This window comes from Candidatus Nitrosocaldus islandicus (assembly GCF_002906215.1).
Taxonomy (GTDB): domain Archaea; phylum Thermoproteota; class Nitrososphaeria; order Nitrososphaerales; family Nitrosocaldaceae; genus Nitrosocaldus; species Nitrosocaldus cavascurensis.
The window spans coordinates 170587-1093332 of the sequence record NZ_CP024014.1; the positions used below are offsets into that span (position 1 = coordinate 170587).

At 41.8% G+C, this 922746-nt stretch carries 962 protein-coding genes, 30 tRNA genes, 2 rRNA genes, 2 other RNA genes, 8 pseudogenes, 1 CRISPR repeat array and 1 riboswitch (2 of these 1006 cut by a window edge); of the genes and pseudogenes, 526 read left to right on the forward strand and 478 right to left on the reverse strand.

Translation table 11 applies throughout. From position 1 onward, the window contains the following. The 5 genes from CRG89_RS00885 to CRG89_RS00905 all read left to right on the forward strand — a co-directional run. A protein-coding gene (locus CRG89_RS00885) for a nicotinamide-nucleotide adenylyltransferase (RefSeq protein WP_103287845.1) crosses the window boundary here: on the forward strand, window positions 1-3 show its 3' end. It extends 546 nt beyond the left edge of the window; 3 of the gene's 549 nt are visible here — the last part of the coding sequence; its start codon lies off the left edge, out of view; it ends in the stop codon at window positions 1-3. An 86-nt stretch (window positions 4-89) separates the two neighbouring features. Beyond that, entirely contained in the window at window positions 90-1226 is a 1137-nt protein-coding gene (locus CRG89_RS00890) for a pyridoxal-phosphate-dependent aminotransferase family protein (protein ID WP_197706630.1), read from the forward strand. 218 nt (window positions 1227-1444) lie between these two features. Then, the gene (locus CRG89_RS00895) at window positions 1445-2344 is read left to right on the forward strand and encodes a peptidylprolyl isomerase (RefSeq protein ID WP_103286515.1); all 900 of its coding nucleotides are present in this window, start codon (window positions 1445-1447) and stop codon (window positions 2342-2344) included. A 186-nt stretch (window positions 2345-2530) separates the two neighbouring features. Further along, complete coding sequence (locus tag CRG89_RS00900) at window positions 2531-3529, forward strand: TIGR00269 family protein (protein ID WP_197706629.1); 999 nt, start codon at window positions 2531-2533, stop codon at window positions 3527-3529. A 103-nt stretch (window positions 3530-3632) separates the two neighbouring features. Next, window positions 3633-4808: an ArsA family ATPase gene (locus CRG89_RS00905; RefSeq protein WP_103286516.1), complete on the forward strand. Its 1176-nt coding sequence runs from the start codon at window positions 3633-3635 to the stop codon at window positions 4806-4808. A gap of 69 nt (window positions 4809-4877) precedes the next feature. Here the strand turns inward: CRG89_RS00905 and CRG89_RS00910 are convergent, their stop codons facing one another. Together CRG89_RS00910 and CRG89_RS00915 are read right to left on the reverse strand one after the other, a co-directional pair. Beyond that, window positions 4878-5078: a hypothetical protein gene (locus tag CRG89_RS00910; RefSeq protein WP_103286517.1), complete on the reverse strand. Its 201-nt coding sequence runs from the start codon at window positions 5076-5078 to the stop codon at window positions 4878-4880. Window positions 5079-5100: 22 nt separating this feature from the next. Beyond that, window positions 5101-6255, reverse strand: a complete 1155-nt coding sequence (locus CRG89_RS00915; RefSeq protein WP_103286518.1) for a phosphoribosylaminoimidazolesuccinocarboxamide synthase — start codon at window positions 6253-6255, stop codon at window positions 5101-5103. Between the two features lie 71 nt (window positions 6256-6326). On the opposite strand from CRG89_RS00915, the gene CRG89_RS00920 reads away from it, so the two are divergent. Next, window positions 6327-6728, forward strand: coding sequence for a hypothetical protein (locus CRG89_RS00920; RefSeq protein ID WP_103286519.1), 402 nt, complete (start codon window positions 6327-6329; stop codon window positions 6726-6728). On the opposite strand, the gene CRG89_RS00925 is transcribed toward CRG89_RS00920, so the two are convergent. The 3 genes from CRG89_RS00925 to CRG89_RS00935 form a co-directional block, all read right to left on the reverse strand. After that, on the reverse strand, window positions 6695-7033 hold the full coding sequence (locus tag CRG89_RS00925; RefSeq protein WP_103286520.1) for a hypothetical protein: 339 nt from the start codon (window positions 7031-7033) through the stop codon (window positions 6695-6697). The genes CRG89_RS00920 and CRG89_RS00925 overlap by 34 nt on opposite strands. Window positions 7034-7449: 416 nt before the next feature. Further along, window positions 7450-7839 carry an RNA-binding domain-containing protein gene (locus tag CRG89_RS00930; protein WP_158648645.1) on the reverse strand — a complete coding sequence of 130 codons (390 nt, stop codon included), beginning with the start codon at window positions 7837-7839 and terminating at the stop codon, window positions 7450-7452. Window positions 7840-7964: 125 nt separating this feature from the next. Further along, on the reverse strand, window positions 7965-8612 hold the full coding sequence (locus tag CRG89_RS00935) for an AAA family ATPase (protein ID WP_197706628.1): 648 nt from the start codon (window positions 8610-8612) through the stop codon (window positions 7965-7967). Window positions 8613-8714: 102 nt separating this feature from the next. Here CRG89_RS00935 and thpR point away from each other — a divergent pair, with 102 nt between their 5' ends. From thpR to CRG89_RS08530, 4 genes are all read left to right on the forward strand, one after another. Next, window positions 8715-9329, forward strand: a complete 615-nt coding sequence (thpR, locus tag CRG89_RS00940) for an RNA 2',3'-cyclic phosphodiesterase (protein WP_103286523.1) — start codon at window positions 8715-8717, stop codon at window positions 9327-9329. Between the two features lie 35 nt (window positions 9330-9364). Then, entirely contained in the window at window positions 9365-10885 is a 1521-nt protein-coding gene (gene cca / locus CRG89_RS00945) for a CCA tRNA nucleotidyltransferase (RefSeq protein WP_103286524.1), read from the forward strand. Beyond that, window positions 10872-11825, forward strand: a complete 954-nt coding sequence (locus CRG89_RS00950) for a hypothetical protein (protein WP_148695284.1) — start codon at window positions 10872-10874, stop codon at window positions 11823-11825. Before cca ends, CRG89_RS00950 begins: the two co-directional genes overlap by 14 nt. A gap of 308 nt (window positions 11826-12133) precedes the next feature. Further along, window positions 12134-12295 (forward strand): hypothetical protein, encoded by a 162-nt coding sequence (locus tag CRG89_RS08530; protein WP_158648646.1) that lies wholly within the window; start codon window positions 12134-12136, stop codon window positions 12293-12295. Between the two features lie 94 nt (window positions 12296-12389). On the opposite strand, the gene CRG89_RS00960 is transcribed toward CRG89_RS08530, so the two are convergent. Together CRG89_RS00960 and CRG89_RS00965 are read right to left on the reverse strand one after the other, a co-directional pair. Beyond that, complete coding sequence (locus CRG89_RS00960) at window positions 12390-13031, reverse strand: hypothetical protein (RefSeq protein WP_103286526.1); 642 nt, start codon at window positions 13029-13031, stop codon at window positions 12390-12392. A 112-nt stretch (window positions 13032-13143) separates the two neighbouring features. Beyond that, window positions 13144-14583 carry an ammonium transporter gene (locus CRG89_RS00965; RefSeq protein ID WP_197706627.1) on the reverse strand — a complete coding sequence of 480 codons (1440 nt, stop codon included), beginning with the start codon at window positions 14581-14583 and terminating at the stop codon, window positions 13144-13146. Between the two features lie 249 nt (window positions 14584-14832). Between CRG89_RS00965 and CRG89_RS00970 the strand changes: the two genes are divergently transcribed. Further along, window positions 14833-15363 carry a hypothetical protein gene (locus tag CRG89_RS00970; RefSeq protein ID WP_148695283.1) on the forward strand — a complete coding sequence of 177 codons (531 nt, stop codon included), beginning with the start codon at window positions 14833-14835 and terminating at the stop codon, window positions 15361-15363. Window positions 15364-16137: 774 nt separating this feature from the next. Here CRG89_RS00970 and CRG89_RS09140 read toward each other — a convergent pair. Both CRG89_RS09140 and CRG89_RS00980 read right to left on the reverse strand, forming a co-directional pair. Beyond that, window positions 16138-16515: pseudogene (locus CRG89_RS09140) on the reverse strand (hypothetical protein); the annotation flags it as partial. Between the two features lie 180 nt (window positions 16516-16695). After that, window positions 16696-17124 carry a hypothetical protein gene (locus tag CRG89_RS00980; RefSeq protein ID WP_103286528.1) on the reverse strand — a complete coding sequence of 143 codons (429 nt, stop codon included), beginning with the start codon at window positions 17122-17124 and terminating at the stop codon, window positions 16696-16698. A gap of 178 nt (window positions 17125-17302) precedes the next feature. Here CRG89_RS00980 and CRG89_RS00985 point away from each other — a divergent pair, with 178 nt between their 5' ends. Beyond that, window positions 17303-17635 carry a hypothetical protein gene (locus CRG89_RS00985; protein WP_103286529.1) on the forward strand — a complete coding sequence of 111 codons (333 nt, stop codon included), beginning with the start codon at window positions 17303-17305 and terminating at the stop codon, window positions 17633-17635. Here the strand turns inward: CRG89_RS00985 and CRG89_RS00990 are convergent. Beyond that, window positions 17612-18082, reverse strand: coding sequence for a metal-dependent transcriptional regulator (locus CRG89_RS00990; RefSeq protein ID WP_103286530.1), 471 nt, complete (start codon window positions 18080-18082; stop codon window positions 17612-17614). The two genes, CRG89_RS00985 and CRG89_RS00990, sit on opposite strands and share 24 nt — an antisense overlap. A gap of 121 nt (window positions 18083-18203) precedes the next feature. Then, entirely contained in the window at window positions 18204-18716 is a 513-nt protein-coding gene (locus tag CRG89_RS00995; protein ID WP_103286531.1) for a DsrE family protein, read from the reverse strand. A 196-nt stretch (window positions 18717-18912) separates the two neighbouring features. On the opposite strand from CRG89_RS00995, the gene CRG89_RS01000 reads away from it, so the two are divergent. After that, a complete protein-coding gene (locus CRG89_RS01000) occupies window positions 18913-19371 on the forward strand; it encodes a winged helix-turn-helix transcriptional regulator (RefSeq protein ID WP_103286532.1) in 459 nt (152 codons plus the stop codon). Window positions 19372-19390: 19 nt separating this feature from the next. Here the strand turns inward: CRG89_RS01000 and CRG89_RS01005 are convergent, their stop codons facing one another. Beyond that, complete coding sequence (locus tag CRG89_RS01005) at window positions 19391-20158, reverse strand: TrmB family transcriptional regulator (RefSeq protein WP_103286533.1); 768 nt, start codon at window positions 20156-20158, stop codon at window positions 19391-19393. 113 nt (window positions 20159-20271) lie between these two features. Between CRG89_RS01005 and tes the strand changes: the two genes are divergently transcribed. Continuing rightward, on the forward strand, window positions 20272-21960 hold the full coding sequence (gene tes, locus CRG89_RS01010) for a tetraether lipid synthase Tes (RefSeq protein ID WP_103286534.1): 1689 nt from the start codon (window positions 20272-20274) through the stop codon (window positions 21958-21960). A gap of 273 nt (window positions 21961-22233) precedes the next feature. Here tes and CRG89_RS01015 read toward each other — a convergent pair whose 3' ends face one another. Further along, complete coding sequence (locus tag CRG89_RS01015; protein ID WP_103286535.1) at window positions 22234-23034, reverse strand: alpha/beta fold hydrolase; 801 nt, start codon at window positions 23032-23034, stop codon at window positions 22234-22236. Between CRG89_RS01015 and CRG89_RS01020 the strand changes: the two genes are divergently transcribed. Together CRG89_RS01020 and mtnA are read left to right on the forward strand one after the other, a co-directional pair. Continuing rightward, entirely contained in the window at window positions 23035-23787 is a 753-nt protein-coding gene (locus CRG89_RS01020; RefSeq protein WP_103286536.1) for an RNA methyltransferase, read from the forward strand. A 519-nt stretch (window positions 23788-24306) separates the two neighbouring features. Then, window positions 24307-25356 (forward strand): S-methyl-5-thioribose-1-phosphate isomerase, encoded by a 1050-nt coding sequence (mtnA, locus tag CRG89_RS01025; protein ID WP_103287849.1) that lies wholly within the window; start codon window positions 24307-24309, stop codon window positions 25354-25356. 105 nt (window positions 25357-25461) lie between these two features. On the opposite strand, the gene CRG89_RS01030 is transcribed toward mtnA, so the two are convergent. From CRG89_RS01030 to CRG89_RS01050, 5 genes are all read right to left on the reverse strand, one after another. Beyond that, the gene (locus CRG89_RS01030; RefSeq protein WP_103286537.1) at window positions 25462-25782 is read right to left on the reverse strand and encodes a hypothetical protein; all 321 of its coding nucleotides are present in this window, start codon (window positions 25780-25782) and stop codon (window positions 25462-25464) included. Window positions 25783-25806: 24 nt separating this feature from the next. Then, the gene (locus CRG89_RS01035; RefSeq protein ID WP_103286538.1) at window positions 25807-26469 is read right to left on the reverse strand and encodes a DUF4443 domain-containing protein; all 663 of its coding nucleotides are present in this window, start codon (window positions 26467-26469) and stop codon (window positions 25807-25809) included. Window positions 26470-26565: 96 nt separating this feature from the next. Next, a complete protein-coding gene (locus CRG89_RS01040) occupies window positions 26566-26898 on the reverse strand; it encodes a hypothetical protein (protein WP_103286539.1) in 333 nt (110 codons plus the stop codon). A 69-nt stretch (window positions 26899-26967) separates the two neighbouring features. Then, on the reverse strand, window positions 26968-27348 hold the full coding sequence (locus CRG89_RS01045; protein ID WP_103286540.1) for a hypothetical protein: 381 nt from the start codon (window positions 27346-27348) through the stop codon (window positions 26968-26970). Window positions 27349-27598: 250 nt separating this feature from the next. Then, window positions 27599-28021: a VOC family protein gene (locus tag CRG89_RS01050; RefSeq protein WP_103286541.1), complete on the reverse strand. Its 423-nt coding sequence runs from the start codon at window positions 28019-28021 to the stop codon at window positions 27599-27601. Window positions 28022-28182: 161 nt separating this feature from the next. On the opposite strand from CRG89_RS01050, the gene CRG89_RS01055 reads away from it, so the two are divergent. Continuing rightward, window positions 28183-28527: a P-II family nitrogen regulator gene (locus CRG89_RS01055; RefSeq protein ID WP_197706625.1), complete on the forward strand. Its 345-nt coding sequence runs from the start codon at window positions 28183-28185 to the stop codon at window positions 28525-28527. 72 nt (window positions 28528-28599) lie between these two features. Here CRG89_RS01055 and CRG89_RS01060 read toward each other — a convergent pair whose 3' ends face one another. After that, window positions 28600-30084, reverse strand: coding sequence for an ATP-binding protein (locus CRG89_RS01060; protein WP_103286543.1), 1485 nt, complete (start codon window positions 30082-30084; stop codon window positions 28600-28602). Window positions 30085-30106: 22 nt separating this feature from the next. Then, the gene (locus CRG89_RS01065; RefSeq protein WP_103286544.1) at window positions 30107-31270 is read right to left on the reverse strand and encodes a DNA double-strand break repair nuclease NurA; all 1164 of its coding nucleotides are present in this window, start codon (window positions 31268-31270) and stop codon (window positions 30107-30109) included. 86 nt (window positions 31271-31356) lie between these two features. Between CRG89_RS01065 and CRG89_RS01070 the strand changes: the two genes are divergently transcribed. Then, entirely contained in the window at window positions 31357-31824 is a 468-nt protein-coding gene (locus CRG89_RS01070; protein ID WP_148695280.1) for a hypothetical protein, read from the forward strand. 123 nt (window positions 31825-31947) lie between these two features. Here the strand turns inward: CRG89_RS01070 and CRG89_RS01075 are convergent, their stop codons facing one another. The 6 genes from CRG89_RS01075 to CRG89_RS01100 all read right to left on the reverse strand — a co-directional run bounded on the left by CRG89_RS01075 (window position 31948) and on the right by CRG89_RS01100 (window position 39358). Continuing rightward, window positions 31948-32463, reverse strand: coding sequence for a winged helix-turn-helix domain-containing protein (locus CRG89_RS01075; protein WP_103286546.1), 516 nt, complete (start codon window positions 32461-32463; stop codon window positions 31948-31950). 141 nt (window positions 32464-32604) lie between these two features. Then, on the reverse strand, window positions 32605-33096 hold the full coding sequence (locus CRG89_RS01080; protein WP_103286547.1) for a hypothetical protein: 492 nt from the start codon (window positions 33094-33096) through the stop codon (window positions 32605-32607). A 121-nt stretch (window positions 33097-33217) separates the two neighbouring features. Continuing rightward, window positions 33218-33538 carry a hypothetical protein gene (locus CRG89_RS01085; RefSeq protein WP_103286548.1) on the reverse strand — a complete coding sequence of 107 codons (321 nt, stop codon included), beginning with the start codon at window positions 33536-33538 and terminating at the stop codon, window positions 33218-33220. Between the two features lie 102 nt (window positions 33539-33640). Continuing rightward, a complete protein-coding gene (gene gatE, locus CRG89_RS01090; RefSeq protein ID WP_103286549.1) occupies window positions 33641-35665 on the reverse strand; it encodes a Glu-tRNA(Gln) amidotransferase subunit GatE in 2025 nt (674 codons plus the stop codon). A 32-nt stretch (window positions 35666-35697) separates the two neighbouring features. Beyond that, window positions 35698-37068, reverse strand: a complete 1371-nt coding sequence (gene gatD / locus CRG89_RS01095; protein ID WP_197706624.1) for a Glu-tRNA(Gln) amidotransferase subunit GatD — start codon at window positions 37066-37068, stop codon at window positions 35698-35700. 118 nt (window positions 37069-37186) lie between these two features. Further along, window positions 37187-39358 (reverse strand): CDC48 family AAA ATPase, encoded by a 2172-nt coding sequence (locus CRG89_RS01100; protein WP_103286550.1) that lies wholly within the window; start codon window positions 39356-39358, stop codon window positions 37187-37189. Between the two features lie 114 nt (window positions 39359-39472). On the opposite strand from CRG89_RS01100, the gene CRG89_RS01105 reads away from it, so the two are divergent. The 3 genes from CRG89_RS01105 (at window position 39473) to CRG89_RS01115 (ending at window position 42139) form a co-directional block, all read left to right on the forward strand. Beyond that, entirely contained in the window at window positions 39473-40198 is a 726-nt protein-coding gene (locus CRG89_RS01105; RefSeq protein ID WP_103286551.1) for a 50S ribosomal protein L2, read from the forward strand. 79 nt (window positions 40199-40277) lie between these two features. After that, window positions 40278-41750, forward strand: a complete 1473-nt coding sequence (locus tag CRG89_RS01110; protein ID WP_103286552.1) for a diaminopimelate decarboxylase family protein — start codon at window positions 40278-40280, stop codon at window positions 41748-41750. A 104-nt stretch (window positions 41751-41854) separates the two neighbouring features. Beyond that, window positions 41855-42139: an acylphosphatase gene (locus CRG89_RS01115; protein ID WP_197706623.1), complete on the forward strand. Its 285-nt coding sequence runs from the start codon at window positions 41855-41857 to the stop codon at window positions 42137-42139. A 350-nt stretch (window positions 42140-42489) separates the two neighbouring features. Here CRG89_RS01115 and CRG89_RS01120 read toward each other — a convergent pair whose 3' ends face one another. The 5 genes from CRG89_RS01120 to CRG89_RS01140 form a co-directional block, all read right to left on the reverse strand. Then, window positions 42490-42813, reverse strand: a complete 324-nt coding sequence (locus CRG89_RS01120; protein ID WP_103286553.1) for a hypothetical protein — start codon at window positions 42811-42813, stop codon at window positions 42490-42492. Between the two features lie 76 nt (window positions 42814-42889). Continuing rightward, window positions 42890-43202: signal recognition particle sRNA (gene ffs, locus CRG89_RS01125), an RNA gene on the reverse strand. A 58-nt stretch (window positions 43203-43260) separates the two neighbouring features. Continuing rightward, a complete protein-coding gene (pstA, locus tag CRG89_RS01130) occupies window positions 43261-44214 on the reverse strand; it encodes a phosphate ABC transporter permease PstA (protein WP_103287852.1) in 954 nt (317 codons plus the stop codon). After that, complete coding sequence (gene pstC, locus CRG89_RS01135) at window positions 44211-45155, reverse strand: phosphate ABC transporter permease subunit PstC (protein ID WP_197706622.1); 945 nt, start codon at window positions 45153-45155, stop codon at window positions 44211-44213. Before pstC ends, pstA begins: the two co-directional genes overlap by 4 nt. Window positions 45156-45169: 14 nt before the next feature. Beyond that, complete coding sequence (locus CRG89_RS01140; RefSeq protein WP_103286554.1) at window positions 45170-46252, reverse strand: PstS family phosphate ABC transporter substrate-binding protein; 1083 nt, start codon at window positions 46250-46252, stop codon at window positions 45170-45172. A gap of 190 nt (window positions 46253-46442) precedes the next feature. Here CRG89_RS01140 and pstB point away from each other — a divergent pair, with 190 nt between their 5' ends. Both pstB and phoU read left to right on the forward strand, forming a co-directional pair. Continuing rightward, a complete protein-coding gene (pstB, locus tag CRG89_RS01145) occupies window positions 46443-47264 on the forward strand; it encodes a phosphate ABC transporter ATP-binding protein PstB (protein ID WP_103286555.1) in 822 nt (273 codons plus the stop codon). A gap of 38 nt (window positions 47265-47302) precedes the next feature. Further along, window positions 47303-47929 (forward strand): phosphate signaling complex protein PhoU, encoded by a 627-nt coding sequence (gene phoU, locus CRG89_RS01150; RefSeq protein ID WP_103286556.1) that lies wholly within the window; start codon window positions 47303-47305, stop codon window positions 47927-47929. A gap of 71 nt (window positions 47930-48000) precedes the next feature. On the opposite strand, the gene CRG89_RS01155 is transcribed toward phoU, so the two are convergent. Beyond that, window positions 48001-49230, reverse strand: a complete 1230-nt coding sequence (locus CRG89_RS01155; protein ID WP_158648647.1) for an ammonium transporter — start codon at window positions 49228-49230, stop codon at window positions 48001-48003. Window positions 49231-49385: 155 nt separating this feature from the next. On the opposite strand from CRG89_RS01155, the gene CRG89_RS08535 reads away from it, so the two are divergent. From CRG89_RS08535 to CRG89_RS01170, 3 genes are all read left to right on the forward strand, one after another. After that, window positions 49386-49595: a hypothetical protein gene (locus tag CRG89_RS08535; protein WP_148695278.1), complete on the forward strand. Its 210-nt coding sequence runs from the start codon at window positions 49386-49388 to the stop codon at window positions 49593-49595. Between the two features lie 75 nt (window positions 49596-49670). After that, the gene (locus CRG89_RS01165) at window positions 49671-50348 is read left to right on the forward strand and encodes a P-II family nitrogen regulator (RefSeq protein WP_158648648.1); all 678 of its coding nucleotides are present in this window, start codon (window positions 49671-49673) and stop codon (window positions 50346-50348) included. 67 nt (window positions 50349-50415) lie between these two features. Next, the gene (locus tag CRG89_RS01170; RefSeq protein ID WP_158648649.1) at window positions 50416-50751 is read left to right on the forward strand and encodes a P-II family nitrogen regulator; all 336 of its coding nucleotides are present in this window, start codon (window positions 50416-50418) and stop codon (window positions 50749-50751) included. A gap of 52 nt (window positions 50752-50803) precedes the next feature. Here the strand turns inward: CRG89_RS01170 and CRG89_RS01175 are convergent, their stop codons facing one another. Then, window positions 50804-51463 (reverse strand): B3/B4 domain-containing protein, encoded by a 660-nt coding sequence (locus tag CRG89_RS01175; RefSeq protein ID WP_103286561.1) that lies wholly within the window; start codon window positions 51461-51463, stop codon window positions 50804-50806. Window positions 51464-51639: 176 nt separating this feature from the next. On the opposite strand from CRG89_RS01175, the gene CRG89_RS01180 reads away from it, so the two are divergent. From CRG89_RS01180 to CRG89_RS01205, 5 genes are all read left to right on the forward strand, one after another. After that, window positions 51640-52227 (forward strand): hypothetical protein, encoded by a 588-nt coding sequence (locus CRG89_RS01180; RefSeq protein ID WP_103286562.1) that lies wholly within the window; start codon window positions 51640-51642, stop codon window positions 52225-52227. A gap of 49 nt (window positions 52228-52276) precedes the next feature. Next, entirely contained in the window at window positions 52277-52936 is a 660-nt protein-coding gene (locus CRG89_RS01185) for a CBS domain-containing protein (protein WP_103286563.1), read from the forward strand. Window positions 52937-53748: 812 nt separating this feature from the next. Beyond that, complete coding sequence (locus CRG89_RS01195; protein ID WP_103286565.1) at window positions 53749-54438, forward strand: hypothetical protein; 690 nt, start codon at window positions 53749-53751, stop codon at window positions 54436-54438. A 520-nt stretch (window positions 54439-54958) separates the two neighbouring features. Then, window positions 54959-55759, forward strand: a complete 801-nt coding sequence (gene cobJ / locus CRG89_RS01200) for a precorrin-3B C(17)-methyltransferase (protein ID WP_103286566.1) — start codon at window positions 54959-54961, stop codon at window positions 55757-55759. Window positions 55760-55830: 71 nt separating this feature from the next. Next, a complete protein-coding gene (locus CRG89_RS01205; protein ID WP_158648650.1) occupies window positions 55831-56820 on the forward strand; it encodes a TIGR03560 family F420-dependent LLM class oxidoreductase in 990 nt (329 codons plus the stop codon). Between the two features lie 435 nt (window positions 56821-57255). Here CRG89_RS01205 and CRG89_RS01215 read toward each other — a convergent pair whose 3' ends face one another. From CRG89_RS01215 to CRG89_RS01235, 5 genes are all read right to left on the reverse strand, one after another. Further along, the gene (locus tag CRG89_RS01215; RefSeq protein ID WP_103286569.1) at window positions 57256-58317 is read right to left on the reverse strand and encodes a tyrosine--tRNA ligase; all 1062 of its coding nucleotides are present in this window, start codon (window positions 58315-58317) and stop codon (window positions 57256-57258) included. 97 nt (window positions 58318-58414) lie between these two features. Then, window positions 58415-59845: an aspartate kinase gene (locus tag CRG89_RS01220; RefSeq protein ID WP_197706621.1), complete on the reverse strand. Its 1431-nt coding sequence runs from the start codon at window positions 59843-59845 to the stop codon at window positions 58415-58417. Between the two features lie 137 nt (window positions 59846-59982). Beyond that, the gene (locus CRG89_RS01225; protein WP_103286571.1) at window positions 59983-60852 is read right to left on the reverse strand and encodes a beta clamp domain-containing protein; all 870 of its coding nucleotides are present in this window, start codon (window positions 60850-60852) and stop codon (window positions 59983-59985) included. Window positions 60853-61039: 187 nt separating this feature from the next. Further along, entirely contained in the window at window positions 61040-61372 is a 333-nt protein-coding gene (locus CRG89_RS01230) for a transcription factor S (protein WP_103287854.1), read from the reverse strand. A gap of 22 nt (window positions 61373-61394) precedes the next feature. After that, window positions 61395-61733, reverse strand: coding sequence for an RpoL/Rpb11 RNA polymerase subunit family protein (locus tag CRG89_RS01235; protein WP_158648651.1), 339 nt, complete (start codon window positions 61731-61733; stop codon window positions 61395-61397). A 113-nt stretch (window positions 61734-61846) separates the two neighbouring features. Here CRG89_RS01235 and CRG89_RS01240 point away from each other — a divergent pair, with 113 nt between their 5' ends. Beyond that, window positions 61847-62377, forward strand: a complete 531-nt coding sequence (locus tag CRG89_RS01240; RefSeq protein WP_103286573.1) for a hypothetical protein — start codon at window positions 61847-61849, stop codon at window positions 62375-62377. Window positions 62378-62441: 64 nt separating this feature from the next. After that, window positions 62442-62588 carry a hypothetical protein gene (locus tag CRG89_RS08900; RefSeq protein ID WP_168174126.1) on the forward strand — a complete coding sequence of 49 codons (147 nt, stop codon included), beginning with the start codon at window positions 62442-62444 and terminating at the stop codon, window positions 62586-62588. Between the two features lie 52 nt (window positions 62589-62640). Here the strand turns inward: CRG89_RS08900 and CRG89_RS01245 are convergent, their stop codons facing one another. Further along, on the reverse strand, window positions 62641-63141 hold the full coding sequence (locus CRG89_RS01245) for a dual specificity protein phosphatase 23 (protein ID WP_103286574.1): 501 nt from the start codon (window positions 63139-63141) through the stop codon (window positions 62641-62643). Window positions 63142-63347: 206 nt separating this feature from the next. Here CRG89_RS01245 and amrS point away from each other — a divergent pair, with 206 nt between their 5' ends. Beyond that, a complete protein-coding gene (amrS, locus tag CRG89_RS01250) occupies window positions 63348-64418 on the forward strand; it encodes an AmmeMemoRadiSam system radical SAM enzyme (protein ID WP_103286575.1) in 1071 nt (356 codons plus the stop codon). 67 nt (window positions 64419-64485) lie between these two features. Here amrS and CRG89_RS01255 read toward each other — a convergent pair whose 3' ends face one another. From CRG89_RS01255 to CRG89_RS01270, 4 genes are all read right to left on the reverse strand, one after another. Then, a complete protein-coding gene (locus tag CRG89_RS01255) occupies window positions 64486-65178 on the reverse strand; it encodes a cyclase family protein (RefSeq protein ID WP_103286576.1) in 693 nt (230 codons plus the stop codon). Window positions 65179-65292: 114 nt separating this feature from the next. Next, complete coding sequence (locus CRG89_RS01260) at window positions 65293-65607, reverse strand: DNA-binding protein (RefSeq protein WP_103286577.1); 315 nt, start codon at window positions 65605-65607, stop codon at window positions 65293-65295. 13 nt (window positions 65608-65620) lie between these two features. After that, entirely contained in the window at window positions 65621-66076 is a 456-nt protein-coding gene (locus tag CRG89_RS01265; protein ID WP_103286578.1) for a 30S ribosomal protein S19e, read from the reverse strand. Window positions 66077-66207: 131 nt separating this feature from the next. Further along, on the reverse strand, window positions 66208-66483 hold the full coding sequence (locus CRG89_RS01270; RefSeq protein WP_103286579.1) for a ribonuclease P protein component 4: 276 nt from the start codon (window positions 66481-66483) through the stop codon (window positions 66208-66210). Between the two features lie 75 nt (window positions 66484-66558). On the opposite strand from CRG89_RS01270, the gene CRG89_RS01275 reads away from it, so the two are divergent. From CRG89_RS01275 to CRG89_RS01295, 5 genes are all read left to right on the forward strand, one after another. After that, window positions 66559-67248, forward strand: coding sequence for a hypothetical protein (locus CRG89_RS01275; RefSeq protein WP_197706618.1), 690 nt, complete (start codon window positions 66559-66561; stop codon window positions 67246-67248). A 72-nt stretch (window positions 67249-67320) separates the two neighbouring features. Next, window positions 67321-67395 (forward strand) — tRNA-Gly (locus CRG89_RS01280). Between the two features lie 170 nt (window positions 67396-67565). Then, window positions 67566-68420 (forward strand): hypothetical protein, encoded by an 855-nt coding sequence (locus CRG89_RS01285; protein ID WP_148695277.1) that lies wholly within the window; start codon window positions 67566-67568, stop codon window positions 68418-68420. 107 nt (window positions 68421-68527) lie between these two features. Next, on the forward strand, window positions 68528-69955 hold the full coding sequence (locus CRG89_RS01290; protein ID WP_103286581.1) for an ATPase domain-containing protein: 1428 nt from the start codon (window positions 68528-68530) through the stop codon (window positions 69953-69955). Window positions 69956-69974: 19 nt separating this feature from the next. Further along, window positions 69975-70271, forward strand: coding sequence for a NitrOD5 domain-containing protein (locus CRG89_RS01295; protein WP_103286582.1), 297 nt, complete (start codon window positions 69975-69977; stop codon window positions 70269-70271). Window positions 70272-70305: 34 nt separating this feature from the next. Here CRG89_RS01295 and CRG89_RS01300 read toward each other — a convergent pair. From CRG89_RS01300 to CRG89_RS01310, 3 genes are all read right to left on the reverse strand, one after another. Continuing rightward, window positions 70306-70383: transfer RNA gene (locus CRG89_RS01300), tRNA-Arg, on the reverse strand. 224 nt (window positions 70384-70607) lie between these two features. Continuing rightward, window positions 70608-71264: a 5,6-dimethylbenzimidazole synthase gene (gene bluB / locus CRG89_RS01305; RefSeq protein ID WP_103287856.1), complete on the reverse strand. Its 657-nt coding sequence runs from the start codon at window positions 71262-71264 to the stop codon at window positions 70608-70610. 29 nt (window positions 71265-71293) lie between these two features. After that, window positions 71294-72223 carry a nitrilase-related carbon-nitrogen hydrolase gene (locus tag CRG89_RS01310; RefSeq protein ID WP_103286583.1) on the reverse strand — a complete coding sequence of 310 codons (930 nt, stop codon included), beginning with the start codon at window positions 72221-72223 and terminating at the stop codon, window positions 71294-71296. Between the two features lie 84 nt (window positions 72224-72307). Here CRG89_RS01310 and CRG89_RS01315 point away from each other — a divergent pair. Both CRG89_RS01315 and CRG89_RS08540 read left to right on the forward strand, forming a co-directional pair. Next, window positions 72308-72384 (forward strand) — tRNA-Val (locus tag CRG89_RS01315). Between the two features lie 239 nt (window positions 72385-72623). Then, window positions 72624-72785 carry a hypothetical protein gene (locus CRG89_RS08540; protein ID WP_158648652.1) on the forward strand — a complete coding sequence of 54 codons (162 nt, stop codon included), beginning with the start codon at window positions 72624-72626 and terminating at the stop codon, window positions 72783-72785. Between the two features lie 94 nt (window positions 72786-72879). Here CRG89_RS08540 and rnz read toward each other — a convergent pair whose 3' ends face one another. From rnz to queC, 5 genes are all read right to left on the reverse strand, one after another. Beyond that, a complete protein-coding gene (gene rnz / locus CRG89_RS01320) occupies window positions 72880-73803 on the reverse strand; it encodes a ribonuclease Z (RefSeq protein ID WP_103286584.1) in 924 nt (307 codons plus the stop codon). 14 nt (window positions 73804-73817) lie between these two features. Next, window positions 73818-74822 carry a ribose-phosphate diphosphokinase gene (locus CRG89_RS01325; RefSeq protein WP_103286585.1) on the reverse strand — a complete coding sequence of 335 codons (1005 nt, stop codon included), beginning with the start codon at window positions 74820-74822 and terminating at the stop codon, window positions 73818-73820. A 23-nt stretch (window positions 74823-74845) separates the two neighbouring features. After that, window positions 74846-75394 (reverse strand): GTP cyclohydrolase I FolE, encoded by a 549-nt coding sequence (gene folE / locus CRG89_RS01330; RefSeq protein ID WP_342747486.1) that lies wholly within the window; start codon window positions 75392-75394, stop codon window positions 74846-74848. 209 nt (window positions 75395-75603) lie between these two features. Beyond that, window positions 75604-76320 (reverse strand): 7-carboxy-7-deazaguanine synthase QueE, encoded by a 717-nt coding sequence (locus tag CRG89_RS01335; protein ID WP_103286586.1) that lies wholly within the window; start codon window positions 76318-76320, stop codon window positions 75604-75606. 14 nt (window positions 76321-76334) lie between these two features. After that, window positions 76335-77069, reverse strand: a complete 735-nt coding sequence (gene queC, locus CRG89_RS01340; RefSeq protein WP_103287858.1) for a 7-cyano-7-deazaguanine synthase QueC — start codon at window positions 77067-77069, stop codon at window positions 76335-76337. Window positions 77070-77181: 112 nt separating this feature from the next. Here queC and CRG89_RS01345 point away from each other — a divergent pair, with 112 nt between their 5' ends. Both CRG89_RS01345 and CRG89_RS01350 read left to right on the forward strand, forming a co-directional pair. Further along, on the forward strand, window positions 77182-78228 hold the full coding sequence (locus CRG89_RS01345; protein ID WP_158648653.1) for a radical SAM protein: 1047 nt from the start codon (window positions 77182-77184) through the stop codon (window positions 78226-78228). Between the two features lie 106 nt (window positions 78229-78334). Then, window positions 78335-79393, forward strand: coding sequence for a DUF1646 family protein (locus CRG89_RS01350; protein ID WP_217349411.1), 1059 nt, complete (start codon window positions 78335-78337; stop codon window positions 79391-79393). A gap of 463 nt (window positions 79394-79856) precedes the next feature. Here CRG89_RS01350 and CRG89_RS01355 read toward each other — a convergent pair whose 3' ends face one another. Together CRG89_RS01355 and CRG89_RS01360 are read right to left on the reverse strand one after the other, a co-directional pair. Next, entirely contained in the window at window positions 79857-80870 is a 1014-nt protein-coding gene (locus CRG89_RS01355) for a homoserine kinase (RefSeq protein WP_197706616.1), read from the reverse strand. Further along, window positions 80863-81645: an ATP/GTP-binding protein gene (locus tag CRG89_RS01360; protein ID WP_103286588.1), complete on the reverse strand. Its 783-nt coding sequence runs from the start codon at window positions 81643-81645 to the stop codon at window positions 80863-80865. The genes CRG89_RS01355 and CRG89_RS01360 overlap by 8 nt, the downstream gene beginning before the upstream one ends. Between CRG89_RS01360 and CRG89_RS01365 the strand changes: the two genes are divergently transcribed. Then, window positions 81629-82678: a lysylphosphatidylglycerol synthase transmembrane domain-containing protein gene (locus tag CRG89_RS01365; RefSeq protein ID WP_103286589.1), complete on the forward strand. Its 1050-nt coding sequence runs from the start codon at window positions 81629-81631 to the stop codon at window positions 82676-82678. The two genes, CRG89_RS01360 and CRG89_RS01365, sit on opposite strands and share 17 nt — an antisense overlap. 163 nt (window positions 82679-82841) lie before the next feature. Further along, window positions 82842-85049 carry an amino acid permease gene (locus CRG89_RS01370; RefSeq protein WP_103286590.1) on the forward strand — a complete coding sequence of 736 codons (2208 nt, stop codon included), beginning with the start codon at window positions 82842-82844 and terminating at the stop codon, window positions 85047-85049. A gap of 94 nt (window positions 85050-85143) precedes the next feature. Here the strand turns inward: CRG89_RS01370 and CRG89_RS01375 are convergent, their stop codons facing one another. Next, entirely contained in the window at window positions 85144-85545 is a 402-nt protein-coding gene (locus CRG89_RS01375) for a hypothetical protein (protein ID WP_103286591.1), read from the reverse strand. Between the two features lie 267 nt (window positions 85546-85812). Continuing rightward, a complete protein-coding gene (locus CRG89_RS01380) occupies window positions 85813-86010 on the reverse strand; it encodes a hypothetical protein (protein WP_148695276.1) in 198 nt (65 codons plus the stop codon). An 89-nt stretch (window positions 86011-86099) separates the two neighbouring features. On the opposite strand from CRG89_RS01380, the gene CRG89_RS08545 reads away from it, so the two are divergent. After that, entirely contained in the window at window positions 86100-87890 is a 1791-nt protein-coding gene (locus CRG89_RS08545) for a hypothetical protein (protein WP_148695275.1), read from the forward strand. 125 nt (window positions 87891-88015) lie between these two features. Here CRG89_RS08545 and CRG89_RS01390 read toward each other — a convergent pair whose 3' ends face one another. The 3 genes from CRG89_RS01390 to CRG89_RS01400 form a co-directional block, all read right to left on the reverse strand. Beyond that, entirely contained in the window at window positions 88016-91063 is a 3048-nt protein-coding gene (locus CRG89_RS01390) for a DEAD/DEAH box helicase (protein WP_197706615.1), read from the reverse strand. 99 nt (window positions 91064-91162) lie between these two features. Beyond that, window positions 91163-92104 (reverse strand): cupredoxin domain-containing protein, encoded by a 942-nt coding sequence (locus CRG89_RS01395; RefSeq protein ID WP_103286593.1) that lies wholly within the window; start codon window positions 92102-92104, stop codon window positions 91163-91165. Window positions 92105-92182: 78 nt separating this feature from the next. Further along, window positions 92183-93055: an ATPase domain-containing protein gene (locus tag CRG89_RS01400; RefSeq protein WP_103286594.1), complete on the reverse strand. Its 873-nt coding sequence runs from the start codon at window positions 93053-93055 to the stop codon at window positions 92183-92185. A gap of 54 nt (window positions 93056-93109) precedes the next feature. Here CRG89_RS01400 and CRG89_RS01405 point away from each other — a divergent pair, with 54 nt between their 5' ends. Beyond that, entirely contained in the window at window positions 93110-93370 is a 261-nt protein-coding gene (locus CRG89_RS01405; RefSeq protein WP_197706614.1) for an LSM domain-containing protein, read from the forward strand. A gap of 151 nt (window positions 93371-93521) precedes the next feature. Beyond that, a complete protein-coding gene (metK, locus tag CRG89_RS01410) occupies window positions 93522-94661 on the forward strand; it encodes a methionine adenosyltransferase (protein ID WP_103286596.1) in 1140 nt (379 codons plus the stop codon). Window positions 94662-94734: 73 nt separating this feature from the next. Here the strand turns inward: metK and CRG89_RS01415 are convergent, their stop codons facing one another. Beyond that, a complete protein-coding gene (locus tag CRG89_RS01415; protein ID WP_103286597.1) occupies window positions 94735-95622 on the reverse strand; it encodes a serine/threonine-protein kinase RIO2 in 888 nt (295 codons plus the stop codon). A 52-nt stretch (window positions 95623-95674) separates the two neighbouring features. On the opposite strand from CRG89_RS01415, the gene CRG89_RS01420 reads away from it, so the two are divergent. The 4 genes from CRG89_RS01420 to CRG89_RS01435 all read left to right on the forward strand — a co-directional run bounded on the left by CRG89_RS01420 (window position 95675) and on the right by CRG89_RS01435 (window position 99861). Next, window positions 95675-96976: a cobalt-precorrin-5B (C(1))-methyltransferase gene (locus tag CRG89_RS01420; protein ID WP_197706613.1), complete on the forward strand. Its 1302-nt coding sequence runs from the start codon at window positions 95675-95677 to the stop codon at window positions 96974-96976. Continuing rightward, window positions 96976-98196, forward strand: a complete 1221-nt coding sequence (locus tag CRG89_RS01425; RefSeq protein WP_103286598.1) for a cobalt-precorrin 5A hydrolase — start codon at window positions 96976-96978, stop codon at window positions 98194-98196. The genes CRG89_RS01420 and CRG89_RS01425 overlap by 1 nt, the downstream gene beginning before the upstream one ends. Before the next feature lie 83 nt (window positions 98197-98279). Further along, window positions 98280-99053: a sirohydrochlorin chelatase gene (locus tag CRG89_RS01430; RefSeq protein WP_103286599.1), complete on the forward strand. Its 774-nt coding sequence runs from the start codon at window positions 98280-98282 to the stop codon at window positions 99051-99053. Window positions 99054-99150: 97 nt separating this feature from the next. Then, complete coding sequence (locus CRG89_RS01435) at window positions 99151-99861, forward strand: precorrin-8X methylmutase (protein ID WP_217349413.1); 711 nt, start codon at window positions 99151-99153, stop codon at window positions 99859-99861. 36 nt (window positions 99862-99897) lie between these two features. Here the strand turns inward: CRG89_RS01435 and CRG89_RS01440 are convergent, their stop codons facing one another. Then, window positions 99898-101295, reverse strand: coding sequence for a cobyrinic acid a,c-diamide synthase CobB (locus tag CRG89_RS01440; protein ID WP_103286600.1), 1398 nt, complete (start codon window positions 101293-101295; stop codon window positions 99898-99900). A gap of 237 nt (window positions 101296-101532) precedes the next feature. Between CRG89_RS01440 and cobO the strand changes: the two genes are divergently transcribed. The 3 genes from cobO (at window position 101533) to CRG89_RS01455 (ending at window position 103144) form a co-directional block, all read left to right on the forward strand. After that, entirely contained in the window at window positions 101533-102048 is a 516-nt protein-coding gene (cobO, locus tag CRG89_RS01445) for a cob(I)yrinic acid a,c-diamide adenosyltransferase (RefSeq protein ID WP_342747487.1), read from the forward strand. A 110-nt stretch (window positions 102049-102158) separates the two neighbouring features. Continuing rightward, window positions 102159-102965 carry a translation initiation factor IF-2 subunit alpha gene (locus CRG89_RS01450; RefSeq protein WP_103286601.1) on the forward strand — a complete coding sequence of 269 codons (807 nt, stop codon included), beginning with the start codon at window positions 102159-102161 and terminating at the stop codon, window positions 102963-102965. Further along, window positions 102962-103144: an RNA-protein complex protein Nop10 gene (locus CRG89_RS01455; RefSeq protein WP_103286602.1), complete on the forward strand. Its 183-nt coding sequence runs from the start codon at window positions 102962-102964 to the stop codon at window positions 103142-103144. The genes CRG89_RS01450 and CRG89_RS01455 overlap by 4 nt, the downstream gene beginning before the upstream one ends. A gap of 139 nt (window positions 103145-103283) precedes the next feature. On the opposite strand, the gene CRG89_RS01460 is transcribed toward CRG89_RS01455, so the two are convergent. The 4 genes from CRG89_RS01460 to CRG89_RS01475 all read right to left on the reverse strand — a co-directional run bounded on the left by CRG89_RS01460 (window position 103284) and on the right by CRG89_RS01475 (window position 106444). Beyond that, the gene (locus CRG89_RS01460) at window positions 103284-103964 is read right to left on the reverse strand and encodes an MBL fold metallo-hydrolase (RefSeq protein ID WP_103286603.1); all 681 of its coding nucleotides are present in this window, start codon (window positions 103962-103964) and stop codon (window positions 103284-103286) included. Window positions 103965-103999: 35 nt separating this feature from the next. After that, window positions 104000-104434 (reverse strand): type II toxin-antitoxin system VapC family toxin, encoded by a 435-nt coding sequence (locus CRG89_RS01465; RefSeq protein ID WP_148695272.1) that lies wholly within the window; start codon window positions 104432-104434, stop codon window positions 104000-104002. 139 nt (window positions 104435-104573) lie between these two features. Further along, window positions 104574-105854, reverse strand: a complete 1281-nt coding sequence (locus CRG89_RS01470) for a translation initiation factor IF-2 subunit gamma (RefSeq protein ID WP_103287866.1) — start codon at window positions 105852-105854, stop codon at window positions 104574-104576. Window positions 105855-106006: 152 nt separating this feature from the next. Continuing rightward, window positions 106007-106444: a S6e family ribosomal protein gene (locus CRG89_RS01475; protein WP_103286605.1), complete on the reverse strand. Its 438-nt coding sequence runs from the start codon at window positions 106442-106444 to the stop codon at window positions 106007-106009. A gap of 82 nt (window positions 106445-106526) precedes the next feature. On the opposite strand from CRG89_RS01475, the gene CRG89_RS01480 reads away from it, so the two are divergent. Continuing rightward, the gene (locus CRG89_RS01480; protein ID WP_103286606.1) at window positions 106527-106799 is read left to right on the forward strand and encodes a hypothetical protein; all 273 of its coding nucleotides are present in this window, start codon (window positions 106527-106529) and stop codon (window positions 106797-106799) included. Window positions 106800-106887: 88 nt separating this feature from the next. Here CRG89_RS01480 and CRG89_RS01485 read toward each other — a convergent pair whose 3' ends face one another. From CRG89_RS01485 to CRG89_RS01500, 4 genes are all read right to left on the reverse strand, one after another. Continuing rightward, a complete protein-coding gene (locus CRG89_RS01485; RefSeq protein WP_103286607.1) occupies window positions 106888-107067 on the reverse strand; it encodes a zinc-domain-containing protein in 180 nt (59 codons plus the stop codon). Between the two features lie 31 nt (window positions 107068-107098). After that, window positions 107099-108493, reverse strand: coding sequence for a glycosyltransferase (locus tag CRG89_RS01490; RefSeq protein WP_103286608.1), 1395 nt, complete (start codon window positions 108491-108493; stop codon window positions 107099-107101). Beyond that, window positions 108477-109397: a TackOD1 domain-containing metal-binding protein gene (locus CRG89_RS01495; protein ID WP_103286609.1), complete on the reverse strand. Its 921-nt coding sequence runs from the start codon at window positions 109395-109397 to the stop codon at window positions 108477-108479. Before CRG89_RS01495 ends, CRG89_RS01490 begins: the two co-directional genes overlap by 17 nt. Window positions 109398-109465: 68 nt before the next feature. After that, the gene (locus CRG89_RS01500; protein ID WP_158648654.1) at window positions 109466-110341 is read right to left on the reverse strand and encodes an AsnC family transcriptional regulator; all 876 of its coding nucleotides are present in this window, start codon (window positions 110339-110341) and stop codon (window positions 109466-109468) included. 87 nt (window positions 110342-110428) lie between these two features. Between CRG89_RS01500 and CRG89_RS01505 the strand changes: the two genes are divergently transcribed. From CRG89_RS01505 to CRG89_RS01515, 3 genes are read left to right on the forward strand one after another with little or no spacing between them, the layout of a single operon-like run. Next, entirely contained in the window at window positions 110429-111124 is a 696-nt protein-coding gene (locus tag CRG89_RS01505; RefSeq protein ID WP_103287867.1) for an ABC transporter ATP-binding protein, read from the forward strand. Further along, entirely contained in the window at window positions 111121-112914 is a 1794-nt protein-coding gene (locus tag CRG89_RS01510; RefSeq protein WP_103286611.1) for a COG1361 S-layer family protein, read from the forward strand. The genes CRG89_RS01505 and CRG89_RS01510 overlap by 4 nt, the downstream gene beginning before the upstream one ends. Before the next feature lie 25 nt (window positions 112915-112939). Beyond that, window positions 112940-114184 (forward strand): ABC transporter permease, encoded by a 1245-nt coding sequence (locus CRG89_RS01515; RefSeq protein ID WP_103286612.1) that lies wholly within the window; start codon window positions 112940-112942, stop codon window positions 114182-114184. A 5-nt stretch (window positions 114185-114189) separates the two neighbouring features. Here CRG89_RS01515 and CRG89_RS09165 read toward each other — a convergent pair whose 3' ends face one another. The 3 genes and pseudogenes from CRG89_RS09165 to CRG89_RS09170 form a co-directional block, all read right to left on the reverse strand. Beyond that, window positions 114190-114438: a hypothetical protein gene (locus CRG89_RS09165; protein ID WP_420808369.1), complete on the reverse strand. Its 249-nt coding sequence runs from the start codon at window positions 114436-114438 to the stop codon at window positions 114190-114192. Beyond that, window positions 114427-115005 (reverse strand): annotated as a pseudogene (locus tag CRG89_RS01520) (RNA-guided endonuclease InsQ/TnpB family protein); the annotation flags it as partial. The pseudogene CRG89_RS01520 and the gene CRG89_RS09165, both read right to left, overlap by 12 nt. 244 nt (window positions 115006-115249) lie before the next feature. Then, complete coding sequence (locus tag CRG89_RS09170; RefSeq protein WP_103286614.1) at window positions 115250-115402, reverse strand: helix-turn-helix domain-containing protein; 153 nt, start codon at window positions 115400-115402, stop codon at window positions 115250-115252. A gap of 99 nt (window positions 115403-115501) precedes the next feature. Between CRG89_RS09170 and CRG89_RS01530 the strand changes: the two genes are divergently transcribed. The 4 genes from CRG89_RS01530 to CRG89_RS01550 all read left to right on the forward strand — a co-directional run bounded on the left by CRG89_RS01530 (window position 115502) and on the right by CRG89_RS01550 (window position 117808). After that, entirely contained in the window at window positions 115502-115909 is a 408-nt protein-coding gene (locus CRG89_RS01530) for a 4a-hydroxytetrahydrobiopterin dehydratase (RefSeq protein WP_158648656.1), read from the forward strand. Window positions 115910-115956: 47 nt separating this feature from the next. Next, window positions 115957-116031: transfer RNA gene (locus CRG89_RS01535), tRNA-Gly, on the forward strand. Window positions 116032-116442: 411 nt separating this feature from the next. Next, the gene (locus tag CRG89_RS08550) at window positions 116443-116934 is read left to right on the forward strand and encodes a hypothetical protein (RefSeq protein WP_158648657.1); all 492 of its coding nucleotides are present in this window, start codon (window positions 116443-116445) and stop codon (window positions 116932-116934) included. 229 nt (window positions 116935-117163) lie between these two features. Continuing rightward, window positions 117164-117808 carry a PqqD family peptide modification chaperone gene (locus CRG89_RS01550; protein ID WP_103286618.1) on the forward strand — a complete coding sequence of 215 codons (645 nt, stop codon included), beginning with the start codon at window positions 117164-117166 and terminating at the stop codon, window positions 117806-117808. On the opposite strand, the gene CRG89_RS01555 is transcribed toward CRG89_RS01550, so the two are convergent. The 6 genes from CRG89_RS01555 to CRG89_RS01580 all read right to left on the reverse strand — a co-directional run bounded on the left by CRG89_RS01555 (window position 117798) and on the right by CRG89_RS01580 (window position 124819). Further along, window positions 117798-118100: a hypothetical protein gene (locus CRG89_RS01555; protein WP_148695271.1), complete on the reverse strand. Its 303-nt coding sequence runs from the start codon at window positions 118098-118100 to the stop codon at window positions 117798-117800. The genes CRG89_RS01550 and CRG89_RS01555 overlap by 11 nt on opposite strands. A gap of 40 nt (window positions 118101-118140) precedes the next feature. Beyond that, window positions 118141-119040, reverse strand: a complete 900-nt coding sequence (gene larB, locus CRG89_RS01560) for a nickel pincer cofactor biosynthesis protein LarB (RefSeq protein WP_103286620.1) — start codon at window positions 119038-119040, stop codon at window positions 118141-118143. A 608-nt stretch (window positions 119041-119648) separates the two neighbouring features. After that, on the reverse strand, window positions 119649-121583 hold the full coding sequence (locus CRG89_RS01565; protein ID WP_103286621.1) for an FAD-dependent oxidoreductase: 1935 nt from the start codon (window positions 121581-121583) through the stop codon (window positions 119649-119651). Between the two features lie 13 nt (window positions 121584-121596). Continuing rightward, complete coding sequence (locus tag CRG89_RS01570; RefSeq protein WP_103286622.1) at window positions 121597-122796, reverse strand: electron transfer flavoprotein subunit alpha/FixB family protein; 1200 nt, start codon at window positions 122794-122796, stop codon at window positions 121597-121599. Between the two features lie 76 nt (window positions 122797-122872). After that, entirely contained in the window at window positions 122873-123760 is an 888-nt protein-coding gene (locus tag CRG89_RS01575) for an electron transfer flavoprotein subunit beta/FixA family protein (RefSeq protein ID WP_103286623.1), read from the reverse strand. Window positions 123761-123904: 144 nt separating this feature from the next. Then, entirely contained in the window at window positions 123905-124819 is a 915-nt protein-coding gene (locus CRG89_RS01580) for a malate dehydrogenase (RefSeq protein WP_103286624.1), read from the reverse strand. A gap of 56 nt (window positions 124820-124875) precedes the next feature. Between CRG89_RS01580 and larC the strand changes: the two genes are divergently transcribed. The 4 genes from larC to CRG89_RS01600 all read left to right on the forward strand — a co-directional run bounded on the left by larC (window position 124876) and on the right by CRG89_RS01600 (window position 129184). After that, window positions 124876-126150 (forward strand): nickel pincer cofactor biosynthesis protein LarC, encoded by a 1275-nt coding sequence (gene larC / locus CRG89_RS01585; RefSeq protein ID WP_103286625.1) that lies wholly within the window; start codon window positions 124876-124878, stop codon window positions 126148-126150. 32 nt (window positions 126151-126182) lie between these two features. Then, a complete protein-coding gene (gene larE / locus CRG89_RS01590) occupies window positions 126183-127055 on the forward strand; it encodes an ATP-dependent sacrificial sulfur transferase LarE (protein ID WP_103286626.1) in 873 nt (290 codons plus the stop codon). A 109-nt stretch (window positions 127056-127164) separates the two neighbouring features. Next, window positions 127165-128355: a cysteine desulfurase family protein gene (locus tag CRG89_RS01595; protein ID WP_103286627.1), complete on the forward strand. Its 1191-nt coding sequence runs from the start codon at window positions 127165-127167 to the stop codon at window positions 128353-128355. A gap of 331 nt (window positions 128356-128686) precedes the next feature. After that, complete coding sequence (locus tag CRG89_RS01600; protein WP_103286628.1) at window positions 128687-129184, forward strand: peroxiredoxin; 498 nt, start codon at window positions 128687-128689, stop codon at window positions 129182-129184. An 83-nt stretch (window positions 129185-129267) separates the two neighbouring features. Here the strand turns inward: CRG89_RS01600 and CRG89_RS01605 are convergent, their stop codons facing one another. The 8 genes from CRG89_RS01605 to CRG89_RS01640 all read right to left on the reverse strand — a co-directional run bounded on the left by CRG89_RS01605 (window position 129268) and on the right by CRG89_RS01640 (window position 136890). After that, window positions 129268-129771: an acyl-CoA carboxylase biotin carboxyl carrier protein subunit gene (locus tag CRG89_RS01605; protein WP_103286629.1), complete on the reverse strand. Its 504-nt coding sequence runs from the start codon at window positions 129769-129771 to the stop codon at window positions 129268-129270. After that, entirely contained in the window at window positions 129761-131335 is a 1575-nt protein-coding gene (locus tag CRG89_RS01610) for an acetyl-CoA carboxylase biotin carboxylase subunit (RefSeq protein WP_103286630.1), read from the reverse strand. The genes CRG89_RS01605 and CRG89_RS01610 overlap by 11 nt, the downstream gene beginning before the upstream one ends. A gap of 8 nt (window positions 131336-131343) precedes the next feature. Then, window positions 131344-132891, reverse strand: coding sequence for an acyl-CoA carboxylase subunit beta (locus CRG89_RS01615; RefSeq protein WP_103286631.1), 1548 nt, complete (start codon window positions 132889-132891; stop codon window positions 131344-131346). A gap of 79 nt (window positions 132892-132970) precedes the next feature. Beyond that, window positions 132971-133174, reverse strand: a complete 204-nt coding sequence (locus tag CRG89_RS01620; RefSeq protein WP_103286632.1) for a hypothetical protein — start codon at window positions 133172-133174, stop codon at window positions 132971-132973. 96 nt (window positions 133175-133270) lie between these two features. Further along, window positions 133271-133690 (reverse strand): hypothetical protein, encoded by a 420-nt coding sequence (locus CRG89_RS01625; RefSeq protein WP_103286633.1) that lies wholly within the window; start codon window positions 133688-133690, stop codon window positions 133271-133273. Between the two features lie 53 nt (window positions 133691-133743). After that, window positions 133744-134967, reverse strand: a complete 1224-nt coding sequence (locus CRG89_RS01630) for an AAA family ATPase (RefSeq protein WP_103286634.1) — start codon at window positions 134965-134967, stop codon at window positions 133744-133746. Window positions 134968-135030: 63 nt separating this feature from the next. After that, a complete protein-coding gene (locus CRG89_RS01635; protein WP_103286635.1) occupies window positions 135031-136167 on the reverse strand; it encodes a hypothetical protein in 1137 nt (378 codons plus the stop codon). A 57-nt stretch (window positions 136168-136224) separates the two neighbouring features. Beyond that, complete coding sequence (locus CRG89_RS01640) at window positions 136225-136890, reverse strand: HAD-IA family hydrolase (RefSeq protein WP_103286636.1); 666 nt, start codon at window positions 136888-136890, stop codon at window positions 136225-136227. Between the two features lie 307 nt (window positions 136891-137197). On the opposite strand from CRG89_RS01640, the gene CRG89_RS01645 reads away from it, so the two are divergent. The 3 genes from CRG89_RS01645 (at window position 137198) to CRG89_RS01655 (ending at window position 141514) form a co-directional block, all read left to right on the forward strand. Continuing rightward, window positions 137198-138259 carry a hypothetical protein gene (locus tag CRG89_RS01645; protein ID WP_148695270.1) on the forward strand — a complete coding sequence of 354 codons (1062 nt, stop codon included), beginning with the start codon at window positions 137198-137200 and terminating at the stop codon, window positions 138257-138259. Window positions 138260-138363: 104 nt separating this feature from the next. After that, window positions 138364-139869, forward strand: a complete 1506-nt coding sequence (locus tag CRG89_RS01650; RefSeq protein WP_103286638.1) for a cation-efflux pump — start codon at window positions 138364-138366, stop codon at window positions 139867-139869. Between the two features lie 73 nt (window positions 139870-139942). Next, entirely contained in the window at window positions 139943-141514 is a 1572-nt protein-coding gene (locus tag CRG89_RS01655; RefSeq protein WP_103286639.1) for an L-glutamate gamma-semialdehyde dehydrogenase, read from the forward strand. Window positions 141515-141565: 51 nt separating this feature from the next. Here the strand turns inward: CRG89_RS01655 and CRG89_RS08555 are convergent, their stop codons facing one another. Beyond that, window positions 141566-141793, reverse strand: coding sequence for a hypothetical protein (locus CRG89_RS08555; RefSeq protein WP_148695269.1), 228 nt, complete (start codon window positions 141791-141793; stop codon window positions 141566-141568). A 76-nt stretch (window positions 141794-141869) separates the two neighbouring features. Further along, window positions 141870-142721 carry a proline dehydrogenase family protein gene (locus tag CRG89_RS01660; RefSeq protein ID WP_158648658.1) on the reverse strand — a complete coding sequence of 284 codons (852 nt, stop codon included), beginning with the start codon at window positions 142719-142721 and terminating at the stop codon, window positions 141870-141872. A gap of 93 nt (window positions 142722-142814) precedes the next feature. Between CRG89_RS01660 and CRG89_RS01665 the strand changes: the two genes are divergently transcribed. Together CRG89_RS01665 and CRG89_RS01670 are read left to right on the forward strand one after the other, a co-directional pair. Further along, entirely contained in the window at window positions 142815-143096 is a 282-nt protein-coding gene (locus CRG89_RS01665; protein ID WP_103286641.1) for a SemiSWEET family sugar transporter, read from the forward strand. Window positions 143097-143245: 149 nt separating this feature from the next. Then, a complete protein-coding gene (locus CRG89_RS01670) occupies window positions 143246-145162 on the forward strand; it encodes a LamG-like jellyroll fold domain-containing protein (protein ID WP_158648659.1) in 1917 nt (638 codons plus the stop codon). 38 nt (window positions 145163-145200) lie between these two features. On the opposite strand, the gene CRG89_RS08560 is transcribed toward CRG89_RS01670, so the two are convergent. Both CRG89_RS08560 and CRG89_RS01675 read right to left on the reverse strand, forming a co-directional pair. After that, window positions 145201-145364, reverse strand: a tRNA-Arg gene (locus CRG89_RS08560). A 9-nt stretch (window positions 145365-145373) separates the two neighbouring features. After that, window positions 145374-146633, reverse strand: a complete 1260-nt coding sequence (locus tag CRG89_RS01675) for an NAD(P)/FAD-dependent oxidoreductase (RefSeq protein WP_103286643.1) — start codon at window positions 146631-146633, stop codon at window positions 145374-145376. Between the two features lie 182 nt (window positions 146634-146815). Between CRG89_RS01675 and CRG89_RS01680 the strand changes: the two genes are divergently transcribed. Next, window positions 146816-148018: an aminotransferase class I/II-fold pyridoxal phosphate-dependent enzyme gene (locus tag CRG89_RS01680; RefSeq protein WP_103286644.1), complete on the forward strand. Its 1203-nt coding sequence runs from the start codon at window positions 146816-146818 to the stop codon at window positions 148016-148018. Window positions 148019-148109: 91 nt separating this feature from the next. On the opposite strand, the gene CRG89_RS01685 is transcribed toward CRG89_RS01680, so the two are convergent. Then, window positions 148110-148331, reverse strand: coding sequence for a hypothetical protein (locus CRG89_RS01685; RefSeq protein WP_197706609.1), 222 nt, complete (start codon window positions 148329-148331; stop codon window positions 148110-148112). A 130-nt stretch (window positions 148332-148461) separates the two neighbouring features. Beyond that, window positions 148462-149130 (reverse strand): NADPH-dependent F420 reductase, encoded by a 669-nt coding sequence (npdG, locus tag CRG89_RS01690; protein ID WP_103286645.1) that lies wholly within the window; start codon window positions 149128-149130, stop codon window positions 148462-148464. Between the two features lie 50 nt (window positions 149131-149180). Between npdG and CRG89_RS01695 the strand changes: the two genes are divergently transcribed. From CRG89_RS01695 to CRG89_RS01720, 6 genes are all read left to right on the forward strand, one after another. Beyond that, a complete protein-coding gene (locus CRG89_RS01695; RefSeq protein ID WP_103286646.1) occupies window positions 149181-149792 on the forward strand; it encodes a histidine phosphatase family protein in 612 nt (203 codons plus the stop codon). Window positions 149793-149856: 64 nt separating this feature from the next. Next, window positions 149857-150096, forward strand: a complete 240-nt coding sequence (locus tag CRG89_RS01700; protein ID WP_103286647.1) for a cytochrome c oxidase subunit II — start codon at window positions 149857-149859, stop codon at window positions 150094-150096. A 15-nt stretch (window positions 150097-150111) separates the two neighbouring features. Beyond that, window positions 150112-150537, forward strand: coding sequence for a cytochrome c oxidase subunit II (locus tag CRG89_RS01705; protein ID WP_103286648.1), 426 nt, complete (start codon window positions 150112-150114; stop codon window positions 150535-150537). 11 nt (window positions 150538-150548) lie between these two features. Continuing rightward, a complete protein-coding gene (locus tag CRG89_RS01710; protein ID WP_103286649.1) occupies window positions 150549-152072 on the forward strand; it encodes a cytochrome c oxidase subunit I in 1524 nt (507 codons plus the stop codon). Next, a complete protein-coding gene (locus tag CRG89_RS01715) occupies window positions 152041-153027 on the forward strand; it encodes a plastocyanin/azurin family copper-binding protein (RefSeq protein WP_103286650.1) in 987 nt (328 codons plus the stop codon). Before CRG89_RS01710 ends, CRG89_RS01715 begins: the two co-directional genes overlap by 32 nt. A 36-nt stretch (window positions 153028-153063) precedes the next feature. Then, window positions 153064-153522, forward strand: a complete 459-nt coding sequence (locus CRG89_RS01720) for a COX15/CtaA family protein (protein WP_217349414.1) — start codon at window positions 153064-153066, stop codon at window positions 153520-153522. Between the two features lie 24 nt (window positions 153523-153546). On the opposite strand, the gene CRG89_RS01725 is transcribed toward CRG89_RS01720, so the two are convergent. Together CRG89_RS01725 and CRG89_RS01730 are read right to left on the reverse strand one after the other, a co-directional pair. Continuing rightward, the gene (locus tag CRG89_RS01725) at window positions 153547-154077 is read right to left on the reverse strand and encodes a COG1361 family protein (protein WP_103286651.1); all 531 of its coding nucleotides are present in this window, start codon (window positions 154075-154077) and stop codon (window positions 153547-153549) included. 52 nt (window positions 154078-154129) lie between these two features. Further along, on the reverse strand, window positions 154130-155512 hold the full coding sequence (locus CRG89_RS01730; RefSeq protein WP_103286652.1) for a hypothetical protein: 1383 nt from the start codon (window positions 155510-155512) through the stop codon (window positions 154130-154132). Window positions 155513-155615: 103 nt separating this feature from the next. Here CRG89_RS01730 and CRG89_RS01735 point away from each other — a divergent pair, with 103 nt between their 5' ends. Beyond that, window positions 155616-156152: a hypothetical protein gene (locus CRG89_RS01735; RefSeq protein ID WP_148695266.1), complete on the forward strand. Its 537-nt coding sequence runs from the start codon at window positions 155616-155618 to the stop codon at window positions 156150-156152. A gap of 37 nt (window positions 156153-156189) precedes the next feature. Here CRG89_RS01735 and CRG89_RS01740 read toward each other — a convergent pair whose 3' ends face one another. The 4 genes from CRG89_RS01740 to CRG89_RS01755 form a co-directional block, all read right to left on the reverse strand. Then, entirely contained in the window at window positions 156190-156864 is a 675-nt protein-coding gene (locus CRG89_RS01740) for a hypothetical protein (RefSeq protein ID WP_158648660.1), read from the reverse strand. Between the two features lie 55 nt (window positions 156865-156919). Then, window positions 156920-157450, reverse strand: a complete 531-nt coding sequence (locus CRG89_RS01745; RefSeq protein WP_103286655.1) for a hypothetical protein — start codon at window positions 157448-157450, stop codon at window positions 156920-156922. Window positions 157451-157550: 100 nt separating this feature from the next. Beyond that, window positions 157551-158987 carry a hypothetical protein gene (locus tag CRG89_RS01750; RefSeq protein WP_103286656.1) on the reverse strand — a complete coding sequence of 479 codons (1437 nt, stop codon included), beginning with the start codon at window positions 158985-158987 and terminating at the stop codon, window positions 157551-157553. Window positions 158988-159085: 98 nt separating this feature from the next. Further along, on the reverse strand, window positions 159086-161851 hold the full coding sequence (locus CRG89_RS01755) for a virginiamycin B lyase family protein (protein WP_158648661.1): 2766 nt from the start codon (window positions 161849-161851) through the stop codon (window positions 159086-159088). A gap of 178 nt (window positions 161852-162029) precedes the next feature. Here CRG89_RS01755 and CRG89_RS01760 point away from each other — a divergent pair, with 178 nt between their 5' ends. Beyond that, a complete protein-coding gene (locus tag CRG89_RS01760) occupies window positions 162030-162611 on the forward strand; it encodes an SRPBCC family protein (RefSeq protein WP_103286658.1) in 582 nt (193 codons plus the stop codon). An 86-nt stretch (window positions 162612-162697) separates the two neighbouring features. Continuing rightward, window positions 162698-162797, forward strand: a tRNA-Lys gene (locus CRG89_RS01765). 81 nt (window positions 162798-162878) lie between these two features. Here CRG89_RS01765 and CRG89_RS01770 read toward each other — a convergent pair. The 4 genes from CRG89_RS01770 to CRG89_RS01785 are packed head-to-tail and all read right to left on the reverse strand — an operon-like array spanning window position 162879 to window position 165544. Further along, window positions 162879-163232 carry a winged helix-turn-helix domain-containing protein gene (locus tag CRG89_RS01770; protein ID WP_103286659.1) on the reverse strand — a complete coding sequence of 118 codons (354 nt, stop codon included), beginning with the start codon at window positions 163230-163232 and terminating at the stop codon, window positions 162879-162881. A gap of 6 nt (window positions 163233-163238) precedes the next feature. After that, window positions 163239-164657 carry a sialidase family protein gene (locus CRG89_RS01775; RefSeq protein WP_103286660.1) on the reverse strand — a complete coding sequence of 473 codons (1419 nt, stop codon included), beginning with the start codon at window positions 164655-164657 and terminating at the stop codon, window positions 163239-163241. A 1-nt stretch (window position 164658) separates the two neighbouring features. Continuing rightward, the gene (locus CRG89_RS01780) at window positions 164659-165300 is read right to left on the reverse strand and encodes a hypothetical protein (protein WP_103286661.1); all 642 of its coding nucleotides are present in this window, start codon (window positions 165298-165300) and stop codon (window positions 164659-164661) included. Window positions 165301-165355: 55 nt separating this feature from the next. Further along, complete coding sequence (locus tag CRG89_RS01785) at window positions 165356-165544, reverse strand: hypothetical protein (RefSeq protein WP_103286662.1); 189 nt, start codon at window positions 165542-165544, stop codon at window positions 165356-165358. A gap of 193 nt (window positions 165545-165737) precedes the next feature. Here CRG89_RS01785 and CRG89_RS01790 point away from each other — a divergent pair, with 193 nt between their 5' ends. From CRG89_RS01790 to pdo, 6 genes are all read left to right on the forward strand, one after another. Continuing rightward, complete coding sequence (locus CRG89_RS01790; RefSeq protein WP_103286663.1) at window positions 165738-166706, forward strand: bile acid:sodium symporter family protein; 969 nt, start codon at window positions 165738-165740, stop codon at window positions 166704-166706. Between the two features lie 67 nt (window positions 166707-166773). After that, complete coding sequence (locus CRG89_RS01795; protein WP_103286664.1) at window positions 166774-168117, forward strand: YcaO-like family protein; 1344 nt, start codon at window positions 166774-166776, stop codon at window positions 168115-168117. A gap of 30 nt (window positions 168118-168147) precedes the next feature. Then, window positions 168148-168837, forward strand: coding sequence for a TfuA-like protein (locus tag CRG89_RS01800; protein ID WP_103286665.1), 690 nt, complete (start codon window positions 168148-168150; stop codon window positions 168835-168837). Between the two features lie 49 nt (window positions 168838-168886). Beyond that, window positions 168887-169936, forward strand: coding sequence for an ABC transporter permease (locus CRG89_RS01805; protein WP_197706607.1), 1050 nt, complete (start codon window positions 168887-168889; stop codon window positions 169934-169936). 24 nt (window positions 169937-169960) lie between these two features. Then, entirely contained in the window at window positions 169961-171340 is a 1380-nt protein-coding gene (locus CRG89_RS01810; RefSeq protein WP_103286666.1) for an ABC transporter permease, read from the forward strand. Window positions 171341-171468: 128 nt separating this feature from the next. After that, window positions 171469-172128, forward strand: a complete 660-nt coding sequence (pdo, locus tag CRG89_RS01815; protein ID WP_197706606.1) for a protein disulfide oxidoreductase — start codon at window positions 171469-171471, stop codon at window positions 172126-172128. Between the two features lie 199 nt (window positions 172129-172327). On the opposite strand, the gene argF is transcribed toward pdo, so the two are convergent. From argF to CRG89_RS01835, 5 genes are all read right to left on the reverse strand, one after another. Continuing rightward, entirely contained in the window at window positions 172328-173368 is a 1041-nt protein-coding gene (argF, locus tag CRG89_RS01820) for an ornithine carbamoyltransferase (protein WP_197706605.1), read from the reverse strand. 17 nt (window positions 173369-173385) lie between these two features. Further along, window positions 173386-174309, reverse strand: coding sequence for a signal recognition particle-docking protein FtsY (gene ftsY, locus CRG89_RS01825; protein ID WP_103286668.1), 924 nt, complete (start codon window positions 174307-174309; stop codon window positions 173386-173388). A 38-nt stretch (window positions 174310-174347) separates the two neighbouring features. Continuing rightward, window positions 174348-174794 (reverse strand): prefoldin subunit alpha, encoded by a 447-nt coding sequence (gene pfdA, locus CRG89_RS01830; RefSeq protein ID WP_103286669.1) that lies wholly within the window; start codon window positions 174792-174794, stop codon window positions 174348-174350. A 108-nt stretch (window positions 174795-174902) separates the two neighbouring features. Next, window positions 174903-175064 carry a DUF629 domain-containing protein gene (locus CRG89_RS08565; protein ID WP_148695264.1) on the reverse strand — a complete coding sequence of 54 codons (162 nt, stop codon included), beginning with the start codon at window positions 175062-175064 and terminating at the stop codon, window positions 174903-174905. Window positions 175065-175096: 32 nt separating this feature from the next. Continuing rightward, entirely contained in the window at window positions 175097-175699 is a 603-nt protein-coding gene (locus CRG89_RS01835; RefSeq protein WP_197706604.1) for a superoxide dismutase, read from the reverse strand. Window positions 175700-175757: 58 nt separating this feature from the next. Here CRG89_RS01835 and CRG89_RS01840 point away from each other — a divergent pair, with 58 nt between their 5' ends. Both CRG89_RS01840 and CRG89_RS01845 read left to right on the forward strand, forming a co-directional pair. Next, the gene (locus tag CRG89_RS01840) at window positions 175758-176744 is read left to right on the forward strand and encodes a PfkB family carbohydrate kinase (protein WP_245859264.1); all 987 of its coding nucleotides are present in this window, start codon (window positions 175758-175760) and stop codon (window positions 176742-176744) included. A gap of 289 nt (window positions 176745-177033) precedes the next feature. Then, on the forward strand, window positions 177034-179790 hold the full coding sequence (locus tag CRG89_RS01845) for a S8 family serine peptidase (RefSeq protein ID WP_103286672.1): 2757 nt from the start codon (window positions 177034-177036) through the stop codon (window positions 179788-179790). 74 nt (window positions 179791-179864) lie between these two features. Here CRG89_RS01845 and pckA read toward each other — a convergent pair whose 3' ends face one another. Beyond that, window positions 179865-181454: a phosphoenolpyruvate carboxykinase (ATP) gene (gene pckA, locus CRG89_RS01850; RefSeq protein ID WP_103286673.1), complete on the reverse strand. Its 1590-nt coding sequence runs from the start codon at window positions 181452-181454 to the stop codon at window positions 179865-179867. A 104-nt stretch (window positions 181455-181558) separates the two neighbouring features. On the opposite strand from pckA, the gene CRG89_RS01855 reads away from it, so the two are divergent. The 4 genes from CRG89_RS01855 (at window position 181559) to CRG89_RS01870 (ending at window position 183560) form a co-directional block, all read left to right on the forward strand. After that, window positions 181559-181930 carry a 50S ribosomal protein L32e gene (locus CRG89_RS01855; protein WP_103286674.1) on the forward strand — a complete coding sequence of 124 codons (372 nt, stop codon included), beginning with the start codon at window positions 181559-181561 and terminating at the stop codon, window positions 181928-181930. A 32-nt stretch (window positions 181931-181962) separates the two neighbouring features. Further along, complete coding sequence (locus CRG89_RS01860; RefSeq protein ID WP_197706603.1) at window positions 181963-182409, forward strand: 50S ribosomal protein L19e; 447 nt, start codon at window positions 181963-181965, stop codon at window positions 182407-182409. A gap of 253 nt (window positions 182410-182662) precedes the next feature. Then, window positions 182663-182977 carry a hypothetical protein gene (locus CRG89_RS08570; RefSeq protein WP_148695261.1) on the forward strand — a complete coding sequence of 105 codons (315 nt, stop codon included), beginning with the start codon at window positions 182663-182665 and terminating at the stop codon, window positions 182975-182977. Between the two features lie 10 nt (window positions 182978-182987). Then, complete coding sequence (locus CRG89_RS01870; protein WP_103286677.1) at window positions 182988-183560, forward strand: hypothetical protein; 573 nt, start codon at window positions 182988-182990, stop codon at window positions 183558-183560. 6 nt (window positions 183561-183566) lie between these two features. Here CRG89_RS01870 and CRG89_RS01875 read toward each other — a convergent pair whose 3' ends face one another. After that, window positions 183567-183899: an MGMT family protein gene (locus CRG89_RS01875; protein WP_197706602.1), complete on the reverse strand. Its 333-nt coding sequence runs from the start codon at window positions 183897-183899 to the stop codon at window positions 183567-183569. Then, a complete protein-coding gene (locus tag CRG89_RS01880) occupies window positions 183899-184786 on the reverse strand; it encodes a D-aminoacyl-tRNA deacylase (protein WP_103286678.1) in 888 nt (295 codons plus the stop codon). The genes CRG89_RS01875 and CRG89_RS01880 overlap by 1 nt, the downstream gene beginning before the upstream one ends. Before the next feature lie 40 nt (window positions 184787-184826). Between CRG89_RS01880 and CRG89_RS01885 the strand changes: the two genes are divergently transcribed. The 5 genes from CRG89_RS01885 to CRG89_RS01905 all read left to right on the forward strand — a co-directional run bounded on the left by CRG89_RS01885 (window position 184827) and on the right by CRG89_RS01905 (window position 187185). Continuing rightward, window positions 184827-185012, forward strand: a complete 186-nt coding sequence (locus tag CRG89_RS01885; protein WP_103286679.1) for a protein translocase SEC61 complex subunit gamma — start codon at window positions 184827-184829, stop codon at window positions 185010-185012. 5 nt (window positions 185013-185017) lie between these two features. After that, the gene (locus CRG89_RS01890) at window positions 185018-185488 is read left to right on the forward strand and encodes a transcription elongation factor Spt5 (RefSeq protein ID WP_103286680.1); all 471 of its coding nucleotides are present in this window, start codon (window positions 185018-185020) and stop codon (window positions 185486-185488) included. An 84-nt stretch (window positions 185489-185572) separates the two neighbouring features. After that, a complete protein-coding gene (locus CRG89_RS01895) occupies window positions 185573-186103 on the forward strand; it encodes a hypothetical protein (protein WP_103286681.1) in 531 nt (176 codons plus the stop codon). 43 nt (window positions 186104-186146) lie between these two features. Further along, the gene (locus CRG89_RS01900) at window positions 186147-186626 is read left to right on the forward strand and encodes a 50S ribosomal protein L11 (protein WP_103287873.1); all 480 of its coding nucleotides are present in this window, start codon (window positions 186147-186149) and stop codon (window positions 186624-186626) included. 61 nt (window positions 186627-186687) lie between these two features. Beyond that, complete coding sequence (locus CRG89_RS01905) at window positions 186688-187185, forward strand: Dps family protein (RefSeq protein WP_103286682.1); 498 nt, start codon at window positions 186688-186690, stop codon at window positions 187183-187185. Between the two features lie 110 nt (window positions 187186-187295). Here the strand turns inward: CRG89_RS01905 and CRG89_RS01910 are convergent, their stop codons facing one another. Then, window positions 187296-187787, reverse strand: coding sequence for an Lrp/AsnC family transcriptional regulator (locus CRG89_RS01910; RefSeq protein WP_103286683.1), 492 nt, complete (start codon window positions 187785-187787; stop codon window positions 187296-187298). 134 nt (window positions 187788-187921) lie between these two features. Here CRG89_RS01910 and CRG89_RS01915 point away from each other — a divergent pair, with 134 nt between their 5' ends. The 3 genes from CRG89_RS01915 (at window position 187922) to CRG89_RS01925 (ending at window position 190014) form a co-directional block, all read left to right on the forward strand. Beyond that, complete coding sequence (locus CRG89_RS01915) at window positions 187922-188578, forward strand: 50S ribosomal protein L1 (protein WP_197706601.1); 657 nt, start codon at window positions 187922-187924, stop codon at window positions 188576-188578. Continuing rightward, window positions 188575-189441: a 50S ribosomal protein L10 gene (locus CRG89_RS01920; protein ID WP_103286685.1), complete on the forward strand. Its 867-nt coding sequence runs from the start codon at window positions 188575-188577 to the stop codon at window positions 189439-189441. The genes CRG89_RS01915 and CRG89_RS01920 overlap by 4 nt, the downstream gene beginning before the upstream one ends. A 162-nt stretch (window positions 189442-189603) precedes the next feature. Beyond that, the gene (locus tag CRG89_RS01925; RefSeq protein WP_103286686.1) at window positions 189604-190014 is read left to right on the forward strand and encodes a hypothetical protein; all 411 of its coding nucleotides are present in this window, start codon (window positions 189604-189606) and stop codon (window positions 190012-190014) included. A 134-nt stretch (window positions 190015-190148) separates the two neighbouring features. Here CRG89_RS01925 and rpl12p read toward each other — a convergent pair whose 3' ends face one another. From rpl12p to radA, 3 genes are all read right to left on the reverse strand, one after another. Further along, window positions 190149-190460 carry a 50S ribosomal protein P1 gene (gene rpl12p, locus CRG89_RS01930; protein WP_103287874.1) on the reverse strand — a complete coding sequence of 104 codons (312 nt, stop codon included), beginning with the start codon at window positions 190458-190460 and terminating at the stop codon, window positions 190149-190151. A gap of 66 nt (window positions 190461-190526) precedes the next feature. After that, the gene (locus CRG89_RS01935) at window positions 190527-191030 is read right to left on the reverse strand and encodes a hypothetical protein (RefSeq protein WP_103286687.1); all 504 of its coding nucleotides are present in this window, start codon (window positions 191028-191030) and stop codon (window positions 190527-190529) included. Between the two features lie 45 nt (window positions 191031-191075). Continuing rightward, window positions 191076-192092 (reverse strand): DNA repair and recombination protein RadA, encoded by a 1017-nt coding sequence (radA, locus tag CRG89_RS01940; protein WP_103286688.1) that lies wholly within the window; start codon window positions 192090-192092, stop codon window positions 191076-191078. A gap of 107 nt (window positions 192093-192199) precedes the next feature. Between radA and CRG89_RS01945 the strand changes: the two genes are divergently transcribed. Together CRG89_RS01945 and CRG89_RS08960 are read left to right on the forward strand one after the other, a co-directional pair. After that, a complete protein-coding gene (locus CRG89_RS01945; protein ID WP_103286689.1) occupies window positions 192200-192622 on the forward strand; it encodes a hypothetical protein in 423 nt (140 codons plus the stop codon). 73 nt (window positions 192623-192695) lie between these two features. Beyond that, window positions 192696-193052: an AbrB/MazE/SpoVT family DNA-binding domain-containing protein gene (locus tag CRG89_RS08960; protein ID WP_103286690.1), complete on the forward strand. Its 357-nt coding sequence runs from the start codon at window positions 192696-192698 to the stop codon at window positions 193050-193052. 114 nt (window positions 193053-193166) lie between these two features. Here CRG89_RS08960 and CRG89_RS01955 read toward each other — a convergent pair whose 3' ends face one another. Beyond that, entirely contained in the window at window positions 193167-193952 is a 786-nt protein-coding gene (locus CRG89_RS01955; protein WP_103286691.1) for a helix-turn-helix transcriptional regulator, read from the reverse strand. Between the two features lie 112 nt (window positions 193953-194064). On the opposite strand from CRG89_RS01955, the gene CRG89_RS01960 reads away from it, so the two are divergent. The 4 genes from CRG89_RS01960 to CRG89_RS01975 all read left to right on the forward strand — a co-directional run bounded on the left by CRG89_RS01960 (window position 194065) and on the right by CRG89_RS01975 (window position 196562). Continuing rightward, window positions 194065-194430 (forward strand): hypothetical protein, encoded by a 366-nt coding sequence (locus tag CRG89_RS01960; RefSeq protein ID WP_148695260.1) that lies wholly within the window; start codon window positions 194065-194067, stop codon window positions 194428-194430. Between the two features lie 146 nt (window positions 194431-194576). Next, complete coding sequence (locus CRG89_RS01965) at window positions 194577-195200, forward strand: Lrp/AsnC ligand binding domain-containing protein (protein ID WP_103286693.1); 624 nt, start codon at window positions 194577-194579, stop codon at window positions 195198-195200. 92 nt (window positions 195201-195292) lie between these two features. Beyond that, the gene (locus CRG89_RS01970) at window positions 195293-195613 is read left to right on the forward strand and encodes a hypothetical protein (protein WP_103286694.1); all 321 of its coding nucleotides are present in this window, start codon (window positions 195293-195295) and stop codon (window positions 195611-195613) included. Between the two features lie 127 nt (window positions 195614-195740). Then, the gene (locus tag CRG89_RS01975) at window positions 195741-196562 is read left to right on the forward strand and encodes an alpha/beta fold hydrolase (RefSeq protein WP_103286695.1); all 822 of its coding nucleotides are present in this window, start codon (window positions 195741-195743) and stop codon (window positions 196560-196562) included. Here the strand turns inward: CRG89_RS01975 and phaC are convergent. Together phaC and CRG89_RS01985 are read right to left on the reverse strand one after the other, a co-directional pair. Further along, window positions 196522-197613: a class III poly(R)-hydroxyalkanoic acid synthase subunit PhaC gene (gene phaC, locus CRG89_RS01980; RefSeq protein WP_103286696.1), complete on the reverse strand. Its 1092-nt coding sequence runs from the start codon at window positions 197611-197613 to the stop codon at window positions 196522-196524. The two genes, CRG89_RS01975 and phaC, sit on opposite strands and share 41 nt — an antisense overlap. 104 nt (window positions 197614-197717) lie before the next feature. Continuing rightward, window positions 197718-198290: a poly(R)-hydroxyalkanoic acid synthase subunit PhaE gene (locus CRG89_RS01985; protein ID WP_231911585.1), complete on the reverse strand. Its 573-nt coding sequence runs from the start codon at window positions 198288-198290 to the stop codon at window positions 197718-197720. 165 nt (window positions 198291-198455) lie between these two features. Here CRG89_RS01985 and CRG89_RS01990 point away from each other — a divergent pair, with 165 nt between their 5' ends. After that, window positions 198456-199853 carry an NAD-dependent succinate-semialdehyde dehydrogenase gene (locus CRG89_RS01990; protein ID WP_103286698.1) on the forward strand — a complete coding sequence of 466 codons (1398 nt, stop codon included), beginning with the start codon at window positions 198456-198458 and terminating at the stop codon, window positions 199851-199853. An 80-nt stretch (window positions 199854-199933) separates the two neighbouring features. After that, window positions 199934-200794, forward strand: coding sequence for an NAD+ synthase (locus CRG89_RS01995; RefSeq protein WP_103286699.1), 861 nt, complete (start codon window positions 199934-199936; stop codon window positions 200792-200794). A 49-nt stretch (window positions 200795-200843) separates the two neighbouring features. Here CRG89_RS01995 and CRG89_RS08910 read toward each other — a convergent pair whose 3' ends face one another. Then, window positions 200844-200993, reverse strand: a complete 150-nt coding sequence (locus CRG89_RS08910) for a DUF5679 domain-containing protein (RefSeq protein WP_168174128.1) — start codon at window positions 200991-200993, stop codon at window positions 200844-200846. A 132-nt stretch (window positions 200994-201125) separates the two neighbouring features. Next, window positions 201126-201223: transfer RNA gene (locus CRG89_RS02000), tRNA-Ile, on the reverse strand. Between the two features lie 84 nt (window positions 201224-201307). Between CRG89_RS02000 and CRG89_RS02005 the strand changes: the two genes are divergently transcribed. Next, window positions 201308-201410 (forward strand) — tRNA-Ala (locus CRG89_RS02005). Window positions 201411-201536: 126 nt separating this feature from the next. Then, window positions 201537-201680: a hypothetical protein gene (locus tag CRG89_RS08575; protein WP_158648662.1), complete on the forward strand. Its 144-nt coding sequence runs from the start codon at window positions 201537-201539 to the stop codon at window positions 201678-201680. Window positions 201681-201736: 56 nt separating this feature from the next. Here CRG89_RS08575 and CRG89_RS02010 read toward each other — a convergent pair whose 3' ends face one another. The 11 genes from CRG89_RS02010 to CRG89_RS02060 form a co-directional block, all read right to left on the reverse strand. After that, window positions 201737-202045, reverse strand: a complete 309-nt coding sequence (locus CRG89_RS02010) for a Rieske (2Fe-2S) protein (protein WP_103286700.1) — start codon at window positions 202043-202045, stop codon at window positions 201737-201739. Between the two features lie 83 nt (window positions 202046-202128). Continuing rightward, the gene (locus CRG89_RS02015; protein ID WP_148695259.1) at window positions 202129-202512 is read right to left on the reverse strand and encodes a winged helix-turn-helix domain-containing protein; all 384 of its coding nucleotides are present in this window, start codon (window positions 202510-202512) and stop codon (window positions 202129-202131) included. Between the two features lie 32 nt (window positions 202513-202544). Then, window positions 202545-204305 (reverse strand): glutamate--tRNA ligase, encoded by a 1761-nt coding sequence (gltX, locus tag CRG89_RS02020; protein ID WP_103286702.1) that lies wholly within the window; start codon window positions 204303-204305, stop codon window positions 202545-202547. 21 nt (window positions 204306-204326) lie between these two features. Further along, the gene (locus CRG89_RS02025; protein WP_103286703.1) at window positions 204327-205331 is read right to left on the reverse strand and encodes a polyprenyl synthetase family protein; all 1005 of its coding nucleotides are present in this window, start codon (window positions 205329-205331) and stop codon (window positions 204327-204329) included. Between the two features lie 111 nt (window positions 205332-205442). Next, window positions 205443-206609, reverse strand: a complete 1167-nt coding sequence (gene fni / locus CRG89_RS02030; protein ID WP_103286704.1) for a type 2 isopentenyl-diphosphate Delta-isomerase — start codon at window positions 206607-206609, stop codon at window positions 205443-205445. After that, entirely contained in the window at window positions 206606-207421 is an 816-nt protein-coding gene (locus CRG89_RS02035) for an isopentenyl phosphate kinase (RefSeq protein ID WP_103286705.1), read from the reverse strand. The genes fni and CRG89_RS02035 overlap by 4 nt, the downstream gene beginning before the upstream one ends. 38 nt (window positions 207422-207459) lie before the next feature. Then, window positions 207460-208458, reverse strand: coding sequence for a mevalonate kinase (gene mvk / locus CRG89_RS02040; protein ID WP_103286706.1), 999 nt, complete (start codon window positions 208456-208458; stop codon window positions 207460-207462). A 9-nt stretch (window positions 208459-208467) separates the two neighbouring features. Beyond that, complete coding sequence (gene amrB / locus CRG89_RS02045) at window positions 208468-209388, reverse strand: AmmeMemoRadiSam system protein B (RefSeq protein ID WP_217349415.1); 921 nt, start codon at window positions 209386-209388, stop codon at window positions 208468-208470. Window positions 209389-209420: 32 nt separating this feature from the next. Continuing rightward, entirely contained in the window at window positions 209421-210047 is a 627-nt protein-coding gene (locus CRG89_RS02050) for a 30S ribosomal protein S2 (protein ID WP_103286707.1), read from the reverse strand. 137 nt (window positions 210048-210184) lie between these two features. Next, the gene (gene eno / locus CRG89_RS02055; protein WP_103286708.1) at window positions 210185-211435 is read right to left on the reverse strand and encodes a phosphopyruvate hydratase; all 1251 of its coding nucleotides are present in this window, start codon (window positions 211433-211435) and stop codon (window positions 210185-210187) included. 36 nt (window positions 211436-211471) lie between these two features. Then, on the reverse strand, window positions 211472-211705 hold the full coding sequence (locus CRG89_RS02060; protein WP_103286709.1) for a DNA-directed RNA polymerase subunit N: 234 nt from the start codon (window positions 211703-211705) through the stop codon (window positions 211472-211474). Between the two features lie 47 nt (window positions 211706-211752). Here CRG89_RS02060 and CRG89_RS02065 point away from each other — a divergent pair. Beyond that, window positions 211753-211837 (forward strand) — tRNA-Leu (locus CRG89_RS02065). 83 nt (window positions 211838-211920) lie between these two features. Here the strand turns inward: CRG89_RS02065 and CRG89_RS02070 are convergent. Continuing rightward, entirely contained in the window at window positions 211921-213150 is a 1230-nt protein-coding gene (locus CRG89_RS02070) for an aminotransferase class III-fold pyridoxal phosphate-dependent enzyme (RefSeq protein WP_103286710.1), read from the reverse strand. 127 nt (window positions 213151-213277) lie between these two features. Here CRG89_RS02070 and CRG89_RS02075 point away from each other — a divergent pair, with 127 nt between their 5' ends. Continuing rightward, complete coding sequence (locus tag CRG89_RS02075) at window positions 213278-214069, forward strand: alpha/beta fold hydrolase (protein ID WP_148695258.1); 792 nt, start codon at window positions 213278-213280, stop codon at window positions 214067-214069. Window positions 214070-214096: 27 nt separating this feature from the next. Here the strand turns inward: CRG89_RS02075 and CRG89_RS08580 are convergent. Then, window positions 214097-214221: transfer RNA gene (locus tag CRG89_RS08580), tRNA-Leu, on the reverse strand. 92 nt (window positions 214222-214313) lie between these two features. Here CRG89_RS08580 and CRG89_RS02080 point away from each other — a divergent pair. Beyond that, a tRNA-Thr gene (locus CRG89_RS02080) sits at window positions 214314-214388 on the forward strand. A 7-nt stretch (window positions 214389-214395) separates the two neighbouring features. Here the strand turns inward: CRG89_RS02080 and CRG89_RS02085 are convergent. From CRG89_RS02085 to CRG89_RS02105, 5 genes are all read right to left on the reverse strand, one after another. Then, the gene (locus CRG89_RS02085) at window positions 214396-214662 is read right to left on the reverse strand and encodes a winged helix-turn-helix domain-containing protein (protein WP_158648663.1); all 267 of its coding nucleotides are present in this window, start codon (window positions 214660-214662) and stop codon (window positions 214396-214398) included. Window positions 214663-214749: 87 nt separating this feature from the next. Beyond that, window positions 214750-217350 (reverse strand): aconitate hydratase AcnA, encoded by a 2601-nt coding sequence (acnA, locus tag CRG89_RS02090; RefSeq protein ID WP_103286713.1) that lies wholly within the window; start codon window positions 217348-217350, stop codon window positions 214750-214752. A gap of 101 nt (window positions 217351-217451) precedes the next feature. Next, window positions 217452-217985, reverse strand: a complete 534-nt coding sequence (locus CRG89_RS02095; RefSeq protein ID WP_103286714.1) for an OsmC family protein — start codon at window positions 217983-217985, stop codon at window positions 217452-217454. A 116-nt stretch (window positions 217986-218101) separates the two neighbouring features. Beyond that, window positions 218102-218245, reverse strand: coding sequence for a YHS domain-containing protein (locus CRG89_RS02100; RefSeq protein ID WP_103286715.1), 144 nt, complete (start codon window positions 218243-218245; stop codon window positions 218102-218104). 50 nt (window positions 218246-218295) lie between these two features. After that, window positions 218296-218988 carry a dienelactone hydrolase family protein gene (locus CRG89_RS02105; RefSeq protein ID WP_103286716.1) on the reverse strand — a complete coding sequence of 231 codons (693 nt, stop codon included), beginning with the start codon at window positions 218986-218988 and terminating at the stop codon, window positions 218296-218298. Between the two features lie 82 nt (window positions 218989-219070). Between CRG89_RS02105 and CRG89_RS02110 the strand changes: the two genes are divergently transcribed. Further along, a complete protein-coding gene (locus tag CRG89_RS02110) occupies window positions 219071-219598 on the forward strand; it encodes a PadR family transcriptional regulator (protein WP_103286717.1) in 528 nt (175 codons plus the stop codon). Between the two features lie 66 nt (window positions 219599-219664). Here the strand turns inward: CRG89_RS02110 and CRG89_RS02115 are convergent, their stop codons facing one another. Further along, a complete protein-coding gene (locus tag CRG89_RS02115; RefSeq protein WP_103286718.1) occupies window positions 219665-220711 on the reverse strand; it encodes a type II glyceraldehyde-3-phosphate dehydrogenase in 1047 nt (348 codons plus the stop codon). A 111-nt stretch (window positions 220712-220822) separates the two neighbouring features. On the opposite strand from CRG89_RS02115, the gene CRG89_RS02120 reads away from it, so the two are divergent. Beyond that, window positions 220823-221185, forward strand: coding sequence for a hypothetical protein (locus CRG89_RS02120; protein WP_103286719.1), 363 nt, complete (start codon window positions 220823-220825; stop codon window positions 221183-221185). Between the two features lie 74 nt (window positions 221186-221259). Here the strand turns inward: CRG89_RS02120 and CRG89_RS02125 are convergent, their stop codons facing one another. From CRG89_RS02125 to CRG89_RS02135, 3 genes are all read right to left on the reverse strand, one after another. Continuing rightward, entirely contained in the window at window positions 221260-222093 is an 834-nt protein-coding gene (locus CRG89_RS02125; RefSeq protein ID WP_103286720.1) for an SIMPL domain-containing protein, read from the reverse strand. Between the two features lie 129 nt (window positions 222094-222222). Then, window positions 222223-223107 (reverse strand): zinc ribbon domain-containing protein, encoded by an 885-nt coding sequence (locus CRG89_RS02130; RefSeq protein ID WP_103286721.1) that lies wholly within the window; start codon window positions 223105-223107, stop codon window positions 222223-222225. 74 nt (window positions 223108-223181) lie between these two features. Next, window positions 223182-223589, reverse strand: coding sequence for a hypothetical protein (locus CRG89_RS02135; protein WP_103286722.1), 408 nt, complete (start codon window positions 223587-223589; stop codon window positions 223182-223184). Between the two features lie 126 nt (window positions 223590-223715). On the opposite strand from CRG89_RS02135, the gene CRG89_RS02140 reads away from it, so the two are divergent. Then, window positions 223716-225266: a B12-binding domain-containing radical SAM protein gene (locus CRG89_RS02140; RefSeq protein WP_103286723.1), complete on the forward strand. Its 1551-nt coding sequence runs from the start codon at window positions 223716-223718 to the stop codon at window positions 225264-225266. 120 nt (window positions 225267-225386) lie between these two features. Here the strand turns inward: CRG89_RS02140 and CRG89_RS02145 are convergent, their stop codons facing one another. Continuing rightward, window positions 225387-226235 (reverse strand): PEFG-CTERM sorting domain-containing protein, encoded by an 849-nt coding sequence (locus tag CRG89_RS02145; RefSeq protein ID WP_103286724.1) that lies wholly within the window; start codon window positions 226233-226235, stop codon window positions 225387-225389. Window positions 226236-226469: 234 nt separating this feature from the next. Here CRG89_RS02145 and CRG89_RS02150 point away from each other — a divergent pair, with 234 nt between their 5' ends. The 6 genes from CRG89_RS02150 to CRG89_RS02175 all read left to right on the forward strand — a co-directional run bounded on the left by CRG89_RS02150 (window position 226470) and on the right by CRG89_RS02175 (window position 235090). Further along, complete coding sequence (locus CRG89_RS02150; protein WP_103287876.1) at window positions 226470-226706, forward strand: DNA-directed RNA polymerase subunit H; 237 nt, start codon at window positions 226470-226472, stop codon at window positions 226704-226706. 4 nt (window positions 226707-226710) lie between these two features. Beyond that, the gene (locus CRG89_RS02155; protein ID WP_103286725.1) at window positions 226711-230076 is read left to right on the forward strand and encodes a DNA-directed RNA polymerase subunit B; all 3366 of its coding nucleotides are present in this window, start codon (window positions 226711-226713) and stop codon (window positions 230074-230076) included. Window positions 230077-230080: 4 nt separating this feature from the next. Continuing rightward, window positions 230081-233929 carry a DNA-directed RNA polymerase subunit A' gene (locus CRG89_RS02160; RefSeq protein ID WP_103286726.1) on the forward strand — a complete coding sequence of 1283 codons (3849 nt, stop codon included), beginning with the start codon at window positions 230081-230083 and terminating at the stop codon, window positions 233927-233929. Between the two features lie 2 nt (window positions 233930-233931). Next, window positions 233932-234246: a ribosomal L7Ae/L30e/S12e/Gadd45 family protein gene (locus tag CRG89_RS02165; protein WP_103286727.1), complete on the forward strand. Its 315-nt coding sequence runs from the start codon at window positions 233932-233934 to the stop codon at window positions 234244-234246. Window positions 234247-234332: 86 nt separating this feature from the next. Beyond that, on the forward strand, window positions 234333-234569 hold the full coding sequence (locus CRG89_RS02170) for a TIGR00304 family membrane protein (protein WP_103286728.1): 237 nt from the start codon (window positions 234333-234335) through the stop codon (window positions 234567-234569). After that, window positions 234566-235090, forward strand: coding sequence for a hypothetical protein (locus CRG89_RS02175; RefSeq protein ID WP_103286729.1), 525 nt, complete (start codon window positions 234566-234568; stop codon window positions 235088-235090). The genes CRG89_RS02170 and CRG89_RS02175 overlap by 4 nt, the downstream gene beginning before the upstream one ends. A gap of 40 nt (window positions 235091-235130) precedes the next feature. Here CRG89_RS02175 and CRG89_RS02180 read toward each other — a convergent pair whose 3' ends face one another. After that, complete coding sequence (locus tag CRG89_RS02180; protein WP_103286730.1) at window positions 235131-235541, reverse strand: transcriptional regulator; 411 nt, start codon at window positions 235539-235541, stop codon at window positions 235131-235133. 48 nt (window positions 235542-235589) lie between these two features. On the opposite strand from CRG89_RS02180, the gene CRG89_RS02185 reads away from it, so the two are divergent. The 5 genes from CRG89_RS02185 to CRG89_RS02205 all read left to right on the forward strand — a co-directional run bounded on the left by CRG89_RS02185 (window position 235590) and on the right by CRG89_RS02205 (window position 240143). Continuing rightward, a complete protein-coding gene (locus CRG89_RS02185; RefSeq protein WP_103286731.1) occupies window positions 235590-236618 on the forward strand; it encodes an asparagine synthase-related protein in 1029 nt (342 codons plus the stop codon). A 45-nt stretch (window positions 236619-236663) separates the two neighbouring features. Then, a complete protein-coding gene (locus CRG89_RS02190; RefSeq protein ID WP_103286732.1) occupies window positions 236664-237458 on the forward strand; it encodes an enoyl-CoA hydratase/isomerase family protein in 795 nt (264 codons plus the stop codon). A gap of 99 nt (window positions 237459-237557) precedes the next feature. Then, window positions 237558-237905, forward strand: a complete 348-nt coding sequence (gene erpA, locus CRG89_RS02195; RefSeq protein ID WP_103286733.1) for an iron-sulfur cluster insertion protein ErpA — start codon at window positions 237558-237560, stop codon at window positions 237903-237905. A gap of 446 nt (window positions 237906-238351) precedes the next feature. Next, complete coding sequence (locus CRG89_RS02200) at window positions 238352-239218, forward strand: hypothetical protein (protein WP_103286734.1); 867 nt, start codon at window positions 238352-238354, stop codon at window positions 239216-239218. A 385-nt stretch (window positions 239219-239603) separates the two neighbouring features. Continuing rightward, entirely contained in the window at window positions 239604-240143 is a 540-nt protein-coding gene (locus tag CRG89_RS02205; RefSeq protein ID WP_103286735.1) for a hypothetical protein, read from the forward strand. Window positions 240144-240272: 129 nt separating this feature from the next. Here the strand turns inward: CRG89_RS02205 and CRG89_RS02210 are convergent, their stop codons facing one another. The 5 genes from CRG89_RS02210 to CRG89_RS02230 form a co-directional block, all read right to left on the reverse strand. Continuing rightward, complete coding sequence (locus CRG89_RS02210; protein ID WP_103286736.1) at window positions 240273-241526, reverse strand: Glu/Leu/Phe/Val family dehydrogenase; 1254 nt, start codon at window positions 241524-241526, stop codon at window positions 240273-240275. Between the two features lie 103 nt (window positions 241527-241629). Then, window positions 241630-241965, reverse strand: a complete 336-nt coding sequence (locus tag CRG89_RS02215; RefSeq protein WP_158648664.1) for a twin-arginine translocase TatA/TatE family subunit — start codon at window positions 241963-241965, stop codon at window positions 241630-241632. A 14-nt stretch (window positions 241966-241979) separates the two neighbouring features. Beyond that, a complete protein-coding gene (gene purD / locus CRG89_RS02220; RefSeq protein ID WP_103287877.1) occupies window positions 241980-243281 on the reverse strand; it encodes a phosphoribosylamine--glycine ligase in 1302 nt (433 codons plus the stop codon). Window positions 243282-243335: 54 nt separating this feature from the next. Continuing rightward, a complete protein-coding gene (locus CRG89_RS02225) occupies window positions 243336-243794 on the reverse strand; it encodes a peroxiredoxin (protein WP_103286738.1) in 459 nt (152 codons plus the stop codon). Between the two features lie 51 nt (window positions 243795-243845). Further along, a complete protein-coding gene (locus CRG89_RS02230; protein WP_103286739.1) occupies window positions 243846-244187 on the reverse strand; it encodes a hypothetical protein in 342 nt (113 codons plus the stop codon). A 159-nt stretch (window positions 244188-244346) separates the two neighbouring features. Here CRG89_RS02230 and CRG89_RS02235 point away from each other — a divergent pair, with 159 nt between their 5' ends. The 5 genes from CRG89_RS02235 (at window position 244347) to CRG89_RS08965 (ending at window position 248440) form a co-directional block, all read left to right on the forward strand. Further along, the gene (locus CRG89_RS02235; protein ID WP_103286740.1) at window positions 244347-244979 is read left to right on the forward strand and encodes a Snf7 family protein; all 633 of its coding nucleotides are present in this window, start codon (window positions 244347-244349) and stop codon (window positions 244977-244979) included. A gap of 150 nt (window positions 244980-245129) precedes the next feature. After that, window positions 245130-245645 carry a hypothetical protein gene (locus CRG89_RS02240; protein WP_103286741.1) on the forward strand — a complete coding sequence of 172 codons (516 nt, stop codon included), beginning with the start codon at window positions 245130-245132 and terminating at the stop codon, window positions 245643-245645. 285 nt (window positions 245646-245930) lie between these two features. After that, entirely contained in the window at window positions 245931-247199 is a 1269-nt protein-coding gene (locus CRG89_RS02245) for an AAA family ATPase (RefSeq protein ID WP_103286742.1), read from the forward strand. Window positions 247200-247348: 149 nt separating this feature from the next. Beyond that, the gene (locus CRG89_RS02250; protein ID WP_103286743.1) at window positions 247349-247816 is read left to right on the forward strand and encodes a hypothetical protein; all 468 of its coding nucleotides are present in this window, start codon (window positions 247349-247351) and stop codon (window positions 247814-247816) included. A 132-nt stretch (window positions 247817-247948) separates the two neighbouring features. Continuing rightward, entirely contained in the window at window positions 247949-248440 is a 492-nt protein-coding gene (locus CRG89_RS08965; protein ID WP_197706599.1) for a hypothetical protein, read from the forward strand. A gap of 153 nt (window positions 248441-248593) precedes the next feature. Here CRG89_RS08965 and thiC read toward each other — a convergent pair whose 3' ends face one another. The 6 genes from thiC to CRG89_RS02285 all read right to left on the reverse strand — a co-directional run bounded on the left by thiC (window position 248594) and on the right by CRG89_RS02285 (window position 253748). Further along, complete coding sequence (thiC, locus tag CRG89_RS02260; protein ID WP_103286744.1) at window positions 248594-249970, reverse strand: phosphomethylpyrimidine synthase ThiC; 1377 nt, start codon at window positions 249968-249970, stop codon at window positions 248594-248596. Window positions 249971-250072: 102 nt separating this feature from the next. Beyond that, window positions 250073-250879, reverse strand: coding sequence for a UbiA prenyltransferase family protein (locus tag CRG89_RS02265; protein ID WP_158648665.1), 807 nt, complete (start codon window positions 250877-250879; stop codon window positions 250073-250075). Between the two features lie 233 nt (window positions 250880-251112). After that, window positions 251113-251412 carry an Sso10a family chromatin protein gene (sso10a, locus tag CRG89_RS02270; RefSeq protein WP_103286746.1) on the reverse strand — a complete coding sequence of 100 codons (300 nt, stop codon included), beginning with the start codon at window positions 251410-251412 and terminating at the stop codon, window positions 251113-251115. A gap of 113 nt (window positions 251413-251525) precedes the next feature. Next, window positions 251526-252293, reverse strand: a complete 768-nt coding sequence (locus CRG89_RS02275) for a nucleotidyltransferase family protein (RefSeq protein WP_103286747.1) — start codon at window positions 252291-252293, stop codon at window positions 251526-251528. 2 nt (window positions 252294-252295) lie between these two features. Next, entirely contained in the window at window positions 252296-253297 is a 1002-nt protein-coding gene (locus CRG89_RS02280) for an SIS domain-containing protein (RefSeq protein WP_158648666.1), read from the reverse strand. A 115-nt stretch (window positions 253298-253412) separates the two neighbouring features. Then, a complete protein-coding gene (locus tag CRG89_RS02285) occupies window positions 253413-253748 on the reverse strand; it encodes a DUF2024 family protein (protein WP_103286749.1) in 336 nt (111 codons plus the stop codon). Between the two features lie 62 nt (window positions 253749-253810). Between CRG89_RS02285 and CRG89_RS02290 the strand changes: the two genes are divergently transcribed. After that, window positions 253811-254281: a phosphopantetheine adenylyltransferase gene (locus CRG89_RS02290; protein WP_103286750.1), complete on the forward strand. Its 471-nt coding sequence runs from the start codon at window positions 253811-253813 to the stop codon at window positions 254279-254281. Between the two features lie 39 nt (window positions 254282-254320). Here CRG89_RS02290 and CRG89_RS02295 read toward each other — a convergent pair whose 3' ends face one another. Both CRG89_RS02295 and CRG89_RS02300 read right to left on the reverse strand, forming a co-directional pair. Further along, window positions 254321-255436, reverse strand: a complete 1116-nt coding sequence (locus CRG89_RS02295) for a tryptophan--tRNA ligase (RefSeq protein WP_103286751.1) — start codon at window positions 255434-255436, stop codon at window positions 254321-254323. Window positions 255437-255470: 34 nt separating this feature from the next. Beyond that, window positions 255471-255737: a nucleoside triphosphate pyrophosphohydrolase family protein gene (locus CRG89_RS02300; RefSeq protein ID WP_103286752.1), complete on the reverse strand. Its 267-nt coding sequence runs from the start codon at window positions 255735-255737 to the stop codon at window positions 255471-255473. A 58-nt stretch (window positions 255738-255795) separates the two neighbouring features. On the opposite strand from CRG89_RS02300, the gene pheS reads away from it, so the two are divergent. From pheS to CRG89_RS02340, 8 genes are all read left to right on the forward strand, one after another. Further along, window positions 255796-257259, forward strand: a complete 1464-nt coding sequence (pheS, locus tag CRG89_RS02305; protein ID WP_103286753.1) for a phenylalanine--tRNA ligase subunit alpha — start codon at window positions 255796-255798, stop codon at window positions 257257-257259. Beyond that, window positions 257247-258899 (forward strand): phenylalanine--tRNA ligase subunit beta, encoded by a 1653-nt coding sequence (gene pheT, locus CRG89_RS02310; RefSeq protein WP_103286754.1) that lies wholly within the window; start codon window positions 257247-257249, stop codon window positions 258897-258899. The genes pheS and pheT overlap by 13 nt, the downstream gene beginning before the upstream one ends. A gap of 338 nt (window positions 258900-259237) precedes the next feature. Next, window positions 259238-259540, forward strand: a complete 303-nt coding sequence (locus CRG89_RS02315) for a 4a-hydroxytetrahydrobiopterin dehydratase (RefSeq protein ID WP_103286755.1) — start codon at window positions 259238-259240, stop codon at window positions 259538-259540. After that, complete coding sequence (locus CRG89_RS02320) at window positions 259524-260291, forward strand: SDR family NAD(P)-dependent oxidoreductase (protein ID WP_103286756.1); 768 nt, start codon at window positions 259524-259526, stop codon at window positions 260289-260291. The genes CRG89_RS02315 and CRG89_RS02320 overlap by 17 nt, the downstream gene beginning before the upstream one ends. A 74-nt stretch (window positions 260292-260365) precedes the next feature. After that, window positions 260366-260587, forward strand: a complete 222-nt coding sequence (locus CRG89_RS02325; protein WP_103286757.1) for a CbtB domain-containing protein — start codon at window positions 260366-260368, stop codon at window positions 260585-260587. Window positions 260588-260610: 23 nt separating this feature from the next. Beyond that, window positions 260611-261345, forward strand: a complete 735-nt coding sequence (locus CRG89_RS02330) for a CbtA family protein (RefSeq protein ID WP_148695256.1) — start codon at window positions 260611-260613, stop codon at window positions 261343-261345. 58 nt (window positions 261346-261403) lie between these two features. After that, the gene (locus CRG89_RS02335) at window positions 261404-262732 is read left to right on the forward strand and encodes an asparagine synthase family protein (protein ID WP_103286759.1); all 1329 of its coding nucleotides are present in this window, start codon (window positions 261404-261406) and stop codon (window positions 262730-262732) included. Between the two features lie 140 nt (window positions 262733-262872). Then, complete coding sequence (locus tag CRG89_RS02340) at window positions 262873-263340, forward strand: hypothetical protein (protein WP_158648667.1); 468 nt, start codon at window positions 262873-262875, stop codon at window positions 263338-263340. Here CRG89_RS02340 and CRG89_RS02345 read toward each other — a convergent pair. Further along, window positions 263318-263611 carry a hypothetical protein gene (locus CRG89_RS02345; RefSeq protein WP_148695255.1) on the reverse strand — a complete coding sequence of 98 codons (294 nt, stop codon included), beginning with the start codon at window positions 263609-263611 and terminating at the stop codon, window positions 263318-263320. The genes CRG89_RS02340 and CRG89_RS02345 overlap by 23 nt on opposite strands. Window positions 263612-263690: 79 nt before the next feature. Here CRG89_RS02345 and CRG89_RS02350 point away from each other — a divergent pair, with 79 nt between their 5' ends. The 5 genes from CRG89_RS02350 (at window position 263691) to CRG89_RS09085 (ending at window position 268980) form a co-directional block, all read left to right on the forward strand. Continuing rightward, complete coding sequence (locus tag CRG89_RS02350) at window positions 263691-264482, forward strand: 6-pyruvoyl trahydropterin synthase family protein (protein WP_103286762.1); 792 nt, start codon at window positions 263691-263693, stop codon at window positions 264480-264482. A 15-nt stretch (window positions 264483-264497) separates the two neighbouring features. After that, on the forward strand, window positions 264498-265181 hold the full coding sequence (locus CRG89_RS02355) for a 7-cyano-7-deazaguanine synthase (RefSeq protein WP_103286763.1): 684 nt from the start codon (window positions 264498-264500) through the stop codon (window positions 265179-265181). Between the two features lie 46 nt (window positions 265182-265227). Next, entirely contained in the window at window positions 265228-267594 is a 2367-nt protein-coding gene (locus CRG89_RS02360) for a valine--tRNA ligase (protein ID WP_103287878.1), read from the forward strand. Window positions 267595-267604: 10 nt separating this feature from the next. Continuing rightward, window positions 267605-268738, forward strand: a complete 1134-nt coding sequence (locus CRG89_RS02365) for a zinc-binding dehydrogenase (RefSeq protein WP_158648668.1) — start codon at window positions 267605-267607, stop codon at window positions 268736-268738. 110 nt (window positions 268739-268848) lie between these two features. After that, window positions 268849-268980: a hypothetical protein gene (locus tag CRG89_RS09085; protein WP_269459682.1), complete on the forward strand. Its 132-nt coding sequence runs from the start codon at window positions 268849-268851 to the stop codon at window positions 268978-268980. 76 nt (window positions 268981-269056) lie between these two features. On the opposite strand, the gene pdxT is transcribed toward CRG89_RS09085, so the two are convergent. The 3 genes from pdxT to CRG89_RS02380 form a co-directional block, all read right to left on the reverse strand. Continuing rightward, window positions 269057-269683: a pyridoxal 5'-phosphate synthase glutaminase subunit PdxT gene (gene pdxT / locus CRG89_RS02370; RefSeq protein ID WP_103287879.1), complete on the reverse strand. Its 627-nt coding sequence runs from the start codon at window positions 269681-269683 to the stop codon at window positions 269057-269059. A gap of 57 nt (window positions 269684-269740) precedes the next feature. Continuing rightward, window positions 269741-270664: a pyridoxal 5'-phosphate synthase lyase subunit PdxS gene (pdxS, locus tag CRG89_RS02375; protein WP_217349422.1), complete on the reverse strand. Its 924-nt coding sequence runs from the start codon at window positions 270662-270664 to the stop codon at window positions 269741-269743. 175 nt (window positions 270665-270839) lie between these two features. Next, complete coding sequence (locus CRG89_RS02380; RefSeq protein ID WP_103286765.1) at window positions 270840-271433, reverse strand: hypothetical protein; 594 nt, start codon at window positions 271431-271433, stop codon at window positions 270840-270842. A gap of 270 nt (window positions 271434-271703) precedes the next feature. Here CRG89_RS02380 and CRG89_RS08585 point away from each other — a divergent pair. From CRG89_RS08585 to CRG89_RS08590, 3 genes are all read left to right on the forward strand, one after another. After that, a tRNA-Trp gene (locus tag CRG89_RS08585) sits at window positions 271704-271851 on the forward strand. 313 nt (window positions 271852-272164) lie between these two features. After that, entirely contained in the window at window positions 272165-272290 is a 126-nt protein-coding gene (locus CRG89_RS09090) for a hypothetical protein (protein WP_269459681.1), read from the forward strand. A gap of 256 nt (window positions 272291-272546) precedes the next feature. Further along, window positions 272547-272723, forward strand: a complete 177-nt coding sequence (locus CRG89_RS08590; protein ID WP_158648669.1) for a hypothetical protein — start codon at window positions 272547-272549, stop codon at window positions 272721-272723. A 323-nt stretch (window positions 272724-273046) separates the two neighbouring features. On the opposite strand, the gene CRG89_RS02385 is transcribed toward CRG89_RS08590, so the two are convergent. Together CRG89_RS02385 and lysS are read right to left on the reverse strand one after the other, a co-directional pair. Continuing rightward, entirely contained in the window at window positions 273047-273808 is a 762-nt protein-coding gene (locus CRG89_RS02385; protein ID WP_148695254.1) for a hypothetical protein, read from the reverse strand. 1218 nt (window positions 273809-275026) lie between these two features. Next, window positions 275027-276673: a lysine--tRNA ligase gene (gene lysS / locus CRG89_RS02390; protein ID WP_103286767.1), complete on the reverse strand. Its 1647-nt coding sequence runs from the start codon at window positions 276671-276673 to the stop codon at window positions 275027-275029. Between the two features lie 178 nt (window positions 276674-276851). Here lysS and CRG89_RS02395 point away from each other — a divergent pair, with 178 nt between their 5' ends. Continuing rightward, window positions 276852-277238 carry a carboxymuconolactone decarboxylase family protein gene (locus CRG89_RS02395; RefSeq protein WP_103286768.1) on the forward strand — a complete coding sequence of 129 codons (387 nt, stop codon included), beginning with the start codon at window positions 276852-276854 and terminating at the stop codon, window positions 277236-277238. Between the two features lie 129 nt (window positions 277239-277367). Here the strand turns inward: CRG89_RS02395 and CRG89_RS02400 are convergent, their stop codons facing one another. From CRG89_RS02400 to CRG89_RS02410, 3 genes are all read right to left on the reverse strand, one after another. Next, on the reverse strand, window positions 277368-279065 hold the full coding sequence (locus tag CRG89_RS02400; RefSeq protein WP_103286769.1) for a tRNA uridine(34) 5-carboxymethylaminomethyl modification radical SAM/GNAT enzyme Elp3: 1698 nt from the start codon (window positions 279063-279065) through the stop codon (window positions 277368-277370). Between the two features lie 77 nt (window positions 279066-279142). Beyond that, complete coding sequence (locus CRG89_RS02405; RefSeq protein WP_148695253.1) at window positions 279143-280246, reverse strand: thermonuclease family protein; 1104 nt, start codon at window positions 280244-280246, stop codon at window positions 279143-279145. A gap of 86 nt (window positions 280247-280332) precedes the next feature. Next, the gene (locus tag CRG89_RS02410; RefSeq protein ID WP_103286771.1) at window positions 280333-280533 is read right to left on the reverse strand and encodes a hypothetical protein; all 201 of its coding nucleotides are present in this window, start codon (window positions 280531-280533) and stop codon (window positions 280333-280335) included. Window positions 280534-281265: 732 nt separating this feature from the next. Here CRG89_RS02410 and CRG89_RS02415 point away from each other — a divergent pair. The 9 genes from CRG89_RS02415 to CRG89_RS02455 all read left to right on the forward strand — a co-directional run bounded on the left by CRG89_RS02415 (window position 281266) and on the right by CRG89_RS02455 (window position 291573). Further along, window positions 281266-281589, forward strand: coding sequence for a hypothetical protein (locus CRG89_RS02415; RefSeq protein ID WP_103286772.1), 324 nt, complete (start codon window positions 281266-281268; stop codon window positions 281587-281589). A gap of 33 nt (window positions 281590-281622) precedes the next feature. Continuing rightward, a complete protein-coding gene (locus CRG89_RS02420) occupies window positions 281623-282864 on the forward strand; it encodes an ornithine cyclodeaminase, nickel-pincer nucleotide-dependent (RefSeq protein WP_103286773.1) in 1242 nt (413 codons plus the stop codon). A gap of 310 nt (window positions 282865-283174) precedes the next feature. Next, window positions 283175-283765, forward strand: coding sequence for a hypothetical protein (locus tag CRG89_RS02425; protein ID WP_103286774.1), 591 nt, complete (start codon window positions 283175-283177; stop codon window positions 283763-283765). Window positions 283766-283800: 35 nt separating this feature from the next. Next, a complete protein-coding gene (locus tag CRG89_RS02430) occupies window positions 283801-284484 on the forward strand; it encodes a transcription initiation factor IIB family protein (RefSeq protein ID WP_103286775.1) in 684 nt (227 codons plus the stop codon). A gap of 49 nt (window positions 284485-284533) precedes the next feature. Then, window positions 284534-284893, forward strand: coding sequence for a hypothetical protein (locus CRG89_RS02435; protein WP_103286776.1), 360 nt, complete (start codon window positions 284534-284536; stop codon window positions 284891-284893). 165 nt (window positions 284894-285058) lie between these two features. Next, window positions 285059-287806 (forward strand): alanine--tRNA ligase, encoded by a 2748-nt coding sequence (gene alaS, locus CRG89_RS02440; protein WP_103286777.1) that lies wholly within the window; start codon window positions 285059-285061, stop codon window positions 287804-287806. A gap of 25 nt (window positions 287807-287831) precedes the next feature. Beyond that, entirely contained in the window at window positions 287832-290909 is a 3078-nt protein-coding gene (gene leuS, locus CRG89_RS02445; protein ID WP_103286778.1) for a leucine--tRNA ligase, read from the forward strand. 45 nt (window positions 290910-290954) lie between these two features. After that, complete coding sequence (locus CRG89_RS02450; protein WP_197706597.1) at window positions 290955-291371, forward strand: hypothetical protein; 417 nt, start codon at window positions 290955-290957, stop codon at window positions 291369-291371. Window positions 291372-291440: 69 nt separating this feature from the next. Next, a tRNA-Gln gene (locus CRG89_RS02455) sits at window positions 291441-291573 on the forward strand. Window positions 291574-291909: 336 nt separating this feature from the next. On the opposite strand, the gene CRG89_RS02460 is transcribed toward CRG89_RS02455, so the two are convergent. From CRG89_RS02460 to CRG89_RS02470, 4 genes are all read right to left on the reverse strand, one after another. Beyond that, complete coding sequence (locus CRG89_RS02460; RefSeq protein WP_103286779.1) at window positions 291910-292437, reverse strand: HD domain-containing protein; 528 nt, start codon at window positions 292435-292437, stop codon at window positions 291910-291912. 84 nt (window positions 292438-292521) lie between these two features. Next, window positions 292522-292785 carry a hypothetical protein gene (locus CRG89_RS02465; RefSeq protein ID WP_103286780.1) on the reverse strand — a complete coding sequence of 88 codons (264 nt, stop codon included), beginning with the start codon at window positions 292783-292785 and terminating at the stop codon, window positions 292522-292524. Between the two features lie 137 nt (window positions 292786-292922). Continuing rightward, window positions 292923-293054 carry a C2H2-type zinc finger protein gene (locus CRG89_RS08940; RefSeq protein WP_172437528.1) on the reverse strand — a complete coding sequence of 44 codons (132 nt, stop codon included), beginning with the start codon at window positions 293052-293054 and terminating at the stop codon, window positions 292923-292925. A 102-nt stretch (window positions 293055-293156) separates the two neighbouring features. Next, complete coding sequence (locus CRG89_RS02470) at window positions 293157-293411, reverse strand: hypothetical protein (RefSeq protein ID WP_103286781.1); 255 nt, start codon at window positions 293409-293411, stop codon at window positions 293157-293159. A 51-nt stretch (window positions 293412-293462) separates the two neighbouring features. On the opposite strand from CRG89_RS02470, the gene CRG89_RS02475 reads away from it, so the two are divergent. Together CRG89_RS02475 and CRG89_RS02480 are read left to right on the forward strand one after the other, a co-directional pair. Then, on the forward strand, window positions 293463-294014 hold the full coding sequence (locus CRG89_RS02475; protein WP_103286782.1) for a cob(I)yrinic acid a,c-diamide adenosyltransferase: 552 nt from the start codon (window positions 293463-293465) through the stop codon (window positions 294012-294014). Window positions 294015-294100: 86 nt separating this feature from the next. Continuing rightward, a tRNA-Phe gene (locus CRG89_RS02480) sits at window positions 294101-294177 on the forward strand. A 35-nt stretch (window positions 294178-294212) separates the two neighbouring features. Here the strand turns inward: CRG89_RS02480 and bioA are convergent. Then, window positions 294213-295619, reverse strand: coding sequence for an adenosylmethionine--8-amino-7-oxononanoate transaminase (bioA, locus tag CRG89_RS02485; protein ID WP_103286783.1), 1407 nt, complete (start codon window positions 295617-295619; stop codon window positions 294213-294215). Window positions 295620-296070: 451 nt separating this feature from the next. Further along, window positions 296071-297519 (reverse strand): SLC13 family permease, encoded by a 1449-nt coding sequence (locus CRG89_RS02490; protein WP_158648670.1) that lies wholly within the window; start codon window positions 297517-297519, stop codon window positions 296071-296073. An 82-nt stretch (window positions 297520-297601) separates the two neighbouring features. Between CRG89_RS02490 and bioD the strand changes: the two genes are divergently transcribed. The 18 genes from bioD to CRG89_RS02570 all read left to right on the forward strand — a co-directional run bounded on the left by bioD (window position 297602) and on the right by CRG89_RS02570 (window position 311340). Then, complete coding sequence (gene bioD / locus CRG89_RS02495; protein ID WP_103286785.1) at window positions 297602-298345, forward strand: dethiobiotin synthase; 744 nt, start codon at window positions 297602-297604, stop codon at window positions 298343-298345. A gap of 56 nt (window positions 298346-298401) precedes the next feature. Then, window positions 298402-298767: a hypothetical protein gene (locus tag CRG89_RS02500; protein WP_148695252.1), complete on the forward strand. Its 366-nt coding sequence runs from the start codon at window positions 298402-298404 to the stop codon at window positions 298765-298767. A 46-nt stretch (window positions 298768-298813) separates the two neighbouring features. Beyond that, entirely contained in the window at window positions 298814-298975 is a 162-nt protein-coding gene (locus CRG89_RS08595) for a hypothetical protein (protein WP_158648671.1), read from the forward strand. A gap of 257 nt (window positions 298976-299232) precedes the next feature. Beyond that, window positions 299233-299913, forward strand: a complete 681-nt coding sequence (locus CRG89_RS02505; RefSeq protein ID WP_103286787.1) for a nucleotidyltransferase family protein — start codon at window positions 299233-299235, stop codon at window positions 299911-299913. Next, entirely contained in the window at window positions 299910-300056 is a 147-nt protein-coding gene (locus CRG89_RS08600) for a hypothetical protein (RefSeq protein WP_158648672.1), read from the forward strand. The genes CRG89_RS02505 and CRG89_RS08600 overlap by 4 nt, the downstream gene beginning before the upstream one ends. Continuing rightward, window positions 299986-301002, forward strand: coding sequence for an LLM class flavin-dependent oxidoreductase (locus tag CRG89_RS02510; RefSeq protein ID WP_103286788.1), 1017 nt, complete (start codon window positions 299986-299988; stop codon window positions 301000-301002). Before CRG89_RS08600 ends, CRG89_RS02510 begins: the two co-directional genes overlap by 71 nt. Further along, the gene (locus CRG89_RS02515) at window positions 300989-302143 is read left to right on the forward strand and encodes a thiolase family protein (protein WP_103286789.1); all 1155 of its coding nucleotides are present in this window, start codon (window positions 300989-300991) and stop codon (window positions 302141-302143) included. The genes CRG89_RS02510 and CRG89_RS02515 overlap by 14 nt, the downstream gene beginning before the upstream one ends. A gap of 1176 nt (window positions 302144-303319) precedes the next feature. Further along, complete coding sequence (locus CRG89_RS02520) at window positions 303320-303514, forward strand: hypothetical protein (protein WP_103286790.1); 195 nt, start codon at window positions 303320-303322, stop codon at window positions 303512-303514. A 35-nt stretch (window positions 303515-303549) separates the two neighbouring features. Further along, window positions 303550-303723 carry an alpha-aminoadipate/glutamate carrier protein LysW gene (gene lysW/argW, locus CRG89_RS02525; RefSeq protein WP_103286791.1) on the forward strand — a complete coding sequence of 58 codons (174 nt, stop codon included), beginning with the start codon at window positions 303550-303552 and terminating at the stop codon, window positions 303721-303723. Next, window positions 303711-304610, forward strand: coding sequence for a lysine biosynthesis protein LysX (gene lysX / locus CRG89_RS02530; protein ID WP_103286792.1), 900 nt, complete (start codon window positions 303711-303713; stop codon window positions 304608-304610). The genes lysW/argW (CRG89_RS02525) and lysX (CRG89_RS02530) overlap by 13 nt, the downstream gene beginning before the upstream one ends. A 78-nt stretch (window positions 304611-304688) precedes the next feature. Continuing rightward, the gene (locus tag CRG89_RS02535) at window positions 304689-305795 is read left to right on the forward strand and encodes a M20/M25/M40 family metallo-hydrolase (RefSeq protein WP_103286793.1); all 1107 of its coding nucleotides are present in this window, start codon (window positions 304689-304691) and stop codon (window positions 305793-305795) included. Between the two features lie 401 nt (window positions 305796-306196). Beyond that, window positions 306197-306457, forward strand: coding sequence for a hypothetical protein (locus CRG89_RS02540; RefSeq protein WP_148695251.1), 261 nt, complete (start codon window positions 306197-306199; stop codon window positions 306455-306457). A gap of 107 nt (window positions 306458-306564) precedes the next feature. Next, on the forward strand, window positions 306565-307371 hold the full coding sequence (locus CRG89_RS02545) for an AAA family ATPase (protein WP_103286795.1): 807 nt from the start codon (window positions 306565-306567) through the stop codon (window positions 307369-307371). Window positions 307372-307432: 61 nt separating this feature from the next. Continuing rightward, a complete protein-coding gene (locus CRG89_RS02550; RefSeq protein WP_103286796.1) occupies window positions 307433-308980 on the forward strand; it encodes a vWA domain-containing protein in 1548 nt (515 codons plus the stop codon). A 6-nt stretch (window positions 308981-308986) separates the two neighbouring features. Beyond that, window positions 308987-309595 carry an NUDIX hydrolase gene (locus tag CRG89_RS02555; RefSeq protein ID WP_103286797.1) on the forward strand — a complete coding sequence of 203 codons (609 nt, stop codon included), beginning with the start codon at window positions 308987-308989 and terminating at the stop codon, window positions 309593-309595. A gap of 78 nt (window positions 309596-309673) precedes the next feature. Next, complete coding sequence (locus CRG89_RS02560; RefSeq protein WP_103286798.1) at window positions 309674-310738, forward strand: DUF6925 family protein; 1065 nt, start codon at window positions 309674-309676, stop codon at window positions 310736-310738. Between the two features lie 65 nt (window positions 310739-310803). Next, window positions 310804-310962, forward strand: a complete 159-nt coding sequence (locus tag CRG89_RS02565) for a 50S ribosomal protein L39e (protein WP_103286799.1) — start codon at window positions 310804-310806, stop codon at window positions 310960-310962. Window positions 310963-310977: 15 nt separating this feature from the next. Then, window positions 310978-311340, forward strand: a complete 363-nt coding sequence (locus tag CRG89_RS02570) for a 50S ribosomal protein L31e (RefSeq protein ID WP_103286800.1) — start codon at window positions 310978-310980, stop codon at window positions 311338-311340. Between the two features lie 123 nt (window positions 311341-311463). On the opposite strand, the gene CRG89_RS02575 is transcribed toward CRG89_RS02570, so the two are convergent. Then, on the reverse strand, window positions 311464-311637 hold the full coding sequence (locus CRG89_RS02575) for a CDGSH iron-sulfur domain-containing protein (protein WP_103286801.1): 174 nt from the start codon (window positions 311635-311637) through the stop codon (window positions 311464-311466). 74 nt (window positions 311638-311711) lie between these two features. Between CRG89_RS02575 and CRG89_RS02580 the strand changes: the two genes are divergently transcribed. Beyond that, window positions 311712-312338, forward strand: coding sequence for a metallophosphoesterase family protein (locus CRG89_RS02580; RefSeq protein WP_103286802.1), 627 nt, complete (start codon window positions 311712-311714; stop codon window positions 312336-312338). Between the two features lie 112 nt (window positions 312339-312450). On the opposite strand, the gene mce is transcribed toward CRG89_RS02580, so the two are convergent. The 6 genes from mce to dph5 form a co-directional block, all read right to left on the reverse strand. Beyond that, window positions 312451-312852, reverse strand: a complete 402-nt coding sequence (gene mce, locus CRG89_RS02585) for a methylmalonyl-CoA epimerase (RefSeq protein WP_103287882.1) — start codon at window positions 312850-312852, stop codon at window positions 312451-312453. 36 nt (window positions 312853-312888) lie between these two features. Next, window positions 312889-314556 (reverse strand): acyl-CoA mutase large subunit family protein, encoded by a 1668-nt coding sequence (locus tag CRG89_RS02590; RefSeq protein ID WP_103286803.1) that lies wholly within the window; start codon window positions 314554-314556, stop codon window positions 312889-312891. Beyond that, complete coding sequence (meaB, locus tag CRG89_RS02595; protein WP_103286804.1) at window positions 314549-315472, reverse strand: methylmalonyl Co-A mutase-associated GTPase MeaB; 924 nt, start codon at window positions 315470-315472, stop codon at window positions 314549-314551. Before meaB ends, CRG89_RS02590 begins: the two co-directional genes overlap by 8 nt. 93 nt (window positions 315473-315565) lie before the next feature. Next, the gene (locus CRG89_RS02600; RefSeq protein ID WP_103287883.1) at window positions 315566-316183 is read right to left on the reverse strand and encodes an FAD synthase family protein; all 618 of its coding nucleotides are present in this window, start codon (window positions 316181-316183) and stop codon (window positions 315566-315568) included. A 54-nt stretch (window positions 316184-316237) separates the two neighbouring features. Then, window positions 316238-316630, reverse strand: a complete 393-nt coding sequence (locus tag CRG89_RS02605; RefSeq protein WP_103286805.1) for a hypothetical protein — start codon at window positions 316628-316630, stop codon at window positions 316238-316240. 76 nt (window positions 316631-316706) lie between these two features. Next, window positions 316707-317825: a diphthine synthase gene (gene dph5, locus CRG89_RS02610; protein WP_103286806.1), complete on the reverse strand. Its 1119-nt coding sequence runs from the start codon at window positions 317823-317825 to the stop codon at window positions 316707-316709. Window positions 317826-317904: 79 nt separating this feature from the next. Between dph5 and CRG89_RS02615 the strand changes: the two genes are divergently transcribed. After that, window positions 317905-318975, forward strand: a complete 1071-nt coding sequence (locus CRG89_RS02615) for an inositol-3-phosphate synthase (protein ID WP_103286807.1) — start codon at window positions 317905-317907, stop codon at window positions 318973-318975. Window positions 318976-319041: 66 nt separating this feature from the next. Here CRG89_RS02615 and CRG89_RS02620 read toward each other — a convergent pair whose 3' ends face one another. After that, on the reverse strand, window positions 319042-319902 hold the full coding sequence (locus CRG89_RS02620; protein ID WP_103286808.1) for a carbon-nitrogen hydrolase family protein: 861 nt from the start codon (window positions 319900-319902) through the stop codon (window positions 319042-319044). 114 nt (window positions 319903-320016) lie between these two features. On the opposite strand from CRG89_RS02620, the gene CRG89_RS02625 reads away from it, so the two are divergent. Then, entirely contained in the window at window positions 320017-323898 is a 3882-nt protein-coding gene (locus tag CRG89_RS02625; RefSeq protein WP_103286809.1) for a chromosome segregation SMC family protein, read from the forward strand. 80 nt (window positions 323899-323978) lie between these two features. On the opposite strand, the gene CRG89_RS02630 is transcribed toward CRG89_RS02625, so the two are convergent. From CRG89_RS02630 to CRG89_RS02635, 3 genes are read right to left on the reverse strand one after another with little or no spacing between them, the layout of a single operon-like run. Next, entirely contained in the window at window positions 323979-324719 is a 741-nt protein-coding gene (locus CRG89_RS02630) for a nucleotidyltransferase family protein (protein ID WP_197706596.1), read from the reverse strand. Beyond that, on the reverse strand, window positions 324706-324828 hold the full coding sequence (locus tag CRG89_RS09095; RefSeq protein ID WP_269459680.1) for a hypothetical protein: 123 nt from the start codon (window positions 324826-324828) through the stop codon (window positions 324706-324708). Before CRG89_RS09095 ends, CRG89_RS02630 begins: the two co-directional genes overlap by 14 nt. Beyond that, window positions 324825-326306 carry a bifunctional hydroxymethylpyrimidine kinase/phosphomethylpyrimidine kinase gene (locus tag CRG89_RS02635; protein WP_103286810.1) on the reverse strand — a complete coding sequence of 494 codons (1482 nt, stop codon included), beginning with the start codon at window positions 326304-326306 and terminating at the stop codon, window positions 324825-324827. Before CRG89_RS02635 ends, CRG89_RS09095 begins: the two co-directional genes overlap by 4 nt. A gap of 234 nt (window positions 326307-326540) precedes the next feature. Here CRG89_RS02635 and CRG89_RS02640 point away from each other — a divergent pair, with 234 nt between their 5' ends. After that, window positions 326541-327377 carry a phospholipase D-like domain-containing protein gene (locus tag CRG89_RS02640; protein ID WP_103286811.1) on the forward strand — a complete coding sequence of 279 codons (837 nt, stop codon included), beginning with the start codon at window positions 326541-326543 and terminating at the stop codon, window positions 327375-327377. 707 nt (window positions 327378-328084) lie between these two features. Here CRG89_RS02640 and CRG89_RS02645 read toward each other — a convergent pair. Beyond that, a complete protein-coding gene (locus CRG89_RS02645; protein WP_103286812.1) occupies window positions 328085-328273 on the reverse strand; it encodes a hypothetical protein in 189 nt (62 codons plus the stop codon). A gap of 87 nt (window positions 328274-328360) precedes the next feature. Between CRG89_RS02645 and CRG89_RS02650 the strand changes: the two genes are divergently transcribed. After that, on the forward strand, window positions 328361-328567 hold the full coding sequence (locus CRG89_RS02650; RefSeq protein ID WP_148695249.1) for a hypothetical protein: 207 nt from the start codon (window positions 328361-328363) through the stop codon (window positions 328565-328567). An 85-nt stretch (window positions 328568-328652) separates the two neighbouring features. Then, window positions 328653-329360 carry an endonuclease NucS domain-containing protein gene (locus tag CRG89_RS02655; RefSeq protein WP_103286814.1) on the forward strand — a complete coding sequence of 236 codons (708 nt, stop codon included), beginning with the start codon at window positions 328653-328655 and terminating at the stop codon, window positions 329358-329360. Between the two features lie 297 nt (window positions 329361-329657). Here CRG89_RS02655 and CRG89_RS02660 read toward each other — a convergent pair whose 3' ends face one another. From CRG89_RS02660 to trxA, 6 genes are all read right to left on the reverse strand, one after another. After that, window positions 329658-329993 carry a hypothetical protein gene (locus CRG89_RS02660; RefSeq protein WP_103286815.1) on the reverse strand — a complete coding sequence of 112 codons (336 nt, stop codon included), beginning with the start codon at window positions 329991-329993 and terminating at the stop codon, window positions 329658-329660. Between the two features lie 272 nt (window positions 329994-330265). Beyond that, window positions 330266-330478: a hypothetical protein gene (locus tag CRG89_RS02665; protein ID WP_148695247.1), complete on the reverse strand. Its 213-nt coding sequence runs from the start codon at window positions 330476-330478 to the stop codon at window positions 330266-330268. Window positions 330479-330678: 200 nt separating this feature from the next. After that, a tRNA-Ala gene (locus CRG89_RS02670) sits at window positions 330679-330802 on the reverse strand. Window positions 330803-330894: 92 nt separating this feature from the next. Beyond that, entirely contained in the window at window positions 330895-331344 is a 450-nt protein-coding gene (locus CRG89_RS02675) for a zinc ribbon domain-containing protein (RefSeq protein ID WP_103286817.1), read from the reverse strand. A gap of 206 nt (window positions 331345-331550) precedes the next feature. After that, window positions 331551-332138 (reverse strand): zinc ribbon domain-containing protein, encoded by a 588-nt coding sequence (locus tag CRG89_RS02680; protein WP_103286818.1) that lies wholly within the window; start codon window positions 332136-332138, stop codon window positions 331551-331553. Between the two features lie 115 nt (window positions 332139-332253). Further along, window positions 332254-332583 (reverse strand): thioredoxin, encoded by a 330-nt coding sequence (gene trxA / locus CRG89_RS02685; RefSeq protein WP_103286819.1) that lies wholly within the window; start codon window positions 332581-332583, stop codon window positions 332254-332256. A 94-nt stretch (window positions 332584-332677) separates the two neighbouring features. Here trxA and CRG89_RS02690 point away from each other — a divergent pair, with 94 nt between their 5' ends. Further along, entirely contained in the window at window positions 332678-333361 is a 684-nt protein-coding gene (locus CRG89_RS02690; protein WP_103286820.1) for a hypothetical protein, read from the forward strand. 26 nt (window positions 333362-333387) lie between these two features. On the opposite strand, the gene CRG89_RS02695 is transcribed toward CRG89_RS02690, so the two are convergent. The 4 genes from CRG89_RS02695 to CRG89_RS02710 all read right to left on the reverse strand — a co-directional run bounded on the left by CRG89_RS02695 (window position 333388) and on the right by CRG89_RS02710 (window position 337115). Then, complete coding sequence (locus CRG89_RS02695) at window positions 333388-335025, reverse strand: acetate--CoA ligase (protein ID WP_103286821.1); 1638 nt, start codon at window positions 335023-335025, stop codon at window positions 333388-333390. Between the two features lie 109 nt (window positions 335026-335134). Beyond that, complete coding sequence (locus CRG89_RS02700; RefSeq protein ID WP_103286822.1) at window positions 335135-335416, reverse strand: hypothetical protein; 282 nt, start codon at window positions 335414-335416, stop codon at window positions 335135-335137. A 22-nt stretch (window positions 335417-335438) separates the two neighbouring features. Beyond that, window positions 335439-336023 carry a hypothetical protein gene (locus CRG89_RS02705; RefSeq protein ID WP_148695246.1) on the reverse strand — a complete coding sequence of 195 codons (585 nt, stop codon included), beginning with the start codon at window positions 336021-336023 and terminating at the stop codon, window positions 335439-335441. Window positions 336024-336098: 75 nt separating this feature from the next. After that, entirely contained in the window at window positions 336099-337115 is a 1017-nt protein-coding gene (locus CRG89_RS02710; RefSeq protein ID WP_103286824.1) for a radical SAM protein, read from the reverse strand. A 133-nt stretch (window positions 337116-337248) separates the two neighbouring features. Between CRG89_RS02710 and CRG89_RS02715 the strand changes: the two genes are divergently transcribed. From CRG89_RS02715 to CRG89_RS02745, 7 genes are read left to right on the forward strand one after another with little or no spacing between them, the layout of a single operon-like run. Further along, window positions 337249-337989: an archaellin/type IV pilin N-terminal domain-containing protein gene (locus tag CRG89_RS02715; RefSeq protein WP_103286825.1), complete on the forward strand. Its 741-nt coding sequence runs from the start codon at window positions 337249-337251 to the stop codon at window positions 337987-337989. Window positions 337990-338005: 16 nt separating this feature from the next. After that, on the forward strand, window positions 338006-339271 hold the full coding sequence (locus CRG89_RS02720; protein ID WP_148695245.1) for a hypothetical protein: 1266 nt from the start codon (window positions 338006-338008) through the stop codon (window positions 339269-339271). A gap of 6 nt (window positions 339272-339277) precedes the next feature. Continuing rightward, window positions 339278-339739 carry a flagellin gene (locus tag CRG89_RS02725; RefSeq protein WP_103286827.1) on the forward strand — a complete coding sequence of 154 codons (462 nt, stop codon included), beginning with the start codon at window positions 339278-339280 and terminating at the stop codon, window positions 339737-339739. Window positions 339740-339745: 6 nt separating this feature from the next. After that, the gene (locus CRG89_RS02730) at window positions 339746-340270 is read left to right on the forward strand and encodes a hypothetical protein (RefSeq protein ID WP_103286828.1); all 525 of its coding nucleotides are present in this window, start codon (window positions 339746-339748) and stop codon (window positions 340268-340270) included. Between the two features lie 22 nt (window positions 340271-340292). Then, the gene (locus CRG89_RS02735) at window positions 340293-340994 is read left to right on the forward strand and encodes an ATPase domain-containing protein (protein WP_217349416.1); all 702 of its coding nucleotides are present in this window, start codon (window positions 340293-340295) and stop codon (window positions 340992-340994) included. A 37-nt stretch (window positions 340995-341031) separates the two neighbouring features. Beyond that, window positions 341032-342705, forward strand: a complete 1674-nt coding sequence (locus tag CRG89_RS02740; protein ID WP_103286829.1) for a type II/IV secretion system ATPase subunit — start codon at window positions 341032-341034, stop codon at window positions 342703-342705. Continuing rightward, complete coding sequence (locus tag CRG89_RS02745) at window positions 342689-344158, forward strand: hypothetical protein (RefSeq protein WP_103286830.1); 1470 nt, start codon at window positions 342689-342691, stop codon at window positions 344156-344158. The genes CRG89_RS02740 and CRG89_RS02745 overlap by 17 nt, the downstream gene beginning before the upstream one ends. Before the next feature lie 32 nt (window positions 344159-344190). Here CRG89_RS02745 and CRG89_RS02750 read toward each other — a convergent pair whose 3' ends face one another. From CRG89_RS02750 to CRG89_RS02760, 3 genes are read right to left on the reverse strand one after another with little or no spacing between them, the layout of a single operon-like run. Then, complete coding sequence (locus tag CRG89_RS02750) at window positions 344191-344952, reverse strand: CheR family methyltransferase (protein WP_103286831.1); 762 nt, start codon at window positions 344950-344952, stop codon at window positions 344191-344193. A gap of 18 nt (window positions 344953-344970) precedes the next feature. Then, a complete protein-coding gene (locus tag CRG89_RS02755; protein WP_103286832.1) occupies window positions 344971-345501 on the reverse strand; it encodes a chemotaxis protein CheD in 531 nt (176 codons plus the stop codon). 5 nt (window positions 345502-345506) lie between these two features. Then, window positions 345507-346142, reverse strand: a complete 636-nt coding sequence (locus CRG89_RS02760) for a chemotaxis protein CheC (RefSeq protein WP_103286833.1) — start codon at window positions 346140-346142, stop codon at window positions 345507-345509. Window positions 346143-346261: 119 nt separating this feature from the next. Here CRG89_RS02760 and CRG89_RS02765 point away from each other — a divergent pair, with 119 nt between their 5' ends. Continuing rightward, window positions 346262-348856: a hypothetical protein gene (locus CRG89_RS02765; protein ID WP_103286834.1), complete on the forward strand. Its 2595-nt coding sequence runs from the start codon at window positions 346262-346264 to the stop codon at window positions 348854-348856. 37 nt (window positions 348857-348893) lie between these two features. Here the strand turns inward: CRG89_RS02765 and CRG89_RS09100 are convergent, their stop codons facing one another. Continuing rightward, entirely contained in the window at window positions 348894-349967 is a 1074-nt protein-coding gene (locus CRG89_RS09100) for a methyl-accepting chemotaxis protein (RefSeq protein ID WP_103286835.1), read from the reverse strand. A gap of 286 nt (window positions 349968-350253) precedes the next feature. Here CRG89_RS09100 and CRG89_RS02775 point away from each other — a divergent pair. The 5 genes and pseudogenes from CRG89_RS02775 to CRG89_RS02795 all read left to right on the forward strand — a co-directional run. After that, window positions 350254-351837 (forward strand): annotated as a pseudogene (locus CRG89_RS02775) (methyl-accepting chemotaxis protein); the annotation flags it as partial. A gap of 440 nt (window positions 351838-352277) precedes the next feature. Further along, window positions 352278-352724, forward strand: coding sequence for a chemotaxis protein CheW (locus CRG89_RS02780; RefSeq protein WP_148695242.1), 447 nt, complete (start codon window positions 352278-352280; stop codon window positions 352722-352724). A 1-nt stretch (window position 352725) separates the two neighbouring features. Beyond that, complete coding sequence (locus tag CRG89_RS02785; RefSeq protein ID WP_103286838.1) at window positions 352726-353106, forward strand: response regulator; 381 nt, start codon at window positions 352726-352728, stop codon at window positions 353104-353106. Between the two features lie 30 nt (window positions 353107-353136). Beyond that, the gene (locus tag CRG89_RS02790; protein WP_103286839.1) at window positions 353137-354180 is read left to right on the forward strand and encodes a chemotaxis protein CheB; all 1044 of its coding nucleotides are present in this window, start codon (window positions 353137-353139) and stop codon (window positions 354178-354180) included. A gap of 5 nt (window positions 354181-354185) precedes the next feature. Continuing rightward, entirely contained in the window at window positions 354186-355859 is a 1674-nt protein-coding gene (locus tag CRG89_RS02795) for a chemotaxis protein CheA (RefSeq protein ID WP_148695241.1), read from the forward strand. Between the two features lie 137 nt (window positions 355860-355996). On the opposite strand, the gene CRG89_RS02800 is transcribed toward CRG89_RS02795, so the two are convergent. Next, window positions 355997-356089: transfer RNA gene (locus tag CRG89_RS02800), tRNA-Asp, on the reverse strand. A gap of 119 nt (window positions 356090-356208) precedes the next feature. Between CRG89_RS02800 and CRG89_RS08605 the strand changes: the two genes are divergently transcribed. Continuing rightward, window positions 356209-356351 (forward strand) — tRNA-Leu (locus CRG89_RS08605). A gap of 25 nt (window positions 356352-356376) precedes the next feature. On the opposite strand, the gene CRG89_RS02805 is transcribed toward CRG89_RS08605, so the two are convergent. Then, window positions 356377-356823: a pyridoxamine 5'-phosphate oxidase family protein gene (locus CRG89_RS02805; RefSeq protein ID WP_158648674.1), complete on the reverse strand. Its 447-nt coding sequence runs from the start codon at window positions 356821-356823 to the stop codon at window positions 356377-356379. 77 nt (window positions 356824-356900) lie between these two features. Here CRG89_RS02805 and CRG89_RS02810 point away from each other — a divergent pair, with 77 nt between their 5' ends. Beyond that, window positions 356901-358310, forward strand: coding sequence for a hydroxymethylglutaryl-CoA synthase family protein (locus CRG89_RS02810; RefSeq protein ID WP_197706594.1), 1410 nt, complete (start codon window positions 356901-356903; stop codon window positions 358308-358310). Window positions 358311-358362: 52 nt separating this feature from the next. Here the strand turns inward: CRG89_RS02810 and CRG89_RS02815 are convergent, their stop codons facing one another. Then, window positions 358363-358587 (reverse strand): hypothetical protein, encoded by a 225-nt coding sequence (locus CRG89_RS02815; protein ID WP_148695239.1) that lies wholly within the window; start codon window positions 358585-358587, stop codon window positions 358363-358365. 174 nt (window positions 358588-358761) lie between these two features. On the opposite strand from CRG89_RS02815, the gene CRG89_RS02820 reads away from it, so the two are divergent. Continuing rightward, window positions 358762-359328, forward strand: a complete 567-nt coding sequence (locus CRG89_RS02820) for a hypothetical protein (protein WP_103286844.1) — start codon at window positions 358762-358764, stop codon at window positions 359326-359328. Between the two features lie 165 nt (window positions 359329-359493). Here CRG89_RS02820 and CRG89_RS02825 read toward each other — a convergent pair. Next, window positions 359494-359567: transfer RNA gene (locus CRG89_RS02825), tRNA-Val, on the reverse strand. 173 nt (window positions 359568-359740) lie between these two features. Here CRG89_RS02825 and CRG89_RS02830 point away from each other — a divergent pair. The 4 genes from CRG89_RS02830 to CRG89_RS02840 all read left to right on the forward strand — a co-directional run bounded on the left by CRG89_RS02830 (window position 359741) and on the right by CRG89_RS02840 (window position 362246). After that, the gene (locus CRG89_RS02830) at window positions 359741-361168 is read left to right on the forward strand and encodes an RAD55 family ATPase (RefSeq protein ID WP_103286845.1); all 1428 of its coding nucleotides are present in this window, start codon (window positions 359741-359743) and stop codon (window positions 361166-361168) included. A gap of 1 nt (window position 361169) precedes the next feature. Further along, on the forward strand, window positions 361170-361502 hold the full coding sequence (locus tag CRG89_RS02835; RefSeq protein ID WP_103286846.1) for a hypothetical protein: 333 nt from the start codon (window positions 361170-361172) through the stop codon (window positions 361500-361502). A 99-nt stretch (window positions 361503-361601) separates the two neighbouring features. Then, window positions 361602-361754, forward strand: coding sequence for a hypothetical protein (locus CRG89_RS08610; RefSeq protein WP_158648675.1), 153 nt, complete (start codon window positions 361602-361604; stop codon window positions 361752-361754). Window positions 361755-361805: 51 nt separating this feature from the next. Beyond that, window positions 361806-362246: a hypothetical protein gene (locus CRG89_RS02840; RefSeq protein WP_103286847.1), complete on the forward strand. Its 441-nt coding sequence runs from the start codon at window positions 361806-361808 to the stop codon at window positions 362244-362246. 577 nt (window positions 362247-362823) lie between these two features. Here CRG89_RS02840 and CRG89_RS02845 read toward each other — a convergent pair. The 3 genes from CRG89_RS02845 to CRG89_RS02855 all read right to left on the reverse strand — a co-directional run bounded on the left by CRG89_RS02845 (window position 362824) and on the right by CRG89_RS02855 (window position 366889). Next, complete coding sequence (locus CRG89_RS02845; protein ID WP_103286848.1) at window positions 362824-363243, reverse strand: hypothetical protein; 420 nt, start codon at window positions 363241-363243, stop codon at window positions 362824-362826. A gap of 75 nt (window positions 363244-363318) precedes the next feature. Continuing rightward, window positions 363319-363729 carry a hypothetical protein gene (locus tag CRG89_RS02850; RefSeq protein WP_158648676.1) on the reverse strand — a complete coding sequence of 137 codons (411 nt, stop codon included), beginning with the start codon at window positions 363727-363729 and terminating at the stop codon, window positions 363319-363321. A 61-nt stretch (window positions 363730-363790) separates the two neighbouring features. Further along, entirely contained in the window at window positions 363791-366889 is a 3099-nt protein-coding gene (locus CRG89_RS02855) for an exo-alpha-sialidase (RefSeq protein WP_103286850.1), read from the reverse strand. Between the two features lie 161 nt (window positions 366890-367050). Between CRG89_RS02855 and CRG89_RS02860 the strand changes: the two genes are divergently transcribed. The 13 genes from CRG89_RS02860 (at window position 367051) to CRG89_RS02915 (ending at window position 383078) form a co-directional block, all read left to right on the forward strand. After that, complete coding sequence (locus tag CRG89_RS02860) at window positions 367051-367569, forward strand: archaellin/type IV pilin N-terminal domain-containing protein (protein ID WP_197706593.1); 519 nt, start codon at window positions 367051-367053, stop codon at window positions 367567-367569. A 134-nt stretch (window positions 367570-367703) separates the two neighbouring features. Then, entirely contained in the window at window positions 367704-367850 is a 147-nt protein-coding gene (locus tag CRG89_RS08615) for a hypothetical protein (RefSeq protein WP_158648677.1), read from the forward strand. Between the two features lie 137 nt (window positions 367851-367987). Beyond that, complete coding sequence (locus CRG89_RS02865; protein ID WP_103286851.1) at window positions 367988-368650, forward strand: hypothetical protein; 663 nt, start codon at window positions 367988-367990, stop codon at window positions 368648-368650. 14 nt (window positions 368651-368664) lie between these two features. Next, entirely contained in the window at window positions 368665-370761 is a 2097-nt protein-coding gene (locus tag CRG89_RS02870; RefSeq protein WP_158648678.1) for a hypothetical protein, read from the forward strand. Between the two features lie 6 nt (window positions 370762-370767). Next, entirely contained in the window at window positions 370768-372537 is a 1770-nt protein-coding gene (locus CRG89_RS02875) for a type II/IV secretion system ATPase subunit (protein WP_103286853.1), read from the forward strand. Continuing rightward, complete coding sequence (locus CRG89_RS02880) at window positions 372500-374245, forward strand: type II secretion system F family protein (RefSeq protein WP_158648679.1); 1746 nt, start codon at window positions 372500-372502, stop codon at window positions 374243-374245. The genes CRG89_RS02875 and CRG89_RS02880 overlap by 38 nt, the downstream gene beginning before the upstream one ends. Window positions 374246-374254: 9 nt before the next feature. Continuing rightward, window positions 374255-377311: a hypothetical protein gene (locus CRG89_RS02885; protein WP_103286855.1), complete on the forward strand. Its 3057-nt coding sequence runs from the start codon at window positions 374255-374257 to the stop codon at window positions 377309-377311. A gap of 1 nt (window position 377312) precedes the next feature. Continuing rightward, window positions 377313-378047: an A24 family peptidase gene (locus CRG89_RS02890; RefSeq protein ID WP_103286856.1), complete on the forward strand. Its 735-nt coding sequence runs from the start codon at window positions 377313-377315 to the stop codon at window positions 378045-378047. A gap of 291 nt (window positions 378048-378338) precedes the next feature. Beyond that, window positions 378339-379097, forward strand: coding sequence for an ABC transporter permease (locus CRG89_RS02895; protein ID WP_103286857.1), 759 nt, complete (start codon window positions 378339-378341; stop codon window positions 379095-379097). Window positions 379098-379425: 328 nt separating this feature from the next. After that, window positions 379426-379884 carry a restriction endonuclease gene (locus CRG89_RS02900; RefSeq protein ID WP_158648680.1) on the forward strand — a complete coding sequence of 153 codons (459 nt, stop codon included), beginning with the start codon at window positions 379426-379428 and terminating at the stop codon, window positions 379882-379884. 55 nt (window positions 379885-379939) lie between these two features. Further along, on the forward strand, window positions 379940-380629 hold the full coding sequence (locus CRG89_RS02905) for a diphthine--ammonia ligase (protein ID WP_158648681.1): 690 nt from the start codon (window positions 379940-379942) through the stop codon (window positions 380627-380629). A gap of 31 nt (window positions 380630-380660) precedes the next feature. Beyond that, on the forward strand, window positions 380661-382004 hold the full coding sequence (locus CRG89_RS02910; protein ID WP_172437525.1) for a signal recognition particle protein Srp54: 1344 nt from the start codon (window positions 380661-380663) through the stop codon (window positions 382002-382004). Window positions 382005-382097: 93 nt separating this feature from the next. Then, the gene (locus CRG89_RS02915) at window positions 382098-383078 is read left to right on the forward strand and encodes a tRNA pseudouridine(55) synthase (RefSeq protein WP_158648682.1); all 981 of its coding nucleotides are present in this window, start codon (window positions 382098-382100) and stop codon (window positions 383076-383078) included. 55 nt (window positions 383079-383133) lie between these two features. Here CRG89_RS02915 and CRG89_RS02920 read toward each other — a convergent pair whose 3' ends face one another. The 3 genes from CRG89_RS02920 to CRG89_RS02930 all read right to left on the reverse strand — a co-directional run bounded on the left by CRG89_RS02920 (window position 383134) and on the right by CRG89_RS02930 (window position 384169). Next, complete coding sequence (locus CRG89_RS02920; RefSeq protein WP_103286861.1) at window positions 383134-383469, reverse strand: hypothetical protein; 336 nt, start codon at window positions 383467-383469, stop codon at window positions 383134-383136. A gap of 39 nt (window positions 383470-383508) precedes the next feature. Beyond that, complete coding sequence (locus tag CRG89_RS02925; RefSeq protein ID WP_103286862.1) at window positions 383509-383817, reverse strand: hypothetical protein; 309 nt, start codon at window positions 383815-383817, stop codon at window positions 383509-383511. Between the two features lie 76 nt (window positions 383818-383893). Further along, on the reverse strand, window positions 383894-384169 hold the full coding sequence (locus tag CRG89_RS02930) for a sulfurtransferase TusA family protein (RefSeq protein WP_103286863.1): 276 nt from the start codon (window positions 384167-384169) through the stop codon (window positions 383894-383896). A 121-nt stretch (window positions 384170-384290) separates the two neighbouring features. Between CRG89_RS02930 and CRG89_RS02935 the strand changes: the two genes are divergently transcribed. Both CRG89_RS02935 and CRG89_RS02940 read left to right on the forward strand, forming a co-directional pair. After that, on the forward strand, window positions 384291-384914 hold the full coding sequence (locus tag CRG89_RS02935; protein ID WP_103286864.1) for a hypothetical protein: 624 nt from the start codon (window positions 384291-384293) through the stop codon (window positions 384912-384914). 119 nt (window positions 384915-385033) lie between these two features. Continuing rightward, entirely contained in the window at window positions 385034-385450 is a 417-nt protein-coding gene (locus CRG89_RS02940) for an ASCH domain-containing protein (protein ID WP_103286865.1), read from the forward strand. 42 nt (window positions 385451-385492) lie between these two features. Here CRG89_RS02940 and CRG89_RS08620 read toward each other — a convergent pair whose 3' ends face one another. Next, complete coding sequence (locus tag CRG89_RS08620) at window positions 385493-385681, reverse strand: hypothetical protein (protein ID WP_148695234.1); 189 nt, start codon at window positions 385679-385681, stop codon at window positions 385493-385495. A 141-nt stretch (window positions 385682-385822) separates the two neighbouring features. Between CRG89_RS08620 and CRG89_RS02945 the strand changes: the two genes are divergently transcribed. After that, the gene (locus CRG89_RS02945; RefSeq protein WP_103286866.1) at window positions 385823-386755 is read left to right on the forward strand and encodes a formyltetrahydrofolate deformylase; all 933 of its coding nucleotides are present in this window, start codon (window positions 385823-385825) and stop codon (window positions 386753-386755) included. Window positions 386756-386770: 15 nt separating this feature from the next. On the opposite strand, the gene CRG89_RS02950 is transcribed toward CRG89_RS02945, so the two are convergent. After that, on the reverse strand, window positions 386771-387652 hold the full coding sequence (locus tag CRG89_RS02950; RefSeq protein WP_103286867.1) for a mechanosensitive ion channel family protein: 882 nt from the start codon (window positions 387650-387652) through the stop codon (window positions 386771-386773). Beyond that, entirely contained in the window at window positions 387653-388408 is a 756-nt protein-coding gene (locus CRG89_RS02955; RefSeq protein ID WP_103286868.1) for a DUF432 domain-containing protein, read from the reverse strand. 43 nt (window positions 388409-388451) lie between these two features. Here CRG89_RS02955 and CRG89_RS02960 point away from each other — a divergent pair, with 43 nt between their 5' ends. The 5 genes from CRG89_RS02960 (at window position 388452) to rpiA (ending at window position 391509) form a co-directional block, all read left to right on the forward strand. Beyond that, window positions 388452-389267: a creatininase family protein gene (locus CRG89_RS02960; protein ID WP_103286869.1), complete on the forward strand. Its 816-nt coding sequence runs from the start codon at window positions 388452-388454 to the stop codon at window positions 389265-389267. Window positions 389268-389269: 2 nt separating this feature from the next. Then, window positions 389270-389497 (forward strand): LSM domain-containing protein, encoded by a 228-nt coding sequence (locus CRG89_RS02965; RefSeq protein ID WP_103286870.1) that lies wholly within the window; start codon window positions 389270-389272, stop codon window positions 389495-389497. A 6-nt stretch (window positions 389498-389503) separates the two neighbouring features. Beyond that, window positions 389504-389641 carry a 50S ribosomal protein L37e gene (locus CRG89_RS02970; RefSeq protein WP_103286871.1) on the forward strand — a complete coding sequence of 46 codons (138 nt, stop codon included), beginning with the start codon at window positions 389504-389506 and terminating at the stop codon, window positions 389639-389641. Window positions 389642-389716: 75 nt separating this feature from the next. Next, window positions 389717-390775 carry a hypothetical protein gene (locus CRG89_RS02975; protein WP_103286872.1) on the forward strand — a complete coding sequence of 353 codons (1059 nt, stop codon included), beginning with the start codon at window positions 389717-389719 and terminating at the stop codon, window positions 390773-390775. Window positions 390776-390819: 44 nt separating this feature from the next. Further along, a complete protein-coding gene (gene rpiA, locus CRG89_RS02980; protein ID WP_197706592.1) occupies window positions 390820-391509 on the forward strand; it encodes a ribose 5-phosphate isomerase A in 690 nt (229 codons plus the stop codon). Window position 391510: 1 nt separating this feature from the next. Here the strand turns inward: rpiA and CRG89_RS02985 are convergent, their stop codons facing one another. Continuing rightward, on the reverse strand, window positions 391511-392932 hold the full coding sequence (locus CRG89_RS02985) for a dihydroorotase (RefSeq protein ID WP_103286874.1): 1422 nt from the start codon (window positions 392930-392932) through the stop codon (window positions 391511-391513). A 61-nt stretch (window positions 392933-392993) separates the two neighbouring features. On the opposite strand from CRG89_RS02985, the gene CRG89_RS02990 reads away from it, so the two are divergent. From CRG89_RS02990 to CRG89_RS03000, 3 genes are all read left to right on the forward strand, one after another. After that, window positions 392994-393866: an isocitrate lyase/PEP mutase family protein gene (locus CRG89_RS02990; RefSeq protein WP_172437524.1), complete on the forward strand. Its 873-nt coding sequence runs from the start codon at window positions 392994-392996 to the stop codon at window positions 393864-393866. Window positions 393867-393977: 111 nt separating this feature from the next. Next, on the forward strand, window positions 393978-395351 hold the full coding sequence (locus tag CRG89_RS02995; protein WP_158648683.1) for a methyl-accepting chemotaxis protein: 1374 nt from the start codon (window positions 393978-393980) through the stop codon (window positions 395349-395351). A gap of 36 nt (window positions 395352-395387) precedes the next feature. Beyond that, window positions 395388-396050 (forward strand): FAD-dependent oxidoreductase, encoded by a 663-nt coding sequence (locus tag CRG89_RS03000; RefSeq protein ID WP_148695233.1) that lies wholly within the window; start codon window positions 395388-395390, stop codon window positions 396048-396050. A 19-nt stretch (window positions 396051-396069) separates the two neighbouring features. Here CRG89_RS03000 and CRG89_RS03005 read toward each other — a convergent pair whose 3' ends face one another. Further along, complete coding sequence (locus CRG89_RS03005) at window positions 396070-396672, reverse strand: hypothetical protein (RefSeq protein WP_103286877.1); 603 nt, start codon at window positions 396670-396672, stop codon at window positions 396070-396072. Window positions 396673-396804: 132 nt separating this feature from the next. Here CRG89_RS03005 and CRG89_RS03010 point away from each other — a divergent pair, with 132 nt between their 5' ends. Then, window positions 396805-398814, forward strand: a complete 2010-nt coding sequence (locus tag CRG89_RS03010) for a threonine--tRNA ligase (protein WP_148695232.1) — start codon at window positions 396805-396807, stop codon at window positions 398812-398814. A gap of 28 nt (window positions 398815-398842) precedes the next feature. Here CRG89_RS03010 and speB read toward each other — a convergent pair whose 3' ends face one another. The 5 genes from speB to CRG89_RS03035 form a co-directional block, all read right to left on the reverse strand. After that, on the reverse strand, window positions 398843-399814 hold the full coding sequence (gene speB, locus CRG89_RS03015) for an agmatinase (protein WP_103286878.1): 972 nt from the start codon (window positions 399812-399814) through the stop codon (window positions 398843-398845). Between the two features lie 44 nt (window positions 399815-399858). Then, window positions 399859-400998 (reverse strand): homospermidine biosynthesis protein, encoded by a 1140-nt coding sequence (locus CRG89_RS03020; protein ID WP_103287889.1) that lies wholly within the window; start codon window positions 400996-400998, stop codon window positions 399859-399861. Window positions 400999-401210: 212 nt separating this feature from the next. Continuing rightward, the gene (locus CRG89_RS03025) at window positions 401211-402020 is read right to left on the reverse strand and encodes a hypothetical protein (RefSeq protein WP_103286879.1); all 810 of its coding nucleotides are present in this window, start codon (window positions 402018-402020) and stop codon (window positions 401211-401213) included. Then, entirely contained in the window at window positions 402017-402244 is a 228-nt protein-coding gene (locus CRG89_RS03030) for a hypothetical protein (RefSeq protein ID WP_103286880.1), read from the reverse strand. The genes CRG89_RS03025 and CRG89_RS03030 overlap by 4 nt, the downstream gene beginning before the upstream one ends. 33 nt (window positions 402245-402277) lie before the next feature. Continuing rightward, a complete protein-coding gene (locus CRG89_RS03035; RefSeq protein ID WP_148695231.1) occupies window positions 402278-402871 on the reverse strand; it encodes a hypothetical protein in 594 nt (197 codons plus the stop codon). 208 nt (window positions 402872-403079) lie between these two features. Here CRG89_RS03035 and CRG89_RS08625 point away from each other — a divergent pair, with 208 nt between their 5' ends. Further along, complete coding sequence (locus CRG89_RS08625) at window positions 403080-403253, forward strand: hypothetical protein (protein WP_158648684.1); 174 nt, start codon at window positions 403080-403082, stop codon at window positions 403251-403253. 28 nt (window positions 403254-403281) lie between these two features. Continuing rightward, window positions 403282-403434: a hypothetical protein gene (locus CRG89_RS08915; protein WP_168174130.1), complete on the forward strand. Its 153-nt coding sequence runs from the start codon at window positions 403282-403284 to the stop codon at window positions 403432-403434. 36 nt (window positions 403435-403470) lie between these two features. On the opposite strand, the gene CRG89_RS03040 is transcribed toward CRG89_RS08915, so the two are convergent. Continuing rightward, entirely contained in the window at window positions 403471-406041 is a 2571-nt protein-coding gene (locus CRG89_RS03040; protein ID WP_197706591.1) for a DNA-directed DNA polymerase I, read from the reverse strand. A gap of 216 nt (window positions 406042-406257) precedes the next feature. Between CRG89_RS03040 and CRG89_RS03045 the strand changes: the two genes are divergently transcribed. Both CRG89_RS03045 and CRG89_RS03050 read left to right on the forward strand, forming a co-directional pair. After that, a complete protein-coding gene (locus tag CRG89_RS03045; protein ID WP_103286882.1) occupies window positions 406258-408012 on the forward strand; it encodes a helicase-related protein in 1755 nt (584 codons plus the stop codon). A gap of 54 nt (window positions 408013-408066) precedes the next feature. Further along, window positions 408067-408618 (forward strand): rhomboid family intramembrane serine protease, encoded by a 552-nt coding sequence (locus CRG89_RS03050; RefSeq protein WP_103286883.1) that lies wholly within the window; start codon window positions 408067-408069, stop codon window positions 408616-408618. A gap of 453 nt (window positions 408619-409071) precedes the next feature. Here CRG89_RS03050 and CRG89_RS03055 read toward each other — a convergent pair whose 3' ends face one another. Then, window positions 409072-409758 (reverse strand): hypothetical protein, encoded by a 687-nt coding sequence (locus CRG89_RS03055; protein ID WP_217349417.1) that lies wholly within the window; start codon window positions 409756-409758, stop codon window positions 409072-409074. 22 nt (window positions 409759-409780) lie between these two features. Continuing rightward, window positions 409781-410170, reverse strand: coding sequence for a Mov34/MPN/PAD-1 family protein (locus CRG89_RS03060; protein ID WP_103286885.1), 390 nt, complete (start codon window positions 410168-410170; stop codon window positions 409781-409783). Window positions 410171-410258: 88 nt separating this feature from the next. On the opposite strand from CRG89_RS03060, the gene mpgS reads away from it, so the two are divergent. Both mpgS and argH read left to right on the forward strand, forming a co-directional pair. Further along, complete coding sequence (gene mpgS, locus CRG89_RS03065; protein WP_103286886.1) at window positions 410259-411473, forward strand: mannosyl-3-phosphoglycerate synthase; 1215 nt, start codon at window positions 410259-410261, stop codon at window positions 411471-411473. A gap of 88 nt (window positions 411474-411561) precedes the next feature. After that, window positions 411562-413055 carry an argininosuccinate lyase gene (argH, locus tag CRG89_RS03070; RefSeq protein WP_158648685.1) on the forward strand — a complete coding sequence of 498 codons (1494 nt, stop codon included), beginning with the start codon at window positions 411562-411564 and terminating at the stop codon, window positions 413053-413055. Between the two features lie 93 nt (window positions 413056-413148). Here argH and CRG89_RS03075 read toward each other — a convergent pair whose 3' ends face one another. After that, entirely contained in the window at window positions 413149-413355 is a 207-nt protein-coding gene (locus CRG89_RS03075; protein WP_103286888.1) for a hypothetical protein, read from the reverse strand. A gap of 58 nt (window positions 413356-413413) precedes the next feature. Between CRG89_RS03075 and CRG89_RS03080 the strand changes: the two genes are divergently transcribed. Together CRG89_RS03080 and CRG89_RS03085 are read left to right on the forward strand one after the other, a co-directional pair. Next, the gene (locus tag CRG89_RS03080; protein WP_103286889.1) at window positions 413414-413761 is read left to right on the forward strand and encodes a nitroreductase/quinone reductase family protein; all 348 of its coding nucleotides are present in this window, start codon (window positions 413414-413416) and stop codon (window positions 413759-413761) included. Window positions 413762-413787: 26 nt separating this feature from the next. Continuing rightward, window positions 413788-414252 carry a 50S ribosomal protein L15e gene (locus CRG89_RS03085; protein WP_197706590.1) on the forward strand — a complete coding sequence of 155 codons (465 nt, stop codon included), beginning with the start codon at window positions 413788-413790 and terminating at the stop codon, window positions 414250-414252. A 75-nt stretch (window positions 414253-414327) separates the two neighbouring features. Here the strand turns inward: CRG89_RS03085 and truD are convergent, their stop codons facing one another. Both truD and CRG89_RS03095 read right to left on the reverse strand, forming a co-directional pair. Further along, window positions 414328-415749 (reverse strand): tRNA pseudouridine(13) synthase TruD, encoded by a 1422-nt coding sequence (gene truD, locus CRG89_RS03090; protein WP_148695230.1) that lies wholly within the window; start codon window positions 415747-415749, stop codon window positions 414328-414330. Window positions 415750-415765: 16 nt separating this feature from the next. Then, window positions 415766-417403, reverse strand: a complete 1638-nt coding sequence (locus CRG89_RS03095; protein WP_103286891.1) for an NHL repeat-containing protein — start codon at window positions 417401-417403, stop codon at window positions 415766-415768. A gap of 195 nt (window positions 417404-417598) precedes the next feature. Here CRG89_RS03095 and CRG89_RS03100 point away from each other — a divergent pair, with 195 nt between their 5' ends. The 7 genes from CRG89_RS03100 to CRG89_RS03130 all read left to right on the forward strand — a co-directional run bounded on the left by CRG89_RS03100 (window position 417599) and on the right by CRG89_RS03130 (window position 422785). Then, window positions 417599-417970, forward strand: a complete 372-nt coding sequence (locus tag CRG89_RS03100) for a hypothetical protein (RefSeq protein WP_103286892.1) — start codon at window positions 417599-417601, stop codon at window positions 417968-417970. Between the two features lie 114 nt (window positions 417971-418084). Continuing rightward, window positions 418085-418528 (forward strand): hypothetical protein, encoded by a 444-nt coding sequence (locus CRG89_RS03105; RefSeq protein ID WP_103286893.1) that lies wholly within the window; start codon window positions 418085-418087, stop codon window positions 418526-418528. Window positions 418529-418617: 89 nt separating this feature from the next. Beyond that, window positions 418618-419406 (forward strand): twin-arginine translocase subunit TatC, encoded by a 789-nt coding sequence (gene tatC, locus CRG89_RS03110; protein ID WP_197706589.1) that lies wholly within the window; start codon window positions 418618-418620, stop codon window positions 419404-419406. A 107-nt stretch (window positions 419407-419513) separates the two neighbouring features. Further along, window positions 419514-419819: a Sec-independent protein translocase subunit TatA/TatB gene (locus CRG89_RS03115; protein ID WP_197706588.1), complete on the forward strand. Its 306-nt coding sequence runs from the start codon at window positions 419514-419516 to the stop codon at window positions 419817-419819. 72 nt (window positions 419820-419891) lie between these two features. Continuing rightward, the gene (locus tag CRG89_RS03120) at window positions 419892-420962 is read left to right on the forward strand and encodes an ABC transporter ATP-binding protein (RefSeq protein ID WP_103286895.1); all 1071 of its coding nucleotides are present in this window, start codon (window positions 419892-419894) and stop codon (window positions 420960-420962) included. Between the two features lie 85 nt (window positions 420963-421047). Beyond that, window positions 421048-421896, forward strand: a complete 849-nt coding sequence (locus CRG89_RS03125; protein WP_103286896.1) for an ABC transporter permease — start codon at window positions 421048-421050, stop codon at window positions 421894-421896. 34 nt (window positions 421897-421930) lie between these two features. After that, entirely contained in the window at window positions 421931-422785 is an 855-nt protein-coding gene (locus CRG89_RS03130; RefSeq protein ID WP_103286897.1) for an ABC transporter permease, read from the forward strand. Window positions 422786-422882: 97 nt separating this feature from the next. Here CRG89_RS03130 and CRG89_RS03135 read toward each other — a convergent pair whose 3' ends face one another. Beyond that, window positions 422883-423320 (reverse strand): cupredoxin domain-containing protein, encoded by a 438-nt coding sequence (locus CRG89_RS03135; RefSeq protein WP_103286898.1) that lies wholly within the window; start codon window positions 423318-423320, stop codon window positions 422883-422885. Window positions 423321-423430: 110 nt separating this feature from the next. Here CRG89_RS03135 and CRG89_RS03140 point away from each other — a divergent pair, with 110 nt between their 5' ends. Beyond that, window positions 423431-424555, forward strand: coding sequence for a formate--phosphoribosylaminoimidazolecarboxamide ligase family protein (locus tag CRG89_RS03140; RefSeq protein ID WP_103286899.1), 1125 nt, complete (start codon window positions 423431-423433; stop codon window positions 424553-424555). Between the two features lie 41 nt (window positions 424556-424596). On the opposite strand, the gene CRG89_RS03145 is transcribed toward CRG89_RS03140, so the two are convergent. Together CRG89_RS03145 and CRG89_RS03150 are read right to left on the reverse strand one after the other, a co-directional pair. Continuing rightward, window positions 424597-425055 carry a bifunctional nuclease family protein gene (locus CRG89_RS03145; RefSeq protein WP_103286900.1) on the reverse strand — a complete coding sequence of 153 codons (459 nt, stop codon included), beginning with the start codon at window positions 425053-425055 and terminating at the stop codon, window positions 424597-424599. Between the two features lie 256 nt (window positions 425056-425311). Then, a pseudogene (locus tag CRG89_RS03150) lies at window positions 425312-427541 on the reverse strand (elongation factor EF-2). A 162-nt stretch (window positions 427542-427703) separates the two neighbouring features. Here CRG89_RS03150 and CRG89_RS03155 point away from each other — a divergent pair. Beyond that, the gene (locus CRG89_RS03155) at window positions 427704-428366 is read left to right on the forward strand and encodes a hypothetical protein (RefSeq protein ID WP_103286901.1); all 663 of its coding nucleotides are present in this window, start codon (window positions 427704-427706) and stop codon (window positions 428364-428366) included. 13 nt (window positions 428367-428379) lie between these two features. Here CRG89_RS03155 and CRG89_RS03160 read toward each other — a convergent pair. Further along, window positions 428380-428518, reverse strand: a tRNA-Tyr gene (locus CRG89_RS03160). Window positions 428519-428561: 43 nt separating this feature from the next. Between CRG89_RS03160 and CRG89_RS03165 the strand changes: the two genes are divergently transcribed. Next, window positions 428562-429488, forward strand: coding sequence for a glycosyltransferase family 2 protein (locus CRG89_RS03165; RefSeq protein WP_103286902.1), 927 nt, complete (start codon window positions 428562-428564; stop codon window positions 429486-429488). 71 nt (window positions 429489-429559) lie between these two features. On the opposite strand, the gene CRG89_RS03170 is transcribed toward CRG89_RS03165, so the two are convergent. The 5 genes from CRG89_RS03170 to ilvA form a co-directional block, all read right to left on the reverse strand. Beyond that, window positions 429560-431269, reverse strand: coding sequence for a B12-binding domain-containing radical SAM protein (locus tag CRG89_RS03170; RefSeq protein WP_158648686.1), 1710 nt, complete (start codon window positions 431267-431269; stop codon window positions 429560-429562). A 24-nt stretch (window positions 431270-431293) separates the two neighbouring features. After that, window positions 431294-432859 carry a B12-binding domain-containing radical SAM protein gene (locus CRG89_RS03175; RefSeq protein ID WP_103286904.1) on the reverse strand — a complete coding sequence of 522 codons (1566 nt, stop codon included), beginning with the start codon at window positions 432857-432859 and terminating at the stop codon, window positions 431294-431296. Window positions 432860-432979: 120 nt separating this feature from the next. Next, entirely contained in the window at window positions 432980-433189 is a 210-nt protein-coding gene (locus CRG89_RS03180) for a DeoR family transcriptional regulator (protein ID WP_103286905.1), read from the reverse strand. A gap of 184 nt (window positions 433190-433373) precedes the next feature. Next, complete coding sequence (locus tag CRG89_RS03185) at window positions 433374-434084, reverse strand: 5-formyltetrahydrofolate cyclo-ligase (RefSeq protein WP_103286906.1); 711 nt, start codon at window positions 434082-434084, stop codon at window positions 433374-433376. Between the two features lie 492 nt (window positions 434085-434576). Continuing rightward, on the reverse strand, window positions 434577-435788 hold the full coding sequence (gene ilvA / locus CRG89_RS03190; protein ID WP_103286907.1) for a threonine ammonia-lyase: 1212 nt from the start codon (window positions 435786-435788) through the stop codon (window positions 434577-434579). Window positions 435789-435861: 73 nt separating this feature from the next. Between ilvA and CRG89_RS03195 the strand changes: the two genes are divergently transcribed. The 5 genes from CRG89_RS03195 (at window position 435862) to pspAB (ending at window position 440157) form a co-directional block, all read left to right on the forward strand. After that, on the forward strand, window positions 435862-436605 hold the full coding sequence (locus CRG89_RS03195) for a hypothetical protein (RefSeq protein ID WP_148695229.1): 744 nt from the start codon (window positions 435862-435864) through the stop codon (window positions 436603-436605). Window positions 436606-436710: 105 nt separating this feature from the next. Beyond that, entirely contained in the window at window positions 436711-437532 is an 822-nt protein-coding gene (locus CRG89_RS03200) for a hypothetical protein (protein ID WP_148695228.1), read from the forward strand. 38 nt (window positions 437533-437570) lie between these two features. Continuing rightward, window positions 437571-438692 (forward strand): glycosyltransferase, encoded by a 1122-nt coding sequence (locus tag CRG89_RS03205; RefSeq protein WP_103286910.1) that lies wholly within the window; start codon window positions 437571-437573, stop codon window positions 438690-438692. Between the two features lie 35 nt (window positions 438693-438727). After that, entirely contained in the window at window positions 438728-439615 is an 888-nt protein-coding gene (gene htpX / locus CRG89_RS03210) for a zinc metalloprotease HtpX (RefSeq protein WP_103286911.1), read from the forward strand. Further along, window positions 439612-440157: a PspA-associated protein PspAB gene (gene pspAB / locus CRG89_RS03215; protein ID WP_103286912.1), complete on the forward strand. Its 546-nt coding sequence runs from the start codon at window positions 439612-439614 to the stop codon at window positions 440155-440157. The genes htpX and pspAB overlap by 4 nt, the downstream gene beginning before the upstream one ends. Window positions 440158-440196: 39 nt before the next feature. Here pspAB and pspAA read toward each other — a convergent pair whose 3' ends face one another. The 4 genes from pspAA to CRG89_RS03235 all read right to left on the reverse strand — a co-directional run bounded on the left by pspAA (window position 440197) and on the right by CRG89_RS03235 (window position 442747). Continuing rightward, the gene (pspAA, locus tag CRG89_RS03220; RefSeq protein WP_103286913.1) at window positions 440197-440580 is read right to left on the reverse strand and encodes a PspA-associated protein PspAA; all 384 of its coding nucleotides are present in this window, start codon (window positions 440578-440580) and stop codon (window positions 440197-440199) included. 28 nt (window positions 440581-440608) lie between these two features. Next, the gene (locus CRG89_RS03225; RefSeq protein WP_103286914.1) at window positions 440609-441421 is read right to left on the reverse strand and encodes a PspA/IM30 family protein; all 813 of its coding nucleotides are present in this window, start codon (window positions 441419-441421) and stop codon (window positions 440609-440611) included. Window positions 441422-441513: 92 nt separating this feature from the next. Beyond that, the gene (locus CRG89_RS03230; RefSeq protein ID WP_103286915.1) at window positions 441514-442329 is read right to left on the reverse strand and encodes a hypothetical protein; all 816 of its coding nucleotides are present in this window, start codon (window positions 442327-442329) and stop codon (window positions 441514-441516) included. A 106-nt stretch (window positions 442330-442435) separates the two neighbouring features. Beyond that, window positions 442436-442747, reverse strand: a complete 312-nt coding sequence (locus CRG89_RS03235; protein WP_103286916.1) for an MTH1187 family thiamine-binding protein — start codon at window positions 442745-442747, stop codon at window positions 442436-442438. 174 nt (window positions 442748-442921) lie between these two features. Here CRG89_RS03235 and CRG89_RS03240 point away from each other — a divergent pair, with 174 nt between their 5' ends. Beyond that, entirely contained in the window at window positions 442922-443785 is an 864-nt protein-coding gene (locus CRG89_RS03240; protein WP_158648687.1) for a TrmB family transcriptional regulator, read from the forward strand. Window positions 443786-443823: 38 nt separating this feature from the next. Here the strand turns inward: CRG89_RS03240 and CRG89_RS03245 are convergent, their stop codons facing one another. Together CRG89_RS03245 and CRG89_RS03250 are read right to left on the reverse strand one after the other, a co-directional pair. Beyond that, window positions 443824-444672, reverse strand: coding sequence for a UbiA family prenyltransferase (locus tag CRG89_RS03245; RefSeq protein ID WP_103286918.1), 849 nt, complete (start codon window positions 444670-444672; stop codon window positions 443824-443826). A gap of 185 nt (window positions 444673-444857) precedes the next feature. After that, window positions 444858-445148 (reverse strand): winged helix-turn-helix domain-containing protein, encoded by a 291-nt coding sequence (locus CRG89_RS03250; RefSeq protein ID WP_103286919.1) that lies wholly within the window; start codon window positions 445146-445148, stop codon window positions 444858-444860. A 199-nt stretch (window positions 445149-445347) separates the two neighbouring features. Here CRG89_RS03250 and CRG89_RS03255 point away from each other — a divergent pair, with 199 nt between their 5' ends. Then, a complete protein-coding gene (locus tag CRG89_RS03255; protein ID WP_103286920.1) occupies window positions 445348-445785 on the forward strand; it encodes a DsrE family protein in 438 nt (145 codons plus the stop codon). Between the two features lie 18 nt (window positions 445786-445803). Here CRG89_RS03255 and CRG89_RS03260 read toward each other — a convergent pair whose 3' ends face one another. From CRG89_RS03260 to CRG89_RS03275, 4 genes are all read right to left on the reverse strand, one after another. Beyond that, on the reverse strand, window positions 445804-448302 hold the full coding sequence (locus CRG89_RS03260) for an AAA family ATPase (protein WP_158648688.1): 2499 nt from the start codon (window positions 448300-448302) through the stop codon (window positions 445804-445806). Window positions 448303-448324: 22 nt separating this feature from the next. Further along, window positions 448325-449461 (reverse strand): metallophosphoesterase family protein, encoded by a 1137-nt coding sequence (locus CRG89_RS03265; RefSeq protein ID WP_103286922.1) that lies wholly within the window; start codon window positions 449459-449461, stop codon window positions 448325-448327. A 79-nt stretch (window positions 449462-449540) separates the two neighbouring features. Then, window positions 449541-450074, reverse strand: a complete 534-nt coding sequence (locus CRG89_RS03270; RefSeq protein WP_103286923.1) for a tetratricopeptide repeat protein — start codon at window positions 450072-450074, stop codon at window positions 449541-449543. Window positions 450075-450127: 53 nt separating this feature from the next. Beyond that, a complete protein-coding gene (locus tag CRG89_RS03275; protein ID WP_103286924.1) occupies window positions 450128-450820 on the reverse strand; it encodes an ACT domain-containing protein in 693 nt (230 codons plus the stop codon). Window positions 450821-450893: 73 nt separating this feature from the next. Here CRG89_RS03275 and CRG89_RS03280 point away from each other — a divergent pair, with 73 nt between their 5' ends. The 8 genes from CRG89_RS03280 to CRG89_RS03315 all read left to right on the forward strand — a co-directional run bounded on the left by CRG89_RS03280 (window position 450894) and on the right by CRG89_RS03315 (window position 458547). Further along, entirely contained in the window at window positions 450894-452192 is a 1299-nt protein-coding gene (locus CRG89_RS03280; RefSeq protein ID WP_103286925.1) for an argininosuccinate synthase, read from the forward strand. Next, window positions 452185-452358 (forward strand): alpha-aminoadipate/glutamate carrier protein LysW, encoded by a 174-nt coding sequence (gene lysW/argW, locus CRG89_RS03285; RefSeq protein WP_103286926.1) that lies wholly within the window; start codon window positions 452185-452187, stop codon window positions 452356-452358. The genes CRG89_RS03280 and lysW/argW (CRG89_RS03285) overlap by 8 nt, the downstream gene beginning before the upstream one ends. Window positions 452359-452364: 6 nt before the next feature. Beyond that, window positions 452365-453327, forward strand: coding sequence for a lysine biosynthesis protein LysX (lysX, locus tag CRG89_RS03290; protein ID WP_197706586.1), 963 nt, complete (start codon window positions 452365-452367; stop codon window positions 453325-453327). 29 nt (window positions 453328-453356) lie between these two features. Continuing rightward, complete coding sequence (gene argC / locus CRG89_RS03295; RefSeq protein WP_103287893.1) at window positions 453357-454409, forward strand: N-acetyl-gamma-glutamyl-phosphate reductase; 1053 nt, start codon at window positions 453357-453359, stop codon at window positions 454407-454409. A 106-nt stretch (window positions 454410-454515) separates the two neighbouring features. Continuing rightward, window positions 454516-455322: a [LysW]-aminoadipate/[LysW]-glutamate kinase gene (locus tag CRG89_RS03300; protein WP_103286928.1), complete on the forward strand. Its 807-nt coding sequence runs from the start codon at window positions 454516-454518 to the stop codon at window positions 455320-455322. 28 nt (window positions 455323-455350) lie between these two features. Beyond that, window positions 455351-456571, forward strand: a complete 1221-nt coding sequence (locus tag CRG89_RS03305; RefSeq protein ID WP_197706584.1) for an aspartate aminotransferase family protein — start codon at window positions 455351-455353, stop codon at window positions 456569-456571. 22 nt (window positions 456572-456593) lie between these two features. Next, entirely contained in the window at window positions 456594-457091 is a 498-nt protein-coding gene (gene lysM / locus CRG89_RS03310; RefSeq protein WP_197706583.1) for an HTH-type transcriptional regulator LysM, read from the forward strand. 217 nt (window positions 457092-457308) lie between these two features. After that, window positions 457309-458547, forward strand: coding sequence for a LeuA family protein (locus CRG89_RS03315; protein ID WP_103286929.1), 1239 nt, complete (start codon window positions 457309-457311; stop codon window positions 458545-458547). A 95-nt stretch (window positions 458548-458642) separates the two neighbouring features. Here CRG89_RS03315 and CRG89_RS08630 read toward each other — a convergent pair whose 3' ends face one another. Then, window positions 458643-458810 (reverse strand): hypothetical protein, encoded by a 168-nt coding sequence (locus CRG89_RS08630; RefSeq protein WP_158648689.1) that lies wholly within the window; start codon window positions 458808-458810, stop codon window positions 458643-458645. A gap of 103 nt (window positions 458811-458913) precedes the next feature. Here CRG89_RS08630 and CRG89_RS03320 point away from each other — a divergent pair, with 103 nt between their 5' ends. Together CRG89_RS03320 and CRG89_RS08635 are read left to right on the forward strand one after the other, a co-directional pair. Then, entirely contained in the window at window positions 458914-459570 is a 657-nt protein-coding gene (locus CRG89_RS03320; protein WP_103286930.1) for a hypothetical protein, read from the forward strand. A gap of 37 nt (window positions 459571-459607) precedes the next feature. Beyond that, entirely contained in the window at window positions 459608-459784 is a 177-nt protein-coding gene (locus CRG89_RS08635; protein ID WP_158648690.1) for a hypothetical protein, read from the forward strand. A gap of 173 nt (window positions 459785-459957) precedes the next feature. Here the strand turns inward: CRG89_RS08635 and CRG89_RS08640 are convergent, their stop codons facing one another. Together CRG89_RS08640 and CRG89_RS03325 are read right to left on the reverse strand one after the other, a co-directional pair. Then, complete coding sequence (locus CRG89_RS08640) at window positions 459958-460116, reverse strand: hypothetical protein (protein WP_158648691.1); 159 nt, start codon at window positions 460114-460116, stop codon at window positions 459958-459960. 258 nt (window positions 460117-460374) lie between these two features. Next, entirely contained in the window at window positions 460375-460584 is a 210-nt protein-coding gene (locus CRG89_RS03325; protein WP_148695225.1) for a hypothetical protein, read from the reverse strand. Window positions 460585-460831: 247 nt separating this feature from the next. On the opposite strand from CRG89_RS03325, the gene CRG89_RS03330 reads away from it, so the two are divergent. Then, the gene (locus CRG89_RS03330) at window positions 460832-461977 is read left to right on the forward strand and encodes a phosphoribosylformylglycinamidine cyclo-ligase (protein WP_103286932.1); all 1146 of its coding nucleotides are present in this window, start codon (window positions 460832-460834) and stop codon (window positions 461975-461977) included. Window positions 461978-462027: 50 nt separating this feature from the next. On the opposite strand, the gene gvpD is transcribed toward CRG89_RS03330, so the two are convergent. From gvpD to CRG89_RS03345, 3 genes are all read right to left on the reverse strand, one after another. Then, a complete protein-coding gene (gene gvpD, locus CRG89_RS03335; protein ID WP_103286933.1) occupies window positions 462028-463485 on the reverse strand; it encodes a gas vesicle protein GvpD P-loop domain-containing protein in 1458 nt (485 codons plus the stop codon). Window positions 463486-463628: 143 nt separating this feature from the next. Continuing rightward, the gene (locus CRG89_RS03340; RefSeq protein WP_103287896.1) at window positions 463629-464582 is read right to left on the reverse strand and encodes a magnesium transporter CorA family protein; all 954 of its coding nucleotides are present in this window, start codon (window positions 464580-464582) and stop codon (window positions 463629-463631) included. Window positions 464583-464651: 69 nt separating this feature from the next. Beyond that, window positions 464652-465089, reverse strand: a complete 438-nt coding sequence (locus CRG89_RS03345; RefSeq protein ID WP_158648692.1) for a YybH family protein — start codon at window positions 465087-465089, stop codon at window positions 464652-464654. Between the two features lie 174 nt (window positions 465090-465263). Here CRG89_RS03345 and ilvB point away from each other — a divergent pair, with 174 nt between their 5' ends. From ilvB to CRG89_RS03365, 4 genes are all read left to right on the forward strand, one after another. Then, window positions 465264-466964: a biosynthetic-type acetolactate synthase large subunit gene (ilvB, locus tag CRG89_RS03350; protein WP_103286935.1), complete on the forward strand. Its 1701-nt coding sequence runs from the start codon at window positions 465264-465266 to the stop codon at window positions 466962-466964. A gap of 66 nt (window positions 466965-467030) precedes the next feature. Continuing rightward, window positions 467031-467522, forward strand: a complete 492-nt coding sequence (gene ilvN / locus CRG89_RS03355) for an acetolactate synthase small subunit (protein WP_103286936.1) — start codon at window positions 467031-467033, stop codon at window positions 467520-467522. After that, a complete protein-coding gene (locus tag CRG89_RS03360) occupies window positions 467515-469095 on the forward strand; it encodes a 2-isopropylmalate synthase (RefSeq protein ID WP_103286937.1) in 1581 nt (526 codons plus the stop codon). Before ilvN ends, CRG89_RS03360 begins: the two co-directional genes overlap by 8 nt. A gap of 16 nt (window positions 469096-469111) precedes the next feature. After that, a complete protein-coding gene (locus tag CRG89_RS03365) occupies window positions 469112-470137 on the forward strand; it encodes an isocitrate/isopropylmalate dehydrogenase family protein (RefSeq protein WP_103286938.1) in 1026 nt (341 codons plus the stop codon). A 192-nt stretch (window positions 470138-470329) separates the two neighbouring features. Here CRG89_RS03365 and CRG89_RS03370 read toward each other — a convergent pair whose 3' ends face one another. Beyond that, a complete protein-coding gene (locus tag CRG89_RS03370; RefSeq protein WP_103286939.1) occupies window positions 470330-470665 on the reverse strand; it encodes a hypothetical protein in 336 nt (111 codons plus the stop codon). A gap of 151 nt (window positions 470666-470816) precedes the next feature. Further along, window positions 470817-472103 (reverse strand): aspartate--tRNA(Asn) ligase, encoded by a 1287-nt coding sequence (aspS, locus tag CRG89_RS03375; RefSeq protein WP_103286940.1) that lies wholly within the window; start codon window positions 472101-472103, stop codon window positions 470817-470819. 188 nt (window positions 472104-472291) lie between these two features. On the opposite strand from aspS (CRG89_RS03375), the gene CRG89_RS03380 reads away from it, so the two are divergent. From CRG89_RS03380 to CRG89_RS03395, 4 genes are all read left to right on the forward strand, one after another. After that, window positions 472292-473236: an ABC transporter ATP-binding protein gene (locus CRG89_RS03380; RefSeq protein ID WP_103286941.1), complete on the forward strand. Its 945-nt coding sequence runs from the start codon at window positions 472292-472294 to the stop codon at window positions 473234-473236. 46 nt (window positions 473237-473282) lie between these two features. Further along, window positions 473283-474575: an ABC transporter permease gene (locus CRG89_RS03385; protein ID WP_103286942.1), complete on the forward strand. Its 1293-nt coding sequence runs from the start codon at window positions 473283-473285 to the stop codon at window positions 474573-474575. 90 nt (window positions 474576-474665) lie between these two features. Further along, window positions 474666-475643, forward strand: a complete 978-nt coding sequence (locus tag CRG89_RS03390) for an ABC transporter ATP-binding protein (RefSeq protein ID WP_103286943.1) — start codon at window positions 474666-474668, stop codon at window positions 475641-475643. Beyond that, window positions 475606-476646 (forward strand): ABC transporter ATP-binding protein, encoded by a 1041-nt coding sequence (locus CRG89_RS03395; protein ID WP_217349419.1) that lies wholly within the window; start codon window positions 475606-475608, stop codon window positions 476644-476646. Before CRG89_RS03390 ends, CRG89_RS03395 begins: the two co-directional genes overlap by 38 nt. Here CRG89_RS03395 and CRG89_RS03400 read toward each other — a convergent pair. The 4 genes from CRG89_RS03400 to CRG89_RS03415 form a co-directional block, all read right to left on the reverse strand. After that, on the reverse strand, window positions 476635-477165 hold the full coding sequence (locus CRG89_RS03400) for a GNAT family N-acetyltransferase (RefSeq protein WP_103286944.1): 531 nt from the start codon (window positions 477163-477165) through the stop codon (window positions 476635-476637). The genes CRG89_RS03395 and CRG89_RS03400 overlap by 12 nt on opposite strands. Window positions 477166-477196: 31 nt before the next feature. Further along, window positions 477197-477799, reverse strand: coding sequence for a hypothetical protein (locus CRG89_RS03405; RefSeq protein WP_103286945.1), 603 nt, complete (start codon window positions 477797-477799; stop codon window positions 477197-477199). A gap of 98 nt (window positions 477800-477897) precedes the next feature. Beyond that, on the reverse strand, window positions 477898-478380 hold the full coding sequence (locus tag CRG89_RS03410; protein WP_103286946.1) for a hypothetical protein: 483 nt from the start codon (window positions 478378-478380) through the stop codon (window positions 477898-477900). A 152-nt stretch (window positions 478381-478532) separates the two neighbouring features. Continuing rightward, window positions 478533-479555, reverse strand: coding sequence for a galactose-1-phosphate uridylyltransferase (locus CRG89_RS03415; RefSeq protein WP_103286947.1), 1023 nt, complete (start codon window positions 479553-479555; stop codon window positions 478533-478535). Between the two features lie 240 nt (window positions 479556-479795). On the opposite strand from CRG89_RS03415, the gene CRG89_RS03420 reads away from it, so the two are divergent. Beyond that, complete coding sequence (locus CRG89_RS03420; RefSeq protein ID WP_217349420.1) at window positions 479796-481178, forward strand: BPG-independent phosphoglycerate mutase family protein; 1383 nt, start codon at window positions 479796-479798, stop codon at window positions 481176-481178. Between the two features lie 52 nt (window positions 481179-481230). Here the strand turns inward: CRG89_RS03420 and CRG89_RS03425 are convergent, their stop codons facing one another. Next, window positions 481231-481818, reverse strand: a complete 588-nt coding sequence (locus CRG89_RS03425; protein ID WP_103286948.1) for a DUF309 domain-containing protein — start codon at window positions 481816-481818, stop codon at window positions 481231-481233. A 54-nt stretch (window positions 481819-481872) separates the two neighbouring features. Between CRG89_RS03425 and CRG89_RS03430 the strand changes: the two genes are divergently transcribed. Together CRG89_RS03430 and CRG89_RS03435 are read left to right on the forward strand one after the other, a co-directional pair. After that, window positions 481873-482211 carry a 30S ribosomal protein S24e gene (locus CRG89_RS03430; RefSeq protein WP_148695224.1) on the forward strand — a complete coding sequence of 113 codons (339 nt, stop codon included), beginning with the start codon at window positions 481873-481875 and terminating at the stop codon, window positions 482209-482211. 32 nt (window positions 482212-482243) lie between these two features. Continuing rightward, a complete protein-coding gene (locus CRG89_RS03435) occupies window positions 482244-482474 on the forward strand; it encodes a 30S ribosomal protein S27ae (protein WP_103286950.1) in 231 nt (76 codons plus the stop codon). Between the two features lie 162 nt (window positions 482475-482636). Here CRG89_RS03435 and CRG89_RS03440 read toward each other — a convergent pair whose 3' ends face one another. Next, the gene (locus CRG89_RS03440) at window positions 482637-484577 is read right to left on the reverse strand and encodes a nucleotidyltransferase domain-containing protein (RefSeq protein ID WP_103286951.1); all 1941 of its coding nucleotides are present in this window, start codon (window positions 484575-484577) and stop codon (window positions 482637-482639) included. Continuing rightward, entirely contained in the window at window positions 484540-485370 is an 831-nt protein-coding gene (locus tag CRG89_RS03445) for a hypothetical protein (RefSeq protein WP_174672471.1), read from the reverse strand. The genes CRG89_RS03440 and CRG89_RS03445 overlap by 38 nt, the downstream gene beginning before the upstream one ends. Before the next feature lie 56 nt (window positions 485371-485426). Between CRG89_RS03445 and CRG89_RS03450 the strand changes: the two genes are divergently transcribed. The 3 genes from CRG89_RS03450 (at window position 485427) to CRG89_RS03460 (ending at window position 488257) form a co-directional block, all read left to right on the forward strand. After that, window positions 485427-486464 carry a THUMP domain-containing protein gene (locus CRG89_RS03450; RefSeq protein ID WP_103286952.1) on the forward strand — a complete coding sequence of 346 codons (1038 nt, stop codon included), beginning with the start codon at window positions 485427-485429 and terminating at the stop codon, window positions 486462-486464. A gap of 414 nt (window positions 486465-486878) precedes the next feature. After that, window positions 486879-487313, forward strand: coding sequence for a DUF2203 domain-containing protein (locus CRG89_RS03455; protein ID WP_231911519.1), 435 nt, complete (start codon window positions 486879-486881; stop codon window positions 487311-487313). A 50-nt stretch (window positions 487314-487363) separates the two neighbouring features. Further along, window positions 487364-488257: a prenyltransferase gene (locus CRG89_RS03460; protein WP_103286953.1), complete on the forward strand. Its 894-nt coding sequence runs from the start codon at window positions 487364-487366 to the stop codon at window positions 488255-488257. 17 nt (window positions 488258-488274) lie between these two features. Here the strand turns inward: CRG89_RS03460 and CRG89_RS03465 are convergent, their stop codons facing one another. Then, window positions 488275-489570 (reverse strand): hypothetical protein, encoded by a 1296-nt coding sequence (locus CRG89_RS03465; RefSeq protein ID WP_158648693.1) that lies wholly within the window; start codon window positions 489568-489570, stop codon window positions 488275-488277. Between the two features lie 57 nt (window positions 489571-489627). On the opposite strand from CRG89_RS03465, the gene CRG89_RS03470 reads away from it, so the two are divergent. Beyond that, the gene (locus tag CRG89_RS03470; RefSeq protein WP_103286955.1) at window positions 489628-490755 is read left to right on the forward strand and encodes an aldo/keto reductase; all 1128 of its coding nucleotides are present in this window, start codon (window positions 489628-489630) and stop codon (window positions 490753-490755) included. Here CRG89_RS03470 and CRG89_RS03475 read toward each other — a convergent pair. Continuing rightward, window positions 490742-491185, reverse strand: coding sequence for an Lrp/AsnC family transcriptional regulator (locus CRG89_RS03475; RefSeq protein ID WP_103286956.1), 444 nt, complete (start codon window positions 491183-491185; stop codon window positions 490742-490744). The genes CRG89_RS03470 and CRG89_RS03475 overlap by 14 nt on opposite strands. A gap of 389 nt (window positions 491186-491574) precedes the next feature. Here CRG89_RS03475 and CRG89_RS03480 point away from each other — a divergent pair, with 389 nt between their 5' ends. The 6 genes from CRG89_RS03480 (at window position 491575) to artG (ending at window position 498284) form a co-directional block, all read left to right on the forward strand. Further along, window positions 491575-492543: an NAD-dependent epimerase/dehydratase family protein gene (locus CRG89_RS03480; protein WP_103286957.1), complete on the forward strand. Its 969-nt coding sequence runs from the start codon at window positions 491575-491577 to the stop codon at window positions 492541-492543. Between the two features lie 65 nt (window positions 492544-492608). After that, window positions 492609-493832 carry a hypothetical protein gene (locus CRG89_RS03485; RefSeq protein ID WP_148695221.1) on the forward strand — a complete coding sequence of 408 codons (1224 nt, stop codon included), beginning with the start codon at window positions 492609-492611 and terminating at the stop codon, window positions 493830-493832. Window positions 493833-493980: 148 nt separating this feature from the next. Continuing rightward, on the forward strand, window positions 493981-495033 hold the full coding sequence (locus CRG89_RS03490; RefSeq protein ID WP_103286959.1) for an ABC transporter substrate-binding protein: 1053 nt from the start codon (window positions 493981-493983) through the stop codon (window positions 495031-495033). Between the two features lie 56 nt (window positions 495034-495089). Next, the gene (locus CRG89_RS03495) at window positions 495090-495890 is read left to right on the forward strand and encodes an ABC transporter ATP-binding protein (protein WP_103286960.1); all 801 of its coding nucleotides are present in this window, start codon (window positions 495090-495092) and stop codon (window positions 495888-495890) included. A 36-nt stretch (window positions 495891-495926) separates the two neighbouring features. Then, complete coding sequence (locus CRG89_RS03500) at window positions 495927-497228, forward strand: Nre family DNA repair protein (RefSeq protein WP_103286961.1); 1302 nt, start codon at window positions 495927-495929, stop codon at window positions 497226-497228. A 75-nt stretch (window positions 497229-497303) separates the two neighbouring features. Next, a complete protein-coding gene (gene artG, locus CRG89_RS03505; protein WP_103286962.1) occupies window positions 497304-498284 on the forward strand; it encodes a thaumarchaeosortase in 981 nt (326 codons plus the stop codon). A 118-nt stretch (window positions 498285-498402) separates the two neighbouring features. Here artG and dinB read toward each other — a convergent pair whose 3' ends face one another. Then, the gene (gene dinB, locus CRG89_RS03510; protein WP_103286963.1) at window positions 498403-499530 is read right to left on the reverse strand and encodes a DNA polymerase IV; all 1128 of its coding nucleotides are present in this window, start codon (window positions 499528-499530) and stop codon (window positions 498403-498405) included. Window positions 499531-499591: 61 nt separating this feature from the next. On the opposite strand from dinB, the gene CRG89_RS03515 reads away from it, so the two are divergent. The 6 genes from CRG89_RS03515 to CRG89_RS03540 all read left to right on the forward strand — a co-directional run bounded on the left by CRG89_RS03515 (window position 499592) and on the right by CRG89_RS03540 (window position 502911). Then, a complete protein-coding gene (locus tag CRG89_RS03515) occupies window positions 499592-499855 on the forward strand; it encodes a hypothetical protein (RefSeq protein WP_103286964.1) in 264 nt (87 codons plus the stop codon). A gap of 49 nt (window positions 499856-499904) precedes the next feature. Beyond that, window positions 499905-500210: an AlbA family DNA/RNA-binding protein gene (locus tag CRG89_RS03520; protein WP_103286965.1), complete on the forward strand. Its 306-nt coding sequence runs from the start codon at window positions 499905-499907 to the stop codon at window positions 500208-500210. Between the two features lie 105 nt (window positions 500211-500315). After that, window positions 500316-500945 (forward strand): hypothetical protein, encoded by a 630-nt coding sequence (locus CRG89_RS03525; RefSeq protein ID WP_103286966.1) that lies wholly within the window; start codon window positions 500316-500318, stop codon window positions 500943-500945. A 408-nt stretch (window positions 500946-501353) separates the two neighbouring features. Beyond that, window positions 501354-501737: a hypothetical protein gene (locus CRG89_RS03530; RefSeq protein ID WP_103286967.1), complete on the forward strand. Its 384-nt coding sequence runs from the start codon at window positions 501354-501356 to the stop codon at window positions 501735-501737. 16 nt (window positions 501738-501753) lie between these two features. Next, a complete protein-coding gene (locus CRG89_RS03535; protein ID WP_103286968.1) occupies window positions 501754-502251 on the forward strand; it encodes a winged helix-turn-helix transcriptional regulator in 498 nt (165 codons plus the stop codon). Window positions 502252-502275: 24 nt separating this feature from the next. After that, window positions 502276-502911 carry an O-methyltransferase gene (locus CRG89_RS03540; protein ID WP_148695219.1) on the forward strand — a complete coding sequence of 212 codons (636 nt, stop codon included), beginning with the start codon at window positions 502276-502278 and terminating at the stop codon, window positions 502909-502911. 88 nt (window positions 502912-502999) lie between these two features. Here CRG89_RS03540 and CRG89_RS03545 read toward each other — a convergent pair whose 3' ends face one another. Beyond that, complete coding sequence (locus CRG89_RS03545; RefSeq protein ID WP_103286970.1) at window positions 503000-503251, reverse strand: hypothetical protein; 252 nt, start codon at window positions 503249-503251, stop codon at window positions 503000-503002. A 23-nt stretch (window positions 503252-503274) separates the two neighbouring features. Further along, complete coding sequence (locus CRG89_RS03550; RefSeq protein ID WP_103286971.1) at window positions 503275-503988, reverse strand: LysE family transporter; 714 nt, start codon at window positions 503986-503988, stop codon at window positions 503275-503277. Between the two features lie 211 nt (window positions 503989-504199). On the opposite strand from CRG89_RS03550, the gene CRG89_RS03555 reads away from it, so the two are divergent. Next, a complete protein-coding gene (locus CRG89_RS03555; RefSeq protein ID WP_103286972.1) occupies window positions 504200-505132 on the forward strand; it encodes a nucleoside hydrolase in 933 nt (310 codons plus the stop codon). A gap of 52 nt (window positions 505133-505184) precedes the next feature. Here CRG89_RS03555 and CRG89_RS03560 read toward each other — a convergent pair whose 3' ends face one another. Further along, entirely contained in the window at window positions 505185-506153 is a 969-nt protein-coding gene (locus CRG89_RS03560) for a carbohydrate kinase family protein (protein WP_148695218.1), read from the reverse strand. A gap of 131 nt (window positions 506154-506284) precedes the next feature. Here CRG89_RS03560 and CRG89_RS03565 point away from each other — a divergent pair, with 131 nt between their 5' ends. Together CRG89_RS03565 and CRG89_RS03570 are read left to right on the forward strand one after the other, a co-directional pair. Next, entirely contained in the window at window positions 506285-507961 is a 1677-nt protein-coding gene (locus CRG89_RS03565) for an RAD55 family ATPase (RefSeq protein WP_103286974.1), read from the forward strand. 4 nt (window positions 507962-507965) lie between these two features. After that, window positions 507966-508415 (forward strand): hypothetical protein, encoded by a 450-nt coding sequence (locus tag CRG89_RS03570; protein ID WP_103286975.1) that lies wholly within the window; start codon window positions 507966-507968, stop codon window positions 508413-508415. A gap of 114 nt (window positions 508416-508529) precedes the next feature. Here CRG89_RS03570 and CRG89_RS03575 read toward each other — a convergent pair whose 3' ends face one another. After that, a complete protein-coding gene (locus CRG89_RS03575; protein ID WP_103286976.1) occupies window positions 508530-509504 on the reverse strand; it encodes a deoxyhypusine synthase in 975 nt (324 codons plus the stop codon). A gap of 541 nt (window positions 509505-510045) precedes the next feature. After that, window positions 510046-511593 carry a PxKF domain-containing protein gene (locus CRG89_RS03580; protein WP_103286977.1) on the reverse strand — a complete coding sequence of 516 codons (1548 nt, stop codon included), beginning with the start codon at window positions 511591-511593 and terminating at the stop codon, window positions 510046-510048. Window positions 511594-511747: 154 nt separating this feature from the next. Between CRG89_RS03580 and CRG89_RS03585 the strand changes: the two genes are divergently transcribed. Further along, window positions 511748-512686, forward strand: a complete 939-nt coding sequence (locus CRG89_RS03585; RefSeq protein ID WP_103286978.1) for a hypothetical protein — start codon at window positions 511748-511750, stop codon at window positions 512684-512686. Between the two features lie 38 nt (window positions 512687-512724). Here the strand turns inward: CRG89_RS03585 and CRG89_RS03590 are convergent. Then, window positions 512725-512826: transfer RNA gene (locus tag CRG89_RS03590), tRNA-Glu, on the reverse strand. A gap of 87 nt (window positions 512827-512913) precedes the next feature. Here CRG89_RS03590 and CRG89_RS03600 point away from each other — a divergent pair. Continuing rightward, entirely contained in the window at window positions 512914-513927 is a 1014-nt protein-coding gene (locus CRG89_RS03600) for a hypothetical protein (protein WP_158648695.1), read from the forward strand. Window positions 513928-513953: 26 nt separating this feature from the next. Next, window positions 513954-514436: an adenosine-specific kinase gene (locus CRG89_RS03605; protein WP_103286981.1), complete on the forward strand. Its 483-nt coding sequence runs from the start codon at window positions 513954-513956 to the stop codon at window positions 514434-514436. 47 nt (window positions 514437-514483) lie between these two features. Here the strand turns inward: CRG89_RS03605 and CRG89_RS03610 are convergent, their stop codons facing one another. Further along, window positions 514484-515074: a hypothetical protein gene (locus CRG89_RS03610; RefSeq protein WP_103286982.1), complete on the reverse strand. Its 591-nt coding sequence runs from the start codon at window positions 515072-515074 to the stop codon at window positions 514484-514486. Window positions 515075-515119: 45 nt separating this feature from the next. Beyond that, the gene (locus CRG89_RS08920; protein ID WP_168174132.1) at window positions 515120-515284 is read right to left on the reverse strand and encodes a hypothetical protein; all 165 of its coding nucleotides are present in this window, start codon (window positions 515282-515284) and stop codon (window positions 515120-515122) included. A 189-nt stretch (window positions 515285-515473) separates the two neighbouring features. Here CRG89_RS08920 and CRG89_RS03615 point away from each other — a divergent pair, with 189 nt between their 5' ends. Both CRG89_RS03615 and CRG89_RS03620 read left to right on the forward strand, forming a co-directional pair. Beyond that, complete coding sequence (locus tag CRG89_RS03615; protein ID WP_103286983.1) at window positions 515474-516625, forward strand: hypothetical protein; 1152 nt, start codon at window positions 515474-515476, stop codon at window positions 516623-516625. A gap of 82 nt (window positions 516626-516707) precedes the next feature. Next, window positions 516708-517334 carry a hypothetical protein gene (locus CRG89_RS03620; protein WP_103286984.1) on the forward strand — a complete coding sequence of 209 codons (627 nt, stop codon included), beginning with the start codon at window positions 516708-516710 and terminating at the stop codon, window positions 517332-517334. A 166-nt stretch (window positions 517335-517500) separates the two neighbouring features. On the opposite strand, the gene CRG89_RS03625 is transcribed toward CRG89_RS03620, so the two are convergent. Together CRG89_RS03625 and CRG89_RS03630 are read right to left on the reverse strand one after the other, a co-directional pair. Next, the gene (locus CRG89_RS03625; protein ID WP_103286985.1) at window positions 517501-518340 is read right to left on the reverse strand and encodes an adenylate/guanylate cyclase domain-containing protein; all 840 of its coding nucleotides are present in this window, start codon (window positions 518338-518340) and stop codon (window positions 517501-517503) included. Window positions 518341-518456: 116 nt separating this feature from the next. Then, a complete protein-coding gene (locus tag CRG89_RS03630) occupies window positions 518457-519395 on the reverse strand; it encodes a D-2-hydroxyacid dehydrogenase (RefSeq protein ID WP_103286986.1) in 939 nt (312 codons plus the stop codon). 80 nt (window positions 519396-519475) lie between these two features. Between CRG89_RS03630 and CRG89_RS03635 the strand changes: the two genes are divergently transcribed. Next, a complete protein-coding gene (locus CRG89_RS03635; protein WP_103286987.1) occupies window positions 519476-519883 on the forward strand; it encodes a hypothetical protein in 408 nt (135 codons plus the stop codon). Between the two features lie 30 nt (window positions 519884-519913). Here CRG89_RS03635 and CRG89_RS03640 read toward each other — a convergent pair whose 3' ends face one another. Further along, window positions 519914-520783 (reverse strand): hypothetical protein, encoded by an 870-nt coding sequence (locus tag CRG89_RS03640; RefSeq protein WP_148695214.1) that lies wholly within the window; start codon window positions 520781-520783, stop codon window positions 519914-519916. Window positions 520784-521389: 606 nt separating this feature from the next. On the opposite strand from CRG89_RS03640, the gene CRG89_RS03645 reads away from it, so the two are divergent. The 4 genes from CRG89_RS03645 to CRG89_RS03660 all read left to right on the forward strand — a co-directional run bounded on the left by CRG89_RS03645 (window position 521390) and on the right by CRG89_RS03660 (window position 525879). Continuing rightward, window positions 521390-521671: a hypothetical protein gene (locus CRG89_RS03645; protein WP_103286989.1), complete on the forward strand. Its 282-nt coding sequence runs from the start codon at window positions 521390-521392 to the stop codon at window positions 521669-521671. 77 nt (window positions 521672-521748) lie between these two features. After that, complete coding sequence (locus CRG89_RS03650) at window positions 521749-523119, forward strand: aspartate ammonia-lyase (protein ID WP_103286990.1); 1371 nt, start codon at window positions 521749-521751, stop codon at window positions 523117-523119. 39 nt (window positions 523120-523158) lie between these two features. After that, window positions 523159-524505, forward strand: coding sequence for a tRNA (N(6)-L-threonylcarbamoyladenosine(37)-C(2))-methylthiotransferase (locus CRG89_RS03655; protein WP_148695213.1), 1347 nt, complete (start codon window positions 523159-523161; stop codon window positions 524503-524505). Between the two features lie 84 nt (window positions 524506-524589). Then, window positions 524590-525879, forward strand: a complete 1290-nt coding sequence (locus CRG89_RS03660; RefSeq protein WP_103286992.1) for a hypothetical protein — start codon at window positions 524590-524592, stop codon at window positions 525877-525879. 35 nt (window positions 525880-525914) lie between these two features. On the opposite strand, the gene CRG89_RS08970 is transcribed toward CRG89_RS03660, so the two are convergent. Continuing rightward, the gene (locus tag CRG89_RS08970; RefSeq protein ID WP_197706581.1) at window positions 525915-526574 is read right to left on the reverse strand and encodes a CBS domain-containing protein; all 660 of its coding nucleotides are present in this window, start codon (window positions 526572-526574) and stop codon (window positions 525915-525917) included. Window positions 526575-526718: 144 nt separating this feature from the next. Here CRG89_RS08970 and alaE point away from each other — a divergent pair, with 144 nt between their 5' ends. Then, entirely contained in the window at window positions 526719-526940 is a 222-nt protein-coding gene (gene alaE, locus CRG89_RS03670) for an L-alanine exporter AlaE (RefSeq protein WP_103286993.1), read from the forward strand. A gap of 184 nt (window positions 526941-527124) precedes the next feature. Further along, window positions 527125-528372, forward strand: a complete 1248-nt coding sequence (prf1, locus tag CRG89_RS03675; protein WP_103286994.1) for a peptide chain release factor aRF-1 — start codon at window positions 527125-527127, stop codon at window positions 528370-528372. Window positions 528373-528437: 65 nt separating this feature from the next. Here the strand turns inward: prf1 and CRG89_RS03680 are convergent, their stop codons facing one another. From CRG89_RS03680 to cofD, 4 genes are all read right to left on the reverse strand, one after another. Next, window positions 528438-528923, reverse strand: coding sequence for an HIT family protein (locus tag CRG89_RS03680; protein WP_103286995.1), 486 nt, complete (start codon window positions 528921-528923; stop codon window positions 528438-528440). A gap of 85 nt (window positions 528924-529008) precedes the next feature. Then, on the reverse strand, window positions 529009-530685 hold the full coding sequence (gene ilvD, locus CRG89_RS03685) for a dihydroxy-acid dehydratase (protein WP_103286996.1): 1677 nt from the start codon (window positions 530683-530685) through the stop codon (window positions 529009-529011). 152 nt (window positions 530686-530837) lie between these two features. Further along, the gene (cofC, locus tag CRG89_RS03690) at window positions 530838-531473 is read right to left on the reverse strand and encodes a 2-phospho-L-lactate guanylyltransferase (protein ID WP_158648696.1); all 636 of its coding nucleotides are present in this window, start codon (window positions 531471-531473) and stop codon (window positions 530838-530840) included. Between the two features lie 112 nt (window positions 531474-531585). Beyond that, window positions 531586-532578 carry a 2-phospho-L-lactate transferase gene (cofD, locus tag CRG89_RS03695; protein WP_103286998.1) on the reverse strand — a complete coding sequence of 331 codons (993 nt, stop codon included), beginning with the start codon at window positions 532576-532578 and terminating at the stop codon, window positions 531586-531588. 401 nt (window positions 532579-532979) lie between these two features. Between cofD and CRG89_RS08650 the strand changes: the two genes are divergently transcribed. Both CRG89_RS08650 and CRG89_RS03700 read left to right on the forward strand, forming a co-directional pair. Next, window positions 532980-533153, forward strand: coding sequence for a hypothetical protein (locus CRG89_RS08650; RefSeq protein ID WP_158648697.1), 174 nt, complete (start codon window positions 532980-532982; stop codon window positions 533151-533153). 144 nt (window positions 533154-533297) lie between these two features. Then, window positions 533298-534362: a thioredoxin domain-containing protein gene (locus CRG89_RS03700; RefSeq protein ID WP_148695212.1), complete on the forward strand. Its 1065-nt coding sequence runs from the start codon at window positions 533298-533300 to the stop codon at window positions 534360-534362. A 65-nt stretch (window positions 534363-534427) separates the two neighbouring features. Here CRG89_RS03700 and rnpB read toward each other — a convergent pair. Continuing rightward, window positions 534428-534707: RNase P RNA component (rnpB, locus tag CRG89_RS03705), an RNA gene on the reverse strand. A gap of 52 nt (window positions 534708-534759) precedes the next feature. On the opposite strand from rnpB, the gene CRG89_RS03710 reads away from it, so the two are divergent. Beyond that, entirely contained in the window at window positions 534760-535641 is an 882-nt protein-coding gene (locus CRG89_RS03710; RefSeq protein WP_197706580.1) for a GTPase, read from the forward strand. Window positions 535642-535643: 2 nt separating this feature from the next. On the opposite strand, the gene CRG89_RS03715 is transcribed toward CRG89_RS03710, so the two are convergent. The 4 genes from CRG89_RS03715 to CRG89_RS08655 form a co-directional block, all read right to left on the reverse strand. Continuing rightward, window positions 535644-536294 carry a DUF367 family protein gene (locus CRG89_RS03715; protein WP_197706579.1) on the reverse strand — a complete coding sequence of 217 codons (651 nt, stop codon included), beginning with the start codon at window positions 536292-536294 and terminating at the stop codon, window positions 535644-535646. A 104-nt stretch (window positions 536295-536398) separates the two neighbouring features. Then, a 23S ribosomal RNA gene (locus CRG89_RS03720) occupies window positions 536399-539359 on the reverse strand. A gap of 163 nt (window positions 539360-539522) precedes the next feature. After that, window positions 539523-540990 (reverse strand): 16S ribosomal RNA (locus CRG89_RS03725). Together the 16S and 23S rRNA genes form the textbook arrangement of a ribosomal RNA operon. A 280-nt stretch (window positions 540991-541270) precedes the next feature. Then, complete coding sequence (locus tag CRG89_RS08655) at window positions 541271-541432, reverse strand: hypothetical protein (protein WP_158648698.1); 162 nt, start codon at window positions 541430-541432, stop codon at window positions 541271-541273. A 92-nt stretch (window positions 541433-541524) separates the two neighbouring features. Here CRG89_RS08655 and CRG89_RS03730 point away from each other — a divergent pair, with 92 nt between their 5' ends. Together CRG89_RS03730 and CRG89_RS03735 are read left to right on the forward strand one after the other, a co-directional pair. Next, complete coding sequence (locus CRG89_RS03730) at window positions 541525-542880, forward strand: aspartate aminotransferase family protein (protein WP_197706578.1); 1356 nt, start codon at window positions 541525-541527, stop codon at window positions 542878-542880. 164 nt (window positions 542881-543044) lie between these two features. Beyond that, window positions 543045-544361 carry a sodium-dependent transporter gene (locus tag CRG89_RS03735; protein ID WP_103287001.1) on the forward strand — a complete coding sequence of 439 codons (1317 nt, stop codon included), beginning with the start codon at window positions 543045-543047 and terminating at the stop codon, window positions 544359-544361. A gap of 58 nt (window positions 544362-544419) precedes the next feature. On the opposite strand, the gene CRG89_RS03740 is transcribed toward CRG89_RS03735, so the two are convergent. The 3 genes from CRG89_RS03740 to CRG89_RS03750 all read right to left on the reverse strand — a co-directional run bounded on the left by CRG89_RS03740 (window position 544420) and on the right by CRG89_RS03750 (window position 546209). Further along, window positions 544420-545100 carry a hypothetical protein gene (locus CRG89_RS03740; RefSeq protein ID WP_103287002.1) on the reverse strand — a complete coding sequence of 227 codons (681 nt, stop codon included), beginning with the start codon at window positions 545098-545100 and terminating at the stop codon, window positions 544420-544422. Between the two features lie 66 nt (window positions 545101-545166). Beyond that, a complete protein-coding gene (locus tag CRG89_RS03745; protein ID WP_103287003.1) occupies window positions 545167-545595 on the reverse strand; it encodes a universal stress protein in 429 nt (142 codons plus the stop codon). A gap of 116 nt (window positions 545596-545711) precedes the next feature. After that, entirely contained in the window at window positions 545712-546209 is a 498-nt protein-coding gene (locus tag CRG89_RS03750; RefSeq protein ID WP_103287004.1) for a CBS domain-containing protein, read from the reverse strand. 519 nt (window positions 546210-546728) lie between these two features. Between CRG89_RS03750 and CRG89_RS03755 the strand changes: the two genes are divergently transcribed. Then, on the forward strand, window positions 546729-547247 hold the full coding sequence (locus CRG89_RS03755) for a hypothetical protein (RefSeq protein ID WP_148695211.1): 519 nt from the start codon (window positions 546729-546731) through the stop codon (window positions 547245-547247). A gap of 63 nt (window positions 547248-547310) precedes the next feature. Here the strand turns inward: CRG89_RS03755 and CRG89_RS03760 are convergent, their stop codons facing one another. Beyond that, window positions 547311-547772 (reverse strand): CBS domain-containing protein, encoded by a 462-nt coding sequence (locus tag CRG89_RS03760; RefSeq protein ID WP_158648699.1) that lies wholly within the window; start codon window positions 547770-547772, stop codon window positions 547311-547313. Window positions 547773-547920: 148 nt separating this feature from the next. Between CRG89_RS03760 and CRG89_RS03765 the strand changes: the two genes are divergently transcribed. Then, window positions 547921-548631, forward strand: a complete 711-nt coding sequence (locus CRG89_RS03765; protein WP_103287007.1) for an adenylate/guanylate cyclase domain-containing protein — start codon at window positions 547921-547923, stop codon at window positions 548629-548631. A 61-nt stretch (window positions 548632-548692) separates the two neighbouring features. Here CRG89_RS03765 and CRG89_RS03770 read toward each other — a convergent pair whose 3' ends face one another. Further along, window positions 548693-548968, reverse strand: a complete 276-nt coding sequence (locus CRG89_RS03770; RefSeq protein WP_103287008.1) for a hypothetical protein — start codon at window positions 548966-548968, stop codon at window positions 548693-548695. A 163-nt stretch (window positions 548969-549131) separates the two neighbouring features. Here CRG89_RS03770 and CRG89_RS03775 point away from each other — a divergent pair, with 163 nt between their 5' ends. Then, entirely contained in the window at window positions 549132-549521 is a 390-nt protein-coding gene (locus CRG89_RS03775; RefSeq protein WP_103287009.1) for a hypothetical protein, read from the forward strand. Window positions 549522-549586: 65 nt separating this feature from the next. Continuing rightward, window positions 549587-550222, forward strand: a complete 636-nt coding sequence (locus CRG89_RS03780; RefSeq protein WP_103287010.1) for an Lrp/AsnC family transcriptional regulator — start codon at window positions 549587-549589, stop codon at window positions 550220-550222. Window positions 550223-550388: 166 nt separating this feature from the next. Here CRG89_RS03780 and CRG89_RS03785 read toward each other — a convergent pair whose 3' ends face one another. Beyond that, window positions 550389-550763: an ArsR/SmtB family transcription factor gene (locus CRG89_RS03785; RefSeq protein WP_197706577.1), complete on the reverse strand. Its 375-nt coding sequence runs from the start codon at window positions 550761-550763 to the stop codon at window positions 550389-550391. 192 nt (window positions 550764-550955) lie between these two features. On the opposite strand from CRG89_RS03785, the gene CRG89_RS08660 reads away from it, so the two are divergent. After that, window positions 550956-551465 carry a DUF350 domain-containing protein gene (locus tag CRG89_RS08660; RefSeq protein ID WP_148695210.1) on the forward strand — a complete coding sequence of 170 codons (510 nt, stop codon included), beginning with the start codon at window positions 550956-550958 and terminating at the stop codon, window positions 551463-551465. 275 nt (window positions 551466-551740) lie between these two features. Continuing rightward, entirely contained in the window at window positions 551741-552340 is a 600-nt protein-coding gene (locus CRG89_RS03795) for a MarC family protein (protein WP_158648700.1), read from the forward strand. Between the two features lie 557 nt (window positions 552341-552897). Here CRG89_RS03795 and CRG89_RS08665 read toward each other — a convergent pair. The 7 genes and pseudogenes from CRG89_RS08665 to CRG89_RS03820 form a co-directional block, all read right to left on the reverse strand. Then, complete coding sequence (locus CRG89_RS08665) at window positions 552898-553071, reverse strand: hypothetical protein (protein WP_158648701.1); 174 nt, start codon at window positions 553069-553071, stop codon at window positions 552898-552900. A 14-nt stretch (window positions 553072-553085) separates the two neighbouring features. Then, window positions 553086-553211 (reverse strand): hypothetical protein, encoded by a 126-nt coding sequence (locus CRG89_RS09105; protein ID WP_269459679.1) that lies wholly within the window; start codon window positions 553209-553211, stop codon window positions 553086-553088. Between the two features lie 179 nt (window positions 553212-553390). After that, window positions 553391-553588 (reverse strand): hypothetical protein, encoded by a 198-nt coding sequence (locus tag CRG89_RS03800; RefSeq protein WP_103287012.1) that lies wholly within the window; start codon window positions 553586-553588, stop codon window positions 553391-553393. A 30-nt stretch (window positions 553589-553618) separates the two neighbouring features. Next, window positions 553619-553963, reverse strand: a pseudogene (locus tag CRG89_RS09205) (acylphosphatase). A gap of 925 nt (window positions 553964-554888) precedes the next feature. Then, window positions 554889-555254 (reverse strand): hypothetical protein, encoded by a 366-nt coding sequence (locus CRG89_RS03810; RefSeq protein ID WP_103287014.1) that lies wholly within the window; start codon window positions 555252-555254, stop codon window positions 554889-554891. Next, window positions 555251-555634, reverse strand: coding sequence for a hypothetical protein (locus tag CRG89_RS03815; RefSeq protein WP_103287015.1), 384 nt, complete (start codon window positions 555632-555634; stop codon window positions 555251-555253). The genes CRG89_RS03810 and CRG89_RS03815 overlap by 4 nt, the downstream gene beginning before the upstream one ends. A gap of 5 nt (window positions 555635-555639) precedes the next feature. Then, window positions 555640-555990, reverse strand: a complete 351-nt coding sequence (locus CRG89_RS03820; RefSeq protein WP_103287016.1) for a helix-turn-helix domain-containing protein — start codon at window positions 555988-555990, stop codon at window positions 555640-555642. Window positions 555991-556111: 121 nt separating this feature from the next. Here CRG89_RS03820 and CRG89_RS03825 point away from each other — a divergent pair, with 121 nt between their 5' ends. Next, window positions 556112-556669: a UbiX family flavin prenyltransferase gene (locus CRG89_RS03825; RefSeq protein ID WP_103287903.1), complete on the forward strand. Its 558-nt coding sequence runs from the start codon at window positions 556112-556114 to the stop codon at window positions 556667-556669. Between the two features lie 100 nt (window positions 556670-556769). On the opposite strand, the gene CRG89_RS03830 is transcribed toward CRG89_RS03825, so the two are convergent. Further along, window positions 556770-556970 carry a hypothetical protein gene (locus CRG89_RS03830; RefSeq protein WP_103287017.1) on the reverse strand — a complete coding sequence of 67 codons (201 nt, stop codon included), beginning with the start codon at window positions 556968-556970 and terminating at the stop codon, window positions 556770-556772. A gap of 1052 nt (window positions 556971-558022) precedes the next feature. Here CRG89_RS03830 and CRG89_RS03835 point away from each other — a divergent pair. Beyond that, complete coding sequence (locus CRG89_RS03835) at window positions 558023-558496, forward strand: Hsp20/alpha crystallin family protein (protein WP_103287018.1); 474 nt, start codon at window positions 558023-558025, stop codon at window positions 558494-558496. A 100-nt stretch (window positions 558497-558596) separates the two neighbouring features. Here the strand turns inward: CRG89_RS03835 and CRG89_RS09145 are convergent, their stop codons facing one another. The 10 genes from CRG89_RS09145 to CRG89_RS03885 all read right to left on the reverse strand — a co-directional run bounded on the left by CRG89_RS09145 (window position 558597) and on the right by CRG89_RS03885 (window position 569110). Then, the gene (locus tag CRG89_RS09145; RefSeq protein ID WP_103287904.1) at window positions 558597-559691 is read right to left on the reverse strand and encodes a DNA topoisomerase IV subunit A; all 1095 of its coding nucleotides are present in this window, start codon (window positions 559689-559691) and stop codon (window positions 558597-558599) included. Window positions 559692-560205: 514 nt separating this feature from the next. Further along, window positions 560206-562197, reverse strand: coding sequence for a DNA topoisomerase VI subunit B (locus tag CRG89_RS03845; protein WP_197706575.1), 1992 nt, complete (start codon window positions 562195-562197; stop codon window positions 560206-560208). Beyond that, window positions 562194-562889, reverse strand: a complete 696-nt coding sequence (locus CRG89_RS03850) for a KH domain-containing protein (protein WP_197706574.1) — start codon at window positions 562887-562889, stop codon at window positions 562194-562196. Before CRG89_RS03850 ends, CRG89_RS03845 begins: the two co-directional genes overlap by 4 nt. Further along, window positions 562849-563688 carry a serine protein kinase RIO gene (locus tag CRG89_RS03855; RefSeq protein ID WP_158648702.1) on the reverse strand — a complete coding sequence of 280 codons (840 nt, stop codon included), beginning with the start codon at window positions 563686-563688 and terminating at the stop codon, window positions 562849-562851. The genes CRG89_RS03850 and CRG89_RS03855 overlap by 41 nt, the downstream gene beginning before the upstream one ends. A gap of 50 nt (window positions 563689-563738) precedes the next feature. Next, window positions 563739-564050 carry a translation initiation factor eIF-1A gene (gene eif1A / locus CRG89_RS03860; protein ID WP_103287020.1) on the reverse strand — a complete coding sequence of 104 codons (312 nt, stop codon included), beginning with the start codon at window positions 564048-564050 and terminating at the stop codon, window positions 563739-563741. Window positions 564051-564134: 84 nt separating this feature from the next. Then, window positions 564135-564437 carry a DUF424 domain-containing protein gene (locus CRG89_RS03865; RefSeq protein WP_158648703.1) on the reverse strand — a complete coding sequence of 101 codons (303 nt, stop codon included), beginning with the start codon at window positions 564435-564437 and terminating at the stop codon, window positions 564135-564137. Window positions 564438-564442: 5 nt separating this feature from the next. After that, complete coding sequence (locus tag CRG89_RS03870) at window positions 564443-564865, reverse strand: translation initiation factor IF-2 subunit beta (RefSeq protein WP_103287022.1); 423 nt, start codon at window positions 564863-564865, stop codon at window positions 564443-564445. Between the two features lie 212 nt (window positions 564866-565077). Beyond that, on the reverse strand, window positions 565078-567186 hold the full coding sequence (locus CRG89_RS03875; RefSeq protein ID WP_197706573.1) for a 3-hydroxypropionate--CoA ligase: 2109 nt from the start codon (window positions 567184-567186) through the stop codon (window positions 565078-565080). 8 nt (window positions 567187-567194) lie between these two features. Further along, window positions 567195-567902, reverse strand: a complete 708-nt coding sequence (locus CRG89_RS03880; protein ID WP_103287023.1) for a type 1 glutamine amidotransferase — start codon at window positions 567900-567902, stop codon at window positions 567195-567197. Between the two features lie 80 nt (window positions 567903-567982). After that, a complete protein-coding gene (locus CRG89_RS03885) occupies window positions 567983-569110 on the reverse strand; it encodes an outer membrane protein assembly factor BamB family protein (RefSeq protein ID WP_158648704.1) in 1128 nt (375 codons plus the stop codon). 47 nt (window positions 569111-569157) lie between these two features. On the opposite strand from CRG89_RS03885, the gene CRG89_RS03890 reads away from it, so the two are divergent. Further along, the gene (locus CRG89_RS03890; protein ID WP_338031972.1) at window positions 569158-569565 is read left to right on the forward strand and encodes a toprim domain-containing protein; all 408 of its coding nucleotides are present in this window, start codon (window positions 569158-569160) and stop codon (window positions 569563-569565) included. Window positions 569566-570289: 724 nt separating this feature from the next. On the opposite strand, the gene lsrF is transcribed toward CRG89_RS03890, so the two are convergent. Further along, entirely contained in the window at window positions 570290-571099 is an 810-nt protein-coding gene (lsrF, locus tag CRG89_RS03895; RefSeq protein ID WP_197706572.1) for a 3-hydroxy-5-phosphonooxypentane-2,4-dione thiolase, read from the reverse strand. A gap of 100 nt (window positions 571100-571199) precedes the next feature. On the opposite strand from lsrF, the gene CRG89_RS03900 reads away from it, so the two are divergent. Continuing rightward, a complete protein-coding gene (locus tag CRG89_RS03900) occupies window positions 571200-572417 on the forward strand; it encodes an MFS transporter (RefSeq protein ID WP_103287026.1) in 1218 nt (405 codons plus the stop codon). Window positions 572418-572500: 83 nt separating this feature from the next. Here CRG89_RS03900 and CRG89_RS03905 read toward each other — a convergent pair whose 3' ends face one another. From CRG89_RS03905 to CRG89_RS03915, 3 genes are all read right to left on the reverse strand, one after another. Next, a complete protein-coding gene (locus CRG89_RS03905) occupies window positions 572501-573526 on the reverse strand; it encodes a zinc-dependent dehydrogenase (RefSeq protein WP_103287027.1) in 1026 nt (341 codons plus the stop codon). Window positions 573527-573569: 43 nt separating this feature from the next. Continuing rightward, on the reverse strand, window positions 573570-573869 hold the full coding sequence (locus tag CRG89_RS03910) for a V-type ATP synthase subunit F (protein WP_103287028.1): 300 nt from the start codon (window positions 573867-573869) through the stop codon (window positions 573570-573572). A 169-nt stretch (window positions 573870-574038) separates the two neighbouring features. Next, window positions 574039-574443 (reverse strand): CBS domain-containing protein, encoded by a 405-nt coding sequence (locus tag CRG89_RS03915; protein WP_103287029.1) that lies wholly within the window; start codon window positions 574441-574443, stop codon window positions 574039-574041. A gap of 125 nt (window positions 574444-574568) precedes the next feature. Here CRG89_RS03915 and CRG89_RS03920 point away from each other — a divergent pair, with 125 nt between their 5' ends. Beyond that, entirely contained in the window at window positions 574569-575003 is a 435-nt protein-coding gene (locus CRG89_RS03920) for a hypothetical protein (RefSeq protein WP_103287030.1), read from the forward strand. Between the two features lie 102 nt (window positions 575004-575105). Here the strand turns inward: CRG89_RS03920 and CRG89_RS03925 are convergent, their stop codons facing one another. Both CRG89_RS03925 and CRG89_RS03930 read right to left on the reverse strand, forming a co-directional pair. Then, window positions 575106-576713, reverse strand: coding sequence for an ATP-binding protein (locus CRG89_RS03925; RefSeq protein WP_103287031.1), 1608 nt, complete (start codon window positions 576711-576713; stop codon window positions 575106-575108). Next, on the reverse strand, window positions 576706-577614 hold the full coding sequence (locus CRG89_RS03930) for a DNA double-strand break repair nuclease NurA (protein WP_158648705.1): 909 nt from the start codon (window positions 577612-577614) through the stop codon (window positions 576706-576708). Before CRG89_RS03930 ends, CRG89_RS03925 begins: the two co-directional genes overlap by 8 nt. Window positions 577615-577709: 95 nt before the next feature. On the opposite strand from CRG89_RS03930, the gene CRG89_RS03935 reads away from it, so the two are divergent. Then, a complete protein-coding gene (locus CRG89_RS03935) occupies window positions 577710-578537 on the forward strand; it encodes a hypothetical protein (protein ID WP_148695208.1) in 828 nt (275 codons plus the stop codon). A 59-nt stretch (window positions 578538-578596) separates the two neighbouring features. Here the strand turns inward: CRG89_RS03935 and CRG89_RS03940 are convergent, their stop codons facing one another. Beyond that, complete coding sequence (locus CRG89_RS03940; protein WP_103287034.1) at window positions 578597-579184, reverse strand: uracil-DNA glycosylase; 588 nt, start codon at window positions 579182-579184, stop codon at window positions 578597-578599. Between the two features lie 9 nt (window positions 579185-579193). Continuing rightward, window positions 579194-580645 carry a TldD/PmbA family protein gene (locus CRG89_RS03945; RefSeq protein ID WP_103287908.1) on the reverse strand — a complete coding sequence of 484 codons (1452 nt, stop codon included), beginning with the start codon at window positions 580643-580645 and terminating at the stop codon, window positions 579194-579196. Window positions 580646-580733: 88 nt separating this feature from the next. Between CRG89_RS03945 and CRG89_RS03950 the strand changes: the two genes are divergently transcribed. Continuing rightward, window positions 580734-581483, forward strand: coding sequence for a metallophosphoesterase family protein (locus CRG89_RS03950; protein WP_103287035.1), 750 nt, complete (start codon window positions 580734-580736; stop codon window positions 581481-581483). A gap of 141 nt (window positions 581484-581624) precedes the next feature. Here the strand turns inward: CRG89_RS03950 and ileS are convergent, their stop codons facing one another. Further along, window positions 581625-584921 carry an isoleucine--tRNA ligase gene (ileS, locus tag CRG89_RS03955; RefSeq protein ID WP_103287036.1) on the reverse strand — a complete coding sequence of 1099 codons (3297 nt, stop codon included), beginning with the start codon at window positions 584919-584921 and terminating at the stop codon, window positions 581625-581627. A gap of 63 nt (window positions 584922-584984) precedes the next feature. Between ileS and CRG89_RS03960 the strand changes: the two genes are divergently transcribed. From CRG89_RS03960 to CRG89_RS03970, 3 genes are all read left to right on the forward strand, one after another. Continuing rightward, window positions 584985-585830 carry a menaquinone biosynthesis family protein gene (locus tag CRG89_RS03960; protein WP_103287037.1) on the forward strand — a complete coding sequence of 282 codons (846 nt, stop codon included), beginning with the start codon at window positions 584985-584987 and terminating at the stop codon, window positions 585828-585830. Window positions 585831-586345: 515 nt separating this feature from the next. Then, window positions 586346-586579, forward strand: a complete 234-nt coding sequence (locus CRG89_RS03965; protein WP_103287038.1) for a hypothetical protein — start codon at window positions 586346-586348, stop codon at window positions 586577-586579. 75 nt (window positions 586580-586654) lie between these two features. Further along, the gene (locus CRG89_RS03970; RefSeq protein WP_148695207.1) at window positions 586655-586864 is read left to right on the forward strand and encodes a hypothetical protein; all 210 of its coding nucleotides are present in this window, start codon (window positions 586655-586657) and stop codon (window positions 586862-586864) included. A 49-nt stretch (window positions 586865-586913) separates the two neighbouring features. Here the strand turns inward: CRG89_RS03970 and CRG89_RS03975 are convergent, their stop codons facing one another. After that, a complete protein-coding gene (locus CRG89_RS03975) occupies window positions 586914-587411 on the reverse strand; it encodes a phosphoribosyltransferase (protein ID WP_103287040.1) in 498 nt (165 codons plus the stop codon). Between the two features lie 54 nt (window positions 587412-587465). Continuing rightward, entirely contained in the window at window positions 587466-588563 is a 1098-nt protein-coding gene (locus CRG89_RS03980) for a radical SAM protein (protein ID WP_103287909.1), read from the reverse strand. Window positions 588564-588676: 113 nt separating this feature from the next. On the opposite strand from CRG89_RS03980, the gene mqnC reads away from it, so the two are divergent. Continuing rightward, window positions 588677-589801, forward strand: a complete 1125-nt coding sequence (gene mqnC, locus CRG89_RS03985; protein WP_103287910.1) for a cyclic dehypoxanthinyl futalosine synthase — start codon at window positions 588677-588679, stop codon at window positions 589799-589801. 61 nt (window positions 589802-589862) lie between these two features. On the opposite strand, the gene CRG89_RS03990 is transcribed toward mqnC, so the two are convergent. Then, window positions 589863-591308, reverse strand: coding sequence for a menaquinone biosynthesis decarboxylase (locus CRG89_RS03990; RefSeq protein WP_103287041.1), 1446 nt, complete (start codon window positions 591306-591308; stop codon window positions 589863-589865). A 28-nt stretch (window positions 591309-591336) separates the two neighbouring features. After that, the gene (locus CRG89_RS03995) at window positions 591337-592014 is read right to left on the reverse strand and encodes a hypothetical protein (protein ID WP_103287042.1); all 678 of its coding nucleotides are present in this window, start codon (window positions 592012-592014) and stop codon (window positions 591337-591339) included. A gap of 193 nt (window positions 592015-592207) precedes the next feature. Between CRG89_RS03995 and CRG89_RS04000 the strand changes: the two genes are divergently transcribed. Beyond that, on the forward strand, window positions 592208-592531 hold the full coding sequence (locus CRG89_RS04000; protein WP_103287043.1) for a hypothetical protein: 324 nt from the start codon (window positions 592208-592210) through the stop codon (window positions 592529-592531). Window positions 592532-592620: 89 nt separating this feature from the next. On the opposite strand, the gene CRG89_RS04005 is transcribed toward CRG89_RS04000, so the two are convergent. From CRG89_RS04005 to CRG89_RS04015, 3 genes and pseudogenes are all read right to left on the reverse strand, one after another. Beyond that, complete coding sequence (locus tag CRG89_RS04005; RefSeq protein WP_148695206.1) at window positions 592621-592977, reverse strand: hypothetical protein; 357 nt, start codon at window positions 592975-592977, stop codon at window positions 592621-592623. Window positions 592978-593049: 72 nt separating this feature from the next. Then, window positions 593050-593477: pseudogene (locus CRG89_RS09150) on the reverse strand (translation initiation factor IF-5A). Between the two features lie 63 nt (window positions 593478-593540). Continuing rightward, on the reverse strand, window positions 593541-594107 hold the full coding sequence (locus CRG89_RS04015; protein WP_103287045.1) for a hypothetical protein: 567 nt from the start codon (window positions 594105-594107) through the stop codon (window positions 593541-593543). Between the two features lie 158 nt (window positions 594108-594265). Here CRG89_RS04015 and CRG89_RS04020 point away from each other — a divergent pair, with 158 nt between their 5' ends. After that, window positions 594266-595162: an SDR family NAD(P)-dependent oxidoreductase gene (locus tag CRG89_RS04020; RefSeq protein ID WP_103287046.1), complete on the forward strand. Its 897-nt coding sequence runs from the start codon at window positions 594266-594268 to the stop codon at window positions 595160-595162. Window positions 595163-595263: 101 nt separating this feature from the next. On the opposite strand, the gene CRG89_RS04025 is transcribed toward CRG89_RS04020, so the two are convergent. Genes CRG89_RS04025 through CRG89_RS04040 form a run of 4 tightly spaced genes read right to left on the reverse strand, consistent with a single transcriptional unit; the run spans window position 595264 to window position 598510 of the window. Further along, window positions 595264-596454 carry a S1C family serine protease gene (locus CRG89_RS04025; RefSeq protein WP_197706570.1) on the reverse strand — a complete coding sequence of 397 codons (1191 nt, stop codon included), beginning with the start codon at window positions 596452-596454 and terminating at the stop codon, window positions 595264-595266. 48 nt (window positions 596455-596502) lie between these two features. Beyond that, the gene (locus CRG89_RS04030; RefSeq protein WP_217349421.1) at window positions 596503-597768 is read right to left on the reverse strand and encodes a glycosyltransferase family 2 protein; all 1266 of its coding nucleotides are present in this window, start codon (window positions 597766-597768) and stop codon (window positions 596503-596505) included. A 59-nt stretch (window positions 597769-597827) separates the two neighbouring features. Next, on the reverse strand, window positions 597828-598259 hold the full coding sequence (locus CRG89_RS04035) for a type II toxin-antitoxin system RatA family toxin (RefSeq protein ID WP_103287047.1): 432 nt from the start codon (window positions 598257-598259) through the stop codon (window positions 597828-597830). A 26-nt stretch (window positions 598260-598285) separates the two neighbouring features. After that, window positions 598286-598510, reverse strand: a complete 225-nt coding sequence (locus tag CRG89_RS04040; RefSeq protein ID WP_103287048.1) for a hypothetical protein — start codon at window positions 598508-598510, stop codon at window positions 598286-598288. A gap of 99 nt (window positions 598511-598609) precedes the next feature. Here CRG89_RS04040 and CRG89_RS04045 point away from each other — a divergent pair, with 99 nt between their 5' ends. Further along, a complete protein-coding gene (locus tag CRG89_RS04045) occupies window positions 598610-598933 on the forward strand; it encodes a hypothetical protein (RefSeq protein ID WP_197706568.1) in 324 nt (107 codons plus the stop codon). Between the two features lie 107 nt (window positions 598934-599040). Here the strand turns inward: CRG89_RS04045 and CRG89_RS04050 are convergent, their stop codons facing one another. Then, complete coding sequence (locus CRG89_RS04050) at window positions 599041-600003, reverse strand: NAD(P)-dependent oxidoreductase (protein WP_103287049.1); 963 nt, start codon at window positions 600001-600003, stop codon at window positions 599041-599043. A gap of 39 nt (window positions 600004-600042) precedes the next feature. Beyond that, complete coding sequence (locus CRG89_RS04055) at window positions 600043-602952, reverse strand: FAD-binding and (Fe-S)-binding domain-containing protein (protein ID WP_103287050.1); 2910 nt, start codon at window positions 602950-602952, stop codon at window positions 600043-600045. 79 nt (window positions 602953-603031) lie between these two features. Here CRG89_RS04055 and CRG89_RS04060 point away from each other — a divergent pair, with 79 nt between their 5' ends. Both CRG89_RS04060 and CRG89_RS04065 read left to right on the forward strand, forming a co-directional pair. Continuing rightward, entirely contained in the window at window positions 603032-604228 is a 1197-nt protein-coding gene (locus tag CRG89_RS04060; protein ID WP_197706567.1) for a DUF1512 domain-containing protein, read from the forward strand. Then, window positions 604225-604428 (forward strand): hypothetical protein, encoded by a 204-nt coding sequence (locus CRG89_RS04065; protein WP_103287051.1) that lies wholly within the window; start codon window positions 604225-604227, stop codon window positions 604426-604428. Before CRG89_RS04060 ends, CRG89_RS04065 begins: the two co-directional genes overlap by 4 nt. A gap of 74 nt (window positions 604429-604502) precedes the next feature. On the opposite strand, the gene map is transcribed toward CRG89_RS04065, so the two are convergent. Continuing rightward, window positions 604503-605396, reverse strand: coding sequence for a type II methionyl aminopeptidase (map, locus tag CRG89_RS04070; RefSeq protein WP_197706566.1), 894 nt, complete (start codon window positions 605394-605396; stop codon window positions 604503-604505). Window positions 605397-605493: 97 nt separating this feature from the next. Between map and CRG89_RS04075 the strand changes: the two genes are divergently transcribed. Continuing rightward, window positions 605494-605608 (forward strand) — tRNA-Pro (locus CRG89_RS04075). Window positions 605609-605643: 35 nt separating this feature from the next. Next, window positions 605644-606921 carry a tyrosine-type recombinase/integrase gene (locus CRG89_RS04080; protein ID WP_103287053.1) on the forward strand — a complete coding sequence of 426 codons (1278 nt, stop codon included), beginning with the start codon at window positions 605644-605646 and terminating at the stop codon, window positions 606919-606921. Here CRG89_RS04080 and CRG89_RS08675 read toward each other — a convergent pair. Then, window positions 606875-607105 carry a hypothetical protein gene (locus tag CRG89_RS08675; protein WP_148695205.1) on the reverse strand — a complete coding sequence of 77 codons (231 nt, stop codon included), beginning with the start codon at window positions 607103-607105 and terminating at the stop codon, window positions 606875-606877. The two genes, CRG89_RS04080 and CRG89_RS08675, sit on opposite strands and share 47 nt — an antisense overlap. A gap of 324 nt (window positions 607106-607429) precedes the next feature. Beyond that, entirely contained in the window at window positions 607430-607819 is a 390-nt protein-coding gene (locus CRG89_RS08680) for a hypothetical protein (RefSeq protein WP_148695204.1), read from the reverse strand. A gap of 75 nt (window positions 607820-607894) precedes the next feature. On the opposite strand from CRG89_RS08680, the gene CRG89_RS08685 reads away from it, so the two are divergent. The 3 genes from CRG89_RS08685 to CRG89_RS04110 all read left to right on the forward strand — a co-directional run bounded on the left by CRG89_RS08685 (window position 607895) and on the right by CRG89_RS04110 (window position 616649). Continuing rightward, window positions 607895-608794 (forward strand): Trm112 family protein, encoded by a 900-nt coding sequence (locus tag CRG89_RS08685; RefSeq protein WP_148695203.1) that lies wholly within the window; start codon window positions 607895-607897, stop codon window positions 608792-608794. After that, the gene (locus tag CRG89_RS04100) at window positions 608791-609588 is read left to right on the forward strand and encodes a hypothetical protein (RefSeq protein ID WP_103287057.1); all 798 of its coding nucleotides are present in this window, start codon (window positions 608791-608793) and stop codon (window positions 609586-609588) included. The genes CRG89_RS08685 and CRG89_RS04100 overlap by 4 nt, the downstream gene beginning before the upstream one ends. A gap of 1414 nt (window positions 609589-611002) precedes the next feature. Continuing rightward, window positions 611003-615675: a CRISPR direct-repeat array (repeat unit 30 nt; unit sequence GTTTGAATCGAACTATAGTAGGATTGAAAG). A 20-nt stretch (window positions 615676-615695) separates the two neighbouring features. After that, entirely contained in the window at window positions 615696-616649 is a 954-nt protein-coding gene (locus CRG89_RS04110) for a hypothetical protein (RefSeq protein ID WP_148695202.1), read from the forward strand. Between the two features lie 11 nt (window positions 616650-616660). Here CRG89_RS04110 and CRG89_RS04115 read toward each other — a convergent pair whose 3' ends face one another. From CRG89_RS04115 to CRG89_RS09045, 3 genes are all read right to left on the reverse strand, one after another. Beyond that, window positions 616661-618817, reverse strand: a complete 2157-nt coding sequence (locus tag CRG89_RS04115; RefSeq protein ID WP_103287060.1) for a hypothetical protein — start codon at window positions 618815-618817, stop codon at window positions 616661-616663. 109 nt (window positions 618818-618926) lie between these two features. Continuing rightward, complete coding sequence (locus CRG89_RS08690; RefSeq protein ID WP_158648706.1) at window positions 618927-619094, reverse strand: hypothetical protein; 168 nt, start codon at window positions 619092-619094, stop codon at window positions 618927-618929. Beyond that, window positions 619084-619260 carry a hypothetical protein gene (locus CRG89_RS09045; RefSeq protein ID WP_231911596.1) on the reverse strand — a complete coding sequence of 59 codons (177 nt, stop codon included), beginning with the start codon at window positions 619258-619260 and terminating at the stop codon, window positions 619084-619086. Before CRG89_RS09045 ends, CRG89_RS08690 begins: the two co-directional genes overlap by 11 nt. Window positions 619261-619380: 120 nt before the next feature. Here CRG89_RS09045 and CRG89_RS04125 point away from each other — a divergent pair, with 120 nt between their 5' ends. Together CRG89_RS04125 and CRG89_RS04130 are read left to right on the forward strand one after the other, a co-directional pair. Beyond that, window positions 619381-620736, forward strand: coding sequence for an MT-A70 family methyltransferase (locus CRG89_RS04125; protein ID WP_476695761.1), 1356 nt, complete (start codon window positions 619381-619383; stop codon window positions 620734-620736). A gap of 54 nt (window positions 620737-620790) precedes the next feature. Then, window positions 620791-621477: a hypothetical protein gene (locus CRG89_RS04130; RefSeq protein WP_103287063.1), complete on the forward strand. Its 687-nt coding sequence runs from the start codon at window positions 620791-620793 to the stop codon at window positions 621475-621477. Between the two features lie 63 nt (window positions 621478-621540). On the opposite strand, the gene CRG89_RS08695 is transcribed toward CRG89_RS04130, so the two are convergent. After that, complete coding sequence (locus CRG89_RS08695; RefSeq protein ID WP_158648707.1) at window positions 621541-621693, reverse strand: hypothetical protein; 153 nt, start codon at window positions 621691-621693, stop codon at window positions 621541-621543. Between the two features lie 21 nt (window positions 621694-621714). On the opposite strand from CRG89_RS08695, the gene CRG89_RS04135 reads away from it, so the two are divergent. From CRG89_RS04135 to CRG89_RS04160, 6 genes and pseudogenes are all read left to right on the forward strand, one after another. After that, a complete protein-coding gene (locus tag CRG89_RS04135) occupies window positions 621715-621906 on the forward strand; it encodes a hypothetical protein (protein ID WP_103287064.1) in 192 nt (63 codons plus the stop codon). A 125-nt stretch (window positions 621907-622031) separates the two neighbouring features. Next, window positions 622032-622262, forward strand: coding sequence for a hypothetical protein (locus tag CRG89_RS04140; RefSeq protein ID WP_103287065.1), 231 nt, complete (start codon window positions 622032-622034; stop codon window positions 622260-622262). A gap of 133 nt (window positions 622263-622395) precedes the next feature. After that, the gene (locus CRG89_RS04145) at window positions 622396-623277 is read left to right on the forward strand and encodes a DUF932 domain-containing protein (protein ID WP_103287066.1); all 882 of its coding nucleotides are present in this window, start codon (window positions 622396-622398) and stop codon (window positions 623275-623277) included. 71 nt (window positions 623278-623348) lie between these two features. Continuing rightward, a pseudogene (locus tag CRG89_RS04150) lies at window positions 623349-624242 on the forward strand (transcription initiation factor IIB); the annotation flags it as partial. A 484-nt stretch (window positions 624243-624726) separates the two neighbouring features. Continuing rightward, window positions 624727-626325 carry a calcium-binding protein gene (locus CRG89_RS09050; protein ID WP_103287068.1) on the forward strand — a complete coding sequence of 533 codons (1599 nt, stop codon included), beginning with the start codon at window positions 624727-624729 and terminating at the stop codon, window positions 626323-626325. A gap of 74 nt (window positions 626326-626399) precedes the next feature. After that, a complete protein-coding gene (locus CRG89_RS04160; RefSeq protein WP_158648708.1) occupies window positions 626400-626915 on the forward strand; it encodes a hypothetical protein in 516 nt (171 codons plus the stop codon). A gap of 174 nt (window positions 626916-627089) precedes the next feature. Here CRG89_RS04160 and CRG89_RS04165 read toward each other — a convergent pair whose 3' ends face one another. The 3 genes from CRG89_RS04165 to CRG89_RS04175 form a co-directional block, all read right to left on the reverse strand. Next, the gene (locus CRG89_RS04165) at window positions 627090-627626 is read right to left on the reverse strand and encodes a hypothetical protein (RefSeq protein WP_103287070.1); all 537 of its coding nucleotides are present in this window, start codon (window positions 627624-627626) and stop codon (window positions 627090-627092) included. An 83-nt stretch (window positions 627627-627709) separates the two neighbouring features. Next, window positions 627710-628072 carry a hypothetical protein gene (locus CRG89_RS04170; RefSeq protein WP_103287071.1) on the reverse strand — a complete coding sequence of 121 codons (363 nt, stop codon included), beginning with the start codon at window positions 628070-628072 and terminating at the stop codon, window positions 627710-627712. Between the two features lie 18 nt (window positions 628073-628090). Then, window positions 628091-629002 (reverse strand): hypothetical protein, encoded by a 912-nt coding sequence (locus CRG89_RS04175; RefSeq protein WP_103287072.1) that lies wholly within the window; start codon window positions 629000-629002, stop codon window positions 628091-628093. A gap of 18 nt (window positions 629003-629020) precedes the next feature. Here CRG89_RS04175 and CRG89_RS04180 point away from each other — a divergent pair, with 18 nt between their 5' ends. From CRG89_RS04180 to CRG89_RS09110, 4 genes are all read left to right on the forward strand, one after another. After that, complete coding sequence (locus tag CRG89_RS04180; protein WP_148695197.1) at window positions 629021-629404, forward strand: hypothetical protein; 384 nt, start codon at window positions 629021-629023, stop codon at window positions 629402-629404. Window positions 629405-629473: 69 nt separating this feature from the next. Next, the gene (locus CRG89_RS08700) at window positions 629474-630166 is read left to right on the forward strand and encodes a hypothetical protein (protein ID WP_148695196.1); all 693 of its coding nucleotides are present in this window, start codon (window positions 629474-629476) and stop codon (window positions 630164-630166) included. A gap of 186 nt (window positions 630167-630352) precedes the next feature. After that, on the forward strand, window positions 630353-630925 hold the full coding sequence (locus CRG89_RS04185) for a hypothetical protein (RefSeq protein ID WP_103287074.1): 573 nt from the start codon (window positions 630353-630355) through the stop codon (window positions 630923-630925). A gap of 382 nt (window positions 630926-631307) precedes the next feature. After that, entirely contained in the window at window positions 631308-632990 is a 1683-nt protein-coding gene (locus CRG89_RS09110) for a calcium-binding protein (RefSeq protein WP_103287075.1), read from the forward strand. 165 nt (window positions 632991-633155) lie between these two features. On the opposite strand, the gene CRG89_RS04195 is transcribed toward CRG89_RS09110, so the two are convergent. Then, entirely contained in the window at window positions 633156-633506 is a 351-nt protein-coding gene (locus CRG89_RS04195; protein WP_148695193.1) for a hypothetical protein, read from the reverse strand. Window positions 633507-633632: 126 nt separating this feature from the next. Here CRG89_RS04195 and CRG89_RS04200 point away from each other — a divergent pair, with 126 nt between their 5' ends. From CRG89_RS04200 to CRG89_RS04210, 3 genes are all read left to right on the forward strand, one after another. Beyond that, window positions 633633-635651, forward strand: coding sequence for a VirB4 family type IV secretion system protein (locus CRG89_RS04200; RefSeq protein ID WP_148695192.1), 2019 nt, complete (start codon window positions 633633-633635; stop codon window positions 635649-635651). 191 nt (window positions 635652-635842) lie between these two features. Continuing rightward, window positions 635843-636139, forward strand: coding sequence for a hypothetical protein (locus tag CRG89_RS04205; protein ID WP_103287078.1), 297 nt, complete (start codon window positions 635843-635845; stop codon window positions 636137-636139). A gap of 126 nt (window positions 636140-636265) precedes the next feature. Continuing rightward, the gene (locus tag CRG89_RS04210; RefSeq protein WP_158648709.1) at window positions 636266-636496 is read left to right on the forward strand and encodes an SWIM zinc finger family protein; all 231 of its coding nucleotides are present in this window, start codon (window positions 636266-636268) and stop codon (window positions 636494-636496) included. Between the two features lie 393 nt (window positions 636497-636889). Here CRG89_RS04210 and CRG89_RS04215 read toward each other — a convergent pair whose 3' ends face one another. Next, entirely contained in the window at window positions 636890-638344 is a 1455-nt protein-coding gene (locus CRG89_RS04215) for a sialidase family protein (protein WP_103287080.1), read from the reverse strand. A gap of 103 nt (window positions 638345-638447) precedes the next feature. Here CRG89_RS04215 and CRG89_RS04220 point away from each other — a divergent pair, with 103 nt between their 5' ends. The 4 genes from CRG89_RS04220 to CRG89_RS04235 all read left to right on the forward strand — a co-directional run bounded on the left by CRG89_RS04220 (window position 638448) and on the right by CRG89_RS04235 (window position 643893). Then, window positions 638448-639221 (forward strand): hypothetical protein, encoded by a 774-nt coding sequence (locus CRG89_RS04220; RefSeq protein WP_148695190.1) that lies wholly within the window; start codon window positions 638448-638450, stop codon window positions 639219-639221. A gap of 210 nt (window positions 639222-639431) precedes the next feature. Next, on the forward strand, window positions 639432-640091 hold the full coding sequence (locus CRG89_RS04225) for a hypothetical protein (protein ID WP_103287082.1): 660 nt from the start codon (window positions 639432-639434) through the stop codon (window positions 640089-640091). Between the two features lie 137 nt (window positions 640092-640228). Further along, a complete protein-coding gene (locus tag CRG89_RS04230; RefSeq protein ID WP_103287083.1) occupies window positions 640229-641038 on the forward strand; it encodes a hypothetical protein in 810 nt (269 codons plus the stop codon). A 107-nt stretch (window positions 641039-641145) separates the two neighbouring features. Beyond that, a complete protein-coding gene (locus tag CRG89_RS04235) occupies window positions 641146-643893 on the forward strand; it encodes a hypothetical protein (protein WP_103287084.1) in 2748 nt (915 codons plus the stop codon). Window positions 643894-643980: 87 nt separating this feature from the next. Here CRG89_RS04235 and CRG89_RS08705 read toward each other — a convergent pair whose 3' ends face one another. Next, window positions 643981-644382: a hypothetical protein gene (locus CRG89_RS08705; RefSeq protein WP_148695189.1), complete on the reverse strand. Its 402-nt coding sequence runs from the start codon at window positions 644380-644382 to the stop codon at window positions 643981-643983. A 101-nt stretch (window positions 644383-644483) separates the two neighbouring features. Between CRG89_RS08705 and CRG89_RS04240 the strand changes: the two genes are divergently transcribed. From CRG89_RS04240 to CRG89_RS04260, 6 genes are all read left to right on the forward strand, one after another. Beyond that, window positions 644484-645011, forward strand: a complete 528-nt coding sequence (locus CRG89_RS04240) for a hypothetical protein (RefSeq protein WP_148695188.1) — start codon at window positions 644484-644486, stop codon at window positions 645009-645011. 57 nt (window positions 645012-645068) lie between these two features. Beyond that, complete coding sequence (locus CRG89_RS08710) at window positions 645069-645230, forward strand: hypothetical protein (RefSeq protein ID WP_158648710.1); 162 nt, start codon at window positions 645069-645071, stop codon at window positions 645228-645230. 2 nt (window positions 645231-645232) lie between these two features. Continuing rightward, entirely contained in the window at window positions 645233-646510 is a 1278-nt protein-coding gene (locus CRG89_RS04245; protein WP_103287086.1) for a type IV secretory system conjugative DNA transfer family protein, read from the forward strand. Window positions 646511-646607: 97 nt separating this feature from the next. Continuing rightward, window positions 646608-647141: a hypothetical protein gene (locus CRG89_RS04250; RefSeq protein ID WP_158648711.1), complete on the forward strand. Its 534-nt coding sequence runs from the start codon at window positions 646608-646610 to the stop codon at window positions 647139-647141. 164 nt (window positions 647142-647305) lie between these two features. Continuing rightward, window positions 647306-648196: a hypothetical protein gene (locus CRG89_RS04255; protein WP_103287088.1), complete on the forward strand. Its 891-nt coding sequence runs from the start codon at window positions 647306-647308 to the stop codon at window positions 648194-648196. 109 nt (window positions 648197-648305) lie between these two features. Further along, window positions 648306-648722 (forward strand): EVE domain-containing protein, encoded by a 417-nt coding sequence (locus tag CRG89_RS04260; RefSeq protein WP_103287089.1) that lies wholly within the window; start codon window positions 648306-648308, stop codon window positions 648720-648722. A gap of 632 nt (window positions 648723-649354) precedes the next feature. Here the strand turns inward: CRG89_RS04260 and CRG89_RS04265 are convergent. The 3 genes from CRG89_RS04265 to CRG89_RS04275 form a co-directional block, all read right to left on the reverse strand. Continuing rightward, a complete protein-coding gene (locus CRG89_RS04265) occupies window positions 649355-650848 on the reverse strand; it encodes a hypothetical protein (RefSeq protein WP_103287090.1) in 1494 nt (497 codons plus the stop codon). A 490-nt stretch (window positions 650849-651338) separates the two neighbouring features. Next, window positions 651339-651836, reverse strand: coding sequence for a hypothetical protein (locus CRG89_RS04270; RefSeq protein ID WP_103287091.1), 498 nt, complete (start codon window positions 651834-651836; stop codon window positions 651339-651341). Next, complete coding sequence (locus CRG89_RS04275; RefSeq protein ID WP_103287092.1) at window positions 651836-654826, reverse strand: DUF499 domain-containing protein; 2991 nt, start codon at window positions 654824-654826, stop codon at window positions 651836-651838. The genes CRG89_RS04270 and CRG89_RS04275 overlap by 1 nt, the downstream gene beginning before the upstream one ends. Window positions 654827-654956: 130 nt before the next feature. Here CRG89_RS04275 and CRG89_RS09175 point away from each other — a divergent pair. Together CRG89_RS09175 and CRG89_RS04280 are read left to right on the forward strand one after the other, a co-directional pair. Then, window positions 654957-655088: pseudogene (locus tag CRG89_RS09175) on the forward strand (hypothetical protein); the annotation flags it as partial. Window positions 655089-655136: 48 nt separating this feature from the next. After that, window positions 655137-657752: a DUF1156 domain-containing protein gene (locus tag CRG89_RS04280; protein WP_245859245.1), complete on the forward strand. Its 2616-nt coding sequence runs from the start codon at window positions 655137-655139 to the stop codon at window positions 657750-657752. On the opposite strand, the gene CRG89_RS04285 is transcribed toward CRG89_RS04280, so the two are convergent. After that, entirely contained in the window at window positions 657743-658243 is a 501-nt protein-coding gene (locus tag CRG89_RS04285; protein WP_148695186.1) for a hypothetical protein, read from the reverse strand. The genes CRG89_RS04280 and CRG89_RS04285 overlap by 10 nt on opposite strands. A gap of 37 nt (window positions 658244-658280) precedes the next feature. Continuing rightward, complete coding sequence (locus CRG89_RS04290; protein ID WP_103287095.1) at window positions 658281-661553, reverse strand: DEAD/DEAH box helicase; 3273 nt, start codon at window positions 661551-661553, stop codon at window positions 658281-658283. Window positions 661554-661699: 146 nt separating this feature from the next. Between CRG89_RS04290 and CRG89_RS04295 the strand changes: the two genes are divergently transcribed. Beyond that, window positions 661700-662998 carry an AAA family ATPase gene (locus CRG89_RS04295; RefSeq protein ID WP_148695185.1) on the forward strand — a complete coding sequence of 433 codons (1299 nt, stop codon included), beginning with the start codon at window positions 661700-661702 and terminating at the stop codon, window positions 662996-662998. An 18-nt stretch (window positions 662999-663016) separates the two neighbouring features. After that, a complete protein-coding gene (locus tag CRG89_RS04300) occupies window positions 663017-663481 on the forward strand; it encodes a hypothetical protein (protein ID WP_103287097.1) in 465 nt (154 codons plus the stop codon). A gap of 687 nt (window positions 663482-664168) precedes the next feature. On the opposite strand, the gene CRG89_RS04305 is transcribed toward CRG89_RS04300, so the two are convergent. The 5 genes from CRG89_RS04305 to CRG89_RS04320 all read right to left on the reverse strand — a co-directional run bounded on the left by CRG89_RS04305 (window position 664169) and on the right by CRG89_RS04320 (window position 670831). Beyond that, the gene (locus tag CRG89_RS04305; RefSeq protein WP_103287098.1) at window positions 664169-664357 is read right to left on the reverse strand and encodes a hypothetical protein; all 189 of its coding nucleotides are present in this window, start codon (window positions 664355-664357) and stop codon (window positions 664169-664171) included. 72 nt (window positions 664358-664429) lie between these two features. Continuing rightward, entirely contained in the window at window positions 664430-665269 is an 840-nt protein-coding gene (locus tag CRG89_RS04310) for a DUF8196 domain-containing protein (RefSeq protein ID WP_103287099.1), read from the reverse strand. Between the two features lie 637 nt (window positions 665270-665906). Beyond that, window positions 665907-668801 carry a phage/plasmid primase, P4 family gene (locus CRG89_RS04315; RefSeq protein ID WP_103287100.1) on the reverse strand — a complete coding sequence of 965 codons (2895 nt, stop codon included), beginning with the start codon at window positions 668799-668801 and terminating at the stop codon, window positions 665907-665909. Between the two features lie 165 nt (window positions 668802-668966). After that, a complete protein-coding gene (locus CRG89_RS08715) occupies window positions 668967-669110 on the reverse strand; it encodes a hypothetical protein (RefSeq protein WP_158648713.1) in 144 nt (47 codons plus the stop codon). Between the two features lie 857 nt (window positions 669111-669967). Next, on the reverse strand, window positions 669968-670831 hold the full coding sequence (locus CRG89_RS04320; protein WP_103287101.1) for a ParB/RepB/Spo0J family partition protein: 864 nt from the start codon (window positions 670829-670831) through the stop codon (window positions 669968-669970). 237 nt (window positions 670832-671068) lie between these two features. Between CRG89_RS04320 and CRG89_RS04325 the strand changes: the two genes are divergently transcribed. Further along, the gene (locus CRG89_RS04325) at window positions 671069-671599 is read left to right on the forward strand and encodes a response regulator (protein WP_103287915.1); all 531 of its coding nucleotides are present in this window, start codon (window positions 671069-671071) and stop codon (window positions 671597-671599) included. 32 nt (window positions 671600-671631) lie between these two features. On the opposite strand, the gene CRG89_RS04330 is transcribed toward CRG89_RS04325, so the two are convergent. Then, the gene (locus CRG89_RS04330) at window positions 671632-674391 is read right to left on the reverse strand and encodes a sodium:solute symporter family transporter (RefSeq protein ID WP_103287102.1); all 2760 of its coding nucleotides are present in this window, start codon (window positions 674389-674391) and stop codon (window positions 671632-671634) included. Window positions 674392-674615: 224 nt separating this feature from the next. Between CRG89_RS04330 and CRG89_RS04335 the strand changes: the two genes are divergently transcribed. The 10 genes from CRG89_RS04335 to CRG89_RS04380 all read left to right on the forward strand — a co-directional run bounded on the left by CRG89_RS04335 (window position 674616) and on the right by CRG89_RS04380 (window position 683422). Beyond that, complete coding sequence (locus CRG89_RS04335) at window positions 674616-675779, forward strand: urea transporter (protein ID WP_103287103.1); 1164 nt, start codon at window positions 674616-674618, stop codon at window positions 675777-675779. A 134-nt stretch (window positions 675780-675913) separates the two neighbouring features. Continuing rightward, window positions 675914-676216: an urease subunit gamma gene (locus CRG89_RS04340; protein WP_103287104.1), complete on the forward strand. Its 303-nt coding sequence runs from the start codon at window positions 675914-675916 to the stop codon at window positions 676214-676216. Between the two features lie 18 nt (window positions 676217-676234). After that, window positions 676235-676603 (forward strand): urease subunit beta, encoded by a 369-nt coding sequence (locus CRG89_RS04345; RefSeq protein ID WP_103287916.1) that lies wholly within the window; start codon window positions 676235-676237, stop codon window positions 676601-676603. Window positions 676604-676612: 9 nt separating this feature from the next. After that, window positions 676613-678340 carry an urease subunit alpha gene (ureC, locus tag CRG89_RS04350; RefSeq protein WP_103287105.1) on the forward strand — a complete coding sequence of 576 codons (1728 nt, stop codon included), beginning with the start codon at window positions 676613-676615 and terminating at the stop codon, window positions 678338-678340. A gap of 85 nt (window positions 678341-678425) precedes the next feature. Then, window positions 678426-679976, forward strand: coding sequence for a TCP-1/cpn60 chaperonin family protein (locus tag CRG89_RS04355; protein WP_103287106.1), 1551 nt, complete (start codon window positions 678426-678428; stop codon window positions 679974-679976). A 7-nt stretch (window positions 679977-679983) separates the two neighbouring features. Continuing rightward, entirely contained in the window at window positions 679984-680343 is a 360-nt protein-coding gene (locus CRG89_RS04360) for a hypothetical protein (RefSeq protein ID WP_148695184.1), read from the forward strand. Then, a complete protein-coding gene (locus CRG89_RS04365) occupies window positions 680340-680864 on the forward strand; it encodes an urease accessory protein UreE (protein WP_103287108.1) in 525 nt (174 codons plus the stop codon). The genes CRG89_RS04360 and CRG89_RS04365 overlap by 4 nt, the downstream gene beginning before the upstream one ends. Next, complete coding sequence (locus CRG89_RS04370) at window positions 680827-681660, forward strand: urease accessory protein UreF (protein WP_217349401.1); 834 nt, start codon at window positions 680827-680829, stop codon at window positions 681658-681660. The genes CRG89_RS04365 and CRG89_RS04370 overlap by 38 nt, the downstream gene beginning before the upstream one ends. Before the next feature lie 17 nt (window positions 681661-681677). Beyond that, window positions 681678-682331: an urease accessory protein UreG gene (gene ureG, locus CRG89_RS04375; protein ID WP_103287110.1), complete on the forward strand. Its 654-nt coding sequence runs from the start codon at window positions 681678-681680 to the stop codon at window positions 682329-682331. A 44-nt stretch (window positions 682332-682375) separates the two neighbouring features. Beyond that, window positions 682376-683422 (forward strand): urease accessory protein UreD, encoded by a 1047-nt coding sequence (locus CRG89_RS04380; RefSeq protein WP_197706565.1) that lies wholly within the window; start codon window positions 682376-682378, stop codon window positions 683420-683422. Window positions 683423-683459: 37 nt separating this feature from the next. On the opposite strand, the gene CRG89_RS08720 is transcribed toward CRG89_RS04380, so the two are convergent. Both CRG89_RS08720 and CRG89_RS04385 read right to left on the reverse strand, forming a co-directional pair. Then, a complete protein-coding gene (locus tag CRG89_RS08720; protein WP_158648714.1) occupies window positions 683460-683606 on the reverse strand; it encodes a hypothetical protein in 147 nt (48 codons plus the stop codon). Between the two features lie 69 nt (window positions 683607-683675). Then, entirely contained in the window at window positions 683676-684182 is a 507-nt protein-coding gene (locus tag CRG89_RS04385) for a hypothetical protein (RefSeq protein WP_103287111.1), read from the reverse strand. Between the two features lie 137 nt (window positions 684183-684319). Between CRG89_RS04385 and CRG89_RS04390 the strand changes: the two genes are divergently transcribed. From CRG89_RS04390 to CRG89_RS04400, 3 genes are all read left to right on the forward strand, one after another. After that, window positions 684320-685045 (forward strand): hypothetical protein, encoded by a 726-nt coding sequence (locus CRG89_RS04390; protein ID WP_197706564.1) that lies wholly within the window; start codon window positions 684320-684322, stop codon window positions 685043-685045. Window positions 685046-685256: 211 nt separating this feature from the next. After that, entirely contained in the window at window positions 685257-687092 is a 1836-nt protein-coding gene (locus CRG89_RS04395) for a nitrite/sulfite reductase (RefSeq protein WP_103287112.1), read from the forward strand. Next, a complete protein-coding gene (locus CRG89_RS04400; RefSeq protein ID WP_103287113.1) occupies window positions 687089-687982 on the forward strand; it encodes a sulfurtransferase in 894 nt (297 codons plus the stop codon). The genes CRG89_RS04395 and CRG89_RS04400 overlap by 4 nt, the downstream gene beginning before the upstream one ends. A gap of 42 nt (window positions 687983-688024) precedes the next feature. Here CRG89_RS04400 and CRG89_RS04405 read toward each other — a convergent pair whose 3' ends face one another. Together CRG89_RS04405 and dnaG are read right to left on the reverse strand one after the other, a co-directional pair. Next, on the reverse strand, window positions 688025-688738 hold the full coding sequence (locus CRG89_RS04405; RefSeq protein WP_103287114.1) for a DUF120 domain-containing protein: 714 nt from the start codon (window positions 688736-688738) through the stop codon (window positions 688025-688027). Beyond that, window positions 688735-689997: a DNA primase DnaG gene (dnaG, locus tag CRG89_RS04410; RefSeq protein WP_103287115.1), complete on the reverse strand. Its 1263-nt coding sequence runs from the start codon at window positions 689995-689997 to the stop codon at window positions 688735-688737. Before dnaG ends, CRG89_RS04405 begins: the two co-directional genes overlap by 4 nt. A 78-nt stretch (window positions 689998-690075) precedes the next feature. Here dnaG and CRG89_RS04415 point away from each other — a divergent pair, with 78 nt between their 5' ends. Further along, on the forward strand, window positions 690076-691245 hold the full coding sequence (locus CRG89_RS04415; RefSeq protein WP_158648715.1) for an NAD(P)/FAD-dependent oxidoreductase: 1170 nt from the start codon (window positions 690076-690078) through the stop codon (window positions 691243-691245). Between the two features lie 442 nt (window positions 691246-691687). Then, the gene (locus tag CRG89_RS04420; protein WP_103287117.1) at window positions 691688-691948 is read left to right on the forward strand and encodes a PqqD family peptide modification chaperone; all 261 of its coding nucleotides are present in this window, start codon (window positions 691688-691690) and stop codon (window positions 691946-691948) included. Window positions 691949-692039: 91 nt separating this feature from the next. Here CRG89_RS04420 and CRG89_RS04425 read toward each other — a convergent pair whose 3' ends face one another. From CRG89_RS04425 to CRG89_RS04450, 6 genes are all read right to left on the reverse strand, one after another. Further along, window positions 692040-692357, reverse strand: a complete 318-nt coding sequence (locus CRG89_RS04425) for an FUN14 domain-containing protein (protein ID WP_103287118.1) — start codon at window positions 692355-692357, stop codon at window positions 692040-692042. Window positions 692358-692431: 74 nt separating this feature from the next. Then, complete coding sequence (locus CRG89_RS04430; protein ID WP_148695183.1) at window positions 692432-692899, reverse strand: hypothetical protein; 468 nt, start codon at window positions 692897-692899, stop codon at window positions 692432-692434. A gap of 51 nt (window positions 692900-692950) precedes the next feature. After that, on the reverse strand, window positions 692951-694357 hold the full coding sequence (cysS, locus tag CRG89_RS04435) for a cysteine--tRNA ligase (RefSeq protein WP_103287120.1): 1407 nt from the start codon (window positions 694355-694357) through the stop codon (window positions 692951-692953). 23 nt (window positions 694358-694380) lie between these two features. Then, window positions 694381-694713 (reverse strand): ArsC/Spx/MgsR family protein, encoded by a 333-nt coding sequence (locus CRG89_RS04440; RefSeq protein ID WP_103287121.1) that lies wholly within the window; start codon window positions 694711-694713, stop codon window positions 694381-694383. A 31-nt stretch (window positions 694714-694744) separates the two neighbouring features. Continuing rightward, window positions 694745-695926 carry a DUF4344 domain-containing metallopeptidase gene (locus CRG89_RS04445; protein ID WP_103287122.1) on the reverse strand — a complete coding sequence of 394 codons (1182 nt, stop codon included), beginning with the start codon at window positions 695924-695926 and terminating at the stop codon, window positions 694745-694747. A gap of 74 nt (window positions 695927-696000) precedes the next feature. After that, window positions 696001-697062: a DUF4344 domain-containing metallopeptidase gene (locus CRG89_RS04450; protein ID WP_158648716.1), complete on the reverse strand. Its 1062-nt coding sequence runs from the start codon at window positions 697060-697062 to the stop codon at window positions 696001-696003. An 86-nt stretch (window positions 697063-697148) separates the two neighbouring features. Between CRG89_RS04450 and CRG89_RS04455 the strand changes: the two genes are divergently transcribed. From CRG89_RS04455 to CRG89_RS04470, 4 genes are all read left to right on the forward strand, one after another. After that, a complete protein-coding gene (locus CRG89_RS04455) occupies window positions 697149-697718 on the forward strand; it encodes a hypothetical protein (RefSeq protein WP_103287124.1) in 570 nt (189 codons plus the stop codon). 86 nt (window positions 697719-697804) lie between these two features. Then, window positions 697805-698494 (forward strand): hypothetical protein, encoded by a 690-nt coding sequence (locus CRG89_RS04460; RefSeq protein WP_103287125.1) that lies wholly within the window; start codon window positions 697805-697807, stop codon window positions 698492-698494. A 94-nt stretch (window positions 698495-698588) separates the two neighbouring features. Beyond that, window positions 698589-699146, forward strand: a complete 558-nt coding sequence (locus CRG89_RS04465; RefSeq protein ID WP_148695182.1) for a hypothetical protein — start codon at window positions 698589-698591, stop codon at window positions 699144-699146. Window positions 699147-699185: 39 nt separating this feature from the next. Continuing rightward, window positions 699186-699782 carry a hypothetical protein gene (locus tag CRG89_RS04470; RefSeq protein ID WP_103287127.1) on the forward strand — a complete coding sequence of 199 codons (597 nt, stop codon included), beginning with the start codon at window positions 699186-699188 and terminating at the stop codon, window positions 699780-699782. 42 nt (window positions 699783-699824) lie between these two features. On the opposite strand, the gene CRG89_RS04475 is transcribed toward CRG89_RS04470, so the two are convergent. The 4 genes from CRG89_RS04475 to CRG89_RS08725 form a co-directional block, all read right to left on the reverse strand. After that, window positions 699825-700265 (reverse strand): hypothetical protein, encoded by a 441-nt coding sequence (locus CRG89_RS04475; RefSeq protein WP_103287128.1) that lies wholly within the window; start codon window positions 700263-700265, stop codon window positions 699825-699827. Between the two features lie 85 nt (window positions 700266-700350). Next, complete coding sequence (locus CRG89_RS04480) at window positions 700351-700992, reverse strand: 5-formyltetrahydrofolate cyclo-ligase (RefSeq protein ID WP_103287129.1); 642 nt, start codon at window positions 700990-700992, stop codon at window positions 700351-700353. Between the two features lie 83 nt (window positions 700993-701075). Further along, window positions 701076-701951 carry a bifunctional 5,10-methylenetetrahydrofolate dehydrogenase/5,10-methenyltetrahydrofolate cyclohydrolase gene (locus tag CRG89_RS04485; RefSeq protein ID WP_103287130.1) on the reverse strand — a complete coding sequence of 292 codons (876 nt, stop codon included), beginning with the start codon at window positions 701949-701951 and terminating at the stop codon, window positions 701076-701078. A 51-nt stretch (window positions 701952-702002) separates the two neighbouring features. Beyond that, window positions 702003-702158, reverse strand: a complete 156-nt coding sequence (locus tag CRG89_RS08725) for a hypothetical protein (protein WP_158648717.1) — start codon at window positions 702156-702158, stop codon at window positions 702003-702005. A gap of 119 nt (window positions 702159-702277) precedes the next feature. Between CRG89_RS08725 and CRG89_RS04490 the strand changes: the two genes are divergently transcribed. Continuing rightward, a complete protein-coding gene (locus CRG89_RS04490) occupies window positions 702278-702661 on the forward strand; it encodes a hypothetical protein (RefSeq protein ID WP_103287131.1) in 384 nt (127 codons plus the stop codon). Window positions 702662-702677: 16 nt separating this feature from the next. Here the strand turns inward: CRG89_RS04490 and purN are convergent, their stop codons facing one another. Beyond that, the gene (gene purN / locus CRG89_RS04495; protein ID WP_103287132.1) at window positions 702678-703307 is read right to left on the reverse strand and encodes a phosphoribosylglycinamide formyltransferase; all 630 of its coding nucleotides are present in this window, start codon (window positions 703305-703307) and stop codon (window positions 702678-702680) included. Window positions 703308-703880: 573 nt separating this feature from the next. On the opposite strand from purN, the gene CRG89_RS04505 reads away from it, so the two are divergent. From CRG89_RS04505 to CRG89_RS04515, 3 genes are all read left to right on the forward strand, one after another. Continuing rightward, on the forward strand, window positions 703881-704876 hold the full coding sequence (locus CRG89_RS04505) for an MBL fold metallo-hydrolase (RefSeq protein ID WP_103287134.1): 996 nt from the start codon (window positions 703881-703883) through the stop codon (window positions 704874-704876). A 42-nt stretch (window positions 704877-704918) separates the two neighbouring features. Then, window positions 704919-707681, forward strand: coding sequence for an ATP-dependent helicase (locus CRG89_RS04510; protein WP_158648718.1), 2763 nt, complete (start codon window positions 704919-704921; stop codon window positions 707679-707681). Window positions 707682-707805: 124 nt separating this feature from the next. Then, window positions 707806-708639, forward strand: a complete 834-nt coding sequence (locus CRG89_RS04515) for a metallophosphoesterase (protein WP_103287136.1) — start codon at window positions 707806-707808, stop codon at window positions 708637-708639. Between the two features lie 86 nt (window positions 708640-708725). Here the strand turns inward: CRG89_RS04515 and CRG89_RS04520 are convergent, their stop codons facing one another. From CRG89_RS04520 to CRG89_RS04530, 3 genes are all read right to left on the reverse strand, one after another. Continuing rightward, on the reverse strand, window positions 708726-709817 hold the full coding sequence (locus CRG89_RS04520) for an LLM class flavin-dependent oxidoreductase (RefSeq protein WP_103287137.1): 1092 nt from the start codon (window positions 709815-709817) through the stop codon (window positions 708726-708728). Window positions 709818-709968: 151 nt separating this feature from the next. Then, a complete protein-coding gene (locus tag CRG89_RS04525) occupies window positions 709969-711069 on the reverse strand; it encodes a zinc-binding dehydrogenase (RefSeq protein ID WP_103287138.1) in 1101 nt (366 codons plus the stop codon). Between the two features lie 97 nt (window positions 711070-711166). Beyond that, complete coding sequence (locus CRG89_RS04530) at window positions 711167-712357, reverse strand: citrate/2-methylcitrate synthase (RefSeq protein ID WP_197706563.1); 1191 nt, start codon at window positions 712355-712357, stop codon at window positions 711167-711169. 107 nt (window positions 712358-712464) lie between these two features. Between CRG89_RS04530 and CRG89_RS04535 the strand changes: the two genes are divergently transcribed. Then, window positions 712465-712659, forward strand: a complete 195-nt coding sequence (locus CRG89_RS04535; protein WP_148695181.1) for a hypothetical protein — start codon at window positions 712465-712467, stop codon at window positions 712657-712659. Here the strand turns inward: CRG89_RS04535 and speE are convergent. Then, on the reverse strand, window positions 712654-713583 hold the full coding sequence (gene speE, locus CRG89_RS04540) for a polyamine aminopropyltransferase (protein WP_103287140.1): 930 nt from the start codon (window positions 713581-713583) through the stop codon (window positions 712654-712656). The two genes, CRG89_RS04535 and speE, sit on opposite strands and share 6 nt — an antisense overlap. Beyond that, entirely contained in the window at window positions 713567-713935 is a 369-nt protein-coding gene (gene speD / locus CRG89_RS04545) for an adenosylmethionine decarboxylase (protein ID WP_103287141.1), read from the reverse strand. The genes speE and speD overlap by 17 nt, the downstream gene beginning before the upstream one ends. A gap of 172 nt (window positions 713936-714107) precedes the next feature. On the opposite strand from speD, the gene CRG89_RS04550 reads away from it, so the two are divergent. Then, complete coding sequence (locus CRG89_RS04550) at window positions 714108-715550, forward strand: hypothetical protein (RefSeq protein ID WP_103287142.1); 1443 nt, start codon at window positions 714108-714110, stop codon at window positions 715548-715550. Between the two features lie 37 nt (window positions 715551-715587). Here the strand turns inward: CRG89_RS04550 and acs are convergent, their stop codons facing one another. After that, complete coding sequence (gene acs / locus CRG89_RS04555; protein WP_103287143.1) at window positions 715588-717537, reverse strand: acetate--CoA ligase; 1950 nt, start codon at window positions 717535-717537, stop codon at window positions 715588-715590. A gap of 102 nt (window positions 717538-717639) precedes the next feature. On the opposite strand from acs, the gene CRG89_RS04560 reads away from it, so the two are divergent. Further along, window positions 717640-717975: a cupin domain-containing protein gene (locus CRG89_RS04560; RefSeq protein ID WP_197706562.1), complete on the forward strand. Its 336-nt coding sequence runs from the start codon at window positions 717640-717642 to the stop codon at window positions 717973-717975. A gap of 53 nt (window positions 717976-718028) precedes the next feature. On the opposite strand, the gene CRG89_RS04565 is transcribed toward CRG89_RS04560, so the two are convergent. Together CRG89_RS04565 and CRG89_RS04570 are read right to left on the reverse strand one after the other, a co-directional pair. Further along, on the reverse strand, window positions 718029-718484 hold the full coding sequence (locus CRG89_RS04565) for a universal stress protein (protein ID WP_103287144.1): 456 nt from the start codon (window positions 718482-718484) through the stop codon (window positions 718029-718031). A gap of 98 nt (window positions 718485-718582) precedes the next feature. Further along, window positions 718583-719689 (reverse strand): cation:proton antiporter, encoded by a 1107-nt coding sequence (locus CRG89_RS04570; RefSeq protein ID WP_103287145.1) that lies wholly within the window; start codon window positions 719687-719689, stop codon window positions 718583-718585. 41 nt (window positions 719690-719730) lie between these two features. Then, a riboswitch (Fluoride riboswitch) is annotated at window positions 719731-719814 on the reverse strand. A 163-nt stretch (window positions 719815-719977) separates the two neighbouring features. Here CRG89_RS04570 and CRG89_RS04575 point away from each other — a divergent pair. Continuing rightward, window positions 719978-721153, forward strand: a complete 1176-nt coding sequence (locus CRG89_RS04575; protein ID WP_103287146.1) for an MFS transporter — start codon at window positions 719978-719980, stop codon at window positions 721151-721153. A gap of 773 nt (window positions 721154-721926) precedes the next feature. Here CRG89_RS04575 and CRG89_RS04580 read toward each other — a convergent pair. Continuing rightward, window positions 721927-722000, reverse strand: a tRNA-Thr gene (locus CRG89_RS04580). Between the two features lie 89 nt (window positions 722001-722089). Between CRG89_RS04580 and CRG89_RS04585 the strand changes: the two genes are divergently transcribed. Continuing rightward, the gene (locus CRG89_RS04585) at window positions 722090-723382 is read left to right on the forward strand and encodes a phosphomannomutase (RefSeq protein ID WP_158648719.1); all 1293 of its coding nucleotides are present in this window, start codon (window positions 722090-722092) and stop codon (window positions 723380-723382) included. After that, window positions 723379-724341: a thiamine-phosphate kinase gene (thiL, locus tag CRG89_RS04590; protein ID WP_103287148.1), complete on the forward strand. Its 963-nt coding sequence runs from the start codon at window positions 723379-723381 to the stop codon at window positions 724339-724341. The genes CRG89_RS04585 and thiL overlap by 4 nt, the downstream gene beginning before the upstream one ends. A gap of 103 nt (window positions 724342-724444) precedes the next feature. Here thiL and CRG89_RS04595 read toward each other — a convergent pair whose 3' ends face one another. The 3 genes from CRG89_RS04595 to CRG89_RS04605 are packed head-to-tail and all read right to left on the reverse strand — an operon-like array spanning window position 724445 to window position 726413. Next, window positions 724445-725650: a redox-regulated ATPase YchF gene (locus CRG89_RS04595; protein ID WP_103287149.1), complete on the reverse strand. Its 1206-nt coding sequence runs from the start codon at window positions 725648-725650 to the stop codon at window positions 724445-724447. Window positions 725651-725670: 20 nt separating this feature from the next. Further along, window positions 725671-725997, reverse strand: a complete 327-nt coding sequence (locus tag CRG89_RS04600) for a hypothetical protein (RefSeq protein WP_103287150.1) — start codon at window positions 725995-725997, stop codon at window positions 725671-725673. Then, window positions 725985-726413 (reverse strand): CoA-binding protein, encoded by a 429-nt coding sequence (locus CRG89_RS04605; RefSeq protein WP_103287151.1) that lies wholly within the window; start codon window positions 726411-726413, stop codon window positions 725985-725987. Before CRG89_RS04605 ends, CRG89_RS04600 begins: the two co-directional genes overlap by 13 nt. 50 nt (window positions 726414-726463) lie before the next feature. On the opposite strand from CRG89_RS04605, the gene CRG89_RS04610 reads away from it, so the two are divergent. Then, window positions 726464-727519, forward strand: a complete 1056-nt coding sequence (locus tag CRG89_RS04610; protein ID WP_158648720.1) for a biotin--[acetyl-CoA-carboxylase] ligase — start codon at window positions 726464-726466, stop codon at window positions 727517-727519. A gap of 45 nt (window positions 727520-727564) precedes the next feature. On the opposite strand, the gene CRG89_RS04615 is transcribed toward CRG89_RS04610, so the two are convergent. The 4 genes from CRG89_RS04615 to CRG89_RS04625 all read right to left on the reverse strand — a co-directional run bounded on the left by CRG89_RS04615 (window position 727565) and on the right by CRG89_RS04625 (window position 728844). Next, window positions 727565-727753, reverse strand: a complete 189-nt coding sequence (locus CRG89_RS04615) for a 30S ribosomal protein S30e (protein WP_103287153.1) — start codon at window positions 727751-727753, stop codon at window positions 727565-727567. Between the two features lie 200 nt (window positions 727754-727953). Beyond that, on the reverse strand, window positions 727954-728091 hold the full coding sequence (locus CRG89_RS08730) for a hypothetical protein (RefSeq protein WP_158648721.1): 138 nt from the start codon (window positions 728089-728091) through the stop codon (window positions 727954-727956). A gap of 363 nt (window positions 728092-728454) precedes the next feature. Continuing rightward, window positions 728455-728526 (reverse strand) — tRNA-Cys (locus CRG89_RS04620). An 87-nt stretch (window positions 728527-728613) separates the two neighbouring features. Then, entirely contained in the window at window positions 728614-728844 is a 231-nt protein-coding gene (locus tag CRG89_RS04625) for a histone family protein (protein ID WP_103287154.1), read from the reverse strand. Between the two features lie 66 nt (window positions 728845-728910). On the opposite strand from CRG89_RS04625, the gene CRG89_RS04630 reads away from it, so the two are divergent. Together CRG89_RS04630 and CRG89_RS04635 are read left to right on the forward strand one after the other, a co-directional pair. Next, window positions 728911-729726, forward strand: coding sequence for a TatD family hydrolase (locus CRG89_RS04630; RefSeq protein ID WP_103287155.1), 816 nt, complete (start codon window positions 728911-728913; stop codon window positions 729724-729726). 304 nt (window positions 729727-730030) lie between these two features. Beyond that, a complete protein-coding gene (locus CRG89_RS04635) occupies window positions 730031-731182 on the forward strand; it encodes a LamG-like jellyroll fold domain-containing protein (protein WP_158648722.1) in 1152 nt (383 codons plus the stop codon). A 406-nt stretch (window positions 731183-731588) separates the two neighbouring features. Here the strand turns inward: CRG89_RS04635 and CRG89_RS04640 are convergent, their stop codons facing one another. Then, the gene (locus tag CRG89_RS04640) at window positions 731589-732659 is read right to left on the reverse strand and encodes a radical SAM protein (RefSeq protein ID WP_103287157.1); all 1071 of its coding nucleotides are present in this window, start codon (window positions 732657-732659) and stop codon (window positions 731589-731591) included. A gap of 364 nt (window positions 732660-733023) precedes the next feature. On the opposite strand from CRG89_RS04640, the gene CRG89_RS04645 reads away from it, so the two are divergent. Then, window positions 733024-734025, forward strand: coding sequence for an adenylosuccinate synthetase (locus tag CRG89_RS04645; RefSeq protein ID WP_103287158.1), 1002 nt, complete (start codon window positions 733024-733026; stop codon window positions 734023-734025). Window positions 734026-734167: 142 nt separating this feature from the next. Here CRG89_RS04645 and CRG89_RS08735 read toward each other — a convergent pair whose 3' ends face one another. Beyond that, on the reverse strand, window positions 734168-734308 hold the full coding sequence (locus CRG89_RS08735) for a hypothetical protein (protein ID WP_158648723.1): 141 nt from the start codon (window positions 734306-734308) through the stop codon (window positions 734168-734170). Window positions 734309-734430: 122 nt separating this feature from the next. On the opposite strand from CRG89_RS08735, the gene CRG89_RS04650 reads away from it, so the two are divergent. Continuing rightward, window positions 734431-734892 carry a hypothetical protein gene (locus CRG89_RS04650; RefSeq protein ID WP_103287159.1) on the forward strand — a complete coding sequence of 154 codons (462 nt, stop codon included), beginning with the start codon at window positions 734431-734433 and terminating at the stop codon, window positions 734890-734892. A 14-nt stretch (window positions 734893-734906) separates the two neighbouring features. Here the strand turns inward: CRG89_RS04650 and CRG89_RS04655 are convergent, their stop codons facing one another. Next, window positions 734907-735662: a DUF72 domain-containing protein gene (locus CRG89_RS04655; protein WP_103287160.1), complete on the reverse strand. Its 756-nt coding sequence runs from the start codon at window positions 735660-735662 to the stop codon at window positions 734907-734909. Between the two features lie 31 nt (window positions 735663-735693). On the opposite strand from CRG89_RS04655, the gene CRG89_RS04660 reads away from it, so the two are divergent. Genes CRG89_RS04660 through CRG89_RS04670 form a run of 3 tightly spaced genes read left to right on the forward strand, consistent with a single transcriptional unit; the run spans window position 735694 to window position 739567 of the window. Then, the gene (locus CRG89_RS04660) at window positions 735694-737862 is read left to right on the forward strand and encodes an NHL repeat-containing protein (protein ID WP_103287161.1); all 2169 of its coding nucleotides are present in this window, start codon (window positions 735694-735696) and stop codon (window positions 737860-737862) included. A 48-nt stretch (window positions 737863-737910) separates the two neighbouring features. Further along, window positions 737911-738606 carry a hypothetical protein gene (locus CRG89_RS04665; protein ID WP_103287162.1) on the forward strand — a complete coding sequence of 232 codons (696 nt, stop codon included), beginning with the start codon at window positions 737911-737913 and terminating at the stop codon, window positions 738604-738606. Between the two features lie 16 nt (window positions 738607-738622). Then, entirely contained in the window at window positions 738623-739567 is a 945-nt protein-coding gene (locus CRG89_RS04670) for an orotidine 5'-phosphate decarboxylase (protein ID WP_103287163.1), read from the forward strand. On the opposite strand, the gene CRG89_RS04675 is transcribed toward CRG89_RS04670, so the two are convergent. Both CRG89_RS04675 and CRG89_RS04680 read right to left on the reverse strand, forming a co-directional pair. Further along, on the reverse strand, window positions 739556-739981 hold the full coding sequence (locus CRG89_RS04675; protein ID WP_103287164.1) for a bis(5'-nucleosyl)-tetraphosphatase: 426 nt from the start codon (window positions 739979-739981) through the stop codon (window positions 739556-739558). The genes CRG89_RS04670 and CRG89_RS04675 overlap by 12 nt on opposite strands. A 139-nt stretch (window positions 739982-740120) precedes the next feature. Continuing rightward, window positions 740121-741341 (reverse strand): DUF373 family protein, encoded by a 1221-nt coding sequence (locus CRG89_RS04680; RefSeq protein WP_103287165.1) that lies wholly within the window; start codon window positions 741339-741341, stop codon window positions 740121-740123. 58 nt (window positions 741342-741399) lie between these two features. On the opposite strand from CRG89_RS04680, the gene CRG89_RS04685 reads away from it, so the two are divergent. Continuing rightward, entirely contained in the window at window positions 741400-741894 is a 495-nt protein-coding gene (locus CRG89_RS04685) for a hypothetical protein (RefSeq protein WP_103287166.1), read from the forward strand. An 82-nt stretch (window positions 741895-741976) separates the two neighbouring features. Here the strand turns inward: CRG89_RS04685 and CRG89_RS04690 are convergent, their stop codons facing one another. Both CRG89_RS04690 and CRG89_RS08740 read right to left on the reverse strand, forming a co-directional pair. Next, on the reverse strand, window positions 741977-742246 hold the full coding sequence (locus CRG89_RS04690; protein WP_103287167.1) for a Fe(2+)-trafficking protein: 270 nt from the start codon (window positions 742244-742246) through the stop codon (window positions 741977-741979). A 75-nt stretch (window positions 742247-742321) separates the two neighbouring features. Next, a complete protein-coding gene (locus CRG89_RS08740; RefSeq protein ID WP_158648724.1) occupies window positions 742322-742462 on the reverse strand; it encodes a hypothetical protein in 141 nt (46 codons plus the stop codon). Window positions 742463-742513: 51 nt separating this feature from the next. Here CRG89_RS08740 and CRG89_RS08925 point away from each other — a divergent pair, with 51 nt between their 5' ends. The 4 genes from CRG89_RS08925 (at window position 742514) to CRG89_RS04710 (ending at window position 744934) form a co-directional block, all read left to right on the forward strand. After that, entirely contained in the window at window positions 742514-742681 is a 168-nt protein-coding gene (locus CRG89_RS08925) for a hypothetical protein (RefSeq protein ID WP_168174134.1), read from the forward strand. Between the two features lie 97 nt (window positions 742682-742778). Beyond that, window positions 742779-743423 carry a hypothetical protein gene (locus CRG89_RS04695; protein ID WP_103287168.1) on the forward strand — a complete coding sequence of 215 codons (645 nt, stop codon included), beginning with the start codon at window positions 742779-742781 and terminating at the stop codon, window positions 743421-743423. Window positions 743424-743612: 189 nt separating this feature from the next. Then, complete coding sequence (locus CRG89_RS04705; RefSeq protein ID WP_103287169.1) at window positions 743613-744230, forward strand: L-threonylcarbamoyladenylate synthase; 618 nt, start codon at window positions 743613-743615, stop codon at window positions 744228-744230. A gap of 131 nt (window positions 744231-744361) precedes the next feature. Further along, window positions 744362-744934, forward strand: a complete 573-nt coding sequence (locus CRG89_RS04710; RefSeq protein ID WP_158648725.1) for a THUMP domain-containing protein — start codon at window positions 744362-744364, stop codon at window positions 744932-744934. On the opposite strand, the gene cgi121 is transcribed toward CRG89_RS04710, so the two are convergent. Genes cgi121 through CRG89_RS04725 form a run of 3 tightly spaced genes read right to left on the reverse strand, consistent with a single transcriptional unit; the run spans window position 744923 to window position 746267 of the window. Next, window positions 744923-745681: a KEOPS complex subunit Cgi121 gene (gene cgi121, locus CRG89_RS04715; protein WP_103287171.1), complete on the reverse strand. Its 759-nt coding sequence runs from the start codon at window positions 745679-745681 to the stop codon at window positions 744923-744925. The genes CRG89_RS04710 and cgi121 overlap by 12 nt on opposite strands. Beyond that, the gene (locus tag CRG89_RS04720; protein ID WP_103287172.1) at window positions 745665-745946 is read right to left on the reverse strand and encodes a MoaD/ThiS family protein; all 282 of its coding nucleotides are present in this window, start codon (window positions 745944-745946) and stop codon (window positions 745665-745667) included. The genes cgi121 and CRG89_RS04720 overlap by 17 nt, the downstream gene beginning before the upstream one ends. Before the next feature lie 24 nt (window positions 745947-745970). Continuing rightward, window positions 745971-746267, reverse strand: coding sequence for a hypothetical protein (locus CRG89_RS04725; protein ID WP_103287173.1), 297 nt, complete (start codon window positions 746265-746267; stop codon window positions 745971-745973). Window positions 746268-746389: 122 nt separating this feature from the next. Between CRG89_RS04725 and CRG89_RS04730 the strand changes: the two genes are divergently transcribed. The 4 genes from CRG89_RS04730 (at window position 746390) to CRG89_RS08745 (ending at window position 747559) form a co-directional block, all read left to right on the forward strand. Then, window positions 746390-746464, forward strand: a tRNA-Gly gene (locus CRG89_RS04730). Between the two features lie 21 nt (window positions 746465-746485). After that, window positions 746486-746872: a hypothetical protein gene (locus CRG89_RS04735; RefSeq protein ID WP_103287174.1), complete on the forward strand. Its 387-nt coding sequence runs from the start codon at window positions 746486-746488 to the stop codon at window positions 746870-746872. 53 nt (window positions 746873-746925) lie between these two features. Beyond that, window positions 746926-747318: a site-specific integrase gene (locus CRG89_RS04740; RefSeq protein ID WP_103287175.1), complete on the forward strand. Its 393-nt coding sequence runs from the start codon at window positions 746926-746928 to the stop codon at window positions 747316-747318. A gap of 97 nt (window positions 747319-747415) precedes the next feature. Beyond that, window positions 747416-747559 (forward strand): hypothetical protein, encoded by a 144-nt coding sequence (locus tag CRG89_RS08745; RefSeq protein WP_158648726.1) that lies wholly within the window; start codon window positions 747416-747418, stop codon window positions 747557-747559. Between the two features lie 219 nt (window positions 747560-747778). Here the strand turns inward: CRG89_RS08745 and CRG89_RS04745 are convergent, their stop codons facing one another. The 3 genes from CRG89_RS04745 to CRG89_RS04755 all read right to left on the reverse strand — a co-directional run bounded on the left by CRG89_RS04745 (window position 747779) and on the right by CRG89_RS04755 (window position 752054). Further along, window positions 747779-749470, reverse strand: a complete 1692-nt coding sequence (locus CRG89_RS04745; RefSeq protein ID WP_103287176.1) for an FG-GAP repeat protein — start codon at window positions 749468-749470, stop codon at window positions 747779-747781. 880 nt (window positions 749471-750350) lie between these two features. After that, complete coding sequence (locus CRG89_RS04750; protein WP_103287177.1) at window positions 750351-750605, reverse strand: hypothetical protein; 255 nt, start codon at window positions 750603-750605, stop codon at window positions 750351-750353. Window positions 750606-750725: 120 nt separating this feature from the next. Further along, window positions 750726-752054: a GTPase gene (locus CRG89_RS04755; protein WP_103287921.1), complete on the reverse strand. Its 1329-nt coding sequence runs from the start codon at window positions 752052-752054 to the stop codon at window positions 750726-750728. Between the two features lie 248 nt (window positions 752055-752302). On the opposite strand from CRG89_RS04755, the gene CRG89_RS04760 reads away from it, so the two are divergent. Further along, window positions 752303-752485 carry a hypothetical protein gene (locus CRG89_RS04760; RefSeq protein WP_103287178.1) on the forward strand — a complete coding sequence of 61 codons (183 nt, stop codon included), beginning with the start codon at window positions 752303-752305 and terminating at the stop codon, window positions 752483-752485. 376 nt (window positions 752486-752861) lie between these two features. Here CRG89_RS04760 and CRG89_RS04765 read toward each other — a convergent pair whose 3' ends face one another. The 3 genes from CRG89_RS04765 to CRG89_RS04775 all read right to left on the reverse strand — a co-directional run bounded on the left by CRG89_RS04765 (window position 752862) and on the right by CRG89_RS04775 (window position 757139). Further along, window positions 752862-753665 carry an Ntn hydrolase family protein gene (locus CRG89_RS04765; protein WP_103287179.1) on the reverse strand — a complete coding sequence of 268 codons (804 nt, stop codon included), beginning with the start codon at window positions 753663-753665 and terminating at the stop codon, window positions 752862-752864. 406 nt (window positions 753666-754071) lie between these two features. After that, window positions 754072-756048 carry a hypothetical protein gene (locus tag CRG89_RS04770; protein WP_103287180.1) on the reverse strand — a complete coding sequence of 659 codons (1977 nt, stop codon included), beginning with the start codon at window positions 756046-756048 and terminating at the stop codon, window positions 754072-754074. Window positions 756049-756059: 11 nt separating this feature from the next. Further along, the gene (locus CRG89_RS04775) at window positions 756060-757139 is read right to left on the reverse strand and encodes a hypothetical protein (protein WP_103287181.1); all 1080 of its coding nucleotides are present in this window, start codon (window positions 757137-757139) and stop codon (window positions 756060-756062) included. Between the two features lie 213 nt (window positions 757140-757352). Here CRG89_RS04775 and CRG89_RS08750 point away from each other — a divergent pair, with 213 nt between their 5' ends. Then, window positions 757353-757556: a hypothetical protein gene (locus CRG89_RS08750; RefSeq protein ID WP_148695177.1), complete on the forward strand. Its 204-nt coding sequence runs from the start codon at window positions 757353-757355 to the stop codon at window positions 757554-757556. Window positions 757557-757826: 270 nt separating this feature from the next. Then, window positions 757827-758000 (forward strand): hypothetical protein, encoded by a 174-nt coding sequence (locus CRG89_RS08755; RefSeq protein ID WP_158648727.1) that lies wholly within the window; start codon window positions 757827-757829, stop codon window positions 757998-758000. Between the two features lie 37 nt (window positions 758001-758037). Here the strand turns inward: CRG89_RS08755 and CRG89_RS04785 are convergent, their stop codons facing one another. Beyond that, the gene (locus tag CRG89_RS04785; RefSeq protein ID WP_103287183.1) at window positions 758038-758535 is read right to left on the reverse strand and encodes a 50S ribosomal protein L16; all 498 of its coding nucleotides are present in this window, start codon (window positions 758533-758535) and stop codon (window positions 758038-758040) included. Between the two features lie 73 nt (window positions 758536-758608). Between CRG89_RS04785 and endA the strand changes: the two genes are divergently transcribed. The 3 genes from endA (at window position 758609) to CRG89_RS04800 (ending at window position 761306) form a co-directional block, all read left to right on the forward strand. Beyond that, window positions 758609-759229 carry a tRNA-intron lyase gene (gene endA, locus CRG89_RS04790; RefSeq protein WP_197706732.1) on the forward strand — a complete coding sequence of 207 codons (621 nt, stop codon included), beginning with the start codon at window positions 758609-758611 and terminating at the stop codon, window positions 759227-759229. 96 nt (window positions 759230-759325) lie between these two features. Next, window positions 759326-759757 (forward strand): hypothetical protein, encoded by a 432-nt coding sequence (locus CRG89_RS04795; protein WP_103287184.1) that lies wholly within the window; start codon window positions 759326-759328, stop codon window positions 759755-759757. A gap of 67 nt (window positions 759758-759824) precedes the next feature. Further along, window positions 759825-761306 carry a hypothetical protein gene (locus tag CRG89_RS04800; protein WP_103287185.1) on the forward strand — a complete coding sequence of 494 codons (1482 nt, stop codon included), beginning with the start codon at window positions 759825-759827 and terminating at the stop codon, window positions 761304-761306. A 45-nt stretch (window positions 761307-761351) separates the two neighbouring features. On the opposite strand, the gene CRG89_RS04805 is transcribed toward CRG89_RS04800, so the two are convergent. From CRG89_RS04805 to CRG89_RS04815, 3 genes are all read right to left on the reverse strand, one after another. After that, complete coding sequence (locus tag CRG89_RS04805; RefSeq protein ID WP_103287186.1) at window positions 761352-762770, reverse strand: TldD/PmbA family protein; 1419 nt, start codon at window positions 762768-762770, stop codon at window positions 761352-761354. Window positions 762771-762805: 35 nt separating this feature from the next. Next, window positions 762806-762907: transfer RNA gene (locus CRG89_RS04810), tRNA-His, on the reverse strand. A gap of 53 nt (window positions 762908-762960) precedes the next feature. Continuing rightward, complete coding sequence (locus CRG89_RS04815; RefSeq protein WP_103287187.1) at window positions 762961-764154, reverse strand: methionine adenosyltransferase; 1194 nt, start codon at window positions 764152-764154, stop codon at window positions 762961-762963. 385 nt (window positions 764155-764539) lie between these two features. Between CRG89_RS04815 and CRG89_RS08760 the strand changes: the two genes are divergently transcribed. After that, window positions 764540-764698: an ATP-binding protein gene (locus CRG89_RS08760; RefSeq protein ID WP_148695176.1), complete on the forward strand. Its 159-nt coding sequence runs from the start codon at window positions 764540-764542 to the stop codon at window positions 764696-764698. Between the two features lie 241 nt (window positions 764699-764939). Here the strand turns inward: CRG89_RS08760 and CRG89_RS04820 are convergent, their stop codons facing one another. After that, window positions 764940-765653 (reverse strand): HAD family hydrolase, encoded by a 714-nt coding sequence (locus CRG89_RS04820; protein ID WP_103287188.1) that lies wholly within the window; start codon window positions 765651-765653, stop codon window positions 764940-764942. 103 nt (window positions 765654-765756) lie between these two features. Between CRG89_RS04820 and CRG89_RS04825 the strand changes: the two genes are divergently transcribed. From CRG89_RS04825 to CRG89_RS04840, 4 genes are all read left to right on the forward strand, one after another. Continuing rightward, window positions 765757-766053 (forward strand): stationary phase-response protein, encoded by a 297-nt coding sequence (locus tag CRG89_RS04825; protein WP_148695175.1) that lies wholly within the window; start codon window positions 765757-765759, stop codon window positions 766051-766053. A 130-nt stretch (window positions 766054-766183) separates the two neighbouring features. Further along, on the forward strand, window positions 766184-766555 hold the full coding sequence (locus CRG89_RS04830) for a hypothetical protein (protein ID WP_103287190.1): 372 nt from the start codon (window positions 766184-766186) through the stop codon (window positions 766553-766555). Window positions 766556-766623: 68 nt separating this feature from the next. Continuing rightward, the gene (locus CRG89_RS04835; RefSeq protein WP_103287191.1) at window positions 766624-767991 is read left to right on the forward strand and encodes a DEAD/DEAH box helicase family protein; all 1368 of its coding nucleotides are present in this window, start codon (window positions 766624-766626) and stop codon (window positions 767989-767991) included. Window positions 767992-768007: 16 nt separating this feature from the next. Further along, the gene (locus CRG89_RS04840) at window positions 768008-769759 is read left to right on the forward strand and encodes a DUF790 family protein (protein ID WP_158648728.1); all 1752 of its coding nucleotides are present in this window, start codon (window positions 768008-768010) and stop codon (window positions 769757-769759) included. A 198-nt stretch (window positions 769760-769957) separates the two neighbouring features. Here CRG89_RS04840 and CRG89_RS04845 read toward each other — a convergent pair whose 3' ends face one another. Then, a complete protein-coding gene (locus tag CRG89_RS04845) occupies window positions 769958-770416 on the reverse strand; it encodes a hypothetical protein (protein ID WP_103287193.1) in 459 nt (152 codons plus the stop codon). Window positions 770417-770588: 172 nt separating this feature from the next. Beyond that, complete coding sequence (thsB, locus tag CRG89_RS04850; RefSeq protein ID WP_103287194.1) at window positions 770589-772238, reverse strand: thermosome subunit beta; 1650 nt, start codon at window positions 772236-772238, stop codon at window positions 770589-770591. Between the two features lie 94 nt (window positions 772239-772332). On the opposite strand from thsB, the gene CRG89_RS04855 reads away from it, so the two are divergent. Next, the gene (locus CRG89_RS04855; protein ID WP_103287195.1) at window positions 772333-773286 is read left to right on the forward strand and encodes a ligand-gated ion channel; all 954 of its coding nucleotides are present in this window, start codon (window positions 772333-772335) and stop codon (window positions 773284-773286) included. A gap of 38 nt (window positions 773287-773324) precedes the next feature. Here CRG89_RS04855 and CRG89_RS04860 read toward each other — a convergent pair whose 3' ends face one another. Together CRG89_RS04860 and CRG89_RS09115 are read right to left on the reverse strand one after the other, a co-directional pair. Continuing rightward, window positions 773325-773627, reverse strand: coding sequence for a winged helix-turn-helix domain-containing protein (locus CRG89_RS04860; RefSeq protein ID WP_103287196.1), 303 nt, complete (start codon window positions 773625-773627; stop codon window positions 773325-773327). Between the two features lie 126 nt (window positions 773628-773753). Further along, the gene (locus CRG89_RS09115; protein ID WP_269459692.1) at window positions 773754-773882 is read right to left on the reverse strand and encodes a hypothetical protein; all 129 of its coding nucleotides are present in this window, start codon (window positions 773880-773882) and stop codon (window positions 773754-773756) included. Window positions 773883-774014: 132 nt separating this feature from the next. On the opposite strand from CRG89_RS09115, the gene CRG89_RS04865 reads away from it, so the two are divergent. Together CRG89_RS04865 and CRG89_RS04870 are read left to right on the forward strand one after the other, a co-directional pair. Next, window positions 774015-775526 (forward strand): B12-binding domain-containing radical SAM protein, encoded by a 1512-nt coding sequence (locus CRG89_RS04865; protein WP_158648729.1) that lies wholly within the window; start codon window positions 774015-774017, stop codon window positions 775524-775526. A 416-nt stretch (window positions 775527-775942) separates the two neighbouring features. Further along, complete coding sequence (locus CRG89_RS04870; protein WP_103287198.1) at window positions 775943-776536, forward strand: hypothetical protein; 594 nt, start codon at window positions 775943-775945, stop codon at window positions 776534-776536. Window positions 776537-776707: 171 nt separating this feature from the next. Here the strand turns inward: CRG89_RS04870 and cofH are convergent, their stop codons facing one another. Together cofH and cofG are read right to left on the reverse strand one after the other, a co-directional pair. Continuing rightward, window positions 776708-777961, reverse strand: coding sequence for a 5-amino-6-(D-ribitylamino)uracil--L-tyrosine 4-hydroxyphenyl transferase CofH (gene cofH, locus CRG89_RS04875; protein ID WP_103287199.1), 1254 nt, complete (start codon window positions 777959-777961; stop codon window positions 776708-776710). A 1-nt stretch (window position 777962) separates the two neighbouring features. After that, the gene (gene cofG / locus CRG89_RS04880; RefSeq protein WP_103287200.1) at window positions 777963-779126 is read right to left on the reverse strand and encodes a 7,8-didemethyl-8-hydroxy-5-deazariboflavin synthase CofG; all 1164 of its coding nucleotides are present in this window, start codon (window positions 779124-779126) and stop codon (window positions 777963-777965) included. 88 nt (window positions 779127-779214) lie between these two features. On the opposite strand from cofG, the gene CRG89_RS04885 reads away from it, so the two are divergent. After that, entirely contained in the window at window positions 779215-781155 is a 1941-nt protein-coding gene (locus CRG89_RS04885) for an acetate--CoA ligase (RefSeq protein WP_103287201.1), read from the forward strand. A gap of 565 nt (window positions 781156-781720) precedes the next feature. On the opposite strand, the gene CRG89_RS04890 is transcribed toward CRG89_RS04885, so the two are convergent. Next, entirely contained in the window at window positions 781721-782287 is a 567-nt protein-coding gene (locus CRG89_RS04890) for a nitroreductase family protein (RefSeq protein ID WP_103287202.1), read from the reverse strand. Between the two features lie 112 nt (window positions 782288-782399). On the opposite strand from CRG89_RS04890, the gene CRG89_RS04895 reads away from it, so the two are divergent. Further along, window positions 782400-782675, forward strand: a complete 276-nt coding sequence (locus CRG89_RS04895) for a hypothetical protein (protein ID WP_103287203.1) — start codon at window positions 782400-782402, stop codon at window positions 782673-782675. A gap of 82 nt (window positions 782676-782757) precedes the next feature. Beyond that, the gene (twy1, locus tag CRG89_RS04900) at window positions 782758-783759 is read left to right on the forward strand and encodes a 4-demethylwyosine synthase TYW1 (protein WP_103287204.1); all 1002 of its coding nucleotides are present in this window, start codon (window positions 782758-782760) and stop codon (window positions 783757-783759) included. A 38-nt stretch (window positions 783760-783797) separates the two neighbouring features. On the opposite strand, the gene CRG89_RS04905 is transcribed toward twy1, so the two are convergent. Both CRG89_RS04905 and CRG89_RS04910 read right to left on the reverse strand, forming a co-directional pair. Next, window positions 783798-784364: an XTP/dITP diphosphatase gene (locus CRG89_RS04905; protein ID WP_103287205.1), complete on the reverse strand. Its 567-nt coding sequence runs from the start codon at window positions 784362-784364 to the stop codon at window positions 783798-783800. 14 nt (window positions 784365-784378) lie between these two features. Further along, entirely contained in the window at window positions 784379-785425 is a 1047-nt protein-coding gene (locus CRG89_RS04910; RefSeq protein ID WP_197706730.1) for a replication factor C small subunit, read from the reverse strand. 25 nt (window positions 785426-785450) lie between these two features. Here CRG89_RS04910 and CRG89_RS04915 point away from each other — a divergent pair, with 25 nt between their 5' ends. From CRG89_RS04915 to CRG89_RS04925, 3 genes are read left to right on the forward strand one after another with little or no spacing between them, the layout of a single operon-like run. Continuing rightward, window positions 785451-785999 carry a DNA replication complex GINS family protein gene (locus tag CRG89_RS04915; protein WP_103287206.1) on the forward strand — a complete coding sequence of 183 codons (549 nt, stop codon included), beginning with the start codon at window positions 785451-785453 and terminating at the stop codon, window positions 785997-785999. 30 nt (window positions 786000-786029) lie between these two features. Further along, window positions 786030-788186 (forward strand): minichromosome maintenance protein MCM, encoded by a 2157-nt coding sequence (locus CRG89_RS04920; RefSeq protein WP_103287207.1) that lies wholly within the window; start codon window positions 786030-786032, stop codon window positions 788184-788186. A gap of 50 nt (window positions 788187-788236) precedes the next feature. After that, the gene (locus CRG89_RS04925; protein WP_197706729.1) at window positions 788237-790474 is read left to right on the forward strand and encodes a DEAD/DEAH box helicase; all 2238 of its coding nucleotides are present in this window, start codon (window positions 788237-788239) and stop codon (window positions 790472-790474) included. A 304-nt stretch (window positions 790475-790778) separates the two neighbouring features. Here the strand turns inward: CRG89_RS04925 and CRG89_RS04930 are convergent, their stop codons facing one another. The 4 genes from CRG89_RS04930 to CRG89_RS04945 all read right to left on the reverse strand — a co-directional run bounded on the left by CRG89_RS04930 (window position 790779) and on the right by CRG89_RS04945 (window position 793086). Further along, window positions 790779-791009 (reverse strand): methytransferase partner Trm112, encoded by a 231-nt coding sequence (locus CRG89_RS04930; RefSeq protein WP_103287208.1) that lies wholly within the window; start codon window positions 791007-791009, stop codon window positions 790779-790781. A 6-nt stretch (window positions 791010-791015) separates the two neighbouring features. After that, window positions 791016-791975, reverse strand: a complete 960-nt coding sequence (locus CRG89_RS04935; protein ID WP_158648730.1) for a Gfo/Idh/MocA family protein — start codon at window positions 791973-791975, stop codon at window positions 791016-791018. Between the two features lie 5 nt (window positions 791976-791980). After that, complete coding sequence (locus CRG89_RS04940) at window positions 791981-792898, reverse strand: branched-chain amino acid transaminase (protein ID WP_103287925.1); 918 nt, start codon at window positions 792896-792898, stop codon at window positions 791981-791983. A 114-nt stretch (window positions 792899-793012) separates the two neighbouring features. Then, a tRNA-Pro gene (locus tag CRG89_RS04945) sits at window positions 793013-793086 on the reverse strand. 69 nt (window positions 793087-793155) lie between these two features. Here CRG89_RS04945 and CRG89_RS04950 point away from each other — a divergent pair. Then, window positions 793156-793899 (forward strand): SRPBCC family protein, encoded by a 744-nt coding sequence (locus tag CRG89_RS04950; protein WP_103287210.1) that lies wholly within the window; start codon window positions 793156-793158, stop codon window positions 793897-793899. Window positions 793900-794017: 118 nt separating this feature from the next. On the opposite strand, the gene CRG89_RS04955 is transcribed toward CRG89_RS04950, so the two are convergent. After that, on the reverse strand, window positions 794018-794257 hold the full coding sequence (locus CRG89_RS04955; RefSeq protein ID WP_103287211.1) for a hypothetical protein: 240 nt from the start codon (window positions 794255-794257) through the stop codon (window positions 794018-794020). 76 nt (window positions 794258-794333) lie between these two features. Next, on the reverse strand, window positions 794334-795185 hold the full coding sequence (locus CRG89_RS04960; protein WP_103287212.1) for an FAD-binding oxidoreductase: 852 nt from the start codon (window positions 795183-795185) through the stop codon (window positions 794334-794336). A 131-nt stretch (window positions 795186-795316) separates the two neighbouring features. Between CRG89_RS04960 and CRG89_RS04965 the strand changes: the two genes are divergently transcribed. Both CRG89_RS04965 and CRG89_RS04970 read left to right on the forward strand, forming a co-directional pair. Beyond that, window positions 795317-795422: transfer RNA gene (locus CRG89_RS04965), tRNA-Ala, on the forward strand. A 141-nt stretch (window positions 795423-795563) separates the two neighbouring features. Then, a complete protein-coding gene (locus CRG89_RS04970; RefSeq protein ID WP_103287213.1) occupies window positions 795564-797075 on the forward strand; it encodes a B12-binding domain-containing radical SAM protein in 1512 nt (503 codons plus the stop codon). Window positions 797076-797102: 27 nt separating this feature from the next. Here CRG89_RS04970 and CRG89_RS04975 read toward each other — a convergent pair whose 3' ends face one another. Both CRG89_RS04975 and CRG89_RS09120 read right to left on the reverse strand, forming a co-directional pair. Beyond that, window positions 797103-797678: an endonuclease dU gene (locus tag CRG89_RS04975; protein WP_103287214.1), complete on the reverse strand. Its 576-nt coding sequence runs from the start codon at window positions 797676-797678 to the stop codon at window positions 797103-797105. Further along, window positions 797675-797803, reverse strand: coding sequence for a hypothetical protein (locus tag CRG89_RS09120; RefSeq protein ID WP_269459691.1), 129 nt, complete (start codon window positions 797801-797803; stop codon window positions 797675-797677). The genes CRG89_RS04975 and CRG89_RS09120 overlap by 4 nt, the downstream gene beginning before the upstream one ends. A 63-nt stretch (window positions 797804-797866) precedes the next feature. Between CRG89_RS09120 and CRG89_RS04980 the strand changes: the two genes are divergently transcribed. Both CRG89_RS04980 and nadA read left to right on the forward strand, forming a co-directional pair. Further along, window positions 797867-798706, forward strand: a complete 840-nt coding sequence (locus tag CRG89_RS04980; RefSeq protein ID WP_103287215.1) for an aspartate dehydrogenase — start codon at window positions 797867-797869, stop codon at window positions 798704-798706. 101 nt (window positions 798707-798807) lie between these two features. Continuing rightward, window positions 798808-799800: a quinolinate synthase NadA gene (gene nadA / locus CRG89_RS04985; protein WP_103287216.1), complete on the forward strand. Its 993-nt coding sequence runs from the start codon at window positions 798808-798810 to the stop codon at window positions 799798-799800. A gap of 264 nt (window positions 799801-800064) precedes the next feature. On the opposite strand, the gene CRG89_RS04990 is transcribed toward nadA, so the two are convergent. From CRG89_RS04990 to CRG89_RS05005, 4 genes are all read right to left on the reverse strand, one after another. Then, the gene (locus tag CRG89_RS04990) at window positions 800065-800268 is read right to left on the reverse strand and encodes a hypothetical protein (protein WP_103287217.1); all 204 of its coding nucleotides are present in this window, start codon (window positions 800266-800268) and stop codon (window positions 800065-800067) included. A 93-nt stretch (window positions 800269-800361) separates the two neighbouring features. Next, window positions 800362-801201: a carboxylating nicotinate-nucleotide diphosphorylase gene (nadC, locus tag CRG89_RS04995; protein ID WP_103287926.1), complete on the reverse strand. Its 840-nt coding sequence runs from the start codon at window positions 801199-801201 to the stop codon at window positions 800362-800364. Window positions 801202-801295: 94 nt separating this feature from the next. Beyond that, window positions 801296-801481 (reverse strand): transcription elongation factor subunit Spt4, encoded by a 186-nt coding sequence (spt4, locus tag CRG89_RS05000; protein WP_197706727.1) that lies wholly within the window; start codon window positions 801479-801481, stop codon window positions 801296-801298. Then, on the reverse strand, window positions 801481-802062 hold the full coding sequence (locus CRG89_RS05005) for a DNA-directed RNA polymerase (protein WP_103287927.1): 582 nt from the start codon (window positions 802060-802062) through the stop codon (window positions 801481-801483). Before CRG89_RS05005 ends, spt4 begins: the two co-directional genes overlap by 1 nt. Window positions 802063-802172: 110 nt before the next feature. On the opposite strand from CRG89_RS05005, the gene CRG89_RS05010 reads away from it, so the two are divergent. The 3 genes from CRG89_RS05010 (at window position 802173) to CRG89_RS05020 (ending at window position 806441) form a co-directional block, all read left to right on the forward strand. Then, a complete protein-coding gene (locus CRG89_RS05010; RefSeq protein WP_103287219.1) occupies window positions 802173-803246 on the forward strand; it encodes an Mrp/NBP35 family ATP-binding protein in 1074 nt (357 codons plus the stop codon). Then, window positions 803224-803727, forward strand: coding sequence for a GTP-dependent dephospho-CoA kinase family protein (locus CRG89_RS05015; protein ID WP_103287220.1), 504 nt, complete (start codon window positions 803224-803226; stop codon window positions 803725-803727). The genes CRG89_RS05010 and CRG89_RS05015 overlap by 23 nt, the downstream gene beginning before the upstream one ends. A gap of 665 nt (window positions 803728-804392) precedes the next feature. Beyond that, on the forward strand, window positions 804393-806441 hold the full coding sequence (locus tag CRG89_RS05020; protein ID WP_103287221.1) for a sodium-translocating pyrophosphatase: 2049 nt from the start codon (window positions 804393-804395) through the stop codon (window positions 806439-806441). Here CRG89_RS05020 and CRG89_RS05025 read toward each other — a convergent pair. Beyond that, window positions 806438-806860, reverse strand: coding sequence for a M67 family metallopeptidase (locus tag CRG89_RS05025; RefSeq protein WP_158648731.1), 423 nt, complete (start codon window positions 806858-806860; stop codon window positions 806438-806440). The genes CRG89_RS05020 and CRG89_RS05025 overlap by 4 nt on opposite strands. 126 nt (window positions 806861-806986) lie before the next feature. On the opposite strand from CRG89_RS05025, the gene CRG89_RS05030 reads away from it, so the two are divergent. After that, window positions 806987-808213, forward strand: coding sequence for a hypothetical protein (locus CRG89_RS05030; RefSeq protein WP_148695173.1), 1227 nt, complete (start codon window positions 806987-806989; stop codon window positions 808211-808213). Between the two features lie 27 nt (window positions 808214-808240). On the opposite strand, the gene CRG89_RS05035 is transcribed toward CRG89_RS05030, so the two are convergent. Beyond that, window positions 808241-809122 carry a cupredoxin domain-containing protein gene (locus CRG89_RS05035; protein WP_148695172.1) on the reverse strand — a complete coding sequence of 294 codons (882 nt, stop codon included), beginning with the start codon at window positions 809120-809122 and terminating at the stop codon, window positions 808241-808243. A gap of 50 nt (window positions 809123-809172) precedes the next feature. Here CRG89_RS05035 and CRG89_RS05040 point away from each other — a divergent pair, with 50 nt between their 5' ends. Next, complete coding sequence (locus CRG89_RS05040; RefSeq protein WP_103287225.1) at window positions 809173-809565, forward strand: PPOX class F420-dependent oxidoreductase; 393 nt, start codon at window positions 809173-809175, stop codon at window positions 809563-809565. A gap of 40 nt (window positions 809566-809605) precedes the next feature. Here CRG89_RS05040 and CRG89_RS05045 read toward each other — a convergent pair. Then, a tRNA-Thr gene (locus tag CRG89_RS05045) sits at window positions 809606-809683 on the reverse strand. 91 nt (window positions 809684-809774) lie between these two features. On the opposite strand from CRG89_RS05045, the gene purS reads away from it, so the two are divergent. The 7 genes from purS to CRG89_RS05080 all read left to right on the forward strand — a co-directional run bounded on the left by purS (window position 809775) and on the right by CRG89_RS05080 (window position 816764). Next, complete coding sequence (gene purS, locus CRG89_RS05050) at window positions 809775-810023, forward strand: phosphoribosylformylglycinamidine synthase subunit PurS (protein WP_103287226.1); 249 nt, start codon at window positions 809775-809777, stop codon at window positions 810021-810023. A gap of 134 nt (window positions 810024-810157) precedes the next feature. Next, window positions 810158-810886 (forward strand): phosphoribosylformylglycinamidine synthase subunit PurQ, encoded by a 729-nt coding sequence (gene purQ, locus CRG89_RS05055; protein WP_103287928.1) that lies wholly within the window; start codon window positions 810158-810160, stop codon window positions 810884-810886. Further along, entirely contained in the window at window positions 810883-813108 is a 2226-nt protein-coding gene (gene purL, locus CRG89_RS05060; protein WP_103287227.1) for a phosphoribosylformylglycinamidine synthase subunit PurL, read from the forward strand. Before purQ ends, purL begins: the two co-directional genes overlap by 4 nt. Beyond that, window positions 813098-814543, forward strand: coding sequence for an amidophosphoribosyltransferase (purF, locus tag CRG89_RS05065; RefSeq protein ID WP_103287228.1), 1446 nt, complete (start codon window positions 813098-813100; stop codon window positions 814541-814543). Before purL ends, purF begins: the two co-directional genes overlap by 11 nt. A 109-nt stretch (window positions 814544-814652) precedes the next feature. Next, entirely contained in the window at window positions 814653-815894 is a 1242-nt protein-coding gene (locus CRG89_RS05070; protein WP_103287229.1) for a 5-(carboxyamino)imidazole ribonucleotide synthase, read from the forward strand. Window positions 815895-815928: 34 nt separating this feature from the next. After that, window positions 815929-816486: a 5-(carboxyamino)imidazole ribonucleotide mutase gene (gene purE / locus CRG89_RS05075; RefSeq protein ID WP_103287929.1), complete on the forward strand. Its 558-nt coding sequence runs from the start codon at window positions 815929-815931 to the stop codon at window positions 816484-816486. Window positions 816487-816548: 62 nt separating this feature from the next. Continuing rightward, window positions 816549-816764 carry an SRPBCC family protein gene (locus CRG89_RS05080; RefSeq protein ID WP_103287230.1) on the forward strand — a complete coding sequence of 72 codons (216 nt, stop codon included), beginning with the start codon at window positions 816549-816551 and terminating at the stop codon, window positions 816762-816764. 695 nt (window positions 816765-817459) lie between these two features. On the opposite strand, the gene CRG89_RS05085 is transcribed toward CRG89_RS05080, so the two are convergent. Continuing rightward, on the reverse strand, window positions 817460-817876 hold the full coding sequence (locus tag CRG89_RS05085; RefSeq protein ID WP_158648732.1) for a DUF371 domain-containing protein: 417 nt from the start codon (window positions 817874-817876) through the stop codon (window positions 817460-817462). A 58-nt stretch (window positions 817877-817934) separates the two neighbouring features. Between CRG89_RS05085 and psmA the strand changes: the two genes are divergently transcribed. Further along, window positions 817935-818669, forward strand: coding sequence for an archaeal proteasome endopeptidase complex subunit alpha (gene psmA, locus CRG89_RS05090; protein ID WP_103287232.1), 735 nt, complete (start codon window positions 817935-817937; stop codon window positions 818667-818669). A gap of 101 nt (window positions 818670-818770) precedes the next feature. Here the strand turns inward: psmA and CRG89_RS05095 are convergent, their stop codons facing one another. Next, window positions 818771-820069 (reverse strand): serine hydroxymethyltransferase, encoded by a 1299-nt coding sequence (locus CRG89_RS05095; protein WP_158648733.1) that lies wholly within the window; start codon window positions 820067-820069, stop codon window positions 818771-818773. A gap of 40 nt (window positions 820070-820109) precedes the next feature. Between CRG89_RS05095 and CRG89_RS05100 the strand changes: the two genes are divergently transcribed. From CRG89_RS05100 to CRG89_RS05195, 20 genes are all read left to right on the forward strand, one after another. Continuing rightward, on the forward strand, window positions 820110-820937 hold the full coding sequence (locus CRG89_RS05100; protein WP_103287234.1) for a putative RNA uridine N3 methyltransferase: 828 nt from the start codon (window positions 820110-820112) through the stop codon (window positions 820935-820937). 486 nt (window positions 820938-821423) lie between these two features. Then, a complete protein-coding gene (locus CRG89_RS05105; protein ID WP_103287235.1) occupies window positions 821424-822389 on the forward strand; it encodes a cupredoxin domain-containing protein in 966 nt (321 codons plus the stop codon). Window positions 822390-823132: 743 nt separating this feature from the next. After that, window positions 823133-824119, forward strand: coding sequence for a 50S ribosomal protein L3 (locus CRG89_RS05110; RefSeq protein ID WP_103287236.1), 987 nt, complete (start codon window positions 823133-823135; stop codon window positions 824117-824119). After that, window positions 824116-824934, forward strand: coding sequence for a 50S ribosomal protein L4 (gene rpl4p, locus CRG89_RS05115; RefSeq protein ID WP_197706723.1), 819 nt, complete (start codon window positions 824116-824118; stop codon window positions 824932-824934). Before CRG89_RS05110 ends, rpl4p begins: the two co-directional genes overlap by 4 nt. Beyond that, on the forward strand, window positions 824931-825194 hold the full coding sequence (gene rplW, locus CRG89_RS05120) for a 50S ribosomal protein L23 (RefSeq protein WP_103287237.1): 264 nt from the start codon (window positions 824931-824933) through the stop codon (window positions 825192-825194). The genes rpl4p and rplW overlap by 4 nt, the downstream gene beginning before the upstream one ends. 159 nt (window positions 825195-825353) lie before the next feature. Next, a complete protein-coding gene (locus CRG89_RS05125) occupies window positions 825354-825749 on the forward strand; it encodes a 30S ribosomal protein S19 (RefSeq protein ID WP_103287931.1) in 396 nt (131 codons plus the stop codon). 15 nt (window positions 825750-825764) lie between these two features. Further along, window positions 825765-826238 carry a 50S ribosomal protein L22 gene (locus CRG89_RS05130; RefSeq protein WP_103287238.1) on the forward strand — a complete coding sequence of 158 codons (474 nt, stop codon included), beginning with the start codon at window positions 825765-825767 and terminating at the stop codon, window positions 826236-826238. Between the two features lie 5 nt (window positions 826239-826243). Then, window positions 826244-826945: a 30S ribosomal protein S3 gene (locus CRG89_RS05135; protein WP_197706722.1), complete on the forward strand. Its 702-nt coding sequence runs from the start codon at window positions 826244-826246 to the stop codon at window positions 826943-826945. A gap of 21 nt (window positions 826946-826966) precedes the next feature. Beyond that, a complete protein-coding gene (gene rpmC, locus CRG89_RS05140; RefSeq protein WP_103287933.1) occupies window positions 826967-827227 on the forward strand; it encodes a 50S ribosomal protein L29 in 261 nt (86 codons plus the stop codon). A gap of 17 nt (window positions 827228-827244) precedes the next feature. Further along, window positions 827245-827553, forward strand: coding sequence for a ribonuclease P protein component 1 (locus CRG89_RS05145; RefSeq protein WP_103287239.1), 309 nt, complete (start codon window positions 827245-827247; stop codon window positions 827551-827553). Then, complete coding sequence (locus tag CRG89_RS05150) at window positions 827540-827929, forward strand: 30S ribosomal protein S17 (RefSeq protein ID WP_103287240.1); 390 nt, start codon at window positions 827540-827542, stop codon at window positions 827927-827929. Before CRG89_RS05145 ends, CRG89_RS05150 begins: the two co-directional genes overlap by 14 nt. After that, window positions 827919-828353 carry a 50S ribosomal protein L14 gene (locus tag CRG89_RS05155; RefSeq protein ID WP_103287241.1) on the forward strand — a complete coding sequence of 145 codons (435 nt, stop codon included), beginning with the start codon at window positions 827919-827921 and terminating at the stop codon, window positions 828351-828353. The genes CRG89_RS05150 and CRG89_RS05155 overlap by 11 nt, the downstream gene beginning before the upstream one ends. 15 nt (window positions 828354-828368) lie before the next feature. Continuing rightward, complete coding sequence (gene rplX / locus CRG89_RS05160) at window positions 828369-828731, forward strand: 50S ribosomal protein L24 (RefSeq protein WP_103287934.1); 363 nt, start codon at window positions 828369-828371, stop codon at window positions 828729-828731. A gap of 13 nt (window positions 828732-828744) precedes the next feature. Continuing rightward, window positions 828745-829482 (forward strand): 30S ribosomal protein S4e, encoded by a 738-nt coding sequence (locus CRG89_RS05165; protein ID WP_158648734.1) that lies wholly within the window; start codon window positions 828745-828747, stop codon window positions 829480-829482. A gap of 40 nt (window positions 829483-829522) precedes the next feature. Continuing rightward, window positions 829523-830044 (forward strand): 50S ribosomal protein L5, encoded by a 522-nt coding sequence (locus CRG89_RS05170; RefSeq protein WP_103287243.1) that lies wholly within the window; start codon window positions 829523-829525, stop codon window positions 830042-830044. Further along, complete coding sequence (locus tag CRG89_RS05175; RefSeq protein ID WP_103287244.1) at window positions 830044-830223, forward strand: 30S ribosomal protein S14; 180 nt, start codon at window positions 830044-830046, stop codon at window positions 830221-830223. Before CRG89_RS05170 ends, CRG89_RS05175 begins: the two co-directional genes overlap by 1 nt. Before the next feature lie 13 nt (window positions 830224-830236). Continuing rightward, entirely contained in the window at window positions 830237-830629 is a 393-nt protein-coding gene (locus CRG89_RS05180) for a 30S ribosomal protein S8 (RefSeq protein WP_103287245.1), read from the forward strand. Further along, window positions 830619-831197, forward strand: a complete 579-nt coding sequence (locus CRG89_RS05185; RefSeq protein ID WP_103287246.1) for a 50S ribosomal protein L6 — start codon at window positions 830619-830621, stop codon at window positions 831195-831197. Before CRG89_RS05180 ends, CRG89_RS05185 begins: the two co-directional genes overlap by 11 nt. 127 nt (window positions 831198-831324) lie before the next feature. Next, window positions 831325-831398 (forward strand) — tRNA-Asn (locus tag CRG89_RS05190). Window positions 831399-831675: 277 nt separating this feature from the next. After that, on the forward strand, window positions 831676-831951 hold the full coding sequence (locus CRG89_RS05195) for a hypothetical protein (RefSeq protein ID WP_103287247.1): 276 nt from the start codon (window positions 831676-831678) through the stop codon (window positions 831949-831951). Between the two features lie 10 nt (window positions 831952-831961). Here CRG89_RS05195 and CRG89_RS05200 read toward each other — a convergent pair whose 3' ends face one another. The 3 genes from CRG89_RS05200 to CRG89_RS05210 form a co-directional block, all read right to left on the reverse strand. Beyond that, window positions 831962-832450: a hypothetical protein gene (locus tag CRG89_RS05200; protein ID WP_103287248.1), complete on the reverse strand. Its 489-nt coding sequence runs from the start codon at window positions 832448-832450 to the stop codon at window positions 831962-831964. Between the two features lie 31 nt (window positions 832451-832481). Next, the gene (locus CRG89_RS05205) at window positions 832482-833366 is read right to left on the reverse strand and encodes a radical SAM protein (protein WP_103287249.1); all 885 of its coding nucleotides are present in this window, start codon (window positions 833364-833366) and stop codon (window positions 832482-832484) included. Window positions 833367-834142: 776 nt separating this feature from the next. Next, window positions 834143-834655 (reverse strand): HIT family protein, encoded by a 513-nt coding sequence (locus CRG89_RS05210; RefSeq protein ID WP_103287250.1) that lies wholly within the window; start codon window positions 834653-834655, stop codon window positions 834143-834145. A gap of 52 nt (window positions 834656-834707) precedes the next feature. Between CRG89_RS05210 and CRG89_RS05215 the strand changes: the two genes are divergently transcribed. After that, window positions 834708-835910, forward strand: coding sequence for a M20 family metallopeptidase (locus tag CRG89_RS05215; RefSeq protein WP_158648735.1), 1203 nt, complete (start codon window positions 834708-834710; stop codon window positions 835908-835910). A 370-nt stretch (window positions 835911-836280) separates the two neighbouring features. Further along, a complete protein-coding gene (locus CRG89_RS05220) occupies window positions 836281-837087 on the forward strand; it encodes a Nif3-like dinuclear metal center hexameric protein (protein WP_231911564.1) in 807 nt (268 codons plus the stop codon). A gap of 63 nt (window positions 837088-837150) precedes the next feature. On the opposite strand, the gene CRG89_RS05225 is transcribed toward CRG89_RS05220, so the two are convergent. Further along, complete coding sequence (locus CRG89_RS05225) at window positions 837151-837381, reverse strand: hypothetical protein (RefSeq protein WP_103287253.1); 231 nt, start codon at window positions 837379-837381, stop codon at window positions 837151-837153. A gap of 130 nt (window positions 837382-837511) precedes the next feature. On the opposite strand from CRG89_RS05225, the gene CRG89_RS05230 reads away from it, so the two are divergent. Continuing rightward, window positions 837512-837844, forward strand: a complete 333-nt coding sequence (locus tag CRG89_RS05230) for a hypothetical protein (protein WP_103287254.1) — start codon at window positions 837512-837514, stop codon at window positions 837842-837844. A gap of 10 nt (window positions 837845-837854) precedes the next feature. Here CRG89_RS05230 and CRG89_RS05235 read toward each other — a convergent pair whose 3' ends face one another. The 10 genes from CRG89_RS05235 to tuf all read right to left on the reverse strand — a co-directional run bounded on the left by CRG89_RS05235 (window position 837855) and on the right by tuf (window position 846451). After that, window positions 837855-838637 carry a Snf7 family protein gene (locus CRG89_RS05235; RefSeq protein WP_103287255.1) on the reverse strand — a complete coding sequence of 261 codons (783 nt, stop codon included), beginning with the start codon at window positions 838635-838637 and terminating at the stop codon, window positions 837855-837857. Between the two features lie 51 nt (window positions 838638-838688). Further along, entirely contained in the window at window positions 838689-839945 is a 1257-nt protein-coding gene (locus CRG89_RS05240) for an aminotransferase class I/II-fold pyridoxal phosphate-dependent enzyme (RefSeq protein WP_103287256.1), read from the reverse strand. Beyond that, window positions 839942-840919, reverse strand: a complete 978-nt coding sequence (bioB, locus tag CRG89_RS05245) for a biotin synthase BioB (protein WP_103287257.1) — start codon at window positions 840917-840919, stop codon at window positions 839942-839944. Before bioB ends, CRG89_RS05240 begins: the two co-directional genes overlap by 4 nt. 286 nt (window positions 840920-841205) lie before the next feature. Next, window positions 841206-841343 (reverse strand): hypothetical protein, encoded by a 138-nt coding sequence (locus CRG89_RS08765; protein WP_158648736.1) that lies wholly within the window; start codon window positions 841341-841343, stop codon window positions 841206-841208. A 227-nt stretch (window positions 841344-841570) separates the two neighbouring features. Continuing rightward, window positions 841571-842260, reverse strand: coding sequence for a triose-phosphate isomerase (gene tpiA, locus CRG89_RS05255; protein WP_103287259.1), 690 nt, complete (start codon window positions 842258-842260; stop codon window positions 841571-841573). Beyond that, window positions 842235-843374 (reverse strand): fructose-1,6-bisphosphate aldolase/phosphatase, encoded by a 1140-nt coding sequence (gene fbp / locus CRG89_RS05260; protein ID WP_103287260.1) that lies wholly within the window; start codon window positions 843372-843374, stop codon window positions 842235-842237. Before fbp ends, tpiA begins: the two co-directional genes overlap by 26 nt. A 96-nt stretch (window positions 843375-843470) precedes the next feature. Beyond that, a complete protein-coding gene (locus CRG89_RS05265) occupies window positions 843471-844478 on the reverse strand; it encodes an adenylate/guanylate cyclase domain-containing protein (protein WP_103287261.1) in 1008 nt (335 codons plus the stop codon). 59 nt (window positions 844479-844537) lie between these two features. Continuing rightward, on the reverse strand, window positions 844538-844714 hold the full coding sequence (locus CRG89_RS05270) for a TFIIB-type zinc ribbon-containing protein (protein ID WP_103287262.1): 177 nt from the start codon (window positions 844712-844714) through the stop codon (window positions 844538-844540). Between the two features lie 79 nt (window positions 844715-844793). Beyond that, window positions 844794-845102, reverse strand: a complete 309-nt coding sequence (rpsJ, locus tag CRG89_RS05275) for a 30S ribosomal protein S10 (protein ID WP_103287263.1) — start codon at window positions 845100-845102, stop codon at window positions 844794-844796. Between the two features lie 17 nt (window positions 845103-845119). Continuing rightward, a complete protein-coding gene (tuf, locus tag CRG89_RS05280) occupies window positions 845120-846451 on the reverse strand; it encodes a translation elongation factor EF-1 subunit alpha (protein WP_103287264.1) in 1332 nt (443 codons plus the stop codon). A gap of 114 nt (window positions 846452-846565) precedes the next feature. On the opposite strand from tuf, the gene ppdK reads away from it, so the two are divergent. Then, a complete protein-coding gene (gene ppdK / locus CRG89_RS05285; RefSeq protein ID WP_103287935.1) occupies window positions 846566-849193 on the forward strand; it encodes a pyruvate, phosphate dikinase in 2628 nt (875 codons plus the stop codon). A 211-nt stretch (window positions 849194-849404) separates the two neighbouring features. Here the strand turns inward: ppdK and CRG89_RS05290 are convergent, their stop codons facing one another. The 6 genes from CRG89_RS05290 to CRG89_RS05315 form a co-directional block, all read right to left on the reverse strand. Then, window positions 849405-851045, reverse strand: a complete 1641-nt coding sequence (locus CRG89_RS05290; RefSeq protein ID WP_103287265.1) for a calcium-binding protein — start codon at window positions 851043-851045, stop codon at window positions 849405-849407. Window positions 851046-851418: 373 nt separating this feature from the next. After that, window positions 851419-852336, reverse strand: coding sequence for a cobalamin-binding protein (locus tag CRG89_RS05295; RefSeq protein WP_103287266.1), 918 nt, complete (start codon window positions 852334-852336; stop codon window positions 851419-851421). A 453-nt stretch (window positions 852337-852789) separates the two neighbouring features. Then, window positions 852790-854154 (reverse strand): threonine synthase, encoded by a 1365-nt coding sequence (locus tag CRG89_RS05300; protein WP_103287267.1) that lies wholly within the window; start codon window positions 854152-854154, stop codon window positions 852790-852792. Window positions 854155-854400: 246 nt separating this feature from the next. Further along, window positions 854401-854757, reverse strand: coding sequence for a hypothetical protein (locus tag CRG89_RS05305; protein WP_103287268.1), 357 nt, complete (start codon window positions 854755-854757; stop codon window positions 854401-854403). Between the two features lie 99 nt (window positions 854758-854856). Continuing rightward, on the reverse strand, window positions 854857-855483 hold the full coding sequence (locus tag CRG89_RS05310) for a PDDEXK family nuclease (protein WP_158648737.1): 627 nt from the start codon (window positions 855481-855483) through the stop codon (window positions 854857-854859). 33 nt (window positions 855484-855516) lie between these two features. Beyond that, window positions 855517-855897 (reverse strand): Zn-ribbon domain-containing OB-fold protein, encoded by a 381-nt coding sequence (locus CRG89_RS05315; RefSeq protein ID WP_103287270.1) that lies wholly within the window; start codon window positions 855895-855897, stop codon window positions 855517-855519. Between the two features lie 58 nt (window positions 855898-855955). On the opposite strand from CRG89_RS05315, the gene CRG89_RS05320 reads away from it, so the two are divergent. Next, a complete protein-coding gene (locus tag CRG89_RS05320) occupies window positions 855956-856564 on the forward strand; it encodes a DNA-3-methyladenine glycosylase (RefSeq protein WP_103287271.1) in 609 nt (202 codons plus the stop codon). Here the strand turns inward: CRG89_RS05320 and CRG89_RS05325 are convergent. The 4 genes from CRG89_RS05325 to CRG89_RS05340 form a co-directional block, all read right to left on the reverse strand. Beyond that, window positions 856561-856890, reverse strand: a complete 330-nt coding sequence (locus CRG89_RS05325) for a hypothetical protein (RefSeq protein ID WP_103287272.1) — start codon at window positions 856888-856890, stop codon at window positions 856561-856563. The genes CRG89_RS05320 and CRG89_RS05325 overlap by 4 nt on opposite strands. 138 nt (window positions 856891-857028) lie before the next feature. Further along, window positions 857029-857742, reverse strand: a complete 714-nt coding sequence (locus CRG89_RS05330) for a VTT domain-containing protein (protein ID WP_103287273.1) — start codon at window positions 857740-857742, stop codon at window positions 857029-857031. A gap of 22 nt (window positions 857743-857764) precedes the next feature. Further along, window positions 857765-859219, reverse strand: a complete 1455-nt coding sequence (proS, locus tag CRG89_RS05335; protein ID WP_168174136.1) for a proline--tRNA ligase — start codon at window positions 859217-859219, stop codon at window positions 857765-857767. 51 nt (window positions 859220-859270) lie between these two features. After that, on the reverse strand, window positions 859271-859576 hold the full coding sequence (locus CRG89_RS05340; protein WP_103287274.1) for a hypothetical protein: 306 nt from the start codon (window positions 859574-859576) through the stop codon (window positions 859271-859273). Window positions 859577-859684: 108 nt separating this feature from the next. Between CRG89_RS05340 and serB the strand changes: the two genes are divergently transcribed. The 4 genes from serB (at window position 859685) to CRG89_RS05360 (ending at window position 862197) form a co-directional block, all read left to right on the forward strand. Continuing rightward, on the forward strand, window positions 859685-860323 hold the full coding sequence (gene serB, locus CRG89_RS05345) for a phosphoserine phosphatase SerB (protein ID WP_103287936.1): 639 nt from the start codon (window positions 859685-859687) through the stop codon (window positions 860321-860323). Between the two features lie 53 nt (window positions 860324-860376). Continuing rightward, complete coding sequence (cofE, locus tag CRG89_RS05350) at window positions 860377-861150, forward strand: coenzyme F420-0:L-glutamate ligase (protein ID WP_172437513.1); 774 nt, start codon at window positions 860377-860379, stop codon at window positions 861148-861150. Window positions 861151-861326: 176 nt separating this feature from the next. Further along, window positions 861327-861839 carry a hypothetical protein gene (locus CRG89_RS05355; protein ID WP_103287275.1) on the forward strand — a complete coding sequence of 171 codons (513 nt, stop codon included), beginning with the start codon at window positions 861327-861329 and terminating at the stop codon, window positions 861837-861839. Between the two features lie 37 nt (window positions 861840-861876). Further along, a complete protein-coding gene (locus tag CRG89_RS05360; protein WP_103287276.1) occupies window positions 861877-862197 on the forward strand; it encodes a hypothetical protein in 321 nt (106 codons plus the stop codon). On the opposite strand, the gene CRG89_RS05365 is transcribed toward CRG89_RS05360, so the two are convergent. After that, window positions 862198-865062: an ABC transporter substrate-binding protein gene (locus CRG89_RS05365; protein WP_103287277.1), complete on the reverse strand. Its 2865-nt coding sequence runs from the start codon at window positions 865060-865062 to the stop codon at window positions 862198-862200. It abuts the gene before it with no gap. A 44-nt stretch (window positions 865063-865106) separates the two neighbouring features. Between CRG89_RS05365 and CRG89_RS05370 the strand changes: the two genes are divergently transcribed. Further along, complete coding sequence (locus CRG89_RS05370; protein ID WP_158648739.1) at window positions 865107-865796, forward strand: winged helix-turn-helix domain-containing protein; 690 nt, start codon at window positions 865107-865109, stop codon at window positions 865794-865796. On the opposite strand, the gene CRG89_RS05375 is transcribed toward CRG89_RS05370, so the two are convergent. From CRG89_RS05375 to CRG89_RS05385, 3 genes are all read right to left on the reverse strand, one after another. Continuing rightward, on the reverse strand, window positions 865785-867605 hold the full coding sequence (locus CRG89_RS05375; protein WP_103287279.1) for a DUF2070 family protein: 1821 nt from the start codon (window positions 867603-867605) through the stop codon (window positions 865785-865787). The genes CRG89_RS05370 and CRG89_RS05375 overlap by 12 nt on opposite strands. 25 nt (window positions 867606-867630) lie before the next feature. Then, window positions 867631-867804: a preprotein translocase subunit Sec61beta gene (locus tag CRG89_RS05380; protein ID WP_103287280.1), complete on the reverse strand. Its 174-nt coding sequence runs from the start codon at window positions 867802-867804 to the stop codon at window positions 867631-867633. A gap of 144 nt (window positions 867805-867948) precedes the next feature. Beyond that, window positions 867949-868374: an Sjogren's syndrome/scleroderma autoantigen 1 family protein gene (locus tag CRG89_RS05385; RefSeq protein ID WP_103287281.1), complete on the reverse strand. Its 426-nt coding sequence runs from the start codon at window positions 868372-868374 to the stop codon at window positions 867949-867951. Between the two features lie 95 nt (window positions 868375-868469). Here CRG89_RS05385 and yciH point away from each other — a divergent pair, with 95 nt between their 5' ends. From yciH to CRG89_RS05405, 4 genes are all read left to right on the forward strand, one after another. Then, complete coding sequence (gene yciH, locus CRG89_RS05390) at window positions 868470-868775, forward strand: stress response translation initiation inhibitor YciH (RefSeq protein ID WP_103287282.1); 306 nt, start codon at window positions 868470-868472, stop codon at window positions 868773-868775. A 1-nt stretch (window position 868776) separates the two neighbouring features. Then, window positions 868777-869781, forward strand: a complete 1005-nt coding sequence (locus tag CRG89_RS05395) for a CPBP family intramembrane glutamic endopeptidase (RefSeq protein WP_103287283.1) — start codon at window positions 868777-868779, stop codon at window positions 869779-869781. A 101-nt stretch (window positions 869782-869882) separates the two neighbouring features. Next, window positions 869883-870413, forward strand: a complete 531-nt coding sequence (locus CRG89_RS05400; RefSeq protein ID WP_103287284.1) for a dCTP deaminase domain-containing protein — start codon at window positions 869883-869885, stop codon at window positions 870411-870413. A 193-nt stretch (window positions 870414-870606) separates the two neighbouring features. Next, window positions 870607-871014, forward strand: coding sequence for a hypothetical protein (locus CRG89_RS05405; RefSeq protein ID WP_148695167.1), 408 nt, complete (start codon window positions 870607-870609; stop codon window positions 871012-871014). Here the strand turns inward: CRG89_RS05405 and CRG89_RS05410 are convergent. Beyond that, a complete protein-coding gene (locus CRG89_RS05410) occupies window positions 870991-871905 on the reverse strand; it encodes a transcription initiation factor IIB (protein WP_174672473.1) in 915 nt (304 codons plus the stop codon). The two genes, CRG89_RS05405 and CRG89_RS05410, sit on opposite strands and share 24 nt — an antisense overlap. 199 nt (window positions 871906-872104) lie before the next feature. On the opposite strand from CRG89_RS05410, the gene CRG89_RS05415 reads away from it, so the two are divergent. From CRG89_RS05415 to CRG89_RS05455, 9 genes are all read left to right on the forward strand, one after another. Continuing rightward, window positions 872105-872656, forward strand: coding sequence for a hemerythrin domain-containing protein (locus CRG89_RS05415; protein ID WP_158648740.1), 552 nt, complete (start codon window positions 872105-872107; stop codon window positions 872654-872656). Between the two features lie 164 nt (window positions 872657-872820). Further along, a complete protein-coding gene (locus tag CRG89_RS05420) occupies window positions 872821-874245 on the forward strand; it encodes an anthranilate synthase component I family protein (RefSeq protein WP_197706720.1) in 1425 nt (474 codons plus the stop codon). After that, window positions 874242-874847, forward strand: a complete 606-nt coding sequence (locus CRG89_RS05425; protein WP_103287288.1) for an anthranilate synthase component II — start codon at window positions 874242-874244, stop codon at window positions 874845-874847. The genes CRG89_RS05420 and CRG89_RS05425 overlap by 4 nt, the downstream gene beginning before the upstream one ends. A 144-nt stretch (window positions 874848-874991) precedes the next feature. After that, window positions 874992-876053, forward strand: a complete 1062-nt coding sequence (trpD, locus tag CRG89_RS05430) for an anthranilate phosphoribosyltransferase (RefSeq protein WP_103287289.1) — start codon at window positions 874992-874994, stop codon at window positions 876051-876053. A 63-nt stretch (window positions 876054-876116) separates the two neighbouring features. After that, window positions 876117-876974 carry an indole-3-glycerol-phosphate synthase gene (locus CRG89_RS05435; RefSeq protein WP_158648741.1) on the forward strand — a complete coding sequence of 286 codons (858 nt, stop codon included), beginning with the start codon at window positions 876117-876119 and terminating at the stop codon, window positions 876972-876974. Further along, complete coding sequence (gene trpB, locus CRG89_RS05440; protein ID WP_103287291.1) at window positions 876971-878179, forward strand: tryptophan synthase subunit beta; 1209 nt, start codon at window positions 876971-876973, stop codon at window positions 878177-878179. The genes CRG89_RS05435 and trpB overlap by 4 nt, the downstream gene beginning before the upstream one ends. After that, window positions 878169-879035, forward strand: a complete 867-nt coding sequence (gene trpA, locus CRG89_RS05445; RefSeq protein ID WP_103287292.1) for a tryptophan synthase subunit alpha — start codon at window positions 878169-878171, stop codon at window positions 879033-879035. Before trpB ends, trpA begins: the two co-directional genes overlap by 11 nt. A gap of 394 nt (window positions 879036-879429) precedes the next feature. Next, entirely contained in the window at window positions 879430-880362 is a 933-nt protein-coding gene (locus CRG89_RS05450; protein WP_103287293.1) for a cupredoxin domain-containing protein, read from the forward strand. Window positions 880363-881044: 682 nt separating this feature from the next. Next, complete coding sequence (locus CRG89_RS05455) at window positions 881045-882772, forward strand: CTP synthase (protein ID WP_103287294.1); 1728 nt, start codon at window positions 881045-881047, stop codon at window positions 882770-882772. Between the two features lie 114 nt (window positions 882773-882886). On the opposite strand, the gene CRG89_RS05460 is transcribed toward CRG89_RS05455, so the two are convergent. Then, complete coding sequence (locus CRG89_RS05460; RefSeq protein ID WP_197706719.1) at window positions 882887-883900, reverse strand: MarR family transcriptional regulator; 1014 nt, start codon at window positions 883898-883900, stop codon at window positions 882887-882889. 128 nt (window positions 883901-884028) lie between these two features. Between CRG89_RS05460 and CRG89_RS05465 the strand changes: the two genes are divergently transcribed. Further along, on the forward strand, window positions 884029-884316 hold the full coding sequence (locus CRG89_RS05465) for a 30S ribosomal protein S26e (protein WP_103287295.1): 288 nt from the start codon (window positions 884029-884031) through the stop codon (window positions 884314-884316). Here the strand turns inward: CRG89_RS05465 and CRG89_RS05470 are convergent. Further along, window positions 884273-884896: a CDP-alcohol phosphatidyltransferase family protein gene (locus CRG89_RS05470; RefSeq protein ID WP_197706718.1), complete on the reverse strand. Its 624-nt coding sequence runs from the start codon at window positions 884894-884896 to the stop codon at window positions 884273-884275. The genes CRG89_RS05465 and CRG89_RS05470 overlap by 44 nt on opposite strands. A gap of 50 nt (window positions 884897-884946) precedes the next feature. Here CRG89_RS05470 and CRG89_RS05475 point away from each other — a divergent pair, with 50 nt between their 5' ends. After that, window positions 884947-885153 (forward strand): hypothetical protein, encoded by a 207-nt coding sequence (locus CRG89_RS05475; RefSeq protein ID WP_103287296.1) that lies wholly within the window; start codon window positions 884947-884949, stop codon window positions 885151-885153. Between the two features lie 246 nt (window positions 885154-885399). Then, the gene (locus CRG89_RS05480; protein ID WP_231911562.1) at window positions 885400-885657 is read left to right on the forward strand and encodes a winged helix-turn-helix domain-containing protein; all 258 of its coding nucleotides are present in this window, start codon (window positions 885400-885402) and stop codon (window positions 885655-885657) included. A gap of 48 nt (window positions 885658-885705) precedes the next feature. Here CRG89_RS05480 and CRG89_RS05485 read toward each other — a convergent pair whose 3' ends face one another. From CRG89_RS05485 to gatC, 4 genes are all read right to left on the reverse strand, one after another. Next, entirely contained in the window at window positions 885706-886659 is a 954-nt protein-coding gene (locus tag CRG89_RS05485) for an SIS domain-containing protein (RefSeq protein ID WP_103287298.1), read from the reverse strand. A 76-nt stretch (window positions 886660-886735) separates the two neighbouring features. Beyond that, window positions 886736-888295 (reverse strand): Asp-tRNA(Asn)/Glu-tRNA(Gln) amidotransferase subunit GatB, encoded by a 1560-nt coding sequence (gene gatB / locus CRG89_RS05490; protein WP_231911537.1) that lies wholly within the window; start codon window positions 888293-888295, stop codon window positions 886736-886738. Then, window positions 888292-889776, reverse strand: coding sequence for an Asp-tRNA(Asn)/Glu-tRNA(Gln) amidotransferase subunit GatA (gene gatA, locus CRG89_RS05495; protein ID WP_103287299.1), 1485 nt, complete (start codon window positions 889774-889776; stop codon window positions 888292-888294). Before gatA ends, gatB begins: the two co-directional genes overlap by 4 nt. A 35-nt stretch (window positions 889777-889811) precedes the next feature. Then, window positions 889812-890087 carry an Asp-tRNA(Asn)/Glu-tRNA(Gln) amidotransferase subunit GatC gene (gene gatC / locus CRG89_RS05500; RefSeq protein ID WP_103287300.1) on the reverse strand — a complete coding sequence of 92 codons (276 nt, stop codon included), beginning with the start codon at window positions 890085-890087 and terminating at the stop codon, window positions 889812-889814. 284 nt (window positions 890088-890371) lie between these two features. Here gatC and CRG89_RS05505 point away from each other — a divergent pair, with 284 nt between their 5' ends. Continuing rightward, window positions 890372-891208, forward strand: a complete 837-nt coding sequence (locus tag CRG89_RS05505) for a PD-(D/E)XK nuclease family protein (protein WP_103287301.1) — start codon at window positions 890372-890374, stop codon at window positions 891206-891208. A 66-nt stretch (window positions 891209-891274) separates the two neighbouring features. Here CRG89_RS05505 and aspS (CRG89_RS05510) read toward each other — a convergent pair whose 3' ends face one another. Then, window positions 891275-892612, reverse strand: a complete 1338-nt coding sequence (gene aspS / locus CRG89_RS05510) for an aspartate--tRNA(Asn) ligase (RefSeq protein WP_103287942.1) — start codon at window positions 892610-892612, stop codon at window positions 891275-891277. A gap of 124 nt (window positions 892613-892736) precedes the next feature. Then, window positions 892737-893696, reverse strand: coding sequence for an alanine--tRNA ligase (locus CRG89_RS05515; RefSeq protein ID WP_158648742.1), 960 nt, complete (start codon window positions 893694-893696; stop codon window positions 892737-892739). Window positions 893697-894527: 831 nt separating this feature from the next. Between CRG89_RS05515 and CRG89_RS08930 the strand changes: the two genes are divergently transcribed. Both CRG89_RS08930 and CRG89_RS05520 read left to right on the forward strand, forming a co-directional pair. Then, window positions 894528-894671 (forward strand): hypothetical protein, encoded by a 144-nt coding sequence (locus CRG89_RS08930; protein ID WP_168174138.1) that lies wholly within the window; start codon window positions 894528-894530, stop codon window positions 894669-894671. 91 nt (window positions 894672-894762) lie between these two features. Beyond that, on the forward strand, window positions 894763-895821 hold the full coding sequence (locus CRG89_RS05520; RefSeq protein ID WP_103287943.1) for a DUF1297 domain-containing protein: 1059 nt from the start codon (window positions 894763-894765) through the stop codon (window positions 895819-895821). 41 nt (window positions 895822-895862) lie between these two features. Here the strand turns inward: CRG89_RS05520 and CRG89_RS08770 are convergent, their stop codons facing one another. Next, window positions 895863-896021, reverse strand: coding sequence for a hypothetical protein (locus tag CRG89_RS08770; RefSeq protein WP_158648743.1), 159 nt, complete (start codon window positions 896019-896021; stop codon window positions 895863-895865). Window positions 896022-896256: 235 nt separating this feature from the next. Between CRG89_RS08770 and CRG89_RS05525 the strand changes: the two genes are divergently transcribed. The 7 genes from CRG89_RS05525 (at window position 896257) to CRG89_RS05555 (ending at window position 900735) form a co-directional block, all read left to right on the forward strand. Further along, window positions 896257-897399, forward strand: coding sequence for a succinate--CoA ligase subunit beta (locus tag CRG89_RS05525; protein ID WP_197706716.1), 1143 nt, complete (start codon window positions 896257-896259; stop codon window positions 897397-897399). A 50-nt stretch (window positions 897400-897449) separates the two neighbouring features. Beyond that, a complete protein-coding gene (gene sucD, locus CRG89_RS05530; RefSeq protein WP_103287945.1) occupies window positions 897450-898358 on the forward strand; it encodes a succinate--CoA ligase subunit alpha in 909 nt (302 codons plus the stop codon). 52 nt (window positions 898359-898410) lie between these two features. Beyond that, complete coding sequence (locus CRG89_RS05535) at window positions 898411-898578, forward strand: 50S ribosomal protein L40e (protein ID WP_103287303.1); 168 nt, start codon at window positions 898411-898413, stop codon at window positions 898576-898578. Window positions 898579-898660: 82 nt separating this feature from the next. Continuing rightward, window positions 898661-898738 (forward strand) — tRNA-Val (locus tag CRG89_RS05540). A gap of 293 nt (window positions 898739-899031) precedes the next feature. Then, window positions 899032-899520, forward strand: a complete 489-nt coding sequence (locus CRG89_RS05545; RefSeq protein WP_103287304.1) for a hypothetical protein — start codon at window positions 899032-899034, stop codon at window positions 899518-899520. Between the two features lie 55 nt (window positions 899521-899575). After that, window positions 899576-900040, forward strand: coding sequence for a helix-turn-helix transcriptional regulator (locus CRG89_RS05550; RefSeq protein WP_197706715.1), 465 nt, complete (start codon window positions 899576-899578; stop codon window positions 900038-900040). Between the two features lie 35 nt (window positions 900041-900075). Then, window positions 900076-900735: an RlmE family RNA methyltransferase gene (locus CRG89_RS05555; RefSeq protein ID WP_103287305.1), complete on the forward strand. Its 660-nt coding sequence runs from the start codon at window positions 900076-900078 to the stop codon at window positions 900733-900735. Between the two features lie 40 nt (window positions 900736-900775). On the opposite strand, the gene CRG89_RS05560 is transcribed toward CRG89_RS05555, so the two are convergent. Then, entirely contained in the window at window positions 900776-901987 is a 1212-nt protein-coding gene (locus CRG89_RS05560) for a tRNA (guanine(10)-N(2))-dimethyltransferase (protein WP_158648744.1), read from the reverse strand. 24 nt (window positions 901988-902011) lie between these two features. Between CRG89_RS05560 and CRG89_RS05565 the strand changes: the two genes are divergently transcribed. From CRG89_RS05565 to rnhB, 3 genes are all read left to right on the forward strand, one after another. Further along, entirely contained in the window at window positions 902012-902593 is a 582-nt protein-coding gene (locus CRG89_RS05565) for a nucleoside-triphosphatase (RefSeq protein ID WP_103287307.1), read from the forward strand. Between the two features lie 58 nt (window positions 902594-902651). After that, window positions 902652-903575, forward strand: coding sequence for a TerC/Alx family metal homeostasis membrane protein (locus tag CRG89_RS05570; protein ID WP_103287308.1), 924 nt, complete (start codon window positions 902652-902654; stop codon window positions 903573-903575). Window positions 903576-903703: 128 nt separating this feature from the next. After that, window positions 903704-904468, forward strand: a complete 765-nt coding sequence (rnhB, locus tag CRG89_RS05575) for a ribonuclease HII (protein WP_231911560.1) — start codon at window positions 903704-903706, stop codon at window positions 904466-904468. A gap of 29 nt (window positions 904469-904497) precedes the next feature. Here the strand turns inward: rnhB and CRG89_RS05580 are convergent, their stop codons facing one another. Both CRG89_RS05580 and CRG89_RS05590 read right to left on the reverse strand, forming a co-directional pair. Next, on the reverse strand, window positions 904498-905184 hold the full coding sequence (locus CRG89_RS05580) for a fibrillarin-like rRNA/tRNA 2'-O-methyltransferase (RefSeq protein ID WP_103287310.1): 687 nt from the start codon (window positions 905182-905184) through the stop codon (window positions 904498-904500). A gap of 19 nt (window positions 905185-905203) precedes the next feature. Further along, window positions 905204-906475 (reverse strand): NOP5/NOP56 family protein, encoded by a 1272-nt coding sequence (locus CRG89_RS05590; protein WP_148695164.1) that lies wholly within the window; start codon window positions 906473-906475, stop codon window positions 905204-905206. 72 nt (window positions 906476-906547) lie between these two features. Between CRG89_RS05590 and CRG89_RS05595 the strand changes: the two genes are divergently transcribed. The 4 genes from CRG89_RS05595 (at window position 906548) to CRG89_RS05605 (ending at window position 910516) form a co-directional block, all read left to right on the forward strand. Next, window positions 906548-907501 carry a dihydroorotate dehydrogenase gene (locus CRG89_RS05595; protein WP_103287312.1) on the forward strand — a complete coding sequence of 318 codons (954 nt, stop codon included), beginning with the start codon at window positions 906548-906550 and terminating at the stop codon, window positions 907499-907501. Further along, window positions 907485-908339 (forward strand): dihydroorotate dehydrogenase electron transfer subunit, encoded by an 855-nt coding sequence (locus CRG89_RS05600; RefSeq protein ID WP_197706714.1) that lies wholly within the window; start codon window positions 907485-907487, stop codon window positions 908337-908339. Before CRG89_RS05595 ends, CRG89_RS05600 begins: the two co-directional genes overlap by 17 nt. 175 nt (window positions 908340-908514) lie before the next feature. Then, window positions 908515-908691, forward strand: a complete 177-nt coding sequence (locus tag CRG89_RS08775; protein ID WP_158648746.1) for a hypothetical protein — start codon at window positions 908515-908517, stop codon at window positions 908689-908691. A gap of 97 nt (window positions 908692-908788) precedes the next feature. Further along, the gene (locus CRG89_RS05605) at window positions 908789-910516 is read left to right on the forward strand and encodes a B12-binding domain-containing radical SAM protein (RefSeq protein WP_103287314.1); all 1728 of its coding nucleotides are present in this window, start codon (window positions 908789-908791) and stop codon (window positions 910514-910516) included. A gap of 27 nt (window positions 910517-910543) precedes the next feature. On the opposite strand, the gene CRG89_RS05610 is transcribed toward CRG89_RS05605, so the two are convergent. Genes CRG89_RS05610 through CRG89_RS05620 form a run of 3 tightly spaced genes read right to left on the reverse strand, consistent with a single transcriptional unit; the run spans window position 910544 to window position 913245 of the window. Further along, window positions 910544-911380: a metal ABC transporter permease gene (locus CRG89_RS05610; RefSeq protein ID WP_103287315.1), complete on the reverse strand. Its 837-nt coding sequence runs from the start codon at window positions 911378-911380 to the stop codon at window positions 910544-910546. A 21-nt stretch (window positions 911381-911401) separates the two neighbouring features. After that, a complete protein-coding gene (locus tag CRG89_RS05615; RefSeq protein ID WP_158648747.1) occupies window positions 911402-912259 on the reverse strand; it encodes a metal ABC transporter ATP-binding protein in 858 nt (285 codons plus the stop codon). A gap of 5 nt (window positions 912260-912264) precedes the next feature. After that, window positions 912265-913245 carry a metal ABC transporter solute-binding protein, Zn/Mn family gene (locus CRG89_RS05620; RefSeq protein ID WP_103287317.1) on the reverse strand — a complete coding sequence of 327 codons (981 nt, stop codon included), beginning with the start codon at window positions 913243-913245 and terminating at the stop codon, window positions 912265-912267. A 90-nt stretch (window positions 913246-913335) separates the two neighbouring features. Here CRG89_RS05620 and CRG89_RS05625 point away from each other — a divergent pair, with 90 nt between their 5' ends. Continuing rightward, on the forward strand, window positions 913336-913749 hold the full coding sequence (locus CRG89_RS05625; protein ID WP_197706713.1) for a CopG family ribbon-helix-helix protein: 414 nt from the start codon (window positions 913336-913338) through the stop codon (window positions 913747-913749). Window positions 913750-913803: 54 nt separating this feature from the next. On the opposite strand, the gene CRG89_RS05630 is transcribed toward CRG89_RS05625, so the two are convergent. After that, on the reverse strand, window positions 913804-915015 hold the full coding sequence (locus tag CRG89_RS05630) for a CBS domain-containing protein (protein ID WP_103287318.1): 1212 nt from the start codon (window positions 915013-915015) through the stop codon (window positions 913804-913806). A 92-nt stretch (window positions 915016-915107) separates the two neighbouring features. Here CRG89_RS05630 and CRG89_RS05635 point away from each other — a divergent pair, with 92 nt between their 5' ends. After that, the gene (locus CRG89_RS05635) at window positions 915108-916019 is read left to right on the forward strand and encodes a VIT1/CCC1 transporter family protein (RefSeq protein WP_103287319.1); all 912 of its coding nucleotides are present in this window, start codon (window positions 915108-915110) and stop codon (window positions 916017-916019) included. 52 nt (window positions 916020-916071) lie between these two features. On the opposite strand, the gene CRG89_RS05640 is transcribed toward CRG89_RS05635, so the two are convergent. The 3 genes from CRG89_RS05640 to CRG89_RS05650 all read right to left on the reverse strand — a co-directional run bounded on the left by CRG89_RS05640 (window position 916072) and on the right by CRG89_RS05650 (window position 918066). Continuing rightward, window positions 916072-916524, reverse strand: a complete 453-nt coding sequence (locus CRG89_RS05640; RefSeq protein WP_148695162.1) for a hypothetical protein — start codon at window positions 916522-916524, stop codon at window positions 916072-916074. Window positions 916525-916592: 68 nt separating this feature from the next. Next, window positions 916593-917129, reverse strand: coding sequence for a hypothetical protein (locus CRG89_RS05645; protein WP_103287321.1), 537 nt, complete (start codon window positions 917127-917129; stop codon window positions 916593-916595). 268 nt (window positions 917130-917397) lie between these two features. Next, a complete protein-coding gene (locus tag CRG89_RS05650) occupies window positions 917398-918066 on the reverse strand; it encodes a Kae1-associated kinase Bud32 (protein ID WP_103287322.1) in 669 nt (222 codons plus the stop codon). Between the two features lie 37 nt (window positions 918067-918103). Between CRG89_RS05650 and CRG89_RS05655 the strand changes: the two genes are divergently transcribed. Continuing rightward, the gene (locus CRG89_RS05655; protein ID WP_103287323.1) at window positions 918104-918436 is read left to right on the forward strand and encodes a hypothetical protein; all 333 of its coding nucleotides are present in this window, start codon (window positions 918104-918106) and stop codon (window positions 918434-918436) included. A gap of 99 nt (window positions 918437-918535) precedes the next feature. Here CRG89_RS05655 and kae1 read toward each other — a convergent pair whose 3' ends face one another. After that, on the reverse strand, window positions 918536-919540 hold the full coding sequence (gene kae1 / locus CRG89_RS05660; RefSeq protein ID WP_103287324.1) for a KEOPS complex N(6)-L-threonylcarbamoyladenine synthase Kae1: 1005 nt from the start codon (window positions 919538-919540) through the stop codon (window positions 918536-918538). Window positions 919541-919546: 6 nt separating this feature from the next. Next, window positions 919547-920734 carry a redox-regulated ATPase YchF gene (locus tag CRG89_RS05665; RefSeq protein WP_103287325.1) on the reverse strand — a complete coding sequence of 396 codons (1188 nt, stop codon included), beginning with the start codon at window positions 920732-920734 and terminating at the stop codon, window positions 919547-919549. 58 nt (window positions 920735-920792) lie between these two features. On the opposite strand from CRG89_RS05665, the gene CRG89_RS05670 reads away from it, so the two are divergent. From CRG89_RS05670 to tgtA, 3 genes are all read left to right on the forward strand, one after another. Further along, entirely contained in the window at window positions 920793-921341 is a 549-nt protein-coding gene (locus CRG89_RS05670) for an adenylate kinase family protein (protein WP_103287326.1), read from the forward strand. Between the two features lie 118 nt (window positions 921342-921459). Beyond that, entirely contained in the window at window positions 921460-921918 is a 459-nt protein-coding gene (locus CRG89_RS05675; protein ID WP_103287327.1) for a CAP domain-containing protein, read from the forward strand. Between the two features lie 114 nt (window positions 921919-922032). Further along, window positions 922033-922746, forward strand: partial view of a tRNA guanosine(15) transglycosylase TgtA gene (gene tgtA / locus CRG89_RS05680; protein WP_103287328.1) — the start only. It continues 903 nt past the right edge of the window; the window shows 714 of its 1617 coding nt (coding positions 1-714); the start codon lies at window positions 922033-922035; the stop codon falls past the right edge of the window.

The following is a 922746-nucleotide window of genomic DNA, read 5'->3' on the forward strand; positions in this document are numbered from 1 at the left end:
TAGTAGTAATGGTGGTATCAACTTATTATACATAGATTGATTTAGCACTAACAATAGGTTTATGTAAGAGTCTACATACACTCTTGCTTATGATGTATCCACCAGAGTATCTAGTGATGATCCCTGGACCTACAAATGTACCATACAGGGTTATGCAGGCTATGCTTGCACCAATAATAAACCATAGGAGTGATGACTTTAGAGTACTGCACAGATCACTGCAGGAGAAGTTAAAGCATGTATTCCAGACTGAGAATGATGTTGTTGTGCTAACGAGTAGTGGTACTGGTGCAGTTGAGGCATCTGTTGTGAACCTTGTACGTAAGGGTGATAAGGTGCTCATCCCTGTTAATGGTGAGTTCAGTGAGAGGCTAGCAAGGATGATAGAACTTGCTGGAGGAGAGGCAATAAAGGTAAAGGCACCATACGGTAGCATACCATCATATGAGCAGGTTAAGGAGGCGTATGAGAATAACAAGAATATAAAGGCTCTCTACGTTGTTTATAATGAGACATCTACAGGCACAAGGATAACATGGCTTGATAGGGTTAAGGATATGCTTGCAAGGGATGACTCATACTTTGTGGTTGATGCTGTATCAAATCTAGGAGGAGATGATCTACCTGTGGATAGATGGGGCGTTGATATATGTGTAACAGCAAGCCAGAAGTGCCTTGCTGCACCTCCAGGAGTTGCACCACTCTCTCTAAGCAAGAGGGCTGTGAAGTTCATGAAGGATAACCCACCAAACACACTCTACCTCAACCTCCCAAGGTACCTAAAGTACTATGAGGAGAATGCAGAGACACCATTCACACCTGCACTATCATTGTACTTTGCTCTACATGAGGCATTGACCATCATAGAGGAGGAGGGTTTAGATGCAAGGATAAAAAGGCATAAGGAGTGTGCAAAGGTATTCTATGACTCATTGGCAAAGATGGGGTTTGAGCACTTTGCTGAGCCATCGTGTAGATCACACACTGTAATAGCATTAAAGTACCCAGATGGGCTTGAGGATAAGAGGTTCAGGAGCACTCTAGCAAATGAGTTCAAGGTCCTTGTTGCTGGAGGGTTTGGTGAGTTGAAGGGCAAGGTGTGGAGGATAGGCTGCATGGGCGAGGTCAATGGCTACCATGTTAAGAGAACTCTATCATCAATAACATCAACGCTAGAGATGCTTAATGCAAAGGTCAAGGCTACCACTACCCCTTCTCTAAACTGATCTGATACCAACAACTCAAACTAGAATATCTCGGGTTTGTCAAGATAATAGCGTATAATTCTAGATGTTAACTTACAATCTGTCTCCCTAATATACCCAACTCATATACCCTACTTACTCACTAAATCTGCTCTAGTGATCTTTGCTCTACCATATAATTACATTATGATCATCTGCTGGTTTAAGATTAATAAGGGGAGCATCATAAAGCCATATGCATGCCATTCAGCAAGGGTTCGTTGCTACTTGTGGATTACACTGCTAGGGTTAAGGATACAAACGAGGTTATAGATACAACTAGCGAGGAGGAGGCAAAGAAGCATAACATCCATGATCCTAACAAGGTATATGAGCCTAGGCTTGTATCTGTTGGGGATGGCTGGGTACTAAAGGGGTTCGATGAGATACTCCTTGGTGCAAACCTTAACGAAGAGATGACTGTAGAGATACCGCCAGAGAAGGCATTTGGTGTTAGGGATCCAAACAAGGTTAGGCTCATCCCATTGAGGAAGCTAGGGGATAAGGCTGATCAGGTGAACGTTGGTGATGTTATTGAGATAGATAATAGGGTTGGGATAATAAGATCGATAAGCTCTGGAAGGGTGCAGATAGACTTCAACCATAGGCTTGCTGGAAGAACCATAGAGTATAGGTTCAAGGTACTCAAGTGCCTTGAGGATGATATGGAGAAGGCAACAGCATTGATAAGGAGGAGGATGCCTGTAGATGCCAGTAAGTTAGGCTTATCACTCAACTCTGGTACGATGGAGATTATGGTACCGAAGGAATATTATATGCAGGAGGGTCTACAGATCATAAAGCGTGCTATAGCCAATGATATCTTCAGGTATGTGCAGAGTGTGAAGAGTATAAGGTTCATTGAGGTATATGAGAGGGCTGAGGAGGTTAAGGGAAAGGAAGGAGGAGGGGAAGGAGAAAGAGAAGGAGAAGGAAAGGGCGCAGGTACAGAAGTAGAGGCTGAAGTAGAGGCAGAGAAGAGAGTGCAGGAGGTTGAACGAGTAGAAGAGAAAGGGAAGGAAGAGAAGATACAGGAAGGGCAAGATGTACAGCCACAGCCACAAGCACAGGTACAAGCAGAGAGTAAAGTACAAGGATAAACGTAGGTAGAGAGAAGGAGATTAGATTAGATAGTATAGAAAAGAGTGTTGTGAAAGAACTATTGATCTGATAGAGGAGTATATGTAAGATAGTATAGGAGAAGATAGGGCAGTATTATAGATAAATAAGTTAATGAATAAAAGAAGGAGAAGGAAGGAAGAATATGGGAAGGGAAGGTAATGGGTATGAGCGTTAAACCTTGCATATACTGCAGTGCTGAGAGTGTATACTATAGGCATTACTCTGGAGAGTATCTTTGCTCTAGATGCTTCACAAGATCTGTGCAGAGGAAGGTTGCTAGAACCATATCAAAGTACTCCATGATAAAGCATGGAGACAGGGTTGCTGTTGCAGTCTCTGGGGGCAAGGATAGCCTATCCCTCCTTCATATACTGAGCAAGAGTGCTAGAAGGCATGGTAATGAACTTGTAGCAGTAACTATAGATGAGGGTATAACAGGTTACAGGGATGAATCATTGAAGATTGCAAGGGAGTTTGCTTCAATGCTTGATGTTGAGCATGCAATCCTATCCTACAGGGAGTTGTTTGGAAGCACGCTTGAGGAAGCACTTAAGGCAAGGGATGAGAAGGCAATCAGCATGAGCGCATGCTCAATATGTGGAACATTTAGGAGGAAGGCTATAGACTCTATTGCCAAGGCTGTTGGTGCAGATGTTATAGCAACAGCACATAACCTTGATGATATGCTCCAAACATTCATCATAAACATCTCTGCTGGTGATGTAGAGAGGATAGCATGGATGTACCCAGAGCCTGTAGAGTATGCCAATGGTTTGAGGAAGGTGAAGCCTTTACTTGAGGTTTATGAGCATGAGGTAGCATTCTACGCCCTTATCAACGATATACCATTCCAGAGTGAGCAGTGCCCATACATGAACGAAGGGATAAGGAGTAGCATAAGGGAGTTCCTTAATGCTTTAGAGCAGAAGCATCCTGGCATAAAGTACAATATGCTTAGAACCATACTGAAGGTATCTAAAGTGCTGAGGGATAACCTTGAGTTTAAGAGGTATAGATGTAGTGTATGCTCAAGGGAGTGTAGTACTGCTAGTGGTATATGCTCCTCCTGTATGCTTACAATGATGCTAGCAAATGGTAGCAGTAGCATTAGTATTAGCAGTAATGGTAGTAATAATAATAATAACAACAGCAAGATCAACTAGGTGATGCTATTTCTCTGCTATTGTTGATGGTATTGATGGCTAGTTGTATAGATATGATATGATTCTAAAGATTAAAAGGTGAGTTAGCAGTTATGATTGGGATATGAAGAGGGTTATCTTCTACACTGGCAAGGGAGGCACAGGCAAGACTGTAACATCCTGTGCTACAGCACTTGCATGCTCAAAACTAGGCTATAGAGTGCTTTTGATGTCAACTGATCCAGCACATACACTTAGCGATGCCTTCAACATGCATATAGGGAATGAGTCTACACTAGTTAAGGAGAACCTGTACGCAATGCAGATAGACCCTGTTGTTGAGATGGGTAAGCAGTACCAGCAACTCCTAGCATACTTTGCATCGCTCTTCTCCTCCCGTGGTATAGATGAGACCATAGCATATGAGATAGCCATGCTCCCTGGGATGACCCAAATCTTCTCAATGCTAAGGCTTGAGGAGTTATCCTATAGCAACGATTATGATGTTGTTATACTTGATATGATGGCATCTGGTGAAGCGTTAAGATACCTATACCTACCAAAGTTGGTTGGAAGTCTGAGTAGGAGGCTCTTCAGCTTTGCAGGACTATTCAGCGGGATGGCAAGGATCATAGAACCCATCGCAAAGATGCCTGCACCATCCTCCGATGTTATCAAGACTGAGATTGAACTTATAGGCAAGCTTGAGAGGTTAGCAGATATACTCAAGGATAGGGGGCTTACAAGTATAAGGCTTGTTGCAAACCCAGATCTATTCAGCATAGAGAATGCAAAGAGGTCATTGATGGCTGCAAACCTCTTTGGACTTAACGTTGACCTTGCTGTTATAAACAAGATAATACCTAAGGTTGATGAGCCTTACTTTGCTGGCTGGATAAGGCAGCAGGAAGAGTATGTAAGGGATGCTGAGATGAACTTCTACCCTATCCCTATAAGGAAGGCAAGGTTATTTGAGAGCGAGTTGAGGGGCATTGATATGCTTGAGAGGTATGCAAGGGAGTTGTTTGGGGATTATGATCCAGCAGATGTATTCTTCAAAGAGGATATATTCACGTTTGAGTACAAGGATGATAGCTTCAGCATGAGGTTTAGAGTGCCATTCACAGAGAAGGATGACTTTGAGTTGGAGCGCTTGGGGGATCAACTAACCATAAGGGTTAGGAGTACTACAGGTAACATAGTGAATATAGTGCCACTGCCATCTGCAACTGTAGGGATGAGGCTATCAAAGGCAAGACTTCAAGGCTCAGAGTTGATAGTCACGTTTGAACGTGAGTAATGGCTGCATAATCACTATTACCCATTGCAAGATTATGGGATAATCTGCTCTGTTGCTTGTTGCTTATTATTACTCTACCTTTACCCTCTCCCTTACAGGCTTCCCTGCTTCGCCCTCAAGGAACTCAACATACTTGCTTAACCATGAACCTGCTAGCCTATTCAGTAGCAACATGATCCTTGCTTGGAGTATAAGTATGGATATGCTTGTATCAAATACCAACGCTATTAGTGATGATATAGTATCTACACCTTGCTTCCTCTCATCCATAGCATTACTTCAATCTACCATTTCATAAACCTTCCATAGGTAACAGGTTACTCCTGTTAAGATGCTCAAGGGCATAGAGTTCTGATGCAACCTCTACTATTGGCCTAACAAGTACTCCAGTTGTATTAACTATCTCTGCTGTCTTGTCGCTCCATAGTGATGCAAATGAGAGCATGCAGTCTGTGTATGCAGATATAGCATCCCTAGGCATAGTTGGGGGCACATCTGACTTACCACTAACATATAGTTGCCTCCACCCATTATCTATGTACCAGTTCCTTAGGAACTGCTTGCTTACATCAACCATATGCCTCTTCCCCATCATCCTCCTCAACCCATCCCTTACAGCATCTATCCTTGATGCATCTAGCCTCCACCTCCTCATGTAGAAGTCAAGGAACCTCTCAACCATGCTCACATCCCTTATCTCAAGCATATACCTATCCTCCTCTGGGTTCCCAAAGGTATCTGCTAACCCAACATCACCATTAGAATCAACATAAACCTCATACTTGCCATCGAACCTAAGCAACCCTCTCTTCTCAGCATATCTGCAGATTAGCATGGTGCACTCCTTTATCAGTTCATGTGCCTTGCTCCATTGCTCATCTGTAAGCCTTGATCTTATCCTTGCCTCATCTCTGCTTAAACTTATGTCACCCCTCTTATCGTACTTGGTTGTGTATGATAGGATTAGTTCACCACTTGCAGATGCTGGTATCAACTCCCCTCCCTCTGGCATGCTTGTAAACCCGTATGCCTTGTAATCCTTCCTGCCTTGCCTCATATCTGCTAGCAAGGATGACCTTGGATGAAGATAGTAGTTGAATATGAACTCAAGATCAACCATCCTATTCCTTGTACCTATCTCTATCTCCATCTGGTTAAGGGGGAGTTCCCTTCCAGGAACCCTAACCACATGAACCTTGCATCCATGCTCTACAGCCTCTATGAAGCATGTCCTTATACCAGCACTGTTAGCAAGTTCAAAGCTCTTGTTTATTATATAGCGCATGGCTAAGCCCTTATGGGGTATTGAGAATGGCCACTTGCCTCTAACCTTGTAATCGAATATGGAGAATGTATCCTTTGGTATGAAATAGCCTATGCCCATCTCATCATCCTTAGGCTCTACCTCTATGAGCAGGTCCTTTGATGAGCCCTCAATCCTTATCATAACAACTATGAGCAAGCATAGTATTAAAAACCTACTGAAGGTTTTAATAATACACTATTGGTAAGAGGTTCATGCCTATACCTGCTGCTGAACTTGATGAGTCTAATGATCCAGTACTCATAATCAAGGAGTTCCTCAAGAGGAATAGTGATGAGGCATGGACGCAGGAGGAGATAAGCGAGCATACAGGCTTGGATATGACAACTGTATACCAGATATGCCAGATGCTAAGGGCAAGGTATGTAGAATCAATAGCAAGGGAGGAGTACTTCCCAATAAGGGCTGTTGAGAGGTATGGTCAGACATACTATGCATGGAACCCCAAAGGCAAGGGTAAGAGTACTAGCAGTGCTAGGAAGGGTAGAGGTAAGAAGAAGAGCATATCTGCAGAGAGTGCAAACATTAATGCTACAGATGCAAACATGAATGCTAGAGATACTCATCCACCTTCCTCCTCCTCTTCTTCATTATAGTATATCTCAACAATGATGTTGAATCCTTCTCCCCTAAGCCTTGATTGGAGGTAGCTTGCAAACTTGTCAAGATAAGTATGCCCTTTAGCCCTTAGCAGTCCTGACATAACATTGCCCATATCATCTATGAAGTTTATATCTAGGCTGATGGTGAAGAACCTCCAACCCATGCTCTCCATAAGGTTGCTGAATGATATGTAACTATCCCTGTGTAACTTTGCCTCTAGATCATGTATGATATCCTCTATTGCTCTCTTAACCCTACTATAATCATCAGTTGTCTTTATCCTGAACTTTTGTAGCATTAACCTCTCTATCTACCATCTCTCTAGCATCCTTAAATACAGATATGTTAGCTTTTGATTAGCTTACTGCTCTATTGAATAACTGATTTATTGATTAATTATAGATGAGATCTAACTTATCTGCATAATCATAACCTTATCTACTGTATGTTAAGTAGGTTGTATAATAATGATACCTTTGTTAACTCTTAATCTTATACATTCTAGCCATAACATGCTCACCATCAAACATCCTTTTAAAGGAAGAGAATGCTGACTCTACTTCTGCTATCCATCTATATATAGCCATAATCCTCATCTACTATACGTGGTGTTTAACTTGCGCATCACACAAACGGTATCAAAAGAGCAGAACTATATATTTCCCTCATTAGATATGCTAGATAATCTTATCTGCAATTCATACTTCTTTCTCATCATCTTGTCAGCCAATCTATTACCCTTCTAACCTTCATCCCTCTACTCCTTATCGTTACTTTTATTGGTCCTAATGGGGACTCATCTGCATCCTCACATACAACTATGGAGCCAGCATATGCAGCCTGTTTGTTCAAATAAAGCCATGTAAGGTAACCATCTTCGCTCTCATTCTCAAGCATAATCCTCCTGAATGTATCCATCACTTGCCTTGATTGTATCTGCCTCTTCATCTTTGATAATGCATCTATGCTTAGAGATGCCCTTGCCCTAACCATATCATCCTCATGAACAAGCTCAAGTCCATCTATCACATTCTTTACAGCCTTTATAACCTTGCTTGGGTCCTCAGATGGGTACACCTTACACTCAACCCCTACATCTACCAATGTTGATTCCAAACTGTTATCAGACATATATATCCACAGATCATGATGGAGATAGGTAATAATACGTTTTAGAATAAGCAAGCCCTCCTCTTCATTCTCCATTCTACCTACTTCTCTCTACCTCTCTAATCGAATGATTGGTTATCATCTCTACTGTACTCTTCAACCCAACGTTGAACAACACCAATAGCATGCTTTACAAGTTCATCCTTAGTTGTATCATTGCTAACTATTGCATCTGATAACGCTATAGCCTCCGCTATACCAACATCAATCTCACGCTTATCCCTTGCATAGAACTCCTTGATATCTGATGGTGCATCGCTCCTCCCCCTCTTGAGAAGGAAGTTGAACCTCCTCTCCCTTGATGCATGAACTGCAAGTACCTTAACAACACCATACTCCTTAAGCCTCTCAGCCTCTCTGATACTCCTGAGTCCATCTATAGCAAAGTAGCAGTTGCCCTTCCCGTTACCCTTGCCTCTCTCCTCACTACCCTTGCTCTCTTCATCTGCACTCAACCTCCTTATATCCTCACCAACAAGCATGGCTATGGCATCTGGTCCATGGACGCTCCTCAACTCAAGCATGATCCTGCCAAGGTTTGCATCTGTCAATTCAAGACCTCGCTTCTCAGTCTCCCTTCTTACAACATCGCCCATGCTTATTACAGTGAACCCTATACCCTTGAGTGCATCTGCTACCGTTGTCTTGCCTGAACCAGGTAATCCAGTTATGCATACTATTAAGGGTCTATCCTTCTTCTTTTTCAATACCATACCTCTCTACAACCATTATTATAGCCTTTACATAGTATAGATAGATGATAGTAGGTAGGTAAGTTAGGACTATATTTAAGTTAGAGAGAAAGAAGTATGAACATGCGTGTGTTTATTGCAATGGATGTAAAGGATGAGGGCTCAATAGCCAATATGCTTAAAGTTCAGAGAGAGTTCATGAGCCTAGGGTTAAATGCAAAACCAGTAAGTAAGGAGCAGTTGCACTTCACCCTGCTCTTCCTTGGCGAGATAGACTCTATCATGCTTGAGAGGGTAAAGGAGAGGCTCTCAAACATGATCTTTGAGCCAGTGAACGTTGTGTATAGAGGTGTGGGAGCATTCCCTAGTATGAAGCATCCTAGGATCATCTGGGTTGGTGTTGATCCTAATACTACATCTAAACTCACAGATATAGCAAGGGGGGTTGAGGATAGGCTCAAGCCTTTAGGCTTCAAGAGTGATAAGCAGTTCACACCACATATCACACTACTTAGAGTTAAGGAAGGTAATAGCAATAGGACAAGGTCTAGGAGAAGTGAAGATGTTGGTGGTGATGCTCTTGCAACTGCCATAGGTAAGCATAGCAGTACATACTTTGGTAGCGATACGCTGGATGAGATAAAGGTGAAGAAGAGTGATCTGATGCGTGAAGGACCTGTATATACGGATATGTTCAGTATAAAGGCATCAAGTGGGTTGGGTAGCAAATAATGAATAGGCAAGCAAGGTAAGAGGAGTTGTTGTAAATGTCAGCATCTGAGCTTGATGGGGTTATCAGGGAAGCGTACAGGTTGGTTGAACCAAGCATAGATGATAGGAGAAGGATAGGCTATATAGCAGATACATATAGCAAGAGGGTCAAGGATATTGCAGTAGGGTATAGAGAGGTTAGCGGTGTTGTTCTAGTTGGCTCTTATGCAAAGGATACATGGCTTGCTGAGAGCGTTGATATCGATATATTCCTGAAGATAAGGCCAGATGTGGATGAGGAGAGGTTTGAAGCAGTAGCAATGGATGTTGGTTTAAGGGCATTGCATGATATCAACCCTTACCTTAGATATGCACAGCATCCATACGTTGAAGCAATTATGGATGGGGTTAGGATAAACGTTGTACCATGCTATGATGTTGAGATAGGGAGGTGGAAGAGTGCAGCAGATAGGAGCCCTTACCATACAGAGTATATGCTCAAAGCATTGGATGATGAAAAGAGGAGGGAGGTTAGGTTACTCAAGAGGTTCATGAAGGTGATAGGCGTTTATGGTGCAGAGATAGCAGTGCAGGGGTTCTCTGGCTATGTATGTGAGGTTCTTATACTCAAGTATGGCTCATTCCTTAACGCACTAAAGGGCGCATCTAGATGGAGGGAGAAGGAAGTTATAGCAATAGATTCAGCAATGCATAGGGGAGAGTATGGTATAGGTGGTAGCAGTAACAGAGGTAGCAGTAATAGTGATGGTAGTAGCAGCAAGAGTAGAAGCGTACATGCTAGAGCAGTAACAAGTGTGCAGATGGGCAATAGCCCTATAATAATACTTGATCCAGTTGATACAAGCAGGAACCTAGGCTTAGCAATATCGTATGAGAGCGTTGGTAGGTTCATACTCTCAGCAAGGAACTTCCTGAGGAGGCCTAGCATCAACTACTTCACATACACTACTGCTGATGATCATGCAAGGATGATAGATCATAGCAAGGTTGGGAACATCATTATAGTGCACTTCAAACACTCTCCAAGGAGTGAAGATATAATATGGGGACAGTTGAAGAGTAGTGCAAGTGCTATAGCAAAGCAACTCTCTATCAACAACTTCAAGGTTTTAAGGTATGCATGCTATACAGATGGCTCAAATGCATTCATATCATTCATGCTAGAATCACCAACTATACCACGTATAGTGCTCAAGTATGGCCCAAAGGTATTCGATGCTAATAATGCTGAGAAGTTCATCTCAAAGAATAGGGGTATGTTGCTATGGATAAGCAATGAGGATGGTAGGTTGCTAGCATTGGCAGAGAGAAGGTTCCACGATGCTAGGCAGTTAATAGATAACATAATGAGTAATCTAGAGGGTAGTGGGATAAGTAAAGGGCTGATGGATGATATAAGGAGCAATGGGTTCAAGATATATGCAGGGGATGAGGTAGAGATGCTCATTAAGAGTAGTAATAGCAGCAAGGATGATGTTGTTGTAGTAGCATCTGTAGTAAAGAAGATAGTAGAGTATATGCTTGTAAATGATAGGTTTGCATTTGCAGAAGAGTAGCATAGTACCAATCGAGCATCTGCTCAGAGAACCATTCATAGACATAGTAGCGTATCCTAGCAGGAGTGTAGAGATTGCAAGGGATAGGGTGAAGGAGATTGAGTCCATTGGTGTAAAGGGGATAGTGCTAGAAGGTAAGAGCATTATAAATGGGTTGCCTATACTAGGCAAAGGCTGTACCAGCATAGTTGTAAAGGCAGTACTTGATAAGAACAGCAGTGTAAATAGTGTAAGGAATGGTAGTAGTGATGATGATAATAATAATAATAACAGTAGTAGCAGCAGGAGCTTGGAGGATGTTTGCAATGAGATGGTTGTAGCACTCAAGATGATGAGGACCGATTCAGGCAGAATAAGCATGGAGCATGAGGCAAGGATGCTTGCCATAGCTAATGGTGTTGGTATTGGTCCAAGGCTGATAGCATACAGCAGGAACCTACTTGCTATAGAGTTGATAGATGGGATGCATATGATTGAGTTTGTTAGGGAATTTGGAGGTAGTAGTGGTGGTAATGCAAAGGATATAGTAGCAGGGAACCACAGCTATTATACCAATACAGGTAATTGCAATAACTATACATACGTAAAGTCTATGTTGAAGGATATCCTAGAGCAGTGCTTCCTCCTCGATAGTATAGGGCTTGACCATGGGGAGTTGGGTAGGATGGATAGGCATGTGATAATAGGCAGCAAGGCATGTATAATAGACTTTGAGAGTTCAAGCATGAGCAGGAGGGTAACAAATGTAACATCTGCAGCAAACTACCTGTTGTTTGGGAAGGGTAGAGCACTTGCAGATATGCTAGGCCTATGCAGGGATAAGAGTAGGATAGTTGATGCCTTGAGGATGTATAGGTTGGATATGTGCAAGGATAAGTTTAATGAACTCCTTACATCACTTGGTTTAAAATTTTATAAAGAGAGTAGTGCTTGTAGATGAGTGCTGGAAGGGGCCGTCGTCTACAGCATGCTAAGATGCATGCTGGCGGAGAGCTTGGTCTAGGATACCAGAACTAACATATACTGGTAGATGGAAGGATGGTGGTGAACCTGGGGACCATGCTCAATGCTCAGATGCTGGAACGCTGGCGGTCCGGGGTTCAAATCCCCGCGGCCCCACCATTCTGATAATAACAATTCTGTTCTAGAATATGGATATTTATTACAATCATTAAAACGTGAAAAGTATCATTAAGAAGCATATTTTACTAACTAAATCTAATATATCTAACGCTCATAATATTTGTAATGGCAGAGGCATTCATAGCACATATGTATGCTATGGCTGGTACCTTTGCTGCATCAACTGCAATATGGTTCAGTATAAGGGCAGCTAGAGGTGGGGGTAGGAGGGAAGAAGAGGAAGGTATCAGCAGAGATGTTAAGGAAGAGGAGAAGATTGGAGATTAGCATATATAGTACTTACAAACCAACCCTTTCTTTTATCTTCAATGGATCATAGTACTTACTTACCTATCTATCTACGTGTATTCTGCATATCTACCTACAATACCTTGCGTACTCCTATGAACATACCATTCCTTCTAACCACCATACTACCAACAGGAACATAATCATCTGGAGATACAAGATATGTTACACCATCTATGGTCACAAGTACATACCTATACACTGGTAAGAGCATATTCTCTCTATCATCCAAGAGTTTGCGTAATGGTATTAGTAATGTACCATTAACCATCCCCCTGTTGTTGCTGCTACTCCTACTATCCCATACCTTGATACCATCTTCCCCTTCACCATCATCATCTGTAGGCCTGTTCTTGGCATAGAGCAACTCTGGCCTGTACACCATGATCATGCTTATTACAACCATGGCCATGCCTAAGAGGAATGATCTGAGCGATATTATGTAGAATCTATCCTCTTCTATACTCCCTATGGAGAGCATATGAGGTAAGAGGATCATAGAGCCCAATATACATAGTAGCCCTATAACCATTATAACAGTAGCAAAAGATCTCTTCCATGCAACTGCTAGCACTATAGGTACTGTAAGCATAGGGGCAATCATGTACACTAGTCTAAATATCGGTGGTGAGTTACTCGTAAGCAGAACTATCTCAAGTAAGGTAAGTACTGTCATGGAGAATATACTCAACTCTAGCAGTCTTCTTCTTACCATGTATATATCTCACATTAGGAATATTTAAGTTTGGTTAGATGAGATGTATGATAGAAAATAAAGGAAAAGAAGGTGTACCATCAACCTTCCTTCTATTTCTGTTTGATGAAGACTATGCAGTTGCGTATGCCTTCTCTCCATGCTGTGCTATATCCAGCCCGATCTCCTCCTCTCTTGGTGTAACCCTTATCCCTTCAGGCCATACTATATCCATTACCTTCAGTATAAGCAGGGATAGACCAAATGCGTATGCTATGCTAACACCAGCGCCTAGAGCATTTATGGCTATCTGCATGTAGTTGCCCTCCCATCCTCCAGCAACACCTCCTATGTGCTCATTTGCCAGCACACCAGTCAGTATTGCACCAGCAGTACCTCCCATACCATGTACTCCCCAGACATCAAGTGCATCATCCCATCTCCTCCTGTTCTTGAAGACTACACATGCATAGCATATTATACCTGCGGCAAGCCCTATTATTATTGCACCCATAACCCCTACAAAGCCTGAGGCTGGGGTTATAGCAACTAGACCTGCAACAGCACCACTTGCAGCACCAACTATGCTTGGCTTCCCAGTATGTGCCCAGCTCATGAAGACCCATGCTAGAGAGGCCATTGCTGTTGCTGTATTTGTAACCACAAATGCACTAGTATCTCTACCATCTGCTGCTAGACCACTACCAGCGTTGAACCCAAACCATCCAAACCAGAGTATTGCTGCCCCTAGCACAACCATCGGCACATTATGGCTCTCCATTGCTACTTTACCATAACCTATCCTCCTCCCTAGTATGAGTGCACCAGCAAGTGCAGTCCAGCCAGAGGTTATATGCACTACAGTACCTCCAGCAAAGTCTAGTGCACCCATATCCATGAGGAAGCCTCCACCCCATACCCAGTGTGCAACTGGATCGTACACGAACGTTGCCCATAGCACTACGAATATAACGAATGCACTGAACTTTATCCTATCAACCAAACCTCCAACTATGAGTGCTGGGGTTATTATTGCGAACATTGCTTGGAATATCATGAATGTCTGATGTGGTATGCTCATCCATGTACCAGACTCATAGTTGCCCAATGGTGCCTCATGTGATACACCATTGAGTAATGCATATGAAAAGTCACCAACGAAGTTATGAACTCCCTCTGTAACTGGTCCAAATGCTAGACTGTAACCGTAGAGCACCCATTGCACACTTATTATCCCTATCACTATGAAGCACATCCCTATAGTAGAGACAACATTCTTGCTTCTTGCCAACCCTCCATAGAAGAATGCTACTCCAGGGGTCATGAAGAGTACTAGAGCACTTGCAGTTAGCATCCATGCTGTATCCCCTCTATCTATTGGACATGGTTCTCCTTCAGGTGTCCAGCATTCATGGGGGTTCTGATCTGGCTCAACAAATGGTATGCTCCCATTCTCGTTTGGCTTAACCTCCCTTCCATGTGCAGCATATGCAATCTGCTCTGTAACAGTGAATGCCAGCATCAATGCAGCAATCGCTACTCCTACTACTATTGCTAGAGTACGGTTGCGCATGTTATCATTTAGTAATCATATGATAAAAATATTTTGTGGATAATTTAAAGGTCTATGCTAAATTTGATTACTTTCTTAATCCTTGATACTATCATATATTTGCAAAACGATGCTAGATATATTTATTAATCATTTATAAAGCAAGTGGTGTAATGAATAGGTACATATATATTCTAATCAACCATTATTAGAATATTTTCTATACTTATATCTAATATAGATTAAATTAGCACATTATTGACCTAGTATATGAGCAGTCCATTTAATAACCTGCTTAATCATAATAGAATCATGAAGGGGGAGGAGAGGATACTCTCTACACTCTACTCTGTCTGGGGAGGAGAGCAGGGGTTCATGAAGCGTGGTAGAGAGGGCATACTTGTACTTACAAGCAAGAGGGTAGCATTCATCTCAAAGACAAGCATGAACGTTGATGTATGGAGGAGGGAGGTAGATGTACAGGTTAAAGAACTGCATAGATCCAAGGATCCAGTTAGGGTATCAAAGGCCTATACACTTGATATGCTGTATAGAGATATTGAGAGCGATAAGGTAAAGAACCTTAGCATACCATTGCGCAACATAGTAGAGATGGATTATGAGGAGAAGCGTTATGGAAGCATCTTAAAGCTTGTATTCAAGGATGATGAGGGTAGCGGTAGCAGGAGGTACACGTTCACAGTAGTCAAATCATGGATAAGGTACCCAGTTGCTGATCCAGTTGAGTATGAGCATGTAGATTGGAGTAGGTGGATAGCATTAGCTAAAACATATATATAAGAAGAAAAATATACGTAAATATTACAATTATTATTCAAAATGATTAGACTAATGTATTATCAAATTAAAAATATTTCTAATATGATACTATTATAATGGATAAGAAGTTATAGCCTACGCATCAGCAGTAACAATAGGATAACAGGAATCATACATCTGCTCATGTTCCCATGTTATGGGAGAGGTTCCTGTTTGCAGCAGCACTATTCCTAGCAGCAGGTGTTGCACAGTTATTATGGATCATCCCATCGTTGAAGAGATGAAAGTTACTGGTTCTACATAGGCGTTGGTGGCAATGCTGCACTGATTACACTATGGATAGCTACTAGTGCCAAACCCTCTAACAGAGAGGGTATTACCAATCAACTAATATGGTATAATAGTGCAGATTATGCAAGGTGCATACATAGTAGTTGCATCATATCTCCTTATTGCAATAAGGAGAGGTTGAAGAGCAAGTTAGAAGATAAGGAAGAAAAGAGTAGAGGTAGAGGAAGTTCACCTATATACGATAACCTATCCTTACAGTTGCTATTGTCATTTGCTCCACCAGTGACTGCAACAATAGCCTAATTTTTTATTTATTTACCCACATCATATATCCACACTCAATCGTGTTTCCTGCCTCACATCTGATGTAGTGTTGATACCTATGCTATTACTTCCAACACCAACGTTATCATCACTATCACTATCACTACCACTACTACCAACATCCTTACCCTCATCCTCAACATTACCCTTCCCCTTCTCTCCCTCCCATGTTATCCCACTCTTGCTCAAATACTCCTCAACCCATTCCCTAGTTAATACACCGCTCTCAACTAGGTTGACTAGAGCGTTAACAGATGCTGTACCAGTAACCTTACCCATCCTCCTCCTTATCTGCCTCCACATCAACCTTGTATTACCACTCTTGCTTGAGTATATTATGCCAAGTATATCCTTTGCATTAACGAATGTTATATCTCCAATCTTCTTCAGTGTAACCTTGTCTGCAGCCTCAACGTATATAGTGCCAGGGCTGTTCTCCCTCTCAGGGAATACCTCAGGGTCCCTCATGTAACTCTCTGGCATAAAAGACTTACAAGTACTTACTATAAGGAAGCGCCTAAAGCTCTCTAGACTTGCTGTTGTCTCTATAGATACCAATTCAGTAGTTATTGAATTACTCCATTTATAATCTTATATAGTGGAATAGTAAGATTGAGAGGGCAACTCAGCACTCAAGATCCTCATCATCTTAATCCTCAGTAGGGCTTGCTCATCATTGTATGCCCTTTAATACTGCAGAGAGGTTAGATAAAATCTTTCATCAGCATTTATTGTTGGCTAACCCTCTTTGACCTTAGCATTCATTAGGATCCTGTACACCTCCTCACTGCTATTTGTCCTGAACAAGCCTCTGAACTCAGGGAAGATGTAGATCATCCTTTGCCTAGATGTATCATCAACATACTTTAGCCTTATGGGGCTCAACTGGTACCTCTTCCCCTTGCTATCCTTGCCTATGTACAGATCATCGAAGCCTAGATGGATATCCCTTATGCTATCCATAGGTATGCTCAGTCTGAACCTCTCGTTACTGATAAGATCCTTACCATCAAAGAGTATCCTGCCTTCATCTATGGTTAGAGTACCATCGTATCTGTGGGGAGGGAGCATCTGTGTTACTATCATTGCCCTTAGCCTCTTCAGCACATCTGCATTCATTACATCCTCCTCAAATATCATCAGTGCTCTCTCCTTGAGCATAACCATGATTAATCTGATTGAAGAAGGCAATCATAAGCATTACTATTAATTACTACTGCTAGCAGATAGCATCCCTAGTTTTATTGTAATATTTGTGCTGGTTCTTTCTTATCAAACTACCTACCTTGCTATAACCTGCATCTCTATGAAAAACTTTATAACTTTCCTTTTGGGTGTGCAATACATGGCTGTAGATGTAACTAAACTGGGTAGTAATGGATGGGTTATAAGGAGTAGTGATGAGGGAGGTGCAAGGGGAGGTACTCTACCTACTGGTGGTGGAGGAGGAGTAGCAATACCATCAGTAAAGGATGTTGCAGAGTTCATAGTTGCAATAGATAAAGCCTCATCTGGAAGAAGGTATGAGTTCACTAGGAGTGATGGGGCATACATAAAGGTGTACCCAAGCGAGGTAAAGGCTGGCTACATAGTCATAGAGAGGGCTGGAGGGAACTATGTTAGGCTTAGCAGCCAAGAACTAGCAGAGCTGAGGTTAAAGTTGACCAGACTCAGTTAACCTATTATTTTTACAACACTCACCTTCAGGTATTGTATAGCCATGTGGACATATCCTTGGATGGTTGAGAAGTGTGCATATTGCATCTGCAAATCTCTTGCTCATATGATGCTCCATCCCACAGACCATCTCCTCATCCAGATCTATCTTTAGTGCATTCTTCATCAAGACCTCTAGCAGTCTACTGTTCCTAATCATCTGCATGCCTATCTCATTACCTTTATCAGTTAGCTCTGCCTTGCCATTGCTGTAAATAACATAGCCTCGCCTATGCAACTTCCTAAGCATCTGAACAACACTAGGCTGCTTTATGTTCAATACCCTTGCTATAACGCTTACCTTTGCCTCCTCTCCTCGCTCATTAAGCATCCATATAGCCTTTAGGTACATCTCTATATGCTCCCTCTCTGCAGTCTCTATGAAGAGCGCCTCTTCCTTCTCCATCATTTATAGATTATTACCAATGGTTGGTATATTAGTCTTAAGGAATAATGCTGAGATTAGATACATAACAGATTAAAAATAAAGAGAAGGGGTAAAGAAGATGGTTGAGATCAATCTATGTGTTTTAATAGTCTATCACTATCACGTTACCGCTCCATACCTTGGACATCTTCCCAGGACCAGCCCACTCGAATCCTGGTGTCAGATCCTCAGCCTTGTTACCTAGTACCTGATAGCAGTGTGGGCATACTATAACTCTACCTCCCTGCATTGCGAACTGTTGCAAGTCTGAGTTCAGTGCCTTCAACCTGTCATCAGTAGGGTTCCTTGGTGCAAGCATAGTGCCATATGAGTCAAGGAAGACTATGACATCCTTGCCCTGCTGTTGCATCGCTAGTGCCATTCTTACACCCATCTCAGCACTTAGCATATGTCTTGCATCCTTTGGATCTCCACTTGTGATATGCACTACTATAGTTGAACCTCCATGGCTTATAGGATGCATGGGTATTGTACCTACTCCATCTCCGCTTGTATGTCCGCTTGTATGCTGCTGTTGTTGTGATACCTGTACTGTTGCTGCTACTGCAAGCACTGCTGCTACTACTATCCCAATCACGTATGCTGTATACCTCATGATGAATACATCTAAATTATTTATATTAAGTCTTGTGGAATTATACTAGTACTGTACTAGAAGAACGTTTGTATTCAATTATTTATATATTATCATGACTGATAATCAGAGTTGGGAATAGTCACATATACTAATATACATCCATGTAAATACTTTCTATATGAAGAGGCAAGATATTAATAAAAATAAATTAGTTATGCAACAGAGCAACAATAATAGGTATATAGTGCTGAACACTATAAAGAATATTCAAGGGATAAGGTATATGGAGCTAAAGAGACTTACAGGATTATCGTATGGTACGCTAACATACCATCTTACAAGGCTAGAAAGAGAAGGGAGTATAAGGGCTGTACGCTCAGCAAGGAAGAGTAGATACTATACTAGTGATGTAGATGATTTACAGGCAGATATCATAGAGTGTATAAGGAATAGAATATGTAAGGATATAATTAGCATGATAGTGGAGTATGGTGCCGTAACACTTGATGGATTGGCTAAAGCCCTGAAGAAGGCAAAGACCACAATAAATTACCATATAGAGAGGTTGAGGGCTAGAGGAATAATAGAGGGTAAGAGGATAGGCAGATACATCTTCTATAGTTTGAGGGATAGTAGTATATTGGATAGACTAGGTGCTCTTCTTAGTAGTTAGAAGCCTATTATTATCACCATTAACTATGATAATCTATATCTCTTGCCTCCTTCCAGAGGTAGTTGAAGTACTCCCTTGCAAACCCTGCAAGGCCAGTATGCTCAGCAAGTATCGCCAATGGCTCATTACCCATCCTCTCACTTGCTAGAAGGAGTATCACTTGCCTACTATCACTTATAACCCCTCCTCCAAACATGCTATCCTTGAACCTCACCTCTGCTACCCTGCTTAGAGCCTTTATAACCTCACTGCTAGTGCTCTCACTTGCAAGTATGGTTATCCTAACACCCTTCTCCCTCAACTGTCTAAGCAATGGCTGCATCTGCTTGCTCATACCTTCAGCAACAGCAGGAAGAGCAACTAACAACTCCTTCTCGCATCCAAGTATAACTTCCTTAACCTTTGCTAGTATGTTATGCAGCCCTCTAAGCACCCATATCTCTGGCTTCTCCTTAGCCCCACTCTTATCGTAGAGTGGCATCAACTCCCCAACTATTGTAGATTCAGCATCCCTCATCTCGCTCTCCATACGTGCCTTCATAGCCTCTAGCGCAGTTGCAGGTGACCTTGGGTAGAACTTGGTTGGTCTAGAGCCATCTGACTCTATCCAACCCTTCTCCTCCAACTTGCCTAGAACCTCATATATCTTGCTGTATGGCACACCAGATCTTATGCTTAGTTCTTGTGCTGTGAGTGCACCCTCAACAAGGAGCGTAGTATAAGCCTTTATTTCATAACTTGTTAATCCTATACCCTCCATGGCCTTCCTTGCCTTCTCGCTTATCATCTCTTCTCTGCTAAGGTGATGTGGTATTTAATTTATGCAGATAATTAAGCATACAATTCACCTTATGTTTACTTTAGATATACTTATATCGTATAGGGGAAGTGATTGTATCAATGGATCTGATACAGATAACATCACTAGCAAAGAAGGGACAAGCCAAAGGGAAGACAATAAGGTATACGCAGAGTATATGCCCAGAGTGCAACATGATACTTGATGCTGAGGTATTTGAGAGGGATGGCAAGGTGTACATGAGCAAGACCTGTCCAAAGCATGGTGAGGTTGAAGAGCTCTACTTCGGTTCATATGAGATGTACAAGAAGTTCAGCACATACTGGAGGGATGGGAAGGGGATAGATGCAAGTACAGCAAATGTTGGGATAGAAAAGTGTGCATGTCCTACGAACTGTGGTCTCTGCACCAACCATCTTAGCCATTCAGGTTTAGCGAATATGATAGTTACAAATAGATGTGATCTCACATGCTGGTACTGCTTCTTCTACGTTAAGAAGGGTCTTGAGGGCTCATATCTGTACGAGCCTAGTCTAGAGCAGGTTAGGGCAATGGCAAAGATGCTCAAGGCTGAGAGGCCTATCCCAGGCAACTCATTGCAGATAACTGGAGGCGAGCCAATGCTTAGAGAGGATATAGTAGATGTTATAAAGACGATAAGGGAAGAAGGGATAGATCACATACAGATGAATACAAACGGTATAAGGCTTGCAATGGATGTAGAGTTGATGCGCCAGATTAGGGAGGCTGGTGTGAACAACCTGTATCTTAGCTTTGATGGTGTAACGCCTAGAACAAACCCAAAGAACCACTGGGAGGTTCCATACGTGCTAGAGAATGCAAGGAAGGTTGGCATGACCATAGTCTTCGTTCCTACAGTGATCAAGTCAGTTAACGATCATGAGTTAGGGGATATAATCAGGTATGCTCAAAGGAACATGGATGTTGTGCATGGCGTTAACTTCCAACCTGTATCCTTAACAGGGAGGATGACAAAGAAGGAGAGGGAGAAGTATAGGATAACAATACCAGACTGCATTGAGAGGATCGAGGAGCAGACCAACGGTGAGATACCAAAGGATGCTTGGTTCCCTGTACCAAGTTGCATGCCATTAACCGATGTTATAGAGCAGTTCAGTAGAAGACCAAAGTACGAGTTGAGCATACACTTTGCATGTGGTGCTGGCACGTATGTCTTTGAGGATGCTGAGAGCAAGAAGTTGGTGCCATTAACCGCATTCGTTGATATAAGAGGGTTACTGGAGTACTTTGAGGAGAAGGCTGAGGAGATCAAGTCTGGGAGGAATAGATATGCAAGCATGGTTGAGGTAGTAAGCAAGTTGAATACATTCATAGATAGGAAGAAGCAGCCAAAGGGTGTTGATCTAGCAAAGATGTTCGCAAGTATACTCCTCAAGAGGAACTTCGATAGTGTTGGTTCATGGCATGTGAGGAGCCTCTTCCTTGGCATGATGCACTTCCAGGATAAGTACAATGAGGACCTTGAGAGGTTGCAGAGATGCGATATACACTATCTAACACCAGATCTAAGGATAATACCGTTCTGTGCATTCAACGTCATACCAGAGTGGTATAGAGATAGGATACAGAAGAAGTACGGTATGCCAGTAGAGGAGTGGGAGAAGAAGGCAGGGAAGAGGTTGGAGGAGGGGCTGTATAGAGGGTTGCTGAGGAGGGGTAAGCCTCAGCAGCAGGATATGGGTGCTGGGTGTGCATTATCAGAGATGCACAGGCAGGTAGAGCTGGCTAAGGGTGTTAAGGGCTTCTAATACAATACAATCTTTATTTAGGAATGCATAAATTTGTTTATTACTATAAGGTTTGTTTATTACTATAAGAGCAGATGGTATAGTAGATGATGTACCTCCCATTACTACGTTATTATATTAATTTAGGAGTTGATACAATAACTGATTAATGATGTTAATCTCTATCTCTGCATATCATCAACTTCTTTAACCTTTGAGAACTCCCGTTTGGGTTAATCTAAATCTAGCATAAGAATTGCTTTGTAACTGCTAAGACTATGAGGCTAAGGAAGGTTAATCTATCTGCTTCAGGAAGAACCTCACATACTCGTTGAATACATTGCTAACCTCAACATGAGGTCTATGTCCACAGTTCTCAAGCAGGATTAGCCTGCAGTTAGGCATATCTATGAACTGCTCAGCATACCTTACAGGGATTATCCTATCATCCTTGCCCCAGATCACCAGAGCCTTGATACTTCCAGACTCCAATGCTCTCTTGAACCTCCTACTTAACCTCTCTGCCTTTGCACTATTCCTCAATGCTGAGATGAATGCATGTCTAGCATTCTCCATCCTTATATACTCATACATCCACTCAAGGTACTCATCGCTAATACTGGTGCCATGGACCCTCTCCAGTATATGCCTTAACCCATCTTTACTCTTTGCATTGAATATCCTTGTGTAGTTGCGTAGTGTATTAGTGCCCTTGAATGTCTTTGGTGTGAACCCTGCTGGTGCTACAAGGATGAGCCTATCAACCCTCTCTTGATGCTTTAGGGCATACTCAGCAGCTATCTGCCCTCCAAGCGATGAGCCTACTATACTGGCTTTATCTACTCCAAGCGTATCCATGAACCCTCTGAGCATATCAACGAAGAGATCTATGGTATAGTTAATCCTTGGCTTATCACTCCTCCCAAAGCCTAGCATATCCAGTGCATATACATGATTATCCTTAGCCAAGTTAGATATGTTGTTGACCCAACTGTTTGCAGAGCCTCCAAGTCCATGCACAAGTATGAGGGTAGGGCCAGAACCCTCCTCAATGTACCTTATCCTGTATTCATTGACTAGAGCATACCTCTCCATATGCAGATAAGACCCTGTCTAGATATATATGCTGTGAGGATAAGCATAGCAGTATGCGAGCCTGTGTATGAGGTTAACGTTGGTCATATAGCAAGGCTGATGATGAACTTTGGACTTGAGGAGTTACTGTTGATAGAGCCAAAGGTTGATCTAGCAAGGGCAAGGATCTTTGCTGCACATGCTGCTAGCATAGTAGATAGAGCAAGGATAGTGCACTTTGAGGATATACTAAGGATGGGCTTTGATATTATAGTAGGGAGTACATCAACACCAAGCAGTGATAGGAGCAACATAATCAGGGATGCTGTAGATGCTAGCATGTTAGCAGGTATTGTAAGAGGTAAGGATAAGGTATGCCTCCTCCTCGGTAGAGAGTCTACAGGGCTCACAAATGAGGAACTTGCTAGATGCGATGTTGTGGTAAGCATAAACACACCAACTGATTACAAAGCACTAAACATATCCCATGCACTAGCAATAATACTCTACGAGATATTCAGAGATTCAAGTATGCATAGAGTAGAGTATGCAAGTAGAGAGGAGATAGATCTACTCATCAAGTATGCTGTAGATCTTGCAAAGGTAGCAAATACAAGGGAATACAGGATACCCATGATAGAGACTGCTATAAGGAGGATTATGGGTAGGAGCACGGCTACATCCAAGGAGGTTATGCTCATTGTATCACTCTTGAGGAGTGCTATACTAGCAATAAAGCGTGCAGAGTCTAGATCTTTATCTCAGAATGCTTGAAGAATGCTGTTGTTGATACTGTAGGCGGTGTTTGTGGTGATTTATTTGTAGTAGTTCTTGATGTTGCCCTTGCTATAAATATTTACTCATTATATAATGTGAGCAATAACAGATAGTGTCAGGATAATGATGAGTTGTTTTAAAATCTGCTCCTATTTACCCTTAGTATAGTCTCTCAATTCTAGTTGGAGCTATAGCCTATTCTACCGATCCGTTTTCCACCATATCCTGGTAGGGGTTCACACGTATGCTCCTGAAAGCGCAACACTATTGGGTCATTTAGGCCTAATTAGTTCCCTATGGTGGAAGGCCTATCCTCAAACCTATAATCTGTCAGATGCCTTGGTTTGTAGTTTAGATATTGATATTTTAGCAGGAATTATTGCTATAACCATGAGATCTATCTTTATACTTACTACTATCTATCCAGAATAAGGATAAATAATATAATTTATAACAATACCTAACATTCTGTAAGATGTGGTATAGTATAAAAGTAGCATAGATCTAGCCATGCATATGGAGTACAGATATGGACTGATGACTGTACAGTGGGATGATAAGGATAAGAGTCTAGTGCTTATAGATCAGAGGAGGCTCCCAAACAGGCTAGAGTATATAAGATGCAAGAGCCATGAGCAGGTTGCAGATTGTATAAAGAGCATGGCTGTTAGAGGTGCCCCAGCAATAGGGGTTGCTGCTGCATTTGGGCTAGCACTTGCAGCAATCAACAGTAAGGCAAAGGATAAGGAGAGTTTCATGCATGAGATTGATGCTGCATTCAAACTACTAAGAGCTACAAGACCAACTGCAATAAACCTATTCTGGGCATTGGAGAGGATAATGAGCAAGGCTAGGGGTGCTGATTCTATCGATAAGGCTAGAGAGGCTATGTTATCTGAGGCTGTAGCTATGCTCAAGGAGGATCTCGATGTTAATAGAAGGCTTGGAGATCATGGCTCCTTGCTACTGAACGATGGTGATAGGGTTCTTACACACTGTAATGCTGGCGCCCTTGCAACTGTAGGCTATGGCACAGCATTAGGAGTGATAAGGGCTGCCAAAGAGAAGGGTAAGAGGATAAGCGTTATAGCAACAGAGACTAGGCCAGTTATGCAGGGAGCAAGACTTACTGCATTCGAACTCAAGCATGATGGGATAGATGTAAGCATTGCTCCAGATACCTCTGTAGCATTGCTCATGGCTAGAGGGATGATAGACAAGGTTATAGTTGGGGCTGATAGAGTACTAAGGGATGGGCATGTATTCAACAAGATAGGCACGTATCAGGTTGCTATACTTGCTAAAGAGCATAACATCCCATTCTACGTTGCTGCTCCTCTCTCCAGTTTCGATCTTAAGAGCAAGGTTGAGGATGTTATCATAGAGGAGAGGGCATACGATGAGGTTGTGAAGATAGCAAGGAGGAGGATAGCACCAAAGGGCATAAGGGTATTCAATCCAGCATTTGATGTTACCCCTCCAACCCTCATAACAGCAATAATAACAGAGAAGGGTGTACTTGAGCCACCGTATGAGCAGTCTATAGCAAGTGTATTCAACCTATAAGTTGAGCAGATGATGAATGCCAGATTGTCAAGTTAACATCTATGATTATACGCTATTATCTTGACAATCCCGATGAGTGCAACACATGTATAATTAAGAATGTATCTAAAGGAACTCTATGAGCATCTCAACTGGCAACTCCTTTGCTATCGCATCTGTTAGATCCTCATCATATACTTCTATCATATCATGATTGCTAACCTTAACATTATACGTAGCAGTTATCTTCTTGCCAGAGTCTGTGTAGAGATGGATGATAACCTCATTAGCATTATGGTAGAGCAACTCCTCTGGCAGCATAAATTCCTTCCTGCCATACTGTATGTTTATAGCATAAACTTTATCCTTATACATAGCCTTGCCGTGTATGTAACTCTGCCCCCATGTAAGATCAAGGAAGAGGAGGAGCATCTTTGCCTTGCTCATATAGCATTCAATTGCTATTGGTGATTATAATAAACTATTATGAGTGTAGTGTAGCATGTTGAGCAGTGTTGTTAATACAGCATACTTTGCTGCCAATTCTGCCACCTTCACGTTAGATGCACTTCCTATTATTATTACATCATCCTCTTCTGGCATGAGGTCCTTAAGCCTATCCATTACATCCTGCTCCTTTATGTACACACTATTACCACTCCCAGGCATTATGAACCTAGATCCTCTATATACTAGGGTTGTTGCACCAAGCGCACCAACCTTGATAGCAGCATCCCTCTGCTCTACACCAGATCTTATTGCATTTGCTATACCCCTGACCTTCACTGCATAGTTGAACTCACCTACAGCTATAGAGCAGTTTGGTATTCTTGCCTCTGCAACCATCACCCTCGATAATCTAGCATATAGATCCTTACCCTTGCTGGTTAGCATTACACCTGCCCTGCTAGTCTCTACCAGACCATACATCCTCATATGCTTTATCATGGTCTTTACAGACCCTTCCCCAAGCATAAGTTCCCTCATAAGCACAGCCCTGCTTACTCTCCCAAGCCTACCCATGAGTTGTAATGCAACTATAACATGTGCCATATTGAATGAGAGCATCCTGCTTGGAGCGTATCTACTGCATACCCTTATGAGTAAGGAGAGCTCATCACCACCCTCATACATAGCTTATCTACTACAACTATGCTTAAATATAACATATATTATGCATCTTCATCTACTACCTAACCAAACATCATCTGCTTATAGCATCCCCATAACTCATACCTTCTGTATGGTAACTATCAGGGTATCACCAACCCTTGGACTCCCTATCCTCTCATACACCTGCCTTGTTACAGTTATGCTCATCTGTATGGGGGAGTAGGTTACATGCTGAACATGCTGGAATGGTACTATTGCAGGGATTATCTTCTTCATAATTGCCTTGGTATCCTCATCCAACTCCTTTATGCTGTCTATCCTCTGCTTAAGCATCTCAGCCTGATCTACTGGCTCTGTCCTTATCTCCTGCTGGAGGAGAAGGGTTAAGAGGCTACCATTATCAGTTATGGATCTTACAATGAACTCTAAACCCTCTTGCATGTAGTGCATGTATAATAATCCTACTTAACTATCTTACCTTTTACTTACTCATAGCATACAATCAATCAACATAGTAAATCATGCTAACTCAAAATCCTCTAGCCTAGCAAATACTTCAACATCACCAACCCTTATAAGGTAGGCATAGGGTCTGTCTGGCTCTATATCAACTATTATGCCCTTTGCACCAGCACTAACATCAGGCATATCATGCTTGAAGATAACAGTATCTCCAACCTTTGGGGTCTTCTTAGTCTCATACCCAGCCCTCTTCAGAATAGTTGTGAGTTGCTCTGCAACAAATCTAACAACCTCATCCATGGAGAGATCACCAAACTTGTAATCCTTGAGCCATACAGATATCTTGCCAGCCTCACGCTTTGATGGTTGTATTACTATAACTACCCCATCTGCCTCATCTGTAACTTCCATGCTTACTATCACTGGCTTGCATGACATAGATATTAAGTAGATGCCCTAAAATAAAAATCTTAGAGTTGGTATAGATAGCAATATTTGTTTGGTTTAATTTGGTTTAGTTTAGTCTGGTTATTAGCAACTATACCATCAACATGGTTGAGGAGACATGGAGCATCCAAAGGCTATGAGTACGCTTATGCTATGTATGGAGAGGTGCTGATTTATTATAATTGTGATTATTACTATACTAAATTAATACACTTGTATTCTGTTTGCTTTTGATTATTACTCACTCAGTGCCTATAGCACCCAGAAGATCGAACTCCTCCTGAACAGCACCCTTGATCTGTGCTAGGGATATCATATGCTCATCTGGATCAAGTATTATTGCATGCTTGCCAAATGCCTCCTCCCTTGGCTCCTTCAGGAACCTCACACCCTTCTTCTTGAGCAGTTCACACAACTCATCGATGTTCTGGATAGTGAAGCCTAGGAGTATTCCAGACCTAGCAGCCTTGCCCTTGACCTGCTCAGCCCCAGCCCCAGTCTTACCATCTACACTCTTTATGATGATCTTTGTGCCAGAGGAGAAGAACTCTACAGTATCATTTGTAGCATTCTGTAATGGCAGTCCAAGATCATCCCTATAAAACTCTACTGCACGCTTGAGGTCGCTGGTGAATAGTATCACTGCATCAAGCCTTCTGAACATGGGCTAGATTTGCATAAGCAGATTAAAAAGATTTCTTCCCTTCTAATGCATCTAGTGCTTATGTATAATACACATATGACTGGCAAGGAGTAACATTATGGTATGCTTGAATGTGTAATACGTGGAAAATCTTATATCGTAATATGTCTAATATCTTTAGGATGAAGAGGATAGAGGCTATTATACCAACAGAGAGGCTTATAGCTGTGAATGAGGCGTTGAAGAAGGTAGGGGTTGGAGGTGTAACAGTTATAGATAGTAAGGGTAGGGGGGCAGGGAAGAGGGAGGCCATAGCAGGCGCTAGAGGAACCATGTACTACGTACCAGAGTTCCATGCAAGAACAACCCTCATAACTGTTGTTGATGACTCTAAGGTTGATGATGTGATCAATGCAATAGTTGGTGCTGCAAGTACTGGCTCCCCTGGAGATGGCAAGATATTCATAACAAATGTGGAGGATATTGTTGATATAGGGAGTAAGAAGAGAGGACAAGGAGCTCTATAAAGAGCCAACACCTTCCTTATTTCTATTCATCCATATCATATATACTACTAGTAGTTAGCATAATGGGTTCAATTACACACTAACTTTGTTGTTAAAGAACCTCTTCGTCTCTCCAAGCATGAGAACCTCTTGCTGTGCAGTCCTTATCACTAGAGGAAGGTTATTCACAACACTCCCTATTACCATGCAGTGCTTTGCTGGAAGTGTTCTAACTATTGACTTTACAGACTCTGCATCAACCATCGATGCTCTTGCTATCTTCTCAAGATCGTTCTCGTTGGTGAAGTTGAAGAGGAATATGTTATCCAACTGCCTGTATATACTATCACTTATAGCATCTGGCTGATTGGTTATGAATGTGGTGAATATGCCAAAGTGCCTCATCCTTGTCACTATATCCTCCCAGTAGGTATCCCTTAGGTAGAGATGCGCTTCCTCAGCAAACAAGAATATGGGAGGTATCTTGCCCTGCTCAAGTAGTTCAACAAGCTTGCTAAGCAGAAGCTCTACAGTCATCCTCCTAACCACTGGAGGAACCCTGCCCATGCCTATAACAATCACTGCACCATCATGCCTCTCCCTTATCATATCCTCTACCCTTATACCATTCCCATCTGCAAAGAGCCCAGAGGTGAGCATTGTATGAAGCCTAGATGTTAATGCATCCTTCACAAGTTCGTTCACCCTCCAGTTTGCTACAGACTCCATCAGGTTTGATATGCCTAGCCTATTCCTTGATGCTAGCGCATCCCAAACCCTGAAGAACTCCCTTAGCGATGCTGCTGGCATATCTAGAGCATACTTGAGCATGTTTGCTACTGCACCCTTGCCTATATACTCCAATGTAAACCTCAAGCCTCTCCCAGGCTCAAGGAAGAGCACCTTATCACCTATACTACTCTTCCCTCCATCATGCCTCCATGCTATGCCTAGATACTCATTGTTTAGGTCGAGTATGAATATGTATGCACCATATTCTACTAAGCTCTTTACTATACTCTTTGCTAGATGAGATTTGCCAGAGCCCTTCTTACCAGTTATAAGGTTCAACCTACCATCAAGGTCCTCAGCATATATGGTAACTGGTTCACCATCCATGCTATAGCCTATCTTGATGGGATGCACCTTCTGGCTCTCAGTAGCAGCATTAGCAACACTTTTTCCATGTATGAATGAGTTCAACTCACGCATATCTACCCTCCTCAATCTTGAACTAACCCTTGATGGTAGCCATGATACTGCATGCCCTAGCCTATCATCCTCTACACTTGCCCTTATCTTACATCTCAATAATCTAGCATCCCTTACTATCCTTGCTATATTGCCTATCTGTAGTGGATCGTACTGGTTGCACTTGCTTGCTGCATTAACCACCTCATCCCTGATGATATCCTCAAGGAGTGATTGTGTGTTATGATACTCCTCATCATACACCTGAACCAGTAACCTCCTTCTACACTCTACATCCTCTATGATGAGATAGTCACCCTTGCTTACCTCTTCGCCATGCAATGCAAGGAGTATTATCTCATCGCCTTCCTTGCTTATTATCCTCATCCATCACCACCCATCCATCATCTTATATCTTGCCCAAGAGCGCTCTTCTAACATCATCCCCATCCACCTCCCTTATGTTGAACCTGCTCTTCATGAAACCTCTTATGCAGAGCATATCTGTATGGGTGAATACAGATGTATGGTGTGCAATCCTAAGAGACTCTGGATAACCATTATGGAGTGCATCGTTTGCCATAAGCATACCAAGGGAGGTCTCTGGCTTATCAAGTACATCTGCTCTTAATACCAGCCCATTAACTGCAAGCTTTGCTAGCAACGATGATGCTGTTGTTGTCCTACTCCTAACCCTAGCCTTAGCCTTACTTCCAGGGTCTGTGCAACTGTTATAACCATAAGTATTACTATAGCATCCATCCTTTCCTTCTCTTACTCCTTCTCCTTCTCCTTCTTCTGCCACCATAATCCCTTCTTCCTTACCATCACAATCTATGCAATGCTCATTGCTCCTATCTAGCATCTTCCCATCACAGCATACCCCATCTACCATATCTGTAACATCCATGTAGCATGGGTACATCTCTCTACTGAGGAGTGATATCATACCCTCAAGATATCTCAGCCTTGTACTCTTGCTCAAACCTATCAGCATATTATCATTTGTCCTACATGCATCCTCTACCTTATGGATTGTGTAGAGATGTTCATGTATGGAGTGCCTCAGCGATCCATCTACTAGAAGTATGATACCTCTCATCGCTCTAGCAAGCTCGTACTGGACCAAGCGTTCAAGCCTTACCCTTATCATCCTCTTCACACCATCAATCTCCATGCTTTTGCCATAATCACTACAATACTGGATGTAGAATAACAATGGCCCTATCAGGGCATGTGTAATAGGCTCGCCATTACATGATAATGCTATACTGCACTTAGCAGAGTATATAGAGCCATCTATGGTCTCACCTACCAATATACAACTAGAGTCCACAGCAATTACACATGCTGGGATATCTATGCTCTCTAATCTATGTATCTTGGCATCATTATGTGTAAGGGTTACATCCCAGCCCCCTATTGGCTTCATTATTACATTATTGTTGGCGAAGAGAACCTGCTTACCATTCAGCATATCAAGCCCTGAGGGTAAGATGCTATCAAGGCTCTTGCCTATCATCTCCATCATATTGCTGAGATCTACCATAGGAAGGTTTAATTGTGCCTTCATCTTGTTCAACAATATAGGGTATGGGGCCTATAAATGTTGCGCAAGATGTTCAACATGAACAATATGAGAGCACTGATGAGCCAAGCATGGTGAAGGTAAGGTTGAAGAGGGGTGCATGGGAGGTTGAGATAACCTGCAGGGAGGATAGGGTAAGGCAGGTGGTGGAGAGCGTACTTGCTGGTATGGGTTCTAGCATGAGTGTAGATGCTAAAGAGGGAGCAGATATGGGAAGCAAACCCATGGGTACAGCGATGGTAGGAGGTATTGTAGGTAGCAGAGAAGTAGTTGCGGTTGGAGAGGGCAAGGTGATGATGGGTAGTATAGGTAAGGGTTCAACATGCAAAGGCTTGATAGAGAAGCTTTGGCATGAAGGCTGGTTCTCCAATGAGCGTAACCTTGGAGAGGTGCATGAGGAGCTTGCAAGGCTAGGATACAACTACGATAGGACTGCTGTATCACATGCGTTAACTGATCTAGTTAGAGAGGGTGTCCTTAGCAGGATAGGGAGTGCTAGAACGTACAGGTATGTACAGAAGAGACCTCCAATGGGTTGATCGATCGATGATGTGATAGATAAGATGAGATGGAATGGGTAAGATAAGATAAGATAAATGGTTATAAGATGGATTGAAGGAGGGAATGGCTCTACTCATGCTAGTTCTATAGTATGATATGGGTCATCTCTTGCTGGCTAGGGTATTGCTTAACCACTGTATGCCTTGAGTGGTTATCCTATACCTTGCCCCCTGCTCACCTACCTCCTTCTCAACATATCCTGCCTTGACCAGCTCACTCAGCCTAGAACTAACTGACTTTGGTTTTAATCCTGTTACGCTTTGTATCTCTTGTGCTGTCATGCTTGGGGTGTTGAACCTCCTCAACTCAAACATCATCTTGTATGCTACAAGTTGTAGTGCTATAACCTCCTTATCACTCAACCTCTTACCAGTATCGTTTATAACCCTAGGGCCTTCAGGTGTCAGCCTTATGTATGAAGCAAACATATCCATGAGTTGGGGTAGTGAGTAGTTCAGGGAGATCCTATATGCTAGATCAAGGTTTGGCACCTCTCTTGCAAGGAACCTATGCACAGAATCAAGTACAGCCTCTGGCGTGCCTCTGAACTCAACACTTGTATCCTTTATGGTGACTATCACTGTAACCTCTAACCTCTCCTCCTCAGTGCTCTCCATCTAAACCATCACCACCACTAGAGCAACAACAACCATCATCAATAATTAACATAGTAACCAACATTACTCTCACCTCCTACCTACTATCTACATCTCCTCCTATATTCCTCCATACCAATTCTACCATTGCCCATCCCTTCCTTAACTACTAGCATCTCCCCCTCCACCAACACTTGCAAGCAATTCAGTTGATGCTGTGTATAAAAACTCACTATCTGAGCCCTTGAACCTCCTAAGCCTACCGCTCTGTGCTAACCTTAAGAGCGTAACTGCAACTGACTGCTTTGGATAGGATAGACCATAGTGCTCCAACACATTCTTAACATCTGCAAGCCTCCTAGCCTGCCTACCCCAATCAGTCCTGAATATCTTCACTATTATATCGCTAAGAGAGTCACCCTTCTCTATCTTTATCTCTGGTATATCTTGCACATCAACCTTGTCTTGATTATTGGTAGGGTTAACAGGATACGCATTGTCATATTGATTGCCTTGCATATTATTAGCATCATGCTTCTGAATCTTGCTAAGTATAGATGGTATGGCATCTATAACATGGGGTAATGAGTCTATGGGTGACTCTATCTCCACCTCATTCATACCTGCCTTTACCCTTATCTTAACTAGGGACACATATCAAACACTCAAAAGCGATATAAAACCTTTATTAATACATGATGAGGGGTAGTATTTGTTTAGTACTGGTTTGTTGAGCATCTATTGAAGCCCTCTACTAGACTATTACTCACTAGGTTTATGCTGCAGCACTAGCATCATCTAGGACTAGTTCAGGATGCTCTTCCTTCTCCAATCTCTTATACATCTCACGCATTATCACGTTTGCACCATCACCAAACAAGGAGTATAGTACAACCTCTAACTCCTTGATGCTTATATTGTTTATGCTTACTCCCCTCTTGCTTAGATGATGTATTATTGCCTTCATTGAACTCTCCCCAAGCATGGATAGTGCTCCTTGTAATGCATCCCATAGCATCCTTCTCCTTAGATCATCATCTGCATATGTATCGTTACCATGTGTTACCTTATTATTACTCATCTTCCTGTTTATCACACATGGTTATTGCACATATCATGTAAAAAGGATTAGTAAGTATGTGGTAGATACACACTATCCTTATATAAGACTAAAACTCTTCTCTTGCTCATTATAAGGTTACTTCTTTCCAGTTATCTCCTCTATCTTCCTCTTAAGTAATGCATTGACCTTATTGCCATCTACTCTCCCTCTTAACCTCTTCATTGCTATACCCATGAGCATGCCTAAGGCTTTATCACCCTTCTCCTTCAATACGTTGTAATTCTCCCCTATTATACCATCTAGCATACTTGAGAGTTCCTCATCACTGACTGCTCTTAACCCTAGCATATCTATGGCCTTATCTACACTATCTGCTTTGCCCTGCATTATAACCTCAAATATACTTGCTATAGATTCTTTGGCTACCTCTCCCCTTGCTACCCTTGCAAATGCATCCTCTACATGCTCATCCTTAAGCCTTGATGAATCCAAGCCTTGCCTCTCAAGACTAACTATGGTCTCTGTAAGGGTTGATGCTATGAAGCTTGCCTGTATTCCTGTTGATTCTGCTATACGCTCAAATAGATCTAGATGGTCAGAGTCGAATATCTTCTCTGCAAGGACCCTGTTTATTCTATACCTCTTGCTCAGTTCATCCACATACTCATCCCATGTCTTTGGTATGCTACTCTCCCTTAACCTAGAGAGCATCTCCTTGCTTATTGCTATGGGTGGTATATCTGTCTCAGGGTACATCCTTGCTGCTCCAGGTCTTGGTCTACTGTAGACCGTTCTTCCATCCTGTGTTGCTGCCCTAGTCTCTGCTGGTACACCTATCAATGCTTGCTTTAACCGTTCAACTATAGCATGCATTGCACCATCAACGCTCTCCTCCCTTCCAGCAAGCAGTATGAATGCATCATTGCTGTTAAGCATAAGCATCCTTCTAACTGCATCAACCTCATCCTTGCTTATCCCATATGCTGGTAACTCATCAGAGTGGAAGATACCTCCAAGACCATAGAACCTTACAAGCTCGCCTAACTCCCTTCCAAGCCTTATACCCTCATATGGTTCATATGCAAGCATCCCAGCAAAACCCTTGAGTGCTAATGCCTTAACCACACCACCACTACTACTATTAGTGCTTCCTCCATTACTGCTACTACTGCTACTGTTACTGTTGCCATCATTACTAGCATCATGAGCAAGTACACTCCTTATCACCCTTGATTCTGTGTTGCTGAACAACCTGCTCACATCAACTATAGTTGGAGGCTCGTTTATGCTGATACCCATGCCTCTAAGCCTCTCTGCTATGATCTTCAACCCATGCTGCCTCTTCATCTCATACTCTATCACCTTCTTTAGTTGATCAAGCCTCTGTACACCCTTCACCTCTACCACACCCCCTCCCTCTATTGAGATATTGACATCCTGCCTTATGCTCCCTAACCCCCTAGCAACCCTCCTAGTTGCCCTAAGTAGCCTACCAAGTGTTAATGCAACATTGGTTATCTCGCCTGGTGTACCAGTTACTGGCTCCAACGCTATCTCTACAAGTGGTATTCCTAACCTATCAAGAGCATATGTTCTTACACGTGAATCATCGCCTATAAGCCTAGCAGCATCCTCCTCAAGGCATATGCTCTGTACCTTAACCTCTCTCTCACCATCCTTGAACCTAACCTTAAGGGAACCTCCAATTGCAATAAGCATAGTTCTCTGGAACCCTGTGGTATTAGAGCCATCTATTACTATCTTACGCATAACATGCACTTCATCAACAACATCTGCGTTAAGTGCAAGTGATATTATAAGAGCAGTCTCTAATGCTTCCCTGTTAAGATCATGTGGAGGCTCCTCATCCATCTCAACCAAGCATGATGTACCCTTCCTTGCTAGATACCTCATCACCTTACCCTTCTTGAACTCAAAAAGCGCTGCTGGATCGTACTGACCCAACTCGCTATGTGTAGGTCTTAGCCTCCTAAAGAACTCAACATCGTAACCCTCATCACCTTCCTCAATACTTGCTCTACATGAGCAGAAGAGCTTGCTCTTAGTTGCTAACTGCTGGTGTATCTCAAATCCAACCTTGAGACCTATAGAATATGGGTCAAGTATATCTAGGGATCGTGCTGTAGATGGATTGGGCACAGTGCAACTCTCTCCATCTATAAATTTAATCCTTACTTGAACTCCATTGCTATATTGCTTAACAGCATAGATCTTGCTTCATCCATGCTGCTAGAGTTTGCTAGTACCCACATAACCTTTGTTAGTGCTGTCTCAGGTAGCATATCCAATGGAACTACTCCCATACTCAACAGATCTCTACCAGTATCATACACCGTCATCCTCAACCTACCCCATATACACTGTGATGTCATACATACAAGCATTGAGGCTGTAGCATCCCTTATAGCATTGAAGCACCTCTTGCTTACATGTCCTAACCCTGTACCCTCAATAACCAAACCCCTGTAGCCCTTGCTTATCAGATGCTCTATTATGCTTGGATCGAAGCCTGGATAGAACTTTATCAATGCTACACGCTCATCGAACCTAGCCTTAACTACTGGCCTTCTACCTTTATCCCTACCTCTGATGTTGGATGCAAGCATCTCTATCCTCCTGCTATCAACATCAACCAGTGCTATAGGCTCTGCATCTATAGACTTGAACGCATCCCTGCTGCTTGTATGGTTCTTCCTAACCCTTGTGCCCATATGTATTGCTATCTTATCATCACTCCTTCCATTATGCATTGCAACAAACACACCAGATGTATCTGCATTTGCAGCAAAGAGGGAAGCGCCTATGAGGTTTGTTGCTGCATCTGATGATGGTCTATCAGATGATCTCTGTGCCCCTACAAGAACCACTGGTACTGGCAGATTCTGGAGTGCAAAACTAAGTGCTGATGATGTGTAGTGCATGGTATCCGTACCATGTGCTATTACAACCCCATCGTACCCTTGCTCCATCTTCTCCCCTACCCTCTCTGCCATGATACTCCAGTGCATTGGTGTAAGGTTCTCGCTATACTCCTGCATGAGCACTTCTGCATCTATCAGTGCTATGCTTGACAACTCTGGGACTATACTGTATAGTTCCTCTGCTGTAAGTGCTGCCTTTACCCCTCCAGTCCTGTAGTCTATCCTGCTTGCTATTGTACCTCCAGTGCTTATCATAGCCAACCTTATCCTTGTACTATGCTCATACACATACCCATGCTCTAATGACACTGCTCTATGATCTCTCCTCTTCCTCTCCTCTTCTTCCTCTCCTCCTCCATCTACCTCTCCTCTTCCTACAATCACTGCTCCTTCTTCCTCTTCCTCCCTTGTACTTTCAAGCGTTATGCTAACTATCTCATCTATGCTTACCCCTATATTGTAGCCACTCCTCAACTTTATGACCAGATGCATGTCATCAGCAAGTTCATATCTAGGCATGAGTATGCCCCTATACTCATTATCTCTAGTCTTAACTACTATCCTATCCCCTACCTTCACATCATACGATTCTAGAAGTTTGTATGCATTGCCCTTATACATGATCCATAACCCGTAGCAGGAGTATTAAAATCATTCATCACATACAATATCCTAATCAGCATATATACTGATAGGTATTGTACATCAATAAAATATGTAAGTTTGCATCCTCTCCTCTCTATCTATAATAGGGGACTGTGACCTTCTCTCCTGGCTTGCCCTCCTTCTGCTGCCTGACCTTCTTAACAGCCTCCTCGAAGTGCCTCTGGTGTATGTAAGCCTCTTCAACATGCTTTGCTGCCTCCTCAGGGTTTGGATACTTTGCAAGGTACTCGTGGAGTACAAGTGATACTGCTGTATTGGCAACTGCTGCAACATCAGCACCGCTAAAGTCTTCTGTCATCTCTGCTATCTTCTCAAGGTTAACATCTGGTGCAAGTGGCTTGTTCTTCACATGTATCTCTAGTATCTTCTGTCTTGCATATTTGTCTGGCATAGGTACATACACCAACTTATCAAACCTCCCTGGTCTTAGGAGTGCTGGATCAATCATATCTATCCTGTTGGTTGCTGCAAGTACCACAACACCCTGCAATGATTGTATCCCATCCATCTCAGTAAGTAACTGACTCACAACTCTCTCAGTAACCATGCTATCCCCTCCCATACCCCTTATTGGTGCCAATGAGTCTATCTCATCGAAGAAGATCACACATGGAGCAGCCTGCCTTGCCCTCCTGAAGACTTCTCTAACACCTCTCTCACTCTCACCAACCCACTTGCTGAGCAGTTCTGGACCTCTAACACTTATGAAGTTAGCCTCGCTCTCAGTAGCAACTGCCTTTGCAAGCATGGTCTTGCCAGTACCAGATGGACCATGTAGCAGTATACCCTTGGGCATGTTGTGCCCTAACTTCTTGTATAGATCTGGGTACTTGAGAGGCCACTCTATAGCCTCCTGAAGTTGCCTCTTCACATCCTCAAGGCCTCCAATATCGCTCCACTTCACATCTGGCGTCTCTATGTACACTTCCCTCATGGCTGATGGAGTAACCTCCTTCAACGCTTCCATGAAGTCATCCATGGTAACTATAAGCTTGTTGAGAACCTCTGGGGGTATCTTCTCCTCTTCAAGGTTGAGTTCTGGTAGCACCCTCCTCAAGCACTTCATCGCTGCTTCCTTGCATAGATACTCTAGATCTGCACCTACAAAGCCATGGGTCATGTTTGATATCTTCTCAAGGTTAACATCTGGTGCAAGTGGCATGTTCCTTGTGTGTATCTGTAGTATCTCAAGCCTTGCCCTCTTGTCTGGAACCCTTATCTCTATCTCTCTATCAAACCTCCCTGGTCTTCTAAGCGCTGGGTCTATTGCATTAGGCCTGTTGGTTGCTGCTATGACTATAACCTTACCTCTAGACTCTAACCCATCCATGAGTGAGAGTAACTGACTAACTACTCTTCTCTCAACCTCTCCAGTAACCTCTTCTCTCTTTGGAGCAATGGAGTCTATCTCATCTATGAATATTATGCTGGGAGCCTTCTCCCTTGCCTCCTTGAATATCTCTCTCAACCTTGCCTCAGACTCACCATAGAACTTGCTCATTATCTCAGGACCTGAGATGCTTATGAAGTGTGCATTACTCTCATTTGCAACAGCCTTTGCAAGCAATGTCTTACCAGTGCCTGGTGGACCGTAGAGCAGTATACCCTTTGGTGCCTCTATACCCAACTTCTCAAATATCTCTGGATGTCTTAAGGGCAGTTCTATCATCTCCCTAACCTTCTGTATCTCCTCCTTTAACCCTCCAATATCCTCATAGGTTACCTTTGGAACTCCTCTTATCGTCTCTCCCTTCTCTGCTATATGGAATACGGTCTTCTGTGTAACTATAACTGCCTCAACATTTGCAGGGTTCACAGCAACCACCTGGAAGGTTAACCTTCCACCAAAGTATGGCACCATCACGTTATCTCCCTTGACCAATGGCATGCTCTCAAGAGCATCAGCAAGGTAGCGCTCATCTATTGGTGGTATAGCCTCCAATGGAGCAACTATGACCTTCTCTGCTGGTGATGCCTTTATCTTCCTAACTATTACAGTATCACCTATGGCAACACCTGCATTGTTCCTTACAAGTCCATCTATCCTTATTATACCCTTACCCTCATCTGAAGGGTACAAGGGAAGGCACTTTGCAACTGTCCTCCTCTTCCCCTTTATCTCAACTATATCACCAGTTGATGCACCAAGTGAATCCATAGACTCATAATCTATCCTTGCAACCCCTCTCCCCACATCCCTAGTGTAAGCCTCCAGCACCTTCAGAGTGAATACCTTCTGACTCATGCTATTACTTATCTACCCATCTCCTTATATCTTTATACTTTATGATGGCAGCATGAAAACATACATATAGCATGAGTAAGATGGTAGGATAGAGCGAGATGGAGGAAGGAGGGTATGGGCAAGAGAATACTTGTACAGAGGAGAGGTAAGGGAGGGAAGCAGTTCCAAGCAAATAGCATAGGCAAGATAGCCCCAGTAGGCTATCCATTATATACAGATGGGGAGGAGCATGTTGGTGAGGTTGTTGATATAGTGCATGAGACTGGGAGAGCAGCACCACTAGCAAGGATAAGGCTTGATGATGGGAGATATTGCTACATCCCTGCCCTTCAAGGTATGCATGTTGGTGCAAAGATACGCTTCAACTCTCAGCCTCAACCCCTTACAGTTAATAGCCTTGGTGAGATACCAGATGGTACAACTGTATGCCTTGTAGAGAGGAATGTTGGTGATGGAGGTAAACTTGTAAGGAGCGCTGGTTCTTCAGCAATAGTATTCTCGCACTCTGGCAGTACTGTAACGCTAAGGATGCCATCTGGCAAGTTCATAACCTTAGATGCAAAGTGTAGAGGAGTGATAGGAAGCATAGCAGGAGGAGGGAGGTTAGAGAAGCCATTCCTTAAGGCTGGAGCGAAATGGTATGCTATGAGGGCAAGGAGCAAGAAGTGGCCTATAGTTAGAGGTGTGGCAATGGCAGCACCATTCCATCCACATGGTGGAGGAAGGCATCAGCATCCTGGGAAGCAGACCTCAGTAGCAAGGAATGCACCCCCAGGCAGGAAGGTAGGGCATATAGCACCAAGGAAGACTGGGAGAGGAAGGGTGAAGCGTGGAGCATGAGCGCTATGCTGTGCTATGCTAATGTTAAAAATATTAGTCATGAGATGAAGATTAAAGAAATGTTTTTAAATAAATAGAGTTGGAGTATACTAACAAAGAGTTGGGGGAGCATAAGAGCAAGTTGCAATTGGTGCAGGAGATAAACCTGAACCTAAACAGATTCATGAGCGATGATGAGTTGTATGAAGCGATAGAGAAGTTCGGCACTCCTCTCTACATAATAGATGAAGAGACACTGCACAGGAAGGTTAGGGAGCTTCTTGATGCTTACAAGGGCTTCAAGGGTAAGAGGCAGATAGCATACTCTGTTAAGGCCAACTTCAACCCATCTGTGATAAGAGCCTTCATAAAGGATGCTATAATGTTTGACCTAACCTCTCTAGGCGAGCTTTACTTCTATACAAGGTGTGGAGGGGATGCAAGTGCTGTAATATACACTAGTGTTGCTGAGGAGGAGGATGAGTATCTGCAGGTACTGAAGGCTGGGGTTGGAAGAGTTGTTGTGAGTTCCTACAATGGCCTGCTTAACCTGATTAGTGCTGCCAGTAGACTTGGCATTAGACCAAGGACAATGATAAGGATAAACCCAGAGATTGCTGTGAAGGCTGAGGTCAAGGCATCCTATAGGCATGGTAAGTTTGGCGTACCATTCAACACAAATGCTAGAGATAGTGCAACCAACATGATAAAGAGGATCATGCAGGATAACATGCTTGAATTTGAGGGCTTCCACTTCCATCTAGGCTCACAGATAACTGACTATACATGCTTTACACATGCACTGGATAGGCTAGATGCATTCATAACAAACATGAAGAAGATATACCCTAACTTCACATTCAACACAATAGACATAGGTGGAGGCACACCTGTAAGCTATGGAGAGTATGTACCAACACCAGCAGAGATGGCATCAAGCATAGTTGATAAATTGAATAGGATAGCAGAGAACCATAACAACAACTTCACACTTGTTATAGAGAGCGGGAGGTATTTAACAGCAGAGTCGACAATCCTTGTATCTAGGATAGTGAATACAAAGGAGTACACAAACGATAGGTTCCTCATCGTTGATTCTGGCTACCATATACTGCTTGATGCTGCACTCCTCAAACAGGAATATCCGCAAGAAGTGTTCCCAAGCAAGGATGACAACAGTAGCAGTAACAGTAGCAGTAACAGTGATTACAGCAACAATAGTAACGGTAACAGTAGCAATTATCACAGCAAGTATGATGCAAGGAGTTGCAATGGTAACAACAGCAATCACAATGAGAGTTACACACCTGTAAGAACACATCTGGTAGGCAGGTTATGCGATACCTACGATATCTTCCCAATCTCAAAAGCATCAAGGCTTAATGGTGCCAAGAAGAACAGGTACATTGTATTCTACAACGTTGGTGCATACTCCATAGTCTTCAACATGCCCTTCCACTGCCAGACCAAACCTCCTATACTGATGAAGATGAGTGATGGTAGGCTAGTGCTTGTAAGGAAGCCAACTACCATAGAGCACCTCTTCCTAGAAGAAGGCGGCGATATGCTATAAAATTAATTGTTTTATTATTTTATTTTATTAAGTAGGAGGACAGCAACGAGTATGAAGGTATACTTAGCAATTTATATATAATTTTACCATTACTATAAACTGGTTTGAGTCTAAAGAAGATAAGGGCGCATGTGTACGTAAAAGGGAAGGTGCAGGGGGTGTACTTTAGGCAGAATATGCGTAATGTTGCTAGGAAGTACAATGTACATGGCTGGGTCAGGAACCTGAAGGATGGTAGAGTTGAGGCTGTGTTAGAGGGAGATGAGGATGCTGTGCACCAAGTGATAGAGTGGTGCCATATAGGACCTAGTGGTGCAAGGGTAGATGATGTTGATGTTATGTATGAGGAGTATAGGGGTGAGTTCAATTCATTTGAGATACTATACTAAAGTGTATGGTAAGAAAATGTACCATATATGGAATAGTTAAGCAGTAAGTCATGTAGCAATGAACCAACCCATCAACGAGTAGAAATAGTATAAAGAGATAACCTGCAATAATTAGTTATTTCTACTATCATTAGGCATAAAACATGATAGATGAGAATCTACATGTAGTCCATACAGAGGCTGATGTTAAGTAAAAACAATCAAGCTAGTAGCAAGTAAGTAAGTAAACCTCAAGCAGGAGGTGTATAGTATGTATGTAAGTGTTGTATGGTTTGTTAAGCAATCTTGTGTATAGATCCCAATATATTATGGTTTATCTATATTTAATTTCATAAATAAAAATGAGTGATTCATGCATGTTCGTAAGCCTTCCTTATCATACCGTAAAGATCCTGCAATTGGTTTATGGAACGTAGGAGTATCCTTGATGGTGGTGCCCTAGACTCCGTCTTTATATTCACTGCTAACATGTTCATAGCAGGCTCTATATCCATGAATATCCTCATGTTGAACCCCTTAGAATAGACTATCCTGTGAGGCCTAATCTCCTCTATAACACTTGGCAAGGAGAGTACGTAATCCCTTATATCCATGAGCATGTTCCTTGCTGGTTCCGATAGCCTTGCTAGATGATCGCTTAGACTTAATTTCTCACTCTTCTCGTCAATACTCATAACATTATCACATATTGAAGATATAAAAATGTAATGTGTATAAGCCATACTAATAATAAGTGCATAAGAGAGATGGTAGTAGCCCCGTTGGTTCCACCATAGAGCATGGACCCCATCTCAGACCCAGCCAGATCCCCCACGTAGACACGACAGCGTGGCCATCTCACCTTAGGGTTGCTCCCTCCCGGACCTCACCCGGTTCGGTGATAAGATGGTGCCCCTATCCCTTCGGACAGGGAGCCCATCTATGACCACCCATCGTGGCGTGGGTTCATACCAGCAGGGTAAGCGGGTATCCATACCCCATGGATTTACCCAACGGTTACTGGTCCCCGCATATAGCCGGTTTCGGGTATGGGGCACGGCTAGCACCCCGACCCTCCCTACTACCATTGTATTATATGCCTGAAGAGTATTTACGTTTTACCTAGAACCTCATCATCCGATCTATTCCACAACCCTACTCTGGAGTCTATTCCTTAAATATATTGCAATGAAATTGAGTGTTAAGAGTATGAGGAGTAGTATGATTATACCAGCTGCAGATAACTCTATGAATGCTTGCTGTGGTCTGCTCACCCAGTTGTATATCTGGAGTGGCATAACTGTGAACTCATCGAATATAGACAGGGGATCTCTACGTACAAAGATCAACCCGCTTATAACAAGTATAGGGGCAGCCTCACCCATTGCCCTCGATAAGGCTAGTATGGAGCTTGTTAATGCTGTAGGAATTATCTGGGGCAAGACAACCTTGAATACAACCTGATACTTCCTTGCACCCAAGGCATATGCAGCAAGCCTATGTGTTGATGGGACCATCCTAGCGCTCTCTATGGTAGTTACGGTTATCAGAGGTAGCACCAAGAATGCCAATGCTATAGAGCCAACTATTATGGACCTACCTAAACCTAGAGTGTAGGATAGGAAGCTTAGAGCAACTAGCCCAAAGATAACAGATGGTACACCAGCAAGGTTGGTTAGCGTTGCATATACTATCTTGCTAACTAGATTGCCTCCTCCATACTCATTTAGGTACAGACCAGTTGCTATTCCTAGTGGTAGTGCTATAGCTATGGCAAGTGCTACCGTGTATAGCGAGCCAAGTATGGCTGCCCTCATACCTGCCTCATCAACATTGCTTGATGCATAGTTGAAGAGCAGGTTAGGGCTTAGCCTCTCTACACCATTCAACACTACATTAACAAGCAGAACTGTAAGTACCATCACGCTTACGCATACTGATATAAGCAGATAGGTTTGAAGCCCATACTCTGATATGATTGCATATCTGCTCTTCCTTCTTATCCTACCCTTCTCAACACTCCCTTCCAATTCAATCATCTGCACATCTCTACTACTACTACTACCATTATCCTTATACTTCTTCCCTACATTCATACCCTTATCTCCCACCTCCTCTTTATGTAACTTGAGATAAGGTTGAGTATTGCAACTATTGCGAAGAGATAGAGTGCAATGGCAAAGAGTGATGTATACTCTACAGTTCCTCTAGGCGCATCTCCAGTTGCTGCCTGTGCTATTGCAGATGTCATCGTCATAACGCTCTCGAATGGGTTCAGAGTTAGTGTTGGCTTGAGTCCTGCTGCTATCGTTACTATCATCGTCTCACCTATGGCTCTACCCATCCCAAGTATTATTATTGCTACTATTGCTGATAGTGTGTAAGGTATGACTATCCTCATAACCACTGTGCTCTTCCTTGCGCCTAGAGCGTAACCAGCAGCCTTTAGGCTCTGAGGCACAGCATAGAACGCATCCTCGCTTAGAGATGCTATAGTTGGTATTATCATGATACCCATTGCAATACCTGCTGCCAATGCATTGTACGTGTAGAGATCTGGTATGAAGTACTGTAGGTTTGGTGTTATGAAGTATAATGCAAAATACCCATATACAACAGTTGGAATCCCAGCAAGCATCTCAAGTATGGGCTTCACTACACGCCTTAGTGATGGTGCTGCATACTCGCTTAGGAATATGGCTGAGCCTATCCCAACTGGTATGGCAAGTGAGAGTGCTATTGCTGTTGTGAGCATTGTACCTGCCAGCAATGGTAGCACACCAAATGACTTGTCATCGAAGAATGCTGCCCAACGTGTACCAAAGAAGAACTCATGTGCAGGGATGTGAAGGAAGAAGCTTAACGATTCAGATGCTAGAGAGTACACTATTATTATTATTGCAATAATTGTAAACAAAGCCGCTGATAGTAACAAATATTTTACCATAACATCTATTAGATTACTGCTGTTCTTTCCTAAAAAAAGAGGTCTAGAGTCCCTATCCCCTTTCTTCATCTGCTCATTAGCCTTACCCATCCCTATCCATGCTACTATAGGCCTTCTTTATATATGCTCACAAATGTCTTATCATCATCTGGAGTATACCTGCCTTCATTGATAAGCCTGATAGCATCCTTATAGTATGTATCACTCAACGGTATATAGCCTACCTTCTCTGCAGCACTCTTTGCATTGCTTAGATAGAAGAGCACGAACTCCTTCAACTCCTGCCTACTCTGTATCTTATCATAGTTAACGTGTATGAACAATGGTCTTGATAATGGATACGTGCCCTGTATTATGCTCTTACCATCAGGGAATATGCACTCGCCATTCTTCTCCTTTGATACCTTCAGTATCTTCAGCCTATCCTGCGCATGCTCAGCATATGCCAATGGTATGTATCCTAGGGAATATCTATCTGTACTTACACCCTGTACTAGAACATTATCATCCTCGCTTGGTATGTAGTCTGTTCTAGATGCTCTAGCCTTGCCTACAACATGCTCAGTAAAGTAATCGAATGTACCAGAGTCTGGACCAGCACCATAAAGCCTTATCTCCTGTGCTGGATATGCTGGGTTTAGATCACTCCACTTCTTTATTGTGCTATCAGGCTTCCATATCTCCCTCAACTCCTCTATGCTTATACAATCGTTAGGGAAGAGGTTGTTATCTCTATGCACAACTATGCTTAGACCTTCAAGTGCAATTGGTATCTCAACCCATCTTATATTGTTCTCCTTCGCTGCAGCCCTCTCCTTATCTGTTATAGGTCTTGATGAGTCATTTATATCGGTCTCTCCTAGGGTGAACCTCTTGAATCCTCCTCCAGTGCCAGATATGCCAACGGTAACCTTCACATCTGGGTTCTTCTTACTGAACTCCTCTGCTATAGCCTCGGTTATGGGGTATACAGTACTTGAACCATCTATAACTATGGAACCACTAAGCCTGGTTACTGGTGTCTGTGTTGGTACCTGTACTGGTGCTTCTGCTGGTGTAGATGTACCTGCGGGTGTAGTAGGAGCAGTACCTGTTTTAGTGCCTATCCCAACAGTACCTATAACTCCAACAACAACACCTACTGCTACTGCTGCTATAACTGCTGCTATTGCTATATTCCTGTTCATGGGTGCTAATGTCTTGCATTAGATTATAAACCGATCCCACTTAGATTACTATCTGTTCTGTAATGTATATAGGGGTAAATAATTCAATATAATTCGTATAGGTAAATTATTTTAGTGCAGTAAGGGTAGTACGGATATGCGTTTATGGAGCCTACTAAGTAAAGACTATTCTTATGTAGAGAAAGTAGATATGCAAGGAAGTAAAGAGGTAACAGTAGTAAGAGCAGATGATGATGGTGATGGTATGAATGGTAAGATTGTGTTAGAAGGTAGAGAAGTAGGCGTATTATATGATAGCAAGTATGCTATAAAGGATGTTAATATAAAGATTGTAAGGAATACCATAACTGCAATAATAGGACCATCTGGCTGTGGCAAGAGCACACTGCTAAGATGCTTCAACAGGATGAACGATCTTCTAGATGCAAGGATAGAGGGAGAGATACTCTTCAATGATCACAACATATACTCAAATGGTATAAACGTTGCTGAGATAAGGAGGCTCATAGGCATGGTCTTCCAGAAACCAAATCCATTCCCCACAAGTATATACAATAATGTTGCCTTTGGGCTCAAGATAAATGGGTTCAAGGGAGATATGGATAAGCAGGTTGAGTATGCATTGAGAGAAGCAGCGTTATGGGATGAGGTTAAGGATAGGCTAAACGATAATGCCTATAGCCTATCTGGAGGACAGCAGCAGAGGCTTTGTATTGCTAGAGCACTTGCAGTTGAGCCAGAGGTTCTACTCATGGATGAGCCAACAGCATCACTAGATCCAATCGCATCAGCAAAGATAGAGCAACTTGTAACACGCCTGAAGGAGAAGATAACCGTAGTCATTGTTACACACAACATACAGCAGGCAGCAAGAATCTCAGATTATGTTAATGTGATGATGGTTGATGAAAATATGATAGGTAGATTGGTAGAGGCTGGTCCAACAAGAGAGGTATTCGAGAACCCAAAGAGCAAGGTTACAGAGGATTATATAAGCGGGAGGTTTGGCTAGCACTATAATTATATTTATGCTATAATTATTGAGGGAAGATGAGAAGGCTCCTCGATGTTGGGATAAATAGGTTATCGAACCTTCTACATGATATGTCTAGGTTATCTCAGGAGTGTGTAGCGATGGCAATAGATGCTTATCTAAAGGATAGAAGTGTTGTGCAGGAGGTTTATGCAAAGGCTAACCAACTTGCAATACTCAAGGAAGAAGTGAATGATCTTGCAGTTGAATTGATGATAAGGTATCAGCCAGTTGCAACGGATCTTAGGTTCATAAGCTCATGTATGGAGGTAGCATACGATCTTGTAAGGTTTGGGAGATATGCTTATGATATAGCCCAGATAAGGGAGCAGTTCGGCGACCTTGGCAGGTGTGATAAGAGCATCATAGCAGAGATGTCAGAGATGGTGAGCGAGATGCTTAAGGATAGCATAAGTGCATTCAACAATAAGGATGAGGATCTTGCAGAGAGGCTCATAAGAATGGATGATATGGTAGATTCATCATACAAGAGCAATCTTAAGAAGATAGTTGAGACTGGTATGGATATAAGGTGTGCATTATCCTCTGTGCTGGTCATGCGTTACCTTGAGAGGATAGCAGACCATGCAGTATACATAGGTGAACTTGTAAGATACATGGTGAGTGGTGAGAGGGCTAGATGATTATACCTATATTAAATTAGAAATAGAAAACAAATTTTAAATTAAAATTAAAAATGTATGTGGATTGAAGCCTATACAGTTAGATAGGCCTTCTCTCCATGCAGTACTACATCCTCTCCAGCCTCTTCCTCCTGTGGCTTTAGTCTTATAGGCGTTACTTTATTCATTATCTGCATTATTATGTATGTTAATGTGAATGCAAATGCTGCAGTTACAACTATCGCAAGTGCTTGTACCCCAACAAGTTCTGCTGAACCATATGCAACTCCTACAAGTGCACCTCCAGTTACCATTGGTGATGCAAAGAGTGCTACACCCATGCTGCCCCATACACCAGTCATACCATGTATTGCTATGACATCACATGCATCATCAACTCTTAACTTCTCCTTGAAGAGGAGCACAAAACCATAGAAGACAACTCCAGCAACTGCACCTATAACAACTCCAGCCCATGCTTCTATGAACCCTGCTGCTGGTGTAACTGCTGCTAAACCTGCTATGCAACCGTTTGCTGCAAGGCTAGTGCTTGGCTTCTTGCTCTTAGCCCATCCAGCAAGGAGGGTTGTTATCGCACCTGCTGCTGCTGCAAGGTTAGTACTTACTATTGCTGCAACTGCTGCCTCATTTGATGCTAGAGCACTACCACCATTGAAACCATTCCAACCAAACCAGAGCAGGAATGCTGCAAGGAACTGATATGGTACATTGTGCTGAGCCATGGTCTCTGCCTTGCCAAACCCTAACCTTCTACCTAGAGCAAGTGCTCCTGCTAGTGATGAGAACCCTGCTGCCACATGTATCACTATACCTCCAGCCCAGTCCCTAGCACCCATCTGTGCAAGCCAGCCTCCTCCCCATATCCAGTGTGCAACTGGTCCATACACGAATATCATCCATATGAAGATGAAGACAAGCCAAGGACCGAAGCGCATCCTCTCTGCTATACCTCCACTTATCAGTGCTACAGTTATTGCAGCGAACATGCCTTGGAAGAGGAAGAAGAGGTAGCCTGGTATGGTTGGTGCATAATCCATGGGTTCTAGCGTGACACCTCGCATGAATGCGTAATCAAATGTGCCTATCCATCCATGCTCAGACGGTGCAAATGCAAGACTAAAGCCGATTATGAACCATGCTATTAGGCCTATGGTAGCCGTTTGATACACCTTCATGAGGATGCCAAGTGCATTCTTTGCCCTTATCAGCCCAGCCTCAAGGAAGCCTACTCCTCCTATCATGAGGAAGACCATCGCTGTCGAGAGTATCATCCACGCTGTATCTCCAGTGTCTATTGCCATATGGCTACTACTTTGCATAGTATTTTTAAAGTTTTTTAAAAAAAATAATATAATGATATCCAATAGCTTATCATAAACCTTGGCTATACCGAATGTCTTATAAAGATGATAATCATTTGAATATCTTTTTATATAAGTTCTTCTATATCATATGCATGAAGAGATACATTGTTGGAGCACTGGCACTATCCTTGCTATCTCTGATGCTATCAGATGCATATGCCCTAGGAGCACCACAGCCCCTATCAAAGCCTCCAGGGCTAATAGTAACATACCTTGCCACACTCCTAAGCGTGTTGTTCTTCATGCTTATACAGCACCTCATAAGGAAGAGTTTCTACTCCAAGTACAGACTTGTACCTTGACCAACCATTTATTTTATTATCAAAAGCTTATCATTCTAGCTAACATTTATAATTATGTTATCATTACATATTGCCATGAAGAGGATAGAGGCTATAGTTAGGACAGAGATAATGCCAGACCTTAAGATACAGTTAGAGAGGTTTGAGATATATGGCTTGAGTATGCATAACATAACCAGTCCTAATATAACCTCAAGGAATGGTGCTGTAGGAAGAGGAGGCGGTCTAGGTGAGTTCCTTACAAAGGTTGAGCTAATAGTAAGTGATAGGGATGCAAAGAGGGTTATAGATACTATAAGTGCTGTATCTGGCAAGCATAAAGAGTACACGAAGATATTCGTCTCCTCTCTTGAGGAGATAGTGGATGTATCGCATATGCATGTTATAAAGGACCTTGAAGATGTTAACGATAGTGAGGATAGAACCCGTAAGCAGGATAGCAGCATTGCTAGTAGTGGTGTTGATGGGGAGCATGGCAATTATAGCAATGAGGATTCTACAGATCGTATAGATGCCAGCTCTGGTGAGTATGAGGAACAGGAAAAGAGAAGTAGACTCGTGCCATTGCAGAAGTACACCCTGATGAGAGTACTCAAGTTCTACAATGCTAACAAGGATACGTTGAGATCAGAGTATAGGATAAAGTCGTTCAGTGACTTCGTTAACTTCTGCATACTTGGTTACTTGCCAATCATAGAGAGCGAGATAAAGCAGCAGAGCATAGAGGGGAGGAGCAAACTACTAAGGATATAATATAAGATTATCATAATGTTAGCATACTGGCGATGGTTTTTATACCATGAAGACCATTAATAGTAGCATGAAGAAGATAGAAGCAATAATTGCATCTGAGAAGGTGGATATTGTGTATAGAGCGTTGAAGAGATACGGGGTTGATAACATATTCATAGTTAATGGGTATGGCAAGGGTCTCTTCCAGATAGTGCTTACAGGAGCAAGGGGTACTGGCTCATACAAGCCAGAACTTATGCCAGCATCAAAGATAGAACTCATAGTTGCTGATAGGGAGGTTGAGGATGTGCTAGATATAATAGCAAAGAATGCAGGAATAGGCGTAAACGAGGGGCTTGTTGGAAGGGCTGTTATAACGCCCATAGAGCAGATAAGGAGGCTTGAGAAGACAGTTAAGGTATGATCTATGCATTATATATCATCTTTATCTACTATTCGTATGCTACTGTCTTAACTCATGATAAAGATGCCTTTATCAACTCTATCGTTCTATCTACTGCAACCCTAGCCAACGATGCATCCATACCATCCATTATGTAGCATCCAACTACAAGTATCCTGCTTGTATAATCCTTGACCGATGTTCTAAGCGCATCCCTATGGGGAAATACATGTATAACCCCTTGCTCATCAGCAAGCACTATCTCTTTCCCAGTAAGTCTACTAGCCTTGCCTGTAATGTCAATAAACTCTTCATTGCTTATAGCTCTTCTAAGTACAAGCCTACCCTTAACCATTGCAAGATCGTATATGCCTATTGGTACTAAGGTCTCTATAGATGCTATATTGCCTGCATCTACAACGTTGTTTATCCTTGGCATCTTCCCCATCAAGAACCTCCTTGCTAATGCCTCGCTTGATGGTCTAACCTTTGTAGGATCTATGCCTAGCCTCCAGTAAAAGTCCCTTAATGCTCTAACAACTGGATGGTTCTTCAGATCATCCTTGCTCAACGTTAACCTAGCCTTCAACTCATCCATAACATTACTATAGTCATGGTTATGCCTTACCTTAACATCCATAGCCTTTGCATACAGGCTTACCCTGTAATCTCTAACCTCCTCTGCTATATGTATGCTTACCATACTTGTATGATCACTACCATCGATGCTCATACCAATAGCTAACCCAAAGGGTAAATAAATAATCTATCCATTGATTACAAAACACCCAAATATAGTGCAATACTTACTTAATATATACGAGCATTATCCAAACATAGGTAACTAATTTAATATATCATACCTATCATCACGAAAAATTTTTATTCTTAGGCTAGGGTAGTAGGATCATGCAGCCAAGGAGTGATGAGACTGATGACAACTATGCAAAGGAGTATAGGAAGAGCGTACTAGTCTACAGGATCATCTTCTATGTATGTGCTGCAATAATGCTGAGCATAACTGTATATGCGCTTGCTGAGAGCCTTAGAGAATACCTTGCAAGTGGGAGTGTAGTGATAGGCGAGGTTCTAGTGAATACTGAGGTACCATTCAAGGGCTTCGCAAAGCTTGTAACCTATCTCATGATCTCCTCAGTCGTTGGATGGTACTGTGTAACTAAGATAGGGAGGGAGAAGACCAAGAACATCTCTGCTAGGAATAGAGCAATACTCAAGTTGATAGCATTAGCAATAGCAGTAGTCTCGTTGTATGAGTTGGTATACAACTTTGTAGTCTGGAATGCTCTTATGACTGCAGATGCTATAAGTGGGATAATAAGGATAGATGTTCTCAACATCCCCTATCCAAACCCAAAGACACCTTGGAGCCTTGTATTTGCTACAAAGATGTTCCTTGCTGCATTTGTGATAAGTGCTCATGCATTCTACCTCATGGCTAGGGATGAGAGAAGGGCATTTGATAGGTTAAGTGAATAGAAGAGGATATATAGCCACATTTAAATAACCACTACCCTACTATACATGCATGTCATATCCATCTGAAGAAGAAAGAGAAGGGGGAGGGTATGAGTATGAGGATATCGAATCTCTACTAAACAAACCTGTTGAGTATGTATTGACAACAAACGTAGTTACGCTTGAAGGGAGTATGAGTGCTGCAGATGCTGCTTCAATCATGAAGGAGAGGAACTCTAGGAGTGTGCTTGTAACACACAATGGCGAGGCTATAGGTATAGTTACGAAGACAGATATACTCTTCAAGGTTATGGCCCAAGGCAAGAACCCCAACAAGGTTAGGCTAAGAGAGATAATGAGTTCACCAATCATAACTATATCACCAAAGACAAGCATAAGCGATGCTCTAGCAGTTATGGAGAAGCATGTGTTAAGGCAGGTTATTGTAAGTTCTGGCTCAACCGTTATAGGCATGGTTACTAGAGAAGGTTTGTTTGAGAGGATACATAAAGCAAGCATGGTTACATCACAGACTGCATTGAAAGGCACACCTGTATGCATAATAAACCCAAAGGCTATAGCGTATGTTAAGGAGGCTGTAGAGGCAAAGTTATCATGCCCATACTGTGGTTCACCATTTGATGACAAGAATGCCTTATCAAAGCATATTGATAGATTGCATATAGGTTCTGGCGTGCTTGAAGGGGATGTTAGGAGGATAATAGAATAGTATAATTGGTTAGTTAGTTGTTAGTTAGTGATCTGCTTGAGCATATCTGCTCTAGTGTTCACTAACTGGTTAAATATTTGTGATATATATCATTCTTGCTTAACCTTCTTGATAATGAATCCAATAGCATCAAGGATAGCAATTGCAGTTATTACTGCATCAGTACTTATGGTATCAAGCATTGCGAAGCATGATGATGGTATATGGAGCAACTAACTGCACTACTACCTATGGGGATGATTGCTATGCTGCAGGTAAGTATGATTTCAGGTACAGTCTTTAGGTGCTGGAGTAAAGCAGAAGGTACCATACCCATCCAATATGGTTGGATACATGGTTAGTCCATTATGGGTCATCCTAGGGAACGGTAGATTATTGGAGATAGGTTGGATAGCAAGTGTATCGTACACACCAAAATGGTATTGGGCTCTGGATGGAATTATGCAGAAAACGTGGTGCACTAACAATACATGCCCAAGTAATAACAGTACTTGGTTATTTACTATACATGATGGTAATGCTGATAAGTATGGATATTAAGGGTGGGTACTGATACAATAACAACAGAAAGATTAGGATCTACTTTCTACAGAAACAGAAGCTGGTTATGAGATAGGTTACTATGATACAAATCCTGGCATAAATGAGTATAAGGACTTGTACTATAAACCAAACACTGGATGGGTGTACATATCTAGTAGTGCAGCGAGTAAGTGGTACTATATAATAAATCCAGTGAATGGTTACATAATGGATTACTGTAACAACGCATATAATCACTTCATGGTAGCAAAGGGAGGTGGAAGGAATCTATGTTAAGCAATAAATGGCTAACTATAATAGGATTCACTGCCATTATAATTACAGTAACTATAATTGTTAGCTATAATAACAAGGATAAATACTTGGTAACTAATGATGATGTTGAGGTAACAGATAATCTATCTTTACCCCCTTCCTACATGATAAAGAAGGCAACGTTGCCTCCTGTGAAGGATATAGATGAGGCATCAACAGTTGTGAATTACGAATTACCTTACCCTAAGTACCTTCCTGAAGGCTATTCTATCCAATACATTGGGGCTATAAACGTAGAAGGCAAAGATATTTGGGAAGTGGTGATCTTTGCTTGGGATAAGGAGATAACTGATAACACAACCAATAGAGAGTTCTTTTACTATGGAAAGGGCATGGTTATATCAATAAGCAATAACACAAAGAATAGCGAGGCGGTAATAGTTGATGGTGTTAAGGAGGAGGGGCAGGAGATAGGTACAGCATTGGATGAACTACTAGCGTTCTACTCAAAGTATGGTGCACACAAACTCACCATAGATGGTTACCAATGCGTAGCATATGATAGCCAGATAGTTGAGGATGCTGTAGGAAGGAAGGTACCATTGCTAGCAGAGGTAGACTGCTTAAAGGGTGACCTTTGGATACAGATAAGGGCTTATCTGCCAGAGTCTGAACTTGTGAAGGTTGCAGAGTCTATCTTGTAGCCTTTATTTTTAATGGGTACTATACCTAATAGTATAAAGTTTCTTGTAGTATCCTAATGATTGCTTTGTTGCACTTTGCATAACTAAATTATAGGTGATTGATCATCACCATCTATAGAGTTCCTCCTTCTTCATTATTGCCATTATAGCAGGTTCTTGCATCATCAGCAAGTAAGGAACTTAAGTTATTTGCTATCATATTTTGCTTTGCTATAATATGCTTATCTTCTACCCTCTTACATTATTCATCTTCATTCTCATAGCACCAATTGCAATGCATTAAAAGAGAAGAGGATCTCTTGGCATAACCAATGATTCATCATATTTACTAATCCATAATAGCCTAATCTTTAAGCATATTAAATAAAAATATCTTGCTAAGTTATGCAACAAAGCAGAGGATCTTAAAGATATTCTCTTACATCCAAAAATACGAGAGTGCTATGTGTAGGTAATATCCATGCACATCCAACTCTAATAATAAAGAATAAAAGTTATTGTATCGTGCATTGGTGATGATATGGTGGGGAGTAATGGCAATAGTAGTATAGGCAGGTTATACATAGTTGGTATAGGCCCAGGGTATGAGGAGCATATGACCTTTAGAGCAAAGCAGTGCATTATGGATAGCAATATAGTGATAGGGTATGAGACCTACATCGATCTTATAAGGCATATGCTGGATGGTAAAGAGGTATATGCATATGCAATGACCCAAGAGGTTGATAGAGCCAATCATGCGATAGATCTAGCAAGCAAGGGTAATATAGTCTCTCTCGTCTCTAGTGGGGATCCAGGGATATACGGCATGGCCGGTCTAGTATATGAAGTGCTAGCAGAGCGTGACTGGGATGGGATGAACCCATATGTTGAGGTAGTGCCAGGTGTATCAGCACTTAATGCATGTGCAGCACTAGTAGGCTCACCATTGATGGCAGACTTTGCAGTAGTTAGCATGAGCGACCTGTTAGTACCATGGGATATAATAGTGAAGAGGGTAGAGGCTGCAGCACAGGGTGATTTTGTTATAGTCATATACAATCCTCAGAGCAAGAAAAGGGTTCACCAACTTAGAGATACTAGAGATATACTCCTCAAGTATAGGAGTGCAAGAACCCCAGTTGCAATAGTCAAGTCTGCATATAGGGATTCACAGAGTATAGTGCTTACAGATCTTGAGCATATGCTTGAGTACCAAGATCATCTTGGGATGCTGAGCACTATAATAATAGGAAACTCATCTACATTCATCTACAAAGGGCTCATGATAAACCCTAGAGGGTACAAGAGCAAGTACGAACTTGTAAGAGAACAAGTGTAGGATACAGATATGCTAAGAGTTGAGGATAGGGATAGGAATAGGAATAAAGAGATATAACCAACATGGATAGCATGGGCATGAGTAATCACCATGACTCTAGGTTAGAGTTTGGCGTACTTCTCCCACAGGGCTGGATAGACGATCTCAAGGGGCTTGGGTTCGAGTATATAAAGAGGTTTGCTCTAACAGCAGAAGCACTAGGCTTTTCGCTATGGGCGTATGATCACTTCATCCCATACAAGGAGTACAGACCATTCATAGGTAAGCCAATGCTTGAGTGCTGGACACTACTATCTTCCATAGCAGGGGTGACATCAAAGGCAAGGATAGGGCAGGTTGTAACATGCAACTCATACAGGAACCCTGCTCTTCTAGCAAAGATGGCATCTACTCTAGATTACATAAGCAATGGTAGGCTTGAGTTTGGTATAGGGGCTGGATGGTATGAGGAGGAGTATGTATCATATGGCTACCAGTTCCCAAGTGCTAGAGCAAGGATAGAGCAGTTGGATGAAGCACTCAATATAATAAGGGCAATGTGGGTAGATGAGGAGGCAAGCACGTTCCATGGCAAGTACCATAAGGTTATCAATGCTGTGAACTATCCTAAACCTGTACAGAAGCCCCATCCTCCTATAATGGTTGGGGGCTCTGGTAGGCTCTTACTTAAGGTTGCTGCAAAACATGCTGATATATACAACTGTCCATTTGTAGATGTAGATGAGTTGACTGATAAACTGAGGGTACTCAAAGAGCATTGCATTAACATCAGGAGGGATTACAGCACTATAGTCAAGTCATTGCTTATGAGGGTGATAATAGCAGATAGACATGAAACGTTGATTGATAAGATTAGGGTAGTGAAGAGGAGTGATGAGAGTATAGATTGGTTCATATCAAGGAATAAAGGCTCAACCATTATAGGTACACCAGATGATGTTGCAAGGGAACTTCAAGGCTATGCTGCTATAGGTGTTAGACACTTCATCCTCCACCCACTCCCAATAGAGGAGGATCTTGAATCACTGAGGCTTCTCATTGATGCATGTAAGAAGGTATAATCTAATAGATCAAAGGATCTAACTTTATAAGGCTATATATAGAAGAAAGAGGAAGGTTGTTTTATGGTTACTCTCTTGATAGTCAGCACTATCATATTGCTGACAGCTACCTTGTAATAAATAGTAGCGATTCCTATACTACACTAGTCATAGAGCCAGATTATATTGATGATATGGAGATTTATAAGCATCTCTCGGTAACTGCAGACAATTACTATATTGATATACCTGCTAGCAAAGGTGATAACATCTTACATACAGTACAATTGAGAGTAAGTGCATCTAATGATGCTAGAGGGTCACTATACATACAGAGTAGGGGTTGTAAGCTTGGATGGTAAAGGTTCTGGTGCCTATCTTAATATCAACGTACTACCATAATTAATTCTGCTATCTCTTCTTTATCCTTCTCTTCTCTCTTCTTTTTTTATACTACTACTGCTGCTTTGCCAATACCTCCATTATCTCCTTCCTGTTCTTGAGGTACTCTCTAACAGGCTCAACTATCTTGTTAAGGTAGAGGGCAACAGCATTCTTCAGATCAAGAGCATGGAGCCTCCTGCTAGCATATGCCTCCTCCAACTCTTTATAACTTGCAAATGTTATGCTCCCACCATACTTTGCTGGTCTCTCTACTGTGAACTCCTTGAACTCATGGAAGATTATATACCTTGCAATCTCTAGTACTGGGTTGCTATCTATACTCTCTGGGCACCATGCCCTCCTCATCTTCTCCCTTATTATATGCTCATCATCATGAACGAATATGCTTGTATGGGGCTTCGATTTACTCATCTTACTAGATACCTTAACATCCATGCTTGAATCATCCTCTAGCCCAAGGCTTACAGGTTCCCCTAGCCCTGGAAGTAGATGATGGTGTATGGCAACTGGAACCTTCCATCCCATCTTGGGGAAGATATCCCTAGCAAGCATATGTACCTTCCTCTGATCTATACCTGCATGAGCAATATCAACATCTAGAGCATGTATATCAACTGCTTGCATAACAGGATAAACAAGTTGTGCAAAATCAAGCTTATCCTTCTCGCTCCTCCCCAGTATGGTTAGGGAGCGCATTATCCTAGGCAGTGTTATATGCTTGCTGAACCTTATAAGATCGCTCCAGTAATCCTTGTAACTACTGTATAGTTCAGAGCCCATAACAACGTTTATGCCAGGGCAGAAGAACTTGAATGCATCTTCATAGTACTTTGCTACACTCTTTATAATATCCCAATCCCCCTGCAGTTTATCATTTATGAATGTATGCCAATCAGCAAGGAATACAGTGCACTCTACCCCAGCCTTTATCATATCATTTATCTTGAACCCTGTGAGCACTAGACTCCCAAGGTGTAATAGGCCAGAGATCTCAAGACCTATGTAATGTTTAGGTCTTGAGTTTACCTCTAAGAGCTTCCTAAGTTCTTCAATAGTGACTACCTCCTCAGTAGGCTCTCTTATTATCAACTCCAGCCTAGACTCTAGATCCATAGGAAGTGATAGATGAACCCTCTATAAATATCGAGCGTAGTAGTGATACTGTCTATCTATAGGTGATTACTGATGGGAGATGGATGATTGAAATGCATCACTGGTTTATTCTATCTAGTTCAAACTCATCATGTAGTGCTTTAACAGCACCCTCAGCATACCTATCCTCAACAACAAATGCTAGATTAAGTTCAGATGAACCTTGAGCAATCATTATAACGTTTATCCCTCTATCTGCTACTGCTTTGAAGACCCTTGCTGCTACACCCTTGGTTCCTCTCATCCCAGCACCAACAACTGCTATTATTGCAACATCATCAGTAACATTTATGCCCTTGATCAACCTGCCTAGAAGGTTGAGTTCTAGAGCATTAACAGCCTTATCAAGATCGCTCTTCCTTACAACCATGGATATGCTTGATTCTGAGGGCCCTTGGGATATCATTATTATGTTTATCCTATGCTCTCCAAGCACGTTGAATATCCTTCCTGCTGTACCTGGAGAGCCTACCATGCTGCTACCTCTAACATCTATGAGCGATACATTCCTTATAGCTGTTACAGCCTTGACTATCTTGCTTGGGTACGCTGTAGGACTCTTCATTATAGTTGTACCTTGGCACTCAAGATTGAATACATTCCTTATCCTTATCGGTATACCCTTATCCAATATAGGCTCCAATGCCCTAGGGTGAAGGTACTTTGCACCAAATAGTGCCATCTCCATAGCCTCTGCATAAGATACCTCTCTAAGTACTTGTGCATCCTTTACGATCTTTGGATCTGCAGTCATCAAACCATCAACATCGGTCCATAGCATGACCTCATCAGCATCTATGCATGATGCTATTATGGTTGCTGTGTAATCCGAGCCTCCCCTACCAAGTGTTGTTATATTGCCATGCTGATCAGAGCCTATGAACCCTGTAACCACTGGCACCACTCCATGCTCAAGCATGGGCATTATCTTATGCCTAACCCTCAACCTTGTTGTATCCATCAACGGTCTAGCATCACCATAGTTTGAATCAGTGACTATCCCAGCATCCTTGCCGGTAAGATGCTCAGCCTCAACACCCACATCCTTGAGTGCATAGCAGAGCATTGGTGCAATAAGCCTCTCACCAAAGGAGAGTAGGTAATCCCTTGACCTTGGAGTAACCTCGTTGAGTAGCATCATGCCCTTGAGTAGGTCATTCATCTCCTTGATGAGTGCATCAATTATGCTTGATAACTCGCTTGTATAGGATCCATCATTGCAGAGGTTTGATGCAATGCTCCTATGCCTCTCCTCTATGCTATGTATTATGCTATCAACCCTTGAGCACTCACCTCCCATTATGCTATCACAGACCTTTATGAGGTCATCGGTAACCCCTTTTATGGCAGATACAACAACCACTATCTGATTGGAGGCAGGGTCATTCCCCTTCTTCTCCTCTCTCTTCTTCTGCATCTGCTTGACTATATCCCTTGCTACATGCCTTATACGTTCTACATCTGCTACAGCGTTACCCCCAAACTTCATCACCAACCTCAAGGGGATCGTTAAGACTAGAGAGAGTCTGCTTAAATTCTTTACCTTCTCTTCTCTTTTTGTCTGCTTCCCTATAGCCTCTTATTGCTACTGCTTGTGTAGTTGGCAATGGTTGATTATTAGTTAGGCTAAGCCTCAACCCTTGGTGCAAGGTAGAAGTATATCCTGCACATGTAGGGCATCTTAAACTCAAGCCTCAAAGGCATCCTTGTAGAGTACTCTATAACGATGCTATCTGCATTATCTACTGCCTTAACTATGCTCCCAAGGTACTCTAGGCTGTACGTAGCATTACTCTCCCCATTGCTACTCATCTCCTCAACCCCCTCATCCCCCTTGTTGAATGTGATTACAGCATCCCCACTATCTCCCTTGCCTATCAACTGTAGCATGTTACCATCACACCTAATCGTTATGTAATCTGAGACTATCTCTACATCCTTCAATGCCTCAATGAATTGAGCCATCTTCATAACAACCTTCGTGTTGAAGGTTATCTTTGGTAATGGTGTTGAACTAGAAGTACTCTCTATCAACCTCATCTTGTACTGCCTTGTGTACTTGCTCACCATCTTTATAGAGAGCATGTTCTCATCAGAAGCAAGAGCAACCATCTCCTTCTCTTTACTCTCTTCTAATGCTGTAACCTCCCTTTCCTCTTCCTCTTCAACCTCCTCCTCTCCTCTCTCCCTCCTGCTCTCCCCAACAGCACCTGCACCCCCTATGCTAACCTCTATGCTATCCTCCTTACCTGCCCTCTTCAGTAACTTTAGGAACTCATCTACCCTAACAGCGAACCTTATGCTACCATCACACTTGTAGTACTCAAATGCAGAGTTGAGCAACTGCACATCTATGAGCGCAACATGGCTAGGGTCCATACCTCTGAACGATATGCCCTCGCTGGTAGCCTCGAATGTAGCCTCCTCAACTATGGTGCTTATTGCAGATACTATGGTCTTCCATTCCTCTGCACTCTTGCTCCTTGCTATTAGCATGTGTAAGCCATGCAAGGGATCAAATTAAATCTTTACAGTTGGGGATTACAACCATTCTTGATAATGATTATTGATCAGATTACTACTACTACTAGTATAGGAGTAGGAGCAGTAGTAGGTTGTTGCTACTACTATTGCTATTATTAACAATGATGATGAATATTTATGAAGCAAGAATGATGGTATGCTAAGCGTAGTGTCTCCATGTATGGTTGCACTTGACGCATCTGTAGAACTGGGTAGTTGGTTCATCAGCACTCCTTGTCTGGAGCATCCACCATACAGCAGTATCATGACCACACTTGGGGCATGTGATCTTTATGGTTGGCATCACAGATATATCAGCCTCTTCCTCACCCACAACTTGGATGAGGGGCTTCTCATCCTTGATCTTTGATGTGCTTGTAGATGGGTTTCTAGCCATCTCATCATAACCGCACTTCCTACAGATTAGATGCATGGTACCATCGTTACCCTTGCTCTGTACAAGGCGCATACCACAATTGGGGCAGAAGCGCATCTTACTCACCTATAAATTACAGTCACTTGCTACCGTTACTGTTACTCCTACTACTATCACTACTGTTGCTACTACTACTGCTAACAATGCTGCTTGCCTCTTCCTTCATGGACCTTACAACGTTTAGCGCACTCCCAACTGCTTCTGCTACAACCTTGAATGGATCATCGCCCGCATGCTTCATACTAACCCTAAACTCATACTCAGGTATCAGATAGTGCCTTTGTGCTACCCCTACTATATCAACGCTCTTATACTTTGCAATCTCATACTGGAGTATGTTGAGTACTGAGATATCCTCTTCCTTAACCTTGATGGTTACTCCCTTCTCATCCCTCTCTATCAGGCTTACCTCCATCATAAACATCACACTCTTAGCCCTATCAAAGATAAATACCTTGTGTAAACATGTTTAGTTAGAGTAAGGAAGGGTATAGAAATGAATAAAATGATGCTTGATACTACCATCTTATTATGAATAGGATAGGTGATGTGATCCTTCATGCATCCCCAACAACTGTTAGAGATGAGCCAATCATGCTAGATTTAAGGTTCAAGATAGATGGAAGGATAAGGGATCTATTCACAAGGGAGAGATGGCTGGATGCTTATGAGCATCATGATAACCTCTTCAGGATAAAGTATGCTATAAGCATAAAGAAGGATGGTTCCCTAACCAGTAAGGATATAGTTGAGCCTATAACATTTGTGAGAAAGGCATCCATATACTGGAGTAGGGATCCTACTATGCAGCCATACCCTCCAGAGAAGAAGGTATGGGTAATGATAGTTGCTGATCAAGACTCCATACTACCAAAGGATGAGGATGAGGCTAGATCGCTCCTCTTCGATGTGCATAGGAGGATTGAGATGATGCCATCCATGCTTGGCAAAGGCAGGCATGATATATTTGCTGAGGTTAGTGCTGAATGGGGTAAACATGTTTATGCTGAGGCAGAGATTGTAACGGCTAGATCCAATAAGGTTAGGCTTGAGATCATCTAGCAAGATTTGAGATGATTAGAAGATAATCTATATAAAGGGAGAGTAGTAGGTTAGGCTGATTGGTATGGCAAAGTACGATGGTATAAGGGGGCAGGAGTTGATGGATGTTGAGGAGAAGGAAGATGAACTCATACTGATATTCAAGGATAACAGATACCTCTTCGTCAGGGTAGAGAATGGTAGGCTTGTTACAGAATCTGTGCCAGAGTAGGAGTAGTTATATCATCTTATAGAAGATGGATGAACTCTATATTTACACTTGCTTATCTGACTCTAATGTATCTCTCATAGAATAGAAGAGCCATCTCCTGCCTACTACTCTGTATAGAGCCTGGCCTCATACTCCTTATCATGTTTATAGACTCAACAGCACTCAACCCTTTATACTTGATGAGGTATGCTGCTAGCACTGTTCCTGTCCTACCCTTTCCTGCAGCACAGTGCACCATTACAGGCTTACCATCCCTTATTGATGAGTTTATGAACTCAACTGCCCTATCCATATCCTCTACATCAGGAGCAGTGTAGTCTAGAGTTGGTATGTGGAGATAGTTTATTCCATCCAACCACTCATCTGGTAATGGCTCCTCTATAACACTTACTATGCTCTTTATGCCTACCTGCTTAACCCATTCCATCTCCTGCATAGACATTGGTCTTGCACTACCTGCAAGTAGACCATCTATAACCCATGAGAAGTTGTGAGGTCTACCAAATATCTTGCCATGTACCCTTCTTGCCATATCCCCTAGTCTATTACCCATCTAGATTACAAACCCATCTGTTGTTATTAATCTTATTCAGTAAGCAAGAGGAGGATGATAGTGAGGGAGAAGGGATGAGAGGGGAAGGATGGGATGGGTTGGGTTGGGTTAGGTGAGGTTAGGGTAGGGTAGGGTAGAGGAGAGGGGAAGTAGGGAAGGTATAAGGTAACCAATAACCTAATATCCCATGATGCTGAATAATATACATGCAACAGGTTATAGGCAAGGAAGCAGTACTCTACACCAAGGATAAGGGAGATAGGGTAAGGTGTACAGCATGTGCAAGGTACTGCTCAATACCAGAGGGCAAGATAGGATTATGTGGGATAAGGGGCAACATAGGAGGTAAACTCTACCTCTTTGTGTATGGTAGGATAATAGCAGGGCAGATCGATCCTATAGAGAAGAAGCCAGTGATCCATTACCATCCTGGCAGCATGATATACTCAATAGCAACAACTGGCTGTAACTGGCTCTGTCAGTACTGTCAAAACTACGATATAAGCCAGAGGAGGAAGATAGAGGGTATAGAGATGAGCCCAGAGCAGGTTGTTGAGCAGGCACTCTACTATGGATGCGAGGGCATAGCCTATACCTATAACCAGCCTACTATATTCATAGAGTATGCAAGGGATGTTGGAGTTATAGCAAGGAGCAAGGGTGTATTCAACATATTTGTATCCAATGGCTATGATACACCTGAAACAGTTAGCATGATGAAAGAGTTCCTTGATTGCATAACTGTTGACTTCAAGGGGAGCGGGGAGACCAAGTTCGTTAGGCGCTACATAGGCATACCAGATGCACAACCAGTATTCGATACCCTTAGAGAGATTAGGGATAAGACTAACATACATGTTGAGATAACAGATCTCATAGTTCCAAAGGTTGGGGATGATCTTGATGCTGCTAGAAGGTTAGCAAGGTTCGTACATGATGAACTAGGACCAGATGTACCACTGCACTTCCTAAGATTCCATCCAGACTACAAGATGATGGACCTTCCTTACACACCTGTGGAGACGCTTGAGAAGCACTATGATATAGCAAGGGAGGAAGGGTTGAGGTATGTGTACATAGGGAATATACCAGGGCATAGGTATGAGAGCACTTATTGTCCTGAATGTAATAACATAGTTGTAGGAAGGTTTGGTTACAACATAACAGCCTGGAATCTTGATGAGCATAATAGATGCATCTTCTGTTACTATCCAATACCAATAATAGGTAAGTTGAGCAAGAATGCATATAGGAAGAGGTTCCAATTCATAATGTAATTTAGATGTGATGATAAGCCAACGTAGTTAATACATTCTTAACTAATTGATTGGTCAATCAACCTTATCAATCTATCATGGCTATTGCCCTTACAGGGGATCCTGTGCAACCCTTGATCTTCAATGGTGCTGCTATAAGCCTGAACTCACCTCTACCTCTTCTTATCCTCCCCTCACTACCACCATCATTACCATTACCATTACCATTTATAGCCTCCAAGTTGCATAGATTCTCAACTATTGGCACATTATTTGGGAGCAACACCCTATGCACAGTAAAGTCCTTATCATCTGGATGGTCTATGTTTGCAGTATCTATCCCAACAAGGATAACACCCTTCTCAACAAGATACTCCGCTGCATCCCTGCTCAATCCAGGGTTATGGCTAAGGTAGTTTGGGCTCTTCCATTTATGCTCCCAACCAGTTGAGATTATGATGCTCTTACCCTCAAGATCGTAATGCTCCAATGTTCTTGCCAGATCCTCCCTATGGATGTACTCCTTCTCACCCTTCTTAACCTCAGCAAGTATTGCACTGCTTACAAGTACATGCAATGGGATCTCATCTATGCTAATGCCTCTACTGAAGTGTGATGGTGCATCCATATGCGTTCCAGTATGGGTGCTCATGAACATCAGTTCTAGATCATAGCCATGGATATCAAGCCTGGCCCATGGTATAAGCGTTGGTCTTATCCTCTGCTCAAATACAGGCATACCATACTCTATAGTTCTTGTAAGATCTATCATCCTTACCATACCATACCATCATACATTATCCTATCACTGTATTAAATATTTAATAACGAGAGAGTTAGAGTTAGATACTCCTTGCTTAATAAAGTAAGATATTTGTGCCAATTATATAATTAATTACTTGTAGGTTATCCTAAATTCACGCTTTGGCTGCTGTATCTGGAGGAGTAGCCTCTTCAACTCCTCATCTGTTAACGCTCTACTTATCCTCCCTTGAGAGCCCATGGTTATTATGTAATCCTCTACAGTCTTTGCAAGCTCAGGCTTCACCATCTTGAGGTTTGTGAGCCTCTGCCTTGCTTCAGTGGTTAGCAGTGCCCTTAGCAGACGCTCACGCATGAGTCTTATCTCCATCTCCCTTGCCTTCTCCTCCTCGCTCCTGTTATCGTATTGAGCCATGCTTATTCTCACCTCCTCCATCCATTCATCCATACATCTTCAATCATTAGGCATACTTACTCAACTCTGGCATTATCTTGACAAGTTCATCGAATACCTCGTTTGCAGTGCTATCAACCAGGCTCATACCCTTGCTTGTAAGTACTCTACCCTTACCATGTATCTTCATAACATACCCTGCCTGTTCGAGTTGGTGTAGTGCCTTCCTTATTATTGCTCCTCCAGCATCCCTGTGATGGGATGGGCTTGAGCCCCTCCTCTGCCTCCCTCCATACTCTGATCTTAGATCAGATAAGCCTATGGGTCCATGTATGTATATCTTCCTTAGCAATGAAGCACATCTAACATACCACCAATCCCTATCATATGGTAGCCTCATAGCATGGCATCCAGTCTTAACAAACCTAGCCCATGGTGGTGGCACTATATTCTGATCCTGCTTGAGAGTAGCAGCCAGCCTTGCTATAAGCCTATCTGCAGGTACATCGTAAGCCTTAACCATACACATTACCTACTCAACTCCTGTTATATATGCTTAGTCAAATGGTATTTATGTTGATTTATGCACTTACTTGCATACCCTCTTCTCTTACTATTATTATTTATTAATCTGCCTATACCCTCTCAGCATCTTCATCCTTGCTTGCTATCTATGATCTTCCTGTATATATGGTTGCAGTGCAGACATGTTATCCTGATAGCCCTTATGCTTGATCTGCCTATCCTTACCCTAGATGTAACCCCTGGTATGATTAGCCTCTTGCACCTTTTGCAGAACAGTTGTCTTACCTCATACGGTAACCTTATCCTATACCTCATGCTTATCCTCCTTATGAGCATAGCCTGCTTCTCTGCTAGAGTAGGGTCATACTTTGCAGTATCCAGAACATTCCTTAAGAGTATCTCCACCCTCTGCCTAGCGAGATCCTTCTTTAACCACCTACTCCTCTTCCTTCTTGCTGCTGATGTTGTGATGGTGATGCTATGATGATCACCCTTATAATAGCTGAGGCTTCACTTGAGTTGGTGCCAGAGGAGATAGCATGGCATAGTGCAGTAAGGAAGCATGCAAGGAGGGTAGGCAAGGAGCCTAAAGGGATCCTACTCGATAGAAGTTACCACCATGCTGCAATGCTCAACCTTAAGGATGCGTACAGGAGAGGCAGGCCAGATATAGTACACTTCTCACTACTAGAGGCTACAAGCATACCCCTCTACCATAAGGGTATGTTAAGTGTGTATGTGCATACACTAGCAGATAAGGTGATAAGCGTTGGCAAGAAGGATGTTAGGCTCCCAAAGAACTACAACAGGTTTGTTGGTCTCATGGAGGATCTATTCAGCAAGGGTAGAATAGAGAGTTCTGATGATAGACATCTACTGCTTGAGGTTGAGGATATGGGGTTTAATATGCTTCTAGATAGGATAGAACCTTCAGTAGTGATTGGACTCTCAAGGTTAGGTGAGATGAGGAGTGCAGAGTATGTTGCAAGTGTTGTTAAGGATCTTGAAGGGGCATGCATAGTTGTAGGGGGATTCCCCAAAGGTACATTCTCAACATCTATAAGGAATAGGTTCGAGCATACAATATCTATAAGCAAGTACGGCCTAGAGGCGCATGTAGTTGTAGCAAGGGTACTGTATGAGGTGGAGAAGGCTCTAGGAATATGCTAGAAGGTACAACAGAATAATATAATAATGTTAATACGTTGATGCATCATGACTATGGATACAGGATAGCTGTATGCGGTCGTCGTCTAGCCTGGTCTAGGATATCGGCTTTCCAAGCCGGCGACGCGGGTTCGAATCCCGCCGACCGCATTCTTCCCTCATTTCGTATCCTTGTACAGGGTAATAAAGTGAGGGATAAGGATAGTAGTAGTAGCAGTAGTAGTAGCATCATCTATATCAGCCATAGCAGTTATCATATCAGTTTGTAGTATATTACTGAATGCATTAACTTTATAAAGGTTCATATCTCATATTTTAGCATGCACGATGACATAATTCAGGAAACTTCCAGGTTGCTGGGAATACTTGCTAAGCATGATTCTCTAACCCTCTTCTTAGAGAGTGTAGAGGGTATAGATGCAAGTACAGATACCCCAGCAAGGCTAGGGATGAGCAAGAAGCAGTACTATACAAGGTTGAAGCAACTCATTGGTGCTGGGCTCATAACAAAGAGCAAGGGTAAGTATGTTCAGACAACGATGGGAAGGATGCTTTATGAGAGATGTTTGAAGTTGGTATTTGAGCAGGTTAGGAATGCAAAGAAGCTGATCATGGCAGATATACTCAAGGATAGCGGGAGGTTCGATATGGATGAGATATACAGGTTGCTACAGATAAAGGTTGAGAATGGAAATGCTAGACTCATAACAGATTATGATATGTTGATAGATGTACTGCAGGAGAGGATGAAGGATGTTAAGAACCAAGCATGGTATGCAACTAGATACTTCAACGAGTATATAGTAAGCAAGGCTATAGAACTGCATAGAAGGGGCGTGGATGTAAGAATTCTGGTTGATAGAGCGCTAGTTGAGAAGTACATATCAGAATACATGGGTATGAGCAAGCATGGTACAAGCAAGTATGAACTGGAGAGGTTCAAGATGTTCACAGATCCATTCTATCCAGATAAACTCGAGAGGAAGATAGTAGATGTACCATTCAGCTTCATAATACTCGATGGTAGATATGTTGGTATAGAACTTGTTAATGTTAATAATCCAAACAAGTTCTACGCTGGCATCTATATTGAGAATGAGTATATAGCATCACAGATGAAGAGCCTATTTGAGACGCTATACACAAGTGCAAATATAGTAAGTAAGAACAGATAATTTATAATAAGAGCGATTAATATCAAGATATTATAGATATCTGCCGTTAAAGTAATATCTAAAGATTTAATAGTGTATAGATAGAAGCAATTAATAAGATGTAGGATATGATGAGGGAGGAGTTGTTAGACTCTAGAAGGAGGCTTAGTGAGATATTCCAACCATTCTTCATGTTAAGATCAAACTCTCTGCTCATAAAAGGGCTTCCAGGTACTGGTAAGACAACACTTGCACTCTCCCTACTCTCTTCCATGGGCGTTAAAGGCCTATATATATCAACTAGGGTATCCTATAGCGATCTGATTAACCAGTTCCCATGGGCTAAAGATGTGCTTACTGAGGAGTCTGTTGTTAACATGAACCCCTTCGATGTAAGCAGTAAGGTAAGCATAGTCTCTGATTTAAGGTTAGCAAGTGCTCTAACACTCCTTGAGAAGATTATTAATTCATCTATACACTTGAAGGACGGATTGATAATACTTGACAGTTTTGATGCCCTAACCCAGGCGATAAGCAGTGAGGAGAGGAACAAGATACTCAAGAGCATTATTGCAATAGCAGATGCAAACAACAACATGATTGTATTCATAAGTGAGAAGCCAGAGGACCTTGAGCTAGGCTATATATGCGATGGTATAATCTCACTAACCTATACTATAAAGAATGGCTTCAAGTTGAGGAAGATGAATATAGAGAAATTAAGGGGCGTAAAGGTAGACTGTCCAGTATTACCATTCTCGCTAGATGATGGGTTCTTCCATGTCATAAACCCATTGCAGAATAGATGCCTGCTTCCAACGAATGACTCCAAGTTATTTGAACCAAAAGAGAGCATTGAAGGTTACATTAGCACTGGTAACAAGCAGTTAGATAGAATCCTAGGCAACGGTATAAAGCAAGGTAGTGTTGTCCTGCTTGAGGTTGGGGATGTGAATAGGCAAGTATTAGCGTACTTCCTTGCATGCATAGTTCTTAACGCGTTAAGGAGCAAGAGACCAGCAATAACCATCTCATCGAGCGAGAGGCCATACAAGAGCATCCTAAGGTACCTACAGTCATTCTGCACTAGAGAGGAGATCAATGATTACTACACGCTCTTCATATTTGAGAAGAAGAGCAATAGTGGTGATGAACCTTATCTAGCAAATGAGCTTACAGATGATATCATTGATAATGAGAGGATCTTCATGAGCAAGTATGATGAGATCATGAGTAGGCATGGGAAGAGTCCTGTTATAACATATGATCTAAGGTGGAGAGAGATGAGTGCTAAAGAAAGGGTTGACGAACTTATAAGCAAGATAATAGTTGGTATAAGGAAGGTTAGGAGTAATGGATGTGTTGAGATAATTATAAATACACCACATATGACAAGTTATGAATTTTCAAAACAGGCTGCTGATATACATATAAAACTTGTTGAAGAGGATGGGATACCATTGTTTATTATAACGAGGCCTTACAAGGGTATCTATATGTTCCTCTTCGATAACAGCAAAGGCTACCCATACTACAGGCTAATACAGATGATATAATAGCAAGGAGGTTAGAGGTATGAGCGAAGAGTATAGGGATAAAGTTATTGATGCTGTTATAGATACGCTAAGAAGTATACTTGGAGAGGTTACAGTTCAAGCATTGGAGGTATTCATGAAGATGAATGGAACCTCTTTGTACTCAATATACGATGAGCCAGATAGGGTTACAAACTTGCTATATGTACTCTTCAAGAGCTCAGCAAGGTTCCTTGAGGATGAGATTGTAAAGGAGGTATGCTTAAGACTAGGGCATGAGTACAATTGCAAGGTAAGCCTGAACGATATTATCAATAGCATCAAGTATAAACAATGAAAGTAGATATGATTAGTATGATGAGGAATGATGATGGCGGGCTCGGTGGGCTTCGATCCCACGACCTACAGCTTAGGAGGCTGCCGCGCTATCCATGCTGCGCCACGAGCCCACCCACCCAACTACTCACTAACTAACTCACTCCATATACAGCTAACTGTCTATACATGGTCTTATAACTCTTAGTTATTTATAGGATGCTTAGCACTATTAATTGTTGTATCAACCATCATCTCCCACGTGTAACTAATCCATGCCCTCTACTTTACTCTCCTCTACCTACTATCCATTCATCTATCTATCCTTCCATCTTTTTCTTCCTTTTTCCTTTCTTCCTTATTTATTACCCCACTGCTCAAAGTATAGCACGTCCTCCAAGGGTAATCTGCTCAACCATCCTGCCCTCTCAAGATCAGGTATGCTCTCAAAGTGCGTTACATACCCTAAGCATAGATATGCTATAGGCACTATGCCTTCAGGTATCCTTAGAACCTCCTTGAGTTTATCATTACTCAGTATGCTTACCCACCCTACCCCTATGCCCTCAGCCCTTGCAGCAAGCCATAGGTTCTGTATTGCACAACATACACTGTAGAGCCCAGTCTCTGGTATACTGCTCTTCCCTATGATGAATGGTCCAAACCTGTTAGGATCATAGGTTACGCATATGTTAACTGGAGCCTCCATTATACCTTCTAGTTTGAGTGAGAGGTACTTCTTCTTCCTCTGCTCATCCTCTATCATGCTGGAGGAGCGCTCAAACTCCTGCATGAAGAGTTCCTTAACCCTAGCCTTTATGCCCTTATCCCTTATTATTATGAAGTTCCAAGGCTGGGAGAAGCCTACAGATGGAGCATGATGAGCAGCATCGAGTATTCTAAAGAGCACATCATCTGGTATCTCCTTTGGTAGGAAGTGTGCTCTAACATCCCTCCTTGAATAGATAGCCTTGTACACTCCTCTCTTCTCTTCAGGTAGAAAATCATCATCCATGCTTATGCTAGCAGGTCTGTTTATAATAATCATTTGCCCAGATAGGAAGCAAACCATCTACTATAGAGTTGTATCTTCTCCATCCTATCCCTATGTGTCCTTGCAGCACCATGCTCTCTAGTCATCTTTATACCATCTAGGTCAACCTCAGCCATGACTATATGCTCGACATTCATTATGCCATCTGCTATAATCCCATTGCTTGGCCATGGCTTATCACATGGTGCAAGTATAGCAGATCTACCTATACCCCTTACTGGGAATGGAGCAAGGTTACCAACTGTACTGCTTAGCACAACAAGCAACTGATTCTCTATACACCTTGCCTCACATGAGTGTCTTATCCTGTTGTATCCAGCATCTGTTAGAGTTAGTGATGGGCATACTATCAGTTCAGCACCATTTAATGCTAGTACCCTTGAGCACTCCGGTATCTGTGACTCGTAGCATATACATACACCGAACTTAACACTAAACCCATCCTGCTCTATGCTGCTACTATCACTATTATTGCAACCTCTACTACTATACTCAAAGACCTCCATGGTATCATGCTCGCTCATATGCCATGCATCCTTCTCAAGGGGGAAGAGGTGTGTCTTCCTATGCCTATACATTGAACCATCTGGCATGAATATAAAGCATGTATCGTAGTACCTTCCAGAGTGCTCCTCTACAGTTGTGCCTGCTACTATGCACTGTCCTCTACCTATTGCTAGATCACTGAATCTACTGCATAGATCATCAGTAAACCTTGCAAGTCTTGGTATATCATCGTAGGTAGCCTTATCAATATCCATATCAATGGAAAGGAGACCTAAGGTGAACCACTCACCAAATACAACAATATCACAACCCTTGCTCATATCAAGCATCTTTGATACATCATCCATGAATGAGGATAAACTGCTGTAAGGCTTGAGTATGAACTGTGTACTTGCTATCCTTAACCTCCTCATACCAACTATAGGAATAAATTAATTTATGTGTATTTAGAGTATGCATCATACTCGCTCTGCCTGCCCTACCCTACCCCGCAATCTGGGCCGGTCGTCTAGCTGGTTAGGATGCCGCTCTGACACGGCGGAGGTCGAGAGTTCGAATCTCTCCCGGCCCACCAACTTTTGGGTTCAGAACCTACCCTTTATCTATTGGTAAAACAGGCTATGCAGAAGTTTCATGTGAAGAAGGTTATAGCATAGCAGATGGGGCATATGATTAAGAAGGGACTTTAGATTTCTATCCAACAATAAATAACATTGAACTATCATAAAGGTGAGGAAGAATGCTTCATTATTGAAGGGACGCATGCCAAGGAAGCTATCGGTAGTAGAGTAGAAAGGGGATTTTGATGTATGTATGGATGGAAGGAAGGAAGCAAAAGCATGGATAGCATACAGATGGATGGCAGAATCAGCGTTCTCAGCATTCAAGTGTATCTTTGGAGAACATGTTAGAGCTGTAAGATGGAAGAATATGGTTAGAGAACCGATGCTGAAGACATCAATATACAAATGTTAATAGCAATGAATCAAGGGATATGGATAGTTGGTAATAGTATGTAATAATTCGACACAGCCTAGGATGCTTGATAGATATATGACTTTAATGATGATTATTGGTCAGATGGTGGGTAAGGCACATCTATAACCATCATATCCTCTGCTGCAACTACATTGTTATGCAGTATCGATGCCTCCTTAACCAACTTACTCACATCATCATATCTAGCACTAAAGTGTGTAAGTACAAGCATCTTCACACCTGCTCTAGAGGCTAGTTCAGCAGCCTCCCTAGCAGTTGAGTGCATGGTCTCTAATGCTCTATCCTTCTCATCCTCGCTGAATGTTGAGTCAAATACTAGAAGATCGCAGCCCTTGAAGAACTCCTCAAGCCTCTCGTTTGCTCTAGTATCGCCAGATATGCCTATCCTCCTACCTTTTCTCTTAGGTCCTGTAACATCACTAGATCTAACAAGCCTTCCATCGACTAGCACATCCTCCCCATGCTGTAGCCTATGCCATAACCTACCCTTAGACACACCTAGTGCTATAGCCTTCTCAGGATAGAATACCCCAGGCCTATCATGCTCCTCTATGCAGTATGCATATGAGTTTATAGAATGCTCTGCTTTACATGCCTTTACAGTGTACTCCTTCTCCTTCACAACTACACCCTCCCCTACTGCAGTAAAGTACACATCATACGTTAGGTTAACGTTAAGAAGTCTTGTATTCACATCTATGTACTCCTTGAGTATATCTGGCCCATATATGTAGAGAGGCATATCTCTACCATTCAATGCTAAGGTCTGCATGAAGCCTAATAGGCCTAGAACATGATCACTATGCATATGTGTTATGAAGACCTTCATGCTTCTATTAGTGCCTAGCCCACTCTTCAGAAAGTTCCTCTGCATCCCTTCTCCAGCATCGAATATGAGTAGTTCTCCTCCTCTCTGCACTGCTATGGATGTTAAGCCTCTCTTTGCTGTAGGCACTGCTGATGATGTGCCTAGGAAGATTATCCTGAGTTGCATAATATGTCACAGTCTTATGTAGTAGATATACTATTACTCCTACTCCTACTACCTTCCATGCCTACCTTGCTACGAGCACTACTACTGCTTAGTATGCTTAGCACTGCTGATGCTGCCAATGGAGCAACATCCACTATCTTGCTCACCTTATTTGGTACAGTGTTTGTAGCAACAACATCAATGGCTCCACCCTCCTTTATCCTCTCAAGCGCACCATCCAGCATTAGTGCATGGGTGCATGCAACATGTACCCTCTTGCATCCATGCTCAAGTAATGCTCTAACAGCCTCTGCAACACTACTTCCAGTACTTATCATATCATCCACAACTATCGCTACCTTACCCTTCAGATCATCCCTCATCTTGCTAAGCATCTCATGATCAATCTTTATTGCTCCAGTGATCCTATCCCTGCTCTTCCTTAACGCTATAGAGTTGCAATGTAGCATATCTGCCAATGCCTCTGCCCTATCTGCCCCACCAGCATCTGGAGAGATGCTTAGAACATCCTTAGCCTCTACACCCTCGCCTTCAAGCCTCTTCTTGAAGTACTCAGCAAGTAATGGTACTGCAGATATGTTATGCACAGGTACTGTAAAGTATGATAATGCTAGGCTGCTATGTGCATCAAAAGTTATTAGTGCATCTATAGCATATGAGGAGATTATCCTTGCTATAGCATCTATGCTAACTATCTCACCAGCAAGGAACTCTCTATCCTGCCTTGCATAGCCTAGATAGGGTACAACTGTAACAGTTCTAGATGCTACCTTACTAACCTTCGAGAGGATGAAGAAGAGTTGCATCATATGCGTATCTACTGGAGGGTATGTTGATTGTACTACAACAACATCATCACCATCTAGAGCATCTGCTATCCTTATCTTGCTCTCACCATCTGGGAATACTCTTAGATCAACATCAACAAGCCTTACATGCTCATCTTTATCTGCTAGAGTATCTGCTATGCCTTTTGCAATATCCTTGGATGCTGGACCTGCTAGGATGCTCGTGCCCATGCACAAATCTATGCTATTATACTTTATATATCATACATCCTTGCACCACTACTGCTATCCATAAGCAATGATAGCACCTGCTCCCTAACCTCTCTATTCTCGAACTCTCCCCTATACGCTATGGTTAGTATCCTACTGTTGTTCTTAACACCCCTCATACGCATGCACATATGGTCCCCTTCAACCACAACCAACACCCCTTTAACCTTATCCTTCAGCTCATCAGCTATCTGCTTTGTCATCCTCTCCTGTATCTGAAGCCTCTTTGCATACTTCTCAACAAGCCTTACCAATTTGGATATGCCGAATACTTTGCCATCTGGTATGTATGCTATGTGAACCTTCCCAAAGAATGGGAGTATGTGATGCTCACACATGCTGTAGAACTGTATCTCCCTTGCTACAACAACATCACTCTCCTCGCTGAATGTAACGTCCAACTCAGAGTCCATGCTGTAGCCTGAGAAGATCTCTGCATACATCTCTGCAACCCTCTCTGGTGTATCTACCAGCCCTTCCCTATCTGGATCCTCTCCAAGCTCTATGAGTAGTTGTCTTATGAGCCTCTTTATCCTTGCAGTTGAGTGTCTTTTGCTGGTAGAACCTCTCCTCTCTTTACCATCACCATTGCTACTCTTAGCCTTCCCACCAATGCTGTTACTCTCCTTCCTAATACCCTTCCCCATATCTGCATCATCAACACTCTTATTATTACTACCGCTACTCTTAACATGGGCATACCCATCGTAGTTGTGATAATCACCATCACTGCTAACCTTTCTCATGGTATGCCCATCACCTTATGCATCTGTGGTATTATCCTAACATTGGGGTAGTACTGATGTACAGCATCGTACATGGCTAGCATATGCTCCAATGTAGGCTCATTAACACCATTTACAGGCTGGAGTACAAATCCATCTATAGCCTTGCTTGCATCCCCTTCAAATATCATCCTTGCCAGTTCCTCTACCTCCTCTCTCTTGCTTAGACTGCTAAGCACTACCTTTATGTATGTTACCTTCCTGCTAGCAATGGCATGCCTTAGGCATAGCATCTCATTCTCAAGCAACCTAGTGTAATGCTTATCATCAATGGCATTAGAGTCCTTAAGTTTGAACTCTATCTTACATATATCTATATATGGTAGTACATGCAAGAACCTTGATGCATCGTAGCATGATGACTCAAGATACGTCTTGAGCAGGAGTTCATCCCTAACATACCTTGCCAGTTCCCTAACTGCCTCATGTTGTAGCAATGGCTCGCCTCCAGTGAAGTTAGCCTTGAATGTACCCCTCTCAACCTTCCTTGCTATGATTGTTTTAGCCTCATCTATGCTATAGTATGTACCATTACCAATGCTCAAGGCATATGGGGTATCACAATAGAAGCATCTAAGTGGGCATCCTGCAAACCTTATGAAGAGGGTTTTTGTACCAAGGTATATACCTTCTCCCTCTATGCTTGTAAATACCTCACTTATGCTTACCCTCAACCTAATATCGGAGCTTATGCTTTGAGCATCTTATTTAAATCTAATACCGCATAAAGCGTCTTATCCTCTATCCCTGCCTCCTTGAATGCTCTAATCCTGTTCATGCATGACTCACATGAACCACATTGCACCTTGATAGTCTTGCCATCAACCTCAACCTCTATGCCATCTGTATAGCAACTCCATGTCTCAAAGAGTAGATTGCCAAGCATTCTATAACCTGCTCTTACAAGATCTGCCTTGCTTAACCCTTCAACTGCTGGACTCCATATCCTAAGCCTCTTCCTTAACCCTTGCTCTATCCCATCCATCTCTGCAAGGTTAAGAACATGTTCCATGCTCTTGGCAAATACTGTCCTACAGTCTGGATAGTTCTTCTCATCATCTGTATGTGCACCATATGCTACTAGAGCAGCATTTATGCTGAATGCCCATGCCCCTGCTATTGTAAGGAATATAGCATTCCTTGCTGGTACAACTATACTGTAATCGAATCTATCTGGTATGCTACCATCTCCAGTTAGGATGTTGCTATCCTTGTATAGTGACTTCATAAAGCCTATATCTACTATACGATGCTCCCTAACCCTTATATACTCTGCAATGCTTCTAGCCCTCTCTACCTCCATCCTGCTCTTCTGCCCATAGTAGAATGTTATTGCATACAGTTCATAACCCTTCTCCTTCAAGTATGCTGCTATGCATGTAGAGTCAAGTCCTCCACTGAGTATGCATATAGCCTTGTCCATATTGAAGTTAAGATGTATGATAAAGATTAAGCTAACTGTTATCTACCCTCCTTTCTCATCACTTATGCATAAGCAACAATCTTATATCATATCATCTTCATATGAAAAGGCTATGAATGCTATAAGGACCATTAAGGTACTTGGTAGATGGTCTCTTAACAGACTACAAGGCAAGAGGATGCCTCTCATAGCAGTATTCAGCATGACCCACTACTGCAACTATTATTGTGCCATGTGCCCATTTGGTGATCCAGATAAGGATGCACAGATGAGGCTAGCAATGCACAGGGATCTTAGCACTGAGCAGTGGATGCATATAATGAGCAAGGTTGCCCCCTATGTAATATGGAGCATAGTTGAGGGAGGGGAGCCTACAAGCAGGAAGGATATACTTGAACTACTAGAGCATCTTAAGGGTTTAGGCTTACCCGTTACAATGATAACCAATGGCTCATTACTGCACACCTTAGACCTTGATAGGCTTAAGCATTGTGTTGATTACATATGCTTAAGTATAGACTCTCTAAGGCAGGAGTCATACTGTAAGATTAGAGGTGTAAAGCCAGAGATATTCAAGAGGGTTATGAGCAACCTTATGCTACTCAAGGATCATAACATAAAGCATTACATAAACTCAGTCATAACAAAGTGGAATGCTGAGGAGTTCATAACACAGGAGTACTTCGATATAGCAAAGAACCTTGGTATAAAGACTGTAAGCATGACGTTCGTTGAGGATAGGGCCGATGTAAACTACTCATTGCTACCAGATAGATCAACTATGGTTAAGGTATGTAATAGCATCCTAGATTACATGGAGAGGTATGATGAACCATTCATCCTAATACCCCCACTATACTGGGAACAGATTATAGAGTATGGTAGAGTGTTATTTGATGAGTGTGGTGTATGGAAGAGCATATTCGTTAATGCCGATGGTACTGTTATGGTTCCATGTTGGAAGTACAAGGATAACGCCTACAACCTGCTAGAACATGATGTAGAGTATGTATGGAGTAGGGAAGAGTGGGCTGAGGTTAAACATTGCAGGGAGTGTGATGTGCTAGCATGCATATGGTACTCATCACAAAGCCCTACTGTACTTGCAAATGGATACATGCGTGGTATAAGGATGTTGATAAGGAAGCATCTAGGCTAGGCTTGTACATTATATAATCTTGCTCAGATAGAGCAATTAAACAAAAATAATTATGTAACTGTTAGAAGATTTGATGATACGAAACTATTTATAGAAAGAGAGTAGAATGAGAGAAGGCATGGTATTTGATGGTTTAGCAGTTCAGATAGCAACACTTACAGCACTTATAGCAATACCAGTTGTATCGAAGAAGGTTGAGCATAACATAGAGTACTTCTTCCTTGCTGTAGGGATAGTAGCAGTAAGCATAGTGGGACTATGGTCCCTGCACTTGCTTGAGGAAGCACTGCTACATCCTGTCATGATAGGTAGTATCCCAATAGGGATAACACAGGTTGTGCTCATTGCAGGATTAATCTTCTACTACAACAAGGAGAAGGTTGCAAGGTTTGCATTTAGGCTGAATAACCCTCTTATGCTAGCAGTGATTGTCTTTGTATTAGGTATAGCAGCAAGTGCAATATCAGCCATAGTTGCATCAGCCATACTAGCTGAACTCCTAGCACTATCACAGTTCCCTAGGAGCGTTAAGGTCAAGGTTGCTATAGCATCAGCATTTGCAATAGGAATAGGTGCTGCACTCTTGCCTCTTGGGGAACCATTATCTACTATAGCAATAGCAAAGTTAAAGGGTGAGCCATACAACGCAACCTTCACATTCTTACTTGAGAATCTATGGGATCTTGTTATACCATTGGTAGCTGTATTCTCGTTATTAGCATACTTTTATGCAAAGCGTGGTAGCAAAGAGGTATACATAACAGAGTATGAGACCAGTGTTAGGGATGTTGTGATGAGAGCATTAAAGATATATGCATTCATATTTGGTTTAACACTGTTGGGTGAGTTCTTCAAACCACTTGCAGAGCCAGTTGCTGCCCTAGGTATTGTAGTGCTCTACTTCTTTGGTCTCATCTCTGCAGCTGCTGATAATGCAACTCTGACTGCTGCACTTGTAAGTCCAGAGATGGAGTTGGGCGAGATAAGAGCCTTCATGATCTCATTGGTTATAGCAGGGGGTTTGCTTATACCTGGTAATGTACCAAATATAATATTTGCAAGTATCCTCAAGATAGGGTTCAAGGAGTGGGCTAGACTTGCTATACCTGTTGGTCTGGTAGTCTTTCTTGCTAGTGGTGCTGCAATAATTGGTTTAGGTCTCTGATTAATTGCTTCTCCAGATAGTTGATAAATAGAATAGATGAATCAACCGTAGCATCTCAATCTCCATACCCTTCCTATACTCAATAAATCAACCAACCCCTCCAAAATAAACCAGAAGATTATTAATAGGATGGATAGATGACATGACAAAGTCTAATAAATGGATATGTTACCCAAGGTTTAGATGCGAGCCATGAACTAATACTAAAATTGGATAAGATCTATAAAGGTAGAACTTGTTGAGAGAGAATTAGATGTAATATAGAGAGCTAGTTAGCGTTACCCCTCATGAGGAGAATAGAAAGCATTATCTTAACAAGAACCATTCTTTAGATGCGAGTACAACTGTTAGTTATTACTGCTACCATCACACATTAGTTGATTATTAGTATATACCTAAATCACTTTTTATCTTAATAATCTCTTATCCATCTATTTATCCATCAATCAATCAATCAACTCATTTACCTGCATTCAAGCACAGACACTCCTCCTGCTATCTTACATACTTTAACATAACACTCTATACCCTCTCTTGAGTATGCAGTATCAACAGCATCAACTACATCCTTCACATTATCATTTGCATCCACTACTATAAGTATGGATGGACCTGCTCCACTTATAGTTACTGCTAGAGCACCAGCATCTAACGCAGCCTTCTTCACACTTGCATAAGCAGGTATGATATGCATCCTTGCTGGCTCAACTACAACATCTCTCATCATTGCATCTGCTATAAGCCTTGTATCCTTCATAAGAAACCCTGCAACCAACATGCTTGCATTTGCTACATTGCTAACCATCTGTCTCAACATAATCTTCTCTGGGAGCACACTTCTAGCAACACCTGTCTTGCCCTTTGGTACATCAACCTTTGGTGTTGCTACACATAGCAATAGATCCTCTGGAGGCTCAACCTTAACTGTATACAATGGCTCTTGCCTCACTATAACAAATCCACCTAGGAGCGATGCTGCTACATTATCATAATGTACAGTGCCAGCAGATGCTATCTCACCTTGGGCAGCATGTCTTAACAATGTAACATCATCTAGTCCTAGATCATACATTACATCTAATGCCTTGACTGCAGCAACAGCAGATGCTGCACTGCTCCCAAGACCATAACCTGCTGGTATGCCTTTATTAACCCTAACCCTTATCCTATCTCTTATGTTGTATGCCTTCATCATACTCAATAGTGCTAGACCAGCAGAGTTATACTCTGCAGCCTCTGGTATATGCTCAGCATTCATACTAGAGCCATGAACCTCTATTGTAAGTGAATCGATGCTGGGTATGCTACTACTACTGCTATCACTATAACTATCACTCTTATCATCTTCAAGTACTAACTCAACCTCATCACTATAAGCATCTATAGCAAGACCAAATACATCGAACCCAGGACCAAGATTTGCAGTTGATGCAGGTGCTGATACCTTAACCTGTCTATACAATGCCCTTCTAAGCATAGTTCATCTCATCCCCATTCTCAACATCCTCCCCTTCCCTGAGCATCCTTGCGAGTGCTCCTGCAAGATTTACCATCCCCTCATACGTGAGGCTTGATACTGCTAATAAACCCATTGATATCCCCTGCCTCCTCAAACCCTTTAGTATTGATACCCCAAGCAGGTAGAGTTCGCTATCCTTCTCCCTCTGCAAGGCATACTCTAACCTTGCTGGATCAGCAGAGCACTCTATCAACTCAGCAAGTTTATCCTTCTTGATGAGATCTATCTTTGAGAGTACGTTAACCTGTGCTAGACCAAGCCTTAGCCTTATAGATGTTGCTAGTAATGCTATTGAGAGCATGTTCAATGGAGAGTTTACAAGCATTGGATCGAAGAGGAAGATGGATGCTTTAGCATCACATCTGAACTCCCTTGCAAAGAACATACCACTTGCTCTATAAGCAAATAACTCCATCTGTCCAGGTGTATCAACTATAACATAATCTGGATTAAGTTCATCAACCTTCCTCTGTATCTCATCCAGCCTATCTGCTATGAGATCACTTGCAAGTATCAATGCACCATTTGGACCAAGTCTGTACTTGCTCATTATCTCATCTATGCTAACATATTCTCTAACATCAACATCTGGCTCGTAGGGAAGATCTATAACCCCTGGATCAAGGTTCAAGGTGACTGCGTACGCATTCTTGCTTACATACCACTCAACCAGTCTTGATGCTAGGGTTGACTTGCCAGATCCTGCAGTCCCAAGTATGAATACAGCATACATAAGGAGAGGGCAGAGAGCAAATTATTTAATCCTTCTTACAGTATATGGGAATGTGAGGAAAGGGTTAGGGAGGGTTATAGCGATAATAGCAAGTATAGTACCACTCATACTAATAAGCCTCTTCCTCCATGTCGGTGTTGAGGATATACTATCTATAGGCTTATTCCCATTCATAGTATCATGCCTTATAGCATTAGCAAAGTTGTTCATCCAAGGTCTAAGGTTCCACTACTACGTTAGATCATTCATTGGGGATGGTGTTGCAAAGATGTCAAGTAATGTACAGATAAGGATGGGTAGTGAGTTCGTTACCCTTACAACACCAGCATACACTGGAGGGGAGTGGGTCAGGGTTGCATGGCTATACAAGAATGGTGTGCATTCAGGTAAAGGGCTCTGGATAATAACCATAGAGATAATAAGCGATGTTCTTGTAGGGAGTACCTTAGCATACATTGCAATGATAATAGCCTTTGGTGCACACAACTATGTAGTATCAACTGCAATATTGGTTATAACAACACCTGTATTTGTCTCATACCTTATATTGCTAACACTCTCAGCCAAGAAGACACTTCAGATGCCTAGATTTACAAGACCGTTGCTTACAAGGCTCTTTGGTATAGAGAAGGGGGAGAGGTGGACCAACGTTATGAACGATAGCCTTAGAGTATTATGCGAGACATCAAGGATGTACCTAAAGAGATCATCATTAAGGATATTTGCTGTAGGGCTAGCATTGACATTCGTAGGGGCAGCACTGCATGCTTTAACATTCATGATAGTTGCTAGTGCAAAGGCATCCATAGGCTTCTTTGAGTCACTTGTAATGGTTGCTGCTGCAATATCCATAGGTACAATACCCATAAGCCCTGGAGGCTCTGGGCTAACAGAGTTAGGGATAGCATACTACCTCAACACATTCAACATAGATCCAGCAGCATTTGGGGATGTTATCATAGTGTGGAGGATAGCATCATACCATGTACCTCTCTTTGTAAGTTGGGCATTATTGGTACGCTCTCTGAGGTAGCAGCAGTAGTAACAGTAGTAAGAATGGTAGTAACAATAGTGATGGTAAGCAAGCAGTAAATAAGCAAGCAAGCGAGCAATATGATAAACTTCCTTCTGCTCCCTTACCATATAGAAAGATTAACTCATATACCTTATAGGGTAGATGCATTCTGTATGTAGTTATGGCTACACATGAGCCCAAACTTGTGCGAACTCTAGGTTTACTCGATGTGATAATGATAGGGATAGCAGCCATGATAGGAGGGGCAATGTTTGTGCTTGTAGGTCCTGCAATAGGGCTTGCTGGTCCTGCTGTTGTCATAGCATTCCTCATGAACGTTGTCATAACCATCTTCACAGCAATGTCATATGCAGAGTTGGGCTCATCGATACCAGAGGTTGGAGGAGGATACAGATGGATAAGGGAAGGGTTGCCTAGACCAATGCCATTCATAAATGGCTGGTTAGGATGGTTTGCCCATATAGTTGCTACAAGCCTTTACGCTGTAAGCTTTGGTACGTTCATGCAAGGCTTGTTTGCTCTTGCAGGTATTGTTGCTCTACATAATATGGATAAGGTATTTGCTACCATAGCAATAATTGCATTAGCATATGTTAACTTCAAGGGCACATCACCTACAGGCAAGACAGGAAATATCATAACCTTATCACAGTTAGCAATAGCATTAACATTCATCATCTCTGGCCTCTACATCATGAGTACAAAGCCTGAATGGACCGTTCAGTTCTCTGACTTTGCACCAATGGGCGTTGCTGGTGTACTTGCTGCAATGGCACTAACATTCGTTGCATTTGAGGGTTATGAGGTTATAGTGCAGGCTGGGGAGGAGGTTAGGAACCCAAGGAGGAACATACCAATTGCAATATTCATCTCAATAGCATGTGTAGCAACCATCTACAGCCTTATAGCAGTCACTGCTATAGGAGCAACTAACACAGGCTCAGATATGCCAGCATGGAGGTTCATAGGCATCCATGGTGAACTAGGCATTATGAAGGCTGCAGATACATTCATACCATTCGGTGCACTAATGGTCCTTGCTGGAGGTATGGTATCTATGCTTGCTGCCCTTAACGCTAGTATATTCTCCTCAGCAAGGGTAGCACTTGCAATGGGTAGATACTACAACCTTCCCCATGTGCTTAGTATGATACATGCTAAGAATAGAACACCATATGTAGCAATAATGGTCTCTGCAGGGATAACACTACTCATTGCATACTTCTTCCCACTGCAAGAGATAGCAAAGGCTGCAGGGTTAATCTTCCTAGTACTCTTTGCTCAAGTCAATGCTGCAGTGATAAACATAAGAAGGTTGTACGCAGAGAGGCTTGAGTATGGGTTCAAGATACCACTCTTCCCAGCCATACCAATGATAGGTATACTCTTGAATATAGCATTGGCACTTTACATAGTAGTAACACAGCCTGTAAGCCTGCTGGTTATGGTTGTATGGATAGCAATAGGGCTAGTGATGTATAGAGTGTATTCATTCAAGCAGGAGGTTGAGCATACTGCTCCATTGCTTGCATCTACTGGCTACTTGGAGAGGAAGGACTTTAGGGTACTTGTACAATACATACCAGAGGATCCCATAAAGCTGGTAAAGTATGCTCTAAAGGTTGCAGAGAGTGCTGATGGAGAGGTTAACATACTTAGGGTTATAACTATACCATACCAGATGCCCTTATCTAGCGGGGTAGCATTTGTGGATGATACTATAAGATCATTTGCTCCAGTGAGGAGTGTAGTTGAGGAGAGGAAGGTACCATACCATTACCTGCCAAGGATAGCACATGATGCAACCGATGCTATACTTGCAAGTGTTGAGGAGCAGAAGATAGATCTGCTAGTGTATGAACTAGATAGGTTCAAACGTAACAGGAGGCTACAGATGCTACTTACATGTGATGCGATGCTTGTTAGGGATGTTAAGGGTATAGATGGGAGCAAGAAGGTGCTAGCATTCTACGATGATGAGGGAGAGCACTCAAGACTTGTACTCAAATGCATTGAATGGATGAAGGATACAGAGAGGGCAGTAGTATACCTGTCTAGGCTGGAGGGTATAGAGTATGTTAATGAGAAGGATAGGCTGAAGGCTCATGGGTATAAGGTTGTAGAGGCTAGCGTACCAGATAGGATAAGTGATAGATGGCTTACAAACCTCATGGTAGAGAAGGTTAAGGCGTATGAGCCAGATACTATAGTGCTCCCTGCAACCCTGCTTGGTATAGATGTGATCAACAACATGAGCATAGTTAGGGCATTGAACATGGTTAACTGTAATGTTGTAGTTGTAAGACACTTTACAATACATGTTATGCATCAAGCAAAGGTTATGCTCAAGAGGATACTTCAGAGGTGAGATTTTGAGTTGCTTGAGTGCTTACCTACCTACCTATCTATCTACCTACCTACTTGCTTGCTTACTTGTTTGTTTGCTTGTTTGGCTAATAATCTCACTCTTCCCCTACATCCTCTCCTACACTCCCCTCATAGCCCACATCCTCAAGAGGTTCAAGCGAGTAGAGTTCAAATCTGTATACTCCATCCATGTTAAGGTTGAAGTTCTTCCTAAGGTACTCTGCAAGCCTATCGCTTATGGAAGCCTTTAGTATCCTCAGCCTATATGTGTAGACTATACCCTTCCTAAACTCATCCATGTTTAGGGCATCGCTCACCCTAGCAGTTATTATATGCTTCCCATTTGGGAGCCTCTCGTAGAAATTTATATCTACCAGTCTGCTCTTCCCCTCTATATCAAGGAAGTAACCAGTACCTTCCCACTCACCTTCAAGCTTGAAGCTTGAATCTGTTATGGAGTTTATCTCATCCTCAGCCCACTTTGGTAACTCGCTCATACCACAATATTCATCTGAACTATATTAAACCGTATCCTTATTAGATAAGGTAGGTGAGGATGAGGAGGATGGTGATGTTTCGTATATGTTAGAATGCTATAGCCTTTATCTTTCGCTTATAAATCAACATGATATCTGTCCATGTTCTCATCTACCTTACTATTACTAGTACTCATCCATAATTCACGTTACCTTACCTACCTACCCTACCTACCTCCTACTACTATCCTATTACTATTATCTACTCCTACTACTTTTGCTGCTACCTTACTTCTTACTCATCCACCACTCTAGATACTCTGCCTCCTTGCTACTCTTCCTTCTCGGCCTTAACCTATCCCTTATATCATCTAACTGCTCCCTTGTAACGTATAGCCCACAGTTCCTGCATATGAAGTGCTTGGTACTAACCTCATACAGTAGATCCCCATTGCACTCAGGGCATGTATTTGCCAACATTAGCATTACACCTTCATCTATAAAAATACTTACCTGTAGAAGGTAGAGAGTTGTTAAGGCAAGTTTAATTAACTAATCTGTACTAATCTAATAGGTTGGATACAGAGAGTATAGTTGCAACGATATTGAAGCATAGACCAGATCTAAGCAAGGAAGATGTACTAGCCATGGCTAGGGAGAAGATGAGGAGCATAGGTGCTGGATACCTTACAGAGCAAGGAGCATTATTCCTTGTAGCAGCAGATCTAGGTATAAGGATAGATGAGGAGTTGATGGGTAGGATGAGAATGGCTACTGCTAGTAGTAGTGTATATGTTGCATTGAAGGACCTCTACTCTGGTGCAAGGGATGTTAGCATAACCGCTAGGGTCATGAAGATATACCCAGTGAAGAGGTATAGCAGGAGCGATGGTACATCCTCAAGGTTAAGAAGGTTGGTTGTTTATGATAACGATAAGAGCATAAACGTGAACCTCTGGGATGATGCTGCAGATGCTGTTGAGAGGCTTGGTATAAAGGCTGGAGATGTGATAAGGATATCAAGGGCATATGTTAGGAGCAACTTGAATGGAAGCCTTGTTATAAACACTGGTATGAAGAGTAGTGTAGAGTCTACTAGTTCTGCTGGTTATGATAGTACAAGTAAGGGTATGAATAGCACAGGCACAGGTATGGGGACGGGGGTAGAGATAATGGGTCTTGAGGATATCGCTATGGATGTTAGTGATGTTGCATCGTTGGATGGGGATAATCTGGTTATTACAGGCATACTCTGCTCCAATCCTATGATCTCTACATACAGGAACAGGGATGGTGAGGAGAGCAAGGTGATGAGCATGCTACTCCAAGGCAGAGCATCCAAAGTTAGGGTAGTCATATGGGATATCAACTATGCAAACCTTGCAAGGATGATTCCTCTTAACTCAAGGGTACTGGTAGCAGGAGTTAAGGTTAAACGTGATGGAGAGAGGGTAGAACTCCATGGTGATGCTGGGAGTATAGTGAAGACCCTCAGGCATAAAGGATACACTAGCAGTGATGATGCCTATGCTGGTGTTGATGTTGTTGATGAGGACTATCTTGGCTTGATGAAGTTAAGGATACTTGCCATAAATAGTGTTGAGGATGATGAGCATGGCAAGAAGAAGGATAGTAGTAGTGCTACTACTACTGCTACTATGGGCAGCAACAGTAGTAGCAGTAGCAGTAGTATGAGCAAGTATGCTATAGTGATGGTTGATGGTGAAGAGAGGGGCAATGAGGCTAAAGCAATGTACCTTCTAGATATCTCATCACTAAAGCATGGGGGTGAAGTAAGGATGAGGGAGGAGATGAGTATAGAATGCATACCTAGCAGGATTCTAGGCTACACAATATATTTGGATGAGGACTCGTATATAGCAGTTAGAGAGGATGAAGGTAGTGAGAAGGGTGGGAGAGGTAGAGGAGCAGTGTACGAGCATATAAGCAAGATAGCAGATGTTGAGGAGGAGCGTCTATACGCTATTGAGGCTATAGTGCTAACTATGCCTAAGGTTGATGAGGTAAGGCTCAGGAATGGAAGAATAGGCAGGCGTGCAGAGGTTCTTGTGGGGGATGATACAAGGGAGGCAAGGTTGATTGCTTGGGATAGGCAGGTAGAGAGTATAGAGGCTCTAAGGATTGGGGAGAGAATAAGGGTCTATGGTGTAGTTGCCAAGAGAAGGGCAGAGATGGTAGTGATGAGGAAGGATAGAATCAATGATAATAACTATGGAAGTGAAGGTGATGAGGATGAAGATGGTGTTGCTAACATAAGTAATGATTCTGATAATAATAATAATAGTAGTAGTGATGTTTATGAGCTCCATGTAAGGCAGTTCACTGTTATAAAGCATATAGGTTAGGTTGAGCAAGAGTTTGATGGGCAGATAGCATGTATAAAGTCTATCCAATCAAGCACAAATCTATTGATGAACAAACATTAACCAATCAGCCTACAACCAACTTGATCCTATTCAACAATTCAACATTAATCATCCCAGAATCCCCTAGTGGTTATGTACTGCCTCTCAGCCTCGTATATGCGCTTCAGAAGCACATCCTCCTGTTCATAAGCATAGTCCCTTAGTATCCTTGCTGCAGTATCAACCCCTACTCCATATCCAGATAGTACAAGTAGCGCCCTCTTCCCGAATGTATGCACTAGGGATGCAGCCTTCCATGCTCTCCTGAATCTACGCTCCTGCTCACCATCAAGTCTAGCATTCCTCACTTTTAGTAGTATAGCATTATACGTATCATCATCATATGGATGTATTGCAGCAACTATCCTTGAGTTACACTTCAAGCATGCTATATGCTCTGGAGCATTGCTAACCTCTACAACACTGCTTGATGCACACTTGAGGCATACAAGTCTATGCTTGCTCTTCATAAGCCTATCCCTTACCATTTCTATAACTGCTTGCTCATTACTTAAGGGATTTGAACAAGCCCCAACCCCAACCTTGTTCCTCTCCATTATAGGCTCTGCAAGGGAGGAGAATGAAGCATAGCCATCTTTATTACTCTCAGCACCTTCTCTTACATCCTTCCATACCATCTTGATGATCCCATTCCTTAAACACTCTATTATCCCCTTTGTACCATCAATATCATACTTCTCATGCAATACCTCCCTTAGCGCTTCCCTAACTATTGGTGTATTAGCATACCTCTCATAGATCATCCTTGCTATCTTCTTACTGTACATTGCATTGGTATCAACAAGACCAAAGCGCTTCGCTACATTCCATATACTCCAGTTAAGGTTATGTGTATCCTTGAGTGATACCCTTATTATCTCCTCAAGATCATAATCATCCATAAAGCAGTCCATTATATGCTTCTTGCCTATCCTTGCAGTTGAACTAAGCATTATCCTATAGGGATCAGACCTTACATTGACTATATATCCTAGCTTTGATGATATTATTGTTGATAGCAGCGATGCTAATGTATTGTTTATCCTTGTGCCTAAGCATGCGTGTATTATCACAAGGTTAGGAGAGTATTCTATAACTAATCTCTTATCATCTGGTATGGTGTTACCTAACTCCCTGTACGCATTAACAAGTACCTTGCTCACTACATCATTGATTCTGCCTTGCACTACAAGCCTCCTCATCCTACCTACAAGTTGTGCAGTCTTGTGATCAACTGGTATCATCTCACCACTCCAATATGGTACGTTCATGCTAATAGCATAGTAAGGTTCAACATTAACCCTCATTCTAGCATGGTCTACTGCAAGTATCCTCCACTGCATACCCTTGAGTATGAAGATGTTGCCCTGCTCTCCATAATCCCCCACAAACTCCTGATCTAGAGAGCCTATGACCTTATTGCTTACAGTATCTACAACATCGAACTTGAGCACATCTGGTATCATTGATGCATTATCATAGTAGTATGCTCTAGCCTTTGCAGCCTTGAATACCAACCTATCTCTATCGAACCTTACTATACCATTCTTGCTGAGGAGTTCTAGACAATCTATTACATCATCAATGCTTGTATTCCTGAACTGGTACACTTGCCTTACCAATGCTAATGCTTCCTCAACACTAACCTCTACACCCTCCTCCTTCCTCCTCCTACTATTGCTAGTATGGTTATCATCACCTGCATCTATACCATTGTAGCGTTCTAATGCTAGCCCTACTAGATGGTGTGCAAGTACATCTAGAGGAGACTCATGAACCCTCTGCTCCTCAACATCCCCCTTTGAGAGCCTCTTTAGTATTGCAAGAGCCTCTATCTCATCATCAGCGTTGTTGGTGAATATCACACCCTTGGCTGACTCTGTAGATCTATGCCTACTCCTTCCTATCCTCTGAGCCATCTTGGATACCTGTCTGGGAGAGCCATAGTGTATAACCGTGCTTATGGAGCCAACATCTATACCAAGCTCTAGGGATGATGTGCATACAACAACGTTGGTCTGTTCTACTATATCGTTATTATTGTTATCTTCATCTTCATACATATTGCTCTTATAATTATAACCATCCCTACCCCTAAGCCTACTCTCAGTCTCCTCCCTAACCTCTCTAGAGAGTGAGCCATGGTGTACATCCACGCTTATTGTAGGATCGTTTATACCTTCATGCATTATGCTTGCGATGTACTCAGCCTCATCCCTTGTATTTGTGAATACTAGTATGGATTCTCTACTGCTTCTTCTATTCCTCTTTATATATTCTATTATATGCTTTGCTACCTCTGCTATTGGTGCATCTACATACACAACATCAACATCGTACTTGCGGAGAGAATCATCAACTATAACTGCACATTTATTAACCCTCCCCCTTCCTCTACCAACATCATCGTGTATATCTGCATAGTTGCTAACATAGGATATGAACTTGGCTGCAGTATCTAGATTGCCTAGCGTTGCACTCAACCCTATCCTTACTACCCTTCTACTTGATAGTCTTTCAACCCTCTCAAGGCTCAAGGCTAGGTGTGCCCCACGCTTATTTGGTAGTAGTTCATGTAGTTCATCTACAACTATCCATTCTAGAGCATGGAATGCTCTAGCCATCTTCCCTACCAGCATTATTGCTAGAGTCTCTGGAGTAGTTATGAGTACATCTGGAGGAGTATCCTGCATCTTCCTCCTCCTATAACTACTTGTATCACCATGCCTAACATCAACACTTAAGCCTAACATCTCAGCATAGCGTACAAGCCTCCTAAGCATATCCCTATTCAATGCCCTTAGCGGGGTTATGTAGAGTACCTTTATCCCTTTGACCTTATCCTTACCATCATGATAAGCCTCCGCTACCATGGTAAGTATGGGTATCATTGCAGCCTCTGTCTTACCTGAGCCAGTAGGTGCAACTATAAGCGAGTCCCTTCTCCTTGCAAGGATTGGTATACTCTTCCTTTGTATAGAGGTTAATCTAGCATAACCTAGCCTATTGAACATTCTCAATATCTTGCTCTCTATCTCTCTGGCGTTGGTGGTGTAGTTAGTAGAGTAATAGTAGTAGTATTGATCTATGGTATGTGAACCCTTACCATCCATAATAACCAACCTTTTGCAAGCAATATAACGTATGAGATGTATGAATAGTTATCTATATGGGGATGATAGCAAACAAAATATTTACAAAAAATGTAGTAGTTAGTAGTTGCTCATAGGTATATGCAACCTACCCTTGAACCTGCTCATAGCTACTGCTATACCTGCTATTGATGCGAATACAGCAACTATGCCTATTGGGAACTCTGGCACAACGGATATGCTCAACGTTGATTTACCACTATGCTTTGTATCGAATGGCTTGTTTATGCCAGTGCCTAGCACATTTATATCTATTGTGTATGCCCCTGTACTTGCAAAGTTAACCTTCTGCTCTGCTTTACCATCATGGGTATGCTGCTCACTCTTGCTACTAACTACATTACCATTAGCATCAACTACAGCAAAGTTGTAGTTCACATGATCTATCAACTTACCACTAGCAGGGTCTATGAACCTTATGTTGAAGGTTACCTCCTGTGGTGGATCAATCGTTAGCATGCCATCTGAGGCAGTGCCACTACTGAACTCAACCTCAATCTTCACTGTATTGTTATCTGTTGTAAGGGTTATCAGTCTAGTCTCTTCAGGAGGAGTAGCAGCCTCAACCACTACTTTACCTATCATCCATGGATGTACATAGCATACATAAGGATGCTCACCAGCCTCTTCAAGAACAACGCTCCACTTGCCATTTGGTAGCACTAGTCCAGAGTCGAACTTTTTGTCGCCTAACTTCCATGTCGATGCATCTAGAGGATTGCTTGCAAATGCCATTGCATGGCTTGCAGTGTCCTTGTTCACGAATGTTACTGTACTTCCTGCTGGAACAGTTAATGTTGATGGTTTGAAGCACTTATCGCTTAACATCTTTGTCCAATCACCTGATGGTGAGTATGTTGGATTGCAGGTACTGTTCTGCGCACCTGCTGGTATCTCTATTGTAAACTCTGCTGCACTTGCCTGCTTGACATTGCCATATAATGTTAGTGATGCTACTGCTATACTCAGTATGCCTAGGGTGAGGATGTAGTTGTACTTCATTGTTGTACTATTCAAGCAACCATTACTTAAAGCTTACAGGTTACATTACATGTAGAAAGCAAAATTAAACATACATTGCTAGATATCAACTATTCCTCTCTCTACTATCTTGAAGAGTGCTTTATTGTTTTTAACCAATGGCTGCAGTAGTGTTGCCCTGAATACACTTCCATCAACAATTGCTTTCATACCCTCTTCATCCTTCATCTTACTACTCAGCCTCTCAAGCCTAACCTTAAAGTGTGCAAACATGGATACAGATCTATCCATTATCTGCCTCTCCTTCATCTCCAAGTCAGTAACAGTAGTATCAACACCCTCATGCTCATCCCTTGCACTAGATGCAACCCCATTGGTTACTATAACTGCAGTATTCCTAAGCACTGCTCTAAGGGCAAGGTCATGCATGAGCCTCATTAGCCTGAAGTGTCCTTCAGCACTCTTGCTACCATACTCCAACCTGAATAACGATGGGGAATCCTCCACTATAAGAAATGATACACCATGATCATATCTCTCATACATACTATCCACATCTCTTAGTGAAGAGAATATATCATCAACATGATATGCTCTCTGTACATAGATCCTATCCATTATGCCCATTATGGTATTGATATCAGCATTGTACCCAGATTCACCCTCTCTACCAGAGTTCATGTACGTATCATTACCATGCTTGCTCCTACCTCCCTTCCCTCTTTTACCTTCTCCCCCATCCATCCTAGCCTTATAGATATCGATGATCCTCTCAGGTCTAAAGTCACCCTTTGCATCCACAATGAACACCCTTGCACTCTTGTTAGCCATTGCAGAGTTCAATGCTAGTTGCATGCAGAGCTGTGTCTTGCCTGAGCCTGAAGCACCAAATACACAGTAGAGTAGACCTCTCCTTACTCCTCCTAACAGCAATGCATCTAATGCTTTAGACCCTGTGCTTATAACCTGCATGTAAGAGATTAGATACTAGTAAGATTTTTATCTTAGGGCATGCTCATCTTCCTAGTGAAGTCTTTGTCAAATCAACAGCAACAACATCCAAAGAAACCATTGGTGGTGCTGCAGAGGGCAATAAACAAGAAGGTATCTGTTAGGCTGAAGAACGAGGCTGAGTATAGAGGGAAGATGAGTAATGTTGACTCTTACATGAACCTCATCCTTGAGGATGCTGAGGAGTTCAATGGCTCGACCCATCTTGCAAACTACGGCAAGGTTGTTATAAGGGGCAACAACGTGCTCTTCATAAGGCTTGAGGATGAGCTTTAGGTAAGTAAGTAACTGTACTGGTGATGATGATAACATACAGTAGCAGTAGTAGTAGCAGTAGCAGCAACAACAGTAGTTAGTTAGCAAGAGATAATGCAAGAGTAGATAGAGTAAGGAAGATTTTATAATACCCTTGCATGGTGTAGCCTTGATGAAGCAACTATTCACATCAGAGTCTGTTACAGAGGGGCATCCAGACAAGGTATGTGATCACATCGCTGATGCTATACTGGATGAGTATATGGCACAGGATAAGTACTCGAGGGTAGCAGTGGAGATACTTGCAACTGCTGGGCTAATGGTTGTTGCAGGAGAGGTTACAAGCAGTGCACATGTTGATATCCCTAAGGTTGTAAGGCAGGTTGTGCAGGATATAGGCTATGGTAGCAGTGACTCTGGTCTAGATATTGAGAGGTGTAAGTTGATAACATCACTCCATGAGCAGAGCCCAGATATAGCAGTGGGTGTTGTTAGAGGGGATAGCATAGGTGCTGGGGATCAAGGCTTGATGTTTGGCTATGCATGCGATGAGACTGAGGAGTTGATGCCAATGCCCATAATGATTGCAAACAAACTCTGTATGAGGTTAGCAGAGTTGAGGAAGAAGAATGTAATACCATGGCTCAGACCAGATGGAAAGTCACAAGTGACAGTTGAGTATGAGGATGGCGTAGTAAATGGCATAAAGGCAATAGTGCTATCTGCCCAGCATGCTCCAGATGTTGATATAGAGACTGTAAGGAAGGAGTTGATTGACAAGGTTATAATGCCAGTATGTAATGAACTTATAGACAGTAGTACAAGGTTCTACATAAACCCAACTGGGAGGTTTGTTATAGGAGGTCCAGCAGGTGATACTGGCTTGACAGGTAGGAAGGTTATAGTTGATACCTATGGAGGAGCATGCAAGCATGGAGGAGGGGCATTCTCTGGCAAAGACCCTACAAAGGTTGATAGAAGTGCATCGTACATGATGAGGTACATAGCGAAGAATATAGTTGCATCTGGGCTAGCGAAGAGGTGTGAACTACAGGTAGCATATGCAATAGGTGTTGCAGAGCCAATAGCGTTGTATGTAAATACATTCAACACTGGCAAGGTATCTGATGAGGAGTTGAGTGCATACATAATGAGGAACTTCAACCTAACACCAGCAGGGATAATAGACTTCCTTCAGTTGAGGAGGCCAATATACAGGAAGACAGCAGTGTATGGGCATTTTGGCAGGAATGAGCCAGAGTTCACATGGGAGAGGCTGGATAGTGTTGATCTGTTCAGAAGATTAGTATGATATGATAGGTAGGATAGGATGGATCAGCAATAGGCTCACAAGCTGTTTCTATTTATTATTATTATTATAATTACTACCTCTCTACATCATCTTCATGCATTGTAACATGGGCTATAGCCATATTCACATCATACACCAGCCCAAACCTCTTACTGAAGAAGCGTATTATATTGTTAAGATCCCTCTCAAGCAATGCCTTGGCATTTGGATGCTTCCTTGCATCTATACTCTGTGGCCAATCTATGATCCATACCTTGCCATTAACATCGTAGAGTATGTTGTACTCACTAAGATCTGCACTTACCATCCCTATGGAGTATGCTATCCTTATATTCTCAAGCACATCCTCAAGCACATGTCTAGGATCATCAAGGCTTGTGCACTCTACAAGCCTAACACCATCTATGTACTCCATTACAATTGCATGCCTTGCTAATGCTATAGCCTCTGGCACACTTGCACCTGCAACCCTTAACCTCCTCAGAGATTTGAACTCCTTCCTTGCAGTCTCGATGCTTGCAAGGAGCCAGCTATGCACATCCTTCAGCATACGCTTCCTTGCTATACTCCTAAAGCTTACCCTACCTATCCTGAAGAACTTAACAGCAAGCATCCTACCATGATCATCAACAGCCTCAAGCACATCAGCCTCCTTCCCTATTCCTATCATCCTACCTACACTTGCTATAATACCTCTATCTGCAAGTTCCTTAAGCGCTAGAACATCCAACCCAGCATATACAAGATGGTAACCCTTGCTAGGACTCTTGTATATAAGGTTCTTCTCGTTGAGCCTCTTCAAGGCATAGCGTACCCTGTCTACGTGCATCTTAGCGCCGATTGCTATCTTCTCCTCATCAACACTCTCATGCTCCCTTAGCATTCTAGCAAATGCCTTAAGTGCTTTAACCTCCTCATCCTCAAGTTCCTTTACATACCTAGCCATATCCAGCATTGACATATGCTAATGATCTTGTCCCCCAATAATATAAAATAAATAGAATAGAGGTGTAATGGATGGTGATGATAGTTGTATGAGCAATGATGCTAATGCCGATGCTATCCCTACCCCTACTACCAACACTGATATCAATACTCCCATCAGTGTTGATGATCCCATGCTGAAGGAGATTGAAGAAGAGCAAGAGCAGGAGTTGCCAAAGGATATTCTAGAGAAGAAGAGGAAGGGTCTGCTAAGAACAGGGTATACAACAGGTACATGTGCAACAGCAGCAGCAAAGGCAGCACTCATATCACTTATAAGTAGAGGTAGAGAGTTGCCAGCAAGTGTAACAGTTACCCTACCAAAGGGCGACAAGGCTACACTACAGGTTAAGGAGTGTATCTTTGTTGCTAATGCTGATGATGATAATGATAGAGAATATGCTGTATGCACAGTTGTAAAGGATGCTGGAGATGATCCAGATGTTACACATGGTGCAGAGATAGTTGCTAGGGTTGAATGGCTTGATGGTGAACCTGAGAGGATAGAGGTTACAGGGGGCAAGGGTGTAGGGATAGTAACAAAGCCAGGACTTGGGCTTGAGATAGGAAAGCATGCAATAAACCCTACACCAATGCGTATGATAATTAATGCTGTTAGAGAGGTTGCATCTGAGCATCTTAAGCAGAGGGGCGTGAAGGTTACAATATCAGTGCCTAGAGGTGAGGAGTTGGCAAAGCAGACAGATAACCCAAGGTTAGGGATAGTTGGGGGTATAAGCATCCTAGGTACTACAGGGATAGTTGTACCATACTCAACCGCATCATTTGCAGCAAGTATAAAGCAATGCATAGATGTTGCAGTAGCCATGGGTGATGATACAATAGTTCTTACAACTGGAGGAAGGAGTGAGGAGTTTGCAAGACAGGTTATACCAAACCTGCCTGATCACTGCTTCATTCAGATGGGTGACTTTGTTGCATACTCTGTGAGGCAAGCAGCGATGAAGGGTATAAAGCATATAATCATTGCAGGGTTCATAGGCAAGCTCTCAAAGGCTGCAAAGGGTATCAAGCAGACACACGTTAAAGGCTCCCATGTTGATATGGAGTTCCTTGCTGATGTTGCTAAAGAATGCAATGCAAGCATGGAGTTGTATGAGCAGATAAGGAATGCAAATACTGCAAGGCATGTTATGGAGATTGTCATGGCTAACAATCTACAAGGTTACTTTGATAGATTGTGCAGTAAGGTATGTGAGAGGCTAAGTTCTTACATGGAGGATAAAGCAAGTATAGAGTGCATAATGTTTGACTTTGAGGGTAAGATAATAGGTAGGGCAAGTAAGAGTATGAAGGAGGTTTATATATAATGGATGTGCCAGCAACTACAAATACAAACCATAACCATAACCATAACAATAACCATAACCATCATGATCATCCTACTAATGCTAAGAAGGGAAGGGTAGCAGTGGTTGCAATAACGAAGCATGGGCTAGAGATAGCAGGAAGGCTGAAGAGCATCATGCGTGAATGGGATGTATATGCTCCTGAGAAGTTCAGAGCAGCCCCAGTAGTAACAAGCATGATGGAGGTGAACTGGTACAATGAGCCTAGTGCAGTGCTTATATCAAGGCTCTTCAACTCTTACAATGCCCTAATCTGCATATTCTCCCTAGGTGCAGTGATAAGGATGATTGCCCCATACATAAGGGATAAGAGGAGTGATCCTGCTGTACTTGTTATAGATGATGCAGCAAGGTTCGTTATAAGTGCATTATCTGGCCATCTAGGAGGAGCAAATGCTCTAGCAAGGCTTGTAGCAAGGATACTAAACTCTACCCCTGTTATAACTACTGCTGCAGATGTGAATGAGACTATTGCTGTTGATCTACTAGGCAGTGAGTTTGGATGGCGCATAGATGAGGCTAGTGAGCATAACATAACCATGTTGAGTGCTGCAATGGTTAATGAGGAGCCAATAGGCATATACCAAGATGCTGGAGAGCGTGGATGGTGGAGTAAAGAGTTGCCGAAGAATGTAAGGATATTCAATAGTATAGATGAGCTTAATGCTTCTGGACTCAAAGCACTCATCATAACAGATAGGCTGATAGATGGATATGCTGAACTCCTTGGTAGGGCAGTTGTTTATAGACCAAAGAGCCTGGTTGTAGGATTAGGGCTACATTGGGATACTAGTAGTGATGAGATTGCAAGGGGTATAGAGAATACATTCAAGGATGCTATGCTTAGCATGTACTCAATAAGGTGTATAGCAACTCTAGAGAGAGGGTATGAGGTTAAGGGTCTAAAGGAGTTCAGTGAGCGTACAGGGATACCAGTTGAGTACTATACGAAGGAGCAACTTGCATCTATAAAGGTGCCTAACCCATCAACTCTTGTGAAGATGTATGAAGGTACGCCTAGCGTTGCAGAGGCAGCAGCACTTGCAAGTGCTTCAGGTAAAGGAGGTAAAGATATGGAGAAGGATAGGGAGAAGTGCGAGTTGGTAGTAGAGAAGCGCAAGTTCCCTCCAAATCTAACGGTTGCTGTTGCAAGGATAATATATGATAGTCAGCAGCAGTAGTAATAGTAGTGGTGGTAGGTAGGTTAGGAGTATAGTTTAGTTGTGAATAGTTTAAGTATAATGTATGTAGGAATAGATGGTCGATGAGGAAGGGCATACTCATAATAGATAGAGGTAGCAACGATCCAGATGTACTTATCGAACTCTCAGAGTTGTGTACAATGATTAGGGATGAGTATATGTATTATGATCATGCTACATTTGCACTACTTGAGGTTACCTCACCAACAATAGAGGATGCAATGTTAGAATCTCTAGGCTATGGTGTAGAGCATCTAACGATAGTTCCATACTTCCTCTACCCAGGATTAAAGATGAAGGTTGCTGTGAGTAAGAGCATAAAGGTGGCAAGGGACCTAGGTTTAGAGTATACAGTTACTGATTGCTTGAACTACCATGATGGGTTGATAGAACTTGTTAGGGCAAGGGTTGATGAGGCTATTAGGAGCATAGGTTCGTTCAATGATGGGGAATGTGATGTACTCCTCATAGGCCATGGGAGTAGCGATAGTGATGCAAGGAGGGTATTCAGGCTTATAGGTGATAGGTTAAGGCAGTACTACAGGAACCTTGGTATATGCTTCCTAGAGTTGGATGAACCAAACATACGTGATGGTATAAAGGCTATGCTTGAAGGAGACCCTAAACTGCTAATACTCATGCCATACTTTCTGCATAATGGTGAGCATATGAAGCATGATATAAGGGAGGAGGTAGATTCAGCATTGAAGGAGTTCAAGCCATCATGCAATGTTATAATGGCTAAGCATCTAGGTGTTGATAGAAGGATAGTCAAGGTTATAATGGATAGGATAAGTGAGGCTGGTCAACGATCTACTTCTAGCATCTATAAATAAAAAGAAGAGATGAAATAGGTAGGTAAGAGATAGAGAGTAAGAAGGGAGGGGAGAAGAAGAAAGGAATGAATGAATTGAGAGAGGAAGGAAGAGGTAGGTGGTGGTAGAGGAGGAAGAGGAGGAAGAGAAGGAGAAGAAGAAGGAGGAGAAGGAAGCAATGTCAAAAGGGGATGAGATAGAGGAGAGGAGCATGCAGATAATAGAGGAGGAGGTAGGCAGTGCTAAATACAACTACGCTAGTGATGAGTGGATTGTGGTAAGGAGGATAATACATGCAACTGCTGACTTTGATTACGCTAGAAGCAATATAGACTCTATAGTGTTCAGCAGGAATGCTATAGCAAGTGCACTCTCTGCAATTGGGAGGAGATGCAGCATAGTATGCGATACAGACATAATCCCTGCAGCACTTAACAAGAGCGCACTAAAGACTTTAGGGCTTGAGTGCATATCTAGGATATCAGACCAATCTGTTATAGAGGAGGCTAGGAGAAGTAATAGAACTAGGGCAGAGGTTGCTATGAGGGTGATGAGGGATCATATAAGTAATGGTATAGTTGCAATAGGTAATGCACCAACTGCACTGTATGAGTTGGTAAGGATGGTGAGGGATGATGGCTTAAAGCCAATGCTTGTTATAGCACTTCCAGTTGGGTTTGTATCTGCTGTTGAGAGCAAGATTATGATGATGAATGTTGCAGATGAGCATGGTGTAGAGTATATATCCAACAGGGGTAGGAAGGGAGGGAGTACAGTAGTAGCAGCAATACTCAATGCATTATTCAAACTGTATATGCAAAGAAGGTAAACCATTATCAATAAATTTGGTGGCTAATGTTCTCGATTATCTTGTTGAGTATCTCTTGCATGAGGCTATGAACCTCTCAACAAGGTTCTTGCGTGAGAAGTGTAGATGCATGTATGATGCAAGTGTGTTATGCACTATGAACCCATCCCTACTACCATCAACACCCTTACCTCTCAACATCTCATATGCAAACCTGCTATCCCTTGCTATATCTACTAGAGTTGAGTAGTGGAACTCATGCCCCCTAACCATGCTCCCATGCTCTGCAAGTATGCATGGATTACTTATCCTAGCCTCTGTATAATTTAGTGTTAACCTTCTATCCATGATTGTATCAGCATCTACAAGCCCAACCATATCATGCTTTGAGCCATCCTGATCAGTTATGCTTCTGCTTAGATACATAAGCCCACCACACTCAGCATACACTGGCATGCCATCCTCAGCATACTCCTTTATTCTACGCATCATCCTACTATTCCTTGCAAGCATCTCTGCAAGGACCTCTGGGAAGCCTCCCCCTATGTAGAGACCATCACACTCTGGTGGCTCCTCATCCTTGATAGGGCTAAAGTATACAACCCTCGCATATCTTGAGAGCATCTCTAGGTTATCAGCATAGTAGAAGTTGAATGACTCATCCAATGCAACTCCTACTGTGATTGTATGATCCTTTATGCTAGATAGTGATACTTCCATGCTTGTATGCTTGAGTGCTGGTGCACCCTCTGCAACAGCAATTATCCCATCAGCGTTGATATGCTCGCTAACATACCTTGCAGTTGCCAATGCATCATCCTTTGCATCTCTACTCTCATGAGTTGGTACAAGTCCAAGGTGCCTCTCCTTCAACATTATATCCTTGTTGCGTCTAACTACACCAAAGACTGGTATACCCTTCTGCTCAAGTGCATCACTGCAGTATTTTGCATGCCTATCCCCTGCAACGTTGTTGAGTATAACACCCTTGACCTTAACTGCTCTATTGAATTCAATGAACCCAAGGGCCATTGCAGCAACAGATCTTGCTGCTTTGCTAGCATCGATAACAAGTATAACTGGACTATCAAGCAGGGTAGCAACATGTGCAGTGCTTGCATAATCATCCATGCCAGATAGACCATCGTATAGCCCCATAACCCCTTCTATCACTGCTACATCTGCATTGGATGAACGCATTGCATTAATGAAGCTCTCAAGCAGATTATCCTCGCCCATCAACCATGGATCTAGATTCCTACTTGGTATGCCAGTTATGCTTGTATGATACGAAGGGTCTATGTAGTCTGGCCCAACCTTGAAGCCTTGAACCCTGTAACCTTTAGCCGTTAGAGCGTGCATCAAGCCTATGGTTATGCTGGTCTTGCCAACTCCACTGTTTGTTCCTGCTATAACAACCCTTGCATGTTTATGCCTCTCAGCATAGATGCCCATATGCTTGATTGATTAGTATGGTTTTTATTTAAACTTCAGGTTAGCAGGATACTTGAGGATGAGAAGGTGATGGAGCAAGAACAGGAGCAGGAGCAGAAGCAGAATAGAGCAAGAGTAGGAGTAGATGGTAGCAGTAAGAGGATGGAGGATAGTAGTTATGGTAAGGGTTATGGAGAAGGAGGAGAAGAGGAGGAGAGGGAGAAGGAAGAAAAGAAGGCAAGAGGTAGGAGAGGCCTTATCATAGTCTACACTGGCAATGGCAAGGGTAAGACCACAGCAGCACTTGGTATGGCAGTTAGAGCAGTAGGCCATGGCATGAGGGTTCTCATGGTACAGTTCATCAAGGGTTCTTGGCACTATGGTGAGATGGATGGTGCACTGAGGCTTAGGCCAGAGTTCGAACTAATAACAGCAGGGAGGGGCTTTGTAGGCATAATGGATGATAATCTTCCAAGGGAAGCACATGTTGAGGCTGCAAGGGAAGCGTTAAGGGTAAGCATAGAGAAGATGCTCTCTGGCATGTACGATATAGTGATACTGGATGAGGTTAACTATGCTGTAAGGTTAGGGCTTATAAGCATAGAGGATGTACTTGAACTTATAAGGGTTAAACCATACAGTACAACACTTGTTCTTACAGGCAACTATGCTGATGAAAGGGTTGTAGATATTGCTGATCTGGTTACTGAGATGAGGGAGGTTAAGCATCCGTTCAGGAAGGGAATGAGAGCACTCAAGGGTGTTGACTTTTAGTTAGTTAGTTGGTTGGTTGCTGTTGTTAGTTAGTTAGTTAGAAGTCAACAGAAAGCAAGTAGTTAGATCGTTAGCAACATTAAATTATAGAGGATCAATGCAAGGATGGTATGAGGTATCAGCAAGATCAAGCATTGCCAGAGGAGGGGGATCTTGTAATGGCTACTGTGCAAGAGGTCTTCCCTCAAGGTGCATATGTTACACTTGATGAGTACGATGGGCTATTGGGCTTCCTACATGTATCAGAGATAGCAACTGGATGGATAAGGAACATAGAGCATTACGTTAGGCCAAAGCAGAAGGTAGTGCTCAAGGTGATAAGGGTTAACAGGGCAAGGAGGGAAGTAGATCTCTCGCTTAGGCAGGTTACTAATGAGGAGAGGAGGTTAAAGGTTATGGAGGTTAAGAGGGCAGAGAAGGCTAATGCATTCCTTCGCATCATAAGGGAGAGATGCTCAAGCATGAGTGATGATGAGTTTGATAGATGTGTTAGCCTGATCAAGGATGAGTATCCAATGCTCTACGATATGTTTGAGGATGTTGCAAGGAAGGGTACAAAGGTCCTTGAGAAGTTGAACCTCCCAAAGGAGATAGTTGATGCCATCGTTGATATAAGCAGCAAGATACCATTGCCTAAGGTAGAGGTTGGAGGTATCATGGAGATAACATGCTCTAGGTCAGATGGAATAGATGTTATAAAGGATGTGCTTACAAGTGTAGAGGGGAATAAGCATAATGCTGATGTGAGTATAACCTATCTAGGCGCACCAAAGTACAGGCTTGTTATAAGTGCAGAGAACTTCAAGGTTGCAGAGAAGGCATTGAACTCTATACTCCAGAGCGTTCAGAAGGGTATTGAGAAGAAGGGAGGCACGTTCAAGTTCACCAGAGAGGAGTCAAGGAAGGGTGTAACATGAGGCACTTGTTGAGGAGATGCTACACCTGTAAGATATATACTCTAAAGCAGGAGTGCCCAAGGTGCCATGGTTTAACTCATGATCCACACCCACCAAAGTTCTCCCCAGATGATAGGTATGCTAGGTACAGGATAGCAGATAGATATAAGGCTGATAGTGGTGGATATAAGCAAGAGTGAGGATGGTTCAGGTAATTAGTATTATTATTATTATGATAATAATTTCACCAAAGGATATCAACTTTGAGTTAACAAGGTTTACATAGCCTATCAAATAGATGCGTTGATAACAAAAAGATAGATGGTGATGGTGTTTCTGCTAGTAATCATCAACAGGCTTCAGTATGTGAACATCGCACTCCTTTACCATGCTCTTGAACCTCTCAGCATCCTTCTGAGAGCCTACTATTGTACCATAGTGCATTGGTATAGCGATCTTTGGCTTCACCATACCTACAGCCTGAACAGCCTCATCTGCAGTCATCACATAGGTTCCACTCACAGGAAGCAATGCTACATCTATGTTTGAGAGGTTCCTCAACTCTTCTACAGCATCGCTATCCCCAGCATGGTATATCCTTACACCATCAACTGTGATCACAAACCCAACCATGCCAGCATCCTTTGGATGGAAGGGCTTCTTGGTATCTGGGTTTATCTTGTTTATGTTGTATGCTGGTACAGCCTCAATTGATACCCCTTGTACATCAACCCTATCCCATGGCTTAACTACCTTTACCTCCTTAACCTTTACTCCTCCCATACTATCAGCACAACTCTTGGTTGTAACTACTGTGGTCTTATCTGCTGCTATAACCTTCCTTGCATCCTCTATGCTAAGATGGTCGAAGTGTTCATGTGAGATTAGCAGTAGATCTGCCTTATCCCTTGCTTCCTTTCTCAACTTGTAGGGGTCTATGTATATTATTACTCCGCCAGAACTAATCTTGAATGTATCATGTCCAAGCCATGCTATCCTTACACCCTTGTACTCAAGCATATGCTTACTTGCATTAGAATACTTAAAAACTTATACTATGCTATGGTTAGTGTATCATCCTGTAGTGTTATTATACCTGCACACCTTCCTCTCAACCTCCTGATCATCTCTCTATCAAGGGTTGCAACATAGCATCCAGCAGATTCAGCATATCCAACTATAAGATCATCTACCTTACTACCAACCTTACCCTCCTTAGCACTCTTCCCTTCTGTATCACTAACCTTACTGATATCTATCATCCTAGCCTTAGACCTGAACCTAGCATCGTAGATGAGTTGTAGTGCAGCCCTTGCCTCTCTAGCCCTCTTCACACCTGCATCAATAGCAATCCTCTCAAGTTCCTTAACAACAACATCAGGGATAAGGAACTCAACCCTGCCTAGTTCAACCTCTAACCTATCCATACCCTTGATGGGTATGTTTGCCATTGCAATTATGAAGCTTGTATCAACCAGTACTTCAACCATACGTATCATCATCATTGTTGTTATTGTGTAGTCATCAATTCATCTTTACTCATGATAAATTACAGGAAGGAGTAGAGAGTACATAATCAATCCCTCAAGCCATCAAGCCATCACCCACTCATCCATCTATTCATCAGTTCTACACTATCACACCAGCACCTATTAGCCTCCACCTATCTGCAATCCTCCTACTTATCGCTACTCTGCTCTTTGCTATTGCACATACAGGCCTCTTCAGCTTTACATTAAGCCTACCATCATGTACAGATTTGACAGTTGCTAGAACAGCAGCAGTGCCTATGTTGAGCCTCAGCGACTCATTCACCTTCACTGGCTCAACCTTGATGAGATCTTGTGTACCAACTGCAGTATCAAAGAGATCACTATCTATGGTAAGTTCATCAAGCTCCTTTGGTAGCCTACCAGGCTTACCTACTACAGAGCCTACTAGGGAATCACTCTTTGTGTATGCTGGATCTAACCTTGTACCTATAGCAATGAGGCCACTAGGTCTAACAAACTCAACAGGCCCTGCACCAGTTACTAGGCTTACAACCTTGGTAACTATAGGCTCGTATGAACCCTTTCTCTCATTGTATATCCCAGGTCTTATCTCTATCTCATCCCCAACCCTCAACTCCCCCTGCAGTAGTGAGCCTCCAACTACCCCTCCCTTGAGATCGGTTATCTTTGTTCCAGGTTTATTTACATCGAAGGATCTGAGAACATGCATTATAGGATCAAGTGAGGGGTTCCTTGATGGTGTTGGTATGCTCTCCTCTATAGCCTGTATCAATGCATCTATGTTTACCTTCTGCTGTGCAGATACTGGTATTATCTGCACATCCCTACCTCCATCACCATCCTCACCCATGTACTCTGCTATGAACTGCTTTATGCTCTCGTAGTTTGCTTTAGCATCTTCATAACTTACAAGGTCTACCTTGTTCTGTACAACAACTATATTCCTTATGCCTAGTATCTTTAGTGCCATCATATGCTCCCTTGTTTGTGGCTTAGGTACTGGTTCATTTGCTGCTATAACAAGCATAGCACCATCCATGAGTGCTGCACCAGATAGCATATTTGCCATAAGACTCTCATGCCCTGGAGAGTCTACAAAACTTACTACCCTACTCAACTCACATGTATTGCTACACCTGCTGCATGATGGGGATGTTGAGTAACACTCTGGCGCACTGCATTCTTTGCATCTATAGAATGCTGCATCTGCATAACCAACCTTTATTGTTATGCCCCTCTTCAACTCCTCACTATGAGCACTTGTCCATACACCAGTTATTGCCTCCACTAGCGTTGTCTTGCCATGATCGACATGACCTGCAGTACCTATGTTCACACATGGCTGATAGCCATACTGCTTCACATACCATTCTGGAAGGGTATCTCTCCAGTTCAACACACTTGCTAATGATGAGGGATGGTATTAACCTTTGTATATGTATATGGGTTGAGAGCAACTAGCAAGCAAACAAGTAAGTAATTGGTCCAAGATCTAACATAACTACCAGATATATGCTTGAGACTAGTACAGGATTGATTGTTATGTTATCAGTTGGTCTGTTGAGCATTCTGCTCTTGCTCTTGCTCTTTTGTTGCTTGTCCTTGTACTTGCCCTTCTCCTCCTCCTTCTCTTTTATCACTCTTCACTTCCTCAACAAGTACAGCATTTATCTGGTATATATCCTCGCTTATCACATTACCTCTAACCAACTTTCTTACTCTCTCACCCTTCCTAGCCTTCCTTAACCCTATACCCTTGGTTAAGAGCACATACTTTTTAACTGCACCATGGACATCTGGCCTCATTGGTACTCCAGCCTTATCACTCCCTCCAGTTATCCTTATCTTTCCAGGCAAGCCTATAACAGTAGCATCAAATACATCACCTATCCTCAACCCTAGCAATGGCTTGGCTTGATCATCCTTGATCTCATAGGTAGTGCTCTTCCCATCCTTGTTACCAACTACAAGTTTGAAGTTGACCAATGCACTTGCATCTGCATCTAGAGTTAATCAACCTTTCGACTACAAATATAATAGAGATGGATGGATATCTATAGCAATTAATATGGGTAGCAGCAGGAAGGCTGTACTCTTCATCAGCAAGAGTGATAGCGAAGAGGATATAGCAAAGATTAGGGATATGCTCCTAAACGCAGGGATAGAGTTCATTGAATATAATATAGATGAGGAGCCAGCAGGATGCTGTGGTGGCTTTAGGACAGAGACACCATCGTTATTTGCACCAGAAGGTATATTCAGGGGAGTTGATGGGATAGTAGGGTACATAAAGGCAAGAATGGATGGTTCTCTCTACAGTAGTGAGAGTGCTTACTGGTAATATACTTCTATTAGTAAGTACTTCCCATTATTGTATATACACCTTATCTTCTGGTGAAGGGTAATCTGATCTCCGAATGGTCAATGTGTTAGATCTTATCCTGTTCATTCAGCATAAACTCTTCTATCATAGTGGATATTCTATCCTTCATCTTCTCCAGATATGCATTATACTCATCCTCATAACCGCAATGTTCACATACCACTCTACTCATATCATCCAAGACTTTAGCCCTCTTCTTGCATACAGGACACTTTGCCTCCAGCATGTTTACATTATGTATGAGAAGATTATAAAGGCTATCCTACTAGATTATACGCACTATTCTCTTTACTCTCCTTGTATACCCACCTTACTCCTCTACCCTCATGTTTGGTCTTCTCCCAGAATACATCTTTAAATATGCACTGATAGACTGCCCTAGATGCTGCGATAGGCATCATAATGTTCATGTACACGAATGCAAGTAGTGGATCAAATCCCTTGCATCTTATCCCTTCCTTTAGTGCCCCTTCAAACAGTGTAGAGTAGTATATTATATTGAAGAGGAGGGGTATTAGAGCAAGAGAAGGGAATAGATCTGTTGTTATATCACTAGTAAGTATATTTAGTCCTTCTAGGATCCAGAGTATGGTGAATGAGTATGCTACATAGTTTAACATAACTATTAATGGTGCTATAAGCATAAAGATAGTTGCTATAACATTTGCAAGGCCTATCCTCCTTACTGTTGATATCTTTAACATAACTGGTATATACTTCCATAGACTCTGTAACCATCCCCTGTACCATCTTGTCCTCTGCTTGAGCCATGCTTTGAACGTTGTTGGTGCCTCTTCCCATTGCCTAGCATCTATTAGGCATATCCTCTTGTTAGAGAGCATGAGCCTTATTGCAAGCTCAGCATCCTCTGCAAGGTTTGTAGGATCCCAGCCACCAACCTCCATCAACGCCTCTCTAGTTATGTAGTTACCAGTGCCACCTAGGGGTGTATACACCCTCAACTTTGATCTTCCATTCAACCATATCCTGAACCAGCCTGCATACTCTATAGCAAATAGTCTTGGTATCCAGCCATCCTCTACATTGCCTATCCTAAGCATAACCTGAACTGTATCGTAACCATGATCAACTATTGCAGAGGCAACCTTCTTGAGTAGGTCCACCTCAACTACATCCTCTGCATCCACAACCCCTATGATCTCACCAGTGCAGAGTGCTAGAGCATCGTTCAATGCACTTGGCTTTGTTGGGAAGTAGTTCTTGCGCATAAGTATTTTCACATTCTCTGGGTACCTCTGCTGGTAGTATAATGCAATCCTTACCATATCATCATCCTCGGTAACCACTATCACCTCCTTCTTATGCATAGGGTAGTCTGTGTTGAGCAGACATGTCTCTATAGTCCTACTCAGTATTGGTTCTTGCCTTACAGGTATTATCATCGAGATCTTTGGATATGAAGAGGGGTAGTTAGGGCAAGAGGGATACCTTTGTGCTGTCTTTGCAAGGGGGTTGAATGGTCTGTTTAATCCATGAATCAATAGGATTAGATGGTATATACCCCATATAGTGTAGAGGATGATCATCGTATATACTATAGTCTCCAATGATTGTCTAGGAGCCAATATTATCACAAATAGTAGCGATGTTATGAAGAGCAGGAATAGGGATACCTTATACCTGATTCTCAATAATCCTCAAGACCTCCTTGACTATAAGTTCGGAGATCCTCAAACCATCCTTATTATAGAGAATCCTTATCCTTGATGTGTTAAAGGTAGTAAGTATATTCGCATCTATCGGCTTATCTGTTACAACTATGCTCAATACATTGGGTAGATCTATACTCCTAGCAATTATCTTGAACCATTGTATTGTATCGTTAGGGTTTGGTATGTAATCTATTACTATATTCATATCAACATCTTTGAGCATGAGTGGGATGATATGTACTACCCCACTAGTACCAGTTACCTTACAGAGGACATCTACATTAAGACCGTAATTCTTCAGTATCTTTGCAGCAGTAACCAGCTCTTCATACACACTTGCTAGACTATTTGCTGCACTGCTAACCTTGTAACCCTCAACTATAACCATGTTAAGATCATAGATATTGGATACATGACCATTATCACACTCAACCTTTATAACAGGGTACTGGGTTATGAACTTGCACTTCTCACACATGAACCCGAATCCTGGTCTACCGTAGTCTATGCCTACCTTGCTCAACTGCTTCCCACATCTTGGACATGTGTATAATGTGCTCACATGCTTGAACTTGAACTCCTCAGCAGGGGCTATATGATTACACTCATAATGTACTATCATATCATGTTTGGTTAGAACATTGCCCTTGCACGTTGGGCATTCGAAGACTATATGCAATGCTGTACTATTACATACACCACATGCTGGGTAGGAGTATCTAGATGTTGGGATCAATAGATCGTTCTCCCTATACTCATTGATCTTCTCTGGTGTCAACTCTACACCATTAATCTCATAGAGTAATCCAAGGTTCTTTATCCTAGGCTTTATCTCCCCCTCGCCTATCGATCTTAGTGCCAAGAGTATTATGTTAACATCCATTCGTAGTAGGATTAAGAGCTAAAACTATTATAGGTTTGAATGTGATAAGTATAACAAACATAACTAGATTACTCTTTTTGAAGCATATCGTCTATAACCTTGCCTATCCATTCATCCATCCACTGTACCCTCTGTGCTATGAAGAAGTCAACATTAATTACACCTTCAATGCTCCTAGCCCTCCTTATCAGTTCATTCATACCATCTACACTCTCGCTATAGAGCACTCCAACAAGCCTATTCTGGGATACAGGGATGAGGGGTAAGAGCATGTTGCTATCCAGCATACTACTAACCCTGTTCATAACCTTGCTATCATAATCGTTTAGAGTTATTATCATGCTAAAGTTTATGAACCCTCTCATTGCAGATGGGTTTATAAGCACTGTGAAGTGAATTATATTGTGCCTGAGCATGTAATCTAGCCTTCTCTTCACAGTACGCTCAGATATGTTTAGCTTAGATGCTATAGACTTTATGCTTGCCCTAGGCTCCATGAGTAGTTGCCTTATTATCCTGAGATCGTTGTGTAGAAGCCTCCTAGGCATTGCATCCATGCTTGATGTGTAGAGTATTGAATGGGGTTGTAGTACCATTGGTAGGAGATCAAGCCTCTCCTTGAGTATACCCTTGCTCGCTAACCCAAATACTGTTATGTCTCCAACGCATGTAACACTCATCAAGATGTTGCCAAGTAACCTTAACCTATCCATTACGTAATCCTCATCACCTCTATGCTTTACAGCAACATGTATGAGGTTGTAGCCTAGAGCAGTTAGATCTAGACTTGCTATGAACCTTGTTATAAGACCAGTGCTTATCATATTGAGTACCCTGCTCCTAACAGTGCTTGTACTCAACCCTACAATTCTACCTATACTCTTGTATGATGCTCTACCATCCATCAGTAGTGCTCTAAGTATTGCTAGATCCCTACCATCCATATTATACAGATAGGACATCTTCTTAATATATATGTCTATAATTTACGGAAGAAGTTATATATTAGAAAAGTTATGTACAATCATAGGATGGATTCAGGTGTGGTGTTAAGGACAGAGAACCTAAGCAAGATCTACAATGGAGGCTATGTTAAGGTTGCAGCACTGAAGAATGTTAACCTAACCATTAGGAGGGGGGAGTTTGTAACCATAATAGGCCCATCTGGCTCTGGCAAGTCAACACTGCTCAACTTGCTTGGTGCACTTGATAGACCAACATCTGGCAAGGTATACATAGATGGTATAGACATATACTCCTATAGCGATAGGGAACTTGCCATAATAAGGAATAGGAAGATAGGGTTCATATTCCAAGCATTCAACCTGATAAATAGAAGCACAGTACTAAAGAACATTGAGATGCCTGCAATAATAGCAGGTGTACCAAAGGATGTTAGGATAGCAAAGGCAATGCAGTTGCTCAAGATGCTAGGGATTGAGGATAAGGCAGACTTTAAACCCATCTCACTCTCTGGAGGGCAGCAGCAGAGGGTAGCGATTGCTAGAGCGCTCATTAACGATCCAGCGATAATACTTGCAGATGAGCCTACAGGTAATCTAGATAGCAAGACAGGTTTGGAGGTTATAGAACTCCTCAACACCTTGTGCAGTAAGTACAACAAGACTGTGATAATGGTTACACATAACCTAGAACATGCAAGTATGAGCACTAGATCAATATACATAAGGGATGGGATGATTGAGAAGGAGGTTGTATACCAATGAATAATAGTAGTAATAATAATAGTTGTAACGTACTTAATACCCTACCCATACTCTCTCAATCCATACTAATAGTACTACTCCTACTATCTGCTAGCATACTACCAGCATATCCAGCAGTACCAGAGCCTAGGAACCCTGAAGAGTGTCCAAGCATAAAGATAGTTGGTAAGCCTAGCCCATGTGAGATAGAGCAGCAGCAGGAGATAAGCAAGGAGGTGAAGTTCGTTAACCTATACTTTGGGGATCCAAATAGCATAATCAATGGGTTCCCTGCAAAGGTAGAGGTTGCTCCAGGTGATGGTGTTGCTACCCTGATTGCTGTTATGGCAAACTCTGGAGCATTCGAACTAACTGGGTTAAGAGCATGGCTGTATCTCCCAGTTGGATTTGAGGCTTATGGTAGAGGGGAGAATGAGCCAGCATTCGATACCTACGACTTCACAGTAGCAAGGGGAGGTACATTCTACTTTGAGTTTCCTGTAAGGGTTAGGGAGAATGTAGCGTTAGGCATCCATCAAGCATGGATGAGGGTTGAGTACTACAGATCTAATGATGTTGGGCTCCACTTTAGGAACTTCAACGTTGAGTTCATGCTTACTGGGAGAAGTATTATGGATGCTAGTGTTGAGAGTAATGTGATAATCCCTGGCAAGGATAACCTTGTTAGGATAAGTATATTCAACGCTGGGAGTGCACCTGCATCAGGTGTTACAGCAACACTAGTATCTACAGGCTCATTACTCAACACTGGCAATAGTGTATGGAGTTTAGGTAGCATAGAGGCAGGAGCAAGCAAGAGGATAGATCTAATGCTTTATGCTAACCCTAACCTTGCAAATACACTGCAAGGGATCCAGATAAACCTTGATTACAAAGACTCCTATGGGCAGCATAGAAGCGCTGTTATGAACTTGAACCTACTAGTTAGGGGAAGCACTAGCAGTGCGGATCTTAGGATTGTATCTGATACCTACATAATAGAGAGTATAAGGAAGAATAGGTTGAGCATAACTATAAGCAATCTAGGCGATGAGAGTGCTAGGGCTGTTGAGGTTACTGTAAACACAATGGCTCTAAGCAGCACACCATTAAGCATAGTTGATGGTGATGGTTACTACAAACTTGGCGATATAATGGCAGGAGCAAGCAAGAGGATAGAGCTCAACATCTTTGCTAGTAGTGATGCAAACAACAAGACGTTCGATATACCTGTAAGGATAACCTACCTTGATGCAACTGGGGGCTTGCATAGTGTAGAGAGGAGCATCAGCGTATATGCTCTTGGAAGTGCAAGTATAAGGATGTATGATCTAAGCATAACCTATATAGGTAATGAGCCTAACCTGACTGGGTATCTACTCAACGAGGGTTCTGATACTGCATTCTTCACTGGTGTTGAGATGCTTGAGGATAAACTCAAGCCAGTAGGAGGGGCACAGTACCTTGGAGATCTACTGGTTAACTCACCATTACCATTCAACATACCCATAGATGGGAGTGCTGTAGATGCCCCAGGGCTCTATAGTGTAAGGGTTAAGGTGAACTACAAGGATGCTCTAAGGAATGCACATGAGTTGGTGCTTGAAGGCAAGGTCTACTACTCTCCAGCAAGGGTATCAGCTATGGGGAGTGGTAGTAGCAGTAGTAACCCATCGCTACTCCCATCATTAGGCATACAGCCTACAGTAAGTGCATTGCTGATAGGGGTTGCAGGTGCAGCACTAGCAGGATATATAGCATGGAGGAGGCATAGTAGGAGGAGGAGCAGGTTGGAGGAGACAAGGATGTGATGGATGGATGGTATGATGATCTAGAATGGATATAATCAAGATAACCCAACTTGCATTCGATGCACTCAGGGAGCGTAAGGTTAGATCTATCCTTACAATACTCATGGTTACAACTGGTACAAGCCTGCTCATAGCAGTTAATGGTCTTACCACTGGGTTCCTTGTATTTGCAGATAAGCAGTTCAGCATGCTTGCACCTAACGTTATATTTGTTAGCCCAGCACCAACTCAAAGTAGTGGTCTAGGGGGAGGCCCTCCTCAAGCACCAAAGATAGTACTAACATCTGTTGTTGTTGATAGGATAAAGAACCTTCCTGCTGTTAGTGATGTTATACCCAACTACACTGGTGTAGTGAGCATAGAGTCTAGAGGTAAGGTGCAGAATGCTAGGATATTTGCACAGGATATTACGAAGATATACTCAATTGCTCCAGGAATAGAGTTTGAGGAAGGTTCTATATTAAGTAATAACCAATCCTCCATAGTAATATCTGAGAGGATAGCAAGACCTCCTGGAGATCCTGTACAATTTGCAACCATAGGTCAGACCGTAGTTGTAAAGTACTCCTATGTGGATGAGGATGGGGAGAGGAAGACAAACTCTAGAACATTTGTGGTTAGAGGAATATTCAAGTTGACTGGTAACCCAACCATAGATGGTGCTGCTATAATCCATCCAGATGTTGCAAACATGCTCATGAATAAGAAGAGTAGGTATGATGGAATAGTTGTACTTGCAAGGAATAGTGATCTGGTTGAGGATGTTGAGGATGGGATAAGGAGGCTATATGGTAATGATGTTGGGATAACATCATCAAAGGTTATACTAACAACGATAAGGCAGTTCATAGGAGGAATAACAACATTCCTCTTCAGTATAGCAGTTATCTCACTCATAGTTGGGGCAATAGGGATAATAACTACATTATACACCTCAGTGCTTGAGAGGACAAGGGAGATAGGCATACTCAAGGCTATAGGAGCACAGAACAGGCATATACTGCTACTCTTCCTCATGGAGGCTCTAATAATAGGTAGCATAGGTGCTGTTATAGGCATACCACTTGGTATGGCTGGAGGGGATCTGCTCTCAAACCTTGCACCAGGAAATAGAGAGGCTCCACCAGATGCTAGATCAAGACCACTGTATACTGTTGAGGATATAACAAGAGTATGTGCACTCTCCATAGGGCTGAGTGTAGTATCTGGCCTCTATCCATCGTTTAGGGCAAGCAGGCTTGATCCTATAGTTGCACTAGGTAGACTATAAGTGAACTACCCACCCCTGAAGGGTTGTGGGCTTCCTGCTTCAACGATAGAACTTGCTGGTATTGCCAGTAGAGGTTCCATCTCAGCAGGCTCAAAGGACCGTCCCAGCCCCGATACAGATAAGCCCCTCTCAAGTATGTTAAGAGAGGCGTTGTAATCCCTATCTATTTTGCCATGCTTATATTCTTGGCTTGTACCTCTTGGGTTCACCTTCACTACAAGAGTACCAGCTCTTTCAGCCTTGAACTCTAGCATGTGAAGGAATTTGCTCCAAGAGGCATCAAGTATCTTCTTAGCAAGGTTATGGTTTCCAGCCTTAACCATGTCTCTTATGTTCAGATTCTCAACACATATCACATCATAGTTATTAGCATAGAACCTTGCTAACTTGTGTAGAAAGTCATCCCTTTGGTTCACTATCTTCTCATATGCTCTTGCAAGCCTTATCCTTTGCTTCTCCCTATTCCTTGAACCCTTCTTCTTCCTTGATAGCTTCTTATGTTCGATTCTTATCCTTTGCAATGATTGCTCATAGAACTTAGGATTCTCTATCTGCCTACCATTGCTATCAGTTAGGAGATGCTTTACTCCAACATCTATGCCTATTACTCTCTTCTCCCGTTGGATAACGTTATTAACATTATTAACGCTAATCTCCTCCTCTACCTCTACACTTATGCATGCGAACCATTTACCTGAACTATGCCTTTTGATTGTTATCTGTTTTACCTTCTCTTCAACTTGTCTATGAACCCTTATTGGAATATCGCCTATCTTTGATAAGTGGAGCAAGTCAAGCCTCTTCCCAGTCTTTATAAGTCTGAAACCAGATTGATTATAGCAGAAGGTCTTGAACCTTCCCTTACTTTTGAACCTTAGCCTCCCTCATACTTTCTTACCATTCCTCTTTAGTTTAGATAAAGCCTTAAGATTAGAGTATAGTTGGTAAATAACCATCTGTAAAACCTTTGAGTGAACTTTGCATAGTTCAGGATTCTCTTTCTTCAGTTTAGGTAGTTGAGATTGAAGCTCTAATCTACTTGGGATCTTCGCTCTATCTTTATCTTTATCTCTTCCATCCCCATCCCCTATTCTTATTCCATTGGGCTAAGAAGTGGTTATAAATCTGCCTACATAACTCTAAAGTCTCAAGCATCTTATCCTCTTGCTCCTCTTTTGGGTAGAGCCTAAACTTATATGTTAGTTGAACTTTCTTCATTCACATCCTTTTTGTTCTTCTAAGATATAACCTTTGATCGCTTTATTAACAGCTACATGTGGGACTTCGCTCAGTTAATAAATGCAATACCATCATAATATGGTGATGGAGGATATAGCGAAGGCAATAGAGGTGTTGAAGAGCAAGGGATGGGAGTATGTTGATGGTAGGCTATCAAAGCAGTATATCCTAGGATCGTTCATAGAGGCCATAGAGTTCGTTAACGATGTAGCAGCAGTAGCAGAGAGTAAGAAGGGGAGAAGGTTTATGAGTAGACAAGATAGCACCAATCTTACTATAGTGATTGAGGATAAGAGCGTTGAACTAATTCTAGCATGTGATGATGTTAGCATGATGATGGCTAGAGCGGTGGATGAGTTGTATGAGATGAACTATGCTAGTGAGAGGGATGAGGATGAGTTACTCAAGCGTGAGGAGGATAGGGAGAGGGCAAGGTTTAGGAGTAGAGGACCATATAGGAAGTCATCAAGTGCTGGCTTGAGATAGGATAATAAAATAAATAAACTATCTGATTGATAGCATGTAAATGATTAGCGGGATTGGTCTAGTGGTTAGGATGTTGGCTTCCCAAGCCAACGGCGCGGGTTCGAATCCCGCATCCCGCACCACAGTATATTGGATCTGTATGTTAGTAGGCTGGTAAGAATAAAGATTTGATAATGCTAATAATAATAATTTATCTATCTATCAAATCATAAATAGATATGATAGTAGCAATTGTCGGAGGAGCATCTATAAGGTAGGTCTCCTGAGCAAATAAAACAGTTCTACAAGACTCCCATGGAATGCTAGCAAGATAAGAGATTGATGTACATCCTCTCTGTATAAAGGTAAGATAGGATATCTTGATATCTAGCCAGTAGATAATAAGTATCTTCAATTCTTTTTCTTATCTTACTAACCTATAGTCAATGTATTCTTTTATCCCTCTTTCTATAATAGTAAAGAATTTTAATAGCAATAACGTATCTGTCCATGATAATAAATGGTAACATCTTCAGATAAGGAGGTGGAAGAGAATGAAAGGTGAAGTCAAAGGTGAGAATGAGGATAGAGAGGAGATAAGAATGGAAGAGGGAGAAGAACATGTACTACAGCAATCCCAGCCTCTACAGCAAGAGCAGCCAGTAGTAAAGAGGAGGAGAGGGCGACCAAGGAAGGTAACAGTAACAACAGAAGAAGTACCAACAACAGATCGAGCAGCAGTAGTAACAGAAGGAGCAGAGGTAGAACCAACAGTAGCAACTGTAAAGCCAGTACAACTACCAAAGAGAGTTATTAGGAGATTAACAAAGCTTGGTGATAGACTTGAGATTATAGAGGGCATGCTTAGACCATTGAAGAGTATAGAGAAGGATAGAAGTAGCATAAAGGATATGCAGAAGCAACTCAAGGTTATAGCTAGGCAGGTAACAAGACTTGAAAAGAGTGTTAACAAACTGCTTGGTAAAGGTGCTGGTAGAAGGAGAAGGGGTAGAAGAGGTAGAAGAGGAAGAAAGAAGGAAGAGTAATAGTAAGAAGAGAGGTAAAAGAAAGATCGGATTAGACTGCTCATACTCTTTCTATAATGGTGTTCTGCTATTCATCCCCTCCCTCCCTTCAATTCTTCTAATCATATCTACTGCATATTATAATGCGATGGTATATGAACAGGTTAAATCGATACCTAAACCTTCTGTTCTTTCCGTACATATTATAGTTTGAATATAAGATAAATATCCCCTACATGATAGATAAGGTGTGAAGGCAAAGGTTACTGAACAACAAGTGCTGGATGCACTGAAGCAGTGTATGGACCCAGAGATCCCTCTAAGCGTTGTTGATCTAGGCCTTATATATGGTATTGATATAGATGAGGAGAATAACATCAAGATAAGGATGACAATGACAACTCCAGGATGTCCATTGCATAATACTCTGGTTAGGGATGTGAAGAGGGCACTCAACAAGGTTGAAGGCATCAAGGATGTAAGCGTTGAGATAGTCTGGGACCCTCCATGGACACCTGAGAGGATGAGCCCTGAAGCAAGGGCGAAGGTCTTTGGTGCAAGATCTGCTCAAGTGCAGACTGCTCCCCCTAGTCCTACTGGATATGGGGCAAGGAGTTTAAGGTTTACCATAGACCTTGAGAGGTCAAAGCCATTAAAGCATGGGCAGTTCATAAGGCAGGAGGATGGTTCTCTAGTGCTTGTTAATGATCTTGGGCAAGGATTCATGGTAAATGATGCACTGCTAGAGTTCTGGAATATGTGTGATGGTAGCAAGAGTATAAATGAGATAATAGATGAGTTCAGCCTGAAGTTAAGGCTTCCTAGGATTGAACTCGAGGGGCAGGTAGTAAACCTTGTACAGCAGATGCTGGAGGCAGGGTTACTCAAGGTGTGATAGTTATATCCCTAATGAGTAGGATGTGGATCAGGAGGTGCAGGGGTAGAGCACTGACCAGATACACTGCTATGCTCTTATAGTTTCTAACTCTTTTATACAGATAGAGCAGAATATAGCCAGATGGGAGCATCAGTGCATGTATTGTTAACTGAACCATCAGTGGCTCCCTGTTAAAGTATAGGTATAGTGCACTTGCAATACCAGATGCTACACCAGCAGATATGAGCAATAGTAACAATGATGATGATAGTGATGGTGATGTTGATGATGGTGGTGATGATGATGGCATGGCGATGATCCTACCTTATCGTTATTGAGATCAAGATCTGTCATACGCTAGCCTTAGCCTTCTCACCATCCATCTCGATGCTAATACTCTCATCAGCCTTCTTGATAAATCCTGCTCTATACCTCCCAACCCTCCTTGCTATCATTGCTGCAAGTACACCAGCACCAACACCATTATCTATATTCACAACTGCAAGCCCTAGGGTGCAACTCTGGAGCATAGATGTTAGTGCTGCAACACCACCAGCACCAAATCCATACCCTACAGATGTTGGTACACCTATTACAGGTACATCAACAAGTGATGCTACTACTGATGGCAATGCCCCTTCCATGCCAGCAACAACAACGATAGCATCAACATCATTAGCAAGCATATCCTTCAGCAAAGGGAATAGCCTGTGTAGTCCAGCAACTCCAGTATCGTAACCTGCAATGACCTTACATCCCATAGCCTCTGCTACAAGCCTAGCCTCCTCAGCAACACCTATATCTGATGTTCCTGCAGTTATAATCCCTACAGTGCCTGAACGATAATAGTAATAATAATCATTGTTGCCTCTATTATTGCTTATAGATCCTTCCTTCATCGTTGCTGTTGTTGTTGCTATTGCTACAACTATCCTACCTCTCTTACTTGCCTTCACCTCTGCATGTTTGCTCAACTCCTCCACAAGTATATCAAAGTACTCTTGCCTTATCCTACTTATGATCACTTTATCCTTGCTCTTCAATGCTGCTAGTGCTATCCTGATAATATCATCATACTCTTTACCCTCAGCATAGACTATCTCTGGTACCCCTCTCCTCAACTCTCTACTAACATCTAGCCTTGCAATATCCTCAACATATTCTATCTTGTGTAGCTGGAGCATCCTTTCAGCATCATCTACGCTAATCTTACCATCCCTCACAGCATTCAGTATATCTCTTATACTCATATACCCTGTTTACTCTAGAAGCAATTTAAAGTTTAATCTATTCATTTAAAAGTTGATTATACACAATTTACTGTAGACGATCTTACAAAAAGATCTAAATTCATAGTGGTTTATACAGTCATAGATTCTACATCATCTATCTCTAGATGAAGTACATACAGTGACAAAAGTGTTTAGTTATATTACAGTCATGTAGAGATCTAACAAAACAACATAAAAAATGATCGGATCTCTATCAGGATTCTAGATGAACAAATAGGAGATATTATAGTAAGAGCAGAAGATGTCTCATCTGCATTCTATATAGGGGAGCAAGTTTTTGTTATTTATCGCGATAAAGAACCTAATACAATATGGAGAGGTAACTATTATCTTGCTGGTATGAGAGTAGGTGAATATAGTTTAGTTGATGGCAAGGTCATGATCAGAATGCCTAGAAGGTACGATGAGAATACACATAGCAAATATACAAAGCACAAGAGCAAGCAAGTAAGTAAATAATCATCATCAGTTCTTATTTTTATTGTCTGTGTGTAATGGTCTAATGAGGTCTAGCATAGAGTACAGGCATATTGATGTTACTACAAGGATAAAATGCTCATCCTACATTAGCCATACTCATACACTATACCCTTCTCCCCTCTTGTATGCCTCCATTCAGTCTCAAATGAACATGTACCACATTCTATGCATCCTTCATGCTGTAGTATAACGCTAGATACTAGGACCTTTGTCCTCCCTGCCTCCCTCTCATCTCTCCCTCTCCCCTCACCAACCTCCATGATGTAGCACTTAGTAGGGCAGAGGTGTACCATGGCCTTTATGAACTTACTTGTAGGATCCTTCATCTTTATGTGTGCTATCTCATCCTCCCTTATCTTCATCCTTGCTATCCTCTCATCTATGCTCAGTGGCTTTACCCTTGCTATGGGTTTAACCTCATAGCCTATCCTCTTAGCAACCTCCATAGGTATCCTAACATAAGCATCATTACTCTCTATTATCCTGAGCAGTGTGCCTTGATCAAGCATCCTTGCTATTGCTGCTGCCAACTCCTGCACTGCAGTCTTCTGGATGAGCATGAAAGCAAGTTTAAGGAACAATGGAAAGGGCTCAAGTGGTATGTTCCTGCATGCTCTAACGAATATCTTCATATACTCAAAGTCTATCCTCCTTATATCATGCGTATAGGGGCTCTCCTCAACTAGTTGTGCATAGTACCTGCCCATGTAATCTTCAGAGAAGTTGTTCATCTCTTTGGCCCTTGCTACTGCCCTTGCAGCCCTTGCAGCATCATCTATGCCTATATTTATGCCCTCTATCCTTGTGCCTAGGAATATACCTTTGCCAGCAGCATCACCTACGAAGAGTATGTTATGCTTGTATGGCTTATTCATCATGGCCCTCTTACCATCTGGCACCAACTTGCATGAGTACTCCAACTCAACATAATCATTCACGAATGCAACTCCATACTCCTGCTCAAGTCTCTTCCTTACATCATCCAACCTTGACTTGATCTCTTCTTCACTACTATACAGTCCTTGCCTTATAGCATTAAGCCTTGCATGCTTGGAGTAGTACGTATATCTTAACTCCTCGTACTGTTTGAGTAACCTACTCAGACCAAACCTTATCCTCAACTGCTCCTCTCTTGGGAGTGTTCTATCAATCTCTTTGGGCACTGGTACCTCATCAACTATATAGTTGGTTATAACAGGGATGGTTAGGAACTCGTTGATCAGGTTGTAAGGCTCTATAGGGCTCTTCAGCAAGGAGTCAAGATGGTATACAAGTCCTACTGAGAGTGTATCCCTGTTTGTGTAAAGGAAGCCTCCACCATTATGCCCCCTTGATATATCCCCAGCGAATAGATGTGCTACTCCCTCATCATTGCTCAAATTGAACCTCTCATCTATTATATCCTCTGGCAATCTAACTATGCACTTCACTCCCTGATACAATGCCTCAGGCTTGAACTTTTCTCTAGCGTTAGAGATCAAGGCTACCTCTGAGTTAACACCATCTGCTGCTATTATTGCCCTTGCACCAAACTCCTCAAGTTCATCGGTTACAACAATGCTTCTCCCATCACCACCTTCCCTATCCCATACTATATCCCTAACATGAACACCATCTATTATACCCCCACCTACCTTTGCTGCCTCTTCCTCTGCCCTCTCTGCAAACCATCTATTCAGCCTAGCCATCAGCACAGAGTATGCAAAGTTTGTTCTGTAGTTGTGTGCCTCTGTAAGGTCTATTGTATACACCTTGCTCTCAGCCAATGCGTTTAGATAGTATCGTGTGATCCTCCTCTCAACAGGCGCCTCATCCTGGAACCCAGGGTATATATCCTCAACATTGTAAACCTTGCCATCTGGGTAATTCTTGCTGTAGAGTATGCCTCCAGTAACGTTCTTAGAGCCTACAGGTTTGCCAGACTCCAGCAGTACAGCCTGTATGCCAAGTTTAGACAACTCCATCAGCGCTGCTAATCCTGCAGAACCCCCTCCAACTATAACAGCATCAAACCTATCCATATGCCTCCTACCTCTATCCTCTTACTTCTCTCTCTGAACCCCTTATGCTCTCTATAAGGATGGGAAGTACATCCTCCAACCTTCCCTGTATGAATATATCGCTCTCATCCTTTATTGGGGCATCTGGATCAGGGTTTATAGCAATGACTGTATCACTCTCCTTCATACCAGCTAGATGGTGCATTGCACCACTTATCCCTATTGCTATGTAGAGTTTAGGAGCAACCTTCTTGCCACTGCTCCCAACAACTCTAGCAGGTATGAAGTACTTCTCCTTCAAAGTACTGCTAACATTGAATGGTTGCTTCGATAATGGAAGAGATATTGCAACCTTTGCACCTAGAAGGTTAGCAAACTCTTCTATCATTCTTATATTGCCTTCTGGATCATCCTTTATGCCTCTACCAAATGCAACAACAACCCTGCTATCCTCTAACCCTATCTCATCCCTTACTATCTGCCTACTCACTATCCTATACTTTAGATCATCGTTGCTGAACTCTGGCTTATACTCTACAATCCTAGCATATCCTTCCTCAACCCTCTTCCTTGCATCACCATCATGCTGCTGTAGTGGTTCAAAAACCCCAGGTATTACACTGCATGCTTGAGGGGAGTACTCCCTTGCTATTGTTGGGTTCTTATTGTCAAGGCAGAGTATCTGGGTCCAGAGGAAGCCAGAGAAGTCTGGTCTGTACATGAAGAGCACTTGTCTATAGAGTTCAGGCTTGCCATTGGTCTTGTACTGATGTGTTATCATAACATCATCTATCACAAGTTTGTTTACATCAGATGCAAGCCCAGACTCCAACTCTGCTAGCACTGTTGCTGATATATGCCTGCCTATGCTATCAGCACCAAAGAGCATGTACCTTGGCTTAACATACTCATCACTTGTGCTTGGTTCTGCCTGCTTTACAAGCATCCTATCCCTTACTATTGAGCATATAACCTTTGTGTACAGGTTAACCCTTGGATACCTTAACTCCTCATGATCTGCAAGTATAACTGCATCTGCACCAGCATCTATTGCTCTATATGCAAGTTCCCTTACGTTATGCCCTAGGAGTATTGCTATAACCTTCTCATTCAGAGCATACCTCCTATTGAAGCCATCCATGAGCCTCCTTGCTTCACCAAGCATCTCATAACTAACGTTGAGTACATTGCCATCATCATGCTCGAATAGCACAAACATATGCTGATACCTCATGACTAACCCCTCCCTCTCTCCTCCATCCTTACTCCATCCTTACTCCATTCATTCATTCATCCATCTCCTTCCTCTACTACCTCTCACCCCATGTTATGTTTAGGATGAGGTTACCAACCTCCCTCAACTCATCGACATTGCTTGGATCAACAACCCTTGCCCTCCTACTTGCCTTTACCTTTGGTATCTTCTCTACCTTGTATACTATAGTAGGAGAGCCAGCAAGCCCTACATACTTTACATCAACACCAAGGTCCTTTGCACTCCATATCCTAAGGTAACTCTTGTAATCCATAACCCTCCTTCTAGCCTCCTTCTCAAATCTAGCATACCTTAGCCTCTCAGATACCTTTCTATACTCATCCTTGTAACTTGGATCTAAAGCAATGAGTGCTGGTAATGGGCATTCTACATCCTCCAGCACTGTATATAGGCTAGGTAGATAGATCTTCCTCCTCGCCCTTACCATCCTCCTCTCCACATCTATGCTGTAGCCTATGACATTGCCTATGAAGTTGAACCCAAGCTTCCATGCAGTCTGAGGACCAGTCTGCCCAGTCTCACCATCAACTGCCCTATGCCCACTTAATACAAGATCTATCCTCCTCCCCATCCTCATTATACCATGCTTTATGGTCTCTGCTGTTGCAAGTGTATCAGCACCAGCGAATATCCTATCGCTGTAGAGGTGGAGTTCATCAGCACAGCATATGGCCATTGCATCCTTGAGCGCTATCTCTGCAGTAGGAGGACCCATTGAGCATACAGCAACCCATGCATCATAGCATACCTTAGCATACATTGCTGCCCTGCATGCTATTGCACTATGAGGCCCAAGGATGTTCTTTGTCTGTGATCTGTTTAATGTACCATCTGGATTGTAACTCACATTCCCTTCTGATAGATCTGGCTCAAGTTTAACCATCACTACTACATTTATAGAGTTATCATTACCATGATCCATACCTATAGAGTGGGTTGACTAGTTTTTAACCTTTGCTTGTAACAATATACAATAAGTATAAATAATAATGTGAAAGTATGGCAGATCTATCTGATTCTTGCTAGATGAAAGATGTATATAGTTGATATGTTGATGGTAGAACACTTATATCTCTACAGATCTTACAGCCTCTCTTACAGCCTTTACACCGTTATCGAATATTGCTCTCTCCTCATCATTAAGCTCAATCTCTACTATCTCCTCTATACCCTCTCCTCCTATCATTGCTGGTACACCAATGCAGATATCTTTAATGCCATACTTGCCATCAGGATATGCACATACAGGCATGATAGCCCTCCTATCCCTTGCTATTGCATCAAGCATCTCAGCAACTGCATTTGCTGGAGCATATATGGTTGCTCCCTTCAATGCTATAACCTCTGCAGCAACCTTTCTTGTCTTCTCAACAATCTCCTTTGCCTTCTCAGCGCTTATGAGATGCATAAGGGGTATGCCCGCTATTGAAGAGTACCTAACCAATGGGAGCATATTCTCTCCATGCTCCCCTATCACTAGAGCCTGTATAGAGTGCCTTGAGACCTTCAACTCATCAGCAATGAAAGACTTGAACCTTGAGAGATCTAGCAGGTTACCCATACCCATGACCCTGCTTGGCTTGAAGTTTGTTACCTTCCATGTTATGTAGGTCATAGGGTCTAGAGGGTTGGTTACTGTTATTACTATGGAGTCCCTTGCATACTCTGCAACCTTCCTTGCAACATCCCTTACTATCCCAGCATTTGTATTAAGCAGATCCATCCTTGTCATCCCTGGCTTCCTTCCAACCCCAGCGACTATAACAACTATATCAGAGCCTTGCATATCAGCATACTCGTTGGATCCTCTTAGGATAGTATCCTTGCCCTGCTCTGCAAGTGTATGGTTTATATCCATAGCCTCGCCTTGAGGAAGACCCTTGATTATATCCAGCAGGAGTATGCTATCATCAACCTCCCTCATACCTGCTTGAAGCGCTATCGAACTACCAACCTTGCCAGAGCCTACTATGGTTATCATCGTGCATCATCCTCCAAGATCATTTATATATATTTGCATAGAAAGTAGAGGAGAAGATGTATAATAGAGTGGTTATAGACTGTCAGACTGCAGGGATATCTGGTGATATGCTACTATCATCCCTAGCGGATCTTGCTACGCAAGAGTCAAGGAGGAAGGTTATAGATTGCCTATACTCATGCCAGGATGCTGTTGGTTGGTTAAGGATAAAGGATCTCGAATTTAAACAGGTTAGTAGATCTGGCTTTAGAGCATTGCAGTTAAGCATCTCTTATGAGCAGGTGGAAGAGGAGCGTAGAGGGGTTGAGGTTTACGATGCAGTTGCTAGATGCTGCAAGCATCTCTCTCTAAGCGAGAAGGCTAAGGATTTTGCTCTTAAGAGCATGGAGGAGATAGTGAAGGCTGAAGCAACTATACACATGGAGGATATATCTACTGTGCATCTACACGAGGTATCTAGTGCAGATACTATAGTTGATATAGTTGGTACAGCACTTGTATTGCAGGAACTCAACCTCTTCAATGATAGTGTTGAGATATATGCTACAAAGGTTGCAGTGGGAGGTGGTTACGTAAGTTTCTCACATGGTATGGTAAGCAACCCAGCAAGTGCCATACTAGAGATATTCAAGGGGAAAAGGTTCATACTCTTAGGAGGACCGGTTGAACATGAACTAACCACCCCTACAGGAGCAGCGATGCTTGTAAACCTTGCTAGATGCTCCCTAGACTTCTATCCAGCATTTGAGTGTGTAAACGTTGGTTACGGTGCTGGTATGCAGGAGTTTACATCCATACCTAACGTGCTTAAGGTTGTGCTTGGCAAGGCCTCTGAGAGTTATGCAAGAGACACTATAATCATGCTTGAAACAAACTTGGATGATGTTGAGGGAGAACTGATAGCAGGTGTGGTTGATAGGCTTATGAGCAATGGTGCAAGGGATGCATCTGTTATACAGGTAATAGGGAAGAAGGGTAGACCATCATACATACTTAGAGTGCTATGCGATAGGGATGTTATGAGCAACCTTCTAAGCATAATGTTCAGGGAGTCTGGTACTCTAGGCATTAGGGTTCAAGAGTACGATAGGTACATACTTGCTGGTAGAGATGTGCTTGATGTGCCAGTAAGGATAAAGGATAGGGAGTTCAAGATCAGGGCAAAGGTAGTAAGGGATAGCAATGGAAGGATAATCCATGTTAAGGCAGAGTATGATGATGTGGCATCCATGGCAGATATGCTTGGTATACCATACAGGGTAGCGTATATGATGGCATACAAGAGCATATCATCTATGCTTGTTGATGTTGAAGATAGTAGTAGTAATTAACAATATAGATGAGTAATGGGTGAGTTAGATGCATGAGTAGATTGAATGAACTCATCTCTTGGTTCAATACCAATACTAATACCAATGCCAATAAGGCAGCAGACAACGTTTACAATTACAATGACTCGATTGGAGATAGGGTTAGAGTTATAGTAGCATTCTCTGGCGGGGTTGATAGCGCAGTTGTTGCATATGCTGCATATCATGCTCTAAATGATGGTGCATTAGCAGTAACAGCAGATTACAGAACTCTTGCAAGGGATGAATTTGAAGAAGCAAAGAATGTTGCAAGGGAGATAGGTATAAGGCATGAGGTTATAGAGTATGATGAGTTGAGCAATCCAGCATTCGTTGCAAATGATGGGATGAGATGCTATCACTGCAGGGATGAACTTGCAAGGCATCTAATAGCAGTTGCAAAGAGGTATGGGGCAGTGCTGGTAGTTGATGGTACAAATGCAGATGATCTGAAGGATTACAGGCCTGGAATAAGAGCAATGAGGGAGCATGGCATAAGGAGCCCACTGGCAGAGTTGGGTATAGGTAAGGATGAGGTTAGAGCAATAGCAAGGGAAGCAGGGTTATCAGTTCATGACAAGCCTTCCAATTCATGTTTAGCATCAAGGATTGCTACTGGCATATATGTTACAAGTGAGAGGCTTAGGATGGTTGAGGAGGCTGAGAGGGTAGTTAGGGAGTTATTCAGTGTAAGGCAGGTAAGGGTAAGATTGCATGAAGGTAATATAGCAAGGATAGAGGTTGGAAGGGATGAGCGTGCCAAACTCTTTGATCCCAACAGACTGGATATACTTGATGAGAGGCTTAAGGCACTTGGCTTCAGATACGTTGCTATAGATGCTAAAGGTTACAGGAGCGGTAGCCTGAATATGGTAGAGAGTAGGTGATTGTTATGCATATATTCAGATATGAGAAGGTGGGGTGAAAAGAGAAAATAGGAGAAGAGAGGAGATGGAGGATAGAGAAGAGAGGATAGGAGAGATGGGGTGAGAGATCATGAGTAAGAGAACAGTCTACCTTGATAATGCTGCAACAACACCAGTGTTGGACGAGGTGTTGGAGGAGATGCTCCCATACATGAGTGCAAGGTATGGTAACCCTTCATCTCTGCATAGCATAGGGAGGGATGCAAAGGCAGCGCTAGATAAGGCTAGAGAGAGGATATGTAATGCTCTAAACATCCATGGTAGCATAATCTTCACATCTGGGGCAACTGAGGCTAACAATCTTGCAATCAAGGGCTTTGCATATAGGATGCTTAGGGATGGATTTGGTAGGGATGATCTGTTGGTAGTTGTAAGCAGCATAGAGCATGAGTCAGTGCTAGAGCCATGTAGAGCATTGGAGAAGGAAGGGTTAAATGTAAGCTACCTGCCAGCGGATAGGGATGGTATAGTCAGACCTGAGAGCCTTGAGCATACCTTATCCTCATACAAGTACAAGAGTGCACTTGTTAGCGTTATGCTTGCAAACAATGAGGTTGGTACAATACAGAGGCTTAAGGAGATTGCAGATGTAGCACATAGGCATGGTGCGTTTGTGCATAGTGATGCTGCACAGGCTATAGGCAAGGTTAAGGTTGATGCTAGAGAATTAGCAGTAGATATGCTAACTATATCAGCACACAAGGTATATGGACCAAAGGGTGTTGGAGCGTTATGCATTAGCGATGGTGTGAGGCTTGAACCCATACTCCATGGTGGTGGGCATGAATACGGCTTGAGGTCTGGTACCCAGAATGTACCAGCGATAGTTGGATTGGGCAAGGTAGCAGAACTAATACCAAGGTTCATTTCACTTTATGAAGGGCATGTAAGGCAACTTAGGGATAGGCTCATCAAGGGCATACTTGAGATACCATATACAAGGCTAAACGGGCATGCTGAGATGAGGCTTGCAAACAATGCGCACATATCATTCCTTGGTATAAGTGGTGAAGATCTTATCATCAAGTTGGATGAGCATGGCATAGCAGCATCGACAGGCTCAGCATGCTCAACACTCAAGCAGAAGGAGTCCAATGTGCTTAGAGCAATGGGTCTAAGCAGGGAGGAGATAAACGGCTCCTTGAGGTTGACTCTAGGGATACAGAACGATGAGCAGGATGTTGATTATACCCTAAATGTAATGGCAGATGTGGTTAGGGAGTTGAGGAGGGTCTCGCCATATAGCAAGTATAGATCATGATACATGCAATAGCATGATGGAAGAGATGAGTCTTTTGGTTTTATTGATTCTATAGGTATTTTATCTGGTTGTTATTTTGTTGGGATGTTATACCTATATCGCTCATCCTAATTCATGTATCGATGTATGTTCTGATATCACAGATAATACTGTCTACAAGCATATATAACTAGTAAGTCATGCTAAAGTAACATATGCAAGTTTGCATCATCTAGATTGTCCTTACCTTACAGCCATTATATTACAGTAGGTTATAAAGCGTATGAATATTAATATTGACTTGCATATCTAGATGGATAATGTTTAATAGTTTTTGTAATCTAGAAGGTGTATGGCAAGTAGCAAGCAGGCATACAGGGTACCAGAGGTTGGAGAAAAGGCCCCAGACTTCACACTGCCAGATACAGAACTGAAGATGAGGAGTCTTGCTGAGTTTAGGGGCAAGAAGGTAGTGCTAGCATTCTTCCCTGCTGCACTCTCACCAGTATGCACCAGAGAGATGTGCACATTTAGAGACCACTTTGATGAGTTGAGCAAGGCAGGGGCTGAGGTTATAGGAATAAGTATTGATGGTCCATTTGCAAACAAGCAGTTCAAAGAGGTGCATAACCTTAACTTCCCATTGCTTAGTGATTACAGTAGGGAGGTTATAAGCAGGTATGGGATAGTTATGGAGGATCTCCTCCACGTTAAAGGTTATAGAGCAGCCAAGCGTTCAGTCTTTGTGCTTGATAGAGATGGCATAGTAAGGTACAGATGGGTCTCAGATAATCCCCTTGTGGAGCCAGATTATGAGGAGGTAGAGAGGGTAATCAAGAGCATCCCATAGATGAGCATAAGAGTAAGTAGCTAGCAAGTAAGTGAAAGTAAAGTATAGGCTGTAGTCATCGTGTAGTAATATAGCAATTATTTTTATTCTATTATAGCAATGATATCATTCCTTGCTATGTTTGCACCCTCTTTAACCTTGAGTTCCTTCACAACACCATCCTTGTGTGCCTTTATCTTTACCTGCATCTTCATAGACTCAACTACCATTATTACATCGCCCTTCTTAACAGGCATATCCTTCTTTGCTAATATGGATATTATCTTGCCTGGTACAGAGCTTGTGAGGTACTTGCTCCTATCCCCTGCTCCACCAGCATCCTTTGTTAACCTTGCATCTGGTACAAGATTTACACTAACCTCATTCATATCATCAAGAACCATCTTTAACTCCTTGCTGCTACTGCTATCAGTATACCTTACAGTATGATATCTACCGTTGAGGAGAAACTCAACTCTATCCTTGTTTATACTTATCAGATCTATCCTACACTCTCTCCCATTTATCGTTGCAAGGATACCTTGTCTGCTGGCATCCTTAACCTCTGCATTGACATCATGTGCAATATCCTCTATCCTAAACCTCATACATGCTCCCTCTTGCAAGCATTAGCATCCCCGCCCTCTTCCATGCAGATACTTTGGCTCTCTCCTTAGTACTCTGCTTATTATTGCTAACATTGCCTCTCATACCATTGCCATTACTAGCAAGGTACCTGCTCATCTGTGTAAATATCAGCGTTGCTGCTGCTATAGCATCTATCCTGCTCTGCATACGAGCCTTGATACTCTCCTGCATCCTCTCTATTATGTTGAATCTATCTAGGTAATCTGTTGATATCTCTCCCCTAGAGAATGCTGGCTCATCCATTATAAACCTGTGCAATGGTATAGTAGTATTTATACCCTCGATGTAGAACTCATCTAGAGCATTACGCATCCTCCTCCTTGCCTCATCGAATGTACTACCCCATGCTATCACCTTTGCTACTAGAGAGTCGTAGTAACCAGAGACGTTGCATCCAGGGTAAAGATAGGTATCAACCCTTATCCCTGGGCCATATGGTATGCTAACACTCCCAACCTTACCATATGATGGTGCAAATTCATTCAATGGATCCTCAGCATTTATCCTGCACTCTATTGCAGAACCATTTATCCTAAGATCCTGCTGCTTGAATGGTAACTCCTTGCCAGATGCTACAAGTATCTGCAACTTGACCAGATCCTTGCCAGTTATCATCTCAGTAACAGGATGCTCAACCTGAAGCCTGGAGTTTATCTCTATCAGGTATAGATTGCCAGTACTCTCATCCCTTATGAACTCTACAGTACCAGCATTTATGTAGTCTAGAGCATCAGCAAGCTTCACAACCATGCCTCCTATCCTATGCCTAGTCTCCTCATCTATAACTGGAGAGGGAGCAAGTTCAACTAACTTCTGGTACCTCCTCTGTATAGAGCATTCCCTCTCAAATAGATAGATACCATTGCCATGCATATCTCTAATCAACTGAAACTCTATATGCCTTATCCTTGGGAAGTACTTCTCAACGAACATGGCTGCTCTCCCATATGCTGTCTTGGCCTCCATGGTCGATAGTTCGAACTCCTGCCTCAACTGCTCCTCATTTGTAACAAGCCTTATACCCCTACCTCCTCCACCAAATGCAGATTTGAGAAGTACAGGGTAGCCAAACTCTCTAGCAAACTCTGCTGCCTTGTCAGCATCCTCAAGTATACCATCGCTTGCTGGAACTACTGGTATCCCAAGTCTCTTTGCCAACTGCTTTATGGCCATCTTATCCCCTGAGAAGCGCATAGTACTGCTCCTAGGCCCAATGAACACTATCCCAGCCTTCTCACATGCATCTACAAAGTTTGCATTCTCAGATAGAAACCCATAGCCAGGATGTATAGCATCTGCACCAGCCTTCCTTGCTGTCTCAACTATCCTCTCTATGTTTAGGTAACTCTCCCTTGGTGGCGATGCTCCTATATGATATGCTTCATCTGCAAGTTTAACATGTAATGCATTTACATCATCATCAGAGTATACTGCTACCGTGCTTATCTCTAACTCTCTACATGCTCTTATGACCCTTACCGCGATCTCTCCCCTGTTTGCTATCAGAACCTTCCTTATGCTCATACCCCTACCTATAGGTTTATGTTACCATGCTTCTTAAATGGCCTCCCTTCCCTCTTGTTGCTTAAACTCTCTAGTGCTTTTATGAGCATAGGTCTAGTCTCTATAGGATCTATAACAGCATCTATGTAACCATGTTCAGCAGCAATGTATGGGTTTGCGAACTTTGCCTTATACTCCTCTATGAATTTCTTCCTCAACTCCTCCTTGTTCTCAGCCTTTGCAAGTTCCTTCCTGAAGATTATGTTTACAGCAGCCTCTGGGCCCATAACTGCTATCTCTGCAGTAGGCCATGCAAAGTTGTAATCTATCCTTAGGTGCTTGCTACCCATTGCTATGTATGCCCCTCCATAAGCCTTGCCAACTATAACAGTTATCTTTGGTACCGTTGCCTCACTATAGGCAAATAGCACCTTGCTCCCATGCCTTATTATCCCATGGTGCTCCTGCTCTATCCCAGGCAAGTAGCCAGGGGTATCAACGAATGTTACAATGGGGATGTTGAAGCAGTCACATGTCCTTATGAACCTTGCAATCTTGTTTGATGAATCTATATCTAGAGAGCCTGAGAGGTGCATTGGCTGGTTTGCAATTATCCCAACGCTCTTACCATTCAACCTTGCAAAACCAACTATTGCATTTGGTGCCCATAACTCGTGAACTTCAAAGAACTCATTGTTATCAACAACGCTCTTTACTATCTCTTTCATATCGTAAGGCTCGAATGGGTTCTCTGGTACTATATCTGCAAGTTTTGCATCTATCCTGTTTGGATCATCTGTAGGCTCTATAGCAGGAGGCTCCTCCATGTTGTTCTGTGGCAGGTAGGAGAGCAACCTCTTCACTATATCCATACACTCATACTCATCCCTTGCAACAAAGTGTGCTACCCCACTGTACTTAGCATGTGTGTATGCCCCTCCCAACTCCTCAAATGTTGTCTCTTCTCCCAGTGCTGCTTTAACAACCTCTGGCCCTGTAACGAACATGTAACTTATCTTATCAACCATTATAACAAAATCTGTTATGGCTGGGGAGTATACTGCTCCTCCAGCACATGGACCAACACTTATTGTTATCTGAGGAACTACACCTGAGGCAAGTGTATTCCTATAGAATATCTCACCATAACCAGCAAGGCTTAACACTCCTTCCTGTATCCTTGCACCACCAGAGTCTATCATGCCTATTATTGGGCATCCAACATGCATTGCATGGTCCATTATCTTTGCTATCTTCCTTCCAGACATCTCTCCAAGAGAGCCACCTAGAACTGTAAAATCTTGAGCATATATGAAGACCTGCCTACCGTTTATAGTACCATAACCTGTTATAACAGCATCACCATAGAATCTCTTCTGGTCCAATCCAAAATCTCTTGATCTTGTGACCACAAACTTGTCCAACTCTACAAACGATCCTGGATCTAGGAGCAAGGAGATCCTCTCCCTTGCTGAGAGCTTGCCTTTAGCATGCTGCTCCTTTAACTTCTCCTCGCCTCCTCCACTCTCTGCAATCTTGTTGAGTTGGGCAAGCCTCTCCTGCTTATCCTGATGCACGTACAATTCTCTTACCCTCCATTATATAAACTAATTTTAGCTATGGTTGTTATAACTTATTTATTTAGTTATTGTTTGGTTAGTGTAGCTTCCTTGCACCCTTTGTCCTCCTGAATGCACTCATGCTGGAGGAGTAGTTCTCATAAAGCATCTCCAGCACATGTATCTCATGCTCCAACCTTGCAATCTCATATGGAGAGTTACCCTCCCTCACTATCTCCTCAAGCCTCCTCCTCTTCTCATCCAAGAGCCTCCTTATACTCTCCTCATACAGTGTTGACATCCTCTTTCTTCCCCTCTCTCTAGGCTAGGTAATAGACGATGGATTTTAATTAATGTTTGTCCTTATCATAACACAGCCTCAATCCTTCCTTTCCCTCTATTCTCCTTCCCCTCCTCTTCTTCCCCTTCTCCTCCCCCTTCCCTGTTCACCATCTCCTCTGCTATTTGCAGTATTAAATAGGGATGAGAGATGTTCTGTATAACCATGATACCCTCCCTCTATGCACTGCTTGCATATACACTTACTTGATACAGAGGTTCTATCACAGTTTGATGAGAACTCGCACTCAGAGCATCCAGCATCATTACCACATACAATGCAGGGTAACTCTATGCTTATCTCTTCTCTAACAACCTCATTTAGTATGGCAAGTATAGATGCTACATCTGCACCCTCCTTGATACGGAACCTCCTACTAGCCTTATCATACTCTACACCAGCACGCATAAGCTTTACAAATGAATCCTTACCAAGCATTGGTAGTGTGAAGTCCTTGTGGATGAAGATCTTTATCATACCCTAACCATCCCTCTCTCTTCCTCTCTCCCTCTCTCCCCCTCATCTCTTACCTACATAGCAAGGTTCTTGGCTATACTCTCAAGCTCATCTATTGTTATGCTATAATCTTCACCAATCCTAACAGCAGTACTGCTGCCCTTTCTGCCAAGTATGAGAGGTATGTATGGCATATAGTATGCTACAACATTATGTCTTGACTCATGTAACCTTGATGCTATAGCATCTACAATCATCCTCAACACCCTCCCCTCATTGAATACCTTACTGCTAAGATTGTAAGGTATATCGTACTGGGAGTATGATAAACCCCTACTATCATTGAATATTGAGTATGTTATTATACCATCAAGGTACCTAAACATGCTCCACATCCTCAACCTGTTCATCCTTGCAATGAGCATATCAGCGTATGATAATGCTTCAAGTAGCCTAGCCATCCTATCAATATCAATGCTTGCATTGATTATACTTGAGTATAGTGCACCTAACTTATCAACCCTCCTCTTCTCACTATCGTAGCCAAATGAGGGATCAACATAAAAGCCCTCGCTCCTACCCAGCGCATCTACAGCCTCCTCTATGTTCCTTGCTGCAAAGAAGGAGTTAATGGCATCATCAATAGGCGTTGAGTAACTTATAGGCTCCATTCCAGATACACCCATGCCTACAAGTGATTGTGCCATGTTCAACATACTCCTAACATCACCATTGCACTCTACCACCACTCTTAGCCTATCACCTATGCTCATGCTCTTACCCTCACTCTCAAGCACATGTTCAAGGTAGAGGAGGAGTAGTCTAGGTGGTATGCCTCTCATCCTTACAACCTTTGAGACCCTTCTCAACTCCTTTATAACCTCTCCAGAATCACTGTTTGCAGCCATCATTACTGGTATGCTTGATGCATCCTTCAGTATTGAGAGCAGTGCTGATAACCCTCCCCTATCGTATGTACCATGTAATCCATCAACCTCATCTAGGAAGAGTAGAACCCTCTTGCTGTATATGTTTGCATTCTCCAGCAGAGGTTTAAGTAGATGCTCTAGCCTCTCTTTGGTACGCTCATCACTAGCATTTAACTCAAATAACTCATACCCAAACTCATTGGCTAGAGCCTTTGCCATGGTAGTCTTGCCAGTGCCAGGAGGGCCTATGAGAAGTAACGGTCTATCTCCTTGCCTCCATCCAGCAAGCCATCTATACGTTTCAAGCCTAGCATCCTCATTACCAACCATCTCAATTATGCTCTTTGGTCTATACCTCTCAACCCACACAATACATCACACCTTATTACTACTTATACAATACATACATTACTACCATGCATTAGATCAACATCACCGTTCCTTCAATCCAGCAGTGAATATGTTAAGATCGTACTCCTTAACCCTTCTGTACCAGTACTCATTGTAATGTCTAACGCTTAGAACCATGAACTCAAGGAAGTGCTTTGTACTGAACCTCTCTGGGAGCATGTCTATAGCAATAAGGGCATCATCAAGGTATATCTTGCTCTTCCTGAACGTTAGATCAAATGCTAGTCTTATATCCCCAGTGTTGAGAGCATAGTAGAGAGGCCATGATGGTACCTTTATAACCCTGCCCTTTATTGAATCTTCAATCTCATTTGCACAGCCTACAGACTCTCCAGCCCTAGCCATACCATGATAGAATATCCTCCTCAACGGACTATCCTTTAGCACCATATTCCTTCCAGCAGTACCCATCACTGCTCTATACTTCTTGTAGCACTCATTCATGCTCTCCTCATCCATAGCAGTTGGGTTGTTCTTCAGGATGAGATCTTTGTACTGACCATGCTTTGCATCCCTGAATCCCTGCTCAAATGCCTCCAGTATATCTTTGCCTATTGAGGAGATCTTCCTCCTTGCTATCTTGAGCATGTATGGGCATATTAACTTGTAATCATCAAGATACTCAACATCCTCATCCATATCCATTATCCTATCCATTGGCTCGCTTAGATCTATTGCAATAACATGGCCATCTATGAGCACATCCCTCTCAGCATCGCTTGCATTTATGTTAAGATATGAGCATGCGCCATCGTATAGTGCATAGAAGACTGGATAGGTCATCTTCACATAGTTAGAGTCTAGAAGTCTAAGCACACGATCCCTACACTTATCAACATCTGCTAACCTACTCCTAACCTCCTCTACCTTGATTGCATCCATACTGAAGATCCTCTCAAGTACGAAGCCATCGGGCTCTGCTTCCCTTATGAAGTTCCCAAGGGTGCTTAATGGATCATCATCGTTGATTATAGAACTGTGAAGTTCCCTAACGAACCTATCGAGGAACCTTGGGAACTCTCTATCAGCAAGCTCTTTGTAGTACTGGAACTGCTTGTACCTCTCACTCCTCAGCATAGCCTGCTTGAGTATATCCTTCCCTGCATCTGTATGCATCAGAGCCTCCTTGCTGAATATGCTCTCATCCTTACTGCTCATAAAATAACCTCATCCCTTCTTTACCTTCATAAATTCCATAATTTAACATTGCTTCCATTACTTGTAGCCTATGGTAAGTGCCTTCTTTGCTATATACTCCAACTCCTCTGGTCTATCTATTATGTAGTCTGGCATCTCAGCAAGTAGTGCACCTCTAGAGTTGAAGCCCCAACTAACTGCTACAGTCTTAGCCCCAGCCCTCTTTCCAGCCTCTATATCCCTAACCTCATCCCCAACATAGAAGATCGTTGATGGGTTTGGATTGGAATTGCAATGATAGCAATAACTCTTCTTGATCTTTTTTAATATCACATGCTTAGCAAGGAGATGATGCGTAGATCTTATGAAATCAAACAACTCGAGATCGTTACTCTTGAGGAATGCCCTCACATTGCTAGTTGCGTTGGTGGTAAGTATGCCTAACTTGCAGCCTTCATTCTTCAATGCTTCTAACGTAGGCTTTATGTTAACAGATGGTTTGAGCATGGGTATCTCCTTGTTCATCTCCATGCGTATCCTCCTTATTATGAATGGTAATTTGAGCATGGGTATGTTCAGATAGACAAGTATATCCCTAGTCCTCATACCCTTAACATGATGAAGATCATACATCCTTATCTTCTTGTATGCGAACTCATCAGCAAGTTTGTTTATTATCCTTATCAATGTATGCACCGTATTTGCTATGGTACCATCAAAGTCAAATACTATCAGCATATCCATCTTATCTGCATGTAGATGCGGGTTACTTTTAATGTTTTTGTATGCAAGTTGTAGCTTATCGATCTATATAGGCTAGTATACGCTATGAAGTTATCTTCTATGGCTAACTCCATACATGCTTTAACTATTACATGGATAATGTTTAGTTTATTGGATTTGTAGTATATCTACTCTATCCATCCTCAAGCTAGAGAACTCATATAAGAATTGTTAGAAAGAGTCGATTATAATCTTAATTATACTTTATAACAGCGAAGAAAATAAACATTCCATAAAACTTAAATAGTTAAGTTGATATCATTCAACTATGAAATACGTGAGTCTAGCAATTGTAGGTATTGTGATAATGATGTTAACCATGCCTACACTCTACGCTCAGGGACAGATACCACAAATACCAAGTATCAAAGAGGTTAGTGGGAGGTATGTAAATGATAATGCTGGTATTGAGATAACATTCCCAGCAGGATGGAGTGGTATGGAGATGCCATTGATTATGGGGATGGGTAATACGATTGCAATGGCAGTAGTTATGCCAGGAGGAATAAAGGATCCATCATCAGTAAGCCCTACAGGTCCAATGATTATGTTGAATGTGACTGTGATTGAAAAGGCTACTTTACCTAGCATCAAGGATACTCAGTTTGGTAAGAGTGATGAGCGTGTAAAGGAGCCAAAGTGCAAATTGCTATCTTTCAATAACAAGAGTGTTAGTGGTGTAAATGGTGTAGTGGTAGAGGTAGAATGCGAAGTAGAGTTTGATGGTAAACCAGTTACAATGAGGGCAAAGTTATTCAATGCATCACAAGAGAAGGATAATACGATAAGAAGCGTGATGCTACTCTTCGCCTCAACTGTAGATAAGTACAGTAGCTATGTTGGTGATTTTGATAAGGCATTAGATACACTGAGGATATCTAACGCAAGATCTATGGATATTAGCCAGAGTGTTAGTAAGGATTTTACACAGGAGGTCAGTGTTGATGGTCAGAATATTCCTTTAAATATATACAGTAACTCAGATGTTAAGAATCTTAGATTCGATGCTGGAAGCAAGACCATCTCGTTCAACGTAGAGGGTGAAAGAGGTTCTCTTGGAATTACAGATATATATCCAAACAACATCCTTAAGGGACCATATATAGTCACTATAGATGGTGAACCTGCTATAACTATGCAGATAACAAAGCCAGATACTGGAGAAGAAGGGATAAGAATACTCTACATGCATAGTATACATGAGATAAAGATAGTTGGTACAGAGGTTATTCCAGAGTTTCCAGTAGCAGTCTTGCCCATACTAGCATTGATTACAGGCATTGCTGTATTTATGGCTAGAGGTAAAGGCATGTATAGACTACAGCATTAAACTGCTTTCCTAACCCTCTTTTCATTTATTTATTACTTCTAATTTGTTTATCTTCTCTACAATAGTGCATATAAGTACTTATTAGCCATGAGCGCATATTATATGTGCTCAAACCTGTAAAGAGGATGGAGCAGAAGAGTGCATTATCACTCTCGCTTATAGCAATAGCAAGCGTTGCTCTCTTCGAGATAATAGCAGGGATTGCAAGTAATAGCATGGCTGTGCTGAGCGATGGGATACATGCCTCATTTGACGCCTTGCTTACTGCTATACTGCTCATCATGCTAAGCATGAGCATGAAGCCCAGGGATATGGAGCATACGTATGGGCATGGTAGGCTAGAGACGCTAGCAGGGTTGATAGGTGGTATTGCACTCTTCATAGTTGCCATCTTCATAGTTAGAGAGTCACTCTTCAGGATAGTTGGGGCTGAGGGTATAGTGCCTAGTATGCTAGCCTTTTATGCTGTTACAGTAGCTATATGCGTAGCGGTGTTCAGGGCTGTAGTACTTGCATATAGCATGCATGGGATGAGTACGAGGGTTGGGTTCTACGATGCAATAGCAGATCTAGGCTCATCAGTGCTAGCACTCATAGGCTTCATACTTGCTAGCAATGGTCTCTATGCTGCTGATGGGTTAGCATCTATAGCACTTGCTGGGATGATAATCTTCCTTACATCTAGGCTTGTATACTCATCTGCCATGGAGCTTACAGATGCAATAGACCCATCGTTAGTTGAGAAGGCTAGAAGAGCCATACTCAGCATAGATGGTGTCAAGTACTGCAAGGATATTAGGATGAGGAAGGTAGGCAGGGATGTACTTGCAGATGTTACAGTAGTATTGGAAGGTAGCATTACATTCAGTAGGGCACATGCGATAAGCAGTGAGGTTGAGCATGCAGTCATGAGGGTTGCAAAGGCTAGCAGGGTTATGGTACATTTTGAGCCAGAGTATGAGCATATGCCTATAGAGCATATCATAGCAGATATAGCATCAGGGGTTAATGGGGTTAAGGATGTGCACAACGTCGTGGTATCTAGGGAGAGGGTTAGGAAGAAGAATGTAAATAGTAGCGAGGATAAGGCTAAGGATAGGAGTAAGGATAAAGATGGTAGTTATAATAATGATGATAATGATAATGGCGATGCAATTGAAGCATTGATAGTATCCATGCATGTACAGGTTGATAGAAACCTTAGACTGGATGAGGCTCATAAAGTTGCTGACATGGTAGAGTATGAGGTTAAGAGAAGGGTTAAAGGAATCAGGGATGTCATGGTGCATATAGAGCCTATCATGCCAAAGATGGATATGGTTGAGGAGTTAAGGGATGGAGTGTTGGAGGCTAGAATAAGGAGTATAGCATCTGAGCAAGGGGTAAGGCAGATCAGCAGGATAGGTGTGTATAGATGTAATGATATGCTGACGAGGATAGATATGCACTGCAGTATAGATGCAGATACAAGTATAGAGGAGGCTCACGAGATCATCTCTAGGTTGGAGAGGAGGATAAGGGATGAGTTGAATGCCATAGCGATGATACATGTAGAACCCTATGGTTATGATAATACGAGTAGGTCAATGCAGATCAATAGGAAGGGTTGAGTTTACTATATCATTAGTCTACTATATCATTAGTAGAGGAAGAGTTAAGTAAAAGCATTAACAATCCACTCATATGGAGTTTGAACATGAGATGACATACTTTAGGTTACTTGCTAGAGAAGAAGCATCATCATTCCATGCAAGGTATGAGGAGAGTATAGCAGATGTTGAGAAGAACCTTGGTAAGGAGTGCCCAATGGTTATAGATGGGAAGAGGGTATCAACAGGTAAGTTCTTTGAGGATAGATCACCGATAGATACAAGGATAGTAGTGGCAAGGTTTCCCCTTGGTAGCGAAGAGCATGTATCCCAAGCAGTAGATGCTGCAAAGAGGGCATTCATGCATTGGAGTAGGATGGATTACAGGGATAGAGTTGGTATACTCAGGAAGGCAGCAGATATAATGAGCAGTAGCAAGTACGATCTTGCAGCACTTATGACTTATGAGAATGGGAAGAACAGGTATGAGGCTATGGCTGATGTTGATGAAGCAATAGACTTCATGCGTTACTATGCATATGAGATGGAGAGGAATGATGGTTATGTTAGGGTTATGAAGAATGCATATCCAGATGAGAGATGCTATAGTATAATGAAGCCTTATGGTGTATTCGCTGTTATAGCACCGTTCAACTTTCCCCTTGCAATAACTGCAGGCATGTGCTCTGGAGCACTGATAACTGGCAACACTGTAGTACTCAAGCCAGCAAGTGATACACCATTAACAGCCTTGAGGTTCTTTGAGATACTTGAGGAGGCAGGGTTACCAGATGGTGTACTCAACCTGCTTACTGGCTCTGGAAGTACTGTTGGTAATGCCCTTGTATCTAGCAGGGATGTTGATGGTATAGTATTCACAGGCTCAAAGGATGTTGGTCTAAGCATATATGCTAAGGCTAATGCATCAAGGCCAAGGCCAGTTATAACTGAGATGGGTGGCAAGAACCCAACCATAGTTACTGCCAATGCAAGTATAAGCAAGGCGGTTGAGGGTGTAGCAAGAGCAGCATTTGGGTATTCAGGGCAGAAGTGCAGTGCATGTTCAAGGGTTTATGTACACTCATCCATATACGAGGAGTTTGTATCAAGGCTTGTTGAGTTTACATCAACCCTCAAAGTTGGCAATCCTGTAGAGAGGGATACGTTCGTTGGTCCATTGATAAACAAGGCAGCATACGACAAGTATGCAATGTATTCAAGCATTGCAGGCAAGGATGGTAGGATACTCATAGGTGGGAGGCAGGTTACAGATGGTATGTTCAAGTATGGCTACTACGTTGAGCCTACAATAGTTGATAACCTCAATAGCAATAGCGTCATACTAAGAGAGGAACTCTTTCTACCATTCCTTGCAGTAGCAAGTTATGATAGGCTTGATGATGCAATAGCAATGTGTAATGATAGTGAGTATGGGTTAACAGCAGGCATATACAGCAGTGATGAGGATGAGGTTAGATACTTCCTTGACAGGATAGAGGCTGGGGTTGTGTATGTTAATAGAGGGAGGAGCGCTACAACTGGTGCCATGGTAGGCTCACAGCCATTCGTAGGATGGAAGATGTCTGGTATAAGTGGCAAGGGCACTGGGAGCATCTACTATCTACCATTGTTCATGAGGGAGCAGAGCCAGACTATATGCTCATGATTATATAGGATGATGCTAGTTATTTAGCGATACTACTTTCTACCATCCATCCTACATATCCTTTCTATACAACCTGTAACCATTTACCTTGTACCACGCAATCCTCCTGTTACTGTTTGCTATATGCTTGCACCTATAGCACTCGCAGCCTCTACTGCAGCATTGCTCACAATGTCCACAGCAGTAGCACCAACTCAGTATCCTCCAGATATGCCAACAGTAGCACTTACCCTTGCTCCGATCATCATTACTACCTTCTTTATCATTATCATCATACATACCCTATCACTTTCTACAGGATATAGTAATCTTGTTGTGAACTTATCTATAATCCTTTGTATAATATGCTAGATAGTTACAGTAGTGATCTTGCAAGGAGCAGTAGGTTTGATGGCCTCTCCCTTATGCGCCTATACACATAGCCAGATATGTTTATGCCATACGGTATGTACTCTGCAACCTTGAACCCTTGCCTTACAAGCATATGCTTAAGATCATCCCTTATCCCTTTAAGCATCTGGAACTCAAACTCCTTGCCTTGATGCTCCTTGCTCAATGCTATAGCCTCCTCTATAAGCGCATTATCATGGGTTGCTATAGCAAACATGCCTTTTGAGTGCTTGAAGAGTATGCGCATTAGCCTCCTAAAGCTAGCATTAACATGCCTCTTGCTCCTATACGCTATACTTGCATCCTCCCTGTATGCACCCTTCACCAACCTTACTATGCCTCCACTCTCAAGTATATGCATTATATCTAATGAGTGCTCCTTTATGTATGCTTGATATGCTAAGCCTATATTCCTGTAATGCTTGAGCATATCAAGATACATGCTTACAGTATGCTCATAGTATGGTGATGACTCCATATCTATCCATATGAACATACCATACATGCTTGCATGCCTTATTATCCCTATGAGATTACCATTGCATGTATCGTAATCCACATCCAAGCCTATCTGTGTCAACTTGACAGATATAGAGCCATCAATACCGCTAGAGTGTATAGCATCTACAAGTCTTATGTACTCATCTGTACTGCTCTTAGCCTCATCCTTGCTTATGCTATGCTCTCCCAAGCAGTTGATTATTGCCTTCATACCTATTGAGTTTGCTTGTCTTGCATACTCTAACGCTTCCTGCATGCTTGAGCCAGCAATCCATCGCCTTGCCATCTTGAGCACTAGATGCTCATATATGCTCATACAAGTAATTCGCATTGCTAAAAGATATAGTTTAGGTTAGGAAAGCATTTTTATTAGATATTCTTATAACAATACGGAAGAAGGAAGAAGTGTATGTTGATAGATACCATGATAGGCATGATAGCAGCAGTTCTAACCACAAGCAGTTTCATACCCCAGATATTCAAGGCTTATAAGAGGAAGAGGCTAGATGACCTCTCCCCTTACCTCATGCTATTGTTCATATCTGGGGCATCTATGTGGCTCATATATGGCATATTCAGAGAAGATGCAATAATAGTGGTAGCAAATGTACTTGCTCTAGCCTTCAACTCAACCCTTCTACTTATGAAGGTTATGTATGCTAATGGTAAGGTGGTAAAGGAGAATAAATAGTAGGCACGAATTATTAGATTATGGTCAACCATCATCATTATTATTATCATCATTATTATCGCTACCACCACCAACATAATCATAACCGTATATTGATACTGTTGTTGTTTGCTGCACTGCTTACATCCCCAACTCTAGTAGTCATTGATGTGCATGCTAGCATCTATGCTTGGTATCATGCTAGTGCTACTATTCCAGAACTGCAGGAGAGAGGTACTGCAAATATAATGAATGTGGTTGTGCCTAATGATGCATATGGCAAGGTGTTGAAGTACGTAGCATTAAAGAGTAGCGATGATGTAGCAGAAGGTGTAGATGGGGTACCAAAGAAGATCAAGTTAGCTGCAGTTGGAGATATATCATGTAATAACAGATTATATAATAGACTTGCAGATGCCATAAAGCAGTACAATCCAGATAAGGTGCTCTTGCTTGGAGACTACTCATATAGGTTGGATGATGCTAGATGCTTCACAGATGCATTCTCATTCCCACCAGATAAGGTTATCGCTGTACATGGTAACCATGACAACCATTATTGGGATTCTAGGTATAGACCAACATATGGGATGATGATGGATATAAGGGGAGCATACAACATCCCTGCGTCTGGTTCCTATTACATGAAGTATCATAACATAGCATTCATAGGCATAGATAACTCATTGGCAAAGAGCCCAAGAGGTTTAGCAAGCATAGATGAGCATAGCGCAACGTACGCATTGGCAAGGTACAATCTAAGCATGGCAAAGATGGATGAGAGCATAGACTGGAGGATAGTACTCATGCACATCTCTCTAAACGTTGGAGCAAGTGATGCTGTAGCAAAGGTAAGGGAGCCATATGTAGCAATGATGGATGATGCTGGTGTTGATATAGTGCTATCTGGGGATACGCATCATTACACAAGGACTTATCCCCTCAAGGGTATAAACTCAGTAGCAAGCAAGGATAAGAGCAGTTATGATCTAAGCAAGGAGCATGGAAGGATACAGTACATAGTTGGTACTGGAGGTGCAGATCAGAGCAATGCAGATGAGGTTAAAGGGATAGTTGCAGAGAGCATAGGAAGGGAGAGGCTTAAGAACAGTCCAGCATACTTGCAGATAGAGATAACTAATGATGATAAGAGCACTAGAATGAAGACTAGACTAGTAGACATCAATGGTAACATCTATGATGAGGTAAGCATAAGCAAGGAGAAGAGGGGTGCAAGTAAGAATGTAAGAGTAGAGGAGGTTTACCTATACGTTGATGATGGAAGGGTTAAGATGCATGATGGTAAACTCTTTGATGGCTCTAATGGTAAGATGGCAATGATAAAGCATGATGATAGGATGAATAGCAAGAGGATGAGTATAGCATTATGGTTCTTGAGCGAGACAAAGGGTTCAAGTAGACCAGTAGTTCTGATAGAGAAGGGGGATCCATTAACCAAATCAAATATCTCATTCATGTTAGGCATAGATTCAGATGGCTCCATAGTATATGGGTGGGATGATAGAGATGGAGTGCATCATTCTCTAGTTAGTAGTGATGGGAAGGATTATGCAGATGGAAGATGGCATCATCTTGCAGTAGTTAGGGATGATGGTGGTGCAGGTGTAGTTATGTATATTGATGGTATACCTGTTGCAAGAAAAGAGGTTAGAGCTATGCCAGTGAGTAATGGATACGATGTTTACATCAATGCAATGCCAGATTACAGCTACACAGCAAGGGCCATGGTATATGCAGTTGGTATATGGGATAGAGCGTTATCTGCTGAAGAGGTACTTGCACTATACCATGGTAATGGTGAAGCAATGGTGGATGCTATAGTGCATGAGTTCTATGGAGAACCTAATTATAATAATGATGATAAGAAGAAGCATGTATTCACTGTAGATGCTGGAGAGAGTCTATCGATAAGATGGTATTGTTGTGTAGATGGAAGGGATACCGTAGTAGTTCTCTCCAATGGTATCTATATGCAACCATGGCAGAGCGTATCTATCTTACCCACCAAGCATGGTGCATATGGTGCAATGTATCACGAGGTATTCTTTGGCTCCAAGGGTCTATGAGCAAGGCTATCAACTATGGATGATGTTATTCTAGATTCTGGTGGGCCCGGTGGGCTTCGATCCCACGACTTGCTGGTTGCTCCATCCATCTATCCATCCATTATCCAACTCATCAACCAACCAACCAATCAACCAACCAACACATCTTATATACTGCATGACTCCGAAGCCAGCCGCCCTATCCTTGCTAGGCCACGGGCCCATCTCTTACTCATAAGCCATACCTATTAGGTTTTAGAGCATCTGGGATATGATCCCTTCCCTCAACCAACTCTGCAACAAGCCTAGCAGTTGTTGGGGCTAGAGTTATCCCAAGCCTGCAGTGCCCACTTGCTACTATGAGATTACTACTGTAATTGTTATAATCACCAACCCTTCCTATTATTGGAAGACCATCTGGTGTGCATGGTCTATACCCACTCCATTTATCAACTATAGCAATATCATCACCAAACGTAATATACCTACTACTCCATTCAAGGAGTTTAGCAAAGTTCTCCTCAACTATTGCACTCCCAACACTACACAATTCAAAGATAGCAGTGATCCTCAAATCTTCATGTACTGATATAGCAACCCTATGCTCACCACATAGTATAGTATGCTCAGGAATAGGCAATGCCTTATCTTTAGATCTCAATTCAAGCATGTATCCCCTTGCAGGTACAACTGGTAGATCAATACCCTCAACCCTGTAGGCACCAGTGCATACTATGTATGTAGATGCATGAACACTTGCATTAGCGGTCTTGAATGATCTGACCCTCACCTTATTATTATAATCATTTACTACTACTGCTGCTGTTGTTGCTCCATCGTACTCTATACTCTCCAGATTGCCAAGGAATACAGCAAAGGCAGTTAGTGCATCTCTCAATGCCTTCATCACACTCCTAGGATTTACAAATGCATCATCTGGGTAGAAGAGTGCACCCTCACATACCTCATTGACAGCTGGCTCAAGTGTATGCACCTCATCCCTTGCAAGTACCTCGTATGGTATGTTAAGTATTGATGCTAGATGCTTAACTTGCTCGAGTCTGTGCTCTAAGCCCTTCCTTGTTAGATAGACCTCAAGCAGGCCTGAGTGTTTGTACACAAAGCCAAGTTTACTGCTCATCCTAGCATACCAATCTTTGCTCTCCAGAGCCATAGTCCTTATAAGCATTCTTATCATTGGATTGTTGATTCTATCTACAGATGATTTTATCATCATGAACCCCTTGCCATAGTCATGGCTAGCAGCAGAGGCTTTATTAGCAAAGTATCTTGCAGTATCCTCAACCTCTCTAATGTTCATGGATAGAGGACCTAGGGATGGGGATACGTATCCAGCATTGCCATAACTACTTGCCATCCTTGCATCATTACCATCTAGTATGGCAACCTTGAAGCCTTTCATGCATAACTCATATGCTATTGTTAATCCTATAATACCTCCTCCTGCTATTGCAACATCATATCTATGCATTTAATTACTAATAGGTAGAAGATTATATTATTATATATTATGCTTGCAAGATCATAGATAGTTATTATGTAACGATCCTAAATTACAAATCACTTCTTGTTGCTTATTTGCAAGTTCTGTTAGTTATCATAGACAGATAGCATGGTAAAAAGAATTTATCATAGTATATGTTACTGCACTGCATGCCATCAGCACCAAGTATATCTAGATATGTTGCTGGGGTTGAGTATGCGATAAGGGATATCATACAGTATGCTAGAGAGCAGGAGAGGAAGGGTAACAAGGTTATCTACCTTAACATTGGAGACCCTGTACTCTACGGCTTCAATACACCAAAGCATATCAAGGATGCTCTTATAAAGGCAGTGCTTGAGGATAAGAACTACTATGCAGAGTCTGAAGGGGTTAGGGAATTAAGGGAGGCTATAGCAGAGAAGGAGTCTGCAAAAGGCATGCATGTAATGCCAGAGGATGTTGTAGTAACAAATGGTGTATCTGAAGCACTAGATATGATAATATCAAGCATAGCAGAGCCAGGGGATGAGGTTCTAGTCCCAGGTCCATGCTACCCTCCATACCTCTCATACGCTAGGGTTAGAGGGGTTAAGCCTGTTGAGTATGCTACACTAGAGCATGAGGGATGGAGGATAGATATGGATGATCTGAAGAGCAAGATAAATAGCAAGAGTAGAGCAATATTCGTTATAAACCCAAACAACCCAACTGGTTCAATACTAGATGAGCATACGCTCAAGGCACTTGTGGATACTGCAGCAGAGCATAACCTCTACCTTGTATGTGATGAGATATACGATAGGATAGTCTTCGATAACTTCACAAGCATAGGCAGGTATGCTAGGGATGCACCTGTGGTTATACTGAACGGGTTCTCAAAGGTGTACCTCATGACTGGATGGAGGCTAGGCTACATATGCTTCAACTCAAATGCAAGATTGCTTGATGGGTTGAGGACAAGTGTTGGTAAATTAGCAAGGCTAAGGTTATCTGCAAATACACCAGTGCAGATGGCAGCAGTAGAGGCCCTTAGGGGTCCTCAAGACCATATCAGGGATATGGTTAGCATGTTGGGTGCTAGGAGGGATTATGTTATGAAGCGTTTGGATGCTATTCATGGTATTAACATATATGCTAAGCCTAAAGGTGCATTCTACATATTCCCTCGCATAGATGGCTCATTGGGCTATAGGAGTGATGCTGAGTTTGTTCTTGACCTCTTGAAGAGCAAGAACCTGTTAGTTGTTCATGGCTCAGGTTTTGGTAGCATGGGCTCTATGCACTTCAGGCTAGTATACCTTCCCTCATTGGATGTGCTGGAGGAAGCAATGAACAGGTTTGAGGAGTTTGTTCACTCTCGTTATAGGTAAGATAGAGTAGGAGAAGAGGTTAAACAAGTCTTATCCTATTCCACTAATAATATAGGCACACCAACTATAAATATAAATCTAGAATCTTCGCTCACTCTATCCTTGTACGCTCGTATCTGTTGCTGTATAGGAAGAGTATAGCAGAGATACCAAACATGATTAGTACAAACTTTGCACTATTCATATTATTATCCATCATAAAGTCTAGAACGAACTCAGGCCCCCATAACGCTATATCCCTGAGCAGTATTATAACTGCAGTAACTAAAAAGAGTACGCCCATAGCACTTACCCAGTTCCTTGCTATTACCACATGATAGATTGGTTAACCATCTTTAAATCCTTTGATAGAATGGATGGTTAACAACCAATCCACTAGCATGTATAAATTAGTAGATGGATAGATATAGGCTAGGATATAGATAGGCTATGGTAAATACCAATCATGCTATCCTTATGCTAGGGTTCTTGAGCGAGTTCTGCCTTGCAACATTTAGGAGCATAGGTGTTATGCCCTCTACCTGATATGCTAGGCTCAAGGGGCCAACGTAGATTGGGCGTAGATTCCTTATCTCCTTCAAGAGTTCGCTAACAACTGCTAGAGCATCCTTATCATCTGCACATACAAGCACATCAGTATCTATTGGCTCATTGAACCTTCTCAACTTCACATCAGATATGGTATGCAGGGCAGCAACGACTCTAGCATTCTTGAGCCTCTTACTTACCATCACTGCAGCAGAATCCTTATGCTCATGCATAGGTAGGTATATGAACCCTTCCTTGCTCTTGCTCATAGGCACTATTGGGCATACAACTATGCTATTATCCCTTAGGTTCTGGGCTATGCTGTCAAGTGTAGGCTCTGCATTCTCATAAGGTATGCATAGCACTACAACATCACAGTAGCCTACAAGCCTGCTATTCTCATCCCCGCTTATGCTACCATCCATCCTACCATAATGTTCAAGCGCTTCCTTAACATACCCCTGAGCAGCAGAAGCAGCCTTGTTAGCATCCCTAGAGCCTATAACAACATCATGCTTAGGGCACCATCTCAATGCTAGCCCTTCACCCATCCTTCCTGTACCTCCAACCAGTCCAATCCTCATACATGCTAGAGCATTGAAGAATTTATATTAACTTTTGGTGTACATCATGTATGAGCCTTATAATACTGATGAGGCATGGGGAGGCTTTGAATAATGTTAAGCATATACTTACGGGCAGGACACTAGTATACCATCTCACTGAGAGAGGCAAGTTACATGTGCAAGAGATGTGTGAGATGCTCAAGCCTATGCGTATAGAGGCTATATACACAAGCCCTATAGCAAGAGCAGTTGAGACTGCAAGCATAGTTGGGGAGAACCTTGGTTTACCATACACCATAGATGAGAGGCTTACAGAGACAGATATGGGTAGATTAACAGGCATGAACTACTTTGATGTTGTCAATAAGCATAGAGATCTTCTGCTAGAGTTCTACTCAGGCAAGGATGTAAGCAGCATGTATGGCTTGGAGAACTTCAACTCAATAAAGGCAAGGGTACTCAGCATGATGGATGATGCTGCTAGTAGGCACGATGGTAATGTACTGCTCATAACACACCTTGACCCTATAAAGGCTGTTATACAGAATATACTCAAGGTTAGTGCTGAGATACTCCTAAACATGCAGATAAAGACATCATCTCTAACAATAGTATCACATTCAAGCAGTAACTATGAACTCCTAGCATACAATGTTACAAGCATGATGCGCTATCTATAGATGCTATCTATAGATGTATTTCCTACAGTTAGATTTATATCTTAATTTCAGTCCCTCTTTCACAATGAGGAATCTGAGTATTCTGGCTGTTGTTGCAGTCCTTACACTGTTCTCTACTGTCAGCATAGTATATGCACAGGAAAATGTTGTTGATAGGAGTGCTCTTGCATGGGGTTTATTCTACAAGATGATGACAGCAGCGTTCATAGTTGGGGCAATAGTACAGGGCACATTGGTATATATAATATTCAAGTTCAAGGAGAAGAAGGTGAAGCAGAGGGCTGTAGAGGAGAAGAGTAGGTAGGTATAGGTGGTAAGCATGGGTAGCCATGTTATATATGAATGGATATACGTGGGAGCTGTGGTCTCCCTACTAATATGGGTTGGGGCTGAGGCATGGTATGGAGAGAAGTTGCTGCATGAGGTTCCAAAGGATCACATAACCATAAAGGTTACAGGACAACAGTGGTTCTGGACGTTTGAGCATCCAGATGGTACAAGGGAGGTTGGTACTCTCCATCTCAAGGCAGGGAAGGTATACAAGTTCGAGATAACTGGCAAGGATGTTATACATGCATTTAACATACCTCACTTTGCAGTTATGATAGATGCTGTTCCAGGAAGGGTAAATACAATATGGGTTAAGATACCAGAGGATGCTGTTGGCGAGTACCTAATACAGTGCAGGGAGTACTGTGGGTTGCTGCACTACAACATGAGGGCTAACCTAATAGTTGAAGCATGAGGTGATATGATATGGTTATAGAGGTTGCAAGACCAAGACCGCTCTGGCAGATACTCTTCTCTACGCATCATACAGATGTTGCACTCCTCTACCTAATAACATCAATAGTCTTCTTCATGCTTGGAGGGGCTCTAGCATTAACGATAAGGACTGAACTGCTAACACCTGGCACCACAATTATAGGAGACTCTGATCTATTCAATAGGATATTCACCGTCCATGGTACTACCATGCTCTTCCTCTGGATACTCCCATTCATCTCTGGTGTGGGGAACTATCTAATCCCCATCCTAGTAAAGTACAAGGATATGGCATATCCTAGGCTTAATGCAGTAGCATACTGGATGGCTGTACCAGGGGCAGCACTGATATGGTTAGGATGGAGTGATACAACATGGATGGCATATCCACCATACTCAACGATGAGGGCAGCAGGTCCAGCTGCAGATATGTGGATCTTTGGCTTGAAGATTCTAGGCCTATCCTCTATACTTGGTGCAATAAACTTCATAGTTACGATACTCAAGTGCAAGCATCCAGATCTACCTATGATGAAGACCTCTCTACTGGTATGGGCTATACTTGTAAGCTCATTGATGACATTAGCAGCACTACCAACATTCACAGCAGCACTCATCATGCTCTACACCGATAGGCTAGGGGTATCAGGGTTCTTCGACCCTGCTAGGGGAGGGGATCCAATAGCATACCAGCACCTATTCTGGTTCACATTCCATCCAGAGGTGTACATATTCCTTATACCTGCAGTAGGTATGGCGTATGAGCTGATACCAAAGTTCTCAAGGAAGCCAATATTCAGCTATGGCTCTGGTGTTATAGCATTCCTACTGCTATCTATAATTGGATTTGCATCATGGGCACATCACATGCTTGCTACAGGGTTGACATTTACAGAGAAGACAGTCTTCATGGTAGGAACTCTTGCAGCAGTCCCAATGTCTGCAATGCATGTATTCAACTGGATGGCAACGATGTGGGGAGGTAGGATAAAGTTTGCTGCACCAATGAAGTTCGTCATAGGAGGTATAATGCTATTCTTCACATCTGGTGCTGGAGGTGTTGTTAACACAACGCTACCATTGGACTTCATCACGCATGATACATACTGGGTTGTAGGGCACTTCCACATGATGCTGATGGGTACTGTATCATTCATATTCATGGGCTTCCTCTACTACATGTTCCCATTGATAACTGGAAGGATGTATAGTGAGAGGCTAGCGAATGTGCACTTCTGGTTCACATTCATAGGCACTGCTACAGTATTCACTGCAATGCACATAGTAGGTCTATACGGTATGCCTAGAAGGGTATGGGATTATGTGCCAGACCCAACTATAATAGTATTGAACCAGATAGCAAGTATAGGAGCGTATCTGATAGGTATAGGGATGATAGCCTTCATAATACTGCTCATAAGGGATGCTGTAAAGGGCAAGCCAGCAGATATGCGTGATCCATTTGGTATAGGTGAGATATACTATGACTACAGAAGAAGAGAGCCACATCATTAGAACAACAGGAAGCAGATTAGGCAAGGGAATAGCCTTGATACTGATAATAATGGCAATAGCTGGAGGCTTACACTTTGGCTTGGGTGATTTCTGGCATAAGTATCCTCCAATGAATCAGGTAGCAAAGGCAGGTACAACTGGTTCAGCCACTCCTGCACCAACACCAGCAAGTGTACCAGCAGGAGAGAGTAGAACCTTCACATTCATATTCAAGGAGGAGAGCCCAACAAAGTTGCACTTCGAGGTTGATGGCCAGATCAATCCAGATATAGAGGTGTATGTTGGTGATAGCATAACCATTAATGTTAGGAACGATGGTAAGATGCCACACTCATTTGGTATAGTTAGCGATCCTGCAAATGTCAACAGTGTAGTGTTCAATGCAGCAGTTGGCTCATCAACACAGTTCATATTACCAAACCAAGAAGGCTCTGTAACATTCAAGCCTGATAAGCCTGGAGAGTACTACTACATATGTCTAGTGCCAGGTCATGCAGATCTAGGCATGAAGGGCAAGTTCATAGTCAAGGAGAGGTCTAGTGGGAGTGTAGGAAGTACTACCACAACAGAGACAACTGGGAGTAGTACTAACATCTTAACATTCACAGATAAAGCAGATATTTCATTCACATTCGAGGAGGAGAGTCCTGTAAAGCTGCACTTCACTGCTAATGGCGAGATCAATCCTGAGATAAGGGTTAAGACAGGTAGTGCAGTAACAATACACATAAAGAATAACGGAAAGATGCCTCATGCATTTGGTATAGTTAGCGATCCTGCAAATGTCAATAGTGTAGTGTTCAATGCAGCAGTTGGCTCATCAACACAGTTCCTATTAGCAAACCAAGAAGGCTCTGTAACATTCAAGCCTGATAAGCCTGGAGAGTACTACTACATATGTCTAGTGCCAGGTCATGCAGATCTAGGCATGAAGGGCAAGTTCATAGTTGAGTGATAGTAAAGCATAAATGATGTGAATAGATGGAGATGGATGGATGAAGACAGGATGAGACCACTGGTCTACACTTCATTTTTTGCTTTAGTATCTGTTTATGGTGTTATGGTTCTAGGTAGCTATGTTAGTGCTGCTGGTCTAGGGCTATCATGCATAGACTGGCCAACATGTAGGGGTAGTTTTCTCCCAAGTGAGGAGATAATGGCTGAGTGGGTTCACAGGTTATTTGCATTGATGGCTGGAATATCTGTAGTAACAATGGCTGCTCTCTCATGGCGTGTGAGGAATTCAAGGCTAAGGCTAACTGCTACCCTTGCTGCAGTCTTTGTTATAACACAGATAGTGCTTGGTGTAATAGTCATAGATAGTAGGCTACACCCACTGATAGTATCAATACACCTTGGAATAGGTACATTGCTCTTTGCATCAACTCTCTTAACAGCAATCGCTGCAAATAGAATGTATAGGGAGAACCTTAAGAGTGTTAGTGAGTGAGTTAGTTAGGAACGAATAAAAATCTCATATATTATTATCCAGTTGAAACTCCTTCTTCCTCCTCCTTTTGTATATAACTATGCCAGCAACTATAACAGCAGGCATGATTGCTCCAAGCACAACCATAGATATGAATATGTAACCAAACTCCCTAACTATACCAATGTTGAACTTCGCACTTACTGTACTACCATCGGTGTTGTAAACATCAACCTCTATGACATATACACCAGGCTCAGTGAATACGTAGTTTAGCGTAAGGTGCCCATCCCTTGCAATCGTTGGAGGAAAGGCATACACTAGAGTATCGTTCTTCAGTATCCTCAACCCTATAGTTACATCATTAAGATCGTTACCATTGTTATCTGCAACCCTAGTAAGTATAGTTGCTATTGTGTTTGGCGCAGGTATCTCTGGCTGTGTTGCAATTTGGATAAGGTAACCTGCTATCCTATACTCCCCAGAGTTGAATAATTGATGTGCATAAGCGCTGCTAGCCAGCATGGTTAGAATGAGAGGTATGGTCAATAGTGATACTTGATGCATACTTGTCATTACTCTATAATCTTAACCCATGTATAAATCTATTAAAAATAAAAGTGTTCTTTTACCTTGCTAGTAAAGTAAATCTACCCCTAGCAAGGGCTACTGCAGAGCCTAGAGCACCTATGAGAGCAAAGATAGCCCATGGGAACTCTGGTGCAACTGTTACAGAGAACTCTGCACTCTCCTGCTCGTTATTACCTATCTTCTCAAGCCTTATTGTTACAGGTCCAACATGCTGGTCTGTGAAGGTAAAGTACTCAACACTTGAGCCTCCAAGGGTAGCACCATTCCTTCTAGCAAGTTCCTGTCCATCCTTTATTATAACAAACTGGTAGAGTACATCCTTGTATGCTCCTGTGTTAGCATCCATTATGCTTATTGCAAATGCTGTTGGCTTCATTGGCTCTATTGTATCTGGCACAGATATGCTGATATGGTATGCACCAGTTGCACTGTACTTTGATAACTGCCCTGCTTCAACCTCCAATGGAGTACCAACATCAACCTCTCCAGGGATAAGGGTGAACTCTGCTATCTTTGGTTGTGTACCCATCTCTGCAAAGTGATCTGCAATCTTCTGGAGTGTGTTGTTGAATATCATAAAGTGTACAACAGGTTGCTCTGCACTCCTATCTATCACTATATTGTTCTCTGGCAACCTAAAGCCATTCAAGAGACCAGTGTACTTATCAGCAACCTTTGTTGCATCATCGAATACAACCTCTTGGTGTATGAATGGGACTTGAGCAAGATACTTCTTATCCCAGTTCATTGGCATTGTGAATGTTATAGCATTGTTATCCTCCTTGTAATCTAGGGTAAGTATCTTATCGTAGAAGGATCTAACTTCAACCTTGCCTATTGGTGCTTCATACTCCTGTATTGTTGCTACAGTAACATACGCATTGAACTTCAACGTAGGTTCAAGTAATACCTTTGGTGTATCTATGCTCCATATCTCTATCTTGAACTCGTATAGTCCTCCATCTGTAATTATTGGACCTTTAATCTCTACAGGATGATCAAATGTCCCTATCCACTTTGGCAAACCAGTAGGCTCTTGAGGAGCACTTATCATTGGCTGCTTCATCTTTGGATCTGGCTTTATTCTTAGCCAAAGGTCACCATCTGGGGAGAAGAAGTTATCCAAAAGCAGTAGTTTGCCACCCTGCGTAACCCTTATGTTGTAGGATACGTTTGAGATGTTGTTATTATTATTTGCATCGAATACCCTTATCCTTATGAATGCTTCATCTGGCAGGTTCTTTGTATCTAGGGATGGAGGATACATCTCTACCCTTCCTGTTAGGGCTCTTCCTCCAAGGTTTGCTATAGCAACCTCATCAGAGTGTAGTCCATGGCCTAGAACAGGCTTAATCTGCATGTATGGCACTGCTAGAAGCGTTGTTAGCAATATCATAATGCTTAGTGGTTTAGCTCTCATTGTAGGAGATATTTGTTGATCTATAATATAAGGCTTATCTGCCCTTCTATACACTATTAGATAGATTTTTATGCAAGCGAGATAGGATATGATGTTAGGATTGATGAGAAGGGCTCTGAAGATGGTAGTAGCAGTACATTTGCTTCTTTTAGCACTCACATCACCATCAATCGCAAGAGTATATGCTCAAGGAGAAAGCATAGGTCTAACAGAGCCTATAGTTACGAAGACAGATAAAGGTTCTCTATACGTTGAGGTGAGGTTCTGGTCTGAACCAGAGCCAAACAAGGATGTGAAGATGCAGATAAGGTTCTTGCAACCAGATCAGTCTAGGATACAACTTCACGTTGATTACTCTGTTATTATAGAGGATGCTAATGGTAATAGCGTATTCGAGCAGCCAGTTACACATTCAACACCTGGGATAGAGGAGTTACCTGTTACATTCCCTGCTGAAGGTCCATACACAATTACAGTCAAGGTATCTGGCATACTCTTCATACCAATACCAGAGGAGCAAGCAGTATTCTCAATAAGGGTTGTACCAGAGTTCCCAGTTCCAGTAGCCCTAATTATACTCGCAAGTACAATAGGCATGATAGCAACGTTAAACAGATATAGGTTTATGAAAATAATGTAGGTCAATCATCTGTTGTTTACATTTCATAATACTATCTTTACTGCTTATTCCAGCTCCTCCTTACTATCATAGCACTAACTCCAACTATAACCCCTGCTGCACCAAGCCCTAGCCCAACCATGCTGTAGTTGTATGCATTATCAACCTGTTTACTCTTACTCTCTTCCAGTCCATTAACCTTCATGCTAAGATCATCGACCTTTGTTGATAGAGAATCTATACTCTTCTGCAGTTCTGCTAGCGCTGCTTGTAACCTTGGTGCTATATTTGCACTATCATTACCTTCGGTATCTGGGAATGCTATCCTTCCCTTGCCTTCAACATCCTCTATAAGTATACTACCATCTACAGGGTTCCCTGCTACACTACCTTTTATGTATACAGAATAGGTGCCAGTCCTAGTAGGTATTATTGGATGTATATAAACCCCAAGTTTATCCTCTAGAGGCTCTATATCTATACTCTTCTTTGCATTACCATACCTAACCTCTATGTTCAGATTAGATGGATCAACAGCATAAGGCTTGCCATCCCTTATGAACTCAAAGTATATTGCATTCCTCTCTCCTACAACTGGGGGCTCATTCAACCATCCTACTACTATCTCAACGTTGCCAGCAGTAATATTAGTATGTGCATACACATTTCTACTCATCATCAGTAAGAGCACGGCCAGAGTTAGTACACCAATCGAATTGAGTATACTCCTCATGAATAAGATGATATTCTCTTATATATAAACTAAACATAAATAAAATATGAATAGGCTACATATGCCCGTTGCTATGCTCTTCGCCCTTCATTATCTCATTTACACCAACAACTACTGATGAGCCTCTTGGGAGTGTTACTACTTTATTGTGAGGATTCTTCAACACAACATCAACTACCTTGCCCATTGCTTTACCCTCTTCGTGGGTGCTCATAAGATCAGCATGGTATACACACATCTTGCCCTTCTCTGAAACTTTGTCTAGTAGATTGAGTTCAGGCTCTTCCAACAATCCCTCTTCTGCATTACCAACTTGCACTGTTATAACTGGTTCACCATCAGCATCACATGGCACTCGTAATGCTACATGCCCATTCATTATATGGTATGGGGTAGCATCATATATCAGGATGAAGTCATTGGGCTCTATCCTCTTCCAATCTAGCAGCAATGTTACAGTATCCCTAACAACATCAGTCTTCATCCCTTCTTGTGCAGTACTTGATGGTATAACATATGCTATTGTAAAGGCCATAAAGATGGCTATACCTGCAGCAGCAACCACCACTGTAGATTTGCTCATCATACAATACCTATTCTAACATTATAGAAAAGATTTGTGGTACAACAATCGAACAGATAGAAAATAATAAAGATTGTTTATATCATTGATTTACACCATTATTCTAGTGGGATAATTTTATTGGGTATCCTAGTCTACTCATCAACGCTACAATTAACAGGGATATACTTGCTATGACTATAGCAATGCCTAGAGGGAATTCAGGTACTACTGTTATGCTGAATCTAGCGCTCTCCCCAGTATCGTTAACATCGGTTAGCAGTAGTGTGTAGTTACCTTGCTCTGTGAAGAATGAACCATCATAAACCTGCACAGTACGCATCGTCTTGCTCCTATGGCTCCTATCTATATGCTTATCATGCGCATCGTAGAGCATCACATCGTATCTAACATTCTTCAACTCCTCTCCCGTCTTGGGATCCTTGAATGTGAATCTAAAGTAGACTGTATCATTAACGTTTATCGTGCTTGGAGCAAACTGCATCTCTACAAGGATACTACCTTTGCTTGATGTTGCTCTGAGTACAGGGCTCCAGTCTAATGTTGAGAGATCTACCTGCCCTCCTTCTTGCTGTGTAGTACTTGCTCCATCATTAACATCCCCAACTGGAACCAACTCTACTATCATACTATCCCTCATAGCATCTGGCATTGCTAGAACCTTATCTGCTATGCTCAATAGCCTATTCTTAGGTGTCATGTAGTGTACCACAACGAACCCCTCTGCTGCTCTATCAACCGTTATAGGCTCCTCAACACCATTAAGCATGCCTTTGAACTCTTTGTTTGCTAGTGCATGGAACTCCTTGCTTATGTAGAACTCAAAGTGGAAGAGCGGTATATCCTGAACGAACTCCCTATCCCAGTTGAATGGCATAACTGCCCTAATGCTCATACTTGCTGGGTCGAAGTTGAAGTCAGATATTGCATCAAAGTAGGATATGGTTTCTATACTATACTCTTTACCCTCATATGCTACATTGAACTCCCTTACCTCAGATAGTGTTATGAGCAACTCGTACGATGCTCTACCAGCCTCCTCAAGCATATTACCATCTATTGCAAGCACTTTAGCCTCTATCCTATACAAGCCAGCATCCCTGAATGCCTTGCCTCTAACTGTAAGAGGTTCACTACCATCTGCTATGTAGAAGCCAGACTCATTCCTCTTACCCTCTACACTTGATGTATCATCCATAGTAGGCTGGAAGTTTATGGTAGCCTTGTCTGTTGATGAGTAGAACCTATCATGAAGGAGTAGTTCGTTGGTTGCAAACCTGCTAACCCTCAGTTCGTATCCAACGCCCTTTATACCTTCGTTGCTCTCAGCATCCTTAAGTTCTAGCATAAGTGTCTGCTCTCCCATGCTCCCATACCTCTTCATCTCTGGCACCAACTCAACATACAGCTTCGCAATCTTATTGCCAACGCTCTTTACTATGCTCTCACCTCTCCCAAGACCATGGCTATATGCATCTTCAACTGTAAATGTGGAGAGTAGTAGGGCTGCTACAGTTAGCATAACTAAGAATCTCTTCATCGTATAAGGTAGAGAATTCCTTTTATTAATTCATTTATAGTACAATAATCGAAATAAATAGATAGTTATTGATGATAATAATAGTATAGTATAATCACTTACTTGCCTGCTATGATCTGATTAACCCTTCTGTAATCGTTTATTCCCTTTGCAAAGAGTAGAGATGCTATAACTATTATTGATGTTAGTATGGGGATAGCAGCATCTACAAGCCTAAATTGTATGCTCTTTACCTCCTGCTTGCCATCCACTTGTACACCATCCCCTACAGGAACTGCTAGAGATGGTTTAGCCTTTATTGCTATACTCCCTATCTTGTTTCCTTCAGGCTCTGCAAACCACAAGGTATTACTACTACCATCCATAGCAATCCATTGGTTCAATGGATTGCTTGTTGGTATATCAACATCCCTAACCTTACCTGTAGTAGGGTCAAGCACACCTATCTTTGGTATCACATGCTGTGCAAACCATACATTACCATATCTATCCTCTGCTAGCCCGAATGGTAATGCTTCGCTATCGTTTGCATTGTATGGTGTGAACCTCTCAAGTATAGGGTTAAACATAACCACTCTATTGCCTACATGCTCTGCTATCCATATGTTGCCATTGCCATCTAGAAGGAGTGCTGTAGGCTCCTTGAGAGGTTCTTTGGGCATATACTCCTTAACATCCATGCTCTCTGGCTCTATCCTTGCTATCTTTCCTGCTATTGATTCTGCAACCCATATACTGCCTTGATCATCCTCTAGCAGTGCTATGGGGAATGATTCCTTGGTTGGTAATGCGTAAACTTTGAATGTTCCATCTCTAGCATTGAATGATGCTACAGCATCCTTATCAAGCAATGCTAGCCATACCATGCCCTTGCTATCAGCCATTATGTAACTTAACCTTGCATTCTCTGGTGCATCGTACAACTTGTATGAACCATCCCTTGTTATGTAACCAAACTTGCTGCTTGACGGGTCTACGAACCATACCCTTCCATTAACATCTTTGCTTAAGATGGTTACAAGGTTAACGCCATCTATACTGTACTCCTTGAACTCCTTACTATCCATATTGAATAGCCATATCCTTGGCTTCCCAACATCACTTATCCAGAGCATCCTACCGTCAACTACAAGGTGATATGGTTCTGCATCACTTGCTGGCATTGCATACTCAACCACCTCAAGTATAAGATCATCCAGCCTAGGCTTGAGGTTGAACTCCAATGGCACTGCTATATTCAATGCCCCCTCTCTACTAGCAAGAACCTCTACAGTCCATGAACCATAGGTAGAGAATGTTATGCTCCCAGTGTACCTTCCATTGCCTATAGATGTTGCATGATACTCAACTGGGGCAATCCCTTCTCTAGGCATTGATGTCTTGATCTTAACTGTTGATACATCAGCAAGTATGCTACCATCTGGCGCTGTTAGTGTTAGAGTGAACCTATTCTCTCCAAGCATAGCAGGTTCTATGTTAAGAACAATCCTAACCTGATCATCTAGCCAATAACCAGTGAGCCTATTAACTTTACCTCCTGCTACACCATCTATACCATTGTCTATGGGTTGGGTAGCAAGCAGTTTTATACTCTCTCCCTCTGGAGGCACTGTATTGATTATCATACTTATTACTAGCATGAGTAGTAAGCCTATAATCGACTCTACCTTCACACTCCTTGCAAATACCCTACTAAGAGAACCTGTGATGCCTGTTGTACCTTTACTCTTCCCTGCTGGAGTAATGAGCATACTCCTCATACCTTTCTTATGGATGAGTTGGTTGTACGCACCAAACCCTGTCATAACACCAACTATACCAAGTTTTATGAGCAGTAGCATGCCATATGTGCTGTTTAGTAGTAGAGTAGTGTTACTCTCTATGGCAAAGAGCATTAGTGTACCAGTTATAGATGCTATAGCAAGGCATAACACAATCATGCTTGAGAACTTTGGTATAGTGATTAGGACTAGAGAATCTTCCCTTGATGATGGTAATAGTGTGTAAGCCATGTAAATCAAACCTCCAACCCATATCGATGCTACTATGTTGTGAACAAAGTCTGCTAAGGTTGGTAACAATGGCTCTGCTAGACCTGCAGAGTGGCTAAGCAGGCTATTGCTTGCTATAAGAATTGCTCCTACTGCTATAGATGCATAAGCAGTATACCTGTTCCTAGCAGCCAACGCTGCAAGGAGTATTAGAGCAAGACCAAGCCTAACAAGTACTATCGTCCCATATCTGTTGGTTAGTGCATCAACTATGCTTGATTCAAGCCTTACAGTGTTTACACTTATCATTGCTATGCCTGATGCTATAACTGCAACTGCTGCAACTATGAGGAGCATCCTAAGCCTTGAGTCATGTATGCTTTCTACTATGTAGCCTAACTTCCTTCTAGCAATGATCAGCATTGCTATACCAGAGCCCAACATGATACTCTGCCCAACCATCCCTGGGAACCTTGCAAGTGACTCTGGCAAGAGTACTATCTCTTTACTGCTTAGTGTAGGGATGCTCTCAGCATTAAACTCAACATTGCCTACAGCGAATATCGTTGTGTAATCCACCACATGTCCATCAACCTTTGAAAGTACTCTGGTCTTTACTGTGTATATATCATCTTGTAATGGCTTTAATGTTACCTTGAGTCTTGACTCATCACCCCCATCATATGTTAGATCGTTGTTATCAACTCTATTGCCAGATGAGTCTAGAACCTCTACCCTACTGAAGCCTATCTCAACTGCCTCACTGAACCTCATCCTTATCTCTGTTGGTGCACTATTAAGCTTAGCAAGGTTTGCTGGTTGGGATTCAAGAAGTACAGGATGAGCATATGCATAGCGATTACTCGCAATCAAAATTATGGATATTGTTAGTGTTGTTATAATCACTACTGCTAGGATTGGTAACCTCATTCTAATACTCTGTATTACTTCTCTTGGATTAAATTTATGCATTGTGGTACACTGCTCTAAGAACAGGTAAGAAGCAAGAAGGAAACCTTTAAATCCTTATTCTTTCTAGATAAGAAACACAATGGCTACTATAAGCAAGGAGGTTATAATAAACGCTCCAGTGAAGGAGGTATTCACATACTTTGCTAGACCAGAGCACATGTCTGAGCAGTTCCCAAAGGAGATAGGTATGAATGTAATCCCAATAGAGGTTAAGGAAGGGTTTGGTGTTGGTACAGTATTCAGGATTACAGGTAACTTTGGAGGCAAGGTTCTTGAGTGGGATTGTGAGACGCTAGAGTATATACCAGAGAGGAAGATAGTTGCTAAGCAGATAGATGGGCCATTCAAGAAATGGATGATAACAGTTGAGTTTGAGGATGTTGGCGAGAATAGGACTAGAACAAGGATGACTGTAGATTACGATCTACCATTGAGCTTCATAGGTAGCATAATGGATAAGGTGAAGATAGAGAAGGAGGCAGAGAGAGGGATAGAGAATGGACTGTACAGGGTCAAGGCCTTGCTAGAGGGCACTGGTTCTATACCAGTGTACATAACCCTTGATGCTTACAGGAAACTGCTAAGGGTTAAGGAGAATATGAACTGCAGCGTCTCTGAGGCAATAGTAAGGCTGATAGAGAGTAAGCCAATAGCAAAGTAGAAGGCAATAAGTACTCATTTTGCCTATTTTGTTTCTATCCTTCAAGATTTAAATATAGAGTTTAGACTCGATATGAGATGGGGTATGGGCCTGTAGCTCAGCCAGGCAGAATTGGGTGTGTTGAATGCCTAAAGCGGCTGGCTCTTAACCAGTAGGCCGTGGGTTCGAATCCCACCAGGCCCGCCAATTATCTGTGTTGCATATTCCAATATACTGTTTTTATAGCATAGATCCATCCATCAACCCATCCATCAATCTATATATACATCATCTCTTCCTACTGCTTATCCTATTTTTATCTAGCAATCGTATAAGTTCTTTATATATCTCTGTGAAATAAACGCCTTTTTCTGTGATCTCTATATGCTTATCTGAGATGGTTATCAACCCTTGCTTTGCTAGAATATCAAGGTATCTGTTGAGCGTTCTATTGTCAACATTCAACCTCTTCTGTATAGATGACTTCTTTTGCGCTCCATCCTTTAGTAGCATGAGTATGAGACCACTTATCTCGGTTGACGTTCTTCTATACACTCTACTGATTAGATGGTACTTGTATTTTGGCTTTATGTGTATTACATATGCATAATCTACAATTATAGCAGGTATATCATCTAACAATAACTATTAGATTATGCTTCTTACTGTAAATCGATAATTGGGATCATCGCTCTTACCAAAGTAATACCCAAGTTTAACATGGGAGCAGTTGGGCTCAACGCATACCTTCTCACTCCATGCAATGTATACACCTCTACCCTTACTTAACATGCTAACATCATCTACCATAAGACCATCAACCACCTTGGTTAAAGAGAATGTAAGACCAGAGTCCCTACTCCCTATGTACACTATGCTATTGCTATTATAATTCTTGCTGTTACTCTTTGCCCCATCAACATCTCCAACCACTAGTATGCTTACAGCATTACCCTCAACATCTAGCATTACATTCCTTATATCATGGGCATCAATACCAATGGTCATAGCATCTCTCATATCCTTGCCATACATACTTGCAAACTGTACTCCATCCTCTACTATCCATACTATGCATGCTAATGGACCATCTGCCTTCACTATAGGAGATCTACCTTTACCAATACTTACTGCCTCACTGAAACTCCTTCCCCCATCGTTGCTGTATCTAGCGTATATGGTGAAGCCATAAACATCCTCTTTCTTCCTACTCCTATTATCATCGTCACCATCACCAATACTACTACTGCTAGCATACTCCTTGCTCATCCATACAGTGTACAGATTGCTACCTTCAACATCCATAGACACAAAGCCAGAATCATGATCAAGGTTGCTAAGGATTACAGGATCAGAGAATGTATTACCATCATCATAACTTGCTCTAAACATAACAGCAAATACTCCTTGGGTGTTATCATGCCATGCTAAATACATATTTGAGCCCTCAGCAACAAGCACAGGAGCCTCTGACTCTCCATCACTATTACTTACATTAATAACATCTGAGAATGTTGAGCCACCATCCCTGCTAACCCTCAACAGTATCTCACTATTGCCATATGTTAGATCTACCCATGCAACATATACAGTTGGTCCATTAGCATCTATCGTTGGATACTCAGAGTCACCATCATTGCTGCTAAGGTTGATGGTGGAGAATGTTAGAGCACCATCCTTGCTGTTACTCAAGAAGATATCATACTGCCCATTTACCTCCCCACTCCATAGTAGATTTACGTAGGAGCCTTTTGCTACAATCCCCCTCACCCTTACACCATCAACCCCTTCAGTACTAACCAGTATGGGCTCTCCAAATGTTAAGCCTCCATCGCTACTTACCTTCAGCATCACACCATCCTTCACAGGGTCATACCATGCTATGTACACATCAGAACCCTCAACATCCATCACAACATCTGCATCTAGCATACTATTTGCTAGCATAAGATCCTCACCCTCTATTATGGATCTTAATGGTATAACCCCAATGCCAATGTACTGCATCACAGCATATGCAAGTAGTGAGGATATGAGCAGTAGTATAAGGCCTTTATCCCTTATCATATCATCCCCATGTTAAGAGTGGAGAGAGCATTGCTTTACCACCATCTGGTGCAGAGTCCATGAGGTAATCTGGCTGACCATGCACTGCTGTATCAACATTTACCATCACATCAACACTCCACCAGAAGAGTATTGGTTCACCTATAACCCTAGTATCCAGATCTATATCAACTCTATTACCCCTCATATCCTCTACCTTAAGCATTGGTATTAGCCACTCATTACTGCTTGCATTAAATACAGCAAGGTACCAACCTTTAACACTCAAACCCTGCTCCTCAGGGAAGTAAGGTATGACCAACTTGTACTCCCTCTTCTGTAGTGATGCTGTTATGTACTCTATGCTCCATATGTACACTACCTCATATCCATCCCTGTAATGCTCTATGCCATCTGCAAGCTCTATGCTGAATAGCAGCCCATCATCAACCCTCTTCACACTAGCATTGAGTATATCATGGTAGCCTCTTACCATTGGTACAGGTTTGTTTGGGAAGAGGGGGAGTGCATCTGCATCGCCTTTAACATCCTTGATGCTTGATGCTGCTGGTATACTTGGTATGGTTAGTATGAGCAAGCCTGATGCTATCAGTATTATGCTTATAGCAAAGAGTATATTACGCTTACGTAGCAGACTACTCATTCTATCATATACTCAGGTAAGGATTTGTTATAAAACTTCTCTATACACATGAATGCTATAGTTGCTCCTTCCCTTGTATTGTATTAACAACTATCTCTTTAAGCCTATCTGGTATATCATACTTTGCTAGTGCCTTTGTAGGATTGCTTAACAACTCCTTCCTGAACTCTGGATTCTTTGCAGCCTCTAGGAATATGCTGTTTAGTATCTCTAACTCCTTGGCATCTATCTCCTCTATACCCATTGGGATGGTTGCAGATAACCAACATATAATGTTTATTAGTATCTAACAGATGCTGTATGTTACAATCACCACCATTACCATTACCATTCTTGTAGAGATTGGTTAAAGGGGTCATATCTTATAGCCAGATAACATCTATATAGTTTGTTAGGTTAAAGCGTAGAGAATAGAGATAGAGAGAGGAGGTTGTTACTTGCCAATAGTTGAGTACATATCAAAGTTAATAGTAAGAAGGGCAGTCTGGTTGGTTCTATGCTCACTTGTTTTAGGCATCTTCTTCTCTAATATCTCCCTTGCTTACCTCTTACCTCTCATTCCTGTATTCCTTGCAGGCATGATGGGGTCTGCTGGGTTGATGATAACGATGAGAGATCTCTTCAGATCAGGGATAAATGTATCCAAGATCTCCATAATACTTGCATCACAGTTCATCCTCTCTACATCTGTAGGCTTTATACTAGCATTGATCTTCTTCAATGTCATATCAGACCTTCCTAATCTTGCACTTGGACAGGTACTCCATGGTGCCATGCCTAGTGAGCAGACAACCCCTGTATGGATAAGGCTTACAGGTGGTAATACAGCACTTGGCATAGCAACGCTCATACTCTCCACCATAGCAAGTCCGTTTGTATCACCTGTCATGGTGCTATTGTTTGCTGGGAGATGGGTTAATCTTGAGTATATGTTGATGTTTGAATCACTACTCTTAAGTGTTATGCTCCCTGTGGTTGTAGGCTCGTTTATACGCTCCAAGTACAATGCTATGGCTAGGTATGATAATGTCTTTTCTGCAGCATCAATTCTATTTGCACTACCAACTGTAGCAATAGTAGGTGCACTAGCAGCATCATTCCTCTCCCTACAACCATTATCCATAGTACTCTTAGCAGTAGTTGCTTCTCTTGCACACTTTGTATCTACCTTGCTTGCAGGGCTAGCAATATCAAAGGTACTAAGGTGGGATGCCCTAGACACCCCTGTCTCAATCTACAACTTGAGCATGAAGGAGTTTACTGTAACGCTTGGTGTTATAACCATGACAGGATTAGAGCCAGAGGTAGGTGTTCCTGCATCTATATATGGGATGATGCATATGGCTTCAGCTCCTATAATAGCAAGATGGTTATATTCTACACAGATTAGGAAGAATACATCATAACCTACTTAAGAGAATGGTAAACTAAGCCTTAATTATAAATAAATAACATGGCATCTTAGCACTATACATGTTTGAGCTTAGAAGCCAGAAGTATGTAGATAACATGCCCAAGGTAATGCATGTGAAGGAGACACTCAAGAAGGCATTACCTATAGCAAGGAGCATAGGTGTTACAAGACTTGCAGATATAACCCATCTAGATCTGCTAAGGATACCAAACTACTCTGCAGTTCTCCCTGGTACAGATGATTACATATGGGTGTACAGTGGCAAGGGTCCAACTAGAGAGCATGCAAAGGCAAGTGCTGTGATGGAGAGCATAGAGCGCTACTCTGCATTAGCAAGCGTATTCTTCAATGAGGGAAGGAGTAACAGCATACTAAGGAGTAGCATGGCTGAGATGGTGAGGAAGTATGGAAGGGAGCACGTACTTCATCCAGATGATGTAGTTGAAGCGGTGAGTCCAAACTACAATGAGTATATGAGGATGGACTTCCTTGAGGGTTATGATCTAATTAGCAGGGAGCATGTATGGGTACCTGCTGGTCTTGTATTGACTAGATATGATGTTGTTGCTAGCAGGAATGGAGCCTTCAATCCATTCCTCTACTCCCATAGCAATGGTCTTGCATCTGGCAATAGTGTAGAGGAGGCTATACTACAGGCATTATGCGAGGTTATAGAGAGGGATGCTGTGAGCATTGCTGAGTTGAGATCTAGTGTATTGCAATTCCATGTATTGAAGAATAGCATAGAGCAGTTAAGGGCATATGGGCTTAGGTTAAGGGATATAGAGCATCACTACGTTGATGACCCAAGCATATACCCTGAGGTTGATCTAAGCGGTGTTGAGCATCCTCATGCTAGATATCTAATCTCTAGGTTTGAGCAAGAAGGTATACCACTTCTAGTTAAGGATATAACATCAGATATTGGTGTACCAACGTTCATAGCAACTAGCATACAATGGATTACACATGATTATGGCTACCTTGCTGAGGGTCATGGCACCCATCCAAACAAGGATGTGGCATTGATAAGAGCCATAACTGAGGTATCACAGACTAGGGCAGCAAACATACAGGGTGCAAGGGATGATCTGAGGAGGATGAACTATGAGATGGGCAATACTGCTGAGAATAAGGCATGGCAGTTCATGCACTCAAGCAAGAGAATAGGGTATGAGAGCATAAGGGATGAGAAGAATGGAGATGTACTTGATGATATTGAGTTCATACTGGAGAGGTTGAAGGGCAGTGGCCTAAACAGGGTTATATTTGTTAACCTTACAGATGAGAGGCTTGGGGTCTCAGTTGTTAGGGTAATAGTGCCAGGGCTTGAGACGTTCAAGGTGAGCAAGAGTGTGATAGGCTCAAGGGCTATGAGGTACATGCACATCTATTCATCATGAGCGTTGGAAGGTAGTAGGTGATGTTGGTTCATGCATGTTGGTAGTGATGAGGATAAGAGTAAGAGCAAGAGTAAGATAATCATATTTCTAGGTCCAAGCTTGAGCAGGGATAAGGCTAAAAGCATACTGATAGATGCAGAGTATAAACCTCCAGCAAGGAAGGGCGATCTCTTGAAGGTTGATAGATATGCTATAATAGGGCTAATAGATGGTGTCTTCCTCCAAGACTACCCACCAACACCAATAGAGGTGTACACTGCAATTGCAAGGGGTGCAAAGGTCTTTGGTGCAGCCAGCATAGGTGCACTTAGAGCAGTTGAGTTGGAGAGGTTAGGCATGAAAGGTATTGGTACTATATTCAGGTTATACAAGCAGGGGAGGATAGAGGGGGATGATGAGGTTGCTGTTACATTCAATAGCAACGATTACTCATTGCACTCAGAAGCATTGATCGATATAAGGTATACACTCTACCATGCATACAAGGCTGGAGTTATAAGCAATGATACAAGGAGGAGGCTTGTGAGTATAGCAAAGGGGATCTACTTCCCTTACAGAACATATGATGCAATAATAGGCAAGGCAAGGGAGAAGGGTATAGGCAGTAGCGAGTTATCAGCACTCGAGTCTTACATACAATCAAATAAGAGGAGTCTTAAGGAGGAGGATAGCATAAAATTGCTTAGATTCCTAACAAAATATACCAATAATAAGATATAAATTTAGAGTTATGTGAAAGAATGAATGGATAGGTGAGTGGAAGCAAGGTATGGGTTTTGGTAGGTTCATGCTCAAGCGTACCATAAACATGTTCATAGTGCTCTTCTTCATAATCTTCATAACAATAGCGCTCCTAGGCCCAAGCATGGATAACATACTTAGGCTCTCAATAGAGCATGAGGTGAGGCAGGAGGTGGTAAACAATAGAGCATTGATAGCTGGGATGAGCACTCAAGAGCTTGAGAGGTACACTAGGGAGCAGATAGATGCAAGGATGAGGGCAATAGGGCTGGATGAGCCATGGCACTCTCCAAAGAGGCTCTGGTTCACCATGCTAAAGATACTAACATTCGATCTTGGTAGAGCATACTTCCTCATAAGTGAAGGTGGCTCAAGTAAGGTTTCAGATATAATAATGGAGAGGCTTCCAAGGACTGTGCTACTATTCACAACAGCAACAGCAATAGTTGCTGCTATTGGTGTATTAATAGGAGCATTTGCTGCAAGGAGGTATGGTAGCATTGTTGATAGGGTAAACTCTGCATTCGCTGTTATAAGCAGTAGTTTCCCTCTCTGGTGGACTGGTATGCTCATGATCCTAATCTTTGCATTCACACTCAACGTATTCCCTGCAAGGGCAACCCCTGTTGTACCAGCATCAGATCCCTCATACCCAATAGCATTGCTCTATCACATGCTGCTCCCCTTGCTCACCATGGTACTCATAGGCTTCGGCTCATGGAGTTATATAGTGAGGAACCTCATCATAGGTATACTTAGCGAGGATTTCATAATGGCAAAGAGGGCTATGGGCATACCTGAGAGGAGGATAGTCTATGCACATGCTGTAAAGAATGCAGCACCTCCAATAGTTACCATAGTCTCTCTCTCACTCTCCTCATCCATAGGTGGGGCAATAATATCTGAGGCTGTATTCGATTGGCCTGGGATAGGTAAACTGTACTTCGATGCTATAAGTGTCTTTGACCTTCCAGTGATAGTAGGGTTAACATACATAACAACACTTGTATTCCTAATCAGCATATTCATAGCAGATATACTGTATGGCTACTTCGATCCTAGAGTAAAGGTAGGCTAGTTAGCATGTAGATGGTGAGCATCAATGGGTGATCAATCCATCTCTCTAGCATACATATGGGCTGAGTTTAGGAGGAGTAGGGTAGGTCTTGCTGGACTAACTATACTGTTCATCCTTCTAGCAGTATCCATAATTGCATTCACATCAACACCACTTGAGAGGCTTAAAGAGTGGAATAATCCATCTGCATGGACATTCTATCCTAGGAGTGCAATGCCAGCATGGGTTAACGTACTCTCTTCAAGCAAGCAGCCAGAGCACCTTATACTTGAGAGGCCAGAGGTGAGCATAGAGGATTCAGACTCGTTGAGGATAGTTACGCATAGATACACCTTCAACTACGCCTATGATGAGTTCCCTAGCGACTTTATGCTGAACTACAGGATCAGGTATGAGGGTTCAGCACCATTGCTCCTACTCACCATAACTAGGCCAGATAAAGATAGCATAGAACTTGCTAGAGTATCCCTTCCATATGCTAGCAATGAACAGGTTTACGAGTCAACGCTCTTCTCAACTGATAGGGCTGTGCAGGATGGTATAGCAAATAACCTTAGCAAGTACAGGTTCTCAATAAGTAGGGATGCTACAGTAACTGCAGTATTCTCATCGTATGAGGAGAGGAGGGTTATGAAAGGGGTATATAATGTTGAGGCAAGGTTCTTCCTATTTGATGAGAGGGATGAGGTACTTGCAAGCAGATTCATAGTTGGTGGCAAGGTCTATGGCCTCCTAGGCACTGATGATCTCAGGAGGGATCTGAGCATAGGGTTGATATGGGGTGCACCTATAGCACTCTTCATAGGCATATCTGTAGCATCAATATCGGTGCTTATAGGAATGGTTTATGGTATAATCTCTGGCTACAAGGGAGGATCTACAGATGAGGTTATGATGAGGGCAAACGATGTTGTTTATGCACTACCAGCACTACCATTGCTCATCCTTCTAGCAGTATCTGTAGGGAGGAGTATACTCCTCATAGTTGCTTATCTAATAATATTTGGATGGGTAGGAATAGCAAAGGTATCTAGAAGTATAGCACTCCAGATAAAGAGCCTAGCATATGTTGAGGCAGCAGAGCTCATGGGCCAATCAAGCATTAAGATAATATTCAGGCATATATTCCCACAACTCCTGCCTTACACATTTGCAAGTATAGCCATATCAGTGCCTGGTGCAATAATAACAGAGGCTGGACTTAGTTTCTTAGGCTTAGGAGATCCTACTATGCCAACTTGGGGGCAGATACTGCATGATGCAAACCTGTATGGCGCTGCTGCAAGAGGGTTATGGTGGTGGATAGTCCCTCCAGGCTTGATGATAGCATTAACGGGACTAGCATTCGTACTCATAGGTAATGCATTGGATGCTATAGTGAATCCAAGGCTGAAGAGGCTTTAGCATATCTGCTTAGTTAGTCATTATAATCATCCCATCCCATCCCATCACATTACATTACATTACATCCCATCATTATCAGAAGCGCAAATAATCCTAATGGTTAAATACTATCTATAGCTAGCATAATCATGCTCATCCCAGCAAAGGAGCAGCAGCATATAAGGGAGATATTTGCAAAGAAGTTAAAGCATGATGTAAGGCTAGTTGTATTCACACAGGATTTTGAGTGCTCATACTGTAGGGAGAATAGAGAACTGATGGAAGAACTTGCATCACTTGCAGATGGCAAGATACATGTTGAGGTGTATGACTTCGTTGAGCATGAGGCAAAGGCTAAAGAGTATGCAATAGATAAGATACCCGCACTAGCACTGATAGGGGAGAAGGATTATGGGATAAGGTTCTTTGGGATACCTACAGGGTATGAGTTTGGTGCACTCTTGGATGATATAATAGATGTATCTAACAGGAGGACAAGGCTGGCAGATACAACTAGGGAAGTACTGAAGAGGGTAGATAAGAGCATAAACATAAAGGTATTCGTGACACCAACATGCCCATACTGTCCAAAGATGGTTAGGCTAGCACATCAGTTTGCTATGGAGAGTGATTACATAACTGCACACATGATAGAGTCAATAGAGTTCCCTCAGCTCGCAAATAGGTACAATGTTATGGCAGTGCCCAAGGTTGTGATAAATGATAGGATAGAGTTTGAGGGTGCTGTACCAGAGCCTTACTTTGCACAGTACGTGCTTGCTGCACTAGAGGATCATCAGCATACCTGATGGATGATGATGGTATAGCCTAAAGTAAACCAATCCATTAATCAATCAATCAACTAACCAACTAACATCAAGCAAGCAAGCAATAAATAAATAGCAAATAAATCCAACACACCATCATCTTTATTTCATCCATAATATTAATCCTGGATAGATTGGGCATTGATTAAGCAAGCAATCATTCATCCATCCTGTTAGTAAATTATATACCCCTACTATAACCAGATCTAGACCTCGTTAGCCTCCCAACGTCCCTACCTCTCTTCATCCTCTTATCCTCTGCATCTGTTAACAGCATATACAGTAGTGCCTTCTGTGCATGCAGCCTATTCTCTGCCTGCTGCCATACAACGGAGTGTACACCATCAATTACGCTATCTGTAACCTCCTCTCCACGCTTTGCTGGCAAGCAATGCATGAATATAACATCACTCTTCGCTAATGCTATGAGATCATCGTTGACCTGATACCTTGGTAGGAACACCTTGAGCCTCTCCTCCCTCTCAGCCTCCTTACCCATTGATACGAATGAGTCTGTATAGATTATATCAGCATCCCTTACAGCATCCCTTGGATCCTCCATGATCTCAACATAGCCATTATGCTCTCTAGCAAAGTTCACCGCATCTGCCAATGGCTCATAACCTTTAGGAGATGCAACCTTCATGATCATGCCTGTTAGTGCTGCTCCTATTATTAGGCTGTTGCATACATTGTTGCCATCACCAACCCATGCAAGCGTTAGCCCAGCAAGCTTACCCTTAACCTCCTTTATTGTTAGAAGGTCGCCAAGTATCTGACATGGATGGTATAGGTCTGATAGCATGTTTATCACTGGCACATCTGCTGCCCTAGCAAGCCTCTCAACATCGCTATGTGCATAGACTCTAGCCCCTATTGCATCAGCATACTTTGATAGTGTCCTTGCGGTATCCTCTATACTCTCTCCCCTTGAGAGTTGTATATCATTAGCATTCAGCACTATAGCATAACCTCCAAGTTCTCTCATGGCAACCTCAAAGCTCACCCTTGTTCTAGTAGATGGCTTCTGGAATATCATAACGAATACCTTATCCTTTAGCCTCTCGAATGTTCTACTTCTCCCTCCTCTTCCTCCCTTCCTCCCTCTCCTATCTCTTTTACCCTTCATCATCTCTGCAACCTTGAGGATCCTCGCTATATCCTTGCTATCCAACTCCATTAGAGTTAAGATGTGCTTCATATAACCTCCCTCCTTCCTCATCCCTCCTTCCACCTTCCTTATCTCTTACCATTACCCTCAACTATCTGCTCAACAAACTCTTCAGCATTGAATGGTACAAGATCATCGTAGCCTTGCCCTACACCAAGATACACTATTGGTTTGTTAGTAACATGCACTATTGATAGTGCAGAGCCTCCCTTGTAATCGCTATCACTCTTAGTGAGTATTATAGCATTGAAGTCTGTGTACCTCAAGAACTCCCTAGCCTGCATTATGGTATCGTTACCAGCAAGAGAGTCACCAACGAATATCTTAAGATCTGGCTTTACAACCCTTACTATCTTTGCCATCTCATCCATGAGGTTCCTGCTTGTCTGCATCCTACCTGCTGTATCTATGAGCACTGTATCTACCCTATGTGCTTTAGCATAGAGCACACCATCCCTACCTACTGCTGCTGGATCAGCACCATAGCGTTGTGCTATAACCTTTATCCCTAGCCTAGTTGCATGCTCAGTTATCTGCTCTATTGCTCCTGCTCTATGCGTATCGCCAGCAACTATAACTGAGGAGATGTTATGCTTCCTAAGCATGTTGGCAAACTTTGCTATAGTCGTTGTCTTGCCAGTACCATTTATGCCAAGGAAGAGTATGGTATAGGGCTCCTTCTCCCTATCCTTCTTGCTGTTTATTCTTTCTATTATATCTAGGGTGCCAGCGTTGTTGAATATTGAGATCATTATATCCTTGAGTGTATCCTTCACTATACTCTCATTATCCCTACTCTTATCGAACCTCTTACCTACAAGTTCCCTCTTCAGTGTATCATGAAGGTACGTTATTGTTTCATGTGCAACATCACTCTCAAGCAGTGCTATCTCTATCTCAGAGAATACCTTATCTATATCAGCCTCACTTAACTCCTTCTCGCTTAACCCCTTTACAATGTTTGAGAAGGCCTTCTTGAGTCTATCGAACATTTATGCTCTCCACCTCACAGATCTTTCTTTCTTACCTTTCAGCCCTTCTGCCTCTGCCTCTCCTCACCTTGCATCTGCTGCATGATGGAGTTCATCTCACCCCTTACACCCTCTATCCTTGACTGCAGTTCCTGCTTCTGGTTGCTGATTGAGATGAGAGCACTCTCAAGCTCCTTAACCCTAGACTCTATGTATGCTATGGCATCCTCCCTGCTCTTCTCTATTGCTACTCCAGAGCCTACACTAACCAAGAGCTTATCCTTTGTACTAACCTTGGCATGTACATAAACCCCCATGCCTATTGGCATAAGCGTGTATAGATCCCCTCCATCCTTTGCATCTAACCCCCTTATAGCATCTATTGCAAGCCTAGCATCCTGTACGAACCTGACTATGGTTGCCTCTCTAGCGATAAGATCGTTAAGGTAAGCCTCGAGCATCTTGAGTTGTGCTGCTAGGGAGTATAGTCTCTCCTCTGCGCTCATAAGTATCGTTCATTATCCCAGTTTATAAATGCATTACCTGCTTCCTACTAATAGATAGATAGATGCATTACCCTCTTCTTCATTTATTAACCCATGGGTATGCTACTACTACTCCCTTCCTCCTTCCTCTCCTCCCTCCTCCCTAACTATAATTGGTTTGAACCTGTATGCAAGGTTATCCCTATGCTCATCTACAACATGCCTCTCATAATCCTCATAACTCATGAATGATTCATCGCATAGCCTACACTTGAGCATGTACTTGCCCATGAAGAAGATATACACAAAAATAATAAATGTGGTTATGCCTTGGCCTTCCTCAGCCTTGCCTCTGCATCATCCCAGTTCACAACATTCCACCATGCATTTATGTAACTTGCCCTATCGTTCTTGTACTGTAGATAATATGCATGCTCCCAGACATCAAGCACAAGCAATGGTACTGTAGTATGGGCAGCCTGCATGTTATGCTTCTCTATGTTGAGGGTTAGGAGTTGGTCGCTACTAGGCTCATACACAAGCATAGCCCATCCTATACCCTCTACGCTCTTTGCTGTCTCTGTGAACTGTGCCTTGAATGCATCAAAACTTCCAAAGTTTGCATTTATCATATCTGCAAGCAATCCTCCAGGCTTGCCTCCTCCAGATGGCTTCATGTTTGGCCAGAATATGGAGTGTAGTATATGACCAGATAGGTGGAATGATAGGTCTCGCTCTATTGCTCTAACATCAACTCCTTGAAAGTTGTTCTTCCTTGCCTGCTCCAACTTCTCAAGGGCAGCATTTGCCCCATTAACATAAGCCTGGTGGTGCTTGCTGTGGTGCAACTCCATTATCTCCCTTGCTATGTGAGGCTCAAGTGCACTGTACGTATATGGCAGGTTTGGTAGTGTGTACTTCGCCATACCGATCAATCCTTGAACATAATCATATTAATTAAACCTTATTCTATCCAATTTGGGTGTGAGGGTAGCTGTAGCATCGCATGCAACTATAGATCACATAGTTAGGATGGATTTAGGGCTAGATGCAGATGAAGAAGGGGATAGTGTTGGTAGTGATGGAGCAGATGTACATGCAAGGGGAGGCGAGATTATAACTATAGGTGGGCCAGTATGCTATGCCAGCCTAATGGCTAGTAGACTCCATGATATAATGCTGGTGACTAGGGTTGGGATTGACTTTAGAGGGTATGCTGATACGCTGAGCAGGAAGTATGGCATAAGCATACCATCTACTGCATTCTGCGATCTACCAACCACTAGGTTTAGGCTGGTGATGATGGTTGATGGTAATAGGCAGAGTAGATCACTCTTCCTTCTTGCAAGGTGTGCAGATATAACGCAAGATACGATAGAGGAGTATATACGAGCAGGAGTTGATGCATGCATAATAAGTCCAGTGATCAATGAGATAAGCATGGATGCTATGAGGGCACTCTCTGGATCCTCTGGATTCACCTTCCTAGATCCCCAAGGTATGTTAAGGAGGGTAGATAGTAGGGATGGGAGTATAAGCCTAATGGGCAGCAGTAACCTGAAGGAATTGAGGATCGATGCTATAAAGGTTGATCTGGATGAGGCTTATGCGCTTACAGGCATGCATGGATATTCTTCACTCAATATCCTAGGCAAGTACTCAGATACCGTGATACTTAGCATGGATAATAGAGTGCTTATGCGTAGTAGAGGCAAGGTTTATGAACTTACTACAGATATTATTGCAAGCAGGGACAGCACTGGGGCAGGGGATATATTCGCTGGTGCATATACCTCAGCCTATGTGAGTAATAGAGATGTTGTATGGGCACTATGCTATGGAGTAGCAGCAGCGTATATTGCACTGGCTTCAGGTGGGTTGGGGCTGGATAAGGTACCATGTAATAGCAAGGATGTTGAGGATCATGCATATATGCTCCTAGAGAGGGTTCATTCATTAGCAGTATCTTAATGAATAGATTTACATAATGTTTATATTTACTTCATGAGTATAAACATTAATTATATCAAAGGTGGTTAATTCATACAAATGTTAAAATGAGTAAGGGGGTAGTGATGTGAAGCATGATAGTATGATGATGTATTAAGCACTATCAAGGCTTTGCATAGGTGGTTAAGGAAGTAATGAATGGATGGAGGTTATGGTTATTATAGGTTATTGTGATGGTTATAGTTATGTATGTGTTAAATTAATCCTATATGGTAAAGCATTAATTCTTGCTAGTGTATAAGTTATTATAATGTTAAAAGGGAGGGCATTACTACCAGTAGTAGTAATACCACTCATTATACTACTACTCTCGCACTCATATTTACTACTGCCATCACAATCGCTCATAACATCCATTGCCCAAGCACATACATACTCCAAGGTTATGGTAGAGTTCACTGATGCTTATACTGATGATGTAGAGCACTTACTGCTTTATCTTAGCAGCAAAGGCTATGATATCAAACCAATAGATATGCTAAGTAATGTTGCATATGGGGCTATAGCATACATACGTTCAGACCAGGTTGAGATGTTGAAGCAGGAGGAGATTGTGAAGAGGGTTAGCATTGATGAGGCTATAAGGATAGTTGATGCACAGTCCCAACCTCAACAATCTTCATCCTCATTCATATCACCAACAAGCTTTGAGATAATAGGGCTTAGCAGAATACAAGGCATGAGAGATGGGCATGGTAGAGCATTGACAGGAGAGGGTATAAAGGTAGCATTGATAGATACTGGAGTAGATTACACACATAAGGACCTTTATGGGTTTGGTAAGGATGGCAAGGTCATAGCAGGTTATGACTTCCTTGATAAGGATGATGATCCATTAGATGTTGATGGTCATGGGACTGCCGTTGCAGGGATAATAGCTGCTGATGGTGAGATGAAGGGTATAGCACCAAAGGCCAAACTACTAGCATACAAGATAGCCTCTGGTAGCAACTACACATCCTCACTAGATATAGTTAGAGCGTTGGAGAGAGCAGCAAGGGATGGTGCAGATATAGTGAATATAAGCATAGGTATGGATAGGGTTAATGAGGATATAGATAATGCTGTGAACAACCTTGTAAGGAAAGGTGTAGTGGTTGTTGTAGCAGCAGGGAACAGTGGGCAGAATGGTATGGGGAGTCCAGCAACAGCAAAGGATGCTATAACTGTTGGTGCAACATTAAGCACTCCATCAAGTATGATCGCTACACTCAAGATAAACGATGCAAAGTTTGAGGCAATACCCATGCTTGGCTCTGCAATAGATGGTGATGAGAGCATAATAAGAGGAGAATTGGTGTATACTAACTTTGCTACAGCAAGGGATGTTAATGGTTTGGACCTTAAGGGTAAGATAGTGCTTGCAGAGAGGGGAGGTCCTGTGCAGATAGTGAATGGGGTTGAGAGGAGGGAGGTTGTATACTTCTCTGACAAGGAGAGGAATGTTTCAAGTAAAGGTGCTATAGCACTTATAGTGTATAACAACGAGCCTGGATTATTCTATGGCACGCTTATACATGATAACAACTCATCAGACTATAGACCAAGTATACCAGTTGTATCCATATCTAGAGAGGATGGTCTAAGGATCAAGGAGATGTTGGATAAGGGAGTAGTATCTAGCATAGAGTTGAGGATATTCTCAAAGCCAGATCTGGTTGCTTCGTTCAGCTCAAAGGGTCCAGCATCACCATTCTACATCAAGCCAGATCTGGTTGCTCCTGGCGCTGGGATAAACTCCACTAGCCTTAATGGTTCATATGCAATGAACACTGGCACAAGTTTTGCTGCACCCCATGTGAGTGCAGCAGCAGCACTCCTCCTCCAGAAGCATCCAGATCTGAGACCTGAGGAAGTAGCATCTCTGCTTATAACAACTGCAGAGCCTATAACAGATATATATGATGAGCCATATCCATTAGATTCTGCTGGTTCTGGTAGGCTTGCGGTGGATAAGGCACTGAGTGCAGAGTTCGTTGCTTTGCCACATACTCTGATGTTCTATCTAAACCCTGGGGAGGATGCTAAGGTGAGCAAGAGCATAACGTTGAGGGCACTTGAGCCGTATAGATTTGATGATAGTAGTAATGGTAGCAATAGCATACTGGTACAATGGCAAGGCAAGGTTGATGATGATGATGGAGTTGATGTGGATACTGAGGTTCAGATCATAAGTGAGAGGAATGCAATAATACATGTTACTGTTAGTACACTTAAAGCAAGTGGTGATGGGAGCAGGTATGAGGGCAGGTTAATTGTAAGAAGTAGCAATGGTCCAACTATACTCTCAATACCCATGAGCATCTACATAAACCCTGTATCAATCCATGCTAAAAACTCAGATGGTATGCTTCTCCTCTCACTGGATGGTAGAGAAGGCTGGAAGTCTGCAAGGGTCAAGGTTACAGATCCAGTAAGTATGAAGAGCAGGTTGGTAACACTCACACCTGATAGTAGATCAGCAGGTATTCCAGTGATCAACAAGGGTGAGTACTGGATAGATGCATCAGTTATCACAGATAGCGGTATGCTAAAGGCATTATCAACTGTAGAGGTTAACAGTGTAGGCAATGGCGTGGTACTTGTTGAGTCACAATCACTGCCCATAAGAGAGATCTTCATACTCATGGGGTTTGTAGGCATGGTTGTGGTTATAGCATTGGTACTAAGCAGGAGGCATGGTCATGATGATGCTATAGATGGTAGTTATGCAATTAGTAATGATACGAGGCATGGTTCTTCTGATGCTGACAATCCTATTGTGCATGCAAAAGAGGGGCAGGATGTGCACAAGGATATTGAATATGAGTTGGAGAGCCCATCAACAGACACAAAAATGGATGGTGTAGGAGGAGATGTAGATGTAGGTTCAATGGAGCGTATAGCAAATCATGAAGGCGTTGATGATGTTGAGATGGATAAGATGAGGGGTGGGAAGAAGGACGATAGGGAAGGTAAAGATTATGATGGTGGTGATGGTAAGGTTGATAGTAGTACTAGCAATTAATAATTACATCAAAAGGCAGTTAACGCTATTATTAATTAATTAATGGTTGGTTGATCAGGAAGTCGTTAATAGGATTACACATCGTATACTCTAGGCCCAGCCTCAACTACCTCCTTAGGCACATCCTTGAACTTCTTGAAGTTCTCAACGAAGAGCCTTGCAAGTCTCTTTGCTGCAATATCATATGCATCCTTCTCCTGCCAACTCTCCCTAGGGATGAGTATGTTATCTGGTACTCCTGGGCATGATGTTGGTATATCAAGGTTGAATATCCCATCATTAACAAACCTTGCCTTCTCTATCTCCCCGCTTATAGCAGCCTTCACCATTGCCCTACTATACTCTATCTTTATCCTCTCACCAACTCCATATGGCCCTCCTATCCATCCAGTGTTTATTAGGTATGTTCTTGTGCCATACTTCTCTATCCTCTCTCCAAGCATCTTAGCATATACCATAGCAGGTCTAGGCATGAATGGAGCAGCAAAGCATACTGAGAACGTCTCCTTCGGCTTTGTTACACCTCTCTCAGTGCCTGCCAACTTACTCGTGTAGCCTGATAGGAAGTGGTACATAGCACCTTCCTTACTGAGCCTTGCTATAGGAGGTAGCACTCCAAACGCATCTGCTGTAAGGAAGATTATAACCTTTGGATGAGGTCCCTTGCTTGGTATTATGGAGTTTGGTATGTACTCTAGAGGGTATGCTACTCTAGTATTCTCTGTTATGCTTGCATCCTTGTAGTCTGGATTACCACTCTCATCAAGGACAACATTCTCCATTATTGCTCCATATCTTATAGCCTCCCATATCTGTGGCTCCTTCTCTCTGCTCAGGTTTATGCATTTAGCATAGCACCCTCCCTCAAAGTTGAATACACCATCATCAGACCATCCATGCTCATCATCCCCTATGAGCATCCTGCTAGTATCTGCAGATAGGCTTGTCTTCCCTGTACCAGAGAGTCCAAAGAACAATGCTACATCTCCATCTCTACCCATGTTTGCTGCACAGTGCATTGGCATTATACCCTTCTCTGGGAGGTAGTAGTTCATTGCAGAGAATACAGCCTTCTTTATCTCCCCAGCATACGAGGTTCCTCCTATAAGGGTTATCCTCTTTGTAAGGTTTAGGATTATGAAGACCTCGCTCCTAACCTTATCCCTTGCAGGATCAGCAAAGAACCCTGTTATGGATGTTACTGTAAATGTTGGCTCAAACTTATCTAACTCACTATCCTTAGGCCTTATGAATAGGTTCCTTGCAAATAGGCTCTGCCATGCTGTATCTGTTACAACCCTTAGGTTGAGCCTTGCCTTCTCATCTGCCCCAGCATAACCATCAAACACAAAGAGCTCCTTGCCATTAAGGTACTCTACAACTCTCTTGCAGAGTGCATCGAACGCATCTGGCTCGAATGGATGGTTAACGTTACCCCAATCTACAGCATCATCTGTATACTCATCCCTGACTATGAACTTGTCATCAGGGGACCTTCCAGTGTACTTGCCAGTGTAGACTGTTAGTGCACCATTTGATGCTAGGGTACCCTCTCTCCTCTCAAGAGCCATCCTTACAAGATCATCAACAGAAGGGTTCCTGTACACCTTGCTTGGGCTTATAGAATAACCGTTTATGCTCAGTTCAAGCCCATTAAAGTCCATAGGGATGGGCATAATGATGGGTTATTTAACTATTTGTAGAGCTTCTCCTTTCCTTACAGAATAGAAATATATTTAACTGGAGGGGCAAAGTAAGAGATCTTGTCATGATAAACAAGGAGTTGCTGGAACTCAGGAGGGCAGTGAAGGCAAGGAAGCCTGAATTCGTTAGGCAGGAGAGTTGGAGGTACAAGCGTGTCAAGGAGAACTGGAGGAAGCCCAAGGGTATAGATAGCAAGATGCGCTTACAGGTTAAAGGCTGGCCAAAGATAGTGAAGGTAGGCTATAGAGGGCCTAGAGTAGCAAGGTACCTTCATCCATCTGGCTATAGAGATGTGTTGGTTCATAATGTTGAGGAGTTGAGTAGATTAGATGCTTCAAGGGATGCAGCAAGGATAGCATCTACTGTAGGTGCAAGGAAGAGAGCAATGATTATAAGCAAGGCTAAAGAGTTGGGTATAAAGGTTTTAAATCCATGAGTCATGATGGGTGAGGATGGGGTGTTATTGCTATGAACCTTAAGAACAAGCGTAAACTTGCTGCTAGAGCATTGGGAGTAGGAGCAAACAGGATAAAGTTTGACCCAAATTATCTTGAGGATGTTGAGGATGCTATAACTAGGGCAGATATGAGGAGTCTATTGACTGCAAGGACCATACTCATCAAGAGTATAAAGGGTACATCTAGGGGAAGGGCAAGGATAAAGCATGCTAAAGAGAAGAAGAGGGGTAAAGGCAAAGGCTCTAAGGAAGGGAAGAAGAGTGCAAGACAGGGCAAGAAGGAGTTGTGGGTAACGAAGGTTAGGGCATACAGGAGGTATCTGAAGGTCTTGAAGGATAGGAAGGAGATAAGCAACAAAGTGTTCTGGTCATTGTATAGGAGGATAAAGGGAGGACAGGTAAGATCTTTAGCACATCTAAGGTCTCTTGTTGAAGAGGAGAAGAGAAAACAAGTGTGATTATAATAATAGTGTATTGAATCTAATTCTTTTGATCGCTATATATATCAGAAAGTGATATTCATCTTTAATGAAGTCAAGAGTAGTTAGATTACTCCAACTATCCTTGGTAGTATCAGTATTAGGCAGTATAGTTAGCACTAGTATACCCATTAATGAGGCTACAGCTGTAAGAGTATGGAATAAAACACTGCCATGCACTTGGTCAACTACAAGCACGAGTTTTACTACAGTAAATTGTAGTAGTACGTATATGAGTATATCTTACACATGTAATAGCAGTAGTGGTTGCGGTGCACTAGCAGTAAGCAACTTTGAGCAGTTCGTAGGCTATGGAGGGTTCTTCTTTACAGAGTTAAGGGTAGACGGTTCAACGAGAACTAAAGGCTTCACACAGTGTGTTGGTATGGGTAGCAGTTGTGCGCTAGATGATAGAATGGCAGCGTTATCAATAGCAGAGCCTATAGATTACAATGATACAGATAAATTCATCCTTGTAGGTAGAGTAGGGAGTACATCAACCACAGGATATATATATGCTTATGCTGTACTTAACCTTATAGTGTGAGGGATGGGATATGATGAGGCGCTATTATTATATTATACCAGCAATAATAGTTGTTATAGCAATAGCAGGAATAGTAGGGATAAGGGCCTTCAACGATTATCCTAGTGTAGATGAGAGGCTTATGGAGAAGATCCAAAGAGAGAGTTCGTATGGCGCAAATCTAACCTATACTGGACCTGAACCTGTACAGAGTGGGAGGCTTACTGTCTTCATACTACCATATACAAAGATGGATGCTGGATCAGCACTGAATGCAATAGAGAGTATTGTAGGGATGAGGCTTAGAGACGATGCTAGAAGTGGAGCATCTCTCAAGGGGCAGTACGATAACGATGGTAATATACTAGCCCCTGCAGATACTATAAGGTTTGTAATAGACCCAACTATAAAGAAGGCAGATGGCTCACCACTGACAGTTGATGATCTTGATAAGGAGTTCCTATTCGGCAATAATGTTACTGTTGGTGGTGTAGGTCTTAAGGATGGCTCTGGTGTAGGAGCAACCATACTTGTAGTTGATAGTTACTATGAGGATGCTGTAAAGGCTAAACTGGATGATATAAGGGCTGTGCTCATGGGCTGAGCCTTATCACCTATTTATTTTATCTAACCTGAACCTTACAGAATCAAAGTCAACTATCATCCCTTTACCATCTATCCTTATACCTTCACCCTCAAGCAGCCTCCTCTTAGCCTCATAACCATGCATGTACCCTCCTACTCTACCATCTGATCTTACAACCCTATGGCATGGTACAACTACTGGGTTAGGATTCCTATTCAATATCTTCCCAACTAACCTGTATGCTTTTGGCTTCCCTAACGCCCTTGCTAAATCTGAGTATGTACAGACTCTACCCTCAGGTACCATGCTAACCAATCTGTATACCATAATACTCATCTCATCCATACTCATGTTCATTATACCCTGATCACCTCCATCCCCTCAACACTATTTGCAAGGTTAACTATTCTATCCTTCTCACTCCCTAGACCCTTCCAGTCAAGTATTATGTACCTTACAGGCTCTATGCTCTTTGCTATCATCTGCCTAAGCATTAACTCATCAACGTGCTTAAGGTTATGCTTAGATGCAACACTTGCCAATGCTATATCAGAGTCTATAAGCAGATTTGTGAACTTCTCAGGGTAGTGTGTTCCTCCAAGTGCTATCCCAACCTTTCTACCATACTCCTTGAAGTTTACTATGCTGGATAGCAGAGACTCACATGTAACGCTAATAGCATCCATATCACTCCATTCCCTCTCACTAGAGCCTATCTCTATGAAGAGTACAGGCTTTGCTAGGGATGTTGGACCATGATGTGTAGCCTCTATAACTATATCGTAGTTTGGAACCTTGCCCCTATTTGAGTAGAGGTTTAGCATGTAGCACTTCTGAAGACTTGGATACGTGTATGCCAACTCTCTAGCGTTACCTCCCATGACAGCATGTGAGAAGTTCCCAGTACTATGGCATGTTAGGGTAGGCTTATTGCTCTTAGATCTATGCCTTGATAGGAAGATGTAGCAATCAACATCAATAACCATAGTTGCATTGGTATCATTGCTATCATGCTTCTTACTATTACTATTACTACTATTACTACTAAGCCATTGGTCTATCCACTCTGCCTCTAGTACACTACCATCTATTAGCATGAGAGCAAAGTATGGGCATGAGTAGATCTTCCTACTGCTGCTATTACTCCCATCATTATACACCTCCATACTGCACTGAGTGATTAGGTATGATGCCATATTCATTGCACAGATATCATCCCTTGAGGCTATCAGTAATGGGTACATGGAAAGAAATATTATATTATGTCTTATTTATAGAATAGGCATGCTAGCAAGGATAGAGAACAGGTTGAGGGAGATGTACAATACGCTCAAGCTAACCAAGAAGCCAGATAGGGAGGAGTACAATATACACTTGAGGATGCTCCTCCTAGGGCTAGGGGTTGTAGGGGTACTAGCATTCATAATACAGTTGATAGCAACGTACATAACACTAACATTCGGAGGCTAGTTGGGTTGCCAGAGTCTAAATTCTTCATAATAAGGACTACTGGGGGGCAGGAGCATACAGTTGCAAGGCTTATAGAGAATAGAATAGCAATAAAGAACATAGGCATACTATCCGTACTCGTGCTAGATAACATGAAGGGCTACATAATCATAGAGGCTATGGATGGGAATGCTTTGATAGAGGCATTATCTGGGCTCAAGCATGTTAGGGGGCAGTTGAAGGGTGAGATGGACTTTAAGGATATAGAGGGGATGCTCATAAAGAAGCCAGCAGTAAGTGAGCTTGCAGTAGATGATGTTGTTGAGATAATAGGAGGACCATTCAAGGGTATGAAGGCAAGGATAACAAGGGTTGATTACGATAAGCAAGAAGCAAGGGTTGTGCTACTGGATGCTCAATACCAACTACCAGTAACTATAGATACAAACTACCTCAAGTTGCTACAGAAGGCATCACAGCAGCAGAAGGCTGAATGAGATTAATGGATAATAATGATGGTAATAATAACAATGGTATTATAGCCAGATAATATTATATACAGTAAATTGCTAACCATCTCCATGGTAAGGATCAATCTAACCATCATGAATACTGTTGGTATGATGGTACTGTTACTCTCATCATTCTTGGGCATGGGTTATGCTGAGGGTATGGAGGATGGGGCTCACGATAAGGATAGGATGCATGATACTAGCAAGTTACATGCTGCTAGCACTGTAGCAGGTTTGCATGTAGAGTTGATAGTAGAACCAGCAGTTATAGAGCCAAACATGCCTGTAAGGTTCTCCCATGAGTTCATGGATAGTGTTACAGGAGAGTTGAGGGATATAGTGCCACACACATTTGTTATAATGAAGGATGGAAGTATCATATTCGAGGAGTATGCAGAGCATGCAGGGTATGTACATGAGTTCATATTCAAGGAGGAGCATAAGGGCCCATTAACCATTCTGATAAGGGATGTTAACAACACAGGTGAGGATGCTGGGTTCACCATAAACGTTGTACCAGAGTTCCCTGCAGCAATGATAGTGATGATAACTGCTACTGCATCTGCACTTCTCTTTGGGAGAAGGTTAATGCGTGTATAATGAATGGTTAAGAATAATAATATCATTGAAAGAGCATAATGGTATGGGAGAGAAGAAGACAATATCACTCCTTGTTACTGGAGGAGAGGCTAATGCTGGACCACCCCTAGGCCCATCCCTAGGACCTTTAGGCGTTAATGTACTTGCTGTTGTTAATGCAATAAATGAGAAGACTAGAGAGTATGCTGGTATGAAGGTACCAGTTAAGGTTGAGGTTGATGTTGAGAGCAAAGAATTCACTATAGATGTTGGTATACCCCCTACTGCGATGCTGATCATGAAGGAGGCAGGGATAAGCAAGGGGTCTGGCAAGCCTGGACAGGAGTATGTTGGGGATATAACGATGGATAAGGTGCTCAAGATAGCAAGGCTAAAGATCAACTCAAGCTATGCTAGGAGCCTAATGGCAGCAGTTAAGGAGGTTATAGGAGCATGTGGTAGCCTAGGTGTTACTGTTGATGGGAAGAAGCCAAAGGAAGTCTTGAAGGCAATAGATGATGGTAAGGTAAAGATAGAGGTATAGTATAGGCAATGCGATTATAGTAGTAGGTAAATCTTAAATATCATGGATAGTTACATTGTATATGGAGGTTACAGTAACAACCACACCTAAAATAGATATAGGACTAAGCAAGGAGAGTCGTGAGGGTACAATAAAGATACTTACAGTGTTACTTGCTGATGAGTATACACTCTACACCAAGACCAAGAACTACCATTGGAATGTTACTGGTACAAACTTCAATGAGTTGCATGAGTTCTTCGGCAAGCAGTATGAAGAGCTTGATGAGATCATAGATGAGGTTGCAGAGAGGATAAGGCAGTTGGGAGGGTATGCAACTGGAACGCTTGCAGAGTTCCTATCCATGGCAAGGATAAAGGAGGAGCCAGGCAAGTATCCAGATGCAAGGAGCATGCTAAGCAACCTGCTGAGCGATCATGAGTATATCATACGTACCATCAGGAAGGATGCTGATACTGTTGCAGATAACTACCATGACATGGGCACAAATGACTTCCTTATAGGAATAATGCAGAGGCATGAGAAGATGGCTTGGATGTTAAGAGCGTATCTGGAATAGAGTATAGTACCATCAAAAACTCTTCTTATTTATTGTAACTATTTTGTAGACATAATATTAGTATTAAGAGTAGCAACCAACTAAAAATTATAATTTGTGTTATTATCTACCTATTCAAGTACTACCTTCTGCTTCTGCTGTTCAAGCAGTGACTTTACATACACAGCCTTATTCTCGCTCTTGTGTAGTTCAACAAACGTCTCTGTGTTAAGTATACCATCTATCTTACCTATCCTATTTATAACAACATTGTGCAACTCCTCTAGGTTCTTTACACCTATGCTCACAAGCATATCAAACCTCCCAGACACCTCTGAGATGTTAGTTACCTGAGGTATATTCTTTATCTCCTCATACACATGCTGCTTTGCCTTTGGATCCCTGTTTATCCCAACTATAGCATTTATGTTAACCCCTAACTTGCTCTCATCCATTATGATCGTATACTTCTTTATCACCCCAAGCTTGAGCAGTCTCTTTATCCTGCTGTATATCACCGATGTGTTTGCACCTATCTTCCTACTCATCTCTGGCACTGATATGGAGGCATCGTTAACCAGTTCGTAGAGTATCTTCAGATCCAACTCATCAAGCCTGTTCAATCTATCATAGATCTATATAACACTCCTTAATAAATATAATTATTGTTCTATAGCATAGGGAATTTTTCAGCATATAAGTCAAGCATAGTGCAAGGGGAAACTATTTTAATAGCATCAGATCTAGCAAGATAGAATTGGATTTAGATCTACTCAATCTGGTAAAGGAGGCAAGGGAGAAGGCAGGTAAGAGGAACTTCAAGCAGAGCGTAGATCTCATACTGGTACTGAAGGATATAGATGTTAAGAAAGGCTTCTCTATCAATGAGGTTGTAGCATTACCCCATACACCAAACAAGAAGGCAAAGGTATGTGTAATAGCATCTGGCGATCTAGCGTTAAGAGCAAGGAGGGCCAATGCAGACAAGGTTATAGAGGGTACTGAGTTGAGCGCACTTGCAAATAACAAGCGTGAAGCAAAGAAACTATCAAGCATGTACGACTTCTTCCTTGCAGATACGCAGTTGATGCCAACGGTAGGTAAAGTGCTTGGTCCAGTTCTAGGTCCCAAGGGCAAGATGGCTATGCCATTGCCATTCAATGCACAAGTAGATGCTATGCTTGATAGGTTGAGATCATCTACTAGGGCAAGGACAAGGAACCAACTCATGGTAGCATGTAGGATAGGGGATGAGGATATGGATGATAAGATGCTGGCAGAGAATGCTATGGCAGTTATAAATGCTGTAGAGAAGAAACTCCCAGCAGGAGAGAGGAATATAGCAGAGATAATGCTCAAGTTCACCATGGGTAGAGTAGCAAGGCTCATACCAACAAAGGTGGTGGCAAGATGATTCAACAACAGCAGCAGGCAAAGGTCTATCCAGAGAAGAAGGTAAGGATGTACAGGATGCTGCAGGAGGAAGCAAGCAGGTATAGAGCAATAGCACTTGTTAAGATGGATAAGGTAAGATCAACGCAACTTATGCCATTGAGGAAGATACTTGCAGATGAGGCAAAGATGATCATGGTTAAGAACAGGCTTGCAGTTAAGGCGCTCTCTGGCTCAGGTGTTAAGGGTATAGAGAAGATACTCAAGGAGATGGAGGGTCAGAACCTCCTCATCTTCACAAACATGAACCCATTCAAGTTACAGATGCTACTGGAGAAGAACAAGGTGTATCTTCCAGCCAAGGGTGGAGATGTTGCAACAGAGGATATAGTTGTTCCAGCAGGCAACACTGGTCTTGCACCAGGTCCAATACTCTCAGAGTTTAGAGAGGCAAAGATACAGACCAAGATAGAGGAAGGGACTGTATGGATAGCAAAGGATACCGTGGTTGCAAAGGCTGGGGAAGTTATATCCATGAAGCTTGCATCACTGCTCAGCAAACTAGGCATAAAGCCCATAAAGGCTGGGGTTAACCTCCACATGGTCCTTGAGGATGGTCTTGTGTACAGGAGCGAGGATCTAAAGTTGGATGTTGAAGCATACAGGAAGAGCATAGAAGAGGCATACAGCAATGCACTTACACTAGCAGTTAATGCTGCATACCCAACCAAGGAGAGCATAGCAATGATAGTAAGTAGAGCATACAGCAATGCACTTACACTAGCAGTTAATGCTGCATATCCAGCAAGAGAGGTTATAAGGGAACTGCTGATGCTTGCAGAGGCACATGCACAAACAATAGCAAGACAGGCTAATATCCAATGAATTATGAATTGCTAAACTAGAGAAGCAGCATTAATAATAGTAATAGTAGTAGTGCTAATAGCAATAGTAGTAGTAAAAAGAACAACAATAATAGTAACAATAGAAGTAATTAACCGATTATACACACAAATGCATAGATTCTAATCACAATATAAGGGATGTATGTGGCGCCTTAATGTTAGGAGGATGTACCTCAACAATGTATTCGATGTTGGGAAGTTCTTTGTAAACAGAAGGTTCAATATACAGCATGGTGAACTACTGCTACTGCAGTTGGTTAAGAAGGATGATCCTAGGCATCTAGGTAGGATAAGGGGGATCATGGAGTCTGATGGGGTTGTGGAGGATGAGCATGATGAGTCTGTAGAACTGTATGGTAGGAAGTGGAAGTATGCCATTCTAGCAAGTAGGAGCATAAGGTTACAGCCTAGGGACTGGTTCGATCTAGATGATATCATAGGTATCAATGCAAGGAAGTACTATACACAGGTTGAGGCTATGAGGCTTGAGCATGATGATGCTCTAGCAGTAGAGAGAAGGCTAGCAAGGTATCTTAAGCATATCAAGCAATAAATAATATAGATAATTAGATCGTACAACTCATATGCTCTACTATGCTATACTATAATGTAACTACCATACTTGTTACCTTCCTTCACTCTGCTCTAATCATCTCTACTACTGCAATATAATCAGATATCTATAGTTTAGCCGAATAGTGCTGATAACCCTGCCATGGCCTCCTCCTCGCCCTTCTTCTCCTCCTCTTCCTCCTTCTTCTCCTCCTTAGGCTTGGCTTCTGCTGGTTTGGCTTCTGCTGGTGCTGCGCTAGGAGCAGCTACAAGAGGAGTACTCTTCAAAGCCTCATCTATATTGATCTCTGCAAGTGCACTAACCAGAGCCTTAACCTTAACGTCATCTGGCTCAACGCCTGCAGCCTTTACCACGTTCTTTATGCTATCCTCATCTATCTTCTGCCCAGTCTTGTGTAGTAGTAATGCAGCGTAAACATACTCCATTGCCATGGCATTCCTCTTTACAATGGGTAATATAAAACTACATAGTGTAGAGGATGGTTGCATCAGTTAGAGTATCCGAAGTTGTCTAGCAACTGCAGATACAGTCTGCTTGAACTCACTATCGTAGATGGAGTTGTACTTCTCCATGAATATCTGCCTAGCCTCCTCCCTCCTAGGATCTATGGGGGATAGTAGTATAGAGAATAACTCTGGATAACCATCCCTTACCCATGTCTCTATCTCTGAGTAGCGCTTTGCACTTATCCTTACAATTGCACTGTTTGGTTTGAGGTAATCATCAAAGATACCGTACTCAACCCTATCTATGATGATGTGTATTATGTTATCTGGCGTAGGTGATCTGAGCACCTCCTGCTGCCTTTGTGTTATCCTCCCACTCCTAGCCCTATCAAGCAAGCCTATAGGCTTTATGTATATACCTGTAACCTTAATCCTATCCATCTCTGCAAAGTTAACATATCCTAATACTACCTTACTGTAACTACCTTCATCAATAGTTGCAAATACGTAATCCCCTTCCTTAACCTGTTTCTTACCAAAACCTAGCATACTATAACTCTACATGCAGTATATTTAAATATATTCGCTTATACGTTAAGCGTTGCTGCTATTACTGTTACTACTCCCCTTCCCCTTCTTCTCCTTCTCCTCAACATCCTCTACGCCCTTCTCGCTCAGCACGAATGTAACCTCCCTCTCTGGATGGTATGGACTATCTACCATCCTTGCTATCCTATGCCTTCCAGAGCGCTTCAGATACACCCTGTACGTACTTGTATGTGCTACAACATGCCCACCTGTAGGCTTGAATGGGTCGCCAAAGAACATATCTGGTGAAGCCTGTATCTGGTTTGTTGCTACTGCTGCCACATTGTAAGTCTCTGCTATCCTAAGGAGCATGTGCATGAACTTGTTTAGCCTCTGCTGCCTCTCTGCCAATGTACCCCTCCCTAGGAACTCTGCCCTATAGTGGGCTACTGCAGAGTCAACTATGAGTAACTTTACATTATGCTGCTCTATTATCTTGCTTGCCCCCTCAAGTATCAACTCCTGATGTGAACTGTTGTATGCTTTAGCAACTATTATCCTGTCTAGGGCTACTGCTGGGTCCAAACCCCTAGCCTCTGCTATGGAGTATATACGCTCTGGCCTAAACGTATTCTCAGAATCTATGTATAGTGCGCCAGCATTTAACCCTCCCTTCTCCTTTGGTAACTGAACCATAACGCATAGAGTATTGCATATCTGAGTCTTGCCTGTGCCATACTCACCATAGAACTCAGTTATAGCCTGGGTCTCAACACCCCCTCCAAGCAACTCATCTAGACTCCTGCAGCCTGTTGATATCCTCTCTATGTTCTGCCTCTTCTTGTATATCTCACTAGCAGTAACAAAGTCCTTCTCCAGCAGTCCTAACTCCACCAACCTAACCCTTGCCCTATTGCATATAGTTACAGCCTTGTCAAGGTCAAGGCCAGTAACATCAGCAATACCTACTGGACCTCTAACTACAAGGTCCATTATGTTCCTTACACCAGCATCGATCAACTTCTGCTTGGTAACTGGTCCTATACCCTCTATACCCTCTAACTCCAACTCCTCTTCTAGCATTCCATAACAATAAGGATGAATCGTTATAATAAACCTTTACACCCATCCATATACCATACTAAACCAGAAACACTTATATATATTGGTTTTTTATACCAATATAAGCCATGAGCGAGACTGAACGTGCTGGAAGGAGTATATTCGACATATACAGGGATAGCGTGGTCAATATGATAAATGAGTTTGACAAGGTAAGACCAGCATATATGCAATCCATAACCAATCTACAGAATCAAGCAATAGATAGCATAAGGAAGTTGACGGAACTAACGCTTAGTGCACAGAGGGAGTTCATAGAGCCTATGAGGTTACCAGCAGTACCAGAGGCATGGATAAGGGGTACTGATGAGTTGAACGATGCACTGACAAAGACAACATCTATAGCAAACAAGGTTATGATTGCAAGCATAGATACTGCTACACAGAACATGAAGATAGCAACAGATGCATGTGAGACATTTGCTAGGATAAACCAGAACATAATAAAGAGCATAAGGAGTACATTCATGCCAACAAGGGAGAGTAGTTAGCTAGTAAGTAACTTACTAACAACGCCTCCAATTTATTTCTTGGTTTATATAGAGTATAGGGGCAAGAGATAGTATGAGTAGTATGGGTGAGCAGAAGGAGCAGCAACAAGAGCAACAGCAGTATAAGAAGAAGGGTGCTAGCAGTAGTAGCAGTAGTAGCAGCAGCGATCTAGGATCATTTGCAAGCCATATCCAGCTTATGCAGATGGATATGATAAAGCAGATGCTATCAATGCAGATTGATGCCATGCAGAACTTTGCAAATACGCTACAACTCCTAACTAGGTTCAATGCAGTATTCAAGACAACAGTTCAGAGCAATGGTAGGATATCCATACCAGAAGCTGAGAGGAAGGCACTAGGCATAGAGGAAGGTGACCTTGTCCAAGTTATAATAATACCATTAGAGAAGCAGAAGAGAGAAGCATGAGTTAAGAGAAAGAAAGGTAGTAGTAATAATAAAAGAGGGCATCTATGTTATATGTTAAACTTGATAGAGACCATTTGATGCAGTTATTGTATCTATGCACTAATTACAAGATGGTCAATTTGTATAAGATTGGAGGTTCTTCATACTACATCTAGCCCAATAGAACTCAAACGTATCCTTGCACCACCTATGGAATGTTCTATCACTGCTCTTGAAACTATATGTAAAGTCAATCCTTCCATTGATGTGAGGGAAGCATAACCCTGCCCTCCTCTCATTAATGGCCATTGCAAATCTGATGTTATTCATGAACCTTATGCTTACCTTCTTGTCGTGAAAGATGCTCTTTATCTTTCTATACTCCCCACTACTCATACTCCCTGCTCCAAGTATAGCCCTGATCTCCACATCCTTGTTATAATCTATTATACTCTTTGCTATGAACTCTGGCTTTATTATAATCTGATCTGATATAAGCAGTATATACTCCTCAGCCTCTTCTATTATCTTCTCTGCACCATTCAACACATCAGCAAGGTTACTGCTATGCTCATGTTCTGCTATCTCCCCTATACCATTTATAGACTCCTCTGGCAGGAATGATATATCATGTGTTAGGAAGTAATCCCCATCCTCAAGCACCAGCTTGAACTGCTGCAGCATCCTCATAGTTATGCTCCCTAGCATGGTTATCCTATAGTATCCATTGCCATCTCTCTCAACCAACCTCATACTACTCAACCTAGAGAGGTGCCTTGATGCCTCCTGCACACTTGCATTTAGCCTCTTTGCCACATCTGTTAGCCTAAGCCTCTCCCTGCTAAGTTCATGCATTATTGTAAGCCTATCCTTACTTGCAAGTACGAAGAGCAGCCTATCAAGCCCATCAATATATACCAACCATCTTCAAGACTATATCAACACTACTGTTCAATATTAAACCTTCCTATTAAAATATAGTTAAAAATCCCTATTAGAGATATGTGGTTGGTTGATTGAGTGGGTGGGGAGGATGGAATTTACTGCACTGGCAGAGAGGATGATGGCATCTACAAATTCTATACACTTCATATGCATACTAAGCAGGGATGGCTCCCTACTCCATTGGTTAGATAGGAATGGTTATAGTATGAAGAGGCTACCTAGAGGATTCTTCAAGCAGGTTGCTATAGAGGCTGAGATGTACAAGATACTTAGCGATGAGTATGGTGATGTTAGATTCACATATACAGAGAGGGCAAGAGCAAAGCAACTTATAATCTTTGGAAAGAGCAGTATGATGGTAGTTAGTCTAGAACCTAGAATAGAGACATCGAAGGCACTACAGATTGTGGATGAGGTTGTGAAGGTTATCAAGACAGTAGCAGTACGTACATAATCAAACCATGATAGGCAGTATATAGATGGGCTATGATGACTAATTATAGAGTAGAGTATTCAACATGGCTTTGTATGGTATTACAGCATGCTATGATATGCTATGTTAAGCAATAGTCTTTTATACCCTTTGGTTATACCTAAGGTATGCTAACAGCATACATACTTGTGAATACAGAGAGTGGTGCTGAGCGATCCATACTTGACAGGTTGAAGAGGCTACCGCAGGTGAGGGAGAGCAACGCAGTCCTAGGCTCTTACGATGTATTTGCTAAGGTTGAGTGCTACGACATGCTTGAACTCAACAGGGTAGTTACCTTGATAAGATCAATAGAAGGTGTAAAGGCAACAAACACGCTTACAGTCTTCCAGCCATCTATGCTCTTGAGGAAGGTCAATGCAGTCATCCTCCTAGTCTCTGATATGAGTAGGTCGAAGGAGTTCTACGGCTCAGTGCTGGGCTTGAAGTTGAAGTTTGAATCTCCAGACTGGGTTGAGTTCCTTAAGGATGGGGCTGTTCTAGCACTCCATCCAAGCAAGGCAAGGGTTAGCAATGAAGGTGCCATGCTCAGCTTCATAACTAGTGATATAAAGTATGTTAGGGAGAGGCTTAGGAGCATGAACGTTAAGTTCTATGCAGATGTACAGGAGGATGAGAAAGGTAAGTACATGGTTGTAGAGGATCCAGATGGGTATAGGATAGCAATAGTTGAGCCCAAGGTGAAGGAGGAAGCTCCTGCAACAGGCTACTATGGGTTTGCTCCAGTGTAACCAATCTAATGTATTAAGGTAACCAATCCCATCACTATAATGCAAGGGAGTCTATATAGAAAATACTTATATAGAATGAGATCTCTATAATTATGATGAAGAGCTCAGAGACCGAGATAATGTTGATTGTTGATGAGAAGGAGTTAAAGAGACACATCTCCAAGATAAGCAAGGAGATGCCTTCTCTTAACGGTATCCTTAGAGATATAGAGAAGGTTGTAACCCTTTCATGCTCCATAGCATATGATCTGGAGAGGAGGAGAGAGATGGATGAGAAGGAGGATAGTGCTCTCTGCACAAGGCTTAAACTTGCAAGGGCATTGGCATACAACTCTGCCACATCTGCAGCTGCTATAATATCATTACTTGCAGAGTACATCAAGGATAAGAGTGCAAAGGTAGATGGTTACTGAACTAATAATGATACTCATGTAACTTGCACCTAGGTTAGATCCTGGGGTTAGTATCATCCATAATATTAAGTAATTACTCAAAATTAACAAACATTTACATTATATTAGTATGTAATTACCGTTAGGTATGAGGCAGGAGTTTATAACTGTTAGTAACTACAGGATCAGGCTATTGGAGGATGGAACATCTAACTCTAAGCATATAATACTACTTCATGGTATAGGTGCTGCAGCAGAGCGCTGGGCAAAGGTTATACCTTTACTTGCAAAGGATTACCATGTAATTGCTCCAGATATCATAGGCTTTGGTTATAGTGATAAGCCAGATGTAAGTTATACGATGGGGTTCTTCACCTCATTCGTTAGGGATCTAGCATTAACTCTAAAGATAAGGAGGTTCTCACTCATAGGTTCATCACTTGGAGGGCAGATAGCAGCAGAGTTTGCCATAGCATATGGTAGTGATATGCTCAACTCATTGGTCCTTGTTACTCCATCTGGCATGTCAGCTGAGCCTACTCAAGCATTCACACAGTATGTTATGGCTGCACTCTACCCTAACCTAGAGACTGCTAGAAGGGCATTCATGCTCATGAGCTGTGGCAAGCCTGTAGATGAGATCTACCTAAGGGACTTTGTGAACAGGATGATGCTACCAAATGCCAAGTATGCCTTCATATCAACACTCATGGGGATACGTGAAGCAGCATCAACCCTCAAGGAGAGGCTTCACAAGATAAGTGTACCAACGCTCATAATCTGGAGTGAGAGGGACCTTCTCATACCAGTTGAGCATGCATATGAGTTCCAGAGAAGGATAAGCAACTCAAAGCTTATAATAATGAATGGATGTGGACATATACCCTTCTATGAGCAGCCAGAAAAATTTGTGGAGATGGTTACTAACTTCATCGAATCTGTTCTAGCCTCTTACTACTCTTACTCCTGAGCCACTTGCCTACCTCTGGTAGAACCTTGCTCTGGGATAACTTGCTTGCTATAAGCCCTATATGCCCACAGTTATACACCCTAAGCATCTTATCCTCGCTAGAGACATGGTAGTTCAATGGTATGCTACACTCTGGAGAGACTAGATGGTCATCACTTGCAACTATGTTCAGCAATGGTACCTCTATACTCTTGAGATCTATCCTCTTGCCACAGAGTACGAACTTGCCCTTAACAAGGAGGTTACCCTTGTATATATCGTTTATCCACTGCTTGAATAGTCCTCCTGCAATTGCGGGGGTATCGAATAACCACTTCTCTACCCTAAGGAAGTTTGATACAAAGTACTCATCATCTAGATTGTCAAGCAGGTTTATGTACTTGTACATCCCTTGGCTGAATGGCTTGAGCATCATGTAGAACCTATGCAGGAACTCTGCTGGTAGATTCCCATACGTATCTATTATCCTATCAGCATCTATGCTCTTGCATAGATTTGCTACAACGCTTGTATCCTTCTCAGTATCTATAACTGGTGCTATCGTAACTAGGTTTGCAACCTTCTCCTGCTTTAGTGCAGTGTACATAATGCTCATGGTACCTCCTTGGCAGTATCCTAGTAGTGTAACCTTCTCCGCCCCACTCCTATCCCTTACCATATCAACAAGCCTATCTAGATACCTTCCAATGTAATCATCAAAGGTAAGATGCTTATCTATTGGCTCTGGAGTGCCCCAATCAACCATGTACACATCGAATCCCTGCTTTATTAGGTTACCTACAAAGCTCCTATCCTCTTGAAGGTCAAGGATGTAGTACTTGTTTATAAGCGCATAAGTAACTATTACAGGTATTGGATGCAGGTTCTTAGCATCTATAACAGGCTTGTAGTGTAGTAGCCTTATCTTCCTACCAACATAGATAACATCATGTGGAGTTGAGCCAACGCTCACATCATTCTTCCTCATCAACTCCTGTGTCTTCATCAAGCCCTCTTGGTATCTAACGATGCTATCACTTATCATCTGCGCAAGCATAGCATAACTGTACATCTCATAATGAGATGAGGCTACAAATATTTAACCTTTATGGTATAACTCTAGAGAATAATTATAATTTATAATAGAGAAATTATATCCAAAATATAAGGTGGTTATTACTTCGCTAGGGCTGCGTTATGAATATTCTCATCCTTTCTCCTCTCTATATCTTCCTTTAACCTCTTCATCTCATCAGCAAGGTTAGCAATATCACGCTTCATCTTAACCATCTCCCTATACACACTATCCATCTCACTCCTAGTTGGTAATCCTAACTCCTTAAAGTAAACCTCAACTATACCTGCTATACTCTTGAGGAGATCAGCGTAAGACGTGATTATGTTATTCACAACATTACCAAACCTTTGAGACCTAAAGAGTTCATTAAACTCTTGCTCGAATACATCTATCCATGCTTTCCTAGCCTTCTCACCATCCTTGATCTCTGCCATCTTCAGTGCAGCCTTCCTGCTAGCCTCTAGTGATGTTGCACTTAATAGCATATAATACTCTGCTATGCTTGATGCTAGACTTGCACTAATCCTACTATAGCTCAAGAGCGCTTCCTCAGTCACTTCTATAACTCTTATAGGCATGAATGCTCTGAACTGTGGTATTTTACGTATCAACGCTAGCGAATCAAGTAACTTTTCTACCGAATCCATATATTCTTCCCTACCATTCTCCATCTCTAGCACCTACTATATGATATAAGGTTAAGTTATTAAGTTTATTGTGTAATAATCCAATAACAGTTTATACTACAGTTAGCATAAGCTAACACATGATTATCCTCCTCTTATCATAAAGTTAATACAACATTATTTTTATACCTCGCTACCTGTTTATAGGATATGGGTAGTAATAGGATACTAACAATAAATCCTGCTAGCGAGGAGGTTATTGGGGAGCATGATACCATGAGCATGGATGAGGTTATAGCAAGGGTTAAGAAGGCAAAGGAAGCATTCCAGTTATGGAGGAGGGATGCCCATAGAAGGGCATCAGTGCTATATGAGATTGCTAGCATTCTACGCAAGGAGAAGGAGCATCTTGCAAGGGTAGCAACGATGGAGATGGGCAAGACTATAAGGGAGGCAAGGGCAGAGGTTGAGAAGTGTGCTTGGACCATAGAGTACTTTGCAGATAATGGTGAGCACTTCATAGATGATGAGGTTACTGTAACAGATGCAAGGAAGACGTTCATAGCATTCGAGCCACTAGGCGTTATAGGGAGCATAATGCCTTGGAACTTCCCATACTGGCAGAGTATAAGGTTTGCTGCACCAGCACTCATGGCTGGGAACACTATAGTGATGAAGCCATCAAGCATAACTCCTCAATGTGGCAAGGAGTTGGAGAGGATCTTCTCAAGCGTAGATAACCTAGGCATATTCTCTGTAGTCATAGGTGATGGAAGGGTTGGAGAGATGTTGATAGACTCGCCTGTAGATGCTGTAACCTTCACTGGTAGTGTTGAGGTTGGCGCAAAGGTAGCATCAAGGGCAGCAATGCATGTTAAGAAATGTGTGCTTGAACTTGGAGGGAGCGATCCATTCATAGTGCTTGACGATGCTGATGTTGAGAAGGCTTCAAGTGCAGCAGTTAAGGGTAGGTTCATAAACAATGGACAGAGTTGCATAGCAAGTAAGAGGTTTATAGTGATGAGGAGCGTAGCAAAGGAGTTCATAGAGGCATTTGCTAGAAAGGCTGAGAGGATGAAGGTAGGTGACCCAATGCATGAGGATACAGAACTTGGACCATTGGTGAACAAGCATGCATTGGAGTACATAGATGGTATAGTCAAGGAGACTGTGAAGGAAGGAGGGGGAGAGGTCTTGATAGGGGGAGAGAGGATAGGTAGTAAAGGCTACTACTATGCCCCAACCATATTAACCAATGTGAAGGAGAGGATGAGGATAGTTAGGGAGGAGGTCTTTGGCCCTGTAGCACCTATAATGGTTGTAGATGATGAGAAGGAAGCAATAAGGCTTGCTAATGACTCTGAGTTTGGGTTGGGAGCAAGTGTATGGACAACAGACCTTGATAGGGCTGAGAGGGTTGCAAGGGCAATAGAGGCTGGCTTGGTTACTGTTAACAACGTTGTTGTATCAGATCCTAGGGTACCATTTGGGGGTGTAAAGAAGAGTGGGTTTGGTAGAGAACTCTCAAGGTATGGAATGCTTGAGTTCATGAACATAAAGACTGTAAGGTTCTACGATCAACTGATACACTACCATCACGTTGAGTAGTTATATACTTGCTATCAATGAATCTGCTCCTGCCTAGCATAATCTTCTTATAAATAAACTGCTAAGCAAGTAAATAGAGTATGGCAGTAGATGATATGGTAAAGAAGATCACATCATCGCTTGATTATGGGTATGTGAGCAGTAAGATAGAACACTTCCTCTTGGAGAATCTTGAAGGATCAGGAAAGGCTGGATACGTGCTTGGGCTAAGCGGGGGTCTTGACTCTTCAGTAGTTGCTGTACTAGCAGCAAGGGCACTGTATGGTAGAGGCAAGGGCAAGGGCAGTCTCACTGCACTAATCATCCCTCATAGTAGTATAACACCTTCAAGCGATGTGAATGATGCGATAAGGCTTGCTGAGAGCATTAACATAGCATACAGGGTTATAGATATAGGCGATATACACTCATCTCTTGCTGAGAGGCTTCATACTATAGATGGAGGGGGAGAGAATTATAGTAGTGTTGATAATATCAAGTCTAGGATTGCCTCTGGTAACCTACTTGCAAGGTTGAGGATGTGCACCCTCTATTACTACGCAAATGCAAATGACTGCCTTGTGCTAGGCACTAGTGATAGAAGTGAGTTGATGATAGGTTACTACACAAAGTATGGTGATGGGGCAGCAGATATACTCCCAATAGCTGATCTATACAAGGTTCAGGTTAGAGCACTTGCAAGCTATCTGCAGATAGACGATGCAATAATCAGGAAGAAAAGTGGACCAATGCTATGGAAGGGGCACTATGCTGAGCAGGAACTTGGTATGAGCTATGAGGAGATAGACTCCATACTCTACTGCTTGATTGATCTGAAGAGTAGCGTTAAGGATACTGCAAGCATGCTAGGTATAGAGGAGGAGAGGGTAAAGAGTGTTATTAGACTTGTAAGATCTAGCAGGCATAAACGTGCTCCTCCAAGGATATGCCATATACAATAAAATAAATAAATAAATAAGTTATAGGATGATAACTTATTCTGGCCTCTTCTTATTTGCTTGACTTACCTATCCTGTACAAGGTTGTATTACATACTGGGCATGTACCCTTCACTGCAGGTCTACCATTCTTCATAGTCACCTGTGTTGGGTTCTTCATCTCTACCTTCTTCCTGCACTTAACACAGTACGCCTCGACCATATGCTAGTATACACATGCTTATTTATGAACTTTTTAGTGTTATGTAAGGTAGAATAGTTACAATAATTACCTCAATTATAGGAAGGATGGATCATCTATTTTGATCTTATAAGTAATGATTATGATGAAAGATGGTGGGCCGGATGGGATTCGAACCCACGACCTTTACCTTGCCTCTTAAGCAATTCGGTTATCAGCCGAACGCTCTAGCCAGGCTGAGCTACCGGCCCTGCCTAGACTATCTTGCCTTGACCCATTTAAAAATCGCACTACAAAGACTTAAATCATGATTGTAGAGGGATAGAATTGTGGGTGGGCCGGTAGTTCAGCGGTAGAATGTCCGCCTTGCACGCGGATGATCCTATCATATTTGATGGGGTCAGCGAGAGGTCGCGGGTTCAAATCCCGCCCGGTCCATAAACCTTATGATTAAATCTCCAAGAAATATTATGAAATTTCTATATTGATATCATATTGTTTGTTCAAATAGCGGATGGTGTAATAAACGAAGGGTTTAAGTACCATAATCCTGTAAATTATTCAATGTGTCATATAGTGAGATGTGAGGTATGCGGTGCATTGATGGAGTATGAGGATTACTATATACATAGTAGGGTATGCAGACCTGAGACAGAGAAGGTTGAGCCAGTCGAGGTAAAGTCTCTTGCTAAGAAGAGAAAGCAGTAAATAATAAGGTAGTAGTAACAATATTTTTATTTACTTTGCTCTTGCTGTTAGGATACTCATACCTCTACATATACAGCATCCCCATCAACAATAACCTTGTATACCTTCAATGGTCTTAGCCTTACAGGGAACTGTACCAACTCACCGTTAGTCACATCCCATACTGCCTTATGCCATGGACATGTAATATGCTTGCCATTAATCTTGCCCTCATGTAGGTTTGCACCAGCATGATTGCAGATATCAGATACAGCATAGTATGCACCATCTACGTTTGCTAACAGTATATCATTACCATCTATCTGCAGGTACTTCATCTTGCCATTTGGTAACTCATCCCTTCTACAGGCTAGAACCCTACCCATTGTACTATATCTTAATAACACTCTTATAAAATATTATTTGCTGTTGTTGATGAGTAGCAAGTGATCAATAACAAACCAACCAATTAATCAGCATATCTGCGTAGGGCACACCTATCTCTAAGATCACACTCATCATCCATAAGCCTTATAGCCTCCTTGAAGTGGAAGAGTACCTCTCTACCTTTATCTGTTATCCTTATAAGGGTTGGATCATGAACCCTCCTGCTCACATACGAATCATCATCATTATTATTGTCGTTGTACCTTACAAGACCTCTTTCACTCAAGAACTCAAGGTATTTGCTCAATATACGTATATCAAGATTGGTCTTGTAACTTAGGTTTGTCTTGTTCGTATCAGAGCCGTCAAGAACATCCAATATACTTATTATTATCATGAGAGGACCCCTCTTGCCCCTTCTCTTTCTCTTCATCCTTATTGATGTGTTAGTATAATCATTGATCAATGAGATTATTTTATCAACTATTAATAAATAGTTTACTTATGGCTCATTATAAATATACCATCTGCATCTGCCCTGCAGAATCCGAAGCGTACAAACTGCACAATGCTACCAACATCCATTCTACTTGCATATGACTCAGCATAAGCATCTACAATCTCCAGACTCTTTGGATTGTATGCATCATCAATGTATAGATGCCTTGGTACAAGCACTCTTATCTTCACCGCATCATCAACGCTCACCCATTGCACCTTCTTCACATCCTTAACCTCATAGCCTGTGAAGGTTGCATATGCAGTTGCATAACCTCCCTCTGAAGGTTCTACACGTTCAATAACAACATTGTAGAGGTCTATAAGCCTTATCTCCCTGCCTACAGCATCGATTATATCGCTAAGGGGAAGATAGAACTCATCCCTAACCTTGATAGCCCTTGAACCTAGTGCTTTGTTTGTTGGATGGTTCCTAATAACTACAGTAGAGCCATCGATAGGCATACCATCTGCTAACCCATAAACCTTAGCCCTTGCACAATCATCAAGCCTTACCATGAATAACCTTGGCACAGATGCATCGATCATCCTCCTGTTTATTGCCTCCAACACCTCAAATGGAGGCTTTGTATCTGCCTTTGTGAACCCTAGAGAGAGTACAAACTCCCTTATAGCCTCTGGCTGTATGCCTCTCCTCCTCAGCGCTGCAAGTGTTGGGAGCCTAGGATCGTCCCACCCCTTAACTAGCCCCTTCTCTATGAGTGGTGCTATCTTCCTCTTCGATACTGGCATCCCTTCAAACTCTAGCCTTGAGAACTCAAGCACTATTGGCTTCCTCAACCCCAACCTATCTAATATTGCGTAGTATAGTTCATTCCTTAACTCATACTCCTTGCTCCTAAGTGCATGTGTTACACCATCTATGCTATCCTCTATGCTAGCAGCAAAGTCGTACGTTGGCCATACTCTATATCTATAGCCCTTCAATGGATGCTCATGCTCTATTATCCTGAAGAGTGTAGGATCCCTCATCACAGTATTGCTACTCCTCATATCCCCCTTGAACCTTAGTATGGCTTGATTTGCTCTATACTCATTGAACATCTTATGCCACCTCTCCATATGCTCCTCTCTGCTAAGCGATCTACATGCACATTCTATGCCAGAGGCTCTATTCCTCTTTATTGTATCAGGCTTGCATGTACATACATATGCTCCATCAACCTCTATAAGCCTCTCAGCATAACTGTAGAGTAACTCTATATCATCTGAGGTATTCTTGATGAGATCTGGCTTAACGTTAAGCCACCTTAACCCATCCATTATTGCATCGTAATACTCCCTCTTCTCCTTTGCAGGGTTTGTATCATCGAAGCGTAGTATGAACCTACCCTTGTACATCCTTGCATACTCCTCATCTATTATCACTGCCTTTGCATGGCCTATGTGAGGGTAGCCATTGGGTTCTGGCGGGAACCTTGTAACAACTCTACCCATAACAGCATCTGGCAGTTGAGGAAGGTTATGGTATCTATGCTCAACCCCAACCTCAGCCCCAGCCTCAGTGATAGGCTCTATAGCCTCAAGACTGCTCCTCTGCTCATCAATGCTTAACCTGTTCACCTCATCCACAACTGCTCTTATGGTTGGGATGAGCATCCTTATACTACTCCTTAGATCTGGTCTTACTGCTATCACCTTTGCCGTTACCTTATCTACCATAGCCTTGCCATCATGCTCTACAGCATTCCTAAGTGCAAGCCTTCTTATGAGTAAGAGTGTATCTTCCTCAACCGCCATGCTTTATCACCTAATAAATAATCATGCACTCCTCTCAACTATCAACCTTGCTATATGCTCTAGTGCATGCTTGGCACTGCTCTCCTTGAAACCCTTCAATCTAGCAGTAGCATCATCAGCATACTTACCAGCCATCTCCCTTACCTCTCTATCTATACCCATACCCTTCATGAGGTTTATTGCATAGAGCAGTTCATTCTCATCTATATTCTGTTTAGAGCCTAGTAGGGATAGAATCCTCCTCCTACTATCCTCATCGCACTTGTTTAATGCTAGTAGTATTGGAAGTGTCTTCTTCCCCTCCCTTATATCATTACCAACTGGCTTCTTTGTCACCTTAGGATCCCCAACAACCCCTATGAGATCATCTACAAGTTGGAATGCTATCCCTATACTCCTGCCATACCCTGCAACCTTCTCTACAGCATCCTCATCTGCCCCTGCAGTTATTGCACCCATCATGCATGATGCCTCAAATAGAGATGCTGTCTTCTTGGTAACCATTGCTATGTACTGCTCTTCATCTGGTATTGTTGTGCTTGATGCTATCTCCATATCCATAGCCTGCCCCTCGCTCAGCACTATACAGTACTTTGCAAGCACATCGACCAACCTTACTATGGTTGAGTCATCCAGCCCTGCCATCCTTCCATAGTATGCTACTGTCTTGAATGCATATATGAGTAGTAGATCACCAGCAAGTATCCCGTATGGAAGACCATATGCCCTATGCACTGTAGGCACACCATGCCTAACCTCATCACCATCCATTATATCATCATGTACAAGTGTGAAGTTATGCACCATCTCCATGGCAGAGGCTATGTAGAGTGCCTTATCAGCACTACCATTGCATAGTTCAGAGCACTTAACAAGCATATATGGTCTAAGCCTCTTCCCCCCGCTAGTTATGTAGTGTAGTGCTGCATCGTAGAGTATGTATGGTTCACCCTTCAATGTAGAGGTTATAATCTCATCAACCCTTCTTGCCACATCCCTTATATCCTGTTCTATTGCTACGTTCATACCAAAGGATTGCTAACATGCTCTAATATACCCATCTAATAATCAATCAGCCATCAATCCATACATATACACTACATTAGTAGATAAAGCATACATCTCGGCTTGTATTGCTCATCTACCATAAACACTGAACCATTCCAATAGTGGACCTTGGAGGTTGTACCTTACACGCCTTAGAGCCTTGATATCCCTTGACCCTGTAAGGAACATAGCTGCCCTCAACTCCTCTATTAGCATCCTTGCATAGTCTAGCACAGACTCCTTTGACTCTGCTGCACACTTGAGGAATGGCCATGCAAGAGCACATATATCTGCCCCAAGAGCAATACACTTTGCAATATCTAACCCACTTCTCAACCCTCCAGATGCTATGATACCTATCCTTACACTTCTCCTAACCTCCAAGAGGCTCATGGCAGTTGGTATCCCCCAGTCCCAGAAGAGTTCTCCAAGGTGTGACTTCATTACTGCCTTAGTGTTATCTGCCCTCAACTTCTCAACTCCAGCCCAGCTTGTACCTCCAGAGCCTGCTATGTTTATAGCCTTGACCCCAGCAAGTTCAAGCCTTACAGCAACATCCCTAGATATGCCTGAGCCAACCTCCTTGACTATCACTGGCACATCTATACTCTTCACCAACTCAACTATCTTGCTGTATATGCCCTTGAACTTAGGCTCACCCTCTGGCTGGATGAGTTCTTGTAATGGGTTTAGATGTACTGCTATGGCATCAGCATCTATCATCTCTATCATCCTCCTCACATCATCAAGCGTTATGCTCTTCAACTGTACACCCCCTATGTTTGCTATGAGGAATGCATTTGGTGCACTCTTCCTTGCTATGGAGTAACTCTCCCTCAAGGCATCACTTAGCAGCCCAGCCCTCTGGCTACCAACACCCATACCAAGGTTGAGTTCCTCAGCAACCATTGCTAACCTCTCATTTATCACTGTAGCCTTATCGGTGCCTCCAGTCATTGAGTCTATTATTATTGGTGCAGAGAACCTGTGGTTAAGGAATGTTGTTGATGTATCTATCTCATCTATATCAAGTTCTGGTAGTGCATTATGGATGAGCATAACATACTCAAGGTATGTTGAGGTATTCTTTGCCTGTACATCCTTCTCCAATGGTATCTTTAGCCCTTCCAACTTTCTATTCTTTATTATCTCAATATCTGTAACCTTGCTACCATTACTGCTACTGCTATCAGTAGTAGTGGAAGCAAGATTATTAGTTGAATAGTGGTTATCCTTCCTGCTTGTATCTTCACTCATGCTACCATCTCACTTCCTTCCCTACCTACCCTGTTGCCCCTTATCACAGTACCAATTGTATCCTTACCTCTCAGCACATCTTCTACCCTCTCTGGATGCATACCATTAACAAACCATACATCTATGCCAAGGGATGCTATCTTGAACCCTTCCCTAACCTTCCTCCTCATACCCCCTGTAACATCCATGCTCACATCATCCATGCTAGCATCACTAGCATACCTTAACTCCCTTATAAGTTCCCTGCTCTGCATATCCTTGTAAACACCATCTACAGCAAGTGTAAACAAGACTACACTAACCCTCTCCCCAAGATGCTCAGCAAGTATGCTCATTATCTCATCACCTGAGAGTATGTAGTATAGATTATCCTGATAGTGCATCACATCCCCATGGGTAACAGGTATTAACCCATCCTTGGAGATGTCATACAACTCCTCAACCCTACTGCTTATGGGAACCTTTCCTTCACCTATGAAGGATGATGGGTGTATGGTGTATGGTCTTAAGCCTTGCTCAAGCATCACATTTACTATACGATTATTCAGATCAACCATAGAGCATCTAACCCTGCTTACACCCTCCTTGCTGTACTCTGCTGGTTTACTATGCATATCGTAGATGACAGAGTAGTAATGACCAAAGGAGCCTCCACCGTGAACAACTATGATCTGTACCTCATCACTAATACGCTTAAGTATCCTGCTTACACCCTCTAGAGCAGGAGCATTGAATGCCAAAGGCTTATCCTTGAATGTAACTATTGAGCCTCCAAGCTTGATTAGTGCAAGCATACTCACTCTACTCTCCAATAGAGTCTTGGCCTTGCCTTAAAAGTTTTGGTCCACTCTTACGTATCTGTACTGTGTATAATCACACCATCTTCCTCTATGCTTGATGTGAACCTCTCATAACCATAACTGCTTAGGGCATTTAAGAGCATTGTACTCTTTGCATCATCTATAAGCGAGATTATGCACCCTCCACCCCCAGCACCAGTTAACTTTGCACCATACGCACCATTCTTAACCAATGTGTATACTATGGTATCAAGAGTATCGTTAGATACACCAAGTCTCCTTAGGAGCATATGGTTAAGTGTAAGCAGTTCACCAACCCTTGCTAAATCTCTACCCCTTATAGCATAGAGTGCATGCATGGTTATCACCTCACTCATCTCTGCTAGGGAAGCAAACTCCTCCTTGCTACTCTCTTCTCTAGCCTTAACCTTCATAACCATGGTGCCAGTATCCTTCATGATGCCAGAGTTGACTACAATGAAGTGTAGAGCATGTAAAGCATTACTATAATCACTGCACTTCTCATCAAGCCTCTCTATCCTCCCATCCTTGTTGAAGAGTACAAGCCCACCATATGTGCATACTGCAGAGTCTATGCCTGAGGGGTTCTTATGCACAAGCCTCTCAGCCTCTAGAGATAACTTGAAGACCTCATCCTTGCTTATACTACCAAAGAGGGAGGCTACAGATGCTATAGTTGCAACACTTGTTGCTGCAGATGCACCAAGCCCCATCCCATATGGAAAGTCAGACTCTAGCAGTACATCAACCCCTTGCTGCCTATCAAGTAACCTCATAGCACTTGCTGCTGAGAATATTATATGCCTATGAGGATCATGCTCATACAGATGGGGGTCTGATGATAAAGGTATGCTTGAGTAGCCTAGCATTGATCTAACCCTTATCTTCCCAGCATCGTTCACAGTTGAGGTTGCTCTAACCCTTCTCTTAAGGGCAGTTGCTATTGCAGGTTTACCATATACAACGAAGTGCTCTCCAAATAGTATTGCCTTTGCTGGTGCACTTGCAACTGCTACATTCCTACCCATACCACATCATCAATCTGTTAATACTATGGATGCATATCCTACAACAGCACTCTTATCCCCTGTAACATCCCCGCTTGTAGCATATTTAAGTAACCTTGCACTAGTTGCACCTAGCCTCTTTGCTGCAACCATCACTGTACCTATGGCACCATAACCACATGCACTAACATCAAGCCTCTCAAGTACTGTATAGTACTTTGCAACATCTAGAGCAAGTATTGCCTTTATCAACTCCCCATCCTTTCTACATGCTTCATCGTGAGACTCATAGTGTGTAAGGTCTGATGATGCTATAAGGAGTACATCCAGACTGCTTGACTCTATCAACTCTGCTATAGCATTGCCTAGATCATTTGCAGTATCCTTATCCTGCATCCATAGTACTATTGGTATTATGCTGAACTGATGCTTGTATATGTATTGGAGCATGGGTAACTGTACCTCAAGGCAGTGATCCCTGCTATGGGCATAATCATCTATATCAAGTATGCCTGATAACCTGACAAGCCTCCTTGCCTCATCACTATTCACCTGCACCTTGCCTAGAGGAGTCTCCCAGTAGCAGTCAACCATGGTTGCTATAGCACTACCCAAGCCGTAGTGGTTTGGTCCCAGCAGTATTATAAGATCTGGCTTTGGTTTGAGCAAGGATGCAGCATGATATGCATGGGCTGCAACTGCACCAGAGTACATGTATGCTGCATGAGGTGATACCATGGCTATCATATTCTTGCCATTACCCCTGCCTTGATCTTCATGCTCAGACTCACCTTTGGTTGGTTGAACCTCAACCCCTCCCAAGGGTCCTAGAGGATGATGGAAGCACTCATCTATAGCATTAAGAAGTTTATCGCTCTCTGCTGGGTAGAAGATGCCAGCAACGGCAGGTCTCCTAACCCTCAACCCTTTCATCCCCCAAGTACTCATCATCAATAGATACTCTTAATGCTATCTTTGTTGTACTACTCTGCACCCTCCTCAAGCTTTGTCTCAAAGTCATCAACCTTGTATGCATTGCCCTTGTAGATGAATGTATCGAACTGCTTATGCTCCACAAGCCCCTTCTTGTTAAGGACCTCTAGTGTAAGCAACCAATACACTGCTGCTATAGCCCTCCTACCTCTATTGTTTGCTGGTATGATTAGATCAACCTTGCTTGCAAAGTTATCAGTATTTGCTATGGCTATCACTGGTACACCAGCATTGGTAGCCTCTACAACAGCCTGCAGATCTGCCTGTGGATCGCTAACTAGAACAACATCAGGCTCTATGTATGTTGAGAGGAATGGGTTGGTTAGTGTGCCAGGCATGAACCTGCCTATAATTGGTGTTGCACCAGTAAGTTCACAGAATTTGAGCACTGCTATCTTAGCATTATCCTTGGTTGAGCATGCAACAACCTTTGGTAAAGATCTGCTTATCATAGATGCTGCTGCATCTATACGTTCAAGGGTCTTGTTCATATCAAGCATGTATACTCCCTCATTTGCCCTTGCTATGAACTGCTCCATGTACTTTGTCTTCACATTAGTACCTATCCTTATACCTGCTGAGAGTATCAGTTTATCTATATTCTCTATCATGCTCATGCACTATGCTTTAGCAGTGTATAATTTTAAGCTTGGGTTATTCAACCTCTTCATGATAAAGGCTAAACAACAACAGCAATCCATCTATCAATCTATCATCCAAACTAAATCCACAACAGTCTGCTTTGCCTGTCTAACTATTGTAGAGTGGTCATACCATCTACCATATCAAGTTCTTCAAGCCTTATCAGTTCGTTCATCTTTGCTACCCTCTCCCCTCCAACAACCCCAGCCTTGATCATCTTGGAGCCTGTTGCTACTGCAACATGTGCTATATGAGCATCTATACTCTCACCAGATCTATGCGATGTTACAAGCCTTATGCCATGCTCATCTGCCTCCCTAGCAAAGAGCAGTGCCTCATACAGGCTTCCAGCCTGGTTAACCTTGAGTATTGCTGAGTTGCATGCCTTGTACTCTAGTGCAACCCTAAGCCTTGATACATTGGTTACCAGCAGATCATCTCCAGTTATGTATATGCTGCTGAACCTCTTCGTTAACTCTGCCATGCCAGAGAAGTCCTCCTCATGCAATGGGTCCTCAACATAGATTAGCCTATAATCCCTTATGAGGTTGCTTACAAACTCTATCTGCTCCTCCTTGCTCATTCTATTGCCATACCTTGCATATACATAACCATTGCCATCCCATAGCGATGAGGATGCAAAGTCTATGCCCAATGCTACATCCTTGCCTATAGAGTACCCAGCCTCTATACATGCCTGCTCAACAGCCTCAAGTGCTTCCATGTTTGATGCTCTAGGTGCCCACGCACCCTCATCCCCCCTTCCATATGTGAAGTATCTATCCTTCCTCTCAAGCACATCCCTAAGCACTCTATGCACCCTAACATTCATCCTTACAGCCTCAACCATATTCTTTGCACCTATAGGTACTACAAGGTACTCCTGTATGTCTGGAGTACTTGGACCAGCATGTGCTCCTCCTCCAAGAACATTGCCTAGAGGGTATGGGAGCCTATACCCCTTCTCCTTCCTCCTATCTATGCTGATCAGCCTAAAGATGGGTTCACTAAGTGCCTTTGATGCAGAGTCTACAGCAGCCATGCTTACAGCATATGCAACTGAACCTCCAACTATGGAGTAGTTTGGTGTGCTATCTATGCCCCTCAACACATCGTATATTGCCTTTGGATCTGAGGCATCAACCCCTATGAACCTACTCTTATTCTCATTGAATACCTTTAATGCATCCTCAACGCTATTATTTGGGAATCCTACTGCTTCATATCTGCCCTTACTTGCACCAGATGGTGCAGATGCCCTACCCATATACTTGCCATCTGTAACCACATCAACCTCTATACTCTCCTGCCCTCTACTGTTGTAGCAGAGCCTAGCCTTTATGGCTGTTATAGATGCTTCCATGTTTGACACCTTCTGCTAGGTCTATAAACTAATCAACTAACCACTACTCTCTATCTCCTCCTTCTTTCTCATCAGTACCTCATAGTAGGGGAGGAGTTGGTTTATAGTCTCTACAGTACTCAGGAACATTCTCCTACAGCAGTACCTCTTTACACCCATATCATCTAGAACGTTGGCTGGCTTCTCACCCATTCTAACCCTCTTCACATATATATTGTACTTGTCTGCTATTAGACTACCACATGTGAAGCACCTTACTGGTACTAGCATGCATATGCTTTAATTGAAGGATATAAAAGTATTTCATGCTATGAAGAGCGGGGGTCGCCAAGCATGGTCAAAGGCGCCAGACTGAGGCTCTGGTCCCTTAGGGGTTCGTGGGTTCAAATCCCACCCCCCGCACTAACAGTAGCATAAACATAGCCATCGATCAATCAATTAATCCATCAATCTCCTCCATTCATCCACCTTACACCATACACCGATCAGATCACCTTCAACACCTCATACATAAGCTCCACACCTTCCTGAACTTCATCCTCCCTTATTATGAGAGGAGGAATAACCCTTATCACTTTGATGCCAGCAGGAAGGAGTAGTAAGCCATGCTTGAATGCATTGATTATGAAACTATCCCTAACCTCCTTGCTTATGAACTCAACACCTATCATGAGTCCTATACCTCTAACATCTACTACCTTGCCATTGCTATCATCTGCCATATCCCTCAATGCTTTAAGGATGATACCTCCAATCCTTTCAGCATTGCTAAGCAGGTTATCCCTCCTTATCACATCTATGATCTTTGCACCTACAGCAAGATCTATCCTGCTACCCCCTCCCCACGTACTTGATAGCACTCCTTGCTGCCCTGGATCCAACTCCCTCCTGTATAGTGTTGCCCCAACCTGGAGTGCTTTTGCTACAGCCATTATATCTGGCTCTACCCCATAGTGCTCGAATGCCCACCATCTACCAGTTCTACCCATTCCTGACTGTACCTCATCTATTATGAGAGGCACACCGTATTTGCTGGTATACTCTCTTAGCATCTTGATGAACCTCTTGCTTGCTACATTGTACCCTCCCTCACCCTGCACAATCTCAGTTATTATGAATGCTACCTTGTTCTCCTTCAGCAGGTTCTCAACAGCATCTATCTCAGGATCATCATCGCTAGAGCAGAACTTTATCCTCTTAACTGGTAGTTCAGGGAAGTTGCTCTTCTGCACAGGTTTGCTGAATGTGAATGTTAATGCTCCCAAGGTCCTTCCATGGAATGCATTTATACATGATACCCCTGGGAGTGCACCCATCCTCCTGTATGCAATCTTTATGGCATTCTCAACAGCCTCTGCACCACTGTTTATAAGGAATGCCTTGAACCCTTTTGGTACTATAGAGAGTAGCCTTTCAGCAAGTTCGGCATGCTCTCTGCAGTAGAAGTCTTGTCCAGCGATCTTATGTACTCCAGTGTTAGAGTACTCCTTTAGAACATCCATAACATCTGGATGCTTGTAGCCTAGGGGGGATGAGCCTATGTTTGATGTGAAGTCAAGGTATACATTGCCATCAACATCCTTTATATAGCATCCTTCACCATCTTCAATGACCAATGGATATACAAATGTTGAGTTGTAACAGTTCCTACTCATCGTATCTATTATAGTCCTAGCATTCTGCCCTGGTGGCTCAACAACTATCTTATGCTTCACGCATATATTATGACATCTATGTAAAATAAGTATATCTTGTATGTAGGTGTATAAACATGTAATTAAGAGTTCATTAAAAGTCTCATCCCTGCTATATATTAATATTAAAGCATTCAGATTATTACTTATGAAGGTAACTTCAGATGGGCTAGAAATAGTCTACGATGATTTTGGTAATGGAGAACCTGCACTACTATTTATGCCTGGTTGGTGCTCTGATAGATCAGTCTTTCAGGATCTAATGCTACGCTTTACTATGCATCGCCGCACACTTGCCTTAGACTGGCGTGGTCATGGAGAGTCAGGATCATCTAAAGATGATTTTGGTAATGAGGCTCTAGTATCAGATGCCTTGGCTGTAATAGAAGCCAGTAAGGCTAAACAAGTCATTCCAGTTGCATTAGCGCATAGTGGATGGATTGCTATTGAGTTACGGCGTAGGTTAGGAGTAGTGGTTCAAAAACTTATCTTGGTTGATTGGATACTAACTGAACCACCTCAACCATTCATTCAAGCCCTGAGAGGAATGCAGGATCCATATAGGTGGAAGGATATTGTAAAAGATATATTCTCACACTGGCTACAGGATGTTGATAATCCTAGATTGATAAATTTTGTGCATCAGGTGATGGGCTCGTATGGTTTTGATATGTGGGCTAGAGCAGCACGGGAGATTAGTAAAGCATATGCAGAGCAAACAAGTCCTCTCCATGCTCTTTCCTTGTTGAGACCACCTGTATCTGTACTGCATATTTATGCACAATCACCAGTTCCTGATTATCTAACCATTCAACAAGAGTTTGCATCTTCACATAGTTGGTTCAGTGTATACAGGTTAGATGCACGTAGCCACTTCCCTATGTTCGAGGTGCCTGATGAGATGGTAACTGTTATAGAACAATTTATCAGGCAGTATTGAGATCAGCCTAATGAGGATTGGTACCAGTGCGGGGGGTGGGATTTGAACCCACGAACCCCTAAGGGACGGGATATCCTATCACATCACATCACATGAACTTAAGTCCCGCGCATCCACTGCAAGCATCTTTGGCCAGGCTTGGCTACCCCCGCCCGTATGCATTACCTTTGCTATCATATTAAATCTTAACAATCTCTAGCAAGGTTAATAAACACTCTAGAGGAGATGAGATAAGTTATAAAGCGCCTCGGTAGCTCAGCCTGGTCAGAGCGCTTCCTTGGTAAGGAAGAGGTCGCGGGTTCAAATCCCGCCCGAGGCTTCCTATCTCAACATCTAATAAGCCTAATCAGTTCCTCATATATGTTGAGGAATGCTCTACCTTTCTCCGTTATCTTGAGTATATGCCTTCCTCCTTTACTAGCATCTACAGTTATTAGGTTAGTCCTTTGGAGTAAGTTAACATACTTGTCTATACTCCTACTATCAAGCTTTGCCTTGCGTGCAAGTATGGTCTTGTATACATTCTCATTGTTTAATATGGTAAGAATATTATATATTATATCAAATCTCTCTCTTCTATCCTTCTTGTGCACAAGAAGGGTTACTAATGATAGGATTTAACCTTAACGTGGTTCAAACATGTGATTTATAGCATATAACAATGTATTTGTACCACAAATTTACTGTAAACTATTCATAAGTGTAGATAGTACATAGTGCAGTATACCCCCTGCCATGTAGTACCTCAACTCCATCTCAGTATCTATCCTTGCTAAGAGCCTTGCTCTTGCTACACTCCCATCACTTCTATGCACAACAAGTTCCACAACCTTCCTAGGCTTTAGATCATCTAGCATTATATCAAAGGTCTCATCGCCCCTTATGCCAAGTGTATCAGCACTTGCACCATCCATGAACTGTAGAGGAAGTATGCCCATCTCCACAAGGTTACTCCTGTGTATCCTCTCAAAGCTCTCTGCTATAACTGCCCTAACGCCTAGAAGCTTAGGTCCCTTTGCAGCCCAATCTCTAGAACTTCCAGCACCATAGTTCTTCCCTGCTATAACTATGAGTGGTACACCCTCTCTCTTGTAGCGCATTGCAGCATCATACACACTCATAACCTCATTGCTTGGATAGTGTATGGTATACCCTCCCTTCTTAACCTCGCCTCTATGCTTGAGCATCTTATTCTCTATCCTGCCAGTGAAGGTTCCTCTAACCATGACCTCCCAGTTGCCCCTCCTTGCACCAAACGTGTTGAGCCTTGCAATGTTCACACCTAGTGAGATTAGGTATCTACCAGCATCGGAGTCTGGGCTTATTGGACCTGCTGGAGATATATGATCAGTTGTAACATTATCGCCAAGGATGAGTAGTGCTCTAGCATCTCTTATACTCTTAACCCTATCAGCAGCCATATCGAAGTCATCCAGGAATGGGGGTCTCTTTATGAATGTGTTCGCATCATCCCACTCATAAAGGTTGGATGCCTTAACCTTTATTCTATCCCACTCTGGGATGAGATCGCCAAGAGTAGAGTACCTTGCAAAGTCATCCTTGCTTATAATGCTCATAAGATCCTCAACCTCCTTGCTTGATGGCCATACATCCCTAAGGTAAACTGCACTGCCATCTTTAGCATAGCCTAATGGCTCCTTGCTTAGATCCTTGATCCTCCCTGCTAAAGCATAAGCAACTACCAATGGAGGAGACATTAGGTAGTTTGCCCTAACATCTGGATGTATTCTACCTTCAAAGTTCCTGTTCCCTGATAACACTGCAACCACTGTTAACCCATTCCTCCTTATAGCATCACTTATCTCAGCAGGTAATGGACCGCTATTCCCTATGCACGTTGTGCAACCATAACCAACTATGTTGAAGCCTAGCAACTCAAGATAATGGAGTAGACCAGCTCTAGCAAGATAAGACTCAACCACTCTAGAGCCTGGAGCAAGGCTTGACTTTACATACCTTGGCACTCTAAGCCCTAGTTCGTAAGCCTTCTTTGCTAATAGTGCAGCAGCAACCATCAGGTAAGGATTGCTTGTATTTGTGCAACTTGTTATTGCTGCTATGACTATGCTACCATCTGCAAGAGTATGATCCTCACCATCAACCCTCACAAGCGTACTAGCACTCCTGCCCTTGGTTAACTGCAGTATACCATCGTATACATCCTTGAAGGTTCTCCTCTCCCATGGGAGGGATGGACCAGCGATGCTAGGCTCAACACTGCTTAGATCGAACTCTATAATCTTGCTGTAGTGAACATCACCATTGCTAGAGCCATACATGCCTTGCGCCTTATAGTATGCCTTTACTACATCAACATGGCGCTCATCCCTGCCAGTAAGCATCAGGTACTTTATAGTCTCATCATCTACAGGGAAGAGTGCTGCTGTTGCACCATACTCTGGTGCCATGTTTGCTATGGTAGCCCTATCTGGTACTGAGAGCGAGTATAGACCATCTCCAAAGAACTCAAGGAACTTATCAACAACGTTATGCCTCCTAAGCACATCTGTAAGGGTAAGCACTATATCTGTAGCAGTAATACCCTCTCTAGGTTGATTGTAAAGTTTAACCCCTACAACCTCTGGCACTATGCTGACTGGCTGCCCTAGCACTGCTGCCTCTGCCTCTATCCCTCCAACACCCCAGCCCAATACCCCTAAACCATTGATCATTGTTGTATGAGAGTCCATACCAAGGCATGTATCGAAGTATATAGTAGAAGAGTCTAGTATGGCAACCTTTGCAATGTACTCAAGGTTCACCTGATGGATTATGCCAGTGCCTGGAGGGAATAACCTGAAGTTCTTGAATGCTTGCTCAGCCCATTTAAGGAACTCATACCTCTCTCTATTCCTCTCCAACTCAAGCCTCATATTCAGTGCTAGAGCATCATTGCTTGCCCAGTGATCAACCTGCACACTATGATCTATAACAAGATCAACAGGTACTAATGGATTGATGATCTTAGGATCTAGACCATGCTCTGCAACTATCTCCCTCATAAGTGCTAGATCAACTAGTGCAGGTACACCAGTGTAATCCTGCATTATAACTCTAGCAGGTTTGAATGGTACCTCTACAGCATTATTGGGCTCCCATCCAATTATAGTGTTAAGATCATCCTCTGTTATACTCTTACCATCTATGTTCCTTGCTATACTCTCCATCACTATACGTATTGTATAGGGCATCCAAGAGTACTTGCTAACATCGTAGTATCTTAAAGAGGTACCATATACATCTAACTTGTTTATCTGCATGCTTGCATCATCTTTAACGAGTAGGAATAAAAAGTTATCTTACCTTTATCCACCCATCCACATCTATCCATCCTTTATCTCTGCCTCCTCCTGCATTCTATCTATCTGAGTGTTGTGTTAACCTTTATTACATGTTCCATGCTATACACTGCTGGGCACCTTTCTCTTGCTAGTTTGAGGATCTCTTCAAGCTTAGCCTTATCTGCATTCTCTGCCTCTGCATCAACATCGAAGTTTATGCTCTCTGTTATTGGCTCATCTGCAACATCAAGGGTCTTTGCAAAGTTTACAACACAGTTTGATGATACCCTAAGCCTCCTGAGCCTTATACCCTTGCTTGCTGCTACACTTGCAAATGTTGCTATGAAGCATGATGTTAGCCCTGCTATACAGTATGCCATAGGTCCAAGTCTATTGCCTTGACCTCCAAGCCATGTTGGGCTATCTATCTCTAGCACTTGCTTACCCTTCTCATAAGCCATCTCACTCCTGAACTGGAAGCCCTTACTCTCGTCAAGTATCCATTCACCCTCAAGCTTGATGATCTTCCTCAACGCACTCCTATCCTTCTTGCCTTGCTCTATGAGTGCTGAGATCTTGCTAAGATCTACATTGTTCACTATGTTAGTAGTCATGCCCTTACCTTAGGGGCCATCATATAAAAATCTATTATCCATGCTATTCATCCATCTACCCATCCACCAATCCATCCATCTATCCACCCATCCATCAATCAATCAATCCATCAAACCTACTTCCTATACTTCTTTGGGTTCTTGAGGAATATCTTCCTGCACCCATCGCAGCAGAAGTAGTACACCTTGCCCTCATACTCTGCTTTAACAGCAAGATCATCATCCATCTCTATACCACATACTGGATCAAGTACCCTCATGATGATAGCATCGATAGCCTATTATTTAAAGCATCATCCAACATCTAACATCATCGCAGATGCGTGAGGAACCAATCCTTAGCCTTCTCTGCTACCTGTTCAAGTGCACCCTGCTCTTCGAAGAGGTGTGTAGCATTGGATATAACCTCTAGTCTAACCATGCACTCTCTAGGGAATCTATCCATAGCCTCTCTATTCAATCTAAGCACTGGAGTATCATGACCCCCAACTATTAGCAGTGTTGGTACCTTTATGCCTGGAAGGTAGTGAGCAGCAAGATCAACCCTACCTCCCCTTGAGACTATCGCTCTTACATTGTTTGGATATCTAGCATATGCTATGAGTGCAGCAGCAGCACCAGTACTTGAGCCAAAGTAACCTATCCTTAGATTGCTACTACTACTGCTGCTACTACTCCTATCCATGTACTCTCTTTCAAGCCATATCACAGAATCAACAAGCCTTGAGGCTAACAACTCAACATCGAACCTATACCTTCCAGTTAGAGAGTCTATAGCATCCTCCTCCTTGGTTAGTAGATCTAAAAGTAGTGTGCTAAGCCCAGCACTCTGAAGTACACCTGCTACAAACCTGTTCCTTGGACTGAACCTTGAACTACCTGAACCATGTGCAAATACAACCATGCACTCTTTAAGTGATGAGATGGTAAGATCACCCTCAATGAACCTACCCTTACCTTCCTCTACACTACTAACATCTATCTTGATACTCCTTGCCTTCATGAAGTATTATGCTGAAGGATATAGATAACCATTTGTACAGAACAAAACACTTATATGTATCGATTGCGATATCACTAGCGATATGATATCAGAATGGCTGCAGAGGATAAGTGGAGCAGTGCCCAAGGGGTTCTCAAGGTACTATGTGCTAAGCCTACTGAATGAGCGTGCCATGACAGGGAAGGAGATAATGGAGGAAGCAGCAAGGAGGAGCAACAACCTATGGAAGCCGTCACCAGGGCTAGTATATCCATTGCTAGGCAAGTTACTTCAGGAAGGGTTGATAGAGGAGGATGATTACGGGAGGTATAGGATAACTGGAAAGGGCAAGGCTGTTTTAGCAGATGTAAACGTGATTCAAGGTATAGTAAGGAAGCAGTTGGATGTGATGATGCACTTCAGCACACTAAGCATGTTCATTGCAAAGGATATACTGGAGAGGATAACCTCTCTAGGCTCTATGCTTGCAGCAAACATAGATAAGATGACCCAGCAGGAGAGGGAGAGGTATAGAGAGTTCCTTCTAGCACAACTGAGGAAGTTGGATGAGAGTGATGCTAAGAGGAGGGAGCAAGAGAATAGGGGTAAGGAGAGTATAGATGTAGAGTAGTGCTAATAGCAGAAATAAATAAAACCTTGTTTATTTTTGAATCAATTATTAGCATTATCTTATTGCTCAACCAAACTCACTTGCTAGAGCCTTCTTCCTCTCATTAAGCCTGAATATACGCTCAGTCCTCTCAAGCGCTTCCCTCTTGCTCCTCCTGAATAGCATAGCCTGTATTAGCATATGATTCTCTGGCGCAACTATCCCAGTCTGATCATCAGAGTAGGTTATCTTCAGTATATCTCCCTGTACCTTGAGCACATCAGTGTGTATATGAACCATGCATGTATCTCCAAATGGGAATCCAAGTTCTAATGCCTTCTTCCTTACATCTGCAGTACCTTTAGCATTGCTTAGCAGTGCTACACCCCACTCCTTCTCAAACACATCAAGTATGGAATCCTTGCTTGGGCACTCATGTTTGAACCTAACATACAACTGGTGTAGATGCATCATCCTGCTTGGTACCTTGTACACATCAACGTAAAGGGCATGACTCCTTATGAAGTCAGCTACATCCTTCTGATGGTGAGGGTCCCTATCCCACTCTATAGAGTCCTTTACCTCCTTCTTATCCTCAAGATCAGCCCATCTCCTTATCAGTGTAGCATCAAACCTTACTATCTCATCGCCATAACGCTCTATCAATGGCTGCATTATCCTACCCAAGCCAGTTACATTGCAACTGCCCTGTATAACATACCTCTTCCCATAAACCTGCTCATAGTTCACCCTTGAGTTGTGTATGATATCAGCAACGCTATGCTCACCATACCTATCCTCCCCTCCCTGGAATATAGCTGGCTTGTTCAATGGCAGATAGTAGTTGATCTTATTCTCATACCCAAGTCCATCCTTGGATGCATCAACTATTAGATCACTAGCAATTATAGCATCCTTTATGCTCCCCTCTACTGCATAACCCTTGCTCTTGAACTCATCAATCTTTGCCTCTGGCACGAACATCTTGAAGCCTTGGTCCTTAGCCTCCTTTGCTCTATCATCTACGCTGTACTTCCCTACTCCTATGAACTCTACATCTCTATCATTTGCTAGAGCATATGCAACCCTCCTTCCTATAGTACCATAGCCATTTAGGAATACCCTGAATGCCATGCCTAACCTTGCATAACCTTATATATCAATATTTTTGAGTTTCAAGGATGATATAAGAGCATTATGCAGATTTGATTTAAACTTAAATAGGTGGGGTAGGATAGTTATTCTATGGCACTGATATATGTAGTGCCTACTGCTGTTGTTGGTGCAGTGATGCTTGCTATATTTCTTACAAGCATACCTATGGCAAGTAAGGATTATGCATTAGAGGTTGATGCATTCAAGGATAACGATGATATGATGCTCATGTATAGGGTAGTGATAGTAAACACTGGTAGGAACGATGTTACAAATGTTGTTGTTGATTATGGCACTTATAAGGACTTTATACCAAGGATAAAGCCTGGAGAGAAGATCATACTCTCGCCTAGAGATGATGCAAGTAAGGAAAAGGTTACAGTTACTGCTGAGCCAAGCATATACATAGTAAAGGAGTACAGGAATCTAGCAAAGATGGTCAAGGTACATTAATTAATTAATTAATTAACCCTTGTAATACATAATAAATAGAGTGGGAGTTATTTGTGAAGCAACTCTACTAACTACTACTCAAGCCAGAATACAACCTGTACAGATGCAGATACACTCTGCTCACTGGGTGGTATTATAGGTGTTGTTGCTGGTGCCTCCCTTGCATACATTGGTGTAGGATAGTAGTACCCATCCATTATGTTCACGCTCTTAACCCCAACTACCTTCATGTTCAGTGCATTGGCAACACTATCAGCCTTGACCCTTGCATCCTTTGCTGCCTTATCCAGCAGTGAAGCCTTTACAGCATCAAACCTCTCTTGGGAGATGAAGAAGCTCACACCATAAACCTGATTTGCTCCAGCATTAACAGCAGCATCTATAACACTACCAATATTCTGTACGTTAACATCCATGGTTATAGTTATGTTATTAACTGCCTTGTAACCAACAAGGACCTGCTCTTGGCACTCTGGTGGTGGAGGGTATATTGTTATACATACCTCAGCCTTGCTCCTAGGCTCATAAACAGGGTATATGCTGTAGTAGTTTGTGCTTATCTGCTCCTCCTTTATGCCTAAAGCCTTTACAGCCTCTATTACACTATTCATCAACTCAGCATTCCTTCTTGCTGCATCTCCTGCTGTCTTCTCCTGCACCTCAACACCCACACTTATGCTAGCCTTATCAGGCTTGATATTCTGTATAGCATTACCTATAACTGATAGTTCTATCCTCTCTACTACATCCTTCCCATTACTCTGCTCCTCTGCCCTTACATTAACCATCGTAGTATGCTCTACTGCTAGAAATGCAAGTAGCAGAGTGAATGCTACTATACCTGCACCTGCCATGCCCATAACCTTCTTGCTTATTATTCTGCTTGCCATCGCCACATCCCTCACCATTCTATATACATGCAGTAGGATTAAGCCTATGCTTTAGAATCCATCAATTATGATTAGAATATGTTGTTCTAAATGTTAGAACAATAAAAAATTAAATTAAATCTTTTGGTTAGGCTATCATAGTTATCATCATGAGGGTTCCTGAGGAGAACCACATTGGGAACAGAACCTTGCACTCTTTGGTATCTCTGCACCACATTTTATGCAATACTTCACATCCGTTATCACACTTGCATGCTCTATGCTCCTCATCGCCTTCTCCTCACTTACAAGTTCGTTTATCCCAGCAAGGACACCAGCTATTATCTCATCCTTAAGGTTGAATACAGGTTTTATGCTCTTCCCATTCTGCTTCACAACCATCTGTATCATTAGATCATGCTCATGCAATCCCTTCCTCCTTGCTATTATCTGTGCCTGCTCTATACTGCTTGCAGGTATAACTATATCCCCCTTGCTTGATGTGAACACTACTCTATTGTTACCATCTCTACTCCTCTCAAGCACAAGTCTGCCACCTTCAACACTATCCTTCCAGCCTGGATAACCCTCAACGTAGTCACAGTCATAAACCCTCTTATCCAACCTCTCCTTGCTCTCAACCTGTACTGCACTGTTACTCAGGAACTTGATCTGATCCTTTATGTACTTCCATAGGTTTGATTCGAAGCTCTTTGCTGTGTAGAGCTTTGCTACAGTTGCTGTTATCCCAACTATAGGTACTATGAACAATGGAGCAGATGAGAGCATGTTCTTGCCCCATTCCCCAGTGCTTATAGTAACCTCAAAGTCATCTGGCTTACCCTTTATGGTTATGTCAGTACTCCTCCTTGCACCTGCTATGCTTCTAAGCGTACTTATCTTCCTTGCCTGTATGAAGAACCACGATGGTGGTGCAGTAGGGTCTTTGGAGTATGCCACCTCAAATCCATTCTCCTGTAGATACATCTGCACCCTTGTTGCTAACCTCTCTAGATCAACATTGAGCCCTGTAAACCTCTCGGTCTTGCCCATGACCTTAATTTAGGGAACTATGATATATCATTTACTAATTTATGCAATAAAATAATAAAGAAGAAGAAGGTTAGTCAGTGTAATGCTGCTACACCCTCAAGCATATCCTTGGCTGGGTTGAGCACACTTCTAGTTATATCTGATAGGTTAGCAAGCATGTTATACCATGAATCTGCCTCCTCATCGCTTATCTCAACCCTTACATGCTTGATACCATGCATGCCCTGAAGCCTCTCCATCTCTGCTGCAGCAGTAAGGCTATCCAATGCAGTTATACTGCTTACAACATACCCTGGATAACCTGGATACATTGAACTCTCATGCTGCACAACCTTGAACCCAAAGAGGCTATATCTACTCCTCTCAACTATGACTATCCATGACTCCTTTACACTCTCATCCTCATGCATGATCTGCTCATGGAATACCCATAGGCTTGCCTTAACATCATCTCTACCCACCTTTTCTCTGCTATTATCCATATGCATATAATAATAACCCTTCTAACTATTAATCCCTTACGTTACACTTTAGATGCTGATTAAACACTAAGCATAATGTGAATGCTATAAAAAGAGTTTTATATTATGATGGGAAGATCTGCATAGATGAGCGGTAGGCGTATAGTGCTGACTGCAGATAGAAGCTTAACAACAAATTACAGGGGTAACTTCCTGTACGGCTTCATAGCCTGTGGGCCATACGAACTTGTGCCAGAGTGGGTATTCGATAAGGTCTTCTGCCCAAGTGTTGAGACTGATCCAGTAACTGGAGAAGCAAAGGTTGCTCAGTGTGGGCTTAGAAGGATAGAATCAGCACTCCTCAAGGAGTATAGAAGGGATGAGGTCTTCATAGCCCATCCAGATATGCTTGATAGAGCGATAGGCGAGGATACAAAGGTTGTAGGCATAAATGTTATGGACCCTCTAGGCATGGCCCCAGTAACAACTACCATGAGCCCAGAGAAATTATCGTATATAGCAATGAAGTTCAAGCGTATGTGTGCAAAGATCATCCAGTTGAAGAAGAGGTACAACTTCAAGGTTCTGGTTGGGGGTAATGGCTCATGGGAGTTGGCAAAACCTGATAGGATGAGGATACATGGCATAGACTCTGTAGTGATAGGGGAGGCAGATGAGATAGCAGTAGATCTATTCAGGGATGCAGAGCAGGGCAATGTGAAGCCATTAGTGTATGCAATGGTCAGGAATATAGATAACATACCAGAGATACAAGGTCCAACGGTCAACTCTCTAATAGAAGCGATGAGGGGATGTGGGAGAGGCTGTGACTTTTGTGATGTTAATAAGCGCTCCAAGAAGGACTTCCCTCTGGAGAGGTTGCAGAGAGAAGCAAGGATAAACCTTGACTATGGCTTTGATAGCATCTGGCTTCAATCTGATGAGATACTCCTCTACGGCTGTGATAACAAGGACTTCATACCAAACAAGGATGCAATAACATACCTATGGCAAGGCTTGAAGTCCCTAGGCGCAAGGTTCGTAGGCACAACACACATGACGCTCTCTGGCGTTGTTGCAAAGCCAGATCTCATAGAGGAGTTGAGTAGGATAAATGAGATGAGCAATGAGAGATGGCTTGCTACAAATCTAGGTTTAGAGACTGGTTCTCCAAGACTTGCAAGAAGGCATCTGGGTATGAAGACAAAGCCATTCTCACCAGAGGAGTGGCCATGGGTTGTGAAGGAAGGGTGTAGGATACTGAACAAGAACAACTGGTTCCCTGCATTAACACTCATAGTAGGCTGGCCAGATGAGAGTCCAGATGATACAAGGGATACCCTTGATCTTATAGAGAGTCTTATAGCGATGAGGATGAGGGGCTTGATAGCACCATTACTATACCAAGACTTCAATGAGCGCAACTCTATGCACTTCAGGAACCTGAATGAGATTCAGTTCACTGTCTTCTGGCGTTGTTGGGAGCATAACCTTCAGGTTATAAACGATATAATACCAATAATAGTCAGGAACAAGACCTATGGACCATTGATGAAGGTCTTCATGACCATGCTTATAAAGGCTGGTACATGGGCAATAATGAGGTATCTTAGGGGATTGTGTAAAGAACTCTTTGGTAGAACACCAGATGATATAGTTGATAGGTACAGGAGGCCAATAACTGTAACAGCAAGTTGATTGATGGTAGCATAGCCTGTATGTATTCCTTATAATAATTTATTACTAATTTATTATGATCAATCCTTAATTTTTTAATATAGAAAATAAATAAATAAATAGATTTTTTAATTAATTATGCTATATCTGTGGGAATACCCTTACCATCTGCCTTCTACTGACTACTATGAAGGTACCTATACCAGCAGCAAGTATGAGAGCTGCTATCACACCAAACTCTGGTACAACAGCTATATTCTCTGGAGCAATAACTATCTCCAAAGTCGAAACACCAGCAGGAACATCTATCTCTAGTGTAGCCTCATTAGCAGTATGCTTGGTTACATTGGCTTGAATATCTGTATCTGTCTCCTCACTGAATGCTATGAAATCAACATCCATGAACTGAGCCCTGAACTCATCCCTTATCACAGTAGATGGTACAGTTATTGTCAACTTGCTATCAGTATTGATGTCAGAGAGCTGTAGCACTATGCTGTTGAAGTCTTGATCTAGAGTTGCTGATTGTACATTCCCAACTGTTATTGTACCTCTTAGCGTTATATCCTCCTGTATCCCACTTATCTTTACACTGAACTCTCTTACTGTTGGTTGTGCCTGTGCAGTGAATGCAAACTCTGCACTACTTTGAATATCGCCGTATGTTACAACAACCTTGTATGTACCAGAGTTGCTCATGAATGGTCCTCCAAGCTTGAACTCTGCACTGAAACTACCATCGCTTGCTGGTGTAACCTGTGTTAATGCTGCCTGATTATTCCTCTCATTCATTATCTGGATGATGACATCTAGCCCAGTTATGACCCTAGGTACCTTTCCAGTAACCTTCAGCGTATCTCCAGTACTGTATGACTGCTTATCTAGCGTTATGGTTATCTGTTGCTGTTGTGCATACACTGCAAATGGTGCTGCAAGTAGCATCATAGATGCTACAAGCGTTCCTATTAGTGCAGATCTATATCTGGCCATTGAGACCCTATATACATAATAGTATATATCTTTTATGTACAAAACGTTCAACTAAATTCATTTATTTATTTTACTAATCATTGTGTATCCTTTATTTTATATTGCTTTATCCTCAACCCTTGCTTATTTATTACTAATTTTCAGAGGGTTGATATAACATACAGGGGAAAGGTGTAAATTTGGGTTCTAGAGTAGTCTTAGCGAGGGTAGATTCTTAGGTAGGTGATAGAATGCATGAGCAATAGGATGATAAGGCATGAGTACGTGCCTGAACATATACTTCTCAGCAAGGAGGAGGCTGAAGAGGTACTCAAGAGGTACCATGTAAAACCTAACCAACTCCCATTCATACTTGCAAGTGACCCAGCGATAAGGAACCTTAATGCTAAGCCTGGAGATATAGTTAAGATAATAAGGAAGAGCCCAACAGCAGGGGTAAGTATATACTACAGATATGTAGTAGAGGGGTAAGCATATGAGCACGTCAGCAACTACAATCAAGCATCAAGGCTTCTGGCCAATAATATACGATATCCTGACTAGGGAAGGTGTTGCTAAACAGCATCTCAACTCCTATAACGAGTTCATAGAGCGGGGGATACAGAGCATAATAGATGAGGTTGGGGAGATAGAGATAGAGAACCCAGAGTATCCATACAAGGTGAAACTTGGTAGGGTTAAGTTGCAGTATCCAAGGGTTACTGAGATAGATGGCTCTATAACATACGTAACCCCTATGGAGGCAAGGCTTAGGAACCTAACCTACTCAGCACCAATAATAGTTGAGTGCAGTATAGTGGAGGATGGCAGGATAGTTGAGACTAGAGGCATACATATAGGAGATCTACCAGTCATGGTCAAGTCGAACCTATGCGTGCTTCACAACATGTCTGAGAGCAAGCTCATAGAGGTTAATGAAGATCCTAGAGATCCAGGAGGCTACTTTATAATAAATGGATCAGAGCGTGTGATAGTTGGGCTGGAGGATCTATCCTACAACAAGATCATAGTTGATATAGAGGAGGTTAGCGGTGTTAAGGTACATACAGCAAAGATATACTCCTCAATAGTTGGCTATAGAACCAAGTTGGAACTAATAATGAAGCAGGATGGCTCTATAGTTGCAAGGATCTCAGGTTCTCCAGTTGATATCCCATTGGTTGTGTTGATGCGTGCATTAGGGTTAGAGACAGATAAGGAGATAGCAGATGCTGTATCGTTGAAGCCAGAGATTCAGGATGGGTTGGAGCCTTCATTTGAGAAGGCTGGGGAGGTTACAAGTACGAAGGAGGCAATAGATTACATAAGCAAGAGGATAGCACCAAACATGCTTGAGGAGTTCCAGTTGAAGAGGACTGAGAACCTCTTGGATTGGGGCCTGCTTCCACACCTTGGAAGGACTCCAGATAGCAGGCTTGACAAGGCGCTATTCATAGGTGAAGCTGCATGCAAACTCATAGAACTCAAGCTAGGATGGATAGATCCAGATGATAAGGATCACTATGGTAACAAGATGATAAAGTTTGCAGGTCAGATGCTTGCAGATCTATTCAGGACAGCATTCAGGAACCTTGTCAGGGATATGAAGTATCAACTTGAGCGCTCTGGTCAGAAGAGAGGCATAAATGCTGTCATGGCTGCTGTTAGACCTGGGATAATAACAGATAAACTCAACAATGCAATAGCAACTGGGAACTGGGGTAGAGGGAGGGTAGGAGTAACCCAACTACTCGATAGAACCAATTATCTCTCAACCATAAGCCATCTTAGGAGGATACAGTCACCATTGAGTAGGAGCCAGCCAAACTTCGAGGCTAGGGACCTTCATCCAACGCACTTTGGGAGGATATGCCCCAATGAGACCCCTGAGGGCTCTAACTGTGGGCTTGTGAAGAACCTTGCACTATCTGCAGTACTCTCTATAACTGTGCCAGCAGCAGAGGTGATAGAGATGCTTTATGAACATGGCGTGATCTACCATCAGGATGCTAGTGATGAGTTGAAGAGAGAAGGAAGCAAGGTCTTCGTTGATGGTAGGTTGATAGGCTTCGTTAAGAATGGAGAGGTATTGGCAAGTAAGTTAAGAGCATTGAGGAGGAGTGGGCAACTACATCCACATGTTGGTATATACTACTACAAGCCTAGGGTTGAGAAGGCTACAAGCAGGGTATACATAAGTTGTAATGCAGGAAGAGTGTTAAGACCACTTATAGTACTCAACAATGGCACGCATGGTATTACGGATGAGGTGTTGGAGAAGTTGAGGCGTAGGCTGCTATCATATGAGGATCTGCTCTACAAGGGCATGATAGAGTTGATAGATGCAAATGAGGAGGAGAACTGCTACATAGCATTGGATCCATCACAGATAACTGAGAAGCATACGCATCTTGAGATATTCCCTGCAGCTATGTTTGGGGTTGCAGCATCTATGATACCATACCCAGAGCATAACCAGTCTCCTAGGAATACATATGAATCAGCAATGGCAAAGCAGTCTCTAGGCTTCTCAACACCAATGATGAACTTCAACACATACGTTAGGCAGCACTTCCTTGCATATCCCCAAGTACCACTTGTTAGGACTAGAGCAATACCATTGCTAGGCATAGAGGAGAGACCAACTGGCACCAACTGTATAGTAGCAGTTCTACCATTTGAGGGCTATAACATAGAGGATGCTATAGTTGTTAACAAGGCATCTGTAGAGCGTGGTTTGGCAAGATCGTTCTTCTACAGGGTTTATGAGGCTGAGGCGAAGCAGTACCCTGGAGGTATGAAGGATAACTTTGAGATACCATCATCAGATGCAAACGTTAGAGGCTACAAGGGTGAGAAGTTCTATAGGCTGCTTGAGGCTGATGGTGTGGTTATGCAGGAGGCAGTTGTAAGTGGAGGTGATGTGCTTATAGGAAGGACAAGCCCACCAAGGTTCATGGAGGAGTACAAGGAGTTTGAGGTCAAGGGCCCATATAGAAGGGATACAAGTGTAAGCATGAGGCCATCAGAGACTGGTATTGTAGATACAGTGATAATGACCCAGTCAACCGAGGGTGGCAAACTCTACAAGGTTAGGGTTAGGGATATGCGTATACCTGAGATAGGTGACAAGTTTGCATCTAGGCATGGGCAGAAGGGTGTGATAGGTGTTCTTGCAAACCCTGAGGATCTTCCGTACACTGAGCAGGGTATAGTGCCAGATATTATAATAAACCCCCATGCATTCCCTTCAAGGATGACTGTAGGCCAGTTCATAGAGTCCATAACCGGCAAGGCAGCAGCCTTGGCAGGAAGGTTCATAGATGGAACAGCATTCTATGGTGAGAAGGTTGAGGATGTAAAGGCTATACTTGAGAGTTATGGGTTCAAGTACACTGGCAAAGAAGTTATGTACGATGGGAGGACTGGTAAGAGGTACCCTGCTGAGATATTCATAGGAGTTGTGTACTATCAGAAACTTCACCATATGGTTTCAGATAAGATGCATTCAAGGGCAAGGGGTCAGGTACAGATGCTTACAAAGCAGCCAACTGAGGGAAGGGCAAGGGGAGGAGGCTTGAGGTTTGGTGAGATGGAGAGGGACTGTCTGATAGGTTATGGTGCTGCTATGCTCCTAAAGGATAGGCTTCTGGAGGAGTCTGATAAGACAGAGGTATATGTGTGTGAGCGTTGTGGTCTAATAAGTTATTATGATGCAAAGCAGAGACGATACGTGTGCAGGATATGTGGTGAGAAGGCTAGGGTATCATCAGTAACTATAGCGTATGCATTCAAACTACTCCTGCAGGAGATAATGAGCCTCAACATACTCCCAAGATTGATCCTCAAGGAGAAGGTGTAGGCATATGAGTGTTGCAGCAGAGGAGGTTACAAAGGTTATAGCAGGTATAAAGTTTGCTGTATGGTCACCAAGCGAGATAAGAAAGTACTCTGTAGCAGAGATAACAGCACCAGAGACATATGATGAGGATGGATTGCCAGTGCAGGGAGGACTCATGGATAGCAGGTTAGGCATACTTGAGCCTGGTCAGAAGTGTGCTACATGTGGTAATACATCTGCTAGATGTCCAGGGCACTTTGGGCATATAGAGTTGGCTGAACCAGTACTCCACATATCGTTTGTTGATGATATCCATCTCTTGCTTCAGGTTACATGCAGAGGATGCTCTAGGCTCAAACTATCATCTGATGAGATTGCTGAGTACAAGGCAAGGTTGAACAGTGGGGAGATACATACACAGTTGGTCGTTGAGAGGATAAAGGATGAACTCATAGAGAAGGCCAAGAAGGCAAAGACATGCCCTCACTGTGGCAAGGAGCAGTATGAGATAGTCTTTGTAAAGCCAACAACATTCTACGAGAAGACTGAGAATGGGGAGGAGAATAGGCTACTCCCTATAGCGATAAGGGATAGGCTTATCAATATACCTGATGATGATCTAAGGCTTCTAGGCTACAACCCAGAGACTGCAAGACCAGAGTGGTTCGTCCTCCAAGTTCTACCAGTGGCACCTGTTACAGTCAGACCATCAATAATACTTGAGACTGGTATGAGGTCTGAGGATGATCTTACGCACAAGCTGGTTGATATAATAAGGGTTAACCAGAGGCTTAAGGAGAGTAAGGAGGCAGGTACACCACCACTAATAGTGCAGGATCTTGTTGATCTACTCCAGTACCATGTAACAACATACTTCGATAACGAGGTATCTGGCATACCACAAGCCCATCATAGATCTGGGAGGCCATTGAAGACCCTCTCGCAGAGGCTTAAGGGTAAGGAGGGGAGGTTCAGAGGCAGTCTATCAGGCAAGAGGGTTGACTTTGCTGGAAGGACTGTCATCTCACCAGATCCAAACCTTGATATATCAGAGGTTGGTGTGCCAGAGGAGATAGCAAAGAAGTTAACTATACCTGAGGTTGTATCCCCATGGAATATTGATAGGCTTAGAGCATTGATAATGAATGGGCCAAACAAGCATCCTGGAGCAAACTACATAATTAGGCCTGATGGTGTGAAGATAAGGCTTGATTATGTAGCAGATAGAAGCACACTTGCAGAGTCTTTAGCCCCAGGGTTCATAGTTGAGAGGCATCTCATGGATGGTGATATAGTGATATTCAACAGGCAGCCATCACTGCACAGGATATCCATAATGGCCCATCTGGTCAAGGTATTGCCATACAGAACATTCAGGCTACACCCATCTGTATGCCCGCCATACAATGCTGACTTTGATGGTGATGAGATGAACCTCCATGTCCCTCAGAGCGTTGAGGCTAGGGCAGAGGCAAAGATACTCATGCAGGTTCATGATCAGTTGATATCCCCTAGGTATGGAGGCCCCATAATAGGAGGAATAAGGGACTTCATAACAGCAGCGTACCTACTCACAAAGGATGATACAGTGCTAAGCAGGGAGGAGTTTGTTAATCTAGCATTCATAGGAGGTATAAAGCATGACCTCTCAGCACTAATAGGCAATAGTGATGGTAGTAGGTATACTGGTAAGCAGCTGTTCTCCCTCCTCCTACCAAAGGACTTCAACTACACCTTGATATCAAAGTGGATGAAGAGTGCAAAGACAAGCAAGCAGCCAGATGTGATAATAAAGAATGGCATGTTGCTTAGTGGTGTTATAGACAAGGCATCAATAGGAGCAGAGGAGCCAGACAGCATACTGCATAGATTAGCCAAAGACTATGGTACATCATTTGCAAGGTCCTTCCTTAACTCACTCTTCAGGATACTAACCCACTTCATAACACACTATGGCTTCAGTTACGGCTACGATGATCTCCTGCTACCTGAGGATGCAAGGAAGGAGATAGATAACATAATAAAGAGTGCGTATGAGAAGGTTTATGATCTTATAAGGCAGTATAGAGAAGGTACACTCCAGCCCATAAGAGGATTATCGCCAGAGGAGACACTAGAACTGCAGATAGTAAATGAACTCTCTAGGGCAAGGGATAGAGCAGGTAGAACAGCAGATAGATCGCTCCCAGATAGCAATGCTGGGGTTATAATGGCAAGTACTGGGGCTAGAGGCTCAACACTCAACATAGGGCAGATGACTGCAATACTTGGTCAGCAGTCAATAAGAGGGAAGAGGATAGAGAGAGGGTATCAGAGGAGAGCATTACCCCACTTCCTTCCAGATGATATAAATCCTGATGCAAAGGGCTTTGTAAAGTCAAACTTCAGGGATGGGTTGAATCCATTGGAGTTCTTCTTCCATGCAATGGGAGGTAGGGAAGGGCTTGTTGATACTGCTGTAAGGACGCAGCAGAGCGGGTATCTGCAGAGGAGGCTAATAAATGCAATGGAGCATCTAAGGATAGAGTACGATCATACAGTTAGGGACTCATTTGGCAATGTAGTGCAGTTTGTGTATGGAGAGGATAGTATAGACCCAGCAAAGAGTGACCATGGTAGTGCTGTTAACATAGAGAGGCTTGTTAATGCACAGGCACTTATAGAGGAAGGAGAGAAGGAGAAGGCAAGTGATGAGGAGATAGGTAGAATAGTTGATGGATATGCTAGCATGCTCAACCCAAGCATAGTGGATATGCTTAAGCATGAGTTGATGAAGGTTAGACTAAGCAGGGATGGAGTAGAGAAGGTATGCAAACATGTTGTAGAACTCTTTGAGAAGGCTAGGGCAGAACCAGGAGAGGCTATAGGTATAGTTGCTGCACAATCAATAGGAGAGCCTGGTACACAGATGACCCTTAGGACATTCCACTTTGCTGGTATAAAGGAGAGGAATGTAACCCTAGGATTGCCAAGGCTCATAGAGTTGTTAGATGCAAGGAAGAAGCCAGAGACACCAACCATGGACATATACCTATTGCCAGAATATGCAAGGTCAAGGGAGAGTGCACTTCAAGTAGCAAGGAACATACTCTTCACAAAGCTCAACGATCTTGTTGAGAGCGCTGAGGTTGATGTTGATGGTGCACTCCATCTAGTTCTTGATTCAAGGAAGATGGAGGAGAGAGGGTGCGATATTGATACCATAGTTAATGCACTCAAGTCATCCAAGAAGAAGCTTAACGTTAGTGTTGATGGTAGCAGTATGATAACTATAAGACCCCCTGCAGGAGCAGATGCTAGAACTATGAACACACTCAAGGGAAAGATACTGAACACAAAGATAAAGGGCATACCTGAGATAGAGCGTGTAACTGTAGTTAAGCAGGGCGATGAGTGGGTTATACAGACTGCAGGCTCAAACCTGCAGAAGGTCCTTGATGTTGATGGAGTTGATCCTACTAGAACAACAACAAACAACATATATGAGATAGCAAACGTGCTTGGCATAGAGGCTGCTAGGACAGCACTTGTAAAGGAGATAATGAATACACTGGAGGAGCAGGGTCTGGAGGTTGATATAAGGCATATAATGCTTGTTGCTGATGTAATGACAAGCAAGGGGATGCTCCAGCAGATAGGTAGGCATGGTGTTGCTGGAACCAAGACTAGTGTACTTGCAAGGGCAGCATTCGAGATAACGGTTCCAACTATAGCAGAGGCAGCACTCAAAGGGGAGATAGAACCCCTTAAGGGTGTTACAGAGAATGTTATAGTTGGTTCAACTGTGCCTGTAGGTACTGGCATGGTTGATCTGTACATGAAGGTTGGTAATGGTTCAGCCTCAGTAGCATCCTCAGATGCAGAAGGTGGTTAGTTATGAGCAAGCTAATAGCAAAGATAGTTAGAAATGCAATGGCAAGCAATTCGTGCAGGATAGGTAGCAGGGAGGTGCTGAAGGATATAAACAATGCCAAACTCATCATATGCTCCAGATCAGTAAGCAGAGATGTGGTTGAGAGGTTAAGGAGTAATGGAAACAGTTCAGCATACATCTACAATATAGATAAGAACTCTATGGAGTTGGGGAGGCTCTGTGGCAAACCGTTCAGGATATCCATTATATCGGTTATGGATGTAAGCAAGGAGGATCTAGATGCTCTAATTGCTGAGGCTAATACACAGGGCAGGTAAGGAGGAGCATTAACCAATCGAATCCTCATTTTTATTTATTTTGGTTAGATTAGTAATAAATAGCAGATCAACTAATCTATAGTATTATGGTTATGGATGCAAGGCTGTTGGTGTTTATTGGCTTTGCATTGGTACTAATAGGCATGATCATCGTAGCATTTGCCATGCTTCGTAGGGCAGGTTCATTACAGGGAAGATCTATGGGGTTCATACTTCTAGGACCAATACCAATAGTCTGGCAGGGTTCTAGGTCTCTACTACTCATAGTACCAATAGCACTACTCATAGCAATCATCTTCTTCATCATGGTGAGTATGAGATGAGCTCTAGGGTTAGATGTTACATATGTGATGGTATAGCCATAGATCACTGCAGTATATGCAAGAGACCAGTATGCTCTATTTGTATGGGTGATGATGGTGTATGCAAGAGGTGTGCATTGATTTATGATGTTGATGATGATGATGAGCATGATATAGCCATGATGAGGGATGGGAGAAGTAGTAGTAGTGATAGCAAGGATGTATTCAGGATAGGCTATACAGCACTGAGGGATGTAGTAGATATACCAATGCTCATAGTTGGAATATCAATAATAATAGTAGGAATGCTTCTCATCTCATACGCATCCATGAGTGTAAGCCAGATGCAGGGGCAGGGAGAAGGGCTTAATGGCGCAACAGATGCAGGTAGAGGGGGTGGAGGCATAGTTGTGATCTTCCCCTTCCCATTCGTTGTACTTGTACCAGATGCTGGTATACTTGCACTAGTGCTGCTGCTAGTCATACTTGTACCGTTTGTACTCTTCTTCCTCCTCATGAGGAGAGGGCTTAGGATATCCTAAGCCATATAATTTAATTTATACACTATAGTTTAACTATAGATCAGGCTCTCAGCCCTTCTCTTAACGTATCCTCACATGCCTTGCATATATCCTTATCTATGCTCTTCTCTATAGCATGATGTATATCGCATATTAGCAGGCTATGCCTTATGTAGTTGAGTAGGCCTATGTACTTTGCCATTGTAGATGGCATGAATGCTCTGTTAGTGGCAAGTTCATTACTTATCTCATCTATCCTCCTAACTACTGTAGGCTCACTCATGAGCCTCTTTGCAAGTTCAGCATCCCCTCTCGTACCCCTTATATAGTTGCTCACTGCAGCCTGAGTTATCCCTAGGAGCTTTGCAACATCCTCTTCCTTCATATTGTACTCATTAACAAGCCTCCTAGATATTATTGCCCTTATTGCGGGGATCAGCGATCTCGACTCTATCTCTGAAGGGAGTAGCACACCATCTATATCGTCACAATTTATATAAATATTCCTCTACGCTATCTCATGTATCCAGCAGGTTCCAATGATACATATCATACCATATGCAGCAGGTTGATGGAGATACTCAAGAGCAGCATATACAGACATGTTAGCAGTACTAGCATCCCATCTGCCAGTAAAGCAGTGCTGTTATCTGGAGGCTTGGATAGTAGCATAATTGCTGCACTAGCATCAAGTATTGATAAGGCTAAGGATGTAATCGCTATATGTGTAGGCCATGAAGGTTCTCAAGATATCAAGTATGCTAGAATGGTTGCAGAGAGGTTAAGGATGAGGTTACTCATCAAGTCTATAAGCATGGATGAGATGCTTAGTATAGCAAGAGAGGTTATAAGAGTTATGCACTCATTCGACCCAATGGAGGTTAGGAACTCCATAGTGCTATACGCTGCAATGAAGGAGTTAAGAGAATATGGCTTAAGGCATGTAATAACAGGCGATGGGTGCGATGAGATATTCGCTGGTTACTCATACATGCTTAGCATGAGTTATGAGCAGTTGGAGCATGAACTTGCAAGGCTTGAGAGGATAATGCACTTCTCTTCCATAGCAATAGCAGAAGATCTTGGCATGAGTGTATCCTTACCATATCTAGATGTATTAGATTATGCTAAGAGCATACCAGTGAGGCTAAAGGTTAATGAGTATGAGGGTAAGAGGTATGGCAAGTTCATACTACGGTTATGTTTTGAGCATCTTCTAGGCAAGGATATAGCATGGAGGGTAAAGATGCCAATGGAGCAGGGAGCAAATACAAGCATATTAAGCAGTTATCTTGCCTCCATGGTTGGCGATGAGTACCTTGCAAGGAGGAGCAAGGATTACCTTGATGGTGATAGGGTTAGGATAAGGAGCAAGGAGCATCTCTACTACTATGAGATATATAGAGCGATGTTTGGTGCACCATACCTGATGGATTGTGGAAGCAGTAGAGATAGGGCAAGGTGTAGTGAGTGCAGTGCATGCATAAGCAATGATGCAAGGTTCTGTAGAGTATGTGGTGCATTCCCCATAACACCTATACCAGTGTAAATAGATGAGTGCAAAGTTTATTTGCTCATGGCTTATGGAAATACCATGGCATCATCACAGCCAACAAATCAGCAGCAACAGCAACAGTACATACTTGTAGAGAAGAGGGATGATGGTATAGCAATAGTAAGGATAAATAGGCAGGAGAAGTTGAATGCAATGAACCTAGATGTTATAGCACAGTTGAGCAGTGCAATGGATAACCTTGCAAGTGATGAGCAGGTAAAGGCTGTTATAGTAACTGGTACAGGGGAGAAGGCATTCTCTGCTGGCGCAGATATAGAGTATATGAGCAAGATATCTCCTCTAGAGGCTGAGGAGTATGCTAGGAGAGGACATGCAGCGATGAGCAAGATAGAGAACCTTAACAAGCCAGTGATAGCAGCAGTTAATGGTTATGCTCTAGGAGGAGGATGCGAGCTTGCTTTAGCATGTGATATAAGGATAGCAAGCAAGAATGCTGTGCTAGCGCAGCCAGAGGTTGGGCTAGGGATATGTCCAGGATGGGGAGGTACACAAAGGCTAGCAAGGATAGTTGGGGTAGCAAGAGCAAAGGAACTTATATTCACTGGCAGAAGGGTTAATGCTGAAGAGGCGTTAAGTATAGGGTTGGTTAACAAGGTTGTAGAGTTGCCTCAACTCCTTGATGAGTCTATTGCAATGGCAAAGGAGATAGCAAAGAACAGTACTCTAGCAGTGAGGGTATCAAAGATGCTTATAAACAGAGGGGTAGAGAGCGATATAAACACTGGTCTTGCACTTGAACTATGGGGTTGGAGCCTCTGCTTCACACACCCAGATAGAGTAGAGAGGATGAACAGGTTCCTGCAGAAGAGGTAGAAACAGCCTAGATTAATATGCTCGCCCATTATTATTATTTTTGTTTGATCTATGTTACTAAAGTAAAGCTTATTATATTGTATAAGTATAGATGAGGGTATGGAGAAGAGTATTCAAAGGCTGATAGTATTAACACCAAAGGCTGCAGAGAAGGTTAAAGAGTTCATGAAGCAGGAGGGTAGGGATGATCTATACCTTAGGGTATATGTTGCTGGTGGTGGTTGTGCTGGTCTCTCATATGGTATGGGCTTTGAGGAGAAACCTTCAGAGGATGATATAATCTTGGAGGAGCATGGTGTTAAGATACTTGTAGACTCTTACAGCTCCAACTACCTTAAGGGTAGCGAGATAGACTATATAGAGAGCCTCATGGGTGCTGGCTTCAAGATAAACAATCCTAACGTAGTAAGGAGTTGTGCTTGTGGTCACTCATTCAGCACAGAGTAAGTAGCAGAGAGAAGGAAGGATAATAGGCTATATAGCATAACTTCTAGATCAAGGAACATCCTATTATTTATTCTAAATGCTTAATGATCCATACTGCTTTGTTGCACAACTTGAAATCAAGTATGCACCGATATAGGCTATAGATGAGCATATTCCATAAATCTAGCATAGTCAATAATGCTAATTATGTTAAGGAATGGCGATATCTAGTTATGCAACAAAGCAATTTTTGTCCTGTTTTTATATAAGAATTATAATGATTTAGGGGTTCTGAACCTGTTTGAGTTTAAAACACTTGTTTCAGGAGCATAGTAATACCCTTCTATCTGTGCCTCGAAGAACAATGAATTAGGAATAAAATCTAGTACCAAGATAACCATTCCTAGATATGAGAATTTGGTAGATTATTTAAATTATGAATATCTTATTAATACATATGAGCATGTATGACAAACGGTAGTATTGTTAGAGGTAGTTGGTCAAGGAGGTTCATGATGGCAGCAATAATACAAGCAGTAATACTATTGCTTATAGTCTCTACAGCTATCGCTCCTTACAATTCATATGCTCAGGATATTAGCATGCATGATGAGGATCTAACTCTTATAGTGAACATAGAGGCGAGTAGAGGGCATCTCATGCAGGCTTTAAATAACAAGAGTATAGGCAATGATAATGGGGCTATTGCCCATGCAGGACATCCTGCAGCAGAGCATCTAGACAAGATAGCCCCCATTATAGAGAAGAGGAATCCTGAACTGATAAATGAGTTGAGGGATAAACTTACAAGACTTCCATCCAAGGTACCAGCAATATCATATGAAGAGTTGAGGGCAGAGATAGATGCTATAGATGCGCTTTTCGAGAATGCATCAAACCTTATAAGTGATGAGAATAAGGGCAGTGTACAGTTCTGGTTTGAAGTTATGAAGATGCTACTTGAGCATACAGAGGAGGAGTATGAGGAGGGTGTCGAGGAGGAAGGTACTGTAAGCAATATCATAGAGTATGAGGATGCACAAGCATTCATAGTTAGAGCAGAGCATGTATTCACAACTAAGGTAAAGGATAGCATAAGTTCAGATACAAGTGTAGTTATAGAGCGCTTCTTCAACGATGTAAAGATGGCTATGGATGAGAAGCGTTCTGCAGATAGAATAAAGGAACTGGTAGATGGTATAATGCCAGTCATACCAGAGTTCCCTATCAATCTCATGCTAATACTAGTTGGTGTAGTTGCATTAACAATAATGATTGGTAGAGTACTTATGCCTATTAAGGCAACAGTATACAATGGGTATAGCAACAGATAGCAACACCATTGGCTAGAGATCTCTCTTATCTTTCTCCTTCTCTTTATTTTATGTAATTATATGAGTTTGAAAGACTTCGTTACAGTTGCCAGAGCATTTCAATTAATGAGAGCACTATTTGCTGAGGAGTGTACACTCTCTGTAGAGTTCCTTGCTTTGTTGCATGACTCAAACTGATTACTATATATCTTGCTTTGCACAACTTGAAATCAAGTATGCACCAATATAGGCTATAGATGAGCATATTCCATAAATCTAGCATAGTCAATAATGCTATTATGTTAAGGAATGGCTATATCCTCTAGTTATGCAACAAATCAATCCATACTACTATTTACGCTATAATAGGATAAAACCTATTAATGAGATTGTAGAAATCATATACATGAGTAGTGTAGAGGATGAGCCAAAGGATGTTATGGTGCTAAGTGCTATAGCCAAAGGTTACAATACAGAGGAGAAGATAGCAAAGGCTACAGGGTTATCAGCATTCGATGTAGCCATGATAGTTGAGAGGTTGATCCTCCATGGCCTTATAGTTAAGAAGGAGAAGAAGGGTTTTCTAGGCAAGAGGAAGGTTGAGTTAACGATGACGGAGAAGGGCACTAGGGAGTTGCAGGAGCGAAGATTCGAGTTGGAGCAGAGATGGCAGAGGATGGTTATGCTTGCTGAACAAGGGAAGAAGCAGGAGTTCGAGAGGGAAGCGCTATCTATGAGGAGTTGGATACCTATAATGCTCTTCATGGGCATAATGGATATGATGATGTGGATGACCATGCTCAACATGATGAACCTTGCTGCACAGGATTACATGCCAGAGCAGGTACCTGATGCTGGTGCTGGAAGTGGAGGTGGAGATATGGGAGGAGATGCTGGAGAGGGAGGAGGTTGGGATTGGGGAGACTTTGGCGATGTTAATATATGAGTATGCAGAGAGATGTAGCAGTAAACACAAATAAAAGATAGATATGTTAGATCCTTATCTATAGGATGAGAATGCATCACCTTACACTATATCATCGGGCTTGTATTGCTACTCTGCAGTGTATTGCTATTACGGCCATATCCCTCTAGCCTTTATTGCATCAACAACTCTGTTAACTGCAAGTACCATGCTACCCTTGCGCATATCAACCTTGTACTCCTCTGCCGTTCTATACACATCGTTGAATGCTGTGACCATCTTACCTTCTAGCATATCATGCACCTTCTCATAGCTCCAGTAATCCCTTGTTAGGTTCTGAACCCACTCAAAGTAACTTACTGTTACACCTCCAGCATTTGCAAGTATATCTGGAACTACTAACTTGCCTTTCTTGAATAGGATCTCATCAGCCTCTGGAGTAGTAGGCCCATTTGCAGCCTCTGCAACCATCTTTGCCTTTATATTCTCAGCGTTATCCTTTGTTATCTGATTCTCATACGCTGCTGGTACAAGTATATCACACTCCAACTCAAGTAACTCCTTGTTTGTTATCTCCCTTGCATTCCTGAACCCTCTAACCATGCCTGTCCTTGTCTTATGCTCTATTAGTGCTTCAACATCCAACCCATCCTTCCCATCGTAGAATATACCTCCTTTTGAGTCGCTAACAGCAATTATACTTGCACCCATCTGCTTAAGGAACTTTGCAGCATAGGTTCCTGCATTCCCAAATCCTTGTATCACAACCCTTGCGCTCTTCAGATCTACGTTGAGCTTCTTTGCTCCTTCCCTTACGCAGAATGCAACTCCAAGGCCAGTAGCCTCCGTCCTCCCCTTTGAGCCTCCTATGTTCAATGGCTTGCCAGTTATCACACCTGGACTTATGCTTCCCTTCAACGCACTATACGTATCCATAATCCATGCCATCTCTCTAGGTCCTGTGTAGACATCTGGCGCAGGTATATCCACGTATGGCCCTATGATATCAGAGATCATGTATGCATACCTCCTACTCAACCTCTCAAGCTCATGCTCGCTCATGCTCTTAGGGTCACAGGCTATGCCTCCCTTTCCTCCTCCAAATGGTACATCAACTATTGCACACTTCCATGTCATCCACATTGCTAATGCCTTAACCTCATCAAGCGTTACTTGTGGATGGTACCTTATGCCACCTTTGTATGGGCCTCTTGCATCGTTATGCTGCACTCTATGCCCTATGAAGACCTTAACCCTGCCATCATCCATCCTAACAGGGATGGATACTGTGAGCACTCTCTTTGGTGTTCTAAGCACTTCATGCATCCCCTCATCTAGATGCATTATCCTTGCTGCCTCATCCAACTGTTTCAGTGCATTCTCGAATGGATTTATATCTGACATACATGCAGGTGTAAGTTGCTAATAAATAAAGCTTCCTAAGGGATGTGAAGAAGTATTATGTGATATTATGGGGATGTTTGCAATTAAGGTTATTATAAAAATATTACTTGCTGTTTAGCCTCTCATGCAATAGCCTCCTCAACTCATCATCGCTCACTCCATTGGGATCTATACCCAATGCCCTTGCTACAGCCTCCAACTTCTCCCTCTCGCTACTTACTGGACCCTTTATGGGTATAGTTAAGCCTATACTTGTGTTGGTATTGGTATTAGCATTCATCCTATCAAGTTCCCTCCTTATACTTGCCCTTGCCCTCTCATACTCTCCAACTGCCTTACCTATGCTCCTTCCTAAACTTGGTAGATGCTTGCTCCCAACTATGAGTATGAGGAAGAGAAGTACTATGATTATCCACTCACTTCCTCCTATGTTAATCATCAAAAGATAACAACTCATCTATTCAATAAATACCTTAACGCTCTCTTCCCTATATCCCTTCTGTAATGCATCCCTTCCCAGTGTACTCTATTAACTGCAGAATAGACCTTCTCTATAGCCTCCTTCATATCACTACCTAATGCTACTATGCTTAGAACCCTGCCTCCATCTGTTACTATTCTACCATCATCTGTAACCTTTGTACCTGCATGGAATACAAGATGATCACCATTGCTGTACATACTATTAAGATCATCAAGCCCTGTTATGACCTTGCCCGTCTCATACGCATTAGGATAACCTTTAGATGCTAGCACTACACATACTGCTACCCTCTCATCCCATACCATATCCTCAGCCTGGTCTAGAGTACCATCTATGCAGTGCTCAACATAATAGATAAGATCAGATCTAAGCCTTGGAAGTATAACCTGTGTCTCTGGATCACCAAGCCTTACATTGAACTCTAGAACATATGCTTTATCACCAACAAGCATAAGCCCAGCGTATAGGAAGCCCTTGAACTCAACACCATCATGCCTTAACCCATCTATAGCCTTCTGCATTATATTACGCATTATCCACTCATGCATCTTACCATCTATGATAGGGTTGGGGGAGTATGCACCCATGCCACCAGTGTTTGGACCCTCATCGTTATCATATACCCTCTTGTGATCTTGGCTTGTTGCCAATGGTATGATACGCTTTCCATCACTCATGCATATGAAGGATACCTCCTCCCCGTAGAGCCTCTCCTCCAGCACTATTCTATTACCAGCATCACCAAATACCCTATCCTTCATGATCATATCTACTGCGTTGTATGCTTCAGCCTTGCTACTACACACTACTACACCCTTCCCAGCAGCAAGCCCATCTGCCTTAACTACAACATCATCCCTCTTGCTCCTTGCAATGTAATCCTTTGCAGCCTCTGGCTCATCAAAAACCTTGAACTCTGCTGTTGGTATACCATGCCTCTTCATGAACTCCTTTGCCCATACCTTGCTACTCTCCAACCTTGCTGCATCCCTACTTGGGCCAAGTATCCTTAGACCATTACCTTTGAATAGATCTACTATGCCCATTGCCAATGGCTCCTCAGGTCCAACTATGGTTAAGCATTCATGCTCCATCGCAAACCTCAAGAGTCTATCGTGCTCCTTGATCCCTATGCCTAGATTCTCATAGCCAGCAAGCCTTGTGCCACCATTACCAGGAGCAAAGAATACCTTCTCAACCTTACTACTGTTGGCAACCTTCCAGCCTATGGCATGCTCCCTTGCACCAGAGCCAAGCACAAGTACATTCATCTTCACACCACCACAATGGTACAACATACATATAATAAATCAACTTCATCATAACTACTGTAGCTTCTTGAGCATATCTATAACATCATCTGCATGGCTCTTAACATCGACTCTATTCATTATATGCCTTATCACCCCATCCCTATCTATTATGAAGGTTACCCTTCTTGCCCTCCCTTTCTCCTCATTGAATACTCCATACGCCTTGCTTATGCTATTATCTGCATCGCTAACCAGTGGGAAGTTCAGCCCATACTTTGCTGCAAACCTCTTGTGAGACTCTAGATCATCACTGCTTATGCCTATAACCTCTGCACCTAGAGCCCTTATCCTCTCCATACTATCCTTAATGCCTATTGACTGTACTGTACATCCTGGGGTCATATCCTTTACATAGAAGTAGAGTACTACACTCTTGCCTTTGTAGTTGCTGAGCCTTATCCTACCCTGTGTAGATTCTGCAGTGAAGTCTGGAGCAGGAGAACCCACACCTATACTTGCTCCATCACCCATAACATATCACCTTCCTTGTTGTTGCTTGCTTACTGCAAGATAAAAGTCTAACTAACAATCATTATCCTTGGTTACCTGCTTATACATCATATCTATCAATGCTCTTATGAAGCCATCGTACTCATCATCATTAAAATGCACCTCATCAACCATCTCTCTAACCTCTGCTATCTCAACAGCCTTCAGATGGTAGCATGAAGCCTTCCCTTCTCCCCTTTCTTCTATTGCTACTGCCCTTGCCCTAAAGTAGTAATCTTTGCATGTACAGTAATCTGGGGGACGAATCCAGTACTCATGCCTATTGCCCACAACAGTCCAGATCCTTCTATTACTGGGCATGAATACATGTAACTTGACAGCCTTTCTACACGCTATCCTCTCTGCCCTTTCCATACACTTCTTGCCTTATCTAATGTTTAGCATATATGTATGATTAATCCTTTACCATCAGTTGATGGATGTGTTATAGTAAATATTATTTGTGGAGTTGATCAAATAATCAATACACTTCCATATTAGTCATCTTTGATGCATCGATCTTAGTGAATAGATATGGCATTTGCATCAAAGTGGAGCAAGCCAAACGAGCCTGGTATGGGTGAGAAGTTACAGAGTGTAGTGAAGCCCACAGGACCACTCAAGCCAAGGATAGAGCATGCACAGAGGAAGTTACAGATGCAGATAATGAAACTTGATAGTATAGCGCAGAAGTTAAGGGAGAAGGATCAGTTACTCTTCAAGAGGATAGTGCAATCCATACAGCAGCATGATACACAGTACTCAGCAGTACTCTCAAATGAGTTGGCTCAGATAAGAAAGTTGAGTAAGATGGTGAACCAAGCAAAGCTTGCATTGGAGCAGATACAGTTGAGGCTCAGCACGATAACAGAACTTGGAGATGTTGTAGTCACGCTTAGCCCAGCAATGGCTGTTGTAAAGAACGTTAGATCAGGATTAGCAAGCATGATGCCTGAGGTTGATAATGAGATGGGCGAGATATCTGAACTGCTTGGAGGTATACTGATGGATGCAGGACAGGTTGGAGGCTATAACATAAACTTCGAGTATGCTAATGAAGAAGCAACAAAGATACTTGAGGAGGCAGCAAGCGTAGTTGAGAGCAAGATGAAGGAGAAGTTCCCAGATCTACCTAGCATGAGTGAGGATAGCAAGATAATGGGCTAGTGAGTAGATAGGGAGGGTAGATAAACAACAAGAAGAAGGATGAGAACTAGAAGAGGAAGGAGGTAGCAATTATGATGATTAGGCATCATATACTTTTTATTTATTTATCTACTAATTATATACAATCAGCGATCAAGAGGTGTACTTGTTATGGTATTCAATCGTAATGTACATGATGCAAGAGATAAGGTTGTATCTGCAGTATCCCATCTTGAGTTAGAGCTCAAATCCATAACCTCCCTCTATAATAAGTTGCAGAGAGATCTAGAACTGCGTACCCTTGGTTACACATGTAGTTGCAATTCTAATAACAATATCTGTAGTAGTAGCAACAGTAGCAGTAGTAGTAGCGGTGCTTCATTAGACACTCCTTGCAATGATGATATAACTGCACTATTGACGTTGATGAAGACTACGCAATTAGCATTGCAGAGTATAACTATTCGTATAGATACACTCATCTACATTCAAGAACTGCTCATGTTACTTGAAAGGACAATGAACGTACTCAACTCTATAAGATCTGATATAAAGAGGATGGAACAAGAGATGCAGAGTATAATGCAGAAGATAGGCACATCATTCATAGAATCAAAGATAGAGTTTGGATATAGTGAGAGGATTGAATTACCAAGTATAGATGGTTACGATGCATATAAAAGATGATATGATATATAGCATTAGAATGCTTAATTAATTAGTCAAGTTTACTGTCGTTTACTTTACTCCCATCTAGCATGAACACAATTTCACCTACTAATTGAGATGATGATGTTAACTTTCTCGTCTAAATATAAAGTGATATTATCCTATGGGATAACAGAGTAGATATACCTATAAAGGTATATGTTCAGTATGCAGATGGTTGTCAATATTAGTTGAGTTACTTTGCTATTATATTTTACACTATGGTATAGGTAAATCCTTATCTGTAATGCAGGTGAGTGTTAATTGACTCTGGCACCCCAAGAATTAGAGAATATTGCAAGTAAGCATGCTGCAGAGGCCATAAAGTTAGATTCGCAGGGAGCAAAGCCACATGCTATACTCCACTATCAGAAGGCAGTTGATGCCTTGCTGAAGCTGGTTCACCTCTACCCAGATTACAAGTTGAACAAGATATACGTTGAGAGGGCAAAGGCCTATCAGAACAGGATAAAAGCATTACAGGAGTCTAGAGGGTTGGATGGTATGCATGATATGGTCAATGGGGATAAGGGTAGCAGCAAGGGTAGCGAGCAAGCAAATACAGCAATCAGCAAGGTTAGACATGATAGTGTTGGGGGTGAGAGGAGTAATGGTAATGGGTTAAGTAGCAATGATACTAACGTTGAGATACTCAAGGCTGATTTTGATGATCTAGTACTGAAGGATAAGCCAAATGTGAAGTGGGACGAGGTTATAGGCCTTGATGATGCAAAGAGAGCGTTGAGAGAAAGCATAATATATCCTACTCAAAGGCCAGATCTATTCCCTCTTGGATGGCCAAAGGGTATACTACTCTATGGTCCTCCAGGGAATGGAAAGACACTTCTAGCAGCAGCAACTGCAAGCGAGATAGAAGGTTACTTCATAAACGTAGATGCAGCATCGATGATGAGCAAATGGCTTGGTGAGGCTGAGAAGAATGTAGCAAAGTTATTCTCCATGGCAAGGAGAGTTGTTAGCAAGGAGAACGTGCCAGTCATACTCTTCATAGATGAGGTTGATTCTCTGTTAGGCACAAGAAGCAATGAGATAGGAGGAGAGGTTAGGGTTAAGAACCAGTTCCTTACAGAGATGGATGGTATTACTAGCAAGTCTGGGAAATCACCAATATACGTTATAGGTGCTACAAACAAGCCATGGAGCCTAGATTGGCCATTCCTCAGGAGGTTCCAGAAGAGGATATACGTAGGCTTACCAGATTACAATGCAAGGTTACAGATGTTCAGATCCTACACTGCCCAACTCAACATAGATCCATCTCTTAAACTTGAGGATCTTGCAAAGATAACAGAAGGGTACTCAGCAAGTGATATAAGGGATATATGCCAGGGTGTGCAACTGAAGGTTGTAAATGAACTCTTTGAGAGTGGCAAGGCATTCGATGGTAATGCTCAGACAAGAAGCATAGGCATGAACGACTTTAAGGAGATACTTAAGAACAGGAAGCCTAGCGTTAGTCAGGAGATGATAAAGGCTTATCTTAGATGGACTGAGCAGTTCAAAGCACTCTAGTATTATTTCTAAATCCATCCATCCATCAACCTATCAATTAATCAATCAATCAACCATCCATCTATCCACTATTAATACATACATATATATCAATCAACAATAATCTAGTTCTCTCACTCTTTATAAATACCTCTTCACAACTCATCACCATGAGATGGGGTATAGAGCAGGAGGAGTACTACTTCAAGATATACGATGAGGATAAGAACGTTGCAGCATACTTCCAGCCAGACTATGGTCAGATAGAGCCAAAGGAAAGAGAGTATGAGATAATTGAGAGGATGCTGAAGCATGGTGATCCTATAACCTCTGGCCTACTCTATATGCCCATGGCTAAGTTCAATATAAGGGATGATGCTGATTATAGCATAGATGATGTAATCTCTAGCATAGAGGATGCACTTTCAAGGATTAAGCAGTGGAGAGGGGTTGTAGGCATGAGGGGCTCAGGCTATGTTATAGAGCATGCATGGGTGAGAAGAGCACATACAGATTACGATATGCTTGCCATACTACTTGTGGTTAGGTTCAACATTCAGGTTAGACTATTCAAGAAGGAGATCCTTAATGCTCTAGCAGAGTTGTTGGACCTATTGGTTGATAATGGTCTGATTTAAGATACTGTATCAATAATTAAAATGTAATAACAGCATCACTAACTTATGTATGGCTGCTGATCAACCTTGCTTCTAATCCATACATTCATGCATACCACAAACATTATAGATTGGTTAGTGTTATCCAGTAACATGAGGAAGGAGTATATAGTTGTGAGGATAGATGCAGCACCAGATGGCAGCCCTTATGTATTTGTATCTTTAGCAGAGCCTAGGGATATCAAGGAGAAGGGTCAGAGTCCATTCGGTGTGCAGGTGGTGAGTAACTTCACATCGTTCGAGGACCTTATGAAGAACCTAAACAAGATGATAGCAAGCCAGTTGATGGGAGGCTTCACAACAACACTGAAGTTGAGCATAAGGGAGTATGAGGAATCGGGTATAAAGGTTGGGGATAAGATATACATCGATATAATAAAGCCAGATATCATGGCGGGTAATGAGCTCTTCTTGAGCCAAGAGCAGATGCAGAAGTATGAGAAGGTCTTGAGTATATTGAGTGAGAAGGGCATAGGGCCAAGTGTATGGGCTGCTAAGCGTAACCAGATCCTTGCAATGATAAATAAAGGTTCATCTGCCGAGGATATAGCGGATACCATAATAAGAGAGGTAGGCAGTGCTTAAATCATCAAAACTCTTCTTGTAAGAGAAGGGTATATTGTACGATCTGTAAATATAGTGTGGGTGCTTAACTAAAGCAGATCTAGGCATTTATTTATTATTGATATGCTTGATTCTAACATAACAATATCGCTGAGCATCCTCCTCTACTTCTACCTATTCATTCTTCCCTTTTACGATTACATCTTCCTCATCCTTCTCCTTCTCTCCTCCCCTTCCCTCTCCCTCTACTACTTCATACCTGCGTTGCTGTGGCAGCATTATATACACACAGGCTGAACCACACATCGTACATGGTACACTGTTGCCTTGCAACTGTCCATCTCTGTTGTGTATCCTTGCTGCCTCCTCAGGATCTATTGCAAGGGATATCTGTTTAGCCCAATCAAGCATCCTCCTTGCTCTTGTCATCTCAGCATCCCACCTTATCGCTCTATCCCTTATCTTCACTATATCCCCAGCATGTGCTGCTATCCTGTATGCTATCAACCCTTCCTTAACCTCCTCTGGTGTTGGAAGCGCTAGATGCTCAGATGGTGTAAGATAGCAGAGGAGATCAGCACCCTCGCTTGCTGCTATAGCTGCTCCTATGGCACTTGCTATATGATCGTAGCCTGCTGCTACATCAGTAACCAGTGGACCAAGTACATAGTATGGCACATCGCCTATTAGAGATTTAGCAAGCCTAACATTTGCTGCAACCTCGTTCAATGGTACATGCCCTGGACCCTCTATCATGACCTGCACATCCATAGCATATGCCCTCTTCGCTAGTCTTGCAACATTTATCATCTCTGCTACCTGTAGTTCATCATGAGAATCTAGTATTGAACCAGGGCGAAGGGCATCGCCAAGGCTGAATGTTACATCATACTCCCTTGCTATCTCACATAGATAATCAAAGTGCTCATAGTATGGATTCTCCTTACCATACTTGAGCATCCATGCTGCAGTTATCGTGCCTCCCTTGCTCACTATCCCAGCATGCCTCTTAACCTTGAGCAGTCTATCTGCAAGTTCTCTAGTTAACCCAGCATGTATTGTAGTGTAATCTACACCATCCCTTGCACACTGCTCAAACGCATTAAGAAAATCATCCTCATCCATCTCAAGCGGGTTCTTATGCTTCTGTACAGCCTCAGCATAAGCCTGGTACACTGGCACATAGCCAAACTGTATCCTTGCCTCCTCCATCAAGGTTCTTCTTATTGATGGTAGATCACCAGCATCGCTAAGATCCATGATGGTATCTGCACCATACCTTACAGCTATCCTTGCCTTCTCAACCTCCTCTTGTAAGTTTACCCTTAAGGTTGATGTACCTATGTTAACATTCACCTTAGTCCTTAAACCCTTCCCTATGCCTACTAACTTGGTTAGTTCCTGCTTCCTTGCTACATTCCTTGGTATTATTATTGAGCCATTTGCAACACCCCTAACTATAAGATCAAGGCTAACCTGTTCACTCTCTGCTACATGCTTCATCTCCTCAGTAGCAACCCCCCTCCTAGCATAGCTTAGTTGAGTTACCATTGTATAGACTTCCTACACATCAAATATAAACGATGTTATCTAGAGTATCCATCATTTATACTGGAAATAAAATGATGATGGTTGTATGGTTATCTTACCTACTTACACACTCTCCTCTGCACCAGTTCTAACACTCAACAGGATTGAGATCTGATTCATAACGTACATGAGCCTTAGTACATGTCTTGACATCTTCACAATAGCCTTATCATACCATCTCTTGTATACTAAGAGTAGGATTATAGTGCTTACCGTGTTTGCTATGCTAGTTACTGCTATGCTTAGCATGCTTATATTCATCTTTGTTAAGAGCAGGAGCGTTACTACGAACGGTATTGGGAGCATCATTGCTATAGTTGCATTTACCCCTAGTACTACAGGGAATGTACGCTTCCCAGCAGCCTTGTCACCCTCATAATCCTGTATATCACCCAAGGGTGCAAGTATGAAGAGGAATAGAAAGGATATGACAGCAAGCATGATTACATTAACATTAAGATCATCTACAGCAAAGCCACCTATTAGTGCAGCAAATCCTGCACCAGATGCATTGACTAGGGTCTTGTATGGGAACCTATCCTTAAGGTTAATCCTTGGATGGGAGTATGCTACTGCTAAGATTGTGCAGAGCAGTGCTATTATAGCAGTGTACAGGTTTATATGCATAAGGAGGGCCATCCCTATGGAGAATAGTGCTATAGAGATCCTCTTTACTACCTTATCATCTGCCTTGCCTCTTACAATGGCCCTATTAACCTTATTTATTCTATCTGCTAAGGTATCGGTAATATCGTTATAGGCATATGTTGCAAGGCTTATCAGATACGTACCAACTGCAAGTTTGATTGCTAGCATGGGTTCTACTATTCCTTTGGATGCAATTATGAGGGATAGGAGTGCAGATGCCACGAATATGTACACTTGCGATCTCTGCCTTATGTAATGTAGTATACATTCTAGATAATAGGTGAACCATCTAATATTTAGACCTTGTTTGTATATTAATGGTATCATTTTCCCTTTTCTAGGGAAAAAAGGAGAATGGTAACTAATAAAGTCTACTCTGTTTATATTATAAAACATGATAGAATAAAATAATTAAGAAGATATTAAAGAAGATGATTTTAATATAGCCACTGCAGCTAATTTATTAGTCCTATTACATTACCAATAATCATAACTAGAATTAAAGTTTTGATACTATTCTTCATCATTGCAAGGAACTGTTTGCCTCTCTCTGTTGCTACATAGCCCTTGAACGGTACATCCATCTCCTTTATGAATCCAAGCCTTACAAGCTCATCTATGTACCTGTTGAGCTGATAGAAGTTAAGGCTAGCCTTATACAGTATATGGGTCTTCTTTGCAGGTGTTGCTGTAACCTCTATTATCCTTAGCAGTATATCAAGTTTGTCTCTCTTCTCATGTGTAGCAATGCTCATGAAGGCTTTATTGTGAGATTAAGTTATATATTTTATGTGACTGATTACATGTAACTCACATTATATGGTTATTTTATCACCATCAATGGGGAAAATTTTATATTGTCACCTTATTACCTAGTACGGTTAACTAGTACTTTAATTGCCTTCTCATACTCCTTTAGTGTGTTTATAGGCAGCCAAGAACTTGAGTCTATGATGAATCCATGTAGCAATCCCTTCTCTGCAAGTATAGGGAAGATCACAGACTCCAACTCTACAGCTTTCGGGCTATCCATATCTATATACTCATTTATTATATCATAAACCTTAGGCTCAAATACGTACAGTCCTATGGATGTGGGTATGGTAAGTATGGGCTTCTCTATGAACTCAACTATGTTATTGCTCTCATCAAGCTTAGCTGTGCCATATGGGTATTCAACCTTATCGATGAGTGCTATGGATGCATAGACACCATATCTGCTTACTGCTTCAAGGTGATCCTGTATAAACCTAGCATATATTCCATCATCAAGCATTATATCATCTGGGAATGTAACTAGGGTTCTCTTACTCCTATCTATTATGTTGTTGAGCAAAGCGTACTTGAATGCCTTCCCCTTACCCCATCCTATATTATTCTCTGGGTCTATAGAGTACTTTACCCTTATACCATATCTCTTGCCATCATTTACATGCCTTCTAACCATCTCATGTTTATAGCCTATCAGCAGTATGAACTCTTTATCCTTGAATCCGTTCTTGATGAGCCCCTCTATGCAGATATCTAGAAGGGTTGAGTTGCCTATGCTGAGTAGGCACTTTGGCGCATCTATTCCAAGCCTCTTACCCATACCACCAGCCAATATTGCTATCTGTGTATCATTACCATTGATCATGATTAGACACCTCCTTTCTTGATGTAGTCTATGTTAGATACCTTCGTTGGATCTATACCTTTAGCATACGCCAAGTGCACACTGAGCAGATCACCAATGTAACTTAGTGAGAGCAACCTTGCTAGAGGAGATTTACCAACGCTCCATACTTCTGTTACCTCTATACCCTTGCTACTGATTAACCTCCTGCTCTTATTTATTGCTGCGTAGAGATCATAGCCATTATGTACCTGCTCCCTCTCATATTCCTCATCCCTAAGAATGATTAGGGCTTTATCATCATTGTTAGTGTTATGCTCATACCATACCTCTATCTCATTATGCAGCAACTCTGGATATACATCGTAATAGCACTGCATCTTTGCATTCTCATTGAGCATATGCTTCCAGCGGAGCGCTGCTGCTTTAGTAAACTCATCACTATACACTACTGCTAAGGTCTTTCCAACCATGGATCGCTTGATCCTCTCCAACCTGTTCCTATCACCTGCTAGAGTAGAGAGCAGACCACTAGCCTCCTTTATATCCTTGCATGCACTGTTCATTATACTAGACTTCTCAAGTACTAGGAGTGCTGGTGCAAGCATGTAGCCTAATGATGCTCTACTGTATAAGTTGTTGACTACCCTAACACATCCTATGCCTTGATTACTACATAACCGCTCCATATCCTTGCTTGAAGTTATCATAACTATCTTGCTGGTATACTCCCTAGCCTTGCTTACTGCAGCAATGGTCTCCTTTGTACCTCCCGAGTATGTAACTGCTATAACCAGTGTTCTATCACTTAATCTAGGTAGATCACTACTCTTCACAACATGAACCCTATGGTCCCTTACAACCGTCTTTATGAAATCCCCAACTATTCCAGAACCTCCCATGCCTATAACTGCTATCTCATCTATGCAATCGAATGCTGGTATGCTATCCTTAAGGGCTAGGGATTGGAGCAGTTGAGTTGGAAGATCTGTAACCTTGCTCAGCATGGTCTCTTCATTTATCATACCATACATACAGGCTGTGAATAAATAAATATTTTGTAATGTAAGTAACATAACAAACGTTATGTAATAGTAGTTATATAATTATATACATTAAAATTAAAAATAAAGATTGTTATTATTGCTGCTGAGGCTTTGGACAGCCCTCCATTGGCCATATATAGATATCCTTGCCTGGTAACTGCCACAACTCCCCAGTGTAAAAGTCAGTATTATCTATATGGCATCTATAGCATATGTTGACCTGTACATCACTATCTGGCTTGCCTATGAGCCTAAGGAACTCCTTTGCATACTCCACAGCCTTCTTATCATACTCTGCTGGTACCTCATCAACATCCTCAGCATCAGTTGGTATGAACACATCGAAGTGTATCCTTCTCCCATCTGCATATGTGTTGTATACTACAACATTCTTTGCCTTACCAACATATGGCTTTAATTGTGCCTCCATAGGCTAATCCCCCTTGGGATCTCATTTAAATCTTTTTATTAGAAGGTATATAACCTCTTAAGATGAGGTATAGAGTAGTTGCTGTAGGAGGTACATTTGATATACTGCATAAAGGGCATATTGCATTGTTGGATAAGGCGTTTGAGGTTGGGGATCATGTGATAATAGGTGTAACTAGCGATTCGTTAGTTGCAAGGATGGGAAAGAGGATATCTAACGATTACAGTAGAAGGGTAAGGAACCTCTCATCCATGCTAGTTAATAGATACCCATCTAGAAGGTTCGATATAATCATGCTGGATGATGAGTTTGGTCCAACAATTACAGATCCAAGTATAGAGGCTATAGTTGTAAGCAGGGAGACCGAACATAAATGTAAGAGGCTCAATGAGATAAGAGAGGCTAATGGTATGAAGCCATTACATATAATTGCTATAGATCTACTGCTTGCAGATGATGGGGAGAGGATATCATCTAGCAGGATAAGGGCTGGAGAGATAGATGCTGATGGTAGGGTGTTGAGATCAAAGTGAATTGTTTAGGCTATTATGATTACTCAATCAATCAATTAATCAATCAAACATGAATCTATCCACCATATCCCTTGCATGCTCCCTCTTGATCTGAAACTCCTTAAGATATCTCTTCACAGCATCTGCCAGTGCATACTTGCACTCATAGCATAAGAGCGAGCCGCTCCTACACTTCACATACCTCTCATCTGAACTCTTCTCATCCTCGAACATGTACCTTAGGTACCAGAATACAGGACATCTGTATGCATCAGCACCAAGCCTTCTCTGCAGTGCTATAGTTGGTTGGCCTCCAGTGAATGCATTCATAACCTTCTTCTCAGCAACCTCTGGCTCATCTGTAGTGAATATTGCAGTCTCTGGTTGTGATGATGACATCTTGCCCTGCATACCTAACCCTGGAAGGAACTTGGAGTGTATCTGTGCAGGCTTGTAGTATCCTAACTTCTCAGCAACATCCCTTGTAATCCTCCAGTATGGATCTTGGTCTATTGCAGCAGGGATGAGGCATGGTGTAGGCTTACCTTCTATCTTTGATGGAAGGAAGCATGGTGCAGCCTGTATTGCAGGGAAGAGTATCATCCCTATGTTTGTTGATGATGTGAACCCAAATGTAGCTCTTACAGTTGAGAACGTTAGCTTCTTTGCAATCTCTATAGCAATTGGGTATAGATGGTTAATATGCTTTGTATCAACTATTATCTTGCTCTTCTCTGGCTTGAATCCAACTGCTATTATATCCAGTATGTTCTCATATGCATACCTGCTTATCTCATCCATGTTCCTCCCATCGGTATAGAGGAACTTCTCATCATCAGTTATCTGGAATATCAGGTTCACATTGAAACTATCCTGTAAATACTTTGTAAACACCCATGGTAGTATATGCCCTAGATGAACATTGCCAGATGGTCCTCTTCCAGTGTAGAGGTAGAACCTCTCACCCTTCTCATACATATCAAGGATCCAGTCTAGGTCTCTGTGGCTGAAGAAGTACCCAAGCTTGAGCAATGGATGCAACCTTCCAGCAAACCTCTTTATCCTTGCTAGTAACTCCTCATCTATTAGTTGGGTACCAAACTCATTTACAAGCCTTGTATAGTCTACCTCCCCTTCAACCTTCCATGGCGTTACAGTGAAGCCCTCCTCCTTCATTAACTCAATGCAAACATCAAACCTTTAAAAAGTGTTAAGGTTGTTGCTTTGTTAATGATTCAAGCTTCTTGCTGTATATCCTCTCTATAGTAGCATCAGCATCCATGCTATAGAGCCTAGCCATGTAGTGTAGTAGTGCTATGCTCTCTGCTATCTCAACCTTTGCATGCTCTACATTACCCTTCTCCATGGCAAATGCTATCTCCCCAACCTCCCTAACAAGATGGATGAAGGCTTTGCTTACATCATCACCAAATCTCTTGATATAGTACTCTACTGCAACATCTACAGCATTACCCATGTACACCCTACATCTAGCATATTAATAAAGATTAAAAATGCGAGTATAGATCAGGCATATGTTGATTGCACTACACGATATAGAGAGGAGGATCATACTTGCCCTTGCTGGGAAGAAGGGATGGATGGGGTTGGATGAACTGAGCAAGCATACAGGGCTGAACATAGATCAGGTTAGGAGGGGGGTTGAGTGGTTGAAGTACAAGGGTATAATAAGTATGGAGGAGAGTACAATAAGGCTTATTGGGATAGGTAGAGAGGGGCTTAACGTACTAAAGAGTAACCTTCCAGAGATAAGGCTTGTGAGTGCTGCAATTCGCATGGGAGGAGAAGGGGTAAGCCTGAAGGATGTAAGGGAGGTTGCTGATCTAGCAGATGATGAGTTCAACGCTGCAGTAAGGTATGCTAGGGAGAAGGGGCTGATAACATTAAGCAACGGCAAGGTGTATGTAAGGAAGAGTGTAGATGCACAGAATATGCCAGAGTACAGATTGCTAGCAAGGCTTGGAGAGAAGGGATGGTTAAGAGAGGATGAGTTGAGCAATGATGATAAGGATGCATATAGGATGCTCAAGAGCAGGCCTGAGTACATAGTTGAGAGGGATGTAAGGGAGGTTAGGGTTATGCTTAGTGAGCATGGTTACTCTATACTGAAGCAGATCATGGATGAGCAGGAGAGGATGGAGGATGCTCTTACAGTGAAGAGGATAGATGTTACTGCCCCTGCTCCAATAATATATGCTGGTAGGAAGCATATACTGCAAGATGTTATAGATGAGGTTAGGGAGATACTCATAGGTATGGGCTTTGAGGAGATAGATGGTAGCATTCTGCAGAGTGCATTCTGGAACTTTGATGCGCTCTTCACACCTCAAGACCATCCAGCAAGGGAGATGCAGGATACATTCTACATCGCTAGTATGCGTAGAAGCATAGATGCTGAGAAAGAGGTTGTGAAGAGAGTATCATCAATGCATGAGCAGGGATGGAGGTACTCATGGAGTAGCAAAGAAGCAGAGAGGTTAGTGCTTAGAACACATACTACAGCAGTAACCATAAGGTACCTTGCAGAGCATAAGCCAGATGAGGCAAGTATATTCTCAGTAGGCAGGGTATTCAGGAATGAGAAGTTAAGTTACAAGCATCTAGCAGAGTTCCATCAGGTTGAGGGTATAGTTGTGAGCAAGGATGCAACTTTGAGGGATCTTATGGGTATACAGCAGGAGTTCTATAGAAGGCTTGGTCTGAACAAGGTTAAGTTCTGGCCAACATACTTCCCCTACACAGAGCCATCACTACAGTCCATGGTCTACCATGAGAGGTTGGGTAGATGGGTTGAGCTCTTTGGAATGGGTATATTCAGGCCAGAGGTTACAGAGCCATTGGGTATAGATAAGCCAGTTCTAGCATGGGGTGGAGGTCTAGAGAGGATTGCAATGCTCAAGTATGGTATAGATGATGTTAGGGAACTCTACAGCAATAGGTTATCTATGCTTAGGGGTGTTGCAAGATGCCAGTTGTAACATTACAGCATAGAAGGCTTGAGAGGCTTGTTGGTAAGAGCATAGATGAGATACTTGCCATGCTACCTTACATAGCATTAGATATAGAGGAGGAGGGTAATGATTACGTAAAGGTTGAGTACAACCCAAATAGACCAGACTTCTCAACAGACTACGGTATAGCAAGAGCGCTGAGAGGCATTATGGGTATAGAGGTAGGATTGCCTAGACTCAATCTTGTTGGGAGCAGTGTTGCTACATTCAACGTAGATGCAAGTGTTGATAGCATAAGGCCATACGTGCTAGCACTTGTAGCATTTGATGGAAGGATGGATGATGAAGATCTAAGACAGTTGATAAGCATGCAGGAGGATCTACATATGGGTATAGGGAGGAAGAGGAGGAAGGTATCCATAGGACTTCATGATTATGATAAGGTTAATGGTCCATTCTACTACACAACTGAGAGCAAGGACTTCAAGTTCATACCATTGAACTCTGCTAGAGAGATGAGTATGCAGGAGATACTTGCAAGCACAGATGTTGGAAAGGCATATGGGCATATAATAAAGGAGCATGCTAGATATCCAATAATAAAGGATGCTAAAGATAATGTACTCTCATTCCCTCCAATAGTAAATGCTGAACTTACAAGGGTTACAGAGCATACAAAGAATATGTTGGTAGAGGTTACAGCAACTGATCTTAACACTGCAAAAGATGTCCTAGCAGTTATAGCAGTAACGCTATCAGATATGGGCTTCAAGGTAGCAAGTGTATCCATCAACTATGATGGCTATACAATAACTACACCAGAGATGAGTTATAGGAGGATGAGCCTTCCAATGGATAGGTTGAGCCTACTTGGTTTGGATATAGATAGGAAGGAGGTTATAGAGTGTTTGAGGAGGAGCAGGTTAGATGTAGAAGCAGGAGAGGTTGATGGTAACATAGAGTGTTTAGTGCCGAGGTATAGAGTAGATATAATCCATTGGATAGACCTTGTGGAAGAGGTTGCTATAGGCTACAACATATCAAGGTTTGAGCCAAGGTATCCAAGGTTAAAGGCGATGGGCTCAAGACATAGGATGCTTAAGGTACTTGATGATGCAAGGAGTGTTATGGTTGGGCTTGGGATGCTTGAGGTTATGAACTTCAACCTTGTAAGTATGTTAATACAGTATGAGATGGTTGGGAGGAGAAGGGATAGCAATGCTGCATTGGTTGTTGAGGAGAGTAAGAGTAAGGAGCATGAGGTGCTGAGGGACTCTCTTGTACCATCACTCCTTGCAGTGCTCTCAAGAAATGTACATGAGCCCTATCCACAGAGGCTCTTTGAGGTAGGCAAGGTGTTTAGTAGGGATGGAGACTCCATAAGGGAGGAGTGGAGTGTAGCAGCAGTGATAGCACATAGCAGTGCAAACTATACTGAGGCAAGATCTTATCTTCAAGCATTGTTGTATACACTATTTGGTATAGATGTGGATACAGAGCCGGTGGATGAGCCTCCATATGAGAGTGGCAAGGCAGCAGAGATACTCTTCAAGGATAAGAGGATAGGTAGTATTGGGGAGGTTAGCAGTAGCGTTCTTAGCAACTTCAGGATAAGGGTACCAGTATCTGCGTTTGAAGTAATCATATCAAGGCTATATAGCAAGTAAAGTAGAATGCTAGTTTATTCGTTAATTTAATAAGTTTCCTTGCATATTATATTACTAATGCCCGCAGAAGTGCACGTGGACGGGCTGGGATGAGCATGATGATTCCCAGTTTCACCCAGACGTGCTACAGCGGGCATGTCTATAACTACCATATAGCTATAGCAGTAGTACTAACTAACAACAACAATATTATTATAAATGGATTGTGTATTTTGCATTGGACCCCCGCAGAGGGTGCAGGGTGAGGTTAGCAGTTGGCTTCCTATGAACCCTTGTGGGTCAGATGCGGGGGACACCTATAGCATAAATAATAAAAGTGTAGATGTTAAGCATCCTATATGGAAGAGGATTACATAAGGCTAACAGAGGAGCAGATAAGTACAAATCTAGCAAGGCTTAAGGGATGGAGGTTAGAGAATGGCAAGCTTACAAGGACATTCATCTTCAAGGACTTCAGTGAGGCATTTGGGTTCATGACAAGGGTTGCGTTAGAGTCTGAGAAACTTAACCATCACCCAGAGTGGTTCAATGTGTACAACAGGGTTAGGATAGACCTCATCACGCATGATGTGAATGGGATAAGCAACTACGACTTTAAACTTGCTGAGAGGATAAACAGAATACATGGGGATGAAGGGTAAGAGGGTATTAATAACTGGAGCAAGTGGAGGTATAGGAAGGGCTACAGCACTGCTTCTTGCTGGTATGGGTGCTAGATTAGCATTGCACTATTTTAGCAATGAGGATAGTATAGACTCAATACTTGATGAGATAGAAGGCAAGTATGGCAATGATTGTGTAATGAAGGTCAAGGCAGATGTATCAAGGTATGATGAGGTTAATGCAATGGTTGATGCAGTGCTTAAAAGGTTCAATGGTATAGATTCACTTATAGCAGTAGCAGGTTATCCTATGCGGAGAGAGGTATGGTTTGCAGATCCTCTAGGGCTTACAGATGAGGTGCTTGATAAGCCATGGAGTGTTGATCTTAAGGGATCGTACAACTGTATAAAGGCTATCGTACCATACATGAAGAGGCAGGGTAATGGAAGTATAGTGCTTGTATCATCAACCCCATCAATAGCAGGGGATGCACATGGCTTAGCATATACACTAGCAAAGGCATCTATAATAGCATTGACAAGGTCACTTGCATTGGTACTTGCTCCAGAGGTAAGGATAAACTGTGTAGCATTAGGGAGTATAAGCAGCGAAGCAAACATGCGAGGTTATGATGAGGATCAGATTGGTGCTATGCTCAAGGGTATACCAATGCGTAGGTTTGGAACTCCAGAGGAGGCTGCCAAGGCTATAGTATTCCTTGCATCTGATGATTCAAGTTACATCACTGGTCAAGTTGTTGTGGTTGATGGTGGAGAGGTAAGGGTATGAAGAGAATGTTATTAGCAGATATCGTTGGATAAACCGTCCAAAAGTTTAAATACTAACCCACTAGAGGTTAATCAATGAGTAATGGCAATAATAGACAGGTTATAAGAGCAGAGATAAAGTATCCTATACTTGCCATAGTAGTTCTTGCTGCAATATTCGCATTCACATCATTTGCACTTGGCTATGATCAAGGGCAGTTATTCAGCATAGTGGTTGGAGATAGAGCATATGAAGAGAACTTCCTTCACGAACTATTCCATGATACAAGACATGCTCTAGGCTTTCCTTGCCATTGAAATTGATCTTGAGCTGGTGCAGCATGAATACGCTAAACATCATAGCTGTTGCGCTCCTTGCTGGAGTCTTGAGTGGAGCATTGTATGGGTTGGTAAACACAGTGCTTGTAACCCCATATATAGATAGGGCAGTAGAGTTAGAGGCATCATGGCTGGGTGAGTCTGTTGATATAGCGTATAGGGTATGGCAGAAGGAAGGTGCAGTCATTGCAGGTCTTCTAGCAGGAGTTGCATACTCCTCAATCTTCTCTATTGTGTATGCTTACATGGCTAGCAGGAACCCTCAAGGTATCACAATCAGGCGAGGGATTACTATTGCACTAATAATATGGTTTGTATTATACCTCATGCCAATGCTCAAGTACCCTGCAAATCCTCCTGCTGTTGGTGATCCAGAAACAATATACTACAGGCAGAGTATCTACATAACCTATCTGCTTATATCTAGTATATCAGCAGTTGTTCTAGCATTACTACGTGCAAGGTTTGTAGCAGCACCAGTAGCAGTAGTAGGGAATGGAGCGATTAGATATATCAGAGAGGTTGCTATCATTGGTGCATATGCATTGATAATGGTTACAGCATATATACTCATGCCCCCAAACCCAGATACCATAAATATTGCTGAGGATATACTTGTAGGGTTCAGGGTTACAAGTGCAATAACCTCTCTTATGTTATGGCTGATGATTGGGTTTACAACATCACTGATATGGAGTAGAACAGGACTTATAAGGCGTAGAATGAGCATGTTATGATGATGTTGATTATGATGTTAATAATAATTTAATAGTTATTTGCTACATAATTTGATGAATGATTGATGGGTATGCCCTGATAAGATACAATGGGTTCATATTAACAAACAAGGATATAGATCTAGAGTTATGTAGAAGGATGATGGGTAATAGATATGATAAGGGTAGTGGTAGGAGGAGGGAGTTTGTATTCAAGAAGGATGGGTTTACAGCTTTGTGCTACTGTAAGTATGTTCAGATTCCAGAAGGTCAGGATAGAATAATAATCCTGCTAAATGGAGATATCTATTACAATAGCAGCAATGTACACTCATTGCATGATCTCCATGGTATGCTTGCTAGAAGTGATGGGAATTATGCACTAACATGGATTGATACCAACGATGGTGTTATTGCATTTGCTAGGGATCCACTTGGAAGTAAACCACTCTACTATAAGCATGATGGTAGTAACATAACCATTGCAAGTGATAGGAGGGTTCTTAACACTTGCGTAGAGGTAGAGCCAGGAACCCTTTATATATTCAGGCTAGGGTTAGGGATGGAGAAGATAAGGTTCTCCCCAATAATAGAGTATAAGCCATATGTCGATGTTAGCATGGATGATGCTATAGAGCATACAAGGCATCTAATCTCAACATCTCTCATTAGGAGGCTATCTGGTAGGAGTAGGATAGTTGTTGGAGTATCTGGTATAGATAGCATAATCCTAGCAATGCTCTCAAATCATATTCTAGATGTTATACCAGTAACTGTATGCACGAAGGGATCTTATGACGAGATGAACGCTAGATACATTCAGGAGGTGATGGGATTAAGAACTCATATACTTATGCTAGAGGAGCAGGATATACTGAAGATACTCAACGATATCTCTACACTAGAGATAGATATAGACTTTGCAAGTACCATGGATGTTAGCATAGCATGTATAGTTTATGCATTGGCAAGGTTTGCAAGGGATAATGGTGCAGATGCCCTTATGCTTGGTCAGTTAGCAGATGAACTGTTTGGAGGATATGCAAGGTATCTAAGGTATGATTGTAGAAGCAGCAATAGTAGTATTCATAATGATCTCAACATGATACTCTTCAACGATCTGAAGAAGGCTAGTCATGATCTATGCAGGGATGAGAGCATAGCATCATCCATGCTAGTTGATCTTCTGCTTCCATATGCATCAGTAGAACTAGCAAGGTATGTAGTAAACTTGCCAGCAGAGTTCAAGGTTGACGTTGTACATGGAGTAAGGAAGTTACTACTCAGAAAGGTTGCAGAGAGCATAGGTATTGCACATGAGATAGCATACAGGGAGAAGAAGGCTATGCAGTTCAGCACTGGCGTATTCAAGATGGTGAAGAGGCTATCGAAGGTATTGCATAGATAGAGGTGAAGTAAATAAAATAAAATAAAAGAAAATAAAAGAAGAGAAGATAGAAAGAAGGATGATGAGTTAAGAAGCAAGTAAGGTAGTAAGGAAGATGATAATGATAATAATGGTAATAAGAAGAAGGAGAAGGAAGAGGGATGATAATGGAATCAAGACATAGACCTAGATTACCCAAAGGCTTCAGATACCTTGCCAGTAGCGATGATCTATCCTCATCATCATTCTCATCCAACAATATTGCCATTGATCTTTACATAAGTAGCAATATAGAAAGATGGGTTAGTAATAATGATAGGTATATTGCAATAGCTTATGGGGAGAAGGATGTACTTGGGCTTATGGTGCTAGAGTTGCATGATGATTATATTGAGTTAGCAGTTCTTGCAAAGAACTACAACAAGGCAAGGTATACAAAGGTAGGCTCAAGGTTAGCAGTGCTTGCAGAGAGTATAGCAAGGGATCTGGGCAAGAGGGAGATAAGGCTTGAGGCTATGCAGAACTCGCATAGATGGTGGAATGAAACAATGCACTATGAGCAGTACATGCCAAGTTACCACGATCCTGCATTTGGTATCCTAACGCCTAAGAGGAAGTTCCTCCTCTAGACCCTATTGCAATTGCACACTCATCTGGTTCATTCCTTACCATCTCAATTGCCTGTCTAACCATAGGATGCTCTAGCAGAAGAGCCTCAACGTTCTCAGCATTAACAGGTACACTTGCATGATCCACAACCTCTTCAACTATCTTGCTTATGCTCTTACCCATCTGGATAGAGAGTAAGGAGAGTGCATCGTAGAGTTCAGCATCTATGTAGAAGGGTCTAGTTATTGTTATCCTTCTCCTTATAGTTGTTCTAACTCTAACCATCGCCATAATCTCTATCAACTAACTTACTTTTATTATTTTGCTCATCTATAATGATGAATAAATATGGGTTCAACATCCTAATGATATGCTCGATGGTAGATACATAAGGTATGTTGATGGTAAGGGCAACCTCTTGAAGAGTAGGAATGAACTGACCATAGCTGAACTGCTAAGATTCCTAAACATAGAGTATGAGTATGATGCACCATTAACCCTAGATGATGGCTCAACTGTAAGAGTAGACTTTAAGACAGAGCAAGGATACATAGAGGTTATAGATGATGTAAGTGATGTGGAGAAGTTGAAGAGCATTAGATCTAGCAATGTTAGAGTATTGGGTGTAGGTAAAGCATTATCAACAGCAAGCACTGATGAACTCAACTCCATATCAACTTACAATGAATATGCATCCCTTGTATTTGAGGATCCATCGCTCTCATTCGATTACTCTCATATACTGCCTTTAGTAAATAAATGCTCAGTGCTTCATGGGCATACTGCAAGCGTTATTGTTGAACTTATAGGTATAAAGGATGAGAAGAGTGATATGGTGATTGACTTTGGAGAGGCTAAGAGGTTGATAAAGCAGGCTCTAAACGCTTTGGACCACAAGTTCTTCATAAGCAGGAAGTACCTTGTTGAGGAGGATGAATTACACTACAGGGTTGCATTCGATGGTCCAAATGGTAGATTCGATCTTAAGGTACCAAAGCACACAACCTTCCTCTTTGAGGGTGAGGCTACTGCAGAGAACCTTGCAAAGGAGATAATAGAGTTGATAGCAGCAAGGATGCCAGATAACATAAAGGCCATTGGTGTTTACATATACGAGGGTGTAAGCAAAGGAGCACACATCGTTGCAAGGATCAATAGATGATAAAGGTAGGCTGTCATGAGTACAAGCATAGATGTGGATAATGGTAGAGAGAGGGCATTAGTGCTACTCTCTGGAGGGATAGACTCTGCAACGTGCCTATACTGGGCAAAGAGCAAGGGCTATGAGGTATACGCATTAACACTGAACTATCATAATAGATGGATCAAGGAGATAGAGGCTGCTAGACTAATTGCTAGAGATGCTAATACCATGCTTATAGAGTTGGAGTTGCCATTTGTGAAGGAGGCATTCAACATGTATGGCTACTCCCCCTCAAACTACAAGGATGATGATCTAAGATGGCCATTCTACATACCATCAAAGAACTTGCTCTTCTACTCAATAGCAGCACATATAGCAGAGTACATGCATGTTAGATGGATAGTTGGAGGGCATAACAGGGATGATATGCTCTTCTTCAAGGATGCCAGCAAGGAGTACATAGATGGGATAAACAGGCTATTCAAGCAGGGGTTCATGCTTAATGAGCCAGCAGAGATAGTTACTCCATTGGCAGATCTGAGTAAGGTTGAGGTTGTAAGGCTTGCATTGCACCTTGGTGTGCCATTAGAGCATACATGGAGTTGCCATCTAAGGGTTGAGAGGCATTGTGGTAGATGCCATGGATGCATATCTAGGCTAGAGATATTCAAGAGTCTAGGCATAGAGGATGGTGTGGAGTATGAGGTTGTGAAGTAGAGCATATTAAGATACATATACCTGCTTGTAAATCCTGCAGTATATGATAGAGCCAAGGATAAAGGAGAAGGTCTGGGATGCAAGTATAGAGGAGAGGTTACTTGAGATCTGGAAGGAGGAAGGGCTCTATAGATTCACTATAGATGAGAGTAGGAAGCCATTCGTGATAGATACTCCCCCTCCATACCCATCTGGGAGGCCATGGCATATAGGTGCTGCTGCCCACTATGCACAGATAGACATGATTGCAAGGACAGCAAGGATGATGGGCTACAACGTATACTTCCCAATAGGCATAGATAGGAATGGTCTTCCAGTTGAGATATACACTGAGAGGGTGAAGAAGGTTAGCATGAGAAGTGTAGGAAGGGAGAGGTTCTTAGAACTATGTAAGAATGCGCTCGATGAGCTTGAGCATGAGATGGTTGCAATAATGAGGAGACTTGGGCTAAGTGCTGATCTAACAAATTACTACAGGACTGACTCTGAAGAGTATAGAGCATTAACGCAAGCAACGTTCATAGATCTTTGGCATAGAGGGCTTGTGTATGAGGCTACTAGGCCAAACAACTACTGCCCTGATTGTGGCACCACTATAGCAGATGCTGAGGTAGTGTATAAGGATATGCCATCCAAACTTGCTTACATAAGGTTTAGGGTTGAGGATGGTAGTAGTAATAGTAACAGTAATAGTAACAAAGATGGTGGTGATGGCGAGATAGTTATAGCAACAACTAGGCCAGAGCTTCTATGCTCATGTAGAGCAGTCATAGTGAATCCAGATGATGGTAGATATAAACATCTTTATGGCAAGACAGCAGTTGTGCCAATATACAACACAATGGTTAAGATAACACCTCATCCATCTGCAAACATGGACTTTGGTTCTGGTGCAGTGATGATATGTAGTTATGGAGACCATACAGATGTGCAACTCTTCAGAGAACTTGGACTGCAAGAGGTTATTGCCTTGGATTCTAACGGTCTCATGACAAGCAATGCAGGAAAATATGCAGGGATGAAGGTTAAGGATGCTAGAGATGCAATAATAGATGATCTTGACAAGATGGGCCTAATAGTAAAGGTTGAGAACATAATGCATAGAACCCCTGTATGTGAGAGGAGCAACACACCAATAGAGATAATACCCATGAAGGAGTTCTACATAAAGCAGTTACAGTTTGTAAATGAATTAAAGGATATAGCAAGTAAGATGATATTCCATCCAGAGATGCATAGGCAGATACTATTGAACTGGCTCAACTCTATAGCAATAGATTGGCCAATATCTAGGAGGAGGTTCTATGCAACTGAAGTGCCTATATGGTACTGCAAGAAGTGTGGTAAACCAAACCTTCCAGAGAAGGGCAGATACTATAGGCCATGGAAGGAGAAGCCTCCATTCAGTAAGTGCTCATACTGCGATGGGAGAGAGTTTGTAGGGGAGGAGAGGACATTCGATACATGGATGGATTCAAGTATATCTCCACTCTTCATCTCTAAATATGCTAGTGATGAGAGGTTCTTCAACTACACATACCCAGCAACGTTAAGGCCTCAGGCAAAGGATATTGTTAGGACATGGTTACACTACACCATATTGAGATGCTACCAACTCACAGGCAAGGCACCATTTGAGAGGGCATGGATAATGGGTTATGGGCTTGACGAGAAGGGTGAGAGGATGAGTAAGAGCAAGGGCAATGTTATAGACCCATACCCTGTGATAAGCAAGTATGGTGCAGATACGTTCAGGTTCTGGAGTGCAAGTGAGGTTAACCTTGGATACGATTTTAGATGCTCAGAGCAGAGGATAGCAGGGATGCAGAAGTTCCTAACCAAGCTATGGAATATGGCAAGGTTCATATCATCATTCCCTAGAGTTGAGATAAGCAAATCACTTCAGGCAAGTGATAGATGGATTCTAGCAGAGTTATCATTGCTAATTGAGAGATGCATGCAAGGTTATAGAGAGTTCAACTTCTTTGTGCCAGCAAATGCTGTAAGGGAGTTTGTGTGGAACATCTTTGCTCCCCACTACATTGAGATGGTAAAAGCTAGAGCATATGGGCAAGGGTTCAGCAAGGATGAGCAGGATGCAGCATGCTATACACTGCATGAATGTTTATCAACCATACTGTTACTCCTTGCACCAATAACCCCATTCATAACAGACCATCTATGGAGAGCACTGTACTCTAGTAGGAGCATCCATCTGGAGAGGTTCCCAGAGGCAAGATGGGAGAAGGAGATGAGTAGATACACAGATGCTATAGTAGAGTTCAACTCAATGGTATGGAATGCAAAGAAGAGCTCTGGTAAATCCCTAAGAGATCAAATAGCAATAAGCATACCGGATGAACTCAAGGAGTTCAGCAAGGACCTCAAGGCAATGCATAACATAGTTACGTGATGTGATGTGTATGAAGGCTGTAGTACTGCATAGACATGGAGGGGTGGATGCGTTAAGGTATCAAGACTTCCCAGAGCCCTTATGCAGTAAGGATGAGGTGCTAGTAAATGTACATGCATGCTCTGTTAACAGGCTTGATGTATGGGTTAGGAAGGGTTTAGCAGGGAGGGAGGTTAGATTCCCACACATACTAGGCTGTGATATCTCTGGCTATCTAACAAGTGATGTAGACCATCCTAATCTTAAGATGAAGAAGGGTAGCAAGGTTGTTGTTTATCCAATGATACATTGTGGTTCATGCAGATTCTGTAGGATTGGTAAGGAGAGTAGATGTATAAGTAGCAACGCATCTATAATTGGGGGGTTCAGTAGCTGGCATGGTGGATATGCTGAGTATCTCAAGGTACCAGTAAGGAACATCATACCATTGGAATCGTATCTTAGTATGGAGGAGGCAGCATCCATTAACATTGCATACCTTACAGCCTACAGTATGATCAAGTATGCCATGAGGCTTATGAGGGATATCAATGGATACGATGATGTTACCATTGCTACTACTACTGCTGCTGTTGATTATCTTGCTAATACTAACACCGTTAATGATAACCTATCTCTACTAGTGTATGGTGCTGGGAGTGGTATAGGGGTAGCAAGTGTACAGTTTGCAAAGGTCATGGGTTACAAGGTTATAGCAACAGTAGGCAGTCAAGACAAGTTAGAGAAGGCCTACGCTTTAGGATGCGATCTAGTTATAGATAGGAGTAAGCAGGATATAGTAAGAGAGGTCATGAAGTTCACTATGGGCGAGGGTGTGGATCTAGTAATAGACCATGTTGGTATATGGGATACAAGCATAAAGTGCTTGAAGAAGGGGAGTGGCATAATGGCTGTGTGTGGAGCAACTGCATCTGAGCATACAAATGTTGAGGTTAGACCATTCTACAACAAACTTGCACTGATCTTTGGTGCATATCTGGGCTCTAAGAAGGAACTTGTAGAGATGCTGAGGTTCATGCAAGAACATAATATAAGGCCAGTTATAGACTCTGTATTTGCGTTAAAGGATGCTGCTCTTGCTCACACAAAGATGGAGATGAATAACCATTTTGGCAAGATAGTGATCAAGGTAGCATCGATCTAACTACTCCTTGGAGATTTTCATAGTACACTATACCAAATTATGAAATTCCTAATTTCAAAATGTTGCACTATAAAATATTTTAATATAATAGGGTATGGTTTTGCAGTGTAGTGTTTAGCATACCAGTAACATTCAATGTTGTTCCAGAGAGTATAATAGGTGCAGTAGGTGTAGTTGGAGGTTCATTTACAGCAGTTGTGTATAGGATGAGGAAGGAGAGGAGCAGGGATAGGATAGGATAGCATAGGAACTAATGCAATAGAAAGTTCACCTTCTTTATCAATGGTAAAGAAGGGAGAGATATGTTATATCATATTATCACTTCTTCTTGTACTCTTTAACTAACTTTATAAAGTACTCATGAAGTCTTGTATCTCCCGAGAGCTCAGGGTGAAAAGATGTACCTATAATATTACCTTGTTGAACAGCAACTATCTTGTTGCTATCATCTAGCCTTGCAAGTACATCAACGTTGCTCCCAACGCTCTTAACCACAGGAGCCCTTATGAAGACACCCTTGAATGGTTTATCTCCAATCACCTTTATGCTTAGATCTACCTCGAATGAGTCTATCTGCCTACCAAATGCATTCCTCTCAACTGTTACATCTAAAAGGTTCAGCAACTGCTGTCTAGTCTCACCAACAACTCTATCGTATGCCCTCTTCGCTAACACTATCATACCAGCACATGTGCCTAGAACTGGCATCCCAGCACTTATCCTCTCCCTTATAACTTTGAGTGAACCATTGAGCATAGCAAGTGTACCTATAACAGTGCTCTCTCCCCCAGGTATTATCAATCCATCTATACCTCCAACATGCTCTGGATACTTAACCTGTACAACATCACCATCTAAATTTAGTGATCTTAATGCCTCTCTAGTAGCATTAACATTCTCCTCCACATCCCCTTGAAGTGCTAGAACACCTATAGTTATGCCCATCATTAAACACCCACTAATTAATTGATCGATAGATGATGTATAATCACCATATCACCATCATGCCTCGCTACCCCTCTCCTGCATCCTCAACTCTAGGGTCTTAACATCCATACCAAGCATAGACTTGCCTTCATCTATCATCCTCTGAGCCTCCATTACAACCTTTGGATCATCCCAATATGATGTTGCTATTACTATTGCTCTAGCCCTCTCCATGGGATCTTGGCTCTTGAATATGCCAGAGCCTACAAAGACACCATCACACCCTAGACTCATGAGCATAGCAGCATCTGCTGGGGTTGTTATTCCTCCAGCAGCAAAGTTAACCACAGGCAATCTTCCAAGCCTTGCGGTCTCTAGCACGTATGCATATGATACCCTTAGTTCTCTTGCTGTCCTTATAAGTTCCTGCACATCTCCATCCTCATATATTGCCCTTATCCTCCTTATCTCGCTATTCACTATCCTTATATGCTTAATCGCTTCTGCAACGTTCCCTGTACCAGGCTCTCCCTTGGTTCTTATCATAGATGCCCCCTCCTCTATCCTCCTCAATGCTTCTCCAAGGTTCCTTGCACCATTAACGAACGGTGTAGTGAAATCCCACTTCCATATGTGCCTCTCCTCATCTGCTGGTGTTAAGACTTCAGACTCATCTATCATATCAACACCAACAGTCTCAAGCACTCTTGCCTCCTCAGTATGCCCTATCCTGCATTTGGCCATTATTGGTATGGTTACATGGTCCCTTATCTCCTCTATCACCTTTATGCTTGCAGTTCTAGCAACTCCTCCAGCCTTCCTAACATCATAGGGAAGTTTATCAAGCACCATTACTGCAACAGCACCAGCATCCTCAGCGATCTGTGCCTGCTCAACATTTGTAACATCCATTATAACCCCATGCTTCTGCATATGTGCAAACCCACGCTTTACTAACGTTGTGCCCTTTGTTACCGGCAGAGCATCTATTCTATCCATCTTTATGCCTCTAGCATTCAACTCTGTTGAGACCAGTGATATATTGCTTCTACTTGTGTTCATCATCCTATACTATCAGTATCTTGCATACCATCCAGATATATTTAGTTAACCTCATGCTCATATGCTATATATTGAAGGCTATCATAAATTAGACCCATATTCAGCCTTGTGATCAGGATAAGCCCTGAAGACATCTAGCCATATCGAACCCTACCCCTGCAGGCTCACTCATGATCTGCATGAGCATGCACCTAAGTCTTATGAGCAATGGGGGCACATCTGCTGGTGCAAACTCATCACTTCTTATACTCTCAGCCCATCTTAGACTCTTGCTTGAGCCATCTAGGGTTGTAGTGAATGTGTACCTGATGAACGTATCACTCCCTTTAACCTCATCACTAAGGTTAAGTGCTGCATCAAAGAGCCCAACATCGTTTATGAATGATCTTATGCTCTTCAACCTCTCACTGGGTACCCTGAACTCCTTCTGCATACTGTTTATGCCCTGCTGCATGGTATACAGTGCCCTACCATCAGCCTGTATGCTCATGCTCTCAACCTTCTCTGCAGCAAACCTCTCTACGACACCAAAGCTTACACGCCTCATCTCCTCCCTTGTGAATACAATACTCATGCTACCTTTCTCCAGTTGGGTTGTGTCACTCGTACTATTAATGTATGATGAGATAACCTGTATGGCAAATATGGTTACAACTGCTATAGCAGCTATGATGGATGTGAATATAACCTTCTTGGAGAGTATCATCTATATTGATAGATGGGATAGGAGATAAAAGTATAACACCTGATGGTAGAGAAGTGACAAACATTTATTACACCCTAGCAGGAAGTATGGTTACTTGAACCTATTCAAGCGTAAAGTAAACAATGGCAATATATGCGAGTATTGTAATGTAGAGTTTCAGGATAGAGAGCATCTAGAGAGGCATAAGAGGGTAGCTCATAGGAAGGGTCGTTGATCGATCATCTGATCTGTTAAGGTTAATATCAAGGCATGTATGACTATTATATGGACGGGGTCGTAGCCTAGTAAGGCAGGGCGACAGTTATAGATTAGGAACCGCAAAGGGCTCCAGAGGTATACGGGTCATCTGACGCAAGGATGATGTGGCTCTGGAGCTGCAGTGACCCGTAGGTCAGGGGTTCAAGTCCCCTCGACCCCACTCCCATTTGGGTTCAAGATCTAGCAATTTATCTATTGGTTAGAGGGAGAAGAGGAGAGGTATGGGCAGGAGGGAGGGGTAGATAGGGGTAATAGTGTTAATGCTAGCGTTAATGTTAATGTTAGTGGTAGGGCTGGTGTTGGTGCTTGTGTAGGGTTTTGGTACGTATAACGACAGCAATCAATATTCAACCCACTAGCATCTAAATATAAATGCTGTTAGCAAGGCTAAGCATAGGCACTTAGTAGTAGACCCTGCCATAAGGCGCTGGTATGAGAATGTTGCTAGTTCTCTAATTACAGCAGATATATGTTTGAGTAGACTAACTTCTGTAACATTACCAACACTACCCCTCACACTAATAGAAATGGATGAACCTGTATTGCTAGACCTCCTACTAGACTATTATGCTGAGCATACATACTCAGCAGTTACATAGAATCTGTTCTACAGGCTATAAAGTCATGGCTGAGCCATAATGGCAAGGCTATTAATATGAAGCAGGTAAAGAGCGCTAGGGATGCTCCCACCCTTGTTAATGAGAGTTCCCTCACAAGAGTTGAAGTATATCCTTCTTGTTGGGGATAAGAAGGCTAGGGTAGCATGTGTTATGGCACACTCAGGGTTAAGACCTGGAGTTCTAGGCGACTAGACAATGACGGACTAGCTAAAGGATATCCCTGATTTAGTTATTGATGCTAGTAGTAATGGCAATGGTTGAGGTAGTGGTAGTAATAGTAGTAATGACACAGCCTCTACTACCATATCCTTCAGAAGAGTGCCAGCATGATAGTAGAAGGGAGTTGAGCAAGGCTAGACACACCTACATAACCTTCCTTAGCAAGGAGGGTTGCTCCTATCTAAAAGACTAGTTAGAGGAGAGGATAAGGCAAGGTGAAGTACTAACCCCTGATTCACCTGTCATAAGACCAAATACAGCAGGAAGATTTCATAATAACCATAAACATAAGTGATAAAGGCAATAAGGAGTGCTTTGCCTAACAACAAGGTAGTGATTAGGTTACCTTCAGCAGTATAGTTGGTTAGTTGTTATTATTATTGCTTTGCTGTATAACTCTGAATACCGTCATTTTGTATCAAGTACTAGAACACTCAACCTATCATACGATTATCGATATAGTGTATAACCTGCATACTTCATAGTTATACTAGGCATATTGATGATAATCTAACCTCAGTTTTGTGACTTATTTGATCTATACTCCTTTATCTTTGCTATTAGCATATCCACATCTATACCCTCAGGGAATTCATCCCCGTAAGCCTTGTTATCATCCATTATCTTATAGTAGCCGTTTGTAGGCGATTCCAGATATATAGCATAGTAAGGAGAGATCTTATCGTTATTTATCAAAGGCTCATAATACTCATTGGTACCATACTTCAAGAATACAATACATCTATCACCAATCTTGCATCTACTCCAATCCCTATCACCAAAGAATATCATCACATCCCCATTGTAATTACCTGTCAATTCCTCCTCCACCTCTATAGTAAAGTTTGCTGTTAGTATATTCTTCTCATCTACATCTTCATCTGGATCAATGTATAGGGGTGTGGGCTCAATCTTGGTTATCCTTCCTAGTATTATGTAATCTGCCCTCATCGTTATATCCTTTATCCTCTCACTCCTTGCTTGTTCAATCAATCTTATTAATTCTTCCAGCTCTATACCATCAGGATGGTAGTAGCCATATGCTTTATCATCTACTATCTTGTATGCCCCTATCATACCCATGATCATGAAATAACCTCCAGGAAATGGAACCAATCTTCCCTCCTCTTCTCTTTCAATTCTTATAAATAGAAGGACCTTATCTCCAGGCATTAGGCATCTGAGTTCTCCAGGTGCTGTTCTAACAATCATCTCCCTCTTACTATAATGGCCTGTAAGATCACGTTCAACACTAACAGTCATGCTACTAAGTGACATAAGTATGTCAGGTGTTAACTTAGGCTTAGAGATCCCTCCAAAGTCATTTATTGTACCTATTATTATATGGTCTGATATCCTTGAAGTATAATCTAATGGGAAATAATCTGATATCCTTGAGTTTAATAGGGGTAGTGCATGTTCCCTTAACGAGTCTTTATTTAACTCGTTAATGCATTCTGGATATTCGTAAATTGCATCAGTATCGTTGTTCAGGCTATCAGAAGAAGGGATTGTTGTTGTGGTAGTATTATTGTTGTTAATTATTATATATGCTAGTACAATAGCAAATGTTATAGGAATGCTAGCTAAGATTACTATTTTGCTACTTGTATTCATCTTATACATACATATATTGCATAAGAGATATTTATATTACGCTATACAGGAAGCGGGGTTATCAAGATATTCTTCATCGTTCACTATTTCTTGTTCAATCATTTTGGTTAACATTTATGCTTGCTATTCTAATAATCTCATGAATGGATTAGATTACATTATTAGCCTAGTAAGAGAGTCCAATATATTCAAGAGGAATAAGGTACCTTTAGAGGATATAGTTCTTGCTGCACTTTTGCACTACTCTGGCTTATCCTTGAGGAGTATATTAGATGGAAGGTTATCATATGAAGCTATTAGGCAGTAGTATAATGCTTTGAAGAATGTTCTGAACGAGCCTAAGGGCAATTGCAGTAGATGGGACTCAAACAAAGCTTAATGGTGAGCATGTCTATGTATTATGCTAGAGATATTAGTCATGAATGGTTTTACAATGTTAAATAAAGAGGAGACTTAGCATTTTATAACAACTTTCCTTGAAGATCATCCATTATCTAAACAGATCTAACAGTAGTATTCATAGATATACAACTTGATAAGAGGATTATCATGATTGATTGATAGTACTGTTTGGATGCTTTAGGAGAGTAATATATTGCTAGTATATACTATTGTTATTGATCATCTGCCTATTGGTTTTGAATGTCTACCTATCTTTACTACTATTATCTGTTAGCATAATCATCATAACTCCTTTATTAGCATAATACCCATATCTGATATAACATACTAACGTTCAATTCATATAGAGACCAGTCTTATCTTGACAATCTCTGTAGGTAAACAGTAAAGCCTATATCCCCTTTCCTCTCTTCATTCTGGTAATACGGCAAGAGAAGAGTATAGGAACGAGGATACGAAAGGGCTGAGATCCATCTTTCATACACTAGCAAGATGCCTCTTGAGTATGTTTATTACATTATCCCTCCCAACATCGATTATGTATGGCCCAAGCCTTGGTCCATAGTCAGTGCCTATAAGCAGCATATACAGTAACCTGAAGAACTCCTTAGGCTCTATTCCATGCCTCCTTGCAGTATCAAATATGCTTGACTGTATAACCTTTGCATCATCACTACTGCCTATTACCTGTATAAGATCCTCTATAGCCTTCCTCTGCCTCTCATCTAGAGATACTGCCTTGGACTCAGGTCTCTGCTGTAACACCTCAATCGCATAAAGCCTTGCCTTGAGTATCCTCTCCCTCAACCTCTCAGAGATCCCATCGCTTCCCTTCAGCATCCCATATGCCCTAAGTCTGTTGAGTACGTATTCAACCTCCTTCCCCTCAACTGCTACTGCTGCCAACTGTGCAAGCAGCATGTATGGTACATGCTCCCCTGCTCTGCTTGGTGGCTTGTTGTGGTTTATGTACTCATATATGCCTCTCTGCTTGATCAACTTCATTGTATCAGCAGTAGTAGTAGAAGCAGAAGATAGGGAAGAAGAAATATCTATCCTACTACTATTGAAGTATGTATCCTCAAGTCTATCATACTCATCCTCAAGCCTTGGTATATCCTCAACACCAACATGCCTTGTACCTGCTATCCTCTTGAAGAGCAGTAGCATGAGAGATTCTGCAGTACCATATCTAAGCCATAACTGAGGTGTAAATACATTTCCAGCACTCTTACTTATCTTCCTCCCACTCTTGTCAAGGAACATCTCATACCTAACATGAAGGGGATGGGCATAGTTCAGTATGTTATCTGCAACCCAGTCATTAACCTTGACACTATCCATTATATCCTTGCCATACGCCTCAAACCTTATGTTAAGAGCACTCCACCTTGCAGCAAACTCAACCTTCCAACTTAACTTACCCTCAGCCTTGAATACATCAGCCTCTCCCTTGTAACCACAGCCCTGTACATACTCTCTACCTATTATGCCTCCTTTACACTCATAAAGTACCTTATGCTCATCCTCAACATACTCATATGCTTGGGCAAGGTATATCCTCTTGCAGTTTGAGCATATAGGAAAGTATGGTAGTATCTGCTTGAACTTCTCCTGTCCAACAAGTTCAGCAATCCTCTCTCCTATAACCTTGGCATTCCTTAGCAGTATATCTATCTCCTTGTTTAGTAACCCTTGCTTATACGCCTCATACCCACTCTGGAACCTATATTGTATGCTTAACCTATCCAGTGCATCCATGAGCATACTTGACATGTGCATTGCATAGGATGAATGACATGTGAATGGGTCTGGTATATTGCATACTGGCATCGCTATATACTCCTTGAGCCACTCTGGAAGCCCATGTGGAATCTTCCTAAGCCCATCCATATCATCGCTATATGCTATCAACTCCCCCTTGTAGCCTAGATTCTCTAGTGCAAGTTTAACACCATATGCTCTAACAGCATCGCCAAGGCTACCTATATGTGGTATTCCAGATGCTCCCAATCCAGATTCAACCCTTATTAACGATAGATCCCTACCAAGCCTCCTCTCCCTCTCTACTAGGAGGTGGGCAACCTTATCTAGCCATGTACCCTTGCCTATTACTCTTTGCATCCTCTCTCTTCACCATCATCTACCATCCCTCTTTATATATATCTAAAAGTATATAGCCTAATACCACATGATTATTATCATATTTAAAGCAAGAATCCTGTAGTATTCATAACTTTTGGTGGTATAATTTACCATACATTTAATAAATGTTTAAATAGCTTATTCTAGTATATAGAATATGGCAGTAACAGAGTACGATAGAACACTAGATGATATATCCAAGGCTATGGGATCTGTACCTGGATTCTTCAAAGGAGTGCCAATAGATGTTCTCCATTACATGTGGCCAATATTCAAGAAGTACGAACTAGGTACAAGTCTTATACCGCAGAAGTATAAGGAGATGATAGGGTTAGCTGTAGCAGCAACCATAAAGTGTCCGTACTGTGAGATATACCATAGGAGTGCAGCAAAGATGCATGGAGCAACTGATGAGGAACTCAACGAAGTAGCAGTTATTACAGGCAGTACTTTGTTCTGGAGTACTGTACTACATGCACAAAAGTACGATTATGAGAAGTTCGTCAAGGAGCTAGAAAGTGTGGCAGAATATCTTAAGAAGTGAAAAGAGAACCAACACCATATAATGTTGATGAACATAACCTCTCTCAACAGTAAGGGAGAGACATGAGATCTATAGATGAGGTATTGGATAAATGAATGCTCTACTCTTATTTTTCTTCTTTTACCTTAATCATAGTTCTCTTCCCATGTACGGTCCTTCTTGTACATAGCCTAGCTTCTTATAGTACTCCCTTGTTCCTACAGCGCTTATAACAAGCAACTTGCTTGCATGGAACTCATCTCTTGCTATACGCTCAGCCTCCTCCATGAGCATCCTCCCAAAGCCTCTATGCTGGTAACTCCATGGATAATGTTTGTGCAATGGTAGCACTTGACCATACACATGCAACTCTCTAACGATACATGTGTTGTTGCTATTGCCCTTAACCTCATCCCTATGTGCATAACTGCTAACCTTCCTTAGCCTTAGGAAGCCGAAGAGCAGATCCTGCTCAGGATCCTCATAAGATAGAAAGACCTCCCTTCCATTACCAGCATCGTAATCCTCACGCAAGAGTACTGCTCTACTTGGGTCTATGCTGGTAGTAGTAGTGTTTGTAGTGCCAATATTGCTAGCATAGTTGAGTCCAGCCTCTCTGCACCTTATGCATCTACACTTAAGCCCCTGCTCTCTTAACCTCTTCAATGCTAGTTGCCTAGCATTCCCATGCCTTACCCCTGCAACTATCTCACTGCTATCAACCTCCCTCTGGATACGCATTATCCTAACCCATCTTGGCACCATACTCTTAATCCTTGCTATGAGTTCTATGAACTGCTCCTCACTGTATGGCTTGTACTCCCCTCTCTCATAGAGTTTGTAGAGTGGAGTATCCTTCAGCACAAGGGTTGGGTATACCTTGATCATATCTGGCTTGAACCTAGGATCATTGAATAGCATCCTGAACTCCTCAATATCCTGCTCAATGCTTGAGCCAGGGAGTCCAGGCATCATATGTGCAACTATCTTGTACCCTGCATCCCTTGCTATTCTAAATGCATCTACAACATCTTGAAGTGTATGTCCTCTATTGACAAGCCTGTAAACCCTATCGTTCAATGCTTGCACACCAATCTCAACCCTTGTTATGCCATATGAGAGCATGAGATCAACATGCTCCTCCTTGCAGTAGTCTGGCTTTGTCTCTACTGTAAAGCCTACATTCCTAACCTCAGCATGCTCATTGTATGCTATAGCCTCCTCAAGTGTGCTGCTCCTGAACCCATTAAGTGCATCATAGCATGACTTTATGAACCACCTCTGATACTCAATTGGCATGAACAGGAACGTGCCTCCAACTATAACCAGTTCTACCTTGCTTGTATAATGCCCATTTCTTGCTAGAGCATCTAACTTTGATCGTATCTGCATGTATGGATCATAACCATGCCTCATTGCAACTATTGTTGCTGGGGAGGATGGGGTATAACTGTTTGGTATGTTGACCTCAACTCCTCCAGGGCAGTATATGCATCTTCCATGTGGGCATGGATATGGTTTTGGCATGACTGAGATTACTGCTACACCAGATGCAGTCCTAGATGGTTTAACCATTAGTAGCATCTTGAGCCTTGCAAACTTATCATCTAGAAGAGGTTCAGATGCAAGATCACTTCCACTAGTCTTGCCATTCTTATGGTAGTAACTCTCAACGTATGCAAGTATATCTGAATTCTTTGGTAGTGTAGGCAAAGAGTACTTGTTTGCTATAGCCTTGATGATCTTCTTCACCTTTAGCCTATCTATGCAGGGATCATCTATCAGTGTCTTTGCTATCTCCATACATGCAATCTCATAACTACCCTCATTGCTATCCTGTATCTGCATTGTATGATCAAGATGCTGAATTAAATATATTGGTTAGCATATGAACCCAACTCATACCTTCATTCTTCATCCCTTTCTTACCTGCTGAACCTTATACATGGTCTATCAACACTTACTCCATTGAGCATCATCCTATAGGTAGAGAGCCCATCTATGCATACCTCTCTGCTATCCTTCTTCACAACGTATAGCTTGATGAGGAGTGTATTGGCATCTATGCGCACCTTATCACTACCATCCCTTACAACAGATGTTAATATCCTTCCATCATCTGTTATTACCTTGGCCTTTGCTATGAAGCCATCATCAGTAACAACCCTTATAGACCCTATATACAGGGAAGGAATCTCAGCACGTATGAAGGCAATCCTCCTCCCTTCTACACTACGCACATGTATTACATCAGATCCTCCTGTATAATTGGTAAGATCATCAACATCAATGTATACAATAGCATCAGCATCATCCAATGTATTAACAAGTATGCATGGGTCTAAGGTTGGGGCTAAACATACCCTGTATACACCAGCAGCAAGATTAACACTCGTTATGTTCTCATAAACCTTAACACCATCTGAACCTACAACTGTAACCTTGCCTACCATCTTGCTTGAATATCCTTCAAACCTTATCTCCTTGCTCTCCCTCCATACCCAGTATGGGTAGAGGTCTGGCTTTATGTAGAGTTCATTCTTGATGAGATTTGATTCAAGGAATGCTCTTTGCACAGATACCCATGCTGTATAACCATCGATCTTGACGTTGCACCAAAGATAGCCTAGCATTCTTCCATACCTATCTCTAGGCTCAAGAGGATCGATGAGAATGTATGCATTGCCATCACTGCATAGGCTCTGTAGATAAGCCTTTGCATCACTGCCTAGAGGCTCCCTCAACTCATACGCATTGTAGCCTACAAGCCTGAGGTTCTCCTTCTTATCAAGCAGTCTAACAGTATCCCCATCAACAACACTTATCCTAGCATACTCTGCATTTGGATGGTGATGTTCAAGTATGATGAGATCGTATGTGTTCATGCTCATGGATGAGCCTTCCTGTAGTAGAGAGGGTGATTGCAGCAGTAGCAGTAATAGTAATGGTAGTAGCATGAATAACATTAGTAGTGGGTGTATTGATACAATACTAACCATGCTTGGTGCTTTAACCCTTTTGTTATGCATGATATCTATCAAGGATATTAATATTAAAATTTTCCTATTTCTGGATAACAAGGCAGGTGTACAAAACAAAAAATAGGATGTAAATGTTAAGCTATAGACAGTTCAGGGAACGTTGCTTGAGGTACCTTAAGTTCGCTCTGTAACTTCCTTATCTTCTGAGCATACTCTATCATCTTCTCCCTATCCCCCTGTACCTTGGCTATCTTGTACCCCTTCCAAGCCTTCTTCAATGCACCCCATGTCTGCCCTACAGTGAACGTTGCCTTTGCCTCTCTTGCTCTTGGCATGAGATGAGATAAATGCATAGGATTATTATCATGTTAGTAGAAGATTGTTAATACTATGGTCAATTTGTGTTTATATAAACTGCTCTGTCGCTTGCTTTGTTGCATAACTACCTAGCAAGATCTTTTAATATGCATAAAGATTAGGCTATTATGGATTGGTAAATATAATGAATCTTTAGTTAAGCGTAGGGAGACACTCTTCTCTTTTAATGCATTGCAATTGGTGTTATGAGAAGATAAATAGGGGGTAAGGAGGGTATTAGCAGATGGGACATATTATAGCATATAACTTAGTCCCTTGCTTACTGATAATGCAAGAACCTGCTATAAGGGTAATGAAGAAGGAGTAACTCTATAGATGGTGATGATCATCTAGCATATGCTGTATAGCACAGCATACTAAGATGGAAGAGTAGAGTACAGCAGTATGGCTATATATAGATGGATAGCAGAAGTAGAGTCAGCATTCTCTTCCTTAGGATATTCAGTAAGCATGTTATGGCTAGAGTATATTAAAGGTTAAAGAGTTCAAAGGTATCATTATTATACAATCTACTTAACATACAGTAGATAAGCAAAGAAGGTAGCTAAGGCAGATATCATATGTATTAACCAATAAAGTAGTTTTGTAACATAGGCTGCATAATCTATCCATCAACCAATAAGAAGCCTCTACACTTCTTTTACTAGATAAGAAAAAGAGATATGAGGAAGAAATGCTAAGGCTATCAGATGCAGTACTTCCAAGCACTCCAGATAGGGCAGGCAAGGATAAGAGATGCAGTAAGCATACTCAAGAGGTACACTGGTAATGCATTACCAGCAATAGCATTGAAGGGTTCAAGCCAAGGCAAGGGTTGGGAGCCAGTTGGTGAGGAGAACCTCTACTCAGTAGTTGAGGGAGAGCATGGCCTTATCATCTGCCTATGTGACTCTGATGGTAATGCTAAGGCTATAGCATCATGGTATAGCAAGGAGGAGGCTGAACAGATAGTAGTAAGGATGCGCAGTGATGGTATGCAAGAGTACAAAGGAAAGGTTAGGCTTCCTGTATGATTTTTATCCAAGCATGTAAGATTACCTACTGATATGGAGTATGAGCAGGAGGTTGAGGTTACTGGCCATCTAATAGACTCTATGATCCTAACAAGGATATTCGATAAGGTTATGGATCTGAATGGTGACTTTGAGGTTCTAGAGTTCAGGATAGGTAAGGAGAAGACATCTCCAAGTTATGCTAGACTGCTAGTTAAAGGAAAGAGCCAAGAGCACCTTGCAAGGATACTGGAGGAGGTTTACAGGGAAGGCGCAGTCTCAGTAAAGATTGAAGAAGTGATGCTTGAACCCGCTCCAAGGGACATGGTACTTCCAGATGAGTTCTATAGCACAACCAACAACAGGACTATGATATATGTTGATGGTAGATGGGTGGAGGTTGAGGATATAATGATGGATAAGTGCATAGTCTACGATCCATCAAGCAGGAGAGCCTATTGTAAAGCAATAAGAGAGGTTAAGAGAGGAGATCTCATAGTAGTTGGTGAGAAGGGTATAAGGGTTATCCCTCCAGAGAGGCCTAGGGAGGGTGTGGATCTCTTCAAGTTCATGAGTAGTGATGCATCTAGCGAGAGACCAACGCTGCAGATGATAAGGAAGGTTGCAAGAGATATGTATATGCTTAAGCATAATGATGGGAAGATAGTTGTGGTTGCAGGTCCTGCAGTTGTGCATACTGGTGCAGCAGATGCCCTAGCAGCATTGATAAGGCTTGGCTACGTTAAGGGTTTGCTTGCTGGTAATGCATTAGCAGTACATGATATAGAACATGCTCTCTTCGGTACATCTCTAGGCATGTATGTTCATGATGGCACTTTAGCAATTAGAGGGCATAGGCACCATATGCGTGCAATCAATGAGGTCTTCAAGGCAGGCTCGATAAAGGCTATGGTTGAGAATGGTAGGTTAAAGAAGGGTATAATGTATGAGTGTGTAAGGAATGATGTGCCTTATGTGCTCATAGGCTCGCCAAGGGATGATGGTCCAATACCAGATGTTATTACAGATGTTGTTCAAGGTTGGAGGATGTACAGGGAAGTGCTTAGAGGTGCAGATATGGTTCTCATGCTTAGCACTATGCTCCATAGCATTGCAGTAGGGAACATGCTCCCTTCACATGTTAAGGTTGTTATAGTTGATATAAACCATGCAGTTGTTACAAAGTTGATGGATAGAGGTACATGGCAGGCTGTAGGTATAGTCTCTGATGTTGGTGTATTCCTTCCAACACTCCTTGAGAATATAACCGCACTTGAAGGTAGCCATAAGATGTGATTAATCTATCTCTAATCTATTCACTTATCTAGATACTACATCAGCCCATCCATACATCCTCTATAATAACCATCAAATAAGCAGATCACTTGCTTACATCTGTACATGTTAACATCTGTTCATTACTACACCATCTCATAACTGTCTTGCTATACATTCATCCATTATAACTTAAACTTTAAATATATATATCCATTTTTATACAAAAAGTATTATATTTTTCTATGATATGAGTTAAACTCATGAACATATGTCACTGTGATATGTATGGGGATAGGTTGTGTGAGTGTGGATGCTGTGTAGGTGATGGATGATGGTTGAACCACTCTATGTATTCTCTCCACGCAAGACTGTCTATGCTGGAGCTGTTGCTGGGTTCATAACAAGCTGGTATGTTACAGTGCTGCTTATTGCAAGTGAGTATGAGATAGGTTTCCCATTGGGTACATTCTACACTGTTATAGGCGAGATTGTAGGGTTAAGAGGTGTATATGCACTATACTCAGGTTTGGCACTACATGTTGCAACCAGCACGATAGTTGGTGCATTATCCTCACTCCTGCTAGTAACTATACTCAAGCACTGGAGGTTAAGGGGCAAGGTATGCATAGTCTGCTCGTACAGGGCTGCTGGCGTTGGTCTTATACTGGGCTTCATCATATGGCTTGTACTCTTCCTACCAGTAACCTTCCTAATAGTTAAGCCATCTCTAGCATTTAGAGCAGTAAGTGATGTTAGCATGCTCTACTCCACACCCGTATCAGTCAATGCACTCCTTGGCATGGTATGGAGCATAACGATAAGTGCACTACCATACCACCTTGGCTATGGTGCAACCCTAGGCTACCTCATGAGCAAACTTGTAAAGCGTATAGCAATAGTTAGTAGCAAGAATATTTAAATATCTAATTAGGTCAGACTAATTAGGTGCAACTAATGTACAGTAAGAGCAGGGAGATCGATGGTTGGGTTAAGGATCTGCTGAGAGCGCAGTATATGCTTGTAGGAGGTGATTGCATGCATGGCATATACAACTCCAACTCAATTTTTTCAAGGGCTGCAGAACTTTACATGGACTTCAGCAGGGTGTATAGGGTAAAGAGTAAGAGGGTTATAGCGTATACAGCACTCTATACAGCAATTAGGCTTGAAGGATATGCAATAACCGTTAATGCATTTGCAAAGAGGGTTGGTATGGATGCAAGGAGGCTTGCAGTATGCTATAGAGCAATGCAGAGAACGTTGGGATTAACCGTGCCTAATGCAGCACTACATGCATATGTGGATGAGATTGTAAGGTGTATAGGCAATGGTGTGCAGGACGGGCAGAAGGGTATTGATGTTACAGTGCTCAAGGATGTATCGTATAGGTTAGCAGATGATGCTGCTAAGATTATGAATAGCAATGGCGTAAACCCTGCTGGTGTTGCTGCTGCAATAGTGTATTTAGCCTTAGGGGATGAGGGGAGAAGGATGGTTAGTATGAAGTATCTAGCAGTAACTGCAGGTATAAGCCTAGTTACTCTAAAGAAGAGGGTTGAGGAGTTAAAGGTTCTGCTGAGCAAGCATGGTAATGCTATACCATTGCAAAACAAGACTGATCTGATAAGTAAGGAATAAGTTAGGCCACTTCTCATTTACCTTAAATAAGGAAGGTAGGTCCAAGAGCATGGCTAAAATAATAGTGATAGAGATAGGAAAATCTGTAGTTGGTGCTGTAATAAAGCACCTAGGAAGACCTTATGCTGTAGTAAGTTACCCTAGAGAGGTTCATATAAACGAGTTCAAGAAGATAGTGAAGGAAGCGTACCAAAAGATAAACGATGCACTCTCTTCCAATGAGTATAGTAGTGAGGGTAATAGTAGTGATAGTGATAATGAGGTATGGCTCATACTATCTGGTCCATTGGCACTAATCTTTCAGTTGGGGCAGGTTGTAGGAGAGATGGATAATGTAAAGATACTCCAGTACTACAATGGTGAATACCATATAGTGCCTTCAATAAGTAAGGATGAGTTAAGTAAGTAATAGAGGATGAAGAAGATGATATGATGATGGTGATGATAAGGAGGAGGAGAGTAGGATATGGTATGGGTAGAAAGTAGACAGATATGCAGGCTTGCATAAATGACGGTGCATCGCATCAACAGATGATAGAAAGGATTAATAGATTATTCCTATCATGCTATTGTATTGAGTAAGGAGGAGTTACTTGCAAGGTTCTCATCAGAACCAGATAGGTACTATAGGGTATCCCTATTCGATGATCTTGGGTTCAAGAGGCAGCAGTGTAGTGTATGCAATGCCTACTTCTGGGCTCTAAATGATAGGGAGAGGTGCCCAAACTGTGAGCCCTATGGGTTCATAGGCAACCCTCCAACCAGCAAGAGGCTTGATTACATAGAGGCATGGAAGGCTGTAGAGGATTTCTTCATCAAGAATGGGCATACATCTGTTAAGCGCTATCCTGTAGTCTGCAGATGGAGGGATGATCTCTTCTTCACTGTAGCATCGATAGTTGACTTTCAGCGTGTTATAGGTGGTAAGGTGGTATTCGAGTTACCTGCAAACCCACTTATAGTACCTCAGATGTGCTTAAGGTTCAACGATATAGAGAATGTTGGGAGGACTGGGAAGCACTACACCTCATTCTGTATGATAGGGCAGCATAGCATTGCTGATGCTGAGAATGGGTATTGGAAGGATAGATGTATAGAACTAGATTATAAGATGCTTACAGATGTTCTAGGCATAAGGAAGGATGAGATTGTATTCGTTGAGGATGTATGGCTTGGTTATGGTGCATTTGGGTACTCTCTAGAGTACTATGTTAGAGGCTTGGAGTTGGGTAATGCTGTATTCACTGAGTTTGAGGGGAACCCAAGGGATTACAGGATAATGAAGGAGAGGGTGGTTGACATGGGCGCTGGGCTTGAGAGGTTCTCATGGGTTACTATGGGTACGCCAACTAGTTACGATTGCACATTTGGCCCCGTTGTTAAGCATATGATCAATAGGTTTGGTGTAGAGTATGACCAGGATCTGCTTGGAAGGTACTTCAAGATAGTTTCAAGTAGTAGTATTAGTAGAAGTAGCATGGGTATTGATGGTATTGCAAGGATGCTTGGTGTAGATACAGATAGACTTGAGAGGATTATAGTGCCTCTAGAGGCTATATATGCTGCAGCAGACCATGTTAGAACATTAACATTTGCTGTAGCGGATGGTGCACTGCCAAGCAACACTGGAGGAGGCTACAATCTAAGGGTAGTGCTTAGGAGGGTACTTGCAATGCTGAGAAGGCTAGGATGGAGCATAAGGCTTGAGGAGATTGCAGATATGCACATAGACTATCTATCATCTATGTATCCAGAGTTGGGTGAGCAGAGGGAGAGTGTTAGAACAATACTTGCTGTTGAGAGTAGTAGGTATGCAGATGCTATAGAGAGGATGAAGGGTGTAGTAAAGAGGTTATCTGGGAAGAGGTTGAGCAACGATGACCTCATCAAGCTTTATGAGTCTGATGGGATAACACCTGACTTCCTTAAGGAGCATGGCATAATAGATAGGGTGCCAGAGAACTTCTACACAATACTTGCTGAGAGGCATAATGAGAAGCCTTTGGTAGAGGAACCAAAGCCTATAATGGATGTAAGCAGCATAGAGCCTACAAGGCTTCTCTTCTATGAGGATCAGTACATGCTAGAGTTCTCTGCAAAGGTTGTGAAGATCAAGATGCCATATGTTGTTCTTGATAGAACAGCATTCTATGCAAGGGCTGGGGGGCAAGAGCCAGACCATGGATACATAAACGAGGCTAGGGTTGTGGATGTTATAAAGCAGGGGGATGTTATACTTCACAAGATAGAGGATGCTGAGATAAGCTTCAAGGAGGGCGATACTGTAATGTGCAGGGTTGATGGTGAGAGGAGAGGGTTGATAATGAGGCATCATACTGCTACACATATAATCAATGCAGCATCAAGGAAGGCTCTAGGCCCATGGGTATGGCAGCACTCAGCATTCAAGGATGAGGACTATGCTAGGCTTGATATAACGCATCACTCTCCACTGAGCAGGGATGATGTGAAGAGGATAGAGGAGTATGCAAACGATATAGTACTTGCTGATCTACCTATAGAGGTTACCCTTATGGATAGGAATGTTGCTGAGCAACTATACGGTTTCAGGATATACCAGGGAGGATATGTGCCAAACAAGAGTATAAGGATAGTCAAGATAAAGGATTGGGATATAGAGGCGTGTGGAGGTACCCACTGTGAGAGGAGTGGGGAGGTTGGTATGGTGAAGATAATAAAGGCAGAGAGGGTACAGGATGGTATAGTTAGGCTTGAGTTCGTTGCAGGCAAGGCAGCATTGAGGTATGTACAGATGCAGGAGGAGCAGGTATCATCTATAGCGGGTATCCTAGGTTCAAGCAAGGAGAAGGTTGTAGATACACTAGCAAGGAAGGTTGAGGAGGCAGATGATGCAAGGAGGAGGTTGAGGTTGATGATAAGAAGGATTGCAGATGGGATGGCAAGCAGTGTTGTGAGCAATGCAAAGATGATCAAGGTTGGTATGGATGAGAGCAGTAAGCATTATGATGATAATAACAATACCATCAAGCTATATGCTGTATATGATGATCTGCTAGATGAAGAGTATCATATAGCAGTAGGGGAGAAGGCGATAGAGATGGAGCCAAGGCTTGTGTACTGTGTATTGATAGGCAAGGGTAACAAGAGTATGAGGGTTATAGTATTCTCTGGTCAATCAGCAAGGAAGAGGTTCAAGGCTAGCAGTGTAGCAAAGAGCATAGCATCCATATTTGGTGGTTCTGCTGGGGGAGATGATAGGTTTGCTCAGGGGGGAGGCCAGTACAGGGAGGTCAAGGATGCATCTGCAATGGTTGAGGGCATCATACTAGGTTCAGCATAACTACTGTTATTAGGAGTGTGCATCCATGCCCATAGACTGGTTTGCTATTCAGAGGAGATGGATGGATGCTTGGGATGAGGCTAGGATATTCGAGAGCGATCCCTCCAGTAAGGAGAAGTACTTCATAACAGTAGCATATCCATATCCAAACTCTCCACAGCATATAGGACATGGAAGAACCTATACGCTTGCTGATGTTCATGCAAGATATATGCGTATGAAGGGCTATAACGTACTCTTCCCCATGGGCTTCCACTACACTGGTACACCAATACTTGCCATGTCAAGGCGTATAGCAGAGCATGATAAGGAGTTGGTAGAGACGTTCGTGAACCTTTATGGTGTGAAGCCAGAGTATATAGAGTACTTCAAGGACCCAGTGAATATAGCAAGGTACTTCCATGCAGAGATCAAGGAAGGGATGAGGGAGATGGGCTACTCTATAGATTGGAGGAGGGAGTTCACAACTATAGATCCATTGTACAACAGGTTCATAACATGGCAATTCAAGAGGTTGAGGGATAAGGGGTTGATCTCCCAAGGCTCACATCCAGTTGGATGGTGCCCTAGGGATCAGAGTCCAGTAAGCCAGCATGATACACTTGGGGATGTTGAGCCAGAGTTCATAGAGTATGTGTTGATAAAGTTCGTGCTAGATGCTAGAGGTAATGATGATGATGGTAGGATTATGGAAGGACTGATCTTACCTGCAGCAACGCTAAGGGCAGAGACGGTATTTGGGGTAACCAACCTCTGGCTTAACCCTGATGCGGACTATGTTGTTGCTATGGTAGATGGGAAGGAGAAGTGGCTTGTAAGCATGGATGCTGCTGAGAGGCTAACATACCTTAACAGGGATGTGCATGTTGAGCATACTATCAAGGGCAGAGAACTGATAGGGCAAAGGGTGAGGGTACCATTGACCAATAGAGATGTGCCAATACTACCAGCAGGGTTCGTTGATCCAAGGAATGGTACTGGAGTTGTTATGTCTGTACCAGCACATGCACCATATGACTATCAAGCGTTGACTGATCTGAAGGCTGGTATACATGCTGGTGTTGGTATCCATGAATATGCTAAAGGTATAGATGCAGATATACTGAAGATAGAGCCAATAGTTATGATAGAGAGTGAGTACTCAAAGGATGGTGTACCTGCATCTGTAGTTATAAAGCGGTATGGTATATCAAGGCAGGATGATCCTAGGCTAGAGGATGCCACAAACGAACTATACTCACATGAGTTCTACAAGGGTAGGATCTCATCAGACCATAGTATAACTATGGACTACTCAAGCATGAGTGTGAAGGATGCTAGGGAGAAGGTTAGGGATGATATGCTCAAGAGGAACCTTGCAGATACCATGCTTGATCTTGCAAAGCCAGTAAGATGTAGATGTGGTGCATCATGCGTAGTTAAGATACTTGAGGATCAGTGGTTCATAAACTACTCTGATAGAGAGTGGAAGAGGTTAGCACACAAATGCCTTGATAGCATGCAGATACTGCCAGAGGATATAAGGGATGAGTTCGTATACGTCATAGATTGGTTAAGGGAGAGGGCATGTGCTAGAAGATCAGGATTAGGTACAAAGCTCCCATGGGATGAGAATTGGATAATAGAGTCACTCTCAGACTCTGTAATATACATGGCATACTACATAATAGCAAAGTATGCTAGGATGCTCAATGTAGATGGAATAGATGATAGGTTCTTTGATTACGTATTGCTAGGAGTTGGGGATCCTTCAAGCATTGCAGAGTCATGCAAGGTAAGCAAGGATCTGATTGAGCAGATTAGGCAGGAGTTCCTCTACTACTACCCTGTTGATAGCAGGCACTCTGGTAGAGATCTTGTACCAAACCATCTAACATTCTTCATCTTCAACCATGTTGCCATATTCCCTGAAGAGTTATGGCCTAGGCAGATAGTAGTCAATGGTAGTGTGCTTATGGATGGTAAGAAGATGAGCAAGTCTTTAGGCAATATAGTGCCACTGCGCAAGGCTATAAGGGAGTATGGAAGCGATGCAATAAGAGCATCTCTCCTTATATCTGCTGAGTTACTTCAGGACGCTGACTTTACGCTTGATATGTTGAAGAGCATAAAGGAGAAGGTTGAGAGGTTATACAACATATGTATGCAGTTTGCCAATGCTACTACTAGTAGTAGAGGTGAGAGTAACAACAGGGTTGATGAGGAGAGTGGAGGAGGGTATGAGCAAGAGCATGAGTATGAGCATGAACAGAAGCAAGAGCAAAAGCAAGAGCATAAGCATAAGCAGGAGGAGGATGTATGGCTCATGAGCAGGCTTCAGCATATGATAAAGAGCACAACAGATGCGATGGATAGGTTAAGGGTAAGGGAGGCGTTGAACAACCTCCTCTACATAATGGATCAGGATATGCAATGGTATCTAAAGAGGGCAAAGAGCAAGGGTAGAGGTGATGATGAGATAGCATCTACAATCATACAATTCCTTAATGCTAGAGTGAGGATGCTCTCCCCATTCATGCCATTCATATGTGAGGAGATGTGGAGTATACTGAGAGGTAAGGGCTTTGTATCTATGGCAGAGTGGCCCAAGGTTACTCCATCTATGATCAATAGCATAGCTGATGAAGGTGAATCTCTAATAATGCATGTTATGGAGGATGTTGAGAAGATAATCAAGGTTACTGGAATGAAGCCAAGTATGATAACCATACAGGTTGCAGAGGCATGGAAGTGGGAACTCTACTTGAGGATATTGAGCATTATAAATGAGGGTATAACCAACTATGGTGATGTGATGCGTATGCTTGTGAAGGGTTCATCTAGTGCAGGAGGATCAGATACTATAGCAACTTATGCAAAGAGTAAGCCAGAGATGGTGAAGAGGATGATAGAGAGCATACTCTCAACACCCCCAGAGTCTAGGTTGAGGAGGGCAAGTATAGGTGTGTTGGATGAGGTTAGAGTACTTTGTGATGCAATACCATTACTAGAGGAGGAGTACAACTGTAGAGTAGAGGTTATGGTAGAGGATAGTAGTAGCAGTAGCAACAGTGTAGCAAAGAAGTCTGCACTACCATATAGGCCAGCGATATACATAAGATGATGGTGATAAGTAAATAATTATATTGTATAAACCTGTAACAAGCATGTGCTGAGAGAGGACAAGGATGGAAGGTATAAGCATATCAATAATAATAGTAGCAGTAAGGATGAGAGTAGCATTAAGAGCAAGGGCAAGAGTAGAGAGAAGGGTAAATATGCATCAAGTACAGAGAATAGAAGGTTAGTATGGAACAACATAGTCTGGCCACTCATACTTGAGTTGAACAAACCATGGTTCACGATAGAGGAGTATCATGCAAAGAGGGACGCATTCTGCTCTTCCTATGGTGATGAGATGAAGAGCAAGGTTGCTGGAGGCTTTGTCTCGTTAATAGTCAAGGGACTCCTGCTTAAGGATAAGGATAGAGAGGTGTACAGTATACACTGGAAGTTAGTGCCATACATGAGGAAGAGGCTATGGCTTGATTATGGGGAAGCAATAAGGCTGATAAGTACAAAGTAGGCTAGAGCATGAGAGTGCAGAATAAATAGAAAGACAGATAATGGAGTAGAATCATTCTATATCTACGGTAGCCCCGTCGTCTAGTGGCCAAGGAGGGCTAGGCCCTTGAGTGCCAGGCTCTGGATCCCGAGAGGTTATGGATAGAATAGGGTAAAAGAGGAGAGACCTGGTGACGGCAGTTCGAATCTGCCCGGGGCTACCACTCATTCGGTTCGTAGCCCATTATTATATGTGGATAGGGATATTAGGGATATCTACAACAGAGAGGCAAGGCCAAGGTATTGGTTTGAGAGGGCAAAGGAGTATGCTGAGATTTGTTTTGTTGTATAACTAAAATCCGCAATATATGTACTTATATAGGCAATAGATAAGCGTATTTAGTAAATTTAACATAGTTTATAGTGCTGATAACGTTAAGGAATTGCTATGTTATCAAGTTATGCAACAAAGCAGAATCTACAAGATAAGACCATCATCTTGTATTAACTTATTGATACCATTGTATGTAGTTGGATGAGATTGCAGATAGCATTGCTACTCAACTATTGATTGATGATAGTAACTTCCTTGCAATATCATCGCTCACATACGGCTCAGCGTAGGAGTAGAACCTCCTCAACACATCAGTATAGCCCATATCCTCATAGCATCTAGCCTGAATAACCATCTCAACCTTGTCAAGTTCATGTACAAGTCTAGCCTCCTCACTCCTGCAGTTGAGATATTCATCCCATAACCTTGAGTATTCATCCCTTAAACCTTCAGGGAGCATGGTGAGCAGTTTAAGCATAGCATCATGCTCCAGCATCCTCTTCTCCTTCTGCTCTATCTCCTCTGGCATATAATCACCTGTTATCGATTCTGCAATATCATGCAGGAGTGCCATCCTCATAGTCTTACATGTATCCAAGCCTTTAGCATCAGCAATGATCATAGCAATTAATGCTAGCATATATGAGTGATCTGCTACGGACTCAGCATCATCCCTACTAACATTTGCCTTTACAAGCCATCCCTTCCTCTTAACCCTCTTCAATCTACATGCAGTAAGGAAGAACTCTAGCATGAGATTACTACTAGCAGCCTAAAAATATATAATGTTATGGTTGATGGTTAATTCTTGGCTTCTCTAACGACTCTAGTATCTTCTTCAACTCAGCCATTGGTACATAACCACTAACACCATAGTAAAAAGTTCCTTCTGATCTATCACTGCTACTACTGCTGGATAGGATGATGGTTCACTGCTTATAACCTTACCATCCAATATTACTAGGCTATTCTTATCGCCAGCCTCCCAGCCCATTGCAGGGTTACCATTTATCTCAAATATCTGTATGAGATCACCTCTCTGCGATTCCGCCTTGAATACCTCTACACCTCTATCTATAACCTCCTCCTTAACCCTCTTCATATGCTCTACACCTCCATTAATTACACTAAATGGATATAGAAGTGTGCTACAACACTAATTATCATTATTGTAGCTATTTTCCTCATTATTTATAGAAAGATAGAAGTGATATATAGGTATAGAAAAATTTATTTCAACTAGAGCTTCCTTGTATCTCCTTCAAGCACCCCAGGCCCTATGTGCATCCTATCTATATGCTTTGATAACTCCTCCTTGCTGTTAAATGTTGATTCACAGTAGGGGCATCTAACCTTTGATTCTTTGCTCATACTTGAAATATGGTGAATGAAGTATATATGCTATGCATAGATTATCATTACTGAAAGTATTCATGCTTTCAGGACGAATCATTTGGAGCATATAATGCGTGATCAGTTACTTACTATATACTCACCATTGCTCTTTCCTACATCGCTACCTGCTATCTTTGAGAGTTCATTGATTATGCTCTTAAGCACGTTACCCTTTATGAGATCATCTGTAGCCTCCCTTATATCCACCTTAACACTACTACTCTTGCCCAGTATATAATAATCTATTATAATAGCAGATATAGCAAGAACTATGGCCATGCTAAAACTCATCATCGTTAGAGCAAATACATACCTAGCATGACCCATGCCCATGATTGATGGGGAGAAAGTTACGTTTAAACCTTATCATGTAATACCATACGCATGGCAAAGATATACACTAGAGGAGGGGATAAAGGCTACACATCATTACTTGGTGGGAAGAGGGTATCAAAGGCAGCATTAAGGGTGGAGGCATATGGCAATATAGATGAGTTGAACTCTGCCATAGGTTTATGCATATCATTCATAGATGAGGAGGATGTAAAGGTTGTGCTGGAAGGTGTGCAGAACGATCTCTTCATTGCTGGAGCGGAGTTGGCAGATCCAGATATGAGTGAATCAACACCTAAGGTAAGCATTGAGATGGTTAAGAAGCTTGAAGAGGTCATAGATAGGTATGAGGAGGAGGCAGGCTCTATAGCATACTTTATACTTCCAGGGGGAAGCAGAGAGGCTTCATTACTCCATCTTGCTAGAGCAATAGCAAGGAGGGCTGAACGTGTTATAGTTGCACTTAAGGATGAGAGTGGGAATGTGAGTGATAATCTTATTGCATATATGAACAGGCTCTCATCACTACTCTTTATCCTTGCTAGAGTTATGAACAGACGTAAAGGTGTAGAGGATGTACCATGGAAGAATAAGAAAGAGTAGGCAAGGCAAGACTAACAATAAATAACATTTCTGGCAGGTGACAAAAGCAAATAAATCGGTGTTGGATGAATTAATTACTCTAGCGTGCCGCCGTAGCTCAGCCTGGGAGAGCACTCGGCTGAAGACCGAGGTGTCGCGTGTTCAAATCACGCCGGCGGCACCAACAAGTTGTAGTTGTAGTTGTTGTTGTTATTATTGCTATACCAACTTGCTTATTGTACCAACAACCTCCAACGCCTTATCAATGAGCATATTCAACTCCTCTCTACCTATGGCAAGTGGAGGTACTATGAGCATTATATGACCCAATGGTCTAATGAAGAGACCACGCTTGAGAGCCTCCTCCATTATAGCATAGTTTATCCTTCTCCCATCAGAGAGGGTTAATAGGGGGTCCTTGCTCTTGCTATTACTCTTGCTATTGCTATTGCTATTACCCTTAACCAGTTCAATGGCAGCAAGCATACCCTTATGCCTAACATCCCCAACTATAGGGTAGCCTCTGAACTCCTCAAGCCTCTCAGCCAACAATGCTGAACTACTCTTAACCTTTGAGATCAACCTTTCCTGCTCATACAGTCTTAGGTTTGCTACTGCACATGCACATGCTATAGGATTGCCAGTGAATGTATGTCCATGGAAGAGATGCTTCCCCTCATCATACTTGCCAAGGAATGCATTGAAGATCTCATCACTTGCTAGAGTTGCTGCCAAAGGCAGATACCCCGCTGTGAGCATCTTCCCAAACGCAACTATATCTGGCATGCTATCCTGAGCAATGTACTCAACCATGGAGCCTAACCTTCCTAGCCCTGTTGCAACCTCATCCAGCACAAGTAGCGTATCATACCTCTTGCATAACCTACTAACCTCTCTCTGATACCCATCTGGGTATACTATTACTCCTCCAGCTATCTGTGCACCACTCTCCATTACTACTGCTGCTACCCTACCCTCACCTCTCTTCAGTTCATGCTCAAGCATATCTATGCAGTACTGCACATAGTCAGCATCGCTCATCTCCCTGCTCTTCCTGTATAGATAGGGAGAGGGTACATGCCTAACCTTGAAGAGCAATGGCTTGTAAGGTTTGAAGAAGTGCTCTATATAGCCTATGGACATTGCTCCTATTGTATCTCCATGGTATCCATTCTCTAATGCAATGATCTCTCTCCTCTTATTACTTCCTAACTTGTTATACCAATACTGTATAGCCATCTTTATCGCTACCTCCATTGCTGTTGAGCCATCATCACTGTAGAATACCTTGCCCATACCCTTTGTCATCTTTACAAGCAATTCAGCAAGCACTATTGAAGGTTCATTACATAGACCAAAGAGGGTTGAATGCTGCAACACCTTAGCCTGCTCTACTATAGCATCTACAATCTCCTTCCTTGAATGCCCCCATACATTGCACCACATGCTTGCTACCCCATCAAGATACCTATTGCCCCTATCATCTATAAGGTAGAAGTCCTCTCCCCTAACTATAACTGGTGCATCAATCCTAAACCAATCGCTCATCTGTGTGTATGGATGCCATACGTATGCTTTGTCTTTGGTTTTAAGATTACCGTTTTTATACGTATAATGCTCATGCATACTATACAGTCTTTATTACATATACATAATCTTATCCTCTTGTTAGAGCTTGTTTGAAACATGGGTTAACATACAATTAGAATAAATCAGAATAAAAATAGATAGGATTGGTTGATCAATTATACCAGTTTCTATGCTACTGTATCGTTGCATCATGCAATGGTATCTAATTCTTGATGTATGTGTTGAGAGATACTGGAGCCATTATATTAGGGATTTGATTACTGTATTATGTTCAAGACTGTATACATAGCTTCGTGAATCACCAACCTTGCCATATGGGGTATTGTTAGAGATTACAATCCATTGATGAGTGCCTCCAGAGGTTGGAATGTGAGTGAGTGAGTACGTGAGTAATGCAACCAGGGCAGGAGGGATGTTGGTAATCGGTATGTATGTTATGGAGATGGATAAGGATATGAAGAAAGAAGAGAGGAGAGGCATAATGATATTAGAATCTAACATATGGTGTTATAATGTATATAATTGCTGTTATCACTGCTATACTTAAGAGGTTCATTATGAACCCCATCCTTATCATGTACGCTACAGTAAGGTAGCCAGATGCAAATGCCATAGCATTTGGAGGAGTTGCTACTGGGAGCATGAAGCTTAGGGTCGCTGCTAGCGTTGCTGCAAGCATGAGTTGCAATGGCTCCATACCAATATGCTCTGCTACACTGCTAACTACAGGAAGCATGAGTGTTGCTACTGCTGTATTACTCATCAACTCAGTTATGAATACAGTTACTGCTGTTATGAATAGTACCATGAGTGAAGGACTTGCCTCTATGGCTAGGGATGATGCAACGATCTTGTCTAACCCTGTTGCTGTGAATGCATTTGCAAGTGCAAGGCTTCCTCCTATGAGCACTAGCACACCCCAGGGTATCCTTGATGCCTCATCCCATGTTAAGAGCCTAACCTCTCCTACTCCTGCTCTACCCTTATCCTTTACGCTAGCACCATCCTCCTTACTCTCATCTGAATCCTTAACCCTTATTGCAAAGAGCAAGAGTGCTGCAGATACTGCTATAACAGCATCATCAATACTTGGGAGGTATGAACCCCATACACTTCTGCTCATCCATGCTGCTATGGTTGCTATGAAGACTGCTAGAACAGCCTTCTCCCTCCTGCTTATCCTTCCAAGTCTATTGGCTTCGTTGATAACAACATCCCTACTCTCTATAATCTTAACATCCCTCAACCTATGCACGTAAAGCAGGTAGAGCCAGAGTAGTAGCAGGAGTATTGAGCCTACTGGAAGCCCTATAGGGAGCCATGAGAGGAATGTTACATCATAACCCATATTGCTTGCTATAGATGCAAATATCAGATTTGGAGGTGTGCCCACAAGTGTAATAACCCCTCCTATGCTTGCAGAGTATGCTATGACTATCATAAGCGCTGGTGCAATCCTCCTCCTATGCCCCTCCTCCATAACCGATATTATCGATAATGCTAAAGGGATCATCATTGCAGCAACTACAGTATTACTCATGAACGCACTAAGGAGAGCAGTAACTAGGATGAACCCTCCTAGCATGCTCTTGCTATCATTGCCTAGGATGAGTAGCATCCTTATAGCAAACCTCCTATGCAACCCTGCCATCTCTATTGCTCTAGCAAGCATGAGGCTACCAAGTAGGAGGAATATAGTCCTATCAGCATAGTTCACAGCAATACTGCCTATCTGCATAACGTTGGATGCTGGGAGCACAACCAATGGGAGTAGTGCAGTTGCATACAGTGGGATAGCATTAGTTATCCACCATACAACCATCCATGCTACCAATGCCAACACTGTCCTTGCACCTACATCTATAACTATCATCCCTCCCATGAGGAATACTGCAAGGAATACCAGTGGACCTAGCACTAGACCAAGTAAGTTCATCTTAATGCTAACACCATTCATTCAAACCAAACAGATGATAAACTAGCCCACAAATAAATATAATAATTAAGATGGATGCATAATGGATATTGGTACTAGCATTAGCATCGATGATGATGATGGATGGAGCAATGGTAGTGGAGGCGGAGTATTCGTAACTGGTACAGATACTGGCGTAGGCAAGACGCTGGTTACAGCAGCGATAGTCCATGCTTTACGTAGCGATGGTATAGATGCTGTAGGGATGAAGCCAATAGCAACGGGTATAGATAGAGATGTAGTATTCAAGTCTACAGATGCTGAGATCATTGCAAAGTACTCATGCCTAAGCAGTGAGGAGCATGAACTTGTTAACCCTGTATTCCTTGCTTTAGAGGCAGCACCATACATGGCAAGTATTGTGCTTAAACAGGATGTTGATATTGAGAGAGTATTCAAAGCATACAAGAGGTTGAAGGAGAGGCATGAGTTCATCGTTGTAGAGGGTATAGGTGGCGTTATGGTACCGATAAAGAAGGATTACTATGTACTTGACCTCATAAGAGATCTTGAATTGCCAGCACTGATAGTTGCTAGAGCAAGGCTAGGAACTATAAACCATACACTGCTAACAGTTGAGGCATGTAAGAGAAGAGGGGTTGAGGTTATTGGTATAATAATGAATATGATAGATCACAGCAGTATTGTTGAGGTTAATGCTGGAAGCATTATACAGGAGTTGAGTAGGGTACCAGTTATAGGGAGTATACCATACATAAAGGAGATGGGTGTTGATGATATACCATACATTGCAAAGTATATAAGGTATGACCTTCTGCTAACATAACTCATCTAGCATATGCAGTATTATAGTTTATTAACGGGATGACATCAATATATATCATGTTGAAGATTGCAAAGGGTCTTGTTATAGCTGCTCTAGTACTCCTCATAATATACGGTGTAGATGAGGCAGCAAGCAGGAGCATGGATGGAGAGGGTGCAAAGGAGACTGGGTTTCTGCCTGTCAATGCAATGGTTAGAGGGTTAGCATTTGGAGGTTCTGCTATAGCACTATCCATAGCAACGTTCTTCATTGCTAGAGAGGTCTCAACCTTTGTGTGGATAATGCTCATCATAAATGGTGTGTTGATAGCAATAGGAGGAGCTGTTGCTGGCTCAGCACCTGTAACAGGGCTTGGTGCACTTGTGATAGCATTAGGAATAATAAAGAGGTTCAGAGATGCAAAGATAGCAAGGATGGTATGAGCAGAATAAGAATTTATAAATAGTATATGCTTAAACCATACAATTAATGGTAGAGTGTGTGAGATGTCATAGAGATACTAATGAATTTGTGCTAGTGCCTGTAGAGCAGAAGGTTTACATAATATGTCATGATTGTGTTAGGGAGATAATAAGGAAGTATGTTGAGAGTATAAAGGATAAGGGCTTCTCAGATATAGATATGACTTGATATATTTATCACAATGTATTATAAAGTAATATAATGCCTATATGCCCAATATGCAAAAGGGAAGTGAAGAGGATGCTTTCATGTGAGCATACCAATGATGAGGAGGTGTGCGTAGAGTGTTATCAGGAGATACACTTCAGGTTAACTGAATAAGTAAGTAACAGTTACCAATGTAGAAGCATGAAAAAGCATCATAGAGTTGATAGTAGGATAGCAAAAGGATGAGTTTATTATAAACCTGTTTTGCATCTTCTTCAATGAAGGCTATAATACTTGCTGGAGGGTTTGGGAAGAGGTTGAAGCCTCTAACTGATGATAGACCAAAGCCAATGGTTGAGGTACTTGAGAAGCCAATAGTAGCATGGCAGATAGAATGGCTCAAACTCAATGGTATAGATGAACTTATACTCTGCGTTGGCTACATGAGAGAGCGTATAATGGATTATCTTGGCAATGGTAGCAGGTACTCAGTGAGCATAGATTATGTTGTTGAGGATGAACCATTGGGTACTGGAGGGGCTATTAAGAATGCTAAACCCCTTCTGAATGGTGAGGAGAGGTTCATAGTTGTTAATGGTGATATCATAACCGATCTTAACATAGCAAGGATGGTTATGATGCAGAACAATAGCATAGCTGTGGTTCCATTACCAAGCCCATATGGAATAGTTGAGATGGGTAGTGACTCAAGGATAACTGGTTTTAGGGAGAAGCCTAAGCTTGATCAGTTCTGGATAAATGCTGGAGTCTACTGCCTTAACCATGATGTACTAGCATACCTTCCAGATAAGGGGAGTATAGAGTATGATACATTCCCGCAACTAGCAAGCAAGGGGATGCTTTATGCTGTAAAGTATAAGGATGTGTACTGGAGATCTATAGATACACACAAGGATGTTGAAGAGGCAAGTAAGGAGTTGAAGGAGTACAAAAGATGATTATAGAGATGGGTAATAATAATAGTATAAGCAATAGCGATAGTAGAAGAAGAGGAAGAGGAAGAAGAGGAGATGAAGGAAGGAGAAGGGGAAGAAGGAAGGAGAAGGAGGATAGGGATAAGCCTAGGGATGCTCTTGGATGATAGACAGGTTATAGAGTATGCAAGGAGAGCAGAGAGCATGAATCTGCACTCCATATGGGTGCCAGAGTCATGGGGTAGAGATGCGTTTGTAACACTCTCATACATAGCATCACTAACGAGAAGTGTTATGCTAGGTACTGCTATAGTCAACATATATGCTAGGAGTGCAGCAAGTACTGCAATGGCAATTAACACTCTAGATCTATACTCTAATGGTAGAGCAGTGCTAGGTTTAGGAGCAGGGAGCAAGAGGCTTGCTGAGGACTGGCATGGTTTAGAGTTCAAGAATAATATAGCGAGGATGAAGGAGTATGTTGATGTTATAAGGCTTATATCAAGAGGGGAGAGGGTTGATTACAATGGAAGAGTTGTAAAGGTTAAGGGTATGAGGCTAGGCTTTAAGCCTCTAAGGAGCAATATACCAATATACATAGCAGCAACCAACCAAGGTATGCTAAAGCTTGCTGGTGAGGTTGGTGATGGCGCAATCCTATTCCTCATGCCTATGAATGAGTTGGATAAGCAAGTTAGGATGCTAAAGGGTATAAATCCAAGGTTAGATGTTGCATTAGTTCTTATAACAGCAGTCTCTAACGATGCTCAAAGGGCTATTGAGAGGGCTAAGAAGAGCATAGCGTTCTACACTGCAGTAGGCTCTATATACGCTAGATTCTTGGCAGAGCATGGATTCAAGGATGAGGTTGAGCATATAAGGGAAGAGTATAGGAGGAATGGACTCAAGGATATACACATGCTTGTAAGTGATAGAATGCTCAGCTCACTTGCATTGGCAGGTAGCATAGATGATTGTATAAAGCAACTTAGATCGTTCATAAAGGGTATAGATCTACCCATACTTCTTATAAATCCAGTATATAATGCTGAGGAGGATTACATCGTATTTGAGCATATGATGGAGGAGGTGGTTAGAGATGAGGGATGCTGATGTTAATGTCAATACTAATGCTAATGTTGCTATAGTAGGCTATGGTTTAGCAAGGTTCAACAGGGATGAGGCTTCAAAGTACTCACTCTATGAACTTGCTCTCCAATCTGTTGTTGATATGTTTAGCAATATGGAGTATGATGCAAGATCATTGAAGGATGGGATAGATGCTCTAATAACCTCAACAACAGATAGCAGTACATATACAGCAAGCATACTTGCTGATATGCTAGGCATAAGGGCAAGGATAGTGAATAGGGTAGAGAGTATGTGTAGTTCTGGAGCAGATGCGCTAATAGCAGCATACTCATACATAGCATCTGGACTATCCAATCTAGCACTTGTTGTTGGGTTTGATTCTAGCAACTCAGGTATGCTCTTGGACTGGGATGTAGCAAGAGGAGATATGAGGCATCCTGCACACTGGGCTGCATTGTATGCTAAGAAGCATATGCAGGAGTTTGGAACAAGCAGGGAGCATCTTGCCATGGTTGCTGTTAAGAACAGAAGGAGTGCTTTAACGAATGAGAAGGCATACTTTTATGACAAGGGTGCTGTAGATGTTGATGATGTGTTGAGATCAAAGCCTGTAGTTGAACCATTAAGGCTCTACGATTGCTCTATAGCATGTAATGGAGCAGCATCTATACTCTTGGCAAGTGCAGATATTGCAAAGAGTGTATGTAGAGAACCAGTATGGATAAAGGGTATAGGCTCAAGTAGCATTGGTGCTAGTATAAACAGCATAGATCTTACAACGATGCATGTAACTGTAGATGCTGCAAGACAAGCGTACAAGATGGGTAATGTAAGACCAGAGATGGTTGATGTTGCTCAAGTCCATGACTCATTCACAATACTTGAGATACTAGCATATGAGGATCTGGGCTTCGTTGAGAAGGGTAAGGGAGGTTATGCTGTAGAGGGTAGGATAAGTATACCAGCAGTTAATACAGATGGAGGTGTATTGGGTAGAGGGCATTCATCTGGCGCAACTGGCATTGCCCAAGTTGTTGAGGTTACAAGACAGTTGATGCACAAGGCAGGAAGTAGGCAGATAAAGGATTGTAGAATAGGGTTGGTGCATAACATGGCTGCTGCTGGAACACATGCAAGTGTTATATTACTTGTACGTGGTTGATAGTCTGTTATACAGTATAGCATGATGCTAGACCATATCATCTAAGTTATAAACAATCTAATCTCACCATCTTGTGATTGTCAAGATAATACTGATACCATTGAATTGCCAATAATTAGAATTGAGATATAGGGAAGAGATCATCTATACTAATAGATGTACTACTAACATAACATCTTGTAGTAGGTAGTAGTAGATAGGTTAAGCAGTTAAAAGATCAAAGTGATCAATAGTATATACTAGCAAACAGTTCCTATACTAAGTGCATCTACTTACTTATCACGCAATCAAGATAATCCTCTTCTCCAGATTGTATATCTATGAATAATGTTAGATCTGTTTAGATGATGGATGATCTTAAAGGAAAGTTATTGTATGTAGAATGCTCCAAGCCTTCTCTTCAGCATTGCAAACTAGGATTCTATGCTATTCCTCTTACCTCTAGCAATGCTCACTCATACTCTAAGCCTAGCATTAATGCATCTACTAATACATACCATGCCTTATCTACCAGTATTAATGGTTTATCCTCAGAGTACTTGAGTATCTGCTTGAATATCTCTGCGTCTAATGAGCTTAGTGTATGATACCATTAAAGCAAGTATATCTTTTGCATCGACATCTCTAGCATAATACATAGACATGCTCACCATTAAGCTTTGTCTTGCTTATCTACTGTAATAATCCTCCTATACTTCTTCTCAGGCTTCTTTAATATGCTCTTAAGAGCATGGTACCACTCATTGCCTAACAGCTTCATATGATAACCTTCCATCTAATATGCTCTTAATGATAAGCCAGAGTAGTGCAAAAGTGCAGCAAGAACTATATCCTCTAAAGGTACCTTATTCCTCTTGAATATATTGGACTCTCTTACTAGGCTAATAATGTAGTCTAATCCATTTATGAGAGTAATTAGAATAGCAAGCATAAATGTTATCTTGACAATCCCATTGTAATGAGCTGTAGGATATACATAGAGCCAAATACAAATGTTAGACCAGTTGTTCTAGCAGTATATTATGATCCTTTGTAGAAAGATGAGCAGTATAGAGTTGAATAATAATAATACTCCTAATTGCTATTCATATGGAGGAGGTGTAACATGCGGCTCGTGCTGTTTATGCTATATACCCACCTCCTCCACCAGGCTACTACTATACTGAGAGAGTTTATTTGGCAGAGAGATGGATTATAGATGGCAACAACTTCCATATAGAAGCGTCAATAAACCCATCGATGAGGGATGATGTCTATACCATCTTACTGGTTACTGATATAAATGGAGAACAGGTCCCACTAGCCTCCTATAGCATAGTCTACAAGGATGGTAAATGGGTTGATCTACCATCATATGCTAGAGGTGTTTAGCAAAGTATAATTAACCTCTCATTGACTAGCCTGTTATGATCAAAGTTAGATGCCTTGAGTGCGAGGCGGATCTTAAGGTACCTAGCGATGCAATAGAGGGTGAGATACTCACATGCCCAGACTGTGGAGCAAGTTACGAACTTGAGAGGCAAGGGGAAGGATTTAATATCAAACCTGCGCAAGTCGTTGGAGAGGATTGGGGTCAGTAAGCAAACTCTACATACTCTACGATCTAGTAAGGTGGGAGGAGAAGGCACTCTACGAGGCTGCAGTAAGGAAGGGCTTGTACGTTAAGATGCTCGATAGCAAGGATATTTTGATTGATCTTAATGGCAATAGTAGCAACAATAGTAGTAGTATAATCCATGGCTCTAGCATAGAGGTTGATGGCCATAATAGCATACTCTTGCAGAGATGTGTTAGTTACTTTAGGAACCTCCATCTCACTGCTGCACTAGAGGGCAAAGGTTACAGGGTGATAAACCCATTCCAGTGCAGTGTTATAGCAGGGAACAAGCTCTTTGCTCATCTAGCCCTTGTTAAGCATGGTATAAAGGCACCTAGGAGCATGCTTGCATTCACACAGGATACAGTCTTCAAGGCAATAGATGCTCTAGGCTACCCTGTTGTGCTTAAACCCACAGTTGGTAGTTGGGGTAGGCTTATAGCACTGATAAGGGATAGGGATGCTGCTGAAGCAGTTGTTGAGGATAGAGAGCATATGTTCCCCCTATATCAGATATACTACCTTCAAGAGTATGTTAGAAGACCACCAAGGGATATAAGGGCAATAGTTGCTGGTGATAGAGTGCTTGGAGCGATATACAGGTATGCTGGAGATGGGCAGTGGAAGACAAACATGGCTCTAGGAGGTAAAGCAGAGCCATGTCCAATAAGCAAGGAGTTGGAGGATACATGCATAAGGGCATGCAAGGCAGTAAATGGTGAGGTTGTTGGTGTTGATCTCATGGAGGATGAGGCTAAAGGATTGCTTGTTCATGAGGTCAATCCTACAACTGAGTTCAAGAACGTTGCTAGGGTATCTAATTCAAAGATAGCAGATGAGATGATAGACTATATAGTGCAAAGAGAATAGGAGGAGGGAGAGGTAGAGGTAGAGGGAGAGAGGGAGGAGAGAGGTAGTAAGGGAGGAAGGGAGGAAGAGAGGAAGAGTATGGTTACAGTATCAAACTCGTATGCAATAGAACTCCTCAAGCAAGCATTGGAGTTGTACACTCCATCAAAGCAGGAGTATCCCTTGGCAAGGCTTATTGCTGAGAAAGCATCAAGCGAACTTGGCTTCGAGCATGTTCACATGGATGATGTTGGTAATGTTATAGCAAGGAAGGGCTATGGTAGTCCTAGGGTACTCCTCTGCGGGCATATGGACACTGTTCCAGGGTATATACCTGTAAGCATAAGGGATGGGCTGATATATGGGAGAGGGGCATCTGATGCAAAGGCTCCCCTTCTAGCATTGTTGCTTGCAGCATCACTTGCTAGGGACTGTGGTACTATAACCTTTGCTGGACTTGTTGATGAGGAGGGTAATGCAACAGGGATAAAGAATCTGATGAGGAATAGCATAGATGCTGACTATGCCATATTTGGTGAGCCTAGCGGGTTGGAGAAGATAACTATAGCATACAAGGGGAGGGTAGCGTTCAACATAACATGCGATGTTGGTGATAGTGCACATGCAAGTGCACCAATGCTTGCTGGTAATGCCATAGAGGAGGCTTATGAACTCTGGCAGAGCATAAAGGATGCACTTGCTAGCATGAACAACAAAGGCTTAACATACTGTATAACAGAGATAAAGGGAGGCAGTAGTCATAACGTAACCCCTGCAAGATGCTCCCTAACCATAGATATCAGGGTTCCAAACGGGTTAAGTACATTGAACGTGCTTAACCTACTCGACCTTACACTTAACAGGGTAGCAGAGAAGAAGGGTATCAAGGTAGAGTATAGCATAGAGGATAGGACAGAGGCATTTGAGGCAAGGCATGACTCGCCCCTTGTTAGGGCACTTGTACTTGCAGTGATGGATGTTAGAGGCAAGAGACCAATGCTCATAAGGAAGAGCGGTACAGGGGATATGAATATTCTAGGCAATGCTCTCAACATACCAATAGTCACATATGGGCCTGGTGATGCACACTCATCACATTCTGCAGATGAGCATGTGAGCATAGATGAGTATATAGCAAGCATAGATGTGCTGAAGAGAACGCTCTACCATCTCTCAAGACTGCATAAGAGGGAGATAGGTAGGTAGGTAAGTAGGTAGAGCAGTAGTAGTATGTTAATAGCATGCAGATAGAGAGGAGTTGTTATGGTTGGTTTAATTATCTGCTACTCATAATTTGTTGAATAACTACCTAACAGTGCTTTGTTGCACAACTATGAGATTCGCAATATATGTTCTGATATAGGCAATAATAAGCATATCTAGTAAATTTAACATGGTTTATAGTGCTGATAACGTTGTGGAATGACGATATTCACTAGTTATGCAACAAAGCAAGTATGAGCATTAAATAATTGATAAGGATGATAGTAGTATAGCCTGAATAACAGTGATAGACTAGTTATGCAACAAACCAAGCGTAAAATTAAAAGGATTTTATACCACATACCATACCCAATAATCGACACAGATTGGATGGGGAAGAAGAATTGAAGGAGGAGGGGGAGAGGAATAAGGATGCAAGGGGTGGTAGTGAAGAGGCAAAGGATAAACATATTATTGAACATAAGGGGCATGATGTTATATGCATGCGATGCAACCTGCTTGCATTAGAGTTCATAGACTATGAGAAGGCGTTAAAGAGCAAGAGACCAAGCATATATGCAAGGAACAAGTGTCTATGCATATACAAGGATGAGTTCTACTGCAACGACTGTAAGGTTAAGATAACGCTTGATGCTCTAACGTAGTCCTATCAAAGCTATACCTTAATGCTATAAAGGTTAACTAGCATCATGCTAGATGCTTGCTAGCACTAGGCAAACTTTATATTAATTAATATGCTATAAGAGGCTGTATGCTTAGCCAAGTTGAGCCAGTCTATATAGACTGGAATAACTCTCTGGAGATACTGAATAAGGCATATGATGCAGGCATATTCGTGCTTATAATAGGGGCAAAGGGTACTGGCAAGACAACACTGGTGAGAAAGTTTGCGCATATGCGTAATAAAGAACTGTACACAATAAACTTCTCTCTACGTACAAGGGAGAGCCATCTCATAGGTATGCAGACCATACACAATGGCAATGTTGAGTTCGTTGAAGGTCTGTTGATCAAGTCTATGAAGAATGGCTCCATACTCTACCTTGATGAGTTGAATGCTGCAGAGGCAGATGTACTGCTAAGGCTTGATGAAGCGTTAGATGATAGGAGGCAGATAGTGCTGAAGGAGGCAGGAGGGCAGATAATCAAGGCTAGAGATGATTGGTTCGTTATAGCAACTATAAACCCACTCTCCCACATGGGCACTAAGGAGTTGCCCCCACAACTCCTTAGCAGGTTCCCTGTTAGGATAAGGATGGAGTACCCTCCAGCAGAGACTGAGATGAAGATAATAGGTGCACATGTACAGTTGAGCAGCAAGGATGAGGAGATTGTAAGGAGAGCAGTAAAGCTTGCAAATACGCTAAGAGAGGCTGCATCTGTAGAAGAACTCTACTATAGCCCTAGCATAAGGGAGAGTATAGCATTTGCAAAGCTTATAAAGCAAGGGGTTGCCCCTAAACTTGCAGCAGAGGCTGTATTTGCAAATGTGTATGAGCAATGGGGGGAGACTGAGTATAGGAAGGTGATGGACTTGATAACATCGCTCTTCAGTTAGATATGCTTCAACCTCTCAATGTAATGGTTATTATTATCTTCTACATATATAAGAAGAGGATATGGTAAAGGATGATACCCTGCTTGATATAGGAACGTTCCTTATACATGCATGGTCTGGTAAGGATAGTGCTATCTTACGCATAGCAAGATCACAAAGGATAAACTATGAGAAGAATACAATAACCATCCCAAGCATGGATGTGTTTGCTGGGGATGAGTTCTCAAGGTATAGACAGTGGAGGGTAGCATGCTGGATTCTTGCAATGAGGTTCAAGTACTCAAGCAAGTACCTCTCTGATGATATAGCATTTGGGCATGTTCTCAATGCACTTGAGCAGAAGAGGGTAACCATACTTGGCTTGAAGGAGTGGCCTGGGATGCTTGATGAACTGCTCTACGATGAGGCAGTATCATGGCAGGATAAGCCGTTGGTTAACTCACTCTATGGCATACATAGAAGGGTTATAGCATTCTCTCAATACTTCCTCACAGGCTACATAAAGGGAGATCTTGATGGCTTCGACCTTGTCAAGGTTGAGAATGCAACTAGCATAGCAAATAAGATAGTTGATGAGGCTATAAAGAATGGGTATGGTACAGAATGGGTTGAGAAGCAAGTGCCTAAGGTCCTTGATGCCCTTGGTGCAAACCCACTCATAACCATACCAGTACCATTTGCAAGGGTAAGGATTGGGATAAGGTTGAAGGATGAGGAGGTGTACCTTGCACTTAGGAGACTACTCAGACTCAAGGATGAGAGCAACGATGAGTTAGAGAGAAGGGTTAGGAGCATAATGGATGGGAGGGAGGTTAGGAGGGAGTATGAGATGGTGAAGAGGATGAGTGCTATAGCAGGTAAGAGGGAAGAGGTTAGCATTGCTAAAGCGCTGGATGTGCCAGAGTTAGCTGATGATTATGCACAGTACGATCCAGATCTTGTGAATAGGCTGAAGAGGATGCTTAGAGATTGGAAGAGAGGTATGGTTGAACTGTATGCAAGTGCTGGGGATGAGCTTGATACTGAGATGTTAACAGTGCATGCAAATAAGCCATTCATAAGCGAGCAGGATATGAAGATTAAGGGTAGACTCTTGCTCCTGCTAGATCATTCAAGTAGTATCTCAAGTGATGAGCAAGAGTACAAGAGGGTCTTCACTGCACTCTGCAAGGTTCTTGATTATCTAGGTGTTAACTTTATAGCACTTGCATTCAACACTACAAGAGGAAAGGCTAGGTGTTGGGTTATAAAGGGTGAGGGGGAGCACTGGAGCAAGTCATGCGAGAGGAGGATGCAGGCAGTTAAGGCAAGTGGAGGCACACCTCTTGCTGAGGTTTATGAGAAGATCGAACCATTGGCTAGAGCATTCAAGCCAGATATATTCATGACGTTCTCAGATGGCGAGCCAAACGATCCTGCAGCAACAAGGGAAGCAATAAAGAGGTTCAAGGGGATGGGGATAGATATGGTCTCATTCGGGATAAGCAACAACACAGCAAGGGCATTGAGCATAGCACAGAACCTAAAGGATCTAGGCTATGATAGATGTGTAGCAGTAAGCAGGCTGAACGAGATACCAAAGAAGGTGCTAGCATTACTTGCAAGTTGATATACCATGCAGATGGATATTGATAGGATTACTCTAACAAGAGTACTTGAATCTAGACTTCATACAGGATATGCAAGCATAGGCATTAACAGTCTTGATGATTGCAAGGGGAAGAGGAGGATACCAGCAGCTGTACTCCTCATAATACACTTTACAGATGGTTATGCAAAGATAATCCTATGCAAGAGGAGTGAGAGGCTTAGGAACCATGCTGGACAGATATCCCTACCTGGTGGTAGATTCAAGCCTGAGGATGGTAGCCTATTGGATACAGCATTAAGGGAAGCAAGAGAGGAGATAGGTGTTGATATAAGCAAGGACTCTATACTAGGCTCCTTGGATGATGTTGATACATTCTCATCCAACTTCACAGTAAAGCCATTCGTAGCAGTTCTAGATAGCATAGGCAGTATCAAGATAGATGGGAAGGAGGTTGATTACATAATAGATGCTCCATTGGTTGAGTTGTTGAGTAGTATAAGCAGGGATGAGGAGCATGGATATAGAGAGGCTTACAAGTTCATATACAACGGGCATGTTGTATGGGGTGCAACTGCAAGGATACTCAAGCAGTTGAGGGATATACTTGAAGATGTTATTCCATTGCATCATTGATCCTACTTACAATATAAGATGCTTATAAGTAAGGGTATGATAGGGATAGGGTGGATGGATGGAGAGTGATGGTATTGTATGATGAATGCTCTGCCTGTAAGACTAGATGAGCAGATCAAGGATGTGCTGAGGAGTGCTGCAGTGAGGAGCGATGTAACATGGGCAATAGTTAGGGATGGTGCTGTTGCAGAGTTCTCAGTAGGCTCCCTGAATGATGTAAGGATCAGCATGGATAGGATAAGTGCAGAGAACGAGCATGGTGCGATGAGTCTTGATATGGGTAGCAATGGTAACATGTATGCTATAGTTGCTGAGAGTGCTGAGTATAGATGCACCCCATGGACACAGTGCATCTATCTATGCATGTACAGGGATGAGGCACGGATGAACTCTAGGGGAGTACTAACCTATGTAGGCAAGTATGATGATTATTGCTGCTCCTCCATCTGGGATATGGGTATTGGGGATGATACCCTTGATGTTTACATAATAGTGAAGGATGATGATCTAAACAGCATACTAAGGGAGATGGAGGGTAAGAATATCCTGAAGGAGCAATCTATACTGGATAAGATAGTGAAGGCATCTCCATACAGGCTATTCATGACAAAGAAGGCATCTATACTGGTCAAACAGAGGATAGGGAGTGTTGATGGTGCACATACACACCTCATGCCAGATGTAATACTCAACGGTATAAGGTATCCAACACCAGTGCCAGAGCAGATGAGTTGCATTGTACAGGTTGATCCATTTGCATCATTGATAGATTGCAATGGCAACTATCGTGCATGGAGTGTTGAGGATGATCCATTCCAGATGCTCCTGCAGAAGTACAACAAGGGTTATGCTGAGGAGAAGCAGAGGCTTAGGGATAATGTTCTTGATATGCTAATGAGGGGTAGTGATTATGCTGACCATGTAGAGTTGATGTATAAACGTGCTGATGCAAATAGCAAGGATATGCTCAGGGTAGTACTAGCACAGATTGCATGTGATTCAAGAGTAGAGCAAACTATTAGGATGAGTTCGGTCAAGATACTTACAAGGGTAGGTGCAGTTAACCTGCCTGCTGTTATTTCATGTATAAGGACTAACGGATCATCACCCTTATCAATAAAGAAGCAAGCAAGCACGATATGATAGGATGGAATAGAATAGAATAATTTAAAAAGCCCATCAGCGAGATGTTAGAGAGGTAGGCAGGTATGGGTTCAAGGAAGACAAAGCCTAGGAAGAACAGGCTGATGAAGAAGACCAAGCAGAACTCCCCTGTTCCACTCTGGGTTATACTCAAGACAAACAGAAGGGTGAGGAGGAATCCTCAGCAGAGGCACTGGAGGAGGAGTAGTGTTGATGTTGGTTAGTGAGAGTGAGATGGGATGAGTAGGGAGGAAGGGGTTGAGGAGAGGGTCTACACCATAAACCTTAGCAAGGTTGTACTTGCTCCAGATAACAGGAGGAGCAAGAGGGCTATAAACATGATAAGAGAGTTTGCTATTAGGCATATGAAGAGTGAAGAGGTTATAATAGATGAAGAGTTGAACGAGTTGGTATGGGCTAGGGGTATAAGGAGTCCACCAAGGAGGATAAGGGTTATTATAAGCAAGGATGCATCAGGAATAGTAACAGTCAAACCATACAAGCAGGAAGAGGAAGGTAAGAGTGTAGAAGAGAGGTCTAAGGAGAAGGAAGGTAGTAGTAGTAATGCTACAGATGCAAAGTCAAGCAAGACAGAAGGTTAATTACAAATAGAGGAGATTAGATAAGAGAAGGTTGAGAATAATAATATAATAAGAGGGTTAATCATATAACAAACTTAAAAATATTCTGATATACCTCAGCCTCACCAGACTACTATATACCTCTTATACCTCGACTATGTTAGAGGCACTTGCATTGAACCCAACCCTTCTATGTGAGCCATCACAGTACGGCTTATTGTTTGATGCACCACATCTGCATAATGCAGAGTGTGTCTTGCCATCCACCTCAACTACGTATGGTCCATTCTCTACAGCGTATATCCTTATCTTAGCCATGCTATACCTTATACCATAGTATATTTATACTTTGAAAAGGTTTATCAACAACCTGTAAGTTAAGGCAGGTAAGCATGGGTATTAGGATACTAGCCTTCTCAGATATCCATGGAGATAGAGCATTGGTAGCAAGGCTCAAGGATACTGTAAGCATCTCAAGAGCAAGCATAGATGTTGCTGTATGCTGTGGTGATATAACCCCAGTACATGGGAGCACTATAGAGGCAGCAAGGATGATAGGAGATCTAGGGGTAAGGACTCTAGTTGTACCAGGGAACTTTGAGATGCCCAATGATCTACGCATTGCATGCAAGGAGCTCAACTGGACAGATTTACATGGCAAGTACATAGAGGTTAAAGGTTATGTGTTTGCTGGGTGTGGAGGAGGCAACATAAGCCCATTCTCAACACCCTATGAACTTGGAGAGGATCAGTTCAATGAACTCTTGAGTAAGTTGAAGGGAATAAATAGGAATGGGAGGTTAGTGCTCTTAACACACTGCCCACCATATGGTGTAGTTGATGAGCCAAAGCAGGGTATGCATGTAGGCTCAAATGCTATAGCAAGTTATGTTATACAGGAGAAGCCATTAGCACAGTTCTGTGGGCATATACATGAACAGGGAGGCAAGGAAGGTATGCTCGAAGGTAGTCGTATTATAAACGTTGCAAGAAATATAAGGATAGTAGAACTCCCATGACCATGAACATGACCTACCAACCTGCTGCCTGCTTACCTTCCTGCTTGCCTACTACTTGTTTGCTTTGCTTGCTCACGCTTTTAACTTACCCATCTTTTATCCATCCATCTACCTATGCTACTGGATGAGGCTCGCACAACTCCATGAGCACTCCATGCATAGACTTTGGGTGTATGAACGTTATCTTCCTTCCATAACTTCCAGGTCTTATACCTCCTATTATCCTAACACCATTCCTGCTTGCATTCTCCACATCCTGCTCAAGGGTATCTGTGCATATGGAGATGTGATGTATACCCTCACCTCTCTCCTGCAGGAACTTCTTTATTGGGCTATCATCTGTTAGGGGCTCAAGTAGTTCTATCCTTGTATCCTCAAGTTGGAGCATAGCCAACTTCACCTTCTCATGCTCAACTACCATGATCTGCTTCCTATCAACCTTGAGTACCTTCTCAAATGTCTTCAGTGCTTCCTCAACATTATTGACTGCTATTGCAACATGGTCTATCCTCATGCTGAGGAGTTGCATAGAGAATTATATAAGAGTTCTTCAGATCACAAGCTTAGGCTGGTATACACCAAATACCCTCCTTAGTGCATTGCTTATCTCGCCAAGTGTAACATATGCCTTAACACTCTCAACTATGTATGGCATTAGGTTGTGACCCTTCTCAGCAGCCTCCTCCAGCCTAGAGATCATATGCTCAACCTTTGTCTTATCCCTCTTAGCCTTGAACTCTTTAAGGCGCTCAACCTGCTTCCTCTCCAGCGCTGGGTCTATCCTAAGCACTTCAGGCACCTCAGCCTCCTTATCCACGAACCTGTTTACACCAACTATTATCCTTGAACCCTCATCAACCTCCTTCTTTATCCTGTATGCATTCTCCCTTATCTCCTGCTGGAAGTAACCCTTCTCTATAGCCTTGAGAGAACCCCCCATGCGTTCTATCCTCCTTAGATACTTCCATACCCTCTCCTCTATCTCATCTGTTAGATACTCTATGTAGTATGAGCCTCCAAGTGGATCCACAACCCTTGTAACTCCGCTCTCATACGCTATTATCTGCTGCGTCCTCAACGCTATCCTAACAGACTCCTCAGTTGGCAATGATAATGCCTCATCCCTTGAGTTTGTATGCAGTGATTGGCATCCTCCAAGCACTGCTGCAAGTGCCTGTAGTGTAACCCTGATTATGTTGTTATCTGGCTGCTGTGCAGTTAGAGACTCTCCACTAGTCTGCACGTGGAAGCGAAGGTGCATGCTCTTCTCATTCTTTGCATTGTATCTCTCCTTCATTATAGTAGCCCATATCCTCCTTGCTGCTCTAAACTTGGCTATCTCCTCAAGTATGTCCATGGTGCAGCAGAAGAAGAATGAGAGTCTAGGAGCAAAGTCATCAACATTCAAGCCTCTCTCCAAGCATGCATCAACATATGCCATAGCATTTGAGAATGTGAATGCAAGTTCTTGAACAGCGTTTGCTCCTGCCTCCCTTATATGGTAACCTGAGATGCTTACAGGGTACCATGATGGCATATTCTTACTACAGAACTCCATAGAGTCAACGAAGAGCCTCATTGATGGCTCTGGTGGGTATATGTATGTGTTCCTTGCAATATACTCCTTGAGTATATCATTCTGGAGTGTACCTCTAAGCACGTTTATTGGTACGCCTTGTGACTCTGCAACACCTATGTAGAATGCTAGAAGGGTTGTTGCTGTTGAGTTTATGGTCATGGATGTGCTTACCTTATCTAGAGGGATACCATCGAAGCATCTCATCATATCATCTATACAACTTATCGCTACCCCAACCCTTCCAACCTCCCCTTCAGCCCTAGGATCATCCGAGTCATAGCCTGTCTGTGTTGGGAGATCAAACGCAAGGCTTAGCCCAGTCTGACCATTCTCAAGTAGGAACTTGAACCTCCTGTTAGTCTCCTCTGCACTCCCAAAGCCTGTATACTGACGCATGGTCCATATCCTCTCTCTATACATCTCTGGGTATATTCCTCTAGTGAATGGGTACTTGCCAGCATCCTCAACCTTCCTATCCCCATCCTTCCTCTTAACATCCCTGCTTGTGTATATCCTCTTCACCTTTATGCCAGAGTCGGTGAAGAGTACCTTCTCAGCAGTGTTATTGTTCTCTGCTGCTCTGCTACTGCTACTTCTTCTACTCCCATCCTTACTACTATTACTATTACTACTACTCATCCCTTATCACCTTTGCAACTATACTCTCAGCAGCATTGTAAGGATCCATCTCCTTCTTCAATACCTTCTCTATGATCCCACCCTCCTCCTTCTTAATCCTCTCCTGCACCACCTTGGATAGCATGCTAAGTATTATATCCATCAACTCACTCTCAACCCTCTTCCTCATCATCTCCTTATAACCATTGCTAAGCTTCTTGCTTAATGAGTGTTCCACAGCATCTATCAACTCATCTACACCCTTACCTGTCACTGCTACAGTCTTGAGTGCTATAGCATCCCTACCATCAACTACAAGTGATTTGATATCGTTGTAGAGTGCATTTGCACCTGAGATATCTGCCTTGTTAACAACGTAGATATCACCAATCTCTGTTAGTCCAGCCTTTATTGCCTGTATGCTATCCCCTGTCTGTGGGTTAAGCACCACTATGGTAAGATCAACTATGCTTGATATCTTCACATCCAACTGTCCAGCACCAACACTCTCAACTATTATCCTGTTGAACCCTGCAACATCAAGAACCCTTATTGCATCCCTTAATGCTGCTGATATCCCTCCACTAGCACCCCTAGATGCCATACTCCTTATGTATGTACCATCATCAAGTGCATGCTCCTGCATCCTTACCCTATCCCCTAGGATTGCCCCTCCTGAGATACTACTGCTAGGATCTACTGCTAGAACACCAACCCTGAACCCTCTAGCCCTATAGACACCTATCATCTTGCCAACTAGAGTGCTCTTCCCTGCACCTGCAGGTCCTGTAACGCCTATAACCCTTGCATTACCAGAGTGCTTGAATATCATCTCAACTATCTCCCTAGCCTGTATACCATCGTCCTCAAGTATTGATATAGCCTTTGCTATAGCCCAACGCTCGCCCTTGAGTAATGCATCAACTATGTTTGCCAATTGTATACTTTACTGCTGTAAGGTGTTAAAAACCATTCCTTATTGCTTACTTACTTGCTTACTGCTTGCTTACATACGTACGTATATAGCATATTATATTGTGTATATGGATGATCCCAACTCTGCCTTTATCATGGAACTCTTGAGATCTGGTATAGGGGATGTTAGCCTTACTATATGCGCCTTCAAACCCCTCCTCTGACACTCCTTGCTTATGAACTGCTCTTCATGCACCTGATCATAGCCTAGAGCAATTATATCAGGCTTGATAAGCTCCACGGTCTTGAATATATCACTCTCATGCCCTATCATTGCTAGATCCACAAAGCGAATGGATGCTACCAGTTCCCTCCTCTTACCCTCATCATGCAATGGCTTCTTGCCCTTGAGCCTCGCAACTGTAGAGTCCCTTGCTATAACAACTACCAACACATCGCCTAAGCTCTTTGCTGCCCTTAACGTATGTATATGTCCTGGATGTATTATATCGAACACCCCTCCAGTGAGCACTACCCTTATCGCACTCCTCCCAAGCTCTGTAAGCATACCATCCTTGATCATGCCAAGGGATTCTAACCTCCTCCTATGCTCTGCAACCACATACAGATTATGATGATCTAGTATCTCATTTATGGGAGTACCAATTCCAGCCCTCTTAACCACATCCTCTATGTAAAGGGATGCAAGTATGCCTTTATCTATCGCATCCATCCCAAGCCAACCCTTCTTCACTGTAAAGATAATAAAAGTTATTTGCCTTCCCTTTTACTGGTATCTATCTACAACATCCTGTAGAAAGAGCTGTAGATTCTCCCTTAACCTCTTATCCTTCTTTAGATAGTATCTAGCCTGCCTTATCCCTTCCTCAGTCTTCCTATGCAACTCCTCCCTAACCTTCCTGCTAAGGTCATTCCCAACAACAGGTATCCATGAGAAGTCTGGTGCGTTCTCCCTAACTATCTTGTGCACCACTGGGTTCACTATAAGTTCCATGAGCCTATCTATATCCCCATCCAGTTCATCTAGGTTTACCTTTCTCCTTACCTTCTTACTCTCAAGGTAAGCATTGAGTACAGGGTAGATCTCATCGTACAGAGAGCCTAATTTTGCTCTAAGGAATGTAAGGAGGTCCTTGTACGAGTTAACTGCCTTATCCATCAGGATCGTCATTTGAGCCTTGCTATATCATACCATAATATAAGTTTAGAGCAACTGATTATTATTTATTGTACTATCAGGTAATTGTGCTCTTCTTGCTTTCCCATGGATCTATATCCCTAAGGTACCTTAATGCATCTATAAGCCCTTCAGCATAACCTAGTGCTAAGATTGCATTCTCATACCTGTGCTCTCTAGCAAACCTCTCAGCATCACTCAGGTAGTACTCTGCATTATCTATCATATCCTTTATCCTTTCAATAGTATCATCTTTATCCTTATCCTTAGCCTTATCCCCAGCACTACCTTTAGCATGCATGATGTACTCTCTAGCCCTAGATAGTGCATTGTATGCCCTTGCTATGTAGTTTGGGAGCATCATCTCAGCCCTTGCCCTAACCCTCTTACTATTATCTATAGGCTCATCTAGTAGCATTACAGATGCCCTTAGAGCTTCAACCTCAGTGAAGTGTAGTGAGCCTGTAACTATAAGTGTGTGGGGGGGTTCTCCAAACCCATGCTCATCACTATACTTAAGCAGTGAGCCTATTCTGCCACCAACTATACCCATATCCTCCATACCAACCCTTGATGCAACTATTGCAAATGTATCCTCATCTATGGCATTCATACGCTCTCTTGCCTCACAATCAAGCAGTAGCCTAAGTGCAGAATCTACAGCAAGGAAGTAGCCATGCTCCTGATCATACTCGAGTAGCAGTAGTGTATGGTTCATCTGCATAAGGTTGCTGTAGATAGCATAGTATGTGCTTGTATTTGCTATAGGGTTTGATACTACAGTTGCTACCCTCCCTAACTTGTACACATGTAAGCCACACTCACCTAGGGCTGCTGTTACTATGGATGATGAGTGTATAACCTTGCATGCTATCCCTGAGCTCCTTGCCCTTACAAGAAGTTCTATATGCGTTGTTGCAATTAGGGGATCACCATATGCTAAGAGCACAACATCCCCTGCTCTAGCCTCATCTAGTATCCTTCTACCATCCTCAACAAACCATCTATGAACCTCAACTACATCATCCCTTAGAGCCCTTAAGGCATCGATATCCCTACTCTTAACAGGGCTTGTGTATGCCTCAACATACACCTTGTCTGCATCCTTTATAGCCTCCATAGCCTCTATACTCAAACCCTTGTAACCATGAATACCCATACCAACAAGTATCAGCATACAATGAAGGATAGAATGAATGATGTAATAAAATGGTTTAGAGAGGAAAGTTTATTTCTAATCCAGTACTACCCCTAACATGCGTAAGAAGGTAAGGGTTGCGATAGCAGGTGTTGGTAACTGTGCCTCAGCCCTAATTCAAGGCACAAGGTATTATGCACAGGCACATGAGGATGATGCTACAGGGCTTATAGCCTATAGCCTTGGAGGTATAGAGCCAGGGGATATAGAGTTCGTTGCTGCATTCGATGTTGCTGAGAACAAGGTAGGCAAGGACCTTGCTGAGGGGATATTTGAGGAGCCTAACAACACACTGAAGGTTTGTGATGTTGAGAGATTAGGTGTAAAGATAGAGAAGGGAGAGGTGCATGATGGGATAGGGAGGCATCTAAGCAATATAGTGAAGGTATCGAGCGAGGCTCCAGTTGATGTAGCGAAGAGGCTTGAGGAGGTCAAGGCAGATGTGCTAATAAACTATCTACCTGTTGGTAGCGTCAAGGGTACTATGTACTATGCTGAGCAGGCACTCAAGGCTCATACATGCTTCATAAATGCCATGCCAGTATTCATAGCATCTGATGAGAGATGGCAGAGCAGGTTTGTAGAGCAATGTTTACCAGTAGCAGGGGATGATGTTATGAGCCAGTTGGGCGCAACTGTATTGCATAAGACACTCATCAAGCTACTTGTTGATAGAGGGGTTAAGGTTGAGCATACATACCAGTTGAACATAGGAGGGGATGCAGACTTTTACAACATGCTTGATGAGGAGAGGCTTGAGCAGAAGAGGGAGAGCAAGGCAAGTGCAGTTAGAGCAATGCTCCCTTATGAGGTGCCAATGCGCATAGGACCTAGTGATTATGTACCATTCCTTGCAAATGAGAAGGTCTGCTACATACACATAAAGGGTAGGTACTTCTGCAATGTACCATTGGAGATAAATGTTAAACTCAACGTTATAGATGCATTCAATAGTGCTGGAGTCATGATAGATGCTGTTAGGGCAGCAAGGATAGCACTGGATAGAGGTATCTCTGGTCCACTGGTGAGTGTATCTGCATACTGCTTCAAACACCCTCCAGTACAGATGCCATACAACGAGGCAAAGCAAGCATTCATGGAGTTCGTTCAGGGCAAGAGGGATCGGTAAGTGAGTTGAGTTAGATAGTAGGGAGGTAGGGAGGGGAGGGTTATAGCCCCTTATTATATTGTGATATTAGATGATGTAATAATCATCATCCCTCAACTCCATCATCCTTGCCTTTCTTAATGTTCTACTCAACTCCACATCTATATCACTTATAAGTACATGCTCTCCAGCAGATGCTACCACTACATAAGGTAGTACTATATCCAATGACTCATTACGTACTAGATCAACTATTATGCTCATCCCTCCATACTCCTTACTGCATAGGTTTGGTGCTACCACAGGAGTCCTGTTCTCCAGTGCTCTAGCCTTAACATATATCTGCCATGGCTCAATGCCCTCATTCACTATCTTTGATGGGAAGAAGAGTATATCTGCGCCATTCCTTGCTGCAAGCCTTGCAACTTCAGGGAATACAACATCATGGCATATACCTATCCCAAACCTTACACCATTATGCTCGAATATCCTTATCCTCCTTCCTGGCTTCACCATACTCAACTCCCTACCAAATGGGTGGAGTTTGAATTGTCTACCAACTATGCTACCATCTGCACCTATAACTGGGGCTGAGATGTATATGCTTCTAGCAACAGTATTGCTATTGCTATTGCTGCTACTACTACCACCACTGCTACTGCTACTACCAGCACTCTCATCGCCATGAATATGCATGCCTTCGCCATCATCCTCATCAATATACTCAAAGAACGCCCCTGCTATAACAACCATGTTATGCTCCCTTGCCACATCCTGTATTGGCTTAAGTTCATCTATGCTCTCTAGATGCTTTGGGTACCACTGCTCTGGTAAGCATACTATCTCAGAGTTTGCTGCACCAACCTGCTGTAATAGCTTTACAGCATGCTCCATTGCATCATCTGGACTATCCTTCAACTCCAATTGAAGGAGTGCTACCCTTGTCATACCAACATATAATCCAATGATAATTAATTTATTACTATCTATCCCCTTCCTTTTCAAGAAGCATAAAAATAGTTCACCCCCACCTATTTATTCAAGCATGAGAGGTAAACATCCATGGTATATATAAGGAAGATTGAGATATCTGGCTTCAAATCATTTGCTAGGAAGAGCACAATCCTAAACCTTGATAGAGGGCTTGTATGCATAACAGGACCAAATGGTTCTGGTAAGAGTAACATACTTGATGCTATAGCATTTGTTCTTGGGGAGAATAGTGTAAGAGCACTCAGGGTAGATAGGTTACAATCCCTCATACATGATAGTAATGGTAGAAGTGCTAGAGAAGATGATGGGATTGTTGATGATGGTGATAAGGGGAAGGGAGGGGAAGAAGGAGGGAGAGAGAAGGATGATGTTGATGGTGATGAGATGGTTAAGATAAGGAAGGATAGGGATGGTAAGAGGAGGGCTGTTAAGGTTAGCATAACTTTCGATAACAGCGATAGAAGGATACCAATGGACTCAAATACAGTAACCATAGCAAGGGAGATGTATGAGAATGGAGAGAACCAGTACTACCTTAACGGTAAGCGTGTAAACAAATCAACCATAACAAACCTGCTTGATGTTGCACTTGCCACACCTAACAAGTTGAATATAGTGCAGCAAGGCATGGTCATGCGTATAGCAGAGCTCAACCCTGAGGAGAGGCGCAGGATAATAGAGGAGATAATAGGCTTATCGTACTTCGATGAGAAGAAGGAGGAAGCTATGAAGCAGTTGGCAGAGGCGGATAGGAGGCTTGAGGTTGCACTTGCAAGGATGGGTGAGATAAGGAGCAGGATAGATGAACTTGAGCAGGAGCGTAATGATCAGTTGAGGCTTGAGTTCCTTGCAAGGGAGATAGAGAGGCTCAAGCATATACAGATGAGGGATATGCTCAAGCATACAAGGGAGAGGCTTGATGAACTTGAGAACATCATAAGGCAGAGGAAGGGGGAGGTTGAGAGTATAAGCAAGAGCATAGAGGATCTTAGGAGTAGGATAACTACTCTTGAGGAGGAGAGGAGCAGGTTCATAAGGCAGGTTGAAGAAGCATCAAAGGCAAAGGCTGAGATAAGTAGGCAATTATCCAGCATGATAATGAGGGTTGAGCAGTTAAAGGCTATGCTTAATGCAAATCAGAACAGGATAGTAATGGTGGGGAAGAGCATTCCCATGCTCATAAGGGAGAAGGATGCTCTTCTAGCAAGAGTTAAGGCTATTGAGCAGGAGGTTAACGGGCTGAAGGATGCACTTGATAGGCTCATTCAAGAGAGGGAAAGGGTTGAGGAGGAGATGAGTAGTGTGAATAGCAGGTTAAGCATGTTAAGCAAGGATTACTCTAGCAAGAGGGAGGAGGAGAAGAGCGTAGAGGATGAGGTTAAGAGGCTTGTAGATGGCTACTCAAGCATAGAGTTGAAGATAGCATCGCTGGAGGAGAGGATGAAGGTATCAAGAGAGAGTATAGTGGCACTACAGGGGAGGAATGAGAAGATGCTTGAGGAGATGAGCAATCTAAACCAACTGCTCTCGAGGCTAGCAAGCAGGAGGGCTGAGTATGCTGAGGAGTTGGATAGGCTTAACGATGCGATGGCCAAGGCAGAGGCAAGGAGGATGAGGCTGGTTAAGCATGTTGATGTAGCATCAAGCATAGTAGAGAGGGCTGAGTATGTTACAACAAGGTATCAGGCAGAGATTGATGTAGCTATGCAGGGAGAAGATGGTACAATAGCAAGGTTGATGGAGAGTGTAGGGGATACTGCTGATAGGTTTGGGATAGTTGGTATGCTTCAAGGTCTAATAACATGGGATGCAAGGTATGATAGGGCTGTTATGGCTGTTGGCTCTAACTGGTTGAAGGCATTGATAGTTAGGGATGTTGGTTCCATGATTAAAGTGCTTGAGCATGTAAAGAGTTCAAGACTGACAAGGGTTACAATCATACCTCTTGATATGGTTGTTGAGTGTGAAGAGATCAAGAGTATAAGGCTTAGGAGGAGAGGTAGTAGTAATAGTAGTAATAGTGATGGTGGTAGTGGTTATGGTTATGGTGATGATGATGGTGGTGAAGGAGGCAAGAGCAAGAATGCATATGCTAATGATGATAGTCATAGAGAAGGGGGTTATAACAGTACTGATGCCAATAAGGCTGCTGATACTGAAGGTAAGGCTAACAGCATAAGTAACTATGAGCAGATACTGCACCCATTATCACACTTCATAACATCAAGGTATAGGGGTCTTGTGAACTTCATATTTGGTGATACCATCCTAGCATACTCTAGGGATGATGCTATAATCCTAGCAAGAAGGGGCTATAGAGTGGTTACCATAGATGGAGAGTTCTTTGAACCTAGCATCAAGGCAGCAACGCTAGATATCAACACAAGGGTAAGCGATGTAATAAGAATGATAGCAAGGAGTAGATCTCTCAAGGAGTTAAGGGATGCTATATCACTGCTAAAGCAGGTTATAGAGAGGAAGAGGGAGGAGGTAAAGAGCATCGATGCAATGATGCAGGATATTGAGGGGAAGAGGAGAGCAATAATCACTGATATAGCAAAGATAGATGCAGAGATTGAGCAGGTTAAAGGCACACTTGCTAGAGGTGAGCAGATGATCAAGGATAATAACGATAGGATTGAAAGGCTAGGGGAAGAGATGCTTGTAATGCAGGAGCAGATCAACACACTCATATCTGAGCGCTCTACACTGAAAACGAAGATCTCTACTCTGAGAGAACGTATGAATGCTTTAGGTGAGGATAAGGATAGGTTAGAGAAGGCTATGGAGGAGGTGAGTAGTGTTAAGAGCATGCTTGTAACCAAACTTGAGCAACTAGAGAGGGAGAGGAGGAGTCTTATGAGCAGTATATCAGCAAAGAACTCAGAGAGGGATAGCATGCAAAGGCGCATAGAGGATATAAGGAAGGGTTTAGAGCAGGCAAAGGCAGATGCAAGAGAGAGTGCTCAGATTGTGAGGAGATGCAGGGATGAGTTGGATGCTCTAACAGAGGAGTTGAGGGTTATGAGGGATAAGGAGCAGGAAGTTATAGATGCATCATCCTCATCACTTACAAGGCTTCAAAGGTATGATGAGGAGTTAAGGTCGTTGCTGAGCGATGAGAAGAGGTTAAGCAAGCAACTATCAACGCTTGAGAGGGAGTTGGTACTCTACAGCAAAGAGTACAATGATCTTAAATCAAAGGAAGAGAGTCTGATTAGAGAACTTAATAACAATGGATATGGACATTATAATAACAATAATGATGATGAGTATGGATATGATGGCTCTTATATCAACAACATTCTGAAGGGGTTGGAGGAGGAGTACAATATGCTCAAGAGCAATGTAAACCAACTTGCAAACAGGAGTTACATACAACTAATAGATGGATATAGAGGCATGTCTGAGAAGAAGAACCAACTTGAGGAGGAGAGGAATGCCATAGTAAGGTTCATAGAGCAGATAGAGGGGGAGAAGAGGCAACTCTTCCTCGATGCATTCAGCAGGGTTGATAGAGAGGTTAGGAGCATATTTGCTACCATGACTGATGGTGCTGGTGCAGCATGGCTTGAGATGGATGATGCTGATGGCAATGGGGATATCTTCTCCTCTGGTCTAACATTCATTGTGCAGTTCCCAAACAAGCCTGCTAGAGAATCTAACTCGTTGAGTGGGGGAGAGAAGACCATAGCAGCAATAACATTCCTTCTAGCATTACAATCACTCAAGCCAGCACCATTCTACCTATTCGATGAGATAGATGCCCATCTTGATAGTGTTAATACAGAGAGGTTGAAGAGGATAATAAGGGAGAGGGCTAATATAAGCCAGATAATAATGGTAACTCTAAAGGATGCCCTGGTTGCAAGTGCAGATATGATATATGGTGTGTATGCAAGGGATGGTGTATCACAAGTTATAAGGTATAGGATACCTATAGCAAGATGAAGAAGGATTAGCAATGTTAATCATGCAGAATACATGCATCAATCAGTAACAGTTAAACAGATGAGCAGAGAAGAGCAAGATTAAACATCTCCAAGCCTCTCAACATACTCTCTATATGCATCCATGTATGCCTTCTCATTACCTATATCCCAGAACCTTCCATCTATCCTGTATGCATAGATGCTCCTCCCTCTTGCCATAGCATCCATGAATACCCTGTTCATGCTGCTAACCTCACCCTTTGGTATCAACCCTAGCACATCCCTCTCCATTACATAGCATCCTATATTTATCAACCCTTTAAACTCTGGTTTCTCCCTCCATGCTATAACTCTGTTAGCATCATCAACATCCATGAACCCATAATCAAGCCTTGCTGTATACTGCATAACAGCCATAGTTGCTATAGTGCTATGATCCTCATCAAGTTTTGCATTGTGAGCATCAACCATATCATTCAGGTTGAACTCGTATAGAGAGTCTCCATACAGGCATATGAACCTGTCATGATTTGAGAGTAGATGTTCAGCACTCTTCAACTGACCAGCAGTACCCAATGGTCTATCTGCTCTAGCATACTCTATCTTAACATTAAGCATGCTACCATCACCAAAGTAGTTCTCTATAACCCTGCCTAGATAACTTATGCATACTATTATATGCATTATCCCATTAGAGCGTAACCATTCTATCGTATGTTCAAGCAATGGCTTGTCTGCAACTGGAAGCATTGGTTTTGGCATAACAAGTGTTAATGGGTGAAGTCTTCTACCAAGTCCTCCAGCAAGTATAACTGCAACATCAACTCTATTGCTCATCATAACCAGTTCTTACCCTTCTCTCTCTTACTCTCTCTATTCTACCTCCCTCTCTTCCTTTCCCTATCCCCATCTTAGCCCACCCATCCATCCTCTTCCCTATCCTCCTCATTCTTTAACTGAACCTTTACGATCTTTATACCTAATGAGTATGCTAATTACCTTGTTTACAACATCCATGGGGTCATGGCCAAACACTATCATCATAGGCTCCTTACCCCAATCCCCTGTATGGTATACAACATCTGGCACCCTTGATGCTGATGATATTACTGCTTGTTCTATACCCCATTTCACGCTCATACCTTCCATCTTCTTGATATGCTCTGGCTCCTTGCTTCTATCATAAGATGCTATGCTAAAGCCTAAACCCTTGCATATATCAAGTATTGCATCATCATACCTTATGTTCATTGCAGATCTTATGCTAGCATTGTATCTCATCGCTGTTACTACTGCATCTGCAACATGCTTTGATGCACCATAGCGTATAGGTCCTGCTGCTCTAGCATACTCATAGTGGTGATACTTATTACATTTGCTATGATAATAACCATGCTCATATCTAACTATTCTACCAGTTATGCCAGCAACATCATCACGAGATTCTGCTCCTGCTTTAGCAAATACTAGATTGCTCTGCGACTCTGGTATGAGAAGAGCAATGCCATTGGTGAACTGAAGTATATCTATTGCTCTCCTAAGGGTTGTTATAACATCATCGCTATCATAATTACCAATAGATTCATTACCTATCAATGGTATTCTTGTAGAACCATCTATACTTGAGGAGTTAATTATAGCAATGTGCGTAAAGATACTTGCTATCCTAACTGCTGATACAAGATCATTACCCTTTGCCAACTCCGCTGCTATTGCTGCTGAGAATATAGTGCCAGCACCATGCAACCTTGAACCTTCAATCCTTCTATTTGTGAACCTATAGAACCTGCCATGATGGTAGAGTAGATCAGTAACATACTCACCATCATAATAATAATAATCATCACCACCACTATTCTTCTTCCTCCTCCTCAATCTACCCCCTTCTCCCTTCTTCACATGTCCACCTTTTATAACAACGCTCTTTGCTCCTAGAGATGATATCTTCTCTGCTGCTCTACACACATCATCGTAACTCCTTATCCTAATAGATGATAACCATTCAGCCTCCATTAGATTTGGTGTTATGATAGTTGCCAAAGGTACTATCTTCTCCATATAGTATGATCTTGCATCTCTCTTGAGTAGGTATCTACCACTGCCTGCCCTAAGTACTGGGTCAACAACAACACCAACATTACCATTTGCATGCTTCAATGCATCAGCAACAACATCTATTATGCTCTTGCTGTAGAGCATGCTTATCTTTACTGCTAGCCCATGCACCCCTGAAAGAAGTGCTGATAGCTGTGCCCTTACAACATCAGCATCTATCTGCTTGATCTTGATTATGCTAGATGGGTTCTGTGCTGTAACTGCTGTTATAACACTCATGCAGTACACGCCTAAAGCAGAGCATGTCCTTATATCTGCTTGCACACCAGCACCAGAGCTGCTATCAGAACCTCCTATACTCACTACATACATTAGATAGTTACATATACAGATCAAATATCTACTTATCCACCAATAGAGGTTTATTATAGTATATTCATCAAATGAACGTTTTTCTTATACATAAATGCATAATTTGCGTTAATGTTCATAAAAATATGATATTATAGGCAGATCTGTATGATATATATAACATTTATAATTTACTAATGTAAAATGTGGTTATTACACACTAACTTTAAAAAGTATATAATCGTTAATTTTAGCATGGAAGATGAAGTGCTAAGGGAGGCTTCCAAGGTATTGACAATACTATCGAAATATGATGCCTTGAAGATATTTCTGCAGAGCGTAGAGGGGATAGAGGCAGAGACTGATGCTCCAGAGAAGATAGGCTTGACTAAGAAGCAGTACTACACAAGGCTCAAGCAGTTGGTTGATACTGGGCTGATAGAGAAGAGTAAGGGTAGGTATGTGCAGACTACTCTAGGGAGGATAATCTATGAGAAGGCATTACAGGTGCTCTTTGAGCATGTTAGGAATGCAAAGAAGCTGCAGATGCTTGATGTACTCAAGAGTAGTGGCAAGTTCGATATGGATGAGATCTATAGACTACTCTCAATAAAGGTTGGGGAGGATAAGGCAAAGGTATTCATGGAGTATGGTGAACTTACCAACGTGCTGGTAGAGAAGATGAACAATGCATCCAATGAGGTGTTGTATGCAACAAGGTTCTTCAATGAGCACATCATAAATGAAATCATCGAGCTGCATAAGCGTGGTGTTAATGTGAGGATGATAATAGATAGGATGCTTATAGAGGGACAGAGGGAGAAGGTGGTAAAGCAGGAGTACAAGGAGAGGATGATGGTAACAACTGTACCATTCTATCCAGAGAATGTAGATAGGAAGGTAGCAGATGTACCATTCAGCTTCATGGTTATAGATGGGAGAGAGACATGTATAGAGTTGGTTAATGCAAATAACCCAGAGAGGTTCTATGCAGGAGTGTATGTAAGCGATGAGAATGTTGCCAAACAGATGATAGGTTTATTTGAGACGCTTTATGCTGGTACAGCAATTGCTAGAGCAAATAGGCGATAAGATATTAGGGGAGGAGTATACGTATATAGCAATTGTTATTGTAAAATACTCTATGCATTAATTTGTAGTGGATCCTGTGATATACAATTAGATAATTCAGTGAATCTTCTGGTTCTTGGCTGGTATATTTGGCCTTGTTGTGTTAGACGGTTTCAACTGCCGTCTTTTTCTAGGCCTTCCTATGGCAGAATCTCACATAATAAACAATCAATGATATTCTCTGAAAATAGATATCTATCTATGGTGCAGAAAGTTTATTTTAGCGAAATATTCCGCATCCATATGGGTTAAGCTTCAGACGACGAAAGCGTTCTTAAATAAGTATAAACGCTTGGAAGTATCGTCGTCAATCCGAAATTCTCTTGTTGCACTGGCCAGTATACTTACAGATGTAACTGCTGTTTCCCCCTCGACGAGTGGTCTTTACTCGTCAAAATTTGCTAATTTAAGGACCAAGCGTTCCTCAGTTTTTAATTTATCAAACGAATCAATTATCAGCTTTATATTTCCCAAAATTTTCTTGTTTTGCAGCTCTTGGTAAACTTCATATATTGCTTTAGCTTGGTCCCAATCCAGTATGTCATTTAAACTTTTTCCTTCCTTCTTCGGATAGTGTCAGGATAAGAACCTACTCACAGATTACCTTAATATCTGCAGAGCCTTTCAACATAGCTCCTAATACCAACTATTATGCATATACATTAACCCTAGCCTATATAGAGCAAAACTATACCATTGCCTATATCTACCACTATTATAGGCTTATTACTGCTCCTACTACACCTCTTCAGTACCTTCTTTAAGAAGATAAGGGCATCTATGCTACTTCTAGTATATGAAGCATGTAGAGCAAGTAATTCTTTGCTATCTACATCTATTGCAGCCCATATATACACATCTTTATATTTAACCTTAATTTACTCATCTATAACAGCAATACACCTCCTCCTATACTTACGTTCGTCAATTAGCAAACTTTATGGTTGATGATACCTTATAGCAATCATTACATAGACTTGCTTATAGGCTCAATTGATAGCAAGTTAGAGCATAAGAAACCTTCGTACGGCTACCAAGCAGAATATACACTAATACTGCTAGAACCTTATACACAGCTCTTCTCGTTACGCTTAAAGCAGTTAGAGATCAACTCTGTTATACCTATAGAGATGAATATGAGCATATTTTAAAACAGCTCTCATACTTATCAGGACACTATACTAGCTGCAAGTCAAAACCTTAAATATATGATGATAAAGAGGAATAAACAGGTATATGACTCTAAGTGAAGCCCTTAAAGAGGTATTTACTGAATTGAATAGGATCTCTGCTAAAGAGGTCATTAGAATAATTAATGAGAGATATCCGAATAGGTGGAAGAAAAATACAATTAAGGCTCATTTGTATGGTTGCAGCGTAAATAGACCGTCAGCTTACACGCAACATCCGTATATGCCAAAATTTCTGTTTGATTTGGGTGGAGGAATGTATGAACTATATAATCCAGAAAAGCATGGCAAATACGATAAGGGGTATCCGATTAGCATAAAACCCGCCGAAGCTTCAGGTGAAAAGGAACATGAAGAAGAAAAAATCAGTCTAAGTCTTGAAAGGGATCTGGAAGAGTATATTTCGCGAAACCTTGGACAAATAGAAGAAGGACTTACACTGTATTCTGAAGAAGGCTCTAGTGGACGACAGTATTCTATAGATGTCGGCAGAATAGACTTATTAGCAATGGATAAAGGAGGAAATTTTGTTGTTATTGAATTGAAGGCTGGTTTAGCAACCGATCGTGTTATAGGTCAAGTTTTAGGATACATGCGGTATGTTCGGAAAAACCTAGCCAAAGGGAAAGACGTACGAGGGATAATTGTTGCCGATGATTTTGATGAGAGACTAAAATATGCTGTTGCAGAAATACCTAAACTAAAACTGAAAAAATATATAGTAAAATTTGAATTTCGTGACATAGAAGTATAGAAAGGCGAAATAAAACTTGCCGTTCAAGTTCGAGCTAGTGCACACAGTTAAATGTGCTAACCGTAAAAGACCAGTAAAATTAAATGAGACTGTTATTTCTGGAAATACGAAAAGGTGCTAATTCCAAAATGGAAAATTCATTGGAGTACACTTAGAAAAAGTAAAGGGATATGTTGTTTGGCAACCAATGGTTTGGATGAGAGTATGTTTAGAATGCCACAAAAAGCTCTCAGAAGAGCAGACGCTACGAATTAAAGGACTAATCAAGTGGAAATATTGCAAAATGGTGCATAAAGGCTAGAGATGCCCGACTTGTGGAGCACCATCCTGAATGCGATACATGTCTGGCGGCAGTACGCCCTTGTTTGTACTGTATCTGGCTTCTATGTCATCCTTATGCCCTATAATAAACTGCAAGTAAGGATGGTTTATCTTGTCCTTTGCTATTATCGTGTTTGTGTCAGAGTAAGCCCTCAGCACGTAAGGCCTCCAGCTGAAACCAGTACTTAAAATGATTCCGTGAATATCCTCGTTACAAGGATTGTTCACAAAAAACCTGTTCTTTTTAGCACCTCTGAGATCAAGTCCAAGCAACGGAGAATCCTTACTTCCTTGCTTAACCCGCTCGTCCAAATACTCTTCAATGTATGTTATTGTTTGCTGCGGGACAAAGGTGAAGTATTGGTGTCTGGCCTTGTTTAATCCCCTTCTAACAACCAGTATTGCTGGTACTTTGGCGAATGTTATACTTCATTCACTTTGGCTTCGAAATATTCAAGCCTTATGCCGTCCGTTCCCGTGTAGTTGCCTAGGCTTTGTGGCCTCAACCCACTGAAGGCCATAATGACTATTGAAACCCTTTGCTCTTGGAGTTGCCATCCTAATTCTGTTAAGCTCCTCTTTGCTTAGAATCCTTTCGTTGTATTGACTATTGTTGAAGTTTCATACTCTCCTCTGACATTAACCTTAAGCCTTACATCCAAGCCGTTATAGTTAAACGAGGGATGCAAGGTTTTCTTGAACATTGCAATGTAAGCCTGCTTTGCCTTCCTTCTCCACCCTTCAGACAAATCGGTGAAATCATCCCTGAAAGCCTTGGTCTTCACAACCCTAAGCAAGGCTTTGAGATCCGTCCCATTAAGCTCGCAGTAAACCCCAAGATTTCCTAAGGTAAACAGTGGTCGTCAAATAAGACTTCAGATTATCAAACCAGCGCTGAACATCTCCATCCTCAAGCAAATAAGCGTACTTAGCCCCTCAATCCTTATCAAATAAAGGGAAATAATGTTCCTTGTATAAGGATTCGATTAAAAATAAGTGGACCGGGCGGGATTTGAACCCGCGACCTCTCGCTGACCCCACCAAGCCTGTAAATTTATCTACCTGCTGGTATGGGATCATCCGCGTGCGAGGCGGACATTCTACCGCTGAACTACCGGCCCAGCATCTTTACGATGATATGATGAACCATTAAAGGTTTAACCTAGCATGTTAGGTATTTGTTGTCTAATACGTTATAATCCTCTCATGACAACTACGTCTGTTCTGCCCCGCATTCAATACAGAAACTAGCATACATATCAAGCTTTGTACCACAAGATATGCAGAATTTAAAGTTCTTCTCCTCACCCTCCTCCTTCATACTCCTCTTCCCTACCTCTTCCTCCTCCTCTCTCCTCTGCACTTTATCCTTAACCTTTGAGAAGAGCGTTGTAACAGCCCCAGTAGGAAGGAACTCATCACTCACATCCATCTTGTACTCCTCTCTCCTCTCCTCTATGTAAAGCATAAGTCTAGGCATCCTATGCTTTGGATGCATACCATCATCGTTGGGGCACTTGTCTGCATCCATCTTGCATTCTACATCAACCATCTCTCCAAGCCACTTTGCAAACTTGAGGAGCGTCATCTCTGGTGTAGAGTAGGTTAGGGTATGTAATGACATGTAATCCTCTGCAGCATTCTTTGCGTTGAATACCTTCATGAGAAGATCTATGATCCATTATTATTTATTTTATACTGTAGTATGGTGCATCGCCAACTAATGTATGCATCCTATTCAGCACATGGGAGCATGTTAACAAACAAGCAAACAACCTCTTCCCTCTTCCTCTACCACCATCTGCAAATCAATAATATTTCTAACTACGGCTATTATTCTATACCTCTATAACCTATCTCTCTACTAGGTTATGTTACCTTTCTACTCCTGCCTTTCTTCTTACCCTCTTTCTCCTTCTCCTTATCTGTTTCTTCCTTTGATGCTACAACCTCACTACTGCTACCTTCCCCTTCCTTGCTTACTGCTTCACTCTGCTGTTTCTTACCACACTTTGGACAGAACTTTGCTCTTGCAGGTATTATAGCATTGCAATGGATGCATACCTTTGTATCCTTCTGCACCTCTCTTGCAGGAGGGGTTCTTACTACACCCTGCATGAACTGCTCTATTGATGGAGATGGTTTAACCATTGCCACTGCTGCTGTTGTTGCTGTTGCTGTTGCTGCTGTCTGTCTTGCCTCTTGCTGCTGTTGCTGCCTCTCCCTTCCTATGCTTGCATCAAGCTCAAGTATCACCTTGACCATCAAGAAGCCAAGGGATGAGAACTGTCTAAGGAAATCACCCATTCTTACGAAGTATGCCCTCTCATCCATCTTACCCTCTTGGTAGAGTGTATGTGCATCTAGGAAGGCTTCATAACTGCTCTGAACATCGTTGAGCAAGTTCTTCAACTTATCTACCAATGGTCCACGTGTATTGTAACCAAGTTGACCCATGGGTAGAATTGGATGATGGAATAAATTAAGTGTTTTTATATTTAGCAGTGGTTAGAGCGTCCCTTTAATTATTAATAATTAATAATTACCCATGTAACTACTTACTTGCGTTTAACTAACTCCTCAACGACTCCTCTATGAATCTCCTTATCACATCCTTTGGTGCAGCACCTATATGCTGCCCTACAACCTGCCCATTCTTGAAGAGCAATAGCGTTGGTATACTGTATATCTCATACTCCCTTGCAACATCTTGATTCTCATCAACGTTGAGTTTGAGGAACCTCACCCTTCCATCATACTCACCAGCAAGTTCTTCAAGGACTGGAGCAACCATCCTGCATGGTCCACACCAATCTGCCCAGAAATCAACAAGAACAGGTATGTTGGATTTCAACACATCCTTCTCCCATGACTCTATGCTGGTCTTCTGTACCTTTGTCATGAATGGATAGAAGGGTAACCTATTAATAATTTTTTAGGAATGGGTGATAATATCTTCCATCGTAGAGGTTATATTTAAGGTAGGATAATGTAAAATGTTGATAGCAAGGGTAAAGGGCTCTGGGGGCTACATAGTTGCAGATCTACATGAGGATGAGATAGGCAGAGCAAGGCTTGCTGGGGAACTCTTCATAGGTGCACTGGGCAGGGTTGATGAGGATAGGATACTCTCATACTACTGCAACTCATGCAGTAAGGAGATTGAAGGCTCACCTATAATAAGGAGTGATGAGGCTAGGGAGGAGGTTGCTGAAGGGCATATCCTGCTAGAGCAGGGTGACTATGTATGTAGAGAGTGCAATGCTATAATAGCAAGGTACAAGGTGTTCAACAAGTTAGGTAAAGATCCCAATGCTATAAATGATGTTGATAGGATCAGGCATAACAATTATGTAAGCACTCGTGAAGATGGTATTATGATTGCTGAAGGTAAGAAGAAAGGTGTAAGTCTAAGGAGGGTTATAGAGGATAGGGCTGGTGTATTCTACAAAGGCAATAGGATAGGCTTGATCAAAGATGTGATTGTAATGGATGGGAGGAAGGTCTGGTTATTGATAGAAAAGGATGGTGGTAACTCAAATGATGAACTAGTACCATGGGATGCTGTTGAAGGTATAAAGCATGATGGTGTGAATGTAAAGGGTAAGGTATGTAGTAAGTGCAGGTATGAGAACTCCATCCTTGATGCTTACTGTGCTGAGTGTGGTAACAGACTGTAACAATGTAGCAATAAAAGATAATGTTATTATGTATGCATAGTCCTTAACTCCTTCCTCTTTATCTTCCCTGTATCTGTCTTTGGTAACTCGTTTATGAACTCTATTATCCTTGGATATGCATACTCTGCAAGCCTCTTCCTAACTGACTGCTGTATCTCATCCTTCAGCGCTTCAGATGGCTCATGCCCTGGTTTGAGCACAACATATGCCTTGATCACATGCCCCCTTATCTCATCATGCCATGGCACAACTGCACTCTCAAGCACTGCTGGATGCTGGTTTATTGCTTCTTCAACCTCTGCAGGGCCTATCCTGTATCCTGCTGCCTTGATCAGATCATCTGTCCTTGCAACAAACCATATGAAACCTTCAGCATCCTTGTAGCCATTGTCTCCAGTGTATAACCATCCATTCCTTACCTTCTTTGCAGTATCCTCTTGCCTATTCCAGTAGCCTATGAATGCTACTGGGTTAGGCATCTTCACCGCTATCTCCCCAATCTCATTGGGCTTTGCTATGTTACCATTCTCATCCAGAACCTCAACGATGAACCCTGGCGTTGGCTTCCCTATAGAGCCTGGCTTTGGACCCATGAGAGAGTAGCAGTTTGTAACTATTATGTTTGCCTCTGTCTGCCCATATATCTCGTTCAATGGCACGTTAAGTTTATCCATGCACCATCTAACCAGTTCTGCACCAACTGGCTCCCCAGCACTCCCCAATGCTCTTAATGAGAGGTCATACTCCTTCCTAGGTTCATCCTTGAACTTACGCATCATCCTCAACGCTGTAGGCACTATATATGCACATGTCACCCTGTAACGTTCCATTATGCTGTATGCCCATGCTGGATCGAACTTCCCGCTCCTAGGTGTTACAACAACAGGATAACCAAAGTAGAGTGATGGAAAGAGCACATCCCCTATTGCAGCAACCCAAGCCCATTCTGATGGTGTCCAGAATACATCCCCTTCCCTTGGTGCCATCTCAAGGTAGAGTTGGTAGCATGGTATGCATCCAAGCAGAAAGCTGTGGGGTAGGAGCACACCCTTTGGAAGACCAGTTGTACCTGATGTGTAGAGCATGTGTGCAGGATCTCCTATCCTTGTATCTACTGGCTTGAAGCTTGTTGCGCCATTCTTGAGTATACTGTTAAGATCATAGAACTCATTGCTACTACTGTGCACAGAGAATACCTCTATGTTTAGTCCATCTAGTGCTGGCCTTACCTTATCTTTCAAGGAATCATCAAATACAAGCACTTTTGCACTGCTATCTGTTAGTCTGTACTTTATGGCATCTGTGCCGAAGAGCGTGCTCATGGATAATGCTATTGCACCAATCCTGTACGCTGTTAGCATAGCAACTAGAGCCTCTGGACCTTGAGGTACAAGTATTGCTATCCTATCCCCCTTGCCTATCTTGAGATCTGTTAGCGTATTTGCAAACCTGTTTGACATATTCAAGAGATCTTTGAACCTGTATATCCTTGCACTACCATCGTTACCCTCATAGTACATTGCTATCTTGTTGGTATCTGCATGCTTATCAAGCATCTCAACTCCCATGTTGAAGTACTCTGGCATCTCCCATACAAAGCTCTTGCATAATGCATCGTAACTTGAACAGTCAAACCTTCTTATATCGAAATTAGAGAAGCCCATACCATCTCGCTTGCTAAAATGGTGTAACTGTTAGGTTAATAAACCTTATCAGTAGCATATAGGCTAGAGAGGTAGGGATCATCATCCCCTTCCCTATCTGCCTCTTCCTTCACTTCCCCATTACAGCATCCTTCAGCTCATCAACCCTTGCCAATAACAATGCTATTAACTCCTGAAACTCCTCATCACTTGGATCACGCATGAGTATACGTCTGCTCTGGTAGTAGAATGAGTTGTATATCCTACCAAGGATTATACCCAGTGCTAGGGCATGTTTACCATCCATCACATGTAGTGGGCTTAGTACATCTACAAGCATGTTAACCCTAGCCACATCGCTTATACACTCCTCTATCTTTGAGTTTATAATACTCCTTATTCTCTCATCCATACAATGCTACCTATTTGTATAATCACCTTTTAACCTGTTGCTCAGCTATCAATGCTATGGTATTCGCTTTCTTTGCTAGCATTCTCTGCATCTCCCTTATGCTATTAACGAACCTATACCTAGCCTCCCTCTCATCCTTAGCATTAACTATTACGGAATCAGGTGTAAATATAATATCTTTTACAGTACAATTGCTGAATATAACTGAGAACATACTGACAAAATTCGTAAATATTGCACTATCTCTATACTTGTAGATGATCTTGCCTCTTCCTCTATTCGAATTGGTTGTAGATTGCTCATCACCAATTACTGGCCTTGGATCTATAGGTATGATGAGTTCTGATGATGCTAGACCATTTATGAATGCCTCCATATCATTCTTGACAGTCTCTTCAAGAGCATCTATCTCAGTGTTGATCCTTGCCCTCATGCTCTCAGCATCCTCATCCTCCTGCTGATAGCCTATAAGCCTAGCGAACTCTTGGTCTATCGCCTTATCCCTCATCCTTGCATCGAGATCAGCAAGTTCCTGCCTTAGCCTTGCTATCTTATCCCTGTTCACCTTTATCCTTGCTGCCAGTTCATCAAGGTAGTAGAGGTCCAAATCTAGCAAGGTTTGCTTAAGATGCTTTTTAATGGCTGTGTATAAAAGAGTAGATCTGCAGCACAATACATACTGCTATCTATGCAGTAGAGATGATTGCCTAAAGCGTATATTATTGGCCATATCCCTAGCATACACATCATACTCCTTGTTTGGATCTCCCCTCAACCCATATGTATATGCTAGACAGTTGCCAAGGCAGCCACACTTCTCGCATATGGGACTTGGCATGTTTGGATCTGCACTACCCATACTGCATGGGCTCTTTATCCTACCAAAGGCATCTACTGCTATGCACATCCAGTTAGGGCATCTACTACCCCAAGGCTTCCTGCTAACATTCAACTGTGCTTCAGTGTTGAGGATGAACTCGTAATGCTCCCTCTTCAGCCTTATAAGTTCATCTATAAGTGCATCCCTCTCCTTGCCAAATGGAAGCCATAGAGGATCGTTCTCACTGAATGGAGTATAGAACTGAAATACTATGCCCTCAACTATGCCCTCCCACTCCTTCACCATCTCTCCTACATGCTTATAGTTCAAGGAGTTTATAGTAACGTTGACTGTGGTATAGAAGCCCTTGCCCTTCCTTCCATAGGTGTTTGTGAATTCCATTATATTCTGCCTTACCTTATCGTATGTCTTGCCTCTTATCATATCATGAACCTCTCTAGGCCCATCTACAGAGAAGATGTAGAGCACTATACCCTTGAAGAACTTGATGGGTAGAGTAGCGTTAGTGACTACAGTACACTTACCATACATCTCGTTACTGAAGAGTTCTATAACATCAGGCCTAAGATAAGGCTCTCCTCCAAGCAGATATACATGCACTACATTGTACCTCTTCTTGAATAACTCATCTATAACATACTTCCATCCTTCCACACTTAACTCCTGTAATGATGAATTCCTGCTAGCCCACCAGTAACAGTGCGAGCAATGTAGGTTGCAGTAATTAGTTACATCTACAGAGCCATAGAATGGACTCCTCTTGCCCAGCATGGACTTTATAGCCTTGGATGCGATCCTCCAATACATGGGATCCTTTAGCATATTTACTATATTCCTTGCATCGCTAGCATGGACCATATCAATTAATTATAAGATAAATATTTAAGGATTATTTGATGACCCCTCTCCTTGTTTGATTGGTTGATTCTACGCCTGTTTGTAATCATGCTTACAAACTAAAGCATATCATCAGCACGATTAATCTAATGCTATGGCCGCAATGGATATAACAAGGGGTACAAGAAGGAGCAGGAATAATAGCAGGAGGAGAGGTATCCTAGGTATAGAGTCAGCAATAGTGATGATTGCGTTTGTTGTAGTTGCAGCAGCACTTGCATTTGTGGTACTCAATGCAGGATTTGGAACAACACAGAAGAGCAAGACTACGATAAGTGAAGGTCTAAAGTCTGCAACTGGTGCAGTTGAGGTAGCAGGGTTAGTTACTGGTGGTGGTAACTCCAGCACAGGCAAATTACTGTACTATAGTATACCAATAAAGTTGGCTAGTGGAGCAGGTGAGGTCAACCTTCAACAAGCGTTAACAGCAGTTAAGTACTTCAGTAAGTCAGTTAACTATGACAACATATATGTTGGGACTGCAAGAGATAGCAGTAATGCATCATATGCTGACGTTATGAGTATGTTTGCAGATGTAAAGCAGGCTGACTGTACATACGATCCATCTGTTGCAGCAACTGACGCAATAAACAATTCAGGCTCATTCCAAGCACCAGCTAAGACATGTGCAATAATATGGTGGAGCAACAGTATACAGAATAACGACATACTTGATGGTGGTGAGGTAGCAGTACTTACCATAGTATTTGAGTCAAATGACCAACCAGAGCAGTTAGATGTTCTTCATTCAGAGCTAATAATATCTGGTGGTTCAGTCTTAACAGTAGAGAGGTCAGTGCCAGTCATCACAACTAGTGTAGTGAACCTAGGATAAATAAAGGTGAAGTAAGATGCAGGTAAAAGGAATAACGACCCCCTTACTTTTTTTGTTGAAACTAAACTTCTCTTCAAGAATACTCCTAACAGGTATGCTTTTATCACTACTATGGTTCCTCATCTATTACAATGCTAGAGAGTACTTCTTTCATACATTCTACTTCATCTTGCCTTCATTTCTTATAGTGTTTATACTTGTAGCATTACCATCATTACTCACAAAGAAATTTATGAACCATAATAGCAATAATAATAGTAGTAGCAGTAGTAGTAATATACTAGAAGGTATAGATACAAGTAACATGCAGGTTGAAGAGGTTAAGTTATCACAACAGGGTTCTAGTTCCACTGTAGAGGATAACACAGTTATTACTAGTGAAGGTGTAGTAGAAACATCTACCAGATCAGTTACAGTAGATGAATCTATGATACAGCAGATTGTTGATGAAAAGATTGCATCTATAGCAAGCAGTGTTGGAGAGGCAGTACAGAAGGCTAACGATGCAATAAATGTAGTCAATACAGTAAAGACGGATATAGAGAATCTGAAGAAGAATATGAAGGATCTAACAGATGCGTTTGAAACAACTCTAGTTGATTTTAAGGCATTCCAAGCAGAGATTGCAAATCCATTGAACTTTATGCGCAGATACTTTGATCAGCTCAACATAGATGTACTATCAGATCCAACACTGCCATTGCAGAAGTCAGATATTAGCATTAACAGTAACAACAATAATGATGGCAGATATGATGAGACAGGTAAAGATGTTAGTAACAGCAATAAGAACCATGATAGCAATGAACAAGCACATATCAATAAGAATAAGAAAGAAGAAAGTATAATTGAGAATGGTAAGAAGAGCAGCAGTATAACTGATAAAGGAGCTTACAAGGATGATACCAATGAAGTCCCTAGCAAAGGTATACTCACACTTGCATATACAAATGGGATAACTCTAGCAATGCTTATGGAACTCATACTAACAATAGGGGAGTTCATGAAGAGATTTGGCAATGAGTATGCTAATATATTGTATATGCAATGCAAATTGCTTAACCTTAGTAATGAAGCTGAGAAGATCGTGTATAGCATAGTTGATATACTTAGCAGATCAACCCTAACGCCAGAGGAGTGTGCTATCTCACTCTATATGCTTGCTGATGTACTTGACATAAGAGATAAGGATGCAGATACCCTCTATGCAAGGCTAAGGATGAGTATGAATAGTCAAATAAACTCTAGGGGTATTGGGGTTGATGAGCATGAGCATAGGTGATATGCTATGGTCTCTGCTGTATTCACTGAGAGCATACTACTTATAGCATCTATAACCATAGCAGCAATATTTGCAAGTACAGTTATAAGCAAGAGCACAATTATCCAATCATTCTTTGCTACACAGACACAGATGCAAAGAGAGATTGCTCTAACAAGCATTAAGATAATATATGTTAATGCTAATGGCACTACTGTAAAGGCATGGGTTAAGAATACTGGAATGTATAGTATATCTAACCTTGATACAGTTGATGTGTACTTTGGGGAAGTTAATGCATTACAAAGGATACCATACAATTCAGCAAGTGCTCCAAAATGGGTTTATGATGATACTGATACATGGAATCCCAAACAGACAAAGGAACTTACAATAACTCTAAGTAGTGCAATACAATCAAACAAGACGTATATGTTGAAGATAGCATTGCCAAATGGTATAACTGATGAGTACATATTCTCAACCTGATCTGTTATGGGCTTTAGCATAATCATAGCATCTGCAATAATGTTCATAGCAATACTAACCTCTCTAGCAGTTATGCTGACAGTTGCAAGTAATATGTATAAAGCAAATGATGTTATGGTCAAGAGTACCATGATAAGGAAGGATGTTAATGATACTAGCATAGATATAAGCAATCTAACTATAGATAGTAGTGATAGAAGGCATGTATCATTCATATTAAGCAATGATGGTAAAAGTAAGTTATTTAACTATACATACTTTGACTTAATTGTGACTTACTATTATAGAGATACTATGGACAATGATGTTATGCTGATAGAGAGGTTATCGTACAGTAATATATTGCAAGAAGGGCAGTGGATATTGAGTATACAAGATGATGTTATAGATCCTAATATATTGAATCCAAAAGAGAATGCTAGAGTAGAGGCTATGCTAAGCAATCCTATAACCTCTACCCCATCAAAGAATATTATAATCACAATCTCTACAGATAATGGTGTTGTAGCAACACTAGCAAGTACAACATAACATAATAACGGTGAACTGGATAATGGTAAAGATAATCTCAACAACCAATGAAGAGATAGATAGACAGTTGGGAGGAGGACTGCCATTACCCTCTCTCATACTTATAGAGGGGGAGCATGGGTCTGGAAAGAGTGTTATTGCAGCACTATTCACATATGGTATGCTTGCAGCAGGTATGAGAGTTCTTATGATAAGTGAGAATAATATAAGAGAGTACATAGATAAGATGAAGGCTATAACCTATAACTTCTCAATACCCTTTCTTAAGAGAAGGTTGATAATGCTTCCTCTACATGTATATGGTGCAAAGTGGTCTAGAGAATATGCAAAGTACCTACTCCCAATAATAAGCAGATATATAAATGCTAATGCAGACAAGTTCGATGCTGTAGTCATAGATTCAATCTCATTACTAACAATGTATGCTGAGGAAGAAGCAATATTGGACTTCATAACAAGATGCAAGAATCTGGTTACAAATGGTATAAGCATAGTGCTTACAGCACATCCATCGTCAATGAATGAGAATATAGGATCCAAGTTGAGATCTGCATCTGACTGCTATATAAGACTCAAATCGGTTAATGTTGCTGGGAGAGATGTTAAATCAGTTGAGATAGTCAAGATTCTAGGTTCTATGGGACAGGTTAATTCACAGTTCAGTGCTGAGGTTAGCAGCGTATTTGGTCTTAAGATAGTACCAATAGCGATGGCTAATGCATAACCATACAAAGAGCAAAAGAAAGAAATGGTGATCAATAATGTCTATACAGATAAAGAACAAGAAGTTCCAAGAACTCATAAGCAAGTACAGATACCTTAGAGAATATGTTGAGAGGTTTGTAAGCACTGGCTATAGTGTACCAGCGTTCTATGAGAAGTTGGAGGATAGCCTCAAGTTTGTCAAGAAGCCTAATGTACTCTATCCAATAAGCGAGCAGGTATTCATACATGTATATGCTATGCAAGAGAGTGCAGATGGCTACACCATTTATGGTGTAATAGAACCTCCAGAGCCCCATCCTCTTCTTATGCAAGCAATAAACAAGATATTTGCTATACATGCTGGTTCCATAAGTCCTCCAAATGAGTATCAGGAGAAGTTCCTCATCCTAGATGAGTTCCTAGCAAATACATGCGTGAAGGTGAATGGGAGTGTTGATTACTCAAAGGCTATGCTAAAGAACAATAAGGTGCTTGTTAATGCTGAGGAGTTTGAATACCTGAAGTACCACTTCATAAGGAGAAGGATAGGCCTTAGCCTATTAGAGCCATTCCTCACAGACCCTTACCTAGAGGATATAACAATAATGGGTAATGGGAATGTTTATGTGGTTCACAAACTCTTTGGACCATTAAAGTCTAGCGTATGGCTAAGCAATGATGATGTTGAGGAACTCATGATAAACATGGCTGAGCAGGTAGGCAAGACAATATCACATGCTAGACCTGTGGTTGATGCTACTCTTCCTGAAGGTTCAAGGATAAACATAGTCTTTGGTAAGGATATAAGCAGAAGGGGTACAAATGCTACTGTTAGAAGGTTTGCTAGTGTGCCTCTATCAATAACGCAGATAGTTGCATCAAACACACTAGATGCTAGAGAGGCAGCATACCTATGGATGATGATAAATGAGGGTATGAGTATATTCATATGTGGAGAGACAGCATCTGGTAAGACAACAACCCTCATGGCTTCATGTGCGTTCATAAACCCTACATGGAAGGTTGTTAGCATAGAGGATACACCTGAGATAACACTACCACATGCCAACTGGACTAGTGAGGTTACAAGGGATACAGGTAACCCTCAATCTAGCGTTACCATGTTTGATCTTCTAAAGGCAGCGTTGAGGCAGAGACCAAACTACATACTGGTTGGGGAGATAAGGGGTGCAGAAGGAAATATAGCATTTCAAGCAATGCAGACTGGGCATCCTGTTATAAGCACTTTCCATGCAGCAACTGTAGCAAGTCTTATACAGAGGCTAACAAATGAGCCAATAAATGTTCCTAAAACCCATATAGACAATCTTAACATAGCGCTCTTTCAGAGCGCAGTACAAGGCAAGCAGGGTAAACTTGTTAGGAGAGTGCTCAGCATAAACGAGATAATAGGCTATAATCCTGCAACTGATAGCATAATGTTCATTCCCGTATTCAACTGGGACCCTGGAGAGGATATAGCATTGTATAGGGGTAAGGGTAGCAGTGCACTATTCGCTACCAAACTGCTAGTAAGAAGGGGATTATCAAAGAAGGATGAGTCATTGCTCTATGATGAGTTGGAGATGAGAGCATCTATAATAAAGCATTGGATAAGCAACAAGATCTTCAACTATCATGATGTATACAATAACATAGTGAAGGTTAAGGAGATGGGCTTACAAGCATACATGGAGAGGATGGGTGTAAAGTATGAGATTGTTAAGTAAATTAGTAACAAAGCAGAGTAGCGTTAGCAGAACAATGCTCTACTTTGTAACATTCCTCTACGCTATATCAACTGGGCAAGTATCAGCAACTGAACTGATAAATGTTGCTAGAACATCCAACTATGCTAATTATTCAAAAGCAATGAAGGATATATATGCTCTAGGTATATCATGGAGGTATAATCTTGCACATGCAACTGAGTTGGTAGCATCAAGGTTCCTTAACAACGATTTAGCATTCAACCAGATGCTTATGAAGTTGGCACAGATGATAAGGTTAGGGGAGAATCTAGCGCAGTTCTTGAAGCAGGAGTTGGATGTTACAATACAAGCATACAAGACATACTATGAGAAGCAGTTAGAGAGCATAAAGTTGATGACTGGTCTATACTCAACCATGATGTCAACTGCTATATTCATGATAGCAGCCTCTATAATAATGGGTATATTCTCAGGCTCTGCAGATAATAACATGATCATCATAAGTATATTTGCATCTCCAGCAGGGCTTGGTGCATTTGTATTCCTCATGTATAAGGGCTTCCCTAGGGATGAGATAGTAAATGAGAATGGAAGCATAGCAAGTAGGTACAGGTTATTTGCTTATCCATGTATAGCAAGCAGTGTAGGTATAGCATTACTCCTCTTCATAACAGATATCCTTGCTAGTAAGTTACTTGCTATGGCAGTTGCATCTCTACCATTGATTGCTTTAGGATATTACACAAGGAAGATAGAAGGCAAGGTATACACTCTAAACTACTGGTACCCAGCCTTTGTAAGGTATTTTGGGGAGATATACTCAACTATAGGCTCATTACGAAACACACTTAGAACAGCACTGAAGAGTGATTTTGGTCCATTGAACCCTTATCTTAGAGCATTGCTTAACAGAGTTGAGAACAAGGTTAATGCAGATGATGCATTTGAGCAGTTATCAAGCGAGACAGCAAACAGGCTCATAACAGATACCAACATAATAATAGTTAAGGGATTGCAGAAGGGTGCAAATATGGGTACAGTAGGATTAACTATAGCAAATCTTGTTACTACACTAAACGAACTCTACAATAAGAGGCTTCAGATATCAAAGGTATTTGATATGACACTACTCATCCTCCATGTACTCTCGCTAGCAACATTAAGTCTCATGGCTACACTAACCCAGATATTCTCAAGGTTGTTCAGTAGCAAGGAGGTGCAGATGATAATGCCATTGACAGTTGTTGATCCAGCATTGCTACAGACACTTCTACCAGTGATAGTTGTGGTCATCTCTATAATAAATGCATTGGCAGGAAAGATAGCAAGGGGAGGGTACTTTAAGACAGTGTGGTTCAACCTTGGCATATACATTATGCTAGGATCAGTAACTATGTATACAACTGATATATTCATGTCAAAGCTGATGGAGTTGGTTATGAGTATAGACCCAACAAGTATATTCAGTTAATGAGTATAAATAAAAATACTATCTATCTACTTTTAGACCTTTATGTATATCTTTGCTTTAGTATCTATGCATGATAGCATGCTACAGTTATGTACATACTCCGACTTGCCAAGTATGAGGTAGCTATGAGGCTTCATTGCATTGCATATATTATTTATTATCCTCTCCTTACTTACATGATCCATATATATCAGCATATTCCTACAGAAGATGAAATCAAATTGTCCTGTATAGATGCTTTTTGTAATATCCCTAACCTCAAATGTCACCATATCCTTCACATCATTCCTTACTGCATACCCATCATCTGTTAAGGTGAAGTACTTTGCTAGAATATCCTTAGGAACATTCCTTATAGATTTGGATGGGTATAGCCCCTTCTTTGCATACTCTATAGCATTCTTGTTTATATCACTGGCAAGTATGCTACATCTAACACCATTATCCTTTGCTATGATTGCTATAGTGTATGGCTCCTCTCCACTAGCACAACCTATACTCCATATCCTTGCACTCCTATAACCTTTGAGCAATTCTTTAAACCTATCAAATACATCTGGATCCCTGAAGAATTCTGTAACATTTATGCTTAGATCTGCTACAAATGCCTTAACCTCATCACTACATTCAAGGAGTCTAAGGTAATCATTGTAATCCTTGATATTGTAAATATTCATTCTGAACTCAATCCTCCTTGCTATGAAGCTCTTGCTATAGCATGAGATATCTATACCAACTCTAACCCTGATTATATCCCTTAATCTATTATAATAGTGCTCATCTATCACCAGCATACATCATAACCTCATAGCCTATAGTACCTTCTCATATCCATTACTCTTTACTCTAACAGTTAGAGTTGAAGGATCGAATGTTACATTCCTTCCTCCCCTTCCTCCTATATCTTCAGCAACTATACTTATCCTGTATGACTTTAGCACTTCCTTAACCTTCTCAGCATTCCTCTCCCCTATGTTGAATATATCCTCATCACTCTCATGTGTAAATACTCTAGCCCCTCCAACTATCTTTGCCTTAAGATTGTTGATATTTGCTCCTTGTTTTATCAATTCATCTATAAGGTTCTTTATCCCAGTATCTGCATACTTTGCCTTTGTATCATCACGGGTATTATTGTTATCACTGTTATCCTTTCTCTTCTTGGTTGGAAGCATTATATGAGCCATCCCTGCTATCTTGCTCTTATCATCGTATATGCAACATGCTATGCATGATCCTACTATAGTTGTTAATGGAAGATCTTTACTTACTGCTAACTCACCTATCTTTACATGTATTGTGGCATTGCTCCTATTACTACTAACAGTACCTGTAAGACCCATCGCTATCACTCAATTAACATTACATCGACTAGCCTCTTTGCATCATTGATTGGTATGAGCACTGATATATGTAGTATAAGGTCTTTGTTAACCACAAAAGATAACTTGCCATCAGCATATATGAACTCTGTAGAGTCACTATCAGCAACTATATACTCAAGTATGCTTGCTAGGCTATCCTTTGCATACCCTGGTGCTGTACAGTTTATATTGAAGCCAGTAAAGTGTGTAAGAGCATTAGTGAATGCTCCTGCTAGGAGTATGTTACCAAATTCTGCTATAGCTGATATTGTAAGTTCATCTACATTAGCACCATCTATAGCATTACTTATCAGTATTGATGCCAATTTCTTCCCATCCTCAACCTCTATAACAAGTAAGAGCGTGAGCATTATATCTCCTATACCCTTGATGTAGACAGCAAATACAACATGTTCTGGATCAAACCTCTCATATATATCATCCAGGGTTATATGCTCTATGCTTATAGAATCTATACTACTCTTATCGTTCAACATTGTATCTATTGCATTAACACACCTGTTAAGTATGGTGAATTTTAGAATATTTGAGATAATATCTAGCCTGTTATCACCTCGCTTCTTTGTATCATCTACATCCCCTTCCGCTGTGATACTCATACGCTAGATTGATTTGGACAAGGAATTATCGTTTAGTCTGTCACATCAATTTAATACATACAGATAATATAGAGCACTTACATACAGATGCTTAATTATAGATGATATGATCTAGATCTATGCATAGGGATGGTAGTAGAGTTGTAGTAGCATTAGTGCTGATATTGATCATAGCAATGATGATAGCATCACAGACATTGTTGGCTAGTGCTCAGACTAGCAATGATAAGAAAGATGGGAGTATCAATAATGATGTTAAGGATAAGAGAACAACATTTAGGCTAAAGTTATCTACCCTTCCAGATAAGCTGGTTAGAGGTGAAGATGCCTACCTCATCATCCAGATGCAAGATAACAGGAGCAATCCTGTACAGTTTCTGCCAGAGATAATAAGCATAAGCGTCTTGGATGATGGTGCTATAAGCATAAGTGATAGCATTGAGAAGATAGGGAATGCATACGCTGTAAAGATCAGACCATTGAAGAGTATAGAGACAAAGATAACTGTAGTTGCTAAAGGGTTAGGCACAATGCTAGAGACAATAAATGTCAAGGTGTATGAGTCATTGAGTAAACCAAGTAAATTAGCATTAAACATAAAGCCCTCGAATCTCTCATACATAGGTCCTAGGGAAGGCTATATTGCTGTACAGTTGCTAAATACAAAGGATGAGCCAGTGTATGCAGATAATGACTACTTGATAGAGTTGAACTCATCTAACATAGATCTCTTACAAGTGAATAATGTTATAATAAAACAGGGTACAAACTATGCTTATGTACCATTCAGCATAAAGGATACAATACCGCTCTCAAATCCATACATAACAATCACTGCTAAACATGGTAACATGTATGCTGAAGGTATGATAAAGGTTGAGATGCCGGATAAGCAAGTGCTAAGGTTATACGTTATGGATATGGTTCCAGCAGTAAGGGGGCATGAGGTGTATGCCTTTGTACAACTTCAGGATCCTAATGGGAATGCTATATATGCTGAAGAGGATATGCGAGTTGAGGTAAAGCCAGATAGCATGTTGCTTATTGGAGGTACTGGTACTATAAGGAAGGGTGAGAGTACAACTGTCATCTCTCTTTACGTTAACACAGATAAGAGTTGTGATGAGATTCTACAGAGCAAGGATAAGAGTACAGCATGTGTTGGTATAATCGCTAGCAGCAATAACCTTACCAGCAATAAAGCTATGGTTAAGTTGGTAGAACCAGTATATGTTGATGGTAGTCAGTATATAAGCGAGAGTAAGGAGATTAGGGTAATACCAAGGTTCTTCCCAGATAACATGCCTATAATTGTTGATGGGAGGAGTAAGGTTATAGGAGCGGTACAGTTAATGGTTGATGCTGCTAGTGAGAAGGGTAGTGAAAGCGTGGGTAAGAGCATAAGACCGTTAATAGTACCTTTGGATACACCTATAGATATAGTATCAGATAACAGACTTGCTGTAGAGGATACAAGGGTTACAATAGCAAGGGGTAAGTCAGCAGCACTCATAAATGCTAAGGTAGGTTATAACGCATCAGAGACGAGGATATATACCATCTCGGATTATGTGGATGATACATCTTTCAGTTTGAACCTACAGGGTCATAAGGATGTAACCATTGTAGGTGAGCCATTGATAAGCAGGGTATCTAAAGGGATGGATATACCCTTCATAATATACTTCAAGGACTCCAATGGTTACTCATCATATGCCCCAGATGATATGAGTTTAAGGATAGGAGGGGGTGATGATAAGATAGAGGTTATCAAGAGCAACGCTATTGCTAGAGGTAGTGCAAATGCTATGGTTCAGTTAAGAACTGTTAAGGAAGGAGATGCTACACTGTATGTGGAGGCTATAGGCTCTGTTATAAGGTATGCTAGCACTGGAAGTATAAGCATAACTAGCATAGATAGCATTAATGTTAGCATAAATATGCTTGATCCCATACTATCAAAATCAAAGGCATTTGCATCGCTTGAGTTGGTTGATTCTGATGGTTACCCTGTTCATGCAAGAAGTGATGTTAGAGCATTGATATTCTCATCAGGATTAGATGTACCAGATATGCTTGTTATTCCAAAAGGCAAGTACTTTACATTATTCACTGTTGAAGCAAGTAATCCTAGCAATTATGGTTCGGCAGAGATAACAGCTATGGTAGATGGGTTTGGTATAATAAAGAGGGATGTGAAGATTATAAGCAACAATCCTCCTACTCTGAAACTCTCTGCTCCAGAGAGTGTTAAGCCTATGGATCAGTTCGATGTGACGCTTGATGCATCTTATGCAGGAGTGAAGTTAAGCAATATGCAAGTTAGTTGGAGTAGTGATCTTGCTATACTAACAAACATGTATGATAACAGTACCAATGAACAAGGTAATGCAATGGCAAGGTTCATAGCATATAAGGAAGGGGTTATAACTGTAACTGTAAAGGTTTCTGGCTATGGTATTGAGGAGAGTGCAAGCATAAAGATCAACAGCATAGATAGCAATAATAATAATAGAATGGATGAGGACAATTATAACAAGAGCGATGGAAACATTGCTTATGGTAATACCAGTGATGATGCAAATGCCACAACTATAGAGATCACTAACATAATCAATGAACTTCCTATTGATGCTGAGTATCTTTTAATGTTACCAGCAGTAGGAGGTATAATGACATGGTATGTAAGCAAGAAGCTCAGAAAGAAAGCATAATAATAATATAATATTAAAGCAGATAATATTATATTATTTATATTAGTTCTTGTATGAGCAATGAATGTAAGCCAGAGGAGTAGTTCTCATAACCTTGCGATAGTGCATGTGCAACTATGCATCTCTTCCCTTTAACCTCTCCTACAATGAACTCTCTAGCATTATTGAATAGTTCATCTCTTCCATTGAACTCTATGGTATCGAATATCTTTCCAGCAGAGTCTGCAAATATTAGCCCTTCATTGTTCGTTATACATGCCCTTGTATACCTCTTCTCCTTATCCGATAGTGGTATATTCTCAACTATCCTCTGAGCAAACTCCTTCCATTTGAATATGTTTGCTAACACCCCTATAGTACTACCAGAATCATCCCTTATAACACTTGAGAATATAAACACTAGCCTGTTATCTGCCAATGGAGAGTAATTAGGGTACTCAAACCCAAACCTGCTCTTGAATGCTGTCTTGAACCACTCAGTATCCTTACAGTTCTTCCCCTTCAGAGTAGGATTCCTACCACTTGCAACTATATTGCCATCTATATCGCATACAACTATATCATGATACACTGTGTAGGCATCAAGTATTATTGATAATCTCTTCTCAACGTTTCTTATACTATCCCTATTCTTATTCTTCAACACTTCAATAACATATGAATCATGAGCCCACCATGTAACATCACTAGCCCTCTCATACAGGCTCCTATCAACCATATCTATGTTTGTTAATGCAATATCTGCCAATCTATTACCTTTAACTATGATAGACTGTTCCCTTATTACATTGCTTAACTCCTGCATATTCATCTCATCCTTTATTCTCCTAGTTATACTCTCAACCTTCTTATTCAACTCACTCATGTAACTTGCAACAACACTGAACGTCTTCCCTGCCTCACCTGCCCTTGCTGCTTCTATGAGTGCGTTAACAGCTAGTAGGTGTATCTCCTCGTTTATCTTCTCTATCTCCTCTATGGCCTTAATGGTGTTATCTGTTAACCTGTATGCTAGATCTGCTATCTCCTCAAGCGTAGCCTCCTTACCTTTACCTTTACTACTGCCATTATCCCTGCTAGGTGTAAAGCCAACAGCTTTACCTACTTGCATGTTTATAGTTTATAACAATAATTTATTAAGAATGTGCAGTAAAATACAATACAAACAATACCTTATCTTAACCCCCAAGTCTATTAGATGCATGAATGTGAAGTGGAATATACAGCGTAAGTTCGCTGTAATGTTCGTATCAATGGCAGTAATACCGTTGGTTGCTGTATCTATGCTCTTGTTAGAAGGTATAAGGGATAGCCTACTGCATGAGATAGGTACAAAGTACACTAGCCTAGCAGAGGATAGAGCCAACATAGTCAAAAGTGTTATAGATACAAGGATGAAACAGGCATCAATACTTGCATCAAATATAGTATCAAATATGAAGGATGAGCAAATTATTAGGAGTAATATAGGATACCTATGGCAAGAATTGAATGCTATAGGAGCAAATCCTAAGGTAATATACATCACAGATGATGCTGGTAAAGTTATAGCAAGTAGTGATAGGAGCAAGGAAGGGAGCAGTATAAGAGAGCATGAGATATTTGACGATGTTATCAATGGCAAGAATATAGGAAGGATAAGCAAGGATGATCAAGGCAGGGTACTGCTTATAGGCGCACCAATTATACAGGATGGTAAGGTTATAGGTACTGTTATATTCGAGACCAGAGGGGGAGTATTCGTCAAGGCATTACTTAATAGAGAAAACCTAGGAGAGACTGGAGAGACCTACCTTGTTAATGAGGCAAAGTTGATGGTTACACCATCAAGGTTCATTGAGGGAGCAGAGTTCAAGCAGGTTGTAGATACCCTTCCTGTTAGGGAATGCTTCACCAATGGTAAGAGTATAGAGGCTCAAGTATATCCAGATTATAGAGGTATTCCAATATTTGGGAGCTCATACTGTATGAATGACCTTGGGCTAGTGCTTCTTGCTGAGATAGATGAGGCTGAAGCACTTGCCCCAATATATGCAATGGAGCAGAATACATGGTTTATCACTGGCGCTATAGGAGGGGGTGTAGGTGCATTCTCCCTCTTCATGAGCAGGTCTATAGCAAGACCATTGATAATGATAAGCAACAGGATAGGCATGTTAGGCTCTGGCAACCTAGATATAAGCATAGATGAGGTCAAGAACAAAGATGAGATTGGTAGTTTAGCATCATCCCTTAATAGCACTATAGCCTCGTTCAGAGAACTCATAGGCAATGTTAAGATTAGTGCTGATAGCGTTGCTAGGAATGTTAATGAGTTAGGAATATCTGTTGAGCAGATAAACTCATCTATGCAGCAGATCTCTACAGGTATACAGCAAGTATCAAGGGGCTCACAAGAGCAGGCAACAAGAATAAATGAGATAAGCAAGAATGTTGAGAATATAACAATAAGCATAAACGATACAAACAAGAAGATGAATACACTTGTAGAATTCTCCAACGAGGTTGCAGATACTGTAAGAAAAAGCACGAACTTTGCAGAGCAGGCGAGTAGGAGTCTAGAGAGTATGATGAATGTAAGCAATGAGTCATCTAGCAAGATGAATATTTTGCTTGAGAAGACAGCGAAGATAACAACAGTGCTAGATGTTATACAGAAGATTGCAGAGCAGACAAATATGCTTGCACTCAATGCTGCTATAGAAGCAGCAAGGGCAGGAGAAGCAGGGAGAGGATTTGCTGTTGTTGCTGAAGAGGTTAGAGCATTAGCAATTAACTCTTCAAAGGCAAGTGAAGAGATCGCAAAAATAATAGAGGAGATACAGAATGATGCCAAGAGCACTGCTCATATAATAGATGCTAATGCAAAGGAGGTTGGTGAGGGCAAAGCGGTCATAGAGCAATGCATAAGAGGTTTAGAGAATATAGCCTCAAAGGTTCAGGAGATGGTAAGGCTGATAAACGGGGTCAGTTCACAGCTCCAAGAACAGATAAACTCTATAGATGATATAAACAAGAGTATATCCGAGATAGCTGCTGTATCTGAAGAGAATGCATCAGCAACGGAGGAGGTAACTGCTGCAGTTGAGGAACAGAGTGCAGCATTGCATATTATAACAGAGAAGATACAGGAACTTATAAGGTTGAATGAGGATCTCAAAAGATCAATAGCAAGATTCAAGTTGGATATGGATAAGAAGAAGGATGATGGTAAGCGTGGAAATGTTATGCAGAGTTATGAATATGATGGTAAGGAGCAAGAAGGGATGATTGGGATAGATGGTAGCAATGAAGGTAAGAGTAGCAAGAAAGGTAAGATAATAGAGATCAAAGCATATAATAATGCAAGAAACGGTAATGGGAGTAACGGTATAGATGCTATAACAAAAGATAACGATAAGAGAGTAGAGAGGTGAGTTATATGATGAGTAGCAACATACTTAACCTACTTTTATTTAAACTAGAGATGAGTGATGGGAGCGCTGAGTACTATGCAGTTGATGTAGATAAGATATATGAGATAAGGGCTATGGAGAAAGTAACAAGGATACCAGATGCAAGGATAATATCTGGCATAATGAACCTCAGAGGCAAGATAATCTCTGTTGTTGATATAAAGAATATTCTAGGCTATAACAGTAGTGTAGAGCCAAAGAGGATACTAATTGCTGATGTTAATGGTACAATGCTAGGTCTTATGGTTGATGATGTTGAGCAAGTAGCAAAGGTAGCAAGTGATAACATAGAGTTAGATGCATCTATACTTGATAATGTGTCTTACATAAAGGGGATAATAAAGATGCAGGATAAGCTGGTTGTCTATCTTGATATTGATAAGCTCTTTGATATGAAGGGAGGTGTAGGCTAGCATGGTACCAAAAAACCTCATTAAGATACTTGTTGTTGATGATGCCGCATTTATGAGGCTAGTGCTTAAGGATATACTGAAGAACCTTGGATATACAAACATAATAGAGGCATCAGATGGACTCATGGCTATAGAGCAGTATAAGAAGTTCAAACCAGATCTAGTAACTATGGATGTTAACATGCCAAAGATGGATGGTGTGCAAGCATTGAAGCAGATAATAAAGATAAATCCTATGGCAAAGATAATAATGGTTACAGCGGTTGAGCAACGCTACATAGTGCAAGAAGCAATAAGGAATGGAGCAAAGGACTATATAGTTAAGCCATTCGATCGTGCAATGGTTGGTACCGTGATAGAGAGGGTATTGAACACAAGATAAGTAAGTAAGGAACTAATTGGTGAATTAGCAGTGTCAACTACTGACAACAATAATAGCAGTAGTAACAATAAGATGATCAACATTGCAATAATCAATGACTCTCCCTACTTCTTATCTATACTAGAGGATATTGCTAAAAGTAACAACTTTAATGTAATAGGCAAGTTCACTAATGCAAGGAATGCATTAAGTTTCATTTACAATAGCAATTATGTTGATGTAATACTGCTAGATCTTGAGATGCCAGATATGGATGGTATATCATTTATTGAGCAGGTATTGAGTAAGAGGTTCGTGCCTATTATAGTAACAACAAACTATGATGAATCATGGATAGCAAAGATATCTAACATAGGAGCAATTGATTTTGTTAGTATGAATAACAAGCCTATAAATGAATTGAATAACATGATAGCACAGAAGATAAGGATAGCATACATGATGAATTCAATGATAAGATCGAGTTGTAGAAAGGCAAGAAGTAACAGCAATAACAATAGATATGTTCATTATGATGGAAAGATAGTTATCATAGGGGCATCTACTGGTGCACCAAGGATAGTTGCAGATATACTTACATCAATACCTCCAGACATAAATTCTTGTATAATTGTAGTACAACATATGCCAAAAGGATTCACCGATACATATGTCTCCATGTTATCTAGCAGAGCAAACATAAAGGTTAAGAGAGCAGAAGATAGGGATAGAATAGTAAATGGCATTGTGCTAGTTGCTCCAGCAGATTATCATCTTATAGTTGATAACAACCATGTTAGGCTAGAGCAAGGGCCAAAGTATGCTCATGTGAGACCATCAGCAAACGTAACCATGGTAACTGCAGCAAATATGTATGGGCCAAATGTTATAGGAGTGCTTCTCTCTGGCATGGGCTTTGATGGTGCGTTTGGTATGAAGGTTATAAAGATGAATGGAGGGTTTACAATAGCGCAGGATGAAAGTACATCTGTTGTATTTGGTATGGCAAGAACAGCATGCATGGTGAATGCTGTAGATCTTATCCTTCCAGCAGGTAGTATTGCAGATGCAATAATAAGAGCAGTTAGGAGGTGAGTGTAATGAGCGATATTAGCAGCAACAAGGAGTATAGAGAGTTATTCGTAATAGAGGCAAATGAGCATATACAGAACATGAATAATGAACTCCTAGCCTATGAGCAGGATAATGCTAGGGAGCATATAGACAGCATATTCAGGTCAGTACATACTCTAAAAGGTATGGCAGGTACAATGGGCTATGAGAATATAAGGATTCTATGCAAGACAATAGAGAATGTGCTAGATGCACTAAGGAATGGGAGAATGGTGTTTGAGAAGAGCATAGCAGATACATTATTTCAGTGCTTTGATATTCTAAGCAGGCTTGTTAATGATGAGCATGCATTGATAGATATCTCACCATATATAAGTAGTCTATCATCAATTATGGCTAATGAGAATAAGACTGGTGTTGTAGGAAATAACAATGGTGATGATGGTAATGGTAGTGCAAATAATAAGAATAATGAAGTTACTAATGATAATGATAAACTACCTACAACTATAACAGTTAAGCTTGATGATCTAGATAGGCTTGTTGACCTTGTAGGGGAGTTGGTGATAGCAAAATCAAGGTTAAGGGGAATGGTTACAAGTAATAATGCTATGGTAGATGCTCAACTTACACATCTTGATAGACTCATCTCAGACCTCCAGTATAGTGTTATGAAGTTAAGGTTAGTCCCATTGAGTACTGTATTCAGTAGGTTTCCAAGGCTAGTTAGGGATACAGCATCCAAACTTGGTAAGGAGGTTAGACTTGAGATTGAAGGGTCTGAGATAGAGGTTGATAGGAGCATACTCCAAGCCATAACAGATCCATTGGTGCATATGATAAGGAATGCTATAGATCATGGGATAGAGGATAGAGAAGAGAGGATAAGCAAAGGTAAGGAGCCTACAGGGCTTCTACGTATAGCAGCAAGCAAGGTAGAGGATAGGATAAGCATAACGGTTGAGGATGATGGTAAAGGCATAGATGTTGATGCACTAAAGAAGAAGGCTGTAGAGAAGGGTCTTATAAGCAGTGATGAAGCAGAGAGGATGGGTGATGATGATGCGCTGAGGCTTATAGGCACTCCAGGGCTATCTACTGCTAGAGAGGTTACAGACATCTCTGGTAGAGGTGTTGGTATGGATGTTGTATTCAAGCAAGTGAGCAGGTTTGGAGGTTATGTCAAGATAGAGAGTAGGAGGGATATAGGCACTAGGATAACACTTTACATACCAATGAACGTATCCATAATATCTGGACTCATGGTATATGTACGTGGAGAGAGGTACATAATACCATCATCTAATGTTGTAACAACAATGAAGGTTAAGAATAGTGAGATCATGCATATACATGGTAAGAAGGTAATAAGGATGAGTGGTAAGGATTATGGTAGTAATGATAAGGGTGATAAGATAATACCCATTGTAGAGATGGATTACATGCTAGGTATTAATGGTTATAGTTATGGCTATGATGGTAATGCTAAGAATGGTAATAGCAGTAATGATAGTAGTAGTATAGTTATAGTTAACAGCAAGGGAAAGAGTATAGGATTTGTGGTTGATTCATTCGAGTATATGAAGGAGGTGGTGGTTAAACGGGTTGTAGGACTGAATGGAAGGTTCGTTGATGCTACAATAGCTTCAGATGGCTCAGCAGTACTCATACTTGATATATCTCAGTTGGTAAGGAGTTGATATCTATATAATATTAATAAAAGCCTCTGCTTCTGCTATTATGAATTTATCTAGGTAAATAAAGATGCTACGTCAAGTTAATCTCTAGTTAAGAGTGCTACCGTTGTTAACGCTGGGCATATATAAGCAAATGATAGCGCCCTGGCCGGGATTTGAACCCGGGCCGCGGGTGTGACAGACCCACATACTAGACCAGGTTTTACGGCTTCAAGCCTCTATACTACCAGGGCGCCTACCTATAGCTGTTTGCCTATCACCCTATCATAACTCTTACTCATGCCCCTTTAAAATTTTTCAGTCCATGCAGATAAGATTAAAATCTGGCCTAGCAGGTTGATTGCTATCGAGAGGGCCCGTAGCTCAGCTAGGTAGAGCATCGGATGCAAGGTGAGACTTTTAACCTGCTGGGCAAGTGAATGGTATGGATGAAGAATAGATGAAGGAAAGAGGGAAGATATCCGAGGGTCGCGGGATCGAAGCCCGCCGGGCCCGCATCACCACTACTACTGTTTAGCTATCATGCTATCCAAGTAGCAAATGCCAATGGTTCAACCTTGACCACAACGTTATCCTTGCTAGAGTCTATGAGTCTCTTACTCAACTGCTTATCTGCTGAGCCTAGGTATTTGATAACCTGCTCTACCATGATCTTCCTTGCAAGTTCAGCATCATCTAGAATCAAGGCATTGCCCTTACCCCTAACCCCTCTAGGCCTACCATCAACAACCTCATCGACAAGGAAGTAAACCCTACCATCGCCTCTCAGTAGTCTAGCCTTCTTGCTTGTCCTATGAACCTCAAGGTAGAATATCCCATCTTTATATATGAACCAGAGAGGATGCACTATAGGGTAAAGGTCTCTATCCATAACTGCAAGGCGTAGTAGCAATGGTCTGCTTAGGAACTCATTAACCTCATCTATACTCATGCTCCTCCACCATGGATCTGCTTTGATGATCCTCATCACTATATCTAGCAAGAGGAACGACATAACCTTATCGTTTAGTGTAGCATTATTATCCATAGAATATATAAGGAAGGATGCTTCTGCTAATACCAATGAAGCCTGTAGGCATAGATGATATAGCCATATACGTACCCCCTCTCTACATAGACTTTAAGGATTTTGCTGAGGCTAGGAAGATAGATCCTAGCAAGCTGGAGTTTGGTATAGGCATAAAGAAGATGGCAATAGTAGATGCTGATCAAGATCCAGCATGCATGGCAGCAAATGCATGCTTGAGGCTTATGCAGAAGAACGATCTCAAGCCAAGTGATATAGGAAGGTTATACGTTGCTACTGAGTCTGGGCTAGATGAGTCCAAGGCAATGAACTCCTATGTTATAGGGATGCTTGAGCAGATATATGGACAGGGCTCGTTTGAGCACTGTGGGGGTATAGAGTGCAAGTTTGCATGTGTCTCTGGCTCCTATGCCCTGTACGATAACACGAACTGGATAAGGTGTGATGAGCATAATGGCAAGTATGCAATAGTTGTAGTTAGTGATGTGGCAAAGTACGATATAGGCTCCTCTGGTGAGTATACCCAAGGTGCTGGAGCAGTTGCAATGCTTATAAAGGAAGAACCTAGGTTACTTGCATTCGATCAGAAGGTAACCTCCACTGTTATAAGCAATGAGCATGACTTCTATAGACCATTTGCAAGATCAACACCAATAGTGAATGGGCATTACTCAAACCTAGCATACCTCATATATGTGAAGAAGGCGATGCTCATGTACAAACAGAAGGCCATAGAGACTGGGCTAATAAAGTTGAGGCAAGATGAATCAATAATAGACCATATAGACCTTCTAGCGATGCATCTACCATACTCAAAGATGGGCAAGAATGCTCTGGCATTCCTGCTCAGGCATGAGTGGAGGAACCTGCCAAAATGGAAGCAGATACTAGCGAAGATTGGTATGGAGGAGCCAAAGCCTCCAGAGGGTATGGGTACTATAGAGGCTATACTCTCAGATAAGGAGTTCATGAAGAAGGATGAGGAGTTCAGGAGGAGGTTCATGGAGACTGAGGAGTACAAGCAGGTCTTTGAGAGCAAACTTGCTAGTTCGCTCAAGGCATCAGAGATAATTGGGAATCTATACACTGGCTCACTCTACATGGGTTTCAGGAGCGAGATAGAGTATGAGTACAGGAAGGGTAAGGATCTAGCAGGATTGAGGGTAGGATTTGCATCATACGGCTCTGGGTGTAGTGCGATGGCATTCTCTGGGGTTATACAGGATAGGTATAAGGAGGTAGTGAGCAGGATGGACCTTGAAAGGGAGATAGGGGAGAGGAGGAGGATAAGCATGGAGGAGTACGAGCAGTTACATAGAGGGCTTAGAAGCGTTGAGGAGAGAATAGTTAGTAAGAGCAAGGAGTTCGTGCTTGTAAGTATAGGGAAGAGAGGAGAAGGTTTCAGGGAGTATACATTCCACAACTAGATTTTTATTCTTACTATTATTGTATTTTTACTATTATAGATAGTATAAATTATTATGGGATAGAAGAGCCTCCTATACTACTGCTAGTGCCATTACTCTGTTGCCCTCGTGATGCCTGTTCCAATGCCCTCTGCTTCTCCCTCTGCTCCAGCATCTTCAGGCTAAAGTCGTTGGGTATAGCATAAACCACTACTACTATAAGGATCAGCGATATAGCCATAACAAGTATCTCCCATCTTATCTTGTATATAGCGCTCCTCTCACCATCCTCTGCCATATCTTTACTTCCTGCTCCCAACTTATATGCTATTCCACTAATAAACCCTGATATAAAGAATCTGCTAGCCCTCACGAATAATGATATAGATAATACATGGTTATAATCTATAAATGATTATATTCTAATAGATAGAAGCATAAAGGTAAAATACATGATTGGCACATATACTTTATGCAAGATATACGCATTCAGGCTAGAGATAAGGTGAAGATACTAGCAGTTGGGCTTCTAGCAGGGTTGAACGCAACCCTTGTAGTATCAGGCTTGATATTTGCTGGAGAAGCACTAATGAACTATCCCCATGGTCTCTTCTACCTCATAATAGGTTACTCTCTAGGCTTTGATGGATCAAATGCACTAGGCATGGGTATGGTAATGCATATTGTTACTGGAGTACTGATAGGCCTTGTTGCATCAATCCCTGTAGTAACCGTTGAGAGGTTATTCAGGGCATTATCTAACTTTAACACAGCCATGATATATGGTATTATAGTTGGTGTGCTTGTATGGTTACTCTTCTTCCTGCCGGTATCCTACTTGATTGTCATGCCTACACTGGAGGGTTACAATGGTGTTGCATATGATAGATCTGGCAGGATTCTAACTGACCTTAACCTGTCATTTGCTAGGGTGATCTACTATTCTATTGGTCTGCACATACAATTTGGTATAGTATACTCTATAATAACTGGTGCATTTATAGAGAGAATGATGAAGATCTTATCGCTAGAGAAGTAAATGAAGAAGCCTTGACTGTTACCATATCATATTATTAGCAGTTGCTATTGTAATGAATAGTGCTGTAGTAGGGCTAGGATCTCCAAACCTTTTTTGGTTCAGAACCCTCTACCCTTATATTCTTGTATAAACAGCAGAGCGAGAAATCTTGAACCCAAACAGGAGTGGGTGCGGGCGGACTCGAACCGCCGACCACCTGCGTGTAAGGCAGGTATCCTAACCAACTAGACGACGCACCCATAACCTCTTCTCCCCTCCTCCATACACCATCTTTTAGATATTGCTATCTAGATTATAAATAATCTTTACCTTCATGTTGGAGATGAGAATGAAGCTATAGCCAAGCATTAAACCTGTATGTTATCTGTTTTACAGCCTAATACTAAATTACTATTCTAGTGATGATCTTGGTATGGAGAGCAGTATTGTAAGAAATGGCGCTGTAAGAGAGGGGTTAGAGCACGCATGTATAACTGAGAGCCTACTTGATAGATTCCTAAGAACGAAGCCAACATCCCTACTTATAAGAGGCCCGCCTGGGGCAGGGAAGACAACTCTAGCATTGGAACTACTCAAAGCAAGTAATAGAGCAGGATACTATATCTCAACTAGGGTATCACTCAAGAAGATAAAGGAGCAGTTCCCATGGATTGCTGACCTTCTCAAGGATGAGTATATAGTTAATAGCAAAGATTACAACGCTAACGGTAATGATGATGGCAGTATCCCTGTTGTTGATGCAAGGCTTGGATCTGCTAAAGGCGTACTTGAGAGAGTGCTAGACTTCATATTGATGCATGGGAATAGCGTTATAATCCTTGATAGTTGGGATGCAATAGCAAAGGAGGCTGACAAGAATGAGAGGCTCAAGGCGGAGAAGAGCATGGTATACATGGCAGATGCAAATAATGGATTGCTTATATTCATAAGTGAGGAGCCTGAGGAGAATACAGTATCATACTTGGTTGATGGTGTAATCACGCTTGATATGGAGTATAGGGATGGGTTCAGGATGAGGAAGATGAGGTTCGATAAGATGAGAGGCGTTGAGGTTAAGCATAGCATAGTGCCTTACACCTTGAAGGGTTCAAGGTTCATACCGTTACCAGTAGGTATATACTATAGTTATCCAGAGCATCCAAGGTACTTTGAGCGTATAGATGCTGGTGAAGGGTTTATCTCAACAGGCAGCAAGGATCTGGATGAGGCATTATATGGAGGATTAAGGAAGGGCAGCATAATCCTGCTAGAGAGGGATCAGAGTGTAAGTAAGGTATACATCACACATGTACTCTCCTCCCTTGTTCTCAACTCACTTAGGAGTGGAATACCTACGTTCACAACGCCAGCACCGTATGTGCCATTGAAGAGCATAATGAAGTATGTGAAGCCATTCTGCAAGGCTGAAGAGCTCAACCTATATACAGTATTCACTAAGAATGATGAGTATGATGAATCTATAAACGTATGTAAGTTAACAAATGATGCAAAATTCAACGTGAGTCAGACATGCAACCTCTACATGAATGCAGTAAGCAAGCATCGTTGTGCAGTACTTACATGCGATACATCACTTGTAACTGTACACTACGACCTTGATGATGTTCTTAATGGTATAAAGAAGGTCAAGGCTAGTGATGGCATCCTCCTCATGATAAGCAACAAGGACTCACCATTATTCAATGCTGTGCAGAGTGTAGCAGATATACACATGAAGATGTGGGAAGAGAATGGTGTTACCATGTTAAGGCTTGTAAGACCATACAACGGTGTGTATGTTATGCTGTTGGAGAGCAGTATCAAAGGCTATCCATCGTACAGGCTTATAGAGGTGGTATGATTTGCAGAACCAGCATGCTACGAACCATGATGAGTTTGTAATTAGAGTAAGTAAATTGGTTAGAGAGCATCTAACAAGGGTTCTAGGCAATAGTACAGTCATGGTTATAGACTCTTGGCTAAGGCAGAGAGGGTGTAGAGGTATAGAGGATGTATGCATAGATCCAGAGAAGGTAAAGTTGTATCTACACATGATATTCAGAGATGCTGCTATCTTGCTAGAGAATGAGGTCGCTAGAGCACTTGAGGAGGAGTTCCTTTCATATCCAGAAGATAACGATCATGTGAAGGAAGTTATGCTAATAGTAAAGAAGCTCAGGACTCATAATAGATAACCCAATTTTTGTTGTGACATGATACAAGAATTATTTATTATATAGAATGTAGACGCAATACGTATCACTATATGTATAGTTATGCTAGTAGTTGTATCTATGATGGATGAAGTAAAGAGGGAGATAAGTTATTGGGTATGGGTATCAGCATTGATAACAGGAGTGTTTGCATTGGTATTAACACCTCCCCTATGTACGATAGATGAACTGCTACTAACATACATGATGAGCATATCTCTTACTGTACTTTAGCATATATAGCATACATCAAAGGCCTGTTTAGGAGGTGTAGATGCCAAGCCTTTGATAGTGATAAGCATACTTGTACCATCGTATGGTATGCATTACAGTATACATGGAATACCAACGTTAGTGGTATTCACAAATGCATCCATATTAACCTTAGCCAATGTACTCCACAACGTACTCAGGAATGTAACTGCTACTCTTAAGGGCAAGGATATCTTCAAAGGTTTTGATGAACCATTATACAAGGTACTTGCGTTCATGATGGGATACGTTGCTAGACCAAAAGGCTACCTATTTGCGCTAGAGGAGGTAAGGGATGGTAAGATAGTGTTGAATCTAGCAAAGGCAGATAGCGAGTTTGTAGAGCATAACGATGAGATATGGGTCACACAGACGTTGCCTTTCATAATTTATATTGCGATAGGGGTTTGTGTTGATGCTGTTGGTTGGGATCTGATCTCTTATACCATTAACTTACTACTATCCAACAAATAAAGAAAATAGGGGAAGTGTATTCAGCGTCTTGCATTATATTCAGTCTTTCTGCAGTCCAAGGCAAGGCATATATGCATGTACCATTGCGGTGCCAGGCCGCCCTTTAATGTTTAGTTTTATACAAGGATAGAATAAATAGGTAATTATATAAATATTTTGGTCATATAGAGTTGATAGATAAGAAAAATCTCCTAGATCGGAGAATAATTAGTATCATGTTTGGAGAGGAGTATATTCCTTATTATATTTAACTCTCAAGGGATTGTCAAGATAACATTTATGCTTGCTGTTCTAATTAACTTCATAGCAAGTTAGATTATATTATTAGTCAAGAGAGTCTCATATATTCAAGAGGAATAAGGTACATTTGGAGATAGTACCCAATCTCCCATATCTACTTAGCAATTAATTGTATGTATTAACTTGACAATCCCCTGTCATGTGTCATAAAGACATATAAACGAGATAAACGAATCCTAGATTAGAATTATCGATCAAACATAGTACTTCTCATATAAATATTTTAAATTAAATCGAAGTAAGAAATAATAATTTATTCTACACCTTCCTTCATTGACTACTTTGCCTTTACCATCTTGGAGATGTTGTACGTTGAACCATCGTTATCCCTAGCAGTTACCTTCATCACATACTCTTGTCCATACGTTATCCTAGCATCGAATATACCTTCCTTGCTAAACTTCTCTCCTCCATGCACTACACCATACTCATGTAGCCTATGATATACTCCATTATCATCATAGAACCCTACCTCAGTGTAGACAAACTCCTTGTTACCAGAGTTCTTCAGTACAACGGAGAAGTATGCCTGTGACTCGTTTATCCTCAGCAGTGATGCATCTAATACCTCGTATCTAACTATCATGGATGCTACTGTAGCCTGTGTAGTTATCTGTTGCAACACGATGTACATACTAACAATTGTAACAGCTACCACTGTTAGTATAATTACACCATTAGTTCCCCTTGTTATCATATACAGTATTAGTAAAGGATACATGATTAGGATTAGTATGTAAGTACACTTACATACTCGATGAAATAACCATTACTACTGCTGCTGTCTTTTCTTATATACCATAAAGCCTATTGGCTTCCCATCATCCACAATCATCACAACCTTCTCAACACCCTCTGCATGCATGAACTTGGCCATGCTCTTAGTCCTCTCAAGTGCCTCTAACTTCTCCTGTAGTGATGCAACTATGCTCTCATGTATGTAGAGTTCGTACTCTACTGTTGGGTTCATGAGTACCTTGAACCCTGATACCTTCCTCTGCTCTATATTCACACCCTTGAGCAGTTCTTCATTATACTTGCCCTTCAGGTTTGTGTACTTCCTCCTCTGCTCCTCAGCCTTCTCAGTATGTACCTTTATGTTATTCCTAGTAGTAGTAATCTCCTGTTCAACATACTTGAGTAGTTCTTGATCCGAGTAGAACTCGATCATCGATAACACCATGTCGGACCAACCACTACAGCAGCGGTAGCATCATTATCATCGTAACCAACTCATGGCATCATCACCATTGTATGTTAGGCAGTATAGCCCTCCTGCTCATAGCCATATATACAATGATAGCAAACAGCAGTATTACCATAGCTGTGTAGTGAGGGAACTCTGGTATTATATGTACACCAGTCATCTCAAGTGTTATCGTTGACTGCTCCCTTGGAAGCATGAGCCTTATCTCTTTGTAGTCACCACCATGGTTAACCTTTTCTATGCTAAGGCTCTTCCCACCATTCATGGTTATTGCAAGATTATATACAAACTCATCGTTGCTATTGTTGTTATTAATCATACCTGATCCTGATTGTACATCACCTCTATCGCTATTACCATCATCAGTGTAAGTATCAGCAAAGGCAACAAGTCCATTTGGTATGAAGATGCTAACCTTCCTATCCCTATCTGTATTGTTTATGAGTAGAAGTACCTTACCTGTATCTGGTTCTATGTATGCTTGGAGTAGCCTAGCACCATCTGATGCCATGGAGATGTAGTGTACACCACCTTGGTACCTTATGCCTATGCTCTCCTTTACAGCAGTAACCTTGCCCTGCACATAGACTGTACCCTTGCTCTTCCAGTATATGAAACTATCATGTATATCCTTGAAGTTAGATGCTACCCTATCTCTATCCCTTTCATTCAACATCCCTTCTGTTAGCACCATTACAGTATCTGGACTGAACCTGAACCCATGGTCATTGTTGTAGTACTCTAGCATACCTCCTATGTACACATTCTTCCTCTCCATATCAGTCCCACTAGCAAGTATATGCATAAGCATGTTCAACTCACTCTCTCTACTCCCATCTACAGTTATATACATACTCTCACCATTTGAATCCTCGACTAGGAACTCTATCATCCTATCCTGCCTCTTATCATCATACACATGCTCTATGGTTACCCTAACAGGTGCAGATGATGATGGCTCGTATGCATAGTCCCCAGCAAAAACAGCATAAACTGTGCCAGATGATATGCTATCATCTGTTATGGTCAATGTAACAACACTACCCTCCTTTCCTCCCCTTCCCTTTACATTACCATCGCTATCAGTGGTAGCAGTTGTACTCCTTGCAAGTGCTGTACCAGCATATGTTATAACCTTGCCTGCTACCCCTTCACCTGTCTCAGCATCGATAAGCCTTGTATATGTAACCTTCACACTGCTACCAGCTTTAACACTACCAGATTCAAGTACTGGGGTATCGATATGTGTTCTATGCTTTACTACATTCACAGTTGTGCTTGAGGATGACTTCTCCCTACCATCCTTATCGAGTAGCATAACAGTGATGGTCCTACTGCCTACAGCTGACGAATCATATACATGCCTTGCATTCCATACACCACCTTGAATACTCTCAATGCCCATCTCATCACTACTCCCATCACCCCAACTTATGAGTATCCTATCTGTAGAGTCAGCGTTAACCCTGCCAGATACGCTCAACTCATCTATGCCCCATCTTAGCATGCTACTGCTTGTAGAGTCTATGCTCACCCATGAGTTTGTCCTGAACATTATACTGCTTGCTATAGAGCTTCTACTCTGCCATGCTATGAAGACCATACCATCCTTTGCCTTAAGTATTGTATTTGAGTCGTTGGTTATGCTACCATCATTGCCTAGTGCACTTATACCCATGATCCCGCTTATCGTGTTAGCCTTAAGGTCATAGTACCTTAGCAGTATTGTAGTTGATGGTACTGCTGCTGTTGCTGTAGTAGTAGAAGTTGGCTGCATGCTATGCCATACTATGTATAGCCTGTTAGACCCCTCATCTAGTGCAAGTACTGGGAGCATTGCTATACTACCACTACTACTACCTCTACTCATGTTTATAGCATCATTGAACTTCCTCCCATTGTCAGTGCTTACCCTAAGCATTATATCATGTCTGCCAAGGGTATCATCCCTCCATGCTATGTATACACTACCATTAGATGCTACAATGCTAGGCTCTATGGAGTTTCCTGCATTGTTGCTCAGGTTTACAGCATTTGAGAATGATGAGCCTGAATTGCTGCTTGCCCTAAACATGATCTCATAGTTCCCAGAACTGTTATCCTGCCATACTACGTATAGGTTGCTGTTCACTGCTACCATACTTGCATTGATAGCATCACCCCTACTCTTGCTTATGTTAACAGTATCGCTGAACGTCTTACCATGATCGTTGCTTACCCTAAGCATTATGTTGTTCCTCCTCTCCTTTATACTTGATAGATCATCCCTCCATGCTATGTACACATTGCTACCATCAACTACAAGCAATGGATCTACAGAGTTGCCAGTGTTGTTGCTTATGTTTATAGCATCATTGAACGTCTTACCATTATCAGTGCTTACCCTAAGCATTATCTCATAGTTCCCAATTGTATTATCCTGCCATGCTAGATATACGTTGGTATTGTTTACTGCTAACCTTGGGTTTATAGATGATCCTACATTACTACTCATGTTAGTAGGTTTGGTCTTTAACCTGCCATCCTTGAACTGAGCAAGCATGATCTCATAGTTCCCATCTACATTGCTCTGCCATGCTATGTATAGTGTACCATCATCACCAACTGCTAACCTTGGGTTCTCATCCAGATGCTCTGTATTGCTTATATTGACAGGCTTTGTGAATGTTAATCCATTATCTATGCTCATACTCAGCATTATCTCTGTGTTGTTCCTTGCTACATGCTGCTGCCATGCTATGTATATTGTACCATCCTTGCCTGCTACCATGTATGGGTTTGCAGCATCCATGCCTGTATTATTACTGCTTATGGTGATTGTACGTGCAAAGTGTAGAATGTTAGATGTGAACCTTGTTCTCTGTTCAGACTGTGGTGAGGATGATGCTGATGATGATGATGAGTGTGAACCATCACTTGCATATACAATACTAACCAGCGTAGGAGTAATGAGTAGGAGTAGCAATGATGCTAGGCATAGAGCAAGCTTGGTCAGGTATTTATTGCTGTTGCTATTGTTGTTATTATTATTGGTGCTATTATTGTTATTATGGTGTTGATGATTGTAGATATTAGAACTATCCCTTCTACCACTCAAGTACCCCCTGCATCTGTAACCCATCTGTATCAACATCATTTAGAGTGATCTGGATTTAACCCTTTTGTATTAACAATTCAGTAATTACAGTTATATAATTGAAATATATAACAGGAGGTAGGTAACAGTTGTTATATAACTGTAAGTACAGTGTCATACACCCACAACATTTATCTAGTATATGTTTGTTTCTGATGCTAATGACGCAAAGGGATACCCAGATTAAGGGGATAAGGACAGATATTATGAGGAGAGGTATTGCAAGAAGGGCAAGGCAGGGTATAAGTCCTGTTATAGCAACAGTAATCCTGATAGCAATAGCAGTGGTTATAGGTGTTGCAGTAGCAGCATATGCTGGAGGCTTGTTTGGAACACAGACTGGTAGCGGTGGACTTCTTATAAGGAGTGCAACGGTAACTGATAATGGTACTACTCTTACTGGTACAATAAGGGTAGAGAATCAGGGTGCAAGGGCTGACTCTGTAACATCAATACAGATTGGTGATACAACGATTAATACTACTCCTAGTATAGGAGTCAATCCCGATTCTACTGCTTGTGATCCTGGCACCGACGATGAACGCATACCTGGTAGTACTGTGACTAATATATGCTTTACAAATCCTAGTATTGGATTACTACCTGGACAGACATTCACTATACGCGTGAACCTTGGAAGCGGTAATGTGTTAACATACACTACTAGTGTAGCTCCATGATATGGTAAAGGCGACGTGTATGAGATCCCCAAACTCCCTTTATTTTTTTGATCATATTAACGGTATTAACTATAATATTATAGGTATATCCCAATCTATATATGATTATTTCAGTAATACTCATGGTGATTCTTATGATAATGCTTATAGCATTCTCAGTGGTAGTGTCTCCATGGATCATCTATGTATTAACATTGACAATGCTCTACATACCTATGCTCACGGTTCAGAGCAAGGACAGGAGCAAAACAAATATACTTCTTGCAATAAATATACTTTAATGGATAAAGATAAAGATATTTGTATGAGTATGGATAATCACAACGATGTCCATACTCATCATTATTATTATCATCACCATCATCCCCCCATTAATCCCAACCATAACACTCATCATTTAAAGTCCAAACCTGAACATGTGTCCGAATCCAAGCATACAAAGAATAAGGTACTCGTTGCTAATGATGATACTAACAAGAATGGTAAAGATTATGAGTCAAACAAGAATGGCATTACAAGGGCAAGGCAGAGGTATGGTATAAGCCCTGTTATAGCAACCACAATAATCCTTGGTATAACTGTAACCCTAGGGATAGCATTATGGGCATTTGCAAACAGCAGTGTAGGGACATCAGCAACAACCTATGCTAGTACTATAACCGATTATATAAACTACCTAAGGGAGAGGTTCGTTATATTCAACATGGCATTCAAGTACGATGCGATAGAGAACTCTAATGCACCATCAGCATGCTCAGATAATACAAAGTGTGTAAGCATCTGGCTATACAACAATGGGCAGGTCCCCCTTAATGTGAAGACTATAATATTCTCAAACAGTAATGGAGCATTAACAGTAAACAGCATCTATGGATGCATACTAGTTACTGATAACGATGGTAGTAGCATATGCAAGGATGGAGTTGTTACAAACATGAGTACAGATATGTTCAGGATAGGTGCAAGGGAGGTAGGTGTTATAGCATTCCAGAGCGAGCAGGCATTGAGTAATGGAGCATATACAGTAAGGGTACTAACCGAGAGGGGTAACGTACAGGTGTACAACCAGTCATTAGGATGAGGTGATGGGCTAATATGATTATGCATATCAATAACGATAAGAGTAAGGGCAAGGATATGAGGTGTAATAGTAGAGATAGGAGGAGGATGGGCGTTGGGGCTATAATAGCAGGCGTATTCCTTGTTGGTATAGTTGGCACTACACTCCTCATCTACTTCCTTAGCATAGCACAGGCACAGCAGGAGAGGAGCAAGGCAGAGATGGAGGCTCAGAACCTCAAGAATGAGGCGTTGATGGAGAACTACAAAGTACTCACTGATGTTGAGCTTGTTGATAACAATAAGATAAAGTATACCATAGTAAACAATGGTGCGCTAGCGGTTAGCGTAAAGTCTATAGTTGTTAGCGATGTTATAAATGGTAACAAGCCTGTAGAGATGAAGATATTCGATGATTCTAATATGCTTATACTGAATGGGGGAGCGATATATCAAGATGTTACAAATCCTATAGATACCTCTCTACTAGATCAGTGTCCATTAGAGGGTGATGTAAAGTGCTACAGGATAGATGTTGTTAGTGAGAGGGGTAATGTGCAGAGTGCAACATATCCTCCAGAGATGGTTGCATTTGCTAAGAAGGCTGGAGAGGCTGAGAAGTCCAAGGATTCCCAATCAGCAGCAGAGGCAGCACTTGCACAGCAGACAGGTTCTATACTATTGAACTTCAACTCTTTTGGTGCTATATTTCCTGGCTTCTTACCTATTTCACCAATAGATCAACGTGGTTGGGATGTTAGGATAGACGAGGGTGTGGGATACCCAGCATTCAGGCTTATAGAACAGAAGGCTGCATACCTTACGGTAACCGTAAAGAACAAGGATCCTAGCGGTAGTGATATAAGACTACTGCATCCCTCTGCATTTGTACTAACAAGGGATAGTGGTACAAGCTTCAGTCAGAAAGCAATATACATATGTGATGCTGATATAAACATGACTATATCGTATCCATTAACATTAAGGATAGAGCAGGGTTCTCTTGCAATAGGCTCAAAGGTATTCCAGCCAGGGAGTTTATTCAAGGCATCAACAGGGACTCTGCTTACTGCTAGTAGTAATGCTACACTTAATGATACACTTGATATTCAATATGAAAAGTTAATAACATATCCATCAGGATCCTCTGGAACGTTGACATTAACCTCAGGCTCACTCTTCATAGACTCTACAACATACTCTGCTGCCAATGCTAACCCAGTATTCACAGCATCTCCAGGCACAAAGCTGAAGGTTAGCGGTAATGCAACCCTAAATAACACTAACAAGCAGGTTATATATCCTGCAGCAGGTACTCTAACGCTAACTGTAACAGGTGGTTCACTTAAGATTGGCTCAGATACCTACTCTGCTAATCCAAATCCATCGTTAAATCCAGTATTCACAGCATCTGCAAATACATTGCTTGAGGTAACATCCGATACAACCCTTTCTGGTACTACAGCTACATATCCATCAACTGGTGGCACGCTAACCATACTTAGTGGTTCACTAACTATAGGAAATAAGACGTATACACCAAGAGATGTATTCATAGCATCTCCAAATACAGTACTTACTGTAAGCAGCAATGCTAAACTTGATACCACTGCAAAGAGCGTAACACAGTATGACAATAACAAACCAATAATACTTCCAAACGTTAAAGACTCTACAGACCCAGATGAGGGATGGACTACATTAGTATTCTGCGATACGGAGATATCAACAAGCGGTGCTAATTCTTTCAAGCCAGTGACTAACTCAGATTTTCAAAGTTCAAATGTTAACTTCCTATTCCTTATACTTAGAGGAGAGATGAGTAATGGCACTCCATATGCCCAAACTATACCATATCAGGCTGTATTGATACCTTCAGGCTCGTTTACAGCATCACTTAATGACTATACTGGTGCACCAGGTAGTACACGACAGGTTAGTGTTGACACTTCTGGTAACTACAGCATATACTGGATATATCCAGATGGCATATCTAGACTGCTTGGTACTATAAGCAATGGTACCAGCACTAATATAACAATACCAAGTGATGCTGAGCCAGGTAGGTTCTATGCCATACAGGTTCAAGATGCAAATGAAAGGGTCTACTATCTAACATTCAAGGTGGTGTAGAGCAATATGGCCTCGCTATTCAAAGATGGTAATGATAAGGACAAGGACAAGGATAAGGAGGTAGAGATTAGGAGGGAGGAGGACATGAGCCTAGAGGATATACTCTACGGTCATGGGCATGATGAGTCTAATGAGGAGATGTTGGGGGAGGGTGCAGGGTATGAGAGGTATGAGAGCGATAAGGGAGAAAGCAAAGATGTAAAGGGTAAAGGAAAGGGCTTATTCAAGAAGGCTGAAGAGACCATAACAAGGCCTATAACCTCAACCCCTGTAAAGTTCAAGGAGATTGTAGAACAGTATCCAATACTTGAACCCCTTGCAAGTGTTACAATAGCAAGGGACGATCTCGATATGCCTATATACATAATAAATGAGCCCATACTTACGGATGAGGAGGTATATGCATACTCAAGGTTAATGAGTGCACTACAGTACGAACTCCAACTACCGTACGATAGCAATGTTAATCCAAGGGACTACTTTGTTGAATATGCTAAGAAGATAATAACCAAATACGCTCTAAGCATGGGTATAACCCCAAACCTGACATGGAACAAGGTCTACTACTATGTAACTAGAGATATGATAGGCTTTGGTCCAATAGATGTGATGATGAACGATAGCAACATAGAGGATATCTCAATAGATGGTGTGAACAAGTGGGTATATGTATGGCACAAGAAGTATGAGAGTGTTAGAACAAACCTCATCTTCAGGACTGAGAGGGAGCTGGATGATACTATAATAAGGCTAGTGCATATAGCAGGGAAGCATATATCAACAGCATATCCAATAGTTGATGCAACGCTCCCAGGGAAGCATAGGCTTGTTGCAACGTTCAGGAAGGAGGTATCACCACATGGGAGTTCTCTAACTATAAGGAAGTTTAGAGAGGATCCATTCACAGTCATAGATCTACTCAACTTCAAGACGTTGAGCCCTGAGATAGCTGCATACACATGGCTGCTCATGGAGCACAAGATCTCATCTATAATAGTTGGAGCAACTGCAGCAGGGAAGACTACACTACTCAACGCTGTGATATCAATGATTAGGCCTACAGCAAAGATAGTAACGATAGAGGAGGTACATGAGATAAACATATACCATCAGAACTGGGTGCCATTGATATCAAGGCTTGGTTATGGTGTAGGGAGTGAGAAGGTTGGTGAGGTTACGCTCTTCGACCTTGTAAAGGCATCTATGAGGATGAGGCCAGACTTCCTAATAGTTGGGGAGGTTAGAGGAGAAGAGGCGTATGTGCTCTTCCAGGCTATAAGTACTGGGCATGGAGGGTTATGCACACTGCATGCAGATGATATAGAGTCTGCTATACAGAGGCTCACATCAAAGCCTATGAACGTTGCACCAATGCAGATAAAGTTCCTAGACCTGCTCTTCACTATAAGGAATACGTTCATAACAGATCCAGATAGCAAGAAGCCGATAAGGAGGAGGAGGGTTATAGCAGTGCATGAGATAGTTGATTACAACAACTACAGGAAGATATTCGAGTGGGACCCTGTAAATGATACACATGTTATTGCATGCGATACCCTTAAGAACAGTGAGAAGCTCAAGATAATAAGCAGGGATACTGGTAGAACCATAGATGAGCTCATAGAGGATATAAAGGCTAGGGAGATGGTCCTAAGATGGTTGCAGAAGAAGGGGATAAGGAACTTTAGGCAGGTAGGCAGGGTATTCGAGCAGTACTATGAGAGAAAGGGTGAGATATATGCAAGAATCATCAGTGAGATCAAGCCCACTGTATAGGCTAGATGCAAAGCATGCAAAGCTTAGCATAAGCGATAGGATAGTAGCGTTAGCGATAAAGGTATTCAACCCATTGGCTAAGAGGCTAGAGCAGATGATGCCTACTATAGGCGAAGATATACTCAAGTCAAACCTGCTCATAGCACCAGATGCATTCCTCTCATTGCTACTCTTCATAACATTTGCTTCTATAGGTGTATCTGTTGTTGCTGCATACCTTATGCTATCTATGAACTTGCTCCTACTTGCAGTTGCTATACCCATGCCAGCGTATGTGTTTGGTATAGGTATTGCAATACCAAAGATTAGTCAGTCAAGCAGGGCATCTGCACTAGATAGCGAGATAGTATTTGTAATAGGCTATCTATCAGTGCTAATGGGTGGAGGGGTATCACCAATAAGACTCTTCAGGAGGCTTAGTGAGAGCAAGTTGTATCCAGCATCTGCAAGGGAGGCTAGGAGGATACTAACCCTTGTTGATGTCTTTGGCATGAACCCAATTACAGCAATAGAGAGGGTTGCTAGGTACTGCCCAAACAAGATATTCTCAGACTTTCTTGCTGGCTACATCTCAGTGCTTAGGATAGGAGGTGATGTGAACAGTTACATGGAGATGAAGCAGAAGGAGATGATGAACTACAGAACATTCAAACTCAAGTCAACAACAGAACTAGTTGGTACATTTGCAGAGGCTTACCTTGCTGCAACTGTGGTGCTTGGCATATCCCTCTTCGTTCTTCAAGCAGTGCAGGCAATGACATCCCAGTCAGCATTAAATCTTGATATGATAATGCTCTACACTAGCATATTCATACCTGCGATCTCTGGCGCATTCATATACATAATACATTCAGCACAGACCAAGGAACCTATCAGTTATATGCTACCCCATTACGTATTTGGTGCTAGTGCTATAGCAATACCAGTACTCTACTTTATGCCCTTGGATATACCAGTCTACATAAGGCTTGCTATAGGTTTAGCGATATCTACTAGTGCTGCAGCAGTAATCAACATAATAGAGTCAAGGAAGAAGCAGGCGATGGAGAATGTTCTACCAAGCTTCATAAGTGACCTTGCTGAGATAAGGAAGACAGGACTCTCTCCAGAGAAGGGTATACAGATACTATCTAATAGGAACTATGGTATACTCTCAAGATCAATCAAGAGGATGGCAAATCAGTTATCATGGGGAGTACCTCTTAGTAAGGTAATGCAGGACTTTGGTAAGGATGTTAACAGTTGGTTCGTCAGATCTGTAGGGTTCATAATGCTTGAGGTTGTTGAGACAGGTGGGGGTACAACCATGCTCTTCAACAACCTAGCAGAGTTTGCTCAGAAGAGCAAGGAACTGGAGAGGGAGAGGAGATCAATGTTCAGACCATACATATTCCTGCCATACTTTGGTGCAATACTAACTATAGTCTCTACAGTTGTTATAATAAACATGATAACTGGTCAGATATCATCACTGACAGAGCAGACCAATACAAACATAACATTATTTACTACTAATACAACTGCAGTCAGGGAGATCATGCTTACAGCAACTATATTCCAAGCATGGACCATGGGCTTGGTTGCAGGTAAGATGGGTGAGTGGAGCCTTGCTGCTGGGTATAAGCATGCTACAATCCTAGCATTGGCAGGTATAATTACCATATACATGGTAGAGACACTTGCTAACATAACTGGGTTCATGAGGTGATACTCCTGTATGTATAGAACAAATTATCACGATGATGATATGGATGGAGATAATAGAAGAGGAGGAAGAAAGATGAACTCTAGGCTATATAGTAACATACTAGTTGCAATTATACTCTCATCCTCTCTCCTACTCTCCAGTATGGTTAACATTGTAGACGTTCATGCCCAGAGGAGCACAAACTTCATACTCTCGATAGAGCCAATGGCTCCAAGGTTACCTGCAGATGGAGGTAAGTACCATGCCATAATACAACTACAGACAGCGAACAAGAAGCCTATACATGCTCCATACGATATGGAGGTAGATCTGGTATCATCAGATCCATCTGTAGTATCTGTGCCTAGCAAGGTAACTATAAGGGAAGGTGAAACGTACACAAAGGTTGATATTATTACTAGTGAGAAGGCTGGCAAGGCAACTATAAGTGCATTGATATCCAATGTTATAATTGGGTCAGCAAGTATAGAGACTGTAAGGGCAAAGGGTTCAGAGGCAGTCAAACTTGCAGTGTATGCAGCGCCAGAAACGATACTTGCAGATCCAAGGCTTACGGGCAAGGTATACGTGCAGTTGCTCAATGCCAATGGCTTGCCTGTTGCTGCAAATAGACCAGTTGTTGTCAACCTAGCATCAAGTGACAACGATGTGATCAAGGTTACATTGGATAAGGTTGTGATAGACAATGGTAGGTCTGGTATGTTCGTAGATTACATCCCAGGTGTAAAGAGAGGTTCAGCAGAGATAGTTGCATCAGCATTTGGGTTGGAGTCTGCAACAGTAACTGTAAGAACTGTAGATATAGTAGGCAATAGACTAGCACTAGATCTGGCACCTGGGATAATACCAGCAGAGAAGGGTGTAAGGGTTCTACTTACAGTTTATGTTGTTGATGACCGTGGGTTACCAGCAAAACCACTCGAGGATACTGTTGTAACATTGACCTCATCACATAGCGATGTAATCTCTGTTCCAAAGAATGTTACTATAAAGGCAGATCAGTACTATGTACATGTTACAGTAGAGGCAAGAGGCAAACCTAGTCCAAAGTATGATGATGATCCTAACAATAATGATGAGAAGGCATTGATAACAGCCTCTGCCCCTGGTTATGAGTCAGCGATGATAGAGGTTAAAGCAGTTCCCCCAATAACAGGTAACCTTGAGGTTGAGCAGTGCAAGGATATAGGACTATATATAAGTCCAAGTAAGTTACCTCCAGATAACAACAAGCATCCAGTACTAATAGCACAGTTGGAGAATACAAAGGTTAAGGGTATAGATGTGCCTGTTCCATGCCTACAGAAGAAGGAGTTTATAGATCTTAAAGTGCTTCTAGCATCATCAAACCTAGATATAGGAAGTGTGGATGAGATGCTAAGGATACCATACAACTCCTACTATGGAGTAGCAAACTTTAGTACTAACTTCAGATCTGGCAAGACTATAATAACTGGTACACAGACTGATTACAATACAGTGCAGACAACACTGGAGGTTGTTGGACCAAAACCAGCATCTCTAAGGTTAATGCAGATACCAAAGACCGTTGAGGCTAACGATAAGAGGCATGAGGCTCTAATAGTACAACTACTCGATGAGAGGGGCAATCCTATACTTGCACCAACCAACATGCTCATAGAGATTTCATCATCAAATCCATCGATAGTTGCCATAAGCTCACCAGTCACGATGAAGGAGGGTAGTAACTACATCGTTGCTGAGGTGAAGACAACATTGGAGCCAGGGAGTGTTGAGGTTACGGCATCATCAGCAGGGTTAACATCACACTCCATAAAGTTCAATACAGTCTCATCAGGGTACACAAAGCTTGCTGTGTATGCTGTACCAAGTACACTCTTGGCAGATGGTGAGAGTTATCAAGCACTGGTAGTACAACTGCAAGATATAGATGGTAACCCAACTGTTGCTAGAAGCGATATCCCAGTTGTTCTATCATCCTCATCAAGGCTAGCAGGATATATAAAGAATAAAGATCTGACTATAAAGACTGGGTCCACATATGCTATTGCAGAGTTCATAACATCAACTACACCAGATAGGACAACCATAACAGTATCATCACCAGGGTTCAATACAGTATCTACAGATCTTAACGTTGTACTTCAGGAGTTCAAGTACACCATATCAAACATACCAAGTAGGTTGAGTGGGCTTGAAGGTATTCCTATAAACGTTACAGTGTCTGTTGATGATATACCAGTCAATGGTGTGCTTGTGCAGGTAAGTGGCGCATATGCTGAGACCAATAGCTCAGTTACATCAGGTAATGGGGAGGCAGAGGTGATATACAAACCAACTGCTGGAGGTAACAACACTGTACTGCTGACTATAAGCAAGAAGGGCTACACTACTGTTACAAAGAGCTTCAATATATACATAGAGCAGCCTATACGCATAACCATAAAGACAGTAACAGAGAAGGGCAAGGATCTCGATGCAAAGGTAAAGATATCAATAAAGTCATCATCAGGAGGAGGGGGAGGAACAAACCGGGATGTAGAGGCTAGCAAGGGTAAGCCGGTAGTAATCGATAAGATTCAGCGTGGAATGTACAAGATATCAGTGCCAGAAGAGGTTAGCACATCTAATGCAGTGTACAGGTTTGAGCGTTGGTCTGATGGTGTGTTGGATAACCCTAGGGATGTTAGCGTTATATATGATTCAGAACTAGTTGCTGTATACTCTGCAAGATACCTATTACAAGCAACATCTGCATTTGGTAATGTTATAGGTGCTGGTTGGTACCCAGAGGGTAGTAAGGCCTACCTTAGCATAGAACCAACAAATGTTACAGATGCCCTTATAGTAGATAGAAGGTTCAGTGGCTGGGTTGGTGATGTGTACTCTACAAACAGTTCTGTAGAGATTGTTATGGACTCTCCAAAGTATGTCACTGCAGAATGGAGTATAGACTACATGAAGATACTGTTAATGGCAGGTGCTGGTAGTGGAGTAGCAGGCTTCTTCATATATAGAGGAATAAAGAAGAGGGAAGAGGTTAAGAGGAAGCTCCCAGATCTAGATTGGTTCAAGAAGAAGTGACTTGATTGCTACTATTGTAGAATTTAATGTTATAACATGCCTTACAATGCTTGTAGTAGCATCGATAATGGATATCAGGAAGAGGGAGATAAGCGATAAAGTATGGATAGTATCCTTTACTGTTGGACTAACTATAATAATAGTAGGGTTGTTCACTGACAATACATTTGCCATGATGTTTCAGCAACAACAGTACATCATACGCTATGCTCTAAGCATAGGGATAACTTCACCTCTCGCATACATTGCATACAGGAGCTGGTTGTTTGGCGGTGCAGATGCAAAGGCACTTATAGTGATAAGTGCTATACTCCCATTCTACGAGATGAAGTACAGTATACATGGGATACCAGCACTGACTATCCTAACTAATGCATGTATGCTAACCCTTGTACATATACTGCATAACATCTCTAGGAATACAATTGCAGTGATCAAGGGCAAGGATATATTCGATGGGTTTGATGGAGAGACAAAGTTAAGGAAGGCAATTGCATTTATGATAGGCTTCATCGCTAAGAGACCAAGAGGTTACCTCTTCCCTATAGAGGAGAGTAAGGGGGATAAGCGTATGTTCACCCTTAGCCCCAAAGCATACAGCGATTATGTTCATGAATCTGCAAGGGACATCTGGGTTACTCCAGCATTACCATTCATAGTCTATATGACCATAGGCTTCCTGCTGATGTTATATGTTGGGGATGTATTGGCATACATCTTCCATAGCATCTGGTAGAGCATAGAACAAACAAAAAGAAGGTAGTTAGTTGTTTGGTGAGCAGTCCTACCCGTAAGCAGACCCCTGCCCTTGCATCTCTATCTTGCTTATTGTAAGTTTACAGTAAGCAAGAAACTATAAAAGTTTTTCAGTCAAATTTATTCAAGTTGATAAGATATAATTATTAACATAGAAAATCATACTATTATGCTGTAACAGCTAATACATCAATCTAATTATTACCATGTATTTAACTATACATCAATCATATATTATATATAGCAATTGTATATAAGCATATGATGTTGCTTGAAGCCAAGTGTTAGATCACTAATACTAAAGTTGGTATTCTACTCCTCTCTACTACTGGTATGGTATGTTATAGCGGGAGCAGATATACTCCCAGATTATGTACTCCCTTCCCCATTGGATGTTGCTAAAGAGTATGCATCGTCCAGTATGAGACTCTTAACTGCTCTAGCAACGAGTATGCAGAGGCTCTTCCTTGGTTTCATCTTATCCATACTTGCTGGTTTTGCGTTTGGTTATGCTATGGCTAGGAGTAAGGCATTATATGATACTGTAGGCTCTTTAGTTATAGCACTAGCCTCCCTACCAAGCATAGTATGGGTTCCAATAGGCATGATATGGTTTGGTTATAGTGAAGCGATGATAGTGTTCGTTATAGTTAGTAGTACGGTATTCGCATTTACGCTCTCAACCTACACCAGTATAAAGAACGTACCTCCAATATACATCAAGGCAGCAAGAAATATGGGTGCCAAAGGCATAAACATGCTTGCCTATGTTATAGTACCAGCAGCAACACCCAACCTACTCATAGGGATAAGGAATGCATGGTCATTCTCCTGGCGAGGTTTGATGAACGCTGAGGTTGTTAGTGGGTATCTAGGGCTAGGGTTTATGCTAGAGAGTGCAAGAGAGGTATTTAATATGGCACATGTGATTGCTGTAGTGCTCATAGTGATGGCTATAGGTCTGCTGGTAGATGCTATACTCTTCTCAAGGGTTGAGAGGTATGTTGAGCAGAGATGGGGATTACGCTAGATAGATAGATAGATAGGGATAAGAGCAATATAGATAGATATAAAGAAAGATAGATAGAAATAGGATAGCGCAGAGAGTATAATCATCCCTATGATGTGAAGGAAGAGCCGTCTGATATATGATGATACCAGTTCAATCTGAGGGGCATTACACCAAAGAAAAAATAAGGTGTATGATTATCCTATACTATTCTACCATAGAAGATTTTGTATGTAACAGGATTAACATACAAATATCTCATAGACAATACAATCTTATGCCCAGTATGTTCATACTAGGTATAATTCCATTCTCATATCTAGATCTACTTCAGACTCAGATTCAGATTATGCTTCTAATTCCCATAATACTTGCTATAATTATAGCGCTACTAGCAATAAGATATAGGGGGAGGAAGAGCAAGGAGAGGCTCAAGAGGCTCACGCTTGAGAGGTTGAAGAGTATGGATCCTAAAGAGTTTGAGCATGCAGTTGCAGATATGTTAAGGGCTATGGACTACAAGGATGTTAGGGTTGTAGGGGGCTCTGGTGATCTAGCAGTAGATATAACTGCAAAGCGTGGTAAGGATAAGGTTGTGATCCAGTGCAAGAGATATACAGGGAAGAAGGTTACAAGCCCTGAGTTGCAGATGTTCATAGGGATGATGCTTACAGAGTACAAGGCTACTAAGGGTATATACGTTACAACATCCTCATTCACACAGGATGCTGTAGAACTTGCTAGAAGGCATGGTATAGAGTTATGGGATGGCGATAGACTTGCCGAGGTTATATCTAGGCTAAGTTAATAATGATAGTGATAATTAGAATAATAATAATAATAGTAGTAGGATGGAGAGAGGCATGAGGGTGGGCATACTGTACTCAGGAGGCAAGGATAGTAACATTACAATGTACAAGGTATATCTACAAGGTTATGAGATAGCATGCCTTATAACCATTATACCAGCAAGTGATGAGAGCATGCTCTTCCATTACCCAAATGCAGCATACACATCAATACAGGCAGAGTGCTTACAACTACCTTTAATCTCTAGCACTAGTGATGGAGAGGCTTCGCTTGAGGAACTACTCATTAAGGCAAGGGAGAGGTTTGGTATAGATGGTGTTGTGAGTGGTGCAATAGCAAGTAGGTACCAGTATGAGAGGTTCACAAGCATAGCATCTAGGGTTGGGTTAAAGCATATAGCACCATGCTATGGAGAGGATCAGTACATGCATATGCAGGAGTTGCTTGCAAATAACTTCTCTGTCATGATAACATCTGTATCAGCCTATGGTCTTGATGCTAGCATGCTTGGAAGGGTTATAGATGCCAAACTACTCTCAAGGCTAAGGGATCTAAGCATAAAGTATGGCTTTAACCTATCGTTTGAGGGAGGCGAGGCAGAGACATTCGTACTTGATATGCCTCTATTCAGGAAGAGGATATCCGTTGATGGTTACAGGGTGCACTGGGATGGTGTTAGGGGGCATATAGAGTTCATGGATCTCAGCATTAAAGATAAACTAGTAACGCTATCATCTAGATAAGGTTAAAAGTAGTGCTATGTAAATAAGGTATATGGTGCTGGATAACCTAAAGCAAGGGTTAAGGGCAACGCTCAAGAAACTGGTAGGAGCATCTAGCATAGATGAGAACATTATAAAGGAACTTGCCAGAGATGTGCAGAGATCATTGTTACAGGCAGATGTTAATGTTAGGCTAGTACTTGAACTAACCAATAGACTTCAGGAGAGAGCATTGAAGGAGCAGCCTCCTCCAGGGCTCTCAAGGAAGGATCACATAGTGAAGATACTCTACGAAGAACTCTCAAGACTGCTTGGAGGAGGGGATGAGGTAGGTTTGGCATTGAGGAAGGATAAGAGCAACATCGTGTTGATGGTTGGCATAGAGGGTTCTGGCAAGACAAGTGCTACTGCAAAGCTTGCAAAATGGTTGCTTAAGCATGGCTATAGCGTTGGTGTTATAGGCACAGATACCTATAGACCTGCTGCACTTGAGCAGTTAAGAACTCTATGCAGGAGGATAAATGTTGAGGTTTATGGTGATGAGAAGAGCAAGGATCCAGTGCAGATAGCATTGAAAGGCATGGAGTACTTCACTGGTGCAAGGAAGAAGGATGTGATACTCATAGATACTGCTGGAAGGCATAAGGAGGAGAAGGGCTTGCTTGAGGAGATGAGGCTCATGTACAATGCTGTAAGGCCAGATCTTGTACTCCTTGTTATAGATGGAACGATAGGGCAGCAGGCATATGCTCAAGCAGATGCATTCCACAAGAATGTACCAGTAGGGGGCATAATAGTAACGAAGTTGGATGGTTCAGCAAAGGGAGGAGGAGCACTATCAGCAACTGCAGCAACTGGTGCAAGGATAATGTTCATATCTACTGGCGAGAGGATAGATGATCTTGAGCAGTTCTCCCCAACAAGGTTCGTTGGAAGGCTGCTAGGCATGGGCGATATCAAAGCATTGCTTGAGATGGCTAAGCAGTTGGAGCAGGAGGCAGATGAGGTCAAGATAAGGAGGATAATGAGTGGGAAGATGACCATAGAGGACTTTTACTACCAGATAGAGCAGGTTGGGAAGATGGGCTCATTGAGGGCATTGTTCGAGCATATACCTGGGGTAGCAGGGATGGTTAGGGATGAGGATGTTGATGTTATGGAGGAGAAGATGAACAGATGGCGTTACATGATCCAATCCATGAGCAAGGAGGAGAGGGCAAATCCTGATATCATAAATGCATCAAGGATAAGGAGGATAGCAAGGGGTTCAGGTACAAGCGAGAGGGATGTGAAGGAGATGCTTACCCAATACAAGAGATCGAAGGATATGATGAAGGCAATGAAGGGTAGGCAGATGATGGGCTTCCTTAAGAGGTTAGGCTTTGGGAAGGAGTAGGATAGATAAGTTCTGCTCTCATCTAGTTTGATTGGTTATTATATACTTCTTTTGTTAAGTATCAACGTTATGTTGCTATGCAATCGTTGCATAATGAGGCAGGGTCTGAGTACAAGTAGTGGTATAGATGTAAGCGATGATGGATGCTATATATGCCATGGGCTCATGTTAAGGTTGAACGATGTGTTCATGCTTGTTGAGGATGCATTGAAAGATTACGAGTTCAGATCATTTCTTATAGGTGCAACATTGCCCCAGGATATGCTTGAGAGGGAGGATGAGATCAGAGCAAGGCTGAAGGTCAAGGGGACGGAGAGTATAAAGAGCAATATAACAAGGGAACTTGGCATGATGCTATCAAGCAAGGGTTACAGGGTAGACTATGAGAGGCCAGATGTAGATATACATGTTGATCTCATAAGCATGAAGGTTAACGTTAAGGCAAGGCCGATATACCTACTTGCTAGATATAGGAAGAGCATAAGAGGATTGAAGCAGAAGGGTTATGAGAATAGCATAGAGAGCATTGTTAGGGATTGGGTAATCAGAGAGTTCAATGCTAGGGATGCAAGGTTCCTCTGGGTTGGGGGAGAGGATAAGGATAGCCTTGTTGATGGTGAAGGGAGACCATTCTTCATAAAGGTTGTGGATGCAAGGAAGAGATCTGGCTATGCTAATAAGTTAAGTAGCGATGGCATAGATGTTACCATAGTTAGAGAGGTTGATTGCTTCCCAAGGCAGATAAGGTTCATGAGTATGTTAAGGCTATACCTTGAATCTGAATCTGAACAGAGCATAATGGATAGGGTGAGAGAGGTCATCTCTAGAGCAAGTATAGATGTAAGGTTCATAGAGGATGGTGGTAAGTATGTGGTTAAGAGGATTCATGCCATGTATGCAAGGGAAGGTGTTGAAGCAGGGATGGTTGAGGTTGATATCCTTGTTGATGGTGGATTTACTGTTAGGCGATTTGCTGAAGGGTTTGGTGTTGAGCCTAGCATGTATGATCTCTTCGGTAGCGTAAGGCTAAGATATTTTGATGTACTCGATGTTAGGATGGTTGGTGCTGATTGATCAACCATTATTATTGTTTACTACAATTATTATTATAGTTGTTAACTTGCTATCACTAAAGGCTTACTATACCCTCACCATACTCAACCTCTTTATGCTCCTGTATTATACTTGCTCTTATCCTTACCCTTTGCACATCCTTGCCCTCTATTATGGCCTTGATGATCAGCATACCATTACTCTTCTCTACCTCATCCTTGCTTATGAATAGCCTATACATGTTCATCTGTTTACCATTCACCTCCGTGAACCTTACCATACCTTTAGCATCATATACATGTGTATTAACCTGCAAACCATCATACCTCATTGCATAGTCCATCACCCTTATCCTTATGATGAGGGTATTGTTATCTTTAACTTCTACATCATCTATCCTTACTGCATCCATAACACTCAACAATCTCCAGCATGTAATAAACATTCACTCCTATTCGTTCATCACATAGTAGTCATAGCGCTTCTCAACATCCTTGTTCCTCCCATGAATCACCTGCTCAACCTCATGCTTAAGCATCCCATCAACAAACTCCTTGAGATCATCGAAGCTATCAAGTCCTCTAAACATATCAAGCATCTGTATATAAGCAAGCATGAACTCAGCAACCTTCCTCCTGTACTCTTCCCTACTTGGTCTCCTCTTCCTACTCAGCCTAAAGTAGCAGTTTGCATTAGGTACACCAAAGTTCTTTGCTAAACCTTCTATCATAAGTTCCAACTCAAAGTACCTATCATGCATTCATTAGATTATAGGTAGGTACTATATTATATTTGATCTCAAATGTGATATTAGTTCATGTTACTATGATAGGTTATCACTTCCTTATCCTAACATGCCATAGCCCTGTATCTACCTTTATAACAGCATACTCCAAACCTCTCCTCTCACACACCTTTGGTATAGAATCCATGGCAGACTCTTCACTATCAGTTACAACCTCTAGAACCTCACCCTTGTTGATTGTGCTTAGAGCCTTGACAGCCTCGAATGATGGGTATGGGCATGACATGCCCCTAGTATCTATCCTCTTTGCTATACTTGCATCTAGGAGTGAAGGTTGTTCTTCACTACTCTTCAAGAGAACTTGCATGGTTAACCTTTAGGCATAATGGTATATAAACTATACTTGTAGGTGTATATTAGTATAGAAGAATTGTTATGTAATACAGGTTACATAGAGGTTTATATAGTTGCAGTGATATATACTAGTGATGAAGTCTATACCATATATAGGAATACTAACAATTGCTATAGTGCTCGTACTTGGAGCAGTACTAACATCAGAGGTGTATGCACAAGGAGGAGGACAAGGAGGCGGATCAACAAGTGAAGCAAAGGTTAGGGCAATACAGGATGGTAAGGTACTTGGCACAGATCCTGGAGAAGAGGGTGTAGTTGGGAAGGATATAGATTGTGTTGGTGGTGTAGATTCAACTACAGCAAACGACTTCCACTGCTTCCTTGTACCAGAGGGTATTGGGATAGGTACCATAGATTGGCCTAGTCTGATTGATGGAGGATCACTTCCATCAGGAGTAAAGATGCTCTCTAGCACTACTCCAATGTCATGCGATGGACTGCCTGGAGGACTGCATACTAATCAAACATGCTTCTCAGTAACATTTCCAGCATCTGACTTTAATGTAGGAGAGTGGCATTTCGTTGCTGTATTCACAGAAGATGATAATGTTATAAATCTGGCAGGAATAGACTATAGAGTAAATTCATTCATGGTAGTCCCAGAGTTACTGTTTGGTAGTATAGGCTTAGCAGGCTCAATGCTAGGAACATTCTATCTCTACAGAAGAAGGAGTACAAAGGTAAAGGAGCAGTAGTTGCAGCAGTAATAAATCCACTTTATTTAATAACAATAGTAGTAGGCAGTTCTAATCTTATTTTTACTTGTGTTTATCATCTCTACATAACTTAAACTTATAACCTATGCTGGGCAAGGATGCTTATGCTGCTATTCAACAGATGCCTTGTAGAACCTATATTGACAGGAAGGAAGGTTGAGACTAGAAGGGTATGGAAGCGTTGTCTAGTGAAGCCAAACAGGGTATACACTGCTAGTACTGATTACAGCAGGGATGGTATATTTGCTCGCCTCTACATCAAGTATGTGAAGAGGCAGAGGTTGGGGGAGATGAGTGATGAGGATGCTATGTTAGAGGGGTTCTCCTCCCTAGAGGAGTTCAAGAATGTATGGGTAGGATGTTATGGCATAGATTCATGGGATCCTATGCTCGAGGTCTATGTTATAGGCTTCAAGGTAGTTGATGCTACTACTGCTACTATTACCCACCCTGAATGTTGCTGTAGAGCAGAATCACCACATAGCTTAATGTCACCACTACCATCACAAGCATGATATGGTAGTAGATGCCTGCTTACCTATGCCTAAACCAGCCAATCAATTATTATCTTCTTTATGCTTACCCTTACCATCTCTGTCATTGACCGCTACACACTTGTGAACATGGAAGTGCTCTATGCAGAAGTCCCTATTGCATTCATAACAGTGCCACTTACCAATGGTGAAGCATGTACTGCATACAGCAACTGGTTTATTGTAATCTAGATAACGTGGTTTACTCTTCATCCTTTACCTTTAACCTCACACAGAAGGGTTATCTGCGATAACCCTGTTACCTCTACTCATACCATCATCATTACTCTCGTTACTCAACAGATCATCTACCCATAACATATATTTAAATATTGATGTGTAAGCGTTAGTAACATGCAGAGAGAGGGGAAGATAATAGGAGAGATAACAGTTATAGGTCCAGACAGGAAGGGTATAGTTGCTAAAGTTACAAACTACATATTCGAGAACCAAGGCAATATAGAGAAGATAAGCCAGAATGTTGTGAGAGGATTGTTTGGTATGCAGTTGGAGGCATCCTTCAATGGCATAGATAAGGATAGGTTCACAAAAGGGCTTAAAAGGTTATGCAGGAGCCTAGGCATGGATATCAAGGTACACTTCGATGAGCCCGATAGGTTGAAGAACATGGCTATACTTGTAAGCAAGGAGCCCCACTGCCTTGAGGCTATACTCAACGCTAGGGAGAAGGGGGAGTTGAGAGTCAACATACCCCTCATAGTTGGTACAGAGAATACTCTAAAACCTATAGCAAGCAGGTACAACATACCATTCTACCATGTTAACCATAAGGATCAGGCAAGTGCAGAGACTAGAATTCTCAAACTATTAGATAAATACAACATAGACCTTATAGTCCTTGCTAGATACATGCGTATATTAACACCAAACTTCGTATGGCGTTACCCCAACAGGATAATAAATATACACCCTTCTCTACTCCCTGCATTCCCTGGTGCATATGCCTACCTTCAGGCACATGAGAGGGGTACACAGATAATAGGATGTACAGCACACTTCGTTACTGAGGAGTTGGATGCTGGACCAATAATATGGCAGGAAGCGTTTAGGATAAGGAATGGTGAGAGCCTTGAGAGCATAAAGAGGAGAGGGCAGAGTTTAGAGGCTAAAGCATTACTCAAAGCAATCAAGTTGTACATAGAGGGCAGGTTAGAGGTGTACTGGGGCAAGGTCTACATCAAGAGTAGTAGCAATAGGAGTATTAGCAAAAGTGTTGATATTGGTGATGCTAAAAGCAATAAGGATGATAAGGGTAATAACACTTAAGATGATTATCTGGAGTTACTCATTAAGAGATGGTAACCTTAACCTACCTTCCTTCTCCTTATCCTCTTCCTCCTTGTACTTGCCCTTATCCCCAAACCATACTGTAACCTGCTGGAATGGTATCTCTATACCATTTGCATCTAGAGCCTCCTTTATCCTCTTCACAAGTTCACCTCTAACATTGAAGAACTCCTGTGTTGGAACCCAACACCAGACATTTATGTTAACACCTGAACTCCCCAACTCCCAGACCATGATCCTAGGCTCTGGCAGTACAAGTATCCTAGGATCCTCATCCACAATCTTCCTTATAACCTCAATAGCCTTGCTCATATCCTCCTTATATGCTATACTTACTGTAACCTCAACCCTCCTTGCAACGTTCCTCCCAAAGTTCCTTACCTGAGATGTGAATATCTTCTCATTTGGTATCCTAACATATACACCATCGAATCTCCTTAGCACTACTGAGAATGCTGTTATATCTGTAACAACACCAGCAACATTCATCTCAGCAACCTCTATAGCATCACCTATCCTGAATGCTCTATCTATCTGCATGAAGAGCCCAGAGAAGAGGTTTGCTACAGTTGATTGTACAGCAAACCCAATTATTATACCTGCTATACCTCCAGCAAGTAGAACACCTGTCAACTCTACTCCTAGATTGCCTATTGCTGATAGTACTGATATACCAACTATTATCCAGAATACTGCCCTGCTTGCCAAAGGTGCTGCCTGAGGGGCATACTTTGTAAGGAAGTAGGATACAGGTATCCTAACAAGCCTTGCTACAACAACACCAACAGCAACTATCGCTATTGAGATTAGTACCTTGAGTAGTTCTATCTTAGTCCCAAGGATCTCTATTGTACCTAGTGCTATCTCACCAACCATCTAGAACCCCAACTCCATCGTGTAACTCCTAGCAACTATTGTAGGGTTAACATTGGTCTTCCTCCACCCTGATTCGCTGCCCTCCTCAACCTTAACCTCTACAACCTCATTACGTATACCCTGCTTTATTACAGCATTTACGGTATCAAGCATAGCTTCACTTCCATAGTAGTAGAGATCTATACCTTCTATAGGTATTACAAGCATGTTAACAGTAACTACCCTATCAAGGTAGTTATGCAAGCGCACATGTGCTACTGCCTCTGCTAATGGTTCTGCCTTGGGCATCTTAAAGTATACAGTAGACTCTCTATACCTGCATATAACACCATTATCTGGCATGCCATACAATGCATACTTGATGAGTTTTGTTGCAAATACATCTATCATTGTTGCTCTCCCATCATACATCTCAAATATACCAACCTCCACTGGCATCTTTATGTAGCATTCCAGCGAGGATTTTGTATCCATAACCAATGGATCCTTGAACTTGAGTAGTAGATGCTTAGCATAGTTTGCTGGTTGAGGTGTGTACACTGCCACAACAGGATATATGCATAGATGGAGTGAATCAGATACACTTGTATCTATGAACTTGCTTGAAACTCTCTTATCCCCCTCATACCTCTCATAAACATACTTGCCATGCTCAACACGCTTTATGCTTAGCATTATCTTATCTGTTAACCTACCCTTCCACTCCTCTTCCTCTATAATGTAATCTCCATACGCTACTCCCTCTCTTTGAAGCACAGATCATACAACCATATATAATAACATAAAGGTTACTACCTGTATGAATGCAGCATATGCAAGGGATGAGGAGGTAAGGGATGCTATTAGGAATGATGCAAGGATCAAGGCTATACTCCCAATAGGCTCCCTTGAGCAGCATGGTAAGCATCTACCATTGGGGACAGACTCTATCATAGCAGAGCATATAGCAGCAAGGGTTGCTGAGAGGATTAATGCTATGCTCCTACCATGCATAGGCTATGGAATATCCTATGAGCATGAACCACTCTTTAACGTTAGTATAAGTGCACAGACCCTCTGCATGCTTGTAGAGGATTTATGCAGATCACTAGCAGAGAATGGTGTAAGGAGGATCATCATACTCAATGCACACTATGGGAATGAGCATGCACTACTCTCATGTGTGAAGGAGTTAGCAAAGAAGTACAAGGATAAAGGCATGTTGATATGCAGCATAACATACTCACTCTTCCTTGAGGAGCCTGATCATGCTGGGGAGAGTGAGACATCTCTCATGCTTGCAATAAGACCAGATCTTGTAAGGATGGATATGTTGGGCAAGGAGGATGAGGTAAGGCAGAAAGGCTATAGAGATAAGGGCAGAGATAGCAAGTCCAATGACATAATCCTCTCAAGGATAACACTTCTTCCAGGTTCTATAGCAGGTATAGCAAGGGATGGTATTATAGGCGATCCTATGATGGCAAGCAAGGACAAGGGTAATGCTCTGCTAGAGGAGATATCTAGCAAGGTAATCAAGATGATAGAGGAGGTAGAGCATGCTTATGAGCAGATGAGTAAACAGGATAAGGATAGAGATGATTTATATATGCAATCAACAAAGGATGAGCGATAGATATGTCGGTTGATATGGCAGTCAAGGTATTGGATGAGAGTGTTGGAGGTGTAGTGCTTATAAAGATGAAGGGAGGGAAGGTGATAAGAGGTACACTGCTAGGCTATGACCAGCATATGAACCTGCTCCTATCAAAGTCTGAAGAGATACTTGATGATGGCAAGGCAGTAGAACTAGGAACCATAGTTGTTAGAGGAGATAATGTAGTACTCATATCCCCACCAAAGTGATGAGTGATGAAGGGCACCCCCTCGATGGGGAAGCATAATAAGGGAAGGGTGCATGTAAGGTGCAGGAGATGTGGCAATAACTCATTCCATGTGAGGAAGAAGCGCTGCTCAAGCTGTGGCTTCCCAGATAGCAAGTGGAGGTAGGGAAGAAGGTAAGACAGTGTAGTAGAAGAAGAGGTAAATGAATAATAGGAAGAGGATGATGATGGAGAAGTAGGAATGATAGAAGCGCTTATTGCTGCTGCACTGGCTGGAGCAGTAACAACCCTCGTTAGAGCAAGGAGGAGGAACAGGGGCATAGATGGTAAGGATGAAGTTTATGATGGTTCAACCCCATCCATTGATGTAGGTGCAGCAAATAGCATTACGCAAGGCTATGTAGAGGATGGTAAGAAGAGTAGGATGATGGTGCATAAGGGTATAGAGCATAGGATAAGGAGTATGGCAGATATCAGGCTCAAGAAGTACTTGAATGATGGTAGGATAAGTGAGGATGAGTATAGGGAACTCACTAGCTATGGTTATGCTAGTAGTAATAGTAGTAATGCAGATGTAAATGGTGGTGATGCTTATGTTCATACTGGATATGGTATAGATCATATGCATGATGAGAGTAGTAGTAGGAGTAGTAAGAGCAGGAAGAAGATAGAGAGCGATAGTATGATGATGCAGGAGATACTACTAAGGCTTGATAGGCTAAATTCCAGACTTGATTCACTAGAGGGTAAGGTAGATGCGAATAAGATAGGCAGTCAATACATCACACCCCCTTCTACCCTTCCTACTACTACTATGATGCTTGCTCAAGTTCAGGATCAAGTTCATGCATACAATCATGATAGTAGGAAGAGGAGTTCTAGAGTGCAGAGGAGAGGAAGAGCATCACGAAAAAGGATGGCTAATGATGGTGGGAGTGTTAGGATGGTGAAGTCTATTGAGAAAGGGGATGAAGGTAGAGAGGATAAGAAGGATGCTGATGATGAAGGGTTAGAGGTTATGGCTATAGATGCTAACAGCATTCCAGATTCTATTACCAAGACTAGCATGATGGAGAAGAAGGAGGAGATGGGGAGTATATCTTATGAACAGTGGCATAAGATGGGGTATGACGATAGTAGAAGGGATGATAATAACACTACCAATACCAATAATAACAATAGCATTGATAATACAATAATTGCTGGAAGCAGTAATTATGATAGCAGTAATAATGATGAATTGGAGAGTATAAAGAAGCAGATAATGGATGCATTGGAGAGATTGGAGAAGGATGCATGAATAACAAAAATAAAATATGTAATAGATAACACTACCTGCAAGGTATGAACACCATAACCATGACTAGGATGCTTGAATCTGCAGTATATGAGCATGTAAGGAATGGTATGATAATAGGTCTTGGCTCTGGTAGAACAGTTGCAGCACTTCTAGATGTACTTGCAAGGATGAGTAGAAGTATGAGCATAGATATGGCAAGTATAAGGTTCATACCAACATCGCTCCAGATAAAGATGAAGGCTGAGGAACTTAAGATGAGTATAGGGGATGAATCGCTCATCCCTTCTGTTGATCTTGTATTCGATGGTGCAGATCAGATAGATGCTAACCTCGTTATGATAAAAGGTGGAGGAGGTGCACTGCTTAGGGAGAAGGTGCTCATGTATGCAGCAAAGAAGGTTGTGATACTTGCAGATGAGAGCAAGTACGTTGATAAGCTAACATTGCCCATACCCATAGAGGTTGTACCATATGCACGGGTATACGTTAGCAGTATGCTAAGAAGCATATCTGCAGAACCTAGTGTTAGAGTCAATGATAGAGGCTATCCTGTCATGACTGAGAATGGGAATATAATAATAGACACTGCATTTAGTAGCATAGAAGATCCCTATAGCCTTGAGCATAGGCTGAAGTGTATACCAGGAGTTGTTGAGGTTGGGTTATTCAGCAAGGTTGCAGATTTATACTATAAGGCAAGGGAAGATGGAGGGTTCGATGTTATAGGTAGATGATTCATCGAGAAGGTCTCCTTGCAATATACCTTCCATAACCCTTCTCCCCTACAATCATACCATCCTCCATAACAACCCTGCCTCTAACTATTGTGTATATTGGCCAACCTCTCAGCACTAACCCATCATATATAGTGTAATCAGAGTAAGAGCATAGCAACTCTGGACTTACCCTCTTCTCCCTATCAAGATCTACAAGCACTATATCTGCATCATTACCAACTGCTATAGAGCCTTTACCTTCAAGCCCAAATATCCTTGCTGCGTTAAGGCTTGTTAGTTCCACAAGCCTCTCAAGGGTTATCCTGCCCTTGTTAACACCCTCGCTAAGCATAACAGGAAGTATTGTTGCTATGCCAGGGAAACCTGCAAGGGCTGACCATACGCCATCATTATTATTATTGCTACCACCCAACTTCATATCAAGCCTGTTTGCAACATGATCACTCCCTATGCAGTCTATCAAGCCATTACTTATCGCATCCCATACCATTGCAACATCATCCTTACTCCTCAATGGGGGTACAACCTTACCTCTAAGGTCAAAGGAATGAGTATGTGTTAAGTAATGGGGGCATGTCTCAACATACACCTTGCTTGAAGAACCCTTCCTTCCTTTATATTCTGCAAGCACATGAAGAGCCTTGGATGAGCCAACATGTACTATGTAGAGGCTTGCGCCATACCTCTCTGCTATATCTGTAACATAGGCTATTGCCTTCTCTTCAGCCTCTGCTGGTCTAGCATCACTCCATGCTTTAAGCCCATTCAATCCCTGCTCCTTAACCCTCTTCATCTCCCTAGAGCATATCTCAGGATCCTCAGCATGTACGAGTGTTATGCATGAGAGCATTGCTGCTCTTGCTATTGCAGCCTCAACCATCTCTTGCGTAGTATCAACCATACCATGCACTAGAGTATTTGAGTAAGGATCTATATCCATGTATATACCTCCAATATCTCCCCTTAGGTTCATGTACAACTTGAATGATGTTATTCCTTTGCTAACACAGAACCCCATCTCATCAAGATGTTCATCAAGCAGTATAGATGCATGGTAAGCATAATCAACTAGGTGTGAACCCTTGCTAGCCTCTAGATGCATATCCAGCTTTGCCCTATAGGATGAGTAGAGCCTTAGCATACGCATCATAGTTGTTACACCTCCAACAGCAGCAGATCTAGACTCCGTCTCTGCAGCCTTGTCTATTGGTGTGAACACACCATAGTGTACGTGTGGATCTATTGCACCAGGTATTGCATATAGTCCTGGCTTAGATGCATCTATGCTTACATCTGCATCAACCCTATCCCTGGTTAGGCCCTTAACCTTGCCATCATCAACGACTATGCTAGCATCAACCACCCCTACTGCTGGGATAACAACTCTAGCATCCCTTATCAGCATATCAGCAACAGTCATGTTCTCCCCTCAACCATCACCTACATTAAAGATATTTATTTATGCAACGCTTAGGAAGGGCATGCTCCTATCGAAGATAAAGGAAGGGGAGGCTGTTGTTGTACCAGGTGTGTACGATGCTCTAAGTGCAAAGATAGCAGAGCAGGTTGGGTTCGATGCTGTATTCCAGTCAGGGTATAGTGTTGCTGCAAGCATGCTAGGCATGCCAGACTATGGGTTGCTAAATGCAAACGAGGTTATAGAGCAGGCTAGAAGGATAGCATCATCGGTCTCAATACCCCTCATAGTCGATATAGATACTGGGTATGGGAATGCTTTGAACGTTAGGAGGGTTGTTCAAGAACTTGAGAGAGCAGGGGCAAAGGGTATATTCCTTGAGGATCAGGTATGGCCTAAGCGTTGTGGGCATATGCAAGGCAAGCAGGTTATAGCGGTTGAGGAGTACATGCAGAAGCTCTATGCTGCTCTAGATGCAAGGAGTAGCAAGGAGTTCATTGTAGTTGCTAGGACCGATGCATTAGAGCCATTGGGTTTGGATGAGGCTATAGATAGGGCAAACAGGTATGCTAAAGCAGGGGCAGATGTAGTCTTTGTTGAAGCACCTCGTAGTGTTGAGGAGATGAGGAGGATATGCAGAGAGGTTAAGGCTCCATTGGTAGCAAACATGATAGAGGGAGGGAGGACACCACTGCTCAGCATAAATGAGTTGAAGTCTCTAGGTTATAGGTTCATACTATTCCCCCTTACAGCAGTGCTATCAGCAGCATATGCAATCAAGGAGATACTCTCACTCCTCAAGGCTGATGGACTCGTTGCTATGATCAATGGCAACGATATAGAGAGAAGGATGTTCATATTCGATGAGTTCAACAAGCTTATAGGGCTTGACTATCTGAAGAGCATAGAGGCTAGATATGCTAGACCAGCATCGTAGAAATGTTATTTTTAATTTATAACCAATTATAAAATATAAAGATAGTTGTTTATGTATGTATAATAGATGATTAACTTAACCATAAATCATGGAATGCTTTACATCTATGATATGATACAGGCAAGTAGGCTTGATGTGGATGATGATGGTATTACTATACTCAATGAGATAACTATTAGCATAGATAAACTAAGCAAGAATGTAGATAAGAACAAGTTATACTTGGATGAAATGTTTGCAATAGTTGATGAGTATGCAAAGGGTATGGCAAATATCTCAACTGCAGTAAGCACGATAACAAATAGTATACAGAACATATCGGTTGCACTATCAGATACAAGCAATATAACAAATAACCTTGCAAAGAGAAGTGCAGAATCTGCAGATCATGCAAGGCAAGTACTTGTTGAGATCACAAAGATAAATGATGTTGTTAGATCATTCAATAGCATAAACATGAAGGTAAGGGAAGAGTTCAAGGCAATAAACAACATAGTCAAGTTCATAGATAAGGTAGCTGATAGAACCAATCTACTTGCACTTAATGCTGCTATAGAAGCAGCAAGAGCAGGAGAAGCAGGAAGAGGGTTTGCTGTTGTTGCTGAAGAGGTTAGAGCATTAGCAATAGATACAAGCAAGAATGCAAATGAGATAGCAAAGATGATAGCGAATATCTCAAACCTTGTCGATGCTTTAAGTAAGAGCATAGGTGAGAATATTGATGCATTGAACAGTACAGTAAGGAAAGTTACTGATATACTAAATACATTACAATCGATGGCTGAAGGGGTGAAGAGTATAGATGAGAATATAAGGCAGATAGCAGTATCATCGCAGGAGGTTGCAGCAGGAAGTGAAGAGTTGACAGCAACTACAGAGCAGTTGAAGAGTTCTACTGATGCAAATATGAAACATGTTAATAATATCAGTACATCGCTAAATGATATGATTAGTACTATCCATAACATGAGCAAGATAACAAGTAAGTTGAAGCAGATAGTAGATGTATTCTCATGCATAGCAGATGCCTCTATAGTATCAATGACAGATATTGAAGGTGACATAAACTATGTGAACAAGAAGTTCCTAAATGTAAGCAAGTATAGCAGGGATGAACTCTATGGTCAGAACCACAGGATACTCAAATCTGGCTTCCATGATAGCAGTTTATTTGAGAGCATGTGGAGAACTATAAGCAATGGAGGTACGTTCATAGGCTATGTAAGGAATAGAGCAAAGAATGGTAGCATATACTGGGTTAAGGCTGTTATAAAACCAACATACAATAGCAATGGCAAGATAGATGGGTATGTTGCTGTAAGGACACCTGTAACTGAACTCATGGTAAGCTTAGGTGTTGAGGATGCTATAAGGTTGATTGCTCAAGGCAAGGCAAAGAAGGTTGATCCAAGGGTAAGAGAGTTGGTAGATGAGTTGAGGTATGGAAGGTACAAGATATACGATGACTATGCTAACGGTTACTGATCTATTGCATAGTAGCAAAGGCTAGAGATGAGATACATGTACAGGGCTAGGATACTTGGCAAGAGGTATGTTACAAGTGCAAGGGATGTTGTTGAGGTTAGAATAACAAAGTGCTTGAAGAGTTACATACCTGGGCAGTATATCAAGGTATACATAGACTGCAATGATGCAAAGAGGTTCAGGGAGATGAACCTAACCTCTATACCAGATGATGACCATCTATCATTTGCATTCAAGGTATCTAATAGCATATGGAAGAGGAGTATGATGATGCTGAAGCCTATGGATGAGGTTAGCGTTAATGGTCCATATGGGATATTTACACTCCCAGATGAACCATCAAGGATAGGTATGATAGCATTAGGGATAGGAGTAACACCATCTATAGCCATGATCAGATACTCTACCAAGGAGTGTAAGCATAAGATCTCGCTATTGCACATAAACAATGATAGAGATTGTGCACCATACATAGATGAACTTGAATCGCTAGTATGTAATAACTTCAGATTATTCGAACTATTCTCTTGCTCTCTAAAGGAGATAGGTGAATGGATCAAGGATGTGAGTAGGGAGGAGATGGTTGAGTACTGGTATGTATCTGGAGATCCTGTAAACGTTAGAGCAATAAGGCAGATGCTACTAAACTCTGGAGTAAAGAGCACTTGCATAAAGACTGAAGAGTTCACTGGTTATTGATTGCTGTCTCCTTACTTACTTACTCACCTATCCCAGCAAGCCTATCAACCGAGCTCAACTGCTCCCTTATCTGCTCCTCATCCTCTGAGCCATAGGTTATAAGTATCCTATCCCCATCCCTTATAACATACTTATCATACTGATCATTAAGCACTCCATTAACGTAGAACTTGAGAGTATTTGTACCATCGTTACAATATGATTTACCATCATCAAGCACAAAGCAGTCCTTGGTGAACTTCATCTTCATACTCTCGAATAGATAGCCTATATCTACATTTGCAGCATGTCTATGTATAATGTGCCCATTGTTGTTCTCAAAGTGTATGTATGGAGTTCTCATCTGGTACTTTTTCTGTGAAAAGTTAACTGGCTCCTTCCCATGTATGTACAACTTGAATACAGCATGTACATGCTCTCTCTCATCTATAGGTCCAAATGCTGCAGTCCTACTCCTCTCAGCCTCAGTACGCATGTAGTATGCATAGGATACAACTGCTGCTGTACCAACTATTGCTGCTATTGCTGCTATTGCTACGAACTTGTACATACTCTTCCTCCTTGTAATCTCTGCAGCCTTGTCCTTCTCCCTCTTGCCCTTCTCTTCCTTACCCTTATGCACAAGTTAGTAATCCATCAGGTATAATTTAAAGTTGTAGTGGTTACAAATGCTTGCTTCCTTATTGCCTGTGCTTGTATAGCCTGATCAACCCTTTTATTTAACCTATGATGATCTGGTATAGAGATAGATAGGATGAGGGTACTTGCATTGCACTCCAACTTCATAGAGTATGAACCTGTAGAGAAGGAGATAGATGCTGCAGAGGATGCAGAGAAGGGTAGAAAGGTTAGGTTAGATGATATACTTGTAGCATTCATAGCAGTTGAGAAGGGTGATGATGAGTCTATAGCAGAGAAGGTTAGCAATGAGATAAGAGCATGGCTGAAGCGTATAGGATGTGATAGAGTGCTACTCTACCCATATGCGCATCTGAGCAGTGATCTTGCTAGGGCGGGGGATGCATTAGCCATGCTAAGGAAGGTTGAGGCGATGCTTAACACAGATGGGGTATCTGTCTACAAGGCACCATTTGGATGGACCAAGGCATTCACCATAAGCATAAAGGGGCATCCACTTGCAGAGCACTCCATATCACTAGCCAAGATTGTACAGGAGCCTAGCAAGGGAAGTGTAGGTGTGAAGGCTAGCAGAGAGGCTACTCTCTCACAAGCACTGCAGAGGGAGGAGAGGCTAACATCGAGATGGTATATACTTGAGCCAGATGGTAGCAAGATACCGCTAGAGCATTATGATCTAAGCAGAACCCCAAGGCTTAAGATGCTTGCTGAGTATGAGGTTAAGAAGAGGAGGGAGGTGGATGAGGAGCCACCTCACGTTAGGCTTATGAAGAGGCTAGCAATAGCAGACCATGAGCCAGCATCAGATGCAGGGAACCTTAGGTTCTATCCCAAGGGTAGGCTCATAAAATCGCTTATAGAGCAGTATGTGACAAGGAAGGTTATAGAGTATGGGGCGGTTGAGGTTGAGACACCAATCATGTACGATGTTGAGCATCCAAGCCTTGCAAGCTACTTCAACAGGTTCCCTGCTAGGCAGTACATGATAGAGTCTGAGGGCAAGGAGTTCTTTCTACGCTTTGCAGCATGCTTTGGTCAGTTCTTGATGGCTAAAGACTTTACAATCTCCTATAAACATCTACCCCTCAAGATATACGAACTTACAAGGTACTCATTCAGGAGGGAGAAGAGTGGGGAACTTGTAGGGTTGAGAAGGTTAAGAGCATTTACCATGCCTGACTGCCATGCACTCTGCAGGGATGTTGAGCAGGCAAAGCAGGAGATGCTTAAGAGGTTAGAGTTGTCAAAGCAGGTTATAGAGGGTTTAGGGTTAAGCCTCATGGATGATGTTGAGGTAGCGATAAGGGTAACTTCAGACTTTTACAATGAGAATAGAGAGTTCATAGCAGAACTTGTGAGAAGGATAGGTAAGCCAGTACTCCTTGAGGAGTGGAGTGAGAGGTTCTTCTACTTCGTGCTGAAGTGGGAGTTCAACTTTGTAGACAACTTGGCAAAGGCATCAGCACTATCAACAGATCAGATAGATGTTGAGAATGGAGCAAGATATGGGATATACTTTGTTGATGAGGATGGGAGCAGGAAGAATCCAATAATACTACATAACTCCCCTAGTGGGGCTGTTGAAAGGGTGATGTATGCACTGCTGGAGAAGGCATACAGGATGCAGAAAGAGGGTAAGACACCAATGCTCCCCCTATGGTTATCTCCTACACAGGTTAGGCTTATACCAGTAAGTACAAGAGGTGCAGGTAAAGGTAAGGATGATGATAGTGGTGAAGGGGGCAGAAATGGTGAGAGTATGGGTGTTGGGGTAAGCAGCAATAATAGTAATAATGCAAGTTCAATAACCTACATGGATTATTGTAATAGCATAATGCATAGACTTGAACGTTCATCGATAAGGGTTGATATTGATGACAGGGATGAGAGTGTAGGCAAGAGGATAAGGGAGGCTGAGATGGAATGGATACCCTACATAGTTGTTGTGGGCGAGAAGGAGATTGCAAGCGATAGGCTGAGTGTTAGAGATAGAGCATCTGGCAAGGTTAGGGAGATGAGTGTAGAGGAACTTGAGTATGAGATAGCAAGTGCTGTGAAGGATAAGCCATACATTCCATTGAATATGCCAAGGTATCTAAGCATGAGGCCCCAGATCATGGTCTGATATAAACTAACTAACTAACTAACCTAGCCTATAAACTCCTAACGTACATGAGGATCATCTCAAGTATCATCTTTGCTGCAAGTACTGCTGTTATCCCATTATCGTATGGAGGGCATAACTCAACTACATCAAGGCAAGTGATCCTCTTATCCCTCTCTACAAGAGAGGTAAGTACCTCAAGTAGATGCAATGGATGCAGCCCAAATGGCTCTGGCGTACCAACTCCTGGAGCAAATGCCGGATCTATAGCATCTAGGTCTATGCTTATGTACAACCTATCATAACTTGATACTGTATCAGTAATCCTCCTCTTAACCTCACTACCTATTGTGTTGCTTGAACCAAATAGGATATCCCTTGCAGGTAGAACGTTCATCCTACTCCTAATAGCATAATCAATCTCCTCCCTACCGTATCCCCTAGCCCCTATATGCAGTACATTGCTCCCATCGTTACCATTATCCTCTACTATCCTGCGTAGATAGGTTGCATGATTCAATCTGCAGTCATTGAACTCATCCCTAAGATCAAAGTGTGCATCGAATACAACCAGCATGGTATCCTTCCCAATACTCTTCCTCTCACTTGCATAATCATCGTTTCTTGCAACTATCCTATCATTCATCATACCCGTATATGCCCCTAGAGTGAGTAGATGCTCGCCTCCAAGCACAGTTACCAGCGTTCCCTTGCTTCTAAGTTCACCCATTACCTTGCTAAGCATATCAACCATTGCATCTGGTTTTGTAGTACTCTTCAGATTGCCAAGATCAACTATATTAACATCCTCAAGCGTTATACCATCTTCATCATGCATTATGGAGTTGAACTCTATGTTTGCTAATGCCTCCCTTATAGCATCTGGCCCAAACCTTGTACCAGGTCTGTATGATGTTGTAGAGTCGAACGGTACACCAAGCATATAAACGCTAGTCTTGCTATCACCGCTTATGTTAAGTGCAACCCTTGACCTACTCATGTATAGATCTGTATAGCCCATTGGCAAGCATCAAGAATAATCCACATAAATACTTACACAATAAATTAATCGCTAGGCTTTACCTTCTCCTCATTAACTATATACATCTCATACATCTCCTTGAGCCTCTCATAGTACTCATTCAACTTAGAGTACAACCTCCTATGCCTCCTTGGCTCATGTCTTGCTATAGCGTAGAGGCAGAGTAGTGGGAATGTTATGCTTGCATCTCCATAAACAGTTACAATATTGACATGTGATGTCTTAACTTTGCCCCAGCTCTTCCCCTCCTGCAGGGTAGCACCAGATAAGCCACCACTATCAGGTCTAGCATCTGTCAACTGTATTATGTAATCTAACCCTCCATGGTTTAGATGCAATATCTGATCGAGTGCTGGACCAGTCTGCTGTGCTGTATTCTTTGGCACCCCTCCCCCAATCTCTAGTGCACCATTCCTCTTGGAGTTGTACACTATTGCTGCTTGCTCTATTATCTCCCTAACAGCATCTATAAGAACCCTCTTCCCTTTAAGCCTGAATGGTATTAGATCCAAGGCTAGAGAGGAGTCCTTGAATGTTGATATGTACACTGGCACATCATACTCATATGCACTTGCAATGAACGATCTATCTGGGCTCTTTGAATGATCCTTCACATACCTACCAAGCATATGTGATATCTCAGCAGTAGTTAGAATCAGAGTTTCATTATCACTGCTATAAGAAGTGAACATCTCCTGTATTATCTTATCCTGTGCCTGTAGAGTCTCATCCTCCTTTATGTACACATCATATATCCTGACTATGTTCTTCTTATGCAGTATATCATCATCAACATCATAATGGCCTTGCTTCACTGGTAGGTTCCATGCAAAGTGCGCATCATGGTATATGTTTGCCCCAGTAGATATTATCCAGTCCACAAAGCCATACTCTATCAACTCCTTTATTATGCCCCCATAGCCTATTGGTGTCATCGCTCCTGCAACTGTAAGGCATATGGTAGCATCATCATCTATCATCTTGTAGAAGAGCTTTGCTGCTTCTCCCAATCTTCTTGCATTGTAACCAGCAGATGCATATAGTTCTATCAACTGCTCAACACTCATATCCTTGCTTATCTTTGCATATGGGATATCTTTGCCAGTGAAGGAGTGCCTATTGCTATCATTACTACCATTGCTAGCCCAGTTAACCTTATGCATCCCTCCATCTATCATCCATTAATACATTAATTAAACTTGTTGTTTAGAGGATGAGAGGATTTGTGATTGATAGGGGTAAGAAGAATGGTGGTGGTAGTAGTAAAAGGGAGTTTAGATGGGAAGTAGGGAAGAGTGGTATTATTATAGTAGTAACAGCAGTAAGATGAAGAGTTGGGATAAAATGGATATAGATAAGCAAATAAAAATTAGGTTTATTCTTGAATCTTCACTGAACCTGCTATCTTTGCAAGTTCCTCTAGAGGTAAGCCTCCTCTTACAGTTATGCCAAGATTATACTCCTCATGCCAATATGTCACCATCCCAGCCTGCTTATCCTCTCCAGTGTATACCATGTATCCTTCAGCAACCGTACCATCATCGTATGTACATGTAACATTATCTGCATCATCAATGAGTGTATCATTAACAGTCTTGCCTTCAAACTCTGGACATCTTGCAATTCCTATCCCACTTATACCCATGAATGGCTCCCATCCTATTGCTCTATAACCATTGCTGAGTCTAACTTCTTGTATTGGTGCACGGATAGAATTCTTCCTCTGTTGGTACTCAGTTAATGCTTTATCAACTGCTTCATCATTCATGCCCTTTGGTACTGGTCCTTGTTTATCAGGTAAGTGTATGATGTATCCAAATCCACCATGTAAAGCATATAGAGCATCCTCACCAGTGCTATAGAGTATCCTACAATCACCCTTATTCCAATAGATGATCTTAACCCATCCATTTGGTGTATCAGGTCCATCTACAATGAAGTCCATTGCAATTGGCTTATATCCTTCTGGTATGTATGTTGGGAATGCAAGCTTGACCTCAAACGGATACCTTTCTTTTATCATATTCCTTACTACATTAGGGAGAACATCAACATCGCATACACTATACTCCTCCCAGATGTTCTTGATCCTAGGTTTATCATTTGCAGTAGAGTAACTGCTAAGCATCGCTACTGCAATACCAAGTACTATAACAGTTGCAAGTATGTACCTTGTAGAGTTCATGGCTCACCACCAGGATTCCAATTAACACTATCCATAACACAATCATCAGTAGTAGTGTATGTTGGTGGACCAGTACCAAACTTCCTTGCACCATCTAGAAAGTCTATTACCCATCCTGTACGATTGGAGTTGTTGTTATTGCTTAAGCACTTACTCTCTACTATCCATACACCTTTACTACTATCACCATTGAATGAAGCCCAACCCTTGATTAGAGCCATCATACCATAGTAACGCTAAATTATCGAATAGATTTTTTAGTGTATTCTGGTTTGCAGTGTAGTTTGAGAATGCTCTGCTAGTTGCTCCAGGAGTGCCAGTTGTAAAGTTGGTATTATCAAAGTACTATAGCAACGACCTTTTCTGAGGGAATAGCCTGTATTTGTATCTACAACAGAGCCTATCCAGCAGCAAGCGCTTGCTGCTGGATTGCATGTTGTGGATGTACTGCTAGTAGCCTTGCATGTTGATGCACTAACAGTAACAGAATTCTGTGTATAGGTATAGCCTGAGTATACGTAATGCACGCCTTGGTAAGATGTGTTAGATGGATCATGTACATATACCATCAGCCACCCTATTATGCTACCTGCATTTGTCTTATACCAGTTCATCCCTGCTCCTATAGTATGCTTCTTACCAGATACAGTATACACCATGTAATCCCTATGATCACTAGACACACTGTTTGTTATAGCAGGCTTGTAAGATGTGATTGTTCCACTAGAGCCATACTCATATTTGTTAGAATTAACTGCAGTGTATGTATCTGTTGCAGCGTATGCTAAAGGAAGCGCCAACACTATCACTGCTATTATATATGTCATACCTTTAATTATTCTTTGCTGCATTAAGTTATCAATATGAAGAAGTTATATAAAAAATCGGTAAAATCTATTTAATATCTAGGTTAATTGAACTATGCCAATATCATAGACACATACTACAATATCCCATCATCTTTCATACCATATGTCCTTTCCTTTATTGGTTGAGTAATGTAGAATGTATCTATAACTACTTACTAAAGTATTTCATACTGTAGGTTGTAGGACTGTCATGTCATACAGATGCAAGTGTGGGATCATGCTGGATAAGCCATGGATGGAGAGAGCGCATAGATGCATATATAGAGAGATGCAGAGAGAGTCTAGAAACTTCTGGAAGAAGTTCATGATTGTAGAGTGTATATTGATAACATTCGTAGTAATAGCATATCTACTTGGAATATGATGATAGTACAATGTAATGATTATATATTATGGATGGATGTAATATATCCATGCCTTTACATGGAAGAGTAAATAAGGAGATCTGTCCAATATGCTCTGAAGAAATGATAGAGTTGAAGGGAGGTAGATGCCTTCTTATGTGCCCAAATTGTGGTGCAAGGTTGGACTGCTCAGATCTATGAATTATCTGCCAATTATTGCATACAATAAAGATGGATTCAGTTTGTAAAGAAGAAGTCCTCTAACTTCGATGCACCAAGGATCACATCGAACTCATAGCCCAATGCACCAAGTATCTGATCGAATGTTGTTCTCATATACTCTATGTACTTCTCAACATCGATCTCATCAACCTTTGCAAGTTCTACAGGTTTCACACCTGGAGGAGTTGTTGTCTTCACAAATGAGATTATATCTCCAGCCTTAACCTCTCTCTTCCCATGCTCTTGTAGTAGTTGTGCAGCCCTTATATGCTGAGGCATGGTCTTCTTGTAATCCTCTGGTGCCTTACCAACCATAACGTTGAATGCTAGATCCTCAAGAGGTATCTTCCTGTTCTTCAACCTACTAGCATAATCCTTGATTATCCTCCTGATCTCCTCTCTAGCATACTCAAAGTCCTGCTCAGTGTTAACCTTGCTTAGGATATCAACAACAGCATAGAATGCATCCCTAACGAACTGAGGTGTATGGCTCTTCTTCCCTGTCAACCCTTTAACATCAACGTTCCCATCTATGAGCACACCAAGGTAGTTCTTCTTCCTCTCACTTAACGCTATATACCTATACTGCTTATCAAGATCAAGATCAACACCCAACTCCTTCCTAGCCCACTTTGCTATACTCTCAATCTGCTCCCTTGAAGGGCCTTTGAGGAAGAGCGAATCAGTATCCCCATATATAACCTCTATGCCAAGTTCCTTGCACTTCTTGATGGTACTTGTTATTATGTATCTGCCTATTGCTGCTGTTGCCTCTGCAACTGGTAAGCAGTAGAGAGGGAAGATATCTGCACCCATGACCCCATAGCTTGCGTTTAGGATGACCTTCAACGCTTGGCTTATAACGCTATAGAGCTCCTTATCCTCAGCCTTTAGAGTCTTATCCTTGGATAACTGCTTGTAGTAATTCACCCTTAGATCACGTAAAGAGCCTATAAGCAGTGATGTTATACCTTTCCTCTTCTTGCATACCCAATGCTCAGTCTCAGGTATTATGTTTGCTTTACACTCTTCATGCACACATCTTACCGTCTCATAAGAGAGGTTGTAGACCTTGATTATGCTTGGGTATAGGCTAGCAAAGTCTAGAACAACAACATTGAAGTGAACCCCAGGCTTTGGCTCAACCACAAAACCTCCCCTATACTTCTTATCCTTTATAACAGCGGTTGTTGATGCATGCCCTTTCTGCTCCAACTCCTCCTTTCTAGGGATTAGAGCATTCCTCCTCCTATGCTCAAAGTATAGCATACTCCTTATCCACTGCGACACCCCTAGCCTAGAGAGATCCTCTATTGGCATCTTTGCTATCCTTGCAACTGCTATGAGTAGTTTCATGAGTAGGTTGTTGCTGAACGTTGTTAACCTGTAAGTTATCCTTGCATCATTATAGCAGTAGTTTGCAAGTTCATACAATGGAAGATCTCCTATGCTGCCTTCAAACTTTATCTTTGACTCGTTGATGAGTGCTTCACTTATAGCATTAAGTGTGTACTCTGAGTATTTATGGCTGAATGCATATATCTGTATGGATCTGTTTGTAAACGTTCTGTAAAGATCTATATGCACACCATGCTTCACTGTTGCAGAGTCCCTCTGCAAGGCTATAGGTATCTCATCCCTTGGTATACCAAGGTTCAATGCCCTATTGTAAAGATATGGTAGATCAAAGTCATCCCCGTTGAAGGTTATTATGAATGGGTAATCAAGCATCCTACTGAATACACTCCTAAGCAACTCTCTCTCATCATCGAAGAATCTAACGCTAACATTAGCATCAAGAGCATCTTTGCTTCCTATGCTATTCCCCTTCCTGTTGAGCAGGAAGATCTCATGCCTATCATCACTCCCAACCATTGCAACTGCTATAACCTCATTTCTTGCCCTATTTGCATCTGGTATCCTATCATCCTCAGATACAACCTCTATATCCAATGCTACCCTCTTTATCTCAGGTATTGGTTGGTTGAGGAGTTTTGCCCACTCTTGAAGGTAGTTCCTAAATTCCTCACTACTTGCCTTATCATCTGCAATGCTATCCCATATCAACTTCTTAAGTGCTAGATCTACGTTCTCAGCAACTCTATACTCATGTCTCTTCAACACCCCATCCTCTATAGAGTAGTATAGACCAACTACAAGCCCGTTATCATATAGATAGTTCTCATAGTACTTTATATCAGACTCCCATGTCCTTAGCATATTCCTAACACTCTTCTCAGTGCCTCCTATTGCAAGGGGGTCTGTAGCAACTATCTTCAGCATATCAACCTCCCTATCGTTGAGTAGATCTGCCTTCTTAACACGTTCTATAGCAAGTATATCCTTCCTATCCCTTATCCCATCTAATACTGCTTGCTCATCCATAGCAAAGCAGTATGGCTTATGCCCAGTCTTATCATACCATACATGGATCATATCATCATCTGGATTATAGAACTTGAGTACTGCTACCCTCTTCTCACCATCGTATGTTGCTGATACAAGCAGGGATGGTGCAAGGCTATAGGTATCTGAGCAGAGCATCCTTATCCTCTCTGCTATGCTCATGTTAACAGTACTCTGCATACCACTATAACATCACCTGACATACTTATTAATCAATGGGTCATAGATATTTTTTATATGATGTATATGGTGTTATGCTGTAGGATGGACAGGTAGTAAGTAAGCAAGAGGTAGTAAGTAGGTTGGTGGTTGGGTTATGATAGATAGATGGGTGTATGGATGGATAGATGGATAGATGGAGGAAAAGGTTATGATAGGAATGGGTATGGTGGGTAGATGGGTATGAGTACTGATATGGGTATAGGCTCAAGCAGTAGTAATAATAATAACAACAATAACGATGATGATGGATGGATTGAGCATGAACTGATAAAGCCAAGGAGTATAGAGAAGAGAGGGTATCAGATAAGTATTGCAAGTGTTGCAAGGCAGAAGAATACGCTTGTTGTGCTACCTACTGGCTTGGGCAAGACAACGATAGCACTGCTCCTCATAGCAGATACACTCAAGCATGGTGGGAGGGCATTGTTCCTTGCACCAACTAGGGTGCTTGTGCATCAGCACTACAACTTCCTTAAGGAGCACATACTGCATGATGGTATTGCAGTACTAACTGGTAATACACCAAGGCATGAGAGGATGGAAGTATGGAGTAGTGCTAGTGTTGTATGCTCTACCCCTCAAGTCACACTCAACGATATAGAGAGAGGTTTTATAGATGCTGGTGACTTTGCCTTGCTAGTATTTGATGAAGCACACAGGGCAGTTGGAGACTACTCATATGGTAGGATAGCATCATTACTAGCAAATGCTAGCAGCAGTACAGGAGCAGGTGTAAGGATAATTGGCTTTACAGCTACACTCCCAGATGATAAGGAGAAGGTGCTAGAGATAGCAAGCAACCTCATGATAGAGAGGATAGAGGTTAGGGATGAGAGCAGCCCAGATGTCAGACCATACATAAAGGATACAAAGATAGAGTTTGTAACCATTACCCTCACACCAGTGATGAGGAGGATAAGGGAGCATGTAGAGAGGGCACTCCAGAGCAGGCTTGAGGAGCTGAAGAGGCTAGGAGTAATAAGTAGTACAAGGGTTAATATGAGCAATCTGATAGATGCTAGAGAGAGTATATCTGGCATAAAGGGTTCTACAGTACCTCTCTACAGTGCTATAAGGCTTAGCCATGCACTCAAGGTACTTGATACTCAAGGTATAACAGCATTCACAAGGTTCTATGAACGCTTAAGGGAGAAAGGAGGCATAGGTGTAAGGAGCCTTGTGGAGGATAGAGAGTTGAGGAGTGCATATGAACTTGCTAGGGGAGCAGAGCTCTCTGGATTGGAGCATCCAAAACTCTCAAGGCTGGTAGAGATACTAAGGAGGGAAGGGTTCTCTCCTGATGAAGGCTATTATAGTGTTAGCAGTAGCAATAGTAATAGTAATAATAATAGCAACTATAGGAGAGGCAAGGTACTCATATTCACAAGCTACAGGGACTCTGTTGAGGTAATCACATCAAGGTTGATTGCTGAGGGGTTCAAGGTTGGTTATCTGATAGGCAAGGCAGGGGAGTATGGGCTTAAGCAGGAGGAGCAGGTAGAGGCGGTTAACAGGTTCAGGGCTGGTGAGTATAGCATCCTTGTAGCAACAAGTGTTGGGGAGGAAGGGCTGGATATTGCTGAATGTAACCTAGTCATCTTCTACGATAATGTGCCTAGTGCTATAAGGTTTGTGCAGAGGAAAGGTAGAACAGGGAGGAGGATGCCTGGTAAGGTGATAGTGCTTGTAGCAAAGGATACCATAGATGAGGCATACCACTGGATAAGCAGGAAGAAGGTGAGGCAGGTTAGAAGCATTGCAAGTATAGTGAATAGGATTATAGCCAATAGGACTGGTAACAACAAAGATTATAGTAGCAGTAATGGTAAGAGTAGTGATATTAGTAGTAGCGATGATGGTGCTAGTTATGGAAACAACATCTACCATAGCAGTACTAATCTAACCAACTTGGACGATTTCATAAAATAGCCAGCACTTTATCTTTACATAAATTTAAATACCTTTCTATAAATAATCCATATAGTGCTGCCTCCAGTAACACTTGCACTTCTTGCAGTTAATGTAACTGTATTCATACTGCTACAGAACACCAACTGGTATAGATTTGGTTCAATCCCATCATACCTACTCAACGATCCATCCATGTTCTTGATAACAGCCTTTACCTCCATGTTCCTGCACGCAAACATAGTGCATATAGCATTCAACATGCTAGCGCTTGTAGCCCTAGGAAGGGTTATAGAAGATGCTATAGGTTCGATGAGGTACATCATAGTATACATCCTATCTGGGCTGAGTGGGGTAGCATTGCATACTATCTACTCCCTAACTACAAACAATGGTTTCAATACGCCCATGGTTGGTGCATCAGGAGCTATATCAGGCATAATAGGATTAGCAGCAGCCATGGGTGACAGGTTCGCCTACATATGGCTTGCTGTTCAGTTCATATTTGCCATTGCAGGACTATCATCTATAGCATACTTTGCACATATAGGGGGCTTCATCTTTGGCTTCATGATGGGAAGGCTCTACCATGATAGGATGTATAGAGATAGCACTTACCTTACATAAATGGTAGAATGATATGACTATTTACACAGTCTGCTGCTAGATTTGCTCAACCTATAGTATTCAACCCAATCTAGTAAAGCATGGATATGGCTCCCCATAGCCTCTCTATCAATACACGTAGGTTATTAGTGTGGGGATGAATAGATATTAGAATATAAGTAGATTAGAATGTGGTCATCCACATTCAGGAGTATGTGGCTTTCTATACCCACACTGCTTGGGGGTTCAACCCAGCATGGGTATAGTTGGCCCTCGCCTCTACCCTGCAGGTCTCTACGGGTTGCCCCGTATCCCCCTCTGCCTGATAGAGGCGACCACCAGCCATACGGACACCAAGGCTTCCCTTGATGCCAGGCCTGCTTGGTGGATCGCTCCTTCTCCTGGTGGATGACCTACTATTATTATACAGGATGAATGATATAAACATTACTGATTAAGATCTTAACGTTACACTCAATAGAATTTGATCCCTACTCTATCTATGCTTGCTTTGATGCTCTCAACATAAGTCTCTGGCTCTATCTCTATAACTCTTGCATCATCAGCATTTATTATCATTATTGAGTGTAGCCTAGAATTCTTTATCTCCTCCATGCTTATTGGAGGGTTGGAATAGTATCTATCGCACAATGCCTTAACCCTTGCTACCTCTTCCTTGTTTCTATACCTTGGTGGCTTTAGGAAGAGTTCCTGAACTGGTAGAAGGCTTAGCACAGGGGTTGCAAGTGCAAACTTGCCTGCAAATGCACTGTACCTTGCTATCTTGCTTGCTACCCTTGCTGCAGTGTATGTCACTGGGTCTAGGGCATGCTCTGGAGGTACAAACCCAGTCTCTATCTCAACTATGAACACATTATCTCCCTTGCTTGCATAAACATCGCATATGAGTACATCGTTCAACTGCCTCTCAACATCAACATCGTATCCATACTTTATGAAATGCTTTGCACATATAAGTTCAAGTACAGAATGATTTATCTTTACTAGGTTACGCTTGTAGAGCTCAACAAGCCTCTGCTTTACATAGTTTATCCTCCTCATAACTATCTGCTCCTCATTGCTTGATAGCTTTGCTGCTACCTGCTCTATATCCTCTGTGAACCTCTCTACATCCACCGCATCTTTATTAGCATCATTCAAATAAATATATTATCTTCTCTACCTACCCCTCTACACTAAACTCCAACTTCTCCCCTCTTGAGTCATAGATATGGATATCATCATCCTCATATGGGTAACTTACTATCATGCTTATGTAGCCTATGAAGTCAGAGTTAAGATCTGTAAGTGATGGCTCGCTAGAGCCATTTGGATGGGAGTGCATTATGCCAAGTATGGAGCGATCGAATGGGAGCAATAGCGTGGGGAAGCCAGAGTAGTATGGACCAAAGTATGAGAATGGAGGTATCATTAGCCTCTCAACAGTAGCGGTATCCTTGCTACTCTTACCACAGAGGAGCAGTATAGCCTCGTTTGGATGCCTCATCTTGCAGTAGGATATTATGCTATCAAGCGCACTCTTCTTTATAATTACCTTCCTCTTCCTGACCATGGCTATATAGTTATTAGTTGCCCATCCATAGATTAGTCTTACTTTCTCTTACATTAACTTTATATTGTATTGCTTCTATTAATATATAATGAAGCTTGATTATGCTAGGTATAGTGAGAGATTTGGTGCCCTAACCATAAACTCTGTACAGCATGTACACGAACTAGACTCTGGGAATGCTGAGTACCATAGGAGTAGAACAGTTGCTCAGATATCTGAGAGGGAGTTGTACGATATGTACAATAGGCTTGCAGTAGTGGTACCAGTCAAGAATGAGAGGCTCAAACTACTTGAAGGGGTTATAAGTGGGATACCACATGACTGCCTTGTTATAGTTGTATCAAACAGTTCAAGGAACCCAGTTGATAGGTACAAGTTAGAGAGGGATACACTAAAGCATCACGTGCTCTTAACTGATAGGGATGTAATCCTTGTACATCAGAAGGACCCAGAACTTGCACATGTATTTGAGGCATTAAACTATCCATACATACTTGATGGGATGATGGTTAGGGATGGTAAGGGAGAAGGTATGCTCATAGGACTGCTCATAGCAAAGATGATGGGCAAGGAGTACATAGGGTTCATAGACTCTGACAATTACATGCCTGGAGCAGTGAATGAGTATGTTAAGATATACGCTGCTGGCATGCTCATCTCAGAGTCTCCATATACAATGGTTAGAATAGCATGGCGTTACAAGCCAAAGGTTGCGCAAGGTGAGATATACTTTGCAAAGTGGGGTAGGATATCTGAGTATACTAACAAGTATCTCAACATGCTCATATCAAGCCATACAGGGTTTGAGACTGATGTTGTAAAGACTGGGAATGCTGGGGAGCATGCTATGAGCATGAGACTTGCTGAACTACTAGACTACTCATCAGGCTTTGCTATAGAACCGTATGAACTTGTTTACATGATGGAGGAGTTTGGAGGTGTGCTTGAGAGTAGGCATGCTGAGGCTATGTATGAGGGAGTTAACGTGCTCCAGATAGAGAGTAGGAACCCCCATCTACATGAGGAGAAGGGTTCATCACACATAAGGGAGATGCTCAGAGACTCCCTAGCAAGTATATACTTCAGCAAACTCTGCACCCCTTCCCTAAAGAAGCAGATACTCAAGGATCTAAGGAGGGCTGGAGCGATAAGGAGCAAGGATGATATGCAGAGTCCCCTGCTTATGCCTTCAATCAAGGATGTTGATATCAACGAGTTTGCTAGACTCATCAAGGTTAGATGCTCAACACTGCAGTACTTTGGAAGTAACATAAGCACACAGATGGAGGCTATAACAACCTAGCTAGCCATCTTTTACTTACTTGCCTTCTCAGTATAGCATCGTGCTACTTGTTAGTATAATTAAAATTGGGATATTCAAGATCAACCTTGTGTACAGATCAAGGCTGAAGGGAAGTCTGGATGAGCATGTACTAGCATATCTCTCATCCATGGATGAGGATACATCTCTACTCCCTTACGATATAGTTGGAAGCGAGGCACACTCAATAATGCTGTATGAGCAAGGTTTGATAAATAAGGATGAACTAGCAAGGATACTTGAAGCACTTGAGAGTGCAAAGGGTATCTCTGCAGATGAGTTGAGGAGCATGAAGGAGCGTTACGAGGATGTACATGAAGCGTTGGAGGCATATGTTATAGGCAAGGCAGGTATAGATGCTGGAGGGAAGATGCATACAGCAAGGTCAAGGAATGACCAAGTCACGTTAGATCTTAGGATGAAGGTTAGGGATGATATAACAGCAATAGAGCATGCTATACTTGAGCTTGTAGATGCTCTACTTGCTAGAGCAAAGGAGTGCATTGATGCTGTTATGCCAATGTACACACACCTCCAGCATGCACAGATAGGCTCCTTCTCTCATTACCTCTTAGCTTATGTGGATATGCTCCTAAGAGATGTGGAGAGGTTAGAGTCATGCTATGCTAGAGTTAACCTATCCCCTCTAGGCTCATCTGCAATAGGAGGAACCTCTCTACCAGTTAACAGGGATAGGGTTGCAAACCTTCTAGGCTTCAATGGTATAGTTGAGAATAGTATAGATGCTACAAGCAGTAGGGACTTTCTGCTAGAGTTCTGCTCTTGCTTGTGTATAACAATGCTTGATCTAAGTAGGATGGCTGAGGATATGGTGCTATGGTCATCATCCGAGTTCAACTACATAGAGCTGTCAGACGAACTTGCATCAACCTCAAGCGTTATGCCACAGAAGAAGAACCCATGCCCATTGGAGTTGATGCGTGCTAGAGCATCAACAGTGCTAGGGCTACTTGCTTCCATCATGGGTATAGTAAGATCATTACCTTCTGGCTACAGTAGGGATCTGCAGGAGAGCAAGAGGATAGCATTTGATATATTCAAGATAGTGTATGAATCCCTGCTTATAATGAGGCAGGTGGTATCAGGGATTACTGTGAAGAGGAAGGATATGCTCAACGCTGCAGAGAAGAGTTATGCAATAGCACTTGATGTTGCAGAGGAGTTGGTTAAGAGAAGGGGAATAGCATTTAGAGTTGCTCATAGGCTGGTTGGGGCAATTGTAGCATATGCCAATTCACATAGTAAGACTCTAAGGGATCTAAGCATGGATGATCTCAGGGCTGCACTTGATCCTTTCAGGATGGATGAGGATTCAATGGATATGGTTGAGGTTATATCATCAATTGTAAAGGATTCAGATCCATTAAGTTCGTTGAGGAGGAGATCATCCAAGGGTTCTCCAAATCCAAGTGAGCAGGAGAGGATGATACATGATAGGGAGGTTAGGAGTAAGGAGTATAGAGCAGAGATAGATGCAAGGCAGAAGGAGCTTGAGCATACTCTAGCATCACTTCAAGAGACTGTTAACAGGTTCTTGAGGTAAGTTGAGTTGAGGTAAAGTAAGGTAAGGTAAAACTAATAGCAGTCAGTATATGTTCACCATTGCTTAATACATAACAGTTTTCATTCTATCTACTCATCTTAACTCCTTGCTGAGATCTATTGCACATTGGCTCTTATCACGCTTGTACAAACCTTTGCACTTGTAGCAGTAGTAGTAGGTATTCTTGTGGTATGCACACCATTGACTGTATATGATGAGACCATCACAGTAGCAGTAGTAACGTGGAGATGTACATCTATCATCTCTCTTTGGGTTGAATACAACATCTTGCTCATCCATCACAGATACTAATGCATGGAAAGATATATCTTATTTGGTACATTATCTATAAACTATAATGAATGGTGACGATGAAGGAGGAAGAGAGTCATTCATAGCCTACCTTATAACCAAAGGTAGGAGGAGTGGGAAGGAGCATAGGGTACCCCTCAGACTTGTTAGATACAATGGCAAACTCTATGCATCTAGACGTGATATGAACAGTGACTGGATGAAGAATATACTCCACGATCAACACGTTATAGTTGAGATGGCAGATGGTAATAGGCTTGAAGGCATAGCAAGGCTTGTTGATGATGAGTCTCTCTGTAGGATAGTATCTATGTTAAAGTATAAGGATGATGCTAGAGCAAGTATGAATAGAGTAGTTATAGAGATAGAGGTTAAGGGAAATAGTAAAGAATAATTTTACCATCATCCTATGCAAGGGGCATGGTAGTGGGTATGTACAATTATATAGCAGAGAGTTGGAAGAGGCTATATAAGGAGAAGAATGATATACTAAAGCAGAGGATTGTTGCTGCTAGGCGTGAGCATGCTATAGTTAGGGTTGATAAACCATCCAGACTAGATAGGGCTAGAGCATTAGGCTACAAGGCAAAGCAAGGGTTCATAGTTGTAAGGGTGAGGGTAAGCAAGGGAGGGATGAGGAGGAAGAGGGCAAGAGCAGGAAGGAGACCAAAGCATATAGGTGTTGTGAAGATAAAGCAGGCAGAGAGCATGAAGAGGGTTGCTGAGCGTAGGGTTGCAGAACGCTATCCAAACATGGAGGTTAGAGGCTCATACTACCTATTTGAGGATGGTAGGTACTACTGGTTTGAATGTATACTGGTTGATAAGAGCCATCCAGCAGTGAAGAATGATAGAGAGTTAAGGCATCAACTTGTATTTGAATGAATGAATAAGTGAGTGAAATATTATAGTATTTAGTAGAGGAAGTATCATATCCTTTACACGTCTAATTAATCATCTCTAGAATCCTACAAGTGTTGGCTGTGCTGGTTTTATAACCTCCCTTAGTAGTACTGTTGCATAACTGCCCTTTGGAAGAGCGAATCTAACCCTTATCCCTCCATTGTTAGAGAGTATCTCAAATGTATTGTAGAGCAATAACAGTGGTGATGGTCTAAACCCACCCTCAACGCTTACCTCTTGCATCTCCTTGATGTAAAAGTCCTTACTACAGATCTCTTCCTCCTCCATAACCCTCTCAACTATTGTACCAAACCTGCCTATTGGCTTGAACGCAAACCCTACTAGTGGTATTGCAGGAACAAGACCATCCTTACTTCTAGAACCATCAAACCTGCATATATCTCCAACCTTATTATTAACATCAACACTGAAGCAGATATCACCCATGCTAGGGGTTGAGATATCATACCCTTCCCTTATAGCAATACTCAACGTTCTATTGAATATATATGCTTGATATGCTTCAACGAATAGCCTCCTAACACTTATGGGGAGCCTCCTCAACGCCCTTATAGGATCGCTACTCTTAATCATGCTCTCTACCAAATCCCTCTCAAGGTCCATGTGATATGGGATATGCTCTATGCTCTCTTCACTAAGACCATCCCTAAGCATCAGCCTTACATTTCTACTCTGCTCATCCTCATACTCACCAATGTATGTAAGGAATGTATCCACAGCCTCCCTGAACCTACGCTTTGTAATAGCCTTACCTACAAGATGCGTTACTGGTCTTATGCTCCCGAACCTCTGATAGCCATAGAAGTTCCCTACCCTTCTTGCTCTAACCTCCATGATCACACTCTTTATCTTCTCCAAGTATTCATGATCTGAAGGATCGATCTCTATGGTTATTGTGAATCTGTTACCTATAAGGTCCCTCTTCCTTAACATCCTATCTAAGTAGCCTACAAACTTGAGGGAACAGTGCCTTGTACTCAACTCCTTCTCCTCTTCCTCATCCTCATCCACCTCCTTTATCCCCATCCCCCTACCTCCCTCTCCTCCTCCTTCTCCATCTCCATCACCCTTCTCACTTCCTATATTCTCCCTCTTCCTCCTCCTAACTCCTAACACTCTATCTGAAGTAACATACTGTAGGGTTGAGGCATTAGCATCCTTCAAGCCAAGAGCGTTCAACCTGAGCCCATACTTTGACTCTAGCTCCTTCAAGGCATGTATTGTATCTATGCCTTCCTTCCTTAGTATGAATAGAGGGTATCTATGCCTGTTATCCCTTACCTTGGATATGCTTATTCTACCATCAACATCTATAACCTCCTCAACCATAAAGTGATCATAGTGACCATCGCTCCTGCTATTATTACTACTCCTTCTTATCCTTCCCTTCACCCCTTCCGTTGCTGTTGAGTACACCTCAAGTCCTATCATCCTATCAAGATCTGATACTATATGCATCACAAGATGGTATCTATCACTCAACTATAAGCCTTACAACCTTGGAGTATGTTACCTCATCGCTCCTTGCACCTATGGTTAATGTGTACTCTCCACTCTCTAACTCATTGGGTTTAAGTATCAATGTTACAGTCTTGCTTGATGGTCCATCGAATCTAACAGTATACTCATCATACTCTGCAGATATCTTGCTCTTGCTAAGCCTCCCATTAGCATCTATGCTACCTGATGCAAGCATATCAACTACTACAGGTTCCCTAGCATTTACACTCACATCTACCCTAGCAGTCTCACCCTTCTTTACCCTGATTGTATCTGTGTTGGTGCTTACAGTGAAGGGTAGTTCCTTTGCATCTGGATCAAGCATACCTATCTTATTCTCAGTGAACTCTGTGAACCATACTCTAACCTTGCTACCATCATCATGCAGTGCAAACCTTAGAGTATTGGCTATTCCACATGGTTCATCATAATCATTACAGTTTCCAAACGTCTTGTTGTATGAGGGGATGTTGTACTCTACAAGCGTTGAATTATCAGGGTCGAATACAGCAATAGCATTGCCTTGATGCTCATTAAACCATATCCTGCCCTTTGAGTCTATAGCATTCCAGTAAGGCAGTGATACAGGGTAGCCAGAGCACTCTAGCCTTGAACTACCCTTTATGCAATCCTCATACAGCCCTATGTTTGTATACCTTGCTGGTAGGGATGTTGAGTATCTTATCACTTCACTAGTTGATGGATTGAAGGATACGAAGAGATTGCTTCCATGATCGTTTATCCATATCTTGCCTCTAGCCTCATCTATGCTTATGCCAACAGGACTTCCTATAGGAAGATCGTAAGCCTTTATCTCCTTGTTTGTAGGATCAAACCTGTATAGCATTCCTTTAGTGCCTAAGGTTAGTGCTGTGAACCATACCATGCCTTTGCTATCAACATCTATAGTGCCTAGAGCATCAAGATCAACATCTATAGGTATCTCAACCAACTCTAGTGTGTTGAGGTCTATCATACCTATATGCTTGCTATACACACCAACAAACCATAACCTATCCTTGCTAACCCTCATATCCACAGGCATTGATGTACCGAAAGGTTCTGCCTTTTGTAGCTTGAACTCCTTGAACGCTTCATTGATAGAAGTGTTTAGAAGATGTGTGTTGAGCATCCATATACTGTTATTCTCACTATCTGTGATCCATAGCCTTCCATTATCATCAAATGCTAGAGCCCACATGGGTAATGGTATATTTGCTCTATCTCTGTCTGAACCTTGCGAGGGTAACTTGAACTCCTTAAACTGCCCAGTTCTTGGATCAAGCATGAATACAGAGTTGGTAACAGCTGATGCAGTCCATACTTTACCATCATTATCTACAGTTATGCCTACTGGCATAGCACACTCTTCAGGAAGCATGTACTCCTTTATGAAATTGTTAGATCTTACTATTCCATCACCACACCTGCTTAACTTGAATATCTCTTCTTGCTTCTTTCTTGCCTCTTCCAACTGTTTGGTCTGCTGCTCCTCTGCAAGCCTAGATGAGTACACTATAGCGAATGTTGATGCTACAAGTGCTGCTATAACTCCAAATATTATGATCTTCTTACCTGTACTTATACCCTTACTTGAACCCCGTTTAGGCATAAACTATCTATTTCAGCACTTTATATCAAGGTTTAGAAGTCATGTGTCTTATTATCTCCATATTGTATAATAATAAACCACGTTTAATATTTTAATTGTATACAATATAATACCTGCTATCTATTATTACCTACTATATATTATAGACGTAACATTAATAAATAGGACCATTATAATATGGAGTAGTGAAATAATATGCAAAGCCTGCATAATATAGAGGGGAAGAATATTAAGGAGATGGATGCCCTAGAGATAGCACTTAGCCTTAAGCGTAGACCTGCATATGTACAATGCTATTGTATACTAAAGTGTGTATCCATGAACTCAAACCTTAAACTGTATCAACTCTCTAGGCTGCTTGGTCTTGACTATTATCAGGTTATGAAGAGGGTTAGCGAACTATCCATCAAGGGGTTCCTTCATATTAAGAATGGTACTATAAGTATAACTGATGATGGGATAAAGTTAAAAGATGCACTTGAGAGCCTTATCATGCTACTCCATGCAAAGGATGTTGATGAGGAGGATGTAAGTAAACGCCTAAGCCTGTATGAGATACTAGCATAGTACCTCCCTTTATTTTTATTTATTTTTTATATATTATATTATTAGATGGTTTCATATTATGATGCTATGAATTAATACAGTATGCTTATTATTAGGCCAGTTCGATCTACTTGCATGGCTAGGGTACTCTACTGGCATCTAACACCTCAAGAGGTTCTAGCCAAGCCTTATCCTGTAGGTAAGTTGCTCCACTGGGAGATAAGATGCATAATCTCAAAGGAGTCGTACTCTAGCATATACTGGTTCAAGGCTGGTGTACCATATGATAAGGAGCCTATACTTGGACTAGCGTTCTATGCAATTGGTATAAGCAAGGAGTTGGAGGATGAGATGATAGAATTCATACATGGGAAGGTAGGGGGTAGACTTATGAGGAGGGGAGAGAGGACGTTCTTTGCAGATGCTAGGATAGGGATTGATAATGAGTATGTAGCAGGGTTCGCATTGAGTATGGAGGATAAGTTCGATGCAAGATGTGAGATATGGCTAGAGTTCGATCTGCTTAGTGATGATGAGGTTAAATCGCTCTACACAGCAAAGGCAGTACCTATAGCATGATACACTTGCCATGTAGATAAGATGTGGTAGTACTTAAGGTAGTACTTAAGATAAGGATAAAATTATTCATGATCGATAAATTAAAGTTAGTGGAAGAGAAGACTTTAAGAGAGCATCTTGATGAGTTAAGGATAAGGATAGTAAGGATAGTCCTTGCTATCATAATACTCTCAGCGGTAAACCTTACAATAAGCATAAGATGGATGGATTTGGATGGTATACCTTTTCCAGTACCCTATCCCTATCCTGATATTCTAAACAGTGTATCCGCCCAGGTTATACAGGCAATGAGTAAGGAGTTGGTGCCAGAGCATGTTGAGCTGGTACAACTTGCACCAGGACAGGCTTTCTTTGCACAACTGCAGGTAGCAATCATCCTTGCATCCATACTAGCAATGCCTATCATAGTAAGAGAGGTGGCAGGGTTCATAGGTCCAGCACTGTATGAGGATGAGGTTATGGCTGTGAAGAGGATAACCCTCCCAGCAGTAGCACTATTCGCTTCAGGATGCATCTTCTCCTATCTAGTTATAATACCATTCATGCTTGACTTCCTCTACAGATATGGTGAGACTCTAGGTATACATACATTCCTAAGCATAGGCGAGTTCATAAACTTCGTCATGCAGTTCATAGTAGCCTTTGGTATTTCATTCCTCCTTCCTATAGCAATGTGGGTAGCAAGTAGCGCTGATCTTGTTGATAGACAGTTCTGGAGGAGGAACATAAGATATGCTATAGTTGTTATAGCAATATTTGGGGCATTGATAACCCCTGATGGAAGCGGGATAACGATGTGGTTCGTTGCCCTTCCACTCATAGCACTTTATGCAGTTGGTATGGTTGCTGTGGAGTTCAAGATTAAGGGCAGTAAATAGTAATAGCAATAATAGTAGTAATAGCAAGTACCATTTAAGATGAGAGATCTAATAGAGATGAGGGTATGTAGGTAGATTTAAATCTCTAACCTCTGATTAATAAGGTGTTGCTATTCATAAGTGGTGCAGAGTGGATCTGGATAATAGTTATAGTAGGAGTACTACTATTTGGTGCAAAGAAGATCCCTGAACTTGCAAGATCTCTAGGCAGGGCAACTGGTGAGTATGAGAAGGCTAGGCTTGAGGCTGAGAGGGAGATAAGAGGATACAGGGCAGATGGTAGCAAGATGAGCAGGGAGAAGTTGGAGGCCATAGCAAGGACGCTAGGCATAGACCCATCTGGCAAGGATGATGATGAACTTAGGGCAGAGATAGAGAGGGCTATAGGTAGCAGTAGCAGTAGTAGCAAATAGCATCAGTGGTATTATAACGGCACAGTAGCAAGAAGGAATGAATAAGAGTAACGATACATAGTAGTGTTAGGGATGTATGCTGTAGAGACTATAAACCTTAGCAGGGTATTCGAACTCAAAGGTAAGAGCATACTTGCTCTCGATGATGTAAGCATAAGGATAAGCAAGGGCGAGATCCTTGGCCTTTTAGGTGCAAATGGTGCTGGCAAGACAACCTTGGTTAAGATACTCTCAACACTACTGTTACCAAGCAAGGGTTCAGCGTACATACATGGATATGATGTTGTGAGGGATGCAAAGCATGTTAGGAGGATGATAAACCTTGTATCTGGTGGAGAGACACCAGGCTATGGTATGCTTACTGTTAGGGAGAACCTCTGGTTCTTCTCGCAACTCTATGGCCTCTCAAGTAGTCTAGCAAGGGAGAGGATAGAGATGCTCATCAAGGATATGGAGTTGGAGCAGTATAGGGATGTTAGGATGCATAAGCTCTCAACAGGCTATAAGCAGAGGCTTAACCTTGCTAGGGGGTTCATAAATGATCCTAGAGTGCTCTTCCTTGATGAGCCTACCCTAGGGCTTGATGTTATAAATGCAAGGCATATGCGCAAGTACATAAGGGATTGGGTTGATGAGGATAGGACAAGAACTATACTGCTAACAACACACTACCTTGCAGAGGCTGAAGAGGTATGCGATAAGATAGCAATAATATACAAGGGAAGGATAGTTGCATATGAGACACCTTTAGCGTTGAAGGCCTCTCTAAGCAATGGTGTATCTATTCAAGTTGAGATCTTGAGCAATGACTCTACCTCTTCTAGGAGCATGATGGTGGAGAAGATAAGCAGGAGTAATGGTGTACTTGCATGTATGTTAGAAGAGTTGGGTGATGGCGATGAGGATGATAAGGGTAAGATGGTTAAGCATAGTTGGAGTAACGGTTATGGTAGCAATAGCAGGCATAATAGTAGTAGTAATGATGAGAGAGTAACTAGGCTAAGGATCATGCTTGATGATGACTCAAAGATACCAGATCTTGTAAGCACTCTAGTGATGAATGGATATAAGGTGTTATCTGTAATGAGGGATCAGCCTACACTTGAGGATGTTTACATGAGATACATAACTAGCATGGATTAGGGCTATAGGTGTTGTTGATGATTACAATTGCTATATCATCATTCTCTTCTGTAATAGTGAAGATGGTTAGCAGGGTTGATATGCTATGAATACTACAAGGAATAATCATATAAGCAAAGATTATGATCTGATACTTAACCTCAAGGTTGTCTATGCTAGGGCATACGTTAGGCTCAAGGGGTTGCTGAGAGAACCTCACTGGAGCATAGCAGAGGTAACCATACCACTACTCTCCCTTAGTGCTTATGTTTACATGTACACTATGCTGGATGCACCAGCAGAGTATATGGCATTCGTTGTTGTTGGAGGCTCTATGCTTGCCTTCTGGAGCAACGTACTTTGGGGTATGTCTGCTCAACTCTACTGGGAGAAGGAGACTGGAATGCTCCAGCACTACATGCTCTCTCCAGCATCAAGGATGGCAGTGTTATTGGGTATGGCTGTAGGGGGAGCATTGAACACAACCCTACGCTCCATATCTATACTGCTTGTAGGCACACTACTCTTCCCCATCGAATACAACCTTATGGATGTTAACGCGTTGCTAATAGTATTCCTGCTTACCATAACAGCACTTTATGGTATGGGTATGCTCTTTGCATCTCTCTTCCTCCTCTACGGAAGAGAGGCAACTCATATAGCAGATCTCATGCAGGAGCCCATATACCTTTTCTCTGGCATATACTATCCTGTTCTAAGCAGTCAGGTATTCTCATATGCAGTAAAGTTAGTAGCAAGTATGATACCATTAACCTTTGGTATAGATGCGATAAGGTTACTGCTCATAATGGGTAAAGGTATTGAGGATGTTACCCTACATATAGTAGGATTATCCCTTCTAGTTGCTATACTCTTACCCCTAGCATATATAGCGTTGAGGAGGATGGAGGATACGAGTAAGAAGCATGGTAGGCTAACATTGAGGTGGCAGTAGGTAGCAAGCAGGTAGCAAGAAGGAGGTTGTTCACATGCTAGATGTGTATGCAAGCAGGGTTGTAAGGGCAGTAGCACAGGGGGTATGGCTTGGTTGGAAGGTAGAGTCTAACTGGACCAACCCATTTGTATTCCTAACGTATCTCATAGCAAAGCCCATCGCAAGTGTTATCCTAGTAGGCTTGGTATTCGTTATAGGGAGTAGTGTATCTGGCATTAGCAGGGATGATCTATTCTTCTACACATTCACTGGAGCTGTATTCTTCATATACCCTGCAACCATAACAATATCTCTAGCATATCTGGTGCATGAGGATAGGGCAAAGTATGAGGCGTTGAAGCATATATACATAACACCATCATCACTCAAACCATACATAGTTGGAAGAGGAGTAGCATCTGCAATAAACGCAAGTGTATCTGTTGCAGTATCAATGCTAGTAGGTAGCATCATATTCTCACACTACTTTGCACTACACTTGCCCATAGATGCTTCAAGCATAGACTACCCTGCTCTAATAGCATCTATACCTTTAGGAGTAGCAGCATTCATATCCCTAGGAATGATACTATACGCAATAAACCTTGTAACATTCAAGTTACAGTACTCTATTAGCGAGTATACAACTGGTATACTCTTCCTCTTCTCTGGCGTAGTATTTCCTCCAAGCATGCTCCCATACCCTGTATCATTGATAGGGGAAGCACTACCAACAACACACTTCCTCAACGTTGTAAGAGCATCACTCTTGGGTTACAATGTGTATGGTAGCATGGTATATCTACTGCTCAGCACTATACTCATGATAGTAGTAGCGTTGATATTCATAAATAAAGTAGAGAGTATAGCAAGGGTCAAGGGTACTATAGATAGGAAGGCTGAGTATTGAAGGATTATAACAGTACCAATAATAATAACAACAACGATAGCAGTAGCATCATCATTACCAGTCTCTATTTAGCAGTAAGTAGTAAGCAATAAACAGGTCAACCACGTGCAGTAACCTTTACAACCTTGAACTCTCCTAGTACTCTACCGCTCAAACCATCCCTGTACCTATAACTACCTTCAGGTACCCCACTAACGTATATTGTATCCTCATCCCCTTTGCCAAGCACCTTACTGATGGCTATTCTATCTATAACGAGTTGATGCTCATCGTCATCAGCGTTCTTAACTGTTATAGCCATCTGATGCATGTTTGAACTCCTTGCAACTAGCAATGGATTTGTACCAGTTATACCCTTTATACCCTCTACATTGCCATCAGAGTTGAATACAAGCGTTATGTATGTAGTCTCCTTGTAGTTTGTTGGTGGTTCTAACATCTCACTTGCAATAACAGCAACTATTGATGCAAATACTGCAAAGAGGCTAACGCTAAATAGCACTATATGCTTGGTTGAGATTGAGAGTGTAAGCATGTATTATTATTACAGTTCTTATGATATAAATAGCGTATACAATTCTCAGAGATGAGAAGCATCATCAGTTAACAGAAATACTGATTATAGAGATCCTTTGGTATAGGCATATGCAAGATAGAGAGCATGTAAGGAGCATAGTTGAGAGATATAGTAGTAGTAGGCTGGGCATAGATGATGTAACTATATGCGTATTGGGTAGCCATTCAGCACTAGAGATAATGGATGGGGCAAAGGATGAGGGCTTCAGGACGGTTGTTGTATGCCAGAAGGGGAGGGAGTTGCCATACAAGAGGTTCAGGAGGCTTGCAGATGAGGTTATAGTGCTTGATAACTTCAAGGATATGCTAAGCAAGGATGTACAATCAAGGCTGCTGGAGATGAATGCTATAGTGATACCCCATAGAGCATTGACAGCATACCTAGGCTATGATGCTGTTGAGCATGAACTCATGCTCCCAATATTTGGTAATAGGAGCATGCTTAGGATAGAGGATAGGCAGTATGAGAGGAACCAGTACTACCTGCTTGCTAGAGCAGGTATAAGGTATCCAAGGGTGATGAAGGATGCTAGGAGCATAGATAGGCCAGTGATAGTCAAGGTGCAGGAGGCAAAGCGCAAACTTGAGAGGGCATTCTTCATAGCATCATCATACGAGGATTATGTAAGGAAGGCAGAGGCAAGGATAGAGAAGGGTATGATAAGCAGGGAGGATCTTGCAGATGCAACGATAGAGGAGTTTGTTATAGGTACATACTTCAACTTCAACTACTTCTACTCCCCAATAAGTGACGAGGTTGAGTTTCTAGGCATAGAGAGGAGATTGCAGACAAACCTACATGACTTTATAAGCATACCAGCAAGGCAGCAGTTGGAGATAATGGATGAGCTGGATATAGCAGTGCAGAATATAGAGATTGGACATATGCCAGCAAGCATAAGGGAGTCTATGCTTGAGAAGGTGTTTGAGTTGGGGGATAGGTTTGCTAGTGCAGCGAAGCAGGAGTACCCTCCAGGCATGATAGGTGTATTCTCACTGCAGAGTGTAGTAACTAGTGATCTTGATGTGGTAGTGTATGATGTATCGCCCAGGGTACCAGGGAACCCTATACTTGCTACTACAAGCCCCTACACTAAGTATATGCATGGCGAGGTATTTGGTGTTGGTAGGAGGATAGCAATGGAGATAAGGAGGGCAATAGAGATGGGTATGTTACATGCAATACTAACTTGATTGTATATTGCTTAATATAATAATGATGGCACTCTTATTTCTCATCTTAACTTCTCCACATCCAACTCATCGTAAAAGAGGTCCTTCTTAACCTTTATGGGTATATCGTAGTATGCAGCAAGGGCTATAGAGTCTGAGGCCCTATAATTCCTGAGTACTATATCCTTGTTCTTGCCCTTGAAGTAGAGGTTTGCCCTAAGCGCTGAGCCACTAGGATATACCCTAACCTCAGTAAGCAGTAGATCCTCCAACTCTGCTATCTCATTTACAAGGTTGTATATGGTTGGTATGCTGTTCTTGTCACCCTGCCTGAACCTATCTATGTGCCTTGCAACCTCACCAGAGAATGCACGCATATGGAATACCTTCCCATCGTTAGATCTAAGCACCAGTGCACCCTCTATCCCATATGGATCAACGAACCCAACATCGCTTATACTTGCAAGTACGTAATCATCCCCATCGCCATTACCATTATTCTCATCATGCTCCTTCTTCATTGTAATATATAATTACAATGGTAAAATTAAGTCTTGTGTTACCTTTATTATGCCTAGTATAACTAGGCTAATAGCATAACATCAGTATCATAAGTATATTTAAACCCAATACCATCATCTCTGGTAGTAGATTATTTCAAGAATATATAATAAAGGTAGGAGTAAGTATCAATTTAACTACTACACTACCCTTATTCTCTTCAGATTACAGTACAGTAATCCTTTCCTTTACTTACTTACTTGTCTGTCTCTCTGTCTACTCCTTATCTATGAACTCATCTGCTCTAGGTGGTTCTGGACTCAGCCCCTTCCTCTTCCTTATCTCTGCTATCAACTGCTGTGTAAGCGATGCTGGCACTGCCTGCCACATCTTGAAGTGTGTATTCCACATAGCCTTGCCTGCAGTTGCTCCCCTCATAACCTCTGATAGGTCAGATGTCTCTGCTGCAGGTATCTCACCCTGAACTATCGCTATAACCCCCTTTTGGTCTATGTTGAGCAGTTTGCCCCTCTTGCTTGAGAGCACTCCTGCAACGGTACCTATCATCTCTGCAGGGCACCTTATCTCTATGCCAAGTATAGGCTCTAGTATGACTGGATCAGCACTCAGCATGGCACCCATTATAGCCCTCCTTGCTGCTGGAAGCAATTGAGCAAGGGTTCTATGTGCTGGGTCCTCATGTGGCACAAAGTGGTGAAGTACAACCTTGATGCCTCTACACTGCTCCTGCACCAATGGACCAGCAAGCATCACATCTGTGAACCCTGAACGTAGAGAGTCCATGGACTCCTGAAGGTACTGAACACCTTTTGTTGCATCAACGAATACATTGCTTCCTTCTATTGCTACTATACCCTTAGCCTCATCTGCATCCCAGCCCTTCTCTCTAAGGAGAGATGCTATCTGCTTCTTATCCATATTCTCGTTTATCTTGCCAGTAACAAGCATATCTATAACATCGCTACTCAATGGCTCTACCCTAACATACACCTTGTTATGCCTGTTTGGAGATTTGGCCATCACAGGACCAGCCTTGCTCTTTATAGATTCTCTATAGTTTATCAATGGTTTAGAGGTTACAATCTCCAATCCTTGCTGTTGTAGTAGCGTTGTTGCTATCTCAAGATGTAGCACACCCATCCCAGCCATGAGCATCTCCCCAGTCTCTTCATTTATCTTCACAACAAGGTTAGGATCCTCTATGCTTATCCTCCTTAACGCTTCAACAAGCTTTGGTAGATCCTTTGGATGCTTAGGCTCTATTGCAACTGTAACAACTGGCTCAGATACATACTTTATAGATTCAAATGGTACTATATCCTTTATGCTTGATATAGTCTCTCCAGCCCTTGCATGCTCTAGACCTAGAAGGGCAGGTATGTTGCCTGCTGTCAAACTTCCAACGATCTCCCTGTACGGACCCATGAACATGGTCACTGACTGAACCCTCTCCATCCTCTTGCTCCCTACAAGGTATACTTGATCACCATCGTGTATGGTTCCAGAGTAGAGCCTTCCTACAGCAACTGGCCCTGCTTGAGGATCAACAACAACATTGGTAACCATCATCACTGCTGGACCATTCTCATCGCATTCAAGTAACGCCCTTCCAACATCAGACTCTAGGTCGCCCTTCCATATCTTTGGTATCCTATACTTCTGGGCAACATGGGGAGGAGGATGATGCTTAACAACCATGCCAAGTATAGCTTCATGCAGTGGTACTCTTTCTGCTAACCCCTTTGCCCCATCTGGGCTTGTGTATGCATCATACACATCCTTGAACTTGAAGCCCTTCTTTGCTGCTATGCTTGCAGTTATGCCCCATCTGTCCTTTGCTGAGCCAAATGCAACGCTATCGTTCTGGATGCTGACCTTCCACTTATCCTTGAACTCTGGCTCAGCATATATATCGATTAGCCTGTTGAAGTCTGCTATTATCCTAGCAAGCCACTCCTGCATCTTGTCTGGAGTTAACCTTAACTCCTTCACAAGCCTGTCTATCTTGTTTATGTAAAGCACTGGTCTAACCCTCTCCTCTAATGCCTGCCTTGTAACAGTCTCAGTCTGTGTCATTATCCCTTCAACTGAGTCGCATACAACACATACACCATCTATAGCCCTAAGGCTCCTAGTAACCCTCCCTGTAAAGTCTATGTGTCCTGGTGTGTCTATCATGTTTATAACGTATGGCTTGTTCTCATGCTCATAGTAGAGCGTAACATTTGCAGCCTTGATGGTCATCTGCCTCTGCTGCTCAAGGTCCCAGTAATCTAGTGCTAGAGCCTCTCCAGCAACGCTAGGACTTATCATCCCAGTTGCAGCAAGTAGGCTATCACTCATCGTAGTCTTTCCATGATCTACATGGGCTATGACACCAAAATCATTCGGGTATGGAGCAATATAACTAGCTCCACACCTTTCGAATCTGGTCCTTCTGCCCTATTATCTTCAATGCCTCTTGAACTGTCTTGAATCTAGGCATGTGTAATGCACTTGCTATAGATTATTTAATCCTTTGCTACTTCATTCAGTTAGCCTTCTACCTATAGTTAATGCTATATTCAACATCATGCTATGAGATAGGTGAATGTTATGTTAGGAGCAGTTAAATTAGATTTAATATTTATAACATGGTAGATAGAGGATGGAGCCTAGACATGATGTTAGGTACACATCTGGCATATTCTTCATAAGTATAGCAGTAGGTATAGTATCAGCATCTTACATGAGTGAGATAGTATACATCTACTACTACCATGCATCGCCATACGTATACCCATTGGTATGGATCAGTGTATTTGTGCTAAGCATATACCTCTTCAGGTTAAAGAACCCAGATATATTCAAGGTCATGAGTACAAGGTTTAGGCAAAGCATCTCATGGCCTAGATGGGCAAAGGCTGTTAATGGCTTAGCATGGGCATCACCATTCCTACTTATAGCATTGTATCCTGCAGATTACCAATACCTCATACTTCTAAGTATAGGGTGTGGTAACATATCCACATACATACTTGGTAGAATAACTGGATTATGGGATGGGCGTAGGATAAGGAGAGATGGGGATAAGAATAAGGGAGATGAGGGGCAGAGTAAGAAGGAGCATGGAAGGGAGAGGATTGGTGCTGATGGTAATCTAGGCAAAGAGCAGTTGATAGTAGGAGTAGTATCATCATCACTTCTTCCAGTAGCAATACTTGTAGGATCATCATCATTGCTACCAGCAGATCTACTGCATATGCTCCCAAGGTTGTTCATAGCAGTTGCTTATGCAAGTGGAGGCGTCTATGCGTTGATAGGCGAGTGACTGTTAGATGTAGTCCCGCGGGGGTGATTTGAACACCCGACACTCCGGTCTCTGCTCATCTTCTTCTGTTGCCCAGTAGGGCTGAACGGGTCAGCCTAATAGCAAGGCCAACCACTACAGCCGGAAGCTCTACCAGGCTGAGCTACCGCGGGACCCAAGATTAGTAATTAATAACCTCGATAAATACTTAAACCCATGAGGATAAGCATAGGTATACCAACTTACAATGAGCAGGATAGCATACTAGCGTTGCTCAAGGCATTAGAGATGCAGCATCTCAACGGTTATGAGATTGCAGAGGTTATAGTCTCTGATGACTCAAGCGATGCTACCCCTACTATAGTTAAGGATTTCGCAAGCAAGAGCATGCTGAGTATAGTACTTCTTCATCATGATGAGAGGAGAGGGGCAGCAAGTGCATGGAACGAGATATTTGCAAATGCAAGTAGTAAGAGTGATGTGATAGTGCTCTATGATGCAGATGTTATACCTGCTAGAGATGCTACCATGCTATTAGCCTCATCCATGGAGGATGAGCATGTAGGGTTAACTGCAGCAAACCCAATGCCTGCATACAATAGCAAGATGCGTAGTTATGGGCAAAGGATAGCAGCAAAGGCCAGTGTATTCAACTCATCATGGCTGAGGAGGGTAAGGCTTCTAGGCATAAACCAGTACATAGCCATGGGTAGAGCAATGGCAGTTAGGAGCAGTATAGCAAAGGCTACAAGGATACCAAGTAGTACTATAGCAATAGATCTTTACATGCAGTGCATAACGCTTGAGATGGGGTATGAGGTTAGGTATAGGGATGATGCAATAGTATGGTTCAAGCCAGTTGAGAGCATAGAGGAGTTCATCTCCCAGGTTAGGAGGGCAGTTGTTGGGCATAGAGAGTTAGCCCATCTCATAGATAGGCTCAACATAAGGCTGCCACTGAAGAGCATGGTTGTAGAGGGACTCAAGGCTTCCAAGGATGATCCTCTAGGCTTGTTGATGCTTGCTCTAGCATACATGCTCTACCCATTCTACATGAAGCCTATAGACTCAAGATGGAGTGTAGCGAGGAGTAGTAAAGGGTTGAGCCTAAATGATGTTGAAGGTTATATAGATAATAAATAAGGTCTTTATCAAGTTATCAGCACAACCATTCCTTCCTTACTTACTTGCTTACTTGCTATATCTACTGCTGCTCACTTACTTTCTTCATTCCTGTTCAACCTCTGCAGGCTTGTAAGTTCGTTGATTATTCCTGCTATATTCATAACAGCCTCGCCCTCATCGTTGACAGCAACTAGATCCTTGTAGAGCATTAGCCTATCCTCATGCCCATTCTCTATTGCATCCTCAGCCTCCTTCAGGTACTCAAGCATCTTACTCGATACGTACTTGAGGAAGTTGTATGCTATGAAGCGAAGATGTACTGGCAATGGCTTAAGCAGGGTCCATGCATATCTGTTTATCATCCCTACTGAGTGCTTTGTAGCCTCAAGTATGAGTTGCTGCCTTAATGGTGTGTACTCTGGCATCCACTTGGCTGCCTGTCTACGCATCGAGCGTAAAGGCATCAATGGGAACATCCAGATGAATACGTTATGATGCTTTATCCTGTCTATGAACTCAAGGCATCTAATAACATCCCTCTCACTCTCTCTAGGTAGACCAGTCATCATCGATGCTATTGTGAACCAGTGGTTATCATCCAGTATGCTTAAAGCATCATCTATAACATCTGGCCACTCCTCTATCGTATAGGGCTTTACCTTGCCAGGCATTATCATCTTTACAAGTTCAGGACTTACAGTCTCAAGCCCAGTCTCAACGAATCCAGGGTTCTTCTCATCCAACTCCATGATCTCTGCTATTGCCTTTAGCGTCTTGGGGCTTGATTTAACGCTTGCACATGAGAAGAAGTCTGTACCTACACTCCTAACACCAGGGAAGCTCTTAACACTCTTCCATAGATCAACTATTGCATCATGGTTTACCTCAAAACTACCCATTCTCCTGCCATAGAAGAGTGCATCCTCCGAGTGAAGTGTTATGTTCTTGAACCCATGCCTAACCTCCAACTCAACCTCCTTAAGTATCCTCTCCTTGGGTATGGATCTGAACATGAGTAGATCAGGGGAGCAGAATTGGCATCCCCTCCCACACCCTCTAGTTATCTCAACTATCCCACTAGATGATGGGTTCCTTATCAAGGGAATATCATCGCTCTTCATTGGCATGCCTCTTGCCTTTGCTGGTAACTGCTCTCCTCTAACAGCCATATCGAATAGTTTGCCTACTATACCCTCAGCCTCACCATCAACAAGGCAGTCTATTCCCCACTCTTCAATCCTCTCTGGATGCTCCTCCAGTTGCCATATCCCTGGCCCTCCTACTATAAGCCTTGAGCCATACATCTTCAGCAATGGATTTGTTATGAGATCGTTGAATGCCATTGCTGTGTATGATCGTGCAGGCCACCAGTTTATAAGCCTGAACATACATGCTACAAGTTGGGATACAGCAGCATAGCCCATTGGGTCATGTACAGTTAAGCCTATAACCTTGGTCTCCTCTCCTATAACCTTATGTAGTTTGCGTGGATCAGCAACTATAACATCCTTCTCATCGAACCCATACTCTAGAAGTGCAGCCTCTACCTTCCTTATCCCATATGGGGCAACCTTTAACCTCCCCTCATCCCCATCGCCATTGCCATCGTAACTCTTGGTTGCAAAGAACACATCCTCCATTATCCTTCTATTCCATGGCATCTTTGGGTAGTTGGATGGTATGCAGCCTATGAAACCTATCCAGTTGAACCCTCTGTAGTTGCTTATTGCACACTTGTCACCTGTAAGTACTATCTTGTAACCTTTGCCATTGCCTTTACCATTACCATTTGTAAGCATATCTCTCATTCACCCCCACTCTAACTAATTTGCATACCTTACAAGCAGTACCTTCTCTGGATCATAGCCCAACTTCCTTCCCCAGTCCTCTATTACTCTAAGGATCATATTCACACCCCACTTGAAGAACCTCATAAGCACGAACTTCAGGAATGGATTGAGCCTTATCACCGATGGAGGTAGGCTGTACAGTTCGTATATAGTATGCCTCCATGTCTTGTATATAACTGCATAGTGCCCTTCACTTATGTTATCTGCATTGAAGAACTCATCACCCTTGAGCACTCCTATTGGTACGAATGTTAGAGGTGTTGCTGTGAAGTGTGCTTTATTGCCTATACGCTCTGGCAGCTCCCTCTCCATCCTATCTATAAGCCTTACAGTATCCCAGCAGTCCTCATCTGTCTCCCCTGGAAGACCAAGTATAAGCGTATATGCAGGTATCCAGTAGTTCTCGTTGAGTATCCTTGTGCCATGGAATATCACATCTGGCCACTCCTCTGGTGAGAATGGCTTTGCCTTGAATGGCATGTAGCGCTTGATTAACCTAGCAGATCCAGTCTCTAGCCCAGGCTGTATACCTATTATGTTATCTGGACTTGCCCTTATAACCTGAGATACTGCACTAACCATATCTGGGTCTGCTACTACTGCTGAAACAGTACCATGAGTAGGTTGTGCCCTTCTAACACCTTTAACAGACATAACTGCCTTGAAGAGGTCGACTATAGCATCCCTATTTGGCATGAACCCCTTCTTATCCTCAAGCCCGTACAGGAAGATATCATCGCTCTGCAACCATACTTTATGGGTTCCAGATGCAACGTTCACGCTTATCTCCCTCTTAACCTTATCATACGGCATGAACCTTGCTATCCTAAGGTTAGGCTCACAGAACTCGCAGTTCCTCCCACATCCCCTCATTGCTTCAACAACACCATGTATGCTTGCACCAACTATATCTGGTATCTCTTCTATCCTTGGCTGTCTCCCAACCCTAACCCTTGGCTGAACACTCCCTTGCTCTATATCATGGAATAGATCTGCAGCAACATGATCTGCTTCCCCTATCACTGCATGATCAACCATCAGATCTTCTTGCTGCTCAACCCTGAACTCGAACTGCCATGCTCCTGGACCACCAACCACAACCTTGAACCTGTAGCCATTCCTCATACGCATCTCTTTGAGCATCCTTGCAAGATCGATGAAGTACTTCTGGTTTATTGGTGTGAAGTACACCTGCCCTCCAGTGAACATCATGCTCACAGGTGCAAGCCCCAATGGATCCATTGCATATATGCCCACAACCCTTGTATCCTCATCTATATACTCATGGAGATGCTCAGGATGCACTACAGCAACCTCATCCCTGCTGTAGCCCTTGAGTAACCCAGCCTCTATCTTCCTTAACCCATAAGGTGCCTTGCTCAATACCCCATCATACATCTTCACGTTTGGTGCAAGGAACTCAAAGAGCCTCTCTGGCACTCTCTCAGATGGAGCACAGCTTAGAAAGTCAAAGAGCGGTATACTTCTATACTCACTAGTTAAGGTTCTATCGTTTGTCAGTACTACCCTCTTGCCCATCTTACCTATAATTTATTATCCATAATTTTAAATCTTTCTAGAATAGTTGTGAATGTAACGGTTAAACAACATCAATTAACATAATGTGATTAGAATTATAATAATACTTAACTTGCTTGCTTATCTAGAGAGTAGCTTCCTAGCATCATCTGTAAACCTTACTAGGAGATCGTTGCTCCTCTCAACATTCACAAGCCCAAGGTTCTCTAACGTGTTTATTGCATCCCTTAAACTCTCCTCAGATACTTTGAGTAGAGTTGTGAGTTCAACAAGCCTAACCTCTCCTTTCTGCAAGAGAACCTCTAGTATACCTTTAACAACATCGCCCATACATTTTGATACCTACACTAATAATTTTCTTTTGTGGAAGCTGAATTATATAATGCAAGTTAGGTAATAATTATGCCTTTATATAGGCAACTAACCCATCTGTATCCTTGGATTATGCGATATCTTGAGTATAATGGCAGATTCTCTTCACTCCATTCATCATCATAATAATAATTCCTCTTTGCTACCTCCTATTCATCAACTCCTGTAGCAGGGGTATGCTCATCAACTTCTCATTGCTCAGCATATGCCATATCATGCCAGATGGTCTATACCCTCTCCCATGCACCCTTATCACCCTTGTAGGAGTTGCTATTATATCTATAGGCACATCGTATGGATCTTGAGGTAATCTATCATCTATAACCTGTAGATCATGCACTGTTGTTGCTATAGGCACATCAGCATCAACAAGACCTAACTCCCTCAAAATTGCAAACTCTAACTCACCATACCCTTCACCCTTGCCTAGCCTCTCGCCATATGCATTAACAGCAACGCTACCTTCAACTATAAGGTCTACATGTTTGATATGGTTGAGTAATTCATCTATACTCCTTAACCTTCTACCATGTATGAATGCACCTCTTATTGTAGATGCCTTTACTGCATCAACACAATCAAGTATGAGGAACCCATCCCTTATCCTTGGCGTTGGCATAATCAGAACCTTGCCTTCCATTAATGCATTCATCCTAACCCATCTCTGTGGACTATCTGGATTCACCTTGATTACTCTAGCATTCTTCCACTCATTCATCCTTGCTAGTAATGATGCAGCCTTATCAGCATTAATGAAGTTTGGTATCCTTCCATACACTGGATATGGAGGTAAAGCAGCATTCTCCCTAACTAATGTATCCCATACAAGCCTCCTATAATGTTCTTTGCTCATCTTTACTTGCTCTTAAATTCTAGGTATGCTCTTCTGACTACATAAGCGTTATCTCCAGCCTTCTCCTCTTTCTCTTCCTCTCCTTATATAATGGTTGTATTAGACATTCATAGCATTGTTCCAGAGCTAGATTACAACTCTTTACTTCTACCCATATGTATGAACATTTAATTAGTACGCTATTAAGTTCATTGTAGTTACTTATGTTGAATAGATCTAGAACCTTTTTCTCATCCTCTTGTTAGCTTCATCTGCATTACTTACATAAGATTTCAAGCATGTCATCTTGAATTCTCTTAAATACATCTTCTAACAGGACTTGAATAATAATATCAGTACTATACATACCATAGATAAATGTTACAAGATAACTCTTCGAGTTCAGCTCATAATTGTGAGACCCTAACTCTGTATCTGCTTCTCTTATAGGTAAGTCATTTACGTATAGCCTAGTTAACTGAATATATTTGATTAATTATGTGTATTTAACATTTAGGATAATAACTCATACTTTATACCCTGCTCTTTAAGCATCATCATCAACCTTTCAGCATGCTCCATATCCTCTGCCTCTAGGCTTAATATCACCTTTGCATTACCAACCTTAACATCCTGCCCAAGTCTATCATGTATAACATCCACTATATTGACTCTGCTTGCTGCTATAGTATCAACAACCCTTTTGAACTCCCCAGGTCTATCAACCAACTGCACACTTATCCTTATCAACCTCCCTATCCCTACCAAGCCTTTGTGCACTATCTGGCCTAGCAGGAACATATCCACATTCCCCCCGCTAAGCACAACTGCAATGTTCTTGCCCCTCAGATCTACATCTGGAGCATTAAGTAGATATGCTAAACCTACAGCCCCTGCAGGTTCAACAACAACCTTTGCCCTCTCCATGAGTAGGAACATGGCCTTGACTATTGCATCATCATCTACAGTTGCTATATGATCCATGTACCTCTTCAGTATGGAGAGTGTCAACTCACCAGGCTTCCTTACAGATATACCATCTGCTATAGTCGAGCCATTGCTGACCTCTACCACCCTACCCTGCTCTAGCGATTCTTTCATTGCTGAGAACGCTTTAGATTGCACACCTACGATCCTAACATCTGGCTTGATGCTCTTAACTGCTAGTGCTATACCTGCTGCAAGCCCTCCCCCTCCAACTGGCACTATTATAACATCAATACTTGGCATATCCTCCATAATCTCTAGACCTATTGTGCCTTGCCCAGCTATAACGCTAGCATCATCGAATGCATGGATGAATGTCTTGCCTTGTTCCCTTGCAATCTCCATAGCCTTCTCCCAGGCTTGGTCATATATACTCCCATGGAATACTATCTCAGCACCATATGCCCTAGTTGCAGAGACCTTTGCTGGGGAAGCGTTGAGAGGCATAACTACTGTGCATGGAATCTTGAGTATCCTGCTTGCATATGCTACCCCTTGTGCATGGTTGCCTGCAGATGCAGTTATAACCCCTCTACTTCTCTCCTCCTCACTTAGCATGCGTATCTTTGTGTAAGCACCCCTAACCTTGAATGAACCTGTCTTCTGGAAGCACTCCATCTTCAGGTATACATTACACCCTGCTAGCCTGCTGAATGTGGTTGAGTAGTCTAGAGGAGTTCTATGTATGACCCCTTTGAGCATCTCCCTTGCCTTACTTATATCAAGCATGCTAAGCATTTACAGGTTAGACTACTCACTCTAATAATAACCTTGCATAGAGTTTAAATATATGATTAGGCTAGCCTAAGTCATGGATAGGCTTCTTCGCCTGTTGAAGGATTACTATTCTAGGGAGTGCAGTATGAACAGGATATATTGCAGTATAGTGCAACGGGTTAGCAATAAGAATGGCCATGACCAAATATTCGATGCGTTTATGATAGTTATTAACTATCTCATGTTTGATACATACAAGAATGTTGTAGTGCTAGGGGAGATGTTATCTACGTTCAAAGATAGAAGTATGTATCATACAGTATCTTATATAGATAGAAGTATACCTATCAATATAAACCATGTAGATGGAGTAGATGATATACTCAACTTACTGAGTACTATCCTGCGCATAGAGAAGAGTCTGAACCAGTCTATTATTGATGATTATACTGAATTTTACTATGAGGGAGATAATGATAATAACGATGGAGAACACTCTACTCTTAATGGTAGTGATGAACAGTTCAAGTCTCACATTAAGAGCATACTACACTGCATAACCATAGATATAGAGGAGAGAGTTAACATGCTATCATCTCTGACTAGGGTAGCGCATGCAACAATCTTCTGTACATGTGGCTATGAACTCCCAAGACTGGTAAGCATAGATGTAAAGGAAAGATACGCATATAGTAAGAGTAGTAAAGGTAGTAGTAATAGTATGATACTAACAATACACTGCCCTAGATGTGGTAGAGTATATCATAGTATAGTTGATGGTAATAGTAGTGTATGCAATGGTAGAGAGGATATCGATGATCTGCATTGTTACTCTTGATACACTCTTAATTCATTATCTATACTTACAACTATCTGTAGCACTAATTACACACAAAGTCTTTTCTTTATAGTTTAGGAAAGGATGGTGATGATATGCAGGGGTATGAGTAAGGGCAGCGAAGTTTATAGAATGCGCATTAAGATAGTCGCAACACTTGTACCTTTATTAGTATTAACAACATCTCTAATCCTCTACGCTAACGCATTAGGCTTGAAGAATAACCATGCTAGTGATCTAGTTCTTATAGTAACATCTGGAGTAGCATGCTTCTACGCAATAATTATAGTGCTTAGGCAGAGGTTTGATGGTATACATGGTATATCATATGCTACATTTGCCTCTGGTCTATTACTATGGTTTGCAGCAGAGTTCTCATGGGGCTACTATGAGATAGTGCTAGGTGAGGATATACCATCAATGGGTATTGCAGATATGCTATGGCTTGCTGGTTATGGTCCATTCATGTACTATGTTCTTAGGCTTTACAGGTTCTACTGCAGGCAGATGGAGAAGAGGACTATAGCAATTATAGGCATACTCATAGGCATGCTAGGCATATTCATGCTCAACTCACTCCTGAATGGATTAAGCATAGATGATATCGATGCTGCTACAACTGTAGCAGTAACCTACATACTATTAGATCTCTTCCTTCTTGAATTCATACTTGCTATACTATGGACTTTATGGAACGGTGAATTAGCATCTGTAACATTCTTCTTCCTCACATCATCATTGTTGATAGGAACGGTCGGAGATATGATCTATGGTTATGCTATAATACATGGGGACGAGGTATGGTATGCAGATATATTCTTTAGTGCAGACTACATATGTATAATTGGTGCACTCTTCTGGCATAACAGGTTCTTCGTATTCAGTAAGGATAGAATGATTAGAGAGTGGCAGAAGGAGAATACATAAATAAATAAATAAAAAGTCTGCTTATCTGAATAGCCATAATGGTTAGAATACTCTTCTTTACAAGCCCTATAGGTCTTGGTCATGCCAGTAGGGATATTGCTGTTGTAGATGAACTTGTAAGCAAAGGTATAGACATGGATGAGATAGCCTTTGTTACTGGAGGCGTAGCATATAAACACCTAAGGGCTCATGGTTATAATGTTGTAGAGGCTTATAGAGGGAAGAGCATAGATGCAAGCAATGGTATATTCAGTAATAGACTACTATGGCTACTCGATTATATATCATTCTATAGAGAGTGCAAGGAGATAGCCTCCTCTCTTATAGATGAGTATAGACCAGAGTTGATAGTATCTGATGAGGACTTTGCAAGTATAGCAGTGGCAAAGATGCGAGGTATAAAGAATGTACTCATAACAGATGTACTTGAGAGCAGATTCCTACATGGCCCATTATCACTTGTAGAGAGGTTTCTTAACAGGCATCTAAGGGATATAATAGCAGGTGCAGATATGGTCATAGTTCCCATGTACAAGGATGAGCATAAGCATACATACACTAATGTAAGTAACACCATTATAACATACGTTGGACCAATAGTGAGGAGGGTAAGCAAGGACAGGGATGAGTTAAGGAGATTATTTGGATTCCATGGCTATAAGACCATACTTGTATCAGTGGGAGGCACATCATCTGGTACATTCCTCATAGAGAAGGCTATAGATTCATACATGAGGATAGTTGATAGGTTTAACATACCTACAAAGATGGTTATAGTCTGCGGTCCAGCAATAGACATAAGTAGGATAGGTAGTAACCATGTTAACAATAATGATAGAAGAATAATGCATAGTATAGAGTTGCATGGCTATGTTAAGAATATGCATGAGATGATTTATGCTGCTGATCTTCTCATATCTTTAGCAGGAAGGTCTAGTATGGATGAGGCTAGGGTCTATGGTACACCAGCAATACTTATACCTATAAATGGACATTTTGAACAGGAGGATAATGCTAGGAGCTACGGTTTCTTCCATAGTGATGTAGAGAGGCTTGAAGACCTAATCTTTGAGTATCTAGCATATGGGAGGAGAGAGGTAAGGGATAATAATGGTGGGGCAGTAAAAGCTGCAGATACAATAATTAAGCTCCTAACATAATAAAGTATTAATCTCATCTTCTCTATAATAATACTATGCAGAGGTATGAATGGAAGAAGAAGGATATAGGTATAACTATGAGATTGATGCTATGCTTTACAGTCCTAGCAGTACTCTACTTCATATTCCTCTCTGTGCTTGCGTATGTTGGTGTAGGAATTATACCACTGATCTTCCTTGGTGCATTCTTTATAATAATGCAGTACCTCTTCTCAGACAGGATAGTGCTATGGAGCACAGGTGCAAAGATAGTTAGTGAGTATGAGTACCCTAGGCTCCATACAATAGTTGATAGACTAGTTGCAAGAGCAGGGCTACCAAAGCCAAGGGTTGCTGTAATGCATACTGATGTACCAAACGCATTTGCAACAGGCAAAGGTAGGAGGAGTTCTGTTGTTGCTGTAACAACAGGCTTGATGAGGATCCTTAACGATGAGGAGTTGGAGGGTGTGATAGCGCATGAACTTGCACATATAAAGAATAGAGATGTCCTTGCGATAACCCTAGCAAGCATATTCTCAACCATAGCATGGTATGTGATGCACTATGGTTGGTATGGTTCATATGGATATAGGAGTAGGGATCAGGCTGGCGGGTTGATACTTGCCATAATAATAGCAATGATAACATGGTTTGTAAGCTTCCTCATGATAAGGGCCATCTCAAGGTACAGGGAGTATATTGCGGATAGGGATGGTGCATTGCTTACAGGTAAGCCAAGCAGGTTAGCAAGTGCCCTCATGAAGATAAGCGGGATGATGAACAGGATACCAGAGAGAGATCTTAGGGAGGTTGAGGCTATGAACGCATTCTTCATAATACCAGCACTCTCTGGAGATACACTTAGCAGGTTATTCTCAACCCATCCACCTGTGGAGGAGAGGATAAGAAGGCTAATGGAGATGGAGGCATCTATGCATTGATATTTAGAAGGAGTAGAGGTAGCAGTAGTAACAACACATCACTATTTGCTCTAACACAGGCATACATAACGCTTGATGTAAGGCTAAACGCTAGGTTCACTGGTAATGCTGCTATATGCGTCAAGGAGGCTACAGGTGTATTCAACTCTATAGTTGAGGATGTTAAAGCATTCCTTGATGCTAGCAGTGATATCTCATATAGGGTTGAGAATGACAGGTATGGATACATATGGTTCATCCTAAGCACAGATATGATTGAAGGTGTGGTTGCAGCAGTTGATGCTATTGCAGATACCTTCACTGAGTACGGGTTCAAGGAGCAGATACTTGCAAGTATATTTCCATTCAATGCTGAGAAGAGGGGCAGATTCTACCTAATATACAACCATAGGAGCAATAGATTCTACCCATTTGCACCATCATCAAGAGGCAGAGAGAGGGATGTGGAGTTTGAGATGCTTATATACTCCATCCTCAAGGATGAACTGGTATTGGAGAAGGATAAGGCAAGATGGTACCCAATATGGGATATACCATTCTGATTAAACATGCCTTCTGGAACAAATTAATCATTAAATCGATCAGTCCAGTATGTCTTCTGGAACTATACCCTCCCCCTTGAATACCTCTCTAGCCTCCTCTACAGTCATATCTGTAGCAGGGATGATTATATGGGAAGGGATTATGATATCATCCTTGACCCTCTTACCTTTGCTCTTCACAAGGATACGCATTGCTGCTATACTCTCCATTACAGCATGCTCGTCTACTTTCTCATCGCTAAGCATCTTAACCATCTGGTTATCTATCCTGTTAACCTCTTTCAGTGTATCCTTGTCTATATAGTATTGGCCCTCACCCATAAGCCTCACAACTATCCTCTCTTCTTTCATCATCTTCCTCTTCTTACCTCTCTTACCCTTACTCTTACCTTTACCCTTACCCTTTCCTTTAATCCTAGCCATACAAACCCTCACCATCTATCCATATATACTACTTGCTCTCAGCCTCTTTAACCTCTCTAGCCTCTTCTACTTTCTCCCCCTCTTCCCTCCCTTCCACCTCTTCTCCAATCTTCTTTCCTCTCTCCCCTCCTTCCCTTACCCTCTCCTTCCCAATCTCCTTCTTTAACTTTGCAAGTTCCTTCTCAACAGCATCCTTCATCATAACATCCTGCAACTCTCTCTCTATCATATCCTTGTTTGTTGTGTAATCTGTTAGCACACCACTCTCGATGAGTTCATCCAAAGCCATTGCTTTAGCCTTCATCTGCTCGGTCTTCTCCTCTGCCCTCTGTATTGCCATACCAACATCTGCCATCTCCTCAGAGATACCTGTAACACTCTCCTTTATCCTAACCTCAGCCTCTGCTGCAGTGTACCTTGCCTTTATTATCTCCTTCTGAAGTTTGAACTGCTCAACCTTTGCTGATAGCCTCTTCTCCAACTCCTCAAGCCTAACCTGCTCCTTCTCCATATCTGCTATTTGCCTCTCAACATCTAGTAGTTGCTGTATGTTCATGTTCTTCCTCTCCAATGCAAGCCTAGCAAGATCCTCTCTATTCATCTCTAGAGCACTCCTTGCTTGCTGCTCCAACTTGTATATATTATCCTTGAGTTTTGCCTTCTGCATCTCCAGCCTCTTCTTTGCTGCTACAACATTTGCTATATCCCTCCTCAACTTTATCATGAGTTCTGTCTGCTTCTGATATGAGTAGTCTAATGCCTCCTTTGGGTCCTCAAATCTGTTGAGTAAGGAGTTGACCTTCTGCTTAACAAGCATAGATATCCTTCTAGTTAAACCCATGCTATATGCAATACATAACTAGATTATAAAAGTTATGAAATGGTATCATTATATATAAATAATAAAGATTAGAAAGATAAAATTCAAGATAGTTAATTTCTATATTTAGGCTTGAGTCCAAGCATATATACAGCAAATACGGCCATGGATGCAAGTATCATGGCAAGTGCTCCAATCATGAACTCTGGGACTACCATGAAACCTCCATCGGGCAAGTCTCCATTACCTGATCCACCACCAGCATTGTAGATCCTAACATTATCTTCACGCTCAGTTATCAGTCCAGGATTGGTGGAGTAGAAGTATGCCTTTACCGTCCATGTACCTTCAGTATTGGGTGTATTTGGATGTGAGAACCATGCACTGAACTCCCTGCAATCAGCATTGCATCCAGATGGCAATGGTGTGTATGATGGGCTAGAACCTGTGTTGATGGTAAGCCTTGCATGTTCACTACCCTCTGGTGTGTAGAGTACACACTCAACATAGTCAACCTCATCTATTGTAGTTAGTGCTACACACTTTATAGGCAGATGAACTATCGATACATTGCTTGGATATATGAAGAGCCATGCATCCCCATCATACTCTATAGCATGTGTATCTATACTACTGCTATCATCACTGCTCTCATCACCTCCATTGCCTACTGAACCTCCACCATCTTCCTCAACTACCTGTATAGTATGGTTGCTACCATCATTTGGCTCAGTGTTATCAAAGTCTTCACTACTATTCACTAGTAGGTTAGTATCATCATTGCCATCATTGCCATCATCAGTATGCTGCACTGTATTCTCTACTATAGGTTGGTTATGATTCCCACTGTATGGTTGGAGTAGTAAGAGTAATAACAGTGTTAGACCTGTAACTATACCTGTTGTCCTAAGTCCTGTATTATCTACCATGATTAAGATCCCACATCTAACTATTAAAGGATATATGTAACTTGAATACTCTATTCACGATTATATACTAGAAGTTATATAATTGGTCTAAGTTAATGCATAGCACTCAATACATCTGCACAGCCTCAACCTTCTCCCTTAGGCTCTTCTCCTTATCAAACCTCTCATCTATCCTTACTAGGATCTCTACACGCTTAACACCATGCTCTACTATAGCATCCCTTGCAGCCTTTACCGCTCTAAAGAGGGCATCCATATCCTCAGCCTCAACAAGTGTGCCCATACCTGTAACCTCATGGTACCTTATACCCTTGCTATCCCTTATAGCCTTGATAGCACTTGCAATATACATGCTTAGGCTTGTTGAAGACCCTATAGGTATGATGCTTATCTCAGCATGCAGGCAACTCTTAGCCATAGTATTACTTGGCAAACTTTAAAAGCTTATTGTGTATTAGACTCATCCAACTATTAACCTTTTAATATACCAATATTCTTAATTTTATATTTAATGGAGAAAACTTTATTACTATCGCCTCTCTAAACAATAGCGATGGTCTTGAACTCCATTACTAGAGATAACCTGTACTTGTTGACTAAGAAGCTGGGTTTATCAGCCTTTGAATCAAAGGCATACATGTGCTTCTTCGAGATGGGCAATGGATTATCTGCCAAGGATATAAGCAAGTGTACAGGCATACCATTGACTAGGGTTTACGATGTTATGAAATCATTGGAGGAGAAGTGTCTTGTAAGGCAGAACAAACTGAGCAAGCCTGTAAAGTACTATCTTAACGATCCAGCGTACTCTCTAATGCTCTTACTTAACAAGAAGAAGATGCAGATCAATGAGGAGATTGCCATGCTTGAGTCGTGGGTTGAAGATATGAAGAGGTTATCCATAAATAATGTTGACAGTGCAGCAAATATCTATCCAGAATGGACATTATACGATTCAGAGCAGGATGTGTATGAGAGCCTTATACCAGCACTGATCAGGGATGCAAGTAGGGAGGTTATAATAGTTGGAAGGAATGTAATCAATACAATTAACGAGAGGTTCGTAGAGGAGACTATAAAGGGTATTGAAAGGGGTATCACATTCAAGATCATAATAACTGTTGATAGTCTTGACTCACTGCTTACATACAGTGGGGAAGAGGTAATAGAAAAGAAGGCTATGCTCATAAAACTCCTTCAAACATACAATATGTATAGTGATCTGGTATATGTTAGGGCTAGTGATCTCATCAACGTTGTGCCATTTGGTATATTTGATGTAGAGAAGGTAGGGTTCTCAGTCCAGTCGCCAAAGAATGGCAAGTACATAGTTACACTTGTTACTGATAAGAAGGCTATAGTTAGTGAGTTCTATGAGATATTTGAGGATCTCTGGTCAAAATCATTGGATATAGATTTGAACAGGTTTGCTGATAGTGATATGCGTATAGCCTGACTTTATCTCTACATGACCATCTAGCACATTATTTCAATTCAAAATAATAAGATGGCTGACATTACTATCATCAACCTTACAGCGATGTAGAGTAGCATCATCTTCTTATAGCATTCAACATCTTTGTTCTTCAGGAGATCTCTATGTGCCTGCATGACTAGCATAATGCCTATTACGTTTACAAGTACGAAGTTTGTATTTACGCAGGCAAGTGTGTAGAAGAGTACTGGCATAGTAAACGTTATATACAATGCTGAGAACTGAACTGCTATTGATCTACCCCTTCCAAGTACTAGTGGCATAGTTCTTGCTCCATATATCCTATCACCTTCCATATCCCTGTAATCCTTGCTTATGTTTGCGAAGAAGTCGAATGCTGTAAGGAATAACAGTACATGTAATGGGACAGCATTAAGAGGCATCAGAACACTCCATCCAAGCAGGAAGTTAAGAGCGCCATATCCTATAGCAATCGATAGGTTTGAGACTATGAACCTATCCTTGAACCTGAATGGTCTTATGGAGTATGCTATGCCTAGGAAGACTGCTATGTTTATTAGAGTAAAGAACTCCATGCTTACAAGTGTCCCCAATGCTAGTGTTGCAGCGTAGAGCATAGCAACAATGCTATACCCTTCCTTTAGCGATATCATGCCAGATGGTATAGGTCTATCAGGCTTGTTTATTGCATCTGTATCAGCATCAGTGCACTGGTTCAATGCATTGGCAGCCATGAGACTGAAGCATGTTGCTGTGAACGCAGGTAATAAACTCCCATGTATGTTGAGCCCTCCAGCAAATATGTAGCCTGTGAAGAATGCTATTGCATTGCCTATCTGATCTTCTACCTTGATAAGGCGAACAAATGCTTTAATATACCTACTCATAACATTAATACTTTGCACTTACGTAAAAACTATTCTTTGGGAAAATTTTGTTTTATTCACCATCAGTAGATATTCTAATATTCCTTATATTGTATAATCTATACCTTCATGATCTTCAACAGCTATTTATTGCAATTATAATTGCTAATTCCGCAAAGCTCTCTCGCTTCTGCAGATAACTAATATTAGATGTATATTAGACTTATCTCCTCACTAGCATTATCCTTCAGTATGTTCTTCAACTCCTCGCAGAGTAATAGAAACCTAGAGCCCTTCTCAGTTATGTTATAGCATACCCTGCCTCCTCCATCATCTATCCTCTCTATCAGGCCTCTCTTCAGGAGTATCTGAACGTACTTGCTGGAGGTTCTTGTGTCAAGCCTTGCAGCATGCATTATCTGTGTTATGGTTCTCCTCTCCTTCATGCTGCTCAACAGCATCATTATTATATCTAGTCCTTCACGCTTGTAGTGCATACCATAGCATATACGCAATTGAAAGAAAAATATCACTTAAACCTACTACCAGTAGGTGAAAAAGCCTCTTATTCTCATTCTGTTACAATTTATGTATAATAGTTACCATATGGTATATTGAGGAATATTTAAAAAGATACTGTGTATAAACCATAGAACATGCAAGGAGGAGGAAGAATGGAGGGAGGAAAAGTTGGTGATGGACGAGAAGGAGGGAAATGGTAAGAGCAAGGGTCATGAAGAAGGAAAGGAGAGGGAGGAGGAGCAGGAGGTGCATATAGTGCTTTTATCCAAAGAGCCTAGCAGAGCATACCCTGCATTTGTACTTGCATTGGGTAGTGTTACAATGGGCGCTAAATGTAAGGTCTACTGTACCATGGATGCTCTAGAGATAGTGAAGAAGGGAGGTGCGTCAAAGATAACGCTTGCTGGAGCACCACCGTTAGAGAAGTATCTCAAGGATGCTATAGCAGCAGGGGTTAAGGTTACTGCATGTGGACCAAGCAAGGAGATGCTCATCCAGATGGGTATAAGGAAGGATACCCTAGAGGAAGGGGTTGAGTTTGAGGATGTTATAGGCTTCCTCAACGAGGCACTTCCAGCAGCAAAGAAGGGAGGCATGATAGTATTTCTGTGATTGCTACAATGCAGAGTATCACTTAACCTCACTTACAACCGTACCCTGATCAGTCATCTCAAACTTGTAGAGATGGTCAACATCAGCATCCTCAAATATCTCGCTATCATGCGTTATGATTATTATCTGCTTCAGTGCTGAACCCTCTGCAAGGAGCCCTATGAGTTCTACTATAGATGCCCTCCTCTCCTCATCAAGATGCACTGTAGGCTCATCCATTATAACAAAGTCTAACCTATAACCACCCATGACATAGGCTATTGCAAATCTTAGGGCTAGTGCTATAGCAACCTTCTCCCCTCCACTCATAGATGCTAGATCTATTAACCCTCGCCTCCCATAGCATGCTATGTTAACCTCATTGTTACCTTCCTCCTCAACCAACTCTATCCTTGATATATCGATTGAGAATGCTTTAGCATACTCAGATGCCTTATCGGATATATGCTGTAATGCCCAAGACCTTAGGCTTCTTGCAACTATGCTATTCCTATGGAATGCCTTCTCCCTTATCCTCTCAAGCATAGTTGTATGATTGTATGCATGATCTAGCACTTTAAGAGTACCCCTTAGCCTCTCAAGATCGTTGGTGATGGCATCTAACCTACTCTTTAGACCTGCAAGCTCCTTCTCCCTCTCCCTCTCAACTCTCTCAACCTCCTTTAACCTACGCTCAATCTTCATATACCTCTCCTCTGAGAACCCTTTACATTCGCCTGCTAGGGTTACTATCTCCCCAACCAGCCTCTTACTATACTCATCTATTGCATACTCATCTATGTTGTATGCTGGAGATGGTGATATCATGGATAAGGCAATAGTTTGAGCATCCTTATCCAAGAAGATCTTTAACCTTCCAACTAATCCCTCTCTCTCCCTAACCTCTCTCCTCAACCTCTCCAAATCATCCCTGTTCTTAATACTCTTTGCATCAAGGAACGCTCTTGCCTTATTTATTTCATCAAGCCTCCTCCTATACTCCTTCATCATATCATAAGCATCGTTCCTCTCAACCACAAGGCTGTTTATCTTACTCTTTATGGTATTGATGCTATTAACCTCCCTACTCAGAGAGTTAACCTCCTCCTCCAACGCATAGATGCTGTTGATGCTTGCTATCTTATTCATCTCTAGGAAGCCTTTAGCCATATGCAACTGCTCATTATAACCCTCTAACTCTTTTAGCCTATTCTCAAGTTTTAAATACTCTCTCTTAAGTATATCAAGTTCTCTTGCAGCATCTTGTATCCTTCTCTTCAACTCATTCTTATCGAATAAGGGGTTTATCCTCTCAACTTTACTGTTGCATACAGGGCAGATGCCATCCTTGAACTCAATCTTAGATGCACACTCCATCAACCCCTTCAATCTGCCCATCTCCTCATTACTGCTAGAGATTCTATAGCTCACCTCCTGTAGCCTCTCCTTCACCTTTGATAGTTCATCTGGAACATGCTTTAGCCTCTCAACAGTAGATAACTGCTCCCTTGCATTACTAAGAAGGGTCATCTTATCAGCAACTAGTCTCTTCAGCGACTCAAGCCTAGTATGCTCCTGCTTATATCTGCTGATCTCCTCATCAAGCCTATTAACCTTCTCCTCAGCACTATCTAAAGATGCCTTAACCTTCTCCTCCTGCTCAACAAACATCATGCACTCCTCAGCCTTACTAATTGTAGCCTTGATCTCTTCAACCTCCCTCTCTAAGGATCTCTTCCTCTCACCTATGTAGTTGAGTAGGTTACTTACCCTTACCTTCAAACCTTCAAACCTCTCCCTCTTGCCTCTCATCTCCTCATACTCCTTCTCTAATGTAACCTTCTCCTCTACAACTCTCCTCACATCCTCCTCTATCCTTGAGATCATCCTCCTCATCTCTTCAACATCCTTCTCATACCTCTCAACATCCCTTGCTAGTGTATCTCTACTGTTATCATCGTATCCATATACACTTCTCAACCTCTCCCTGAAGCCATCTATAACATACCTCATGAGTTCATAAGCATTATCTAGCCTATCTATTCCTATTATGTTGTTTATAAGTTCCTTGAACTCCTTGGGTTTATACTCAATTATCCTATCTATCTCGCCTTGCTGTATAACTGCAGCAACCCTCATCTTATCATAATCTAAGCCAAGTATCTTTGCTATCTCATTACTCATAGACTCTCCAAACTGCTTCCTCTCCCCTGCAGCAAGCATCTTCCATGAACCACCACTCAACTCGTAGAGCACACCAGACTCTAGAGTACCTTTAGCACTCAGCCTCTTCTCAACCTTGTACCTCTTGCCATTTATTGAGAACTCTAGTATGAGGGAGGAGTGGTGTGCACCATGCCTTACAAGGTTGCTGTTGTTACGCCTTGTATGCTTACCATAGAGTGCATATGTTATACCATCTATAACAGATGACTTGCCAGAACCATTCCTGCCTATGAATACGGTAACACCATCACCAAACCTTATGGTTGTATCCCTGTGGGATATAAAGTCTACAAGTGTTATGCTATCAATCATAAGCATACACCTAGATTATGCATCATCTACCCGTTGCTGATCTACCCTCCTCAAACCTCTTCCATATCATGTCTATTGCTCCATCTACATCACCATCACTAAGCAAAGGTAGCAACTCATTTATTGCAAGGTTAGCATGATCCTCATTAGCAAGCGCATCCTTTGCAAGCTTAAGGAGTTCCTTATCTATATCTGGCTTTGCATCATACAACCTACCAGCACTAGCCTTGCTTGTACTCTCAACCTCCCATCTATAGTGAAGGCAGATATCGTTCAGTCTGGAGAGTATGCTTGCTATCGTTGCACTATCAATGCCCTTGCTACCTTTTATCCTTACTGCTACTACAGGTTTCTTTTTAAGCCCCTTCACATCCTCCCTAACTCTACTTATAAGATCATCAAGCCTCTCATACTCTATAACATACTCCATATGCCTCCTTGATGATCTAACCTGTATGAAATCAACCCTTGCTTCACTTCCAGATAAATCTACTATGCAGAAGCCCTTCTTGAACTCCCTTATACCCTCACCGGGAGTAGGGTCTATTGAACCAGGATAGCATACTACACCATCTCCATAAGGCTTCATAGCATGATCATGAAGATGACCCATGGCATAGTAGTTGAATCCTAATGGAAGATCATTCATGCTCAACTCGTTGGCATATGGATGGAACTCACCTAAACCTTGATGGAGCAGAAGTACCCTCCTCTTTGCATCAGCAAGGTTGATGATGCTCCTTAACTTTCCCCTCAGATCATCACTCTCACTCTTCTTATGCTTATGGAAGCCTATGAGTAGCATATCCTTATGGATATGGGGCTTACCATCTCCTACATATGTTGCCATCCCAAGCCTATGAAATACGTATGGGGATGGGGTATCCCTTACCCTGCTTATATCATGCTCCCCTAGTATAAAGAAGAACCTTATACCATACTCGTTAAGTTTCTTCAACGCCTCACCAAGTCTGAGCATTGCAGTACCAGATGGCTTTGGGGTATGGAATATATCCCCAGCATGTATGACAGCATCAACTCTATCCTTTACTGCAGTATCTATTGCTTCATTGAATGCCTCATACACATCCTCCTCCCTCTCCTTAAGGTTGAACTGCATGCAGCCTAGATGTGTATCTGATATATGCAGTATCTGCATGCATATACTAGCCTGAAGAGGGTTAATAATGTTAACCTAAAGGCGCATGGTATTTCTTGCTTGATCTACCCAACATACATTATATTCCTCCTATCCGTGCATCTATCTCTATAGCCCTGTTGAAGCACTTTACAGCCTCGTTCAGCATCCCTAACTCAACAAGTGCATTGCCCTTGTTCCTCCACACCTTCACATCCCTCGGGTTTATCTTTAACGCTCTATCAAAGCATGCTATAGCCTCCTCAAACCTCTTCAACTTGTAGAGTGCAACCCCCTTGTTATTCCATACTCCAGCATCTCTCTCATCAATCTCTATAGCCTTATCAAAGCATGCTATAGCCTCCTCAAACCTCTTCATCTCAAGTAATACAACACCTTTGTTGTACCATGCCTTTGCATTCCCCCAATCCATCTCTATAGCCTTATCAAAGCATGCTATAGCCTCCTCAAACCTTCCTAGCCCATATAAAGCAAACCCTTTAAGGTTCCATACCATGCTATCCCTCCCATCCATCTCTATAGCCTTATCAAAGCATGCTATAGCCTCCTCAAACCTACCAGATTCTATCAGATGGTTACCTTTATTGTAAAGCATCTTAACATCCCTTTTCATTTAGAGTAGTAATGTAGGCGAAGTATTTAGGTTTTTCCCCTTATATGGAGAAATTAGAAGTTATATCCACGTGAGATACCTGCAATCTGCTTCCTGCTCTCTGATATAAGATCTGTTAATGCATTGAATGCTCTAGCAACATCATCCATCTTCACTATTATTATGGTATCTGTGTAGCAACTTACAGTATCCTCTATGTTTATCCTCCTCCTAGCAAGTTGGTTATAGAATACAAGTGCACATCCTGGGGTCTTTATTATCTCCTCTGGACTCTGCACTATTATTGCAGCAAGGTCATCCTCAACCTCAAGAAGATGCTCATTGAATATATCCTTCATCCTCTCCAGTATTATATCATCGAATATCATGGTTACAGAGTTTATGCCCTCAGATACACTTATGAAAGAGTCGTAATGCTCCTTCAATGGTAGAGATACCTTCTCTATAGTGCTCCTACTCTTTGCTATGGAGATCTTTGCAACATCAGTCCTTACATTTATCTTGCTATCTGCTATTATGCTCTCTATACTCTTACTTGGCAATGTGTAGTTATGTCTTATCCTCTTCAATGCTGTGACTATGCTCTCTATGCTTACATCTCTGTTTAGGATAGCATCAACACTTGGCTTGATCATCCTTGCCATTGCACTGAAGTTACCATAGCCTCTCTGCAGCGCATCTTGAAAGGCAAGATCGTTGTCAATTATGGCCTTGACAGTCTTAGTTATGTTCTGTCTGACCAACATTAGTCAATATCACCTATATTGGTAATCTAGGAACAAAAAATATAAATGTAGCGTTATCTGCAGATTACACCCTATGAGGGTTGCGCTGGCATACTCTGGAGGGCTAGATACATCTGTAGCGATAAGATGGTTACAGGTTAAGTATGGTTATGATGTTGTTACTGTAACTGTAGATGTTGGTCAGGGTGATGATCTCAAGGCTATAGAGGAGAAGGCAAAGGTTATTGGTGCTGTTAAGCACTACACCATAGATGCTAGAGAGGAGTTTGCTAGGGACTATGTTATGCCATGCATAAAAGCCAATGGGCTATATGAGGGCAAGTACCCTCTTGCTACTGCATTGGCAAGACCATTGATAGCAAGTAAGGTGGTTGATGTAGCAAGAAAGGAGGGTACAGATGTGCTTGCACATGGGTGTACTGGCAAGGGCAACGATCAGGTTAGGTTTGATATAACGATGAGGGCATTGATGCCATCATGTACCATAATTGCACCTATAAGGGATATGAATATGACTAGAGATGTTGAGATAGAGTTTGCTAGAAGGGAAGGTATAGAGGTATCATCTGAAGCAAAGAGGTACAGCATAGACCAGAACCTATGGGGCAGAGCAATAGAGGGGGGCGACCTTGAGAGTGCAGATAGAGAGCCTGATGCAGATGCATTCAGATGGGTCAATGTTGATCCAAAACTATTGCCAGATGATGCTGGCTACATGCATATAGAGTTTGATCATGGTGTGCCTGTTGCCATAGATGATGTTAGGGCAGATGGGGATGGTAGAAGTAGTATAGTTGAGATGATAGAGTATGCAAATGAGAAGGCTGGGAGGTATGGTGTAGGCATAATAGATCATATAGAGGATAGGGTTGTAGGCATAAAGTCTAGGGAGGTGTATGAGGCACCAGCAGCCTTGACCATAATAGAGGCTCATAAAGAGTTGGAGAAGTTGGTGCTTACAAGTCACCAGTTGAGGTTCAAGCAGATGGTTGAGCAGCAGTGGAGCATGCTTGTATACTCTGGTCTCTGGCTAGAACCATTGAGGGCAGATCTTGATAGGTTCATAGACTCTACACAAGAGTATGTCAGTGGTAAGGTAACAGTAAAGATGTACAAGGGTGCATTCAGGGTAGTTGCAAGATCATCTACATACTCTCTATATGATGAGGGTTTGGCAACATACAGCAAGGGCTCAACTTTCGATCAGAGTCTAGCAAGAGGGTTCGTTGAGCTCTGGGGGCTTCAGAGTATAGTTGCAAATAGGGTTAGGAGCATCCAAATCCACCCTCATCCTAGCCCTCACTCTAACCCTCATCCTTATCATCAAGATAGACTTGCAAAAGGTGTAGATGGGGTGAGTATGCATGGTTAAGGTTAGATGCTTGGAGTGTGATAGGGAGTTGAATGTGCCAGATGATGCTGTAGATGGTGAGATAGTTACTTGCCCAGATTGTGGAGCAAACTACGAAGTTGCTCACTCTAATGGCAAGGTCACACTCAAGCCTGCAGAGAGTATAGGTGAGGATTGGGGTGAGTAAGTAAGTATGAGCACGAATATGAGTAGAGGTAATCTCAATAATGGTACAACTATATCAATAGTATTCGATAGGCTTAGATGGGAGGAGAAGGAGTTGTTGGATAAGGCACTTAAACTTGGCTATAATGCAAGGCTTGTTGATGCCAAGGACCTTGTATTCAGTACAGATACTATCATCAAACATAGAGATAGCAATGATAATACTAATAGCAATAACACTAGTATCAATGCATATGCAAAGTTAGATGGTGTAAGCCTTGGGGATGTTGTGATCCAGAGGTGTATAAGCCATTATAGAGGTCTGTACATAACTGCATGCCTTGAATCCCTTGGCATACCTACAATAAACAGGTATAGTGTTGCTGAGATATGTGGCAATAAGTTGTTATGCTCACTAGCACTTGCCAAGCATGGTGTATCAACACCAAGCACATACTTTGCATTCAGTGCTGAGAAGGCGATAGATATTGCAAATGGTCTAGGCTACCCACTAGTATTCAAGCCTATAGTTGGGAGTTGGGGAAGGTTGGTCATACCTGTGAAGGATAGGGAGATGATGGAGAGCATAGTTGAGATGAGGGAGGAGATGCCAAACCCATTGAGTAAGATATACTACCTTCAAGAGTATGTTAGAAGACCACCAAGGGATATAAGGGCAATAGTTGTTGGGGATAGGGTGATAACAGCAGTGTATAGATATGCAGCAGAGGGAGAGTGGAAGACAAACATTGCAAGGGGAGGCAAGGCAGAACCATGCCCAATAAGCAAGGAGTTGGAGGATACATGCTTGAGGGCTGCTGAGGCTGTTGGAGGGGGAGTACTAGGCATAGATATAATGGAGGATGAGGCTAAAGGATTGCTTGTACATGAGGTTAACAACACTGTAGAGTTTAGGGGTGCAGCAAGCGTTAGTAGCGTTGATATAGCGCAGGAGATAGTTAGTTATGCTATGAAGGTGGTTAGAGCGTGAGCACAAGTAGCAGCAATGGAGAGAAGAGGATAAGGGTTGGGGTTGTAGGGGCATCAGGGTACGTTGGAGGGGAACTGCTTAGGCTGCTTGTAACACATCCCAAGGTTGAGTTAGCAATGGTAACATCTAGGCAGTATGCTGGGGAGTATGTGCATAGGGTGCATCCAAGTCTAAGAGGGTTCACTGAGATAACCTTCTCTCCCATGGACCTCGATAAGTTGGGTAGCAACTGTGATCTAGTCTTCACAGCAGTGCCTCATGGTAAGGCTGTTGAGATAGTGAAGAAGTTATACGATAAAGGTGTAAGGATAATAGATCTTAGTGCAGATTACAGGCTCAAGGACCCTGAATTGTACAAGTACTACTATGGCTGGGACCATCCATACCCAGATCTCCTTAGCAAGTCTGTATATGGTATACCTGAACTCCATAGGGATGAGATAAGGAATGCTAAACTTGTATCATGCCCTGGATGCATGGCTGTAACATCACTCCTAGCAATTGCTCCATTGGCAAAGCATGATCTGATAGATCTTGACCATATAGTTGTTGATAGCAAGATAGGCTCATCTGGTGCTGGTGGCAAACCATCCTCTGGCACACATCATGCCATGCGTTATGGTGTAGTTAGACCATACAAGCCTGTAAAGCATAGGCATACAGCTGAGATTGAGCAGGAGATTAGTATAATAGCAGGGAGGAAGGTTAGTGTAAGCATGACTCCTCATGCAGTAAACATAGTTAGAGGTATACTATGCACAAACCATGCATTCTTGAAGAGGAGTACAACCATACAGGAGTTGTGGAGAGCGTATAGAGGCATGTACAGGAACGAGCCATTCGTGAGGCTAATAAGGGATACCAAAGGTCTATACAAGTACCCAGATCCAAAGTTCGTAGTAGGCTCTAACTTCTGCGATGTTGGCTTCGATATAGATGAGAGGAACAACAGGGTAGTTGCACTATCTGCAAGTGATAACCTAATGAAGGGTGCTGCTGGCTCTGCTGTGCAGTGTATGAATGTGATGTATGGATTCAACGAGGTTGAAGGTCTACTGATAACACCCTTGACCCCAGTCTGATCTTTTGATGGTTAAGGTGATTTATTATTATGATGATGATAACAACTATTATGCTATCTAATGAAGATGGTATCACAAACCTAGCCATTGGAGGGTGTGTAGTGCAATGATAGTCATAAAGATAGGAGGAAGCATAGTAGATGGGCTGCATTCAACCACTCTACAGGATATACAGTATGTGTTAAGCAGTGATAAACTTGTTATAGTTCATGGTGGAGGCAAAGAAGTAACAAGGATAGCAGGTAAGTTGGGCAAGGAGCAGCGCTTTGTAGTCTCACCAGGAGGGATAAGGAGTAGGTATACAGACAAAGAGACTATAGAGATATTTACAATGGTCATGGCTGGGAAGATAAACAAGGAGATAGTAAGCATGCTCCTAAAGCATGGGATAAGGGCTGTAGGTCTATCTGGAATAGATGCTAGTATTATAACTGCTGAGAGGAAGAAGAAGTTGGTAATAATAGATGAGAGGGGCAGGAAGGTTGCAATAGAGGGAGGTTATACAGGCAAGATAAGCAGGGTTGATACAGCACTACTTAACATGCTTCTAGCATCAGATTACACTCCAGTCATAGCCCCAGTTGCTATAGGGGATGAGTATGAGATGCTCAATGTTGATGGGGATAGGGCAGCAGCATACGTTGCTGGGGCACTCAAGGCTGATAGAGTGCTCTTCATGACTGATGTAAATGGGCTTATGATGGATGGCAAGTTGGTTGAGCATCTAACCCTTGATGAGGCTAAAAGGTTGCTCCCAAGGATAGGGCATGGGATGGAGAAGAAGGTTCTAGCATGTACTGAAGCATTGAGCATGGGTGTAAGGGAAGCTATAATAGCATCTGGCAAGGTTGAGAGTCCTATAAGCAGTGCACTCAAGCATCTCAACTGTACAGTTATAAGCAATGGCAAGTAGCATTATAGCATGAATGGAAGGTGTGAGCATGAGTCTTGAAGGATCAAGGATGAAGGAAGAGGATTCTTACATAGCAAATGTATTCCAACGCTACCCTGTTGAACTTGTAAGAGGCAAGGGGGCATATGTATGGGATAGCAATGGTAAAGCATACATAGACTTCATGGCTGGTTATGGTGTTGCCCTAGTTGGTCATTGCAATGATAAGGTTGTTGATGCAGTTAAGAGACAGGCTGAGAGGCTTATAACATGCCATTGCTCATGCTATAATGATACTAGGCTTGAGTTTCTCAGGAGGCTTGTTAGTGTTGCACCTAAAGGGTTGAACAAAGTCTTCCTATGCAACAGTGGTGCAGAGGCATGTGAGGCAGCAATAAAGATAGCAAGGAAGTACACAAAGAGGCATGGTATAGTTGCAGCAGTTAACTCATTCCACGGCAAGACCATGGGTGCGCTCTCGATAACATATGCAAGCAAGTATAGAGAACCATTCAAGCCATTGCTTGATGGGGTTAACTTTGTGCCTTACAGTAATGCTGATAGGCTGGAGGAGTTGCTTGAGCAGGATAGTAGAGAGAGGAGGAGTATAGGCGCTGTAATCCTTGAGCCCATACAGGGTGAAGGGGGCATAAATGTGCCAGATGATGGTTACCTTGCAAGGGTTAGGGAGTTATGCAACAAGTATGATCTACTCCTCATCCTAGATGAGATACAGTCAGGATTGGGAAGGACAGGAATGCTATGGGCATCTGAGCACTGGGGTGTTGTGCCAGATGTAATGTGTATTGCAAAGGGTATGGCTGGAGGAGTGCCTATGGGCGCTGTTCTAGCAAGGCAGGAGGTTATGGATGCTCTGAAGGTTGGGGAGCACTCCAATACATTTGGAGGTAATCCTTTGGCATGTGCTGCTGCCAAGGCAACCTTAGATTGTATAATCGAGGATGATCTTGTAGGCAATGCATCTAGAATGGGTAAGTATATGAAGGATGGGCTCTTGGCGTTGAAGGATAAACACAAGGTGGTAAGGGATGTTAGGGGCTTAGGGCTTATGCTTGGTGTAGAGTTAAGATTTGATGTAAGAGATGTGTTGATGGATGGACTAAGCCATGGGCTGATGATGCTCTACTCTGGCAGGAATGTGATAAGGCTCCTACCCCCATTAGTAGTAGATGAGGATATAGCATCAAGGGCATTATCTATCCTCGATAGATTGCTTACTAGGGAGGAGGAGAGGAGAGGGGTTGTATGATATTGGAGGATAGGGTGAGAGTATGATAGGGGAGAGGAGGGGAAGAGATAGTAGCAGTAATAATAATGGTAGTAGTAGTAATAACAAGCATCATCATACTATAGCAATAGATAGTATAGATGAGAGGATAATAGGCATACTTAAGGAGGATAGCAGGAGATCGTACGTTGAGATAGCAAAGGCTGTAGGGTTATCAGAGTCAGCAGTTAGGAGGAGGATAAAGCACTTGATAGACTCTGGCATAATAAAGCGCTTCACAATAGAGTTGGGTATGAGCAACAAGACAAGTGCAATAACCTTGATATCTGTTAAGCCATCTGTAGATACAGCAAAGGTATCAGAGAGGCTTAAAGGATTGAGGGGTGTTGAGGTTGTGTATGAGATAACTGGTCAGTATGATATTGCAGCGATAATAAGCGCATCTAGCATTGGAGAGATAAACAGGTGTATAGATGATGTAAGGAGGATAGAGGGTGTTGATGATACAAATACTGTAATAATATTGAGGGTAGTTACCTGATGGCTTCATAAATTTTCATGTGGATTAACCTGTTCCAGTGTACAGGGGTGGTGTTTGGTTGTTGATACATTATGTTTGGAATTCGTACAAACTCCCCTTTATCATAATGCTATCAGGCATTTATTATACCAATATTGTCTTTAAATGACATCTTATTGAAATAAAATGCTAATATGATAGCGAAATACGTATATACCATCCAGTCTATAACGATGGTATGCAAGACAAAGCAATAGATGAGCCTAACTACTATGCAATGGTATATAATGGTATTGTAAGGGATGAGAGGTACAATGCTATACTCAACTATAATGTAAGAGATGGAGGTTATACTGGAAGGGTTAACATACTGGATAGCACTCTAAGGGAAGGGGAGCAGCATCCAGGTGTAGCATTCACCGTAAAGCAGAGGGTACAGATAGCATGGATGCTTGACTACTTTGGTGTAGATCAGATTGAGATAAGCCCTGTGATATCTGAGGATCATAGGCAGGCAACGAAGATGATAATAGATGCTGGGTTAAGTGCAGATATAGTTGCTCACTGTAGAGCGATAAAGCAGGATATAGATGTTGCAATAGCATGCGATGCTGAATGGGTAGCAACATACATGAGCGTATCTGATGTGCAGTTGAGATCCAAACTCAAGATTGGGAGGGAAGATGCATATACTAGAGCTATGGATGTTGTTGATTATATAAGGGCTCATGGGTTAAAGGCAAGATTTACCCTAGAAGATGCAAGCAGGGCAGAGCCTGAATTCCTAGCAAGGATCGCTAGGGATATAAGCAGAGCAGGGATAGAGAGGATAAGCATCCCTGATACTGTAGGCATAATGCTCCCTCGAGGCATGTATAGGTTAGTTAGCATGGTTAAGGCAAGTATAGATGCTAGCATTACAAGGTTGGATGTACACTGTCATAACGATCTAGGTTTAGCATTGGCAAATGCACTAGCAGGGGTAGATGCTGGAGCAGATCAGATCCATGTTACAATAGATGGTGTAGGGGAGAGGAATGGCATACCTGCTCTTGCTGAGGTTGCTGTTATACTTACAATGCTCTATAGGTGTAGGGATGATCTTAGGCTTGATATGCTCAAGGATCTCTCAAGGCTTATCGAGCAGTACACTGGTATAGCAACACCAGAGAGCAAACCTATAGTTGGGGATAGCGCATTCAAGCATAAAGCAGGTACACACCTTGCTGCAGTGCTTAGAGATCCTAGAGCCTATGAGATAATAGAGCCTAGAGCAGTTGGGAATAGGAGGAGGATAGTATTTGGGGAACTTGCTGGGAAGAATGGTGCAGCATTCCTGCTCAGCATACTAGGGCTTGATGTTGATCCTTCAAAGGCTGAGAGGCTAGCAAAGGGTCTGAAGGATCTAAGGTTAGGGGATGTGCTAGAGATGTACCTTGATGATGCAATGGAGGCAAGGATAAGGCAGATAGGGTGACGAGTCTTTCTTCCTTCCTCAGTAATTCTATAGCATCTTCTCCCACCACAACTCTCTCCACCATCTCTCTCTTCCCTTTATTAGCCTCTCTGAACCTAATCTATATCAACTCCATCATCCCAAATCTCTTTGGAACCTTTATCTGATAACATCATCGTATAACACGCACCTTTCACAGGATGTATGAGCGATCTGTATGCTATTATGTTGATTACACTATCTGGTATTATAGCTATACATGCAAGATTCACATCTATATCCATCTAATGGATAAGATTGGGATTAATCTACCTAAACTAGGTGAATTCTACGATTTCCTAATCAATTACAGAAAGGGTTATCTATATCCTATCTCTTAACCATTACATGAATAAACTTGGCTACATCTACATTCTAATGCTATTAATTGGCATACTATCACCTGCTAATGCACAAAGGGAGAGGATTGGGATGAGCGATGATCTGAACTTCATAATAGTTGGTATAGATGGTTACTATACAGATGGTAGAGAGCAGTACTACAGGATTGGGGACTATGTTGTAGTTAGGGGTTCTGTATCTGGTCCTGCTGAGAGTGTAAGCATAAAGGTTGTTGCACCAGATGGCTCTATATGGTATAGCAATAATGTTAGGCTAGGTTATGCAAAAGGCTACTCCTACTATGTTATGGATGATGGTATAAGAGGCAAAGAGTGGGGCAGTGATAATGGCTTCTATGCAAAGGTTAAGCAGTTCAGTGCTGATGATCTAGAGGGTTTGTATAGGCTTATAATTGAAGCAGATTCTAGCATTATAGAGAGAGAAGTTGCATTCAAGAGGGTTGAGGGCTCTTATAGCAATGAGATTGGAGCAGTAGTTGGAAGCGATGCACTAAATGGTAGGTATTGGGATGGAATAGAAAGAGGAGTAGCAGTAGCAACAATAGTTGGGGTAACTCTTGTTGTAGTCGCTTCTATTGTATTAGTTAGGAGGAGGAGGAAGAGGATTAAGAGTAGCAACAGGAAGGAGGTTGCAAGTATATGAATGGACAAGTTGAGGATGTTAATACTAGAAGGGCATCATGTACGATGTTGATACCGTGAAGGTATTCAATGTAATGTATAACCTATTTGGCTCTAGCATAGAGATGAGGGTTATCAGAGCATTGTGTGTAAAGGGCTCATGTTCACTTCGTGGCCTTGCTAGGAGTGTTGATATCCACCATACAAACCTTGCCAGTTGCAATCTTGTAGAGTAACTCTTTGGCTTTCTTGTATCAGTTGCTCATCATATATCACTGGATAGATGAATATGTTAGAATCTATGTATAGCAAGAATCAGACCACCATCATTATAATGATTGTACCATCCCATCTATCACAACATGCTTATTGTCTACATATTTCTACCATACTCATACCCTCTCTCCTCTCATTCCTCTTCTATCAATTTCTTCACATCTATCCTCTTACCAAGTTTGTTATTTGATGAACATAACTCATCAATAAATCTTACAGGATCTACTCTAGATCTTATCACTACCTCTCCTCCATCCCTTATCTCTATTATCACCTTTGCTAGGATAACCATATACATAACCCTCTTAATTATCGTACATATTCCACTCTCTACAGTGTAGCCTAACTATACCTTTCAATGCCTCTCTTATAGTTTGTTCATTCATTATACCCATCTTGCACCTAATGCAGACGCATCTAGATCTAAACCTTCTAAACCCTTAATTCATATCCCTCCTCAAATCCTCAATACTCTTCCATTAGCAAACCCTTCATCATGCCTTCTAAACCCTTACTGCATATCACTTCTGGGGTTGTTAGCCTCTTCCCTTTATAGCATTGAACTTTGCATCGTACTCCTCCAACTTTGCATTAGCCTTTGTCCGTGCTTCAACAAGCATGCTATAGCATCCTCAATCCTACTCAAGGATGATCTTATATCCTCTAACCCTATCGCTCTTGCTACAGCATATCTAGATTCTACATCTTCAGGCAATAACTTCTTCAACTTCTCTCTGCTCTGTATAATGAGAGTAAGCATAAAGTACATTTGACGGAAGATAATAACAATAGCGATAATGTGTATATCTTATACCTATCCTTCCTGTATGAGGAGCAAGATTATAGTTATATGAGCATTGCTAGTATAATCAACAATGGAGGTAACAGTAGTAGATGAAGGTATATTTATAGCCTGCCACAGAATGGCAGATTCTTACTGTTTATAAGCATGGTAGGTAATCCATCATGGTTTTTATAGTGTAAGGTAGAGAGGATATTAAGAAGGTATGGCTAGGTCTAAAAAGAGAAGCAGGAAGAGTAGCATCAGCAGCAGTAGCAGTAAGAAGCAAGGCATAACCTATAAGGATGTTGGTGTTGATACAGCAAAGATAGGGAGGATACACTCAATCATAGGAAGCATGATAGCAGGTACGCATGGCGAGCATGTTATATCTGGCTATGGGCATTACGCTGGGCTAATAAGCATAGATGATGAGAGAGTGCTAGCAATGCACATAGATGGGGTTGGTAGCAAGGTAATAGTTGCTAGCCTAGCAGGGAAGTACTCTACCATAGGCATAGACTGCATAGCGATGAATGCTAACGATGTTGTATGTGTTGGTGCAGAGCCTATAGCATTTGTTGATTATATTGCAGTTAGGAGCCCAGATGCAGATATGATCGAGGAGATAATGAAGGGTCTTGCCCAAGGTGCAAGGGAGGCAAACCTATCCATAGTAGGAGGGGAGTTGGCAGTGCTCCCAGATCTACTTGCTGATGGGTTTGAGATGAGCAAGGGCAAAGGCAAGGCTACTAGGGGTAGAGGCAAGGTAAAGGACAGGATGGATAATAATGCATTCGACCTTGCTGGTGCTGTTATAGGTATAGCAAGGAAGGATGAACTAATCCTTGGTGAGAGCATCAATGCTGGGGATGTTATAGTTGGTATAGCAAGCAATGGATTGCATGCAAATGGGTATACACTTGCAAGGCATGTACTCCTTAGTAGGTATAGGCTTGATGAGAGGATAGATGAACTTGACTCTACTCTAGAGGATGAGTTGCTTAAACCTACAAGGATATACGTTAAACCAATTCTGGATGTGATAAAGAGGATAGATGTTCATGGTATAGCACATATAACTGGAGGGGCATTCAAGAAGCTTACAAGGCTTAACAGCAGTGTAAAGTTTGTACTCGACTCTATGCCAGAGCCTCCAGCAATATTTAGGTTGATAAAGATGCATGCAGGTATAGATGATGCTGAGATGTACTCAACATTCAACATGGGGATAGGGATGTGTGTAGTAGCAGCAAGGGGAGATGAGGATGCTATAATCTCCATATGCAAGAGTCATGATATGGATGCAATGGTTATAGGTAGGGTTGAGGAGGGTAATGGTGTATATATTAACGATGTAAGGATTGCATGATTCATCCCATGCTTAGTTCTAACGTATTTACAACAATAGCAGACTAAAAATTAGAGTAGGGGTAAGAGCGAGTATGAAGGATAACCATCATCATCAAGCATAACAGCATATACCTTCTCCTCTGGCTTAACTATTGATAGGATGTGCACATCATTCTCCTTCACAAGTTTTATATGCACATCTGCAAGCATATTTGCAGCATCTGCAAGTTCTGTCCCGCTCTTAACTGTTATCATCAGCACATCTCTATTATTCCTAATAATCTTTGCGCCATGTACTAAATTATCTTTAACTCGCTCTAGATCTTTCCATATCATATTTGAGTATATGACCATGCTCTTCCCATCCTCCTTCAACTTTATGTAACTATCTATTAGCAATGCAAAGTTCTCCTCAGGATCGTCTGTAAGGTTCATGATCATCCCTTCCTCTATGCTGTTCTTATCATAGGTACTTAACTCCCTGTATGCTGTAGCATACTCCTGCTCTCGTATATGCGATGGGCTTGTGAATACCATAAGCCTACCTAGATCGTGTAATGTGCAGTGAGGCACTATCTTCCTTAGCACTTTAACAAGTGGCTCATCCTGCCCACATATAACCATAGCAGATCTATTGCTCCTTATATTGTTGAGTACAGTGCAGAGCATGATTATCCTTGCATAGTGCATGTTAACATTGCTATCAACCTCAAGCACTACTACACTCCCCTCTCTTATCCCATCTCCTAATGCATTATCCATATCCCTGCTCCCTGTTGATATGTAACCATTCTTGCTTGCCAATGGAGGGAATAGTGATGATACATAGCCTACCCTCTTCCCATCATACACTATAGTAAAGTGCCCTCCCTCTAGTGTATAGATGAACTTGTTCTTCCTTATCGCTACCCCCCTCATCTTATCTATATGCATAGTTCTCACCCATACACCGTTCCTCCTCTCCATATCAAGGGTTATGATCGCATCCACAAGGTATGCAAGAGTATTCATCTCTGGCTCTTCACTTATGAAGACAAGCATGCCATCATTTGCATCTGCAACAGCAAGCATACTCTTCTCCATCTTGAGCCTCTCATCAACGGGTATCTCCTTTGCTAGTGCATCCCAACTATCAAGAACTATGAAGGCTCTCTTACTGCTTATCAGTTTATCAACAACAAGGTTGAGCAGGTTATTTGCAGTACCCAACCTTAGATCTATTCCATCTATCTTGTTCATATCACCATTCTTACCACTAGCAGCAGTATGATCTGGCATGAACTGTAGAGCAGTGCCATCATCAAGTATATCCTCAACCCAAGGCAGTTGCTTCCTCAACTTGTTGTAGGATACCCTGGTTGAGATGTAGAAGCACTTGTACCTATCTCTAACATTCCTCATCAACTCCAATGCCAATGTTGTCTTACCTGCTCCAGGTAATCCTCTTATAAGGAGGGCTACAGGCTCTATATCCATGAATGGCTTGAATATCTGCTCGAATGCATCCCTTACCTTTAACTCCATCATACAGTTATTTTATAGAGCATGGTTAAAATCGGTTGTTGTGTAATTGCAATTAATTACAGGGTTAAAGGCAACCATCCTAAATGAAGAGGGAAGAAGATATCTATGATGGTTGTGTTGATTAGCATCATCTCATCAGCTAGCCTTTACTTCTCATACAACCATCCACGCTTGTAGAAGTAGTAGAGCATGAAGAGTGCGCTTGCTATTGATATCATAACCATGACTATGAATGTTGTGTATTTGCCTAAGAAGAGCCAAGGTTCATCCTCTACTCCTCCAGGAAGGATGACGTTCATACCATAGAATGTACCTATGAGCGTTGCAGGTATGGAGAGTGTGAAGACTATAGTAAGAATAGCAAGTATCTTGTTGGTCTTCTCACTGCTGAGTATAAAGTCTGTATCCTTGTATATATTTATGGTCTCATTTGCAGTATCAAGCACCTCTATAGCCTTTTCAAGGTGATCCTTAACATCGTTCCAGTATGGTGTAAGGTCCATGCCTGAGAACTGCTGAGACTCCCTTGCTACATCTGCTAGTATCCTCCTTAAAGGTAGGATTATCCTTCTAAGCGCAAGTATCTCCCTCCTTATATTGGTTATTGCCTTTATTGCAGATACATTCTCAGCAAATACAAGATCCTCTATATCCTCTATGTTACCTTCTATCTTTATGAGGATGTGGAGCAACTCATCTATTATAGCATCCATTATCTTATGGAGCAAGAATGCTGGGGAGTTGCCCATTATACTTGCCCTATTCCCCCCATCCACCTTGCATGCATTGAAGAGATCTGTTATAGGCTTTATCTCGCCCTTGTGTACGGTTATGAGGAAGTTGAAGCCCATGAAGATTGAGAGTTGGATGTTCTTAGGTACACCATTGCTGTAGAATGGGTAGTGTATAACTATGAATATGCTGTTGGCATACTTGTCAATCTTTGGTACCTGTATCTTTGATAGGCAATCCTCTACATTCAAGGGGTGAAGATTATAGGTATCTGCCAGCGTTGTTAGAGCGCTCCTGTTTGGCTCACTCACATCTATCCACCTAAGCCCATTGTTATCCACAGAATTGATATGCTCTAGCGCATTCATGCTCTTCTCCCAGATAGCATTAGATAACACTTTATATATAATTTTGATAGTACCGAGTTTGCCAACAATTTATACACTTGAATTTGAGAGATGCTCATGCACTATATACCATCTACCATCAAACTTCTTGCATATGATACTGCACCTCACCCTGCTCTTTATAGCCTGACCAGTGAAGCTGTAATCATCAACAACCACGCCCTTATACTCGAGGATGAATGTTGCTAGTGCTACTGAGGAAGATGCATCTAGCATCGTTATCCTTAGATCCTCTATAGAGTAATCGTAATCTGATACATTGGCAAAGAACATCTCCTCATGCAGGCATGCCTCCTCATAATCCATCCTGTGATAGGGAGGGATATCACTGAACTTTGTAAGCATGCTATGATATACCTCCCTTATCGCTGAGAGATCCTTGCTCTTCCCTATGTAGAATGCCCTATGGATTAGATACTCTACTGCTTTTATATCATCTAAACCCTTATCGTTATTGTAACCGTTCATGCCTCTACTCTGCAAGTAAAATATTTATAATTATCATGTACTCTCACCCATACATGCTGTATCATAATAATTACTGTATGATGAGGATGATGATGGTTTGTATGATAGGATTAGGCTTAAATGTAGAACCATCACTACTCTCGATACTTGTAAGAGGGTAGAAGGTAGATCTATATGGTTGAGATGTCTGGCGCAAAGGCACTCATACAGGCTTTAGAGAGGGAGGGTGTAGATGTTGTGTTTGGAATGCCTGGTGGCGCAAACCTCCCAATCTACGATGAGTTATACTCAAGTAGTATAAGACATATACTTGTTAGGCATGAGCAGTCAGCTGCACACATGGCAGATGGCTATGCAAGGATAAAGCGCAAGGCAGGTGTATGCTTTGCTACATCAGGTCCTGGAGCAACCAACCTTGTTACTGGGATAGCAACTGCCTACATGGACTCAAGTCCTATAGTTGCTGTTACAGGGCAAGTACCCAAGGCAATGATTGGTAAGGATGCATTTCAGGAGTGTGATATAGTTGGTATATGCGCATCTATAACAAAGTACTGCTTCCAGCCCATGAATGCTGGAGAGGTGCCAGAGGTTGTAAAGAAGGCATTCTACATAGCAGAGAGTGGTAGACCAGGACCAGTGCTTATAGATGTACCAAAGGATGTACAGCAGGAGAGTGCAGATATGGTATTCCCTGAGATAGTTAAGATAAGAGGCTACTCACCCCATATAGAGCCTGATGTTGCACAGGTTGCAAGTGCAATAGACCTACTACTCAAGGCTGAGAGACCAATTATAATGGCTGGTGGAGGTGTGCACATCTCTGGAGCCTTTGCTGAACTCCAAGCATTGGCAGAGATGCTCATGATACCAGTGGTAACAACATTCAAAGGTAAGGGTGCATTCCCTGAGAACCATCCACTATCCCTTGGTCCAATAGGCATGCATGGGCATGCAGAGGCAAACAAACTTGTTACAGAGGCAGATGTGCTATTGGCAGTAGGCTCAAGGTTCTCAGACCGCTCAGTTGGTAGATTCGATGAGTTTGGTAGGGATATGAAGATAATACACATAGATATAGATCCTGCAGAGATAGGCAAGAACAAGCAAGCTGATATTGGTATAGTTGGTGATGTTAAGGTCTCGCTTAAGATAATGCTCAAGATGCTTACAAACAAGATTATAAGGAAGGGTGAAGGTGAGTGGGAGAACAACCAATGGCTTAAGCATGTTAGGGAGGTTAAGGAGTACTACAGGAGCATGATAAAGGATCATCCAAGGGAGGTTACTGCAATGAAGGCTATAAAGAAGTTGAGGGAACTCCTTCCAGCAGATACCATAGTTACAACAGAGGTTGGGCAGTGCCAGATGTGGACATCATTGCACTTTGATGTTATAACCCCTGGTACATTCTTCAGCTCAACTGGTTTAGGTACCATGGGCTTTGGGTTCCCAGCATCAATAGGTGCAAAGGTTGCAAGGCCTGATGTGCCAGTGGTTGATATCGCTGGAGATGGGAGCTTCAATATGACAGAGAACTCTCTAGCAGTATCGGTCCTAGAGAATATCCCAGTTATAGTATTCCTACTCAACAACTACTCTCTAGGCATGGTTGCTCAATGGCAAAGACTATTCTACAATAGGAGGATGATAGGTGTTGATCTTAAGGGCATGCCTGACTTTGTTAAGGTTGCTGAGGCGTATGGTGCACAGGGGATAAGGGCTGAGAGCATGGATGAACTGGATAAGGCTATAAGGGTAGCGTTGAGGAGTGATGTGACAACAGTTATAGATATACCAATAGATCCTGAGGAGAACGTATTCCCGTTCATGCCTCCAGGCAAGGGGTTGAAGGATACCATAATAGCAGCGTAGCAAGTAAGGAATGAATTAATGAAGGAAGGAATGAATGATTGAATTAAGAAGGAGGATGCATTGCATATGACATGGCGCATCATATCTGCACTGGTTGAGAATAAGCCTGGTGTGCTCTTTAGGGTATCAAACATGTTTAGAGCAAGAGGATTCAACATAGAGTCGCTCTCAGTTGGTCCAACTGAGGCGCAGGATCTCTCAAGGATAACCATAACGATAAACAGTGATGAGCATACTACAGAGCAGTTGGTCAAGCAGCTGAAGAAGATTATAGATGTTGTTGATGTCATAAAGCTCCCTCTAGATAATAGTGTGTACAGGGAATTAGCACTCATAAAGTTGAAGGCTGAGGATCCAACAACTAGGTTAGAGATAATAAATTTAGTAAATGTTTTTAGGGGGAAGGTAGTTGATATAAGCAAGAGATCTATGATGGTGGAGATAACTGGAACTCCAGATAAGATAGATGCATTCAAGGCATTGGTTGAGCACTATGGCATAATACAGTTGGCTAGAACTGGAGTGTGTGCATTGCCAAGAGGTGTAGTATATGAGTAGTGATGTTAGCAATAGCATTAGCAACAGTGATAGTAGTAATAGTGTAGATTATGTAAGGATATACGATACAACGCTCAGGGATGGAGAGCAGACCCCAGGGGTAACATTAACGCCAGAGGATAAACTGCTAATAGCAATACAACTGGATAAGTTGGGAGTAGATGTTATAGAGGCTGGGTTCCCTATAGTATCTCAAGGTGAGAAGGAGGCTGTTAAGATGATAGTAAAGCAAGGGCTGAATAGCGAGATCTCTGTTCTAGCAAGAACTGATAAGAGGGATATAGATGCTGCAATAGACTGTGGTGTTAGATATGTGCATACATTCATAGCAACATCAGACATCCATCTGCAGTACAAGTTGAAGATCTCAAGGGAGGAGGCTATAAGGAAGGCTGTAGATGCTATAGAGTATTGTAAGGCCCATGGCCTCTATGTTGAGTTCTCTGCTGAGGATGCTACTAGGAGTGATAGGGAGTATCTGAAGCAAGTATACAAGGCTGTTGTTGATGCTGGAGCAGACAGGATAGATGTGCCAGATACAGTAGGGTATGCAACACCAAAGTACATACACTCACTCATAACAGAGTTGAGGAGCACTGTTAAAGTGCCTATAAGCATACACTGCCATGATGACTTTGGTCTAGCAGTTGCAAACTCAATAGCAGCTATAGAGGCAGGGGCAGAGTGTGCCCATGTAACCATAAATGGGTTAGGGGAGAGGGCAGGCAATGCCTCGCTTGAGGAGTTTGTCATGGCACTACACTGCCTCTACAACAAGAGGACTAGGATAAACACTAAACTACTGTATGAGACATCAAAGTTGGTAGCAAGCCTAACAGGGATCATAGTGCAGCCAAACAAGGCCATAGTTGGTGAGAATGCATTTGGCCATGAATCTGGCATCCATACCCATGGAGTACTCTCAAACCCATTATGCTATGAGCCTATAAGCCCTGAACTTGTTGGTAGGAAGCGTTGGCTAGAGGCAGGGAAGCATGCTGGTATGCATGGTATAGCAGCCATGCTTGCAGAGTATGGAATAAGGCCAGAGCAGGAGCAGTTGAGGCAGATAGTTGCAAAGGTCAAGGAGTTAGGGGATAAGGGTAAGCAGGTTACAGATGCTGACCTAATAGCAATAGCATCCCAAGTCATGAACCAGCAGAACCTTGTTGAGCATGTAAGGCTTATGGACTTTGTTGTTACTACAGGCATAAATGTTGTGCCTACAGCATCTGTAAGGCTTATAATAGATGGGAAGGAGTACATAGTTGCTGAGACTGGTGTTGGGCCTGTAGATGCTGCTCTAAAAGCTATACAGAAGATAACAGATAGGATAGCAAGCATAAGGCTCAGTGAGTTTAGGCTTGAAGCGATAAGTGGAGGCTCAGATGCACTTGCAGAGGTTAGCGTTAAGGTTGAGGATAGCAATGGCAAGATCTCATCTGCTAGGGCAACTGGAGAGGATATAGTTGTTGCTAGTGTTCAAGCAATGATAAACGGGATAAACAAGATGATGATGAAGAGGACCATAGACAGGGATAGCAACAGAGAGATCCAAGGTTATACTGTCTAGCATATATCATCTGCATATGTACAGGATAGCATTCATAGAGGGGGATGGTATAGGACCTGAGATATCAAGGGCTACTAGAGTTGTACTTGATGCATTGAATGCTAGGCTTGGCATAAAGATGAGGATTATAGATGTTGAGGCAGGGGACTCTGCTCTAGCAAGGTATGGAAGGGCTCTGCCAGAGCATAGCCTTGATACAATAAGGGGTTCTGATGCATGCATAAAGGCTCCTATAGGTGAGAGTGCAGCAGATGTCATAGTCTATTTAAGGAGGGTATTGGACCTCTACGCAAATGTTAGGCCAGCAAAGGCTTATCCAGGGATGAGGGGTTTGAGAGATGGCATAGATCTCATCATAGTTAGAGAGAATACAGAGGATATCTACTCTGGCTTGGAGTATGATATAGGTAGTGACGCAAGTATAGCCATCAAGGTTACAACCAAGAGAGCATGCATGAGGATAGCAGAGTATGCGTTCAAGCTTGCTGAGGCAAGGGATGGTAAGAGGAGCGTTGTTGCTGTACACAAGGCAAACCTACTTAGGAGGACAGATGGTCTATTCGCTAGATGCTGCAGGGAGGTAGCATCTAGGCATCAAAGCATAAGGTTCTCAGAGATGTATGTTGATGCATGTGCCATGAACCTGATAAGGAACCCAGAGGCATTTGATGTTATAGTAACGATGAATATGTATGGAGATATACTCTCAGATGAGGCGGCTCAGGTTGCTGGGAGCCTAGGGATGGCACCATCAGCCAACATTGGCGATACATATGCAATATTCGAGCCAGCACATGGCTCTGCTCCAGATATAGCAGGCAAGGGTATAGCAAACCCATTATCACTAATACTCTCAGCAGGGATGATGTATGAGTGGCTTGCATCAAAGCATAACGATGCAAGATGTGCTGAGGCATCTAAGCTTGTAGAGGTTAGTATACGCAGCGTGCTTAGCAAGGGTATAGCAACACCAGATCTAGGAGGCAGGAGTAGCACTGAGGAGGTAGCAGATGCAATTGTAGAAGAGATAAAGAGAGGATAGGTAGGTTAGGTTTAGGATAGGTTAGGATAGTGGTAGCAGTAGTGGTGGCGATGGTGATGGTTGTATAATAATAATAGTAGTAAGAATGATCTACTAACTATGTATGCTCCATCCACACATGCTATATTGTATGATGGAACAAATACATAAGGGTCCATTTAGCGTTATGATATAAAGTGATGGTTAACCTCTCTACTCTCCACTCTTCTTCCATGATCTGAAGAGGAATACTAGGGGTATTAGCATTGCTACACTTGCTATTATTATTGGCATAAGCACAGTATAGTGTAGAGAGTACTCATAGCCGAAGAGGAAGGGATACGGGAATACCATGAAGAGCCATGCCAATGCTATAAGAGAGAATAGGTAAAGGTTCCTCCTCACAAACACTGCTAATGGGATGGATCTTAGATGCTTGCACTTTATACACTTCCTAGCCTCATCATCTATACAGCCAGAGCATACACTCTTCTTGCAGTACACGCATGTATGCTCAGCGAACCTTGCACCGCATATAGCACAAGGCATAAGTTAATAATGTATAAGTTAATAATAACATTTATGCTATCTGAATGGAAAATATTGTTCTTCACTGCATCTATTCTCATCTAGTGGATCTCTTGCTTGCATACATGCTTGTTTGTTTGTCTGCTTGCTCGCTTGCTTGTGTGATGGCTGACTAGGGTCTCAAGCGTTCAGTATCTCTAGGGTAAAGCACAACCTCTCTAACGTTCTTTACATTGCATATGACCATCATTAGTCTATCAAGCCCTAATCCCCATCCAGCATGGGGAGGCATACCCCATTCAAACACCTTAAGATGATCCCTGAAATCCTCTGGATCCAAGCCTTGCTCCACAAGCCTCTTCCTTAACCTTGATGCATCATGCTGCCTCTTCCCTCCAGATGCAAGTTCCAATGCCCCGTACTGCAGATCGAATGAGTATGAGAACCTTGGATCATCATCCCTCTCATGGATGTAGAATGGCTTAAGGTTGGTTGGCCAATCAACTATGAAGTAGAAGCCCTTCATGCTTTCTCCTAACAGCCTTAATGCATGGTCACCAAGATCATCCCCAACCTCAATGTTCATACCATGCTCCTTCTTCAGCATCTCAACTACTTGTACATAACTCATCCTTGGGAATGGGAGTGATGGTACATCTATGTTTGAGCCTACCAGATCCAACTCCTTGCTACACTTACTCTTTAGTTCCTTGAACACCTCAACTATCAACTCCTCAGCAACCCTCATAACATCATCAGCATCCATGTACGCTGCCTCTACATCAACGCTAACAAACTCGTTGAGATGCCTAGTTGTATGCGACTTCTCTGCCCTGTAGTATGAGGCTATCTCAAATACCCTATCTAGGGCAAGGGTTAACTGCTCCTTGTAGAGCTGTGGACTCTGTGCAAGGTATGCTTGTCTGTTGTTGAAGTAGCTGAACTTGAATAGGTTTGCCCCTCCCTCACTAGCACTCCCTATTATCTTTGGTGTATTCACCTCTATGAAACCCTTCTCTACAAGAACTCTTCTTATTATCTGGAGCGTATGATGCCTCAACTTGAATATCGCTGCTACACTGGGGTTCCTAAGGTCAAGTGCTCTTGCATCAAGCCTTGCATCAAGTGATGCATTCACCCTACCTGTAGGGTCTATGGGCAATGGGTGCTTTGCTATAGAGTACGCTTGAATTGATTCAGCCTTTACCTCAAAAGGGTAGTTAACGGATCTACTCCTTTGTACTCTACCTTTAACCTTAACCGAACTCTGCCTTGTAATCTTTATCCCATTGCTAACAAGCATAGATGGGTCAGCAATTACTTGTATACCCCCAGTCACATCCCTGACTATTATGAAGTTTATTGCACCTAACTCCCTTATATCCTCTATCCATCCTGCTACCTCTACCTCTCTGCCTAGCATTGACTCATCCAGTTGGTTTGCATATATCCTCTCCATGCAGGGATCTACTTCTAGATGTTATTAAGTCATTACTATACTTAGCCTATGTTAATACTATGACTACACTACAAGGTTAGTAATCCATAAGATGGTTGATGCTAGTAGTAGTGTGTATGATAATGATCATTATCATCATTATTATCATCATGCCTATCTTAAGATCTTTATATCAAGGCTAGAGTATTATGGATATGGAGCATGCTATAGAGGTTGTGAACCTAGTAAAGAGTTACTCAGGAAAGAATGTTGTTGATGGCATATCCTTCAACGTTAAGAAGGGAATGATATTTGCATTGCTAGGCCCAAATGGTGCAGGGAAGACAACAACAATAGAGATAGTTGAGTGCATTAGACCATTAACATCTGGGAGCGTTAGGGTTCTAGGATACGATGTAGGGGATAGAAGGGATGAGCAGGAGATAAAGAGGAGGATAGGTATAATGCCACAAGAGTTCAGAGCACTAGATAAGCTTACTGTAAAGGAGAATATAGAACTATTCTCAAGGCTCTACCCTTACCATAGCAGTAGTAGCAAGGATGTGGATGAGGTGATAAGAGAGTTTGGTCTTGAAGAGTATAGCAATGTAAGGTTTGAGAGGCTCTCTGGAGGGATTAGGCAGAGGCTTGGTCTAGCAATAGCTACCATACATGATCCTGAGATACTCTTCCTAGATGAGCCTACAACAGGGCTTGACCCAACATCAAGGAGGCAGGTATGGGCAATGATAAGAGCACTGAAGGACTCTGGCAAGACAGTAGTGTTAACATCACACTACATGGAGGAGGTTGAGTACCTAGCAGATGAGGTAGCAATAATGAACAAGGGTAGGATAGTAGCATCTGGGAGTCCTCAGGATATAGCAAGTAGATATGGTACTGGTAGAAGGCTTACGATCAGAGGATACTCAAGATCAAGGCTTCTAGCATCCCTTGCCAATTCAAGCAATACTCTTGGGGATACCCTTACGCTAAGTATGGATAGATTGGATAGTATGCTTATAGCAGAGATAGTTGATATGGCAATAAAGGATGGGTTGGAGGTACAGTTCAAGAACCCCTCGCTAGAGGATGCATTCCTTAGGCTTGTTGGTAGGATAGATGAGGATGGTAGGCTAATCATCAATGGATAAGTTGTTTTAATGATAATCATATATAATATAGTAGCATGCTATTAGTATGAAGATGGATATTAACAGTCATTTTGTTACAGTTGCATCACTTGCTAGGGCACTTGTACTTGACTGGTTAAGGAGCAAGACTGGTGTATTCTTTACAATATTCTTCCCTATAATGCTCATGGTCATACTCACACTTGCATTCAATGATGATCTCAATAGGCTTGATCTCTATGTACAGAATCTAGATCTTGATCGTGATGGGATGCCTACAGAGACCTCCTCCTCACTCATCAATGCACTAAGCTCAAGCATGCTCAACATAAAGCATATCCCTGCAGATGTTGATGCGTATGAGTATGTGAAGTACTCTACTAGCAAGAGGGTACTCATCATACCATATGGGTTTGATGCCTCCATTAAGGCAAAGAGCATGGAGGCTAGGATGGCAGTAATGCTATCAACGCTTGATCTCTTCACAGAGCAGTCATGGATGCAGGATGGTGTGAGGGCAAGCATGATCTCTGGCATGGAAGGGTTGAAGAGGGAACTTACCATAAGAAATGGTGATAATAATGGTGATAATGCTTCTAATACTGCTCCTCCTCCAGCACCAGCAAGATTACTACTCATAGTAGACTCTAGCAAGGATAGGGAGTATGAGAGGGTAGAGGGGATACTGGCTAACATGGTTGCTAGGTTACAGCAGAGCGCAATAGATGCACCAGATATACTCAGCATGGAGGTTAAGGATGTTAGCATAACTGAAAGGGCAAACTACTACCTCCCTTCTGTCCTTGCAGCATTCATAATGACCAATGGTGTTCTAGGCACAAGTGGAATAGTAGCAGACTTTAAGAGGAGAGGTATGCTCAAGAGGCTAATGAGTACACCACTGAGTAGATTGCAGTGGATAATTGCAAATATGATGACCCAGACTATACTTGCCCTGATCCTTGCTTCAGTGATGGTATGCATAGCTGTAATAGCACTAAATACAACATTGCCAAATGCGATAAGCATAGTAGTACTTGCAATAGGAGCATTATGCTTCACAGGTCTAGGCATGCTTATTGCTGGAGCATTAAAGGAGCCCCATGCAATCACTGGTGCAAGCAATGCTATAGCATTCCCAATGATGTTCATCTCAGGTACATTCTGGCCTATAGGAAGCATGCCTGAATACATGCAGAGCATAGCATATGCATTGCCATTGACATACTTCGTCGATGCATTGAATGCAAGTATGTACCAATCCAGCATACTTGCTCTCCAATCAACCTCCATGCTTGCCCTGTTTACTATAGCATTTGTAATACTTGGGTCATACCTTACTAGATGGAAGCAAGAGTGAGTTGAACTATCCATATAACATACAGTATCCTACTAATATCACTACTAACCTTTAAAGGATACAAGCCATAAGATTCAGATAGATACAGATATGGCAAGGCTGGAGGTGCATAACCTGAAGGCATACTACTTTACAAGCAAGGGTGTAGTCAAGGCTGTAGATGATGTTACATTCAGCACAGATGAGTCTGTAGGGATAGCAGGAGAGTCTGGCTCTGGTAAGAGCACACTAGCCCTATCCATCCTTAGGATGCTCCAACCCCCTGGAAGGGTTGTTGATGGTAGGGTAATGCTTGATGGTACTGATATACTTGCAATGGATGAGCATGAGTTCAATTCAAGGATAAGGTGGAAGAAGGTATCCATGGTATTCCAAGCAGCAATGAATGCTCTAGACCCAGTGTACAGGATAGAGGAGCAGATGGCAGAACTCCTCAGATACCATGCACATTCTGGGTCTGGGGGCTTTGGTTCTAGTGTTGGGAGCGATGCTTATACGCTGATGAGTAGTGCTGTTAAGCAGGTTGGGCTTGATGAGGATGTGCTCAAGCGCTACCCTCATGAGTTATCTGGAGGGATGAAGCAGAGAGTGATAATAGCAATGGCTCTACTCCTAAAACCATCACTACTCATAGCTGATGAGCCTACCACAGCCTTGGATGTTCTTGTTCAAGCACAGATAATAAACCTCCTCAAGAGGTTGAAGAGGGAGGGGCTTATGCTCATGCTTATAACCCATGACCTCTCTATAATAGCAGAGGTTGTAGATGATGTAGGGATCATGTATGCTGGTCAGATGGTTGAGTTTGGTAGCATAGAGAGGGTGTATAGAGAGCCAAAGCATCCATACACACAGGCACTGCTCCAATCGATACCAAGGCTTAGGGGGGAGAAGAGGCTCACCTACATAAAGGGTAGCCCAATAGATCTACTCAACGTACCAAAGGGATGCAGGTTCTATGCTAGATGCCCATATGCAATGGATATATGCAGAGAAGTGGATCCTCCAGCATTAGATTGTGAAGGTGGCAATGGTTATGTTAGATGCTGGCTCTACTCGAAGCACTAGAAGCACCAACCTGCTAGAGGTAGAGGGGCTAAGGAAGTGGTTCAGGATCAAGAGATCCATACTTGATATACTCCATGGTAAGCAGGAGGGTGTAGTAAAGGCTGTAGATGATGTTAGTTTTAGTGTAAAGCAAGGCTCTACATTCGTACTTGCTGGTGAGTCTGGATCTGGTAAGAGCACTATAGCAAGGCTCATCCTGAGGGCAATAGAGCCAGATGGGGGGAGCATAAGGTTTGCTGGAAGGGATGTACTCTCTCTAGATAAGAGAGGGCTTATGTGGTTCAGGAGGAGTGCGCAGATGATCCATCAGGACCCTTACTCATCTCTCAACCCTAGGATGAAGGTAATCTCAATAGTTGGTGAACCTCTAGAGGTTCATGGTATAAAGGATAGGAGGGAGAAGGAGGAGATGGTATTCAAGGCATTGGAGGAGGTTAGGCTTGAGCCTGTTGAGGAGATAGCATACAGGTATCCTCATATGCTCTCTGGAGGGCAGAGGCAGAGGGTTGCAATTGCTAGAGCATTAGTGCTGAAGCCTATGCTTATAGTTGCTGATGAACCAGTATCCATGCTTGATCTATCTGTTAGGGCTGAGATACTTGAACTCATGCAGAACCTCAAGGTTAAGCATAACATAACCTACATATACATAACCCATGACCTCTCAACTGCTAGGTACTTTGGTGATAGCATAGCAATACTCTACAAGGGCAAGATAGTTGAGATGGGTAGCATAGATGATGTACTAAATGAACCATTGCATCCATACACACAAGCACTGATAGATGCTATACCAGAGCCTGATCCTGCAAGTAGGTTGAGGGATAAGGTGATAAGGATAAGGGCAAGTACAAGCATTAGCATGGATGAAGCAAATGATCATGGATGTAGGTTCTATGCTAGATGCCCATATGCAATGGATATATGTAGGGAAGAACCTAAACTGCTAGAGGTTAAGAATGGGCATCTTGTGAGTTGCTTCCTCTACAAGTCATCTGTTTAGGAACTGTATCTCCTCCCTCCTTGCTACCATTATGAGTTCATCCCCACCATAGATATCATGGAGCAGTGCTTCCTCTCTAGCATTCAGTGTCCTCTCATACAGCCTCTTTGCATTTGTGTTTTTGCTAGATGTTGTAACAATAACAAGCTTGAGTTCAGATCCTCTAGCATGCAGGTATCTGCACACATCCTTGAGTGATTCTACAACTAGCATGCTCCCTATACCCCTACCCTGATACCTCCTTGCTACTGCTATCTGCTCAAGCTCTAGCACTGCATCGCTCCTAAACCCTCCATGCTCAGTCCAGAGTATGTAACCTACAGGCTCCTCTCCAAGCATGGCTATATAGTACATGCATATTGGCTTACTTCTATGCTTCATCATCACCCATCTTACAGCATCATCATAACTCTTCATACCCTTGAAGTTCTCAATGTATATCCTTGCTACAGAATGTATATCCTCATCAACCATCTCCCTAACAGTTAGAGCTGAACCATCAACTCCAACCATAATCATCAATCCACTATTCCCTTGCCTTATTCAACTACTACCTTTCATCCCTCATATGTATGGTTAGTGCATGCTTCCTAAGTTCCTCATCACTAGCAAACTCTAGATTGCACTCTGCACATGTGTATATTATGGTACCTGCACCAGTACCAGTACCAGTGCCAGCACCAGTACCAGCATTAGCATTGGCACTAGAGACTACACCTGTACCACCTATCCCTACACCTGCCTCCTCTGCAAACACACTACCCCTACCCTTCTTCACGGCAAGTGCCCCGCCCAGAAGCCCAAGTATTATCCCAGGTAGCATGCCTATGTTTATGAACCCTATACCCAGCACACTTATTATGCACAGTATTATTATCATAACACCCCATCTCTTACTCTCCTCCCTCCTCTTCTCTATCAGCACTGCTAGTATCATTATCATAGCGCCAGTAGATGCTCCTGCTACACCAGCCCTCATAAGCATGAACCTAAACCCCTCCTCTCCAAGCATAGCCCTTAGATTGTTCAGCATCTCATCCTGTGGGAGGCCTATGAATATACCTGCTATGAACGTGAGCCCTTGGGCAAGTATTATAAGCCCTGCTAGGAATGAGAGTATGAACTCTGGAGCCCTCCTCTTCACAGTTATCATCCTATCTTACTCACCCCACCTACCTACTACTTACCTACTGACTTACCGAATAACTAATCTACCCCAACTAAATATATAAATGAAGTGTATCTATGATGCTAGAGGCTACTCTTAAACCTCTGCTGTTTTGGCTTAACTGTGTAGAGATGGGCTCCAACACCTATCAATGGTAGCGATGCTAACATGAAGATCTGAGGGATTATATTGAAGAGATAAGCCTCACCTCTATTTGTAAGAACTTCAACATAGTAATCATTCATAACCTTCTCTACACTTCCAGCATTAACCATCCCCACCATTAGTACTATGCCCTGTGCTATTATTATCATGCTTGTAGCCTTTCTAACCTCCAACTTCCTTGCTAACCCCTTAGCAAGCATATATGCAACGCCTGCCAATCCAAATCCAGGTATGCCGAAGAGGAACATACCTATGATCATCATATTCCATGGTTGTGCTATTGTAGCACCTATGGCTAGAGGTCTGGTTAGTGCAAGATAGAGTGAGTTTATGTATATCACGAACATAACATGTAGTGCTAGAGATGCAATAGCCATCCATGTATCGTAACGCATGGGCATAAGTATAGTCTTTTTAAGTGAAATAAATTGTTTGCTGGTAAACATGCTAAATGACTAAAACTACTGCACCATCATAACCCCATTTACTTCACTACCCACTCATCCAATAAAGCCTATAGGTATTCATTCATGCTAGTTGATGATAATCATTATTAGGTTATCCCAACAATCCTTGCAAGTTCCCTCCTTGAAGCAAAACTCAGCCTTGAGGCAGCATACTCTGGAGATATGTTGAGGAAGTGTACACCAAACCCCTCAATCCCATAGCTATCTACTAGCCTAGGATGAACCTCTATATGCCAGTGTAACTGCTTCCTACTCTTCTCAGATGAGGCATGTATGATCATGCTGAATTTCACATCGCCTAGGGTATTATAGAGCCCTCCAAGCATAACCCTAAGCATTGTAGCAAGCTCATCTATCTCCTTCTGGGTCATCCTTAACAACTGTATAGCATGCTTCTTAGGCACTATCCAGAACTCGTATGGATGGGTTGGAGCCCAAGGACATAATGCCATGAAATTCTCTATGCTGACTAGATGCCTAGGGCTCTTATCCTCCATGCTTATCATGTTGCATAGAGGACATGAACCAGCCTCATTGATGTATCTGTTTATTGACTCAACCTCCTGCTCTATGAGTGGAGGTATGTAGGGGAAGGTGATTATGTTGAGGTGTGGATGCCATACATTGCTAGCATCGTAATCCATGTACACTGCAACATAACTAACGCCCTTCTGCATGTAGAGCCACTTCACCCTATCCTGCAGTGCTACAAGTACATTTGACCACTGCTCTGCTGGTATTGATGATGGCTTGCAGTGCTCTCTGCTTGCTATCAGCAGATAATGGTAGCCATATGCAGGTTCACTGTAGAATGGCTTGTTTGTATACTTGCCATTTGCAGATATGCTAACCAATGGGTTCTTGCTTGGCACTACCCTAACACACCAGTCATCTACACGGTAATCCTCTGTATCTGATAACCTCCTCATCATCCCCTCCTTCTGTACAAGAGCAAGTACTGCTGGTCTGGTTAGATGCTCGTTACCAGGACAGTAGATGCATATATCATCATTTCCATGCTTCTCATTACCATCATCCATATCAACACTGTTACCATCATTAACTATCACTAGCCTATCAAGTATGTTATCCTTCCTGAACTGAGTCATCTATACAACACACCTCCCTCATCCTCATCCTTATCCTCATCATCATCCTCTTTCTTCCCATCCCATTCAGTTCCATACAATACTCTTCCATATTATTCAACTTGCTATCATATGCTTTTATCTAAATCTTACCTTCAAGAATAGTTAACAAACTATGATGCAATTCTTTATAAGGATAGTAGTAGTAGGTTAGGCTATATAAGGATGTAAGGGTGTAAGGATGGAGAGGGATGGTGCAGTATGAAGGATGTGGATGGCAATTACGGTAGCAATGGTATGAAAAGCAACTATGGTAGGATGAGTGCTAGGAAGAGGGCTAGGATGAAGATGATCTATGTACTACTTGATGGTGTTGGAGATCTACCTCACCCAAGCCTAAACCATCTCACACCTCTAGAATCTGCATATACACCAAACCTAGATGCCTTGGCAAGGAAGGGTAGGATGGGTATGGTATACACTGTAGGGAAGGATATTGCTCCAGAGTCTGATATAGCAGTATTCAGCATGCTTGGCTATAGGTTCAAGGATGAAGAGTATCCTGGTAGAGGAGTTGTAGAGGCTATAGGGGCAGGGATAGATATCAGGGATGGTGATCTTGCAATGAGGGGTAACTTTGCAACCATAGATGGTGAAGGGAAGATAGTGGATAGGAGGGTTGGAAGGAACCTAGCAGATGATGAGGCCAAAGAACTCGTCAAGGCTATAAAGGATAGGGTAACGCTAGAGGGTGCAGAGTATGAACTTGTGCATACAAAGGGGCATAGAGTAGTGCTTAGGATAAGGGGCAAGAGCATATTATCAGCAGATATAAGCAATACAGACCCAGCATATGAGAGGATAAAAGGCATGGGAGTAGCAAGGGAAGAGCATGATGCTAGGATGAGCATAAATAGATGTAAGGCTCTTAGCAATAGCAATGCTGCTCTACTCTCTGCTAAACTTGTTAATGAGTTCACTGAGAAGGTTATAAGCGTGCTTAAAGATCATCCTGTAAATGAGAGGAGGAGAGGCATGGGTATGCTTGAGGCTAACTGTATACTGCTAAGGGATGCTGGAAGTAGGCTTCCCAAGGTTGAACCTATAGCAAGCAAGTACAATGATGCAAGGTTTGCATGCATAGTTGATATGCCTGTTGAGTATGGTATAGCAAGGGTTACAGGAATAACAGTTCTTGATGGTGGAGGTATGAGGGATTATGAGATCAAGGCTAGAAGAGCAGTAGAGGCGTTGAGTAGATACGATGCTGTGTATGTACACCTAAAGGGCCCAGATGAGTTTGGGCATGATGGTAATGCTAGAGGCAAGGAAGAGAGTATAGAGGAGATAGATGAGAGGTTCTTTGGCGAACTACTCAAGCATACTAGCATCAATAGCGATGGTAAGAGTAGTAGGCTGTTCATAGTCGTATCTGGAGATCACTCAACCCCATGCATAAAGAAGGCACACAGTGCAGATCCAGTACCATTGCTTGTATCATGTATGAGCAGTGACTACAGGGATGATGGGCTTGGTAGGTTCACTGAGCGTGAAGCAAGGAAGGGTAGCATAGGTTACATAATGGGATATGATGTGCTAAGCAAGGTATTCAGTATCATGTACTCATCCTCACCACCATCATAATAATATGATAGAGCAGTAGTAGTGATAGTGATAATAGCAGTAATAGCATTACCTATAGCCTATGTTCTAACATGGCTCTAATATCCTTGCTATCCAATACCATCCTTATCCTCTCAACCATCACTTCTATATCTAGCCCATGATATCTGCATGGCTTGCCTTGTAGTTTCTTTAGTGCCCTTGCTAGTATTGAGATGCATATATCGTACTCTGCCTTCTGTGCATGTACTAGAGCAGCACATACAAGTATGATGCCTTGTATTAGTTCCTTCTCATCACCCTTACTATCCTTCCATGCCCCCTCTAGAACCTCATGTGCCTCCCAGTAGCGTTCAGCATTGAATAGATCCCTTGCATGCATTATCCTCTCTTCCTTGCTCAAACTCCTCTCATCTATCTCTGTGTAGCCTAGTAGTTGTGCTATCCTCTCCATCTCCCTAAGCAGTTTATCAAGCATTGATTGCTCAACACTAACATCCAACTCTATATGCTTACTTGCTACTCTAACATCCCTTACCTCAACCCATGCATCTAGCCCAGCATCTATACATACATTGCTAGCATTACTCAAGATCATCCTTGAGTCCTCTGGTCTATAGCCATTGTTTACAAGTCTTACCACGTACCTTGAGTATACCATATGCTATAGAGAATCATTAGGTTTATTAAGAGTTAAGGTATGGATGGAATGGTAATGGATGAACTGGTGGTTGAGGAAGAGAGGTTTAACCCCTTGCTCAACAGGGTAGAGTTGATGTGTATAATCAAGGGTATGAATGGTATGCTGAAGAGGCAGGATGCAGCAAAACTGATAGTAGAGTGTAGGGGTTATGCTGGGAGGTTCATAGTGCCTGTAAACATGAGGGGTGAGAAAGGCAAGAGGGATCTTAGATGCCTCTTCTACATATATGAGGATGAGGGTACTGCTAGATCCCAACTCCCAAGGTATATAATTGCAAGGCTTACAGGGGAGAAGGTTGAGAAGGGAGGAAAGAAGAAAGGAGAAGGTGATAAGGGGAAGGAGGGGGGTTAGATTGTTGTTGATGGTAGAGAGGTGCTATCTGTATGGGTAAGGGGAGCAACACACAGGTATGGAAGTACTACACTGTTGAGGATGATAGGATAAGGAAGGTAAGAAGGGAGTGTCCAAGGTGTGGTAGAGGAGTATTCATGGCTGAGCATAGTGATAGGGTTACATGTGGAAGGTGCAAGTACACAGAGTTCAAGCGTAAGGAGAAGGAGAGAGTAGGTAAAGGGGCAGAGGAGGATGGTAAAGGAAAGAGGAGGAAGCAGTAGAATCCTATTAATATCTCATTAACAGGCTGTGATGACTACAAAAATGAATAAATGAAGGAAAAAGGAAGGAAGGGTCAAGATTTATGTTAGCAAATATAATACAAGATGTTATGGAGTTAAGCAGTAATGCCTAATGCTTCCAATAATTTGTATAATCTTGGCTTACCTAAAGGCCCTTATCTCTTCCCTCACAGCCTTGATGATACCTAAAACCATTGCTGGGTAGAATGGTAGAAAGTAGGAACTCTTTGCTGCTCTTGCTATAGCATCGCTGCTACCATGCTGGGCATAACCCTCTAGAAATGCCCTTACAAACATCCTTGCCATATCCTCATCCCTTTTGAATAGTAGAGAGTAGTAGAGGAAACATGCTATATCCCATGCCATATCATCGTAGTTGGTTGAGGGTGAGAACTGCTCAAAGTCTGTAATGTATAGTATACCATCATAATAGTTAGTGCTTTTAGTGATACTACTACTGTTATTAGCAGGATGAGGGGGAGGATGATTATAAGGAAGAGGAGGAGTAACAACAACAAGCACGTTACTTGGCTTGGTATCTCCAAGTATGAACCCATTTGCATGTATAATGCCTAATATAGTTCCATATGCCTTAACATAGCCAAGTAGATCACCTGCTGCTCCTTTCTCCCTTCTATCATATACCCTCTCTACTTGCTTCTGTCCATAGCCATTACTATTGTTGTTATTACTACTACTATTACCAACCAACTTATCTAGTATGCTACTCAATGGGATACCATCTACATACTTGAATGCTATTAGCCTCTTCCCAAATGATAATGCCACAACCTCTGGGGTATTTATGCCCAGAGCCCTAACCCTCCTTACCCCTATATACTCATTCATCATCCTCTTCTCTGGCGATATATCGTAACGCCTTATCCCTGCAAGCCATACATTCAGTGCTATCCACTTTGCCATCTTCATGTTGGTGTAGTACTTGATGACTATACTCTCCTTCTTCTTAACCTCCCCTCCTACTTCCTGCTCTAGCGTACAGAGGCTTGTTGCTGCATGCTTATCACCTATGCTTGTGAACCTTGCAGTGTAACCATCTCTGAAGCCCAGAGACTCTGCTACCATATCAAGCCAAGAGTTGCCATCAGCAACTATACCCTCATTAACCTTGAGGAGTATGGAAGGGTTATCTAATGCTGGAGGTATGGTGTAAGCCTTAACCTCCTTCCTCCTGTTAAGTTTAGATACAGCCTCCTCCCTAAAGAAGTTAAGGGTCCTTCTTGCTGCATATGAGTGTACAAGCCATGCAAATGCACCCCTGAGCATCTCCTTCATCAATGCCTTATTGTTGCCTTTGCCTTTGCCTTTACTCCTATCCTTAAGTATGATATGATAATAGCATTTACCATCATCTACATGTACATTCCTCACCTCAACAATACCTTCTTGTTCAAGTTCCCTCAATGCCCTCATGAAGCCTCTCCTGCTAATCTCCATATTCCTTGATGCATGACTCCCTGTGTATGTCTTCACATAACTGTACAATGCATGGGGGTATATCTTTGCCCTCTTCTTGATCTTTGAGAATAGAAAGTACTCAAGTGGTATGGAAACCTCATCAGTAGCAATGAGAGGATTAAGCCCCAAAAGTGTACCATACTCCTCAACTATAACCCTCTTCTTGTATATAGTCTCAACATCATTAAGGTATGAACCATTGTACAATGGGAGATATGGGTGGAGGAGCCTACCTGCAACAAACTCTCCAAGCATTGCACGCTCAGCATCTCTAAGGAGTGCCTTACCATCAACTATAAGCAATGATGCATTAAGTTTAGCACCATCACGTACATAAACATACTTGATTATATCCTTGTAATCCTTCAGTACAAGAAGGATATCATAGTCGCTGTCTGGTCTAGCATAACCTGCTACCTTTGAGCCATATATGCAGTATGAGATTATCTCGCATCCATACTCCTCTGCTATAGCATTAACGATCCTTGATAACTCCTCACTCTCCTCCACGCTTATGGTTGCTAAGTTGATAGAATCATCCCTATCCATAGCATTATACTCATCATCACCCTTCTCCCTCCTGCCTCCCTTCCCCATCTCCATGGATACCATCCCTTATGCTACCCCTCCCACTCCTACTACTACTATTACCAACCCTTCTCCTACTACTGCTACTACTAGCACTAATAAACTCATATATCTTGTTCCTCAATCCATCATCTATACTGAATGATGCTATTGCCTCTATTGGTATCCTTGCAATATTCTCCTCAACACTCATCCTTACAGTTGGTAAACCCTTCTCTATCCAATCCTTCATGCACTTCTCTTCTAGCCTGTGATCACTCAACCCATCTTGGAACTTCCTTGCAACGAGCCTGATCAATGCTCTATCCTTCCTGAATGCTATCCTTGGTTCTACAACCCTGCTCATATCAGCATACACACTCTCGAATATGCTGTTTGAGACCTCATCAGATATAACGTTCATGTTTATGAATCTTGCAAGTAGTTCTATGTAGTGAAGGAACTCATGTGCAAGTATTGCATGTATGGTTCCTTTGAGCCCATATGCAACCAGTGGAGCAGTAACCTGTACTACTATTGATAACCTACTCTCACCATCAGAACAAGTATGATCATAGATGCTCCCATACATGCCTTTAACTACAGGTATGGTTCTAGCAAACATAAGTCCTAGACTGTACTGGGCATCTGCTACAACCATACTTGGCTCTATATAGTACTCTGGATACTCTATGCCAGATGCCCTCTCAACCCTTTCTATACCTTCAGTAACGTATCTGTAGCGTTCCATAACCCTAGCATAGACCTTCTCTGGTATCAATGCTCTAGACCTTGACTCCTCAAGTTTATGCAGTGGATCTAGCCTCATGTTTAAATTATCATCCCAGTATTATAAATATGTCAGGGTAACATCTTTTCAAGTAGATGGACATCTTACTCACCTGCCCTCCTGGCTTAGAAGATATAGTTGAGTTAGAGGCAAGAGAGAAGTTACCACATGCACATGTGAGCAAGAGGCATATGGGGATAAGGGGGCACGTACTCCTCCACCTTTGTGAGCATGATGAGTGTATAAACAAGGTACTCTCAATGCGCTCCATACATCATGTGATGAGGTATATAACATCCTTCAGCATAGATAGGAGCAAGGATGCCCTCAACACAATATACAGGAATGTTCTTGCTTTAGACTTTGGCAATGTGCTTGATGAGGGAGTTAGGTTCAGGGTTACAAGTGAGAGGCTTGGGAGGCATGAGTTCACATCCATAGATGTGCAGAGAGCTGCTGGCAAGGCAATAGTTGATAGGTTCTCAAGTAAGGTTGATCTCAAGCATTATGATGTAGAGGTTAGGGTTGATGTTGTAGGGGAGCAGTGCATAGTAGGCATAGCATTGACAAAGGAGTCACTACATAAGAGAGGGTATAGAGTATTTGATCATCCAGCAGCACTAAAGGCAAGTATAGCGTATGCTATGCTTAGGCTTGCAGAACCTAGAGCAGGGAATATACTTGTAGATCCAATGTGTGGTTCTGGCACAATACCCATAGAGGCAGCACTATCCATGTCAATGCTGAACCTAGAACTCTATGGGTTTGATGTAAATACCATTTACATAGATGGTGCAAAGGCAAATGCAGAGAGTGCAGGGGTTGGGAAGTGTATAAGGTTCATGTGCTATGATTGTAGGATACTTGATAGGCTGGTTACACCCGATAGGATAGTCACAAACCCTCCATATGGGATAAGGATGGAGCCTAGCATTGGGCTAAGGAGGCTCTACATGGAGTTTGCAAAAGCATCGTACAGGGCTATGGTTGATGGTGGTAGGATAGTTGTTATAACACTCAAGCATGGGATGATGAAGAGCATGCTCTCATCCTCTGGCTTCAATGTAAGCAAGAGTATCCCTGTTATGCATGGAGACCTATGGGCACATATAATAGTTGGAGAGAAGAGGTGAGTTTAAGCAGGGTAGGTAGAGTAAGAGCAAGTGAGAGCATGTTAGAAGGGAAGAGCAATGTAGGTAATGTAGGAAAGGGAAGGGGAGGTGAATGGTAAGAGGGGAAAAGGAAGATTTGACACTCTCCACGACTAAAGTCGGGAGATTCTCGGTTTGTTGCCCTGAAGGGCTCATCCTACCAAGTTCTGGGCTGTATCAAGGAGCCCCTGCTATGGACATATATATAGCCCATAGCCCGCTTTAATATGTTCATCCTCTCCTCTTCCCCCTTATTGGTTGGCGACTCGCCATATCTTAATATAAGTATTTAAATATAACATAATTCATCCCAAAGTTAGAACCATAGGCTTTCTTATCGAGAATTATGATTATGTAATGTAGATAGAGAGGAAGAAGGATTAAATTAGATTAAGCATGATGCTTGATTGGATAGATGGAGGGGTGAGCATGTTCCAGTACTTCACACCACAGCAGGCTAACAGAATTCTAGGAGAGGTTAGGAGGAGGTTCAACAACATAGTTGCTATAAGGGATGAGGTGCTTGAATTACAGGAGGAGTTACAGAGCATAGTTGATCATGATGCCTCTCTCCAAGTATATATAGAGAAGAAGCAGGAACTCAACTCTGCACTTACAAGGCTATACGCTGCAATTGAGGAGTTGGAGGCTATGGGTGTTGTGCTTAAGAGCATAGATGAAGGGTTGATAGACTTTCCAGCTAAGAGGTTTGGAGAAGATGTATGGCTCTGCTGGAAGTCTGGAGAGGATGAGGTTAAGTTCTGGCATGGTAAGGATGAAGGCTTCATGGGTAGGAAGCCTCTGCCAGTTAGTGATGAGTCTCTAGTATAATCTTGCCTCTAATCTTATTATATTATAAGATAGGATGCTCAACCATATACATGGTGTCTGCATGGCTTAGAGCGATAAGGGTAAGGTTCCTTCTAGCCTCCATAATATCTGTAAGTATTGGTCTAGCCATAGCATTATGGAAGCATGATGCTCTAGACCCTCTTCATGCACTTCTCACATACATTGGTGTGCTTAGCCTACATGCTAGCGTTGATCTCCTGAACGATTACTGGGACTACAGATCTGGTATAGATAAGGTTACTAGAAGGACCCCCTTCTCTGGAGGGACTGGTGTGCTACCAGAGCATATGCTCTCACCATCAAGTGTGTATAGAGCAGGGATAGCATTCCTTATAATAGGAGCAGTTATAGGTCTATACTTCGTTGCAGTTAGAGGTATTGCTATAGCTATAATACTTGCATTTGCCGTAGCAGCAGTGTACCTGTACTCAACTAGCATAGTAAGGATAGGCTTAGGGGAGTTCTTTGTTGCTTTAAAGGGTACTATGATAGTTGTAGGCACCTACTATGTGCAGGTAGGAGCATTGAGCATTGAGCCTGTTTATGCTGGAACCATATCTGGCATGCTATCCTCATTGGTACTCTTCATCAACTCATTCCCAGATTATGAGGCAGATAGGAGTGGTGGTAGAAGGACCCTTGTGATACTGCTTGGTCCTGCTAGAGCATCAAGGCTATTCATAGCATTCCCTAGTGCAGTGTACATTATGATTATAGCAGGTGTAGTATTGCAGATATTGCCATTATACACCCTTGCTACCCTTCTAGCATTACCCCTTGCACTTAGAGCATATAGGATACTTAAGGCAAGGTATGATGATGCTGAAGGGCTTATACCATGCATGAGCAGCACTGTAGCATTCTCAAGGATAGTTGGTATAGCAATTGTAGTAGGAGTTCTAGTTGAGTACCTATTATTCTAGTAGTTGTTCATTAGTGCTTACCTTAGCGACCTTGCAATATCTGCAAGCTCATCTATATTCAGGAACCTACTCTTGAATGAGTATATAACTCTCTCCTCCTCATCGTATAGGTTCAAGACGTTATAGTAGTACTTCTCCCATATATCATAATCAACATCTACCTCCTTGTATGCCACTACCTTACTACCATCTAAATTCATGGTTATAACATCCTCTCTATTAGCATTATCTACACCAATTGCATCCCAATCAATATCCTCATGCGAGAGTACCCTATAAGCGGTCATTACAAGTACTCCCTTTGCTATTGCCTCTTGCATTCCAGTAGCACTCACATCCTTGCTATTGCTATAGTATATCATTACATAGTTATTCATTATATGGATGGCACATCTATACTCGTAACCCTCTGGCATATATAAGGGTAGTTTAAGATTGAATTTTGCTAATGCATAGCCATGTCTTACCTCCTCCTCACTCATACATGAAGGGGAGTATGATCTAACAACAACCTTCCCCTGCATATTGTAAGGTTCTACAGTGTATGAGTACTTGCTTGCTATCCATGCTTGGAATACTAGTAATCTGGAGCCCTTCGATGGTATCACTGCAATATATGCATAATGGTAATCCTCTATAAGCCTATCATCCGCACTAACAGAGATTACCACCTTGCTATTAAGTTCGTTGATGAGTAGGATGAGGTTGTTGAATGGTGAAAAGAGTTCATGCTTATTACTGTCAAGGGCAATTATCTTGAACCTTGGATCCAGCTCCTTGTAATATACCCTTACTGTTACATAACCCTGATCTTCTGGAATGATATGGCTATAACCATCTATCATCATCGATCCAAATGGGTTTACCTTAAGATCATAATACCTCCCATCATACTCTATTATGCATGATATATAGCCATCCTTATCCATCACCTTGTAGAGCATCTCTATATGTGGTTTATTTGCTATAATGGCCTTTCCCTTGATCATGGTAGTTACAAGTTCATACGCCTCAGCCCCGGATATAGTAACACTACTATACTCATTGTACATACCTGTAGCATCTGCCCAATATCTAACATACATGATCTCATCTCTCAACGCCTTGGATATATTCATGAACTCATGCCCTACACTAAGAAGGCATGGTTCCCTACCATCCACTCTCTCAAGTAATGCTACACTAGCAGAGGCATCAACCTTGTATAGGTCTGTAAGAGTCATCTCACCACTCTTGTAAGTTATAATGATAAAGATGAGCACTGATGCAAGTATTATAGTAACAATGATCGTAGGATACACCATCGTTCCCATAGTTATTGGATATTGAGCCTTTATATAATAAATATCCCTATGCTAGAAAGTTAGAGGATGAGTAAAGGGACTATCCAAGGTTATGCAACAAGAGAAGGTACTGAGAGGTTCAGGTTAAGGCATGAAGGTAATACTACAGTTATAGGGCACTTCAAGAGGTTCAATGAGTATGCATTGAGTAGTATAGGGATTGGTACATATCTAGGCAAGGCTGATCAGGCAACTGATGCCCTTGTAGTGGATGCTGTGAAGAGATCTATTGCAAGTGGGGCAGTAAATGTTGTAGATACTGCAATAAACTATAGGTTCCAGAAGTCTGAGAGGGCAGTAGGGAGAGCCTTGAAGGAGCTTATAGAAGAAGGTATATGCAAGAGGGATGAGGTATTCATAAGCACAAAGAATGGCTATCTGACGCATGATGCTGATCTCAGCATGGACTTCTGGGAGTACATACATACAAATCTAATAAAGACTGGGGTTATAAGTGCTGATGATATATCATCTGGCTACAACTGCATCAAAGTATCATATCTTGAGGATCAGTTGAAGAGGAGCCTAAAGAATCTAGGGTTGGAGTGCATAGATCTGATCTACCTTCATAATGCTGCTGAGGAGCAACTGCCAGATGTTGGTAGGGATAGGTTTATGCAGATGCTAAAAGAAGCGTTTGAGTTCTACGAGGCAAGGAGGAGGGAAGGGCTCATCAGGTACTATGGGATGGCTACATGGGACTGCTTAAGGGTTGAGCCAGACAATCCTCTGTACATGAATATTAAGGATATAATTGATATTGCAGAGAATGTTGCTAGCAAAGATCATGGGTTCAAGTTCATACAGCTACCATTCAATATGGCAATGCATGAGGCAGCAACACTCAAGAACCAAGTTATAGATGGCAAGGTCTATACAGTTATGGAGGCTGCTACGCTGCTTGGCATAAACATATTCACAAGTGTGCCATTACTTCAGGGTAGGTTACTGCATAGGGATGTTATGAGTCTGGTAAAGGCAGAGACACCAGCACTTGCATGCTTACAGTTTGCAAGATCATCAAAAGCAATACCCTTGATAGGGCAGAAGAAAAGAGAGCATGTTGAGGAAAATCTAAGGATAGCAAAGATACCACCATTAGGCAATGATGAGTTCTCAAGCATAATAGCCTCTTTAACTGTTAGAGCAGCCTGAAATCTTCTTTTATTGTATTAAGCACAACATGTGTATTAGTTCTCTCAACGTATGGGAGGCTTAGAACATGCTTTGTGAAGTTACTCAACTCATCTATACTCTTGAACTTTGCAACTATTATGGCATCTGTTGTGCCTGTGGTATCGTAGACAGCACATACGTTTGGGATCTTTGCTATCTCCCTCTCCATCTCAAGCAATCTACCTTTAGACATTGTAACCTCCATGACTATTGTTATAGTATAGCCAAGTAACCTATGCTCCAGCATTGCTGAGTAACCCTTTATTATCCCTGCTCTCTCCATATCCTTAATATGCTTGAGTACTGTGCCAGTTGATACTTGCAAGGTATCTGCCAACTGTCTGTAGGATCTCCTTGCATCCCTGAGCAGTTCAGCAAGTAAGCGTTTATCGAACTCTTCAAGTTCCATAGTAATATTTAACCATACATGCACTAAACCTTTGCTGATGCTACTGATTTGTCATGCACATTTGAATGAATCTGGTCATTTGGAAGTGTTTCTATATCGCTATAGATAAATTATTAAGATAACTATCCATGTATACCTACAGAATACTATCTAAATTCAAATTATCGTTCAGTGCTGGATTATTGATAATAACAAATGAAATAGTATCTTGATGTGTATACAACTTATGCAACAAAGCAATGGATAGCATTAATAATAGCATTCTCAATAGCAGGTTAAGGTCATTACATAGGTACTGCTGGCAAGATCCTTGGAGTGCTGGTGGAGTTCTAGCCTTGATGCCCATGCTTAGAAAATAGAAATAAGAGTGCTTCATGTAAATCTGCTAGATGAGGGTATGTGTTACAGGAGCATCAGGCTTCATAGGTAGAGAGGTTGTTAAGCAACTTCACATGAAAGGCTATGATACAATAGCATTGGTAAGGGATAGGAGCAAGGCATCATATCTAGATAGATATGCAGATATCCATACTATAGATCTTGTAGATGCTGATGTTAGTGTATTGAATGATATAGTAAGCAACTCCCATGCTGTGATCCATCTAGCAGCAAAGGTTAGGTTCCATCCATACAATACCTTAAGAGCGATAATGGTTGATAGCACTGAGAGCATAGCAAGGATATGCAAAGAGTATGGTGTAAGGTTTGTTTATGTAAGCAGCATAGCAGCGTATGGTAATGGTCATGGGATGATCATGGATGAGGAGAGTATATGCAATCCTGATACTGGTTATGGAAGAGCAAAGTTGGAGGCTGAGGGAATAGTGATGAGTATGGTAAAGCAAGGGCTTGATGCAATAGTGCTTAGACCTGGGTATGTATATGGCTATAGCAATGGTCATGGCGATCCTATAGCAAGGATGCTAAGCACTGGCAGGGTATTCTGGATAGGTGATGCTACAAACTACACTGGCGTTGTACATGTACATGACTGTGCAAGGACATTAGTTGAATGCCTCTCATACAAGGGTAGTAATAGGGTATTCAATGTTGTTGATGATGAGCCTGTAAGATGGCTTGATTACCTAAACTATGCATGTTCTCTTCTAGGCATAGGAAGGCCAGTACTGCTCCCTTATGCTCCTCTCAACGCTCTATCACACCTCATAGGTAGTATTGCAAAGGTGCTCAACAAGGCTAGCGATATAAGCCCAGATCTCATGAGAGCAATACGGTACTCAGCAAGATACAGCAATATAAACTTGAAGCAGTGCATGAACTTCAGGTTTGTATACCCAACATACAGGGATGGTTTAAGGCAGGTTGCAGATGAGATTAATAAGGATACAAAGTATTAACATTAACATTAGAATGGGAATATTATAACTTAAAGTTTTTACGTTCTATCTGCTTGATATAGCATATGCTGGATATGCGGGTGCATATGTATACTATGCTCATCGTACTGCTCATAACCTCCATAAGCATACATGCAAATAAGATAGCCTTGGCAAGTAACACACAATCATCACATAGTATAAACCTTAACAGTGAGGATAGCAGGAATCATGATGGTTCTATACCATTACTTACATTCGATAGATCTGAGTATACACCATTCAATACCGTTGGTATAATACTTCAGGATAGATCTAGGGATGTTAACCCTAATGCAGTTGATACTGTTAGCGTGACTGTTAAGGGTAGGAGTTCAAGCATCGTTGTTAACCTAATTGAGACATCTAAGAGTAGCGGGGTGTTCATTGGAAGTATAAGGCTGAGTCCAAACCTATTGATATACAATGGTGATCTGGAGGTTAGACGTGATGATTGGATAGTTGCCTTGTACAATACTACTATAGCAACATCAGCAAGGATAGTCTACTATGAGGCAAAACTAACATTCGATAGACAGTACTATTACTCCACAGACAAGGCAGAGATAAGGCTTGAGGAGCCTGAAGCTAACAGAGACCCATATGTAAGGGATAGGGTAACTGTATTCCTTTGGTCTGATACATATACCTCAGGGGTAAGAATAACGCTTGTTGAGACAGATGTAAATACTGGGATATTCACTGCCATGGTTAATCTAGTCTCAAGCAAAGGTGAGGAGCAGCAGAATCAACAACAGCAGCAGCAACAACAGCAATCCATAAGGGTTACTGATAACGATAGGATAGTTGCAAGGTATCTGGATGATACACTCCCCTATCCTGTAAGGCTTGCAGCAGATGGTGTACTAACAGTTGAGATGAGGTATGTAACTGCAGAGGCTGTATTTGGTACTGGTATAGCAGCAAGGGATAGGATGCTGGTATCAAAGCCAGAGGTAATAACACAGTTTGGTGAGCAGATAAGAGTGTTATCATTTGGTAGCAAGTTGGCAGTTAAGGTTGAGTTGCTGAACAAGCAGCCGATAGCGCAGGAGTTTGTATGTATAGCACAGGTTAAGTACTCAGATGGCACTGTAGCATCTATGAGTATGATAGCATCTGAGTTGGAGAGCAGTACGCGTGCTATAGTAACGCTACCATGGACCCCTGACAGGCAGGATACATACAGGATAGAGGTCTTTGTGTTAGACAACATAAGCAAGCCAATGGCACTTGCCCCAATTCAGAGCATAGAGGTTGATGTTGTATGAGCAGATATAGATTAAGATGATCGCATATCCTTCTTCTTCCCATTATTATATCTCTTATTAAATTACCAAGCATCCTTCTCATGATATAATTGATGTTCATATCCATGCTAAAGTATAAAATTAATAGCGTCTATGCTATAGAATAGTGATGAGATATAAGGTCATAGTAGGCATAGTTGGATCAGCACTTCTTATAATATCTGTATTACTACTACTATCATTATCTACAAATAGTAAGGATGATCATGCATCTACTGTAGCAACAAGGCTAAGGATAGGTTTACAGGCAAATCTAACACATGCTCCAGCACTTATAGCGAAGAGTAGTGATGCGTTCAGCAAGGAGTTAGGCATGGATGTAGAGTATAGGATGTTCAAGGCAGGTCCAGATACCATGTTTGCACTACTCACAGGGCAGGTTGATGTTGCATATACTGGCCCAATACCTGCCATTCAAGCATACCTTGCAAGTAATGGTTCTGTTAGGGTAATAGCAGGAGCAACATCTGGGGGTGCAAAGTTCATAACCCGTGAGGGTATAGATACACTTGAAGATCTCAGAGGTAAGAGGTTTGGAACACCACAGTATGGTAATACACAAGATATAGCCTTGAGATCATACCTACTAGAGCATGGGCTTAGGTTAAAGGATGATGGTGGTGATATAACTATAATAAATGCAAAAAACCCCGAACTCCTACTCCTATTCAAGAAGGGCGAGATAGATGGACTATGGGTACCAGAGCCTTGGGCTAGTATAGCGGTAAACGAAGGAGGGAAGATCTTCCTCGATGAGAGGAGTATATGGCCAGATGGTAGGTTCGCAACTACAGTGCTTGTTGCTAGATCAGATCTGATAGATAGGAGCCCAGACCTTGTTCATAAAGTGCTTAATGCTCATATAAACATCATAAGATGGATAAACGAGCATAGGGATGAGGCAATGAATATTACTAGCAAGGAGATAAGGAGCATGACAGGAAAATCATTACCAGAGGATGTTGTAAAGAACGCATTCTCATCCCTAGAGTTCACATACGATCCAATGCAGGGATCAATAGAAGGTTACATAAGGAAGGGGAAGATGGTTGGGTTATTCCATTCAGACGCTACCTTTGATAGACTGTTCTACTACGATGGTTTGAATAGTATACTGGAGGAGGATAAAAGTACATTAAACTCATTCATGCTAGTTAAATAACAATATTCAAATTATACTTAATATAAAGATGGTAATCGAGAAGAGGTAAGAGTACCTTGGCCAAGTTAGAGGTAAGGAATGTCAGCAAAGTGTATAACCACTCAAATGGCATAGTTAAGACTATAGATGGTGTTAGCATAAGCGTTGAGGATGGTGAGTTTGTATGTTTAGTTGGCCCTTCAGGATGTGGCAAGAGTACACTGTTAAACATAATTGCAGGGCTTGAGAGCCCATCTGATGGAGAGATACTTCTAGATGGGAGATGTGTAAGTGATACTGGCCCAGATAGGATAATGATATTTCAGGAAGGAGCATTATTCCCATGGCTTACCATAATAGAGAATGTGGAGTTTGGGCTTAAGATGGCTGGGGTAGAGAAGGCAAGGAGGAGGGAACTTGCAATGCACTATCTTCAGTTGATGCAGTTGGATAAGTTTGCAGACTATTACGTGCACCAACTCTCTGGAGGTATGAAGCAGAGGGTAGCAATAGCAAGATCCCTTGTTATGGACCCTGAGGTTCTGCTCATGGATGAGCCATTCGCTGCCCTAGATGCCCAGACTAGGGATCTTCTGCTTGTTGAACTCCAACTGCTATGGCAGAAGACAAAGAAGACAATACTATTCGTTACACATAACATAGCAGAGTCTGTATGCCTTGCTGATAGAGTTATAGTATTAACTCATAGACCTGCTAGGGTTAAGAAGGAGGTTAGGATAGATTACAGGAGGCCAAGGCTTATAGAGGATGCTAACTTGAGCAGGTATGCTAGCGAGGTTATAGAGGCTCTTAAAGGAGAGGTTATAGCAGCCATGAAGGAGGAGTACAAGAGTGTAGATGGTATAGTAGATAAGTAGATAAGGTTAAATGGAATCCCCTTCCCTACTGTTATTATGTCTAGCAAGTATACATCATACTACCCATCTCTTACCCTTCCCATGCTACATCCTACACATACAAATCTTAACCCATCGATCTGCATGCAATGTAGGGGTAGCAAGTACCTCTGTGGTCTAGCGTACTGCCCAATAATTGTAGCAAGTGTAAAGACCATGCTTGAAAGGATAAATGTAGATAAGAGCATTGATGGTTATACACCACCATCCATATTCGTTGGTAGGTTAGGGTATCCAAAGGTCAGCATAGGACCAATGATGCCAGTTGTAGAGCATTATATTGATAGTGTAGGTATAGGTATCTACGATTGCCCAGAGCACTGGCATAACATTGCTCTTGATGATGTGCTTAGGTTCAGGCTAGCAATGGTTAGAGGCAAGGTTAAGGCTCATGTTGATGATGCCTCGCCAGCAAGATGCAATGGAATATCATCCATAGTACAGGAACTAGCAATGGCTAAGGTACCAATAGATGCTGAGATGCATCTCAAGCATAGACCTTCAGGGCTGAACCTGAGTGAGTACCTTCCTCCATCTGGACCATCTGCAGAGATGGAGAGGCTCAGGGTAGGGAGCATAAGGGTTGATGAAAGGATAGAGCATGCATACTACGATGATCTCAGCGCAAGTGAAGCAATACTACAACTCTACAGCAAGGGTGTTAGAATCTCAAGCATAATAAGAGCCTTGAGTGCTGGATGCCTAGGCTACAGGGGTAGGAGGAGGTTCGTGCCTACTAGATGGAGTATAACTGCTGTTGATGATACCATCTCCAAGGCACTGATAGAGCAGATCAGGTATGAGCCTAGCATAGATGAGTACATGGTATACTTTAGAGATGTTAGCATGAACAGGTTCGTATGCATACTTTTACCAGGTACATGGGAGTTCGAATGGATAGAGGCATGGTTCCCAAACACTACATGGAACGTTTATGGGAGTAGGTATGAGATGATAGGTGATCATGAGGGCTATATAGGGAGGAAGGGTTATGCTAGGGTTGGAGGATGCTACTACTCTGCCAGGCTTGCAGTTGCTGAGCATCTAGCATCTATTAGGAGGCAGGCTAGGGTCATCATGCTTAGAGAGATATACCCAGGGTTCAACATACCAGTTGGTGTATGGTTCGTTAGAGAGAATGTTAGGGCAATGCTCAAGGGCAATGTAGCAAGGTTCACAAGCATGGATGATGCTATTAAATATGCTATGAGCATGCTTAAGATACCATTAGAAGAATGGGCTAGGGAGAGCAGTATGCTGAGAGGGGCTCAGATGAGGCTATCTGATTATATGCAATGATAAGGTATGCTTATAGCATCATCAACTATCACTAAACAGATTTAATAGAGAGTAGGCTTATCGTAATCCAAAGGCATGAAGGAGACTCTAGAGGGAAAGGGTTTGGTGAAGGGCTATGTACCAATACTAATACTCCTTGCCTCACCTGTGCTCTACACCCTTGCAATAGCACCAGATACATTCCAGATGGGCTGGAATGAGGGTAGGGGAGGCTTCCTCTTTGCCCTAGCCTTCATTGTTGCAGAGATAGCAGGGTTAAGGTATGATATTGCAAGGAGGAGGCTATACCTAGCATCCATGCTTGCAGTTGCATGCATAGTATACTTTACACTTGTAGAGAATGGGTATAGGCAGATCATAATGGACTCTGCATCAAACTATGGTGTAAGGCTTAAGGATAGCTGGACATGGATGTGGGATTATATAGCATTAGGATTATTCATGGTTTCAGCACTAACCATAATATATGGTAGGAGATGGGTAAGGATAGCCCCTGCAAGCCCAATCTACCTGCTTGGTAGTGCAATAATACTATCCCTTGATGCCTTCTTCCCATACAATACTCTAGGTCCATTGCAGTTCATAGTACCTTATCTACTCCAGTTCGATGCTTGGATAATAAATACTCTAGATGTAGGGAGTGCTACAGCAAGGGGCAACATGCTCTTCCTGAACGGAAGCAAGGGCTCCATGGCACTTCAGGTCTTCTGGCCATCTGCAGGTGTGCATAGCATCATCATATACTCCCTTGTGATGCTTGCATTCCTGCTCAAGATGAACATACAGGCTAGAAGGAAGGGCATGTACTTTGCAATAGGTGTTGCTGGCACAGTCTTTGTTAACACCATGAGGATACTTGCATTATCAATATACGTGCTTACTGTTAGTGCTGATGTCAATGCATTCGAATCCTTCCATTCTGTAGCAGGGGAGATAATGTTCCTACCATGGCTTGCTGGCTACCTAACGCTTATAATGTATGTTGAGAGCAGGAGGGTTAAGAGAATGGGTAAGGATGCTAGTGAGGGAGTAAACAACAGTAATAGTAGTAGGTAGATGGATAGAAGATAACAGTCAATTAGGTAGAATGAATCAATAGCATAAGTTGAATCAGATGTGCATATAACAATGCCATCATCCATACATAGCGAGTATCTGCATGCATCATGATATATCACATAAACCTCTGTAGGGTCTCCTGACCCTTAACACTCATAAGATCAGATACCTTCACACCTAGACGCCTCACAGGCATCCTGCTCTCCTTCAACGCCTCCTCCAGCAGTACCCTTGCATATCTGAGCAGATCATCAATGCTGTTGGAGTAGTGCTTCAGTGTCCTTGCCTTGCTCCTCATGCTCAGATCCTCATAAACCAGTATTATGCCTACTGATCTGAAGAGCAGCCCTTGCTCAACCACACTCTTATGCACATCTATGCTTAAAGCATGTAGATCATCAAGCATATCCTCTATTGCATTAGCATCCCTCTTTAGGGTAGTTATCCTGCTTATCTGCTTTGCCATAGAACTTTCCTTAACCTGCTCCTCATCAATGCCCCTTGATGCATTGTACAGGTATACACCCATCTTCCTTCCAAACTCATTGATGAGTGTATCTATGCTTATCTTTGCAAGATCAGCAACTGTGTATATGCCCATGGAGTTGAGCCTAGCCTCTGTCTTCTTCCCAACCCATAGCAGTTTACCAACACCCATCTGGCTTATGAAGCCCTGCACCTCCTCTGGCCTAACAACTGTAAGTCCATCTGGCTTCCTATAGTCAGATGCCATCTTTGCTATCAACTTGTTCATCCCTATCCCTATGGAGCATGTTAAACCTATGTTAGCCCTTAGCTCATCCTTAAGCCTAGTTGCCAATGCAATGGCAGAGTCAAAGTCCCTACATCTTATGCTAACATCCATATACGCCTCATCTATACTTATCTGCTCAAATGCATCTGCATTTGCTCTAAGTATTGTCATTACCATATCTGATATGCTTGTGTAGTACTGCTCATCAACTGGAAGGAATACAGCATCCTGCCCCCTTAGAAGTCTCTTTGCTTGAACTATAGGCATACCTGCCTTAACACCATATGCCCTAGCCTTGTAGTTGCAAGTGCTCACAGCACCACTATCCCCTCCCCTAGCAGAGTATACGCATACAACAACAGGCTTATCCTTAAGGTCCTTCCTCCTCAACTCCTCGCACTGAGCATAAAAGTAGTCAAGATCAACATGCATTATTATCCTCTTACTACCCTTACCGCTATTATTATTGCTGATGTTACCAATACCCATACATTGAGTATAGCACAACCATCATATACATATTATTAAGGCTGTAGCATAATACAATAGGATGAACTACTGCAGCAAGGATGATGATGTTGTAACTGTAGATAGTGATGGTAAGATAACCATAAGGGTTGAGAGGATGGAGGTTGAGCATATATACCCTTGCATATTCAATGACAGGGTACTGCTATTCATAAAGGATGAGGATGGCATGCTCAACTGCTACGAGGTTGAGGATGAGTATCTTAAGAGCCAGATCATGGATAATCCTTCTCATAATTCCATAGTTAGGATACTTCAGCAGATTATTGACAATGAAAAGGTATAGATTGCATGCATATCAAACTATTTATACAGGTTCAATACCTTAAGAGGGTATGGCTGAGACGCAGAGCACACAAGCACAACGCAAGGCAGCAAACGAGATATTCATAGGCAAGAAGCCATTGATGACGTATGTGACAGCTACCCTAGTTCAGTTGGCAAATGAGCCAACAGTAACCATAAAGGCTAGGGGGCTCAGCATCGCAAGAGCAATAGATGTTGCACAGATAATCGTGAAGAGGATGAACTCTCTAGGCTACAAGATAAGCGATGTTAGGCTTGGATCTGAGCAGATGCAGAGCCAGAACGGTAAGGTAAGGAACGTATCCACTATAGAGATAGATATAAGCAGGAAGTAAGCTAGAGAAGCTGCCTGCTTCTATCCTTTTTTATGTTTATGTTATGGTTCATCTTCCTTACTTCCCTGTCTACCTGCTACTCTCAAGGTAGGTTATTATTATTGATTGAATGAGATACCTTTGCTGATTGTGATGATCCTACGCTTCATATACGTTGTTAAGTATGAGGAGTTAGACTCAAGAGTAAAGGATGATCTGCCATACATTGAGGAGATGGGCAAGTTCTTTGCTTGGTGGTTGAACAAGAACTTTGGGCTCCATTATGATGTTGGTGTTGATGTACTTGCTATAGAGAAGAGCCCATTGAGAAGGCTTAGGTTTGGGTTGAGCGATCTTATAATGCATCATAGGAGCAAAGGTAAGGATAACTATCACATCTACCTAGCATACTTTAGACCCTTGATCTCTGATTGTAGCGCTGGCTACTACACAGACAACTTTGGCTTAGTGCACTGGCTTGATTATTTGGGCTCAGGCTCTGACTCACCTGCCATGGATAGAAAGAGGTTCTTTGCTATAAACAACTGTGCCAAGGTATCTCATATCATCTTGCATGAGGTTGGTAGGAGGAAGGGTATAGCGAAGAGGTACAACGATGCCATACACGATATCTGGACAGAGCATGTATCTGGAGTAAGGGATTACGAGTACTATGATGAGAGGTATAGGAAGGTATCTAAGAAGGATGAGAGAGAGTATGCATTTGCAACCATGAGCATACCAGCACCATCATAATAGATTATGGTAGCAATCATCTAAATCTACTGTTATCCTCCCATTAGGTTGAGGCGTCTCATTATGCATACACTTGTTTAGGTTGGCTATAGCAACCACAAGCAGACAGGTATTCTGTACAGAGCAGAGGAGATTAGCAATACACAAATCTACTTGCAAATTAGGCTGGAGGTTCCTATGGTTGTGTATCATGTACTAGCATCTCAGAGATGCCTTACAGATAAGATAAATCATCCAAGGTGGATAGATAGGTTATGTATATCCAATGATCATATATATAATAACGATGACTACCATCACTACTACTGCTGCTATCACTATCATAACTCATCCATTTACTAATTTAAAATACCATCATTCTATCATTGTACCAATAATTAATTATATACCTAGCCTGTAATAATAGATATGCAGAGGATGGCCTTTGCAGATAAGAATGTTATGACACTGCTCATACTTGCTGCAATAGCAATCTTCTCTCTACCACTTGTACTCCCTCATATAACCCATGAATCAATGATATACCATATCTACCTACACATGATAGCGTTCATGGTATCCATATTCCTAGTTATAGTATCTGTACTAGCATACTACAGGGGAAGGAGTAGAAGGTTGCTCTTCATGATGCTTGCACTCTCTATGCTTACACTTGCAGAGTTTGTGAACTTCATTACGCTAACAGGGAATGTACCAGCGCTCTTGCTCCCAATAATAAATGTAGAGTTGGCACATCTACTCATCCTTGCCATGCTTGTACTCTTCATGACTGGGGTTATTAAGATGGGCTGAGTTGAGGTGTCATGGAATGAGCAATATAAGGAACACGATACTTGAATACATAAGCAAGAACCCTGGGATAAGGTATAGGGAACTACTTAGAATGCTAGGGTTAACAAACGGAGTGTTATCATACCATCTCTACAGGCTAGAATCTGAGCAGATGATAAGGATAGAGAGGGATGGAGGGATGACAAGGTACTATGCAAGTGATGTTAAGCAGGATGAGGCAAACATACTTGGCATGCTTAGGATACCAACCGCAAGGAGGATCATCTCATACATGCTTGAGAACGATGGTTCAGCAACGCTTGATGAGATTGCATTCATGCTTGGCAAGGCACAATCAACCATATTCTGGCATATGAAGAGGCTCATGGAGAAGGGCTTGGTTAATAAGCATGACTCCAAGTACATGCTGAGGAGCAAGCATCTAATAGCAGAGGTACTTGCAAGGTATAATGAGCAGTTGGTTGAGAGGGTTGCAGATAACTATGCTGATATGATGGAGGATCTAAACTTTTAATACTAAGGCTGAGATAGTTTTAGGGTGTCAAGTATCTGGCACATGCATGATGAGAGGATGATAGAGTATGTGCATAGCATACTACCAAAGAGCCCAAGCATACTTGCAAGCATAGAGGATGATGCTAGGCAGAGAGGTATACCAATAGTTGGTCCACTGATAGGTAGACTGCTCTTCCTCCTAATACTTGCAACAAGGGCTAAGAGGGTGCTTGAGATAGGCACTGCTGTAGGCTACTCTACCATATGGCTTGGGCTTGCAGCAAAGAAGGTTAAGGGTAGGGTAACAAGCATAGAGATAGATCATACAAGGGCAGATGAGGCTAGAGCAAACATACATACTGCTAACCTAGATGATACTGTAGAGGTTATAACTGGTGATGCTCTAGATGTTATACCAAGACTCAAGGGGAGGTTCAACCTTATCTTCATAGATGATAGCAAGGATAACTACCCTAGGTACTTTGAGCTATGCTATCCAAGGCTAAGCAAGAATGGGTTGCTAGTAGCAGATAATGCGTTATGGCATGGGGAGGTATTGAAGGATAGCAAGGAGGGCAAAGCAGTAGCAAGGTTCAACTCAATGCTCATCAGTAACATGGATGCCTTGGTGCTCCCTGTACGTGATGGGTTGGCTATAGGTATCAAGGGGTACAGGTAGTAGCAGTCTATCAGGTATTAACAGTCTATAATGCTATATGATGCTATTACTTATGCTACTACTACTGCCATTACTGCCATTGCTGCTGCTAGCCAAGGAGGTTACGTACAACATCCCTCCTCACAAGTTCGAACTTTGCAGAGGTCTCTATCATCCTCATAGCCTTATCAAACGCATCCTCAGTAGGAAGGTCTGCAACCTGCATGTATATGTTCTCAGCCTCCTTCCTCCAGTACTGGTAGAAGTCCTTTGGATCCTTACCTGCACTGGAGATTATGGAGTCGAATAACTCCTTCATCTTGATAAGATGCTCGCTCCTCAACCCCTTTGAGCCTAGCATAAAATAATATCCATCAGACCAGTTTATAAGTTCTCATTAACCAGCGATGATGCTATAAAGCCTATACCTATATACACAAGCATGGCATAGAGTGCTAGGTAAAGCAATCTGTAGAATATCTTTGTACTACCATGTTCAGGCTTGAAGATCTTATCCATGCCTCTTCTTGTCATGTACGCTGTTCCAGCAAGCCATGCATAATCCATCCATATATGGGCTATGAACATAATTAGTATACCTTGCATTGATGCTATATTATATGCATCCATTACAATCTTCATACCAACTGTAAGCCACCATGCTATGAAGAATGGGTTCAAGGCTGAGAATGCAATACCAGCAAGGAATGAGCCGTATGGTGTTGCAGATACCCTTGATATGTAACCATACACCTTCTTCTTACTGCTACTGCTGCTATGCTTACTAGCATCATCTTTAGCAGTGTTTATGAGAGTGTATAACTGCATGGTGGCAAAAGTTATTAGTGCTACACCTCCCACAATACCTATTAGCCATCCAAGCTTATCCATGTACTCTATGCTTAACATGCCTAACGCTATTGCTATGATGAGGGGGAGTTCTACAACTGCATGACCACTAGCACATAGCAACCCTGATACATGTCCATACCTCTTTGCATAGTGCATGTTTACGATGAAGAGTGGTCCTGGGGTTAGCACTCCAGATGATGATACTGCTATAACCATGAGTATGAATGTATGGTCAATCTGCATCATCCTACCCTATCACCTTCAACAACAACGGTAGCAGTAGTAGTATAGTAGTAGTAACAACTGACGGATACATAGATGTATGGGTAACAACTAGTATAAGAGCGTATATGATGGATTCTACAATGAATGAGTATTGAGGAAGGCATGGATGTGCTGATAGATAGATAAAGAAAGAAGGATATAAGGATGGATTAAAGTAAGGAAGAGATGAGGCATGCAGAGGAAGGTACTACTTGATATGGATCCAGGGGTTGATGATGCTATAGCACTCATACTAGCATTGAACAACACGGTTCTTGAGATAGTAGCATTGAGCACTGTATCTGGCAATGTTAGTGCTAGGATGGGAGCAGTAAATGCTATGAAGATATGCAATGCCCTAGGCAAGGATGTAAGGATCATACAAGGTCTGAGCAGGAAGGGTTACAGGAGGTCTAGGCATGCTGTGGATGTGCATGGTAAGGATGGGCTTGGGGATTCTATGTTAGATGTAGGAGGAGGAGGAAGAGGAAGAGCAGTTAGGTTGATCAAGTATGATGACCCAATAAAGGAACTTGCAAGCATACTTGCATCCTACAGTAGGAGGGAGGTTACACTTCTATGCACTGCACCACTAACAAACATCGCAGCATTGCTAGAGTATGATGTGAAGAGATACATAGATAAGGTATTCATCATGGGTGGAGCCTATAACCTTGCTAATGTTGAGGGCAATGTAACAAGGTATGCAGAGTTCAACTTCTACACAGATGCTGTAGCAGCGGATAAGGTTATGGGCTCTGATCTTAGCATAGTTGCCTGTGGGCTTGAGTTAACATCACGCAGGGATTGTGTAGTTGATGATCTAATGCTTGAGAGGATAAACTCCATAGGGAGCAGTGCTTCTACCCTTGCAGCAAGGATACTCAAGAACCCTGTGTCAAAGCACTCATACTTTAACCTCCACGATGTATTTGCTCTTGTAGCACTAGTAGAACCTGAGATCTTCAGAATGAAGAGGGCAAGGGTTAGGGTAGAGACTATTGGGAAGAGGAAGGGTATGTGTATAACAGAGTATAGAGATGATGGGAATGTCAGCATATGCTATGATGTTGACGCAAAGAGGCTAGTAGAGTTCATAATAGATGGTCTTGCTGTTGAACAGTAGCAGTAGTAGTAGAAGTAGTAGAGGTAGCAGTAGTAGTGTAATCATTGTTGCTCTACATAACCTTTATGCCAGTTAAGAACCTCTCAACCCTCTCATCCCTCATGTACCTTAGCAACTCATCATAGTATGGACTTGCCCTTGTCTCCTCCCTAGAGACCTTGATTGCAGCTGCAAGGTTTGCCATGAATAGTGCCTCTAACTCACCATAACCCTTGAGCAGTAATGCTGTGAATGCACCAAGGAAGGCATCTCCAGCACCAACACTGCTTACAGCATACAACCCTATGGAGTTCAAGTCTATGCTTGGTATCTGCACAACCTTATCACCCCAATGGAATAGACAGCCCTTAGAGCCCCTGGTTAGTATCATCCTCTTACTCAACCCTGCAAGTGCCTTGAACCCCTGCATTACATCATCTGTATTAGATAGCAACAAGCATTCAGACTCGTTCATGACAAGGTAGTCTACCTTGCTTATACCATCCCTAAGCATATCAAGACCAAACCTAGTGAGGAGTGCTGGAGCCCATACAATCCTCTTCTTGCCATCCCCTTCTCTAGCATGCTCTATAAGGCTTAAAGCAAACTCCAATGGAGGATCTATAACAACTACTGCACTTGCCTCATCTACTGCCTTTAGCATATTCTCATCCATCATCTCTGGCTTGAGCATATCGTTCACAGCCTTGTAGGTTAGTATCATATTCTCTCCCTTGCCATTAACAAGTATGTATGCTTGTCCTGAAGGGTGGTTAAACCTCTTTATGTATGATGTGTCTACACCCTCATCCTCAAGTATCCTTACCTGCTCCTCTCCTATCCTATCATCCCCTAGCGCACCTATAAGCCCAACACTCTTCTTGCCAAGTATCCTTGCAGATGCAACTGCAGTATTTGCACCCTTGCCCCCTGGCACACTTATAACCTTCCTTGCTTTAACCTCCTCACCAGCATTTGGGAAGTCATCAACGAATACAGTTGTATCCCAGTTTATTGCTCCTGCAACAAGTTCTATAACCATGATCCACCTATTCCATTTAATGCTTCTTGTCTTTATATACAATGCTGTTAATGAGTATATGCATGATCATCTGATGTAAGTTAGTATGAGAAATTACACAATCATTTATTTTATGATTACAACTGATAGTTATGCAGAGTAAGGAGGATAGGGATAAGAGCAAGAGGTTTAGCACTAACAGTGAGCATAACAACAGCAATAATAATAATAATAACAGTAGTAGCAGCAGTAACAGCAGTAGTAATGCTTTACATATGGCAGAGACTGAGTTGAGGCATGTATTTAGAGACTTCCTCAACATGGAGCCAACATCCATGCTCATAAGAGGGCTCCCTGGTACAGGGAAGACCACTCTAGCACTTGAGTTGATGCAACTCATGCATGATAGGTACAAGTGCTTCTACATCTCAACCAGGGTATCTCTTGCAAGGCTACAGCGTTACTTCCCCTGGATCATAGGCTACCTGAAGGATGAGTCAGTACTCTCATACGATAAGATAGAGAAGGACTCTGTAATAGACCTTAGGCTTGGTAGTGCTACGGGTACTGTAGAGTTGGTTATAGATACACTGATCAACAATAAGAGAGCCTTTGTAGTTCTTGATAGTTGGGATGCACTAGCAAAGGAGATCAAGCATGAGGATAGGATGAAGATGGAGAAGACTATGATAACAGTTGCAGATACAAACGATGGCTTCTTGCTATTTGTTAGTGAGGAGCCAGAGATGAACACACTATCATACCTAGTTGATGGGATAGTAACATTGAGCGTTAGAGATTATGATGATGGTGTAAGCATAAGATCAATGCATATAGATAAGATGAGAGGAGTTGCACTCTACTACAACAACTATGCATATACACTGCTAGACTCTAGGTTCATATTGGTTCCTATGCAGAATAACTGTACATACTGTATGTGCAAAGAGTATAAGCATCATGTTGGTGCTGATGATGATAGTGATAATTATGGTGGTAAGAGCAGTAAGTTATTCAATGTATTGGAGGCTAGAGATGGCTTCGTATCAACAGGGAGCAGTGATATGGATTATATGCTCCATGGAGGGCTGAGATATGGTAGCACACTACTCCTAGAGGTTGATCCTGGATTTGATATAACATTCTTGAATGCTATACTAACATGCATGATAATGAACTCCTTGATGAACAATGGTAGAGTCATGCTAGATATGGTAGATGCCTCGTTAAGTAGTATGATGAGCATAATACTTCATTTCTGTACAGATAAGGTTAACAATCTAACGATATTCTCCTCAAGTAAGATAGATGTAACAAGGATGTATAGGCAATGGTTGAATAGCAAGAGTAGGAGTACTAAGATCAATAGCAATATACACAATTCCCTACCCTCTATAGTTAATGTTAATGAGTCGAACTACATGAACCTCATGCTAGAGAAGTATGAGGAGTTTAAGAGGTTAGATTACATAGGGGAGAGGGGTAGTAGAGGTAGTAGTAGTGATGGTAAAGGTGATGCTACTCTTGATGATATTTGTAGTAATGCTATACTCCTAATCCTAGATCACATGCATACTAACAGTAGTAGGATGTACGAGGGTATGCTACTAACCCATACCAAGGATAATGGTGATGTAACGGTTATAGTTGAGAGGATGGGATCAAACAACATACCATATGTTAAGAGCATATCTGATATGCATCTAAGGCTATGGAGCAAGAATGGCGTGCATCTAATGCATGCAGTAAAGCCTAGCCTAGGCACGTATACGTTACTCTTGGATACTGAGAGAGGGTATCCTTCATACTTGCTGTTAAGGATGGTGTAACTACATGATGGAAGATGTTGGGAATACCAAATATGGTATGAGCGTAGAAGACGAAAGAAGAAGGGTAGAGGATGGGAAGGATGATGATGGGTTGGGAAGGGGAGCGAAGGTAAGCACCAATAGAGGTAGGTACATTGGTGATGGTGAAGATGTTGAGAAGAGGATAAATGCTATAGTTATAAAGCATCTTAGCAACGTGCTTGGAGATAATACAGTAAGGGTCATAAACTTCTATCTTGATAGGATGGGTGTTGATATACACAATCTATGCAGCAATCCAAAGAAGGTAGAGGATGGACTCTTCTTACTCTTCAAGGACAGTGCAAGGATGCTCATATCTGAGATAATAAGTATACTGTATTCTGAGTTTAATGTGCGTAGCAATAATGATACAAGACAGCAGTCCTTGGAGGATGCTATAAAGTTGGTTAAGGAGAGTATAGTGAACAGGTAAATAGTTAAGCATCATCATACTCCTCTTCCACCCTCTTATTCTTCTTTCACACATCGTACTCTTTACTACTTGCACTAATCCATCAATTAACTACCATTTACTTCTTCTTTTTCCCTACCCTCCCTCTCCTCTCTTCCCACCATTACTCCACTCCCTTTCCTTCCATGCTCTTAGCATACAGGTATAAAGGAATGGTAGGAGTAGTGTAGCCTCTCCATACACAGTAACTTGCTTTGCATCCTGCTTAACCTTGCCCCATGATATTGCTTCTCTTACTAGAGCACCGCTCAAGCTTCCATCGTACTCAACAGCAGTTGTTATGTACACAGCATAATCAAGTCCTCCCCTGAACTGGTTCCACCATAGAGTATGGTGCTTTGCTATCCCTCCTCCAAGCATCAATGCACCTGTACGCTCTGCCCTAAACGCTACCTCAGCAAGCATATCAGCATCCTTGAAGAGGTTTAGCCTAAAGTCTCTATGCCTCTGAGCAAATAGCCATAACTGGGTACCAACTGCACCATCCATTATCCCAGGTACAAATACAGGTATGCTGTTCCTTGCAGCCCAATACAGGAAGGATGACTCATCAAGCCTCATACCTATTGCCTTGCATATCTCGCTACTTGAGCACTCCCTTGTACCATCAGCATAAACCTCCTCCAGCACTGCTTGAACCTTCCTCTCTATCAATGGACCATAGTTTGCCAATGGGATAAGCAGATTCCCTAGCCTATGTATCTTCTCATCAGCAAGCATTGCATCATCAATGCCAAAGTCCCCAGCATAGTAATCTGCACTACTCCTTGCTATATCATGGTCTAGGGCACCACATGTTGTTATAACAGCATCAAACATCTTCTCCTTAAGCATATCCCTTACAACACCTCTAAGCCCAGTTGCTATTGGTGCACCTACAAACGATATGAACCTGAAGCACTTATCATCCTTAAGCATATCCTCAAGTATCCTTGCTGCTATTGCAAGGTTCCTTGCCATGAACCCTCCAGCATCAAACATCTGTGCGATTATAGAGCATGCATCTGAGCCATCATCTATGCTTAAATCCCTAACCTTCTTCTCAAGCATGCATGGGTTGTTGTAACCACCATATATAAAGGGTTTAGGCTACTCCTGCGATGGGGAGTGAATCAATGCTCTGGTTTGAGGCTAAGGGATGATATGATATACAGATTATTCTAAGCATATGTTCAATGCTAGAAGGTAACTCTGGTAGCATTCCTTGCACAGCAAGCAGTAGAGGATGTATTGATGCATCATTTGCCCTTATGATTAGGCAGGGAAGGAATAAGGGAGAAGCCATACTAATGAACTATATTATATGATGAAGAGTGTATTCTTACTTCAAAGCAGAGTATGCATGCTCAACAGATACTATACAGTTAGATGCCTATGCTGCAAATGCTCTGCTATGGTTCTAGATATGCTGGAGTATGAGAGCTAAAGTTGCTATTATATACTCCATGCTAGAGAATAAGACTAGATACTGTAGATATGCTAGTAGATGTACCAGTAAGTAGGTATATTGGTTGGATAAGGGCTGTATGATTATAGTGATGAGAATGATGAACAAGATAAATAAATAATAGAGAGGGTACTATCACCGTACTTACTTCAACCTAAAGTATGCACGTATGCTAGAGTAGCCATCCTGAAACTCTATGGTTACCTTCCAGCATGTATCCTTTTGGGTTGGTGTCTTCCAGTTGTATATGAACTGTCCTTCAGTCCAGTCATAGCGTAACGATGTCCCTCCAGTTGCTGTCAACTCTATCTCATCTGTTGGTGAGCCATCCAGTGTACTACAGTCTATCTTCTGAGCCTTAAGTTGCTTAACTATACTTGGATCTGTTAATTCTTCCCCACTAATGGTCTTGAATACCTCGAACTTCAATGGCACTGTTGAACCATTCTTAACAACGTTAACTAGAGGAGGATTATCTACTGGTGGCTTGAATCCTACTATGGTCCATGCTTTTATGGTGTAAGTTATGGAAGTAGATTTAGTATTACCTGCATTATCCTTTGCAGTTGCTGTTATTGTATGGGTTCCAACTGATGTTGGGAGTGGTGATGGCGATATGGTACAAGACTCAACACCAGAGAGGTTATCTGTAGCATTGCATGTTACTTCTGGTAGTGGATCTCCAAAGTCAAACTGCTGTCCATCGCTTATGCCTCCTATCGAAACAGTTGGTGGAGTAGCATCATAATCGAATGTGTAACTACCAAAGCCTACATTACCAGCGTTGTCTGTGCATGAACCTGTTACTGTTATGTCTTCACCATCTGGTCCACTATAGGTTACTGGGGAATCGCATGCAGCAATTCCAGATGTAGCATCTTCGCCAGTGAATGTTATTGTTAATGGATGATTATACCATCCATTGTGATCTGGCCCTCTATCTGGTGTAGCAGTAACTGTTGGAGCAGTAGCATCCCTCTTTATTGTAACTGATTTTGAACTGCTCAAGCCAGCACCATTGGTTGCTGTGCATGTCAATGTTACTCCAGTAGTATCATAGTTTATTGTTGTTGGATCACATCCACTAGTAGATGCTATCCCAGATTCAGGATCACTAACATTCCAACTTACAGTAACATTGCTAGTATACCAACCATTGTTGCCTAGAGTACCTGATATGTTAGGAGTTATTTCTGGTGGAGTAGTGTCTGTTGCGGTAACTATTAGTGTGAATTGGGCATTAGCAAAGTTCCATTGACTTCCTGGCTTTCCCCCACTCATACTGAAGTTGCCCGTAGTGAAGTTGTATGTGCCTGCGCTACTTGCAGTGAATGTTGCAGTTTGTAAACCCTCTATGACAGGAGTATCTGGACTATCACATCCCACAAACGTTAATGTAGTAGGCGATACACTCACTCCAGCAGGTGGAGAGATAGTTAAGTAAGCAGGATTACTACCTGTAGCATTACAACCAGGAGCATCACCACTTCCTGTAGTCGGTCGTATGTAGAATCCAACACTTACTGGTGTACCAACTGTAGTAGTTACTGTCTCAAGATCTGGATCAATAGTGGTATCTATATTATTTACTACATTATCTGCAAATGTCATACCTGCTGTAGTAACCATGCCAGTAACCAACAGCGCAGCTAGTAGAACACTCCTCTCTCTTCCATTCCAATTGTGCATCATATAATAGAGAGAAGAAGGAATCTTATAAATATGCAAGTAACTTCTATTATATAATACATATTCTATAACATAAATTATATAGTATCTGTTACATGTTTCAATACATCTCATAGCAGAGCAAAATACTTAAATACATACTCCCTAAACAATACCTATGAATGGTAAAACCATAGCACTGTTAACCATATTGGTTGTATTAACGGCAATGGTAGCCACTGTAGTTACCATACCAGCTATAGCAGACAAGGATAGAGGCAATGCTAAGGATGGTAGTAGCAGTAGTAAGGTTGAGATCGAGGCTCATGTAGGAAGTGAGTCAGCACATGTGCATGTTAAGATCGGGTTTATAACAAATGCAAAGGATAGGGATGCTATAGCAAGGGAACTGAATGAGAGGATAAGGCTTGATAAAGATACTATTGCAGGCATACTCAAGACCGAGCATGAGGAGCATGAGGAAGTGGATAGGGAGGAGAGGCTAGATGTTAAGGCAAAGGTTACACCTGCAGATACATTCGTTAAGTTCAAGTATGAGTTTGTAATAGATGCAACTGAGAGGAGTGCCATAGTAGATGGTATAGCATCTAAACTAAGTTCATTACGCATAGATCCAAACACCATCAGGGTAGAGGATATAAAGGATAGGGCTGAAGAGGCAATGAAGGATGCAGAGGCTAAGGGCAAGAAGGATGTTGCTGATGCACTAGAGAAGGTTATGAAGACACATGGGAGATCCTTCATGCTTAGCATAATTAGGATAGCATTGACATCTGATGTAGAGCAGGTATCTGGGTTTGGTGTTGCGAATATAACTGCTATTAAGCATGGTGATGGGGATAAGGGAAGGCTCGTACTTAGAACAAACATAAACCTGCTCATAGAGTCTGAGGTTAGTAGCCTTACAGCATGCTTGGATGATGGTACATCAACAGTAGCAATAGGTAGTATGCGTACAGATGTGAACAATGGTATCACTGTTGCTCACCTCAAGGGTAGCATAAACCTTGAGAGGATCACATTGCCAGGCATAACGGTTAAGGTTGTTGAGGGTAATGATTGTAGGGCTACTGCACTGCTATCTGGCAGCATATAATTTCTTATGATTATTTTATTTTATTTTTTAGGTGTAGTTGGTGCTCCGGGCGGGATTATCACATGCAAGTATGCATGATTTGAACCCGCGATCAGCGGCTCGAGAGGCCGCTATGCTTAACCGGGCTACACCACCGGAGCACCACAATCCATTATAGAAGTGTGCAATTTAAAACTATCCTAAGGATGGTAAGAAAATCCTTTATGCAAGATGGCACAGTCACCTGTATGCTAGAGCAGATAGTGAATATGTATAAGCAGTACCCCCTTGCACTTACAGGATGTAGGGCTAGATCCAAGGATCTAGCATACGATGTATGCGAGTACAACATACTACTGCTTGAGGATACAAGCATCAGCAGTAATGCTCTCCAACATTACGATAATCCATATGCAAATTATGAGGGTAATGCTATAAACAAGAGATTGGATAGGCAAGCTGGCAGTGGTAGCAGCATTAATAGTAGTAGCAGTAGCAGTAGGAGTAGTAATAGTAAGAGCGATGAGTACATCTACATGGATGATGGTAGCATAGCAAGGATGCACAGGATAAGCAGTAGGAGTAGCAAAACAGTTGAGAGGGTTATGCTCCTAGATGGGATGGTTATACTTAACGATGTTAACAGTAGGCTATCAATGCTTGAGGCTAATATAGCAAGCATAGCAAGGAGGGTGAAGATCTCACGTGCAAGATCACTCATGGTTGATGCATTCTTCTATGCAAGCAATGCTATGCATGTTAGCGATGCACTTGAAGCATCATTCTGGCTTAGATCTGCTGCATGCTCATACATGGAGGCTCACATACTCTCCAATGGTAGCATACCTATGCCTTCACACATCCTTGCTCAGATGAGGATGCTTAGCGATATCAATACCAGTACCATCACAGAGTGCCTAGGACTTGAGCATGCAAACAGATCATCTGTTGCTAGGGCAATGAGAGCATTGATGCATATACTTGCTGCATCTAACTACAGCAGTAGGTTGGCTATGGCTGTTGTAAGGAAGAAGGTGGAGTACCTCTCAAGCATGGGTATGTATACAGATGCTTATGCATACATATGCTACATATGCAGAGAGTTCGTTAAGAGTAAAGGCATAAGCATTGGTTACCTTGGAAGGATTCCTGAATATGATATGCTCAGCATTGCAATGAACTTAAGCAGTGACCATCTACACACATCAAGGCTTGCAGATAAACTTGTAGCACTATGCAAGGCAAGGCTCAATGCTTATTAACGTGCTGCTCTATCTATCTAGCATACATGAACATACTGAGTGTAAGGCTAGAGGCTCCTCCAAATACAAATATGATAGTAGGGCAGGCGCACTTCATAAAGACTGTAGAGGATATGTATGAGATGCTAGTAAGCAGCAGCCCAACAATAAGGTTTGGCATAGCGTTTTGTGAAGCAAGTGGCAAAGCATTGATAAGGTACGATGGGAACGATGATATGCTGGTAAGGAAGGCTATAGAGTTTGCTAGCATGATATCTGCTGGTCATGTGTTTGTGCTTCTTATAAGCAATGCATACCCAATAAACATACTTAACAGGGTTAAGATGATGGATGAGGTTGCATGTATATACTGTGCTACAGCAAACCCTGTAGAACTCATAATTGTAGAGACTGAGCAGGGTAGAGGAGTGCTTGGTGTTGTTGATGGTGTTAAGAGCAAGGGTGTTGAGAGTGATGAGGATAGAAGAGAGAGGCATGAACTACTGCGTAGGCTAGGTTACAAGAGATGAGCAGATTAGATGCTCTTATTTATATATAAAAAAATTAGGGTTGCTATTTATCTTGCATTGACACTCTTCACAGTAAATGGAGCAACATTCATGTTCAAGAACTCCTCTATCCTGAACTTTATATCGCTAGGGCTAAGATCCTCCATGCCTGGTGAGCCAACATCGAATGTTATCCTGTTTGCTGTAACATTTATGTTTGTAACTGTTAGATCTGCATACTGGTGCTGTATCTCCTCTACGTACGCTCTTGCCTGATCTACAGACGCAACGTTGGACACATCTAGTTCTATTGTTACTATCTTCTTTAATGCTGCTGCTGTTGTTGTGCTAGCAGCTGCCCTTGCTGCCTCTAGCGTTACAGTGACTGCTCCACCTATATTGATCCTATTTACAGCAAATGGAGCAACATTCATGTTCAAGAACTCCTCTATCCTGAACTTTATATCGCTAGGGCTAAGATCCTCCATGCCTGGTGAGCCAACATCGAATGTTATCCTGTTTGCTGTAACATTTATGTTTGTAACTGTTAGATCTGCATACTGGTGCTGTATCTCCTCTACGTACGCTCTTGCCTGATCTATGGATGTAACATTTGATACATCCAGCTCTACTCTCATTGCCTTAATAGTTGCTGCCATCACAATTCAATCAGTCTGAAATTATATAAACTTTTTAGTACAGAATCATTCCTGAACCTCAAGACCCCAAAGCTTGATCAACTGCTTATCAAACTCTTGCATCTGTGCATCTGAGAGAGGATCTCCGCAGTTCTTATGGTACGCTACACTTCTTAACCCATCCAACTTGAACTCTACCTCGTAGAAGTGAACCTTAGGGCATCTACACATACTTGATGAATGGAGAGCAAGATAATATAAAGTCTTTCCGCCAACCAGTATGGCCAATCCTACCTAACTACTAATTATTTATTAAACCAAAACTCTTGCATAGCAAGAGTTTCTAGCATTGTAGCATGTTATGGTCTCTTATCACATATAGTTGAAGGTTTATAAGCAAATGGTGTATGATAAATAGTAATGAAGAGAGTAACCACATATGTAACATCTCTGCTGTTAGCAGCAGTACTCTCAATCTCAAGCATTGTAACTGCTCATGCACAGACAACATGGTACCCTGGTAAGGGAGCAGAGCTTGGTACATACTTTGTGTACACTATAAGAGATTTGGAGTATGAGAGCGGTAGAGAGTTGGAGGTTGCAATATGGTTAGGTTCAAGGGATGACCAAGGCAACTGGATAGCAGATGTTAGTATTAACGATGCTGGTGCTGTAAGCAATGGAAAGATGGTTCTATCGAGCATAAACATGCAGCCACAGAGTGCAGAGCCTTCAGTTAGCAAGTACAGAGCGATAATACAGAGAACTCTTGCATGGCTTGGTGACTTTGCAAACAGTAGTGATCCAAAACCACTCGCACCATCAGCTTGGGGAAGGTTAGCAATAACTGGAGGAGTGCCAGTTGGTGTTGGTGCTCCTGTTGCTCTACAGGTTACAAATGAGCAGGTAACTGCAGCAAACACAACATGGAACACTACCATAGTAGGCTTCAGATATGCTAAGGATAGTAAGATATGGGTTGCAGAGAACTTTCCTCTACCTATAAAGGCTGAGGTATATGCATTCAGGACAGAGGAGCCAATACCATTACAGTACTCATTTGAGTTGAAGAGGTTTGGGAGGAGTGATAAGCCAATAGAGTTAACACCTGGAGTTGTTGAGATACCAAAGCCACCACTGGAGAAGTTTGGTAGCACTGGTAATGTATACGTGCTGCTCTACTGGGGTCCTCAGACCATAATGCCTGGGCAGGATGTGCAGATAGCAGCACAACTCTACGATGCAGGGAAGAGGCCATTGAAGGAGACAGAACGATATACAATAGAGATATTCGATGGGGATAAGAGTATATTAAAGCAGGAGTTGAGCAACAACCTCCAGCCTGTAACTGTTAGGTTTGAGAGTGAAGGAGTAAAGAAGGTTGTGGTTAGTTATATTGTGCCATTCAGGACAGGAGAGGGGGAGACCCACCTTATAGACAGGACTGAGTTCAACATAGTTGTTGTGCCAGAGTTCCCTGTAGCAATAATGGCTATAGTAGCATCAATAATGGCTGTGATGATAGCAGTAACAAGGGGTAGGCTAGGCTCTATACTGAATAGACAGTTCTGATATCTTTCTCCTTCTTCTCTCTCCAATCTTCCTATTTATTGTATTAAAAGTTAATACAGCACATCACCTCTATACTGTGTGTATGTACCATTCAAGTAGGGAGAGTGTAGATGAGTACAAGGTTACATGCATAGAGTTCATACGGGATATAAGCAATGATTACAAGGACTGGGTTAAGAGATACAACTTGGATGAGGAGGAGAGTGCATGGAGGCTTGAGATGATAGATAATGTTGTAAAGGTAAGTAGTGCGTGGATAGCAAGGTATGGTGATACAATAAGGAAGATAGATGTTATCAAGGATGATGGGATAAACAAGATGGCAGAGTTCACAGCAGGCTATCCATTCTACCTTCAAGTTTACGTTGATGGTCAGTTGAGGTATGCTGAGCATAAGGCAGGGATGATAGAGTTGGAGGTTAAGGCAAGGGCAAGGGAAGAGGGTAGAAGTGTAGGAATAACCATGTACAACAGGAGGATGAATGAGATATTCCAACTGCTAACAGCAACTGAGGTTAGTGATGCGGTAAGTGTATTAGGCTATGATGATAGGTTGATGAATGCTATAGATGCTAAAGTTATACTTGATGCAAGTAAGTGCAAGGAATCAGATCTCATATCTATAACAGTGGTTGTAGGAGAGTATGATGAGAGGGATGGTTTGGAGTTGGATAAGAGAGGGTTTACAACTCTTATAAGGATTATATGAAGTTATGTGTAGTTTATGCTTGAATGCCTGCTGGATGTATGAGTAGATTATTGTAGTGTTGATGCATGTATGTTAGATGGTAGATGTATGGATAGATAGATGTGATATAGATGGATAAACATATCTAATATGTGCAGGATACAGCAATCATCGTCTACATTAAGCATTATGGCTTGTAGATGTATACCTTGTATAGCTCACCACTATCCTCATCTGTGTAACCCCACTTACTTATATCAAGGTTCAACTGCTTGAACCTGCTCTGCATGTTTGGATGCAACACATCGTATACATTATGGCTTATAACTATAGAGTTGCTCTCTGCCAATGCATGTATCTTTGCAGCCATGCTTATCCCATACCCAACCACATCTACATCCATGCTCTTATCACTCCCATACTGGATAACTGAGTGCTCCCCAACATCCATGCTAACCTTCATAGCAAGTTCAGGATAATCGTACTGGAGGAGTACAGGGTTTATCCCTTGCCTTAGCACCTCTATCATTGCTACTGCACAGTTCACAGCATCATCTGCAGCAAGAAGTAGGTTATGCATTGCAGGGAAGTATGCTATAACAGCATCCCCAACATACTTGAGCACTAAACCATCGAAGTTCAATGCTATGAGCGACATCTCTTGAGTGTATGCCTGTATTATTGTTGCTAGCCTCTCTACAGGGAGCATCCTGCTCAGCCTTGTAGAGCCTACCATATCAGCGTAGAGCACAACAAGTTTTACCTTGGAGTTGAGGTGTCGCTTTAGGAACTCCTCTGATGATCTTGTCAATGCCTTGAAGTGCATACCTCTCTTCAATGCCTTCCACATCCTTGCCTGCACCTCTGCTATGTATGTCTGGGTATCAACTACTCTAGTTGATGAGAGTTCTCCCATTATGATGTTTATTATATCCTCTGTTACCATCCTCCCATCTCCCCCTCTAGCCCTCTCACCACCATTGGTATTGTCCCTGTTCTCCTCAACACCGTTGCTACCAACATTCATTATCCAATAGTTGGAAAGTAAATCTTTTATATAATATGTTATAATACATACAGGTTAATATTACTAAGAGATGGTATAGATAACCTTAACTACTTAAATCTCACCTGTAGTTACTATCATACTATATATAGTTCCCTTGTGAGTTGTACAACCTTCTCCGCTATTATGCTTGCTGCTAATGCCTGTGCCTCCCTTGTTTGTGCACCTATGTGAGGAGTGCATATTACATTTGGAAGCCTTATGAGTTCCATGTTGGTTGGAGGTTCAATCTCATAAACATCAAGCGCTGCACCTGCTATCCTCCCTTCCTTCAATGCATTAAGTAACGCTTCTTCATCTATAACAGCTCCCCTAGCAGTGTTTATTATGTATGCTGAACTCTTCATCATTGCTAGCCTAGAGGCATCTATCATATGCCTAGTAGAATCATTCAATGGTACATGCAGTGTAACAAAGTCTGAACTCTTCAGCAATGTATCAAGATCTGTAGTAACTATGCCTAGTTCCCTAACCAGCATCGGATCTATCTTAACAACATCATAAGCAATTATGTTCATGCCTAATGCTCTTGCAAGTCTAGCAACCCTCGTACCTATCTTCCCCATGCCTATTATACCTAGGTACTTACCCCTCAACTCTATTCCCATCAACTCGCTCTTTATCCACCTACCCTGCTTCATGGCAGTGTCTGCTCTTACTATACCCCTTGCTAGGCATATCATCAGCCCTATCACAAGTTCAGCAACAGCACTCATTGCTGCCTCCTCAGCATTCACAACCTTGATGCCCTTGCTCTTAGCATACTCAACATCTATGTTATCTAGCCCCACACCAACCCTTGCTATTATCTTGAGGTTCTGAGCAGCATCTATCACATCCTTCCTAACCTTTGTTCTACTCCTCACAACCAAGATGTTGTAATCCTTTATGGTGGCTAGTAACTCCTCATGCTTGATATCAGGCTTGTAATCTACTTGGAGTCCGTTCCTTCTCATAACCTCTATACCATTGCTGTCCATTACATCAGATACAAGAATCCTTGGTACCTTCTGCATATGCCTACTATCTTCTATGGTTAAATTAACTTATCTCTTACCCATATACGGTTAAATAATTCCTCTATCAATAGTATGCTATGACAAACTACATAATGAGGATAGCAAACAACGAAGAGTTTGAGACAAGTATATTCAGTAGGAGGGCATACTATACTGCAATGAGGAGGAGATGGGAGAAGGGGATGAAGATACTCCTAGCAAAGAAGATAGAAGGGAAGGGAGATGCGTTCATAGGTTATGCTGTGGTTGATAAGGCGTTGAGTATAGATGAGTTGAGTATGGAGGAGAGGGATATGTGTAGGAGGAATGGATGGAATACAAAGATAGTCTTTAGTAGATTGGTTAGGTTACAACCCCCAATACCCATCAAGTATACACCTGTGGGCAGATGGCCTCAAAAGGGTGCACTGCTGCATGGTGCACCTATAGGTGATGATGATCTTAATTCTGTTATAGAGTTGGCAAGCATGAAGATAAACTACTAGCATAAAAGTATAACCGTAAACTACCCCTCTTTAACCTTTTACCCTCCTACCATATAGAACCAAGACCATGATCGATGAGCAGAGTAGAAGTAATGTACCAACTATACCTTCTGGTATAACATTGAAGGATACCCAAAACGCCTGCAAGAACTCTCCAGTATGCAGTACAACACCTCCTGCATCACGAGTACCATTAGTAAGGTCGCAGAAGACCGTATATTCACCCATGGTGTTGGTATCTGCTGGAGGATATGAGGTAAAGTCATCTGGGAACCTTAGTATAGTATAATCATCACTAACACCATTACCATCTATATCACCCTTGATGAACTCTCTGCTCTTAAAGTATGTTCGCTCATCTGGAATCTTCACTATTATTATACCATCGACAGTGTTAGTACCATGTGCAGGCTCGCTGAAACATACTATATCTATGCTGCCACCAGGATGTATACTCTCAGGCATGATCAGCCCTTGTCTGAATCTTACACTACCATCTGTGTAGATTGATTGCCAGAACTCTGCTGTTATACTGCTATATGCTCCCTCCTCATCCCTATCACTCCCACTCCACATATTACAGAGTACTGTGAAGTCTTGTGTGTAGTTAGCATTGAAGTCATCTGGGAAGATGAGTGTAGCACTATTATCCTCTACACCATTATAGTTGGAGTCTCCAGGGGTGAAGGTTAGTGTTCTAGAGTAAGGTCTATCAGCAATTATTGTTATATCACCATTTACGCCAGAAGGATGTACAGGCTCGCTGAAGCATGTTATACTGTAAGACCCATTGATCTCTGTTATGCTTATACCCTGCTCGAAGACTTTCTGCGCGTACGTATAGCCTATGGATGGTAATAGTAAAGCATACACCATCACCATATATGTTAAAGTTTTCATACAAGTAGAGAGGTTGTTCTTCTATAAAAATATTCTTTATGCTCTTCTGTAATAAAAATTATATAATAATGGTTATATAATATCTCTTACATGGATTAACCATATCAGATGTACTGACTATAATCATAAGACAAGATAACTACTAATCAGTAGTAAGGTATGTATGCAAAAGAGGAGCAGGGATGCAAGACTTCCATAATTCTAGTAATAATACGTAGTAGCAATATCTTATTAGTGCTTATATATTTACTTCTGATAGGGGAGGGGATGTAATGCATAAACCCTCTTAGGTTTATTCTACAGATTATAACTAAAAATGATGCATCCACGTTAAGTGAAGAACCATTACTATGTTGAGGTTGAATTTGTACCACCCAATGGTGTGCATTGCTCATCTATATTCTACAATGAGCAATGTTGAGGCTAGATATAGGAGGGAAGAAGAGGAAAAGGGAAAATGGAGTATAAACCTGTAGGGTAAGCATTGATGCATTCAACCTTATCTGCTGGGCATAGGTTCTCTACAGTAACTGAACCTCTTCAAGCATATACTATGGGCATGATAAAGAGATTAGGTGCAGTATAGAGAGCATATCATTGAAGCATATGTCAACTGATGAGGCATACATCTACTATATATTGCAGAAGGTAAATGGGTATCCTTTACTTGTCTCCATACATACCATTCCTGCAAAGTATGATTCAAGCATAGCCAGACAGATATTCTATGTATATGAAGAGGATAGAGTGTACATAGCATATGAGTCAGAGCCAAGAATATTTGGTTCATTCTTTTACCATGTACTAATCAACTTACAGTACATCCTTGTCATAACCATCACAGTATGTATCATTGCTCTCCTACTTGCTTCCAGAGGTCATGCATAAAAGGAGTACAGTTATCAACAATAAAACAATGCTGATGATCAATAGGTTATTAAATGGTCTTATCATGATGCTCAGGTATGTATAGGGTAGATAGAGACTCTCTAGGTGAGGTTAAGGTGCCAAATGATGCATACTATGGCCCATTCACCGTTAGAGCATTGGAGCATTACAACGCAACTGCTCAGAGGATGCATGTAAACATGGTCAAGGCTTATGTTATGATAAAGAGGAGTGCAGCACTAGCAAATATGCAGTTAGGAGCGCTAGATAAGGAGAGAGGAGAAGCAATAGTAAGAGCATGTGACGCAATACTTGCTGGAGAGTTGCTAGATCAGTTCCCAATAGATGCTCTAAACTCTGGTGCTGGTACAGCATTCAACATGAATGTGAATGAGGTTATAGCAAACAAGGCATTGGAGTTGTTGGGGAGGAGCAAGGGTGACTACTCTTACCTTCATCCAAACGATCATGTGAATATGTCACAGTCAAGTAATGATACATTTCCTACAGCATTGCACCTTGCAATACTCATGAGTAGCAAGGATCTTGTAGCAGCACTAGATAGGCTAATCTCATCATTGCATAGGAAGGGCGAGGAGTTCAAGCATATACTAAAGATAGGTAGAACACACCTCATGGATGCACTCCCAGTTACCCTAGGCTCAGAGTTCCATGCATATGCTCATGCGATAGAGGATGCTAGAAGGTATCTCCTTGATGCTCTTGATGAGTTGAAGTATATAGCGTTAGGAGGAACTGCTGTAGGTACAGGAGCAAATGCACCCAAAGGCTATAGGGAACTTGCCATAAGATACCTTGCTGAGATATCTAGCATAGATCTTAAACCTGCTAGGGATATGCAGTATGCACTGCAGAGTAGGCTTGGTGTAGCGTATGTATCCTCATGCCTAAGGAACCTAGCGTTAGAGTTGATAAGGGTAGCGAATGATATAAGGCTGATGGCCTCTGGCCCCCTTGCTGGGCTTGGTGAACTAACCATACCTGCTGTTCATGCTGGCTCAAGCATAATGCCTGGAAAGGTCAACCCTTCACTTGCTGAATGCCTTGACATGATCTGCTTCAATGTTGTTGGGAATGATCTAAGCACTGCACTAGCAGTTCAAGCAGGACAGCTAGAACTTAACGTTATGCTCCCTGTTATGGCAAGATGCGTGCTAGACTCAATGGATATGCTATCAAGGTTCATTCCAGTCTTTGTTGAGCATATGCTTGATGGGTTGAAGGCAGATGAGCAAAGGTTGAAGACCAACGTTGAGAATAACCCAATAATGGTAACACTACTCTCACCATACATAGGCTATATCAAGGCTGCAGAACTATACAAGGAGGCATTGAAGGAAGGGGTAAGCATAAAGCATCTAGTTGTAAGGAAAGGGTTGATGGATGAGAAGAGGGTTGATGAGATAATAAGGGATGCTGTAGGCTAGGAGTTTCTTATTATTATTTATGTGATAGGTGCTAATGTTATGGTCAAGGTCTGGCTTGAGGTGTATGGTTGCTCATCCAGCCTATCTGATGGAGAGATTATAGCAGGTATAATAGCAGGCAAGGGGTACGAACTTGCAAGCAACTTTGATGAGGCAGATGCAAGCATAATAGTAACATGTGTTGTGAAGGATGCAACAGCAAATAGGATGGTTGAGAGGATAAAGCGATTATCAAGCAAACCATTGGTTGTTGCTGGATGCATGGCAAAGGCAGAGCCAAATAGGATAAGGAGGTTCAGCCCTAGAGCAAGCATAGTTGGACCAAATGCTATAGATAGGGTTGATACTGCATTAGCATCTGCACTTGATGGTAAAGGAATCATCTTGCTTGATGGCTCAGTGCAGAAGGTAGGATTGCCAAAGATTAGAGTGAACCCAGTGATAAGTATGGTGCAGATAGGCTCTGGATGCTTGAGTGAGTGCACATTCTGCGAGACAAGGATAGCAAAGGGTAGGCTCACAAGTTACAGGATAGGCGATATAGTAAGGCAGGTTAGGGAGGATGTAGAGCAAGGGTGTAGAGAGGTATGGTTAACCTCAACAGATAATGGTGCATATGGTAGGGATATAGGAACAAACCTTGCTGAGCTTATAAAGGCTGTATGCTCAATAGATGCTGAGTTCATGATAAGAGTAGGGATGATGAACCCTCAATACCTACCCTCAATGCTTGATGATCTCATAGAGGCATATAGGGATGATAAGGTATTCAAGTTCATCCACATCCCTGTGCAGAGCGGGAGTGATAGAGTGCTTAGACTTATGCGTAGGGGGCATAGGGCATCAACATTCATAGATATGGTGAAGAGGTTCAGGAGGGAGTTGAAACTATGCACTATAGCAACAGATATTATAGTAGGCTTCCCTAGCGAGAGTGAGGAGGACTTTAATGCTAGCATAGATCTCTTGCTAGAGGTTGAGCCAGATGTTGTTAATGTATCAAAGTACAGTGCTAGACCAGGGACAGAGGCAAGCAGGATGGAGCAACTTAGCAAACAGGTTATAAATGAGAGGAGTAGGGTGATGCATGATGTTGTTAGCAGGGTATGCTACTCAAGGAACCTAGCATGGAAGGGCTGGGAGGGTGCAGTATTGGTGGATGAGTTGACTGATACTGGAGGAGTACAGGGTAGAAACTTTGCTTACAAACCAATCTATCTAATTAAGAAGGGGATAGTAGATAATAATTATGATAGTTACAGCAAGGGGCATAATTCTTTCAATAACGATGGTGTGAATAATGCAATGAGATTGCTAGGATCATGGGTAAGGGTTAGGATAGATAGGGTTACAACACACTCTCTCCTAGGGAGCATCATAGACTAAATGATTAGATCAAATTTTTTAGACCTGTCATTGATTTATGGAGAAGCAAAATATTCTTAACGCACCTTCCCTATCTATGCAAGCATGGAGCTTCCTTTACCTGCAATGATAATAGGCATAGGTGGTGCTGGCACAAAGATTGCAATGATGATGAGGGATGTATCTGCTCTAGATACCCTGCTGATAAGCAGTAGTGCAAATGACCTTGCTATAACTAGCATGAGTATGGATAAGAGGAGAAAGGTTAGCAAGTATGATGATGGAGGTGGAGCAGCAAGCCTATCAGATGGAGCCAAAGAGCCAAGGATGGAGAGGATGCTGATAGAGACGGGAATGCTTAATCCCTCACCATATACGATAAGGGGATCACTCCTAGCATATAAGAATAGAATACGTGAGAGGTTGATGGGTTACAATACATTCATCATGGTAGCAAACCTTGCTGGTAGGAACGGTGTAGCGGTTGCACCATTGCTTGCTGATATGATCAAGGCTGATCATGATGACGATGATGCTACTGCTAGTAGCAGCAATGATAATAACAGCAAGAAGAAGAAAAAGAAGGCTAGGCTCATCTCCTTTGTTATAATGCCATTCAGTTTCGAGCATGATAAACTCTTCAAGGCAGGGATTGCACTAAAGAAGTTATCTGAGAGGAGTGACTGTACTATAGTTATAGATAACGACTCCTTCCTAGAAAATAACCAAGATCTAAGCATAGATGAGTGCTACAGGATAGCCAATGGGATGCTGTTAGAGGTCTTCAACATAATCATGATGAATAGCGAGGTTGATGGTCTCAACATACTATCTGCAGGGATTGATAGTAGGGTAGATGTGGCAGTGAAGAATGCTGTAAGCATGCTCTATAGTAACACAAAGCCAGACAAGGTTAGGAGTGCATTACTCTACATATTCGATGGAAGTACTGAAGGGATAAGCATAGGTCTTATAGATGCTCTAGCAAAGAGCATAAGCAGTATACTAGTAGGAAGGCATGGTGAGTATGCTGTGGTTAGGGTATCTACCAAGGGAAGGTCAAGGATGATGCATGTTGATGGTGAGAACGATGATGATTATGAAGGAATAGACAATGATAATAATGAGCATAGCAGTATAGGTAGCAGTAGCATTAGTAATAGTAATAGTAGTAGTAATGCAAGTGGAACTAAGGTTGGGGCAGATGATAGCAAGGAGAGCGATGAGGGAGTACATTCTACAATACTACTCTCTAAGGTTACTGGTTTGAGCAAGCTAGACTCATACGACCCATTGAGTATACTACCAAGGGAATGCTTGCTTGACTGGGAGTACGATGAGTCTGAGATGAGGCTGAATATAGATAGTCTAGTAGCGTTACCAAATCTAGAATAATATAGTTAGTTACTCAACCATTTTCTCTTTATTGCTTATGTAAGTAGCTTGAACATATCTGCAACTGTAACTATGCCTACAATATTACCCTTCTCACCAACAAGCACACACTTTGAGAACCTGATTAGTGGTATTATAGCCTTTGCTGGGGTTGAGGCATCAACTATTGGTGGTGCTGGCTCCATGATCTCTCCTACCCTACATTCATGTAGGCTCTTGCTCCTCTTGCTCCTACCCTTCTTGCTTGCAGGGGTAGATGCCTTGCTTGGTTCTGTACCTGCACTTCTCACCATACCACCATCATTACCATTATCAACATCACCATCATTCTTAACCATCATATACTTCACTATCCCTTCTTCACTTATCATACCTACTGGCTTTGAATCAGCAAATACAGGGAGTTGGCTAAATGAGTGCTTACGCATCAACTCTATAGCATCCTGTAGTGTATCATCAACAGAGACGCTTATTATCTCCTTGCTACATATCTCAACTATCTTTGGTGATGATCTATCCTCTAGGGAGTTGAGTATCTCGAATATCCTCTTTGCTGTATCATAACTTGGCTTGCACCTTCCAGACTCTATCTGGTTTATCATGGATGTGCTTACTCCAGCAAGCATGGCAAGCCTCCTCTGTGTAAGCCCAAGCCTTATCCTTGCCTGCTTTATGTACTCTAACCTAGGTAGCATACAGTATCATTGAATCATACAAGGGTATAATTATAGTTTACCTAATACTCATAGTATAATATGTATGTAATGCATATTCAATGCATTGAATAGCCTGAATTGAATGCAAAATACATATTATAATCATCAAATGCTTGATTATGCATGGTTAAGGAGTATAGGAAGCGTTATATAATAGACTCGCTAGCATCCATAGTATTCTGGGTACCAATATACATAGTGTTTAACCTCTTCGTGCTTAGACTTGAGTTATGGCAGGTACTTGCTCTAGCATCATTCTCTGCTGTAGTTAACTTTGCATTTGGAGGCTTGTTTGGAAGGTTCCTAGATGCATGGAGAAGGTTACTTAAGGTACATGGAGGGTAACAGTATAGGCAGTGTACAATTATACACGTATGTTGATGATAAGGGCGGTAATTATGTTTGATGATGATAATAATAATGGTGCTTGCTGCTTGCTGATTGGTTGCTTAGCATCATACATAACATGTAGCAATAAGCAACAAAACTACTAAAATTAATATTATGTGTAGAGGCTGATAAGCCAGTAATGGGCAAGTCAGACTCTGTAAGACTCTACAGGTTAAAGCGTATGCTTAATGAGTTGTCACAGAAGAAGGGTAGAGGGACTGAACTCATCTCCCTCTATATACCCCAAGGCAAGCCTATACATGAGGTTATAGCAACGCTCAGAGAAGAGTATGGTACTGCCTCAAACATAAAGTCAGACTCTACAAGGAACCATGTGCTTGATGCATTAACAAAGACCATGCAGAGGCTCAAACTTTATACAAAGACACCAGAGAATGGGCTAGTTATATTCTGTGGAGCATTGCCTACAAATGGTCTAGGTAGCGAGGTTGTCAAGATATTTGAGATAGAACCTCCAAAGCCATTGAACATCTTCCTCTACAGGTGTGATGATCACTTCCATACAGAGATACTGAAGGATATGCTCAAGGAGGAGAAGGTGATAGGCATAATAGCAATAGATAGCAGTGAAGCAGGAATAGGTGTACTTGAAGGTAACAAGGTTGAGGTTGTGGATCATATAACCTCTGGTGTTGGAGGCAAGCATAGGGCAGGAGGGCAGTCAGCAAGGAGGTATGAGAGGTTAAGGGAGATGGAGTTAAACGATTACTTCAACAGGGTTGCTGAGCATGCAAAGTCACTCCTTATAGATACTTATAATGTCGTTGGCTTGATAGTTGCTGGCCCAGGACCAACCAAGGATGACTTCCTTAAGAATGGTTATCTAGACTATAGGTTGCAGAAGAACGTTCTTGCGGTACTTGACATCTCATACGCTGGTAGGGAAGGGGTTAGAGAAGCGCTTGAGAAGGCTCAAGATATACTGCAGGAGTACAGGCTGATGGAGGAGAAGAGACTTGTTAGGAGGCTATTTGAGGAGATAAACTCAAGCAAAGGCTTGGCAGTGTATGGTATGCAGGATGTGATAAATGCACTCAAGAGTGGTGTTGCAGATATAGTGCTTGTGAATGATAACATAAACAGGGTTAGGGTAGAGGTTGTATGCAAGAGGTGTAATGCAAGGGTGGAGAGGATAGTGAGTATAGATAAGGCCATACAGGTTAAGCAGGAGATGATAAGCAGTGCATGCAGCAAGTGCTCAAGCATAGACTATGATGTGTATGAGCAGGATCTTATAGAGTACATGGATGAACTTGCAATGAACACAGGAGCAAGGGTTGAGGTAATCTCATCAAGTACTGAGGATGGTAAGATGCTTGAGAGCCTAGGTCAGATAGCAGCAATACTCAGGTATAGGATAAATTAATAATTGAAATTCATACATAATGTATGCTCTCTACTTTATTCAGAAACTCATCATACTGCAAGGGATTAATCTGTTATGAGTTCTACATCCATGGTATTTGTGTTGTTGAGTAAATGTTGTCTTATCCTCTCTGCTACAGATCTTAACTCATCCATGGTTGCTGTTCTTCTGCTTGGCCACCTGCCCCTCTCCTCATCTATGAACCTAGGAACTATGTGTACATGCACATGAGGCACAACCTGATGGGCAACCTTGCCGTTGTTCTGTGCAATAGAGAAGCCTTGTGCATTAAGAGCACTAACTACAGCCTTTGCTACCCTGTGTACTAAAGCAAATAGCATGCCAACATCCCTACTCTCCATATCCAGTATGGTTGTATGATGCCTCTTTGGTATAACAAGTGTATGCCCATTGCTTATAGGATACTTGTCCATGAAGACCATCATAGCATCATCCTCATACACAACAGCAGCATCCCTCTTCCCCTCCACTATTAAACAGAATATGCACTCATCACCCTCCTTCACGCTACTACGGCTTGCATCATCCATGGCTTTGATTATCTTCCCTGTATTATTTTATATCCTTATCTTTAGATTGGAAGGAAAATGAAGAATTGAGATGATTGAACCTGTATTATACAGATGGGTTTGTAACTGCACCCTCTGCAGCTGATCTCACAAGCATTGCATATTTTGCAAACACACCATGCATGTATACTTGCTTTGGTTCCCTAGCCTTCCATCTGCCCCTCCTTGCCTCCAACTCCTCCATGCTCAACTCAACATCAAGCCTCCCTTGCTTTACATCTATGCTTATCTCATCCCCGTCTTTGATCAGTGCAATTGGTCCACCAACTGCAGCCTCTGGTGCAACATGCCCAATCATAAGCCCCCTTGTTGCCCCTGAGAACCTTCCATCTGTTATGAGTGCAACATGCTCCCCAAGCCCCTGCCCAACTATTGCTGCTGTTACAGCAAGCATCTCCCTCATCCCTGGACCTCCCTTTGGTCCTTCATACCTTATGACTACAGCATCACCTTCAACTATCTTGCCCTTGCTTATCTCTTCAAATGCCTCCTCCTCGCTATCGAATACCCTTGCCCTGCCCCTGAACCTCTCAACCTTTGTGCCAGAAACCTTAACGACTGCACCATCTGGTGCAAGTGTGCCCCTGAGTATCTTTATAGAGCCTTCTCTATGTATTGCATCCTCAACCCTTCTAACCACCCTCCCATCTGGATCTGGTATTGCTATAGCATCTATATTCTCCTTCAAACTCTTACCTGTAACTGTTAATGCATCTCCATTAAGCATCCCATGCTTGAGCAACTCCCTCATTATAACAGGTATTCCACCAACTTTGTCAAGTTCGTACATGACATAGGAGCCACCTGGGCGCATATCAGCAATGTGAGGAGTCCTAGACCTTATCCTCTCAAAGTCATCATATGTTAGTCTTACCCCTGCTTCCCTTGCTATTGCTAGTAGGTGTAGCACAGCATTGGTTGAGCCTCCTATTGCATTAAGTACTGTTATAGCATTCTCAAATGCCTCAAATGTTAGTATATCCCTAGCCTTTATCCCAACCTCTAGCAAGTGCATGACTGCCTTGCCTGTGTTGTACACAACATCAGCCCTCCTCTGATCCTCAGCACTTGGGCTTGCACTCCCTGGCAGTGCTATACCTAATGCCTCGCTTAGACTTGCCATGGTGTTTGCTGTATACATGCCAGCACATGAGCCAGCAGAAGGGCATGCATGGTTCTCAATCTCTATGAGTTCCTGAAGTGTTATGGCACCCTTTGCATATGAGCCTACAGCCTCGAAGACATCCTGTATGGTTAGATACTTGCCTTTGTACTGCCCTGGGACCATAGTTCCTCCATACACGAAGATGGATGGTATGTTTAGCCTTGCCATTGCCATAATGCTCCCTGGAAGGCTCTTATCGCATCCTGCTATGCATACTAGAGCATCGTACTGATGTGCATGCACCATCAACTCTATTGAATCTGCTATAACCTCCCTGCTTATAAGAGAGGCCTTCATCCCTTCATGCCCCATAGATATACCATCACTTACTGCTATTGTAGCAAAGATCCTTGCTGTACCATCGGCATCCCTAACTCCAGCCTTTGCATACTCTGCCAACCTGCCAAGGTGTATGTTGCATGGTGTAGCCTCATTCCCACTATGAGATATACCAACGAATGGCTTTGCTATCTCCTCATCACTTAAACCCATGGCCTTGTACATTGCCCTATGCGGAGCCCTCTCTGGACCTTCTACAGTCTTCCTACTCCTGAGCATAAGTGCAGTATAAGCATTAAGTATAAAAATGTACACCTGCTTGATCTTACATCATCTTCAATTAACATGCTACATATGTGTGGCTTATGCACTACTATCTACCTACCTCTACTCTCTATTGAAGAAACTGAGGATTGAGAAGAGAATGCTGTTTAAAGTATGCTCATAAGATACCTCTTTGTATTGCATTCATGGTTGCTTGAGATCAATGCATATATATCATCTATCCCATCAAGGTCTAACATAAGCCTGTTGCTAAGGAGTATCTTAACCTTTACATTGCTTGAAAGAGCCTCATACAAATGCAGTTTGTAACTATCCTCATCATAATGAGTCTTTATAACATCTGGAGGCCTTCTTAGAAGTACATTTGTACCATCTAACCTGCTGGATGGTGTTATAACAACACACCTTGCATGCTTTAGCATTGAAGTATAGAGCATCAGTACATCAAATGCACTTATGAGTGGGATGTCATGTGGTAGCACAACACTTGCATCGTACCTGCTTGCTATATTATCAGCAAGGGCAACTGCACTGTTCACACCCTGCTCATATTCATCCTCAACAAGCACTGTGTTAAACTCTCCAGCAATACCCTTGATTGTTGGATCACTGCTAACAATTATTACAGAGTCTATGTAGGGAGAAGAGCATAGGCATCCAAGCATGTCTCTTAGCATTGCAATTGATAGGTTTATACGCTCATCCATACTCAAGAAGGTAGCAAGCCTGCTCTTCCCCTTTGCAAGGCTCTTGACTGGTATTATTGCACATAGCCTCAACACTAGCAAGTAAGATGGTTATGAGGAAATAACTGTTTGGTTATTTATTCAGGGATGTAGATAGATAGATAGATAGATATGCATGTATATGCATATGCAGGTATAAGCAGATAGGCTAGAGTTTTAGTAGGTATCTTGCAAGTCTAACCTCATCCTCCTCATCATCCATCAGTATATCTGTTGCATACACATCCATATCCTTAGCCTTTATCTCATCCATCAACGCTATATCACTCTCATGTATAACTAGAGTTGATGCAACATCCCTATACATCTCTGCAATTGATACAGGACTTACATCGTAGCCTAATGCCTTCATGTACTTTGCTGCTGGTCCACTTACTGGTCTTGAGCCTATTATAGGGCTTACAGCAACGCATACATCCCTCCTCCTCCTTACTGCATCCCCAAGCTCCCTTATTGCAAGTATAGGAAGGATGCTACTCACAGGGTTTGCAGGCGCAACTATTATCCTATCAGCCTCCTCTATCGCATGCAGTGCATTGCTGCATGCTCTAACATGCTCTATACCCTTGTACACTATACCATGAACATCAAGCATCCCTTTATTCTTGACCCAGAACTCCTGAAGGTGTATATCCCCAGCATTGGTGATTATCCTAGTCTCAACATGATCATCACTTGCAGGTATGACCATTGCATCTATACCTAGTCTTGAGCATAGATAACCTGTTATCTCACACAGCCTCTTCCCTTCTCTCAACATCATGCTCCTTATGATGTGTATTGCTAGATCCTTATCACCAAGCATGAACCACTGCTCCCCTTCAAGCTTAGCAAGTTGAGCAAGGCAGTTGAATGTATCGTTGCTTACCCCCCATCCCTTCTCCCTATCAAGTAACCCTGCAAGGCCATACACTATGGTATCAAGATCAGGGCATATGTAGAGTCCATGCATCCATATGTTATCACCAACATTGCATACTATGCTGAGATGCATATCCTGCTTGCTGTTATTGCTATTCTTGCTATTATTATCAACTCTACTACTGGTATCAGCAGTATTGCTATTGCTCTTCAACCTGTATAATGCCCTAGCAAGTTTTACAGAACCAGTACCACCAGCCAGCACTACTATTTTATCCATACCTCTGCATCTAACATCCTATATAATTCCGTATCCCTACTCAGAATGTTGGTAAATAATGCTTATCTCTACTAAAATCTTTAACGATAAAGGTAGCATGGTTATAAAGATGTTTGCTTTGTTGAGCATTGTTGATGAACCATAGTGGACTTGTTGAATTAACAGCCTAGAGAGTTTACACAGGTTCATAAACCCTATAGCAGGACAGGTTGGGGCAGGAGTTAGGTTCCAAGAGAAGGAGGGTGCAAAGGCAGTAACAGTAATCAGTGGGAGAGACCCGTTTTAGGGAGGGCTATCTTAAAGAGAAGATGCTATTAGTTAACCATTGATGGTAAAAGGTTAGGAGAGAGTCTAAGCCTAATAAATGCAAGTATAGATGTGTTATGGTGGTAGAGCCATTCATGGGTAGTAATGTTGAATGCCAATGTGTTCCGAGTAAGATTAAAAGCGTATCATCTGGAAACTTCCCTCTCATGATGCTTCTAGCATTTGTTGGCATAATGGATGTAATAGCAGGCTTTGGAGGGCAAACAGGAAGTAATGGCAGAAGTAGTAATTTATTATTCTGTAATTAATTAATCAGTAATTAATAATAAATCTCTCCTTTATACTCCAATATAATATTAAAAAAGAGAAAACATTGTATAAAATATACTTGACTTGTAACAAATAAATGAGATTAAAAAAGTTTATAAAAAGAAGCTTACTATTAAGCTTCAATGAATAAACGTAAGATATTAGCATTATCACTGCTATCGATGCTAGCAATATCTGTTATGCCTTCAGCACTAGCATTTCAGATAAGGGAAGCACAGGTATTCACTCCACAGAACGAGGTTGGTGTTGAGTTCCTATCAGTTAGGGTAAGCACGATAGAGCATCCTCAGGGAGGTAAGTTGAAGGATATGCTTAGTGGGGTTAATGAGAGGATAATATTCAGGGCAAATGACAGCACTCCAGGGATAGAGGTTCTTAAGGAGAAGATAAACAAGGGCTTACTAGAGGCAGGTTCACCAGCAAGAGTTAAAGAGGTAAAGGAGGTTATATACAACGTTGCCTTGCAGGATGATGGTATGAAGGTTACAATGCAGCAGAGCCTCACACTCAAACTACTCCTCACTGGTATAGTCATACAGGAGGCAGTGTATGAACAACCAGCAATAATAGATCTCAACTGGAGGGGCTTCAAGGTAAATGAACAAGTGCCTATAACACTGAATGCTGATGGTACTACAGTTAATATGGATATAAATACTATGAGAGGCTATCTAGAGGTTAAATATCCTGAGGTTGTAAGCCTACTCAGCAGGGATAGCAAGTTCTCAGAGATGCTTAATGATCCATTGATCAACTATGAGAGGATAAGGGAACTGCCTATAACCCAATGGCATAAGTTGATAAATGCACTGCAGAGCATGGCAGAGGCAGAGAAGTGGGGTGTTAAAGAGCCAGCACCTGCAGTAACTGTTGTAAGTGCAGGGGAGGGTAGCTTAAGAGAGGGGCAGCACCCACCAAGGGTACTATCTGCTCAAGCAACTATAGATGGGAGTACTTACTACATGACTATACAGGATCCTCCAATAAGTGCAACACTAGACATATACTACTGGGCTGAGCCTATAAGGGATGAGCATGGGGATGCTGCTAGGGTGTATCTTACTGAGCCACAAGGTCAGTTACAGCAGTCATCAACAGGGAACTTCCCTCTAATGGTGCTTCTAGCATTTGCTGGCATGATGGGTGCAATAGCAGGCTTTGTGATATGGAGGGCAAACAGGAAGTAGAGTAGTATAACATATTTTTTAATTTTGGTTATCAACTGCTAGCATGGCATATGTTGGATGGTGGTGCATGCTGGCCGTAACCCTCCTTCTGTTCTAGGCAGGATTCGGCTGAGCAGCCTACCTGGATCTCTGGCAGGACTCATCGATCCCGTTTGGCCTTGCTCCATGCGGGTTGGTTGTTTCACTCCTACCCTAGGAACATCAGCCTTCTAGGCATCATCTTACCTAGGCTGGATACCATTTCTGTACCATTGCCAGCCATCTCTGGCTACCCATCGCTGGGTCGCACCCCTGCCTGGAGGGAGGAGTTTCCTCCTTTAACAGGTGACCTGCCCACCAGCTTGCACCACCAATAATATTACTGCAATCCCATATATACAGATAGAGGAAGGGAGGTATGAGGATAGCAAGATGGGAGCAGATCAGAAGGATGATAGATAGTAGTGATGGGGTAGATATAGTTGTAGAGGTTATAGATGCTAGGGAGCCAGAGTACACAAGGAGCAGGATGCTGGAGGAGTATGTGCTCAAGAATGGCAAAGCCTTAATCATAGCATTAAACAAGTCAGATCTGGTACCAGAGTATGTTGCTAGAGGATGGGCTAGCAGGTTATCATCTGAAGGGTTGAGATGCGTATGTACATCAAGCAAGAGTCTAGATGGTATAGATACTCTAAAGAGGTTGATGCTTAAATATGCAAGGAGAGGAGGTGCAGAATATCATAAAGGGATGGTCTATACTAGAACCATGATACAGATACCAAGGAGGATAGCAAAGGAGAGGGGTAGGATAAGCATAGCCATGGTTGTAGGGTATCCAAAGACTGGCAAATCATCCATAGTAAATGCGTTAAGGAGAAGGTATGGTGCAAGTACAAGCCCAGTACCAGGGAGCCCAGGATATACAAGGGGCATGCAGATCTTCAAGATAGCAAGTTATCTCTACATGTACGATACCCCTGGGATGCTACCCATAGACCTTGAGCATGTGGACCCTGTTGCATATGCTGTTAGATGTAGTGCACCAGAGGAGTTGAGAGATCCAGTTGAGCCAGCATTAAGGCTAATAGAGAGGATCCTTGCAAATAACCCAGATGCTATAAGGGATGCTTACGGTTTAAGCATAACAGACCCATACAAGGTGTTGGAGCATATAGCAAGGAAGAGAGGATGGTTCTACAAGAGCGATAAAGAGCCCTTAGTTGAAGAAGCAGCAAGGGCAGTTATAAGGGATTACCATGAAGCAAGGTTGAACTTCTACATACCCCCACCGCCATAACCTTACATACCAATCAAGTCTATCCTATCCAATACTTCTGTAAGAGAGTACTCATGCTCTATCCTAACAACATCTTCTATGCTCCCAGCCCTGCTATACTCCTCAAGGAGTTCATGGTTGAGCGTTATGAACGTGCTACCCCACTTGAACTTTGCTAACAGTTCATATGCTAGATGCTGGTATCCAAGGATGTAGCATGCTGCTGCTAGAGCCTCTACACTGCTTAACTTTGCTACCTTTGCATAGTTGATAGGGTTTGCAGCAAGTAGGAGAGGCAGCCTCCTCCTCTTTAATACCTTAATCCTTGCAAATACCCTACGAGCATTCACCCATGAGCAGTCAATAAGGGTTATCGATGTGCACTCATCCCCATCGCTGTTAAGCAATGGTATGTTTGAGTATGGATCTAGCAGTATGGTTCTGTATGGTACCCTGTTTACCCTCTTGACCATATTGAACCTTAGAAGTTTGTTTGCACTACACTTGCTAGGATCATCATCACTTAGCATATAAACGAGTAGAGATGGCTCATGCTTATGCATATTGGATGCAGCAGCACCTCTCATACCTACAGTTTCTACATCTACTCCTCCCATGTAGCCTTGCACTTGTACAATCATCCCTAGAGCAGTTACACTCCATACATCTAACAACAGTAACTGCCATTACCACTCTTCCTCACATCAATAATTTAATCATTTTGACCATTGTATAAGATTAATTAATTGAGTATCGCCACGCATGGTTATTGCGCTCCAGGATAGTTGCGTTGGGCTATTGGGAGTGGCGGGCTCACAGCTCGCCTTGCGGCTTGCTGCCTACACCCCCACCCCATCAACGCCATCTTCTATGGCCGCCCTTCCCTAAACGGTGGTGGCCTCTTCTCGGGAGGGGCTTCCCCCTTAGATGCTTTCAGGGGTTATCCCCGATGGCTTAGCTGCCCTGCCTGCCTCCTCAGACAGCAGGTACACCAGAGGCCACGCCGCCCTGTTCCTCTCGTACTAAGGGCGACTTCCCCTCAGGCCACCGCGCACCCATCAGGTAGAGACCGACCTGTCTCACGACGGTCTAAACCCAGCTCACGTTCCCCTTTGATAGGCGAGCAGCCTCACCCTTGGCCCCTGCTGCAGGGCCAGGATGGGAAGAGCCGACATCGAGGTACCAAACCGCGGGGTCGATGGGAGCTCTCGCCCGCGACAAGCCTGTTATCCCTGGGGTAACTTTTCTGTCACCACCCGCCCCCAATAGTGGGGACTGGATGGATCGTTAGGCCCGGGTTTCCCCTCTGGATCCCCTGCGTTTAGGGATCCAGTCAGGCTGGCTTTTGGCCTTACCCTCACCAGCGGAGTTCTGACCCGCCTGAGCCAACCTTTGGGCCCCCTCGATACCTTTTCAAGGGGGTGCCGCCCCAGCCGAACTGCCCACCTGCCGTTGTCCCCTTGGCAGGGTTAGCGATACAGTCGCAGATGGCTGGTGTTACACTTGCGCCTCCAGTGCCCCCGGAGAGGCACCTTCGAAGGCTCCCAGCTACACTCTGCATCCGCAACCGTACCGCAGCAACAGGCTGCAGTAAAGCTCCACAGGGTCTTCTCTCCCTGATGGGCGTCCGTGGACTGTTCGTCCACGTTACGTGGGTTCACCGGGTTGGAGGCGGGGACAGCGGGGCCCTCGTTGATCCATTCATGCACGTCGGAACTTACCCGACAAGGCATTTGGCTACCTTAAGAGAGTCAGAGTTACTCCCGGCGTTTAGCGGCCCTTGGCCCGGTTGGACCCAGGTTTTAGGTACCGCCACTGGCCAGGATTCAGCAGCCGTACTCACCCTTTCGGGCTTGCGGCCACCTATGTTTTTATTAAACAGTCAGGACCCCCTTGTCACTGCGACCTGCGGTCCCTGCTCCTCGCAAAGACCGCAGGCACCCCTTATCCCGAGGTTACGGGGCTAATTTGCCGAGTTCCCTCGCCTCCGGTATACCCGATACGCCTTAGTCTTCTCAACTAGGGCACCTGTGTCGGTTCTCGGTACGGGCTTGATGGTATCTCCCCATACCTGCTTTCATGGTCTCCAGGAGTCAAGCAGACCCTGCTAACGCAGGGCTATTCCTCCCTCGCCTAGGTTCTCCTCATTACGAGACTCCCCTAGACTTGGAGAGTTAAACAGGGCGAGAGCCCTGCCTGCCCTATCCTGAAGCTACAGGTATGGGTGCAAACGATACCATCAAGGCACTGGAATATTAACCAGTTTCCCATTCGAGCAGCTCCGTTGGGACTGCCCTTAGGACCGGCTAACTCCCGGCTGACGACGCATTGCCGGGAAACCCTTGCCCTTGCGGCGACCGGGATTCCCACCCGGCTATGCTGTTACTACCGCCAGGATCTACACTAGAGCCCGGTCCAGTGGACCTCACGGCCCACCTTCTGCCCAGGCCCTACGCCCACCTACCGCACTCCCTTACGGGAGGCCTAGGGTATCGGTGGCTGGCTTGAGCCCCGTCCATTTTCGGGGCCCTCGGGCTCGGCAGGTGAGCTGTTACGCACTCTTTAAAGGATGGCTGCTTCTAAGCCTACCTTCCTGCTGTCTCTGCCCGAGGACGCCCTTTGGTTTGACACTTAGCCAGCACTTGGGGACCTTAACCCTAGTCTGGGTTGCTCCCCTCTCGGTTGTGGGGCTTACCCCACACAAACCCGCCTCCAGGCTTCTACGGTGCTGATGCCTTCGGAGTTCGAAAGGATGGTGAGCCCTTTCGGGCCCTTGCCATCCCATCGGTGCTCTACAGCATCAGCAACCTCCACCCAGGGAGGACTGAGATCCGCTTCGGTGGGAACTAGCTATCACCGAGCTAGATTGGTTTTTGGCCCCTAGTCCCAGGTCAGAGGAGCGATTTGCACGTCAGCACCCCTGCGGGCCTCCACCGGGCTTTCGCCCGGCTTCGCCCTGCCCAGGACTAGATCGCTCGGTTTCTAGCCTTACCCCCATGACTAGAGGCCCTTTCAGACCCTCCCCCTTGCTTGCGCTGCGGGGATTCGGTTTCCCTTCGCCTCCGCCTAAAGGCTTAAGCTCGCCATGAGGGTAAACTCCCTGGCCCGTGTTTCTAGACGGAACGCACTACCCTGTACCCTTGCGGGTACTTTCAGGCAGTGCACGTCTGTAACCATCTGGTTTCAGGCTCTTTTCACCCCCCTCTCGGGGTGCTTTTCAGCTTTCCCTCACGGTACTAGTGCGCTATCGGTCTGGGGAGGTATTTAGCCTTGGAGGCTACTTTCCCCCATCTTCGCTAGCCACTGCCAAGGCCAGCTACTCTCGCTGGTAACGTATACCCAAGCATGTTAGCCTACGGGGGTATCACCCTCTACGCCAGCCCATTCCAGGGCACTTCGGCTAGATGCTCAGGTATACTCCCACTGAAGGGGGTTACCAGCAACCCCACATCCCTGCTACATTACTGTAGCAGGTTCGGTTTGGGCTATTCCCCTTTCGCTCTCTGCTACTCAGGGAATCTCGGTTGATTTCTCCTCCTCACCCTACTCAGATGCTTCCTTTCGGGTGGTTCACCCTCCCCTGCTTAAGCAAGGGAGTGCCCTTACGGGCAGGATTCCCATTCGGGGATCGCCGGATCAACGGTTGCATGCACCTACCCGGCGCTTATCGCAGCTTGCCACGCCCTTCATCGTCCCCCCAGCCTAGCCATCCACCAGATGGCGTCCTTGCAACTATCCTGAAACATACGCAACCATGCATGGCGATCATCGTGGATAGATATCATCATGCCCACTACGCCCTTCACCCTGTACTCGCATACAGGGTTGCATCATTTAACTTACATGGGTTATGTATCCTTTCTACATGGGTTATGTATGCATTATGTATGTATGGTTTGCTAAGGAGGTGATCCGGCCGCAGGTTCCCCTACGGCCACCTTGTTACGACTTCTCCCCCCTCAGCGAGCTTGCGTTCGATGATACCAAGAGGCACCATCTCACGCAAGCCCACCTCGGGTGAAGCGACGGGCGGTGTGTGCAAGGAGCAGGGACGTATTCACCGCGCGATGGTGACACGCGATTACTAGGGATTCCAGATTCATGAGGGCGGGTTGCAGCCCTCAATCATAACTGGGGTAGGGTTTGGGGATTGCCTCCCCCTTTCGGGGTCGGAACCCATTGTCCCTACCATTGCAGCCCGCGTGTGGCCCAGGGGTTTCGGGGCATACTGACCTGCCGTAGCCCCCTCCTTCCTCCGCCTTATCGGCGGCAGTCCATCCAGTTAGCCCCACCGCTCCAAAGAGTGATGGTAGCAACTGGATGCGAGGGTCTCGCTCGTTACCTGACTTAACAGGACACCTCACGGCACGAGCTGGCGACGGCCATGCACCTCCTCTCAGCTTGTCTGGTAAAGTCTTTAGCTTGACCTTCATCCTGCTGTCACCCCTGGTAAGGTTCCCGGCGTTGACTCCAATTAAACCGCAGGCTTCACCCCTTGTGGTGCTCCCCCGCCAATTCCTTTAAGTTTCAGCCTTGCGGCCGTACTCCCCAGGCGGTAGGCTTAACGGCTTCCCTGCGGCACTGGGCTGCCACTGAGGCAGCCCAACACCGAGCCTACATCGTTTACGGCTGGGACTACCCGGGTATCTAATCCGGTTCGCTCCCCCAGCTTTCATCCCTCACCGTCGGGCACGTTCTAGCGAGGCGCCTTCGCCACTGGTGGTCCTCCCGGGATCAGTGGATTTTACCCCTACCCCGGGAATACCCCTCGCCTCTCCCGTCCCCTAGCCCAGCAGTATCCCCCGCAGCCCAACGGTTGAGCCGTTGGATTTAACGGAGGACTTACTGGGCCGGCTACGGATGCTTTAGGCCCAATAATCGTCCCGACCACTCGGGGTGCTGGTATTACCGCGGCGGCTGACACCAAACTTGCCCACCCCTTATTCGCCAGCCTGTTTACAGCTGGCAAAAGGTTCCCTCAGCGGGAACCACTCGGACTGACCCCGTCGGGCTTTCGCCCATTGCGGAGGTTTCGCGCCTGCTGCGCCCCATAGGACCTGGGCCCTTGTCTCAGTGCCCATCTCCGGGCTCCTCCTCTCAGAGCCCGCACCGGTTATAGGCTTGGTGGGCCATTACCCCACCAACAACCTGATCGGCCGCAGTCCCATCCTGGGGCCATGTAGATTTCAGCCATAGCCCATTCCAGGAGCCATGGCCCATCGGGGTTTAGCCTCAGTTTCCCGAGGTTATCCCCGTCCCCAGGGTAGGTTGACTACGTGTTACTGAGCCGTGCGCCACCCCTTGCGGAGTTGACTCGCATGGCTTAGTCCCAATCCGATAGCAGTCGGGTCCGGCAGGATCAACCGGAGTCGGCCTGAAGAGTACAGGCCATGTATCATACATACTTACATACATAACCCAATACTGCATGGATACATAACCCATGTCAGATCCAACTAGGTTGGATCCCCATATTGTTAGCGTAATTGGAGATCTGTAGGTCATTGGATGGAGTACCCTCCATACCTCCTACAGATGCCGCTCTACGCCATTACCTATATCCTAACCAAAAGATATAAACGTTTAGTTTCATGCTCATCTATGCCTTTGCTTCTAGCTTGCTTCTTGCTTGCTGACTGGCCTCGTTTGGTTATGGTAGTTTAGGTATGCTCATGAGTATCAGCAGTGTAGGTACAACAGTGCATATTATCAGTATCGCTATAACAAGCCAGACAGCATAGGGTTTATGTGCATGCTCATGCTCCTCATGCTCATGCTCTTCCCTTCCTTTACCATGCTCTGTATGGGTCATTTACAATGGTCTTCTACCTCCTAATATATTAGTTAAACTGCATACATTCCAGATAGAACAAGAGTTATTAATTGTACAATCATAGTAGAGGTGTGCAGGAGCAGCAAGCAGATGAGTTGATGAGCAAGTACATAAAGCATTATGAGGCTAAGACTGGTAGATCAAGGCAACTCTTCATGCATGCATCATCCCTGCTCCCATCTGGCACTAGCCACAATATAAGGTACTTTGAGCCCTATCCTTTCTTTGCTAGGATGGCATCTGGCAAGTACATATATGATGTTGATGGCAATGCTTACACAGACTACTGGATGGGGCACTGGAGCCTCATACTTGGGCATGCACCAAAGGTTGTTGTTGATGTATTGAGGGAGAGGGTTGTAGAGGGTACCATATTTGGTACTGTTAATGAGCATGCACTAAGGCTTGCAGAGATCATAAACAGGCTCATGCCAAGGGCAGAGATGCTAAGATTCGTAAGTACAGGATCTGAGGCAACAATGTATGCTGTTAGGCTAGCAAGGGCATATACAGGAAAGAGGATAGTAGCAAAGATAGAGGGAGGATGGCATGGCTTTAATACAGATCTGATGCACTCTGTTAACTACCCATTCGATGAGCCTGAGGGTAAAGGAATGCTTGAGGAGGAGATGAGGTATTTAGTTGCACTCCCATTCAACGATGTAGAGTCATCAATAAGCATACTAAACAAGGTTAAGGATGATCTAGCCTGTATAATAGTTGAACCATTGCTTGGAGGGGCAGGATGCATCCCTGCTGATAAGGAGTATCTTCATGTACTTCAAGAGTATGCAAGGAAGAGTAGTGCACTATTCATCTTGGATGAGATAGTAACAGGGTTCAGGCTATCACTGCATGGGGCACAACAGATCTACTCCCTAGAGCCAGATCTATTCACCCTTGGCAAGATAGCAGGGGGAGGGCTTCCTATAGGAGTTGTATGTGGACTCAAGGAGGTTATGAACCTTGCAGATGTTAGAGGTAAGGGGAAGTGGGATAGGGTAAGTATTGGAGGAGGCACGTATTCAGAGAACCCATTGAGCATGTCTGCAGGTGCTGCTGTACTTGAGTATCTAGCAAGTAATAGAGATATCTATGAGAGGCTGGAGATGCTTGGGGATGAGGTTAGAAGGGGTATAGATAGGGTAATGGTAGATCATGGTATAAGGGTTAAGAGCACTGGTATGGGCTCACTCTTCCTAACACACTTCCTTAAGGATGGGGTTGAGGATGTTAGGAGTGCAAGGGATGCTGTTCAATGTGATCTTAGAATGCAGAGGCTCTACCACTTTGCACTCTTGAGCATGTATGATATCTTCTTCCTACCAAACAAACTTGGGGCAATAAGTATTGAGCATGATAGCATAGATATAAGGAGGCTTGTGGATGCAAGTGAGAGGATAGCAAGTGATATGGCAAGTATGTAGCATAAATCAATGTTAAATGATGGGTGTGGTATGGATAGATGGATAGATGGATGTGGATGATGGATTTATTGATTGGCGATCTATTGATCGATGTTGAGAGATGATGGATGGGTGAGTGGATGGACAGATGGTTAGATGATCATTAATTAAGAGAAGTAAGGGATATGGAGAGGGTAGGAAGGGAAAGGGAGACATGGGGCTCTTACACAGGATTCATACTAACTACCATAGGCTCTGCAGTTGGTATAGGTAGCATATGGCGCTTCCCCTACATGGTAAGTACAAATGGAGGAGCATCCTTCCTGCTAGTATACATAATAGTGCTCTTCACATTTGGTCTAGCATTCATGGTACTTGAGTTTGCACTAGGCATGCGTTACAGAACATCCATAGTCTCAGCACTATCCATGATAAGGCATAGGTTCAGGTTCATAGGCTTATTCATGATAGGTGTTACAGTTGCAGTACTAAGTTACTACATGGTTGTGCTTGGATGGATACTTGCATACCTTGTAATGAGTATCCTCAACAGATATCAAGGGTTTGAGGAGTTCATAGATACATGGTACCCTTTAGCATCTTATCTAGCAGTAGTTGCTATCAACTATACCATAGTTAGGAGTGGGTTGAGGGCTGGTGTTGAGAGGTTCAACAAGTATGGTGTGATAATGCTCTTTGCAATGCTCATACCTCTAGCACTCATAGGCTTAAGCATGGATGGGGATGGTCTAGGGCTAAAGTACTACACTGAGCCAGAGAGCAATAGACTGTTAGATCCTCACGTATGGTCATCTGCCATAGGACAAGCATTCTTCTCCCTCTCTATAGGGCTTGGTGTGCTTGTAACATATGCAAGTTATGTTAGGGAGCAGAAGCAAGGTGTAGTTGTAACATCCCTAATCATAGTATGCTCTGTACTTGTAGTAGCATTCCTCTCTGGTCTAATGGTATTCACAATGGTCTTTGCAAATGGGCTTGATGATGTTCAGGGCACAGCACTTGTATTCATAGCAATGCCTAAGATAATAGCAGGGATGGAGTATGGCTACCTGCTGGGCATAATGTTCTTCCTCCTCTTATTCATAGCAGGGATAACCTCATCCATATCCATGCTACAAATCCCTGTATCTGCACTTGAGGATACCTTCAAGTTCAGTAAGGCTAGAGCAACAATGGTCATAACAATGCTCTCCCTAGCATTGGGTATACCATCAGCGTTGAGTTACAGTCCAGTGCATCTAAGCATCTCTAGCATGCCAGCGCTTGATGTATTTGATTGGATCTTTGGTACTATAGCATTAGCAGTATCTGCTACACTCATGGCAGTAGCAGTAGCATGGTTCATGAACAGGGATGAGATAATGGAGCAGGTTAACATGAATTCAAGGATAAGGATACCCTCAAGGATGCTTGATCTTGTAAGGATACTCTTACCTGCTATGATAATAGCAACACTACTGAAGATACTTGTATTCTCTTGATTTACAAATCAAATCAAATAAAAACAAAATAAATATGTGTTGGAGTGAAATACATGTGTTATAATGCATCCTCTACGCTGCCCTTTGCAGTGAACTTTACACTATGCAATAATGTCCTAGCCTCCCAGAGGAGTATCCTGCCCTTGAGCCCATCATCACTGCCTAGGATACCCCATGCTATAACCTTGCCATTCCTGTTCAGTCCTTGGTCTATAACTGCATTAACGAATATCCTACCATCATCGCTTATCCTTGCATTCCCTGCCTCTATCATATACGTGCTATCTCCTATGGTTATTGAACCTCCTTGCACTATGTAATGGCTCCTCATCCAAGCATTCATCTGCTGCTGTATCTGCACCATATTTTGTGCCATACCACCCATACCACCCATACCCATACCACCCATTCCTTGGCCCATACCCATCTGCATCTGCATCTGTGCCATCATCTGCATCATCATTGGCATACCAAACATCATAGTTGGATCCATCATCATACTTGCTCTAGCCATCATCATAGTACCTCTACTCAGGATAAGTTCCATGCTAACAGTATTGCCTTGAGCATCCCTTCCTGTAATAGTGAGGATCTTTATATCCTCCCTTAACTCTGGTATCTGGAATGGTGTAGGAGTAGTAGGTGTGGTAGGAGTCTGCTGGGCATAAGAGTTGGGTATAGCAATTATAGTTGCTGACAAGAGTACCATTATTATGCTTGCTATTGCTATGATCCTCATTGAGCTTTAGGGGATAACTTAGCATATATAGTTTGTGGAAGAATACCTTAATTAACCAATACCATCTCATCTAACAACGAGTACTGGACATCTAGCGTATGTGACAACACCCTGAGCAACACTACCTAGTAGTGCTCTAATGAACCTAGATCTACCCCTTGTACCTATAACTATCAGATCAACACCCTCCTCCTCTGCATACTCAACTATAGCCTCTACTATAGATGTATGGCTATGGATAACCTTCCTACTTATATTTATACCCTTGCTCTCATCCCAACTCGATATTGTGTTGAACCAATCATCCACCTCCCTTGTTATCTTCATGTAGTACTCATCCAGTGAGCCTAGATGGTGGGGGAATTGAGGAATGCTTACAACGTGAAGTAGTATGATAGATGCATCGCTACCTATCCTCTTAATCATATCTATAGCATATCTGGCAGCCTTGAATGACTGCTCCGAGCCATCTATTGCCACAAGTATCTTCCTCATACAGTGAATTACTAACTAATAACATATAGTCTTATTCATCATAAGAGCCTTTATGTTCTCTTTACAGTAGCAATAAAAAATGGAGAGGGGTTCACTTTCTCAATCCTTCCCATCAACTATATGTTAACCTTGCTGATTATTCCAAGGTCCTTCATATACTTGCTTATATCATGAACCCTACCCATCTCAACCCTGCCCTCGGTTATTACCTCTGGCGCAAGTAACCTGTTCTTCGTTACGAACCTTACAATATCCCTGCTTGTTATCATTCCAACCATCTCACCTTCATGTACAACTGGTAGATGATTTATACCTCTCTCAACCATGATATTCAGTGCATTCTCAAGCGAGGTTGTGCTTTCTACAGTTACCACTGGCGAACTCATTACCGTATATAGCCTAGCATTCAACGCATTCTCATTCCATGTTATTACCCTTATAGCATCCTTCTCAGTGAATATACCTACAGGCTCATCGTTGCTGTTTATAACTACAACACTACTTATCCATGATGATGTCATTAGCATCATCGCATCCTTTACACTTGCATGCATGTTTATCTTCTTCACATTCTTACTCATTACATCCTTAACAGATATGGATGCAATTGACATCACACACCCCTCTCCATGTAGGGTGGTATGGTAACTGTTGCTTCTGTATCTATTATTATAGTAACAACAGGTAAGTAGGTCATATGTTAACCCCTCCTACTTCCCATAGAGACAGATGATAACAGCGCTGCTATCACTGGAGCAGCATTCAAATCCCATTGCGTATACATCATACCCTCATTCATACCATACCACCCTACGCTATATTATTAGCGTTTCATGTATTTAAATTTTAGTTCGATTCTTATTATTGATAACCAATAATATAGTTGGAATGATAGATCATTTTCTATAATTGCAATAAGAGTCACAATCATAAATGATATTTACATGATTATATGAGATGGATGATAGGTTCATTTAGAATTTAAGTAGCAAAGATCTTCATGTAAATCATCCATATTAATGGTAACATGATTATATACTGGATAGGTTTATCTTCTAGAATTATTATATAACTCCCATTATATCTCTTATATTACATGCGTTATTAAATATTTCATATCAGATAATACTCCAATGCAGAAGATTGCGTATATTGTAATGGCAATAGCAGTAGTAGGAGCAATAACATCACAGAACATAAATAAGGCCTATGCAGCAACCCTAGTTCCTTTACCTCCAGGGGTTAGTGTAGATGGTATAGCTGCATTAAACACACCATACTCACTTGGTTCTCAGGGCGATATCTATGTATGTATTGTATCAACAACAAGGCAGATAACTGATATCAAGCTTATAGATCCTGATAATACATTCTATAACTACATTGGCTCACCATCGCTACCTATAACCTTACCATCTGCAGGCAATAACTGTCTATACTTACAGGCAGGTGACTTTGGTTTAGCCTCAGGATTCAACAAAGTAGGAGATTGGGCAGTAGTGGTAGATACACAACCTGGCAAGACATTCATCTATGAGTTCGGCGTAACATTCATGGTTGTTCCTGAGAGCATATTAGGTGCTATAACAGCAGTTACTGCACCACTAGCAGCACTGACAGGTTATAGGATACTGAGACAGAAGAGGTTCTAAGCACTAGTAAATAATATAACAAGAAATAAACAATTTTTATTTATTTATTTATCACTTCATTATTCATTTCTTTGCTAGTTCTTCTAACTCTCTGAACCTTGCCATTGCAGCAAGTATCTCATCCCTCTTCTCCCTCTCCCTATACATTGCTCTAGCAAGGTCAGTTACTGTAAGCATCCCTACAACTCTATCATTCTCTACAACTGGCAATCTTCTTATTCCATTCTCGTACATTATCCTTACTGCAGCAGCAACTGTAGCCTCTGGCCCAACGCTTATCAATGGAGTAGACATTATATCCCCAACCTTTGTTGCACTTGGACTCCTTCCCTCAGCAACAACCCTCCTTACTATATCTCTCTCTGTTACTATACCTACTGGCTTCCCATCATCCACAACAACAAGGCTCCCTCTTGCCCTCTCCCTCATAACATTTGCTGCATAGAATACATTAAGCCCCTTCTCAACAACATCCACAGGGCCTTCGCTCATTATCTCAGTTACCCTCTTCATCAACATGCTCATGATATAATTTACTAGCAAGAAGGTTATAACACTTTGGTTAATTCCCATATATGGTAAGGACTGGTTATAGATTATTAGCCAAAGATCATTATAATATTTATTAACCTTATTCATTCTATAGATTGTATTGACAAGTTCAGATATCCCTATGCCAGTTAGGAGTGAAGCAATAGCAAACATAAAGGCTAGAGTGATGCGTACAGTAAGGTTGGGACCTCAGATAGAGGCACCATTCAAGTTGTCAGAGCGCTTCCTAAGGAGGCATATAAATGAGAGGCTAAGGATGGCTGTGCTAATAGCAGATATAGCAGAGTCAACTAGGCTGAGCCTTGAACTCCCAAGCAAGATCCTTGCAACTATAATACAGGTATTCTCGCAGGAGATGGCCCTACTGGTTATAGGTCATGGAGGATATGTACTCAAGTATGTAGGGGATGCTGTACTCTCATTCTTCCCTGCTGAGTATAATCCAACAGCAGCATGCACTACAGCAGTGAAGTGTGCAGTAAGCATGATGAGCATAGTTAATGATGCTTTAAACCCAGCACTAACAGAGATGGGTTATCCAAGCATATACACTAAGATAGGTATAGACTTTGGACAGAACCTCATCATGATATATGGGAAGAGTAATGAGGAGTCTTATGTTGATATAATTGGTCCTGCTGTAAGCATGGCATCAAAGATAACATCTATTGCAGGAGCAAGGCAGTTGATAGTTGGGCAGGATGCTTATGCTATGCTTGAGCAGGATATGCAGAGTAGGTTTGTGGAGTTCAGTGTTAACACGTACAGATGGGGCTTCATAGATCCTGTAACTAGAGACCCATACAAGTTATACCTATACTCTCCTTATTAGGAGTTCATCACGCATCCCTTCTCTCCCTTTCCTCTTACTACTCCTTCCCTCCCTCTTCCCTTTAACCATCTCCATTAAGCATGGAGTATATCTTCATGCTTATCCTCTCCACCAACAATATCAGTATAGCATAGTGTACTGCAATGGAGGCAAGTGCTGCTAGCATAACATCATTGCTTATATGGTATATGGTTAAGAGTATAGCTACTGTAGGTAGTGAAAGTACTAGAGCAACAACAGTACCTCCTATCATGATATTTGTTACCATAACAACCCTCTCCTCATCCTTTACATCATAATACCTCCTCAACCTGTATCCCTTCTTCTCATATCTCATGAGTATTGTACATCTAACCTTCCTTATAAACCAAGTATACGTTTTTTAATATTAAGAATATAGTAATTCATTATTTTTATAGTCAACATCACACACTACACCTTATTATAATATATAAAACATAAATAGATAATTTTTATACTCCTTGTACATATTATCCAGTATGGTAGTGGAAGCAAGATTAGATAGCATAGTTGATCAGTTCAGCGATTTCATACTCTCACTCAAGATGCTCTTCCCCCACACAGATCTAAGGTTTGTGCTTGATGTGATGATACATGGCTTGCTCCATCCAGACCATAGACCAAAGTTGAGTGTTGAGATCTTCTACAAGCATGGTGTTGATCTTAAGAGTAAGGCAGATACCCTCTATAGGCTAACAGGATATATACCAACTATATATGCATCTGAAGGCAGGCTTGTGGTAGAGCCCATGCTTGCTCTTGATGATGTTTATGCATTAGCAAAGGATGATGATATAGAGAGTCTTGCTGGTAACGTTGTATGCTGCTTAGATACGCTCTTGAGTAGAAGAAAGCTTCTCTATACCTAATCTTATTTTTATAATTTATAAGTATTGATTGTAGATTTATATATTATAATTTATTAACTAGCTTTATGGGTAGATTTGGTAAACTGGATGAGATAGATAGGAAGATAATGAGCATAATATACAAGAATCCACAGATAACACAGATGAAACTTGCAGAGAGGGTTGGGCTCACACAAGCAGCAATATCTACAAGGCTTAGCAGGCTGAGAGAGATGGGGATTATAAGCAAAGGCTGTATGATAATCAACCCATCAAACCTTGGGCTAGAGTTGATGAGCGTAGATGCTTATACTGAGCATGCGGATGTTGTTGTTGAGAAGTTCAAGCATTGTCCATGTGTTGTAAGCATCTTTGGTTTTACAGATGAGAGCAACAGGGTTGAGATGATCATGGTTGGAGAGGATAAGCAGTTGGAGTACTGCATCACCAAGCATATAAGGAGGGCTTCCAATATTACAAGCATAGTTGCTAGGAGGATAACCAACCTGCAGAAGAGCATAGGCATCATAACACATGAAACAGCCATGGATGATTATGGAGAAGAAGATGAGAAGATGAGAAGGAGTAAGCAGTATGATCTTCCATGTAGCGATGCACCATGCAATAGATGTGAATACTACATAGATAATGGAGGAGCATGCTATGGTTGCCCATTCACAGCATTCTACAGAGGTAAGTTCTGGAAGGATGGGGACGAATGAATGAATAAGTAGATACTATTTTGTAGCTTTTTCTAACTGCGTTTATATTATAGAATCTATAACATTTAAAATCAAGCCAGAGCGTATGACCATTATTATTATGTTTACTCAGATCTGCTGATTCATTATCCTGATACAACTATACCACTGCTACAACCAACTACTACTACCAGTAAGCACTTCTCTTCATATCCTTGTTGAGTATAACATCAACCTTCAGTGTATTCATTGTGAATATTATGTTTATAGCCTTTATATTACTCTTGTAGAGATAGTACCTCTTCCCATTATCTATAACAGAGCCATCAACCTTTATGAGCCCATCCTTCTCAAGCATATGCAACTTCCTGTATACAGTGCTTGCAGGTATACCATGCTCCTTGCTTATCTGCAATGCTGATTTGGGCTCATCTATTGTAGATGTTAGTATAAGCCTATTGTACTTATCTGCCAATGCGTTAAGTATCTTATCCACAACCTGTCGCCTCTCATCTATAGCATATCTCTCCTCCTGCATCTTCCCATTATTTGCACCATCCATAATAAAAATCTGTCCTTACATGACTGTTATCAACTATAAGAAGCATAGATAAGCTGGGATAGTTAATAATAATATTCTAACATGAATTATAAGAGTTAAAGTTTAGCCACTCTAATATATTGCATTTATTGTAATGATGTTATGAGCAGGCTGGATTCAGTAGGGAGAGCCTGTAGATGGAGGGGATAGGATATGGAGGAGGCAATAAACCTATTTGGAAGCATAGTATACACAGCACTATCAGCATTCATAGCCATAATCTCAGTATATATAGGACTCAATGCATTCACAAAACTTACAAGGAATATAGATGAGGTTGCTGAACTCAAGAAGGGGAATGTTGCAGTTGGTGTTACGCTTGCAGCAGTTGCAGTGATCATAGGACTTGTTACACTTAAGGCAATACCCATAATAACTACAGAGTTCCTATCTGGAAGGATAGCAAGTGCTGTAGTACTAGCAGTTATACAACTAGGAACTAACATACTCATAGCAGTCTTCACACAGTTTGTAATAATAGGTATATTCAACGAACTGACTAGAAGGAAGGGTCTGAACCAGTTCGAGGAGTTAAAGAATGGTAACATAGCGATAGGAGTAGGTCTTGCTGGTATAATACTCATGGTTGGGATAATACTACAGAATGCTAGCGAGATGGTTACAGATGCTGTAACTTCAATGCTAAGGGCTATTATAGACTGATCGATCTCAGATAGAGGGTATATACAACAGTGCTACGTTATTATATTTAGTGAAGAAGCAGAAAGATGAGTAGAGTATATACTGCTATTATAGTTGTAAGGCTACATAAAAGAGTTTAACTGATATTAGGCTATAAACTATCCTACATACCAACTCTTTATTCTTTACACATGTAAGGGATTGATTTATCTTTACATGCTTATTATTTATTTACATGCTATATCTAAAGCTAGCAACTATCAAGGTTTAAACTACGTATGTCTTGCTGGTTATGTATGAATGAACTCAACATAAATGCTGATGAATTGATAAGGGCAAGTATATCGCTCTTCATAGTCATGGATCCTATAGGGCTAGTGCCATTGATAGCATCGTTAACCTCTAATCTAAGCAGAGAGCAGAGTAGAAGGGTAATTAGAAGCACCATATATACAGCATCTGGTCTATTACTTGCTTTTGCTATAGCGGGGCACTACATCCTAGATGTATTCGGTATATCACTAGCAAGCTTCAGTATAGCGGGAGGATTGCTACTACTCCTCCTCTCATTCGAGTTACTGCTAAAGGGCTGGGAGTTGAAGGGTAACGATATAAGTATTGGAGCAGTGCCTCTAGCCTTCCCATTGCTAGTTGGGCCTGGAGCAATAACCACTACTATAATCTCGCTTGAGAGGTATGGTATGCCTGTAACCATGCTTTCAGTAGTAATAGCGTTAGCTTTAACCATGCTAACATTCTCATTCATGGATAGGATAAATAGACTGCTTGGTAACCTAGGCTCTCTTATAGTATCTAGAGTTATGGCTATACTGATAGCAGGGATAGCCATAGAGTTCATCCTCTCTGGCATAGACGAGTTTATTTTAAGAGAATAGTGTATAGATAGAGAGCATCATCACAAGTTAACTATATATAAATAATGAAGTGATATTGTAATTTATCGCTATAGCCAACAAATTCTATAATACAGTTCCAGGTCAAGCCTGACCTCTGTGTTGAAGACTATATAGATCTGAAGAAGCTGTATAATGCTATCTCTGCTTTCTTTAAACCTTCACCTTTGCAGAATAAAGATTCTATCTATACAATCCATTCTCCCTCTCTACACCATTCTCTAGCTACTTGCCCATAGTCTAAGCCAAAGATTCTTAACACACCTACATCCTCTTTCTTGTGGCTCAAGTATTGAATCTGTTTTAGGAGCTTCTAATGTTAGTATGTGTTTGCAAAGTTATCTTCTTTTGTATCACATCCCTAGTCATCCTTATAGGATGATCCGATTCATTTGAATGAAATTAAGATGAGTACAGTATAAACACGCTAACAAAAGAATTCAAGATGAGGAACGTTATCTTGATAAATCTCGTCTCGAAGAGTTCTTTCTTGAGCGTCATGTAGCAAGAGTATTCAGCATAATATATTAAAATAGAATTCAATGGAAGTTTCTCCTAATATAGTCATCATTATTATGCATAGTTATCATTTCTCTTCCAAGTTCTATACAACTCTTCCTAGCCTTATCTGTTATAAGATCTGCTATCTCTTTCTTCACAGAGCTTATTATAAGTATCTTCCTCATTGGTTCCCTTCCATATTTATTCCTCACAATGTCCACCTTCTTTAATAGCTTATCAACCTTCTCAACACTATCAGCATAACTTCACCAACTATCAATGGCTCGTCACAGAAGAGGTCTATCTCATCATCTAATATAATAGAGGTTATAGCCTTATCTGGACTCTCCACTCTTTTGCATGTTCTTTGTCATTATGCCTCTTACAAGCTCTTCTAGAGTTACACCAGCAAATCGACCAACTTGGTCAAATCCATAGTAAAAGTGCTCCTTCTAGACCATTAAACCTCTCTTCTAACGTGCTTACCTTATCTTTAAGCTCACCAACACACTCCTTCAATATACAGTATTATTACGTAGAAGGGGGTATATAAATAGAGGATTTGTTATATTCTATAGGATTACTTCTTATCATACCATACCTAGTCTTTATCTTTGCTATATCCTCTTCTATCCTACCAAGCCTCTCATCCAACACGCTCCTTATATCCTTCCTGATGATCTGTATCTCATTTATTATGCCTGTCTTTGCATCATCCAACTTATGCATTACCTCATCAAGTTTCTCCAGTGTCTGATCCTACTTAGCAAGCATCGCATTGAAGTACAATGCTCCAGTACTGAATCCTTTGGTCATCTCTTCCTCTAGAGAACCAGTTATTATCTTGAAGGTCTTGAACTCTTCCGTTGGCTCTTCATATGTAACTTGCATATCCTCAACGTATATAGGCTCCTTCCTTATCATTACCTCTTCTAGAAATTTGCTTATCTTCTCATCTTCTCCCTCAGCAACTATCTATATCCTATCATCATCGAGATTCTTAACAAAGCCTTTGACCCTATACTTCATGGCAATATGTTTAACATTATATCTATAACCAACACCCTGTACCATACCTTCTACAAATACCTTAGCCCTCTTCATTATATATAAAGAAGAATATCTTATTAATAAACAAAACCTTAGATAATAAGGGGATTGTCAAGATAACATTTTATGCAGTTTCTTCTAATTAACCTCACGAATAGATTAAACTATATTATTAGAAGTCTCATATATTCAAGAGGAATAAGGTACTTTAGAGGATACGGTTCTTGCTGATGCACATATACACTATTCTGGCTTATCATTAAGAGCATATTAGAGGAGCATGAGAAGAAGTATATTGGATGATTGCAGTAGATAAGCAAGACAAAGCTTAATGGTGATCACGTCTATGTATTATGCTAGAGATGTCGATGCAAAAGATATACTTGCTTTAACGGTATCATACACTAAGCTCATTAGACGCAGAGATATTCAAGCAGATACTCAAGTACTCTGAGGATAAACCATTAATACTGGTAGATAAGGCATGGTATGTATTAGTAGATGCATTAATGCTAGGCTTAGAGTGAGCATTGCTAGAGGTAGAGGAATAGCATATATAGAGTCATGAATGGTTTTGCAAGGTTGAAGGAAGAGTAGGCTTCTTAGCATTCTACATATAACAATAACTTTCTACTAAGATCATCCATCATTTATAACAGATCTAACACTAGTATTCATAGATATACAATCTGGAGATCAAGTTAAAAGGATTATCATGATGATTGATTAATAAATAGTTCATCTTTAGGAGTAATCTTGCTAGTATATACTATTGTTAATTATCTGCCTAGTTTTGGAATGCCTAAACCTATTTTATTACTAATAGTAGATATGTTAGCACAATCATCTCCTTCTTTCTTTAGAAGAATACCCAACCTCTTATATCTATTTAGCAATTCAATGATACCATATTATCTTGACAATCCCCGGTAGAGAACTAGAAGCTTTTATAAAATGTATCAAGGTTATAGTTACTGAATTACTCTTTCATCTCACGCTCTTCTATTGTTATATCTCCTTCAATCATCTTCATCTGCACTGCAACCAATACATGCTCTGGATCATAACCCATCCTCTTAAGCATTGCCTCTGCTCTCTTGCTTATCTTAACATGTATGTTATGGCCTCCTATCCTCCCAAATGCTATACCTTGAAACCTTATCTTAGCCCCATCAAGTGTAAAGTAGCCATTCAACCTACTTGTTACATCACTTGCATCTACACCTGTAACATAAACCTTAAGACCATCATATCTATCATACTTCTCTCTATCATCTGTTATTCTCTCATCTCTTCTCTTATTACTGATATTAACACTATTATCGTTATCATAGGCAACATTCATTCAAGCTCAACCTCCTTATTTATCAGTTCGCTTATAGCGAAGAGTTTATGATCATCATCTATCTTGAAATCCCTTACTTGTAACTTCACATTACCATCTATACACTCATGCTCTATTGTAGAAGAGCCATTATTATTCACCTTCACCAATGCCCATTCCGATCTCAACTTACATGTTAAGAGGAACCATGACTCCTCATCACTTATACTTGGCATCCCTATCTCTGATGATATATCTAGTATGCCAAGCCTCTTCTCCTCAGCGAATAATCTCTTGCACTTTACACATCTCCACACATCTATTGCCCCAATTATCCTGTTCCTATGCTTTATGTTAACCACACCATAGTATACATTGCTATGCATACATTGAGCATTCATAATAATCACCTCCTTGCATCATCATACACCTTCTCAAGTATGCTTGCTATACCATCTATCCTCTCATTCCTCTTAACCTCTCTATTCATCCTCAAGCATAGCATCCTGTACATGTTTGTTACTGCAAATCTAGGGTTGAGTGCCTCATACCTCCCATTGATCTCTATACATGCCCCATCCCTCAAAAGGTTGGATAGTGCATCATTAACCTTGCTAATATCAATCTTCAACTCATCTGCAATCTCCCTAGCATTAAGCATACCCTTCCTTATGAGCAGCATGTATACCTTGATCACATCCATGCTAACCATCAACTCCCTAGCCATATCATTCTCTACCTGCTCCATAGATACCATATCTATTCATCCATCCTCCAACTATACATACATCTAACCATAAATGCTTACATGGTTTGGATTATAAAGGTTAACCTGAGAAAGAGCAAATGAATAAAGCAGGAGTATGCAGAGTATATGCATGCGCATACTAACATGCATGAGTGGGGGTTCTGGCGCAATATACGGGATAAGGCTGCTTGAGACATTGAAGGCTCTTAACGTTGAGACCCATCTTATAATCAGCAGATGGGCTGAGGAGTGCATAAGGCTTGAGACAGATCTCAGTGTTGAGAAGGTTAAGGCTCTAGCAGATTACACATACAGCAATGAGGATCTAGCAGCAAGGCCATCGAGTGGATCATTCAAGCTTGATGGTACTGTAATCATACCATGCAGCATGAAGACTCTAGCAAGTATAGCCCTAGGCTTGGATGATACGCTTATAACAAGGGCAGCCATGGTAGCAATGAAGGAGTCTAGAAGGTTAGTGCTAGTACCTAGAGAGACTCCTCTTACAGCAGTGCATATTGAGCATATGCTCAAACTTGCTAGGCTAGGAGTAATAATACTCCCTGCCATGCCTGGATTCTACCATAGACCAAAGAGCATAGATGATTTGATAAACCATATAGTTGGGAAGGTACTTGACCAGTTTGGGATAGAGCATAACCTGTTCAAGAGATGGGAGGGCAGGTAGATAGGTAGATTGATGATTAATTAAGATGATGTAATATTGATTATATTGGATGAGATTATTGAGTAGAATTATTATCGTCTTGCTTTACTATCATTATCATTTATTCTTTGGCAAGTCTCTTTGCTATCTTGAATGCAAACCCCATGGCTATAAAGTATACCACTATACTAACTATAACTGCTGTAAGCGTGTTGCTAGTAATCCTCCATGTTACAACAAACGATGCTACAGCAGGTATACCCATCACCAATGCAACTATGGTACCCTTTGCATATATCCCGAACCTTGAAACCTTGCTCATATAGGCTGATTATGGAGAGGGGAATATATAACATGCTAGATGATGGTGGATGAGTTGGAACTATTGATTCTATCAGCAAGGTTGGATCAAGAGCATATCTTATACCTTATAAATCGTCTATGCTAATATGGATAATTATTATAAATTATGGATGAACGATCAAAATAACAGTATACTAAGTTATGGCTGTTATTATAATTATAATAACAATAATATCTATACCAGTTGTATATGGCGAGGAGAAGATAGTACTTAACGGGCTAGCGATCAATCATTCGATCTAGTTCCCTAGGCCTATAGAATGGTATATCATCAAATCTCAAGATCAGGATTGGGTACAGTAACATGGGTTAACAACGATACGATACAACACTTACAAAGGTGTTAGTAGGCATGAAGGTGTTACTGACAGATTAGGTTCCAGATGGGATATTCAATAGCGGTTTGATAGGTAGAGGAGAGTTGGTATACAAGTTTGAGAAGACTTGATTTGCATATTTTACATCCATGGATGATCTGGTTGTGGTTATTGAGCAACCAATCTCCGATAATCCGCATGGTGCTAATGGCAACAAGGTTACCTTCCCTACTACTATAATGACTGTAACATACGATAGGAGGTAACATGTTGGTATATGGGAACCATCTGTTATAACTAGAGAGTATAATGTTCATAAACTACTTTATAAGCGGTACTGTAAAGCAGCATCTCCTCAACTACTATTTCTCCTCTACCAGAATAGAAGAGATATACAGATCCCTTGACTACTCTGAGAGGGTAGCGATATCAAATACTATGAATCTGGATCAATAATTATAAGGTTTGAAGAGATAGGAGGCAATCCTGATAACAATGTTGAGTTTAGCATAGTCTATGGCAGGTATACGTAGTGATATATAGGGCTCATCTCATCAGCAAAGATATGCCATGATTATAATGCTATAACATATATGCTGGTATGACTGGTTAGTTGTTGATGCAAGGATTGATGTTCTCATATAAGCCTATATCAAGTAAAAGATTTTTATATATAATAAGGTAAGCTCAATACATGCGTAGATTATCAAGGTATAGGCCTCCAGCATACGATAAGAATGCTGGGTTCATAATAGTACTGCTAGCATTGCTCTTCTTTGGTGCTATGTATGCAATACTTACTAGGATAGATAATGGATATGCTGGGTTCATAATGCTCATAGCAGCATCTGGATTCATAGTATACTGGACCATACACCTTAGGAGGATATTCAAGGTGGAGGAGGTTAAACCTGTCATGCATAAGATGGAGCAGCATAAGGATTGGGTGTACGATCTCATCAAGGGAGAGAGTGAGATAATATTCGTTGCCGAGGTTCCAGGGCCTGAGGAGGAGGTTAATGCTAGGCTTGTTAATGGTATACTCTACATAAATGGAGGGCAGAACTTCACCAAATCTATACCGTTGGATGTGAGCGAGGATATGGGAATAGCTGAGTTCAGGTACAGGAATGGTATACTAACTCTTAAGATAAAGAAGTTGATGTGATCGATTTATTGATCAACGGTGACTGCTAGTTAGAGTTCAGGTATATAATGATGGTTTTATTTACCCTATAGAGATAGAAGGAACAACGCTAACACCATTGCTATAAACTCTTTGCCATCTCAAGCTTCTCTGGCAGATAGTCATCAGTTATCTTAGTCAAGCCATACTTTGCAAATGCCTCCAACTCGCTCTTCCTCCTCATCTTAAGGAAGAGTTCTAGTTCACTCCTCCATATATCAGACTGATATCTAGGATCTTGCTTGAGTTCATGACATCTCTTCACATCCTGCTCAGTCATAGGATCTGTTGGAAGTCTATACTTCTGGATATCACTAGCCCATACTCCTATCCACTTTGCATCTGGTACTGTGAGTTCTCTAAGGTGTGCTGCATTTGCTGAACCAGACTTTATCACCATTGCTATATGCTCTCCATACACATCCCCATCTGTAAGGATGTATACAGGGAGGTTGAGCTCTCTGTTGAGCCTCATAAGCAAGTACCTTGTTGATCTTGGTGCTTGGCCAGCAGTATCAACTATTATTGCCTTGAACCTCTTATGCACATTCTCCTCTACAAACCTTGTAAATATACCTCCCTTCTCTACAGCAAGGACCATCTCTGCACTAGTATCTATAAACTCTGCACTGCTTAAACTTGGGCCTATAAGGTAACCATCTGGATGGTCTGATAGGTTGAGCCTCTTCCCCTCATACCCTGGCACTGTATACTCTATCGTTAGATCTCCAAATATACTGCTCCTCTCCTCAGGGTATATGTTGAAGTCTTCTCTTGCAAGTGAGAGTACTGCTTCAAGATCTGTTATTATGTGATCAGACTCTGCCTGATCCTCAAAGTCTATATTGAATGCTTGGGCAGAGTAGTACACATCCCTTAGAGTGCTAGTCTTTCCTTCATTAACCAACTTATCAACAAAGAATGCAAGCCAGATGAGTTGTGTGAAGGATCTTAGATGCCTTATATTCTTTGCAGATCTTACTATCTTTGCATCGCCTAGAACGTACTGCCTCAACCTCTTATCATACACTATGTTTGCTACAGATCTGCTTGGTATATACACCTCTGGGAATATACCATTGTCAAGATCGCTGTATATCTTCTTCCCCAACTCTACAAGCATGGTCTTAACCTTGTTCCTCTTCTCCCTCTGCGACTCTATATCTTTCCTCTTCATACCAGTACCAGTACCAGTGCTGAGCCTGCTACTGTTGCTGTTGCTACTGTTGCTGCTTATAGTACTAGCCTTCCTCTCCTCTGCTGCAACAGACCCCTTCTTAACATCACCTTTAACCTTATCTTTAACATCCATCTTACCTGCATCAACCCCTTCCCCCTCAACTCTCTTCATAGAGATCCTACTACTGTTATTGCTTACACCCTTGTAACTGTAACTCCCCATAACCTTTATAACATCAGTATCCTTCGATCCAACCCTCTCTCTATAAATCTGCTCCTTCTTCTTCCCCCTCCTCATCATCTTCCCACTACCTGTAATCCTATTGCTATTACTGCTAACCATCTTACTGCTACTACTACTGCTGCTACTGCTGTTGCGTTCCTTACTTATACTTCTGCTTCTACCCCTGACCCTACCTTTCTCTCTACTATATCTACCTCTACTCTTATCATAACCCTTGGCTTTATCCCTATCCTTAGCCTTGTATCCACTCTTTACCTCTCCCTTTCCCTTACCTTTCTTCTTTCCCTTTACCCTGACCATCTCCCTCTACCTCTACACCCCCTACACCACTCCTATCCCCACCATTCTCCATACTACCAATACCAATACCACTAACCTCTCCATCTACACCTCCATCACCAGCCTCTCCACTCATCCCTGCTCCTAATCCCATACTTGTAATCTCCTGCTCATACTGTTCACCTAGCCTCAAGAGTACTTTGTATTTAGGCATCCTTTCAGCCCTACTCAACTCTGTAACAAACCTTGCAAGTAATGGTATATACCTTGAGTACAAACCAAGCCTCTTCTTTGCCATTGCAATACTACCCTTCTTGCTAAGGTATATCGATAGCCTCCTTGCAAGGAACCTTATTGCGTTCTTCAACTCATACTCTATCTCTGGCCTATCTGCTATGTACTCCTTACCTACAGTCTTGTATGGTATCCTGGTTGAGCATATGTGAGTTACTATTGCTATTGGCATCTCATCCTCCTTAACCTTGTACCTTGCCCAATCTATCTCCTCTATAACCTTCCATGCGACGTCACTCCCCTCATCATAAAGCAAGGGTATCTTGTTTGCAAACCTGTAGAGCCTTATCCCCTTACCCTCTATACTCCCTCCATACGCTATCCCTACCTCAACTATGAATGGGAAGCCAGAGTATGCACTTGGAGGCCTCTGCACAACTGCTACAAACTCTGGCTTGAATATGCTCCTCATCCCTGCCTCTAGTGCCTCCTCTCCTATTGGAGAGAGGCATGTTGCATCTGGAGGGAGGAAGCCATCGTATCTCTGCATTGCATCTGCAAGTCTAACTATCTCCTCATTGCTTAGCATGCCTATCCTCTTCCCTTCATCCATATCTGCAAATGCAAGGAACCTCTTGGCTGTGCTCAACCCTACCCTCTGGAAGTTCTTTACAAGGAAGGAGATGAGTGTATCACCCATTGCTATGGAGAGTAGATGGGATCTGAATGGTTCAAGATCGTTGATCTTAACACTCTTATACTCACCATCAAGCAGTGTTGTGTAGTGTATCTCATTTACAAGTGGATCTATCCTATCTATCCTAACCTTATCCATATCCTCAACGCTGATATTCAGCATGACTAGCAGTGATGCTGCAGTCTTCATGCTAGTAGATAGCCTATCCCAGCGCTCCCTTGCAGCATCAGCAATGCTTTTATCACTTGATCTTAACACATCCTTGATGAACCTATCCTTAACCTCATGCAATGCTATGGAGCCTATCTCGCTCTGTATAAGCCTCCTTAGGGTCTCAACATCTATACCTGCTGGGTGAGGCTTAACCTCAACTGGAGGGTTAGGCATCTTATCCATTATCCTCTTGAATGATATGCTACTCCCATTAGGCTCCTCAAGCACTATATCTGCATATGGAGTGATGAGTGCTGTCTGTGCTATGTAATCTCTGACCTTCTGTTGTGCTTTAGAATAGTCCCCAAGTAGGGTTATGCTTATCTCTAACCCCCTTCCAGCATCATCAACCTGAACACTGTTCCTCCTCAATATTATAGGCTTGTTCCTTTGTATATCAAGCATCATAACATACTCATATGCATACCCATCCCTTACAGTCCTTATCACGGCTGGTTTGTTGGTTGTTATCTGACCATAGAGTATAGCCATGGTTGCTCCTAAACCAAACATGCCTCTATTCTGCTTTAGTGTGAACTTCGTACCATAGAGCACCTTACCAAATGCTAGAGGTACATACTCTGGCTCTATTCCAGGTCCATTATCCTTGACCGTTACTGTGTAATGTTTGGGGTCTGGCATACCTTGAAGATCGCTCTGCTCACGTATAGATACACTTATCTCAGGCAGTATGCTTGAGGAGTCACATGCATCCAAAGAGTTCTCTACCAACTCCCTTACAGTCATGTATATTGCCCTTGTTGGGTTGCTGAATCCTGCTAGATCTCTATTCCTGTAGAAGAACTCAGATGGGCTTATCTCTGCAAATATGCTCATCCTTCATCATCACCACCACTACTACTACCAACATCACTCTTGCTAGTAGCATCAAGATAACCAACACCTTCTTCACCCTCCTCCCATAACTTGAGCCTCTCCATCTTTGCACGCCTTCTAGCCTTCTGGAGCATGTTGTATACTGTTGAGTGCATGCTACCATTTATCAGCATAGTAACAGCCTCACCTGCAAGCCTGACCTCTTCAGCCTTGCCTATGATAGCAACATAGTGCCCATATACTGAGATGTATGCTCCTGTCAACTCCTCTATCAACCTTCTAGCCTTCCCATTGGAGCCTATAATCCTGCCCTTGATCCTCTGCAATGCATTATGTGATCTACCAACATGATCCTTTAGATTTATAACGTTTATCATACACTCCTCATCGTTAAGTAGCCTCACTGCACGATCTGGTGAGAAGCCTCTTGCTATTGCTGTTACAAACTCTACAGCCTTGAATACCTTAATGTCTATAGCTTCAGCAGGAGTAGTAGAAGTAGAAACAGAAGTAGAAGTAGGAGAAGTAGCATCATCCTTGCTCACTATTGCTACACTTACATCATCATCACCATCTATGTAGAGTTTAACATTGCATCTCTTCTCAACCATCTCCTTCACCATACCATCCTTACCTATAAGCACACCAATTCTATCCCTTGGTACCTTCACTACTTGCCTGAACTCCATCATCCCTTATAATACTGAGTAGATAATTTATATCATGAACCTCTACACCCTGCTTGCTGAAGAACCTGTTAACATTCATTATATCCCTGAGAAGGAACTCTTGAGCATTTGGATGCTTAACATCAACAGCAGAACCAAAGTCGAATATCACAATCCTATCACCATGATGGAGGAAGATGTTGAACTCTGAGAGATCTGCATGAACAAGTCTAGCATCCCTGTATAGTTTGATGAGGTTATCTATAACCTGATCATAATGCTCCTTGCATACATTGCACTGATTAAGGGTTGGTGCTGGCATGCCATTGCTGCCTATGAACTCCATAAGGAGTACATTATCCTTAACGTATATGGGCTTTGGTACACTTACACCACTTGAGTATGCCCTGCTAAGGTTCTTGAACTCCTTCCTTGCCCAGAGCATGACTATGTTACGTATACCTCTCTTAACCCTCTTGAACCTAGGATCACCAACTATGTACTGTAGCCTATGTCTGAACTCTGCTGTAGCAACAAGATAGATCTTAACTGCTATACTGCTCCCATCCTCTGCAACCCCCCAGTATACTCTAGACTCCTTCCCACTTGCAACTACACCATTGAGATATGCAAGGTAGCCAGAGTTCATGATGCTGTAGAGTGTAAGCATGGTCTTGGTATCGAATACCTCCTCCCTTACCTTCACTAGAGACTCATCCTTCTCCCTGCTCCTCTGCTCCCTATCTATCCTAATAAGTTCCCTTAGCACTCTCTTATCTATCCTCTCCTCACTTCTATCATTATTATTATTATAATAATTCATGAAGATACACCTCGATGATGCATATGCTAGCATATACAATAACTACTAAACTAAAAATCCTGTGGGAGGTAACCATTTGCCTTGAGCCAGTCAACCTGTGCAAGGGTGTACCTCCATACCACATCTCCTCTCTCATCACTCTTGAACTCCCATGGTGCTACTAACACAACATCATTATCCCTAACCCATATCTTCCTCTTCAACTTGCCCCTTATCCTTGCTATCCTATTCTTGTTATCAACACACTTCACAAGTACATGGTCGCTCCCAAGCATCTTTATAACTCTGCCAAGTATCTCACCCTCTGCTGGTAACACCAACTCCTTAAGCTCAGCCTCACTAAGGACCTTTCTCTTACCCATGCGTATCATATATACAATAATCTATTTCTAGTTTTGGATTTTTGATATTAGATGGACAACTGTTAGGAAGGCAATCACAGTTAGTCAGTATGTATGCACGAACTTGAAGAGCATGAGGAATGGCACCCCATTTATATATCTTACGCTATGTGGTGATGCTAACCTCATCTCCAACGCCTTTGCTACTATCCTCTTACCAACGAGGTTTGCTATTGAGCATGATCTGAGCAGTGCTATAGCATCCTCTTCCCCTATACGCTCATGGAAGTAATCCTTGCTTATCTCAACCTCTAGGTTACCCTCCCTTATCCTGCTACCTATGAGTTCTGCATCGCATATATTTATCATCAGTGAACCTTGGTACTGTATGCTTCTAGAGTAGTACATATCTGCTAGACGAACTTGCCCTTTATAGGTGACCTCGCTCCACATGCTTCACATGTAAGGAATACAAGCCTCTTAACCTTCTCAACCCTTGTATCTGGTGAGTTGCATACAGGGCATACAACATACTCCTTGATGTACTTCTGGAGTAGTGAGTGGAAGATCGTTGACTCCCACTTGCCAACGAAGAACGCCTTCTCATTTACTATATTTGCTGACGTGCCTATCTCCTTTGCTAGGAAGAGTAGTAGCTTCTCTGGATCCCTGCGTAGTATCTTTGGATAGTCATCGAAGTTCCTCAAGATTGTTCTATTCCCAGACCATACTACATCTGGTTGTGGTATCTCAAGCCTGAATGCACCCTTCTCACTCCTTGCTGGTATCTTACTGTATAACCTTTGCAGGAGCATCTCATACCTTGAATCATCCATGCCTGAATATAGGATATGCCTAGTAATATACCTTCATGCATATATATACATGCATTACCATATTCTAATAGCACTGCTAACATCACCAGTTATCTCAACAGTGAACACTAGTTCTAGATGATCAACCTTTTACGCATCCTATTTAACATTTTATGTAGAAAGAAGAAACTCTAAATTAAAAACAGGATATAATAAAGAAAATATATCATCTACTACTGCTTGCTTAACCTTCCCCATTCTGCTAATGCACTTGCAGCCTTGACCCATGGCAGTATCTCATTGTAAACAGGGATTCCAGCCTTCTCTATCTCCTTGACCATCCTTGCTGTATATGGTCCTCCTATTGCACCAGCAAGTATAGGCTTCCTCCTCATCCTGTTAAGTTCTGCAAGAACCTGCACTATATTCTCATCCAGTGGATCATCTTGGAAGACGAACCAAGGCATTATTATATCTACGTTTGGATCCTCCATGAAGCGTTCTATTGCAAACTTGTAATCGCTAGATGTTGCTGAACCTGTAACATCCATTGGGTTGCCTATAACGAATGTTGGTGGATAGTGCTCCTTGAATGCTTTGAGCGTTGCATCTGTTATCTGAGCAACCTCTAACCCTAGCCTCTCAAAGTGATCAACTGCAGAGATCACAGGTCCTATCCCATTAGATACAAGTGCTACCCTGTTACCCTTTGCTGCTGGCTGCCATGCAAGTGCCTTCAACGTCCCTACAAGCTCCTGATAACTATCAACTAGTATAACACCAGCCTGCTTCAATGCTCCCTTGACTACCTCATAACTCCCTCCCATTGAGCCTGTATGGGATACTGCTTGCTTTGCACCCCTCTTGGTTCTACCACTCTTCCATATCACTATTGGCTTGCCCTTCTCCCTTATCACACGCCTTGCTGTGTTAACAAACTTCCTACCATCACCAAAGCCCTCAACGTAGAGTCCTATAACCTTTGTATTGGGATCATTCGCTAGGTACCATATCATATCAGCCTCATCCACATCAGCCCTATTGCCATAACTTATCATCTTACTCATACCAAATGACTCAGCACTCTCCATGAATGATATGCCTATTGTACCGCTCTGGGTGAGGAAGGATACAGGGCCCAATGGTGGTCTTATCATCCTTACATGACCTTGGAATGCAGCATCAAGCCTATTCTCTGCATTGAACATACCTATGCAGTTTGGCCCTATGACACGCATATCATACTTATCAGCAAGTTCCTTTATCTTGCGCTCAGCCTCTGCCCTCTCCCCTCCCAACTCCTTGCCTCCTCCAGAGATGATTAGGATGTTATGGATGCCAAGTTTTGCTGCCTGCTCCATTATCGCTGGTGTTTGAAGCACATCAACAACAACAACTACAAGGTCTACAGGCTTGCCTATATCCTCTAGAGACTTGTATGCTTTAATGCCCATGATCTGATCCCTAGTTGGGTTTATGGGGTATACCTCACCCTTGTACTCATGCATCGCTAGACTATCAAGTACTGAATACCCTACCTTGCCTGGAGTTGCTGATGCCCCTACAACTGCTATCGATTTGGGGTAGAAGAACTTCTCCATATGCCTTATGTTTGGCTCAGCATTTGAGATTGGATTATCCAATGGCTTCTCTCTAAGTATCATCTTTGCATCTAGAACAGCATAGTCATCTGGGTAAAGTACTATGGGGTTGAAGTCTATGCTATCGTAGTATGCTGCTATATCCATTCCAAGCCTTCCTATGTTGACTAGAGCCTCAGCAAGCATGTTCTTGTCTATTGGCTTTGAGCCTCTGAACCCTTCAAGCACCTTCTTGCCATTCAACTCCTCTATCATTGCTAGAGCATCCTCCTTGCTTATTGGGAGCATCCTGAAGGATACATCCCTAAACACTTCAGTGAATATCCCTCCAAGCCCAAGCATTATCACTGGTCCAAACTGCTCATCGTACTGCAACCCAACTATCATCTCCACTCCTTGAGGTACCATCTTCTCAAGGAGTATGCCTTTAACTTCGTACTTTGATGCCAGCCTTCCATACATATCGTTGAATGCATCCCTTACCTCTTGCTCACTCTTTATCCCAACCCTTACCCCTCCAACATCTGTCTTGTGCAGTATCTCTGGAGAGACAACCTTCATCACCAGAGGGAAGCCTATCCTTCTAGCCTCTTGCACAGCCTCATCTGCACTCCTTACTAACGCATATGCTGGAACCTTTATGCCATAAGATGTTAGTATCTGCTTAGCCTGCTCCTCAGTTACCACCTTATGCTTGTTTGCCATAGTCTCCTTGAGTACCTGCTCTACACTCATGCCCATCAATGCGTTCACTTGCCAGTATTTTTATATAAACTTATCATGCTCCTGAAGTTCCTGTAGAGTATATTTGCTGTATGCTCAAGCATCCCTGCTCTATGCCTTATGTCATGCATGAGCGCATCTATGCTTATACCTGCATCATGAACCTCCTGCCTATACTCCTCAACCCATTCCTCTACCATCTGCTCATCAACCTCCACATGGAACTGGATGCCTATAGCACTGCCAAGTATGAATGCCTGATTAGGGTAATGGTTAGAGTATGCAAGCCTCACAGCACTGCTTGCAAGATCATATGTATCGTTATGCCAATGAAAGACTAGGATGCTATCATCCAAGCCTCTGAATATGGATCTAAGACCATGCTCTGTTATGCTTACTGTATACCAGCCTATCTCCTTAATATGCCCTTTATAGACTCTAGCCCCTGCTACCTTGGCTAGTAGTTGAGAACCCAAACATATTCCAAGCATAGGTATGTTATGCCTCAAAGCATCCTGTATGAGCATCTCCTCCCTCCTCAGATATGCTAGATCATCGTATGCAGATGCTGGACCTCCAAGCACTACAAGTGCATCGTAACCCTCTAGGGTATCTGGGAGTTGCTCCTTAACTGCAATAACAGTATCTATCGAGAAGCCATCATGCTCAAACATATGCTTAAGGGTGCCTAAATGCTCACATACAGCATTCTGTACAGCAAGTACTCTAGGCATAAAGTCTTATTGTATGGGTGTAATATAACTCAATAATAGAGAAGAGTTGAGTGCAGCAACGATAGTTATCCATACACATATCATCTTATATAATCTGGTGCATAACCAAACGCATAAAGTACACCGTCCCTAGAACCTATGAATATCCTGTCATGGCATATGCATGGCGATGCATCTATAGCATCCATCGTAGGGAATACCCATAGTAGCATACCAGTATCAGCATCTATAGCATATACCCTAGAGTCTAGAGAGCATGCTATTAGTGTATCATTACCCTCTGCTATTGCTGGGGTTGACCATACCTTGTTGTTTGTCTTAACCCTCCACAGCATGCTCCCATCCCTTGCATCTAGGGCATAAACGTATGTATCAGAGGAGCCAAAGAATACCCTAGAGTTGGAGTACGCTGGTGATGAGAGTATTGGATGCTCTGATACCCTTCTACTCCATTCTATAGAGCCATCCATACTGATGCAGTAAACATGGCCAGAGTATGTTGAGATGAATACATGCTCACTTGCTATGCATGGTGATGATGACCTTACCTTACCATCAAGTGTGCTCTGCCATACAAGCATACCATCATCCAACGCTAGAGAGTATACGTTAGAGTCATCAGAGCCTATTATGATAATCCTCCTCTTGCTATCATATGCTGGGCTTGACCACACCTCCCCTCCAGTCTTGAACCTCCATGCTATTCTCCCAGTATATGCATCTACTGCATACACATAACCATCTAATGCCCCAAATATTACAAGGCTATCTGCATAGCATGGTGATGAGAATACATCTCCCTCTATACTCAACTCCCATAGCATGCTACCATCATCAGCATCTAATGCAAATACACTGTTTACATTGTTGTTTACATTGTTTTTATTACCATCATTCTCATCAAGCCATGTGCTGAATGTAGATGCTACGATGATACCTTTCTCCCATCCATCCTCAACCAGCACTGGGGTAGATACTATGGGGATGGAGCATCTATGCACCCATCTTATCCTGCCTGATAACTCTACACCATATATGCATCCAGCAAGTGTTGATGCATAGAGCATCCTTCCAGAGCATATACATGAAGCAACCATGGGCTCAAGTCTAAGCATCCATTGCAGTGATGGTCTCCTTGCTATACTATGCTTTACAGCACTTCTCCTCCTCTCATCACACTTGAACGATCCCCAGCAGTATTCGCCCACATACAACATTTAAATCCCAATACATTTAATATCTACCGTTGGAGAGGGTGGATGAGCAAGAGGTTAAGCAGATAAAGGATTTCATAGAGATGCTCAACTATGAGAGTACTAATGGTGCTGTTGTGTTGGTTGAGGGTAAGAGGGATAGCAATGCTCTGAAGGCACTTGGCTTCTCTGGCAAGATAACAGTACTCAACAGCCATAGAGGCCTTAGTAGAGTTGTAGATAACCTTGAGCATGCAAGCAAGGTTATACTACTTCTTGATATGGATAGCAAGGGCAGGTACCTCACACAGAGGCTACTATGCATGATAGCGAACAGGAAGAGTGTAGACCTCTTCTACAAGAGGAGGCTCATGGAGATAACTAGAGGGAGGATAAGGAGCATAGAGGAGTTGATGGCGTACAGGTATAGTATAGCGATGAGCAATCCTTTAGCAGATCTATCTGCCTAGTCTTAATGATCTAGCAGAGATCGGTTGATTTATGTTAATAGCCTTCGCCATTATTGTTTATATGCTAACAATGTTCAATGCATCCTAAGTTAGTTCCCTAGTATTTAGAAGTATTGGCTTGCTTACAAGAAGTAAAGATGGAGCATATGATAGCAAGGATAATTTTAAGTTCCTTGCTGATAATGCAAGGAACTTGCTATAAGGAGGAACTCTTATAGATAATAGATGACCTTAGTAGAAAGTTATTGTTATATGTAGAATGCTAAGAAGCCTACTCTTCCTTCAACCTTGCAAAACCATTCATGACTCTATATATGCTATTCCTCTACCTCTAGCAATGCTCACTCTAAGCCTAGCATTAATGCATCTACTAATACATACCATGCCTTATCTACAAGGATCAATGGTTTATTATCACTCAAAGTATCTGCTTAAGGAATAGTTCTGCATCCAATATACTTAGTCTCTTCTCAGGCTCCTTCAATATGCTCGTAATAGCAGTACCATTAATTGTCTAACAGCTTCATACGATAACCTTCATTAGATATGCTCTTAATGATAAGCCAGAATAGTGTATATATGCATCAGCAAGAACCGTATCCTCTAAAGTACCTTATTCCTCTTGAATATATGAGACTTCTAATAATATAGTTTAATCTATTCGTGAGGTTAATTAGAAGAAACTGCATAAAATGTTATCTAGACAATCTCGTTCTTCTTATTGTTACTGCTTAACTACAACCTCCTCCTTCCCCTTCAGTTCATTGAATATCTGCCATGCCTCATCAACGCTAGCGTTATCATGCACTATCGCCCTAACTGCCCTTATCATTGCTACTGGATGATCTGACTGCCATATGTTCCTGCCCATATCTACTCCTGCTGCACCATCCCTTACAGCATTGTATGTTAACTGTAGCGCATCACGCTCTGGTATCTTCTTCCCTCCTGCAATGACCAATGGTACAGGGCAACTATCAACCACCTTCTCAAAGTTCTCACAGTAGTATGTCTTGACAAGCCTTGCACCTAACTCCGCTGCTATCCTACATGCCAATGCTAGATACCTTGCATCCCTAGCCATCTCCCTCCCAACTGCTGTAACTGCTAGCACTGGTATGCCATAGCGCTCAGCCTCGTCAACAAGCCTTGCCAAGTTGACTAGCGTTCTATGCTCATGGTGCTCACCAACGAATATGGATAGTGCTAGGGCAGATGCATTGAGCCTTATAGCCTCTTCTATGCTAGTGGTTATATCCTCATCAGATAGATCCTCCTTGAGTATGCTTACCCCTCCAGATACCCTAAGCACTACAGGTACATCTGCCCTTGCATCTACACAGTTCCTTAACACCCCTCTAGTAAGCATTATAGAGTCAGCGTATGGTAGTAATGGCTCTATTGTGCGCCTAGGGTTCTCCAGCCTAGTTGTTGGTCCTTGGAAGTATCCATGATCAACAGCAAGCATGACGGTCTTACCATCGCTCTTGAATATCCTTGATAGCCTATTCCTCATACCCCAGTCCATGCTCATACCATAATGAGTAATGGATGATTATTTAACTCTGTTGCTTCACGGCACATACATATGTTTATTAGTTGGTTATTGAATTCTTATATCGTATAAGACCATAATGGCTAGTGGTGATGGCGATAATAAAGCAAGGTTAAAGGCACTCAACCTCTTCGCCAACTCCTCTCTTGGTGCATCTGCCCTCTTCATACCCATACTTGCAAACACACTTACAGGCTCATACATACTGGTTGGTATTATAGCAGCAGGGTATGGTATAACCCAAGCCTTATCCTATGCATACTTTGGTAGGCTTGCAGATAAGTGTGGTGCGATGGTCAAGTTTGTAAGGCTAGGCTTCCTTGCATCATCATTTGCATTCTTCGCCCATGTACTTGCATATGATGGCTTTACGCTTATGCTTGTAAGGCTTGCTGCTGGTGTTGCTACTGGCATGTATGCTGGGGCTATGCTTGCACTATCACATGATAAAGGCAATAATGGTAAACTTGCTGGTGTAGTATCATTTGGCTCACTTGGATGGCTTATGGGAACAATGGCATCTAGCATTGTACAGCAGTTAACAAGCAGTTACACACTAGCCTTCATACTTACTGGATCTATATTCCTTGCTGGGTTCATAACATCCCTTGGGCTGAAGGTTAGAGCAGATGCAAGCAAGGCTTATGTTGCTGGCTCATTATTGCAACTAGCAAGGAAGAATGGTAGAATATACACATCGTTCATGCTAAGGCATGTAGGTGCTGCAGCAACATGGAGCATATTCCCAATCTTCCTGAACCAAGAGTTGAGGCTTAATGGAGTAGAGCTTGGCAGTATATATGCGATTAACGCACTAGTCCAGTTCCTATTCATGAATACTGTTATGAAGAGGGTAAGGTCAGATGCAAATATGCATATGTTAATACAGGTAGGTGTACTGTTATCCTCTGTTGTGTTCCTAACATACTACTCATCAAGTACATACCTACACATCATACCAGCACAGATACTGCTAGGCATATCATGGAGCATGCTCTACCTAGGCTCTCTCTATATACTCCTTAGGAATAATGATGGGGAGAGGGCATCATCCACAGCACTGCTAGAATCTTACATGAGCATTTCCATAATAATAGGTTCCCTTATTGGCGGTATAGTAGCAGAGTTTGCTGGATTGAGGAGTGTAATGCTACTCTCATCCCTCCTCTGCTTTGCATCATTTGTGATTGCTGTAAATGATTGGAGGAGAGGCTCTATGAGAATTACGATGTTACAGAATATAAGACATAACCTCTCTAACAGATACGCTAGGATGTTGAGGCAGTTGACTTCATAACCATATCATACCATAATACCATATTGTACAGTATCATGCCATACTATACCATCATAATCAATCAATAAACGTACATGCATAGATCAATCTGTAACTATAACCTTCATGGCATCACTAGCCCTGTGAGCACACTCTATAGCATTTATAGCATCATCTAGCCTAAACCTATGCGTTATTATCCTTGCTATATCTATCCTCTTGCTTGCTATGAGGTTGAACGCCTCCCTAGTATCATAATCAGATGCAGCAAGGCTTGGCACCATCTTTATCTCATTGTTGAATATATGGTTGAGATCAAGTTGGATGATGGTGCCTTTTGATGGTACACCAAATAGCACAACCTTACCCCCTCTCCTAACCATCCTCAGCGCTGTATGCACAGCATCAACGTTGCCAGTTGCAACTATTGCTACATCAACACCCCTCTGCTCAGTTGCATCCCTTGCTATCTGCACTGGATCATCCCTCTTTACATTAACTGAGATATCTGCCCCAACCCTGCTAGCAAAATCAAGCCTAAAGTCATTAACATCAACAGCAATAACCTTACTTGCATTATTCAACCTTGCAAGCATTACATGCATGATACCAGCAGGTCCAACACCTAGCACAGCAACGCTATCTCCCTTTGCCATCGATGATGCATTTAAAGCCTTTATGCAACATGCTAAAGGTTCTATCATTGCTGCATCCTCAAATTTAACATGCTCTGGAAGCACTATAACCCCTCCCCTGCTTACATTCCACTCTGGCACAAGGAAGAGCTCAGCAAGTCCACAGGGTTCTATGTTACTCTTCTGATAATACTCGCACATGGTATAGTCTCCATGGTTGCAGTAGTAGCATGAGTAGCATGGCACATGGTGGTGCACAAATACTCTATCCCCAACCCTTATACCCTTAACCCTCTCCCCTACAGCAACAACCTCCCCAGCAGGCTCATGCCCAAGCCTCCTAGAGACAACACCGTATCTACCATAGACCTTCTCTATATCTGAGCCACAGAGCCCACATGCACGCATCCTAACCAGTATATCACCTTCTCCAAGATTGGGCATAGGAACATCCTTTATGCATACACCATCACTCTCTATGAGTACTGCTTTCATACTGCACCTTTAACAGGAAGGATATATAATAATATTTGATTTATTATATGCCTAGTATCTGCTTGAGCAGTGCTCTATAGTTGATCTGAACCTTCTTGCTCCCTGGTGCTGGCAACTCAAATATTATTGGTATGGGATTCTTTGCCCTTATCTCAGTTAGTTCTTTCCTTATCCCTGCTGCTATATCATCACTTACCAGTATGAGCCCAACCTCGTTGCTCTTACCTACAAGGGCATTTATCTTGCTTAGTGCATCCATGGGTGAGTCTACACTTATGCCTTCAACACCAGCCATCTGGAAGCTTGTAACGAATACCTTGCTACCTAAGGCTACTACACGCATACCATTATCTACCTTCTCTGTAGGTTATAGCAATTTTAATCTAACTACCCAATAGATAAATAAGACTCATCATCTATGCTTAGGTATAAAAGAATGAAGAAGGTTACATTACTATTGATTAATTGATGGTAAATGATAGTAACCAGTAGCAGTGTTATCACACGCATCCTCATTCGAATATCTTCTCTATCAACCACTTTGTGCGCATATGCTTTGCTATATCAGAGATGGTTACTATGCCTACCAACTTGCCATTCTCAACCACTGGAAGCCTCCTTATCTTGTTGTTGAACATCCTCTGCACTGCAGCCTCTATAGGTAGATCTGGCTCTGCAGTTATTATTGGAGCGCTCATAACATCCTGTATCTTGACCTTGCTGCTTGGTATATCCTTTGCACAGACCTTTCTTACCAGATCCCTCTCAGTAATTATCCCAATAACCTTGTCAGAGTCCATGACTACAACGCTTCCTATACCATGCTCAGCCATAAGCCTTGCTGCATCCTGAGCAGTCTTATCTGGGCTTATCGTTACCACATTCCTTATCATTATATCCTTCAGCAGTATATCCACATGTTAGCTCATGAATGATGGGTTTAAAAACGTGTCCTTTCAGTTGCAGTATTTTTATACAATGATGATAAATACTAAGGAAAGATGGTTATCATTAAGATGAAGGGAGGTGTGTATGGATAGACATGGATATACTTGCTAGTGTTATATTTGTAGTAACGCTTGTAGGGTTATGGGCTGCAGTATCTATACCAGTGTACATCTCAGCAAAGATACTTACTGCAGGGAGGGTGAGGCTTATCCATGCCATGGGAGCAACTGCCCTAGGTCCAATAGTGTATGCAGGTGTAGTGCTTGTATCTGTAATGTTGCTTGGAAGCATCCTTGGTGCACAAGCATCTATACCTGCTATGATACTTGCATTCATATCATGGTTATGGGTCTACAAGAGCATCTTCAAGACAGGTTGGATAAGGGCATTTGGCATAGCAGTACTAGCAGTGATCGTATTCATAGTACTTGCGTTCATATTCTCACTTGCTATGAGCATGATTCTGCCTATGGTAGGGGAGCATATGCCTATACCAGAGCCCAATCCATTGCCGTATCCACAGGTATAGATACAATAACATAAGCATTCTTGCTTGCTTGCTTACATGCTTGTTTGTATGCTTGCTTGCAAGCATGTAACTATTCATCATCTATCTACCTATAATAAATAATCAATCTATGGCTATTAGATCCTCAGTCCTCTCCTTAGCAATCTTGCTATGCCTTTTGCTTGATCTCCACTGCTCAACAGCACTTATATCTCCACCTACCCTCTTCTCCCTAACCTCCTCAATCTTCACTATAGACGGTACATTGACCCACTGTCCAACAAGTATAGCCTCACCAACGTTGAGTGATGGTAGATACTCTAGAAGTTCTTTGCTAAGAACCTCGCTAGCCTCATTTATGTACCTCTGATCATCTGGGTTTGTAAGCCTTAATATGGCTAGAGAACCCATCTGGCTTAGAACATCCTGATCAAGCCTCCTAGGCCTCTGCGAGACTATGATAAGGGATACACCAAACTTCCTACCCTCTCTTGCTATCTTGCTTGCTATGTACTTTGCATCCGTATCCTTATTGTTTGGCAGGAATACATGTGCCTCCTCTATTGCACATATCACTGGGGTATCGAACTTAACATTGGTGGAATCCATGCTACCACTACCACTATTACTGCTAATACTACTCCTTACCTCTACTCCTCTTCCACTCCTCAATCTCTCAGCCCTCTTCCTATCCTCCAGTATCTCTTCAAGGTAGTATGCTATAGCTATGTTTGCCTGCTTCTCTGTGAACTCTATCATGTTAAGTATGTTAACCTTGTTTGGTCTAAGCATATCCAATGGCCTACGCTGACTTGTATCAAGTAGTGAGCCTAGCCTCCTAACCGCTGAATCTATTATACCCTGTAGCCTATCACAAGCCTTTATGATCTGAACATTCTTCTTGCTACCCTTCTGCTCTTCCATATCCTTCAACGCATCTATGTTTGCCTTCAATGCTGCCCAAAAGTCAGTACTGCTCTTAACATCATCGGTTAATGCCTTGCCTAGCACTTCCCTCTGCACAGTAGCATACTCCCTCACCTCTAGCAGGTCAGCAAGCCTCTCAGCCTCATCTATGTATCTAGGGTTTATCTTTGCATCCATAACCTCCACATTACTCATCTCGATATCTGTATATTCACCATGGTAATCGAATATTATCATTGTACCATTCAACTCTGCTATCCTCTTTGCTATAAGTGCAAGTAGGTTTGATTTACCTCCTCCAGTAACAGATAGTATGGCTAGATGCCTACTAGCAAGTCTATCAAGGTTGACTGATACATCAACGCTAGCATTCCTAAGCAGGGAGCCTATCCTTATCCATGGCAGACCATAGAGGCTGAATACCTTGAGTTCATCCCTGCTTGCCTCAAACACCATACTCCCAGGTTCAGGAGGCAACGAAGGTAGTGTAACCTTGCCATTGATTAGTTCATCTGTATAACCTAGAACTCTAACCAGTGCTAGATAACTCTTATCCCTAACATTCCTCTCTGCTATAGCCTTGCCTTCATATGCTGCATGATAGTTAGTTACACCATCCATTATGCTACTCCTTATTGATGAGTGCTCAACCATGCCTAGTATCCTTCTACTATTTGCATCAACAACAACGTATTCACCAACGCTTATTGCTCTCTTTGCTATGAACGTAAACTTGTATGGGTATGCTTCACCAACTACAAAGCCTAGAGGTCCATCAACACTTGCATTGCCTGCATTACTCATTCAGAACATCCCTCCCCCCTTCCTCTATGCTTAACCCAAGCAGATCTGCAACTTTGAGCATATCATCGTTGCTTATCTTGCATCGTTCATGTGCTAGCCTAAGCACATAAGGGTAGCCTGAGATGCTCTCAGGGTAGAGCATGTTAAGCATATCCCTAACCTCCTGCTCACTCCTCTCTCCAGGCATCTCAACCTTAAGTATGGGCGTGCATTGCTTGAGCCTAGCATAGACTACAGTTATATCATCATTGCCTGCCTTCTGCACACTCAAGATATAGCCTGCATTGAGCGTTGCTCTACTGAAGTAATATATATCAGCAAGGTTGCCCTTGAGTATTGCATTGCTTGCAGAGGTCTTTGCTATGAATAGTACCTTGCTACTCTTCATCAACTCCTTTGCATACTCATAAACTGCAACGAACCTCCTATTCCTCCTATCATAGAACCTAGCAAGCAATGAGCCATCTATGAGTATGTAGTCTGCTTTGTCCATGCTCTCACTTGCAAGGTCATGCTCAACCCCTATACATTTGGCAAGCAACTCATTCCTTGGACTTATAAAACCCTTATCATCTATGCTTACTTCATTACCATCACCATCATCATAACCAACCTTCTCCTGTGCTTGTGGCAGGTTTGCTGCATCAACCTCCATCTTAGGCTTAGCAAGGAATGAACCATCACTAGTTATGGATACACCTGCTATAGCATAGAGGTAGAAGCCTTTGTACACTATGTAGTTGAAACTACTATCAACACCAGCAAGCATGCTTCTCTCTGGAGATGGCTCATACTCAACCCACCTTCTCCTTGCATTCTCAAGCAAATCCTTTGCATTCCTTACCTTGCTGATTATCTCCTCTCTCTTCATCAGTGCATGCTCATACACCTCAAACAGCATAAATATACTCTTGCTCCAAAGCATATAAGGGTTTGTTACCTTTACTCATAGATAGAAGGATAGTCTTTTTATAGTTGATAGTAGCAGAGTTAATATTGGCTAGAAAGGGTCTTGAACTGGTATTGGTGATGGTTATAGCAGTAGTAGTAGGATTGCTATTAGTCAGCTCTACTGCTGTTACCTCTTACCATGCATATGCTCAAGATCTAAGCATAGATGAGGATCTTACACTCATAACAAGCATAGAAGAGATTAGAGGTCATCTCATGCAGGCTTTGAATAACAAGAGTATAGGCAACAACGATATGGCCGTTGCTCATGCTGGGCATCCTGCAGCAGAGTATCTAGCAGAGATAGCACCAATTATAGAGAAGAAGAATCCTGAACTGATAAATGAGTTGAGGGATAAACTTGTAAAGCTTCCATCCAAGGTACCATCGATATCGTATGATGAGTTAAGGATAGAGATAGATGCTATAGATGCATTACTTGAAGATGCATCCAACCTTATTAGGGATGAGAATAAGGGCAGCGTACAGTTCTGGTTAGAAGTGACAAAGACTCTGCTAGAGCATGCTAAGGATGAGTATGAAGAGGGTGTTGAGGAGGAAGGTAAAGTAAGTAGTGCAGTAGAGTATGAGGATGCACAGGCATTCGTTGCTAGAGCAGAGCATGTATTTACAAGCAAGATAAAGGGTAACGTTGGTTCTGATATAGGCGTGGTGATAGAACGCTTCTTTAGCGATGTAAAGATGGCTATGGATGAGAAGCGCTCTGCAGATAGGATAAAGGAACTGGTAGATGGTGTGATACCAGTTATACCTGAGTTCCCTGTAAATCTTATGCTTGTGTTTGTTGGTGTTGTTGTATCAGCAATACTAGTTAGTAGAGTAATGCCTATGGGTAGTAAGATGAAGATATAACAAATTATTTGTGCATCTAATTAATAAATATTAGTCATAATTACCTAACTAACTATCAATCAATCATTATCATTATTATTCATAGCATCAACCATTTTCTTTATACTTATTATATCCCTTATGAAGATCTCCTTGAGCTTATTGTTGTAGATAACATATGCTGGATGGTATGTTGTAAAGAATAGCCTCCCATCACGCTTCACATATCTACTCATATGCTCTCTGAACGATCCCTTCAGCAGTGTATCATGTGCAGTTCTTCCAAGCAGGCAGATTATCTTTGGGTTTACAAGCATGATCTCCCTCATAAGATATGGCATGCATGAGTTTATCTCATCCTTCATAGGCCTTCTATTCATTGGTGGCCTACACTTCACGATGTTGGTTATGTACACACTAGCCCTATCTATACCTGCTCTAGCAAGTGCATTATCTAGCACTTTACCTGCAGAGCCTACGAACGGTCTTGCAAGTGTATCCTCAGTTCTGCCTGGAGCCTCGCCTATGAACATGATCTTTGAGTTATATGCTCCTTCTCCAGGCACAGCATTACTCCTATACTCTGCTAATCTACACCTTCTACAGGCTTTAACCTCCTCTACAACCTTGCTTATACTATCATTACTTGCATCGTACAGGCTATCCAATGCATCTATTTACACTGCAACACTCTTAACTGTTGCTATTGCTCTAACGTAAGGACCTCCATTACCCATTCTCAATGTCTGCATAGGATCACCCTTGCCGCAGTTGAGTATTGGTCTTATCTCATACTGCTTGCTACATGCATCTATTGAAGCAAAGAACTCTGGTGCATTGCCCATAACTATAACATCCCTGAGCATCCCTTCAGGACCCTCAACAACCTCCCCATCCTCTATCCTCCTTGCATACTGGCATGAGATGCTCCAATTATACCTGTACATATCTATTGATGGTACCTTCTGTCCATGTATGATGTAGCCATGCTTAATATCCTTGATCATCTCCTCAAGAGAGTAGTCTAGGGGCTTTATGTAGGTGCATGCCATCCTTATCAAAGGCATGAACTCATAACCTGTTGCCCTCATCCCAGCGTTTGGCTCAACGTTGAATATTGATGCTGTCTCCCTACTCTGCATATGCCCTACAAGCACACCCTCTCTTACCAGAACCTTCTCTCTTGCTTTAACACCCTCATCATCGTACATGTAATGACCAAGGCTACCCTCTATGGTTGGATCATCTGATACGTTGAGTAGGCTAGAGCCTATCCTCTTGCCAAGCATCCCTGCCCACCATGCACCTCCAGCCCATGCCATCTCATACCCTAGCACTCTATCAGCCTCTGATGGATGGCCTAGTATCTCATGTGTTAGCAGTGCAACGAAGTCTGGATCCATTATAAGTGTGGCCTTATCCTCTCTTGCAGGCTTTGCATTTAGGAGCATTATAGCATCAGATGCTATGCTAGATGCTTTTGCAATGATATCTGCACCCTCTAACAACTCAAGACCACCTCTCCCTCCATCTGTCCTTGATACTGTCTCATTCAGACTACCTTCATGTGCAGTTGCTGAGATGTTCATAACAGTATCCATGTACCTTTGGAGTATGTTAGAGCCATCACTACTCATGAACAGCTTCTCAACATAATCATACCCTGCTGATATGGAGGTCTTATGAAGTCTCTTCTCCTTATCATTACTTCTCATAGCATGATCTGCATCCCTTGCAAGTCTTACAAGTTCATCGAACCTCTCTCTAGTATCCTTCTTGAATCCAATGTTAACCTTATCTGTGTATGCCTTCACATCTGCAAGCTTAACCCTATCCTTATCCTTGAGCCTTGTGCTTGAACCCTTTGCAAGCTTGAATGCATTCTCTACACCCTCCTTAACCTCATCACTGCTTGATGGTTCAGCAACTGCATAGAAGCCCCATGCACCATCAACAAGCACCCTTATACCCATACCACGATCAGTGCTATATGCTACATGCTCTATCCTAGCATCCTCTAGGAGTAACCATCTACTCTCTCTATACTCATACCTTACATCTACATACTCTGCACCTACTGCAAGGGCATGTCTTATCGCTAGCGATGCTAGATCCTCATCTATGCTCATAGCATCACACATACATGCATCTTATTTATACCTCTTATCATCCCTTCTGTTGGTATAAGTAGATATACAGCGATTGTAGAGTAGTTGTATGCTACTGGTTCAGTTATCAGATGTACATGTGAGCAATGGGTTCAGGAGGGATATGCTTGAGCAAGCGATAGATGAGGTTAATAGCCTTGCTCCAGATGTGGTAGTTGTAACAGGGGATATAACAGATAATGGTATACTCCAAGAGTATGAGAGGGCTAGAGCATACGTAAACATGTTGAAATGTAAGAATATAATAATGCTTGCAGGGAACCATGATTATAGGAATACAGGTTATCTGCTATTCAAGAGGTTCTTTGCTCCAAAGCAGGTTTATGAGGATGATCAATGTATAATAGCAACGCTTAGCACTGCAAGACCAGATAGAGATGAGGGTGAGGTAGGCTACAGACAGAACCTCTGGCTATTCAACACACTAACAGATGCAAGCAAGGATGGGAAGGTTAAGATCATTGCTATGCATCATCACCTCATCCCTATACCAGATACTGGGAGCGATAGGATAATAGTGTTAGATGCTGGAGATGTGCTCCAGACTGCGTTGGAGGCTGGTGTTAACCTTGTACTCTGTGGACATAAACATAGGCCATGGATATGGCAACTTGGTAGCCTTATTATAGCCTATGCTGGTACAGTATCATCAGAGCGTATGAGAGGGTTCTTCAAGAACAGCTACAATATAATTGATGTGCATAGGGATAGGGTAGAGATAACGCTAAAGGTTGTAGGAGGGGAGAGCATGTCCCTCAAGGATATAGTAAAGGCTAGAGAGGTTGTGATGGAAGGCTAATGCAGTAAATGAATAATTATGAAGGATGTATGATTAGTGCAGTATAGTTACCAGTCAAGCACCACAGTTGCTATAATAAACACATGCATTTAGTTAGTAGGATTATTATTATTATCATCATCCTTCCTTATATATTGCTAGTTAGATGTATAGCCTTATAACCTTACCATCCATCTCCATCTCTCTCCAATCAATACCCTCATCATGCTTACTTGTGATCTCAACCCTCTTTGCTCTAACCAGATATGCAAGTTCATCCTTGAATTCCTTAACCATCCCCACACTCTCATCATCCAAGCCAGAGATGAATGCTACTTCAACCACATCCGTTGGATTATAACCTCTCTCCTTCCTCAACGCTTGCAGCCTCCTTGCAATATCCCTTATCATACCCTTTGCAATGAGCCTTCTATCCCTTGTTGTTGAGAGTATAACCATAACCACCCTATCCATCATCTTCTCATCCATCTTTAGTGTATATCCTTCCATAGGTTCAAGGTTGATATCAAGATCATCCCTTGTAACTTCTATAGCCTTATCCTCATACGTTATAGTGAACCTACCATTAGCACTCAACTCCCTTAGCAGTTCAACCTTATCCATGGTAGAGAACCTCTCAACAACCTTTGGTAGATCAGCCTTTGCCTTACCTGCTATACTCTTAAGCCTTAGGTTGATACTTGCCTTTACTGGCAGACCAGCATCTATCATCCTCAACACTCTCTCTACACCATCTTGAGCATCTACCGCAACCAGCCTGATACACTCCACATTCATCTGAACCCTCATTATATCCATCAACCTACTCAATGCATCAACATCACTACTACTAGCAAGGCATACATACGCATGGCTTAGAGGCCAACGCCTCTTAAGCATAGCCTTCATCCTAGCAGCATTTGCTAAAGATATAACCTCATTAAGCAATGAGAAAGACCTCTCAACCTCTTCATCTATCAACTCCTTGGAAGGTTTAACCCATCCTTCTAGAAGGATGCTCTCCTTACGCTTGAAGCATGCAAGGTAGAGATACTCTGTTATGAATGGGCATATTGGGTGCATGAGTATATCTATTGTTAGGAGTGTATGTGCAAGCGTAGAGTATATTGCAAGCCTCCTGCTTAACCCTTCAGCGCTATCATCCCATAATTCATACCTTGTGAATGGAACGTATGTCTGGCTTAGATCATCTATTATGAAGCTCTCTATTGCTCTAGCAGATTCATGGAACCTACATCGCTCATAGCCCTCTGTAACCTTCTCTATTAGTGCCTGTAGCCTTGATAGGAGCCATAGTTCACTTACCCTCAACAGGTTACTGCTTCTAGCCCATTCTAGTGTATGCTTATGCTGATCATATCCATCGTAACTTGCATTCTGCATAAAGTATATGTGCAAGTTATATAACGTGCTTAGAACCTGATACACCCTCCTCTTCATCTCATCAATGCTGAAGCTTAAAGCATCTATTGGACTTGCCTTCCAAATGAAGTAGAACCTAACCATATCAACAGGGTTGTTCTTGAGCAACTCTAATGCATCTATAACATTGCCTAAACTCTTACTCATCTTGTTACCATGCTCATCAACTATATGTCCTTGGAAGAGGAATGCCTTGAATGGCGATTCATCCTTGCCCTTCATTATAACATTCTCCATTAATAGTGTGTATGCCCAGCCTCTAGTCTGATCTATCCCTTCGGTAAGGAATGGTACTGGTATGAACCTCTCATACTCCTCATCACTCATGGATGCGTATGGTGCTGCACCACTGTTATGCCATGTATCAAGCACGAATGGCTCCCTGTATGCCTTTGAGTTGCACTTGCTGCATCTTACAACTACTCTATCTATCCATGGTCTATGGAGTTCAAAGAACTGCCCATCTGGTAACTCTAGAGCATTCTTTACTATCTCATCCCTGCTGAACAATGGTATCTTTGCTTTGCATGCTGGGTTTGAGCATACCCATATGGGTAATGGTGTACCCCATACCCTCTCCCTTGATATACACCATGGCTTCCTCTCGCCTATTATTGCAAGGAATCTATTCCTAGGCTCTTGATAGAAGTACTCAACACTCTCAGCAGCCTTTAATGCCTTATCTGCTATCCTATCTATGAGGTAGAAGTACTCCCTCCTTGCAATCCATACAAGTTTATGATGGGACCTCCAGCATGTTGGGTACTCATGCCTTATCTTACCTATCTTGATGAGCGAGCCTTTCTCCTTGAGGAGTTCTACAACCTTTGCATCTGCATCCCTAACAAATAAACCAGCAAAGATACCTGCCTCTTGAGTGAATACTGCAGCATCATCTATTGGGTTAAAGATTGGAAGCATCCTCTTACTTGCTACCTCAAAGTCCTCCTCACCGTTAGCTGGGGATAGATGCACTATACCAGAGCCAGTATCTGTAGCAACGAAATCCTCAGCAACAACCATATGCACTCTATCTGCTATAGCCTTGAGTCCAGGGATGAGATCTAGTAAGGGATGCTCATACCTCTTACCCTCCAACTCGTAACCCTTTACTACCCTCACTATTGAATAGGAATCTATGCCAAACTCATCCATGAGGCTAGCAAGTCTATCACTCCCAACTATCCATATCTCATCCTTACCATCGTAGCCATCATCATTATTATCATCATCCTTACTACCAACCCTTACATTCACATACGCATAATCTGCATCTGGGTTAACACCAACCATCTCATCTGTAACAACAGTGAATGGCATGGTTGTCCATACCACTATGTATGTATCCTTACCCTGCTCTTTACCATCAAGCATCCTAACCTTGTAGTATAGTGAGGGATCTTCAACCATCTCATACCCTTGTGATACTTCAGCATGGCTTAGAGATGTCTGGCAACTTGGGCAGTATGCTACTACCCTGTAACCTTCAGCAAGTATGCCCTGCTCCCATGCCCTCTTGAGATACCTCCACTCCCTCTCTATATACTCATCCTTGTATGTCCAGTATGCATGCTCATAGTCCATGCTCATACCAAGTAGCATATCAGCCTCTACCCACTTCCCATTGTACTTATGAACTAACCTCTTACACTCCTCAACTAGCCTCTCCATACCTATGCTCTTTAGGTTCTCAAGCTTGCTTCCTGTAAGCCCAAGTTCCTTCTCAGCCTGCAACTCAACTGGAAGACCTTGAGTATCCCAACCTGCCCTGAATACCACCTTGAAGCCCTTCATCGTGTTAAACCTATACCATAGATCCTTGATAACCCTGCCCCTAAGATGACCTAGGTGGGGCTCACCATTCATGGTTGGAGGACCTTCAACGAACCCTATAACCTCCCTATTAGCATCCTTTAGCATACCATCAATCATGCCTTTTAGGTTTATGCTTTTATAGTACTCCCTAACACTCATCTCCATCGACTTTGGCTCAAACCTCTTAAGTTCAAACATCATCAACACCAGAGATAGGTTACTGTGAGGTTATAAAAATTAATACTTGTATGTTGAAGTATATGCATGAGGGTTAGGATAGGGCATACACCAGATGCGGATGATGCATTCATGTTCTACGCAATAGCAGAGGGCAAGGTTACCATTGAAGGGGTTGAGGTTGAGCATGTTGTAGAGGATATAGAGAGGCTTAACAGGATGGCCTTGAGGAATGAGTTGGATGTTACTGCAATATCAGCACATGCATATGCATATACTAAAGGTTATGCCATACTTAGGAGTGGTGCAAGCTTTGGCCTATCCTATGGACCAATACTGGTTGCAAGGCATGCTATAAGTAGCATTGATGAGTTAGCATACATGAGGATAGCAGTGCCAGGCAAGTTGACCACAGCATACCTCCTGCTTGAGATGGCATTAAGAGATTACCTGCAGAAGGATATGGATGTTGCTGCTAAGATTGTGGAGATGAGGTTCGATGAGATAGAGGATGCTGTACTCTCAAGCAAGGTTGATGCTGGTTTGCTTATACATGAAGCACAGATAGCATACAGGCAAGGGCTACATAAGTTGCTTGATCTTGGAGAATGGTGGAGTAAAGTAAGCAATGGTCTGCCATTACCATTGGGTATAGATGTTGCTAGTCTCTCCCTTGGTGAGATCTCCTCTAAGATAAGCATCTTGCTCAAACAATCAATAGCATATGCATATGAGCATTTTGATGATGCAGTTGATTATGCTATGCGCTATTCAAGGGGCAAGGATAGAGGTACAATAGCAAGGTTCGTTAGGATGTATGTTAATGACCTTGCCATGGATATGGATGAGGTAGGCTACAATGCTTTGAAGAGACTCTACTCCCTAGCATCAAGCAGAGGTATCATAAACGAGCCTAAGATCATCCTAGTCTAATAATAGCAGCAGTAGTAGTAGATGAGAAGGACAGAGATTGTTAATAAACATCATCCATAATGTAGTTACAGATGAAGTATAGAATGTTATATCTATAACAATGAAGCAGATGCAACTGCAACGCATACAGCATTAAGCAGCCTAAATACAGTTATCAAATACAAGTGTAGAGATGATCTTATATATGACTCAGGTGAGTTGAAGAGGAAGGTGTTCAAACAACCCCTCTGCCATAATGCCTCTAGCCAATTACAGTAATTCATCAGAACCTATTACACCTTTGCAGACCATATACAACTCTTCCCATCCTTAATTAATCTTATTTAAAACAGTATACATGACCTATCCTTGGTCTGATGAGACCTTCTTGAGTTAGCAGGATGGGTACTGCTTATCTGCTTATAGGCCCATCCACATACTTTATAAGACCAGACTAGCATAGCATAGATCTCTATTTGTACAGCATCTACGCATGTATAAAAAAGGTTATTAGAGTATAAGTGGTTATTTGATACATGGATCTAAGGATACTAGTAATTGGGGCAGTGCTGATTGCGGTTGGTGTAGTAGTAGGTGTATTCTTTGGTAACGTAGTTAGATCTGGGCCATTGGAGGAGTTCAACACTGCTAGAGGGTTGGTACAGATTGGAACGCTTATTGCAGGTATAGGCACACTCATGGTTCTTGTAAGCTTTGGGTTGAAGAGGAGGAGAAGTCCCTATGGTCCTGGAAAGGGTAGAGCACTCTGATCTAATTATGAAGTACCATGGGTATAGATAATAAATAGGATAAAGGATTTAAGGTTCTTTGCTCTTAATCTACATATGAGTCTATTCGTGGCACAGAAGAGACTGGCAAAGAAGGATATGCATACCCTCTACGATGCTGCCTTCTCAAAACTAGAGAGATTATCTAATAAGGAACTCCTTGACCTCATGAAGGATGAGAATGCTAGTAGTGAGTTAAGGGAGAAGGCAAAGGATCTGCTCTGGAAGAGGTTAGACCCACAAGATAGGGATACTGTAGAGGTTTAACCCAACTGCTGAAGAGCATCAGTATAATGGTAGTACAGCAATGGTAGCATCAAGTTTGCTCCCAAGGGAATACTATCCACTCATCATCCCTGCATAGCTCAGCATAGTAATCTGGCTTGAATACACTTCTAGGCTTCATGTATAGCGTAACTGCTATGATAGTATCATTGCTCTTACCCCCCTTACCATTAAGAGCCTCAGTAACAGTCTTGATTGTGAGTCCTGTATCTGCTATATCATCAACAACAAGCATAATCCTTCCCTCCCTTCTACATCTATCTATCTTGTCCTGCATATCTTGAAGAGGTGTTATGAATGCTATGCTAACATCCTCATCCATCCTCATACCCTGATAATGTCTTGCCCTAATCAAATCAATATCATCTACTGAGAGCATCTTTGCTATAATCATAGCAGGAACTATACCTCCTCTAGCAACTGCCAGTATGCATCCTATGTTTACACCATCATCCCTTATCTTATCTGCTATGAGTGAGCATAACCTGTTCACCTCATCCCAGTCTATGTATCTCTTGAGTAATCTCATTTTAATCGCAACTCTTCAATATGCTATATATCTTCAATATGCTATATAGAAGGCTCAGATGTATCTTATCACGTTATGGAAGGTATCCCTAAGCGCTGGTACTCTACCTATCTCCCTAACCATACTTGCCAACTCCTCTATGCTCGTTGCATTACTTATGCCAGTAGCCTTGTATATCTCCTCAGCGAATGCAGTACCAACCAGATCGTTACCGCCATAGCACAACCCTACCTGAGCAAGTTTCTTACCCAATGCAAGCCAGTAGACTGAGATGTTGTTTATTGCATTGGCAAGCATAAGCCTAGATACTGCGATTATCCTTAGATCGTAGAGCGATGAGCACTGCTCCCTTACAAGACCCTTCTGGTGGAGTTCGGTATTCTCTGGACTGAACTTCAGTGGTATGAATGTTAAGAACCCATTGGTCCTCTTCTGCAGATCCCTTAGCCTGATGAGATGGTCTATGATATGCTCACTTCTCTCTACATGCCCATAGAGCATTGTACAATTGCTCTTTATCCCAAGCCTATGTGCTTCTTCAGCAACCTGCAACCATTCATCGCCAGAGCATTTGCCAACAACTATCTTATCCCTAACCTCCTTGTGGAATATCTCTGCTCCCCCTCCTGCTAGAGCATCAAGACCAGCATCCTTTAGCCTTGATAGCACTTCCTTTACACTGTTGCGTGTAACCCGTGCTATGAAGAATACCTCTGCTGGGGTTAGTGCTTTTACAGTAACACCTTTGAACCTTGACTTTATTGCTTTGATCATCTGCTCATAGTACTCAAGCCCAAGCCTTGGATGGAATCCTCCAACTATATGCAGTTCATTTGCACCCATCATCACACCCTCTCCTGCTCTCTTAACCATATCCTCCACGCTTAGAGTGTATGCATCATCATCACCATCCTTCCTGTAGAATGCACATAGAGGGCATGAGGCAGCGCATACATTGGTATAGTTTATGTAGTATGAGCAGGTAAATGTAACTGTATCACCCTTCAATCTACTCCTAACTATATCTGCAACCATCCCAAGGGTATGGATATCATCATACTCCATCAACTCAAGCCCATCGTTAAATGATAACTCCTCTCCATTGAGTGCACGCTCCAAAGCCCTACTAGCATACATGCTTATGCTCATCATAATAGCCTTGATGCTCTCCACTATAATAAGATAAGGTAGCATGGGTTAGTGCCTATCCTATGTCAAAGGATAAATACCATGATTTTGTGCTAGCGTATAGAGGTGTAGTATGTATGAGCAATACTCTATCACTTAAGAGTGATGTTGAGGATATACTAATCAAGGCGTTGGATAGCAAGAGGGATGAGCATCTTGACTATGATGAGTGTGTAAGGCTGATGAGATCAAGGGATGTTAACCTAATAGGCAAGGTAGCAAACATCCTCAAGGAGAGGCTCTATGGCAAGACTGTATCCTTCATAAACAACCTCATCCTTAACTACACAAATGTATGCATAACATACTGTAAGTTCTGTGCATTCTACAGACCTCCAAGGCATTCTGAGGGTTACACAGTAAGCATAGATGAGTGCATAAGGAGGGTTGGTATTGCAAAGGAACTCTTCAATATAAAGCAGGTTCTTATGCAGGGAGGGCATAACCCTGATCTTGGGATAGAATACTATGAGTCCATCTTTAAAGCAATAAAGGCAAGGTTCCCTGATGTTGCAATACATGCACTCTCCCCTTCAGAGTTGGATATGATAGCAAAGGTTGAGAGATCAAGCACTAAAGAAATACTCTCAAGGTTAAAGGATGCTGGTCTAGACTCTATACCTGGAGGGGGTGCAGAGATACTTGATGATGAGGTTAAGAGAGTGATAAGCCCATTGAAGATAAGGAGTGATGAGTGGTTAAGGATAATGGAAGAGGCACATATGCTAGGTATAAAGACATCAGCAACCATGATGTATGGTCATGTTGAGAGTATAGAGCATAGGGCAAGATCGTTGATGAGGATAATAGATTTGCAGAAGAGGACCCATGGGTTCATAGCATTCATACCATGGAACTTCGAGCCAAACAACACAGAGTTGAAGAGGGAAGGTCTTGTAAAGTACTCATCTGGAGGCATGGAGTTGCTAAAGATGATTTCAATATCAAGGATAATGCTTTACGGGCTTATAGATCATATACAGTCATCCTGGCTTACAAATGGAATAGGAATGGCTCAACTAGCACTTCACTATGGTGCAGATGACTTTGGAGGGACACTCCATGGAGAGGAGGTTGTATCTGCAACTGGGGCAAGAGCAACAACACTTACACAGGAGAGGATAGTCAATGCAATAATGCAGGTAGGTATGAGAGCGGTAGAGAGAGATAATATGTACAATATAGTTAGATACTTTGATTGATTGATTGATTGATTGATTGACTGATCGATCAATCGATTAACCAACAATTAGTTAGTAACCATCATCTAAAGTACTCACTCCACCTTCTATCTACAAGTGCCTTCGTTTGCTCATCAACTTCTGCAAGTTCAGGAGTGTAGTATGCCCCTTCCTCCTTCCACTTGCTTGTTGCATCTATCCCTATCTTTGAGCCTATGTTAGGGCTGCTTGCTGCAGGATCTAGCGTATCTGTGGGCATGTTATCCAGCACAAGTATATCTCTAGCAGGATTGCATCTTGCAGTTACAGCCCATATAACCTCATCCATGTTATGTACATCAACATCATCATCTACAACTATTATCATCTTCGTTAGTGCTAGTTGCCCTAGACCCCATAGTCCAAGCATCACCTTCTTTGCCTGAGCAGGGTACCTCTTCCTTATAGACACTATGGCCAAGCCTTGAAACCATCCTGCTGCTGGCATTGCAAAGTCCACAACCTCTGGATGGAACATCCTTATCAATGGGAGGAAGGCTCTCTCTATAACATAGCCTATGTAAGCATCCTCCAACACTGGCTTACCTACAACAGTTGTAAGGTATATTGGATCATCTCTACGCATAATACCTTTAAGGTTAAAGACTGGATATGGTTCCTGCTCACTGTAGTAGCCTACATGATCACCAAACGGACCCTCAAGCCTTAAATCGTTTGGATCAACATATCCTTCAAGCACTATCTCAGCCTCTGCTGGAACCTCAAGATCTATGCTATTGCACTTGACTAGCCTTAACCCCTTACTCCTTACTATACCAGCAAAGAGGTATTTATCAAGCCCTTCAGGTACTGGGGCTACTGCAGAGAATACTGTTGCTGGATCTGCGCCTATTATAACAGCAACCTCTATACCCTTCCCCTTCTCCTTGTTCATGAGGTAGTGCTGTGCTCCCCTCTTGTGTATCTGCCAGTGCATTATAGCATGCTTATCATCCAGTATCTGCATCCTGTACACTCCTAGGTTCCTAATACCAGTCTCTGGGTTCTTTGTTAATACTAGCCCAAATGTTATGAACCTTCCAGCATCCTTTGGCCAGCACTTCAATGCTGGTAATGATAGAAGTGATGCATAATCCTCGCCCTCATAAACCTCATTTACTGGACCCTTGCCAACGATCTTTGGTGCTGTATCTGCAATATCAGAGAGCTTGGGGAGCATCCTTATCTTCCCTAACAGACTTGAGGGCATCTCCATCCTTGCAAGAGATGTTATCTTCTCACCTATCTCCTCAAACTCCTCCATCTGTAATGCTAGCTTCATCCTCTCAATGCTACCAAATGCATTGCCTAGAACCCTCATGCTATAGTTATCAACATCCTCAAAGAGCAGTGCTGGTCCCCTTGCATACATCACCCTCCTCAGTATCTCAGCCATCTCAAGATCAACACTAACCTTTGTCTTAACCCTCTTCAGCATACCTGCAGCATCCAGAGCATCCATATACTCCCTTAGGTTCTCAAATGGCATTGCACTCTATTGCTCTATACTCCATCATTTATTTACTTGTTACTCTACCTAGTGCAGCATCTTCAACAGCCTTTATGCACGATGTTATATACACACTCAACCCATTCAGATGCTCTAACACCCTTGCTAGACTGTTGGTGTAGTTATGCACTGATAATAGGTACTCATCCTCATCAGTGTAATCCAACTCTATCTTACTCCACTCATCCTCCTCATCTTTATCATCCTGTCTTGGAAGCGATACAAGTTCTATCTTGCCGAATGGATTCCTATGCGCTATGAAGCCATTGAACTCCTTCAGAGCAACTATACTCCTAGCACTTATACTGCTCACTACTTTACTTGCTTGCACACCTCCTCTTATCCATGCATTGGTTAGCAGAGAGCATGCATACAACTCATCATCTATACTCTTATGCATCTCATCACGTATAACCATCCTTATCAGGTTTATATGCGCAATGAAGTTGCTAACCTGCTCCTCCCTTATTGCTATTGCAGCAATGTTCATACCCTTCCCCTTCATCCTTGTGAATCTTGATGGTCTTGTGGTGAAGTTGCCCCTAGTAACAACAGCCTGCTCTGCACTCATGAGTGAGAACCCATTGCTCATCATAGCCCTTATGAAGCTGTCAGTATCAGCAAGTATAGCCTCCCTGAAGAATAGTTCTAATGCTATTGTCATACTCCTTATCCGTATCTGCATCTATAGACTATCAATTGAAGTATAATACAACCCTTTCCATACCTCTCATATAGTTGGTAACCAGTTAGCATCTGTAAATATATTAAGTTAAAATATTCTAATGTAATAGGATTTCTATCGTAGTATTATCAAAATATTAGTAGTCAATTATCAAATACAAAAGGTTAATAATATGTTATAAGTAATAATTAGTATGTTGAGCTCGAGCGAGGATATGGAGGCTACAGCATTCGAGGAGTTCGAGGGTAAGTATCCAGAGGAGTTGAAGAACCAGATATATGATCTAGTATTGACTGCAATAGGAAGATACATAGAAGGTAACAACCTTAGGGATAGTGATTTCCCAAGGATTGCATCATCAGCACTCTACATACTAGCACTATCCCTAGCAAGGAAGGGTCCAATAGAGAGTATTGAGGAGGCTGAGAAGTATCTACTGGATCAACTACACAGCATACATACAAAGGGTCATGCTGCTATAGTGGAGATATACAGGAATGCTATGGAGAGGAGATGATTGATGGATATAAAATATAGCACTAGCAGTCTATGATGGTATGAGGAGAAGAATACATATCACACCTTGGACTCATTTTATTTGATGATCTAACAATCAACCCACTGATCTGGGAGTACCAATCCTGAGTTATCTACTGCAAAGGCCATGTTGTTGAGCGTTACCTGAAACCTCATCATGCCCCTACTGACTATAACCTCTATATCATCTACAGTATCAGGATCTATGCTAGGCTCTATCCTCTTTATAACTGCATGTATGCTCTCATGCGATATTATAGCCTCGATGTAGCGCTCTATCCCCTTGAACCCACTCATGCCATGCCTTGCATGCATCTCTGAGTTTATTATCAGCATAGTACTGCCTTCGTATGTGAAGTATGGAGGAGAGCCATCTATTGCACATGCAAATGCAACATCATCTATACACATATCCTCCATCATCAAATCCTCTTAATTAAAAATTTTAGTTTCTATTATCTATCTCTATCTCTCTGCCTATCTATAACCTCTCTTACATCACTGCTCCTTAACCCTCATAACCCTATTCCTTCCTAGCACTCTCCAGTACTCAACCTGTGCTCCCTGCTTAATCTTTGCCTTTGCATCCTCCTCTATAGAATCTGTCTCAAATACCTCGAAGGTCTCTAGATCCATGAGTTGGAGCATGTTATTATTTATCGATATTATCTGTCCATTCCTCTTCTCTATTATTGGTACATCTATATTTGCATCAACTGGAGATACTATGCTACGCTTCACACCATCGAATAGGCCTATGGCTACTACCCTAGCCTTCGCTGAGCCATGCTATCTGGGCAACCTTACACCATGCAAGGTTGCATACCAGGCTTGCTCTTCTCGTATGAGACTATCTTACAGGGTTCTCCATCTATTATTATGTATGAGCCTTCCTTCACACTACCTAGATCAACCGGCTTGCTCATACCATATTGCATATGCAGGAGTTATTTAATAATTTGCATATAGTATTGAGATAACCTATCTACTTACTTCAACTGCTCAAGTACTGATAGGCTCATGAGATGCTCAACATATATACCTCTCCTTATCACATCCAACCTTACCTTCTCACAGTACCTCTGCTCACTTATATGGCTCTCATCACTATCCAACTGCAAGAGCAGTATATTATCAGCATAAGGATATGCAAATTTGAGCATTCTCTCTGGGATGAGTTGCATCCTTGCAAGGTTTGCTGTCTTTATCCTCCACTGCTTTCGCTGAAATACACTCTCCAGATCCTTCACCTCAACCCTGCCATATCCACGCTTCAGAACATTGACAGATACAAAGTTAAGCCTTGATATCCTTGGTCTATCAAGTAGTTCAAGCCTATTTGAGAAGAGTATGGATATGCTTGATGGTATATATGTATAGATATCCTCAACCACCTCCTCCCTATCATTATAAGTTGCAATGAGGTAGTGGTTCACATACTCGGTGAGGTATGATCTAAACTCATTGGACATGGTTACAGTAGCAAAGTATAGATCGATTATGTTGGATGAGTCCCTCCAGTAGACCTTGAGCCTCTTGCTACCCTCATCATGCATGTAAGGTACGCAGACTATATCTATCAATACCTAACACTTTATGCGGATATAAAATATAAATAAGTTAAAAAGGTGATGTGGATAAAACACGTTTATATGCTGAGTATATAGATTATGGTAAAAGATAATATCATGAAGAGAGATGAGTAACTGATGGTATGGGCTTGGGTGAGGCTAGTAGTAATAATGATGATAGCAGTAGTAGTAATGATATGATGATGATGAAGAAGAAGGATGGAGGTGAAAGGAAGGAGGATGAAGTATGCAAGGTTGTGCTGATAAACAACATAACCAATGGGATAGGATTAGCATTATCATCAAGACTTACAAGCATGGGTTTCATAACTTATGCTCTTGGTATTGGTGAAGAATCAACAACCTCTAGCGTAAGGATGGTTGGTAAGTGCAAGGGTGGTGTTGATGGGGTAGAGGAGTGTATAAGCACTATATTAGAGGAGGTTGATAGTATAGATGCTTTAATAAACCTACCAGCATATGCCCAGTTGGGTACAATTGAGGATATCACTGTTGAGGAACTTGTAGAGCAGTTAAACGCAAATCTATTCCATACTGCAGGACTCATCAAGGCAGTTGTGCCAGTTATGAAAGAGCAGGGTAGAGGTGTGATAATCAACGTAACTTCCCTAGCAGGGATGATGGGGTTCCCTGCAATAACTGCATTTGCTAGCAGTATGTTTGCATTAGAAGGGTTAAGTGAGTGCCTTAGGTATGAACTAATGCAGTATGGGATAGATGTGGTGCTTGTAGAGCCTGGAGCAGTTAAGAGCGATAAGCATATTCTAAGGCTACCAAGGAGATGCTCAGATATGCTCAACAGCGTGCATAGAGGCTTGACCCATCTCATAGAGCATGGACTTAACGCTGATGAGGTTGCAGATACCATAATCAAGATAATAAACAACTGCTACAAAGGTGTAAGACCAAGGATGAGGTACATAGTTGGGGATCATGCATATGTTATGTTTGAGGCAAAGAGGAGGATGAGTGAGGATGAGTTCGAGGAACTTGTAATGAGGGATGTGGGCTTGGCTTAGCATGGAAGAGCGTAGAGAAGAGGCGTTATTATGCATTGTATGATTAGATGAGGGTAATGGAGAAGTATAATCACCAACTGTAGCATGTATTTAGCATCTATCTATGGCGACTCCAACGGGTTAGGCCTCTCAAGTAGTGTTGCTCTCACATCAATCACATTCCCATCCCTTATCACAGTTAGTGTGATCTGGTCACCAACTGACTTTGTTCTTTGCAGATAAACCAGTATATCGTTTATCTTCCTAACAGGGTTACCATCTATAGCTATTATAACATCTCCTCCAACCTTTATCCTTGAGCCATCGCTAAGTGTAACTATCCTGCTACCTCCCTTTATACCAGCCTTCTCTGCTGCACTGTTAGCAACAACATCTATAACAAGGAAGCCTCTAGCCTCCTTCAAGCCTAGGATCTCTGCAATCTCTGCATTCACATCCCTTCCTGATACTCCAAGCCATGGATGCCTATACTTACCCTCCTCTATCAGCACTGGGACTATCCTCTTAACCGTATTTGATGGTATTGCAAACCCTATGCCAGCGAACTCTCCAGTCCTTGATGCTATGGCTGTGTTAACACCTACAACCTCACCATACATGTTAAGCAATGGACCCCCAGAGTTACCTGGGTTTATTGCAGCATCTGTCTGTATAACATCTGGTATGTTGAACCCATTTGCTGTCTCAAGCATCCTACCCAACTGGCTCACTATGCCAGAGGTCATTGAGCCACTGAGCCCAAATGGGTTACCTATAGCTGCTACCTGCTCCCCAACCTCAAGCTTAGATGAGTCTCCTAATGGTAGTGGTCTTAACTTATCCCTGTTTACATCATCAACCTTGATAACAGCAATATCTGTGTATGGATCTACACCAACAACCCTCGCCCTATACTCAGTACCATCAAGGAACGTTACGTTCACCCTACTAGCATTCTCAACAACATGATAGTTTGTAACTATATGCCCTTGCACATCGTATATGAAGCCAGAGCCTATTCCCCTAGCACTACCCTTCTGTACAGATATCTGCACTACACTCTGCTCAGCGTACTTGAAGAGTTCTGTTAGTGTTAGTGTTCTACCTACATGCCTCTGCTCCTGCTCCTGTTCTTGTGAACTTTCCTGTACACCTCCTGGTTGTGCATTAACATGGTTACCTTCCTGTACTCCCTGTGGAGGGGATGATACTTGTGGTGGGTTGAAGAGATTGATGTTGTAGTTATAGTAGGCTAGTAACGATGCTACAACAACACCAACAACTATTATAGCGATGAGGGATACTCTCATCATTCTTATTGCTGTATGCTCTAATTAATGCTTTTACCTTTGCATCTATCATCAGATCTTAAATCCATCTGCCCTGTATATGCTGTGTGTATAGCTTCTACCCCTCCATACAACACCATGCCTGCTCTTCCTAATCCCTACAAGGAACCCAAGCGGTATGAGCAGTGAGCCTAGAGGTGATGCAAATGCATAGAGAGGGTTTATACCTAGCCCCTTGATTGAGTGAATGAGCGATGTTACTGCTATGGTTATGCATGTAGCCATGCTTGTAACTGCAAGACTTGTGCCTAGGTCTAGGTTTAGGCTTAACGGTTGGAGAAGAGAGTACGATGCTAGTAGGAATGGGTAGAGGAAGAGGAAGAATGTTATTAGGAATACGCCAAATGCTTTAGCCTTACTGACATGGTATATTGGTACTATCAGCCTTGATAGGCCATTTATTAGCGTATTTAGATCCCTAGCCCATACTGCAGAGAAGAGATCATCAGCAAGGAACATCCTCATCCTGAAGCCTTGCTTCTTAACCCTTGCTCCCAATGCACCATCCTCTATTATCTCATTCCTTACTCCTTTATGGGTACCTACAGCCTCATACACCTCACGCCTAATAATGTAGTAACTACCAAAGAAGTAACCTGTATCATGCTTGTTGCTGTTAACCCTCAATGGGGAGTATCTGCTGTGCAGGAATACAAGTAGCAATGGTAGAGTAGCCTTGGTCCATGTATCTATACACTCTAGCCTAGGTACAAGGGTTAGTGCATCTAGCCCATCCTTGAGGAGCCTCTTAACTGCTAGAGGGAGGAGCATCTCATCATGTACGCTATCTGCATCTGTGAAGAGCAGCAACTCTGCATCAGACCTTAGATATGCTTGGTAGCATGCCCAGTTCTTGCCTACCCATCCATCTGGCTTCTCACCAGCATGAATGAAGAGCACTCTACTATCTCTTCCAGCAAACTCCTCCATTATCCTTGCTGTACCATCTGTGCTTGAATCATCCACTGCTATTATCCTAAACCTACTGTACCTCTGCTTAAGCAGTGAATCAAGGCATCTTGCTATGAACCTCTCCTCATTTCTTGCTGGTACTATGATATCAACCCTAGGCTCTTCAATCACTGATCCATTACCATCGTAGAGCCTTGGTGCATACTTGTATGATCTTATTGTGTATGTTAGTAGATAGAGCCATGTTCCAAGAACACCAAGGATTATTGCAAGGAGGATAGCGTTGAATGCATCTGATGCTGTAACTACCATCATGCTACTAGCACCACCATTTAATCCATACTGCAACACAATAAATACATACATCTATAAACCATCTGTAATCTGTACTCCTAATATTAGAGCGGTGTATAGGCAATGAGTAGTTAACCTGCATTACTGCATGCATCATTGCTTATCCTCTCAAGCGCATCCCTTGTACCCTCCTCTATATGCCCCTTAACCATGGATGAGAACATTGAGAGCATACCCTTAAGCCTTATATCCCAGAGCACATCTATCCTTGTCTTGCCATTAAGATCTGTTAGCGTTACTATCTTATGCCCTACCATTGGCCCATCCAATATGTTGATATCTATCTTCTTCAACTCTGGCTCTATACTTACCTCTTCCCTGCATATGGAGTTCCTGAATGCTATTGTAACCTCCCTGGTTATCCTATTGCCCTCTCTGCTTATGTTGTTTATGCTCTTTGTACCATGCCAGTACTTGTGCTCATTATCTACATCACTAACTATCTTCCACACCCTCTCTATTGGAGCATCTACTACCCTGCTCACCTCAAGCCTTATACCCATGCCTTGAGTATTGTATGGGACCCTTTTTAATTTATCATGCCTATATCAAGTACCTTATACTTCCCATTGCTGTTCTTATCAACGAACTTGATGAACTCCCTTGCACACTTTGAGCAGAGTGGTATAGGCTCCTTTATCATCAGGCTATTCCAGAATACAGCATAGAAGCTCATGTAACCTCTATACGATTCACAGTCAACGCACCTTAGATCCTTAAGGTACCTAAGATCTATCCTCTTGCTGTTATGCATGATTTCATTATCCAGCACATTGCTATGAACGGTATTCTGTAAGATCCATTACATACAAATCATCATGATATATATGTAGATCCTTCAATGCCTTATCTGATGAGCATAAGTTACGATGAGTTCAAGAGGCTGGATATAAGGGTTGGTGTAGTGCTTAAGGCTGAGAGTATAGCAGGGAAGAGCAAGATAATGAAGGCCCTTGTAGATATTGGTGGTGAGAAGAGGGAGCTTATAGTTGGAGGGGCTGAGTACTACAAGCCAGAGGAGATGGTTGGTAGGAAGGTTGTAGTTCTAGCAAACCTTGAGCCAAAGAATATAGCAGGAGTAAGATCCCATGGGATGCTCCTTGCTGCTGATGTTGATGGTAAGCCATATTGGCTAACCGTTGATGGGGATGTACCTGCAGGAAGTAAGGTAAGATGATTATACCGTGGGATATATGAACAGATGAATGGGTTGATATATTAATAAATTGATGAGTTATTTATGGATGGATCGTACAGGGATTGAAGTAGAAAGAAGCAAGATCATCAAGATTGTTTCATCACCCTATCTCTATTTACAATCCTCAAGAACTCAAGCAATGCTGTATAATCCTTGTCTGCCAACTCTGTCTTGCTTGCTAATCTATAGCACTGTTCAAGCATGGATGCCATTGGTAGAGATATGTTAAGTGCTCTAGCAGCATCATTTATGGTCTTTACATCCTTAAGCATCATCTCTAGAGCAAAGGACTTCTCATACTCTCCCTTAACCATCCTTGGCCCTTTGCGCTCACTCATGCCAGTCTTGAAGTATGTTGAGTTGAGTATCTCAAGGAAGAGCATTGGATCAAGCCCTGAACGCTCAACTAGGAGTATCCCTTCAGATAGTGCTGCTGCTATCATTGCTATCTGAAGGTTTAATGCCAACTTCATTGTGTGTGCAGACCCATTGCCCCCTATGTAGAATATCCTTCCTGCAATCCTATTGAACACATCTATGAACCTCTCAAAATACCCCCTGCTCCCTCCAACCATCATCACAAGGTTACCCTGTTCAGCAAGTTGAGGTCCTCCCATTACAGGGGTATCAAGCATTATTATGCCATGCTCATTGAGCCTTGATGCTATAGCCTTTGATGCAAATGGGTTTATAGTGCTCACATCAGCAAGGGTTAGCCATTCATCACCACTACTACTACTACCACCACTACCATCAGAACCCTTCTTGGCCCCTTCCCTGTAATGTTTTGCATATACTACACCATTGCTTGCAAATAGCACATCCTCCAATGCATGCTCATCCTTAACAACTGTTATCAGCAAGTCTACCTGCTTTGCAACATCCATTGGTGTCTCTGCTACCATAGCACCATAACCCTTCAATGCCTCAGCCTTCCATCTACTCCTGTTGTAGACTGTAAGCATATAGCCAGATGCTAGAAGCCTCCTTGCTATTGCACTCCCCATCATCCCAGTACCTATAAGACCTATCCTTACATCCTTGCTCATCTCAGATTTATGAATGGATGGAATAATTTAATTTAATCCTTAAATGTTGTATGCTTTAGCGATGAGATCAATAGTTAACCCAACGTCCCTTCCAGAACCTTCCTCTATCTGCAATCTGCACGACTCACCAGTTGTGTAGACCCTCTTCTCACTAGCCTTTACAGCATCGAAGAGTTCTCTACCTATCTGCATTGAGAGAGCATAGTTATCCTTTATGAATGAGTATGACCCTCCAACACCACAGCACCCCTTCTCCAGTATGCTGAACCTTAATGATGGTATGCTCTTTAGAAGTGATATAAGATGCCTATCGTAACCCTGAACTATGGTATGGCAGTGCATATGTACAAGTATATCCTCATCAACTGGCTTGAACTCTACAAGCTCTGCTCTACTCTTAAGGTTGTAGAGTAACTCATGCACATCCTGCACATGCTCTGCAACTGCTCTACTCCTATGATCATCAAGCACGTTAAGATACTCCATCCTCAATGCTAGAGATGCACTTGGGGAGAATGTTACTATTGGTATACCTTTGGATGCGTATGGGTAGAGGCTAGAAGTGTTGAACTCAACGATCCTCCTTGCTTTATCTACAGCACCTTCAAGTATTGCTGGTAGGCCAGATGAGAGCTGCTCTGGGAACTCTACTCTGTAACCATTGATGTTTAGTATCCTTACAATCTTGAGCCCAAGCATGGGGTCTATGTACCTTATGTATGTATCTGCAAAGAATGCTACACTCTTATCTAGTGCTGGTTGCCTATACTCATGGAAGAGATCATCAAACATCTTGCTGCTGAACCTTGGTATCCTCTTCCTAGCATCTATACCTGCTAGATGCTCAAGTGCAATCCTGAATAACCTGCTGTTGATAAGCATGTTTGATAGCCATGAGTACCTACATGCAAGTTTAGCATACCTATCTATCTCAGCAAAGTATGCATAACCTTTAGGTAGCCCATTAATCTTTGCATATCTGGCCCTAGCCTCTGCCATTATCTTCCCAACATTTACATTCGATGGGCAGTCGATGAGGCACATCTTGCACTGTATACAGTACTTGTATATCAACTCCTCATACTCCTTGCTACCCATCAGAGCATCTTGCTCTTGCTTCTCAACTGTATGGGCAATGTTGAGTAACCATCTAAGTACGTTGTTCCTTCCCCTGCAGGATGCTACCTCATCTTGCAAACCTTTGTATACTGGACACATTCTTACCTTGTAGTTCAACTCTCTACACATTCCACATCCATGGCATAGACCAACCTCATCAACATATGCTAACTCATCCTCATACCCTGTTATCCTCCTTGCTATAGCACTACTCTTAGAACCCCATACAAGCATAGTATTATTATCATCATCTCTACTTACACCCTTGCTATAGCGTAGGTTCTTAACTAAAAGATCTCTATGGTTGGTAACCTTCTTCTCAGGATTCATTATATTCTTTGGGTCTAAGATCTGCTTTATCTTAACGAAGAGTGAGTATATCTCATCCCCATAGAGCATCCTTACAAACTCAGATCTTGCAAGACCATCCCCATGCTCTGCAGATATGCTTCCTTTCATCTTCTTTACTACGTTGAAGACCTCATATGCTAGAGCCTTCATCACCCTAAGACCATCATCGCTGCTTAGATCCAGAATGGGTCTAGTATGGAGGTTCCCATCACCAGCATGTCCATACAGTGTGTATTGTACACCATACATCCTATAGATCCTCCTGAGCGCATCAACAAGATCAGGGAGCTTATCAACCTGTACAACTGGATCCTCTATGAATGCTATAGGCTTGCTCTTACCTGCCCTAACCTTCATCGTGTACGCTAATGCTCTCTTCCTAACCTCCCATAACCTTGAGATCTCATCCTCATCGTATGAGCATGTTATATGCTTGAGACCCTTTGCATTGCTTGATATGCTTATCAGTTTATCCATCATGGATCTAACATCATCTATGCTATTGCCATCTAACTCAACGAATAGTATGCACTCATAATCTTTGTAGCCATAACCAAAGTTGCTATCTATACTCCTTGCAATATCAATTACTGTTCTATCTAGGAGTTCTACAGTTGCTGCCCTTAGCCTTGCCATTATATCCCTAACGTACAGTGCAGCATTGTATGTATCATCAAAGGCAAGTAATGCCAATGCCCTGAACCTTGGTATATCGATGATCCTTAGAGATGCTCTAACAACTATCCCAAGGGTACCTTCTGATCCAACGAATAACTTTGCAAGATCTACAGTATGTTCATTCAGCAGAACCCTATCGATCCTATAGCCTGAGGAGTTCTTGCTTACCTTAGGGAACCCCTCCCTTATCACACCCATCTTGGGGGCAAGTATGCTGTATAACTCCCTTGCCAACCTTGCCTCAACGCTATCATCATCATAGTTTAGATCAACCTTCCTAGCATGTATGATGCTACCATCTGCAAGTACAACATCAAGCTCCTCAACGTAATCTATCATGCTTCCATACTTGACAGTATGTGCACCAGATGCATTGTTTGCTATCATACCACCTATGGTACAGTAATCTGAACTTGAAGGGTCTACTGGTATGAACTTGCCATGCCTCTTCAACTCCCTATCGAGTACACCTTTGTACATCCCTGCTTCAACAGTAACATACCCATCCTCTAGATTTAGAGCAAGTAACCTGTTCATATGGGTAAGGTCTATTATTATGCCAGAGCCTATGGCTTGACCAGCAAGCCCACTGCCTCCTCCCCTTGCTGTAACTGGTATCCCATGCTTATATGCAACCTTCACAGTGCTCACAACATCCTGCACATCCCTAGCAATGACTATGCAGAGAGGAAGCATCTCATATGCACTTGCATCACTTGCATACATGTACCTATCAAGCATGCCAGTAAGTACCCTGCCCTTTATGCTTGCCCTTAACTCATCTACGAGTTGCTCATGCATACTACCATTCCCTCACGATGAGATTTATAGATTGATATATAAGGAAAGGCTTTAATGTAATTAGAAGGCTACAGGTAGGATGTTGATCATGGATATTGGTATAAGCATGATCGTTGGTATAAGCATGGGTCTAGTTGCAATGATGGATGTAGGTAGCATAATTATGCAGATGAACCCTCTCTTCCCATCTGGGGATGCACAGCAGCAGTGGTGGGTATACCTGCTATGGATAGTTCCGTTCTTCATCTTCCTCCTCTACGGGCAGAGGATACAGATGTGGATGGTTCTTAATGATGTTGCAAGGTCACTGAACAGGTTGAAGAGCATGCAGGATAAGGCTAGAGATGAGGCTATAGCGTATCTCAAGAGCGTTAACCCAAACCTTGCTAGTACTGAGAGGTTTGATATGATGATGGAGCATTTTGCAATAACCCCTGTAGACATGGACCCATATGGTATAGTTAGGAAGGTACAGCATATAATAAGGCTGAGGGATGATAGGATAAGGGCTCAGATCAGGATGCTCGCACCTCAAGCAGATGAGGTCACTGCAAGCAGGCTTGAGAACGTGCTAGAGGTTGCAACAGCACTGCATATGCTCTACAAGATAGTTAGACACTTCTACCTAATGGGCAAGAAGACAACTAGCATGTTCTTCCTTGTACAGTTGCAGATGCTCATGCCCCTTATAATGCAGTCAGCAGAGGCATTCAACAAAGCAATCCCTGCAATAAAGAATGGGCAGCCAATAGGGGATGGTATAGGCCCAATGGTAGTTGGGAGGCTCATGCTCAACAGGGCAAAGATACCAATAGCAAGGGATACGGTTATGAGTGAGTATGAGTACAATGGAAGGAGGCTTTACCTTGTCAAGGCTCAAGGCCCTGGGGGTACAGTTGGAGAGCCCCATACTGCTGTTGAGAGACTCATAAATGAGATGGGTGTGAAGGTTGATATGATAATAATGATAGATGCTGCACTCAAGCTTGAAGGGGAGAAGACAGGGGATGTTGCTGAGGGTGTTGGTGCTGCCATAGGAGGAATAGGGGTTGAGAAATACCAGATAGAGGAGGTTGCTACAAGGCATAGCATACCTCTCTACGCTGTTATAATAAAGCAGTCCATCATTGAGGCAATAACAGCGATGAGGAAGGAGATAGCAGAGGCTGTTGAGAGGGCAAGCAAGAGTGTGTTTAGGATGATAGATGAGCATAGCAATGAAGGAGATAATATTCTAATAATAGGAGTAGGGAATACACTAGGTGTAGGACAATGAGCCATGATATGAAGGATGAGAAGGATAAGGAGAAGAGGTCCATAGTCTACACTATAGAGGAGTGCCAACAATGCGGGGTTAAGAACAAGCGTATATTCAAGGTTGGAGATTATGTGTACAAGTTTGGTGGCTCCTGCTTAAGGTGCAAGGGTAGCACACTCATAACTATGATATACGCTGAGTATGTGAATGGTACATGAGCAGATAGATAAATAATCCAATCACACCGACAATTACTAACTAATTAACTAACCAAACCATCATCATACAATGGTCAAGCAGTTATTACCACTGTACCTTCCATTGTTGGCACTATAGTATGCTCAGCCTGTGCTACATACCTGTTGTTACCTTCAACAAGCACTGGATAGGCCCTTATAACCTTCTTCTTGAGGAGGAAGGATATCATCTCCCTAGCATGGTTCACATCCTCATCCTTGAGCCATCTCAATGCGAATGGCAATGTCTTGAACCTAGTCCAGAGCATATCTAGGAAGGTATCTGCCTCCTTGCTCTCTGTTCTCTTCCTACTCACTATTGAGTATATATTGCTTATATCCCCATTGTATACTAGGCCAGATCCATCCCCAGTAGTTACAAATGGCTCTATAGCATACACCTCGCCTTGCTGGAGGGAGAATGAGCCTATAGTCCATATGTTTGGTATAGACTTGCCAGCATGTATAGTGTACTTTGCTATTGAGTGCCCACTTAGGTTCTGTACTGGCTTAAGCCCATAAGACTTGATGGTACGCTCTATAACCCTGCCTATATCACCTGCCTTCACCCCTGCCCTTGCTACGCGTATTGCCTCTCTTAGAGCATGCTCAGCAGCCTCTACAAGGATGCTGTATGACGGGTTGTAGCATACAGTTACAGCAGTATCTGCTATTGAACCATTCACATGCACCCCTATGTCTATCTTGAGCACATCACCATCCCTAACCTCAATGCTATCGTTGGGCTCAGCAGTGTAGTGTGCAGCAACCTCGTTGAGGCTTACATTGCAAGGGAATGCTGGCTCCCCTCCCTTAGCCCTTATCATCTCTTCTGCCTCTTCACATATATCGAGGAGTGTCCTTCCAACATGGTAACGTTTCCTCATATGCTCCCTAACCTCTGCTGCTATCTTTCCTGCCTTGATATAATCCTCTATGCTTGCTAGCAACAGCAGCTCTATGCTATAGGGATAAATAAAAGTAAGGTTAAATGGATGGGAATAAGTTTTTAGATGCATCAATGGCTGTATGTAAGGTGGTAATGGCGGGGTCGTGGGCTAGCATGGTATTCACTACTTGCTTGCAGTAATGCAGGTAAGAACAGAGTGCTTCGAGCCTTGGGCGCTCGAGGTCGCCGGTTCAAATCCGGCCGACCCCACCATTCATGCGTTTCGTAGTCCACCATTATTATATGATATGAATAAGGAGAAGGATAGCGGGGCAAGAGTAGAGAAGGATAGGGATAACTACAAGGATAACTACAAGGATAAGGATAGGGATAAGGATAGGGATAAGGATAGGGATATCTACAACAGAGATTCTAGGCTAAGGTACTGGCTAGAGAGGGCAAAGGAGTATGAGGAAGTATACCAGTTCGCTAGATACATGCTCAGAGAGGAGAAGGCTTCTCTATGGGTTATAAGGTGCATAACCATACTACTCTCTATAAGGGAGTTCTTAGGCAAACCCTTTAGAGAGGCAAGTAGAGAAGATATAGAGCATTATATAGAGTACTGCAACAGAAAGAACTATAGTCCTTCTACACATAAGAAGATCAGGCAGGTACTCAAGTACTTCTACAAGGTAATGTATGGCAATAATGAGTACTATCCAGAGCAGGTATCATGGCTGAAGGCAAAGGTAAGTAAGGATAAGCAGAGGCAGAAGGAAGAACTAGACTATAACTCATTCCTTACTGAAGAAGAGGTTAAGAAGGTAATAGACGTAGCAGATACACTGCAGAAGAAAGCGCTTATAGCAGTAGCATATGAGACAGGTGCAAGACCTGAGGAGTTGTTGAATATGCGTATTAGAGATATAGCATTTGATCAATATGGCTGTACTGTAATACTAAGAGGCAAGACTGGAGAGAGGAGGGTTAGGCTCATAGTATATGCCCCATTGCTAAGAGAGTGGATTAACATACACCCATTCCGTAACGATAAGAGTTCATATCTATGGTTATCAGAGGCAACAAACCATAAGTTTAAGCCTATAGGGATAAGAGGAGCAGAGAAGTTATTCCAAGCAGTAATGAAGAGAGCAGGGATAGATAAGGACTCTAGGCTCTACGTGTTAAGGCATTCAAGAGCAACCCATTTAGCCTCCAAACTGACTGAAGCAGAAATGTGCAAGTTCTTTGGTTGGCAACTAGGCACTAAAGTAGTTAAGCGCTACATCCATTTAGCAGGGATAGATATAGACTCAAAACTACTCCAAATGCAAGGTCTTTCAGTAGATAAGAGAGAGGAGGAGTTGAAGGTTAAGCGTTGCATACGTTGCCAAGAGTTGCTATCTCCAAATCATGACTACTGCCCCAAATGCGGGTTAACTAGAGAGGTTGAGAGCATACTGCTTGCTGGTGAGGATAGGGATAGGGATAAAGAAAAAGAAAAGGTTAAGAGGTTGGAGGAGGAAGTGAATAGGCTTACCCTACTTGTTGAGGAGCTGTTGAAGAGGAGGTCTCTGCTTTAGCAGTGTTGGTACTAACAACAACAGCAGCAGTAGTAGTACTAATGCTATATGAGGACTTCAACTCCCCAACTATTTCTTTTATCCTTTTGACTTGATCCCTTATCATTAACAGAAGCTCAGTATCGCTCTTACTTGAGAGGTCTTCTACTTTTACTTCTTCTTCTACTACTGTTGTTCTGCTCATTCACTACATAATGGTAGGTATTGTTACTGCTACTCTTCTCCATACTCCATTATCCTATGAAGAACGAATGAGTGAATGGATAGGAGAAGGGGTTGAATGATGAAAGCCTGTTATGCTGATATCTGATGAAAGGTCTAAACGCTGACTGCCCCTTCTCCCTAGACTTTCTTTATCTTTCTAGCATGATATAAAGTTTGAGCATTGAGTGGGGAGGTTGGAGTAGGTAGCCTTATTCTCATGCTATTATTACCATACTACTACTATTGCTATAGCCTTCTTATGCTACCACTACCATTACTACTACTGCTACTGCTATTGCTATTACTACTGCTCCTTAACCCTTGGTTGCTTGAAGCCCTTCTCAACAAGTATCTTGTTCACTTCCCTTATAGCAAAGCAGAACCCTACATGCAAACAATCGTCCCTATCACAGTGCCTGCAGTACAAGAACTTCCCTTCTGGAACTACCTGAACCTCAACTATCCTATTAATGAAGTGGTCAGCAATATCTATCGTATCTCCATGTGTACCTATGAACTGCAGTGAGGGTGCATATCTTCTAAGAAGTTCATCCTCTTCAAGATTTTCAAGTATGTACTGTGAAGCCCAGGGCGTGAAAGGTATCAATGGCTTATTCTCTTCCTTCCAACGTTGGTACAGTCTATTATAGAGCTCCTCTGTTATAGTTAATGACTTCCAACCCTTAGCTGGCATATTGTTAGGTAATAGACCGTAACATTTAATTATATCGTCTTACGGTTTATAACCACAACAAACGGGGTGAATGCAATGCAGTCAGCACTACTTCCATATTATAATATGATGAAGATGACGGAGACAGAGAGTTCAGATCATGAGAGTGTTAAAGACAGAGTTGGAGTTGATTCATGCAAGCATAGACTGATCTATGACCCTGAAGCGGGGGAATGGATCTGCAGCAAGTGTGGAAGGGTCTTCTCGCTAGAGGAAGCAATAGAGGTAGAGGTAGAGAGGAGAAGGGAGGAGGTAGAATCAGGGGTAGTGGGAGAGGAGAGAGCAAGGACAAGAGCAGGGGCTGGAACAGAAGGGGCAGATACAGATAGAGCGAGAGCGGAGAGTGCAACAAGAGTAGAAGCAGAAGCAAGGGCAGGGACAGGAGCAGAGGTCATTACAGTTACAGCCACAAGACTACAAGACGTAGGCTTAGATCCTAGAGGGGAGACGAATTTTTGGCTCACTGGGCTAGGGACCTTAGAGAGCAGAAAGGAAGAGGAGGAGATACTGAAGAGCCATTTAGCAAATATCTTTTCTAAACTTAGCATTCCTTTCCATATCGCTCAAGAAATAGAGCGTGAGGTAAAGAGCATACTCAAACACCATAACAAGAACGACAGAGTAACCGCATATACTGTATATACAGTAGTAATGAAGGATATCTACAGATATGGACTCTATAGAAGGCTAAAGTTACAGTTACAAGCACAAACACAAACACAAACACAGTTACAGGCACAGGCTCAGGTTCAGGTACAGGTTCAGACACAGACTCAGACTCAGACACAACAGCCACTTGAAGAGTATGTTGCTACAGTAATAGCAATGAGATTCAATAAACAGATAGAACCTGTTTATTCCTTGCCCTTTGTTAAAGCTAATCCTATACATGCACACAAATGCATGAAGAAGTTTTATAATAAGGTGAGAGTATGATAAAGAAGATCTTACCTTCTTCTTTGAAGACATTGCCATTAGCGGTAAGAGGTATCTCAATATCAAATCCAATTGAAGTTGTAGAGTACAATAACGAATACTATACACTAAACAGAGACAGTATTGATACAACCGCTGAGATCGAGGTAAATATAATAGCAAGTGTAAAGACGATAGAAGAGGTCTATAATCTCCTACTTGCTAGAGTATTGAACGATAATCCTGACCCCTTTGCTATTACTTTACAAGCTATTGATAATCCTACTCTCCTTCAATATCTGAAGGAGATTAAGGCATTGAAGATAGAGGAGGCTGTAGAAATGATACCAAGAGCATACCTAGAGTATTTAGAGAAGAGGTTAAGGGAGCAGGAGAGGAAGAAACCTGTTATCATTGATATATCGCTTATCAATGGCATCGTTGAGGTAATCAAATACCTGAAGACGAAGGGTAAGTCAGAGCAAGAGATAGAACATATATTCTTCTCATTACTAGAGCCAGAAGAGGACGAGAGAGCCTATTACTACTGGAATGGTCATGACCTTCTTAAGGCTGTAAAGCTTCTAGTAGAAGAGGAGGAGAGGGAGAGGGAGAAACAGGAGATAGTAGTAGGTATAGACGGTGAAAGCATAGGGCAAAGCAGAGGCGATAGTAGTGATAGAGATAGAGTAGTAAAGCTGGTAGTAATTATAGAATTAAGCCAAGTTGATAAGTCAAGAATAGACAAGTTCATCGAGCGTATCAAAGAGGTTGCGAGAGAGTATGGTATTGAGATCCGTTATGAACTCCACTAACTGTAGCAGTATTAGTAGCAATAGTAGTAGCAATAGCAACAACAATAAGCGTAACAACTGCAGTCGAGTTAATGACTATATTTCTTTTCTTTTGCTCTTCCATAATGTAGGTAAGAAGAGTATCTCTTTACATGAGTTCTATATGTTATCAGGTATAGATTTAGCAACACTCTTTACTATTATAGCAAAATTAATCAAGCGTAATATGATAACGTATGAGCCTTCAACAAATATGCTTTCCCTTACTGAGGAAGGGATTCTTTGTATGATCAGCAGGCTATTTAGACTTGAGAGAAGAGAGAGTGTTAGTTTGATCTACTATACCTTCCTCTCTAGATTAAAGAAGGGGCAAAGAGAGATAGATATGAGACTTATCCCACTAAAATCAAATACGTTAAGGTTCGCTATTCAAGAATTGAAAAGGAAAGGTATAATCATAATTATAAAATATAAAAGGTACAGACTGACTGAGAAGTTAGAACCTCTCCTTTGTTTCCGTTAGTCTCCATTGTGATTATCCAGTAGCAGTTTTGATACCGATTTCTGCTACAAAAATTGTAGCAGTTTTGATACCGATTTCTGCTACAAAAATTGTAGCACTGATCCTAAGAGTCTTAGATATCTTGAACAGGCTTACAATGACAAGAGTAAGGGCATAATCCTCAGTCTTGAGATTGAGAGGGTTAGAGAGGAAGAGTCTTAGATATGACTATAGAGATAGCAAGAGAGAGTAAAGAAGCATTAATTGGTCAAAAAAGGGGTATTTTATGCCTAATTAAATACCTCATAATTGTACCTCAGTCCTAGTTTTATCTACTGATGATCCGCATATTCGTAGATGGTGCAAGCAAGGGCAAGTCACGATCTCACTATACTTCACTTGCAACGCACGTAATAGCAACTATTATATTGGTACCAATTTTGAGTCACGATCTCACTATACTACTTCTCTTACGTAGAGCGTATAATTATGAATAATCAAAAGAGTGCTATCACTGAACCCTTTAAGCATGTCTATGATTTTATAACACAAACAAAGCATTTGTGTTATGACTTATTGCATAGTCTTACTACGCTTCTCAAGGACGAATACATATTGCTTTATGAGAGGATACCAAAAGAACTCTTAAACCTTATCTTCTCTTTCTTTACCTAATAAAAGGGTACAAGATAAGATAGATTAATTAGGCAAAATGGGTATTTTATGCCCAATTAATTACACATTCATATTAGTCACGGTCTCGCTATAAAATGCGTAGAGAATATAGTAGCCATACTCATACTATAAGTTTATATATGACTAGTCAACATTTATAAATATCGTATACGACTAGAGCTTGACTGGTTCCCCTTTGAGTAGAGGAGGGAGAGTATATAAAAGGTGAAGCGTGAGAAGGGGAGGCGCCAGTGGGGGGTTTGAATCGAACTATAGTAGGATTGAAAGTCATTTTTATTGCTGTTATCTTGTTCATGCTTGCTTTGTTTGAATCGAACTATAGTAGGATTGAAAGAAAGCCTCTCTTACCCTTACCCTTATTGATTATTAAGTTTGAATCGAACTATAGTAGGATTGAAAGCATTATCTAAGAACTTGTTATTGCCTTTAAGGAACTTGGTTTGAATCGAACTATAGTAGGATTGAAAGAAATCAATTCAAGTAACCCAACACAACACAAAACAAGTTTGAATCGAACTATAGTAGGATTGAAAGTGAACTTTCTTAATGCTCTTGTCTCTATGTATGCCTTTAGTTTGAATCGAACTATAGTAGGATTGAAAGTCATTCTTTTTGAATTCTTGCATAAGATATTTACTAGTTTGAATCGAACTATAGTAGGATTGAAAGCTGTATACATGTCTAATAAGGCTTTATGTAGAAGTAGGTTTGAATCGAACTATAGTAGGATTGAAAGTAAGCCTCTTAAAAGTATCATAATCAAAATCAAAATCGTTTGAATCGAACTATAGTAGGATTGAAAGCTAATAATAGTTGACAGTCCCTATGAATCTTTAATTTGTTTGAATCGAACTATAGTAGGATTGAAAGTGATGTTATGCAAATCAAGCAATATCTCGATGTGTCGGTTTGAATCGAACTATAGTAGGATTGAAAGAGAATTCGAATTGGGGTATTGCCTTATGAGTGAATAGTTTGAATCGAACTATAGTAGGATTGAAAGAGCTCGTGTCAGGCATGCCATCTGCTCTCTTTGCTATCTCGTTTGAATCGAACTATAGTAGGATTGAAAGCGATGATACGTCATCATTCCAACGATTCTCTCTTATCATAGTTTGAATCGAACTATAGTAGGATTGAAAGGTGATAACTCATCCTTCTCTATCGATGCTGATGTGTGTTTGAATCGAACTATAGTAGGATTGAAAGTCCCATGCATGCATGCATATGCATGCATGTTCATCAACAGTTTGAATCGAACTATAGTAGGATTGAAAGGTGGTGGTGGTGATGTTGGTATCCTTGTGATGGCCTGACGTTTGAATCGAACTATAGTAGGATTGAAAGTGCTAGGAGCACTTCCAGAAGTAGGATATTCCTTCTCGTTTGAATCGAACTATAGTAGGATTGAAAGAGGAAAAATAGGAAAGAGAGAGATTTAGTCGTTGTCCTTGTTTGAATCGAACTATAGTAGGATTGAAAGAGGTCTGCCTTCTGCTTATGCTTCTTATTTATAAAGTGTTTGAATCGAACTATAGTAGGATTGAAAGACAGTTGCTACCGATCCAAATAAGGTAAAAGATAGAATAGTTTGAATCGAACTATAGTAGGATTGAAAGTTCAACACCATACCCATCCCATCCCATGCATGCATATGGTTTGAATCGAACTATAGTAGGATTGAAAGTTCTTATTTCTTATTTTTTGTTTTTGATATGGGATGAGTTTGAATCGAACTATAGTAGGATTGAAAGGATGTAACTCAAACTGATTTACTAGGTACAAACAAGGTTTGAATCGAACTATAGTAGGATTGAAAGACACTAATACCAACACTAATACTAACAGTAACAGTAAGTTTGAATCGAACTATAGTAGGATTGAAAGGTGAGAGTTAAGATAAGTGAGACCAAATCAATTCTAGAGTTTGAATCGAACTATAGTAGGATTGAAAGATGCCTTTACTCCACTTCTTGATGTGTATGACTTCATCGTTTGAATCGAACTATAGTAGGATTGAAAGTTAAGTAGAGAGATAAGGCATAATCTTAATAAATTAAGTTTGAATCGAACTATAGTAGGATTGAAAGCTTAACCATTCTCTAAATGCCATCTCTTTCTTAGTCGTTTGAATCGAACTATAGTAGGATTGAAAGAATAGAGAGGCGTATTTTACGCCTCTCCAAAAGAGGGTTTGAATCGAACTATAGTAGGATTGAAAGTGTTATAGGCGTTGCGCTCTTCCTCCTCCATTTCATACGTTTGAATCGAACTATAGTAGGATTGAAAGTTCGAACAAAATTTTATTTTATGTCGCCAAATAAAAGTTTGAATCGAACTATAGTAGGATTGAAAGATGTCCTAGCGTCAAATATGCGTAACGTAAAATAAAGTTTGAATCGAACTATAGTAGGATTGAAAGAGCGGATGCATGCCCCCGAATAATATGAATCCCTATTGTTTGAATCGAACTATAGTAGGATTGAAAGATACAATTTCCATGTTCCTGAAAAGGATCGATGCAAAGTTTGAATCGAACTATAGTAGGATTGAAAGTAGATGCCTCAGCCCCAGATGCAATCCTACCTATTCGTTTGAATCGAACTATAGTAGGATTGAAAGTTGCACAAGCAGAGGTAAATGAGGAGTGGTTAGGGATGTTTGAATCGAACTATAGTAGGATTGAAAGTGTCCATATTGGGACAAGGCAAAATTTAATATTTGCGTTTGAATCGAACTATAGTAGGATTGAAAGTGTATAGGATCGTGCCTCCTTAATTGCGTTCATAATATTGTTTGAATCGAACTATAGTAGGATTGAAAGCTCATTTGCAGGATCAATTCGCAAATTTCTAATGAAGTTTGAATCGAACTATAGTAGGATTGAAAGATCTCGTTCGCCTTTCATACTCCCTTTACGACTCAGGTTTGAATCGAACTATAGTAGGATTGAAAGTTCCTAAAAACCTCCCTTTTCAGGACTTCTATTATCGTTTGAATCGAACTATAGTAGGATTGAAAGTCGCTACAAATTTATGGTGTCTTTTTTGAAAACGATCGTTTGAATCGAACTATAGTAGGATTGAAAGTTCCCAACTTGATCGAATTAGGCGAACCTAATTGCTCGTTTGAATCGAACTATAGTAGGATTGAAAGCCTGTTGAACCTGCTACTGGTATCTATCTCAAAGCTGTTTGAATCGAACTATAGTAGGATTGAAAGATGCTATGAATGATGTTACTATACCTATCACTACCTTAGTTTGAATCGAACTATAGTAGGATTGAAAGAACACCATCCTCTTCTCTATCTTTCTATCTCGCTTCTGTTTGAATCGAACTATAGTAGGATTGAAAGATGTTTGTATTAGTTTTGTATTTATTTTTATTTTCTAATAGTTTGAATCGAACTATAGTAGGATTGAAAGTCAATTATAAAATTGCTTAAAAAGATTATAGCACATTGTTTGAATCGAACTATAGTAGGATTGAAAGTTGTTTGATGAACTCTTTGATCTCTGCAGGAAGTGAAGGTTTGAATCGAACTATAGTAGGATTGAAAGAGAAATTGCTGAATCAGTTGAAGAAGTGATTGTGGCGCGTTTGAATCGAACTATAGTAGGATTGAAAGTTAGAGCATAAGCCTAAACGATTAGAAGGGAAGTATGTTTGAATCGAACTATAGTAGGATTGAAAGATAGGAGATGAGGTAATAGTGCTAGAGGAGGGTGAACGTTTGAATCGAACTATAGTAGGATTGAAAGGCAGGTTCAACAATACAGTTGAAGGGTGCTCAATTGAGTTTGAATCGAACTATAGTAGGATTGAAAGTCTTTCATTACTTTCATACATTCTATTGCTAAACTCTGTTTGAATCGAACTATAGTAGGATTGAAAGGTTGAATAACTGTATATAATAGTCATCATCAACAAAATTGTTTGAATCGAACTATAGTAGGATTGAAAGATAGCATAACCATACCCCATTTTTCATACCACCCCTATGTTTGAATCGAACTATAGTAGGATTGAAAGTGCTCTACCTATGCCATAACGTGTTGCTACTCTCTGGTTTGAATCGAACTATAGTAGGATTGAAAGTTAGGGTATAGTTTGTATGCGCATCGCATGCAGTAATAGTTTGAATCGAACTATAGTAGGATTGAAAGTCAAATTCTACACTTGCACTTAGATCTCTAGCACATGGTTTGAATCGAACTATAGTAGGATTGAAAGGATTCCTCGATAAAATCGAAGAATTAGGCAAATCAAGGTTTGAATCGAACTATAGTAGGATTGAAAGTTTCGGTAACAGTTATACCGTAAATTGAACGAGCGAGTTTGAATCGAACTATAGTAGGATTGAAAGGTAGGTGGTGCTGTAGGTGAATATATTTCACCTTATGGTTTGAATCGAACTATAGTAGGATTGAAAGTTAAGAGGAGATAATACATGTTTTGGCTATGTAGAAGATTAGTTTGAATCGAACTATAGTAGGATTGAAAGTTAAGAGGAGATAATACATGTTTTGGCTATGTAGAAGATTAGTTTGAATCGAACTATAGTAGGATTGAAAGTGTTATACATCTTATCGCATTCCTTGCATCTTAGCATAGTTTGAATCGAACTATAGTAGGATTGAAAGTTAGGTAACCTAAACTTCAAATTGCATCTATAGCATTGTTTGAATCGAACTATAGTAGGATTGAAAGTCAAATTTCCAACATAACGTAATTTTAATATAATTGGTTTGAATCGAACTATAGTAGGATTGAAAGAGGTTTATCTGAGACCTAAGCCTGTCTGTGCCTTCCGTTTGAATCGAACTATAGTAGGATTGAAAGATTCTTCATATCAAGTTATTATCACACTACCGAAGTGTTTGAATCGAACTATAGTAGGATTGAAAGTAGCTCTTTATATACTAGATATGCGAAGTAGTATTAACAGTAGTGATAGCAATATGCTAGTGCTAATGCCAAACGAGCGTATACTTATGCAGAGAGACGCTTCTATAGTTATTAAGCACAAGTATGTTAGGGCCAAGGAGGAAGGAAAGGGCACATTCTATATCACTACTTATAGGCTAGTCTTTGAAGACCACAAGAAGGGCATAATTCTGCAGGTATACCCCTCCCAGAACGAGTTGCAAGCATACAGGGTAAACAAGAGCCTGTTAGGAGGAGAGAGGCTATTGTTAGACGTGCAGAGGGTCATAGAGGGTAAGATTCTCAATGTTCTTGCTGAAGTCTCTATGCCTAATGCTAGTGAGGCTGTTAAGGCTATCGAGGCTATGAGGAGTGATTCTGTTATAGTTGCTAGCAACAAGCATACTGCTAGTACTAACATAGTTACTGACTTGGAGGAAGAAGAGGAAGAGCCTTATGACGCCTTCCTCGAGACTAAGACCAAGTACGATACAGTTGAAGTACCCCTCTATGAAGGAGAGGAGATCAAGGGCTTCTGGCATGACGTAGACATATACTCGGTAGGTTATGATCATAATGGCAATATTGATCTTGTCTGGGATAGTGAGGAAGAGGGTAGGGGTAGCAAGGTCATTGTTACTACCCGTAATGCTTATTATGTTACCCCGTATGGCTGGCGAGATATTAGTAGTCTAAAGGAAGAGAACGAATCTTCTGCTGAGTATAAGGGCAATATTGCTTATGTCCATAATTACATTATAAGAGGTAAGCCTAGATATACTACTAGGCTTACCTTCAAATCTGAAGAGGAGGCTAAGGAGTTCGTAAAGTTATGGTGGGAACAGAAGAGAGCAAGACAGAAGGGGGATAATGAGAAACTTGTAAACTTTATCCAAATAAATATGGTGGAGAGGGAAGACCCTAAGATTATACCTGTACCACAGCGTAAGTCTTAGACAGTTGTTGATTATGCCTGTTTGTTAGCGTTATTGTTGTTATTGTTGTTAGTAGTATTCTTCTCAGCCAATGCAAAGAACGAACTCCAGTCTTCTGCATGCCCCTTATGCCTTTCATATATACTGTGTATGTCGTTTGTTGTAAGCAGTTTATCTGCTTCTGCCTTTAGATTATTGCTAAAGTCAGCATAAGGTATGAAGCCTTCTCTATCTAGCCTCTTTATTAGAGCATAGATCCTCTCAGGCTCTTTGCTGTATATCTTAGCAATACGCCTTGCAGTTGTACGGGCAAACTCGTCTATTATATGTGCTGATTTTACTGTATCTATACCCTTGCTCTCCCAGTATCTTTCAACTGCTGATCTTATTGCCTTTTGTAGAGTGCCACTAGTCTTACCCCTAATCTTAGGTACATTTGTTGTATCTACATTCGCTATAGTGTTTGCTAGTGCATACTTTGCTTCATACAGGTGTGGGGTAGTTGCCTCTAGCTGTCTAGGCAACTGCATGTACGAGGAAGCCTCAAACGCAGGATTGGGTATCTCTATACCGTATTCTCTAGCAACTATATCCCTATACATGTCTCTTCCATACACCAAATCTGCTAACTGATCTGCTGTTAGACTACTTACTCCTCCTTTCTCTCTCATTTGCTCTAAGCCTGTATAGAGCCTTGTTATTGCCTCAGCATTCTTGCCATATGCATTGATCTGCTCAGCCCATAGCCTACCATACTCAGCCTTTCTAGGTATGCTCTTAAAGCCTAAGTATGAGTTAACATAATCAGCAATATCCTCGTATTTGCCCTGCTTTGCTAGTTGATCTACCTTGTTAGCGAATGCTTGTGATTGACTTGCCTTAGCAGGATCATACTCAGTCTCCATAGTCAGTAGAGGTATCAAGCCTTCTGTAACATGACCTGTATAGTTACTTACTATCTCATTAGCAGTACCTAGCCCTGCTGTAGGTATCCTCCTTGCTATTGTCTTCTCTAACATGTAGAATGGCTCAGCAAGCCTACCAAAACCTGTAGTCCTTAGTGCTTCAGATATGCCTCTCATTGCACCTGCTCCTAGACCATGCATGAAGCCAGAACCAGCACCAGTTATTGCAGCTTTGGCATAGGTGAATGGACTTACCCCTGTCATACCAGCCTGCTGTAGCCCTGTAATAGCAGTGTATGCTCCTCTTACAGCACCCATTACTGCAGAGCCACCAAAGTATGCTCCAGCAAGAACAGCACCAGTAGCCATTGCAGACATTGAAGTAACCAAAGAACCAACTATAGGAGCAGTAATTGTAGGCATGAATATTGCCAAGAATGCTATTGCTACAGCTGCAAACCATTGCTGTAATGGACTAAAGTTTGTAGAGTGGATAAGAGCAAGACCTGCTGATACTGTTAAGCCTGATAACACAGGGGCAATCAATAACCCTACTAGCACGTTCTTTAGCCTATCCATTACATGCCTAAAGTATGGCACTAATGATAATGCTAAGATAAGGGGTAATGCAATAGCAAGTATACCAGTAAGCACTATCCTTACTGTACCTATGAGGAACATTAGAACCATAAGAAGAGCTGCTAGTACTGCTTTAAACACAGCCATGAACACGTCCCTGAATATGGTCTGCATAGCACTATTAGGATCTGTAAGGAACTGCAAGATATCGTCCCAGTCTATGTTTGGTGGTACAATACCTCCTATGTACTGCATTAACTCGCTTACCTTCTGCTGTGGGTTGTTAGGGTTATTAGGGTTGATAACATACTTTGCTAATCCTTCTATACCCCCTGCTAACAGATCCCATATGGCAGGGAATGTGAATATTACTACTATGAATAAAAGACCTCTAGCAAGGGTAGAGAATGCCTCACCCTTCCTATATACCTCAAACTCTTCCCCCATTAGGATTACTGCTGTATAGGTTAATGCTATAGCAATAATGAGGAATGCTACTCCTCTCAACTGTACATATAACTGGAAGTTCTCATTGCCTTGCTCGCCATTTTGAAATGTATACTCAAATTTGGGCATTTTAACTAGTGCGTCTAGAAACCAGTTACCTGCTTCTGGTATCAATATACCATTGACAAAGAGGACTAGGGCTATGGTAGCAATTATAGCTGCCATTGTTAGTACTCCAGCGTCAAGACCAAGTACCATGCTCTTTCATAGGATAAAGTTAGTGAGTAAGCAAGCAGTGCTTCCTTCATAGAATAAATAATAACAAGAGAATAAAAGAGAAGAGAAAAAGGAAGGAAGGTATTACACATTACACATATATCTGCTCTTCTAGCCTTGCTGAGAGGCTCTCTATTCTCTCTGCTAATGCTTGGACAGCACAGTTAAGGCAGTAGTAGTCTCCAGATATACAGCACTCAGCCCATTCTCCACACTCTCTGCACCTGATTGGATAGTAGTCCTTCCTCCTACTCCTCATTCATTATATATAGTGAATGAACGTACAAGACCTCAAAGACAGAGGCAAAGACAGAGACAAAGACAAAGACAAAGAAGATAACAGTATTCAGCATATCCCTATTCAGCATATCATTAACACTAACAGTCAGCATGTTAGTAGCATTCAGCATATCCCTATCCAACATATCCCTACCTCAGAGATAATAGAGAGTGAAGAGTACAAAGCACTCCTACCCATTATCAGTGAGGAAGAGTACAATGCCTTAAAGTCCTCGATAGAGAGGGAAGGGATAAGGTTACCCCTTGTGATCAACCCAAAGAAGGTACTTCTAGATGGGTACACAAGGCTGAGGATAGCAAAGGAGTTAGGAATAGAGAAAGTACCCATAGCAATGGTAGATACTGCAAGTGAGATAGAGGAGAAGGAGTTGATCCTTACCCTTAACGCTTACAGGAGGCACTTGAACACAGCACAGAAGGTAGAGATAGCACTAAAGCTATTAGAGTTGGAGAGGGAGAAGGCAAGGCTAAGGCAGTTAGCAGGGTTGAAGCAGTTCAGTGCTAAGAAGGTAGAGAGGGAGAAGGTAGAGAGGGAGGAGGAGAAAGAGAAGGAGAAAGAGAAGGATATCGCTAGTGTAACCGTTGTATGTTCTGGACATACAACGGTAAATGATACTAATAATAATAATAGTAGTAGTAGTGGTAATAGGAGCATACAGATAGTAGCCAAAAAGACTGGACTCTCAGATAAGACCCTATGGAAAGGTTTGAAGATAAAGGAGGCTATAGCTAAGAATAATGATAGGCATATAGCAGAGTTATGGTCTAAGGCATTGAGAGGAGGTACAAGCATAGCACATGTCTATAGTGAGTTGAGGAGGAAGGAGAATCTATCACTTCTATCTAGCAGCAGTAGTAGTAACGGTAGTAGTAGTCATAGTCATAGTAACAATAACAGCAAGAATAGCAATAGTAAGAGTAACAATAACAATACTAACAGTAATAGCAATACTAGCAATAACAACAACAATATCAGATACAATGTAATACTAGCAGATCCTCCATGGCAATATGAGTTTGGGCTAAGAGGGAATGCTGATCAGCACTACCCATGCTTAACACTGGAAGAGATAGCAGAGGTATTCAGAGAGCATGAGCATGAGTTTGCCTATCCATGCATACTCTTCCTATGGAGTACAGCACCAAAACTCAAGGAGGCATTAATGTTGATAGATATGCTCAACTTTGAGTATAAGACAAACATGGTATGGGTCAAGGATAGGATAGGCAATGGCTATTACGTGAGGAGTCAGCATGAACTATTGCTCATAGCAGTTAAGGGCAAGGACATGCCTATACCACTAGAGCATGATAGACCAAGTTCAGTTATAATTGCTGAGAGAGGAGAGCATAGCAGGAAGCCTGCTATAGTGTATGAGATAATAGAGAGAATGTACCCTAACTGCTCGTACATGGAGTTATTTGCTAGGCATAGAAGAGAGGGTTGGAAGAGTTATGGTCTTGAGTTGGATTGCAGTAGTAGTAGTGTTAATAGTAATAGTAGTAGTGATAGTAATGGTAGTAATAATGGTAATGGCAACAGTAGTAATAATAGCAATAACAATGGTAGTAATGGCAATAATAATAACATTAACCAATGATAGCGATTATTCATTCACTCGTTCATTCATTCACTCGTTCATTCATTATAGTATGTGAGGAACTTCATAAACGACCTTAACAGATACGACAAGAGTGATACTGCTCTTTCTCTAGTAAAGAATGTAGCAAGAAGATACTTTCTTACTGATAGAGTGTACAAGGTGAATAGAGGAGAGCATTTCTATGGCTATGTGCTAGAGAAGTTAGGCATAGACTATATACTATTGCTGGAGGAAGGTCTATTCAAGAGGATAGTAACACTACAACTGAAGATAAGGGATAGCAAGTACTACATGAAGGATATATGCATTGAGATAATGCATGAAGATATTAGTACTAATACTAATGCTAATGGCATTGCTGTTAGTACTGCTACTAGCAGTAGTAGTGCTGGCTATATATTCGATATAAAGGCTGATTACCTCATTTATGCTTGGGCAGATAATACTAACAATACTAACAATGCTAACAATAATGATAATGCTAACAATAATGATAATAATGATAACAACAGCGATACCCACAATAGCAATAACAATGCTGGTATAAGTATACTACCCCAAGTACTGCTCATAAACGTGAGTAAGTTGAAGAGGTTCTTTGATAGGAACAAGAGCAAGTACGATATAGTGCCAACGAAGGGCACAATATCAGGCAAGAAGTCATGGGTAACATACAACATGTTTATACCTCTTAAGGATTGCAGAGAGTGCTATGAGGTTATAAAAGTGAATGAGTAAAAGAAAGAGGAACAAAAGTAAAGGAAAAGAAAAGGAAAAAGAAAAGAAAGAAGAGGTTGGAGCTTATTCCAGCATTGCTACTGCTACAGTATCAGGCAATACTCTACCACACTTGTTGCAGTAAACCTCTCCTGCTATGCAACAGTACTCCCAGTTCTTGCTATCTCTGCAACAGCTTCCATAACGGCTATCTAGTTCTATTTGCTCCACTTGCATATCTCCTCATTATATAATGAAATGGAGTGGAGTTGTGAAAGGTGTGGTAGACTAGTAGGGGATAAGGATAGTGTTATCACACGTACAGGGAGAATGTTATGCTACTGGTGTGCTGATATTGAGAGGCATTACTGGAATGACGAGTACTATGATGACGATAGGAGGAGGTATAACAAGGATAAGGACGCTGGGGAGGATCGTTGGAGTTGGTGAATGAGTGAATGAATGAATGAATGAGTAAATAAGTAAGCGAATGAATGAACTAGTAAATGAATGAGTGAATGAACTAGTGAATTAATGAGCGAGTGAGCAAGTGTTAGCATTGCTCTTTATATAATGTGATTAGCAGACTGGCAATAAGCGATAATGAGCGTTACGTTGTAACATTGCACCCTTCAATTGCCTTAGATTATATCCTTGCTCTAATTGCTCAAGGCTACAGCATACATGCTTATGAGAATGCTACAAGGACAGCAATAGTGATAAGGGTAAAGAAGAAGGAGAAGCAGACAGTAAACATATCAAATAAGGCAAAGAGATTGCTAGAGATTTTTATGTATTCATATTAACTAATGAAGCTAATGAATAAGCAACAACGATAATAATGATAATACTATACTATACTAACACCAACTAAGCTACTTGCTTACTCCTCTCTCTTCCCTAATTCATTCCATTCATTACATTATCTTATGAGGGCTTATGGAGAGTATAAGCCCAAGCCTAACAGGTGCAGGAACTATAGAAGTAGAGGCAAAAGCAAAAGCAGAAGTGCAGGCAACAATAGTGGTTAAGGACATAGTCTACCCATTCCCTTATCCAGTTGGGATAGGCATACCATATCTGGTGAGTGAGCAGGGTGTCTTAAAGCAGATAAGGAGGAAGAAGGTAGTGATAAGGCACAATACTAATGGCTATGAGGCAGTAGCATTCGTAGGGAAGAACTTTGCTCTAGTACCAAATGAACTTGTAGAGGAAATGACAGAGAAGGCAGTTACAGCATATAACTTGTCAATGTTGAAGAAGAGCAAGGACAGATATGAGAACACACTAAGGATAGACCTTCTCAGTGATAGGCTAGCAGAGGTACAAGAAGGAGATATAGTGCAGTTTGGTGTCTCTATAAGGAATAGCATAGACGGTACTAGCTGTTTGGCAGTAGACCTATTCTCATACAGACTTACATGCAGGAATGGTGCAACTGTAAAGGATACAAACCTGTCATTTGCTGTTAAGCATATAGGCAACCCTCAAGAGATTGTTAAAGCATTCCATAGAGCATTAGCAGAAGTAATGGAGAGGTTCGATGACTTGTTAAAGTTGTATAGAAGAATGGCTAATACAGCACTAACAGAAGAGCATGCCAGAAGGCTATTGGCATTGAAGTTGCCAGAAATGTACTATGCCCACACAGGGATAAGGGTAAGGGACGATAAGGTGGAGGTAAGAGAAGGAACAACGCTATGGTATGCCTTCAATGGTATAACATACGTGCTTACACACAGGTCAAGAGCCTCGCCATTGGCTAGGAGTTACATGAGCCATAGACTGCACAGGGTAATGCAGGCTATAGTCTCAGCATAACTAACAACTAACAACTCTCCTTTTCTTTTTTCTTCCTTCCTTCCTTCTCTTTCTTCCTTCTTTATCTACTGATGTTCACGTTAACATGTAAGGAGTGCAGTAGTAACAGAATGGTACAGGATAACGAATCAGGCGAAATATTCTGTGCTAACTGTGGTTACGTGATATTAGAACGCTCAGAAGACTCTAGCAAGGAGTGGAGGGCATTCAGCAATGAAGAGTATGAAGCAAGGAGCAGAGCAGGCATGCCAACAAGGTTAGCAATGCATGATATGGGTCTTGCAACTGTTATAGGCTCTAAAGACATGGACTATGAGGGCAAGGCATTATCAACAGCAATGAAAGGCACTATAGGTAGGTTAAGGACATGGGATAGCAGGATTCAGGTACATGAACCAATGGAGAGGAATTTGAGGCAAGCAATGTCTGAGTTAGATAAGTGGAAGGATAAGCTTGCTCTTAACGAGAGCATAATAGAGAGGACTGCATACATATACAGGAAGGCTTTGGAGAAAGGGTTGGCTAGGGGTAGAAGTATATCCTCTCTAGTAGCAGGAACATTGTATACAGCATGCAGGCTTACTGAGACACCTAGAACCTTGAAGGATATAGCAAGTGCAACGAATCTTAAGAGGAAGGATATAGCAAGGAGTTATAGACTGCTAATAAGTGAACTTGATTTGCATATACCAGTTATAGATCCTATAAAGTGCATAAGCAGGATAGCAAGTAACCTCTCCTTCTCTAATGACATAAAGAGAGAGAAGGTGAAAAGGAAGGCTATAGAGATACTGAACAAGGCAAAGGAAGCAGGGCTAGTAACTGGTAAGGAACCAATGGGCTTGGCAGCTTCAGCACTCTACATAGCATGTATCATTAATGGTGAGAATATAACCCAGAAGGATATAGCAGAGGTAGCGGGAGTAACAGAGGTAACAGTAAGGAATAGGTATAAGAGTTTGAAACCAATAGTTGAGGGTAAGGATACTACAAATACTACTCCTATAACTACTACTACAACTACTCCTACTACGATTGTTGTAACTACTCCTACTACAGCCAATGTTAACACTGGTACCAATGCTAACGTTATCCCAAATGCTACCCCTCCTACTACCAATGCTACAACTGCTGTTATGTATACAACATAACTAGACTAAGCTAAGCTAAGCTGAACCTTTGCTGATTAACTAACTGACTGATTAACTCCTTACCTTCTTCTTTATTTCTCTACCCTTTAATTCTTCTCTTCCTTTAGAGGATTATCCTTCCCTTCTCCTTCTAATATCTATCCATATGTACAGCACTAATTTAATACATATTATAGTTAACAAATTATAGAAGTACTCTAATATTTTTATCTGATATAGGGTCACTATATCTTCTATAATGGGAATTATATAATAGATGCTACAAAAAATATAAAGACATTGTAATCAACAGCTTAGTATGGCAGAGAATGTAGGTATAGCAAGAGCAAAGAAGAAAATTGCTAGTGTATCTTCTTCTACTACTAGTGCTATTCTACTACTATTAGTAGTGGTATCTATGACTATAACAGATGGACTAAGGACGGTATATGCTCAAGCGATAATAAGTGCTGAGTGTAATGGTAATACAATAGAGAGGGGTAACTTTGATGGTGATCCAGAGGATGAGGTTAAGGTTGATGGTACAGTGTATAATAATGGTGAAGAGATAACACTTGATGGCAAGACATACACTGTAAGGATTGCCACCCCTAGTACTTATTATACACCATACAATGGCACATCTGGTAATGACTTCATAGTTGGTACTAGTAGCAATGATTACATATATGGCAAGGGAGGAGATGACTTCATAATTGGCTTTGGAGGCAATGATTGGCTTTATGGAGATAGGATAGATGGAACCAGTGATAATGATACACTGAAGGGAGGAGATGATATACTATGCGGTAATAATGGCAATGATATACTTTATGGAGATTATATACATGGAGGAAGTGGCAATGATACAATGACTGGAGGCAATGATAAACTAGATGGAGGAGATGGGGATTATGATGAGCTTTATGGAGATTTTATACATGGAGAAGAGGGTGGTGATAACATAACTGGAGGCAATGATAAACTAGATGGAGGAGATGGTGGTGATTTTATACTTGGAGATTTTATAGTGGGAGGAGATGGTGATAATACACTGACTGGAGGCAATGATACACTATATGGAGGAGAGGGTAATGATAGTACTTATGGAGATTTTATAGTGGGAGGAGACGGTGATAACATAACTGGAGGCAATGATACACTAGATGGAGGAAGTGGCAATGATATACTTTCTGGAGATTTTATAGTGGGAGGAGATGGTGACAATACAATGACTGGAGGCAATGATACACTATATGGAGGAGAGGGTTATGATGGGCTTTATGGAGATTGGATAGATGGACACTATGGTAATGATACAGCCTATGGTGGTAATGATGTAATAGATGTTAGGGATGATGTTGTGAATAATGACAGTATAGATGGTGACCTTATATCTGCTGAATCAACTACTCTAGGCGATCAGGATATATGTGCAAGTGATCCAGGAGATTTGGAAGATAACTGTGAATATGATGATATATCAACACTAGCAACATTAGAAGTAAGCTCCTCTACAATACAGGTTGGGCAACCAGTGGATATAACATTCAACTCTAGCGTTGATAACCCAGTCAAGATAACTAGCCTTACTGTAACAACTCCTAATGGCAGTATATGCACTTACAATGCATTACCAATAATAGTGTCAGAGAATGGAACATTCACAGCAACATATCCTGATGACTTTAGTGGTACTGATTGCGATACAAGTGCTATAGGAGAATACACAGTAGTAGCAAAAACTGAGGTTGGAGACCCAATAATAACTAACTTCACTGTACCATTCCAAGTAGTGCCTGAAGCAATAGCAGGTATAGCAAGTATAGTTGGTGCAGGGTTCTTATCGATGCTCTTGTATAGAAGGCTTAGAGTAAGTAAGAAGAGTGATAGGGTAACTGACAGTAGTAGTGAATAGCAGTATCTGCACCGTCATAAACAATTCCCTTTCTTCCTTCCTTCCTTTATATTATGAAGGAGGTGATCGCTAGAATGAGTAGTAGTAATAGTAATAATAATAATACAGCAATAGCAATAGCAGTAGCAAGGACAGCAAGTGCAAGAAGTAGAGTAGTAGCAGTAGTAGCAGTAACAGTACTGGCACTCGTTGGTATGGCAAAGGCAATGCTAGCAAGAAGTGGAGCTGGAGCAAGAACAAGGTTAGGAGTAGGAGTAGGGGCAGGAGTACTAGCGCCATTGATACTTGGCGAGGTAACTGAGGATGAGAGGGCAAGGTGGATGCGTATGTTGGTATCTCTAGGCTTGGCAGGGCTGATCATAGTCTTTAGCCCAGATATCATCAGCTTCATGACTGGCTTGAGTATACCAGCTAACCCTGTTGATAATGTGAACAACAACACTGGTAACCCACCACCAGATGGCTTAGAGGATAGCACAGGGTTGCCTATAAATACTGTAAGGGCAATGGCTAACCTATTCTTGATACTTAGGTTCTTAGGTGTAGCAGTTGCAGTGGCAGGTGGAGTATTCTCAGCGGTTAAGCTGTAAGTAAGAAGAAGGCTAACTCTCTAACTCTCTAACTAACTAAGAAAGAAGGAAATGACTGAACTAGACTGAATGAATAACCAATATTATTTTTTCATTCCTTTACTTTCTTGCTTTCTTCTTGATTTCTTTCCTTTAATCTATTCATTGTTTCCTTTCTCCTTCATTCATATTCATTCATAGAACCTTAACCCTCTCTATCTCAACCTTTACCTCTTCTCCCTTTATGATATCTATCTTGGTGTAGAGTACCAAATTATTATTGCCAGTAGGGAATGGATCACTGAAGTATGCTATTGCTATACCATTAACCCTTAGCCTATATACTGCTGGTGTATCTCCCTTGCTTATTATTGCTAGTGCTAGTGTTAGTTCTACTCTACCCTCTATCCTTTCTTCTATTGTAATTGCTTTAGGTAGTAGATAGGAAGCAGAGACAGGTGATAATGGTAATGGCTTATTCTCCTCTATAGCAAGAATGGGTATAGCCTCTTCAGGTATAGGGAAATGACCTAGTTTATACTCTACTACTATTATATCTTTAACAGCAATAACCTCAGCATAGTACTCATTCACTCCCTCTAATCTAGGCACATAATCATGTGGATATGTTGGCAGATCCTCAAAGTTGATTGTGCTTTGCCTTAGCCCTATCATTGCTATAGCAATTATAGCAGTAACTATAACAGCAACATGGAATAGAATCTTCTTCATTCACTTATATAATATGTTGTTAATTAACTTACTTATTCACTCACTCATTCATTCATAACCTTCTACTTTACCTTCTCCTCTTTCTACTCCTCCCCTTCCTCTCCTCTTTCTACCTCTATTGATAACTTCATACGCATTCCTATGTTATCCTTCTGAGCATTAACCATACTGGTTATAACACTAGCATTTGCTCTAGACTCTAGCATAATGCTATTGTTCATAAACTCTACATGCTGATCAGATAACCTCTCTACAGTTGTTTGATACATTAGCATAGCAGTATCATAGAGGTATTTGAGGCTAGCATTACTGCTATTATATACTAACGTTTCTACTGATAAGGCTATGGTATCATTCTCTTTTATAGCATTTTGGTATGCTAAGGCAAACAACATTGAGGCAAGTATGCAAGCAAACACTACTACTACTATTATTATTAGCCTCAACCCAACAGATAATGTGTATTAAGCAATTATAGTTATCCTAACATTTACCCTATCGTATGGCTTCGCTGTTATCTCCTCACCTATGCTTTGGATAAAGATTATGTTGTCATTTGTATCCCTTACACCTACTCCATTTGCTTTATACTCTTTCATTGTATTGTTCTTGAGGGTAGCCTCGAATGTTATACTGTTAGTGCTAGTATTAGTGCTAGTATTAGTACTAGCATTAACATTAGCATTAAAGGCTAGCGTAGATAATGGCAATACCTCGCTTCTAGATAATACATTGCTAGACTCAGATAACAGCACTATATCCCTTGCAATTGCATGCTCATTAGCATAGCCATTATATGCTAAAGCAGATAAGAGTAAAGAAGCACCATTATCAGTTATACCTTCAGCTGCCAACTGTATATACCAGATAAGGTATAGGCTCTGATATGCCTTTACAGTTATATCTACTGGCAAGGTAAAGAGGTCAGAGCCCTGTTGGCTCTTAACCACTAGCCTTGTTATATTCATGTCCTCTTCAGGTATAATCAGTAACCTTATAGCAATAGCAAAGGTCTTAACCTCAACAAGGCTATGGTACTCCCCTCCTACCTTATCTGTTATATCCTCTTCACCATTGTAAAGCACTACAGGTATATACTGCCTTATGGTATCATGCTTATTAGTTAGTAATGCTTGCAAGAGCAGGCTTTTAGCATAGTCTGTTGCCTCATTCTTCTTTACCATTATATCATTACCATATCTGATCACTACATAGTTGTTGAAGCCAATAGTAGTAGTACCAGTAGGAGTAGTGTTAGGGGTAGGAGTAAAGATAGTAGGGGTAGAGGTAAAGGTAGTAATAACAATATAACTTAACAGCAAGAGGAAGAATACCATAACAACAACAGTTATGTTTAGTACCAGCAGTACCAGCACTCTTCCTCACATTATATAATGATGATAAGCAAAAGTATAGTAAGAACAAGAAGGGCAAGAACAAGAACTACGGGAACAAGTACAGGAAGGACAGGTTCATGGCTAGGTTTCATACTGCAGGAGGTTACTGAGGATGAGAGGGCGAGGTGGCTACGTCTATTAGTGATATTGGGCATAGCAGGCTTCCTTTTGATCTTTGCTAGGGATATCATTAACTTCATGACAGGCATAAATATGCCTACAAGCATAAGCTGTGCAAGTGGTAGCAACGTGTTCATTACAGGTATAGGTCTTTTGCCATGTGATACTGTTAGGGCAATGGTAAACTTGTTCAACCTTGCTAGATTTGCTGGTGTAGCAGTAGCTGCAGGGGGAGGGGCATTTGCTATAGTAAAGCTGTAGGAAGAAGAGGTAGAAGAAGCAGAGTGAGTGAATAAGGTAGGAAGTAAGCAAGTAAGCAAGTGAGAGTATATGAAGCCTCTAGAGTTGATATGGTTTGAGAATGTATCCTCGTTCACTGAACCTGTACTAGGCTTAGGACCGATAAGGGCAAGTTTGAAACAGTTCCTCTATACCTTGATAGGCTTAGCATTGGCATTTGCATTAATGCAGTTATCATTGCTCCTGATACCATTAACATTCTTAATGATAGCATTAGCATATCTAAAGCCGTATGGTCAAGATCTGGAGACATTATTAATTGATATGGTAGGCTTCTTCTTCAGGAAGAAGAGTATAGGCGCAATAGAAGAGCAGGTACAGAAGAAGCAGAAGGAAGAGAAAAGGAAGGATAAGGATAAGGAGAGAGCAATAGTAGTAGAAGAAGATAGAACAGCAGAAGTAGTAACAGAATCGATACCAACTCCAACTACTGCTACTCCTACTCCTACCGCTACCGCTATAGCTACTATACCCTCAGCAGTAATAGAACCTATTACAATACCAGCTTCAACAATACCAACAACTACTAGCACTGAACAGAAGAACCTCTTGCATTACATAGTACCTTCAACCAAGGACTTTAGCTTAGAGATTACTGAGAAGGAGTATATAGTACAGACAGGGGAATCAACTATACATATAGAGCATGAGCAGAAAGATACCATTATGGTATTAGCAATAAGGAATGGTACAGTAACAGACATACTAGTCAATAGACAATAGACAGGTAATAGACAGGTTAGGTAAAGCAAGGTAAGGAAGGCAAGGCAATACCAGATACACTAACTAACTAACAACATTATTTATTATTTTTTCATTTCATGTCTTTGGGTTAGTTACTGCATTGCAGCCAGTATATCTGCACCCATATCATAACTTGCTTGCCCTACTATTATATTATGAGGGCATATGGGTATGCCTAATAGGAACTACAACTATGGCAGTAGCACCAATAGCGGTAGTGGTAGCAATAACAATAGTGGCAACAATGGTAGCAGTAGCAAAGTAGTAAAATTAGGGCAGTACATGATAAATAGAGAGAAGGCTATAGCAACACTAACAGCAACAAAGGCTTATGACTTCCTTAACCCTGCTGAGGACTTTATAGGCATAGTAGAGTGCAAAGGTAACATAAGGCATATAGAGAAGAGAGGGGATATGAAGCAGGACATAGAGGTTATAGACTGTAAAGTGATAGTAGGATATCAGAGTAGAGAGATAGAAGAGGAGACTAATGAAGGTCTCCTCATAAGGAGGAGAGAGGAGAAGTATGAGGATAAGGACTACTCTATAGTGCTGACAAAGGCAGTACTGCTAAGTAAGTTTAAGAAGTTGCAGGATGAGTTGAAGGATCTTACAGGTAAGAGGATAGTCATAATAGGGTTAGGCAAAGCAGAGGATAAGAACTACTATGACTACTATGTTGCTACTGAGGAGCAAGCAATGAAGGATAATGTATTACAGATAATGAACAGGGTATAGACTAACTAACTGACTGATTAACTAACTACACTACCCTACTCTACTCTACTACTATTGTTACTACCACTACTGCCATGACAACTGCACTAAACTAAACTAAACCAACCAACCCACTCCCTTTTTCTTTCTTTCCTTCCTTCTTTCTCTTTCTTTCTTCTTTCTCTTCCTTTATTCATTATTCATTCTTCCTCCCTCTTTCTTCTTTCTTCTTTCTTCCCTTTCTTTACCTTTATACGCATTGATCTAATAGATATGATAGTTAACAAATTATAGAAATATCTATTATTTTTATCTGATAGAGTGTTACTATATCTTCTATAATGGGAGTTATATAACAGATTGTATTGAAAGATATAAGAATATCTATGATCAGTAAGTTAGTATGGCTGAGAATGGAGGTATAACAAGAGCAGAGAAGAGAGTTACTAGTGCAACTGCTATTACTATTACTATTACTACTATTCTACTCTTAATGGTAGTATCTATGACTGTTACAGATGGTATAAGGACTGTATATGCTCAATCTGCTACTATTACTGCTGAATGTAATGGTCATACAATAGAGAGAGGTAACTTTGATGCTGATGGAGATGATGAGGTTAAGGTTGATGGTACAGTGTATAATGATGGAGATACAATAACACTTCCTAGCGGGACATATACTATAAGGATTGCTACCCCTAGTTGGCCTACTCCATACAATGGTACAGATGATAATGACTTCATAGTTGGTACTAGTGGAGATGATTACATATTTGGTAGGGGAGAAGATGACTTCATAGTTGGCTTTGGAGGTAATGATTACCTTTATGGAGATGTTGTAAAGGGTACAGATGGTGCTGATACACTGGAGGGAGGAGATGATATACTATGCGGTAATGATGGTGATGATTACCTTTATGGAGATGTTATAGGTGGAGGCAATGGTAATGATACAATGACTGGAGGCAATGATACACTATATGGAGGAAAGGGTAATGATAATCTTTTTGGAGATGGTATAGGTGGAGCATATGGTGATGATACACTAACTGGAGGTGATGATACGCTCTATGGAGGAGAGGGTGATGATTGGCTTGAGGGAGATGTTATAGGTGGAGGAGATGGTGACAATACAATGACTGGAGGCAATGATACACTATATGGAGGAAAGGGTAGTGATAGGCTTTATGGAGATGGTATATGGGGAGAAGATGGTGACAATACAATGACTGGAGGCAATGATACACTATATGGAGGAGAGGGTAGTGATAGGCTTTATGGAGATGGTATAGGTGGAGGAGTTGGTAATGATACACTAACTGGAGGTGATGATACACTAAAGGGAGGAGATGGTGATGATTACCTTTATGGAGATAGTATAGATGGAGGCCCTGGTGTTGATAAAATACAAGGAGGCAATGATACACTATATGGAGGAAAGGGTAATGATAAGCTTTTTGGAGATGGTATATGGGGAGATGCTGATAATGATACAGCCTATGGTGGTAATGATGTAATAGATGCTAGAGATAATGTTGAAGATAATGACAGTATAGATGGTGATTATATTATACTTGCTGAATCAACTACTGAAGGCAATCAGGATATATGTGCAAGTGATCCAGAAGATACTGAAGTTAACTGTGAGTATCATGATATATCAGGATTAGCAACATTAACAACAGACTCTGCTACAATACCGCTTGGAGGATCTGTACAAATAATATTCAACTCTAGTGTTGATAATCCAGTTAAGATAACTAACCTTAGAGTGATAACACCTACTGGCAATACATGCACTTACACTGGAACATTGCCAATAATAGTGCCATCAAACCCATTCACAGCAACATATCCTGATAACTTTATTGATATTGATACTGGCACTGATTGCGATACAAGTGCTGTAGGAGAATACACAGTAGTAGCAGAGACTGAGGTTGGAGACCCAATAACAACTAACTTCAATATATCATTCAATGTTGTACCAGAAGCAGTTGTAGGAGCAGTAGGCATGGTTGGTACAGGGTTCCTATCAATACTGTTGTATAGAAGGCTTAGAGGTAAGAGTAGGAAGGAGTAACTAAACTAAACTGAGTGAATAGCGGTATCTATACACTACACTATACTACACAACAAAACTCTTCTTTTCTTTCTTTCTTTCTTTCTTTACTTTTATACCTGTTGCTCCCTCTAGCTAGAACAAGCCCAGATTTACAGCAAACATAACAACTGAGGTTAGCCTAGACTATCCTTTTCCTTCCTTTCTTCCTTCTTCTTTTCTTCCCTTTCCTTCCTTCCTTTCTTCCTTACTCTTTATGAATAGATAACTCCTTACAAAAGCCATAACATGTATGCTAGCAAACAGTATAAGAGAGAGTGAATAACCTATAGCTATAGAACTAGAACCATACCCTCCATTACCACTATCACTAGTCATAGATTCGAATACCATTCCCATACCTATTATCATAAGAGACTCTATTATAGCAACCTTAATGAAGGCTAGTTCTATGCTACCGCTCCTCCTCACTATCATGTTAAGTTCATACTCTCTAACATACTCCCTATTCAGATATGTGTAGAAAGCGTCAAGCATGAAAGCAGATAGCCATATCAAGAATGCTATAAGCGTATCAATATGAAGGATAATGGTAATGATAACAGTTAGAGCAGATACCAGTATAGTAAGAAGGTTCCCCTTTATGTACACATTATATAATGAATGAAGAATCAAGAACCTGCTCTTAATAGTGCTAGTGCTGGTGTTCGTATTGTTGGTACTGGCGTTGGTGCTGGTACTGGTACTGGTGCTGGTATTAGTAGAGGTAGTGTTATACCTTCACTATTAGTCAAAGATCATTACATATATGAGATAAAGTCATTCAGCAACTTCTACATGCATAATGAGGATAGACAGCAACAGCTCATAGTACGCTTTCTGCAGTTCATAAACAGTAGTACAGTCTTATACCCATTGCAGATTATCCTGTATAAAGATATTCTTGAGTATGAGCAGAGGATATACCCAGTACTAAGAGTCTTTGTAGCAAGCAGAGAGGATTTAGAGCCTGTATTAATGAATACTGAGTACAAGTATAGGCAGGTTAACATTAATGAACTGCCATTCTTCTCCAGCATAAGAGGAGTAAGGGAGTATGCTACATATCTGAGACTCTTCATGTCTAATGCTGAAGGCGCTAGTACTGCTAAGAATGCTGAGAGTCTAGCAGAGGGTACTCTCCCTACTACCTCTACACCTACCTACACTACCTCTACCCCTATGACTATGCTCTATGCTAGAGTATATACATTAACAGGTTTACCCTCAACACTATACCCAGCATGGATATACCAGTTACTGCAGTACTGCCCTATAATCATGTTAAAGGTAACAAGGGTTGAGTATGCTACTGCTGTATCTTCAATACTAAGGTTGGCAGGAATGCTGAAGGCAACACAATCAAGGAAGTTAGAGTTAAAGATAATGAAGGCTGAGCAACTAAGGGAAGCCTTGATAAGGCAAGAAACAGCACTATTCAAGGTTGCTCTAAACGCTGTTGTACTGGCTAATGACTTGAAGGAACTTAACAATACAGGGAAGAGGTTCAAGCGCAATATGAAGGCTCAAATGGTAAAGTTCATTGCCTATCCATTCAAGCAACTAGCAATGCTACAGGGAGAAGGTAAGGAACTGTACATAGAACTAGGCTCTCTAGCCATTGCTTACCCATTCATAAGTTCAGATATGCTAGAGTTGGAAGGGGTAATGTTGGGTGAGAATATAATAACTAAAGCACCAGTCATTTGGGACTATAGGGTAAGGGACAACTACAACATATTGATACTGGCTACCTCAGGTGCAGGAAAGTCAGTTACAGCAAAGTTACTCTTAACAAGGCTGTTAGAGAGATACCCAAATGCTTACACATATGTTATCGATCCACAAGGCGAGTATGAAAGACTACAAAGGCTACTGGGAGCAGAGACGATAAGGCTGACTGAATATCAAGAACTGGGCTTAGATCCCTTCAACCTCTTTGATAAGACAGAGGTTGCTGACCTCATTGCTGACATAGCAGAAGTACCTGACACAGTAAGAAAGGAGTTAAGAGTAGTAGCACCAACATGCAGTAACATATTCGAGTTAATGAACAAGGTATCAGATAACACATTCATGTACATAAGAGACCTTCTACAGGAAGAATCTCCTCTCTCTATAGTCTTCAAAGGATCAAGCAGGTTAGCAGAGCGAAATATAATATCCTTAAAGGGTACTTATGCTGGAGAAGCAAAGGTAACCATGTTACTAGTGCTAGCACTAGCAAGGGCATGGAAGGAGATCAACTCATTACCTGTTGCAATACCTAAGATTCTGGTAATAGATGAAGGATGGATGCTATTCACAATGCCCTCAACAGCAAGATTTGTAAATTTAATTGCTAGAGTTGGTAGGAAGTTGAACGTAATATTCATGTTCATTACTCAGAGACCTGAAGATGTTATTGCCAATGAGTATGGTAGAGCCTTATTGGATAATGCTGATACAAAGATACTGCTAAGGAACAATGAACTGGCAACAGCAAGGATAGGCGAGGCATTACAGTTATCAAGAGAAGAGCAGAACATGCTTATCAACTTCATAAGGGGAGAAGCACTAATGCTAACTAGAGAGTACAGGTTAAGGGTACAGATCAAGCCTAGTGAGGAGGAGTTAAGGTTGTTCAGTACAAGCCCAGTATAGCAATAACTTACTATAACATTAGCAATAACATTAGCAATAACTTACTATAACAAAACGATAGCAATAGCAACTGCTAAACTAAATAACTACAACTCCTTTTCTTTCTTCTTTTTCTTCTTTTTCTTCCTTCTTTCTTTCTCTTCCTTTCTTCCTTCTTTTATTCTCTTACTTCCTTTTCTTTATCTATTGGTATGAGGAGGCAAGATATACTGTTGGTAATATTTGCTGGTACAATAGGCTATGTACTAGGTCTTCTGCTAGGCTTGCTAGGCATAGTACTGGCTTGCATGCTGGTATTTGCTATAGGCATGTATCTTGTTAGAAGAGAGTTAATGAGTAATGGTACAAGCATGGGCATGAACAATATCATGCTTATAAACAGACCAATGAGCAGATTAAGGTATAGGTGCCTATCATGCTATCATATCTACACTGGGAAGAGGGAATGCCCTAAGTGCGGATCAAAGGCAAAGCAGGCTGAGTTCTAATCAATAGCAATAGTTCATAGTAATAGTAGTAATAGTAGTAGCAGCCTTCCCTTTCTTCTTTCCCCTCCCCTCTCTTCTTCTTTCTTTATTCTATGAATGAGAATGAAGGCAAAGGAGGAGACATTAATGGTGGAGAATATAGGTAACGGGTATAGAGTAACAAACTTCACAAAGGGTAGTGAGTACAAAGTAACCCTAGTGCCATTGAACTGTACATGCCCTTCATTTAAGTTTAGGAGACAGTGCAAGCATATCGATATGGTTAAGAGGATAGCAGAGAAGGAGCGTAAGGAGGAAGAGCAAAGGCACAAAGGTATTGCTGTGGAGAGGACTGAAGACCTCTTAGTCCTTGATTAACTCCTCCTTTCTTTATCTTTCCTTTATTTCTTTATTTAGTGAATGAGAGAAGGAAGGAGGAAGAGGTAATTATGATGGAGGTATAGCATAATTCTACAGTTAAGGAGGCAACCACTCTTAGTTACTGGTTATACAGAGGAGGAGAGCAAGCGTATAGATATTGAAGGTATTAGTGATGGGGAGTTCCAGTAAATGGTGAAGAGTAAGTAAGTAGGCTCTTTGCATTAACAAATAACGGAATGAGGCAGAAGGTTGTACCAGTATCGCTCATAGAGGATTATATATCACAAGGATGGGAGTTTGTAGCACTATTGCAGATAATAGGGTTATACTCACTGTCATAGTTTAATTTAAAAATGAATAAATAAATAAAGCTGATAGACAGTTTGGTTGTTATGTCAGCCTATCATAGAATATGTTGTAATCCTGATTGTTATTGTATAGCCTTGAATCTGTCCATACAGTATAAGCCTCTCTAGCACTAGTATTCACTATAGCGCTTGTTGCTATACCATGGTAATGACCTATGAATTGTTGTGTAGTACTGAATATATAAGTTACCTGATCTGTTACCCTAGCATAGTACCACTCTGAGATGTTTGTACATGAGCTAGTATCAGTACTCAAATGGCAATGGTAATGCCATAGCTTCCATGCTTTATTCTCAGTATTATCTCTCTTATCAAGTGCTGTTATATGTACTGTATTGGATTTTGTTGATACAGTTATAGCAGGTTCCCACTGATCTTTGCTGTTATTTGATACATTAAGCTCTCCAGATATATTACAGGATGAAGTGCTTACACAGTTTGTTATCTTCCTATACATTACATCTGTATCACTTGCTGATGTTGAAGTCTTTGAGACATAGACTAGATGGAGGTCCCAGTTGTTATCCACTGCCAATTGAGGGTTAGGGAATATAGGAGTAGAGGTTGTTGTGCCATTAATTGTATAACTTGATATGGAAGGTACATATATGAATTGGGCTATGTTATAAGGTGGGTTATTAAGTGAAGGAAACCATGTTGCTCCCCCATCGAATGATCTCCTCATCATTATATAGCCTGTTGTATTGATAACATCATTATATCTAGCCCATATAACATATATTATACCATTCTTACCTACCACTATATGGCAGAAGTTACGGAGAGGTGTTGGGTCTGATGAAGATGATGGCGGTGTATCAAGGATAACCTCTGAGCCAGCAGATGGCAATATCTTCTTGAACGTTATCCAGTTACTACGACCGATAGACTCTTGCCAACATACATATACATTGTTCCTATACTGACTGTTAGCATCCTTTATATCTGCTGCTATCCATGGCTTATCTACATTTCTATCCGTAGTATATTTAATTATATTAGGAGAACTACTCCACGTTGCTCCATTATCAGTTGATCTCCAGTAGAGTAGGTATGGAGTACTTGAAGAAGTTCCTGCTATACATGCTACAAAGAACTTACCATCTGTAGTGCTAGCAACTACTGGGTCATTGCTCCTATCAGTACCAGATGGTAGAGGCAGGAATCCTCTATCTGTCCATGAATTACCAGCATTTGTAGAATTGTATACTCTGCATTTGCTTATAGGATCATTATCATTAGGTGTAGGATCTGGTGTATTATCCATCAGTGCAGTAACAAGATAGTTGTTATTGTTAGCACTAACTGCTATATGGCTCTCCCTTTGTTGTTTATCCTCATTTGCATAACTTACAAGCACATCGTTGGAGAAGTCCCATGTTACATTTGCTGCAGTTACTACTACTATACTACTGCTACTAATAGCAGTAACTATAACTGCCATTATAATTAATGCTGTTATCACTCTCTTCTGCATTAATCATAGCAATTCTAGTCATATTTGATAAGATTATTTGTCAAAAAAAAAATGACAAAAAAGTTTAGATTTATATCTAGGTATAGAGAATATAGAAATGGGGATGATAGGCAGCATAAGCAATAAGAAGTATATACTCTTATATGCTGGAGCAATAGCAACGCTTGTTATATCAGCATCATTAATATTCAATGCTATAGCAGGACCAAAGTTAGAGTATGCTAGGCTAGAGATAAGCAGATACGATATGAATATTATATGGTCCAGTGATAGAAATGATCCAAGCAATATCATAAGATGTCCTTTACCTCAAGAAGAGGAGAAGAGGCTTGGATTCGTAACCCTAACATTGGATGATCTAAACAAGGTACCAAAGCTGAAGCAAGCAATAGACGATGTAGAAGCAAGCCTTGAAGATGCTATTAAGCGTGGATATCGTGAGTATTCAGCAATGGTAGATAGAGAGGGTAATGTGATAGAGAATAAGCCATGGCGATATTACTACTGGATAAAGGATGAGAATGGTTGCTATAATGATATGTGGCATACCTTAGGTTTGCTACAGGAGCAACCAGTAGTTGGTGGTACTGCAGTAGCTACACTTACAGAGGATGAGTATAAAGCAATAAAGTCCATGATATACAATGCTTATAGGACACAGTATACTCAAGAGGAGTTGAATAGGCTAGCAGAACTATACAAGGGCTTCCGTCCATCAGACCCTTCAGTAAATGCTACTCCTACAGATCTGTTAGAGAGCCAAATGGTAACTAAGGATTATGCAGATATGAGCAGTGCATATCTAGGCTTCTTCACTGCACTAATAAAGGTTGATGGTAAGTATTATGGTATAGCAATAAGTACCCTAAACAAGTAGAGAAGAGAAGGAGAGGGAGAATGGATGGATGGATGAAGGGAGGAAGAGTTTGGTTCTCTATCTATCTATCTATTTTTATTGGCTTATAATACTTGAAAGTAATACTTGAAAGATTAAGGAACTATATATTTATATTTATATTTACTCCAGTGGACTTGCGATTATATAATACTAGTGGTTATATAATGGTGTTGGAGGGTGAGTTGTTGAATGGCTAAACATATGATCACTCTAGTTGGGATAGTTATAGCCTCAGCATTACTGTTAGTCTATCTAACCTTGCAAGGTTATGAGAGCCAAGCAAGTAATAAACCTGAGGTAAGATATGTACAGATAGGGAAGTGGAAGTGCCCAGATACAGCATTAGTAACATTAACTGGTGAGCCTTTACCTCCAGTAAGGGTACCAACATACATACCAGAAGGTTATAGACCAGTAGACTGCTACTACTATCAAGGGACTGATCTGGAAATGTACTTCTTGCCTGAGGGTATAGATCCTACTGCTGTTGATGCTCCACGATATGCTATTCACTTTGGTGCTGTATGGCATGGTGCAGAGCATATGAAAGAGGCTAAGGAGAAGATTATAGATAGAGGTGTAGAGGTATTCTACGAGGAGAAGGCAAACTCACAGAGAGGTGATCTAATCCAGATATTTGAGATAAATGGTAACCTTGCAAGGGGTTGGGAGGCTGGCACAAAGAATAGCCTAGTGATATTGGATGGTAAGGTTATAAGCAGTGAACCATCATCCTATCCAGCAGTAGTATCAATGATAGATCAGAAGGAACTGGTATACTATAGTGTCGGTGGTTATGTACCAATGTCTGAGTTGAAGAAGATACTAGAGTCGTTAGAGAAACCCTAAATAATATTTTTCTATCTATTTATTTTTATTTGACTTATAATTTGAGAAGAGTGAACTACTATCATTATAATTACAATTTCTGTCTCTCTTTCTTCCTCCCTTCCTTTGTACTTGTAATTCTTTGCTTTATATTATGAATGGGACTACAGAAAGAGAAAGAACAGAAAGAGAAAGAACAGAAGAAGTGTTACCAGTTAGTATTCCAGCAACAGTATAACTTCTTAGAGACTGCAAAGACATTAGAGCCAGTAGTCCAAAGACTGCAAGACTTCCTCTTCCTCCTCATAGTAACAAGGGAGAACAAGATACCCCTAGTATGCCTAGATAGTAGCAGTAGTAGTAGTAGTGGTAGTGAGCAGTTATTCAACAGTGTAGCCCATGTTGCCATTATACCTACAAACATGCCTACAGATATGCATATGCACATATACGCCAGCATAAAGTTGAGGAGGCATTATGCAATACCCTTCACCACTATAGCAGAGCCATTCCCCTTGTACAGAGTAGAGGTAGAAGAACCCCTTATATTCGCATTCCATGCTAGGCAGAGGCAGGAGACCTCAAATATAGCCTCTTATCTAAGGAAGCATGACAGGTTGAGGACTTCCATATTCTATGCCTATGGTGAAGCAATGGTAAAGAAATTACAATCTGTGCATTATCATTGCTCCTTATTCATTGCCTCCAACAGCAGAATTACGCTACAGCAAGCATTTAGAGCATTACCACAGTTGCACTTTGCCTATACGCTGAAGAGCAACAGCAGGAAGAATAACAGATTCTATACTGAACTATTCAAGAAGCCAAAGAAGCCATTATTCTTTAACACATACTATCCTATACTATCAAGCACAGAGTTGGTATCGTTAATGCTACCAGATAGCATAACAGGCATAAGAGTACTTATAGACGGTATAAGACCATACACTACAGGCAGAATACTCTAAACTAACTAATCAAGTAGAATATACTAACTACTTTGGATAAGAAAATAATAATAATAAGAGTGATAGCAGAGGCTAATCTGCTATAGCATATTATTATATGGATAAGAATGAGTCATACTACTACCACTACCATATTACTGCTAACAGTAATAGTAGTAGCAGTAACAGCAGTACTAGCAATCTTTACAATACTGCAGGAAGAGGCATATGCTACCCATAACTACTGCAATACCCAACAAAACAGTACCTATACCTCATACTACTATAGGGAAGAGTGCTACTACTACGACTACAGAGAAAGGTTGATAAAGTATACGCTTAATGAGCAGAGCAAGGATTGGAGCTATGGTCAATCACAATCAATAACAAGTATAACAGAGACATGGTCTTACCATGCTAATGATATACTACAGAACCACTGCTATGAGTACTACTACTATACACAGTGGTATTATAGTGGTAGTGCTGGCAACTCTACAACGAACAAGAAGGACTGTGAGAGTTATGACTCTACTGGCAGAGAGATATACAGGGAGAAGGTCGATGAGTTCAAGACTGATGGCTGTGCTTCCTACTGCTATACTCATGAACGTAAAGATAACAGGAAGGACTACTATTACTACTATTACTCTAATACTGATTCATGGGATCAGCACTGCTATGAGATAGACAAGTATAATTACAGAAATACCAATACAGTTAGCGAGTATAAGTACTACCTATCTGAATGCGATAGGAAGAGTTCATGGGTTGAAGAGCATGAAGGTGAACCTATAACTGTTAATGCTATACTAACTAACGGTTATGAGCGTATAGAAGATTACTACTCAGGCAGTAGTGGTACTGATAGAAATACATGGGTCAAAAGTTGGTATGATACCCAAACAAAGAGGATATATACGTACATGTTAAGGGACTGGTACTATGCTTATTCTGGTTGCTGTTATGGTCAAGGTACCATAGAGTTCAACCCAACAAACTATACTGGCAAGTACCCATTCGATAGTTTATGTTATCCTTATGCTCTTGTAAAACAAAACTACCTGATAGAGAATGGAAAGCCTACTGGCAATAATGACGGTACATTTTACAGGGCAGATAAGTTCGAGTACAGGGTTAAGGGAATATACCTTCTAAGGAATGATCAAGAGGATCCATGCTATATCACTTCTGTTTCTTTCTCTAGCATGTCTCCTGCTTTAACACTAGAAGAATGCTATGAGTACTCCCCATATGGCTTCTGTAAGTGGGGTAAGATATCGATATCTGATAATGCTAGTTATGGCATACATACTATAGAGGCTACTGCTTACTATAGAGTACCTTCATACAGGTACTGGACTACATACGAATACTGCTCTAACTGGTCATGTAGTAATGAAGCTCCAAAGTCAGAGTACTGGTACACAGATATGAGTTACCCTATCACACTAGCAACAGCAGACGTTAAGCAATATAACCCACAGTTCATAGTATTGCCATATCTAGCAATAGCAGATCCTAGCGATTGGTCGTATGAGAAGCAAGTGGTAGTAGTTCTACACTATCTAGGCAACAAGGATCAAGACGGGAATATAAATGAAGGGCAGAGAGTCTTGATAAATGAACTAGAGGATAAGGAGCATGCATATGAAGTGCTGAAGGGCTATGGCCTCCCCAACGTTGATCCTTCTACAGTAAAGAAAGAACTAGTACTAGATATTAGGTTTAGAGCCTTGAGCAGTAATAACTGCTTAGATAGCACGTTTATAGCCCTTGACAGGGATAACGATAGTTATACAGACGAGTTACTCCTACTGCAAGAAGGTTATTATGCTATATCACTGCATTATAGAGGCACTAACATGCAAGATATTATGTTAGACTTGCAGAATAACCAGTTAGCAGACTCTACATTACAGCAGAGGTACTACACTAAAGCATTAACTATAGCAGGCTATGATACCCAACAAGATAAGGAGTTGTTTGCTCTAGAGTACGTATACCCAGCAAGGCAGTTCTATGCTACAGTAGTAGTAAAGAGTGTTAAACAATCAAGCACAGGAGGAGGGCTAGAGCCATTACCAGTATACAGGATAAAGATAACTGTACAAGACTATACAGGCTCATTGCCATTGCTAGGCTACCTATACGCTAAGTACCAGTACGATATACTGCATAGATATGGGGTTAATGACCAAACGCTAGCATACAAGCCACTATGCCTTGAGAATGCTCAAAGTACATATACTCAGGCAGTATATGAGCAGTTTAACACAGCACAAGGAGTAGCATGGGTAAGGCTTACCTCCTTACTCATAGGTGAGAAGGCTAAGCAAGCGTTACAAGTGCAAGATATACTAGAGATTCCATTACAATACGCATTACAAGCACCAACTCCCTACACAGTAAAGGTTGAGATACAACCTTATCCTTATGGCTATTCAAAAGAGAATACATACATGCTACCAGCATTCCAGCAGTACCAGCAATTCGTGTACTATGCCAACAATGGGTTCTACATATGGACTGATAAATATGCAAAGAGGTATGGTGAGAATCTAGTTATTATTATGCCTAGATACTTTAGGCTTAACGAACTTTATCTAGCATATGAAACACCAGAAGGCTGGGTATATGAGCAGATACCTGTAGAGCAATGTAGGCTAGGTTGCACTCTATCAGTAGGCAATGGTAGAGCAAACATAACAGCATATGACGAGTGGTTTGGTATAGCACTAGCCTCATTCCCTGCAGTGATGGTAGAGCAACCTACCAACGATCCTTACATAGGCTGGACTATGCTAGCAATTACAGTAGTGGTATCATTCTTCATAATTGCAATATTGAAGTGGTTAAGAAGAATGCAACAATAATAATAACAACACTATTAGAGTAAGGGAAGGGAAAAAGAAAGAAAGAAAGGGAGAAAAGAAAGAAAGAAAGGGAAGAGGAGAGGACAGTCAGTCTATACTCAGCCTTGCTCTTGTTAATGCTTCCTCTATCTCCATACTAGTACTGTTACCGCTACTAACACTACTACCATTACCATTACCATTACCATTACCAACATGACTATCACTATTACTGCTAGCAGTAATAGTAACGCTTTGCTCTATCTCCTTCTCTATCATTGCTTCGATAACATGTATCTTCTCTAATACCGCCCGCTTTATCAGTACCATACTCATAGTAGTACTATGCTTATATGGTGGAATGTACGTTAGGATATCCACATACGCCTTGAATGCCTCTTCTAGCAGTACCTTCCTTCTACTGTTATTGCTCTCTGCTACAGCAGAACTAAAGAGTGCATTTGCCTTATCTAGCGCCCTTGCTATACCTTCTATTGCCTCTAACCCCATATCATAGAATAAAGGAACAGGAATAGGAAGAAGACGAATTTTCTTTCCTTTTCTTTTCCTTTTCTATTTCTTTCCATATTATATTATAATATGGAATGAGTATGAGTATACAAGAGTTATGGGAGAAGAGGCAACTACTCTATAGGCTCTATGATATACAGGGTATAACAGCATGGAAGGCTAAGGACTTGCTAGTGCTTTATGAGCTATTTGAGGAGTATAACTTGCTAGACATACTGGATACTAGCAATAACAATAGCAATAATAACAATAACAATACAATAGTTGATACACTCCTGAAGATAAAGGATAGGCTCAACGAGGAGATAAGGGTGGCAAGCAAGGAGAAGGACTTCAAGGCTAAGGCAGTATTAACAAAGAAGCTGGATAAAGTGCTAACCCTAATTGCTCTTGTAGAGAGCAAGAATAGGGAAGGGCTAATGCGTATCATAAGCATGTATAGACTACTGAATAGGTATGAGGAGTTGAGGAATGCCCTCAAGGATATCGCTAATGCTAGTAATAGCAATAGCAACAGCGAAGATAGCATAGAGGCAATAACTGATAGAATAAGGGAAGAGTTGGAGAGGGAGATAATAGAGTTGAAGAAAAGGCTCAACAAGGAATAGCAATAGAACTGTAGGGAGTAGTAGCCAGCAATAGCCAGTAAAGTAAAGGGATAGGCAATGACTGTTACTGAAGGAGAAAGAGGGGATAGGACACGTTCAATAAGAAAGTTCCTATACTACACTCTCCTAACCATAGTCTATCTACTCAAGGGTATAGTGTTGATACTAACACTGCTGATAATGCTAGGGGAGAAAGGGTTGAAGAGGCTAAAGGTGTAGGTGTGGATAACAATAGTAGTAGTGGTAATAGCAGTACTAATAACAATAATAACAGCAATAATAACAACAATAGCCCTAGCAATAACAACAGCAATAGCAATAACACACGTATTGAGGAGGTTATCTTGGCTAACCCATATGCAGTCATTATAGGTTATGACGGTACTAGCAGGTTCTTTACCATAGAGGCAAAGGATAGAGTACATATCTTCATTACTGGGGAGACTGGTGCTGGTAAGAGTGAGTTGCTCAAGTTGTTAATGTACCAGAACATATTACGCAAGGAAGGCTTCATGCTCATAGATCCACATGGCTCTCTAGCAAGATCAGTATTAAGCATTCTAAAGACAAAGTTAACGGATGAGGAGTACAGCAACAGGGTCATATACATAAACCCAGAGGTAACTGACTACAAGATAAACCCATTAGAGATCAAGGATTACAAGAAGGCACATGTGGTGGTAATGTCATTCATATCAGCATTGAAGAACCTATACGATTATGCATGGGGAGATAGGCTTGAAACAATACTGAGGAATGCTATAAACCTTGTAGTAGAGTGTGATCCTCCCTGCATTCTAGGTAAGATTGCTAGGGTATTGGCAGATAACAAGTATAGGGATATGTTGATCAAAGGATCAGGGGATAAAGAGGTAGAGTACTACTGGAATAGCGTGTACCCAAACTATGCTAGAGAAGCGTTTACAGCAGTATATAACAAGCTGGATAAACTGTTATCCATTTCCTCAGTAAGGAAGACATTCAATGTCTTAGAGAGCAACTTAGACATAGAGGAGGCTATAGAATCAAACAAGATAATCATAGTTGATCTTGCCTCTGGCTTTACAGACGATATAACCAGATTCTTAGGCTCAATCTTTCTACACTTGGCATATATTACTGCTAGGAGGAGGATTGACCGTTATGATACTGCTAAGTTGCAGTCTATGCATAAGTACTATCTGTATATAGACGAGGCTCAACTCATTAGCACATTTGCTATAAGAGAGGTGTTGAACGCTCTAAGGAAGTTCAACATGCATGTAACCTTAGTTACTCAGTCCATAAATGCATTCGATAAGCAAGTGCAGAGAGAGTTACCAGCATTAGCAAGAACTGTTATATGCTTCAGATCAGATCCTGAAACAGCAGAGGTCTTTGCCCATTTATTTCAGGTCAAGCCAGAGCAGATATACACGCTACCATTGCATTACTTCTACTTCTACTCGCAAGGGGAAACAGCAGTTAGAGGGCTGGCAAAGAGCTATCCTCTAGGCTAATCCTCTAGGCTAACCCATTATTGTAACTAGAGAGTATATCTTGGACTACTACCTACTATCCTCTTTCCTTCTACTACATTATATTATGAGGGCATATATGGGTATGCCTACAGCAACAGCAACAGCAAATAAGGAAGGTAAGAATGGTAAGAATAACGGCAAGAGCAGTAAGGTAACCCTAGGCAAGTACATTATAAGCAAAGATAGGGCAATAGCAAAGGTAGCAACATATGACTTCCTTAACCCTACTGAGGACTTTCTTGGTATAATAGAGTGCAAAGGTAACATCAGGCATATAGAGAAGAAGGGAGATATGAAGCAGGATCTAGAGGTTATAGACTGCCATATAATAGTTGGAGCTCAAACAAGGGAGGTAGAGGAGGAGACAGAGCATGGCACTCTGGTAAGGAGAAGAGACGAGAGGTTTGAGGATCAGGACTTCTCATTAGTCTTGAATAAGGCAGTACTCCTGAGCAAGTTCAAGAAGTTACAGGACGAACTGAAGGACTTGACAGGTAAGCGTATAGTCATAGTAGGGTTAGGCAAAGTAGAGGACAAGAACTACTATGACTACTATGTTGCTACAGAGGAGAAGGCAAGGGAGGAAGGTGTGTTACAGGTACTGCAATAACAGTAGTAGGCAATAACAAAACCCAATACCTTTTTCTTTCTTTTTCTTCTCCTGAACGGAACAAGTTATATCTTTCTAACGTAGCAATATCCCAAATAGTCTATTAGCACTAACTTTATAAATATGAATCTTTAATTAGCAACGTTCAATGAGGGTGTAATAGGATGGCAATCAAAGTGCGGTTTCGACAAGCTACTGTTGAACCCGCAGTGATACCAACTCTACGTATTGATGTATATCTTATAAGTGATAGACCGATATACGTTATGGTACTTACAGCCGAGGCATCGATACAAACCTCGAATGGCTGGATTAGTTTAGGGGAAGCTCATTGTTATGATCACCCCTTATTCTTTACCATTAGTGGGCAAAGGGAGGCAATTGCTAGTACTAGGTTTTATTTGGAATTAGACCCATTTAGATTAGAGAGAATTGAACAGCTTAGGGGTAACGGAGATATCTACCTTAGGATCAAGGCTAATTATTGTACATTCGATCCTTCAGAATCTTTACACTTAGGAGTAAACCCTACTGTTAATCTAGAGTCTTTCTATATCGAGCAAGAACCTAATAGTGGGTTTAAGATACCCAAATCTGATTGGGTAGAGCAATTTCTGCCTAAACTTGGATATAAGAAGGTCAGACTTTTAGAGATTCCAATACTTGAAGCACCAACAGAGTTAAATGAACTAGTTATACATATAGATGAGGCATGGGAGCACTTCTCAATGGGCAATTATGAGGAAGTCTTAACAAGTTGCAGAAAGGGACTTGAGATTATAGAACGGTACCTGATTAATAATGGGTATAAGAAGACTATAGAAGTGAAGGGTGAACCAAAGACAGTTGCTGATTGGAAAGCCTTCTTAGGTAGTAGCGTTGGCGAAGATGTGGAAAAGATCTTTGATGGTCTAAAACACTTTACAAGCGTAGGTGCCCATGCAGGTAGGGTTATCTCTAGAGCAGAAGCAGAATATGCACTAATGTGCATGCATGGTATTAGTTCATATTTCCTTAAAATGATAAGGGTATCGGGTAGCACTCTTCCATCATAGTGTCTATCTACATTACAAGTATATGCTCTCTTCACTTATAGAGTAGGGATTTCATAATTATACAACATGGCAATAATTAATATTAAGCATGTTAGAAGGGTATATTTGAATGCCTATATGGTGGATTGCTGCTGGACCGCCAGAGAACTGGAAGGTTGCATTTGAGTCTGGGAGGATCTGGGGAGTAATAGATAAAAAGTTTACCCAATGGGATAAATTGTCTAAGGGTGACTATATCCTATTTTATGTAACTAAACCTGTTAGTGGCATAGTTGGTTATGGTGTTGTTAGAACAAAGTTTAAGCAAGATAAGCCACTCTGGCCGATGGAGGTAAGTGAAGGGAAAGTTATATGGCCATATAGGTTCGAGTTCGATATAGAATATTGCCTCCCTCAAGATAGATGGGAGATACATAAAGTCTCTTCCAATTATATGGCAGCTGTTGCAAGAGCAGGTTTTCAGCGAGTTAAGGAAGAAGAGGCCCAAGCCATTATAAGACAATTAACTTCAGGTATGAAATCCTGATCAGAAAGCCAGATCACTTCACTGCAAAATTAAAAGTTGTTAAGATAGGAAATAAGATTCACGACTCTCAATTACCTGATCTTTCAATCTACTATAGTTCGATTCAAATAAAGGCCTATTTTCACAGTATTAGAATATCTTTTTAGGAATATCTCTGCGCAATAAGTATCTCCCTTGTACCTCTAGCATAATACATAGACATACTCACCATTTAATTTGTCTTTCTCATCTATTACAATTGCTCTTCTTACTTATTCTAAGGCTCCTTCAATATGCTCTTAATAGCAGTACCACTCATTGCCTAACAGCTTCATATGATAACCTTCCATCTAGATATGCTCCTCAAGGATGAGTTAGAGGAGTAGTACATTAATGCTGCCACTATCTTATCCTCTAGATGCACCTTATTTCTCTTAAATATACCAGACTATTAACAATGTAGTTTAATCTACTCATGAGGTTAATTAGAATAACAAATAAAAGGATTGAAGAAGTGGAAACGTTATTTTAACAATTCATTACAACACAAGTATTATCTTTATTCTGGATGTTGTTTCCATGATCAACTGTATACCACCCTATTTAGCCCTAAGCTAAATAAATGGTTACTAATTCTAACTAACGAAGAAGTATTAATCTAGAGAGTCCCACCTACCTAAAATATGCTCTAAAACATACTCTACTATAGGTTTAAAATAACTCCTTCTTACCTCGTTAAGGTATTCGTTCCTATCAAGTATTACATACTGTGCTGCAGCCTCATCAAATCGTAAGGTTTTGCCCTTAAACTTGTCAAGCTCTTTCAACGCATATTCCAGTTCAATACCCCAAGTTTCACACTCCCACTTTAAATCTACTAACCTTATTAGGCCACGCCTATAGCTAGTCTCATCTCTCCCATGCGTCTCGAATATATGGAACAGGATATGCTTCTTTTCAATATCCTCTGGAAGCAATGGTCTTTTATCTTCGCCCAAATATCTGTTAATGAATTCTACAGCCTCAGGCGCTATTATGTAGTAAATATCCCTAGTCTCACCTCCTCTAGTTGTGGCATAGTCAGTAGCCTTAGCAGCTAAACCCATATCCTTCAATGTCTTCAATATCTCGTCACGTTTATTCCTTATACGCTGATCCCTTAGCAAACATGCATGAGAACCTTTTTTACCACAACTTGGTTCACCGCCATACCAAGACCAAATCTTGAGCCATTCTAAAAACCATGGACGTACGCTTTGATCTGTAAAGGTCTCCCTCCAGATAAATCGTATCAAGGGTTGTCTCTTGATAAGACTCTCTAACTCATTCTTCCTCTCTTGAATTATCTTTTTAATATGAGTTTTAGCTATCTCGCTTCCATAATTAGTAGTCCTAACCAGATCAAGTTTATACCATGTCCACTTCTCCACATAACCTACAGCCCAAAGAACCTCATAAGATTGGCAATGATCTTTACATTCACTTTCACGCATACCATTGCCGGGACTATGTACATTCTGGGCTATATAGATCCAACAGAGTTGGCGTATTAGATTACTATCCTTCAATAGCACACAATCGGCTAGAGGTTTGAATAAGAAGTATGTCTGCTTGCCAGATATAAGCTGTATTCCAAATAGCCCTGCTCCTTCTAGTGCATTCCTTACCTCATCCCAATAGGTTCCACCTATTACACTACTTATACGATTTATAGTCTCTTTGGAAGCACCACTCTTGCATAACTCTTGTAGAGCATACATACATTCGGGTATCGAGGTTATCTTAGCTAGGTATTCTCTAAATATGCGGGATCCTTCTATAAAGAGTATACTTCCTATATTATCAATAACCTCGTTCCAATCATCATCGCTAGTTGGGTAATAATTTATTTCTAGCCTGTTATCCTCCTCCCTTATTACACCCTCCTCAATCAACCTGTTTTTACATTCTTCAACTATTAACTCTCGATGAATGCTGCTAAACCCCTTAAGGGCTGGATAAGATCCGCCACTCCTCTCTATGTAACCCCCACAGGATATCAAGATGCTCAATAACCCAACCTCTACAGGGTTACCCCTTTTTGCAACATTTCTAATCTTATACTCTACTAATGAACGAGGGTTAAGCATTACTACCTCACTAATCATTTTTAATTACAAATATTTATATTTGTAGGGTAGCTGTAGTGGGGTTTCTACAGCAATTATCAAGTGATCTGATCTGATGTAAATAGTTAGACTGGTATATAACAGATTTGATGGAATCTGTTATAAGTATGTCTTACTCTTCTTTCTATCCATCATTTAACACTTTCTTGCTAGAGGAGTTCCTGTTTCTAATAGTTTGCTCTAGAGTTAATAGCCTTCTAGGCTTGCAAGGATATGCCATAAACCTGTTAATCCTGCTTTATTGCATAACTATGAAATGCGCAAAGTATGTACTGATATAGACAATACATGAGTATTTAGTAAATCAGCATGTCTATAATGCTAATTGTGTTAAGGAATGGCTAGATCCTCTAGTTATGCAACAAAACAATAGCAAGCAGTGTATAGTCTTTTTTGGTAGTTCTTTTATCGTTAATCTTAATTTTGTTTCCGAATTTTCTTATAAAATGAGGTTTTGTAGTATGTGTTATTACATTATCGGCAAGAATGTTTCTTTTTGTTGGTACGTATGTTTCTTGTTTTGTGTAGTTATAGCTCCACTTAGTATTGCTAGGGCATTTAGGGCTTTTTCTCCTATTTCTTCATCGAGCAGTTTGCTTGTCCAGAACCAGATTTCTTCTGGCATGATACTTTGTATATAACGTATGTGTTTTTGGATCTCTTCTGGTGTTTGGGCTTTGTTTATTAAGGCAGCTGCGAGGCCTATACGGTATGCGGTTTCGTAGGCTTCGTCGTCGTTTTCGTCTAAGAATATGTACAGGGTTTTGTTGTATTTTTTAGTTGGGTATTTTTGGGCTGTTTTTTCTAGCATATGTCGAATTACTATGATGCCTACGCCTTCTGCTTTGCCTATTACGAACACTGGTTTACGCTTTTCTTGTGGGGTGCGGGGGTATTTATAGTAGGCCTCTACGCTTAGTTTTTCGGGTTTGTCATAGCGCCATTTAATTACGTATCTGAATGGCATTATCTTTCACGTTTGGGTTTTATTTTTAGGCCTAGTTTAATATTTTGCTCTTCCGCTTTTATAGTGGTTTCCAGCAGCTGTTTTAATTCATTTATGCGTAGGTCTTCTGTTTTTAGTTTTATTGTACCCTCGAATTTTTGTAGTGACCATCTTGCTATGTCGTCGAGGATTTTGGCCGCAGGTGTCTCTAATCCTGCATCGTCGGCCTTAAATCTTACGTCTAATTTTAGGTTTGTATCATCTGTACTTGCTTTGGCTTCGACTATTGTGGATACTTTTTTACCTGCTTTTACTAAGCGGATTAAGTTTCGAAATTGTATTGCGATGTCTGATGTTCCTGTCATTTGGATTTCTGCTTCCGTAATTGTTTCTATGCTCTCACGTCTGATCCATTTTTCCAAGTCTTCAAGAAGCAGTTTAGGGCGCATTAGTTCAAACTCTTCCCATTCTTTAAAAATTTCCATTTCTGAACGGGTTAGTTCAGCTGTTGAGAGTGAAATAGGTCCAATACCTGTTAGTTTGCTACATTGACATGGCCAGGTTAGACATTTGGGACATAGATGCCCACGGGGATCAGTGTGATTGCGCCTTCCAGCCTCCTCCGGCAATAACAGAAACGTATCTGAGCTTATTCTGACATGGGTTGGAGGGTTCTCCGGTGCGTATACCTTGTTTTGTTGTATTAGAACCCACGTGCCTATTTCTACGCCTTTAATTACTGTTTGTTCGAAGAGGGATTGGGTTTCTGGAAGGATCACACCGGATATTTTGTGTATGTTTTCATATAGTTCACGGGTGGTTGTTTCCTGTGTTTGCTTTGGCCATGCTTCCGCTTTTATGTATTCTGGGTCGAGGGGTTCATTAGTTACTCTGTGGAGGTCCTTTGATAGTATTTGCCATAGGATCTCTTGTCCTGGCTTGGCTGTTCCGTAGCCACTTGGACGGAAGTATTTAGCTTCTATTCTTCCTCTTCTCGTGGCGTAAACGATATATGTGAATGAAGCTCGGACGGCTTCGTTTACTGCAATTTTGTATTGGGCAACTTTTTGCTCTAGATTTTTCTTTTTCTCATGAGGTATCCCGTATTTCTCTGGGTCTTTTGCTAGGTCTTTGGCTACTTCTAGCCTTGCGACTATGTCGCGGAGGTTTCCCCAAGAGCCTTCCCTTGCGATAAGTAGGAACGTGTTATTTCTATAGATGCGTGGATTGCCCCTTGAGTCGCGGTTTAGTATGAATTGAGCTATCTTGTCTGGAACTTCTTCTTCTCTTGCTATTGTGTAACCTAGGACGGGGTTTAGGATGGCAATTTTTAGGTCCGTGTTGTCGTTTACTTCGCTTGGGTCTTCTGGAAATATTTTTATAAAGAAGTGACCTTTTCCTTCTGTTGTGTAAAGTTCTTGGAGGGTTGTTTTAATAACTGTTATGATTGTTGAGTTCTGGACATTTTGGGATTCTTGGTCTATTATATGGTTTTCAGTTGCTTCTTTTTTAAAGACGTATCTGTTTCCAATCTGTTCTACGAACCAGAAAGTGTCTGCTATGGTTGGTAGGACACGGTCTCTGTAGTATTGGACATGTTCTTCTTTTGTTGGTGTAGCTAACACTGCGATTAGGTTTTCGGTGTCTATACCCTTTGCTTCTTCTTTAGCGCCTATTAGGCTGTAGAGGTATATGGTATTGCAGGCTCTGCGGAATAGTGGGGCTTTAAAGTAGCTTTTGTAGTCTTCGTCTTTCTGTTGTGCCTTGGCTTTTCTCCCACCTTCTGCATAGACATCAGACTTTATGGCGTTTTCGTATCTTTCTTCGTTCAGGCGTATGGTTAGCTCTTGGACTATTTCTGATGATGCCAAGTCCACGTGATAGGGATGTATGATGAAGGCGTCTTCTTCCCTGTCATTCCACATTTTGTGTATAACATGGGCTAGGAGACGGAGAGCTCCACGCGTTCTCTGGAATCCAGGTATTGTGGATAAGCGTTGATACAAGACGTCGATAAGTTCTGGGTGGAATGGATAGGTTTCAATTATGCGGTTTTTGTATTCTGCTGTACGATAGTGATTTGGAGCTTTTATCTGTTCATAGAGTTGTATGTAGGCTTTGGCTGTGGCTTCCGCGATTTTTGGGTTTATGAAGTCGAAGAGGCGTTTTTTGAGGATATAGGGGACATCTTCTGTTTTAACTGGCTCTATGGATTGCATTTTACGGTTAAGGATACTCATGGCTTCTGTCAGTTCTATGCGGACAGCATCCGCTGCGTCTCTGTAAACATCTCCTGCCACACTAATTATAAGGATGCATTTTTCTGCTTCGCTTACTGACAACGTTAACGTATGAATGAAATGTTTGACTTTACTTAGGAGTTCAGGTCGGTCTTTTACTAGATCCAGATATTTTGGTAATTCATCGATCAATATTAGGGTTGGTTGTTCTTTGAGGAGTTGAGTTAGGGTTTGGCGATCTGGTAAGCCTTCGGGCGTGTCAGATTCAAGGGCTAATTTTGTTTTACCTAGCTGGTGAAGGAAGTCTGCCCAGATGGTTAGGTAATAGTGTTCGCCTCTTTTAACACCTCTACCACCGTAGGCACTTCCATCTATAACTATTGTTCGGATATTTTTGGGTATTGATGTTGTCTCTAATATTTTTTTGATTTCTGGATTTGTTGGGTCTTTTACGGCATAATATATGGCTGCCATGGTGTGGGTTTTACCACCACCAAAACCTGCATCGAAGAGGAGTACCGGGTTTACGACCCTTGTCCCTGCTAGATGGCTGAGGACGTCTTGTAGGATTTGTTTCAGAGTGGTTGTTTGATGGGTTGCTTGGAAGAAGGATTCTGGGTTGTGGTATGGTGGTTTTGCTGTACCCTCAGCTATTGTGTAAAGGTCAAGGGCCAATTCAGCTTGGAGGTATTTGCCTTCTAAAATGTCTTGTTTTGGTTTACAGGCTTGTGTGTCCCAGATTGGGACTAGTTCATGTTTTAGCATGCTCATATCACACAAATATAAGAGTTACTATTTTAAAAGTGTTGTGCGTTAAGGTGTAGTAATCACAACATGATTGATAATGAATGATTATACAAACCTTTATATAGTAGCCTTAGTAAAGAGTAAGAATTGCGGTATGGTTGATGGTGAAGGACGGGAGCCGCTAATTAGCAAATGGTTTCCAATAACAGAAGTCAGTGCGGAAAGCGTTAGAGAGCGTAGTGCGAGTAGTGCGTTGCCTCCTCTGTATTTTTTGCATGTTTGGTTTGCGAGACGTCCTTTAGCAGCTAGTCGTGCTGCTATTTTGGGTAGTCTTTTGCCTACTTGTATTAAAAGAGAGGATTTTCTTAAGTTGTTGGGGATTCCTGCTCATGTTGACTTACAGAAGGTGTGGGATAAACTTGCTCAGGCCAAGGCTACGGGGGTTAAGCTTCAGGATAACCCACTTTTTTGGAAGAGGGCTTATGAGCATACTCCGTCTGAGCAAGAGGTGAGTAAGGTTTATGGTTTGTTTAAGGAATTTTGGGATGTTGACCGCCCTTTGGTTGTAGATCCCATGGCTGGTGGAGGTAGTATTCCTTTTGAGGCTATGCGTTTGGGTTTGCCTGTTGTTGCTGGCGACTTGAATCCCGTAGCGTTCATTTGTCTTAAGGGAACCTTGGAGTATCCTGCAAAGTTTGGAAAGAAACTGTTAGATGCTGTTGAAAGCTTCTGTAAAGAAGTACACGAAGCTGCTAGAGCAGAGCTTGAGGAGTTTTTCCCGAAACAGCAGGACGAGAATATTTACGCTTACCTATGGGCTAGAACCATTAGGTGTTCTAGCTGCGGTCTAGTAATTCCTTTGTCGCCGAACTGGTGGATAGTCAGGACTGGTAATGATGATGAAAGCGTGGCAGTTAAGCTTGTTATCCCTGAAAATGATAACGTTTGTAGTTTTGAAATTGTTTCCAGTCCTAAGAAGCATGGTTTAAATCCTAACAAGGGAACGGTTAAAGGCGGAAGTGCTGAGTGTCCCAGATGCTACATGGTTATTGATGACAAAGAAATTAAACGCATAGCACAAAGGGGGCAGATGGGGCACCAGCTATATTGTGTTTGTGTAAAAAACAAAGGCAAAAATAGAGCTAAATGGAATTTTAGAGCATCAACAAAACAAGAAAACGAGGCTGTTGAGAAAGCTGAAAAAAGATTGAAAGAAAAATTACCCAAATGGTTAGCTAAAGGATTTGTACCTACAGAAAATTTCCCGGAGACAGCGAATGATACACGACCCATTCAATATGGCATGCCTCGTTGGTGTGATTTGTTTAATCCCCGTCAACTGTTAACACATTTAACTTATTTAGAAAAGTTCCAGCAAGCTAAGGAAAGACTGTTTGCTGATGCTAAAGAGGATAATGAAAAATGGGAGTTCGCAGCTGCTGTTGTTACTTACGGGGCTATGGTCTTTGACACATGTGTTGATTACAATTGTTTAATCTCACTTTGGCATTCGACGAGAAATAAAGTTTCACATGCGATGAGTTTACAAGCTTTTCCGTTTAAGTGGAGTTATGCAGAATGGAACCAACTCGTTCCAAATGGCGGCTATGATTGGGCGCTATCTAAAGTTCTTGATGCGTTAAGAGAAATCGTGGAGTTGCTTCCAGAAAACCCGCCAAATCCCATGGTTTACTGTGGTACATCTACAAGACTTCAGTTTAAAGATAAAAGCGTTCCTTGTATTGTCGTTGACCCACCCTACGCTGAAAATGTTATGTATGCCGAAGTGAGCGATTTCTTCTACGTTTGGCTTAAACGCCTTCTAGGTGACGTTTTCCCTGATGTTTTCAAATTAACTCTTACTGAAAAGGATGAGGAGGTAGTAGCCAACCCAGCACGCTTTAAAGGTATGAGGAAGAGCGCCAAAAAACTCGCTCAAGAAGATTACCGGACAAAAATGGAGGCATGCTTCCGTGAAATGCACCGTGTCCTCCAAGACGATGGAATATTAACCGTTATGTTCACCCATCGCACAGCAGAAGCCTGGAGCAGTCTAGCAACAGCCTTAATGAACGCTGGTTTCACCTTCATAAGCAGTTGGCCAGTCCACACAGAGCCACCAGACAAATACGCAAAACGAGGAAAGGGCGTCCTAAAAGTTACAGTTCTCATCACATGCAGAAAACGCAAGGTAAACCAACCAGGCATTTGGGAAGACATAGGAGACGAACTACGCCAGGTTGCCAAGCAAAAAATTGAAGAATACAGTAAACTTGGAATAAGCGGGCCAGATCTAATAGTAAGCGTCTACGGCCCAGTCCTAGGCAGATTCGCCGATTATTACCCAGTCAAAACAGCCACAGGTAAAGAGATAGATCCACAGCAAGCCTTAGACCTTGTTATAGATGTACTAAGCGAAAAATTCCTTCAGGAGGCAGGTATCCAAAACGCAGACAAAGAAACAGCAGCTTACATAAACCTATTGGCAACCTTCCCAACAACGCAAACAGAATACGAAGAGGCACGCCTAGCCACAGTCTTTGGGGGTTTAACAACCCTAGATACATTAGATGTGAAAGGTTACGGTCTAATCGAAAAGAAAGGGAAAAACATCCGAATACTATCAGCGAGGGAACGCCAAGCCCGAGGCATAATAGATCCATATAATACAAAAACTCTAAAAACCATCATAGACAACGTCCACGCCGCCATTCTATTATACGAACAAGGAGGCCTAATCCAAACAAAACATCTACTCCAAGAGAAAAACTTGGATACAGCAGACTCACCATTTCTAGATGTTTTACAAGCCTACGCTCGCTATGCAGAAAACGCTACAGATGAAAAGTTCAACAAAGACGCAGCGCTCGCAAGAGCTCTACTCGCAGCCCTAGAGAAAACATTAGAATATGCACCAAAAAAGGGAGAACGTCTAGACCACTACTTCTGATAATCATGATAATCCATAATAGGTTCAATCCGTGGTACATCAACTCCCCGTACAAAACTTTTCCAAGCGGGTAAACGCCTATCCAAAGCCTCCAGTTGATCCAGCGATTTCTCCGCAGCATCCAAACTTCCCCTAATGTAACCTCCAAATGTTTCGCTTAAATGCTCACGGTTGCGAATCTTCTTGGGCAGCACGTCCTTCGGATTAATGTAGGCCGCTTGACTAACAATCTCATCCCAGTATTTAGGTAGAAACTCTTTTAGTCTAGGTCTAGTATCCACAACTAGCCTCAAAACCCTAAGTATGTGGTCAACACTGACATCTCGTGAACCGTTTAAATCCAAACTTGCCCTAAACACGCTGGCTCGTAGCAGATGCCTGGCTACAAGCTGAATAGCCCCCAAACGCATGGCCTCTGCGAAAGCCTCAAGCCTCTGTGGTAAATCCTTCTCCAACATGTCCTTAGCATTACTACGCCTATCCTCAATCATACTTCTGAAACGCTTAACGCAATCACAATCCAAACCGTCAGCAGCCCCCTTCAACCAAATCCATCAAACGTCCAAACAGCTCAACAACACGCTTAGCATCGTCTAAACGTTCAGGCCTACCATCAGGCTCAACAATGTAAACGTCCAGCAACCCATCTTCACCACCAACACCGTAAACGCTGAAAGGAACTTTTTCAGGCATGTCAGCGTAAAGCTCAAGTTCAGAGGCCAGCCACTGAACAAAAGGATGTCCTGGAACCAAAGCGTCAGGCCTACCGGGTGACAGAGACAGCCCGTTTTCAACAAAACTCCTAACTGTAACTGGGAGACGCTCCAAAGGTTCAACAAACAATAAATCGCCACGCTTAACCAAACGCATACCCAAAGCCTCACAACACAGGCGAACAAAACGCTCCAAAACCCTTGAAACTTCAACTTCGGTGAAGGTAGGATTCAGAGGAACATCCTCAGGAAATATACGTGCTAGCCTAACAGCCTCATCCTTGGAACGTTCAACCTGTTCAACCACTTCCATAATACGTTTCTCCAATTTATCACCCCTTAAGCCACCCTCAAAAGCTTCAACCAAACGTTGCTCAATGATACCACTTGCAGGGCCAACAATAACCCACCAAATATGATGTCGTTCAAACAGGACCTTATACATTTTAGCCTCATAAGTGTTGGGATACCAAACGTTAACCACGCGCACAACATCAGCAGTCTGTCCAATACGGTCAACACGCCCAATACGCTGTTCAACCTTGGCAGGATTCCAAGGCATATCCACATTAACAATAGCGCTAGCAGCCTGCAAGTTCAAACCTTCACTCGCAGCATCGCTACAAACCAAAACATCAACTTGCCTCTCCAAAGCCCTACTTACAACCTCTTTCTCGCACGTATACCAGCAACGCTTCTCAGAATCCCAAAGCTCACCTCGTCGACCAGTATAAGTTCCAACCTTCTCCGGGCCAAGCCACTGACTAATAAAATCCCTGATAATATCCACAGTATCCGTGAACTTCGAAAAAATAAGAATTTTCCTACCCTCATTGCGAAGTTTCTCAACTACGTTCCTGATGTTGCACAATTTAGGGTCGTCACTAGCACTAACGGCCCTACTATAGACTGAGAGACTACTTTCCAAACTCCTTAACTTATCTAATTCTTTCTCAACTAAGCCACGTGTCCGATTAACGATAGTCTTCATAACCTCCAAAAGCTCCTCCTCATCGATCTCTTCGCTGATCTCCTCAAGCATATCCATAATCAATTCATGGAGACGTTCTTCATCGCCCTCCAATAGAGCCTCCAAAGCTTCACGTCTACGCTTAACAGTATGATATGCAGAAGCAAAACTACTCACAAAACGCTGATGGTAAACAGCCCTAATCAAACCAAAACCTCTACGCTCATCATCTTTCAAATAACTCATATAAGCATTATAATAATTTGCCAAATAATCATCGAGCTCCTCCAACAAAGCAGTATGACTCTCATCCAATGAAACGTCAACATTTTCAATCTCCCTCTTAGGAAATCTATAACCCTCTTTCTTAAGCCACTCTCGGGTGTTCCTAACAATAAACCAAGAGGTGGGCATCAAACCTCGGAAAACCCTATCCAGACTATCCAGCATCTGAGCATCTAAACGCCTTAAAAATGCCTTAAAAGCTTCAGCATCTCCAGAATTAACAATCCGCAATAATAGTTCCTTGTCCTCAAAATCACCAAAAAACTTGGTGATAACAACCTCTCTATGCCTATCCTCAAGATAGGTCTTAGCAAACCATGAGATCAAATTAAATAGGTGGAGCCAATCATCATAACTACGTTCTGTAGGACTTCGATTCAATGCATGGTAATACCTCATAAAGGAATCTTCATGAACCCAAGGTCCACCTAATCCCAAAATTCGAAGCAGATCTAATATCTCCAACGGGTTCAACTGCAGAGGGGTAGCTGTCAAAAGAAAAACATGCGGGGTCAAGGATGACAAAGCCATAGCCAACTCGTAAAGCCTAGTAGGTCTAGGTGAAGCAAACTCAGACCTAGTGATCCTTGCTGCATGAGCCTCATCAATCAAAACTAGGTCGAAGCTCCTAGCCTTAAACAATTCAGGCTCAGATCCTCTACGTCCACGCACATAATGCCAAGAAGCTACAATCAGATCAGCAGCATCAAATGGATTACCATCAACCTGAAACTCTTTGCCGTCAGGAGCAACAAATACGTTTGGCTTTCCAGGCTTCAATAAATAAGCCGGGAGCCCAAACTTTCCACGAATCTCATCCCACCACTGCCTAGTAACATTCTTAGGAGCCAAAACCAAAACCCTGCGAACATAACCAGTAGTCCACAACAACTTAATACAGGCTCCTGCTTCAATAGTCTTGCCCAAGCCTACCTCATCAGCAAACAAAATACGAAATGGATAACGTTCCCTAGCTAAATTAACAGCCCGAACCTGGTGGGGGTAAAGCCTAACTGGACCAAGACCCATATGCGCCAAGCAACGAACCTTTGGCAAAATCCTTACAAAACGACACACAGGCAAAAATCTCTCAACTCTGGATCCCCTAATCGTCTGCTCCGGACTGGGATCAGATGGGGCTTTTGGTGCAAACTTAACAATAGCACGATAAACAGCCTCAGGTAAATTAAAAACCTCAAAATCAGGATGTTCACCATTCCAAATACGCTCAAAAGAACGCACAAGATCATCTACCCTTTCTTTATCACCATCTCGCCAAGAATAAAAAACAACAATGCGCTCGCCGTTCACCGTATAAGCCGGTTCAGTTTCGTTAGCACTACCTTCAGCTGCAATGATATTTCCTTCTCTATCCTTAAAGATCAATACTTTATAATGAAATATTCCAGTCTGCCCTAAATACAAATGACGGGGTAAAACAACTTTAACCTCCAATATTCCCTGCTTAAACATCCAAGCCAAAGCCTCCAGACGCCTCTTCACCAGGATGTCTTCGATTCTTTCCAAGTTCTCGGCAATGCGCCTGCCTATTTCATTCACAACATCTCTACCTGAAACCATATACAGCCTATACGCTTCCCAAAGCTCCATCGGAACATCATGGGCCCCCAAAACAAGCCGCATTCTGCCCCCATTATTTATCAGACCAGCAACACCACTAGCCGCATGAACCAAAGCCTCAACAGAAAAGTAACCAGTCGCACGATCATAAGCAACAGACTGCCTCAAAACAGGAATATAAAACTCCCTAGCAATCCTTTCGCCACGACCCTCAAAACTCAAACCAGTAATACCCGCGTTCCTCAACGACATAAATACTCTCTATAACTACTTTATATTCAAAATTTAAGTGTTATCTTATATTATATGTATAGCTTTGTTGCATAACTAAAAGAATATAGTTTCCTTAACACCATTAGCATTATAAACCGTTTAAATTTACGAAACATGCTCGTTTATTGTCTATATCACTACATACTTTACATAGTTATGCGGAAAAAGACCCCTTCGCCATAAAACTTTTTATATTCTTAACTATACTATCTGGTATGCCTCTTAAGAAGATAAGAGTAAAGAACTTCAAATGCTTAGAAGATATTGAGATGGAAGTTAGACCTTTAACTATTTTGATTGGACCTAGCGGTTCTGGTAAATCATCTATACTCCAAGCATTACTACTGCTTAAGAAGTTCGTAGTCCAAAGCAATTTATTAAATCTTGATATCCTTGGAAATTTTACAGACATAGATTATCTTAATTTGGGAAGGTATGAGGAACTAGTGTATAAACATGATACTGAGAAGAATATTGAGGTTGGTATAGATGTTGATGCTGATATACCAATATCCTATACAGTTGTATTTAGCAAATACAGATGCAAAGCCAGCCTAAGCTCTTCCCTATTAAAGGGGATGAATGTTGAATTCACACTTCCATACCCTTTAAATGTTACAGTTAATGGTGAGATAAGTTTGGATCGTAACTACAAGGTTATATGGAACGGTATCACACTACAGGCAGCAGAACAATTACCTCAAATAGAACAATTAAAAGATCTTAATCCACATCTAACCTACATTAGGGGCATATACTTCATAAGTAATAGGAACTACTTTAGATCATGGTCATATGGATATGGCGCATCTATAGATTACAATCAGCTTACATTAACAGATCTTCAACTAATAAACATACTTGCCCTCTATAGTGATATAGAGGAGAAGGTCGCTACATGGTGCAAGGCTATAACCGATACTGATATGGTAGTTAAAACATTGCCAGGCAACCTAATGAAGTTAGAAAGTAGATATAAAATAATAAGGGTTCCAATAGTGTTGGATGGTGCTGGCATTAATAGACTTGTCTATATATTCTCAATGCTTGCAAATAAGGAGACTAAACTACTATTGTTAGAGGAGCCAGAGGTAAATATGCATCCAAAGTTACTCTTTGAACTAGGACGACATCTACCTAAAATCTTAAAAGAAGAGAGTAAGCAAGTAATGATTACAACACATAGTGAGCATCTGCTATTGGGTGTACTTGTAAGTATAGCAGAAGGCTTATCTAGCAAGGATGATGTTGCAATATATTCAATGCAGAAGGAAGGGTTATCTGCTAAGGCAAAGATGTTAAAGATAAATGAGATAGGACAGATAGAGGGAGGCATAGAAGGGTTCTTTGAGGTAGATTGGGATATTACTACACAGTATATAAACGCTATTGTAAAAAGCAAAGTAGAAAAGCATAGTGAGTGAGTAGAGAGATAGTGTGCTATGGATCTTGTAGTTGATGAATTCATTATAAGTGTTTTTCTTTCGGCAGATGATAAAATGGCAGCCAATAAAATGATGGATACTTTTACCTTATTAGATATAATTATACGAAAATGTCATAAACTCATTTTTCATCCTCAGTATCTAAATCATCTACGAAAAAAGCTAGAGATCTTACAAGATAAGTATAAACGTAATCAGCTTGGTGTGCTTATAATTAATCCGTTACACATACTATTATTTCATGAGACAAAGGTTAATAGACGTGAAGGTGGCAATATACCCGAACTTAAGGAGATTAAAGATGAAGCTGATAGGCTTGTAGTTAAGAGTGCTCTAGCAATCGCTACTAATCCTAAATATATTATAACTACGGACTCAGATCTTTTAAACAAAAAGGATATGTTTAAGAGATATGGTATTGAAGTAATAACGCCTAACGAGGCATTGTCTATCCTTAGTTGATCTATAGGACAGTAAACCACTCTAATATAGGAGAATTGCAAAATAGTACCGTTGTAATAGCCTTGATATACTATACCATTACTGTTACCTTGTATTAACCTTTACATAAAGGAGTTAATACTCCAACCATTAGTGTTAGGCCTCCTCACCATATGTAAACTGTTATAGCCATATCTCGTCATACCTTACTGCCTTTACTACGCATGTACTAGCGTCTAAATACACTGACACCGTATCAACAGTGACTTTACTATTACTATTGCCTATCCTAGTTTCTAGCCTATACCTACGCTGAAGGAGCACGAACAGATACGTATCCACAAGTGAGTTTAGACAGGCTCGTAAGGTACTTCCCTCTTCTTGTAGATTATGGTAAGCCTCCTATCTACCTTTGCTTGCCTCAACGCCTCTCCAGTAACAAGGGCTTCTAGTAGTAGATCACCAGATCCTCATTCATTCCCTCTCTCCTCCTTTCTTTCTAGTTAATTAGCAACCATACCAGTATCTGCCTTTTAGCCACACTTATTACTCAACAACCCTCACCCCCACCCCCTCCTAAATCTAGATTAAAATGGGGTAGGGGTAGAGGATAAAGAGTATAGTAAGGGTATAGCATGACTTCCTTGCTAGTAGTTAACAACCATACCAGTAACCAGTATCTCCTTCTTCTTCCTCTACCTCCTTCGCTTATGGATAATAATGCTCTAGCATTACCTCTTGCCTCAGGTATCTCTTTATCCTCTCCTTATGCTTATCAAGGAAGGCAACAGTTAAGTTAAGCAGGCACTCATTGCATATAGGTTTGCCTCTATACCTTATCCCTTCACCCTTCCCCTTATCAAATGCAAAGTCTATCTCGCAGATTAGGCACTTCACAGTAGATAATGGTAGAGAAGAAGGGAAGGGAGAGAAGGGAAGGGAGATTTCTTTTCTCTTCCTTCATTAATTCTATCTACTTGTAACCTTAAACTCTGTAAGCTCTCCCTTTGCTGTAACAAGCCATATGTTACTCTTCCTTGCCTCTTCTACAGCAACTTGAGTAACCTGCATAGCATATATCACCTTTATTACCTTCTCCCTTATATATTGAGGATATCTTGAGCATAACGTTGCTATATCCTTATCTACACGCTCAATAACATTTGGGCTTGCCCTAGTCTTAACCTCTCCTATAATACAGTACTCTGTATCTACACCATATATGTCTATTTCAATATCTGGTAGTTCTAATCTAGATAGGCTTAATGTTAACCCTTTCCCCTTTAGTATATGCTCTATAACGTCTCTAGCCTCCTCCTCAAGTGTTAGAGAGGTTCTCTCCATGTATGTCTCTATGGATCTTAACCTCTTATCTATACGCTTAAACCCTTCCTGCATATCCCTCCTAAGATTCTCTATACTCTCCCATACCCTCTTGAACTCCTCATCATGCCTCCTAAAGCCTTCAATCATATCCTGTCTTAACCTATTAGTCTCTTCCCTTAAGGCATTGGTCTCTCTCCTTAGATCCCTTATCTCCTCCTCAACCTTTACTATTCTCTCTTCCAACTCCAAGAACCTCTTATTCATTTCCTCCTGCATAGTAGCAAACCTCTCATCTACCTTTGCAAACCTCTTATTCATATCAGCCTCTAACTCCAAGAACCTCTTGCTCATTTCCTCCTCAACCCTTGCTATCCTATCAAGTATCTCCTTGTAGCCTATTGCCCCTGCTACAGCATGCCTAAACTCCTTATCCTTTTCAAGCATGTCCAAAAGTTTCTTCTTCAGCTCCTCATTGCTTAGCATATGCTTAATAGTGCTGAAGTGGTATATAAAGGCATGAGTGATTGGTTTAATGGGTGAATTAGCGATAGACTAACAGCAATCTACAATCTTTCTCACCCTCTTCTCTCCTTTCCTCTTCTCTCTCCTCTTCTCTCCTCTTCTCTTACTCTCCTCCTATTCTCTTCCTTTCTATTACTCCTTCTCCTTCTCCTTTCTTCCTCCATTCTTCTTTCTACCTATGCTGTGGAACTAGTGGAACTAGCACCTATGCGCAACATAAAAAATCTCTCCTAACCTCTCTCTTCTCTTCTTTCTACTAACACTCTTTTCATTATCAAGATTTACACGCTTACTCATAGTTCCTTAGTTCCCTTCAGTAGAGTAGAGAAGAGAAAGGGTAGGATAGGAAAGGAGAGGGTAGGCTAAGGTAGCATAAGCAGGTAGTAGGTAGCAGGTAGGACTAAGGGCTAACAAATAACAGACAGGGGACTAAGTAGTAACTGTGTTATTTTCCAGAGACTTTTTCTGATCCCGCATGACCCTAGTTCCCCTAGTTCCACTAGCCCAATAACAAAACTGGTTAATAACTTTAGCCTATTTTGTTAATATTACATATAAATGTTTCTCTCTATAAAGAATAGCTTACGCTAGGACATGTTTAGCCCATGCCTGTAGTAGAAGAAGTAGAGGCAGGTAAGGGAGTAGTATCTACTCTTGCTCCAGTTCCATGCACTCCTTCTTCAACATGTTCAAGGAGTTCCTGCATTGCTACAAGTAATGGGTTAGACACATGGAGTATGAGGTCAGGCAATGTATGCAGTTCGCCTATCTTTACTTGCTTATTGTACAATGTTACTTGCTTATGTGTATAATCACAGTACCTGCACCTGTACCCTCCCTCTATATCCACGAATAGTTGCTGTACATGCTTGATAACAGGTTGTAGTTCAGATATCCTCCATACCCTCCTCTCCTTAATGTTGATAGTGTTATTGCCACTACCACTACCACTGCTGTTATTGTTACTGTTACTGTTACTGCTACTGCTACCATTACCACTATTGCCACTACCATTGCTATTGCTATTATCGCCAACAGCAGTAGAAGTATTGTCTGTGTTTACGCTATCTATAGCACTACTACTATTATTGCTAGTAATAGTGTTATTGCTACTACCACTATCATTGTTGTTGTTATCACTTTCAAATATCGAGAAGTCAGCGTCAGCCTTCCACTTTGCCCTGCAGATATAGGTTACCTTCTTAATCCTTGTGGTTGTGAAGCCCTTATCCTTAATGCGTTTGCTGAACTCTTGCTTGGTCATTATTGGTTCTTCCTGCTCTTGCTCTTCTTGTCTTTGCTCTTTACCCTTCAATTGTGCAAAGAACTTGAACCTCTCATACACTACTGAGAACTCTAGCATATCCCTATCGTTGTAAGTCATTACCAGATAGCGATCAATGAACTCCTGCAGTATATCCAGTTCGTATATCCACTCTGCAGTCTCCCTCTTCACTATATCAGGTATCTTTAACCTACCTTCCTGCATTACTGCCTGCAAACCTGCTATCATAAGGTTTAGGATACCTGACCTCTCCTCTAGCAGTATATCAGCATAGTTGGCTATACGCTTATCCTCTGGCACTATATAATCGAACTTGATCATTACCAGCCTCCTTAGCATTCCAAGTGTGAACTCAGTGATTATGGGCTTGTTGTTTGTAGCAATAACCAAGTGAAAATCTGGCACAACCTCTATAGGCATACTATAGAGAGGTCTAACAGATTTAGGCTCTAGCGAAGTAATTGCCTTCAAGTTTGCTGTATTCAGGTATATCTGCTTAGGCTCAAATACACATATTAAGTTCTTGTTGCATGCTGATATCAACTCAGGGTTCTTCCCTTCCTCCTCCCTAGCATTTATGAGGCTTATGTTTGAGTATCTAGCATAATCACCAAGCAGAGAGGTAATTACCTTAAGCAATGTACTCTTACCATTTGCCCCTGCACCATAGAATATGAAGCAGTACTCCTCCTTCCTCCTCTGCAGAAAGAGTCCCATGAGCCTGATAAGGAAGTTTGCCTTCTCAATATCTCCATTGCATATAGTGATAAGAAACTCTCTAAATCTATCGCATTTAGCATCTGGATCATAATTAACATTAAGCCTTCTAGTTGGATAGTTCCATTTTATCTGCTCTAATGGAATTGTCTTTACCTCATTATGCGCTATCTCTATAGCACAGTTCCTGCAAAGGATTACGTTCCCATGCAGATTATCTAGCATGTTATCAGTTATGTATAATCTGATGGAGAGTGTATCTATCAGTTCATTGATACTTGCCTTGCTCTTTATTACACGTAAGAAACAGTCCCTGTATCCTTCCAACTCTTTCCTTATAGCATCGTCATCTGCATACTTCTTCATCTCTTGCTCTATCTCCTCCTTCACGCTCATGCAGTATGAGTGCAGTCTATCCGCTAAACTGGATAGGGCATATTCAGCACTCCATACACCATCATGCCATTCTATCCAGTAACCTTCTCCATCCCTCTCATACACATACCTGTAATCGTTAACGAACAATGCCCTATCTACTTGCTGTCTATTCTCTTCCAGAAGGAAGTCTACAACGAACATGTACTCTTTTGTGCCTATCCTTCTAAGGTTATCCAGTATGCTACTCCTATCATTACCAAAGATATCATGGAGGATATGCACTGGTAAGCCCAACTCCTGCAACCCTGCATATCCCTTGATCCCCTTATCCTCTCTGCCCTTACTATAAGTCTCCTCCACCACTGCTAGCCTGCTCTTCACCTCCTCATCGTTGAAGAAGTGGCATGTATACCTGCATATTTTGAGTGCCTCCTCTAGCGCAATACCGCTCTTGCACATTAAGCCTGAGAGGTAGAACCATAGGTAGTCCCTCTGTCCTTTGTTATAGTATCCTGAAAGGGCATAGCATAACCTTACCAATCTTGCAAGCAGAGAGGTTATAGCCTTCAGCGTTTCGCCTTTAACAGTCCTTATCTTGTCAATGCTGTTAATAATGTGGTAGCCATTGCCTATATGCAGGAAGTACCTCCTCTCATAGTACAGTTTGATATCAAGAGGAGTACCTTCAGCAATGTTGATAGTGCTATTCTCTTTATCTTTATCTTTATCATCAGTGATAAAGTAGAAGTGCATACCTTCTCTAGGTGTAGTTTCCTTCATTGTATCAAGCCCTTCTTCCCTTAATGCATAATCTATGAGCCTTGCATACTCTGCACTATCGCAGTCTATGCCTATAATGTACTCCTCTCTATCCCTTAACTTGCCTAGCCTTATGGCAAAGGTATTACACTTGTAATCTTTAGCATAATGCTCAAGTTGCTCTAGAGTGCTATACTCCTCATATGAGTAATGCTTCTCTAATGAAAAGCCCCTGTAAGGTGTCTTGTTCCATTCTCCTTTCTCGTCATTCCAGTAGTGGTTAATGGGTATATGGTCTACTCCTAGGGCATGCTCTACCTCAATGACCTTCTTTGCTTCCTCCCATGTTGTCATTCTTTCTCTATATTATAATATGGAGAGGGAATTAGTGACAAGATAGAACGGCTTTAGAAATGGAATCCCTCTCCTCCTCCCAGACCCGCCCGCAAGGGCGGGTACAATGATACAGATACAGACAGCTATGTTCCACTCTCCTATCTCTACTTATCCTATCTCCGCCTAGACTATTCGTAGACGCATTAGCCTTCTTTCCTTTCCTTTCCTTTCCTTTTCTTCTTCTTCCTTTCCCTCCTCTTTTTCTTTCTCCTTCCCCTTCCTCCTTACTCTCCCCTCCCTTCTTCTCTCTTCTACCTCAACAACCAACCACTAACACCCAGCAGTATCAGTAGCAATAGTAGTAACAGCAGTAGCAGTAGCAGTACAGCAGTATCAGTAGCAATAGTAGTAACAGCAGCAGTAGTAGATATGAAGCAAACTTTATTTAGTCAGTGCTATAATATAGTATAGGCGGAAGGCAGGTAAAAAAAGTAAAGCCTATATCTTACCTTTTGCTTTTGTTAGGTAATGACTGCAAAAGAACATAGGAATGAGGTTACAAATCTGGCCGACCCCACCACCAATTCGGTTCATCGCTCCTCTACTACTATTATCATCTAATGGTAGAGGTAAAGAGTACTAGATTCAAAATCAATAAAGCAGCAATAGTAACAACAAAGAAGATAGTGAAGTATAACATTTGCACTAACACTAACTGCAAAGATCTCAAACAGAGAAGTTAGAATGGTGCTGACTTGCTTGGAAGGGTAAGAGTATATACACAGCTTCACTCCTATAAGGGCATCACTCTAGATCATAATGCGTATAACGATACCTCTATTTGTAAGCTTAATTGAGTGTGTACATGTATTGTTGATTGACTTCTCATTATCTATCTTACCTAATAAAGGATGAGAAGAATAGATATACAACGGTAGTTATGGGCGTAGAATTTATACTGAAGAAGCAGGAAGCTTATCTTAGCAGCCTTATTTCTTTTAATAATTACAGATAAATCTAGATATAATAGTGAAGATTTTGATCCATCTACCCATCGTTGATATGGCAATACCTTCAAATAATCATCTAGGATAAAGTATTGTTAGGACAATAGTTGTAGACTATTAAATAATTACTATATCAATATATTATTTCCTGATAAAATTTAGCTTTAGGCATGATGTTTATAAATCATGTTTGGCTTTTATGGCCTCATCTATGAGGTTATGTACAGTTAATCTAATACGCATGAGAGTGTTTGTAATAGTTACAGCCTCATCGGGTTCAAGCGTCTTCTTAGTCTCTTCTATCAGAGAATCTAATCTGTAAAGTGTGAGCTTGAGCGCTATTATAGTCTTCTTGAGTATACGTATCTTCTTCTCATTTATGTAAGTTCGCCTATCGCTTATGTAAGATTCTTCAGATTCTAACTTCTTCAACTCTCTTACAGCCTTCACTGATAACCTATCTTGTATTATAGCATCAACCATCTTCTCCTGTATAGAAGGGCTTAGATTGACCAGTTCCAATGCATGGCTTACACTCAACCTACCTTTGTTGATCTCCTGCTTTATACTATCTGGTAGTCTTAGCAATTGTATCCTATGGGATACATACTCCTCACTCTTTCCAATACGCTTTGCTAATTCAGTAACACCACCCCAGCCATATTCCATGACATACTTGCTGAATGCCTCAGCCTCCTCTAGCGGGTCTAATGTTTGTCTTTGAATATTCTCTACCAGCTGTATCTCGTACGCTTCTTTATCATTCAACTCCCTTATTATACATGGTATAGTTCTCCATCTCAACGATTTACATGCATGAAGCCTCCTATGCCCTGCTACCACCTCAAGCTCATGCTCAACCGGTCTGACTAGTATAGGCTGGAGTAGTCCATGCTGTTGTATACTAGAAGCTAGTTCCTTTATCTTATTCATCTCAAGTTCAGTATTATGCCTTATCGAATACCTCGATGTTCTTATAAGCCTTATCTCAACATTCTCTACTACGGAATCAGCTAGCCTATTCTCTAACTCTTTATACATCACTTTTACTACTAATCACTAATATAAGACCTTTTATTTTTTATAATATCTTAATGAACGTTAAGTTTCATATTAATTCGATGGTCTCAATATATTATTTTAAACACCAATTCTATGAGACTATGTTTCTAGTTATTATATCTATATTATTTAGCATGAAGATTTAGGCAGAATATTCATTACACAATCCACAGGTTATAAAAGGTTAATAAGATGAATGTGGAATGATACATGTCTATGAGGATACTCATAGCAGAGGATGAGATGGATACGGCGATTCAATACAAGATAGCATTAGAGGAGAGAAACCATGAGGTTATATTAGCTATGGATGGAGAAGTATGTCTCAGATTATATAAGGAAGGATTAAGGAGGCATGCATACTATAAGCAGAATGAAGAAAACAAGCCTACCAGTCACGAATGTGTAGACTCTATGTTTGATGTGGTTGTACTTGATTATAGAATGCCAAAAGAGAATGGTATGAATGTTGCAAAAGAGATATTAAGATTGAACCCCCACCAACGACTGATATTTGCATCAGCATATGTAAAAGAGACACTCTTTGATTCAATCAGGCAACTTAGGCATGTAGTAGAACTTATACAAAAGCCATTCGAGTTAGATATGCTTATCAATATTATTGAGGATGAAACATCATACAAGAAGCTCCAAGAGTTGAATGAATACCTTAAAGAGTTGAATGAGTTTGATCTTACACAGGAGCAGGTAAAGGATTTGCTGGAGAGTATAGAAAGGTTAAGGTGATTAGACAGCATCTATTATGAGAGATCATAGGATTATAAACATTTCGTGTTGTCTAATGGGAGTATTATTATAAATGTTGCACCACCACTATCATTGTTATATGCAGTTATCTCTCCCTTATGCGCATTAACTATAGCTCGGCTTATGAACAGACCTAATCCAACACCATACTGATTACCATCATGTATGCTCTTTGTAACGAACTTCTCAAATAGAACAGGAAGAAGATCTTGTGGTATACCTCCGCCAGTATCACTTATGCTTATCTCTATCCTCTCCTTGCTCCTTAATACTCTGCTCTCTATGCTTATCCCACCATGTTTTGTGAACTTTATTGCATTATCCAGTATGTTTGTTATAACCTGATTGATCCTTATCTTGTCAATATACACCTCCACATTCTCATCAAGCTTAACATTTAATGCTACCCCATCATTGATACTTGGCCTTAGAGTATTGATAACATCAATTATTATATCATTTATCCTTACCTTCTCCATATGCAATACAAGATTCCCACTCTCTATCCTGCTTACATCAAGTATCTCATTTGTGAGATGCTGTAACCTCTTTGCATGTCTAACTATCCCATCCCAAGCAGTCTCGGGATCTATCTTACCCTTCCTTGCTAGGCTTACAAATCCTAGGATTGGTTGAATCGGGGTTCTAAGTTCATGTGATGCTATGCTTATGAACTCATCCTTTAACCTATCCTTACGCTTCAATTCTGCATTAGCTAACTCCAACTCTCTAGTTCTTATCTCAACCAACTTTGAGAGCTTCATGTTGAGCATTATAACTATGGCTGCAAAGCCTCCCATAACACCTAATAAGCTGTAGATGAATACTAGAATATGTTCTGCTATATCTTTATTCTTCTCTTCTATTGATGAGTATAGCATGATTGATGCTATGATTGCTACTGCCATTATCGCTGCTAGTACTGTTGGTATTATAAGGTTCTTCCAGACATGCATTATTCTACTCCTCTCCTCTACCAATGGTAGTACTATTATTATGATAGATGCTATGCTAGCCCATATAATTGCTATCGTAACCCATACATAGTATATCGCTTCAGAGAATATATAATTGGAGAAGTATAATGGTAGAGGCCATGCAACGACCAAGGCTAGTGTTAATGCTACCGCATATCTATGGGTGAACTGTCTTGCCTTCTCCAAGAATATCTCATCTTTATCTTCAAGCAATGATCTTATCTTATCATCAACAATCTTTATCCTTCTTCTCAATACACTGAAATCAAACCTGTCTGGTCTTAGAACACTATAGATAAGTGATATAATAGCACTAACAGATAAAGATGCGATATTTCCAAACAAGAGAGGTATACTTTGTCCTGTAGAGTATACCGATATCTCCCCATACAATACATTTGCTGAATAGAGCCAGATTGATACACCACAAACAAGACCCAATATAGCACCCAACGTTACTGCTCTCTTGTTAGCTCGATTAGATAGTATGGATAAGGCTATAGGTACTACAGCAGAGCTTATCAGTATGCCCATTGAGAGATACATATATTGGAGGTTAGCTCCTAGTTGAATCAGTAGTGATGCTAATATTCCTATCCCTATGCCAAATGCTACTATTACTACCCTTGATACTCTTATCATTTCCTTTCCTGTTGCTGTCTTTTTGATATACGTTCTATAGATATCGTATGTCACTAGTGATGATACTGCTATAAGTTCAGCAGAACCAGCAGATGTTACAGCCATAAACAGCATAGTAAGGAGAAGTATTGCACCCACATCTCCCAGTATGTACGATGCTGCCATTGGTGCTGCTAACCCAGAACCTACATCAGTTTGGCTGAGTGTAACACCTATTGCAACAGCAGTTAGACCTAGTGTAGTTGCTAGAGTAAATGGGATAGCAAACCACGCTAGTCCTCCAAGCAAGAATCCCCTAGCTGCGGCCCTTGGTTCTGCTGCTATAGCCCTCTGCCAGTAAGCCTGATCAACGAATACTGTACCAAAATTCCCAACTATGTTTATTATACCAAATATGAGCGCACCAGTAGAAGCCATCGTTAGATATGAACCATTAGCGTTGCCTTCAACAGGTCTTAGTATTGACGCCGATGTTAATTTAGTGTACATCCCTGTTATACCACCTATCTCTGGGTTCACAAAGTAGATTACTGTAACGAATATCAATAAAACTATGAATATTAGCGCTGCATTAAGGTAATCTGCCAAGAATGTTGCCTTCAAACCTCCAAAGAACGTGTATATAATAATGCCAAATGGTATAAGCAGAGCTGCTATATGTATGTTAACACCAGTAAGAGCATATACAGCAGAAGCACCACCAAGCACTAGCATTACAGTTACTATTGTATTGGTCATAAATGCGAAGAAGAGGAATATCTTATGCGCATTATCCCCAAATCTAACATGTATAATCTCTGCAAATGTATGTGCTGTGGGAGCCTTTCTCTTCAGTTCTATGGCAAGTATTGCAAACAGGACTATCTGTATGCTTGCACCAGCAGCGTACCAGAATGGTCCACTTATACCGAATTGATATGCTACTGTTGAGGATTGGAGTAATGTTGCAGCCCATGTCCATGCAGATACTACAGATGCTGCTACCAGCCCACTCTTTATGTTCCTTCCTGCTGTAGCGAACCATTCAGATGTAATCTTTGTTCCCAACCATTTGAACTCTGCCTTAATAAGCAATGTTACTATGAGTGCCATTATAGAACCAAGTCCAATGAGTATAAAGTATCCTACACCTTCAGATAGTATTGAGACCATATCTTATTCTTCTACCATCCATCTATAAAGATTATTTTAAAATATTACATCTAATGATAACATAACATGTTACTGTATTATTAGATGGTACTCGCAACATCAGTTCATATCAATTAATTATTAATTTATACTATATGATAATTTATTTAGATCATTTTAGTATATTATAAATTAAATCCTAGTATTTTAAAAAAGAATTAAACCATCTTGTAATTCATTACTACATGGCAGGAACATGTTGCCCTAGCTACAGTACTGGAGATCCTTTACTGGACTTCTTCTACATACTCTTCAATGGAATATCTGAAGTACCATTGTTCAGCTCACCATTGAATGGAATACTGATATTGGCTGGTGTATTACTAGCATCGTGGAGAGCAGGTGTTATGATGGTTATAGCAGGATTGATAGGTGCAGGGATGGCATTGATGATGGGTGCACCATATGATCTAGTAACATTTGGGCTCTTTGGATACAACTCCATCCTTACTGGGATGGCTTTCTGGTCTGGTCCATTCGTTAAATCCAACCATGCAACATTCTGGATATCCATATTTGGTGCTGCATGGACAGCTGTATCATGGATGGCATTTGCACATGTTATGGGCGACTGGTTTGTACAAGGAGGTCAAGGCTGGGCTATACCAGGGTTCACATCATCCTTCATATTTACAACATGGGCTATAATGCTTGCAACAAAAAGGTTTGGGCATAATATATGGCCAGCTCTAGTTCAGAAAGAACCTATAGTTGCTGGGGTTGCTAGTGGTACAAGTGTAAGTCAATTGATGTCTGATAGTAGTAACCCTGAGCCTGAACACTCCTTTAAATGGACACCAAAGGAGTTCATGATAGCAGTTCTTAAAGGTGTTTCACAAGTAACGTTCGTAGAGAACTGGAAGACTGGCATATTCTGGGTAGTAGGGCTTACATTATCATTCGAGTTACTCTCTACTACATACACTACACCTGATGGCACATTGATTGTATCAAGGTTGTTTACAAATGCATATACAACGCAATGGGATCCCACATCCCCTCTCTACCTAGCAGGATTGATGGCACTCATAGGTTCTGCAATAGGTGCAGGGATGGCTATACTACAGAAGTTACCTACAAACGAGATAAGGATGGGGCTGCATGGATTCAATCAAGTACTTGTTATGATAGCATTGACTAGTTTTGTACCATTGACATGGCAGACCTTCCTATACGCTGTATTGGCAACTATAGCATGCTCATTTATGATGCCTGCATTCCAGAACCTGTTTGGAAGATGGGGTCTTCCTGCACTGACTGGACCCTTTGTATTCACAGCATGGATATTCCTACTTGCTCTTGCAGGATTCCAGTACATACCAGCAGGGATAGGATGGGCTAGGCCCTAGCAGATTGTAGATAACCAAACAAACCAGACAAATTTTTTGTAGACATCGACTGAATCTGTTAAGTCGACTTATATTAATTCTTACTAAAAATTCTAAAATATTTGCTGGATAATTATCTCATAGAGCTGATTAGTATGATGTTAGCACCTAGAGAAATAGAAAAGATGTTGATATGGACAGCTGCACAGATAGCAGCACAACGCAAGAGCAGAGGCTTGAAGTTGAACTATGTGGAGGCAGTTGCATACATTGCCAATTATGTTGTAGAAGGGGCAAGAGAGGGTAAGAGCGTAGCACAGTTGATGAAGGAGGCAAAGACCATCCTAAAGAAGAGTGATGTTATGGATGGAGTAGCAGATATGATACATACAGTGCAGGTAGAAGCAACATTCCCAGATGGCACAAAGTTGGTGACCGTACATGATCCAATACAGTAAGAGGTGGTTAGGAGTATGGTGAAACCAGGGGAATACATACTCTCTGCAGAGCCTGTTGTATGCAATAAGTATAGAAATACTGTTAAAGTAACTGTGAAGAATACAGGCGATAGACCTATACAAGTTGGTTCTCATACCCACTTCTTCGAAGTCAATAGAGCATTGGAGTTCCCAAGAGAGAAAGCATTTGGTTACAGACTTAACATACCTGCAGGCACAGCAGTCAGGTTTGAACCAGGAGATACAAGGGAGGTGGAGTTGGTGGAGTTTGGAGGTAGGAAGGTGTTCTATGGTTGTGGTGGCTTAACAATGGGTAGCACAACATCTAGCGTAGTTAAGAGCATGGCTTTGGAGAAGGCTAGGATGAGAGGCTATAAAGGTGCATGAGGTGAGAGCATGGTTCTCAAGTTAACCAGAAAGCAATACACAGAGCTATATGGTCCTAGTAAGGGTGATAGGGTTAGGTTAGGTGATACCGATATAATAATAGAGGTTGAGAAGGATCTAATAACTCCAGGCGATGAGTGTGTATTTGGAGGAGGCAAGACATTGAGAGATGGTTTGGCACAGACACCAGGGGTTACAAACGCTCACGGTGCACTAGATCATGTGATAACCAATGCATTGATACTCGATCCCATTCTAGGCATAGTCAAGGCAGATATAGGCATGAAGGATGGGAAGATAGCAGGGATAGGGAAGGCTGGTAATCCATACATAATGGATGATGTAGATCCTAACATGGTTGTCTCTGCATGTACAGAGGCTACTGCAGGAGAGCATACAGTATGTACACCAGGTCATATAGATACGCATATACACTTCATATGCCCACAGCTCTACATAGAGGCTATAAGTGCTGGTACAACTACACTTATAGGAGGAGGCACTGGTCCTGCAGATGGTACGAATGCTACCACGTGTACTCCTGGAGTATTCAACATAAGCAGAATGCTTGAGGCTGTAGAGGACTTCCCAGTCAACTTTGGGTTCCTAGGCAAAGGTAATGACTCTCATCCCTCCCTTGCAACACAGTTGGAGCAGATAGATGCTGGTGCTATAGGAACAAAGATACATGAAGATTGGGGTACTACACCAGCAGTTATAGATGCATCTCTTAGAGCAGCGGATATGACAGATACTCAAGTAGCAATACATACAGATACCCTTAACGAGTGTGGTTACGTTGAAGATACCATAAACGCAATAGATGGTAGAACTATACACACATATCATACAGAGGGTGCTGGAGGGGGTCATGCCCCAGATATAATGAAGATAGCAGCAGAAGAGTTTGCATTACCATCGTCAACAAACCCAACTAGGCCATACACCGTAAACACTGTTGATGAGCATCTAGATATGCTGATGTTTTGCCATCATCTCAACCCTGCAGTGCCAGAGGATGTTGCATTTGCAGAGTCAAGGATAAGGGCTGAGACTATAGCAGCAGAGGATGTGCTCCATGATGAAGGAGTACTAAGTATGTACTCATCTGATAGCCAAGCTATGGGTAGGATAGGTGAGATAACGTTAAGGGCATGGCAGACCGCAGACAAGATGAAGAAGATGAGGGGTAAGTTGAAGGAAGATTCTGCAGAGAACGATAACTTTAGGGCAAAGAGGTACATAGCAAAGACAACTATAAACTGTGCAAGGACTCATGGAATAGCAGATTATGTAGGCTCATTAGAGCCAGGCAAGTACGCTGATATAGTGATGTATCCTATACCGTTCTTCCCAGCAAAGCCAAAGATGGTATTCAAGGGAGGGTTCATAGCATGGTCCATAATGGGCGATCCAAACGCATCTATACCAACACCTGAGCCTGTATTCTACAGACCCATGTTTGGTGCATTTGGTAGAGCCGTGAAGAACACAAGCTTCACATTCGTATCGAAGAGGGCAATGGAGTTGGGTGTGAAGAACAGGCTAGGATTGGAGAAGATAGTACTTCCAGTAAGGAACTGTAGGAACATAAGCAAGAAGGATATGGTTTGGAACTCTAGCACTCCAAAGATAGAGATAGATCCAGAGACGTATGAGGTAAAGATAGATGGTAAGATAGCAACAGTAGAGCCAGCCAAGGAGTTAGCGTTAGCACAGAGGTACTTCATAGCGTAATATCTGTAAGCAGCAGCTAGGTAATAAGATAAGGCGTATAATAGCCAAAATCTTTTTTTATTTTCAATTTCATCATTCCTATAAGATGACCAATACAAGCGTATGGCGTCCTATGGCACAGAATATAGAGTTCGATGCACTCGAGTCTAACGTTAATGCTGTTATAGCAGTTGCAGATACTGTAAGAACTACGCTTGGCCCAAAAGGGTTGGATAAACTGCTAATAGATCAAGCAATGAATAGACATGTATCTAATGATGGTGTAACCATACTACTATCGTTGAAGACTATACATCCAGTTGCAAGGATGGTCGTGGAGATTGCTGAGAGGCAAGAGCAGCTGGTTGGTGATGGTACTACTACAGCAGTGGTTATGGCAGCAGAGATGGTTAAAGAAGGGAAGAGGCTGATAAAGGAACTAGGAGTGCACCCAACCAAGGTTGTTGAAGGTATAGAGAGTGGTGTATACTATGCATGTGAGTTGTTAGAGAAGGCAGCAAAGAAAATATCAATTGATGATGTAGAGTTGGAGCATGTGGTTAATACATCATTAGCATCGAAGTTGGATGGTAAGAGACTTGCATCTATAGTAATATCTGCAATAAGAGCTGTAGGTAATAACGCATCCTATAATGGTTCATACGATTTTGATAAATCAATAAAGATCGTGAGAAGAATGAATATGGATGATAAAGTAATCTCTGGTCTGATACTTGAAAGGGGTAGATTGGATAAGGATATACCGTTGGAGGTAAAGAATGCAAGGATACTTATATGTAAACTTGATCTCAAGCCTGTGAAGGAGTCATGGCTAAAGGAGAATAGTAGATACGAAGATATCCTTACTATGGAGAAGGATAGGGTAACAAAAGCAAAAGAGATAGTAGATGCTATGCTAGCAACTGGGGCAAATGTTATACTCATAGCATCACCGGAAATAGATGATGTTGTAGAGAATTTATTAATAAGCAGAAGGGTATTCGCTGCCATAATCTCTACAGATGAGATAGAGCATGTAGCACGTTACACTAACGCAAAACCTGCAAGGTTCATGGATGATCTCAAACTCCCAGATATCCTTGGTTATGCAGATAGGGTCTATGAGGATGAGGATAACAACATAATATACATAGAGAATGGGAAGAACAAGAATATAGTCACAATAATAGTCTCTGGTACAACGAAAGAAACGTCGTTAGAGAGATGGAGAGCTGTTAGGGATGGGGTCAATGCTGCAGAAGCTGCACTTAACAAGGGTGTGGTTGTTGGTGGTGGTGCTGCAGAGTTACATGTAATAGATAAGATGAAGAGTTTGAAGTTGAAGGGTTTGGAGCAAGTTGGAATAGATGTTGTTGCAGCAGCGTTGGAGAGCATAATGAGGCAGATACTTACCAATGCTGGCTTCAATGGGCTAGAGAAGGTCATGACTGCAAAGGCATTGCAAGATACCTTTGGCATAGATATAAACACTGGCGAGCCAATAGATATGATGGAGATAGGTGTACTGGACCCCTTACTGGTAAAGACAACTGCTCTAAAGGCTGCTGGTGAGATAGCAAAAGCAGTACTGAGGATAGATAGAAACCTTGCTGCAGACGACCTTAGCCAACAAGCATTATCAGAGAGTAAGAGGTGAAAAAGAGTTGCTGATACGCCATTGTGTAGAAGAATCGAACGTTGATGAAGATATGCATGTTATAGATCCTAGTAAGATAAGGCATGTTACAATAGTTGCAGGTAAGATAGCAGCCATGTCAGGTTATATAGATCCTTTAACACATCTAAACCTAGATCATCCTTACCATAGAGTAACAACATGTATTATAGCTGAGAGGTTTGAGATAGGCGCAAGGGTGAAGTTCAGTAGCAATGGTCTATTATTTGCATTTGTTGATAGATCAGCATACAGACATTACGGCCACATCGATACTACACAAAGGATGCTCGATATGCATGATGCTGTTAAGAGATTAAAGGAAGCAAAGGTGAGCAAGAAGGTATGAGCACTAGCATACAGGTCAGTTCAATAATAGGCAATATAAAAAGGGATAGTACGTTAAGAGCAAGATATGAAGAGATGTCAAGACAAGGGTTATGTGAGGTCGTGAAGATAAACAGGATAGAGTCAGAAAGAGTGAGAATGCGTAAGGTAACAGATAAGGGTAGCGATGTGATTATAACATTACCTCAGGGCTTTAGATTAAGACACGGGGATGTGATTCATTTATCCAATGAGAGGATGGTAGTTGTAGAACTAGAGGAGGAGAACCTTGCAATGATAAGGATTATGGATGATACACCTATAGATCATGTTGTGGAGATTGCTGTTAGGATAGGACATACAATAGGAAACCTACATAGGCCTATAAAGGTTGAAGATAGAAGCATTTATTTCCCTATACAGACTGATACCGAGATAGAGATGCTAAAGAGACTGCTTAATACTATACTTACCCATGTTGTAATAGAGAAAACAAGGATGATCTTTGAACCAGAGGAAGGGATTGAGGTACATGAGCATTGATGTAGATGTAAGAGGGAATAATAATAGTAAAGCACACAGTCGTGCTGAGAGTAATAGTTATGATGATAATGTAATAGATGAAATAAGTATACAAGATATCAGTGTTATGCAGTTAGCCGATTCCTTCTTTCCAACTGGTATGTATACAACATCAAACGGGTTAGAGATGTTCTTTTATAATAAGAGGGTTAAGAGTGTAGAACATCTAAGGAATCTATTGACTGTATTCTTGAAGCAGCAGATAGGTCCTGCAGATTGTGTAGCATTAGGTAACGCTTACCAAGCTTCAAAGGAATCAGATCTAAATAGGTTAATTGAGATAGATAATACAATATTTGCTATGAGGCTGATAAAGGAGATAAGGGAGGCATCTGTAAGATCTGGTATACAACTAATAAGGTGTTTGAGTCAAATAATCAGCAACAAGAAGGCAAGTAATAATAACAATTATTCTATATTAGAGTTATACGATAATGCAATAAGATCGAAGAAAGCAAACGGTGTATATCCAGTAGCCTTAGCAATAGCATGCAACATATTTGATATATCAAAACCCAAAGCTGGACTCATACTGCTATACTCCTTTTCCATAAGCGTGATAGGTGCGGCATTGAGGCTAGGCATGTTAAATCACTTTCAAGGACAGATTATAGTAAATGAGCTTAAGCCATTGATGGTCTCGATTGTGAAGGAGAATATAGATAAGTCATTATCGAACATGTGGCAATTCGCACCAGAGATAGATGTTGTGCAGATGATGCATGAGAGACTCGCTACGAAAATGTTTATAACTTGAGAGCATAGATGTTACATATGAGTAGTAAGAGGATACCAAGGTTAGGGATAGGTGGACCAGTAGGTTCTGGTAAGACCATGCTTATAGAGAGAATAGTACCAATATTAGCAGCAAAGGGTTACAAGATTGGCATAATATCTAACGATGTTGTATCAAAGGAAGATGCTGAGAGAATGCGTAGACATCTGGCCAAGGAGATGGGTATAATGCCAGAGGAACTTGTGATAGGCGTAGCAACCGGAGGATGCCCGCATACTGCAATACGTGAGGACCCTTCCATGAACTTGGCCATAGTGGAGGAGTTGGAGAGTAAGTATCCATATCTCGATCTCATAATAATAGAGAGTGGAGGAGATAATATAACAACTACATTTAGTCCAGCACTTGCTGATTACTTCATCTACATAGTAGATGTCTCTGCTGGAGACAAGTATCCTAGGAAGAGAGGGTTAGGAATAGAGACGTGTGATCTACTTGTTATAAATAAGGTAGATCTTGCTCCATATGTTGGGGCAGATCTTAACGTTATGGAGAGGGATGCAAGGATTGTGAGAGGAGATAAGCCATTTGTGTTCATCAACTGTAAGTCTGGAGAGGGTATAGATAAAGTGGTAGAGCATATAGTGAGGGATGTGCTATTTGAGGCACAACCAAAGCCAATCAGTAGATAAGCAAATTAAATTCAATTTTATGAGAAATAAAAATAAATTAATTTATGTATGTCTATTACACAGGAGGTAATGTTATGAACAATGATGATGTAAAGTTAACTGATAGTAATGATAACGATGATAATGGTATGCATACTACTAACTATGCTGACGCTATAAATTATACGAATATAAAGTTCTACATTCCTGATGATATACCACCTGAAGTATCAGCATATGAAGCAAGGCTAGCACAGTTAGATGTGGGCAGGTCTGGTAAAACAGGTCTGCTTTACTTAATGCTCGAGAGTGATCCTATAGATGGTAGGACAGTGATAAAGGAAAAGTTCTCAAAGGTACCATTAGTTGTACTTAAAGCAATGTACCTTGAGGAGTCATTGCCATCTATGGCATATGTGTACATAATGTCTCCATCTGGAGGAATACTGCAGGGAGATAGGTACAGGATAGATATAATGTTAAAGAATAAAGCACTATTACACGTAACAACCCAAGGTGCAACTAGGATATACAGGATGAATAAGAACTATGCTACGCAGATGATTAACATTTATGTTGATAAAGATTGCTATATGGAGTATATACCTGATCAGATAATTCCTTACAGAGATTCACGTTTCTATCAGAAGGTTAACTTGAACGTCCATGAGCATGCTACTCTAGTTTACTCTGAGATAATAGTACCTGGAAGGGTTGCAAGGAATGAAGCATTCCAATATGATATATGTTATATGAAGACCATAGCAAGGAACCAGTATGGTAATATAAGGTTCATGGATAATGTAGTCTTAGAACCAAAGAAGAATAACCTCAAGACAATGGGTATACTAGGTGAGCATGATGTGGTTGGAAACATCTACATAATAACTAAAGCAGAGTATGTTAATACTATAAGTGAAGAGATAAACACTACTCTTAAGCACTTTACTAATGTAGTTGGAGGAGCAACTATACTACCCTATGACTCTGGTGTAATTGTTAGGCTGTTGGGTAGCATAGCAGATGATATACGGAGTTTTGTATATGAAGCGATTAGAATAGTTAGAAGAGTTGTTCTTAATGCTAGATTTAGTGGTATAAGGAAGGGCTAACTCCTCCTATCCTACAACGTTTCATCTATAATAGTATTTACTCTCTATCAGTTATAAACTCGATTACTTTTATAGTATGGCCAGTCTGTTCTGCATGTTCTTCTGCAACTTGGAGGGTATCAAATACTATATCACAATCATTACACCATATAGCCTTACTCTTCTTATACCTCTTAACACTCATACAATACGCCCTTTGTACATATTACAAGGAAGGAATATAATAATAATATTAAACATTCTTAGATATTACCTACTCAGGCAAAAATAACCTCTGTACCTCTGTAGGAAGTAGGGAGTCCTCAACATCAACATTACCTAACGCAAGATCTTTTGTAAGCTCTATACCAAACATCCTTACAAGATACCTTATAGGCTGAAGATAAAGGTCTATGACCCAGTTAGGATAAGCAGGTTTAGCATATCTATATGGTTTAAGCATCTCTAAAGTAAAGTACCATGCTAGTGCTTCTCTAAGATGTTCAGGGAGGCCATCATGCATCACTGCAAATACCATCTCATGCAAATAGTTACCAAAGTTGGCCTTATCCTTTCTTATAATTATCTCCCTTAACCTAGTATCTGTAAAGGATATATTATTTGTATCGCTGAATCTCATGATCTCACCATACTTCTTCCTCCTATGGCTTATACTCTGCACAGTCATGGCCCACTCACCTTCACATATAACTATGTTGAAATCTCTACACCTCTTGTTGAAGTAATTGAATATAGTCTCATCGGCTATCTTAACGAGCATGATTATATTATTTTTATCTTCTTCAGTGATATCACATAAGAATTCTATTCTTTCTTTGATATCGTCCATCGCTTATCTACTCTATATAGAAGAGCTATATTTTAACTAATCGGATTCATGAGAAGCAATATATAATCATGAGTGTTACAAAGCCTGTAACTATGATAGATGGCGTGCTTATAGGTGTCATAGTATTTGGACTATTGCATGGGGTTAATCCATCACATGGCTGGCTTGTAGCAGTACTCTATTCCATGCATAGTAGGCGACAATTGGTTAGTGGTTTTATAAGCTCGGGGATTATAGCAGGTGCCCATTTCCTATCATCGATAGTTGTTGTTTTGGCATACATATTGATCTCTCCATTAATAGAGATACCTCTTCAATACCTACAGTATGGTGTTGCTATAGCCTTAGGTGTTTTAGCATACTTATTTTGGAGGGAGAAGGGTGAGGACTTTATAGAGACTCAACATGGGCATCTCCATGATAATACGCAGTTGATAGAGCATGAGCATATGCACTGGCATAAAGACGTGGGTTATCACTCTCATATACATGTTCATCTAGCTAGAGCGGTTCCAAGCTTGAATGCAATAGCAGGCTTTGCATTGATACTAGGTTTTGCCCATGAGGAAGAGTTTGTTATACTTTCTTTGGCAGTAGGAGGAGTTGATCCACTACTGTTGATCGTTACCTATGCTACTGCTGTAGCCATAGCACTGATAGGAATAACTATACTTGCCGTGAAGGCATACACGTATGTCCAGCATAAGATCATTCCATATAGCAGGTATCTACCAAAGATAACAGCATTGGTACTAGCAGTTATGGCCTTAGGTTTTGCTCTAGGACTATTCTGATAAATAGTTATGATGAGAACTTAGGATTATTACTTCCATGTCAAGCATTAAGTTATACGTAAAGGATTATTCTTATCAGGTTTGTATAACATACCAACAGTCATAGTAACGATTGTTATATATAATACGCTAATTATATTATAAACGGTACTTTATTCCCTAATATTTATTTAAAGAAGTTTTAAATATAACGATGTTATAATACCGCTATATGCAAAAGCAGCAAGAGAATCTCACGCATACTGATGATGATAGTAGGAAGAGAGAAGAGTGGGGATTACCTGAAGAGGTGACAGCTGTTGAGGAGATGATCAGGCTCTACAGGGAGGGTAAGATAAGCGAGGATGAGTTTAGAAGGTTCAGATTACAGCATGGCATGTATGGATCAAGACTTAACAAGGACTACACAATGGTAAGGATAAAGATCCCTGCTGGGATACTCTACCCAGAGCAACTTACAAGATTAGCAAAGCTGAGTGAGGACTTCTCAATAGGAAGTGTACATGTTACAACTAGGCAGAATATACAGATGCATTGGGTATACCTTGATGATGCCCCTGCAGTTGAGAAGGGATTGGTAGAGGTTGGACTAACGAGTAGAGAGGCATGCGGGAATACTGTAAGGAATGTAACATGCTCCCCATTTGCAGGCATATGTAGTAATGAACCATTCGATGTTACGCCATATGCAAAGGCATTGGCAAGGTTCTTCTTACGCAACCCTATGTGCCAGAACCTTCCAAGGAAGTTCAAGTTTAACTTTGCATGCTGTGATGAGCATAGTTATGCAAGGATAGCAGATGTTGGGCTTGTACCTGTGGTTAGGGAAGAGGAGGTATCTGATGGTAATGCTACTGTTAAGAAGGTTAGAGGCTTCAGGGTCTACATAGGTGGAGGCTTAGGACCAGCATCATACCTTGCTGAACTTCTTGAAGATTTCACGCCAGAGGATATGCTATTACCAACATGCATGGCAGTTATAAGGCTATTCGATAGGCTTGGTGATAGAGAGAAGGTGCACAGGAATAGAATGCGCTATCTTGTCCATGACATGGGCTTTGAGAGGTTCAGGGAGTTGGTGTTGAAGGAGAGGAAGATAGTGCTTATGACAAGGTCTGTTCTAGCAAGGCTTTACATAAGAGAGGCTAAGGTTGATGCTCCAGATATAGAGGATACAAATCTTGTTGAGTTGAAACCATTCAATGCTCCAGATGGGTTCCATAGATGGGTTAGGAGCAATGTGATGGATCAGAAGCAGAAGGGTTACGCTATAGTATTCATACCATTACCTGCTGGGGATATTACAGCAAGGCAGTTGAGAGCATTGGCAAGTATATGCAGGGAGTTCTCCCATGAGGGCTGTGTTGTAACAACTCCATCCCAAGGATTTGCATTAAGGTGGGTTATGAAGAGCAGGTTGGTTGAACTCTACAATAGGCTATCAGAAGCAGGATTAGCAAACTATGGTGCACTGAGCATAGCATCGGTGGTTGGATGCACAAGCACAACCTCATGCAACCTAGCAATAACCAATGCCCATAGATTAGCAAAGGAGATAAGGAGCAGGTTGATAGAGTTAGGGCTTGACATGGATGATGCTTTAAGGGATGCAACTATAAAGATTAGCGGTTGCCCCAACTCCTGTGGTCAGCATATGATAGCAACGATTGGGTTCTTTGGTGCTGCTGTGAGGATGAATAATACGCTCACCCCAGCATACAACATGCTATTAGGAGGTAAGGTAGGCAAGGAGAGTGCTCTTGGAAGGATAGTTGCAAGGGTACCAGCAAAGCGAATCATAGATGTAATCCTAAGGCTCATAGATGTGTATAGAAAGGAGAGGCTTGATGGAGAGGGTTTCGCATCTTGGATAGATAGGGTGCTGGAAGGTAATGGTACTAACATAAAGAGCATTGATGATCTCAAACCTATAATAGAGGAGGCATCTAAACTCCCATCACCTGAGGAGGATCCAGAGAGTTACGTTGATTATGGTAGTGATTCTAGGTTCATAGTCAAGACCGCTAGGGGTGAGTGTGCTGCATGAAAGCAAGAAGGAGGTATCCAGTGCTTGTTGAGCCAGAAGAACTACTCAATATCTCAAGCAAGGATGTAGTGCTTATAGATGTACGCAAGGAGGAGGATTACATACAGGGGCATATACCAGATGCAGTATCACTACCATTGGCAAGGGTGCTAGAGAGTATGGACCCTAAGCAGTTACATGGACTGTTCAGGAGCATTGGGGTTGATGATGCCAGCAAGTATGCAATAGTTTATGATGATACGTTTGGTGCATTGGCAGCAAGGGTGGCATGGGCATTGGAGTACATAGGGCATGAGAGGGTATCTCTCCTCTCTATTACTTATGGAAGATGGGTATCGTTAGGCTATGAAGTTGAGAAGGGTAGAGGCAAGGGCAAGAGTATTGAGCAAGTATCTGTTGTTGATGATACAGGTATCAATGCGGATTATGATATACTTGCAACGTACGATTACATCCAAGCTATAATAGAAGGGATCAAGCAGTTACAGCAAGGTAAGGAGACCAACAGCAATAGTAGTAGCAGCAGCAAGAAGGGTGATGGTGAGGGTAAGGTACTTCTAGATGTAAGAGAGAGGCTTAACTATCTAGACCATCACATCCCGTATGCAATGAATATACCATGGAAGGCATTTGCTGGAGAGGATAGGATACTCAAGTCTGTTGATGAGATAAACTCACTCCTATCATACAGGAAGATAAGCAGGAATGATGAGGTTATAGTATACTGCGGTAGCGTTGGTACACTATCTGGCTTATCATACTATGCATTGAGGTTGGCAGGCTACACTAGGGTTAGGCTATATGCAAGATCGCTCAAGGAGTGGAGGTCTCTTAACTTACCAGTTGAAGGTTTCAAGAATGCTCATTACTGGGACCTATCTGCAGAGTAAAGATCAATAATTAATCAATAATCAATCTACTACTCTCCCATTCTATCTTATGTTAACAGCACCATTACTCTTATGTTTCTGCTGCACGAATACCTTAACGTTTATCCTATCACCATACCTTAAGCCTAGAGCATCCATTATCTTCACTGGGGCTATCACTTCCATTATGCTCTCATCGTGATGGGTTCTTTCAAGTACAAGCATAGCACCATCTATCTTATCATTTATCTTTGCAGTGTAGCACTTAACCCAGCCATAAGTTCTCTTACCATCACTGAACCCATCTATTGTTATAGCAGGGTACATAGCCAACTCCCTCTTGAGGTCTATGTATATCTTATCTAGCCTGATGTTTAAGGTTCCAGGGTATGGGTCGAAACCCAATCTCTCTAAGAACTGCCTCCTGTAACCTTCTAGGGACATGTAGTAGCCTCCCTCTCCCATACCTGCTACTGCTACCCCTATCAACTCTATAACCTTCGGTAATGGCTCAATTGCAGCCTTGAGTCTTATGAAGAGTTCTTGAACCTCCCTGTAGCCCTTCTCAGTAACCCTTACACAGAACCCCTGCCCACTCTTCCTCCTACTTATGTAACCCTTCTCTTCCAACTCAAGGAGATGCTTTGATGCTGCCTGCTGTGATCTTCCTATCTTTGCCCCCAACTCCCTTGTTGTTATAGTGACATAGTTATCCCTAGCACCTCTTAGCAGTAACTCTGCAATGGTTAGTATATGTTGCACCTTTATCTCGCTCATGTAAGCCTTAACTGGTTGAATGTTAGAGCCTTTATATTATATGCGTTCTTTATATCAGCCATCCTATGGCCTATGACGTACTCAACACCAGCCTTTGAACATGCATCTAGCAGCCTCTGAGTTATTATACCATCAAGCACTAGATATTTGATATCCTTCTCCTCCTGCAGCCTCTGTACAACCTCGCTCACTGGTACCCTGAACCTCTGCTGCATATCAGCATCCAGTGCTACAGCCTCTAACGTCTCATTTATGGAAGAGAATGCCTCCTTTATCTTGCTTGTTAGTGTTTCATCAAGTACAACCCCTTCCTCCTCTACAACAACCTCCCTACCACTCTCCTCTTTTGCGATCCTCTCCCTGTACCTTGTACCCCCAATACCTTCTCTTTCCCTCTCCCTCTCCCTTTCCCTCTCTCTATCCCTCTCCCTCATCTTGGCCTTTAACTCCTGTTGTGAAGGTACTGCATCCTTGAGCAACTCCTGTATCTCTAGAGGTGTTAGATCCTCAACCTCTCTACCTTGGGGAGCCCTAACAACCTTATCTATCCTTATAGTATTCTGTAGTTCTTTAAGGATAAGATCCGCTGCCCTATCACCATCTAGGAAGGCTACAACATAACTCTTCTCCTTGCTCAACCTTACAACAGCATCAGATATCTTTGCACCCTCTATCGCTATTGCATTATCATAGCCTGCTCTTAACAGGTTTATAACATCTGCCCTACCTTCAACAAGTATTATCCAGTCTGAATCAAATATACCAGCACCACATGCAAGATGCTCCTTGCCATATGTTGTTAACCTTGCTGGCTTTACAGCATCATATATATCCTTTAGCATCTCCTCAGACTCACTCATGGTCTTTGCAGCCCACTCCTGTACTATCTTCTTTGCCCTCTCAACTATAAGCTTCTTCTTCAACTCTCTAACATCCTCTATAACATCGAGGGTAAACTTTGCATTGAATGGTCCAACCTTATCTATGGTCTCCACTGCTGCTGCTATTAGTGCTGTAGTGCTTATATCAGCACTCATTGGTATGATCACTTCTCCACTGCTCTTGTTGCTCTTTACATCTAGCATAACCTCTATCCTTCCAACCTTCGATGTCCTCTGCAGCTCGTTCAGGTTCATCTCTGGGCCTAGTAACCCCTCTGTCTGCCCAAAGAGGGCTCCTATTATATCTGCCCTCTCTACTATCCCATCCACCTCGAACCTTATCTTTACATTGTATTTAACAACCCCTGAGTTAGGCAATATTTCTCTCCTCTCCTCTATTTAGTATAACAAGGAGCATACCAAATCCTTAGATATAAGTGTTCCATCTCTATGTTTATGGTAGAGGCAGAGGACTATTATGATGTTGCAATAATAGGCTCTGGCATAGTTGGGCTCTTCATATCCTACATGCTTGGTAGGATGCAAGGGGAGAGGAGGCTCAAGATCATCTGCATAGATAAGGAGCATTCAGTTGCACTACATGCAAGCAGCAGGAACTCTGGAGTTATACACTCTGGCATACATGCTAAGCCTGGAACCTTGAAGGCTAGGTTCTGTGTCAAAGGTAACAGGATGATGTATAGCATACTAGATGCATTGAGTATACCATACAGGAGGGATGGTATGCTCATACTATGCACTGACGATAACATGAATGCGTTGGAGGAGTTGCAGAGGAGAGGTTATGCCAATGGTGTTGATAAGATTAGATTTGTGTATGGGGATGAGGTAAGGAGTATAGAGAGGTATGCTAAGACAGATACAGGCCTGCTGGTAGAGAGTGCTGGCGTTACAGATCCATCAAGGCTTGCATATGCGCTTTATGAGTATTCAAGTACATCTGGCATAGAGTTCGCCTTCAACAGCACTGTAGTAGGTATAGATGAAATGCTTAATGGTTACAGGATAATAGTAAAGGATGGTAAGGGTTCAGAGTATAGTAAGAGTAAGAGTATAATTGCTAGGCTTGTTGTGAATAGTGCAGGAACTCATGCAGATGATATAGCATATCTTGTTGGGTTGAAGAGGTATAGGATCTATCCATGCATAGGGGAGTACTATCTTGTAAGGAGGAAGCCATACCTAGTTAACTCGCTTATATACCCAGCACCAACATTCGATTATAGAGGTATAGGGATACATCTAACAAAGAGGTTAGATGGTACAATAGCTATAGGGCCTAATGCAATATATGTGGATGAGAAGGATTATGATGATAGCAAGTTTAAGGATGTTGTGAATAAAGGTATCGATGAGTTCTACTCTAGAGCATCTGAGATGATCCATGGAATAAGCAAGGATGATCTTGAGTATGGTTACTATGGTATAAGGGCTAGGCTTGCTGGATATGGGAGCAATGAGGAGCCAGACTTTGTTATAGAGGAGTATCCAGATAACTTCATACACCTAATAGGTATAGAATCTCCAGGGTTCACAGCATCTCCTGCAATAGCAGACCATATAATAAGTATGATAAGGGACAGACTTCATATTTCATCTGAGTAATGTAATATTATGCTTTGTTGCATAACTCGATAACATAGTCATTCAATAACTTTATCAACGCTATAAACCATGTTAATTTACGGGATATAAAGATTCTTTATTCAGATACCTTAATGAGAGGAGTAACATATTCTATCATAAGTGCATGCTATAATATATTGAGGGATAGAGGTTAGTTGGTATTGCTAGATGAAGCATAAAGAATAGAGGTAGATAACTACTCTATAGCATAAGAAGATTACCCCATCCATAATTCTAATTGCTATCATCTGCTCTTTATCTTCTTAAAGGTAATACACCTGTAATAAGAAGGAATATGCTAGATTAATTGATGCTGAAAGTGATAGTATAACGTGTTAATGTGATTAAGTAGGTTCTTATCCTGACACTATCCCCTAAACAAAAACAAACATTTAAATAATAAATGATGGCGCATTTACCGATGGAGTTAGAGAAACTATACAAGAAGGGCAACGTAGCAAGGGCTGAAGATGGTTCTCTTCTTCTCGTCAATGATGACAAGGTAGCGTATTCTGTTAATGAGGTGGTTATAATGATATGGGATGTATGCAATGGCATATCATTCAAGGAGTTGGTTAATGTAATAGCAAGTAGTAGTGGAGAGGACACTGCTCAACTCAAGCCAGCATTGGAAGGTCTGATAAACGAGATGGTAGAAGCTAAACTCATAGAGATAAGGTAATCCATCCAATAGATAGGAGTGAGGATAGTAAGAGTAGTAATTATAGGGAGGACTCTGATGCTTAACTTTCTTTATGACATCATTTATACGCTTAACCCTTCTTCAACCCTATTATGAATCCTACACCAAACCCTCCAAGCAGGGGTATGTTTGTTAGTATTGGGGTTGCTGGAACTGCCAACTGCCCTGCTATACTACTCCCTATCTTACCAAACGCTTCCTCGAACTTTGCATAGTTTATTACTATATACCCATTGTACTCAAGGTAGAGTAGTGCTATGAAGAATACGCCCAGTATGAATAATGCTACCTTGGTTATCTTCTTTATTGCAAAGCCTATGAAGAAGCCTATTATCCCTCCTATGGCTATCTGAGATGTTAGTAATCCTCCTATTCCAAGTGGGTCCATGCTGATTATTGTATGGAGCTGCTTTATAATATTACAGTCAAGGCAGGGTGCTTATCTTGTAAAAAATATCATGGTTAATTGAATAGCCTTGATATCCTTGCCCCTACATTCACTACAGTGTAGAAGAGCGCTGATGCTACTATTGATGAGAGCAGTGCTGCTTGATAAGGCTGCATACCCATGGTAAGAGAGTGGTAATGCATATATCCTCTAACAACAGCATACACCATCTCTGCAACTGATAGCGTTGCTATCAACTTCCTTGCATCCATGAGCACCCTTCTCCACACTATATTAGAGTATTCATCCCTATACCTTCCTTTATTATCCTTGTAGTAGAGATATGCAAATAGCGGTATGTATATGCCATACTCTACAGCAACGCTCATAGTTGAGTTAATAGCAGCGCTACTATCCATTGCATAGTATGCCTCTGCAATAAGAGCACTTGCTATGAATGCGCATACTCCTGCTATAAAGATGTTCTTGTTGAGCATTATATAATCCCTATATCTATTTAAAATCTCAATTCCTAGGCTCATAAGATATAAATAGTTAAACCTATATTAAAGGTTTACATACTTCTAAGAAGATTAGCTTAATTTCTTCCATATAGTCCTATCCTTATGATCAACCAACTCTATCCCCTCTGCCCTAAGCATCTCCCTTATCTCATCTGCCTCCCTGTAACGCTTCTCTGCCCTCAACATGCTCCTCCTCTTCACCATCTCCTCTATCCTTGCCCTCTCCTCACTGCTAACCTCAGCCCTCTTGAGGCCTAGGATGAAGAGCATATCATTGAGCCTTGGCATAATCGTCTCAGCAACGCTAACATCAAGCATATCCTCCCCAGCATACCTATTAACTGCCTTTATGGATGTAAGGAGGGATGCTATTGCATTAGGTGTATCAAGATCATCATCCATCCTATCCATGAAGATCTTAAAGGATTCATCAACGATACCCTTCAACTCATCTACAACTGCCCTTCCCCCTTCCCCTTCTCTAGCAGGTATCTTCATGGCATGCTCCAACTCATACAACGCATTCTCCACATCCCTCCATACAGCAAGTGCCTGCTTGAGGAGCATCTCATCATACTCTAGGGGCTTCCTGTAGTGTGCTGATAGGCAGTATAACCTTATTGTATTTGCACCCCACCTGCTTAGTGCAGAGTGTATTGGCTCTATATTCTTGAGGGATTTTGCCATCTTCTCCCCCTTCACATTAACCATACCAACATGAACCCAGTGCTTCGAGAACTCTTTGCATGTTAATGACTCTGATTGAGCAATCTCATTCTCATGGTGTGGGAATATAAGATCCTCACCTCCCCCATGTATCTCAAAGGTCTCTCCAAGGTACTTCATACTCATGGCAGAGCACTCTATATGCCATCCCGGCCTACCTCTACCCCATGGGCTATCCCATGATGGCTCATCATCAACAAACTTCCATAGCGCAAAGTCTAGAGGGTCTAACTTCTCCTCATCAACCTCAACCCTTGCACCTGCCTTTAGTTCATCTATTTGCTTCTTTGATAACTTGCCGTAATCTTCATCCTTTGCTATATGGAAGTATACACCCTTGCTTGTTCTATAAGCATAGCCCTTATCCATCAACCCCTTTATGATTCTATGCATATCCTCTATATGCTCAGTTGCCCTTGGATAATGATCAGCCCTTAACACGTTAAGCCTATCGAAGTCCTTGAAGTACTGCTCTATGAAGTACTCAGCAAGCTCCAATGGCTTTATACCCTTCTCCCTTGCTGCCTTGATTATCTTATCATCAACATCGGTAAAGTTCTGAACGAACCTTACCTTGTAGCCTTTATACATAAGATACCTCCTTATAACATCAAAGACTATTATAGTTCTAGCATGGCCTATATGCGAGTAGTCATAAACAGTGACTCCACAGAGGTACATCCTTACCATCATACCATTGCTAGGCTTGATCTCCTCAACCTTTCCGCTTAGTGTATTATAAAGCCTCATCCATTCATCAATCCTCTTTGCTACTACTCTACCTTCTCCAACCTTGGCCTTATGAATACCTTCCCTCCCATGATGATTATTGGCCTCTCTATTAGGCTTGGGTCATTGCTCATCATCTCTATTATCTCCTCATCGGTGTAATTGCCATTGATTATATCCTTGTATGCCTTGCTCTTCCTCCTCACAAGTTCCCTTGCACTTACCCCTGCCTGGGCAATTATATCCCTTATCTCATCCTTGCTTAGTCTCTCCTTGAATATATCCCTCAACTCCAGCTCATGCTCCTTGCTGAGTATATCTATGCTCCTTCTACATGTTACGCACTTGCTGTAGTGATAAACCTTCACCTTATCCATGTATCTCCTGAATAGATACTCTCTTATCTACTTACTTCCACCAGAGCGCAAGTGCTCTATCCCAGCCATGTGAGACCTCATACCATATCACCTTGCACTTATCCTTATCCCTCTCACCAAGATCCATATACTCTGATTCTATGCCAGCACCATATGCAAGGCATGAGATATCATGGTACTGCTGCCTGTACGTTAGGTATAGACTGCTTGGATGCCTAGCCTCTATCTTACCTTCTCCTTCATGTACTGCAAGTATTTTGTAGAGCATGATGAGAAGATCTACATCACCATCCCCATCCTTAACAAGCATATAGAAGGCAAAGTCATCTACAAGTGATTCCTCTCTACTGCCTGTGTGGAGGTCTGCTATCCTTATAGCAGCATGTCCAATCTCATGGTATACTATGTACTTTATGAATACGTTGAAGGCTTTATCCTTGCTAGAGGCTATCCCATTGCTATACATACTATCAACCATATCGCTTACCTCATCAAGTGCCTCAACACATAGCACTATCTTGCTGACTTTGCGAGTGTAAACCTCATACTCTGTATATGCAGCATACCATACATCGCCACAACTTGACACCAGCATGGGTATATCGTATGGCAGTTTGAGCCTAGAGTTGAGTGATCCAACGATCTGGTCTATTGCATCTCTATACCTACTTCCAGCATCATACCTAACCTTAAAGTCTCCCTTATCCTCCCTGTAAGTGTACCCCTTCAGACCATCCTCAGCACTCTTCAACCTTTCCTTTAGAGCATCGTAATCAGCCTTCAACTCTTCAAGCGTTCTAAGCGTACGTTGATGCTCCTCTTTACTCCTGTTAAGCTCATCCTGAGTCTCAAGCAACTTTGTTCTAGTGCTCTTCAACTCATCCTTCGCATAGTTAAGGTCCCTCTTGCTCTTCTCCAACTCCTCCTCAGTAATACTCAACCTCTGTTTGGTACTGTTAAGTTCCTCATCAATGCTCTTGATCTTATTCATTGCAGAGTTCAGTTCCTCCCTACTCTTCTCAAGTTCAGACTCTTTATCTTTAAGGTTCTGTAGTGTATTATCAAGCTCCTGCTTGAGCATCTTATTATCCTGAACAATGCTATTAACCTCAGCCTTCAACTCATTACTCTCAGCATAGAGTACTATGCTAGCAATACCAGTTAGGGATGCTAGTGCAAACCCTATAACAGCAACTATAGCATGGCTATTCATAAAATGGTGTTAGTGTAGATAGTAATATGCTTAAATAAGTAATGTTGTGAACAAACGGGAGTAGAGTATATAGGCTAACTTGCCTTCATCCAGGGTTTGAGGAGCTCATTCCAAGCGTTGAGTGCAGATGAGTACTCATGGGAGCATCTATATGCCCTCTCACTAGGCAGATCATTGCTATCATACCTTAATGGATCACTCCCATATGCTAAGCATAAGATATCATAGTATCTCTGCACAAAGAGCATATGTGTATCCCAGTATCTGCTAGAGGTAGTAGTAGTAGAAGTAGCATACTTATCCTCCCTCATTGCATCGTACAGCCAGATTAGAGGATGTATATCATCTCCATCATTAAGCATCATAACAATGGCAAAGTTATCTGCAGCATACTCTTGCATACCAACTATAGGCAGTTTATACACATCTATGAGTGCATGTGCAACCTCATGGTAGAGTAGAAACTTCACTAGCATAGAGAAGTTCCCAACATCATCTGGATAGAGTCTCATGAAGCTGTTTATGCTGGAGTAGCAGAGTACTATCCTCTTTCTCATCTGCTCATAGTAGCCAGATGCGTTCTTACATCTATCATCCTCATCAACCACCACTTCAATATCATGAGGAAGTATGAACTTAGAGTTCAATGCATCAACGTATGCATCAAGTACCTTCGATCTACTTAATATCTTATGCTTATCATCAATATACATGATCTTGAAATCCCCTCTATCTTCAACCTCCTTACCCTCTAATCCCTCCTTCAATCTTTGTTCTAGAGAATAATCAAGTATATGATTCAATGCATTATTATTACTACTACTATTATTATTATTATTTTCATCTTTGCTATTTATGTTAACTAACTTGTATCTTACATCATTCAATACTTCATTAATCTCCTTTAACTCCATCATTTTAGAATCTATCTTCTCAACCTTCTTATCTATAGCATCATACCTATTCTTTAGGTAATCAAGTTCAGCACGTATATTATTAACACCCAATCTATCGGATTGGTTCATCTCTGTAGTAATGTTGTATGCTAGCAGTATATTTGTGATCCCTAGTGCTATCGCTACTGCTGCTAGCGCAAAGAGTATTGGCTTATTATGCTTCTCCTCCTTCATACTCATAAACATTATCATGTATATCCTTATACTAAATAGTAGTATGTGTCATCTATAACTTACACCTTAAATATGAGTACTCTGCATCATCCATGATGGAGAACATAATAGCAGTTTACTGCAATAGCAACACTACTAGTAAAGACATTAATTCTCAAGATATACCAAGGCATGTAAGGAATAGGCTTGATACAGCAAGTAACCTCTTCTCTAGACTTGCTAGGTCACATGCAGATGAGAGTGTAATAAGAATCATCTTCTTTGCAAGGAGCAAGGATGAGGCTGAACTTTATGCAAGGCTTTCTTCTCTTCCAGATGCTAGGGTTGAGGAGTGCATCAACATAGAGGATATGGTTGAGAAGGTCCTTGCTACAATAGGCTTCTATGAAAGGAGGAAGGATAAGGCTGGTAAGGAGATGCTTAACATAAGTACAAGTAAGAGGGTATACTTTGTACTCTCTAACTGGCAGTGGCAGTACATAGAGCCATTGCTTAGGCTGAAGGATCAGCAGTTTAGATTCTTCTTTGAGGGAGCACTTGATGAGAGGAGTGCAGAGGAGATAGAGGCTGATAGGAGGATGGAGAGTGTAGTCAAGTTAAAGGTAGAGAACTCAATAGTAGATAGGTTCATGGGCATACTTGCTAGCGATCTCAAGGGTTGAAGATGAGTAGGTAGGCAGGCAGAAGCAGAGCAAACCATCTATATGTTAAGTGAAAGTATTTTATACTCTACAGATTAATACGCCCCATGCTAGACCTTTACGCTGTTCTTAAACTTGTGGAGCAGGAGGTTGAAGAGATGAAGAGGAGGCAGCAGTATGTTATAGCAGCATACCAACAGCAGACAAGAGAGGAGTTAGCAAAGAGGCTTATTGAGGCTGGAGAGCATATACTTGCTGCAGCAGAGGCAAAGGTTAAAGAACTCAATGCAGTAGAGTATGGCAAGCCTTACATCATCTCTACAGATAGGCATGTACTCTACATAGCAGTGAAGAGGTTCAGTTATGAGCATCTTAGCGTAAGCATAGATCCAATAGTCTATCCCACGCCATTCAACCTTAGATTCATAATAGATGAGCCGTGCGTAGCATTGCATAGTATATCATCAAGCACAGGTATACTCTCACTCAACAAGAAGAGCATAATAAGAGGGGTTGATGCTGTAGAGCAGGTTGATAGCAGTGCTATAGATGAGATAGTTAGGCTATGGTTAAGGGATTACGATGATGAGTCAACTGCTGCTAGGATCATCAGAGGACTAGCATCGCTTAGGAGTATGAGTAGAGTGGTTGAGTATATACTAACCTCTGGCAGATATGTTAGGATGAGCACAATATACAGGTGTGATGATCATGACTTTGAGCCCATGCACAAGCATGAGACAATGGTGCCTAGTAGCTCTGTAAGGGATATAATAAGATACTACCTTAACGTATGAGCAGTAGTATAGATGGATAGATTGTATAATCTGCTATAAATTGAATTAACATGCTGATAGAAAGGTTATTTATGTAGTGTTAATAAGCAATGGTATGGTAGATTACATGCTGCTCTACCCTAGGACTGTAAGCCTAGTAAGGGGGCTAATACACCTTATCAGGAAGGATGAGGTCAAGGATGGTCCACTCTACCTTCTAGTTAGGAGGGATGCTAGAGATATAATGGAAGCGTTTCTAGCAGAGGGGTTCCATAAACTACTCTTCTGCGAGAATAGGAAGAGGATGCAGATAGGTCATGGGCTTACAAAGATGCTCAATAAGGGATGGGAGATGCATGTTAGGCTCATGCGTGTTAATGGCATAGAGGATGCTATAGCAGTTGGTGGAGAGGTTGAGATATCAAGGAGGTATATACAGCATATATTCAGTGCTAGAGGGGCAGTGCTGTATGAACTTGCAGATATGCTCAAGAGGAGTGGTATAGATTACAAGATATGGAATGCTAACCTTAACGAGTATGTTAGCAGGATAATAGATAACCATCAGATAAGGCTTAGAGGAATACCATTGCTTGTACCATGGGTACCTTCATGCTTCGTTGGTGGAGGATATGGACTCATACACCTGCTCAGGTTCCTTGGCATGATATAAGGTGATAAATAATAAGCACTTCTTAATTATTGATAGTTGATGTATGCAAGGTTGGTACACAGGAGCCTATCCCAGGCAGAGGTAGAGGTTTTATTCAACCTTCTCAGTGAAAGGTTTGAGGTTGTAGAGGAGATAATAAGGGATGATGAAGAAGAGGAGGTTGTTTTTGGCTGGGATGAGGGTTATGAGAGCATCAGTAATAGCAGTAGCATTAGTAAGGGAGGGAGGATAGATAGCATGCTGATGAGTATATTAAGCATAGATCTTCCAATACAGTATGATGCGAACTTTGTAAAGGATATTGGGTTTGAGAGATGGGAGGCGTTGAAGGAGGTGATCAAGAATATAAGGTGGAGGAGAGGCAAAGGGGTCTTTGCATTCAGGCTAAGGTTCTTGGGCTCACAAACTATAGTATTCAGCATAGTGTATAGAGGTAGTGGCAAGGTATTCAACAAGGCTATAGAAGGGATAGAGTATGTTGTTGATACAATTCAATTCAGATCCATCCCAGATGCTAAGGAGATATGGTTTGTATTCTCAAGGGAAGAGATGAGATGGAGGCCAAGGAGTGCTTACATTGATGGTAAAGAGTACAGGTATGTAGAGGGTAGATGGAATAATAATAATATAACATGAGCGTTTGTTGCTTAACATGGCGTTGCTTATTTATTGCAATGGTTATTCATTAGCACTCAGAAGCGAGTGCTCATTGAGAATATCACTCAACTCCCTATACTTCCTATCTATAAAGTCTACAGCCTCATCTAGCCTCTTGCTCTTACCATACCTGTACCTAACCAGCTCCCTATGCCTCCAGTAACTGTTGTTCTCATCTACTGCAAGTGTTGTGAAGTAATCTGGTCCCTTTAGGTGATCTGGGAGCTTTATGTTGTAAGGCAGGATATACTCAACTATGAACCACTCATCCCCATCAGGGTAATCGCACCCAGTCTGTAGATCGAAGAAGAGATGTAGGTGCTCATTCAAAGTAATCCCCTGCCCATCTATATTTGGATGCTTCACGCTTGACCTCTTGTAGTTGCGCTTCATAAGTTCTGGCTCAAAGTATGCACTAACTATAGCCCTCCTTAAGATCACATTCGCCTCGCTTAAATTCAACAAGAGTAACCCGTTATAGTATTTTATAACTTTTTAACTTAACCGCTCATTCTTATTATAATGCATGGAGGAGGAGATGTATACATCAACCCATTACATCACTATTATTATCATCATCTACTCTAATACTCCTCCTCTCCGTAACTATCATGTTAACTCTAACATCCATCCTACTATGAGGTATACTACTCAACACCTGAAAGTCGTATGCAAGTCCAATCCTTACAGCATCCCTATTCATGCTCAGATACCTATCATAGTAACCCTTCCCATAACCTATCCTGTGGCCATGTTCATCCCATACAAGCCCTGGTACAATAACAAGGTCTGGCTTAACCACCTTGCTAGGCAAGGGTTCAAGTATGCCGTATCTGCCTATGGTTAGATCAATCGCAGGGTCTAGAACCATGACAAATACCATAGTGTATCTATCCTCTATCCTTGGATAGGCAAGTATCTTACCCTCCTCAATAGCATATCTAGCAAGTGTAGAGGTATCAACCTCTGAGCCTATTGGGCTGTAGAGACCAACTATACTTGATGAGTTGAACTCATCAGTCTTTAGAACCTTCTCCTGTATTATACTACTTGCCCTGATCATCTCTTCCCTGCTAAGCGAGTCCCTTAGGCTCATCATATACCTCCTCAACTCCTGCTTCCTCATGCGTATGGTATCCTCCTCTTCCTCATCCATCTCTCTTACCATCCTCAAGTATGTTAATGGCAAAGAGTAAGTTAGGCTATCTATTATCTATCTATCAACCATCTCTACATAACATCTTCTATCTATCTGTATATCACTCTCACAATCTAACCATCAAGTTCAGCCAGATCTATACCCTCGTTAAGCGCTGCTGCAATAACAGTGTTCCTTAATAGCATAGCAACCGTCATGGGTCCAACACCTCCAGGCACTGGGGTTATGTATGATGCCTTCTCCATAACACCTTCATCTGCATCACCAACTAGCCTACCATTTACCCTGTCTATACCAACATCTATAACAACTGTACCATCCTTAACCATATCCTTGCTAAGTACAAACTTTGATCTATCACCTACTGCAGTAATCAGTATATCTGCCTCTCTACACCTCTCTTTCAGGTTAGTGGTCTTTGAGTGGCATACAGTAACTGTTGCATCCATGTGGAGGAGCATAATGCTTAGAGGCTTGCCTACTAGCACACCCCTATTGATTATAACAACATGCTTACCTGCTGGGTCTATCCTGTACTGCTTCATCAACTCAACTATTCCAGCAGGGGTGCATGGGAGGAGTTTTGCAACATCATATGCTAGTAAGCCTATGTTGAACGGTGTTAAGCAGTCAACATCCTTGCTTGGCTTTATCATGCTGGTGATGAGGAATTGGTTGATATGCTTTGGTAAAGGGAGTTGTACAAGTATGCCATGTACCCTCCTATCCTCATTCAGCATGGTTACCAGTTCTATGAGTTGGTTAGTGCTGTAATCCTCTGGTAGATGGTGGTTTATGGTCTTTATACCAACCTGCTCACATGCCCTATGCTTGTTCCTTACATATGTTGCTGATGCCTCATCATTCCCTACAAGTACTGTTGCAAGATAAGGTTCTACACCCTTCTCCTTCAGCCTCCCAACAGCCCTTCTAACATGTTCAGTTACCTTGCCTGCAACACTCTTACCATCAATCAGTACTGCTACCAAGCCAAAGATTACTCTTGGTTAAAGCAATTAAAATCTTCCTCCATGTATATATCATTCTTTATACCCAAGCCTATCCATCATCCTCTTTATGGATGCAAGTTCCCTTCTAAGCATGGATACATGCTCCTCAAGCATCTCTATCCTACTCTCAAGTAATGAGTAGAGTACAAACGCATCATCCCCTCCTTCTCCATCCTGCTTACTCATATTCATCGTTACATATATTAGAGGCTTTATTAAGCAATATGCAAAATGATAATCTAAAGATATACTTTCTATATACAAATTGCGTAATATAGATATAGGCTAGAGATGGGTTGAACGTTATGAGTGAGATTAACAAGCAGGAGAAGAGCAATGCTGTAATTGTGAGATGCGATAAGTGCAATGGTTGGTTGGCATCAACAAATCCTAGATTCATCGATGAGCATATAGCAAGTTGTTCAAGGTTCAAAGAGGGCAAGAAGGGTGTGAAAGGGATGGAGGCTGTGCAGGAGAGAGGTTATGATAAGTTAGTGATGTTGGAGCCAAGGATAGAGCATAACCAGATTGTAAGATGTATAGCAGAGATAGATGGTATGAGAACCAAGGTTATTGTATCACACATAAGGCGAGGTAAGTTCTTGGTCCTAAGCACTAGCGTATATGAGTATAGATATCTAGTAGGGAGGATAATAGATGCATCAGATATATGTGCAATAATACTATGATCTGAATCTGGTTATTTTAGTTTAGTATTATCCTTACCCTCCTACCCTCTATCCTTAACCTGCCTTCAGCAAATAACCTTACAGCTCTAGGATATATCTCATGCTCCTTCTCAAGTATCCTACTTGCTAGGCTCTCAACATCATCATCATCCCTAACCTCAACAGCCTCCTGCAGTATTATTGGTCCTGTATCAACCCCCTCATCTATGAAGTGTACAGTGCACCCAGTTATCTTTACACCATACTCCAATGCCTGCCTTTGAGCATTCAAGCCTGGGAATGCAGGGAGTAGGGAAGGGTGTATATTCATAACCCTCCACCTGTACAGTTGTACAAACTCTTTGCTCATTATCCTCATGAACCCTGCCAGGCATACAAGCCCGTTATCTGGTCTAACATCCCTCTCCTGAAGGCACTTAACTATCCTCTTATCATACTCCCAATCAGCACCCTTCTTACCATTATCATCTATAACTTGGGTATCAACGTTGTAATGCCTTGCAACATCAAGTGCCCTAACATTTGGTCTATTGCTTATAACTACCTTTGGTACTACACCCTTTATTGTACCATCCCTTATGCTCCTCAGTATTGCTTCCATGTTGCTCCCCCTACCAGATACAAGTATTGCAAGGTTTATGCTCATACAGTTGATGTTAATTGCTTTATATATAAGTGCATGGATGCTGCTATGCTGATGATGCATGGATATAGATGATGGGTAACAGATAACCTCATCATATGATAACTGTAAGAATAATACATAATGGTTCTTAATATTATAATATAGGTAAGGAGATCTATACTAAGATAATGGAGAGTAGGTGAGTGAGTATATGCTAGTATAGCTAGCATATTAGATGTATGGTAGGGTTGAGTTGAGTTGAGAGTAGTATGCTAGGCTGAGCATGACTCAAACCTTTATAAAGGCTTACAGAAGAGAGGTTTCAATTTGACTCCAGGGGTATAGCTGATTCCACTCTAAAAATACCATAACCATAACGATTAGGCAAAGTATAGGTGCAGTAGATTTACTATATTAGACAGGTGTTGCAGTGGATTAGATGAAAAGAGTATAGAGAGATTACATAATATGGCTCTAACATTCTCTTCCATCTTGTTGTTATGGTACATTAAATAAGGAGGGCGAGCAGTAGGCTATGCTCTGAATAGATCAACAATTCACCAAATCTTAATAAGGCATCTACTATCCCTTACTATGATGCTCATCTACTCAGACTCTGGCATGATAGTTGAGTATAAGGGAAGGAGGATTGCCCTAGACCCAAAGAACGATACAGGTGTAGACCTTGTATTTGTGTCACATGCACATACAGATCATATGCATAGATCATCAGATATAGGCAGGAGGGTTCTAGCATCAAGAGAGACGCTAAGGATAGCAGAGGCTAGAGGCTTTAGATACCCTAATGCTAGCAATGAGCCTGATCCAATGCTTGAGATGATAGACTCTGGTCATGTTCTAGGCTCTAGGGCACTCTTGATAGATGATAGGATACTCTACACTGGCGATATATGCACTAGGGATAGAGCATTCCTAAAAGGTGCAAGGTTGCCTAGATGCGATACCCTAATAATAGAATCAACATATGGGAGAAGGGGGTTTAGGTTCCCAAGTGTAGATGATGTTATACATAGGGTTAACATGCTCATAGCAGAGATGTACTCCAAGGGTATACCAGTAATACTCATGGGTTATCCATTTGGAAAGGCACAGATCATAACAAGTCTATTCAGGCACTGGAAGCCCCTCTACATACATGAGAGCGTAGCAAGGATGAACAGGGTGTACAGGGAACTTGGTATAGAGTTGGGTGATGATGATGCTATAGTGTATAGCATCGAGGGTGATGGCTATGGCAATAGCCTAAAGTATGGTCCATGGTTGATGGTTGCACCTAAGCAGAGCAACAACTCCCCATTCGTTAAGAGGATGAAGAAGCATCACAATGCTGTAACCATAGCATTTACAGGTTGGGCGCTAACCCATTGGCATTCAAGGTTCCATGACTACACCATCCCCCTGAGTGATCACTGCGACTTTTATGAACTTGTACAGGTTGTAAATGCATGTAAACCAAACAAGATCTATACCTTCCATGGATTTGCTGAGGAGTTTGCATCCCATCTTAGAGAGATGGGCTATGATGCAGAGGCTTTAGGTAGCAAGTGCAGCATACTTGACTACTTGTAGTAAGGGATTCAACGTAATGAATAATAGGGCTTCAACACTTGCATGGTATGTGTAATGATAAGGCATGCTGATGAGCTCTACACCTACAGGGATGAGGATGTTATAGGTATGCTTGATAATGTTGTTGGGGAGTGGGTTAGGAAGAGGTTCAGATCGTTAACCCCTCCACAAAGGTACTCTATACCAAGCATACTACAAGGGAACAACACCCTTGTTGCAAGCCCAACAGGCTCTGGCAAGACGCTCAGTGCATTCCTAAGCATAATAAGCGAGCTTGTAAGCCTTGCAAGGAGGGATATGCTTGAGGATAAAGTCTACTGTATATACGTAAGCCCACTACGCTCACTTAACAACGATATAGCAAAGAACCTTAGGGAGCCTCTGGAGGAGTTATCTGCAATAGATGCATCTGTAAGCAATATAAGGGTAGGGGTTAGGACTGGGGATACGCTACAGAGTGAGAGGGCAAGGATGCTCAGGAAGCCTCCCCACATCCTCATAACAACGCCAGAGAGCATAGCAATAGTGCTATGTGCACCAAAGTTCAGGGAGAGGCTCAAGGATGCGAGATGGGTTATAATAGATGAGATACATGAGTTATGCTCATCAAAGAGAGGTGTGCATCTAAGCCTTAGCCTTGAGAGGTTACAAGAGTTATGCACTAACAGGCTTGTAAGGATAGGGTTGAGTGCAACACTCCATCCATTGGAAGAGGTTGCTAGGTTCCTTGTTGGATATGAGGATGATGGAGAAGAGAGGGACTGTGTTATAGTTGATGCTAGGTTTGTGAAGCCCATGAGCATAATAACGATCTCTCCTGTAAGGGATATAGTACATGCAAAGGCAGATGAACTGAACAGGAGGATGTATGCTCTCATCAAGGATGTGATAAGGAGGAACAAGACCACGCTCATATTCACAAACACCAGATCTGGGGCAGAGAGGGTTGTATACCATCTCTCGAAGATGAATGTTGTTGATGCTGATGATGAGCTTGCTGCACACCACAGTTCACTCTCAAGGGAGATAAGGCTTGATGTTGAGGATAGGCTTAAGAATGGGAAGATGCGTGCAGTTGTTACAAGCACAAGCCTAGAACTAGGAATAGATATAGGGAGCATAGATGCTGTTGTGCAGATAGGCTCACCAAAGTCAATAGCAAGATGCATACAGAGGATAGGAAGATCAGGACACTCCCTAGAGTTGGAGTCAAAGGGCTACCTTATTGCAATGGATAATGATGATCTAGTAGAGGATGCTGTTATGTGCATGAATGCTATGCGTGGCAAGATAGATAGTGTGCATATACCAAGGAACTGCCTTGATGTTCTTGCACAGCATGTAGTAGGTTTGGCAATAGAGAGGAGATGGAGGGTTGATGATGCTTATAGGCTTGTGAGGAGGAGTTACTGCTACAGAGATCTCAGCATGGATAGTTTCAAGAGAGTGCTAAGGTACCTTGCTGGGATGTACAAGAGCCTTGAAGGGCACAAGGTGTATGGCAAGATATGGTACGATGAGGCTACTGGCGAGTTTGGGAAGAGGGGCTCTACAGCAAGGATGATCTATGCTACCAATATAGGCACTATACCAGATGAGGTTGCTGTCAAGGTCTATACAAGGGATGGGAAGTGGGTAGGGAGCATAGAGGAGGAGTTCCTTGAGCGCTTGAGCCCAGGGGATATATTCGTGCTTGGAGGCAAGACATACGAGTTCATATCAAGCAAAGGTTTAACAGCAGTAGTGAGGAGTGCTGAAGGGATGAGGCCAACCATACCTAGTTGGTTCAGCGAGATGCTACCATTGAGCTTTGACCTTGGGGAGGAGATAGGGAGGCTTAGAGGTGAGATATTCTCAATGCTGGAGGAGGGGATAAAGGCTGGAGAGATGGGTGAGGGTGGTAGTGGTAGTGGTGGTAGTAGTAATAAGGAGAAGAAGAGAAGGAAGGGTAAGGGTAGGGGTAGTAGTGCTAGGGATGTAGAGAGGTTGAAGGATAGGATAGCAAGGATGTTGATGGAGAGGCTATACACCGATGAGAATGCTTCACATGCAATAGTTGAGTACATGTATGCACAGTACAGGTTCCTAAGGGTGTTGGGTATAAAGGATGATCCAAGCGATAGGAACCTATTGGTAGAGCATTACATAGATGAGCAGGGTAAGCACAACCTGATATTCCACTGTGTATTTGGGAGGAGGGTTAATGATGCTCTTGCAAGAGCATATGCATACGTTGCTAGGGTTATGATGAGGAGGAATGTTGCTGTAACAGTTAGCGATAGTGCATTCATGCTAACCCTTGGGGAGTATGGTGAGAATGGTGAAGATATCATATCAATAGCAGAAAGGATAATAGCATCTGTCAACTCATCAAACATAAGATCCCTCCTACTCAATGCTATAAAGAGTACAGAGATGGTAAGGACAAGGTTCAGACACTGTGCAACAAGATCACTCATGGTACTTAGGAACTACAAGGGTTATGAGGTTACAGTTGCCAGGCAGCAGACCAATGCTGAGATACTGATGAGGTTATGTGAGAAGCTTGATGGCTTCCCTGTCCTAGAAGAGACTTACAGGGAGGTTATGGAGGATCTTATGGATGTTAATAGGGCAGCACAAGTGCTCAAGGATGTTGAGGAGGGTAGGAGGAGGTTCATAATCTTCAATGCTAGAGATGTGCCATCACCATTCAGCCACATGCTCATAGTCTCTGGCTATAGCGATGTTGTGCTCATGGAGGATAGGAAGGAGATGCTTGAAGCACTCCATGAGATGGTGATGAGGAGGATAAGTGCTTGCTAGTAGATAGATAGATAGGTAGAGAGCATTAGGTATGCATGTGTATTTATGCATCTATGCAGGTAATAAGCAGTGGATAAATAAAGAATATACTTAACATCTGCCTCATCATCTTCAGTATCTGCCCATGATAGAACTCATAGAGTTGGAGGAGGGTGTAAGCATAGCAAGCCCATATCCATGTATATACCTAGAGGAGCATGACACACTGTTATTTGCAGATACACATCTTGGATTAGAAGAGCATAGGGAGAGGTTAGGCATACACATACCATACCCTGTTACTGAGCATATAATAGACTGTATAGTAAGGCCAGTCAAGGAACTCTCGTGCAAGAAGGTAATAATACTAGGGGATGTGAAGCATGAGTTTGGTAGACCTAGTGCAGAGGAGTGGTACTCACTGAAGAAGCTTGTTAACATTCTACGCAGGAGTAACTGTGAGTTGGAGGTTGTTAGAGGTAACCATGACAACTACATAATCTACATCCTCAATGAGTTGAGTGTTAAACTTCATGATCCCCATCTACTACTTGAGTGTAGCAAGGGAAGTATACTGCTCATCCATGGCCATCTTGAGAGCAAGGTTATGTATGATAAGGATGTAAGGCTTGTGGTTATGGGGCATGAGCATCCATCGATAGCAATCAAGGATGAACTTGGCATAAAGCATAGGTTCAAGGCATTCCTGTATGGTAAGGATGTGATAAGCAAGGATGCTGTTGATGTTGATCATGCCTGTGTATCTGGTAGGAATAGCAGTATATCACCTAAAGGAAGTGTGATAGTACTCCCATCCCTATCTCCATTAGCCTATGGCAATCCATTGAATGAGAATGCTATGATAAAGAGTCCTATATTGAGGAGTATAGGGGTAGAGGGATTAACACCATATCTTATAGAGGTTGGTATGATGGTTAAAAGATTCCCTGAAGTGAGGTATCTCATGCCTGCTCTATAACATCAATTGTTCTATCCATTTGTATATCCATTTACTCGTATATCTCTTCACTCCATCCATCCATCTAATTATTATTACTACTACTGTCACTTGTTATATGAATCCCTGAAGTATGGGATGACCTTCCTCCCGAATAGTTCTATGTTCTTGTAGTACCCTTCTCCCCAGAACCTTATTATGAAGTGTTCAACCCCACTCTTTATGAACCTCTCTATACTTGGTATAACATCATCAGGCTTCCCTATGCCTATTGCTGATCTTGCAATGCTATCAGGGATCTGCTGTGCTGCTTCTCTCATCTTCTGCATCAGATCAGGCCTTGACATGGCATATTCTGTGAAGTATTGTCTAAAGTCAAAGTCCTTGGGCATATCCATGTTGTATACCTTGAGCAGTTCAGGCTTGTAGAGGCTAACCTTAACTGCACTCCTCAACTTGAGCCATGCCTCCTCAGGATCGTCTGTAAAGTATACATCGAAGTCTAGACAGCGTTCAACAACATCCTCTCTACCATAAGCCTTTGCCTTCTCTGCTATTATCCTTGAATGGTACTCATACAGCTCTGGTGTATATGCTATTGGTAGCCAGCCATCACCATACTTTGCTGTTATCTCCAGCGTTCTTTGTGCACCTGCTGCTATGAATATTGGGGGTCTAGGTTGCTGTATGCTCTTAGTCTGAAGGCATGCATTATTCAGCCTATAGAACTTCCCTTCAAAACTGACCCTCTCATCTGGAGAGGATCTGAAGAGTAGCTGTATAACTTGGAGTTGCTCCTCAAGTCTTGATACAGGCTTATCCCATTGTATGCCAAAGTCGTTTATGTTTTGTGCTTCACCAGCACCAATGCCTAGTATTGCTCTACCCTTTGATACCCTATCAAGCGTTACTGTCTGGAGTGCAACTGTTGAGGGGTGCCTTCTTATAGCATCTGTAACACATGTACCAAGCATTACGTTCTTTGTAACTTGGGATGCAGCAGCAAGCAGTATCCAAGCATCATTAACTATTGCCTTTGGCCACTGGGGAACATTTGTATGATCCATACTCCATACAGAGTCATAGTTAAGCCTATCTGCAAGCATGTATGCCATGAGTTGCTGATCCTCTCCAAGTCCTAGCCTAGCAACATTCAACCCATTCTGTATCCCAAACTTTATCCTACCATCTCTTGCCATGCAATTACTCATAGGCAGGTTACTAATAAACTAATTTGTAGTAGGATGGTGTTGTAGGCAATCACACCCTTCAGTATTAACATCTCTGCATCCTATATTAAATTAATGCCCTACTATGAACGAGATTAAAAAGAATATGTAGTTTATGCATTTATTGCATAACCTTTATCACAGCCCTACCCTTTATCCCTCCCTTCTCAAGCTTCTCAAATGCCTCATTAACCTCCTCAAGCTTGAACCTCTCAGAGATAACGTTGGCAACATCTATCACACCTTTACTTGCCAATGCTATTATCTCTGGCATATCTATCCTAGGCTTCCCTCCATAAGAGCCTATTATATGCACACCCTTCCTAACTAGGAAGTTTATCTCGAACCCTGCCTCATTACCCTTTGATGATAACCCTACAAGCACCGCCCTTCCTCCAGACCTTACAGATCTTATGGCAGCACTTATCGTATCCTTCATCCCTATAACCTCTATGGAGGCATCGACACCCCTTCCATCTGTTATATCCATTATTGCCTTAACAGGATCCTCCTTCTTTGAGTTTATAACATGCTTTGCACCAAGGCTCTTAGCATACTCCAACTTCTCATCCCTTATGTCTATTGCTATAACATCTGTGTTGAATACCTTGCTTGCTATCTGCACAACGTTGCTACCTACACCACCTATACCATACACAGCAACCTGCTCAGCAGGCTTCAGCGAGGCATTCCTACATGCTCCATATGCTGTCATTATTGCACATCCAAGTATAGAGGCATCATCTAGGTTCATGGTATCTGGTACCTTGAATACTGAGGTTGCTGGTATTACAGAGTACTCTGCATGTGCAGCCATAGAGTACATGTACACAGCGCTCCCATCCTTGGCTGTTAACCTGCTAGTGCCATCGTAGTAGACCCCCTTCAGCCTGTTGTAGTTGTAAAAGTTCTCACATAGATCCTCATTACCCCTTATGCATAACCTGCACTTCCCGCATGGGAGTATGAATGGTCCAACAACCCTATCCCCTCTCTGCACATTATCAACCCCATTACCAACACTCTCAACTATGCCAGATACTTCATGCCCTAGCACTGCTGGCAATGGGAATGGTATATGTCCTCTAAGCACATGTAGATCTGTATGGCAGAGTCCTACAGCATTCACCCTTATTAGAACTTCATTATCCTTTGGCTTTGGATCGTTCAACTCCTCTATCTTGAGTCCAGAGTCTATAGATCTTAGTACTGCTGCTCTCATGGCAGGGATTAATGTATATGCATACTTAAACTAATCTATCTGGATGAATGAGATGCTGTAGCATATAATGACAGAGAATAATATGAATTGCTATTATCTATCTATCTCCTCCTTTGCTGCCTACATCACTCCTCTTCTGCATTGGTACATACTCACAGCCTAGAGGTCCACAATATCTCCCAACGTATGTTGCTGCTGGCCTGTAGAGTACTGGCTTAGGCTGTGCTTCAGCAAACTTCTCCTCTATCACATGTGCACACCAGCCAGAGATCCTTGCTATTGCAAATATGCATGTGTATAGGTCTATTGGTATGCCCATGGAGTAGTATACAGATGCACTGTATAGATCAACATTAGCATATATCTCAACCCCCCTTCTTCTCCTCACCTCCTCCTTTGCAACCTGCTCCATCCTACTCGTTATGGAGTACCACTTGCTTCCTGTCCTTGCTGCTAGCCTTCTACTCATCTCCCTCAAGATCTTCGCTCTAGGATCATCTGTCTTGTATACAGCATGCCCAAGCCCCATTATCTTCTCTCCAGCATCCAATCTAGCATTAACCCAATCCTCAACCTTGCTCTCATCCCCTATCTCTAGAAGGTTCTTCATCACAGCAACGTTTGCACCACCATGAAGATCACCAGACAATGCTGCTATAGCAGCACATATACATGCATACATATGCGCCCTTGTTGATGCTACCTGTCTTGCAGCAAATGTTGATGCATTAAAGCTATGCTCAGCATGGAGTATAAGGCATACATCAAACATCCTTGAAATCTCTCTATCTGGCATGCTATCTAGAAGCATGTAGAGTGTATTTGCAGCATGGGATAGATCAGGATTGGGTTCAGGTATAGGCTTGCTACTCCTTATAGCATTCCATGTAGCAACTATGGTTGGTAGCTTTGCAATTAGGTTTATACTCCTCTCTAGGTTTGCTGGCTTGCTCTCATCCATAGGATCGTAATCAGCAAGCATTGATACAGATGAGATGAGCACATCCATTGGTCTAGCATTCTTTGATCTATGCAGCATAGCATCTATAACCTCTCTTGGTAATGCTCTTGCCCTCCTTAGACGCTCATCGAACTCATCCAGTTGCTCCTTGGTTGGTAGATCGCCATAGAGAAGGAGGTATGAGGTCTCCTCGAATGTGGAGTTCTTTGCAAGATCAAATATATCATAGCCTCTGTAGAGCAATCTACCATTCTCCCCATCTATAAGGCAGAGCTTGGTATCTGCAACCTCCACATTCCTTAGCCCTATGTTCTTTATGCTGAACACATACTTACTTTTGCTAGGGGATTATTAAAGTTAAGTCCATGCATCATGCTAGAAAGGTGTGGAGATGCTATGAAACGTTAATATAATTTATTAACGATAATAAAGATATGGTTTGGGTGTATGTTGTGATAGGATTGCTTATAATACTGGTTCTTGTTGTGCTACTCAAGGGAGAGAGGAGGCCTCTATATGGCAAGTATCATGCCACTGATACATTGACCATATGCTTATCATGTGGTAGCAGGTTTAGAGGCTCCAAATGCCCATACTGTGGGTTTGAGCATGCAGAGCATAAACTATAGGGGGAATACTACTGGATTATCAATTGTAGATGTATCCTTTACCATCGCTATACTATCCCTTATATACTTTGGAAGGGCAAAGTAGGCATGATGTGCTTCACCATCATAATGCTTGAGTGATCTGATATCTATACCCCTTGCTCTAAGCCTCTCTTCCACCTCTTCCTTGCTTATGAGTAGAGGATCATACATCTTGGATGCAAGTATGAAACCTGATAGGTTTGCATAACATGATATATAGGTTGCATATCCCCTAACAACAGGAAATACATGCCTTAATGTGTTATGTATTATAGCATAAGCCTTTGCAGATGGATGGAGTAATGTTGCCTGTGTTACAAATATGCCATCACTGCTCAGTATACCGTTGATGGTATTGAAGTACTCTAACGTGTAGAGCATCCTAGATGGGCTATCCTGTTGAGGATCTGTAAGATCCTGTATTATTACATCGAACTGCTTACCTGCTTTAGAGCATCTCTGCACATACTCCTTGGCATCCTCTATCAGTAGAAGAACCCTTGCATCATTGTATGAATCATTATGCATACTTGCTAGATACTCTTTGCTCAAGGAGATCATATCCTCATCTATATCAACCATGACCACACTCCTTACTGTATTATGCTTAAGAACCTCTCTAAGGCATGCTCCCTCTCCTCCTCCAAGTATAAGCACATCCTTAGGCTCTCTGTGCGTTACCATTGCAGGATGCACTATAGCCTCATGGTAGTAATGCTCATCTCTCTCAGATGACTGTATCAGACCATCTATGATAAGCATCTTGCCAAAGTTCATAGTATCAACTAGTTCTATATACTGCCACTTTGTACGCTTGGCAAGTATCCTCCTCTTTACCTTATGGCTAACCTTGAATCCAGGGTATGTCTCCTCTACTACCCATTGCTCATTTGATTCGCTCATACTCTATCGCCATTCCCCTCTCCATACTGTTTGTATAGACCTTCTTGGGTCTCAGCTTCAACTCTATGTACTTCAAAGCCTCGTATGGGTTGCTGTTAGTGCCACAGAGGAATATATCAACAGATGCAAATGAGTACTCTGGCCATGTATGTATTGCTAGATGCGACTCTTTCACAATAACCACGCCTGTTACACCATGAGGCTCATATCTATGGAAGATAGTTCTAACTACACTCATGTTACCTTTTCTTGCTGCCTCCTTCATAACCGCACGTAAGTACTCTACATCATTGAGTATACTAGCATCGCATCCATACATATCTGCAAATATGTTATATCCAAGTGCACCCAATCCCCCCTATTTACTCTCTCCTATGCTCTTTTTAGTATTTCTACTATGAGAATGCTAACATGCTACTTCAGTGAATGCTAATAATCAGTAAGGGTAAAGTATATCCATGCTAATTCCATATTCATATATCCTTTATAGATACACTTTTATCAACCCCCTTGGAAGTAATAACATGAGATATACACCACTTGTACTTATAACCATACTCATGCTATCCAGCATTACTAGTGTAATTGCTGATGGTAACAGCAATGCTGGCAGTGGTAGTGATGATGTGTATATCTCATATGTAGAGATCATACCTTCCAGTCTTATTGTTGGGGATACGTTCAAGATAAAGGCAGTTGTTGTTAACAACAGCAACGCAACTATAACATACAGAGGTCTCTGTGAATCACCAATATCTGCAGAGTTTGATGATCATGTTATAGTTGAGTATGTACCAGCATGCCTTGGTTTTACCATAAACGAACTCAAGCCTGGAGAGAGTGTAGAGGTTATAGGACCATCATCAGGTATAGTGTATAAGGCAGGATCTGCAGGGTTGACAAAGGCAGTAGTAACCTTCACCTATTATGTAGGTGATAGTGTTGAGAAAGTAACCAAGGAGTTCACATTTGATATAAATGATGGGAAGAACGTAGTGGTTGATGAGCAGTTCAAACTATCAATGAACCAAGGAGCAAGGATTACAGATGGTATAGATCTTGCTGTTAGGCTAGTTGATGTGCTTGAGGACTCAAGGTGTGCTGAAGGTGTGTACTGTGTACGTGCAGGTAGTGTAACGATCCTACTTGAGGTAGAAAGTATCTATGGCATAATGTACCTTGAGCTTGCAAAGGGAGATAGGGGTCCTGATACAGTGAGGATAATGAACTACACCATAAGGCTGCTTGATGTACAGCCCTATCCAAAGGTTAATGAGCATATAGAGAAGGATGAGTATACTGTAACACTGATAGCATCAAAGAGCATACCAATGGAGCATGCTGCAATCAAGGCATACAGCCATGATGGTGAGAAGATGATAGTTGTATGGAATGAGCATAGCAAGAGAGGGTTCATGATAAGCAACTCAAAGTTGTTAAGATTAAGCGTGGAGCAGAGTAAATGCATAGACATGAACTATGATAAGTGTTTCAATGCAATAGTAGTTATGGAAGATGGCAGTAAGGCTATTTCTGTTGCTATAGATTACAATGATAGCATGGAGATGCTGGTTGATGGGAAGATATTCATAATGAAGAGGATGCTAGTACTCTTCAACGATACTCACATAGAATATAGCAGGATTATGATAGGCAAGGGCGAAGGTGATGGTTATGGTAGTGATGATGGTGGTGTTGATGCAACGTTAGTAGTTACTCATATAGATGGATTTAATGAGTCCGTTACTGCAGTAAACCACTACAAGTATCCAGTGAGAGGGTATAGAGATGCTATGCTTAAGTTAGGCGATGGTGTAAGCAATGGCTGTACCATAACTCTTAAACTCATAGGATTCAAAGTAGATGCTGAGGGTATAGAGGAACCAAAAGCCGTATTCATAAGGGAGGTTATAGATAGGGATAGGTGCCTCATGCACGCAAGTAGACAAACATCACTACTACAATAAAAGACTTGATATATTGACAAGTTGATTGATCAATGGATTAATCACTTGTAATCTTCTTCCTTAACTCCTCATACACAGCTTTAACCTCATCTATCGCTGCCTCATCATCTAGAGTTGTTGTATCCCCAATCTGTGCATCATTAACTATAGCCTTTAGGAGTCTACGCATTATCTTACCACTCCTTGTCTTTGGCAACTTGCTCACAAAGTAGATCTGCTCTGGTCTTGCTATTGCACCAAGGCTACTCTCAACCTGCTTTATTATGGAATGCCTCAACTCACTATACTCTGCATAGCCTTGCTTTGGAACAACGAATGCAACTATACTCTCGCCCTTGATCTGATCTACCTTGCCTACAACTGCAGCCTCTGCAACTGCTGGATGTGCAACTATAGCACTCTCAACCTCCATAGTGCCAAGCCTATGGCCAGCAACCTTCAGTACCTCATCTGCCCTTCCTAGAAGCCAGAAGTAACCATCATCATCAACCATAGCATAGTCTGCAGGGTAGTATGCGTTTCTGAACCTTGACCAATAGGTCTGCTTGTAGCGCTCATCATCTCCCCATATAGTGAGCATAAGCCCTGGCCATGGTCTCTTAACTATAAGATACCCTTTCTTGCCTCTAACCTCATTACCATCATCATCAACAACAGCAGCATCTATCCCTGGTAATGGAAGGCTAGCAGATCCAGGCTTCATTGGCAGCACCTCTATACCTGCTGCATTTGCTATTAGCGCTGCTCCAGTCTCAGTCTGCCACCATGTATCTACTATTGGGAGCCTCTCCTCCCCTATAGCCCTATAGTACCATAGCCAGACCTCAGGGTTTATAGGCTCCCCCACAGTACCAAGCAGTCGTAAAGATGATAGATCGTGAACCTTTGCATATTCTATGTTGTAACGCATCAGCATCCTCAATGCTGTTGGCGTTGTGTAGAATATAGTTGCCCTAAACCTCTCTATCAGCTCGAACCATCTATGCACTGTTGGATAGTCTGGGGTACCTTCATACATGATTATCGTAGTTGCATTCATCATTGGTGCATACACTACATATGAGTGCCCTGTAACCCATCCTATATCTGCAGTACAAAAGTACACATCCTCATCCCTTATCCCAAATATCCATCTGAATGTTGCATTTGCATAGGTTAGGTAGCCTCCAGTTGAGTGCACTATACCCTTTGGCTTTCCTGTTGTGCCAGATGTATAGAGTATAAAGAGTGGTTCATTGCTCTCAACCCTCTCTGGCTCACAGTATCCATCATATCTATCAACCATATCATGCCAATCGATGTAGGATGCATCACTAATACTGCTATTGCTCTTACCATTGTTACCATAGATGCCAAGCCTGTTAAGCATTATAACATGCTCTACACTCTTGCATGCATTGAGCGCAGATGCAACATTCTCCATTAGGTTTATGACCTTACCTCTTCTATGGTATCCATCTGCAGTTATAACAAGCCTTGCATTTGAGTCATTTATCCTATCTGCTAGGGCACCAGCACTGAAGCCAGAGAAGACTACAGAGTGTATTGCACCAATCCTTACACATGCAAGCATTGCAATGGGGAGTTCAGGTACCATAGGCATGTATATAGCTACCCTATCACCTCTCTTCAGCCCTAGATCCTTCAATGCATTTGCTACCCTGTTAACCTCTCTATGCATCTCCCTGTATGTTATGCTCCTCCTCTCATCATCCTGCTCCCCTTGCCAGTGTATTGCAACCTTATCACCTTTGCTAGGTAAATGCCTATCAAGTGCATTGTATGATGCATTTATTAGCCCGTTTACGAACCACCTTGCAAATGGAGGCTTCCAATCAAGCACCGTATCCCATACCTTGAACCACTCTAGAAGGGTTGCCTGCTCAGCCCAGAAGCCCTCAGGATCTCTTGCTGCCCTATCCCTTAACTGCATAAGCAACCTACCATCGCTAGTCCCCTTTGTTATCTTGCTTGAACCTGCAAGCATGTAAAGATATTCCATCTGGTTATTAATAAAGATGAGACTTACTTGCTTTGCTGCTGTGGCTTGCTGTATAAAGTTTAATTAACGTTTGTATGAATAGTGTGTATGCGCACTGAGGTCTACAACGTAAATGATATACTTGATATTATGAGCAAGGATGGCGATTGGTGTTGCACGTTCTTGCAGAGTAGAAGCATGGATGCTGGAGTACTGCGCCTAAAGCCTGGAGAGGACGATCCACAATCTCCACATGTAAATGATGAGATATACTACATAATAAAGGGCGATGGGTTCATAACTATAGAGGGTAAGGATATACCTATAAAGGAAGGTAGTGTGATATTCGTACCAGCAAAGGCAAAGCATAAGTTCCATGGCAACACAAAGGAGTTGATAGCACTCTATATCTTTGCTGGGCGTGATGAGGATATAACCAATTAATGGATATTTTTATTGTATATGCATACACACCTTACCCTCATCCCTTCCTTCTCTCATTTACTGCTTTTAACAACAAGCACTGAGCATCTACACTTCCTGAGTACCTTCTCAGAGACACTTCCAAGTAACATCGATTCTATTCTGCCTAATCCTCTACTCCCTACAACAACCAGATCAGCATGAATCTTCTCAGCAAGCTCACATATCTTATCTCCAGCATCCCCATACAGTATCATTGACTCAACTAGCATATCCGTTGAACCTGCAAAGTACCTATCTATGAGTTGTTTATGGTACTCAGCAATCCTCTTCTCCTCACTTGCTATCCTAGCCATATTCATCTCTCCTTCACTTGCTACAAGAGGAACCTCTACTACTGTTAGAACAACCACATCAGCACCAACCATCTCTGCAATCTCTGCTGCCTTCTCAATAACATGTATTGCATTATCAGATGTATCAATTGCAACAACTATCCTCTTACTTCTTTTATCTCTCTTCTCCTCCATAACCCTTCTTCACTCCTTCCTTCCTTCATTCTCTCTTCCTCTTCCTCCTCCTATCAACAACATCAACAATAACATGCATTGTACCTCCTATTAATAATTCATACATTCTTTGGTACAAACCTCTTTGCTATTATAGTTGGTACTACTGCACTAAGTATGACTGCTATAACTGTTATGGAGAACTGCTCTTGTGTAAGGAACCCAAGATCCCTTCCTATGGTTGCTGTTATAGTACCAACTGTAAGCCCAGTACTAAGCAGTAGTGTTGAGAATGTTGGAGCCTCTGGCAACCATCTTCTGCATAGCATATAGCATCCAGCAAACTTTGATAATATCTTAACCAAGAGTAGCATCAGCACTATGAGTATGTTCTGTGTCACTGCATTAATAGATATAAGCATCCCTGCCCTTATGAAGAATGCTGGAGAGAGTAGTGTGAATGTTACTGTCTTCATCTTGGCAAGCACTCTATCATGCCTTTGCAGTGTATTAGCAAATATCAGGCCTAACATGAAGGCACCAAATACAGCATGCATCCCTGCCTCATCAGCAAAGAATGATACTAGCAGAAGCATTGCAAATATGAACCTCAACTCTACCTCAACAACCTTCTCCCCATACCTTGCTATCAACAGATTAGTTAACCTTGGCACTATTAATGCTAGGATAGCAAGTGTTAGCAGGAATGCTATAGTAGTTATATTGAATGCTGGCTCTATAAGGCTTATCCCAACTATAGTTAGGATATCGTTAACAAATGTTATGGCTACTATAGTCTTTGCAAATTGTGTGCGCATTATGCCATACTCAGTAAGTACAGCATATACAACTGCTATTGATGTTGTTGTTAATGCTAGGCTTGCTGCTAGCTTTGCATTCCAACTCCAATCTGTATAGAGTGTAAGGAATGATAACTCGCCTATCAATGGTGCTAGGAATGCTAGTGTGCCTATTACGCTACTTACCCTTGCCTTGCTCCTCAACAACCTGCTCTCAACCTCAACACCAGCAAGGAATGTAAGAGTTAAGCCACCAAACGTTGCAATGAAGTCAAGCCATCCCTCAATCTTTAAGAGGAGTACATTTGCAAGGATAATCCCTAGCGTAACCTCTATTATTGATGAGGATATCTTTGCCCTTGAACTTACAATACCAGACACAACTATGGCTGAGGCTACTAGAGCACTACTGTACAGATCTACCAATCTACATCATCCCCCAACATGCCTTTGCCACCATCATCACCTATACGGTAGGCATCATCAGCCACTGGGGGCGGTTCAGGCACTAATACTGGTATGCCTAGGCTGATGCCATAGCCTGTTTACTTACCTGCTTTGCTTCAGTATATTAAATGTTGCTCAACGCTTTAATACTTCTAAATAGCAATTGGAGAAAGATTAAGTAAGTTTAATTAATAATAGTTAGTGAACCTATACTTTATAGATATACTTCTACATTTAATTTAAGGTATGTAGAAGCAGATAGGAGTAATGCGTGCTTCAGGAAACAAAGCGTTAAGAGTGATACTCCTGCTTGGGCTTGTTAGCCTTGCTGCAGATATGGTCTATGAGGGTGCTAGGAGCATAATTGGACCTTATCTGCTCATCCTTGGGGCAAGTGCAACTCTGGTAGGGCTAGTTGCAGGGATAGGAGAGATAGCCTCGTATGGCTCAAGGATATTGTTTGGATATGCAGCAGATAAGAGTAGGAAACACTGGACTCTAATTATAACTGGCTATGCAATGATACTATCCCTTCCAGCACTAGCATTTGCTAACAGGCTTGATATTGCATCTACCCTTATAATACTTGAGAGGTTAGGCAAGGCTATACGTACACCTTCAAGGGATGTTATAATCGCTCATACAGCATCATCAATTGGGAGAGGCAAGGGCTTTGGTATACATGAGGCTATGGACCAGATAGGCGCAGTAATTGGCCCGTTGATTGTAGCAATTGTGATGAACTATAAAGGGTATAACGATGCATTCCTTTACCTCTTCATACCTGCAACTGCAACATTACCATTGCTTATGTATGCAAGGAGGCATGCTGTACTTTTAGATAGTGATGCTTATACCAGCATCCATGCTAGAGCATCTATAGGCTCTATACCAAGGTTACTCTGGCTCTACCTTGCATTTGTATCCATCAGTGTAGCAGGGTTTGCACACTTTCAGATCATATCATACCATATCAAGTTCACCTCAGCTATGGATGATGTTTACATACCTATCCTCTTTGCTCTTGCAATGGGTGTAGATGCACTTATAGCAATAATAGTAGGGCATATATTCGATAGAAAGGGGCTTCTTGTACTCATCCTTGTACCATTGACTACACTACCTATAGCACCATTGGCATTCTCAACAAACCCTACCTTTATAGTAGCAGGTGCTGTGCTCTGGGGTATTGTGATGGGTATGCAAGAGACGATAATGCGTGCATCTATAGCAACAATGGTTGATAGAGCAAGGCTTGCAACTGCATACGGTCTATTCAATGGAATTTATGGCATAGCATGGTTCTCTGGTAGTATAATGATGGGTATGCTCTACGAATCATCAGTTCTAGGCGTGATTACATTCTCAGTTACATTATCAATAGCATCAATGCTATTACTGTTGGTGATGCTAAAGGTGCTAGAAGCATCCAGTAATAGTTGATGATCTGATTATGTTGATAGTACAATGTAATGCTTTGTTGCATAACTACCTAGCAAGATATTTTTATTTAATATGCCTAGAGATTAGGCTATTATGAGTTGGTAAATATAATGAGTCATTAGTATGCTAATAGATCCTCTTCTCTTTTGATGTATTGCAATTGGCGTTATGCGTTAATGAAGATGAATAATGTAAGGGATAGAAGATGGAGTATATGATAGCAAATCAAAATATGATAGCAAATCAAACTTTAAGTTCCTTGCTTACTGATAGTACAAGAACCTGCTATAAGAGCAATAAGGAAGGAGGAACTCTATAGATGGATATGATAATCAGCATATGCTATACTAGATAAGCATAGGTGGAAGAATAAGGTGCAATATGGCTATAGATGGATTGCAGAACCTGTATTATCTTCCTTTAAAAGGCTATTTGGTGAACATGTTATAGCTAAGAAGTATATTCACATGGTTAAAGGTATCATTGTACAACATATTCCTTAACATACAGTAGATAAGCAAAGAAGGCAGTAGTTAAGGTAAGATAGGATATTGTTCTAATAATTAACCAAGTAGTTATGCAACAAAGTATCTTCTTACTAAAATAGTAAGGATGGGCATCTTTAGTAAGGCAGAACTCGATTACATAAAGAACCATAAGAAATATGAATTATATAATGTAGATTATGCATATGCGTTAAGACATAGAATTATTAAGAAAGTTAATGAATTTCAACAAATTTATAGGATCATAAAGGCTAATCCCTTATGAAGAGCCTCGGGCGGGATTTGAACCCGCGACCTAGCGCTTACGAGGCGCTCGCTCTAACCTGCTGAGCTACCGAGGCATTGGCTTATGTATTGTCTAATAGTTGATTGGTTACTACGCTAACCATATACGATGATAAATAAATTACACTTAAACGTTAGCATATGCATGGGTCTGAAGGTATCTATATCTGGTGTTAGAGGCTTATTCCCTGAAGATCTTACCCTAGAACATGTTATGAACTTCACAAGGGTATTCTCATCAATGCTAAGCGATAGATGTGCACTTGCAATGGATACAAGAATATCAAGCAAGAGTATAGCATCAGTAGCATCAGCAGTGCTGAGAGAGCATGGTATAGATGTTTATAACCTAGGAATAGCACCAACCCCAGTGCTAGTTAGAGAGTCAAATGCATCGAGGGTTGGAGCAGGCATTATGGTAACTGCATCCCATAACCCATTGGAGTGGAATGGTCTCAAGTTCGCTCTGAATGGGAGAGAAGTGCCTGCAGATCTGCTACTCAAGAGTAGCAATAGTAGTAAGAAGAGTAAGAGCATAAGCAGGATAGGTGTGGAGTATTGGTCATCATCAGAAGCATCATCCATCTATCTTGATGATCTGTTCAGATTTCTTGAGTTGGATGGTTACGATGCTGAAGGGGCTACAGTAGCAGTTGATACTGCACATGGTGCAGGTAGAGCATATATACTTGAGATACTCGCTAGACTCGGCTTTAGAGCAGTTGTGATGGATAGCATGGCAGTAGATCCAACTGGCTCAGACCTTGCACACCTATACACTGCCGTTAGCAATGGGTGCAGGTTGGGTATTGCATTAGATATGGATGGTGATAGAGCAGTTGTGCTAACAGGGCAGAGATACAAGCCAGATGATACCCTGCTCATATGCCTAGCAAAAGCAGTTGAGATGGGTTGTAGGAGCATAGCAGTAAGCATAGATACAAGCAATGCAGTAAGAGATCTTGCAAGAGCGATGAACTGTAAACTACTCTACAGCAAGGTTGGAGAAGCAAATGTGGTTGATACTATGCTGAAGAATGGATGTGGTGCTGGAGGAGAAGGGAGCAGCGCTGGGTTCATAATGGCTGGGTTCAACCTTTGCAGGGATGGACTTCTAGCATCAGCACTATCACTATCGATGCTTGATAGACTTGATGAGGTGATGGAGTACTCTAAGAGATACAGTGTAAGGAGGGGTAAGGTAGATGCTAAAGGAATTAAGCATGATAGGATAAGTGATCTACTCCTTAGCAGACATGATTACTCTGAATCCATAACCATGGATGGCATCAAACTTGTTCTGGATGAGAGTACATGGGTACTTGTAAGACCATCCAATACGGAGGATGTTGTAAGACTATCTGTAGAGTCAGACAGCACCGATAGATGCAATGAATTATACAGGATGTATGAGCAGATGATAAAGGATGCAGGATGAATGGTAATGTTGGGGTTGGGGAGAGAAGGGTAATAGAGATCATATCATCAAGCATAGGGAAGAGATGCTACGATGATGTTGAACTTGTAAGGGTTAACAACATCGAGGTTGCTCTAAAGTGTGATATGCTTGTTGAGGGTACAGATGTGCCTAGAGGGATGGAGCCATGGCAGATAGCAAGGAAGAGCATAGTTGCACCTGTAAGCGATATGGCTAGCAAGGGTGTGAGACCATTGTATGCTCTAACCTCCCTTGCGCTCCCAAAAGGGTTGGATGAGGGTTATGTGAGGAGTATTGCAAGGGGCTTCAGGAGGGCTGAGATGGAGTTCAACATCAAGATAGTTGGAGGGGATACCAATGAGGGGAAGGAACTCATAATAGACTGTTGCATGCTTGGTATGGTAGAGGAGGGTAGTAGATTTGTAAAGCGTTCAGGTGCATCCAATGGAGACCTGATCCTTGTATCTGGTCCATTTGGGTATACAAAGGCAGGACTCAAGATACTGCTAGAGGGTGCAAAGGCAGAGCCAACGTTCAGGGCAAGGGCTATAAGGAGTGTTCTAATGCCCAAACCAAGGCTAAGGTTTGGGCTCATGCTTGCTAGATATGCAACATCTACAATGGACTCAAGCGATGGTCTAGCATATACTCTGCATGAGATGAGCAATGCAAGTGGGAAGCGCTTCATCATAGAGCATAAGCCTATAGGCAGGGGTGTTGAGAGGTTTGCTAGGGACAACTCGTTGAGCATAGACGACCTTGTATTCTATGCTGGGGAGGAGTATGAGATAGTTGCTACTATTAGAAGGGAGCATCTGGATGAGGTTATGAGCATATCAAGGTTAACAGGGTGCAACGCAATGATCATAGGAAGAGTTCATGAGGGTACTGGGGTTTACATAAAGGATGAGTATGGGGAGAGAGAACTGAAGGGGTATGGTTGGGAGCATTTAGCATAATAATAACTTGATTGATCCATCTTATTACTAGCATTGTATACTTATCACATCTATCCTTCTCCTTATTTACTTACTTACCTATCTTCCTTCTTTTATCTTCATCTCACTTCTTCTTACTTGCAGAGACTATAGATATCACATCCCTATCCTTCAACTCATAATCTGCAGGGAGCCTTAACCCATCCCTCACATCTATAGCATAAAGCAATCCTTTAGCAAGATCAGTATGTATCTGCCTTGCAAGATCCTCAACTGTAGAACCTGCTGGGAGTAGATATACATCTGGCAGAACATTGCCATCCTTATCAGATAGCCTAGATGCATCAGCAACTGGATACACGGTATTCATCTTCAGCAACTTGAATACAGCAACATTTATCGCATGCTGCACACCTGTACGCATATACTCCCCAAGTACATCCCTCCTTATGAAGTTGAGCGCCCACTTCTGCCTCTCATTAAGCCCATCATGCTTTAGCACCTCAAACCTCTCATCTCCAGGTATGTATCTAATCAGCCCTTTACTCTCAGCCCTCCTCAATGTAAGTTCAGCCTCTGCACTCGCTGGTACAACAAGCATATCCTTGTACTCCTCCCTTATCCTCTTGAAGTTCTCAGCAGCAGTAGGAATATCTATCTTGTTTGCTACTATAAGGGTTGGTTTAGATATATCCCTTAATGACCATGCTAGCCTCTTACTATCCTCCATGGTGTAGTTGTCAAAGTCCTTGCCTTGAAGGTTGCTATCTATCAACGCTCTCTGCACATGATGCTCCTTCACACCCACACCAGCCATTACGTTTGCTATTGCTGCTGTTAACCTATCCTTGGCCCTTGAGATCTTATCCCTATTACCTTCTATCAGTTTGAGGTACCACATAACCAACTCCTCCTCTATATCTGCTATATCTGCCAATGGGTCTCCTGTACCTGGTTCTGTTATCCTGCCAGCAGCATCTATGCTTCCAGAGGCATCAACTATGTGAAGCAATGCATCTGACTGTGCAGCAACTGCAAGGAACTGATTCCCTAATCCCTTGCCCTGCCATGCACCCTTGATTAGTCCTGGCAGGTCTATCAACTCTATTGGTATGAACCTCCATCCATCCCTGCATATAGAGTTCCTTGGGTTATCGGTGACATTGAACTCCTTGTGCACACATAGGGTTATAGCATGTGATGTACCAAAGTTTGGCTGCTTGGTTGTAAATGGGTATGTTGAGACCTCCGCTTGTGATAGGGTAGCAGCGTTGAAGAATGTAGTCTTTCCAGTATTTGTCTTACCTATAAGGCCTATCCTTATTGGCACATCTCTACTTACTTGAATGGTTATTTAAGCTTCTCTATCGCACTCTTCAACTCACTTGCTCGCCATTCAAGCTCATCAACATCTTCCCTACTCATTACATCATCCCATCTCTCAAGTAATATGTTTAGTATCTCTGCGGCATTGTACGCTATACTCCAGTATGGGTGGTGTTCTGCTGTAGTATATGCAAGTTCTAGAACATCCCTAAGCCCTGACCTTGCCTTGCTTAGCATATCTGCTGTATCTGCATATACCTTCAGCACTCTATTCTCCTCATCCATACTAACCTGTATGTTTATGTTCAACCTTGCAGCGATACTCTTCAACTCATCCCTCAGCGCTTCCATACGTACAACCTCTTATGCTCCTGCATCATGCACCTATTGTACACAACCTTTATGCCATGCCTTCTAGCCTCTTCTACAGCCTCTCTGTTGTATATACCAAGTTGCAGCCATATTGCTTTAACACCCTTCTCTATAGCCTCCTTCACTATAGGAAGAACTTGATCAGAAGGCCTGAATACATCAACAAGATCTATTCTTACATCATCTGGCACATCCTTGAGGCTCTTGTACGCCTTCCTTCCAAGTATCTGATCTGCTGATGGGTTAACAGGGATTATGTTGTACCCATTCTCCATTAGGTATCTAGGCACGATATGTGCATCCTTGTTTGGATCCCTTGAGATGCCAACCACTGCAATATTCTTGAGTGAGAGTATGCTCTTTATCTCATCATCAGAGTAGTTATCCCTCTCCATATACCTTGGTTAATGGATGACCAAGTTAAATATATCTCTAGATGGTATGTATGTATGTATGTATGATGATAATTGAGAGCGAGAGGTCTAGGCTTAGGGATTTGTTAAGCATGCTTAGAGAGGGTAAAGGGGAAGGGGGTGAAGAGAAGGAAGGGAAGTATGTGTCTGGTGAGTATATCAGTAGGGCACTTGACATATCTAGAGAGGCTGTATGGAAGTACATATCAATGCTGAGGAGGAGGTATGGCTATAGAATAGATGCAAAGCCTAGAGTTGGGTATATGCTTGTTCACAGACCAGATAAACTCTATCCATGGGAGATAATGCTTGAGCTTGGGAGGTTTGATATGGTAAAGGAGATAATCTACTACGAGGAGGTAGAATCAACTCAGGATGTAGCGTTGAGGCTTGCTGAGCAGGGTAGAGACTCTATACTTGTTGTTGCAGAGAGGCAGAGCAGGGGTAGAGGTAGAGCCTCAAGGCGATGGATATCGCCAGATGGAGGTGTATGGTTCTCCTTAATCATAAAGCCAAGGATCAGTGTTAGGGATGTGACGCTATTCTCTCTTGCAACAGCACTTGCTGTATGCAATACCATCAATGGTAAATTTAACTTTGCTGCTAGGATAAAGTGGCCCAACGATGTTATAATCAACTACAAGAAGGTTGCAGGCATACTAATAGATATGAGCATAGAGCATGATGCTATCAACTATGCTGTTGTAGGGATAGGGGTAAACGCAAATGTGAGCATAGATAGCATAGAGCGTATGATTGGTTATGCTGATAAGAGTCATTACTATGGCTCCACATCCCTTATGCATGAACTTGGTAAGGCTGTGGATAGGGTAAGGTTACTTGCATCACTGCTGAGGGAACTTGAGCATATCTACTCCAGATTAGCATACAAGGATGAGATGCTTGCTGCTATAAGGGCAACTATAATGCTAGGTCCTGTACGTGTTATAGAAGGAGAGGGTAATGATGCCTTAACTATAGAGGGTGTAGCAATAGATGTGGATGATGATGGCTCACTACTAGTTAAGAGTGATGGGATGATAAAGAAGGTCACATCTGGCTATGTGCATGTGAGATATGTAGGATGATGATAGATCTATTACTGATGCTATATCTTTAATGGATAGACTAACTCACCTTGAGCTTGAGGCAGAGCCCATGAGTTCCCAGTTCTGGCCTGGCTTTCTGTTGTACTTGAACCTCTTAATATAATTTGATCTGTTCCTTACCTTTGGTGGAGGGCTTACCTTTGGTCTAGCCTGTAACTTTGGTGTCTGACTCTTAACCTTACCTGCCTTTGTTATCGATCCATGGGTTGGCATTTATCCAATCACCTACCTATATCTACTTCCATAACATATATTTAAAAATATTGATAGTTCTTCTGGATAGTGTTAGGATAAGAACCTACTTAGGATTACATTAACACGTTATACTATCATTTTCAGCATCAATTAATCTAGCATATTCCTTCTTATTACAGGTGTATTACCTTTAAGAAGATAATTGCACTATACTACTCCTAGTATATGAAGTGTATATAGATAGCAAGTAACTCCTTCTTGCTATCTACATCTCCTGCTAGATATACACATATATGTCTTAGCTTTGTTGCCTCATCTATAACAGCAATACACATTCTATCTATACTTATGCTCATCCATTAGCAAACTTTATGGTTGATGATACCTTATAGCAAGATCATTACATAGATTTGCTTATAGGCTCAATTGATATCAAATTAGAGCATAAGCAACCTTCTTCTTACTAAAGCAAGATGTATACTAGTACTGCTAGAACCTTCACACTACTTGTTATACGCTTAAAGCAACTAGATATCAACTCTACTACTCATAAAGGTGAATAGAGCAGATTTTAAAACATCTCTCATCCTTATCTGAACACTATCGATACTCAATTAACAAATATTATTCATCATAAGGCATAGTTTGTGAAATTTTTCTAATTGTTTATGTTACTTATACTGATGAGCCATATTATAATAAAAATATTAGACCAGAAGAGGTGGGGAGGGGATTCGAACCCCTGTATACCCGCTCTGCAGGCGGGCGCATAGCCGCTCTGCCACCCCACCACAGATTCCTATGGATACTTCAACAATGAACAATTTAAACCATGACCAGATTATAATTATTGATATGATATCATCAGCCAATAATAGTCAGCCTATCTTCAACATAGATTTAGATGCAAGCCTCACATCCTCAGCCTTAACGGTCTTCCTACCTGCATGTGCAGCAAGATCAACTGCATGCTTAGCAATAATGATTCCTACCTCCTCAAGGACCTTCCTCAACTCATCTGCAGCATCATCGCTAACCCTCTCTGCACCAGCCTTCTTTATTATCCTATACATTGGGGCAAGGCTTAACTCAACATCTTGCTCTGGCATCCCTAAGCATATCCCTAACGAAGTATTAAAATTTATTTATAGTAAGTATCTTATCCCATTAATGTAATGCTGATAGATGCACATGTGCACCTTACCGATGATGATTATACTGGTATTGAGGATACAATTGTGGGGATGCTCAGGCACCTTGGTATAAGTGCAGTATCAGTATCTATGGATCTTAATACTGGTGAGAGGAACCTTGAGTTAGCAGGGAAGTATAGCGATGTTATAATCCCATTCGTTGGATTGCATCCATGGTGTATAAACCTTGATAGGAAGGAAGAGAGGAGTGATGGAAAGGCTGATCACAACCTACTTGAAGATAATCTAGATAAGATATGTGTATTCATAGAGTCAAACATATCAAGGATCAAAGGTATAGGGGAGATAGGGCTTGATAGAGCAATAGTAAAGGATGGGGATGAGTTCAAGGCACAGATCAAGGTATTTGAGAGGATGCTCAGCATAGCAGAGAGGTATGGGAAGCCTGTATCTATACACTCAAGGAGGGCTGTTGATGATGTTATAGATACCTTGAGTTCATACAGGATAAAAGGTGTATTACTCCATTGGTTCTCTGGAAGCAAGAAGCAGCTTGCTATAGCAAACAGCAAAGGCTATTATGTATCCTATGGACCAGTGCTGGTTTACTCTAAGGAGAAGCAGGTGCTCTTAAGCAACACTGCAAGGGATCTAGTGCTTATAGAGACTGATGGACCAGTAAGATACGGTTCATGCTTCAACAACATGATGGCAGTACCATCATTCTTGATAAGCGTTGCATACGCTGTTGCTAACACACTTGGGATGGATTATGATTCCACCACATCTCTACTCTTTGAGAACTCTATGAGATATCTTAACATGCACTCTTTATAGTGCATTTATACTATTGTGATAAATGATCCTCTCTAAATATTTAGAAGCTACAAATTATATATTGCCTCTAGCTATATTGTTTATGAATATTATCATTAACTATGATTGGTAGGATGATAAGAGTAGTAGAAAATTAATATAGATAGAGGCGGTATATTACGTTATATACATGTTACATATTGGACTTAAAACCTTATAATCGCCCTTACTAAACTGTGTGTTGATGTATAAGGGTACTGCAATCATATTAGCAATTATACTACTATTTCAGAGTATAAGTTCATTACAGAATAGCTATTATGCTATGGCACAGGGTAGTTACCATTATGAACCATACTTCACTGCTACTGGCTCTAACTTTGTAAGCATACCTGATAAGCAAGAGCTAAGGTTAACAACAAACTTTACAGTATCAGCATGGTTCAAAACAACCATGAATAACAACTCACAGGTAGCAATAATAGTAAACAAGGGAGGGTTTGGTGCAGATGGTTCTAATGTTGTAGATATGAACTATGGTATATGGCTAACAGGATCTAACCAAGGTGTTATAGGCAAAGTACAAGCAGGGTTTGAGGATTCTAATGGTAGAGACTATTTTGTCATATCACCAAATACATACAATGATGGACAATGGCATTATGTAGTACTAACATATGATGGCTCTACACTAAGGCTATATGTAGATGGTTCATTAGTATCATCTCTAAGCACTAATGGGGCAGTACCAGATTACAACTGGAATACTCCATTAACAATAGGCAAGAATTCATTAGATAATAGCAGATACTTCACAGGCGATATAGATGAAGTTAGAGTATACAACAGAGCATTAAATGCTCAAGAGGTTAGTGATGCATATAGCAATGGTGTATTTGCTAGTGATGGGTCAATCTTTTACTTCAATAGTACATATCCTATTGATACATTTAATATTGCAGCAGTTGGAGACTTTGGCTGCACATCAAACACAGATGCAGTTATTAATGCTATAGCAAATGTTAATCCAGAACTAGTCTTAGGTTTAGGCGATTACTCATATACAACATCCCCTTCATGTTGGTATGATAAGATAGTAAGCATAGAGAGTAAGATGCATAATCCTACTACAATAGCAATGGGTAATCATGAAACACCTAATGGATCAAGCTATAATCTTAATCAAGAAGGGAGAGATGACCTTCTTAATAGATTTAATATAACAAAGACATATTATTCATTTGATTATGATAACGTGCACTTTCTTGTGTTGGATACAGAATCATCATTTGGAATAGGTTCTGCTCAATACAACTTTGCAAAGAAAGATCTTTACGATGCAAGTAACAATGCTATAATAGATTGGATAATAGTCTACTTCCACAAACCAATGTATACATCTCCAACAATACATCAAGCATTAAAATCTTTTAGGGATGTATATCAACCATTGTTTGATAAATATAATGTAGATTAGTATTACAGGCACATAACCATAATTATGAGAGATCAAAACCATTAAAGTATGATAGCGTAATAACATATAATGAGAGCACTACAGACTATCCAGATTATGAAGGGGAGATATATATAACTGTAGGAACTGGAGGAAAATCATTATATACATTTAATGGGAGAGCAAACTACATAGTAACACAGTTGATCACATATGGTTTCTTGAACATAGATGTTATTAACAATGGTAGTACTCTTGTTATCAAGTTTTATGATGTGAACAATTCTATCAGAGATTCATTTGAAATAAACAAGAGTAGAAAGTTACATTAACCTATTATGATAATATTAATTCAATATACATCATTATATATGATGTGTTATATTTCGTGATCATCTAAGTAGCAGTATTTTAGCCTATCTACTCACTACTTTGCATTCAACCCAATTCTAGTTGTAGCAAAGTACTTGATTAGAGAGATTAGCCCTCTTATGTACGCATCTGCTATATTGAGTGGATTCTGTGCAAGATACCATACACATGAGAAACTATCACACTCATTGCATCTATCTGTTATCTCCCATGCTCTATGCCTGTATATCTCATCTATGCTATGCTCAATGATGCTCATCCTATTCTCAGGACTATCAAACCTATAGCATGGTACTATAACGCTACCATCTGCCTGCACAAATATAACCTTCCATGTTGCACATGCATCATACATTGCTCTACCATACTCTATCATATCCTTGAGGTATCTGAATGGTGTTGCTATGAATGGGTCATCATGGCTCTTAGCATAATCCATTATAGCCTTTGCTACCCTGCTCTTACTCTCCCTATCTGGTGCAAGCCTATACTTGCTTGGGAAGACATCCTCAACGAATGAGAAGTTCACAGCATGTACATCCAACTCCTTCCTAACGAAGTCAAAGTACTCATGGGTTATGAACTCATCGCAGTTGTACTTGGTTATAACAGTATTTATTGCACGCTTTACATTGTACTTGCTCAGCAATCTAACATTCTCCATGACCCTCTTGTACATGCTTGGCGATACACCCCTTATCTTGCAGTATGCCTCTTCCTTAACAGAGTCTATGCTAGTGCATACAACACCATACGATGCAAGTTCTTTAAGGTCTAAAGTGTGTAGCATGGAGCCATTTGTTATGAGCGTGAACCCTAACCCTATAGAGTGAAGATGTCGTAGCAGTTCCATTATATCTCTTCTGGTTGTTGGTTCACCACCCTCAACTATACTCCATATAACGTGAGGAGCAACCTTACTCATCACATACTTCCACTGCTCTGTCTTTAGATCATTCTCTAGAGCATTTGTCATCTGAGCCTCCTTATCTGACGCACCAAATATGCACATAGGGCAGTAGAAGTTGCAGTAACTTGTTAATGCAAATGTTGCAACCAAAGGACTCTTCCTACCCTGCAACCTGTTCAACGAGTATGAGCCAAGCACCTTGAGTTCTCGTAGCATATCCTACTAACCAATTGATAATATATAAGTTTTAACGAATTACCTGAAATTATAATATGAGATAGATATTAAATATTTTCTTGACCATTTTATCATGATTTTCATATATAAAAACGGATTAATTTATGAATTATGTGAGACACTATTCATATCTCATCTAGCCACAACTCATCTCAGGTTAGAATAAATAGAATCTATAAGGTGTATGCAGGGCTATGTATTATTATTATGATGATGAGGAGGATGCATATGTTACATGTATATTGCAAGAACTCTCCCATGCTCATAAACCTTCTCAATCCTGTATCTTAGCAAGGGTTAGGATATTATAGAACAGGATATGGATAGTAGTGGTTGAGTAGAGATGCCTTCAACAGTAGTTGTTGGTGGGTTCTTTGGTGATGAGGGTAAAGGTAAGGTGATAGCCTATCTAGCCTTGAAGGATAAACCTAGCATAGCAGTTAGGGGAGGTGTTGGACCAAATGCTGGGCATACATTCACCATAGATGGTAGAACATACAAGGTTAGGATGCTCCCAAGTGCTGTAGCATACAGGGGATGTAGATTAATGATAGGAGCAGGTGTGCTTATAGACCCAGATGTTCTCTTGAATGAGGTGAGAGAGTTTGGTGTATTGGATAAGGTTGTTGTTGATCATCAAGCAGGGATAATAGAGAAGAGGCATAAAGAGATGGATAGAGCTGGGGAGCATTCAAGGATGATAGGTACTACAGGCTCTGGCAGTGGTCCAGCAAATGCAGATAGAGCATCAAGGATGCTTAGGTTGGCTAAAGATGTAGATAGCCTAGCAAGGCTTACTGGCGATGTATCTCAACTAGTTAATGATGCACTTGACAAGGGAGAGCATGTACTCATCGAAGGTACACAAGGTACATTCCTATCCCTATACCATGGCACATACCCATTCGTAACCTCAAAGGATGTAACAGCATCTGCTATATGCTCAGATGTTGGTATAGGTCCAAAAAGGGTTGATGATGTGCTTGTTGTATTCAAGGCTTATGTTACTAGGGTTGGCTCTGGCATGCTTGAGGGTGAATTGGATAGAGAAGAGGCAAGGAGGAGGGGATGGCTTGAAGTAGCAACTGTTACAGGTAGGGAGAGGAGGGCAGCACCATTCAACATGAGGTTAGCCAAGAGGGCTGTTATGCTTAACAGTGCAACTCAGATTGCAGTAACAAAGTTAGATGTACTCTTCCCTGATTGCAAACATGCTAGAGCATATGAGCAGTTAAGCAATGAAGCAAAGAGGTTCATAGAGAGCATAGAGGATGAGTTGAATCTCAAGGTTACACTAATAGGCACAGGTGAGGATGTATACGATATAATAGATAGAAGGAAGTGATGAGGTATAGCATTGATATGAACCCTTTTACTACTCTTACTCTTTTAATTTAACTTATTCCTCTTACTTTCATTGATAACCATAACCATACCGCTAGCAGATTATACATATGCAACCCATAACTCTCTACCAGTCATAGAGCCTATGGAGCATTACATAGCAGGAAGAAATATGATATCAATGGCATCATACTATACAATGGAGAACCATCTACCATCTTCTCTACTCCTTCATACTCTTTTGATGATCCATACGGCGAGTCTATCCCAATCTCAACCAGCACGTCAGATGTTTCAGCGTAAAATTCAATCCAACTGAACAAGGCTATTATACGATAACAGCAACAAGCCATTGTAGAGATGTTTAGATATATGCACTTATCAGAGCACAACGCTTGAGGTTGCAGTGTATGAAGAGAAGAGCGTTGCTAGATTATGTATTGTGGAAGGTGAATGTATAAGCATAGATCCTCCTTTGGTAATTGCAGTTATAGATGCTAGAGTTGTAGATGATAGCATTATGGTTGATACTAGTAAGAGATCATTGCTTATTAGGCTAATGGATGTAGGCTATAGTACTCATGCTATATTTGCATTACCATCCCATATCATAGATGTCCCATCTAGACTCTCTGTACTTGTTGATGGTAGTAATGTTATTGAGCATAAAGAGTATATAGCATCAACAACTGATGTTAGGATAGTTGAGATCGCTATAGATAGGGATGATGATGTTGATGGCTACAGTAACAATAATAACAATAGCAATGGTAACTCTGCGGTTGAGATAATAGGCACATATGTAATCCCAGCATTCCCAATTACTATTGTATTATGCAGTATCAATGATTCTACTGTTGGCTCTTAGCATGAACAAATCAATCAACTCAGTAGCGATTTGAAGCGTAAAGCATCATCATGCATGTTTATGTTGTTGAACATTATGAAGATCTCATCAGCAGATAGAGCATCTACAATATTCTTAAGCCTTACAAGTTCATCATCACTATATATGTGTGAGTAATCATATCTTATCGTATTACCTTTAATCGATAACTTGCCATGCATCCTAAGATATGCAATATTACCAACTAGTAATGGAATCCAAGTGAATGGATCTGTAACATGTACAACACCCCTATCAAGTATGCTAAGCAGTTTACCTCTATTCTCCTCAACCATCCATGATCTATTCCTCAACTCTATACCTATGCTTATACCATCTCTCCTTATGCTTGAGAGGAACGCTATAGCATTGTTAACATGCTCATCATTACACTCAAATGATGGAGGTAACTGTAGCAAGCATAGTCTTGCATTAACTGCCTTGCATACTGCTAGTGTTGCATCCCATAACATAAAGTTCTCTTCAGTAGGCTTGAGATGCCCATATCTTTCAAGATTGCTAGTTGGTCTCTGTGCACCTGCTCTCCTCCATGTTATACCTGCTGGATGGGTTATGCACTGGAATGCCTTTATGGAGAACCTTACTATGTTAGATGTGCTCTCAAACCATCTCCTTGCTGTCTTAATCCTAGGAAGTTTGTAGAACGTGCTATCAACCTCTATGGCATTGAATAACCTTGCATACTCCTGCCATGTAACCCTTCTACTACAGCAACCAACATATCTCATCATTTATATATCTTAACCCTCTCTATTTATAAATATGGGTAGAGTTGCTAGAACACATATAATTCTTGTAATTACTAGCGTATTGTTAATACTATATGTATTCGAATCTATAGAGGTTGACTCAAAGAACAAGGAGATAGCAGATCTTAACGATAGGGTTAAGGACATGAACTCATCCCTTGTTGAGCAGATAAAGATGATCAACAAACTTGTTGATGAGCGTATATCACATACATTGTTCAATGGTTCTGAGACAAGACAGTACATGTTCGATGGCTCATACATTGCTATAGATAATCAGGGTTATGATTATAGCGATATATACCCTGTAGACATTTTCACCGATAAAGACGGTAATATAATAATAGTTAGTGCTACAGACAAGATAGTCAAGTTCGATACCAATGGTAGAGAGATATTCTCAATTGGGATAGGTAGAGACATCGATATATTCTATCCATTCTCGTTTGGCTACTATTATAATTCAGATAATATTGTTACTGTTGATAGTAATGGTAACATCTACGTACTAATTTTAAACTATAATCTCCTTACTATATTCAGCAAGGATGGTGAATTGATGAAGACATGGACAAAACCAGTACATGCAAAGAATTGCTATGAAGATTACTATAATGAAGATTACTTTCCTCTAATTAATAATATGATAGCAGCATACAGCAATGGTGATGTTGTAGTTGTTGGTAATAATGAGATAAAGAGGTTCAGCAGCGATGGTAAGTTTATTGCTACATATGTAGATCCATGCAATAGTGAGATAGATATAATCGCAGATATTGCAATAGATGAAGATGATAATCTGTATGTACTAGGCGGACATGATAAAGTTGATAGAGTGTATAAGTTAGATGAGGATGGAAGGATAGTGACAAGTTGGATCATATACGATAGCCTATACCCAGATAACTATCCAGAAGAGATAAGAGCCCATAGAGGCTATGTATATGTACTTGATGTTAAGGGTATTATTCATGTATTTACAGATTCAGGTTTGCTTGTTAATAGGATAGATGATCATGTTGTTAGTAGTACTATAGACTTTATTATAGACTTTGCTGTTAGCGATGATGCTATCTACATAATAGAGAACAGTTCTAATGGTATACGTACAATAAAGGTACATAGGAGTAATGGCAATGGACTTGATTATGTATGGAATGTATACAAGTATAAACATATAGAGAGTGAAGCACACGATATAGCAGTAAGTAAGCATAACATATTCATAGCATTATATAGTAATGACGAGATCAAGATACACAAGTATAATAAAGATGATGGAGTTAAGGTTGGCGAATGGACAGCAGTTGCAAGCGAGGAGTATGGTCTTGAAGAATTGGGGAAGAGTGGTATTGCTTATGGAGATGGTAAGGTTGCACTCTTCCTGAAGGATAAGGTTAAGGTTTATGATGAGGATGGACATATGTTGGAAGAGTACTTCTTAGGCTCAACACTGGGCAGCTATGTGATGGATGTTGAGATAGATGATGAAGGTTACATCTATGTTGTACTTAACGATGGTATAGCCATAATGAAGGATGGTACTATTCTTAAGAGATTATGGATCACAACCAAGTGTACCATCTATGGTTATGTTATACCACATTACAAGCGTAATCCAGATGGTAGATGGAGTCTTGAGATAGAGTGGGAGGAGCCTGTACCTGCTGGTACTAACTGTAGCGATCCTGATAGTAGTGGACCATTAAAGCGTGGAGATATACAGTTCTATAGCATAGGAAACAGTGCACTTGCAGATGAGCAGTTGTATGTTATTGATGAGTATAATAGGAGGATACAGGTATTCAACAAGCATGACGGAAGGTTTGTAGGCAAACTAAACTTCATCAACCCCATGACCCCTAATCACTCAATCGATGCTATAGTGGATATGGATGTTGATGACAGGGGATACATCTACATAGCAACAACAACTAGCGTGATTGTTATGGATGTTGATGATGATGGTGGTGATGATGCAATAGATGGTAGTGGTAAGTTGGTTGCAGCATGGGGAAGAATATGTTATCCAGCAGATCAACAAGCATGCTCATATCCACTCTCTCTGTTATATAAAGATCCATATAAACCGATAAGTGGTATGGATGTAGATAAGGACGATGGCGATATATACATCCTATATAGCAGCAAGGTAGTTCTTAGGTTCAGACAGCCTATATGATGATCTCTTGCTCTATGGATGTAACCCTTTAATTACTCTTCCATATTTATGCTTCTGGTGAAGATACCCTACTACATGCAACTAGCAAGCATTAACGATCTTGCAAGGCTAGCATCTGCACTAGAGGTTGTATCGTTGCCTGTTTATGCGTTCAGGCTAGAGAATATGGATGTGTTAGCAGTAGGCATAAATGTAGGTCTAGCAAGGCCATTGTTCTGCTATGTTAATGCTGAATGCTCTGGAGAGTTCATTGCATACAGGATTTACATGGGTAATGAGGAGATCAATATGGTCAATGCAGCAAATAACCCAGCATACTCCTATGCTCCAATAATAAGGGTTGAGGAGATGCCAAAGAGGATGCTCAAGGGTAGGAGGGAGATGCATACAGAGAGTATAGTGATGAGTAACCTAGGCAGTTTAGCAAAGTTGGTACTCTATAGGTATATGAGAGAAGAGGTCTTGACACCACTATTCCTAATGAAGAGGCATTACATACATGGCAAAGGCAAGGATAAGGGCAAGGATGCTAAAGCAGATGGAATGATAGTAGTAGGCATGTTCATGAATAGCAATGAGGATGGTACCCCATACTTCTGCTATACAGTTCTGGATAAGATGCCAGAGGGTAACTTTGTAAGGTACTCTAGCCAGAGCGGGGAAGAGCCAGAGTTCACAAACGATATAGATGGGCATGGATACATATACATGAAGGTTATAAGGGTTAGGGATCAGCAGGTATGAACGGTAAGGTGAGGAGATGAGTCATAGCAAGTATAATAACAGTAATAATGCTAGGTACATGCCCAATCCTATACATGCATCAACCCCTACACCTACACCTACACCTACGCCCACATCCATATTCCTGAAGAGGCTTAGTGCATCTGTAGAGGAGCATGATGGTAGCAGGATAGTGCTTGCATTAGACCTATCCAATGATGTACGAGTTGAGAAGGTATGCTCAATAATAGATGCTCTAGCAGGATACATATGCAGTGTAAAGATGAACATGCACCTCCTTCTTCCTCTAAGCATGGATGATGTAAAGTATATAAATGATCGTGCCCACTCACATGGGCTACAGAGCATAGCAGATATCAAGTTGAACGATATCCCTAGCACTAACAAGGTTGCAATTGATAAGCTAGCAGAGTCTAACTTTGATGCTCTAACAATCAACCCGATAATTGGACTTGATGCATTGAAGGATGCTATACACAATGCACATAGTAGAGGTATGGGTGCTATAGCACTTGTGTATATGAGCCATAAGGGTGCTGAGAGTAGTTATGGTATGCGTATAAAGATAGTGCATGGGGAGCAAGAGCAGGAGGAGGATGAGCAACAGAAGCAACAACAGCAGGGAGGGGATGTGCAAATGCAACTACAGCAACACTCTCCTTCTCCATCCACAAGCATATACAGGGTATTCCTTGGATGGGCTCTAGCAGCAGGTGCAGATGGTATAGTTGTAGGCGCAACTAGACCAGAGATGATAAGGGAGTGTAGAGCATACATTGAAGATGCTCATATGCATGTTGCTATATTCTCACCTGGGAGCGGTGCTCAAGGAGGAGATCCATCAGCAGCGTTGAGCAATGGGGCAGATTACATAATAGTTGGTAGAAGCATACTTGGTGCTGATGATCCAGTAAGAGAGGCATCAAGACTTGCTAGGATATCCTCAATATCACGAGGATAATATGCCTCTAAGGAACTCATCAGCATCCCTGAGTATTATCTTTGAGTTGTTGTAGGTTAGGAGGTTTAGGGCATCATCAAACCTACCCCATCTGTAATCGTTATGCTCATACGATAGTTTAACCTCATCCTTGCTTGTCTTTGCAAGATAGAATACAACAACCTTGTGCACCAACCTCCCAGCCCTCCTATACATGTACTCAACCATCCTCCTGAACCCTTGGATGAACTCAACATCATCTATGCATGTCTCCTCCCTTATCTCCCTCTTCACAGTACTCAACTCATCCTCCCCCTGCTCTATATTACCTTTAGGGAAGTCCCAGTGCCCAGCATGGTAGTGCAGGATAAGGTATATAGGCTCTCTATCCTGTAGACGGAAGAGTACCGCTCCAGCAGATCTCTCTTCTAGCATATATAATGCTGTAATGATACTTTTTATATATTTTATATGTAATTATAGGTATGTGTTGGTTCATTGTATATTATTAATTAGATGCCTGCTAGTAGTATGCATACCTTCCTATCTACCTACCTATCTACCATAACTACCTTCAATCATCCTTATAATTTACTTCATCAACATCACTAGCATTACTGCTGTTACTATTACTACTAGTAGTATTCTTACTTGCCTTGGTTGTTGATGATGCTCTCTTCCTGTAGTACTCATACACAAGCGTTACTGCTATCAGTGTTACAGCAAACCCTAGGAGTAGGGATGAGACTAGACTGAATGGATTTGCTTCCCCCTTGATCATGAGTATCAACTGCTGTACTGGTATATAGAAGAGCCCAAGTACTACCAACCTTAATGCATCACTTATGGCCTTTATGCTACTCCTGAAGATATTGCTCAATAATCTGCCTCCAAGTATAACACCTATACCTATCCAGAGTAGGGGGAGCATGTTGATGAGGAATGCTGTTATTATATCCTTGTTCAAGATTATGTTCAATGCATCATGTCCCTCAAGCATGCCCTGCACGTTAACGTATCCTGTCTCTAGAGATGCTATAACTATTATTATACCTGCTACTATGGAGAATACCCTGACGAAGTTTGATGGCGTTGTGCTCTTTGTTATGCTAAGCAATGTTCTATCTACATCGAATGCCCTAACGAGGAATATCGCTCCAAGTATTATTGAGAGCATAGGTAATGCGTAGTCTGCAAGGTTGAGTACTATAGAGAGTCCCCCTGCAAGTAGGAGTGCACCAGGTATGCCTAGGAAGAACTTGGAGTATCTAGGATCATATATCAAGGACCTTAGGTATCTAGCAAGTAATGCGTATGAGTACTCTACACTCCTGCTATGCTTTATTACAACCCTCTGCACAGATATAACTGGCACTATACCCTGTATCACTGGGAGCACTGACTCATCATCTGAACCATCAGATACCATAACAACAGCATCAGCACTAAACCTCTTCAGCACACTATGCAACTGGCTCACTATCCTCTCATCAGCCTCAACACCTCTCCTATATGAGCCTGAGAGCAGGGCTATCTCACTCTTATAGCCCTTGCTTACCAACTCCTCATACACCTTGACAGCAGCAAATATAGCATTAGAGTCTGCATCCTCTGGATCCTCTATAGCAAGCCTTACACCAGCGTTTATGCACTCATCCCTGCCTACTACAGGTGTACCTATACCTGCCTTTGAGCCTATATCATCATCCCTATCTATGCAGAGTACAAGTATACTCTTATCCCTTCTTACCTCACCCCCTCTCTCTATACCTTCCCTCTCCCTACTACTTATCATCGGATGTAGATGGTAAAAGGAAAAGAGATATAACCATTATGGGTTTATAACATGAGAGATGAGGGTTGTAGATGATGCTAGTAATAAGAGTACTCCAAACTATGCTGGGAACATAATATACATACTCGCTGGACTCCCAGAGTTCCTCAGAAAGCCTATGATGAGGAATAGGCTTAATGAGTTCTTCACACTCCAAGAGGAGGATAAGGTAGAGATGATAAGGAATGTTGTAGATGCTCTTCCAAGCATGGAGATGGGTACTGTAGCAAGGCTCTTCAAGACCTGGCTTGAACTGCTCCACGAGTTCGGTGATGAGAGGAGGAATAGCATATTCAGCATATACGCTAGAGTCATGGTTAGCAATGCAAGCAAAGTAGCAAGGATAGACTTTGCCCCATTACTGCATGTGTTAAACTCCCTTGATGTGGATGTGAGGGGTGCAACGGTAGCAAGTATTAAGCGTGTACTTCAAGAGATGGATGAGGAGAGCAAGAGGACGCTGTTGAGTAGCATACCAGAGAACGTTCTAAGGGAAGTAGGCTTGCATTCTTGATCTTATCTTATCATTTGATCTTATTATCTAGGTTTATGCCTCTTCATCTCTCTGGTATATACAGTATTGCTGATAATACAAATCACTTCTTATCTGGAACCCTCTCCTCCTCCTTGCTTACATCCCTCATACCCTGCCCTATCTGCTCCAACCCAAAGAATATCCTCTCATACCTCTTAAGCATCTGCCTATGCTCTGGTATAGACATATCTAGCCTGAGATCGTTTATTACCATTATGCTATACCTAGTCCATTCATTCCAGCAGTTGTTGCAACTACCATAGCTCTTTGCCCTAGCATCCCTCTCTATGCTCTCATCTATCTCGCTACCACACTTTACACATCTTACCATATCATGGGTTGGTGCTTATGCTTATTATATATTGTTACCTTATGGATGAGTATCTTTACCTAGCCATAGAATTAACTAGCCATAATTATAAGATGGTAAGAGGATATATACAGATGCTTGAGATGCTTTCTTCATCATCTTCATCATCCTCATCATCATAATTACCTTCTTCTTCTCTCTTCTTTCCTCACCATCTATATACATCCTTTCCCTCATTCAATACCAACAAGGCAAAACCGTTATTAGTTTCTTCACCGAGTATAGTATATGCGTGTTAAATGCCCCAAGTGTGGCTCAATAGCTGTGTTGGAGGATAACTTCTCTCGTGTAAAGTGTGATAAGTGTATGCTAGATGTGACCTATGGGGAGTATGTTAGGATACTAGCCTACACTGATCCAAGGTACAGGGATGTGCTGAACGATTACAAGTTATGAGATAATTGTAAAGTTAATGAGCAAGAAGAGGATAGATTAGAGTAGGTAGGTAGATAGATGGGCTGAAGGCTAGATGGAGCATAGGAGTTGAAGAGGAGTGGTTGAGGAAGCAGACATGTTTATGATCATCTATGCTCTTGGGATGTTACTTGGCATAGCCTTAGGCTTGCTCACGTACAAAGGTTATACCATAACCAAGAGCCCTACCATGCTAAGATTATCTATAGCGTTCATCTCAATAGGCTTGGGCTTCATGATGAGTATAGCAGAACTATACATAGATGCATATAGCATGGTATCAACAACCTTAAGCACTATAGGTTATGCATTCATTGCACTAGCATACAGTGTACAGAAGGGGTTCAAGTACATGGTACCACTGCTAATCCTTCTTACATTCTCCATATACCCATTCTTCACAATCCCTGGTAACTCATTAGAGTATGTTACAAAGGCAATAGCATTCATGCTTATAGTGTATGGCTCAACACAGTGCATGATGCTCTCTCTAGCAAGTAGGAAGGCTACATCCATGATTATAGCAGCAGGGATAACACTTCTAGCAGTAGCAGAGTTCATAAGCTGGTATGGTATGATATTCTATAGTGCATACTATACCTATCTAGCAGGTCTCATCAAGATATCTGGAATCTCTTCCATACTTCTCACGGTATATACGCTAACTAGGAGGATAGTGAGGATAGTAGGATATAATAATAATGGTGATGGGGATAATAATTAATAAAAATATAGCGATAGTTAGTACTCCTCCTCTACCTCTTCCTCATAGTCGTAATCTTCCTCCTCAAAATCCTCCTCAAAATCCTCCTCAAAATCCTCATCGAACTCCTCTTCTTCCATCTCCTCTTCTTCTAGCATGACTCTTTACCAGCAAGCAATCTATTAATAAGTATTTTGGTTTAGATATAAGATGCTTCCATTGCTACTACAATGCAATGAACAGGGTATAGCAAGGGCTGCTACAATAGTGAGAGAAGGAGGGGTTATAGCCTATCCTACAGATACAGTGTATGGATTGGGCTGTGATCCATACAATGAGGATGCTGTTGAGAGGGTCTTCAGGATAAAGGGGAGGGAAGAAGGTAAGGCAGTACCATTATTATGTGCAAGTGTTAAGGATGCTATGAGGATAGCATACATGGATGAGAGAGCCTTGGTACTTGCAAGGCACTTCTGGCCTGGAGCATTGACCATACTCGCTAGACTCAAGGATGCTAAGATATCTAGCAGGATAGTAAAGGATGGAAAGGTAGGGGTTAGGGTACCAAATCATGAGCATGCATTGAGGCTAATAAGCCTATGCAATGGTGTGCTTGTAGGTACTAGCGCAAACCCATCTGGTATGAGTCCAGCAGTAAACGCAATGCAGGTCATGGCTATGCTTAATGGGTTGGACGCTATACTTGACTGTGGAGAAGCAAATATTGGCAAGGCATCGACAGTATATGATGTAGAGAAGGGTATGATTATAAGGGAAGGGGCTATAGCAAGGGAGGAGTTGGAGAGGTGTCTCATGGAGTACAGATGAGAGATATGTTAGCATGAGTAAATTTTATGGTATGAATAGTAGTAGGAGGAGGGGTAGGAGGGGAGAAGGAGAAGAAAAAGGTAAAGAGGAAGAGGAGAAGAAGGAGGGAGGAGAGTGAGAGGGGAGAGATATTGAAGAGATCTGACTTTAACATGCTACTAACAACTTACAGGCATGCAGAGAGGGATGCTAGGGATGAGATGGTAACGCTCATGCATGAACTCTTCAAGGATGAAGGAGAGGCTAAGGTTGGGCTTGTAGATGTATGGTATACAGGGATCTCAGGCTTGCTTGCATGCAGATCCAGCATAGATCCATTCAAGGTTGTTAGATCGCTTAGGAGCATTGCTATGGATGAGCCATGGAGGATAAGGTATATACTAAGACTCATCCCTATTGAGAAGGTAGTGAATACAAGTGTAGAGGAGATAAGCGATGCTTGCAGTGAGTTAGCATCATTGAAGATAGGCAAGGATGAGAGCTTTAGGATAACGGTTGAGAAGAGGATGATGCATAGCCTTCATAGTATGGAGATTATAAAGGCAGTAGCATCAAGGATAGATAGGCGTGTAGATCTCACCAACTATGATTGGCTAGTGCTCATAGAGGTTGTAGGTAAGGTTACAGGGGTAGCAGTGCTCAAGTATGATGATGTATTCAGTAGCATAAAGGTTAAACGCTCGTTAGCAGACTCATCTGTGTAGAAGGTTTGCCCTCTCTGCAAGTATGCTAACGAGTTTATTGCTACTTATACATGAGGTTAGTTCCTGCTCACTTATCCCATGTATACTTGCTAGATGCTCATATACAGTACTCTTCTTCTCCTCCTTCTCCTCCTTCTCTTTCTCTTCCCCTTCTCCTCTTAGTCCAACCTCAACCTCATCGTCATACACCCTCTTCACCCCATCCACTGCCTTCAGCCTATCCTTGAATGATATGAGGAGGTTATAGTAGTAACTACTACTGTCATCATTCTTCTCCTCCTTCCACTCCTCTCCCTTCCTTCTTCCATCATCTTCTCCACCCACATCATCTTCCTTCATGCTCCTACTATCATAAGCATCCTCTTCACGTACTACTGCTACAAGTAGTGCCTTTCCGCTCTCCTTCTTCAACCCAACCCTCTCTATAGCATCTGATATCTGCCTTGTACATGCTAACCTCAGTATCATATCAACCTCAACCCTCTTTGCTAGCATGCATGACCTTCTCTCAGCCTCAAGTGATTGAGCAAGAACCTCTAGGAGATGATCTCTGCCAGCAATGCTATCTGCATCTACAACCTGTACAATGATACCATTCTCTTTCTCTTCAGTAGCAAGAGCCCTAAGCCTTCTAACAAACTCCTCTGGCTCTTCAAGCGAGAGATCTACAGTAATGTAGATGAGCATTACATGATAAACATATTCATCGTTGATCAACCTTAATATCATACTATAAGCAACCACCATGTACAACTGTTAGGATGCTAACCTGATCCCCATCCTTTATAACCGCATCAAACCCTCCAAGGAGTGAGGCTTCCTTCCCATTTATAACAACGAGCAGGTTGCTTGGAGCAAGTAAGCCATTTGCATCTCTATTCATACTCATGGATGCCAAGAGTGCAAGCAAGTCTTTTAGAGTGATCACCTCGCCCTCTGCATCAAGATCAATAACATCTCTTCCTAGCAATCTCTTAACACCTCCAAGTAATCTTACCTTAATCTTAACCATACCGTCATCTTCTTCTTATATCTATCATGCTGTATCATCAGCAACAGTATTAGCCTTCTCTACACCCTCGTTCTCTATATTACTACTATTACTACCATCACCAACCTCATCCTCCTTATCCTTCTCATCCATTGTAGTTGTCTGAGCAGAAGCCTTCCTCATTATATGCCTTGTTATATAACCTGCAACTTCGTTCCTCAACTCCTTAGATCTAAAGATTGCTATCTTATCAAGCAACTCCTTGTTGCTCTCAAAGTCAGTGCTGAACATACCATCATACCTCTCGAGCAACTGCATGGCTATCCTCCTTATCCTATTCATATGGGTAAAGACTCGTAACGATAGTCTATTTATCTCTTTATAATGAACTAGGTATGTGGTTGTGAAGAGGCAGGATTTGAAAAAGTTATAAATAAAGAGCATGCAAATCTGCATTGCCATCTGCGGTGGTCGTCTAGCATGGTCTAGGACAGCAGCCTGCCACGCTGCTGACCCGGGTTCAAATCCCGGCCACCGCATACTTATATATTGGATCGAAGGTGTACAGCAAAAAGGCTAGAAGGAGAGAGGATAATGGATTAAGGGGTAATAGCGGTACTGCTGATACCACTGCTGATATCACTGCTGTTAGTACTATCGATACTATTGCTACTGTTACACCTGTTGATATAGCAGAAGCAGTAGAAGATATCTATGGATATCATAGACGCCTAACCTACCATTTAAGTAGGATAGAGCGAGAGGTAAGCAACAACACTGATGAGGAGACTGTTAGGGGCTTTATTAACGCACTATTCATACATGGTATAAAGATAGGTAGAGTTGTAACATATGCCCAGTTCTCCTACGAAGTACTCAAGATCATGAAGAGGCTTGGGATAGAGAAGAGGCTAGAGGATCTTGCTAAAGGAGATATGACAGGATAGCCTTTGCAGTAATAAACAACAGAGGTTGGAGCAATGCAACTATAGCAGTAGCATTGAGGGTTCTTAAGAGGCTAGTGCACTATGCAAAGCATAGGGAGGTTGCAGAGGGTGAAGGTAGTTACTGCAAGGAGGCAGCGCACATAAAGCCAGATCGCTACAATAGGAAGGCTATGAGGGAAGAGACTGTAAGGGCTACAGACCTCCTCAGCAAGGAGGAGTTCCTTAAACTTGTTGATGCGGTAGCAAGAGTGAGCAGGTATCCAGCAAGGGATAGAGCGCTATTATATGTAATGTATGAGTTTGCCTCAAGACCATCTGAGCTCTTGAATATGCGTATAGGTGATATAGTATTCCATGAGGGGTATGTTGAGATTACCACGAAGGGTAAGACCGGTAAAGACACTCACACTTGTGCTCTCATACAGTGCATTAAGGGATTGGTATGAGCAGCATCCTGCAAAGGATGATCCATCTGCATATCTCTGGTACTCAAGACCAAAGGGCAGGATATCCTACCAAGGTTAAGGAGGTTCATAAAGGACCTTGCAAGGGAGGGAGGCAGGTATAAGGAAGAGGGTATGGTTGTATCTGATAAGGCATACAGCATTAACGCATGTAGAGAAGGAGTATGGCTCATCTATAAGTGATATATGGGAATTGGAGGAAATGTTCTCCTATAAGGAATAGATACATACATCTAGCAAGTTCAGATCAGAGGGAAGCAGTACTAAGGAGGTATGGACTTATAAGGGATGATAGCAATATAGCATATAGATAAGTGATATACTAGTTATGTAACAAAGCAGTGGTTGTCTTATTTCTTATAATTAATATTATGGATAATGAGATATCAACTATATCTACAGGATGATTCATTTACTTACCAAAAATAAATAGAAGGTGAACCTAGAGTCTATAACCAAGTTGATCTCCACTCTCTGCTACACCATCAACGTTAGGACTATCCTGATGCCATATCTGGTCATCTGGTGATGATGCCTGTAAGCCTGAGGATGAGCCATACAGTATATTGACAGCTCCAGCATCTAATACACTACCTACACTCTCAAATGGTACACCTACTGCTAAATCATCTTTACCATCGTTGTTGAAGTCGCCTGCAGCTAGTGACCAACCAAATGAATCATTGGTCTCTGCTACATCTTTTACACTAGAAGTATCTTGGCTCCATGTCTGATCTGCTGGTGATGATGCCTGTAAGCCTGAGGATGAGCCATACAATACCTGTACTATACCAGCTTCAAATATGGTGGGACTACCTATATCCTCAAATGGTACACCTACTGCTAAATCATCTTTACCATCGTTGTTGAAGTCGCCTGTAGCTAGTGACCAACCAAAGAAATCAGTGTCTTCTGCTACACCATCAACGTTAGGACTATCCTGATGCCATATCTGGTCATCTGGTGATGATGCCTGTAAGCCTGAGGATGAGCCATATAACACATTAATAATGCCAGCATCTGTTATACTACCTATATCCTCAAATGGTACACCTACTGCTAAATCATCTTTACCATCGTTGTTGAAGTCGCCTGTAGTTAGAGAATAGCCAAAGAGATCAAAATCTTCTGCTACATCTTTTACACTAGAAGTATCCTGATGCCATATCTGGTCATCTGGTGATGATGCCTGTAAGCCTGAGGATGAGCCATACAGTATATTGACAGCTCCAGCACCTGTTATAATACCTACACTCTCGGCTAGCACACCTACTGCTAAATCATCTTTACCATCGTTGTTGAAGTCGCCTGTAGCTAGAGAATAGCCAAAGTTATCTCCGATCTCTGCTACATCTTTTACACTAGAAGTATCCTGATGCCATATCTGGTCATCTGGTGATGATGCCTGTAAGCCTGAGGATGAGCCATACAGTATATTGACAGCTCCAGCATCTGTTATACTACCTATATCCTCAAATGGTACACCTACTGCTAAATCATCTTTACCATCTCCATTGAAGTCACCTGCAGCTAGTGACCAGCCAAAGTTATCTCCGATCTCTGCTACATCTTTTACACTAGAAGTATCCTGATGCCATATCTGGTCATCTGGTGATGATGCCTGTAAGCCTGAGGATGAGCCATACAGTATATTGACAGCTCCAGCATCTGTTATACTACCTACATTCTCGGCTGGCACACCTACTGCTAGATCTGTGTAGCTATCTCCATTGAAGTCACCTGCAGCTAGTGACCAGCCAAAGTAATCAAAATCTTCTGCTACATCTTTTACACTAGAAGTATCTTGGCTCCATGTCTGATCTGCTGGTGATGATGCCTGTAAGCCTGAGGATGAGCCATATAACACATTAATAATGCCAGCATCTGTTAATGTTCCGAACTCCTCAAATGGTACACCTATTGCAATATCTTCATAACCATCTCCATTGAAGTCTACTATTTGATCTGAACCTTGTGCATAGGCACTGTTACTGTTTCCTATTCCATAAAATGGTGTTGTTATAGATGCTAGTACAAATACCATACCTAGAAGTGTAGCGGATGTTACTGTCTCTCTTCTTTTCTTTGATCCACCTACTTTGTTGAAGTTGTTATTCACATCACTTCTCTTCATTAATATTATATAGCAGAGCTTCTATATAAGATAGTATGTGACTCATAGTATGTAACTCAGCAACCATAACTATACACATTCATTATGCCATACACTTCTATAATGCTAGTTGTATAGGAAGATTACTACTATTATTATGACCATAATAACCCTTACCTATACTAATACTACCAATACCACTAGTAATACTAGCATCCTCTTTGCCTTACATGCTAAACAAAGGTCAGAGAAGATATTAAGCATAGCCTCATCTAAGGAAGCATGATATAGCAAGAACTGTATATTCTATGCTTATGCTGATATGATAAGGCAGAAACTACTGCTAGCGCATTACCATACTACTTGTATTAGCCTGCATCGATAGCAAAGTAGCCTTGTTGACGGCATTGACAGCAAAGTACAACACTTCATTTACTTGAAGAGTAACAACAATAACGATTATCTATTGATGATAAGGGCAAGGAATGGGGATAGGTTAAGGTGCTAGCAATGCTCCAATATAATAGAGGATGCTGTCTTCCTATCTTCCTCCTCTTCTTCTTTCTCCTTCACTGACAATAACAAAAGTAATACTGATATCGTTAACGATATCGCTAGCGTAACCGTTGTACCCTCTGAAGGTACAACGGATTAGAGATCAAATGGCAATAGCAATAGTAGTAATAATAGTAGTAGCAATAACAGTAGTAATAGGAGCAACTAGAGACAAATATAAATATTAGTTACTTCTATATCGTTCTTAGCCTTTTGGACCTTGTTCAGATATGAAATCTATAAAGATTTGAACAGAAAACTATAAATCCCGCCGATCGCACCAAAGTCCTGTTAGACAAGTGATGGTTATGACTACTAGGCTAAGGTAATGATACATGCCATATTCTTATTTCTTCACACTCACAAAGAACTCCCCAAGCATCTTTACCACAAGTTTAGCCTCACGTATGTGTATGGCCTGTACCTTGATCAACTCCTCAACATCAACATCATAGAGTTTGGCAACCCTCTCTGTTAGGTATAACATGAACTCTATCTCCTCATCATCACTAAGCCCATCGTTCATATCTCCCATGTTGGCTAGTATGTAGTTCAGTATAGATGCAGCCTTGTCTATGTTCTTGTTGTTCTTGCCCCCCACATCTTTATTATTTGCTCTTAACTATTTATAGCATATGCTATGCCAGCCAACTAGCCAACCAACTAACTAACCTATTAATAAACAGATAACTAATACCACTGCAATCACTTAATTGTTGGATCATCCATGCTTATGTATCATCTTCATAACAACATCCTTCAGATGCTCTCTCAACCCAGGTTTGTTAGCATCTATAGCAGTGAACCTTACCCTTGCAACTGGCTTATTTATCCTTAGCCTCCTTGTTATATCTGCTGGTGTAGCAAGTATTATAGCATCACAATCAGCAGCATTAAGGGTATGCTCAAGTTCAAGCATCTGCTCCTTGCTGTAGCCTAGTGCTGGTACTACATTGCCTATCCATGGATACTTGTTGTAAGAATCCCTTATAGAACCTACAGCATAAGCCCTTGGATCTACTATACTACAGTTGAGCATCCTAGCAATGTATGAGCCTGCACCCTCACGCATCTCACCATGTGTTACACTCGGTGCATCCTCAACTATTACAACCCTCTTACCTCTCACTCTATCTGGAGCATCAATGTATGCTTCAGACCTTACAGGGAAGATGCGTGCATCTGGGTTTATAGCATTACACCTCTCAACTATACCCTTGACTGTAGATTCATCAACGAGGTTGATCTTATTTATGGCTATGGTATCTGCTCCTCTAAGGTTTGCTTCTCCAGGATGGTAGAGCATTTCATGCCCTGCCCTTGTAGCATCTGTAACAACTATTGTGTGCTCTGCCTTATAGAATGGCATATCGTTGTTCCCCCCATCCCATAATATGATATCACTATGCCTCTCAGCCTCCTCAAGCACCTTAGCATAATCAACACCAGCAAGCACCTCATACCCATGTTCTAGATGCACTATGTACTCTTCCTCCTCCTCTAGAGTAAGTTCGTACCTTGATAGATCATCCATGCTCTTAAAGTGCTGTACAGGGTAGAATCTACCATATGGCATTGGATGCCTAACTATCACTGGCTTCAACCCCTCCTCCTTTATAACATCTGCTACAAGCCTAGTTATGGTGCTCTTGCCAGCCCCTGTTCTCGTTGCAACTACAGCAATAACTGGCTTCCTTGCCTTAAGTTGGGTATCCCTTGGACCTAAGAGTGTGAATGATGCTCCAGCAGCAAGTACCCTTGATGCTATATGCATTACATGCTCATGGGATACATCGCTGTATGAGAAGAACACATCATCTATACTATGCTGCCTTATCAACTCTTCAAGCATATGCTCAGGGTAGATGGGTATACCTTGAGGGTATAGAGAGCCAGCAAGCTCTGGAGGATAAACTCTATCCTCTATATATGGTATCTGTGCTGCTGTAAATGCAATTACTCTGTATGCTGGATTATCCCTGAAGAAGACATTGAAGTTATGAAAGTCTCTTCCAGCAGCTCCCATAATTATTGCCTTTCTAGCCTTCATCTTACTCTCTACTCCCTTGCTTACTATTATAATATGCTTCGTTGCATAACTAGAGGATATATATTCATCCCTTAACGTTACCAGCACTATAATCATGCTGGATTTATGAGATACGCTTATCTATTGCCTATATCAGTACATACTTTGCGGATTTAATAGTTATGTAATAAAGCATAATTAAGCAAGACTCACACAATATAAGAAATGTATAGAACCTGTTGTAGTAAATAGCCTTATATACGCTTCTAGTGCTAGAGGATATTGTAGTCTTTTATGAGAAGGTTAATGCAATAAAGCCAGTTATAGAGAATATGTATAGAGCAAGTGTAAGAAGGTTAGTAGTAGTTACAGTCCATATAGATAAGGAGGCAGTAGATAAGGCTAAGGAGTTGGGTATAGAGTGTGTATATGGTGATATAATAAGTGATTGATAAAGGATAAGAATAAGAAGGAAGTATTGGATATGTTATTATCTACTACTGCAGTACCTATAACACATTCCTTCTAACCTTCTCCTCTTTATCAACATGTCTTGCCTTCAACCACTAACCTGTTATTCTTAGTATCACGATTCACCATTAATCCAATACTCCTTTAGCCCCAAATAATGTTTTACTTTATGCAGTATCCCAGATATGAAGTTAGACCATCACACATACAAAAAGTCTGTGTATTATACCTTTCAATATTTTAGGATGGATTGCCAATGTACAGAGGGCTAGTATCTTCATAGCGAAAGATTGTCCAGACCTTAATGAGTCAGCTAACTATACAACAAATTTGAAGGTATGTACTTTAACCCCTATCTCATGCGACTTCTTCCTTTTGCTCTTCCTCTTCTAATTCCTCTATCTTTTTAAGGACCTTCTGCTCCCCTGCAACATCACACATCCTCCATATCCTTCTGAACACTTCCTTCCTCTGCCTTGCCTTTTCCTTGTACTCTTTTATAGCCTCCTCCTTTAGTGTACCAAGAACTACATTTCCACTATCTACCCTCATGTAGTAGCTCTCCCCAACAAATGAGCCAACTGCAGGATCTATTTCACTAACAATATCTATTATGAATGTTGATAGCATACCTATATCCAATGCATAACCATCCTCGTGATCATAGCCCAAAAGCCTAAGGAGTAGATTCCCTCCTGTGAAGAACCCTGTGCCTATAACTGCAAATCCAGGGTTGTCATGCACTGGTTCAGCTAAACCCCGCTCATCGAATGTATAGATGGATGCTTTTCCATTACTGTCCACACTTGCTAGAATCATATTGAAGCTTATATTAAGACCCTCCTCACGTAATGCCCTGAACCTAGAGATAAGTGTTGATTCTATCCTATTTACAGCATCCTCAAACTGCTCATATGTTGGTGTTGTGTTATTCCACTCCTTACTGGCTAGATTCTTAAGGATATTCTCACATATCCTATAACTCTGCTTAATTATTGAGGCATCGCCAGCCCCTCCAGCAATAGCAAGTGGCACAGTATCTTCGCCAACAGTTAGATAGATTGGATAAACCTTCCTAGTCTCATAGCTTATAGGACCAACTGTTACCTTGGAGTCAGATGATACCACTACACCCTCCTTCTCATTAACTATCCATTTCAAAGCAAGGATTAAAGTCATACCAAATACTTGTTTTTAATTGGTAGAAGTTATTAAATGTTTAAGCTTCTTTATAAATCCAGATAGAGGTATTAACTTGACATCTGATAGATGTTCAGATAAGAACCTACTGCATAAGGGTTACATTACATTACAATATTATACCATCAAGAGGGGGCGCTTAACACTACCTTTTGTGTAGCAAGCTTTAATATGCCCAAGACCTTTCATTTTTGATACGCGTTTAGCAAGATAGAGAACTACGTTTACCTTTACTGTGACTTTTTGATAAAAATAGCACAATATTGCTATATTCTCATAACAATAACAGCCAATGTAATACCTAACATATAACCTGCAAATACTCTAAAGACTATAAAGAATCTTGCTTTATTAATAAATTTTTAGATCATTTAGTAACTTTTTCTCTTATCTGATCTAACAGCCCTATTTCATCCTTTAGTCTTTTAATAAACTCATCAAGAGATATTAATTCTCTATTCTTAATATCTAAAGTATAGAATTCAACTCTATCACCTAGGTGTACCTTTCTATTCTTTAGATCGTTTAGATGCAAGAAGAATCCTAAGTTATCCATAACCACATTAATCTTCTTTATCTTGATTGAAGAAACATTCTCGTACTTCTCAATAGTCTCATCTATCTTCTTCATAGCATTTACTCCTTCTCCAAATAATATTTCTACTTCATATACTTCATTACCTACCCGAATATCAGGGATAACACTATCAAGATTTTTTTCTACTAATATTTTATCTTTTATCTCTGAAATAGTTGTTAGCTTCTCACCCTTCTCTCTTAGTTTACGAACCAGATAGCTTACTAAGAATACCTTGATATAATAATGAAGGGGTGACTCTTTGACTTCTAACGAGCGATTTGTAACTATCTCAAATATTCCCTCTTCATCTTTAATCTTACTTAGTTTCTTCTCGAATGCATCCCTAGCATCATTAAATACAGTATCAAATTTAGCAGCTAGCTTATCAGCATCATCTAATGCATACCCCCATAGAAGGTTGGCAAGTCTTTCATTAAGGGGTTTTGCCTCCAAGACGATAAGTTTGAATCCATTGTTAAGCGCTTTTCTTATAGATTCTAGTTTCTTCTTATACTTGTTAAACATATCCCGATTAGATGTTCTGAATATAATGAATCCTATTCCAGTAAAGAATGCATCAAATCTACCTTTTAGTTCATTATCATCTATATTCTCCCACGGATATTTATTATCGCCTTCCTTATAATCAAGCTCTATTCTTATTATCGTATCTGAGGGATCCAGCTGCTTCTCAACTTTATTCTTCCAGTATTCATCATACTTAGAGATAATTAGTGGATGCTTTAATTCCCTACCTTCTATCTCATGATAAATCCTATTATAGAGTTCCTCTAAGAAGCGGATATAACTATTATCGTTGCTATCTAGAAATAGTATTACCTTTTTATCCTTACTTCTAATCTTATGCCCACACCCATTCCCACCTTCAAAGATTAACTCGAAGATATCCGGCATTGTATCAGATGTACCATCGCCATTGCCAGGAGCTGCCCCGCCCTGTACTAACTTAGTTGTTTCAAGCTCTTCATGTTCTTGCATCTTAGTGAGGGAATCGATGTTCCTTTCAGGTATCTCCTTATCAAGTAGAATATCTGGCTTATCTCTAGTTGGAGGTTCTTCTGATATGGAGATAAGCTTAGGTATCTCCTTATCTAGTTGTCTTTGCTTAGAAGATATAGGCTCTTCTAACCTTATGATAGGTATAATAGATGCTTCTATCTTTCTATTCCCTTTATTGGCAGTACCGTTCTCAGTCTTCTCGTAGATCTTTTCAATTCTCTTTAAATCTTCTTTAAGTTGCTCGCTGATAGTTGAATCAAAATATTCTAAACGAAACCTAGGAAGAAGGATCGTTTTTTGCTTATTATAAATAGGAACTTTAACCTTTGGTAGTATAAGTCTTGGAATCTCTCTAATATTTATATCGAATGCAAATTGTATTGAAGGTTTAGGAGGATCTTCTATCTTAATAATAGGAACTTTAACCTTTGGTAGTATAAGTCTTGGGATTTCTTTAATATTCGTATCGAATGCAAATTGTATTGAAGGTTTAGGAGGATCTTCTATCTTAACTATTGGTATAGCTACTCTTTTCATAGGCCTGATGGTTCTTTCTTTTTCAGTTTCAGGAATTTCTCTGCTTGCTTCTACTTTACTATGTATTACAGGCGATACTACCTGCTCTGTTTTGTGAATAGTTTTGGTCTCTTCTTTCTTTTTATCGTCTCTTTTATCTTCACCTTTCTCCTCTTCAGCCATTACCTTCTTATATTCCTCTTTGTTTGTTGTTTGCTCTTCTTGCATGTGTCCACCCCTTAACTTTCATAGCTATCCAAGTTAAGATAAGAAATACCAGAATAGGTACCATGCTGATAGATTCTTACTAAACCTGTAAAAAGATACGGTGATATCTCGTCTAATCTATGAAATATTGTTAAGTTAGAGTCTTTTACTGTGATCCCTCTATACTCAATCCGCATAGATTGAGGAGACGTGTTACCAAGCATATTTCTAACCTTATTTTCATATTCATCTTTTAAATAGGGGAAAACTGTAAAATATTCTTTAAATATCTCTTCAAGCGGAGATGACCTACTTATGTGCTTCCATATGGCTATATTTAATTTACATATAGATCCTCCAAAAGATATACCGGGTTTACGAGAAATAAATTCATACTCAGGCCAACCCCATAGCGTATAATCGTTGTATATACTATATTCTTGAGTAATATCAGGATGCCAACTAAGTTGTGTCAAACCAAATTCTTCCTCTAAAAACTCAATTATCTGATCTATTTTAGGATATGCTTCTTTCATAAATCTGTAAGGTATCTGTCTTATAGACCACAAGAAGAATGTATAATAATTATAGTTGATCGAAATGCTCAATGCAGCATGGTAAAGGCCTTCAATCAGTTCTTTAAGTTTGTTAGGATCTCTTTTAAGTACTGTATAATCCACTTCAGGTTCATTTGGTTCAACTAGTCTCTGATTAGTAACTGCTCGTTCAGCAGACTCGTATATCTCGTTAACGAATCTAATAAATGATGTTTCCTCAACTTTGACTGGTATTTTTGTAATTTTACCTTCTAACTTTAGATATTGAATATCACTGATCTGTAAACCAAACAATCTCTTATAGAATCCGGCTAAGCTCTCTTTTTTATAAATCTCTTTCTCAGTTAAGTCGATACCCCCTAACAAAAGGGGCAGATCTTTCTCATCTACACTAGTTAGAGGAAGATCATTAAACTCGTTCTTCAGATTTTGGTAGAACTCTTTGATGACTAACGCATTATTACGCAAAGGTATAAGAAAATTGTTTATATAATTCTTCCATTCTTCTTTGTTTGTATAATCTATAAAATCTGCTACTTTATCATAGTTATACATCTTCCCTCCCCCTCCATATTAAAGTATTGCAATAAAATTCTTCTATTTGGTATTTCAAGTCTCTTCTTCATGAGGTATAAATATATGCTGAGTAACTATATATGTTTTGCTTGTTACACAATAGATGATGTCAAGATAAGAACTTACCTAAAGATCATATTTATTTTATTTGTAAGTAAGTATATTGCTTACCCTACCTATCTCATCTACAGTATGATAGATAGCATAGTAGCAATGGTTAAAGAGAAGAAGGTATTCAAGCGTAACAAGGTACCAGTAGATATCAAGGTTATAGCAGGTTTGATCTACCAGTCTGGTCTATCATATAGGAAGGTATCTATGCTTGGTAGATTCAGCCATGAATCTGTTAGACTATGGTACAATGCATTAAGGAAGGCATTACCTATACCTGACTGAGAAGAGGTATAGAAGAGCAGTAGCTGTAGATGAGACAAAGGTAAAGCTTGGTAACGAATTTGTATTTGTATGGGCTGCTAGGGATGTAGATAGCAAATAAAAGAAGTACTAGCAGTAAGATGCTCATTCACAAGGAGCAGTATAGATGCAGAGAGAGATTATACTTAAGAAGGTATTAGAGTACTGTACAGATAAGCCATTGATGTATACTTGTAGATAAAGGACCATGGTATAGATCAGCATTAGATTCATTAGGATTAGAGTACAGATATGTTACATTTGGTGAACGTAACAGCATTGAGAGATGGTTTCGGTATACTGAAGAGTAGGTTAAGGCAGTTCTATAATAGATTCCCATACAATGCAAGTATCAAGAGTATACAAGTATTCATGGAAGCATTCATGCTATTCTACAACTTTATAAGAGTGAAGTGGTTATCTTGACACCATCTAATCTACCATCAGATCTTTTTTTAAATACTTACTTGCTAACCTCTTCAACTACTATCCTAGTCTTTATGGGCAACTTGCTAGATGCTACCCTTAATGCCTCCTTTGCTTTCTCTACATGCTGCTCATTCACATAAACCTCGATTATCGTTTGACCATTATCAACCCTTGCTGCTAACCCAACTGGCTTACCAAAGGCTCTCCTCATCCCCTCCTGAAGCCTATCTGCACCTGCAGCTGCTATCATCTTATTCTCTCTAAGCACTATATGAGGATATACCTTGAGTACACTAAAGAAAGAACTCTCCCCTATGCTCTGAAGTATCTTGTTTGCTGCAACCCTAGCAGCCTCTAGAGCATTATGCCTTATCTGTGCCCTACCATCATCAGACACAAGCATAACCTTGTGGCTGTATTCTCCAGCAACGCCTCCAGTGAACTTTGCTATCTTTGGCTGAGGAACTCCTGCTATATACTCCCTCCTAGCATATGCCATGCCTACGGCAGCCCTGTAGTTCCTACCCTTCATAACCATACCTCTTACAACAGTGAATTTAATCCTATCGTTTAACTTTAAATTATGATCGTGTAAGTTAAAGCCCATGCGAAGGGAGAGAAAGGCGGTAGAGAATGGGGGAGGTGAAGAAGAGGGTAGAGAGATACTTGCCATGCTCAAGGATGATAAGGTTATTGTAGATGATCCAGATGCTATGGAAGAGTTGAGGAGGAAAGGCTATGGGGATAGAGATGAGAAAGATGGAAGATACTTCCTGTACATGTATGAGGCATTATACCTACTCTACACCAAGAGGATGATTGTAAGAAGAAGGGATGGGGATACTCTGAGTTTCCATGAACTGGTTAGCGAGGCACTCAAACATGATCCAAGTATATGGACGAAGTTCCTCATCTATAGAGATCTTAGAAGTAGAGGCTATGTTGCAAGGGAAGGCTTTGGGTTCGGCAATGATTTTAGGGTATATGAGAGAGGTGAGTATAGCATAAAGTCAGCAAGATACATCGTATTTGGGCTTAACGAGGGTAGGGAGGTTAAGATAGATGATCTCAGCAGGATGGTTGAGCAGATATGGAGTATGGGCAAAGAGCCTATAGTTGCTGTTATAGAGCGTAGAGGAGAGGTCATATACTACAGTGTTGAGAGGATGCGCTTTGCTGAGTTGAAGAAGGTCTCTATACAATCTCTGGATGAACTCAATAAATAGCAATCAATCAATAAATAAATAAAAATAAGGCACCATCAATTCTCATATACAAGAATCTACATATCAGTTTAAAAGCATGCTAGTGTAATCATTATCATGGCATCAGAGGAGAGAGAGGTTGGTTATAGTGCTCCCATAGTGCTATCTGTGATTGCTGGAGCACTGATACTTACAGGTGCATTACTACCCCTCGTATGGTACTATATGCCAGCAGGTATGGGTATGATGATGCAGGGTAGAGGGATGATGGGCATGTATTATGGATGGTCAGGACAGTGGCAATTGCAGTATCTAGGCATACCATATGCAAGCATAGTTGGGCTAGTATCTGGCTCCCTTGTGTTACTAGGCTCTATAATGCTTGGCAGTAAAGGGTATGGGTACAGGGAATGGAGTATACTTATACTTGCATCATCCATAGTAAGCCTATTGAGCATGGGAGGTTTCATAATAGGCTCTATACTTGGCATCATTGCTGGTGCTCTAGCATTATCCAGATCCTCTAGACTTATCTCTAATAAAATATAATTATTCTATTTTTAATCATGAGAATCCACATAATATTTTAATATCTACTAAGATAATATATAGATAGATGAAGGGGAGAGTTATTGAACTCGATGGTGATATAAGACTAGGTCTGAGCATACCATTGTTCATAGCATCAACACTCTCACTTGCAACAGGTACTCTAGTAGGTATGCTAGGCATATGGGGTGCAAGTGCATGGGGTAAACCAGTACCAGAATGGGAGAAGTTGGGGCATGCTCATACTGCATGGTGGAGTGTGTTGATAATGGTAGCAGCAATACTTATGCCTTATGCAAGCCTTAAGCCAACAGTGAAGAGGCTTATAACCATAGGCACATTCATAGGACCAGTACTCTGGATAGGCATGATTGCAAGTTACTATGAGGTAGGAGGACCTAAGATATGGCTCTTCACTGGTGAGGACATAGTACAGACATATTATGAGCTACCCATACTTGGTATTGGTGCATCTCTACTTGAAGTTCTAGGGTTCTCATCTCTAATGTTTGTAGGCTTGTCTGCTGCAGGGGTGAAGATACCATATCTATACAGTAAACCTGAGCAGTCAAGGTTCGATCTGATATCTGATGTTTATGTACCAAGGAAGATCTTCCTCATACCAACACTAACCATAGCTGCTGGAGTGCTAGTAGGCTTTGCACTTACTGGGATATTCAAGGTTACCAATACACCAATAGAACCCGCTGCGCTAGTTCAGTTGCATACACATCCTGCAATGATTGCTACAAGTGCTATGCTCATACTTCTTGCTATGAGTATACTCAATGTTAGTAGCAGGGTATTCAGATTGGCATACAGACTTATGTGCATCTCTCTCCCTGCAATACTTATTGGACTGCTCCTATTCAACCTGCTTGCATTACATAGCTTTGTATGGGTAATTCCAGCAGGTATATACTATGCACTATTACTCCTCTCAATCCCTGCAATATTCGTTGCTGGTAGGAGTAAGAGCAATGAAGAGTATAAGCATGGATCTGTTTCTGGAGAGTCTCCGTTACTACAACACATCACACTAGCATCATCAATAAGGCTCTCAGTGGTTATATGCCTATCCATACTTGCAATACTGGTTGGTACAGGAGCATATATAGCACTAGCATATGATACAACCCCTTATACTACAGTCACATACAAGCAGCCAGAAGGCTCCCCATATCCAGGGCCATACCCAGATGAGTATATAGGAACTGCTCCTGTAAAAGGTACGCCTAGAGGGTTGGAGAATGCCCACCTAAGTCCCGGGAGCTGGTTCCATGTAGCAGTAACATGGTTGCTCGTACTTGCCCTCTTTGGCAACAGGTTATTTGAGAACAGGATAGGATTACTTAACCTCCTCATATTCACAATACCTATGGCACCGCTCTTCAATACACTTGGTAGATACCTAGCATGGCTTGGGATACCAAATGGTATAGGCGCACTTTGGTTTGCAGGACATCCACTGAAGGGGTTCAACATAGTAGTGCTCTTCATAATAGGGTTGATATCACTTTATGCAATTAGTAAGACTAGAAGGGGTTGACTCTTTACCTTATTTATGGTTATAACCTCTCTCATTGTGTGTTTGCTAGAGTGGTGTTATCCTTACCCTATCAACCCTTATGCTAGGGGTTATGCATGGTGTAGCATGCCATTGAAGTACCTGCTTACTCTCCTTCCCTATGGCTGAGATATTAAACATGAGCCTCTTCAGGTTATCTATTATCCTTACCATCCTCCTTGCACCTATTATCTCACCATTGCTGACCTCGAATACCCCACTCCTAGCAGTGCATGAAAAGTCTCCCTGCTCTGGGTTGACTGGGTATGTGTACCATAACCTGCTTACTATAAGCCCTCTCTTTGTATCCTTGATCATCTCATCCCTATTGTAGTTGCCTTCCTTGACCACTATATTATGGAATGATGGGTATGGTAATGCTACTACTCCTCTCCCTACTGGATACCCTGCCCTTATGGCATTTCCAGTGCTCCTCATACCATCTTTTGATGAGTAGAATGTATCGTATATTATGCCCTTGAATACACCATCTTCTACTATATACTTGTTGTATGTCTCAACACCCTCATCATCGAATACCTTGCTACCTAGAGCATCCTCCCTTCTAGGCTCATCTGCAAGTGAGAACCTATCAATAGCAATCATATCGTTTATCCTACCATGGAAACAACTCCTCCCATCCTGATATGCTTTGGCATTGAAGTTGTATGCAAAGACAAAGGCTAGCAGTTCTCCAAGTGCATATGGCTCGAATATTATGCTGTACTCACCCTCCTCTGCTTTGCTTGCACCCTTTGAGTTCATAGCCATCTCTGCTGCCTCTCTGCCAACAGCATCTGCACTGAATGAGTTGAGCATCCTTGATGCTCTGAACCCAACACCACTAACCCTCTTCTCATACACACTGTTGGAGCCATCTTGCTCAAGATCAGCGTTTACATTACCAACCATGTATGTAGCCTTATCACTCAACTCTAGACCATTGCTGTTTGCAATGCATACATACTCCTTCACAATATGCAATGCTCCAGAGATTGATAGCATATCTGCCCTTGCAGATTCAAGCATGAGGTATGCAATGTTAACTGAATCATCAACGCTAAGAGCCTCTATTGCAGGATCGTAACCCTTCTCAAGTATGCCCTTTGGTATCGATCTTGCTGGTAAACCATTCCAGTTATCTTTAGCTTGCATCATGCTTGCAGAGGATATAGCATATCCTGCAATCTTCTCTATGCTCTGATCATCCATGAGTGATGTACTCACCCCTGATACGCTCTTATCTTTAACAACCCTCAGAGCAAGACCTCTATCCCTTAAGCCTTTAGCCTCTACTATGCGTGATCTTGCAAGCCTAACTGTTATTATCTCCTTATCAAGGATATACGCTTCAGCCTCACCAGCGCCCATCGCTAGAGCCTTACCAACTGCTCTCCTGCATATATCAAGCATCCTCTCTACTACAAGCATCTCCTCTTCCATCATGCTATAATGTATTATTTTTGTATTGTGCTTGTTGAGGCCTCCGCGGGGAATCGAACCCCGGCCCGGGGGTTACTGCTTGCACATTATGCTATGCATGCAAACCACAGCCCCCTATACTACCACTATACGACGGAGGCCAACATGAAGGTATCATGGATAGATAGAGCACCTTAAATAATTATTTCTACTATCAGTAACCTAGCCTTGAAGTCCCGTTAATAAGCCTCTTATACATATCATCTATTCTGTTGAGATGTTCACCAACTATACTCTTTACGCTACTCTCAATACTAACAGTATCTGCTGTAACCTCTACAACTACTGCCATAGGCTCTCCAACAGGTTTACCTATCCTGTTGTACATCCATACAACTACCTCATCCCTCTCTTCATCAAGCAAACTTTTATGCAGATCATCAGCAATCTCAAAGCAGAGTGCAGCATAGACCTTGCCTATGTGGCTTAACGGGTTCTTCCCAGCATAACTCTCAGACCCTGCTGGTCTCATGAGTGAGATGAGCCCATTTGCCCTGTTACCCCTCCCAACCTGACCAGAGTCTGAACTGTCTGCAGATGTACCAAGCACTGTAAGATAAAGCCCTTCCATACCCTTACCCTCTCTATCAAGTGTGTTGATCTCAACACTTAGATGCTTTATGTCAAAGCTATCTTTGATATGCTCATCTATAGCATGAAGCATATCCCTCTTCCTAGCAAAGTAGTATGATTCAGACTCAACATATGCATCTACAAACGCTATTGCAATAGTAAGTTCGATACTCTCATCATGTCTGAAACCCATTACCTTAACATCCTCCCCAGCCTCTGGAAACTCATGCTTGAATGGAGCAGAGTTTATGAAGAGTTCTGTCTCACGTACAACTTGCTCAAGTAGGGTTGATGGTGCATAGCCTACAAGTGCAGATGTATCGTTTGATGGTATTGATAAAGGTGAGGATGCTACTGCAAATAGAGATCTTAACTCTGCAGATGCTGAGCCTAGCACTGGCTCTATGCATACATGCTCATCCCTTACATGTCTAAGGTTCTCATTGAACCATCTCCTTGCTGTTCCTCTAACTATACCATCAATATCTAGGGAGTTGAATGTTGCCCTATCCCCTATGATGAGGTGCATGGGTCTCTTTACTATACCCCCTCCAAACCTGTTCTCTGTTTCTCCAGCAGCAAGCAATGCTTTATCTACATTGAAGTGCATCATCTGTCCATACTCTCTCATGTAGTGCTTAGCCAACTCTACACATATGCTATCAGCAACAAGATCACATATGGTATCTGGATGGCCTAAACCTTTCCTCTCAACCATCTCAAACCTTCTAGCCTGTGTTGGTATCCTATTACTCCTCTCAACCTCTACAATCACTACCTATCAGCCTTGTAGTACAGCATCACCCACATATATCAACCATCCCTAGCGTGAAGATGAAACAGGATATGCAAGAGCATAGCAAGAGGATTTTTTAGATAGTACCATAACTAGACATACTCACTAGCAAGCGAGACAGTAGTATAGTTAAGGAGTTACTGAAGAACTTGACAGGTAAGCGTTAGTGCTGGTAAAGAGGCAATAAAGTCAGGTAACAATAGTTAAACTGTTAAATAGGCTTCCATTTGATATGGAGGAGTTTGTAAGAACATCAGTAAAATTTGAAGATATTATGAATAATACAACTGCAACACAACTAAAGAACCTTACTAACTACAGATGAGATAAAGATGACATATACAGATTTTATGTTAAGAAGGTTATGGTATTATGTATCAGAAAAAGGATCAAAGACTTTAGTGAAGGGCATAAACTTGCATACTGTTCACTGTTGTATAGATTTGTTAGAGAGGCAAGTAAGTATGGTGTTGGTGTTATACTGGCATCACAGAGACCAAGCGACTTTAATAGCAAATGTTAGCACAAAGATATGCTGAGCTGGAAAAGGATGCATCATTCATGGCTAAACAGATGCGATGTAGTAAAGATATAACTGATCTGAGAGATAAATGGGAAGCATGATAAGATCAAGAGTAACAAATCACTACACTGTCGTATAACCCATTGGATAAAAGGTATTGAATAGTATAATTTGATCAATATAAAAACAATCGCCTCTCGTTTGAAGGAATGGAATTGTGTAAGATGGGATGTGATGGGAGTTATTTATGTTGTGTTGATCCTCTTCTAACCGCTAATCCATAAGTTCTATTCAGTATATCTACAACATCATATAAATCATCTATAATATACATTGCATTATCTTTAACCTTTAGGCTCTTTGGTTTATATGCTATGCTTACACCTGCTTGCTCTAACATACATACATCATTCTCGCTATCCCCAACTGCAACTGTATGCTCTCTACCTATACCAAATCTCTTTGCAATACTCTCAAGATGGAACCTCTTGCATACTGAGTTCATACATCTACAGCCTATCCTCTCCCAGCCTAGAGGCATGATCAACTCACCAGTAAGGATACCATTGCTATCATGGACAAGTTTATTTGCTATGCTAAAGTCCATGCTTAGCATGGATGCTATATGCTCAACTGCCACATCATAACTATCACTTATTATCCCTATAACATGGCCAGAGCCCTTTAAAGCCTCAACAGCCTCTTGAGCATTACTGCTCAAGGGTATACTTGCTAGTGCTTCTAGCACATCATCCTTGCTAATGCCCTTCCATAGCCTTGCTATTGCTCTACTCTTCTCATAACCATGCATGTTAGTACTGCTCATAATGCCTGTAACCTGCTCTCTAACATTACACCTATCTGCTAAAGCAAGTACAAGCCTACCATTGAGTAGTGTACCATCCATATCGAATGCTACTAATAGCCTAGCCTCCTCCCTACTTCCTTCCTGCATATCTCTTCTCTAAACCATCAACAACCATTGCTTTATCATTTACTCTTCCTACACAGACTCAAACTTTTAAGAGGGTACATGTGAATGTAGTGTGGTGATATCCTTGGCTAGCAGGAGGCAGCAGGAGAAGCAGGAGAAGGAGAGGGAGAACAAGGAGAAGATACTCAAGGCAGTATCCATACTCATGAGTGTAGCAGATAACACTATGACACCAAAGCAGGTTAGGCAGAGCATAAAGGATATAATTAACAATCTTAAGGATGAGAAGATTGATGCTGGGGTTAGAGCAGCAAATGCAATAAGCATGCTAGATGAACTTACACAATCACCTAATGTGCCTTCACACATGAGGGTGACTCTATGGCAAGTAGTATCTGTACTTGAGAGTATAAGGACATGATATTCATGTATATAATTAAAATTATTTGATTTATGCTCTCTCCATCATGAAATATATATATAGTGCTAAATCCCTACATGAAGGGGGAATATTTTTATTAATATGCTCTTCCTAATATAATAGGATAGAAATGGAGTATAGTCATGATGAGAGCGAGCATGAGATGGTTGAGATACAGGTTGAGGCTATAGACTTCAAGAGGGAGCATGATATACTTGTTAAGGTGATGAGGAGGATAGAGGCCATGGTTCATATGTATAACTCATTTGATATAGGTGACCCAGATAACTGTATGGGCTGGAACTTCTTCACCCTGTATGTTAGCAAGAGCCTTATAATCAGGCTTGTAAACCTTCTAGGCAATGAGTTCCTTAGCATAAAGGGGAAGAGTATGGAGCACAAGTTTGTGAACCTTCTTGCAAGGCACCTCAAGCAGGCAGGCTCAAACGCAAGAGTAGTACTGATGGCTGATTTCATGTCATCCAAGTATGGGCTATTCTGACTGAATATAGTATTGCAACGATGATAACAGTTACTTTTATCTATGATTGATTATGTCTTAGTGTTGTATTGAGGGTATCACTCCACTACGATAAGGGTACTATAGTGGTTGATGGTCTAGCGCATATACCATACACAGTGCTAGATCCAAAGATCAAGAAGTATAGAGCATTGGCAATGTACTACCACTCAATTGTTGAGTATCTTAATGCAAGCAAGATAGAGTATGAGGATCATGTTTTAGACTTGCTACCATTGCAGAGACTCAACTGCAACGTAACATTAAGAGACTATCAGAGTAGGGCATTGAGGCAATGGGAAGAAGCAGGGATGAGAGGATGCATAGTGCTCCCAACCGGCTCTGGAAAGACGATTATAGGTATAAAGGCTATAGAGCATGTTAACCTTGCATCCCTAGTAGTGGTGCCTACGCTAGATCTCATGGAGCAGTGGGTCTCTTCTCTTGCAGATGCATTCTCACTAAGCAAGGATGAGATAGGGATGGTAGGAGGGGGTAATGATAGGCTCAAGGCTATAACTGTTATAACATACGACTCTGCATATATAAGAGCAGGAGCAATAGGCAATAGATTTGCGCTAGTTGTGTTTGATGAGGCTCATCACCTCCCAGCACCAGGGTATAGGAGCATAGCAGAACTCATGGCAGCACCATACAGGCTTGGCTTAACAGCAACCATAGAGAGGGAAGATGGTCTACATCAAGATCTACCTCTACTGCTAGGTGCTGGTGTTGTATTCAGTGTAGATGCTAGGGAACTTGCAGAGAGGAGTTACCTTGCAAGGTTTGCAATAGAGAGGAGGTATGTTAGGCTCTCAGCAGATGAGATGGATGAGTATAGCAAGAACTATGAACTATACATGCAGGGTATGAGCACTCTAGGTATTGAGCCTGGGATGAATGGGTTCAAGAGGCTCATCATGCTATCAAACAGGAGCAAGGTAGCAAGAGATGCGCTTCTAGCAAGGAATAGGGCATTGAGTATAGCATTGAACAGCAGTGCAAAGATAGAGGAGGTTAGGGAGATACTTGCAGAGCATAATGGTGCAAAGATAATAGTATTTACACAACACAACGATCTAGCATACAGGATAGCAAGGGAGTTCTTGATACCATTGATAACACACAACACAAGCAAGGAAGAGAGGGTAGATATACTCAAGGGCTTCAGGGAAGGGGTGTATAGAGCAATAGTAACATCCAAGGTTCTGGATGAGGGTATAGATGTGCCAGATGCTGAGGTTGGGGTAATAGTTAGTGGGACAGGGAGCAGTAGAGAGTTTGTGCAGAGGCTTGGAAGGTTGCTTAGACCAAAGGGTAGCAAGAGTGCACTTCTCATAGAGATAGTATCTAGAGAGACTAGGGAGATGCTTATGAGTAGGAAGAGGAAGAGGTCTGTAAGGGCTGATATGAAATAAAGGTTAATCGATGGTTATGCTACCTACATCACTTGTAAGGGCAAGGGCTAGGAAGGGTAGGATAGTGCCAGTATTTGCTTCACAAGATGATGAAGGACTAGCATCCCTCATAATAGATGAGTTCATGAAGGCATATAGCAGTAGAGAGAGGAAAGGTATACTCATAGATAGGATAAGGGAGTTGGAGTACGGTAGCGATTACAGGCTTGTTAGAGGGTTCTACACCATACTTGAGAGGAGGTGTGTATTCAAGCGTATTGATACCCCTGTACATCCTATACTCCTGAGAAGGGAGGTATTCAAGGAGTCAAGTAGGAGAGGTTATGCACTAACAGATGGGGAGAGGAGGAGTATAATGGATGAGGTTGCATCAAGGCTTAAGATAGATAGGGCATTGGTTGAGGAGATGATGTGGAGCGACCTCGAGGAGAATCTTATCATGCAAGAGTTCAGGCCCATAAGCCCTGAAGAACTTGTTGGAGAGTACAATCTAGCACTCATTCAGGGCATGCTCCTGAACTGTACAAGGATGGAGTGTAGTGTATCTCAAGGTATTGAGTGGAAGGTTCTCTTGAGGGATGTGAAGAGGCTTGGGTTGATGTACATGCTTGATGAGCATAGAAGCATGGTTGATAAGCATAAGCATGAGCATCATCCCCCTTCAAGCATAGTATGCATGATAGATGGTCCAGCAAGTATATTCAAGTTGACTGATAGGTATGGGGTTGCAATGGCAAGGCTGTTACCAACACTCCTCAAGGCAGGGGAGTGGTGGTTTAGGGCATGGATAGTAAGGAAGGGTATGGGAGTAGGATCAAGAAGGGTCTATGAGTTAGAGTTCTCATCCAAGGATGCAAGGGAGATGGGTATTGCGTTGATGCCTAGTAGAATTGAAGGTTACACGGATGAGGAGAAGGAGTTGCCTAGCACAAGCAAGGTATATGATAGTAGTATAGAGGAGAGGTTTGCTACACTCTTCAACCAATATGGTACAGGGTGGAGGCTTGTAAGGGAGCCAGAGCCCATAGTAGTCTCAGGACAGGCATTCATACCAGATTTTGTGCTTGAGAAGTATGGAAAGAAGATCTACGTAGAGATAGTTGGATTCTGGACAAAGGATTACATAGAGAGGAAGGTTCAGAAGCTTATACAGATGAATAAGAGCAGAGGTATGGATAAGGATGGTGAGATGATACTCCTTGTAAACAAGGAGTTGGTATGCTCTGAGCCCATACATATGGAGCATCTCTCAAGATTTGCAAGGCTGGTAATGTATGATGGTAAGAAGATTCCTATGAAGCAGATCATAGCCCATCTTAAGAGTATAGAGGATGAGATAACAGCAGAGCATGTAAGCGATGATGCGCTTATGAATGATGTGAAGGAATACATCAAAGGCTTGAACCATGGTAGAATAATAAGCATAAAGAAGGTGGCTGAGAGGTTCAATATAACATACGATGCAGTCTTATCAATAATAACAAGCATTGTAGAGAGTGGAGAACTTCCCAACCATGAGATGGTTATGAATGAATTCTTGATAGCAAGAGATGTGCTGGAAGGTATAAAGAGGGATGTAGGGATACATGAGAGGCTGGTAGATGCATGTAAGGTAATGGAAGGGTATGGTGTGCCAGAGGAGTACTACACCTCGCTCTTATCAATCCTAGGCTACACTATAGTATGGAGGGATATAGACATAAACAATGCAGTTATTGTTAAGGTTTATGATGATAAGGATAAGGATAAAGATGATTCCTCTCTGTAAGAGTAAACAATGTTATTAACAGATCAAATAAAAATAGGTAACGTTGTAATGCAAGCATCAATCTGTATGTTCCTTATCCCACCTACTCTCTCCCCTACTTTCTTCCTCCTCTTCTTCCTTTCTCTTTCTGCATCTTCCTCCTATTCTCCTTCCCTGCTTCCTTTCTTACTATCTTACTTCCTTCTCCTTCCTCTACACTCATTTCTTTGCCTTTACCTTCCTACCTCTAACCTTACCCTTTCTACCCTTACCAGTAGCCTTGTTGATGCTCTTCTCTAGCCTTGATACCTGTTTGCTAAGATCCTTTATCTGCCTCTTCAGTGTATCTATCATACTACTCTCCTTCTCTATCTTCTTGATTGGTTTGAGCCTATCCTCTATCCTATTCAGCAACTTCTCATACCTTACAAGCATGCTTGCAACCTGCTGAATACCTTGCGTATGAGCAGGTTCTGTTGCTATGGCTGTGGTCGTAGTGGGCATCCCTTCTTCTTTAGCCTTTGGTTTCCTTCCCCTTCTTCTCCCTCTCCTTTTTCTTACCTCTACCGCCTCCTCTTCTCCTTCCTTTGCCATAACAACATCCCTTTCCTTAACCTCACCTTCTGCAACCCTCTCTATACCTGTTTCTGGTTTAGGCTTGGCTTCTTCTGTAGACATTGTTATTACTTACGTGAAGGTTATTAAAATTATTTATGCTTAAGTATAAATATAGATATCAAAACTAAATCCCATCATCCCATTCACTGGCTAAATTGATCAGCTATTATGATCGCAACTGCTCAAAAATAAATAAATAATAAAAGTAATGGTCATCTCTCTTGTTTGCATGCTACTCCATATCCATGCCGCCCATACCGCCCTTTCCACCAGCCCCTTTACCGCCCTTCTCCTCCTTTGGCTTGCTTGCTGCTATGATATCATCTATGCGTAGTATCATACTTGCTGCCTCTGCTGCAGATGCTATTATCTGCTCCTTAACTACCAATGGTTCGCATACGTTACTCTTGCTAAGATCCTCAACCTTGCCCTTCAGTACATTAACACCATACACTGGCTTGGTTGACTTCTCCTGCATGGCTCTCAACTGCACTTGTGTATCTATTGGGTCCATGCCAGCATTCTCTGCTAGCGTTAATGGTATAACCTCAAGTGCTTCAGCGAACCTCTCAACTGCTAGCTGCTCCCTTCCAGCGAGTGTGTTTGCCCACTCCCTCAGCCTCTGAGCAGCAAACGCCTCTGGTGCCCCTCCTCCAGTTAATATGTATGGCTGCTCAACAACATCCTTTACAACCATTATTGCATCATGTATGCTTCTATCAGCCTCATCAACAACCCTCTGTGATCCTCCCCTTATCAGTATAGTAACTGCTCTAGGATCCTTGCATCCTTCAATGAATACCCATTTATCAGTCTCAACCTTCCTCTCCTCAACAAGGTCAGCATAACCTAGATCTGATGGAGATAGCTCCTCAATGTTTGTAACAACCCTTGCACCAGTTGCCTTTGCTAACTTGTACATATCTGACTCCTTAACCCTCCTTACTGCTAGTACTCCAGCCTTTGCTAGATAGTGTTGAGCCATATCATCTATACCCTTCTGGCATATCACAACGTTTGCGCCTGTAGCAACTATCTTATCTACCATGCTCTTCAGCATCCTATTCTCCTCCTCAAGGAAGAGCTTCATCTGCTCTGGACTGTTTATCCTTATCTTGGCATCAAACTCTGTCTTCTCTATCTCTAATGGAGCATTGATGAGAGCGATCTTTGCCTTCTCTACCCTCTTTGGCATCCCTCCATGCACTACTTCCTTGTCAAGTACTATACCCCTTATCAGTTGTGTATCATGTAGAGACTCACCAGCCTTCTTCTCAACCTTTATGTTATCTATATCAACCTTGTACTTGCCATCCTTCTTCTCAGCAACTGTAAGTACTGCATCTATAACAAGATCAGCAAGGTACCCACTCTCCTCAGCAACAAGCTTTGATGCTAGGGTTGTTAGGGCTATCTTCCTTAGAGTTCTCTTATCCAAAGGTTCAACCTTTATGCTAACATCATCAAGTACCTGCAGTGCCTTCTCTAGTGCCATATTATACCCATCAACTATTATTGTAGGATGAACATCCTTGTTTATCAGTTCTTCAGCCTTCTCAAGTAATGCTCCAGCAAGAACAACTACAGATGTTGTACCATCACCAACCTCATTATCTGTAGCCTTTGATATCTCAACCATCATCTTTGCTGCTGGATGCTGAACATCCATCTCCTTCAGTATTGTAGCGCCATCATTTGTTATTGTAACATCGCCTAGGGTATCAACAAGCATCTTATCCATTCCCCTTGGCCCTAAACTGGTCTTCACAATCTCTGCTACCAACTTTGCTGCTGTTATGTTGTTCCTCTGTGCCTCTCTACCCTTGGTCTGCGCTGTACCCTCCTTTAGTATTAGGACTGGTATCTGACCTGCTTGCTGCATAGACAACTCAAATCACCAGCATCCACTATGCTTATGGGATATTTTATCCTTGCTAAAGAAGATTTATAATTACTAGGAAGTCTCTTCCTAGAAGATGGGTAGGAATAGGGGTCTACATCTACAGATAACTATCATTGGAGCATCTTCAACAATACTCTTCCTAATTCTATTGGTACCCTCATTAACAGGTTATGCATATGCTGAAGAGGTCAAGGCAGGTATATGGCTTGTCAATGTAGATAGGTTCGATACCTCTACTGGTTCTTATAATGTTGATTTTTATATATGGTTCAGGTGGGATGCAAGTGGTGAGAGCGAGAAGCCAATCAACTTTGAGTTTGCTAATGGTAGAGCAGTATCAATAGATATTATAAGGCAGAGTGATGGCTACTATGAGGCAAGGGTTAGAGGCACGTTCATTAAGAAGCTTGATTTCACAAACTATCCGTTTGATGAACATACTCTAACCATAGAGGTTGAGGATAAGGTTAAGAGTATAGATGATCTCATCTTTGTGGTAGATGATAAGGCTAGTGGAGTAGATGAGGGCTTGAGTATCCCTGGCTGGTATATGAAGTCATGGAGTATAGGTGTTGGTGAGCATAGATATCCAGATGCTACATACTCTAGACTTGTATTCTCATTCACCCTTGCCAGATACACACTATCAACTGTACTTAAGAGCATACTCCCCATAGCAGTCATCTCAACCATAGCGTTGTTAACTTTCTTCATAGCACCAAAGAACTTTGCGCAGAGGATAGGGATAGGGGTTACTACCCTACTTGCTGGTGTTGCTGCACACCTCAACCTAACAAGCCAGTTGCCTCAGATAGGCTATCTTACCTTTGCTGATAAGATAATGATAATAGCGTACAGCATATTCCTACATGGGCTTATAACAACAACTCTTGTGATAAGGGCACTGGATAAGGAGAAGGGCGAGTATGCCAACTACATCAACAGGAGGGCTCTAGAGTTGGTACCAGTAATGGTTGGTATATTAGCAACGTTACTCTTCCTAGGTTTGGATGTAACCATAGTATAGGAAAGGTAGGAGATGAGGATTATGATATGATGGTTAGATTAGAGGTCTAGCCCAAACGCCTCTGCAACACTCTTGAAGGACTCATAAGATCTTAGATACTCCATACCCTTCTCGGTTATCACATACCTTCTAGCATTATCATCAATCCTCTCCTCTATTAGCCCAGCCCTTACGAGTTGTTCTGCAACCTTTATGAACCTGTTGTATGGGATGTTTGCATGCCTTAACATGTACGTTATGTTAACACCATCCCTACCAAACGCCCTTGCTATATTGAGCACATCACCTATTATCTTGAAGGAGCTTCTATGCTGTTGCACCATCTCATACCTTAATACCATTACTTACTATAAATAATTTTGTGTTAGAAATTTTAACAATAGATGTAATATAACTATACTTCTGTTGATGTATATTGGTAAGTTGATTATGTGGTTGTTAGTAGTAGTTGTTATTGGTTAGGCGACTCATCTACAGCAAGGATCAGTTATACATCCTGTCTCAGCCTCAGTATGACATGGGCACTCACACCATTCCTTACCAACTACCTTATCGTATACCATCCTATGCTCAGTGCACTCTAGGCACACATTCATACAATCTATTCATATCCTTCCCTACAATAATAATCTTTCACATCAGGTTTAAGATATAATGATCTTTATCCGCTTGAGATTTTAATCATAACTTAAAAAAGATTTAAATTCTAATAAACTATTATGGTTAGTATGAAAGGAAGGCAGATAGTGCTTACAGCAGATAGATCGCTGTTATCAAACTACAGGGATAACATGCTATTCGGCTTCGTAGCATGCATGCCAGTTGAGAAGATATCCAAGCAGTTATACTACAGGGTCTTCTGTCCTGCAGTACCAGCAGACAAGGTTAGTGGAGAGGCACTCTTTGCTCCATTGGGGCTTAGGAGGATAGAGTCAAGCCTTATGGATGGGTTTGGGAGGGAGAATGTGATAGTTGCACACTGCGACCATCTTGAGAAGGCTATAGGAGAAGAGACCAAGGTTGTAGGCATAAACGTCATGGACCCTCTAGGCATAGGACCTATAACAACATCGATCTCAGGAAAGCCATACACGCCATACACAAGGTACACGTTTGAGGAACTTATGAGCAGGATAATGAGGCTCAAATCCAAGTACAAGTTCAAGGTTGTTGTTGGTGGAGCAGGAGCATGGCAGCTCTACAGGAGGGAGGATAGGGAGAGGTTAGGTATAGATCATATAGTCTTTGGCGAGGCTGATAACCATTGTGTAGAGATGTTCCATGATATAATGGATGGTAATGCAAAGGAGTTCATGTCTGTTCTAACCAATAGGATAGGTGAGGTTCCATACATAAGGAATCCAACATGCAACAGCACTATAGAGGCGATGAGGGGGTGTGGGAGAGGCTGTGACTTCTGCGACCCAAATAGGAGGATGAAGAGGGACTTCCCTGTTGAGAGGCTTAAGGAGGAGGCAAGTATAAACCTTAAGCATCATACATGCATATGGCTACTCTCGGATGAGATAATGTTGTATGGTTGTGACAACAAGGATATGTACCCAAACAGGGATGCTATAGTAACGCTCTACAAGGAGTTGAAGTCCCTAGGCAACGTTGATTACATAGGGGCAGTGCATGTTACCCTATCATCAGTTGCTGCTGATCCAGAGTGTATAGCAAAGATAAGGGAGATAAACAACTTCAATGCTAGTAGATGGAATGGTATACAGCCTGGTATAGAGACTGGCTCAGTAGAGATGTTCAAGAAGCATATGCCTTTGAAGGCAAAGCCATTCTCTCCAGAGGAGTGGCCAGAGGTTGTTGAAGAAGGGATAAGGATACTAAATGAGAACTACATATTTGCAGCATGCACCCTTGTAATGGGCCTTCCAGGGGAGCAGGATGATGATGTTAAAGATACTATAGAGTTGGTGAAGAGATTGGATGGTTCTGCATTTGTTGTTGTACCATTGCTCTGGACAGATTACTTCAAGCCAGAGAACTCTCTAACAACTGACAAGTTCACAAAACTGCACTGGAAGTTGTACTACCTCTGCTGGAAGATAAGCACAAAGGCAATCTACAACTGGATATGGTATGCTACTGCCCACTTCCCACCACTTGTAAGGCAGATAGCAGGGCTTGTTGGTAAGTTTGGTGCAGCATATCAGTTGAGGTATGTTAGGGATAAGGCAAAGAGCATCATTGGAGAAGATCCTGACTTCGACAATATATGATATATTTTATATTGTTAGTATCATTATTTACCTCTACTATTCATCTTATTGATTCTCTAGATTTATGCTACGAAGAGTTAGGTTCAGTAGTAACCGAAGAAGGGTTGTAATAAAGAAAGGATAGAACAATAACAAACTGTGAACAGATATAGTTGCTTGGATGCAGTAACAGTAATAGTAGCAACGATAGATGAATGATGTAGGTAGGGTGGATAGTAGAAAGAACTATAGTTAGCAACTACACTACTAACTATAAACGCACTATCCATTATTCACTTTCTGGTCTAGCATAAAAGAAAGAAGATCTGTAATAGTGCTGTGTCGTAATATTATGTTTAAATATTTGAATTGATACTATCCTAAAAAAGAAAATAAGAGGATTATGCTTTATATATCAGTAATGATTCATTCGATTAATGAAGAAAGATGCAATTGTTACAACGACCATAATTATGGTTATAGCAAGTACATTGTTGGTAGGTGGAGGATTACAAGGTGCTAATGCTGAACCTGATGGCGAACCACCTTGTATTACATTTACATTTAATAAGAAGAAAGTAGGTGAAGATTGCGAGTCAAAAGCCACTGATCTACATCTATTCTTTATTGGTAATGGTACGCTACAATTTACAAGAGATGGAAAGAAGATAGGGGAGAGTAAGCCCAGTCCTCCTGGATCGAATGGATTCAATACACAATGGAAGGGTGGAGTTATTGATAAGTTTGAATGGACTAGAGATGGTGGTAAGATAGGCGATGGTAGGTTCGAATCTATACCGAGGGACGGTAAGAATAGACCTGCTAATGATCTTGAATTCTCTACTACAGGGCTGATTATTGGCTGTTTCTGGACAAAAGACGGTAAATTCTTAAGATATTGTGTACTACCAGAAAGACTAGCTAATGATTTTCATTTTGTAGTACCAGAATCTTCTATAGGTATTATAGCAATGATAGCAACACCTCTAGCAGTATTAGGTTACTGGAGAATGCGTAGAATTATACACTAAGACGAAGATACTATAACCATAATTACTTTTTTCATGAACTTCTAGCAAATGCAAATATGTGTATAGCAGCAAATATTGCAGATACAGCAATATACTCCCGTTAACATGAATAAGTGATAGCATTGTTATATAGCAGAGTCTAAAATGGCTACATCAACTCACTCTCAATTCCTAATGGTGCTTGTATCTGAATCTATCAAGCCTTATGAGTTCATGATACGAGCCGAATATGGATGTATCCTCAACCATATCCAATGGATCTGGATGATCTTCCCCTTCATGGAATATCCTTAACCTATTGTATAGAGTATCTCTCTGCACAGGTATCCTTCCTATGCTCCTTATCAACGCTCTCATCTCCCTAGGCTTTAACATCTGCCCATTCATTGAACCTGCTGCAGTAGATATGCTCTCATTCATTAGAGTGCCTCCCATATCATTTGCTCCAGCATTCAAGAGCATCCTACACATCTCTAACCCTTCCTTAACCCATGATACCTGTATGTTTGGTATGTAGTTGTTGAGCATTATCCTTGATACTGCATGCATCTTTATCACCTCATCTCTACTTGGTCCAGGCCTCAAACCCTTTACAACTCCATGCTTGTACATCGGTGCCTCCCTGTACACAAAGCTTAATGGTACAAACTCAGTAAAGCCTCCAGTCTCCCTCTGTATCTCTCTTATTATAGATAGATGCAATGCCTTATGGATTGAACTCTCAAGATGACCATACATTATGGTTGATGTTGATGGTATCCCTAGCCTATGTGCAGTCTTTATTATGCTTATCCAATCCCTAACCTTTATCCTACCAGGGGAGATGATATCCCTAACCTCCTGCACAAGTATCTCAGCAGCAGTACCTGGGATGCTTCCAAGCCCTGCATCCTTCAATGCCTTCAGATACTCCTCTATGCTCATCCCTGCCCTCAATGCACCATACATTACCTCCTCAGGCGAGAATGCATGTATGTGTATATCTGGTACAGCACGCTTAATAGCCCTACATATATCTATGTAGAGCATACCATCCATCCTTGGCATAAGCCCTGCCTGTATGCATACCTCAGTTGCACCAAACCTATATGCTTCTTCAACCCTCCTTACTATCTCCTCCATTGGTAGAAGGTAGCCCTCCTCCTCCCTAAAGTCCCTAGAGAATGCACAGAAACCACAGCGCTTTATGCATACATTTGTGAAGTTTATATTCCTATTCACAACATAACTTACATGATCACCAACCTTCTTCTTCCTTAGCATATCAGCAACCATAATAATTGCCTTCAACTCCTCCTCTCTACTACACTCAAGCAACTCATACGCTTCATCAACACTTACATCCTTGCCATCTATAGCATTGCTCAATATCCCTGCAATAACAGGATCTATATTATGGAGTGCTCTTTCTACAGCATTCATCATATCAATAGCCCCTCACCAACCCATGCTCATCCCTCATCCTATTTATAATCTCCATAACCCTGCTTGAGAGGTACTCCTCGCTTATATACTCAGGGTATACAGGGAACCTTGCCCTAAGCCTGAACCCATATGCTTCAGTAACATATCTAACATGATCTATGCTTGGCCATGGTGCCTCTGGGTTAACATGGTCTATAGTTACTGGGGAGATGCCTCCCCAGTCATTTATCCCAGCATTCAAGAACTCACCAAAATCAGGGTTAAGGTTTGGAGGAACCTGTATATTCATATAAGGCATGATAAGCCTTGCTAGGGCAACTACCCTTAGCATATACTCCCTTGATGGCTTTGTATGATCTGCCATAGGTGTATTTGGCTTTGGGTTGAAGTTCTGTATTATAATCTCTTGTATATGCTTGTACCTCTCATGCATCTCTCTTATTGCAATGAGTGATTCTACAACCTCATCCATACTCTCCCCTATGCCAAGCAATAGGCCTGTTGTGAATGCTACCCTTGCCTTCCCAGCGTTCTCCATAGTCTTGAGCCTAAGCAATGGATGCTTACTTGGAGCATGCTCATGAGCCATCCCTTTACCCATAAGCCTAGTACTAGCATTCTCAAGCATTAGACCTATACTTGCATTGTACTCCTTGAGCATCTTAACCTCATCAAGTGTAAGGTTACCAGCATTTGTGTGAGGTAGCAACCCAACCTTCTCAAGCACCAGCCTGCTCATATCTGCTATATACTCTATAGTACTTGCATAACCTCTTGCCCTAAACCATGATCTAGCCTCAGGGTAGAGCTGTTCTGGCCTCTCACCAGCCACCAAGAGCGCTTCTGTACATCCAACCCTCTTACCCTCTTCTGCTATAGCCAGTATATGCTCAGGTTTGAGTATTATAGAATCAGCATCTACGCTAGAGGGCTCCTTCCTGTATGTACAGTATGAGCAGTAATCCCTGCATAGGTAGGTTATAGGTATGAATACCTTCCTAGAGTATGTTACTATCCTCCCTTTTACTGAATCCCTTATCATAGATGCCTTAACCATCATAACAGTATCATGCTTGCTATCATCATCGTTATCATCATCGTTGTTATTGTAGTAACATACAAGCCTATAGGCATCATCTCTGCTTATACCCTTGCCTATTAGCATGGTTCATCTAGCGATGCATTCAATAATAACCTTTTCCAAACACAGTTATAGATAGATAGATGGTGGATAGATTGGGTGGATAGATGGTATGGGTTATGTATTTACCCCATCCGATGATGCTGTAAGGAGTAGCAATATAGCAAGGTTCATGGATGCTAATGGCATAAGAGATTATAAGGAGTTGATAGAGCGTGCATCCAAAGATATAGAGTGGTACTGGGATGCTGTAAGCAATGATCTAAACATAGAGTGGTTCAGAGAGTACTCAACAGATAAGATACTTGATGTATCAGATGGTATAGAATGGGCTAGATGGTTTGTAGATGGGAAGTGTAACATAGCATACAACTGCCTTGAGAAGCACATCAAGGATGGGAAGGGTAGCAAACCAGCAATAGTATGGGAGAATGAGCAGGGTTCAAGGAGGATAGTAACGTACAGTGAACTCTACAGCATGAGTTGTAGGATTGCAAATGCCTTGAATGCTATAGTAGAGAAGGGTGATGTTGTATGCATATACATGCCCATGGTGCCAGAGGCAATAGCCTCCATGCTTGCATGCTCAATGATTGGTGCAGTGCATTCTGTAGTCTTCTCTGGCTTCAGTGCTAGAGCACTTGCTGATAGGCTTAACGATGCTAGGGCAAAGGTGCTGATAACTGCAGATGGCTACTATAGGAGAGGCAAGCAGGTTGAGTTGAAGAAGAGTGCAGATGAGGCATTAAGGATGAATAGTACTGTGGAGAGGGTTATAGTACATGAGTACTCTAACATGCAGTTTGAGGAGAGCAAGAAGGATGTGATGATGAGCAGTATACTCAAGCATGAATCATCACATGCAGAGTGTGTTGAGATGGATGCTGAGGATAGGCTCTTCATCCTCTACACCTCAGGCACAACAGGAAGACCAAAGGGTACCGTTCATGTACATGGTGGCTTTATGGTATTTGCTGCACAGCAGGCAGCATACCTTGTAGATATGAAGGATAGCGATCTGCTCTTCTGGCCAGCAGATATAGGATGGATAACTGGGCAGACATGGAGTGTCTATGGCTCGCTCATACTCAACTGCACATCCCTCATATATGATGGAGCGCTAGACTATCCCTTACCAGATAGAGTGCTAAGGATGGTTGATGAGTACAATGTTACAATACTTGGCATGGCACCAACAGCATTGAGAGCAATCATGCGTGCTCTTGATGATGAGACCATCTCTAGATACAGGCTTGATACGCTTAGGATCATTGCATGTACTGGCGAGGTTATACATGAGGATGAGTGGTTCTGGTACTTCAAGAGGATAGGGAAGGCAAGGTGCCCAGTGATAAACCTCTCTGGGGGCACTGAGGTTGGTGGAGCAATACTCAGCGTGCTTCCAATAATGCCAATAAAGCCATGTACTGTTGGCTTGCAAGTTCCAGGGTTCGATGCTGATGTTGTTGATGATGAGTGTAGACCTGTTAGAGGGGGCAAGGGTTACCTTGTGATAAGGAAGCCATGGCCTGCCATGACTAGAGGTATACTCAACGATCCTGCAAGATACATAGAGGTTTACTGGTCAAGGTTCAAGGGTGTATGGTTCCATGGCGATTATGCTTCAATAGATGAGGATGGGTTATGGTATCTGCATGGTAGGGTTGATGATGTTATCAAGGTTGCTGGGCATAGATTCTCTAGCACTGATATAGAGGCTGTACTTGCAATGCATGAGGCTGTTGCAGAATCAGCAGTTATAGGCCTACCAGATGAGGTGAAGGGTGAGAGGATAGTTGCATATGTTGTGCTCAAGCCATCGTACAGGAAGATGCATGATCTGCTTAGGGATGAGTTGAGGAGGCATGTTGAGAATACCGTAGGGAAGATAGCAAGGCCTGATAGCATATACTTTGTAGATGACCTTCCCAAGACAAGGAGTGGGAAGGTTATGAGGAGGCTTGTAAGGGCAAAGGCTCTAGGCATGCAAGTAGGAGATGTGTCAAGTATAGAGAATATTGCATCTCTAGCAATGCTTGATAATCCTTATTAATATTAGATAAGATTCCAACATAGATAAGGATGTTATTACTGATGGAGATAATAGTTGGCAGGGAAGACTTTATTTGAGCCATATTATACTGCAGGGCATTGCCTGATAACACATGACAGGAATGGGATGTTGATGCACTAACTATAAGCGTAAATGGTGATGGTATAACCTACAACTTTGAACCATCGTTCTACACATTAACACTCTCTGATCCAGACGCTACAATCAACATGGTTATTCAATAACAGCATTTGAGACAAATGATTACACGGTAGATGATGTAAAGTTCCGATGTTCGATCCTTCTGGAGTAGAGGTTAGGACACAGACTGTAAGCATTACATATAGTACAACAGATACATACAGGGCTGATGATATGTTTGTACCTAGTGTTGTAGGATCATAGACTATTGGAGTTCAACGATGGAACTTTGCTGATCAAGAGTCTTGATGTTTGTTTCATGGTTGTTCCAGAGAGCATGTTAGGTGCACTAGGTATGGTTTGAGCAGGTATTAGCGTATTAGCCTTGAGATACATGCTGAGTAGGCAGAAACATAAATAATCATCATCTATTTTCTTCTTTGACCAAATCCTCTAATCTTGCCCTGTTACCATACCTGTTGAGATGCACTAACTGCTCCATGGGTATCCTCTCATACCTTGGAGGCTTCTCAGCAGGATAACCTATAGGGATTATGCCTATTGGTTTGACATGCCTTGGCAGTTCAAGGATTCTTGCTACCTCCTCATCCCTATATGCCCCAACAAAGCATGCTCCAAGCCCCAGATCCCTTGCAGTTAGCAGTATTAGGAGCGATGCGTATGCACCATCTATTATGCTGTAGAACCTCCTCCCTCTATCCCCATACCTTGATGCTGATCTCTCAGTATCTACACACGTTACTATAACTACTGGCGCTTCTGCTATAAACATCTGCTTGAGTGCTGCCTCTGCAAGGCTCCTCTTCACACCATCATCCTTAACAACAATGAACTCCCATGGTTGGAGATGGCCAGCGCTAGGTGCTCTAACAGCATTTGAAAGTATCTTAACCAACTTCTCATGCTCAACTTGCATATCCTTGAAACTCCTAACCATCCCACGCTTCCTCACAAGTTCAGAGAACTCCATAGCATAGCATTGCACTGCTTGCAGATAAGGTTTATATTATTAATATCGTATTCTTATCCTTAATATTTTCCGAAACACGTAAATATTCTTTACCATCTAATAGAAGGTGGTGATGGGTATGAGGATGATGGTAGCACTACCCATAGGCAAATGGTTCAGGGTAGGCTTGGGTCTACTTGCTGGTGGTATAGCATTACTGGTATACAATATACTAAATGTTAGATGGGAGCAGTACATAACCGTTACAGGACAGGTGGTGCCAGAGTTAGGCATGGTTCCAGTATTCAACCTTGCACTTGGGATACTAACAGTAGGGCTGATAGTTGCTGGCATAGTTATAGTGATGAGGGAGATGGTTAAGGGTAGTAAGGAGATAAGGCAGGCATAGAGCAGTAAGCAGGTAGACTCGAGCCTCTCTTATTTTTGTTATATTGCCAAAGGTTAATATTTTTATTCATAGTCCTACATTTATGAGCTGTGCAGATGAGCATGTGCAAGATCTTATACAGATAAAGCCTAGTATAGCAAGGCAGTTGAGGAATGCAAAGTATGGAGTGTACAATCATTCAACAGTAGAGCTCTGCCACTGGACAAAGAAGTCCTTCATGGATGAGGGTACATGCTACAAGCATAGATTCTATGGGATAGATACGCATAGGTGCATGGAGTTCTCTCCAGCAGGTATGTTCTGTGAGAACAGATGCATATACTGCTGGAGGCCTATGGAGTTCTATGAGCATATAGAGATGCCTAGGGATGCTGTAGATGAACCTCAAGCAATAATAGATAATCTCATGCGTGAGAGGTTCAGGCTCATGAGTGGGTACTTTGGGAATGCTGGTACAAACAAGGCAAAGCTGATTGAGGCGATGAGACCAACACACTATGCAATATCTCTCTCAGGGGAGCCAACGATGTACCCTAAACTGCCAGGGTTGATAAGGTATCTTAAGAGCCTAAAGGATACAAGGTCCATATTCCTTGTTACAAATGGGCAAGAGCCTGAGATGCTCTATAGGCTAGAGGAAGAAGATGCACTCCCAACACAGATCTACCTATCTACAAACGCCCCAAACAAGAGGCTCTACTACCTAATAAACAAACCAAGGTTGAGGGATGCATGGGAACGATGGCTTAAGAGTCTAGAGTTCATTGCATCAACCAATGCAAGGACAGTAGCAAGGATAACACTGATCAGAGGCTACAACTATGGGCTTGATATTGCTAGAGAGTTTGCTGAGATCTTAAGGATAGGGAACCCACACTTCATAGAGGTTAAATCTTATATGCATGTTGGTAACTCTATAAACAGGTTATCTGCTGATGAGATGCTTAGCATGGATGAGGTTCTTGCATTTACAGGAGTGCTAGAGTACCATCTGGATGATTATGCCATTTATGATTGGAGCGTACCATCAAGGGTTGTTGTACTCCAGAATATGAAGCGATATGTAGATCCAATAATCCATTGATCGTCTGGGACTCAAGTTGCAATGGCTAGATGAAGAGATTATTGGGAGTACTGTCTCTCCTTTAACCATATAGCAAATCGTTCAAGTGCTAGCCTCCTATGTGATACCCTGTTCTTCTCATCGCCCATCTCAGCATACGTTCTGCTACTGCAATTAGGTATGAATATAGGATCGTAACCCCAACCCTTGCCCCTTATACCATCTGCTATCATACCATCGACCTTGCCTATGAATATCACAGGCTCAACACCATCACTATAGCAATATGCAATAACTGAGATGAACGATGCCCTTCTATCATCTATGTTATGCATAAGCCTTATTATCCCTTCATTCCCTATCGTCTTGAATACATAGGATGAGTATGGTCCTGGGAAACCGTTCAGAGCATTTATGGCTAGTGCATCATCCTCAACAATAACACTTCTATGCAGTATCTCATAAGCGTTCTTAGCCTTTGCAGATGCTATATCCTCTATTGCCATCGATTGTATCTCTACTATAGAGAGTGGTGAATGTTCAACATCTATGCCATACTCCCCAAGTATAGCCTTGACCTCCCTGAACTTGTGTTGGTTTGATGTTACAAACGTTAACCTCTCCATCTCGCAATACCTACTTACTTACCTGCCCTACCGCCACTACTTGCTTTGCCTATCCTTGCCAACTCTGCAAGTAGTGCTGCTAACTGTATATCTGGATGTGCACCAACAACAAGCCTGTAATCATATTCAGCAAGTATCCTCAACAGTTCTGCACCCTTTGTATTTGCACCTGCATCCTTTATAGCACCCTTCATTATCTCCTCGCTTGCAAACTTTATGAAGTCTCTCTCAGATAAGCCGTGCACTTTGGTAAGTTCAAGCATCTTCAACCTTGCATCGTTGAAGTTCCCTTCTAATGCAAGTCTTATCACCTCACCAACTCTTGCCTTATAGGATATGCCAAGAGCAGATCTAACGCTAGCATCGTTAACAGTACCATGGCTTGCTGCTGCTTGTAGTATGTTTATAGCATGCCTTAGATCTCCAGATGTGAACTCATATATCATCTCCAATGCCTTATCCTCATACCTAACTCCTTCAAGTTTGCATATGTTTGCAAGGTGGTTTACAACATCATCCCTAGCAAGGCTCTTGAACCTGAAGATCACACATCTACTCTGTATAGGCCCTATTATCTGGGAGATGTAGTTGCAGATAAGGATGAACCTGCTCGTACTTGCACTATCCTCCATTATCCTCCTCAACGCTGTCTGTGCCTCAGGGGTCATCTCATCAGCCTCATCCAGTATAACTATCTTGAATGGTATGCTACCTATGCTAGTATATCTAGTGAACATCTTCACCTTCTCCCTAACCATGTTTATACCTCTCTCATCTGATGCATTAAGCTCAAGTGTGTAATCCCTCCAGTACTCTCCAAGCACCTCTCTAGCAATGCATAGTGCAACTGTTGTCTTTCCAACACCTGCTGGACCAGCAAAGAGCATATTTGGCATCCCAGCAGGGCTTGCAATTATCCTCTTTATACCCTCAACTATCTCTTTCTGGTTAACAACATCATCAAGCCTCTTTGGCCTATACTTCTCTACCCACATCAACTGCTCTATGCTCATACCCTGCTCTAGAGCAAGGATGAATAAAATGCTAACTCTATAGTTCATATACTTGGTATTAATTAGAGAAGGTATGTATAGGATGGATATAGGCACTATAGCAAGGATATATGCTATAGGCTACATGCTTGAGCCCATAAAGGTTAGGTTCAGAAAGGGTATAAAGATAAACATGCTCAACATGATGCTTGAGGCTAGCGAGGATGAGAGCAAGATGCTCCCAAGATGGCTTGCAAGGATACTTCATGCTAATGGTATTGCAGATGTTCAGGAGCAGGATATGGGTATAGAACTGCTTAGAGCATTGAGTAGGGAGAAGATAGCAGGGGAGCAGTTAACTGCTGTAAAGCATGACTTCTACATAGGCTTGAAGGAGTTCATATCAAGGCAGAACGTTGCAAACAGGGATAGGCTTATGGTATCCCTTCAAGATATAGTAACACTTAGGCTCAAGAAGATAATGGACTACTCAGGCAAGTTAAGGGTTACATCATCAAACATAACCCCTGAGATAGAGCAGAGGTTAAGTGTTGAAGAGAGAGCCTTATTTAGGGCATTGTATGATGCTGTTAGTATATTCAGAGGCTACATGCTAGATGGTAGTGAGGAGGTGAAGAGGTGAGGGGGTAGAAGGGAGGAGGATGATGATGCCATGAGTGACATGCTTAACGATAACACTGTAATAAGGAGCATATACGATGAGATAGTTGAGTTCATCAAGGGCTTCAGGGATGCAAACGGTGTATACAAGTACAGAGAGCAGATAGAGACGCTGAAGATAAAAGATTCAAAGTCAATAACCGTTGATCATAACGATCTTGCATTATACAATCAGGATGTAATAACTAGACTTGCTGAGGAGCCTAGTGCTGTGCTGAAGGAGTTCAGCAATGCAGTTTATGATGTACTTAAGGAGGTTGATGCAAAGTATGCTGATAGCATAAAGGATGAGATAATAGTTAGGATATCCAACTATCCATATCAGGTGAAGATGCGTGACATAGATGCAGATCTCATAGGCAGGTTGATAAGCACAGCTGGCATGGTTGTTAGAGCATCAGAGGTTAAACCATTCATCTCAAGATACTACTATAGATGTGTTAATGAGCATGATGGTTACATAAGCAGGATAGATTATCAGAGGTGGAAGAGAAAGGGTAGCAGTGGTAGTAATAGCAATAAGAAAGGTGAAGAAGGTGAAGACAGGGATGAGAGGAGAGGGGGAGCATTAACATGCAAGAAGTGTGGTGCGGAGATAAGTGTGGATATTGAGAAGAGCAAGTTCAGCAACATCCAGATGATAAGGCTTCAAGAGTTGCCAGAGGACCTTCCTCCAGGCCAACTCCCATATCACATAGATGTTATGCTAATTCATGATTTGGTTGATAATGCAAGGCCTGGGGATAGGATAATACTTACAGGCATAGTTGATGTTGAGAAGGATCTTGAGAGTAGTAGGATGGATGTACCATTGTTCAGGATAAGGATAGAAGGCAACAACATAGAGTTCTTAGCAAGTAGAGATGGTGTCAAGGATGCATCTGCTAGGAGTGATGGTAGGTTCATCATAAGCGATGATGATGAGAGGGAGATAAAGAGGATAGCATCTAGGCCAGATGTATACGATCTGCTCATCTCCTCCTTTGCCCCCCATATATATGGGCATGAGATAATAAAGGAGGCTATACTCCTCCAGATAGTAGGCTCTCCTCAGAGGGAGTTGGAGGATGCTACAAAGTTGAGGGGTGATATAAATATACTCCTTGTAGGTGACCCTGGTACAGCAAAGAGCGAGTTACTCAAGTATGCAGCAAGGATAGCCCCTAGAGGCTTGTACACCTCAGGAAGAGGTAGCACTGCTGCTGGCTTGACTGCTGCTGTTATTAGGGATAAGAGTGGGATGATGATGCTAGAGGCAGGGGCAGTGGTGCTTGGAGACCAAGGCCTAGTCTGTATAGATGAGTTGGATAAGATGAGGGCAGAGGATAGGAGTGCACTGCACGAGGTTATGGAGCAGCAGACATGCTCTGTAGCAAAGGGTGGTATAGTTGCTACACTCAATGCTAGAACAAGCATACTTGCAGCAGCAAACCCAATACTAGGCAAGTACGATCCATACAGGAATATAACAGAGAATGTTAACCTACCTATACCATTGCTCACAAGGTTCGACCTAATCTTTGCTATAAGGGATGAGCCAAGCAAGGAGGGGGATGCAAATCTAGCAAGGCATATACTTGGCATACATAGGCGTATAGGCTATGAGCATCTCCCACCAATACCCATAGATCTTCTACGCAAATACCTAGCATATGCAAAGAGGTTCAACCCCTTGCTTAGCAAGGAGGCTGAGGATAGAATATTTGAGTACTATATGCAGATGAGGGCAAATGCAAGCCCTGATGCAATAACTATAACTGCAAGGCAGTTGGAGGCACTCATAAGGCTTGCAACTGCACGAGCAAGGCTCATGCTAAGGAATACTGTTACTGTAGAGGATGCTGAGAGAGCCATATACATATTCAATGTTATGCTAAACAAGGTTGGTATAGATGTGAAGACAGGGAAGGTTGATCTAGGCGTATTGCATGGTATGCCATCTAGTGAGAGGAGTAAGATGCAACTCTTCCTTGATGTATTCAACGCATTATCTGGCAAGGATCAGAACCCTGTTGAGGAGCAAGCACTTGTAACAGAACTTGCAAAGACAGGCAAGTTCACAGAGGATGAGGCTAGAGAATGGATAAGGAAGGCAAATGCTCAAGGCATAATATATGAGGTTAGACAGGGCTTCTACAAGAGGGCTTGAGTCTAACCTCTTCTCTCTTGCTATCTATCTATAGTTGATGGTGGGGATGGATGAGCAATAAGGATGGTTCAGTTGGTAGCATGCTCATCAAAGACTTGCCCATAAGCAAGGAGTTCAAGGATCTTCTGAATAGTTTGGGCTACTCTACACTCTACCCACCACAGCAGGAGGCTATAGAGGCAGGGCTACTTGATGGCAAGAGCATGCTTATAGCAACACCAACAGCAAGTGGTAAGACACTGATAGCAATGATAGCAAGTGTTAGAGCATTGGAGCATGGTAGCAAGGTTGTGTATACTACTCCATTAAGGGCTCTTGCAAATGAGAAGTATGATGAGTTTAGATTGTTAGAGAGCCTTGCATTCAATGGTAGGAGCAGTAAGGTTAGGGTTATGATCTCAACTGGTGATTATGATTCTAGTGGAGAGGAGTTAGGCAGTGCAGATATAATAATAACTACAAATGAGAAGATGGACTCACTCTTCAGGCATAGGGCATCATGGATAAGCGATGTTGGACTCTTTGTGTTTGATGAGGTTCATATGCTTGCAGATAGGGAGAGGGGTGCAACACTTGAGATGATGCTTGCTAGAACATCTATGAGTAATGCACAGGTGCTTGCCCTTAGTGCTACTGTAAGCAATGCTGAGGAGATAGCATCATGGCTAAACTCTATCCTTATAAACACAGAGTGGAGGCCAACTAAGCTTGTTGAGGGTGTATACTCACATGGTTTAATACATTACAGCAATGGTACTACTACAAAGATAGCAACAAGTGCATATGGAGCCTCCATAGACCTTGCCATAGATGCCCTCAAGGATGAGGGTCAAGCATTGGTATTTGCTGAGAGTAGGAAGAAGGCAGTCTCTCTAGCATTGAAGGCAGCAGAGGCCATAAGGTCTATGATAGGAGATAGTGATAAGGCTAAGATAAAGCCATACATAGATGAGTTGATAGAGAAGGATGGTAACGAACTTGCAGAGAGGTTAGCAGAGGTTATGGGCAGGTGTGTAGCATTCCACCATGCTGGGTTGAGTCCTATAGCAAGGAGGATAGTTGAGGATGCGTTCAGGGATAGAGCGTTGAAGATACTGACTGCTACACCAACACTTGCTGCTGGGGTAAACCTTCCAGCAAGGAGGGTAATAATATCAAGCATAAGCAGGTATGATATGGAGTATGGTGCAAACATGAGCATAACTGTAAATGAGTACAAGCAGATGTGTGGTAGAGCAGGAAGGCCAAAGTACGATACACATGGAGAGGCTATAATAGTTGCAGGTTCACATGATGTTGATGAGTTGATAGAGCACTACATAAATGGGGAGCCAGAGCCGTTGAGATCAACGCTTGTAGATGAGAGGATGTTAAGGATGCATGTACTTGCATCTATAGCAATGAGTGATAGTATTAGCATTAAAGATCTGAACGATCTGTTTGCACATACACTGCTAGCAAGACAGTACAGTGCAAGGTACATAACCCCAAAGTTCGAATCAGCGTTGGAGTATCTTGTTGTTGAAGGGTTGGTTGAAGAGTTAGGTATTGGTAGGGATGGTAGGAAGAATGTGGATAGGGATAATGATAAGGATGAGGAGAATGGCAATGGTAGTAGAGTGTTAAGGGCAACAAGGTTTGGAAGAAGGGTTGCTATGCTTTACATAGATCCAGAGACTGCAGTACTCATAAGGGATGCTCTTACAAGGATAAAGAGGGTAAAGGATAAGGATCTAACATTAGCACTACTTCATCTCATAACTGAGTGCCCAGACTTCTATCCTAAGTTGCAGTTGAGGAGTAGTGATGTTGATGAGGTTAAGATGCTCATAGATGAGTATGGTGATAAGTTCATATATGAAGTGGATGAGCATAGCATCTCTAGAAGCCTTCTAGCACTATACGCATGGATAGAGGAGTATAGTGATAAGCATCTACTTAACCTTGGTGTTGAGCCTGGTGATATGTATAGAATGGTTGATAGTGCAGATTGGTTGCTCTACTCGATGTATGAGCTTGCTTTACTGCTAGGCAAGAAGCATCTTCTCTCTACAATAGAGAGGCTGAGGGCAAGGGTTGAGCATGGTGTCAAGGAGGAGTTGCTTGAACTCGTTAGGCTTGAAGGTATAGGAAGGGTTAGGGCAAGGGCACTCTACAATGCTGGCTTCCATGATCTGAAGAGTATAGCAGATGCTTCAGAGTCAAGGCTTGCATCTGTAAGGGGTATAGGCTACACACTAGCATCAAGGATAAGGGAGGAGGCATCAAGGTTATTGAGCAAGAAGTAGAGTTTTGTCATCTGCTTCTTCTATTAATTATGTGGTTAATTTAGCCATACTCTATTGTAGATGGTGTTATTGCTCATCTTAGTATAAACTTTCTTCCATATCTGCATTCATCTTATGCTTATACCTGTGGTTATTATTGTTAACTTTTATCAGATTGCTAATTTTTACCAGATACATATCTTCTTACTATGATGATAAAGCAGATACTACTAGCAACAGCTGTTCATCATATTAAAGATTAGGCTTAATAACTGTAATCAAACTAATATGAGTATGATTAACACTCATATACCACATATGTATATCATACAAGTCTATCCTTCCATCTGTTATAGAACTCTTGTTCAACACTCTTATCTCTCAACTCATCTGGAAGGAGTACTGGTATGCCTTTTATTATTGGATATAGTCTCTTGCATCTTGAACAGATTAGCACACCTTCCATTATCTCATCATTGCTCTCATCAAATACCCTCAACTGCAGATCACTCTTATCTATTGGGCATACAAGTATATCGAGGAGCCAACGTCTCATCAATGCTCAACCACTACCACTACTACTGTTACTACTACTATTAACAACATCATCCTGTTGAATATGTATGTATATCTGTGACCCAATTCTGCTTGATAGCAGTGCTGAATCAGCAACCTTCTCTATGAGCAAGGCATCATTAACGCTAACCTTTGGCTTATCTCTTCCCTCTATAGCATCTATGAAGTTGCGCATTGCTGATGATATAGGCTCTTCCCTCTCCTCCATCTTTATAACATAGTTACTACCGCTATCACCATCTACATCTATCTCCTGTCTTACAAGATCACATCTAACCATTCCATTCTCCATGGTTATTGTAATCCTCCTGAACCTCTTGATGTTATTGGAGGTTATACATGCTACTCTACCATCCCTAAATCCAAGTGTTATTGCTATAGCCTTCTCCATGCTACCAACTGCAAATACAGTATCTGGATATGCATTAAGCATATACAGTGCAGCATCTATATCATCTAGAGCAACATCGTAAAGTAGGCTAGAGTTGAACCTCTTACTCTTCATCATCCCGCTCTGTATCTCAAGCAAAAGTATGCGCCCATACCTCCTGCTATCTACAACCTCCCTAGTCTTATTAAGTAGAGGGTTGAACCTCTCTATGTATCCTGGAACCAACATTGCCTTACTCTTCTTAGCCATTGCAACTATCTCTCTGCACTCCCTGAATGAGCCTCCTACAGGTCTTACAAGGAATATGTTCTTGCATTGCTCTATCACACTTGCTATTATGCTAAGATGGGTGTCTGCTGGTGTTGCAATGACTAAACCATCAGGCTTCGATGCTATCATCTCTTCAAGCGAGGTGTAGTATGATATACCATACATAGATGCAAACTCTTTTGCCTTATTCACATCCATATCGTAAATACATGTAAGAGCATCAAACCTGCTTAGTGCTCTAGCATAATCAACCCCTCCTTCAGCCCCTACAACACATAACCTCAACGTTCTCACCAGACTGGTGTGAGCCAGTCCATGTATGCCTTGACTTCTGCCCTAACTGTCTTTGCATAGATCTCCCTTATACTCCTAGTCACTTTACCTTCCTTACCATCTCCTACTATGTGATCATCTATGCTTATAACAGGGGTTATCTCTGCTGCTGTGCCTGTAAGGAATACCTCATCTGCAACATACAACTCACTTCTAGGTATATTCCTCTCCTCCACAACATAACCCATATCCCTTGCTATCCTCATCGCTGTATCCCTAGTTATACCCTCTAGCACGCATGATGCTAGAGATGGTGTAACTATCCTACCATTCCTTACAAGGAATACATTCTCTCCAGGCGCCTCACTAACCATACCATTGCTATCAAGCAGTATAGCCTCATCGTATCCTCTCCTCCTACACTCCTGTGTTGCAAGTACAGAGTTGAGGTAGTTTGCCCCAGCCTTTGCCAATGGAGGGAGTGAGAGATCGTTTATCCTCCTCCATGAGGAGATGCATGCCCTTATCCCATTTGAGTTGAAGTACTGATCGAACTTGAATGCTACTATGGCTATGTGTGATGGTGAATCCTCCCTAACGTATAGATCTATGCCATGCAAGCCAACGAATGCTATAGGCCTTATATAGCAAGAGTCTCTAACATCGTTCTTCCTTAGCATCTGCACAACACCATCGATAACATCCTTCACAGAATGCCTTAACGGTATGGAGTGTATGCTTGCAGATCTGAAGAGCCTCTTTATATGATCCTCAAGCCTGAAGATGTAAAGGTTGTCCTTTGCTTTGTATGCCCTTATACCCTCTATCACGCTAGTGCCATAGTGGAGCGCATGGGTCATCAATGGAACCTTTGCATTCTCATACTCCACAATCTTACCATCAAGCCAAACGTATGCATACTCCTCCAGCCTCATTGCTCTAATGCAGAGAGCATGGATATAAAAGGGTATTGAAGAAGAGTTAGATGCTTGCTGTTCATGCTGGTGTAGTGTACTTATTACACCATCCAATTAGCATAGATCTATGCATGGGAGCGGTGGGATTTGAACCCACGACCTCCAGTGCCCGAGACTGGTGCCATTCCATGCTAGGCCACGCTCCCTCCTATCAGCATTTCTACAAGAGCACATAAACCTAAATAATCTTACATGATAAGATAAAGAGAGCAAGGGTGAAGAAGTTAGAGATTGTATTGAGTAGAGATTCTCTACACCATGTTGTTGAGCGTCTAGCCCTTATAGAGCATATCAAGAGTCTGCATGTTACGTCATCAGAACTTGTTAATCTGCACACAAAGGAGGAGGATGCTAGATCTCTAATATCCATAAAGATAGAATTTGTGGTTGAAGATGAGTATGTTGATGAAGTACTACAGTTACTCCTTGGCGATGATAAGATAACCTTTGGTAGGATATACGTACTTGCTGTTGATAGGGCATTTGAACTAGGCTATAGAGAAGGATATAGGTTCAGGTTAGCATTATCATCACTTATAAGGGCATCAAGGAAGGATGTATTCAATATCGTTACTGATTATGAGCATCTTGCAGAGTTGTTCCCATCATACTTTAAGAGTATAAGCATAAGGAGTAGTAGTGATAACATGACTGTAACTGAGGAGGAGATTACCATAGATAATCTATCTATAAAGCAGATAAGCAGGCATATAGTGTATCCTCCAGCAGTACATGAGGTTGAGATACTCTCTGGCTATCTAGAAGGGAGTAGGATAACTGAGACCTACACTGAGGCTAGTGAGGGTACACAGGTGATGGTTATTGCAGATATAAAGATAAAGGAACCATTGGCAAGGGTCTTCGGCTTCCATATAAGGCATAAGGTAGAGCAGCAGATAAAAGGAGTCATGAAGGAACTGGCAAGGTTTGTGGAGGACAGATTAGATGCAGTAGAATAATGGAAGAGGAGGGTTATGATTAAGAAAAGATGAGTAAAGATGATCTATTAATGATATTATTATAATAAAATAAAGGTGTTGTTATATACCTTGCTTATGCTCTACAATTATCCAGTAATTACTTTGTCCTATACTTCTCTAACTCCTTGTCTGGTATGGAGAGATAGATGTAACTACCATCGAAGTTGGTGACTAGTGTCTTGGGTATGTTGTACCTGCGTACCCTCCATGTACCCTCCATCAGCACCAACTCCTTATCAGTCTGTCCAACTATATGGCCTCTCAAATAACCATCGCTGGTGATTACTGGCTTATTCAGTATATTCTTGCTATCCAAGTTTATCATGGGTGCAGACATACGTCTCACCTTAGGTAATAATACAAGGAATTAAATTAAAAGTTTTGCGGAATTTCTTAATAGTAAGAGTCAGTTATCAACCATATGATTCATACCTTACATCGAATGTCTTATCAGCCCTCTTGTTCCTCTCCTTCTCCTCTATGAAGCCTAGAGGCTTGAGGTACTGGAGTACACCATCCACAGTGCCCTGCCATCCACACACATAGAACATGGTATTCTCTGGCGTTATCTTCTCTCCAACCAGTTCCTCAAGTGGTGATTTGCCTGTAGAAGGATCGTTCTTGAGGAATGTCTCTACCCTACCTTTGTGCCCTCCCCAACTCCTATTCAGGAACTCATCTGGCCTGCTTATACTTGCTCTGTATCTGAACCTCCACGAACTATCCTTCCCATCTATACTCTCCTCTTCCAACTGTGTTAGCAGTTCTTTATAACCAAGTTCTGTAACGTAACTTGCACCATGAAGCACAACTATCTCCCTCTTATCCCTAAGAGCCTTTAGGTGTAGAGTCATGCTTATGAATGGTGCTAACCCAGTGCCTCCTGCAATCATAACTATACGCCTCTCCTCCTTCCTTCCATCTGGCCATCTATCCACAAGCCCAAATGGCCCTGTAGGCTTTAGCCAGAGTATCTCATCCCCTTCCTTCCTCTCAAAGAGTTCTGTTGTGAACCTCCCAGGTACTGGCTTCCTAACCCACCTTATGTAGAGTTCGAAGTACTTCTTCTGCTCTGGAGGCGAGGCTATAGAGTATGCTCTCCTAACTATCTTACCTCCTTCGCTCTTCACTGGTAAGCCTAGAGTAACGAACTGTCCTGCTCTAAAGTCTGGCACTTGCCCCTCAACTGGCTTTATCCTGAATATCCCTAGATCCTCAGTGTATAGCCTTATGAATGATATCACACCTTTGTTATCTGTCACCAACTCCTTTCCACTAAACTTATGATGAAGGGTATTTAAATATATTGAACTATTCAAGAGAAAGAAAGATTAAGAAGGTACAGCAAAGTCTATCTGGATCGGGTAATGGAATAACTGATGATGGGGTAAGTAACGGGCCGGTTGCTGTACAATACTCTACAGCAGGCCACTCGTCTAGTCTGGTAGGATATTCCCGTGGCATGGGAAAGGTCGCGGGTTCAAATCCCGCCCGGTCCACCATATAAATTGATGGCAATAAGCATACACGATATAAAAATCAACTATGATCAAGCAATTATCACCTATATAGGTTGACTATTTACAATTCTTATACCTCTATCTCTTGTAATATTTATAAGATATAGATGTAGATTAGATGGTATGAAGGGTAAGAGGATCGTGCTTAGTGCAGATAGGACGTTGATGTCACACTATAGGGATAACATGCTCTTTGGCTTCATAGCAACATTCCCTGCAGAGAAGATACCACCGTTCATATACAAGAGCATCTTCTGCCCAAGTGTAGAGTTCAATAAGGCTACTGGAGAAGCAATGGTTGCACCCTTAGGCTTGAGGAGGGTTGAGGGAGGGTTACTGAAAGAATATGGAAGGGATGAGGTATTCATAGCGCATCCAGATCACATAGAGAAGGCTATAGGGGAAGGTACTGAGATTGTAGGGTTGAATGTAATGGATCCTAGAGGCATTGGACCTGTTCCATCAGCACTTACTCAGGGGAAGATGACCCCAATAAACAGGATCTCGTTCAGGAACCTATGCTACAGGTTGAAGAACCTTAGGGAGATGAAGGGCTACAGGTTCAAGGTTGTTGTTGGAGGCTCTGGTGCATGGCAGTTCTCATTCAGCAGCAAGGAGAGGGAGGATTATGGTATAGATCATGTTGTTATAGGGGAAGTGGATGATAAGATAGGAGATATATGCAAGGATATTGTTGAGGGAAGGGCAAGGGAGGTTATATTCACAAGGACAAACACTATAATGGATATACCATACATACCAGGACCTACAACCAATGGATGTATAGAGGCAATGAGGGGATGTGGGAGAGGCTGTGACTTCTGTGACCCAAACCTTAGGATGAAGAGGGACTTCCCTGTTGAGAGGCTTAAGGAAGAGGCAAGTATAAACCTTAGGTATGGGATAACTAGTATATGGCTTCAATCAGAAGAGATACTCCTTTACGGACTTGATAACAGTGAGATGAGACCAAACAGGGATGCTATAGTGCATCTCTTCAGCGAACTCAAGTCTCTCCCCAACGTTAACTACGTTGCTGCAATACATCTTACATTCTCATCAGCCATGGCTGATCCAGAATGCATAGCAAAGATAAGGGAGATAAACAACTTCAACGCTAGTAGGTGGACTGGTGTGCAGATAGGGCTAGAGACTGCATCCCCAGCACTAATAAGGAGGCATATGCCATACAAGGTAAAGCCATTCACGCCAGAGGAGTGGCCATGGCTAGTTAGGGAAGGGATAAAGTTGCTCAATGAGAACTACTTCTTCGTTGCAAACACACTCATAATTGGTCTTCCAGGGGAGCAGGATGATGATGTTAAAGAGACTATAGAATTGGTTAAGGAGTTGGATGGTATGGCAACTGTAGTTGCACCTATGTTCTATACAGATTACCATGATCCTAGTAGATCCCTTCAAGGAGAGAGGATGAGTAGAGCACAATGGGAACTCTACTTTAGATGTTGGCACCTCAACGCAAAGACAGTAGCAAGATGGATGGCTTATGGCACACTGCACTTCAGCCCAGTTGCAAGGATGGTAGCAAATGCATTTGGCAAGTTAGGTACATGGTATGTGCTGAGGCTCATAAGGGATGGAGCAAAGAAGTATGCTGGTGTATACCTGAACTAGACTGGTTGAATAGCACTATTCTTATCATTATCTAGCATACTTCAGCATTGCCCTAGCAAGTAGCCTTGCAACCCTTATAGGCTCTGGCACAGCACCTTGTAGTAGGAACTTGTTCAATGCTCGCTTTGCAACCCTAATATTCGTGCCAGCACACCTAATATACACATGATGCCCAGTCTTGAGTATAACCTTCTCCCTTGACCCTAGCCTCCTATACGCTTCTAACTTCATCTCAGCCTTCTCGCCTTGAAATGCACGCATTATATGCTCTTCCAACCCCTCAGACTCCTCAAATGTAACGCCTATTATAGGCAGGGATAGTGTTGAATATAATCTATCAAGATCTATTATGTTGTACATGCTTATCACAACTCCTCCAAGCATTATCACATTTATATCATTCCTATCAAGCGCCCTGTAAAGCCCTATAACAGCATCCGTTGCATCATCTCCCCTAACAGTTGTAGTAGAGTATGCTACCCCATCTATAACAAGATCGCTTCGCATAACAACCCCAGCAAGTACAGCATTAGTGCTATTCTTCCTAAAGCTCTCCGCTATTCCAAGTGCCCTTATTGCCCTCTTCTCAACATGGAGCCTCATGATTCATACACATGCTCATGCTCATCAACCTTACCCTTCATAACCCTTGAGTATACAAAGCCAGTAACTACCATGAACGTTATGGTTATTATGGACCAGAGTGCAAGCATCTGAAGATCCATCATGGTTACCTTACCTACTATATTATTAACCCTATCTATATTAATGATGAGTAAATAACTAAGATTATGGAGAGTAGTAAGAGAGAGAAGAGGAAGGTTGGACTGATAGGCTGTGGTGCAATAGGCTCTGAGATAGCAGTTGCAATAGACTCTAGCAGGGTAAATGCTGAGTTGGTTGCTGTTTATGATGCATGCAGGGAGAGAGCCTATACATTGGTAAGTAGGCTAAACAAGAGACCAATGATAGCAGATAGCATAGAGGCTTTACTTGCATCTGATACAGAACTCATAGTTGAGGCTGCTTCCCAGCAGGCAGTCAAGGATTATGCAAGGAGCATAGTTGAACATGGAAATGATATCATGCTCATGAGTGTTGGTGCACTCCTTGATGATACATTCTATGCTGAGTTGTGTTCATTACTTGAGAGGCATGGTAGAAGACTTTATCTACCAACTGGTGCAATAGCAGGGATAGATGCGATAAGGAGTGTTAAGCATATGCTCAAGGAGGTTACTCTAACAACTACAAAGCATCCAAGAGCATTGACTGGTGCACCATTCTTCAAGGAGCATAGGGTGAACTTGAAGGGGTTGAAGAAGGCAAGGGTTATATACAATGGCTATGCAAGGGAGGCTGTTAGACTCTTCCCTGCAAATGTTAACGTTGCTGCAATCCTTAGCATAGCAGGAATAGGGGCTGATAAGACCAAGGTTAAGATAGTTGCAGACCCTAGAGCAAGGAGGAACATACATGAGATACATGCTAAAGGTGAGTTTGGTGAACTCTACTTCAAGGTAAGCAACGTTCCAAGCCCTAGCAACCCAAAGACAAGTTATCTAGCAGTTCTATCTGCAATAGAGTGCTTGAGCAGAGCATGCAATGGTAGGGTAAGCATTGGTACATGATACAACCAAGATGGCAAATTTTGCTTTGATCTGCATATATAAATGCAATTGGTGCATCTATTGTATCCACTTAAATAGAAATGTGATGAGATGATCATGGAATGGATAGGGTTGAGGTTGATCTTAAGCAAGAGATAGCAAGGCTGAAGAGGGAGAGGGATGCTGTGATACTTGCACACAACTACCAACTGCCAGAGGTGCAGGATGTTGCTGACTTTATAGGCGACTCTCTAGCATTATCGCAGAAGGCAGCAAGTACTGATGCAAAGGTTATAGTGTTCTGTGGTGTGCACTTCATGGCTGAGACAGCATCAATAATATGCCCAGATAAGAGAGTGCTAATACCAGATCTTGAGGCTGGATGCTCTCTAGCCTCAACAATAACTGTTGAGCAGTTGAGAGCATGGAAGAAGGAGCATCCAGATGCAGTAACTGTATGCTACATAAATACAAGTGCAGATGTGAAGGCTGAGTGCGATTACTGCTGCACATCAAGCAATGCTGTTAAGGTTGTGAAGAGCATACCAGAGGATAAACCAGTGCTATTCCTCCCAGATATGTTCCTAGGCGCATATGTTGCAGAGGTTACGAAGAGGAAGAACATCTACATATGGCCTGGGGAGTGCCATGTCCATGCTGGGATAAGACCATCTCTAGTGCTTGAGATGCTAAAGACGTACAGGGATGCTGAGTTCCTCATCCATCCAGAGTGTGGGTGCACAACCTCTATGGTGTACTACTTTGGAAACGGTAATGGTAATGGTTGTGTAGTTAACGGTAATGGCAATGGTAATGGCATATCATGCAATGTGAAGTTCCTATCAACAGAAGGGATGATGAAGTATGCAAGACAGACTAGTGCAAAGAGGCTTATAGTTGCTACAGAGGTTGGCATACTATACAGGATGAGGAAGGAGAACCCTGATAAGGAGTTCATTCCCATAAGCAGTGATGCTGTATGCAAGTACATGAAGATGATAACGCTTGATAAGGTGTATAGATCGTTAAGGGATATGGTGTATGAGGTTAAGGTTCCAGAGGAGACAGCAAGGAGGGCAAGGAGAGCAATAGAGAGGATGCTTGCCATAAATTAGTTGATTTAAAATAAATATGTGGCTGTTAGATACTATTGTTATTTGTCGATTGTCTTCTAACTCTCTTAAATATATATAATGCCCCCAGTAAACTACCCACTAACGATATTAGTCCTATAGGTGTCTCTGGTATAACCATAGGTGAACAATGTACTGTTACGGTTTTCTCCTTTCCTCCTGTATCTTTATAGATTATTGCAGCATCTCCGGCCTTCTTACATGTAATTACAGCTAGAGTAACTCCAATCCCATTAGTCTGTTCTTTTACCTAAGAATCTCTGGGTCACTCGATTTCACACTACCAGGCTCAACATCTTTACCAAGTGACACCGGTTTAGTCTGTCCTACATTCAGGACAACGTCAGCAGCTGCATATACATAATTTGATGCAAGAAGTATTGCTACTGTTAAGATACCTAGTGCTACATAACCCATCTTGTATTTTACAGCCATATTCAGTTTAAACATAGGTATTATACAACTGCATATCCTTCTTTATCAAAAATGGATAGCATCTTACCTACAGGATTATTATAATATTTTCATTAAATACTCCTAGCGTTACATTACAATCTCAAGACTCATATCTATTGCCTTTGCTGAATGTGTTATCCTCCCTATTGAGATCATATCAACATCAAGCCTTGCATAACTCCTTATGTTATCCTCATTTATACCTCCAGATACCTCTATCATAACCTTATCCCTTAACCCTCTACCCTTCAACTCATCTACTATCTTTGCTACATCATCAACAGCAAGGTTATCAAGCATTATCATATCTGCTCCACTCTCAATAGCCTCAAGAGCCTCCTTAAGGGATCTAACCTCAACCTCTATTCTATACCTGCTACCATACATCTCCCTTGCAAGCCTTACAGCCTTGGCTACAGAGCCTACAAGTGCCAAATGGTTATCCTTTATGAGTACCATATCATACAAGCCTAGCCTATGCATGTAACCTCCTCCCAGAGCAACTGCCTTCTTATCTAGAAGCCTTAACCCTGGTGCAGTCTTCCTTGTAGAGGCTATCTTCACATTTGGATTAACGCTCTTTACAATCTCAACATACTTCCTTGTACATGTTGCTATCCCACTCATACGCATAAGCAGGTTTAGCACTGTACGCTCTACAGCAAGTACTGCTCTAGCATTACCATGGATATGCATTATTACAGTATCTGGCTCTACAACGTTACCATCCCTAACCATGGTCTCAGCATTGCAGTTTACAAGGTTGAAGAGTGCTACTGCCTCTTCTACCCCTGCTATCACTGCATGCTCCTTGCATACTATCTCTGCCTCTACTACCCTATCATCAACTATGATGCTTGTTACATCTCCAGTGCCTACATCCTCTTCTATGAATCCCCTTAGCTTTGTTAACAAGTTACTATCCATCTTCCCTCCCTTCATTTAGCATGTAGCCTATCACTTCATTATTAATTAAAAGTGATTAGATTCATAAATTTAAGTTAGTTAGTGATCTAGCCACCTAAGTTACCTTCATAGCATACTTGCCCTTCTGTGTTATATTGAGGAGCCTTGCTATCCTAGACTCTTCAGGGTTCACTATTAACACTAGACCATACCAATCAGCAGAGAGGTCTGCTGATTTGCATACAGGGCATACCTTACCTGTTGTTATTGCCTTGCACCTTCTACATGCATACTCCTTCATCACTGCTTCGCCTCCTCAACCTTTGCCCTCTGCTGCTCAGCCTTCTTAACATCCTCCCTTATCCACTCCTCAGCACCAAGGAATGGTTGCCTACACGTTACACCTATCTTGCCCATAGCACCTCCTTTTAGGCTAACAGCTGTTATCCTTGCCCTTACAGTTGAGCCTATCCTTAGAACTCTATTGCTCTTGCTTGCAACTATCATCCCTTGCTTAACATCAACGTTAAGGAAGTCATCTATTATCTGTGAGAGATGGAGCAATGCATCTGTAGGTCCTATCCTAACAAAGGCACCAAACTCTGTAACCTCTACAACCTCCCCTTCTACTATCTCCTGTATGTTTGGATAGAAGGTTAGCATGCTGAACCTTGTCTTATGATAGGTTGAACCATCCCCATGTACTACCTTGCCTACAGGGTTAACATCAGCATCAATAATCATTATAACATAGCCAAGTTCAGTGCTTATCATACTCTCATACTTCTCCTTGAGTATGGTTAGGGCAGCATCCTTTAGGTTTGTGTTGAACCTATGAGGTGGTATCCTAACAACATCTACCATCTCCACAATAGCAAACATTCCATATACTATCTCTAGCATACCCTTATGAACCTTTTGATAATGATAGATAGAGAGTTCTTCCTAGAAAGACTGGAATAATTTAAATAGCATAAAAGGATAGAGGGCTCATGGTAACTGTAGATGAGGTCATGAATGCTTTAAGGAGCATAAAGGATCCTGAACTGAACAGGGATATAGTCTCCATGGGCATGATAAAGGATCTGAGCATAGATGGAAGCAAGGTTACATTCACGCTAGAACTTACAACCCCAGCATGTCCATACAATAGCGAGATAGAGCAGGAGGTTAGGGAGAAGGTTAAAGCGTTAGGTGTTGAGCCTATTATAAAGGTGACTGCTAGAGTGATGGAGGGAAGGGCTGTTAATGCAAGTGAGATACTTGCTGGTGTAAAGAATGTTATAGCAGTAGCAAGTGGGAAGGGAGGTGTAGGCAAGAGTACTGTTGCTGTAAACCTAGCATATGCACTAGCAAGCACAGGTGCAAGGGTTGGGCTCCTTGATGCTGATATATATGGACCTAGCGTTCCTCTCATGCTTGGGCTTTCACCAGGGTTGATGGTTAACAGTGAGAATAGGATAGTGCCGCAAGAGGTTCATGGTATAAAGGTTATGTCCATGGGGTTGGTAACTACTAGAGGAGAGGAGAACGTTGGTATATGGAGAGGGCCAATAATCTCTGGCATAATAAAACAGTTCTTAACAGATGTTGACTGGGGAGAACTTGATTACCTCATAGTCGATCTCCCTCCTGGCACTGGTGATGCACCTTTAACGCTTGCTCAAACGATACCTATAACTGGTGTTGTGATAGTAACAACCCCTCAGGATGTTGCAATGAACATAGCAAGAAAGTCAGCACTCATGTTCAAGAAGCTTAACATCCCTATAATAGGAGTTGTAGAGAATATGAGTTACTTCATATGCCCTCACTGCAGCAAGGAGAGCAGGGTCTTTGGTTATTCTAGCGAGGAGAAGATAGAGGAGAGGTTTGGTGCACCACTGCTTGGAGAGATACCACTTCACACATCCATCATGGAAGGGAGTGAGACTGGCAAGCCAATAATGCTTCTAGAGCCAGAGTCACCATATGCTAGAGCAGTTGAGATGATTGCTAGAAGGGTTGCTGGAAGGGTTAGCATCATAGCAGCAGAGATGCAGGATGCAAGTGTCATTCAGCAGTGATGAACTCAGCATATTGAAGAGGCCTCTAGGCCTACTCATAGAGGATAGCAGGGTTAGCAGGGATATTCTAGAGCATCTTCTCAAGGATGCTAGGCTGGTTATAAGCGTGGGGGATGCAACTACAGAGAGGCTCATTGCTTTAGGGTTTGTACCAGATATCCAGATAGTAGATGGGAGGGAGAGGAGAGGCTCAAGGGCAGAGATCAAGCATATGCATAAGAGCGAGGTTAGATGCAGAAACCCTGCTGGAACAGTAAGCAAGGATGCAATAGATGCTATAAGGAAGGCATTAACACTTGACAAGCCTGTAAGGGTGTATGTAGATGGAGAGGAGGATCTTCTAGGCCTTGTTGTGCTAAAGCTTGCACCAGATGGCTCAACCATCCTCTATGGCCAGCCATTGGAGGGGATTGTACTGCTAAGGGTTGATGAGGAGATTAAGAGCAGGCTCAAGCATCTTTTAAGCAAACTACCTATATAATGGATATGCAAAGTATTGGTGGGGATGATGAGGCGGTGGCTGTATGATCTGTGATTGTATAGTAGCAGGAAGGCTGACCCCTAACACACTAATAGGTATGCGAATAGAAGATAGGATATTGGTATGAATAGAGTATGCTGATTATAGCTAGAGATGCCTATGCATCATAGCAGTTATTGCAATCCTCTTCTATGTAGTTGGAGATTGGAGCAAAGTGACTGCTTCTTGGTACTACTGGAATATACAAGATAGTTTATGGCAAGGCCTATGGCTACCACTACGATGGTAGAAGGTTAGAAGAGCTCATAAGGATGATAGAGGGCAAGGAGTAAAGGATGGAGGATATAATGATGAAGGTAGATCTGATAGTCTTGGAAGGATAAACAAGATAGAACCTATACTCTACTGACTGTGGGTAGAGAATAGGAGGTGATGGTAAGGCATACGGGAAGAGTTCGAGGGTAGAGGTAGATACACTAGTAGAGAAGATAAAGGTGTAGATTGAAAACCAGCGTGGGAACTGCTAATGCATCAATAACATACTAGTTATACTCTTCTTCCCTAAAGGTTAAAAGGCTTATAAGATTTGGTAATGCTAGAGGAGAGCTTTGATGATGGGCTAATCCTGATAGTTTATATAACCTCCCTCTATCCTTTAACTCAAAATGAATCTAGATTCTATGCTATCGATAGGGGCATCAGTAGCATCACTAGGCATAGCAGGAGCAATGGCAGTATGGGTTAGCAAGCAGAGCACTGGTAGCAAGAGCATGATGGAGATAAGCTCTGCTGTTAGGGCAGGAGCATCAGCATTCTTGAGGCGTGAGTTCATAACGATAATGCCTATAGCAATAGGTTTAGCAATAGCAATATCCTTTGCATCTGGAATCTCAAACGGTATAGCATTTGCTGTTGGTGCTGCACTATCAGCAATAGCAGGGCTTATAGCGATGAAGATAACCGTCAAGGCTGCTGTTAGGACTGCTCAAGCAACAACCAAGGGCTTAGGCTATACGCTTGTAACAGCATTCAGAGGGGGAGCAACAGTAGGCCTTGCAATACCTGCAATGGCATTGATAGGTGTAACACTGCTCTACATAATCTATGGGGAGCCAATAATGATAGCAGGAGTAGGGATAGGGGCAAGTCTCATAGCACTGTTCATAAGAGCAGGAGGAGGTATATTCACAAAGGCTGCAGATCTAGGTGCAGATCTAGTAGGCAAGATAGAGGCTGGGATACCTGAGGATGATCCAAGGAACCCTGCTACTATAGCAGATAACGTTGGGGATAACGTTGGTGATGCTGCAGGCATGGGCTCAGATGTCTATGAATCATACATAGTTACTCTCTTGGCTGCAATGCTCCTAGGTGCACTTGTAGCAATAGATCCATCAACAGGGTTGGATCAGTACATGCTTGTAGTGTATCCAATAGTTATAGGTGCATCTGGGCTAATAGCATCAATCATAGGTGCACTTACAGTAACACCTAGAAGGATTGATGATCCAATGAAGCCGTTGAGTGCAGCATTCATGGTAAGTGCAGGGATAGCAATAGTGCTAAACCTAATCTTCACACAGTTGCTCATGGGCTCTAGCATGTTAGCAATGACTCTCTTTGCTACCAGTGTTGTTGGTGTAGTGCTTGTACCAATAATACAGAGGATAACAGATTACTACACAAACTACAAGTATAAACCTGTTAAGGATATAGGAGAGTCAACCAAGTGGGGCTATGCAGCAAACATGCTTGCTGGCATAATCTCTGGCTTGAGGTCTACGATGCCATTCATGATTGCCATAGTTGTTACCCTAGCCATATCCTACTCAATAACCTATGCTGTAACAGAAGATCCATTGATGGGCATATATGGTACTGCTATAGCAGCCATGGCAATGCTCAGTCTTGCTGGGATAGTGCTCAGCATAGACTCGTTTGGGCCTATAAGCGATAATGCTGGAGGTATAGTTGAGATGACTGGCATGGGTGATGAGAATAGGAAGATAACGGATCAGATAGATGCAATAGGGAATACAACAAAGGCAGTAACCAAAGGATTTGCTATAGCAAGTGCTGGTCTAGCAGCACTAGCAATGATCCAGGCATTCCAGCATGAGGCAGCAAACATATTCATTGATAAGGTTCTTGATTACAGTCTAGCAAATCCTAACGTGATAATAGGCTTGCTAGTTGGAGGGTTGTTACCATTCTTCATATCAAGCCAGTTGATTGCAGGAGTGAATAGAGCAGCGATGAGGCTCGTTGATGAGGTTAGGAGCCAGTTCAAGAACAACCCAGGCATACTAGAAGGGAAGACAAAGCCAGATTATGCTAGATGCATAGATATTGCTACAGCAGCAAGCATAAAGCAGTTGTTCCAGCCTGCAATTATAACTGTAGCATCACCTATAGTGCTTGGTGTACTGCTAGGTCCAAGCGCAGTTGCTGGCATACTCATGGGCGCTGTTGTTAGTGGGATATTCCTTGCATATCATATGGCTAACAGTGGGGGTGCATGGGATAATGCAAAGAAGTACATAGAGATAATAGGGAAGAAGCATACACCTGAGCATGAGGTTGCTGTTGTTGGCGACCTTATAGGGGATCCTTACAAGGATACCGCAGGTCCTGCTCTAAATACTGTTATAAAACTGCTGAACACTGTAGCAATAGTCTTCGTGCCTATATTCGTTGGCGTAGTTGGTATCTAACCTGATATAAGCAACCTCAATTCTTTAACACCTTTACCCTCATCTATGATGAAGGCTCTGATCTCATCACCTGCAAGTATTATCCATGGAACAGGGTTGATCTGCATATACTTGATGTCCTTGCCAGATGGATATGCATTAGAGAATGGGTGTGTATGAAATATCCCAACCAATTCTAGATTACTACTACTCATAATCTCATAAGCATTGATTAGATCCTCATCCCTTATGCTGAAGCTCATGCTTGACATATCTGCATTATCAACCTCTATAACCAGCCTTACCCTGTATGTATTTGATGAACCATCAACCTCCACACTACCAGCCAGCAAGGCACATGCTTCATAAGGGTAAGCCTTCTCCGCTAACCCCCTTAGCACCTCTAACTGCTTGAATTCTATAACAACGCTATCCAACATACATACTCCATGATGGAGGAATATAAGCATAAATAATAATAATAATAAGAGGCAAGGTAAAGGGGATTAGGTTAAGGTAAGTAACATACATGATTTATAGTAGTTATGCATAGATTACTTATGGTTATGAAGATGAGAAATAGGGGTATCATGTTGGTAACAGTTGTTGCTATAGGAGTTGTAGTAACCTCACTTGCAACAATTGGTTTAGGCTTTGATGTTGGAGAGAGTAGTAGTAGGAGGATAATAGCAATAGAGCAGCGATGGGATGGTAGCATAACAGCAAGGTATGTGAGGGTTAGTGACTTGAAGCCGAACTCTTCCATGCTATTCCTTGACCCCTTCAACAAGACCATGCAGGAGTTCTACAAAGGTTCAAACCCAAACCCAGTATCGCTTATAAGATTACTTGAGAAAGCTGATGCTTATGAATACTATAGGCTTATAAGATTGCCTGAGATGTATGGAGGGGATGCTAATGATATCTCCTCCTATAGGGCATACAGCATTGTTGGAATAAATATGCTACAGAAATGTCTAGTAGGATACAGGAGTGAGCGACAATGGATAGAGGATCCATGCTCTGGTGATGTATACAGGGTATGGGATGGTATAGTAATCTATGGCTATTCTATGTCAGGGAATATTACAGGTTCTCCAAATGCATTGGCAAGACTTAGGCTTGGGGTTGATTCAGATGGTTATATAGTTGCGTTCAAAGGGGATGATAGTGTTAGAGGTGATGGTATACCAGGCCATGGTAGGATAATTCTAGGTAAGGATGTGATGGATAGCAGTAGAGCAATGCTTAATGCTGTGAGCAAGCATCTTGGAATTAATCTTCCAATGATAGATGGCTACATACCAACACGTGTAGATGTATGGCATAGGTGGATGGATAATATCAACAGCAATATGCAGGATAAGCAGTATATAGATTACATTAACGTATCTTATGTTGGGATCAATAGTACTGGTATCTCTAGATATACATTGAGCATATTCGATCTTACGAAGCATCCTATTCTGAGGTTAGAGCAGAGGCAAGAGAGTTCAGCACTAACTATCCTGAATCTCCTTGGTTACAACTCAGAGTCTGATAGCTGCAGATATGAGAAGAGCACAGGGAGTACTGATGGTAAGTATTACATCCTCATTAGCAGATGGTATCTTACAGGATCTACAGGAGAACTATCATGCTCTATACTGGAGCATACAATGTCTGTATGGATATCAGATGATGCTGATGGAGTAGGAGGGTATCTCATAATTGTGGTTGGTTACATGTTAAGCAGTGAGGAGATGCTTGCTACTGTAAAGGCTCTAGATATTAAGGAAATAGATAGTAGTTAATGTGTATATCATCTCTACCTACTATGCTCATGTACTACCTGTCTCACCAGTCTCCTTCTCAACAACTATTAACTTACCTTGCATGTATGCATGGAGGGTACAGAAGTAGTCATACTCTCCTGCTTCTAGAGTAGAAGTATCTAGTGACCATGTAGAGTTCACGTTTATAACAGGAGAGTTGAAGAACTTAGCAAAGTTTGGATCATCAAAGCCCTTACCACTTGCTACTGTATGAACAGCAGTATCCGTATTCTTCCATACTACAACTGTGCCTCTCTCAACGCTAACCTCATCTGGATCGAAGTCTGGATTACCCTGTATCGATGAGTCAAGGAGTATGGTTATCTCTACCACTGGTCCTGTTGGCGCTGGTTCTTGTTTGGGCTGTTCAACCTGAGTTTCAGATCCACCTCCAGCCTCTGCCCCAGGTCTAGCCTGCTCTCCTTGCTCTTCAATCGCCTGAGTTGGCTGCTGTATAATGCTGAATATGGAGAATGTTATGAAGCCCATCAGAGAACCACCTATGAATATCGCTGCTATAGCCTTGATATGCCTACTCCCTTTATGCACAGCATAGGCTATTGCTGTTGCTGGCACAAATATGAGTAAGAGTGTGCCTATAAGTATAGGTAGAGTGCTTACAGTTGATAATCCAGCAAGTAACCCTCCCAATGCTGCAAGTATCCCTGCTATGAATATTGTTGCTGCCTTTGCCTCCTTGCTTCTAGGCAGTCCATCCTTGAGTATTCCAGCAGCAAGTAGTATCATCCCAAATACCATGGCTATAGCACTTATAGCATGCATCCCCTCAACGAAAGTTCTTGCTATCCCTGCTAATGAGAGTATAACGCCTAGCATCCCAATCACTGCAAGTCCTAAACCTGGAACCATTAACTCCCAGTCACTCAACTGATAGGCATTCTACAATGCTTAAATAATAACCTTTGCTCACGATTAATATGAGTGTGGAGAAGGTTGAAGTTCTGCTCAAGGATAAGAATCTAGCATTCTTTGCTACTATAAGCAAAGATGGCTCACCTCATGTAGTGCCGGTATGGGTTGACTTTAAGGATGGCTACATAATAGTAAACACAACAACATCAAGAGCAAAGTACAAGAACGTAAAGAGAGATCCTAGGGTAACCATATCCATAGTTGATAGGAACGATCCTTACAACGCTGCCATGATAAAGGGTAGAGTGGTTGAAGAGGTTAAAGGAGAGGAGGCTGAAGAGCATATAGATGCTATGGCAAAGAAGTACCTAGGTCTAGATAGATTCCCATTCAGGGTTGATGGTGAAGAGAGGGTAATGCTCAAGATAATGCCAGAGAAGGTTGTGCTCATACCATAACAGTAATAACAGTCAGTATTCAGATTAGGCTGAATATATGTGGAGCCTCGGGCGGGATTTGAACCCGCGACCTAGTGCTTACAAGGCACTCGCTCTGACCAGGCTGAGCTACCGAGGCTATAGATTACCTAGGCTAGTCCATTCAACAGCAATACTTGCATAATAACCCCTTTATCTAGGTTTAAATCATCCCTGCTATAGATGATGGTATGCCAGTGTACAAGGTTAATGTGCTGATAGAGAACAAGCCATACATAAGCGATCCTGAAGGGGATACGATACTCAAGGATCTAGTGCTCAAAGGAGGCTACCAGCAGGTTAGGTCTATAAGGGTTGCAAAGATGCTCAAGGTTGAGGTTGAGGCTAAAAGTGTTGAGGATGCAAGAGAGATGGTAAGGAGGATGTGCGATGAGTTGAGGCTCTACAACCCCATGCTAAGCATATGCAGGGTAGAGTAGAGTAGAATAGAGTAGAGCAGAGTAGATTGAGGATAAGCAATGTATACAAATTACTAACTAAATGCTCATCCCATATCTCATAATTCAATTTATCAACGTATAATAATAGGTTGCATATAGCATAACATGTGCCTATAAGGATAGGGATAATTGTATTCCCTGGGAGTAACTGTGACAGGGATATATACCATGTCCTCAAGAATATAATGCATGTTGATGCTGAGTTCATATGGCATAAGAGAGAGGATCTGAACTCCCATCATTATGATGCTATAGTTATACCTGGTGGCTTTGCATATGCTGATAGGCTCAGGGCAGGGGTTATAGCAGCATTCAGCCCTGTTATGCAGGCAGTGAAGAGGTTAGCAAGGGATGGGCTGCCAGTACTTGGCATATGCAATGGGTTCCAGATACTAGTTGAGTCAGGTCTGCTCCCTGGTGCATTCATGCGCAATGACTCATTAACGTTCACATGTAGATGGACTAGGCTCAGGCTTGATGTAGATGGTAGTAGAACCCCGTTTACACTACTCCTTGAGAGGGGTATGAGACTCAACATACCTGTAGCAAATCAGGAAGGCAAGTACTACGTTGATGAGGATACGTTAAGGGAGATGGAGAGGAATGAGCAGATAGTCTTCAGGTATGAGGATAATCCTAATGGCTCACTCCATGATATTGGAGGGGTATGCAATGTAGAAGGTAATGTGCTTGGGATGATGCCACACCCAGAGAGGGCATGCGAGATCATGCTTACGCCACAATACATGCATAACTCTACCCTCTTACATGGTTATGGAGATGGTATAGTTATATTCAGATCACTAATATCGTACCTGTATGGCAAAGGTGAGCATCCATGAGCCTTACAGATGAGGAGATAAAGTACTTGAAGGATGCTCTAGCAAGGGAGCCCAATAGCGTTGAGTTGAGCATGGTATCTGCTGAGTGGTCAGAGCACTGCTCATACAAATCATCAAAACCATATCTAAAGATGTTCAGCACTGAAGGTAGATACGTGCTTATAGGTCCTGGGTATGATGCTGGAGTGCTAGATATAGGTGATGGGATGCTTCTTACACTGCATATAGAGAGCCATAACCATCCATCTGCTGTTGAGCCCTATGGTGGTGCAGCAACAGGAATAGGGGGAGTGATAAGGGATATACTCAGCATGGGTAGTAGACCAATAGCATTGCTTAATGCATTAAGGTTTGGGGATATAAGGTATGATAACCATGCAAGGTGGCTCTTCAGGAATGTTGTTAGAGGGATAGCAGATTATGGGAACTGTATAGGAGTTCCTACAGTTGCTGGGGAGGTAGAGTTTGATGATTCATTTACCAGCTATTGCCTTGTTGATGTTGCATGCATAGGGATAGCAAGGAAGGATAGGCTTGTTATGCTTAAGGGCGATGCTGATGATCTTGTTATCATTGCTGGTAATAGGACTGGTAGAGATGGTATACATGGGGCATCATTTGCATCAAGGGCATTTGAGGGGGAGGAAGAGGATAGATCTGCTGTACAGATACCAGATCCGTTCATGGGTAAACTCCTCATAGATGCTACAATGGAGTGTGTAGAGAAGGGATGTGTAAAGGCTATAAAGGATCTTGGAGGAGGAGGGCTTGCATGCTGCTTATCAGAGACTGCTGATAGATTGGGCAAAGGCATGCTTGTTACGCTTGATGCCCTCCATCTTAGAGAGGATATGAGCGCTGAGGAAATAATGATATCAGAGTCTCAGGAGAGGATGCTGTACATAGTTGAACCATCAAGGCTTGAGGAGTTCAAGGCTGTTATGGCTAAGTATGAGATACCATACTCAATACTTGGAAGGTTGACTGATGATGGCTACCTCAGCATATACCATGATGGAAAGCAGGTTGCAAGGATAAAGGCTAGCATAGTTGCAAAGGCACCTATTGCAAGGCGTAATGCAAAGAAACCACCATACATAGAGCAGATAGCAAGGAACTCTAGGAAGCCAGAGGTACCAGAGCAGAATGATATAGCAGAGATACTCCTTGAACTACTTGCTGATCCAAGCATAGCAAGCAAGGAGTGGGTATACAGGCAGTATGACCATGAGGTTGGGTTAAGGACCGTTGTGAAGCCTGGTTATGCTGATGCTGCAGTGCTGAGGGTAGGGCTTCCAGTATATGATAGAGATGATGGTGCCATGGAGGATGGTGTCAAGTATATAGCAGTCAAGGTTGATGGCAACTCCAAGCACTGCTACATAGATCCATACAATGGTAGTATGGGTTGCTTCTCTGAAGCATGTAGGAATGTTGCATGTGTTGGTGCAGAGCCCATAGCAATGGTTGACCATCTCCAGTTTGGTAGTCCTGAGGATGAGCATGTATTCTGGACGTTTGTAGAGTCTGTTAGAGGGTTAGCAGATTATGGTAGGTATATGGGGATACCATGCGTTGGTGGCAAGGTGAGTTTCTACAATGAGACAAGGCAAGGAGCAATAAAGCCAACTCCTCTAGTATGTATTGTAGGGCTTGTAGAGGATGGCTATGGAAGAAGGATTATGAATGGTCATGCTGGAGAGGGTGATCTGCTCATGATCATAGGCTTGACCAAGGAGGAGATGGGTGGTTCAGAGTACTATGAGTATATACACTCCATCCTAAGTGCTGATGTACCAAGGGTTGATCTAGAGTATGATAAGCATGCTAGAGATGCTCTACTTGCACTTGTAAGGGCAGGGCTTGTTACATCTGCGCATGACTGCTCCAAGGGGGGTTTAGCAGTTGCTATAGCAGAGATGTGTATAGCCTCTGGTATTGGGGCAAGGGTAGACTTGAGTAATGTGCCTCATACCTGCACAAGGCTTGACGATCTACTCTTCTCAGAGTCTCACTCTAGATTCCTTGTATCATTAAGAAGGGATGATCTGGATGCTGTTAATAGAGTGCTTGCTGATTACCCTGTGCATAGAGGTGTGATAGGAGCATTCAATTCAGACTCACTCTTACTTGAGTACAAGGGAAGTAGCATAAGCATAAGCATGGATAGCATGCTAGATTCATACTCTAGCATAGCAAGGTTGATGGGTCATGGAGGCTAGGGAGAACTGTGGTGTTGTTGCAGCATACTCCCTTGCTGGGAGGAATGTAGTACCTATAGTAATAGAATGCCTAAGGGCACTGCAGCATAGGGGGCAGGAGTCATGGGGTATTGCAGTGCCTAGGATGAAGCCATACAAGAGGTATGGGCTTGTATCAAAGGCAACATCATCATTCAGCAAGGTAATAGCAAGGTATGCATCAAACGCCGCTATAGGGCATGTTAGGTACTCAACAATAGGTAAGAGCAATCTAAGTAATGCTCAGCCCTTGAAGGTTAGGGATCTATGTATTGCACATAACGGTACCATCTCCAACTTTGAGGAACTTGCAAGCATGACAGGGCTATGCTCATTCACACCTCAGAATATGAGTGATACCCTTGTAGCAGCAAGGAGGCTTGTTGATCTCCTCAATGGTAAGAAGAAGGATATGCCCTCAGCCCTAGACATACTTAGGAGGGAGATAGTAGGTTCATTTGCATTCACCTTCATCACAAACGATGGCAAGGTATATGCTGCTAGAGATCCTAAAGGCTTCAGACCACTCGTGCTAGGCTATCATAAGGATAGCAGTACATACATAGTTGCATCAGAGTCTTGTGCGTTGGATGCTGTTAATGCTGAACTCATAAGGGATGTTGAGCCTGGTGAACTAATAACACTTGATGACTCTGGCCTTAACGGTGAGATGTTTGCTGTTGAGAGGCCGCATGCACACTGTGCATTTGAGTACACATACTTTGCCCATCCATCAAGCATAATGGAGGGTATAAGCATATACTTAGCAAGGAAGAGGATAGGCAAGGTACTTGCAAGGAAGTATAGATTGGAAGCTGATGTGGTGATACCTGTACCAGACTCTGCAAGACCTGCTGCACTTGGATATGCTGAGGAGATGGGCATACCATTTGAGGAGGGGTTGATGAAGGATCGCTACAGCAGGAAGGGTCCTATAAGGAGTTTCATAGAGCCTTACCAGCATGATAGGATGGAGATTGTTAGGAGGATAATACCAATAAGGAGTGTTATAGAGGGCAAGGATGTAATAGTTATAGATGATAGCATAGTTAGAGGCACTAGTTCAATCTCAATAGTCAATGCCCTAAGGGGTGCAGGAGCAAGGAGCATCAAGATGCTTGTATGCTATCCCCCAATAAGGTTCCCATGCTATGCTGGGATAGACTTCCCATCACAGGAGGAGTTGATAGCATATACAGTCAACAATGGGAAGGAGTGTGGTGAAGATGAACTTAGCATGATGGTAGCAAAGGCCATAGGTGTAGATTTTGTTGGCTACAACGATATGGATAGGCTAGCAGATGCAATAGGACTTCCAAAGGAGGAGTTATGCTTCACATGCCATACAGGTAACTACGAGAACCTCAAGATAAAACCATTGTTCAGGAGTAGGCAGCAACTTAAAGGTAGTGAGTGAATTATGTGTAGACTTGATAACAACAATATGGATGGGAAGGTATGAATGAATGAATATGCCTATTGATTTAATTTTATAAATTAGTTGTATGCATCATTGCTGATCTGCTATGCTATACAGTATGAAGAACCCTCTTAGTATAGGTATAGTTGGAGGAGGCCAGTTGGGCAAGATGCTTGCAATGGAGGCTAAGAGGTTAAGCATGAGGGTAAATGTACTCGATCCCTCAGATGATTGCCCAGCATCAATGCTTGCTGATGAGTTGATAGTAGCAAGGTTCAACGATGCAGAAGCGATTGAGAGGTTAGCAAGTATGAGTGATGCTGTAACATACGAGATAGAGTTGGCAGATGCAGATATACTTGCTAGTCTAGAGAGGAAGGGGTACAAGGTTAGGCCTCCAGCACATGCTCTAAGGATAGTTCAGGATAAGTTCATGCAGAAGTATATGCTAAGCAAGAGCGGTATACCAGTTGCAGAGTCATTCTCAGTAAATAGCATAGATGATCTTCACTCCATAGCAAGGAGCATAGGGTATCCTGTGATGTTAAAGGTTAAGAGGGGAGGTTACGATGGTAGAGGGAACTTGCTGGTTAAAGGTTATGATGATGCTACCAACGATAGGATAGCAAGGTTCGTTGCTTCTAGGGGAGGATGGGACTCTGTATACGTTGAGAGGTTCATCCCTTTCATAAAGGAGGTATCAGTAATAGTTGCTAGGAGTAGCAAGGAAGAGGTTGTAGCATACCCTGTTGCTGAGAATGTACATGATGATGGTATACTAGATACAAGTATGGTGCCAGCAAGGATACCAGAGGAGTTGGCCTATAAGGCAAAGAGAGTAGCGATGGATGTTATACAGGCACTTGATGGCATTGGGGTGTTTGGTGTTGAGATGTTCGTTACAAAGAGCAATGGTAAGAGTAGTAATAACAGTAATAACATTAGCAATGGAGATGATGATAGCGATGGTGATGGATACTCCATACTGGTGAATGAAGTAGCGCCAAGGGTGCATAACACAGGCCATTATAGTATAGAGGCATGCAACGTATCCCAGTTTGAGCAGCATATAAGGGCAGTTCTAGATCTACCATTGATAGAGCCTAGGATGGTATGCAAGGCAGCAGTTATGATCAACATACTTGGGGATGATGGTATAAATGGTTACTATGCTATAGATGGTATAGAGAGGATTATGTGCATGGATGCAAGGATCCATATATATGGGAAGAGGAGCAACAAGGGGAGGAGAAAGTTGGGGCATATAACCCTACTTGGTGATGATCTTGATGATCTATTGAAGAGTGCCATGCAGATCAGGTCAGCCTTAAGGCTTGTAAGTGTATGAATGTATATGTTGGTTGGTGATGTTAGCAATGATGATGGGTGATGTTAGCAGTATAAGCAGAAAGAATGCAAGGGTTGCAGTTATAATGGGCAGTGATTCAGACCTTGAGGTTATGAAGGATGCCTGTGCCTTCTTGGATGAACTTAACGTTGCTTATGAGGTTAGCATAGTCTCTGCCCATAGAACACCAGAGCGTATGTATGATTATGCAAAGAGCGCTAGAGAGAGAGGTATAGAGGTTATAATAGCTGCTGCTGGAGGAGCAGCCCATCTACCTGGTATGGTTGCATCTTTAACAACACTACCAGTTATAGGCGTGCCTATAAAGTCTGCTACCCTTAACGGGCTAGACTCACTACTCTCTATAGTGCAGATGCCCCCAGGTGTGCCAGTTGCAACAGTAGCCATAAATGGTGCAAGGAATGCTGCCATTCTAGCATGCGAGATATTAGCAATCAAGGATCAGGATGTAGCGATGAGGTTAGAGAGATACAAGAGTGAGATGAGGGATAAGGTACTTGATGCAGCAACAAGGCTAGAGGGTATGGGTTACAAGGCATATCTTGAACAGAAGGGATCTACACAGCATTGAGCATCCTATAAGCAGTAGTGCTTATGATGCCTGGTTATATACTGATCTTGGAGAGATAATATATGGGATTAGTATCAGCAAGTGTTGAGGTTGATGTAGGCAAGACTGCATTCAAGTTCATAGCAGATCCAAAGAATATAAAAGTTGTATATCCAGAGAGTCTAAAGTTTAAGGTTGATGAGGTTCCAGAACAGATATCAGATGGCATTAGGATAAGGATGAGTGCTAGGCTTCTAGGTCAGAGGTTAGAATGGTACTCCATAATAAGAGATTTATAGGGAGGATGTGGGCCTCAGATGAGGCTGTAGACTCTCCATTCTTGAAGGCATACACATACTGTAAGAGATAACTAACAAGGATATGCATAACTCAGGTAAGAGATGTATAATAGATTACTCACGCATAACTACCTTCTTGGTTATTATAGATGATATCCATCTTACCTTAACTACTACCTTCTTTGCTTATCTACTGCATGTTAAGTAGGTTGTATAATAATGATACTTTTAGTGTTCATACAAAACTCCTTAACCTTTAATATACTCTAGCCATAACATGCTTACTGAATATCCTTTTAAGAGAAGAGAATACAGATTCTGCTACTAGCCATACTGCTGTACTCTACTCTTTCATCTCCTAGTCATGTTGTTCTAATACAGCATATGCTAGATGATCATCCCCATCTATAACTGAGTTCCTCCTTCTTTATTGCCCTTATAGCAGGTTCTTGCACTATCAGCAATCAAGGAACTTAAAGTTTGATTTGCTATCATATGCTCATCTACTATCTCTTACGTTATTCATCTTCCTTAACTCATAACGCCAATTAGGTAATGTATCAAAAAGAGGATCTCTTAGCATAACTAAAGATTCATCATAGACCAATTCATAATAGCCTAATCTCTAGCATATTAAATAAAAAGATCTTGCTAGGTAGTTATACAACAAAGCAATTATCATCATAACGCAATTATCAACACTCTATTATCATCAAACCTCTAGTACTCTCATCCATTAACATCTTAACCATCTCCCTTGGCATATCTATTGCAGATGCATTACTCATTATGGCAAGGGTCCTTGGGCATACATACCTGCTCTTCCTTATAACAATAGAGCGATCATCCTCAAGTGTAAGCATCCTGCATCCTTTAGCGGTGAACCTCCATTCCATGCCCCTAACGAGTATGGTGAACCTTACCTCTCTACCATCATCCCTTATAATATCACCTATCAGAGCGTTAAGGTCTCTACATGCCTTATCTGCCTTAACCCCAACTATACAATCTCCTCTAGTTGTAAGATGCTCATCCCTTGTAACCTCTATGGTGCTTCTATGCAGTGCTCTAACATTCCTATGCCCATGGAACGTTATGGTTACCTCATGCACCACATCAATCCCTTCTGCGTAAGAAACTTTTAAATGCTGGCATATCTGCAAGATCAATGTGTTACCAGCAGCAGCAGGATATGATAGAGCGATAACAGTATTCTCCCCAGATGGTAGACTATACCAGGTTGAGTACGCTATAGAGACTGTAAGGAGAGGTACTCTAGCGATAGGGATAAAGAGCAAGGATGGTGTAGTGCTTGCAGCAGAGGAGAGGGCAAAGAAGTTACAGGTTCATACTATGACGCAGAAGATATTCCAGGTTGATGAGCATATCGGTGTTGCAGCGGCAGGCTACATCCCAGATGCAAGGATCCAAGTTGATCATGCTAGGGTTATGGCACAGAGTAACAGGCTTGTGTATGACGAAGCAGCAGATGTTGAGACCATAGCAAAGAACATTGCTGACCTTGCACAGCAGTTCACACAGTATGCTGGTGTTAGGCCATATGGAGTATCATTGATAATAGGAGGGGTTGATAGGAATGGAGGTAGCATATTCGTTACAGATCCAAGTGGTACATACCTAGCATACAATGCAATTGCTATAGGTGCTGGTTCAGATCAGGTTAATGATCTGCTAGAGAAGGTGTATAGAGAGGATATGAGTCTAGATGATGCATGTGTTCTAGCCATACAGGCAATATACCATGTCAGCGAGGATAAGAGTGGTACCAAGCATATAAAGATGGCTGTCATAGATAACAAGAGTAGGAAGATGCGCAGGTTAACAGAAGAGGAGGTTGCAAAGTACGCAGAGATTGCAAGGAGTCGTGGTCCAGTAACGCAATAATTTTATCTAAATAATAATATAGAATGGCAAATTGCAAGGTGAATAAATAAATAAAGAAAGAATGAAGGAAGGAAGCAAAGTAGTAGCAGTAGTAGTAGCGATCAGATTAGAGGAGTAAATGAGTAATGTATGCTATTGAAGCGAGAGGTTAGATACTCAACATCCTTCTTGATTTTATTTATCACATTCTCTTGCTTCGATCTATCTTCAAGCACATGATATATGCTTGATATCATCTCCGCTATGCTCTTCATCTCATCCTCCTTCATCCCTCGTCTTGTAACCTCACATGTACCTAGCCTGAGCATGCTATCAACAATTATATTTACATCCTCAAGGATCCTAACCAATCTATCTCTATGCTCATGCTTAAGGTTAAGGAGCACTTGGTGTGTCTCTGTGTACTGACCATCTCTAGCCCTCCTCCTAACCTCAACACCATACTCATCTAGAGCCTTTGCCAATGCTTTAGCATTCCTAACAACCTGCATAGCATAATCTCTACCAAATGCAAGCATCTCCTCTAGAGCAAGGGCAAGTGCTGCTATCCTGTTGAAGTGTGGATTATCTATAACCTTTAGTTGTATGTTATCTCCCAACCCATAACCATCATCCCTATCTGCAAGTATCAACCCTCCTTGAGGTCCTGGAAGCGATTTATGCGTACTTCCCATCAATATGCTTGCACCCTCATCCAATGGATTTGGGAATGCATCCCCTGCTACAAGTCCAAGCAGATGAGATGCATCATATACAAGCATAGAGCCTACATCTCTACATGCCCTTGCTATACCCTCAAGGGGTGTATGGAATGTTATCACTGAAGGGGCTATGATAACAAGCCTAGGCTTCAACTCATGTATCCTTGCTATACATGCATCAACATCTATGCACATGTTTGCATGATCATATGGTATACTGTGCACCTTGAGCATAAACCTAGATGGCATATATTTATCCATGTATCCAGGATAGCCTCCAGCATCCATGCTGAGTACCATTATACTATCATAACTCCTGCTTAGATGCATGAGCACTGCTAAGGAGCATATATGCCCAGATATTGGTCTTACATCAGCGTACCTTGCGTCAAACAACTCCCTTGCAATGGAATCTGCATACTCTACTACCTGCTCTATGTACCTTGTACCCCTGTAGAAGTTTGCACTATCAGCAAACATCCTGAGGGAGTATCTGTGCATCAGATCGCTTGATAGTAGTACCCTAACAGCATGGCTTGTTACATTCTCTGATGCTATGAGGTTTATACACCTACTCCTATATCCTTCATGCTTGAGAACTAGGTCTAGTATACTGCTCTTGCTTCTCCTTCTGCTGCTACTACTACCACTGTTGCCATTACTACTATTATTATTATTGCTGCTATCACTATCAGCCATAACAATTACAGTCATTAATACGTAGATTTAAGTATAGCCTATGCTAAGTGTGGCAATACCAGACTCAAGCCTTGCTGATGAGAGTACTCTAAGGGAGAAGAGCATAAAGGCATCAAGGATTGCTAGAGTGTTAGCAATATTTGGCGTAGAGTTTGTGTTGATATACAGGGATACAAGTGCAGATTACAGCAAGGATGGTATGCTCTTGAAGCTCATCCTTGAGTTCATGGATACCCCTCAATACCTAAGGAAGAGGCTTTATGGAAGGATGAGGGAGTTGAGGTATGCTGGGCTCTTCCCCCCATTGAAGGCACCACACCATAAACCATACGTGAGGATGGATGAGGTTAAGGTTGATGATGTAAGGCAGGGTGTAGTAGTAAGGAGGATGAGGGATGGATACTATGTTGATGTTGGGCTTGATGAGCCTGTACTGCTCGAGCATGCAGATAAGGTTAAGGTAGGGGAGAGGGTCTCAGTGATATTCACATCCCCATATCCAGATTTAAGGTGTAGGATAGCAAGGGAGGGCGAGATAAAGGGTTATTGGGGTTATCATGTAAGGTATGCTGGTACTGCTAGTGATCTTCTGAAGGGTTTGAGTAGCAAGAAGAAGGGTGGAGAGAGCCTTGCTATAATCACATCCAAGTTAGGAAGACCTGTAAGGGAGATAGAGCATGATATTGCAATGGCAAGGGATATAATGCTCATCTTCGGCTCCCCGTACAAGGATGTGTATGAGATCGCTGGTAATGTAAGGATAGATATGCTTACATACAACTTCTTCCCCATGCAGAAGGTTGAGAGTGTTAGACTTGAAGAAGCAATACTTGGATGCCTTGCAGTTGTAAATTACATAAAATCTTAGTCTAGAACTAGCAGATACTCAAGTACTGTGAGTGAGAATAAGCCATTGATCCTTGTATGAGCATTGCTAGAGGTAATAGCAGAGTCATGAATGGTTTTGCAATGTTAAAGGAAGAGGAGGCTTAGCATTCTATAACAACTTCCCATTAAGATCATCCATACATAATCTATAACAGAGGAGTTCCTAACAATATTCATAGATATACAATCTGGAGAAGAGGATTATCATGACTTATTGATAAGCAAGCAAGTAGATGCACTTAGTATAGGAACTGTTTGTTAGTATATACTATTTGATTACTATGATCTTTTAACTGCTTAACCTATCTACTACTACAAGATGTTATGTTAGCAGTCTATTTATTAGCATAGATGATCTCTTTTTTAATTAGATTAGCAATTCAATGGTATCAGTATTATCTTGACAATCTAGTAATATAACCGTAAACTTATTATAGGAATTATCTATATCTATTTATATATAAGCATGAATTGGCTAAAGAAAAGGGGAGTCCTACCTCTACTGCTATCAGCAATAGTTATAATCATTAGCAGTATATCTGTCTATATTGTATTATCCTATTATCTGCCTCCAACAGATAACCATGTAGAAAATAATACAGGTCTTTTCAACGCTACCAATTCTTCTACCTCTACACCCTCTGCACTACATTCATTATCCCATCCTAATCTAACAATATCTGCTGTAAACGAGAGGGCTGGTACGGCTCTAACCATAACCCTACAAGATGCTCATATAATTGATATGATAAATAGATGGTTAGATTCAGGCGCACAAGTTACCGTTGTAGGGGTACAGCCAGTTGAGTTACCCGCAGACATAAAGATCTCAGCACCTCATCGGAATCCAGTACATCATGAACTTATAGGCATGATACTTAAACCGTTACTCAAACCTATGCTTGATAACCTTAGAGAAGAGGTTAGCAATAACAATACCTACAAGAGCAACAGATATGGAGAGGTTGTTATTACTATTAATTGGCATATCATGGGCGGCCATCAATATCCAGTATCCGCTGTTGTAGATCTAGAAAGAGAGAAGGATAAAGTGTATGAGATACATCAACAGATAACAAGGGTAATTGTTGATATAGATGAAAGAAGGGTCAAGGATATTATTATGGGAGAAGAGACTGTAATAAGACACGATATAAAACCTAACAAAATATACATGGAAAGCAATTCGTTTATGCCATACACTGTTATCATAAAACCTAGTACTATACTATACTGGCATAACTACTCTACTCTGTCTCACAACATAGTTGGTATATATAAGACATTGGATGGGTCTTCAATATTGATAGATAGCAAGGATATAGGTGGAGGAGAGATATGGCAGTACCTCTTCACCAAAGAGGGCGAGTTTGAATATCACTGCACATACCATAAGGATGAAGGGATGAGTGGTAAGGTTATAATTAGATAAATCCGGCAAGAAATCCTACGGTTTTTAACAGTAGGATGAATTTATTTGATACTCTTCACAATAAGGTCTGGAGATTCTAGGTTCTTCTAGACTTAACCTTTCATCATACTAGGTTCTGGATTGTCATATCAAACAAGCCTTGTTATGGACATATAGCATAGTCCACTTAGTTCTTTCTTACCTCCCTATCCTATTACTGTTTCATGAGCTACTCGTTCAAGAAAGATTAGTTAAATAACCATTAAACCAATCGAATAGTTAATTCGTCCAAGAACAGAACTAAAGTTCTAGACTTTTGTAGAAGTCTATGTAAATTTATGCTTTGTTATATAACTAGAGAATATAGCCGTCTTTTAGTTTCTAACATCATAAATCATGTTAGACCTAAGTGCGCTCTTTTACCTACAGATATATTGAGATTTCATAGTTAGCTACAGAGCATAAGCTTCTACAACTAGATATAGTTAGAGAGAAAGGAATCAGAGATCACGAATACAAATATGAATATAAAGATAAAACCGTAATATAGAATCTTTGTGGTAGGGATAACAGTGTTACAGTGTTGTGACACACCTTTGCTCTTAAGTGGAAGTCTAGAATGGTTATGAACTCTAGAACAATGAGACCTTTAGAGAGAAGCAAGAATCTCCAAACTTTCGTGGAAGTATCAATTCTATCAAGACTGGAATTAATCCCCCTTGACCTTAGGTTTATAATAGAGTATCAGATTAAGATGAGGAAGTATGGGCCATAGGAAGCATAGTGCGCCAAGGAGGGGTAGTCTAGCATACCTGCCTAGAGCAAGGGCAAAGAGTATAGAGTCTAGGATAAGGACATGGCCAGAGATAGATGCTAAAGAGCCTAGACTGTTGGGCTTTGCAGGGTTCAAGGCAGCAAACATCCATCTCATAAGCATAGATGATAGGGAGAGGACACCAAACTTTGGCAAGCCATTGATGAGTAGAGCAACAGTCATAGTTACTCCTCCCATGAGGGTTATAGGTATTAGAGCGTATGAGAAGAGTGTTTATGGTTTAAGATCACTCTTCGATATATATGCAGATGGGTTACCAAAAGAACTTGCAAGGAAGGTTAAGATCAAGCCTACGGAGCAGAGTTCCTTGAATGATATAAAGTTGGATGGTGTTCATGAGGTGAGGGCAATCGTTGCTGTAACCCCTAGGGCAGCAGGGTTAGAGCAGAAGAAGCCATTTGTATTTGAGGTTGGTGTTGGTGGTGGAAAGGATGTGAAGGCAAGGTTCGAGTACCTTAAGAACCTGCTAGGCAAGGATGTTAGGATAAATGAAGTATTCAAGACTGGTGAGTATGTTGATGTTAGTGCAATAACCAAGGGTAAAGGCTTTGAAGGACCTGTGACAAGGTGGGGCATAAAGAGGAAGCAGCACAAGTCAAGGAAGAGTGTTAGAGCAGTAGGTACACTGGGTCCAATAAGCCCTGCTACTGTAATGTACACAGTGCCGAGAGCAGGGCAGAGAGGCTTCCATCAGAGGCTTGAGTACAACAAGAGGATACTCATGATTGCAAGTGTAGATGAGCAGAATATAACGCCAAAGGGAGGCTTTATGCACTTTGGCATACTCAAGGGAGATTATATAGTGGTTAGAGGTTCTATTGCAGGTGCAATAAAGAGGCTTGTAAAGTTGAGGTATGCTATAAGACCAAAGGTTAAGAAGGTTGTTGAGCCTAAGATAGTGGAGGTTATAGCATGATGAGTGTAAGTGTATACTCTCTAGATGGTAGCAAGGTTGAGCAGGTAGAACTCCCAAGGGTATTCTTAACCCCGTACAGGATGGATCTCATACATAAAGCATTTGTTCACATCCAATCTAAACTGTTCCAACCACAGGGGAGGGATCCATTGGCAGGGATGAGGGTTAGTGCAGAGTCTAGGGGTACAGGACTTGGTATAGCAAGGATGGCAAGGGTGAAGGGTGAAGGTATGAGGAGGGCAGGTCAGGCTGGAGGGGTTGCTGGTGTTGTTAAGGGCAGGTTAACCCATCCACCAAGGGCAGAGAAGGTTATAGTTAAGAGGCTCAACAAGAAGGAGAAGCATCTAGCATTGTGTAGTGCAATAGCAGCAACAATGATGAGAGAGGTTGTAAAGGCTAGAGGGCATAGGATACCTGATGATATTGAACTACCATTGGTAGTCACAGATGATATAGAAGGTGTAAAGAAGAGTAAGGACCTTCTCAAGGTTCTTAATGCATTGAGGCTAACAGATGATCTTGAGAGGGCAAGGGCAAGTATAAAGAAGAGGAGCGGTAAGGCAAGGATGCGTGGAAGGAAGCAGTATATAGCAAAGAGTGCCCTTATAATAGTGAAGAATGCTGATAGTATAGCAAGGGCAGCATCTTCTATACCAGGCGTAGAGGTTGTACCAGTGAGTAGGCTAAGCATACTCCATCTTGCTCCTGGTGGTCATGCTGGAAGGCTCTGCATATGGAGTAAAGGTGCGCTAGAGAGTATAAGGGATATGAGCAACAATGCAATAGAGTTGATGAAGGAGGTAATGGCTAGATGAATGCTGAACAGGCAAGGAGTATAATAATCAGACCTTATATAACTGAGAAGATCTACACAAAGATGGATAAGGAGGATATACTAGCATTCATAGTACATGATAAGGCAGATAAGCAGAGTATAAAGGAGGCTATAAAGATACTCTACAATGTTGATGCTGTTGATGTTAACACAGCAAGGACGATATATGGAAAGAAGGCATATGTGAAGTTCAAGGCTGGAGCAGCAAGGGATCTAGCAACGAAGTTAGGACTAGTCTGATTATTATCATCATCAAATTAACCCAACCATCATTGATTAATCAATCAATTTTTATACATCATCACACTGCTTCAAGAAAGTTGAGTAAGTAGATAACACTATCTCATGACATAGTTAACACGTTAGATTTAATAGAGGCTAAATTGCATGGATGCAGATATGGTGAAGGAGTTCAGGTATAGGGGTAGAACCTTACAAGAGTTGCAGGAGATGAGTATGGAAGAGTTGATAAATATTCTACCCTCTAGGATTAGGAGAACCTTGAAGCGTGGGCTTGGAGAAGAGAGGCTTAAACTGTTGAGGGAGTTAAAGGCTGCAAAGGATAATCCTTCAGGCAAGCCTGTAAAGACACATCTGCGTGATATGCCTATACTCCCCAACATGGTTGGTCTCACCATACATATTGCTAATGGTAAGGAGTTTGTTCCTGTTGAGATCAAGCCAGAGATGATAGGTCATTACCTTGGTGAGTATGCAATAACAAACAAGCCTGTTAAGCATGGTACTCCAGGCATAGGTGCCTCAAGATCAAGCCTGTATGTACCATTGAAGTAGTATGGAGGTGTTATTATGCCAGAGTTCGATTACACATTCAAGAAGCAGTACGATAAGAGCAAGCATGTAAGGGCAAGCATAAGGGAGGTTGATATCTCACATAAGCATGCAATAGAGATATGCAATGCAATAAAGGGGATGAAGTTGGAGAAGGCGAAGGAGTACCTTGAGAAGGTTGTAGCAAAGGAGATACCTGTACCATTCAGGCATTACCATACAAAGGTTGGGCATAGGTCTGAGTTGAAGGGCAAGAATGCATTCCCTGCTGGGAGGTACCCTGTCAAAGCAGCAAGGGAGATACTACGCTTGCTTGCAAATTTAGAGGCAAATAGCGAGTATAAAGGGATGGACCTTGATAGGGTTACAATAATACATGCATGTGCATACCCTGGAGTTAAGATAAGGAAGTTCATGCCTAGAGCATTTGGAAGGGGTAGTGCAAGGTTCAATACCCTTACGCATGTTGAGTTGGTTGCTTCTGAGAAGTGATGGGTATGTCAAAGCAGGAGTACAGTTCAACAAAGGCCATAATGAAGAACTTCTTCAGGAACTCAGAGCTTGATGAGTTCTTGGAGAAGGAGCTTGCACATGCAGGTTATGGTGGTGCAGAGATACAGAAGACTCCATTGGGCACTAGGATAACGGTGTATGTAACAAGACCAGGGCTCATAATAGGCAGGAAGGGTTTTGGTATAAAGGAGTTAACGAGTAAGTTGGAGAAGGAGTTTGGGCTTGAGAACCCTCAGATCTCAGTACTTGAGATAGAGGTGCCAGAGCTCAACCCAAGGATAATAGCAAATAGGGTTGCACAGATGATAAGCAAGGGTACAGCATTCAGGAGGGCAGCGTTATGGGCACTGAATACAATAATGGATGCTGGTGCAATGGGTGCTGAAGTTGTTATCTCTGGCAAGTTGAGGAGTGAGAGGGCATCATTTGAGAAGTACACCGCTGGCATACTACCAAAGAGTGGAGAGCCAGCAGAGAGAGCAGTAAAGGAGGCAGTGGCACATGTACTCCTTAAGATGGGCCTTTATGGAATACATATAAAGATAGCATACAAGGATGCACTACCAGCAGAGTTTGAGTTAAGGGATAGTGGTGATGTAAGCAAGGTTGAAGTAGAACAAGATCTCAATGTGCAAGAGAAGAAGATGGTGGCGGAGGAGAAGGAGAGGGAGGGAGATGTGGAGTGAAAGGAGGAGGTGGTTGGTGAGATGGCAAGGTTGAAGTTAAAGGATCTCAAGGCTCTAAGTGATGATGATCTCAAGGCAAAGTTATCAGAGTTGAGGTCAGAGCTAGCAAAGATAATGGTGGATAGGGCAAAGGGTACAATAAAGAAGGAGAGTGGAAAGGTTAAGTACATGAGGCGTGATATAGCAAGGATCCTAACCATACTTGGCGAGAGGAGCAGGAGAGGAGCAGAGGGTAATGGTAAGGACAAGGGTAAAGGTAAGGGTAGTAGCAGTAGTAGTTGATGGAGAGGTTATGGTAGATGAGGCTAAGGGAGGATAACATATTTGCACACGAACTTATAGGCCTAGAGTTGGTAGTAGAGGAGAGTAGTGATCCAACACTCCAGGGATTGCATGGAAAGGTTGTATTTGAGAGCAAAAATATGCTCTATGTTAAGGTTGATGAAGCAGATAGATACAGGATAAAGGCTTTACCAAAGGCTATAGTAAGGTTAGTATTCACTCTCCCAGATGGGGTTAGATGTAAAGTTGAGGGCAAGGATTTAATTGGTAGACCAGAGGATAGGATTGAGAGGATAGAGAGGGTGATGATACATGGTAGAAGGTGATGCAAACACTAACATCAGTAGTAATAGTAGTAACAGCAAGGCTAGGAGTATAGGGTTAGAGGTTACTCTACCCTCTAGATCATGTAATGATCTCAAGTGCCCATTCCATGGGAGGTTAAGCATAAGGGGAAGGTTGCTAACTGGTATAGTTGTTAGCAAGAAGGCAAAGAAGATGGTGGTTATAGAGAGGTATTATCAGCAGTACATAAAGAAGTACAAGAGGTATGAGAGGAGGAGGAGCAAGATACATGCTTATCTGCCAGAGTGCATAGATGTTGAAGAAGGTGATGAAGTACTTATAGGTGAGTGTAGACCGTTAAGCAAGACAGTTGCATTTGCACTGTTGGAGGTGAGGAAGAAGAGGCATGGCAGGTAAGAGTAGAGCAGTATCAGCAAAGGGGGTTGAGGAGTTCAAGCCCCATATAACCAGAGCCATACCAGTGTATGCAAATCTAGTATGTGCTGATAACACTGGTGCAAAGATAGTGCAAGTAATCCAGGTAAATAAGTACAAGGGTAGGTTATCAAGGTACCCAGCAGCATCTGTAGGAGACCTTGTAACAGTCGTTGTTAAGAAAGGTCCTCCAGAGTTAAGGAAGCAGATATTTGGTGCAGTTATAGTACGCCAGAAGTACCCTATAAGGAGGCCCAATGGTCTTAGAATATGCTTTGAGGATAACGCAGCAATACTCATAACACCAGAGGGGGATGTGAAGGGTACAGATATAAAGGGTCCAGTCGCTGCAGAGGCTGCAGAGAGATGGCCAAGGATAGCAAACCTTGCATCCATGATAGTATAGTTGGTGGTGATATGCATGAAGAGATCACTTGCTAGGCTTAAGCAGATATACAGTGCTCCATTACATGTGAGGAGCAAACAGGTATGCTCTACCCTATCTGAGGAGTTGAGGAGGCAGTATGGAAGGAGGAGTGTGAGGGTAAGGAAGGGTGATACTGTGAGGGTGCTTAGAGGAGAGTACAAGGGTGTTGAGGGTAAGGTGCAGAGGGTGCATGTGAAGGATGGTAGGTTGGAGATTGAAGGTTTGCAGAGGGAGAAGGTGAGGGGCGATAAGGTACCTGTGCTTGTTCATGCTTCAAAGGTTATGGTTATAGCATTGGATATGGAGGATAAGATGAGGGAAGCAATACTAAGGAGGGGTAAAGACAAACAGTCTTGATATGGTGAGTATCATGGGCAAGAAGGCTGGTTCAAATAGATTGAAGAGGCAGATGATGCCAGCATTCTGGCAAGTGCCTAGGAAGGCTTATAGATTCGCTATAAGACCTATACCAGGACCCCATCCTATAGATAGATGTTACCCTCTAGGCGTACTGCTTAGAGATGTGCTCAAGGTTGTAAGTAACATGAGAGAGACTGAGAAGGTACTCCACAACGGCTATGTGTATGTTGATGGTGTGAAAAGATATGATGTTCACTTCCCTGTTGGATTGATGGATGTGGTTGAACTACAGCCACTGAAGAAGGTGTACAGGTTAGTTCCAAGGGATGGGTTAATACTCAAGCCCATAGAGATAGCAGAAGGAGAGAAGATGGAGAAGGAGAAGAACCTGAAGATATGCAAGGTTGTGCGCAAACATACTGTTAAAGGAGGCAGGATACAATACACTCTCCATGATGGAAGGAATATACTTGATGACCCTAAGTTGAATGGTATAACTATCAATGACTCCATACTCATAAAGGTTCCAGGACAAGAGGTTATTGATACTGTTAAGATGGAGAAGGGTGCATTAGCACTCATAACAGCAGGTGATAATGCTGGTACAACTGGGAGGATAGTTGAGGTTAAGGAAGGTACAATAACACTGCCAAAGAGGGTTGTTGTAGAGAGCGATTCAAAGAGGCTAGAGATACCAGCAGATATAGTCATTGCTATAGGTAGGGAGAGGCCATTGCTCAGCATATGATGAGATGGGAATAAATGGGGGTTAGGAGGTTGGTGAGCATATGAGCATCATGTTGGAGGAGAATGTGATGAGGAGGATAAGGATAGGCAAGGTGGTTATAAATGCTGCTGTAGGCAAGTCAGGAGAGCCTATAGAGAAGGCTAAGAAGATATTAGAGGAGTTGACTGGACATACACCAGCTGTAAGAACAGCAAAGAAGACCATAAGGGACTTTGGTATACACAAGGGCGAGCCTATAGCAGTTATAGTTACCCTAAGAAAGGATAAGGCTCTTCAAGTACTGAAGAGGCTACTTGCAGCAAAAGGTAATAGGATCAAGAGTTCATCGTTCGATGATTATGGTAATGTATCCTTTGGAATAAAGGAACATATAGATATACCTGGTGTAAAGTACAAGCCTGAGTTGGGTATAATAGGTATGGATGTATGCATTGCCCTTGAGCGCCCAGGTTATAGAGTTGCTAGGCGCAAGATAATGCCATCTAAGATAGGCAAGGAGCAGAGGATCAGCAAACAGGAAGCTATAGAGTTCTTCAAGGCTCTTGGTGTGGAGGTGGTTTGATGGCTAAGGTTAGAGACTTTGTACTGACTGGTAGGAAGGAGAGGAAGTATGGTAAGGGCTCTAGGTGGTGCAGGCGTTGTGGTCAGTACACAGCAATAATACAGAAGTATGATCTCTTACTCTGCAGACAGTGCTTCAGGGAAGTAGCCAAGAGGATAGGCTTCAAGAAGTATATGTGAGGTGATTGTTTATATGCCAGCGTTAAATGTAGTTGCAAACCTCTTCTCAACCATATACAACAATGAGATGAGGAGGAAGAGATCATGCATAGTTATGCCTACATCTAAGCTTGCGTTAGAGGTGTTGAGGGTTATGAAGGAGCATGGGTTCATAGGCGATTACCAGTACGTTGATGATGGTAGAGGAGGCAAGGCTGTTGTGCAACTACTCTCAAGGGTAAACAAGTGCAATGTTATAACACCTAGGTTCAGCGTCAAAAAGGATGGGTATGATGAATGGGATAGGCAGTATCTCCCCTCATATAGTAGAGGCATACTCATAGTATCAACACCTCTAGGTGTGATGTCACATCATGAAGCACAGAGCAAGGGTATTGGAGGTGTACTTATAGGATATGTCTATTAGCAAGGAGAGCGTCAAGGAGAGCATTGCTCTAGAGGCTGTAGTTGATGTGCCAGATGGTGTACAGGTAAGCATGAATGGTAGGACTCTTGAGGTGAAGGGACCTAAGGGCAAGGTAAGCAAAGATCTAAGCAAGATACATGTTGATATAAGAGTAGATGGTTCAAGCGTAAGGATAAGACCATTGCTAGCAAGGGGTAAGCCAAGGCGTAAGGATAAGGCTATTGTGAATACCATGCACTCCATAGTAAGGAATATGATTGAAGGTGTGCTTCATGGCTACACATACAAGTTGAAGATAGTACATGCGCACTTTCCCATCTCAGTGAAGGTCAAGGGTAAGCAAGTGCTTATAGAGAACTTCATAGGAGAGCGCTCTCCTAGAGTTGCTGAGATAGTTGGGGATTGTAAGGTTAGCGTAGAGGGCGAGGATGTTATAGTTAAAGGCATAAGCCTTGAGGATGTAGCACAGACAGCAGCAAACATAGAGAATGCTACAAGCATAAAAGGGAAGGATATAAGGGTATTCCTTGATGGTATATACATATATGCAAAAGAGAAAGGCATGTAGAGTAAAGAGATTGATAGATGTATAGGGCTCTTCTAATTCAAAGGTTATAATACGAGGGATAAACACTCATTCAGCCTTAGATTTTAGAGAAAAGATTAAATCGACTAACCAGCATTACCGCTTTGGTGCCGCCGTAGCTCAGCGTGGTAGAGCGGCTGGCTGTTAACCAGTCGGTCGTCGGTTCGAGTCCGACCGGCGGCGCCTAGACTATATTGATTTACTAGATTCTGGTTGGTCTTGGAGTCTATCGTGTACAGATTAATATAATAATCATTGGTAAATAGAGCCATACGTCCATAAATAGACCTATAGGAGTAACTATAATTGCGGTTCTTATGGCTACAGCTGGTATATTCTATTATAACCATCGGTGCTATAGGTTAACCCATGATAATAAGGTTCTTTCATAATTCGAATTATGAAATATTATTGTTCCCTATGTATCATGATTTTTATATAACGTTCACTTACTAAATATGTGGAGATATCGTATAGAACGCTAGTACTATTCATAGGGGCACTTGCAGCAGCAATAGTGGGTATATGGATTGGTTTATCACCAACAGGAGTTGTTCCTGTAACTATAACTGAGGATGTAGTCATCACACATACTCTTGACGATGGATCATGCATAGTTGATACTACAGATACAGTGTTATCTGCAAAGACTGTTAGGAATTGCAACCTCAAGGAGGGTACAAAGATAACAGTCAGTTACGAGAAGGGTTCTGCTGAAGCAAGGATGATTCCATAGTTCAGTTATCTTAATTCTTCCTTGACCCATCACCTACTTTATAGCATTCCTTCATAAGCCAGTCACAGAACTCCTTAACTCTAGCATCTATGCTCCTCCACACATGGAATGAGCCTGGAAGCACATCTATCCTCCCATCACTAAATAATATCTTAACCCCCTCATTATTATCATATGCCATTGCATCCCTTATCTCAACTACATCATCCCTAAATACCTCCCTAGCCTTGCTCTTTATAACATCTTTATGTATCCCAAGTTTAGTCCTGAACTTATCTATGACAACTGTAACGTTCTCCTTCCCATATGTATCGAATGCAAGAACCTTCTTTGTATCGAATAGGCTTACTACTAGCATTACACCATACCTTGAGCCTATAGCCTCGCTTATCCTACTCAACTCATTGTAAAGCTTAAGCACGTTCCTAATCTGCTTAAGCCTACTCCTCTCCTCATCTATTACCCTGTATAGATCATCCAGCATTGCTGTGAAGCTCATGGTGTATCATAACCACTCCTCCCATATAATGCTAGAAGCGTCTAAGATAACTTGCCTTGAGCCTATCTGGTCTTGCCTTGAGCTCATCTATCAATGCCATAGTCCTTGCTCTATCATCTGGGAGTACAGCCTTGATAGGATACGGGTTTGAGGCATGATTGGCTCTAAAGATTATCTTCTTGTCATCTATAGGCTCTATATGCTCTACAAGCATCTTTAGTTCATCCAAAATCTCGATATCACTCAAAGGCTCAAATGGCTCACCAAACTTGCTCATGAACTCATCCCTTACAACATCATCTAGAAGTAGTGTGAGTGCAGCAAGGTACTCTGGTGCAATTATACTTGAGACTCTAGCACTCTCTAGAGCATGCTCCTTACTATACCTTCTACCTCCTAAACCAAGTATGAGCATGCATGATAGTTGGATGCCAGCGCTCTTAGCCTTCAAGCATCCCTCCACTATACCCTTTGAGGTTGCACCCTTTGTAACCTTCCTAAGTACTGTATCTGAACCACTCTCTATGCCTATGTAGAGTAGTTTAAGCCCAGCATCCTTGAGTGCTACCAACTCCTCCCTGCTCTTCTGCAAGAGGTTCTTTGGCATAGCATAGCATGATACACGCTCTAGTTTTGGAAATGATCTGTATAGGTAATCTAATATACTAAGCATATACTCAGTCTTTATGTTTAGAGCATCACCATCTGCAAGGAATACCCTTCTAGTGTTTGGGTACTCTTGACTAGCATAATCTATCTCCGCTTTAATCTCATCCCATGAACGCTCTTCATACCTCTTACTTCTATACATGGAACAGAATGAGCATCTATTGTATGAGCATCCTATTGTAACCTGAAGTATCAGTGAGTCAGCCTCAGATGGGGGCCTATACAATGGCTCTATGTAAGTAAGCATACTCGTAGTATGGCTATGGGGTATTTTAATATTGATTATATTTCAAAATTCGAATTATGAAATATCGTTACGATCTAGGCTATCGTTACAAGATCATTAGTTTCCGTTAACCCTTGCTCTGTCGCATAACTATGAATGAAATACACAGATTATACGCTAGATACCGATAATATGTTATATGCTTAGTACTTACGGTACAAAGATGACTATATTAAGAGTTATGTAATAAAGCAGAATTAATTTATATAAGGGATGAATACGTAAATGCATCATTCGATTCAGCACATATCACGAATATTTATATATGTAAGGAAAGGGGCTACATATGGATAATGCATACGAATGAATCAACCGAACGAGTCAACCACAGAAACAAGAACAACCACAACAACAGTAAAAGAAGCCCTATGGAATGTATATTATTGCGTTAGCAATGAGTTTATTCTGGCGTAATGCTATCAATAAACTTGAATATTGTGGGTGAGAATGGAGTAGGGAGAAAGATGGTAGGATAATACGCATAGAGTAGTTTTGAATTTGCCTCTTCTCTCTACCCACTATTTATCTTAACATAATCTATGGGGTATGTATACCATAGCGTATGCATAATGACATGTTAAGCAAAAGATGGGCATCTTTTACTTTCAATTCATGGCTTATAACATACATACCCCTTTACAGAAGCATATCATAGCATATAAAAACCCATAGGGTATGTATATTATGAGGCTAGATACTGATTGATAAGAATCATTAGTTATGTTGGTTAAGAAGCCTTACAAACTCTGGTTCACAAGCTTTGCCTTCTCTTCCTCTGGCAGATCAAGCAGGAGCCTCTCATAGGTTCTCTCAAGATACTCTGGTATTATCCTTGTATCCCCAACAACTGGCATAAAGTTGGTATCTCCATTCCACCTAGGCACTATATGCATATGTAGATGATCTGCTATCCCAGCACCTGCAACCTTCCCTATATTCATGCCTATATTGAAGCCATCTGCCTTCAAGGCATCCTTTAGGATGGAGATACATAACCTTAGATAACTGAAGATCTCAGCATACTCTTCATCATTAACCTCTCTAGGATCTGCAACATGCCTGTATGGTGTTATCATAAGATGCCCATTGGTGTAAGGATATGCATTGAGTATGACGAATACATGCCTCCCTCTCATGAGGATGAGGTTCTTCCTATCCCTCCCTTCCCTTGGCTTTGTGCAGAATATGCATTGCTCATCTGATGGCCTCTCTATGTATGCTATCCTCCATGGTGCCCAGAGCCTCTCCACAGACCATATACCTAACTACTAATTATATATGTTGAGCGCCATTATCAGATTCATGCTTTACAAGATCAAGGATGCTGTAGATAGTGAGATGCAGAGCATAGTAGAGGATGCAAGGGAACTGATAAGGATACCTAGCAGGAACCCTCCTGGAGAGGAGAGGAGGTGTGCTGAGTATATACACTCAAGGCTCAAGGAGTTGGGGCTCAACTCCATACTACTTCATGAGCCATATGCTGATAGGCCTCAAGTTATAGCATATGCAAGGGATAGCAGGTTTGATGAGCTGAGGATAGTCCTGAATGGGCATATAGATACTGTACCAGAAGGTAGTATGGAGGGATGGAATGTAGACCCATTCTCTGGCATGATCAAGGATGGTAAGATATACGGTAGAGGGGCTGCAGATATGAAGTCTGCACTTGCAATAATGATGCATATCTGCAAGATTGTTGGTAGAAGAGATCTCCTGTTATGCTTTGCTATAGGGGAAGAGAGGGCAGAGCCTGGTACAAGTACCATACTGAAGCATGTTAGAAGACTAGGTATAGATAGGCTAAGGTATGGGATAGTCATGGAGCCTACATCTCTTAAGATAGCAACGTGTCAGATGGGTGCTCTTTGGCTCAACGTAAGGGTCAAGGGCAGATCAGCCCATGCATCAATACCTACTAATGGCATCAATGCTATAGTTAGAGCATGTAAGGCAATTGGTGCATTGGAAGCATATGCAAGGGATATAGCTAAGCGTAGTATAAGCAATAGCAGTAGTATGATAAGCAATGGCAGTAGAGCATGCATACCAAGATGCTCAGTTACAATGATAGCAGGAGGCGTGAAGGAGAATATCGTACCAGATGAATGCTCATTCACTATAGATAGAAGGGTAGCGCCATACGAGAGTGCTAATGATGTGATAAGCGAGATAAAGGCACTACTGGATGCATATGCAGAGGAGTATGAGATGAGCATGATAGCAGAGAGGAGCCCTGTATGTATAGATGAGTCATCGATCTTGGTTAAGGGTCTGAGCGATGCATTAGCAACTATAGGCATAACTGATCATCCAGTCTGCTGGTGCTTCCCTGGCTCTACAGATAATGAGCATGTAGTAAGGGAAGGTATAGAGAGCATAGTATGGGGTTCTGGAAGCATAGAGCAGGCACATGCTGCTGATGAGCATATAAGTATAGAGGAGTTGAGGTTGTCTACTTATGCACTTGCACTGTTACTATCAAAGCTAGGTTATCAAGAATAAATGAAGAGGATGGCTATAGTAATGGATCAAGCATATAAGGCTCTACATATAGATGGCAATAAGGAAAGAGAATGGATACAACTTTTTAAGATAGTGGATGCTAAGTTAAGCATCTTCAAGAGTCATTCATACTTGCTAAGATCAATATGATATACAAACATTGAATTGGCTATGGAGTACAGTACTATACTAATAAGTAGCAAGAAGAGAGGAGCAAGAGGATCAATTTAGCAATGAGGCTCGCATTGGCTAGACTAAAAGACAAGTTGGTAGCGCGATGAAGTATTATCCATCAAATGCTAACTAGCCTGTCTACTCTACAAGATCATATTTTTATACAAGCTCTATTATCTAGATTAGTTTGGGTAGGATGGATACTGAAGAGATAATGCATACAGCGTTGAGCCTAGCAGGTATGGATAGTATACCTGCAGATAGTGCAGTGCATGTTAAGGGCAAGGATATAAGGAAGGTTCTAATGTGTATAGATGTTGAGCAATCAACCATAATGCTTGCAAAGCATCTAGGCTATGATGCTATCATTGCACATCATCCAATAGGCAAGGCATACATAGACTTCTACAAGGTCCTTGATAGGCATGTTGAGTTCATGCTTAATGCTGGGATAGCAAGGGGTGTTGCTGAAGAGGCAGTGAAGGAGTTGAAGGAGAGGGTTATGCTTAGGGCACATACATCCATATACACACATGTAACATCATTTGCAGAGAAGGTTGGCATGCCATTGCTTAACATACACCTTCCATGCGATGAGTTGATGAGGAGAGCCATTCTGAAGAGCCTTGAGGCAGGTAGGGTTGAGAGGGTTAGGGATATAGCCTCTTCAGTTGAGCAGTTGGATGAGTTCAAGAAGGCAGATACAAGGGTTAAGGTTGTGCATGGTGATGAGGATACTCATGTGAAGAGGTATATGCTCGTTGTTGCTGCTGGTACAAATGGTGGGTATAGTGTTGCCAAGGCATACTTTGATCATGGTTATGATACAGTCATCTACCTTCACATAAGCCCTGAGGATCTTGCTAGAGTAAAGAGCAGTAACCTGAATGGTAACCTTGTTATACTTGGTCATCTTGCTGGAGACTCTCTAGGCATGAATATGCTTGCTGATGAACTTACAAGGAAGGGCTTGCAGGTTGATAAGTTGGGCATAATAGAATAAGAAGAAGAAAATAAGAATTATGAAGTAAGGAAGGGAATGGTATATATAATAGGATGGTATAGATTAGAGCGAGTCCTTAACAAGGATCTTCATAACCCTGCCCTTGACTATGGTCTTATCCTGCCAGTACTCCCTGCGACCTCTACTCTTCTTACTACTCTCATTCTTTACAAGGAAGATCACCTTGCAGTTTGTACATTCATATGCATGTGTCCTCTCCTTGTTCACTGCAAAGGGATTGCTTAGATCCCTTCTATACCATACCCTCTTCCTGCAGAAGAAGCAACTCACCATTCTAGCATAACTTCTAGATGTTAGAGATAAGGGCTTCTATCATGAGTATTTGCTGATAACGTTAACTACTCTTGACATTTCAGAATTCGAATTCTGAAATATTATTATAAGGGTATGCTTAGATGATGATATGCCAACTATTAGGTTAAAGCATGATCTTAGCGATGAGCAGTTCAAGGAGTTACAGAGGTACATGGATGAGATGCCAATAGAGTATATACTTGCAGGTTTAAGGTTCTCGTACAGGAGATGGCTTGCAAAGGAGCGTGGTATGCTTATGGTTGGTAGAAGGAGTAAGGTGAGGCAGGAGGTTGAGATGCTAACGCTAGAACAGGCAAGATGGAGGCTTGAGAACTGGAGTAGGATGATCAAGATATACAGAGAGAAGGGTTACAGTTACCCAACCATACATAGGATAAGGAAGGCACTCATGCGTATAGTTAACAGTTATAATAAAAATTAAGTAAATAACATCACATAGCTATCATATCCTTTGTACTGCTACTACTCTTACTACTACTGCTACCGCTGTTACTGCTACCATGGCTGCCAACCCTCCTTGTCTGTGTACGATTCATGCTAGTGCTAGTCAGCATATCCATATCTTCCCCCTTTATCTCTGGCAGAGAGAGTACATCCTGTGGTAGATCTGGTAGTTTTGCCTTTATGCTATCCTCAACTAGGCTTGTAGCCTCATCCAGTATGCTCTGAGCATCACTGCTAAGCATAGCGTTTATGGGTATGGTGCTATTTGATGCCTGTGCTGTATCAACCATTATGCTACTGAACATATCGTACATCTCCTGCATCTTCCCATCGAACTCAGGCATTATCCTGCTGAGATCATTCCCTATACCCTTCACCACAGCCATAGCAGGACTTAGGGTTACAACAACATCGCCTAGATCGCTTATTGTGCTTAACCTCAGGTTTATCTGCTCTAATGCAAGTCTGACATGGCTTACCATCCTACTCACCCTTCTAACCTGAGCAAGTTCGTTTGAGAGTATAGATGCATACTGCATATTCCTCTCCTGTATAGCCTGTGTTACCTTGCTGAATAGCATCCTATCCCTCTCAACCAACTTCTTGTGTATAGCATCAAGCCTTACTATCTGAGCCTGCATCATCCTCCTAGCATCCTCTATCCTTGGCTTCAGTGTAGTATTGCCATTACCATTACCCTTTATCTTACCTATACTACTACCACCATCATCATTATTATTATCATTCTGCCTAATCCACTTGAATACCACACTACCCTGCTACCATAGCACTTTTTTAATTCTGATGTTAACTCTAGTTAATCAGATAAGGTTCAACTCTTTGCCAACCATACTAAATACATCTACAACATGCTTCAGCATATGCTCATCGTGGAGTGCTGTAACACTAAGCCTTATCCTTGCTGAGCCCTTTGCAACTGTAGGGTACCTTACTGCTTGAGCAAATACACCATGCTCAAAGAGCATGTTTGCAAAGTCAATTGCAACCTTCTCATCCCCTATGAGTACAGGGATTATATGGGTTGAACCCTTCAGATTGAAGCCCTTCTCTGCTAGAGCATCCCTAAGGATCCTTGTATTTGCGATCAGCCTATCATGAACCCTTATCATCTTCCCCTCATGCTCAATGATACCATCTCTAACTATCTTCAGAGCCTTCAGTGCAGCCCTTGCAAAGAGTGCTGGTAGGGCAGAGGTGTAGATGAACGTTCTAGATCTGTTTATAAGATACTCTATCATATCATTGCTACCTGCAACGTATCCTCCAAAGCATCCTAAGGCTTTGCTCATACTACTGATTACAACATCAACATCATGCTCTGCACCCATATGCTCTGCTGTGCCTCTATGGTTCTTGCCATAGATGAAGTCACCATGTGCATCATCAACAACAAGCATTGCATCGTACTCTCTGCATAACCTGCCTATCTCATCAAGCCTAGCCATATCACCATCCATGCTAAATACACCCTCAGTTACTACAATCCTCCTTCTACTACTACAACCTCTTCTTGAATTGGTTGTTGTTGATGATGAAGATGATGAAGAAGGGGAGGATGGTGATGGAGATGAAGATGATGTAAGCAACTCTCTAAGGTTTGCTACATCGTTATGCTTGAATACCTTTATACTTGCCTTGCAAAGCCTACACGCATCTATTATGCTTGCATGGTTCAACTCATCGCTGTATATTATGCTATGCTCATCTGCTAGTGCTGCTATTGCAAGGCATGCCATATAACCTGTAGGATACACAAGTGCTCTATCCTTCACCTTATGCTTAGCAAGTTCATTCTCCAACTCAATAAGTGCAGGATCATTACCAGCAATAAGTCTAGAACTACATTGAGATATGCTACTCATCTTGCTTATAGCATGGTCTATAACCTCCTTGTTTGATGATAGGCCGAGGTAATCGTTTGAGCAGAGTAGTATAACCTCTCTTCCATCAACTATTGCCCTACTTGCATCTATTATCCTTACATCCCTAAGCCTCCTGTACAGGTTCTGCTCTGCAAGTTCTCGCAGTTCTTCCCTCAGTTCACTTGCATAGTTCATACTTGGAGGTTCAAACTTCTTATCATTGCTATATCCTGCTCAGCAGTGTTGCCATTAACTGTAAGGTAGCCATTTGTTATTATCCCGTTGGCTCCAGAGAGCAGTGCTTTACTCTGCTTATCTGCTAGATGCATCTCCCTACCCCCTGCAACCTTAAGTATACATCTAGGCATTATGAACCTGAATACTGCTATCGTTCTAAGTATATCATCAACTTGCACTGGATTCATGCCTTGCAATGGTGTACCTTCTCTAGCAACAAGGATGTTGATAGGAAACTCCTCTGGCTCAAGCATGCTTGCCTCAAATGCAAGTTCCAGCCTCTGCTCTACACTCTCCCCCATCCCTATTATACCTCCACAGCACAACTCTAACCCATGCTCCTTTGCCAACTTTGCTGTATTGAACCTATCAAGCCATGTATGTGTTGTGCATATCCTGCTGAAGAAACTCTTGCTACTCTCAAGGTTGTGGTTATACCTCTTAACCCCTAATGCTTTAAGCCTCTCAGCCCTCCTAGCATTAAGGAAGCCTAGAGAGCAGTTCACATCTATCCCAACCTTATCCCTTATTGCTTTAACGGCAGAGCATACATGCTCGAACTCATCACTGCTAGGCTCACGCCATGCGCATACTATGCAGAAGCTCCTTGCCCCAGAGCGCTTTGCTGCATCTGCTCTAGCAACCAACTCCTCCACGCTTAGCAATGGGTACTTGCTTATCCTTGCCTTATTCCATGCAGATTGTGCACAGAATGCACAGTTCTCTGAGCAGTTTCCAGACTTTGCATTTACAAGTGATTCAACATCAACCCTATCGCCATTGAACTCCCTCCTTATTGTGTTTGCTGCATCAAGTAGATACTCAAGGCTATCCTTGCTTGTATTTATTAACCTGAGAGCATCGCTCATGCTTATCCTCTTACCAGATAGTATATCGCTCATGCACCGCTGTATTAACTCTCTCTCAAGCATAGGAGAAGAGTTTGTGAACCACTAAATAAATCTTGGTTCACATTAAATGCTAGATTGAATGATTATGAACATCAACTAAGAGAAAGAAAGGAAGGAAGGGAGGGAGGAAGAAGATTCATACGTCATAGTTGGTTAGCCATGCTATCTGCTGTATACCTCTTCCTGTATATGTACAGGCTTATATGCAAGGAGTGATAGCAGCAAGTATAGGTAGTATATGCTCTGGTATAACATTGAAGGATATCAATAACTTCTGGTTCACTTTCTTGATACCATTACGCCATCCTCATAGAAGGCTAATCTCTATATCCAACTCCCATAACCCTAACTCATCTATTGCTATGGTTGGATTTGGTTCTAATGCAGACCAATTAGGTGCAGGGAAGTTTATTACTGCTGGAGCAGTTGTTATATCTATTGGCACTAGGCTATACTAGATCACAGTTCTGATCCAACTCAGTTCGTTAAGAGCAGCATTGTAAGTTTAGATAATGCTTATTGCGTTGCTTATGCTTGCTACCAACAGCATTCCTATTATATATACAACTATCTTCCTCATTGCTCATAGTATATATAAACTTTTTAGCCAAATTAAGAGAAAGTAACAAATCTTCTATAACATGAATCAGGTAATATTGCTGCGCTTTAATATCATCTACTGCTCATTCCTACTGCTATATCCCTTATCCTCTCATACCAGTTCTCTGCCTTTACTATACCACTTGCAACTAGCACACCTTTGGAGCCTAGCCTTATAGCAGTGTTAGCATCTCTACCATCAACTATACCTGCACCACATATAACCTTGCTCCTCAACCCTAGCCTACTTGCCCTCTCAACAGATCCAGTTATAACATAAGGCTTGCTCTTGCTTACAGCATTCCCTGTACCTATAAGCTCTGGTGGCTCTATAGCAATATAATCTGGCTCTACTTCTAATCCTGCTATAGCATCTATCTCATAAGGCTCCCTAACACATACAACTGCTAACATGTTGGATGAGTGAAGAGCATTAACTATATCCTTTATCTCTTCAAGCAAGAGTCTATGCTCGCTATGATTGACTATTGAACCTGCTATGTTGAATGATCTGAGCATCTTTGCTGCATTGTAGCCTGTTGTGCTTCCCTCTCCCTTTGCATCAACATGCTGAGCTATAACTGGTATGCTAACATGCTCTGCTACAAGTGCCAATGCAGGGTTTGGTGGGGCAACTGCTATACTATCAAGCAAATCCAACTCCCTTGCTACTCTTTCAGCCTCTAAAGCAAGCGCTAGGCATCTCTTACCACTAACCTCCATGTAGTTCTTGAAGTTAATGATCAGGATTGGTTCTTGCAACTTGCTCCTTCTCTTCCTCCCTTGCTGCTTTAGCCTTGAACCTCTCTCTAAGTTTCTTCATCCTTGCTTCATAACCCTTGTTGTACTCCAACTCCTCAGGTACAAGCGTAGCAGGGTGTATGAAGCCTTGAGCCCTCATCGCTAATGCCCTCTCAACAGCAATACTCCTTATGTAATCCCAGTCTGGAGTACCAAAGCCATCGAATGGCTCTGTTAGCACACCATCATGCATGCTGAATACTGCTGCACTAACTATTGGTATGGAGTAGTTAAGGCTTGCTGCTGTATTCAGTCTAACAGGCATCAATGGTAGATGATGGCTACCCCTAGTGTTACCAGCAACGAAGTGAGGGTTGCTGAATGCACTGCACGCCTCTTCAGTTGCAGGGAATGCCCTTTGAGTTCTAACTATTGCTATGGGATCATCCTTACCAACGTATGTTCCTGCTATGTTATGTAGCCTATCAGTACTAGCACTAACTATTGGTTCACCCTTCTTGCTGTATATGCTCTCAACAACATAGCGAGCAGGGTACATGAGCGCTGCTTCAAGCTCTGGCTTATCCTCCCATAGTCTTAGTTCTGCTACCTCCCCAGTTAGAACATCCATAACATTGAATACAACACCCTCAGCAAGGTCTGGGTTTATTATTATTCCTGTATTACTAAGGCTATCAACGAACATCTTGTAGAATGGAAGGTTGAATGCCCCTGGCTCAGTCTTATCAGCAGCAAAGACAACTAATGCCTCATTTGCCCTCTCTTCAAACTCCATCTCTGCTACCCCTGGACCCATACCTTTAACATTGCCAGAGAATGAGTCCTTGAGTAGATCCTGACCAGCACCATAGAGACCTTGAGCCTTTGCAACCTTTGTTCCCTCAATGAATGCATCCCATGCAAGTTGATGAACTCTAGCATTGCCTACACCATGTGTATGGCTCATAAGGATATGGATATCATCACCAATGAACCCAACGTAGCAGTCTATTAGCAGTTTACCCTTCTCAGCCATCACGAACTCCTCAACACGCTTGAGCAGTGCATTGCTAGGCCTTGTATGCCCCCCAACTCCTCCTATATCTGCCTTTATTGCAGATAGAGTTATCTTCATGCGCTAGAGTATACATGGCTAGGTTAAATATTTATCCAGATTAAATGCTAGGCAGGCTGGGTTAGGATTAGTAGATAATTATGGTGTGTATCAAGGCTAGATCAATCTTATCCTTGGCTCTAACTTACGCTCCTTTAAAGTGTAGAGGTTGTAGTACTTACCCTCTCTAGAGTCCCTGTAGTTCCAGATATCCCTTCTTAACCTCAACTCCTTGAAGGATCGTTTGAACTCCTCTGCCAATGCATCATACACCCACTTCCCTATAACTATCTGCCATGGCTTTGCAAGTTCTACTATCTTTGCAGTTATGCTCATAGTATAGCCGAGAAGATCAAGCGTACCTCCAAGCCTAACTATCTGGTTCTCTCCAAGGTCTATACCTATCTTTATCTTCAACTCTGGATAGCCATACTCCTTCAGCACTTGGTTTATTGCATACCTTGTTATGTTGAGCATTGCTCTTGCACAGTTAACTACCCTTGCACATGCCTCACCAGCATCCCTTCCAACTGGGAAGAATGCTATAACACAGTCACCAGCATATTTGAGTACATAGCCATGGTATGCTGCTATGATGTATGACATCTCCTGCATGAATATCTTGATAAGGTTTGCAAGTCTATCTGCAGGAAGGGACATACTCATGGCTGTTGAGTCAACTATATCAGCATATAGCACTATAACATCCAACTTCATGTTTATATGGCTAGCAAGGTACTTCTCCGATGGCGTTATTACGCTATCGAACCTTAACCCATCCTTGAGCATCTTCTTAACCCTTGCTTGGCTCTCTACTATGCTTGAGTATAGATCCTTCCTGCTCTTTCCATCATTCCCTACACCCTGTATTGGCTGCTTTATCATCTCATCAAATATAAGTTTGAGTGCATCCTCTGGGATGAATGTATTGGTATGGGTATCAAGATACCCTACCTCACCATCTATCGTCTTACGCTCATACCTCTTTGGATCTAACTTTATGATGAGTTCGAACTTATCCTCTCTATTGCTACCCCTCATCACCTTCTCCAGTGTAAACTCCAACCCTTCCTTCTCTTCTCCTCTTCTCCTTCTTCCCTCTACTCTATTGCTCTTAGATGGCATGTTACCACACTTGCTCTAGCACTTATCTCTCTTATATGCTACTTTAGTTAATTAATTAATTATATTGCTTTTACACGCTTTGCTATTGGAGGTCTAACCTTCCTGAATATCCTGAACCCACATATACACTTCAACTCTGGTAGGCTCTTCAACTCCTCAGATGTTGTTCTTGTACCACACCTTATACACTCATACACAACAATACCCTGTTGGTTTGAACCCTCTACCCTTTCCATCTAGGCTTATTGTTGGATGAGATCAATTTAATCGTTATCAACACATTAGCCTAAAATAAATAAAAACAATTAGAAGATCTTACTGCAAGAGAACCTCTATTATAACCTCATCAGGTATCTTGAGCCTCATCAGCTGCTTCATTGCCCTATCATCAGCTGCTAGATCTATTATCCTCCTATGTATCCTCATCTCCCACTTGTCGAATGTATGAGTACCTTGCCCACTTGGTGCCTTCCTTGTAACTACATTGAGCCTCTTTGTAGGCAATGGCACAGGACCCTTTACCTTCACACCAGTCTTCTCCCCTATAGCCTTGATCTCAGAGCACATCTGCTCCAACTTTGCTAGATCTGTACTAGCCAGCTTTATCCTAGCCTGTTGAACCATCTGTGATCACTTTATAATTAAGCCTTGGCTGCTACCTTCTCTAGAGTGTACTTCTCTGTTATCTCCTCAACTATCCCTGCTGCTATAGTAGTACCCATATCACGTAGAGCAAACCTTCCAAGCTCAGGGAACTCCTTAAACGACTCTATACATAGTGGTCTAACAGGTCTTATCTTGACTATTGCTGAATCTCCACTCTTCAGGAACTTTGGATTTTGCTCAACAACATTACCTGTTCTAGGATCTATCTTTGATATGAACTCAACGAGTGTTGCTGCTACCTGTGCTGTATGAGCATGGAGTACTGGCGTGTATCCTGGAGCAATTGCTGTTGGATGATATATGATTATAACTCTAGCCTTGAACTCCCTTGCAACTGTTGGAGGATTATCTACTGGACCTACAACATCCCCTCTCTTTATCTGCTTCTTATCTACTCCTCTTAGGTTGAAGCCTATATTATCCCCAGCTATAGCTTCCTGCATAGGTGTGTGGTGTGTCTCTATGCTCCTTACCTCACCTACTGCACCTTCAGGCATGACTATAACCTTGTCACCAACCTTCATCCTTCCAGTCTCTATCCTACCTACTGGAACTGTACCAACACCAGTTATGGAGTATACATCCTGTATTGGTAACCTTAATGGCTTGTTCACTGGCTTCTCTGGCTCAACGAACTCATCTAAAGCCTGTAATAGTGTTGGACCATCGTACCAAGGCATCTTATCTGACTTCTTAACAACGTTATCACCAGTCCAGCCAGATGTTGGTACAAACCTAACCTTTGCTACATTGTAGCCTATACTCTTGAGCAGGTTTGTAACCATAGCCTTGACCTCCTCATACCTCTCCTTGCTGTAGTTCACAGAAGAGTCATCCATCTTGTTTATACATACTGCAAGCTGTCCTACTCCAAGGGTTCTTAACAGGAAGGCATGCTCCCTTGCCTGCCCACCAGGCTCAACTGCAACCTCAGTCTCACCCTTCTTTGCTGATACTACAAGTATGGCACAGTCAGCCTCTGATGCACCTGTTATCATATTCTTCACAAAGTCCCTATGCCCTGGAGCATCTATGAGGGTGTAGAAGTACTTGTTGGTCTCGAACTTCTGGAATGCAAGATCTATGGTAATACCTCTCTCCCTTTCATCCTTCAGCCTATCAAGTACCCAAGCGAACTTGAATGTATCTCCCTTGCCAGTCTTCTCAGACTCCTTTGCATACTCCTCTATCGTCCTCTGATCTATCAATCCTAGGTCATATAGCAACCTACCTACCAGCGTTGATTTGCCATGGTCAACATGCCCTGTAACTATTAGATTCAGATGTGGCTTCTTGCTACTACTCATACAGGTTAAGTGTAGCAAGGGCTTTATTTGTATTTCTATTGCTACTTTATGCTAGCACCATACAAGCATTCCATGCTGTAAACTTAATAAGTGACTGCCTTGGTCTCCTCTACCATGCATAAGAGAGTTGTATTCTTCGATGAAGGTAAGGGATTAGGGAAGAGACTGCTAGGAGGCAAAGGGGCAGGGCTTGCTGAGATGACTGCTCTAGGTTTGCCTATACCTCCAGGGTTCACGATAACTACTGAGGTATGCAAGGCATTCTATGCAAATGGTAGAGAACTTCCAGAAGAGTTGATGGATGAGGTTAGGCAAGCAATGAATAGGCTAGAGCAGTTAACAGGGAAGGGTTTTGGTAGCACAAACAATCCATTGCTTGTATCTGTACGCTCAGGAGCAGCCATATCAATGCCAGGGATGATGGATACAATACTCAACCTAGGATTAAATGATGATACTGCTAGAGCATTGATAGCAAAGACAAGGAATGAGAGGTTTGTATGGGATGCATATAGAAGGTTTGTACAGATGTTCGGCAAGATAGTGCTGGGGATAAACGATGTTCTCTTCTCAAATGCTTTGGAGGAGATGAAGAAGAGCAAAGGTGTAAAGCATGATAATGAGTTGGATGCTGAATCCCTTAGGCAGTTGACTGAGGAGTTCAAAACTATATGCATGAAGCATGGCAAAGAGTTTCCTAGCGACCCCTACAAGCAGTTGGAACTTGCAATAAAGGCTGTATTCAATAGTTGGATGAGTGAGAGGGCAGTAGAGTATAGGAAGTACTACAAGATAACCCCAGATATCGCTGATGGTACTGCTGTAAACGTTGTTGCAATGGTCTTTGGTAATATGGATGAGAGGAGTGCTACTGGAGTAGTATTCACAAGGAACCCAGAGAATGGGGAGAAGAGGCTCTATGGTGACTTCCTTGTAAATGCACAGGGAGAGGATGTTGTGGCAGGGATAAGGACCCCAGAGCCCATAGAGAATCTAGCAAGGATTATGCCTGATGTGTATAAACAGTTGGTTGAGATATGCGATAAACTTGAGAGGCACTATAGAGAACCTCAGGATGTTGAGTTTACTATAGAGAGTGGGAGGCTGTACATACTCCAGACCAGAGCAGCAAAGATGAACGCTATAGCAAGTGTTAAATGCTCTGTGGATATGGTTAGAGAGGGTATAATAAGTAAGGAGGAGGCTCTTCTAAGGGTTAATGCAGATGATCTAGAGCAAGTATTGCATAGAAGGGTTGATCCAAAGGCAGAGATAAAGCCTATAACTGTAGGGATAGGCGCATCCCCTGGAGCAGCAAGTGGCAAGGTTATACTAGATACGAAGAGGGCTATAGAGCATGCAAATAATGGAGAGCATATAATCCTAGTTAGGGAGGAGACCAAGCCAGAGGATGTACCAGCATTCTTCAAGGCAGTAGGTATACTAACCAGCAAGGGAGGCAAGACAAGCCATGCTGCTGTAGTAGCAAGGGGAATGGGTAAGCCATGCATAGTTGGATGCTCAAGCATAGTAATAGATGAGGAGCATAGGAGGTTCCTAGTTGATGGTATAACTGTTAATGAGTATGATACAATAACAATAGACGGTGCAACTGGCAGGGTATACCTTGGAAGGGTTCCTATGGTTGAACCAGAGCTTAGCAATGAACTCAAGGAGTTGCTTGCATGGGCTGAAGAAGCAAAGAGGCTAGGGGTTAGGGCTAATGCTGATACACCAGAGGCAGCAGCAATAGCAAGAAGGTATGGGGCAAAGGGTATAGGTCTATGTAGAACAGAGAGGATGTTCAACTCAAGTGATAGGCTACCAATATTCATTAGGATGATAATGGCTAGGAGCAGTAAGGAGAGGGTTGATGCTCTAAAAGAGTTGATACCTATGCTCAAGGAAGATGTAAAGAGCATCCTCAAGGTTATGGAGGGCTACCCTGTAACGATAAGGCTACTAGACCCACCTCTCCATGAGTTCTTACCAAGGCTTGAAGATCTTATGAAGTCTGTCTATGAAGGCAAGGATGATAATGCTCAAGTGATGCTGCAGAGAGTAAGGGAACTTGCAGAGGTAAACCCAATGATGGGGCAGAGGGGTGTTAGGCTAGGCATAGTGTATCCAGAGATATACGAGTACCAGATAAGAGCGATACTGGAGGCTGATGCTGAACTCTTGAAGGATGGTGTAAAGGTTGAGCCACAGATAATGGTGCCTCAAGTAGGCATCAAGGAGGAGTTGGAGGTAATAAAGCAATTATTCTTGAGGGTCAAAGAAGAGGTTGAGGAGAGGTATGGTATAGCATTGAATGTGAAGTTTGGAACAATGATAGAGGTTGTTAGGGCATGCATGACAGCAGATAGCATTGCTAGTGTAGTGGAGTTCTTCAGCTTTGGTACCAATGATCTAACACAGGCTGTATTCTCATTCAGCAGGGAGGATGTTGAAGGCAAGTTCCTTCCTCTCTACCTTGAGAAGGGTATACTTAAGAGCAACCCATTCCAGACTCTAGATAGAGAGGGTGTAGGCAAGGCAATGAAGATTGCAGTAGAGCAGGGAAGGGCAGTTAATGCTAGGCTTGAGATAGGGATATGTGGTGAACATGGAGGGGACCCAAAGAGCATAGAGTTCTGTGATATGATAGGCTTGGATTATGTTAGTGCTAGTCCTCACAGGATACCAATAGCAATACTTGCTGCTGCTCAGAGTGCTATAAGAATTAATTCTCGTAGATAGATATATTATAAGTATAGTAGATACTAGTTCACTTATTTATAATAAGACGGAGAGAATAGAGAGGAAATAGTACTATTATTAATAATTACTGAGTTTGGATTGAAACATTGAAATGACTGCCACATAGACAAGACAATAATGAATTGACTATATTAATTAATAGATGAAATAAAGAAATTAAATAATAGTGATATATGGATCAGCCTTCATTTCAGATCTGCTTCTTCTCTCTACCTCTCCTGTATAAGAGCAGTGATAGGAACCCTGCACCAACTATACCTGCTACTCCTGCAACAGTCTCTGGCACTACTTGGAATGATGTATTGAATGTAGTTATTATTGGATCACCAACCTCTGTCTCTACCACTACTGCATATTGACCTATAGCATTTGTATTGCAATTATTACCACTAAAGTCATCAGGATATGTTGCTGTAAAGTAACCATTTGCTGGCACTATTATTGGCAATGTACCATTGTAGTTGCATATATTGCCATTAGGAGTTGTTACTGTGAGGCTTATTATCTTGACTGGGTTATCAACTTGTGAGTTGAATGTTATTGTTGCTGAACCTCCAACAGGTATAGTCTCTTCACTTGTGCTTAGAGTTGCTAATTGTGATATATCATCATACTCACACCCGAGTACAGTATCGTCTTGATCACTTGCACATATATCCTCTGCTCCTAGCGTAAATGTTTCAGCATCTATCCCATCACCATTTATGTAGTCATCATCTTCACCACCATCTTGAGCATTGATTATATCATTGCCACCATAAGCTGTATCATTATCCTCTCCTCCCCATATATCATCTCCAATAAGATCCTCACTATCAGTCCCTCCATCTAATGTATCATTACCTCCATATAGTGTATCATTGCCATCCCATCCATTTATATCATCTCCATGAAGCAAACCACCACCCTCACCACCATCTAGCTTATCATTACCCCCAGTAATAGTATCATTGCCAACATCTCCAAATATCCAATCTGCATAAAGAAAATCAAAACTATGCCCTCCATCTAATGTATCATTACCTCCAGTAAGCTTATCATCGCCAAGTCCTCCATCTATATCATCTCCAAAAAGCCAATCCTCACTATCATCCCCTCCATTTAGCTTATCATTACCTCCAGTAATAGTATCATTGCCATCCCCTCCAAATATATCATCTCCAGAAAGCTGGCCCTCACCACCCTCACCACCATCTAATGTATCATTACCTCCAGTAAGCTTATCATCGCCAAGTCCTCCATCTATATCATCTCCAAAAAGCACATCAACATCATTCCCTCCATCTAATGTATCATTACCTCCATATAGTGTATCATTGCCATCCCATCCATTTATATCATCTCCACTAAGACCATCATGACCATCATTACCACATAGTATATCATCTCCTCCATTCAATACATCATCGCCATTAGTTCCCTCCAGCCCATCTCCAATAAGAAAATCATTACCATCTAAGCCAACTATGAAGTCATCTCCTTCCTTGCCATATATGACATCATTGCTATTAGTACCAACTATGAGGTCATTGCCACTTGTGCCATTGTATGGATTAAGCCCTGTACTTGGAGTAACAATCCTTACAGTATATGTCTTACCATCAAGTGTTATACTATCACCATCTTCATATACTGTTGTACCATTATCAACCCTAACCTCATCCTCTGTATCATCATCAAAGTCACCTCTCTCTATTGTATGACCATTACACATTGGTGGCTGTTGAGCATACACCATTAGCCCATCTGTTATAGTCATAGATACTACTATTAGAAGTAGAATAGCAGTAGTAGCAACACCACTCGTACTAGTAACGCTCTTCTCTACCATTTTAAATTATAAAATATTGATACTTTTATACTTTATGGTGCAAATGTTATGTATTATCTGTTATATAACTCATATTATAGAAGATAATGGTAAATCTATATATTTCCTATTTTTGTACATGACTCAACTTTTAACATATGTGCTATTACACTGATTATATTGCTCATAATCTAGAATGTTATGATAGGTATGCTTTGTTTGTGACTAACTAAATAAGTAAAGAAAAACGCAACGAGGTATTACCATCTCTTATTGTAGGTTCCTTGATATTAGTATTGTATCCTCTCCTATAGGATCAACATAATATTTCTCTCTTTTACTATTTGTTCTCTTATTTTTCCTCTTTCCATCATAATATTATAATTATGGTGTGTTAATAAACCCTTCTATACTCATCCACTCCTATCTTTATATCCTGAAAGAGTTCAGGATGCACTATCTTTGCTAATATCTCTACTCCTCTAACTGCTCTATGGCTTGGTCTACTAAAGTATGCATTTGCATCAACCACATAGACCTGTTTATTCTTCACAGCATTAAGGCTGAACCAACCATCGTTCTCCTCAACCTTGTAGAACTCCTTTAACGCTTTATCTACTGTGAAACCACAAGGCATGAACACTATAATATCTGGATCTGTATCAAGGACCTCACCCCAAGAGAACCTCCTCGATGGTTCTCCCCTTCTACTTACACAGTTCACAGCATTAACGAGTTCAACCATCTGGGGTACCCAGTGCCCTGCTGTAAAGAATGGCTTGAGCCACTCTATGCATAGAACCCTTGGTTTAATGCTAGCCTTCATTGCCCTAGCACTTATCCTATCTATTCTAGACCTTAATTCAGTAAAGAGTTCCTTACCCTTATCCTCAACCCCTAACTCCCTTGCAAGTTGGATTATACTATGGAGTATGCCATCAAGGTCATGGGGGTCAAGCATTATTAGTCTAGGTTGATAGCCTAGAGCCTTTCTTGCTCTTGCAATCTCATTCAGGTAAGGGGAGCATACCTCACAGATGCCCTGAGCAACTATGACATCTGGTCTTAACCTCTTCAGGAGTTCATCATCAACAACGTATATATCCTTACCATTCAGCACTAGTTCCCTTATCTTTGCATCTATCTCCTCACTACTCATGCTTGATGGATCGAAACTGCTCTTAACGACCTTTGGCTTACTAAGCACTTCTTCAGGGTAATCGCACTCATGTGTAACACCAACTATGCTATCCCCTAACCCTAGAGCATAGAGCATCTCCGTTGCACTCGGCAGGAATGAGCATATACGCATGAGTCTATGAAGATATGAAGATATTTATCGTTTATTGTAGATCTATAGTAGCAATAAGATGGGTATCTTAAGAGAATATAGATATAAAAATAAGATTGATTAGGCAGACCTTGCCCTCTTTATTATCTCTATCAACTAATCAAGCTTAGATGTATATGGGTTTAGTTGCACAACTTAGATAGTAACTCGCTAGCATTACAGTTAACCAGCAAGTCAGTTAACTAGCACAGTTAACTAGCTATACACTATTAAATATGAATTATGCCTATTATTATCACTTCCCCTTGGCATATAATATAATACCCATTAGAGTTATACAACTTGATAAGAACCTTACCAGCAGGAGTATAGACTATTGCTTCTCATTTTTGCTCTTTAGCATATCTCCTCTAATTAAAAGGAAGAAGTACTGATTCTATACAATAGTAGATAGATAAAATACGCTATCATCATTTATTTGGTATCTTTCTTTAGATCCTTGTATGCCCTTGGAGTAACTGCAAATCTCCTGTTAGCATCCATATGGTACCTTATCACTAGGTTAGGATCCTTCTGCCTTCCTGTGAGTATACCAACAACTATATCATCACTCTTTATAACCTCCATCTCCCTCAACTTCTTTATCCCTGCTGGAACAGCTCCAGATGCAAGTTCACAGTCGAAGCCGTTGAGCCCAACAACAGCCATACCATCGTACATCTCTCCATCACTTACCTGTTCAACAACACCATTGGTGAACTCTAACGCTCTTAAACCCTTCAACAGGTTCGCTGGTCTACCTATCTGTATTGCAGTTGCATCTGTTCTAGGTCTTATATTCTGCTTATCCATGTATGCATAGTACTCCCCTATAAGTTCAAGATCAACCTTGCCCTTGTTCCATCTCAGCGCTCTTCCATTGAACTTACCATTGTAGAGTGTATATAGTGTGTTTGCACCTTCAGCATTTATTATTGCTAACCTTGGTACCTTCTTTATCCATCCCCACTCGTAAAGTTCCATAAGGCATTTCCCAGCACTAGATGTGTTGCCCAATGCTCCTCCAGGGTATACAAGCCAGTCAGGAGGGTTCCAATCAAGGTACTCTAACGCTCTATACACTATTGCCTTCTGCCCCTCAATCCTGAACGGGTTTACAGAGTTAACAACATAAGCATTGCTACTCTTAGCCTCTCTAAGCATTATCTGCAGTGCATCATCGAAGTTCCCATCAACCTCTACAACCTGTGCTCCAAACTGTAATGCTTGACCCAACTTCCCTATTGCTATCTCACCTCTAGGCACATAAACCTCGCATAGTATACCTTCATTAGATGCATACATTGCTGCTGAGGCTGATGTATTCCCTGTAGAGGCACACATTATCTTCTTCACGTTAAGCATCTTTGCATGGGTTAGTGCTGTAGCCATACCGTTATCCTTGAATGATCCACTAGGATTGTAACCTTCAGGTTGTAGGAAGAGACAATCCTTATCCATACCAACATACTCTGCAACCTTGCTCATCTTGAATGGTTTTGATAATCTTCCTTCAGCACCATCAAGAGATACTAGATACTTCTTACACTCCTCATACTCTTCCGTATCTATCTGGGCAAAGTTTATGAGATCCCTGAAGCGCCACACACCACTCTCATTGTATATATTGTTGCCATGGTTCCTTCTAGCATAGAATACATCCTTTAGGCTCTTAGATGGTGTAGAAGCATACTTCACATCAAGAGCATGACCCCGCTCGCATGTTATCCTGAACTCATCTATAGGATACCTCAGCCTACATGCTGGATCTATGCACTCTTGGTAAGCCTCCATCCTCATAACCCTAGTAAGGTATCTATACCTACTTATAAAGCTAGGATCTCCACTTATATCTTATGATACTGAATGGTAAGCCTCTTTGGGCCAGATCTAAGATGAAAGTTTATACAGCATTTACACTCCTTCTCAAAGCATTCCCTATCAGATGTATGGTTACATATACCACATTCGCAATGTGCCATGATATATTATAAGCATAGCATAGATTTAAATCTATAGTAAGATAATCCCTTACATCATACTTCTCTATATAGTTATATAGTCCAATGCTATTGCATTTGCTAGAAGATCATTATGCCTATACCCAACTATGTAGCCATTCTTTATCTCTGATGGTGCAACCCATCTGTTTGCAGAGCTGAAGTACCTCTTGCTCCTTATCTCATTCTCTATCTCCTCAAGGTCAAGTTCCTTTTCTGTAACCTCGTTCGTTCTTAGGTTCCTTATTATCACAAGCACCTTCTTAACAAGCACTCTATGCCCAAACTTGAATGCTGCTGGATCTCTAGCATTCTCCACAACCTCAAGTAGTTTCAACTTGAACTCCCATCTGTTTAGTGCATCTCTGCTGGTTATAAGCCTCTCATCAGTGTAATAACTCATAAGATATAAGCATTAGAGGATGGTTAAAAATTTTATTAATGCGTGATGTTGATGTTACTACCGCTTTACCGCTACTACTACCTCTATTTATCCATCCATCTATTTCTTACCCTCCCAAGGCATAGCGAACATATTGAGATCTAGCCTAATCCTTCTCCCTACACCACCATTATTTGTAATAATTGCATGATCGTCGGGATGAGAATCGTTAAGATGTATGTAAAGGCTCCCATCATACCTGCATGCTATATATGCCTTCTTACTGCTATTCTTATCATTATCATCCTTACCCTCCCCCTGTGCCTTCATCATAACTCTTCTTACTACATCATCACTATGCTCCTCCTCACCCAATCCCAATTGGTAGTAGTACTCCTGCAGTGCTCTATGCTCATATGTGTATGCCTTCTTCCATCTCTTGCTCATGAACTTCAAGGCAAGTATAGCATACCTATGCCTGTATATGGTGAAGAGGTTGAGCCAGTTTATGCACCTTGCTACCTGCTCTATAGGTACCTTTATAGTATCAGTACTTGTACTCTTTGCCTCTATTGCAAGCATTATACCTCTAGTATTGTTGACTGCTATAACATCTGGTAGCGAAACGCTTGGGCTTCCAAGCCTTATTGCTTTCCAACCATTACAGGAGTTTATCCTTCTAACCAGTTCATGCTCAAAGCTGTAGCCTCTCTGCCTCCTAGTCCTGTTTGTCCTTACACTATCCATCCCTTCAACCATATCTATGCAATGCTAGGTAAATTAAGTATTTGATGTATAAGCAGATAATGACTTGAATAGGTAGTAAGGCTTGCTACCCTCATCATCTACACCACATCCAACCATCATTACTTGAGAGCCTACACCTACACTGTAACCATCCTCATCTATAATCCTACCAAGTAGCCTTATTCCATTCTCCAACTCTATTAATGCAAACCTTGCATCTCTTAGGTGTGAATCAGCAACTACTATAGCCCTGCCCTTGATCTCATTTATGCTTGGATTCATCTCTACCCACTCCACATCACTACTCAAACATCTCCTGCAGAGGGGGTTAGGGGGCCATATGGTTAATGAGCATGATCTACATCTAGCAATTGCAAATACACCCCTTGAGAGCGCATCCAAGAACCTCTCCATACCTACTAGAGCAGGAAGAAGGGAAAGATATACTTAATCCTTGCACAGTACTCACCATATGATACTTTCAAGAGAGTTCTACTCTAGAGATACTGTAGAGGTTGCAAAGAGCCTACTTGGGAAGATGCTTGTAAGGGTTATAGATGGCAATATACTCTCTGGCATGATAGTTGAGACTGAGGCCTATACAAGGGATGATCCTGCAAGCCATGCATATAGAGGTGTAACAGCAAGGAACAAGGTTATGTTTGGGGATGTTGGACATGCATATGTGTACTTCATCTATGGCAACCATTACTGCCTAAACGTAGTAGCAAAGAGCAAGGATATGGAGGCTGGTGCTGTGCTCATAAGGGCAGTAGAGCCTATACAGGGTATAGAGTTTATGATGAGGAATAGAGGTAGATCTGCTAGGATAAGTATTGAGATGCTAACGAATGGTCCTGGCAAGTTAACCAAGGCATTAAGCATAGACTCTAGGCATGACGGGCTTGACCTTACAGTTGGTGGGGAACTATACATAGAGGAGGGTCGGAGCATAAAGGATAGGGATATAGTAGCAACAGGTAGGATAGGTATATCTGAAGGTATTGATAGGCCTTGGAGGTTCATAATAAGAGATAACAGGTTTGTATCAACAAGGAAAGGGCTATTAGCAGTTGGTTAAGGCGTGATATAATTTGCTATATCATAGCTTGGATTGTTTGTATGATAGTACTTGATGAGATCGTACAGCATCCTGTTTATCCTCTCTATAAGCATAGAATCCCTCATGTACCTCTTCCCCTCATACTCTAATATCTCAGATATCTCCCCTATGCTCATCATGCTCAGATGTCTAGGGTAGGAGAACCTAACACTGAACCTGTTCATGGTTATGTTAACATGGCCATCCTTGTTTATGTACACCTTCTCAAAGTAGTCATGCATCATCCTAACTATGGTTATAGAGTCTTCTCCCTTGCTTATCGAGTACTTACTTCCTATTCTCATCGTTTCATAGTACATAGGATTATATTCTATAATCCTAAATACAAATATTGCTATTGCAGAAGGTATACAGTATAAAAGTATATTAACAGGACTTTATAAACAGGTCTCCACTTGCATGTAATGAGTGTATATAACCTCTCACCTATTCTTGCCTTCTTTACCCTCATCTCCTAATACATCATCATCCTCATCACCACCATCTTCACCTTCTTTATCATCTACGCTAGTAGAGTTCAATGTCCATGGGAATATCTTACCTACTATCTTGCTCCAATCAACCTTTATCATGAAGTATATAGATACACCTATGAGCACTGCAGTAACTATTATCGAGGCATAGAAGAGTGGTGTATCCTCGCTGCTCTCAACATACTCTAGCAGGTTGAACCCCATCCTAGTACCCCATACAACGGCCTCAGATATGAGCATCTTCCCTGCAAATAGAGATGTAAAGAACATGAATGGATTGTACTTTGCTAACCCTAGTGGTATATACACTATATCATCTGGTATAGGGGTTGCTGCTGCTATGAATGAAGCATACCATCCATACCTCTTGAGCAACCTCTGCAATGGTCTCATCCTTGCCTTACTCTGTCTACTTATGAACCTCCTCCCATAGTAACTGCTGTAGAAGATTATCACCTTGGCTATGCTTGCGCCCATTGCACTTGAGAATGCAAGGAGGTGGGGATCGAACTTTGGGTCTATACTCATTATAGCAAGGATTGGGAAGAATGGTATTGGTACAAATATTATTATGCTTGCGATGAAACTTATGGCAAAGAGGCCTATATAGCCTAGACTATCTGCAAATACAATCAACGTATTTATTATATCTGATAACCCCATACCTTCCTTCTCTATCTATACCTCAGTATGCCCGTGCAAAATATGCCATCTTCACTGCACTCTTGCCACAGTAGATGCATCTCCCCTCTTGCTTGTAACTTACTTCACCTTCATCATGGGAGTTGAATGGTATAACCCTTATATCAGCACCAGTCTCCTCCTTTATCCTCAACTCACACTCTTGTGAGCCACACCAGTACGCCTTTACGAAACCATGCTCCACATGGTTCCTGAACTCATCATAACTTAAGGCAGAGAAGGTATGATCGTTAAGGAACTTGAGTGCTCTTGCATATAGGCTATGCTGTACATCCTCTAGCATATTTGTTATCACATCTAGCAACTCCTCATCTCCTACACTAACCTTCTTACCATCATCCCTCCTTACAAGCACTACCTTGCCCTGCTTAACATCCCTTGGACCTATCTCTAGCCTTAATGGGATACCCTTCAACTCCCAGTCATTGAACTTGTAGCCTGGTGTATACTCCTCCCTATCATCTAGATGCACCCTGAACCTATCCTTAAGCATAGCATATACGCTCCTGCACTTTGCAAGAACAGCATCCTTGCTCTCATCACCATAGAAGATTGGGATTATAACTATCTGTATTGGTGCAATCCTTGGAGGCAGTATAAGACCCTTATCATCACCATGAACCATCACAACTGCCCCTATCAAACGCCATGATATTCCCCATGATGTCTGCCATGCATACTGCTCTCTATCATCCTTATCAAGGAACTTTATGTTGAATGGCTTTGAGAAGTTCTGCCCAAGGTTATGCGATGTGCCCATCTGTAGTGCTCTACCATCTGGCATCAATGCCTCTAGAGTTAATGTGTAATCTGCACCAACGAACTTCTCCTTCTCGCTCTTGTACCCTGCTATCACTGGTATGGCAAGGTACTCCTCCATGATCTCCTTGTATATTGAGAGCATAAGCATTGCCTCCTGCTCAGCCTCTTCCCTACTTGCATGTACTGTATGCCCTTCCTGCCATAGGAACTCTGATGTCCTTATCAATGGTTTAGTTGACTTTATCTCTGCCCTAAGTGCTGTATTCCAGAAGTTGATCTTTAATGGAAGATCTCTATAACTCCTTACCCACCTTGAGAATATCTCATACGCTAGGGTCTCTGATGTAGGTCTTAGTGCTAGCCTCTCACCAAGTTCATCATTGCCAGCATGTGTAACCCAGAATACCTCTGGTTTGAAGCCCTCAAAGTGTTCAGCCTCCTTACTCAGTAGACTCTCTGGTATTAGTGTTGGAAGGAATGCATTCTGGTGCCCAGTCTCCTTGAAGCGCTTATCTGCTATCTCCTTTATCCTCTCCCATATAGAATAGCCATAGGGCTTGAGTACGATGAAGCCCTTGATTGGAGCATAGTCTAGAAGGTTGCTCTTCAGCACAACCTGTATGTACCACTCTCCAAACTCTATATCCTTCTTCACCGTAACCCCTAACTCACTCACCTACATCTCCTCCCTTCTTTCAGTACAGTAGTTACCACCATTTATATAATGTTAAGCAGTAGTAGCAAGAGGCTCCCCCTTACAGTACACCTGCCCACTTATCCTGCTTATGAAGTTTGGGCATACATAGCACTCTATGAAGTTAACATCCTTGCCCAATACTGGGCATTCTACATACTCCTTCTTCATCCTTGACAGCATCTTTGCACTTAAGCCTTTTATCTTCAACTTACCCTTATCATCCATCATACCCAACTCCTTCAACTCACTCTTTCCTGCTTCAGATATCCTTATGCTCTTACCCTCCTTTACCTGTACAACATACCTATGCTGTATCTCTCCCTCGCTCTCGCTCAATACATTGCTAGATGTATGTATAGAATATAAGCATTGATGAAAGGAGTTATAGGATGATGGGTAACATGCTTACACTTATATAGTCTATCATTGCTGTTCATAGCAAGCATGCTTGTAGTCTTCGATGTAGAAGGTGTGCTCTACGATGCAGAGTATCTACCAATGCTGGCAAGGTTAGTAGGGAAGGAGAGGGAGGTTATGGAGATAACCATGAAGGGTATAAAGGGCGAGATACCATGGGAGGAAGGGTTGCTCAGAAGGATAGATGCTATAAGAGGCATAGAGTATGATAAGGCATTAGATATTGCAAGGAGCATGCCCATAATGAAGGGTGCGAAAGAAGCATGCTCTTATCTCAAGAGGATGGGCTTCAAGATAGTTGCTGTATCAGGGGGGTTCACAATAATAACAGATAGGCTAAAGGATGAGCTCAAGTTGGATTATGTTGCTGCAAATGAACTTATATTCAGGGATGGGAGGCTTGTTGGTGTTGATATACAGGTTGATTCTAGGAAGGCAAATGCAATAGCAAAGGTGATAAGGGAATGGGGTGTTAAGAAGGAGCATATAACCACTGTTGTTGATGGAGCAAATGATCTAACGCTCTTCGATATAGCAGGGCTTAGAGTTGCATTCAATGCACAGAGTATAGTGAAGGAGAGGGCTGATGTTGTCATAGATGAGAAGGATCTAACCCTTCTCATAGGGGTTATAGAGAGGCATTACAGTGCACTGATAAAGCGATGATAGGAATAAGATAAAGTGCTATTTATTAAATGCTATAGGAGATTATTGGTGGTATGAGCAGGATAGAGGTAATACCTGTTGCAGTTAGTGATCCAAATGTTGCTGAAGGATGTGATCTTGCATCTTTGATACTTGATTCCCTAAAGGTTAATGGACTCTCACTTGAGGATGGGGATGTTGTAGTAGTTACACAGAAGATAGTCTCCAAGGCAGAGGGCAGGGTTATTGATCTATCAGATGTTATACCATCGGAGCGTGCAGTAGAGATTGCAAGGGAGCATTGTAAAGATCCTAGAGTTGTTGAGGTTATACTTAGAGAGGCTAGGAAGGTAGTTGCTATAAAGGATGGGGTGATAATAACACAGACAAGGCATGGGTTTGTATGTGCAAATTCAGCGGTTGATGGTTCAAATGTTGAGGGTGAGAGCCTTACCATGCTACCACTAGATCCAGATGTATCTGCAAGGAGGATAAGGGATGGGCTGATGAAGGCTACTGGCAAGAGGATAGCAGTGATAATCTCAGATACATTTGGGAGACCATTCAGGGAGGGGCAGGTTAATGTGGCTGTAGGTATAGCAGGGGTTAAGCCTTTGATTGATTATAGGGGTTTGAGGGATATGTATGGAAAGGAGTTGAGGGTAACAAGTATAGCAGTAGCAGATGAGATTGCATCTGCAGCAGAACTAGTCATGGGCAAGAGTAAAGGAGTGCCAGTAGCTATAGTTAGAGGTCTTGAGTATGAGTATGCTGATGATGCATCAGTTAACGAACTTATAAGGGAGGAGAGCAAGGATATCTTCCTTAGGCTAGCATTAAGGGCTTGATATAATGATGCAAAGGTTCTTCCTGTTACAAGTTATAATTGTATACAGCCTATCTTCTCATTAATATGTTGATTATATCATATTATACTTGCTATGATGATATGGACTGTCTTGATAAATAATTATTTTTTACACAATCACAAAGGCACATATTTAACTACCTTGCAGTTACTCCTATGAGTAAGACAAGGAGCAGGATTGGGAAGGGTATAAGCCCTAAGATGGCAGCACTTATAATACTTGTTGGTGTTGTAGCAGCAATAGTTGTAGTAAGCCTACTCATCTATGCTGAGAGGAGCAGGCAGGAGAACTATGTTATAGCCATACAGAGGCTGAATGCTGAGGCTAAGCAGATAACCGAGCATTACAATAACGAGTATGCCCTCTGGGAGAAGGGTTTGATAGACGATGCTAACATGATAGATATAATTGATAGTGTTATGATGAACCAGCAGAGGATCATAGATACCATGAAGAGCCTCAACGTCCCCGATATATACAAGGAGGCACATGAGTACAATGTAAAGTCTTTAGAGTATGAGTATAAGAGCAATGAGCACTTTAAGAATTATCTTGCTAGCAAGGATGAGGAGGAGTTGAAGAAGTCTAATGAGTTATTCCAACTCTCGTTCGAGTATGAGATGAAGGCCCTAAGCCTCTACAGAGGCAATGGGCTATTCCTGCCTTAAGATAAAACATTAAATCTTGTATCTAACAACTCATCACATGCTTGAAGAGTTAAGGAGGAAGGCTATATTCCAGAATACGGTTGATGTATGGATAGCATTGTGCACTGAGAAGGGTAAGGAGTGGAAGGATGTGGAAGGGTATAGAGCATTCATAAACCATCTCATCAAGAATAATGTTAGGATGAACAGGTTCCCCTTGTGCGTTAAGGATACTGGAGGTTATGAGCGTAGCAGGGATAAGGTAGCACTCCTAGAAGCATTATCTACAATGAATACGCAGGATACCATGGTGTATGTGGTTAAGCTGGATGATAGTACTCTGAAAATAATAAGTAAATTTAATCCTGATGGTATATGATTAATTATGTGCTGTAGTAGCAGTACTCCCTGCATATGATAAGCGCTTGAATGGTGATGGTAGTAGTAAGGGTAGTAAGATTAGTGCAAGCATGACAATAACTGCAATTAACAATGTTGTATAGGCGAGTGGGAACTCTGGCACATATGTGAATGCAACCTCTGCCTTTTCATCTTCTCCATTTATGTTATCTATTATTAGAGTATAGTTGCCTTGAGCATCAAGTATGTAACTCTGAGTTCCTGTAACGTTCTTCCTTAACGTATTACTTAACTGATCTCCATTAATAGCAAGTACAACATCGTATCTAACATCATCAAGAATATTGCCTTTATCATCCATTATGGATACAACGAACCGTGATTCCTTGCCTACATCTGATGGATACCAATCTATCATAACCTTATACTTGCCAGTTGTGCTTGTAGATGTTAACTTTATGCTACCAGTGAACTCTCCTATACCTATTATGCTTGTTGTATATATATCTGGCCTTAATGCAAGGCTGCTTACTGCAAATACCTTCAACTCATTGGTGCCTTTAGATAACCTGCCAGTATCATTGCCTTCAAGCCTTATCTCAAACCTACCATCTCTTGCTGGTTTTATATGCCCATCTATAACAACACTACCGTTTACATCCTTCAGGAAGTAGTATATATCAACATCTTTGCTGAGATCAACACTAGTACTACCCTCTATTCTCACACTACCAGTTATATCAACACTCTTGCCTCGCTCTATGGTTAATGGTGCATTTACACTTGCTATCTTTGCAAGCATTGGCTGCTTGAACATATCCCAGTGCCCTTTCTCAAATGGATAGGTTGCATCCCTGAACGCCTTTATAACTATGGTCCTTGCTTCAGGGTTGTAACTCTCAAGGTAGAATGGTCCATTGCTTATCATTGCATGCCTCTTACTATCTATCCATCCTATAGATGCATTGTATCTAGCATTAGCATCACTAACGCTTACCATACCCTTAAGTGCATTAGGTATTAGATTTGATGATCTGAACTGTGTTAGAGCATCCTTCACAAGGTTAGCATCATCAGCAATTATCAGAGAGAGCCATGGTATGTTCTTTGCATTTGCTTGGGATCTAGAGAATGCTGCCTTACCATCGATTACAGCCTTCTCCATTGCAGCATAAACCTCCCAAGGCATAGTAGCCCATACACCTGCATAATCTGCTATGTAGTTTGGATCAAAGTGCCAGTAATCAACATAAACCTCTACTGTATCATCATCTACAAACCTTATACCCTTTAACGTATTTACAAACTTCTCTGCAGTTGCTGTATACTCTGGATCATATGTTGGATCATCATCACTCTCCTTTGTGCCCCACTCGAAGAGGAAGTATATTGCATATAGGATATCATTCTTATCCATCATTATGCCATGATGCCACTTGCTATACTTCAGATCAAACGTTACCTTACTTTTTGCCTTGACATCATCACCAACCTGCTTCCACTGCTCAGTATATGCATCCCATACTATTGCATCTGCTGGAACATCCAACTTGTCATCTGGGCCTCTAGTATCAACATTCCATGTTGCTCTAACAGGTATAACATCACCTGTGTATGGATTGAAGAATGTTGCTGGATCTACTATTGCACTAGATATTCTGGTTGAGTACCAATCTCTAAGTCCTCCAACTGGATTCCATGAGCCTTGATATATCTGTTTCATCCCAACCTTCATTACACCTGTCTCTGTCTTTGCATTGATTAGGCTGAACCTACCAGTTATCCCTGCACCAAAGTCCTGAACCATACCATCAACACCCTTACGCACTATGTATGGATCTATTGTACTTGCTATGAATATCCTTACAGATTCTTTAACACCTAACTCTACACTCCTCCTTAGCAATGAGTCCCTCTCATCCTTGGATGCATACTTGCCAGTGAATATTCTCTCAGTAAGATCATCCAACTCCTTATTCTCATAGTTCCAAAATGCATTATTCTGGAAACCAGGCATATTTGCAAACCATGGAGCATACATCTGTGCTGCTAGAGATGCATCGTATCTTGTGAATGCTGATCTTCCCCAGCCTTCAGTGTATAGATGCCATCTCAACTCCTTAGGATCTGAGCCATATACTTCGTTGAATGCTTTGTTAAGATCCCCATATATCCTCTCAACGGTGAAGCCCAACCTCTCTAGATCAGTTGCTATTATCTCTCCTAGTGTCTTCCTCCTAGGATCATCACCCCTTATGAAGAACTTAACCTGTATAGGTTTGTCATTGTAGTACCATTTGCCATCTGCTCTCTTTGCTGCTCCAGCATCAGTCAGTGCTTTGCTTACCATCTCATCTGCTAGAGTTCGGTTGTACTTGAATCCAAACGACTCTATAACATCTATGAGTACTATGTAATCTGGATCGAATTGGCCAAATGCAGAGTACATTGGTGCACCAAATCCCTTGAGTACTTCATTAACTATGAGATCTCTATCGATGAGGTAGTTCATTGCATACCTAACCTCCCTTATAGAGAATGGATTGAGTGCATCTGATGCTGGTGCTGGGTTTAGGAGCAGGCTCAATGATCCTCCAGGGGCATCGTATATCGTTATGTTAGGATCATCCTTAAGGCTTTGCACAAGATCCAATGGGAGCCTCCAGAAGTATGTGTCTAGATTCCTTGCTCTAACCTCATTTGTAGCAACATTCTCATCCAGATAGTGTATGAACTGTACCTCATCTAGATATGGACCCTTCTGTTGTTGCGCATACACATGTGATGGCGATGGTAATGGTACAAGTAGTAATGCAATTAATGATGCAACAACAACCACTACCCTAATCTTTGGATATGAGTCTTTTATCCTCTTATCTGCCATCACGTTATCTTTATAGAGTAAGAGCAAATAAATATTGCTATAGCATGGGTATAAGCAGGTTACTCTTACTCAGAATTATACCATACATGGATGGACTAATCAGCATGGATGAACTATCATCACAAACAGGTATAAGCATAAGCGTATGTAATGCTATGCTTAATGAACTTGTAAGCAATGGTATAGGTAGCATGGAGGGTGAAGGATACGTTAGATTCACACATATGGATAAGATAAATGCTGTAGTACTTGCAATGAGGCTTAATGCTAGCATGGATGAGGTAGCAAGGGTGCTACACTGGAAGGACTTTGAGATGCTTGCAGCAGAGATACTTGAGGCTAATGGCTACTCTACAGCAAGGAATGTAAGGGTTAGAGCAAGGCTAGGACTAGTGAGAGGTTCTAGAACCATGATGGAGGTTGATGTTGTTGGTTTAAAGTATGTTGATTACAGGAATACAGCATTATTGATTGACTGTAAGCATTGGCATTACATAAGTACATCAGAACTTGCAAGGGTTTGTGAGAAGCAGGTTATCAGAGCAAGGGCATTCATTGCTGAGAGAATGGATGTTGATGATGCTATACCAGCGGTAGTTGTACTTAACGATACTCCATCCTTAATTGATGGTGTACCTATAGTTCCAATAACAAGGTTTAGAGAGTTCCTGAACGAACTCTACTCCATCATAGATGACTTGAATGTGGTTAGGAGGTTGGAGTTAGAAGGTTAGGAACGTTGAGAGCATCATCACAATGAATACCAGAATGCTAGCAGTTATAGATGCCTTAGTTATACTCATTGCTCTATCTAATGCATACGAGTAGTTACTGAACTGCTCATCTCCCATTATCTTTACTAACGTTCTAGATACTCTTGCTTCATACACTGCATCTGTTGCAGATGCTAGCGCATCCTTGCTTAAACTAACCAGCATTGATCTTAGTTCATCTCTATTGGTTACACTACCAAGGGGGAAGTAGCCCATCCTGTTCCTTGCCTTGCCAGATGTGTAATGGGTATCTGATGTACATAGCATCACATACAAGTTAGAGTTGTTTGATGCTACTACTTCTCTTCTTATGCTCTGCTCTAGATATGCACTCAAACCCTTAACAGCATTGTTTGCATCAACCCATAGTATAAGCAAACCGTTATGATTACTGCTACTACCATTACTGCTGCTATTACTATTGCTATTGCTACTACCATCAACAATAAGCACTGCAATAGCGCTCATGCCAGCAGGACCAATATCATCGCTCTCATGCCATGCCCTTGCTACACCAACCCTGAACCTATGCTGTCCCATTTCCGTTAATGCATTTAAAGTTCTCTTACATGCATCTATCATATCATTGATCTCCTCACTACTCAAATCATCTCCCATGCAGTTATGAGCATCAACTATGAGCAGATCCTTGAATCCATGCTCAAATGCGTAATGCTCAACCTCATCCCTAATGCTCTTAGGTAGATCATCCATGCCTCTTGCTGATGAGAGTAGCAATAACGCTACCCTACCAAACGCTATCCCTGTTACCCTTGCATTATTTACCTGAACCTCTACAGATGCTGTGCATGTACTGCCTTGCTCAACTATACTATACTCTGCAAGTGAGTCAATGAACCTCTCCACCTCATCTCTAGATGGTAGGTTTGATGAGTGATCAGATATACCATGCATAACTGCAACTGTAGCAGTGTATCTAGCATGTATATCGTAGGGGAGATTGCTACCTCCAACTGGGTAGAACGGACCAGGATGGACATCTGGTAGCATGAGCATATCATACATAGAGTCTGATTTGGATGATCTACCAATGGCATGAGCATCATCATGCTCCCTCCTGAATGCAAGTATCTTTGTGCTCACAGTTGACTGCTCTGCCTTGCTAGCCATTATAGACTCCATGAGCCTAGCATCTCTCTCAGTCCAGGCAAGTAGGTAAGCCTGAAGTAACCTGAACGTACTCTCAACCCTTGGCCTCCCACTCCTATCTGCCATAATACACCATACAACTGCTATGCCTATAACTGCCATGCTTGTTGCTAGGGTTGGAGTATCCAACATCTGAATGATAGCATCATATGGCAGGAGCAGGAGTAGCATTGCCATAGGGGTTATTGGTGCTATAAGCGCTGATCTCTTTAGCGATGAGCCAAATACTGATGTGAATATGCATAATCTAAGTGCTACTGCAAATACCATACCCTCAATTAGAAGGGTATCATGATTACCAAGCATTGCAACAAGAAGTATGCTTAGTATTAGGACTGCAAGCCAGAGCATGAATGCAAATGCATTTGTATGATAAACCTTGCTCAACTTTGCAACTGGATGATCTTTGAGGAGTAGGTAATCTATCCTGAAGAGGAGTAATGCTATGCCCAGCGCTATAGGGATGAGTAGGAGATCTGCATCAACGGTGTATGCTATTACACTTATGCATGCTAATGATATGAGAAGGGAGGTTTTATGCGATGAGGGGTTGATTAGTGTGAGTGAGAACCTCCTATGTATTCTGCTTACAGAATCCATCTATCCATCATCGTATCTATCTACTCTATATTGGGAAGAGGATCTTTATGAGTATGGATATGCCTATAAGCCCTGATGCTACAGCAAAGACTATCTCTGGCCTAACCTTTATGCCTTTAGTCTCATCCTCGAAGAACCTTAAGAGCCCAGCACTGGATGCTGGTAGTGGTGCACCCTTCTTACTCTTCCTAACACTCATGTCTATAATCCATCCACAGTCTAAGGATAAATACCTTACTAATTGGTATATACTCTTGCATTATTGATAGATGGTGTTATTATGTTATATTGATATCATTGCTCATCATCTACTACCTCCCTTGCTCTAACCATTCCTCCTTTCCTATTCTTCCTCCTTCTCCTCCCTCTCCTTAACCTCCTTCCTTTCTCCTCTCTTCCCTTCCTCTTCCTCCTCCCTCTCCTCCTTGCCCTTCTCTTCGCTTACTTTTGCAAGTATCTCAAGGTAGTAGAGGAGTAGCCTTGCAATCTCCATCTGCCTTGCTATATCATTCTCTTGCTCAAGCATCCTTGCTGTACTGTTAACCTTTGCTATTATAACACTCCTTAGATCCTGTAATGACCCTGTCCTAGCCTCTTCAAGCACAGTCTCACTACCACAGTTTATGCATATCAACCTGCCAGAGTACTTCACCTGCACACCTCTACACTTGCTGCAAGCCTCCTTAACAAGGGTACCTCCCTTCCTTAGCATCTCTGCAGCTGCCTTCATGCTATCCTTGCTCAACAGGTATCCTCTCCACTCACCCAAATAAAAGCAATGACCATGCTTCCTAACATGCTTGTTTGCTTGCCTACCTGCCTAGCAAGGCTTAATAATGAGTACATATTAAATTCTTACATCAGATGTCTGTTATATGTAAGAGATGTGGACTTCCACAGGATCTGTGTGCCTGTGGAGAGTTGGAGAAGGAAGAGAGCAAGATAGTGGTAAGGTTGGAGAAGAGGAGGTTCAACAAGGATATAACGATGATAGAGGGTATAGGCGATCTAGGCGATATAGATAAGATAGTGAAGCATCTTAAGAGCAGGTTGGCGTGTGGGGGGACAGCAAAGGATGGTTATGTTATGCTCCAAGGAGACCATAGGGAGCAGGTTAAGAAGTATCTTATTGAACTAGGGTTCAACGAGTCCTCTATAGAAGTTAGATAACATGCAAGAGGATAGAAGGAGCAATAGCAGGCATAACAAGAGCGATGGAGTTGGCATATCCATAGCATGGAGGGTACTGCTATTCATCCATGCTGCCTTAACTCTGCTTATATCAGCCATGATGATTGCATCCTATCCATTGGGGGCATACCTTGTATTCCATACAAGCATGGGCTCAGGGTATAGGGAACCTCTGGATGGGTTCTACATGCTAGTACCATTACCAATTCAGATTCAGGCTAGCATAAGCATTGGGGATCTATTCATACTGCTCTGGTGCACATATCTACTGCTCTTCACACTACTCCTGCTCTCACCAAAGAATATGCTTAGTGCTATACTAAGGTTGGTACGCAAAGGAGATGATGGTTATAGCAGTAGTAGCAGTAACAACAGCATCAATAGTAGTAGCAACTATCTAATAACAACGATAGCATGGTTCTCCATACTAGTTGCATCATCCATAGCAATAGATCTACTACAGAATATGCTTGGTATAGAGATGGGCTCTATTGAGTATGAGGATAGGCTTAAGCACTTCGTTGATGCAACAACTGCACCACTAAGGGAGGAGTTGGGCTTCAGAATGATACTCATAGGAGTTCCAGCATACCTCTTCCTAGCAAGGCAAGGCTCTACACTTCTAAACGTACTATGGAGACCATATGAGCATCTTAGTAGGCATGGTAAGAGCATCCATCTACTCATAGTTGCAAGTGCTTTGCTATTTGGGTTAGCACATGTACTCTTCAGTACTGGCTGGAGTTACGGCAAGGTTACACAGGCTACACTTGGAGGCATAATACTTGGATGGTTATACTACAGGTATGGATTACATGCAGCAGTTATAGCACACTGGGCAGCAAACTACCTTCCTCTAACCTACCTATTTGCTGGAGATGCATTTGGCTCAGATGCCATGCTCAACATGCTGGAGTTGGTACTTGTATCCAATGGTATAGTTGCTATCTCGCTTAGGTTGAGAGCATACTTTAAGAGCCAATAAATAAGTACGAGTGCTAGCAAATCATTCTAGAGCAGGTTGTCAAAGTTGATTAAGGTGCTGGGTAATGTACGTATAGGAGAAGGGGAAGGGGTTGATTAAGCATGGCAGTGATAGGCAAGGATGAACTAACAAGGCTGATAGAGCGATACAAGTGTATACACCCATTCAACCCCATGTTACTTGATGGGGATGGTTACATACTTACAGTTAAGGATGATGTTACACTAAACTACCTAGAGCATAAGAACGTCATCTCTTACGAGGTTGTATTCACACCACCAAACTACGTAGCGCACCTTACAGCAAAGAGCAGATATGGTAGGCTTGGCTTATCATTCCTTAATGCAGCAAAGGTCCATAGTGGTTTTGTAGGAAGGATAGTGCTTGAGGTAGTTAACCTTAACAATGAAAGGAAGCCAATAACGATAAGGCATGGTGATCCATTCATGCATATAGAGTTCATAGAGCGTATAGGCAAGCCTAGTCCATATGAGGGAGAGTACCAATTCCAGTACATGAGTGATGAGGAGGTTAGCATCTACCTATCAGTGCTCAAGGAGTTTGGCTCTGCATTCAACCTTGAGAGGCTTGAGAGGATAGCAGCAAGGAGGGTAATGCAGACAAGTGAGTAGTGATAGGTAGGCATGTGTATTTCACCACATTGCCATGAATAATGTATTTAAGGGGCAACTATCCTCTATAGTATAGATGGACAAAGGTATGGATACCAACTACAAAAAATCTGCTTATAACTCAAACAATATCATAAAAATTGCTACAATCTTGCAAAAATCTCTTAATAATGGGAAGTGCAGTAGCACTGAGATGAGGGAAGTTAGTAGGTATATAATGCAGTACACAAGGGCTAACCTAGAAGATTGTATAAAGGGATTGGATGAGATCATACGCAATAGCAAAGATGATAGGTTGGGGGATGTGCAGAGTACTCTGCAGCGTATACTACATGATGTTAAGGGTATAGCAAGGGCATATGAGCATGTGATAGCAGAGAATGGGAGTGTAGATAAGGCTATACTTGCAGCACTCATAAATATAGATAATGAGATGACCTCCAACCTAAAGTTGCTCAACAACCACATTGCTAGCATAAAGGGTACAGAGATAAATGAGAACGAGATTAAAGAACTATCATTCCTAGCTGGAGAGATAGAATTGAATATAAAAGAAAGGGGCGAATTAATTAAAAAATTAGAGCTTAAGGGCCAGCTTTAGACCCTTGTACCTATTCCTTATAGTTACCTCTGTAACCCCTGCTGCTTCAGCAACATCCTTCTGTGTCTTATTCTCTCCATGCATGACACATGCTACGTATAGTGCTGCTGCTGCTAAACCCATTGGGTCCTTCCCTGCAGATATCTTTGCTTCTTCAGCCCTCTTCAGTATCTCTATAGCAGTTCTCTTTGTCTTCTCAGATAACCCTGCCTTGCTTGCTATCCTGCTAACACACTTGATAGGATCTACTACAGGCATCTGCAGATCCAACTCCCTTATAAGCAACCTATAGCATCTTGCTATATCCTTCTTCTTTATGTTGCTTGCATTTGCTATATCCTTCAAGGTTCTAGGGGTCTCAGTATCCCTACATGCAGCATAGAGTGCTGCTGCTACAAGTGCAGATATGCTCCTTCCCCTAACTAACCCTTTCTCTAATGCCTTCCTGTATATGTATGCAGCCTTTTCTATTACGCTTTCACCAACAGCAAGCTTATCCTTTAACCTATCAAGTTCTGAGAATGCCTGCCTGAAGTTCCTATCCAATGGCTCATGCACTTGGCTCCTACTATCCCATGTCCTTAACCTCTCTATAGTGCTCCTTATTGCAGTTGATAATGGCTTGCCAGAGGCATCCTTGTCTATTGGGCCTATAACAGTTGCTAAGCCCATATCATGCATTGCTAGGCTAGTTGGTATACCTGTTCTACTCCTATCCTCATGCTCCTCCTTGCTGAATGCCCTCCACTCAGGGCCTAACTCCTCTATACGCTCAGATACAACATACCCACAGTTACCACAGAACATCTCACCTGTTGCATTATCTGTAACCAATGGTCCCTTTCCACACCTTGGGCACTTATCTGATAACAGTGTTCTATCTACCACCATCTTGCTCACCATAAATCTTATATTCAACATAACTATACAAGATAGTTATATTTAAATCTTACTATAAACTTTTATCCTACCTTCTTCCTTGAATCGCTTGATTATAAGGTTTACTAACATGATAATTAACAGTTATGTTAAACAAAGGAATGTACTATAACAAGCAATGAATATTAAGATATCAGGCATAGGCTGGTATATGAGCGCTACATATGAGTTGAGGAGGGACCATGAGGTTATAATGCAGGTTCTTAATGCCATGGATACATTGAGGATGCTGCTCAGACAAGGCAAAGATGTGCCGTTGGAGGTTATCTATGATACCATAGACTTTGCTAAGAACTTCACAGATAGATGCCACCATGGCAAGGAGGAAGATGTACTCTTCCCAGCACTCAACGCTGCAGGTATGCCAAAGGATGAAGGGCCTATAGCAGTGATGCTTAGAGAACATAGGCAAGGTAGAGAGATATTGGCAAAGATAGAGGATGCACTTACAAGACATAAGCAAGGCTCATCATCTCTAGATGGAGTTATAGCAGGTATAGAGGAGTATATAATGCTCATGCAGCACCACATCTTCAAGGAGAATAACATACTCTTCAACATAGCAGATATGTTACTTTCAAGCAAGAGCAACGAACTTAACAAAGGCTATGAGAGGGTTGAGCATGAGGTCATGCATGATAAGCATGGACATTATAAGGAGATGGTAGAGAGCATAGTTGAGAGGATCGATGCGATGAAGTAAGGATATGCTCTACATAACTGGAGATAAGTGAAATAAATGACTAGCATATTCATTTTATAACGTACATTTTTGGTATTGTATGAAGAGGGCGAGATCTTTATCTCAGATCACAACATAATTTTACCATAAAGTTTTTATACAATGCATGAAGAGTATGGATATGGGTGGATACCTTTGGAGTAACTGATACTATAAATGTGAAGAGAGTAAATACCGCCCTTCCTCCATTCGATATCTTCAGATTCATACATGGCTCATATGAGAATGCATTCCTATTAGAGTCACTCACTGGACCTAGGGAGATGGCAGAGGTCTCCATAATAGGTTTTGAGCCATATGCAAGGGTATACTCTGATATGTCTAGACTCTACATAGACCATCTTAATGGTAGTAAGGAGTCTTACAAGCTTGAGGAGGTAGATACACTAGCATACTTGAGGAGTATTCTACCAAAGGTTAAGGATAAAAGGTTCAGGTATGCTGGTGGTGCTGTAGGTTATGTATGCTATGATGCTATAAGGTACTGGGAGAGGCTAGAATCTAGAATGCTTCACGGCTATCCACATATGGAGTTCTGCATATACAAGGATGGCATGGTATTTGATCATATAAACAGGAGCGTTTACTACTTCTGCATAGGTGATGCAAGAGAGCATATGGATCTGCTAAGGTATCTTGATGCTGGAGGAGGCTCTTCTGCTACTGCTGCTGTTGTTGATGCTAATGAGTATGATGATGGGCAGGGGTTTAGTAGCAGCAAGCCTATAAGGAACATGAGTAAAGAGAGGTTCATTAGCATGGTTGAGAGGGCAAAGGAGTACATCTACTCTGGCGACATATACCAAGTTGTGCTCTCAAAGAGGTTTGAGTTCAGGGTTAAAGGTCATCCCATACCATTCTACTCCATGCTTAGGAGCATAAACCCTTCACCGTACATGTACTACCTTAAGGTTGGGGAGAGGTGCATAGTAGGCTCAAGTCCAGAGATGCTTGTTAGGGTTACTGGCAATCTTGTAGAGACATTCCCAATAGCAGGTACAAGGAGGATAGTTGAAGGGGATGAGCAAGAGAATACAAGGCTTAGGGATGAGATGCTTAGGGATGAGAAGGAGTTGGCTGAACATACCATGCTTGTTGACCTAGCAAGGAACGATCTTGGCAGGGTGTGTAGATGGGGTACTGTTAAGGTTGATGAGTTGATGGTTGTGAAGAGGTTCAGCCATGTTCAGCATATGGTAAGTCATGTTACAGGTATGCTAAGGGATGATTGCGATGCTTATGAGGCATTCAGAGCAGTATTCCCTGCTGGTACTGTATCTGGTGCACCAAAGGTTAGAGCAATGGAGATAATAGATGAGCTTGAGCCTACAGCAAGGGGACCTTATGCTGGAGCAGTGGGCTACTTCTCATCTAATGGTAACTGTGACTTTGCTATAGCAATAAGATCTATGTTCATAAGTAATGGACGTGCGTATGTTCAGTCTGGAGCAGGGATAGTTGCTGACTCTAGGGCAGAGAATGAGTGGGCTGAGACTGAGCACAAGGCAAATGCACTGCTAGAAGCATTAAGGAGGGTTAATGCAGTATGAGGATAATCATAATAGATAACTACGACTCATTCACATACAACCTTGCACAGCAGATAGGGAGTATGGCTAACGTTATGAATATTGGTATAGAGCCTCTAGTCTTCAGGAATGATAAGATAACCCTTGGAGAGATACTCATGCTTGATCCAGACGCAATAATCATATCCCCTGGTCCAGGTCATCCAGCAAACAGGAGGGACTTTGGTGTATCTGCAGATGTTATACTCAACATGTATGATAAGTTGCCTATACTTGGTGTATGCTTGGGGCATCAAGGTATAGTGCATCTATTTGGAGGGAAGGTTGTTAGGGCAAAGACACCTAGACATGGCAAGACAAGCATGATAAGCCATAATTCAAAGGATCTCTTCCAAAGTATTGATAACCCGTTCAAAGCAACTAGATACCATTCACTTGTAGCAGATCCAAGCACCATACCCCCATCCCTTGAGGTTACAGCGTATGCCTTGGATGATGATGAGGTAATGGGTGTAAGGCACAAGGAGCATATGCTGTTTGGTGTACAGTTCCATCCAGAGTCTATACTTACAAAGAGCGGTGATATTATAATGATCAACTTCATCTCAATGGTGAAGAGATAGATAGATGGGTGAATGGATTGATGGATGTGTAGGAGGGGTGAAGATGATGGCTATGAGGAGAATGAAGGAAGAGAGGGAGAAGAGAGGAAGAGGAATAAGTTAAAGTAGGGAGGGATTAAGAGGCAAGAAAAGAAGGGAATTGGTATGAGCGTTAGAGATGCTTTAAGGAAGGTACTTGATATGCAGAGCCTTACCTATGAGGAGATGTGTGCATGTATGGAATCCATACTTGCTGGAGAGGCTAGTGATGTACTCATCGCAGCGCTCTTTACAGCATTGAGGATGAAGGGTGAGAGCATTGATGAGTTGAATGCTATGCTTGATGTCATGCTCAAGCATGCTATCAAGGTTAGGGTTGATGGATATGTTATAGATACATCTGGCACTGGAGGGGATAATGCTGGAACGTTCAACATAAGCACAGCAGCAGCATTCATAGCATCTGCCTCTGGCATAAAGGTTGCAAAGCATGGAAATAGGGCAGTATCAAGCATGAGTGGGAGTGCAGATATACTTGAGTACCTAGGCTACAACCTCGATACAAAGCCAGAGAAGGTTGAGGAGTGCATAGAGCATATAGGCATAGGGTTCATATTTGCACCTAGATTCCATCCAGCGATGAGCAGGGTAGCAGGTGTTAGGAGGGAGATGGGGATAAGGACTGCATTCAACATCGTAGGTCCTCTATGCAACCCTGCACTACCAAGGGCTCAAGTGGTAGGTGTATACTCCCCCACCATAATGGATAAGGTTGCAGGTATGCTAATACATGCTGGAAGGGAGGAGTTCATGGTTGTTCATGCTATAGATGGTATGGATGAGTTATCCAACACATGCATCAATAGGATACTCTGGTATAGGCATGATGCTGGTAGTATAAATGTAGATTTAGACCCCAAGACACTTGGATTGAGCACTGCAAGGAAGGATGACCTCATGGTTAGGAGCAGGGATGAGGCTGCTGGCATATTCCTTGATGTGCTGAAGGGTAGTGCAAGGAAGGAGGTTATAGATGCTGTACTCCTCAATGCTGCAGCAGCCCTTATAGTAGGAAGGAAGGCACCATCATTCAAGGAGGGTATAGAGGTTGCTAAGGCAAGTGTTATGGATGGGAGGGCATACAAGAGGTTAAGAGAACTTATAGGAGCATGTGGTAGTATAGAGAGGCTTGATGAGGTTGAGGATATGATTGCAAGGAAGCATTAGGTATGCTCAAGGTAATGATTATGGATGAGGATTGTGGATGATGATGGTTGAGTGGTGATGTGGATGAAGGGGAAGAGAATGGATGGAGGGGAGGGAGGAATAGAAGAAAAGGAGGAGGAAGAGCATGGGTATCTTGAGAGGCTTGTAGATGCAGCAAGGAGTGCAGTAAGATCAGGGCATTATGAATTTGGGTTCACAATACATCATAGGATAATAAGCATGCGTGATGCAATACTATCATGCAAGAGGAGTGGCAAGAATGCCATAATAGCAGAGGTAAAGTTTGCATCCCCAAGCATGGGTAGGATAAGGGATTACACTAGCCCTCAGACCCTTGCTAGGGATATGGTTGATGCTGGTGCTATGGCATTATCTGTTCTAACACAACCAAACTACTTCAATGGTTCTATAGAGTACCTTATGAACGTAAGGGTTGCTGTAGATGTGCCATTGCTCATGAAGGATATAATCGTGAGTAGAGAGCAGGTAGATGCTGCGTATAGAGCAGGAGCAGATTGCATACTACTCATCTCATCCATATATACTGAAGGGCTTGCAGATGATACCCTTGAGCGTATGATAGATAGGGCTCATGCTTATGGGTTAGAGGTTATCCTAGAGGTGCATGATGAGGATGAGTTTGATCAAGCATTAAAGAGCACTGCTGATATAATAGGCATAAACAACAGAGATCTAAAGAGCATGAATGTTGATGTAAGCAATACAGCAAGGATACTAGCCAAGCATGATAATAATAATAAGGCTACTACTAATAAGCCTATAATAAGTGAGAGCGGGATAAGTAGTGTAGAGCATATAAGGTACCTTAAGCAGTATAAGGTTGATGCATTCCTGATAGGCACATCTATAATGGCTAGTGATAACATTAAAAACAAGGTAAGGGAACTTGTTATGGCATGAGGCTCAAGCACTACCCAATCGATGGCAAGTTTGGTAGGTTTGGAGGCAGGTATGTGCCAGAGACGCTCATACCTGCACTTGAGGAACTGGAGAAGGCATACATGGATGCAAGGGATGATAAGGACTTTAAGAAGGATCTTGAGTATTATCTAAAGCACTACGCTGGTAGACCAACCCAACTATACCATGCAAAGAACCTAAGTGATGCAGTTGGAGGGGCAGGGATATACTTGAAGAGGGAGGATCTATTGCATGGTGGAGCACATAAGATAAACAATACCATAGGACAAGCATTACTAGCAAAGCGCATGGGCAAGGAGCGTGTGATTGCTGAGACTGGGGCAGGGCAGCATGGTGTTGCAACTGCGATGGCTTGTGCTGCTCTAGGGCTTAGGTGTGAGATATACATGGGTGCAAAGGATGCTGAGAGGCAGAGGCTCAATGTATTCAGGATGGAGTTGCTAGGTGCAAAGGTTAACAGGGTCTATTCAGGCTCTCAAACACTGAAGGATGCTATCAATGAAGCGTTAAGGGATTGGATAACAAATGTGAGAAACACTTACTACCTGCTAGGCTCTGTAGTTGGTCCCCATCCATATCCAATGATGGTTAGGGACTTTCAGAGCGTTATAGGCAGAGAGATAAGGAAGCAGTGTATAAGCATGATTGGAGGCATGCCAGATGCCATAGTTGCATGTGTTGGGGGAGGTAGCAATGCCATGGGCACATTCTATGAGTTCCTTGATAGTAAGGTTGACCTCTACGGTGTTGAGGCTGGTGGCCATGGTATTACAAGTAAGGAGCATTCAGCAACACTCTGTGCTGGCTCTGAAGGTGTACTTCATGGTATGCTAACCTATCTACTCCAAGATGAGGATGGGCAGATAATGGATACGCATAGCATAGCAGCAGGTCTAGATTATCCAGGGGTTGGACCAGAGCATGCATTCCTTAAGAGCATAGATAGGGTCAAGTACGTTAGCGTTACAGATGATGAGGCTGTAGATGCGTTCATGAAACTTGCTAAATATGAGGGGATAATACCAGCATTGGAGGCAGCACATGCAGTTGCATATGCTATGAGGATGGCAAGAGAGTATGGTAATGATGCAAGCATAATCATTACAGTATCTGGAAGGGGGGATAAGGATGTTGAGGTTGTCAAGCGTTATCTAGAGGAGAGGTCATTGAGCCATGAGCAGTAGCAGTAGTAGCAGAAGTAGTAACAACAACAGTAGTAGGAAGGAGAACCCAATAGATGTAAGGCTTAGGGAGGTTATGGCAAGAGGAGAATATGCCCTGATAGGATACATGGTTGCAGGGTATCCAGATGAGCATACATGCCTTGATCTTGCCCTTGCAATGATCGATGGGGGTGTTGATATACTTGAGATAGGTATACCATTCTCAGATCCAATAGCAGATGGGCCTACAATACAGAGAGCATCATACATAGCATTAAGCAATGGTATAACCCCACGTAAGGCATTCGATATTGCAAGGAGGATCAAGGATGCATCTAATACACCTCTAGTTGCCATGACATACTACAACATAGTCTACAGGCTAGGGGTTGAGAGGTTCATGTCAATGGCAAGAGAGCATGGAATAGATGGGCTTATAGTACCAGATCTAACCTATGAGGAGGCTGATGATGTGATAAGGGTTGCACATATACATGGCATGGATCTAATCTTCCTCGTTGCACCAAATACAAGTGATGAGAGGATTAATATGATAGCAGGTGTAAGCAAGGGCTTCCTCTACCTTGTATCTGTCTATGGCACGACTGGGGAGAGGGATAGGTTCTATGAGTACACAACAAATGCCATAAGGAGGGTTAAGGGGTTGATGATGGGTAGGGTGCCTCTAGCAGTAGGCTTTGGGATAAGTAGGAAGGAGCATGTTAGGCTAATGATAGATGCTGGTGCAGATGCCATAGTAGTTGGGAGTGCGTTCATAAATATAATAGAAAAGGGTAATAATGATAAAGATGGTATGCTTAAAGGTATTAGACAACTTGCATATGAACTGAAACAGGCAACGAAAAGGTTAGCATAACACTATATGATAATTACAATTAATGATCAAACAATTTCGTTGTATAACTATAAAATACGTAATATAGATGCTAATACAGGTAACGATGAAGAATAATCCGCCAGTAAATTTAATTGGTTTACGGTGCCTGAAACTACATTCTTGAGTTAGGCAATAAAACATAAGATGTTGATTGATACCTTCTCTTCTAACCATACCCTAAGGCTTGTAAGCAAGTTATCCTTGGAAGCTCGTATAGACAGGAGAGCAAGAGTGTGTATTTAACTAATGAATTAATCACTTGGCTAGTAAGTGGGTGCAATAAAAACAAAGTATATGGGATTATGATGGTGTCTTTATACCGTTAAACAAATACGCTTATATTAAGGGTTATAGTAAAAGTTATTGTAATATTATGATACTTCCAAATATAGTAATCTACCTAGTGATAACTATAGTAACGGCAATGGTATATATTCCTGCTGTGTATGCTGATGGGGCAATAGTTGAGATACCTAGGAATGCAGGAGATCCATCATTCGATCCCCAGTTTCCCAGACCTATAGAATGGTATATACCAACTAACCTTAGGATAACTGTTGGAGATACTGTTACATGGATTAATAATGATACAGTTACTCATACTGTTACTAGCGGGAAAGGTGTCAGTAGATACGAAGGTATAACTGGCAAGTTAGGCGTAGCAGATGGAAAGTTCGATAGCGGATTAATAGAGAGAGGTGAGAGATGGTCATATAAATTCGATGAACCTGGTACATTCACATACTTCTGTACCATCCATCCATGGATGATAGGGTCTGTAGTAGTTGAGCAGCGCATACCTGACTATCCTCACGATGCTAACGGTAACAGGCTTACACTGCCTGTAATGACCATAACATCAGATAGGAAGTACCATGTTGGTGTAGCATGGGCACCTCCTGTTATAAAGACAGGGGAGAGTATAGCATTCATAAACGACTTTTTTGATGTTAGTGGTACAATAAAGCAGCATCTACTCAAATACTATTTTGTACTGTATCAGAATGGAAAGGAGATATATAGATCCCTTGGGTACTCTGAGAGAGGTAGCGATGTAAAATACTTTGTATTCTCTGAACCTGGACCAATAATTATAAGGTTTGAGGAGATAGGAGGTAGCCCTGATAACAATGCAGAGTTCAGCACCATAGTTTATGCTAACGATGATGATAGTACTATTGCCTTTACAAGTACTATATCTACAGCCAAGATTGATACAGTTATAATTCACATGATAACATATGCAGGTATAACTGGTCTGGTAGTTAGTGCAGGAGTAATATATTGGTGGTTTAGAAGAAGATAATCTACTACATAGATTGACTGTTAAATTACTAATATGCTAGATTGTGCTTTGTTTATAACTCCTGGATAGTCATCTATTAACGTTAGACAGCGTTATAAACCATATTAAATTTATGATGCATACTCTATGCTTATATTCGCATCTCATGCACATTTCATTCGTAGTTGTAACAAAGCACCATCTTTGACTCCATGAATGATTAAAGATAAAAAATATGTTATGCCTAATTCATAGCCTATATCTATATTGAAACCCTCTCGCCAAGGTAGATTTTTGGCTATGCCAAACTCATTCACGAGCCTACTTATTATGCTCATTCTTTTCCATTCCAGAAGGGCAGTTCGATATTCACATAAAGTATGTTCTTATAAATTTTGATATATAGCATATATGTTGAAGCCCCTCCTTCTTTTGGTAGTACCATATGATAGAATGTTATATCTTCTATTCTTCTTGCATCTGCTTTACTAGTGATTATAATGTTGAGCGCATCAATGTACGAAAAATCTTTCTATATAATATATGGACTAGATTCTATAATTATCATAATTATATATCAATTCTAGATGTTACTTGTTGTATATATTATTACTATACAACTCTGGATGATCCATAGATAACTACTGCAATAGTAAAAATGCCTAACAAAAACGGTTAAAAATGGTTTCAGGAGTGGAACCTTATGCTGGATAAAAGATCTGCAATAGATAATAACACCACTATAGACATTACTAACAAGAAGAGCAAGTACATATTCGTTACAGGCGGAGTCATGTCTGGCCTAGGCAAGGGTGTTGTTACAGCATCCATAGCAAAACTCCTCCAACTATACAACCTGAAGGTATCATGCATGAAGATAGACCCTTACCTTAACGTTGATGCTGGAACCATGAACCCAATGATACATGGAGAGGTATTTGTAACAGATGATGGAGGGGAGTGCGATATGGATATTGGGGCATATGAGCGCTTCCTAGACATGAACCTAAGCAGGGAGCATAACATAACAACAGGCAAGGTATACTCTACAGTAATAGAGAGGGAGAGGAAGGGTGAGTACCTTGGGCAGTGTGTACAGATAATACCCCATGTTACAGATGAGATAAAGTCTAGGATAAGGGGTTTAGCAGCAAAGCATGACCTTGATGTACTTGTGGTTGAGTGTGGAGGTACAGTAGGGGATATAGAGAGTTTACCATTCCTTGAGGCTATGAGGCAGATAAGGCTTGAGGAGGGTTCAGAGAACGTGCTCTTTGTGCATGTCACACTTGCACCATTGCTTGATGTTGTTGGGGAAGTGAAGACGAAGCCAACGCAGCATAGCGTACAGGAGTTGAGGAGGATAGGGATACAGCCAGATATAATAGCAGTGAGGAGTAAGGTTATGTTAGATTCAAGTATAAAGAGCAAGATAGCCTTATTTGCAAACGTTAGCATGCATGATGTTGTATCATGCCATGATGTTGACTCTATATATGAGGTACCTGAAGTACTCCATCAACAGGGTATAGTTGAGAGGATCAAGGATAGGTTGAGGCTTAACATAGATGCTCATAAGTTCAGTTGGGGCTCATGGAGGCATGTTATCGACTCATACAGGAATCTAAATGATGAGGTAAGGATAGCCATGGTAGGCAAGTATGTAAAATTGGCTGATAGTTATGTTAGCGTTAACCAAGCGCTAAGCCATGCTGGTGCAATGCTAGGCTATAAGGTAAAGATAGACCATATAGATGCTGAGTTGTTCGAGCAGGATAGCAAGAGTATAAGCATGTTGGATGATTACTCTGGCATCCTTGTGCCTGGAGGGTTTGGGAAGAGGGGGAGTGAAGGCATAATAAGAACTGCAGATTATGCAAGGCTTAAGGATATACCTTACCTTGGCATATGCTTCGGCTTCCAACTTGCTATAGTTGCATTTGCAAGGAGTGTATGCATGCTAGATGGTGCAAACTCTACAGAGTTGGATGAACATGCAAGGCATCCAGTAGTCCATCTCCTTCCAGAGCAGAGGGATGTAGTTAACCTTGGAGGTACGATGAGGCTAGGACTGCATGAGATAGAGGTTAAGGATGATACCTTAGCATACAGGATATACAAGAGCAATAAGATATGGAAGAGGCATAGGCATAGATACGAACTCAACACCGAGTACAAGGATATACTTGAGAAGCATGGCATGGTCTTCTCTGGCTGGAGTGATGGTGCAAGGAGGATGGAGATGCTAGAGTTGCCAGATAAGAGGTTCTACTTTGCTGTTCAGTACCATGCAGAGTTCACAAGTAGACCAGGAAGACCAGAGGAGGCATTCCTAGCATTTGTTGATGCTGCTGTAAAGTATAAGAGAGGAGATCAGCCTGATAGCGTATCCAAGCCTAAACAGAGGGTGAGAGTAAGAAAGAGCAAGTAAGTAGAGAATTAAGAAGAAGGAGAAGGAAGAGAGTTGATGGGAAGGAGAGGAGGAAGGAAGGCAGGATGTAAGATATAGATGGAAGGTAGATGATATAGGATGATAATGCCGTGTTTATACCCTCAACTCATATATCTTCTGCCTCGCATCTCTAAGCGATGCTCTCCTCCTAACATAACCCTTCTGGATGAGATGGTTCAATGCTAATCTTAGCGTCCTTGCTGGGAGCATGGTCCTTGCTATAAGGTCTCTCTGGCTCATTGGTCCTTCATACTCTAGCGTCTTGAGAACAAGTTTTGCACTTGGTGGCATACCAAGCATATCCTCAGCCAACTTCACCTTCTTTGCTAGAAGGGATGCTGGAGTATAACCTTCAAGCCTAACAAACCTTGCAGGGTAAGGATACTTGTAGCAGTTCAGTGCCCTCCTTATTGTAACCCTCCTACCCCCATCAAGTATAACCTCACACCTATACCTGCTTATTATATCACTAACCTCTATCTCAACATCATCATTAACTATTAAAGGTCTCCTAGTCACGTCCATAGAGTTCACTGGCACTATCAAGAATACCCTAGCACTCCTAAGCACCATAGGCCCTCCTGCTGACATGCTGTATGCTGTTGAGCCTATTGGTGTTGAGATTATCACACCATCGCTCTTATCATGCCATACATCATCTCCATTTATCCTTAGCCTATACTCCATAAGGGTAGCGCTCTTTGATGGGAAGAGTGCAACATCGTTGAGCACTGGTTCCATCTCCATCCCATCTACCCTAACTGCTAACCTTGTAACCTCCTCAACCCTATATCTGTTTGATGAGATCATGCCCATAACCTTTGCAATATCCCTTACATCAACCTGTGCAAGGAAGCCAGTAGAGTCCTCCTCGTATATGCCCAATACTGGAGGAGAGTCAACTGCAAGTTTGTGGAAGTACTGGAGTATACCTTTATCCCCTCCCATCACAAGCACTAGATCAGAGTCTATTGAGCATCTTGACTGCTCTATATTGCTGAGGATATCAACCTTAACATTCATGCTACTCAAGGTGTTAAGTATACTCTGTAGCATACCATCACCTTCACCCTTCTGCTGCTCAAATGCTACAAGTGATACATGCATATCCTTAGAGTATGCTATAGAGGGATTTAAACCAAACAAACAATAAACAAACAAGTTAACTAGTGCAAAGGGAGGAGAAGAGAGGAGAACATAACACTTAAAGCATGATACGATGCATATCAAGCCCTATGACAAAGAAGAGGAGTAATAGAGGTAGATCGAAGGGAGGGAAGGGGCACTCAAGCCTTGTACAATGCACAAACTGTGGAAGATGGGTGCCTAGGGATAAGGTTAAGAAGGTAACATCAAGGTTGAGCCTTGTTGATCCATCACTTGCAAAGGAGTTGAGGGCAAGCGGGGCATACATAGCAAGCCCTACAGTTATAAAGTACTATTGTGTCTCATGTGCTGTCTACTATGGTGTTGTTAAGGTCAGGGCTGAGGATGAGAGGAAGAGCCCTGAGCCATTGCGTTAAGTACTGCTAATACTCTATGGATGAACGTTATGGCAGCAAGTACAACTATTATGATGAGCCCATACTGCATAAGTTCCATTGATATGATTATGCTTGCTATGCTGAATGTTGATAGCAATAGTAGCCTCTCAGCCCTCTCCCCTACTCCTATGCCCTTCAACTCAACCCCTACCCCTTCTGCCCTTGCCCTTGCATAACTTACTAGCAGTGAGAGTGCCAATGCAAGTATAACAAGTGCTGGGTTAACCTTGCTGCTTAGCACTATCCCTGTGTATATTGCAACCTCTGCTACCCTATCAAGTGTTGAGTCTAGGAATGCACCTGCCCTAGAGACCCTGCCTGTAACCCTAGCAACGCTACCATCAACTATATCGAAGAAGCCAGATATAAGTAGCACTATCCCAGCGTAGAGATAAGCATACTCTAGCATTGATTGTAATGCGTAAAGGAAGCCTGCAAGTACTGCTAATGCAAATCCTATAAGTGTCAATGCATTAGGTGAGAGCCCAGTTGCTGCAAACCCCACTCCTATTCTATTCATCATAGGCTCTATATCCTTCCTTATCTTGTTCAGCAACATGATTGCTATACAGAGAGTATATTTATAGGCTAGTGCTCATACCTAATTGTATGGGTAAGGTTGGCAAGGGTGTAAGATGTAGTGTTGTAGAGTGTAGCAACAACGCTGTAAGATCACTTGATGCTGGTAAGGTTAGGGGTTCAGGGCTTGATGTTAGTGAAGGGAAGAGGGTTTACCTATGCGAGGAGCACTACAAGCAGTGGAAGAAGGTATTCAAACAGAGCAAGAGCGATGATATAAGTATAAGGTACAAGTGAAGATGATGTAACTACATAGGGCTACTCTTATCAAGTTGTATTCATCAACTGTAGTTAATATTATAATGAATATAACATACCTGATAAAGAGTTATAATTTGATTACATCTTGGTTATAAAATATAAATAAACGTGGTTTATACATGTGGTATAACCGCAATAATATTATAAATTATAGGATATAATATATTGATATGATAGCCTCAAAAAAAAAATAAGCGGGATGAGCTGAGACTTCTAAATGATATACTCTCAGTACTCCTAGATGAAGGGGAAGCAAGCAAGATAACCATACTCCATAAGGCAAATCTGGACTCTAGGCTTCTCAACAAGTACCTTAACCTACTGAATGATACAGGGCTTATAGAGTTGGAGAATAGAAAGGGGAAAATAAGCATAAGGATAACAGACAAGGGTACAAGGTTCATAGTACTCTACAAGGAGTTGAGACGCATGATAAACGCTAAGCATAGTAGTAGCAGTAATACAAAACCAGCTCTTTAAATTAAATATTATTTACTAGTTAATTAGTTTAGCCTAGAGCCAGATCAATTAATATATCAGGGAACTGCTTAGCCCAAGTAGTCTATGGTTTACGAATGCACATTCTCTAAGCCCTAATCTCTTTGCATTGTTTAATACAGTAATCTGTAGCAAGAACGTATAATAGAGCAGTCTGCTTAAGGTCTCATCCTCATACCTTCCATTGCATCTATCCTCATTATTACAATACTCTAGCAGTGTAGCATCTATACCATTACTCCTCAACCCATCTGCCAGCATCCTAGCCTTCTCTTCAGATGAGAGTATTAACACTTTATCCCCTTCCTTTAGGGAGAATACCTCCATATGGCAGAACTGCTCCAACCTACAATATGATGCCCTCGCTCCTAGCACCTCATACAACTTTGCTGAGCCATACACTGCTAGAGGGTATGTTAATACATCTCCAACTATGTAGTTGTGTTCAGCAAGCACGATACCCCCTGCATCATCACTAGCCTTTGAAAATACATCCTTAACATCTACACTTACATCATCCATGTTAACTGCAAGTGATGCAGATGCTACAAGGCTTGCAGTAAACCCTATGCTACCTGCAGTAAGCATACCTGTACGTTTGAATCTAATGAGGATGGTAGAGTCTGCACCTCTAGCCAACTTACTCTCAGCATTTGCTGTGATTGCAACAACCTTCATGCCATGCCTATGTGCCCTATCCATGGCATCAAGCACAGCTCTTGTAGAGCCAGAGACAGATACTATGTAGAGTATCCTCCTAGATGCTATCATACTTAATAGTTCAAAAGGATCTATGCATTGAATCCTGAATCCTGATAGCCTCTCAGCCAGCATTACAGCAGCAAATGAGTCACCACTCCCAGTTATCAGTGTATTTAACTGCTCCTCCTTGCTCAACCATCTACTCTTCATCTCCTGCATAAGCATAGGAATATCCTCTACCTGATACGATACCTCCTGCTCATACGCATCCAGCGTACTCATAAAAGATCAACACAACTAACATAATCTATCTTTTTCTTCCTTCCTTCATTCATTTCTACCTATAATTAATATTAATTCATTGGTTTGATCTGAGATTTACTATCCTCTCCTTTAATATGCTTAATACCAACTTTGGATCTGCTCTACCCTTGCTGTACTTCATAACCTTGCCTAGCAGGTAGTTGAGTGTCTTCTCATTGCTTATAGCATCCATGACAGCCTTCCTCTCCTCCTCCATGACCCTATCCACTATACCTGCTAACTCATCCCTGTTGCTAAGCATATCAACATCATCCATACCCTGTATTATTGTGGATGGTAGCATCCCTGTAGAGATCATCTTCTGCATTATCTGCTTTGCCATAGTCCTATTTATCTTGCCAGAGTCAACAAGTACTGCAAGTTCTGCTATATGCTTTGGGGTAATCCTTGTAAGGATTCCAGCATAGTTAACGTTACTGCTGTTATCACTACCATCACTACTCTTTCTACTACTATTATTATTATTGCTACCATCATTACTACTATTGCTACCACCATACCTCTCCAGATAGCCTTTAAGATCAGTAACTATCCAGTTTGCTATAGATCTAGCATTACCATAGTACTTGATACTCTCCTCGAATAGATCTGCAATATACTTCTCACCAACCAGTATCTTAGCAGTATCCCTTGCTAGAGCATATACCCTTACAAACCTCTCAATCCTTGCATGGGGTAACTCTGGCATCCCTGCTCTTATAGCATCTAGATCACTACTGCTCAAGACCATGCTTGGTATATCTGGCTCTGGGAAGTATCTATAATCCTCTTCCTCCTCCTTTACCCTAGCCTGTACAGTTATCCTCCTAGCATCATCCCAATGCCTAGTCTCACTCCTCACCTCTATACCTCTAGCAGTAAGGCTCCTCTGCCTTGCTATCTCAAATGCTATTGCCCTCTCAACATCCCTGAACGAGTTGATGTTCTTTATCTCAACCCTTGCATGCCCTCCTATGGATACATTTGCATCACACCTAACAGCACCATCAAGAGCAGGGTTACATATGCCTAGATGCTCAAGTATCGATGCTAGCCTGTTTAGGAAGAGCCTAACCTCGTTTGGTGCATTGAAGTCTGGCTCAGTAACTATCTCTACAAGTGCTACACCAGCCCTATTGTAATCAACAAGGGCATAGTTTGATGTACCTATGCTACCATCGTAAACAAGCCTTCCAGGGTCCTCTTCAAGTTGGATCCTCCTTATCCTTATCACTTTACCTATGCCATCACTACTACTAGGATCATCCAACTCCATGTAGCCATCAGCACCAACACTAGCCTGCTCATATGCATTGTACTGGGTTATCTGGAAGTTCTTTGGAAGATCAGGGTAGAAGTAGTTCTTCCTGTAGAATGCTATCCTGCTTGCTATCTTACAGTTTAATGCAAATGCAAGCATCACAGCATACTCTACAGCCCTTCTGTTGAGTAATGGGAGTGTACCAGGCATACCAAGGCATATAGGGCATACATTAACGTTAGGCTCCTTACCTCTATAATCTGCTGGACATGGGCAGAAGAGTTTGCTCTTCAAAGCAGTCAACTGGCAGTGTATCTCAAGCCCTATCATTACCTTATCTGCAGATTGGGTCATAGCACACACCTCTTAACCTTGCTCCCTCTAACATGCTCTAGCAAGTATGCTATCCTTAATAACGTTGCCTCATCTAGATGCTTTGCCATGAACTGTATACCTATTGGCAGTCCATTATGCATGCTATAGGGTATGGAGAGTGCTGGTATCCCAGCCAAGTTTGCTATAACAGTGCATATATCTATTGTGTATAACCTCAAGGGATCAGATATCCTCTCCCCTATCCTTGGAGGGAGTACTGGCATCGTTGGTGTAATTATAGCATTGTAAGATCTGAGTACATGCATTATCTCATCCCTTATTATTGCTCTAGCCTTCTGTGCCTTCATGTAGTACCTTCCATAGTAGCCAGAGGAGAGCACATAAGTACCAAGCATGATCCTCCTCTTCACCTCGCTACCAAAGTTGCTCCTTATGGTTGAGTAGAACTCATTCCATGCAATCCCATCTGGCTGTACTGTATAACCATACCTTATACCATCGTATCTTGCAAGGTTACTGCTCGCCTCTGCCATTGCTATTGTGTAGTATGATGCAAGTGCATACTTCAACGATGGTATGGACACCTCTTCCACTATAGCATCTAGTTGCTCAACGCTTGCTATAGCATCAAGCATGCTATCCCTTATAGGTTCATCAATAGCATTGCTCTCCATTATCTCCCTTATTGTAGCAAACCTCATGCCCTTGAGGCTAGTAGAGTTAATGGATTCAAGATCTATGGTAGTGGCATCAATGCTTGTATGATCATTCTGTATATCAGCCCCAACAACAGCATTAAGCATCAATGCTAGATCAACTGCTGATCTTGCCATCAACCCTATACACTCTAGACTGTTAGCATATGAGATGAGCCCGTATCTACTCAATAACCCATAAGTTGGCTTTAAGCCATAGATGGAGCAGAAGGATGCTGGACATCTTACAGATCCTCCAGTATCTGAGCCCAACGCTATACTTGCCATGCATGATGCAAGCGATGCAGCACTACCCCCAGAGGAGCCTCCCGCAACCCTATCCTCATCCCATGGGTTGTGTGTTACACCAAACGCACTGAACTCTGTTGTTGAGCCCATACCAAACTCATCCATATTTGTCTTGCCTATCACTATTGCTCCAGCATCCTTGAGCCTCTTCACAACAGTAGCATCATATACTGGCACGTAATCCTCAAGCATCCTAGAGGCGCATGTAGTCCTTATCCCTTCTGTTGATATGTTATCCTTGACTGCAAGAGGCACACCAAGTAGGTTTCCATTGCCATAACCACTCCCATTACTGCTACTCTTAACCATCTTATCCACCATCCTAGCCTCATCCAATGCGTGATGGTTAATGGTTATGTATGCATTGATCCTCTCATCCATGCTTTCTATCCTCTCAAGCATGCTTGCAATGTAATCCTCTACGCTTATTGATCCACTCTTAACCTCTTCCACAAGTTCATATGCATTTAATGCAAGTTTACTACTACTAACCATAGAGATCTACCTGATATTATATACATACTCTCATCTCATCCCATCTTTGGTGCCTTTATGAACCTATCCTTCACATTCTTTGCATTACTTAACACATCGCCAAGGAATACAAGTGCTACATCATCCCTCATCTCCTTATAATCCCTGCTAATCTTGTATGGCTCTACATCACTACTTATGTCAAGTTCATCAAGCATGTTGAAGTACTCTATTATCTCATTTATCTGCTCAGCATACAGCCTTAACTCCTCATCCTTCACACCTATCCTTGCTAGGTATGCTAGATGCTTAACCTCCTCAACACTAACCATGCTATACCATCTCTGCGATCATTGTATATATAAACCATCAAGGCTTAACTGCATAAACATTCTTCTTATACCTTCATCTCTAATCAGGCATGATAAGTGTGCTGATGGTTGATGCTACTACTAGTAATATGTATACAAATTGAATTAGCAGAAGGAGATTTGATTGATATAAGATGCTTGATGATTAGAGTTTGATAAACTATGCAAGTTATGCACGTTGAGCATTCATATCCACATCATGCTCCACTGCTTAGCCTTATATACATCCCAAGCATACTTACATTATGCATAGCAGTAAGGAAGAGTTGAAGAAGGTATTGCTTAACCTACTACTTGAAGATGTAGAATTTAGGCATGCAGTAGCAGGGGCTATAGGCTACAAGGAGATACTGGATAGGATTGCTAAGGTTGATGAGGATATGAATAAGAGGTTCTTGGAGATGGAGGAGAAGATGAATAAGAGGTTCTTGGAGATGGAGGAGAAGATGAATAAGAGGTTCTTGGAGATGGAGGAGAGGGTAAATGCTAGGTTCTTGAAGGTAGAGGAGGATATCAAAGAACTAAGGAAGGATCTAAACGATCTAAGGAGGGATATGCAGGAAGGGTTCAAGAGGCATGATGAAGAGTTTGCTAAGGTATGGAAGAGCATTGAAGATCTAAGGAGGGATATGCAGGAAGGGTTCAAGAGGCATGATAGACTTATCCAAGAGTTGAGTATAAGCATAGGCTCTCTAGGGAGAAGGACAGGCAAGGATATGGAGAGGTTGATCCTCAACATCTATAGAGATCAACTTATGCAACTAGGCATAGATAAGGATAAGGCTAGGAGGTTTGAGTACATTGATAAGGAAGGGTTGTATGGCTTGAAGGGTAAGCGTTATGAGTTTGATATAATAGTTAGCAATAGCCATGCTGATATACTAGAGATTAAGAACAGGGTTGCAGAGGATGATGTTGTAACATTCTATGAGAAGGTTAACAGTATAAAACCTGTGATAGAACGTGAGTATGGAAGTATTAAGAGATTAGTAACGGTCTCTATCCACATAGATAGGGAGGCTCTTACTAAGGCTAAGGAGTTGGGTATAGAATGCATATATGGGTATATGGTTAGAGGTTGAAGTCATTACTTACTTGCTTGCTCTTGCTTTATGCTTTGCTTATACATACAAATTATGCATAGATTATCATGGCACAAGCCTGTCTATATCCCTAGGATAGAATGTTGCATCCCTTATATTCTCCAACCCAGTTACTGTCATCAGTAACCTCTCCAATCCTAACCCAAAACCTGCATGGGGAGGCATACCATAATCGAATACTATAAGGTGATGGGCGAATGACTCTGGCTTAAGACCTTGCATCTTGAGCCTCTCCATGAGTTCATCCTTCCTATTTATCCTTGTACTTCCAGATGATATCTCCAGATCCCCATGCATAAGATCGAATGACTCACTCAAGGCAGTACTACCGTCATCCTTGGTCTTGGTATAGAATGGCCTCATCCTTGCTGGCCAATCAACTATGAAGTAGTAGCCCTTTAACATACTTGAAAGTGCCTTGAGATGCTCAGCAGCAAAGTCATCCCCCCACTCTATCCTTATCCCTTCACCTTTGAGTATGTCTATGAGTTGAGAGTATCTGTACCTTGGAAATGGTGTACTAGGCTTGATTGGAGTTGTACCAAGTATACTAAACTCATCCTTACACTTATCAACAACATAGCCTATAGCATGTGAGATCATCTCCTCAAGTATACCCATTACATCCTCATAGTTAACGAATGCATGTTCAACATCAATAGATATAGCCTCTGCAAGGTGCCTATTGGTTCTTGATGGCTCTGCCCTGAATATTGGAGCGATCTCATAAACCTTCTCAAATGCTAGGGTTAACTGCTCCTTGTAGAGCTGTGGGCTCTGAGCAAGGAACGCTTCCCTATCGAAGTAGAAGATGGGGAAGAGTGCTGCCCCTCCCTCTGATGCTGTTGATATCATCTTTGGAGTGCTGACCTCTATGAAACCTCTCTCATCAAGGAAGGATCTTATGGCTTTGAGTAGGTTATGCCTTATCCTAAATACAGCCCTTAGATAGTGCCTCCTAAGGTCTACAGCCCTTATATCCAATCTTACATCTAATGGGATGTTCTTACTGTATACTGAGAATGGAGGTACACTCCTTGCAAGAGAGAGTATCTTCATCTCCTTTGGTACTACCTCAACTCCCTTTGGTGCATTCTTCATGCTCCTTACTATACCCTTGACTGCTATTGATGAGTGCTCCTTAAGCATCCTTGCCTTTGAGAATAGTGCTTGTGTTGTTGCACCATCAGAACCTTCAGCATTCCTCTTGAAGACTATCTGTACCTCTCCATCCTTATCTGCTAGCATAACGAAGAGTATATTGCCATGGTCCCTTATACTTGCTACATAGCCCATTAGGGTAACCTCTCTACCATCCATACCATGCAGTTCAGATGAGTAGTGTGATCTCCTCCAATCCCCTAGATCATCCTCAAGGCTCATGCTAGCAAAGAGCATGTAATACAAATTTAAGTTTAATGAGTTGTTCTGGATAGTTGCAGTTATAGTAATGGTGGTATATGCAGCAACAGCAGCATCATAACCTCCTACAGCTTATTAACGTCAATCAACTAGCAAGAAGTTGCTCTATCAACCCCATAACCTCCTGCTTGATCTTGTGATCAACATCTACACCAAGGCTAGTTATGATATAGCCAGTAGCAAACTCTGCCTTGCCACCTCCCTTTCCTCCATATCTAGCAATAATAGCCTTGAGCAAGGTATTAGAATCTAGCCTTGGATCATTGCTTGCTATTACAACATTCGATCTATCCCTCTTCCTATTAAGGAAGATTATCAGTTTATTATCTGTACCATCCTTCACCATCGTGCTTGCCTTCTTGATCAATATATCATCATCAAGCATATTGAAAGAGCCATAGTAGAGGTTCAATTCTCTAACCCTTACTGCAGATAATGCACTGACTGCATCATCGGTAACACTCCTTATGCTGGTCCTTAGCATACTCAACTCCTCAAGAATATTACTCAATGTAGCCTCTAATGTATTCATGTTCGCTCTTAGCATCATTGCTATATCTGCTAGCCTTTTTACAGATTCTATTGCGTAACGCTTAGCCTTATCTCCAACAAGGTACTCAACCTTGCTGATATCCCTCTCCCTTGATATGCTCTTAACTATGAAGAATTCACACTCTCTTGTGTTGCTAACATGCTCCTTGATACATGCAGAATGGTCATATCCATCTATCTCTACTACTCTAACGTTACCAGTGATCCTTACTTCATACGCTCTAACATCTGGGAATCTCCTCCTTGCCTCATCTAGAGAAGGGAACGTATGCTCTCTAACCGTTCTCCCTTCCTCTATAGTTCTGTTCACTATAATCATAGCCTGATATACCTCATCCATACTCAACTCTTTACATCTTATGTAAACCCTGTTTACATCATCTGTATGCTCAACCTTCAGAACCTGGATGCTCTCAGGACCTAGCAGATTCTGCAATGCTCTAGCAAATATATGCTCTGCTGTATGTGCTCTAGCATCATGATACCTTTCCATGAGTCTACTACAGCATAGGCTTTTTAATTTGTATTGAATCATGTTAGTTATGATACTATAATAAGTGTTAACCTGAACTTGTACACCTTACCATCATTACCGAGTTACGATACTACTAAAGTGTTAGCCAAGTACGTGAATATATTACGAATGAGCCACTAGGATATGATAATCTAGCGTATGCTGTATTAGATCAGCACGATTATGAAAGATAAAAGAGTAGAGTACAGCAGTATGGCTATATATAGATGGATAGCAGAAGTAGAGTCAACATTCTCTTCCTTAGAGTATGTTTGATGGTGAGCATGTTATGGCAAAGAAAGAAGTATATATTAAAGGTTAAGGAGTTTTGTATGAACACTAAAAGTATCATTATTATACAACCTACTTAACATACAGTAGATAAGCAAAGAAGGTAGTAGTTAAGGTAAGATGGATATCATCTATAATTAACCAAGAAGGTAGTTATGCGATAGAGCAGTTACATCATTCAAATTAGCAAGAATAAACCTATAGCAATTCAGATCAAATCACTCAGCAGATCCTGATATTTGAATTGGTATTTGTGAGCTAGTAGCCCCTAATAAGACTTGATTTAAAGTCTGTTATACATGGATCATGTATTGATATATCGCACTCTCTTCCGCATATGTGTTGATGCTATAATGAATAATAAGGGAGTTAGTTTGTATTCTAAGAATCATTAATTGATGAGGATATATGATATAGTAAATAAGGTAGATTTTATTTTAGCGTATCAAGGTGGAAGGTAGATATTGAAAAAGGATAGCAAGGAGGTAGATTTTTATTTTAGCGTATCAACCCTTAACTATGCCAAAGCGCACCATGCCTATATGCTTTACAAGGGAGCAGGTTAAGTTACTGGAGGAGTATGCAAAGAGCAAAGGTATGCTCAACCTCAGTCAAGCTGTAGAAGAGATAATAGAGAAGATAGAAGTAGTAGTAGAGAAGTAACGATGACATATACACAGGTGTTGAGACTAATTTCTTTCCTCCCTTCTCCAAATCCATATATTAATTAATGGTAGTACACAACTCCCCTATGATGAATGCTATAGGAACTCTAGGCTCACACTGTGCACTACAGGTACTCAGGGGCGCAAAGGATGAAGGCTTCAAGACTATACTTGTGTGTGAGAGGAGGAGGGAAGGACTATACAGGAGGTTCAGGTTCATTGACAGACTTCTGCTGGTTGAGGATTACAGGTTCGAGCATTCATTCAGCGAGAGCGTACAGAATGAGTTGCATGATAACAACTGTATACTTGTACCCCATGGAACATACATATCAAGCATGAGTATAGAGGAGATAGAGAGTATAAGGATACCATTCTTCGGCAACAGGTGGATACTCAGATGGGAGGCTGATAGAGCGTTGAAGGAGAGGCTCATGCTTGAAGCAAGGTTGAATGTTCCTAAGAGCATCAGCATAGATGAACTTAATGGAAGTAGTGATGGGAGTAAAGAAGCAAGACTAGTTATAGCAAAGCTTCATGGTGCTGCTGGTGGCAAGGGCTACTTCCTTGCATGGGATAGGGAGAGCTTCATGACCCAGTACAACAAGCTTCTAAGCAAGGGCATGGTTAAGAGCATTGATGATCTATACATACAAGAGTATGTGCTTGGTGTGCCAGTGTACCTTCAGTACTTCTACTCACCATTGAACAGGGAGGTTGAGTTGCTAGGCATAGATAGGAGGTATGAGTCCAATGTTGATGCTATAGGAAGGATACCAGCATTACAGCAGGAGAGTTCAGGGGTACATGAAGTATCATACAATGTAATAGGCAACAGTCCATTGGTGCTTAGAGAATCACTTCTGGATGAAGTGTACAGGATGGGCGAGAGGTTTGTATCTGCTGCTGAGCGCCTAGTCAAGCGTGGCATGATAGGTCCATTCTGCATAGAAGGTGTGTATGATCAGGATGGGAGGTTCATAGCATTTGAGTTCTCTGCAAGGATAGTTGCTGGCACAAACCTGTATGTTAATGGCTCACCATACTCATACCTGCTCTACGATGAGCCAATGAGCATGGGTAGGAGGATAGCAAGGGAGGTTAGGATTGCTATAGATAGCAATGAACTGGATAAGGTTGTAACCTAGCCTAACCAACCTCTTCTCCCTTATTTCCTCTCCTCCTTCCTTCACCTTAGAAGCAAAAATACCATTATAAGTATGAGTATGGTAGACGCAAATGGTAGTAGTAAGAGCAACTTTGCAAGTCTCTCTATCCTTGCAAGCCTCTCATACTCTTTCCTGATGCCCCAGTAGGTGTATACATCCTCATCCTTCATTTCATGCATGTACTATACACATGATACTAACTTATTAAGTTTCCCTTATAAGGTGAAAATTGTACATTTTGTAGATCCAAAAGAATTGATTGATACTCTTACCATTAAAGGTATATCATTGCATGGTACCATCCAGCTCCATATGCTATATTGCAATGTATCAAGACCATCGGGGGAGTGGGAGATGTAGGATATACTCATCTTACTCCATACTAATGAAACTTTTATATTCTAGATGGATTGAATGGTGTACGTGCGCTTACTTGAGTATCAGGCAAAGATGCTCTTCAAGGATTATGGTATCCCTGTACCTAGAGGTTATCTAGCAACCAATCTTGAGGAGGCTAGACAATATGCTAGAGAACTAGGCTTCCCATTGGTTCTCAAGGCACAGGTTAGGGTTGGAGGGAGGGGCAAGGCTGGAGTGGTTAAGATCTGCAGGGATCCAAATTCATTTGATGATGTATTCAAGGAGATGATGGGCAAGAGTGTGCAAGGAGAGGTTGTGAAGAGCATACTCCTTGAGGAGTTCATGCCACACAACAAGGAACTCTACCTCTCCATATTCCTTGATAGGAGTAAGAGATCTTATGCAATAATAGCATCCCCAGAGGGTGGTGTTGAGATAGAGAGTGTTAGCAACAAGGTTGTTCATACGCTTGATATAGATGATAGCAATAATAATAGTAGTCTGCTCCATGATATAGCAGCATACATGGGCTTCAATGAGGATGGCAATGCGTTGGTTGATATAGCAAGTAGGTTGATTAAGCTTGTTGATGAGAAGGAGGCTGAACTGGCAGAGATAAACCCCATGGCTGTAAGGGATGATGGTAGCATAATTGCTTTAGATGCAAAGGTAATAGTTGATGATAATGCACTCTTCAGGCATGAGGAGTTGAGGGTATTTGAGGAGCAGAGTATAGAGGTTGAGGCTAGGAGGAGTGGATTCTCACTAGTTGAGTTGGATGGCAATATAGCAGTTGTAGGTAATGGTGCTGGTCTTGTCATGTCAACCATTGATATGCTTAGTGATGCAGATGGGAGAGCAGCATGCTTCCTAGATGTTGGTGGTAGTGCAACACTTGAGAATATATACAAGGCATTAACCCTTGTGAGTAGGTTGAGCAGTGTCAAGGCAATCCTTGTGAACCTGTACGGTGGGATAGTAGATACAAGTATAGTTGCAAAGGCTATAGTGAGTGCTTATAAGGATAACATCATACAGGTGCCAGTATTTGCTAGAATAGCAGGTAGGAATGCTGATATAGCAAGGGATATGCTCAAAGGTACTAAAGCAGTTATGTTTGAGTCTGTTGAGGAAGCAATAGATAATGCTGTTAGAGCAGTAAAGGATGTGAATAATAACAATGCTAGAAATAGGTGAATAGGATGGGGATGGGCAGTAGTGGTAGTGTAGGAGTAGAGGCTAAGCAGATTCTTGATATCTTTAAGATACTTCAAGGCAACCCTGGAGATGAGGATTACAACAGGAAGCCAGTTATAGTACAAGGGATGACTGGCAAGTTTGGTAGCCTCCATACAAGGCTCATGCGTGAATATGGCACCAATATAGTTGCTGGTGTAACCCCTGGCAAGGGGGGACAGCAGTTCGATGGCATACCTGTGTATGATAGCGTTAGGGATGCTGTTAAGGAGCATAATGCAGAGATCTCTGTTGTATTTGTGCCAGCACAGTTCTTCCTAAATGCTGCTGTTGATGCTCTAACCAATGGGATAAGGCTTATGGTTGCAATACCAGAGCATGTCCCAGTAAGGGATACACTCAGGTGTATAAAGCTTGCAAAGGAGAATGATGCTGTAGTTGTAGGACCTAATACCCCAGGCATAATAGTGCCAGGGGTTATGAAGCTAGGGATAATGCCTGCACAGCCATTCAGCAAGGGCAGAACCGTTGTTATATCAAGGAGTGGTACACTCATGTACGAGATATCACATAGGCTTACACTTGCTGGATTTGGGCAGAGGCTATGCTTAGGTATAGGAGGAGACCCTATAAACTGCCTAACCCTGATAGAGTGCTTTGAACTCATAAGGGATAGGGATGATGTTGACTCAGTGGTAGTAGTAGGGGAGATAGGAGGTAGTGCTGAGGAACAACTTGCAGAGTACATAATATCAACAGAGTTCAAGAAGCCTGTAGTAGCATACATAGCAGGAAGGAGTGCGCCAAAGGAGAAGCGTATGGGCCATGCTGGAGCAATTGTGTATGGTACGTATGGTTCTGCAGAGTCCAAGGTTAACATGTTTGCAAAGGCAGATGTACCTGTAGCAAAGAGGCCTGCTGAGGTACCCATACTGCTTGAGAAGAAGATGAGGCGATGACTATCAAAAAGCAAGGTAAAGATAAATAGTAAGGTGTGGTGGTTGTAGTAGCATGCCAATAACAGATACATTCAAGAAGCAGATAGCGCAGAGGAGAAGGCTCTTCTTCAAGATATGCTTCAAGTGCGGTGCAAAGAACCATATAGATGCTCAGCGCTGTAGAAAGTGTAGAGGAGATCAGTTGCGCTTAAAGAACAGAACCCTAGGGGCAAAGAAGTAATAAGGGCATCTTACAGTAAAGTAATTGTCAATTATTATAAGGATATAATAATCTTCTTTCCTTATAGGATTAATCTAGGAGGGGGCGGGTGGTCTAGCCTGGTTAGGACGCGGCTCTCACACAGCCGAGGTCGAGGGTTCGACTCCCTCCTCGCCCACCAACCATGCAGTTTAGTCCATATTATATGTGGATAGCAAAGAACACTCTCGATTCCCTAGTTGGAGTTATAGCCTATTCTACCGATCCGTTTTCCACCACATCCCTGGTGGGAGTTCACACATATGCGCCTAAAGGCACAACATCACGATGTCATCCAGACCTAATAGTTCCTTATGGAGGGCGTGTCCTCAAACTCCTAATCTGTCAGATGCTTTGTTTGTAGTTTAGATATTTATTATTAGTAGGCATAATCTATGGAGAGTTTATATCCTATCACTTCTCTATATATAATGGATGAGTAAGTATAGAGAGAGGTTAAGAGTTGCAGATGACTTTAAGGATGTATTTGCCATAGTGAAGGATGCTGTAGAGGATAGGTTTGGGATGAGGAGAGCAGGTCTTAACCTTCTGCTTCAAGATATGCCATCGTTCATTGGTGCATACCATGTGTTAGGTTCCAACTCTATAGTGATTAACAGGTATCTGCTTAATGCTGTTAAGAGTATAGCAAGGAGTAAGGAGGAGTACAACTCATACATATTCGTTGTTCTTACACATGAATATCTGCATAGCTTAGGTGTAGTTGATGAGTACAAGGTTAGAACGATGACCTATGGGTTGTGTAGGGACCTTCTTGGGGATGAGCATACAGCAACCATTATGGCTAAAGGTGATCCCATGTCATACTTCCCTGAGTTGAGGATGCTAACAAGGCTAGCATTTGGGAGGGAGTATGAAGTAGTAAAGGAGTTCGATACCTCTAATCTATCGTACATTGCATAATTCGTAAGATAATTACAAACGATTATTTAGCAGTTTGCACATATTAGTAATGTTGGTGAGTAAGTTGATGCAGCAGGATAATAATGAGGGTAGAGAGGAGAGTATAGAGGATCTAACCTCCAAGGTATTCAAGTTGATAGTTGAGCAGGGCAAAGAGGGTATACTGCAAAGCAGGTTATGGAAGGAACTCAACCTAACAAGCAGGGATGGCTCAAGGATAGCCATGAGGCTAGAAAAGAGAGGGTTGGTTACAAGGCAGAGGGTTCTAGAGAATGGGAGGTGGACATTCAGGTTAATAGCAGTGAGGCTCCCACTCGATACTACAAGCATAGAGGGTGCGCCATGCATAACATGCAACCTTGAGAGTATGTGTACTGTTGATGGTAGCGTGAGTCCAAATACATGCAGGTTGATAGAGAACTGGGTTCTGGTGGAGATGAGCAAGAGAATGAATGAAGAGAAGGGGAGTGATGCTACCACCACTACTACTCTTTCTACTCCTTCTACCGCTACCAGTTAGGTGCATCTAGTACAAGCATACAGGAATGAGCAAGAATGAGGTTAGATGAGGCTAGACGTGATTACTACAGGAGGCTTGCAAAGGAGAGCGGTTACAAGAGTAGGGCTGCATACAAACTGCTTGAGATCAACAAATCCTTCCATATATTTAGAAAGGGAGATAAGGTTCTTGATATAGGATGTTATCCTGGTGGCTGGTTACAGGTTGCTAGTAGTGCTGTTGGTTCTGATGGGCTTGTGCTGGGTGTTGATGTAAGGGAGATGGATGTGGGTAAGGGTAAGGGTAAAGGTAAAGGAGAGAGGGAAGAGGATGATGGAGATGGGAAGGGATTTGGAGCAAATGTTAGGTTCCTCTGCATGAGCGTAGAGGATGATGCTCTAGCAGCAAGAGTAAAGGACATCCTTGATGAAGTTGATGTTGTACTCTCAGATGTATCACCAAACCTCTCTGGGATATGGAGTTTAGATCATGCAAAGCAGATATACATGAGCAGGAGAGTGCTGGATGTAGCAAAGGTACTGCTCAAGGATGATGGGAGTGCAGTGCTAAAGGTCTTTGATGGTGATATGCTCAAGGAGTTCATAGATGAGGTTAAGATGTACTTCAAGAAGGTTTACATACACAAGCCAAAGGCTAGCAGGAAGGAGAGTAGCGAACTCTATCTAGTATGCAAGGGCTTCAAGTCTAGCAAGTAGCAAGAATAAAGAAGAATGTATAACAATGATCAACCCAACCTTATTGATCTACTAGTGCTCTTACAAGAGAGCATATATCCCTTATATTTGCATCTGTCCTGAAACCTCTCAACGATAGAGCAGTCCTTGATGCCTTGAATCCATTACTCCTTAGTGTATCAAGTATGCTTGTAGTGCTTGGTGGCCTTATCTTTAGCATGCTTGTTACCTCATCTACTGTATAGTACAATGCCTCATCTACAAGCATGCTCTCCTCCTTTGCTATCCTCACTATATTCACTGCCTGCTTATCTAGGTTTAGAGCATATGCCCCATCATCAATTATACTGTTCATCAAAGCAACAAAACTCTCATCCATGAGCCTAGAGATCCATAATGGCCCTGCTCTGATCATCTTCTTACTATTGCATAGATTGCATGCTTCCCTATACTCATCAATATCTACTGTGAACCTGTTGGAGCATGAGTTGCAGTGATACGCATAACCTAGCATTGATGGCATCTCATCTGCATTGCTAGAACCTACGCCTATCTTAGCGTATACACGCATGTAATGCCTAGTGCTCTGCACAAACAACGGCTCTATGCCCATCTCAAGCCTTGATGCAACCATGCTCAGCATCCCTAACAGTAGCCTTAGACCTATCTCATTTGCATACTCACACCTCATCGATCTGCCATGGTACCTCCTCATCGCTATCCTTGGGTATATGCCATACAGAATGGGGGTATCTGTTGCAGTCATGCTAAGCAATCCTCCATCTACAACTGCCCTTAAGGCACAGTCAACGTATGGTGCAGGGGTACCAAATGGATCCAGATCAATCATCCCAAACCTGAAGCCCCTTGTTGAGTGCTCTGCAAGGAACCTGTATGCTGTATCTATGCTGAACTTACAGATATGCTCAACCCCATTTAGTATGGATGCTCTCTTTGCAATATCAATTGCAACTGGGTTGATATCGTTTATGTAAACCTCATCAATGCCTTTAACCTCAACGGCAACCCTCAAAGCCCTTGCTCCAAGCCCTGCAAGTGCATCTGCAAAACTCTTCTCATCAACTTGTTGAATGAATGCATTGTATGCTACTATGGATACATCCCTACTAACCCTTGCTGCTGGGTTGTAGAATGCTGGTTGCTTTGGAGGCACATCGCTTACCAATGATGCCTCTGGCACAAGCAACCTTGTGCTACCTTCAACTATCTCCCTTATCCCTTCCATAGCCCATTGGTTTATTACTACTCGCATTGATAAATGCATGGATACTAAACTATGCTGATACTACTAACTGGTGAGCCAGGGGTAGGGAAGAGCACAGTACTCATGAGGCTGATTGATATGCTCAAGGAAAAGGGCATAAGCGTAGGTGGTGTTGTTGCTAGAGAGGTTAGGGATGCTGGCAAGAGAAGGGTTGGGTTTGAGTTCGTTAACGTTATTGATGGATCAAGTGCAAGGTTAGCATCATTATCATCATCAGCAGGAGTAGGAGGAGGTATTGAAGGTCCTAGGATAGGTAAGTATAGTGTTGATCTTGATGGGTGTAGGATTGCTGCTATGATGCTCCTAAGGGCTATTAATAGTAATAGTAAAGTTGTAGTGTTTGATGAGATAGGACCTATGGAGTTACTCTCATCAGATATTGTAGATGCTCTGAGAGCATTGCTTGATGCTATTAGCAATAGTAGTAGCAAGTATGCTGCTATAGTGGTTATACACAAGAGGTTCAAGCATTGGATCATCAGTAGGTACAGGGAGATGGCATCCATTGTGATAGAGGTTAACAGGGATAATAGAGATGCCCTTCCTTTAATGCTGCTAAACACAATAAATGATAAATGGGATAAAGTAAGGTAGGTAACGTATAGATATAGTGATGGATGTGTATGTAAGCAAGGAGGTTGGAGATGGCTAGATGCTGAGTTCTCTAACACTACTAGAGTTCCATATAATAGTAGCAGTGCTTATAGCAGTTGATCTACTTGTAGGGATGAAGAGGAAGCATGGGATGAGCATCAAGGAGTCAACAATCTGGAGCATTGTATGGATAGGCTTTGGGGTAGCGTTTGGAGTATCTCTAAGTTATGAGTATCAAACATCTGATGTTCTAGACTACTTCACCATATTCGTGCTTGAGAAGTCGTTAAGCGTTGATAACCTCTTCGTATTTGCTGCAATATTCAGTTACTTTGCAACACCAGTTACAGCAAGACCAGTAGTACTCTATGTAGGGGTAATAAGTGCTATAGTGATGAGAGCATTATTCATATACGCTGGTATTGCAGCACTTGAAGCATTGCCATGGTTAGTCTTCATATTCGCTGCAATCCTGATATACAGTGGGGTCAAGATATGGGGTAACAAGACGGAGTTAACACATATTGAGAGGAATCCTATAGTTAGATTTGCTAAGCGCTACCTACCTATAGCAGATAGGTACGATGGGAATAGGTTTGTTCTAACGAAGAGTCCATTACTCCTCTCTCCACTCATACTTGTACTCTTTGCAATAGAGGCTAGCGACCTTATGTTTGCTGTAGACTCTATACCTGCTGCCCTAGCAATATCCAATGACTTCACTATAGTGTATACAGCAAACATAGCAGCAGTACTAGGCTTGAGATCCCTTTACTTCCTTATTGATCATATGCTATTCAGATTCAAGTATCTGAACAAGGGTTTAGGGGTTGTTCTTGCATTGCTAGGGGTTAAGTTCCTATTTGAAGGCTTCCATATAGAGATACCAAAGGAGGTTGCTGTAGCATCAACCTTGAGCATAATAGGGGCATCTATACTTCTATCCATAGTAAGTGATAGAAGGAATAATAGTAACAAGTGATGGTAAAGCAAACATTCTAACCTAGGCCCATTCATCAATTCATCTATCTATACATACAATAAGCAGACCAACCATTTATGCATGAAGATACAAACGATTTATTAATTAATCCTTGCCCATATCTATTGGTGTTGAATAGGATAGCAGGGGTTGATGAGGCAGGTAGGGGTGCAGTCATAGGTCCCCTTGTAGTTGCTGCTGTTGCTATAGATGCATCAAGCATAGATAGGCTGATAGAACTAGGGGTCAAGGACTCCAAGATGCTTGATAGGAGGAGTAGGATGATACTATACAACAAGATACTTGAGTTATGTTCAACTGCAGTATGCATAGCAGAGCCTAGGGTTATAGATGCGTATGTTTATGAGCATGCTTTAAACGTTCTAGAGGCAAGGATGTTTGCTATTGCATTATCTAAACTAAAGCCATTACTTGCTTATGTAGATGCATGCGACACAAAACCAGAGAGGTTCAGTGCTATGATAGCAAGGATGCTTGATGATGAGGATATAGGGATGATGATAAGTGCAGCACACAAGGCAGATAGGGATAACGTGCTTGTTGGAGCAGCATCTATAGTGGCAAAGGTTACAAGGGATAGCATTGTAGATGGTGTGAAGAGAAGGTATGGGGACTTTGGATCAGGCTATCCTTCGGATGGTAGAACTAGGAGGTTCATAAGGTATCTATTTACCAGTGGTGTAGCAGAGGATGAGTCTGGAACATCTGATTCAAGTAGGAGCAAGTCTCATAGTAACCTCATCTCAATTGATGTATCAGATATTAAATTACATCACTTCCATGATGATAGCATGGATGATAATGGAAGCAGTAGGTTCAGTTTCATAAGGTACTCATGGAAGCCTATAAGATCGTTGCTTGCAAGTATATGATGATGGTTGTAAACCAACCATCTATCTCCTCATCCTTTATACCTTGCTATAACCATAGCATGATCCTTATCGAATGGTTCAAGGTATATGACCTTCTCTATTGAGAAGCCATTGCTCCTCAACTTTTCAACCTCCTCCTCAACTATGCTCTTTGGCTCCTTTGTAACATCTATGCTTCTGGTCTTAACTATAAGCATAAGATAACCTTTATCCTTGAGGTATGCCTTTGCATTTGCTATTGCAATATCAGTCTGATCCTGCTGTGCAATATCACAGTAGATTACATCAACCTTACCTGCCATTGCAGGATAGTGCTCATACCTTCTAGCATCCTCAACTATAGGTATAACGTTCCTCCTATGCTTTGCAACCCTCTCTATCAACTCCCTTGCAACCCTTGGTGCTGATTCAACTGCATACACTATGCCTTTGTATGCAATATCTGAGACATGGCTTACAGTTGTGCCTGTTGATGCACCAAGGTAGAGTACCTTACTAGAGACACTTATAGGTAGATGCTTTAGACCCTTGATGATTGCAGCAGCAAGTTTGCTCCTGAATGGATCCCATACCCTATACTCTACCCCATCTATGTTTATCAACTGCTCTCCATAAACTTGTACACCTCTTGCAAGGTTCCTTGTGCATAGCCTCTCCTCCCCTCCAACCTCTACAACCTTTATACCCTTCTCCTCTGCCCCTTCTACCTCAAGCATGTATGATCAACCTTCCTACCTACCTCTTCCTTCCCCTCCTCCTTCTTCTTCTCTCCCTCCTTTCTTCCCCTCCTCCACCTCCTCTACCTTTACCTCTCCCCTTCCTCTTCTTCTCTCCCTCCTCCTTCTCCTCATGCCTTGGCTCTACATACTTCTCTCTTATCTCCTCAAGCCTCTCATTTAACTTTGCAAGTAGTGTATCATCCCTTGTCCCTGTGAATGCATCTATCCTTGCTGCAACAGCAACCTTTGTTGCTATTGCTCTAGCAATCTTGCCCCTCTGCCATCTTGGTGCTGAGTGCACAGATGGATGCTGGAATATTATGCCATGCTTTGGTGGTCTAGTACCAGTTCTCAAGGCTCTAAATAGTGCCTTCTCTGCACCTAGAACTTGTATAGTGCTAGCAGGTAGCAATGCTAGCCTTTCAAGTCCTCCAGCCTTTGCTATCATCCTTGCCCCTATGGTTGCTCCAAGTATATCCTTAAGGTTTGGTGCAACCCTAGCCATCTCATCCTCCATATGCCTTGCTAGAGCATCCCTCTGCTTTGAGAGATGCTTTATCTCCTCAGCAATCCTCTGGAGTAGGATGAGGTTCTCATCACTTATCATACCTCCCTTGCTTGTTAGTGCTGCCCTTGCTATAGCATCTACCTTCTTCTCATCCTGCAAGCCTATGCTCCTTAATGCATCTACTGTAATTGCATCTCTCCTACCAAACCTTAGCACTATATCACAGTATGATGGAAGGCTTTGTACTATACCATCAAGTTCAGGGAAGTGTAAGCCATACCACTCCCTAAGCCTTGCCCCCATTATATTTACGATCTTATCCAACTCATCTATTGTGTTTATGCACTGGATTATATGCTGATCAGGTTTTGCTGATGCCTCTGCAACCTTGATTGATGATAGACTTACTGAAAACTCATGGAGTGCAAGGAATGCATCCTGCTCATCCTCAGCAAGCCCTGCTTCAACTATTATAGCAACCTTGTTATGTTGTACCTTCAACCTATCCTCAGCACTCATCTCTACAGCAGAGAACCCATGCCTTATAGCAGCATCCACAAGTATTGGATCATTGCATGCAAGTGATGTGTAACCCTTTGCCTTGAGTGATGAGAGTATTGTTGAGAGTCTACTATCATCCAACCCACTCTTGATCATGCTATACTCTCTAGCCATACTCTCCCTGTTGAACTTCAATACATCTACAACCTTGGTTGATCCATCAGCATCATCTATAGCAACTATACCATTCTCAAGCAAGAGTAGATTACACCTACTCATACCATCATCATCCTCTGCTACAATGCCTATTAAAAATGTAGCATTATATAGTGCGATCAATGCTTATGCTTTGTGGATCTTAGCGTAGAGTTTGCTGGTATAAGGATTAGGAATCCTACCATACTAGCATCTGGCATACTTGGCATCTCATATGAGGTTATGAAGCGTGTTTATGATGCTGGAGCAGGCGCAGTTGTAAGCAAGAGCATAAGCGTAGAGCCTAGGGAAGGGTATAAAGGTCCAATAATAGTGAAGGTTGACTCTGGCTACGTTAATGCAGTAGGACTAGCAAACCCTGGAGTAGATCACTTTGTGCAAGAGTTGAGTAAGTATGGTTATGATAAAGAGAGTACAGATACTATGCAAGATAAGAGCATTCATGATAATTATAGAATACCTATAGTAGTGAACCTTGTAGGCTCTAGCGTTGATGAGTTCGTATCTATGGTTAAGAGGCTAGACCATCTTAGCATTATAGGCTATGAACTCAACCTATCATGCCCCCATGTTGAGAGGGTTGGGTTAGAGGTTGGTGATGATCCTGAACTTGTGAGCAGGATAATCAAGGGCATAAGAGCAGTTACAAGCAAACCAATAATAGCAAAGCTTGGGCTTGGTGCGGTTGATATGCTTGAAGTAGCAAAGACTGCTATAGACTCTGGTGCTAGTGCAGTTACAGCAATAAACACCATTAGAGCAATGGTTATAGATGCTGAGACATGCATGCCTGTTCTAAGCAACAAGATTGGAGGCTTATCTGGGAGGGCAATAAAGCCAATAGCCTTAAGATGTGTATATGAACTTCATAGAGCAGGGGTGCCAGTTATAGGGTGTGGAGGCATATATGACTGGAGGGATGCAGTTGAGTTCATGCTTGCTGGTGCACATGCTGTGCAGATAGGAAGCGCTATAGGAGATAGATGGTTAGATGTATTTAAAGAGGTTAATGATGGTATAAAGGAGTATCTAGCAAGGAAGAGTTTGAAGAGTGTAAAGGAGGTAGTAGGTATTGCTCACAGATACTGATAGCAGTATGGGTAAGGATAGGATGAGGCTTGTAAGGGTAGAGGAGGTTAGGGATGAGAGTCCAACTGTAAGAACACTCATCTTCAAGGATGATCTTGCATCTGAGGCAAGGGCAGGGCAGTTCCTAATGGTATGGATACCTAGGGTTGATGAGATACCAATGAGCGTTATGCTCGATCCTTATGATAGAGCAGGTTATGCAGCACTAACAGTTAGGAGGCATGGATACTCCTCTACTGCTCTATACAACATGCATGAAGGTAGCACTATAGGGCTAAGAGGCCCATATGGGAGAGCATTCACTGCTAGCAATGGTAACGTAATTCTGGTTGGAGGAGGTACAGGGCTTGTACCATTGCTTAGGCTCTGCAAGATGCTATCCAACTCAACAGGGATAAGGGTAACATTCATCATGGGCTCTAGGAGTAAGGATGAGGTGATCTTTGAGGATCTTGCTAGAAGGCTTGTTGGTAACAATGGTAAGGTTATTGTATGTACTGATGATGGGAGCTATGGCTTTAAGGGTTATGCAAGTGATATGCTCAAGGCTCTGCTTGAAGATGCTTCAAGCAAAGGGGAGAGGTTTGATATGGTCTATACATGTGGTCCTGAAGCGATGATGCTCAAGGTTCTAAAGATTGTAGATGAGTATGGGCTAGAGGCTCAAGCAAGCCTAGAGAGGATCATGAAGTGTGGTATAGGCTTATGCTCCTCATGCTGTATAGGCAGATATGTTCTATGCAAGGATGGACCTGTGATGGATGCTAGAGATATCCTAGCATGCAATGAGTTTGGAGCATATGCAAGGGATAAGAGCGGTAGGCTTGTCAGGGTATGAAGGTGGAACTAGCCTAGCAAAGTATAGAAATAGTAGGAAGAAGTAGAAGAAGGAAAATAGAAGAGAATAAAGGATGATCTTGTTGAATTATTACCATGATGATGGTATATTAAACGAGTATGAGACTGGTCTTTAGTTCCATAATCTATGTTATATAATCTGTGTTATACCAGACATGTTAGACCAATTGATAGTTAGGGCAGATTTCAACAATGGTGTAACGCTTGTAACTACATTGAACATAACATTCCAAGTAATTCCAGAGAGCATGGTTGGTGCAGTAGCACCAGTTGCTGCAGGGTTAGCAGCGTTCATAGGATACAGATACTATAGCAGGAAGAGCAAGCGCTAGAAGCGATAACCTTTTATTATTTCTATTATTATTACAACATTACACCTTATCAATAGCTAGTGTAAGTTTATATCATGCGTGTATACACTCTTTTTAGATGGGCAAGCCAAAGATAGTCCTTACTGCAGATAGAACCTTAATGTCAATATATAGAGGCATATCATTGGCATCGTTCTTTGGTTGTGCACCAGCAATAGACCCATATAGACATGATGGGTTCTGGTACTGGATACTCAAGAATCAGGTTACACCAAGGGTATTATTCGACTTCATCTGCAACCCAATAGAGCATGATCATGGTATAGCAAGGTATGCCCCATACGGGCTAAGGAAGATAGAGGCTGGGCTCCTAAGGGATGGGTTTGCAAGGGATGAGGTTGCTGTAGTGCATCCAGAGCATATTGAGCGCTTTATAGGCCCTGAGACTGAGGTTGTTGGAATATACGAGATGGATCCTTTAGGGATGGGTCCTGTTACAATGACATTCACCTATGGTAGAAAGATGATATCTTATGATGAGTTCTACTCTGCTGAACTGCACAAGAGGATAAGGTTGGCGAAGGAGAGGACAGGGAGCAAGGCTAAGGTTGTTGTTGGTGCTGCTGGTACATGGCAGTACAACTATGATCCAGCAAAGATTGAAGAGTATGATATCTATGCTATAGTAGAGGGTGACTTTGGAGGGACTGCTCCAGAGTTGGATGGTACTGGGGTTACAGGGGCATTCTTTAGGGCATTGATCAATGGGGAGTTTGATGTTGCAAACCCATTCAAGAAGAGCGACTTTAAGGTCATAATAAAGGACTTTGATGTAGATGGTAGGAAGTACTATGGTAGATTCATCCACTACAACGATGAGCCTAGCATTGATGAGATACCAGAGATAGTAGAACCAAGCATACATGGTATGATAGAAGTGATGAGGGGGTGTGGGAGAGGATGCAAGTTCTGCGAGGTTACATTAAGGCCATTAAGATACTACCCTCCAGAGAAGGTGAAGCAGGAGATAGAGGTGAATATAAAGAAGGGTGGGTTGAGGAATGCGTGGATACATAGCGATGATATCTTCGTCTATGGCCTTAACCCAAGGAAGAACAAGAACATGGAGCCTAATACTGAAGCATTAATAGAGTTATTTGAGGCTGTTATGAGTACAGGGGTTGTGCATACAAACCCTACACATGGCACACTTGCTGGAGCAATAGCAGATGAACGCTTGATACCCAAACTCTCAGAGGTGATAAGGGCAGGACCAGAGAACCACATAGGCATACAATGTGGCTTTGAGACTGGGAGTATAAGGCTTATAGAAAAGTATGCAGATAGGAAGTTGGCACCATTCAAGCCAAGTGAGTGGCACTGGGTTGTAAAGCATGCTGTTAAGGTTCTCAACGAGCACTACTGGGTACCTGCATTCACACTTATAATGGGGCTGGATAACAACGAGCAGGAGGAGGATAGTTGGGAGACTGTAATGCTTATACACGAACTTGAGCATGAGCAACCAGAGTCAAAGTTCACAGTTACACCATTGACATTCGTACCAATAGGGTTGCTTAGCAAGTCAAAGTTCTATGATATAGGGAATAGCATGACACCTGCCAAGGTTGCTGTCATGTACAAGTGCTGGCAGCACAACTTCAAGTATGGCATAATGAAGTTCATGCACAAGGTTGGGCAGAACGATCCTATAAGGAGGTACTTCTTCACTGGCTTGGCAAGGGCACTGGGAGGGATACCTCTTACTGCTATGGAGAAGTATGCTAGAAGGAAGGGCCCAGAGTTTGAGCGGGCAATAGAGAAGGTCAAGGCTGAGTACTGGTAATTCTTATTTATATGCTATCATGCTCTTTCATTTTACATCTAGCACGTTTTGTTCACTTCTAGGTATCTTGAGATGCTTAGAGATGATTATAGATACCATTATCCCTATACATATCATGACTATCATGCCTGAAGTAGCTACGTTCAGGTAGTAAGATGTGATTATCCCTGAGATTACAGATGCTAATGATATGCAGAGTGAGATAAGCATGGTTGTCTTGAATCCCCTTCCAAGCATCATTGCTGCTATGTTTGGAAGAACTATTAGCGATGATACAAGGAGTATGCCAACTAGGCGCATAGCAACTATAACCATTATGCTAGCCATGATCATGAAGATATAGTTGAGAAGCGTAGTGTTTAGCCCGCTTATCTTTGCTTGCCTCTCATCCAACGCCATATAGAAGAGTTTATCTTTAAGTGCTATCACAGATGCTACTATAGCAAGGGATGCTATAACTGCTATAAGTGCATCCTCATTGCTTATCAGTGTTATGCTACCAAAGAGGTATGAGAAGAGATCAACCCTGAAACCTCCAGATGCGCTTATGAGAAGTACTGCAAATGCAACACCAAATATGAGCAGTACTGCTATTAAAGCATCGCCCTGTATCCTAATGCTCTGCCTTAACCTTGTTATCCCAAGGGATGCTGTTACAGATGTTAGCAAGGCAGTCCAGAGGGGGTATATGTTAAGGAACAGACCTATAGCAACACCAGATAATGCTACATGTGATAGGGCATCTCCAAATAACGAGTAGCGCTTCAGCACAAGGAATAGTCCAAGTATTGAACATGCAGCACTAATAGCAATACCTGTTATGAGTGCCTTCTGCATGAATGTATATGCAAGTATATCTAGCATAAGAGATCTCTCCTTATCTAACTAGCCAGTACTTCTACTACTACTGCTACTACTGTTGCTACTACTACTACCAACATATCCAGCAGTACCAATCTCTTTATGCTCTTTCATATGCATATGCATGGCATGCTCACTGTACAGTCTGAGAAGATCACTTGCAATACACTCAGCCTTGCTACCATGGAAGAAGATCCTCCTATCTATACATGCTATATGCTTTGCAAGCTTCATGAGTAGCATGAGATCATGTGCAGCAAGTATTATAGTTACACCCATCTCCTCATTTAGAGTACTGAGTATGTTGAATAACTTTGTCTGTGCATCTTGGTCTAGTGCAGTGAATGGCTCATCCAGTATAAGCATGAGAGGCCTGCTAACAAGTATCTTTGCTATAAGTGCTCTCTGGAGTTCGCCTCCAGATAGCATGCCTATCCTCTTCCCCCTTGCATGTTCAAGCCCAACCATCCTCAATGCCTCATCTATCCTCTCCCTGTTGCTAAGCCTTGGATTGTAACTCCATCTATATCCATTCCTCTCTAACAGATAAGCATTCTTCTGCATATATCTTATAGATATCAGGCCTGTATAGATGAGATCTTCTACAGTTGCAGGAAAGTTATGATCAACACTGAACCTTTGTGGGAGGTAGCCAATGAATGGTAATACATACCTTCTTGTATGGTTAGAGTAGCCGAATATGCTTACAGTACCCTCATGCTCTTGAAGCATTAGTATTGAGTTGAATAAAGTTGTCTTACCTGCTCCATTGGGGCCTAGGATACCAAGTATATCACCATGCTCAACATCCATGTTTACATCCTCAAGTATGCTTGTGCTACCATATCTCACGCTTAGATCCCTAACCTTCAGTATTGCCATACCCTTCATCTACATCCTAATCCTAGCCTTAGGTTCTCTAGGTTCTCCTCCATCTTTGCTATGTATGTCTTACCCTCCTCCAGATCCTCCTCATCAAGAACCTCTATAGGGCTCAGTGTAAGTACTTTAGCATTTATCTCCTCTGCCAATGCTCTAACCAATCTATCATCTATGCCTTCCTCAGCATAAACAACATCAATACCATGCCTCTTTGCCAGATCCACTATCTCCCTTATCTTGCCTGCTGGGATATCATGCTCAGGCTCAATACCAGTAATGGTTATCTGCTTTAACCCATACCTACTGACAAGGTAATTGTATGCTGAATGAAGCGTTATGAACTCCCTCCTCCCACAATCCCTAAGCCCCTCTTCAAACTTTACATGGAGTTCATCAAGCCTTGCAGTGTATGCTCTTGCATTCTCATCATAGTATCTGCTATTACCTTCATCACTATCCATACTTGCTATTGCATCTCGTATGATCCTCACCTGCTCCTTTGCTAGTATTGGATCAAGCCATACATGTGGATCCTGATCAAGCACCATACCACTCGCTGCCTCAACCATCTTCAGATCATAGCCTAAACCCTTTACCTTATCTATGTAGGGTTCGAATATTGCACTATTATAGATTAGAATCTGATAATCCTTCAACCTCTCAAGATCCCTTGCAGATGGCTCCCAGTCATGAGGCTCCAAACCAGAGGGGATTAATAGATCAACATCAGCCCTATCACCAACAACAGCCTTTGCAAATTCGTATAGAGGGTAGAATGTAGTCATTATCTTGAGCCTCTTACCTTTGTTTGCATCCTGCAATAGTTGATCTCTACTAACGTTCTCAGAGGTTGGGAGGGTTACATCACTACTAGTACTATTATTGTTGTTAGAACCTTGAAGCGTTATAGCAACAACACTAGCAAGTACTATAACAACAGTAGAAGCAATAGCACCTATAACAACCTTCTTATTATCTATCCCCATGCTATATCATTACTCGTTATTAATATATATGTATTTTGTTAATAACTAAACTTGTAAAGTCTTATAAATGGATAATAACAAGTATTATGCGTGAAGGGGGAGGAAGGAACAAAAGGAAAGGAGGCTAGGATAGTAAGCATATCACTTACGGATAGCATGCTTAAGGAGATAGATGAACTACAGAAAGAGTTTGGGTTCTCTGGGAGATCTGAGGTCATAAGGGCTGGGATAAGGATGCTTCTAACAGATAGGATTGAGAAGGAGAGGTTGGCAGGTAGCATAGGATGCGTGCTTATAGTTACGCATGATGAGGAGGATGAAGCGTCAACAAAGATAAAGTTACGTTACGAGGATATAATAAAGACACATCTACACTGCAAGTTGAAGAACAAGAAGTGCTTGGAACTCTTCGTCATAGAGGGGGATGCTGAGAAGGTTAAGGATATGACAAGGGAGTTCCAAGCAAATGAGGGTATGGAGCATGTGAGGCTTATAATGGCTTGACCAGCAAGATGAGTCTAGCAAGTATCCTGACTTGACTCTTCTCTATGGCTATAGTTATGGCAGTGTGTAAAAGTCAACCTTGTACCTTATAGACTCCCTACCCTTCCTGCTTCTACCCTTAGCATCACCCTTGCCCCTGTTCTCCCTATGTGCAATCCTCTTCTTGAATGAGTCACTTATCTGATCGAAGATCATTGCTAGATCGTAGCCATTTGCTGTATAACTCATAGTATCGCTCAACGTTACTATATTCACCTTCACCTCATACCTTCTCCTCTCCCCTCCCATGTCCTTTATCTTTATATTGCATCTAGCCTCGCTGAGATCATGCACAACCTTCCTCATCAACCTTACAAGTGTTGCAAACTTTGACTTTGCTAATTCAGCATCAAATGGATCTTCAGGGAGACCAACTATGTAGAGTGGTATCTCTTCCCTAACCATCTCCTGCAGTAGACCTACTACATCCCTATGCGTTATTATCCCTTGCAACTCCTCACCGACAGTAACAAAGGTGTATGCAACACGATTATCGATCATCTTGCTCACTATACTCTTAACACTCTCGTTGGGTTCAGATGCAACTATATGCTTATCAAACAAGCCTGATACCTTCAGATCCATCATCCTGGTCTTGTTGCTTATTATATCTGCCTTACCTTTGCTGCTCTCTGGAGGCTTAAGTGCTATAAGCAAGTGCCTTGATGTAAGTATACCTGCTACCTTACCATCGTTAACAACTGGGAGATGGTCTATCTTGTGCCTTATCATTATGCCTCTAGCGCTTGCAATCTTGCTATCAGCATCTACTATTATTGGGTTTGGGGTCATTATATCCCCTGCACTAACATTGTCTATACCATATGCATTGACCATCCTCAGTATTGCATCAGATGTTATCTGTCCTACTATTCTACCATCCTCAACAACTGGCAATGCTCTTAACCTGTACTCTCCCATTATCCTTGCTGCATAACCTATCCTCTGTGTTCTTGCTAGAGGAGGTACTATCTTCCCTACCATAGATGGCTTTGCATGATCAATATCCCTATACTCAAGTATATCCCTCATGTTTATGCTTGCTATCCTTCCATTGAAGTCTATGAAGACAGTGTATGCATCATGCTTATCCATAAGCCCTATTATCTGCGAAATAGTGCTATCTTGACTAGCAACTACAGGCTCCTGCATTATATCCCCAACACTCCTATCCCTTAGTGCCGAGAACTGAGCATACAGTTCTGGCTCTAGTACCCTTATCACCATCACATCTGCTAGCGATACACCTACTCAAATACATTACTTACATTCATCAAGGCTAGGCTAGGAATATTAAGCCTATACACTAACATATAGGTATGAGCAATGATAATAATAACAACGATAGGTTTGTTGAGGTTGCTGGCTATGCTTGTAGGGATGAGTATACAGATTACTACATATACAATGCTCTAGCATCATCATCTGTAATCCCTAAGGCATTGAAGGGTAGGCTTGCTCTCATGGCTGAGCAGGAGTATAGACACTATGAGTTCTGGAAGAGGTATACAGATAGCATCATAGTAGTAAAGGAGCCTAAGATCAAAGTATTGATGATGAAGTTCCTTGCCCTAATAATGGGTATAACATTCGTTGTTAGGATGCTTGAGAGGCATGAGAGCAGTGTCATAGAAGGTTACAAGGGATTGCTGCATATTATGAAGGATGAGGATGATAGGAGGATGCTTGAGGGTATAATAGATGAGGAAGAGAAGCATGAATCCTCCCTAGTTGAGAATATAAGTGAAGGAAGGGTAAAGTATCTAGGCTTCACAGTCCTAGGGTTATCCGATGCTCTCATAGAGATAGCAGGGATACATGCTGGCACTCTAGGAGTGTATACTGATACCTTCAAGGCTGGTCTAGCTGGGTTGATAGCAGGTGTAGCAGCATCAATCGCTATGGCATCTGCAGCATACAACCAGGCAAAGCAGACTGAAGGAGTAAAGGCATCATCTGCAGCAACCTATACTGGGATAGCATATGTTGTAACTGCACTACTCCTTGCTCTACCATACTTCATCGTCCATGATATACTTGAGGCACTCCTAATATCGCTGATGATATCCATAGCGATACTTGCATACATCGCTTTATACTCTCATGTGCTCTTCAACAGGAACTTCTTTAGAGAGTTGGGAGAGACTACTGGTATAATATTTGGAGCAACTATAGCACTTTATGCCTTTGGCGAACTTATAAGGATATACTTCAATCTGCAACTGGATTGAAGCAGAAATGAGAGGATAAAGATAAAAGGAAAGAAAAGAAGGTGTTATACGCCTATTTATGATGTCTTCTGATCCTACCTATCAATGTGTAGCCAGCAAATGTTATAAGTGATGCACTTGCTACTGCTATTGCTCCTAGTATACTCTCTGGTACAACGAATATGCTTACATTGAATTCATCAGTAAATTGATTGCCTGGATTTGTATTGATCCTTAGAACCCATGTCCCAATAGCGTTTAGTGTGGTAGAAGAAAAGTCATCTGGTATATTCCATGTTACACAATCTCCAGCATTAAGTGTTGTACCTACATTTACACTACTACTATGAGAGGCACCAGTAGGATCTACTAGTTCTACACTAGTTATAGTTAATGATGTAGTTCCAGCACATAGTTCTGCAGTAGCAGTTCCATTTATACTGAGTGTATCTGGGTTCACAGTTAGTCCATAAGCCATTGCATCATTGGTTAGACCTGTTAGTAACAGTGCTATACCAATCATCAAAATAAATGGATATGATTTAATTGTTCTTCTCTGCATCATCAATACTCCCCTCCATCATCTCTATTATATCAGTCCATCATCTTTACTATCTCAGCATGTATTGTAGCAGATGCTGTTGAGTGAGGTCTTTGGGCAGAGTTACTGCTATTTGCTAATGCTATATCAGTTATTGGGAACTCTATGCCGTCCATTCCAGCATGTATGTCAACGTGGTATGTACAGTACTTGCCTGGGAATGACACATCATTAACTAAGTTACTGCTATCTAATGGGATTATATGCAACTGAGTGTTTCCTGCACCAACATTTGCATTAGCAATTACTGCTACAAATGGACTCTTACCATTTGTATCACAGTTAACATTGCTTATTGCAACATGTCCATGCATAACCTGCATATCAGTAAAGTCAGCAAGTAGTTTGAAGAACCCAGGTTGTCCAAATGGAGCATATACTCTGTCTATGTCAACCTGAAGCACTGCATGATGGGCCATATGACCCCCATCTTGTGCCTGAACAGTATTTGCAGTACTTAGATACAGACTTGATACAATCACTCCACCTACCACTGCAACTATCACACCTATGAGTGCTATGTACTTCATTCTTAAAAATTAGAAAGTATGCTATAAATATATTTAGCAATATATTTATAGATGTCCTCTTCTATAATAGACGTTATATAACAGAAATTATAGAACAATGTACTTTATTGCATACTAGAATGTAATCGTCCATTAACTGCTTCATCATCATAAACCACGTTAAATTTATAACTGCTCATTCATGCTTATATTCTCTCGCCTGCATATTTCATTCTCTAACAAAGCGTAGAAACAATAACATTTATCCTAATGCATAGGTAGCATCACATCATACAACCCTAGCATATCTACCTCTCTTCTCTATCTCCCTAACCTTCTTTAATATTCTGCTCGCATATTCATTACCAACTACACTTGAGTAGCCCTGAACAAAGTTATTAAATAACTCATCAAATACATCAGCATGAGCACTACTCATAACCTCCTTTATCAACCTAATATCTACTGCCTTATCTTCAAGCCTTGAAGAGTAGAATGATAGACCAAAGTCTATAAGCACTAGCCTTTTTGCATCATCTGCACTAGCATTATCATTACTACTAGTAGTAGCATTGTTATACACTATGAAGTTTGATGTTGTAAGATCTCCATGCACTATATCCTTTGCATGTAACCTTGCAGTATATATACCCATCATCATTGCTATCCAACCAACATTGACACCTTGATAGATGAGATCTCTAGCAACTTCTCCTTCTATATATTGCATTATTATCTCAGCATTATTTGGATCTACGAAGTAGAGAAGTGGGGTTGTAACCCCTGCCCTCTTTGCCATATTTATCATCTCAGCCTCATGTAGGGTTCTCCTCATCCTTATCTCCCTATCAAGCATCTCATGCATGTACTGCTTCCTCTTCCTAACCTTGCTTATTGCTTGCCTTCCATACCACTCCACCAAGTATATATCTGCCTCAGCCCCCCTCTTTATAAGCATGGTTTAACTTATTAGAAGGAGTAATTAAAGGTAAGTTATGCATGATGAAGGCAATGTTATAATGGAGGAGGACTGCAGTGAGGATAAGCTTGGTGCAGGGTATCTAGTGCTTACAGATAAGAGCCTTGTATTTTATACAGGCAAAGCAAAGGTACTTACATTCAGTAAGGACATGAAGAAGGCGTTGGAGGTACCATTGCAGGATGTTAAAGGTACTAGAACTGAAGGTTTCATTATAAAGAAGCTTGTGGTTGAGTTGAAGGATGGTAGGGTGTACAAGTTTGGTGTATTGAACAATAAGAAGTGGAAGGAGAGTATAGATGGTGCTAGAGCAGGAACTGGAATAGGTGCAGGAGTAGGGCAGGAGTAATAAGATGATTGCTTGGATGATGCATCTACAGCAGTAAGTAATGATGAGATAACTGGATTTTATTATTGTATAATAGAGATCATTACTAATCATCATTGATTAACTGCTTATCTTTATGCTCTGTTCCCTCCATGGTACATCTGTAGCATCTATCCTCCATGACTGCCTCACAAACGCCTTCATAGGCTCAACCATAATCCCTGCCTTGTACGCTTCTAAGCCAGTACATGCTATCTGTGCACCACAATCTCCAGCATACCTTATTGGTACAACATGTAACCTTGCACCCTGTCTATCGCATATTGTAGCAAGCATCTCAGCAAGCCTCCTGTTTGCTGCTACCCCACCAACCACCAAGAGTTCATCCTTGCGTGAGAATGCTAATGCCCTCTCAGTAGCCTCTGCAAGCATTGCAAATGCAGTCTCCTGAAGAGAATAGCATACATCCTCAACCCTATTACTGCTAAGAGCCTTCTTTGCTGCAGTTAAGAGACCAGAGTATGATACATCATTCCCCTTGACAGTATATGGTAGCCTTATGTACTTGCTCGACTTTGCTGCCAACTCCTCAATCCGTGCTCCACATGGGCTTGCAAAGCCTAACTCCCTACCAAACTGATCAAGCAGCTGCCCAGGTGTTATATCTAGAGTCTCTCCTATAACCCTCCATCTCCTACTTGAGAAGAGTAAGATCATACAATGCCCTCCAGATACTAGGAGTACTAGAGGATCTCTAGCATGTGTAAGCCTTATACCCAACTCTACATGTCCTACTGCATGGTTAACAGGCACCAATGGTTTAGCATGGTATGATGCTAAACATCTAGCAACTACTGCGCCAACCCTCAAGCATGGACCTAGTCCAGGACCAGCAGAGTATGCTAACACATCAACATCCTTGATGCTAACCTTTGCAGTAGCAAGTGCTTCCCTGAGCACATTGGCAGACTCTTCAGCATGGTGCCTAGATGCCTCTCTCGGGTGTATACCTGAGCCCTCTGGTGGCTTGTATATGCTCCTAACATCTGAGAGTATGTTCTGCTCATCAACTAGAGAGCATGAGAATGTATGTGCTGTACTCTCTATCCCTAGGCATATAGTCATTAATGCTCACCTACTAGCAGATACTATCTTTATTATATCTCTATCACTCAACCTGTACTCAGCCCCAAGCCTCTGCTTGCTCCTAGCATCTATGGCGTAGAGGAAGTTCTTTGCAAGATCGCTATGCACACTCATCGCTAGATCCTTTGGTGTTGAACCTTGCTTGAGTAGGAATGCATCTGGAAGCACGTTCCCATCCTTATCAGTTAGGTTATGCTCATCCTCCACAGGATACACTGTTATCATATGTAATGCATCTATAACTGCAGTATTTATTGCTCTCTGCACACCAGTGCCACCATACTCCTCCATCAGCATCCTAACCTTCTCCAATGCTCTTCTCTGCTCAATGGTCAGTGATCCATCCTTGACCTTGAAGGTCCCATCTCCAGGTATGTACTCTATCATACCCTTGCTTGCTGCTCTACGTAGTAACAGTTCAGCCTCTGCAATACATGGAACAACCATCCTACCAGTAGCCCTAATACGTTCTATGTTTGGTTTAGCAGTATGCATATCTGCCTTGTTTGCTGCTATAACTATTGGCTTTGCCTTCATCCTTAACGCTCTAGCAAACCTTAGCATATCACTCTCATCCCACTCGGAGAACCTCTTACCCTTCAATTCATTCAGCGTATCTGCTATCACATGCTCCCCTATTGCAAGACCACTCAACCTATTTGCAAGTATATGCTCCATCTTCAAGCCCTTATGCTCAGCCTCCTTAGCATTCCTTGCCCAATCCCTAGCGATTACAGATGCAAGCCATAGATCGAACTCAAGTTCAACAAACTCTATATCCTTTAGTGGGTCATTGCTTCCTGGCTCGCACCTCCTCCCTTCACTATCTGTTGAGCCAGACGCATCAACAACATGTATGAGCACATCAGCCTGCCTTGCATCATCAAGGAACTTGTTCCCTAACCCTCTTCCTTTATGCGCATCTGGCACAAGTCCAGCAACATCTATCATCTTAACTGGTATGAACCTCCTCCCATCTATGCATACTGATCTCCTTGGGTTATCCTTGACCTTCAACTCTCTGCATACACAATCAACCCTAACGTACGCTACACCTATATTCGGCTCTATAGTGGTGAATGGATGGTCTGCTATCTGTGCATTGAGCATTGTAGCAGCATTGAAGAATGTGGTCTTACCTACATTGGTCTTGCCTAGTAATCCTATCAGCATAGCATAGGTTGCAAATCAACATTAATTAGTGTATTGTATGTGATGATTAGCGATATTCATGAGGATTGCAATAACTGGTACCCCTGGGGTAGGGAAGCATACTGTAGCAAAGATAGTTGCAGATAGGCTTGGTATGAGGCTTGTAGATATAAATGAGGTTGCTATGAGCAGTGCAGTAATAGCGATGGATGAGAGTACTTACATTGTTGATGTAGATAAACTTACAGATATCTTCAGGGATGTTGAGGATAACACTATACTTGTTGGGCACCTAGCACCCTATGTTCTTGACTCCATAGATCTTGCTGTAGTGCTTAGAAGATCACCATACGAGTTGAGGGATGTTTACAAGCAAAGGGGATACAGTGAGAGCAAGGCAAAGGATAACCTCCAGAGCGAGATACTTGGGATAATAACATATGATGCTGTTAAAAGGTTTGGGGATGATAAAGTAGTTGAGATAGATAGCACATCAAGGGATGCAGAGGATGTTGCAGATGAGATCATAAGGGTAGTTAGGCATGAGAAGGATGGTATGCTTGGGCATATAGACTGGCTTGCTCTTATAGTGCAGAGGGATGAGTTGAGGGAGTTCTTCGATTATTAAATAGCATGATTATTATACAGGGTTAATGGTGTTATAACATGTAACAGCCTTTATATAACATCTATTATATCACTCAACCTACTGGCAATATTAAATATTCTTACAATTCCTCTAACCTATGAATAAATTGTTTACAGCATGCGTAATAGCATGGACAGTGCTTGTAGTGTTTGTCATGATGGATATAAGCAAGGAGTTTGCACTTGCAGATATACATAAACTTGAGGACTCTGTGTTAGATGCAACTAACAGGGTTAGGAGAGAGCATGGTCTTCCAATACTTATCAAAGACGTTATGCTTGCAGAGAATGCAAAAAAGTATGCAATAGTTAATGCATCAAAGGGCTTCATCTCTCATAACCACGAGCCTCTAGTATCAAGGATGCCCAATAACTGCACATCAATAGGTGAGAACCTCTACCAAGGAAGGGATAGTACTGGGGATGATATAGTAAATGCATGGATGAGGTCTCAAGCACATAGAGAGAATATACTAGATATGGAATGGGAGAGGATTGGTGTTGGGATAGCAAGGACAGGAAGCCAGATAATAGTAGTGCAGTTGTTCTGTAGATGATCTCTTCGATATCATACTCTAGCCCTCCATCTATCTATTCATCAATCAATCCATCCTCCATTCATCTTATCTCTTTCTATTACGTATATAATAACCCCTTTATGGTTAAATCATGTGTTTGAGATAAGGCATAGTGATCTTGCAGGTAGGATAGGGAGGTTAAGGACAAAACATGGTATTGTAGAGACCCCAGCCTTCATACCAGTAGTACATCCAGTTAGGCAAGAGGTAAGCATAGATGAGTTGAAGAAGATGGGCTTCGATATGCTCATAACAAATGCATACATAACGTTGAAGGAGTATGGCGAAGATGCTAGGGATGTGCATGATATACTCAACTTCCAGAAGCCAATTATGACAGACTCTGGAGGCTATCAGGTTCTTGTGTATGGTAGTGTGGATGTGGATCATCAAACCATGGCAAGGTTCCAAGCAAGGATAGGGAGCGATGTTGCGGTACCATTGGATAAGCCTACTGGCTTTGGTCTCCCTCGAAGCAAGGCAGAGCGGTATGTTGAACTAACGCTCAAGGCTGCAGAGGATACTATAAGGATGAGCAAGGAAGAAGGGAGGGATGAGGGTGATGATGCTGGCACGATATGGGCTGCTCCAGTTCAGGGAGGGGAGCATCTTGATCTTGTTGAGTACTCTAGCAGGAGACTCCTTGAGATGGGTTATGAGTTCTTTGCCCTAGGAAGCCCAACAGAACTTATGGAGGCTTATGAGTTCTATACCCTAGCAAGGATGATACTTGCTGCTAGAAGGGTTATACCATTGAGCAAACCAATGCATCTGTTTGGGGCTGGGCATCCATTAACCATACCATTG

Coding starts and splice junctions, on each gene's coding strand:
- CRG89_RS00890 (WP_197706630.1), top strand. CDS start 90: ATGATGTATCCACCAGAGTATCTAGTGATGATCCCTGGACCTACAAAT.
- CRG89_RS00895 (WP_103286515.1), top strand. CDS start 1,445: ATGCCATTCAGCAAGGGTTCGTTGCTACTTGTGGATTACACTGCTAGG.
- CRG89_RS00900 (WP_197706629.1), top strand. CDS start 2,531: ATGAGCGTTAAACCTTGCATATACTGCAGTGCTGAGAGTGTATACTAT.
- CRG89_RS00905 (WP_103286516.1), top strand. CDS start 3,633: ATGAAGAGGGTTATCTTCTACACTGGCAAGGGAGGCACAGGCAAGACT.
- CRG89_RS00910 (WP_103286517.1), bottom strand. CDS start 5,078: ATGGATGAGAGGAAGCAAGGTGTAGATACTATATCATCACTAATAGCG.
- CRG89_RS00915 (WP_103286518.1), bottom strand. CDS start 6,255: ATGATAAGGATTGAGGGCTCATCAAAGGACCTGCTCATAGAGGTAGAG.
- CRG89_RS00920 (WP_103286519.1), top strand. CDS start 6,327: ATGCCTATACCTGCTGCTGAACTTGATGAGTCTAATGATCCAGTACTC.
- CRG89_RS00925 (WP_103286520.1), bottom strand. CDS start 7,033: ATGCTACAAAAGTTCAGGATAAAGACAACTGATGATTATAGTAGGGTT.
- thpR (WP_103286523.1), top strand. CDS start 8,715: ATGAACATGCGTGTGTTTATTGCAATGGATGTAAAGGATGAGGGCTCA.
- cca (WP_103286524.1), top strand. CDS start 9,365: ATGTCAGCATCTGAGCTTGATGGGGTTATCAGGGAAGCGTACAGGTTG.
- CRG89_RS08530 (WP_158648646.1), top strand. CDS start 12,134: ATGGCAGAGGCATTCATAGCACATATGTATGCTATGGCTGGTACCTTT.
- CRG89_RS00960 (WP_103286526.1), bottom strand. CDS start 13,031: ATGGTAAGAAGAAGACTGCTAGAGTTGAGTATATTCTCCATGACAGTA.
- CRG89_RS00965 (WP_197706627.1), bottom strand. CDS start 14,583: ATGCGCAACCGTACTCTAGCAATAGTAGTAGGAGTAGCGATTGCTGCA.
- CRG89_RS00970 (WP_148695283.1), top strand. CDS start 14,833: ATGAGCAGTCCATTTAATAACCTGCTTAATCATAATAGAATCATGAAG.
- CRG89_RS00980 (WP_103286528.1), bottom strand. CDS start 17,124: ATGGTTATGCTCAAGGAGAGAGCACTGATGATATTTGAGGAGGATGTA.
- CRG89_RS00985 (WP_103286529.1), top strand. CDS start 17,303: ATGGCTGTAGATGTAACTAAACTGGGTAGTAATGGATGGGTTATAAGG.
- CRG89_RS00990 (WP_103286530.1), bottom strand. CDS start 18,082: ATGATGGAGAAGGAAGAGGCGCTCTTCATAGAGACTGCAGAGAGGGAG.
- CRG89_RS00995 (WP_103286531.1), bottom strand. CDS start 18,716: ATGAGGTATACAGCATACGTGATTGGGATAGTAGTAGCAGCAGTGCTT.
- CRG89_RS01000 (WP_103286532.1), top strand. CDS start 18,913: ATGCAACAGAGCAACAATAATAGGTATATAGTGCTGAACACTATAAAG.
- CRG89_RS01005 (WP_103286533.1), bottom strand. CDS start 20,158: ATGATAAGCGAGAAGGCAAGGAAGGCCATGGAGGGTATAGGATTAACA.
- tes (WP_103286534.1), top strand. CDS start 20,272: ATGGATCTGATACAGATAACATCACTAGCAAAGAAGGGACAAGCCAAA.
- CRG89_RS01015 (WP_103286535.1), bottom strand. CDS start 23,034: ATGGAGAGGTATGCTCTAGTCAATGAATACAGGATAAGGTACATTGAG.
- CRG89_RS01020 (WP_103286536.1), top strand. CDS start 23,035: ATGCAGATAAGACCCTGTCTAGATATATATGCTGTGAGGATAAGCATA.
- mtnA (WP_103287849.1), top strand. CDS start 24,307: ATGGAGTACAGATATGGACTGATGACTGTACAGTGGGATGATAAGGAT.
- CRG89_RS01030 (WP_103286537.1), bottom strand. CDS start 25,782: ATGAGCAAGGCAAAGATGCTCCTCCTCTTCCTTGATCTTACATGGGGG.
- CRG89_RS01035 (WP_103286538.1), bottom strand. CDS start 26,469: ATGTATGAGGGTGGTGATGAGCTCTCCTTACTCATAAGGGTATGCAGT.
- CRG89_RS01040 (WP_103286539.1), bottom strand. CDS start 26,898: ATGCACTACATGCAAGAGGGTTTAGAGTTCATTGTAAGATCCATAACT.
- CRG89_RS01045 (WP_103286540.1), bottom strand. CDS start 27,348: ATGTCATGCAAGCCAGTGATAGTAAGCATGGAAGTTACAGATGAGGCA.
- CRG89_RS01050 (WP_103286541.1), bottom strand. CDS start 28,021: ATGTTCAGAAGGCTTGATGCAGTGATACTATTCACCAGCGACCTCAAG.
- CRG89_RS01055 (WP_197706625.1), top strand. CDS start 28,183: ATGAAGAGGATAGAGGCTATTATACCAACAGAGAGGCTTATAGCTGTG.
- CRG89_RS01060 (WP_103286543.1), bottom strand. CDS start 30,084: ATGAGGATAATAAGCAAGGAAGGCGATGAGATAATACTCCTTGCATTG.
- CRG89_RS01065 (WP_103286544.1), bottom strand. CDS start 31,270: ATGAAGGCACAATTAAACCTTCCTATGGTAGATCTCAGCAATATGATG.
- CRG89_RS01070 (WP_148695280.1), top strand. CDS start 31,357: ATGGTGAAGGTAAGGTTGAAGAGGGGTGCATGGGAGGTTGAGATAACC.
- CRG89_RS01075 (WP_103286546.1), bottom strand. CDS start 32,463: ATGGAGAGCACTGAGGAGGAGAGGTTAGAGGTTACAGTGATAGTCACC.
- gatD (WP_197706624.1), bottom strand. CDS start 37,068: ATGTATAAGGGCAATGCATACAAACTTCTAGAATCGTATGATGTGAAG.
- CRG89_RS01100 (WP_103286550.1), bottom strand. CDS start 39,358: ATGAGTCAGAAGGTATTCACTCTGAAGGTGCTGGAGGCTTACACTAGG.
- CRG89_RS01105 (WP_103286551.1), top strand. CDS start 39,473: ATGGGCAAGAGAATACTTGTACAGAGGAGAGGTAAGGGAGGGAAGCAG.
- CRG89_RS01120 (WP_103286553.1), bottom strand. CDS start 42,813: ATGAGTATTGACGAGAAGAGTGAGAAATTAAGTCTAAGCGATCATCTA.
- pstA (WP_103287852.1), bottom strand. CDS start 44,214: ATGAATGTAGGGAAGAAGTATAAGGATAATGGTAGTAGTAGTAGTAGA.
- pstC (WP_197706622.1), bottom strand. CDS start 45,155: ATGGGTAAGGCTAATGAGCAGATGAAGAAAGGGGATAGGGACTCTAGA.
- CRG89_RS01140 (WP_103286554.1), bottom strand. CDS start 46,252: ATGAACAGGAATATAGCAATAGCAGCAGTTATAGCAGCAGTAGCAGTA.
- pstB (WP_103286555.1), top strand. CDS start 46,443: ATGCAAGGAAGTAAAGAGGTAACAGTAGTAAGAGCAGATGATGATGGT.
- phoU (WP_103286556.1), top strand. CDS start 47,303: ATGAGAAGGCTCCTCGATGTTGGGATAAATAGGTTATCGAACCTTCTA.
- CRG89_RS01155 (WP_158648647.1), bottom strand. CDS start 49,230: ATGGCAATAGACACTGGAGATACAGCGTGGATGATACTCTCGACAGCG.
- CRG89_RS08535 (WP_148695278.1), top strand. CDS start 49,386: ATGAAGAGATACATTGTTGGAGCACTGGCACTATCCTTGCTATCTCTG.
- CRG89_RS01165 (WP_158648648.1), top strand. CDS start 49,671: ATGAAGAGGATAGAGGCTATAGTTAGGACAGAGATAATGCCAGACCTT.
- CRG89_RS01170 (WP_158648649.1), top strand. CDS start 50,416: ATGAAGAAGATAGAAGCAATAATTGCATCTGAGAAGGTGGATATTGTG.
- CRG89_RS01175 (WP_103286561.1), bottom strand. CDS start 51,463: ATGAGCATCGATGGTAGTGATCATACAAGTATGGTAAGCATACATATA.
- CRG89_RS01180 (WP_103286562.1), top strand. CDS start 51,640: ATGCAGCCAAGGAGTGATGAGACTGATGACAACTATGCAAAGGAGTAT.
- CRG89_RS01185 (WP_103286563.1), top strand. CDS start 52,277: ATGTCATATCCATCTGAAGAAGAAAGAGAAGGGGGAGGGTATGAGTAT.
- CRG89_RS01195 (WP_103286565.1), top strand. CDS start 53,749: ATGTTAAGCAATAAATGGCTAACTATAATAGGATTCACTGCCATTATA.
- cobJ (WP_103286566.1), top strand. CDS start 54,959: ATGGTGGGGAGTAATGGCAATAGTAGTATAGGCAGGTTATACATAGTT.
- CRG89_RS01205 (WP_158648650.1), top strand. CDS start 55,831: ATGGGCATGAGTAATCACCATGACTCTAGGTTAGAGTTTGGCGTACTT.
- CRG89_RS01215 (WP_103286569.1), bottom strand. CDS start 58,317: ATGGATCTAGAGTCTAGGCTGGAGTTGATAATAAGAGAGCCTACTGAG.
- CRG89_RS01220 (WP_197706621.1), bottom strand. CDS start 59,845: ATGAAGTTTGGGGGTAACGCTGTAGCAGATGTAGAACGTATAAGGCAT.
- CRG89_RS01225 (WP_103286571.1), bottom strand. CDS start 60,852: ATGCTAATAGCAAGGAGCAAGAGTGCAGAGGAATGGAAGACCATAGTA.
- CRG89_RS01230 (WP_103287854.1), bottom strand. CDS start 61,372: ATGCGCTTCTGCCCCAATTGTGGTATGCGCCTTGTACAGAGCAAGGGT.
- CRG89_RS01235 (WP_158648651.1), bottom strand. CDS start 61,733: ATGATGGAGGTAAGCCTGATAGAGAGGGATGAGAAGGGAGTAACCATC.
- CRG89_RS01240 (WP_103286573.1), top strand. CDS start 61,847: ATGAATAGGATAGGTGATGTGATCCTTCATGCATCCCCAACAACTGTT.
- CRG89_RS08900 (WP_168174126.1), top strand. CDS start 62,442: ATGGCAAAGTACGATGGTATAAGGGGGCAGGAGTTGATGGATGTTGAG.
- CRG89_RS01245 (WP_103286574.1), bottom strand. CDS start 63,141: ATGGGTAATAGACTAGGGGATATGGCAAGAAGGGTACATGGCAAGATA.
- amrS (WP_103286575.1), top strand. CDS start 63,348: ATGCAACAGGTTATAGGCAAGGAAGCAGTACTCTACACCAAGGATAAG.
- CRG89_RS01255 (WP_103286576.1), bottom strand. CDS start 65,178: ATGGTAAGGATGATAGATCTTACAAGAACTATAGAGTATGGTATGCCT.
- CRG89_RS01260 (WP_103286577.1), bottom strand. CDS start 65,607: ATGGATGAATGGATGGAGGAGGTGAGAATAAGCATGGCTCAATACGAT.
- CRG89_RS01265 (WP_103286578.1), bottom strand. CDS start 66,076: ATGGTTAAGGCTTACGATGTACCTGCAGATAGGCTTATAGCAAGGCTG.
- CRG89_RS01275 (WP_197706618.1), top strand. CDS start 66,559: ATGATGATCACCCTTATAATAGCTGAGGCTTCACTTGAGTTGGTGCCA.
- CRG89_RS01285 (WP_148695277.1), top strand. CDS start 67,566: ATGCACGATGACATAATTCAGGAAACTTCCAGGTTGCTGGGAATACTT.
- CRG89_RS01290 (WP_103286581.1), top strand. CDS start 68,528: ATGATGAGGGAGGAGTTGTTAGACTCTAGAAGGAGGCTTAGTGAGATA.
- CRG89_RS01295 (WP_103286582.1), top strand. CDS start 69,975: ATGAGCGAAGAGTATAGGGATAAAGTTATTGATGCTGTTATAGATACG.
- bluB (WP_103287856.1), bottom strand. CDS start 71,264: ATGGATGATGATTTTCTACCTGAAGAGAAGAGAGGAGTGTACAAGGCT.
- CRG89_RS01310 (WP_103286583.1), bottom strand. CDS start 72,223: ATGAGGAGGTTAAGGATAGCAAGTACACAGTTCATACTCAAGCCTTAC.
- CRG89_RS08540 (WP_158648652.1), top strand. CDS start 72,624: ATGGATGGAAGGAAGGAAGCAAAAGCATGGATAGCATACAGATGGATG.
- rnz (WP_103286584.1), bottom strand. CDS start 73,803: ATGCAACTCAGGATAATCTTCCTAGGCACATCATCAGCAGTGCCTACA.
- CRG89_RS01325 (WP_103286585.1), bottom strand. CDS start 74,822: ATGGGCACGAGCATCCTAGCAGGTCCAGCATCCAAGGATATTGCAAAA.
- queC (WP_103287858.1), bottom strand. CDS start 77,069: ATGGACAAGGCTATATGCATACTCAGTGGAGGACTTGACTCTACATGC.
- CRG89_RS01345 (WP_158648653.1), top strand. CDS start 77,182: ATGAATGCTATAAGGACCATTAAGGTACTTGGTAGATGGTCTCTTAAC.
- CRG89_RS01350 (WP_217349411.1), top strand. CDS start 78,335: ATGAGAGAAGGCATGGTATTTGATGGTTTAGCAGTTCAGATAGCAACA.
- CRG89_RS01355 (WP_197706616.1), bottom strand. CDS start 80,870: ATGCTTAGAAGGGCATTGTATAGACAGGTTAAGGTATCAGCACCTGCA.
- CRG89_RS01365 (WP_103286589.1), top strand. CDS start 81,629: ATGAATACAGCATACATAAGGAGAGGGCAGAGAGCAAATTATTTAATC.
- CRG89_RS01360 (WP_103286588.1), bottom strand. CDS start 81,645: ATGTATGCTGTATTCATACTTGGGACTGCAGGATCTGGCAAGTCAACC.
- CRG89_RS01370 (WP_103286590.1), top strand. CDS start 82,842: ATGGCTACACATGAGCCCAAACTTGTGCGAACTCTAGGTTTACTCGAT.
- CRG89_RS01375 (WP_103286591.1), bottom strand. CDS start 85,545: ATGAGCGAGTTACCAAAGTGGGCTGAGGATGAGATAAACTCCATAACA.
- CRG89_RS01380 (WP_148695276.1), bottom strand. CDS start 86,010: ATGCTAATGTTGGCAAATACATGCCCTGAGTGCAATGGGGATCTACTG.
- CRG89_RS01390 (WP_197706615.1), bottom strand. CDS start 91,063: ATGGATGGTAAGGGTTCACATACCATAGATCAATACTACTACTATTAC.
- CRG89_RS01395 (WP_103286593.1), bottom strand. CDS start 92,104: ATGAAGTACAACTACATCCTCACCCTAGGCATACTGAGTATAGCAGTA.
- CRG89_RS01400 (WP_103286594.1), bottom strand. CDS start 93,055: ATGCAGGTTATAAGCACAGGGTCTAAAGCATTAGATGCATTGCTGTTA.
- metK (WP_103286596.1), top strand. CDS start 93,522: ATGAAGCAACTATTCACATCAGAGTCTGTTACAGAGGGGCATCCAGAC.
- CRG89_RS01415 (WP_103286597.1), bottom strand. CDS start 95,622: ATGTCAATGCTGGATATGGCTAGGTATGTAAAGGAACTTGAGGATGAG.
- CRG89_RS01420 (WP_197706613.1), top strand. CDS start 95,675: ATGGATGGTGATGATAGTTGTATGAGCAATGATGCTAATGCCGATGCT.
- CRG89_RS01425 (WP_103286598.1), top strand. CDS start 96,976: ATGGATGTGCCAGCAACTACAAATACAAACCATAACCATAACCATAAC.
- CRG89_RS01430 (WP_103286599.1), top strand. CDS start 98,280: ATGAGGAAGGGCATACTCATAATAGATAGAGGTAGCAACGATCCAGAT.
- CRG89_RS01440 (WP_103286600.1), bottom strand. CDS start 101,295: ATGGGCATCTATGCTGAGAGGCATAAACATGCAAGGGTTGTTATAGCA.
- CRG89_RS01450 (WP_103286601.1), top strand. CDS start 102,159: ATGAGGTATCAGCAAGATCAAGCATTGCCAGAGGAGGGGGATCTTGTA.
- CRG89_RS01455 (WP_103286602.1), top strand. CDS start 102,962: ATGAGGCACTTGTTGAGGAGATGCTACACCTGTAAGATATATACTCTA.
- CRG89_RS01460 (WP_103286603.1), bottom strand. CDS start 103,964: ATGCTTGAGTACAAGGGTGTAAGGATAGCATGGCTTGGACATGATACA.
- CRG89_RS01465 (WP_148695272.1), bottom strand. CDS start 104,434: ATGGTTGAAGTACTGGTTGATACAAGCTTCATAATTGCAATGGCAAAC.
- CRG89_RS01480 (WP_103286606.1), top strand. CDS start 106,527: ATGGGTAGCAGCAGGAAGGCTGTACTCTTCATCAGCAAGAGTGATAGC.
- CRG89_RS01485 (WP_103286607.1), bottom strand. CDS start 107,067: ATGCTGGAGGCAAAGTGTCCTGTATGCAAGAAGAGGGCTAAAGTCTTG.
- CRG89_RS01495 (WP_103286609.1), bottom strand. CDS start 109,397: ATGGATGTTAACATAATACTCTTGGCACTAAGATCGATAGGCGAGGGG.
- CRG89_RS01500 (WP_158648654.1), bottom strand. CDS start 110,341: ATGGATGGTAGGGATCTAGCAATACTTAGAGCACTACTGATGGATGGT.
- CRG89_RS01505 (WP_103287867.1), top strand. CDS start 110,429: ATGGATTCAGGTGTGGTGTTAAGGACAGAGAACCTAAGCAAGATCTAC.
- CRG89_RS01510 (WP_103286611.1), top strand. CDS start 111,121: ATGAATAATAGTAGTAATAATAATAGTTGTAACGTACTTAATACCCTA.
- CRG89_RS01515 (WP_103286612.1), top strand. CDS start 112,940: ATGGATATAATCAAGATAACCCAACTTGCATTCGATGCACTCAGGGAG.
- CRG89_RS09165 (WP_420808369.1), bottom strand. CDS start 114,438: ATGCTAGAGTTCAAGGCTGAAAGAGCTGGTACTCTTGTAGTGAAGGTG.
- CRG89_RS09170 (WP_103286614.1), bottom strand. CDS start 115,402: ATGAAGAAAGTTCAACTAACATATAAGTTTAGGCTCTACCCAAAAGAG.
- CRG89_RS01530 (WP_158648656.1), top strand. CDS start 115,502: ATGGTGATGGAGGATATAGCGAAGGCAATAGAGGTGTTGAAGAGCAAG.
- CRG89_RS08550 (WP_158648657.1), top strand. CDS start 116,443: ATGAAAGGTGAAGTCAAAGGTGAGAATGAGGATAGAGAGGAGATAAGA.
- CRG89_RS01555 (WP_148695271.1), bottom strand. CDS start 118,100: ATGCCATCATCATCACCACCATCATCAACATCACCATCACTATCATCA.
- larB (WP_103286620.1), bottom strand. CDS start 119,040: ATGAGTATAAGAGATATACTGAATGCTGTGAGGGATGGTAAGATTAGC.
- CRG89_RS01565 (WP_103286621.1), bottom strand. CDS start 121,583: ATGGATAGGTTTGATGCTGTTATAGTTGGAGGGGGTTCTGCAGGATTA.
- CRG89_RS01570 (WP_103286622.1), bottom strand. CDS start 122,796: ATGAGGTATCAGCATATGTTTGTGCTATTCGAGCATGATGATGGCAAT.
- CRG89_RS01575 (WP_103286623.1), bottom strand. CDS start 123,760: ATGGATCATGGTAATGATAACTCTATAAATGTAGTAGTGATGGTTAAA.
- CRG89_RS01580 (WP_103286624.1), bottom strand. CDS start 124,819: ATGATAACCATAGTAGGCTCTGGCAAGGTTGGTAGTTCGATAGCGCTT.
- larC (WP_103286625.1), top strand. CDS start 124,876: ATGTATAATAGAGTGGTTATAGACTGTCAGACTGCAGGGATATCTGGT.
- larE (WP_103286626.1), top strand. CDS start 126,183: ATGAGTAGATTGAATGAACTCATCTCTTGGTTCAATACCAATACTAAT.
- CRG89_RS01595 (WP_103286627.1), top strand. CDS start 127,165: ATGAGTAAGAGAACAGTCTACCTTGATAATGCTGCAACAACACCAGTG.
- CRG89_RS01600 (WP_103286628.1), top strand. CDS start 128,687: ATGGCAAGTAGCAAGCAGGCATACAGGGTACCAGAGGTTGGAGAAAAG.
- CRG89_RS01605 (WP_103286629.1), bottom strand. CDS start 129,771: ATGAGGTTTAGGATAGAGGATATTGCACATGATGTCAATGCAGAGGTT.
- CRG89_RS01610 (WP_103286630.1), bottom strand. CDS start 131,335: ATGAGCATAAGGAAGGTTCTGATAGCAAACAGGGGAGAGATCGCGGTA.
- CRG89_RS01620 (WP_103286632.1), bottom strand. CDS start 133,174: ATGTCAACACTGTATGAGGAGAGTATAAGGAGGCTCTTGGATGAGAAG.
- CRG89_RS01625 (WP_103286633.1), bottom strand. CDS start 133,690: ATGATAAAGATCTTCATCCACAAGGACTTCACACTACCAATGCTTGGT.
- CRG89_RS01635 (WP_103286635.1), bottom strand. CDS start 136,167: ATGAGCAGTAAGGATGAGAGCATATTCAGCAAGGAGGCTCTGATGCAT.
- CRG89_RS01640 (WP_103286636.1), bottom strand. CDS start 136,890: ATGGATATGCTGATAGTATTTGACTTTGATGGTACCATAGCAAATACG.
- CRG89_RS01645 (WP_148695270.1), top strand. CDS start 137,198: ATGAAATACGTGAGTCTAGCAATTGTAGGTATTGTGATAATGATGTTA.
- CRG89_RS01655 (WP_103286639.1), top strand. CDS start 139,943: ATGGAGTTTGAACATGAGATGACATACTTTAGGTTACTTGCTAGAGAA.
- CRG89_RS08555 (WP_148695269.1), bottom strand. CDS start 141,793: ATGTATGATGATAATGATAAAGAAGGTAGTAATGATGATCGGAGCAAG.
- CRG89_RS01660 (WP_158648658.1), bottom strand. CDS start 142,721: ATGAGCATATATGAGCATCTAGTGCTCAAGATGGCAAGGCGATGGATT.
- CRG89_RS01665 (WP_103286641.1), top strand. CDS start 142,815: ATGTTGATAGATACCATGATAGGCATGATAGCAGCAGTTCTAACCACA.
- CRG89_RS01675 (WP_103286643.1), bottom strand. CDS start 146,633: ATGCATAGATATGATGTTGCAATAGCAGGAGGAGGTATTATAGGATTA.
- CRG89_RS01680 (WP_103286644.1), top strand. CDS start 146,816: ATGCCATCAGCACCAAGTATATCTAGATATGTTGCTGGGGTTGAGTAT.
- npdG (WP_103286645.1), bottom strand. CDS start 149,130: ATGAGGATTGGACTGGTTGGAGGTACAGGAAGGATGGGTGAAGGGCTA.
- CRG89_RS01695 (WP_103286646.1), top strand. CDS start 149,181: ATGAGCCTTATAATACTGATGAGGCATGGGGAGGCTTTGAATAATGTT.
- CRG89_RS01700 (WP_103286647.1), top strand. CDS start 149,857: ATGAGGAATCTGAGTATTCTGGCTGTTGTTGCAGTCCTTACACTGTTC.
- CRG89_RS01705 (WP_103286648.1), top strand. CDS start 150,112: ATGGGTAGCCATGTTATATATGAATGGATATACGTGGGAGCTGTGGTC.
- CRG89_RS01710 (WP_103286649.1), top strand. CDS start 150,549: ATGGTTATAGAGGTTGCAAGACCAAGACCGCTCTGGCAGATACTCTTC.
- CRG89_RS01715 (WP_103286650.1), top strand. CDS start 152,041: ATGACTACAGAAGAAGAGAGCCACATCATTAGAACAACAGGAAGCAGA.
- CRG89_RS01720 (WP_217349414.1), top strand. CDS start 153,064: ATGGATGAAGACAGGATGAGACCACTGGTCTACACTTCATTTTTTGCT.
- CRG89_RS01725 (WP_103286651.1), bottom strand. CDS start 154,077: ATGACAAGTATGCATCAAGTATCACTATTGACCATACCTCTCATTCTA.
- CRG89_RS01730 (WP_103286652.1), bottom strand. CDS start 155,512: ATGAGAGCTAAACCACTAAGCATTATGATATTGCTAACAACGCTTCTA.
- CRG89_RS01735 (WP_148695266.1), top strand. CDS start 155,616: ATGAGAAGGGCTCTGAAGATGGTAGTAGCAGTACATTTGCTTCTTTTA.
- CRG89_RS01740 (WP_158648660.1), bottom strand. CDS start 156,864: ATGAGGAGTATACTCAATTCGATTGGTGTACTAACTCTGGCCGTGCTC.
- CRG89_RS01745 (WP_103286655.1), bottom strand. CDS start 157,450: ATGATGAGCAAATCTACAGTGGTGGTTGCTGCTGCAGGTATAGCCATC.
- CRG89_RS01750 (WP_103286656.1), bottom strand. CDS start 158,987: ATGAAGAGATTCTTAGTTATGCTAACTGTAGCAGCCCTACTACTCTCC.
- CRG89_RS01760 (WP_103286658.1), top strand. CDS start 162,030: ATGGCTACTATAAGCAAGGAGGTTATAATAAACGCTCCAGTGAAGGAG.
- CRG89_RS01775 (WP_103286660.1), bottom strand. CDS start 164,657: ATGATAAGGGATAAAGGCCTTATACTACTGCTCATATCCTCACTACTT.
- CRG89_RS01780 (WP_103286661.1), bottom strand. CDS start 165,300: ATGAGTAGTCTGCTACGTAAGCGTAATATACTCTTTGCTATAAGCATA.
- CRG89_RS01785 (WP_103286662.1), bottom strand. CDS start 165,544: ATGGGTATAGAGGAGATAGATGCCAAGGAGTTAGAGATACTAAACAGC.
- CRG89_RS01795 (WP_103286664.1), top strand. CDS start 166,774: ATGTTTGAGCTTAGAAGCCAGAAGTATGTAGATAACATGCCCAAGGTA.
- CRG89_RS01800 (WP_103286665.1), top strand. CDS start 168,148: ATGCATGTTGGTAGTGATGAGGATAAGAGTAAGAGCAAGAGTAAGATA.
- CRG89_RS01805 (WP_197706607.1), top strand. CDS start 168,887: ATGGGTTTTGGTAGGTTCATGCTCAAGCGTACCATAAACATGTTCATA.
- CRG89_RS01810 (WP_103286666.1), top strand. CDS start 169,961: ATGGGTGATCAATCCATCTCTCTAGCATACATATGGGCTGAGTTTAGG.
- pdo (WP_197706606.1), top strand. CDS start 171,469: ATGCTCATCCCAGCAAAGGAGCAGCAGCATATAAGGGAGATATTTGCA.
- argF (WP_197706605.1), bottom strand. CDS start 173,368: ATGAGGAAGGAGGGAGGTTATATGAAGCACATCTTAACTCTAATGGAG.
- ftsY (WP_103286668.1), bottom strand. CDS start 174,309: ATGTTCGATAGACTCAAGAAGGCCTTCTCAAACATTGTAAAGGGGTTA.
- pfdA (WP_103286669.1), bottom strand. CDS start 174,794: ATGAGCGCAGAGGAGAGACTATACTCCCTAGCAGCACAACTCAAGATG.
- CRG89_RS08565 (WP_148695264.1), bottom strand. CDS start 175,064: ATGGGCAAGTACATGCTCAAGTGTAGGCTATGCGATGAATCATTCATG.
- CRG89_RS01835 (WP_197706604.1), bottom strand. CDS start 175,699: ATGGCGAAGTACACACTACCAAACCTGCCATATACGTACAGTGCACTT.
- CRG89_RS01845 (WP_103286672.1), top strand. CDS start 177,034: ATGTTAAAAGGGAGGGCATTACTACCAGTAGTAGTAATACCACTCATT.
- pckA (WP_103286673.1), bottom strand. CDS start 181,454: ATGGACTTTAATGGGCTTGAACTGAGCATAAACGGTTATTCTATAAGC.
- CRG89_RS01855 (WP_103286674.1), top strand. CDS start 181,559: ATGATAAACAAGGAGTTGCTGGAACTCAGGAGGGCAGTGAAGGCAAGG.
- CRG89_RS01860 (WP_197706603.1), top strand. CDS start 181,963: ATGAACCTTAAGAACAAGCGTAAACTTGCTGCTAGAGCATTGGGAGTA.
- CRG89_RS08570 (WP_148695261.1), top strand. CDS start 182,663: ATGAGTATATCTTACACATGTAATAGCAGTAGTGGTTGCGGTGCACTA.
- CRG89_RS01870 (WP_103286677.1), top strand. CDS start 182,988: ATGATGAGGCGCTATTATTATATTATACCAGCAATAATAGTTGTTATA.
- CRG89_RS01875 (WP_197706602.1), bottom strand. CDS start 183,899: ATGAACATGAGTATGGATGAGATGAGTATTATGGTATACAGATTGGTT.
- CRG89_RS01880 (WP_103286678.1), bottom strand. CDS start 184,786: ATGTACCCATTACTGATAGCCTCAAGGGATGATATCTGTGCAATGAAT.
- CRG89_RS01885 (WP_103286679.1), top strand. CDS start 184,827: ATGCTAGCAAGGATAGAGAACAGGTTGAGGGAGATGTACAATACGCTC.
- CRG89_RS01895 (WP_103286681.1), top strand. CDS start 185,573: ATGGTAAGGATCAATCTAACCATCATGAATACTGTTGGTATGATGGTA.
- CRG89_RS01900 (WP_103287873.1), top strand. CDS start 186,147: ATGGGAGAGAAGAAGACAATATCACTCCTTGTTACTGGAGGAGAGGCT.
- CRG89_RS01905 (WP_103286682.1), top strand. CDS start 186,688: ATGGAGGTTACAGTAACAACCACACCTAAAATAGATATAGGACTAAGC.
- CRG89_RS01920 (WP_103286685.1), top strand. CDS start 188,575: ATGATTCAACAACAGCAGCAGGCAAAGGTCTATCCAGAGAAGAAGGTA.
- CRG89_RS01925 (WP_103286686.1), top strand. CDS start 189,604: ATGTGGCGCCTTAATGTTAGGAGGATGTACCTCAACAATGTATTCGAT.
- rpl12p (WP_103287874.1), bottom strand. CDS start 190,460: ATGGAGTATGTTTACGCTGCATTACTACTACACAAGACTGGGCAGAAG.
- CRG89_RS01935 (WP_103286687.1), bottom strand. CDS start 191,030: ATGCTAGGTTTTGGTAAGAAACAGGTTAAGGAAGGGGATTACGTATTT.
- radA (WP_103286688.1), bottom strand. CDS start 192,092: ATGCTAGAAGAGGAGTTGGAGTTAGAGGGTATAGAGGGTATAGGACCA.
- CRG89_RS01945 (WP_103286689.1), top strand. CDS start 192,200: ATGAGCGAGACTGAACGTGCTGGAAGGAGTATATTCGACATATACAGG.
- CRG89_RS08960 (WP_103286690.1), top strand. CDS start 192,696: ATGAGTAGTATGGGTGAGCAGAAGGAGCAGCAACAAGAGCAACAGCAG.
- CRG89_RS01960 (WP_148695260.1), top strand. CDS start 194,065: ATGGAATTTACTGCACTGGCAGAGAGGATGATGGCATCTACAAATTCT.
- CRG89_RS01965 (WP_103286693.1), top strand. CDS start 194,577: ATGCTAACAGCATACATACTTGTGAATACAGAGAGTGGTGCTGAGCGA.
- CRG89_RS01970 (WP_103286694.1), top strand. CDS start 195,293: ATGATGAAGAGCTCAGAGACCGAGATAATGTTGATTGTTGATGAGAAG.
- CRG89_RS01975 (WP_103286695.1), top strand. CDS start 195,741: ATGAGGCAGGAGTTTATAACTGTTAGTAACTACAGGATCAGGCTATTG.
- phaC (WP_103286696.1), bottom strand. CDS start 197,613: ATGTACAGTTATGCTATGCTTGCGCAGATGATAAGTGATAGCATCGTT.
- CRG89_RS01985 (WP_231911585.1), bottom strand. CDS start 198,290: ATGGAGAATGGTAGGGAAGAATATATGGATTCGGTAGAAAAGTTACTT.
- CRG89_RS01990 (WP_103286698.1), top strand. CDS start 198,456: ATGGGTAGTAATAGGATACTAACAATAAATCCTGCTAGCGAGGAGGTT.
- CRG89_RS01995 (WP_103286699.1), top strand. CDS start 199,934: ATGGCAGTAGATGATATGGTAAAGAAGATCACATCATCGCTTGATTAT.
- CRG89_RS08910 (WP_168174128.1), bottom strand. CDS start 200,993: ATGGTCGAGGCGTACTGTGTTAAGTGCAGGAAGAAGGTAGAGATGAAG.
- CRG89_RS08575 (WP_158648662.1), top strand. CDS start 201,537: ATGTGTCATATAGTGAGATGTGAGGTATGCGGTGCATTGATGGAGTAT.
- CRG89_RS02010 (WP_103286700.1), bottom strand. CDS start 202,045: ATGGGTAGGGTTCTAGCCTGTAGAAGGGATGAGTTACCAAATGGCAAG.
- gltX (WP_103286702.1), bottom strand. CDS start 204,305: ATGGCGGTTGAGGAAGATACACTCTTACTCATAAGAAGGCTTGCACTT.
- CRG89_RS02025 (WP_103286703.1), bottom strand. CDS start 205,331: ATGAACGTAGCAATAGAACAGGATATAAGGGATGTGGCAAGAAGGGTT.
- fni (WP_103286704.1), bottom strand. CDS start 206,609: ATGAGTGAAGATACAAGCAGGAAGGATAACCACTATTCAACTAATAAT.
- mvk (WP_103286706.1), bottom strand. CDS start 208,458: ATGGGTAGGAATGTAGCAGTTGCAAGTGCACCAGCAAAGGCAATACTA.
- amrB (WP_217349415.1), bottom strand. CDS start 209,388: ATGATGAGTACTTGGGGGATGAAAGGGTTGAGGGTTAGGAGACCTGCC.
- CRG89_RS02050 (WP_103286707.1), bottom strand. CDS start 210,047: ATGAGCATGATAGAGAATATAGATAAACTGATACTCTCAGCAGGTATA.
- eno (WP_103286708.1), bottom strand. CDS start 211,435: ATGGAAGCATCTATAACAGCCATAAAGGCTAGGCTCTGCTACAACAGT.
- CRG89_RS02060 (WP_103286709.1), bottom strand. CDS start 211,705: ATGCTAGTACCAGTAAGGTGCTTCACATGTGGTAGTCTAATAGCAGAC.
- CRG89_RS02075 (WP_148695258.1), top strand. CDS start 213,278: ATGAAGGTAACTTCAGATGGGCTAGAAATAGTCTACGATGATTTTGGT.
- acnA (WP_103286713.1), bottom strand. CDS start 217,350: ATGCAGATAAACAAGTTAGATGTATATGGTACCTCTTTAAGATACTAC.
- CRG89_RS02095 (WP_103286714.1), bottom strand. CDS start 217,985: ATGACTACTAACATAGTGAACAATGTAGATCTTAGCAAGATCTCAGCA.
- CRG89_RS02100 (WP_103286715.1), bottom strand. CDS start 218,245: ATGAGGGTACTTGATCCAGTATGTGGTATAGAGATGGATGATGATCTT.
- CRG89_RS02105 (WP_103286716.1), bottom strand. CDS start 218,988: ATGAAGGCAAGGAGTATCAAGATAGATGTTAGTAGTGTAGAGGAAGGT.
- CRG89_RS02110 (WP_103286717.1), top strand. CDS start 219,071: ATGATATCAGAATGGCTGCAGAGGATAAGTGGAGCAGTGCCCAAGGGG.
- CRG89_RS02115 (WP_103286718.1), bottom strand. CDS start 220,711: ATGGCATTCAGGGTATTCCTAAATGGCTATGGTACTATAGGAAGGAGG.
- CRG89_RS02120 (WP_103286719.1), top strand. CDS start 220,823: ATGGCACTGATATATGTAGTGCCTACTGCTGTTGTTGGTGCAGTGATG.
- CRG89_RS02125 (WP_103286720.1), bottom strand. CDS start 222,093: ATGGTGAGGGATGTGGCGATGGCAAGCAGAATAATAAGCAAGAAGGTT.
- CRG89_RS02130 (WP_103286721.1), bottom strand. CDS start 223,107: ATGGGCAAGACCGAGAGGTTTACAGGGCTCAATGTTGATCTAGAGAGG.
- CRG89_RS02135 (WP_103286722.1), bottom strand. CDS start 223,589: ATGGATAATAGCAGAGAAAAGGTGGGTAGAGATGATGTTAAGGCAAGC.
- CRG89_RS02140 (WP_103286723.1), top strand. CDS start 223,716: ATGAGCGGTAGGCGTATAGTGCTGACTGCAGATAGAAGCTTAACAACA.
- CRG89_RS02145 (WP_103286724.1), bottom strand. CDS start 226,235: ATGGCCAGATATAGATCTGCACTAATAGGAACGCTTGTAGCATCTATG.
- CRG89_RS02150 (WP_103287876.1), top strand. CDS start 226,470: ATGAGCAATAGGATGATAAGGCATGAGTACGTGCCTGAACATATACTT.
- CRG89_RS02155 (WP_103286725.1), top strand. CDS start 226,711: ATGAGCACGTCAGCAACTACAATCAAGCATCAAGGCTTCTGGCCAATA.
- CRG89_RS02160 (WP_103286726.1), top strand. CDS start 230,081: ATGAGTGTTGCAGCAGAGGAGGTTACAAAGGTTATAGCAGGTATAAAG.
- CRG89_RS02165 (WP_103286727.1), top strand. CDS start 233,932: ATGAGCAAGCTAATAGCAAAGATAGTTAGAAATGCAATGGCAAGCAAT.
- CRG89_RS02170 (WP_103286728.1), top strand. CDS start 234,333: ATGGTTATGGATGCAAGGCTGTTGGTGTTTATTGGCTTTGCATTGGTA.
- CRG89_RS02175 (WP_103286729.1), top strand. CDS start 234,566: ATGAGCTCTAGGGTTAGATGTTACATATGTGATGGTATAGCCATAGAT.
- CRG89_RS02185 (WP_103286731.1), top strand. CDS start 235,590: ATGTATCCAGCAGGTTCCAATGATACATATCATACCATATGCAGCAGG.
- CRG89_RS02190 (WP_103286732.1), top strand. CDS start 236,664: ATGGCATCATCACAGCCAACAAATCAGCAGCAACAGCAACAGTACATA.
- erpA (WP_103286733.1), top strand. CDS start 237,558: ATGGAGAAGAGTATTCAAAGGCTGATAGTATTAACACCAAAGGCTGCA.
- CRG89_RS02200 (WP_103286734.1), top strand. CDS start 238,352: ATGACAAACGGTAGTATTGTTAGAGGTAGTTGGTCAAGGAGGTTCATG.
- CRG89_RS02205 (WP_103286735.1), top strand. CDS start 239,604: ATGAGTAGTGTAGAGGATGAGCCAAAGGATGTTATGGTGCTAAGTGCT.
- CRG89_RS02210 (WP_103286736.1), bottom strand. CDS start 241,526: ATGTCAGATATAAATCCATTCGAGAATGCACTGAAACAGTTGGATGAG.
- CRG89_RS02215 (WP_158648664.1), bottom strand. CDS start 241,965: ATGATTAACATAGGAGGAAGTGAGTGGATAATCATAGTACTTCTCTTC.
- purD (WP_103287877.1), bottom strand. CDS start 243,281: ATGAATGTACTTGTGCTTGGCTCTGGTGCAAGGGAGCATGCCATAGGC.
- CRG89_RS02225 (WP_103286738.1), bottom strand. CDS start 243,794: ATGGGTGATGGAGCAAGTATAGGTGTGGGTTCTCCTGCTCCAGACTTC.
- CRG89_RS02230 (WP_103286739.1), bottom strand. CDS start 244,187: ATGGAAAGGGCAGAGAGGATAGCGTGTAGAAAGGCTGTCAAGTTACAT.
- CRG89_RS02235 (WP_103286740.1), top strand. CDS start 244,347: ATGGCATTTGCATCAAAGTGGAGCAAGCCAAACGAGCCTGGTATGGGT.
- CRG89_RS02240 (WP_103286741.1), top strand. CDS start 245,130: ATGGTATTCAATCGTAATGTACATGATGCAAGAGATAAGGTTGTATCT.
- CRG89_RS02250 (WP_103286743.1), top strand. CDS start 247,349: ATGAGATGGGGTATAGAGCAGGAGGAGTACTACTTCAAGATATACGAT.
- CRG89_RS08965 (WP_197706599.1), top strand. CDS start 247,949: ATGAGGAAGGAGTATATAGTTGTGAGGATAGATGCAGCACCAGATGGC.
- thiC (WP_103286744.1), bottom strand. CDS start 249,970: ATGGTAACTCAACTAAGCTATGCTAGGAGGGGGGTTGCTACTGAGGAG.
- sso10a (WP_103286746.1), bottom strand. CDS start 251,412: ATGAGCATTGCTACACATGAGAAGAGAGACAAACTTGATATACTGCTA.
- CRG89_RS02275 (WP_103286747.1), bottom strand. CDS start 252,293: ATGATCAATGGTAATGATACACAGATAGCAATATTGGCTGGTGGTATG.
- CRG89_RS02280 (WP_158648666.1), bottom strand. CDS start 253,297: ATGATAAATGAAGAGACCATGCTGAGCAAGGTTACAGATCTTCCAACT.
- CRG89_RS02285 (WP_103286749.1), bottom strand. CDS start 253,748: ATGGAGGCACAATTAAAGCCATATGTTGGTAAGGCAAAGAATGTTGTA.
- CRG89_RS02290 (WP_103286750.1), top strand. CDS start 253,811: ATGAGGTATAGAGTAGTTGCTGTAGGAGGTACATTTGATATACTGCAT.
- CRG89_RS02295 (WP_103286751.1), bottom strand. CDS start 255,436: ATGAAGGAGGAGGGCTTCACTGTAACGCCATGGAAGGTTGAAGGGGAG.
- CRG89_RS02300 (WP_103286752.1), bottom strand. CDS start 255,737: ATGGGTAATGCTGTAGATGTTGCAGTAGAGTACTATATCAAGAGATTT.
- pheS (WP_103286753.1), top strand. CDS start 255,796: ATGTTGATTGCACTACACGATATAGAGAGGAGGATCATACTTGCCCTT.
- pheT (WP_103286754.1), top strand. CDS start 257,247: ATGCCAGTTGTAACATTACAGCATAGAAGGCTTGAGAGGCTTGTTGGT.
- CRG89_RS02315 (WP_103286755.1), top strand. CDS start 259,238: ATGGAAGAGGATTACATAAGGCTAACAGAGGAGCAGATAAGTACAAAT.
- CRG89_RS02320 (WP_103286756.1), top strand. CDS start 259,524: ATGGGGATGAAGGGTAAGAGGGTATTAATAACTGGAGCAAGTGGAGGT.
- CRG89_RS02325 (WP_103286757.1), top strand. CDS start 260,366: ATGAGTAATGGCAATAATAGACAGGTTATAAGAGCAGAGATAAAGTAT.
- CRG89_RS02330 (WP_148695256.1), top strand. CDS start 260,611: ATGAATACGCTAAACATCATAGCTGTTGCGCTCCTTGCTGGAGTCTTG.
- CRG89_RS02335 (WP_103286759.1), top strand. CDS start 261,404: ATGATTGATGGGTATGCCCTGATAAGATACAATGGGTTCATATTAACA.
- CRG89_RS02340 (WP_158648667.1), top strand. CDS start 262,873: ATGATAATGGAATCAAGACATAGACCTAGATTACCCAAAGGCTTCAGA.
- CRG89_RS02345 (WP_148695255.1), bottom strand. CDS start 263,611: ATGGCGATGGTTAGAGTTAGAACAACTATAAGGAGAAGGATAACAATA.
- CRG89_RS02350 (WP_103286762.1), top strand. CDS start 263,691: ATGCTCGATGGTAGATACATAAGGTATGTTGATGGTAAGGGCAACCTC.
- CRG89_RS02355 (WP_103286763.1), top strand. CDS start 264,498: ATGAGTACAAGCATAGATGTGGATAATGGTAGAGAGAGGGCATTAGTG.
- CRG89_RS02365 (WP_158648668.1), top strand. CDS start 267,605: ATGAAGGCTGTAGTACTGCATAGACATGGAGGGGTGGATGCGTTAAGG.
- pdxT (WP_103287879.1), bottom strand. CDS start 269,683: ATGGGCATAACTATAGGTGTTCTAGCACTTCAAGGGGATGTGGAGGAG.
- pdxS (WP_217349422.1), bottom strand. CDS start 270,664: ATGGATAGAATAGATGCTCTGCCGGTAACAAAGGGCACAACGTTAGTA.
- CRG89_RS02380 (WP_103286765.1), bottom strand. CDS start 271,433: ATGATACTCTCCAAGAAGGTTATATTCACATCCATCATAGCTGCTATA.
- CRG89_RS08590 (WP_158648669.1), top strand. CDS start 272,547: ATGCTAGTAGTAATGGCAATGGTTGAGGTAGTGGTAGTAATAGTAGTA.
- CRG89_RS02385 (WP_148695254.1), bottom strand. CDS start 273,808: ATGTCACTTAGTAGCATGACTGTTAGTGTTGAACGTGATCTTACAGGC.
- lysS (WP_103286767.1), bottom strand. CDS start 276,673: ATGCAAAGAGTAATAGGCAAGGGTACATGGCTAGATAAGGTTGCCCAC.
- CRG89_RS02395 (WP_103286768.1), top strand. CDS start 276,852: ATGGCAGTAACAGAGTACGATAGAACACTAGATGATATATCCAAGGCT.
- CRG89_RS02400 (WP_103286769.1), bottom strand. CDS start 279,065: ATGCAGATACAGGATAGCAATGAGGGTAGTTATGAGATTGCATGTATG.
- CRG89_RS02405 (WP_148695253.1), bottom strand. CDS start 280,246: ATGCATAACAAAAGGGTTAAAGCACCAAGCATGGTTAGTATTGTATCA.
- CRG89_RS02410 (WP_103286771.1), bottom strand. CDS start 280,533: ATGCCAAGAGCAAGAGAGGCAAAGGCAACGTTCACTGTAGGGCAGACA.
- CRG89_RS02415 (WP_103286772.1), top strand. CDS start 281,266: ATGCAGTACTTCCAAGCACTCCAGATAGGGCAGGCAAGGATAAGAGAT.
- CRG89_RS02420 (WP_103286773.1), top strand. CDS start 281,623: ATGGAGTATGAGCAGGAGGTTGAGGTTACTGGCCATCTAATAGACTCT.
- CRG89_RS02425 (WP_103286774.1), top strand. CDS start 283,175: ATGATGGTTGAACCACTCTATGTATTCTCTCCACGCAAGACTGTCTAT.
- CRG89_RS02430 (WP_103286775.1), top strand. CDS start 283,801: ATGTACAGTAAGAGCAGGGAGATCGATGGTTGGGTTAAGGATCTGCTG.
- CRG89_RS02435 (WP_103286776.1), top strand. CDS start 284,534: ATGGCTAAAATAATAGTGATAGAGATAGGAAAATCTGTAGTTGGTGCT.
- leuS (WP_103286778.1), top strand. CDS start 287,832: ATGCCCATAGACTGGTTTGCTATTCAGAGGAGATGGATGGATGCTTGG.
- CRG89_RS02460 (WP_103286779.1), bottom strand. CDS start 292,437: ATGCTAGAGTTCTTCCTTACTGCATGTAGATTGAAGAGGGTTAAGAGG.
- CRG89_RS02465 (WP_103286780.1), bottom strand. CDS start 292,785: ATGAAGAGGGTTAAGGAGGAGGTTATAGATAGAGGTGTAGAGGTATTC.
- CRG89_RS08940 (WP_172437528.1), bottom strand. CDS start 293,054: ATGAGCAAAGAATCAAAGGTTAGATGCCCCTACTGTGAATCAACATTT.
- CRG89_RS02470 (WP_103286781.1), bottom strand. CDS start 293,411: ATGGGCATGGGTCATGCTAGGTATGTATTTGCTCTAACGATGATGAGT.
- CRG89_RS02475 (WP_103286782.1), top strand. CDS start 293,463: ATGGCAAAGATATACACTAGAGGAGGGGATAAAGGCTACACATCATTA.
- bioA (WP_103286783.1), bottom strand. CDS start 295,619: ATGCATGAGCATTATACGTATAAAAACGGTAATCTTAAAACCAAAGAC.
- CRG89_RS02490 (WP_158648670.1), bottom strand. CDS start 297,519: ATGAACTTACTTGGTCTAGTGCTAGGTCCACTGGTATTCCTTGCAGTA.
- bioD (WP_103286785.1), top strand. CDS start 297,602: ATGGATATTGGTACTAGCATTAGCATCGATGATGATGATGGATGGAGC.
- CRG89_RS02500 (WP_148695252.1), top strand. CDS start 298,402: ATGTTGAAGATTGCAAAGGGTCTTGTTATAGCTGCTCTAGTACTCCTC.
- CRG89_RS08595 (WP_158648671.1), top strand. CDS start 298,814: ATGGTAGAGTGTGTGAGATGTCATAGAGATACTAATGAATTTGTGCTA.
- CRG89_RS02505 (WP_103286787.1), top strand. CDS start 299,233: ATGAAGGCTATAATACTTGCTGGAGGGTTTGGGAAGAGGTTGAAGCCT.
- CRG89_RS08600 (WP_158648672.1), top strand. CDS start 299,910: ATGATTATAGAGATGGGTAATAATAATAGTATAAGCAATAGCGATAGT.
- CRG89_RS02510 (WP_103286788.1), top strand. CDS start 299,986: ATGAAGGAAGGAGAAGGGGAAGAAGGAAGGAGAAGGAGGATAGGGATA.
- CRG89_RS02515 (WP_103286789.1), top strand. CDS start 300,989: ATGAGGGATGCTGATGTTAATGTCAATACTAATGCTAATGTTGCTATA.
- lysW/argW (WP_103286791.1), top strand. CDS start 303,550: ATGATCAAAGTTAGATGCCTTGAGTGCGAGGCGGATCTTAAGGTACCT.
- CRG89_RS02535 (WP_103286793.1), top strand. CDS start 304,689: ATGGTTACAGTATCAAACTCGTATGCAATAGAACTCCTCAAGCAAGCA.
- CRG89_RS02545 (WP_103286795.1), top strand. CDS start 306,565: ATGCTTAGCCAAGTTGAGCCAGTCTATATAGACTGGAATAACTCTCTG.
- CRG89_RS02550 (WP_103286796.1), top strand. CDS start 307,433: ATGGTAAAGGATGATACCCTGCTTGATATAGGAACGTTCCTTATACAT.
- CRG89_RS02555 (WP_103286797.1), top strand. CDS start 308,987: ATGCAGATGGATATTGATAGGATTACTCTAACAAGAGTACTTGAATCT.
- CRG89_RS02560 (WP_103286798.1), top strand. CDS start 309,674: ATGATGAATGCTCTGCCTGTAAGACTAGATGAGCAGATCAAGGATGTG.
- CRG89_RS02565 (WP_103286799.1), top strand. CDS start 310,804: ATGGGTTCAAGGAAGACAAAGCCTAGGAAGAACAGGCTGATGAAGAAG.
- CRG89_RS02570 (WP_103286800.1), top strand. CDS start 310,978: ATGAGTAGGGAGGAAGGGGTTGAGGAGAGGGTCTACACCATAAACCTT.
- CRG89_RS02575 (WP_103286801.1), bottom strand. CDS start 311,637: ATGGCTAAGATAAGGATATACGCTGTAGAGAATGGACCATACGTAGTT.
- CRG89_RS02580 (WP_103286802.1), top strand. CDS start 311,712: ATGGGTATTAGGATACTAGCCTTCTCAGATATCCATGGAGATAGAGCA.
- mce (WP_103287882.1), bottom strand. CDS start 312,852: ATGAGGATAGACCATGTTGCAATAGCAGTCAATAATGTTGAGGAAGCA.
- CRG89_RS02590 (WP_103286803.1), bottom strand. CDS start 314,556: ATGAGTAGTAGTAATAGTAATAGTAGTAAGGATGGGAGTAGAAGAAGT.
- CRG89_RS02600 (WP_103287883.1), bottom strand. CDS start 316,183: ATGGATGCGATAGATAAAGGCATACTTGCATCCCTTTACATAGAGGAT.
- CRG89_RS02605 (WP_103286805.1), bottom strand. CDS start 316,630: ATGGATAAGGCAGTTAACTCGTACAAGGACCTCCTTACATTCCTTAGA.
- dph5 (WP_103286806.1), bottom strand. CDS start 317,825: ATGCTGATACTTGTTGGTATGGGTATTCATGGTTACAAGGGTTTGAGT.
- CRG89_RS02615 (WP_103286807.1), top strand. CDS start 317,905: ATGCGTAAGAAGGTAAGGGTTGCGATAGCAGGTGTTGGTAACTGTGCC.
- CRG89_RS02620 (WP_103286808.1), bottom strand. CDS start 319,902: ATGACAAGGGTAGCACTCCTTCAATTGGAGTTGAAGGATAGTCCAGAT.
- CRG89_RS02625 (WP_103286809.1), top strand. CDS start 320,017: ATGGTATATATAAGGAAGATTGAGATATCTGGCTTCAAATCATTTGCT.
- CRG89_RS02630 (WP_197706596.1), bottom strand. CDS start 324,719: ATGATGAGCAATAGAGTTGATGTTGCAGTTATACTTGCTGGAGGACTT.
- CRG89_RS09095 (WP_269459680.1), bottom strand. CDS start 324,828: ATGAGGAGGATAGGGAAGAGGATGGATGGGTGGGCTAAGATGGGGATA.
- CRG89_RS02635 (WP_103286810.1), bottom strand. CDS start 326,306: ATGTATGTAGTGAGTATAGGAGGTTCTGATAGCAGCTCTGGTGCTGGT.
- CRG89_RS02640 (WP_103286811.1), top strand. CDS start 326,541: ATGGAAGATGAAGTGCTAAGGGAGGCTTCCAAGGTATTGACAATACTA.
- CRG89_RS02655 (WP_103286814.1), top strand. CDS start 328,653: ATGACTCTAAGTGAAGCCCTTAAAGAGGTATTTACTGAATTGAATAGG.
- CRG89_RS02675 (WP_103286817.1), bottom strand. CDS start 331,344: ATGAAGGTATTCAACGCAAAGAATGCTGCAGAGGATTACATGTCATTA.
- CRG89_RS02680 (WP_103286818.1), bottom strand. CDS start 332,138: ATGGGTCAACTTGGTTACAATACACGTGGACCATTGGTAGATAAGTTG.
- trxA (WP_103286819.1), bottom strand. CDS start 332,583: ATGACAAAGGTACAGAAGACCAGCATAGAGTCATGGGAGAAGGATGTG.
- CRG89_RS02690 (WP_103286820.1), top strand. CDS start 332,678: ATGTTGATAGCAAGGGTAAAGGGCTCTGGGGGCTACATAGTTGCAGAT.
- CRG89_RS02695 (WP_103286821.1), bottom strand. CDS start 335,025: ATGGGCTTCTCTAATTTCGATATAAGAAGGTTTGACTGTTCAAGTTAC.
- CRG89_RS02700 (WP_103286822.1), bottom strand. CDS start 335,416: ATGGATGAGAGAATAAGGAGTATTATAAACTCAAAGATAGAGGAGTGT.
- CRG89_RS02710 (WP_103286824.1), bottom strand. CDS start 337,115: ATGGTCCATGCTAGCGATGCAAGGAATATAGTAAATATGCTAAAGGAT.
- CRG89_RS02715 (WP_103286825.1), top strand. CDS start 337,249: ATGGCCGCAATGGATATAACAAGGGGTACAAGAAGGAGCAGGAATAAT.
- CRG89_RS02720 (WP_148695245.1), top strand. CDS start 338,006: ATGCAGGTAAAAGGAATAACGACCCCCTTACTTTTTTTGTTGAAACTA.
- CRG89_RS02725 (WP_103286827.1), top strand. CDS start 339,278: ATGGTCTCTGCTGTATTCACTGAGAGCATACTACTTATAGCATCTATA.
- CRG89_RS02730 (WP_103286828.1), top strand. CDS start 339,746: ATGGGCTTTAGCATAATCATAGCATCTGCAATAATGTTCATAGCAATA.
- CRG89_RS02735 (WP_217349416.1), top strand. CDS start 340,293: ATGGTAAAGATAATCTCAACAACCAATGAAGAGATAGATAGACAGTTG.
- CRG89_RS02740 (WP_103286829.1), top strand. CDS start 341,032: ATGTCTATACAGATAAAGAACAAGAAGTTCCAAGAACTCATAAGCAAG.
- CRG89_RS02745 (WP_103286830.1), top strand. CDS start 342,689: ATGAGATTGTTAAGTAAATTAGTAACAAAGCAGAGTAGCGTTAGCAGA.
- CRG89_RS02750 (WP_103286831.1), bottom strand. CDS start 344,952: ATGCTGGTGATAGATGAGCACTATTATAATAGATTAAGGGATATAATC.
- CRG89_RS02755 (WP_103286832.1), bottom strand. CDS start 345,501: ATGGGTCTTACAGGTACTGTTAGTAGTAATAGGAGCAATGCCACAATA.
- CRG89_RS02760 (WP_103286833.1), bottom strand. CDS start 346,142: ATGAGTATCACAGCGGAAGGGGATGTAGATGATACAAAGAAGCGAGGT.
- CRG89_RS02765 (WP_103286834.1), top strand. CDS start 346,262: ATGCATAGGGATGGTAGTAGAGTTGTAGTAGCATTAGTGCTGATATTG.
- CRG89_RS09100 (WP_103286835.1), bottom strand. CDS start 349,967: ATGCAAGTAGGTAAAGCTGTTGGCTTTACACCTAGCAGGGATAATGGC.
- CRG89_RS02780 (WP_148695242.1), top strand. CDS start 352,278: ATGATGAGTAGCAACATACTTAACCTACTTTTATTTAAACTAGAGATG.
- CRG89_RS02785 (WP_103286838.1), top strand. CDS start 352,726: ATGGTACCAAAAAACCTCATTAAGATACTTGTTGTTGATGATGCCGCA.
- CRG89_RS02795 (WP_148695241.1), top strand. CDS start 354,186: ATGAGCGATATTAGCAGCAACAAGGAGTATAGAGAGTTATTCGTAATA.
- CRG89_RS02805 (WP_158648674.1), bottom strand. CDS start 356,823: ATGAGGATCATCAAAGCAGATCCATGGTGGAGGAGCATGAGTATAGAT.
- CRG89_RS02810 (WP_197706594.1), top strand. CDS start 356,901: ATGCTTCTGCTAATACCAATGAAGCCTGTAGGCATAGATGATATAGCC.
- CRG89_RS02815 (WP_148695239.1), bottom strand. CDS start 358,587: ATGGCAGAGGATGGTGAGAGGAGCGCTATATACAAGATAAGATGGGAG.
- CRG89_RS02820 (WP_103286844.1), top strand. CDS start 358,762: ATGCAAGATATACGCATTCAGGCTAGAGATAAGGTGAAGATACTAGCA.
- CRG89_RS02830 (WP_103286845.1), top strand. CDS start 359,741: ATGGAGAGCAGTATTGTAAGAAATGGCGCTGTAAGAGAGGGGTTAGAG.
- CRG89_RS08610 (WP_158648675.1), top strand. CDS start 361,602: ATGATGGATGAAGTAAAGAGGGAGATAAGTTATTGGGTATGGGTATCA.
- CRG89_RS02845 (WP_103286848.1), bottom strand. CDS start 363,243: ATGATAACAAGGGGAACTAATGGTGTAATTATACTAACAGTGGTAGCT.
- CRG89_RS02850 (WP_158648676.1), bottom strand. CDS start 363,729: ATGGTGTTATCGATGATCGAGTTCTACTCGGATCAAGAACTACTCAAG.
- CRG89_RS02855 (WP_103286850.1), bottom strand. CDS start 366,889: ATGATGTTGATACAGATGGGTTACAGATGCAGGGGGTACTTGAGTGGT.
- CRG89_RS02860 (WP_197706593.1), top strand. CDS start 367,051: ATGACGCAAAGGGATACCCAGATTAAGGGGATAAGGACAGATATTATG.
- CRG89_RS08615 (WP_158648677.1), top strand. CDS start 367,704: ATGATAATGCTTATAGCATTCTCAGTGGTAGTGTCTCCATGGATCATC.
- CRG89_RS02870 (WP_158648678.1), top strand. CDS start 368,665: ATGATTATGCATATCAATAACGATAAGAGTAAGGGCAAGGATATGAGG.
- CRG89_RS02875 (WP_103286853.1), top strand. CDS start 370,768: ATGGCCTCGCTATTCAAAGATGGTAATGATAAGGACAAGGACAAGGAT.
- CRG89_RS02880 (WP_158648679.1), top strand. CDS start 372,500: ATGCAAGAATCATCAGTGAGATCAAGCCCACTGTATAGGCTAGATGCA.
- CRG89_RS02885 (WP_103286855.1), top strand. CDS start 374,255: ATGTATAGAACAAATTATCACGATGATGATATGGATGGAGATAATAGA.
- CRG89_RS02900 (WP_158648680.1), top strand. CDS start 379,426: ATGCTTCTAATTCCCATAATACTTGCTATAATTATAGCGCTACTAGCA.
- CRG89_RS02905 (WP_158648681.1), top strand. CDS start 379,940: ATGAGGGTGGGCATACTGTACTCAGGAGGCAAGGATAGTAACATTACA.
- CRG89_RS02910 (WP_172437525.1), top strand. CDS start 380,661: ATGGTGCTGGATAACCTAAAGCAAGGGTTAAGGGCAACGCTCAAGAAA.
- CRG89_RS02915 (WP_158648682.1), top strand. CDS start 382,098: ATGAGGCAGGGTCTGAGTACAAGTAGTGGTATAGATGTAAGCGATGAT.
- CRG89_RS02920 (WP_103286861.1), bottom strand. CDS start 383,469: ATGGATGCAGTAAGGATAGATGATGTAGAAGTTAAAGATAACAATACC.
- CRG89_RS02925 (WP_103286862.1), bottom strand. CDS start 383,817: ATGCATGATAGGTACTTTGAGTTGGAACTTATGATAGAAGGTTTAGCA.
- CRG89_RS02930 (WP_103286863.1), bottom strand. CDS start 384,169: ATGCAAGTTCTCTTGAAGAGTAGTGAAGAACAACCTTCACTCCTAGAT.
- CRG89_RS02935 (WP_103286864.1), top strand. CDS start 384,291: ATGAAGTCTATACCATATATAGGAATACTAACAATTGCTATAGTGCTC.
- CRG89_RS02940 (WP_103286865.1), top strand. CDS start 385,034: ATGCTTATGCTGCTATTCAACAGATGCCTTGTAGAACCTATATTGACA.
- CRG89_RS08620 (WP_148695234.1), bottom strand. CDS start 385,681: ATGAAGAGTAAACCACGTTATCTAGATTACAATAAACCAGTTGCTGTA.
- CRG89_RS02945 (WP_103286866.1), top strand. CDS start 385,823: ATGCAGAGAGAGGGGAAGATAATAGGAGAGATAACAGTTATAGGTCCA.
- CRG89_RS02950 (WP_103286867.1), bottom strand. CDS start 387,652: ATGGTTGGTGAGATAGCACTAGGTACAATAGAGATCCTTGGGACTAAG.
- CRG89_RS02960 (WP_103286869.1), top strand. CDS start 388,452: ATGAATGCAGCATATGCAAGGGATGAGGAGGTAAGGGATGCTATTAGG.
- CRG89_RS02965 (WP_103286870.1), top strand. CDS start 389,270: ATGTCGGTTGATATGGCAGTCAAGGTATTGGATGAGAGTGTTGGAGGT.
- CRG89_RS02970 (WP_103286871.1), top strand. CDS start 389,504: ATGAAGGGCACCCCCTCGATGGGGAAGCATAATAAGGGAAGGGTGCAT.
- CRG89_RS02975 (WP_103286872.1), top strand. CDS start 389,717: ATGATAGAAGCGCTTATTGCTGCTGCACTGGCTGGAGCAGTAACAACC.
- rpiA (WP_197706592.1), top strand. CDS start 390,820: ATGAACACCATAACCATGACTAGGATGCTTGAATCTGCAGTATATGAG.
- CRG89_RS02985 (WP_103286874.1), bottom strand. CDS start 392,932: ATGACTGTTGCTGATATGCTGATAAGGGATGCTAGAGTTGTTATCCCA.
- CRG89_RS02990 (WP_172437524.1), top strand. CDS start 392,994: ATGCTCCTATCGAAGATAAAGGAAGGGGAGGCTGTTGTTGTACCAGGT.
- CRG89_RS02995 (WP_158648683.1), top strand. CDS start 393,978: ATGATACAGGCAAGTAGGCTTGATGTGGATGATGATGGTATTACTATA.
- CRG89_RS03000 (WP_148695233.1), top strand. CDS start 395,388: ATGTACAGGGCTAGGATACTTGGCAAGAGGTATGTTACAAGTGCAAGG.
- CRG89_RS03010 (WP_148695232.1), top strand. CDS start 396,805: ATGAGGGTACTTGCATTGCACTCCAACTTCATAGAGTATGAACCTGTA.
- speB (WP_103286878.1), bottom strand. CDS start 399,814: ATGGGCTATACAGATCTATACATGAGTAGGTCAAGGGTTGCACTTAAC.
- CRG89_RS03020 (WP_103287889.1), bottom strand. CDS start 400,998: ATGCATAAGGTTAACTGGGCTAGCAATGGTAGTAATGATAGCAATAGG.
- CRG89_RS03025 (WP_103286879.1), bottom strand. CDS start 402,020: ATGAACTCTACAAGGTACATACTTGCAACTGTTATAGTACTTGGTATT.
- CRG89_RS03030 (WP_103286880.1), bottom strand. CDS start 402,244: ATGATGGCTCTAATCAAGGGTTGGGCTTCATTCAATGGTGATAGTAGT.
- CRG89_RS03035 (WP_148695231.1), bottom strand. CDS start 402,871: ATGCAGCAAAGAATAATTAAAGGTATGACATATATAATAGCAGTGATA.
- CRG89_RS08625 (WP_158648684.1), top strand. CDS start 403,080: ATGTCATACAGATGCAAGTGTGGGATCATGCTGGATAAGCCATGGATG.
- CRG89_RS08915 (WP_168174130.1), top strand. CDS start 403,282: ATGGATGGATGTAATATATCCATGCCTTTACATGGAAGAGTAAATAAG.
- CRG89_RS03040 (WP_197706591.1), bottom strand. CDS start 406,041: ATGCAGAGTACTGTTAACATGAGCATAGCAGAGAGGATAAGGATGCTC.
- CRG89_RS03045 (WP_103286882.1), top strand. CDS start 406,258: ATGGGTATGAGTACTGATATGGGTATAGGCTCAAGCAGTAGTAATAAT.
- CRG89_RS03060 (WP_103286885.1), bottom strand. CDS start 410,170: ATGGTCAGGAAGAGGAAGGTAATTATAAAGAAGAGTGCGCTTGATAGC.
- mpgS (WP_103286886.1), top strand. CDS start 410,259: ATGAAGCTTGATTATGCTAGGTATAGTGAGAGATTTGGTGCCCTAACC.
- CRG89_RS03075 (WP_103286888.1), bottom strand. CDS start 413,355: ATGGATGAGCAAGATGTTGTATTCAACCCAAAGAGAGATGATAGATGT.
- CRG89_RS03080 (WP_103286889.1), top strand. CDS start 413,414: ATGAATGGTGACGATGAAGGAGGAAGAGAGTCATTCATAGCCTACCTT.
- CRG89_RS03085 (WP_197706590.1), top strand. CDS start 413,788: ATGGTAGTGGGTATGTACAATTATATAGCAGAGAGTTGGAAGAGGCTA.
- truD (WP_148695230.1), bottom strand. CDS start 415,749: ATGCATATAGTATCAGATCTTGATAGGATGATAGGACTTGAGGTGTAC.
- CRG89_RS03095 (WP_103286891.1), bottom strand. CDS start 417,403: ATGCCTAAACGGGGTTCAAGTAAGGGTATAAGTACAGGTAAGAAGATC.
- CRG89_RS03100 (WP_103286892.1), top strand. CDS start 417,599: ATGCAAAGCCTGCATAATATAGAGGGGAAGAATATTAAGGAGATGGAT.
- CRG89_RS03105 (WP_103286893.1), top strand. CDS start 418,085: ATGGCTAGGGTACTCTACTGGCATCTAACACCTCAAGAGGTTCTAGCC.
- CRG89_RS03120 (WP_103286895.1), top strand. CDS start 419,892: ATGTATGCTGTAGAGACTATAAACCTTAGCAGGGTATTCGAACTCAAA.
- CRG89_RS03125 (WP_103286896.1), top strand. CDS start 421,048: ATGAATACTACAAGGAATAATCATATAAGCAAAGATTATGATCTGATA.
- CRG89_RS03130 (WP_103286897.1), top strand. CDS start 421,931: ATGCTAGATGTGTATGCAAGCAGGGTTGTAAGGGCAGTAGCACAGGGG.
- CRG89_RS03135 (WP_103286898.1), bottom strand. CDS start 423,320: ATGCTTACACTCTCAATCTCAACCAAGCATATAGTGCTATTTAGCGTT.
- CRG89_RS03140 (WP_103286899.1), top strand. CDS start 423,431: ATGCAAGATAGAGAGCATGTAAGGAGCATAGTTGAGAGATATAGTAGT.
- CRG89_RS03145 (WP_103286900.1), bottom strand. CDS start 425,055: ATGAAGAAGGAGCATGATGAGAATAATGGTAATGGCGATGGGGATGAT.
- CRG89_RS03155 (WP_103286901.1), top strand. CDS start 427,704: ATGGAGCCTAGACATGATGTTAGGTACACATCTGGCATATTCTTCATA.
- CRG89_RS03165 (WP_103286902.1), top strand. CDS start 428,562: ATGAGGATAAGCATAGGTATACCAACTTACAATGAGCAGGATAGCATA.
- CRG89_RS03170 (WP_158648686.1), bottom strand. CDS start 431,269: ATGCTTACAAATGGTAATGGTAAAGGCAATGGCAAAGGTTACAAGATA.
- CRG89_RS03175 (WP_103286904.1), bottom strand. CDS start 432,859: ATGGGCAAGAGGGTAGTACTGACAAACGATAGAACCTTAACTAGTGAG.
- CRG89_RS03180 (WP_103286905.1), bottom strand. CDS start 433,189: ATGGGCGATGTTGTTAAAGGTATACTAGAGGTTCTCTTGCAGAAAGGA.
- CRG89_RS03185 (WP_103286906.1), bottom strand. CDS start 434,084: ATGAGCAAAGAACATTATAGGAGGCTTGTATGGGATACATTAGTTAGG.
- ilvA (WP_103286907.1), bottom strand. CDS start 435,788: ATGCTTAGCATGCTTGATATAAGTAAGGCAAGGGAGATGCTCAAAGGG.
- CRG89_RS03195 (WP_148695229.1), top strand. CDS start 435,862: ATGGATAGGCTTCTTCGCCTGTTGAAGGATTACTATTCTAGGGAGTGC.
- CRG89_RS03200 (WP_148695228.1), top strand. CDS start 436,711: ATGAGTAAGGGCAGCGAAGTTTATAGAATGCGCATTAAGATAGTCGCA.
- CRG89_RS03205 (WP_103286910.1), top strand. CDS start 437,571: ATGGTTAGAATACTCTTCTTTACAAGCCCTATAGGTCTTGGTCATGCC.
- htpX (WP_103286911.1), top strand. CDS start 438,728: ATGCAGAGGTATGAATGGAAGAAGAAGGATATAGGTATAACTATGAGA.
- pspAA (WP_103286913.1), bottom strand. CDS start 440,580: ATGGCTAGGATTAAAGGAAAGGGTAAGGGTAAAGGTAAGAGTAAGGGT.
- CRG89_RS03225 (WP_103286914.1), bottom strand. CDS start 441,421: ATGGGTTTAACTAGAAGGATATCTATGCTTGTTAAGCAGAAGGTCAAC.
- CRG89_RS03230 (WP_103286915.1), bottom strand. CDS start 442,329: ATGGTAGATAATACAGGACTTAGGACAACAGGTATAGTTACAGGTCTA.
- CRG89_RS03235 (WP_103286916.1), bottom strand. CDS start 442,747: ATGGCTAAGAGTTGCCTGCATGCTGAGATAAGCATCATACCTATAGGG.
- CRG89_RS03245 (WP_103286918.1), bottom strand. CDS start 444,672: ATGAGTAGGTATATTAAAGCATTTGTTCGCCTTATCAAGGTAGAAGAT.
- CRG89_RS03250 (WP_103286919.1), bottom strand. CDS start 445,148: ATGCACTACAAGCGTGAAGGACTAGATATAATAATGATGCTGTTGAGC.
- CRG89_RS03255 (WP_103286920.1), top strand. CDS start 445,348: ATGGACGAGAAGGAGGGAAATGGTAAGAGCAAGGGTCATGAAGAAGGA.
- CRG89_RS03260 (WP_158648688.1), bottom strand. CDS start 448,302: ATGATTGATAGCATAACACTTGTAGACTTTATATCCCACAGGGATACA.
- CRG89_RS03265 (WP_103286922.1), bottom strand. CDS start 449,461: ATGCAGATACTGCATATATCAGATACACATCTAGGCTGCATGCAGTTC.
- CRG89_RS03270 (WP_103286923.1), bottom strand. CDS start 450,074: ATGAAAAGGGATGTTAAGATGCTTTACAATAAAGGTAACCATCTGATA.
- CRG89_RS03275 (WP_103286924.1), bottom strand. CDS start 450,820: ATGTTGGTCAGACAGAACATAACTAAGACTGTCAAGGCCATAATTGAC.
- CRG89_RS03280 (WP_103286925.1), top strand. CDS start 450,894: ATGAGGGTTGCGCTGGCATACTCTGGAGGGCTAGATACATCTGTAGCG.
- lysW/argW (WP_103286926.1), top strand. CDS start 452,185: ATGGTTAAGGTTAGATGCTTGGAGTGTGATAGGGAGTTGAATGTGCCA.
- lysX (WP_197706586.1), top strand. CDS start 452,365: ATGAGCACGAATATGAGTAGAGGTAATCTCAATAATGGTACAACTATA.
- CRG89_RS03300 (WP_103286928.1), top strand. CDS start 454,516: ATGATAGTCATAAAGATAGGAGGAAGCATAGTAGATGGGCTGCATTCA.
- CRG89_RS03305 (WP_197706584.1), top strand. CDS start 455,351: ATGAGTCTTGAAGGATCAAGGATGAAGGAAGAGGATTCTTACATAGCA.
- lysM (WP_197706583.1), top strand. CDS start 456,594: ATGATAGGGGAGAGGAGGGGAAGAGATAGTAGCAGTAATAATAATGGT.
- CRG89_RS03315 (WP_103286929.1), top strand. CDS start 457,309: ATGCAAGACAAAGCAATAGATGAGCCTAACTACTATGCAATGGTATAT.
- CRG89_RS08630 (WP_158648689.1), bottom strand. CDS start 458,810: ATGGATATAGATGTGAATCTTGCATGTATAGCTATAATACCAGATAGT.
- CRG89_RS03320 (WP_103286930.1), top strand. CDS start 458,914: ATGAATAAACTTGGCTACATCTACATTCTAATGCTATTAATTGGCATA.
- CRG89_RS08635 (WP_158648690.1), top strand. CDS start 459,608: ATGTACGATGTTGATACCGTGAAGGTATTCAATGTAATGTATAACCTA.
- CRG89_RS08640 (WP_158648691.1), bottom strand. CDS start 460,116: ATGGTTATCCTAGCAAAGGTGATAATAGAGATAAGGGATGGAGGAGAG.
- CRG89_RS03325 (WP_148695225.1), bottom strand. CDS start 460,584: ATGCTTACTCTCATTATACAGAGCAGAGAGAAGTTGAAGAAGTTATTG.
- CRG89_RS03330 (WP_103286932.1), top strand. CDS start 460,832: ATGGCTAGGTCTAAAAAGAGAAGCAGGAAGAGTAGCATCAGCAGCAGT.
- gvpD (WP_103286933.1), bottom strand. CDS start 463,485: ATGATGGAGTTAAAGGTAAGGGATGCATTCGAGCAGATATTCAAGCCA.
- CRG89_RS03340 (WP_103287896.1), bottom strand. CDS start 464,582: ATGAATGCGCTAGAGCATATCAATTCTGTGGATAACAATGGGCTTAGG.
- CRG89_RS03345 (WP_158648692.1), bottom strand. CDS start 465,089: ATGAACGGTTACAATAACGATAAGGGTTTAGATGATATAAAAGCAGTA.
- ilvB (WP_103286935.1), top strand. CDS start 465,264: ATGGTTGAGATGTCTGGCGCAAAGGCACTCATACAGGCTTTAGAGAGG.
- ilvN (WP_103286936.1), top strand. CDS start 467,031: ATGACATGGCGCATCATATCTGCACTGGTTGAGAATAAGCCTGGTGTG.
- CRG89_RS03360 (WP_103286937.1), top strand. CDS start 467,515: ATGAGTAGTGATGTTAGCAATAGCATTAGCAACAGTGATAGTAGTAAT.
- CRG89_RS03365 (WP_103286938.1), top strand. CDS start 469,112: ATGTACAGGATAGCATTCATAGAGGGGGATGGTATAGGACCTGAGATA.
- CRG89_RS03370 (WP_103286939.1), bottom strand. CDS start 470,665: ATGCCTTGTGCTATATGCGGTGCAAGGTTCGCTGAGCATACATGCGTG.
- aspS (WP_103286940.1), bottom strand. CDS start 472,103: ATGGAGAGGATATATGCAAACCAACTGGATGAGTCAATGCTAGGCAGA.
- CRG89_RS03380 (WP_103286941.1), top strand. CDS start 472,292: ATGGATATGGAGCATGCTATAGAGGTTGTGAACCTAGTAAAGAGTTAC.
- CRG89_RS03385 (WP_103286942.1), top strand. CDS start 473,283: ATGAAGATGGATATTAACAGTCATTTTGTTACAGTTGCATCACTTGCT.
- CRG89_RS03390 (WP_103286943.1), top strand. CDS start 474,666: ATGGCAAGGCTGGAGGTGCATAACCTGAAGGCATACTACTTTACAAGC.
- CRG89_RS03395 (WP_217349419.1), top strand. CDS start 475,606: ATGGTTATGTTAGATGCTGGCTCTACTCGAAGCACTAGAAGCACCAAC.
- CRG89_RS03400 (WP_103286944.1), bottom strand. CDS start 477,165: ATGATTATGGTTGGAGTTGATGGTTCAGCTCTAACTGTTAGGGAGATG.
- CRG89_RS03405 (WP_103286945.1), bottom strand. CDS start 477,799: ATGATAACTGTGAAGAGGAGGGCTCCAGAGTTCATACTCTCATTCCTA.
- CRG89_RS03410 (WP_103286946.1), bottom strand. CDS start 478,380: ATGCCCATGCGTTACGATACATGGATGGCTATTGCATCTCTAGCACTA.
- CRG89_RS03415 (WP_103286947.1), bottom strand. CDS start 479,555: ATGACTCAGTTCAGGAAGGATAACATACTTGATAGGCTAGTGATAGTT.
- CRG89_RS03420 (WP_217349420.1), top strand. CDS start 479,796: ATGAAGGATGTGGATGGCAATTACGGTAGCAATGGTATGAAAAGCAAC.
- CRG89_RS03425 (WP_103286948.1), bottom strand. CDS start 481,818: ATGGTATACTCAAGGTACGTGGTAAGACTTGTAAACAATGGCTATAGA.
- CRG89_RS03430 (WP_148695224.1), top strand. CDS start 481,873: ATGGATGAACTGGTGGTTGAGGAAGAGAGGTTTAACCCCTTGCTCAAC.
- CRG89_RS03435 (WP_103286950.1), top strand. CDS start 482,244: ATGGGTAAGGGGAGCAACACACAGGTATGGAAGTACTACACTGTTGAG.
- CRG89_RS03440 (WP_103286951.1), bottom strand. CDS start 484,577: ATGGAGATGGGGAAGGGAGGCAGGAGGGAGAAGGGTGATGATGAGTAT.
- CRG89_RS03445 (WP_174672471.1), bottom strand. CDS start 485,370: ATGAGGCTAGATCCACTGCATAAACTTGAGGAGTCAAGGTCTAGAGCA.
- CRG89_RS03450 (WP_103286952.1), top strand. CDS start 485,427: ATGGACATCTTACTCACCTGCCCTCCTGGCTTAGAAGATATAGTTGAG.
- CRG89_RS03455 (WP_231911519.1), top strand. CDS start 486,879: ATGATGCTTGATTGGATAGATGGAGGGGTGAGCATGTTCCAGTACTTC.
- CRG89_RS03460 (WP_103286953.1), top strand. CDS start 487,364: ATGGTGTCTGCATGGCTTAGAGCGATAAGGGTAAGGTTCCTTCTAGCC.
- CRG89_RS03465 (WP_158648693.1), bottom strand. CDS start 489,570: ATGGGAACGATGGTGTATCCTACGATCATTGTTACTATAATACTTGCA.
- CRG89_RS03470 (WP_103286955.1), top strand. CDS start 489,628: ATGAGTAAAGGGACTATCCAAGGTTATGCAACAAGAGAAGGTACTGAG.
- CRG89_RS03475 (WP_103286956.1), bottom strand. CDS start 491,185: ATGGAACTTGAAGAGTTCGATAAACGCTTACTTGCTGAACTGCTCAGG.
- CRG89_RS03480 (WP_103286957.1), top strand. CDS start 491,575: ATGAGGGTATGTGTTACAGGAGCATCAGGCTTCATAGGTAGAGAGGTT.
- CRG89_RS03485 (WP_148695221.1), top strand. CDS start 492,609: ATGCTGGATATGCGGGTGCATATGTATACTATGCTCATCGTACTGCTC.
- CRG89_RS03490 (WP_103286959.1), top strand. CDS start 493,981: ATGAGATATAAGGTCATAGTAGGCATAGTTGGATCAGCACTTCTTATA.
- CRG89_RS03500 (WP_103286961.1), top strand. CDS start 495,927: ATGTCTAGCAAGTATACATCATACTACCCATCTCTTACCCTTCCCATG.
- artG (WP_103286962.1), top strand. CDS start 497,304: ATGAAGGAGACTCTAGAGGGAAAGGGTTTGGTGAAGGGCTATGTACCA.
- dinB (WP_103286963.1), bottom strand. CDS start 499,530: ATGGGTATTGGTAACATCAGCAATAATAATAGCGGTAAGGGTAGTAAG.
- CRG89_RS03515 (WP_103286964.1), top strand. CDS start 499,592: ATGAACTACTGCAGCAAGGATGATGATGTTGTAACTGTAGATAGTGAT.
- CRG89_RS03520 (WP_103286965.1), top strand. CDS start 499,905: ATGGCTGAGACGCAGAGCACACAAGCACAACGCAAGGCAGCAAACGAG.
- CRG89_RS03530 (WP_103286967.1), top strand. CDS start 501,354: ATGCAGAGGATGGCCTTTGCAGATAAGAATGTTATGACACTGCTCATA.
- CRG89_RS03535 (WP_103286968.1), top strand. CDS start 501,754: ATGAGCAATATAAGGAACACGATACTTGAATACATAAGCAAGAACCCT.
- CRG89_RS03545 (WP_103286970.1), bottom strand. CDS start 503,251: ATGCTAGGCTCAAAGGGGTTGAGGAGCGAGCATCTTATCAAGATGAAG.
- CRG89_RS03550 (WP_103286971.1), bottom strand. CDS start 503,988: ATGATGCAGATTGACCATACATTCATACTCATGGTTATAGCAGTATCA.
- CRG89_RS03555 (WP_103286972.1), top strand. CDS start 504,200: ATGCAGAGGAAGGTACTACTTGATATGGATCCAGGGGTTGATGATGCT.
- CRG89_RS03560 (WP_148695218.1), bottom strand. CDS start 506,153: ATGGTTATAGAACTTGTTGCAGGAGCAATAAACTGGGATACAACTGTA.
- CRG89_RS03565 (WP_103286974.1), top strand. CDS start 506,285: ATGCAGAGTAAGGAGGATAGGGATAAGAGCAAGAGGTTTAGCACTAAC.
- CRG89_RS03570 (WP_103286975.1), top strand. CDS start 507,966: ATGATGGAAGATGTTGGGAATACCAAATATGGTATGAGCGTAGAAGAC.
- CRG89_RS03575 (WP_103286976.1), bottom strand. CDS start 509,504: ATGCTTGAGAAGAAGGTTAGGGATTTAAGCATAGATGATGGCTCAGAT.
- CRG89_RS03580 (WP_103286977.1), bottom strand. CDS start 511,593: ATGATGCACAATTGGAATGGAAGAGAGAGGAGTGTTCTACTAGCTGCG.
- CRG89_RS03585 (WP_103286978.1), top strand. CDS start 511,748: ATGAATGGTAAAACCATAGCACTGTTAACCATATTGGTTGTATTAACG.
- CRG89_RS03600 (WP_158648695.1), top strand. CDS start 512,914: ATGCTAGAGCAGATAGTGAATATGTATAAGCAGTACCCCCTTGCACTT.
- CRG89_RS03605 (WP_103286981.1), top strand. CDS start 513,954: ATGAACATACTGAGTGTAAGGCTAGAGGCTCCTCCAAATACAAATATG.
- CRG89_RS03610 (WP_103286982.1), bottom strand. CDS start 515,074: ATGGCAGCAACTATTAAGGCAATGAGAGTAGAGCTGGATGTATCAAAT.
- CRG89_RS08920 (WP_168174132.1), bottom strand. CDS start 515,284: ATGTGTAGATGCCCTAAGGTTCACTTCTACGAGGTAGAGTTCAAGTTG.
- CRG89_RS03615 (WP_103286983.1), top strand. CDS start 515,474: ATGAAGAGAGTAACCACATATGTAACATCTCTGCTGTTAGCAGCAGTA.
- CRG89_RS03620 (WP_103286984.1), top strand. CDS start 516,708: ATGTACCATTCAAGTAGGGAGAGTGTAGATGAGTACAAGGTTACATGC.
- CRG89_RS03625 (WP_103286985.1), bottom strand. CDS start 518,340: ATGAATGTTGGTAGCAACGGTGTTGAGGAGAACAGGGACAATACCAAT.
- CRG89_RS03630 (WP_103286986.1), bottom strand. CDS start 519,395: ATGCAGAAGGTACCAAGGATTCTTGTATCTGATGTAATGGACAGCAAT.
- CRG89_RS03635 (WP_103286987.1), top strand. CDS start 519,476: ATGACAAACTACATAATGAGGATAGCAAACAACGAAGAGTTTGAGACA.
- CRG89_RS03640 (WP_148695214.1), bottom strand. CDS start 520,783: ATGAAAACTTTAACATATATGGTGATGGTGTATGCTTTACTATTACCA.
- CRG89_RS03645 (WP_103286989.1), top strand. CDS start 521,390: ATGTCAACTGATGAGGCATACATCTACTATATATTGCAGAAGGTAAAT.
- CRG89_RS03650 (WP_103286990.1), top strand. CDS start 521,749: ATGTATAGGGTAGATAGAGACTCTCTAGGTGAGGTTAAGGTGCCAAAT.
- CRG89_RS03655 (WP_148695213.1), top strand. CDS start 523,159: ATGGTCAAGGTCTGGCTTGAGGTGTATGGTTGCTCATCCAGCCTATCT.
- CRG89_RS03660 (WP_103286992.1), top strand. CDS start 524,590: ATGGAGCTTCCTTTACCTGCAATGATAATAGGCATAGGTGGTGCTGGC.
- CRG89_RS08970 (WP_197706581.1), bottom strand. CDS start 526,574: ATGCTACCTAGGTTAGAGTACATAAAGCAGGCAAGGATAAGGCTTGGG.
- alaE (WP_103286993.1), top strand. CDS start 526,719: ATGGTTAAGGAGTATAGGAAGCGTTATATAATAGACTCGCTAGCATCC.
- prf1 (WP_103286994.1), top strand. CDS start 527,125: ATGGGCAAGTCAGACTCTGTAAGACTCTACAGGTTAAAGCGTATGCTT.
- CRG89_RS03680 (WP_103286995.1), bottom strand. CDS start 528,923: ATGGATGATGCAAGCCGTAGTAGCGTGAAGGAGGGTGATGAGTGCATA.
- ilvD (WP_103286996.1), bottom strand. CDS start 530,685: ATGCTCAGGAGTAGGAAGACTGTAGAAGGTCCAGAGAGGGCTCCGCAT.
- cofD (WP_103286998.1), bottom strand. CDS start 532,578: ATGGATAAAATAGTAGTGCTGGCTGGTGGTACTGGTTCTGTAAAACTT.
- CRG89_RS08650 (WP_158648697.1), top strand. CDS start 532,980: ATGGGTAGTAATGTTGAATGCCAATGTGTTCCGAGTAAGATTAAAAGC.
- CRG89_RS03700 (WP_148695212.1), top strand. CDS start 533,298: ATGAATAAACGTAAGATATTAGCATTATCACTGCTATCGATGCTAGCA.
- CRG89_RS03710 (WP_197706580.1), top strand. CDS start 534,760: ATGAGGATAGCAAGATGGGAGCAGATCAGAAGGATGATAGATAGTAGT.
- CRG89_RS08655 (WP_158648698.1), bottom strand. CDS start 541,432: ATGACCCATACAGAGCATGGTAAAGGAAGGGAAGAGCATGAGCATGAG.
- CRG89_RS03735 (WP_103287001.1), top strand. CDS start 543,045: ATGGAGAGGGTAGGAAGGGAAAGGGAGACATGGGGCTCTTACACAGGA.
- CRG89_RS03740 (WP_103287002.1), bottom strand. CDS start 545,100: ATGAGGATCATAGCAATAGCAAGCATAATAATGGTACTCTTGTCAGCA.
- CRG89_RS03745 (WP_103287003.1), bottom strand. CDS start 545,595: ATGAGGAAGATACTTGTGGCAATAGATGGCTCGGAGCAGTCATTCAAG.
- CRG89_RS03750 (WP_103287004.1), bottom strand. CDS start 546,209: ATGTCAATTGCATCCATATCTGTTAAGGATGTAATGAGTAAGAATGTG.
- CRG89_RS03755 (WP_148695211.1), top strand. CDS start 546,729: ATGCAGAAGATTGCGTATATTGTAATGGCAATAGCAGTAGTAGGAGCA.
- CRG89_RS03760 (WP_158648699.1), bottom strand. CDS start 547,772: ATGAGCATGTTGATGAAGAGGGTAACTGAGATAATGAGCGAAGGCCCT.
- CRG89_RS03765 (WP_103287007.1), top strand. CDS start 547,921: ATGCCAGTTAGGAGTGAAGCAATAGCAAACATAAAGGCTAGAGTGATG.
- CRG89_RS03770 (WP_103287008.1), bottom strand. CDS start 548,968: ATGAGATATGAGAAGAAGGGATACAGGTTGAGGAGGTATTATGATGTA.
- CRG89_RS03775 (WP_103287009.1), top strand. CDS start 549,132: ATGGTAGTGGAAGCAAGATTAGATAGCATAGTTGATCAGTTCAGCGAT.
- CRG89_RS03780 (WP_103287010.1), top strand. CDS start 549,587: ATGGGTAGATTTGGTAAACTGGATGAGATAGATAGGAAGATAATGAGC.
- CRG89_RS03785 (WP_197706577.1), bottom strand. CDS start 550,763: ATGGATGGTGCAAATAATGGGAAGATGCAGGAGGAGAGATATGCTATA.
- CRG89_RS08660 (WP_148695210.1), top strand. CDS start 550,956: ATGGAGGAGGCAATAAACCTATTTGGAAGCATAGTATACACAGCACTA.
- CRG89_RS03795 (WP_158648700.1), top strand. CDS start 551,741: ATGAATGAACTCAACATAAATGCTGATGAATTGATAAGGGCAAGTATA.
- CRG89_RS03800 (WP_103287012.1), bottom strand. CDS start 553,588: ATGCATAAGTTGGATGATGCAAAGACAGGCATAATAAATGAGATACAG.
- CRG89_RS03810 (WP_103287014.1), bottom strand. CDS start 555,254: ATGAATGTTGCCTATGATAACGATAATAGTGTTAATATCAGTAATAAG.
- CRG89_RS03815 (WP_103287015.1), bottom strand. CDS start 555,634: ATGAATGCTCAATGTATGCATAGCAATGTATACTATGGTGTGGTTAAC.
- CRG89_RS03820 (WP_103287016.1), bottom strand. CDS start 555,990: ATGGTATCTATGGAGCAGGTAGAGAATGATATGGCTAGGGAGTTGATG.
- CRG89_RS03825 (WP_103287903.1), top strand. CDS start 556,112: ATGCGCATACTAACATGCATGAGTGGGGGTTCTGGCGCAATATACGGG.
- CRG89_RS03830 (WP_103287017.1), bottom strand. CDS start 556,970: ATGAGCAAGGTTTCAAGGTTCGGGATATATGCAAAGGGTACCATAGTT.
- CRG89_RS03835 (WP_103287018.1), top strand. CDS start 558,023: ATGCGTAGATTATCAAGGTATAGGCCTCCAGCATACGATAAGAATGCT.
- CRG89_RS09145 (WP_103287904.1), bottom strand. CDS start 559,691: ATGAAGAGGAAAGATATAGAGTCGCAGAGGGAGAAGAGGAACAAGGTT.
- CRG89_RS03845 (WP_197706575.1), bottom strand. CDS start 562,197: ATGAGCATATTTGCAGAGATAAGCCCATCTGAGTTCTTCTACAGGAAT.
- CRG89_RS03850 (WP_197706574.1), bottom strand. CDS start 562,889: ATGATGGAGTTCAGGCAAGTAGTGAAGGTACCAAGGGATAGAATTGGT.
- CRG89_RS03855 (WP_158648702.1), bottom strand. CDS start 563,688: ATGAATTATTATAATAATAATAATGATAGAAGTGAGGAGAGGATAGAT.
- eif1A (WP_103287020.1), bottom strand. CDS start 564,050: ATGGGTAAGAGAAAGGTCCTTAGTGAGGCTGAGCTTAAGGAGTTGGTG.
- CRG89_RS03865 (WP_158648703.1), bottom strand. CDS start 564,437: ATGTACTACTCTAGAAGCATACAGTACCAAGGTTCACTGATGATAAAT.
- CRG89_RS03870 (WP_103287022.1), bottom strand. CDS start 564,865: ATGGATGATTCAAGGTATGAGATGCTCCTGCAAAGGTTATACAGTAAG.
- CRG89_RS03875 (WP_197706573.1), bottom strand. CDS start 567,186: ATGGGCATGAGTGTAGAGCAGGTACTCAAGGAGACTATGGCAAACAAG.
- CRG89_RS03880 (WP_103287023.1), bottom strand. CDS start 567,902: ATGCCTAGAGTACTTGCTGTACAGAATGCTGTATGTGAGCATTTAGGC.
- lsrF (WP_197706572.1), bottom strand. CDS start 571,099: ATGAGCATGGACTGGGGTATGAGGAATAGGCTATCAAGGATATTCAAG.
- CRG89_RS03900 (WP_103287026.1), top strand. CDS start 571,200: ATGGCTAGTGGTGATGGCGATAATAAAGCAAGGTTAAAGGCACTCAAC.
- CRG89_RS03905 (WP_103287027.1), bottom strand. CDS start 573,526: ATGAAAGCAGTACTCATAGAGAGTGATGGTGTATGCATAAAGGATGTT.
- CRG89_RS03910 (WP_103287028.1), bottom strand. CDS start 573,869: ATGCGTGTAGTAGCCTTAGGTAGCAAGGTATTCGTTACAAGCTTCCAG.
- CRG89_RS03920 (WP_103287030.1), top strand. CDS start 574,569: ATGGATATACTTGCTAGTGTTATATTTGTAGTAACGCTTGTAGGGTTA.
- CRG89_RS03925 (WP_103287031.1), bottom strand. CDS start 576,713: ATGAGTAATGCAGGCAATGCAAGTGTTGATGGACCTCTAGGCTTTGTA.
- CRG89_RS03930 (WP_158648705.1), bottom strand. CDS start 577,614: ATGCTGTTTGAGGTGTATGAGCATGCACTGATGAAGAGAGAGGAGATA.
- CRG89_RS03945 (WP_103287908.1), bottom strand. CDS start 580,645: ATGAGCATAGATGAGGATCTAGCATCGCTAGCGATAAGACATGCCCTT.
- CRG89_RS03950 (WP_103287035.1), top strand. CDS start 580,734: ATGCTACTGGTTCAGTTATCAGATGTACATGTGAGCAATGGGTTCAGG.
- ileS (WP_103287036.1), bottom strand. CDS start 584,921: ATGATGTTTGAACTTAAGAGGTTTGAGCCAAAGTCGATGGAGATGAGT.
- CRG89_RS03960 (WP_103287037.1), top strand. CDS start 584,985: ATGAGGGTTAGGATAGGGCATACACCAGATGCGGATGATGCATTCATG.
- CRG89_RS03965 (WP_103287038.1), top strand. CDS start 586,346: ATGGATCTAAGGATACTAGTAATTGGGGCAGTGCTGATTGCGGTTGGT.
- CRG89_RS03970 (WP_148695207.1), top strand. CDS start 586,655: ATGAGTCTATTCGTGGCACAGAAGAGACTGGCAAAGAAGGATATGCAT.
- CRG89_RS03975 (WP_103287040.1), bottom strand. CDS start 587,411: ATGAGATTACTCAAGAGATACATAGACTGGGATGAGGTGAACAGGTTA.
- CRG89_RS03980 (WP_103287909.1), bottom strand. CDS start 588,563: ATGATGAGCATAAGCATGTATGCTAGTAGGGCTTTGGAGCGTGCACTC.
- mqnC (WP_103287910.1), top strand. CDS start 588,677: ATGAGCAATACTCTATCACTTAAGAGTGATGTTGAGGATATACTAATC.
- CRG89_RS03990 (WP_103287041.1), bottom strand. CDS start 591,308: ATGCCATTTGAGAACCTAAGGGAGTATATGGATGCTCTGGATGCTGCA.
- CRG89_RS03995 (WP_103287042.1), bottom strand. CDS start 592,014: ATGCAGATACGGATAAGGAGTATGACAATAGCATTAGAACTATTCTTC.
- CRG89_RS04000 (WP_103287043.1), top strand. CDS start 592,208: ATGTTGAGCTCGAGCGAGGATATGGAGGCTACAGCATTCGAGGAGTTC.
- CRG89_RS04015 (WP_103287045.1), bottom strand. CDS start 594,107: ATGCATGATGAGGGTAGCAAGAGGCTCAAGGTCTACTGGAGGGACTCA.
- CRG89_RS04020 (WP_103287046.1), top strand. CDS start 594,266: ATGGGCTTGGGTGAGGCTAGTAGTAATAATGATGATAGCAGTAGTAGT.
- CRG89_RS04025 (WP_197706570.1), bottom strand. CDS start 596,454: ATGATGAGAGTATCCCTCATCGCTATAATAGTTGTTGGTGTTGTTGTA.
- CRG89_RS04030 (WP_217349421.1), bottom strand. CDS start 597,768: ATGTATGTATTTATTGTGTTGCAGTATGGATTAAATGGTGGTGCTAGT.
- CRG89_RS04035 (WP_103287047.1), bottom strand. CDS start 598,259: ATGGGTATAAGGCTTGAGGTGAGCAGGGTAGTAGATGCTCCAATAGAG.
- CRG89_RS04040 (WP_103287048.1), bottom strand. CDS start 598,510: ATGCATAACAGCAAGAGGATAGATCTTAGGTACCTTAAGGATCTAAGG.
- CRG89_RS04045 (WP_197706568.1), top strand. CDS start 598,610: ATGAGCATAAGTTACGATGAGTTCAAGAGGCTGGATATAAGGGTTGGT.
- CRG89_RS04050 (WP_103287049.1), bottom strand. CDS start 600,003: ATGAGCAAGGATGTAAGGATAGGTCTTATAGGTACTGGGATGATGGGG.
- CRG89_RS04055 (WP_103287050.1), bottom strand. CDS start 602,952: ATGCATGAGCAACTCGTAGATGAGTTAAGGGCAAGCATAAAGGGCAGG.
- CRG89_RS04060 (WP_197706567.1), top strand. CDS start 603,032: ATGTTGATCATGGATATTGGTATAAGCATGATCGTTGGTATAAGCATG.
- CRG89_RS04065 (WP_103287051.1), top strand. CDS start 604,225: ATGAGCCATGATATGAAGGATGAGAAGGATAAGGAGAAGAGGTCCATA.
- CRG89_RS04080 (WP_103287053.1), top strand. CDS start 605,644: ATGAATAAGGAGAAGGATAGCGGGGCAAGAGTAGAGAAGGATAGGGAT.
- CRG89_RS08675 (WP_148695205.1), bottom strand. CDS start 607,105: ATGAGCAGAACAACAGTAGTAGAAGAAGAAGTAAAAGTAGAAGACCTC.
- CRG89_RS08680 (WP_148695204.1), bottom strand. CDS start 607,819: ATGCCAGCTAAGGGTTGGAAGTCATTAACTATAACAGAGGAGCTCTAT.
- CRG89_RS08685 (WP_148695203.1), top strand. CDS start 607,895: ATGCAGTCAGCACTACTTCCATATTATAATATGATGAAGATGACGGAG.
- CRG89_RS04100 (WP_103287057.1), top strand. CDS start 608,791: ATGATAAAGAAGATCTTACCTTCTTCTTTGAAGACATTGCCATTAGCG.
- CRG89_RS04110 (WP_148695202.1), top strand. CDS start 615,696: ATGCGAAGTAGTATTAACAGTAGTGATAGCAATATGCTAGTGCTAATG.
- CRG89_RS04115 (WP_103287060.1), bottom strand. CDS start 618,817: ATGGTACTTGGTCTTGACGCTGGAGTACTAACAATGGCAGCTATAATT.
- CRG89_RS08690 (WP_158648706.1), bottom strand. CDS start 619,094: ATGAGGAGTAGGAGGAAGGACTACTATCCAATCAGGTGCAGAGAGTGT.
- CRG89_RS09045 (WP_231911596.1), bottom strand. CDS start 619,260: ATGTTGGATAGGGATATGCTGAATGCTACTAACATGCTGACTGTTAGT.
- CRG89_RS08695 (WP_158648707.1), bottom strand. CDS start 621,693: ATGCAAGTGGAGCAAATAGAACTAGATAGCCGTTATGGAAGCTGTTGC.
- CRG89_RS04135 (WP_103287064.1), top strand. CDS start 621,715: ATGGAGTGGAGTTGTGAAAGGTGTGGTAGACTAGTAGGGGATAAGGAT.
- CRG89_RS04145 (WP_103287066.1), top strand. CDS start 622,396: ATGGAGAGTATAAGCCCAAGCCTAACAGGTGCAGGAACTATAGAAGTA.
- CRG89_RS09050 (WP_103287068.1), top strand. CDS start 624,727: ATGGCAGAGAATGTAGGTATAGCAAGAGCAAAGAAGAAAATTGCTAGT.
- CRG89_RS04160 (WP_158648708.1), top strand. CDS start 626,400: ATGAGTAGTAGTAATAGTAATAATAATAATACAGCAATAGCAATAGCA.
- CRG89_RS04165 (WP_103287070.1), bottom strand. CDS start 627,626: ATGAAGAAGATTCTATTCCATGTTGCTGTTATAGTTACTGCTATAATT.
- CRG89_RS04180 (WP_148695197.1), top strand. CDS start 629,021: ATGATGATAAGCAAAAGTATAGTAAGAACAAGAAGGGCAAGAACAAGA.
- CRG89_RS08700 (WP_148695196.1), top strand. CDS start 629,474: ATGAAGCCTCTAGAGTTGATATGGTTTGAGAATGTATCCTCGTTCACT.
- CRG89_RS04185 (WP_103287074.1), top strand. CDS start 630,353: ATGGGTATGCCTAATAGGAACTACAACTATGGCAGTAGCACCAATAGC.
- CRG89_RS09110 (WP_103287075.1), top strand. CDS start 631,308: ATGGCTGAGAATGGAGGTATAACAAGAGCAGAGAAGAGAGTTACTAGT.
- CRG89_RS04195 (WP_148695193.1), bottom strand. CDS start 633,506: ATGCTTGACGCTTTCTACACATATCTGAATAGGGAGTATGTTAGAGAG.
- CRG89_RS04200 (WP_148695192.1), top strand. CDS start 633,633: ATGAAGAATCAAGAACCTGCTCTTAATAGTGCTAGTGCTGGTGTTCGT.
- CRG89_RS04205 (WP_103287078.1), top strand. CDS start 635,843: ATGAGGAGGCAAGATATACTGTTGGTAATATTTGCTGGTACAATAGGC.
- CRG89_RS04210 (WP_158648709.1), top strand. CDS start 636,266: ATGGTGGAGAATATAGGTAACGGGTATAGAGTAACAAACTTCACAAAG.
- CRG89_RS04215 (WP_103287080.1), bottom strand. CDS start 638,344: ATGCAGAAGAGAGTGATAACAGCATTAATTATAATGGCAGTTATAGTT.
- CRG89_RS04220 (WP_148695190.1), top strand. CDS start 638,448: ATGATAGGCAGCATAAGCAATAAGAAGTATATACTCTTATATGCTGGA.
- CRG89_RS04225 (WP_103287082.1), top strand. CDS start 639,432: ATGGCTAAACATATGATCACTCTAGTTGGGATAGTTATAGCCTCAGCA.
- CRG89_RS04230 (WP_103287083.1), top strand. CDS start 640,229: ATGGGACTACAGAAAGAGAAAGAACAGAAAGAGAAAGAACAGAAGAAG.
- CRG89_RS04235 (WP_103287084.1), top strand. CDS start 641,146: ATGAGTCATACTACTACCACTACCATATTACTGCTAACAGTAATAGTA.
- CRG89_RS08705 (WP_148695189.1), bottom strand. CDS start 644,382: ATGGGGTTAGAGGCAATAGAAGGTATAGCAAGGGCGCTAGATAAGGCA.
- CRG89_RS04240 (WP_148695188.1), top strand. CDS start 644,484: ATGAGTATACAAGAGTTATGGGAGAAGAGGCAACTACTCTATAGGCTC.
- CRG89_RS08710 (WP_158648710.1), top strand. CDS start 645,069: ATGACTGTTACTGAAGGAGAAAGAGGGGATAGGACACGTTCAATAAGA.
- CRG89_RS04250 (WP_158648711.1), top strand. CDS start 646,608: ATGGGTATGCCTACAGCAACAGCAACAGCAAATAAGGAAGGTAAGAAT.
- CRG89_RS04255 (WP_103287088.1), top strand. CDS start 647,306: ATGGCAATCAAAGTGCGGTTTCGACAAGCTACTGTTGAACCCGCAGTG.
- CRG89_RS04260 (WP_103287089.1), top strand. CDS start 648,306: ATGCCTATATGGTGGATTGCTGCTGGACCGCCAGAGAACTGGAAGGTT.
- CRG89_RS04265 (WP_103287090.1), bottom strand. CDS start 650,848: ATGATTAGTGAGGTAGTAATGCTTAACCCTCGTTCATTAGTAGAGTAT.
- CRG89_RS04270 (WP_103287091.1), bottom strand. CDS start 651,836: ATGCCATTCAGATACGTAATTAAATGGCGCTATGACAAACCCGAAAAA.
- CRG89_RS04275 (WP_103287092.1), bottom strand. CDS start 654,826: ATGAGCATGCTAAAACATGAACTAGTCCCAATCTGGGACACACAAGCC.
- CRG89_RS04285 (WP_148695186.1), bottom strand. CDS start 658,243: ATGATTGAGGATAGGCGTAGTAATGCTAAGGACATGTTGGAGAAGGAT.
- CRG89_RS04290 (WP_103287095.1), bottom strand. CDS start 661,553: ATGTCGTTGAGGAACGCGGGTATTACTGGTTTGAGTTTTGAGGGTCGT.
- CRG89_RS04300 (WP_103287097.1), top strand. CDS start 663,017: ATGGATCTTGTAGTTGATGAATTCATTATAAGTGTTTTTCTTTCGGCA.
- CRG89_RS04310 (WP_103287099.1), bottom strand. CDS start 665,269: ATGCTAAGCAATGAGGAGCTGAAGAAGAAACTTTTGGACATGCTTGAA.
- CRG89_RS04315 (WP_103287100.1), bottom strand. CDS start 668,801: ATGACAACATGGGAGGAAGCAAAGAAGGTCATTGAGGTAGAGCATGCC.
- CRG89_RS04320 (WP_103287101.1), bottom strand. CDS start 670,831: ATGTATAAAGAGTTAGAGAATAGGCTAGCTGATTCCGTAGTAGAGAAT.
- CRG89_RS04325 (WP_103287915.1), top strand. CDS start 671,069: ATGAGGATACTCATAGCAGAGGATGAGATGGATACGGCGATTCAATAC.
- CRG89_RS04330 (WP_103287102.1), bottom strand. CDS start 674,391: ATGGTCTCAATACTATCTGAAGGTGTAGGATACTTTATACTCATTGGA.
- CRG89_RS04335 (WP_103287103.1), top strand. CDS start 674,616: ATGGCAGGAACATGTTGCCCTAGCTACAGTACTGGAGATCCTTTACTG.
- CRG89_RS04340 (WP_103287104.1), top strand. CDS start 675,914: ATGATGTTAGCACCTAGAGAAATAGAAAAGATGTTGATATGGACAGCT.
- ureC (WP_103287105.1), top strand. CDS start 676,613: ATGGTTCTCAAGTTAACCAGAAAGCAATACACAGAGCTATATGGTCCT.
- CRG89_RS04355 (WP_103287106.1), top strand. CDS start 678,426: ATGACCAATACAAGCGTATGGCGTCCTATGGCACAGAATATAGAGTTC.
- CRG89_RS04365 (WP_103287108.1), top strand. CDS start 680,340: ATGAGCACTAGCATACAGGTCAGTTCAATAATAGGCAATATAAAAAGG.
- ureG (WP_103287110.1), top strand. CDS start 681,678: ATGAGTAGTAAGAGGATACCAAGGTTAGGGATAGGTGGACCAGTAGGT.
- CRG89_RS04380 (WP_197706565.1), top strand. CDS start 682,376: ATGTATGTCTATTACACAGGAGGTAATGTTATGAACAATGATGATGTA.
- CRG89_RS08720 (WP_158648714.1), bottom strand. CDS start 683,606: ATGAGTGTTAAGAGGTATAAGAAGAGTAAGGCTATATGGTGTAATGAT.
- CRG89_RS04385 (WP_103287111.1), bottom strand. CDS start 684,182: ATGCTCGTTAAGATAGCCGATGAGACTATATTCAATTACTTCAACAAG.
- CRG89_RS04390 (WP_197706564.1), top strand. CDS start 684,320: ATGAGTGTTACAAAGCCTGTAACTATGATAGATGGCGTGCTTATAGGT.
- CRG89_RS04395 (WP_103287112.1), top strand. CDS start 685,257: ATGCAAAAGCAGCAAGAGAATCTCACGCATACTGATGATGATAGTAGG.
- CRG89_RS04400 (WP_103287113.1), top strand. CDS start 687,089: ATGAAAGCAAGAAGGAGGTATCCAGTGCTTGTTGAGCCAGAAGAACTA.
- CRG89_RS04405 (WP_103287114.1), bottom strand. CDS start 688,738: ATGAGCGAGATAAAGGTGCAACATATACTAACCATTGCAGAGTTACTG.
- CRG89_RS04415 (WP_158648715.1), top strand. CDS start 690,076: ATGGTAGAGGCAGAGGACTATTATGATGTTGCAATAATAGGCTCTGGC.
- CRG89_RS04420 (WP_103287117.1), top strand. CDS start 691,688: ATGGAGTTAGAGAAACTATACAAGAAGGGCAACGTAGCAAGGGCTGAA.
- CRG89_RS04425 (WP_103287118.1), bottom strand. CDS start 692,357: ATGGACCCACTTGGAATAGGAGGATTACTAACATCTCAGATAGCCATA.
- CRG89_RS04430 (WP_148695183.1), bottom strand. CDS start 692,899: ATGAGCCTAGGAATTGAGATTTTAAATAGATATAGGGATTATATAATG.
- cysS (WP_103287120.1), bottom strand. CDS start 694,357: ATGAGGCTTTATAATACACTAAGCGGAAAGGTTGAGGAGATCAAGCCT.
- CRG89_RS04440 (WP_103287121.1), bottom strand. CDS start 694,713: ATGGATAAGGTGAAGGTTTATCACTACAGCAAGTGCGTAACATGTAGA.
- CRG89_RS04445 (WP_103287122.1), bottom strand. CDS start 695,926: ATGAATAGCCATGCTATAGTTGCTGTTATAGGGTTTGCACTAGCATCC.
- CRG89_RS04450 (WP_158648716.1), bottom strand. CDS start 697,062: ATGAGTATGAAGGAGGAGAAGCATAATAAGCCAATACTCTTTGCGCTA.
- CRG89_RS04455 (WP_103287124.1), top strand. CDS start 697,149: ATGATGGAGAACATAATAGCAGTTTACTGCAATAGCAACACTACTAGT.
- CRG89_RS04460 (WP_103287125.1), top strand. CDS start 697,805: ATGCTAGACCTTTACGCTGTTCTTAAACTTGTGGAGCAGGAGGTTGAA.
- CRG89_RS04465 (WP_148695182.1), top strand. CDS start 698,589: ATGGTAGATTACATGCTGCTCTACCCTAGGACTGTAAGCCTAGTAAGG.
- CRG89_RS04470 (WP_103287127.1), top strand. CDS start 699,186: ATGTATGCAAGGTTGGTACACAGGAGCCTATCCCAGGCAGAGGTAGAG.
- CRG89_RS08725 (WP_158648717.1), bottom strand. CDS start 702,158: ATGAGTAAGCAGGATGGAGAAGGAGGGGATGATGCGTTTGTACTCTAC.
- CRG89_RS04490 (WP_103287131.1), top strand. CDS start 702,278: ATGAGTGAGATTAACAAGCAGGAGAAGAGCAATGCTGTAATTGTGAGA.
- purN (WP_103287132.1), bottom strand. CDS start 703,307: ATGAGCATAAACCTTGCAATACTTGTATCTGGTAGGGGGAGCAACATG.
- CRG89_RS04505 (WP_103287134.1), top strand. CDS start 703,881: ATGATGCTCATCTACTCAGACTCTGGCATGATAGTTGAGTATAAGGGA.
- CRG89_RS04510 (WP_158648718.1), top strand. CDS start 704,919: ATGGTATGTGTAATGATAAGGCATGCTGATGAGCTCTACACCTACAGG.
- CRG89_RS04515 (WP_103287136.1), top strand. CDS start 707,806: ATGATAGAACTCATAGAGTTGGAGGAGGGTGTAAGCATAGCAAGCCCA.
- CRG89_RS04520 (WP_103287137.1), bottom strand. CDS start 709,817: ATGGCAAGAGATGGTAGGATAAAGTTTGGGATACAGAATGGGTTGAAT.
- CRG89_RS04525 (WP_103287138.1), bottom strand. CDS start 711,069: ATGAGAGCAGCAGTACTAAGATCTATAGACTCTGGACTCAAGATAGAG.
- CRG89_RS04535 (WP_148695181.1), top strand. CDS start 712,465: ATGGTTTGGGTGTATGTTGTGATAGGATTGCTTATAATACTGGTTCTT.
- speE (WP_103287140.1), bottom strand. CDS start 713,583: ATGAGCGAATCAAATGAGCAATGGGTAGTAGAGGAGACATACCCTGGA.
- CRG89_RS04550 (WP_103287142.1), top strand. CDS start 714,108: ATGAGATATACACCACTTGTACTTATAACCATACTCATGCTATCCAGC.
- acs (WP_103287143.1), bottom strand. CDS start 717,537: ATGCTTGCAGGTTCAAGCAAGATAACAAAGGGGACTAGCGATGGTAGG.
- CRG89_RS04560 (WP_197706562.1), top strand. CDS start 717,640: ATGCGCACTGAGGTCTACAACGTAAATGATATACTTGATATTATGAGC.
- CRG89_RS04565 (WP_103287144.1), bottom strand. CDS start 718,484: ATGGAGGAGAAGAGAGATAAAAGAAGTAAGAGGATAGTTGTTGCAATT.
- CRG89_RS04575 (WP_103287146.1), top strand. CDS start 719,978: ATGCGTGCTTCAGGAAACAAAGCGTTAAGAGTGATACTCCTGCTTGGG.
- CRG89_RS04585 (WP_158648719.1), top strand. CDS start 722,090: ATGGGTCTGAAGGTATCTATATCTGGTGTTAGAGGCTTATTCCCTGAA.
- thiL (WP_103287148.1), top strand. CDS start 723,379: ATGAATGGTAATGTTGGGGTTGGGGAGAGAAGGGTAATAGAGATCATA.
- CRG89_RS04600 (WP_103287150.1), bottom strand. CDS start 725,997: ATGGAAGCGCTGAGGGATGAGTTGAAGAGTATCGCTGCAAGGTTGAAC.
- CRG89_RS04605 (WP_103287151.1), bottom strand. CDS start 726,413: ATGGAGAGGGATAACTACTCTGATGATGAGATAAAGAGCATACTCTCA.
- CRG89_RS04610 (WP_158648720.1), top strand. CDS start 726,464: ATGTATGTATGTATGATGATAATTGAGAGCGAGAGGTCTAGGCTTAGG.
- CRG89_RS04615 (WP_103287153.1), bottom strand. CDS start 727,753: ATGCCAACCCATGGATCGATAACAAAGGCAGGTAAGGTTAAGAGTCAG.
- CRG89_RS08730 (WP_158648721.1), bottom strand. CDS start 728,091: ATGAGCATAAGTATAGATAGAATGTGTATTGCTGTTATAGATGAGGCA.
- CRG89_RS04625 (WP_103287154.1), bottom strand. CDS start 728,844: ATGCCAGAGCAAGATGTTGAGTTAAGCCTTGCCCCAATGTATAGGATA.
- CRG89_RS04630 (WP_103287155.1), top strand. CDS start 728,911: ATGCTGATAGATGCACATGTGCACCTTACCGATGATGATTATACTGGT.
- CRG89_RS04635 (WP_158648722.1), top strand. CDS start 730,031: ATGGCACAGGGTAGTTACCATTATGAACCATACTTCACTGCTACTGGC.
- CRG89_RS04640 (WP_103287157.1), bottom strand. CDS start 732,659: ATGCTACGAGAACTCAAGGTGCTTGGCTCATACTCGTTGAACAGGTTG.
- CRG89_RS04645 (WP_103287158.1), top strand. CDS start 733,024: ATGCCTTCAACAGTAGTTGTTGGTGGGTTCTTTGGTGATGAGGGTAAA.
- CRG89_RS04655 (WP_103287160.1), bottom strand. CDS start 735,662: ATGATGAGATATGTTGGTTGCTGTAGTAGAAGGGTTACATGGCAGGAG.
- CRG89_RS04660 (WP_103287161.1), top strand. CDS start 735,694: ATGGGTAGAGTTGCTAGAACACATATAATTCTTGTAATTACTAGCGTA.
- CRG89_RS04665 (WP_103287162.1), top strand. CDS start 737,911: ATGCTTCTGGTGAAGATACCCTACTACATGCAACTAGCAAGCATTAAC.
- CRG89_RS04670 (WP_103287163.1), top strand. CDS start 738,623: ATGAGTCATAGCAAGTATAATAACAGTAATAATGCTAGGTACATGCCC.
- CRG89_RS04675 (WP_103287164.1), bottom strand. CDS start 739,981: ATGCTAGAAGAGAGATCTGCTGGAGCGGTACTCTTCCGTCTACAGGAT.
- CRG89_RS04680 (WP_103287165.1), bottom strand. CDS start 741,341: ATGATAAGTAGTAGGGAGAGGGAAGGTATAGAGAGAGGGGGTGAGGTA.
- CRG89_RS04685 (WP_103287166.1), top strand. CDS start 741,400: ATGAGGGTTGTAGATGATGCTAGTAATAAGAGTACTCCAAACTATGCT.
- CRG89_RS04690 (WP_103287167.1), bottom strand. CDS start 742,246: ATGGTAAGATGTGTAAAGTGTGGTAGCGAGATAGATGAGAGCATAGAG.
- CRG89_RS08740 (WP_158648724.1), bottom strand. CDS start 742,462: ATGAGGGAAAGGATGTATATAGATGGTGAGGAAAGAAGAGAGAAGAAG.
- CRG89_RS08925 (WP_168174134.1), top strand. CDS start 742,514: ATGCGTGTTAAATGCCCCAAGTGTGGCTCAATAGCTGTGTTGGAGGAT.
- CRG89_RS04705 (WP_103287169.1), top strand. CDS start 743,613: ATGCTTCCATTGCTACTACAATGCAATGAACAGGGTATAGCAAGGGCT.
- cgi121 (WP_103287171.1), bottom strand. CDS start 745,681: ATGGTGGTTGCTTATAGTATGATATTAAGGTTGATCAACGATGAATAT.
- CRG89_RS04720 (WP_103287172.1), bottom strand. CDS start 745,946: ATGGTTAAGATTAAGGTAAGATTACTTGGAGGTGTTAAGAGATTGCTA.
- CRG89_RS04725 (WP_103287173.1), bottom strand. CDS start 746,267: ATGAATAGGATAAGGAGGATAGCCATGCAGTTGCTCGAGAGGTATGAT.
- CRG89_RS04745 (WP_103287176.1), bottom strand. CDS start 749,470: ATGAAGAGAAGTGATGTGAATAACAACTTCAACAAAGTAGGTGGATCA.
- CRG89_RS04755 (WP_103287921.1), bottom strand. CDS start 752,054: ATGAAGGCTAGAAAGGCAATAATTATGGGAGCTGCTGGAAGAGACTTT.
- CRG89_RS04770 (WP_103287180.1), bottom strand. CDS start 756,048: ATGCAAGAAGAGCAAACAACAAACAAAGAGGAATATAAGAAGGTAATG.
- CRG89_RS04775 (WP_103287181.1), bottom strand. CDS start 757,139: ATGTATAACTATGATAAAGTAGCAGATTTTATAGATTATACAAACAAA.
- CRG89_RS08750 (WP_148695177.1), top strand. CDS start 757,353: ATGATAGATAGCATAGTAGCAATGGTTAAAGAGAAGAAGGTATTCAAG.
- CRG89_RS08755 (WP_158648727.1), top strand. CDS start 757,827: ATGTTACATTTGGTGAACGTAACAGCATTGAGAGATGGTTTCGGTATA.
- CRG89_RS04785 (WP_103287183.1), bottom strand. CDS start 758,535: ATGAAGGGTAGGAACTACAGGGCTGCCGTAGGCATGGCATATGCTAGG.
- endA (WP_197706732.1), top strand. CDS start 758,609: ATGCGAAGGGAGAGAAAGGCGGTAGAGAATGGGGGAGGTGAAGAAGAG.
- CRG89_RS04795 (WP_103287184.1), top strand. CDS start 759,326: ATGGCATCAGAGGAGAGAGAGGTTGGTTATAGTGCTCCCATAGTGCTA.
- CRG89_RS04800 (WP_103287185.1), top strand. CDS start 759,825: ATGAAGGGGAGAGTTATTGAACTCGATGGTGATATAAGACTAGGTCTG.
- CRG89_RS04805 (WP_103287186.1), bottom strand. CDS start 762,770: ATGATGGAAGAGGAGATGCTTGTAGTAGAGAGGATGCTTGATATATGC.
- CRG89_RS08760 (WP_148695176.1), top strand. CDS start 764,540: ATGGTATTATGTATCAGAAAAAGGATCAAAGACTTTAGTGAAGGGCAT.
- CRG89_RS04820 (WP_103287188.1), bottom strand. CDS start 765,653: ATGCAGGAAGGAAGTAGGGAGGAGGCTAGGCTATTAGTAGCATTCGAT.
- CRG89_RS04830 (WP_103287190.1), top strand. CDS start 766,184: ATGGAGTATAGTCATGATGAGAGCGAGCATGAGATGGTTGAGATACAG.
- CRG89_RS04840 (WP_158648728.1), top strand. CDS start 768,008: ATGCTACCTACATCACTTGTAAGGGCAAGGGCTAGGAAGGGTAGGATA.
- CRG89_RS04845 (WP_103287193.1), bottom strand. CDS start 770,416: ATGTCTACAGAAGAAGCCAAGCCTAAACCAGAAACAGGTATAGAGAGG.
- thsB (WP_103287194.1), bottom strand. CDS start 772,238: ATGCAGCAAGCAGGTCAGATACCAGTCCTAATACTAAAGGAGGGTACA.
- CRG89_RS04855 (WP_103287195.1), top strand. CDS start 772,333: ATGGGTAGGAATAGGGGTCTACATCTACAGATAACTATCATTGGAGCA.
- CRG89_RS04860 (WP_103287196.1), bottom strand. CDS start 773,627: ATGGTATTAAGGTATGAGATGGTGCAACAGCATAGAAGCTCCTTCAAG.
- CRG89_RS09115 (WP_269459692.1), bottom strand. CDS start 773,882: ATGAATGTGTGCCTAGAGTGCACTGAGCATAGGATGGTATACGATAAG.
- CRG89_RS04865 (WP_158648729.1), top strand. CDS start 774,015: ATGAAAGGAAGGCAGATAGTGCTTACAGCAGATAGATCGCTGTTATCA.
- CRG89_RS04870 (WP_103287198.1), top strand. CDS start 775,943: ATGAAGAAAGATGCAATTGTTACAACGACCATAATTATGGTTATAGCA.
- cofH (WP_103287199.1), bottom strand. CDS start 777,961: ATGATGAATGCTGTAGAAAGAGCACTCCATAATATAGATCCTGTTATT.
- cofG (WP_103287200.1), bottom strand. CDS start 779,126: ATGCTAATAGGCAAGGGTATAAGCAGAGATGATGCCTATAGGCTTGTA.
- CRG89_RS04885 (WP_103287201.1), top strand. CDS start 779,215: ATGGGTTATGTATTTACCCCATCCGATGATGCTGTAAGGAGTAGCAAT.
- CRG89_RS04890 (WP_103287202.1), bottom strand. CDS start 782,287: ATGGAGTTCTCTGAACTTGTGAGGAAGCGTGGGATGGTTAGGAGTTTC.
- CRG89_RS04895 (WP_103287203.1), top strand. CDS start 782,400: ATGGGTATGAGGATGATGGTAGCACTACCCATAGGCAAATGGTTCAGG.
- twy1 (WP_103287204.1), top strand. CDS start 782,758: ATGAGCTGTGCAGATGAGCATGTGCAAGATCTTATACAGATAAAGCCT.
- CRG89_RS04905 (WP_103287205.1), bottom strand. CDS start 784,364: ATGGAGAGGTTAACGTTTGTAACATCAAACCAACACAAGTTCAGGGAG.
- CRG89_RS04910 (WP_197706730.1), bottom strand. CDS start 785,425: ATGAACTATAGAGTTAGCATTTTATTCATCCTTGCTCTAGAGCAGGGT.
- CRG89_RS04915 (WP_103287206.1), top strand. CDS start 785,451: ATGTATAGGATGGATATAGGCACTATAGCAAGGATATATGCTATAGGC.
- CRG89_RS04920 (WP_103287207.1), top strand. CDS start 786,030: ATGAGTGACATGCTTAACGATAACACTGTAATAAGGAGCATATACGAT.
- CRG89_RS04925 (WP_197706729.1), top strand. CDS start 788,237: ATGAGCAATAAGGATGGTTCAGTTGGTAGCATGCTCATCAAAGACTTG.
- CRG89_RS04930 (WP_103287208.1), bottom strand. CDS start 791,009: ATGAGACGTTGGCTCCTCGATATACTTGTATGCCCAATAGATAAGAGT.
- CRG89_RS04940 (WP_103287925.1), bottom strand. CDS start 792,898: ATGAGGCTGGAGGAGTATGCATACGTTTGGCTTGATGGTAAGATTGTG.
- CRG89_RS04955 (WP_103287211.1), bottom strand. CDS start 794,257: ATGTCTGCACCCATGATAAACTTGGATAGCAAGAATATACTGAATAAG.
- CRG89_RS04970 (WP_103287213.1), top strand. CDS start 795,564: ATGAAGGGTAAGAGGATCGTGCTTAGTGCAGATAGGACGTTGATGTCA.
- CRG89_RS04975 (WP_103287214.1), bottom strand. CDS start 797,678: ATGAGGCTCCATGTTGAGAAGAGGGCAATAAGGGCACTTGGAATAGCG.
- CRG89_RS09120 (WP_269459691.1), bottom strand. CDS start 797,803: ATGATGGATCTTCAGATGCTTGCACTCTGGTCCATAATAACCATAACG.
- CRG89_RS04980 (WP_103287215.1), top strand. CDS start 797,867: ATGGAGAGTAGTAAGAGAGAGAAGAGGAAGGTTGGACTGATAGGCTGT.
- nadA (WP_103287216.1), top strand. CDS start 798,808: ATGGATAGGGTTGAGGTTGATCTTAAGCAAGAGATAGCAAGGCTGAAG.
- CRG89_RS04990 (WP_103287217.1), bottom strand. CDS start 800,268: ATGTTTAAACTGAATATGGCTGTAAAATACAAGATGGGTTATGTAGCA.
- nadC (WP_103287926.1), bottom strand. CDS start 801,201: ATGGATAGTAACTTGTTAACAAAGCTAAGGGGATTCATAGAAGAGGAT.
- spt4 (WP_197706727.1), bottom strand. CDS start 801,481: ATGAAGGAGTATGCATGTAGAAGGTGCAAGGCAATAACAACAGGTAAG.
- CRG89_RS05005 (WP_103287927.1), bottom strand. CDS start 802,062: ATGTTTGCTATTGTGGAGATGGTAGATGTTGTTAGGATACCACCTCAT.
- CRG89_RS05010 (WP_103287219.1), top strand. CDS start 802,173: ATGGTAACTGTAGATGAGGTCATGAATGCTTTAAGGAGCATAAAGGAT.
- CRG89_RS05015 (WP_103287220.1), top strand. CDS start 803,224: ATGCAAGTGTCATTCAGCAGTGATGAACTCAGCATATTGAAGAGGCCT.
- CRG89_RS05020 (WP_103287221.1), top strand. CDS start 804,393: ATGAATCTAGATTCTATGCTATCGATAGGGGCATCAGTAGCATCACTA.
- CRG89_RS05025 (WP_158648731.1), bottom strand. CDS start 806,860: ATGTTGGATAGCGTTGTTATAGAATTCAAGCAGTTAGAGGTGCTAAGG.
- CRG89_RS05030 (WP_148695173.1), top strand. CDS start 806,987: ATGAAGATGAGAAATAGGGGTATCATGTTGGTAACAGTTGTTGCTATA.
- CRG89_RS05040 (WP_103287225.1), top strand. CDS start 809,173: ATGAGTGTGGAGAAGGTTGAAGTTCTGCTCAAGGATAAGAATCTAGCA.
- purS (WP_103287226.1), top strand. CDS start 809,775: ATGCCAGTGTACAAGGTTAATGTGCTGATAGAGAACAAGCCATACATA.
- purL (WP_103287227.1), top strand. CDS start 810,883: ATGAGCCTTACAGATGAGGAGATAAAGTACTTGAAGGATGCTCTAGCA.
- purF (WP_103287228.1), top strand. CDS start 813,098: ATGGAGGCTAGGGAGAACTGTGGTGTTGTTGCAGCATACTCCCTTGCT.
- CRG89_RS05070 (WP_103287229.1), top strand. CDS start 814,653: ATGCTATACAGTATGAAGAACCCTCTTAGTATAGGTATAGTTGGAGGA.
- purE (WP_103287929.1), top strand. CDS start 815,929: ATGGGTGATGTTAGCAGTATAAGCAGAAAGAATGCAAGGGTTGCAGTT.
- CRG89_RS05080 (WP_103287230.1), top strand. CDS start 816,549: ATGGGATTAGTATCAGCAAGTGTTGAGGTTGATGTAGGCAAGACTGCA.
- CRG89_RS05095 (WP_158648733.1), bottom strand. CDS start 820,069: ATGGCTGATAGTGATAGCAGCAATAATAATAATAGTAGTAATGGCAAC.
- CRG89_RS05100 (WP_103287234.1), top strand. CDS start 820,110: ATGCTAAGTGTGGCAATACCAGACTCAAGCCTTGCTGATGAGAGTACT.
- CRG89_RS05105 (WP_103287235.1), top strand. CDS start 821,424: ATGAATTGGCTAAAGAAAAGGGGAGTCCTACCTCTACTGCTATCAGCA.
- CRG89_RS05110 (WP_103287236.1), top strand. CDS start 823,133: ATGGGCCATAGGAAGCATAGTGCGCCAAGGAGGGGTAGTCTAGCATAC.
- rpl4p (WP_197706723.1), top strand. CDS start 824,116: ATGATGAGTGTAAGTGTATACTCTCTAGATGGTAGCAAGGTTGAGCAG.
- rplW (WP_103287237.1), top strand. CDS start 824,931: ATGAATGCTGAACAGGCAAGGAGTATAATAATCAGACCTTATATAACT.
- CRG89_RS05125 (WP_103287931.1), top strand. CDS start 825,354: ATGGTGAAGGAGTTCAGGTATAGGGGTAGAACCTTACAAGAGTTGCAG.
- CRG89_RS05130 (WP_103287238.1), top strand. CDS start 825,765: ATGCCAGAGTTCGATTACACATTCAAGAAGCAGTACGATAAGAGCAAG.
- CRG89_RS05135 (WP_197706722.1), top strand. CDS start 826,244: ATGTCAAAGCAGGAGTACAGTTCAACAAAGGCCATAATGAAGAACTTC.
- rpmC (WP_103287933.1), top strand. CDS start 826,967: ATGGCAAGGTTGAAGTTAAAGGATCTCAAGGCTCTAAGTGATGATGAT.
- CRG89_RS05145 (WP_103287239.1), top strand. CDS start 827,245: ATGAGGCTAAGGGAGGATAACATATTTGCACACGAACTTATAGGCCTA.
- CRG89_RS05150 (WP_103287240.1), top strand. CDS start 827,540: ATGGTAGAAGGTGATGCAAACACTAACATCAGTAGTAATAGTAGTAAC.
- CRG89_RS05155 (WP_103287241.1), top strand. CDS start 827,919: ATGGCAGGTAAGAGTAGAGCAGTATCAGCAAAGGGGGTTGAGGAGTTC.
- rplX (WP_103287934.1), top strand. CDS start 828,369: ATGAAGAGATCACTTGCTAGGCTTAAGCAGATATACAGTGCTCCATTA.
- CRG89_RS05165 (WP_158648734.1), top strand. CDS start 828,745: ATGGGCAAGAAGGCTGGTTCAAATAGATTGAAGAGGCAGATGATGCCA.
- CRG89_RS05170 (WP_103287243.1), top strand. CDS start 829,523: ATGAGCATCATGTTGGAGGAGAATGTGATGAGGAGGATAAGGATAGGC.
- CRG89_RS05175 (WP_103287244.1), top strand. CDS start 830,044: ATGGCTAAGGTTAGAGACTTTGTACTGACTGGTAGGAAGGAGAGGAAG.
- CRG89_RS05180 (WP_103287245.1), top strand. CDS start 830,237: ATGCCAGCGTTAAATGTAGTTGCAAACCTCTTCTCAACCATATACAAC.
- CRG89_RS05185 (WP_103287246.1), top strand. CDS start 830,619: ATGTCTATTAGCAAGGAGAGCGTCAAGGAGAGCATTGCTCTAGAGGCT.
- CRG89_RS05200 (WP_103287248.1), bottom strand. CDS start 832,450: ATGAGCTTCACAGCAATGCTGGATGATCTATACAGGGTAATAGATGAG.
- CRG89_RS05205 (WP_103287249.1), bottom strand. CDS start 833,366: ATGCTTACTTACATAGAGCCATTGTATAGGCCCCCATCTGAGGCTGAC.
- CRG89_RS05215 (WP_158648735.1), top strand. CDS start 834,708: ATGCTTTACAAGATCAAGGATGCTGTAGATAGTGAGATGCAGAGCATA.
- CRG89_RS05220 (WP_231911564.1), top strand. CDS start 836,281: ATGGATACTGAAGAGATAATGCATACAGCGTTGAGCCTAGCAGGTATG.
- CRG89_RS05225 (WP_103287253.1), bottom strand. CDS start 837,381: ATGGTGAGTTGCTTCTTCTGCAGGAAGAGGGTATGGTATAGAAGGGAT.
- CRG89_RS05230 (WP_103287254.1), top strand. CDS start 837,512: ATGCCAACTATTAGGTTAAAGCATGATCTTAGCGATGAGCAGTTCAAG.
- CRG89_RS05240 (WP_103287256.1), bottom strand. CDS start 839,945: ATGAACTATGCAAGTGAACTGAGGGAAGAACTGCGAGAACTTGCAGAG.
- bioB (WP_103287257.1), bottom strand. CDS start 840,919: ATGCTTGAGAGAGAGTTAATACAGCGGTGCATGAGCGATATACTATCT.
- fbp (WP_103287260.1), bottom strand. CDS start 843,374: ATGAAGATAACTCTATCTGCAATAAAGGCAGATATAGGAGGAGTTGGG.
- CRG89_RS05265 (WP_103287261.1), bottom strand. CDS start 844,478: ATGCCATCTAAGAGCAATAGAGTAGAGGGAAGAAGGAGAAGAGGAGAA.
- CRG89_RS05270 (WP_103287262.1), bottom strand. CDS start 844,714: ATGGAAAGGGTAGAGGGTTCAAACCAACAGGGTATTGTTGTGTATGAG.
- rpsJ (WP_103287263.1), bottom strand. CDS start 845,102: ATGGTTCAACAGGCTAGGATAAAGCTGGCTAGTACAGATCTAGCAAAG.
- tuf (WP_103287264.1), bottom strand. CDS start 846,451: ATGAGTAGTAGCAAGAAGCCACATCTGAATCTAATAGTTACAGGGCAT.
- ppdK (WP_103287935.1), top strand. CDS start 846,566: ATGCATAAGAGAGTTGTATTCTTCGATGAAGGTAAGGGATTAGGGAAG.
- CRG89_RS05290 (WP_103287265.1), bottom strand. CDS start 851,045: ATGGTAGAGAAGAGCGTTACTAGTACGAGTGGTGTTGCTACTACTGCT.
- CRG89_RS05295 (WP_103287266.1), bottom strand. CDS start 852,336: ATGCGTATATGCTCATTCCTGCCGAGTGCAACGGAGATGCTCTATGCT.
- CRG89_RS05300 (WP_103287267.1), bottom strand. CDS start 854,154: ATGAGGATGGAGGCTTACCAAGAGTGCATAGATCCAGCATGTAGGCTG.
- CRG89_RS05305 (WP_103287268.1), bottom strand. CDS start 854,757: ATGAGTTATTACACTGATGAGAGGCTTATAACCAGCAGAGATGCACTA.
- CRG89_RS05310 (WP_158648737.1), bottom strand. CDS start 855,483: ATGGATAGTGTAAGGACAAACAGGACTAGGAGGCAGAGAGGCTACAGC.
- CRG89_RS05315 (WP_103287270.1), bottom strand. CDS start 855,897: ATGGAGAGGTTCTTGGATGCGCTCTCAAGGGGTGTATTTGCAATTGCT.
- CRG89_RS05320 (WP_103287271.1), top strand. CDS start 855,956: ATGATACTTTCAAGAGAGTTCTACTCTAGAGATACTGTAGAGGTTGCA.
- CRG89_RS05325 (WP_103287272.1), bottom strand. CDS start 856,890: ATGAGAATAGGAAGTAAGTACTCGATAAGCAAGGGAGAAGACTCTATA.
- CRG89_RS05330 (WP_103287273.1), bottom strand. CDS start 857,742: ATGGGGTTATCAGATATAATAAATACGTTGATTGTATTTGCAGATAGT.
- serB (WP_103287936.1), top strand. CDS start 859,685: ATGCTTGTAGTCTTCGATGTAGAAGGTGTGCTCTACGATGCAGAGTAT.
- cofE (WP_172437513.1), top strand. CDS start 860,377: ATGAGCAGGATAGAGGTAATACCTGTTGCAGTTAGTGATCCAAATGTT.
- CRG89_RS05355 (WP_103287275.1), top strand. CDS start 861,327: ATGAGTAAGACAAGGAGCAGGATTGGGAAGGGTATAAGCCCTAAGATG.
- CRG89_RS05360 (WP_103287276.1), top strand. CDS start 861,877: ATGCTTGAAGAGTTAAGGAGGAAGGCTATATTCCAGAATACGGTTGAT.
- CRG89_RS05365 (WP_103287277.1), bottom strand. CDS start 865,062: ATGGCAGATAAGAGGATAAAAGACTCATATCCAAAGATTAGGGTAGTG.
- CRG89_RS05370 (WP_158648739.1), top strand. CDS start 865,107: ATGGGTATAAGCAGGTTACTCTTACTCAGAATTATACCATACATGGAT.
- CRG89_RS05375 (WP_103287279.1), bottom strand. CDS start 867,605: ATGGATTCTGTAAGCAGAATACATAGGAGGTTCTCACTCACACTAATC.
- CRG89_RS05380 (WP_103287280.1), bottom strand. CDS start 867,804: ATGAGTGTTAGGAAGAGTAAGAAGGGTGCACCACTACCAGCATCCAGT.
- yciH (WP_103287282.1), top strand. CDS start 868,470: ATGTCTGTTATATGTAAGAGATGTGGACTTCCACAGGATCTGTGTGCC.
- CRG89_RS05395 (WP_103287283.1), top strand. CDS start 868,777: ATGCAAGAGGATAGAAGGAGCAATAGCAGGCATAACAAGAGCGATGGA.
- CRG89_RS05400 (WP_103287284.1), top strand. CDS start 869,883: ATGGCAGTGATAGGCAAGGATGAACTAACAAGGCTGATAGAGCGATAC.
- CRG89_RS05405 (WP_148695167.1), top strand. CDS start 870,607: ATGAGGGAAGTTAGTAGGTATATAATGCAGTACACAAGGGCTAACCTA.
- CRG89_RS05410 (WP_174672473.1), bottom strand. CDS start 871,905: ATGGTGGTAGATAGAACACTGTTATCAGATAAGTGCCCAAGGTGTGGA.
- CRG89_RS05415 (WP_158648740.1), top strand. CDS start 872,105: ATGAGCGCTACATATGAGTTGAGGAGGGACCATGAGGTTATAATGCAG.
- CRG89_RS05425 (WP_103287288.1), top strand. CDS start 874,242: ATGAGGATAATCATAATAGATAACTACGACTCATTCACATACAACCTT.
- trpD (WP_103287289.1), top strand. CDS start 874,992: ATGAGCGTTAGAGATGCTTTAAGGAAGGTACTTGATATGCAGAGCCTT.
- CRG89_RS05435 (WP_158648741.1), top strand. CDS start 876,117: ATGAAGGGGAAGAGAATGGATGGAGGGGAGGGAGGAATAGAAGAAAAG.
- trpB (WP_103287291.1), top strand. CDS start 876,971: ATGAGGCTCAAGCACTACCCAATCGATGGCAAGTTTGGTAGGTTTGGA.
- trpA (WP_103287292.1), top strand. CDS start 878,169: ATGAGCAGTAGCAGTAGTAGCAGAAGTAGTAACAACAACAGTAGTAGG.
- CRG89_RS05450 (WP_103287293.1), top strand. CDS start 879,430: ATGATACTTCCAAATATAGTAATCTACCTAGTGATAACTATAGTAACG.
- CRG89_RS05455 (WP_103287294.1), top strand. CDS start 881,045: ATGCTGGATAAAAGATCTGCAATAGATAATAACACCACTATAGACATT.
- CRG89_RS05460 (WP_197706719.1), bottom strand. CDS start 883,900: ATGCATGTATCACTTGTAGCATTTGAGCAGCAGAAGGGTGAAGGTGAT.
- CRG89_RS05465 (WP_103287295.1), top strand. CDS start 884,029: ATGACAAAGAAGAGGAGTAATAGAGGTAGATCGAAGGGAGGGAAGGGG.
- CRG89_RS05470 (WP_197706718.1), bottom strand. CDS start 884,896: ATGTTGCTGAACAAGATAAGGAAGGATATAGAGCCTATGATGAATAGA.
- CRG89_RS05475 (WP_103287296.1), top strand. CDS start 884,947: ATGGGTAAGGTTGGCAAGGGTGTAAGATGTAGTGTTGTAGAGTGTAGC.
- CRG89_RS05485 (WP_103287298.1), bottom strand. CDS start 886,659: ATGAGTACGCTGGATGCGTATGAGCAGGAGGTATCGTATCAGGTAGAG.
- gatB (WP_231911537.1), bottom strand. CDS start 888,295: ATGACCCAATCTGCAGATAAGGTAATGATAGGGCTTGAGATACACTGC.
- gatA (WP_103287299.1), bottom strand. CDS start 889,776: ATGGTTAGTAGTAGTAAACTTGCATTAAATGCATATGAACTTGTGGAA.
- gatC (WP_103287300.1), bottom strand. CDS start 890,087: ATGGTTAGTGTTGAGGAGGTTAAGCATCTAGCATACCTAGCAAGGATA.
- CRG89_RS05505 (WP_103287301.1), top strand. CDS start 890,372: ATGCATAGCAGTAAGGAAGAGTTGAAGAAGGTATTGCTTAACCTACTA.
- aspS (WP_103287942.1), bottom strand. CDS start 892,612: ATGAGCCTTGAGGATGATCTAGGGGATTGGAGGAGATCACACTACTCA.
- CRG89_RS05515 (WP_158648742.1), bottom strand. CDS start 893,696: ATGGAAAGGTATCATGATGCTAGAGCACATACAGCAGAGCATATATTT.
- CRG89_RS08930 (WP_168174138.1), top strand. CDS start 894,528: ATGCCAAAGCGCACCATGCCTATATGCTTTACAAGGGAGCAGGTTAAG.
- CRG89_RS05520 (WP_103287943.1), top strand. CDS start 894,763: ATGAATGCTATAGGAACTCTAGGCTCACACTGTGCACTACAGGTACTC.
- CRG89_RS08770 (WP_158648743.1), bottom strand. CDS start 896,021: ATGCATGAAATGAAGGATGAGGATGTATACACCTACTGGGGCATCAGG.
- CRG89_RS05525 (WP_197706716.1), top strand. CDS start 896,257: ATGGTGTACGTGCGCTTACTTGAGTATCAGGCAAAGATGCTCTTCAAG.
- CRG89_RS05535 (WP_103287303.1), top strand. CDS start 898,411: ATGCCAATAACAGATACATTCAAGAAGCAGATAGCGCAGAGGAGAAGG.
- CRG89_RS05545 (WP_103287304.1), top strand. CDS start 899,032: ATGAGTAAGTATAGAGAGAGGTTAAGAGTTGCAGATGACTTTAAGGAT.
- CRG89_RS05555 (WP_103287305.1), top strand. CDS start 900,076: ATGAGGTTAGATGAGGCTAGACGTGATTACTACAGGAGGCTTGCAAAG.
- CRG89_RS05560 (WP_158648744.1), bottom strand. CDS start 901,987: ATGCGAGTAGTAATAAACCAATGGGCTATGGAAGGGATAAGGGAGATA.
- CRG89_RS05565 (WP_103287307.1), top strand. CDS start 902,012: ATGCTGATACTACTAACTGGTGAGCCAGGGGTAGGGAAGAGCACAGTA.
- CRG89_RS05570 (WP_103287308.1), top strand. CDS start 902,652: ATGCTGAGTTCTCTAACACTACTAGAGTTCCATATAATAGTAGCAGTG.
- CRG89_RS05580 (WP_103287310.1), bottom strand. CDS start 905,184: ATGCTTGAGGTAGAAGGGGCAGAGGAGAAGGGTATAAAGGTTGTAGAG.
- CRG89_RS05590 (WP_148695164.1), bottom strand. CDS start 906,475: ATGAGTAGGTGTAATCTACTCTTGCTTGAGAATGGTATAGTTGCTATA.
- CRG89_RS08775 (WP_158648746.1), top strand. CDS start 908,515: ATGTTAGACCAATTGATAGTTAGGGCAGATTTCAACAATGGTGTAACG.
- CRG89_RS05605 (WP_103287314.1), top strand. CDS start 908,789: ATGGGCAAGCCAAAGATAGTCCTTACTGCAGATAGAACCTTAATGTCA.
- CRG89_RS05610 (WP_103287315.1), bottom strand. CDS start 911,380: ATGCTAGATATACTTGCATATACATTCATGCAGAAGGCACTCATAACA.
- CRG89_RS05615 (WP_158648747.1), bottom strand. CDS start 912,259: ATGGCAATACTGAAGGTTAGGGATCTAAGCGTGAGATATGGTAGCACA.
- CRG89_RS05620 (WP_103287317.1), bottom strand. CDS start 913,245: ATGGGGATAGATAATAAGAAGGTTGTTATAGGTGCTATTGCTTCTACT.
- CRG89_RS05630 (WP_103287318.1), bottom strand. CDS start 915,015: ATGGTGATAAGGGTACTAGAGCCAGAACTGTATGCTCAGTTCTCGGCA.
- CRG89_RS05635 (WP_103287319.1), top strand. CDS start 915,108: ATGAGCAATGATAATAATAACAACGATAGGTTTGTTGAGGTTGCTGGC.
- CRG89_RS05645 (WP_103287321.1), bottom strand. CDS start 917,129: ATGAAGTACATAGCACTCATAGGTGTGATAGTTGCAGTGGTAGGTGGA.
- CRG89_RS05650 (WP_103287322.1), bottom strand. CDS start 918,066: ATGCTTATAAAGAGGGGGGCTGAGGCAGATATATACTTGGTGGAGTGG.
- CRG89_RS05655 (WP_103287323.1), top strand. CDS start 918,104: ATGCATGATGAAGGCAATGTTATAATGGAGGAGGACTGCAGTGAGGAT.
- kae1 (WP_103287324.1), bottom strand. CDS start 919,540: ATGACTATATGCCTAGGGATAGAGAGTACAGCACATACATTCTCATGC.
- CRG89_RS05665 (WP_103287325.1), bottom strand. CDS start 920,734: ATGCTGATAGGATTACTAGGCAAGACCAATGTAGGTAAGACCACATTC.
- CRG89_RS05670 (WP_103287326.1), top strand. CDS start 920,793: ATGAGGATTGCAATAACTGGTACCCCTGGGGTAGGGAAGCATACTGTA.
- CRG89_RS05675 (WP_103287327.1), top strand. CDS start 921,460: ATGAATAAATTGTTTACAGCATGCGTAATAGCATGGACAGTGCTTGTA.